The sequence below is a fragment of the Paenibacillus sp. FSL K6-4396 genome (genome assembly GCF_038002525.1).
GTDB classification, from domain to species: Bacteria; Bacillota; Bacilli; order Paenibacillales; family Paenibacillaceae; genus Paenibacillus; species Paenibacillus amylolyticus_B.
In genome coordinates, this window is the sequence record NZ_JBBOCR010000001.1 from 5305784 (window position 1) to 6228529 (window position 922746).

The following is a 922746-nucleotide window of genomic DNA, read 5'->3' on the forward strand; positions in this document are numbered from 1 at the left end:
ACTTGTCGCTGCTCTGGCTGTATTGGGGAATACCATGGTTAATAGAAGCAATGTTCCAAGCAGCAGGATCATTCCGGCCTTGAAACCTTTGGACTCTCCTACTCCTACTCCTATTCCCTCTTCCTTCTTCGTCAACATTGGGTCATCTCCTTATCCATGAGTGATGAACAGAGGATTACCTTACTGTATTACCAAAGACCAAGCGTACCTGGGACTGCCACTGATGAGCAACACCTCACGACTACCTGTTCAAATTCCAATTACATGAAGCATCACTCCCTTCACAGATCATGGATGAACACTCTTTATATATGTAAACGGTTACAATTCATTAATCTACAAGTGTTACCTTAGTTCGTTGTACCAACCTGATCACCACAGTTCCCCCATTCCCTTAGCTAATTCACTCACAAGACTGAATCCAAAGATTCACAAGCTCGGGTTATTTGACTAAGAAAATGAGGTAGTGTGACTGTGTTAAAAGGTGAAACGTAGCGTGCGACTCGAACTATCTCGATCCAGTTCTTGTTCTCAACCATAGTTGAATCGGTAAGACAGCTAACGATCCATACATGAACTATTCCACCGCAACCCACGGATAACGGGATAATGCGTCCAACAGGAATCGTACCCGTTCTGGCGTTTTTCCTTCTTCATCGAACAAAAGTAATTCATTCTCTTCCTGTAGCCATGCTACTGGAATTTTGTAATCCTCTTGCGGACCAATCTGCCAGTAACGGCCCAGATGATGTCCGTTCAGGTGAATCGTTCCTTTGCTCATCCCGGTCAGGCGAAGCATCAGATTCACTTTATGATGCTCCGAAACCGCAGGCTTCGCGAAACGCCAGCGGTACCAGACCGGCTGACCATACGATCCTCGGATTGGAGTATGATTGGATACAGGGTGAGACTTCTCACTCAATGTAGCACGATTAACCGATTCATTCGTGGTGTGGGGCACCAGATTGGCAGTACAATTGCCACCTGCGGCGATACCAGGCTGTCCTGCACGCTGGATTGACCCCTGTGCTCCAGGATGGATCGATTCCTGTCCTACCTCGTAGCTCACCCATTGTTGCGGAAGCAATGCATCCGTCCCTGCCATACGCCAATCCTTCAGTTCTCCCTGACTCGGATATGTGATTAGTTCCAGTCGATCCAGCGAAGAGCGGCTATACGGCATTTCCAGTGTATTTGTCTCTCCGGGCTTGATATACAAGGATATGTCTAACGTCTGGAAGGCAAACCAATCCTGATATCCTTCCATCGGAACTTCGATGCCATTGATACGAAGGCCTTTGCTCAGTGCACCCACGAGAATCGCACGATCCATGCCATCCAGCGTAAAGCTTCTGCTCAGAAGTGGAGATTCTTGGAGAGAGTTCACCTCATCGAGATGCACAAGTCCACTCTCCATACGCCAATCCCGACGAATATCCTGAACCTTGCCACTCAGATACACAGCACCAGCCAGACCTTTGCTCTCACCTAAATACGGAGAGAAGTTCAATCTGCCCATATGCTGTACCAGAATCTGAAGTGTATTCTTCCCTTTGGCCACCTGCAACTGCACTCCAGCGGCACCTATCTGACGCACTAATGCCTGCTGAACACCATTAACGATGATTCTGGCAGTATCTTGGATATCCGGCAAAATGAGGTTAGTGACCCCTTCGGTTGGACTCTCGAAATCACATTCGTACAATAGATAACCAAAATCTTGTCCGTATCGGGAAAAGTCTTCGGGTTGTCCACTCGCCGAGCGTTGCTTCGCAGTTAACGTAATACGTGACATCTCAGGAGAATCAGACAACGTCGGCGCACTCGGTAATGTCCACGGAAGCTGCTGCTGTATACCTGTAATAGACTCCTCACCGTCAAAGAACTCGTGACCTGTTAACGTCCGTTCTCCATCTGTCCAGTCACCAAGCAGCATTATCATGCGATCCGGATCCGTGATCATGCCCTTGACCTGACCAGATGACAACACGTCCACGTCATCGAACCCGATCACATAACGTAGTCCCTTCTGATCTGTTGCTTCCAATCGCCATGTTCGATTCATCATCTCTTGATCCAGAATGACGAAACGGATCGGTGTGCCGTTTGCTTCCAGTTGAATCATTCCCGGCTCCTGGAAATGGAACAGGTCGAAGCGGTGTACATTCCTTGATGAATCATGCTCGACCAGCACTTGCAGCGAACTGTCCATGACGTTCAAGTCCACGGCTTCCAATTCAACTATGGAACGCTGCCCTGCTGGGGCCACGATGAACAGGGTCAATACTCCATTGATCATTTCATTGCCCGTAATCATCGTTCCTGCAGTCAGGTATACCTGTTCAGCAATCTGTACTCGATCCAGCAACGGAACAATCTGTCCTGGATTCAGCGATACGGGAAGAGTCCGGCTTTCCTCTAGCGTAATGTGCATGGTCTCCCGTTCATCCTTGTGACTCTCCAGGAACCAAATCTTCTGGTTGTTAGCCTGTCTGCCTCGTACAGATATGCCTTCAGGATGACGTACAACGATCTGTTCTTCTGGAATTTCCTCTGTTTCCATCAGAAGGGCCCCGAAAGCATGGACGAAATAGGACAAATTCTTGGTTACTGCATATTTCGGTGTCACCCGTCCATATTCGTTCAGCGGTGCATCATAGTCATAGGACGTAATCATGAAGATGTCACTGCTACCCATCGTTCTGCCGCCATATCCTCCGAAGTTCGTGCCACCATAGAACATGTAGTGACTGATTCCGGTATACCCGGCACGCAAAATCTCCATGATACGTCTCTCCAGCAAAGGCGCTGTCTTCTGAATGGCTGAAGGCCCTCCCCAATTCTCAAACCATCCGGTCCAGAATTCAGTGACCATCTTCGGGGTGTCCGGCTGTTTGACTCGAAGTTTCTCATAATGCCCGTCAGCACCTGACCAGAAATTAGCCCCTTCAATGGTGCCTTCCGCCCCGCCAACGCAAGTGATCAGCGTAGCGTCAATGCCACGTTGCAACAATCCATCTCTCAGCGTATTCATATGGTCACTTGCATCAGCGTCATCCATAAGATACCCGTATTCATTCTCCACCTGAACCAGAATGACCGTGCCCCCAGCGGACAGCTGGCGTTCCCGAATAATTGGCACAAGCCGGTCAAAATACAAATTCACATAGTGCAGATACGTCTCATTGTTTTCCCGGAATCTTACGCCGTCCTTCGTACCAAGCCAGTATGGAAAACCGCCAAAATCCCATTCTGCACAGATAAACGGACCCGGACGTGCGATGACCCACATGCCCAGTTCTGCACACAAATCCAGAAATGCTCCGCAATCGTTGTCCCCTTCAAAGGACCACTGTCCTTCTTCCGGTTCATGCACGTTCCACGCAAAGTAGGTGTCGATGCAGTTCATGCCTGCCAGCTTCGCCTTCAGCAGAACCTCACGCCATTCCTCCTTTGGCATACGGAAATAATGGATCGTTGCACTGTTCAGAAATACACGCTCTCCATTCAGAAAAAAACTGCGTGCATCGTATGTTAATTCAGATTGAACACTGTTCTCAGCCCTGGCGGTGTTCTTATCCTGTTCCTGCAGCAAAAGGGATGCTTTCTCTGTCAAAGATATCCCCTCCTTCTCTTTATTGATATAAATTGAACTAAAGCTTATTTACACTGCGCACTTCGATGACAGAATAACCTTCCGATCGCTGTTATCCCCAGATTTTTTGATTTTCTTTTCTCAAAGGGGAAAATCCGGGGATAAAGGCGAGCGCTTCGCTTCTTCAGGTTTTTTCTGTCCTCTCCGTTTGGTGTAAATGTTTAATTCAATTTATATAGTTTCATATGTCCTATGACTTTTTTAAAAATATAAGGCAAAACAAATCCGTTGAACTAGATGACAATTTACACCGAGACTACAATGACAGAACAACTTTCAGATCACTGTTATCACTTTGACTGCAACGTTACGCCTTCCAGTACAACGGTTGTGATGGAATTGTCGGCCGTAGGCACTTCCAGTCCGTTAGCGTACACCGGTATGTCTTCAAGCTGTTCCATGTTCCGATCCGGTGAAGTCTGATACACCTGCGCGTTGGCTGATTTTCCGTACGTATACCCTTCCAGTTCAAACGCCGTTGTTCCAGCCGACAATTCATTACGAATGACCAGCACCAGTCGTTGACGTTCCGCATCATAGGCAGCTAACGTGCGACCATCATCCGTTGGAATAATTGTAGCGCCAGGACGAATGAACTTCGTAAACTGGGCCATGCCATAATACTGTTTGGTCATCTCATACTGTTCTTCTCCGTTAAAATTGGCGTGAATGAAGCCCCAATTATTATTGGCCCCTTCATCTTCAACGGCCTGCCAATATACCCAGGCGGATGGCTGCATGATTTTCAGATCAAACATGATCCGCTCCGCCAACTCCTGCACCGAGGTCATATCCTCATGACTGTGCGGCTCGCTGCCGCCGGTTCCGTACTCGGACATCCACAGCTTCTTGCCATGGCGCTCTGCCAGCGTGCGCAGCTCTTCCATTTTGCTACCATTATAGGAGTGGGTATTGATCTGCTGGATTACGTCCAGCGTGTCCTGATCATAGAGGTTGAAATTAAACACCGTCTCATCAATACTGTTATCGTCCGCGGCACTAATGACGGTTCCATCCAGTCCTTTGCTCTTCAACGATGCAGCGACTTTCTTGACAATCTCGGCCTGCTTCTCATTCGTAAAATGACTGCCTTCCTGCATATTGCCTTTCTTCCACCAGTCGGAGGAAGGTTCATTAAGCGGATTCAGTGTACGGAAAGTGATCCCCCACTCGTCCCGATAATGCTTCACAACTTCGGTCAGATAATCGGCAAATGCATCATACTGGTCGTCACGCAGGTTATTGCTGCCATCCACGGCTCCGGTAACCGATCCACTAATCGTCATCCAGTAGGGTGGTGAATTGGAGAATGCTTCAGCAATGTTCACGCCGCGCTCCATCGAGCCTTGTAATACAGCACGCTGACCTGCATCGGCATTCCAATCCCACTCCCCAGGTTCAGGCTGAAAACCAGGTACATCCCCACCGGGACGGAGGGCTTTCATCTCCGGATTTTCCTCACCGCCAATATTGTAACGAACGATGTTCAGACCTAATCCTTTCTCCGGGTCAAAGACCAGATCCATCAATTCACTCACTTTCGCCTGATCCTTCCATCCCCCAAGATCGTTGGCCCACCAGGCAAGTGACGTGCCCCAGCCTTCAAAATGATCATAGGACTGATCCAGCTTCAGACGTACAGGCTGCCCTTGGAACTCAAGTGTTTTGGATGATTCATTGGCAAAATGATTGATAACAATTCCTCCTCCTGCCAGCAGGGCAACCAGGGCCACACCCATGAGGATGTAACTCCGTTTGCTCCTGCTGCGTTGTTTTTTATGCGCCATGGGCTATACAATCCTTTCTCCATGTACGTTAATGACTTCATTGGCCTTGAACAACAGGTTCAATACATACACGCTACACACCTTCTGTTACTTGATTCCGCTGCTTCCGCCGCTAATGTTCGCTTCATAGACATAACGTTGTCCGAACAGATAGACCAGCACCATCGGAATGGTGAGGAAAAGGGAAGCGATCATGACAAGGTTCCAAGGCGGCATCTGTCCGCCACCTACCGTAGTCAACAGCTGCACCCCGAGTGCAAGCGGCATTTTCTCCGGGTCATTGATATAGATGAGCGGCCCCATGAAGTTGCCCCAGTTATAGGAAAACGAGAAGATCGCAATCGCTGCCAGAATTGGATACGTCAGTGGCAGTATGATCCTCCAATAGATTCCCGGGTGGCCCATTCCGTCGATCATGGCGGCTTCATCCAGTGATTTGGGAATACTCATGACGAACTGTCGAATCAGGAATACGTTGAACGCTCCGGCGAAAAAGCTCGGTACGATCAGCGGGTAAAATGTATTAATCCAGTCCAGGTGACGGAAGATGATGAACTGCGGTACCATCGTCACCTCACCCGGAATCATCATCGTACTGAGCAACACAATAAACAGGAAACGGCTTCCTTTCGCTTTGATCCGGGCGAAGCCATAGGATACGACCGAGGCTGATAATACCGATCCGACAATCGTAAAGACGGTGATGATAATCGAGTTTTTGAGATACGTACCAAGATTGTTATTCGTGAAGATCGTATAGAAGTTCGACCATTGGAACTCCATCGGTACGAAGGTAAAGGCTGACTTGACGGTTGTTGCGTCACTTGCCAGTGCAATGGAGATCATGTACAGGAAAGGTGAAGCAAGCAGCACCCCGACCAGAATCAGAAAAATGTAGGATATCGTCTTCTCTACAGTCGATGGATTACTCATTGGCTTTTCCCTCCTCGTAGTGCACCCATAGCGCCGATGAACGGAATACAACCAGTGTCAACGCCATGATGATGATGAATAGTACCCAGGCAATCGCCGATGCATATCCCATTTTGTAGAATTGGAATGCATTCTGGAACAAGTAGGGAACAACCATCTGACTTGAATTATCAGGTCCGCCGGCAGTGACGATGAAGACCTGCGCGAAGGTCTGGAGCGCTCCGATCATGCCAGTCACGAGATTGAAGAAAATGACGGGAGTCAGCATCGGGAATGTAATATGGAAGAACGATTGTGTACTTTTCGCACCATCGATGGCAGCGGCCTCGTAGAATTCCTGCGGTATTCCTTTCATACCTGCAAGCAGTAATACCACACCACCACCCACACCCCATAAGGACATGAGAATCAATGCAGGTTTAACCCAGTTCGGATCAAGAAGCCAGGCAGGACCCTGAATACCGAAGATCGCAAGTGCCTGATTGATCAATCCTTCCGTCGGCGCAAGCAAGTGGATGAAGAGCAATGAACTCGCAACCACCGGAACGACGGAAGGCAGGTAGAACAGAATCCGGAAGAAAGTAATACCTTTGATCTTCTTGTTCAGGTAATACGCGATCCAGAGCGAGATCGACATGCCCAGCGGGATCGATATCAGGGCGTAGAAGAACGTATTTCCCACCGCTTTCCAGAAGATCGGGTCATCCGTCAACAGTGTTTTGTAGTTGTCTATACCGATAAATTCAGGGGACTGGAACAGATCCCAGTTCGTGAAGCTCATATAGATGGAAAATAGGATTGGTCCCAGGGTCAGCCCCAGAAATCCGAGCAGCCAAGGCGAGATGAAGATATAAAACCATTTCCCGTCCTTTTTTTTCACGTTAAGCCCTCCCATGACGCAGAGAGCAGATGAAATCCGCATTCACGCCGAATTCCACCTGTCCTCCTGTCGATGCTATTTGAACAACCTCTATTTGTAGAGTCTTTCCAGTCCACTCTGGATTTCGGTTACGGTATCATCAAGCGAAGCTTTGTTATTGAAGTACACACCCAGCTTGTCGTTAATGAGCTTCATCATTTCGTTCCATTGCGGGTTGAATGGTTCTGCATAGATCGTCGATTCACTGAACGCAGCCATGTTAATTTTTTTGCCACCATATTCAGCATTGAGGAATTCATCACTGGACAGACCCGCTTTGGTTGCAGGAGCATCCTGACCGGCTTTGACCATTGGCATCTGCGCTTCTGGTGTCGTCATTGCTTCAATCACTTTGAATGCCTCTTCCTTGTGTTTGGAAGCGTTGGTAATCGTTAAACCGTTGAAGAATGCGTTTGTTTCGCCCCATACCGGAGAAATATCCCAGTTGATGCCTTCGACCTTAGCAAGCGAACCAATGTTCCAGAAACCGGTTGTTTCCATGGCGATCTTGCCTTGTGCAAACAGCGGATCGGCTCCGATATTCCCCATGTCGGCAATCTCAGTTGGCGTTGGTCCTGCACCGTGGGTGAAGGTCAGATCATTCATGAATTGCAATGCTTTACGCACAGGCTCCGTATCGAAAGTTGGTTTGCCACTCTCATCGAACAATGAGCCACCGTTCTGGTAGATCAGTTGCATCCATTGCGGCCACCAGCTGCCTGGGTAGTAGCCCCATTGAGTCGTTTTGCCGTTCTCCTTCACCGTCAGCTTCTGAGCAGCCGCCATCAGATCGTCCTGCGTCCAATCTTTGGTTGGGTATTCCACCCCGGCTTTATCAAACAGATCTTTGTTATAAAAGAGGACCATTGCGCCTGCCCGATCCGGCAAACCAAATTGCTTGCCATCATACTTCATCAGGTTTGCAATATCATCGGAATAACGCTCAGACATGTTCACATTGTTCGCCTTAATCATGTCATCCAGCGGTATAATCTGATTCTTGGAGGCGTAGGCCTGATAGTTCTCGGCAATCATCATGATGTCCGGTGCTGTTCCTCCGGCGATCATCGTCTGTACCTTCTGGTCATAATCTCCTGCAACCACGTTGAGTTTCACATTAATATCGGGATACGTCTGCTTCACGATGTCGAGCCGCTCCTGATAAATTTTCTTCTCATCCTCCGAGCCCCAGATCGTCATGCTCAAATCAACCTTGCCACCGGACTCGCCGGAAGAACCGTTTTTACTCCCGCTGCTACAGGCTGTCAGACCCATTACCATGACCAGCATCAATAACGAAATGACCTTTAGACTTCTTCTCATACGTTACGCCCCCTTGATATAATGAATGGATGACTACACTGAAACCCGTTTCATGAAATGGGTTTCATTAAGCTGAAACATAAAACCCGTTCCACTTTATGAAAGGGGTTTCATTCACGCACTCATTATATTTCACCCTTCGAGGAAATGTCAACGCTTTCTTTTCCAATTACAGGCCCTTTATCTTGCAGCAGGTCCTGTACTTTGACGCACAATCAGCTCCGGTTGCAGAATGATCTGCTTCTTCGGTTTGCCTTGGTTAATCAACTCATGCAGTACATCCACAGCCTGTTTGCCAAGCTGATACGTGTTCTGTGATACGGTTGTCAGTTCCGGTATAACGGCACTGGCGAGCGGTGTATCATCATAACCCACAATGGATATATCCTGTGGAATCGAGAGCCCATGCTCAATCGTCGACTTGATTGCACCAATGGCCGTATTGTCATTCACACATATGACCGCGGTTGGCGGATTGTCCCGATCCAGCAGTTTGGACATTTCCCGTTTGCCATCGTCGATGGAGAAGCTGCCGAGCAGTTGCCGTTCTTTTGGTATTTCGAGCCCATGCTCCCGAAGTTTCTTCTGCACAGCTCTGACCTTGACCATGGTGGTTGATAACTCTTTCAGCCCGCCGACAAAGGCGATATCGCGATGCCCCAGTTCAAGCAAATGCTCAGCTGCAAGGGCCGCCCCTGCTCCTTCATCGGTATACACCCGGTGGAACCCGCCTTTGGCAATATTGCCATTGACCAGCACGATCGGCATGCGTTTGCCCATATCAATCAATTCCTGCGCCATGTCATCCGGACAGACCTGCATGTTGATTCGCCCGCCGAGAAAAATAATCCCGTCTACCCGCTTCTCTCTCAGGATGGACAAATATTCAGATTCCCTGTTGTAGTCGCCTGCGGTATTGCACAGAAAGAAGGTATACCCCAATCCGCGAGCCTCATTCTCCGCACCCCAGAACACTTCCGGGAAAAACGGGTTTGTAATGTCCGGCAGGATGATGGCAATGGTGCCCGTCTCTTTCTTGATCAGACTGCGCGCCTGCGCGTTGGGCTGAAACTGGTGTTTTTCGATGATGGACATAATCTTCTCTCGGGTGCTTGCACGCACAGGTGCCGTATCATTCAGTACCCGGGAGACCGTCGCTACAGATACATTTGCTTCCTTGGCGATGTCGTATATGGTGATCGGTGTCATAGCGGAACCTTCCTTTTTCTCTAATTTTCCCTATTTTCCCTGCTTATCATACCAGATAAGGAATGCTGATGAAATGGGTTTCATTGACGGGCGAATGATTTCACACTGAACCCATAGAAGTTCCGGGTATGACATTCATACGTGAATTGTTCGTTGTATTACGCATTAGCGTCAATATTTTCAACCGGACATGTTTGCTTTTCTTTATTTCACCTTCTAATCAGCGTTTAAGGTCCATATATTAAATTGTAAGCGAATTCATTGGAGATTAGAGGAGTGTGAACAACGTCATGATCATTCAAGTCAGTCCGCTGGCAGAAGCAAGACTTACTGAAAAGCTGGGAGATCGACCAGGCTATTTCAAATTGTTTTATGATACCGATGGATGCGGTTGTGACGGAATTGCGGTACTTCTGATCTTAAACGAACCGGATAGCGATGATGTTACCGTAGAAGCGGGGTCGCTTCCCTTTGTAATCAACAAACAGCAGCAGATTTACTTTGAACCCTCTCTGCGTCTGCAATCCGAGCACAGTTTCCCTTCATTCCGATTAAGTAGTGATTCCATGATCTATGGCAGTAATGTTAAAGTCCATGATTTACGAGATACCGCAGACGTAGCCCCTCAGCCCACTGGATGGTTTGTACGATAAACTTTGAATATGCACTATAATCAAAACCTCCCAATCCCATATGCTCCGTGGGACGGGAGGCTTTTTTATAAATTTCGATGAGTTCATTAGGCATTATTTTCGAAAACATTTCATATTCGTGCAGTGCCTCTGTACCTCTGCCAATCTATTTCCGACTATTTTTCAGGACAAAAGAGGTGAAAATTTGATTAATTAATATGGACTTTAGTTTAATACAAATAATTACAAGCAAACCGTATACTTAGATAACCACATATGAATTTAGGAGATACACAAAATGGAATACCTGATTAAAGATATAGGTCTAGTTATACCAAAAACACGGTTAGACAATGTATCCGTTTAGAAGTGTCGAGGAGGAAAATTGAAACTTATGAAGTCACCCACAATCCTGAACGTAGTCCGCATCTTGTTGAGTATTAAAGTTATATACCTCATTGTTTCTTTAGTGTATTTCTCTATATTTTCAGTCAAAATCCTGAAGCCTTTGCCGGTTATCAAGTGAACGGCAATGATCTGATTAATTTCTCTAATGAAATTACTGGGAGAATCATATTTTTGATCATTCCTAGTTTGCTTGCTATCATTTGCATCACCAAACGACAATTCAGATCGACTGTTCCGTTCCTGAGTATCGCTTTATTTATCGGACTACTGAATGAAGGACTATTAACTGGACTTATTCAACTATTCGCCTTGTTAGTTGTGCTCTTACATCGACCAAGTAAGATATTCTTAAAGCGCCAGGATTCAAATGACACAGAGACACAATACATCGCCAAGAAGAGCCTGACTTAAACGTCTGGCTCTCCTTTGCTTTGGTTTATTCACAAACAAATCCATTAAGCGTACTTATCTACCCGACAACTCACTGTAACTAAAATTACTCAACAAGAATTTCAATTGGATTCATGGTTAAAGAGATATCCGCGGTCATATCCACAATGAGATTTTGTTTCCCTTTTTTGGTTACCATAAATTCATCTTCAACCTCAACCACTTGACCTGATTTAAATTCAGTTACATATCCTACATCCGTATAATTACGCTCCTCGTTACTACCGGAGAAGGAGAAACGAATTATAGGTTTTCCATGGGTAACTTCAACGGGTTTAATACCTGTATATTTTAAAGTCCCTTTTACTTTCATTGTCTCACCCGTGCCTATAACAGTTGGTGTTGTTACTTCGAGAACAAAATCAGATGCGACTACACGTTCAGTAACTTTATCTTCAATTTTCTCTGTTGATGAACACCCAGATAACATCGCGAATACCACTGATACCAACATTAAGATGCTATTACTCATTTTATTCATTTCATATCACCTCTCTCATACTCTAACGAATGATATATGGAGAGGGTTGCTCAATTCGTTCATTGATTCCCTGAAATATCTTTTACCAATAGTCCAATCATGTATCACACGAATTCAATTAACTTCCTATCTATTTCTGCGATATCACCAATCTCGGATGTGCCATCCCAAAGAATTATTGAAGAAGCTTCATCGTTTTCAACAAAATCATCAAGTTGGCACTGTTCACCCATGAACAGAGCTCCATACTCTATCCGTTCCGGTCCATGAAAACTTGGCTGGAGTCTAAACTTCATTAGCCCTTTGAATTCAGCTGTATCCAGAATTTGATTGATTTCCTCATACAATTCTCTAATTACAGCATCATATATAGTACTTAATAGAAGTCTACCGATCATTCAATAGTTAGACTAATTTAGAATCTCGCCTTTATCTATTTTCGCCAAACGTTTATGCCAAACTGCGAGTTGTTCAGGCGTTTGTCGCACCCAATCTTTCACTTCGCCAACAATTTTTAGTGGGGCTATGCTGCGATATGATCGCGTCGGATTACCTGGGAATTTCTTATCCGTCACATTTGGGTCATTTTCCCATTCCCCTGTTGGTTCAACAAGATACACGCGCGGTTCACCACCGCCTTTTGCCAACTCCGCAGCTAACCCAGCCCCATCACGCAAAGCTGTAAAATAAATGTGATTCATCACAACATCCGGATTGTAATTTGAACGAAAGCCAGCTGTAAGCAAGTCCCCAATCTGCAAATCTGCTCGTGTCCCATGATAAAAAGGACCTTTGTCAAGAATTTCAGCCATCTCGCCACCACCCCCAAATTTAGTAAGATCCTCTATTTTATCATAACCTGCCCTTAAATTTCTCTTGCATAATACATCCATAGTGCCAAAAATACGATTAAAACAAATAATAAACAAGTTAGTAAGGTGTAAAATATCATGGTTGAATCCCGCTATGCGGCGCGGTGAAAAATGGAGACGCCTACGATTTCCGACACGGCTATTCATTAAGACTTCCCGATCGCAGACTTAGGATTGAAACTCTTTTCCCCATACTCTTATAGACTCGATGATACTCGACAATTTATTTCCTTGTTCAGTCAGGGAGTATTCTACTTTGGGTGGCACAGTGTCTTCTACGACCCTCTTCACAATCCCATCCGCCTCGAGTTCCCTGAGTTGTAAAGTCAACATCCGTTGTGTAATCCCTGGTATTAATCGTTTAAGTTCATTAAATCTGACCGATTTTTCGGATATAATGTCGATAATGATTCCCTTCCATTTTCCTCCTATCATATGTAAAACCATTTCAACAGGACAGGCCTTTATAACCTCTTCACTGCAGTCGCCATAATTTTTTAATCCATATCCCATATTGCCACTCCATTCATTAAGTTACAAAAATGTGCGTACTTATAAGTATCAATCATTTCCACTATATTAACTATATCAGAAATGAAAGGAGATATATCACGGTTACAATGAGAGAATCTAACTAGCAGTCACAACTATAAGAAATAAATACACTTTTGTAGGTACAGATTGTAAAAACAGATTAGGGAGGAAATTTTATGAATAAATCCAAGATCGTATTAATTACAGGCGGCAACAAAGGTATTGGTTTTGAGACAGCAAGACAATTGGGAAACATGGGGTATGAGATTTTAATAGGAGCAAGAAGCGAAGAAAAAGGACATGAGGCCGTAACGCGCTTGGAAACGGAGAACATTAAAGCTAAAACGGTGGTTCTTGATGTCACAAAACCCAGCTCCGTTCTCTCCGCAGTAGAATGGATTGAACAAGAATATGGATACCTTGATATCTTGATTAATAATGCAGGCGTGTTTTTTGAAGGCAACACATCTCCAAGGGAACTGGAACTGTCCGTTCTCAAGAATACTTATGAGACAAACGTTTTTGGCGTATTTTCTGTCATCACTGCATTACTTCCATTGCTCCAAAAATCTTCTGCCGGAAGAATCGTAAATCTTTCCAGCGCATTAGGTTCCTTAACTTTGAATTCAGACCCAACGTCGGAATTTTATAATGTGAATTCGCTCGCCTATAATAGTTCCAAAACGGCTGTAAATGCTTTAACTGTTTTCTTTGCTAAAGAATTAAGAGATACTCCTATTAAAATCAACTCGGTTTGCCCTGGATTTACAGCTACCGATTTAAATGGTAATACTGGCTATCGCACAGTCGAACAAGCAGCTTCCAGTGTAGTTAAGCTCGCCACAATCAATAATGATGGTCCAACGGGTAGCTTTTTTGATGAAAATGGAGTTGTGCCTTGGTAAACCATTTTACCCGTGCAGTTTCTGAGTATTCCGCAAGCTATATGCAGTTTACCCCGTCCCACTCACCAGAGTAGCAGAGTAGACATTCTGTGTAATCAACGGCTATAAGGATTTGTTCATGTCCACTATCGGAATAGGGTCAAATTCATGTGTCTGACCAAGGACATGAACTTGACCCTTTAAAATGAAAAAAACGCGCTTAGAGCGGGTTTGCATAGGGCTGTATTAATTGACTCCATAACTTCGCAATCTGCGATCTACAATCCAGTAATGTACATTTAATATTGATTGCTAAGTTGAATATGTATTTAAACTAACCTGCCCGTTAGTTCAATAAGATAGATCAACAACATCGTCCAACTCTGAACAAGCTGATCCCCATACTTCCCCATCAACACGATAACCGCCACCACTCCATTGAAGCAAGTAGTCTCCAGTACTCATACCTTCTGAGTAACCTTCTTTAACATTTATCCAATCTAACGATTCCCCGGGAGCAATTGTTCTAGAGAGATACACTCTATTAGTATCCAAGTGCGTTAAACTAACATTGACTTCATGGCTACTATTGTTCTTCATAAGCAGTTTTATATGTACAAATTCCGGATTTAAGGAAAAGGGTTGCTGCACCGTAGCTCCTCCAGAAGCAATAAAGTGGGAGGGTTTACTCGCTTGTTCACTTAAATAATTAGAAAGGATTTCACTTTCGGACTTGCTTGAAAATACAACAGATTTTGGAGGAGACAAATTCTCTTGAGTTGGACTTGTTGAATCACAGGCAGTTAGGGTCACTGTTGTTAAGGCTAATGTTACAACAATATAAAATAGTCTCTTTTTCTTCAATACTTCATCCCTCATATTCTTTTATTAGTTTTTCTTTAACCTGTAAAAAATCACTTGTGACGAACAACGCTATTAATTAGTCAAAAGTTACACTTGTAATTCGCAAGATGACATTGAGTTAACCTGCCCGTCACCTGAACAAAAGCAGCCGATTAGGTTAATCGGCTACTTTATGTGGTTTATTGACCTATCGTATTCCCTTAGTGTAACAAATGACGACTGGGACTGATATCATTAACACTTCAGTATCATTTAAAACCGAAATGCCTCTCAACTTCTAATAACATCTGCTCTTTATTGGACTGAGATGTTCTCATAAACCATTTTAATTGATACTGCTCTGCTTGTTGCAGATAATGATTCGATGCTCTAACCACTGTGTTTAATGTTTCGTCCCGTGCACGTTGTGGATCTGATAAACTAGGAAACAAATCTTCCATGCCTCTCAGATGATCTCGATCCAGATAATTTGCTCGAATGAGGTCATCTTCTGCAAACATATAAATAACTCGGTTGGGGTCAGCAATCTCCCTTAGATAAGCAGGTTCCATAAAAGTATCTACTACGATTGGCTTCTCTTTCCCCATCTGTAACAAATCCAAGATGATAAACTCCACACTTTCGTCAAACACGGAATTTAACCAGTGATTTCTATCATTCCCTCGTCCTAAAAAGAACCATTCCCAATCAATGAAATGTCGCAAAATTGCTGGATGATCCTGCGGATTAGCCTTTTTTTGATAATCAAACTTGTGGTCATCTGAAGAATAATAATTCATATCCCATTTTGAAGAAAGCAAATTAGTCATCGTGCTTTTTCCGCCGCAAGGGCCTCCACATATCCAATAAACATGATCTAAATATTGTCTCAATAGTCGGTCTGAAATTTTCATTATATGAACATCTCCTATCTCCTAGTATAAGATTATTTTCTTATAAGGGAGAACGTCTCTTGTCCTATTTGCACTAAATGTCCAAGTAGCTGGCATTTTTACACCGCCTTTCCTAACTTCCTTTTATGACAAATTTATTCCTCGGAATCGCTTTTCACAAAATAATTACCATGAGAAAAAATTTGTTTGGTATCGGCCGTTAAATGATCTAAGTTATCAACCGTTTCCTTCTCGGTAATGTAGGGGTCTTTCTCGGTTACCCTTTTAAATGTTCCAAAAGAAGTCGTTATACCACTGACATTTTCTAAAGCTCTATTTATTTCCTCTTCTGATAATTTTACTCCTGGACCAAAATCTGGATAGTTTGGGTTATCCGCTGTTGCATCATCATTATGATGACCAGCATAAATGCTTAAAGCAGTCACTGCCGAAACAGTCATTATCAATGCCGTACTGATCAAGAATTTTTTCATTGGATGTCACTCACTCCTCAATCGTTTCAATAGTATGCATTCATATATCCATTGCCTTCTAGTTCAAGTGGGCCTATGTTTTAGTAGAAGACAGGTACAACAACTAATGATCTGTATACTGCATAGCGTGAATCGGTGTACCTTTCGTGACTTCACCTGTCCATGTATTGATTTCTAGTGGCTCTACTAAAACCTTCCATCCATTTCCGCTTTTGAAAATTTTATATGGGAGTGGCGGTGACTGTTCATAGTCTTGTCCTGCATACTTTTGAACGACATAAAGTTGAACTTCATCCGTATTGATTTGTTTGCTTTCCACAATCTCATACCCTGTAGTTGGATTGGTCTTCAAGTCCTTTACATATTCTTCTTCACGACTCTTCTCATCCAAATAGTTTGTATCTTTAGCATAGAACATCATCCCCTCTACATCCTTAGCAATGTAAGCATCAAAGTACTCAGTTGCGGCTTCCATCGGAGTTTGGGCTATGACTCTTTCCGCAGTTGTAGTCGATGCAACTAAAATAGAACTAGCAACAACACTGGCAAGTAGAAGCGATACTAATCCTTTTCCTTTCATGGATCGAGAACTCCTTTTTAGTGATAGAATTGTTAATAGGTATCAAATTTTTCTTTATATCTATTTAGTATAACGCATTGAATTATTGGAAAGTTTTTATATTTATGAGAAATTTGTTTGCATTGAATTTCCGAAGGCTAAGCCTCTTTATCCAAACTCTTCTTTACGCCCACCTCACTTAATGTTAGATTTTATAACATATTATGATGAAAGCGGTGGGTTGAAGATGGATCTGCAACAGTTATTGACTATCCCCATTCTCTCCAAAGCAAAGGTTATTGCCGGACATCGTGGCCTCGATCGCTTGGTGCAATCCATTAATATTATGGACGCGCCAGATATTGTACAATTCCTGAAACCCGGAGATATGCTGCTGACCAACGGTTATATCCTGAAAGACCGACCCGAAGCTCATCTTGGATTCATTACTGACATGCATGCGATTGGTTGTGCGGCGCTTGCTGTCAAGACACAGCGCTTCTCTCTTGAATTATCTCCGCAACTGCTCGAGACAGCGGACAGGCTGGGCTTCCCGATCATTGAGCTGTCTGAGATAGACAATACACTCGGTGAAATATTTCAACATTCGATCAGTGCCATCCTACAGAACAAAACCCATGAGCTCCACTATGCCTTGTCTATTCACAAGCAATTTTCCACGATGGTGATGCAAGGAAAAGGCATCCCCTCTATCGTAGATACGTTGTCTCAGTTGTTATCCTCACCTGTACTGCTGCTTGGCTCCAAGAAACAGATTACGGCCAGCTCCCATTATGCAGAAAAGATGGATGACCAGTCTCTCGCCATACCCTTACTGACATTTATAGATGAGCACCCTTCATTCCATACCACAATCTCAATCTGTCTGCTTACAGCTGAGAAATATCGACATGCCGAGTTTCATCCCATCTTCACGGATCGGCACGAGGGCTATTTGATCGCACTATACGACAGTTCCGCAAGCTCTAAGCTCTCCACTCTGGCACTGGAACAAGCCGTCAATGTAATCGGTCTGGAGTTAACCAAGAAGCAAGCGGTCAAGGAACGCTCCCGCCGTTACAAAAATGAATATTTCTCCGATCTCATTCAAGGCTTCATTCGTTCGGAACAAGAAGCGCTGCATCGCGGCAAGAAATACGGGCTGCAGGCAAAAGGAAGTTCCGTTCTCATCATCGCCAAGATGGATGAACCTTTAACGAACAAACCTAATCACATTCTCACTCCCTCAGGAGAAGAGCGGTTCATCTCGGAACGAGACGCTAATTACGAGCTGATTAAGCAGGAGTTCACCAAACTGGATCTTTCTTTTGTCATGTTCACGAAGAATGACCAGTTCGGCATACTCGTCTTTTTGGCCGAATCATCTTGGGATGAACACACTGTTATTCAGCAGCTTGAGTGGATTGCGGGCAATCTGTATATGGCGTCGCAGCTTAGTCTTTCTTTCGGAATAGGCAATCCCTACACGAATGTACTGGATATCGGGCTTTCCTACAAGGAAGCAGTCAAGGCACTTCAATCCGGCTATCAGATGCGAAAGACCCGCTTCGCCCATTCCTATCAGACGATGGATATAAGTCGCCTGCTGCGTATGATTCCCCACGATGAAATGTTACAGTTCCATCAAGAAACCTTTAAACCCTTCGAAGGCCGAGATCCAAACGAGCGCAGCGAACTTATGAAGACCTTGTCCTCCTTCTATGAGAATCATTGCCAGATCGTCGATACAGCGAAAGAGCTGTTTGTACATCGCAATACAGTGATCTATAGGTTGGAGAAATGTGAGAAACTAACCGGCAGGAACATCAAGGACCCGATGGAGAGCCTGCGCTTCCGTCTGGCCTTTGCACTGGAGTCGCTGCTGAATGTTAATTCAGCCCTTAGCGAAGCTGATCATACGTCTTGAACGGAAAGCGTGTCATGTATATTGACACGTTCTTTTGTTTTTCTTTTCATATCCAATCTTCAATTGTTCATTTTAACTGATTTAATTGTATTTTTATGTTCAAAGTAACTAATGACAACAGGACCCACAGTCTATATGATTAGGAATATATTAATTAATGTCACTTTAATTAACATCAAATCACATCAAGAAACAAACCATCATCAGGCTGTAGGAAAGGGGCTACCTATCATGGCTATACAGATACAAGGCGTATCCAAATCATTTGTCAGTGCAACCGGAGAAGATATTCAAGTACTCGCTGAGGTTTCGATGCAAATCAAGAAACAGGAGTTCTTCAGTATCGTGGGACCGAGCGGCTGTGGTAAGAGTACGATCTTCAATATTATCGCGGGTCTGCTTAAGCCAACGAATGGCAAGGTTATCGTCTGTGGCGAAGAGATCGATCAGACCACCGGGCATGTCGGCTATATGATGCAGAAGGATCTGCTGCTGCCTTGGAGAAGCATCTTGGACAATGTCACGCTAGGCTTGGAAGTGAAGGGCATGTCCAAAAAGGATCGCGGCGATATTGCCATGGATTATCTGGATCGTTATGGCCTGGCTTCATTCGCAGAAGCCTATCCCTCCACACTATCAGGCGGTATGCGCCAACGTGTAGCCCTCATACGTACCCTCGTTACCCAGCCCGATATTATACTACTGGACGAACCCTTCTCCGCACTGGATTATCAGACCAGACTCATTCTGGAAGATGAAATCTTGTCCATCCTGAAATCCGAGGGCAAGACAGGCGTGCTTATCACTCATGACATTGAGGAAGCCATCGCCATCTCCGACCGCATTGCCGTCATGAGCAAACGACCAACAACCGTGAAGCAAGTGTATGACATTGGTCTCGCCTCGCAATATGGCTCAGCATTGAAAGCCCGCTCCGACCACAAGTTCAAACAGTATTTTGAATCGATCTGGTCAGAGCTTGATATCCAAATGGGGAGGATCAGCTAATGAAGAGCACATCACCTGAAATTACCCTTACCGGAAAACCTGCTGGAGTTGTGAAGAGCAAACGCAGACAGTCCACCTTCTCCAAAGAATGGCTAACCACGATGCTATGGAGATTCATTATTGTAGCGGTCATCCTGGTGATCTGGGAATCCGCTGTTCGTTTGGAGCTGGTTAACGGATTCCTCATGGGATCACCAAGCGCCATTCTGGATGCCGCCATCACGATGGCCAGCTCAGGGCAACTGCTTACAGATGCTTTTGCAACGGTGAATGCCACTGTTATCGGCTTCGTAGCAGGAAGCTTAATCGGCTCGTTGGCAGGATTGCTCATGTGGTATTCCAAATCTGTTGCCCGTGTACTCGATCCCTTCATCGTAGCTATGAACGGTATCCCGAAAATTGCACTTGCCCCCATGATTATTATCTGGTTCGGTTCAGGCATCTTCTCCAAGATTGCTCTCGCCTCTGTCGCAACGTTTATCGTAGCGCTATTATCCGCCTACCAAGCGACTCATCAGATCGACGAATCCCAGATTAATCTGATGAAATCCTTCGGTGCAAAAAAATCACAAATTTTCCGCAAAATTATCGTTCCTTCCTCTCTGCCATGGATCATCTCGGCCTTCCGGATCAATATTGGTTTGGCATTAGTGTCTGTTGTAGGTGGAGAATTCATCTCTTCTGACAAAGGACTCGGACATATGGTATTCGTCGAAGGTAACCTGTTCAACCTTCCAGCCGTATGGGTTGGCGTGTTCATGCTGATGCTGGTTGCCATGTTCCTTTACACCTGTGTCGGTTATATCGAATCTCGTCTCCTCCCATGGAATGACAACAAGAGCAGCAGCAAATCTACATCTGTCTAAGCTGACCCACAACGACTAACTTAACTATGACCATTAAAGGGGCCTGATGACTAATGCGTACATTCAAAAAGATAGCTATCCTAGCAACGATGACGGTGATATTGACCACACTACTCAGTGCATGCGGAAGCAATGCTACAACACCTGCGAGTGGCGGAGGTACATCCAGTAGTGAGGGGCAAGATGCTACGAAGGTGGATAAAATCATGGTGTCCGAGGTGTATCACAATCTGCTCTACCTTCCGCTCTATGTAGCGAATAACCAAGGATTTCTAAAGGAGAATCGCATTGAGCTAACCTCCATCCGTGCTGCCGGAAGTGGACCAACAGCATTGTCTTCGGTCATCTCAGGCGAGTCTGCATTCTCCTTCCACGGTCCTGAGCATGTCGCATTCGCGAATGCAAAGGGCGGCGATGCTCGCTCACTGGTCCTTCTGTCCGGCAGTGCTCCTGTTTGGGCGGTTGCACGAGAAGGAGTAACGGTGGACTCAACAGAGGATTTCAAAGGTAAAACCATTGTTGTAGGTTTGGCACCTACAAGCTCCAACAGCTTACTGCGGAAGCTTTTCGCTGACAACAACATTGATATCGACAAAGACGTGACGATCACCGAGGTTCAGAATGGCTCCGAGCTTGGTGCTGTATTAGCCGGCAAAGCCGATATTGCTATCGTCTACGAGCCACAGTTAGATCAAGGCATTGCAGAAGGGCTGCATATCGTCCATGATTTCACGAAGGATTATCCTGACTTCGCCTTTGCAACGATGAATACAACCGCAAGCTTCATTGAGGACAATCCTGATCTCACCCAGCGCTTCGTCACCTCCATCGAGCAAGCCCTGGACTATATTCAATCCAATCCTGATGGTGCCAAAGCAGTCGCTGTGAAGGAGTTCCCCAATCTGGACAAAGAAGTCGTGGAACAAGCCGTACAACGTATGATTGACAGCAAGGTATACCCTGCTGAGGGGCTCATCAACGAATCAGCTTTTAACACCGCAATCGATATGCAGCGCTTCATCGGCAATCTGAAGGAAGAACTCGCTTACGAAGATATTATCGATTCAAGCTTCACCAAATAGAGAGAGAAAGGGTGATTACTCTGAAACAGGACGACTATCTCACACACCGCCGTACGGAAAATGCGAAATACACGAACGGAGTTATTACGAGCGAGGAGCTTGATCTATTTACAGCCGACTTGGAGCTGATTCGAGGTTTCAAGTTGCCAGAAGAAGTCGGCCCCAATGCTCCGCATAGGAGGGTGCCTCTGCGATGATTACGAAACCACTGAACGAACTGACGATTACGGAAGCCGCAACATTGATTAAAAACAAGACGATATCTCCTGTTGAGCTTACAGAGTCCTATTTGAAACGAATTGAGAATGTAGAGCCTGCTGTGCAAGCCTTCGTTACGGTTACCGCGGAACAAGCATTGCAGGCCGCAAAAGAGTCTGAGCGTAAGCTAATGAATGGCAACTATCTCGGCCCTCTGCATGGCATTCCCTATGGAGCCAAAGACATTATCCATACCGCTGGCATACGCACCTCGGCTGGATCTAGTACCTATCCTGACTTCGTACCAGAGACGAATGCTACTGTGATAGATAAGCTACACGCTGCGGGCGCTATCCTGCTCGGCAAGACAACAACGACGGAATATGCCTTCCAGGGAGGAGAAGCACCAACCCGCAACCCGTGGAATCTGGAGCACACCCCAGGTGGTTCCAGTTCAGGCTCCGCCGCTGCTGTAGCTGCTGGTATGGCCTCCTTCACTCTCGGAACTCAGACCTTTGGATCTCTGCTCAGACCCGCAGCTTACAATGGATTAACCTGTATGAAGCCAACTTACGGCAGGGTTAGCCGTAACGGTGTCATCACAGCCAGTTGGAGTCTGGATCATATTGGCGCCTTCACTCGATCCTCACAAGATAACGCGATCGTTCTGGAAGCGATGGCCGGGCAGGATGAGCTGGACTCCTTCACATTGCCTCACGGCAAGCCAGACTTAACAAGCGCTCTTGAGCATCCTGTTTCAGGAATGGTGATCGGGCTGCCAAGCAACTTCTTCCAGACCGATGAACCGGCGATCTTGTTAGCGGTAGAGTCGGCACTCACTGTACTTGAGAAGCTGGGCATGCAATGGAAGAAAGTTGATCTGCCTTCTTATATGGAAGAGACCATTGCTGCTCATCGTACGGTTATGCGGGCAGAAGCTGCCGCCTTCCATCAGGAACGCTTTGCGGAAGCCTCTGATCGCTACGGTCACACGATGCGGGAGCAGCTTGAACTCGGCTTTCAAACGAGTGCTGTTGATTATTTGCAGGCACAGCGCATCCGAACGATATTCCGCAGCGAGATGATGATGCTTTTCGATGAAGTGGATGTGTTATTGACTCCATCCACGCCGTATGTGGCCCCCTATGGCTACAAGACCGGTAGTCCCATTTTCAACGGACCTTTTACCAATACAGGGCTACCTTCCATTACCGTTCCCATTGGGTTTGATCCTTCCTCAGGAAAGCAACTACCAATCGGCATGCAGCTTGCTGGTCCACTCCTGAGAGAAGACCGCTTGTTGTCCATCGCCCATCATTATCAGCAGGCTACGAACTGGCATCAGTTAACACCCAATATACACTCTCACTAGGAAAGGAATGATAACTTCTATGTCTACCATCATACATGCCAGTACAGCACCCAAGTTCCCACTTCCTTTCTCCCACGCTGTCCGTGCAGGAGATATGGTCTACGTCGCAGGTCAGGTAGGCGTTGATCCACAGACCCTTAAGCCTATCGGCGGCATTAAGGAACAGACTGAGCAGTGCATTCGCAATATTGAGGTTATCCTGCAAGAAGCAGGACTTACACTGGATCATATCGTGAAGGTAACGACTCATCTGGCACGAGTGGAGGATCAGCCCGAATACAACGAAGTATATGCGCGAATGATTAAGCAGCCCTATCCCGCCCGCATTACCGTATTCAGCGGGTTAGGCCCTTATTTAATTGAGATGGAAGTGCTGGCGTATGCGCCATCCATTCGAGGAGAGTAGCACATCACCAAAGAGCACCTGAAGCCATAAATGGCTACAGGTGCTCACCTTTTTGAAAAGCCCGGTTCTCTTTTGAGAAACGGGTTTCTTTCGTATTCATTTAACTGTGCAAACTGAAGAAATTCTACGCTGTGTCTCACAGACTAGCTATACTGCTTCTCACTACGCAGTTGGCTGCTATGCTACTTTATTTTGAAGCGGGATGATTCCTCGGCAAGTTCTTTGGTCAGTCCATCAATTCTCTGCACCATATCCGCCAAGTGTTCTGTCATACCGGACTGCTCCTGCATCGTCGCTGTGACTTCTTCCACAGACGCGGATACTTCTTCACCAGAAGCGGACAGATTCTGTGCAGCTCCAATGACGTCATCCTTATCACGTTCAATAGATTCGATCTCAGTAGCAATAGCCTGAACCTGGCTCATCATCTCATTCATATTCTCAGTGACAAAATTGAATGTCTCCTTGGTCTGGCTAACACTGCTCTTATGCTGCTCCGCAATCTCCTCAATAGCCTGAACACTTCGGTTATTCTGCTCCACGTGATTAATTGTCTGCATGACAATTCGGTTGATATCCTCCGATTGCGCTGTCGTCTGCTCTGCCAGCTTGCGAATCTCGGAAGCAACCACGGCGAAGCCGCGCCCTTGCTCACCCGCTCTTGCAGCCTCAATGGAAGCATTCAACGCAAGTAATTTCGTCTGATTCGCAATTTCGGCAATGGTACCTGTAATCTGGTGAATGCCCGAGGAGCTTTCAGCGAGTTGCACTGTAATTTTGGAGATGTTGCCAACTTCGATCTCGTTCTGCCCGTTTACCGCAATGAGCGCATCAATAACTTCATGATTATTTTTGAATGCATCCGTAATTTCATCTGCCTTGAGCATAACGGACTGCGACATCTCATTCACGTTCTCAATCTTGTTGCCGACATTCATGAATTTATCAACAATGGATTCGGTATCGTTCGCCTGGGACTCCATAGCTCGTGAAATCTCAAAGGCTGTTGTCGTTGTTTCAGCAATAGTGGTCGAGGTTTGCTGAGTGGACTTTTCCAGCTCGGATGTACTTGTTTTCAGGATGCCGATGGAATGGTTCATGCTGGAGATCAGTTGTTTGTTCCCCTCGGCCATCGTGTTGAAGCTATCTGCCAATACTTTAAATTCCCCACTATACTTCCCTTGTGCCTGTACCGTAAGATCTCCTCCAGCCAACTGTTTGAACAACAGTGTGATTCGGCTAATCGGTCTGGTTACCAGTTGCGAGATCAGAATGCCTGCAATGATCGACACCGCAATAGCACTGAACAGAACAATGTACATTTGATTCGCCATCCCTGTCAGCGGCTTCTTCACATCTTCATACGTATCCTCCACAATGACAGTCCAATCGGATTTCGGAATTTTGGAATAGAACACTACTTTTTCCTCCGTGCTCGCCTCCCCTTGTTGCAACTGCTCATTGGCAGGCAGATCAATCAGCGACTGATACTCAGAGGAATCCATCTTCTGACCAATCATTTTCTCATCTGCTGAATTAAAAATAACCAGGCCTAAACGATCCAGAATAATAACTTTTCCTTCTTCGTTAATCTTGACGTTCTGTAACTGATTGACGAAAAATGAGGTCGAGGCAGTCGTCGCAAGCACGCCTTTCACTTCCTTGTTATCACCGTAGATCGGCATTGCAAAGACGGTCCCCAGCGTTCCAAGAGATTCAGAGATCACACCTTCGCTGACATAGTTGTGCCCTTGAAGTGCCTGCTGAAAATACGTGCGTTTGGCACGTTCCCCACCGACCACTTCGGGATTGTTTGCTGCAACCACAACGCCTTCCCGATCCAGGAGAATTAGAACGCTACTGCCCTCCATTCCTGTCAGGCTATCTGCCAATATGCCATTGGCCTTGTTCACCAGTTCGCTATTTTCCGAAAAAAACGCGTCATCACTCTGTCCTGCTGTATCTCGAATCTCCAGTAAGTCTTGGAATGTCCGATGTGTTGTGATTAGAAACGTGGACTGCTCCTCCAGACTTAGTGAAGTAAATAAACCTGCTCCAATCCGGTCAGAAGTTGACTGGATCTCATCCTTGCTTTTGTCCAGTGTGATCTCTTCTGCCACTTTGTAACACAGCACAGCCGTCACGGCCAGTACGATGCAGACCAGAATACTGATCATCATTGGCAATTTGAACCGAAAAGACATGTTGGTCAAGCGTTGCCTCGCTTTTGCAGATAACATGAATACATTCACCATCCATCCTCATTCTTGTTGGGCCCCATATAATATGGGATAACTTTATATCGGTTGTTATTAAATAAACGTCCAGTGCAGAAAGCGCTTTCAAAAATATTTTCCTTATTCTTATGAAGCGGATAACTGTAGGTCCAAGGCCGGTGTTGACGATTGGAAAATGTAGACTTTGGGTTAATACAAAATATGACATCGGTCAATGTCTGTAATACATATCGTCCCCCGGTTCTGACCATCGTATGGATCACAAGACGAAGCTATAAGCTAACCATTACGTTCATGAGCCAGGCTCTATTGTTTGACATTGTGTTCTTTCAGAATTTCCATGTCTAGTTTCACATCTTCATGTTGCTCTGTCTGTTGCTCCACAAGCCCAGCAAGGTGTATCTGAAGCAGGAAGCTCCTTCGCGAGATGACAACCAGGAGAATCTGAGGTTATAGGTTCGAAGTAGAAGAGGAGTAGTGGTATGGTAAAAACAGCTTTACCCACACTTTTAAATGTCGTGCGCATTTTATTGAGTGTAAAATTGATCTACGTGATGGTGTCCTTTATTGTGTTCCTCATCGATTTTAACCAGAATATGGAGGCCTATCTTGCTTTCTCACGCAAAGGAGATGATCTGGCTTACGCCTCTGGCGTAATCGTAGGCAGAATGTTGTTTATGATTGGACCAAGCCTGCTCGCCGTTATATTCATTACCAAGAGAAAGTTCAAGCTCACCGTCACATTTCTAAGTTTGGCGCTACTTGTTGCTATTTCCAATGAAAGTAACCTGTTTATCCTGATTCATCTCTTCGCCCTGCTCATCGTGCTCTTGCACCGTCCAAGCAAGTTGTATCTGAAACGGATGTATACTGGTGGCAATGATGAAGCGGTTGAACAATCTTAAAGTGCTCGCAAGATATGAATCTGGAATATACCGTTGAAGGTACAATAGATGATGTTAAAATAAAAACAAGGACTTTCCTCAGTCGTACAGGAAGGTCCTTGTTTATTACATTCACTATATAAGTGAATTTCCAATTACAGTGCGGCTTGATAGATTTGCACGACATCTTCACGCTGCAATTTTTGGAAGAATCCGAACGGGCCGAATCGCATCGCTTTATCAGCCATCGCGTCAATCTGACTATCGTCGATGTCATAGTCAGCCAGACGGCTAGGAGCACCGATCGAAGTCCAGAAATTACGCAGGGCTTCGATGCCTTCTTCAGCCACTTGTTTGTCTGACTTTCCATTAGGATTGATATCAAATACATTTACAGCCATACGTTTGAATCGATCTACATCCACATCCAGATTATGCTTCATCCAGTGTGGGAACAGTATGGCGAGGCCACCCCCATGAGGAATGTCATACACGGCTGACACAGCATGTTCTATATTGTGAGATGCCCAGTCTCCAGCAAGCCCCATATTCAGAACATCATTAAGCGCCATTGTTCCACAGTAGAGAATGGTTTCGCGCAGTTCATAGTTTTCCGGATCTTTGATCAGACGAGGGGCAGTATCAATGACGGTACGAAGAATCGTCTCACAGAATCCAAGCTGAACCGGTGTATTGGTATCCAGATGGAAATAATGTTCAAACACATGAGACATCATGTCCACCATACCGTATACCGTCTGATCCAGTGGTACGGTGTATGTGTACTCCGGATCAAGAATGGAGAACGCTGGGAATGAATACTCGCTGAACCATGCCCATTTCTCCTGCGTATCCTGATTCGTAATCACTGAACCGTTATTCATCTCGGAACCTGTTGCTGCCATCGTCAGAATTGTACCCAGTGGAAGTCCGCCTTGCGGAGTTGCTTCGCGCACAACAACATCCCACATGTCACCATCGTATTTGGCTCCTACTGCGATGGCTTTACCACAGTCAAGTACACTGCCGCCGCCAACCGCAAGAACGAGATCAATATGATGTGTTCTGCATAGTTCTACACCCTTATGAACCGTAGACAGACGAGGGTTCGGTTCTACACCAGCCAATTCCGTCACCTCTGCCCCGATTTCATTCAACTGGCTGATTACCTGATCGTACAGCCCGCTGCGCTTGATGCTTCCACCACCATATACAAGCAAAATACGCTTTCCGTATTTTGGAACTTCGGTTTGTAGTGCTTGAAGTTGCCCTTTGCCAAAAATCAGCCGGGTCGGATTATAAAACTGAAAAGATCTCATTACGTATGTTCCTCCAAAAAAGTCTTAAATTTTGTGCATCCACCATTATAGTTCTCTTTATTCGTAAAAACAAATACAGGCAAGAAGGAGATAACAGATGAGCATGGAGTCTCTCAGAGATAGATACGGTATTCCTGAAACCAAACAGCTCCTGCCAGCGAAATGGCAGGAGCTTATACGGCAGAAATTCAGCGTGAACATCGCATGCTTTCTTGAATGACATACACGGATGATATCCCCTCATACATTAAAGTTTCATTACTTCCCTTTTAACCCAGATCGGCAATCCGCTGTCCAATACGTGGAAACAGCCCAAAGGCATTCTCGTAGAACACCTTATCATGATGCTGTTCCGGTACAAGTCGACGGACAAATTCGGCATACAGGTCGATAGGAGCAAGCGGCCAATCCGTGCCAAACAGCATTTTCTCGTAATGATCTGAATAGACCAAGGCCCGGCGGAAATGATCCATGAACAAAGGCTCGTTCATGAAGCGTTCAAAATGAGGCCGATCCCCCACCACCAGACCGGACAGATCCGCATACACGTTCGGATTCTTCGCCACCACTTCAGCTGCATCCATCACCCAGGGATCACCCAGATGACAGATCATGAAGTTCACGCCACGTTGCTGAAAGGCCAATTCATCCACGGTCAGTGGATGCGAATACTTGAGCAGCCCGTTCATGGAGTACGTGTCTCCTGTATGAATCACGACAGGCAGGTTGTACTTGGCTGCAAGTTCATAGACAGGGGTATAGATTTTGTCATACACATAGTGATGATAGTATCCGGCATAGAGTTTGATTCCGGCTACCTCAGGGGATTGCAGTCTAGCTTCAATCCGGTCGAGCTCGTCCTGAGCATTTTTTCCATCCAGCGCATTGGGATTAATGCCCACGCATTCCATGAGGAATGACGGAACCTTCACTTCCAAATCAAGCCCCATCGGGTTAGGGGAACTGGAATCCGGGAACGCTCCCTTCGTCTGCTCCGTAACCCCCATTCCAATGCCCAGAATGACGTCGTTTTTATCGAATTCCGCCTTAAGACCTGCGGCTGAGTAATCCACTTTGGACAGATCGATCGCTGTTCGGTGAAAGCTGTCGATGTCCGACAGATGAATGTGAATATCAATGATCGACATGTGAAGCCTCCTTTTCATCGGTAGAAGTTACAAAATTCAGTTTCAGAAGGTCATGCACATCCGCTGAACTCAGCGGGATTGGTCCCAGGACCAGATAGGTCGGCTCCGTCCAGACCGTCTCCCCGTGGTGAAGTGTCAGATGATGATTCACGTGCAGACCCGTCACCTGATTGTTGGCAAAAGCCCATGCACTCTGATTCGGGTAACGATGGACCGCATGCAGCATGTTCTTACGCGAAACCGATCCGACTCGCAAAAGGTCTTCCAGTGGCAGGCCCACATCTACTTTGCCTAATGGGAATCGATCTTTGCCCGGTTGTTCGATCCAACCTTCTGCAAATACAGATGAAGGCTGGAGGAAACGTTCCTCCGCAAGCGAGTAATCCGTCAGCGTCAGGCCACTTTCGTTTGTCACCGCAAGCAGCGTGCAGAGCACAGGAACACCCGGCAGCATCAGATAATGCTGGTGGATCGTGATTCCCCGATTTGCTTCATGCTTCTCAATCCGGGTAGTCAGCTTAATGCCCTTCCAGACGTTGCCGTATTGATCCTTCTGCTCTGTCCAGGAAGCGACTCTCTGTTCCAACTGGCGGCTGAAACCATTCATGCCCGGAACTCCCACTCCCAACCCGCCGTACCACGGATTCCACCACGAGCGTGGAGCCGGTTCAGGGTACGAGCTGTCCAGCCATTCTTCGCCTGCAACTTTCAGTGAGTGTACTACACTGCCGAATTCTGGAGCAACGGCGATCGACAATACGCCATTGTCTACAGTGTATACAGGTCCCGAAGAACCTTCTTCAATCTTCTGCTTCACCTCTGTTCCGCTCTGCGGGAACCAAAGAGCCGTTCGCTCCTGAATCCGATCTTCGCCCCGGTATAGCCCACGAACTTTCCAGCCACTCACGTGCTGGTGGCGATCCACTTCGTCTGGTGAAAATGTCAGCTTGGCTGAGTTTAGACTCTGCTCCGGATTGAATTCCTTCGCTTTTACCATAACCTCCGGTTCGCTACCCTGCTGTACATACAGCTCCAGCTTGCCCGCAAGCGGAACCAGTTTATGTTCAGTCAAGGTTGCTTGCAGCACATCCGGGGCAAATGGATTTCCCTCACTGAGTGTCAGATCCAGATGACTGTCCAGCGATGGAATGACCGGGTTACGCTGTTTCCGTGCAAACGCACGGAAATCATGCCATTTGGCAAACGTGTTCAGAGCAAACACCGTTTCCTTGGTTCGTGCTACAGCCCCTGGCTCCAAACGTCCCAGCTCATGCTGCAACCCCAGCGTGTATTCTGGACGAAGCAGCTTCAGGGAAGGGTCCCAATAGATGCCGCACGCGCCATACTCTTCTTTGCAGAACAGCCAGTTCTCCGTAATCTGTGAGCTATTCCAATGGTTCGGATCACCCGCATAATCATCGCCCATGTCCACGAAGCGCCCCTGATAAGGAAGGATCAACCTGTTACCATAGAACCCGAAGTTATTCATTAGAAACAGGTCCTCTTCCCAGGCGGTATCTCGTGTATTTTCCACCTCGTGGTGGAATTCGGCGATTCCATTCGCAGACAGTTTGACGACGGACTTAATCTGTAAGCCCGGGAAGTCCTCCGAGTCATACAGTGCTTCAAGAACCTGACGCTCCCCTTCGGGATAAATATTCACTTCTTTGGCTTGTTTCTTGGATAACTCTTCGGCAAACGGCTTACCCAGCTTCGGATAAGTCCACCAGAATGAATGACGGGAACCGGGATATTCAATCCACATGTTATTATCTTGCTTGCTCATATGAATGGAGAATGCACCGTTGACGGCCACCCATTGATCCTCAATCTGCCCGCCATATTTGCCCTCGATCCCCTTCATCAGGACAGAAATTTTGCTTGTAAAAGAGATCGCATGGTTCCCCACTGGGACAGCTGTCACTTCTACTTCTTGGGAATAGAGACCATATGAACGCAAGGTGAAAGGCACAGGCACAGACATTTTACCTTTGGCTGGCACCGTAAAGCGCACCGAACGCTCCGCCCATTCAAGGAATTCATCCTCTGGCAGGTCCAAGCTGAACTCCGTTTCTGCATCCACATTATTTTCCACATTCAGAATTAACTCCGCCGGGATACCTGGATAGAGCTCCTTCACGGGCAAAACAGTCTTGATCTTGGCCGGGAATTTCGGGGCAATACCTAACCTGAACTCCGCTTTCTTACCACCGATCAACCATGTGCTGGCAACAACGGGATGGGTCTTATTGTTATTCTGTTCCTCTGTAATCGGATCAAGGTGAAACTCACCTTCCACGATGATGGTTTCTCCCGGAGCGACTGTTCGAACAACGTCCAGCGCAAATCGAATATTTTTGTTATCCTCGCCCTTGATCTCAACCGCCAGATCGGACGCAGAAGTGTTCTTAATGCGATAGCGAACCTTGTAGCTGGAACCGAAAACCAAATCATGATCATCGACCTCTGTGGAGATTTCGTAATGCGGTGTTTCGAGGGCAGTCAGCCCGCGGCCCGACTTTTCAAACTCAGCCCGCAGGGAGACCTCTCCCTTTTTCCACGTATAGTCAAAGAAATCAAACCCACGCTCCCGTCGGCCATCCGGCTCGACGACAAGTTCACGCGTGCTGTCTGCATACCAATCCAGCTCCTCGAAATATGGAGCGAGTGCTTCGGTCTGCAAGATGGTGGGGATGAAATTCATCAGATGCACATTCTCATCTTTTTTCTCCCAGAAGAATCCGCACTTCTTGTACATCGGTACAGCCTTCGTATTGCCTGCCCATGTGAACAGATCCAGACGGGGCCATCCAGCCTCTACGGTCTTGCGCACAGCATTCAGGATCAGGTTGCGTCCGACCTTATACCCGTGATAGTCGGGGCGTACGTTAAGCAGCGGTACATATAACGCTCTCTCGTCATAGCGGTAATGAGCAAAACTGCAGAAGCCAACTACCTCTTTCCCATGAACGGCTAGAAATGCGTGAAGATTGGACGAACTCTCCATCTCGCGGCGAACCGTTTCCTCTGTTCTTAGGTTGGTGCCACCTCCCCAGCTCTCATTACTGCGGTTCCACATATCCGCGAGTGCGGCAGCGTAAGTGGGATCGTATTCAATAATGTGAATTTGATCGATAATCGAAGTTACGGTCATGTTCTGATCTCCTTCTCTGTATGTATAGGATGTTGAAGAAGCTAGTGATAGTCTTATCATACTATAATTGGAAGCATTTTCAGAGGATTAAAAATCTTTCTTATCAACTTATAAGTGCCTTTCGGAAGCTCTTATCCGAAGCGTCAAGGATGGACGAAGCTATTTAGATGTGAAAGAAAAAATCCACGTCTTTTAGTTAGACGTGGATTTAGGAATATGACCAGCTACTAATTTTCAATTATGCCAATATAGAACGGACATTGCGTAGAACTGATTTCATAAATTCAGAGGTTGGTTCGGCATGCCCCGCAATTTGGATACGTCGTTGCCGCACATCAAGACTCTTCAACTGATCCGTCAAAACAACACCTGAAAATGGCAGGTCTTCTGGTAGTGTAACTTCAAAAGGATAATCCTTGGCTTGGCTGGTTATGGGACATACAACGGCAAAACCCGTTATTTCATTGAATTCAAGTTCCGATAGAACAATAGCCGGTCGTCTCCCGGCTTGCTCATGACCCGCTTGAGGATCAAAGTCAAGCCATATCAGATCGCCTCGCTTGGGAATAATCAAAGTAACTCGTTCCCTTCAGTGCCAAAGTCTATTTCTTCATGTCTTGTATCCTGTTTCACTTTAGAGAGTAACGTCTTTAGATGGTTACGAAGTTCCTCATTGGACTCTACAGGCTTGGTTTTTGGACGCAACAACAATTCATTATCTTCTGTCACCAAAATCTCGATTTCCGAGCCTTCTTCCAGATTAAGACGCTTAAGCAATTGGTTAGGAATACGAATTGCACTGCTATTTCCCCATTTGCTAAGTGTGGCTGTAGTCATGGCAATCCCACGCCTTTCGTTTGATTGATGCTCCAATTATACCTCACCTCCCTACAGTTGTATATCTATATGATATACATGAAACAATAAAAGGATACATTGTATTCAACCATAATATGTATCTGGTCGATAATCGAAGTTTCGGTCATGTTCTGATCTCCTTCTCTTTATGTACAGGATGGTGAAGAAGCTAGTGATAGTTTTATCACGCTATATTTGGAAACATTTTCAGAGTGTTATATTGGTGTCAGGGGCAGGGTGATATGGAGTTCATCTTGTTCGAAGACCGACCGCCTGCTCAGCGCATGTCGAATGAGATATCGCTTATGTATGACCTAACATATCCCGCCGTGACGGGCTTAATCGGATATGCGTGTGAGTTTTGACAAGCTCTATTCGCTATTGTTACTCTTGGTATAGGAGTGTTTCTAAACTATAAAAAATAGATAGATTTGTGGAGGGAAAGCATGACGGAGTGGATCACGCAATTTATACTTTTTTTCAAAGACTTGTCGTACGCAGGTCTCGTTATTGCCTTGTCATTTGAATTCGTACCTGCTGAACTCGTGCTGCCCATGGCGGGATATTGGGTGTACCTTGGAGATATGAAACTGTGGCTGGCTATCCTGGCGGGTACCGTAGGTGGAACGTTTGGCCCTCTGACGTTATATGCCCTGGGACGGTACGGCGGCAGACCTATGGTCGAAAAATACGGCAAGTATTTCTTGATTAAACCTCATCATCTGGACGCCTCCGATACGTTCTTCGAGAAATATGGCAGCGGGGTCGCTTTCTATGGCCGTTTTGTACCTGGCATTCGGACCGTGATCTCCATCCCTTGCGGAATGGCGAAGATGAACGTGTTCAAATTCAGTCTCTTTACATTCTTGGCCATGCTTCCGATTACCTCGTTGTACATCTACTTAGGCTTCAAATTGGGCTCTCAATGGGAGCACGTGGATGAGATTGTTAAGCCTTATATCGTTCCAGCAGCGGTGGTTTTCTTGGGTGCTTTTGGATTGTACGTGCTTTTGAAACGTTGGAAAAGAAGAGCGGCTTTGAACAAGTCATAGGAGTTAGTTAAGATACTAGTGATAGATGATATACCGTACTAATCTACTCGTATATTCATATGCAAAGCCCCACCGATCATGTCGATCAGTGGGGCTTTATCGTTTCAATTGCTTTCTAAATCAATTCCTGCCTTCTTTTCAAATACACATACAACACTACGCCAGATCCCGCACAGATCACTGCACATAAACCGATGAATCCATATCCCGCCTGAAGTCCGCGCAGCAGCCCCAACTGAGTCGTTGAACCGTATATATTCTTCACCCCTTCAATGACCCAGCCAATCACATAGTTACCGATGACACTGCCGACCCCCATCAAGGTAACCGTGAACGTAATCGCCGTGTCACTGCCGTTCGGATATCTGCGTGCGATAAATGCCATCACTGTTGGATAGATCATCGCTATACCTGCACCCGAGATGGCAAAGAAGATGGCGAGCCCCTCTCCTCCCGCAAGCGCAATGAACGTACAAATGGCCGAGAACGCAGAGAAGATTATAAGCGACAGTACAAATCCGATCCGGTCCGTTAGAGGACCCAGCAGCAAACGTCCAAGCGAGAACGTAAGGAAGAATGCTGACAGTAACCCCGAAGCTTTCACCGTGTCCCACGTATAGGCTTTCTCCAGAAAGTTAACGAGCCAACCCCCAACCGCCAGTTCCGATACCACGCCAAAAGAAAGAATGAGCACCATCAGCCAGATGGCTGGATCACGTGTTAAGTTCTTGAGTGAGGTCCGATCTTCATGAGGAAGATCATCCCCCGGAAATTTGCTGCGCAGTGCCGCAATGATCGGCAGCAGACAGAGCGACAACATCACCAGATACATGCCGCGCCAGTCCAGTACATGTCCGAACACGCTCAACGACATCACCCCTGTCGCCAGCAAAGGCGCCACCGTTGAACTCAACCCATAGAAGAAATGGGACAGGTTCATCATCGTACCTGTGTTCTTCACAAAGATCCGCGCACCCAGAATCGCCAAAGCAATCTCCAGCATGCCGTTACCGATGTACATGAAGAAGTACGATGAAGCAAAGAGCGGATAGTTATGAGACATGTAAATGAACACACCCGAAAGGATCATCGATGCAAATGAAATGATGCTAACCGCCTTGATGCCCCATTTGCGTACCAGGATGGCGGTAAAGGAGCAGGCGATCAGATACCCCAGTGCATTCAGGGACAATAACGTCCCGAGCTGTTTTTCGTCCAAATTAAAATCGAATTGAATGCGCGGAATGGCTGGTCCCTTAATATTTTCCGATATGCCAAATACGATAAATCCCAGAAAAATCGTTGCCAATTGCATGGCGTACAGCTTGTTGAACTTTCGTTTGTTCCCTTGTGTACCAGCTTGTTGATTCAAAATAAGTTCCTCCATTGTGTCTATATAAGTTGAAACAAGGGTCATTAACTTGGACACTCCGATGACAGAATAACCTTCTAATCGCTGTTATCCCCATATTTTTTGAATTCCCTTCTCCAAAGGGAAAATCTTGGGATAAGCGTATGCTTTCGATGTAACTTTCTTTCAGAAAGCTTTTAGGCGACCGCTCCGCTTCTCCAGGTTTTTTCTGTCCTCTCCGTTATCTGTTTAATGAAATAGTTCATTTTATATAACAGGGTTACTACAACTTATCTGTTCTGAAGAGAGATCATCCTTCTGATCAATATCCCTTTACCACTGCTTCTCAACCACCTGAATGCGGTAGGTCAGGCTTTCTAGCGTTACCGCGACTAGTCCTGTCACATATTCTCGCCGAGTGTCTCTTTGGATGATTAACTCCGGCATATGCTCCTGTGGGATCAGGTGATCCAGACAGCCTTGTAACAGGTCATCCCGCATAGCCGGGTCCATTGTATCGCCCGTAACGACAATCGCTGCCGGGTTAATAATCGCAATGATGGAGATCAGCGTCTTTGTGACGAGTTCCTGCAACCCTTCTGTCGCTTTCAACATGCGCAGTTGCTCTTCCCGTGACACGCCAAAAGGTAAAAAGGACACCTCGCCCCCAAATTGCGTGTTCCCGGTCAGCGGACGACCATCAATGATAAAACCTGCACCCGGAAAATGGTTCTCCGGAAACGTCACCACCGCGAAGTTCTTCTCTTCCTCAAACTGTTGCTGGTTATACAGTCCGTAGACCGTCAGGTTCATATCGTTGCCAATGACCACTTCCACGTCTTCATATTGCTCCTTAAGCCTTGGCCCGAGCGGCTGATACATCAGCTCCGGTACGTCGCAAATTCCAATCACGCCGTTGTGCGCCACCCCAGGTATGCCAATACCAATCGCCTGCACATTGTGGTGTTGTTCGATCAAGTTTGCAATCAGATCCTCTACCACCACTACATTGATCTCATCCAAAAAGAGTGTCTGTTCGTCGGCCATCTCTCCGTTCAGATTGGCATATGTATGTGTGATCGAGTGAATTCCGCCCTCTGTTCGAATAATCAGGCACAGTACGCTGGCGTAATCCGCATTAAACTGATATCTACTGGCAGGTCTTCCCCCACTCGATTCATCCGGTCCCAGATCAATAATCTCACCCGTTTGGAGTAATTCATTCAGGATCGTGCCGCATGTCGCTACGCTGAGTTTGGTCAGGTTCGCAATGGAAGCCTTTGTGCCTACGCCAATGGATCGGAGCGTATTCTTCACAAGTTCAACGTTAATGCGCTTCACCTGTTGGGTGTTGTGTGATGTGGGTAACATGGTAAGTTATATGCCTCCTTTCGTTCATCTCGAACCATTCAATGAATGTTTTTAAAAGTATTTTAATAATTGAAGTGTAGGGGGATTTAGGAGGAAAGTCAATGCTTATTTGGGAGCGAAAAACGTTTGGATGGAAAGGAAAAAGGACAGTTCAAGATCATCTAATTTGATCCTGCGCTGTCCTTTTGTTAAGGTGGTTTTATGTAGACTGGCTCATTTGATTTGCCAAGATGCTCTTCTCCAGTCGAACTTTAAATAACTTTCGGTTCAAATCCTGTTCCATGGCATGTAGGTGATATGCAGCCTGTTTCACCGTGTCCATGTGCAGCACCCCTGCTCGCTTGGCGATAATGTCTATGGCGTCCAATATGAGTTTGTTGCATGTGACCAGTTGGTCTACGTAATCATCTTCCTGTTGGACGAGTTGTGTGTATTGCAAAGCGAGGTCTTCGCTGTTAGTACTTGTCATGTCACCACTCCTAAAATTGGTACGCATAAGAGTACCAGATATACAAAAAGTATATGGTACGCTCATGCGTAACGTCAAGACCATATGGAAAATTTAGGAGTGATTAAGCATGGCAAAGAAAGTCGTTGTTAATATTCATAAACTCACGGAAAAACATAATATCTCGCTGCGCGAACTGGCTCGATTGTCTGATATCCGTCACGCTGCATTAAGTGAGTTGCAGTCAGGTAAACGAGAGAATATCAATTTTGCCCATATTGAGCGGATTGCAGAAGCGTTGGATATAAATGATATTAGGGAAATTATTGAGATTCGGGAAATTTAGATTTCTAAACTTATTTGAATCCAATTACGCATAAACAGTCAGCATAACCTTATTCTACAATATAATTAATAAGAGTCCTGAATGCTGGGATAAAATCATTATAGTTTGTTGAACCATCTTCGTTCTTTCCAAGATTTAACCCAACTACTCTAATATCTTTATCCCGATTATATCTTCTAACTTCTTCAATAGTAGGATTTGCTATCACCATATAATGGTGCCCTTTAAACACATCATGGAATTTTTCATACATATCTTCGAAGAACTTATCGTTAAAAGAAAAGCCAACAAAGAAAGAAGTTCTACTAGCCAGAATAACTTTTAACTTGTCCATTAAATCCTTTTCTTCATATAGCTTAGCATAATCTTCCTCAGTCACTATCATCGTTTCTTTTCTAGTAATGTGACCGTGTATATGAAGAACTTGCCCTGTTGCACTAAAAAGATTTGGCATATTGTCGATATCTTGCAAACATAATGGAGGACAGTAACTTTTTTGTTGGGAACTAAAATCCTCTATACAATGATCGTAATTTGTTGTAATATACACGCTTGCTTTAAGTTTTAGTATATCCCCTATGTTATGTTCCGTTACAAGTACATCATTATTCTTTGAAGCTTTGATAATTTCAATAATTTTATCTTTTATTTGATCGTCTCGATTCAAACGTGTAGATTTTTCTTTTAAATAGCTCAATGCTTTAAGAAGATCACCTGATTCTGTATATTCTAAGTATGTTAAACGTTGATGTTCCTCAGGAAACTTTGGCGCCAACTCTTTTAGTAGTTGAGTCCAATTTGGCAGGCCTAATGGAACTGAAAGCCCTGCCCCTATGAACGGCACAAGATTTTTTTGCTCCTCTTTTAAGTCTTGAAGATTATCGTAGGTTGGTGCATAAAAGTATTTCTTCCGTTGGTATTCTTTAATGCTTTGTTTTAAAGCTTCTACATTTTCTGAAGGTAAAGTATATAAATTACTTATATCATGTGCAAGTCTGTTGGTGACCAGTTCGCCACAAACACTACATGATTCATTTTCTTGTTCTGAAACGTAGCCAAATTCATTGTTCTCTAAATCACAAGTATAATAAATAGTTTTGGAGCTTTGTTCCAAGATCCACATTATCATTTGTTTGAAATGTTCTTCAACAAAATGCTCGTTTATGAAGTCATCACTAAATCCATGGACTTGATTTTCGTCTAAAAATCTAATTATCTTTGGAATAGAGTTGTCAATAAACTCTATAGGAATTAAGGTTGTCAATAACATTGTGGATGATCTCCTTATTCAAATGGCGTTTAGCACCAAAAATTACTTTAAAATATTTTTTTTTCGCTTCTATAGTAGTCTGAATCGTATCAATGTTTGAACCTTTATTAGGTTCAGTAAACCAAGACATAGACCAACTTTCTAAATACTTGGTACTTTCGAAATCTGTCAATAAACTATATAGAGTATCTGCATTAGCAATAGATTTATCTGCTCTTGTATTTCCTGTAGAACTTTTATTTGCTCGTGAATTTTTATAAGAGATCCTAGTTGGATATCCTTGAAGACCAATTGACTTGGCTTTTAGACTCATTTCTTTTTCATTAATGCTATTCATTATATAAATCCCCAAAAGAAGGGCTGAAACTTTTGCTTCAAGCTCTTTTTGCTGGGATTCAGTAACCGGGTTCTTACAATCGTTTAGCAAGCTTATTGCATTTGTACTAAATCTATTGATTTCAGCTCTCGATTTTTCATACAAATCTGTTCTAACATCATCAATCAGCTTATTAAACAAGAACTTACAGAAAGTTGACATCCCTTCCTGATCTTTTTCCTGTGAAAATTCAATTTCAATACCCAATGGGTTAATTACCTTCTCCATTATGAAATTATATAAGATTGAGGGAGTATTCATTTTTTCATTATCTGCTTCATCTTGCACATTAGTTGTATGTTTATGCAGTACCAAAATACTTTGCTTATTAAAGTCTATTTCCACTCCTGCTAGTAAATACTCAGGAACAGTTTCATTAGGTTTATTCTTGTGCACTCTTTTTCTCATTACGTTCCGACCAATAAGAAACCTAACTGTTTCAATCAAACCTTCTTTTTCAGTGTAATCAAATCCCGCCATAAAACTAGCATCTGTTCTTGTTACATGAAGCAAATCCATAATATAGAATCCTCGTGTCGTCATAAAAGAATGTAGTTCATTCGTGACGTTCGCTTTGAATCCATCAATAATCTTTTCAACCCTTTTTAGGAAAAGTTCTTTAGGATGAAGAGTTTTTGTAGCAATCTTATGAATATAAGTATGAGTGAGCCTACCATAAAATAGTTCTTCAAAAAAAATTTTATCAAAATCTTTCTTTCGACTTCTATGATTATTAATCAGGTTTTCGTATAGAACTGCGAAACCCTCATCTGAATTTTCGTTTATATTTAACTCCGTGTTTAATCTTTTTACAAAATTTGCAGGCTTAATATGGTCAATAAACTTTTTTCCATTAAAAATGTACAGTTTCTCTGGTTCCATAAAATGCCTCCGTTTGTTTTTTACATGCATACCTTAAAGTACTATCATCTTATAACAATAAAGTAGTATTACCAAGAGAGCATATGTTTGTTAGAATTTTACTTTTATAAATAAAAGTCTATATTTCAATCAAAACCTAAATATTAATTTAACATCTATATTTTTATCATTTATCTATAATTTCTAAATATACCCTTTTTACAGATTATTATATATCTAGAAGCAATACTTAAGTAATGCACCTCCCATTTGACCCCCACCTAAAAAAGGTCTATCCTAATAACGAATCAATAATTCACTATTAAGGAGACGTTCCCGATGGTGCAAGCCAAGAAAGACGAAGTCAGGAAAGAGATTGAATATGCGGCGCTCAAAGTCTTTTTTGAAAAAGGCTATGTGGATGCCAAGATGAGCGATATCGCGGATGAGATCAATATTTCCGTGGGCAATATCTATACTTATTTTAAGAACAAGAAGGAACTCTTCTACGCCGTCGTGCCGCCGGATCTGGTGGATTATCTGAAAAATGTGCTGGTGGAGACGATTCACTTTGACAACCAGACCTTGTTCGAGGAAACGGATAGCGAGCGAAAGTCGGCGCTGTTGCAGGAACAGGTGGATGTATTACGGAAATACCGGAATCAGATCGTCATCATTTTTGAAAAGAATAAAGGCACCATCTACACCAACGCCAAGAATGAACTTGTTGAGCTGATGATCGAAACCAAGAAGGCCTATCTGAAGAATCAATATAAACGGTATGAGATTGGCACCGAGGAGAACTTGATCCTACTGAACATCCTCGCACACAACGTGATCGACATGAATCTGGATCTATTGAAGCGGGATATGAGTGAGGACAGCCGGAAGCAAATATTCGAAGCGTTGTATGTATACAGACTATACGGCATGAAGAGCCTCAACGAATAACGCTTCTTCTCATCACTTATGCCGTGCAGACAAGCGTGCAGATCAGATCAATTTCACTTGGTTTGCACGCAAAAAACTTCATCATAGATCAGCCTATTTTTTTGATCTAAAAATGAATTAATTATTCATTATTGAAACAGACATCTTCTTTGCCCTAACTACTCACCTCACCCACATTTCAAGGAGGAACACACATGAACACCGCTTACGCATTAAAAAACGTCAATCTGATCCACGGCGACTCAAGCCGCAATCTTCAAAAAAACATGACGATTCTCGTCAATGAACAAGGTCTTATTCAGGATATCGGCCGAGATCATGAACTCAATATCCCAAGTCACTACACAACAATCGACCTCTCAGGCAAATACGTAATGCCAGGACTGATCAACGCCCACGTGCACCTCTTTGCAGATGGTAAACCGTTCAGTCTCTCGGTCAGCGAAGGCATGTTGAAGTTCGCATATGACCGAATCCTGAATACCAAACTCGGCAGAAACGTTTTGAAAAAACGCATGAAACGCAACGCACTGACCGCACTCCATGCGGGTGTAACAACGATGCGCAGTGTGGGGGAATTCTTTTACACCGACGTCCAGCTGCGGGATGAGATTAACAACGGCGACTTTGTCGGTCCTAATCTGCTTGTCTCCGGGTTTTTCCTAAGTGTCACGGGCGGACATGGTGCTCCATTCCTCGCTCTGGTGGGCGATTCTCCGTGGGAAGCACGAAAAAATGTACGGCTGAATGTGAAACACGGTGTGGATCTGATCAAAATCTGTGTGACGGGTGGCGTGACGGATGCGAAAATGGTGGGCGAAGCTGGTCGTTTACAGATGACGGTGGAGGAAGTTGCAGCGATCTGCGATGAAGCGCATAAGATTGGCCTGCGGGTGGCAGCGCATGTGGAAAGCACGGAAGGTGTACGCGTTGCGTTACAGGGTGGCGTGGATACCATTGAGCATGGTTCGGAGATGGATGACGAAATCATTCGTTTGTACAAAAATAATCCCAATGCCCTGAATGGCTATACCGCACTCATCCCCACCCTGCAAGCCACCTATCCATCCGCCTCACTGGATACCAGCGTAACGAAGGTCAGTGCAACGGTAAAAGAGAATTCCAGACTCGTCTACGATTCCATGCTCAAAGGCGTCAAGCAAGCGATCGAAAACGACATCACCATCGGGATTGGTACTGATGCCGCCATGCCTTACGTGACTCACTATCATATGTGGAGGGAGATGGACCACTACATTAGACAGGCCAACCTAAACAACAAACAGGTCATCGACATGGTGACCCGAACCAATGCGAAGATCTTAGGCGTAGATGATGTAACAGGGACGGTGGATATCGGCAAACATGCCGATCTGATTATTATGGAGCAAAATCCGCTGGAACATATTGAGGCCTTGTCAGACATCTCTATGGTCATGGTCAAAGGAAATCTAATTCAAACACCATCTGTTACAAGAATTAAAGAAGTCGACGATGTTCTAAGCTCAGTTTGGTGAATTCAGATATGTAAACATAGAATTCATCAGTAATACGTAATATTTGCTTCAATTAAATACGCTTTATCTTAAGAGTTGAATAATTCAGGCATTATGCTTTGAGGTGGCGGAATATCTTCAACAGGTTCTCCATCCAAAAATAATTCAAGTGCTTCTTTCGCCATCACTAATGCTTCTCCAACTGAATTGCCACAGGTGATACATCCAGGCAGATCAGGAAATGTAACATTAATTCCATCTTCAGCAAAATTAAAAATTGCGTAGTATTGGTAAGTTCGAACCATATGGGACACCTTCTGTTATCTAAATTTTTTCAAAAACAGCAAAAAGCCTTTCGTATTATATTCTGAAAGGCTTTCAATTCGTTTAACTCTTCATTTCCCTCAAATATATTGTTATAAGATTAATCATTCAATCCTTTGCCCTCCAGGATCGGCTGCATGTACTTCTCGATTCGTGACACTTTTGTTTTGGATTGCTTTGGTTGTGAGAAATAATAGAGATATGCCCGCTGCCGTCCGGGTGTGAGTGCTTCAAATGCATCTCGGAAAGCAGGATTTTCATCGAACTGCTGCTGAAGTTCCTCAGGAACGCTATATTCGGCAGTCTTTTTCATCTCCACCTGCAATCCGGCTTGTTCCACTTCAATCGCTTGCTGGATGTAGGCTTTGATCATAGACTCCTGCTCCACAATCTGCTCCAGGCTGGTGAAGCGAAGCTGGCGCTCTGCCTGTACATTCTCCGTCTGCTGAACCAAAATGCCGTGTGTATCCTTCAGCAGAGCACCTTTGAAGAACAGAATGGCCACGTACTCTTTGAATCCATGGATGAGAACGATGTTTTTCCCATCGAGCATATAACAAGGATGCATCCATTTCATATCCTCTGTCAGGTCAAAATCTCGAATAATCTCTCTCAACTTCGCGGACTCTTCCTGCCACGATTTTAGTTTCTTGATATAGCCGTCAACTTTGCGATTTCCACTTGTTTCTGTCATGGAGAAGTACCTCTCTTTATCTCATGTTCTTATAGGTTCAATTGTACTGTTTTTCAGTGGATTGTACAGCGTTGCTTACAGAGCTTTTATTGACCTTTCCACTTGAATTTAAACCTTAATAGCCGGCTCCCAAGTAAGGGGTTGGCTGTCTTATTTAATTTTACTTGTTGATTCAACAGAAAGTCTTATGAACCTTCAAGCACCTTATCTTCAATAACAGGCGCCGGTATTTCTTTAATCTCAACGGATTCTTCCGGAGCAAAGCTCTGGATCTCCATCGGCATAGAATCCAGGTACTTGTATTCTTCGGTCTTGGTAGAGCTAGTTACAATTTCACCGTTTTTGTCCTTCTGATAAATCACACGTTTCGTAGGGAAACCCGTATTTACATCAATGGTTACAACTTCCTTGTGGAGATTATCCTCGGAGATAGCATTTTTCTCGTTACTCTCTGTAGCAGACCGGGATTGTGTGCCCGCAGTTTCTAGTACTGTCCAATCCTGACTCTGTAATTCTGCTTTAGCATTCTCCAACAGCGAGATCTGTAGCAACTTCTCATTTTCAGCAGCAATGTTGTCCGGCATGGTCCAGGTATTCCCAACTAATTCCCCTGTCTCGAATTCTCGACCATAGGAAGTGATTTTCTTACCACCATCTTCAATAATCAATTTATTATGAAGCTGGTTATCACGGTATTCCTCAGTGATTTCTGTCAAATTCACGCGGTCCCGATAGCGAACAATGTATGATCCATCTTCAAACGATTCTTTAATATAATCTACTTTACCTTGGGTCGCCTTAAGTGCTGCACTTTCAACATCGCTTTGAGCACTAACTACAGATGGTTCATTCAGGTACATGTATCCACTCACAGATACGGCTATCAGTGGTATGATGAGTAGTGAAACCAATGTTTTTTTCTTCACAGGTTGACCCTCCTCTTATTTAGTCAGTATATATTCTTAATGCTTTATTCTGATTTTTAGGTGCCTAACATTTCATATCCGCTACATAATTATCCGTTTTGTACTTAACAACCCACTTAGTGAGGAATTAACCATACTATCCAATATGGAACTTAGTGTATTACGTTCGCATTTAATCACTTAACCATTCAAAGTGTTGATGCTACTTTCTAACACAAAAAAAAGCGATACTCTTGAGGGAATCTCGCTTTAAGTTTATTATGAAATCAGCATCTTCACATATTATAAAATATTTTGGAAGTTGAGCTTAAACAAATCAATTAAGGTTACGGCGTACAGTTTCTCCATTCAATAAATTTACAGTTTGATCATTAATTGAGATTGTGTGGTTATCAACCCATTCCAACTTAACTTGATCTGTCTTTCGCTCATAGTAAAATACTCGTTTAAACCAAAGAGGTCCTTTTAGTTCTCCTATAACTCCAGAAGACCCCATGGCCCCAGCGTCAGTTTTAAAGAAATTTAATGTATAGTTCTTGTCTGGTGAATGCGTAGTCGTAAGTAATTCTTTTGAACCCGAAAACATGGATGTAAATGATAAAACACCAAAAAGTAGAACGATCAGTACTACCGAAAGAAGTGTGGATATCCAACTTCTTACCTTAGCTGACTTGCTCGATTTATCTTTGAAACTTATTAAACTTAGGACCAAACCTATAACTGAAAATAGTAGAATCACGTAGTTTGGTGGTATAACTAACCATTTATTATTCATGTTAGAATACAGTGAATACATCGAAATAATGGACAAAAAAAGTACTAAAAACAAAGCTAACCAGCTTATTTTTTTCACTAAAAATGAACCCCCTTTTCCTTAAATAGATAAAAATTCGCGGTTAATACATCTTTCCTGCTTAATGAGATGACACATATCTCTCAATATATAAAGAAAATGATTCCTAATTTTACAGGAATCATTTTCTTTATATTATAAAGTTTAGTCGAAGATTATGTCCATTGTTAATTATCTTGTAGCGTCATTGAATCCTTGTTGTATAGCGGCTCTATCATTTTTATCTTCTGGAGTCCAGATATCACCGTTAGCATACTGACCACCATAAAACAAAATTTGCAAAGGAAATAAAAATTGTCCAGTGAACCCATAATTGTAATTTCCAATATATTCAGTAGTTACTGTTCGACGTCCTGTGTGTGTATCGGCCAACCATTGTTTCTGAGCACCACCCCAACCTGGTTGGGTTTTATAATCCCAAGGTCCACGTATATTTACTTTTGCTTTAAACCATATTGCTGTGGACGCTGTTGCTACTAATGCGGGTTGGCCCGTCGTAGCGGAAGAATAAAAAACATTCCAATAGTAACTCGTCAGTTGGTTTCTATTTGCTGTAACCATTCCTTTAAGATCCAGAATTTCGCTATATGGTGTAACTATATCATCAGAAGGATTAGAAGGTTCAACAGTAATTAAATTGCTTGGTTCTTCTCTTGATAACTTAGCGATTTTTTCGTCAGATACCATCTGAGGGTCATTATTATCGTCAATATATGAGTAGCCCGCTCTAATCAGAACATTTGTTGATTGAAGACTATTAATATAGTCTTGGTATACGTTTTCATCTGTAACTCCAAGCTTCTCTTTATTGACTTCAATTTCATTGATGTTGATCAGACCTCTTACAACTTTAATAAGGTTAAGATCTTTAGCTTTTTCATGTAATTGTTGGACTTGAGCGACCTCTATTACTTCAGAGTCTGCAGCTTTTGCAGAGAGATTGAAACTCATGAATAGCGCTATTGCTAAGATCGTTCCCAGTACGTACTTCAGTGATTTGTGATTTATAGTATTCATTTAGAATAACTCCCTTCAAATTAAAAAGTTAGACGAAGTTACTATCCTCCTTTCAACATATGAGGCTTTGAATAAACAGCTAAAGATACTATTGTTAACTCCTATTTTGGAGTAGACAATCAATTCAACTCTGGTAAAGAAGTTAAGTTAAATTACCGCTAATATATGTATTTATACATAATCTAAATTAAACATATATATATTACATAAAAATATCTATTAAATACATCGGTTCTATTATTTTACATTTAACTGTTACAATTTGTCAACAACGGCGAACTATTTTGCTTAATACCAACATATCAAATCCATAAGATATAAAGAAAGCCATTCTCCTAATTTCAGGGTAGCTTATCGAATGGATACTAAATACGAGATTGCACTTCAAAAATAATCTTATGCTCGCTCTTGTTCCTGGAGCTTCAGTGTAATGTTAACTATCGGTTTGTACGTGCTGACTGATACATATCTATCAAATCTATTTCTTGCTGAATTTGAAAACTAGATTCTCACTCGTTTTCTAAATCTTTTCAGGAAATCTCCCTTCAGAAAGCGGGTTTGATCCTTATTAGATGTACCCTAGGCAGCGTGCAATATTTCCATTGAGTTGCTCGTCAGTCATAACAGACAACCGTGACAGTTGATGGTTCATATACAGACCTCCATCCGGATTTGGATAGCACGGACCGGGTTCTTTCACAAGAAGATATGACTCCACATGTATACAACCCACTTTTACTTGCATACCCCCATTTTGCAATCATAGCTGTTCGTGTATATGATTCAAGCTATTGAGAAATACGGGGCGATCAAAGGTCTTTCCTTGGGCATCCATCGTCTTCGCAAATGTAATATCAACGGTGGAGGATATGATTATGCTTAAAATTAAAGGGTCCATAGACAATCTATGGGCCTTTTGCTTTAGTTAACATTTATGGCTTAAGCTAATATCCAGTAGTGACTGTATCTCATCTTCCAACATGGAGGAAGCTATTATCATAAAGTCTTCTGCTCCAATCTCAAAATGGCCTTTACGAAATGAAAACCCCCAATTGCGATTCCCCCGTGTAAAACTAAGTTGGTCTAACAACGTTGCAATCTTTACTTCTCGACACCGTAGATAACGGAGATCTCGGCGAAAGGGTACAAATGATTCCGACATCTGATATTGGTATATCCTGTCATCGGTAATTTGACCAATAGCGGTAAACGCCTGAAGTGGCTTGCCAGCTGATATGTCTGTACGTGGAGAATAGTATATCAGCCAGTTACCCGGAGACATCTGTCGCAACAGTGCTGCCTTACCATGGCACAACTGCGCAAATCCTCCCTCTACGGCTACATTCACATGAGAAGCAGATACAACACCAATCCAATATCTGCTGTCTATCGTTTCCAATGATTTCAATGCTTCCGCTGCACTTCTCATCCTGCAACCAACTCCCTTTAATCTGTGATATATCAAAGTATAAAAAAACACTACTGACAGGTGTATGTCAGTAGTGTTTTAAGATGTTTTTGGCTACTTCCTGCATTCGAAAGCGTAAAGACTCCGGCTCCAAGACCTCGATATCTCCACCCCAGCCAAGTAAATAGTGCAAGATTTCCTCGGGATAGCGGACACGAAAATGAAAAATCACACCTTCCTCTTGCTCCTCGAATGCATCCATATAAAAATGAATTGCCTCCATAATTTTGTCAGCAATTTCGGGTTTTGCCCTGATTATTATGTGTTCGTTACGGTCGTCAGGAGGTCGATAACTGTTTAGATTAAAGCCAGACGGCACAAGGAACTGATCCTCCAGCACGGAAAGTTCAGTCATCCGTGACAAACGAAAATGACGGATGTCTTGTCGCATATCACAACGTGCAATCAACACCCAATTCTCCTGTACAAGTGAGAGTCCATAGGGTGAAACCTCACGCATGTTATACCGATTGCCATCCGTTCCTGGCATTTTTTTCAGATACATAAAGCTGATTTTACGTTGCTCCAGAATGGCATTACGTATCTGGTTAAGGTATGTTTTCACCCGCGCTCGGGTTAAAGGTTCAACCGTATGAAGCAATCTCATCGTTTCCCGAACACGTATGGATTCGTTACGAACGGATTCTGGTAAAATCGCTTCAATTTTCCGTTGAGCCGACCTAGCCTCCATCGCGTATTCTGTATCCAATCTCTGTTCGATAAAATCAGCTCCCATGAGCAGGGATACGACTTCTTCTGCGGTGAAGCTTACTGGGGGCAGAAAATATCCTTCCATGAGGGAATACCCATGACCCGGAGCTCCCATAATTGGAACGCCAGCCTCACTTAATGCCTGAATATCTCGATATATCGTACGTACACTTGTCTCCAATTGAGCAGCTAAATCTTCTGCTCGTAGCATCTTCCTTCGCTGCAATTCAAGCGTAATCGCAAGCTGCCGCTCCGTTTTGTTCATTTTCCAAGCCCCCACCGTTTCATCATACAAACCTAACTTATTCTATTACAGTAACTTGTACTCGCGACTTCTGCTAAGAACTGGCGGAACTAAAGATATCGAAAATACAAAATTGCAAAATTGCATCCCTACTCAATGTTAAGCCTGTACTTCCACATAAATTTTTTTCGCCCAAATAAATTGATTAGAGTGCAACTTATGGGAAGGTGTGAAAAAAGTGACTTTCATTGAAAGATACGTGATCAACGATACTGGGACTATAACATTCACAGGTAATACTTTGGGTCTGAGCCGGTCCAATAAGGTGGGTGTTCCAGGTACGGGAAAAGAGTTATTGTTTATATACTTCCGCAGCTAAAAAACCATTCTCAAAGAAGGAACCTATGACTACAATGACATCACCGATGTAAAATTTTTTACGGTTTATCCCCCTCAGTACATCGCTCATTGGCACAAATAAGGGTGGTTCTCTCATAAAAGTCTATACCTATTTCACCGACCATAACATCCATATCTGAGGTTGGAACGAGAACAAGTGTCGTCGTAACTGTGCAGAAATTTCCGCTCCAAACTTCTGCTGTATTGTGAGGTAGTCACATTCGGATAAATGAAATCTTTCGACCATTGGACTAGGCGTACTGCATTATCTACATCGGCAAGCATTTCTCCTCCGTGGTCTGTTTGGATCCAATTCAAATTGCTCTGTTAGAACATCAATCTCTTTTCCGATTGTTTTAACCAATATGTCGGAGCGATGAGATTTCGTTGTTTGACTCACATTATAGCAATGTTCACCATCATCTACATTAATGGTCTTAGAATCTGTATGACATGTATGACATCTTACCCCTTTCCTGCATGGTTGGTTGTTAGTATTAAGTGAGTAAGTCCCATCGCAAGTTGAAGCCCGTTATTCTTTGGGAATGGAATCCACGACATGCTTTCATCATGAGACCATTGTTTGAGAGAAGCTCCTTGAGAAAACCAATAATTAATGAAAAAAGCAATATGCTTATTAAGATAACTAACCCCTGCCTCTGTTCCCATCGATACATTACAGTTTCCAGCCAGAGGAGTCCAAAAAAGATCATGTATAGAGACAATCCTAGTAGATCTATAACCTCATTAATAATAAGTTGCTTCTTTGCTTTAACCGACTTTTTCAAGAATAACGGATTCGTAGTAGCTTGGTCATTCTTTGCCACCTTTTTCTTAGAACATACTTGATAATACATTCGTTTGAGAACAAGAACCATCCCCGTTTTAAAAGGTAATTTCATTTGCAATCCCTCCTAGAAAGTAATTTATACACAAAAAAAACCAAGAGGAATTGTACCAAATAGACACAAATACACCTTTGGGGTGGGTTCACAAACATATGGCCCTCATTAGTCGCATGACAGAGGATAAATAAAAATAAGGTACACAAGGTAACAACTACATTTACCATTTTTGTTGATTTTACACAACTTTACGTTAAAGTACACGCAACTATTTCTGCTAATACAATGGTATCTAAGCTTGATTCCCTTTCGAACTCATCTGTTAGTTCGTCCGACGTCGCTACTAATCGTTCCGCTGCATATGATGTTTGTGCGTAAGTTCTGAATGTCAACACAAAAATAAGAAAGAAAGTTATACACCCCCTTGCAATTGCAAGGGCGCAGATCGTGGATGGTTCAACTACTAACCTGAATAAAACAAGTGCCTTTGGAATTCATTTGGGACCTGATGCCAAGTCAAAGAGAAACAGGAGTCTCTTCATAACGCTTTTTCAGTTTCAAAATTTCAGGGAGCGGTCCTCTGCAGGTAAAAGCATAACTACTACTTTTATATCGCATTTCTGTAGCTGATAGCTGCACATTTTTTTACTATTTGTAAAAAAGTTAAGAGTAACTGGAGTGACTATCGCTACTTACTTATCAGTGTATTTCTATTCTTGGAATTATGAATTACTCTTTATTAGAGAATGTAGTTCGCGGAGATTAGAAAATTGTCAATAAGAATGGCGGTGGAAGATCGAAGTTGACATACTTAGGATGAGGTTGTAGTCTTTGCGTATGCAAACAAACGTCTTTAGGAAGAATCCTCCGCTTGATGGGGAACTAATCGATACCGATACGCTTTTCAGCATCGGGTTTACCTCCGTTCTATCCTAACCAAATAAGAAAGTAGCGAACAAGCATTCGTTATTATAGCGAATGGTCCTCAAAAATCAAACGGTTGTCATTCATCCCACCACTTTAGAAATGTGGGATGAATGACAACCGTTTGTTAAAGTTTAGTTGAGAAAGATGCCCTCGGTCTGTATCTATGAATTCTTGAGCAACATAAATCGACCACTGAGCGGAAGTTCTGCTCCTTGTAAACAAAAACTTACGAGTTTTGCAGTCTATCTTTTTATGCAATACAATTTATTTGGTGATTCATCCATGTGTTGATTTCCTTGGTTTCTTCTAAACTTTTCAACGCTTCTATCATACATTCAAAAATATTAGTAGAATTACGATTCATTAAATCAATCGGTTTTTGAAAAAAGAATACATTTTTAGTGCTATCAACATTTTTATAAATAATAGGCTCTAATAAATATGAATTAATTTTTATAGCATTGTTTATCATATCAACAGTAACATGTGGGTTTTCAATTTTTTCAAGATAAGCTAAATTCAACAATAATTGCAATTCGTTCGGATTGATATCAAGCGCTTGGTAGTAACACTTCTTCGAATTTTCAAGATCCCCATTTATCCATAATATTTCTGCTTTTAAAGTTAAAAATTTCGCCTTCCAATACAAATCAGATATCTGATCTACATGTACTAACTCCTTAACTTTTTCAAATTCGCCCTCTAACATAAAAAGCCTACATTTATAAAATTCCACATAATATCTCATTCGTTCAGTACATCTATTTGAATTCAAAATACTATCAAAAATATTTAAAGCTTTGTCATAATCTCTCGAAGTCGCATATTCTACGCCTAAAAACATCAACAGATTCATATAATAATAAGTTCCTTCATTTTGAGTGAGTGTTTCTTCTAATAATTTTGTGTAAGATAATCTCTTCATTTCACTATTCTGTTTGACTAGAACATCTATATGTTGAATTGGAGCGTCAAGAAATTTTATCTCACCTGATAAATCCTTTACAGAATATGTAACTGAAGAATGAATAGGTGATGGATCATAACGGATTTGAGGGTGACTTCTAAATAAACGTGACATAGTTGACTCAAAAAACAAACCATTACCCAAATATTCATATCTAGGTAATCTAGCTAACATAACTTCAGCAGGAGCTTGTGAACAAAAATTATGTATAGTAGTTATTGTTCTATCATCTAAACGTTCATCCGTATCTAATACAAAAACCCAACCAGAGTTTATTGCATTTAAATAAACATTTCTAGTTTGATCTAAGATAGTTTGGGGGCTGAAAATTATATCGCATTCAAACTTTTCAGCAATTTGTCTTGTATTATCAGATGAACCATTATCAACTATAATAATATTATTTGTTAATTTTTTCAGATTCCTAATAGCATCTTCCAAGAGCGGAGCTTCATTTTTTGTTAAAATACAACCAGTTATTTTCATTGTTGAAAACACTCCTCATATCAATTTTTTGCAGTGTTTATAATAAGGATGCCTATAGTTTGACTAGACCTCATAAGCGGTTGACTGTGCTCATATAACCCACACAATTCCAATGTAAAAATGTACTGGCTTGTATAAAACTCAATATCAATTTTCAACCAAACTCTTAATCTGTTATCTATATTCAAGACTTCATGTTAAACACAAAAAATCTCCTATTAAAGAGAGGTGAACGTCGACTCCATATACCCAACGATTAGGAGGTCCAACGTGGATATCATAACGTGAACTACCAACCACCTAAGAGATGTCGGCTTCTTGATCAATTAAGCTACTGCCTCAAGTTTACAGGCTAGTTCCTAGACCGAATGTGTGCAATTTTATGCAAATCCTCGTTCTTCTTTTTTTTGGATTCATAGGAATTCATTTTCAACGGTAACGCTTCCTTTTGATTGTTCCCTTACTACCCTAAAATGAGTAAAGCGATGCCGAGATGCCTCATTTGAAAATAATGAGGCATCAGCATGAATAGTTTAGCGTTTCAACCGATGTTAGAACTCAAGCTGATTTTCTTAAATAGCACACACAGTACAAAAAACTTGTATACCCTTCCCTTTACCGAACTCTGTCAATTCTTCTCCCGATGTTGCAGTAATACCTACACAATTAGCCTCAATGTCAAGCAAATTAGCTATTGAATTACGCATGTCAGCAATAATAGGTGATATTTTGGGTGTGGAACATTCTATTGAAAAAGAAACATTAGATATCTTCAATCCATTCAGATACTTTAATGCTTCCTTAACGTATTCTGCGCTATTCAGAATTCCTCGTTCCAAACACATTTCGTCCGCAATTTTCCCGAGGATATTCACACATGTAATACTTGAAATTGCATTTGTCAATGCGTGAAGAACAACATCTCCATCGCTGTTGGTAAAAAATGATTTATCACTGTCTACCTCCACTCCACCTAAAATGAGTTCTTTGGTACCATTTGGATCAAATCTGTGGCTATCTTGCCCAATACCTATCTTCATACTAGTTACCTCCTGTTAGTCTTTTCAAGATTAATTTTTGAAACACTTTATGTGTTTTCTAATTCGACTCCCGGTGTATCGAGGAATCAGTTGGGTAAACTATGTTTCGTTAAAATTGATATTAACCCATTTTTATTATATCACCTTCTCTAAAAGCTAAAAAATATGAATGGTTCATCCATGCTATAAATGCGTCGAATCTTTGTACCATTCAAATGGAACGTTGAAAAAAATTATCAATAAAAACTAGTCAATAGATGCTACCATAGGCCTGCCAAGCAGGAGATCCTAAATGATTAAGCATAATCCTTCACCCTTGCTTGGCGGGATAATTTCAGTTGTCATTCAAAAAATATGAAATTAGGGACCTATGGTTAGTTAATTTGAATGAAATATTGCGTTACTTATATGAGTTTCTATGGATGGTGGGTATAAGATCCGCAAGAACCTTATTCATTACTTCCGAAAATCATTCGAAATAATTTTAACGTAACCTATAATCTCAGTTTATCTTTTGGGTAATGTACTCAGCAAAATCTTTGACTTTTACAAATGAATCCCTGGCCAACATGTTGTCATCAAATATTATGTCAAACTCTTCTTCCATATCAATAATTAATTTTATGAAAAATACTGAATTAACTCCGAGACTTACCAAATCCGCCTCAAGGGAAATTGATTGTTCGGGGATTTTGGGCAGATTTCTTGTAATTATTCCAAGAGTTCTTTGTTCTAACGTTGATAGTTGTGGCTGGTTATTTATAACTTTACTTTTCTCTGGTAAAGAATAATCATAGTTCCGGTCTATCTTCCCGCTTGAAGTATAAACAAAATCATCAATTCTAATAATATCAAGTGGAATCATATATTCCGGTAAATAGCCTGCTAAATACTCGACAAGAGTATCTTTGGCTATTTCCTTTGTGCTAGTATAATAACAAACCAGAGCGTTATGATCATGTACCATTACTAATGCATGGGTAACGTCAGTGTATTTCATCAACATCTTTTCAATTTCCTCAAGCTCTATTCTATAGCCACGTATTTTAACCTGATTATCAGCCCTTCCAACGAACACAATATTACCATCATCTGTCCGTTTTCCTAGGTCTCCGCTTTTATACATCCTGCCATGTTGATGTATCAAATCCGGCAAAAAACTTTTACTGCTCAAATTTTCATCGTTAATATAGCCACGAGCAACACAAGCACCAGAAATATAAATTTCTCCAACCTCATTCACAGCACATTCAGTTAAATCTTCATTTAATATGTTTATCATTGTATTATCAATTGGCTTTCCAATTGGAATTTCAGATAGTTTTGAAAAAATATCATGACTTAAGCTAAAGCAGGTTACTATAATTGTAGTTTCTGTAGGACCATACACATGATGTAAATTAGTATTTGTATTTCTACCAAACAAACTATAAAACTTTTCTACTAGTGTATGGTGCAAATATTCTCCACCAAAATATACATTTTTCAAAGATTTAAGCTTATCCATGGAATCCTTATGTTCTGCAACATCTAAAAATAATTTAAACGCCGATGTTACAAAGTTTATTGAAGTAACGTTATGTTCAAATATTTTGTTTATTAAGATGTCCGGGTATTTCTCTTCGTCTTGTTTCAATATACATAATGAAGCGCCTGCAAAAAACCATGCGAATAATTCAAATATTGAAAAGTCAAAAGTATAAGAATGTTTTAGAATCAGAACATCATCGTCACTTAATGAATGTTCTTCTTTCCTCCAACTCAAAAAATTGACCACGGATTTATGTTCAACCATCACACCTTTAGGCTCACCCGTTGATCCGGAGGTAAATATGATATAAGCGAGATTCTCGGAAGAAAATTTGATCTCCAAGCTTGAACTCTCAAAAATGTCATACTTTACTTCTTCTATATTGATAAACGGCACAGTACTTGGAGCCGACAATTCTGTGTCAGTTAATAGAATTTTTGCATTGCTTTTTAATAAGAGGTAGTTGAGCCGTTCAACCGGTTCATTCACGCTCAAGGGTAAATAAACGGCACCCGCCTTCAAAACGGCTAAAATACAAATAACCATTTCAAATGAACGTTTTAGTTGCAATGTAACTATATCACCAACCATGACATTTCTCTGGATTAAATATCTTGCCAGCTGGTTAGCTTTTTTATTAAGCTCAGAATATGTCATTGTGCCGCCATCATAAATTAAAGCAATCTTATCTGGTGTTTTTTGTGCTTGGATTTCAAACACTTTGTTTATTGTCAAATCTTTCACATTCATTTTAGAGAACCTCCACTTGTTAGATTTCTAGAAATCTTGGTCCTTCTAACATTTCATCGCTATTGTCACACGAAAAAATCCGTTCATAGAATCCTTTTTTAAATTTCTGTTTCTCACCGAGTTGATTCTCTCCAAATTCTCTCATAAAGTCTTGATCCACTACTCCTAATTTTTCCATGATTTCATCTTCATATCCATCGTTATATACTAATTTTAAATAGAACATTGTGTAATATATTTGTTTTTCTAGATTGTTCTTTTTGGCAAACGAAACACACGATTCAAGTGATACATTATCCATACATTGAATGATATATTCTCTTATGTCACAAAGTTTTATTAAACTCATATCTTTTCCAAAAAATATAGTTAATGTGTACGTAGCTTCGCCATAAAAATGGGTGCAAAGATGAGTAAGAACATGGGATGGATTGACATGTCCTGTTCTTATGTAGTTGTCAATTATTTCATTAATTGGGTCATGGTTCAATGTATCATCTAATGCAAATCTAAAGTCAAATAAATAAAATGGGGTAAACCGATTATCATTTAATTTTAGATAAGGTGGTAAGTTACTCATTGATCTCTTCCACATAATTTCCTCTGCTCGAGAAATTGGAGTTATTGTATTATCTATTTCATTGTATATGCCGTTGCTCTTGATAAAACCAAGGGATTCCATTGCATCTTCTAGTTTCGCTATATCTGAATACTTAACAAGAAAGTCAGCATCTCCACTATATCTAATACCATAATCTTTATACATATTTGGTATTAAGTAAGATCCCTTTACGGGAATACAAGTAAGATCATGTTTTTTAAATTCATCTAAAGCTTCCTTTATTTTCAATTGATAATTTTTATTTCTTTCAGATATTGAGATACTTGCGCTGGTTATTACTTCTCTTAAATATTTTGGGATGGGTACATCAGGACAATATGTCTTGATATTTTTCCAGCATAATGTCATGGTTTTGTGGTACAATGTTAATTTGTAAAACTCAAACCAATTAATTCTGTTTTCACTAAGCAAGGTAGTTAATTGTTCTTTTTGATTTTCAGAAAAAGTAAGTCTGCTAGTCAATATAAGCAACTCTTGTTCAGGGGTCCATTCAAGTTTCGTTTGCATATTATTTTTCCCTCCACTTATAGTCTTGTTTATTTCATTAAACCTTTTCTAAGAATTCTATTTTGTTCCCATCAAAATCACTATAAAATAAAACTTTACTTCTCCCAAACTTATTACTATCTACATTAAAAACATCAGAAACTGGACTAATACCTTTGTTTCGTAAAACAGATATTTTCTCATCTAAAGAAGGCACTAATATTGTTATAGATCCCCTAGACTTTATTACATCATCTGTTTTTTTATCCACAAATTCAATCAACTCGATCATTGCACTTCTAACTCCAATTCTCAATAATACAACTCTGCATTTTGAGTACATCCCAGCAGAAATAAATCGCACTAAATCTCCATTCACTTCAAATTCATCCACTAATTCAAAACCCAAAGCATCAACGTAGAATTTTAGTGAATCATTTATAGAGCTCACAAAAAAATCAGCATGCAAAAGCATGTATTCACCTTGCTTTCAATAATATTGTATCTACGCAAATGTATAGTTACTGAAAAGAACGAATTCAAAAAAGCAACCTTTAATTGTATTTCGATAATAGTTAAGCCTTCATAAAATGTGTAGTTACTCATGAAACTCATGGGTTATAAGGTCTCTAGGCGCTTCTATCAATTAACTTCAAAATTACAACGGTTTCTGCTGAAAGTATGTATCGTTTTTCTCACATTTAGCACTAGTTTAACAAGTGTCAAATGAGTGATACAGCTTCTAACTAATCTCAACAGAAAAATTCATCGTGCCTTCGTTGATAAACAAAATAAAACCGTCGCACGTTTCAGTGATATCTACACCAGACTCGCTATCAAATTTCTGTTCTAATTCAGAATTGAGAATGATAATACGTACATCAGCAGGTTTATCGATATGAAGTTTATTTCCAGCTTTCATACTGAAAATCTTATTTTGTCTACCTTTTATTGAAATAACACGTCCAGATTGAAGTGGTTTTATATAAACCGAGTCAATTAAGTTATAACCAAAAGCATATAAGTATTCGACACCTCCCTTCTCATAAATATAAGGAGCGAATCCTTTTCGTGCTCCTTGGAGTGGTGCATTTAATATCATTTCGGTTTCCCATTCTCCAGAAGGAGTCACAGGCAAAGTGTCCGTGCCAAATGGCCCAGTATATGCAAAAAACAACACTCCTTCTTCACTTTCAAATTCTTTAATTGTTAAAGAAAATCCACTGGGCGTCAGCACCGTATCGGCTGGATGCGCATCACATACGATATATTTTTTACCAACACGACTCTTCCATTTTCCCGTAAGCGAAGGAAAAGACGTGCACTTTTGTGCCATCGGATTCTTTCCCCAAAATGGTACTGTATTTATCAAATAAGAATTTTTTTCATGGTTTTCAAAAGTAAATACAAATGATTTCGTATTGGAAACAAATCGTTGTCCATCATAAAATAACCCAGTGACCCAATCTTCCCAGACATCTTGTTTCCTGAATTGAATTTTAAGACTATCGTTATCAAAAATGGCGCGGAAACTATGAGTATTATTGTAATATACACCTGAAAATCTTTCTGTATATTCAACAGGTATAGGCTTTTTTTCAATATCGAACTCTTTTTCTTTTTTCTTTTTCCGTGTGTTGATGTTATATTCATCTAATAACAAGCTGCAAAGTTCGCTTAATATATCATAGACAACGATTCTATTGTCGTTTGTCACTGAAATCGCGGCTGCAAGTTTATACTTTGGGCTAACAAGGAGAAAAGTACGGAACATATTTGTAGCACCGCTTTTCACAAGCACATTTTCACCGAAATCGTAGGGTTCAAGTGAAAAGTTTACCGAATCCCAACCCAATCCGAAGTTTTCTGCTATCCCGGTGATTACAGATTTCCCTTGTGAAAGAGTTGTTTCATGTAGGCTTTCAGGTTTGAAAACTTCTTTCGGATCGATAAATAAATATCCTATCTTTGCACAATCAATAATATTTGTTATTATTCCACCTGATCCTGTACACATAATGTATTCTTCTTTTTTCTCTTTTTCCTTAACTCGCACACGATTTTCCGGAATATTTCCTCCTGAAAAAGTTGAAAGTGCACCTACAGGTTTTGCTATATGGTCTTGTACAAATTGTATGAAACTTATGCCTGATACTTCCGCTACAACCATTTCCGCCAATATGTAGCCGTCGTTGCAGTAAACGGAGTTATTCCCCGGAGTATCTTTTAGTTTTGATTTGGAAAAATAATCGTAGAACTCTTCATATATATCTTCAGTAAGCCATTTTGTACTGAATGAATATTTTAAATTTGCCCCAGGCAATCCTGAGCTGTGATTAAGGCAAGTTCGCAGTGTAATTTGCTTGTATCTTTTGTCCTGCATCCTAAAACGGGGTAAATACTCCGTTACTGACACATCGAGGTTCACTTTCCCCATTTCAACGAGCTTCATAACCGCGATGGCGCAGTAGATTTTCGATATAGAACCTACATTATATAAATCGTGTACTGTCGCAGGGTTATCTGGATTTCCGTCCTGCGTCCCATATGCTAAAGCAGCTATGAGTTCACCATCTTTAATAAATGCGGCACTTATTGCCGTTGCATTTTTATTTACTTTAGCATCCAATAATTCTTTCATTTTCCCCGCTAAATCCACTCTAGTCCCAACTAAACTCATGTTTACCTCCATGCTTTTATATAAATATATCACCAGTTAAGTTTACTTTTAGGTTGCGTTAAGCCATAAAAAATCAGATGCAAAACACCAGAAAATCTAACCAAGTGATTCAAAAACATGTTAAATACTTCAAATAGTAATATATTCAGCTTTTAATATAGATTTAAAAAGGAACTTTTTCTAAGCGTTGCTTTTTCATTGCTTTTGAGCCAATATTTTGTTAATAATAGAAACGGCAATATCCACTCTTCCAATCACTACTTCAGTATTTAAAATGATACCACCCGGATTGTACTCAAGCATTTTTGTCACATCTATAATTTCTGCAGGGTTAGGAATCACGTTTTTTGCTAATGATTGCAGAATTCCAGTAGCGAAATACAATTTTTTGTTTAGATTTCTTGTACTCTTAGCAATTTGTTCTTGAAACTGGTAAAGATTATTATAATCAGCGTAAAGCCTAAGATCTCCTCTTCCTATCATGATGTTTGAATGGCATGCAATGTCGTCAATGTTTAAAACAGAATTTTGAGTCTCAATTTTACTTATGATTTCGAAATCAGGTGTCTTGTTACCCAGAAACTCGAGCACATCGGTAGAATTCATCACAAATGACAAAGCTATGCTATCAGGATTAACTACCTCAGTAATTTCTCTGTATGTATTCAGTAATTGGCTTTTCATTAATTTTCCAATGGAGATAGATTTTCCAGTATAAATTATGCATGAATTTTTAGCTCTCACAACAATATGATCTGTATGTACTTCTTCTACCACCCAAACACCTTCACCATCAGAGTAATATATGGTTTCTCCAATGCTTAATTCTAAAACACGAGAATCATCGACGAAAATAGTATTTGACGAATTTATTGATATTTTAAACAAGTGTTCTGGCTTTACAGTATAGACACCAGCCTCGTTATTTAGATACAGACGTGGTTTCTTATATGGAAATGGGAAGTCTAGCATAATTCTAATGGAATGTTTTTGCTTTAATTTAGCTATTTCGATAGCTCGTTCATGTAGTTCATTTAAATCGTCGTATTTTGCTAAATTAAAGCGCAAACTATTTATACCCTGACGTAATAGCTCTTCAATTTGTGCATCCAAAGCATTACCAACATGTATCCGCCCAATTGTGGCTATTATATCCATACAATCACTCCTTAAAGTGCAAAATTAAGTATTTTTCTATACAGTTTCATGTAGCTTTCTTCGGACAATGGCTCTGTGTTATCAACGACAATAACATTTTCAAAAGTTGCACATGCTTCTAAATACATTTTTCTGGCCTTAATAAGGTTCTCTAAGCCATCATTGTTCTCCATCGGCTTAGATTTTTGTAACAAACGTTTGTAGGCTACTTCGGGATCAATGTCTAATAAAATTACAAGATCTGGAGTTTTAAGCGTTCTAATAAATGCATCAATAAAAAACTGGTTTACACCCAAAACAGATGAAAAGACCTTAGAACATAACCAGAATCTTTCCGTAAGAACAGTTCCGCCATTTTCCAAATCACATTGAATTTTTTCATAAACACTTCTTAAGTCCAGTAAATAGGCTAAAGAAATCAACTCGTCGTTGAAATACTTATACAATGCATCATTTGTCACTTTGCGTAAAGAATCAATGTTCTCGCTAGGAGCAAATCCATGATAATAAATAACATTGCTCAATTCTTTCTGCATGAAAGCATTTAGGCCTCTAGCAAAGGTCGTTTTCCCTGCACCTCCCATACCACAAATGCTAATATGTTTCCCCATAAAATTTCCTCCATTTCTATTTTGTATACCTCTCGAAAACGCAGAGAAATACCAAAGCTTTAGAAACATAGCATCAAATCCGCTCTTGTTTCATGAATGTGTTTTTTCAAATTGTTTTCCATGTCTCCGCTTGAAATTACATCAATATTACTATAAAAAATGTAAAAAAGAGAATTACCACATTGGTGTTTTACTTAATAAGTGATACCAAATAAGGAATGAGCCTTGTTAAAGATGACGAAAAGCATAACACAACCAAAGGGGACTAAGAAGTCCCCTTTGGTTCCCTATATCAGCCTATCTCTAATCTAAAGCTTCCTTAAACAAAGTCTTTATATATCTGGGATGCCTTAGCTCCTTTACTCCCTTGATATTTGCCATCGTATAACACAATCTCACCTTTTGGCACCCAAAAGGTGACCTGTCCTATCAACATATTAGGAAATACTTTTACAGATTGAACTGCATGTAACTGTAATGTCCATTGATTGATGGATCCGATATCAATCAAGTCCGCTGTAATATGAACAAACAGTCCCAATCTAGCTATTGAAGACTTAGCGCGTATTATGGGCACATATTTATTACTCCCCATAATTTCATTTGTAAAACCTAAGTAAATGCGGTTCGATTGTAAGACCAATCCCTCTTTAGGTATTTCGATATCTTCTGTTTCCTGTTTCACCTTCGGATCCAGTATATCGTTCTTATATACCTTTAAACTGCTTCCTAACGAAAAATCATAACTGTTGGGATTAATCTGTCGCTTATTAAATGGAGTAATATGTATATTCTCGTTTATCACTTCTTTTTCAATTTCACATCCAGTTAATATCATGCCTCTAATCTCCCTTCAGGAGTGTTAAAATGAGTATAACTCCCTTGATATAAACTTATATCACCCTGGGGTTCCCAAAAGCTTACTTGTCCAATAATCATCGATGGATAAATTTTGATTGGTTGTACACATTTCAACTCCAGAGTCCATTTATGTGATTCTCCTAAGTTTCCCAAATCTGCTGAACATTGTAAGAACAAACCCAATCTTCCTAAAGAAGATCGTCCTATGAGCGATGTCACATAATGGCTACTGCCAATAATTTCATTGGTAGTTGCTAGATACAAGCGGTTAGGCATAAGCACTATCCCATCTTCTTTTATATGTTTGATTTCAGAAGTTATGGTTTCCCCCTCTTCGTTCACCGTTACTTCGCGATAAAAATCACCGAGTCGATAATTATAACTATTGGGGTTCAAGTGTTTTTCGTTGAATGGGATAATATCTATTTTATTTTTTTTTATCATTTTCCTAATTTCGTTGCCTGTCAATATCATGCTTGCCCTCCCTTCCAGCGATGGTAATTTAAACGCTAAATCACTATCGCTTTGTTTTAAATATCAAATCAAATATAATAATTCCAGCCTGAGGCTTTTATTTCGTAATTTTGACTATCTCTATTGCAGAAAACAGCCCCTGTATTATTGCCTTTTTGTATTCTTCCTATTATGTATAATCCCGCCTCTTCAAGTTTAATTAGATCGTTTTTTTCAATATTCTTATCAAGCGTTCCAATTAACTGAAAATCTGCTCCAGCATTAAAAACTAGATCGAGAATCCCCATTGTTTCATGCTCAGTAATTTTCCAACTCAGTGGATGAATCTGTAATTTATCGAAATCCAATGTAATCTGCATATCGTTTATTTTCGCAATCTCATGTAAAGATTGATAAACACCATCGGTATTGTCCATACAAGTTATTGAATATTTCGGTTTCATTTCAGACAACATTCGTGACAACTCACAACTGAGTAGGGGGTATTTGAATACCGATTTTAAGATTTCCTCCTCAGTTTCGTTAAACGTAAACCCTTCTCCTTTGGTTTTTGTAAAATACTTAAATGAAGTCGGAGTTATTCCAATATGCTTTGTAGCAAAAACATAATCGTTATCTTGACTTCCAGAACGATAGATCAAATTAGGGATTTTGCCTTTTCCGATCGAAGTTGCTGCCAAATTCATTTCTACACTATCACTCAAGTCTCCACCCAAAATTAAACAATTATTATCTTCGCAGGCTTTCTTTGCACCCTCCATGATTTGAGTAAATTGACTTACTTTCATATCTTTGTTAAAAGCTAAGTTTAGCAGAATTCCATAAGGTTGCGATCCGCTGGCATAAATGTCACTGATGTTTAACGATGCTAAATAATATCCCAATTCATAATCATTAATTAGTCCCAACTCATAGCTTAAAAGATCAGCCGGTACACGATCAGTTGACATTGTAACGCAGTCACTTTCTCCGATAGGAATCACAGCGCAATCATCTCCGGCTAACGAATTCGCCTTCATAGGGTTTATCATAGGAATTATGATCTCTTCAATTAACCGCTTTTCTCCATACTCTTTCAACATCAATTCGCTCATACAAAATTCCCTTCCTTAATAAAGTTCGCATCCAAATAACGAAAAGCCTGAAACACCAACGCAATTTCGAGTGTCCATGATATCGTTTGCATAAATTGAAATAAATTATGTAGTACAGAAAAATTTCAGCAAATGTTTATTTGGGAGGGACGTGATGTAATAATATTGCTTTCCTTAAACTGATCTACGGCGAGCAACTCTTCCTTTTGGATAACTTACGGTTGTTCACTCGTTAGCTATGTTTTGCGTATATAAAATATATTCTGTGTTCAGCGTAAAAAAGGGATACTCTCTTACCATGTTTTCGGAATTTCGGTTTTCCTTTTATACCATGTTCCACATTCGATGCAGATGCTAGCTTCTGAAACAAAGTTTACGAATCTTTACGATTCTGGGTTTTGTTCTAACTATTCGCTCCACAGCTTCGCAAAAATTAGCTCGGTAACCCTTGCACGGAAACTTTTATTATTGAATATCGCATGAATGATTATACCTATTTTAACAGATAAAAACAACTTTGTAAATTATTTAAAAATTTACATTTAAAAAACCAAATACATATTACCAGTATACATTTCCATTGGCACTAATCATGAAATTAGTAATCAATGATGCATAAATATCGAAAAGACTTTTAAACGAAATGAAGTATCTCAAATAATGAATAAACTATCATAATTATTAAATTTTCAAATATTATTGATGATCTCAAAAATCTTACTTTTATTGTTTTCTTCTATTTCAACAACATTAATATTATTTTCCTGAGTTATAATAATTAAATTTTCATATTCTATCCAACTTGCATTTTCCACTTTTTTCAATACTGAACTAAAGGATTCAGTATATATAAAAAATAGTCTTTTTGATATTCTAAGCAATTCCTGAATGAAATCTTTTAAGATTTTCTCGCTAAATATTCTGAAATAATCACTAACTATAATCGCATCAAAGTATTTATCTAAAAATGGCGTATTAACACCAAGTAGATACACTATATTTTTATCCGGAAAACGCACCCCTAAATAATTAAAAGTATTCTTATTTTGAACAAATATGTCAGTTGCAGTATTCAATTGATTAATAAATGCGAAGTTATCAATTCCAATTGTAGCAACCCTCGAAGAATTGCTTATTATTTGATTTATACACTCAAATAATTTTGTTTTATAACGCGGAATTATATGCTGTAAAACTAAATTATTATATTTACTCAGAGCCTGACTATAATAAGGGCCAGGGTAATATAAATACAACTCTGTATCAAAAGAATACTGTTTACGATGTAACATTAATTCATTCCTTGCATTACTAAGCGTTTTTTCATTTGAACTCTCTGATGAACTAAGATGAGGAATATGCAAACAAGTAGATGCCTGATCTGCAATAAATAAAGCCCCCTCTTTGAATAGTCGGTAACACATATCTGTATCTTCTGCTCCCCAACCTAGAAAAGCATCATCGAATCCGCCTATTTTCTTTAATAGATAATTAGAAGTAGTTAATGCTGCAGTCCAACCGATTGACCAAGGAGCAGATAAATTGCTTAATTCATTATTAGTCATTTCAAAAAGTCCAGCTCTTCGATCTATCCATTCAGGGATGCCTGACAGTTCTTCTGTAATTTTTTTGAAATTTGTAGGTGAAACACAGTCTATAACTGAAACATCGTCTTTCTCAGGCTCAACATACATACCTAGTACAGAATGATAAACGACCAGTTTTTCACCTCTTTCTTTAGTTATAGAGTAAATATTTCCAACAAAATCGTTTGGAATTAATACTCCACAATCTAAAAATGTAATCCACAACCCCTGACTAGCTTCTATCCCTGCGTTTCTAGCTCTTGCTCTACCAGAAAGATCATCTCTCTCCCGAAAAATATATTTAATATGTGAAACCTTTTTTTTATACTTTTCAAAAACATCTTTCGTGTTATCAGATGAACCATCATCCACAATAATTACTTCAAAACTTACGTCTACAATTATAATTTGTTCAGTTATATATTTTAACGATTTCTCTAATAAACTTGATCTATTGTAAGTAGGTATAATTATAGATAAAAACAACTTTTTTCCTCCTAGTCGAATATTCACCATATATCCTAAAACGAATGGCTTCATTTGCTAATGATGTACTCGTTGATGAGGTTTCTCAGTCATGTATAAACCCTCAACTCTATGTCTTTACAAGCAAATCACTGATGTATTTAAAACGGGATGCCATTTATAACTATAACTCGTTGTTATATGACGAAATGAAACTTTATAGAATAAAAAAAGAGAGCTCCTCAAGTGTATATCAGGTTTATCAGACAGATAAGGTTACCTTCTCCGAAGAAAAAGTTATCCTCAGCATAAGAGGAAGAAAACTCGTTTAGATATCCCTCTCAGCAATAAAAACTATTATTTTCATGTATAAACCAAATAACATCAATTTCAGACGCTCTCTTGAAAAGTCCCATATATTCCCCCTTCTTATTTAATAGGTTTTGGAGTGAGTTTACTTAATTCATCTTTATCCAATCAATGTATACACCTTTACTAAATTTGATACATAGATTAGTAGACTTTCTATCTTCGATTAAGCAACTTATATCCAAATTAACACTATACCATTCTCCAATTTTTGCAACTTCCTTCCTATCTAATAACGCTCCTAGAACTCCTCCTTCTCTAACTTCTATTACTAGATCTTTAAGATATGAGTTTACGTACAATTCCAAAGAGGTATCCTCTTCTAAAATCACATCATTAAATAATAACCAAGATTGTTCACTTTCAGTATAGACTACTTGCTCTCCGCTACTAGACTTGGATAACAATACATTGAAAGCGTAGTCATAGTTTTCAGCTTTTGTTTTAGTTTTCAAAGATCTGGACGGTTTATCGTTGCCCATGATCTTTATATCTTGCTCTAAACGAATATCCTCTGAAGAAGATCCTATCGAAAATGTGTACACTGCTTCTTCAACGCTATATCTCTGTTCTCTAACATTCCAATACGCAAGTTTAGAAATCGGGATGGAGAATTCGATCTTCCTATTTTCACTTGGATTAAGATTAACTTTCTCAAATGCCATTAACTCTTTCAATGGTCTTTTCAACTTGTTAGAATTGCAACGTACATATACCTGAACTACTTCATCACTTACTTTAAGACCAGTATTGGTAATATCGAAACAGACGACCACATTTACATCATCAGTATTTTTTACTGTTAGATCGGAATACGTAAATTTAGTGTACGTTAATCCATGCCCAAATGGATATAATACTTGGTTCTTGTAATAGAGGTATGTTCGTCCTCCATTTATTATATCGTAATCGAATATATCAGTTAGACCTTCAAGATTACGATACCAAGTCATCGATAGCCTACCAGCAGGACTATAATCTCCAAAGAGCACCTCTGCTAGTGCATTTCCAAGTTCTTGGCTACCATGCGAAGCATATAAAATTGACGGCACTAAGTTATCAACTTCAGTAATAGTAAATGGGTAGCTCCCAACTATACAAACAACAACATTTTTATTAATATTATACATATTTTTTATTAGGTTTAGTTGAGATTCTGGAAGTTCTAATCCAGGGCGATCTTCATCTTCCTTGCCATTTATCAGAGGATTATTACCAACAAACACAATTACAGTATCTGATTGATTGGCTACTTTCATCGCTTCATTTTCGCCATTTACAATTACCTCTAATTCAAAAACTTCATTCAAATCATTACTTTCCTCATGTGATTCTTTAAATTTAACCTTATCGTCTATAACGGATAGAGATTTGTTATTCCAGGTTTTTATGCTGACACCATTTTGTAAATCAATAGTACTAAATACTTCTCTGACAAACCATCCAAATGCCTCTTCTGCAGTAGCCGATATTTCTTTTTGGAAGGTAACATATTTATCATTCAGCATAGATTTAATTGTCTTCTTATTCCATCCCCAGTCACAATATTCGAAAATTTCATTATCGGTAATTTGTTCACCACTTGCCGTTATCTCACCTGTGGTTTGGTTTACGGACAAGTACTTTCCAGTTTTCTTTGATTTTATTGCTATATAATCATTTCCATTATGAAAATTCACATCGATTGCTGAGCCAGTTCTATTAATTATTCCTTGCAATGGGGTTACTTTATAAGAAAAATCACCGCTATACCAATCTCTATATAAAACATTGGACAATGGTCCTACCACTGCTACACTTTTAAGCAGATTTGTATTGAGCGGAAGGGAGTTATTGGTGTTTTTTAGCAAAACAATGGACTCTCTAGCTGCTTCTAATGATAATAAATTGTTTTCTTCACAACAAAGATATTCTTCTGGAATACTGGAATATGGATTTAAGTGATCTGGATCAAATTCACCTAACTGAATTCTTCCTCTAAATACATTTTTTATCGCTCTATTAAGATCTGATTCCTCAAGTAAGTTTAGTTGTAATGCTTCTTTAATTGAAGTTACTACTAATTCAGCTTCATCATTAATACTATCTACTCCACTTTTAATAACTAGTGATACAGCTTCTGCATATGAAGAACAATATTTATGTGAATCAACTAGCATTTTCATATCACCTGCATCACTCACAATATACCCTTCTAGTCCCCAAGATTGCTTTATAATATCCTTCATTTCCGGATCTATTATACAAGGCAATCCATTTACACTGTTATAGGCAGGCATTATTGAAAAAGCTCCATAATTCTTTATGATTTCCTTGAAAGGCTTGATATAATATTCGTATTTATTTCTATTATCAATATTCGATGAGGATACTAATCTATTCTTTTCATTATTATTCCCCATATAGTGCTTTAAAGTAGATAAAGCTCTTTTATAAAATTGATGATTTCCCTGCATACCTTCTACAAACGAACGGGCAAGCATTGAAGTAAGTAAAGGATCCTCACCATATCCTTCTTCTGTTCTACCCCAACGAGGATCCCTTAGTAGATCTACCGTTGGCGCCCACAAAGTAAGCCCTCTCTTTTTATTTAATTTTTGATAATAAACCCTGGCTTCTTTCCCAATAGTCTCTCCTATTCTGTTCATCAACTTAGTGTTCCATGTAGAAGATAAACCAATCGGTTGCGGGAAACTAGTTGCCTTACCAAGCCATGCTAAACCATGAGCAGCTTCTCCACCTATAACATATTCGTTAATGCCTAGTCTCTCAATCCCTCGCTGGTTTGTTGGCATCAGATATATTTTTTCTTCAAGTGTTAATCTCTTAATTAGGTCGTCTAATCTTTCTTCGATGTTTTTAAAATGGTTATTAAATATACTCATCTTGTTTTCTCCTTCTCTCAGTGACCTGAACTTTCATATCTCTGAATGGCTATCCCAAAAAATCTAAGCATACAATAGACACTATATGCGATTATCAGAGGATACATTGATAAAAATATTAACGATCCTTCTTTTTGTAATAATATTACGGTAGGAACATAGCTTATAAAGGCATACGGAACTACTACTATAAGAGCTTGCAATGGAAGGCTATATATACTCATAGGGTATTTAGAAAATTCTGAAAGACTATGGTTCGCTATCATCAAAGGATTTCCATTTTTAGTCCAAAAAGAAATAGTCGCAACACAATAATTTATTGATACACGAATGATAACTCCAAGAATTATGAATACTATAACCAGCAATATATTCAAAGCACTCAACAGATCTAAATGAATCATAGAATAACTCAAAAGTACTAATCCTATTAAGCTATTACCAATTCCTTGAGATCCAAATCCAAGAGTTGCTATTTGAATCATAGGAGAGACTGGCCTCAGTAGAATTCTATCAAACTCACCAGAGTTGACAACTGATGTGAGAGACCATAATCCATCAAAGAAAATTGACACCAATCCCTCAATTACATAAACAATGGAATATATCAGAAGAATCTCTTGAAGATTCCATCCATCAATACTAGGAATTCTATTGAAGATGGTTAATATAAAAATAACACCTAAGAATTGAGTTAAACTTCCACTTAAAATTAATAAAATGAAATCGGCACGAAATCTGACTAAAACCCTAAGATTAGCATAGAGCAAAATAAAGTAAATTTTTAGATTCCTTATCATTGACCTTTGCTAACCTCCATGTATAGTTAATTTTTTTATTCCAAAATGATAAATAAATTTCACAGCAATGCAAAAGAACAATATCCAAAAAAATTGATTCATTATAAGACTTATCATAGTTGTATAATCGTTTCCTCCTAAGAATATACTTATCGGTGTATGTATAATTGTTTGAAAAGGTAAAATTTCACAAATGTTTTTCAGCCACTGAGGGAAAAACTCGAGCGGAACAAGCGCCCCTGAGAACAAATTAACTATTGCAATTCTTGTCCACATTACTCCTTGAACATTATGAGTCCAAAACGACATTAACGAGGATGTATAAACAACTAAATATTTTATAAGAAGGGCATTGATAAAACTGAAGAAAAAGAATAACATATTAAAATTAAAGTTGAGGTAACCATTACCTAGAAATAATAGAATAATAAAACCAATCATTAGATTAATAACAGTTGTAAAAGCAATGGTGGTCCCAATCTCAGTCATAGTGTTTTTGTTGTGACTCATAGGGCGAATGAGTGTCATAGCAATCGAACCGTCTATAATTCTTTTAGCGCATCTATATTCAGAGTTAGAATCAGTATTTATAATAAAAACTAGAACCAGATAGGTTATCATGTCACTCCACGTATATCCAGCAATTACCGATTGTCCTGCATATATCGTTCCCCACAGATTCAACATTAAGATTAATGAAATAATACTAATAAATATATCAATTAAGGTAGTTACCGGATAAGCTATCTTTACTTGTAGAGTACATTTAGCAACTGACAAATATTTTTTCAATTGTCTTCCTCTTTCCCAAGATTAAGTGTGCCCTCATAAACTTGTTTCAATATATGTTCAATTCCTGTTTGCTCAGTTTGCATATCAATTATGTCTACAACACGCATAGTTCCATCAAGTACTTCCTTCATTGATATTTTAGTAGAATCGAAAGAAATGGAAAATTCTCTATCTGAAGTTCCCTCTATACTTATATTTGAACCGTTAATCTGATTGTACAGTTTACTAATATCAACAAAATCCTCTGTTCTGACATGAATTTTTCTAAATCGGCCGTAGGTATCTAATATATAGTCTACTCTTCCGTCATAAAACACCTTTCCTGAATCAATCAAAATTAACCTCTCACAAATCTCTTCTATATCTCCAATATCATGTGTGGTAAGTAAGATTGTAGTTTTATATTCCTTATTGATAAATTTCAAAAAAGCTCGTATTTTTTCTTTAGCAACAATATCTAGTCCTATGGTCGGTTCATCAAGATATAAAATTTTAGGGTTATGTAATAAAGCTGCTGCTATGTCAGCTTTCATTCTTTGACCTAAAGATATTTTTCTAGCAGAAAGATGTGAAAATTCACCTAAATTAAGTATTTCATTAAACACTCTCAAATTTTCTTTGTAAGTTTTGTCATCAATCTCATATATATCTCTTATCAAATTAAACGACTCAGATATTGGTAGATCCCACCACAATTGAGTCCTTTGACCAAATACTACTCCAATTTGTTTCTTGTACTCTAATTTTTGTGTTTTCAAGTCAATGTTGTTAATGGAGATTTTACCTTCACTAGGTTGCAAAATACCTGTTAGCATCTTAATAGTCGTAGATTTTCCTGCACCATTTTTACCTAAATAAGCAACGCTTTCTCCCTCTAAAATTTCAAAATTTATATCATCCACTGCATTTTTATAAACATGTTTCGGTGCAAAAAAATGCTTTATACTTCCCCTTAAACCAGTTTCTTTTATAGGTTGTTTATAAATTTTTTTTAAATTTTCAACTTTAATCATGTTTAATTAGCCCCTTCATGTTTTATAGATAAAATCCAAGTTATACATAATGAATTTAATTAATCACTATGCATAAAGCCCTTTTGGTTAAATCCAGCCATCATATTAGAGGCTAATATACGGCTTTTAGAGGTAAAAGCAAAAGTGGTGAGAACTTTTTTTAAAAAAATATTACATTGATGTATCTAATTTTCGTTGTTATTCGCATATCTTAGAACTTTATTTTCATTCTAGCTTACACCTAGAACATTTGTCGTATTTTTCTTTATTTCAATATATCGTGATGAGGGGTGCATAGAGCCGCAGATCATCTTTGACATTTACTTTGAAGACTAAACAGGTTACTATACCTATCGCACACTTGCTTCATATGCATATGGATATAAAATTCAGATAATCGTCGTCATCCCGAATAGATCATTAAACATCTCATTGCAATGTAGGTTGTTCCATTCAAATTCCTCCTGGTAAGCGGTTACTATTGTCCTCGAGGATTATTAGGTATAATCCTTGTGCCTTGACGTATTGAGCAGATTCATACACCTTCATAAGGTCATAATCTGAATCCAACTCAAAGAATGCAATACTTGTCCAAGTTATACTTTTCTCTTTAGATATAGGCATCCTTCAAGTTTGCCGATTTGACACCATTGCTAACGTAAGCTCGACTTAATATCCAAACCAGGCAACAATTTCATTACCGAAGAGTCAAACTTTTCAATTATTTGGCATTTCAAGTTTACTCACTCTTTCGTTTGACAAAAACACAGCCAGTTTGACGAATGAAGAAACTCTTCAAACTCTCGTGCTGGTAACGAAACCGAAAATTAAATGCATCGAAATAGAGGTTCGTTTTTTTATTTCCAAAGAAAACAGGCATACTTAAAGATACATAGCGACTTTCTATCATTTTCAAACTTGAAAGTAAACTTTAAATGCGAGTTAAATCAAAGCTTTTCTAATTTTAATTGAACTATATTTAGAAGTTCTTCCTCAAATTTATTGGACACTTGATCAGTACTAAAACGTTCTACTGATTGTGAGCAAATTTCAGATTCTGGTAATTTTAAAGATTTATTGATGATACCGTCCAAAATATCGACAAGCGCTTCTTCATCTCCTGACGGAAATAGCCATCCATTTTCACCATTTCTCACAATGTCTGTTGGGCCGGATGGACAATCACTTGAAACAACCGTTATTCCTCTAGAAAGAGCTTCTGCTAAAACAAGACCAAAGCCTTCATAGTTTGAAGCAAGCAATAAAACATCTACTTCTCGTATACATGACCATGGGTCATCCTTCCAACCCAACCAACTAATTTTGTCATTTATTTCTTTTTGTTCAGCTAATTCAATTAAATCTGGATAATTTTTCCCCTCACCAATAACTGTAAAATGCCAATCCCCTTGGATTTGTGACAAAGCATTGATTATTAAATCTACTCTCTTTTGATAATTATACAATCTACCAACATACAGTAATTCGATCCTCCCGGAACTTGATCTAGGTATTAATTGATCTCCTAAAACAACGGGATTGTATATTAATTTACTTGGTATTTGAGGAGTGAATTTCTCTAAATCCTTAAGTAAACCACTGCTAATACAAAGGTGACCATCAGCGTAAGAAACCATTTCCCACTTTCTTATATTTGTTAGATTGAAATGAAGCCAAGTGACTACACTACAATATATATCTAGAATTTTTACTGCTTCACTCGCTATTTTAGTTGAGAAAGGAGAAAGTGTAACAATAGCATCAGGGAACGGTTCCTTTTTAATAATATTCACACATTCTAACAATTGAGTCGAAAACTTATCTTCCTCATCTTGAAACTTAGTTTCAACACTAAACATATGTTCCACTGGTAGAAACCTTTCCCAATAAGGATCATCAGATTTTTCAGTTAATATAAGCTTTAATTCATGCCCACGTTTCAATAGTGATGTAGCAATCAAATTAATCACTGTTTCCATACCACCACGTCCGCCAAGTTTATAATCGACAAAAAAATATAATCTCACTCATTCACCTTACCTTTCTAATTTCATTGCAAAACTTAGAGCACAGACCAAGCTAGGAACGAAAACGTTTTACAATATGACATATTAAATATCTTCATCCCTTTATCCTCCATAAAAAGAGCCTTACAATTCCAAAACAGATAGAACCCTTTTACTTGCAAACTCTTCATTATTTGATAGTAAAATCAGTGTAAATTACTTAAATAATGATGAATACAAAAAAAGCGCTTTCATTTATATCGTTAGAATACTTAACAATATTCTCTTTGTACAGGTCATCATAACCTGCCGGAATTTTGGAGGTCTGTAATGAAGCCTAAGCATACTTTTTTAATATGTATTAATTCCACTTGTATTATTTATTAGATACTTCTCAATCTTGGAACTTCACATCCAACATTACCCATTATAAGCCATTTTGTTCAATAAAACAACATTATATGCAAGAATAGCACTAGATGAATTAGTAATTGAATAAGTACTACCACAAATGATAATAATAGTAGCCTTCATTTGAATCTGTTCTTTCCAAATGAACCAACGCATTTGTTGCACTGGATAGAAGGAATAGAAACAATATGAAGCTAGCAAGTACTTGATTATTCATTCTATATTTCTAATCCTATTTTCCTACGCATCATAAAATACAATATATCACAAATGAATATAATACTCCCACTAATGAAAAATGCTTCTCTCACTTGCACTACTATAAGATACTTGGAGTGTTCAGAAGGCCATGAGCTGTTTCCTCTAGTCGTTTGTTTTTTTTGGAAAGACCGTAATATAAAATTAGATAGAGCAGGGAGATTGTAAAATTTAATGAATTTTCGGCACGAGACTTACCTTATTAGTGTCTATATCCTTTCCACTTATTGTTAAATATGATAAAAATATAGCCCCTGTTCATACACTGCCGTTACCTTCAATGGAGATCTTGGCTATAGTCACATTGTCAACAATAAACTTTAGTTCGTATTCATAAGTAAAGTCTTTAACCCTGGAGTTATCTTGTTCTCTTTTTATATTCTAGCCCTAAAACAGATCATACGTTAACTGCTGCCCAGCTTTCACATCTTTATCTTTTGTAGACCGAAAAAGTGACTTAACTGATTTTAGGAGCTCACCTTTGACATTAACATTTCCGATGTGCTTTATATTGATCGAGTGGACGAATCTTCCCATCCGGATTCGGAAGTTCTTTCCGTCCTGCAGGCTGGGAGCGATATGATAGGTTCCGGTTATCAGCTTGTTTCCCAGTTCCTCCAGGAAGCGCTCGGCACCACACTCCTGAACGATGGTGTCTAATGCCACTCCATCGCCCCCCCCACTGCCTTAACCTGTTTCCATGCTCCCCAGAGAACATCTTCTCGGTAAACCTTTTCATATAATGCATGAAACCGGCACCTTGGATGCTCCTTGGCCGCCAGATATAGTACGTTTTGAAGTTGTCGATCTTTTACTTTGGCTTACCCAGACCGGACTTTCACCGGCTAGTTGTGTCTAGCTTGGCTAGGCATGCAAAACAGAAAAAAGTCTTTCAGATTATATCTGAAAGACTTCCACATTCCTCAACAAAAAAACAATCAACCAAATCTACCACTAATATAATCCTGCGTACGCACATCGACTGGCTCGGCGAACATGCTTTGGGTAGCTGAATACTCCACTACTTCGCCGTTCAGGAAGAAAACAGTCTGCTGGGATACACGAACGGCTTGCTGCATGTTATGAGTCACCATCACAATGGTATAGTGCTCCTTCAGTTCATGCGTCAGCTCCTCAATCTTGAAGGTAGACACGGGATCAAGCGAAGCAGTCGCTTCATCCATCAGCAGAATATCCGGCTCCACTGCCAGCGCACGTGCGATACAGAGGCGTTGTTGTTGTCCACCAGACAGACTTAACGCAGAGCGCTTCAGGTTGTCTTTTACCTCATCCCACAGGACAGCAGATCGCAGGCTCTGCTCTACAATCTCATCCAGCTTTTTCTTACCATGAATACCATGCTGTTTAGGGCCGAAAGCCACGTTGTCATAGATGGATTTCGGAAAAGGGTTCGGTTGTTGGAAGACCATGCCGATCTTCTTGCGAAGGGTCTCCACATGGACTTCACCGTTATAGGTATCAGTTCCCCCTACGCTACTTTGCCTTCAATCCGTGTGCCGGGTATCCGGTCATTCATACGGTTGAGCGTACGCAATAGGGTTGATTTGCCACAACCCGACGGTCCGATAAATACAGTAATTGCCCGCTCAGGAATTTTAATGGACACATCCTTCAGCGCTTGAAACTGACCGTAATACAAATTCAATTTATTGATCTCAATAATAGGTTGCACAAGGCGCCCTCCCGGGTTGAAATGGAATGATTTGCAGATTCAGCTTAAACAGTTGGAGTTGTTCCAGAGGATACCGAGTAGCGGCCCCCTCTTTCATCAGGCTTGATTTTTACGTGCTTTCAACCACAAGGATACACGGAACAGCACATTAATGAGCAACGCTATAAAGATCAGCACCGCTGTGGTTTTCTGCGCAATTTCCTCGGCATCCGGCAAATGGCTTCCGATTAAATTTACCAGAGATGTACGGCAAGGGTTCCTCCCGGCGATAACAAATTAAAGTCCCACATCTCCCCTGAGGTAGACACTCCAGCGGTTAGAATAATGACGGCACTCTCACCAAATGCCCGACCTGCCGTCAGGCAAATACCCGTCATGATCCCGTTGATAGCCACCGGCAACAACACTTGGCGGATCGTCTGAAGATGCGTTGAACCCAGCGCAAACGATCCATTGCGAAGTTCCACCGGAACTGCCCTGACGTATTCCTCCGTTACTCTGGTTAGCACAGGCAGGTTCAAGAAAGCCAGACTGACGGCTGCGCCCAGAATGGTAAGACCAATTTCAAAAAAACTCCACAAACAGGGCAATACCGAACAATCCAAAGATGATGGATGGCACAGAGGACAATCCCTCCACGCAAATACGAACGGTCTCGATTAGCTTATTATTTGGTGCAAACTCTGCCAGATATATGCCTGCCGCCATACCAACCGGGATGGAGATGAGCAGGGACAGAATCAACACATAGAACGAGTTGAACAGCGCCGGGCCGATCCCTCCCCCTTCTTCAATCTCACTAGGAACACCATAGAGAAAATCCCAGCTTAGCAGAGGCAATCCTTTTGTTCAGCAGCAAGAATAACAGTCCAACAATAAATAAAATGACGACAATACCAACGCCCCATACCATGCCGGTAAAGAGCCGATCCATCACCATCGATGAACTTCTCCGTTTGCCAAAAGAATAAGCAGCGTTCGCCTGCTTCTTCACACTCATACGTTTCGGTCCCCTCTCTTCTGAAGCAGTCTTACGATAACGATCATCAGGATTGATATCGCCAGCAGGATAAAGCCCATCATGTACAGACCATGATTCCAGGTAGAGTCGAATTCCACACTAGAGCCTTGCATGACGATATTACTGGTCAGCACGGCTGTTGGTGTGAACAGACTATTCGCGAGTTGCGCTGTATTACCGATGACCATCACCACCGCCATCGTCTCACCGATCGCACGAGTCATCCCGAGAATAACCGCGTACATAATCCCACCTTTGGCAGCAGGTAAGACAACACGAGTCACGGTCTGGAATCGGTTCGTACCGAGTGCATAGGCTGCATCACGGTATTTGTTCGGTACGGCAGATATGGCATCATCACTGATCCGGTTAATCGTAGGAAGCACCATGATGGTCAGTACAATGGACGCAGCAAGTAATCCGTCAGCCAGATCACGTCCACTAATATCCCTTAGCCAGGGGATGAGGATCGTCAGTCCCAGGAAACCGTATACCACAGAAGGAATACCCACCAGCAGATCCAAGACAGGACGCAAAATATGGCGAAGCCATTTGGGTGTCATTTCGGCCAGAAACACGGCAATGTGACAGAGAGTGGAATGGCGAACAACATTGTGAGACCCGTAAGAGCCAGTGTTCCGAGGATAAAGGTCAGTGCACCATAATGTTCATTTTCCGGGTCCCAGTTCGTGGAGAAAAAGAATTCACGCAGCGACACATCCGCAAAAGTGAGAACGCCGGTACGAAGCATCAGGATTAAGATACATAAGAGAACCAGACATACAAAGATCGCACTGCCGATACATACCATGCGAAACAGGTTATTGGACCACCTTAAACGCGCCTTACGGTTAAACCGTGATCCCGATTCAGGAGCCTTGCCAATACTTGTACCAAGCTCACTTGTGGCGGGGCTGTTCGTGGATGGATTCAAATCAATCATGAAGTGCTCTTCCTTTCACATAGAGAAGCCAGCTTGCGAACGTGCGCAGAAGCTGGCTATCCCTGTTCTTATGAAATGTGAGAATGACGAACGTTTGAAGCTCCGTTATTTTACAGCCGCAAGCGGAATGAATTTCAGCTTTTTCAGGGAACCGTTCTGGAATTTGCTGCTTTGGATGTAATCAATGAACGCTTTGGTTGCACCGGTAGGTTGACCTTTGGTCATGTAATATCCGATACCCCATACTTTGTAGGTTTTGTTCAGAACATTTTTCTCTGTTGGTGCAACGCCATTGGTGGATACAGCCTTCATTTTGCTAGTTACATAAGGAAGGTCAATATAACCGATCGCATTCGGTGTCGTTTCAATGGTTGTTTTCATATCACCGCTGGAGCCAACTTCTTTATAGTTATCGCCTTTGCTCATGAAATCCTTGCCGTCGAGCGATTTTTGCTGGAAGTTGACCCGTGTGCCGGAACCAAACTTACGGTTAACAACAACGATGTTGGCGTTCGCACCGCCGACGTCTTTCCAGTTGGTCACTTTGCCAGAGAAGATATCCTGCAATTGTTTCGTGGTCAGACTGCTTACACCCACATTGGTGTTAACAACAGCCGTAAATACCGTTACCGCTACCGGATTGGCTACCATTCCATCAAATTTCTTGAAGCCAGGTACATCCTTGGATGCGTCCCAGTCCACAGCACCAATGTCGGCAATTCCTTTACGTACGGATTGAGGGCCTGTAATGGAACCTGCGGCGGAAGCCGAGATTTTAACTTTTGGATTATCTTTCTTGAATTCACTTGCAGCCTGAAGAGTCAGTGGAAACAACGCCGATGAACCGTTGATGACAATTTTACCTTTCTCTGTGCTCTTGGCAGCGGATGCCGTCGTCGCTCCTCCAAGTCCACCAATTAGCGATACAGCCATAAGCATTGCTGTGAAGGGTTTGATCCATTTTTTCATTTTTATAAACTCCTCTCGAATTATAAAATAATTAATATCAACACGTGTCTATCATTCTGGATCAAAAAAATTACTTCGTAACAGCTCTCCAGCTGCCAGCCGCTTGAACCAGAACCCGGCCGTTTTCAATCACGGCGATTTGTGGTCCGGCAACGGTAATGGAGGATACATCGGAAGATACGGTATATAACTTGGTTTGTTTTCCTGTCACCGTGTCGATGGAAATAATGACGCTATTGCTGTCATCTTGCGCAACCAGTACGTACAAGACGTCACCCGATAGAATCGCTTGCTCTACATCGTGAACGCCATACACCGTTGTTGCCTCCTGGGATGAATCCACAGATTGCAGCGAAGCATTGCCATCCTCGGATGGTACACTTACGTAGTAGGCTTTCTGCCCGTCAACGGACCATACAAACACTTTGTCATCCGTTGAAGTCGTTAACTGCACCGTGTGACCATTTAACTTAATCACCGTAGTTCCACTATGTACTTCCGCTTGCGCGCCAATAGCCTTGATCACATCACGGAGCGACACAAGGGTCTCACCATTCTTCACGATGGAACGAACAACGACGCTGTTTCCGTTTATTGTAAGCGTGGAGTTATGCACCTGAGCTTTACTAGCCGCAGGTTTCACTGCTGGAGCAGCTGATACTGCACTAACCACAGAAGTTGTTAATACTGTGGCTACCATGGACACTACTAACACCTTTTTCATTGACATTGGCTTTGGTCACCCTTCTTTTCTCCATATAAATTTGCCTTGTATGCCGTGCCCTGCTGTCTGGTATTCTGCATGTATCATCAGTATGAGAGCTTGTCCGCCTCATCCCCCCAAACTTCCACGTTCATAGTAAAAATGACCTATCACGTTTGTAATTATAGGAGCGAATTGTAAATGGAAAATCCCGGAATTTTTAACGAAATGTCAATGTTTTCATATCAATACATTCATATGATTAGACACACAAAATGACCCATACAGAATGTATGGGCCCTTGCTGTCATTATATATTTTCTCATACATTATACTGTGGCAAACACCTGATCGAACCCAGCCTTCGACTTGGCAAATTGTTCGTTCGTACCAAGATTCGATGCCGTTGCCAGTACTTCCTGAGCCACCGCACCATTGTAACCAATCGCCTGCAGATTTCTCAGAAATCCACCCAGATCAATGACCCCTTCGCCGGGATACAAACGCTCATAATCCAGCAATTCTTCAACGGGTAGATCATAGGCATCATTAATATGAACATGAACAATCTGCTCTTTCTTCAGTTTCAGCAGATCTTCCATCGGTAAACCATTTGTATGCCAGTGATAGGAATCTACCAGTAAACCTACGTTAGGCGCATGGATCGTCTCGATCCAGTCCAGCGTATCTTCCACACGCCAGATAAACGGATTCTTCCATTGTGTCCGCAAATGGTGGCAGCCAACAAACTCCAGACCTAACTTAATCCCGTAAGCATCCAAGATATCTGCACAGAGTCTCAAGCGTTTCGTAGCGGCGGCCATAAATTGCGCTGCCGGTTGATCCGTTGAGGGTAAAATATACGTGCAACAGCTATAACAGTTTAGCGCAGCAGAAGCTTCTGCCATAGCGACCAACGATTGCAAACCCTCACGAAACTGCTCATCTGTCGTCCGCCACTCTACCGTCAGGCCCGATGAACCGATGATCACCTGATTGCTTTCCAGCAGATGTTGCGCCCGTTCTTTGCCATACGTCTCAATCAATGAGAGCGGATTCAAATCTACAGATCCGAATCCGTGCTTGGCCGCTTCTGTGATATATTGTTCATCAGACTCGATATTGCCCAGTCCCGCATTCGTTAACCCTCTAATCATCCCAATCTCCTCCTGTGACTCGTCTGGAATTGCAGCTTGTGTATCATTTTCTTTATCATTTTATAATAGCAGTACTCTCCGAAAAAGAAACCATCAAAAAAGAGCCGCAACAACGTTACATTAACGTCATTCCCGCTCTAACATCTCTATCACACGCTCTCCAGCGCATACCGGTTACGCGGAATCTCAAGACCCAGATTCTCCCTTAGCGTCTCATGTTCATATTCTGTACGGAACAGCCCTCGTTCTTGCAGAACCGGAACAACGAGCTCCACGAAATCTTCCAATCCATTGGGTACTACTGTACGAACATTGAATCCGTCTGCCGCTTCGCCTTCAAACCATGCCTGCATCTGATCTGCGATCTGATCCGGTGTACCAATGAACGATGTACGTGGGGTAGACGCTAACAACGCCACTTGGCGCAGGGTCAGCCCCTGTTCGCGTGCCTGCTGCTTGATCTTGTCCGTTGTACTGCGGAAGCTGTTGCTGCCGATCTCCCCAATCTCGGGAAAAGGTTCGTCCAGCGGGAATCGGGAGAAGTCATAATGATCGAAGTACCGCCCCAGATAGTTCAACGCCTGATCAATACTAACAAGTTCGGCAATTTCCTGATACTTCTGCTCCGCCTCTTCCTCAGTTCTACCCACAATCGGGCCGATGCCCGGGAAGATCAGGATATCTTCTGCCTGACGTCCATATGCCACCGCTCTTGCCTTCACATCCCGGTAGAACTCCCTTGCTTCCTCCAGCGTCTCATGTCCTGTGTAGACGGCATCCGCCGATCGGGCGGCCAGATCTTTACCAGATTCAGATGAGCCCGCCTGGAAAATCACCGGATGGCCCTGCTTCGAACGCCCCACATTAAGTGGACCCTGTACCGAGAAATGCGCTCCCTTGTGATTCAGCGTATGTAGCTTGGCAGGATCGAAAAATACGCCCTGCTCTTTGTCTCCGACAAAGGCATCGTCCTCCCAGGAATCCCAAAGGCCTTTGACCACATTCAAATGTTCTTCTGCAATTTCGTAGCGCAGCGCATGGTTGGGATGTTCGCCTTTGCCAAAGTTCAGTGCCGATCCTTCCAGAGGTGAAGTAACCACATTCCATCCGGCTCTCCCATCGCTTAATTGATCCAACGAGGCAAATTGCCTCGCAACCGTGAAGGGTTCACTATAGGAAGTAGACAATGTAGCAACCAGCCCGATGTGGGAAGTTGCCCCGGCGAGTGCGGACAGAAGCGTCAGAGGTTCAAAGCGATTGAGAAAATGAGGATTGGACTTCTCGTTGATAAAGAGACCATCTGCAATAAAGAGCAGATCAAACTTCCCTTTTTCAGCGATACGCACCTGCTTCTTGTAGAATTCCAGACTAACGCTCGCGTTAATTGGAATATCCGGGTGACGCCAAAAGGGAATGCTGTTACCCACTCCGTTCAGATTAGCTCCCAACTTCAATTGTCGTTGCGACATATATATTCCTCCCTATGTTGTAGTGATGACCATTCAGTTCAAGTCCGCCTGTTTCACATTACTAACTCTGACTGCCCAAGCCGCTCCCAGCAACACAATCCCTGTGAAGAGAAAAATAAACGGAATGCCGATCCATCCACCGAGTAAACCACCGATTAACGGTCCAAGTACAATACCGAACTGACTCGCCGTCTGACTCAGACTGACAGCCCTCCCACGAAAATCGTGATCAGCATACTTGATGATCAGCGCATTAAGCGCCGGATAGACTGCCGCAAAGAACAAACCATAAACAAATCGCAGGCTGCCAAAATAAATCAGATTCGTTGCTGTCATCTGCAGCAGACTGCCAATTCTACCGCCAATCAGACCAATAAATAGTGTTTTCTCGTATCCGATCCTTCCACCAATCTTGCCCCATCGCGGCCCCATAATGACGGTTGCCACACCAATCGCCGAGAAGACAATCCCTGCACTGAGTGTTGCACTGCCAACATCTCCGCCAATCTGGACGACATAGAGCGTCAGCACCGGTTCGATGATGAGCACGGAGGTAGAGACTAAGAGAATCAAACCATAGATTCGCATCAAACCCGGCGTGGAAGCCGCTCTTTTCAAATCCCCTATGATCTTCGTTGGAACGATCGTACGAGTTTGTCGTGACTCCTTAACACCCAGGACCATTAGAGCCGCGAGCAATGTAATTACAGCGGATGCAATGAAACATCCCCGCAGTCCGATCCAGTGACTCAATACACCACCGGCAAGAGGACCAAGAATCCCACCCGCAGCGCTGGCCGTGGAGATCACGCCAAGTGCGTAACCCACCTGTTTCTCCGGAGTATTGGTACCGATCAGTGTAATCGAGGCGGGATGGAAACCAGCCATGAGTCCCTGAAAGACCCTCACCGCGATAAACGTATACGGATCATACACAAAGAAGTTAGCCAGATGTGCAATGCCTAGCCCCACTCCGGAACGGACCAGCATCAGTTTGCTGCCATATTTATCAGCCAGTGATCCCCAGAAGGGTGCGCATAATCCGCTGATCAGAAAGCTGATGGAGATCGAAATACCCGACCAAGCTTCCAAGCCGCTCTGGATACCGAGATCATTTTGCAGGAATATAGGAAAGAACGGAACGGACAGCGAGTACGCCATATGATTGAAAAACAGGCTTAACCACAGAATATACAGATCTCGCTTCCATTGTGGCATCTTGGCATTCTCTATACTATATAATTCCTATATAAAAAGCAGGTCATTATCCATATTAGGGTAACGTCATCGGAACGTATAATAGAAAAGTTCAATAGACCCATTCAAGAATTATATGAATGGGTCTATCTTATCGTAGATACATCGTATTTAATTATTGTCCTAACTGTGATTGATACTCGTATTCGAATACATGTTTCATAATATCCAATTCCATATTTTTCAATTCAATGATTTTATCCAGCATGACATCATACTTTTTGTATACACCCTGCTCCATGATGAATTGATTCATATACATGACCAGATTACGGAGTTTTAAAGCTTCGCTAACCAGTTCTTCCAACCTTATTTTTATCGAAGGATCGGGGAGAAAGTCAAGTATGGCTTGAGCAAGCAGTTGTTTATGTTCGTAAAGCAGGTGAAAAGGATGTATAGCAAACGGCTGATTTGGCATCCCTTCCTTCTGCATCCCCAACATATCAATCATCTTATCGTATATTTCACTTCCAAGATAACGGTGATCCTTTCTCAGAACACTGCGAACTTGATTAGTCTCTCCTACGTATTCTTTCAAAATATTCATTAGATCCTCTTTGGAGAACTGGAGAACCGTTTCATAATAATATTCACTTGGTTCCTTGTACTCTTCTGTCTTTTCAATGGCCCATATTCCGTTTAGGTAATCCGTAGACCATTCAGCATCGAAATTCGAATCTTGAATAACAGTGATCTCATCATAGGGAAGCCATTTCTCACCGTAGAATCCATCCCAAAAATCATGGCACAGAAACTCTTTACGATCCGAATCGAATCCAGAGATGAATACCTCATGTTTACCACCACCAGGAATATTTCTCAGGAAATAAATATAATTATTCTTTTGAATTAGTTCCACTATAAAATCTTGCAGTTCCCACTGTTTTAAAATCATATCTCTATCGTACACCCTTGTAATCAACATGGGGCATGTCGACATTTTGAATTTGTGCCAAGGATAATACTGTGAACAGACGTCTAATCCATAGCCCCCTTCATCATTGTGATGCAGGATGACCAATAGATAATTATGATAAATCCAGCTACGTGAACGTTTGTCCAAGTCTAGCATGGAAAAGAGACTCGCGTGATGTGGGTAGGTAGTCATTAAAGGCTCGTTCACTTGCAATTTTTTAATCATGACTGATCTCCAATCCTGAGCAATTTATTAAGTTATGCTTCTCCAGTTCATGAATGGCTTCCAGCTTGCTTGTGAATTTTCTCCACTGATTATGTGTCATATTCTCCCGATATACCGCCTTCGCCAGCACATTACGTAACTCACTCCAATGATCCTGTATTGCCTGAGCAGCAGAAACAAGATCGGTATGATGTTCATATAACCGTTGCATACGATAGGTTTCGACCTTTTTGGCATTCACAATGTCTACAATGGATTGGAGAACAAGTTCAGCATAGGCCATATCAGGTGAATCTTCTTCATTGAACTGATACATCTTCTGTATGAAGGACAGAAGATGACTCAGTTCCTGATTAATCTCTCCTGGTGTAACGCGCACATGATCAATAAACATGTCACGCAGTTCTCCCAGCATGATGCTGTTTCTTTTGTGTGAGACAGTTTCACAAGCTGAAAATGCGTAGAACGTGGGTACTTCTTCTTCCTCCATGAAATGCCGTACGAATCCTTCGTAAGCTTGTACAATATCTTTCATAGGCATTTCCATCGGTTGATACGTGAGATTGTCCCGGTGATCATGTTCTATTACATGGAACACTTGCCGTTGGAGATCATACCCATAGATTAATAAGGAATGTGGCCAGTGGGTACGTAAATACATGTCTTTGCGCATGGACTCGTAATAACAGTCCACTCGGATAATTACTGGGCGGTTCAAGTTAACCGCTTCTATAATCTCTTTTCGTACATCCCCGCTGTAGGTCTTCGTTTCATAAGTTATCCCCATGCGCTCAATTAGCTGGTCATCTGATAATACAGCTTGATACTCTAATCGGAGTATGCCCTGATGTTCATCGAATCTATAGTGCATTCGGTCGTTAATCATCACAGGCAGTACACCAATAGAATAGAAGTTCAATACGGGAAAGAGTGAATTATAGAAGCAGTTTTTGTAGAAAACATCATTAAACGGCTCTATTCCTGCGATGATAACTATTGGCCTATGGGAATGATGTAATATAAGATGATTCGCTTCCGCCGTTGCCCCGACTTCCTCGGTAAATTGCTTCATTGCACCATCTGTCTCTGGCATATCCTGCTCTTCAAGAAGTATCTCTTTTTCAGAGTTATACTTATCCGCTTCATATCCCTTGTTTCGAAGCACTTCAGCCAGTGATGCAATAGTCTCATGCCGCATCACTTCATCAGCAGTAAGCGGAATACTCTGCCTCTCCATATTCGCCTCAAGTTTGATGACATTCAGTGAATGCCCTCCAATTTCGAAGAAGCGGGCATGAACGTCAATCTCTTTTAATTGCAACAGATCCGACCACAATTCGGCGAGCACCTGCTCTAATGCATTGCGTGGAAGTGTAATATCTGTCCCTTCTCCCTGTAAGAGCAAGGGATCTGGAAGAGCTTTTCGGTCCAACTTCCCATTGGCCGTATATGGCATATGATCCAACATGGTGTATCTGGAGGGCAGCATATATTCAGGCAACTCTGTCAGCAAAAAAGATCGCAATTGCTCCTGATTGAGACTTTGGCTCTCCGTTACTGTGTAATAGGCACATAACAGGGACTGCCCATCCTGATCTGACCGAACTGTGACCGCAGCAGCCGAGATAGCCGGGTACTGGAGCAACCTGTTCTCGATCTCCCCGAGTTCGATCCGATAACCACGTATTTTCACTTGAAAATCGGAACGACCCAGATACTCCAGATCTCCATTAGCATTGAGACGTGCGAGATCTCCTGTTTTATACATACAAGCGCCTTCATGAAAAGGATCTTTTAGAAACCTCTCGGCCGTAAGCTCAGGTCTGTTCCAATAACCTCTGGCTACTCCATCTCCTGCGATGCATAACTCTCCCGTTGCTCCGATTGGCATATGCCGATGCCGCTTATCCAGAATATAAATACGGGTATTTGCAATCGGATGACCGATCGAAATTGTCGTGGTAGGCGAAAGTTCCTTAATGCTCGACCATATTGTTGTTTCTGTGGGACCATACATATTGTAGATGCGGGCAGAGGTCATTCCCGCTACCTCTTCATACAAGGCATACGGTAGAGCTTCGCCTCCAATCATCAATATTTGGATTACGCTCCATACCGGTGAATCGGCTGTAAGCCCAATCTGAAGCATCCGCAGTCGAGAAGGCGTTATTTGAATTAATTCAATGTTGTGAGTAACAATTAGATGCGCAATACGGCTTGGACTTAACTGATCCTCTTCTACTGCCATGATCAGTGTTAACCCGTTAGCGAGTGCCCCAAGCGTTTCCAGTACAAAGATATCAAAGGAGAATGTTGTGAGGGCGAGAATTCGTTTGCCAGCCTCAAAAGAAATGCTGCGGGATACACCTTCCACAAAGTTTCTTAGTGCCCGATGTTCAATCATGACCCCTTTTGGCCTGCCTGTAGATCCGGAAGTATATATCAAATAAGCCAACTGCTCCGACGAAACAACTGGCAGAGAGATATGTTGTTCATCCCATTCTTCCATGCGAGAAATATCGATTATTTGTCCTGTGTATATGAGTGAGCCGATCAGATCGGGGTTCGTTAGCAGAATCGCAGCCTGGCTATCCTCCAGCATGAACTGCAATCGATTATTTGCATATGCGGGGTCCATTGGCATGTAAGCAGCCCCCGCCTTAAGTACACCCAGCATAGCCAAGAGCATGTCTTCCGATCGCGTTAACAGAATTCCTACAATAGCGCCTGATCTTACTCCCTGAGCTAACAGGTATTTCGCAAGTTGATCTGATTTGTAATCCAAGCTTTGATAGGTAAGGATATTTTCTCCGCAGATCACTGCGGGAATATCCGGCTGTTGTGCAGACCAGGACTGAATCATCTGGATGATTGAACGAGCTTCAGGAAAACGGATCTCCGTATCATTCAGATGTTCAATAACCTGGTCTTCCTTGCGCGAGAGCATCTTTATATGATGTAATCCCTCATCTGGATGGGCTGTACAAATAGAGAGCACACGTATCACGTGGTCTACAATCTGTTCAATAGTTGCTGGAGAATATATTGCGGCATTGTAATTCATGCGTAGCGCCAGCCCCACTTTAGACATTTGAAGTGAAAACACCATATCGGCTAGGGGGCCTGTTTCCTGTAGATTCTCCTGCATATTGTCCATACGAACCACAGTGGCTACCCTTGGCAAGTCTGTCCCTTCATGACCAAGCAATTCAAGAATTTTCTCCAGCGAAAGATGGTTAAACTTTTTGGCCGCACCCACAAGGGTCCTGAGCTGAAGAACAACTTCCTTAAAAGAACACTCTTCACCAAAATTGATGCGAATAGCACGTAGTTGACTTGAATTTGTTGCACCAGATGAAGCGGGAATACCTACAGTTATATCGTCATTGTCCAGATAACGGTGTAACACGTATGTGACACCTGCCAGAAGAAGAATAAATGCCCCTGCTTCGGTGTTCCCGGAAATGCGAAAGATTTGTTCTGAAACAGGTTGAGGAAATGCAATTTGCATCTCCTCAAACACTTGCTCACCCCATGTTCCCCTCGTTTGTTCACTAGGAAACATGCTGAATTGAAGGTCCCCCGAGAGATGGTTTAGCCAATATTGCTTCTCCTCTTCGAACTTTCGGCTCGATAATAGCAAATTTTGCATGAATGCACCTGGCTCTGCTGACAATTAGCACGCCTCCCCTTCTCTTTGAGATCAAGAATAATCAGATTAGGTTGAGACCTTTTTTCTTTGCCATCTTTTCTACCTTGCGCAGCATAACGATTGAGATAATTGTATACGAAATGGCAAAAAAGATGAGAATGCACCATTCCATCCAGATCGGTGCAAGGGGCACCCAATCTGTTTTGAAACTGTAATAACGCACCATATCATACCCCCAGGTATAAGGCAGGAGATATGCGATCCAACGAACGACTGCCGGAAACTGGTCCACTGGGAAATAAGCACCTGCTACAAATTCAAACATGATAAACAAAATACCCACAATGGATGAGACCTGGCGGTACAGAATCCCCAGTAGTGCAATCATGACGCCAAGCGCCATTAATGCAACGATGACCACAAGACAGGTGACTAGAATCATCATGGATTCAGCAAAGTTGAGACCTGCGTACAGAACAAGCAGAATATACATCGGTATGAACACAATGACATTCATTAATGCACTGGCTACAACCGTCCCTACATAATACGCATAACGAGAGATTGGATTGCAGTACAGATACTCCAAAGTGCCGTTATGGAGATCATTCGTCACGGCGCCGAGCGGTGCGTTTAACGCTACTCCGTAGAACAGCCATACAAGTATTGCACCCAGATAAAAGATAAACAGGTTATCTCCTTGAAGTACATTCTCTCCCTCGTATACAACAAACGTGGACATCAGCAGGAAAAAGAGTACTCGTAGACCCAACTGTAGGAAGTTACCGAAGAAGTTGGGCAGATACCTTACAGCAATCTGCAATTCCTTCACGGTTGTTGCCCACACGACGGTGAAAAATCCGGTAGGTTTACCTATCGCTTGCAGCTTTAGCGTTTCCTGACCTGTCCCGGTTTTAGCGTATTCGATACTCACTGTTCTCTGCCTCCTGCCAATGTGTACTCTAAATTCTCATCAGACTTCACATAGAGCTGAACAAACAAATCTTCAAGTGTTAGTTGTCTATGCTGAATGGTCGTATGGATATTGCCTTCTTTTAATTCACTAATAACCGCGCCCATCCCGTCGTACAGGTTCGTGATTCCGAAGGAAACCGTGTCTTCCTCCTCACGAATAATAGTGGAAGTTACCTCCGGCAGAGCAGTGATTCGCTCCTGAATGGAAGGGGGCAAGTCTGCTCTGGGAATGTCGATGAATTCAACTGCGCCCAGATTGGATTTTAGTTCGGCAATTGTACCTGTTTTAAGGAGCGTTCCTTTACGCATCAGGGACACACGGTCCGTCATGTCCTCTACCTCAGTCAGAATGTGAGAGGTCAGAATAATGGATTTCCCCTCATCCCGCACATAACTTTTAATGAACTCACGTACACGTCTGGAGATCACGGGATCCAGGCCCTTGGTCGGTTCATCCAGATATATCACTTCAGGATCATGCAGCAGGGCTCGCATAATGACAACGGTTTGCTTTTGGCCACCCGATAATTGCATGAATTGCTTGTTCAGATGTTCCGAGAAATCCAGATACGTACTTAATTTGTCAATCTGGTTAGAAATCTCTTGTTTGCTAAGTCCGGTAAGTCTTCCAAAGAATATTAAGTTCTCTCGAACAGTTAATCTCGCATAAGCAGAGCGTTCAGTATCTTGACCCACGTATCCAATTAGTCTCCTGATGATGTTCGCATCGGTATCCAAATCGTAGCCGCCGATATTGACAATTCCGGAGTCCTTGGTCAACAGAGTCGCCAGGACTTTAATAAATGTTGTTTTCCCTGAACCGTTGGTCCCCAGAATTGTGTGGATCTCACCCTTGCGAAGCTCAAAGGACATGTTATCTAACGCTAGGTGTTTACCATAGGACTTAGTGACGTTCTCAGCGGATAGCACTCTCACTTGTTCTCCCCCTTTATGTATTGCCTGTATTGCTGAATTCATGGGAGGGCGAATACGCTATTACAGCGTATTTCGCCCCTAATGTAATCACTTTACGCCGACAGCTTCGTGTACCAGATACTCAGCCAGTTCGTAGTGATGTCCAGTATCATCAATGATATGATTCATCCACTGATTTCTTTCTTTAACAGGTAACTTTTTAGTTTCAAAGATGCCCTTGAGCAGTTCCAACGCTTCTATCATTTGCTCTTTTGAGGGTTTGTCCCCCGCATTTTCAACCTGCTCCTGAATTGCCTGGATTCGTTTGTAACGCTGAACAACACCTTGTTGATACTCTGCTTCATCCCAATTCTGGTTCGGCGTTGCCACTGCAATGGCTAAACATTTAGTTATGACTGTGGGTACTCCTTTTTTCTTCTTGCCATCCGATTGAAACATGCTGATCAATTTTTGACGTTCCGCTTTTTCGCCAAAGCAGAGCGAATTGATATCAGGACAGTTCGTTTTAGTCAATTTATTCAATACATTTTTGGGTCCCATTTCGATGGCAAGTGTGACACCGAAACGCTCAAGGTATTGAAGAATCCGTGTCCATTGCACAGGTTTGACCATCTGATCTGTCAGCAATCCCGGAATTCGCTCCACATCACCATAAGGTTGACCTGTAACATTGGATAGTACCGGCCATTTGAACATATTGTACGAATACTTTGCCAGTTCTTGACCGAGCCGCTCTGCATCTTCCGCCATCAGCGAACTATGAATGGGTGCACTGGACATTAGGGGAGTAACCTGACCATCGGCATCCAATACGGCTGCTTCGATCTCCTCCAGTACGTATTGATGACCGGACACGGCAGCTTGTGTTGGCGAATTATAACAGGAGACCACAGCTACACCCTGCTCGCCGCTGTATTGTTCACAGAGTTGCTCCACAATGGATGCGTCAATACCGTCCATAATCGTCATTGATCCTGTGCCCCGATCAATATGAATCTGCATCATTGCACCGCGCAATTTGGTGATTTGAACAGCATCGGAAAATGTCATGGCACCTGAACATACCAACGCCGAATATTCACCCATACTGTGACCTGCACAAAATTGTGGTCGAATCCCCACTTCTTCCATATACACTCTGAAAGCCGCTACATTCGTTGCCAGAAGAGCAGGTTGCATGTTCTCATTCTGATTCAGTTCAGATAAACTTCCTTCAAAACATAGTTTTGCCAGATCCACACCTGCAACGTCACTCGCTTCCTCATACGTTTGCTTGGCAATGCTATATTGATCATAGAAACTCTTTCCCATACCTACATACTGAGAACCTTGTCCCGGAAACAGCAGTGCTATTTTTTCCATGTCGTAACCTCCATTAATAGGGTTGGTGTATTAATTATTAATAATGTTCAGTTCCACATATGAAGGAATTTTCTGAATATAGCTCATGTCGTGTTCAAAAATGACAAGGTCCTCTTCCTGATGGATTTCTTTGAATCCGCCAAATTTATAGGTCAGATACATCATCCGATTACGATCGGTCATTTTGAATTCAGCCCGTATCTTGACCCCGGCTTCTTTCGCCTGTTCCAGGATATAATTCATGAGAATCGTGCCTACCCCTCGCGACATTACACGGCAAGACATCAGCAGCAGCTTCACGGTCCAGTACTCCTCTTCCAGCTCAAGCAAAGCGAGTCCAATTTTTCCATATGCTCCATACTTGTCTTCCAGTCCTGTAATGAGAATTTTGTGATTAGGAGATTGACTGAGTTGTTCCAGATCTTCATAGGAATAGGTATACCCTGTAGTGTTCAGCTGATGAGTCCGCACCGTTAACTCTTCTGCACGCTGCAGATCATCTCCCTTGAGGGGAGAAATCGTAAATGTCATGCCAAGTGAAGCAAGAAAGTCATCTTTGGGACCTGTGAATTCCTCTTCCGCCTTATTACGGATCTCATCGCTTTTGTACATTAAACGGCGAAGTCTGGAGTCCTCCGTAATAAAACGGGGATTCATCATCTCCATGTCAGGAATGTCCAGGTACTGGGCAGCATCTATGCATCGAACTTCAGCATGCTCAAACTGTACCTCTTCCAGCTCAAACATCTGATCATCCACAAAAGCAACCGTATTCGCTCCGATATTAATGGACGTTATGATGGATTGAATCGAGCTCGACTTGGAATTCCAGTGAATCTGGGGGTATAGGAAATATTCATGAATTCCGAATTCCTCAAGCTTCTCCATGGCTGTCTGATGGTCATTTTTACTGGCGATGGATTGCAGAACCCCACGCTCGTCCAGTGTCCGGATCACATCAATAATTCCCTCTCTCAAGACAACATTCTCATCTTCCAGAAGGACACCTTCCCAGATTGTATTATCCAGATCCCAGACGACCAGCTTCACCTTCTCTTGCTTTTGCTTGTCCATTACCGAACTTACCGATGGATCACCCATACCTGAACCCCTCCTTGGCATATTGTTCCAAACTATTGCTTCAAGACCTTCAGGCAGTCTATGCTGTCTTTCGTTCAATCAGTTCATTAATCTTGTTCAACGTACGGAAATTGCTCAGATCCATATCCTGGGTCTCAATCCGAATGTTGAATTCTTTCTCCAGAAACATCACCATCTGCATTGCAAACAGGGAATTGGCAAAACCCAATTCAAAAATATCCTCATCATCCTGAATTTCACGTTTGCGATAGAAACGACTCAGAAATGTTTTTACTTTGACTTTGGACTCCATGCACAGTCACCTCGTATAATTTATAGTCGATACACTTACAGAATCACGTGCTCAAAGAAGCCTTGACCGCTTTTGGCGCCTAACAATCCGGCATCCACCATCTTGCGAAGCAAGGGACATACTCTATATTTCGGGTCCTGATAACTCTCATAGAGTACATCCAATGAATGAACCACAGTATCTAGACCAATCAAATCCGCTGTGTGAAGCGGGCCCATCTTATGTCCAAAACATTTGACGAATATATCATCAACCTCTTCCGGTGAAGCTACCTGATCCTGAACGACAAAGGCAGCTTCATTCATTAGAAGATGGGATATTCGGTTGGATACAAAACCGGGAAGATCTTGTACCAGTATGGCTTCTTTGCCCATGGTATGGAGCAGGGATCTGGTTGCTTCAATCGTTGTATCCGAAGTGTGATAACCCTGAATAGCTTCGACTACCGGTTTTAACGGGACTGGATTCATAAAATGCACACCGATGACCTTGTCCGGCCGTTTGGTGATGGAGCCCACTTTTGTAATCGAAATGCATGATGTATTGACCAAATAAATGCAAGAATCGGGGCAATAGTTTTCAAGCTGTGCATAGACCTCTTTTTTCATATCCCATTGCTCAGGCACGTTCTCAATAATAAAATCTGCATCGCTCAGCGAATCATAATGGGTCGTAAACTCCACACGTGAGAGCACAGTATCCGGGTCTTCGGCATCAGCATCCTTGTTATAGAAGCCGGAAAACCGGATGTTGGTAAACAAGGCTGTTCTCGCCTGATCCAAAATTTCCTCATTCACGTCGATCAAAACCACGTTGTGCCGGGACTGCGCAAGGCTCTGCGCAACCCCTTTTCCCATGACGCCTGCTCCGATTACACCAACCTTCATTCCTATCAACGCCCCTCTGTGATCTTGCTAGAAATTGAAATTCACTTCTTCATCTACAGCTTCATCCGTGATATCCGTGACACGATCAACTTCAATATCATAGATCAATGTATCCGGCTGTTCTGAAATTATCTCAAGGATTTTCACAAAATCTTTGGCGATATATTCAGCTGTGCCAGGCAAGAACAAGCTCGTATTATATTCCAGAATAAACTCGATCGTACCCTCCCGCTCAATCGCATCCAGTGCCAGATCAAACCGTGAAACTCCACTGTCATAATCAATTAATGTGCCTTTGAAAGCCTCAATCTCTCCGGTATACATCCCTACATTTTGCAGTGCAAAATACACATCAAACAGCGGATTTCTGCTCGGATCACGTGTACTATTCACAAGTTGCACAATTCGGTCGAATTGACAGTCCTGGTGCGCAAAAGCCGATAACGTACGCTGCTTCACATCCAGAAGTAACTCCCTGAATGAGTCATCAGGCACAGGTTCGTTTCTCAGGACGATTGTATTCACAAACATGCCAATGGTGGCATCAAAGTTACCCTGTTGACGACCCGTTACAGGCGAACCGATGAGTATATCACTCTGGTTCGTATATTTATGCAACAGGACATTTAAGGCGGATAAGAGCAACATGTATAGCGTTGTTCCTGTACGTGCTCCAAGCTTGCCTATACGAGCAGTGAGTGCTTCGTCGGCATAAAAAGTCATTTTGGCTCCATCATAGGTTTTTCGATCAGGCCGTATAAAGTCTGTTGGAAGTTGCAGTGTGGGCAATGGCCCTTTCAGCGTTTCCAGCCAGAAGGCTTCCTGTGATTTAATCGAATCCGATTGCTGATACTGGTTGCTCCACTCCGAGTAATCTCTATACTGATAAGGAATATCCGGCAGGGGTGAACCACTGTACATTGACGTGATTTCGTGCATCATATTGTCCATCGACATACCATCTGTAACCAAGTGGTGCACATCAAACATCAACAGATGGCGACCGTCATCCAACGAACCAACAATCATTCGGATCAACGGTGCCGCTTCCAGATCAAACGGTCGGACAAACTGCTTCACTACATCTTCGACTGCTTCCGTTCCACGAATGACATCTGGCAACGTTTCGATTGAAAAATCCACGTTCTCGTGAATTCTCTGAATCGGCTCTCCTTGTTCCCAGTGAAATGATGTACGGAACGATTCATGGCGCTGAATCAGAGTGTTCATATAACCGTTCAACGTGAATGGGTCAAAATTCCCCTCCATAATCAACGCTTTGTTCAGGTTATAGCTGATGTTGTCCGGGTCCTGAGTGCAAAGGTAGAATATCCTTTTTTGAGCTGATGAAAGTGGATATTTTTCTTTGACTTCTGCATGAGGGATAGACTGTTGTCCGACTGTTGCATTCTCCACATCGACCAGAGATTGCAGGTGAACTCCCAGTCCCCAGATCGTCGGATATTGCAGCACATCCGAAGGATTAACCTGTATCCCCGTTTCCCTGTATATATCCGATGCCATCTTGAGTCCAATAATGGAATCTCCACCATATTCGTAAAAATCATCATACAGATCCATTTCTGTCAGTCCCAAATGAAGTGACCAAATCCGGGATAACATCTGTTCCATGGCTGTATATTGACCATCATTACGGCCGTGTAACGAGACTTCCTTGTTCAGCGTTGCCTTTCTCATCTCCACTTCAGCAATCACGCCGGCACTTTGATCCTGAATCGTGTTGTATACGTCCTCGGACATCATCATTGGCATGTCACCTACGTAGGCCATATATTCCGAGTCATAATTCAGTTCGCCGATGATAGACCGATGCACTTTACGCTGAAAAGCCTGGTCAAAGGCCTTTAATGCAGAATTTGTTAAAACAGACTTGAACACCATGTCGTCATTTACGCCAAAATCTTTGGCCATCCCGGTCTCTTTCCAGGCCACCCAATTGATCGTTAATGTACGTCCACCCCTGCGGTTGCGATACGCTGCATAAGCATCCAGATAACTATTCGCTGCTGAATAATCTCCTTGACCCGGAGAGCTGAATAATGTTGAAGTGGTTGAGAACAGAACAAGAAAATCCAGAGAGTCGTGGGCTGTTGCCTGATCCATATTCCAGGTTCCCTGGACTTTCGGAAGCAACACACGGTTAAAGGTCTCCGCATCCTTGGACGCAAGGAATCCTTCACCAGCTACCCCTGCACCATGAACAATGCCATCCACTTTGCCATACTTCTCTCTGATGTTCACCATGAGTCTTGATACTTGTTGAAGATCACCTGTATCCACGCTGTAGAGACCTACTGTGGAACCTTTGTTCTCAATCGACTGTATCCATTTAATTTTGTTGCATTGCTCCAGATCCTTGTTATCCTCCAAAATGGCTGGCCATGTTTCCCGATCAGGGAAATCCGATCTGCCTGCAAGAATCAAGGTAACGTTGTGTCTGTTGGCAAAGTGTTCTGCAAATGCTCGGCCAATGCCGCCCATTCCGCCGGTGATGAGATAGACCCCCTGCTCCTTAATGGTTACATCAGAGAGCTCAGCTCCCAACAGATCTGTCTTCCTAAACTCTTCCACATATCGTTGACCCTTCCGATAAGCAGTGGCGTAGAAAACATCATCTGCATTCATTGCATTAAGCAAAATAGGAATAGCGGTGTCATCATCTATATCCATGACTTTGCATTCCAGTTGAGGATGCTCTTGTCCAATCGCTTTACCCAAGCCAAACATCGTAGCATATTCAGGAGCAAGATGTGATTCGTGGCCGCTAACTTCGTGAACGAACTGGGATAACAGAACAATGCGCATTCGATTTCGCAATCCTGCACCCGCAATGGCTTTTGTGAGGTAAAACAAGCTATGCACCCCTCGGCATAAGGCATCCTCCAGTTCCTTCGGACTCTCGGGTGCTATATGACCATTTATGGTAAAGGTGTGAATAATCTGATCTATTCTGTGGTTCTTCGTAGCCTTCAATAATTGCAGATACTGCTCCTCCGAACCATCGATCTGATAATGAACCGGAGAGATCTTCGCATATGTTGCACCAAGAGTAACTTCAATTACATGTGCTCCACGTTCAGTAAGTTCCCGGGAGAGACTGTCACATAACGGAATTGTCCCCTTCAAAAGCAAGACGGTTTGCGGATTCGGAATAAGCCTTTCAGGATTATTCGCTTCCACCCAGCCAATGGTGTAATGCATCGTTGGTTCTTCCTTCTGCACAACCGATGGTTGAACCGCAACTCGTTCGGGAATATCAATCCAGCAACGATTGCGCTCGTAAGGATACGTTGGAAGATGCAGCCTGAAGGTTTCCTCTTCTGCGTACAATCTGGACCAGTCAATATCGGCTCCCTGTGTATAAAGAATCGATATTTCCTCCAAGTGCTGATCTTCCCATCCGTGCTCGTTAATGAGCTTCAGTACCCTGTCTGACTGCTCGTTTAATTCACGAAGTTTTTGTTCCGTCAATTCGCCAACACCTGGCTCCTTCGTCTCAGGAACCATTCGATGTTCAGATGCATAAGCAACGGGCGGTTTAATCTCGCTAAACGGGCATCCACGCAGCTTGTCCAATCGGGCTAACAGCTCTTCTTTGTCTTTAAAAGCAATGGCGATACGCAACTTGTAGTGTCCTCTTCCCTGAGCAGCTGTTCCGCACAGGCTTAACAGATCCAGTTCATCGTAACTATCGAGATAATCATGATAAGCTGCGATCAATCTGGACAGAGAGTCCTTACTTTTGGCGGAAAGAGGCAAAATATAAGGTCTGCGTTCCTCAGCTTGGACAAATGTCTGTACTGGGGCCTCTTCCAGGATAACGTGACAATTGGTTCCACTAATCCCAAACGCGCTGATCCCACAACGTCGCGGTCCTTCCTCGGAATGCCAAGTACGCAGACGGGTATTCACAAAGACCGGTGAATTGGAAAATTCAATCATTCGATTAGGTCGATTAAAGTACAGCGTCGGAGGAAGCTTTTTCTCACGCAGTGCCATAACCGCCTTCACCAAACTAATCACTCCAGCAGCCTCCGAAGAATGCCCCAAGTTGGTCTTGATGGAACTCACCGCACAGAACTGCTTGCGATCTGTGTAGCTCGACAGTGCATCGGATATGCCCTTAATTTCAATCGGATCTCCCAATGTCGTGCCCGTGCCGTGTGTTTCAATGTATGTGATTGTCTCCGGTTCAACTCGTGCATCCTCCAAAGCAGATATAATTACCTCTGTTTGAGATGCCGGATTAGGTGCCGTGATGCCTATTGAACTGCCATCCTGATTCACAGCCCCGCCTTTAATTACAGCATGGATCGAATCATGGTCATCCAGTGCCTGCTGAAGTGATTTCAGCAGTACCACTGCAACCCCTTCTCCAATACCTGCTCCATCTGCTTCATCATCAAAAGCTTTGGAGCGATGATCTGTAGACTCGATGCCAAGTTTCATATTTTCATCATCCACCGGGCACAGGTTAATCTTGATTCCGCCAGCCAGTGCATAATCACATTGCCCACTACGAATAGCTTTGCAAGCCATGTCTACAGACACCAATGAAGATGAACAGGCCGTATCAATAACCATGCTTGGGCCCTTTAGATCCAATAAATATGAGATCCGCGCAGACATCATGGCTGTCAGATTACCCACCATGGAGCTTGAACCGCTCCCAGGATCAACTTCATATAAGAGACGTGCATACAGATCTCGCAAGGTTGCCGCATATCCAAGATATACGCCCGTTTTACTGCCACTCAATCTGGTGCCGCCATACCCTGCATCCTCAATTGCAGTCCATGCAGCTTCAAGAAATAATCGCTGATTGGGATCCATAAGACTTGCTTCCTTGGGCGATAACCGAAAGAAACCTGCATCAAACTTGTCTATGTCTTCCAGATACGCGTTCTCGTTGTATTTCATCTGTGCCTGGTCATGACCTGTGAACGCAAAATGCTTGTCAATATCCACTTTTCTCGATTCCGGAAACGACCGAACCAGATCCGTGCCGTTGACGAGATGCGCCCACAGCTCCTCAGGTGTGGAAGCAAGTGGCACATTTACAGCCATGCCGATAATCGCAATATCTCCATCTCGTTCCGCCGCAGTACGCTTCTTGAGATGCATCGCTGGAGAAGGACTCTGTTCCTCCTTCTTGTTTTTTCCACCGATAAATTTTGCGAGATGATGAACATTCGAGTATTCGAACATGTCCGTAACATTAATGGTTCCTGGAAAAATCCGCTCAATCTCACTCTGAATTTTCATCAGCAGAATAGAGTCCGCACCTAATTCAAAGAAGTTGTCGTGAATATCAATTTGATCAAAACCTAATATTTTTCTGCAACATTCGGCCACACGTTTTTCCGTATCACTAAACTCTTCGTTGAGACTTCCTGTCAGACTTACTTCTCCTGCTGGATTTGTTGCTACACTCTTTGCTTTGCTCGCTTTTTCCTGCTTCTTTTTCTCCTTGAATAGTTCAATTTGCGCAGTCAGCACAGGAGAAAGCATTACCCCTGATTTTTCGAGCAGGAAGACTCCACCGTTCTCATAATTGAGATAACCTACAAGTGCTCTCGGTACATTATGGGATAACACCTGCTCGAATCCTTCAAGAGCCTTACCGGTTGGCAGCGTCTTAAAAATGGTATCGATTGTGAAACCACCTTCGAGGGCCATACCGGTTTCTTTCCAGGTCGTCCAGTTCACCACATGTGTCCTTCTGCCGAGCTTGTTCCGATATTCCCCGTAGGCATCCAGATAAGCATTGGCTGCGGTATAATCTCCTTGAACGGCTCCGCTAAACATCGTTGCTACCGAAGAAAACAGAATAAAGAAATCCAGATCATCCGAATGGGTAACTTCATCCAAAATACGTGTACCCATCACCTTAGGATTGAAGATGCTTTTAAACTGGTCATCCGTACGATTCATTAATAAGTCGGATCTTCCGATTCCCGCGCCATGGATAACCCCCCGAATCTTCCCATGACGTTGACGCAGCTCTTCTACAATTGGAACTATCTCTTCTTTTTTGGAAATGTCAGCGTTGTATATTTCAACGCTAGCTCCCATATTTTCAATATCAAGCACTCCCTGAATCTTTCGGCATAACGACTGATCCTGCTGTGCTTCCAAAATTGCTTCCCATGTTTTCCGGGGTGGAAAGGCAGTACGATTAATCCAGGCCAGATGTACCTTGTCCCTGCCAGCCAAATATTTGGATACTTCAATCCCGATACCTCCGGCTCCACCAGACACAAGATATATCCCTTCTGAATGAAGAGCTGGAAATTGTCCGTTGTTACTGTCCGACTCTGCAACAGGCTGGAGTTTACCGAATGACTGAACATACCGTTTTCCGTCTCGAATGGCGGTAAGGAAGTGATCTGTTTTTCTGAAAACAGACTCTGCACTCCCCTTGCTCCATAGCATATCTTCCACGTCGATAACTCGACATTGTATGTTCAGGTGCTCCTTACGTATGACCTTGGCAAGACCTTCTAGCGGTGCGAGTTCAGGTCTAAGAAGCTGTTCTTTGCCTGTGACATGATGGACACATTGGGTCAAAATCACCATATCCATATCATAATCAATACCATGTCTGGTCAATGAACGAACCAGATACAGCAGGCTGTAAACGCCGCGTTCCTGTGATTCATTCAACTCCACCAGATTCTGAACAGAAGTGTCCGAAGCAAAGGTAGGTGCGTAGATGACCTGTGACCATGATTTTGAATCCAAAGCATTGACTAAAGAATCAAAATCGACCTCTTTCGAACCAATTCGAAAATCAGTATCGTTCCTCTGTTCAAAGTAATCTCCCGGACAAACCTTAATGACGTCCTTACCCGATTGTTGCAAAAGCAATGCAAGGTCAGCCCCACCTTTGTCATCGGCTGTAAAGAGTACAACTCTCTCGCTTGAATGAACTTCGTTATCCTCGTACTCTCCCTCAAGCTCATGCCACGTAAGAGAAAACAATCCGTTGTCAGGGTGGACACTCTCTTCTGCTGGTCTGCTTCCCATGTCAATCCAGCACTTCTGCGGATCAAAAGGATAACCCGCCAGAGGTACGGTCTTCGTAGACTTGCCCTCATACAGACGCCACCAGTCCACGGATGCCCCTTGGACGTAAAGAGTACACAGGCGCCCCCAGTCGAATGTAGCCTCATTCATCTGGTTCAATTCTTGTCTGACCTCTTCACTTAACGCACGAACGTTTTTCTGGGTAATATCATGTCCCCCTGAAACTTCCCGATTGTCGCTGATCAGTCGGTGTTCCCCATAATGAAACCAAGGTGCTGTGAACGTGTGAAAGTCTCCAGATATAACCTGGGTTAGCTTAATGCGCAAATCCTCCAAATGTTCAGCCAAAATGATCACTCGGTGAGCATAATGTCCGCGACATGCATTGGCTGTTCGACAAACATCCAGTAATGAATACCTGTCAGGGAAGGCAGATACTCCGTCCAGATACTGTTTCATCAGGATTTGAATTCCATTAACTGATCCCGCAGACAACGTGAATGGATGAACACCCGTATGCCCATCATGCGTAACGTTCAACGTGGCCTGTACAGGAGCTTCTTCCAGCACTATATGACAATTCGTTCCGCTCAAACCAAATGTGCTTATCCCGCATCTACGCGGATCAGCACCTCGCTCCCACTCTCTTAACCTTGTATTGACATAGACGGGTGAATTCCCAAAATCAATATTCAGGTTTGGATAATTAAAATGAAGGGAAGGCGGGAGTTTCCGATGATACAATGATAAAAGTCCCTTGATCAGACTGGCCATACCTGCTGTTTCATACAGATGCCCGACATTGGTTTTGACCGAACCGATTGCACAAAATTGCTTTTTATTCGTATATTTTCGAAAAGCACGTTCCAGCCCCTGAATTTCGATAGGGTCACCCAGATTCGTTCCTGTTCCATGAGTTTCAATATAGGCCAGGGATTCCGGGTGGATACCTGCTCGCTTCCACGCTTCCTCGATTACTTCGGATTGAGCAACCGGATTGGGGGCCGTGATGCCCATGGACGTTCCATCCTGATTCAAGGCGATGCCTTTGATTACACCATAGATGTGGTCTCCATCCTTCTGAGCCTGACGAAGCGGCTTCAAAATTACTGCAGCCACACCTTCACCCATACCGGATCCATCTGCTTCTTTATCAAAAGCTCTTGTCCGGTAGTCGGTGGATTCAATCCCAATCTTCAGAAAATCATTATCCACTGGCAAAATATCCAGCTTAACGCCTCCGGCAATCGCCATGTTGCAATCCCCGTTCATCAGCGATTTACAAGCCAGATAAACGGATACTAGCGAGGACGAACAAGCAGTATCCACTACCATGGTCGGTCCTTTTAGATTAAGCAGATACGAGATGCGGGTAGGAAGCATTGACGCGATATTTCCAGTCATCGCAATAGACAACTCTTCCGGATTAGTATCCTTGATCATTTCCTTATAGTTGTTGCTATTGGCAAATCCGGTAAAGACGCCGGTATTGCTTCCTGCAAGCCTTTGCCCGCCGTAACCGGCATCTTCGATGGCATGCCATGCCGTTTGCAAAAATAAACGATGACAAGGGTCCATCAGACTGGCCTCTTTTGGAGAGAGACGGAAGAACTTATAGTCGAATTGATCCACTTCATCCAGAAAAGCACCATCCAGATATTGAAGGAATTCGTCTGAATATCCGCTTAGTCTGAGGTACTCATCCGTTACAGATTTTCGATCAGATGGATAATCACCTATGCAATCAATCCCCTGCTCAACAATGTGCCAGTATTCCTCCGGATGATTCGCATGGGGAAATTTAAGGCTCATGCCTATGACTGCTATATCCTCTTGATGATTTGCTTCTTCCTGCTTCAGCAGATTGATGACCTGAATCCCCGTCACTTTGTCAATTTTGCCGGAGGCTATGTTTTCAACAACATGTTTGTAGACTTTCTCCACAAGCTCACTCCCCTGGCCGTATTTCATCCAAACGATGAAGAATGTCTTCGACAGATACTTCCCCGTCCTGCAACTTGTCCAGCATATGGCTTAATGAGTCATTCCAATCTCCGTCCTGCTCTTCTGATGCGGATGTTATCGGTGCAGCTTGCAGGATATGTTGCTCATTGCCTGCAATGTAATTGCTGAGTTTGTCTACAGTTGTATATTCGAACAGATCTACCAGTTTGATCTTATTGGGGAAATGCCGATCCAATAACTCATGCATCTGGCCCAACATGATCGAATCTCCCCCTAATTCGAAGAAACTGTCATAAATATTGATTTCACTGAACCCTAGTACCGAACCGAAGATTTTGGCAATCAGATCCTCAGCATCGCTATATGCTCCTTCTCCTGTCCTGCCATCCAGAGTAACTTCTGCATAACCGGTCTGGTTCTGAGTTTCAGTAAAAACAGTCTTCTCATCAGTAGCGAGGGATCTCAGGTCATCAGATAATCTCACAGCAACACTTGACATCATGCCAAGCAATTTGCTTTCACGATTGATCTCGCCGACGATTACCCGATTCAAGGTCATTCCCATCGCACGATCCAGCCATGCAATGCCCTGCTCCGTAGGAATTGCGGAGAATACGCCATCCACATTGATACCGTAACGAACGCCCATCCCCGTATCTCGCCATGTGTTCCAATTCATAGTTAGGGTTCGTTTCCCAAGCTTGCTTCGATATGCAGCAAATGCATCCAGGTATGCATTGGCAGCAGCATAGTCCCCTTGGCCCGGAGCAGCAAACACCGAAGAGATCGTGGAGAAGAGCAGGAAGAAGTCAAGATTATCCTCAAGCGTGACCTGATCAAGCGCCCATGTTCCTTGGACTTTGGGACCTGTCACCGCTGAGAACTGTTCCTCCGTCTTGCGCATCAGCATGCCTTCACCAGGTACACCAGCACTGTGGACTACGCCACGAATGGGACCGCAAGTATGTCGAAGTTCATCAAATACCTCACGTAGCCTATCCAGATGCCCGATATCCACTTGATAAAATGAACATGACGTTCCTTTCTTCTCCAGATCCATCACCCGATTTATCGTCTCGCACACTTCCCTGTCTCTGTTCTGATCAAGCCATTCAGTCCACTGGTCACGCGGCGGAAAAGGTGAACGGGCAAGCAAAGCAACATGTCCTGCTCCCTTGTCAGCCAAGTACTGGGCGACTTCCAAACCAATGCCTTTCGTGCCGCCAGTAATCACGTATACACCGTCATTTTGAATTGCTGGCGAATGGCCGATCACCATCGTATCGTCCAAAGTCTCGAACTGCTCCTCATAACGAGTACCTTCCCGATAAGCAACAAGATATAAATCAGACTTTCGGCCAATCTCTTGTAACACATCTTCAGCAGAGACAACATCATCCACGTCCAGAAACTTGCAGGATATGCCCATCAATTCCTGACCTACAACTCGTCCCATTCCCATAAAAGGAGCTTGTTGTGGCTGAAGGACACGTTCATTGCCTGTCACTTCGTTCACATAATCAGATACCAGCGTAAGGCTCAGTCCGCGTTCATAACCCACATGTGCCAGCGCCTGTGTAAGATACATCAGGCTGCGAGCCCCACGCTGCTGGGTCACCTCTAATTGTTCGATACTCTCAGGAAATACTGTTTGTTCAGTCGTTGACATATGGATAATATGTGTGAATTGATACTCAGATTGAAGATCGGTTAACAAGTCCTCATACGCCTGTTTATTTGAATCAATGCCATACCATCCATCGCCTGGAGTAGAATCCTTTTGAAGTCCAATCTCTACTCTTACAACCTTCCGACCCGCAGCTAGTAATCTCTCATAGATCGATGCCGAAAGAGCAGTTTTTCCTGTGAACAATAATACATCTCCAGATTCGGAGGACATCCATGATGTCCCATCGATGGATGGCGTGTTAACCCAACGAATAACATGAAATGGTTGTTCCATACGTTCCACTTTTACCGGGGCGACGTCGGGTATGTCCAGCCAGTGTGTCTTACGCTCGAAAGCATACACCGGGAGCCGCACTTTACGAGGTGCCTGTCCGTCATTCCATAATAATGGCGGCAAATCTGCGCCCGCCGAATACAACTCACTAATTTTGACCTGCATGGATTCGTCCCTGTAGAGGCCGTTCTTCCACGCTAATGCGACTTCTTGAATTTCGGCGTTCAAATTTTCCTTCTGAACCAGAGTAAGATCATCCGGACGTCTAATCCCATCCGTACCTGATACCAATCGGTGTTCTCCATAACGATAGAAAACCTTGCCTGCTTCGCCCAGTTCAGACTCCCAAAAGTAGAGCCGGTTCAATTCATTCAAACGGGAAACAAGCTCCATTGTCGTATTCACTGCAAAAATTAATCGATGCGGATAATGACTGCGCCCAGCTTGGACCGTGTAACAGATATCCTGCAGATCCATTTGTAATAATTGCGGACCATATGCAACGTACCTTGTAACAAGTTGCTGCAAGCTCTCACGTGATTTGGCCGAAAGCATGAAAAACTGTGGCCCAACGTGAGGAACATGGTCAGACAGTTCTTTATGGATATAGTCTGTCGGTGGCTCTTCCAGCACAATATGGGCATTGGTTCCGCTCATCCCAAACGCACTGACGCCAGCTCGCCGCGGATGGCCTTCAACCTCCCACTTACGAGTAACGGTGTTGACGTATATGGCAGAATCGTAAAACGGGATATTTTCATTGGGTCGATTAAAGTGAATCGTTGCAGGCAATTCCTTGTTTTTAAGTGCCAACGCAGTTTTGATCAACCCGACGATTCCCGCTGCTTCAAGCAGATGACCCATATTGGCTTTGACAGATCCAATCGCACAGAAATTTCGTTTGTCGGTGAACATACGGAATGCATTTGTCAAACTGTTTACTTCAATCGGGTCCCCTAAAGGTGTACCCGTCCCGTGGGCTTCCACATAACCAATAGTCGCAGGATCAATGCCGGCATCATCCCATGCTTTGCGAATCACGTCTTCCTGAGCCGCCGGATTTGGTGCTGTCATCCCGGCAGAACTGCCATCCTGATTGGATGCTGATCCCTTAATGACTGCATAGATTTGGTCGCCATCCTGTTTAGCTTTTTCGAGTGGTTTTAGCATGATTACACCAATGCCTTCGCCAAATCCCGTCCCTTCCGATTCCTCATCAAATGCACGCGTGATTCCATCCATGGATTCCATGCCTATTCCCATGCGTGTATTCGTGTGATGAATCGGCATGGTATGGATTTTAATCCCACCTGCTATGGCCATTTCACATTTGCCGCTACGAATCGATTGACAAGCGGCATCTACAGCAACGAGGGATGATGAACAGGCTGTATCTACGACCATCGATGGCCCTTTCAAGTCCAGCATATAAGATACTCTTCCAGAGGTAACTGCTGCTGTGTTGCCCACCATAGCGCTGGATAGAAGAGTCGGATTGGTTTCATAAATGAGTCGTGAATACATATCGCGAATATTCGGCGAGTATCCAACAAACACCCCGGTATGACTTCCACTAATGTCTTCTACACAACCGGCATCTTCAACTGCTTCCCAGCATGCCTGCAGGAAGAGACGCTGATGTGGGTCCATCAGGCTTGCTTCCTTGGGAGACAAACGGAAAAAGGTACTATCAAACTTATCAATCTCATCAATATACGACCCTTCCACAAGAGCCACGCTGCCCTCAGGAAACTGTTTATATCGAATATAGCGATCAATGGCATCCTTTCGTTCTGCAGACAATGTGGTCCTGCAATCCAACCCGTTGCGAATATTGTCCCAGAACTCATCTGTGGTGTTGGCGTTAGGCAGTTTGACGGAAATGCCAATAATGGCTATGTCCTGTTCCGTTCCTTTGATCGTTGCATGATGTGTCATGTTGTCGCTTCCCTGGCGTTTATCTACCAGAAAACGGGCCAGCTTATAAACTGTTGCGTGTTCAAACAAATCCGTAATCATAAGTGAACCTGGATCAAGCAGTTCCAATCTGGCATGCATCGTTTTTAACAAGAGGGAATCGGCTCCCAGTTCAAAGAAATTTTCATGGATGTTAATTTCCTCGAAACCCAATACCTGTCTGCAAACATCAGCGACACGTCGTTCTGCTTCGGTGTAATCCTCTTTTTCTTTTCCTGTGAGGATCACCTGACCCGTGCCATGTTGTGAAATTGATCGGGTAGAAGCCATATCTGCTATAGATCTGGTCGTAGACTTCAATCTCTTCAATCGTTCGAGCAAATATGGAGCAACCCGAATCCCTGAACGTTCGAGTAAAGGAATGCCCCCACCATTTATGTTTAATTCCCCGATAATAACGCGGTCTACTTTTTGAGTAACAACGTCTGCGAGAGTATGGATCGCCTGTTCAGGCAAAATGGCCTTAAATATAGTATCCGCCGTAAAACCCGAACGTGCTGCCATTCCCCGCTCCCTCCAGGTCACCCAGTTAATGGCGAGTGTGTGAAGTCCCTGCTTGGTTCGTTGTGCGGCGAACGTATCCAGGTAGGCATTGGCTGCAACGTAATCTCCCATCGTCAACGTGCTGAATGTTGTAGCGACAGAAGAACATAACAGCATAAAATCAGGCTGATCTTGTCGGGTAAGTTGATCAAGCAGCCATGTCCCCCTGATCTTGGGAGCCAACGTGCGCTTGACGTCATCTTCACTCTTCTGATCGGTAGACAGATCACTTCCCGTTCCTGCGCAATGCACAATTCCACGTATAGAACCAAACGTTTTTCTGATACCATCCAACGTATGGGTAAGACGCATTTCATCGGATACATCTACGCTAAAATAAGTTACCATTGCTCCGAGACTTTCCATGGCATCTATTTCACGAATAATCTGCTGAACAGCCGTCTGGTCTTTCCCATTCTTACGAAGCAGCGGCCATTGCTCTCTGTTAGGTAATTCTGTCCGTCCCAGTAGGATAATTCGTACCTTTGCCTGACCAGCCATCCATCTCCCAATCTCTGAACCTATCCCCCCTGCTCCACCCGTTATGATGTATACTCCATTCTCAACCAGTTGCCAGTCCCTATTTTTCTGAGTCTCTGTGTCCCATTCATCCAGCTGTTCAACATAACGAATCCCATTCCGATAGGCAAAATTCTCGTTGGAGATGCCTATGCCACCAACCAACTCCGGAATAGATTCAAGTGAACTATGTTCATCTCTGTCAATGCACTGACAACGGATATGCGGATATTCCTTTCCTATAACGTTAGCCCAGCCGATCAAGGCAGCGTGCTCAGGATACAGTTCCACCTCGTCCCCCGTCACTTGATAAGCAGTTGTCGTAGCAATTGATATGCCTACAGGGCCAGACACTGCTCTCTGCACCAGAGATTTGACCAGTCTGAACAGACTCAGAGGACCCTCTATTTCCGCCTGAGAAAGATCCGCCAGATTATGCACCTGCATTCTGGGCGTTGAACTCAGTAGATGAATAACACGGGTTATATCATTGAAAGGCAATGCACCAAGCAGATGATCATAAACATCTTCTGAAGAAAGTTGTACTAGACCTGAGAGTCCTTCCATAACGGCAACATCTCCGTCAAATGTCACGGATACCAGCTTTCTTCCCAGATTACGCAAGGTGGTTTCAAGCCTTTCGCCTTCAAGGTCTTTATCTTTTCGCAATATCAGGGTTATCCCATCATCAATTGGCTGCTGCTCCTCATCGGGTATGGATGGTTCCAAAGAATCCGCGATCCAGCGTGTTCTATACATACTCCGAGTCATGTCATCTGTCTGGCGTTGATCCATGTCCGCTTTCCAGTCCAGCCAGCATATGTTCGGTTCAAACTGGTATGAAGGAAGTGGAATTCTGCGCACAGACTTTTCTCTGTACAGATCTTCCCAACTCACATCGGCTCCCTGAACATACAAATCACAAATGGCCTCCAACAGCACTTGTCTCGGATGAACATGAGGTTCAGCAAGCCATGCTTGGGCCTTCTGTCCAAGTAGTCTGACCTCCTGCTCCGTGATTTCCCCTGTACTCCGCGTGGACTCCCCTGCACCGGCTGTTATAATCCGATGTGTGCCTGTGTGTACTCCGTTTATCTCGAGATCAGGACCACCATTTGCGGCTGATACCAACTTCAATTTTCTTTCCAAATCCTTGCGATCACTGTAAGTGATCGCAAGGATTTGAGTGTAGTGCCCTCTTCCGGTATTAGCCGAGAATGATAGATCTGCCAGCGAAAGTTCAGGATTTGAAACGAGCAAGGCCTGATAGGCATGCACCAGCTTTGTTAAGCTGGCAGCACTTTTGGCAGAGATCGTTAAAATTTGCATATCCGGGATCGTTGCGGTACCTGCCCTGTGATAATGTGGCGGCTCTTCAACTACAATGTGACTATTGGTTCCACTTAGACCAAACGCGCTGACACCACATCTGCGTGGAGCTCCTTCGGCATGCCATATTCTAGGGCGAGTGTTGAGATAGACCGGAGAATCTTCAAAGTTGATTTTTGAGTTTTGACGCTGAAAATGAAGTGTGGGTGGCATCATGCCTTCACGCATTCCCATAATGACCTTGAAAAGCGAAGCCATACCAGCTACACAATCCAAGTGGCCCACATTTGTCTTCACTGAACCGATAGCACAGAATTGTTTCTTGTTTGTAAACTTTTGGAACGCTCTGCGAATGGCCTCAAACTCTATGGGATCTCCCATATCTGTCCCTGTACCATGTGTTTCAATATAATTTAGCGTCTCCGGGTTAATCCCCGCATTTTTCCATGCTTTCACCAGCAAATCTGTCTGTGAAGCGGTATTCGGCGCTGTGATGCCTACGGAAGTTCCATCCTGATTCACAGCACTTCCTTTGATGACTGCGTAAATATGGTCTCGATCCCTGAGTGCTTTGTTCAAAGGTTTGAGGATAATAGCGGCAGCGCCTTCACCCCACACCGTCCCATCCGAATCTGCATCGAACGCCTTCACTTTGCCATCCGGCGCTTCCACACCAAGCTTGTTCCCTTCATCCAGGGGAAACAAACGTATCTTTACGCCACCAGCGACAGCCAGATCACAATCTCCGTTTCGAATGGCCTGGGACGCGAGATGGATGGCTACGAGAGAAGATGAGCATGCTGTATCGAGACACAGGCTCGGCCCCTTCAGATCCAGCAAGTAAGAAATCCGGCTAGCCAGAATGGAGGCCAGATTACCTGGAACTGCACTGGGATCTGCCTGCGGCTCCAAGTCAGTGATTAATCTTTTGTAGTCATATACTTCATCGTTACGAAACCCAACGTACACACCTGTGTTGCTTCCTTTAAGTTTACCGCCCCCATATCCTGAATTCTCAATGGCGTGCCAGGCCGTTTCAAGAAACAACCGCTGATTGGGGTCCATGAGAGAAGCTTCACGGGGAGACAGGTTGAAGAAACGATAATCGAATCGGTCAATATGATTCAAAAAACCTGCTTTGGTATACGTGACCGACTCTCCCCGTGTCTTCATATAATAATCTGTGAAAAATTGTCGTTCTGCGGGAAAATCGCTGATACTGTCCACACCGTTAACCAGATTGCTCCAATATGCCTCGAGTTCCTCTGCACCCGGGAATCTGCCGGACATTCCAATAATGGCAATGTCCTTAGTCGAAACACTTTCGATATCGACCGATTCTGCCCCGGATTCCAGGAGATCATCCAGTTTAATACTTCCCATTAATCCTTTTCTCATTTTGCTCTCCTTTACAGTCGGCTTGAGATCATTCGAGTATCGGGTTCAGTAGTTTAAAGTAGAGTTGCAAGAGTGACTCTAGCTTGCTCTTCCGCCATTTCATTGAACGGAATCCACATACAAAGTGCAGGCTGTCCTCCTGATGAACCACTTGTAACGTTAAGTCGTACAGTTCAGACACCGGCACTCCCGAAGCAACTGCACCAGCGTTATAGAACAAAGGTAATGTTCCTGTACCGGGCTCCTGCAAGAGTGTACTAACATGTTTGGTGTGGAAGGTCTCTCTGCCATCTTGACCCTTGGATTGATGGATAAGCTGGAATAATTCATTAAATTGTTCCAACGAGCCGAAGTCCAGATCAAATACTTGAATATAGTCGGCCTGCCCAATGGCTGCATGCACACTCATCCGATCACTGTTGGAGGTCTGTGCGAGAAGGTACGCAAAGCCGGCAAATAAAATATCATCCACCTCCACGTCCCACCTGCTAGCAGCATTCACCACACGATCATAGAGTTCTGCTGATAAGGCAAACTGCAACTCTTCTGTTTCGTTTGATGTTGAATCTCCTTCCACGAAATAATCCATGGACAAGGGGATGCGGGAGCGGGATACATGGATTACATCCATCTCTTCCAACTGATTCTCGATAAAAGCGGTAATATCCGAAATAGTTGGCAAATTAAACATGTCGGTTATTTTCACAATTCCTGGATATTGGTCATCAAGTCTGGCATGTGCTTTGATCATCAGTACAGAATCGCCGCCGATCTCAAAGAAATGCTGATTCACACCAATGTGAGCATTGCCAAGAACTTCGCTCCATATCTGTACCAATTGTTTTTCAATATCATTGGCAGGAGCCTTGTATTGGACCTGAGCTGTGTGTAGAGCTGTTGGTTCAGGTAATGCATTACGATTTATTTTTCCATTTGCTGTTAAAGGAATGGCTTCCAACCGGATAAAGAATGAAGGCACCATGTACTCCGGCAATCTGGATATCAGAAACTCTCGCAATTCAGCAATGGAAACTTCTTGATCAGAGACATAATAGGCACACAGATATTTTTTCTTTTGCTCGTTCTGCCTGTCCATTACATACACACGCTTCAAGGCGTGGTGCTGAATGAATATGGCTTCAATTTCACCAAGTTCCACGCGATGCCCCCTGATTTTGATCTGGTTGTCCTTTCTGCCCAAAAATTCAATGTATCCCTCTTTGCGCAAGACGCCATGGTCTCCCGTTCTATACAATCGACCAAGGAGCGGATGCTGAATGAATGCTTTCTCCGTTTTATCCAAGTCATTCACATATTGATTTGCAAGACCTACTCCGCCGATAAACATCTCACCTGGAACATCAACCGGACATGGACGCAGTTTATAATCGAGCACATGGAATGTTTGATTCGCCAACGGATACCCGTAAGGGATACTGTTCCACTCATCAGATATTGAATTAATAGGGTAATATATAGACCAAATACTAGCCTCTGTTGCACCACCGAGACTCACAATGCTTGCATCAGGACACAGATTTCTGACTTTGCCCGGTAACGATAGAGGTATCCAGTCACCGCTGAGCAGTATAAGACGAAGACTGTTTTGACGGTTACCCTCGTTTGTAATGTTTACTGCTCTTTCTATATCAGAACTTTGGATATTTAACTTAGCCAGCGGAGCGGTCTGTGCACCCAGGACTGCTACGGAACGTTCCGATAATAGGGATGGGTCAGCAGCCATTGGGTTTTCGCCATAGGATACCGATACGCTTGGACCTTGTCTGATATAATTGCTGCTGCTCCATTCTTCCGTAGAAGCCATTTCATCTTCTGGCTTCAATCCTGCTTCCACCGTGTGAAGCCAGATCTGATTTTCATTTAAATTGAATAACGGTTTTACTTTCTCAAAAGGCATATCTCCGATCGAACACATTCCAATGCCTAACATCTCTCCAACACTGTTTAGTGTGGATACCATAATTCCGGTATCAATAAGGGAGTATAAATAACCTTGCGCACCATATTTCGGCATGGTTGCTTCCGCGTTGTAAATGAAGAAAACAGTAAACGCTGAAGACTGATAAATGGACCTGTTCGTGTAATAGTGCATTTCGTCAGTGAATGACTCATTCCCATGAATAAGGCGTACCGTGTGATCCACTGGACTAAAGTAGTACAAGCCCGCCTCCATTCCCGCAACTCTTCCTTCCTTCACATACACAAACACATCTATCGGGTATAGTCCTCCCGCAGAAGGATAGTAATAACGAATTTCCTGTCCTTGATCATACTGACCCAGTACTCCCATCAGATCGGAGAACTGTTTCATAGTGACAGGCTGATCCTCCTTAAAGGAACGATGAGAACGTCGCTTGGAGATGAAATCAGGATATTCAACACCACGCTCCAGTGAGACCTCAAGTGTGGTGTTCTCACCGAAATTACGATGCAACTGTATTTTTTTGAATGCCTCGTATGCCTGTGCATCGTATGCCACCTTTTCGTCATACGGATTGCGGAATAACTGCGTCTGCTTCTTGAAAATTTCTGCTGGCTCCATAAGTCCGCTGACCAAAGCACGTTTGCGAATAAGCAGTTCCATGAGCGAATTCACTTCACTAGCAGGTACATTCGGGAAGAAAGAAGCAATCTCGGATTGCCGAATTCCCTTTTGTGCCAAGAAATACAGTTCAGGGAACATACCTGTTGCATATGCAGGGCATTTGAACTCATCCACGTAGATATGCTTTCCATCCATTCGCCACAGTGTGGAGAATGACCAATGGTATACCGATTCTACTGACTCTTTCTCCACAGCCAGTTGGGTTGACGCCTGAATCTCTTCATCACTTGCCCAACGGTAGCTTCGTCCAGCATCGGATTCCAGGCGATCCATGAACATATCCATAATTGCTGGAACCGAATTCCAGATTGTAACCTGATGGCGATCAACGGCCTCTTTCATCATTCGGATATCTCTTTGGTCGGATACAATTACGAGAGCTGCACCCGAGGAAAGTGCACCGAACACGTCATATACGGATAAATCGAAACACATGGAAGATACGCCAAGCATGCGATCCTTCTCATGAACACCGAACTTTCGGTTCATATCCTGAATCGTATTCGTTACAGCCCCATGAGTAATCGCAACACCCTTCGGTCTACCCGTACTTCCCGAGGTATAGATTACATATGCAATATCATCAGGTGTTCCAGATGGCTCACCTTCGAGTAGAGGATAACCTGAAGCCGAGACCTGATCATAGGCATCCACGTCCAATACAATTTGGCAATCACTATTCTTAAGCATGTAAGCTTGCCGATCTTCAGGATAATCCGGATCAAGTGGTACATATGCCGCACCAGTGCGAAGTATAGCCATTACATTTACAATGGTCTCCATACGGCGCCTTGCCACAACGCCAACTCGATCCCCTCGCCGGATCTCCTGTTCAAGTAAATATCCTGCCAGTTGACCAGATCTTCGGTCCAGCTCCGAATACGTCATCCGCTCATCCTCAAACAACAATGCGTCCTGATCTGGATAATGTTTAGCCATACGGTCAAACAAATGTTGCAATGTTGTTGGCAGGATATTTTCTTCTGATTGGTTATACCTTTCCAAAATGCTGCGATCGACTGAAGGAATGTCAGGCCCCGTAATCGTTTCTCCCGCAATTAGGCCATCCAGCAGCGCAATATATTGCGCAAACATCGTTTCGACCACATGTTGGTCAAACAAGTCATCCACGTAATCCCAGGTTAGCGTTAGTTGCCCTCCCGCATCCGAAGCCTGATGATCCAGATATACCTGCGATGTTTGGCTGACCCCAGTTCGAACCTTTCCAATCAGTCCCTGAGTTGCTTCAGATGTCTCACGTTCATTAAAGATCATACTTGTGAAGACAATTGGCATTACGGTCTTGTTCCCCATTTGATGGTGCTTGGAGAGATCACGTATGAATTCGATGCCTTCATAATGCCTGTGCTCCAGCGCCTCCAGTATACTGTCCTGAACATGACGCACATGACCCATAAAATCATTCCCCGAAGCCATATCCACATCAATTAAAATCATGGAAGTAAAGTCCCCAATGATATCCTGTATGCTTGGGTGGAATGGATAACGATTGAAGACTGTCAGGTTCAGTGCAATCTTCTGTTGATTGCTCCAGTACGATAAGATCTGGGCATAGGCTGCACAGAGAAGCGCTGAAGGTGTTAGCCCGTGTACATTAGCAACCTTTTTCAATATCTCCCAACGCTGTGGTTCAAACACTTCATTAAGTCGCTTGAATTTGGGCTCGCTGATCTGTGCAGGATCTGTCTTCAATGGGAGTGCAGGTGCTGCTGGGAACTCCTCTACTCGGGCAAGCCAGTATTGTTTATCAGCCAGGTACGTATTCGATTTACGGAATTCATTGTAAGCAAGAATATAATCGCGGAATGTAAATGGATTAGGCTCCGGATCAATCTCGGGATGATGATAGAATTTCAGTAGATCATTATTGAAGATCTGTGTGCTTGCCCCATCAGCAATGAGCAGATCATATCCAAACAACAGCAGATGTGTATCCTTAGATATTTTTTTCGCACGTATCTCAAATAATGGCCATTGCTCCAATTCAAAAATATGATGAGACATACGTTCTCTTTCGGCTATGATCACCCGTTCCATCTCGTCAGGACTCAAACCACTGATATCTTCAATATCCATTCGGTATACCGGTACATGTGGCAGGATTCGTTGCTCTCCGGTAGGCAGGATAATTGCCCGCAACATAGGATGATGTTCAATCAGCTTGATTAGTGCTTCATTGAAGCGCGTCATCTCCAGTTGAGTTTCGAATTCGAGGTACCCGTGTGTGGATGTGCCTCCCATTTCAAAAGCCTGACTTCTTCCTGCGACATAAGCCATCTGTACCTCGGTTAGCGGGAATGGTCGGCCTTCAGGATCAGGGCATGGATCATGCTGAGGATAATGAATTGTTCCCACTGACTCTTCATTTTCCACAGAGCTCTCAAGCAAAGACGCCAGTTCATAAATATCTCTCAGGGCCATAAATTCCTTGAAGCTGAGACGTTGATTGAATTCCTGCCCAATCCGATTCACCAGCTGCACCATTAGAATTGAATTGATCCCCATCTGGAAAAAGCTGTCGTGAGTTCCTATTCCATTCATACCAAATACCGATTCACAGAGTTCAATCAGCTTTTGCTCCGTTGGGCTTTCTGTTCCTGCAAGTGCACTGGACTGTTGTCCAAAGGTTGGTTCCGGTAACGCTTTCCGATCAATCTTTCCATTGGGTGTAAGTGGAAATTCAGACAACTGGATTAAATGCTGAGGAACCATGTAATCCGGAAGTGCTTTTGCCAAAAGACGCTTCATCTCCAGTTCGTCATAACTGCGCTCCGCTGAGTAATAGGCTACCAGTACCTTTGTTCCTTGCATGTCCACTTTATCTATAACGACAGCCTGCTTCACGCTAGGAACTGTAGATAATCGGCTTTCAATTTCTCCAAGTTCAACCCGATACCCCCTGATTTTCACTTGGGAATCCCGTCTGCCAAGGAATTCAATGTATCCTTCTCTTCGCAAGACTCCAAAATCACCTGTGCGGTATAAACGTCCCAATTCAGGATGATTAAAAAATGCATTGTCGGTCCTCACCCGATCATTAAAGTATCCTTCAGCCAATCCTGCTCCACCGATGCAGAGCTCACCAATGACATCGACTGGGCTCAGGCTACCCGTGTAATCAAGCGTATAGAATGTCTGATTCGCAAGTGGTCTTCCATAAGGAATGCTCTTCCAATCAGACTTGACAGTATCAATGGGATAATAGATAGACCAAATGGATGCCTCTGTCGCACCTCCCAAGCTGATAACCTGTGCCGAAGGAAAATGCCCATGTACTTGCTCTGGCAATTTCTTTGGTATCCAGTCCCCACTGAGCAGGATGAGTCTTAGTTGTTCATTGGTTTGATCGGTTACGTAATCTGCCATCAGTTGCATAATGGCTGGAACTGAATTCCAGATGGTTACTTTATGCTGTTGTATCGCGTCGTACATGTCATGAATATCACGTTGGTCAGCAATGATCACAAGTGCTGCACCCGTCGCAAGTGCACCGAAAATATCATAGACTGACAGATCAAAGCACATTGAAGAGATACCAAGCATCCGATCTTGATCCGTCACTTCAAACTTCATATTGATATCCCGAATGGTATTCATTGCCGGGCCATGGGCAGTAGCTACCCCTTTTGGAGTTCCCGTGCTGCCAGACGTATAAATAATGTAGGCAAGATCGTCAGGTGCTGCGTTATTTTCCAGTGGCTCCACTGGCAATTCAGCCAGTCCCTCAAACGTATAAAGTTCGGGTAATAACAGCATTTTGCAGTTACTATTTTGTAAAATGTATTGCTGACGATCTTCGGGATAATCGGGATCAACAGGCACGTATACCGCTCCTGCTTTGAGAATGCCGATGGTATTCACAATTGTCTCCATACCACGTTTGGCTAACAACCCCACCCGGTCTCCCCGTGTTATTCCTTGTTGCGTCAAGTAATGAGCGAGCTGATTGGAACGTTCATCCAGCTGTTGATAAGTCAATTGCTGATTACCGTAAATCAATGCTGTCTGATAAGGAGTCTTGGTCGCCTGCTCCATAAAAGACCCATGCAGTGTAGATATAGGAAATGATTGTGCTGTTGCATTAAATGCATTCCAGATGGCCTTATCCTGTTCAGGCAAACCTGGTAAAAACTCGATATTCTCTTGCTCACACAGATGAGTAATTATCGCTGTATAATCATCGAACATGGCGGAAAGTGTATCGTAATGAAAAAGATCCTGAATATAGTCCCAGTTAATGGTCAGTCTCCCGTCAGTCTCCATTACCTGATTATCAAGGTAGACTTGGGAGGTCTGACTGATACCCATTTTCAGATCTCCGATATGCTGCCAGCTTCCGATGGCATCCACAAATAATGTGCTGGTATATACAATCGGCATAATGGCTGAAGTACCCGCTTCTCGATGACGGGCCAGTTCTCGAATGAATTCCACGCCGTCATAATGTCGATGTTCCAACATATTGAGCATGCCACTCTGCACGTCTCTTGCTTGTTCCCAAAAAGGTTTGTTTTTTTGTTCGTTAATGTCGAGCAACATGATGGATGTAAAATCACCGATAATTTGATTGGTTTCTTCATGAAATGGAAAGCGGTTGAACGCCGCCAGATTGATGGCAAGTCGATCCTGATTGCTCCAACGGGCCAAAACTCGAGCAAAGGCAGTACATAGAAGCGCGGAAGGTGTTACATTTTTTTGCTGCGCCTTATGCTTTAGTTGCTCCCACAGATCTTGTTCCAATACCCAGCTTAGCCGTGAAAATTGCGGTTTCTTGATATGTCTGGGCTCCTGCTTCAGTGGAAGTGCTGGAGCGGAAGGGAATGTGTCCAACTGATCCATCCAGTACTTCTTGTCACGTGCGTACATTTCACCCTTTTTCAGTTCTCCGTATGCCATCATATAATCCTTGAACGAAAACTTGAGTGCAGGAAGTTCCTTTTCCGGCTCACGGCAATAATGCACCAGGTCCTCTCCAAGGATCTGGATACTCGCACTGTCACAGATCAGCAGATCATAACCAAATAATAGGTAATGCCGTGTATCATCTATTTTAAAAGCTTTGAATTCAAACAGCGGCCATTGGCTCGGCTCAAACACATGATGGGACATTCGTTCCCGTTCCACCTCAATGTGTTTCCACTTTTCCTGCTCATTCAGATGGCACACATCAACGATTTCCAGTTGATAGTCTGGTACCTGTGGCAATATTCGTTGTATGCCCTCCGGCAATATGACCGCTCGCAGCATTGGATGACGCTGAATCACTTTTTGCAATGCTGTCTGGAAATGCGTCATGTTCAATTTGGTTTCCAATTCCAGATAATAGTGAGTGGATGTCCCCCCCATCTCAAACCGCTCGTCTCGACCTAACAGATAAGCCATCTGTACTTCTGTCAAAGGGAAGTCCTCATACAGGGTCGCCGGTTCCGGCTCTTGCTGGGGATACTCGGATATCGCACCAGCTTCCTTGAGTGCACCAATCAGATGAACTGCAAGCTTCGCCAGATTCATACCTTCAAAGAACGTGTGGTAGTTTAGGTGAACATGGTATCGTACCCGTATTTCAGTAATAATGCGCATCATTGATATTGAATCAACGCCGAGTTCAAACAAGTTGTCGTATACATCTAACCCGGTAAACCCGAGAACATGTCCCACCAGTTGGGCAAGTTCCTTCTCCTTAGTTGTATATATACCGTTATCTCGTCCGTGCAGTTCAACCTTTTGTTCATACTCAGTTCTCGTCAGCTGGTTGTTATGATAATTCAAATGATTACGTTCCTGTTGAATTCGAGCTGTCATGGCTTCCGAAAATTGAATAACCCTTGACGACTCTATCAACGGTAGGAGTTCACTCGCATAATTGGGCTCACCGATCAACACTCGGCGTATACGACGGCTCAATACCATGTCAAAAGCACTGATCGCTTGATGAGTCGCTAACGTCTTGAATGCTGTATCCACATTCAGACCAAATCTGGCAGCCATCCCGGTTTCCTTCCAGGCCGGCCAGTTAATAGTTAGCGTTCGGCCCGTTCCATTTGCGCGGTAAGACGCAAAGCTATCCAGAAAACAGTTTGCAGCAACATAATCGCTCTGTCCCGGTTCTCCTAACATGGATATGCCAGAAGAAAACATAACGAAGAAATCGAGTGGTTCCTGCGCTGTTATTTGATTCAGAACCCAGGTTCCCTGAACCTTCGGTCTCAGAACCTCTTGGAATGCAGTCTCTTCCTTACGGATAATCAAGCCATCATTGGCAACACCAGCGCTATTAATTACCCCATGGATTTGTCCATATTTTGTTCTCAACCTCTGCACAACCTGAGTCATCTGCTCCAGATCGGAGATGTCTGCACTGATTAATTCAACACTTGATCCTCCGGCTTCAAGCTCCATAATGGTTTTCATTCGTTCAATCATTTCTATGGATATTATCTTTGGATCTTTTTCTTGAATAAGCTTGTCCCACACAGTGCGATCAGGCATCGCCGTACGACTGATTAGTGCCAGACGAATGCAGCGTTCATCAGCCAGATGCTTCGCGAATTGCAAACCAATTCCGCCTGTTCCACCAGCAATAAGATATAAACCGTTCTCACGAATAGTCACTTCCTCATGACTGGCTTCCAGAATATTGGCAATATCCAATTCTTCTACGTATGACTGATTATGTCGATACGCCACTTGGAAACGGTCATGGGAGCCATTCAATTCTGCATAGATCGTATCCGCATCGGTATCTGAATCCACATCAATGAATCGGCAGGATATCTCCGGATACTCCTGTTCAATGACTTTTGCGAATCCGTTAAGCGTTGCATTCTCCGGTCTTACCTGACCTTCATAACCCGTAACTGCATTCGCTAGAGAGGATATGAATTGAAGCTGCAGTCCCTCTGTCATATGATGATGTAGAAGGGCACGGGTCAAGTAGAATGCACTCTGAATTCCACGGTCCTGGCTTAACTTCAATTGTTCCTCGCTTTGTAAATAATCATCTGAATCATTCTCTGCCAGAGTAAACCCGTGAATGATACGGGTTAGCCCCTGACCCTTCATATCATCCAATAACTGAATGTAGTCACTTTCATCGCCACGAATCACATAGTGCGAATCATCATACTTCTCGTAACGATCCCCCCAGGCTACCTGAATGACTCGTGCTTCGGGCTCACGCTCCAATCGGACCGTCAAGGCAGCACTGATTTGATCGTTTCCGCGGAAGAGAAGTACGGCGCCTTTCATTTGTGAGACGACAGAATCTCGAGATACAGGCGTATATCGTTGCCATACAGCTTGATAAAACATGCCCTCTGCCTGTACCTTTTCTGATCTTCTGTTACGTTTTGGAATGTCGATCCAACATCTGTGCGTCTGAAATGCGTAGGATGGCAAACTGACCTTGAATACACTCTGATTCGCATAAAGCGCTTCCCAGTCAGCATCGCCCCCAGAGACATAGAATGAAGCAGCCTGATGTAACGCATTGATGTCTTGCTGCCCACTGTTCATGAATTTTCCAAGAGCTTGTCTCAGCGATACGCTCATCTCATGCCTGGATGAGAGCGACATTCTGAATTCCTGATCCGCTGCCTCCTCATCTTGAACCAGCTTGTGAAAGCCTGTATAGATGTGCGAACCATGTGAAGTACCAAAGAGCTGCTTTGAACGCTCCAGCTGGATAAGTTTCTGATGCAAATCGATGTTGCTGTCCATTATGATTGCTACCCGATATGGGAATTTCCCTCTTCCCGTGTTGGCGGTATAACATATATCTTGTAATGTTGGCAGTTCATCTTTTTCAAGAAAATAGATATACTTACTGATCATCTGACGCAGCGATTCCTCAGACTTGGCGGACAACGTCAGAATGGATGGATCTGTTACAGAAGTGTTCGCTTTATGCTCTGCATTTGCCCGATCCGGCGCTTCCTCAAGCACAAGATGGCAGTTGGTTCCCCCAATTCCAAAAGAACTGATACCACACCGTCTTGGGGTTGTTCCATCCGTGGTCCACTCTCGCAGTGTAGTATTCACGTAAACGGGTGATCCACTGAAGTCAATCGCTCTATTTGGCTTTTCAAAGTTCAAGGTTGGAGGGAGTTTTTTATTTTTCAGCGCCAGAATTGCTTTAATTAAGCCAGCAGTTCCAGCCGCTTCGTACAGATGACCGATATTGGTTTTAACCGAACCAATCGCACAAAATTGTTTCTTGGAAGTATATTTCTTAAACGCGTTCTGAATTCCCTTAATCTCAATGGGATCTCCCAATTCTGTCCCCGTACCATGCGGTTCAAAGTACGAGATCGTTTCGGGATCGATGTTACCGTCCTCCCACGCTTTTACAATCAACTCAGCCTGAGTGGACGGGTTCGGTACAGTCAATCCGCCAGAACTTCCATCCTGATTGACGGCCAAACCTTTAATTACCGCATAGATCTGATCACCATCACGCATTGCAGCGTCTAGTGGTTTCAGCAATAAAGCAGTGACTCCTTCGCCCATTCCCGCCCCATTTGCAGAATCATCAAATGTTTTGGTCCGATAGTCTGGAGATTCCATCCCGATTTTCTCATTCTGATTCTCGCGTGTCATGAGATGAAGTTTCACACCGCCCGCGATTGCCATATCACATTCCTTGTTCCGTATGGCCTGACATGCCATGGCGACAGCTACGAGCGAAGAGGAACACGCTGTATCAACAACAATACTCGGTCCCTTCAGATTCAGAAGATACGAGATTCGATTGGATAATATGGAAGCCAAATTTCCAACGATGGACAGTGCACTCGTCTGCATCGTTTCGGTAATATATCGCATATACATATCTTTGATATTGTTGGAAAAACCTACATAGACACCTGTATTGGTGCCCGATAATTTATCGTTACCGTATCCTGCATCTTCCATGGCATCCCATGCCGTCTCCATAAACAAACGCTGATTAACATCCGTTAAACTGGCTTCTTTGGGAGGTAAACGAAAGAATTCATGGTCGAATTGGTCAATATTGTCCAGGTACGCCGCTTCGTAATATTGAATATCTCCCTCAGGTATATCCATATAAGAGAGAATAGCGTCCATATCCGATTTTCGTGTCTTGGGAATGGGACGTATACAATCTACACCACTCTGGATATTATCCCAGTAGTCATCCAGTGTTTCCATATTGGGCAATTTGGCTGAAATACCGATGATGGCGATATCCTTGACGGGTTTCTTTTCCCCTTCTTTTAGCATTTTCACGATCTGAGCCGCCGTTGTTTTGTTCATCTTCTGGTCCTTGACACTCTCTACCAGGAGCTTCAGAATTTTCTCCACGCTTCACGTCCCCCTACATCTTTTGAAGGTTGATGATTGCTTCATCCAGATCTATTGCTCCACGTTCGATCTCATCGAACAGATTCTCAAGATCTGTATCCCGTTCCTCTTCGAAAGTTTCCTTATGAGGAGACTGGTGAGGCTTCTGCTTTTCTGTGGTGCTCATATAAGTAGTTAGTCTGGAGATACTTGGATATTCAAACAGATCGGTCAGTATGAGTTTTCCAGGGTAAGTTTTGTCCAATTTCAAGAAAATCTGCTTAATCATAATAGAGTCTGCACCGAGTTCGAAAAAGCTGTCATGTACATTCATCTCTTTAATGCCTAAATATGGTCCAACTATATTCGCAATAGTCCGGTCCATCTCCACGGAAGGTTCCAATTCAAGTTCATACTCTTCCGCTCGGATCTGAACAGTAGAAGCGGATTCCTTCTTCATTGATATTTGCTTTGCACTCTCCGGTTTTCTCATCAATTTTTGTAACCTTTGTCCGATGTTGGCATCAAGATGAAAGTGGTAGTTATTCAAAATGTTTAAATAGGGTGAATTCCAGTTCATTTCCCCCACCAGCAGACGGTCGGTCTGTTTTCCCATTATTTCGAACAATCGATCCAATGCCCACTCTTTGGGCATCGCTTTGAATAAGGTGTCAAAATCAAACCCGGCTCTGGAAGCCATGCCTACCTCTTTCCAGGTAGTCCAATTCAGCGTTATTGTACGCATCCCTTTGCGGTTCCGCATCGGGGCATAGGCATCCTGATATGCATTCGCGGCGGCATAAGCAGCCTGTCCAGTAGAACCAAATAACGTAGCGACGGACGAGAACATGACTAGAAAATCTGGCTGATCTTCGGCTGTTAACTGATCCAGCAGAGGAGTCCCCTTCACTTTCGGAGCCAGCATTGCTGTAAACTCTTCCTCAGTCATCTGGTCAGCTTGTTGTGTACTCCCAACGCCTGCTGCATGGATGATGCCACGTATACATCCAAATCGACTTCTTAATTGATCAATGGCATGACTTAACTGATCTGGATCGGCAACATCAGCTCCAAGATACATCATCTGTCCGGCCCGTTTCTCCATATCAAGCAACCGAAGAAGCTTACTTTTTAGATCTGGTGAAGTATTTTTTGCATTTAGAATGATGTCCCAATTGTGACGTTTGGGCAGTGGCGTTCTTGCAATTAAAGCCAGATTCATACGTCCTAATGACAGTAAGCGTTCAGCAATCTCCATCCCCAGACCACCAAGTCCACCTGTAATAATATATACGCCGTCTTCTTTCCAGTTCATCTCAGCATCAGGCATGGAACAGACATCAGCAGGTGCGAATTCAGCTTGATATGCTTGTCCTTTTCTAATCGCCAAAGACTTCTTCTCCAACGGCCCCAAAATGTAACGCATATACTGAGAGGTATCCCAATCTTGGTCAACATCTATACAGAAGCATTCGAGATTCTGAATCTCACGCTGTACCGTCTGTCCGAAAGCCAGCATCGCCGAATTCTCCGGATACAGAACTTTCTCATCACCGGTCACTTCATTAGCAAAGCTTGTCACCAAAATCATCTCAACCGGCTCTGCAATGACGTGTGAGCATGCCTTGGTAAGTCTCCATACAGACATAAGACCTTTGCCCAGCCTGTTTTCCTTAGTTTCTACATGGTCAAGTGATGCTATATGCACGATCCGATAGGGCCCTCCAAAGGACACTTCCTGCAAAAGTTTGATGTAATCACTCTCGTTATTTCGAATTACATATGTCTGTGCATCCTGTTGAAGGTAAGATGTTCCCAATATCACTTCGATAACTGCTACTCCAGCTTCACGAATTTGGTTCACCAACTGGGTTGCATGTAGCTGCGTATCATCTCGTATTAATAAAACACGTTCAACATTATGGATGCTGGATGAGTTAGTCTTTCCGATCTCGCTCCAAGGCTTCCATGACAATGAATAATACATCGCTTCTTCCTCAGTCTGTACCGAATTATCGGTATTAGTATCGATCCAGCACTTACTCTCCTCAAATGAATATGTGGGCAAGCTCAACTTGTTATAGGTCACATCTGGATAGATTCTTGACCAATTGATTTGAGCTCCACCTTGATAATGTGTGCACAACTCCTCTAGCACGGTTGCTCTATCGTATCCTTCGATATGCCACTTCGTGATAAGTTCTTCCGAAGTGAATATCTGATTACTTTTCCTGAATGTATCTTGTTCATATTTACCGGTCTTGGGTTCTGCAAGAAAGGCGTTTAAATGCTGCAGCAATTGATCCAACGAACTGACCACCCACACCGCTCGGTGTGCATGATGCTGTCTTCCAGTAGCTGCTGTGCAGCATACATCCCTCACATCGGCCTTCGGGTTCTCATTGATCCACTTCACATATGATTGCACCTGACGGGAGAGATTTCCGGATGATACACTTGAGATCAAAAAGGGATAATGGTCATCGCGCACCAATTCCACTGATATGTTCGGAGCTTCTTCCAGTACGACATGGCAATTGGTGCCGCTTAACCCAAATGAACTGACTCCACATCTTCGAGGAGTGGCCGCTCCTTCCCACTCTCTTGAAATGACATTGACATAGACTGGTGATTTATCAAATTCAAATTTTGGGTTTGGCTTATTAAAATGAAGTGTAGAGGGAATACGCTTGGATCTGAGTGCCATAATCGCCTTCAACAGACCCGCTAACCCTGCACTGTCGTACAAATGGCCCACATTGGACTTAACCGATCCTATCGCACAGAATTGTTTTTTGTCCGTAAATCTGCGAAAAGCCGATTGGATTCCTTCCAGTTCAATCGGGTCCCCAATGAGCGTACCTGTTCCATGTGCTTCCAAATAGGAAAGACTCTCTGGATGAATTCCAGCATCACGCCAAGCATGCGTCAGTACTTTTTCATGAGCTACCGCATTGGGCGTTGTGATCCCTGCCGAATACCCATTCTGATTCACGGCTGTGCCTTTTATGACTGCATACACATGATCATGATCCCGCAATGCCTGTTCCACAGGTTTTAGTACAACACTTACTACACCCTCACCCATTCCCGATCCATCCGCATCTTCATCAAAGGTTCTTGTTGTCCCATCACTGGATTCAATACCGATTTTGTAATACTCTTTATCCAGTGGAATCATATTCAGCCTGATCCCTCCAGCGATAGCCATATCACAACTTCCTTCACGTAACGCACGTACTGCCATATCCAGAGCAACCAGCGAAGAGGAACATGCTGTGTCTACAACCATAGCCGGCCCCGTCAGATTAAGTAGATACGCAATTCTTGCAGGAATGATGGACGAAAGATTACCTACGGTGGCGATTGGTAACATGTCCGGACTTAATTCCTCGACCATCTGTTTGTACTTGTAACCTTCTTGATCTCCGATTACACCCACGTACACCCCTGTTGAACTTCCAGCCAAACGGTCACCACCATAACCTGCATCCTCAACCGCACGCCATACCGTTTGCAAAAACAATCGTTGGACCGGACTCATCAGCTTGGCTTCCTGTGCACTCATACGGAAGAAGGAATAATCAAATTCATCGATTTCGTCCAGATAAGCTCCGTTCAAATAACGTACATGCTCCAATGAACCTTGCTTGTGAAGCAAGTATTGATCCAACTGGCCCTTTCGATGCTTGGGCAATTCACGTATACAATCAATTCCATAATCAAGCATCTTCCAAAATTCATCCAGCGACTCTCCGGTCGGCAACTTCGCACCGATACCTATAACAGCTATATCATGTCTATTATCCGTTGTTATATCCAGTTCAATAGCAGTGTCCTGGTCATCTTCTTCCCATTGCTCTCTGTCGAACAACTGATCAAGCATGGCCGTCCCCCTATGAAATTTCATTTCATTTCCGGTTGTACCAATAGTTGAAGTCCTCTCACATAATTGGCAATAAGACGTTTCACACGGCTCTGTTTTAATTTACGTCCATTAAAACGACAATTGCACTGCAGAATATCATCACCTTCGTCAGACACTAGGATAATCAGATCGTAATAGTTCAGTATATCGTCCGATGCCTTGAACAGATGCTGTTCACCATATAAAGGAATAATTGCCCACTCCGTGCTGCTTGTTCTGATCTGGCTCATCTGCTCGACAGGAAACGCTCGATCCGAAGGCATGGTTATGATCTGTTGATGAACATTTTGAAAGAGCTCTTTCATTGTCTTGTATTGATCGAAATTCAATCGTACAGGTGTGATCATTCTCGCTGTACCATAGGATATGTGCATATCAATAGAGGGTTGTTCTGACAAAGTGTGTAACAAGTAAGCATACATAGCTGATGCCAATACATGAATACTGATCGCTTCAGATTGTGCAATCAGTCGCATATCCTGTACCAATGAAGCTGGGAGAGTGAATTGATACGACAAGGCTTCGTAACCTCGATCCGTATGGAAGAAGCTCCGATCCATCCGTACAGGCTCCAGTTCCACTCTGTCTTGTCTGATCAGATTCCCCCATGAGACAATAGAGGTATGTGAATACAAGCTGGAAATTGCCATTTTGCCTGGAAATGCTTCATCGATTGCCTGATGAATCTGCGTTACTTTTAGCGAATCGAATCCAGCTTCAGCCAGGTTATCCGTTACTCCGACATTCCTAAGTCCCGCTACGGACTCAACAATCTCAATCAGCTTTTGTTCGATATGATCACGAGCTGGTTGTACTTCTTTGATCTCATGCTTATGACTTAACATGCTCTGAATGGATTGTTCCATTTCACTAAATTCTCCTGCTTCGTACCGCTCCTGAAGCCTGTAACGTTGAAATTTTCCACTCGTCGTTTTAGGAATTTGCTTAATGGGTAGCACGGACTTGAGTTCAATCCCCATCCGCTGTTGAATATGTGCTTTTGCTTCTCCAACTCTTGGAATAAAAGATGGCAAGTCCTTTTTATACAGTACAAACATTACAACGCTTTCCGATCCTGTAAGTGGATTGTAGACACCACATACAGCGACTTTCCCCAGATCAAATTGCTCCAGTTCCTCCGTTACACGTTCAATATCATGCGGATATACGTTTTGACCATTGATGAAGATAATGTCCTTGGTTCTGCCCGTAATGACTATTGCGCCATCATTCATAAATCCAATATCTCCAGTACGAATCCATCCATCGGCTGTACTTGCTTTTTCCGTAGCTGCCGCATTGTTGTAATAACCGCTTGTTACACTCAATCCTTTAATTTGAATACTGCCCAGCACCAATTCCTCGACCGGCTTATCATCATCATCACATATTCGTACATCACAGTATTGAACCGGCTTGCCTACTTCGACAAAAGAAACAGCATGTTCCGAGCCCGGTTCAACTTCTATGAAGGGTTTCCCGGTCTCCAAATATCGTCTGTCCAGTACATAACAAGTCAAATCACCGACGTTACCAAAGGAAACACCAACGGTTGCTTCGGCCAAACCGTACGCCGTCAGCATTGTATTGGAGGCCAGTCCATAAGGACTCATCGCCTCCAAAAAATTGAAACATAGTGCCGGAGATATCGGCTCAGCACCGTTCATAATAAAACGTACCGAAGACAAATCCGTTGATGAAAAGGTTAGTGGATTATATGAATCCAGAAAATATTTATAAGCAAAATTTGGAGCATATAGTTGGGTGACACGGTGTTCAGAAGTTTTGGTTAACCATAATGTAGGGTGACGGATGAATAAGGAAGTCGGCATAATAAACTGTTGCAGACCTTGGAAGGTACTTGTAAGATGAAACGCAATCAGACCCATATCATGGGTCAGGGGTAACCAACTCAAAGAACGGTCATTAGAGGAGATTTGGGTTGCTATATTCATAGCTTGTATATTTATCATGACATTGCGGTGTGTAATTACTACACCCTTGGTTTGTCCTGTAGAACCTGAAGAAAATTGGATAAAGGCTATGTCATCCGGCTGGATGTTAGCTTCAATTCCCTCAACAATAGGTTCTTCTCGTACGTTCGAGATGCCCTGTACTATAAAGATTCGGGCATGCATTTCGCGGACAACCTCTTCCAATCCATTCTTCCGGGCAAACTTGTCCAAACTTTCCGTGAGATCCTGATCAGCAGCAATAAACGGATGGTTCAACGTTTTCCACACATTGTAAAGCTTCATTCTTTGCTCCTGATTTCCGCCTACGGTTATCGGAACCGGTATGATTTTTCCAAGCGTGCAAGCCCAAAAGGTGACAATAAACTCTTCTTCCGAATTCAGTTGGAAGATCAATTCATTACCCGGCTTCATCCCAAATGCCTGAAGTTCTCCTAACCGGATTTTGGCTGATTGCAGAAGGGATTGGTACGATACAACCTTTTCTTCTTTGCTGCCATTCAGAAAAGTAATACCTCTGTCTGTGACTGAACCAAGGGAGTTAAATAATTGAGCCAAGTTATCCATGCTCATAACTGGAACACACTCCTTGTCAACTAGATTACGTAAGGTTGCAGTTTTTCATTTATAATTCTCGTTGTTTCCTGAATATTTTCCTGGATATAGAAGTGTCCTCCATCCAATTTGACAATGTCACATTGTGAACCAGCGTACTTTTTCCATCCGATCAGATCGCTAGATTTCACTCGAGTATCGCTTCGGCCAGTTAACACAGTAATATCACTCTGAACCTTGAAAGGCTTAGGTTGAAAACGATAGAGTTCGACAATCCTGAAATCGGCTCTAAGTACAGGGGCAAATAACGAAAAGAGCTCTTTATTGGTAAAGACCTCATCCGACGTTCCACCCATGTTCTGAATCGTCTCTCTGAACTCTTCGTCTGGTAATGCGTGAATATTCTCATCCTTGAAAATATGGGGTGCACGATTGCCTGAAAGCATCATATGTTCAGGCAATTGTTTCGTTGACTGTGCAAGTCGGTAATATAGTTCGAGCGCCATCCAGCTTCCCATGCTATGTCCGAAAATAGCATAAGGCCCATGAATTAGCGAGGAAACCGCAGGGTAGATATCTTCAATCGCTTCTTCAAAGCTTTCATAGAACGGTTCTCCCACTCGAGCGCCTCTTCCTTTTAATTCGATCGGTATTACGTCAATAAAAGGGCTTAAAGATGATTTCCAGCGATGAAAAATCATGGCTGATCCACCTGCATGAGGCAAACAAAAAAGTTGAATTTTCTTCATTAGCCCTATCATTCCTCGTATTCTTATTTTTATCGTAATTTATCATTTTACGTAAAAAAATACAATATTTTCTGTGTTATTGAATACATTATGTAGATTGAATAGATAGGGGGAAATCTCCCTTGTTGCTTCTGAATTGATTGCGATGTTCGGTTGGACTTTTGCCCACTTTTTTCTTGTACATTGCACTAAATTGTGTACTAGAACTGTACCCTAACTTCGTCGTAATTTCAGAGATTGGAAGATCCGTCTTGGTTACGTACTCCTGTGCCTTATCCACCCGAATCTGCTGTAGGTACTTCAGTGGCGAAACATTGAAAACCTTAGAAAACAGATTACACAGATACACTGGATTATAACCAACCATATCCGCCAGAAATTGCAGAGTAATTGGCTGCTCATAATTGTTTTGGATATACTTGCATATCATGACCAAGTTCCGTTTGACCGAGTCCTCCCGATCCGTTTCCGGTCGCATCAAATTAGCCAGATTCGTTTGATAGTAACTGGAGTATACTTCAAGAAAATCTCTTTCAGCTATTTCGATGTCTTCTCTACTCTCTACCGTTCGGTTCAACAGACTTACAGCAAGATCATAGTGTTTACTACCATTCTCACTTAATATGTGACAGCTTGGCAGTCGCTCAAGCAGATCCGATCCAAAAATAATACCTCTCATTTTCAGAACAGGTTTATCGTAGTTTTGCAGTCTTATTTTATTTGCCAGCAGCACAGCCCCTGCCTTAACCTGCACCGTTTTGCTAAACACACTGATTTCCAAGGCATCCATAACCTCAAATATGGCAATCTGTCTTCTGAGAGACAAGTCAAATAGATGTTTTTTTTCACGGACGACCATATCATAAGAAACAACAGAACGTAGTTGGAAATCCATTATCGTTAACCTCCTGATTGTTTTTCGGACGGTTTTGACAAGTACGGTGTTATACATTCATTCCTAATCTTGATCTAAGTTGTGTTGAATTTTTTAAGCTGATTACGAATGTAATCCAATAAATCCTTTTTTTCCTCAGGTGGTATCCACTCCGTTAGTCTGGCTGCAGCAATGGGAAGAACCCATCGATGTATCTCGCGAATGTCCATGCCCGAGAGAGACAAGTAATACTCGATATACGTTTTACTCATCCTGCTTTTGATTATCTTCAGCAGAACTTTCATCATCAATGGAGCGCCTTTGGGCAAATTTCCGTATTTTAATAATACTAGCGTCCTTGCCACATCTGCTGCTGGACAGCCCGATGCGCCTGTCATCCAGTCTATGATCCAGGATTCTTTGCCTGTAATCACATTATTAGGATGGAAATCCCCATGACATAGAGATCTGCCTTCCGGCAAACTATGTACATAGTCCATAATCTGTTGTTTCTCAATGTCCGATAGATCTCTTGCGTTTGATATATTCTTCTCTAATACAGTCTTATGCTTTTGTTGAATCTGTTCACCCGATTGCTGGTGTATTTGATGATGAAGTGCTGCCATCTGCCTTGCTCTGCGCTCAATAGACCATGGTTTAATAATCATCTCTTCCAAAAGTGTCCTTCCACTGGCCAACTCAAATATGATACCTTTACGATTATTGATCGTCACCATATCGATTGTTTGTGGGCATTTAACTCCAAGTTCCAAAACGATTCGAGTATTATCAAACTCATGCTGAATCGCTTCCGCAGAGAAATCTTCTCTGAAAAGTTTCAAAATTGAAGTTTCACCATGTCTGAATATTTCCGCTGTCTGTCCCTGCCCAATCCGTTTCAATCCTAATCAACTCCGTATCTTTCCTAAATCAATTATGGTAAATCATCAAAGAACCTAATGATCAAGCCCTTTTTTCATAGCATAATGAATGATCCTGCCTAATGCAAAAAAAGGGCTCTTCCTTAGGTCCTGCAATGCAAAATCTAAACGTTTCGATTCGCGCTATCCTTAACTTTTTCTGCTTTATTTGAACGTCTCATTTCACGGCGGTGTGTTACAACCTCCTGTGTTGCGATTAAAATCTCATGCATTTGAGTCGTACCTTCGATAATTTCATTGATCCGGGCATCCCGATAATATCTCTCTACGGGATAGTCTCGATGGCAACCATTGGCACCATGAATCTGCACCGCATCACTGGCAACTTTGTTCACCATGGTTGAAGCAAAGTATTTGGCAGTCCAAGTTTCCATAATGCTCTCTGGATCACCCACATCTCTTAAATATCCTGCTCTGTAACACAGCATCCGTGCCGCTTTCATATTCACTGACATTTCAGTGATCATTTTTTGTATCATTTGATTCTCTCGTATAGCTCTTCCGAATTGGATTCTGGAATTGGCATAATGTACCGATGCATCCAGACATGCCTTGGCTAAACCTACACAGCCACAAGCGATCGTGTATCTTCCATAATCCAGACAAGGTAAAGCAACATGTGATAACCCTGTACCGACTTGACCCAGGAGGTTTTCCTTCGGAATACGACAAGAATCCATTTTCAGTTCAGCAATCATCGATGCTCTCGCTCCAAGCAACCCGCTCATAGGTTCAACGCTGAACCCAATGGAATCTCTCTCCACGATAAACGCTGTCGGCTTGTTCTCACATTGGGCAAGAATCAAAAATACGTCTGCGAGCTGCCCCATGGTTATCCATTTTTTATGACCGTTAAGTATGTATTCATCTCCGTCTAATACGGCCGTTGTTTCAATGCTTTTGGCATCGCTTCCAACACTCGGTTCTGTCAATCCGAATGAACCCAAAGTTGTTCCCGTAGCTAATGCAGGCAACCAGTACTGTCTTTGTTGCTCCGTTCCCCAACGCAAGATGGCTAAACCCACCATCCCCTGAACGGTTAACAAACTTCTTACAGAGGAGCACCCACGTCCAACCTCTTCGTTAAGAATCCCGATAGTGATATTGTCCAGTTCCATCCCGCCATATTCTTTTGGCAACATGGAGCCCAGATAACCAGCCTCTGTTATTTTCGCAAGGAGTTCCGGGTGAATTCGTTCTTCGCTGTCATTTAAACTAGCATATGGAATAATCTCGCTGTCTACAAAATCCTTGAATTGTTCCTGCCACATCAATTGCTCCGCATTCAGTTCAACTTTCATCACATATCACTCCTGATTTTGAGGTTATAAGTCCAATAAACGGAACTCGATGCTGTGATTGTCTGATATGAGCTTGTGTCGTCATTTTCCTTTTATGACTCATTGGGAATCTCATAATTGATGCACTTACGCAAACTGTCTTTCAAATGTTGCAATGTTGTGAAGTTCTCCAATTCAAGATACTCATCGTCCATCTCAATATTGAATTCGTTCTCCAAGGCAATGATCAGTTTGATAAATGAAATGGAGTTTAATCCAAGAACTCTTAAATCCTCATCCAACGCACTTACATCCAGCTTTTGTTCAGAAAACATTTCCACGACCTGATAGAAGTGAATATCAAACTGATCATAAGCCACAGGATATTCTTGCAAAAAAGATTCCTCCTCCATATGAGACATGTAATCTTTGAAAATCCATTTTTGTGACACCATTTCTGTGATCAGAATCTGTTCGAACGTTTGCCTAAGAGTATAGGAATCGGAATAAAAAAGTCCTACATTTTGTAAATATTCCATATATTCTCTGACTTCGATACTATCATAATCTTCCTGAGTCAAGCAATCACTATTGCCATGTATTCACAAATATTTAATAGGTTCCCACCTTCGAGATGATATCCCTATCTTGCGACAAGGATTCATTCTCTCAAAGGTGCTTTGACATAAACACATCGACCTCATCTTCACTGTCCAATATAAATCCAAATCGTTCATACAATCGCCGAGCAGGGCTTCCCTGCAAAACATTTAAAATAACCCGTTTCCCCTGAACTTCATCCTGTTCCAGCAGCATATTCAGTACCTGAGTTCCTATTCTCTGGCCTTGATAATCGGGATGTATATAGAAATGTTCCAATAGATATGCCTCAGACTTGGGCTTCAACGCTACACAACCTACCATTGAACCCTCCACTTCAATAATCTGTGTCTGGGCAGGATTGAATGTATTCCGGAAACGTTCACGCACCTTCACATCATCGTACCTTCCCAGCCTGGTTAGATCATCGTATAATACCAAGGCTCGCAAATCAGCGAGTTGCTCTTGGTCTGCCTGTACAGCTTGACGCATTGTTATTGGGTTCATTTGTTGAATTCCTTTCCATTAGAAACACGTTAAATTTTGAATGTCTTGTCGCATGATAGGGATAGAACACTAAAAATCATACCTTTGGCAGCTCACTTGAGCAACACCGGATTTTAGAATGCACTATATTTTTCAAACATATTGAACTCCTCAAAAAATAAAAAAGCCCAAAAAGGACGGTGCAGTCTTGCTTATAGAAATAAGCGAACCCGCAGCCATCCATTCTGGGATGTAGATTACTATAGAAAACTATGAAACATGTGAAGCTTGTGCTGCATGTTGTAATGCTTCCAGACCCAATGCTAGCGCACCACACAAGCCTGCATGCTGGCCCAATCTGGGCTGCACAATATATTGGTCGATATGTTGCGTGATTGGGGCAGCATTTACATAACCATTGAGATTCCGCACTACCTGCTCCCGGATCATAGGAAACAGATGATCTTGCTGCATCACACCACCACCCAAGATGATCTTCTGCGGCGAATGAAGCAAGATGGCCGTAGTAATCGACTCCGCAATGTAAAAGGATTCGATCTCCCACGCCGGGTGATCTGCCGGCAGTTCACTGCCAGGGATCTGCCAGCGAGCTTCAATGGCTGGACCGGCTGCCATCCCCTCCAGACAATCGCCATGATACGGGCATAATCCGGCAAAGTGATCGTCTGGATGGCGTCTTGTCCGAATATGTCCACCCTCGGGATGTAACAATCCGTGTACTCGTTGGCCCCCTGCCACAAGTCCGACACCAACTCCTGTGCCAATCGTGTAATATACACAGTTATCCAGCCCTTGCGCCGCTCCCCACGTCACTTCACCGAGCGCGGCAGCATTCACATCCGTATCCCATCCAAAAGGAACCGGAAATTCATGCTTCAAGGTTCCAATCACATTACAGTTTCCCCACCCAGGCTTAGGTGTGGTCGTAATATAACCATAGGTGGGACTATCCGGTTGTAGATCAATCGGACCAAAGGAGCCGATCCCCATGGCTTCCACATCTTTATCCCTGAAATAGTCGATCACCTTGGCAAGAGTGGTCTCCGGATGTTCTGTTGGAAAGCTGATCCGATCTTCAATCTGTCCATGCTCATTACCTACACCACATACAAACTTCGTTCCGCCCGCTTCTATGGCTCCAATACGCATCGTTCTGGGCTCCTTTCCTTCATTACAATTAACCTTTAGCCTTGGTTGGTGATATCTCATAGATATGAAGTGAGGAGAATACCAGATCTGTATTTTCTGCATGAGCAGAGATGCCCTTGGAATCCACATCCGGATAGATCAGATCCGTAATAACCGCCTGACCATCATTTGCAAATACCTCCACAGATGAATGATCTACATAGATACGCAAACTTTGATTCGCATTTACATCTTTTAACTCAGCTGCATGGCAGCTCAGGAAATGTTCATGAAAATCGCCGATACCCGATCCACTACGATCGATATATACTTCCCCTCGGTTGGCGTCTACGCCAACGAGCGTTTCGTTGTCAGCTCCGCTTCTTAAGGCAAAATGGAACGACTGATCCTGAGCCCACTCTGCATGGATCTCATAGTTCACTAGTTGCAAAGCGTTCAACTGCTCACTCACTTGCTGAATCGAAGCATCCTGTAGGGACAATACTGGCGTACGTGCTTGCTCAAGTTCACGTGCAGGACGTTGAATCAGTATGACTTCTCCGGATCTTGTCTCCAGTGACAGCTCCCGGGCAATGGTCATTGCTCCACGATAATCATTGGTTGGCGTCTGATTGGCATACATCCAGTTGCTCATCCACCCCATAAACAGGCGTCTGCCGTCTTCAGCCGGAATGTCAGACCAACTAACTCCCGCATAGTTATCCCGGCCATGATCAATCCAGCGAATCGTATGGGATGCCTCATCTGGAACAAATGTACTTCCATCAAAATCTCCGGTAAAATATTGCGTTCTGGACCCTTCTATGAATGCAGGATCTGCACCGATGCTAACGAGCATCACCCATTTCACCTGCCCTGAATCTCCATCCACTGCAAGTGGGAACAGGTCCGGGCATTCCCACACGCCATCGTGTGAACCTATCCCTTCGCCAAATTCACTTCCTAGCGTCCAATCCTTCAGATTGGGAGATCGGTACAGACATACCGTTTGACCACAAGCGATAATCATAATCCATTCCTTGGTCTGCTCATGCCAGAACACTTTGGGATCACGGAAATCAACAAAGGACTCATGCGTTAATACCGGATTCCCCTCATATTTGGTCCAGGTTCTGCCGTTGTCTTTGCTATACGCCAGACTCTGACGCTGTACAGGATGATCATTTGGTACTTCCAGATGATGTGTAAAAATGGCTACCAACCCCGGCTCATCTTCGAAAAATCCAGAAGTATTGTTCCAGTCCACCACCGCACTGCCGGAGAAGATCATGCCATGTTGATCCGGTGCCAGAGCTACAGGAAGTTCCTCCCAAGTGACGAGATCTCGGGTTACCGCGTGACCCCAATGCATCGGCCCCCATGTGGTACCAAACGGATGATACTGATAGAACAAGTGATACTCCCCATTGAAAAACACCATGCCGTTCGGGTCGTTCATCCACTTCTCTTTCGGTGAAAAATGGTATTCATTTCTGTAATCTTGTTTAAGAATTGTCGACATTATGGTTTCTCCTCCGTACTTTTCTTTATTTGTTATTACGGTCATATCCTGCTTGTTTAATCTGTAGCCATTCTTGCAATCCAAGGCGATCCAGCTCTTTCAAGTAAGCATCCCACTCCTGATCTATTTTCCCGTTTTGATACCATTCTGTACGCAGACGTAACACGTAGGCGAAGAGATCGGTCTCAATCGTGGACAATCGATCCAGTTCATCAATGGAGAAGAACACACTTGGATATACGTTCTCCGCTTTCATATGCGGAACCATAACCTTGTCGAGAAGTTCCATGCGCCAAGCCGCATCTTCCGGTTTGGTTGTGTATTTGTCATAATAACTGTCGAGAATGGCCAATGGTCCTGCGATACTGGTTTTTTGTCTGAGTTCCACAGGTGCAGATCCTTCCAGCGGAAGATGTTTCAGCATGCCTTTGGCTTCATCGAATTCAAAAATATTTTGCTGACTCTCGTCTCCATAGGTACCCCAGTTGTTCTGCACAGATTGGAGCGGATCATACAGTTGGTCTACCCACTTCGCTGTGGATTCCAGGTTTTTATTGCTGCTGGTAATGACCATGCGACCACGATCAAGCCCAATCCCGTTTGTTCTTGTGACATTGACCTCTCCGTTAGGCCCGGCAACCGGAGGCAGAACATCATACGTATCATTCATGCCTGTAATGTTAGCCTTATCCCATGTGAAGTACATGCCGTACTTGTTATCCTTGCCTTTCGCCAGGTACGTGTTCCAATCCTGCTGGTACGATTCGACATCGATCAGCCCTTCCTGAACCAACTCATGAATGTATTTAACCGCTTCCTTGTAGCCTTCATCAGCTGCTGTGAAGACCACTTTCCCATCATTGGTTACCACGGTATGATCCCAGTTCTCTCCGAGTCCAAATGCCGCAAAGAGAAATGTCAGATCTTCTCCGCCCGGTTTGTTAATGAAAGATAACGGAATTTCGTCGGCCTTACCGTTGCCGTTTGGATCTTGAGTTTTGAACGCGATCAATACTTCTTTCAGTTCTTCGGTTGTCGTTGGCATCTTCAGTCCAAGCTTGTTCAACCATTCCACATTAATCCAGGGCAAGTTATCCACTGCCTGAATCCGTTGTTTGCCACTTCCGAGTTCTTCAATCCATGGGAATGAATAGATATGTCCGTCTGGAGCCGTGATCATGCTCTTGTATTCGGGAGCTTCCTCCAGCACCTTTTTCAGATTAGGCATGTGTTGTTCAATCATGTCCTCAAGTGGAATGATCGCCCCGTCCTTCGCCAGTTTCAGGAGATCATAATCCCCGTAACCTGCATCAAAAATGGCATCCGGCAAATCACCGCTGGCAACCGCCAGGTTTCTTTTTTCTGCAAACACATCACTCGTATAGTTCTTCCAGTTGATATGCACATTGGTTTTCTCTTCGAGTCGCTTGTTAATCAGCTTGTCGTTTGGATCAGCGGGAGCCAGCGGAGAGCTCTGTGTTATAAAATTCAATGTCACCTTGCCATCAGGGGATTGCGCCTCACTTGCCGCGCCGCCTCCACCTCCGCCACAGGCGGTTAGAAAGAGCATTGCAGATAACATGGAAATGGATGCCGTTGTAACGGCTTTTTTGGACTTGTTCACTTTTTTCATAATAATGACCTCCATGAGTTGGATTGGATCAACTTACTGTATCGCAGGCTGTTCACTATTTGAGGGAACCGACCATGACACCTTTTTCGAAATACTTCTGGAAGAACGGATACATGATGATGAGTGGCAGACTCGAAATGACAATCGCTGAGTATTTAATCATCTCGGAGAGCCGTTTCAGTTCTGCCATCGCGAGTTGATCACTGATCATGCCCGGTGCAGCCTGATTCTGAATCAGAATGGAACGCAGAACGAGCTGTAACGGATGCAGGTTCGGATTATCGAGATAGATCATTGCATCAAAATAGGAATTCCATTGCCCAACGAACGCATAAAGTGCGAGTACAAAAATGATCGGTTTCGACAACGGAATGACGATCTGGAAGAAAATCTTCATCTCAGAGGCTCCATCCACGTTTGCAGCTTCTTTCAGTTCTCGAGGGACTCCTTTGAAAAAGGTTCTGGAGAGAATGATGTTCCAGACGTTAACGGCTCCAGGGATGATGATCGCCCACACCGTATCCAGCATGCCGAGATTACGTATGAGTAGATACGTAGGGATTAATCCCCCGCCGAAGAACATGGTAATGATAAAGATAATCATGAAAAATCCACGTCCCGCGAGCCTATCATCCGACAATGCATAACCTGCAAATATGGATACGGTCACGGTGATCAGTGCAAAGGAAACCGAGTACAATACCGCATTTGCAAACCCCCGAATCATGGCTGGATTGGACAAAATCATCTGATATCCGTCCAGGCTCCAGTCCGATACATTAAAGGACAGTCCACGATTCAGTAACACCGTGGGGTCCATGAATGAGGCGATAACAATATAAATCAGGGGAACAACCACAACCAGTACAGCACAGGTGAGAAAAATGGCATTGAGTGTGAGGATCAATCGATCCATTCCCGTGTGTTTAACAACCATGGATAATACTCCTTTCCTAATAGAGGCCTTCGCCTTCATTCAATTTCTTCACGATCAGATTCACCGTCACTAGCAGAATCACATTGATAACCGAGTTGAACAATCCAACTGCCGCAGAATAAGCGTAATCTCCAGACTGTAGTCCCACCTTGTAGACATACGTGGCAATAATCTCGGAGGACGGCAGGTTCATGGACGTCTGCATCAGATAGGCCTTCTCAAATCCAATGGACATAATCCCGCCAGCTGCAAGGATAAAGACGATGGCCATAATCGGACGAATCGTTGGAAGGTCAATGTGGCGAATACGCTGAAGGAGATTAGCTCCATCCAGATTAGCCGCATTGTGAAGCTCCGGATCAACATTGGCCAAAGCCGCGACGTATATGATGGAAGCCCAGCCGGCTCCGGTCCAGATATCGGACAAAATGTAGATCCAGCGGAAATATTCCGGTTCAGACATGAACATAATCGGCTGACCTGTAATCCATGTGGCTAATTGATTAATCGGCCCTGTCGGTGAGAGGAAGATGAACAGCATACCCACAACGACAACAACCGAGATAAAATTGGGTGCGTACAGAAACAATTGAATATTTTTCTTGATGCCAGCTTTGCGTACCTGATTCAGCATGAGTGCCAGTAAAATGGGCACCGGGAAACTGAATATCAATCCCAAAAAGCTGAGTTTAAGCGTATTCATTAAAATGATATCGAAATTGGGTGAAGCTATAAATTTCTCAAAATGCTTCAGTCCTACCCAATCACTGCCCATGATGCCTTTGATCGGACTGAAATCCTTAAACGCAATGATGGCTCCGTACATCGGAATGTACTTGAAGATAAGAGTCAAAATTAAGGCTGGTGCAAGCAACATATATAAAAAGTAATTTTTTTTGAGCTGCTGTAACCTATGACCGCTTGTCGTCCTCACTTTCAGTACCCTTCCTCCGCCCTTTTTGCTGTCGGCTATGTTATCCAACACGATACCCCCGTTCATTCTAGAAGTTGACAATTGTTTTCAGTAAGGGCTTTCAATATTTACAATTGCCTATTTGATAATTTACAATTTATCAGGTTTCAACAGATTTAGTCAATACGTTTTGTAAAAAAATATTTGTGCATTTGATCATTTTATCTTTGCATTAATGTAACTAAAGAGGATTAAATTTGCATATATACAGCACTGAATCGTTAATACCCGCATAGATATTTCTATATCATGACTGTAATAGATTATCATTGTTACACTAATTAACAAAACTTCTGGAACAATTATGAAAATAGAATTCGACTATCTAAATGTAAATGTAATTGTGCATTTGTAAAACAGAGATTGCTATTTGTCCCGTTCTATTATACATTTGACTTAGAGAAGAATATGGATAACTATTGATGATTAGAGGTGAAGCATTAGATGGCAAAGGAAAAAGTCACGATACAAGACATTGCTGATGCTTTGGGGATTTCCAGGAATACGGCTTCCAAAGCATTAAATGATAGCGGAAACATCCCGGATGAGACCCGAAATCGTGTAATTAAAAAAGCAATTGAACTTAAATATAAACAGTTTGCCTATATGGAAAATGAGCATGTTCTAACCAAGGCTCCGGGCAATATCGCCCTGTTAACTGAAAACCTGCCTAATACATCTCACTTTGGTTCGTTGTTAATCAGCGGTTTGGAGAAAAGAATCAGTGCGGAGGGATATAATCTCTCGATTCACATCGTGCGTGAAGACGATCAAGATGCACTTACACTTCCCAACAATTTTGATATAGCCAAAGTAGACGGCATCATTTGCATTGAATTATTTGATCTGGAATATACACAGCTGATTACCGATCTGGGCATTCCCACCATCTTTATCGATTGCGCTTCCAACATATGTTATCCCGAATTCAAAGCAGATCTGCTACTCATGGAGAATGAACATAGCATCTATCAGTTAACCACAAAATTAATTGAGAGCGGCTACACAAGTATTGGATTCGTCGGAGATTACAATCACTGCAAGAGCTTTAATGAACGATGGGTTGGATATCAGCGTGCTATGCTGGAGGCGGGGTTGCAGGTCGACCTGTCCCATTGCATCGTAGATAATGATCGCCTGTGTTTCTCCAAGCCAGGATGGTTGAACCAGCGAGTAGGAGAGCTGGCATCCCTACCTTCCGCTTACGTATGCGCTAATGACTTTATAGCAGTTGATCTGATCAGGGCGTTAAAAGACAGAAATGTCGCTGTGCCACAGGATATTGCGATATGCGGATTTGATAATGCACCCCAATCTCGAATTATTGAGCCAGCATTAACAACGGTTCATATTTATAGCAATGAGATGGGCATTAAGACTGCGGAGATGCTGTTATCCCGGATTAATAGCCCGACACAGCCGTATCAGGTCTCCCACATTGTGACCAAACCCATTATCAGGGAGTCCACACCAGCAATCATGGACGATCATTCTCAGATGGTTCATAGTTCTGCAAAATAAAAAAAACGTATGTCTCACGAGTAACAACTCGTGAAACATACGTTTTTTTGTGGTTTCGATTTGGCTGGATGGAAACTCTATCCTATCCATCGTGGCCTAGATAAAAAATCATCTCGCGATTAGATCTCTTTCAAAATGCCTTTTACAAGTCCGATAAAGGTTGTTTTCACTTGCGCAGCCACTTCAATAACTTCATCATGACTTAACGGCTGATCCAGAATACCACAGGCCATGTTGGTCAGACAGGAAATGCCTAGTACCTTCATACCGCCATGAATGGCAACAATGGCTTCAGGTACCGTGGACATACCCACTGCATCCGCACCCATCGTACGAATCATGCGAATCTCCGCTGGTGTCTCATATGCCGGGCCACTCCACCATGCATAGACACCTTGCTGCAGGCCAACATTCTGCTCTTCTGCAACCTTAAGGGCAATACTGCGCAGTTCACGATTGTATACCTGTGATACGTCTGGAAAACGAACACCCAGTTCAGCATTATTTGGTCCCATCAACGGGTTATTGCCTACCAGGTTAATATGATCTGTAATGAGCATCAGTTGACCCGGCTCAAAGCTTGTGTTGATGGCTCCGCAGGCATTGGTGATAAGCAATTGCTCGACACCCAGCGCCTTCATGATACGAACGGGGAAAGTCACTTCGTCCAATGTAAAACCTTCATAATAATGAAGGCGGCCTTTCATCGCTACAACCGTTTTGCCCATCAGTTCACCAATAACCAATTCATTGGCATGACCGATAGCCTCCGATTGGGCGAAATACGGAATATCTGTATACGGAATAACGGTCGCATTTTCAATCTCATCCGCGAGCGCTCCCAGTCCGGAACCCAGAATCATGCCTACGGCAGGTTTGGTATGGATTCGGTTTAATATGTAATCTCTTGCTTCCTGAATATGTGCGGATTGATGCATAATGATATCCTCCTGATGATCTGAATTGAGTTAACGAAAACTGAGGTAATGAGTTGCTACTCATCAAGTGTAATGAACAATGGTCATGATGTAAATGGAAGCTGTTCTATATACAATAAAAAAAACGACCCTATGCTCCAGAATCGTTTAAAAACATGGACATACCCTATTCCAATGTATATTTGTTTCTACTTTTCATGTAATCGATTGTCATGATCAGTAACAGCATGAATGTTGCAAACATCAGCGGTTTGGCAAAAGTGCCTTCTTCAAAAATATAATACGCAGCGACCAAGTTTCCTGCAAATATTAACAGATAATTGCGGGTGCGATCCATCTTCTCAACTCATTTCGGAAAAGAATATTGTTCGAGATTGCCTTTCTTTTACCCTATCACACAATTCCATTTAATACCATATTTTTATCATCTACACAAATCAACACCTCTGTCATTCACGAGATTGCCGTACCTCATAATCTATATTGAGTACAGCAAAAAATCGGCCACATCGTGACCGATTCTCTCCACTTCCCTGATGTTCAGGACATAGGGTTAATGATACGCCAAAATGATTCCTTAGGCTGCAACTGTTGATCAAAAACAAAGGGCCAATTTTTGCGCCCACGAACCGGGAAATGGTCCAGCCATGTATAATTGTCCGCTACTCCCCAGAACGTCACAGAGGTAAGGGATGATTTATACTCACGGAACAAATTAAAGATTTCTTCATATCGACGCTCCTGTAGCTCAGCCATCTCCGAAGTTGGCGCGGTGAGGTCCGTTCGACGATCCTCATAACGAAACACGGACATATCCAGCTCCGTAACATGCAACTGCACATCCAGTGAAGCATAACGCTCGATAGCCATTCGGATTTCTTCAATGGAAGGGCCATGGATATTCCAGTGTCCCTGCATGCCGATTCCATGTACAGGTGCTCCCTTATCCAACAAAGACCGAACCAGATTGTAGATCTTCTCCCGTTTGACCGGATCCGTCTCATTGTAGTCATTATAGAAAAGAAGGGCATTTGGATCAGCTTCATGAGCCATATTGAACGCTTGCAGCAAATAATCTTCCCCCACCAGCTCTAACCACTTCGTGTCCCGCATGAACAGGTCGGTCTTATCTTCAATAGCTTCATTGACGACATCCCACGCATATATTTGCCCCTTATACCGACCTACTACCGTATCAATATGTTGCTTCAAGCGAGATAATACCAGCTCTCTGGAAGCGGGAGCACCTGAGGTATCCTCAAAGACCCATTTCGATGTTTGATTATGCCAGACCAAAGTATGTCCGCGAACCCCAATCCCTTGGGCAACAGCAAAATCAACAATTTTATCCGCCGCCTCAAATGTATAACGATCCTCTTCCGGGTGAATTTCTTCAAATTTCATCTGATTTTCAGCCGTGATACTATTGAAGTGTTTGGCGATGAAATCCCCTTCGGACTGCAACATTCTGGTATGTACAGCAGCACCTATTTTGAACGTATTAGCGTACGTAGCATGTAGTGATGGAATTTCGGTTGGCATTTACAATTCCTCCCTGCCAGTTTTTATCCATCATATCGTTTGTTGAATACGCTTACAATGAACAAATTATACTTCTTCCCCCTCATATTTAACTATTTATGATCCTCGGCCCTGTTCGCAAAACAAAAACACCTCCACGTTTGTTCCGCTGCTCATCGCAACAGAACATTTCTTCGAAGGTGTTTTGTGATCGGGAGGTTCAGTTAAATTCAACACATGTACAAAGAGAGTATGAAGCGTTACAGCTTGTCTACCTGTAGCAAGGTCACCTGTTTCACTGTGCATGCCGGGTTAATTTGCTCCTCGGACAGAATGTTTAGCTTAATCAGGCTTTTCAGCTTATGACTGTCTACCTTGGACAACAATCGCCAGATGTCCGGGTCTGGAAGAGAAGCATACAGCTTCTGATCATCGTATTCCTTCCGGTTCTGCAGCACTGTTTTCACGGTGTAACCACCAACCTGTGTCTCATAGACCCCTTGTTCTGTAAAATACGCGACAATCTCATCTCGTAGTACAGACAACTGCTGCTCAATATCTTTTTGCTGCTGCTTCAGGTCAAAGTAGGTTTGTACTTTCTGCTCCATATCGATCACGCTCCTCTACTCTCATAGGTATGCGAGGATCGCTAGTTTAGGACTGGCTGTTTATTTTATTTAAACAGCAGGTGTTCATTCAAATACGGATTATGGACAGCCATGCTGTGAACCCTTTCCATTACATCTGGCCCCATGGGTACATCCCCAACGCGCCTTAACAGAATCCAGCGCAGGCAAGCCACAGCTTCAAAAACCTGCTCCTCTTCCAGCGTGTACACATAACTTGCAGAACGTGCAAATTGAGCGTGATACATCTCGCCGTAACTTTCCCCATTATAGATGGTGATCAGAAAAACAGACCATGCCATATCGTACCTTGGATCACCATACTGCCCATTAGTCCAATCGATGATGCTGTAACGGTTGTCCATCTCAAGAATGTTTCCCAGATTATAATCGCCATGAATCAAGCGGTCCTGTCTGATCTGGACCTGCTGGATCAAGTTTGCCAGAAGATCATTTATATCGTCATGTAATTCAATTTGAGGAAAAAAGTATTGAACAAAATCGTACCTGAATATGTATTCTTCATCTTCTCCAGTACTCACTTCATTCACCGGATAACGATGGACCTCCATTAATCGCTCAGCCAAATGTGTCAGTTTGGTTTGTGTTAATTGGTTAAGCGGCTTTCCATCATAGCTCGTTAACAGCACTTGATTCTCTTGCTCGTCTAATCCCCAACCGTAGGGTTTGGAAACACGAATTCCACTTTGATAAAGCTTGGACAATAATCGATATTGTTTGGCGATATCCGGTTTGGAATCCTTGTCCCAGACTTTCAATACGTACTGCTGATCTTGCATTTCAATTCTCATCACACTCGCTTCCAGTCCAGGTGGCAAGGGAATGATCTGAACCTCCTGTTCAATCACCTGCTGGATACATTCATCCAGTTCTATCCAATTCATCTGGCTAAGTTGAATTGTCATCGTTTTCCTCCGTTCATTCATGTCATGCCGCTTTCTCCCTGTTAGTCAGGTATCATCAGGCCTTTGCCAATGACATTGGCGGATACAGGCTGCTTACCCAATTCTCTGGCCCATACCGACAGCTGTCCCATATGGTGAATCTCATGGGCGATCACATGTCGCATTACTTCTCCCCATGAATATGTACTGACCTTGCCAGCTGAGCGATGATCAATAAAAGCTCTTTTTTCCATACTCGAATCCCATGCTGTAACAAATGCCTCCACATCAGGACGTAACTTGCGATCGAGTCGCCTTACTGCCTCAAGATTCTGGTAGTTTGCAAAATCTTCTGCATCATCCGGTTTGTCCTGAAGCAACTGAAGCCAGCTCCACTCTACATCAATGATATGAAATAATGTTTGTAATATGTTGCCTACTCCGCCCATGCGAGGCCGAAGCAATTCTTCAAGCGGTACATCTTCACACCACACATACCATTGCTCACGCACCATCCAGTTATAACGAAAGAATGTTTCCATTGGTATATTCCCCTTTATCAGCATATTTTTCAGAGAGATTTGATCAATTCTGTATTGGCAAAGGTATCCTCCGAATTAATTCTTGTCCATATCCCTGCCTCCCGGTGGAAGGTGGCCTTCTTCAAAACATTCTTTTACATAGTTCCGATCGTGCTCTTGTCCATCCCATTGATGCAAGTACCGACTGGTCTCATATATGGACTCAAGTTCAGGAATATCGGATTCTTCCACATTTGAGATAATAAGTCGGTCTGACTTCCATTCTACTGGAAGTTGTTTCATCGTAATCACTCCATCTTTATATTCTATATAAAGTTGCACTATTGAATATTTACACTTACCACTCCGATGACAGAACAACCTTCCGATCGCTGTTATCCCCAGATTTTTTTGATTCCTTTTATAAAGTTAAAATCCGGGGATAAAGGCGAACACTCCGCTTCTTCAGGTCCTTTCTGTCCTCTCCGTTTTGTGTAAATATTCAGTTCAATTTATTTAGTTAATTTCTTTTTTATATACAAGATTACATGAATTCCTGCATAAATAAACAGGACATTGAACAAAAATAGAAGTACATTTAAATAGATACCAGATATAAACCAGATTGTTCCATCCGAGTTGGCATAATGATAATCCGTAAAGAATCGGATTGGGAAACCATACTCTGTTCGGAGCGGTCCATCTTCAGTATGTAAAGTTCCAGGAATACATAGGATGGCTAATACAGCAAGCCAGGCTGATAGATTCATTATTCTTTTGTTAATCGTCAATACCTCTCCTCCTTATTCAACACTAACGGTATCTTCACCAAAATACGTCCCTTCCAACTTTTGATCCATAAAGTCTCTTAAGTCCTTTTGATCAAATATATTTCGTATCTCTATTAAATCTGCTTTTTGTGGATACTATAATCTGTTTCCGATTGTATTGAATCGTAACTTTAGCGTTATGCTTTAATTTTAAAGCAATTCCTGCACTAATGCTTCCTGTGACATCATCTACTGGTATTTTGGCTGATTCCGGGGCTGCATTCATCCAGCCGACTATACGGCTAATGTCTTCTTTACTTAACGTAACATCGTCAATGCTAGTGTGTGCTCCACCATCGCCTGTCCTGGTGTACACAACTATGCTCATCTCTGTGCTTATCACTTGATTTCTCGAAATCGGCTTATTTGGATCTGGATTACTCGTGATTAGAAAATACAAAAACATGATTGCCGCACCTATGAAAAACCAGAATCGCCTACGTTTTCCTAGCATTACAGCGCATTCTCCGTATCCACCACGTTGGCAAACAGTCTCAGTACCGTATTGTGATGTGCAATAATCTGCTCTGCTTGAAGCGTCTTTGAATTCCATGTGCTGTGCGCATCTTGAACCAGATTGACCGTGTAACCCAGACTGAACGCTCTGCGGCAAGTCGTGTCTACACATACCTCAGTCTGCATACCCGCGAGAATCAACTCCTTCACGCCATTATCTTGCAATTTCAGATGCAGATCGGTTTTGTGAAACGAATCCGGTGTCTCCTTTTCAATAACGAGGTCACCAGCTATAGGTGCAATGGACGGATGAATGGCCCACCCCGGAGTCCCTCGTTCCAGTGGACTACCTGCCCCTTCGCTGTGCTGGATATATATGATGGCATGCCCTGCTTTACGGGCCCTGGCAATTAATACCTGGATCTTCTGAAGCAATCGTTCCCCCTGATAGACGGGATCTGCTTCATCAAACATCGCTACCTGTACATCAATGATTAGAAGTGCACAATGCGTTGCCATTTTGCTTTCCTCCTGACAAATCAATTTAATTCAAATCTTTCTTCTTCGTATCTTTAACAAAACTTCCAATCCCATATCAATCAGTACAAATAGGATAGCAGCAAGAACGCCAAATAAGGTCAGAACTAACGTCTCTTTGAAATCCAAGATTGCTTCTCCTTCGCCCATGACCAGATAATAAATAAACATGCCTAAAACTCCAGCACATGCATAGCCTAATATCCTCGTACATAGATACAACACATGATTAGGGAATTGTATTCGGCTGAGCAGATAGTCTAGCAATATCGATAAAGGTAGCCCGATCAACAGGATCAAGGGAGTCGCGTATACCAGATAAATAAGAATGTAAAAATCAAAACTGTAGGATTCATTCATCGATATGAGACTTGCAGCCAAAGTAAAACCAATGATGGTTAGAACGGTTGTTATCAGCTTTCTTCCCATGTTCATCTCATCACTCCAATACAGTTATCTCTATTCATTGGATGTGCTCATGCGTCAGATTTTGCCGGTTGCCATCCGATTTCTTGAGACCAACTGTGTGCTCTCTGTAATATGCTCCACACCATTGGTCCTTTTCCTTCAACATATTTGGGACGCTGATCTTTATACAATGACATGAGTCTGTGCTTTTCTTCCGCATAGTTCAAACAATCTTCTGGATGCTCCCTTAGATAGTCTCTGAACAGCAAGGTCATCTGCTCGGAGAAACTGCCCACCTGTCTAACGTGTATATGTATCCTTCTGTTTCCAGGTTCTTCACGAAAGTAACGTTTAGTCTTATCCGGATTTTCTGCTCTGAATACAAATCCGACGGTTTCGATCTCATGTTTGTAGTCCAACAGATTCTTATAATTAGAAACAGATAGTTGTATATCTATGATGGGTTTGGCGTCTATTCCCACAATTGAAGTGGACCCAACATGATCAATCCGCACGGCCTTTTCTCCTAACGCTTCTCTTAATTTCGAACCCGTTTCGAGAAACAAATTACGCCATGCCGGATCATACTTTGCAATTCTCCATTGACCCTCCATACAACTCCTCCTTGGTTATCCAATCAAGCTATATAATTAAATAACACGTTCTTTTAACCTTTTGTTACATGTAGATTATTTAGTGATGCCATATTGATATCATGCAAAATCATCATTGTTTATCCCTAGTTCTATTTGTTTTTTGGATTCCATCATGTATTCGTACACATCATCAATTTCTGTTATCCCTTTAATTTTCTCTTTTAACAGTTCAATAATTAATTGATTTTCACTCTCTCGCATCTTTATATCTTCCATATAGTTATCGTTATAGTCGTTCATAAAATCTAATTTGTTTTTATAAAATCGAAATCTCTCCAAAACATATACTTCCTTAAGATTAATAAATAATGCTATAAAATCCTTAATGTTTCTGGCAACTAAAGTTACTTGATTACCAAACGCCGTAGGTTGGATAAAGATAACCGGAGCTTCTTCCAAATCACTAATGGATCTGTTAAACGTGAAAAAAGCAAAATGGTCACCATCTGCCCCTGTTCTTCCAAATATAATGGCATCATCTGGCGTACAATAGTATCGATCATCATCATTGTTAAAACTAATATAAAACCCCACATAATCATGAAGGGTCGCATTATGTTGTTTACGTAATTCCTTATCTATTCGAACGATGCCTTCTAATGATTCCGGCATTTTATAATGTACTTCCACGTTTGCATACCTCTCTTCTATTGGCATTGATTAATATATCTATATTTTGACACAAATTAAAAAAAAGAGAAGGACCCTTAGGCCCTCCCCTTAACTTCTTAATGATAATCACACTTGAAATTTGTAAACTCAGCTGAAGTATCTTGCCCGCTCGCGTATAACCCAATAAGTACGCCCGTAAAACCTCCTGCCACCTCCGAGGATAGGTATCTCGTCTGTGCCGTGCCCAGCAGAATCTCTTCACCATCTGCTTGAAACAGGAAACTGTAGCGTTCTTGGCTTGAGCGGATCACCAGCGTTGCATACTGTTTATTTCCCAGATCCACTTCATGTTTTATCGATTTGATATCACCGATATTTAGACGCTCGACCACCTTATAACCGTTCTGCTGCCCACGAATAGCCACTTCATAATGATGATTCTCATCCATGTAGATCGTGGTCCCGGCTTCTCCACTCGTCAGACTAACATCGACAGAAATCGTAGCATTAAAGTCTTTTTGACGTAGCCCAATGAACGTCGGGGATGCCGGAACGTCCAGCGTTACATCGGTTCCTGTTAGCGTAAGCTTATCTGATTCAAGCTGATAATGCTCTGTATTTGGATGACGAAGATAACACCAGTCGAGGTTCCAGTCTGTATTTTCAAACGTATAATTCTTCTTATCCTGCTGGATCACCGTGTCGGGAATGCGATCCGTCTCAAAACTCGTCAGCGTTGTGCCTTCATGCCCGGCTGTAAACCATCCGTCTTCACCAAACGTAATTGGAGTCAGAAATACTTCTCGACCCAGATGATGGTACGTAGCCCATTTGCCAATCTGTCGGAATCCCAGGTGAAAGAGCCACCAATTCCCCCGATCATCCTGAACCAGATCACCATGCCCTACTCCCTGCAACTCATAACCTCCCATATTGCGGTTGGTCAGAACTGGATTGTGCGCATAGGCTTCGAACGGTCCCGAAGAAGAAGTGCCACGAGCATACGTAACCATATGACCATATTCGGTGCCACCTTCCGCTGCAAGCAGGTAATAATAACCGTTCATTTTATACAGATGCGGACTTTCCAGATATCGTCCACCTGTTCCGTTCCATATTGAACGACTCGGGGTCAGTTTGCGGCCAGTTTCAATCTCAAGCTCACACTGGACAATTCCGCCAATGCCTTCATCATCAACGCCATTACTCATAAACAATGTTTTTCCATCTTCAAAATACAAATCGGGATCAATCCCGCCTTGATCCACATAAATAGGCTCAGACCATTCTCCGTAAATATCGTCCGTCCAGACATAGAAATTCTGATGCGTCGTATCATTGGTTGTGACCATATAAAAACGCCCGTCATTGTGCCTGATGGTTGGGGCAAATACACCCCCGGAGCTGTTCACCGTCTCGAGTTGAATCTGGCTTTTACGAGTCAGGCAGTGACCAATCTGCTTCCAATTCAGCAAATCCTTGCTTTCAAAGAGCGGTACGCCCGGAAAATATTGAAAAGAACTACACACCATATAGTAGGTATCGTGCACCTTAATCACACTAGGGTCTGGATAAAAACCTTTTACAACAGGGTTATTGTATTTCATTACTTCACTCCACCTCTTAATATAAAATTCACATATATAAGAATTCAACTTTGTAACAACTACAAAAATTAAACACCATCGGGCGTAAACTTGCAATGAATCTGAATTGCATCTTGGAGCTAATTTTATTAAATTAATATATATGTGATTTTAGAAGATTGAGGGTAGGGAGTTGTACAGATGATCAAAGCAAATGGAGAGCCCCAGTTCCTTCCTTTATATGAGGCGCTGGCAAGCGAAGTCAGATGGGAAATAATGGACATAATTGCAGATCGCGAAATGAATGTGAAGGATATTGCCGCAGTATTAGAGCTTAGCCCCTCCATCGTCACGATGCATATTCGCAAACTGGAGGATGCGGGTCTAATTGGGAGCAGACGCGTTCGGATCAACGGAGGGACGCACAAATTATGTTACCTCAAGCAAAATCAGATTGAGATCGAGCTGCCATCCGCAAGCCAAACTTCACGAACCAGAGAACAGACGATAGCCGTTGGACACTACACTGCTTTTGATATTCACCCTACCTGTGGGCTAGGAACACTTGAGAAAGAAATCGGCGTATGGGATGATCCACGTTACTTCCTTGATCCTGAGCGTGTACACGCCGCTATCCTGTGGTTTGGGAAGGGCTATGTTGAATATAAAACACCAAATTTTGTCCTTCCTGATCAGACAACCGATGGGATTGAAATTTCGATGGAACTGGCGTCTGAAGCTCCGGGATTGCGAGATCATTGGCCTTCCGATATTCGTTTCACCTTCAATGGCATTTCTCTTGGAACGTGGACAAGCCCTGCCGACTTTGGCAGAGCAGCACGCGGCAAATATACGCCAGAATGGTGGCATCGCAATGTGAATCAGTATGGATTATTAAAGACCATTCGTATCGATACCTCCGGTACTTACATGGATGGAGAGCGGATGTCTGACATCACACTTGCGGATATTAAGCTTAGCGAGCCGTTCTGGACGCTTCGTTTTACGGTTGACGAGGAAAGCCCCAACGTAGGCGGATTAACGATCTATGGTGCCGGTTTTGGTAACCATGATCAGGATATTGTTATTCGTGTATTGGGTTGAATTTTTTAACCTAATCGATTAACTTGATTTTCTCAAAAACTTTATATTTCTCCAGATCTGAAGTAATTGCATAAGGCAGGTAATGATATAATTCAGATCTGGTTGCCCACTTGTATTCACTATGTTCTTCTGAAAGATTCACTTGATGATCTTTAGTTCTACACAAATACATTAGAAGAATGACCTGTCGATGAGGATCGGTAAAGAACGTATTGGCAAACAGTAATTCATCTATTTGAACTTTAATGCCAACTTCCTCTCTAGCTTCACGAATCAGAGCCTCTTCCAATTCTTCTCCGAAGTGAAGTTTCCCCCCTACTGTCTCCCAACTTCCGGCGCCTACCTCATCCACTAGTGAGCGCTTAACAATTAACACTCTGCCTTCATTCTCGATTAGTCCTTTTATGACAGTTACCATTTTATTTTCCAAGTGTTTAATCGCCCCCCCATTTTTGTATTAACAATCAGTTTATGTTTGGAACCATCTTCTTAACTGATTAATATGAGCTTGATGATAACGGTTATGGTCAGCCATGTGCCATAATCCCCAACGTATCGTAGCTTGCTTTTCGTTCTGATGTCCAAAAGTAACGACTCGATCTAGATCAGCATCCGCTAAATGTGTGCATGTCTCTTTTAGAAGGGTTAATACACCCTCATATTGAGAGATAAGTGTGTCACGTGCCAGACCTTGAACCAGCGGAAGTCTATCATTTTCATCGATCATAGGGCCATATTGCTCTATTAAACGCTGAGGAAGGACAGATCCCTTTATTCTATACACCCAATTCATATCAACGAACGTAATATGTCGGATTAATTGAGCTGTACTATTAAACTGGTTGTTTTCCCCTTTGTAATCCACTTCTTCTTGCGACATACCTTCTGTAATTGATTTAAGTCGTTGGCTATTTTCTGTTACAGCGGATAATAACATCCCCACAACAGGTGTCATATTGGCTTCCCCTTGTAGGTCGTGAATCATAGTCATCACTCCTCCTTTACCTTCGCTCTTTCAATAAGTCTTTTATTTCCCTTAACTCTGATAATATTTCTTTGGTGTGCTGGCTATTTTTTGAGTTATCTATTCCAACTTTCACAACATAAATACCGAGGAACAGATAAACCACCAACATAATGATCATTCCCATGTGCATTTCTCCTTCCCAAAAAACAAAACGCTGTTACGAGAATCACTCTCCCACGTACTCTCTCTCCAACTGATTCCCATGAAATGCCTTCAAAATAAAAGCTCGATCCGGAACGTTCAACCGTTCATACGATTGCAGATACTGCCTGTTGTCATATGGAACGCCAATGAATCTCACATTCAGTTTGCCCTCTTGAAGATCCACGATCCCATATCTGGCAATGGCAAGATCGTTACAGCCTAAAGCTCCCGGATTCATATATACTCTTTGATCTGTCCTATAATAATGAAGAATATGATAATGACCAAAACAAACCAAATCATGGGCCGTCCCCTGATACTTCGCGTCCAGTTTGGTCCCTGATGGTTCTTTATCGATGACATCCAGCTTGTCGTTGTTCATATGATAGTGAGTCAAAAGGAATCGACGTCCTGCTACCTCTTTTTCAACAAACTTCGGTAGAGCTTGTATTCTCTTGATCGATTCTGCACTTAGATGTTGACCAATCCATTCATGGTGCTCGGCTAAGCCTTTATGTCCTTCTAATGGACTCTTATGTTGGAGCAAACTCAATACGGCCTCTTCGTGATTCCCCGAAATCGCTATCATATTTTCACGACTGTACAACATCTCGATCACTTCATTGGAGTAAGGGCCGATGCCGATCATATCTCCCAAGCAAAATGTATGCTCAATGTCTTCTCTGGAATCGATATCAGCCAATACCGCTTGCAGCGCAGGAAAATTCCCATGAATATCGGTTAAGATGGCAACCTTCATTGTGATTCCTCCTCTGGAATGTACATCGTCTGAATCTCCTGTACTCCCGGAATAAAGCCCAGATTCAGATACACGGACTCCGCATCATTTCCTTGCATCACATACAATCGCAGCACGGGATATTTACCCTTAAGCTCATTCAAAGCTCTCTGTAACATCAGTGTAGCAAGCCCTCTACCTCTATATGCCGGCCGAACCCCTATGCTATATACAGCAGCCTGATTATCTTGCAAGCACAAGCGACAATTTGCAATAAGCTGTCCCGTTTCCTCGTCATATACAAGCGTGGATGCTTGGGTCAGAATTTCATTGGTATAATTAGGGTCATCACTTGGTATAAAATCTGCAAGAGTGTTATGTTTTCTTCGTGTAGCTTCAAGACTTCCTGCAAAACTCTCCAGGTCACATTGAGCAATCTCATCTTCATTCACATATTTTCTATTGCCGGTTTCACTTTCAATAATCTCTGGACTCTTTACGGTTACCCTGCTGTCCCATTCGATTTCAAAATGATCTGTAGGCCGCTGCATCCAGCGGCATCTGAACTCCACTGGCCAGAATCCGGCTCTTGCGTATAGATCAACTTGGTCTGGAAGAATCTCAAAGGTCAGAATGCGTTTGGTGCGATCGGACCACTGTACTAATGTATGCTTCAGAAGCTTCAATACCTCAAAGCACTGCTGGAACGGCGGGATAAAAAATAAATGATACATCCGGTTAGGCTCCATTCTCACGCCACCTATTTTGCTTTCCCCTTTGTAAATCCAGTAGGCACTGATCTTGGAAGAACTGAACTCTTCTTCCCTGAAAAATCCGACATAACGCATATCATAATAAACCGTGCAAAATAATCCCCATTCGGCAAAATCAGCTCTGCGAATCGAATATTCATCCGACAGATCATATTGAAGTATATCTATGGACCATTCTGTTAAACTCATACGTAATTCCTCCTCAATTCTAATTAAACGGCAAACAATCAAATCATTTTTCTATACGCCACCCCGTGAACATGAACTAACACCTGCTGTGCCTCCATACGTTCGAAGAAATCCAACATGTCCTTAAACGGATTCTCGAAATACGAAGTCAGGTATGCAAGCTCTGGCGTTGTTTTGATAAAATTGTAAAAAAAGTAGGGGTCCATGTTGCCCACATCCTCTGGACTACCAAGGAAAACCTCTAATGTCTGCCCTGTTTCTGTATTCTTGAACATACAGTGCTCGCCGTGAACATCAAAATACCAGTTCCCCGTTAATTCTTCTTCTCCTTGGATTACATCCGCATTGGACAACAAATGGTACGCCCCTGCGAGAATTTCCGTCCGATCAGGCTGATCGGTTTCCAATATCAGTTGGTCGATTAATTGCCGCGCGATTCTTTGGTACATATCCATCACAGCCAACAATTCTTCCGTAATTTCCTGCGTTATCGCCTTCATAGTTTCAGATCCTTGCCCTTTCAAATGGAATAATTAGTTGCCCGACCTTGCGGTTAGCAAAGATACGATAACGTAGCCAAAAAGTTGAACCGTAAATACAATGGCGACAAACTCAACCATTATGCTGTTCGCTGCATTAAAATCATTCACAAGATCCACAAAGATCTTCCCAGGTCGGGATAATACATCCCACGAATTCCACCGATTAAATCTACCAATGTAGACCCCTATACTGCTCAATAGCAAAATAACACCGACAACCATCATACTAATGTACTTATTTATTAATTGGTTTAACATTCCGTGGATTTGAATGATCGAACAAGTCGAGAGCAGCAATCCGATGATCGCTACGGCAAACGTCAGGGTGAGTCCATACCAAAAATCAATATTAACCCAAAATTGAACCTCCCCTTGAGCATCAAAATATCGGAATGAATGCAGAATCTCCGTAAAAAGGTAGGCCGCATTGGGCAGAAAAAAGAGCCATACTCCACACATCAGCGCCATAGATATCATGCTCGTTGCGGTTAATTTCTTATGAAATATGTATCTAATGCAGGATGAGATGATGAATGGTACCCATGCCAGGAACATATCCCAACTTAGAAATCGATACATATTTGTATCTGTTTGAACACGTAAATACATCACAACACCTAAACAACAACAAGTAGCCACGAACAAGGTAACGATGAGTCGGAGATCTTGTACCGGATGTTTGTTATCTTTCATTTCTTTGCTTCTACTTCCTTTTCCCTGATGAATGTTATAAATACTTTTTAAATGCCTTGCTGGATTCTCCGTCGTACCCCAATTTCGTATAAAAGTGATGTGCTTCATGTCTGGATGATCCACTGGTAAGAAACACCTTCACACAATTTTTCTGTACACATACGTCTTCCACATATTTCATCAATTCAGAACCATATCCCTTGCTCTGCACATGTTCCGTAATAATAACCCGCTCAACTACGCCGAAGGGTCTATTTTCCACCAAAGCATCCAGACAAATATGTAAATGAGCCGTGCCGATCACCTGATCACCCAGTTCATAAACGAACAAGAAACTGTTTGGGTTATTTCGAACCTCTTCAATCCGTTCTGCCAATACCTTTGTGTTTAAGTTGTTCGGCAATAATTCTTTATACAGTCTTTCGATAACCTCTGCATCCCTAGCTTCTGCCTCTCTTATCATCAAGCTTGCCCTCCCTGTTACCTCACTTGATAACTTAAAATGATATCACCGTTGTCCTCGAATTCACCCGTGTCCTGAAATCCGCACCGCTTATACAGCGCATTTGCCGCACTATTATGCGGAACATGCGATACCCTGATTTGCTGGCAATCACTTCTCTCTTGCAACATACGAATCACTTCTTGAATAGCAAGTTTGCCGTAACCCTTCCCCTGATACTTCTCGTCAATCATGAAGCGCAGAATCCAGTAATACCCGTCATTGTAGATCTCGTTATCAAATAAAATAAAACCGACCATCTGATCCTCTGCCAAAATACCGTATGGTTTGGACGTAATTTCCTTCGTTGCATGAATCAATGAATCCGCATTGCTTGCGACCAACTCCAGCTGATCTTCCCGTGGTTTAAGGTGGATGCACTCAAGTTCATTTTCTTTGGTTATGGGTTGTAGGGTTACTTTCTTCACATCCACAATCATCTCTCCTTGCAGCTTACTTACTATATTTTCTTGATCAATATAATCTCCAAAGGTTGTGTATCCAGCAACAGAGCCCCTGCATCAACATACCCCAGCTTTCGATAGAAATGTTGGGCATGTTCGTCTGATTGCGTTGAAGTCATCACGGTATCGAAGCCTTGTTGCTTCATTAGACTTTCCCAGTGATGCACTACTTTTTTGCCATATCCGCCGTTTCGATAGGGTTCATCTATCCAGATAATATTCATGAAGGGAAGGTTGTCCCAAAAGTAACCGTACCTCATCCATCCAACTCTTGATCCCTCGTCCTCATCCTCGTCCCATAGAATGAATATTTCTTTCTCATTGATCTTGGTTTTCAAAAGTGCATGATGGATATGCCGATCTCTATCCAAGATATAGTCGTAGTCAGCTTCCGTTGCAAATTCAATCTTCATTCGTATTGCTCCCTTCATTAACTATGTCCATCATAACCCAAAATGTGGTAGTTGCGAACAGTTCTTTCCTCTTTTTTTCCCATGCCAAAAAACCACGGTTTCCCGTGGCTGCACCCGCTCTATTGTCCTCAATGCGATATCGATCCGCTCACCAATTGCCCCTTGTACCATACGGCCTGCCGCGCAGATCGCCGCGCAACGGCTTCCGCCGAACAACTCGCATGCACCAATACAAAACTCGCGGTGTCGCCTACCTTCGGCCATACCTGTTCCCCTTGTGAATCCAGCGGTGTAATACCGCCTGTTACCCATGCCAAAGATTGAGACAAGGACAGTTCGTCACTATATCCGTACAGTTCTGCGAATCGTCCCGCTTTCTCAAGCAGATCCCCATTGCCAAAAGGAGACCAATGATCTGTCAGGCTGTCTGTGGCCAGCTTCACGTCCACGCCCATACGATGGAGCAAGGGAAGTGGCATCATCGTTCTGCCGATGGGCACCGTGGAAGCAATGCTCATCCCAAGCGAAGCCATTCGCTGCGCCATATCTTCTGCTTCCTGCTGCTCTGCGCGGGCGAACCAGAACGCATGACTTATCGTAACTTTACCTTGAAGCCCTGCTGTTTCTGTCAGATTTGCGAGTTCCAGCAGCGTTTGTTTGCCGGCCTGACCTCCATCATGCAGATGTATGTCAATGCCCGCCTGGTGCTGAACAGCCAGTTCAACCATGGCATTCAGTGATTTCTCGATGTATTCGTCCACGGTATAGGGATCGAGTCCACCCACATGTGTTGCACCTTCCTGCATCGCTTGGCCCATAAGCTCCACTGAATTCGAGCGAAGTAGTCCATGCTGCGGGAAAGCCACGATTTCCGAAGAGATTTTCCCCGAAAATGATTCCAGAGCCTGCCGCGTCGCTTCCAGTCTTTTCAAGCCACTGACAGGTTCAATATTGCAATGGCTACGTACATGAGTGGAGCCGTACCCCTGGATCAAGGTCAGAATACTCTTCGCTTGACGCTGGGCATCTGGCAGTAGCTTGGGTAACAGAACCTTTTCTTCTTCAATACGTTCGAAAATACTGGAGATCCGTTTAACGGCTGTCCACGGCCCATCGTAGTAGGTTTTATCCAGATGAATATGTGCCTCCTCGAACGAAGGCAGCAGCAGAAGTCCCTTGCCATCTACTTGTGGTAGATCGCTAGACAGCGGGTTGTTTCCTTCCACAATCTCCGCGATCACTCCATCTTCAATCCGTAGATGAGCGGGGCTTGTCCGCGTCCCCGTCACCTGTTCTCCCTCCCGAACATACCCCCGCTCCACAGTCACGTTGGTTAACCAATAAGCCTGCTTCATCATGTCATCCCTCTTTTCTTACCCGGCATTACGTCCCCCGGATACCGATTGATCTATGATCCATGGTACCATACGGTTTCACCGGGCAAAAATACGTAAAACGTTGGTGTTCCATATGCGAAACGTTTGTATTACTCTACCTTAATACATGCAAAAAAACAGGCACAATACGTGCCTGTCCCGTCCAATCACCTTAATCTTCTTGATTACGCGAGTCTATTAAAAATGAAATCGCGCATGCCCTCCATCGGTCACGCCTTCAATCTGTTCGATATCCAGCAGTCTGCGCTTCATCTCCAGGCCTCCACGGAACCCGGTCAGCTTGCGATTAGCCCCAATAATGCGGTGGCATGGTAGCAGAACCGGAATTGGATTGGCTCCATTTGCAGCCCCAACCGCTCGCACAGCCGAAGGTCTTCCAATCGCAGCGGCAATATCTCCATAGGTCCGAATTTCACCGTAAGGCACACGCCCTAGCTCTCTCCATACCTCTTGTTGAAAGTTCGTTCCGATCAAGTCCAGTGGGATCGCATCTGTATAAGCCATGGGTTCTCCTGCAAAGTAGGACTGCAACCAGTCCATCATACCTGTTTGTTTCAGAGCATGCTCGTTCTCTTCCAGTTCCACGCCAGGTGCTACTTTCTGTATCCAGCCGTTCCAATCCTCCAGTGTTTCGTTGGGCATAACCACTCGGCACAATCCCTGTTCCGTAGCGAGCAGCACCCATGGACGACCGTCCAACTGCATCGTGGTGTACATCAACTTTTTTCTCATTCGTTTATCGCCCTCTCCCCGGTGGAATGCTTAATGCTAGAACTAGGAGATAATCTGCTTCTTCACCTTACGTTTCATACTGCGGATGATCTGCTTGCTCTCCGGATCCACGCGATAAGATTCCGTGATTTTCTGAAGTGCCTTATTATACGTAAAATCGTCCAAGGTATTATGCCTCAGATAACGCATGGTCACCTCAGGTTGTTTCACATAGGCCATTGAGATGGCCCAAGCCACTGCCATTTTCACATAATACGCCTCGTGTCTAATGTGATCCAATGCGGATAGAACCTGATCAATATATCTCTCATTCAGATAAAAATTCAACAACATGACCACACCAAACCGGATCTCATATTCCTGATCTGATCTCAGATACGGCTGCAAGAACGCCCACATGGGCTCCGAATGAACCTTTGTATATTTCAGTCCCGCACAGAAGCTGTCACACACCGACCAGTTGTCAATCTTCGGTACAAATGTTTCAATAGCCTTTAACAGTTCGTCCAGATCAGCCTGGACATGTCCAATGACCATTGCTTGTAACATCACTTCTTCAAAATATTCGTCCTCTGCCGTTTCCAGATACGTGCGCCAGTCCCCCGCGGCAAGCTGCTTGGCAATTTTTCGTAAGGCTGGCAACCTTACACCAAGTACATTCGTGATGTTGGGAATAAGTGCAGCCGAGAATTTCTGATATTCCGGCTCAACCATGCTGAACAATTGTGTTCTGATATCTACTTCCACTAGCGCATGTCCTCCTCGTCTGTTGCTGTACAACAAGTATATCCTTGCAGCGGCTGTTTGTAAGCCCATATCGAATGTTTGAGCAAGATTACAATATCATTTTGGGACTCTCATTTTTTCTCCATTTGTTTAACTGCCAACCCATTTCGTTTAAAAATATGAAGCTGAACGTTTAGAAAGGAGTTTCGATATGAACGGACCTCATACCAAGAAAGATTTCTCCGTGGAGGAGATCACCGAGCAACTCGTGCAGCATGTACAATCCCGGAACCTTCCCGATTTTTATAAATTGGTGAAAGAACTGCATCCCTACGACCTCTCACTTGTATATAAAAAGTTCCCTGAAGAAGAAACCAATCGGTTTCTGCTCCTGTTCAAACCCGATGCTCTGGCGGATCTCGCCGAGACCTTGAAGCTGCACGAACAGATTCAACTGTTTGAACGACTTGGGCCGGAACGAACACTTGAAGTCATGCAGCAGATGGACAAAAGTGATTTGATCCGGTTCATGCACGATTTGCCTGCCAAACGCAGAGAAGAATTGCTGTCCAACATGAACCTGGATCACTCTGCTATTATCCGATCCGTGCTTAATTACCCGCCGGAGACGGCAGGGCGTATCATGACAGATCAATATCGGACCCTGCTCGCTCATGAGACAGCCAAGGAGGCCTTACGACAATCGCAAGGTACTATGCATATCTCAGCCTCCAGTTATCTCTATGTAACCGATAATGAAGGCAAACTGGTCGGTGTCGTGAGTTATCGATCCCTTGCCTTGGCTGACGATAAGACCCAGGTTGAAGAACTAATGACCCGGCGGGTGATCCATGCAACGGTAGATATGGACCAGGAAGAAGCAGCACAGCTTCTACAGCGTTATGAGTTTATTGCACTTCCGGTGGTGGATGAAAATCACAGGTTATGCGGTATCATTCAGATGGATGATGTCATCGATATTATTATGGATGAAGCAAGTGAAGATTTGGCCAAGATGGGGGGCGGCAGCAAGGATATCGACTTTGATACCAAACCACTCGTGGCCGTCAGACGCAGGCTTCCCTGGCTCATTCTATTACTGCTGATTGGCCTAATCTCAGGAAGCATCGTGGATTTTTTCGAGGATACACTGAATCAGGTTGTCGCACTGGCATTCTTTATGCCGATGATCGCGGGTATGACCGGTAACACAGGAACGCAATCTCTGGCTGTCGTAGTACGAGGACTAATCGGACGCAAGCTCGACAAAGCCACCGTACTCGCACTGATTGGCCGGGAGATCAAAGTAGGCACAATGATTGGCTTGGTATGCGGATTACTGATCACCGTCATTGCTTATTTCTGGCAAGGGGACTGGCTGCTGGGCGCGATTATTGGGGTATCTCTGTTTCTCACTCTTGTCATTGGTACGCTGACCGGTACATGCATCCCGCTTCTGCTTAGTCGTTTCAAAGTCGATCCGGCTGTTGCCTCTGGCCCATTAATCACCACATTGAATGATATATTGTCCCTGTTTATCTATTTTGGAATCGCCACACGTTTCCTCGATGCCTTGATGTAACTAAGTTGTGCATACAGCAAAACAGACCTGATCCTGAGATCAAGGTCTGTTTTTTCATTTTACCAAGTGTTACGCTGATCTTTTATTTTTATTATAGATATCAAATGCTACAGCCAGCAGCAGTACCAATCCCTTAATCCCCTGTTGCCAGTCAATACCGAGACCAATCAGGGACATCCCGTTATTCAACACACCCATAACCAAACCACCGATGATGGCACCAAATACCGTACCTATCCCCCCTGAAGCGGAAGCACCACCGATGAAGCAGGCCGCAATGGCATCCAGCTCAAAGTTGGTACCTGCTCTTGGCGTAGCCGCATTCAGACGTGCGGCGAAGATCAACCCGGATACCGCGGCAAGCGTACCCATGTTCACGAAAACCCAAAAGGTAACCTTTTTTGTTTTGACCCCAGACAGACCTGCGGCCTTCTCATTACCTCCAAGCGCATACACATGCCGTCCCATGACAGTACGATTCATAACGAAGGAGTACACAACGATCAGGACAAACAGCAGGACCAGAATATTCGGAATTCCCGCGTAACTCGCGAGTACAAATGTAAACAGATTGGTCACGGCAGCCACCACAATCAACTTGAGCAGAAATAGTCCCTGTGATACAACCTCGAATCCATATTTTCGCTGGGAACGGCGTTCCCGCAGTTCATTGACAATGTACCAGACGGTGAGCACAAGACCCACAATAATGGATACCAGACCGAAGCCTGAGAAGTGAATATCCGGCAGGAAACCCGAGCTTATTTTCTGGAATCCACCCGGAAAAGGAGAGATCGACTGTCCCTCCAGCACAATCATCGTCAAACCGCGGAACAGAAGCATCCCTGCCAGCGTCACGATAAATGCCGGAATTCGTACATATGCGATCCAGAAGCCTTGCCATGCACCGATCAAAGCGCCCACCAGCAAGGATGCGATGACTGCAAGCCAAGCCGGAAGCTGCCAATCAACCATCATAATTGCGGCAACAGCACCAACAAAGGCTGCAATGGAACCAACAGACAAGTCAATATGTCCGGTAATGATGACCAGCACCATTCCGATCGCCAGCACCAGAATGTAGCTGTTCTGCAAAATCAAATTTGTAATATTAATCGGCTTGAGCAACAGCCCGCCTGTAAGTACCTCGAACAAGAGCATAATCACTACCAAGGCAATAATCATGCCGTATTGACGGATATTATTTTTGAACAGTTTTGTTATCATTTCCATGCTTGCCGCCTCCAGACTTGGTCATATATCTCATCAACGTTTCCTGCGATGCTTGCTCCCGGCTGACTTCACCGGTGATTCGTCCGGCATTCATCACATAGATCCGGTCACACAGGCCAAGAACCTCCGGAAGCTCGGATGAGATTACCAGTACGCCCTTGCCTTCAGCAGCAAGCCGATGAATAATCGTATAGATTTCGAATTTCGCTCCCACATCAATACCGCGGGTAGGTTCATCCAGGATAAGAATATCTGGTCCGGCAAAAATCCATTTGCTGAGCACCACTTTTTGCTGGTTGCCACCACTCAGATTACCGGTCTTCTGCAAAATACTTGGTGCTTTGATATTCATGCTTTTCTTCATCTCTTCCGCGACCAGCACTTCTTCGCGCTCGTTCACTACCGCGTTTCGCGTCAGCTTGCTCAGACCCGTTAAGGAAATATTGCGCTTGATGTCATCCATCAGAATGAGTCCGTATTCCTTGCGGTCTTCTGTCACATAAGCAAACCCATTCTGAATAGCCTCTGTGACGGTATTGTTGTGGATCGGTTTGCCATTCTTAATGAGTTGACCCGAAATATTCCGGCCATAGGATTTGCCAAAGATACTCATGGCAAGTTCGGTACGCCCAGCGCCCATCAGCCCGGCAATACCTACAATCTCACCACGTCTGATATTCATATGGATCTGATCCAGTACTTTCCGCTCGGCATGATGTTCGTGATATACCGTCCAGTCTTTTACCTCAAGGATAACTTCACCAATGGTCGCATGACGCTCCGGATAACGGCTGGTGAGATCACGTCCTACCATTCCGCTAATAATCCGGTCCTCCGTCACTTTTTCCTTCTTCATATCCAACGTCTCAATTGTCTTGCCATCTCGTAAAATGGTCACTGAATCGGATACCTTGGATACCTCATTCAGCTTGTGTGAGATCAGGATACAGGCGATGCCCTGTTTCTTGAATTCCAGCATCAATTGCAGGAGATTTTCACTGTCGTCCTCGTTCAGCGCAGCGGTTGGCTCATCCAAAATAAGCAGCCGAACCTTTTTGGAGAGCGCCTTCGCAATTTCGACCAGTTGCTGTTTGCCTACCCCGATGCTGGATACCAGCGTGTTTGGATTTTCGCTCAGTCCCACCTTCGAGAGCAGTTCTCGTGTACCCACAAATGTTTCTTTCCAGTCCACAATGCCTCTGTGGGCACGTTCATTGCCCAGATATATATTTTCCGCGATTGAAAGGTAGGGAATCAGGGCCAACTCCTGATGGATAATGACAATCCCCAGATCCTCGCTCTGCTTAATATCCTTGAACTCACAATTTTTGCCCTGAAATAAAATGTCGCCTTCATACGTGCCATGTGGATATACACCACTCAGTACCTTCATCAACGTAGATTTACCTGCGCCATTTTCACCACATATGGAATGAATTTCGCCTTCACGGACTTTCAGATTGACATTTTCCAGCGCTTTGACGCCAGGAAAGGTTTTGGTGATGTTTTTCATTTCCAGAATGATTCCGGCCATGGGATGTGCTCCTTTCATTTATTATTTCAGTCCTATTTCTTCCTTCGTGTAATACTGGGTACCAACGATATCTTGCTCCACATTTGTACGGTCCACGGAGATGGGATCCAAGAGATACGCCGGAACAACCTCAATACCGTTGTTATATGATGTTTTATCATTAACTTCAGCCTGTTTTCCTTGCAAAATGCTATTGGCCATCTCTACCGTCTTCTCCGCTAGCTTCCGCGTATCCTTGAACACCGTCTGCGTCTGTTCCCCGGCCACAATCGACTTGATCGAAGCAAGTTCGGCATCCTGTCCTGTAATAACAGGCAGCGGTTTGTTCGAAGTACCGTAACCGATCCCTTTCAAGGATGAGATGATACCAATACTGATTCCATCATAAGGAGATAATACTGCATCCAGATTATCACCCGAGTAATACGCACTCAGCAGGTTATCCATCCTTGACTGGGCCAATGCACCGTCCCAGCGCAAGGTCGCAATCTGGGCCATCGTCATCTGCTTGCTGCGCACGACCAGTTTGCCGGAATCGATGTATGGCTTCAGCACAGACATCGCACCGTCGAAGAAGAAATAGGCGTTATTATCATCCGGAGAGCCACCAAACAGCTCAATGTTATATGGTCCTTTTCCATCCTTGAGCCCAAGCTTTTGTTCGATGTAGGAGGCTTGAAGCACACCTACCTTAAAATTGTCGAACGTGGCATAATAGGTTAAATAGGGCGTATTGCGAATGAGCCGGTCATACGAGATCACCTGGATCCCTTCGTCATGCGCTTTCTTGATTACATCCGTTAATGTATTGCCATCCACGGACGCGATAACCATCACATCCACACCTTTGGTGATCATGTTTTCAATCTGTGAAATCTGATTTTCAACCACATCCTCAGCATACTGAAGATCGGTTTTGTACCCCTGCTCCTGAAACAGACGGACCATGTTCTCCCCGTCTCCCACCCATCGCTCTGATGATTTGGTTGGCATCGATATACCGACATATCCCTTTTCTTTGCTGCCTGGGCCACTCTCTGCCAGATTACAGGCCGAGAGCATCAAGGTCATCACCAGAAGCCAGATGAGCATTGCTCCTTTTTTCATATGAAGTTCCCCTTTCCTCACGTCATACGGTTCTGAATGAGTTCTAAGATAACGCTTACAATGCATATGGTACATTCTGTTGCTTGGTGTTCCTGTCTGAGACCAATGGTAGCATTGGAGAAGCCGTAAGGTCTTTGCACGTTTTGAACCTTTTTTATAAAAATTTAACTTTTGATGGAAACGCTTAAAATACAAGTGTGACCCATGAGATACCATACCAGAGTCAAAAAAAAAAGGACATGCTCCACTTCGCTTCACACGAAGTAGAACACATCCATTTCAATTATCACACGTCTGAATGAACAACTGTAATACGATATTTAATTCGCAGAAGGATGATAAGCCGTTCCCCCGTTCTTTCGATACTGCACTGGCGAAATGCCCATTGTTTTCTTAAATGCAGTGCTGAAATAATGCTGGGTATCATAACCTACACGCTCAGCTATGGTGTGGATCGGCAGTGTTGTTGAATCTAAAAGCTGTATAGCCTTGCGAATGCGAGCATGCGTGACAAGCGTGACAAAGGAATCATTCAACTCTTTCTTCAACACACGGCTAAGATATACGGCAGATACTTGTAGACGGGAAGCGAGCGATTCCAGGGTCAGTTCCCGCTCGGCATATTCTTCGTGAATAAGTTGTCTTGCCCGGCGAACCAGAGGCGACAACTGCACTTCTCCGTATACCCGTTCACGGCAATGACGGTAAGAATCCGGCGTTTCTTCCAGTGTCCCTGCATGTGTCGCCACATGAGCATGAATGGCAATATTCAGGCAAGAACTAATCTGTTGTTCCAGAAGGGACTCTATTTCTTCAGGGGCTTCCTGCCACAGACACATGCCGATCAACCCGCTTACGTCCCGAAACAGGACATGTGGCACGTCCCCCAGCAGTTCACTGATTATATTTTCCACTGCATACAGAAACAACTGACGATCATTCTCTCTCAGTATCGTCTGACGAGCTTCAGCGGCAGGCCAGCGTACGACCCCGACCTGCACAGGTGGGACGGCGGGTAACCGCAAAAACACAAGCTGCTCGGTCAGATCCCTCCCTTCAGCCTGCCCCTCCAGCCACTCCAGCATAAATCGCTGGCGAAGCAACGGGATATTACGTTCAATCTGATGGGCTGCCTGTTGTACATATGCCGTCCTCTGGTGCTCTTCAGTAAGTCGCTGATGTAATCGCTCAAGCGCAGCATGTAATTGTTCTGCTTGCACAGGTTTTAAGATGTAATCCTCTACGCCAAGACGAACCGCCTCCTGCGCATATGCAAATTCATCATGTCCCGAGATGATCAGGTAACGACAGCCCGGGCACTTCTGCTGAAGGGCACGGATTAGTTCGATTCCGTTCAGGAATGGCATATTCATATCAACGAGAACAATATCCACACCCAAATCAGCCGCCCGTTCCAGCGCTTCCTCGCCATCTTCCGCTTCACCAACAACCTCCATCCCGAGAGTTGTCCAGTCAATGGCATCCCGAATCCCCTCACGAATGATCGGTTCATCATCAGCGATGAGCACGCGGTATTTCTTCGCCACATGGCTATCCGGCGTAATCTCCATTACTGTAGTCAATCCGGATGTCTCATCTGTTTCAGTGGAAGTTGTCACGGTCGACTTCATGAATTTTCCCATTCACTCTCCTGCCTCTCTTCGTTACTGATTTGCTTGGTTGTCGGGAGCTCTCGCATCAACGGATGAATAATGGTCACATTAGTTCCTTCCCCTTCCTGGCTCTCCAGCACAATACCGTACTCATCGCCAAAGGACAGCCGGAGACGGGCCTGCACATTCAACATTCCATAACTTTTGCCTGTCATCCCAGGCGTAGACGCTTCCAAACTTGCCAAAGGAGCTTCGAGCAGCTGCTGCATCTCGGCAAGCCGTTCGTTGGACATGCCTGCTCCATTATCCTGAACGGTCAGCAGCAGTCTGTTATGTTCCAATCTGGCCTCCACCCGAATGTGTCCTGGCCCACGCCTGCCCTTGATTCCATGATAGATTGCATTCTCTATCAGGGGCTGAAGCAGCAGCTTTAACACAAAAAGATCCCGCAGTTCCTCTGGAACATTCAATGTATACTGAAGACGATCGCGGTATCGTGTCTGCTGAATTTGCATATAGCTGGTCATATGCTCAATCTCGGAATGCAGCGGAATGTAATCCTGTCCTTTACTAAGCCCTATACGAAATAATCGAGATAACGCACCAACCATGCCGGATACATCTTCTGCACCCTCTTTGCGTGCCATCCAATGAATTGTATCCAAGGTATTGTACAAAAAGTGTGGTTTGATATGCTCCTGCAAACTTCGCATTTCAGCGTCGCGTTTCTGCCGCTCCCGCAATTCATTTAGTGATATCAGTTGTCGAATCTGTACCAGCATTCGGTTATAACTGTTGCCAAGCATGCCAATCTCGTCAGCCCGGTCGCTCCAGCGACCTGGTCTGAGATTGCCGGTCTCCGCCCTGCGCATATAGGACATGAGCCGGAAAATGGGCTGAGCAATGGAACGGGAGAACCATGAAGAGGCGCTCAGGCCAAACAAACACACCACAAATACAAAGCTAACCACGTAAAACTGGATTTGGCGTACTTCGGATATGGAGTCTCTTGTGGGAAATACTCCTACCGTTCTCCAACCCGTAAAGGTAGACGACTGATACATGAATAATAACGTTCCACCTTCTGTTTCGGCGGTAAATGTTCCACTCTCACCGGAGGGGAACCAGTCTGTGGGAATGTCTTCTATTAGGGGGTGCTCCGGCTTGTATACACTTTGACCTTCTGCATCCGTCACCATCACATAACCGGATTTCCCCAAGGTTACATTACGGGCAGCCTGAGAGACGGACCTTAGTTTTAGATCAATCATAATAACGCCTCGCACACGCCCTGACGCTTCATCCGTGATGGAACGCGCAACCGATACAATCTCATCATCCTTGTACCGTACATGTGTCGTGAGATTACGCTCTTTTGGCTGGCCCAATACCATGAATATGCCCGGATTGGCTGCGGCTTCTTGGTACCAATTTTCCTGGATCAGGCTCTGCTCTGCTCGGGGATACATCTCGTTGCTAATATAGTCACCACTTGCATTGACGAGAACAATCCCGGCGATTTCAGGATACAATGTTGTGAATCCCTGCAAGGTTTGTTTGATGCCATATAACCGATTTTGCTCCGTTTCGGCAATTGTGCCCATGTTTATCGGTTCACCGTCTGCATCATCATCATTCAACGGCATTTTGTCGTTCATAAAAGCATCAATATCCGGCTCAAATGCAATCAGATAGGTCATATTCTGCAAATTCTCCATTTTGCTGTTCAGAGCTTCATTCACTTTGCCAATCAGCTGCATGGTATGCCCTTCAACCTGTCGTTCAACTACCCGCTCCACCGTCCAGTTCACAAGCAACCCAAGCCCTACGGAAGGTACAATGGCAAATAGCAGAAAAAGCAGCATCAGCTGGTATCGAAGAGGCATATTACGCAAGCGTAAACGCCGAATCCCATTCTTAAAAGTTGAGAGAATTGCTCTCCTGCTCCAAGGCCTTGGACTCTTGAAATCCTCCTTGTTATTTGGCATAGTAATCATCCACATCCGAGCGTGTCACCACAGAGATCCCTGTGTCCACCATCACGGGAAGCGGTGCATTTTCACCGGATGAGGATGGGGCAGGAACCGTTAACTGGTGATGCAGATGGAACAAATATTGGAGTGACCAATATCCCATATTCCAGGTTCCCTGTGCAATTGTAGCTGAGATCGTACCGTTCTTGATCATATCCAATGTGGCCTTATTTGTATCAAACGAAATAATCTGCAATGGATGTCTGTCCCCGGTAGTTTGAACGGCTTCCCCCGCCCCTGCTCCTCCGGTGGCTTCAGTCACAAAAATACCCGCCAGCTCGGGATGTTCCTTCATCATTCTCTGTGTTTCGTCTCTGGATACCATCGCATCACCGTGTCCGTCTGCAACTTCAACGATCTGCATGGAAGGGTATCTCTTCTTGATCGTATCGCGGAAGCCCTTCGTCCGCTCTTCATGATTTTGTTGCCCAGGCAAGGTTAATACCGCGACCTCTCCCTCACGCCCCAGCAGTTCAGCCATTTTATCGGCAGCCATTACACCTGACTTGTAATTATCTGTCCCTAGAAAAGAATAGGCCTCGCTATCAGGTGCATCCGCGTCGAATAAGACAACAGGGATATCTGCGTCGACTGCCTTGTTGATCGCTGGTACTAGCGATTGAGGATCGATTGCAGATATGGCAATGCCTGCGGGTTTACGAGCGATAGCCTGCTCGATTACCATGGTCTGCTCCTTCGCATTATACCGGGTAGCCCCGCGATATTCTACGGTCACGCCAAGTGCATCCCCGGCATCCTCGAATCCTTTGAGCGGGCTCTTCCAATACTCCAGCCCGGACTGGAATGTAATCATGATATACGTCTCACCGATATCACCGCGCAGCCCACGGTCCTCCCATGAACTGTTTACCTGACTGGTGTATTCGAATCTCAACACATACAACGCAAATGCTGAGATTAGCAAAATGTAAACAAGCAGCATTTTTTTCATTCCGTTCACTTCCTCAAGTTGTCTGATCACCTTGTACTTCGTTTAAATTGTAAACGCAATCATTCAAAAAGAAAACTCCCCCTTATCTTTTTAAAAGGAAGCTCCTGTTGCTAACGGTGTACCTGCTGCAATAATGTACTATATGGTTTCTCCCTCTGGACGTATGATCATGGAACTAGACTACAACCAGAGGAGAGCATCATCATTATGAATCTTGCATCTTTTTTAATCTACTGCATCGTTGTTACATTCACCCCTGGCCCCAGCAATATCGTAATTCTTTCTTCTACACAGATCGTTGGCGCACGAAAAACAATGCGCTATGTCTGGGGAGCTACGTTGGCATTTGGTCTGCTGCTTACCGCTTCAGCTTTTCTTAATCAGCTTCTTGCGGGAGTGTTACCTGGAATTCTGAAGGTGATGCAGATTGTCGGCGGCCTTTACATGGTGTATCTGGCGTACCAGATCTACAAAATGGGTACCACCGAGGATGCACCGAAACAAGTTACCGGATTCTGGAACGGTTTTATCATGCAATTTGTGAATCCAAAGGTCGTCTTGTTTACTTTCACTGTCATTCCAAGTTATGTATTGCCCTTTTATCAAAGTTCATTTTCTTCGTTCCTGTTCGTGCTGCTGATTACATTCATTGGATTTCTGGCCTATTCCAGTTGGGTTGTTTTTGGCACGGTTTTCAGAACGTTGCTGAATCGCCACCAAAAATTACTGAGTATTCTCATGGCACTTTTTTTGTTATACTCAGCCATTATAGTATCCGGATTAATCTAAAGCTTGGGAGGTGTGCTGCATGGAACGGTTTAACTATAAAAAGTCGCAAGACGTGCTGGCACTATCCGCCAGCTTTACTGATTTTGCATACAAAAAACATTGCCATGAAGAGTATGCGGTCGGCGTAACCCTGCGTGGCATTCAACAATACAACCTGGACGGACAATATCAGGCGTCTCACCAAAATGGTGTCATGTTATTCAACCGCGAACAGTCTCATGATGGAAGCTCCTATGATAAGGCTGGCATTGACTATGTGATGCTGTATTTGAAGCCGGATTTGGTAGAGGAGATTATAGGTAAAAAGGAATTGCGTTTTGGAAGTCCCATCGTCTATGACCCCGAGCTTGCACGTAACATTCTGATGCTGAACGATGCCGTTCAACTCAGACAGGACGAAGCCGAGTGCAGCGAACGGGTCTTCAATCTGGTTCACCTGCTGGCTCAGAAGGAAATGGACACCAAGCTCTGGTTGCCTCAGGACAACCTGGTCCGCAAAGCCAAGGAAATCATGTTTTGCAGCACCGAAGATGTGCTCAAGCTGGACAACCTGAGTTCCGAATTTGGCATGTCCAAGTTTCAATTTATCCGTGAATTCAAGGCACATGCAGGCATATCCCCCTACCAGTTTTTCTTAAACTGCAAAGTAGAGCGTGCCCGTCAGTCCATTGAAAAGCAGAAGGACGTATATACTGCTGTTGCCGATTGCGGATTTGTTGATCTGACCCATCTGAACCGGCATTTCAAACGGGTATTTGGTGTCACAGCCTATGAATACATGTTGCAGCTGAACTTTAAAAATTGAACTAAAGAATATTTACACTGGCCACTCAGATGACAGAATAACCTTCTGATCGCTGTTATCCCCAGATTTTTTTGATCCCTTTTTATAAAGGGAAGATTCGGGGATAGCGTATGCTTTCGATGCAGCTTTCTTTCAAAAGGCTTTTAGGCGAACGCTTCGCTTCTTCAGATTCTGTCTGTCCTTGGGCAATCACACTCTTTTCTTTCTTCTCCAGACCCACACAACTGCCAACACTGCTAATAAAATGACTGTACCGTATAAGATAAGATAGAAAGGCCCACTTCGCCCATCATTAGTTTCTCCAAAGTCTTCTTCACTCACAACCTTGCCTGCGCCCAGCAATTTCAGATCATCTCCGGCTTGTTCAATTGGAACATTGCGACTGCACAGATTCGTATGTAGCTTATGATCCAATTCATATCGATAAGCATAGATCAGGTAGGACTGATTCTTTTCAAATTGAATGCCACAGGATTCAGATCCTCCGTCACTCGCAAGGATTTTCATCTTTTTGGCATCAACTCCCTTCCATGCCGTATCTACATCAAAGGTATACTCTCTTAATAAGCCATCATGCTTCGACTGTTGAGAACGTCCCTTCTTCACCACTTCTCCTGTAAATACAGTTGTGTTTGTCTTCAATCTCTCTTGAACATCATTCTCGACACAACTGCAAGCATACACTTTCTCTCCGGGAAATAGAGCTAACCCAGATGTAACCAACAGTAAGATCAACATGCACATCACCAAACGTCGTTTCATTCCGACCGCTCCCCTCCTACATTCTCTGCTTGAATAAGCGTTGTTAAGGTTACATATTTTTATTGCTGCTATATTTATTGTAAAATTATAGCACAATACAAATATCGTTATGTCCGACATACGCAAGGACACAACATACGAAATCAACCATCACGGAGGAACTCGACATTTGATACACAACTGGAAAAAGAACATCTCATTCCCGCTGCTCTTTGCAGCGTTATGCATGATCGCTTTTATAAGCATCGCCCTATCCATCAGCGACAACCAGATTCATCGATTTGATGATACGCTGATCGGCTGGATTCAGGGGTTGGAATCCCCCAGCATGACGCAATTCATGCAGTTTTTCACCTGGATCGGCAGTGAAATGCCTGTAGTTTTCATTACAATCATTTCCATGATTGTGTTATACGTTTGGCTGCGACACAAACGCGAACTACTCTTCCTCGCTTGTGTGCTCGCCGGTTCAACCCTGTTAAATGCATTGCTCAAGCTGGTATTCCAGCGTGCCAGACCTACCATTAACCGGATTATCGAAGTGAGCGGCTATAGCTTTCCCAGTGGGCATTCTATGGCCGCATTTAGCCTGTACGGTGGACTGGCCTTTCTAATCTGGAAACATGTACCCACCGTCACCGGACGTGTTCTGATGATTGTTGCCAGCGCCGTATTTATACTGACCATTGGTATAAGTCGTATCTACTTGGGGGTGCATTATCCAAGTGATATCGTAGGCGGATACTTCTTGAGTGGTTGCTGGCTCTCCACATGCATATGGTTTTATCGGCGGCATTTGGAGCGTATGTCCCAACTGCAAAGCAGAAGGCTGGCCTAAGCGGCCCGCTATTGATCTACACAAAGAAATACCCGGCTTTCCTTAACTAAAGGATAGCCGGGTATTTTTAATATTCATATTTACTAGTCCTAAATTCGTTCAGGACCACATGTACCGCTTGTCCCAATTAAGGGAACAGGCTGATCTGTTTTTTTTCACACCAATTTATAACTCTTCACCATTCGATTCAATAACTTTTTTGTACCAGTGGAAACTCTTCTTCGGTGTTCTGCTCAAATCTCCGTTACCGTCGTTGTCCTTGTTGACATGAATGAAGCCATAACGCTTCTTCATCTCTCCAGTGGATGCACTAACCAGGTCGATACATCCCCACATTGTGTAGGCAATGAGGTCTACGCCATCCGCTACGGCTTCTTTCATTTGTTCAATGTGGCCCTTCAGATAATCAATGCGATAATCATCTTGAATGGAGCCATCTTCCTCTACCACATCAACAGCGCCAAGCCCGTTCTCAACCACCATCAATGGAATCTGGTACCGATCATACAGATGATTCAACGTGTAACGCAGTCCTTTTGGATCGATCTGCCATCCCCAGTCGGAAGCTTCGAGATATGGATTTTTGATACCACCAAGCAGATTACCTTCTGCTCTCTCCAGGGACTCGTCCGCACTTTCAACCAAAGACATATAATAACTGAAGGAATAGAAGTCTACGCAGCCTTCACGCAGGGTCTGTTCGTCTCCCGGTTGCATCTCGATCTGGATGCCCTCTTCGGCGAAGAAACGTTTGGCGAATCCAGGATATGCTCCACGAACCTGTACATCACCGCAGATCATATTGGAGATTTGGTCTTTCTTCTGTGCAAGCAGCATGTCGTCCGGGTTACATGTGTTTGGATAGGTTGTCATGAAAGCGACCATACAGCCGATCTGGAAATCAGGGTTAATCTCATGTCCCAGCTTCACCGCTTTGGCACTCGCAACGAATTGGTGATGTAATGCCTGGAAACGAGTCTGTGGATCATCCACTCCGTCGACCAATGTCTCTTTACCTTCAAACAGAATACCTGCAGCCATATAAGCACCCATCGGCATCGTCAGACAGTTGATCTCGTTAAAAGTCAGCCAGTATTTCACTTGATCTTTGTAGCGGTTGAAGAGAGTTGTACAATAACGGATATAACAGTCGATGACTTCACGGGAAGCCCAGCCGTTATACTTCTGTGTCAGACCGAATGGCGTTTCATAATGGGAGATCGTTACGAGCGGCTCGATATTGTATTTTTTCAACTCGGCAAAGACATTATCGTAGAACTGCAATCCCTCTTCGTTTGGCTCCAGTTCGTAACCGTTCGGATAGATCCGGGACCAGTTAATGGACATGCGGAACATTTTGAAGCCCATCTCTGCCATCATGGCAATATCTTCTTTGTAATGTCCGTAAAAGTCAACCGCTTCATGGCTCGGATAATACGTGCCCTCTTCCAATACAGGCGTAATCCGGCGTGGAATCGTGTGGGTTCCCCCTGTCATCATGTCAGACGTGCTTGGCCCTTTGCCACCCTGGTTCCATCCACCCTCGAATTGATTGGCAGCCGTTGCGCCACCCCAGTAAAATCCTTCTTTCATTGTCATGACCAGTTCCTCCTTCATAATTAACTCATTTCGATATAAAATGCTTGATATTATGCGAGTAGCCGTTCCGGTCACGAATCGTTCTTCTGATCGCTGTTATCCTCGGATTTCTTTTATTCTTATTTCTAAATGGAAAAAATCCGATGATAGCGTTTGCTTCCGAAGTAGCTTTCTTACAGAAAGCTTTTAGCGAACACTTCGTTTCGTCAGAATCGATATCGTCCCCTTCACTACTTCGCAATAAATGAAGAACAAGTTATAAGACTGAGTCAAAATGTCTTCGTAAGACCATGTAACCAGTGTACCACCCATACCCTGACACCTATTGTCATGGTATAATCAGAGCATGGAAAATAACCGATTATTTCGAATGTTGCTTTTGTTATTGGAGAAAAAGAAGGCCACAGCACCCGAACTCGCCCGTATGTTCGAGATTTCGGTACGTACGGTGTACCGTGATATCGACCGGCTGAGCGCTGCGGGCATCCCCGTCTATACGACGACCGGCAAGCATGGCGGTATCCATCTGATGGACAACTATGTCATGGACAAGTCCCTGCTGTCGGAAGAAGACCAGAATGAAATTTTGATGGGACTATACAGCATCAGTGCGATCCCACACCTTAATAGTGCTCATATGCTGCAACGACTGACCGCTCTGTTTGATCACAAGCTGGATTGGATCGAATTCAATTTCTCACCATGGGGCAGCATCCCCCTGCAAGAGAGAGAACTTTTTAATCAAGTAAAACAAGCCATATTAACGAATCAACTGATTACGTTTCATTATGTTAATTCGGATGGAGAGAAGAGCATTCCAACGGTGGAGCCACAGAAACTTATATTCAAAAACAGTACATGGTACTTCAAAGGATATATCCATGATGACCCTGACCGGAGAGAATTCGAGACATTTAAGATGAAACGGATCACCCAGTTGACTTTTCTGGCGAGAAAACACGATCACTCTGTTACTGCCGGATCAAACGACCCTGAATCAGAAGCAGCTCCTGTCCTGACTCCTCTGACACTCTCGTTCTCCAGCAATATTGCATACCGAGTGTATGATTTTTTCGAACCTTCCCTCATTAAAAAAGAGCCTGATGGCAGGCTCCGTGTGTCTCTCGAATTAAATGTAGGGGAATGGCTCTACTCCTTCCTGCTATCGTTCGGTTCGGAGCTAACCGTAATCGAGCCTGTTCATGTTGGACAGGAATTGCTCAGACGTCATATCCAAGCCGTTGAACATTTGCAGAACGTCATGAACAAACTACCTAACAATGAATGATATAATATAGGCCTATACAACTTTTGATCACAGCTGACTCTCCATCATCCACCTGACCGAAGGAGGTTTATCCATGCAAGACATTAGACGCAACAATGTGGAACGTTTCAAAGGTTTTGGTACGTTATACGATCAAAATCGGCCAGCTGCTCCCACTGAAGTGGTGGATATTCTAACGACATATCTTGGCAGCACACCGCGTATGGTCGCAGATGTTGGCTGTGGCACCGGCTTATCATCGTGGATCTGGCTTAATGAGGCAGAACGTATCATCGGCTTCGAACCCAGCGATGACATGAGGTCTGTAGCAGAATCCAAGTGGGAATCTGCCGGGAAGCCGGATAACTTGCGGTTTGTGTCCGGCTTGTCTCACGACCTCGGACTACCAGATGGCAGTGTGGATGTGCTGACCTGCTCCCAATCATTTCACTGGATGGAGCCGCAACCCACACTACGCGAGTTTGCACGTGTACTTCGTACAGGCGGCATATTTGCAGCCTACGATTGCGACTGGCCGCCAATGTTAGACTGGCAGTTAGAACAAGCCTATCTGCAGCTGAATAAGGAAGCAGATCAACGAGCAGCCAGTCTGGCTCCCCAGGATAGTCACGCACACAAATGGAGCAAGGATGGGCATTTGCAGCAGATTCAGCAGTCCGGGCTGTTCCGATATGTTCGGGAAATCGTATTTCATCACCACGAGACATTCACAGCCGATCGATATGTCAATCTCGCCCTGAGCCAAGGCGGCCTGCAAACGGCGTTGAAGCTCGGAGCGGATGATCTATTAACAGCTGCTGACGAGTTCAGAGTGCTGGCTAATCGTGTATTTGACGGACAATCCAGAAAAGTACTCTTTTCTTATCGCATGCGCCTCGGTATTGTCTGAATGTAGTACGTCGCTTGCATCTCTCCTACATACCAAATGCCAAAAGGAGGTCGTACATGTCATAACCATGACCTGTACGACCTCCTTTTGGCTATATTCTCAGGAAGAGAATAAGTCACTTAATTGTCGCTCTTGTACATTCAATGCCAACACCAATTTTGTCGGGTCTTGTCTTGAATAAATGACGTTAATGATATGGCCTTGCTGCACTTGCGGCAGCGCAGAAGACAAAATTTCTTTTTGCGTTGTCACATTAAACGTTTCACCATTTGTCTTTGTTATGCTAAGTTTGAGTTGAAGCTTGATCTTATTACTGCCTCCACTGCCAAGTGGAGTGACATCGAGAATCTTGGCCATGGCTTTTTCGCCTGTTCTTGCAATATCCATCATCTCAGGGGATACCCCTTGTTGTACCATCTTTTCATCCAACAATTGCTGCATATCCTCCTGTGATAACTGTCCTTTCATATCAAGCCCTACCTTGCGTTCATCCTTCACAGAGACCACTAACGGAATGAAGCTGCCCGGCTGAAACTGAGCCATGGATGTCAGGGGAATAACGGTTTTCATTTCCGTATCGTATTTCTCCCGCCCCTTACGCGACACCGTCAGACCCAATCGAACCTCCGGTTGTTCATTAATATACGTGCCAGTCTGTTGTATGCTCTTAATGACACCCACTGCCGGTAAACCTGTCTTGACTCGACCTACACCAAAAATATTGCTCAAAATTGCAGGAACAAAAATCAACCCGAACCCGGCAAAGATCGCCGGAGTGTACCACCATGCCTGCATAATCATAAACGGATCATTCCACATCTTCTGTGCCAGAAATGGGGAGAACCCTACTCCGAACACAGTTAATACGCCAATGAATCTCAGGAAACCTACCATATGATCCACCCTCTCTTAATCCTTCTCTTACTATCTCTATCCATACCTCTAACGATATATCTATTTATCGTTGTTATACGTATTGTACACATGGGGTATCACTGTCTTATAAGCAAAGACCTTCTAAATGGACACTAGTCCCATATAGATCAGTTCGGACGGATTCGCTGGATTCTGACCCAATCCCACCCGATCTCCAACTCGTGGAATCTGCATTTTGGACACCAGTGTCTCCAATGTTCGCTGATACTGGTTACCGTTTGTCTCTGTCACATCCAATACAAGCACAACAATCGGATCAAAGTTGATCAGTTTGCCTGTATCGGTGATTGTCACCACCGTTGCTGTTGCCGTTAATGGAAGCGAACCACTCGCGGCCAATTGTGCCTGCTTTGCCGAATCCAGACTTTGGTTGATTGCCTCCCGATGTTCCTTGGATACGAAACCTTTCATCATCATGCCAGTGAGTCCTTTATTCATCATTTTATCCGCTTTAGCAATCGCATCTTCCTGTTTGTTCTTTTTACCGAACCATCCCATAGTAAGCACCTCATTTGTTTTATTTTTATTTATAGTTAAATTATAAACACTGCGGCTTGTCTTTGAATACCCTTCTGGCGGCATACAAAAAAAACGAAAAATCCGGTAATTGAATGACCGGATAATCGTTTCTTAAGTAAGGAATGTTGCTAATTCCGCAAAAAAGATCTGCTAATCCGATCTTCATTTCACGATTGCGAGCCATTTTTTGTACCAAGTGCGTTGGCAACGCACAACATCATGCCAAAAACAGTAGAATTTTAGCCCATAAGCATAAGTATTACGAATACACACTTTTTCAACCTTTTACACTGAGCGAGCTGTTCCCCGGAATCAGCCCCTACCGCTGAAACGTTTGATCGCTTCCTCGGTCACTGGCTGGAATAGATTAACGAGATTTCCATCAGGATCACGGAACAGCACAGCACGATTCCCCCACGGCATCGTGGTCGGTTCCTTTACCCACTCGTCCACAAACGGCTTCAAGCGCTCATATTCGGCTTCAACATCGTGGACATGGAACTCGAGGATGACCGTGTGATTGTTGGCTGCCACGGCAGAATCAATGCCAAACAGGGGCACCGTCTGGGAGTGGCCGATTGCCAGGGTGCAAGATGGCATAACGAGTTCGGCAAAGACAGGCGCGGGACGTACCGCCGAAACACCCATGACTTTCTCATAAAACTCAACAAGACGATTCACGTCGTCGGTAATAATGCGTACAGAAGCAAAATACATAAAATACACCCTTCCTGTTATAGAATAAAAGTACCCGATCATTGTGTGGGGCCTGAATCGGCCTTCTATCCCTTTATATTTACTTCAAATATGTTTACTTAAGTGATGATAAAATAACGCTACTGACAGCAGCATGTCAGTAGCGTTATTCAACATTTGTACTCCTCCTGGTTAATACCATTTCATACTAAAATTACTTTTGATTCATTCTACTTTTTGCGTAACAGATATACCAGCTTCCGATAATACATGGCTGCTTCCTTGTATTTCCGCTGATCCTCGGATACTACGGCCATCCCCTCATATAACGGTTCAAGTCGCATGACATGCTGTGCGGATTCAAAATAAGGCAGACAGGCAAGTGCTCGCTCCATGAAAACTTCGCGATCTCCATGCGCAAGAGCCAGATGGCTCTGGTAGAAGGTTGCGCTCATCTGCTGATCCTGTGTTGTTGCACATTTCAAGAGTTGATCTACACTTTGCGCGAGCACGCCCCAGTTCTTCCGCGCCAGAGCCACTTCGCATTGATATACATTGACGAGCGGCCGCATCGCGAGCTGTGTTTCTTCGGTTTCCTGCTGCAATAGCGACTCAAATCGTTCAATCTCAGCCTGTGCCTGTTCCAGTTCACCTGTCATCGTTAACATGACAATCCGATTGTTGGCAATCGCCGTCACCAGATCTCCCTGGTTGCCGGCATACACGAGGTTTGCCTCCGCCATTGTCAATGCAGAGAGTGCCTCCTGAACCAGCCCCATAGCAAAACAATAACCACTATATGCCACATATAACCCAGACAACCGATGAAACATCCGTTGATCATAGACATGACGCATTGTAAGCTCGAATACCTGTTTTGCCTCTTCATACTGTTTGACCTGAATGTAGGCTTCCATCTTGATATTTTGCACAGACAACCAGAATTCACTGCCAGGAAGCGCCAGCTCACTGAGCCTGGTTGCATGAGTTAATACATCCACAAAAGCCATTTTGGAGCGATAATATTGTATTTTATAGAATAAAAGTGCTTTGACTAACGGGCGCGGCAGATCAATATCGTCTGGGCGACCATACTTCTCCAGGTAAAAATTAAGGTAGGACTTATGTATATATTCATGTGCCGTTGCATCGTTTAACTGCTGATAATAGACTGCCTTCATCAAGGCCGTTGTTAGCTCTACGGTCAACGTGTCATCCCGATCTGCCAGTGCATGCACCATATCTTCGGATATCGCCGACGCTGGAACAGACATTTGTTCGAAGATGGCCTCTGCCCGTTCGAGTGTTTCCTCGTCCTGAGCCGCAGCCTTTAGAATATAGGAAGGGGATACCCCAAGACGCCCAGCGATGGCTTCTGCCAAGTCCTCAGGGAGCGGATAACGATCCGCCAGGATATTGGTAAAGTGGGCCTGCGTGACCAGACCTTCCACAAGGTCTTTACGGGAGATTTGTTTTCTTTTGCTTAGCAGTTCAATGCGTTCCTTCAGCATGGTATCCCTGTCCTTTCTATCCTAACAAGCGAGTACATTCTATTCACATCATCGCAAAATTAGAGATATAACGCCACCCTTCCGGCGAAATCAAACGAAACGGTTTCCGTTTCCGAGGTAATTGTTTTACAATAAGAAAGTATGTGTAAGAGCATTTTATTGAAATGCTGAAACATGAGCTGAATATGAAAGGATGCAAATAAATGATTATTAAACCAAGAACACGTGGTTTTATTTGTACTACTTCCCACCCTGTAGGTTGCGCTGCGCAAGTGCAGGAACAGATTGATTATGTGAAATCCCAGCCACAGCTGAAAGGCCCCCGTAATGTGCTCGTCATCGGTGCTTCCACCGGTTACGGACTGGCATCACGCGTTGTTTCTGCTTTTGGGGCGGGAGCGAATACAGTCGGCATTTATCGTCCAAGCAGCTCCACAGAGAAACGTACAGCGTCAGCAGGCTGGTACAACTCCGCTGCATTCGAAAAAGCCGCAGAGGAAGCAGGCCTGAAATCGTACAGCGTTACAGGTGATGCATTTGCAAACGAAACACGAGACAAAGCCGTTGAACTGATTCGCAGTGAACTCGGTCAAGTCGATCTGGTTGTATACAGCGTAGCCTCGGCACGCCGTACCGATCCGAACACGGGTGAAGTATTTAACTCTGTGCTGAAGCCAATCGGACAATCCTACACGAACAAAACGGTGAACTTCCACACAGGCGAAATTAGCTCCGTTACCCTTGAACCTGCAAACGAAGAGGAAATTCGTCAGACGGTAACCGTTATGGGCGGAGACGATTGGGAACTTTGGATGGATGCCCTGCAACAAGGCGGCGTGCTTGCTGACGATGCAACAACGATCGCTTTCTCTTATATCGGTCCTGAACTTACGCATGCCATTTATCGTGATGGTTCCATCGGTCAAGCCAAGAATCATCTGGAAGCGACTGCACACAAGCTGAATGATCGTCTAAGTGCAAAAGGTGGACGTGCGTACTTAACTGTAGCCAAGGCGCTGGTGACTCAATCCAGTTCTGCAATTCCAGTCGTGCCGCTGTACATCTCAGCATTGTACAAAGTCATGAAAGAAAAAGACTTGCATGAAGGATGCATCGAGCAATTGCAACGTCTGTTCGCTGATCGTTTGTATGCGGGGGGAGAAGTTCCAACCGATGCCGAAGGCCGTATTCGCATTGATGATTGGGAGATGAGAGCTGACGTTCAGGAAGAAGTGGCGAAGCTCTGGAATGAGTTGACCACAGAGAACATCTACGATCTGTCCGATCTGGAAGGTTACCGTCGCGAATTCTTCCAGCTGTTTGGTTTTGAAACCGATGGTGTGGATTATGAAGCAGATGTTGATCCCAACGTTGAAATGCCTCATCTGGTGAACTAAAGAAGTTTCGGCGTGGACCTGGGCTTAAGTTTTCGTTAAAGCTAACTTGCGGATATCATGTTAAAGACATGATTTTAAAATCAAATGAAGAAGGAGGGGCCCTCTGGCTCCTCCTTTTTTTATCCTTTTTAATTAAGCTCAACAATTCGAATTTCCGTGTCCATACATTCTTTCATGTATCCCCTAATCAAATTGATTTAAGCAGCTTTTTCAACTCTTTTGGTACCGTCTTCTCGATAGTAATGGAACGTGCTCCATGCATGGACGCAAAGAATTGAAGTCCCTCCCGAAAATCCGCCATCCATTCCTCCACAGGTGGAGCAGTCTCTTCCATAGATATCAAACGAACGGTAAGTACTCCAGTTTTGCGATCAAGCCGTGGGTCCATACGCCCAATCAACCGATCACCGTGAAGAATAGGCATGGCATAATAACCGTAGGTTCTTTTCACCTCTGGGGTATAAATCTCCCATTTATAATGAAAATCGAATAAATCAACAATACGTTCTCTTCTCCATAACAGGTTGTCCAGCGGCGGCAGGAAACGGACCGGGCCTGACGGATCATAGTGCGGCTCTTCCCTTTCCATATGCATTAGCAAATCCTCATCTTCAGCACGAATATAATAAGGCGTGGCCACGTCCTCCACCTTAAGCGGGATCATTCGCCCATCTGACACACGGGCAGCAATATCGGCGCGTCGTTCAGCCGCTGTAGATTTCAGCCAACCGAGACGGGGATCACGGGCATCTACGACACGATACGCATAAATGTATTTATCCAGCAGAGCCTGTCTCTGGGCCAACACATCCATGTCTTCTTTCATCGGAAGTCCCTGTTGCTGCAATCCGGATTCGGTGATATGGAAATAACGTTCATTCCCCTGCCTCGCCACCACACGAATTACAGCGGAGTCTAACAGTAAATTCAGAGCAAGTGTCGTATCCTTGGTCTTCGGCACATCTGCACTGTCCCAATAACCACTAACCCGCTCAACAGCACGGAAGGCTCTTGAAGGTAAAGGTCCTTCTTCCTTCAAACGCTGTAACACATGCTGCACTGTTTTCTCTAAACCTTGCAAGGACGGAGCCAGACGCTCCCTTAATCGAGCACGCACAGGTTCAAAGAGAGCATAGTCTTCCATTGGAATGACACAGGCAGCATTTGCAAAATATTCAAACACCTTGTGATCACTCAGCAACGTATTTAAGCTGTCAGCAGTATAACCAGGGTCACGGGCTCCCAGCACCAAATGCTGGTTTCCAGTTACAGCAGCCACAGGATCAATCTGCACGCAACCAAGGGAGCGAATCAAACTCAAAACTTGGCTGGGTCCCGAAGGTAAGGAAACGGCGGGCCAACGTCCCAGTAAAGCTTGTGTATGCAGCAAAAAACGCCGAACGATTTTCTTATTCATGTGCAGCGCTGTTGTCATATGTATAGGTTCTTCCCTTCATTTAGTGTACAAAATTCTATCGTCTTACTTATCCAGCAATCCGTACCTTATAGACAAAATAAAAAGAAGCACTACCATCCTGGATGATCTGCTTCTTGTGTTTGACCTTTTGCAATTTTTCCTGCTTCGTAGGCATGAGCCGTACATGCTGGGATAACGCACCATAATCTCCGTTAACTCTTCGGCTCTGTTCCGAGCACCATTGACCTGACCGCTCTGCTTTACGTAATGCTTTTTGTGTTTGTGTACGTGCCATAATGGATCACACTCTCCTTTGGTTGATATACACTCAATATATCATGTGCAGCTATGCAAGTGAAGGTGAAGCTTTTTTGTTGAAGAGGATAAGTAAACCATGTCATCCAAATTATAATTATTTAAGCTATGGCAAAGGGAAACTGCAACGTAAATTGCCCATTTTCCTCAAGAAGAGTGAATAAAACCTGTTGCAATATAATTAATACAAAAGTTCTTGAAATCAAAAAAGGCCGCTATTAATAGCGGCCTTTTTTGATCTTTCATCTTCTTTATTGTTCAACTTTAAACCATGGACCTGCATTTTGTATGACACCCCATAGTTTCGCTGGCAACACAAGATCTCTAACGTTAGATGATTTAATCACGTTTTGGATTTCCGCCTCCCTTCCTTGTTGAACTTTTTCAACCCACTCTGGATCGGAGATTAATACACGTCCAATTACCGCTAAAGAGAGTCCTTTCTCCATGCTTTCAGAGACATCCTCTGGGCTTTCCAAGGAACCCGCTGCAATTACAAAAATCCGATTGTTGGCATGTTCAACAATCAGCTCAAGATACGTTTTTTTGTTATCTTGGTTATATTTTGGTTTTGATGTAAGGGCTTGTACCAAGGAACCATGAACATAATCAACATTTTCTTCAATCAGTTTATCAATCAGTGCGTAAGTATCTTTCATTCTAAGGGCATCTTGTTGATGTTCCTCTGGGGAAATGCGGTAACCTAAAATAAATGGTTTTGTCGAATATCTCTCAATAGCTTTTTTCACCTCTCGAATAACAGCTATTGGAAAACTCAGACGTTTTTCCAGTGATCCCCCCCATTGGTCTTGACGTTTGTTGAAGAATGGAGATAAAAAGCTTTGAAGTAAAAAACCGTGGGCTCCATGGAGTTCAACACCGTCAAAACCAGCTTCAATTGCACGTCTTGTAGCTTCACCGAACGCATGTATAATTTCCAGAATTTCTTCATGCTTGAGTTCTCTAGGGGATACTGCTTCAGTCAGAGCAACACCGCTCGGACTTACCACGTCACCATTAGGAACTAATTCAGCAATCGCTTTATCTCCAGCATGGAACAATTGAAGAATTGCTGGAGCTCCTCCACTCTTAGCAGCATCTGCCAATTTTTTTAGACTAGGGATAAATGAATCATTATATGCGGCGAATTCATGTGTAAATCCAATCCCATTGGGTAGGACATGAGTACAGCCCGTGATAACTAAACCTACACCATTCACTCTTTTTTTATAATATGCAACTTCCTCATCGGAAATCGTGTAATCATCATTACTTGACCATGTCGTCATCGGGGACATAACCACTCTATTCTTTAAGGTAATCCCTTTATTGAATATAAAGGGTTCAAACAATTTATTAAATTTACTCATTGTACGTTCTCCTTTGTATTTTGATTTCTAAGTACTTATTTATGGAACAGATGAAGGTAACCCTATCTCATCCATCCCAACCACAAGTTCTACTCAAGAATATCAGGTTAACCTAAGGGGAAGTAAAGCAGGGATTTGATACGTAATTTAAAAGGATTTACTTTTAATAATTTTCTATTTTGATAAAATAATAGTTACAGTAACTGTAACTATGGAGGCGATAAGATGTTTTTTTCAATGAAATATGTGGTGGAGAATTATAATATAACTGCAAAAACACTTCGATTTTATGAAGAGCAAGGGATATTACCGAATATTTCACGCGACGAAAAAGGGAATAGAGTTTATACCGAACAACAAATCGATTGGATTTCTTTTATTCTTTGTCTCAAAGAAACAGGAATGCCACTTTCTAAAATCAAAGACTACAAGGAATCTTATGAGATGGGGAACTCCACCTATTTAGAAAGAGAGGAAATGTTAAAGAAACATAAAATTGAATTACAAAAGAAAATCGAAGAAAGTTTAAAACATATGGAAGAAATAAATTATAAATTAGCTATGTATGAACTTCAAAAAGATGAGGTTAGGAAAAATCCTAACCACAATTTTAAATGTCACGGCCTTGAGGTGAACATTGTCGATATTAGGGGGGGGGTGAATCAAATATTCAGAATACTACCACTAACTGATGAACAAACGGAGCTCGAAATACCTACCTAAAAAATAACCAGTCGCCTGTTTCTACCTAGCGATTGGTTATAATCGTTTTAGAATTTGCATCTGTCGCAGTCATCCGTTTTTTTTGAGGGAGTCTCCACGGTTTAAAACGTTAATTCTGACTACATTACTACTTTCGATATTTAAAAATCTACATTAAAGCACAGTAGCACAATGCACCCTAACGGGATTGCCGCTTTCGCCGGGACTGCCACGTCTCGATTGGCTCATGATCTTCTTCTTCGATCAGTTCCAATGCTTCTTCCACTCTTCTGGCTTTGAATAACAGAATTAATTCCATCAGGTCCTCCCGGTCCAGCAGCTTCACTCCATTAACCGCTGCAAGCGTCCGGCAAGCTTCGGTGTAACGGGCGGACGTTAATACAATCGACCGGTCGGCTTCATAATAACGCATGGAGGTATAGATTTCCTGCACGGCACTTAACCCTACGGGATGGTTTGCGCCATATCGCTTCGCTTGTACAACACTTCGTCTACCGAGTCTATCAACAAACACCAGATCTGCCCCAAAATCCCGGCTGCTTGTTGTCTTATGCACCTCATCGTACCCGAGCTCTTCGAATAAATGATAGAGATATAATTCAAATTCCGAACCATCCTCCATCTTGTCGATGTCCTTTATTGTGATCTTACGAGGATTTGCTTCACTTCGGATTCGCTGCCCGCGCCCGATAACACGCCGAATAATCCAGGCCAGCAGCAACAATATGATGATACATCCAATGACCCATTGGGTCACATTTTCACTCCAGTTCATAACTATTCTCCTTGTTTCATTTCCTATGTTCTATCCAACGTCTTACGCAGATATGACTTGTCACCGCACTAAATATATCAGACTTCCACCTTCATCGAAAGAAGATGAATTCCCTGTAACTGTTACACTTCTCCAAACATAGTGATTTCGACAAACCAATGATAAAAGGTTACAGTGCGTTCGGTTGAATTCAGCTTAACTTTAATGGTAAAATTCAACAATCGGTTCTATTTTGAACTGAAGAAGAAAGGTGGTTTATCACTTGCATACATTGACCAAACACAAGTCCAAAACATGGGCTGCCCTCATTCTCAGCGGCATGCTCCTCTTCACCATGAATACAACAGGTTACGCCGCTGCTTCAACCGAATCCATGCCCAAACCGGCGTGGACGTCATCTTCCCTGATGTTATCTGAGGCTAATACAGAGAAAGATGTCCTGATCAAGGGAATTCATGCCGTGCCATCCAAAAATCTTGTATATGTACATGCCTCCCAGCCCGTGACCAAAACAAGCAGCAAAACAACACTCGACTGGCAACTGGACTCTCTCCAAGCATTTGATGTTACAACTGGACAATTGAAGTGGAATACGATATTCCATGAGAAAAGTGGTCCTTATACCACCTACTCTGATTCGATATATGCCAGCAACGGTACGGCTTATGTATATATGGAATATTCAGACAAAACCAAAAAATTGTACTCATTCAATACATCCGGAAAAACCAACTGGGTCAAAACGGTGAATTCACCTGCAAGCATATCCCTATTGGATAACGATACGCTGATGGTTGCTTCAAGTCAGGGCGTTCAATCGAATGGTTCGGTTCGCTCCACCATCTCGTTATATGACAAAAAGGGCAAGCTGATTACCGAAAAGACTATTAACGGTAACGTGCTTAAGGCTGATCATGGTCGAATTGTAGTGGATGCCAGTAAACAAACGAAGGTAGGCAACTTCTGGCAGCAAGCTGCGAATCCCAAAGTAGAGATCTATGATCGTACGTTGAATCGTCTGTCCTTCTATCAATTCCCTGCCAATGCAAATACATTAGGAGATGGTGGGGGTGAATCGCTGGCCATTCTCGACGATGGTTCCATCATTATGCGTGCGAATCTCGAAAACACCGGTAACCGACTGATGGGCTTTGGCACCGATGGCAAGCTTGCTTGGGGACGTGCCATTGCTGGTGATGCCTACATTCAGACGGCTGGCAACGGTTATACAGTCTTTACAGGGCAGAAGCTGGAACTGTACACGATGAAAGGCAAAGTGACTGAGCGTACGTTCAAGGACGCACAACCTGCATTGATGCATGTCGACCAGACACAGGATGGTCAGTATCAGCTTGATTTTGCCAAAACAGGATACATTCTTGATCCTCAGACGCTGGAAGACGTGCACATCTACACGACCAGTGCCTCGGTTCCTTCATTAGAAGGTGTTTCAACCTATGTGGATGATGTCATCTATTCCATGAACGATGAGACATTGTCCAAATATGTATTAAAGGCTGCTGCAAAATAATGAACAGAGCGCTTCTGTATGACCGTCTAAACGGTTGACAGGGCGCTCTTTTATTTCAAATTCGCCTGGCTCCCCTTACTTGTCATTTCTTCTCATCCTGTTATACTAGTAACGTTCTCTTGCTTCACCCTAATCTTGATAGGCAAAAGGAGCTTAACCTTCCTATGATTATTCAGTTCATTCGATATAGATAACTTGGGGCATAGCCATAAACCTCTTTTTTGAATTTCGTGCAGAGGTTTATTTGTTATGCCCTTTTCTTCAGTTATCCAAATCTGAATGAATGGGGTGTTATTCCATGTCAGTCCATCGCAGAGAACGCAGCGCTGCGCTTATTAATCCATACATCCATATGTTGAACTGTCCCATCTGTCATAGCCCTATGGCAACCATTAACTCAGGGAGCATTCAATGTGTGTCCAGGCATAGCTTTGATTTTGCAAGACAAGGCTATATCAATTTCATGACACGTTTTTTCAAGGGCAACTATGACAAACGTTTATTTACAGCCAAAAGGAATATCTTATCGGGAACCGGTATTTATGCTCCTTTGACCGAAGTACTACGCAGGTGGATCGCACGTTATTCCGTTGACATCAGCTATCCCGTGCATATTCTGGATGCAGGCACAGGAGAGGGAACATTTCTGCAGCAGATTACGCAGAATACTCCAGCCGTTGGCTGGGGCATCGATATTGCCAAAGAAGGCATTGCCATGGCTTCCTCTGCCTACAACCAGCAACTTTGGTTTGTCGGCGATCTGGCATGCAGTCCGTTTGCAGAAGGTCAGCTGGACATCATCCTGAATATATTTTCTCCTTCCAACTATGAAGAGTTTGGACGAATTCTGAAGGATGGGGGATGGATCATCAAAGTCATCCCCCATGAACGATATTTAATTGAACTGAGAGAAATGCTGTTCCTGAATCGACCTGATCAAGCAAACGGCCGGGAACTTACGCTGGACCGATTCCGCAAACATCATCATCTCATCGCCAGCATTCCGCTGACCTACACGCTGCCCGTCACCGAAAACATGCTGGATTCACTCGTTCATATGACACCACTTTCCTGGCATCGGTCGAGATCATCCCTGGTGAGCATTCAAGCTTCCTTGTCGAAGATTACCATTGACGTAGAAATACTGGTGGGAACAATCAGATAACCATTATGGCTGATTTCAGCCGCCATACAGTCAAAAAGCCGGGCGAGTTCCAACTGGAACTTTCCCGGCTTCTCATTTGATCTGATGCATTATTTCCAGTTCTGCTCGATAAATTCGTCCCGTCCGGATAACGCACGGTCTTCCTTATAATGTTTCTCGTTTTTCTTGTGGTATTCCTGATGATAGTCTTCAGCCGGATAGAACACGACGGCATCCCGAATTTCCGTAACGATCGGTTGAGTGAATCGTCCGCTGGTTGCCAGTTCCTGTTTGGACTGTTCAGCAAGCTCACGTTGACGTTCATTATGCACAAAGATTGCCGTACGATACTGTGTCCCCCGATCCTGGAACTGTCCTCCGTTATCTGTCGGGTCAATCTGAGGCCAGTATAGCTCCAGCAGTCGTTCATAAGGGAATACATCTGGATCAAATGTAATTTCAACCACTTCGACATGACCGCTCTCCCCGGTTTTGACCTGCTCATATGTTGGATTCTCGACGTGGCCGCCAGCATAACCTGATATAATGCCATGAATGCCCGGTTGTTCTTCAAACGGTGTAACCATACACCAGAAACATCCGCCGGCGAATGTAGCTTTTTCCATTCCGTTCATCCCCTCTTATCTAAACTACGTATGAATATAGATAGCATTACGCATATCTTCTTATATTTTAAAACAACAAGAGGTTGATTGAAAGCCATCGTTATGGCTCTCAATCAACCTCTTCATTGGTAATTTGTTTTATTCATTTGGTAATGCAATTTAGCTGACAACTTTATTCAAGAACTGATCTTGAATGAGTTACCCGCGACTACGTCCCATCGAACGGAAGATCAAGCTTACGATGGCTACAAGAACGATCGCACCGATCAATGCAGGTACAATGTAGAATCCGCCCATCTCAGGACCCATATCTCCCAAGATTACTCCACCTAACCATCCACCGATGAAACCAGCAATGATGTTACCAATAACACCACCTGGAATGTCACGACCAACGATCAAACCTGCCAACCAACCAATGATACCACCGATAATTAATGACCATAACCAACCCATATCATTCACCTCTAATTAAAGTTTTTGTTGTTGTCTGTCTACTATTAACCGCTACAGAAGCATTTAAACAATTGGCATAAAAATTTTTGCATATTACCTTTTGTCCCCATGCATCTTTCTCTGCAAAACAAGCCTTAGTCAGGTATGAAACAGATCGCGTTACTTTCCGGCATCTCACCAGCTCAGGGCTGCGTTATGTACCTCCCGAAAGTCATTGTATGTTAGAGCAGACAAGGTTAGTATCACCAATTGAGGTAGGATTATTTATAAAATTGCGTCATATTATAGGATGGATGGGTTAGATCTGATCAATAAAAGCCTGCACGACCCTTTCCTGGCTGCGCCAGCCAAGTATGTTTATGGCTCTTGTCCAGCTCGCCACGCATCGACTGAATGACTTTCACAATGTCTGTCTGTCCATTCTGATGCCATTCGAGCGCAACGCTCACATACAACTCACCCAGCTGCGCAAGCGAAAACGTGTCGGTCAGACGAGCAGCTTCAATTGCTCCTTCTTCACCAGCAAATATGGTGAAGCCCCGCTGGCGCAAATATTGCAGGCGCAGCGCTTCATCTGGCAGCGGAATTTCGTAAGCCCGGTCAAACCGTCCAGCACGGTTCATGAGGCCAGGGTCTATTTTCTCAGGATAGTTCGTTGTCCCGATCAGGAAAATGCCTTCTTTGGACGTAGCTCCATCCAGTGTATTCAGGAAAAAGGAACGGACTTCATCCGGCATCGAATCGATGTCCTCAATGATCAGTACCATCGGTGCGAGCCGCTTGGCAGCCTCGAACACTTCACGCACCGATTCACTGTTGGTATACTCCGTTATCTGCCAATACGCAGCCGGTCCCGGAATACTTCCTGCAATGGATTTCACCAATGTGGTCTTACCGTTTCCGGGATGTCCATACAATAGAATGCCCCGTTTGTACGGGATATCGTAATCTCTGTAAAAGGAACGATCTGCTTCGAAGAACTGATCCAGCGAGCGGAAAATATCCTGCTTGATCTGTGCCGAGAGAACAACATCCTCTCTTCCTACGGAGCGAGTAATGGATTCAACATGACGATCGCTGCCATTGCGAGCATCGGTATACACCGTCACTTTTTTCATATTTTGCTGACGTTCCCGTTCCCGGACACTTCCCAGAAATTGCTTCATCTCCTCATCACCGATGGCAAAGACAAAGTCTTCACTGTATATCCCGTTCTCTCGGAAAAACGGAACCCGTACGAGCGCAACGCCCCATTTTGGATAGGCAAATACATTGTTTCGAATGGAGTAATGCACACCATAAGTGGGTACATCCCCATCATCGTCGTAATGCAAGGTCTGAAGCTCCAAATCTTCGAATATGCGGGCTACCAACTCCACTTCGTCACTGCCATTTTGCAGATCTTCCCGGAGTAATTCCCAGTATTCATTGTTCGGGTCAGAACTGGCATAAAGCTTGTACTCAACCCCATAGCGCTGATGGAGCGCCTCACTGATTCCACGAATCAGCCTTGAATAGATGGCGTACCCTTCCACTCGAATTCGGGTATCATGTTGTTCGTCATAGGTATAGATCGCCTGGGTTGGATCTGTTTGTTTTTCGTTTATTGTCATTATTTCGCTCCCTTTACCGCTACAAGCGGTTTGCATTTGGCTACAACTTGAGCCAGGCCTGCGCCGGTAACACTGTCTATAATTTCATCTACATTTTTATAAGCCTGAGGTGATTCATCAATAATGGATTCAAGTGAGCGTTGGTTTACCACAATCTCATCTTCTGTACCCACACCCAGTGCCGTAGCAAAATCTTCCACGCTAATCAATCGTTTTGTTGCCGTCCGTGAACGGATACGACCCGCACCGTGACATATTGAATAATAATTATCAGCACCCTGCGGCTGACCTACCATGATATATGAAGCAGTTCCCATGGAACCGGGAATAAGCGCCGGATGCCCTGTTGCCAGATAAGGCTTTGGATTGTCCGGGTGACCTGCCGGCAACGCACGTGTCGCACCTTTACGATGCACAAAAACGGAACCTTGGTCTGCGTGAGATTCCTCCCAAGCATAGTTGTGCATCAGATCGTATAACGTACGAAATTCACATTTGGAGCCAAACACATCCCGGAATGCTTCGCGAATAGCATACGCAATCAGGTGACGATTGACAACAGCGTAATTCAATGCAGAATACATCATGTTCACATAATGACGACCTTCCGCATGCTCCAGTGGAGCAAATACCAGTCTGGGATCGGATGTACCCAGGTTAAGCCGCTGCATGACTTTGGCAATTGCTGACGAACTCGTCTGACTTACATACCCACCCCATGCACGAGAGCCGGAATGAATCATGACCACGATCTGTCCATCGTACAATCCCCAAGCTTCGGCGATTTCACGATTCTCTTCAGCGATCTCAATCGCCTGGATCTCGGCAAAATGATTCCCCCCACCCAGTGTACCGAGCTGACGATGCGAACGATGCCACGTCATATCAGGAACGTGGTTTAACACATCCTCATCGTAACTGAACTTGCTGCTTTCCACATGTGTCATCGCGGTTGATTTTTTCGGTGTATAGCTGTCCGGAATATACTTTTTGGGTAAACCATGCAGTCCTTTACGAACGATATGCTCCAGTCTGATATCCGAGTAATGACCTCGCTGGTTCGCCTCCATCGGCAATACTTTCTCAATGGCCTTGACGAGTTTGCGGCGGAGCTTGATGTCTTTCAATTCGTCCTTATGCAGGTTCGTCATATGCACTCGCATGCCACAGCCAATGTCACTGCCCACAATGGAGGGAGATACGTACCCGCTCTGCGCATCCCACACGGCTGTCGTTCCAATGCAGGTACCTACACCGACGTGTACGTCTGGCGTGTAACTCATATAAGAAATTCCCGGAATCTGCAGATTATTGTTTGCCATCTCGAACACCTTGTAATCAAGCGAGGAGAAGAGTTGTTGCGCCGCGTATACGGTTAGATCACCTGCAGGCAATTTTACTTCATGCCGGTAGGCTCCTGTTAATTCGTTTGGATTGGTAAATAAATTAAATTCTGTATTCATAAAAGTGTATTATTCCTTCCTGTACGTTCAGCAAATTCGGTTTGCTGATTCATCTGTAAAATAAAACTAAAAAAAGCCATAGGCTAATCGCCCATGACTTCTACTGAATGACAATAACGGAGAACAGAGCAGCATAAACATGCTGTGTGTCTGTCATCCATCGCTATAATATAAGCGAAGAACGCATATCGATTATCAAACCCGCTAAACGATATGCCTATCCCCTATGTCGACCGTATGAGGCCAATGAAACGATGAGCCGGATATGCTATTGTGTCTACGTTGCGCCCTGTTTGAATCAAATCATAACCAAGCATCATGTCTCTCGGCCTCCCTTCGTTAATGTTAGTCTTATATTAAGGGGACTAGAATTCATGTGTCAACCCTTTTCTTGGAAAATGGTCCATGGTGTAGATTGCATATGTAAACAAAAACAGGAGATTGTCCTAGGACAATCTCCTGTTTTCCAAATAATAATGATGTTGTTAGCGTAACATGATTATTACAGTCCTGCTTGTTTTTCCAACTCTTCAACCGGATTTTCGTCTTCTTTTTCAGGAACTTTAGAAGACAGGAACCAACCACATACCGCAATGGTGATCAGTACAATATAAAATCCGAATTTCCAAATTTTATTTTCCGGGAAATGCTCATCCAGAACACCCAATGAAGGGTGTGCAAGTGTAATAACGGCCAGCTTAACCCCTACCCAACCTACGATTACAAATGCCGCAACTTCAAGTCCTGGACGGGAATGAAGCAATTTTACAAAGTATGAGGCTGCAAAACGCATGATCACAAGCCCGATGAATCCACCGAGGAAGATAACGATAAACTGTCCACCGTCGAGTCCGCCAATTGGAGGCAATCCACTTGGTGGCAACGCCACGGCCAAAGCAACAGCAGCCAGAATGGAATCAACTGCAAATGCGATATCCGCTACTTCGACTTTGAAAACGGTCATCCAGAAACCGGATTGTTTTTTCGGTTTCTTCGGCGTTGAATCAGCTGCTTCATCTGTTTTATTGCGACTACCCAATATCTTTTTAACGATATGGTTAATCGAAATGTACAGGAGATACAAGGCACCGATCGCTTGTACCTGCCATACATCGACGAGGAAAGAGATCAGGAACAACGAACCTAAACGGAAAACAAATGCACCCATCAGACCATAGAACAACGCTTTTTTGCGCTTATCTTCAGGCAAGTGTTTAACCATGATTGCGAGTACCAATGCATTATCTGCTGCGAGTAATCCTTCAAGGACCACTAAGACAGCAAGCACCCACCCATATTCTAATAATAATGAAACATCCAACATTGACTCCTCCTTAATATTCTTATGATGTACAAAAAAAAGGACCTTTACCATCACTGGTAAGGTCCTTTTATATCCACAAAAAGAGACCTTTACCGAGCATGAAAACTTGGTAAAGGTCTCGCTAACAACAAAATTGCTGCCAATAAAGCCGGGGATATGATCCCGAATTGACGACTTTACTGTAAAAGCTACTCCCCTTTAACAGGAATATGTAGTTTTAGTTGGAACGGGTTGTTTAACCTGTACTCATCATATTTCATAACGTTAAATAAAGTCAAGCTTTATTTAGTTGACGATACAGCTTACGAAATACGACAACATCGTAGATCATATTCCCCAGCGGAATGAAAGAAACAAAGAACAGAGCAATTGGACGACGCAGACGCCATTTCTGTGAGGTGTACATAGTCACCATAAATAACAAATACATTAAAAACAAAAAACCATACAGATTTCCAAACCATGTGACAGCCTGCGGCATAATCCCTGCATCTCTCAACGGAAAAGCAACAAACAGTAACAACACGTACGAAATGCCCTGCAACCACAACATCAGCCGGAAGCGCCCCAGCGTAGAATGTAACATTATTTTCCTCCTGCTTTTATACATGTAACGAATTCAATTGTTCCCGTACAGTATATCACAAAAGCTGAATATCTCGCTTAATGCCAAGCAGCAGATTATTCCTGCTCGCTTAGATGGGTGATTCACCTACCATTTCGCAGGAGCCAAATGCTTTAACTTCTCATAAGATATATGACGAAGATTGTTACAAATGTCGGACAAGGAGGAGCCGGATCATGAAAATAGCTATGGTTGCACCCGAGAAATTGCCTTTGCCCGGTAATGGTTCCGTGGAAATCTGTATCCTGGGCATCGCTCGTGAACTAGCCCATCGCCATCAGGTAACCATTATAAGTCGTCAAATGCAAGGTCTCGCCGCCACAGAACAGATCGAAGGGATCACCATACAACGTGTCCCTGCATCGAGTCCTGTCATGTACACCAAAGCAGTCATACGTTTGTTATCCCAGCAACCCTACGATGTAATTCAAGTGGATAACAGGCCACGAAGTATGGCTACCATCAAACGAGCTTTTCCACGCACTCCCGTTGTACTCTATCTTCACTCATTAACGTTTGCTCAGCCCGGACCTTCCAAACTCACATTAATGAAAAAAGCGGATTGGATTGCCGTCAACAGTCATTCCCTGCGACAAAGGTTAGGCCGCAGATTTCCGTTGGTAAAACACCGAATGAGCGTTGTTCCATTGGGTGCAGATCTAAGCCGCTTCAGACCTGTTGAATCCAGCGAAGAACAGATTCATCTGCGTACACAATTTGGAGTAACTAAACCATTCTCTATTCTGTATGTCGGCAGGCTGATCCCTGGAAAAGGTGTAGACGTATTAATTCGTGCGACTGCCCTCCTTCAGCAACAGATGCCTGTTCAACTGGTTGTTGCAGGCAAAGGACCTCCGTATTACATGCGTAAACTTCGCGAACTTGCCCAAAAACAAAAGGTCCATGTTTCCTTCCGTGGTCAGATAAACCATGAGCACATCGATCAGTTGTATCGGGCAGTGGATTGTCTGGTCTGTCCGTCTCAAGAACATGAAGCTTTTGGCCTGGTTAATGTTGAGGCGATGGCTTCAGGATTACCCGTTATTGCTTCGGATAACGGAGGTATTCGTGAGATTATTGAATCAGGTATCAATGGATACCTTGTCACTGCTTATAAGCGCCCTCAACGTTTCACCTCTTACCTGTACAAACTTGCAAGCAATCCCACTTTTGCCGAGAAGTTAGGAAAGGCTGGCCGGGACAGCGCAAGGGCATATTTCAGTTGGGCAAGAACAGCCATGCATCTGGAAGCGACCTATACCAGGCTCATCCGTAAATGAGCCTTCTTTTGTTACAATGATCAAGCTTTTTCACGAAATTGCCATCCCTTAATCAAAGAATCCATCTGCGGAACAGGAATGTGACTCATCTCAATTAACTCCATAATCACCATATCTCTCATCATGAATCGTACTTTGGCACACGTTAGTTGATGAAACACATCGTAGAATGCCGTCCCGACCCAACATCCATGAGGTACGACCAGCGGATCATTAACGATATAACCTACAGCTCCAATCGGTGGAATAACAACCTTAATTGCTTGATAATCCAAACGATTATCTGGATCTTTGACGAGATACACGGTATCCCCCACATGTAAAGCCTGTACTCCATGGTAGTGGTCCATCCCATACATAGCTGCGAATAATTTGGTGCTCATATTACCTGCTCCTTTTCCTGTATTTCTCCATGATTAAAATTTTTACAATGATACATCGGTTTCATAATGTTCCAACCACTCGACAAGTTGCCTGCGTATCTCTCTACGAAACTCACGAGGTTCAAGTACCTCTGCTTCGGGCCCAAATTGATACAACCATTTCAAAAATTCTCTGCTGCTATTCAGTGTCACTTCAAATAACAATCCCCCATCCGACATATTCGTCATTCGCGGGCGAACAAACATTTCTTCTTCTTTTATGTAGGGGGCCACTTTCTCAGAGAATCTTACCTTGAAATGGATATGCTCGTCTCCACGGTCAATAGACCATGTGTTTTTCATGTACTGCGTTATGTTGAAATCACCCTTGTCGAAACCGGCATTTGTTCGTGTCACATCCAAAAAACGGCTGATCCGAAACAATCGAACTTTTTGCAGCAAATGGCAGTATCCAATCAAATAAAAACGTTGATCACGTGGAATGAGATAATAGGGATCGATATCCCGGACTGTGATCTCATTTCTTGTCAGCGTATGATATTGAGTACGAATGGTTTGCTGGCTTAGAATAGCTTCGATAATGGGAATCAGCAAATTAGGGTCTTTTCCTTCCTCACGATAAGCTGGCGTGCCCATCCGAATAATTCCCGCAATATTCTCTACAATGTCACTGTTTCTTGATTTTAATTTGGTATGAGCCGACATAACCTTGTCAAACGCTGAATCAAACTCAGCAGGTAACTTGGAGGTATCAACTACGGACGGGAGCAAGGAGAAAACCATTGCTTCCTGTTCAGTAAAATCTAACGGATACATCGCAAACTCACCAATAAATCGGTACCCTTTGCCGTATCCTTCATTCATAATCGGGGCGACCCTATCCAAAATCCGGAGATCACGATAAATCGTGCGTACAGTCGTACCGCATTTCAGCGCCAATTCCTTGGCCGAAATTCCAGGATTTGCTTGTATAGCCTGAAGTATACGCAGCAGACGAATTAATTTCTCTGTCATGTAGTTTCTCCCCTTCGATATTTTATCGGCAAGGAAAACTAGTTCCTTTAGTACAGAACTAAATCTTTAGTCCCAATATTATTTTCGCAATTTCACCATTTTTGTATAGTCCAATTGCACTCTTACCCCCTTTTAATATACATTCTCTTACTCGCTTGCGTAAAACATTAACCCAAAAGCCCTTAAACCTAAGCCTGAAAGCCTATACAATTTTCTAAAAATAATACAAAAAAAGCCCAGATCTCACCAAAGAGACAAGGCTTTTCTCGGAATTGCTAGTTATGCAACTGTAATAATTGATTCATCACATTTGCCATATGCTCACAGAGTTCAGGAATGTCCCCCATCTGGTCTTCATTCACACTGCGGTCAAAATGTACGTGTGCCGTAAGGTTATACGTGATTGGCTGTTCATCAAAGATATATTGGATGTTCTGGCACATCCTCTGCTCAGGCCAGCTCTTCTGTAATATCGGACGAATAACCGTGCACTGCTCCTCAGGATGCTTCACAACCATACTGAATCGTAGCTCCAAGCGGCAACCCGGACTCGCACCAGGCGTCTCCAGGATCTCCGCTGCAAGCTCCTCAAGGGAACTGCTTAATACAACTTCCCCTGTTACTTCCGGGCGATCCCTGAGACAGAATTGTAATGTGAATTCTCTGGACATCACTGCCATCTCCAGCCGATCTTTACGCCCCGTAATCTGAATACGTTCATCCAGGTTATCCATATCATAGAGATAATTCTCAAACCCGACTTTCAAATTGTCATACACCGTTGGATCAAACATTGAATTAAACCTACTTTCTTACCCTTTAACAGTATTGTAGTACATTCTCATTTTTCATGCGAACGATGTGCCTATTGAACTCTCTTGCTCGGAAAATAAAAAAAGCCCAGTCACGAGGACTGGGCTTTGGTTAAGCATGGGATCTGGCAAGATCCCGTAGCTTGGCTTATTCTTCTGTAGCTTTTTCTTCAGCTGCCGACTCAGCTTCCTCAGCAGAGGCCGTTGGCTCTTCCTCAGCCGCTTGTGGCGGCATGACGGACGCAATGATGGATTCAGGTGATGTTACGAGTGTCAAACCTTTATCGAGTTTGATATCCGCAGCAGTCAAGCGATCACCAATGTCCAATCCACTGACATCCACCTCAATGGATGTTGGCAGATCCGCAGGCAATCCTTCTACTTCCAGCTGTGTCTCCTGTGTCTGGAATACACCGCCAGCTTTCGAGCCAGCCGCTGTACCCTGGAAGTCGATCGATACACTTACGCTGATTGGCTTGTTCTTGGAAATTTGCAGGAAGTCTACGTGCAGCAAACGTCCATTACGCTCTTGCTGATCCTTGATCAGCACCGGAAGCGTTTTACCGCCCTCAAGTTTCAGGTTGAACATTTCGGAGCGGCCTGTGCGTGCCACTTTCAGCATTTCTTTTTCATCTACATGTATTGAAGCACCTTCAAGTCCCGGGCCGTAAACGACTGCGGGAACTCGTCCGCCTTGTCTTAACAGGCGCAGTGCTGCACCTTTCTTTTCCGTTCTTGGCGTTGCTGTAAGTTGAGCCATTTTTCCGTTGGATTTCATGATTGAACATCCTCCTTCAAGGGATCACTACATTATATTTGTTGGAAAGCACTGAGGCTTATCTCATAGACCTTAATGGTCTTTTTTCCTTTGGCCGAATCGTGGGCCATATCTATATTTACCCCAATGATAGAGGATCTCAAACACGAAACAGGACAATTAATTATTTTTTGGCAAGTTATGCGGCTTCTAATCAGAGCAAAAAAGCAGTCGGAATCTCTTCCAACTGCTGATTTATCAAGGTTTTGACGAACTACATTCGACGTTATACATAAAGAAACTATGCGCTATTACGATCCTCTGTTTTTTCGCTTTCACGAATGATCTGCATCTCGTCTGATCCGCTACGCACAATAATGTGTACATCCCCGTCTTCAGGTACAATGTCCACGTAACGGTCTCCGCACGTATCTTTAGCTTCCCATTCGTTCAATCGAATGATCAATCCCAGGTGATGCAGACCCGGAGCAACCCGGAAGCGGGCTTCGGCGGCATTTCCGACTTGTTCCAGCCGTACTGCTCCGTCCTCCATACCTGTGCCCCACACCCAGACATCCCAACCTTCATAATGCTGGTCTTCCCGTTCGTATCGAAGCGTGACCGTTCGCGAAATCTGTTTATGAATCGTCACGGCAAGCGTTGCCCGAATTCCTCCAGCTTCAGCAATAATATGGGTTACTCCAGGTGTCATCGCACGTACGATCCCTGCTGCACTCACCGCTGCAAGTTCTGGATGAGAAGAGCTCCAGCGTACATTCGAATCCTGAAGCGGCTGACCAAATTGATCAAGGACCAAGGCACGGAAGCGACTGATTCGAGTCATGTACATGACTGGTTCGCCCACAATTTCGATTCGTTCAGCATGACGATAATCCACTTGTAACATACAGCTTGCCGTTATGTTCCCACAGTGGACTGTAATCGAAGCTTCCCCTCGTTCCAGTGCATGGATTGTTCCATCAGGCTGGATCTGAAGAATATCCGGATCAGAAGAAGTCCAGGTAACTGGAGCCTTTTCTACCACATTGCCAATGCTGTCCCGTACGATCGCTCGTAGTTGAGTGGACTCCTTAGGACTATATACCTGGCGAGGAAAACTAATCTCCACTGTTGATGGTTCAGCGCCTCCAGCTCGCTCTGTGTCATACAGTACCATTAATGACCATCGTTCTATCTGCACAGTACCACGAACCGTCTCGATCAGATCTGTACCTGCCTGATGATCATTGACTACGACATGCCAGTCCCCTTCCCCCAGGTCCACATGCTGCTCATGTTCCGTTCCGTTATAGATGACCATAATCTGATTCCAGGTGTCCTGATTCGCACCATCCTGAAGTATAAAGGCAACCACATTGCCATCCGCACGAATTATACGAAGGTGATTTCGTACCTGTTCAGCATCAATCATACGAAAAGCGGGATGTGTGCGACGCAGGTGAATAAGACCACGATAGTAGTCGAACACCGGTCTGAACCGTGATTTGTTGGCCCATGTGATGGCGTTCACCGCATCCCCGCTCCGATAACTGTTATGATCACCGGCTTTGGATCTGAGCATCTCATCCCCTGAATGCAGAAACGGAATTCCCTGAGAAGTAAGCAAAATACCGGAAGACAGTAACGAGCGACGAACCATCTCGTGATCCAAAACATCATCTGCATCCACATACCGATAAGGATCTGCTGCTTTTACAGCGGACTCAGCACTCCCACCACCCACGGGCTGTCCGTCCTTCCATACGGGAAATCCTAATTCATGCCTAAGGTTCATTGTTGTCGCAATTTTATCCCACAGATTGAGATTGTCATGAGCAGTTACATAATTGACAACCTCCACAGGTGAAGATGTGAAATCATCCAGTGCTCCTGCCAATCCTCTGAGAATCTCATATTCCTGCCCTCCGGCACCCGTGACAAACCCTCTGCCACTGCCATCACTATCGCCCTTGATTGCACTGCGAAAATGATCATTAAATACTGCAAATCCCTGACCTCGCTGGGTTCCTTTTAATGTTTTGCGGTCCAAAGGCGAATCTCCACCCGTCCAGGGTTCCCCATAGATCAGAAATGCCGGATCGATATGCTCCCGCAATTCGCGTGTCAACTCATTCATCGTTTCCGTATCAATCAGAGCCATAAGGTCAAATCGAAATCCGTCCACATGATATTCTTCTGCCCAATATCGGAGAGAATCCACAATATATTTTCGCACCATTGGACGCTCAGTCGCCAGTTCATTGCCTACACCGGAACCATCACTGAGGGTGCCATCCTCCCGATAACGGTAATAATAGCCGGGTACAATCCGTTCAAACGGTCCTTCTTCCACGCTGTACGTATGATTATAGACAACATCAAGTACAACGCGAATACCTTGTCTGTGCAGCGACTGTACGAGTGATTTGAGCTCCCGAATTCGAACTGCCGGATCACGAGGGTCGGTAGCGTAGGAACCTTCGGGAACGTTATAATGTTGCGGATCATATCCCCAGTTGTATGGTGCTCTGACATTCGAACCAACATCCGCTGTAGCGAGTTCATTCACCGTCTGATAATCCGCCACAGGCAGAAGATGTACATGAGTGACTCCCAGTTCGGCAAGATGGTCTACGCCAATGCTATTGCCAGCTCTATCCGTCAGACCGGATGCTGTGAATGCCAGATATTTTCCCTTATACGGAATATCTGCATGTGGGTCTGAGGAGAAATCACGGACATGCAACTCATATAACACGGCATCGACAGGACGCAGGAAAGCAGGTTTGACATCCAGGTCCCAATCGGCCGGATTGGTGGTGTCAGGATCTATAATAGCCGTTCGTTGCCCATTGGCCGTTACCGCTCTCGCGTAAGGATCAACAACGACTTCAATCCGCTGATCATCATGGATAATTCGGTACATATAATAATGGCCTGCCCAATCACCGCTGAGCTTCAGACTCCATATTCCGTCCGTATCGCGCGTCAGAGTATGTTCCTGCCCATTTTCATGATCTTGTACTTTACCACTATCGTTGTAATGCCCTTCATCTTCAAAAACCAATATATAAACCCGTTGTGCCGTAGGTGCCCACAATTTAAAAGTACTTGCAGCACGAGTATATGTTAAGCCAAGATCGTTGCCTTCGTAACAAAAAGAAGTCCATTCCGGCATCGTTCCCACCGCCTTTATATCCATTGATTTCGTGTTGTCCCGATGTTACGGAGTGGGACGTTGTTTGTCAACCCGGGGTTGTCTGTACTAACATATCGGTTCGATTCGAGTATTCAATTAGCAATCGCTTTCAAAATATAGGATATGAAAACAAGTGCCATAGATTGACAGCATTTGTACCTGTCCTGACAAAAAAAGTTTGGAATATACAAGAATAAATTACAGGATGTCATTGGGTTGAGATTAAACTACACCAACAGGTGCATAGCATACAAAAGTTCCAGACATGACAATGTATAGCCCTGCGACCAAGGCAATGGTTTCTGACGCATCAATAAATCCCCCTTTCTTACGGAAAAGGGGGATTTGTTTTATCTCAATTTATTTGATTAAATTCGATGGATTGGATATCTAGAACGTGGCCTTGTTAGCAATTTTACTAATGGTTTGTTGGTACCCTTCAATTCTTGGCAATCATTCCATTCATCAGGAATTGGAATACATCACCGTTATGGATAGCCCGTTCACATGTACCTGTCCGCCCTGTACGTTGCGTATCGGATCAACGCCGGCTTGTCCTTTCTCTACAATTACATTCCATGTTCCTGCGGGAACAGAGATGTCACGTTTTCCCTTTGCCCCGTTATAGATCACAACAATGCGATCCCACGAATCTTTAGCTGCTGTACCGTTCAGTTCATACGCTAGCAGCCCATTATTTTTTTCGATTAGACGAACATGCTTCTCGATCTCTTCCCGTGTACGAAGCCGAAATACGGGATGCTCTCGCCGAAGACGGATCAGCCCACGATAATAATCAAACACCGGCTTGAAAAGCTTCTTCTGCTCCCAATGTATGGCATTGACCACGTCTCCACTCTGATGGCTGTTGGCGTCCCCATATTTGCTGCGAAGCAGCTCATCTCCAGCCGCGATCAGAGGAACACCCTGGGAGGTTAGAACAATACCGTTGGCAAGCAGACAACGCCTAACGGTCTCATTCTCCAGAATGTGTTCCGGATCAATCTGCAGGTAAGGCTTAGCCTTCTCTACTGCCTCTTCCGCACTCTGGCATCCACGAATACTTCCATCCTCGTCATAGGTAAGGAAATTCAAGGTATCGTGAAGTCCTTGTGTACGTGCGACTTTGTCCCACAGGTTGAGATTATCATGCACAGTTACATAGTTAATCGTCTCGGATGGACCATCCGTAAAATCCTGAATAGCTCCCCGGACGCCAGTCCATAATTCGTCTTCTTTTCCGTCCGCACCCGTCGCAAATCCCGTACCCATGCCATCGCTGTCTCCCTTGATCACTCCGCGGAAATTATCGTTAAACACAGCAAAACCCGCTCCGCGCTGCGTTCCTTTTAGGGTCATATCATTTCCAAGCGGCGAATCCAGTGCGCCCCATGGTTCACCATATAACAATATGGAAGGTGACACTTCGGAGTGCAACTCCGCTGCAAGCTGTTTCATCGTAGTGGTGTCGATCAGGCCCATCAGATCAAAGCGAAAACCGTCCACATGGTACTCCTCTGCCCAGTAGCGGACCGAATCGATGATAAACTTGCGAACCATGGTGCGTTCAGTAGCCACTTCATTACCTGTACCTGAACCATTGCTATAGGTTCCATCAGCGTTTTGACGATAGTAGTACCCTGGTACAAGTTTTTCAAAAGAGCTGCCTGCCGTATCAAACGTATGATTATATACCACATCCATAATGACACCTATTCCCTTGTTATGAAGGGCAAGCACCATGGATTTGAACTCACGAATTCTTGTCTCCGGGTCGTCTGCACGTGATGCATAGGAACCTTCCGGGACATTATAATGAAGCGGATCATATCCCCAGTTATAGTTGGAGGCATCCGTCGTATCACCATCTACTCTGGATTCATCCACCGTCGCAAAATCAAATACGGGTAGCAAATGCACATGGGTAATCCCGAGTTCAACCAAATGATCGATTCCCAATGTGTTGCCCTCCGAATCAAGCAGACCCGTCTCGGTAAAAGCCATGTATTTGCCTTTATTCGTAATACCAGATGATGGGTGAATGGAAAAATCACGTACATGCAGTTCGTACAGGACTGCATCGTCAGGACTGGTCAATCCCAGGCGAATATCCTCACTCCATCCCTTCGGATGTGTCTGCTCCAGTCTGACAATGACACCCATTTCTCCATTCATGGTCACTGCTCGTGCGTAGGGATCTACAGCATGGGTTGAATGTCCATCTTCGAAAGTAGGCTTGTACATGTAACGGTAGCTACTCAAATCACCCTCCAGTTCCAGCACCCAGATGCCTTCTTCTTTCTTTTGCATAGGTAACGCCTGCTGTTTCCGTTGATTGGGCTCATCCTCCGGGGTCCCCCCTGTCAAAGGTGGATACAGAAGTAGTTCCATCTGAACGGCTAACGGTGACCAGACTTTGAAGCGACAGACTTGTGCTTCTAATGTGACACCTAAATCTCTTCCTTTGTATGTATCTTCTAAAATCAATAGTTCCTGCTTACCCTCTTCAATCATGTGGTTGTTCCCCTCTCGTTGAGAAAATTATGAATATGGATAGAACGAGTGCTCCTTACCCTTTATACCCGTTCTGCTGCCCAACCATAATCCCAATTACACAAAAGAAGACAAACGTCATGTAGATTCACATAACATCTGCCTTCTTTATGGATAAACGAAATCTCTCTAATGAGGTACCTGGGATTGGAAATCATTCCGGCTGGATTGATCGGCGTGGTACAAGACCACGTCCCCATCTTGCATCGGCCAGCTTCTCCCCTGATTATCTACCGGACTATAATCAAAACCTTCCATTTGCCATTGATTCATCAACGGTGCATGAATATATTGCAGATGAGGTGCATTTGTATTGCCACTGCGCAAAGTTTCGATATTGAAGTTGACTGCAATGTAACCGTCCCTCAGAAATACCGTTGCCTTGTCATCCAATCGGTTTTGTCTGGCAAGCGATTCGAGATCGGTTCCTTTGGGCACTGCATATACATCCGCTGGCAAGCTATATTCCCCATACCAACGCTGAATCGCTGCATTCGCCCGATCCACATTAACACTGGAGGGAATATCTGTTTTTGGGCCAATGAGTGTGCGGATCTGTGAAGGAAGAATCATCCAGTTATACCGACCTACCCACGTTTTATGATGAGAGGTCTGATCCACAAATCGAACCATATGTTCCGCCATTGTACCCTGATTGCGTTCCTTCTCCGACAGTTCATAAGTATACTGGTAGCTCGCTGTATCACCTAACTCCGTACCGGGAACATTCCGCAATCGTGAGTTCAGGACAACAAAACGTTTTTCTAAATCTTGTGCCGATCCAATACGAATGAGTCGTTCCTGTCCCCGATGGTAGTATAAATCCACTTCTTGCCTGGTGGTGCCATCTTTACTCACAAAAGAGAACGTTGGCGTGATTCGGATACCATCCTGTTTGCCAAACATATTACCCTTGGTTTTCAGATCAAACTTGAAATGGTAACCCGTCTTCACTGCAGCATTTCGGAACCCCTGTACCGGATGACTGCCGGGACGAATTGGCAGGACATAGGGAGCCAAATTACCTCGGGGATCTCCGTCGATACTGTTTCCTCCGGTCCAGTAGCTCACATCCGTTGATTCGGGGCTGCCCATCCGCTTACGGAACACGTTCTCCCAGTTATAGTCTGAAATATCAGTGATGTGAAAATCATATAATCGTCCGATAACCTCTACAGCAACGGTATCTGCTGCGACATGATGGGTCAGATTCGTGTTCGCATCCTGCTGTTCAGTGAAGTTTTCAGGTGCATTTTCGGCGATATTTCGAAACTCAACCTGGTAATTCCCTTCATCTACCCATACAGGAAGATAAAAAGGGGTGTCTAACTGATTTACCGGAATATCCACCCATGTCATGGCCTGAATAAACTGACTTCTGGCACCGTTATAAACATCGAATGGGAAACGAACCTGTTTGATCCGGAAATATTTCGCATAATCATGGTTTCCATAACCAGGGTGACTCGCTACATCCAGATGCTGCCCTGAAGTTGGGATTCGTACAATAAACGGACGCTCTAAAATAAGTGCAGCTCTGGTCGGATCAGGCGTAGTCTTCTGGTTATGCGGCTGATCATCGGATACCCAGGCATAGTTCACAACTGGAGTATGTACTGTCACCGAGTTGATGCCCAGAATGGTAAACTTCTGATCCTGCCCACCGTTAACATTGCCAGGGAGCAGTCCATACGTAATCTCACCTGTGGTGGGCTGGTTAGCTTTGTTCATCAATGTGTTTTTGATCGTCAGACGGTTCTGGTACAGAACATCATCTCCAATCATGCCAGGTTGCGGGATCGTCCCAGGTCTTGGAGCGGTTTTCTCCAATGGGGCAGGATCCATAATTGTCGCTCCATTAAAGGCCACCTTGTCGTTATTAACAGTGTTCTCTCTAACCTTCGCTTCAGCTTCAGATTGAAACAATGACGTTTCATCCGGCGTAGGCGGTTCAGCCGAACCACCCGGAACCCCTTGGATGCCAAGATCAATTTCTTGACATGGCGCAGGTTTCACATGATTGGTAACCGCAGTATCCATAGCCGATTGCAGAGTCGGCGGTGTATATGCATTGGGCATCAGGGTCACGGTGTCACCATAACCGCCTAGTGCATAGTTAGATACTTTGGCCTCATTTAACTTGTATACCTCCAGGTTATCGATCTGCCAATAGCTATATGTCCTTGTTACTTGCATCGTTTTATCCCCAGGGACGTCAAGTTCTCTGGGCTCAGGAGGTGTTCCTGGATCCCCCTCACCACTAGACGCTCTTCCCGGAATCGTCCAGGTTTTATGATAAACCCTTTTCACAGGAACCGTGTAAGTCACCGTTCCTGTCATGTTAACCCAACGGTGCTTAAACAGATATTCCTTGGCCAAGACATGAGCATAGAGATCTTCCGAAGTTGGAATACCACGGGTAACATCGAACTTCTCAGATCCACGCTCGTCTGCCTTCAACACACCTCGGACAGACGGGTCCATAACCGATGCTTCGATAACCGTACCTCTACTAGGTGGACTGATGGTCACAGGGCATGCGTTAACAGGGTCGCCCCCCGGATCACCACCTTCTCCGTTATCCGTACAATCCTTCACCTCAAGCACCTGAGTCCCTTGTTCATCCAGTTGCTGAGCAGAATCAAGAAAATGAGCTTTTATGGTAGTGCTACCCACGATCCCTTTTGTCGTGATTTTGCCATCAGAACCGATCGTTGCCACAGCCGGATTTGAACTCTGCCACGTCAATTTGGGATGAGCCGTCAGTTTATGAACAGAGCGATCCGGTTTGGTTAGAACTGCTTCTGCCTGTAGTGGTGTTGAATTGGCTTTACAAGCATTAGGCAGATTCACAACGAGTCCTGGCTCAGACGTAACTGTTATGGTGGCGGTATCCGAGATCAGGTATGTACCATTGTTCCAGATTGCACGCACAGTGACCATGCCTGGACTTTCGGCTTTTAACATCCCTGTCTTCAACTCTATACTCGCAATTGTCTCGTCAGAAGAAAACCATTTGATCTCTGCTTCTCTTCGGGATACGTCGATGCCAGTGTTGAAATCTGTTTCGCCGTAGTGCCTTGTACTAACATTGGCTTTCATTTGCTTTGTTTGCCCGATTGTTAAACTTGAATCTGGTGTTACATCGATTTCTTTCTCTTCGACCAGATCGCCTTCCCAGATGATGTCCATTGGTGTATGATAGGCAACGATTTGCTTCAGACAACCTTGATTTGTTCTACCACCATTCTCATAATCATCCCACTCAGTTACTTGATGTGAGCCCCCTGTTTTAGTAATGATTTTCACTACACTACTACCTTCTCTTATAACCGTAGTACCAACGCCAGTATAGAATAACTGCTTGTTGCTTGTTTGATAGTCTACACTCTTAATACGAACATTTTCTACCATTCGCTGTGTAACTCTTTGAGATTGAAACTCTGGCCAATGTTCAGCGGGCCATATAGAAAAATCCACCTCATTAGGTATTTCTTTCTCAGCTGGGTACGGTCTAGAACATGAATTACTATTAAGGTTATCCGAGAAAGTTGGTCCGTTAGTGTGATCTGCCCTGAAGCTACCATTATCAAGCTGATACCAATAAACACCCGGATTCGCTACCCTTTCTAACGACTGTATTGTATTTGATATTTCTTGTTTCTTGGGTCCATACGAATCCGAGCTTGCAGCTTCTATAGGAGATGATAAATTCAAACATAGTATATTAATAAGAAAAATTAAGATAACAATTAGGGATTTCTTCTCACCATGGACCTGCAATAATAATTCACCACCATTTAGTACTACTTACATATTCTGAATTTGTAGTACATTTTCACTTTTTTCATTAAAGATATATGCCCCACTTTTCCCTACTAAAACGGATGTGATCCAAAATCTCTTCTTCACATCTTTTTTTATCAAATCTCTCGAACTTTCTGGAATAGTAACTAACCCGTTCTTAGAGGTGTGCTTAAGATCCAATCGATTAAATTGTAAAAAACCACTATATAGGCCGCCATTAAAGGTGATTAAGTTGGATTTATCAATTTTGGATGTAAAAGATATATCTGCAAAAGCCATATAATTACCTTTGAATAGATGTGTTTCTGGACCAATAAATAATGGTGCATAGATACCTTTTGCTTTACCTTGGGTAACATCTACGACAATATATCTATGGAGTGTAACTACACCAGATTTATTAGATAAATTAATTTCTTCTTTAGATATATCACTTACTTTAACTGAGTTCTTCGTATACCTATAATTACTAATCGTCGTTAAATTCGTACCCGTCGTGCCGACCTCTCTCATCTCATTCAGGTCACTGTACTTACCGGCATCCGTGCCCTCCACGTCCATATAACGCAGCAAAATCGCCGATACTTCTGCACGTGTGGTGGAATCCGCGGGTTTTAATGTGCCATCCTGGAAGCCAGCCACAATGCCAGTCCCACGAACAAGGGCAAGATACGGAATCTGCTCGGCACGAATGGTGCCGCGGTTCACTTCTGGTGTAGGAAGTAGCGTATTTGTTGTGTCATTAAACGCATCCTGGAAGCTGGCTCCGGACTTGATCAGTCCATTGGCAATCCATTTCATCATCTCGTAACGCGTTAGCTCCGCATTTGGATTGAAGCCTTTGGCGTAATCGCCCGCGTTAATGAATCCTTGTCCTACAAGCTGGCTAACCGCCGCTTCAGACCAATGTCCCTTGAGATCAGCAAAGGGATTCTGCCCTTGTACCTTCTCTAGTCCAGTCGCGCGGGCGAGTATTGTCGCATATTCCCCACGCGTGATTTTGCCATTGGGACGAAACGTTCCGTCCTGGTAACCAGAGATCAGATTTTTTTCATAAGCTTTGGCAATTGTGGCTTGAGCCCAATGCCCCTTGATATCCTTGAACTTGCTAAGGGCATTGTCACTTGTTCCCGACGCCGCATTCGCTGTTGACATCAAATGTACGGGGCCAATCGGTAATAGTGCTACTGCCAATACAGCTGTCGTTACCAACCCGACGATCCAAACATTCCGTTTTTTCTTCTTCTCGTGTCCTTCAATCTGCTTCTTCAATCTACTCACGCTCCTATGTACCTTAGTATGGGGATGCTTTACTTGGTCAACCTAGTCACTTCTCTTCATAACCAAAACCTAAATTTGACATAATAATCAATATTCTACCATGTCGTACTAGGCTATTGGTATTATTTTTCGTCCATCCCCATCACATCAAGGCGTGCAACGCTCCTTCCATAGACCCACTTGATTCGCTTAAAACAAAAAAAGGCCATGAATCCGCAGATTCATAGCCTTATGCTTTAAGGTGTGTGGTCTTTCTTATGATATTGGAAAAAGAACTCTCTCATAGAATAAACCATATCATTCCAATTGATCAACCTTTTTTTTATTTCATTCAGCTTTATTTTCCGTTCAATTCCTTATAGGATGCTTCCAATTCCGTGATCAATTGATCACCACCAGCTTTTCTCCAGTTTGCGATTTCCTGCTCCCAACCTGCATCATCGATTTTACCCATAATGTACTTCGTCTGCGCATCCCAGATCATCTGATCCAGCTCCTGACCACGCTCAGTATAGATTGCCGAAGACAATGTGAGTGCCGGATTAGCGATGGCGTATTGCTCATTCTCACGCGCCATCTTTGTACCTTTCATTCCAATGGGAACATCGACCAGTTCAGGTACATTATAACCTTCAATGCTTAACAAATTATCCCGATATGGCTTCACTTCACGCTGATAAGCGTCAAAATCCTTAAGTTCGGTTTTCCCATCAGCCGTCTTGGTGTAGTGCACATCGAGCAATCCGCGGAGCTGCAACGTGCTCAGTTCCTCATCCATCAACTGATCCAGGAACGTGAGAACCTGCTTCAATTGCTCCTCATCTGTTACGGACGCCTTCGGGATGACCAGCATTCCGTAGTTCCCTGGTTCCCCAGCGATTCGAATGCCGTCGGTTCCCTGGAACGGAGCCACATCAATTTCTCCATCCGGAGCGTTAGGTGTAAGCCGCTGTTGTGAGGACTTTCCGTTCTGGGCCACACCGTTAAGCTTCATACCAACCAGGCCGGAATCCATTTTTTTGTCCGCATCAGAAGGGTCCAGAGCAGGGAAATCACTATTAATCAGTCCCTCGCTGAACAGTCGCTTGAAGAGTTTCATTGTATCCACATATTCGGTAGTCAAGAACTCCGGGGTCAGTTTCCCGGCATCATCCACACCCCATTTGTTGACACCGCCAATACTTACAGCAATCCGCGTCAGTGGGGAAGAGACACCCTCATTATACTTTTTGAAAAGCAGTGCGCCGTACGTATCTTCCTTACCATTCCCGTCCGGGTCATCCTTACGAATAGAGCGCATCACTTCATACCAGTCATCCAGCGTTTTGGGTATATCCAGCTTCAATGTATCAAACCAGTCCTTGCGATATACGATCGCAGTCCGTCCAATATCCCGGAAGTTCGGAATACCGTAGACCTTGCCTTCAATTTTGATATTGTTAAAATAAGCCTCGGATTGGGCAGACAGGTTTTTATAATCCTTCAAGTAAGGCCCCAGTTCCCAGAACAATCCCGTTTTGGCGGCATTAAATGTGGTCGGTACATAATTCACACGCATAATGGTTGGCATCTCACCTGAAGCAACCATCACGTTCACCTTATCATCAAAAGCAGACTGCGGAATCCACTGTACATTGACATCCGTATTTGTATATTCCTCAATCTTCTTTTCAATCCCGTTCTCCTTGGCCGGTATATCTCCTACCTGCATTAAAGAGATGGAAATGGGAAGTTTACCTTCCCCTGCAGCAGGTGCTTTTTCTCCCCCGCAACCTGCAAGCAATCCAGCGGACATTGCACCAATTACAACGATTCCGCCTAAACGGGACATTGGACCTTTTGGACTCATGAACCATCTCTCCTTTTTGATAGCCAAATTGTTCAGCAATCTTGCCTCACTTTACTCAAACCAACCATGTATGCGCTATCATAAGTGTTCTAAAAAGAAGAACCAGCATTACGCCAGTTCAATCTCCACTCCCGCCAAAATGAACGGAGCAACCGACTTCGGATCATTGATCCGAATGGACTCGGTCACATAATACTCATAGGACCCGTCACGATACGGGCTTCCTCCAAGACCAGCTCCGCCGTTACACTGCGTCAAGGACAGCACGCCTTCACGGTCCGTTTGCAGCAGATGCCGCACCAGACCCTGATACCCTTTTTCCGCAACCGCTTTGAACTTGCCGCTTAGATATCCTTTACGTACACCTTTGGCCAATGCATAGACAAACATTGAGGTGCCGGAAGCCTCCAGATAGTTCCGCTCACGTCCCGGCTGATCCAGCAGATGTGGCCATAATCCGGTCTGTTGATCCTGTACATGCACTAGTGCGTTTGCTACCCGTTCGAAGATGCCCACAATCTGCCCGCGCTGCGGATGATCTACCGGCAGATGATCCAATGTATCCACAACCGCCATCACATACCAGCCCATCGCCCGGCTCCAGACATGTGGAGAACATCCCGTATCCCCCGAACTCCAACGCTGCTCTTTGCTCTCATCCCAGGCATGGTACAAGAGACCACTACGCGGATCACGTGTACGTTGCTCCACCAGCAAGAGCTGCAGAGCCGCCTTGTCAAACCACTTCTCTTCACCCGTCACCGCGCCATACTGGGTCAGATACGGAGTAGCCATGTACAATCCATCCAGCCACATCTGGAAAGGGTAAATCTTCTTATGCCAGAACCCGCCTTCACTCGTATGTGGCTGTCCCTTGAGCTGAGTCATAAGCAAATCAGCAGCTTTGCGGTACTTTTCTTCACCCGTTTTCTCATGCAGCAGGAACAGTGATTTTCCCTGATTGATCTGATCCAGGTTATACTCCTCGATCGTATAGGAGCGAATCGAGCCATCTTCCTGAACAAAATGATCCATCAGCTCACGGATGTAGTCAAAATACTTTTGCTCCCCCGTGTGCGTATATAGCTCCTCCAGCGCTTTCAGTAAGCAGCCATTCTCATAATGCCAAGTAGAGTACAGCTCATGGTTGCGATAACTTTCCATGAATTGCTGTGCCATGCGCACCGATGTGAGTTGCAGTGTTTCCTTCATGATCAAGCCTCCGCTTCCGGCTCTTTATTGAGCCTGTTTTTTGTAATCTTCGGCATATTCCTCACGAATCTTGTTTCCACCCGCATTGCCCCAATTCTCGATTTCCTTTTCCCAGCCACTTTGATCGATCTTGCCCATAATGTATTTGGTTTGTGCATCGGCAATCACCTGATCCAGATCCGCACCACGGTCACCATACGTTGGAGAATATAACGTCAGCGCAGGGTTTGGCACAGCGTGCTCCGCAAGTTCCTTGGCAAGTGCCGTACCTTTTTCACCCAGTTCGGTATCCTTCAATTTCGGTACGTTATACCCTTCGACATAAGGAAGGTTGTCACGGTAAGGCTTCACTTCACGCTGGAATGCATCGAAGTCACTCATCTCCACCTGATCTTCGCCCACTTTGGTGTAATGTTTGTCTTCCATACCACGCATCAACAGGGTCGCCATCTCAGGGTCCATCAGTTTATCCAGGAAGGAGAGCAGGTTTTTGAGTTCTTCTTCGGATTTCACCGTTGATTTAGGAAATGCCAGAATTCCTGAATTACCCGTCTGTCCTGCAACACGATCTCCGTTCGCTCCAAGCAAACCAGCGATGTCTACCACACCATCCGGATTGTTTTTGGACAAACGCTCTTGCTGACTTTTTCCGTTCTGCGCAACACCAACACGGATACCCACAACACCGGAATCATACTTTTTCTCCGCTTCCGTAGAGTCGAATACGGCAAAGTCCTGGTTCAGCAGTTTCTCGTCATACAAACGTTTCAGCAGATCCAGTACCTGCATATATTCCGGTGTCATGAATTCCGGCGTGAAGCTGCCATCCTCCTCGACCTTCCACTTGTTAGGTGCACCAAAACTTACACCAAGGCGCGTCGTGAAGGAATATTGGTCCTCATTGTATTTTTTGAAAAGCATCAGTCCAAACGTATTATCCTGACCATCTCCATCCGGATCGGAGGTTGCCAGTGTTTTAATCGTCTCATACCATTCATCCGGTGTGGTTGGCACCTTAAGATTCAGCTTCTCGAACCAGTCCTTGCGATAGATCACGGTAGCTCGCGCAATATCGGAGAAAACAGGAACCCCATAGATTTTGCCCTCTACCTTGATGTTGTCAAAAAAACGCTCATTCTGTGCCGACAGATTTTTGTAGTCTTTCAGCAATGGGCCCACTTCCCAGAACACGTCATTACGCATCGCGCTGGTCACCGTTGGGTTATATTGCACTTTCACAATTTTCGGCATATCACTTGAAGCGATCATCACGTTAATTTTGTCATTGTAGGCCGATGCCGGAATCCACTGGATATCCAGTTTGGTATTGGTATACGCTTCAATCTTTTGCTGAACTTCATTGCCCTTGCTTGGCACGTCACCCACCTGTGCAATGGCTATAGACACATTTTGTACGCCGCCCTCGGCAGCCTGACCCTCGTCTGATCCGCATCCTGCCAGCAAACCTGTCACCAGTGCCAGTGTGCTCAAGACAGCTACGGCTTTCTTTTTTGTTGCTTTCATAACATGAAAACCTCCCCTTTTTTATGCAGTCATATTGTCAAAATGTACTGGCTTTGATGCATGTGACGACTCAACCTTTCACCGAACCCAACATTACTCCTTTGGCAAAGTGCTTTTGCAGGAATGGATACACCAGCATAATCGGGATCGTGGAGAATACGATTACCGCCATGCGAATGGTAAGCGGCTGGATCTCGGTCTCTTCGATACTTGTGTCTCCGATTCGGCTCTGTGCCAGAATGACAATCTCACGTAGCCAGACTTGGACAGGCCACTTCTCACTATCGTTGATATAGATAACAGCGCTGAAGAAACTGTTCCAGTGGGCCACCGCGTAAAAGAGTGAAAAGGTTGCCATGGCTGGCATGGATAACGGCAGTACAATCCGGAACAATACGCTGACATCGTTACATCCATCAATTTTGGCTGCATCCTCCAGTTCGTCGGGAATGGCCTGGAAGAAGTTTTTCAGTACGATCAAGTTAAAAGCACTAATGGCAGTAGGTAACATCAGCGACCATAACGTATCCGTCAGGTGCAAGGATTTCACGACAAAGTATGTTGGAATCATCCCGCCACTGAAGAGCATCGTGAACAATACACCGAGCAAAATAGGCTGGCGTCCACGCAAATATCTTCTGGAGAGCGGATAGGCCATAAGTGACGTAAACAGCAGGTTAATGAAAGTACCGATCACCGTAATATAGACCGATACACCCAGACTGCGAATCAAAGTATCTGTAGAGAAAATGTAACGGTATGCCGCCAGAGAGAACTCTTTTGGAAAAAGAATGAATCCTCCCTTAGCCACTTCATGCGGACTGGTAAACGAGACGGCCAAAATATAAATGAACGGGATGACCGTCACGATTCCAATCAACAGCAGCAAGCCGTGATTCACAAAATCAAAGATCCGGTTGCCCCACGTTTTATCCTGTTGCATCTTAATGTTCACTCCTGTCTGGTGAAGAACGTCTAATCCCGAGGGTTAGTAGACGCCTTCCTCCCCGAATTTTTTGGCCAGCGTATTGGCACCAAGGACAAGCGCCAGCCCAACGACCGATTTGAACAACCCGACAGCAGCACTATAACTGTACTGTGCCTGTGTAAGACCCTTCGTGTACACGTAGGTATCAAATACCTCGCCCACATCCCGGTTCGTCGGAGTCAGCATCAGGAAGATCTGTTCAAAGCCAGTATCCAGGAAATTGCCCAGACGCAGAATGAGCAAAATGACGATTGTACTGCGAATGGCCGGCAACGTAATGTGCCAGGTTTGGCGCCACCGATTGGCGCCATCAATCCGGGCAGCCTCATAGAGCTGTGTATCAACACCGGAAAGTGCTGCCAGGAAGATAATTGTGCCCCAACCGACTTCTTTCCAGATGGATTGTCCGACAATCATCGTTCGGAACCAACCGGGTTCAAGCAGGAACGCCACTTTTTGTCCAGTCAGGTTATAGAGCAATTCATTAATTGCACCACCCTCAGTTGTGAACAGCATGTAGAACACACCGACAACAACGACCCAGGAAACAAAGTGTGGAACATAAACAAGAGTTTGTACAAATCGTTTGAAGCGTTCACGGCGAACTTCATTCATCATAAGTGCCAGTACAATCGGCAGTGGGAAAAAGAACACAATGTTATAAATGGCAAGCAAAAATGTATTCCGAAACAATGTCCAGAACTGTGGTTCTCCGAAGAAACGCTGGAAATGTTTGAACCCTACCCAGTCACTTCCCAAGATGCCCTTGTAAGGCGTGTAATCCTGAAAAGCCATCGTGATGCCATACATGGGTATGTATTTGAAAATAACAAAGTAAAGCACACCCGGTATTAACATGATATACAGCCACCGGTTTTTGATAATGTCCCTCCACAGCAGGTTTTTGTCACTGCGGGTAGCGGGCCGTGTTCGAGCCGCCGTTTCGGCTTTCATATTGTCTTCCTCCCCACATTGGAAACGATTACAAAAGATCACTTCCTGAATTCATGTCTTCATTGTGGAGGATAAACGAATGACTGGCTATCATCTCCTTTTAGCCTTTTGTTTTTCCTTATGTAGCAAGGGTTTAGCTCATTTCCCTCATAGAATCTAACAACGCAATGAACTGCTTTCAACCTCTATATTCCTGTCTTAACTTCATGGAGAAAAGCGGTCTTCACCCTACACCTGGACATGAAAAAGCCTGCCTGCCATGGCGGGCAGAGCAGGTTTTTTTTATCGCTGCTGCTCCCGGTACTTGCCGGGGGTTGTTCCTGTGATTTTTCGAAACGTACGGATAAATGCGGTTGGATTGGTATAGTTTAATTTCTCGGCAATCTCAGATATTTTAAGATTTGTTGTTTGCAGCCAGGTCTTCGCTTTTTCCATACGATACTCTGCAAGATATTCCGTAAAATTGACTCCAGCTTCCTTCTTGAATACCCGACTTAGGTAGACAGGGTGAAAATTAAGCTCAGCGGCACAGGCTTCCAGCGACAATTCACGATCATAACGTTCCTCGATCAAACGAATCATGCGTCTCGCAATATTCATGTATTGGGATTCTTCCTGTTCTCGCCAGAAACGGATGACTGGCAGGAACAGCCGCTTGCGGAACCAATTGGTCATTTCGTCCAATGTAGACAACTTCAGCAAATGTGACATGGATGCTTTTTCGCCCAGTACCTCAGCCACATCTCCACCTTGCTCCTGCACAAGCTGATATACACGAGACAATAACTGAACCATAATGACGGGGTATTCACTGAAATGAAGCTTTTTGTCTGCAAGCAGTCCCAAATATTGCTTAAAGTAGGTGTCCGTTTTCTCTTCATCTCCTTGCTTGAGCGCAGAAGCGAGCTGATCCTCGATCATACGTAACTGGGTATACAACGCGGCCTCCATCTGACCACGTGGCTGAATATCTTCGTAATGCAAAATAATACGGCTGCCCAGACTTACCCGGCCTTGCAGAGCCTCTCGGCTCTCCTGAACCCCTCTTGGCGTATCACCAATACAAGTGTAAGAACGACTGATGCCAATACTTACGGGCAGATTCAGATAGGTCACGACACGTTCGCGAATCCAGTCTGCCTGAGTGTGCATCCATTCCTTCAGCTTCACCTCATCCGTAAGTTCGGAGGCAAGTACGGTGACCTGAGCATCATCCAGCATAACCGGCGTGAACCGAACTCCTGAAGGAAGGAGCTCACCTACCATATTGTTGACAGCAAACAGCAGCAGATCGCGATCCTGTTCCTCATATCGGGTCCCTTCCAAGGTATCGATCTGGAGCATAAGTACACCAAGACTCGCCCACCCTGTCGGGAAATCGTACATTTCTCCCTGATATCTGAAATCTTCTTCCGAGATTTTACCTGTTAGCAGTTTGGTCATAAAAAACTCTTGAAGATGCACATGCTGCCCCTTCATCTGCTCACGCATCGTTTTCTCCGAACTGAACAGTGTTGACAATTGCTCCTCAATATAGATAAATTCATCCTGACGGCGTCCTGATGGAGTAACTGGAGAATCCAACCCCTTCGTAAATTGCAGCAGTCTGGAGATCGGTGAATACATCCGCCGACTGCCGTATATGGCGACCAATCCCGTTACACATAACATGACCAGTGTAGCAACACCGGTAACCAATGCAATTTTCTGTGACTGGGCCGTGATCTGTCCAAGAGATACAACGGACACGTATAACCAGCCATTGAGTGGAGATTGCCTATAGCTAACCGCCACTTGGTTACCTTCCACCTCTGCACTGAAGAAACCTTCTGGCTCCCCCGTCGTTTGCACCATTTCATGAATTTCCTTATTCAGCGTGTCATACTTCCCGTCTTGCTGCATATCGTTCAGAAAATACTTCTGCTCCCGATCCAGAACGTACATATCTCCAGAATTCGTATTTCGGCTCAAAAACGTACTCAGTTCCGTATCGGCGATATCAATCACAAGAAATCCCTTTGGTTTCACATTGGTTGGCATCATCGGGATTTTGAATACCATACTGACCACATTATCCGATGATATAAGGGCAGGTGCCTGTTCGGGTGTCAGTTCACCCATGCCAGCTGAAACGGGTACACTTTCTTTGGATGAACTGGCATTCTGAGTAACCCAGAACAGGCTGTTAGTGTAGGTCAGATAAGAACCAATCCGGTCCCGAATGCTGAAATCATCCAATTTGCCAAAAGAACGCATCGAAACAACCCAATCTTCGTCCAGATTAACCAGATAGGCTTGGTCAATGTTCGTAACCGCTTGCAAGTTGTTAAAGCCTGACGTCAGGTCACGAATCTCTTGAAATTCGCTGCTGTCCAGCGGTTTCTTCATCGCTTGAAGTACCAAGGGCGAATTGACATACTGGATGGATGATAATTGCAGGCTGCGCAGAACTTGTTCTACCCGCATTTGGGTCTGATGCAATATCTGAAGGTTGCTTTCACGTACTTTCTGTTCAATGTCACGTGATGCAATCGTATACGAGACCGAACCAATAACAATGACTGGAAGGGCTCCGAGGATCAGGGTAAAGCAAAGCAAACGCAGTAAATACTTAGGCAAGAAGAGCATCCTCCTTTATACGTATGTTTATTAAATTAAATCGCTTTCATTGGATTATTTTACTATTGTTATTTTAAAACCCATTCTTATTCAAGTCCACTCATTTATTCTAAAGGTTGACTTCAAACCAATTTCCAGTTTATATTGGTTGCATATTCCTCAATCAAAGGAGAGATTTTTAATGTCGGTGAATGTTCTTAACTAACCAAGTTTCATATTCAGGAGTTTGGCCTTTCATTGCGTTTGTGCCCATATGGCATACGTGTATTTCATGATGCGCCAGATCCCTGTACTTAGTTAAGAACAGCGGATATCATAAATCGCCTCCGGGATTGTCATTGTCCGGGTCTATTTCCGCGCTGAGTTCAGCGCGGATTTTTTATTATAGACCTATAGTGGACTTTGCTTTCCCATATGTTTAGGGCGGAGAATGACGTTTGTTCATTCTCCGCCCTTTTTGCGTTTTCCAGGAATATGTTTCGCGTGCCAACTGCAATCCCAATTCAAATTCAAGGAGAGATTACGCATGAATGAGAACACATTAAACAGTCTGGGTTATCCACAAATTCAAAAAAACGTTGCAGACTGCGCCCTGTCTTATCTGGGCAAACGTTATGCCAGAGAACTGAAACCGATGGTAGATGCTCACCTGATCCAGATTCGCCTGGAAGAAACAGCAGAAGCTGCTGCGTTGATTCGTTTTGGCGCCAGTATCCCCCTCCCTTCACTGGACGGAATGGAGACCATTATGGATCTGCTTGGCACCGGTTATCTATTCAGTGAACGTGACTTCAGTCATCTCGCTCAGTTCCTGCGGAGCTGTGCACAACTTATGAAATACATGGAGGGCAAATCCGGGGCCGCTCCCACCGTTAGTCGCTACGCTGCATCCATGATTCTGATCGAACCTTTACTGAGCGAGATCGAGCGCTGCATCCATAGTGGACGCATTCAGGATCAAGCAAGCAAAGAACTGATTCGAATCCGCAAAAAAATGACGGTGAATGGAGAACGCATGAAACGAAAGCTTGATTCTCTGGTGAGCAAACATCGCTCGATTATGCAGGAGCATGTCATCAGCCAACGCGGAGGAAGAACAGTTCTGCCCATTAAGAAAGAGTTCCGTAAACAGGTGAAAGGCAGTGTGCTGGATGAATCCGGCAGTGGGCAAACCGTATATATCGAACCTGTTGAGTTAGTAAGTTTACAGATGGAATTGGCCGCTCTACAAGCGGAGGAGTCCAGAGAGGAGATGAGAATTCTCGGTGATTTAACCTCCCTGGCCGAATCGTATAACCGTGAAATTGCCCTGAACACCGAAACGGTAGGTGTATTAGACTTCCTGTTTGCCAAAGCCAAATATGCGGCCACCATGGACGGACGTACCGTTCGAGTGAATACTCAGGGCCATATCAGTCTTCAACGTGCACGTCATCCGTTCATGGGTTCTTCCATGGTTCCCCTTGATTTTGCAATCGGCAGAACGTACTCGTCGCTCATTATTACTGGCCCGAATACCGGGGGGAAAACGGTCGCACTCAAAACACTTGGTTTACTAACCCTGATGATGCAATCCGGTTTGCTTATTCCGGTAGAGGAAGGTGGCGAGATGGCTGTTTATACCGAGGTAGCGGTTGATATTGGTGACGGGCAGAGTTTGGAACAGGCGCTCAGTACATTCTCAGCACATATTCGCAATATGATTGGCATACTGGAACAGGCCAATACATCAACTCTGGTGCTCATTGATGAGATGGCTTCCGGCACAGATCCCGGTGAAGGTGTCGGACTGTCCATCGCCATGCTGGAGGAGCTGCACAGCCGCGGAGCAACCGTTGTGGCGACAACGCATTTTGGTGAAATCAAACATTTTGCAGCTGCCACGCCAGGATTCGAAAATGCCCGTATGGAATTTGACACTGTTTCTCTCCAGCCGCTGTATCGATTGCGTATCGGAGAAGCTGGTGAGAGCTATGCTTATTCCATCGCATTAAAGCTGGGCATGCCACAGCGAATTATCGAGCGATCCAAGTCCCTGTCGGATCAAAGTATTTCGAGAGATCGTACATTGGTATTCACGTCACCTCCTTTGGAAACTCCGCCCCTGACGCCTGAGCGTTCCGCTAAGGAAGCAGACGCCCCAGTAGAGTTATCCAGGAAGAACCAGTCGAAGCATTCAAAGAATTCAATCGCTCTCCACAAAAAGACAACAACCAGAGAGTCGGATTCTCCTGCTCCTGCCAAAACTTTTCGCAAAGGAGATCGGGTATATGCAGCCTATCTTAATCAGTCGGGCATCGTCTGTGATGTGGAGGATAGCCGTGGAAATATCGGGGTCATGTTACGTGGACGCAAAGTAAAAATCCATAAGAAACGCCTGACCCTGCATATATCTGCCAATGAGCTTTATCCGGGTGACGATTATGACTTGGACATTGTGCTGGAAACAAAGGAAAATCGAAAGAAACGTAAGTTGATGGGACGCAAACATGTGGAAGGCCTACAGATCGAATTACCGCCTGAAGAATAGCCGATGGGAGAAACAGATGTGGTGAACTGGAAGTCATATATACAAAGTGAAATCCATAATCACCGGCACATTTCTGTTATACTGGGACCAGTATGTTTAACTTCAGCTCGTAGTTATTCCACAGGGAGGGAAGAACTGTATGTCTGCAGAACAAGACGATCAAAAGCACATCCATATCGATGTTCTTGTCTGCCCATTATGCGGGGAAGCTAATCGCTGTTCCTATGCCGCAGGACATCCTCATTCGGAATGCTGGTGTAATCGGGCTACTTTCCCCGAGGGTGTGTTTGACCGCATTCCGCCAGAGCAGCGCCGAAAATCGTGCATATGTCAACGCTGTTTGGATGACTATGCCGATAAACTCCAACCAAAAGAAGAGCCACACAGTTAACAACTGTATGGCTCTTCTTCATTATGCCTCATCTATACTGTTAGCTGGCTACTACTGCTCTTACATTTGGTTATACTGAGCAACAACCTGCTCAAGCACCGGATGATGCTCATCCATGGATGTATAATGGTGGAGCGCAGCTGTAATTCCCTTTTGGCGAATCATGTCCTGAAGCTCAACTGCTTCCGGATCATCGGAGACATCGAACTTGCAGGCTGCTGCCATACCCATAGCCAGATAAGTCGTATCAGTTCCATCCGCATATGCCTGAAGGGCCGGGCGAACCAGACGATCATTCGGAGACAACTTACGCAGCGGGGAACGACCAACACGAGTAACCTCATCGGTAAGATACGGGTTGACAAACCGTCCCAATATTTTGACAATATACTGCTCATGCTCGTCAGGATTAAATCCAAAGCGCTTCACCAGAACTTTTCCAGTTTCCTGCAAAGCACCGTAGACAATCGATTTCACCTTCTCGTCGGCAATAGCCTTCTGAATCGTGTCATACCCGTGCACATTACCGATATATGCTGCAACGCAGTGTCCTGTATTAACCGTGAACAGCTTCCGTTCAATATACGGCTCCAGATCATCGACATATACAATGCCCTCAACCGGTTTGAATGCAGGAGCCATCTGGGAACGATCCACCACCCACTCGTAAAAAGGCTCCACCTGTACATGCAACGGGTCTTCATGATGCTGAATAGGCACAATCCGGTCTACGGCCGAGTCTGGAAAATAGACATACTGATCTGCAAGGGAACGTACTTCTTTATTGAGCAGAGCATACACATGCTCTTTCAATTGTGTACTGGCTCCAATGGCGTTCTCGCAAGCGATAATGTGAAGCGGGTTTTGAGCAGGACCGGAATTCAGTCTTTTCTCAAGTCCCTTTGCAATCCCTGGTGCAATATGTTTTAGCACGCCCACACCCACTGCGGTTGTAATCAGATCAGTTTCCACAACGGTTTGGGCAACCGTCTCCAGTTGGGTTCCATCGATTGCATTTACGCCTGTGACGGTCTCCTGATCCTTGCTCTCGTTAGCCAGTTCCACCGTATATTGCCCCCGTTGCTGAAGAGCGGTTACCAAGGTCTGATTCACGTCGGAGAAAACCACCTCATACCCTGCGCGGGACAGAATCAAGCCGATAAATCCGCGTCCAATGTTACCTGCGCCAAAGTGTAGGGCCTTCATAGCTCCATTTCACTTTCCAGAATAGCGATTACTTCTTCGGCTGTTTTCGCCAGACGCAGGGCCTCCATATTCTCATCCTCAGCACAGATCACCGCGATGCTAGTCAAGATTTCCATATGCTCCCCGCCTTGAGCCGCGATACCTATGACCATATAAGCCTTTTCTTCGCCAAAATCAACACCCTGTGGATACTGAATGACAGAGATACCTGTGGATAAAATGAAAGCTTTGGATTCCTTCGTACCGTGCGGGATCGCAAGTCCGTTCCCTACATAGGTCGAGACAATCTCTTCTCGTTCAATCATCTTCTCAATGTAATCAGCGGTAATATGTCCCGCATCCTTCAGAATCTGCCCTGCCATACGAATCGCTTCGTATTTGTCCTGAGCCGTCGCATTCATGATGACTTTATCTGTTGTTAACATACTCATAATGGTTGACCTCCAATTTCGGTTTTACTGCGATAAAATCCAACAAGTTCCTGAGACAGGTAATGAATGAGTTCATCCCTGATTCCCTTTTCCAGCAATGTAATCATTTTTTCCTGTAATAACAGTGCGCTGATCTCACTGAGAACCTCCAGGCTTTCCTTGGATAATTCTCTGGGACCGAGCATCAAAAGAACATGGGTAACTCCTGCCGGATCATCCGGCGTACGAAGGAGTGGCTCCGTGAGCTGAAACAGACTGATAGACGGCCTGTATATCCCCTCACTTCGTGTATGAAACAGTGCAAGTCTTGTGCCGGGAATCTTCTGACTCCCCACTGCTTCACGTGCCTCCAGCCGTTTTGCAATCTCCTCTGGTTCCTTCAACACACCAGATCCATGGAGTACGTTGCACATCGCATACACCGTTTTATAGAACCCGATATCCTGATTATCCAGCGGGTACACCTGAAACTTGCCAATAATTCGGACGATTTCAACTAAAATAGCTTCCATTCCATCAGGGTCCGAGTAACGACTTGTTGTCTGAACCTCTGCTTCACGGGGCTTATTATGCTGTCGTTGTAATGTTGTTGTTCGGATAAAATGACGCAGACGTTCGCTCTCTTCTGCCGTAAGCAGTGGACTCACTTTGTAATACTGATGCTCATCCATCGGCAGATCGACCGTCGATAACACCAGATCATATTGATCTGTAGGTATCCGGGCAGCTTCATACCAGGACACGCTATCCATGATTCGAATCTCGGGAATCTCCTTGGACAATCGGCTGGATAGCATGCGTGATGATCCAATTCCGCTTGTACACACGATGATCGCCCTGATCTCCCGTTTCAATGTACGCAACCTCTCGATGGAAGCCCCAAAGTGCATGACCAGGAAACCAATTTCCTCATCCGGAACGTCTGTGCCTGGCCAAGCTTGCCCCACAGATTTTTTGACATCTTCAAAAAGTGAATCATAATCCTTCCGGATCTGCTGCAGTAGCGGATTACGAATCATCTGGTGCCCTTCAATACGCTCCATGACAGGTTGCATATGAGCAAGCAGACCTTCACGAAGCAAACGATCCTCATGAAAGGCGTAATGCGTTCTCCCCTGCATCTGATCAATCAGTGAATGCACCCTGTCCAGTAAAATTAAGTCGTCTATTGGCAACAGCCGCGAAGAGTGAATCCGCTGCTCTGTCTCAACTAATAGTCTGTGAAAATAAGCTTGCTCCTCTTGGGAGAATGTCAGCCCCAGTTGAGTGGATAACACACTACACAAGCGTGAAGCCATATAAGGCGGAACCTTCATCTCATCTTGCGCTGCAACTGCATCTCCCGTGTTCTCTCGTAGAGACATACCACCAATACCAAAACCTTTACGAATACGGACAACCGCTACGGATAATTGAATCAGCAGCTTCATGTATTGACGTTCCGGGATGTTCTCCAGCCATTCAATATCTGGTTGCCATAACGCATTTTCTATCGTAAGCACATCACCGTGTCCAATCATATCCAGCAATTTTTGGTTTACGATGGAGCCACCTTGTTCAGGTTGTCTTCCGAACAGGTCGGATTCATCCAGAAATTCCAGAGCAAGTGCAGCTATGGCTGTGCGATGAATCGTCTCACTCCCGTTAATCTTGACGCCATATCCACGTCTGCGAACCAGTTTTAGTCCCGCCTGACGAATTCGTGACTCCAGATCGTCCAAATCCGTGGTTACGGTGGATACGGTCACTTTCAGATCCGAAGCCAGAGCGAGTAACTTTACAGGCTCCGCTTCATCAAGCAGGATGCAAAGCATGAAGAGCTTACGCTCTTCCGGCGTAAACTCTACATATTCTTTACCCTCTAGTTGCTGGCGCAATACAGCCAGATCATCGGAACTGGCATCAATTCGGATACCGGTTCCCGATTTTTTTTCCAGCCTCATGCCCAAAGGTTCAAGCCATTGTTCAATCATTTGCAGCTCCCGGTGAACCGTTCGGGTACTGACCTTTACTTCAACGGCGATTTCGCCGGCTGTTACTTCATGTGGATGCTCCAGCAGAAACTCCACGATTTCACGTTGTCTTTTGGTAATACTCATATCTCAGCCTCCGGCTCAGGGAAAACAAATGCGTACAATTACTTTAGACGTTCAACGAGCGCATCGTATTCCGGGCTTTTTAGGAAGTTGTCGATGGATATATGTTCTGCGTTCGGCGCAACGGAGCGGGCACGATCGGTTAATATTTGTTGTGTGATGACCACATCTGCATCTGGCGGGATATCACTGATGGCCGTATTGGTCACCGTAACGTCAATCCCCTCTGCCTTCATCTTCTTGCGAAGAATGGAAGCGCCCATGGCACTCGAGCCCATACCTGCATCACAGGAGAAAACAATCTTCTTCACATCTGTTTTCACTGGAGAAGAAGCCATATCTGCGGCTCTGTCTGCTTCACGTCGATTAGCCGTAATGCCAGCGTTTGGCACGGTTCCTTGACTCTTCATGTCTTTCATCCGACTGGATGCGGACTCCAAATCTTCGTCCTTTTGTTTACCCGTTTTCAGCAACACCGCTGCAACCAGGAAAGATACGACGGCTGCTACAAGCACCCCTGCGAGCATCGGCAGGTATCCACCTTTTGGTGTTAAGAGGAAATACGCGATAATACTACCCGGTGATGGTGCCGAAACAAGTCCCGCTCCGGTGAGCATGAATGTTAATGTACCTGCGACGCCACCCGCGATTGCGGCAAGAATCAAAATGGGTCTCATCAGAATGTAAGGGAAGTAGATCTCATGAATTCCCCCGAAGAAATGAATGATAACGGCACCTGGTGCAGAAGATTTGGCCATTCCGCGTCCGAAGAAACAGTAAGCAAGCAAGATACCAAGTCCCGGACCCGGGTTCGATTCAAGCATGTATAATACGGATTGCCCTAATTCTCTCGCTTGATCTGTTGCAATCGGTGTCAGAATTCCGTGGTTGATCGCATTGTTCAGGAACAATACTTTACCTGGTTCAATGATTAGGTTGACCAGTGGTAACAAGCCCAGATTCATTAAGCCTTGTACCCCCGCAGACAATACTTTGCTAATTGCTTCTACAGCAGGCCCGATGCCCAGTAGCGCAAAAATCCCCAAGATCCCGCCAATAATACCGGCTGAAAAGTTGTTAACCAGCATTTCAAATCCGGCTCTAATTTTACCTTCAATGGATTTATCGAACTTTTTGATAATCCATGCTGCCAGTGGTCCGGCAATCATGGCACCGAGGAACATCGGGATATCACTACCCACGATGACCCCGATGGTCATAATGGCACCCACGACACCACCACGCTGACCATGCACCATCGTACCCCCGGTGTAACCGATTAACAGTGGCAGCAAATATTTGATCATCGGATCAACTAGCTGTGCCAGTGTCTCGTTAGGGAACCAGCCTGTTGGAATGAACAGAGCCGTAATTAATCCCCAGGCGATGAACGCTCCCATATTCGGCATGACCATACCACTCAGGAATCGGCCAAAACGCTGAACACCAACCCGTAGCCCACCTTTGGAATTGGACGATTGGTCCAAATTACTCATTGTATTATCCTCCTTGGATCAAGTGATTATGATTTATGAAAGGGGTATCATTTCTCCCCTGCTGTAATCCTAAGCGAGAATGCTCTCCTGTTCAATGAAATGAAAGCGTACTTTCGTCATGAACAATGATGACAACATTAGGTTATGTAATCGTTTTAATCGATGCATAATGGCTGAATCCATTGGTACGCAAGGCTTTTCTTGCCTATGACTTTTATCATTTCCAGAATCATTTTCTAACCTATAGCTTGGTCCAATCAGGTGATTTACATCCACAATCTGCTTCAATCCACATTCAAAACTATTCCTGGAAAGCACAAAAAACCTGTGCAAGCATCCGGCTCACACAGGTCGAAACAATATGAAGCTCATTTCATTTGGTTATAAAATATATGTTAATAAGTACAAGTTCGTTGCTACTATTCTTCCGTATGTTTACGATACGCGTCTGCATTCATCAATGTAGACAATGCTGCTGTCAGATCTCCCTCAACACGAATCTCAATCATCCAGCCTTCCTCGTAAGGAGAGCTGTTCACAAGTTCAGGTGAGTCCTGCAACGAATCATTGACTGCAATAATAGAACCTGTGACGGGAGAGAACAAGTCCGAAACTGTTTTGACCGATTCTATTGTTCCAATACTGTCCTCTGCTTTTACATTGGTTTCAAGGTCAGGCAATTCCACAAACACAATGTCACCCAGCTGATGCTGCGCGAACTCGGTAATGCCAATACGTACAGTATCCTCCCCTACGGTTTGCACCCATTCGTGCTCTTCACTGTACAGGAAATCACTTTTCAATTCGCTCATCGATATCCGCCTCGCTTTTCATTAAATGAGTGCATGCGTTCTTTGACCTTAACCCTTTTCCCAGAACATAGCGTATGATATTTATGAATCAAATGTCAAGATACCTCACAATTTATTTGCTGAACACCTCTAAATCCTGTAACCGGATTACACTCTTTCTTCATATACTGGTGAATATTAGAATAGTAAGCGCAATCTTTTTAAATACACGAACAATAATACTTAAAATATATTAAATATTCGGTTTTTATTCATTATCAATGATATCGTTCTTGACATCGGTAGTGGATTCACGTTTTAATGAGAGGAGTAAATGTGTTTATTGGACTATGTTATACTCGCGGATGAATGTAAAGGGAGAGATTACCCGTGACACCCGATTCGGGATGTACATGAGGTAACGCCGAAGGAGTAAACCACCGATAAGCGGGGGTGAATCTCTCAGGCAAAAGGACTTTTACGGGACGCAACTCTGGAGAGAATCTATTCGCCCTGTGCGGGCGTTATGATCACCCAAGGGGAAACCTGCTGCACAACGCAGCGGGGTAACTCTCAGGTACAAGGGACAGAGCCTTAGAATACAGCGTGCTACTTGGCATGCCGATTCTTTGGCCTGTCCTTTTCCTTTTTCCCAAAAAACGAAAAACAGGATGTCGAACGGCGCTGCCCTAGCTGCTTACCATACTTATGTTATGAAAATATCTAGCTGAAAAATTTAAAAATACCCTGCTTCATTGATCCACGATTATATTTCCGGCCGGTTGACGGTCCATGACGAGGTGATTTGATGTCCGATTTGCTTAAAACACCACTCTTCCCCCTATATCAGCAATACGAAGGTGTACGGTGCATTGATTTTGGAGGCTGGGAGCTTCCGGTGCAATTTAGCGGAATCCAAAAAGAACATGAAGCGGTACGCGAGCGCGCTGGACTGTTCGATGTATCCCATATGGGCGAATTTACAGTACAGGGTGAGCAGGCCGAAGTTTTTTTGCAACAAATGACGACCAATGATGTGACCACGCTGGTTCCCGGTCAAGCCCAGTACACCCTGATGTGTTATCCAGATGGCGGTGTGGTGGACGATCTGCTCGTGTATAAGCTGAAAGATCAGCATTATATGCTCGTCGTTAACGCCTCCAATATCAACAAGGATTGGGCGTGGCTGCAAGAGCACTTGATCCCTGGCGTAAGCATGACCAACGATTCGGAGCAGACGGCGCTGCTCGCCTTGCAAGGTCCACTGGCTGTAGACATTATCGGAAAAGTTACAGATACGGATGTATCCACGATTGAACCGTTTCGTTTTGTGCAGGATGCTGAAGTATGCGGAGTAAAATTACTGTTGTCCCGTACCGGTTATACCGGTGAAGATGGCTTTGAGCTATATGTACCTGTGGACCAGGCTACTGTAATCTGGAATGGATTAATGCAGGCTGGAGAAGAGCATGGGCTGGTTCCAGCTGGACTTGGTGCAAGGGATACGCTGCGTTTTGAAGCCAAGCTGCCTCTGTATGGGCAGGAATTATCTGCAACGATCTCTCCGCTAGAAGCTGGCGTTGGTATGTTTGTGAAACTGAATGCCGGACCTTTTATCGGACACGAAGCCTTGTTACAGCAAAAAAATGACGGGCCCGCCCGTAAACTGGTCGGCATCGAAGTACTGGAGCGCGGTATTCCTCGCCCCCACTATCCGATTTACGCCGAAGGCGTACAGATCGGTGAAGTGACAACAGGCACGCAATCACCTACATTGAAGCGTAATCTGGGGCTTGCCCTCATCGACAGCAAATACGCTGCGCTGGGAACCCCGCTTGAGATTGAGATCCGCGGCAAGAAACTAAAAGCCGAGGTTGTGAAGACCCCTTTTCATAAACGGACACGTACGTCTAAGACACCTACTCAAGGAGCTGATCAAGCATGAGCAAGCACCGGTACATTCCCATGACTGAACAAGATCAGAGCGCCATGCTCGCAACCATCGGTGTGGATACGCTGGAGGAACTGTTTCAGGACATTCCAAAAGAGATTCGTTATCAGGGCGAGCTGCCCGTATCCTCCAAACTTGATGAATATGCGCTAACACGTCATATGTCCAAACAAGCCGGCGCCAACGCCAATTTCGAAACACACGCCAGCTTTCTCGGCGCAGGTATATACGATCATCATGTTCCTTCCGTCATCAATCATGTCATTTCCCGTTCCGAGTTCTACACTGCCTACACACCTTATCAGCCTGAGATCAGCCAAGGTGAACTACAGGCCATTTTCGAATTTCAATCCTACATCTGTGAATTAACCGGTATGGCTGTAGCCAATGCCAGTATGTATGACGGCGCAACCGCCTTTGCTGAAGCAGGTAATCTGGCCGCAGCGGCAACTCGTCGCAAACAGCTCATCGTCTCCCGTACCGTTCATCCGGAAGCCCGTCAGGTATTGCAGGCGTATGCGCACGGACTCCGTCTGGAGATTGTCGAGATTGGTTATAAGGATGGCGTCACGGACTGGGATGCCTTGCAAGCCGCCATATCGGACGATACCGCTGCTGTCATGATCCAGAGTCCGAACTTCTTTGGTGCCGTGGAAAATGTGAAGCAGGCTGCCGACCTCGTGCATGCGCACAAGGGCCTACTCGTTGTAAGTGCCAACCCGCTATCGCTGGGTCTGCTGGAAGCCCCAGGCAAGCTGGGTGCCGACATCGTTGTAGGTGATGCGCAGCCCCTTGGCATCGCCGCTTCACTCGGCGGCCCGACATGCGGATATTTCGCCGTATCCCAGCCTCATATGCGCCGAATTCCTGGCCGAATTGTAGGCCAGACCAAGGATCGCAACGGAAAACGTGGATTTGTACTCACACTGCAAGCACGTGAACAGCATATCCGCCGCGAAAAGGCGACATCCAACATCTGTTCCAACCAGGCTTTGCTTGCACTCAGCGCATCTGTGTATATGTCCATCATGGGGAAACAAGGCATGATCGATGTCGCGGATCTGAATCTGCAAAAGAGTCATTACACCCTGAATACATTAACTGCGATTCCTGGAGTTAGCCTTACTTTTAATGCACCCACATTTAATGAGTTTGTTATTAAACTTCCTGAAGGAACCGATCTGGATGCTCTTCAACTGAAACTGCTGGATGCAGGCTTCATTGGTGGTTACGAACTCGGACGTGATTATCCGGAGCTTGCCGGACATATGCTGATTGCTGTTACCGAACGACGCAGTAAGGAAGAGATTGACGAATTCGCACGAGCATTGGAGGGATCGCTGTGACTCAGGAAACGACGACAACGACAACACCGGCACAAGGACAATCGGAAACAGGCACCTCTTTCTCCACTTCGTCTAAACCTGAGACGGATACAACATTCAGTGCACAGACCCTATCTCCTGCTCCGGAACAATCATTGATTTTTGAACTCAGTAGCCCTGGACGTGTCGCTTATTCCTTGCCAGAATGTGACGTTCCTCGTCAGGCTGCCGATACGTTGATTCCCCGGGAAATGCTCCGTTCGGAAGCAGCGGCACTACCGGAAGTGTTCGAGGTAGATGTTATCAGGCACTATACTGCGTTGTCCCGCCGCAACTTCGGCGTAGATAACGGATTCTATCCACTGGGCTCCTGTACGATGAAATACAATCCAAAGATTAATGAGGACGTGGCCCGTTACAATGGATTCGCCAAAATCCATCCGTACCAGCATGAATCCAGCATTCAAGGTGCACTTGAACTGTTGTATACGTTGCAAAACGACCTTGCGGGGTTGACAGGTATGGACGCTGTAACCTTGCAACCAGCCGCTGGTGCTCATGGAGAATGGACTGGACTTATGATGATTCGTGCCTACCACGAAGGTCGTGGCGAACAACGTACCAAAGTCATCGTGCCCGATTCTTCGCATGGTACCAACCCAGCAAGTGCTACCGTTGCAGGATTTGAAACTGTGACGATTCCATCCCGCGCAGATGGACTGGTCGATCTGGACGCGCTCCGTGCAGCCGTCGGTTCGGATACGGCAGCATTGATGCTCACAAACCCTAATACACTTGGTTTGTTCGAGAAAGACATTCAGGAGATTGCATCCATCGTACACCAGGCTGGTGGTTTGCTTTACTACGATGGCGCGAACTCCAATGCCATTATGGGCATTACCCGTCCGGGTGATATGGGCTTTGACGTGGTGCATCTGAACTTGCACAAAACGATGAGTACACCTCATGGTGGTGGTGGACCTGGCGCCGGACCAGTCGGTGTGAAGAGCCGCCTGATCCCGTTCCTGCCTAAACCGATGGTGATCAAAAATGATGACGGTATGTATGCATTCGATCGTGAAGGCGATCAATCCATTGGCCGGGTGAAAGCCTACTACGGTAACTTCGGTATATTGGTACGTGCCTATGCCTACATTCGCACCTATGGACCGGAAGGCTTGCGCCGTGTGTCTGAATGTGCGGTACTGAATGCCAACTATATGATGGCCCGCCTCGCACCATACTACGAGATTCCGTATCCGGGTGTATGCAAACATGAATTTGTCATGTCTGGTCGGGGTTTGAAGCAATATGGTGTGCGCACACTTGACGTTGCCAAACGATTGCTTGATTTTGGATATCATCCACCTACGGTGTACTTCCCGCTCAACGTTGAGGAATGCATCATGATCGAGCCGACGGAAACCGAAAGCAAAGAAACACTGGATGGGTTCATTGATACGATGATTCGGATTGCCAAAGAAGCGGAAGAGACACCAGAGTTGGTACTCAACGCACCTTACGGAACACCAGTCACTCGTCTTGATGAGACCACTGCCGCCCGCAAACCTGTACTCAACTGCGCATGCAGTTAAACACTAAGTGAATTTCTAATCCATGCTCTTGCTGATGTTAACTTACCCCAGCAAGAGCATTTTTTTGCCTAGACATTACAGGGTCTTTCTCCTCGTACTCCCCTCCTATACATTCGCGCAACAAAAAAAGCCGATATCCACAATGAATCGCGGATACCGGCAAAATTGCTGCACGACTGCAGCTTTTTATCGGAAAAAGAAACCCTTAAAATCGGGTGGAAACCCCGTAAAATTACATTACGCTTGAATGCTTTGAACCAATTCAACGACTTGTTCAGCCGTTTGCATATCCAGAGCTTTAGCAGCCAGTTCCTGCATATCCGCACGGGACAGCTTGGTGATCTGACTACGAGCTGGCAGGATGGAGGTTGCGCTCATGCTGAACTCATCCAATCCAAGACCAAGCAGCAATGGAATTGCTGTTTCGTCTCCTGCCATCTCACCACACATGCCAACCCATTTGCCTTCACGATGCGCAGCATCGATAACCATTTTAACCAAACGCAAAATGGCTGGGTTGTAAGGCTGGTACAGATAAGCCACTCGTTCGTTCATACGGTCAGCAGCCATTGTGTATTGAATCAGATCGTTCGTTCCGATACTGAAGAAATCCACTTCTTTGGCAAACTGATCTGCCAGAACTGCAGTCGAAGGAATTTCGACCATGATTCCGAGTTGAATGCTGTCAGAAACAGCAATACCTTCAGCAACCAGCTTCTCTTTCTCTTCGAGCAAGACAGCTTTTGCTTCACGGAATTCACCAAGCGTTGCGATCATTGGGAACATGACACGCAGGTTTCCATGTACGCTTGCACGCAGCAATGCACGCAATTGTGTACGGAAGATATCCAGACGGTCCAGACACAGACGAACTGCGCGGAAGCCGAGGAATGGATTCATTTCTTTTGGCAGATCCAGGTATGGAAGCTCTTTGTCTCCACCGATGTCGAGTGTACGAACAACGACAGGTTTGCCTTCCATTTTTTCCAGTACCGCTTTGTAAGCATTATACTGAATGTCTTCGGATGGAAGCTTGTCTCTGCCCATGTAAAGGAACTCGGTACGGTACAGGCCTACAGCCTCGCCGCCGTTTTCCAGAACACCCGTTACATCATTGGGTGTACCGATGTTGGCTGCAAGTTCAACATGAACGTTATCCACCGTTACCGTTGGCTCATCACGAAGTTTTCTCCACTCTGCACGTTGTGCATCATACTGTTCCTGTTTGGCACGGTATTCAGCAATAACTTCATCAGTAGGGTTAACCAGTACGTGACCATCCAGACCGTCAACAATGATCATATCGCCTTGTTTCGCTTGAGCCAAGATGTCCTTGGTTCCAACGACAGCAGGAATTTCAAGAGAGCGAGCCATGATCGCTGAGTGAGAAGTACGTCCACCAATGTTAGTTGCGAAACCTTTAACAAATTGGCGGTTTAATTGAGCCGTGTCGGAAGGCGTCAGATCCTCCGCAAGCACGATCACTTCTTCATTGATCTCAGCTGGACTCATGAAGTCGATACCAAGCAAGTGATTTAGCACACGTTTGGTAACGTCACGCATATCTGCAGCACGTTCCTGCAGGTAAGCACTCTTCATGTTCTCAAACATGGAGATAAATTGCGATGCCGTTTCGTTCAAAGCAAATTCTGCATTGATCATGTCATCTGCAATTCTAGCTTTAACCGGATCAATCAATTCCGGGTCATTCAGAATGAGCAAATGCGAAGCAAAAATCTCAGCTTTTTTCTCGCCAAGCTCTTGTAAAGTGCGCTCTTTGATCGCCTCAAGCTCAGCCTGGGATTTACCCAGAGCTGAGTCGAGTTTCGCGATCTCTGCGTCAACGTCGTTGATTTGGCGTTTTTCTACAGAGTAATCAGGATGCTCCAAGATAAACGCCTTGGCGATAGCAATACCCGCCGAAGCCGCGATCCCGGAGACATTAAGCATTAATTTCGCCCAACCCTTCGTTAACCATAACGTCAGTCAAAGCTTGAAGAGCTTCAGCTTCGCCTTCGCCTTCAACGATGATGCTGATAGTGTCGCCTTGTTCCAATCCGAGGGAAAGAACACCCAGAATAGATTTCAACGTTACTTTTTTACCGTTAGCTTCTGCAAAGGATTCTGCACCTTTGAATTTGTTTGCTGTATTTACCAGGGCTGTCGCCGGACGTGCGTGGATACCATCTTCGTCTGTAATTCTGAATGTTTGTTGCATTACAATCATCTCACTTTCAGTAGTTTGGTTTAGGCATTGCATATATTTACACTTGCTTGCCATCGTCGTAACACTTCTTATTTTATCTCAATGATTGGCTGTTCGCCAACTTTCAGCACTCCACTCTTCTTCAGAGTTACCGTGGAGCCCTCTGGCAGGTTGGTGAAAATAACTGGTGAAATGATCGAAGGAGCGTTTGCTTTGACATACTCCAGATCCACTTCCATAATCGGCTGACCTGCCGATACCAGATCACCTTCCTGTACCAGTACGTTAAAGCCTTGACCTTTCAACTTCACCGTATTAACACCTATATGAACAAGCACTTCCTTGCCACCATCGGACATGATGCCCACGGCATGTTTGCTTGGAAATACATTAAACACTTTACCATACACAGGAGAAGTTATCGTACCATCATGTGGCAAAATTGCGAATCCATCACCTGTCATTTTCTCAGCAAAGACCGGATCAGGTACGTTTGTAATGTCCAGTAATTCACCATTAACTGGCATGACAATATCCTCAGCAACAATGCGCTCGCCTTGCTCACCTTGTGCCTTCTCCTCTTCAGGAGTTGGTTTGGCAGCTACTGGCGTTGGTGCTGGTGTTCGTCCTGCAATAATATCCTGCATTTGAGATTTGATCGTGTCGGAACGTGTTCCGAAGATGGCTTGAACATTATTACCCACTTCAAGTACACCAGATGCACCCAATTGTTTCAAACGATCTTTTTTCACATTGGATTTCTCATTAACTTCAATCCGCAAACGAGTAATACAAGCGTCCAGATGTTTGATATTCTCTTTGCCACCAAAAGCTTCAAGAATGTTATGGGGCAGATCATCTGTTGAACCAGAGCCTCCGCCAGATTCGGTTTCAGGCGTTGCATCCTCTCGTCCAGGTGTTTTGAGATTGAATTTGCGAATGATAAACCGGAAACCGAAGTAATAGATCACCGCAAGAATCAATCCGACAATAATAACGTCCCACCAAGGTGTACGGTTCGGAATAATCCCGAAGATCAGGAAGTCAATGAACCCACCGGAGAAGGTCATACCGATCTTTACACCCAGAATCTGCATGGTCATGAAAGACAAACCTGCAAAGATACAGTGTACTGCAAACAAGATTGGTGCTACGAACAGGAACGAGAACTCAAGCGGCTCTGTAATCCCTGTCAGGAACGAGGTCAGCGCAGCTGAACCCATGATCCCTGCAACATACTTTTTGTGCTCCGGTCTTGCTTCATGGTACATCGCAAGTGCCGCTGCTGGCAAACCAAACATCATGAACGGGAATTTACCAACTTGGAATGTTCCTGCTGTTAGAGCAACGCCATCACGTAACTGGCTGAAGAAAATCTTCTGATCCCCACGAATAACATCTCCGGCTTTATTCACATACTCACCAAACTCAAACCAGAATGGGGAGTAGAAAATGTGATGCAAACCGAACGGAATCAATGACCGTTCCACAACTCCAAAGATGAACGCCGACAAGGTCGGACTTGTATCTACCATGAAGTGAGATACAGCATTCAGTCCATTTTGAATCGGAGGCCAGATAATCACAAGAAGCAATCCGATTACAAGGGATACTACCGATGTGATAATCGGTACAAATCGTTTACCTGCAAAGAAACCCAGGTAGGACGGCAGTTCGATTTTGAAAAATCGATTGTAACACAGCGCGGCGGCAATACCTATGATTATACCTCCGAACACGCCTGTACTTAATGTTGGGATACCCAAGATGCTGGCATAACCCGGTACTTCACCGATCATTGCCGGAGTAACACCTACCGCAGATCCTAATGTAACATTCATGACCAGGTAACCGATGATCGCTGCAAGACCTGCAACGCCTTCGCCACCAGCCAATCCGACAGCTACACCGACAGCGAACAGCAATGCCAGATTATCGAATACGATCTGACCTGCGTTCATCATAATTGTTGCGATCGAGTTCACCCAAGGGGTGTCGAGCGCAGTTACATATTGCAAGAAATCTGGATTAACCAACATGTTACCAATTCCGAGCAGCAAACCTGCCGCAGGTAGAATGGCTACAGGCAGCATGAGAGCTTTACCTACTCTTTGCAATACACCAAAAAGCTTTTTGAACATCGCGTCGTTTCTCCCTTTCGTCTAATTTATATGTTGTGATGCAAGCAAGGGAACACAAAAAAGGCATGAATTAATAAAGTAAACTGTGCCAACCTTGGGGTATAGCATACCCTGTACAAGGAAAGAACAATCACACTTTAATTAACTCATGCCTGATCGAGTCAGTAACACGTCGCTTATGTTTATTCAGTTGCTTGATTACGGAAACCATTGTAGCACCAGTTCTAATCTATTGCAAGCCTTTACACCAAAAAAATAAATTCCGCATTCCATCACTGGAATGATCTCACTTATTCTCTTCTTCCTTCCGCTGATTCAGCCTTTGCAGATGAATGGTCAGATAACCTACCTCCGCAGGATAAACCGGCAGTTTCAGTCTTTTCTCCATTACTTTGGTCAGTTTCCATGCAAGCGAGTACATTTCGGGATACTCCAACTTAAGCAGGGAATCCAACTTATGGAGCTCTTCCACTTTGTCTCCACGGCGAACACGCTCAAGGGCGAAACGAAGATGAGTCAGCAAACGAGAGTAATCAAGCGATTCCGCTTCAAACGAATAATCGAGTTGATCAGACACCAGGTTCACCAAATCAGTGATCAATTGTGAATGCTCACGTACCTGGGATATATTTTGATTGGTCATTGCGCTATAGATATGGAGGGCAACAAAACCAATCTCGTCCATCCCCAGATCTACACCCATTTTCTCTTTGATCAGACGAATAGCGTATTCTCCCATTCGATATTCTTCAGGATAAATTTCGCGGGTTTCATATAAAAATGGATTTTGTATGATAATGCCCTGCTCCTTGCGTTTTAACGCGAAAGAAATGTGATCGGTTAATGCAATATGGATATGTTCATTCAGAGGAACGTCCGTACGCTCTGCAATATACGTAATAACTTCGTTAATAATCTCGATCAGTGCTTCATCCACCTGTGGAAGAAGCTGTTTGTACTGCTCTTGCTCCTGCTGGTTTTTCAAAATAAACATTTTCTCCACAGCCATCAATGGAATGTGATCACTCGGTTTTCGGTTAAAGCCAATGCCTTTACCAATAACAACGACTTCCCCGTGTTCTGGATGCTGTGCAATGATTACATTATTATTTAGCGCTTTATCTACATGCAGGCTGCTCATTGTTTGCACCTCTTTTTCACACCATCTTAGGTGTGATTATGTCACACCCTGTTACGAACAAAAAGACACCCGGAGCGGGCAAACCGCGCCGGACGTCTCGCTTAAAAAGTAACAAAAATTCGTCTTAAGGTCAATAGAGTAACCATGCAAGATTCGAAGTGCTTCTTACTCGTCAACTCCAGCTCTTTCCACAATCTTGTCGATTATAGAAGGAGTTGTTACAGGCTCGCTCTGTTGAATGGCAACCGGTGCAGGTGTTTTGGACTTGGTAAGGCCCTTGATCAGCTGCTCAACGTCAATGCCGGATACGCTCTTAAGCATCTCTGGAGCCGTCGCCATAAGTTCCGTAACATAGTTACTCACCCGCGTGGCACCTTCACCTTTACCTGTATCTACCACAGTCAGTTTATCAATGGATGCAATCGGCTCGGCAATTTTGCCAGCCAGCTCAGGCAGCATTTTGACAATGATATCGAGTACAGCCGCTTCGCCAAACTTCTGGAACGCCTCAGCCAGTTTTTCCTTCGCTTCTGCTTCTGCAAGTCCCTTCAAACGAATAACTTCAGAGTCCGCTGTACCTTTGGCAAGTTCAGCATCCGCCATAGCCTGACCTTCAAGTCGTTTCTGTTCAGCTGTCGCTTTGGCATGTGTTTCAATGGAGTACTGTACTGCATCTGCTTCACGCATTCTTTTAGCTTTGTCTGCTTCGGCCGCTTGCTCTACTGCATAACGATCTGCTTCGGCCTTTTTCTTCACTTCGGCGTCATATTGCTTCTCACGTACGATGATTTCCTTGGCCTGGAGGTCAATTTCCCGTTCCTTACGAACGAGTTCAACTTTCATTTCCTCTTCGACTACGGTTTGTCTAGCACGTGCCTCATGAATATGGTACGCCTGATCGGCTTCCGCTTTGGCTGTATCTTGATCCCGCTTAAACGTGGCTACTTTCAGTTCCTTCTCTTTGGCTGCCTCGGCGATATTGGTATCCCGCAGCAACTCTGCTTTCTGGCCCTGTTCTTCCGCATTGGCCTTCTGAATACGCGCATCACGCATGGCTTCCGCTTCGGCAATCTCGGCATCACGCTTCACTGCTGCAATTCTCGGTTTACCGAGAGCATCCAGGTAGCCCTGTTTGTCACGAACATCCTTGATCGTAAAGGAAACAATTTGCAGACCCATTTTCTTCAGATCTCTAGCGGCTACGCCTTGAACCTCTTGTGCAAACCGATCCCGGTTCCGATATACTTCTTCCACCGTCATTGTACCGAGAATGGCCCGCAAATGCCCCTCTAGTACCTCCTGTGCTTCGCTTCTCAGCGCTTCTACAGGTTTACCGATGAATTGCTCAGCTGCCGTAGCAACGTCCTCTACAGCGCCTCCAACCTTGATAATAGCGACACCATCAGCGATAACCGGAACACCTTGCTCCGTGTACACTTCAGGTGTGGAGACATCCAGCTTGTGGGACAACAAGGAGATAAATTCTGATTGCTGGAATACCGGCAGGATAAATGCACCGCCACCACGAACAATCTTAATTTTTCGGCCAGAATCATCATCAGAGATATTTTTGCTACCCAAGAATGATCCCGTAACGATCATCGCTTCATCCGGTCCAACCGTTTTGTATCTCGCCCAAAAAGCCAATCCCAATATCAGAATCACACCAACAACAACGGCAGGTATCAACAACACATCCCAATCTAAATTCATTCCACATCTCTCCCCTTATTCATTTATGATGAGTGCTTAAACTACTTAGGTGGTAAGAATACTTATAAATCTTTAAGTACGTTTTCATCCCATTCCGACACACGCAGTACGCCATCTACAACATCCACTACAACAACACGGGCTCCCGCCGCAATGGGGAGGTGTTCAAAACTGGATGCTGTTTGAATCGTACTACCTGATGCAAAGCGGATCATCACTTCACCAAACCCTTTTTCCGGCACCGGAATGGTAATTTCCCCAATTTTCCCAGATAATTCTTTCATTGAAAATGCAATCGAGACATCGCTGTTACGCATCGGTTTGATATATGCGAAGAATACCAGCATGGCTGCAGCAATACCTATAAGCAGGGATAATATTAGACCCGACATCGCACTTAATGAACTATAACGTGTCAGCATAATGCCTGCCCCACCGAAGGTTGTAATGGAACCAGCTAACACAACGGGTTTGAAAAAATCAAGACCTGGCATCTCAAAAGCCCCGTCCAGCAAGCCGTCAATCAAGTCACCCAGCACCAGGCTGACAACCGCAAATATGGCCCCTCCGATCAGACACCCCCAATATATCGTCTCCATTCCCTGTTCCTCCTCTCTCTGCCGCAAATTCATCCTAACTGGGCATTCCACATGTAAATAAATACGTAACTAACATCAAAATGTTTCAAAATCTTTCCTCAAATGTATTCTGGATCCGATAATGGGTATTATCATGGCATTCTTTACTTCATGCTTCATGTTCCTCCATCATTCACGTGTACAGTCCGAATACATGAAAAAACCGCAAGCCCCATGAAGGAGACTTGCGGTTATTGGACAACAGAATGTGTCCGTTCACTTGTCAGTGATTATAGAATTACAGAGAAGCCTTGTAGATGGATACAACATCTTCCCGTTGCAGTTTCTTGAAGTTACCGAATGGACCAAACAGCATAGCTTTATCAGCCATTACGTCGATCTGGCTATCATCGATATCGTAATCAGCCAAACGGTTAGGGGCACCAATAGATGTCCAGAATTGGCTGAGCGCATCGATACCTTCTTCGGCAATCTGTCTGTCCGACTTGCCTTCAGGATTCACTTCGAATACATTAATTGCCAGTCGTTTGAATCGGTCCACATTGACATCCAGGTTATGTTTCATCCAGTGTGGGAACAAGATTGCCAGTCCGCCACCATGTGGAATATCATATACTGCGGATACCGCGTGTTCAATATTATGTGTTGCCCAGTCTCCTGCAAGACCCATATTCAGCACACCATTCAATGCCATTGTTCCGCAATACAGAATCGTTTCGCGCAGTTCATAGTTCTCCAGATCTTCAACCAGACGCGGTGCTGCTTCCATGACAGTACGCAGAATTGTCTCACAGAAGCCAAGTTGAACCGGTGTGTTGGCATCCAGATGGAAGTAATGCTCCAATACGTGGGACATCATATCCACCATACCATATACCGTTTGGTCCAGTGGAACAGTGTATGTATTCACCGGATCCAGGATGGAGAATGCAGGGAATGAATAAGCGCTACCCCAGCCCAATTTTTCTTGTGTATCCTGATTTGTAATAACCGAACCGGAGTTCATCTCCGAACCCGTTGCTGCCATCGTTAATACGGTACCAAGCGGAAGAGCGTCTTGTGCAACGGCTTTGCGCTGAGCAAAATCCCACATGTCGCCATCATATTTAGCACCTACAGCAATCGCTTTGGAGCAGTCCAGTACACTACCGCCACCTACAGCGAGAATCAGGTCAATGTTATTTGTTTTGCAAAGGTCTACCCCTTTATGCACCGTAGAAAGACGTGGGTTAGGTTCAACGCCTGCCAGTTCAGTCACTTCTGCTCCAGCTTCCTTAAGCAATCCGATCACTTGATCATACAGCCCACTGCGTTTGATACTACCGCCACCATATACAAGCAGAACCCGTTTACCGTATTTCGGCACTTCTGTCTTTAATGCTTCCAGTTGTCCTTTACCGAATATCAGACGGGTTGGATTATAGAATTGGAAAGATCTCATATCTATTGTCGCCTCCAAGGGAGTTTAGAATTTTTAGTGCAACTCCAATTATAGTACCCCGTTTATAGAAAAACAAATCGATAGTCACTCACTTTATAACAATCCGTTAATCTCCAAATGTGCTCTAAACATCTCGCTCGTTGAAGGCAAATCCTCAGCGTCCACCCATGTTTCATGGTCCCATAACCCAGCCTGTTTGAATGCCCGCGGACAATGGATAAAACACTCTTCCACATCTACAATGACAGCTGCACCTATGGTTTTACCACTCCAACCCATGCTGGCGATGAATTCCTCATCCTTGGTAATGGTTGCTGTGCCATTAATACGCAGCACTTCATTCATACCCGGAATCAAAAAGAGCATACCAATACCAGGGTTCGACAACATGTTCAACAACGAGTCTATTCGCCGATTGCCTGGGCGCTCGGGATAAACGAGCCGGTATGTATCATAGACTTTTACAAATCCCGCTCCATCACCCCGAGGTGACACATCACTTTTTCCATCATGATCGGACGTGGAAAGGAAAAATAATGGTGACATGGATAAAAAGTTCTGAACATGTGAATCCACAAATGAGATTGCCTTATTACGCACATGTTCATGCGGCTCACCCACCATGCCCTGCAGTTCCTCAGCATCTGTAATCAACGGAATATCCAATGCCTGCTTTTCCAAGTTATTAACCCCATTTCCTCAATTCATTTTGGTACTCCAGGACTTCACTCCATTATAACTGGCTGGGAAGTTCATTCCAATGCACACAAATGTCAGGAACGACAAGAACACCCGCTCATGAATGGGCGGGTGTTTTGGTTTGTTGACTGCTATTCAGTGTATCCCATGCTGCTTACAAAACGACGGAAAGCCTGGCGTCCTGCTTCATCATATTTGTAGACACCTGCATGTTCCAGAATCTCAGCAAATTTTAAGCCAACTTCCTGCTGTACAATGGAAATAGCTTGTTCCTTGTCCAAATTAGGACCAAATCGTTCAATCAATTCTTCCGCCCAGCCCAGATGTTTGTTCAACACATGATCAGAAGCTTTGGCGGCTTCAGCAAGTTTGGCATCTCCAGCGAGAATATCCGCGATACTGTCCAGCTCTTCCTTCAAACGACCTGGCAGGATGGCAAGTCCCATCACTTCGATCAGACCAATGTTTTCTTTCTTCAGATGGTGCATTTCACGGTGAGGATGGAAAATCCCTTCAGGATGCACATCATTTGTACGATTGTTACGCAATACAAGATCCATCTCGTAGCCACCGTCTGCACTGCGACGAACGATTGGTGTTACCGTATTGTGTGGTACCTGCTCGCCGTCTATTTCACTGAATGCTTCAATATCCACAGCTGAATCACTGTAAACCTTCCATGCCTCATACACAGCGTTACCGGCTTCAAGCAGCTCTGCAGGATCGTGTGAGGCCAGACGCATGACGGACATTGGCCATTTCACAAGACTCAATGTAAGTCCAGGTGCATCCGCATGGCGGAATACCGCCTCTGGCTGTGCATTTTGAATCGCAAATGTATGACGACCACCTTGGAAATGGTCATGTGTCAGGATAGAACCGCCCACGATCGGCAAATCCGCGTTAGATCCGATAAAGTAATGCGGGTACTCCCCGACAAAGGCAAGCAGTCTGCGCAGCGTATCTTTGGTCAGCTTCATCGGCACATGATCATGATGGAAAATAATGCAGTGCTCATTGTAGTACACATACGGCGAGTATTGGAACAACCAAGGCTCGTTGTTAAGATTCAACGGAATGACCCGCAGATTCTGGCGGGCCGGGTGATTCACCCGACCAGCGTAGCCTACATTTTCACGACACAGCTGGCATTTTGGATATACCGGTGGCGGAAGCAATTTCGCCATGGCAATTTCCTTCGGGCTTTTCTCCGGCTTCGAGAGGTTAATGGTAATCTCCATCTCCCCATAAGCCGTATCCTGCGTCCAATAGACGTTCTTCGAGATGCGATCCATCCGAATGTAGTTGGAGTTAATCGACAAGTCATAGAATTGGGATGTGGCCGCCTCAATGCCTTCCGTCTGCTCGGTGTGGCGGAATGCGCGTACCACTTCGGATGGGCGTGCCATCAACTGACCCATGATTTTGGCATCCAGCAAATCACGGAACGTATCACTATTTTCAGGAATGAGTCCAATGGAAAATCCATAATCGATCAACGTATCCAGCATCGCCTGTGGACTATCGGGCACAGTTGTGTCCAACTCACCGGCATAAGGCTCTGAGAATCCGAATTGTTCCAACAAGAGGTTGCGGCTATAATCCCAATCCGCTTCCTCGATTAATTGTTTCTGCAAGGCAAATGCAACCAGACGTTCAATGGCATGCAGTGCTTCCTGCTGCTCCGGTGTCCGCTCTGTGGCACCTGCTGCAATATGAGTCTGTGACATAAGGTGTTCGCCTCCTAATTTTTTCCGTAGCCGTCAGGACGTGATTGGTGCCAGCTCCAAGCGCTTTGAATGACATCTTCCAGATTGGTCCATTTCGGATTCCAGCCCAGAACGGATCTCGCTTTTGCAGATGAGGCTACCAATACAGCCGGGTCACCCGCACGACGTGGTTCCTGAACAACCGGAATATCGAGGCCAGTCACTTTTTTAGCTGTTTCGATCACTTGTGTTACCGAGAATCCAGTGCCGTTACCCAGGTTAAACACGTTACTGTTCTCACCTTTGCGCAGGTAATCTACTGCACGCAGATGTGCATCAGCCAAGTCGCTCACGTGGATATAGTCACGGATACATGTTCCATCTTCTGTTGCATAGTCGTCACCAAACACAGCAATGTGTGAGCGTTGTTTCAAAGCCGTTTGCAGTACGAGTGGGATCAGGTGACTCTCAGGCTGGTGATCTTCACCAATTTTGCCGCTCTCATGCGCACCGGCTGCATTGAAGTAACGCAGGGAAACGTACTTGATATCCTGAACTTTATCGAACCATGACATCATGCGTTCCATCATCAGTTTCGTTTCACCATATACATTGGTTGGCTCTGTACGATCGCTCTCTTCGATTGGCACTTTCTCAGGCTCACCGTAGGTAGCTGCTGTAGAAGAGAAGACGATGCGGCGTACGTTAGCTGCATTCATCGCTTCCAACAGACAGAGTGTACCAAACACGTTGTTGTCATAATATTTAACCGGGTCTTTCATACTTTCGCCTACGAGTGAGTTGGCTGCAAAGTGAATGACTGCATCGATTGAATTCTCAGCGAACAGCTTCGCCAGAATTTCTTTGTCACGCAGATCCCCTTCATACAACTTACCGCCGAGCAACGCTTCACGATGCCCTGTCTGCAAGTTATCCAGTACAACAACCTCTTCTCCACGTTCCAACAAAGCCGCTACCGTATGAGATCCAATATACCCTGCTCCACCTGTCACCAAAATTGCCATTTTACTTCGCCTCCTTCAATTCTTTAACACCGTCACCTACGCCGCACACATAAAAATCACCTTTGAGACTGGTGCGCGCTTCATATGCAGCGCCCACTTCGCTTACAAAACGCTCGACATCATTTTCATGCACCAGCGATACGGTACAACCGCCAAATCCTGCGCCAGTCATTCGGGCACCAAGTGTGCCAGGAATCCGCTGAGCTTCTTCAACCATAACATCCAGCTCATCACAGCTTACTTCATACAAGTCACGAAGCGATTCATGAGAAGCGTTCATCAATTGGCCGAAGGTTTCCAGATCATTACGCTGCAATGCTTCGACCGATGCGAGCACACGTGCATTCTCTTCCACAACATGTTGTGCGCGCTGTCTTACTTTCTCATCCTTGATCTGATCCTGTAGTGTTACGAACTGCTCTGGCGTCAATTGAGCCAGGTAATTCAGTGCAGGCAGCTGTTCCTTCAAGATGGCAAGTGCCTGCTCGCATTGGGAGCGACGTTCATTGTATGCCGAATCTACCAGACCCCGGCGTTTGTTTGTGTTACCGATGACCAATTTGTAGGAGCCTGTACGGAAAGGAACCTTTTCGTACTCCAGTGTGTCACACATCAGCAGGATCGCGTGATCCTGCGCACCGTTGGCCACAGCGAACTGATCCATGATTCCACAGTTGACACCTACGAACTCATTTTCCGCTTTCTGGGACAGAAGTGCCAGTTGAACTGTATCAATATCCGCTACGCCCTCCAGAGATTGAATCGCGAATCCGGTGAGTACCTCCAGAGATGCAGATGATGAAAGTCCTGCCCCGTTCGGAATCTCCCCGTGGTACAGGAAGTCGTAGCCTTTTGTTACATTTACGCCTTTGCCTTGCAATTCAACCATGACACCAACAGGATAGTCGGTCCATTCTCCGGTTTTCTCCTTACCGATGGAGGAAGTATCCAGTGCTCCTTCATAAGACATGTTCGTGGAAGCCAGTTGCAACTGATTGTCCTGACGCTCACGGATAATTAATGTTGTTCCGAATTCAAGTGCTGCCGGAAGCACGTATCCACCGTTATAGTCAATGTGCTCACCGATCAGATTCACACGCCCAGGGGCATGAAACACACGGATATCCGCTCCATTCTCTCCGTACTTCTCAATAAACTTTTGTTTCAATTCAGTTACGTTCACTGCTGGTGCACCTCGCCTCGTTGTTGTGGTTTTCTTAATGTTATTATATAAGAAAGCGGTGCCTCTTGTAATGCAACCATGTGTGTTTCATATGGATAAATGTGACCTTAAGGCGTATAATGATCGGAGCATCCCGGAAAGAAGGAAACGACCATGTCAGATCAATCCAACCCCAAGAAAGAATCCCTTGCATCTTCTACCGAAAAAATACAGGAGTCACCTTCCGGTAAAAGTGGAGCACTCAGTTATTCGGTTGCCTCCAATCCCGTCTATTATGAGCAAGGCGCACTGCATGTCCTGTTTGCCGGAGCAAGCCAGACCCTTCCGGGTCACGCCCTCGGCCCTAAATTGTTTGATTATTATCTGCTGCATTATGTAGAAAAAGGGGCGGGTACGTTCCGTACCGAACTGCACACCTACGAGTTATCCGCAGGTGATTGTTTCCTCATTCACCCCGGACAGCTGGTGAGCTACCAGTCTCACGCCCGTAACCCATGGCAATACCGCTGGATCGCCTTTACGGGCAGCCAGGCTGCCCAGTATGCCGAGGAGGCAGGATTCCGCCCGGAAAAGTCCGTTTTTCATGCCGGACCCTCTTGTGGAATTTCCGATTGGTTATCCGTGATGCAGGATGCTTTTGCCGAGCGCAAAGAAAGCTCCCATTTCACATCACTGGGTACGTTATATATGATTCTAGCCGAAGCACAGAATCACCTTTCGCAGGGCCAAACCTTAATTCCCGGTGAATCCTCCATCCGACGTACGGTGAAACAAATGATTCAATATATGTCTACCCAGTATGCCTATCCTGTCTCCATTGAACAAATGTCTGCGAGTCTTGGGTACAACCGGGCCTATCTATCCCGTATTTTCAAACAGGAAACCGGACTGTCGCCAGTCACGTATCTGCTAAAACTGCGGATCGACAAGTCGCGCCAACTCCTAAGAGGACGCCCAGATCTGTCCATCGAACAGGTATCTGCATCGGTCGGACTGCCAGACGCGCTGTATTTCTCCAAACAGTTCAAACGATTTCACGGTGAAGCGCCCAGCTTGTATCGAGAGAAAATACTGTCCCGTTCACTACATCAGGGTTTACAGAAAAATGCTCAACAGATCAAACGGTGAGCAACATAACGGACGGAACCACGTACAACAAAAAAAGGTGCATTCCGCCATTATGGCTAAGATGCACCTTTTGCACTTTATTTATTTGTCATCTGGCTCCGGAGACAGAATGGATTCAATCCGTTCCAATTCCTCTGTAGAAAAATCCAGTTGACTGAGCGCAGCCACATTCTCTTCAATCTGGGAAGGACGACTTGCGCCAATCAGCGCAGAAGTTACCCTGCCATTACGCAGCACCCATGAGAGTGAAAATTGGGCCAAACTCTGACCACGGGCTGCTGCAATCTGGTTCAGCGCACGCACTTTGCGGAGCGTCTCTGGAGAGATGTTGTTTTCATTCAGGAATACCGACGGTCCTTTGGCACGTGAGTCTTCCGGGATACCATTCAAGTATTTGTTCGTGAGCACACCTTGTGCCAATGGACAGAATGCAATACTGCCTGTTCCATACTCATCCAGCACGTCCTGCAAACTATCTTCAATCCAGCGGTCCAGCAGCGAGTATTTCGGTTGATGGATTAACAGGGGCGTACCCAGACCTTTCAGAATTTCGGCAGCCTGTCTTGTCTGCTCTGCGGGATAGTTGGAGATCCCTACATACAGGGCTTTGCCCGAGCGAACAATATGATCCAGTGCCATCATCGTTTCTTCCAAAGGCGTTTCGGGATCATAACGATGTGAATAGAAAATATCCACATAATCCAGGCCCATACGCTTCAAGCTTTGATTCAGACTGGAGACCAGATTTTTGCGTGAACCCCACTCGCCATACGGCCCAGGCCACATATAATAACCCGCTTTGGTGGAGATCACCAGTTCATCACGATAAGGTTTCAGATCCTGGGCCAGTACCTGTCCAAATAACTGCTCTGCCGAACCTGCCGGTGGGCCATAGTTGTTGGCAAGATCAAAATGTGTAATACCCAGATCAAATGACCGGGTAATCATATTTCGGCCATTCTCAGCGTTATTGATACCGCCAAAGTTATGCCACAGCCCCAGTGAAATCGCTGGCAGTTTCAAACCCGAACGTCCAACGCGGTTGTATTTCATCGTTTCATAGCGAGTATCGCTTGCTACGTAGACCATCATGAATCCCTTCTTTCCCCAGGTTCCGCCTCCTGATCCGGTCAACACCGGAGAATGCGGTTATTCAGTCCATACGTTTAACCAAGAAGCTGGTCCACATGATTCATTACCTCACCAATCGGCTCTGTAATCAGCAAATCCGCCCTGCTGTCGTAAGCGGTAGGTGTAGCATTGAGCAGAACGGTATGTTTTCCCTGAAAATACGTAATTAACTGGGCTGCTGGATATACCGTCAGTGACGTGCCGCCCACGAGTAACAGGTCTGCGGAAGACAATGCATCAATAGAGCGATACAATGTTGTCTGGTCCAGCTCTTCCTCGTATAGCACCACATCCGGCTTGATAACACCACCGCATGCGGTACAGCGAGGTACGGTATCTTGGGATTGTATAATATCATTCAGTGCATAAAACTGCTTGCAATCCATGCAGGCATTACGATGAATTGAGCCATGTAGCTCCAGGACATTGCTGCTGCCTGCCTTCTGATGTAGTCCATCGATATTTTGCGTGATCACTGCCTGAAGTTTTCCTTCCTTCTCCAGACGAGCCAATAGTCGATGGCACCCGTTAGGTTCCGCATCTGGATGAAGCATTTTGCCTCGATAAAAATCATAAAAAATATCCGCATGCTGATCAAAAAAATGTCGGCTTAACAACTCTTCCGGTGGATAAGGCGAATGCTGCTCTGTCTGATACAGACCCGCAGCCGAGCGGAAGTCGGGAATCCCGCTTTCCGTTGAAGTTCCGGCCCCTCCGAAAAAAACAATCCGGGAGCTTTCCTGAATCCAGGCAGCCAGTTGTTCTGTTACGTTCATCCTCTCTCCTCCTTTTGGCCAGAGTGACTTATATAATCACACTTATCTCATTATAATGACGAATAATGGCATGTGCATCAACCAGGTGAGATCCTTGATCTAACTGCGGACAGTAACCGAGCGTATAGGATACCTCTGCGTGACGCCCCATCTGCATATCCCCATTACTGTCTCCAATTACAACGGCCTCCGCAGGATCGATATGTAATTCATGGCAAGCCAAGAGTGCTGCTTCTCCATCCGGTTTGCCCTGGGTCACCCGATCACAGCCCACAATGGAGGTGAAAAAGGAACGTATCCCCATCCAATCCAGATGTGTTTCTGCTGCCGCTGTACTGTCTGAAGTGACAACTGCCAGAGGTATGTCTGCTGCCCTGCAACTCTGTAAGAAAGCAAGTAATCCTGGCATCGGTTCAGCCGATTTGCGCTCTCTTACCGATTTCATGGCCACACTTGAAAATTGGCGTATCGTTGTGATCGCTTCATTCCATGGCAAGCCTGCTGCATATAACTGCCCGGCAAGCAATCCCGTGCACTCATCCACAGTCGCAATGGCAAGTGGACCTTGCGGATCATAGCCGACAATGTGACCTTCTGCGTTATGAATGGTGCCCAGGACGTGCTCCAGTTCAACCGTAAATGAAGCTCCAAGCTCATTCATACGTGATTGTAACTGACTCAGCAATGTCTCTGCCCACGGCCCCCATAGCTGGAGGAATTCCAGCAGTGTTCCATCTTTATCGAACAGGATAGCTTTACATGGGATCTGCGCTCCATTCACTTTAAGCATGGTCATCCATATCACCTCCATCAAGTTATGCTATCAATGCATTCAACCCTTAATGCAGAATAATCAAGATCTACTCGATGGTACTTAACCAAGCCAGTACCGTCTTGACGGTCTGATTCAGCTGTTCTTCTCCACTCACTTCCGGCTCGCCATCCCCTTTTTGATGACCATAATCACCGAACTGGGCGTGGTTTCCACCTTCAATGGTGTAGTACACCGTCTCCGCGGGCAAATACATCCGTCCACTCTGATACTTGGTCATATTCACAACCTCATCTTTAGTACCCAGAATGGATAAGGCAGGTAGACCCAATGTCAACAGACTTCCTTTTTCATCCGGGTAAGATGCCAAGAAGAAGATCCCATGAAGTGCATCTGGATGCACGGCTACATAACGTGCAGCCATGGATCCGCCGAGAGAGTGTCCACCCATAACAAATTGTTCCTCTGGATATGCTGCCAGAATCTCATCTGCCAAGTTTGGCTTAAGCACTGCCAGGTTAACTGGCATCTTGGCAATAATCGTGTGATGACCGGCAGAAGCCAGCTCATGGGCAAGTGGTGCATAACTTTCCGGTTTTACCAGTCCACCAGGGTAGAAAAGCACACTTTTCCCCGTCGGTTTGTCTGGCACAAAATCAATCCAGTTCTCTTGTTCACTCACCGTCACCTTATTGGCTGTTTCCATAGCTGTTTGAGCTGTCTCCTGTGGACCGTATGGTGTGAATAATTTCCACGCAACAAATCCACATCCAATGACAATGAGCGCCAGAAGTACGAGCAGGAATTTCCCGATGCCCCTCTTCTTGCGCCCTGTATTATACCGATTTCTCAACGTTAATCACCTTTCTTCACTTCCGCAGGTGCCGCGGCTCACAGAATTGGGAGCCCTCATTCATCAGGCTCCCCTTCTACGAATTAAAAAATATTATTCAGCCTTGGCCTTACGGTAAGCATCCATATATTGTTCCGCTTTGCGACGGACATGACTCAGGTCACCCGTCTTCACAGCTTCCGATGTCAAGTCGGAGCCGATCCCTACAGCCACTGCTCCGCCCTTGATCCAATCTCCCAGATTAGACAAGGATACCCCGCCAGTTGGCATAAAATTAGCCTGAGGCATAGGGCCCTTCATCGTTTTGATAATCGAAGGATCATACAGATTACCTGGGAACAACTTCACAATGTCCACGCCGAGTTCCAATGCGCGTTGAACGTCAGCAATCGTCATCACACCAGGCAGAATCGGAATTCGATACAGATTGCAGATCTGAACCGTATCCGGATTCAGGGAAGGCCCAACTACAAACTCGGCACCCGACATGATGGCCGCTCTTGCCGTTTGCGGTTCAAGCACCGTTCCCGCACCAATAATCGCGAATTTCTCTGGATCTTGTGTGTTCCAATGATATACACGGCTTAATTTTTCAATGGCTTTGAGTGCACTGGGTACTGTCATCGTAATCTCGATAACTTTAATGCCACCCGCAATCGCTTGCTCGGCCATGGCAATGACTTGATCCGCAGAATCTGCACGCAGAACTGCCACAACCCCATTGTCCGTAATCTTTTGCAACAGCTGAAGCTTCTTCATTTCATTCTCTCCCTTGTCAATGTGGTGGTTGTGTATACAAGCCTTACATTTAAGAACGAAGATGAGCCATATATGATTTCAGCAGCGACTAACGCTCAACATGGGCAACGTTGTTCAGCTTGGCCTCGACCTGCCCCCACGTCGGGAGCGCCTCCCAATCGCCAACAGCCTGTATAACCATGGAACCGGTCAAATTGCCGAGACGGGTTGCTTCCTGCGGGGAGTATCCTTTTAATAAACCCGATAAAAATCCCGCACAGAATCCGTCTCCTGCTCCTACCGTATCCAGAACATTATCCGCCTTAAAGTACGGAACTTCAGTTAGGGTACCATTCGCTAATACGTAGGTCAAATCAGGGCCACCCTTCACAATGCACACAGCATTCATGGCAGATAAACGCTCAAGTACTTTTTGATCATTTTCTTCGTTATATAGAAGTTTCATCTCGTCCAGACCCGGTAAAAAGTAGTCCGCCAGTTCAGCTAAACGCAGTAAAACCGGACGGGCCTCATCCGCAGACCATAGTTTGAGACGCAGATTTGGATCAAAGCTTACTTTCACCCCTGCCTGTTTGGCAATATGTATAGCAGCCTCTACCGTAGCAAGTCCGGACGGGCTTATCGCTGCCGTTATACCCGTAACGTGCAATATCTTCGCCCCGGCAATATAGTCGGGATCCAGATCATCAGGTGTGATCGCACTTGCAGCAGATAGCTTCCTATAATAATGCACCGAGGCTTTCCCGGAAGCGTTCTCACGAATCATCAAACCAGTGGGCTCGTGATCACTCAACCTTACCCGGGATACATCTACGCCTTCACCGCGAATGGCTTTCAGTATCATACTGCCGATCGGATCATTGCCCAAGCGTCCAAACCAACCACTGGTATGCCCCAGGCGGGATACGCCAATAGCCAGATTGCTCTCAGCACCCCCGAAAGACTTGTCCAGTGTGGCTGCATATTCCAGCCCTCTTGTATCCTTGGCAGTCAGCAAACCCATACTCTCCCCAAACGTAATAATTTCCGGGCTTGGATAGGGACTCGTTGACATGATTTCTTCCCTCCTTATATTTACATTCCCTCATCTTCTTTTTCTATTGTCATCCTCTATGCAACCGTTGTCAATCCCGTTGCGTTCATTTTGTTGTCACAGCTTTGAGAAAAGATAACGCTTACTAATGTGAATTAAATCACAATAGATAATGCACATCCATATTACCCTTATTACAGATGCAAATGACCTGGCAACCAGGGTCTATAAGGGGGCTACACCATGAAAAATCAGACACTGATCCGGGATGATCAGGAATCTTTCTTTTACAATCTGCGCTTTATGCTTATCGTCTGTGTCCTGGCTGGTAATGCACTTGAACCACTCATCACACGTTTTGCAGGAGCGGAAGCTCTGTTCCTGTGGATATATACGTTTCACATGCCACTCTTTGTATGGGTGACCGGGTATTTTGCGACACACTCACTCCAGGGTGCATCTGGGCGAAACGTCCTGAAGCAGATTGCACTACAGTATGTACTGTTTCAGTCCTTATACGCATTGATGGACTTTACCGTATTCCACACACCCCATATGCGGCTATCCTTCTTTGCACCTTACTTGCTGTTATGGTTTCTCGCGAGTCATTTCTGTTGGCGACTGTTGCTTCGTCTGACGATTTCCTGGAAACCGATATATCGGCTGATTGGATCGATTACGCTTGGTATAATTGCCGGGTATTTGCCCATCGACGGGTTCTGGCTCAGCTTCAGCCGTACGTTTGTATTTCTGCCGTTCTTTGTCATCGGTTATGACTATGGAACAACCATCCGTTCACGTTTATTATCCGGTTGGGGTCGAAAAACCGCAGCCATCCTCTCTGCTGCACTGTTGGTATGGATCGGGTATGGGGGTTTGAATATTTCAACCGGATGGTTACTCGGCAGCATGACGTACGCCGAACTGGGTCACCACGAATGGTATGCCGGCATCTTCCGACTTGGAGTCTACCTATTGGAGATCGCATCGGCAGCACTGTTCTTGGCCTGGGTACCTTCCTTGACTTCCAGACTGACGGACCTTGGACGACGCACACTCTATGTATTCCTGCTGCATGGGTTTCTCGTTCGTCTCGCGATCTGGTCCGGAGTCTACAGTTATATGGGAAGCTCGGCGTATATTCCAGTCATACTGGTCATTGCCATACTCTTCGCAGTCACACTGGCTCTGCCGGCTGTGCGTCACACGTTCAAACCCTTGATTGAACCGGATATATCCCGATTTTCTTTCAATCGACATGAGGTGTTTAAACGATCGGCCTAACGCTCTGACGGATCTCTTCACCATCGATTCTATTCTGCTGTGTTGTTTCAGGCTGGAAATAAGGTGGTAAATTAGGGATACGCGCTACAAAAAACAACTTATCGTTGTAAGGAGTGATTTGTAATGGCACGTCAACCGACGTCAGAACGCAAGATGAGCCGTGAGGAAGCTGGCAGATTAGGTGGCAAAGCGACTTCCAAGAACCATGATCGAAGCTTCTACCAGATGATTGGAAAAAAGGGTGGAGAAGCGACTTCAGATGCCCATGACACTGACTTTTACAAGCAGATTGGTCGCAAGGGCGGCGAAGCAACCTCCGAAACTCATAATAAGGAATTCTATCGTGAGATTGGACGCAAAGGCGGAAGCAACTCATGAATTCCGCTTGCCACATCGAAACATGATCATAGCTTTCACGTAAATCAAGAAGTCTAATTCCATGAAAATGGTTTGAGGCTTCTTTCTATTGTTTGTAGAAATATGACGACGGTTGTGATAGACTCAATAGAAAAACCGGGTGTTCACGGGTTTAAAGCAGCAAAGAATTTCAAAAACTACGGGGAGCTCGACACCGGCATGCCGGTCCTTTTTTTAGAGTACGGATGAAATTAAACGACAGATGCACTGCCATTTACTTTTCCATTCATGTTGCTCAATATTATATATTTGGGGGGAATACACCATGTCAGCCAAGAAGATGCGTTCCGATATGATCAAAAAAGGTTTTGACCGTGCACCACACCGGAGTTTGCTCCGCGCAGCGGGCGTTAAAGAAGAGGATTTCGGCAAGCCGTTTATTGCCGTATGTAACTCATACATCGATATCGTGCCCGGCCACGTCCACCTTCAGGAATTCGGTAAAATTGTAAAGGATGCTATTCGTGAAGCCGGTGGCGTTCCATTCGAATTCAACACCATCGGAGTAGATGATGGTATTGCCATGGGACACATTGGTATGCGTTACTCGCTGCCAAGCCGTGACATTATCGCGGATTCCGTGGAAACCGTTGTATCTGCACACTGGTTCGACGGCATGGTATGTATCCCGAACTGTGACAAAATTACACCAGGCATGATGATGGGTGCGCTTCGCGTAAACATCCCTACCCTGTTCGTAAGTGGTGGACCAATGAAAGCTGGTCGTGACAGCAATGGTAAAGCTCTTTCCCTGACTTCCGTATTTGAAGGTGTAGGTGCTTACCAAGCAGGTAAAATCGATGATAAGAGCTTGCTTGAACTTGAACAGTTTGGCTGTCCAACATGTGGATCATGTTCCGGTATGTTTACGGCAAACTCCATGAACTGTCTGGCAGAAGCGATGGGACTGGCTATGCCAGGTAACGGAACCATCCTTGCCGTTGCTCCTGAGCGTCGTGAGTTTGTTAAACAATCCGCTACCCAATTGATGGAACTCATCAAAATGGACTTGAAACCACGTGATATCGTAACTGTAGAAGCGATCGATAATGCGTTTGCACTGGATATGGCGATGGGTGGCTCTACGAATACAGTACTGCACACGCTGGCACTGGCTCATGAAGCAGGTATCGAGTATCCAATCGAACGTATTAATGAAGTAGCTAACCGCGTTCCGCACCTGGCGAAACTTGCACCTGCTTCCGATCTTCACATCGAAGACGTTCATAATGCAGGCGGCGTAAGTGCAGTGCTGAACGAATTGCTCAAAAAACCAGGCGCAATTCATGGTGACTGCATTACAGTAACAGGTAAAACAATCCGTGAGAACGTTGAAGGAAAAGAAATCCAGGATACAAATGTCATTCATCACCTGGATAACCCGCATTCCGAAAAAGGCGGCCTGGCTGTATTGTTTGGTAACCTTGCACCACAAGGCGCTATCATCAAAGTTGGTGCAGTTGATGCTTCGGTTGGTGGATACCATAAAGGTCCTGCCATCTGCTTTGACTCCCAGGAGCAAGCGCTCGAAGGTATTGCTAACGGCAAAGTAAAAGAAGGACATGTTGTTGTTATCCGTTATGAAGGACCAAAAGGCGGACCAGGTATGCCTGAGATGCTGGCTCCTACTTCCCAGATCGTAGGTATGGGATTGGGTGCCAAAGTTGGCCTGATCACCGATGGACGCTTCTCTGGAGCATCCCGCGGAATTAGTATCGGACATATCTCTCCGGAAGCAGCTGAGGGTGGTCCAATCGCCTTTGTTGAAGAAGGAGACATCATCGAGCTGGATCTGAACAACCGTATCATCGAATTGCACATCAGTGACGAAGAGTTTGAACGTCGTCGCGCAGGTTGGAAAGGTTTTGAACCGAAAGTAAAAACCGGTTACCTGGCTCGTTATTCCAAACTGGTTACCAATGCAAGCAACGGTGGCGTACTGAGTATCTAATTCACTAATAAATAAAGGGTTGCTCTTCTGCCAAATCTGGCGAAGGGCAACCCTTTTCTTTTGCTGGATGATATAATTAGTCCGTTTAGTTCCGCTCTGGCAATATCTCTTGATCAATTAACAACGATTCATCTCTGGATTCTTCCATCGTTGCTGCCACCTGCGTCGTATGTTGACCGTAACGCTCCAACAATATATCCAGCGGCATGGCAATCATCTTGGGTACCAATTGTTCTGTACGCTGTTTCAGACGTTTGGTTCCTGCCGGATGGATCACACTTAAGAGCAGTTTCAGGTATACTTTGGATGCAGCACTGAACGGTCCAGGGGGCAATTCTTGAATGGTAAATCCGAATTTTTCCGGACCTCTGTTAATCATGCTCACACCGTATATCGCTTTGGCAGAGCGTAACTCAGGTTCGAGTGCTACCAGGCGTGCCAAATCCGGCAATTGCTGTTCCATCGTCCGAATCATGCGAATAGCCAAATGCATACTGGAACGTGACGTCACTCCCAGTTCAAACAACTTCTGATTGTCAAAATGCAGTTCTATCACCGGATCTCCATTTTGAATAACATGGCCGTCATTCATCTCCACCCGTGCTCCGTGATATACACGTGATCTGAAGTGCAGCATTGGGTCCTCCGGCGAAGCTGTCCGTAGATGATATACCCAGTGGAATAACTTCTCCCAGCCCAACCATAAGGCAACAACGATTCGTTTCCATAACTTCAACGTTGTCTGTGGTTGATTCTTGTTCTGAGATTCGCTCACTGTAACACCTCCCATCAACGTATCAACGCGTACGCTTTGCAGGCCTAACCGTTCAGCTTCCTGTAATACGAGTTCCAGCGCCTGAAGCATCTGCTCCGGCGCGTGTGCATCAGCACCAAGGGTCGTTCCTCGATCATGCAGCAGCATGACCTCTCCGCCTCTCAGTTCCTTCAGCATCCGTTCAGTCAATCTCTGGGCACCTACTCGGCTTCTCCAGTCTTCAAACATGGAAGACCATAGTACAATCTTTCGTTCTTTCTTGCTGAAAAAATCAAACAGATTCATAATCCCCCATGGTGGACGATAATAACAAGTCTTCACGCCGGTTACTTCATGGATAATCTGACCTGTTCGCTGAATCTGGTCACGAACCGTACGCGGCCGCATGAGCCAGTTCGTTTTGTGAATATAATTATGAATGCCAATAAGATGGCCTTCGTCATGTATGCGCTGAATGAGTTCAGGATGACTCGCGGCATGTTCTCCAACGACAAAAAATGTGGCTTTTGCTTGATGCTGACGAAGCAGATCGAGCAATCTCGGCGTATAGTGCGGATCTGGCCCATCGTCAAACGTTAAAGCAAATTGTGTATCACTTCTCCCCCGTCGGAATACACGAAAACCAAAAAGCCTGCTGATCAAACTTGGAATAAAGGCGTAAAAAGATGAAAGATACAATAACCACAGTAAAATACTCTGAAGTATCGTTGTCATGTTGCAAGCTCCCCACTTCTCCTGCTGAATTACGATGCACAATGGCACTATCTAAAATAAACCGCCTTTAATTTTATCATAGTTCAGACTTTTCTTGAATCCTGTTTTCCCAAAAAGATAGCTATCGTGTACAATAAATACAATCTAATTATTGCCATCAAAGGAGCCATGTCCATGCTACCGCTTTACAAAAAATACGGGCGAACTGTCTTTGACATCGCGTTGCTCGTATTAACCGTGTATGTGATCATGTACGGTTTCAGTCAATTATACCATGTGGCTGCACCGGTCTTTCTATCATTCATTGTGTATTGGATGATTGAACCGCTGGCCAAATTTTTACATCGCAAAGGATTGCCCAAGACACTTGGGGCCGCAATCTCTGTCTTGTTGTTTCTTGCATTAATTGTTGCTGCCTTTTTTGGGGTAGGCTTGATTATCATTTCACAAATTTCCAATCTTCAAGATAATTTCCCCGTATACATTGAAATGATACAACGTGAATTCACCAATCTGGTGTTATTCATTCAGGACAAGTCAGATGCTCTCCCTGATGGAGTTATGGAAAAAGCGAATGATTATTTTGCAACACTGACCGGGTTCCTGTCCAAATGGGTAACGAGCGGAGCGCAATTCGTCGTAGGCTTCCTCAGTTCGTTCTCATCGTTTATTACGAACTTCGGAATTGCGATTATTCTGGCCTTCTTTCTCAGTATCGAGATTGAATCCTGGCGCAAGTTCGCCCGTGCGAAGACGCCCAAAACATTAAAGTTAGCTATTGAATTCATGCGTAATCACGTGTTCAAGACAATCCGCTCGTATTTGAAGGCACAGATGATCATGATGCTCATTACGTTTGTATTGATTTATGCAGGTTTGTTGATTTTGGGAACCTCTAATGCCTTTACCATTGCAGCAGTCTGTGCCGTTTTTGATCTGGTACCATTGCTTGGCGTTCCTGTTGTGTTTATTCCATGGATCGTCTACTTATTCATTATTGGCAATAGCAGCCTGGCGATTGGTCTGATTGTGATTCTGGCAGTGACGATGCTGACACGGCAGTTGCTGGAACCGAAAATATCGGGTAACTCGATTGGTGTATCTTCGGCGTACTTGATGCTTTCGTTTATGCTGATCTCCCTGTCGATCTTTGGCCTGGCTGGTGTAGTGTTATCTCCAGTGCTCCTGATCCTTCTGAAAGAACTGTTACAACAAGGGTACCTGCAAAAGTGGATTCACCTGCCAAAAGATGAATTTGAATCCTCTCCATTAGTAATGGATCCACCCGTTAATAAGGCCTCATCCAATTCTGCCGAATCTACTGTACAACGTCCCGTTCCTGCGAAGAATCATGAGGACTCAGCCAAGTAGTCCATCACCTTCCTGAAGAGTGCTGTCGCCTGATGTTGGCTGTCAGGAGAGACATTTTGAACAAGAACAGCTACAGCATATTTGGGTTGTTCTACCGGTCCATAACCAATGAACCATTGATTGTTGCGCTTCTCTCCATGTTTCTGTACCTGAGCTGTACCTGATTTCCCTGCAACATGCCACCGCGCACGCTGCAGGGATTTTCCTGTTCCCTCACGGACTACCTTATTCATCCAGGATAACAGTTTATGCGCTGTTGCGGGAGCAATCTGTCCTGCGGCTGAAGGTGAATCATGCAAGGGCATCTCCAGCATGGTGCCACCATCCGCATATGGGATACGTTTAACGAGACGTGGGGCACTAACCTTTCCATCATGTAACAATGTAACGATCAGATTGGCAGCTTGCAGCGGTGTGACCAAGACATCGCGCTGACCGATTGATGTCTGTATTTTCGCACCTTCATCAGCACCAGTAACAGCCTCTGTTCTCACACGCCCTTGATCCTCATGATCAAAGTGTCGTAACACGGGCATTCCTGCCATCTGCTTCCCCTCCCAGCCAATCGGACGCGCGAGTCCCAGACGATCAGCCGTGTTCTCCAGTTGTTCCATACTAAGCCTGCGCGCCGTTTCCGCAAATACGATGTTGCAAGACTCAGCGAATCCTTGCTCCAGATTCAGGTTTCCATGCCCATGCTCCTTCCAGCAAGACAGCCCATATCTTCCGTACTCACCACCGCAATGGAATTCTTCTCCGTTAGAAACCGCATGGTATTCCAACGCAGCGGCCGCAGTGACAATTTTGAAAATGGAACCCGGGATGGCTCCCTGTACTGCACGATTTTCCCAGGCCGATTGCTTGGGGTTAACATGTTGTGGCTGATAGAAAGGGCGGGAGATCATGGCGCGAACATCTGCGTTAGCGGCATTTAACACAACAATGGCCCCTTCTTGTAATCCAGATTCTTGCGTCAACTCCTCCAACCCACGCTGTAACTTAGCATCCACAGTGGTTTCCACACGTAAAGGATAATGGCTATTTGCTGGTGCAATGACGTGCGGCTGAATATCAGGGATAATCTCTCCACCCCCCGAGACCATGCGTGATACAAGCGTAGGGCCAATTCCCCTTAACAGCGGTTCAAGTGTCCTCTCCAGTCCAGCTGCTCCTGATTTCATGGCAAATGGCTGTTTTACTTCATCCTGATGCCCAGTTAGAACTTTGGAGGACTCAGGCTGTTCAGCCAGATAACCCATCCACTGCATTCCTGTATGCCCCTGAAGGTACCTTGTCATCATCGGATAGATGCCAGCTCCCTGCAGGTGCAAACTACGTAGGCGCTCCACCTGAGCAGCGTTCAAATGAACAGGCTGATGTGTACCTGCTGTCCAGAAATGAGGTATACTTTCCTGATTCCATTCCTTCTTCAATTGATCCGGATCGGTATGTAATATAGTTGCCAACTGTATCATCTCGGAGCCTTCTAATGCCCCTTGCTTGCGTAATTTCTCTAATGGCACTGCCTGTGGAAAAAGAACCAGTCCCCATTGCAGCTTACCAGTCAACGCCTCACCCTTGTAATCCGTAAATTGTCCCCGCCCCGGGTCAAGCATCACCCCGCGTTCACGCTGCAATACAGACATTTCACGTACCGTTCGGTCAAATCCAGGCATCGTCTGATTCACCTGAACGATCTGAACCCATCCCAATCGTAATATAAGTAATCCAAAGACAAGAGTTAGAAGAATACAAGTTATATAGATTCGCCGTTTCGCAAGGAGATGCATCTCATTCTCACCTTTTGTCGTTTTGACATATTATTGCTGATATGGCTTGGAATTATCCGGTAAACAAAAAGAGAACCTGTCCCATGTGTGGGACAGGTTCTCCTCATTTCAACCTTGACTTGTTACACCGTGAAGCGTGACAAGGTTTCTTTCAGTTCAGTAGACACATTCTCCAGTTTGCCAGACAGATTGACCAGCTGGTTACTGATATTCTGCTGTTCACTGCTCAAGGAAGCTACTTCTTGGGACGTTGCAGAAGATTCTTCAGCTACAGCGCTGACATTGCTCATGGCTTCAGACAATGTACCTTGAGATTTGTTCAAATCTCCAATAGAACCTGTCACCATGCCCAGACGTTCCACAAATGCACCCATCTGTTCCTGCACGGAAGCAAAGATGACGTTGGTGTCTTTAACCGCATCCATCTGTTCCTTGAATAACGGATAGGCTGCAGACAAAGCATCCACGGTCTCATTCATTTCGGTCATGATTTTGTCTGTGATCTCTCCAACCATCTCAATGGATTGTCTGGATTGAGCCGCAAGCTGACGAACCTCATCAGCCACCACCATGAATCCACGTCCGGCTGCACCGGCACGTGCTGCTTCAATGGTTGCATTCAGGGAAAGGATATTTGTCTGTTTCGTTATGTTTTGCAGCACTTCAAGCACTTTCAGAACAGAAGACGTACTCTCTTTCAGCGAATCAACCTTATTCACCAGGGCACCAATCATTTCTTCTGTCTTCTGCGTTTTGGTCATCAACTGATTCAGATGTTGTGTTCCTGTCTGACTGGACTTCTCTACATGACGAGCAGAATCACCCATCTGTTCATTAGCAGCGATTACACTCTGCATCTGACGAGAGATATTGTCCGTTAATTCATTGCCACGTTCCGCTTCGGTTGCCAAACTGCCTGCACCGCCTGCGATCTCTTCTGTAGCTACGGCAATCTCCGAAGCAGACACAGCCGTTTTCTTGGATGCACTGCTCAGCTCAGAGGCCGTATCCAATACTTCCTGCGCAGAACGATTGGTTTGTTCAACCAGCTTAGTAATCTGCTCCATCATCAGATTGAAGGCGGTCGAGAGCTGACCAATTTCATCCTGGGAGCTATATGGTGTACGAACTTTAAGATTACCCTTCGCACCTTCCTGCATCAGGTCTTTCAATTTGCCGAGTGGACGAGCGATCATACGCACCATCCAGATCCCGATCAATACTGCAATCCCCGCATCAATCAGCGCCATCCAAAGGGTCAGAGTCAGAATGCCTTTTGCGTCCTGAACCAAAACAGAGGTAGGTATCATACCAACCAGTTTCCAATTGGATGTATCCATCGTACTGTATACAGCCAGCATTTCAGTAGATTTGCCATCTACCATATACTCCGTATTCGTACTACCTGCTGGTTCGGTCAACTCTTTGACAAATGCAAGCTCTGTATCTTGTCCCGTACCATCCGAGATGGAGGATGCCACCACTTTATTATCCGGAGCAATCAGTTGAAGAATAGCTCCCGGCCCCAGATCAAGCGATTTCAATTGTTCCTCCAGAACTTCCAGTTTCAGTTCAATAACCAGAACATACGACTGAGTAGTCCCTTGCAGGTTTTTCATGGAACGTGCAATACTGAACGTTGGCGTTGAGCCATCTTCCTTGATCTCCGTTGGAAGCCAGCGATAACCGCCCGCCTCAATCAACTCACTGTACCATGCTTCCTGGCGAATGCTGCCCATGGATGAACTGTTGCTACCGGTACCCATAATGGACTTTGTATCGTCCGTAGGTACCAAATAAATCGCTTCCATGGATTTATTCGTAAATGCAATATTGGACAATTGTTTATTGATCGAACTTGAATTTATGAATGTATCATACGCAGTCAGATTTTGATCTGACATTTTTTGTAACAAGGACTGCATTTCCGGATCAAAGAAAATCTGTGTGGATGTATCCACAAATCTCTCCAAAATAATGTCCATTTTTTGTTTGGTCTGATCAATGGTCTCCTGATTGGCACGCGAAGCATTTTTCTCTATCGTACCCTTGGCTTTTGAATAGGATAATAGACCTAAACTCACTACAAAAATCATGATCCCCGCAAAAAAGATCAAGAACAGTTTAACCCCTACGGATTTAACCGGATTTGCCTTCCTAATTTGTTTGAAAGAAGACCCTCCAAGGTTTTTCCAATCCCGGTTTTTTAATTGTTTTTTTACCCAATCGGTCTTGATCCAGCCCAGCTTCAATTTACTACGGTCAAACTTAAGTAATTTTTTCCCATTCCCTTTAATTTTACTTTTACCTACTTTTTCTTTCTTCACTTTCTGAACCTGCTCAGGATTAACCTGCTCGGATTTTGTCACTTGCTCCCCACTGTCTTTCTGCTTCTTTTGAACCATTCCCATTCACCTGCCAGTTATTTACTTGTTGGATTTTTCTTTCTCTCCCCTATAAATATGTAGTATTCGACAGCTTTCTTCGTTCCCCTTTCATATCCCAGAAATATTTTACAACTTTATTCCTATTTTTCTATAAAAAAAAGACCCCCATATGCCGATAAGCGGAGGTCCTACATGTTGATTTCATAACATTATTTTGTTAAATCATAATACAATATTGCCACATTGTAGGTATTTCAACCTATTTCTTTTTTCTCATCATATCAAAATACGAAACCGGCTGATCCACCTTCATTTTAATCAGTTGCAACGGGTGACGAGCAGCATCTAGAACATTGCCTTCTTCATCCTGTATTTCGCCGACCACCTGTTTGAAAAAGTGACCTCCCGGACCAAAAAATTCAATTTCCTGTCCTGGTTTGAAGTGATTGCGCTGTTGAATGGTTGCCATTCCTGTTTCGGCATCATACCCCATGACCAATCCAGCGAAGTCAAAAGGCACGGCCTTTTCTTCCGGCTCATAGATATGATCTTCATGGTCTGGTGTATCATAGAAAAACCCGGTATTCAGCGGGCGATTCGCAGCTTTGTTCATTTCTTCAACCCATTCAGGTTTCAGAACATAATTCTCCGGGTCGGCCATATAGGCATCAATAGCTTGACGGTACACGTTAACCACAGTTGCCACGTAGTGGATCGATTTCATACGTCCTTCGATCTTGAAACTGTCCACGCCCACATCAATCAACTCTGGGATATGACCAATCATGCACAGATCCTTAGATCCCATGGAGAATGAATTATCCTGTTCTTGGAACAGAGGAAGCTGATTCTCACCCAGTTTGAATGGCGCAGGTGCCTTCATCTGCATGTCCTCTTCGCTGACCCACACCGTATCTTCTCTGGCATCCTCGAACAGATCATACTTCCAGCGACAAGACTGGCAACAGCCACCCCGGTTGGAGTCCCGATCCGTAAAATGGTTGGAGAGCACGCAACGTCCGGAATACGAGGAACACATTGCCCCGTGAATAAAGGCTTCAATTTCAATATCCACATTGGCCTTGATCTCTTCAATCTCTTCGAAGCTGGTCTCACGTCCGAGAACAACTCGCGGGAGTCCTTCATCTTTCCAGAACTTCACGGCTTGCCAGTTGAGTGTGGATTGTTGAGTACTCAGATGTACCTCAAGGCCCGGCACAGCACGAAGGGCTACTTCAATAATAGCTGGATCAGCTACGATGATCGCAGAGATTCCCGCATTATAGAGGTTTTGCAGGTATGTTTCGATACCCTCAACATCCTCATTATGTGCATAGATGTTTGTCGCTACAAACACTTTGGCTCCATACTTTTTGGCAAATTCCACACCTTCACGCATCTCTTCAAAGCTAAAGTTATCCGCGTTGGAACGCAGTCCATAGGCCTGTCCACCGATATATACAGCATCTGCACCGTAATGAATTGCAAATTTCAGTTTTTCCAGATTACCCGCCGGAGCTAGCAGCTCCGGTTTGTCCAGACGGTTACGTTTACCCGAGAACTTCCGCTGTACCGCCACTGTTTCCATTCTGTTCACCTCATCTATTAATACACTTGTTCTTTATAGAAAAATCCAAACGACAATTCACGTTCAGGGTCCTGTAACTTCCGCACCTCAGCGAGCCACTCTTCAGAGAACGCATATGCATCAGCATCGGCTACATAACTGTCAATCGCTGTCCGATATGCACGTACAACAGCTTCATTGTAGGCAAGTGATTTTAACATACCTTCAATTTTGAAACTGTGCACACCCGCCTCCATCAACAGATGGAGATCTTCGAGGATACATATATCCTCAGAGCTCATAATGTGTGTGCCATTAATGTCCTCATAGATCGGGAATTTCTCATCCCGGCGTTCAGCCTCAATCAGGAACAATCCCCGCTCTTTGCCCAGATGTCCCTCAACCGGCCGCCCTTGATGAGCCATGTAACTTTGCACCAGACTGCGCTTCGAATGATAAATATTCGTCATACCATGCACCTGAACCTGAGCTTCCACCTTCAAAAAAGGAACCATTTCCGTCAACTCGTCCATATTCAACTCACGGGCAAGCACAACACGACTAGCGCCCTTGGTTCCCCAATAGTTGGCCGTCGCATAGTTCGTTGAAGTCATCTCCGCATTCCAGTGCAGCTTCACATGTGGAGCGTATTCCTTCATGGTAGCCAGCACGGATGGATCATTAAACTCCACACCATCAATACCGATTCTGCCAAGTGCTTGAACATATTCAGGCAATTCTTTCAACAGTTCGTTGGACATCAGATTAGTCATGGATACATACACACGCGCCTGATGTTTGGCTGCAATGGCAACCACCTCTGCTGTATCTTCCACGCTAAAGCTGCCTGGAAGACGCATGCCGAATCGATCATCTCCAATAACCAGAGCATCTGCTCCCGCCTGGAGCAGCACTTCTGCCTCTTTCACATTCGCTGCTGTAACGAGCAGTTCATGTTTCTTACTCATATAATCCCCTCCGCTTATTGCGCAGCCTTACTTTTGGCTATATTTTGCTGGTGTTCCTTATACGTTTTGGCAAATAGATGTCCAGACGAGCCATCCTTTTTTGTCACATAGAACAGATACTCCGAAGCTTCCGGATTTAGTGCTGCTTCAATGGACGGAAGACTTGGACTGGCAATTGGACCTGGTGGCAAGCCTTTATTCAGATACGTATTATAAGGACTTTTCACCTTCAGATCCTTGTAGAACAATCGCTCCTTCGGTCTGTCGAGCAGATATTGCACGGTAGCATCAATCTCCAGCTTCATATCCTGATTGATCCGATTGTAGATTACACCTGCAACCAGAGCACGTTCCTCGTCCACTACAACTTCTTTCTCCACGAGTGATGCAATCGTCAGCAGTTCATGCAGGGAAAGGTTCTTTTCCTGCAGCTTGGCTTCCAAATCAGGGATAGAATTGATCTTGGTTTGAAATTCTTCCAGCATCCGTTGCATCACATCATGCGTTGAACTTCCTTTTTTAAGTTCATATGTCTCCGGGAACAGATACCCTTCCAATACGTAGCGAAGTTCTTCATCCACTGGAATATCTTTGAGGATATCTACGTCGAAGGCAGACGGATCATTAGCCAGCTTGATAAATTCATCCCGATCGACAACATGCTCATAAGAAAGCTTACCCGCCATTTGCAGAACGTTATAACCCTCCGGAATCGTAAATTTCACCATTTCTTCCGGTACAACTTCACCACTACTCAGCTTGCTAACAATCTCATCATATGTCACGCCAGGATTCATAGAATATGTACCCGCCATGAAATTAGAACCTAGTTTCTTCCACTTTAAATACCCTTTGAAGGTTAACCCACTTCGGATGAGGCCTTCTTCTTGAAGCTGATCCGCGATTTTCGAAGTTCCCGATCCGCTCTTAATCTCGAATACGACCGGTTCTGTAGAAGCTTCCACAGGACGCATCATACTCCATACGTAACCGCCTGCGCCTCCGGCAAGAACTACAATGATAAGCAGTATGACTACAATTGCTTTCCCTTTCAAAAAAGAAACAACTCCTTTACACAACCAAAAAGAGCGGACTTCTCCGCCCTCCCGGTTTCTTCAATTTGAAGCTGATTTAATCTTCGTCAATGGGGAGTGTACACTCATCATACAGTTCCGAGATGTTCTCCCACTCATCATCATCGTCGATCGTAACTAACTCTGGCATGATCTGGTCTTCACTTCCAGGTGATACCCGCAGAAGTTCAACCTCGTCATAAGGTCGCAACGAACTGCGGAGCACCGCGTACTGCTGACCGTTCACTTCGAACTCAGCCAACAAGTCATACGGTTGTGATTTACCGTTCTCTTCCTCGAGCTCAACATGAGCACCGAATGCCAGACGCAGTGAATCTGTCCATTTCAGGTCTTTGCGGCTATATTCCGTCATTTAGTTCGCTTCCTCTTCATCTTCAGCAAGAAATGTATTAAACGTCTCCTCGACGATATCCCATTCGGCATCATCTTGGATGACGAAAAGTTTAATATCGTCGCCCTCTTCTTCATAACGGAATGCATATACATCCGTTTCGCCATCTTCAGGTTCAACCGGAGCAACCATCATGTACTTGGCCTCCGAACCATCTACTTCAAACTTCATGATGACTTCAAATTCCTCTTCATTACCCTCGTCATCCGCAATGTAAATAATTTCCGCTTCTTCTTCCATACCCAGTTGATCTTCAGCCATTGTTGATCCCCCTCACCTTCTACTATTGGCATCCAAATAATTTTGCAAAATCAAGCTTGCGGCCATTTTGTCCACAACCTGCTTGCGTTTTTTCCGACTGACATCCGCTTCGATCAGCGTACGTTCTGCTGCCATGGTTGTCAGCCGTTCATCCCAAAGGTGAACAGGTAAATTCAGTTCATCCCGCAGGCGTTCGGCAAAAGCAATGCAGATCTCACCGCGCGGTCCTACGGTGCCGTTCATGTTTTTGGGAAGTCCGACTACGATCTCACTAATCTCATGCTCACGCACAAGTTCGGCGATCCGAGCGAACTCGCCTTCATCACGGCGGCGTTCTAGCACTTCCAATCCCTGGGCAGTCCAACCGAAGGCGTCACTCGCGGCAACTCCGATTCTTCGGTCCCCATAGTCCAAACCTAATATTTTCATCCATGCTCTCCCATCCTGGGGCCTGCTCAGGTCGATTACAAATAATCGCCTTCTCAAGCTTCAGGCTGTCTTCTGTCGGTTCATTTTCCGCTGCCTGCAAGGCTGCAACACAGCGGAAGCGGCGTACATTACCGGTGATTGGCCAGATAGGAACGTACAAGCTCTTCAATCAGCTCATCGCGTTCCTTTTTACGGACCAGACTACGTGCGTTGTTGTGACGAGGAATGTATGCCGGGTCTCCGGAAATCAGATACCCAACAATCTGGTTGATCGGATTATACTCCTTATCGACCAATGCATCATATACCGTGAGAAGAATCTCTTTGGAGGATGCTTCCTGTTCGTCACCTTTCACATTAAATTTAACCGTCTTATCCATGGAGTCCATTGATGACACCTCGCTCCTGCATGAACATGGGGACCATGTCCTGCCGAATTGATTTCTGTTTATATAATAACATATTCTGACTGCCACAAGTAAACAAAGGATAAGGCAATTGTGTTTTTTGCTTGTCCTTTACTGGCTTCAGCATAATGCATCATTCGATTCCACACGCTCTCGGGTACAAAAAATAAACGAACAGAACCATTTCGATTTATTTTTTGACGATTGAAAGCCGCTCAATGGATTTATGCATTATGCCCGCTAACCAGCGAAACCGCCAGTTTCAGCGCTTCATCCAGCTTGGTCGCATCCTTACCTCCGGCTTGCGCCATATCTGGACGTCCACCGCCACCGCCGCCGCATACTGCTGCGACTTCTTTGACGATTTTGCCTGCGTGTAATCCTTGTTTTACTTGTTCAGCAGGTACTGCTACAACAAAATTCACTTTGCCGTCCGCTGGAGCACCCAATACGAGTACCGCGTTAGGCAATTTTACTTTCAACTCATCTGCCACTGTACGCAGCGCATCCATATTCGGAGCATCTACGCGTGCTGCCAGCAACTGTGTATTTCCTGCTTGTACCACTTGATCCGTCAATTGACCAGCTTCCATGGCACTCAGCTTGCTTTGCAGGGATTCAGTCTCTCTGGCTGCTTCTTTCAGTTGTTGGTTCAGACCTTCGATCCGTTTAGGTACATCAGCCACATTTGCTTTGAGCAGTGCTGCTGATTGTTTAAGCAGTTCCAACTGGCTTTCCACATACAGATATGCGCCGCGGCCAGTTACAGCTTCGATCCGGCGTACGCCGGATCCAATTCCGCTCTCGCTCACCAGTTTGAAGATTCCGATCTCTGAAGTATTATTTACGTGACAGCCGCCACAAAGTTCCAAACTGTAGTCTCCGACTTGAACAACACGTACAATATCTCCATATTTTTCGCCAAACAGGGCCATTGCACCCATTTCTTTAGCTTCATCAATAGCTTTCAGCTCGATGTTCACGTTCAGACGGTTCCAGATCTGTTCGTTCACCTGACGCTCAATTTCTGTCAACTCTTCCGGCGTAATGCTGCCGAAGTGAGAGAAATCAAAACGTAGACGCTGTGGCTCTACGAGCGACCCTGCCTGGTTTACGTGAGTTCCGAGCACATCTTTGAGTGCCTTGTGCAGCAAGTGGGTGGCCGTATGGTTTTTGATAATGTCGCCACGTTTCGCTGAGTCTACTTCGGCATTGATCACATCGCCTACACGCAGTTCACCAGACTCCACAGTCACCAGATGTACATGTTGTCCAAGTGGAGCTTTGAACAAACCTTGTACTTTCGCTGTTACACCAGCACCTCGCAGCAAGCCCTGATCACTCACTTGACCGCCACTTTCCGCGTAGAACGGAGTCTTGTCCAGAACAACCTGACACGTCTGTCCTTCGCCTACAGATTCAACAAGGGCGTCACCAGCTACGATGGCTACCACTTTTGCTTCCGTCAACAGGTCAGTATAACCAACAAACTCGCTTTTAACCTCCAGGTCAGCAAGTGGTCCGCCTTGGACTTTCATGCTCTCGTTCTCTTGACGTCCAGCACGTCCAAGCTCACGTTGTTTCTGCATGGAAGCATCAAAACCTTCACGGTCCACAGTCAAACCATGCTCTGCTGCATAATCTTCTGTCAGGTCAAACGGGAAACCGTACGTATCATACAGTTTGAAAGCTTCAGGTCCGCTAATAACGGTGCGTCCTTCGGATTTGGCTGTGCCGCTGATATCAGCCAGAATAGCCAGACCATCTGTGAGAGTTTCGTGGAAACGCTCTTCCTCGGTTTTGATTACTTTGGCGATGAACTCCTGTTTGTCCACTACCTCAGGGTAGTACATGCCCATCACTTCACCAACGGTTGTTGTCAGTTCATACAGGAATGGACGGTCAAGTCCAAGCACTTTTCCATAACGAACTGCACGGCGAAGCAATCGACGGATGACATATCCACGTCCTTCATTACTTGGCAGAACGCCATCACCTACTGCAAAAGCAACCGTACGGATATGATCGGCAATGACTTTCAGTGCAACATCAATCTCTACGCTGTCGTTATATTTCACACCCGCAAGAGCGGCTGTTCTTTGAATCATCGGTTGGAACAGGTCTGTGTCGAAGTTGGAATCCACATTTTGCAGAATGGAAGCAAAACGCTCCAAACCTGCACCTGTATCAATATTTTTGTTAGGAAGCGGTGTGTAGCTGCCGTCCTTGTTATGGTTGAACTGGGAGAATACCAGGTTCCATACTTCCAGGTAACGTTCGTTTTCCCCACCTGGATACATTTCAGGATCACTCATGTCGTTTCCGTAAGCTTCGCCGCGGTCGTAGAAGATCTCGGTACAAGGACCACATGGGCCTTCGCCGATATCCCAGAAGTTTTCATCCAATTTAATGATACGCTCAGCAGGCAGTCCTACTTTTTCGTTCCACAGTTTGAAAGCTTCTTCATCTTCCGGATATACCGTTACGGAAAGACGCTCCGGATCGAAACCGATCCACTCTTTGCTGGTCAAGAATTCCCATGCCCATGTTACGGTCTCTTCCTTGAAGTAATCTCCAATAGAGAAGTTGCCAAGCATTTCGAAGAACGTATGGTGACGACGCGTTTTACCAACATTCTCGATATCATTGGTACGGATACATTTTTGGGAGTTCGCTAGACGCGGGTTCTCCGGCTTCTCACGTCCGTCAAAATATGGTTTGAGCGGTGCCATACCTGCATTGATCCACAAAAGAGAAGGATCGTTGTGAGGCACGAGCGATGCGCTCGGCTCGATTTTGTGACCTTTACTTGCAAAAAACTCTATCCATTTGGACCGGATTTCACTGGCTTTCATACTGGATGCCCCCATTAAATTATAATAGTCCGTTGCGTATTCGCTCCGGTTGGTCAACATTGCTTTTGTAAAAATAAACACAAAAAACGCCCCTGAATAATCAGGGACGATGTTATCGCGGTACCACCCTGGTTATTGCTGTTCATCCCTTGCTGCCCGGACAAACAAACAATCTCCTCGTTCATGCGAAATAACGGTCGCTCCCGGCAGGGTTGTCCTGCACTCCGAAATTAGCTTTCCGCCGCTTCATCTTTCAAGACTCTTCCAGCCATCAGTTCAGGCTCACCCTGATCCGATGAAGTCTATTCTCTGAGGAAAGGAACCCTCGGCGTACTTTATTTCATCATCGATTTCATGTTCTAAATATACACACTCATTATATCGGTAGCACAAGCGGGTGTCAACGCGGCTTCCTTGAAGATCTGCCCCTACTATTTAGTCGGTCCTTCGTTTGATGTAATAGGCGAAAAAGTGTTGCACAATCACCTTCAGGACGGCAAAAACGGGTACTGCCAGAATTAAACCTACAATGCCTGCCAGTTCACCTCCGACGAGCAGTGCAAATATAATCGACAGTGGATGCAGATGCAACGTACGTCCCACCACCTGAGGAGAAATAACGTTACTCTCCAACACCTGGCACAGTGTATTCACAATGACAACAAGTAGTACCATTTTAAACGATACGGTTGATGCCATGACCACAGCAGGAGCAGCTCCAAGGAACGGCCCCAAGTAGGGCACAATGTTAAACACAGCTACAATGCTTGCAAGCAGCAGGGCATACGGCATATCAATGATGATATAACCAATGTAGGCAAAGATACCAACAATGACACAGACAATAAACTGTCCCCGAATGTAGTTCCCCAGTGCAGTATCGATCTCTTTCATCACCGAGACAATCGCTTTACGACGTGAACGCGGAAGATACGCCACAATGGTGCGCTCAAACACCTCAAAGTCTTTTAACATATAAAAGATCAGAAATGGCACGATAAACACATTAAATAACACATTAATAGTCGCCCCGATATTGTCCATGAGCACGGTAATTCCCTGAGTTAGTCGATCCTCCATCTGAAAAAACCAACTGTTCATGCCTGTTCGCACACTTGGCGGCATTAATTTGTGATCCATATTGTTCATCAGGCTCTGTGCACGCATGGATAGTTCCGGCATATGCTCGTTGAGTTCCCCCAGCTGTTCAATCAGTACCGGAATCACATTCATCAGAATGACACCGAGGCAGGTCAGGAAAAAGGCATATATGAGTAGTACCGCAATCGTACGCGGCACCTTGCGCCCTCCCAGCATGCTGACAATCGGATTAAGTACATAGGATATGATAAGGGCTACGATAAAGGGTGCCAGCACTGTTTTCAGGAACGCATATAAGTGAAGCAGTAAAGGCCGCAGCAGCCATATAAAATATAAAATGATCAATCCGAGCAGCAGCCAGATCGCGTAACGGAACAGCTTGTTTTTGGTTAATTGCTCCACTTGCATCTCTCCTTTTGGACTGGCTCTGAGAGTCAGTATATGTAGGAAAGGTAATATTTATTAACACAGCGCAGAAGTGGAAAGGAGCAATCCGAACATTTTTTCTTAAAACCAAAAAACGCCTCCTTCATCAGAAAAGGAAGCGCATTTTGCAGTACGGCTTAGCATATAATCGTACAAACACCAGCCGAACCATTATGTAACCGCATCTATATACATCTGCCAACAATTAACGACAGCCCCCATGACAGACATTGTCATGAAACCGCATATAGAGGAAGTTATCCTGCTTATTAAGAAGAAGCGTGAAGATGAGGGAAGTCTTGTGGCAGCTCGTCCCCGAAAAACAAATCATCCAGGGAGCTCAGCGTACCGTCTTCTTCCACCTGATATACAGACATTTTCTCACCGTTCACCGTTAATTCGATAAAGCATCCCCAGCAATAAAACTGGTGGGAACCAATTTTCCCGATATCTTTGGAACTACAGTTTGGACATTTCATATTCATTCACCTATCCATTAACAGAATGAATGGCATTTTCCAAGCGTTGTTCACTCAGAGACGGCACCATAATGGCACTTTCCCCGATGGACATATCGCTTGTACATGGCAGCCATTTGCGGCCCTCGATCAGATCGGACACAAAACCGTCCGTAATTTCAATCCCTATTATTGTATTTCCCAACTCTTGGTCAAAATAAACATCGGAGACACGCCCAAGCAGCAAACCTTCTTCGGTGAGCACGGACATCTCCTTCAATTTAGACCGACCGAGGAGGTACGTGTATTTTATGTCGTCGGCTCCCGTCTTGCGGACAGCCTGTTGATTACGGATCATGACGGCATCTTCGCCGTAGGCAACGATATCTTGCCACTGCACGATTTTGACATGATTGGTAAACAGACCTTTGTTCTCAAGCTCAATGCCTTCGATCTCCCAATCATCATTCACAATGAAATCCTGGATTTTACCGACCTGCTTCCCGTCCTCAACATCAAAAACGGCAAGTCCGATCATTTCCTGAAGCTTCATCGCTGGGTCCCCCTCATCTTCTTATCATTAAATAGGCGCGGCGCTATTGCTAGGTATGCCCAAAGTTGATGAGTGGCAATCAGACGCCGATCATCAAAACCGCTTCTATCCAACCGATGAAATGGAACTTCTTCCCTCCTTCTGTTCCATGTGTAAAGTTCCCCTTAGGGTCTATTACGCAGTCGTCCAAGAATGGTTCCAATTTTTTCGGCGGTTATCATGATTTCTTCCGTAGTATTACCCAATCCCCAGCTAAATCGAATCGCAGAGTGTAAAAATGTTTCAGACAATTTCATCGCTTTGAGCACATGAGAGACTTCGAGTGAACCGGAAGTGCAGGCAGAACCGCTTGCAACAGCAATCCCTTCCATATCCAGATTCATTAACATCGTCTCTGTGGACACTTCCGGAAAGCTGATATTCAGGATGTTTGGCAGCGTATGCTCCAGGTGTCCATTCACATGAAAGTGCTCCGTCCCCACATGAATTTCAAGCTGTTCCAACAAAAGTTTACGCAATTCCAAATCATGCTGACGATGCGTATCCATTTGTGCTGATGCAATCTTGAGAGCCTCGGCAAATCCGGTAATACCTGCAATATTTTCCGTACCAGCGCGCCGCTGACGTTCTTGCAATCCCCCATGAGCTCTTGCTTCCAGCACAATTCCTCGCCGTACATAGAGTGCACCCACGCCCTGAGGTCCGTTGATTTTATGCGCAGAGAAGCTGATCAGATCCACAGGCAGTTCTTTACATGAAATATTCTGACTGCCCAAAGCCTGAACCGCATCGGTATGGAACAAAATATTATGCTTACGTGCCAGCTCCCCGACCTCGCGTATCGGTTGAATCGTACCCACTTCATTATTGGCATACATCATGGTAATCAGCACCGTATCCGGCCGAATGGCCTCTTGTAACTCGTCCAGATTTATTCGTCCTTGATGATCCACAGATAGATAGGTTACTTCATAACCTTGCCGCTCCAATTCTTGACACGTATGCAAAACAGCATGGTGCTCAATGGCGGTCGTAATGACATGTTTCCCCTTATCCTGTCTTGTTGAGACGGCTCCGAAAATGGCCAGATTGTCGCTCTCTGTGCCACCTCCGGTAAATACCAATTCGTCCGGGAAACAGCCCAAAGACGCCGCAATGACATCCCTTGCTCCGCTGACAGTCCGTTTGGCCTCACGCCCAAAGGCATGGATACTTGATGCATTGCCAAATTGTCCTGTCATGACGTTCATCATCGCTTCTGCGACTTGTGGATGCATAGGTGTCGATGCGGCGTGATCCAAATAAATTCGTTTCATTTATCTTCACCCCGTTATATGTTAAATTATCTTATTTTTCTGTTATGGAATATGTTTCGTACCCTTACATGCTCACCAACCGCAAGCCATTGTAAAACAGATGTTATGGCATGGATAAAGCCCCCAAATGGGGGCTCAAGTAAGTTAGCATGTCATGCTAGCGCAGTGATTGTTAAATATAAAACATGTAGCTATCTTTTTTGTCCTGATCCTGGAATGTAATCAGGTCTTTCAGTGTTGTGGAATCCAACACTTCCGCAATGCCGTCACGAATACGCAACCACAGATCACGTTTCGCCGGATCATCTTCCTCTGTGAAGTCTACTGGAGAGATTGGCCCTTCCAGTACACGGATTACATCGCCTGCAGTTACGGTTGCAGGATCACCCGCAAGGATATAACCGCCGTAAGCGCCTCTAATGCTCTTCACCAGTCCTGCATTCCGTAGTGGAGCGATCAGTTGCTCCAAGTAATGCTCCGAGAGCTGGTTGCGCTCAGCAATACTTTTAAGTGATGTAGGGCCTTCGCCTATTCTGGCAGCAAGCTCCATCATGATTGTGAGGCCGTAACGGCCTTTTGTCGATATTTTCAAAGGAGTCACCTCTTTCAATTTTCAGAAACGATTGGAAACTTTATATTTAATCCTATGGTCCATGACCGTCTGTTTCACGATCTGTCCACAGCGGAGATGCATTGAGATTAGCATATACCTTCTAATCCTCCGTATTCCGATCATAACCCTCAGCTAATGTTAACATATCTGCATGCTTTATGGAAAAGAAAGATTGACGATATTCCAAAATGTGCGTCTGTGGTGGACACTATCCAAAATTGGCCGGGTGTATCGTATCTTGAGTCCGGTTATGCTAGAATAAGAAACGAAACACATTTATATATAGAAATGGTGATAACGATGTCCAAAACAATTGAAAATACACGGGTCGTCGTTGGCATGTCCGGAGGTGTCGATTCTTCCGTTACCGCACTGCTGCTGAAAGAGCAAGGGTACGATGTCATCGGCATTTTCATGAAAAACTGGGATGACACTGACGAGTTCGGCCACTGTACCGCTGAAGAAGATTCAGAGGATGTACGCCGCGTATGTGAACAGATCGGCATTCCTTACTACACTGTCAACTTCGAGAAAGAGTATTTTGATAAAGTATTTACCTATTTCCTTGATGAATATAAGTCGGGTCGCACGCCAAATCCGGATGTCATGTGTAATCGTGAGATCAAATTTGGTGAATTCCTGAACAAAGCTCTGGATCTCGGCGCAGATTATGTAGCTACAGGACACTATGCTCGCCTGATTGAAGAAGATGGCACATTCAAGCTGCTGCGTGGTGTGGACAACAATAAGGATCAAACTTATTTCCTTAATGCACTCAATCAGAACCAGTTGTCCAAAGCCATGTTCCCGATTGGTCATCTGCCTAAACCGGAAGTACGCAAAATCGCAGAAGCGGCTGGTTTGTATACTGCCAAGAAAAAAGACAGCACAGGTGTCTGCTTCATCGGTGAGCGTAATTTCAAAGAGTTCCTGAGTAACTATCTACCTGCCAAAGGTGGAGACATGGTTGATATCGCGACCGGTGAAGTCAAAGGTCGTCATGACGGTCTGATGTACTACACACTTGGACAGCGCCAAGGTCTTGGCATTGGCGGTTCCGGCAATGGTGAGCCCTGGTTCGTTGCAGACAAGAATCTGGAGAAAAATCAACTGCTTGTTGTTCAGGGCGATGCCCATGCAAGCCTGTACTCCACTGGTCTAACCGCAACGGGTGTGAACTGGATTGCTGGCACAGAGCACATGCCTAATGTCCCCTACCGTTGTACTGCCAAATTCCGCTATCGTCAGCCGGATCAAGGTGTAACATTGACCTGGCAAGAAGATGGAAGTGTGGATGTACAATTTGACCAGCAACAAAAAGCCATTACGCCAGGACAAGCCGTTGTTTTCTACGACGGAGAGGTCTGCCTGGGTGGGGGTACGATCGATCAGGTGCAAAAAGTACCTGTACCCGCAATGCAATAATAGAGCTTGTCCATTAAAATGTGGATTATACACAATACCGTGTATCCCTATTAAAAAAGCCGTCTTTCATGTATACCATGAAGGATGGCTTTTTTCCTGCTTATTTTTGCAAAAAAATTAAAAATAGTTCGTTATGCAGTCAACCAGACTCCTGCCAAGCAGGCCAACACCCCAACTACAATCGAACTGACAACGTAGAGCGACGCGCTTGCGTATCGTTGTCGACCCATAAGTCCTAACGTCTCATAACCAAAGGTAGAGAACGTGGTGTACGCACCGCAAAATCCGGTTCCCCAGATCACCCAGATTCCATCTGAGATCATTGCAGATTCATGCCACCCGTATAACAACCCAAGCAGCAGTGAACCACTGATATTGATGATCCATGTTCCCCACGGAAAAGCCGCTCCCAGCAAGCCCGAGATCCATTTGCCCAGACTGAAACGCAGTACCGCACCCAGTACACCTGCAAAACCAATCCATAAGATCATGAGGCATCACCCTCTTGTCTTGGCGCTCTCAACATACGCTGTCCGATGATCATTCCCAACGCACAAAGCATTAATCCTGCCAACAGACTTACGCTCATATAAAGGGCGGCATTGACCCACTCGCCCCCTTCGGATAAACGAACAATATCCAGTGTAAACGTGGAGAATGTTGTAAATGCTCCAGTAAAACCAGTACCAATGGCCAGTCGAAGTTGTGGTGTTATTTTGCCTGGAACAGCTATAGTAAAGAACCAACCCAAAAAAAGGCTGCCCATCGCATTGATTAACAGTACCGCCCAAGGGAATCCTCCATGGCCAATTGGTATCGCTAACTGTAAGGCGTATCGGGTTAATGTACCGAGAAATCCACCCGCCCCTATATACAAAAGCTCTTTCATTGTGTGCATCTCCCGAGTGATCTGTCTCTTCTTACAATTCCCTGCGCCGCTGTTGGTTCAGCCTGATCTTCGATTCGTTACCCTGATCCGTTGCCTCATAGAATACTCTCCGTGAGAGCTGCTTTGGCAGATATTCCTGCTTCACATAATGCCCAGGGTAATTGTGCGGATATTGATAGCCCTCATGTCCAAGTTTTACAGCACCCGAGTAATGCGTATCTCGCAAGTGAAGCGGAACTTCTGCCGATTTCACTTCATCAATCGCGTTCATGGCTTTGGAAATGGCGGTGTACACCGCATTGGATTTTGGACTTTCGACCGCGAACAGAATCGCTTGTGCGATGTTCAGCTTGGCTTCGGGCCAGCCGTTATTTCGGTACGCATCAAGTGCTCCAATGGCCTGAGTCATAGCTTGCGGGTTCGCAAGTCCAATATCTTCACTGCTTGCTGCAATCAGACGCCGAATAAAGGTCATCGGGTCCATGCCGAGCTTCTCCACCGCGTATAGAAACCAAAACAGCGCCGCATCACTGGAACCCCGAATACTCTTGTGAAATGCAGATAACACATCATACTGTGTCGATTCATCCGCCTTCACAATCGGTCGTCGAATAGACTCTTCTGCTACACCAAGCGTAATATGAATGGACCCATCCTTTTCCGGTGGCGTCGTCAACGCAGCCAGTTCAAGTGCGTTAAGCGCACGCCGAATATCTCCGTTGGCCATCGTAGCAATATGTTCAAGCGCCTCATCGTCCGCCTGTAGTTCCATGAACCCCAGACCTTTGTCCGCATCGCTCAATGCTCTGCGCATTGCAATAAGGGAATGATCCTTGTTTAGCGATTCCAGCTGAAACAGAGTTGAACGACTCATCAAGGCTCCATTAACATAATGAAAGGGATTCTCTGTTGTTGCGCCGATAAAAATAATCGTGCCCTTCTCTACCGCTGGCAATAACGCATCCTGACGTGAACTGTTAAACCGATGTACCTCGTCGAGGAACAAAATGGTTTTGGTTCCATACAGCTGTTTATTCGTTTGCGCCTGTTCGATGACTTCACGCACATCCTTGACGGAAGCTTCCACTGCATTCAGACGTACGAACTGTCCTTGCGTTTGCTGGGAAATAATATGTGCCAAGGTTGTCTTGCCACATCCCGGAGGGCCATATAACAAGATGGACGAAATCTGATCGGCCTCAATGGCGCGCCGGAGTAATTTCCCTGGTCCAATAATATGTTCCTGTCCAATATATTCATCCAGATGCTCTGGCCGCAAGCGGTCCGCGAGCAATCTAGCTTGTGGTTTTGAGTCTTGTTGAAACGAAAATAAATCCATTGCTCATCACTTCCTTAACGGATTGCCTTGCCTTGATTACAATTACACTTCTGATGGTTCTCCACTCTCTATCATATCATACTCTCGCGGTAACATAGCCATAAATGCATGAAGTGCACTGCTGACAAAGGCATCCTTGCGAGTAATAAAATGAGTCATCATGCGATTCATACCTACGGGAAGCGTATGCGTGCGCAATAATCCATTTTTGATCTGATGCCTAATCACAATCTCTGGTAATAAGGAAATTCCCATGCCGGACGTAACTCCACTAATAATCGCTTCAAGGGTTCCAAATTCCATTATTACTGGGCGGGTAACACCACCCACCTCTAACCATTCCTCCAAAATCTGACGATAGGAACACCCTATGCTGTAGACAAGAATGGGTTTACTCTTAAGATCTTCATCCGTAGGACCCATGCCAGAATAGACAACAAATAGTTCCTCATCAAATACGGGAACAGAAACGATATCAGGATGATCACAGGGACAGCCTATAAATGCTCCCTCCAATTCATACCCAATAACCTGATCCATAAGCATCTGCGAATTGCCAGTAACCAGTGACAAGGAGACATCTGGATACTGTTTATAATATCTGACGAAAAGTTCAGGTAGTCGCACGGCCGCTGCGGTTTGTGTAGACCCTATTCGCATTGGACCCGATGGTGTGCTCGTCGCCCGAAGCGCCTTGGAAGCATCATTCAGCAAACCAATAATTTTATCTGCATAGGTCACCAACATTTCTCCGGCTGGAGATAACGTCATGCCTCGGTTATGACGAATGAACAACGTTGTACCTACTTCTGCTTCCAGATGCCGGATTCGTGCCGTTACGTTGGATTGCACATACCCCAGTTTAGAAGCAGCTTTGGTCAGATTCCCTTCCTGTGCAACACACTGAAATATTCTAAGATCCCCGCTCTCCATGGTCCCTCCACTCTGACATCATTCAAAATGATATCCGCTTCATTACCAATCATTATACTTCATGTGTAAACCGGACTACAATTCATTTAGATCCCAAACCAGTCATCTGACTGGATGATGATAAGGAGTGTTCAGCATGACATACTGGAAAAATAGAGTTGCTTTGATCACAGATACCCGCACCATAAAACCTTTGAAGTATACCATCTTAATTATTTTAACAACGCTAATCATGGGTACTTCTTTTCCAGTCGGTAAAATCGGTATGTTATATGCTCCACCGTTCCTGCTCATGGGCATTCGTTATATAATGGCAGGTGGCTTGATGGCCTTGTTCCTACGTAAACGTCCTTTACCTACCGAGTGGCAGTCTTGGTTGAAAATAATCCTCATTGGCCTGTTTCAATCCGCAGGAGTGATGGGCTGCGCCTACTACAGCATGAATTGGATTACATCCGGTGAATCCGCCATTATTACGTTTACCAATCCGCTACTGGTCATTATCCTCAGTGCTCTCTTATATAGAGTGACCTACCGTTTCAGTCAGTGGATCGGTGTTATACTCGGTTTCATCGGGATTATGTTAACCTTTGGATGGCAGATGAGCTTTAGTCCTGGAACCTGGATTGGATTTGGTGGTGCGATCTCCTTTGCAGTATCCACATTGCTCATCAAACGCTGGGGCGATGGCTACGACACTTTTGTTTTAACAGCCTATCAGATGCTCGCGGGAGGTGCTGCGCTTCTTCTATTGAGCGCATGGACTGAACAGCCTCACTTTATGGTCAATACCACCTCGGTTATGGCTCTGCTCTGGTTAACGTTTGTTTGCTCCATCATTCAGTTCTCACTCTGGTTTTATCTGCTTCAGAATAGTGACCCAGCCCAAACCAGTTCGTATCTGTTTCTAGCACCGTTTTTTGGTGTATTATCGAGTTGGATTTTAATAGGAGAACACGTTCAGTGGTTTGCATTGGCAGGCGGTTTATTCATTGGTGTTGGTATATTCCTGGTGAATCGTCGCTCGTCCAGAATGAGAAATAGCGTAACATAACCCTGAACTTCCACCGTCGTTCTTTCTCGGAAGCTTAAGCAATTCTTGCACAACAGCAGAAAAGGCATGCGCTTATGGGACACTTTCCCATGAACGTCATGCCTTTTCTTGTATAGCAAACTTTACTCACCCAAGCTCTGGCCAACCCTGAATGGTTACGGACTCACCGTCGGGATTATGTGTTGCAGCCGCGTATTCTGGCAAATCATCCTCGTGGAACAACCACAATTCGTGCAAGGCCCTTGTACAACCAACGTACAACAGCTTCGCATCACCTGCATTCGGCAAATAATGCTTCTGGTCTACGTCTGCCACAATAACCGCATCAAACTCCAACCCTTTGGACAGATAGACAGGCAAAACGGAGTGCCCACCAGTGTACTGCTTTTTGCCACCATCGATCAGGTTCAGATCCCAGCCTGCGGCCTTTAGGTCACGGTGAAGTTCCTCTGCTTCATGCAGTGTACGAGTCAGGATGGAGACGGTTCGGTAGTCTTTGACCGTTAACACCTTCAAAGCCTGCTCCAGACTTGCCGTCCGCCCTTCGCCTCCATAAGCCAATGTCCGAACTGGATCACCACTACGGAAAACAGGTATCGCCGTAATCCCGCTCTTGACGCCACGTTCCAGAATCGTGTTTGCATAATCGATAATTTCCATCGTTGAACGATAACTTCGGGTCAATGCAAAGTATGCATTCTGTTCCTCAGGAAATAGAGAACTCATCTCTTCCCACGCATGAACACCACGGTACTCATGAATGCCTTGGGACAAGTCACCCAGTATGGTGAAGGAATGCCCTTTGACGAACTGATCCAATAACGCCACATGAAAAGGGGAAAAGTCCTGCGCTTCATCAATCACAATATGGTCAAACCGCTCCGAACCCTCAATATCATGGACCAATGTATGAATGTATACCAATGCAGGCAGATCCTCTTCACGGACGATATCCTGCTTCAGATCTGCTGCCGTTTGTTTCATGACCAGTTTTGGAATAAGTCCGCTGAGCGAGGATGGCACAGAGCCACCCTTTGCAGCTTTGAACAGCTGTTTGTATAACGTAAGCGGCTCGTATTGAGGCCATTTTTTGGCATAGGCTTTCTCACGAGTAGACGCTTTTTTCTTGCGTTCTTTGCGCACAGCTTCTGGCATCGGTTTCTTAAGTTCCATCTCAATCCAGCGGTGAACCCGCGCCATGACCCGTTCTTTGCGTTTGGCCAGCGGATAATGTTTGTATTCCTGTCCGAACCAGTTCTCGATCTCCGTCTTGCTAAGCACCTTACCGTCCCATGGACTGAAGTCCATATCCGGCACGGAATCCTCTTCCATGCCTGACAACCACTCTCGAATAAGCTCCATGAAACGGATCGATCCTTTGTAACGTCCAGGTACATCATCATTCAATTCAGGCCGTGCATCAGGTGTTTCGAACCAGGTGTTCAATGTATCCGACGTATTCGCTAAAGGCATCTCCAGCCCCAACAGGTTCATCGCCCAATCCGGGAATGTCCGCTGCTGAATATCCCCTACTCCGAGTTCCGGGAGTACATCCGAGATGTAATCCAGGAACATGTGGTTGGGTGCAAAAATAACCATTTTCTCCGCAGATACCTGCTCCTTGTACTGATATAGCAAAAAGGCAAGACGATGCAGGGCAACCGTTGTTTTCCCTGATCCGGCCACACCTTGAATGATTAATGCGGTATTTCGCGCCGCACGAATGATCAGATCCTGCTCCGCCTGAATCGTCGATACGATGTCACGGAGTTTGTTATCCTTGTTCTCTCCCAGACGATAAACGAGGAATTCATCCGATACCGCTGGCTGGTCACTGTCACGGTTATATGTATCCGCCACACGTTCCAATATCCGCTGCCGAATGACAACGTTCCGTTTCAGGTACACCAGACCTTCAATAAGCCCTTCTGGGGCTTCATACGTAGCGGAGGCTTCCCCTCCGGTAAATGAGTAAAACAGGCTGGCGACAGGAGCACGCCAGTCGATGACGAGCGGATGCTCTCCCACCTCTTCGCGGTCTACGCCGATTTTGCCAATATACAGCGGTTTCCGTGCACCACTGCCCTGTTCTTCGAAATCCAAGCGTCCGAAATAGGGTTGCTGCGCGCTCTTGGACAAGGCGGTGCGGCGCTCTTCGCGTCCAGCTTCCAGCACTTGTTCTGTGAAGTCGTGGCCGGTATACACCGGAATGTTCTGCAGTCGTTCCAGCTGACTATCCACTTCCTCCATCGTTCGCTCTAACCTGTACTCTTCTTCTTGATAGGCACTTTGAAAGCTGTCTGACATGTTTCAGTTACCTCCTAAGAATTTGTTTTGCTCTGCATCGCCAATCACTGACGACGCAAAAGGATACCTACTATATCATATTGATGTGGAAAAAGCTACAGCAACCTGGTGATCTCATAAACGAAAACCGTTGCTCACGCTCATACTGAACGAATGAACAACGGTCTTAAGTTGAACTATATTTGAATCTTATCTTTTGACATAGTAATCAATTTGGTTCTGATTTCAATCTTGTCCTTCCTGTGCCACAAACTGTTTTTGAGCTAATTCACGGTATACCGGATGATTGCTAATTAATTCCGTATGAGTTCCTGTTCCGGTAACATGCCCATGCTCCAATACAACAATCTGATCGGAATCCACCACTGTGGACAATCGGTGCGCGATCACGATCGTGGTTCTGCCTTCCATCAGGTTGGACAAAGCCTGTTGTACTTCATACTCCGAGGTGCTGTCCAGACTGGATGTTGCTTCATCCAACATGAGAATATCCGGACTGCGCAGTAAGGCACGAGCAATAGCAATCCGCTGACGTTGGCCCCCGGATAGCTTAATTCCTCTCTCGCCCACTTCCGTGTCATAACCCTGTGGCAGCTTGTCGATAAAATCGGCAGAATAGGCCATCTCAGCAGCTCGCCGGATCTCATCCATCGTGGCCTCACGACCTAATCCGTACGTGATGTTGTCTTTAATCGTACCCGCCATAAGTGGACTTTCCTGAGATACATACCCAATCTTGCTACGCCAGGAGGATAAGGAATACTCCGTTATAGCTTGTCCCCCATATGAAATATGGCCTGAATCGGGCATATAAAACTGCTCCATCAAGGAGAACAGTGTTGATTTGCCACTACCGCTTGGGCCGACAATCGCTGTCACTTTTTGTGTAGGTACCGTCAGATTGATTCCGTGCAGCACTTCCTCACCTGTGACATAGGAAAAGTGTACATCATGGAATGCAATCGTCTCATTTCCTTTTGGAGCTACCTTGGTGCTGTGATGTGGCTCTTCCTCATCGGCAAGGATCGCTTGTATGCGCTCCGTTGCACCTACAACTTTCTGTAAACGGGAGTATAACGTCGTAAATTGTCCCATTGGCATAATGACCTGGAACAACAGCAATATGAACGCGACCAGTTCACCCGGTGACAGCATGCCAGACGCTACGCGCATTCCCCCCACACCCAGAATAACGACCAACACGGCAGTCATGACAAATGTAAACAAGGGACCGATCAGAGCGAGAATACGTGCTTCCTGCAAACCAAAAGCGAACATTTTACGAATCCGGGAATCCCCTGCTTCCACTTCCTGTTTCTCCGTGCCGTAGGCTTTGACCAAGCGAATCTCGCCAATAACCTGACTGAGCACGGACGTAAGACCTGCCATCTCGTCCTGCTGCTTCTTGGAGATCTTGTACATTTTCTTCCCGACCGGCAACAGAATCAACAGCGTAAGTGGCACCAGACTCAGAATAATGAGCGACATCACCCAATCCAAGTAAAATAGTAATGCCACGCCACCCACAACAGCAACGATGTTGGATACAAAAGACACCAGATAATCTGCGATCAACGTCATGATCTGGCTTGTATCATTGGTAATCCGGCTCATCGTATCGCCTGTCCGATTTCGGTCGAAATACGGCATTCTCAGCGACAAGACCTTGTTCCACAGCTTAGTGCGTAGCGTTGCGACCACGCGTTGTCCTGCGTAATTTAACATATAAATGCTAATACCTGAGGCAATCGCCTGAATCACAAATGCCCCAAGCAATAACAAAATCACAGATTTGTTCAATGCCGAAGTGGTAAGTCCATCAATCAAACCTTTGGTCATCAATGGCACGATCAGTCCGGCTGTTGTTTGAATCAGGGTTAAGATGAGGGCAAGAATCAAAATCAATTTTGGCGGATTCGTGGAAGCGATAAGCTTGACGAAATCCTTAAATCCCTTTTTTCCTACCTTCGGTTCATTCTGCCCTGTTTGTTGCTGCTCTTCCATTTCCGTTCCTCCCGTTCTCCATCTGCTCACCAGAGATCATACGTACGAATTTACATGACGTTGCCTTTTGTTGTTTAACACAGCTTTACAAGATACCATGTAACACAAAATTGGCTAAAAAGAGGATGGAAATGCCATACATGACCACAGGTACCTGTTTACCTTGACCTGCTGCCAGCTTCGCTAATGGATAGGCAATAAATCCAAACGCCATACCGTCCACGATGCTATATGTAAATGGAATCATGACCATGATCAGAAATGCTGGGAATGCCTCTGTAAAGTCACCAAAATCCATATCTTTCACACCTTGCACCATCAGGCCACCAATAATGATCAAGATGGGTGCAATTGCACTATCCGGAATGTAACCGAGCAACGGGATGAAGAAAAAAGTAGCCCCGAATAACACGGCTGTAACGAGTGGAGTCAAACCTGTGCGACCGCCTGCCGCAATTCCGGCTGTAGTCTCGGCTGCAGCAACTGGAGGACTACTTCCGAATACGCCTGCCAATACGGTACTAATGGATAGTGCGCGCAGACTTCCTTTGAACCGCTCGGGACGATCAATCATCTGTGTCTGAGCGGTAATTAATCCGATATTTTCGAACACCACAATTAGCAGTAGCAAAAATACCGCGATCCAGAACGCGACATCAGCCAGCTTCATTAGAGACAATTCGCCAAACAATCCACCGTATTGACGCAGCGCATCCATCGCTGATACGGATTCACCCGGGTTCACTGCTCCAAGTACATAGGCAAGGCCTGTCCCGACCAGAATACTGATGAGAAGTCCACCCTGTACGTTACGTATAAATAAAATCAAGGCAATCACCAGCGTAACGCAGGCTGTAATGACATTTGGATCATTGAAATGCCCAATCGCGACAAATGTGGTCTGGTGCGCGATAACGATTCCACTTTTTTGCAAACCGATAAATGTCAGAAACAAACCAATCCCGACCGTAATGCCATGCTGCAGATTTTTCGGGATCGCTTCGCTGATCATTTTGTATAGTGACGTAAACGCAACAATGGCAAACAGTATACCTGTAACGGTTACAACGGCCAGCGCTTCTTGCCAGCTTAATTTCATGGAATGTACAAGTGTATACGTGAAAAATGCATTAATCCCCATTCCGGGTACCACGATAATCGGTGATTTTCCGCCAAATGCCATGAGCAAACAGCCTGCAATGGACGTCAGCAGGGTTCCAACCATAGCTGCCTGCAAAGGCATCCCGGCATCGGAAAGAATTGTAGCATTGACCATAACGATATAGACCACGGCAAAATAGGAAATGGCTCCCGCCACAACTTCCTTTTTCCACTGGTCTCCTGGCTCCATGCCAAGACGTCTGGCCATCCATCCGTGTTTCATTTCGTTCTATTCCCCTCTCTATATAAATTCAACTAAAAAATGTTTACACTTGCCACTCCGATGACAGAATAATCTTCCGATCGCTGTTATCCCCAAGATTTTTTTAGCATTTCCTTCTCCAGTGGGAAAATCCGGTGATAGCGTATGCTTCCGATGTAGCTTTCTTTCCGAAAGCTTTTAGGCGAACGCTTCGCTTCTCCAGCTTTTTTCTGTCCTCTCCGTTCTTGTGTAAAAAGTTAAGTCGAACCTATATGCCACAAATTCGTTTATGTATGTATCATCATTTCGCGCAGCAGTGAATATCATACACGGTTTTGACTTTGAAGTACATGACGTAACTCTGACATTTATCTAGGAATACAGTTCGGCTATCATAGACGATTGACGTCCCATCCGCTCCGTATTGCGAAGTATAACCTACACAAAAAAGCGTGGATGCCTTATCGGCATCCACGCTTCTTCCGTTGGCAGCAAGTTACTGCTGCTTGTTCTCTGCAATTTCTAACAAATCCTTAATCGCAACACTGACCATAATCAGTCCGGCTACCGGAGGCACAAATGAATTACTCGCAGGTGGCTGTTTGGCCTTACGAATTTCTGGAGCATTCTCGGGAACGATTTTCTGTGTTACGTCCTCACGCGGTTTCATCGGCTTTTCAGTCGAGAAAACCACTTTCACACCTTTTTTAATGCCATCTTTACGAAGTGTAGTCCGCACAACACGGGCAATCGGGTCCATGGTCGTTTTCGAAATATCCGCAACCTGGAATTTCGTTGGATCCATTTTATTCGCCGCACCCATGCTGGAAATCATCGGAATTTTACGTTTCAGGCACTCTTTAATGAGATGGATTTTGTAGATAATCGTGTCGGATGCATCCAGCACATAATCCAGTTCATATTTGAACAGTTCCTCATACGTTTCTTCCGTGTAAAACATATTTAATGCAATGGCATCACATTCCGGATTGATCAGTTTCACCCGTTCCACCATCAGGTCCGCTTTTTTCTGTCCCACTGTCGTGGTCAGCGCATGAATCTGGCGGTTGATGTTGGTGATATCCACGACGTCTTTGTCAATCAGGATGATGCGTCCCACACCACTACGGGCAAGAGCTTCTACAGCAATACCACCTACGCCGCCAATACCGAGCACAGCGACTGTACTATTTTTCAATGCGTCCAGACCTTCAGGTCCGATCGCAAGTTCTGTTCTTGAAAATTGATGGAGCATTGAGAATCGATGCCTCCTTTATTTCTTTTCCGCTACCGGTTTACGGGCTACACGGATATGAAGTTGTTCCAATTGCGAGTCATCCACTTCGGAAGGTGCATTCATCAGCAGATCCGTTGCACTTGCCGTTTTCGGGAAGGCAATCGTTTCACGCAGATTTGTGCGACCCGCCAGCAACATCACCAAACGGTCAAGACCAAAAGCAATTCCGCCATGTGGTGGTGTTCCATATTCAAATGCTTCCAGCAGGTAGCCGAATTTCTCATTCGCTACTTCTGTAGAGAGTCCAAGGGCAGCAAACATTTTCTCCTGAACGTCACGTTTATAGATACGCATCGAACCGCCACCTACTTCATAACCATTGAGAACAAGGTCATAGGCTTGGGCACGAATAGCACCCGGATCTGTGTCGAACAGATGTACATCTTCGTCTTTTGGACGTGTGAACGGATGGTGTTCTGCCACATAACGTTTTGCATCTTCATCATATCCGAGGAGTGGGAAGTCCACAACCCAAGCGAATTTGAATTTGCTGTCATCGATCAGTCCGAGTTGACGGCCGATTTTCAGACGCAATGCACCCAGCACGTCAGCAACCACTTTTTTCGTGTCAGCAGAGAAGAGCAACAAGTCGCCATCCTCAGCACCTGTGCGTTCTTTGACAGCTTCGATTTCTTCAGGCGTGAAGAACTTCACGATTGGCCCTTTGAACTCGCCGTCTTTTACTTGAATCCAAGCCAGACCTTTCGCACCGTAACGTGCAGCAAATGGTCCGAGATCATCGATCTCTTTACGGCTCCATGTGCCACAGCCTTTAGCGTTCAGCACTTTCACTTCTCCACCTTTTTCGATGACGGAAGCAAACACTTTCACACCACTGTTGGCTACAATATCGTTCATTTCAACCAGTTCCATACCGAAGCGCAGATCTGGTTTGTCTGAACCATATTTACCCATTGCATCTGCATACGTAATCCGTTGGAAAGGCAGTTCCAGCTCAATACCTTTCGTTTCACGCAGCAATTTGGCCATCAGTTCTTCCATCATTGGCAGCAGGTCATCCTGTTGCAGGAAAGAAGTCTCGATGTCGACTTGAGTGAATTCTGGTTGACGGTCTGCACGCAGATCCTCATCCCGGAAACAACGAGCGATCTGATAATAACGCTCAACGCCACCCACCATCAGCAATTGTTTGTAGATTTGTGGGGATTGTGGCAAGGCGAAGAATTCACCTTCATGCACACGGCTCGGTACGAGATAATCACGCGCACCTTCCGGGGAACTCTTGGTCAGGATTGGTGTTTCCACTTCAACGAACTCTTCTCCATCCAGGTAGTCACGGAACACTTTGGATGCTTTGGAACGCAGTTTCAATGTTTCGAACATTTCCGGACGACGCAGGTCCAGGTAACGATATTTCAAACGAAGGGATTCATCAACTTCAACACCATCTTCAATGAAGAATGGAGGTGTTTTGGCTGCGTTCAGCACTTCGATTTCTGTGATTTGAACTTCAATTTCGCCAGTAGGCAGGTTTTTGTTAACTGTTTCTGCATCACGTTTAACAACTTTACCCGTTACAGCGATAACATACTCGCTACGTACGCGATCTGCGATTTGCAAAGCTTCACCGGAATAAGCCGGGTTAAAGACAACTTGTACAATTCCGCTACGATCACGCAGATCGATGAAAAGTACGCCCCCCAAGTCACGGCGGGTTTGAACCCAACCGTTCAATGTTACTGTTTCACCGATGTGTGCGGGTGTTAATGCGCCGCAATGATGACTTCTTTTCATAACCAAACTCCTCATTATGTGAATTTCCGTTCTGTATGGGCAATTATTACCTGCTCTTCAACAGTCCGGTTACGTGTAGACCATGTATTCAAAAAGGCATGTTACCTCTGGCCCGCCAACTTCCGCTTAATTGGAATCGTCGGTGAACCTCAGTAATTTTGCCGGATCAATTGTTTAACTTGAATGTTTAAGACTTAATGTAATACTTCGTGCTTATTTACCTTCGCGAATTGCCGCTACCAGATCATCAAGCTTCACGGTTTGTTGCTCACCCGTATCCATCGACTTGAGGGCGATCTCACCACGCTCTAGCTCGTCATCACCAAGGATGGCGGTATAGCGGGATTTGAAACGGTCAGCTGACTTCATCTGTGCTTTCATCTTGCGACCCAGATAATCACGTTCACCAGACAGTCCAGACTGGCGAAGTTTGAACAACAGTCGGTTCACTTCACGATCAGCGGCCTCTCCCAGAGCAACAAAGTACACATCCAGTGGAGCGAGCGTAGTCACCTCAATGTTCTGGTGCTCCAGAATCAGTTGAATACGCTCCAGACCAATACCGAAGCCGATGCCCGGCTGATCAGGTCCGCCGATATCTCCAACGAGACCATTGTACCGGCCACCGCCGCCAACCGTATCAATTGCTCCAATCCCTTGGGCTTTTAATTCAAACGCAGTCAGCGTGTAATAATCCAAGCCCCGTACCAGACGATTGTTCACAGCATAATCTACTCCGAAATCATCCAGGTATGCCTGTAGCTTGGCAAAGTGATTCAAAGACTCTTCATCCAGGCTATCCAATATGGACGGTGCCCCTACGAATTTGTCCTGATCGACTTTACAGTCGAGTACACGCAGCGGATTACGCTCCATGCGGGACTGACAGTCCTTGCACAGGCTGTCTTTCATCGGTCTGAGGAACCCAAGTAATGTCTCGCGGTATTCTGCACGGCTAGTCGAGTTACCAACGGAGTTGATCTCCACTTTAACATCCTTCAAGCCGAGCTCAACACACAACTGGTAGCCCAGTGCGATGACTTCGGCATCAATCGCCGGGTCCAGTGCACCGATGGCTTCTACACCAAACTGGTGGAACTGACGCTGACGGCCTGCCTGCGGACGCTCATACCGGAACATCGGACCGATGTAATACAACTTGCTCACATCCGGTTCGCCGTAGATTTTATTCTCTACATACGCACGGACAACACCGGCTGTTCCCTCTGGACGAAGAGTCATGCTGCGATTGCCTTTGTCATCAAAGGTATACATTTCTTTCTCAACGATATCGGTAGTCTCTCCTACACCGCGTACAAATAAAGAAGTCTGTTCGAAGATCGGTGTACGAATCTCACGGTAATTAAAACGTCGACACAGATCTCGTGCTTTTTCTTCTACGTACTGCCATTTCTCGACAACTCCAGGCAGTAAGTCCTGCGTTCCAGTCGGTTTTTGAAAAGCCATCTTGATCCCTCCAGCATTGATTTTTTTCTGTAAAAGTTAATCCAGAAATGTTACACCTGGACTCTCCGACTGTAGTACCATCTTTTGATCGCTGTTATCCCCAGATTCTTTGAATTAATTTTTTTCAATGTGAAAATCCGGGGATAAAGGCGAACGCTTCGCTTCTACAGATTGGTTCTACAATCTCCGTTATGGTATAAATGTTAGAATCAACTTATATAACAAAAAAATCCCTCGCCCTGTCTGCTATGTATAGCAAACAAAGGGACGAGAGATTGTGTAATATACATTCACCCGTGGTACCACCCACATTCCGGAAACCTGACACTTTAGCCGTTCAGGTGATCTCTGGTGATTCAACATTGCCTAGGGCACTGTAATCAAGCAGATATTCCGCTCTACGTGTAACGCACGTCCTGCGCAGGCCGGCTACTGGTCAACAGATCATGTCTGTTATGTTCGCCGTCTGTTCTCGGGGAAGTCATTCGTCCGCTCATCAAGAGAATCCTTACAGCCTTGGGATTCCTCTCTGGTCATGTGGGTACGGAGTACTTGGTCCCGTCATCAAATCAGTAATATAGTTCAAAAATCGACTTGTATTGACTGTAGTCAACTTATTATTTTCTGATTGTAATGAACCGCAGTGCTAAAGTCAAGGGTTAACACGAAAAGATAGCTCTAAAAAATTTTACTCACACGCAGCATGGTATGAGGAGTCCACAGAAAATATGGCTAGTAGAAGCTGGATTCATCATATGAATTCCAACTTCTATTCGCTTCTTATTCCTCTATTGTTGCAGCATCCACTTCAACAGATCCGGCGCGCTCGCCCATAAACGGGAATGCATAATGACATATTCAATCGCTTCGTCGGAGTCGCCCATCCCGACAAAATCAGGGAGGTTATGCGGCAACCGCTTCAAACCCAACAGGTAATCAGGCACATGTTTGTTCACACCCCGCGCCACACGGTACAGCATTTTGAGCTGGGAGGTGATTCCGTTTTTCTTATACTCCAGAATAATCTTGTCATAGGCAAAGGCCGCTGCGGCGTCACCTCTTCCATACTCCTCCAGCAATTGCTCTGCCTGATCCAATTGGTTACTGTACAAATACACAGCAGCGAGCAAGTAACGTGCTCCGGTATTGTCTTCCGTATTAAGCTCTAGAATATGCTCCAGGACTTGTGCTGCTTCTTTCGTATCTCCGCCAAACCAGCAGGATTCGGCATAACTTTTGCATATCCGGATATAGGGACGAGTCTCATGAAGCCCCCAGAAGTCCCCTTTGTTCTCCTCAAAGAACAGTTCGCCCAGTTCACGTTTGCCAGCAGCGATTCCTTCCTTGAGGTAAGATCGTGCATCTTGCTCATCGTCCGATTCCTCAGCTAGAATGAGATACGCATCAGAACTGTCAGGATACATCTCCAGCGCTGTTTCCGCCATATGTACTCTCCGTTTGGAAGAGCTCGCTTCCCTTGCCTTAGACAGCAGAGCCTGTGCTTTGTCTTTCGATGTGCCTGGACCGTTCAGCATCAATAGCTCGTCCGTTTCCCCGCCCATGCCGTATTCTTCGATGTAACTACTCATCTCCTTAACCTTCCGGGAGATCGTGCCTGTCGTTACCTCATATTTATCAGCCAGCTCAGCCTTTGAGACATTGAAGCCGTATTCCTCGGACAGCAAATACTCAATTGCAGCAGAGAACGAGCCTGTCTTCTTCACAGTAGGACGGGTCTGACGGGAGTAGCCGTTCCATAACACCAGAGCTTCCAAAATCACCTCTGGCTCGTATTGTTTCCTCATGTTCTCAATAGTCTGCAGGGCCAGCTGTTCGTGAGCCGGATGCTCCCATTTCAAATCGCTTGCCACCATCTTTTTCAGCTTGGTCAAGGTCAGTTTGCTCTCAGGCTGAATAGAAGCTTCCCGAACCGGTTGCTCCGTTGATATTATCCCCAGTATGGATTCTACTGCAGAGGACTCCTTGTTGAGACAACATTTCTTATATTTTTTCCCACTACCGCATGGGCATAAATCATTTCTTCCAACCTTACTCAAAACTAATTCCCCCTTAAATCTGTCTCTAGCCATTCGCATGAGAACTCTGTTGCTTTAGCATTGTAGGTGTCATTTCTCTAACGAGGCATTCTATATAACTTTCAAATTCCATCGATCAAGCAGAAACGGCTGCCCCGTACTTATATAAAAAAGGTGGGGCCGTTTCAGCGAGTATGTGTTCATCTGGAATATGACGGATCACTCTGGCGATGAGTTCCTCATACTCACTGTCATAGGATTGGATTCGCCTGAACCCAATCGCTGGAGCTAAATTTACCGTCCAATGTAACCCAACTATGAAAACAATTCGCTGTAGAATATATAAACCCATCTCTCTATTCTAGCAAAAATTGAATAAAGGGGTAAGCTCTGCCCAAAACATACACATTCTCAGCTCAAAAAAAAATAGCCTGCACACGGTGTGCAGGCTCAAAGGATATATAAAAAAAGGGGGTCATGTGTGTTATTATAAGCCCACTATGTTAAAGGCTTATGTATCTAATATTACAGTAATATTACAAAAATGATAGCGCTTTATAAATTAACTTTTTAATATCCTCCTGATTAAAAAGCCCTTGCACATCACTCGACTGTGTGGTCGAGCAGTGCAAGGGCCATGAAGTATCTACACGTTAATTCAAATCTTCCACATAGGCATGGTTGGAACGAAGCTTATGAACAATCTCGTCATAATCCTCATCCCTTACTTTGGCAGACAGAACATAATGCAGATCATCATAATCGGCCGAAGAAACATCCGCCGCTTGCAGCAGGTCTCCATCCTCATTCACTCTGTCACGAGTATCCCGTTCTGCATCACGGTCCACATTGGCTACCACAGGGATCACATTTTCGCTGGCTGGAACACCAGGGGCTGCACCTACACCCATTGCTCCGTTGGTACCTACGCCACCTGCTGTATTATAAGGCACCAGTGGCACCATAACACGCGTGTCTCTACCTATCGCACTATCAAGTTGACCTACTTCCAAATGCTCTGTACGGAACGTCTGAAGTGAAGTTCTTGCTCCCTCTGCCTCGTCCTCGGTTCGAAAATACGCCTGAATATGTTTTGTCATGTCAAACCCTCCTTTTTCGGAATGAAATGCAACGTGAAGTTTGTAAACGTCACGATGTAACGTAGTTAAGATACATCAATATATGTCAGTTTCACTAGCTGAAGTTATATTACTTTTAGCAGTTCACGTACAAACGCTGGCTCATCTTCAGGTGTTCGGGATGTAATATAGTTTCCATCCACAACGGCCTCATGATCCTTGAACTCTGCTCCTGCGTTTACCATGTCATCCTTAAGTGGTGGATAGGATGTAATGGTGCGGCCTTTCAACAGACCGGCACTAGCCAAAATTTGCGGGCCATGACATATCGCTGCGATTGGTTTCTTCGCACTGTTGATCTCAGTGACAAACTTCAAGATGTGCGCATCAGATCGCAAATTCTCAGGGGATGATCCACCAGGAATCACGACTGCATCATACTCTGAAGCGGATGCGTCAGCAATCGCCTTATCTGTCGTATAGGAGGCCTTTCCTCCTTTACCTTTAAGGGTCTCACCGGCTTTTAATCCGATAATCTCCACTTCGTGTCCAGCTTTTTTTACTTCGTCATACGGAACCTGCATCTCCGAATCTTCAAAGTCATTCGCCAATAAAAAAGCAACTTTACTCATAATGTATGTTCTCCTTTCCGTGTTCGAACTTTCTTTATGAATCGGGCCTTGCAGTACAATGGCACTTCGTTGTGCCTCGTTTTGTTATTACCCTCACCAGAGCAATTTATAACAATTCAATGTAATTTCATTTTGTAACGAAGTCATCAAACGAACATTTAAAAAGATCATCTCATGACAAAAAGTCCTGATTCGGTAAGGAATCAGGACTTTTTCAGAATCTGTATGATCCAAATATCGGATAATTATATACCTGTGTAAACATTCAAGATCGCGGAAGATGACTCTGCTTCCCTTTGTCCGAATCCTGAAGTGCCCAGATCGTTGCAACATACTCAGCAGCCGAACGGGCAAGGTGCAATGATTCATACAGGTTGCCAGGGAGTAACAGAGGTTCTGAACGGGTACGTGTTTCTTTCGCAGATTGGCGCATAATTGGATGGATGCTCCTTTGATCATGAAATAGTCATCAACGAATTATCCCTCATTATGGCCTGAACCCTATGAAATTATGCACGTAGTTCCTGACGAACCGGACTTTCAAGCATCAAAGTCACGGGTCCCCAGTTGGTAAATGTTACATCCATCATCGCTCCGAAACGCCCGGTTTCCACCTGAATACCTTTATCCCGTAGCAGTTGATTAAACGTTTCATATAACAGTTCTGCCGCTTCAGGTCGGGCCGCAGCCGCAAAGCTCGGGCGCTTTCCTTTGCGACAATCTCCGTACAGGGTAAACTGGGAAACAGACAATACAGCACCGCCTACATCAAGCAGGCTGAGATTCATCTTCTCCTGATCATCCTCAAATATCCGCAACCCACTAACTTTGTCAGCCAGATACTGGGCATCCTTCCCGGTGTCCTCATGGGTAATGCCTACGAGCAGCATTAATCCGGATTCGATCTTACCTGTCAGCTCGTCTCCCACAGTCACCTGAGCCTCTTTACAGCGTTGTACAAGCACCCTCATCTTACAGGCTCCTTACTGCATAATCCGATGCACTGAATAGACATCTTTCACACGTTTGATCCGTTCTACAACGGATTGCAGATGATCCGTATTACGAATCAGAATTGTGACGTGCACCAATGCTAATTTATTTTTATCTGTCCGTCCTGTAACGGCAGATATATTGGTTTTACTTTCAGATACAGCCTGAAGTACCTCATTGAGCAAGCCATTCCGATCATGGCCTGTAATCTCAATATCCACACTGTAACTTGCTTCGATATTCTCTTCCCACTCGACCTCTATAACACGTGCTGCTTCTTCACCGTCTGCACTTGTAGGAATATTCGGACAGTCACTACGGTGTACGGAAACGCCGCGTCCACGTGTAACGTATCCGATAATGTCATCTCCAGGTACAGGATTACAGCATCGTGCGAATCGAACAAGCAGATTATCGATGCCTTTGACACGAATACCGTTGGTTGGTCGATTTCTGCGCTCAGGCGCAGGTTTCAGCTCGCGCATCTCAGAATTTAATTCCAGCAAACTGGATTCTTCCTGCTCTTTACGCAGTTTTTCGGTTGCTTTGGTTACAATCTGTGCAGCAGTAATCCCACCGAATCCAACAGCCGCAAGCATGTCCTCAATATCATTAAATGCATATTTTTTGGCAGCTTCCATCAACTTGTCATCCGTCATCCACGCAGAAGGATCAAGCCCCATACGTTTCAGTTCACGCTCACAGCTTTCCCGACCTTTTTCAACGTTTTCTTCACGGCGTTCCTTCTTGAACCATTGTTTGATCTTCGCTCGTGCATGAGAAGATTTCGCAATTTTCATCCAGTCCTGGCTCGGTCCGTAAGAATGTTTGGACGTCAAAATTTCGATGATATCACCTGTCTTCAGATGATAATCAAGCGGAACAATCCGACCGTTTACTTTGGCACCAATGGTCCGATTACCAACCTCCGTATGAATTCGATAAGCAAAATCCAAAGGAACAGAGCCGATCGGCAATTCAATGACTTCTCCTTTTGGCGTAAATACAAATACCAGATCCGAGAAGAAATCCATTTTGAGCGATTCTACGAATTCTGACGCGTCCTGTGCTTCATTTTGGAGTTCAAGAATTTCGCGGAAGAACGTAATTTTATCTTCGAATTGCGGACCTGCCGCTGCGCCTTCCTTATATGCCCAGTGAGCAGCGATACCAAATTCAGCAGTCCGGTGCATATCCCATGTCCGGATCTGTACTTCCGTTGGTTCGCCATTGGGACCAACTACGGTTGTATGCAGCGATTGGTACATATTCGCCTTTGGCATCGCAATATAGTCTTTAAAACGTCCAGGCATCGGTTTCCATAAGGTGTGTATAATTCCCAGGGTAGCATAACAATCCTTGATATTATCCACAATAATACGAATGGCAAGCAGATCATAAATTTCGTTAAACTGCTTGTTTTTGGTGGTCATTTTCTTGAACACGCTGTAGATATGTTTCGGGCGGCCCGAAAGGTCTGCCTGAATGCCCATCTCATCGAGTTTGTTCGTAATTCCGTCCATAACCGTATCAATATATTGCTCACGTTCGGCACGCTTTTTGTGCATCAGGTTCGCAATACGGTAATATTGCTGCGGATTCAAATAACGGAGGGCGATGTCCTCCATTTCCCATTTGATCGCAGAGATCCCCAGACGGTTCGCAATCGGACAGAAAATTTCCAGCGTCTCATATGAAATTCGGCGCTGGCTTTCTTCCGACTGAAACTTGAGTGTCCGCATATTATGCAGACGGTCAGCCAATTTAATCACGATGACACGGATGTCCTGCGCCATGGCGATGAACATTTTGCGGTAGTTCTCGTTCTGCTGTTCTTCCTTGGAGCGGAACTTAATACGTTCCAGCTTCGTCAAGCCGTCAACAAGCATGGCACACGTATTGCCGAAATGATTGCGGATCTCTTCAAGTGAGACCGTAGTATCCTCTACTACATCATGAAGAAGCGCTGCTATTATGGAGATGGTGTCCATCTGCATGTTCACAACAATGTCGGCAACCGCAAGCGGATGCAGAATATACGGTTCTCCCGATTTTCGCGTCTGTCCATGGTGGGCCTGATCAGCAAATTCGTAAGCTTCTCGTATGCGCACCAGATCGGGTTCTTTGATATATGCCCCGGCCTTCTCGAGTAATTGCTCTATGCCCATTCTGATCTGTTCCGTGTCCTTTCTATACCAAATGGAACCCGTGACAGTGCTGCAACACAGGTTCCCCGTAAAAGTAATTTCCTATAATTATGACGCTTCGCCCGTTTCCCGTCAACTGCTGACGAATAAGAGCGCTTATCCAATTTTTATATTGGTGATCTGTATTACTGTTAACCCGTTTCCCTATGCTTCACAGGGGATTGAATGTATTTCTTTAATTCTTATGTATTATTGCCGTTATTTGCTGAAATAGAAGGAAAATTCATGAAAATATAAATTCCATCGCTCTGCTACGTCAAAAATGTTATTGCTTAATTAAGAGAAACTCTGTAATCTATTGAAAGTTTGTGTTTCGGAAAAGGAGATGAAATTCATTGCAACGCGAAATTCAGGTTAATCAAAAGATGCCACTTGGCTCAGGTTCACTGCTTAGCCTTCAGCATTTGTTCGCCATGTTTGGCAGCACGGTGCTTGTACCTAACCTGTTCGGTGTCGATCCAAGTATGATCCTGCTGATGAACGGGATTGGAACACTGTTGTACATACTGATGTGTAAAGGTAAGATTCCAGCATATCTCGGATCAAGCTTTGCCTTTATTGCACCTGTCACAATGGTATTAAAAGAAAATCCAGGTAACGGTTACTCCATGGCACTGGGCGCCTTTATCATTACAGGTATTGTGTTCTGCCTCGTAGCCCTCATTATTAAATATGCTGGTACCGGATGGATTAACGTAGTCTTTCCCCCAGCAGTTATGGGTGCCATTGTTGCCCTGATCGGTCTGGAACTCGTACCCGTTGCAGCTGGTATGGCCGGATTAATTAATTCGGATCCTGTAGCTAACCCCAACTGGTTTCCTCAGGCAAAACCCATTATTCTCTCTATGGTCACGCTCGGAATCACTGTCATTGGAGCCGTGACGTTCCGTGGTTTCCCCAAAATCATTCATATTTTAATCGGAATTGTATCCGGTTATGTATTGGGTAGTTTAATGGGTCTCGTAGACAAACAAGCTATTGGACAAGCTGATTTCATCTCACTACCGACTGTAACCACACCTACATTTGACTGGTCCGTCATTTTCACCATTTTACCTGTAGCGCTTGTCGTTATCGTAGAACATATTGGACATTTACTTGTAACCAGCAGCATTGTGGGCAAAGATCTTTCGAAAGACCCAGGCCTCCATCGTTCCCTGCTTGGTAACGGGGTATCCACCATTCTTTCCGGGTTTGTAGGATCTACTCCCAATACAACCTATGGTGAGAACATCGGTGTTATGGCACTGACCCGCGTATACTCTACATACGTCATTGGTGGGGCAGCGGTTATTGCAATCGTGCTCTCCTTCTCAGGGACGTTCTCAGCACTTGTAGCTAACATTCCTGTGCCTGTTATGGGTGGGGTATCCCTGCTTCTGTTCGGAGTTATTGCAGCATCGGGTCTGCGTATTCTGGTTGAACAGAAAGTCGACTTTGCCAAGCCGACCAATTTACTGCTTACTACACTTGTACTGGTCATTGGACTGAGTGGTACTGAGGTTGTCTTCTACGGCGTTCATCTGAAAGGGATGGCACTGGCAACCATCGTCGGAATCCTGATGAGCTTGTTGTTCAAACTGTTTGAAGTAATGGGTTGGTTGAATGACGATTCGCAAAAACAGCCTATCACTGAAAAAACGCCTGATTAATCTCACTGTACCGTATATAATCAAAAAAAGCCTGTTCTATCCAACCTTAACGGTTGGATAGAACAGGCTTTTTTATAATCATTAATGCTGTATATTATTTCCCGGGAAACGGAAAAGCAATTCAGGTTTTAATCACAACACTCCAAGTGGAGATTTAAACTTAGTAGTTCATCAATGTGAATACATCGATTTTTCCAGGCAACTTAGCACGACCATTCAGATCAGACAGCTCGATCAGGAATGCAGCACCAACAACGTTCCCACCCAATTGTTCAATCAAGTTGATGGAAGTTGCAATCGTTCCACCCGTTGCGAGCAGATCATCTGCGATCAGGACATTTTGACCTTTTTCAATCGCATCTGTGTGCATCGCGAGTGTATCCTTGCCATACTCGAGATCATAACCAACTTCAATCGTCTCTCCAGGCAGTTTTCCACTTTTGCGAATCGGAGCAAAACCGACACCAAGAGCGTATGCCAGAGGGGCGCCCACAACGAAACCACGTGCTTCAGGTCCAGCAATAACGTCAATTTTGAGATCAGAAACCATCACTTTCAGTTCATTGATCGCATTGCGGTACATTTCTCCATCCTTCAACAATGTTGTAATGTCCTTAAAGCTGATTCCCGGTTGTGGAAAGTCAGGGATGACACGAATATAATCTTTAAAATCCAAAATAATCTCCTCCTAAAATAAATACACAAACTTCCATCTAAGATACGCCCTTCATCCGGGATATCATCCATTGTGTCAGTTGCGGTGTGGCTGCATCCAGCATCACCTGTTCTATCTCGGCCATATTTTCGAGCGCCTGATAGTGACGTGAAGCGGTTAGTTCACGCTTAGGCGGGTTATCCACAAACGTAATTTTGCCGTTATCACGGGTAATGAAGGATAACTCTTCGAATACATCCAACATCATCGTAATCATGCGCGGCGAACAACTACACTGACGACTGAGCACAGGAGTAATCTCTTGTTCCTCCACGGGTTCAGCTTTCCATTTCAACACCTGCATATAAATACGCTTAAAGAGTTCTCTGGAAGGCATCTGAAGGCGATCTCGGCGGTTGCCTGATCCGTGCAGAAGGATGATATTCTCAGCTCCACTGAACAAAGCCAGCATGGCATTAAGTTGTTCCGGGGTTTCCGGCGTATCAAACACAAATAACGTCCGGACTTGTTCCTGTCCATAATGCTGTGCAGCAGCATTACACGGAAATAACCCGACCTTTCTATCATATACCCAAAGGCAAGGTTCATACAATGAATTTCCCTCGGAAACGTCTGTTTCTTTCCGAACAATTGCACCAACAGAACCAGATTTATATCGCAGATGCACCTCAAGTGAGCTCAAGAAATGTTTCATCGCATTTAATGGCTCGGCATTTCCGCGCAAATCAAACACTTGAACCTGAGGAACATGAATGTCCTGAAGCATCAATTGAGGTTTTCTCATTCCATTCCATTCATTGATGGACAGTTCTCCCATCACATCAATAACGGAACCTGGGAGAAGAAATTCTGCTAACGCTCCCTTGCCAAAAGCGACGGTTTCCAGTTGCTGACCATCCTGTTCCAGAACCAGTTTCAGATGGCGTTTCTCTCGTCCCATCGTTCTGGTTTCCTTCACAGTCACACTTCTCAATACAAACCGTGGCGAAGGATTGCTCATTCCAAAAGGCTGCAATCTGTCGATCTCCTGGATCACTTTCAGCGGAACATCACTGATTCTGCATTCATCATCCGCAAGACGTTGAGGTACAAAGTCCTCTTCAGTTAATACAGATGCAGCAAACTCATTCAAACCAGCCTCAAGTTCTTCCAGCTGTTCCCGATGCAAGGTCATACCTGCTGCAGCAGGGTGTCCCCCGTAATGGTCCATAGTGTGTTTATTGACTGTGAGTGCCTGATAGATATCCAAGCCCTCAATGGAGCGCGCAGAGCCCTTGCAGACACCGCTCTCTGGATCGATCCCAAGGATAAGTGTAGGTCGGTAATAACGCTCCAGCAATTTGGACGCCACAATACCAACCACTCCAACGTTCCAGCCCTCACCAGCCAATACGATTACATCTGGAACGGATCCTGAACGTAGCTGTATCTTTTGTTCCAGCTGTGCAGTTGCTTCTTGTAATATGCCCTCTACGACTTGCTGCCGCTCCCGATTCAATAGATCTAGTTGGCCCGCAAGCGTATGAGCTTCATCCAGATTCTCGGTGGTGAGAAGTGATACCGCTCTCCCGGCATGATCCAAACGTCCACTGGCATTAATACGAGGTGCCATGGCAAAGGCAATATTAATTGAAGTCACCTGACTCTGATCCACTCCACTGATTTCCAGCAATGCACTCACACCGGGTAGACGTGAACCACGCATCGATTCTATTCCATAACTGACGATAACCCGGTTCTCCCCTTCCAAAGGCATCAGATCGGCTACGGTACCGATGGCGGCAATCTCCATCCATTCACCGGGTACCTCCCCGATTAGTGCCTGAGCAAGTTTCAGGGCTACTCCCGCTCCGGCCAAACCTTTAAAAGGATACGGACATCCTGGAAGTTTTGGATTAATAAGAGTAAAGGCTTCTGGCAAAATTTCAGGTGGCTCGTGGTGGTCTGTCACAATGACTTCAATTCCCAGTGTTGCCGCATAGGCAATCTGTTCAACAGCACTGATTCCGGTATCCACGGTAATAATCAATGAAACGCCTTGTTGATGGGCCCAATCCAACGCATGGTTGTGCAACCCATACCCTTCATTCGAGCGATGAGGGATATAGATATCGTACGAAGCCCCAAGATGACGCATCAAATGGATCATAAGCGATGTGCTGGATACGCCATCAGCGTCATAATCCCCGTAGATCAAAATATGTTCTTCCCGCTCCAATGCCAGTTTGATACGTGGCACAGCTTCATTCATGCCGAGGAGCAGATAGGGATCATGCATCTGATTAAGGTCAGGATGCAAAAAACGTTCGGCCTCCTTCTCATTGTGCACTCCTCGACTCACAAGCAAACGTCCAACAAGGGGTGAAACGGAAAGCGCCTGCGAGAGTCCCGCAGCCGCCTCCAAATCGATATTCGGTGTATTCCACCGGTATTGCGAATAAAGCAATGATAACGCTCCTTTCCTGATCTACTGGACCCGCGCTTCACTACTGAATTAATGTCGCTTCGTGATCGGGCAGTTCATGATTGGATTTATAGGGATAACCTGGATCATAAGGTATCGCTTGAATCTGTACTTCTTTCACATGACTGAAACGGGTGAGCAGTAATGTCTTGGCACGATTTGCAATCTCCTGTGCTTCCAGTATCGAGATCCTCGGATTCACACTAATGACCAGCTCAATCGTAACGTCATGTTCCTGTTCACGTGCAACCAAATGCTCAATGGTAATGATGCCATATACCCGCTGTACGGTCTCTTTGAAATCTGACGCTTCTTCCTGCTCCAACTCCTGAACGAGTGAACCATAGACTGTGTCCACAATCATTCGGTAACCCTTGTGAAGCACAAAACAGGAAGCAATCAACGCAGCTGTGGGGTCCAGGTAGAGCAGCATGCTCAAACCCGTTTCTTCACCAGCCATCGATCCTATAATGCCGATTAACACGGTGAGCGAACAATAGAGTGCACGGCGATGTTGCTGTGCATAGGCCAGCGCCTGAGACTGGTTTCGTTTACGGAAATATCTGTACTGAAATTGAAAAATCGCTTCTTTCACAGCCAAAGCTGCAACAGCCACCAAAAGTACCGACTTGCCGGGTGCTTCCGGTTCACTTCCGGAGAGACTGCCCAATGCGGAGATGGCAAGCTGTAATCCACCCATGAGAATCAGCACAGATAACAATACTGAGATTCCGGGTCTAGCAACACTTGAATGTTCTTTAAACCGTCCCCTGCGAGCCTTGCTCTTATCACGTACAGACTTGGAGGGAAAGAGACCTGCCAGGGCAGAACCAGCTTCAGAAGCAGAATACAAGCCGTCAGCGAGCAATGATTTGCTGTTTGCCATATAACCGACTCCCGCCTTGATCACCGCAAGTCCCATATTACCAGCAATACCGCTCCATGTGGCAGCCTGGGCAGATGGGATATGTTCTCTGGTCATGAATATTCCCCCTTAATTCTGTACATAAAGTTGCAAAACCGCGCCTGGCAGACGCGGCTTCACAATAAAATGTTTAGTTAGATTCTTTAGCTACTGTCTTAGGTTTGTTCGTTTGTTTACCTTTGAGCGTAAACCATAATGGAGCTGCAATAAAGATTGAAGAATAGGCACCGAAGAATGTTCCGATCACCATCGCCAGAGAGAACATACGAATCGACTCTCCGCCAAAAATAAACAAACAGAGTGAAGCAACAAATACAGTAAATGTTGTATTCAGCGAGCGCGTCATCGTTTGGGCTAAACTATGATTCACCACTTCACGCAAATCAGCTTTCGTTGATTTTTTGGCGAAACGCAGATTCTCCCGAATCCGGTCAAAGATAACGATCGTATCGTTGATCGAGAATCCGACAATGGTTAACACTGCCGTAATAAAGGTCAGATTCACTTCAAGACGGAATATAGAAAATACACTTATAACTACGAAGGCATCATGGAATATGGAAACAACTGCTGCCAAAGCGAATCGCCATTCGAATCGAATCGCAACATAGATCATGATTCCGATACTGGCAATCAGCACCGCATAGATTGCATTACGCTCAAGCTCTTTGGCCATTTCTGGATCAACGGTATTCACTTCATAAGAAGCAGTCTCATCCAGTTTGCTAAATTCTTGCTTGAATTTGCTTTCTTGGTTTTCATCCAGTACGTTCGAGAATCGAATATTAACCCGATCAGATCCAGTTGTAATCTGGACTTCCTTTGTGTCAACACCCAGTTCATTCACGATTGGATTGATTTGCTCCGTTGTAACTGCTTTGGATACGGTAATATCCACATTTGATCCTGAACGGAAGTCAACGGCGTAGTTTAATCCAAGTGAGAGCAAACTGATAATCCCTACCACAGTTAAAATGATCGAGAATGTATAGGCAATTTTACTTCCTTTAATATAATCAAAATTCCAATTAAAGCGCACGAATTTCACTCTCCTTCACTCCGAAGTACTTAGGCTTCTTCAACACGTTAGCCCGTACGAGCAGGGTCAACAGGAAGCGGGAGAAGAAAATATTCGTGATGATACTGGTGACAATATCAAAGATCAGCACGAGTGCAAAACCTTTAACCGCACCTGTACCCAGGAAGAACATAACAGCGGCCGCAATAATGGTAGTGACATTGGAGTCAATGATTGTCCGGAAGGAATGTTTACCACCCGCTTTAACCGAAGACAAGATCGACTTACCACTGCGCATCTCTTCTTTAATCCGTTCGTACGTGATGATATTGGCATCCACCGCCATCCCTATACCCAGGATAAACGCCGCAATACCTGGAAGGGTAAGCACGAATTCTCCTAAATAGAAGATTGCAAGTACCAGCCACGTATGTGTAATCAAGGCAAAACTCGCAATAATACCAGGAATGCGATAAAGCCCAATCATGAACACTAGAATAATAACGGAACCAATCAATCCCGCTTTAATAGTCTGATCCAAAGAAAGCTTACCAAGTGTTGCACCAACACTTTGTGAATACTTCTCTGTAAGTTTCAGTGGCAATGCACCCAGGTTAATGGTGTCACGAAGCTGGTTTGCTTCGTCACGTGTGTAAGCACCCGAAATCTGAGCGGAACCATCTGTCAACTGTTGTCTAACGGTTGGAGCAGATAGAAGCTCATCGTCCAAATAAATAGCGAGAGGTTGTCCGATCAAACGTTTGGTAATCTCGGAAAATTTGGCTTTGTCTTTCACTTGAATGTCAATCATCGGCTCATTCAATTGAGTGAACACAACTTTGGCTGCATTCTCAACAAATTCATTTCCGCGAAGCTCAATTTTGGTGTATTCGCCTTCCTTGTCGTTCTCTGCTTTACTACGGAAGGTCAAAACAGCAGGTTCTTTCATTTTGGCTCTAACTTCAGCCTCATCCGTAACCCCTGCCAACTTCAATCGAATCCGGTTGCTTCCTTCAGTGGTTACCTCCGGTTCGCTTGTTCCAAGCGCATTGGCGCGGCTTTCAAGGCTTTTGGCCGTTTGCACCAAAGATGCTTTCGTTACTTGTTGACCTGCTTCGAGCGGCTCTGCTTCATATAAAATCTCGTAGCCTCCCTTTAAATCAAGGCCCAAGCGTATATTTTTGAGCAGTTCCGGGCTTGTTCCCACCATTACCCCTGTGGTGACAAGCACGACCAGAATGAAACTGATAATTCTTTTCATGCCGTTCCTAGATCCCCTTTCGTTCTCAATATTCCTATTATAGCGATGCCGTAAAAAGCAGTCAATTTTCAACAAAAAAGATCCCTTTCGTCTAGAAAGAGGACCCCCGGTATGCAGACACGGTCATAAAGTTCATAAAGCTTGTTGCTTTCAGTGACAAAATGTCGTTCACCAGCTGGTGAAGCGGTGGAATGCCCTGTTTTTCATATTTATGACTGACGCAATTCCAGACATCTTTGCTGGTGACATATTCGTAACCGACAAGCCTTAATTCCTCCGCCTTGCTACGGCAGAGCATCTCTATTGATTGTTCCAACTCCACATCATTCATTTCTTCCAACGGGGAGCCTCCCTTCGTACATCCAAGCCTTTATGCGGCATCAATATTACATGATTCGACTTCACCTAATCATATTCCTTCTTGCTGATTATGGTTCTTTTTGTTAATCGTGTCCAAGTTGTCATGAGAAGATAAAGGACTGGCATAGGATGAAGAACAACGGCTTTGTCCCGTTTATGTTGATAGCCTGTACTTTCAACCGGGAAAGAGGGGTAGTCTTGAAGAAACAGACATTTATTCAGGGGGCCATGATCCTGCTCGCGGCAGGCATAATTAATCGAATACTTGGTTTCATACCGCGCATTGCGCTGCCACGAGTCATCGGTGCAGAAGGTGTTGGCATCTACCAATTGAGCTATCCCTTTTTTATCGTACTGGTGACATTAATTACGGGTGGTATTCCGCTCGCCGTAGCCAAGCTCGTTGCCGAAGCTGATACCGGTGCCAATCGTTATTCTCCCCAGCGAATCCTGCAAGTAAGCTTAAGTTTTACGTTGACCCTTGGTGTTGTATTCATGTTTTTGTGCATCCTGTTTGCACCCTGGGTTACCAAGTACGTGCTCACTGATGAGCGGGTGTACCATACGTTCGTTAGTATGAGCCCCATGATTGCCATTATCGCCGTATCTGCTGTCTACAGAGGGTACTTCCAAGGCAAGCAAAATATGATGCCTACTGCCATTTCATCCATTGTTGAAACCATCATTCGTATCGTCTGTGTCATTTGGTTTGCCTGGCTTCTCCTCCCCCACGGTATTGCCCAAGCTGCTGCTGGTGCCATGCTGGGCGCGCTCGTTGGAGAATTCGGCGGTATGCTTGTACTCTTGTGGAAGTATAACAGGCAGAAGAAAGAGTTACCGCTCGCTATGCAACAGAACATGTCCAATCTCACAGCCAAACCTTTAAACCCAATACCTTCAGTTCTGAAAGAAACGGGTACTCCACAGCCGGGATTAATCCGGCGTTTGCTTGCAATCTCTATTCCTGTTACAGCAGGCCGATTGGTTGGCTCCTTATCCTATCTGGCCGAAACCATCGTTACTGCCCAGAGTCTGGCTCTGGCAGGCATATCCAAAGGGCTCGCTACAGCACAATATGGTGCATTACAAGGTATGATTATTCCTTTGCTGCTGCTGCCGGGGGCACTAACCTCATCGCTCGCGACATCACTTGTGCCTTCACTGTCCGAAGCTTCTGCTCAGGGAGATCGCGCACTGATTCACAAAAGAATGCATCAGGCCTTACGTTTGGCACTTGTGACAGGTGCTCCGTTTTCCGTGTTTATGTATGTGCTTGCCGAACCGATGTGTCTTGTTCTGTATAATGATGCATCGATCGGAAGCATGCTGAAGCTAATGGCTCCTTTTGCTTTGTTCATTTATATTCAAGCTCCTCTTCAAGCTGCATTACAAGCTCTTGACCGTCCAGGTAAAGCATTGCTAAATACGTTTATCGGTGCTGTTATCAAAATCACGATGATTTTAACGCTTGCTTCCCAGCCTGAATATGGCATCTTCGGTGCAGTCATCGCCATCTGTGTGAATTCTACGGTAGTTACCCTGTTGCATGCCCAAAGCGTACGTAGCCTGCTACAGTTCCGCTTCAAAATGATGGATTGGGTCAAGACGGGTGCAGGAATGTTTATCATGGGAGCAGCGACCCTACTTGTATACGAAGAGACTGCCATGATATTGCCTTTTTGGGTAAGGATGCTTCTCGCTCCTTTTGTCGGGCTTATCGTGTATTTCATCGTCATGGGCTGGACCAAAATGATTGACTTTCATGATCTGTCCCGTGTTCCTTTGATTGGTTCATGGTTCAAGCGCCGGTCAGGCAAATGATTTTCATTTTTTATCATCTTTTGGACTGACATATATCTTCCCATTGTGGTCAATGGAACATATAAATACATCCTTGAAATCCAGAATTCCGTTATATTGAATTTGATTTTTCAGCCAAAATCTCGTTTTCTGAATGATCTCAAGATTCTGATCCTGAACCTTTCCGTCCATAATTAAGGGTAGTGGCAGACCTTCATATTTAATATTTGGAAATTTGATATTTGGAGATCCGTCAATCTGGTTTTTTCCCGTTTTGGATTTACTGGAAGAAGAATCTTCTGAGTCAGAACCGGAAGAATTGCTGTCGTTAGAAATATTCTCATCCTTGGGAAACACGGTCAGCTTGCCTGTGGTCTCCAAAATAGCGAAATCAACCTCACCGATACTGTCTACATTCTGTTCACGGAGTTGTTGCAATAGATCATCCAGATTATAGCGTTGCTTCCGCATCTCATCCCGGTGAAGGACGCCTTTGGAGATCAAAACAGTAGGTTTGCCATCAATTATCAGGCGAAGACGCCGACTTTTAAGACCTATAAAGGCCATTCCGATCTGTACAATGATCAAGGTAAGCATGGGGGCAATCCCGTGAGAGAGCGGTTTATCAATATCTTCAATGACAAAAGCAGCCATTTCAGCAAGCATAATGGACACGACAAGATCAAACATGGATAGCTTACCGATCTCACGTTTACCCATAACCCTCATTGCACAGTACACCAAAAAGTACATGAGAATGGTTCGAAAGATATGTGATCCGACATCTGGGAAGTTCACAACAGGGGTCCTCCTTCGAAACTGAGTTTTTAACAGTTAGCTGGGTAGTGCAATCCCTATTTTGACCTGAACCTTACATGCTCATGCAGAAATAATCCGTTCATTTAATGGAAAACAGTTCATAAGTCCGAAAGCTTGACCATACACTGTATTAACTTATAACTTGTACAAGGGGGTTGCTTCATGCAATTGATCCGCCGCTTGGTTTCGTTTCGAGTGTCCAATCCGATTCTGTCAGGCCTCTGTCAGGCTTTTGTATGGATGTTTATCGGGGCATTTATTCTCTCCTTGTTTCTCTGGATGAGCGGAATGCGGGAACAGGACCTCTCGTTGTATACCTATGTTGTTCATGGCTTGTCATTATTGGTTGGTGGTTTTGTGGCAGGCAAACGTTCTGGTGAAAAAGGATGGTACTACGGAGGGATTACCGGAATCGTATATGGACTCCTTGTGCTGTTGATCGGATTTCTCGCGCTGGATGCTTCGTTTAATTGGAAGGATAGTCTACAACTGCTTAGCGCGTTTTTCATTTCAGCTCTCGGTGGCATATTCGGTGTAAATACGCATCGCTCCTAACTGACTGGTAAAGAACATCGACCTTCACTCATAAATCAAAAAAGAGAACCGGTGTCTCCAGGGAGATCCGGTTCTCTACTAGTGAATACGCCACAAACGTACCCTTATTATTCTATGTTACAGTAACTATTCAACAGCCGTATCACGAGCTACGGCCGTGCTGATTGCATTGCGGTCAAATGTAAGCTTAGTTACATCGTTTACACGCAATACAACCACATCGTCCGTAATCTCAGCGATCGTTCCGTGAAGGCCACCAATCGTTACAATTTTATCGCCTTTTTTCAACTGGCTCAGCATGGAATTCCGTTGCTTTTGCTTTTTGTTCTGTGGACGAATCATTAAGAAGTAGAAAATCGCAACCATGAGTACTAAAGGTACAATCAAAGATACGATTCCACCGCCTTGCGCTCCTGCTAGAGGCATTCCTTGAAACATTCAAAACTCCCCCTTATCGACTATACGTACAGATATTACTTGTTACGCCGGCTTCCGCAAAACTTGAATCAGAAACCTTTGTCATTGTCATGAAGACCATATTGATCGAAAAATTCATCCCGGAAATCAAGCAAACGATCTTCCATAATGGCTTTACGTACGTTACGCATCAAATTCTGCAAGAAATGAAGATTATGGATCGTTGTCAAACGCAGGCCAAATGTTTCATCTGCTTTGATCAAATGACGCAGATAAGCTCTGGAATAGTTGCGGCAAGTGTAGCAATCACATTCAGGATCTAATGGTCCAAAATCTGTTGCAAACTTGGCATTGCGAACTACCAGACGTCCTTGGCTGGTCATTGTTGTTCCGTTACGGGCAATCCGGGTTGGCAGAACACAATCGAACATGTCCACTCCACGAATTGATCCCTCAATCAACGCATCGGGCGAACCTACCCCCATCAAATAACGTGGTTTATTGGATGGCAACAAAGGTAACGTATAATCCAATACACCATACATCAAATGTTTCGGTTCTCCAACACTCAGTCCACCAATAGCATACCCCGGGAAATCCATGGAAGTCAAATCTGCGGCGCTCTGACGGCGAAGATCCTCATGCATGCCTCCCTGTACGATGGCAAACAGACCTTGGTCATGCGGACGAGCGTGACTTTCGAGACAACGTTCCGCCCAGCGGCTTGTTCTTTCGAGTGATTTTTTTACATATTCATATTCAGCCGGATACGGTGGGCATTCATCAAACGCCATCATAATATCGGAGCCAAGTGCGTTCTGGATTTCCATCGCCACTTCAGGAGAAAGGAACTTCTTGTCTCCATTCAGATGAGAACGGAAGTTAACGCCTTCTTCCGTAATTTTGCGCATCTCGCTGAGAGAAAACACTTGGAATCCGCCGCTGTCCGTCAGAATTGGACGATCCCAGTTCATGAATTTGTGCAATCCGCCAGCTTCACGGATGATTTCATGTCCTGGTCTTAGAAACAGGTGATAGGTATTACTCAAAATAATCTGAGCATCCATTTCTTTCAACTCTTCAGGGCTCATTGTTTTGACAGTCGCCTGTGTCCCTACAGGCATAAAGGTTGGTGTCTCAATAATACCGTGAGGTGTATGTACACGTCCCAGACGTGCACCGGATTGTTTGCAAGTTTTGATATGTTCATACGTAATTGCTGCCATTGGTTTTAATCATCCTCTAAAAGTTAATCGTTATACCGTTATACTAATATATCAACATGGCATCGCCGAAGCTGAAGAACCGGTATTTCTCTTGGATGGCTTCCTCATATGCCTGCATAATATGTTCCCTGCCTGCTAGTGCACTAACCAACATAACCAACGTGGATTTCGGGAGATGAAAATTCGTAAGCATCCCATCGATCACTTTGAAGGAATAGCCTGGGTAGATGAAAATGCTGGTCCATCCGCTGCTCGCTTGCAGTATTCCATTTTCAAATTTGCTGCCTACCGTTTCCAGAGTCCGGCAACTGGTTGTACCAACCGCAAAAACACGGTGTCCATTCTCTTTGGTCTGGTTAATCAGGTCTGCTGTTTCTTGTGACAAGGAGTAATACTCCTCATGCATGACATGATCTTCTACAACGTCTACCGACATTGGTCTGAATGTTCCCAGTCCTACATGAAGCGTGATGAAGGCCACATTAACACCTTTGGCACGAATCTGATCCAACAATTCATCCGTAAAGTGCAGTCCCGCTGTAGGTGCAGCAGCCGATCCTTCATGCTTGGCATACACGGTCTGATACCGTTCGCGGTCATCCAATGTCTCCTTGATATAAGGTGGCAACGGCATCTCACCCAAACGGTCCAGAATCTCCTGGAAGATTCCATCATACGTAAACGTAAGCGTACGTGCCCCCATCTCGCCCTCTTCTTCAATGATTGCCTTCAGTTCCTCACCGAATACGATGACCGAACCGGCTTTCAGCTTTTTACCCGGCTTAACCAGTGCTTCCCACTTGTCGCCTTCCACATTTTTAAGCAATAGCACTTCCGCTTTTGCTCCTGTATCTTCTTTTGTACCAAACAGACGAGCTGGAAGAACACGTGTATCATTCAGAATCAATGTATCGCCGGGATTCAGAAAATCGATAATATCAGGAAATGTTTGATGATTAATCTCACCACTATCTTTGTTCAAGGTAAGCAAACGGGATGCCGTGCGATCAAGCAACGGCGTCTGTGCTATCAATTGCTCCGGTAATTCAAAATCATATAAGTTCACATTCATTTAGTTTCATTCCTTAACAATAGTCGCATTTTGATAATAGTGTTTCAATATTGCCTGGTAATCATACCCCTCATCTGCCATGCCTTTGGCTCCCCATTGGGACAAGCCCAATCCGTGGCCATTGCCCTGACCGATGAACATGAAGGTCTGACCCTGCGTTACCGCTCTCGCTTGACCATCACCACTCATCACCACAAGGGCATTACCGGATGATGAGCCTGTACCAGAGGCAGACATTACAGCAGCACCATTAGAACCGGTTTTGCTGGCTGTTTTGCCGTCAGCGCCTAATACAGTATAACTTCCGGTTCCTGCAATATCAAATAAAGTGCTCGGTAATCCACCAAGCGCAGAGCGGTATGTATCGGCATATTTCACCGTCATAGCCTGTCCGTTGGCAGTGACTTCAAGTGCTCTTCCGGAAGGTCCACGCTTGGTCACTTCCAAGGTTGAGATTGAAGCAGGAACAGACGCTGTTGTTTTACCCTGAAGGGATTTAACCAACTGTGCAGACGTGAAAGGTCCTCTCACCCAAGCATAATCATTCGATTGAGCCACTTTTGCCAGTACAACAGCTTCGTTGCCTGGATTCATTTTGGCTACAGGTTCAACGGTGGATTGAATTAACGGAATGGCACGTACATTGGTGTTCTGAGCCGTTACCGTCACTTTGGCCAGTCCCGCATTGGTCTTGGTCGTTAATTCTTTGATGTTATCCTCACGAATGTACCCGCTAACGCCTGAACTCAGCAGCACATGGTACCACGTATGTAATCCTGCCTGGGCTGATGTATCCCCTGAGCTAACCACATTGGTGAACACACCTGCTCCGCCGTTCCATACCTCAGAAGGATGAGCGGTCTGTCCGCCCGCATTGGAGGAGAACACCGCTTCGATAATTTTCCCACCGCTCTTGACTACTTCTCCAGCAGTTGCATCTACTGCGCTGGTTACTTTATCGTTCTCCGAACCAATCCCGTTATAGGCTTGGCTGAGCGTTGTATCCACAACATTGGCAATTTTGAAACGTTCACCCTGTTGAAGCGCGTAGGATCGGGCAGCTACGGCTTGAACTTTCAGAGCTTCAGCAGGCCAGGAGGAATACACCTCTGCCCCTACGACAGAGTACAGGTATTGCTCCAGTGGAACGACATTGACCAACGCCAGATCACCACTTACGATGCTGATTTCCATATCTCCACGATACGTTCGCTGGGAACGTTCCACTACTTTGATACCATTCCCATTCCCTTGTACCAATGCTTTGGATTCAGTACCTGCAATGGTGTAATGGGGAGCTGTTTTGAGTGCATCCGTACTTAATCCTGCATCCTGGCGGATGATGAGCCCTGCACTATTGTTGACAGGTGAAAGGCTTACCCCCGGAGCTTTGGCTTCCACACTGTTCTTTAATGCGGTTAATTCCGCATCCGTTGAAGCTTCACCCACCCATACTGCATATGCTTGGCTTCCTCCACTCAGTTGAAGGACCGGATAAGCACTACTAACTCCTGTTGATAAAAGGTTGGCTTGCGCTGCCTCTGCTTCCTGAAGTGAACCATACGTTCCAGCAGACAGGCGCTTACTTCCGGTCACAGTTGGCTTTTGACCAGCCAATTGAGCTGCTGCTGCCTTTTGTACCCGTGTAACAGCTTGTCCAGCCAGTGCCTCCGTTGCATAATTGCCTGTGTAGAGCTGGTAAATGGCATTTCCATTCACAGACGTTGTGAACAACAACGGCTTATCCGCGGTTGCCTGCAACAATTTTGCTGCTGCAGATGCTGCCTTGAAATCCGCTGTTTCCAACACTTTCACTCTGAAACCATCTGCACTGAAACGAACTTGCCCTGCCGGAAGGCTTACATTTGCGCCACTCTCCGATTGGATGCTCCATTGTCCGGTCGATTCAAGCGTAATGAGTGATGTAGTTGATTTATACGTACTGCCCAGATTCGCAAACAAGGCTACCCGGATCGTCTGTCCATCATTTCCTGCTGCATATGCAGGCACTTGCAGACAACCCACTGTCAAAAGAGCTGCCGCCAGTACCTTCAATCGACGACTCCACTTCTTCGTTCGTATTGCTTTTCCCACAATCAGACTCCTCTCCATGCATTGCCTTCACTTTATATCGGATTAACACACGTAATATTTCAATGTTTATGGTGAACCTTCAATTGGTAAACGTTCGAATCGTGGACTTTCACCAGGCTCTATTATTTTCCGTCTCTTGGTGGAACAGGTAGACCCAAATGATGATAGGCTAGATCTGTTACGATCCTGCCCCTTGGTGTACGCTGAATCATACCAATCTGAAGCAGATACGGTTCATAAACATCCTCGATCGTCTGACTTTCTTCACCAATTGTAGCAGCAATGGTATCCAACCCTACCGGACCTCCCCGGAAGCTGTTGATCATCGATTTGAGCATCTTATGATCGATCTCATCCAGGCCACGCGGATCAATCTGGAGACGTTGCAACGCTTCTTCCGCCAGTGTCTGTGTTATAATCCCGTCACCACGCACCTGTGCAAAGTCACGTACTCGTTTTAACAAACGGTTCGCGATCCTCGGTGTCCCACGTGAGCGCAAAGCAATCTCTTGCGCAGCATCCCCCACAATTTCCACACCCAAAATTTCGGTAGAGCGTGAGACGATATAAGCCAGCTCATCAACTGTGTAGAATTCCAATCGACTGATAACACCAAATCGGTCTCGAAGTGGAGCAGACAGCAAGCCAGCACGCGTTGTAGCCCCAATCAGAGTGAATGGCGGCAGATCCAGCCGAACGGAACGTGCACTTGGACCTTTACCAATCATAATGTCCAATGCGGAATCTTCCATAGCGGGGTACATGACTTCTTCAACTGTACGATGCAAACGATGAATCTCATCAATAAACAGGACATCGCCTTCCTGCAGATTGGTTAACAATGCTGCAAGATCACCCGGGCGTTCAATAGCCGGGCCTGACGTAGTTCGTAAATTAACGCCCAGTTCGTTGGCAATAATATTGGCAAGTGTTGTTTTACCCAGTCCAGGTGGGCCATATAACAAAACGTGATCCAATGCCTCATTACGAAATTTGGCAGCTTCAATATATATCTTTAAATTTTCCTTCACCTGATTCTGTCCGATATATTCATTCAGATACCGGGGACGAAGACTCAACTCAACATTTTGGTCCTCCATCATCAGGTTCGCGGAAATAATCCGATCATCCATGTTCATCCCTACCTTTTTTTGCAGGCTACAGCTATATTAGAATATGCAATTTGTATTATCCCGTAAACAGCATTTGCAGCGCCTTTTTCATCAACACATCAACGGAATCTGCTGTAGTAACATCCTTTTTCAATTTGAGCCATACTTTATCAAGCTCACTGTCAGTATACCCAAGTGCCTTGAGACCTTCACGTGCCTCATCCCAGGCTGAACCACTTCCCGACTCTTCCGATGGAGGAGCGAACAAACCTGTTGCATAAGCTGCCGCACCAAAGCTATCCAGCTTATCCTTGAGATCCAGAATCATGCGTTGTGCAGTCTTCTTGCCGATGCCTGGCAATTTGGTCAAGAACGTAAGATTCTCCTGATAAATCGCCGTAACCACATGTTCTGGTGTACCTCCAGCGAGTATGCCCAGAGCTACTTTTGGACCGATACCGGATACTTCAATCAGTTTACGGAACAAACGCTGCTCATCCCGGGTAACAAATCCAAACAGCAACATCGCATCCTCACGCACATGATGGTGAGTGTACACCGTAATTTCGCCTTCTTGCTTGGCAAACGCAAATGGATTCGGACAGAATACGCGATACCCTACACCATGAACATCCAGCACAATATAATCATTCTCTACATGAATGAACTGTCCTCTTAGAAAATCAATCATTTTCGCAATACCTCATTCAACTTGGAATTTAATGTATAAGAGTGTGCGTGGCACACGGCTACAGCCAATGCATCCGCTACGTCATCCGGCTTAGGAACGACCTGAAGACGCAAGAACATTTTGACCATCTCCTGTACTTGCTTCTTCTCCGCTTTACCGTACCCCACAACAGCCTGCTTGATCTGCATTGGCGTATACTCTGCAATAGGTAAACCCTTCTGCGCGGCAGCGAGTACCATAACGCCTCTCGCCTGACTGACAGACATTGCTGTTGTAACGTTCCGGTTGAAAAAAAGTTTCTCTAGCGCTACTGCGTCAGGTTTGTATTTATCAATCAATTGCACCATACCTTCATATACGTGAAGCAACCGTTCCTCTTCAGGGGTATGAGCTTCCGTCTGAATACATCCATATTGTACGGGTACCACCTTACTGCCGATTTTATCCACAAAACCAAAACCAACAATCGCAATACCCGGGTCAATTCCCAAAAAACGCAAAACCATCTCTCCCTCACAAAAGCGAACATATGTATCGTTCATTTCATTATAACAAAAGATAGACCCTGCGGCAGGAAAAACTTTGTCTAACTGATTACTCGTCTTTATTCGCGGAATTTTTACATGTTTATTCGTATTTTCAACTATTTCAGTATAAACGACAAAAAGGACATCTCTTCGATGTCCTTCATCATATTCCACATATATTTGGGTGTAACGCTTGGTTCCCTAAACCATCAATGTTATTGCTATTGCCACCATTTCACCATCGTTTCAGTACTTCACAATCTTAGTACTGTAGGTGAGGACGTTTGGATTACCCGCCATTATGGATTAAATGATGATCTTCATCCACGGCGTAGTCACTGAACGTAGAGATCACGCTATCATACTCATCCTTGTCCTGAATCCGAATCCCCTGCTGCAATTGATCCAGCACCCCTTCAGGCAAAGAACTTTCCAACGTCCCAACATCCAATTGAAAGAACGTACGAATAACCTTCTCTTTTGCCGGCTTACCCTCGTACAAATTAAGGTTCCCTACAGCATCTATGCTGATATAAGCCTGCTGTTTACAAAGCGGTGAAAGATCATCTACACGTTGCTTCAAATGCAACTCATCTGATGTTCCGACGGTAGCATCCCATTCCGGATGTTGAGCAAGGAGCATCTTCAACTGCGGTCTAGCCATCTTGCCTAACTGCTCTGTCTCCACTCCGCAGATGTACTGTGTTTCCAAAACCACACTTGTCAAATGATCCGGATCAGAATCAAGTTGCTCTACTAACGCCTGAATCTCCTGTTCAGATCTTGTTTCCTGCGTAACAGGCCCCATCACACTGGTTGCCTCACTAAAATTAGTTGTCAGCAAACGCTCAATCGCCGATGAGATGGACAACCCGCTATAAGCCAATATCGTAACTGCAAGCAGAGCCGCCGTCATCCATACTGTTCGTTTCCACCGTCGCCAGCGTCTCTTGAATTGTTTTCTGAAGTTAAACGTGTTCACATGAACCCCTTCTATCACTTTTTAAACCTATTGTGACCTAAAGACTGAGGCTTTATGCACAACTAACTTATCGCTGAAGAAGGAACACACATGTGTTAGGTTAGAGAACTTGTCATAGTGAATACCGGAACCTGCATTTATAGAATCTTATATAGATAAATATAAAAAAACACTATCTAATTATAGATAGTGTTTTTAGAGATCGGGATGACACGATTTGAACATGCGACCCCCTGGTCCCAAACCAGGTGCTCTACCAAGCTGAGCTACATCCCGTTATATATACCGGCGAGAGGACTCGAACCTCCACGGTTTCCCACTCGATTTTGAGTCGAGCGCGTCTGCCATTCCGCCACGCCGGCAAATTTGAAGTTATAATGGCGCGCCCTGAGAGATTCGAACTCCCGGCCTTTTGATTCGTAGTCAAACGCTCTATCCAGCTGAGCTAAGGGCGCAAATATTGGAGCGGAAGACGGGAATCGAACCCGCGACCCTCGCCTTGGCAAGGCGATGCTCTACCGCTGAGCCACTTCCGCATACGGTATTAATAAATATAAAAATGGCGGAACCGACGGGATTCGAACCCGCGATCTCCTGCGTGACAGGCAGGCATGTTAGGCCAACTACACCACGGTTCCAGATCACTTTCTCAAAGGAAAGTATAATTGCGGGGGCAGGATTTGAACCTGCGGCCTTCGGGTTATGAGCCCGACGAGCTACCGGGCTGCTCCACCCCGCGTCGTTATAAAGTTTATATGGTGGAGGCTGAGGGGATCGAACCCCCGACCCTCTGCTTGTAAGGCAGATGCTCTCCCAGCTGAGCTAAGCCTCCAACTTATATGACCCGTAGGGGATTCGAACCCCTGTTACCTCCGTGAAAGGGAGGTGTCTTAACCCCTTGACCAACGGGCCTTAATGGCTCCCCGAACAGGGCTCGAACCTGTGACAACTCGATTAACAGTCGAGTGCTCTACCAACTGAGCTATCAGGGAATATATGCATTTGCAGAGCAAATGCAATTCATCGTACAACATTAACAAGCAGAGCCTGTTTTCTATGTATGATGAAAGAGTTCGCTTGGCGGCGTCCTACTCTCCCAGGACCCTGCGGTCCAAGTACCATCGGCGCTAGAGGGCTTAACGGTCGTGTTCGGGATGGGTACGTGTGGAACCCCTCCGCCATCGCCACCAAACGCGATTTGTCGAAGCATAGCTTCTTGAAATCAGATATGGAACTGAAAATCATACACACGTTCTGTGATGTACCCATTTTCATTTCAGAGATCATTCTCTGAAAACTAGATTCGAAACGAAACACGCGAATTATCACTTGCTATTGGATAAGCCCTCGACCGATTAGTACTGGTCAGCTCCATGCATTGCTGCACTTCCACCCCCAGCCTATCTACCTCGTCGTCTTCAAGGGGTCTTACATACTGGGAAATCTCATCTTGAGGGGGGCTTCACGCTTAGATGCTTTCAGCGTTTATCCCGTCCGTACATAGCTACCCAGCGGTGCTCCTGGCGGAACAACTGGTACACCAGCGGTACGTCCATCCCGGTCCTCTCGTACTAAGGACAGCTCCTCTCAAATTTCCTACGCCCACGACAGATAGGGACCGAACTGTCTCACGACGTTCTGAACCCAGCTCGCGTACCGCTTTAATGGGCGAACAGCCCAACCCTTGGGACCTACTTCAGCCCCAGGATGCGATGAGCCGACATCGAGGTGCCAAACCTCCCCGTCGATGTGGACTCTTGGGGGAGATAAGCCTGTTATCCCCAGGGTAGCTTTTATCCGTTGAGCGATGGCCCTTCCATGCGGTACCACCGGATCACTAAGCCCGACTTTCGTCCCTGCTCGACTTGTAGGTCTCGCAGTCAAGCTCCCTTATGCCTTTGCACTCTTCGAATGATTTCCAACCATTCTGAGGGAACCTTTGGGCGCCTCCGTTACTCTTTAGGAGGCGACCGCCCCAGTCAAACTGCCCACCTGACACTGTCCCCGCACCGGATTACGGTACCAGGTTAGAACCTAGATACGATCAGGGTGGTATCCCAACGTTGCCTCCACAGAAGCTTGCGCTCCTGCTTCAAAGGCTCCCACCTATCCTGTACAGATCGTACCCAAATTCAATATCAAGCTGCAGTAAAGCTCCATGGGGTCTTTCCGTCTTGTCGCGGGTAACCTGCATCTTCACAGGTATTAAAATTTCACCGGATCTCTCGTTGAGACAGCGCCCAAGTCGTTACGCCATTCGTGCGGGTCAGAATTTACCTGACAAGGAATTTCGCTACCTTAGGACCGTTATAGTTACGGCCGCCGTTTACTGGGGCTTCGGTTCACAGCTTCGGGATTACTCCCTAACCACTCCCCTTAACCTTCCAGCACCGGGCAGGCGTCAGCCCGTATACTTCGCCTTACGGCTTCGCACAGACCTGTGTTTTTGCTAAACAGTCGCTTGGGCCTTTTCACTGCGGCCCCCTCGTGCTATTCACACTACCGGGGCACCCCTTCTCCCGAAGTTACGGGGTCATTTTGCCGAGTTCCTTAACGAGAGTTCTTCCGCGCGCCTTAGAATACTCTTCTCGCCTACCTGTGTCGGTTTGCGGTACGGGCACCTTCACCTGGCTAGAGGCTTTTCTTGGCAGTGTGAGATCATGACCTTCGCTACTACAATTTTCGCTCCCCATCACAGCTCAGCCTTACAATGTGCGGATTTGCCTACACATCAGCCTTACTGCTTAGACGGACATCCATCAGTCCGCGTCACTACCCTACTGCGTCCCCCCATTGCTCATAACGGCTTACGGTGGTACAGGAATTTCGACCTGTTGTCCTTCGACTACGCCTTTCGGCCTCGCCTTAGGTCCCGACTTACCCTGAGCGGACGAGCCTTCCTCAGGAACCCTTAGGCTTTCGGCGGATCAGATTCTCACTGATCTTTTCGTTACTCATACCGGCATTCTCACTTGTATAATGTCCAGCGCTCCTTACGGTACACCTTCAACCCTTATACAACGCTCCCCTACCCCTGATGCATTGCATCAAGCCATAGCTTCGGTGGTGTGTTTAGCCCCGTTACATTTTCGGCGCAGAGTCACTCGACCAGTGAGCTATTACGCACTCTTTCAATGGTGGCTGCTTCTAAGCCAACATCCTGGTTGTCTGTGCAACTCCACATCCTTTCCCACTTAACACACACTTGGGGACCTTAGCTGATGGTCTGGGCTGTTTCCCTTTTGACAATGGATCTTAGCACTCACTGTCTGACTCCCGGAAGTAAGTCTATGGCATTCGGAGTTTGACTGAGCTTGGTAACCCTTGCGGGCCCCGCACCCAATCAGTGCTCTACCTCCACGACTCTGTTTTCCGAGGCTAGCCCTAAAGCTATTTCGGGGAGAACCAGCTATCTCCGAGTTCGATTGGAATTTCTCCGCTACCCCCACCTCATCCCCGCATTTTTCAACATGCGTGGGTTCGGGCCTCCAGTGCGTGTTACCGCACCTTCACCCTGGACAGGGGTAGATCACCCGGTTTCGGGTCTACGTCCACGTACTAAGTCGCCCTATTCAGACTCGCTTTCGCTGCGGCTCCGGCTCTTCACCTTAACCTTGCACGGGAACGTAACTCGCCGGTTCATTCTACAAAAGGCACGCCATCACCCCTAAAACGGGCTCTGACTTTTTGTAAGCACACGGTTTCAGGTTCTATTTCACTCCCCTTCCGGGGTGCTTTTCACCTTTCCCTCACGGTACTGCTTCACTATCGGTCGCTAGGAAGTATTTAGCCTTGGCAGATGGTCCTGCCGGATTCATACGGGGTTTCACGTGCCCCGCACTACTCGGGATCCGTCTCGGAGGGAACCAACTTTCAATTACAGGGCTTTTACCTTCTTTGGCGGGCCTTTCCAGACCTCTTCGCTTAACCGGTTCCTTTGTAACTCCATGTGAGACGTCCCACAACCCCAAAGAGCAAGCTCCTTGGTTTGGGCTTCTCCGCGTTCGCTCGCCGCTACTGACGGAATCACTATTGTTTTCTCTTCCTCAGGGTACTTAGATGTTTCAGTTCCCCTGGTATGCCTCTGCACAACCTATGTATTCAGTTGTGAGTAACTGGAAATTACCCCAGCTGGGTTTCCCCATTCGGACACCCCCGGATCAAAGCTTGCTTACAGCTCCCCGAGGCAGTTTCGTTGTTCGCCACGTCCTTCATCGGCTCCTAGCGCCTAGGCATCCTCCGTGTGCTCTTAGTAGCTTAACCAGTTTGCTCCGGTTTTGGCTGCTCGCTTCCCTTGTTTTGGACTACGTCCAAAGCCAAAAGTCACTCCCATCCAATACCATCGCAAAAGCAATTAAGTACCAATTTATTAAACTTGTTTAACACAAGTTCAGCTAAAAAGGAATGTTCTAATTCGCGTTTGTTTCGTTTCGATATCTAGTTTTCAAAGAACAAGCTCCATGCAAAAGCAAGCTGTTTTGAGAGTTTGAGCTCTCAAAACTGAGCAACGAGTGAGTTAAAAGCTTTACGAAGTAAAGCTCGCTTCGGAAGCATGCTTCCTGAAGACTTATATTTGAATGTTTCCGTTGCAGGAAACGATTCTCCATAGAAAGGAGGTGATCCAGCCGCACCTTCCGATACGGCTACCTTGTTACGACTTCACCCCAATCATCTATCCCACCTTCGGCGGCTGGCTCCTTGCGGTTACCCCACCGACTTCGGGTGTTATAAACTCTCGTGGTGTGACGGGCGGTGTGTACAAGACCCGGGAACGTATTCACCGCGGCATGCTGATCCGCGATTACTAGCAATTCCGACTTCATGCAGGCGAGTTGCAGCCTGCAATCCGAACTGAGACCGGCTTTGTTGGGATTGGCTCCATCTCGCGATTTCGCAGCCCGTTGTACCGGCCATTGTAGTACGTGTGTAGCCCAGGTCATAAGGGGCATGATGATTTGACGTCATCCCCACCTTCCTCCGGTTTGTCACCGGCAGTCTATCTAGAGTGCCCACCCGAAGTGCTGGCAACTAAATATAAGGGTTGCGCTCGTTGCGGGACTTAACCCAACATCTCACGACACGAGCTGACGACAACCATGCACCACCTGTCTCCTCTGTCCCGAAGGAAAGATACATCTCTGTATCGGTCAGAGGGATGTCAAGACCTGGTAAGGTTCTTCGCGTTGCTTCGAATTAAACCACATACTCCACTGCTTGTGCGGGTCCCCGTCAATTCCTTTGAGTTTCAGTCTTGCGACCGTACTCCCCAGGCGGAGTGCTTAATGTGTTAACTTCGGCACCAAGGGTATCGAAACCCCTAACACCTAGCACTCATCGTTTACGGCGTGGACTACCAGGGTATCTAATCCTGTTTGCTCCCCACGCTTTCGCGCCTCAGCGTCAGTTACAGCCCAGAGAGTCGCCTTCGCCACTGGTGTTCCTCCACATATCTACGCATTTCACCGCTACACGTGGAATTCCACTCTCCTCTTCTGCACTCAAGTCACCCAGTTTCCAGTGCGATCCGGGGTTGAGCCCCGGGATTAAACACCAGACTTAAATGACCGCCTGCGCGCGCTTTACGCCCAATAATTCCGGACAACGCTTGCCCCCTACGTATTACCGCGGCTGCTGGCACGTAGTTAGCCGGGGCTTTCTTCTCAGGTACCGTCACCTTGAGAGCAGTTACTCTCCCAAGCGTTCTTCCCTGGCAACAGAGCTTTACGATCCGAAAACCTTCATCACTCACGCGGCATTGCTCCGTCAGGCTTTCGCCCATTGCGGAAGATTCCCTACTGCTGCCTCCCGTAGGAGTCTGGGCCGTGTCTCAGTCCCAGTGTGGCCGATCACCCTCTCAGGTCGGCTACGCATCGTCGCCTTGGTGAGCCGTTACCTCACCAACTAGCTAATGCGCCGCAGGCCCATCCCCAAGTGACAGATTGCTCCGTCTTTCCAGTTTCCTTCAGGCGAAGAAAACAATTATTCGGTATTAGCTACCGTTTCCGGTAGTTGTCCCAAACTTGAGGGCAGGTTGCCTACGTGTTACTCACCCGTCCGCCGCTAACCATCAGAGAAGCAAGCTTCTCATCAAGTCCGCTCGACTTGCATGTATTAGGCATGCCGCCAGCGTTCGTCCTGAGCCAGGATCAAACTCTCCAATAAAGTATTGAAAAGAGCGATAAGCTCATTTTGAATCTGACGAGATTAAAAATCTCATTTGTGCTCCAGTCGATTCAAGCCAAGGCTTGTCTCAACTTTCGCGTTCATTCTGCAAGCAGAATGTTTACTCACTCGTTGTTCAGTTTTCAAAGATCAAACTTATTTCATTATCTCTTGTGTTTCCCGTGTCAGCACTGTGTTTCAGCGGCGACTTAAATAATATATCATACGGCTGAATGTAATGCAACAGTTTTTTTTCATTTCTTTTCTTTAGTAGTTTTACATTAGCCAAAGCTATCATATCCGTACCCTATCTTGTCCTTCCATATTAGGTCATGCTAATAGGGTACAAATATTTTAACACATTTATGAAAGGGTTTACAATAACTTCTTAATAAAATGCTTTCTATCATTTCCTGGGCAACTAAATCTCCGTTATGCGCACCTCAATGTTCACTCAGGTAAGCGAGAAGCCAGCTCTCTATTACAGAGCTGGCTTCCCACTTATATAACAGCTATCTCACTTATTGTTCAATCGCAATCCCAAGGTTAGTTTTGTATCCAAGGATTACGACGCTTTTTATCAGATTTTCGTTGGTTGGAAGGAGCTGCACCCTCTCTGGATGTTTTCCCGGACACGGATACCTTGGATTTATTCTTCAGAGGAGCCTTGCTTGTTCTGCGTTTTGCAGCTGTCGGTTTATTCCCTGCTTGCTTGGACTTCCCTTCCGAATCTGATCCAACCTCTTCAATTGCTACCTGACTTAAGTTAGCGTCTTCACGCCCCCCTTTTTTACCACCCTTGCCTTGCCCTTGAGGAGGGTACATTTCACCAAATGCTCCAAGAGGGGACGGCGGAACCATGCTCTGAGTAGGATACGGATTCTGATAAGCATACTCAATAGGCTGGTTTGGCATCGTTGATGTGGACATTTCAGGCGGCATACCGTACGAAGGACCGTACATATTCCATGCCGGATCCTGATAACCATGAGAAGGATAAGTATACTGCGGCATATGTGTATGTGAGCCACATCCGCATGGAGGGTACGGAAGCATTGAGTATGGAGACATGAAAGGCGGCTGATGATTCATATGACTAGGTGCTACATACGTTGGGAATGGACTATTCACTTCGCCAGCTGGTGCAATCGGAAATGAGTTGTTTTGCATGTCTGCGGACAGATTCGGCATAACGTTATTGTGGTTATAACCCTGCTCCGCGCCAGTCCACGGACTGTTAGGCAGATCACTGCCACTATAAGGACTAACTTCCGGAATCCCTGGAAACCCCGCATTGTTACTCGCTCCTGCCGTGTACATGTCTTGCTGAGCACCATACACCTCTTGTACAGGAACCGGGATTTGAACATAAGGGTGCTCGGCTGGCGCATGATGCAACTTATTACCACAACCACAAGGCTTTTTCGTTGCTGGTGCAACCTCAGTTGGAGACTTTGTATTAGGCATTACAGGCAAAGGCATAATTTCAGGCGATAGATTAGGCATTGTGTATTTCTTGGATTCTGCTACCGGTTTTACCTCAACTTCGGGTTTAACCTCTTCTTTTTTGTGCGTTTCCTTTTCGGGTTTCACTTCAGGAAGCTCTGGTAACTGCGGCAGTACCTCCAGTTCAGGCTTCACATTCGGCTTCTCCGTATTGGCTGGTGGTGGAGCAGGGACCGGAACAGGAACCTCTGCTACTGGAGCAGGAGGAGTTGGCATAACTGGCGCCGGTGGTTCCGGTTCTTTGACTCCCGTGTATTCCTTACCTTCAGGTGACAACTTTTCATGAGCAGCAATATTGCTGGCACCCGAATTAGATGTGCTGTTTCCTTGTGCGTGCATAGATGGAATATAAACTGTCTCCCCCACCAACAGAGCGTTCGGGTTTTTCAACTGTGGATTGGCATTGACCATATCTTTCAAAGGAACTCCCCAGGCTTGTGCCAACTTCCATAACGAATCTCCTTGCTGCACCTTGTGACTGTGGAGCACACCCTCCGGTTTCGGTGTTACTGGCTCAGCAGGGATTTTGACCTTCATGCCAATATCCAGCTTGTCGGGATTTGTGATTTGCGGATTAGCCGCGATCAATTTGTCCAGCGCTACATTGTATTTTTGGGACAGCAGATATAATGTGTCGCCTTTTTTCACCATGTGTATTTTCACAGGGAACTAACCTCCTAGACGTCATACTTGGGCAGTACATTTGCCCATACCGTTACTACATCCTATGCAGAAACCGGGCTAATGACATCAACTAAACAAAAAAAATCCTCCTGTCTCCAAAATCCCCATACACCAGGTATGCAGAATTTTATCGGACAAGGAGGATTCCTGTTCCCTATGTTATGCAATTCTAACTTAAGATTCCCACACTTTATATCCATCTTTGTCAACAATCTGACGGAATGCTTCCAGCAATCTCAGCGTTACCGGACCTGCTACCCCAGTGCCAATTGTTCTTCCATCCACTTCATATGCAGCGATAACTTCTGCAGCTGTCCCGGTGAAAAAGACTTCGTCTGCGATATACACATCATGCAGGGTGAATGGCACTTCTTTTAATTCAAGCTCCAGTTCGCCACATAGATCGATAATCGCTTGACGTGTAATACCTTCAAGTGCTCCGAGATAACAAGGGGGCGTGTACACTACACCATTTTTGATGATGAAGATGTTATCACTTGAACCCTCAGTAACGTAACCTTGGGAGTTCAGCATAATTGCTTCACCAGCACCTGAATAGTTAGACTGGATTTTAACCAGGATGTTATTCAGATAGTTCAATGATTTAATTTTTGGATTCAAGGCGTCCGGAATGTTCCGGCGTTGGGATACAGAAACTGCTTTCAATCCAGTAAGATAAGCTTCCTCCGGATAGATCGCCAATTGTTCCACGATGATGATTACGGATGCCTTAGGGCAACGTAATGGGTCCAACCCCAGATTACCAGGGCCACGCGATACAATAAGACGAATATAACCATTACGCATATCATTGCGGCGCACCGTTTCAGCCATGACTTCCAGCATCTCATCAATGGACAGCGGAATGTTCAAACTAATGGATTTTGCCGAATCATACAAACGATCCAAGTGGGCCTTACATCTGAAAATATTTCCGTTATAGATCCGAATACCTTCGAAAATCCCATCTCCATACAAAAATCCATGATCATATACCGAAACGGTTGCGTTCTCCTTGGTCACATACTGACCATCCAAATAGATCCATTGTTCTGCCACTGATGACTGCACCTCCATAAAATATCCATTCCCTGTACTCCGAAACGTTATTAACCCGTCCATTGTACACCAAATGACAAGCCATTACTCGCTCATTCTACCCGACTTATGACAACCTTCTAACATTCCCAAACACCATCAGGTCAATTATCTCGAAGGATATGTATAACAAGGATAGCTACCCAGAACGCGCACCTGACAATTCAATGCTTCAATCTCTGCCATGGCTGCGGTAAGCAATACCGAATCGACCGTTTCCACAACATCAATGTAAAAATAGTAACTGCCCAATCGTTTCTTCGTTGGACGAGATTCGAGACGGGTCAAGTTCAGCTTCCGCCATGCAAAAGCTGACAATACCTGATGCAACGCACCCGGTGCATCTTCTGGCAACGTCACCAGCAAGCTGGTTTTTACATGATCCGGTTCACGTGGAATGTTCACAGGTTCATGGCCTATAAGCACAAAACGGGTGTAGTTGTTGTCATGATCTGTAACCCGTTCAGCCATAATGTCCAAGCCATGCTTCTGAGCAGCAAGCTTTGTACCGATCGCCACCCAGCCCTTACCTGGATTTTTTTTCACAATTTCTACAGCTTCGGCTGTACTGTTCACACCTTCAAGGTCGGCCCCAGGCGAATGTAGCCGAATAAAATTTTGACACTGTGGAATAGCCACTGGATGGGACATGATCTTGGTAATTCTACCGAAATCATACTCGCCACTCTCTGTCTTAAATTCCGAGCCATGTCCGATAACATTCTGGATGGATGGGTATACCCACTCTGCTTGCATCGGAATATCCACTTCATTTACAAGCCAGTCCATATGAAGACTAACGGAACCCTCAATGGTATTTTCGATCGGAATGACACTGTATTGTGCATTCCCGCTATCCGTTGCTCTAAACACATCCGAAATCAACTTGGAATGAAGCAAATCTAATGGTTCTCCGTTGAAAAGGAAATCAATTGCCTCATGAGAGACTGAGCCTTCAGGTAATACTGCAATTCGTTTCATGCATTAACTTCCCCTTTGATTCTGTCCAGAAAAGGACGTTCGTCTTGATCAGGCAGCACGGTTACACCGTCCAAATCCGGATCGAGCCACAGTGCAGAAGCAGATATGCCCTCCCGCTCCATAGTGTCCAGCAAATATTGTTCCAATCCCGCTTTCCGGGTGTCATGACGATCTACCAAAGTCAATACGGTCGGGCCAGCTCCGCTCAGGGCAGCTCCCAACGCTCCATGATCAACAGCATGTTCCAATATCTCAGCCATGCCTGGCACCAATGATGCCCGATATGGTTGGTGAATTCGATCTGACATCGCCTTCTGAATCATATCCAGTCGTCCACTCGCCAAAGCGGCAACGAGCAGTGAAGATCTGCTAATGTTATGCACCACATCAGACATGCCAAATTGCTCTGGAATTACATTCCTTGCTTTTGAAGTAGACAGCTGGAATTCAGGTATAATAACCAACGCCTGCAGATCCTGGTGTGGTTCAATACGTATATGATCTACCTGTTGACCATTCCATGCAGCCGTAATAATACCGCCATACAGAGATGCTCCCACATTATCAGGATGCTTCTCGAGGGATGTGGCCATATCCAGAAGTTTCGCATCGGATAAAGGAGCACCAATTAATGCATTCGCTGCTGCTAATGCACCAACGATGGCTGATGCACTGCTCCCGAGTCCCCGCGTAAGCGGAATATCGGAATACATGGAAATCTCCAATTCAGGGATGGATACCCCAGCTTCATTGAATACCATCTGTGCAACTTCGTAAATCAAATTCGATTTATCTGTTGGCAGACCTGTCAAATGATTGCCGTAAAGATGAAATGACGTCTGTTCGGCAGGTTTCATTTCCAACCAGGCATACAAAGACAATGCCATGCCCAGGGTATCAAACCCCGGACCGAGATTGGCTGTGCTTGCAGGTATTTTTACAGTTACCTTTTCACGCAAACTCATACAGATTGCTGCTCCAGTTGTGCAATAGCCGCCATTACTGCTTCTTCCGTATCTTCAACAACAAGTGGCTCAGTCGCTACTGTTTTGATCGCAATATTAGGATCTTTCAGGCCATTACCTGTCAGTACACAAACGACAGTCTCTCCGCCTTTAAAGTACCCTTCACTCTTCAGTTTGTATACACCGGCAAGGGAAGCCGCAGAAGCAGGTTCAGCAAAAATCCCTTCCCGAGAAGCAAGTGTACGGTACGCTGTCAGGATTTGTTCATCCGTTACATAGTTGATCTGTCCACCAGATTCCTCAGCTGCAGCTACTGCCGTTTTCCAGCTCGCTGGATTACCGATTCGAATCGCTGTTGCTACTGTTTCAGGTTCAAGGATCGGCTCACCTTTGACAATGGCCATCGCACCTTCTGCTTCGAAACCAACCATACGTGGAAGTGTACTGGACTTGCCTGCCTCTTTATATTCTTTGAAACCTTTCCAATAAGCCGAAATATTACCCGCATTACCGACTGGAATAGCCAGAACGTCAGGCGCTTCGCCAAGTTGTTCAATGACTTCAAACGCTGCTGTCTTCTGTCCTTCAATCCGGAACGGATTCACAGAGTTTACAAGCGTGATCGGATGTTTGGCTGTGATCTCACGCACAATCTCCAGTGCACGGTCAAAGTTACCATTAATCGCAATTACCTTAGCTCCATAGATCATGGCTTGGGCCAGTTTACCCAGTGCAATGTTGTTATTCGGGATCAGTACGATACAATTGAGGCCACCACGTGCGGCGTAGGCCGCAGCAGCTGCTGACGTATTACCTGTGGATGCACACATAATCGTACGGCTGCCCTCTTCCATAGCTTTGGCAACTGCCATAACCATACCGCGGTCTTTGAAAGATCCCGTAGGGTTCAAACCTTCATACTTGAAATAAACATTCAAACCGAGTTCCTCAGACAGATTCTCTGCATGAATCAACGGTGTATTTCCTTCCTGAAGCGTAAGCAGGGGTGTATTTTCATTAACTGGAAGGTGGTCTCTGTACGTTTGCAAAAGTCCTTGATATCTCATTGTGGGTAAACTCCTTTATGTTTTAATAATCTGAAATGATGACCTGTTAAACCAGATATGATTAACTTGTACGTTATAACTGAAATAATTGAGATGCCGTATGGGATATGGATAAATTATCCTTCGACCCGGTAGACACTCTTAATGCGGCGAATGACGCTGAGTGATTCAAAATGTTTTAACACTTTATCCATGCTTGCCTTACTCGCATTATGTGTAACGATAATGATCTCGGCATCCGGGTTGTGCTCATTCGGCTGTTGAACAACCGACGCCAGACTGACATCATACTCTGCGAAAATTTGTGTGATTTGTGCCAATACACCGGCTTTATCGTCTACGTGTAGTAAAATAAAGTTTTTCGACACGATCTGCTCGTCGCTTTGCAGTCGCTTAATCTTATAAGGCACAATTGCTTTGAGACCGTTCACGCCAAGTTTAAGGTTTTTGGTAACCGCCACAATGTCAGCTACAACCGAAGTTGCCGTTGGGAGTTCTCCCGCACCCGCACCGTAGAACATCGTCTCCCCTACAGCTTCACCGTGTACATATACTGCGTTGAACACACCGTTGACTGAAGCAATCGGGTGATTTTGTCTAACCATCGTCGGCTGAACGCTAATTGTGATCTCATCGCCAATACGGTCCGCAATACCAAGTAACTTCATCTCATAGCCCAGTCTTTTGGCATACATAATGTCTTCACGAGTTACGGAGGATATTCCTTTAACGGTTACATCCTTCAACTCCACATTGGTGCGGAAACCGAGTGTACTCAAGATCGCCATTTTGCGAGCTGCGTCAAGTCCCTCCACATCGGAAGTTGGATCGGATTCAGCGTATCCCAGAGCCTGTGCTTCAGCCAGTACTTCTTCATAGGATGCACCTTCCTGACTCATTTTGGTCAGAATAAAGTTCGTTGTTCCGTTCACAATCCCCATAATGCGAGTAATCCGGTCAGAAGAGAAACCTTCAATCAACGTACGAATGATCGGAATCCCTCCAGCAACACTCGCCTCATAGAACACGTCACATTGTTTTTCCTGCGCCTTCGCCAAAATCTCTGTACCATGTAGTGCCATGAGATCTTTGTTTGCTGTTACGATATGCTTCCCACGTTCCAACGCTTCAAGAATATACTCCTTCGTCTGATCAATGCCGCCCATGACTTCAACGATGACGTCAATATCCGGATGACGAATGACTTCCCAAGGATCTTCCGTAAGCTTGGCACGGTCTACAGCAATAACACGTTCTTTCTCTGTATTTTTCACTGCGATCTTCTCGATGACAATCGGCGATCCAACCTGACTGCTCAGATCCTCCTGATTCCCTTCCACAATGCGAACGACTCCCGTTCCGACAGTTCCCAGACCCAACAATCCGACTTTTACTGGTTTCACTAACGATCTACCCCCTAATGTCTATTCTTGTCCGTCAGTCCTGTATGTTAAAGCCTAATTACCCTTGGCCTACAATACGTGTACGTCTTACGCCAGGCATATCTTGCATTCGATCCAGCATTTCACCAATTTCGCCATGAAGATGTGTCGTTTCCACCGAAATGACAACATTGGCTCTTCCTTGAAGCGGGATACTCTGATTAATCGTGAGTACATTAGCTCCATAACCAGCTACATGTCCAAGCACACGAGACAAAATACCCGACTGATGCTCCAGATCAATGGAGATCGTTACAATTCTCTCGCGCTCAAGCTGGTTGATCAGATGAATTCCATCCTTGTACTTGTAAAAGGCACTCCGGCTTAATCCGACCTGTTCAACCGCCTCATGCACTGTTTTAACATCACCAGAAGCCAGCAGTTCTTTTACCTGCATGGTCTTCACCACTGCCTCTGGTAAAATATCTTCCCGTACTAAGTAATAGCGTTCGTTCACAGAACGTCCTCTCCTCAAAGACTCATGTATTCATATAGTGGACATTATATAGGATCTATGACAAAAGGGCAATACATGACACGCCTATTTTTTGAAATACGTTCCTCACAGTATACAAGTTTATGCCTCTCCCATGTCAGGAAAAAACAAAAAAAACGCAGAGTTGCGGGCCAACTTCCCACTTCTCTGCGTTTCTATATCGATCTGTCTCTCCACGGAAGACGGCTACTTAGTAGTAACTGCTGCCTTCCACGAATTCGAATTCAAATTCTCCAATACGCACGATGGTACCTTCTACAGCTCCGCGCTTACGCAACTCAGCGTCGACACCCATATAACGCAGTGTACGTGCGAGTTTCAGTATGGCTTCATGTGAGTTCAATTGCATCCGTTTCATCATGCGGTCAATCTTGGCACTTTCGACAACGAACATTTCGTTCTCACGCACAATTTTGAAACCATCGTCTTCTTTTTTGTCCAGACTGTATACTTTACGTTCAGATACATCTGCTACCTCTTCAACCACTCGCTCGTCTGGAACCTGATCCAGCAGATCAGCTGCACGATACAGAAGTTCTTGAATCCCTTTCCGGGTCAAGGATGAAATTGGCATCACTTCAATATCAGGTTGAACTTCACGAACTTGCTGTAAAAATTGCTCCAGGTTCGCTTCAGAGTCTGGCATATCCATCTTGTTAGCTGCTACAATTTGCGTTCTCTCGGCGAGAAGCGGATTGTACAACTTCAATTCGTCATTGATTTTCTGCCAGTCTTCAAAAGGATCGCGTCCTTCCGAACCCGACATATCTACGACATGAACAATAATACGAGTACGCTCGACATGACGTAAGAACTCATGTCCCAGTCCAACCCCTTCATGCGCACCTTCAATCAGTCCAGGCAAATCGGCCATGACAAAGCTTCGGCCTTCTCCTACACCGACTACACCCAGATTCGGTGTAATGGTTGTGAAATGGTATGCACCGATCTTTGGCTTGGCTGACGAAACGACAGAAAGCAATGTGGATTTCCCGACACTCGGGAAACCAACCAGACCAACATCTGCCATAACTTTCAGTTCGAGTACGATGTAACGCTCTTGTCCTTCTTCACCGTTCTCAGCAAGTTCAGGTGCAGGATTGTTCGGTGTAGCAAATCGGATGTTACCCCGTCCGCCCCGTCCACCACGTGCAATGACAACCTGTTGACCGTGACGTGTCATATCCGCCAGTACTTCTCCACTGTCTTCATCCAAAATGATAGTTCCTGGTGGAATGCGAACAATCATGTTCTCCGCGTTTGCACCATGCTGACTTTTATTACGTCCCTTCTCACCACGTGGGGCTTTGAAGTGACGCTGGTAACGGAAATCCATCAACGTACGCAAACCTTCATCCACGCGGAAAATGATGTCAGCTCCTCTGCCTCCATCGCCCCCGGCAGGTCCGCCGTTTGGTACATACTTCTCACGACGGAACGAAATTATTCCGTCCCCTCCGTCTCCGGCTTTTACATAAATCTTCGCTTTATCTACAAACATTGGTTAACCCCTTCTTCCTATATTCCACACGGCATTCTGAATTGTATAAACGTATCCTCAGACGGAAACTGCTCCGTTCTGACTTTTTTTCCTTTGAGTACGGCAGTAAGCTGCCGTAGTGTTTCCGGATCGGGTGTTTGATCCCCGTCCAGTCGGACAACCACATCTCCATGATCCTGTCCGAAGTTCAAGGTCAGTTTGCGAACCTCTCCCCAAGAAGACCGGCCGCCGCCATATTGATAGGCCCTGATTGCATCCGCAATCGCCCCGGTAAGTGACTCGCCATCCTCGGGAGAGACCAGAGCACTAAGCTGCAACTCATCTTCTATTTCCACATGCAAGTCCAGCGCAATTCCACTGGCGCGAAAAGACTGAAGATAAAATACGAGGGAAGGAATACCTAATCTGGAGATTCGGCTTTCTTCTGTAACCCGCTCTTTTATTCTTTCCACACATTGCAAGGATTTATCAAGTTTGCCCAGCCGAAGATATCCATATAACACCTGAAGGTCGTTCATCCAGTCGTGTCGATGATGATTTAATGAAGCAATTGCTGTTTTTTCCATGGATTGTATGATGGCTCTGCGTTCCGCCTCCGCCTGTTTCTTCATCGCATTCACAGAAATAAGCAATACTGCGACGGACCACAATGCGCACACGGCGCTTGAGATTATCGCCGGATACAACATAACGAAAACCAAAGGAATCAGAAGTGAACATGCCGCAATCCACGGCACTCTTTTCCAAGATTTCATGGCTTCTCCCCGTTCTACAAAACTCGGTTGGTCTACACCCACCGTAACCAAGTATAACATGTCTTTTCTGCCAGTTCATTATCGAATAACCGTTGAATACAAAAAACCTTCGGCAAAAATGCCGAAGGCTCCTTAGGCGGAATGCCGATATTACGCTTCTACTGCTGCTGCTACAGGAGCAACATTAACAGGGTAGATGCTTACTTTTTTGCGATCGCGTCCCCAACGTTCGAATTTTACAACGCCGTCGATTTTCGCGAACAAAGTGTCATCTTTACCGATGCCAACGTTAGTTCCCGGGTGAATTTTCGTTCCGCGTTGGCGAACGAGAATGCTACCACCAGTTACAGTTTGACCATCAGCACGTTTAACACCCAGACGTTGAGCATTACTGTCACGTCCGTTCTTCGTGGAACCTACACCTTTTTTCGATGCGAATAACTGAAGATTTAATTTCAACATGATTGGTTGTCCTCCTTCTTTGCTTATTTGAATTGCTGTATTTTAATATACTTCCCGTATGACTCTGCAATATTAGAGAGCATAACCACCATGGATTCGAGTAACAATTGTACCTGGGACCAGGTTTCCCCTCTCTCTAACAAAGGTAAAGAACCGCTTAAAAAGCCATTCTTCATCTTGGCATCCATTTCAACGCCGGTCAATGTTTCAATCGAGTTCACCGTACCCACTGTAACAGCGGATACCCCGGCACATACGATGTCTTCTCCCCGCTTGGCAAAATTAGCATGCCCTTCAATGGAAAAACGTTCGATGTTCCCGTCCTCATCACGAAAGATTTGAACGATAATCACTTATCGCACCTTCTTTACGCTTTGATTGTTTCGATAGTTACTTTAGTGTACGGTTGACGGTGACCTTGCTTCACATGGTAGTTCTTTTTAGGTTTGTATTTGTATACGATAACCTTTTGTCCTTTGCCATGTTTCTCCACTTTAGCCGTTACAGTAGCTCCGGAAATCAATGGTGTACCTGCTGTCAAACCTTGATCGTTAGATACAGCCAGGACACGGTCGAACGTTACGCTTTCGCCATCGTTCGCAGTCAATTTCTCGATGAACAGAACATCGCCCTCTTGGACTTTGTACTGTTTGCCGCCTGTTTCAATAATTGCGTACATTTGCCTTGCACCTCCTCATGTCTCAGACTCGCCCGTTCTCAGGTGACAGTGTCCTTGCGGAACTGTTCTTATACCCGGCCAGTGCGGTTACAGCATGTGCAAGACCATTAGGCTAAACACATACTTGAAGATTATATCACGCAATATATCAAAAATCAATGCAAAGGTGAAATATATCTTTTTCCCGTACCATGGCAAGAAGAACACGGCTCCACATAGGGCAACGTACTTTCTTCCCGCACTTTCTTACGGGTAAGTTCGAGCAAGCCCAGCTTGGTCCAACCCATTACAAACGCTTTGGTCCGATCCTTCTTGAGCTCACCCTCCAAGGTTGCTGCGACTTCATGCCGATTCGAGGCTTCCTCCATATCAATGAAGTCGACAATAATCATGCCACCGATATCACGCAGGCGCATTAGACGGGCAATCTCCACTGCTGCCTGTATGTTGGTCTCTGTCACGGTCTCTTCCAGACTATCACCGCCAGCTCCCGTATATTTACCCGTGTTCACATCCACTACAGTCAGAGCTTCAGTATGATCAATAACAATGTATCCGCCTCCGGGCAACCACACCTTCCGGGCAAAATCCTTATTCAACTGTTCCTGCACACCATAGGCAGCAAAGATGGATTCTGTTCCCCGATACACCTGTACTTTGGGTTGATGACCAGGACTAATCTCTTCGAGCAATGCTTTTACTTCACGGGCTTGTCCCTCACTATCAGTGATGACTTCGTCACTCCCTGGCGTATACACATCTCTGATGATTCGCTGTACCATGCTATGATCCCGATGCAAGAGGCTTGGTGAAGGCAAACTGTCCGCTTTTTCACGAATCAGATACCACTGCGCGCGTAATGTTTCCAAGTCCGACTTAATGGCCTCATGCTGTTCTTCTCCAGATACGGTCCGAATAATAAGTCCTTCTTCATCCCGCCTCAGTTGCTCCCCAAGTGCCTTAAGACGGGAACGATCCCCTTCACGGGCAATTTTCTTGGATACCGCTACATAGTCAGCAACAGGCATGTAGACAAGCCAACGGCCCGGGAGTGAATAATGAGTCGTCACCCGGGCTCCCTTGCCTCCTACCGGTTCTTTCAGAACCTGAACAATGACTTCCTGACCCGGACGAAGCAACTCCGAGATGGAAGGCTTCACCTTGGGCTGTTTCTCCAGATGGGGATGCAACACATCGTCCACATAGAGGAAAGCATTCTTTTTCTGACCAATATCCACAAAAGCAGCCTGCATACCTGGTAACACATTCACGACCCGTCCCTTGAAAAAGGAACCCAGCAGTCCACGATCGCGTGTACGTTCTGCCGTAAATTCCACAGCTTTGCCTTCTTCCAGAAGCGCCATTTGCATGAGGTTATGTTCATTATGTACTATCATTTGTTTCATGGCTTCACCTCTAGAAGACAATTCAAATCATCCACATCCATTTCAGTATCTTTTCAATTCTCATTGTACATATATTAACCCATTTCAGAACAGGTCCACCAGAACACTACAATTTATCACCATTTTGTTGAAAATAGGAACCGATAATCCGTTGCTCAGGCAATACGGCCATAATTCGACCCTGTCTGTTCATCACGTATACCATATGGTATCTTTCTCTCTTTAATAGACGCAAAATAGTGTCCAAAGGTTTCGCCGGGAATGAGATTATTGGCTGCGCCAAACTGCCAGTAGCCGCGTGACGAGCAAACGCACCCTCTCGATTCATAAGAAAACGAATAAAGCGATAGGGCACATTTCGGTAATCCGTTACGTTGGAATAGAACAAAAAAAGGCCGATTAACAGAATGTTGAGCGGTAGGCCGTAGTCTCCAGTAAACCATCGGCTTATCGCATATAATATCACCCCTACGCTACACAGAATGCTAATTCTGTAAGTCCACATTAATGTTGTATAGTAGGGTGCCCACAGACTGACAAGTGCCTGAACAATTTTACCTCCGTCGAGAGGAAGTACAGGCAGCAGATTAAAGAGAGCAATGAGCAGATTCCCCTGAATGATATAGTTTAGAAATACCGGATCGCCCAGATTGCCATACTGCAACAGCATAACCACGCCAACCATCAGCATGTTTTGTAATGGACCAGCCAGAGCAATCATGATTTCCCGGTAGGCCGTGATCGTACCTCCATCTTCGATAACCGCTACTCCTCCAAAAGGGAGCATCTGGATCGACAAGACACGATAGCCCAGAAGTGCCGCCGCCGCAGCATGTCCACATTCATGAATGAATACGATGGCAAACAACGTAATAAGTTCAATAAAATGTCCAGTCAGAAGGGAGGCCATCATGATAATTACAAAAAACGGATGAAACGTAATACGGACTCCCCACACCCTAATCAAGGGCAACAACTTCCGCCGGGTCTACGTACTCCTCGCCCTCTTTGACTGCAAAATAGAGCGTGGCCGGTTGTTCACCACCCGTAGCCTTGAGACTCCCCACTGGATTCCCCGCTTCCACCCAATCGTTCACGCTCACTTCACTTTCGTTCAGCCGACCATATATTGCCGTGACATTGCCTGTATGTTGGATGACAACTGTGAATCCACTTGCTGCATCGCCGATAACCTCCATGACACGCCCAGCATCAGAACTTTCGACCTGTATACGTTCTGCACCTGCGGCATCCGGAACGATCTCAATTCCCTTCATGCTCAGCGCGAATGGCTGAACCACTGTGCCTGAGATCGGTTTGCCCAGTAACTGCCTTACTTTCAATCCGTTCACGGCATCCGTCGTATGTCCGAGGACCGGAAGAAACGAAGGTGTTCCTCCAAAATGCCGTTCATACCAAGCCGCTGCTGAGGCAAAATCCATATCCCGATGGAGTGCATCCGCAATGACTGTTTTGGGTGATGTCGTCCACGATGTATCCAACTGAAATAGACCCCATACTCCGCCAAATATCAAAGCGCTAATGACCGTCCGTTTGAGAAGTGACTTGAACAGGTTAAATCTCGAATGCCCCCCTGGAACGAAATGACCATTCTCTTTTTTCCACAACCATTCCGGATCTCTTTCCTGTATACCTTCACTAGGCGTAAATGGTTTCGAGTGTATGATCTCATTCTTGTCCAATAGCGAACCTACTTTTTGCTCCTGTAAGACCTCCACAGTGGCACCATCCATCAGTCGCCGGATGCGTTCTTCTCGTCTCTGCTTGATTCTGAGTTTCGTGTTCATGAAATGTCCTCCCGCCGAGGCTTGTTTACTACATCCTATGAAGAGGTGGTTGATAATATGAACAAGCCTGCCCGCAGGTAACAAAAAAAGCCGGGCTATAAGCCACGGCTGTCATGTAATTGCTTTATGAATAAGTTCGTTTAACGAGTTAACCCATTCCGAAGAACTTTTTGAAACGAGTAAAAGCGCCCTTTTTCTGCTCCAGCTGCATCAATGGAACCGTATCTCCCAGAATGCGTCGTGCGATATTCCGATACGCAATCGCCGCAAGTGAATCCGGATTCATGACCGTAGGTTCTCCTGAATTGGCAGCTTTGATGACCAGTTCATCATCAGGCACGATGCCAATCAGGTCAATATTAAGTACTTGTAAAATACCATCGATATCTAACATGTCACCCGATTTGACCATATTATTGCGAATTCGATTCACCACCAGCTTTGGTGATTGAATGTGTGAACTCTCCAGCAGGCCGATGACACGATCCGCATCACGTACTGCAGCATTTTCCGGTGTAGTGACCACGATGGCCTGATCTGCTCCTGCTACCGCATTTTTGAAACCCTGCTCTATGCCGGCTGGGCAATCAATAATAACGTATTCAAAATCTTTTTTCAGTTCAAGGATAATATCCTTGACCTGTTCTGGCGACACTGAGTTTTTGTCTCTCGTCTGCGCCGCAGGCAACATGTATAATTCTTCGAAACGCTTGTCTTTGACCAAAGCCTGATTCAGACGGCAGCGGCCGTCGGCAACGTCGCACAGATCGTAAATAATACGGTTTTCGAGTCCCATCACGACATCCAAATTACGAAGGCCGATATCGGTATCTACCAGACAAACCTTTTTGCCGAGCAGCGCCAGCGCTGTCCCGATGTTTGCCGAGGTGGTTGTTTTACCCACGCCGCCTTTACCCGAAGTGATCACGATCGCCTCTCCCATGAGCTACACTCCTTTAAACACATTAAAATCTCGGCGTAACCGAACGATATTGCTCATTTTGTCTATCTGCATCTGATTGTCCTGTAAGTAAGCAAATTCCATTCCGGTCTCTCGGCTCTCCCATTCATCGGGAGGACGACTGATGATATCCGCAATCCGTAGCTGCGTCGGTGCAAATACCGAAGCGGCAATGATCGCTTCCTCGTCCCCGCCAATTCCGGCATGAGCCATACCTCTGAGTGAACCCAACACATATATATCTCCGGTACACGTCACTGTGCCCCCCGGATTGATATCCCCAAGAAACAGGAGATTTCCTTCATGATGAAGCACCTGACCTGAACGCACCATACCACACATGGTTACAATCGGCGGTGGTCCTTTAACCTCCGGTTGGAGTGCAGGTGAGTCGATGGATCGAATAAGCAGATTCCCTTTTTGCTTCAATATATCGAGGATTGCTTCTTTCTGGTCCTCTGTCACTTCGCGGGCACCCAACTTGATATCCACATGAACAATCGGTCCGGTCAAAATATTTTGATGGCTGTGTTCCAGCTTATAGCGGAGCTCATAGAGCAATTCCTCGAATTCACATTGATCGTCCAACAGGAAAACCAGGCCGTCTCGGATGCCTTTAATCGTTACGTGATTCGATTTTACCGTCATAAGCCTGTCCCTCCCATCTCATTACATTTCGTGCCCGGGGCCCCAAGTTCCTGCTTTGCGCTCCATAAATGTATTTAGGAAGCTTCTTCTGTCTTGCTCCGTCTCTTGCCGATCCGCTCCAGTTGTTTCCGAAGCGGGACATATATGATCAAGGCAAACACAAAATGAATGAACAAATTAGGAATCATGTATTCAATCAACGCCCAGTCAAAGGTCACGTGGTTAAGTTGGAAGAGCTTGTACAGGAAAAATAGCATGGTGTCATTAAGCAGACTTCCCAAAATGACAACCGATACCATAACCGGCAGTGGTGCACGTGGTGCTTGAAAAATGAGTCCCATCATATATGCCGATAATCCCATCGAGAATCCATAAGGTCCAATCATCTCACCGTAGAATACAACATCATGCAATAGTCCAAAAAATATACCGAGTACTAGTGCCGTGTGACGATGATGATATACAGCGATAAACAAAATGACGATATAGACCAGATTGGCAGAAATACGCATGTGCCAGCCAGAAGGGATGAGCAACGGTAAAATTGTGCCTTCCGCAATAAACAAAACGAATAGTAACAGGAATAGAACTTGCTTGCGCGTTACCATTATTCTTTTACCTCAGGCGGGATAATGACAATCAGCTCTTTCCAATCAAGGAAGCTTGCGTATGGCTCAATTGTAGCTGTTTTGGTTAAACCATACTCACTTTTCTCGACACTCTTCACTTTACCAATCCGCATGTACTTCGGAAAATTGTTAATAATTCCGGAAGAGATAATCTCATCATCCTCTTTGATATTTGAATCCTCCGAGATTTTGGTCATCTTGAGCATGCCCGTCTTCGGATCGTAGCTCTCAATCATACCAAACACTTTCTCTTTACCTACTGCGGTTGCTGCAATGGCATTGGATGTCGGATCATTGGCATCCATGGACGTTAACAGATTAACCGTTGATGTATATGAGCTGACATGACTGATCACGCCGACCAGCCCTTCCTGGGAGGTAACGGCCATCCCCGGCTTAATTCCCGCATTTTCACCGATATCAATGTTAATGGTTCTGCTATTTGGATCCGAATTGGCACTGATAACCTGAGCAATTCGTGAACCGTAATTATAGCGATTTTTCTGTTCTTCTGTGAAATTGAGCGCTTTCTGAAGCTGCTCATTCACTTGCTCCATATCATTGTACTTCAGCCGATCCCGGGTATAGTGACCCATCGCGATGCGGAGCTCTTCATTCTCTTCATATACCGTACGCATGTTCGCTACATCTTTGAAAAAGCCCGCTACATAGGAAGCGGGCTTGTAAAATACGTATTGTACAAATCCAACTGAATCCTTCAGGAATTTCTCCGGCCAGGATAGAGTGGTTCGCGGACTGAGCGTAAAGCCCATTAACGCGATAAATGTAACAAGGCCCACCAGCAAAACAAAAAGTCTTTTGTTGCCTAGCAGTTTAAACAGTTCGAACACCCTCTAACATCCATATTCTCTTCCGAGCCATGCCCGGCGGGGAGACTGTCAGACCTGTAGTCCCTGCGAGAATATCAGCCGATCCTCCCCTGTTAAGCGGGTAATAGCTCATCCCCGGGGTTAACCGGGTCCTCTATAAAGATATCTTACCACTTGGTCGCTATGCCAAGTTAGGCAAATACCAATTAACGTTTGGAACGAACTGCCGAACTGCTTCTGCTTTTGAACAAATGAATATTCTCTAGCGCTTTACCTGTTCCGATCGCTACACAATCCAGCGGGTTCTCAGCCACGATGACAGGCATTCCTGTCTCACCAGCGAGAAGCTTGTCCAGGTTGCGAAGCAACGCCCCACCACCTGTAAGAACGATACCCCGATCCATGATATCGGCAGCAAGTTCAGGCGGGCATTTTTCCAGTGTTACTTTTACCGCTTCAACAATTGCATTCACGGTATCAGCCAGCGCTTCACTGATCTCGTCCGAAGTAATCGTAATTGTCTTCGGCAGACCTGTTACAAGGTCACGTCCACGAATTTCCATCGTTTCTACTTGTTCCAATGGCATAGCTGATCCGATGTCCATCTTCAATTGCTCCGATGTACGCTCACCGATCATCAGATTGTATTGGCGTTTGATGTACTGGATAACGGATTCATCCATCTCGTCACCTGCTACACGAACCGAACGGCTCGTTACAATACCACCAAGAGAGATAACAGCCACTTCCGTTGTGCCGCCACCAATATCGACAACCATACTACCCGTTGGTTCCCATACAGGCAGATCTGCACCGATTGCAGCAGCAAAAGGCTCTTCAATCGTATAGGCTTCACGTGCTCCAGCCTGTTTGGTTGCATCTTCAACCGCACGTTGTTCTACTGCCGTGATCCCGGATGGTACACATACCATCACGTTTGGATGACGCTGGAACATGGAGCGCTGTTTCTGCGCCTCACGGATGAAATATTTGATCATCGTTGCCGTTGTATCGAAATCGGCAATAACGCCATCTTTCATTGGACGAATGGCACGAATGTTACCTGGTGTACGTCCAATCATTTTTTTGGCGGCTTCACCTACTGCCTCGATGCTATTTGTATCTGTCCGTATAGCGACAACCGAAGGTTCTCGCACCACAATTCCTTTTCCTCGTACATAAACCAACGTATTTGCTGTCCCCAAGTCAATACCCAAATCTTTCGTAAAACCACCAAACATAACATAATCTCCTTTTCTGCCTCATATAGCCGCTCCATTCTGATCCAGAGCGTAATAATTTTATTCCCACGCAATACGTGGAGCTAATATTCGCATTTGTTTTTTTGCATTTGTAAAGTGAACCTATCTTTTACGGACAACGCCGTTAACATTCATAGGAAAACATCAACGCCAACCATTATATTATACTAAGCCCTTCTCCTTCAAACTTACGTACGTTCCATCTCCGATAATAATATGATCAAGCACGTCAATGCCAACAATAGCGCCTGCTTCAATCAGTCTCTTGGTTATTTGGATATCCTCCGGACTGGGCGTAGGATCACCACTCGGATGGTTGTGTGCGCACACAATCGATGCGCTGCTGCATTTGATGGCAGCCCGGAACACTTCACGTGGATGTACAATCGAAGCGTTAAGGCTGCCCATGGAGAGTGTTTCCTGGGCAATAATATGATTTTTGCTATTCAGAAAAAGACACACAAAATGTTCTTTTTGCAAGTAACGCAATTGTTCCATCAGGATATCAGCTGCATCACGCGGTGTACGAATTGAAGTCGACTGTATGAGTCTGCTCTTGGCAATCCGATGACCCAGCTCAATGCCAGCTTTCAATTGCACAGCCTTGGCATTGCCAATCCCTTTCATCGTGGTCAGTTCTTCCAAACTCAAATCCATCAACGAGCGAATGCCACCCGCTTCGGCCAAAATCCGCTGTGCCATATGCACCGCGGATTCCTGTCTTGTGCCTGTTCGAAGTAAAATTGCCAGCAATTCAGCATGGCTTAAGGCGCCCGCCCCGTATTCCATCATGCGTTCTCTCGGGCGTTCTTCCTGGGGGATGTCGCGCATCATGTATTGAGGCGACTCCATATGTTCCCTCTTTTCATTTCACAACATTTGGCTTCATTCATGTTCGTGGCAGCACATGTACGCCGAACCCGTCCAACATATCACTTAACAAAGATAGCGGCAAGCCAACCACATTAAAATAACATCCTTCAATGCGGTCGATCAGTGAAGCACCCATGCCCTGAATGGCATATGATCCTGCCTTATCTGAAGGCTCACCTGTCTGCACATAAGCACGGATGGTCGCATCCGACAGCTCTTTCATCGTTACATCGGTCTGGCGGTAATGAACTAACGACTGTCCATTGCCCGCATCAATACAAGCGACGCCCGTGAACACCCGATGTACGCGGCCCTGCAGCCTTGATAACATACGTTCAGCATCCGCTTCGTCTAAGGGTTTGCCTAGAATCTCACCATCCAGAACAACAACGGTGTCACTACCAACAATAATGGCTTCCTGCTCGCGGCCTTCAAGCCCGCGATACACGGCAAGCGCCTTGCGCAAAGCAAGTTCCTGTACCGTCTGTTCAGGTGTCCACTCTGGTGGTGTATCTTCATTGGCATGACTTGGTATTACATCAAACGCTAGGTGGAGTGATGCGATCAGTTCTTTGCGCCGAGGCGATGTGGAGGCCAGAATAATAGGGCGCTGTTGTGTGTTATCCAAAATGAACGGCTCCTTATGCCACGGCAACATCCTGTCCGGATCACGATAATAGATGTCACTGGTTTAATTTTTTTCGTCATAACTCGTCATTCTCCTACAGTCTGCGATACAGCCACACAGCGGCAATCATACCGATCAGACTCAGAAGGCTCATTTGAAATTGAAGTGAAATATTATAACTGATAATATCCAGATCAGCCTGTGGCGACCAACGTATGGTCGTGGCTTTCGTAAGAAAGGCTACTGCCTTTACAGGCTGCAGTGCCTTGGCGATCCACGCTCCGGCCATCCAGCCGAGCAGCAGAAACAGCAATAACATGCCGAAGTTTTTTTTCATCGGTAATCTTCCCTCGCCATTTTTTGACACCCACATTATTATACGGGGTTTTGTACGCCAATACAAACACAAATCCGGCAAGGGGAACTATTTCCAGTTCCTTGCCGGATGAGTATTTCCAAGCGTTGTTATGGGAAAGAGCATGTTACTGCTTAATCGCTTCGAGCCATTTTTTCTGCTGCAGTACATATTCCATCAGATCGGACTGCACAGACCACATGTGCACATCATCCGGGTTCTTGTTGTACTCTGCAATAGCCGTTATTGCATCGTTCATTGATTTCTCCATTCCACCAACAATAGGTTGTACCTCCGCAGTCAGGCCGGGTGAGAGGCTATTCAAACCGGTTAACCACGACTGGTGCTTATTCTGAATCGCGGTCATCGTTTCTGCAGAGACTGCTGTCGGTGCGGATTGTCCCAACTGCTGAATGGACAAGGTAGACAATTGTTCGACCAGTGCAGAACTGTTTGTGAAGAAAAGCTGCACATCCTCTTGCTTGCCACCGAATATAGCCGGATTGATCTCAGGGTTCACGATCTCCTTGACATACAGTTCGACTCCCTGAGCTTTTAGCCTGGAGCTAAGTAGCTTGGCCTCTTCACGATCAGCCGAAATGCCTGCATATACTCGATTGCCATCTTCAGGATCAGACCCTGCGGATATACCAGCCTGAGCCAGCTCAAGCTTGGCCTGCTCAGCTCGTTCAGGAGAACTGAACACGCCGTATTGAAGTGCATAATACGTGCTGCCAGTAGCCGCTGTCTGTACCTGCTGTTCTGTACCTGCTGCCCCCTCCTGACCCGTCACAGTGGAAACTGCCTGATTGACGGGAAGAAGATTGCCTGGCTTTAGGGCTCCTTCTTTATTAAAAAATGAAAGAATAACCATGCCAAAAAGCGCTCCGGTAACAAGTGCCCCAGTGACAGAACCAATCATTTTCCAGCCTCTTGGAGGGCGATTGCGCTTATAGGAATAGTTCTCCGAATCTACAAGCCAGTCGTGGCCTTGATCATCATGGGTATTGGACAGATCATGACGCTCTTCCTCCGGATTATCGGTGTGACTAACATAACCGTAACCGGAACGGTTTCCAAAATAATGAGCCTCATCCAAGTTCAAGTTCGAATCAGGGCTCACCCGCTCGTCAGGTTCAGGTACAGTAGAGCTTGTCAGCACCGTCTCTCCCCAGTCTCCGGGGATATCCTCAGGCGTCCATGATGGGGTTGTATCCATCTGCTTAGGCGTTAGCGGTTGATTATGCGGTAACTCTTCACTTAACGTCACCAATGGACTGGACGCGGAACTCCTCTTATTTTCAGGCTTGTCCGACTCATGATCCCCGAAGCGAAACGTCATTCTAGCATTGCTCACCCGCACCCTCTCCTTTGTCCCATTTATATCAGCTATATGCAGAGACTGGAGAATACATTCCATATAACGCAAAAAAAACGCCTGCTTCGTATCGAAGACAGGCGTTTTCTCAATTGATTTATTTCAAACTTTTGGCAAGTGTATCGCCGACTTTCCAAATATCACCTGCACCCATCGTAATCACAAGATCTCCTGGCTGCAAACGATGCTGCAGATCAGCTACAACTTCTTCTTTTGTAGGGAGGTAACGTGCAGAAGCATTACTGTTTTGAACAATCAGTTCAACCAGTTTGGCTGAGGTTACCCCTTCGATCTGTTTTTCGCCCGCAGGAGAATAGATATCCGTAATAAGCACTTCATCCGCTTCCGCAAAAGCACGACTGAACGCATCCAGCAGGAAGAACGTACGCGTATAACGCTGTGGCTGGAATACCGCGATAATACGTTTGCCCGTTGCTTTCGCTGCACTAATGGTAGCTTCAATCTCAGTTGGGTGATGAGCATAATCATCGATGATCAGCATATCGCGCGCCTCGCCCAATACCTGGAATCTGCGTTTGGCTCCGTGGAACTGGATGATAGCTGCCACAATCTTCTCAAATGGAATGCCTGCTTCCAGACAGGTAATCACAGTAGCCATCGCATTATAAACGTTATGTTTACCCGGCACCGATAATTCCACCGTGCCCATAGCAGCACCCTGATGATTCATCGTAAAGGAGATACGGCGATCGCCCAATACAATATCCGTTGCCGTATAATCTGCAGCACGATCAATACCATAGGTTGTAATCCGTGACTTGAGTTCTGGCAAAATCGCTTGAACATTCTCGTCGTCAGAACACACAATCGCTGTTCCTTCCGGACGAATCTGGCTCAGGAACTGGACATAAGCCCTTTTGAGCTCCTCAAAATCACTGTTGTAATTCTCTAAATGATCTGCCTCAATATTGGTTACAATACCGAGCCATGGATGGTACTGCAAAAACGAACCATCGCTCTCGTCCGCTTCAGCGACTACCCAGTCGCCTTGACCGGCCTTCGCGTTGGTACCCACATTCATGATTTCTCCGCCAATGATATATGTCGGGTCCGTATCACATTTATCCATAACAAGTGCAATCATGGATGAAGTGGTTGTTTTACCGTGAGCTCCGGCTACAGCCACACCTTTACGTTCGTTCAACAAACGTGCAAGCATCTGGGAACGATGCAGAATCGGAATGTTCAGCTCTGCAGCTGCTACCCGTTCCACATTATCAGCAGGCGCTGCCGTAGAGTAGACAACCAGATCTGCTCCAGTGACGTGCTCTGCCGTATGTCCGATATATATTTTCGCTCCCTTGGCTGCCAACTTCTCGGTCAACTCCTGTGAAGCGACATCCGATCCGGTAACGGTGTATCCCATTTCCAACATAACTCTTGCGATGGCACTCATGCCATATCCGCCAATCCCTATAAAATGAACGTGTTCCGATGTATTTAACAAAACTTTCACCAACCTTTTTCAGAATCGGTTTGATGCAAAAGGGCTGCCCGCACATCCGCAATCAGGTACAGTGTGCCGGAGACCACCCCCAGATCTTCCGCTTCCGTCCGTGACTTCAATAGATCAAGTGCCTTTGCCCATTCGGGCTCGACGATGATTTCCAGTTCCTGCTTCGCAATGGCGGGACGTACCCGTTCGACAATCTGCAGCAATTCGGCTGCATCCATTTTGCGTCGGAAATCTGGCTCGGTCAGGATCAGCGTATCCACTAGTGGCAGTATATGCTGCAAATACGCTTCGTGATGCTTATTTGCCAACATACCCATCATCAAAATTAACTTGTTGTGCGGATAGACATCCACAATGCTCTTGGCCAGTGACTCTGCCCCTTCCGGATTATGTGCTCCATCAAGCACAATTCGGGGTTCATCGACGACTTTTTCGAATCTTCCTGCCCAGAAAGCATTCTCCAGTCCAAGTGCAATATCGTTGTCATCCAGCATAAATGCCATGTATTGTCTAAGCAATTCAAGCACCATCAGTGCGGCCGCAGCATTGTCACATTGATGTGAGCCTTGCATGCGTATGCGAACGTCCAGATCACGAAACGGGCCGGTAAAATGAAAAGATTGTCCGTTCTCATTACTCTCCAGTCGATGATAAGAGAATTGATCTCCAGCCAAATACAGGCTTGATTGAAGCTGCTGTGCTTTCTCCTGAATCACTTTCACAGCTTCAGGTTGCGTCGCGCAGGTCACAACGGGTACTCCCGGCTTGATAATGCCTGCCTTTTCTCCAGCAATCTGCTCAATCGTATCTCCAAGCACATCCGTGTGATCCATACCAATGTTGGTGATGACGGACACAACAGGCGAAACAATATTCGTTACGTCCATCCTTCCCCCCAGCCCCGTCTCCCATACCACAACATCAGGGTAGCACTCTTCTGCATAATACAGAAGCGCGAGAGCCGTGGACACCTCAAACATCGTTGGGGAACCAAGCGGAGTAGATGCCATTTCCATAACCAACGGGCGCAGACGGTTAGAGATCTTCAACAAAGTCTCTTCCGGAATATCCTCGCCGTTGTATTGAAAACGGTTCGTAAACTTGGTGATATAAGGCGACGTAAAGGTACCCACATCATATCCAGCCTGAAGAAGCACTGACGTCAAAAAAGCGCAAGTCGAACCTTTGCCGTTCGTTCCCGCGACGTGAATAAATTTGAGACGTTGGTGAGGATTGCCTAACATAGACATCAGACTCTCGATTCGTTCCAATCCAGGTCGAATGCCAAAAGGAATAAGGCCATTGATCCAGTCCACGGCCTCGTTATACGTAAGTAAAGGAGCTGCTGCATCTGTCCCGTCTAATTCCGTCATCTGATTCACCTTCGGTCCCGAGTTTGAGTGAAAAAAGCGGCCGGATGGCATAATGGCTCTCCATCCGACCCAAGTATATTAACCTTTCAGTTCCTTGATTCGTGCAATCACTTTATCCCGTTTATCGGAATAGTCTGCTTGCTTGGCGCGCTCTTCCTCAATAACCTTGGCAGGCGCTTTGGCAACAAAGCCTTGATTCGACAGCTTTTTCTCCACACGGAGTACTTCGCCCTCAAGGTTCTGTAACTCTTTCTCCAGGCGAGCCACTTCCTGTTCGATATCAATAAGACCAGCCAGCGGCAAGTATAGTTCTGCCCCTGTGATGATTGCAGTCATCGCCTTATCCGGGGAGCTTAGATCCAGCCCACTATCGAACTCGGACGTGTTACAGAAACGTTTGATGTAATGACTGTTACGTTCGATGATGCTGGACGCTTCAGGGCTATTTGCTTTTACCATCAATTCGATCTTTTTGCTCATAGGCACGTTCACTTCTGCACGAATGTTCCGAACTGCACGAATGGTATCCATGAGCAGGTTCATCTCGGCAACAGCCTCCGGGTTCTCCAGAGCAGGATCATATACCGGCCATGCTGCCAACGTAATCGTCTCACCTTCATGTGGCAGATGCTGCCAGATCTCTTCGGAGATGTATGGCATAAACGGATGAATCAGGCGCATGGTCTGATCCAGCACATAAGCCAGCACGGATTGTGTTTTCTTCTTGGCAACCGGATCTTCCCCATAGAAGGACAGCTTAGCAAACTCAATGTACCAGTCACACAGGTCATCCCAGATAAAGTTATACAACACACGACCCGTTTCCCCAAACTCATACGCTTCGATTAGACGCGTAATATCGCGGGAAGTTTCGTTCAGACGGTGCAAAATCCAATAATCCGCTGTACCAAGCTCTCCGCTAATGTCACGTTCCTCATAAGTGAATCCTTCCAGATTCATCAATGCAAAGCGCGAAGCGTTCCAGATCTTGTTGGCAAAATTACGAGCCTGCTCCACCCGTTCCCAACGGAAACGGAGATCCTGGCCTGGCGTGCTGCTGGTTGAGATCATGTAACGCATTGCGTCTGCGCCATATTTCTCGATCACATCCAGCGGATCTACACCGTTGCCCAATGATTTGGACATTTTGCGTCCATCTGCATCACGAACAAGACCATGCATCAGCACATCCTTAAACGGAATCTCATCCGTGAATTCCAGTGCAGTGAAAATCATACGTGCAACCCAGAAATATATGATGTCATACCCTGTCACAAGTACACTTGTCGGATAATAACGTTTCAGATCTTCCGTATCTTCCGGCCAGCCTAGCGTGGAGAACGGCCATAAGCCGGAGCTAAACCAAGTATCGAGTACATCTTCGTCCTGTCTGAGCTTGCGTCCAGCATACTCTGGCAGCGTTGTCGGATCTTCAGCAGATACAATGATTTCACCCGTTTCCTCATCATACCAGGCCGGAATACGATGTCCCCACCACAGTTGACGGGAAATACACCAGTCACGAACGTTCTCGATCCAGTTCAGATAGGTTTTCTCAAAACGATCTGGAACAAAATTAACCCCTTCGCCGCTCTGTTGCTTCTTAATCGCTCTCTCTGCAAGTGGCTTCATCTCAACGAACCACTGTGTAGACAGATACGGCTCAACAACAGCTCCCGTACGTTCACTGTGTCCCACCTGATGCGTGTGATCCTCAATGTTGATCAATACGCCCTGCTCTTTCAAGTCAGCAACAATCTGCTTGCGGCAGTCACTGCGATCCAGTCCCTGATACTTGCCTGCCTCAGCATTCATTGTGCCGCTCTCATCCATTACCGTAATCTGAGGCAGGTCATGACGAAGACCTACTTCAAAGTCATTTGGATCATGCGCAGGCGTGATTTTAACAGCACCACTTCCAAATTCTTTATCCACGTAATCATCAGCGATAATTGGAATTTCTCGTCCAATGATAGGCAGTACAAGCACTTTACCAATCATATCTGCATAGCGCTCATCCTTCGGATGAACAGCAACTGCTGTATCACCCAGCATCGTTTCTGGACGCGTTGTTGCCACGGTAACGTAGCCACTTCCATCTTTGAGCGGGTACCGCAGATGGTACAAATGACCCTGAACCTCTTTATATTCAACCTCAATGTCGGACAGAGCTGTCCGGTTCACCGGGTCCCAGTTAATGATGCGTTTGCCTCGGTAAATAAGGCCTTTTTCATACAGTTGAACAAATACTTTACGAACCGCTTGGGACAGACCTTCATCCAGCGTAAAACGTTCACGTGAGTAATCAAGCGACAATCCCATTTTGCCCCATTGCTGACGGATGGTAGTTGCATATTGATCTTTCCAGTCCCATACTTTCTCCAGAAACTTCTCACGTCCCAGATCATAACGGGTCAGACCTTCTTCACGCAGCTTCTGCTCCACTTTGGTTTGGGTAGCAATACCTGCATGGTCGGAACCCGGAAGCCACAGTGCATCATAACCCTGCATCCGTTTGGTGCGGATCAGAATATCCTGTAGTGTAAAGTCGAGCGCATGCCCGATGTGCAGCATCCCGGTCACATTTGGGGGTGGAATTACAATCGTATACGGTTCGGCATCTTTACGTTGACCGGCTTTGAAATATCCGCGCTCCATCCAGGTGGAGTACCATTTGTCCTCTGCCGCTTTAGGATCGTAAGTGGTCGGCATTTCTGTTGCAGCTGATTTTTTTTCCTCAGACATGTGTCATTCCTCCGTTACTTCATCTTCATCATCTTCGCCAAAAAAAACAAAAAAAACCTTTCATCCATCAAAGGACGAAAGGTTAGCTTTCGCGGTACCACCTTTGTTTCACGCCAACAGCAAGATAGACTTCACCCTCTGTACATGACGTGACACTTCAAGCAGATAACGGCTGCTACCGGCCCATCCTACCTCAGAAATAAATGACGATAAATCTCATTTATCCCTTGTATTCAAACAGGCAACTCCCGGGCGACTTCGATCAGTTGGTTCCTGCGGAATCTCACAGCGTTGCAATTCCACTCTCTGAAAGGTCATACTGTCTACTACTCCCGTTCCACGTTGTTCTTCAAAAAACCTACACACATCATACCTTGCTCGTGCGCGATAGTCAACCTGACAACAGCGGATAAAGAGCGCTGGAATGCAGGTTTAGGACGAAACATGCAAAAACCCGCAATCCTCAAGGGGATCACGGGTCGTAACGAAGGCTTTAACTACGGATTAAGGGATGTACAATATCTGACCTTCTTCCACAACTTGTTCAGATAATCGGTTATACAACTGAAGTTCCCTCGTGCTCAATTGGTATCGATCTGCAATGGCATCCAGTGTATCTTCCCGCTGGACGATACACAGTTTCACCTTACGGAATGGCGTCTGGTCCACGATCGTTCCCAGGAACAGATTCTTCCATTCCACATCCTCAGGTGCATACGTTTCTTCCTGTATCACACCGACTGGAACCTCTTCGCCTCTCTCTACTTCAGCATCCCGTGCTGATCTGCCAGAGGATAACAAGGAAGAGATACCTACACCCTCCTCTTGTCGTGGTGCGGATTCCTTTTTGCTGCCAAAAGCAACCTTCAGCTCCGGCTTGTCTTCCGTCTCAGCAACAGGTTCAGGAACAAATGCTTCGTTCTGCACAAACTCATCTACCCCAGTCGCTTCAAAAGACGGACGTTCTTCCTCTGCATTGCCTGCTTCGGACGAACCGAATACACCTTGCCAGTTCTCCGCCTGTGGTTCAACCGGAACATCAACTGCCTGATTCTCCTGCTGAGGTACAGATCTCGCTGATTCGAAATGCCATACATCTGGTGCGTCCGGTACATCTGGTGCTGCAAACTCATTAGATGATTGAGCAGTAGGCTCTGGGACTACTTGATCTGAATTTCTAGGCTCCTCAGGCAATGCATCCCCAGAAGGCTCGGACCACGCTAAAGACTCTTCTTCCAGAGGCAGCACTGGTTCCGACTCAGGGTAAGAAGCTAACCGATCAGCGGTCTCAGCCATAAATGACGAGATCGGAGAAGGTTCACTGTATTGCTCATGGGATGCCAATTCATCTCCATTCTCTGTCAGAGATGCGGGATCTTCGTCTGCATCAGGTTGTCTGTTTTCGTTAGCATACTCCGCACTTTGCTCCTCAGATTGAAGTGACTCGGCCGATGATAAGTTCGCATATTCCTGATGATATTCCGGGGCACCATATGCAAGTTCTGCCGCATTCGCAAGTCTCTCTTCCTCACTCCGCTGGAGCAGATACTCTTGTGCAAATGTGTTGGGGTCGCTACCTGTCTGTTCTGCTTCATCGGAACGGTTGGATTGCTGAGCATCCGGTGAGTGGACTACCGTAAATTCATCTGCTGACCAAACTTGTGGCTCTTCAACAGGAAAGCCCTCGATGCCTCGCAGCGACAAAACGCCAGTAATATTCAGACTACGATTGGATAACAGATCCACGTCAAAATTTTCGATCTCGATGGAAATATCCTCAATCGATCTGACCCGGTTCAGAGGCACTGTGATCTCCACGGGAATGAAATGTTTGAGCTCCTCTGAAGCCTCATTTTCTCCTCTGTACGCACCTGTAAGCAAAAGATGCCCTCTTAACGTGGCATGATCATCCTGCCCTATGACTTGAATGCGCGGGTATAGTTCAATTTCCTCCAATTCCTCAATCGCAGGGACTCCCTCAGACAAATGAACGCGCTCATAAATATCGAACCGCAAACCATAAGGTTGATTCAACAAAGGTGGCGTCCTCCTTTCGGCATATGTTCACCATGATCCTTCTCATGGGACTGATCCATGGTCCAAATCCTTCGTTACCCCATCTATATGCCTTGAATGAGATGAGCATGCCACCTTTTGAAAAACCTTGTTATATAAAGCGAAATAGAGAATGTTGCACCTAGCCACTCGATGACAGAATAACCTTCCGATCACTGTTATCCCCAGATTTTTTTTGATTCCCTTCTTCAAAGAGCAAATCCGGGGATAACGGCGAAGCATATGCTTCCGATGCAGCGTTCTTTCAGAAAGCTTTTAGGCGAACGCTCCGCTTCTTCACGTTATTTCTGTCCTCTCCGTTCTCGTGTAACTATTAAAGTTCGCTCTATATCATTTATGAATACACCTTTTCACGTTCTGCCAATTGTGTGAAATCGGATGGCCAAGGATCATTCACTTCAATCATCGCTCCGGTTAACGGATGACCAAACTTAAGCATCTCTCCGTGAAGTGCTTGTCGTCCAATGGCATCCGCTCTACCTCCATACAACGCATCACCAATAAGCGGATGTCCCGCGTAACTCAGGTGTACACGAATTTGGTGTGTTCGTCCTGTATCCAGCTTTAATCGCACAAGGGTTGCTCGTTCCCACACTTCAACGATCTCCACACGAGTAACAGCTTCCTGTCCACCTTCCGAGACTCGTCTGCGCTGCTTGTGATGTCTATCCTTACCAATCGGAGCATCAATTTTGTGGAGTTCAAGGGGGATTTGTCCACCTGCAATGGCTATATAATGGCGACCAATCTCTTTACGACGCATCGCTTCATCCAGTTTGGCGAGAGCAAAAGCATTTTTGGCATACAGAACAGGTCCGGTTGTATCCTCATCCAGTCGATGAACATGGCGAACGCTCGCCTGTATTCCGTTCATTTCATAATAGGAGGCAACCACATGATCCAGCGTGATGGCCTGATCGGTACGGCTTCCATCTGGATGCAGTTTCATACCTGCCGGTTTGTGCATAACCAGACAGAAATCATCCTCATACAATACATCCACATCAGCCCAGCGTGGCTCAACATCGATTGGCTGGGACGCAAAAAGGGCCAGCCGAAGCCGGTCCCCTGCAAGTTGTATTCCTTGGTTTGCTTTCAGCTGACGAAGCAATTTCTCCGGAAACTGAAGTTCAGACAATAACCATTGCTCTGCGGCCATCGGTTTGTCCGAACTGCCTGTCACGGCTTTCCCTGGCATCAGCTCAAGCCATTCCCCGCGGCGTTTCCAACTTTTGATGGTCATAGCGATTGAAGAGCTTTACGATTCGCCTCAATCGTATCGTCAATATCCTGCTCTGTGTGCACACCAGAGACAAACATGCCTTCGTATTGCGAAGGTGCAACACTCACACCATGATCAATCATGGCCGCAAAATAACGACGGAATTGATCCAGATTGCTTTCTTTGGCAATATCATAATTGGTTACTTGAACGGCACTGAAGAATGGACAAACCATGGAACCCACACGGTTAATGGTTATCGCAATACCCGTCTCAGCTGCATTTTTCTCGAATCCGGCTTGCAGACGTGCAGACAATGTCTCCAGACGATCATAGACCTCTGGTGTTAACAATTTGAGCGTGGTATATCCTGCTGCCATAGCCAGCGGGTTCCCACTAAGTGTACCCGCCTGATAGATCGGTCCTGTTGGAGCAATCTGTTCCATCAGATCTCGACGGCCACCATAAGCACCAACCGGGAGTCCGCCACCGATAACTTTACCCAGACAAGTCAGGTCAGGTGTAACCCCATACCGTCCCTGAGCACAGTTCAACCCTACGCGGAAACCGGTCATGACTTCGTCAAAAATAAGCAGGCTGCCATATTGGGTCGTTAAACTGCGCAGGCCTTCAAGGAAACCGGAAGCCGGAGGAACAACCCCCATGTTACCTGCTACAGGCTCCACAATAACAGCGGCCAGTTCTTCACCATAACGTTCAAAAGCAAGCTTCACGGACTCCAGATCGTTATAAGGTACCGTAATGGTATTCACAGCTACACCTTCAGGTACACCTGGACTATCCGGTAGACCCAGTGTTGCAACACCTGACCCCGCCTTGATCAGCAAGCTGTCCGCATGTCCATGATATGATCCTTCAAACTTCAGAATTTTACTGCGTCCGGTTACCCCGCGTGCCAGTCGAATGGCACTCATCGTTGCTTCCGTACCGGAATTAACCATCCGCACGATATCGATGGAAGGCACACGCTCACAGACCAGTTTTGCCATCTCGGTCTCCAGCAAGGTAGGCGCACCAAAGCTTGTTCCTTTGAGGGCTGTCTCACGCAAAGCTTCTACAACATCAGGGTGTGCATGTCCCATAATGAGTGGGCCCCACGATCCCACATAGTCAATAAAAACATTGCCATCAATATCGTAGATTTTGGACCCTTCGCCGCGTTCTGCATAGATCGGAGTAAGTCCCACCGATTTGAATGCGCGTACAGGGCTGTTCACACCCCCGGGTATGTACTGCTTAGCTTCCTCAAAGGCGCTGCGTGAGCGCTCATCATTGCGTCGATTACCTTGTTGTGCAGTCATGAATATCCTCCTTAATATAATTTATTTTATTTCTCAGCCAACCAGCGTGAAGCGTCTTTTCCGTAGTAGGTAATGATCATATCTGCACCTGCGCGTTTCATGCTGAGCAGGATTTCCATGGCAACTTTTTTCTCATCGATCCAGCCTTGAATCGCCGCCGCCTTCACCATGGCATACTCGCCACTTACATTATAGGCAACAAGCGGAAGATCAAATTGATCCTTGATGGTGCGCATAACATCCAGATAGGAAAGGGATGGTTTTACCATCAACATGTCCGCTCCTTCGAGCACATCCGTCTCTGCTTCACGCAAGGCTTCACGCGCGTTCGCCGGGTCCATCTGATAGGACTTACGGTCTCCGAATTGTGGTGTGGAATCTGCTGCTTCACGGAATGGACCATAAAATGCGGATGCATATTTAACAGAGTAGGACATGATCGGAATGTGACTGAATCCATTCTCATCCAGCCCGGCGCGGATCGCTTGTACAAATCCATCCATCATGTTGGATGGTGCAATAATGTCCGCTCCTGCTTTGGCTTGAGACACTGCCGTTTGCACGAGTAGATCCAGTGATTCATCATTTAATACATCTCCGCAGATGTGGCCGTCAATCTCCACGGTGTGTACCATACCGCAGTGACCGTGATCCGTGAATTCACACAGACAAGTATCCGCAACAACCAGCAATTCCGGGTACCAGGATTTGATCAATCTCGTCGCTTCCTGCACAATGCCATCTTCAGCGAAGCCAGATGAACCCACACTGTCCTTCGTCTCCGGAATACCGAACAATAACACGGCTGGAATTCCCAGCTCGGCAATTTCCGTTACTTCCTCCTGAAGACGATCCAACGAGAAGCGGAATACGCCAGGCATGGATTTAATTTCGGATTTTACATTTTCTCCATACGTCACATAGATTGGTTGAATAAAGTCATCCACGGTTAGATGGGTCTCTCTGACCATATTGCGAATACCTGTGGATTGGCGTAAACGGCGATGCCGTACAATTGGAAAACTCATACGTGTAAAACCTCCCTGAAAGTTAAATAGAGCAAAAAGGGAAGCGCGCTGGTATCCTATCGAATTCAGCACGCTTCATATTGTTGACATGATTACATGTGTATTAATTTCGAAGAGCTCCTTCTTTGGTGCCTGTCCGTTTCCAGTCGCATAGCACTGTGATCAAGCTATCCATCGTTGCTTCCTCTGCCATCAGTGTAACCTTTAGTCCAGCGGCTTCTGCCGTCTTCGCTGTAACAGGTCCAATACACGCAACCTCCACATCTTTCAATAAAGGCAGTGGATCTTGCAATCCCATACGTTTCAATATACTCATGAAATTGGTAACCGTCGATGAACTTGTAAAGGTCACCGCATGAATACCACCTTCTTCAAGCAGCTTAAGCAGTTCGTCATCATCCTCACCAGCGAGGATCGTATCGTAGGTGATGGCTTCGGTGACTTGAAGTCCCCGTTCTCTCAACTGATCACGTAACCATGTGCGTGCAAGATCACCGTGCGGGAGCAATACTCTCTGACCTTCCTTCAATTCGCTTTCAAAAGCCTCAAGCATGCCTTCGGCCTGGAAAGGACCTTTGACAACCTCTGCAATGATGCCATGTTTGCGCAAAGCATCTGCTGTGGAAGGTCCTACGGCAGCAATTCTCGCTTGATGAATCGAGCGAATATCCTTGCCTTCCTGTTCCAGATGGCGGAAGAAAAACTCCACGCCGTTCACACTTGTGAAAAACACCCAGTCATAGGTATTTAAAGCACTGAAGGCGTCTTTGACACTTTGCTGCGCAGATTCACTGGACGGCATGACCGTCTCAATGACCGGAAACTCATACGGTTCGCCGCCAAGTTCCTCAATGCGATTCACCAGTTCACTCGCCTGACTGCGAGCACGGGTTACCAGAATTCGTTTGCCAAACAGCGGCAGCGCTTCTGCCCATTTCAACTGTTCCCGCTGATTGACGACATCTCCCACCACAATAACAGCTGGTGGTTGGAAATTGGCTGCGATTACTTTCGCTTCTATATCTTCAAGGGTACCTGTAAGGGTATCCTGTTCCGCTCGTGTTCCCCAACGAATCAGAGCTACCGGTGTTTGCGCTGGACGACCATGACGAATCAATTGTTCGCTGATATATCCAATTTTGGCAACCCCCATCATAAATACAAGTGTGCCCGTTGCATTCGTCACTTTATCCCAATGGATACTGCGATCAAGCTTGTCCGGACTCTCGTGCCCCGTAATAATAGAGATGGAAGATGCATAGTCACGATGAGTCACAGGAATTCCGGCATACGCAGGTACACTTATTGCAGCGGTAACCCCAGGTACAATCTCAAACGGAATTCCGTTTTTGTGCAGCAAACCCGCCTCTTCGCCTACACGTCCAAAGATCGTCGGGTCGCCACCTTTAAGTCGAACTACAACCTTGCCTTCAAGCGCCAGATCAACTAACAGTTGATTGATCTCTTCCTGTTTCATCGTATGCCGATCCGGGCGTTTGCCCACGTAAATCTTGACTGCGCCGGGTTTCATTTGTTTCAACAATCTCGGACTTGCCAAACGATCATAGACTACAGCATCAGCTTTACCGATGGATTCCCACCCTTTTACCGTAATCAGCTTTGCATCCCCAGGACCTGCCCCTACCAAAAAGACCTTTCCCACCATGTCTTCATCCCCTAACTTCTGCCAGTATCTGCTCTGCTCCCCGTTCGATCAATCTCCAAGCCACTTCTTCACCCAGACGAACCGGGTCCTTGCCGATCATAGCTTCCTTAAGAATCAGTCCACCATCCGGCGTGCCGACCATACCTGTTAATTGTAACGTGTTTTCACCATTCAGGGAATCTGCATCTTGCTGAGGCACCCACACCGCATGAGCACCGATCGGAACCTGGCAGCCCCCATTCAATACACTGAGAAAACGGCGTTCCGCCTGTACAGGAAATGCTGTCTCGGGATCGTTATACAGCTGCAGCAAGTGCAATAGTTCCTCATCGTCTTCACGACATTCGATACCAAGCGCGCCTTGACCTACGGCCGGAAGGCAAGCTGTTTCCGTCAGGTACTCTGTGATTCGGTCTTCCCAGCCCATACGGTACAATCCTGCAGCTGCCAGAATAATCGCATCGAATCCTTCGGTCTCCAGCTTCCGCAGACGGGAATCAATATTGCCGCGAATCGATTCCAATTGCAAATCTGGACGATAGGCCTTTAATTGACTCGACCGGCGCAGACTGCTTGTTCCGACTCTAGCTCCTTCTGGCAGTTGATCCAGAGTAAGTCCACCATTGGAGATCAGCGCATCCCGTGGATCTGCACGACGGGGAATAGCACCATTGATTAATCCTTCGGGTAACTCGGAGGGCATATCTTTCATGCTATGCACAGCCATATCAATGGTACGATCAAGCATCGCCTGTTCAATCTCTTTGACAAACAAACCTTTGCCTCCCACTTTTGACAACGTTACATCCAGAATGAGATCTCCCTTGGTAACAATCTTATGTACTTCAAAGTCAAAAGCTAATCCTTCCCGCTCACAAATATCGCGTAAATCCTGAATGACATGACCTGTCTGGGTTAGCGCAAGCGCGCTCTGTCTACTTCCAACTTTAATTGTACGCATATCTACACTTCCTCCTGATTACGGGATATCCAGTCCCCGATTTCTTCTTCGGTCCACCATCGAAAATGGCCTGTACGAATATCTTCTAATATGTGCATTTCAGTTAATTGCCGAAGCAACGTACTTCTGAGACTTGAAGAAGATACGCGTGACTTCACCTCAGTCCTCATCTGGTGCAAAAACTCAAGGTACGTCTCATACTCATCCCCGAACTGTCGTTCGAGTGTGGCACGTATCTCCGCAGCTGCTGCCGGTCCCGCTCCTGCTGTGGATATCGCTATGCTTAATCTCCCACGCCTTACCACGCTTGGTGTAATAAAGCTGCTGTGCTCCGAAGACATTGCGTCATTCACCAATATGCCCGCAGCCTCCGCATCCCGAACCACAGTTGAATTGACCTCTGATTGGTCAGTCGCTGCATATACGAGAAAGGCCCCCCGCAAATCTCCATTGCGGTAGGACCGGTCTATCCATTGAATTCGGGATTCATGATGCAGTTGTTTTAATACGCGAGTAAGCTCCGGACTAATGACCGTAATCTGTGCCTCAGCATGCAGTAATCCCTTAATTTTACGTTCGGCAACACGTCCACCACCAACCACGCAGCACTTCTTGCCTGAAGTATTCACAAATATTGGCGTGTAACGGTCCATCCCCTTCACTCTCCCGTCCAACGATGAAACGCTGAATACGCATTGGATAAAAAACTTATAATGACAAATCCGTACCCGATCAGTGTCCATCTTGCCATGATAATTGTAGAGAACTGTTTCCTTCTTTTGGATACGAAGTAACCCACATAGATGGCTATAGCAAGACCTGTCGCAATAACTTTGAGATCCAAGAGTAGAATCCAGCGTCTTTCCGCCACAATGGATAATACGGCAAGCATCACAGAAACGCCAAGGAGCGGTGTACCTATCAATGTAGCACCATCCATATACTTACCGATCACTTCCAGGCTTGGCAGCCGTCGCATCGTATCATTCCACTTTTTTTTCTTCAACTTACGGTGCAGGAACAGATATAACATGGCAAATACCGTAGCAACGGTTAACGCCGCAAAACCAAGATTCGCCAAGGTAATATGCATAATAAGTAATCCATGTACCGTTTGCCAGTTATGCAGTGATATCTCTCCTGCCGTAAACCACAGTCGGTTTAATACCGTAACGGAAAAACCTACAACATTCAGCAACAAAATCACAAATTCGGAACGCTGGATGCGAGTCATGACGAGAGACATCAGCACAATACTGAATGAAAATATAAACAAAAAATCAAAGGTGGTATAGATGGGGAAATGGCCTTCAGTCCACATGCGCAGTATGACATGCGTTACCTGCAATCCCCAAACAACGACAAGAAACCCTGTGCCTGTCCGCTTCGCCCCCGCATTGCGTCGAATGCAGTCCGAGAAATAGAACAGTAGGCTCAGGGCATACATATAGATTAGAGCTTCATAAACTTGTTCAGCAAGGGTCAAGCTGCCCACCCGCCTTATACGCCTGCCGGAGCATAAGCCGGCACGGGGTCTTGCCGGTTTTCGTTAAGGTGAGCGGCTGGTTTCGCCAGAGCTGTAGCATCACTCTGACTCACTTTTTCAGCGGCCATCTCTACTGAATCTTCCAGAGCGAAAATCTGAGTAAACATGCGCAGAGCTTCATCACCTTGCTTCGTGCCTGCCATTTCCTTAATTCGATTAATCGGATCTGTCGTCATTTGGTTCACAATACTCTTGGTCAAACGACGAATGACTTTACGTTGATGTTCATCCAGCTCAGGCAGTTTATTAAACAGGCTATCCATCGTTTCTTCATGAATGGAGACCCCTTTTTCCTGCAAAGCGCGAATAACGGGACGAACACCCAACGTTTTGAGCCAATGGTAATAATCCTCCATCTCAAGCTCAATCATTCTCTCAATCTTGGCAGCTTCCACCTTACGCATCTCCAGGTTGCTCTCCACGATTCCTTCCAGATCATCAATGTCATAGAGAAATACGTTGGATAATTCACCTATCGCCGGATCAATATCGCGTGGAACCGCAATATCAATCAGGAACAATGGACGAGATTGACGACGCTTCATGCTCTCCCGTACCACTGCTGCATCCATGACATAACGTTCAGCTCCAGTGGAACTAATTACAATATCAACTTCATTAAGTCGATCTAATGCCTGTTCCATCGTACAAGGTGTACCCCGGAACTTGGCTGCCAATTCTTCAGCTCTTGCGAGCGTGCGGTTCGCCACGATGACCTCGGATGCCCCGTTGGCATAGAGATGTTTCACGGTTAGTTCACTCATCTTGCCAGCACCCAAAATGAGCACCTTCTTGTCTGTGAACATGCCAAATATCCTCTTACCGAGTTCAACAGCAGCATAACTGACAGATACGGCGCTCTCCCCGATGGAAGTCTCCGAATGTGCCCGTTTGCCCAGCGTAACTGCCTGTTTGAACAGCATATTAAACCAGGTACCTGTTGATTTCTCTTCCTGTGCTTTAAGAAAAGCCTGTTTCACCTGTCCAAGTATCTGAGTCTCACCGATGACCATGGAATCCAGTCCGCAGATCACGCGGAACAAATGGCGCATGGCTTGATCATCTTCATATATATATAAGTGTTGCGTAAATTCTTCCCGTGGTACATTAAACCATTGTTCCATGAATGTTCGAATAAAATAACCACACATGTGAAGACGGTCCACCACAACATACAACTCGGTACGGTTACATGTGGCTACGATTACACCTTCCAATACACTCTTGGTCAGCTTGAGCTGCTGCAGCGCTTCAGACAAATCCTTTTCTGCAAATGTGAATCGTTCCCTAACCTCTACAGGCGCCGTGCGATAATTCAAACCAACGACAACGATGTGCATTGCAAGTTCACCTGCCTAATAAATTTCCAATCAAAGTGCTTACTGCATATGTCTATCCATTTATGATTGACATGGTTAATTATATCACACATCATAGCCGTGACCGGGTCATTTTTATGAAATGTTTATGAAATCACCATGTTCATCATCATATGCACTGTCATTTATTGTAGTGTCTCACCAAAGTTCACCGTTATGCGTTAAAAAGTGTCGATTATGAATATTCATAACGATACGCATATTAAAACAAATAGCCATGGAATTATTCCATGACTATTTAGAGTTTGGGAGGTTATGTGTCCATCCCGATATGTGAACATTGTATATGCAATATACTTTTTATTTAAACCCGTTCAGTCTGGTTGTTCATCTCTGGTGTTTCAACTTGCAATTCGCCCAATCCACGTACCAACTTTTTTGCATACGTTTTTTCAGGCTTTAATACGGATACCAGGTAGTCAATAGCAAGCTGTGGATCTACGGTCTCCCCACAAGTGTAACAATCTATTGCTGCAAAACCTCTCTCAGGATACGTATGAATGGAGAGATGGCTCTCAGACAATAGTACAAGTACGGTCGCTCCCTGTGGATCAAACTGCTTGGATTGTACGGACATCACTGTCGCGCCACATGCCTCCGCTGCTTCAACCATTTGGGCTTCCAGATACTCTGCATTGTTCAGTAGATTAAAGTCGACACCCCAAGTATCAACAGCAACGTGTCTTCCGAAAGTTGAATATTCCATCCTTCGGTTCCCCCTTCCTAGGAATAAAATGTTTGAAGAATTTCATCCGCTAGGACCTACGTCATTCACTTCCCGAGGGAAAAATCTCTCGCAACATATAATGTCCTGAGTGAATCCTGGTTCCTATATTGTTTTCAACGAGATTAAAAATAACATTGAATTAGAGTGAAATCAACCCTTTTCCAGAAGATTGTAAAATAAATATTTTCAATTCGGCATATTCGATCTCACATCAAAAAATCCCCCTGAAAACCTCCACATTGGCGAGTGCCACTGCCCGGAAGATACAAGGGAATTCATTATATACATATACGTTTATAAACATAAAATTTCAAGCTAATAAGCTTCAAGCTCAAACAACCGTTTTTGATGGCGAGCAAGGGTCTCATCAATCTGATGGAGCTGATCAGCAGTCGCATCTTTTCTAGTGTCCAGCAGTGAATCGATCTCGGCATACACACGGTTGATTTCGCGTTCTACATCTCTGGCCTGGAACAGATGTTGCAATTCAAGCAACGTATTTTTGTATTCATAGATCACTCGGGTGTTCTCCCCGGTCTTCTCCACAATTTTGCGGACAGTGCCTTGAGCATAAACATACGTCATAGTGAACCCTTTATAAATCCGATGAACGACCCCGTCACCTTTAAAAGTCACAAAGAGCTTCCGGACAACGTTGGTCAGATGCAGATTCACCAGGCGGCAAGATAACTCACAGATATAAAACCCTTCTATGCGGTCAAAAGGGAAATGCACTTCTTCTCCACTTACATCTCCCAGCACAACCTCCTGACAACCATTGTCCAACACCTTAACCCGGTGATGAAGCCTGCCGTCTTCTGTCATGCGCAAAAACTGATGCATCTGGGGTTCTGACAATTTTATAGTGGCCTTCACATACTCTGTGGCTAACCGCTGAGCCATACAAATCCCTCAATTCTTCCCCGATTGTTTTGCCTTCCTGCACATGTAGCAGTTATCTCAAAATTCTTCAGGCCGGCATGGCCGGTAATTTTGGTACTGTTGGCAATATGCACCTATGCTCATTATACACTACCCTAACGTTATTTTTCTCCAGACCCAGATGATGAATTCTCACGAAATCCCTTAAAAAACCGGATTAATCTGGATCTCATCAAAGATTCATTTAGCATACTCACTTTCCTGCACTAAAACGGTATACTATCTCGGTTATCCGTTAATTTCGTTGCTTTCTTCCTCATCAGAAGCACCCTCTGCATCCAGCACTGGTGCATACTTATCTATCTGAGCATGCCGGGTTATGATGTCCCATAACTCTTCTTTCCCCAATCCCTCTTCGGATGAAAACGGTACAAACAAATCCCCTGAACGAAGACCCAGTGACTCCTTAATGACTTTGATATGTTTGGCTCTGCGTGTTTTTGGAATCTTGTCCATCTTGGTCGCTACGACAACCAAAGGCAATCCGTTATGACGAAGCCACTCATTCATCATCTTGTCATCCTTGGATGGCTCATGTCTCATATCCACCATCTGCATGACCAGTTTCAATTCCTCGCGTCCGAGCAGGTATTTCTCCATCATTTTACCCCAGGCAAAACGCTGCTCTTTGGAAACTTTGGCGTAGCCATATCCCGGGAAATCGACGAAGTAGAGATCTTGATTAATTTTATAATAGTTGAGTTGCTGTGTCTTACCCGGAGTTGAGCTCGTCCGAGCCAAATTTTTACGATTGATCAAACGGTTGATCAGGGAAGATTTCCCCACATTGGAGCGTCCAGCCAAAGCAATCTCTGGCAGACCGTCCTCAGGGTATTGTTCAGGCCGAACGGCACTGATAATAAATTCAGATTGATTTACTTTCATATTGTATCTTTCCTCTCTTGAACGCCTGTGCTTATGCATCACCTGTTGAAGGTATTATGCCATGGATTGTTCTATCATACCAAAAAAACCGTTCCAGCGGACGCCGAAGCCTCCGCAGAACGGTCTAATCTTCATACGAACCTTTCGGATAAGTGGATTACAGTTGAATTCCTGTCTGCTCAACAAGTGCATGCTGCAATACCTGATCCATATGGGCTACAGGGACAAACTCCACATCTTCCTTGATGCTGTCTGGAATGTCACGCAGGTCCCGTTCGTTATCCTTAGGCAATAATATTTTTTTATAGCCGGCACGATGGGCTGCCAGTGATTTCTCTTTCAGACCACCGATCGGCAGCACACGTCCACGCAGTGTTATTTCACCAGTCATCGCGATATCCTTGGACACATGTTTGTTCGTCAAGGCTGAGATTAACGCTGTTGCCATCGTAATCCCGGCAGATGGACCATCCTTCGGAATCGCTCCTTCCGGAACGTGGATATGGATATCGTTCTTCTCATGGAAGTCAGGCGAAATTCCAAGCTGTGTAGCTTTGGAACGGGTGTAACTGAATGCGGCTTGTGCCGATTCCTTCATGACATCCCCCAGTTTACCTGTGAGAGTCAATTTACCTGTTCCAGGCACAACAGTCACTTCAATGATAAGGGTATCCCCACCCACTTCAGTCCACGCCAGACCCGTTACGGTACCAATCTGATCTTCCAGTTCGGCCATACCATAACGGAACTTGCCAGGTCCAAGGTAGTCTTTGATCTCATCGGATGAGATGTTAATCTGACCTTCCACACCCGATACGATGTTCTTGGCAGCTTTCCGGCACAACGAAGCCATTTGCTGTTCCAGATTACGCACACCTGACTCCCGTGTATATTCACGAATTACACGCAACAACGCGTCATCCGGGATTTCCAACTGCTCTTCTTCCAGACCATGGTCCTGCTTCTGTTTGGGCAACAAATAGTTTTTCGCAATTTGCAGCTTCTCCAGTTCCGTATAACCAGGGATGTTGAGCATTTCCATCCGATCCAGCAATGGACGCGGAATATTGTGTACCGTGTTGGCAGTTGTTATAAACATAACGTTGGATAAGTCAAACGGCAATTCGACAAAATGATCACTAAACGTATTATTTTGTTCCGGATCAAGTACCTCAAGTAATGCTGCAGAAGGATCTCCGCGGAAATCTGAAGCCATCTTATCAATCTCGTCCAGCAGGAATACCGGGTTAAGTGAACCTGCCGTTTTCATCCCCTGGATGATACGCCCAGGCATAGCCCCTACATAGGTGCGTCGGTGACCACGAATCTCGGCTTCATCCCGCACGCCGCCAAGAGATATTCTTACAAACTCCCGACCCAGCGATCTGGCGATCGAACGAGCAAGTGATGTTTTACCGACCCCTGGAGGTCCAACCAGACAGAGAATTGGCCCTTTGAGCTTCTTGACGAGCTTCTGGACAGCCAGATATTCAAGCACACGTTCTTTCGGCTTTTCCAGTCCGTAATGATCTGCATTGAGCACATCTTCGGCTTTTTGGATATCCAGATCATCCGCTGTCATCTGACTCCAAGGAAGGCCAAGCAGCCAATCCACGTAGTTGCGAATGACTCCGCCCTCGGCTGAACTTGCAGGCATTTTCTCCAGTCGATCAATTTCTTTCTCGACCTTTTCTTTCACCTTGTCCGGCAAGCAGAGTTCTTCCATCTGAGTTCGAAGTTCCTCGACCTCACCCGCACGGCCTTCTTTTTCACCCAGTTCTTTCTGGATCGCTTTCATCTGCTCGCGCAAATAATATTCCTTCTGCGTTTTCTCCATCTGTTTCTTCACACGTTGGCTGATCTTGCGTTCAAGCTCCAGCACTTCGCGCTCATTGTTCAGGATATCCAGCAATTTCTCCAGACGTTCCCGAACGTCGATGGTCTCCAGAATTTCCTGTTTATCCTTGATCTTCAAGGACAGGTGACTTGTGATGACATCGGCCAGACGCCCTGGTTCTTCGATGTCAGACACCGCTGCGAGTGTCTCTGGTGTCACTTTTTTGGACAGATTAATATAATTCTCGAACTGGTTCAGAACGGTACGCATCAAGGCATCCGTCTCCGGATGGGTATTCTCCTCTTCAGGCAGCTCTTTAGCCAGTACTTCATAATATTCCTCGTTGTCCGTATATTCAATAATTTCAGCCCGTTCCAAGCCTTCAACGAGTACACGAATCGTACCGTTCGGAAGCTTCAGCATCTGTCTGACCTTGGCCACGGTTCCGATTCTGAAAATGTCCTCTTGTGTTGGTTCTTCAATATTTACTTCGGCTTGGGAACATAGGAGAATCAGATGTTCTTCTACCATCGCTTTTTCTAAAGCCTTGACCGATTTCTCCCGGCCCACATCGAGATGCAGTACCATACTCGGGTAGACGAGAAGTCCTCTTAAAGGCAGTAAAGGAAAACGACGACCTTTCGCTTTGCTCGGTCCCATCGCTTTCGCACCTCCAATGGCTCTCAGGTTGTAGTCATTCATTATTCTATCAAATGTTCACATAAAAAACCAATGAAGGGAAGCGCTTAGCAGCTTCCCGAATCTGTAACCTGTCCTGGACGAGGCACATCGGCACGCAAATAGGAAGCGGATGCCGGTGGAAAAATCTCCGGTGAAGGTGCAACTGTCTCCTCTGCAAGCTTCGTTTGTTCCATCTGTTGTGATTCCGGGACCCAGGCGAACACTTCACGGAATACGTCCTGTACCGTATCTACCGGGATAACGCGCAAGCCATCCAGATTCTCAAAAATAGACTGCCAGTTCTCCGCGGGAATAATAACGGTCTTCGCTCCTGCCTGAAAGGCAGCCTCGACCTTGGCCAGCACGCCACCTATTGGCTTAACCCGACCATGAATACTGATCTCGCCAGTCATCGCTGTCTCATGATCCACAGGACGCCTCTGAATGGCTGATGTAATGGCAGTCGCCATGGCAATCCCGGCGGATGGACCATCAATAGGCGTCCCACCTGGGAAATTCACGTGTAAATCGTAATCATTCGGACGAATACCCATGGCTTTTAATACGGTTAACACATTTTCAACCGAGCCTTTGGCCATACTTTTTCGCCGGAGTGTACGCGAACCGCCTCCAATCTCTTCTTCATCCACAACGCCTGTAATGTTGATTCGGCCTTGATCTTTAAGAGCCGGAACAGCAGACACTTCAATCTCCAAAATGGTTCCCATATTCGGTCCGTATACCGCCAAGCCGTTAACAAAACCCACCTGCGGCTGTGTAGGGACCTTCCGATCAGGCCGTGGCTGAATCTGACTGCTACCCGCCACCCACTCCACATCAGACGCCTGAAGCGTCTCACGCTTCTCTGTCAGCGCAAGTCCAGCAGCCAGCTGGATGATATTGACCGCTTCACGTCCATTGGTTGCATATCGCTTGACCACATCAACGGCATCCGGACATGGACTGAACCCTATTTTCTGAACAGCATCCTCTGCAATTCGCCCAATCTCCTCAGGCAACAGAGGACGGAAATAAACTTCCATGCAGCGGGAACGCAAAGCTGGTGGCAGTTCATGAGGCGAACGTGTCGTCGCTCCAACAAGGCGGAAATCGGCTGGTAGGCCATTTTGAAAAATATCGTGGATATAAGCAGGAGTATGCGTGTCTTCCGAGTTATAGTACGCACTCTCCAAAAACACCTTGCGATCCTCCAACACTTTCAACAGCTTATTCATCTGAATCGAATGTAATTCACCAATCTCATCAATAAAAAGCATTCCCCCGTGCGCTTTCGTCACAGCGCCCGGTTTTGGTTGGGGAATACCAGCAACGCCCATGGCTCCTGCTCCCTGATATATCGGATCATGAACCGAACCAATTAAGGGGTCCGCAATACCACGTTCATCAAAACGGGCTGTTGTTGCATCCAGCTCCGTGAATTTGGCGTCCGGTTTGAAAGGAGAAGATGGATTCTTCTTAGCCTCTTCCAATACAACCCTTGCGGCAGCTGTCTTCCCGACTCCGGGAGGGCCATAAATGATAACATGTTGCGGATTCGCACTGCATAATGCAGCTTTAAGGGCACGCAACCCATCTTTTTGCCCAACAATATCGTTAATGGTAGCTGGACGCGTCTTCTCCGACAGCGGCTTGGTGAGTGAGATCGAACGCAGCTTGCGCAGCTTCTCCAGTTCCTTGCGAGATTCACGCTCCACGGCACTGCGGTTCGTTTTCTGGCCACGCAGCAGGTTCCAGAAATACAAACCAATCACCACTCCAAAAAATAACTGAATCAACATGATGACCATACCAAATTCCATGTCTTCACATCCTCCTATTTTGTCGCTATTCTCATATGAGATCATGCTAATACTTGGTAGTATAGCCTTTTCAACGCGACGTAAACGGGCGATGCGGAATTTGTATGCGAGAAAATAAAAAGCCCGCCATCGCTGGCGAGCTTTTGTTGTAACAAGATATGAATCAATCAGTGCGAACGACCAGGAATAACACCTGTCTCTTCGTAGGCTTCGACGATTTTGTCGATCTCTTTTTTTAATTCCTCAACCATGATTTCTTCAGGCACTTTACGGATCATCTTGCCGTGACGGAACAAGAGACCTTCTCCACGAGCACCGGCAATCCCGATATCCGCTTCTTTGGCCTCACCTGGACCATTAACCGCACAACCCAACACCGATACTTTAATCGGCACCTTCAGTTTGGAGATATACTCTTCCACTTCGTTGGCAATGGAGAACAGGTCGATATCCAAACGTCCACACGTCGGGCAGGAGATCAATGTGGCTGCATTTGTAATGAGTCCAAATGTTTTGAGCAGATCACGAGCGACTTTGATTTCTTCTACCGGGTCCGCACTCAGTGAGATCCGCATCGTTGAACCAATACCCATGGAGAGCAAGGCTCCCATACCTGCGGAGCTTTTGATCGTACCGGAGAACAATGTACCCGCTTCGGTAATCCCGAGATGCAACGGATACGGAATGATTTGAGCTGCTTTGGTATATGCCTCAATTGCCATCGGCACATCCGATGCTTTGAGAGACACGATGATATCATGGAAATCAAGCTCTTCCAAAATACCAATGTGATACAATGCACTTTCTACCATAGCGTCTGCCGTAGGATACCCATACTTCTCAAGAAGATGGTTTTCCAGAGAGCCTGCATTTACTCCGATCCGGATCGGAATACCGCGGTCTTTACAAGCCTTAACCACTTCTTCCACTTTAGCACGTTTACCGATGTTCCCTGGGTTAATCCGTACTTTATCAATGCCGTTCTCAATCGCAAGTAAAGCCAGCTTATAGTTGAAATGAATGTCCGCTACGAGCGGTATATTAATGCGTTTTTTGATTTCCTTGATGGCTGCGGCAGCTTCCTCATTATTCACCGTAACACGTACAATTTGACAACCCGCTTCTTCCAGTCGCAGAATCTCTGCAACCGTTGCTTCAACGTCTGCCGTTTTGGTTGTACACATACTTTGGATAATGACTTCGTTACTGCCACCGATCGTTACGTTTCCCACTTTCACGGGACGTGTATCCTGTCTTAAATACATGAGTGATTTCTCTCCCCACAACGTCAAAGCTCCACCCTGACAGAGACATGAATTCGCCTTCTGCCAAAGTGGAGAACTGACAAGTCTATATTTCAGAGTTCAACGGGATTCAGGCCTTTATTAGGCGCTCTCTTCCTGCTTATCGTCCTTCGATTGGCTTAGTTCAGGCACGACTCTTTTCTCAACAACTTCTTCGGTAATGACACAGTTCGTAACATCTTCACGTGAAGGCACTTCATACATGATTTCCAGCATGATACCTTCAATGATGGCACGCAATCCACGTGCACCTGTGTTACGTTTAATTGCTTCTTTTGCAATCGCAAGCAATGCAGCTGGTTCAAAGACCAGATTCACATTATCCAGCTCAAGCAGTTTTTGGTACTGTTTGGTAAGCGCGTTTTTTGGTTCGGAAAGGATCCGTACCAGCGTATCTTCATCCAGCGGCTCCAAAGTGGAGATGACTGGCAGACGGCCTACAAATTCCGGAATCAGACCAAATTTCAGCAAATCTTCCGGCAATACCATACCCAGGTATTCACCTGGTTTCAGATCTTTTTGCTCAGAAACGGTATTGAAGCCAATGACTTTTTTACCAATCCGGCGTTTGATCATTTGCTCCAGACCATCAAAGGCACCGCCGCAAATGAACAGGATGTTCGTTGTATCGATCTGAATGAATTCTTGATGAGGGTGTTTACGACCACCTTGTGGTGGTACAGAAGCCACAGTTCCTTCAAGAATTTTCAAGAGAGCCTGTTGCACACCTTCGCCCGATACATCACGAGTAATGGATGGGTTTTCGGATTTACGCGCTACTTTATCAATCTCATCGATATAAATAATGCCACGCTCTGCTTTTTCCACATCATAATCAGCAGCTTGAATCAGTTTGAGCAGGATGTTCTCTACATCCTCACCCACATAACCAGCTTCAGTTAATGACGTAGCATCAGCAATAGCAAAAGGAACATTCAAAATTTTTGCCATCGTTTGCGCAAGCAACGTTTTACCAGAACCTGTTGGTCCTAATAGCAAAATGTTACTCTTTGACAATTCAACGTCTTCAATTTTGCTCTGTGTGTTGATCCGTTTGTAGTGATTATACACTGCAACAGACAATGATTTTTTCGCTTGTTCCTGTCCAATAACATATTGATCCAGAATATTACGAATTTCTTTTGGTTTCGGAATATCTTTCAGGTCTACTTCTTCATCATGACCAAGTTCTTCCTCAACGATTTCGGTGCAAAGTTCGATACATTCATCACAAATGTACACGCCTGGTCCAGCGACCAACTTGCGTACCTGCTCCTGAGATTTACCGCAAAAAGAGCATTTCAGTTGCCCTTTCTCATCGTTAAATTTAAACATGAAACCACCCCTTTAGGAATTGATCGGTCTACTGAGCACCTGGTCAATAATGCCGTACGTCTTGGCTTCTTCAGCGCTCATGAAGAAGTCACGGTCTGTATCCCGCTCAATTTTCTCAAGAGGCTGACCCGTACGATCGACGTATATTTGATTCAGTTTCTGACGTGTTTTAATAATCCATTCTGCGTGTATCTTAATATCCGCAGCCTGTCCTTGAATGCCGCCAAGCGGCTGATGAATCATTACTTCGCTGTTTGTCAGCGCATATCTCTTGCCAGGTGCACCGGCTGTCAGCAATAACGAGCCCATGCTTGCTGCCATCCCTACGCAAATGGTAGATACATCCGGCTTGATAAATTGCATCGTATCGTATATACCCATCCCTGCGGTGACAGAACCACCAGGTGAGTTAATGTACAAGCTGATATCCTTCTCAGGATCGTCGGCTGCCAAAAACAAAAGCTGTGCTATGACAAGATTGGCTACATCGTCATCAATCGCACTGGTTAGAAAGATAATGCGATCTTTCAGCAAACGTGAATATATATCGTAAGACCGCTCGCCTCGATTGGTTTGTTCTATAACCATTGGCACCAGACTCATGAGACCAACCTCTTTTCTACATGTAATTAGACATAGGCCACCTGTAAAGCAAACCCAAATTCATTCTAACACTTTCCTGTGACAATGTCATTTTTCACAAGAGGGGTCAGACATCGTTTGTTTACTTTTTTAGCCTGATCATATTTAACCATGTTTTCTATGTATGTGCAAATTGAAGCCATCCTATGCCGTCTTGCCGTTTTTTATTTGCATGAAGTACATAGGTATGTAAAAAGTGTACGTGGATCAATAAAATTAGTGTTCATCCATATACTTACTTCATTTTCTATAAAATGGATGTAACAATTTAAAAATAAGGCACGCAATAATTCACGTGCCTTATCGTTTATTCAACTGACAAGTTGATAACAGCTTGTCTTATTTTTCGTCAGCTTCTGCAACAACTTCTTCAGCTGGAGCTTCAACAGGTTCAACAACTGTGCTGTTCTCAACAAGAACGTCAATCGTTTTACGCAGTTTCACTTCATCGCGAAGGCTGTCCAGGGAACCATTACCCTCGAGGATGCCACGGATCTCATCAGCAGGACGCTTGTAAGATTCAGCCATTTTTTCGAGTTCTTGATTCACTTCTTCGTCAGATACTTCAATGTTTTCCGCTTTACCTACAGCTTCAAGCACCAGGTTGTTGCGAACACGTTTGGAAGCATCTTCTTGCATTTGTCCTCTCAGGTCAGCTTGAGTCTGGCCAGAGAAGCTCAGGAACATTTCAAGGTTCATTCCTTGATTTTTCAGACGGTTGTCGAAATCACGCATCATGTTCTGTACTTCGCTGTCAACCATTGCAGCAGGAATGTCCACTTCAGCGTTCTCAGCCACTTTTTCTACAACTGCATTTTCAGTAGCAGCTTTGGCTTCGTCAGCTTTACGGGATTCCAATTGTGTTTTCAGGTCAGCTTTGTACTCTTCAAGTGTGTCGAATTCGCTAACATCTTTAGCAAACTCATCATCCAATGCAGGAAGTTGTTTGCGTTTGATTTCGTGAATTTTCACTTTGAATACCGCTTGTTTGCCAGCAAGTTCTGCTGCATGGTAGCTCTCTGGGAAAGTCACTTCTACGTCTTTGAAGTCACCTGTGGACAGACCCACAACTTGTTCTTCAAATCCAGGAATGAATGTGTTGGAACCCAGTTCCAGGGAATAACGCTCAGCTTGTCCACCTTCGAAAGGTACACCATCAACGGAACCGTCGAAGTCGATTACTGCAACGTCACCGTTGGCAGCGGAACCTTCGTCAATTACAACGAGTTCAGCGTGACGTTGTTGAAGACGCTCAAGTTCTTCAGTCACTTCTGCGTCAGTTACTTCACCTTTTGCTACAGCAACTTCGATTCCTTTGTACTCACCAAGAGTAACTTCAGGTTTCACAGTTACTTTTGCTTTGAATTTGAACGTTTCGCCTTTAGCGAATTGTTCAACATCTACGTCAGGACGATCAACCGGGAAGATATCCGTTTGGTCGATTGCTTCTGTATAGGCTTCAGGAAGCAAAATGTCGATTGCTTCTTGATAAAGGCTCTCTACACCAAAACGCGCTTCGAAGATGGAACGTGGTACTTTACCTTTACGGAATCCAGGTACGTTTGCTTGTTTAACCACTTTATTAAAAGCTTTGTCGAGTGCTGCAGTTACACGATCTGCATCCACTTCAACCTCAAGAACCCCAAGGTTCTTCTCTATCTTTTCCCAAGTTGCTTTCATTGTATACTTTCCCCTCCAAAATTCACATGTTCACGTAGGCAATCACGTACAAAATAACCATTTTAGTATAAACAAGATTAGATTCTTTTTCAAGGGGAATCCCTTGATACAGTTTAAGGAAAACGTTTCCGGCCTCGATTAACCATCCAAACCGGCAGATACAAATTGTTTCATGGAACGATAAGCCTGCTCCAGTCGAAAGCGCATCGCGCCTGTCACAGCATACATTGAGCGGGTATTTTCCTCATCATGAGAACCACCCAGACTATCTGCAACGGTCATATGTAGAGCTGCTGCCCATATATCTGTCATGGAATCATTTTCTTCCAGCATCGATACATAATCACGGGTTCCATACACCGCCATGACATATTGTATCCACAGTTCCTGGGCAAAATAAAAGAGCGTAGGTTCATGAACCTCCGTCTGATCTGCCACTCGTTCCAGAATCTGAACGATTTGGATTGGGAATTCCTCTGGTCTAAGAGGCACGGTGTCGATCTCGACTTCAACCTGCTCTTCGCCTCTCGTAAACAGGATCATACCTTGAACACCTCGGCGACGCAAGGTTTGCAGCACCCGGAATTGAAGCAGAGGGTGAAGCGACTTATCTTTTAACCAACTCGTAAGTGCCTCGTCAATCTTCGGCAGATCAAGATAGGCCAGCTGCTCCAAAGCCAGCATCGTCTGTTCAGACAGAGGCTCCTCCATCACTGTGCGAAGCATCTTATCTGCATAGCCATCATCCTGTTCAAGCTTCATTCGGGCATGATGCCGTGCCATGTCTTCCTCACTAATCTCTTCTTCCTCTTCTCGTTCATCAAGAACGGCAGGCAAGGTTTCTTCATATTGAGGAAACGCAGCCTGAAGCCATTCGAGCAGGGCCCGCCATTCATCATAGTGGCGCTCTTCCTGTCCCTGACATTGCAGCAAAAAGTGAAGCAATTTCATCGCTTCACCATACCGTTCATTTTCAAGCATAACTGTCAATTGAATCTGGTAATAGTCCAGCGTCTTAGGAAACAGCACAATATTGTTGTTATGCTCGGTTTCCGGGGTCGTGGATTCCTTAATGGGAGCACCTCCTCTATATCCTGAATCTCCAGTCGGAATCAACATAAATAGATGTATATATTAAAACGATTGTTGATCTATTTTCTGAGTTCTCCTGATATTCTAACATAACCTTAAATATAATGAAAAAAACGTTACTGCCGCCAAATATCATATACGAAAAATAGTTTAAAATAAAATGCTTGATATTCCTGTATGCATATGATAAAATCAATTTTGCTTGAAAAAAATCATGTCTCAGTAGCTCAGCTGGATAGAGCAACGCCCTTCTAAGGCGTCGGTCGGGGGTTCGAATCCCTCCTGGGACGTATTAAAGAAAACTTCCTTTGGGAAGTTTTTTTTGCGTTCTGGGGATGAGAACCCCTATGGTTCGTCGAAGCATCCGCTTCGTTAGCACCACTTCGCAGTCTCGACTGCAAGGAGAGTATCCCTCCTGGGACGTATTAAAAGAAGCTTCCTTCGGGAAGCTTTTTTTCGTTCTGAGGATGAGAACCCCTATGGGTCGTCGGAGCACTCGCTTCGTTACATATCTATGTCGCTTCAACAAAATGTTTGCATTAGCTCATTTCATGGGTGACCATGTCTCAGTATCGATGTTCTAACGAACATCGGACACTTTATTTGACCCAAATTCAGCATCATGGAACTCTAACGAATCATAGAGAGCTTATTTCACCATTCCGGGGGATTAACTCACCTATTTGCAATTTATAGGCTGATTAAGGTCGCTGAGGTTCGTTAGAATCTGAAAATAGCGATTTTACCCATTATAAGACCTCGTGGATTCGTTAGAGTTCATAGGCTAGTCAAGGCACCCACGGTCCATTGGGTGTTTTTTCATTTCATTGCTCAATATTGACATAGAATGTTATGCTTACGGAGTGGATTATGTACCAATCCATACATATTAACTTCTTAGGAAACAGGAGATTTTATCAATGTCATCTTCATTACAGCAGCACTCATCTATCCATACCGAGGAAGAACATTCTTCGACATCCAAAAGATTCGGCCTGTTGTTAGCAGGCATTATCGTCATCGCCGCTACCATGAGATCACCGATTACAGCAACCGGACCTGTAGTGGAGATGATCCGCTCAGATACAGGTATCGGCCATACAATGGTCGGGCTTCTGACCTCACTTCCTTTGCTTGCCTTTGCAGCTGTCTCTCCTTTTGCACCACGCCTAGCCAAGCGTTTAGGACTCGAATCTGCTCTGCTATTGGCTGTTATGATTGTAACCATTGGGGTGGCCTTACGCTTGTTGCCTTCCGTTCTCTCCTTATATGCAGGAACTGCAATTTTGGGGTGCGGCATTGCATTTAGCAACGTGCTTTTGCCAAGTTTGATCAAACGTGATTTTCCATTGCGGATAGGTATCGTCACCGGACTATACTCTGTATCCATGAATATATTTGGCGCCATCGCCTCAGGTGTGAGTGTACCCGTAGCAGGAGCCACTTCTATGGGTTGGCGTGCTTCGTTAGGCATGTGGGCCTTGTTGTCCATATTGGCGCTTCTCTTGTGGCTCCCCCAGATCGCCGCAGGACGTCAGCGAATGTTATTCATAGCCACCCAGAGTGCAGGGACGCCTGTACGTCTACGGACCTCTTCCCTGGCCTGGTTCATTACTTTATTTATGGGTCTGCAATCTCTAATATTCTATACAACGATTACCTGGCTTCCCGAGATTCTCGCTGAGCAAGGATTCAGCCCCACCTCAGCAGGGTGGATGCTCTCCCTAATGCAGTTGGTTAGTGTCCCTGCTACCTTTATCGTTCCGATCCTCGCCGGCCGAACACGAGATCAGCGTGTTCTAACCGCGATAACGTGCTCTTCTTTGATAGTCGGGTATGCATTATTGTTAAGTGGCATCGCTTCGCTCGTTACCATTGGTGTCACGTTGGCAGGAATAGGTGCTGGAGCTTCATTTGGCATGGTAACGATGTTCTTCGTCCTTCGCACAAAAGATGCCAGACAAGCTGCCAGCCTGTCCGGTATGGCCCAGTCCTTCGGATATATGCTGGCCGCAGTGGGACCTCTATTGTTTGGCATGCTTCATGACTGGACAAAAGGATGGACACTTCCATTGCTAATCCAGGTCATTCTGGCCATCGCTTTGCTAATCGCAGGGATTCAGGCCAGCAAAAATAGAATGATCGGTTAGTCACACAACTCATATATAAAAAAACAAAACGGCCTCCATCCTGAAAATCAGGATGGAGGCCGTATATGCATAGAACAATTCCTTCATTAATTTATTCAATTTTAATCAATTTCAATGAGGAATGAACTCACTTCACTTTTACCTTAATCGTGTCTGTGCTGGTAACTCCGGCAGAGTTAATTAACTCTGCCCGATACGTATACGTGCCCGATGCTTTCCCGGACAGTGTAGTCACAGCACTTTGCGCATAAGGTGTAGCCGAACGGAGTTCTTGCGTATCGATCAACTTATCATTTTCATAGAGACGATACTCTGTAGCGTTGGTCCCCCACCACAGGTTCATGGTCACCTTATAATAGCCGTCGCCATCCCAGTTATCGTGAGAGAGAACCGCTTTGCCTGGCGTTGCGTTGGTAACCCGAACAGTCAACGTTTGACTACGCGTTGTTCCCTTGTCGTTAGTCAGCTCAGCCACGTACGTATACGTGCCATTGGCTTTGCCCGTGATCTTCGTCTGAGCAAACTGCGCCCAAGGTGCGTTGTAAGTCAACTTTTGCGTATCAACCAAAACCCCGTCCTCATATAACTTGTAGCTAGTTGCGTTCTCGCCCCACCACAGGTTCATTGTAACGATATACGCGCCCTCTGGTAAGCCGTTGCCTACCCAGTTATTGTGAGACAATACAGGCGTACCTGGGGCCTTAGTTGCCGGAGTTTCTGGTTCGGTCTCCACGGCTTCCAATTTCAGTGCCGTATTGGCTGTACCCGAAAGCCCCTGTTGGTCTTTTACCGTAAGTTCAACAGCATACTCGCCTGCTTCAATTCCCTCCAAAGGAAGGCTGAAGGTACCATCAGCTTGTACTTCAAAGACTCCTTCTTTATAAACCGAACCATCCTCTTTTTTCACAACATACGTTGCTTCCAGGGAAGCGGCCGGATCAAACGTGATGTCCCACCCGCTGGCAAGCGCAGGTGCTACACGGAAGTACAAGTCTTCCACGCTACCATTAAGAACAGCAGACTCATCCTCTTTGAACTCCAACGCTTCTGGTGCAGTTACAGCCGGAGCTGTCTTTTTCACCAAAAATGGCGAAGTGTCTTCCTTATAGGTTTTGCCGTCCGTACCAATAGTAGTGATATCAACGGTGTATAAACCATCCGGAATCTCTGTCACTTCATCAGTTGTGTAATCCGCATATGTGCCGTCCCAGGCAAGATTATATCTTGCGTTAGCATTGAAATTATAATAGTTACCGAAAATGAAACCGATATAACCATCTTGATAATATCCACCTTCCGGATTAAGACCATCAAAAATCTCAATCAGGGCGAATGTCATCGGATTGTAGAATTCCATCGCTACATTAAGCGTATCCAACGTACCATCAGCCTTCAATGGATAGTGAAAAGGATTTTTTTCAGTGCCTTTTACGGTTTCAATATATTTAACTCCACTCAACGTAAGGTTGAAATGAGCAACATATGGCACAGTAAATGTATTGGTTCCGTTCGAGAACTCAATGTATCCTTGTGCTTCTGTAGTCGCAGTAACCCCTCGTGGAACGGTAATTGTCACTGCAAGCTCTTCCTCACCATTCAGTGTGAAGGAACTCTTGTCTACCGCAACGGATACACCAGCAACATTACGAGTTGGATTCACATTTACGGTGTAATCCCCTCCACTGCCATTCCGCGCTTCAACTTTAATCGTTTTGGTAATCGTCTTTTCATCTGTGCTCAGGAAATTACCGTAGTTGATGCTTCCGGTGATATTTTCCTTTTCAACAACAGCGCCACTTTCGGTGTACTGAGTTACATCAAGCACCTTGACAAAAGCAACAGGGTCAATAGTATTCACAGCCTGAATACGGCCAGCACCTTGATCAAATACATCAAATTGGGTTGTATCCAACACTTTACTATTGTTCATCAGCGCAACTTTGATATCAAATGGCGTCCATTCCGGATGCTTCTCGATCAGCAGCGCAATCAAACCTGCTACATGAGGTGTAGCCATACTTGTACCTGATTTACGATCATAAGCCTGTGCGTAATCTGCGTCTGGCTCATCCTTGCCGTAGGCAGGAATCGTAGACAGAATGCTTGTACCTGGTGCAACAATATCCGGTTTGATGTCAAGTGTTACCTTGGCAGGTCCGCGGGAACTGGATGAATTCATTTCATCACCCGGCGTTTGGCTGCGTTCAAAATCACTAAAGCTTACTTCAACGGCTTGGCCTGCGTCCAACTCAGCCTTGATCACATCCCCATCTTCCTTGGACATGCTCAGTGTTGGAATGAGTTCAAAGTTATCGCCCAGACTCACACCGATTGGACCCGGAATGTTGTTATATACAATAACAGCCAAGGCTCCGGCTGCTTTAGCATTGGCGATTTTCTCTACAAATGCGATTTCACCACGCTGTATTAATGCCACTTTACCTGTAAAATCCTGACCTTCAAAATCAGTTGGCTTACCCAGTGCTGCATATTCAAGCTCATATTTCCCTGTCAAAACAGTTTCAGGGTCTGCCGACAGGCTCCATCCCATCAGATCCAGACGGTAAACCGACTCAGTAATAGCCAGTGGAGCTTCAGTCGGAGCAACTACAGACTCTTCTTCCACAGGGGCAGCTTCAGGAGAAGCTTCAACGGGTGCAGAAGGTGATACAGATGGAGTATTTTCTTCCGTTGTAGCTTCTTCTACATTCGGAACTTCAGCTTCGTTAGAAACTGTGTCCTCCACAGCTGCTGCACTTTCCTCATCAACCGTTGCGGGTACACCTTGCTCTGAACCTTCAGGCTCTTCTGTTCCAGGTGCCGTACCCAGTTCAGGAGATTGTTCAACCTCTGGCACCGGTTGTTGTTCAGGTTGTGCCTCTTCGCCTTCCTCACCAATCCAGAAGTGAGTATCCGCTGTAATGAGCTGACTAGGACCTGTTGAGTTACCTACCGTAATCGCCATCGCAGACGCCCCTGGAGAACCAAGTGTATAACGGTTAGGTCCGTCATTGCCACTGGCAACTACTGCTGTCACACCAGACAGCATCGCATTATTCAGGGCTACCGAGGTAATATAACTTGGATCATTAGCGGCATTCCCCAAAGAGAGATTAATTATATCCATGCCATCTTCAACGGAACGATCAATTCCGCCGAGCACCCATGAGGTTTGACCACTACCATACGGCCCAAGTACACGGTATGCATAGATATCTGCTTCAGGAGCAACGCCAACAATCCCGTAATCACCTGCTTCACGAGCAGCAATGGTACCGGCTACGTGCGTACCGTGGGATGTATAAAAGGCACTTCCCCTTTCGTTAAACTCAGGTTCCCCTGAACTTTTCCATTCTTGATACGTTGCTTCATACGGGTCATTGTCGTTACCAACAAAGTCCCATCCGCCTTTGTAAGCTTCCTGCAAATTAGGATGCTCATAGTCAATCCCTGTATCGATGACACCCACTTTGATGCCATTTCCTTTGTAACCCAGATCCCATACTTCAGGTGCACCAATAAAAGGTGCTGTGTCTTTCATGTACGGGTTCACTTCATCTGTCTCAGGCGCTATTGTAAATTCAAGGTCAGGATATACGCTGACCACGCCAGGTATTTGAAGCAATTGTCCCACCTGGTTTCCTTTAAGCTCAATCGCTACACCATTTAGGGCATATGCATATTCTTCCAATACTTCATGTTTGATTTTCTTCTGAGTGAGGCTATGTACAAATGACTGTTGTTGTTGCTCAACTTGAGTCACAGCCTTTGTTTCCATAGAGGAGGTAAAAGATTTTCCAGAGAGGGTTGATTCACCTTGCGCTACTGCAACAGGTTTATTGGAAAGCTCAACGATCACTCGGGTATTCTCTCCACCCAGGCCTTCCAAGCTTTTATCCAAAAATGGATCTGCGGCAAGTTTGGCTTCCCGTCCTGCAAGAATCTCTCTCCATTGTTTGGCTTCGGCTGTACTGGGTAAGTTCTCAAGCTGAATAACTGAATCTGCGGGAGCGGCTCCAGCCGCGGGGAGAATAATGGAAAAGACCATCAGAACACTTAATAAAGTGGATATCAATCGTTTACTCAAGGCTTTGCCCCTCCTTTTAAATGTGAATACGTCACCAAATGATGGGTTCCTGCTGTTTGTGCGTACTGCAATACACACTCCAATTTCACCACCTATCTGCAAGAAGTTTGACCCTTGGTAAATTATTCTATCAAAATACCACATTTTCCTTCTAAATACTTACAAATATGATATAGAAATTACTTATATGGGTCTTGAGTACGATAAAAATATCCATTTGTAATTATTTGTCGTTTGAATATTTCATTTTTAAAATAATGCATCAAAAAAAAAGACCAAGAGCCTCTTTATCCGAAAGAGATTCCTGGTGTATAGGGGAAGCGTCGTTAGCATACAAAGGATCTTGATAATTCGTTTAACATCGATAAAAATTGCTACATATCACAAAATTCTACTTATTCTGGCTTCACGGCTTCAATACGCAGACGCTTGTAATCGGCATACAGAGCATCATCTTTCCAAAGGTGAGGCTTCACGATCTGACTGGTTTCCTTGCATATTTGTTGTATCTCTTCATGACTGAGACTTGCAAAATAGTCGCCTCCAAAATGAGCCAACCAGCCTACTATACCCTGCTCACCATCTGCCAGTCTGGTAGGACGCTCGTAGTGATAGGCCTGTCGCACCACAAATCCACGTTGTTCTAAAATATGGCTATATTCTCCGATCGACGGAAAATACCAAGGATTACGTTCCGATGCACGAATGTCCGTGCTCCGCTCCATAACCTGCTCTAATGCATTCACAATGGTCTGAACATTCCCTTTACCACCGAATTCTGCTATAAAACGCCCTCCGGGCTTCAAAGATTTCCATATACTATCCACCACTAATCGCGGGCTTCGCATCCAGTGCAGGGCTGCATTGGAGAAAACGGCATCATACAGTCTTTTCGTCTCAAACTGATGACCGTCTCCTTCCACGAACTCAAGTTCAGGGAATTTCTCCCCCGCACGGCGAATCATGTCTGGCGATGCGTCCATGCCAATAACTTCAGCTCCGGTCAGAGAAATTTCATGCGTCAAATCCCCTGTCCCGCAACCCAGATCAAGAATGTATTCCCCTTTTTGTGGTTGAAGCCAAGAGATCAGATTTTTGCCATATCCCGACACAAAAGCCAGTTTGTTATCATATTCGTCTGCTTGCCATTGATTTAATGATTTCATGGATACCACCGTCGCTTTCGTTATTGATATCCTCATTGTGGCATAGAATTGTTTATTCTTTAAATATATAGATTCTATATTGTTTATAGGTATAATCAATAGGACACTTCCTCTGAACGCAAAAAAAACTTCCCGAAGGAAGTTTTCTTTTTTTACGTCCCAGGAGGGATTCGAACCCCCGACCGACGCCTTAGAAGGGCGTTGCTCTATCCAGCTGAGCTACTGAGACAAATATGTATCATAAATTTTCGGCGCGGTTCTTATTATACTCTGATTTCTATATTTTTCAATAGTTTTATAAAAAAATTAATAATTATACTTAAACACCGGTTCAAACATGTACTTTACCGTATTATTCTCATACTCCAGCCCCTTTGAGAATATGATAGCTTGAACCAGGTTATATTGAGGAGATTGGGACATTTAGAGTAAGATTAACATCAGACATTTTCAATGTCAGAATTGCTGGGTAATCTTTTGCATACATACATTTCAATGATCCATTGAAGGAGAGAATCGTCATGAGACAGCTTTTATCAGCCCTATCCTATTTCAGTATTTTCTTTGCCCCGTTCCTGTTTCCGATCATTATATGGATTGTTGCCAAGGATGATTACATTGAGGGACATGCAAAACGCGCCTTATTCTCACATGTATTCCCCTTTCTCGCTGCCATTCCGTTATTTTATTTCTTCGTGACTGCGCATAGTCTGGGTTCCGCCGTCGGGTTTGTCATTCTATTCTTTGTGATCTACGGATTAAGCTTTGTGTACAATGTGGTTAAAGGGATTCAAGTACTGCGCGAGTATGCTTGATCACATCTCCACCTGATCTGACCATCGCATAACAAAACCCGCCGTTCAACAACGGCGGGTTTTTCCAGTTACAGATACAGTCAGAGCAACCGGCAACAGCAACAGGTCACATCTACATATAGCTCAACATTGAACTCTATCCCGCTAACACCACATGTATTGCTGGAGCGTTACCTGTTAAGCCTGCCCGATCAGATAACGTTGAAGTGTTGGACCAAGCAAACCAAAGGAAAACAACTCACTTTGAAACCGAGCTTTATCTTCTTCTACTGTCATACCTTCGCTGTTCTCAAATGCGACTTCTGTCGCCTCTTCAAACGCAGTATGCATATTATTGTTATACCAGTCGATCGCCGAATCGGAGTGATTGCGTACAATCCGAACAACTTCCAGCGAATTTCCGGGCTGGGTTGAAGCCACGTATACAAGTAACGATGGATCTCCGGCATTTCCAGGCTGCACTTCAACCTCTGCACAAGACAATCCATCCACCTCGGTTAATCTGCGTATTTTGGCATCTTGAATGGCATACATTCGTCATCGCGCTCCTTTTCCTTTGTGCTTATCATGTACTTTGTTCAATCTGGTATCGTGTCTCTGGTGTGCCCAATCGGTAAATCTCTCGATACACCTGTTGTAATACCGTTTCATACGCTCGGTTTACGGACTCCTCCGGTGTATCTGGCCATGGGAATACCATGCCAGGAAAGGCCTCTTCCTCCTTTTCCTGCATGAGGCTCAGCAGTCCCAGTAATTGCTCCGCTTCCTGCGGCGTTGCCTGAATGATCCACTCATACGATGTTACCGACGGATCCGGAATAACGGAGCGGCCCATGACAGACACATAATACTTCATACTGTCCATTGCATGTTCTCTCCTTCACAGGCATGTTGAGGCCGTTGTCCCTAGAACTAGTTTCCGAAGAGGACAGACATTTTATGCCTGCTTTCGGCATATATTTGTTACGACCTCTGACGAAAAGACAACATTTGCTGGTTGCCAGTAACTAAGCAGCCATACGGATGAATGACTCGACCAAGAAAGGATGAACAAACCATGTGCGGTATTACCGGCTTCATACAGTGGAATCGGGATTTGACCCAGGAATCAGAGCTGCTGGTCCGTATGACGGATAGCTTGTCGAACCGGGGGCCCGACGCTTCAGGTACATGGATCTCCAATCCTTGTGCCTTTGGACATCGGCGTCTTAGTGTAATGGACCCCGAGAACGGCGCACAGCCCATGCATGCGTTACAGGGAGATACCTCCTATACCGTCGTGTATAACGGAGAACTATACAATGCACCCGAGTTGAAAAAGGAATTGCTCCAGCGGGGGCATCAGTTCCGCACGCAATGTGATACGGAAGTGTTGCTCGCCTCTTATATTGAGTGGGGACCGGCATGTGTTGACCGGTTTAACGGTATTTTTGCTTTTGCCATATGGGATGGGGGACGCGAACAAGTTTTTATCGCACGAGATCGCCTTGGCGTTAAACCTCTTTTCTACAGTAATAACAAAGACACACTCGTATTTGGTTCAGAGCCCAAAGCTCTGCTCATTCACCCGGATGTGGAAGCCGCTGTTGGCCCGGAAGGATTGGCCGAAGTGTTTATCGTAGGGCCTGCACGGACACCAGGACACGGCGTATACTCTTCACTGAGCGAACTCAAGCCTGCTCACGCGCTGATCTATAACCGAAATGGGATCCGAACCTATGCCTATTGGAAACTGGAAAGCCAGAACCACGAACATAACCTGGAAGAGACGGCAGCCGAGGTACGCTCTCTCTTGCAAGATACACTGGAGCGCCAGTTGGCTTCGGATGTTCCGGTATGCTCTCTTTTATCAGGAGGACTGGACTCCAGCGCCTTGTCTGCATTAGCCGTGGATTATTACAATCGGACCGGGCAAGGCCAAATCAGTACGTATTCTGTCGATTATGTGGATAACGCCAAGCATTTCCAGGCGCATTCCTTTCAGCCGGGTGCAGATGGACCCTGGATTAAGCGAATGGTGGATGAACTCAAGACCGATCATCACTGGATTGAGATTGAGAACGGAGAACTGGTTCATGCACTAACACAGGCCATGTTAGTAAGGGATCTGCCAGGTATGGCGGATGTAGATTCCTCGCTCTATTTGTTCTGTAAAGAAATTAAAAAAGGGGCCACCGTTGCCATCTCAGGCGAAGCAGCGGATGAAGTATTTGGCGGCTACCCCTGGTTCCATCGAGAAGATATGCTGAACTCCGGTACGTTTCCGTGGTCTGTAGCGCCTGATATGCGAGCAGCGTTGTTATCCCCGGATATTCGGGAATGGATTCGGCCACTCGATTATTTGGCAGACCGCTATTCGGATGCAGTGGCTGAAGTGCCTCTGTTGGATGGGGAAACAGGTAAAGCTGCACAAATGCGGGTGATGTCCTACCTAAACATTACCCGTTTCATGCCTACACTTCTGGATCGCAAAGACCGGATGAGCATGGGGGCAGGACTGGAAGTGCGGGTACCTTACTGTGACCATCGTCTGATCCAGTATGTGTTTAACATCCCTTGGGAAATGAAAATAACCGGCGGGCGGGAAAAAGGTATTCTGCGTAAAGCACTCGAAGGTGTCCTGCCTGACGATGTGTTATATCGCAAAAAGAGTCCGTACCCGAAAACACATAATCCGCAATATCTGGCCGCGGTCAAACAACAGGTACTTGATATCCTGGATGATCCCACATCACCTATTTTGCCTTTGATTGACAAAGCTCAGATCCGGAATCTTGCGTCTTCACCAGATGCAGCTTCCAATCTCCCCTGGTTCGGACAGTTGATGTCGGGTCCCCAGTTATTTGCTTATCTGACTCAGATCAATACCTGGTTGCGGACATATAAAGTCGCTATTCGTTAAGATCATGTATGCATTGATTCAGCATGATGAATTATTTAAGGGTGCCCAAACACTAACTACTGTGTTTGGACACCCTTTTATTACTTTTTTATAAGAATCTCTGTACGTATGCGCTCATTCTTATCCACATTCCACTCATCTCATTTTATTGCACTTTGAAACGACTGACGGTCTGTTGCAACTGTTCTGCCATCAAGGAGAGATCATTGGCTGCGGAAGCGATCTCCTGCATCGCAGACAACTGCTCCTCTGAAGATGCACTCACTTCTTCTGTTCCGGCGGCCCCCGTTTCGGTCACTTCCATGATTGTTTTCATAGACCTATTAATCTGTTCTACACCTGTTGACATTTGCTCAATTGAAGCAGAGACTTCCTGTGTTTGCCCAGCTACGCTTCCAACCGCCTCACGAATTTCATCAAATGTGGCTCCCGCCTGGTGAACAAGTGCAATCCCCTCTTGAACCTCTGCGGATACAGCCACCATAGATTCAGCAGCATTTCGCATTCCCTTCTCAATCGATGCCACCAACGGAACAATTTGATTAGCAGAAAGCGCAGACTGCTCAGACAGCTTCCGAACCTCTGTAGCAACAACCTGAAACCCTCTTCCCTGTTCGCCAGCTCGTGCAGCCTCAATAGCAGCATTAAGGGATAAGAGATTCGTCTGTGCTGATATTTCCGAGATGCTGTCCACCATTTTCACAATATCCTGAGAGTGCCTGCTCAGTTCCTGGATCACGACCGACAGATTCGACACCGTCCCTTGTATAGAATTCATTTGACCTATCGCAGACTGAACTGACTCGCTACCCGATATTGTTTTTACGGAGACTTTGGTAGCTTCTTCAGACATATGGAGTGTGTTCTCCGTAACTTGTTGAAAGCCTGTCGTCAACTCGTTCATCGTCTGGAATCCATCACTCGCCATTCGAACCTGTGTATCCATACCTGTTGCAATCTCACCCATTGTGATGGCCACTTGCTCTGTGGCGGTTGCTGTCTGTTCGGTGCTTGCCGTCAACTCCTCTGAAGAGGCAGCTACCCGTTCTGCACTGTCTCCTACCTGATGAATGAGTGTACGCAAATTGGCAGACATGATATTAAAGGCTTGGGCGAGATCACCAATCTCATCCTTGTTACGGACCACAATAGGCTCACCAGTCAGATCTCCGGCTGCAATCCGGCTCGCGGATTGGGCAACAGCAGCAACAGGCAAGGATATCATTCTGCCAATGACATACGCCACAAGTGCCCCGATGAGAAGAGAAGCCACTCCAATAATTGCAATCCACCTAAGGACTTGCACAATCTGAAGATTAGCCTCCACAACGCCTGAGTTCATGGCATCTTGTTGATGCGTTTCCATGCCTTCCACAATGCCTTCAAATTCAGAGATCAAACTTGGGGCTGTGTCCTTCAGTAATCTTGAGATTTCACTGTTATTCCCCTGTCTTGTCAATGTCATAATCTGCTGCGCAAGTTCATAATATTGGCTCATCGCTTCATCTGAGCGTGAAAGGTAATCTTTCATCTTTGAACTTGAAACTGTTGATTTTAATTCTTCATTTAACGCTATGTAATCTTCATAAGCTTTATTAAATGCCTGTTCGTTCTCTGCATTGTCTTCCAAAATATAATTTCTCAAAGCAATCTGCTGTGATTTAAGATCAATCGACATATTTTTAATGAGCAATAGTTTGCTTGTTCTATCATTGATTAATTCTGTATACGTTTTCTCAACGGCTATAAACTGCGTATATGTTATAACCGTTATAGCCACCAATAATAACAGCACAGATGAGAAACCCATAAGTAATTTACGGCTAATTGAGATTTTTTTCATGTGTACTCCCCCGAAAGTTCAGATAACGTGCATGATGCTTCCTACATCCACCCTCCTTTTAATTTATTTAAGACTTTAGACCCAATTAAAAATATAATTCGTAATTATATGTACAAATACTATTCATAACAGGGTCTTTTTTCCTATTCATACTAACCCAAAAAATATGAAATTTGAATCATAAACTTAAAATATTATTTTTCGAAATTGTCAAGTCCCTTTTAAAATTGTACACAAACACTAACTCTAGTCCGGTAAAACAAAAAAACACCTTCCAGTAGGCAAGTCCAAACCAAAGGTCTGATCTTGCCTATACTAAAAGATGCGTTTGAAGTTACGCTGATATGTGGTTTAGAAACAAATAAACATAATCCAGCTCCCCAGTGGAATAGCTAAATATGAAATGCCGGTCAACGAATCAATACCGGATTGCGTTCAAGCAGCCCGCTGCCAAACGTTTCTCTGAACGGGGAATCCTCCATATGGATATAACCGATGTAACAGCCACATTTTTTCATACGACAAGGCCGATCCGCGGCCAAAGCCTGCAGACCATCGCGATACAGATGTCCAATGATTCGACGATCCTTGTAACACCGCTTCACATGCCCTGACCCTTGTACATAAAATACTTCGGAACCGGCAGCACAACGTTTGCCCAAGCTCACATAATCCTGCAGATTTCCTTCAAAAAGCGGATCAAGCCCACGTAAAAATTGAACCTCTTCCGGCGTGTAATACTTGGGCCGATCTTTGAAGGCATTTACCCACATATACACATCATCCGGCAAAGCCTGTCTCATGGACTCGATTGCGGGGAAAGCACTACGGAGTCCGACAGTACCGACACTAAAAGCAAGTCCCATCTGACGCAAGGTCAGACATTGTTTTACAAAAGAAGCCTCTTTTGTCTCACGAGGATGATACGTCGCCCAAAAGGCTGCTTTATTCGCATCCAGCTCTCTCGCCCAATCCAGTTTGACGGACAGGTTGGTTTGAATTGCAACTTTATCCACATGTGGCATATGTGACAGCTCAACCATCGCTTCCCGGTACCAACGACGCACCAAAGCTTCACCGTAGGGATTGAAGAATAACGAAAATTGATGCCCGGCACGCTCTTGCTCCCTGACCCAATTCACAAATTGACGCAATTGTTGTTCATCCACTTCCAACGTCTCTTTGGAATCCACGGTTTTGCTAAAAGGGCAGTATGGACAGTCGTAATTACAGGAAGACAACTTCCCCCGATAATACAAAGTCGCTCTCATGAGAAAACAAACCCTTCCATCTGTTCACGAATTTCGGCAGATATAAGCCAATCTCCAATCGCATCGGAGTAACCTAGTCCTTCTTCTGTCAGACGCAGCACCTGCTTGTCCTCATCGCTCTCCAACTCCGCCACGCCCTCTGTCAACAGTTCAGCCAACCAGACATAGTCGGACATCACATCGGTACCAAAGCGCTGTTGGTAGTCAGACAACATCAATCCCTCCCGATGCAGCAAGGCTTTCAGAATAAAGCGGCGTCTCTGTTCCTCACGGCTTAACACGATACCATAATCCGCCACATCGTAGCGCTCAGTCGCCACATAATCGGCAATGATGCTCTGTGTGGCCTTGTAACTCACGCCGTATTTGGATGCATAGTGTACTTCACTCGTATAAGAGCGTGCACCACATCCCAGACCAACCATGCCCTCCTCCTGACAGCTATAAGGCAAGAGCACTTTGGAGGACGACTGTTCCTTGGCAAATCTGCGCATCGAATATTGCACATAACCTTTGCTTTTCAATGTCTCACGTGCAGCTATATACAGCTCCATCCGAATGTCAGGTCCCTGACGGCGAATATCTTCAGGCTTCACGATTGTATTTTCCCGTGTGTACAAGGGATAGATAAAGATCTCGCCCGGTTCATAGGCCAGAACTCTTTCCAATGAATAGATCCACGATTCCACCGTTTGACCCGGCAAACCATAGATCAGATCCAGATTTAACAATGGGAAATCATACCTAGTAAGCTTCTCAAGCGCTAGTTCAACTTCCTGCGGTTTTTGTGGACGATAGATGGCAGATGCTTCAGTTTCAATGAAACTCTGGATACCCATACTAATACGATCCACACTTCGCTCCTTCATAATGGCCAGCTTGGCGTCCGTAACGGTATCCGGCGACGTTTCCACCGAAATCGATGCTTGCGAAGGGTCTAGTCCCATCACATGTTCGGCAATATCAAACAGACGATTCAACTGAACCTCATTTAATAATGTAGGCGTTCCTCCACCAATCGCAAACCGGGAATACGGTCTTCGAGATGTAATGGGTGCCCAGTGCTTCGCCTGACGTTCCAGCGCATCCACATAACGTTCATGCGTATCATCCCGTCGATCCGGCAGGGTGAACAGATTACAGAATCCGCAACGTGCAGCACAAAAGGGAATGTGCATATATAAAAAATATGTATCGGTATTTTCTCGTTCCCACATTGGCCCCAGCGGCAGTGGTGGGTCAAGCTCCCGATATGCGGTCTTGTGCGGGTATGAGTACAGATACGAACGATAAGGGAATTCGAGTACTTCACGAAGACCTGTAATCGTTGTATTGGATCCGGACTGATCGGAATGGCCTGTTGTCATGGGTTGAGAATGATTGTCCATCGGTCTCCTCCTGTCTCCGGTTGTTATCATCATCATAAGATTAACACGTTTAAGAGTAATACGTTCTATACTAAAAATTCACGGTATGGCACCGTCCAGACGACATCATGTGCAAGCCGGTGTCCTTGATACCCGTCTTCACCGTAAGCTGTACCATGATCGGAAAAAGCTAAACAAAAGGCAGGTCGAGAACGTTTCCTTATCGCCTCGAACAATGGCCCAAGTGCCTCATCTACATATCGAAGTGCAGCCCGCTGAGTCTCCACAGAGTCCTCCTTGGCACCTTCTACAAAGTATTTATTGGGACCATGAATGGCCGACACGTTCAAAAACATAAATATCTTTTCATCTGGCGGCGTCTGTTCAAGCAGCTTCAATGCATGCTGTACCTGATGTTCTGTCGATTTGGGGTTGGTTACCCCAAAGTTCATTCGCCAATAGCTGTGTTGGAAATAACCGGGCAATACTTTCGCAAGCGGGTTTTTTTTCGTAAAAAAAATGACGCCACCAATACAGATGGTACGGTAACCTTCAGCTGCGAACCCGGATACGATATCCGGTGTATCAAACAGCCAGGTATGCGGATGTGTCTTGAGTCCGGTATTCCGGGAATGGAACAATCTTACATGAGATGCCTTATCCGTATTGGCAGGAGTGGGCATAAAACCACCAAAAAAGGCGTGGTGCGCTGCATATGTAAAACTACCCGGGGTATGACGCTTCTCCCATGGACCCGAACCACACAGATTGGGACAATTCGCCTCTTCCAGCTTGGCTACGTCATATCGTAACGTATCCAGCGTAATCATCAACAGATCATGGGAGCCCACAATGGTGTTCATATCAGGCATGTTGAATAGGCTCCTTTCGTAAAAGTTCCATCTCCCACTCATAGGTTCCTAGGCCATGATGCTCAACCCTGTATAACAGATCTCCAAACGGATTCACATCCAGTACATAGGCACGCGGGTTCGAACCACTAGTAAGCATCACATCAATCCCGGCTGACCATGAGTTGGGAAATGCAGACATAGCTGCTTGCGCTGCCGTCCGAACCAGCGACATCCGGTGTTCATCCAGACCAGCTTCAGCAGGCAACATACGTTCATTGCGCAGATGCAGATTGGTTATAGGGGTACGACTAAGTCGCATAATCGAATGGCCTGCCTGTCCACCCGCAACCAGTTGGCGAATATCATAGGCCCGCTGATCAAGCGTAGCTTTGGGCATCCACCGTTCAATCTGTGCACCTTCTGCACATAACCAGTTCATCAGCGTAGCAATCTCTTCACCGCGGGTATACTTGCGTAGACGTCCTTCATTGAAGAAAATCGTCTTGCCCTGTATCTGTTCCATCCCCATCGTTGTTACAGCGATCTCATCACCCGTTCGGGGATTGACTTGATAGGCTACAACTCCTGAAGCCCCGGAGCCACTTGCGAGCTTTACAAATACACGGTTCATACCGGCATATTGCATAGCTGTACGCAAGTCGGTGTAACTTCGAATCGGCTGTGAAGACTGGAGCGTAGGAGGTACCTGAACCCCATGAGAAGATAGATGCTGCTGACATGTTCTCTTGTCAAACATCAATTGGATATCGGCGGGATCATTCAAGAATCGGACTTCAGGCCATATTTTCCGAGACTCACGGCCGATTCGATCCAGACATGCTTTCCAGCCACGGAACCACTGGGCAGGAGCGTATATTCTTCCCCACTGCTGTTCCAGCGCGAGTGCCTGTTCTGCGGAAAATGCTTCTGCTCCCATTTCACCCGTTAATGTTGACGGTGACGTATCGTTCATAGCTCCAAGGAACAGTAGCTCACATTCCACTTTCCAATCCTCTCCAGGAGCATCTATTCGAATCAGGGGTACGGGCAGATTGGAATCTACTGTATCAGCGATGGTTCGTCCGTGCCTCCAATTCTGGAGCAATTGAGCATAGGGCAATACAACCGCAGGTTTCAAACCCAATCTATGCCTAGCCTCTTGCAGCCCCTGTGTTCGTCGGTTATCAGGGTTTCCGATCAATAAAAAGGGCTGATCTTGCGTTAAATCAGGTACATCTATTGGTTGATGCAGATTCTCATTCATTTCCTTTACGCCTGACATCGACTATTCTGTTAACGATGGATAGCGCCAGTCATCCTCATCACTCTGTTGCTGGTCGCTAACATCTACAGATATACCGGATTGGTTCCAGCGACTGATCATTTCATTGGTCATGTAATGGTAACTTAGATCAAGATGTTTCAGTTTCTTGATCTTGTCACTGGCAAGCAACACCTCGGCCCCTTCATCGGACAACGTCCCTTGCGATAGATCCAGTACTTCAAGTTGATCCAGAATAGGTGCTTCAGCTGCTGCTTTTGCAATCTCATCCTGAATTTCACTGTCTTTCAGACCCAAGTAAACCAGCTTTGGAAATAATCCTTTTTCTAGCAAAGGGAGTACATCTTCAAGTGATCCATTGAAACCATAATTATCCACACCCAGGTACAGTTCCAGTTTACGCAATTCAGGCAACTTGGCATGGGTGATTGAAGATAACACTTCTTTCGGCAGACCACCACAAATAATAATCAATTCTTCAAGCTTGGCATGCTGGAGTGGTTCCAGACTGAGGCCGCTACTGCCCATTACAGAGAATGATTTTAATTCTGGAAAGGCACCTAACAGCGGTGTGAGATTGGTCTGGATAATCCACGATACTTCACATTCTTCGAATCCCATATCTCCAATAAACAGTTTCTTCAATGACGGAAAACTTGGAGCCGACTCGACGAGCGTACTCATGAACTCATCAGGCGAATTTTCATAAGCCTGTCCCCAATCTCCGATGACCAGACTTTCCAATGAGCTGGCCTCCGGTTTAGCTGCCAGTTCCTTAATTAACTTTTCCATACGAATGCCGTCCTCATAATCATCGTAAGATACAACAAGCTTCACTTCTTGCATGAGTAGATCCCTCCGTTTAAGGTTCATATGTGATTCGTTAGTTTGAATGTTAACCCATACCACACAAGGCTTGCAACTTCTTCCAACTCCAGTCCCAATGAGATTCCCAATCGTGCAACGTAAACTAATTTTTATGTAGGTATAAGAACACGTGTTCTGATGTGTAGTCGCAGAAATAGCTAACTTCAATTAGGTATATGGATGGACTATCACCAAACCCGATCAAATACTTTATTTCATACAAAAAGCGTTAATGGCGGATGAACCATCCCATCGGAATGCTTCTCTCCTTCCATTAACGCTTTGATGTTCACGTATCATGAAGTTAAATCAAGAAATCAAGATGTTTTGTTTATTCTTAGCCTTCAAGTCTGGATACAAGCGCTCTCAGCGCATGACCACGGTGGCTAATCGCCTGCTTTTGCTCCAGCGTCAGCTCTGCCATTGTCATTTCGTATTCAGGTACATAGAACAGTGGGTCATATCCAAAACCGCCAGCACCCGCAGCTTCAGCTGTAATCCAGCCTTCCGCAGTGCCTTCCGATTCATATTTATCACCTGTTGTCGGGTCGTACAGTACCAATGCGCAGACGAATCGAGCCGGACTTAAGAGCGGCTGCTCGGTGTCCTCACCGGATTTCAACGATTCCAGCGTCTCCAGCAACTTTGCATTGTTCTGTGCATCCGTTGCTCCTTCGCCTGCATATCTCGCTGAATAAACTCCGGGCTCCCCGTCCAACAGATCTACGCAGAGTCCAGAATCGTCTGCCAGTACGGGCAAACCAAGCGCGTCGCCTACTGCCTTGGCTTTCTTCCAGGCATTTTCCGCAAACGTTACGCCATCTTCCACCACATCCGGCAGCTCCGGATAGTCAAACATGCTCTTGACCTCTTTGCCAAGCGGTGCGAAAGCATGAGCGAATTCACGGACTTTACCCGCATTGCGGGTAGCAACAATGAGGATTGGGCTGTCCAAACTCATCTTAAGCTTCCCCTAATCCACGCGCGCCGATCTTAAGCGCAATCGGTCCAAGTACTTCTTTTTGACGCTCGATCATCTCCAGAATTCCCTGCTCACCCAGTTCCAGCATTGCGTTCAGCTCACGGCGATCAAATGGCGCTTCCTCACCTGTTCCCTGAAGCTCGACGTATTTACCGCCGCCTGTCATCACCAGGTTCATATCCACCTTGGCTTTGGAATCTTCATCATAGTTCAGATCCAGTACAGGCTGTTCACCTACTACGCCCACACTTACCGCAGCAATGAAATCCGTAATCGGGAACACTTGCAGTTTGTGCTGTTGGGAAATCTTGTTCACGGCAAGCGCCAGCGCTACAAACGCACCGGTAATGGACGTTGTGCGTGTGCCTCCGTCGGCTTGAATAACATCACAGTCCAGCGTAATCGTACGCTCACCAAGAGCCTGCAAATTGACCACCGAGCGAAGTGCCCGACCAATCAGACGCTGGATTTCCATGGTGCGTCCAGTTAATTTGCCGCGATTGGCTTCACGTTGGTTCCGAGTATGTGTTGCACGTGGCAGCATGGAATATTCAGCCGTTACCCAGCCTTTCCCTTGCCCTTTCATAAAGGGAGGAACACGTTCCTCCACTGTAGCTGTACAGATCACCTTTGTATCTCCAACTTCAATCAGTACAGAGCCCTCGGCGTATTTATTTGTGTTCACTGTTAAATTCAGCGGGCGCAGCTGTTCGCTGGTTCGTCCGTTTGATCTCATTTTTTCTGCCTCCTACGACTTAAGCATCCTGTAATGTTGAGCTTGTTCACACTTTTACTAATCCCTTATATTTTACCAAAGAGTTCGGTTAAAAGCATCCTTATGCATTCTGCGTTCGTTAAATCGGAATTTCGTTAATATATTCAGGCTTGGAAACCGGCGCACTGTAATCCCTGTTGTCGTCACCCATGACCGTTTTTTGGCCGTTCCACTCGATCTGTACTTTGGCATCCTTGCTGGCTGTGTTCTCCGCAGTGGTTAATACGACAGACTGTAAAAGCTCGCTTGGCACGATATCCCCTTCGGCAAACATATCATCTTTCAAGGCAACCGTTACCGTGCCATCCTCTGCCGTTTTGACCGATTGCAGCTCCGTTCCGCCTGTCATGACCTCTTCCAGTTCTCCACCTTTGTCAGGTCCCTTGATCAGCTCATTCAATGCTGCCTGCACCCGATCTTCACCAGGTGTAACCAGACGTGTAACCGGAACATAATATTGGATGCCTGCTGGTGAAGCAGCGGAGAAATAGACCGTTACCGGACTACTGTTGGTCACAAACGTATCACCCAAATCCAGATTGATTCCCACAGCCCGATTCAGCGGTTCAGGCAACGGCGTGCTGTTCACCGGCATTTGTGTTAACTTTTTGCCATCCACCCAGATCTGCACATTCTCCACATCAGGCGTTCCCGTCAATGTCCACGTGACAGCTTCTAGCATTTTCCGTTCTTCCTTCGCATCATACTTGGCAAAATTACCCGAGAACTCCACGACCGCCAGCTTGTCATCCGCGTGAATCGTTACATTCTGCACAACCGTTCCCTGTGGGAGAACACCCTGGAATCCTTCAGGCAACATACCCGCATAGGCCCCGCCTGTGACAAGTGTATCCAGTGCTGTCTTTGGACTGCTGGCGTCTGTTCCAGAAGGAAGTGTCAGGGATACCGGAGCGAGCAGCCCCTGCTGGTCTTGCAGATATACCGTCGTTAACGGGAGCATTGCGAGTGCTCCATTCCCTTCGGCTGCTTGAATCATAGCTGCTTCCTGAATGGGCGGTGGTGGATCAACAGCTTCGGAAGACTGTGCTCCAAACATGCCGCAGCCTGACAATACCATAGGAATACTCAGCAGCGCTGCTGCCGATACCGTACGCAAAGACTGGATCTTTCTCATGATCACGTTCCCCCTCATCATTTTTACAGTTTGTACTACCATGTATACGAGCCTTTGTCCAAAAAATAACTAAAAGATAACAGCTTCGCTGAAAACTTATAAATTCTATGATCTTAAAGAAACGTAAAACAGGTTAATACGTATTAGGAAGCAAGAGTAGGGACATTGCTAACTTCAGAGGAGGAATCGCCCATGGAACATCCTGAGCAAGAAAAAATCCCTTACAGCCTGAATAGCCGCAAGGTGGCGGAGGCAACTAGGGAATGGCTGCATAAGCGGGGCGTCACGATCCCTGAGATCGCAGAACTGGTCATGTTATTGCAGAAAAAATATTATCCAGGTCTTACGATGGAAGAATGTATCGAAAATGTGGAGATGGTTCTCCGTAAACGTGAGGTACAGAACGCTGTTCTGACCGGGATTCAGCTCGATATTTTGGCAGAACAGGGGCAGCTCATATCTCCTCTGCAGGAGATGATTGAGAACGATGAAGGACTGTATGGCGTGGATGAGATTTTGGCATTCTCCATCGTCAATGTATATGGCAGCATTGGATTTACGAATTATGGTTATGTGGACAAGCTGAAACCAGGGGTGCTTGAACGTCTGAATGACAAGAGCCTGGGCCCTGTCCACACGTTCTTCGATGATATTGTCGGTGCGATTGCATCGGCAGCGAGCAGTCGGATCGCCCATCGCAAACAATCCGAGCTTGAAGAAGCACTGGGAGAAAAACCTGTCAGTGATGACACGGTATAATGCGTAACTCGTTTCATGTCTGATGCCATGTGGAACATTGAACATGTGTAAGGACGCTTCTTGAAATAACTGTTTAATAAAATAACTATTCATGGAAAAAGCGGCCTGATGGCCGCTTTTTTGCATGTGTAAGATACTTTTTGATGATCCACATGTTATTATTTCAGATGTTTAGGTCGTACTGTTCCCACCAAACCAAAATCTTCAACCCAATTCTGCTCGGTAGGTGAACCAGATGTAGCCCGTTTCGGTCCAATCGTGATTTCCGGGCCTTTGCGCTCTCGCAACATGCCACGCAGCACAGTGATGCCAACGATGCTGAGTCCGGTAAATACATACATCATCCGCATGATAATATTACCAGAATCTGTGCCCGTCACCATGCCGTGAACCAGCAGACCAATGAACACCGGATAGGACAACATGTGGAACATGAACCACCATTTACGGCCCAGCTTGTTCCGCAGATCACTGGATAACAGGACAATCACTAATCCGTAGAAAGCTAACGTTCCCAGACCACTGCCGATCGGATGCACGGAGGCGGTAAAAGGAATCAGAAGTTCGCCCCAGGTAAACGGGCTATAGTGATCAATATATAACGTTAATGCGTGCACGAGTCCAAGTCCGAAGGCGAGCCAGGTCGTTCGAGTATGCCATTTGAACATGTCTGCTTTTGGTTTGCCTTTGGCCATAGGCATCCCTTGCGCAATTCCCAGAAACACACTGGAAAAGAGTAGCACATAAGCAGCAATTCCACTAATTCGAATGATATTCCACGTCGGCAGGTAATCTACAATCCATTGTGCCATAACCGACTCCCCCATATCTGTTAGACTTTTCCTAGATCAGACTGAAGCGATGATCCGGATCAAAACCCGGCCAATGCTCAACGAGCGTATCCGTATTCCCTCTAAAATAAATGCTCCCATCCCGTGTCATCCACAGGACGTCATGCCGATCGTAATGTCGGTTTAACCAGCCCACGGCTTCGGCACTTCCCAGAATGCATACCGTCTTGGCAATGATCTCGCATTGCGAAGCATGCTGTCCCATAACGGTACACTGCAATACGTCCGTATCTGCCGACTCCATCGTCCGGGGGTCAATGAGGTGGTGTGCAAAGCTTCCATCCGTATTCTGCCATTGTCTGCGGGAAATACCCGAAGTGGCAACAGCTCCTCGCTGTAAGCGAACCGTACCTGACGCATCCCCCTGGCCTTGCAAAGGGTCTGCTACTTTAAAGGTCCACTGGGGATAGTCCGGTGTACCCCATACCTGAATATCTCCACCCGCGTTAATTAAACCCGCCGGGATATGCAATGTTCGCTGCAACCAGTCCGCAATGCGCTCCACCGCCCATCCCTTAACGATCCCTCCCAGATCCAACTCAGCTCCAGGGTCCAGATGAACCATCCGGCTACCTTCCCGCTGAATCCATCCCGGACGACTGTGGTCATGCCGATCCTCCATCATTCCTGAACTGTCAGTTGTTCTTGTTCGCAAAATGCGTTGAAGCAGCGGACGTTGCGGTTGTCGTTGTTGCACCTTCTCGAAGCTTATATCATACCCCGAAGCTTGAAGAGCCTGCGAGATACCCGGTTGGAAAATCCCTTCAGTCAGACCAATATATCCATAGGCCAGACTCAGCACTTCATCCATCGCAGCAGAGATGGGTATCCATCCGGTTGCATGATTCAGACGATTCAGTTCACTGTCTGCCACAAATCGGCTGAAGCGCTGTTCCTGCGTCTCAAACCAATTCTTGACCACGGTGGCTGCATGTTCAGCTTCTTCCCGCCCAGCGGACAGTTGCACTTCAACATCCGTGTTCATCGCACGGAATTGAAATCGGAGCGGACGAGCGACTTGCTCCGTGCGGCTCATGATGCACCTGTACGTGACTGATAGTTGCCACTGCTGTATCCGGGGTCTGTACCCTGGTTATTTTGCCCGATACGCTGAGAATCTGAATAATTATCCTTGTTACTCACGCTCTGATCTGGTCGAGCTGCTTGTGTGCTATCGGTTGTTCCATTATATTGACTATCATTATTGTCATTGTCCTGCGTGTTCCAGTTGTTGCTGTCCGTTGTACTGTTGATCCATTCGTCCATCACATCATCATGCGTATCCACCTGGCTTGAAGCAGTAACAATTTTATCTTTGCCATTTGCTGCTGCATAGGCCACATCAAAGGCATCCGAAGTTCTTACATATTGAAAGAGTGCAGCCACAGTCAACGTTGCTGCCGCTGAAGCTTGCCATTTTCTCCATTGATTCCGTTTTCTTCTGGTCATCGCTCTTCCCTGCTTTCTTTAGGGTGTGTCTCAAGACACGCCCTAGCGAAGTTCATAGATGTATGATAAGCGCGCTGGCTTAAAAATAGATGAATGAACCGTTAAGAGAGGCTAAAGCTTTATTTTAACGGTGCCCGTATCAAACTAAAAAAAGACTCGGGACAGGTGAGTTTCCTGTCCCGAGTCCCTATATAAGATCGCATTATCATTTCATATCGATATCAATTATTCCATTTAGATTTGAAAATAGAACTTGCCATCCGGTTGCTGCTCTTGCTTCACTACTTCGCGCCGAATTAACTCCTGCAAATGAGACAACGTCTCACTCATGGCAAACCTTAGTTGATGGGTACCAAGCCGATTGCCAAACATGTGTACACAGATGTCATACGCATTCGCTGATGACTCCTGAATTCGCTCTGCCAGCTTCTGAAGTCGTTCTTCATGGTGTACGAGCAGTTGGACGGTCCGTTCGTTAAATGTGGAAAAAGGATTCCGATGTCCCGGATACGCATGCTTGACGTTCAGCTCCCCAAGACGTTCCAATCCTTCCATATAAGACAATAATGGCTGAGGGTCACTGCCGGGTTGCAGACTGATATTCGGTGAAATCTGTGGCAAAACGGCATCTCCGCACAGAATCTCCATCGACTCCGGCGCATAAAAGGATAAATGGCCTGGGGCATGCCCACCCGTCTCCACAGCAACCCAACGTTTCCCGCCCATATCGATCCACTCACCGTCTTCAATGGGAGTCACCTTCGGAAGTGGTGTGATCTGCGAAGCAAATGCCTTCATATGTTCATGTATCTGCTCAGTCTTGTCTTCCGGCATACCGTGACGACCATAATAATCAGGTAAGATTGTATTAATGCGCGAATCAGATCCCCACATATAATCAGCCTCTTGGCGAGAACGTGTGGACATGCGAACGGGTGCACCCGTCATCTGTTGTATCCATCCCGACAACCCAAGGTGGTCCGGGTGATGGTGGGTCAGCACAATTTGATGAATATCGCTAAAGGTCAGGCCGAGATCTGCCAGCGCTTCTTCCCACTCCTGTTCCGTCTGCGAATTACGCGGTCCCGGATCTATGATAGTGATCGTTCCATCCGGTTCAGACAACACATAACTGTTCACCCATCTTAAGGGAAACGACATGCTGATCTTGACCCGGTGTATGCCCTCTGTCATGGGCATCTCTTCTGTGCGCTTCATGTTATCCCCCTTCCAGACTGTCCCTGTTCACTCCACAGGACGACGACCCACAAAAATCATGCGTGGAGAAGTCTGCTCGTCATATTTCTCTTCATCATAGCCGCCATGTACCTGGTCTACCCGGAGTCCGGCGGCACTTAACATCTGACTCAGTTGATCCCGTGTGTACAACTTCACACGCTCCTGATATACCCGCGGTTCATGTCCGGATGCGGTATCCGTAATACGAATTTCCTTTTGCACAAACCCATCCTCAATCTTGCGGAACTCCTCAATCCGCTGTCCTTCATCCTCTCGGACGGAGTGCGGCACCAGATGACGAGTCACATAAGCCGTATTCATAAAATCAATAATATAGCTGCCACCCGGGCGAAGCATGCGATGAATGGCACGTAATACTTTCAGTTGTTCTCCGTCCTCCAGGAAATAACCAAACGATGTAAACAGATTGACTACGGCATCAAAGCCACCTTTCAGTGGGAGTTCACGCATGTCCGCAAGACACCACGATACTCGGTGTTCAGTGTCCATTAGACGCGCTTCGCGTAAAAGCACATCGGACAGATCAACTCCGGTCACTCGCAATCCTGCATCAGCAAGTGCCATGGAGTGCCGTCCCATACCGCAGCATAGATCTAATACTTCAGCATTAGGCTCAAGCTTCAACCAATTGATCATTTTATGTACTTCCTGATGGGCACCCTGCACATCCCGGTGCTTGTATACGAGAAGGTAATCTTCTCCAAAACTCTTTTCATACCATTCCGTCATCCAATCTCGCCCTCCACTTGGTCACTGGCTCTCTATCTGTAGTACGCTATGTACAAGCCTGATCATTTCCCCTAGCTTTAATGTATTGTAACGTCTTTATTCTGCAAACTCAAAAAATTCCAGTGATTTTCCAACATTGAACAGCCAAAATGCACACGATATAATGTTAGACATATGCCTGCAAATCGGTTAATTATAAGCAACAGGAGGTGTTCTTATGATTCACATCGGACTTACCGGATGGGGCGATCAGGAAGATCTCTATCCAAACCGTACCAAAGCCAAAGACAAGCTCAGTCTATACGGACAATACTTCTCCACCGTGGAGGTGGATAGTTCCTTCTACGCCGTTCAACCCCGGGATCGAATGGCACGGTGGGCTGCAGAGACGCCCGAAGCCTTTGCTTTTATCATCAAAGCCTATCAGGGAATGACCGGACATCTGCGAGGCAAACCCTACTTCACCAGCACGTCGGAGATGTATAAGGCTTTTCGGGAATCACTGGAACCCGTCATTGAAGCTGGCAAGATGCGGGCAGCCTTGTTTCAATATCCACCTTGGTTTGAGTGCAATAAGGACAACGTCAAAGAGCTTCGTGAAGTGAAACTCAGAATGGAAGGTATTCCATGTGCACTCGAATTCCGTCATCGCAGCTGGTATGAAGATGGCATGCGCGAGCGGACGCTTTCGTTCATGAAGGAGCAAGGCTGGATTCATAGTGTCTGTGACGAACCTCAGGCGGGTTTAGGTTCCATTCCTATCGTGCCAGAGGCCACGGATTCGGAGATGACGCTGGTTCGCATGCACGGACGCAACGTGTCAGGGTGGCATCAGAATGGTGCGCCCAATTGGCGCGAGACCCGTTACCTGTACCGTTACAACAAGGAAGAATTGTTGGAATGGAAAGGGTATCTGGAGCAATTGCAGGATCAGAGCAAGGATGTCTATGTTATTTTCAACAACAACTCCGGTGGCGATGCAGCGGCGAATGCACAGATGATGATGGACCTGATGGACCTGCCGGTGAAGCCTTTCCCTGACCGTACTGAACCAGAACAGGAAGAAGGACCGGAGCAATTAGAGTTATTTTGATCCGAGCTAATGATGCAGTTATTCATATTATTGGGTGAAGGTAAGTGTATTTATCATTGTTATCATGCTGATCAAATTCGGGATTGGAATAACACTAAAAAGCGGCAAGCCTGAGGGCATTGCCGCTTTCTTTAGCTGGTAATCTACCTATAGAAGGCTATCCACATACATTCGTTTCGTTGCGTCAAACATCAGCGCTGCGCGGCTGTAACCGAAGAATCGATATGCGCCTCACGGAGCTGCTGATTCATTTTATGCACTTCAATGCCAGCCAAGAGCACAATGCCAATCCCGTGGGTATCGTTCAGATTCCATCCCAGATCATCGCGATAATACAAGGCTGTAAACGAGTACCCGGAACCGCGACATACCCCGTATATATTACCTTTATAGTCAATCGACAAACGTGTCATGCCTTCCCATCCTTTGCGTACTGCCTCCAGATAAGGCTCTGGCTGTTCCAGCCAGCCTTCCCGAATACCACGGGCATAAGCGTAGATGAACATGGATGTGCAGGAGGTTTCTTCATACGAATCCGGCCGGTTCAGCACCTGATGCCAAAGTCCATTTTCCCCTTGCAGCGCCAGATAACCTTGACTTAGATCACGATAGAAACGTAACAGTTCCGGCCGTTTCACATGATCATGTGGCAGGATGGATAACAATTCGGTTAATGAAAAGAGCACCCAGCCGTTCCCGCGTCCCCACGGAATGCCTGTCGCCCGACCACGCACAAAATCATACACATGGGACATGATCTGTTGTTCGGGAAGGTAGAGATACTTACGGAACATCAGGAACTGATTGATCGCATCATCCCAGTACGCCCTATCTCCTGTCAACTGACCATAACGCATCAGAAAAGGTGTACTCATGTACAAGTCATCACACCACATCGTCTCTTGACGCATCTCCCCACTGCCGCGAACCCGGTAAAAGGCACCATCCTCCAGACGTTCCTGCTCATCCGTAATGTAGCCCGCAATCCGATCCGCGGTCTCTCTTCCCCCACGAATATCGCCCAACTTCATCGCAGCAAGCAGTGTAGAGCCAAACGAACCACAATCATCCAGACTGTCTATCGCAGACAGTTGATTATTGATTCCTGCCGCACCATACCCTTCCCGATCCCATAGGCCGTAGCGATCAAATGAAGTGCTCAGTTCAATATGTTGCCGCACATACTGAATGTAATCATCCCGCCCCAATTCCTGTCCCATCTGGAGAAGTCCAAGCAGGGTAACGCCAAGCGGATAATTCCACTTTCCGTAATGTGTATTCTCCAGATAGGGACGAACATGCGTATCGGGAAGATCTACACGCCAATACACACCTTGTGCGCCATCATCAAATACGGTATCTGTTCGCACGATGTCGGCGTGCGATGGTTCAGCACCGGGAGCAAACACACCTGTGTACAGCCAGGGATCAGAGCCCCCCGCAACCGGATGAGGAGGTTTCAATCCCCAGCCTGTGGAACCCGAACGCTCGGCATCTTCCAACTGGAATCCCCATGAACCGCCAACTGCCTGAATTTCACCTTTCGCGACCAAATCAGATGAACCGTAACGGCGCGGGAGTTCAACGTGAAAATTACCACTACCTCCAGCAGAGTATACTTCCGTGCCATCCACATACAGAGTCAAAGCTCCATCATGACGGCCTTGTAAAATAACTGACGTTGATCCTGGCAAGGTTACATTCAGTTTGGACCACGCATAGGCAACAGCCCGTTGTTCGGTACCAAAGATGCGGGCAAAAGAACCCATGCTCTGCTCCTCAACTGTCCAGTCCCTTCGCGGATACCAGGAAAGGCCAGTTTCTTCTTCTGTCATGCCGTCACGAGGAAGAGATAATACAGGTTCATCGACGGGTTCCGAATATAACCAGCCCTCCTGTCCTTGACGATCTGCCCCAGGAGTGAGGAAGTGCAGCGGGAAATTTTTGAACGAGGCTGTTCCGTAAATACCGCCGAATCCTACTTCTGTTTTGACAAAACATAGCAACACATCATTCCAGCCATAGTTCACGGAAATCGGAATCTGGGTTCTTCGCTCGGGAAATAATTCCTGCAACAACTCGGACTTGAATACCTCTTCGCCGTTCACGTAGATCGTCACCGGACTATAACAGTTCAGGCCTGTATTTAACGTTGTATTCTGCTCGCTCCATAACTTGCCCCATACATACACGTACTGCCCTGCATGCGCCTCTGCACATTTCTCATTCAGATTCAGGTCGTAGCGATAGTCCCCAAGTCTACGAAAACCACCCTGATGATAAGCTCTGAACAAAAAGGAATGTTTCGGATGATCACCAATATAACGCTGAGCCACCGTTGTCAATATATCCGGAATTGAATCGTACACCTTGCCTGCAATCGCCTCGTTCTCATGAAAATAACGAATGATCGTCAGCTCCCTTCCTTATACCTTGATTCGTTCGCTTAGCCGCAATGTCTCTCCGCCCTGCACTTCAACAACCTGTTGATCTGCCGTGAACCAAACCGGGATGGCAGACGGATTATGGATGATGGATCGATCGGCTGAACACTCCAATCGTTGCACCGCTTTCCAATAGGCAATCACTTCGATGTTCGTCGCGTACCAGATGTCGTTCCTGCCGCCAATCTGCTCACCAAACTGTTCGATGATCTCCCAGTTGTCGTTGTCATTGAACTCGTAACTATGACCCCAGACGTAGAGTAATAGTGGCGTACCTGTTTTGGAATGTTGGATAAAACGTTTGGCATGTCCCGCCAGATCATGGTTATGATGACAGGTCGGGTGCCATTCAAGGGGACGGTCTGGCAACGTGTATCTGCCATGTGATTCAACGGTACGAGCATAATCGATGCCAAGCCACTCCAGCTTTGTACTTAACGCACGGTCGTACCCTCCGTTGGGATAAGCCATGCCTCGTACCGGATAACCGACGAGCTGCTCCAAGGCTTTTCGGTCTTCCATAATCTCTTCGGTCAATAGTTCATTCGGAACATAAGGTAGCGTAGGGTGAGTAACGGTGTGAACGGCTACTTCATGCCCCGTATAAAGTTCAGCGACTTCCCCAGCCTCAATGCGGCCTGGATTACCCAAGGTACCGGAGTTCAGATTAAAGGTTCCCCGTAGACCATACCGATTACAGATCTCCACCAGTCTGCGATCATGCACCACTCCGTCGTCATAACTGAGCGTTAACGCTTTCATCACACCACCTGGATAGCGGTCAAACTGAATACGATGTCCCATCCCTTACTTCCACTCCTTTATCCTAATTCTTCAACAGGTAAATGACCTGCATCCTGTAATCGATGATGTTCCGAATCAAAATACGTACCTTCCAGCAGACCGATCAATGTGTTGGTAATCCGCACTTCAATGTCGTTGTCTCCCGGACGCAACGAGGAGGCCTCTCCCTTCCAGCGATACGGAGACCAGCATCTCACACCCAGACTATGTCCGTTCACCCGCACTTCTACCACATCCTGCACACGCCAATCGCTAAATTCCAGTTCAAACGAGGTAATATCTTCCCCTGGCTCATCCAGCCAGAACGTGCGTTTATAACTCATTTCCCCGGCAAAATAGGGATACAGCGGCTGCGGTTCAGGTCCGATACGAAGGGCCGTGTCCGACTCCCGTACAAGCGAAGCCATGCCTTCATGATGGAACTCCACGCCGAATCTTCCCTGTAGATACAGGGGATCCACGATGCCATCCTCATCTTTCGTTACCTGCACAATCACCGTCATTTCGTTAAGACCGCTGTGCAGCAGCTCTGTAATATCACAAGCGATATTATTGTGGTCGGTTATTTCAATTGGATCGAATTGTTCCTTTTCAAGCAGATGCCCATTAATCTCCATCGACCAAGTGCCCGAGACCGCCGCTCTGTCCATGAATAAAAGGCATGCAGGCAATGCCGTTCTCAGCTCAAATGTGGTCGTATAACGGCACTCGATCGGGTAAGCGACGGATGCCTTTTTCGGTGTGCCAAACACCTGATTAAACTGGACTGGCAGATGCTGCTGCTCCGATAATTCTGCCGCCTGATCAATAAACGGTTTTACAGCTACATGCTGGCTTTCCAGAATCACACCATTAGCATTGGAAGCCTGAAGATGGAATTGTCCCATTCGCAAAATGTTAGGCTGCACCGTTTCCAGTCGCCATGGCCCTTCCGAAGGGACCATGATCTTACGGGCCTGATTAGCTCCTGCCGATACAGCCGTTACGAACCCCGAACCGGTTTTGTCTGTTACATCCACCTTCGTTGTTAATGCCTCTTCCTTCGCAGGTTGTAAAGTAAGACGAACAGCATGTGCTTCATAAGGCGCCAGCGTAAGTGAAATACAACATTCCCCGCCACTGCTCGTATACGGTAATGTCTGAAGCTGTCCTGTCTCCAGATCAAGTCGTTCTGCCACCAGACAAGCACCCTCTGTCAGCTCTGTTCCATCCCACAGCTGTCTGGCGACCAGCTTCAACTGTCCCTTCAGGTCCTGACCCTCCTGATTGGTCAAAAAAACCATGTGCTCTCCAGCCGACAATTGACGGGTGTGCATCAACAGGGAGGCGCTCTCCTCCTCCATAATCCAGCAGATGGGTTCGGGCAATACCTGATCGAGCAGAAGAGAGATCAGCTCCAGCGAAAAGTCATCTCCCTGCCCCGTTCCTGCGGGTAGAAAATAAGAATTCCCCTCACCTTGATGCCACATGGTTTCACGCTGATCATGATCAGTTGTCCCGCTTCGACCCCAGTACACTTCTTGCGGCTGTTCACCCGCACCAAAGAACTGGGTAGCTTCATCTCCCTCCGGACTTCCCGACTGAATCGCAATATGCGGTGGCATTCCAACAGAGATGACAGTTCCTCCCTGCCGAACAAATCGCTTCACCTGTTCCCAAGCCGCTGCCTCCAGATTCAGCATCGGTGGCAGAATCAGTACGTCATAACGGGCAACGCCGAGCTGAATGATGCCATCCGTTAAGTCAGCTTCCGCCAACAACTCGGGATCAAGGTGATCATAGTCACGTCTGTTTTCGAGCAGATGGGTAGTAATCCGCATCCAGTCCTTCGTCAGGCGCTCCAGTTGCGCGCGTTCTAATTCGTCCTCGCCGCTATACTCAAATCCATGCAGCGGATTACCCATCAGACTCCAGAATGTCGTCGTTGGGTCAAGGACGGCAATACGAATATCTGCTGCTCCGGTGCTCATGAGATAGCTCAAACGTCCGGTATAATCCCCCAACTGCCGGAAATGCTTCCAGTAGGGATTCTGTAAAAATTGAGATGGCGGTGCGTCATGCTTCGCAAGCCCACCAATCGTATAGAAAAAGGCGTGAAAGTTATAAAAATTGGTGCCCATGGCGGCCATGCGATCAATCATCCACTTGGCATCCTGTAGCGTCATGGACCAGCCTACACTGTGAAAACATTCAATCAGATTGCGGCTTCGGCCCAATTGCCGGGCAAGCGAACTGACCATCTTGGGATTGTCACGCATCTTTTGGCCATATCGTTCCAGAATCCACGATAAGGATCGTCCAATTTTCTCATGGGCCGAATCACCACCTGGCATATGGCTGAACAACTGGATGGTCATCCGTACGCCAGGCACCTCAGCCGCATACTGGATACCTGCTTCCTCACACCAATCATGCACCTGTTTGTGATAGGACTCCCTGAGAAGCAGGTGCAGTGACTGGTAATAGTCATACCGAATCCGATGCGCGTCCGGAACATCACCATATAACAGCGCCGGTAGCGAATCGATCAGACTATAACCACAACGCTCACTGAAATAACGGGGAAGCTGTTGGGACCAGGGGATACGGCCCAGCGGTGCAATCTCATCCGAGAACATGCCTTTGATTACGCTTTCAAATTGATCTCCAACCGCTGACTTATAACGCTCATGTGTCAGTTCAATAAAACGGCTCATCGCTTCCTTGTGACAAGGATCAACAAAGTTGCCGTAATATTTGAAGTCGTCGATTTCCATTTCTTGAAATATAATCAACTCCCAATCACCCGGGGGAACATCCCACAACAAGCGGAACGCTGTTTGGTAGGTGAAGAACCGCTTGCGGTTATACGATGTGAGTCCTGTCTCCTGATAGACCTGATCGGTCTGGATATTGCCGATTTTGCTGCGCAAATCAATGGATTCATGCCACAACCGTTTGCCCTGTGCATCCTTGGGAATCGCCTTGGCAACCAAGACTCGTCCCCATGGCAACTCCAGTTCCACAGCTTCTCCGCCCTGAACCACCAGCTGGTGATGTATGAGCTGTCGCTGCTTCGCTTCAGGGAAATCAAGGGTCACTTCCCCGCCAGCCATCCCGCTTGGATATGGATATTCGTCATATAACCATACCTGCATGCCATGGTCGGCAGCTGCCTGCACTGCAACCCGCACCTTATCGAACCATGCTTCAGAGAGATAGGGAATCTGTAGTCCCTGACGCGGACAGATGAAGAATCCGCCTACACCTTGCGCGGCCATCTCAGCCACCTGCCGCTTAATCTGCTCTTCTTCCATATCCCCGTTCCAGAACCAAAAGGGATGAACCCGGTACTGCGCCTCGGGATTTTCAAATGCATCCCCGTTCCACATGTTGCCTTCCTCCCTGCATGTTCAAGAGTGGTCGTTAAACTTTACCAATAACGTTCATTTAAGTTCAAATAGGTTTGTTTCGCTTTGATTATACATCAAAAACCATATTCAGGAAGTCATAATTTCCAGAAAGTTGGATGATTTTTTTGTTCACGGATCAAGCCATTACAGCGATAAAAAAAGCCCGACTGTCCCCGTTACCCTGAAAGCACGGCTGCCGGGCTTTTGCTTATAAGACTACTTCAGTGCAGCGTACAGTTCATTGACTTCTTTCACATAATCGTCTCCGCCGTTGTTCTTCCACAGGGTAACAGCATCTTCGAATCCTTTCTCATCAATCTGACCTACGATATATTTGATCCGTGCATCGTTAATGATATTGTCCAGCTGCGGTCCTTTCTGAGCATAAACATCAGAGATCAGCGGTTCACCAGGATTGGCGATGACAATCTCTTCGTTGGCCTTCTGCACCTGTGCAACCTTTTCACGGACAGGTGTCTGTTGTACGCGAAGCGTTTTGTCCTCGGGAACAAACATCAAAATCTGATTCAAGCCCTGCAGATCGCGGAGAGCAAGCTTGTCAGTGGATGGAATGATATAGTTTTCTTTTTTCTCATACTGCTTGCCTTCCAGTCCATTCCCAAGCAGCGCCTGCAATTCTGGCTCATTGAGTTGATCCAGAAAGCTTAGCACCTTCTTCAGTTCCTCTTCGGTTTTGACACTGCCTTTGGAGATGGCAATCATTCCGGAATATCCGGACGTTGGCATATCCCGCAGCCCCTTCGGACCTTCCATGGCTTGCAGCACATCCACACGTCCTGTCGCATTCGGGTCTTTATCCAGTATTTTCTGGTCCATGCGCTGGGCATTATCTGCCACATCGACCATGACACCCGCTTGCCCATTCACAAATGGGTCAGGCAGTTTCGTTGCATCCATCACGGCAAAGTCCTTGTTCACCAGACCCTCGCTGTAGATCTGACGGAAAAATTTCAGTGCTTCCATGTATTCTGGTGTCTCATGCGCCGGAATCAGACCTCCGCTGCCATCATCTCCCCATTTGTTGGGGGCACCGAACCATACCTGCATGTTATCCCACGGGCCCGTGAATTTGCTGGCTACCAGACCGTACGTATCATCCTTTCCGTTACCGTCCGGGTCATCCTTCGTGAACGCTTTCAATACATTGTAAAATTCATCAATTGTCTTTGGCTCTTCCAGCCCCAGATTCTCCAGCCAGTCCTTACGGATAGTCACCCCATTACGTCCCAGAGGGCGAGCCCGATAAATCCCATACGTTTTGCCATCGATAGAGGCATTGTTGGTGATGATTTCATTCATTTGGCTCAGGTTCGGATAGTCCTTCAGATAAGGACCCAGTTCCCAGAATGCTCCGGTTCGTGCCGCATTAATGAAACTTGGAGACTTCCCTAACACCACCATAATCTGAGGCAGCTTTCCCGAGGCCAGTGTAATGTTGAATTTGTCTTCATACGAGCTGCTTGGCACCCACTGCAGGTTCACGTCCACCTTGGTCAATTCCTCCAGCTTCTGAATCACAGGGCTGTTGTCCGGCGGATTCTCCGCTTCAAAGTTCGGTAGCATAATCGTGAGTTGATCGGTGCCACCCGCAGCGGTTCCTGAATCTGATTTGTCCGTGGAGCATGCGCCCAGAATTGTACTAAGTACCAGTGACGCAGAGAGCAGCAGTGCCCCTTTTTTGAATCCGTTTTTTTGTCCCATACGTTCTCCCCCTTGGCTTTAGCCTTTGATTGAACCTAACATGACACCTTTGGCAAAATGCTTCTGCAAAAACGGATACACCAGCAAAATCGGAATGGTACCTACAACGATCACCGCCATTTTGATCGACTGCTCTGGTGGCTGAACAAAATTGGGGTCCATGTTTGCCATATCTCCGACACTGGCTTGTGAGAGTAACACGATCTGTCTCAGCATGACTTGCAGTGGCCATTTGTCACTGTCGGAGATGTACAGCAGTGCCGAGAAAAAGTTGTTCCAATGTCCCACGGCGTAAAACAAGGCAAACGTGGCAATGACTGGCTTCGATAAAGGCAGTACGATTCGCCACAGCACTCCGAGATCCGAACAGCCATCGATGCGGGCCGCTTCCTCCAGCCCGGGCGGCATTTGCTGAAAAAAGTTTTTGACTACTATTAAGTTAAAAGCGCTGATCGCGCCAGGAAGCATAAGGGCCCAGTAGGAATCAAGCAGTCCCAGTCCACGAATGACGAGATATGTTGGAATCATGCCACCGCCAAATAACATCGAGAAAATTACCATGTTCATCATGACGTTGCGACCCCAAAAGTCACTTCTGGATAGTGGATAAGCCATCGTTAGTGTGAAAAACAGATTGACCAGTGTACCTGCCACCGTGATGAAAATGGAAACACCAATGCTGCGAAAGATCGTGGACGATGAAAAGATATACTCATACGCGCTGAAGGAAAACACCTTCGGAATGAGGAAAAAACTGCGTTCGGTAATCTCGGCTTCCGTTGCGAAAGAATTCCCTATAATATACAGGAACGGAAGGACGGTTAATATGCCCAGAATCCCCAGCATGACGTAATTGAAGATATCAAATACCTTGCCGGCAGGGCTGTTGTATAGACGGCTGTTCATGGGCGCTCCTCCTTAATAAATTCCGGGATGGCCAAATTTTTTCGCAAGTTTATTACTGCCAAGCACCAGAATAATCCCCACCACAGACTTGAATAGTCCAACAGCAGTACTGTAACTGAATGCACCTTGCGTAATCCCGACCGTGTACACATACGTATCAAATACGTCCGCCACATCCCGGTTGAGGGAGTTGGTCATCAGATAGATCTGCTCAAATCCGGTATCGAGGAAGTTCCCCAGTCTGAGAATAAGCAAAATGACTATGGTCGTACGAATGGCTGGAAGCGTGATATGCCACATCCGCCGTAATCGTCCGGCGCCATCCACAATGGAGGCTTCATATTGTTCCGTATCGACACCTGCGAGGGCTGCCAAGAAAATGATTGTGCCCCAACCCATCTCCTTCCACATCATCTGAACAATAATCAGCGGACGGAACGAACCCGGACTGGAGAGTACATCGATAGGTTTGCCTGTAATCCAGGCGATCAGGTCGTATAACACCCCGCCCTGCGGGGTCAGAAACACGTACGTGATACTGGCGATAATCACCATGGATACAAAATGGGGTACATAGACCAGCGTTTGAATCGTTCTTTTGAAGAAAGCGACCCGAATTTCATTTAATAATAAAGCTATAATGATCGGTGCCGGGAAAAAGAAGATAAGATCATACAGAGCAAGAACCAGCGTATTGCGTAATAGTCGGAAGAAGTCCGGGTTGGAGAAAAAGTTCGTAAAGTTCTCCAGCCCCACCCAGTTGCTCTCCCGGATGCCAAGGAAAGGCTGGTAATCCTGAAAGGCAATGATGATCCCCCACATGGGCAAGTATTTAAAGATGACAAAGTACAAAAAGCCGGGAAGCACAAGTACATATAACCATTTGTTTCGTTTAATCTGCCTTTTCCAATTGGACTCCTGTTTTAATGGCCTTGTGGCCATATCCGCTTGAGCAGTTGCAGCGCCGTTGGTATTCCAGTCCGTCTTCCCGTTCATCATGTCTCCCCTCCCTCAACGATGTAAGCGTTATCAATTAACCTGATACTCAGACTATACATCCGATCTTTTTCCGGCAACCTTCATTTTTTGCATACCTCCGGCATGATGGTCGGAAAGCCCGCTATAACGCCATTTTCACAAGAAACTGAACATAACGTAGCAGGTAGAATTGCACATTTTTGCGGGTTTATCCTTCTTTGTATCACCGTAAAAAAAAGAAAAAAAACGACATCCACTAAAGCTGAATGCCGGTCTGAAATGACAAAGATATAAACGGTTATTGTCCAAACCATTGATCGCGATACTGACTCGGGGTAACACCCTCCTGTTTCTTGAAAATCCGATTAAAATAACTATGCTGATATCCCACAGCCGCCGCAACATCATTGATTTTCATCGTTGTCTCCCGTAACAATTGCTTCGCCGCCTCCATTCTCACACGTGTCAGATAATCAATAAAATTGATGCCCGATACCTGTTTGAATGCCTTGCTCAGTGCATAGGGTGTCATCTGCTCCGCGTCAGCACAGTTTTCCAGCGAAATGTCGCTGCGGTAATGTGTATCGATGTACAACATCGTTCGTTCCACCACCAGTTTCAGCGGTTCCTGCGATCGTACCTCAACCTCTTGTATATAAGGTATGAATACCTCATTTATCATCCACTGTCTCATTTGTACAGGTTCACGAATACCTGATAAACGTTCATACATGTTGCAACCACCAAACAGCTTATAAGGTGTGACCCCCGTTTGCAACATCATGTGCTGAATACTGCCGAGTAATTGCAGCATCATCTGCTGCACCTGAAATTCGGTACTCCCCGTCCGCGTAATCTCACTCATGAATTGTTCCAGCACACGTTCAGCTTCGTCCTGCTTGCCCAGCCTGATCGCCTGTAGCAACTCACGTTCCAGTCCAAGCGGATAGGAAGCTGCTTCGTTTCTGCGGAAACACGCCTCATCCTCCAGATCGAGTATCTGACTTCCTTCCTCCACACTGCGATATGCCACGGCCTGTTCCATCTCCACGAATCGTCCAGGCAATTCCTGAAGTGAAGCTGCCGGGCGGCTGACCATCAAGGTCACCTTCATTTTGAGTGTTCGTCCAATGACCTCCACTAGCTCCTGTCCCCATAACATCGCTTGTGACTTCACAGGTTCGTCCTGAGGAGCAATCACAAGCATGGCGGAAGACAGGTCATGAAAGTTCATGACACTGATCTGCCTGAAATAATTTTTCGCCACTTCCTGAGTAATATTCACTGCTGCAAAGGTAACTAATCCCGTGTCCTGGCTTCCAAATCTGCCTTGCAGCTGCTCGTACCCCGTAAAATACATCTGCACCAGCAAATACTGCTGGCCCTCCAGCTCAAATCCGAGATGACGCATGCGCTGCTGGAGATCCTGCTCATTATAGGCATATAGATGTCCCTGCACAAGTTGTAAGACAAAGCTGTCGCGCAGATGAGGAAGTTGCTCCTGCAACTGGCGATGTGCCGTTACACTGCGGGAGGTCAGTTCGTTCCACTGTTGCTCCAGCAGCTCAAACTCGTCCAGCTTCTCATCCGTTGGTGTAGTTTCGTTTCTACCAGGCGTAAGCAGGTGCAGCATCCGTGCTACAGGCGAATAGATGCGGCGGGAAGCAAACCAGGATAACAACAATCCCAGGATGAGACTGCCTGCACTCGCAATGACGATGATCTTGGATACCAGCTTGACGGGCGAAGTGACTGAGGTCAAAGGTGCTGCGGAGACGTACGTCCAGTCCGAATCAATCCGACTCAACGAGCCATACGAGACAGAATAGGTCTGATCCTCATATCGGAACAGGAATGAGCGGCTATCGGCATGCAGGGCCACTTCTTTTTTTAGCTGCTGTTCAAAAGCAGAAGTCTCCCCCGCCGTTCCCGGATTCCCGGTAACCAGTGTGTTGCCTTCCTGATCCATAAGGAACGTTAAACCTTCATCATAAGGAGTAAGCGTTTTCAATAAACTGGCGACTTTCTCGTTATCCAGCGTGATGATCAGTGCACCAAATGGATTCATGCTCTCCCCCGGAATCTTATGTACAAGAACGAGTGCATTACCTGCATCCGTGTGCAGTAGACTATCGTTGGTCGAAGGTGCGGTATGATTGTTGACGCTGGAAACCCAGTCTGTCCAGTACACGTGGTTGCCCATGGAAAGGTATCGATCATATGCTTGTACTTTGGCTTCATCGTTCAATTCGGTATAATCCCGATTAAACAAGATTGGCTTCGGCTCCTGCAAATACAGCTGAGCTGACTTGATCAGCGGATGGGAACCTTGTAATACGTATAAGGTAGTCACAATCTCCTGCGTTTCATTGAAATAATACACAAAATCCAGTGTACGTAGTGCATTGCCAAACCTCGGTTCAAAAGCCCAATGGGATAAGTTCATCTCCAGATAAGCCAGCTGGTCGTCCACATTGCGTGCCCGGTTCTCGATCTGGTTCTGATGCATCTGATTGAACTCGGTTTCCATCCGGCCAACAACCTGTTGATACATGACGATACCTGTGATTAGTCCGGGAATGCTGGCAATGAGTAAAATAAGCATCAGGCTGTTTCGATAAAATCGTCCTTTATGCCTTCCTGCCTTCAAATCGGATAAACGCTTGAATCTGCCAAATATTCGATCGCTCCTAGTCGGTTCCATCGCTGCTCACCTGCCTGCTTGCATCGGGTCTGACTGTCATGGAAATTTCCTCAACTCCCCTGAGAATATATGGATGAAATCCTTTTCTTGTATTATACGCACAATCTTCAGGTGAATGAAACGATCTGTAACCGATCATTTTTTTAACCAATGTTTTATTAACATGACAAAATGGATTACAATGAGATAAAGCAAACATGAAGGAGGCCTTTTTAATGAAAGAACAGACTTATTTTGAACAAAATAGAGAAAAACACCTGGCAGAACTGAATGAATGGTTGTCCATTCCGAGTATTTCCGCCATTTCAGCGCATAAAGAGGATGTTAATCGTGCAGCACAATGGGCAGCAGATGCTCTCACACGTGCAGGTATGGAGAACGTAGAGGTCATTCAAACGGCTGGACATCCGATTGTCTATGCAGATCACCTGCATGCACCCGGCAAACCGACGGCTCTGATCTATGGACACTATGATGTACAACCTGTAGACCCCCTTAACCTGTGGGACACGCCACCTTTCGAACCTACCATTCGTGATGGCAAGCTGTATGCCCGTGGTGCAACGGATGACAAAGGACAGATCTTCCTACATATCAAGGCAGTTGAAGCCATTCTCGCCGAAAACAAAGAACTTCCAGTTAACATCAAGTTTTGCATCGAAGGCGAAGAGGAAATCTCCAGCCCGAACCTGCCCATCTATCTGAATGACAATACGGACAAGCTACGTGCAGACATGGTACTGATCTCGGATACGTCCCTGCTTGAAAAAGGAAAACCTGCGATCTCCACTGGCCTGCGTGGCCTATGTTCGCTTCACGTGGATCTGAACACAGCCAATACCGACTTGCACTCCGGTTCATTTGGTGGTGGAGTACCCAACGCACTGCACGCACTCGTATCCTTGCTCGCTTCGTTGCATGATGAGCAAGGCCGCGTGAGTGTAGATGGTTTCTACGACGGCGTACTGCCACTGTCTCCTGAGATGAGAGAAGAATTTGTGAAACAGGGCTTCAATGAAGAACAACTTCGTCAAGACCTCGGACTGGAGCAATTGTACGGCGAAGAAGGTTACTCGTTCGTGGAACGTGTAGGCGCTCGTCCAACATTGGAACTGAACGGCGTATGGGGCGGTTTCCAAGGCGAAGGCAGCAAAACGGTTATTCCGAAGGAAGCTCACGCCAAAATCACCTGCCGCCTCGTGGCGGATCAAGATCCACAACATGTATTGGATCGTATCGAAGCACATCTGCGCGCTCACGTTCAACCGGGTGCAACGCTGCATGTGAAACAGATCGAGAAAGCTTTTGCTTTCAACACCGATCCTTCCAATCCAATCCTGCAAAAAGCGGCAGATGCGTATGAGCACGTGTATGGCGTTCGTGCCCTCTTTACCAAAGATGGCGGCTCCATTCCGATTGTTGAGAAGCTCTCACGTGTACTCGAAATCCCTGCTGTCATGATGGGCTTTGGCTTGCCGGATGAGAATCTGCATGCTCCGAACGAGCACTTCAACCTGGAGAACTTTGATAAAGGGTTGTTGACGATTGTGCAATTTCTGAAGAGTTTGTAATCATCGTGTTTAAAACCAGTTCATGCTGAGAGCGTGCAGAGTGGACGTTCCGGGGCCGAATCGTTCTTTAGATCGCTGTTATCGTCGGATTTTTTGGATTCCCCCGCTCTAAGGGTAAAATCCGATGATAGCATATGCTTCCGAAGTAGCTTTCTTGCAGAAAGCTTTTAGGCGAGCGCTCCGCTTCTTCAGAATCGATTTCGTCCCCTTCACTACGTTGCAGCTTTCGCAGACTGATTTTAGGATTGATCCTAACTTTTTATATGGGTTAGTGTAATAGGGATAATAAAAGGACGGCCTTCGGGTCGTTCTTTTTTGATTTGATTTCGTTTTTTTATTTGTTTTCTTGTGTTTTTGTTGCTTTGCTACTTTGGGGCTTTGGGGCTTTGGCGAAGATGTAGTTTTTTTTCAATGGCTACTTTTTATGAATGGAGACGATGGAGACTTAATTTAAATGGTTTAGTGTATTAGTGATAACAATATGGTGACTTATAGGCCGTTTCTTTGAATTTATTTTGTATCGATCATTCGTACAGCTTGCTTTATTATGGCTTCTTTAAAGGTATGGGTTTAACTTTGAAGGTTAGTGATTCACAAAATGATGGGCTACTGAACAGTTTTTCTTTTTTCTCGATAACTTCGTTATCGTTCTTCCTATGATTGATTTTATAGACGGGGGCCAGGTTTTAATGGTTCAGTGTATTAGAGAGAACATACGCGCCGGTTTATCAGCTTTTTTAGATGGATTCGGTATCCCCTCACTAGTTTTCAGCTTTTACTTTTACTTTTACTTTTGATTCTTTATGGTGAATGATTTTGATGAGGCCTAACTTCTGAAGGTTGTAATAGAGAAAGCACAAGCGGCCTTTAGGGATGTTGGTTTGTAACGGTTGATATCTAGAATATCCCCTGCTGAAGTCATGTTGCGGATGGTTTAACGAAGATGTTGATAGCTCAGGGGGATATCTGGTGGGAGGATCTTTTGGGGTTCTTACGTTTTGGCCTGGTTATGTTAATTGACTTCGCTACAGGAATTCTGCCAACAGGTGTTTACCTCCTGTTATGCCCCGGCAAGCTAATCCAAAATGATGAGGTGAATGTTGTGTCTGCTTCTCACCTAACCAAACATGCGCTGGCTCACTCGCTTAAATCACTGATGGAGCATACTCCACTGAACAAGATTACGGTCAAACATCTGGTGGATCATTGCGGCGTGAACCGGCAAACCTTTTATTATCATTTTCAGGATATTTATGCGCTGCTTGGGTGGATCTATCAGACCGAAGCGGTGGAGAGTCTTATGGAGTACCGAAGCTACAGCACATGGACGGACGGATTCTATAAAATCTTTTGCTACATCGAGAACAACAAAACGTTCTGCTGCAACACACTCAACTCGCTCGGGCGTACCCACTTGGATTCATACCTCTATGAAGTAACCCATGATCTGATCATGGGTGTTATTGATGAACTGGCCTGCGGGATTAAAGTCCGTGGTGAAGACAAAGAGTTTGTCGCCAACTTCTATACCTTGGCTTTCACTGGGCTGATCATTCAATGGATGAGGGGCAACATGCAAGAACCGCCAAAACAGATTATTGAAAAGCTCAGTGAGCTGATCGAAGGCAATGTCCTGAGGGCACTGCACAGGTATGAGAATAAGCTGCCATCCACTTAAGGATACGCGGCTTTTTTCGCATGTGGTCTAAGCCTAGGTTTTAAGACACTTTTCCAAAAGTGACCAAAAATTGGACACTCCCGTTCTTTTGATCATACCTTACGGAACCTGCAAGGTTTACATTAGGGATGTGATTACAGTAACTTTTGGAGGCGAATGATCGTGAAGAAAGAACATGGTAATAAACAGGTCTATTTTGTAGGCGGCGGCATTGCATCTTTGGCGGGTGCAGCTTATCTGGTCAGAGATTGTGGCTTTCCTGGAGAACACATTCACATTATCGAAGAAATGCCGATTCTCGGTGGTAGCAATGACGGCGCTGGTAATCCCGATCAAGGGTATATCATCCGTGGTGGACGGATGCTCAATGATGAGGCCTATGAGAATCTCTGGGAGTTGCTGGCTTCCATCCCTTCCATCGACCGTCCGGGCATATCTGTGCGACAGGAGATTACTGAATTTGACGATGCCAATCCCACACATTCCAATGCGCGGCTCATCAACCGTGACGGCAAGGTCGAAGATGTGCTCTCCATGGGGTTTGATATGGCCGATCGTCTGGCAATGGGCAAGCTGATTATTACTCCTGAAGACACGCTGGGGAAATTGCGAATCAACGACTGGTTTGGCCCTCACTTTTTCAAAACAAACTTCTGGTATATGTGGGCGACCACCTTCGCTTTCCAGCCTTGGCATAGCGCCGTGGAATTCAAAAGATACATGCTTCGCTTTTTTCACGAATTCCCAAGAATTCAAACGCTGGAAGGTGTCACCCGCACACCGTTCAACCAATATGACTCGATAATCCTGCCATTGCATAACTACCTGGAGCCGTTTGGCGTAGATTTCACGCTGAAATGTACGGTTACCGATCTGGATTTCAAAGACGGTGACGGCATTACGGTAAGTCGGATGCATGTGCGACGCGACGGTGTCGAGGAGGTCATTGACATTAAAGAAGGCGATCTGGTCATTGTTACAAACGGTTCGATGACCGAAGGAGCCGACCTCGGCTCCATGACTTCTGCACCGAAACTGAACGGCAAGGGCAGCTCATGGAAGCTGTGGGAGAACATTGCCGCCAAGAAACCGACGCTGGGTAATCCTTCTTCATTTAATGATCATGTGCATGAGTCCAAATGGGAATCGTTTACGGTTACCTTCCAGGATTCGGTTTTCTTTGACTTGATGGAGAAATTCACACGCAACCGGGCAGGTACCGGTGCTCTGGTTACGTTCAAGGATTCCAGCTGGTTCATGTCTGTCGTTCTAGCCTTTCAACCGCACTTCCGCGGTCAGCCCGAACATGTCAAGGTGTTCTGGGGTTACGGATTGTATCCGGATAACGTGGGCGACTACGTGAAAAAAAGAATGTGTGATTGTACCGGGGAAGAGATCATGCAGGAGCTGATCGGCCATCTTCATTTCCAGGAACATCAAGAGGCGATCATGGCTACCGCCAACTGTATTCCTTGCATGATGCCCTACATCACTGCCCAATTCATGCCTAGACTGAACAGTGACAGACCGAAAGTTGTGCCTGAAGGCTCCACCAACCTGGCCTTTATTAGCCAATTCTGCGAGATTCCCGATGACGTGGTATTCACGGAAGAATATTCGGTCCGGGCAGCACGGATCGCCGTCTACACTCTTCTCGGAGAGAACCGTCCGATTGAGCCGATCAACCAGTATCAATATGATGTTCGGACGCTGTTCAGCAGTTTTGTGACTTCGTTTAGATAATTGCTTATATAGTGGATTCGGATATAGTATGAAGAAATGGTTGGATTGATCAGTGGATGGGGATAGTTCTTTGGAGATATCTGTAGGATTCGGTGAGTAACTTTGTGCTCTTTAGGAAGCTTAGTTATATTAATTGTATTGATTGTGCCAAGTTAGTATGTCATGAGTTACTACATGCGTTAGCTTCAGAAGCTTGCATCCCCGTTGAACGAGTCAATGAGTGAGTATGGTTGTTGCTGAACTGAGGAGTCGTTGTATAAAAAATAGAGAGAGTTCCGTCAGCAATGACAGGACTCTCTTTCGTTTAATCGTTTACTATCCAAGCCCGACACACAGCCTTCATCGGATTGCCAACTGTCGTCTAAAGAACCTCACAAGCCTTATTACTCGAAATTTCGCAGGTTTGAAAATCTAACGAATCGTAGACATCTTATTTGCGCTGTAGACATGTTTAAGTACCGAAATATCGCTAAATTGCATTAAATAGCGTGTCTGAGATTAGTTACATTTTCTATGACTGCAAAATCATTGGAATAAGGCTTCACAGATTCGTTAGCGCTACGCGACCTACATAGAAAAATACTTATGAGAATGGAATCGCAGTGATATGTTATTGTCGATATCCTAGTCCATTCTTTCTTGAAACTTAACTTATAACTCTCTAGTTACTCATGTATACTCTTGTGGTTGTTCTTGGTGTTTATTTTCATTTTTTCGTCGTCACTCATCGCTTATGAGAGCCACATATTATACTCTTCCTACTCACGCCGCTTATTACAGCCTACATATCACACTTCGCTTATGTCCGGAATGTTGTGAACTTCAGCATGTGCACAAGCTTGGATAAATGTGAAATCTCCTGCTGGACGCCAGACGTATCAGTCCCCGCCATGGCCTGATTCGCCCGCAGTGTTCTACGTGTGTTCAGCATACCCTCGATCAGTTTCATGACTGTGTTTCGTCCACGATGATCGACAATCATATACTTTTTGCGTGCATCCAGCTCTACCCATACGATGTTGCTGAATGATGTGAACAGATGCCTGCGGTACAGCTCCATATCGGTCTCATTGTAATGCTCGCCATAAAAGGCATAATATCCGTGTATGTGCAACTTCTCCGCCAACACTGTGATGAACGGATCATGTTCGAGCATAGCGTTACGTTCCATGTTTCACGCCTCCGTTATGCGTGATCCGCAGATCCCGTCTTTTTGAGATCTATTTTAACATATTGTGCAAGGTGTTGCCTCTACACAGATAAAAGCCAAGTTTTAACTCCGAAGACCGATGATCACAAATAAAAGTTATCAACACGATACTAATTTTCTAAATTTAATATGACTCGCCGATCCGTCTGCCCTTCACCCACACACCCTCAATATCCAGCTCCGCATTCAGCAAAACGATATCTGCCTGTTTTCCTTGAACCAGGGAACCTGTCCGGTGATCAATGCCCAGCAGGCGTGCCGGGGTCAGACTTGCTGCACGTGATGCAGCGTTCAGACTCAGGCCCACTTCCTGTACCAGGTAACGGAAACCGCGAATCATTGTCAGTGTGCTTCCGGCCAGTGCGCCGCCTTCCTTCAGTCTGGCCTCGCCATGCTTCACGATGACGGGCAGGTCGCCGATCTTATATTCCCCGTCATCCAATCCCGCAGCAGACATGGCATCTGTGATCAACACGAGTTGATCACTATGTTGCTTCAACTGAGCCAGGATCGAAATCGCAGCAGGGTGTACGTGAATACCATCGGCAATCACCTCAGCACTGATACGCGGATCACTGAGCACAGCTCCTGCAGCACCGGGTAGCCGGTGATGCAGTGGTGTCATGGCATTGAACGTATGCACCGCATGATGAAGTCCGGCTTCCACTGCCCGTTCGACCTCTTCATAGGTCGCATCCGTGTGGCCGAGTGCCGCTGTAATCCGCTGTTCACGCAGCCACGAGATGACTTCCAGTGCGCCTTCACGTTCCGGTGCCAACGTAACTTGACGGATTAGACCGGGATATTGCTTCTCCCATGCTTCAAGCCAGGATACATCAGGCAGAATGATATGTTCCGGATTTTGCGCACCAGGCCATTTCGGACTAAAAAACGGACCTTCCAGGTGTACACCCTCAAGCTGTGCATATGGCATTTCGCCTGAACGGTAGCGGTCCACTTCAGCAAGTACGCTGTCCAGTCGCTCTTTCGGAGCGCTCATGGAAGTCGCAAGCATCGCTGTTGTACCCTGCGTACTATGGAAAGAAGTGATCTTGTCCAACACCTCCGGGCTTGAATCCATAAAGTCTTCTCCGTTCCCACCATGCACATGGATATCAATGAATCCAGGCACAATGAGACCACGTTCCGGTACTGACAGTGGCAGAGCCTCGCTCCGAATCCGTTCAGGAAGACCTTCTGGTACCCCAGCATAAAGGATTTTTCCATTCCTCCAGGCTAATACACCGTCTTCCAATATCTCATCTGCAAGGAGCAGCCTGCCCCGAAGAAGAGAAATACTTTCATCACGCCGACTCCCAGGCTCATGGCTATTCTCTCCGCTCATCTCACCAGCCTCCCTGCTGCACGGTCCAGCAATACCACCACATTTGGATGACATTGCAATAGCGATGCAGGACAGGCCGTTGTGATTGGGCCCATAAAAGCTTCGCGAATAATCTCGGCTTTTTCCTCGCCACGGGCTATGAGCAGAATCTGTTTGGCTTTCAAAATGGTACCAACACCCATCGTAATCGCCTGAGCCGGAACCTCATCGATGCTGTCAAAGAAGCGTGCGTTTGCCTTTCGCGTCTCGTCTTTCAGATCCACGACATGTGTCCGCCCAGTCAGCTCCGTTCCCGGTTCATTGAAGCCAATATGACCATTATGTCCGATGCCCAGCAGTTGAAGGTCTACCGGTCCACGATCGTCCAACCGTTGTTCATAGGAATTACATTCCTGTTCCAGATCTGCAGCCTGACCATCAGGCACTTGCGTTCTGGCAAGATCCATATCAATATGATGGAATAATTGTTCATTCATAAAACTGCGGTAACTTTCACGATGTTCTGTTGGAAGTCCTACATACTCATCCAGATTGAATGAAGAAGCCTGCGAGAAACTGACCAGACCCTTCTGGTACAACGTGATAAGCTGTTTATATATGCCTACAGGCGAACTTCCTGTTGCGAGCCCCAATACAGCCCGTGGTTTGGTCTGCAACAAACTGGCAATGACGCCAGCACCCGTGGCGTTTAAATCTTCTTCATTTTCAAAAATGCGGATATTCATCTTCATCTGTCAGGCACCTCCGTTGTGTTGGACTCGATAAGATTGTACATTGTGATAGGATTGTTCCAGTCTGGGGATAAAACGGTCGAAGTCGGCACTTACCATGCCTGTGAACAAAATATCGACCACATGCAGCAGTGCAATACGGGAAGCCATATCTCCACGCCTCATGCCTTCTTCCAGAGAAGAGGTGAACAGGGGGATATCCGATACCGTTGCGAGTGTATTACTTCCATAGGAAGTCAGTGAAATCGTGGAAGCTCCGGCTTGTTTGGCACAATGCAGCGCATCAATGGTCTCGGGTGTTTCGCCTGAATAGGATACGGCCATTGCCACATCTCCCTCAGCGAGCGAAGATGCGGATGTAATCTGCATGTGGGAATCTGAGAAAGCAGTACAGCTTTTGCCGATTCGCACCAGTTTCTGATAGAAATCCTGTGTAACAATTGATGAGGTAGCCACACCGTACAGATCGATGCGGCGAGCCTGGCACAATAATTGCACTGCATGCTCCAATCTGCCCAAATCCAGTAAGCGGGTGGTGTCTGCAATCGATGCGAGGTGGTTAGCTTCGATAGCTTCAACAATTTTGGATAGTGAATTGCCCGCGACAATATCCTGATACGCCGTTTCCTCTGACGCGTGGGACAATTCTGCGGCAAGCTTCATTTTGAAATCGGGAAACCCTTTGAAATGAAACGACTTGCAAAAGCGGGTCACCGTCGCCGCACTTGTTCCACTCTGCTCTGCCAGATGACTAATCGTCCAGCCGGGAATGTCCGATGGAGATTGCATAATGACTTCCGCAATACGGCGCTCCTGAGACGGAAGGTTATTCAGTTCTTGCTGCAACGCACGTAATATGGCTGCCATAAGGCCCTCACTTTTATGAAAATTATTTTTATATATTTTTAAATAAATAAGAAAATCATTTTTATAACTTTATTCTAATCAAGACGATCCTGTAAATCAAGAGCAATTTCCCAGGACTTTCGCAAAGATACTGAACGTGTATAGACACTCATCTGCTTTATACACATCATAGGTATCCTTTATATTGAGAATCGAGATATGATCGTATTAAAAAAGGAGCCATTCAATGAATCGAAGACAACGGAAAAAACTTATTCCTTCCATCTGGATTATTGCTACCAAACCAACAGAAGGTCACGCCTATTATGCCCTCTATGCCATCGACTGGAAACGCGGAGGTCGATTGAGTTGGGAAGGCTGGAATCAGCTCGAAGACCTGCTGCAATTTCATATTCCGATCAAACGAAAAGCCGGAGGAAGGAAATCCGCTTCCCAGCCTGCCGCAAAAATTGCGAAAAGAGCACTCCATCTTCATCTGAACGAAGTACAGTTTGAGGAACTGGAGCAGCTCTTTTATCAGCCATTTTCGAAGAAAAAATGGAGGACGTTCATTCAAATGAATAATGAATAGGAATCAATACGTGATAAATTGATATGAATTCGCTTGTTTCATTTTTTCATGCTAAAACAAAAAAGCCTCTTCTCTTCTTTGGATGAAAGAATAGAAACGACTTTCGCGGTACAACGATTCAGTTCAATTCGAAGAAGTTTCAACTCAAGTTAACTCGTTCTAATTCATGTCATCATATCGTTTTAAGAACGTGCTGACTAAGCCGGGTACAGTCATTTGATGAACCGATTGATTCTCAATCTCCTCCGCCAGATCGTCATCTGTGAGAGAAACAAAGAACGTAATGTCTGCTTTCGTTTGTCCATATCGAGCAAAAACGTCATCCGTTGTCTCATTGGCAACTTTGGCGATGATTCGAATGATCTCATCCTTGTACTTCTGGACCTCCTCTGTTGCATACAACAATCGGCTGATATGGTTAAAGTGCGTATCCTCGCCATACTGATATTCGGAGCAGCCCCATCTGTAATAGATCTCGTCCTCCTCACTATCACACAACCCTTGCTCTTTCATACTCGAAATGTGCCTAGCCAGGGATTCCTCGGTATTCACCGCCATAAACAGCGTTACCCAATCACTGTCCGTTCCAAATACACAAGCGTATGCTTTCTCATGCTCTACCTTAGCCAGAGTTTGTTCCAAATCGGGTAGAAAACCCGCTCGAAATTGATTTTCAAATTCACTTAAAAAGCGGTCCATTTAGCTCATCCTTTCATGTTTTATATAAGTTGAATACCGAGTAGTTACACCTGCCACTTCAATGCACAGAATAACCTTCCGATCACTGTTATCCCCAGATTTCTTGTATCACTTTTATAAAAGTGGAAATCTGCGGATAAAGGCGACCGCTCCGCTTCTTCAGGTCATTTCTGCCCTCTCCGTTCTAGTGTAACTGTATAGTCTAACTGATGGAAATGTGATTTAAGAACCCACTCGTCCGTTCAAACCATTGTTTATCTTCATATATGTAATCATTATGATCTACTAAAATAATGAAAACAAGCGATGCTACGTTTCGGATCTTCCCTCAATTTAGTATCGACTCCTTCATTTCATGGTCCTTAGCAGCAGAAAAGCCTTGCCCCATTCTTCATGACAAAGAATAGAGAAAGGCTTTCATGCTGCTACTTAATCCTAACTGTAATTCGCAACTAAATCTTCAGTTCTCCAAGCTTAATCAGCTCGACAACTGCCTGCGAACGACCCTTAACATTGAGTTTCTGCATCACATTCGAAATATGGTTACGCACCGTTTTCTCGCTGATGAATAACTGCCCTGCGATGTCACGCGTTGTTTTGTCTTGAACCAGTAATTCGAATACTTCGCGTTCACGGTGGGTCAACAAAAATTTGCTTTTATGATCGATACCCTTCAATGTTCACCCCTCCTTGCTCGGGTTGTGTTGGTGTAACAAGGTTAAGGGGATACAGTCAACTCATCTTATGTCAGGTCAAGGGCGTTGGTTCAGTTTTATAAGAAAAATGGGCAGTAAACATGTGATTCATTGTCCAAAGAGAACGTATGCAATTGTCTATGTATTCGATCATGTAAAACAAACATGCCTCTGCAGCGGATGTTACCATCTGCGCAAAGGCACACTTGTTCATGTCTTAAAAAACTACCGATTCATTCGGTTCATCATGCCGCCATCATTGTGATTACGGTTCATCAGGCCATCGTCAAGGATACCATCGCGGTGATTCATACCTGTACCGTTCGTTGGGAAAATGCGCTCCACCATCGATTGGAACGTATCGATCATGCCACTGACTGGCTTACCATTACGAATATCTGTGGCATAGTTCTCGACATGCTCCACAAATTCCGGATTGGCTGATACATATACATTCTCGATGTTTGGTGCAAACTGCTTGATTTTGGCTGAAATCTTACCCTTAATCTCAGCTGATGTGTTATCGTCCGTGCTATCTACACGTTGTCCCTCACTTTTCATACCATAATGCCCATCGTCCGTCCCACGTGCTTTGCCGCTGTTTGTCAGACCACGCATCATACCAACGGCGCCTGTACCCATGGTTCCATAGATGCTGCGGTCATTCCCCATATGGCTGCGATCCGTTGCTGAATTCGTGTTCAGTCCTGGAGCAATTCCGCTAGTGCTGTACGGAGACATTGTGCCCGTACCACCATTCACACGCATACCACCCATATCGTGATTCATGTTGCCCCCACGCATGGTATCACTGGCATGATTACGCATTGTTCCAGACAGCATGCTCGTACGACCATTGGACTTGCTTTCCAACTTGCCTGCATGACCATCTGCCAAACGAACCGCCACATAAGCATTACGATCCGTTAACATGACACGGGCGGATTTAACTTCCTTCATCTCCGTGATACGTTTTGCAAGCTCTTCACTGGATTTCAGGTCAGTCACATTATGCATGCGATAACTTTTCGCACGGATGCCATCCATTCCATTTGTTTCCACACCATAACGGTTAATGCCGTTGGCTTGCTGACGAACACTTTGCGTATGCATATTGTTGGTGTCCCGATTCGTGCCACAACCTGTCAAACCGGCCATTACAAAGATTGCAGTAGATAATGATAACGTAATAGCTGTTGCCTTTTTGACTGCTGGCATGTACTCATCCTCCAATGTATGTTGGTTTTGGTCACAAAGATAGGATGCGCTTCTGTACGTACCGATATGCTGAAAGGATATGGTACCTTTCCCTGTAGATTCAGGTGTTTCTTCGCTATATAAAATAAAAAACAGTGCTGCGTTCACAGCACTGCCTCCAAATAATACTTGCATCTCAACACAATAATATCACTTATCTTCCGCCCCGCTCATTTCCCGTCTGTTGATGAGGAAGTTGTTGCGTCATGTGCAGAACTCGACGACTCTTTCGAAGAAGTTGTGGATGCTTTAATTGTATCCGGGAATTTCTCTGCTTCCGTTAGACTTGTCGCATCCATGCCATATGCCCATCGACCATCCGGCGTAATGACCCAAATCTGATCCGGTTTGGATGGTACCGTAAGCCCCCGATACACATCTCGAACTTGTTGGCCATTTACCGTCTGTTCAACAGACAGGGTGAATCGTGGAACAGTACCTTTCAGCTCGGAAGCTTTGCGCACATCATCTGCTGTTGACAGGTTTTTGATTTTACCGATAAGGGATATGGCGTCTGTGGAATCAATCGTTTTTCCATTCAGTGTCCAGGCCTGCTCTGCCGCATCGTTCTCCGATGTTGATGTTAACAACCAGGTAGCTGCTTCACCTTCCCACTCCAGAGATCCAACATTTGTCTCATCCATGTTGAACGGTGTAGTATCCAACAAATCACGACGAGACAAAGCTATGTTGGTAATCGCCTCTGTCTGTACGGCAACCACGGGACCCTCATCTACGCGCACATATCGTGCGTCATCTGCTGGAAGCTGGCCACCAATAGCCAATTTGATCTCCCGATTATCTTTAAGTTTGATATCCATACGTGTAGCATCTGTTCCTAATCCATACTTATTCAGATCCGTTGGCGCTTCTTCCACCACCAGTTCCTGATTCGCACCACTCAGAGCATCTAACCAATTGCTAACACTGTAACCGTTCAGAGGATAGGCTTTTGGCTCAACCATCTGCCATACACCATTTTCAAGCGTCAGGGTCGAAGTTGCTGCTGTACCGGCTGTCTCCTCCGTTGTGTCATGTATTGTAATAGATTGAATATCCCCGGATTGAATACCGAGCAACTTGGCTTGCGCCGCTTCTTCTTCTCGAAAATAATTTTGACTGGCCGCGTACACCCATCCCACAATCAGTACGATGACCACCAGGATTGTTGGAACCCATTTTCTCATACTCGTCTGCGCCTCCACCATAAGAGTACACCTATGATAACAAAGAGGAGTGGGAATGCTACAATAGCCACGAAGAAAATTGTTCTGGCCTGTTCGCCATTCAGGTATGCCATCTCATACCCGGCTTGTACCCGTGGGCGAATCGTCAATCCATTTTCTTTCTCACTCAAATAGTTTACCGTATTCAAAATAAAGTCCCGATTGCCACCATTCGCAATTTCCGAATCCTGCATGAAAATGGACGAGCCCAGAATAACCGCCTTCGGTTTACCATCCTTCGTATCAGCTGCATACCCTAATTCCACTGGACCTTGAATGTCCTTTTCCGGATCATTGGTCGTTTCATTTTGCAATAAACCGCCGATATTTGTCTCCCCATAACTGTCACTGGAAGATTGAATTAATGGAGAAAGGGTATATTTATCCTGTTCTTTGCTGGTCAACGCAATCGACAAGGACAACATCGGATACAATTGGCTCTCAGCGAGTTTGTCCGTAATTGCATGTGTACCGTACTCCGGCACCACCCAGAGTGGCCCCATCGTACTGGCTTGCTGATTATCCACCATGACCGCATGCTCATCAACGACGCCATAGTCAGCCATGAGGGCATCGATGTTTTTCCAACTGGATTTCATATCTTCCACAAATCCGAGGGATAATAACAGCTTGCCTCCATTACTCAGATAGGTGCGAATGGCTTTCATTTCGGTATCACTGAGATCACGTTGTGGACCAATAATAGCGAGCACATCTGCATCCTCGGGAACCTTGCCAGCCTGATTCAGCTGCAATTCTTCCGTTTGCACATTATTTTGTTCCAAGGAGGATTGCAGCGTAGTCATCTGAGCTAGACTCAACTCTTCATGTCCAGTCAAAAAGACCATTTTGTGCATCTCCGTGGATGACATATTCATGAGCGCCTGCGTAAGTTTTTCCTCACCTGTGAACTGATATGATCCGTCATTTCCGTCACCTGTCGCGGTGAACAAACTGGCGATATCAATCACTTTGTGTTGATCTCCCTGCTCCAGCACAATGGAGCTGCCTGTTATGCCATATTTGGATGCAAGCGCAGGTTCCTGCGTCAGATTATATTGTTTTATTTTCAACTTGCTATTGCGTTTCGTGTATTCCTCGACCATATCCGTGACCTCACGGTTCAGGACGGTGTTGTTGGCATTTTCGACAGTTAACACCAGAATGTTGACGTCATCCTTCACATTTTTGATCGCAGTAAGGGACTGGTCAGATAACGTGTATTGTTTGTTCGAGGTCAGATCGAGCTGGAAGCCGCCAAGTGAATTCAGGAACAGTGTTAGCAAAATAAAGATGCCAATCACCGCTACGGACAGCACGGTACTGTTGGTATGACTTAACCATTTTTTCATCTTCTCACCTCCACCGCTTCCGTTCGACAATTTGAATGCTTAACAGCAGAAACACACCCGAAAGGGTGACATAAAACAAGATATCCGGCCCACTAAGCACACCTTTCATGAAGCTGTCGAACCGGTTGGTCAGAGCAAACGGGTCCAGCCACTGCTGTAAAACAGAACCTGTATTGCCTGCAAATGAATCAAGCATCCACAAAACGAGCAAAATAATAAAACCCGCCACCGCAGACACCATCTGATGCTGGGATAATGTAGAAGCGAACAGTCCAATCGCCATCATGCTTCCGCCCAGGAAAAATAACCCCAGCGCAGACATCCATACCGTCGTCATATCCAATGTCCCATAGAACGACATGATGAATGGGTATACCAGACTACACAGGATGAGCACAACCAGAATGGCCAGAGAAGCAAGATATTTGCCAAAAATAATTTCTGTTACACGTGCAGGAGAAGTCAGCAACAATTCATCTGTTCCCTGTCTGAATTCCTCTGCAACCAGTCGCATCGTTAACAATGGCACAACAAACAGCAGCATGGACAACGTATCGCCCAACACGAGACGGTAATCGACAATACTCGGCTGGTAATATACAAAGCTTGAATAGAACAGCAGACTGGTCATCAGTACATATACGGCAAAAGCAAAATAGGACGTTGGTGACAGAAAATAAGCTTGCAGCTCTTTGTTGCATACCGCCATCATTCGTCTCATTTGGAGTCCTCCCTTTTGCTGGAATGGGACGAAGCATCCGTTGATGTACTCGTTGATGTTCCCGATATACTCGACAGGTCGTTGTCCGAAGATACGTCCTCCTGATCCATCTCTGCGTCAGCAACCTTATCCACATCTGCCGAATTTGCGTCTGTGTCTGTTGCCTCGGTTGTGGTCAGCTTCAGGAAGATTTGCTCCAGACTCAGGTTCTCCTTCTTCATCTCCAGTATCGGTAATCCTGCACCTGACAAAAGGTAGAACAGCTCCTCCCGGAAATCTTCCGAGTTTTCTCCAGTAAGCAGCATTTTAACCGTATTCGCCGAATCTGAATTAAGTGAAGTATCTTTGGCTGTATTCGCATCCGACGCTTGAATGACTTCACTCCGCACCTTCTCCCATGGTGTCAGCACATTATGTAATTGCTCCGCAGTGGCCTTCACTTCAATCGACACTTTGAATTGATCCCCCATTGCTGATCCGAAATGCTGAGGTGAACCATCCAGCACGAGCTGCCCCTGATTGATGATCAACATTCGATTACAGAGTGTGCTCACTTCAGGCAAAATATGCGTACTGAGCAGCACCGTATGGTTCTCCCCCAGTTCTCGTATTAAATCCCGGATCTCGATAATCTGATTTGGATCAAGCCCCGATGTTGGCTCATCCAGAACCAGCAGATCTGGCTTGTGAATAATGGCTCCTGCCAGCCCAAGGCGTTGTTTGTATCCTTTGGATAACCCACGTACCATTTGTCTTTCCCGACCCTGAAGTCCCAGTCTGCTAACCATCTCACTGACCCGCAGCTTAACCTCACGTGCCGGGACATCTCGCAAATTGGCTACGAATTTAAGATAGGACTGCACCGTCATATCCGGATACAGTGGCGGCGTTTCAGGCAGATACCCAATCTTGGAACGAACACGCTGGCCCTGTTCATGCACCGATACCCCATCCACCATAATGGAACCCGCGGTTGGATGCACATAGCCTGTAATCATACGCATCGTTGTTGTTTTTCCGGCACCATTGGGTCCGAGAAAGCCAACAATCTCACCACGTTCCATGGTGAAATCCAGTTGATGTACGCCGCGTTGCCCTTCGTAAACTTTGCTGACCTGTTTCACTTCGAGCACATCATTCATCCTTTCCCGTTAAAATACCCGTGCACCATCGTTCGTTATATAAATTCAACTGAAAATATTTACACTTGCACTCCGATGGCAGAATAACCTTCCGATCACTGTTATCCCCAGATTTTTTTGATTCCTTCATTTCAGAAGGAAAAATCCGCTGATAAAGGTGAACGCTTCGCTTCTTCAAGTTATTTCTGCCCTCTCCGTTATCGTGTAAATGTTACGTTGAACTTATGTAATAGATGATAGACACGGGAAGTTCCTTGTATCTTACGTGAGGTATCCTAGCCTCAGCTTAATGACACTTAAAAGACAGCTTAAAAATATTTGTCCAAAATGTGAACATTCTGGTCAACACCCACACCCTGCGCTTAAAGCCAACGTAACATAGAGTACAGGAGAATGTGCTCCTGACCAAAAGTCAGAGGGTGAATCGTGTGAAAGTATTATTCACGTTTTATGTTCCGAGCGGTGGCGTGGATACGTTAAATCGACTGCGCACCGCTGTTCTGAAACGCCATGGCATTGAAGCGCACCTATTGTATCTCAACACAGGCTCGGGATTGCAGAACAACAGTGATACGCCCATTTTCACCGCGTCCAGTGACGAGGATATCCATCATATCATTCATACTCATCATTATGATGCCATCATTGCCACTTCAGACATCGCTATGCCCGGCCGCTTGAGAGGACTTGGTTTTACCGGACGAATTATTTTTGAAGCGCAGGGACTTGGAACACGCGATCAGGCTCTGGAAACGATACAGATGGGTGTCCCTTACCTTCAAGCCCATTGTGATGCTGCCGTTATACCTCCCACAGATCACCTGCTAGATATGTTCATTCATATCTGTCCTTGGCTTCATCGGTTTGTTATTCCCAATATGCTGGATACCGACACCTTCGCACCAATCTTGGTGGATACCCCACCCTATCCGGTGCTGGCTTGGGTAGGACGACTTGAACACAATAAAAACTGGCGTGAATATTTAATCATATCGAGTGAAATCGTCAAAAAAAATCCGGAAGCCAGACTATGGTTATTCCACGATCCAACTTTGGCTAATCCAGAAGATGAGGTCATGTTCCGGCACATGCTGGCAGAATACGGGCTTGAGGATCGGATTGGGATCTTCATCAATGTTCCTCATTCTCAGATGCCTGCATATTATTCCATGATTGCCGCTTCAGGGGGCATCATGTTATCCACTTCCCTGCTTGAAGGATTCGGTTATGCCGTCGCTGAAGCCATTAGCTGTGGCTGCCCTGTGCTCAGCACAGATTCAGATGGAGTGCGCTCATTTATCACACATAATAAGACTGGAAAGTTTTATCCAATTGGAGATGTAAAGGCGGCCGTAGCCGAAGCAAGAGACCTCATGAAGAACAAGAAACTGCGGGAATATATTCGCATTCAGGGCAGACAGCATATGAGCTTGTCTTTCTCACCCGATCGATATGCCATTTCTTTCCGTGAAATGATGACAGCACTGCGAATTTTCCATTGAGCATAACAAAAAGGCAGTTCAGCAAGATTCTCTGAACTGCCTTACTCTGTTTTTATTAAAAGTCTTAGTGTCCCATCATCATCGCGGGATCAGGCTTGTCGCCATTTTGAAGTTCTTCTTCCGGCATCGGCTTAGGTTTGCGCAGAATCAGACTGAGCAAACATCCGAACAATGCAATACAAGCGGCCAGGAAGAACGTATCATTGAAACCAGCCACCAAACCATGAACGATAGCGGTCGGCTCTGTACTCGTTGTGTTGTCTGCGATTCTTGAAGTAAGGAAGCCTGTAAGCCCTGCAACCGCAAAGGACACGACCACTTGCTGTGCAGCAGCCGTGAGCGGTGTCACCCGTCCAACCAACTTACGCGGTGCAGCATTTAATACATGCGTATTGAGTGGCATCATGGACAGGCCCATACCCAGACCCATCATGACCAGAGCTGTTATAATCAGGCCAAGACCTGTCTCTGCCGTAATGGAGGACAGAATAAACAATGCTCCCGAGATAATACCGAGACCCACAAAAGCCAGAGGTCGAGCACCGATTTTATCAAACAACCGACCACCGAGCGGCATACCCACTCCGGAAGCCAACGCCTGTGGCAGTAAAATCAATCCTGTTTCCAGTGCAGTGTACCCTTTGATCTGCTGCAAATAAAGCGGGATCAGGATCATGGCACCGAATAGCGCCACTTGTGACACCCATGCGAGAATAATTCCCCGTGAGAAATCAGATGATTTGAATACCCGGAGTTCGAGCAATGGATTTTGATGACGAAGCTCCACAATAATGAACAAAATGAGCGCTACACCACCCACAATGACACCCGTCAAAGTTGTTGCAGACGTCCAGCTCGTTCCGCCCTCACTCACACCGTAAGCGAGCATCGAGAACGCAATTGGCGCCAGAATCATGCCGAGCAGATCCAGTGCAGGTGTGCGTCCACGATCTGTATCGGGCAAAAATTTGATACATAGAATGAAAGCTGCAATACCTATTGGCAAGTTAATCAGGAAGATCCAGTGCCAGCTCAGTGATTCAATAAACCACCCGGACAACACCGGACCCAATGCAGGGGCAAGCAACATCGGAATTCCCAGCATCCCCATGATGGAACCTCTTCGCTCAGGCGGAGCCAGACGAAAGACCATGGCCATACCAATAGGAGCAACCATGCCTCCACCAAGGCCTTGAATGATACGGTAAATGATCAATTGCTCAGGTGATTGAGCGATCGAGCATAATACAGAACCCAAGGTAAACATGGCAATCGTGAACAGAAATACTCTTTTGGCACCAAAACGGTCCGTTAACCAGCCTGCCAGTGGAATAACTGCAGACAAAGCCAAGGTGTAACCCGTAACCGTCCATTGAATGGTCTTCAGGTCGGTCTCGAAATATTGAACCAGATTCGGAATGGCCACGTTCACCACCGTGCTGTCCAGTATAACCATGATCATACCGACGATAATAGCCAGGAGTGGCAGTATAATCGTTTTGATTGAAAACTCTGCGGGCTCCTGGGATACTGCTGTTTGTTCTTTCACGTTCTCCACACTCTTTTCCAGCCAGGAGATCGCAGGTTTAGCCATGCGTCTCACTCGGCCTATATTGACGACCAATTTCAAACTATCGTTTTAAATCGTCGTTTTAAACTTTCGTTTAATACTGATCTAATTCTAATGAAAATACCTTTGCTGTCAAGCTATTTTTTCAGACAATTCTCTATGGATGCACCACAAAAAAATGGAACAGGCACCTTCCCTGCTCCACACGTTGGTTAATCATGATTATGCAATGATGTCCATATCAATCTGCAAGCTTCATCATCTGATGTTCTGACAGTATGCCCAATGTCTGACCGTGAATACTTCTGCAATATATTCGAATAACCAGATGATTTGGTGAAGAACTGTTGCTGATGATCCTCAGTTCATAAGGCTCGGATGACACATCCAGATTATGAATGACCTGATTACCGCCCGCCCCCCCCGAATTTGACGTTAGGTGAAAAAGGTGTCGGTACAGTTCTCCGTGCATGCTGGCTCCACCAACAAATACATCCGTCCCTTCCTCGCCGCCCACATAGGCCAACTCCACATCCATGTACTTGACGGGAACAAATGTCTGTAACAGATTCTCATGAATCTCAAGTAAATATACCGCCACTGTAGATCCCTCCTTTGGAGCACATGAACCTTCCTGTACATAGGATATGCTTCCTCTCGTCCATTGCCATTTGCATTCACCCATTTTCGACCAATTGCACGGAAATGCCCGACCTTCCGGTCCTCTTTTTTCATAGAATAAAAGGATAGAAGCTCGGCCGGTGCAGGCCGTGACAAGGAGGTAGCTATGAAAGTTCTGCTCGTTACGTATTGGGAGCTTACACATATGGGAGGCATATGGACATATGTTAAACAACTGGCCGACAGGCTGATCGCACTTGGTGTAGAGGTTGATATCATGGGCACAAATGGCGCCAATAACGAAGTATATGTTCGTAATCTGAACCGCGCTTTCTCCAAGGATAAGGTGTGGCCCATGCTGCAAGCCAAACTCAATCCGACTGATCTGCCACAATTCACTGCCGATCCTCTTCTCGCTTATTATGAACTGAATAGATATGCCTTCGAGATGGCAGCCGCTTATCTGGGTGTGGACCACTACGACGTTATTCATGCGCAAGATCCAGTAGCTGCCGTATCCATAAAACGCATCTTGAACCGCAATATCCCACTGGTTACAAGCTATCATGGCGCTCTTGCACGCGAAGCCTTTTACGATGCACAAAATTCCAACCCACAGCTTACTCTCCCTTCATATTTGCAATCCAAGCGTGGACGTTATTTTCTCTCATTGGAAGAGAGAAGTGCAGCACAGTCCGAGCTCATTCTCGTGTCAAGCCACTGGATCAAGAGTACGCTTACAGAACTTGCCGTTCCTGAATCAAAGTTCAGACAGATTCCCTATGCTGTAGATCTCCCAGCCTACCGTGCCTCAGCAGCTGTGAAGTTCCGCCAGCGACCACCTGCGGGCAAGAAAGTCATTGCCTTTACCGGACGACTTGAATACATCAAGGGTGTTCATGTGTTAATCAAGGCCTTAGCCAGTCTGAAAAATAAACGTTCTGATTGGGTCTGCTGGATCGCAGGTGAAGGCAATCTAACCGATGAATTGCGAGCACAGGCCGCGTCAACGGGTATTGGAGCGGATGTTGTGTTCTGGGGCAAGTTGGACAATATTCCTTCCTTCCTGCGCCATGCAGATATCTATGTCCAGCCCAGCCTGCAGGACACCCAGCCGTTCTCCGTTACCGAAGCGCAACTTGCGGGTGTACCTGTTATCGTCAGTGGCACAGCCGGCATGCCCGAGATGGTTGAACCTGGACGTACGGGATGGGTTGTTCCTCCGCAGGATGTCGACTCGCTCCGTGAACTGTTGGATGCACTACTTGAGGATAATGTTACCCGGAGAACAGTGGGTGCGGCGGCGAAAGCCTGGGCTGAACAACACCGTTCACTGGAAGTGATGGGATTGCGTACATTTCAAGTCTACCAAGAAGCCATCTACAGAGGAGGACTTACGATATGACGTTACTTGTACCGAGTGATCTGTACAACCGCTGGTTTTCGACTCCAGTTTCCACACCTCACATCGACGTGGATTACGCTGTAATGAATGAATTGATGAAAAAGCTGCCTAAAGGATATGTATTTCCCGATCCTGCATCCATGGCGATCATGAATTCAAAAGATTGAGTCGTCCAATGATATGCCGTCTTTATATAACATGCCGAAATATCAAACAAGGGGTGTCCCATCTGTCATATGAATGACTGAGGACACCCCTTGCTCGCTTCAAATGTGTTCTAATGGACCGAGAACACGCTATTACAGATCTTATTAATCTGTCGCCAACTTGGAATACATATTCAGATCAATGAACGTTTCGCCTACCCTCTCGTATGCTCTGAGAGTGCCTTCATATGTGAAATTTAGCTTTTGTAATAGCTTGATTGAATTCACATTATGGGGGTCAACCTTTGCTTCAATTCGATTCAGCTTCATAGTCGAGAAGGCGTGAGCTAATAAAGAAGAGATCGCTTCCGTAGCATATCCTTTTCCCCAGTGTGATCTGGCAATATCATACCCAATTTCTGCTTTAAGATTGTCAAAATCCAGCGAATTATAACCACATGAACCTATGATTTCGTTGGACTCTTGCGCAATGATGGAGAACCGAATAGCCTTGTTATCCTGAGAAAGATCATTCAGAAGATTAATCATCGCTATAGCTTGATTCTCATCCGTAAAATGACTGATATTCATGAATCTAGTAACATCCGGATCAGACCAAATCTTAAACAAGCTGGCCGAATCCGATACGTTCATTTTTCGCAAATATAACCGTTCTGTGTGTAACTCTGTAATCAATTCTTTTACCTCCATTAGTTTATTAATGATTCGGTTTAAGATATTGATATCTGCGCATAGTCCAGTCCCTTCCGTGTATGAATCATTTCATTATACAGAGACTTCAGCAACCCATCTATATTTCTATCCACGGATCGTCCATGGAACAAAAAAAGAGCTCCCCACTTATAGCACATTAAAAGTGCTTCATAAAGGTGCTCTCCTACCATTTTAAAAACTAATCCACTCAGCCATCATTGCCAAATCCATCTACTTCCAATACCCGCCAACCTGAAGCAAATTGAGTAAAATAGGTCTATGCTTCTCTTGAACTTTTTCCATCTCGGCAACCAGTGCCTTGAAGTGACGTTTGGTACCCATCGACTCATGCAATCGGTAACACATCAGAGGTTCATTGTAGTAGAACAGCTCATACATTGGAAACAGCCTCATCCACATCTCATAGTCATGGGTGTAGCGAAAATCAGTATCGAACAGTCCAAACCGCTCAAATGCTTCCATCTCTAACATGACAGTACAGCCGTTGATCGGACAACCTTCCAGCAGTACCTGCAACATCTCCAGACGACTTCCCACTTCCGGATGCACCGTATCCAACCATTCACTCTTCTCATTCACATAATGGTAGGCACCATGGCAGAATGAAGCCTTGACCTCTCGCATAAACTTCAGTTGTTTCTCCACCCGATCCAGCAGCATCACATCATCCGAGCTGAGCCAGACAAAGTAATCCCCTGTTGCATGTTTGATGCCCTCATTTAATGCTGTCGCGGTTCCACCGTTTTCTTTGTGAATATAGCGGATGGAATCCATGAATGGTTGTAGCTTCTCCACGTGCTCGGTTGACCCATCATCCACCACGATGACTTCAATATGTTGATACGTCTGGTGAATGGCACTGTGAACAGCCTGCTCGATATAAGCACAATTGTAAAAAGGAATGACGATCGATACTTTTGGCTCCATTCGGGCCTTCCCCTCCTCTTACTGTCTTAGGTAAAATGCTGCGCAAAGAGGGCGTTAATCAGCCATCTTTTGGCTTTCATAACTGCCCTCCCTACGCTACCCGCCAAGCGTCGCTATTCGCTGCAACAGCGGTTCCCGATATCTGGACCATACCATGGATGCCTCTTTGCCAATGACATCCGCATGACGTACCGATCCCATTCCCCCATGCCACCGATAGGCAGTAAGCGGTTCGTTCAGGTATGGGAACCGATGACCATTCAGTATAATCCGCATCCAGAGATCCAGATCATGTGTGTAGGGCAGAAGTTCATCGAACAGCCCTACTCCGCTGAACAGATCCTTGCGAATCATGACCGTGCAGCCATTGACCGGATTGCCGTGGACAAACCGCCGCAGTAAGTCCAGATCCGACATCGGTTCAGGTCCACCATGCATTTTGGTAACGGCCGAATGCTCGTTGATATAGTGAAAGTTCGTATGAGAGACAAGCACATGCTCACGCTGCATAAACTCCAACTGATAACGAATTTTATCGGGATAAAGGACATCGTCTGAACTAAGCCAGGCTACATAATCACCAGAGGCATGACGGATACCATGATTAAGTGCCGAAGCTGTCCCGCCATTGCTTTTCCCAAGCACATGAATATAAGGAAGATAAGGCTGGAGCAGCTCTGCATGCCGGGTGGAACCGTCATTCACGACAACGATCTCCACATCGGAATACGTCTGGTTCAGCGCACTCTGAATTGCTTGAGGCACATAAGGGCAGTTGTAGAATGGAATGACAATGGATACTCTCGGATTCAACTTGTCGTCCTCCCTTGCTGGGCACGAACATCACTCAGGATATCCTGAAGTGATGTGGCAAATGGAATCATCGGCTGCCAGCCAAGCTTGCGCAGCAGTGATAATTCCTCCTGTTTCCCCGAACCGTCCGGACCAGATGATGCCCCATCCCAGCGAACAGGGACTTCCGCTTCTGTCATGGACAAGAGCAGATCTGCAATTTCACCTAGACTGCGCTCGACGCCAGACACCACCGGGTATACTGTACCGCTGGACCCCTGTATCAGGAGGGTTGCATACGCTCTGACTGCATCCCGCACATCGAGAAAGTCACGGGTATTGTCCCGTCCGGACAGACGGAATGCCTCCGTTTTGCCCGTCTGCTCACAGGCAACAACATGGCGTGCAAGCAGTGAACAGATGCCTGTGGAAGGACCCGCACCAATCAGATTGCCTGGCTCCGCCAGCATGATCTGTTGTCCGAAGAGCGACATCCACGACAAGGACACCATCTCTTCCAGCGCTTTACTGAGACTGTATGGATGCGGAGGCTGGGGAATCCGGCCAGGTTCCGGCGTATATTTTAACCTTGATCCTACAATAACGGTTCGTGCTGTCGGACAACTGCGAAGCGCATCCAGCAGATACAGCACGGCCATCACATTGGTCTCCAGGACCAGTAGCGGATCAGACCACGAATCAGGCACTGAATTTTTGCCAGCGAGATGCAGCACATAGTCGGGTTGCACCTCACCGATCAGATGACGCACTTGCTGTTTATCGTTCAGATCACAGACATGGACTTGTGCACCTTTACCAAATGAATACACATCCGGCCTCCGGACTACCGCCGCAACCACTGCACCAACTTCCCGAAAATAAGATACGGCATGTCGCCCGGTAAAACCGGAGGCGCCTGTAATTAGCACTTTCTTGCCTCTCAGCTCTGCTCCATCCATAATGCCAACTCCTTCAGCATTGTAGAATAATCCGGCAGGTCTGTCTTCACATCCTCGCGAGTGGACACCAGTGTACGGTCTTGCACTACACTGTCATCACGCACAATCGTCACATCCTGCTTATCCCAGGTCTGCTTGAACAATATAAGCAGATCATGCTTGCTGACAGGTGCCGGATGAGCTAAGTGGATCAGACCACTAACCGAGGAGGCCAGGTAATGGTCTACCCATTTGGCCAGCTCAAGTGTGGTCACACCGTTCCAGAATACGCGGGTATACCCCCCGACTTCACCTGTGCTGGACATAAACCATTGCATCAGACCAATGCCGCCCTGCCGAATCTCGGGTCCAATGATGGATGTACGGATCGTCAGATGACCTTCATCCTGAACTTCGCCAAGTGCTTTGGTGATGGCGTAAGCTGAAGTCCCATCCGTAACATCATCTTCCCGGTATGCTCCCCGTTCCCCGCTGAACACACAGTCCGTGCTGATATGAATCAGGCGTGCACCAATCGTATCAGCAACCCGCCGCAGACGATGTGGCAGGAATCCGTTAATATGATATGCAGTAATTTTGTCCTCATCTGCGAAGTTGTTCAACACACCTACAGCATTAATAATCACATCCGGGTGCACAGCTTCTACCAATCGATCAACCATGAAGCTGTCGTTCACATCCAGGAGCAGACCATTGGGGTCCGTTACATCCCGAGATGTGTAGAAGACGCTGTGTACACCTTGACGGCGGAAATAGTCGACCAAAATATGGCCGGCCATTCCGTTTCCACCAAGTATCAGCAGTTTCATGACAAGAATCCTCCGCGTTTCAGAATTTCACGAATCTCCTCTTTGGTCATGAGTTGGTGTTCAGAACTGAAACTGTTAAAGGAGACCGGGGGACAATTGGTATAATGTTCACGCAGACCCGGTATACCCAGGGTAGGCAGAATAACCAGGTACTGCTCATCGTAGACAACGGTGGTCATGCTCTCGAATTCACTCATCAATATTTCATGGATTTTCTCCCCTGGACGAATGCCTCGTTCCACAATGCTCACATTCTCCACACCGGAATCCTCAATCAGCACTTCCGCGAGATCAACGATTTTGCAGGTAGGCATCGTCATGACAAAGATCTCTCCGCCGACACTTTCCACCGAAGCTTTGAACAGCAAGGTAATTGCATCCTTCAGCGTAAGAAAGAATCGAGTCATACTCATATCCGTGATGGAGACCTGCCCTTTCTGGCGAATCTGATTCTTGAACAGATGTACCACACTGCCGTTTGTTCCCAGTACATTCCCACCCCGTACCGTAACAAACTTGGTATCGCTGTGTAACAAGTTTGCATATACAATTAATTTCTCGCCGATCGCTTTTGTCATGCCATAGAAGTTGGACGGATTGGCAGCCTTGTCAGTCGAGATATAGATTACTTTTTCCACCTTGTTCTCAATAGCGGCCTCAATTACGTTCTGTGTACCAATCACATTGGTTTTGAGTGCTTCGTATGGTTGGTCTTCACACACCGGAACATGCTTGAGCGCAGCCAGATGAAATACATAGTCCACATGCTGGCAAGCCGCCGTCAAAGCGTCCTTGTCACGAATATCTCCAATCCGGAAATGAAGACGTGAGTCTTCAAATTCACGACTCATAGCCACCTGGCTTGACTCGTTCCGAGAATATACAATAATTTCTTTGGGCTGCTGGGGCAGTAGTTGAGCCACAAGTTCATAACCCCATGATCCCGTACCGCCAGTCACGAGTATACGCTTATTTTCAAACATGCATTTTCCCTCCAAGCAGAAATTTAACCACTTTACTGGATACATCTGTGGCTTTGTAACCTTGCGGGCAATCCCAGTCGCTAGACATCTTTGTCATGACTTTCACGCAATCAGCGATGCGTGCGGCATCCAGACCGGAGACTACATTGCTGCCGCAATCGACCGTTTCCGGCCGCTCGGTAGTTCGACGCATCGTTACGGTCGGCACGCCCATAATGCAACACTCCTCCTGCACGGTACCGCTATCCGTAAGTGCACAGCGTGCATGACGTTCAAGCATTACAAAGTCGAAGAATCCAAACGGCTCGTGAAACTCCACCAGCGGGTTCATCTCCAGTTGCAGATGCTCCGCAATCCGGATCGCGGTACGCGGATGAATACTGCAGATCACACGCAACCCGTGTTCCTCTGCGACCTGGTTCAGTCCTTTCATAATCTCCAGCAAATGAGGGGCATGATCCACATTCTCGGCTCGATGCGCAGTAACCAGGAAGTATTGCCCGGACTTCAGCTTGAGCTTTTTGAGTATTTTGCTGGAACTTACTTGCGCGTCGTAGTGCTGCATTACTTCATAGATGGGATTGCCCGTGAGCACGATGCGCCTGCTTGGTACCCCTTCACTGACCAAATGTTTCTTGCTCTGTTCCGTGTAAGGCATATTAACGGTGGAAATGGCATCAATAACCTTACGATTTTTCTCCTCAGGCACATCCAGGTCGAAGCAACGATTACCTGCTTCCATATGAATAACAGGAACACCCATGCGCTCAGCCAATATTGCACATAATGCGCTATTGGTATCACCAAGCAACAGCAATTTATCGGGTTTCTCCTGCAATATCAGATCTTCCATCTGCGTAAACATCGAGGATAACTGTCGTCCCAGAGTGGCCACTTCATCCTGAAGAACGTAATCCGGTGCGCGCAGGCCCATTTCCTTGAAAAAGAGACCGCTGAGACTTTCCGTGAAGTTCTGTCCCGTATGCACCAGAATATGTTTGGACGCGTACTGGTCCAGCTTGGAGATGATCAGGCTGAGCCGTATGATCTCAGGTCTCGTACCCAGCACCGTCATGATCTTCATCGTAATCCCTGCCTTCATCTTGTATTGGAACCCTTGCGCCCTGCTCGGCTACGTCCCGCTTTGGCAGATTTGCGTCTGCGACTAGCCGATTTCCCCATATGCGGACGTGGTCCCTTCGTTGTACGAGTTTTCCTCTTACGTCTGCCAGTTCCGGAAGCAGGCTTCAGCCCCTCACGGTCTCGGCGAGAATGAGGTGCAAGTGGCTTGCGACGACGTTTCCGCGTTTTGCCCCTCTGTTGAACCGGCTTTGCAGCCGGGCCAGTACCTGAGGCAACAGGAGCATCGTGCCCCAATGCGATTGGAGGTAATGAGGAATGTGGTAACGCCTGTATGACGGTCAGTGGGAATAATAGTGCTCGAACCGTAGTCGGCTCCAGGACCAGTACAGTGCGTAGTCCTCCCTCCCCATGGGTATACACAGGTCCATTCGGAGGTTGGATATAAGCAAACCATCCGGGAAAACGCAATAACCACTGTGTCACCATCGTATGCAGTTTCGTTCGGTAGGTTTCAACGCCGTAGAGCCTTTCCGCTTCTGTCCGATTACGCCACCCCGTATTTGAGGCCAGCTCTGCATCATTCAGCAAGGTTGTTGCCAAAGTGACAAGCGCTTCGGTATCACCCGGCGGGGCCAAAAATGCATCACTGCCTACGGATTCCATTAATTCCTTCAGTCCACCCTGAGCGAAAGCGATGACCGGTTTGGCAAAATAGAGCCCCTCCAGTGCGGTCATGCCAAATCCTTCTTTGACCATGCTTGGGATGACCAGGATATCCATCGCGGTATATGCCAGAGATACGTTCTCTTCAAATGTGGTGAAGGTAAACCGGCGTGAATACCCGGATTTTTTCACCCGTGATACACACTCGTCGTAGTACTTTTTATCCGATGCTGCCCCGATGATCCAGAAGCGACAGCGCGAATGTGTTTCACAGATTCTCAAAGCCATATCCACAAAAGGTTTCAACCCTTTGGCATCATATATAAATGAAGAAATATAACCGATACAGGTCTGCGATGATTTGAAACCGAGCTCTTTACGCTTGCGTTCGCGCAGATGAACCCAGCGGTCCGGTGCTGGTAGCGCGGGTTCCCAAGTTGGGGATATGATGGTCACTTTGTCACCCATGCCGGCTTCTTGGAATGGGGCTACCGCTGTCTCGGATATACCGATAATCCAATCCGCGTAACGGCCAATCATCTGGATTGCCTCGGTTGTATGTTCATTCGTATGAATAATCTCGGTAATCTTCCAGATAATCGGAATCTGAAGCGACTTCGCCGCTACTGCCGGCATCACATTGACACAGGTATTCGTTAACACGAGATCGGGAGCAGTCTCTCGTATTAGAGAGACCACTTCCTGATATGCTGGTGTATGGCGAAGCTGCTCTGCATCATCTGCAATGCCCAGGTAAGGTGTGTACACACCGTGAAGCATCGGCAGAGTGCATATTTTGACCTGAATGCCGAATCTCCGCGCAAGCCCCGCAAGCTTCCCCTCCTGAGGGACTACGAGCACACATTCAAAGATCGCACCGATCTCTCTCATAAAATGAAGCAGCAGCTTCTCGGCGCCTGTAATGCTGCGAGTATTGCACACATGTGAAAATAACATCATCTTTGGTTTCGTTGCCATGGCCGCACGGACCCTGTAAACGGGTATCGGATACAGGGTACTGTGCACACCTCCTCCCGGCCAGAATTAAGGGAATATGATGGTTAACATTTCATTAATTCTTTTGCCATACGTGTGGTCTTTCAGTGTACGTTCAAGTCCACGAAGTGCAATCTCACGGCGTTCCTTTTCATGAGTAAGATAATATTCCACTTTGTCGAGTAACTCCTGCGGCGAGGAATATGTCTCAATCTCCACACCCGGTTTGTAGAAACGTGCAATGTCATCCCGGGCGTCGGTCAGCTGTAGCGTCGTGGACGCGGCAATTTCAAACGTTCTCGGGTTCGGTGAAGCTGGCGGGATTTTGAGGTGATTATTATTGACGGAATCATCTTCGTGGGATCGATGCAGGTTGATGACAATTTTCGTGCCATTGTACACATCATTGGTCTCCGGCGGACTCATCCAGCGCCCGAGCTCAATCTTCTCTCCATAGGCAGTATAGTCAGGCAGACGGTCCCACCAGATTCCGTTAAATACCGTATTGTGTGACATCAACTGAGGCATGATTGGATTGAAGAAGTATACCCGGTTCCAATAGGCCGAGCCGATAAAGCTGACATCCCGTTTTAACGGGGAAGGTGTTGTAATCGGAAAGTAATGATTAGTGAATGCGGCAAAAGGGAGGTAGTGAACTGACGCGCAGCCGATTTGTCGATATAGATCAATACAGTTCAGTTCCAACGTGAAGACATGGTCAAAATGTGTCACAATATCCAGCGTCATATCTGTATAATACGGGTCATCCGTGAGCCAGATCGCCGTCTGAATGCCCGCTTGGCGAATCGCATCGATATGCTCGATGGGGATATCCATTCCATCCAGCACAAGCACAAGATCAGGACGCGTCTGCAGCGCAATTTCAGAAACCGGTTGACGCGGATCAGAGAGGGTTACTTGAGCTACCATACCCTGTAGCGTGGCCATAATGGCCTCATCCAACGGGGAGTAAGGGAAGCCTTTACCCGAGGATACATACAGCACGTGAAGCTGTCGGAAAGGCAACGGTTCCTGTGCACAATTCACAATATAGTTGGCGCGACCGCGCAGATATCCTTCTTCCTTACCTGCGTCATATCCGGCATGTTGCCCATTTTTGCGTGCTTGATCAGCCAGGCTCAGTACGGGTGCATGAACCTTTTTGGTTTTACGGTGTTTGAGAGACATACCGCCACTCCTTTATTTTTTGGGATAGGGTTCTTGTTAATGCTGCACTTCAGACGGGGATTACAAATGTTCCAGCAACTGACCGATCCGGCGAGTGAATGTATGCTGGTTCATCGTGGTGAGAAGTCCACGCCACGCCATCGCCTGTCGTTCTTCTTCATGCTTCAGATAATAGTGGATCTTGCGCTGAAGTTCTGCTGCGTTGGTGAACGTCTCGATGTCATATCCCGGCTTATAATAACGGGGTAAATCTGCACGTGCATCCGTAATCTGCATTGTGCCACATGCGCTAATCTCATACGTGCGTGGATTAATCGAGTGACCTTCAAGATGATGTGTGTTGCGATTGTCTTCCCCATTCTCGCAAGTCCGGTGAATGTTAATGACAATCTTGGCGCCATTGTAATAATCCACTGTCTCTCCAGGAGCAATCCATCCTTCGTGGATGAAACGGCCTAGTACATCAAAGCGTGCCAACCGATTCCACTGGCTACCCGCAATGAATACCTTTTTGTCCGCAAGAAAAGGGGCCAGCTCATCAAACAAGGCAATCCGGTTCCAGAATCCGGTACCGATAAAACAAATGTCATGCTGATGCTGCGGTGCCGCGCGCCGCGGTTGAAACATGCCTGGATTCACCGCGAGTGGCATATAGATGACCTGGTTCGCTCCATGTGCCAGATAGAAGGGCACCGCGGCCTCTTCATGCGTGAACACGACATCATAGTGCTGGCAAAGGGACGTTGTATCTTCGGTGAAATACGGATCATCCACAAACCACACGGCAGTTCGGATACCGAGTGCACGTATGCCATTCACCTGCTCCACATGATCTGCGGGAAATACATGCAGACCATTCATGACGAGCACAACATCGGGCCGATGCTGACTGGCTTCCTGCAACATCGCTGCTGGCGATCCAACAACGCATTCACGTACAGATTGCTGCAGAGCCAAGGTGACACCTTCATCGATGGCATCGAATCCTTGCGGGATATATAACACTTTCATGTCCCGCAGGGTCGGTTCAAACATCTGCACCCGCTCCATCATGGCCTGACAGCCGCCGAATCTGCGGCCTTCTGCATATCCGCCGCGGTAAGCCGTTTCCGCTTCGGTCAGCGGACGGTGCTTTCGTTTTGCCACATTCTTCACCCTGTCTTCCTTCAGGAGATCTCACTTCCAGACTCTCCCCGAGATTGGTCTTCCCTCTAAAGGATATGCCTCGGGGTCAGATGCATCATGGACGGGTGTCCTGCAAGGCGCAAAATTGGCGCTTGCCCTCCACATCCGCCTGTACGGGCATGTCCGCTTTTGCGGCGATGCAAATAGCCCGGAGGGATCTGTCCCCCGGGCTAACTGCTAGACAGGTATCATTCCATGCAGAAATAATCCTGTCTACTCGGTTACTGTGCTTTGTACGCCAGCTGATGTCCGTCCTCGAATCCCTTGGCGAAACCCGCGTTGAATCCCTCGTTGTACGCCTCGTTGTATCCCTGGCTGTAAGCACCGTCCGGGTTCGGATCGGTAGGGGTAGCCGGGACGACTGGTTGTACGGCCTTTGGACTCCGGTGCCGCCGTACCGCACGTTTCTTTTTTTTGAGCCACGCACTGCGTCCTTTAAGTGGGCGTTTGTGAAGAACACGTTTGGCTCTGAGCGCACGCAGCTTGCGAATTTTGCGCAGACGGGCTCCACGGATTAACAAAGCTCTTTTGGTTCTCAGTCTTATTTTCTTCTTCTTTAACATGTCAACATTCCTCCTGTATGTCCCGAACGATACGAATTGCACACCCGGGGTCTTTGAGCCACGGCAAGCCAGGCTCCCCATGCTGGATTCGGGCCAGCCTGATTCCCGTAACCATACGAGACATTTCTGCCTGATAGCGACTCAGCAAACGAATGTTCTCGGCCAGACTGCGGGCGGATACTTCCGAATGAGCGGTTACACTGGCTACACTGTCCAGAATGCGTGCCAGCGCCTGCTGACTGTGTGCAATGGATTCAATGAGCGCCAGTTTGGCTTCCTGCTCACGCCGCATCAGACTCATTTTCCCATGTCTCCCAGATCCATGCCGCCAAACATGCCACCGTCCATACCGCCGCCATCTTCGCTATCGTTCTGCACCATCACCGCTTTGAGATTGTTGCACAGTCCGGTCTCCATCCGGGTTAATCCTTCCAGCAATTCCACCAGCTGATCATGCATTTTGAGCGGCTCGCCTACCTGATCCCCATGCGTCAGAAAGGTATCCCCATTCAAATGATTCAGCGTCCAGTTCCGTACCTTCTCGGCCTCAATCGCTTTTGCCTCCAGGATCAGGGCAATATTCCACTGCATTTTGGCTGCTGCGTCCAGCATCAGAATGAGACTCTGTTCTCTACTCATGTTCCTTCACCCGCCTTCCGGGCTTATTCTTCTTCTTGAACCGCGATCTCCCGCATGACTTGGGTCAGCGTTTCGGCTACAGCCTCTTCCAGATCTGCAAGGCCCCCCAAGTAAGAGATAATGCTTTTGTTGATTTGCCCAGAGCTATCCAGCAGACCGTCAACGCCATCCAACTCCGGTTCGATATCTGGCAAATGATTGATGATTTCAGACATGCGTACAGCGACTTGGCGTTTGGCATCCAGCACACGTGCGATCTGCTGGTGAGAGTGTGCAATATGTGTGATAATTTCATCGATTTTGCTCTGCATGATCCTCCTCCTTACCGTCACGGCCTGCTTCACCCATAGAAAAACCCGGCCTATCAGCATTTGCCTGTTACAGCATATGCCGGGCCGGGATCGTCAGTTACTACAGCTTGCGCCTATATCGTCAGATGACATAACTCCAGTCGGAAGAATATCGACTGAGGAATTGGCGAGTACGTTCCTGCTTTGGACGTACAAACACCTCTTCCGGGGTTCCTTCCTCCACAACGGAACCTCCATCCATGAAAACAACCCGATTGGCCACCTCACGGGCAAACCCCATTTCATGGGTGACTACAATCATGGTGATCCCCTCCTGAGCAATGGAGCGGATGACAGACAACACCTCACCCACAAGCTCGGGGTCCAGCGCTGATGTCGGTTCATCAAACAAAATCACTTCGGGATTCAGTGCCAGTGCTCTGGCGATGCCCACTCGTTGCTGTTGCCCACCAGACAACATACTTGGATACTCATTGATTTTGGCAGACAGTCCGACTTGTTCAAGCACACGCAAGGCACGAGTACGGGCATCAGCTTTGGACATTTTCTGGGCAATAATTAAACCTTCCGTGACGTTATCCAGCACAGTCTTGTGTTTGAACAGATTATAATGCTGGAACACCATCGCCGTTTTTCGTCTCAACTGCACAATGTCATGTTTGCGTGCATGCTTGCAATCGACGCTTAATCCACTGATCTGAACCTCGCCCTCATCGGCACGTTCCAGAAAATTGACGCAGCGCAGCAGCGTTGTTTTACCTGATCCGCTCGGTCCAAGGATCGCAACGACATCGCCCTGTTCAACAGTCAGATCAATTCCCTTCAATACTTCCTGCTTGCCAAATGTTTTGTGTATGTTCGTTAATGTAATCATGACACGCCTCCTTTGCTGTACACGGCAACCCGACGCTCAAGCAAAGCGGTGATCCGCTCGGCAATGATGGTCAGCCCCCAGTAGATAAACGCGGCGGCGATAAAGGCCTCCAAAAATTTCAGACTGACGGATGCCACCACATCCGCTTTACCGAGGATGTCCATCTGAGATACGGTAAAAGCGAGTGTTGATCCATGCAGGAACCCGACAAACATGCTGCACAAATTAGGCAAGACCGCCCCGATCGCTTGAGGGATGATGATGCGCCTCAAAGCCTGGAATGTGCTCATACCCACAGCGTGAGCGGCTTCCATCTGGCCGATATCCACAGCTAGAATGCCAGAACGGATAATCTCGGACATATAGGCACCCGCGGTGAGCGAGAAGGCAATCAGTACAAATACGAGAATTGGGATCGATGAGGATTGGAAAGCCCAAGCGTAACGTTCCGCCAGCTTATCGATAATCATCGGAATGCCGTAATAGATGAGGAACAGATGCATCAGCATCGGTGTTCCACGCAGGAATGAAACGTAGAAGTCAGCAATGCGGTGAATCCACCGCACACGATAGATACGAATCAGAGCCGTAGCCAGACCGATTCCGAAGCCTGCAATCAACGGCACAATCGTAATGACGAGTGTCAGTGGCAATGCCTTCAGGATTTGAAAAAAAGAGGTATAGATAAACTGGAGATCAATCGACATATGCTCACCCCGCTATTCGTTTCAGTGAGAGTTCAAAAAGTCTGGTTTTCATCTTCGATGCTGATGATGCCGCCAGGCATGATTCGTAATCAAAAGCGGACTTTTTGAACAACCTCTTTCAGGCGTTTGGCTCGAATTGCCGGTTTGTGTACAACCCTCTTGCGTTCATGACGCTGGAGTCTGCGTTCTGCATAGGCAAATCCTTTTTCAAGCACAATAACAATGACATAATAGACCACAGACAGACTGATATACACTTCAAGTGCATGCGATGTAGCCGAAATTAACGTCTGCCCTCTGCCCACCATATCCATGACACCAATGGAGAAGGCCAAAGAAGTATCCTTTAATGAACCGATTAACGTATTGGCCATGTTCGGAAAAGCAACAATCAGTGCCTGCGGAACAACAATCCGCCGAAAAGACTGGAATGTGGTCATGCCCGCAGCATAGGCAGCTTCCGTCTGACCTTTATCCACACTGCGCACCGCTCCGCGAAAGATCTCGGCAAAGGATGCCGCGTCACTAAGTGCATAGGTCACAATGACAAATAACAACGGGTCGGTTCTCGACAGGTCGATGCCAATGGGTTTGAGCAGCTCGGGAAGTCCGTAATATACCAGGAACAATTTGATCAGGATCGGTGTGCCCCGCATGAATGAGACGTACAGGGTAGCCAACTGGCTTAGTACCGGAATCCGATACAGCCGGGGAACGGTCAGAAGCACGCCGCCCACCAGTCCGAGCACGATGGAGCCACCCAGTACAATCAGTGTTATATGCAAATATCGTAGCAGTTCCGGGATGAAATCCAGAACCAATGACAGATCAAATGATTTTCCCATTACCGCTGCACACCTTTCTCAGACTACTCTTCAACCGTATAGTCAGCTCCAAGCCACTCTGTGCTCAGTTTGCCTAATGTTCCATCTTCTTTGACCGCTTTGAGGGCTTCGTCCACTTTGGTTTTGAGCTCCTGCTCATCTTTGTTCAGAATGAAGTACACTTTGGAATTGGAGAGGGCATCTCCTACCGTTTTCAGCTGAGCATCAATCGCCTTATTCTGATAATCAATGGCAAACTGCGTGCTGATGGTGGCATCCACCCGGCCTGTTTTGATCTGGGTAATGGTATCCTCACCTGCTCCGGAATAAACGATATCAATCCCGTTGCCGTTCGCTGCATTCCATTTCTCAGCAAGTACAGCCGCATTACTTGTAGCACCAACAATCAGTTTTTTCCCTTTGAGATCCTCAATCGATTTTACTTCCTCATTTTTCTGACTTACGACAATTTTATTTGGAAAAATATTATAGGCTTCATCATTAAACAGGAACTTGGCCTGTCTCTCATCATTCACTTCCATCTGGTGAGCGATCAGGTCAATTTTTTTCGTTTCCAGACTCAGCAGCAGGTTTTTGAAATCCATGGTGCTGAATTCGAATTCGTACTCAGGCAAACGTTTGTCGATCTCCCGGATCAGTTCCACATCATAACCTGTTAACTTGCCATTCTCATCAATGAAGCAGACATTCGGGAACTGTGTACCTGTTCCTACAATGATCTTTTTCACTTTGGTGTCGCCTGCTGCCGAAGCAGATTCTGAATCATTGCTTGCAGTTCCTGTGCTGCATCCAGCCAGTACCGCCAGCATTGTAATGAACAGCAGTGCTGTCCGGAATTTTTGAATCCCCCGTTTTTTAACCATTCTCAATCTCCTCCACAGGCTGTTATCACAGCGAATATGATGTGCACTCCCATTCCTCTTCCCATTACCAAACCATTCTTACTTGTATAGTCGGAATTAGGTTGAACAAAGAATATCATTACAAGTCATCTTGGGGCAATAACTAAACTAATAGGACATCCTGATATGGTTATAGGACTTCTCTATAGTACAAGAAAAAGCCATCCCCCATATCCATTGGCGGATGGCTTCTTCCTGTATGTCTCTCACTGATTATACCATTTTGGCGGTGCATCACTTGGTGTGTACACTACTCATCTATCTGCGACTCGCCCATTTAATTTTACGTGCAACTTCCACTCGCTGTAATTGTAAGAGACCGATCCGTTCCTCGAACTTCTTGCGTTCGTCCATGGAATGAGCGGCATGAATCTGGTGGCACAGACCTGTCAGTTTGCTGTTGATGTAATCAAACCGTGTCCATAGTTCCTCTTCAGGTGTGCGTTGCTGCTCCGTCGCCGTCTGAAATATTTTGAGTTGGCGGATAAGGGATTGTTGCCATTCCTGATCCTGAATTTGGATGGCAAAATGCAAAAGATCCAGATAGTCATCAATTTGCAACGAAACGCCGTAATCAGATTTAGTGTTCATCGTCGTCTCTCCTTATTTCAGTACTTGGCTGGAATCCATTACTTCTATCTTACAGGAACAAGCCCACTGAAAGCGAGTACTGAACGATTAAATTTCGGGAAAATTTTTATTTTTTTATGTTAAAACAGCTTTACATTTCCATTAAGACCAATTTGGCAGGATATTGATATTGGTACATATGAAATTGGTAATAAAAAACCCGCGTTAAGAAATAAAGTTGTTTCCTCAAAACGGGTTTTTCATCATTTTATATATAATATAAACACATATCAAATTAGTCATTTTTCCCATCTCGCTGCTGTCTGGTCATCAGTAACATGAGAAATGAGATGATGATAATGGAAACAGTCCACGCCCAGGCCATGGTCTGATTGCCCGAATCCACAGCGACATAGATTGCCGTAGGTACCGTTTGTGTTTTGCCCGGAATATTGCCTGCAATCATCAGTGTGGCTCCGAATTCCCCGAGTGCCCGGGCAAAGCCCAGGATGAAGGCGGTCATCAAGGCTCTGCCTGCGAGCGGCAAGGAAATGTAACGAAAAACCTGCCACTCATTCGCCCCAATCGAACGTCCCGCATCTTCCAGATCCCGATCCACACCGCTGAATCCTGATTTCATGGTCTGATACACGAGTGGAAAAGCAACCACCACCGAAGCAATCACCGCAGCCCACCAGGTGAAAATAACCGGTGCGGAGAATATGGCTTCAATCCATTGTCCAAACAGACTTTTACGTCCCAGTATGACAAGCAACAGAAATCCAACCACCGTCGGAGGCAGTACTAGCGGTAGCATAAATGCCGTTTCCAGCAACGTCTTCCCCCGAAATAAAGTACGCGACATCTTCCAGGCTATCGCGATTCCCAGCACAGTGGCCACCACGCTGGATAACAGCGCAACCTGAAGCGACAGGCGCACCGGTGACCAGAATACGGACCAGTCTATGGCGTTCACATTCATTCGGGAATCGTGAAGCCGTATTTCGCGAAGATATCCAGTACTTCAGGAGTTTGCAAATACGCATAGAATTGTTCGGCCTCTGTACGGTGTTTTGTTCCTTCAATAATGCCTATCGGATAATTGGCGGGTGTGTAGCTGTTCTTGTCCACCTCAAACGCAATGTTCACCTGATCCGAAGTAAGAGCATCCGTTTTATATACAAATCCTGCATCTGCATTGCCTGTCTCTACATATTGGAGAACCTGTCTAACATCTTTCCCCTGCACAAGTTTGCTCTCCAGTTGATCCCACAGTTTGGCATTCGTCAAAGCTTCCTTCGCATAGGTTCCCGCAGGCACACTTTCCGGAATGCCAATAGCTACCGTCTTAATGGAGTCATTTGTGAGATCCTTTTCGCTGGTTACGGTATGGGTCCCATCTGCTGGCACAATTGCCACCAGTGAATTCTGTAGCAAATTCTTTTGGTCGTCCGAGGCAATCAGGTTTTCATCTACTAACGCATTCATATTTTTTGTTGCCGCCGATACAAAGACATCAGCCGGGGCACCCTGTTCAATCTGCTGTTGCAAGGCACCCGAGGCGCCAAAGTTAAAGTTAAGTTCTATATAAGGATTAGCTAGCTCATAATTGCTTTCAATCTCTTTCATCGCATCGGTCAGACTGGCCGCCGCAGAGATCGTCAGATCTACCGTTTCCTGCGGATCGGTATTTCCTGCTGATGAACTTTCACCTGATGCCGCTGGCGTTGAGGTCGTTTGTTCTGCACCTGTGGATGTATCCGTAGTGCCCGTGCTTGTGCCGCAACCAGCCAATACAAGAGACAGTCCCAGTGACATACTTCCCAACACATATCCGATTCTCTTTCTCATTCATTTCTCCCCCAACGTTATATTTAGATATAACTAGTTATAATTGATTATATCTAATTATACACAAGACAAAAAAAAATGGGAAGGTGATTAAGATCACATTTGATTTTTGTTATCTGTCCTATGCGTTTATTACGTGTTCTCAAGTTTATGGCATCCCTCAATTAATGGTATAGTACAAGAAACATTCCATTACGATGAATGATCGGATCATTACCTTTGAAGGAGGATCTTCACTTATGACGGAGGAGCAATCCTACACAACCGAAGAAATATCCAAGCTGCTCAAAATATCGAAACTAACGGTCTATGACCTGATCAAAAAAGGAGACCTCGTCGCATACCGTGTGGGTAAACAAATGCGAATTGATGCAACCGATCTGGAGGCATATAAACGTCGCTCCAAGCAACTTCAGTCCTCAGGTCAACGTATCCCGACCTCTGCATCAGGGACCCAGCCAGGTCATGGTGATTCTCAGGGAACTTCCTTACAATCAACTACTCCGGTTGGGTCTGCGCATGCGAATACTCCAGCGAGTTCTGCTCATGCAATGCCTGCTGTACCACGGCATCTGGTCATAACAGGTCAGGATGTCAGTCTGGATATTCTAATGCGCCATATGGAAAAACAAACTCGGGACATTCGTCCGCTACGCTCGTTCATGGGTAGTCTGGATGGGCTTATCTCGATGTATCACGGTGAGTCCGATCTGGTCAGCACCCATCTGCTCGACGGAGATACCGGTGAGTATAATCTGCCGTATATTCGCAAAATTCTGACGGGGCGGTCCTATGTTGTGGTAAACCTGCTGTCACGTCCTGCCGGATTGTATGTACAGCGTGGCAATCCACAGAACATACAGAATTGGACCGATCTGAGCAAGCCTGATCTTCGACTCGCTAACCGGGAGATAGGTTCTGGCGCGCGAGTATTGCTGGATGAGCAACTTCGGCTGCATGGAATTCCTGCCGCAGGTCTGATCGGATATCAAGTCGAAGAAACCAGTCACATGGGCGTGGCTGCCAAAGTCAGTTCAGGTGAAGCTGATGTCGGAGTTGGCATTGAAAAGGCTGCACGACTTGTGGGTCAGGTTGATTTTGTCCCGCTCACTCAGGAGCGCTATGATCTGGTCATGCTGAGGAAGCAAGGTAATGAAGCTTGGACAGAATCTGTACTGCGAATTCTCCAATCGCCGGAGTTCAGGCAGGAACTGCAATCATTCGAGGGATATGATGTATCCAGGACAGGTGAGATTTTGTACGAAGCATAGGTATACGAAATGTAGACAATAACAGCCTATACTCAACGTGTATTCAACATCACATCATGCATATATAAAACGCCTTGCATTCGCTGCAAGGCGTTTTTGGTGTTTCTTTCTATATAACGCATGATATGGATGAATGAATTTCTTAATGTGGCAAATCAATCTCCAGGATGAATACACCGTACGCGGGCATGTTGATCTCATTCTGAAGTGTTGTACCCGACAGTAACTCTGTGGCCTCCTTCTTAAGCTGGATGGCCACTTGGTGATCCGAGTAGTTGAGTAAAAATACATAAGCTTTATCCTTACCGGAACGGATACCAAGCTCAACTTCGGACGGTACCTCTACCAGGTCACCCACAGGTGAAGTTAGCCCTATTTCATCTAGTAGAGCATCAACGACCCGTTCATTGTAAGCCGCTCCATAATACCATACTTGCCCCTGACCTACCGTACGTTTGGTCAAAGCAGGACTACCTGCATAATATTCGGATGTATACTCAGCCATGACCTGCACGTCAGCATGCTCCACATGAAGAACTTCGTTAAATCCGGCCGTTGACGTTCCCTCCTGAAGCCGCTCACTCGCCCCATTCCAATGCAGTTTGGCTGCTGGTATGGTTCCTTTGATTAAGGTAAAGTCCTCTACGGTTACACCACACAACTCAGCGACAGCCCCAGGGAACGGTCTCATATAACAATGCCCCTTGAGATCCTTATATCCGGTGCGCGCACCGAAAAACAGAGTGCCTCCTTGACTGACATAGGCTTGGAGAAGTTCTGCTGTCTCGTCTGTCATAATGGCCGGGTGAGCATAGATGATCACCTTATATTCGGATAAATCCTCCAGTGTTGTCGTTGGTTGCAGTGTAACCATATCAGTCGGAATATGACGATACTGGAGCTGCTTATACCAGGAGCGTACACTCTGTTGCTGAAGCGGACCGTGCCACTCGTCCAACTCCCCGTCCCAGATGTTATCGTAATCCTGTAGGATCGCAACATCGGCTTGATATGTAGTGCCCGCAATAACACGCCCGATCTTGGCAAACTCTTCCCCTACTTGTGCAACCTCGCGTACCCTTCTGTTGGGCTGATTATGGTAATCATTGATGCCATGCCAGTACATCTCGGTGCCAAATGTTGCCGTCCGCCAGCGGAAGTAGACGAGCAGATCCGTACCATGCAGAACGGATTGATACGACCATAATCGGATCTGTCCCGGTCTTGGCGTACCCATGCCTATACTGTCAACCCAGCCTCCTGGCCCAGACTGTTGTTCCATGACGCAGAAGTTCGGTGACATGTTGCGTACGTTCGACAGTTTCATGCTCCAGGCCCGATCTTGTAATGAGTTATCGTCTGTCCCTGGGAAGATCGTGGCAAACTGCGGATACGAATCATAAGAGAAGAAATCCAATAAATCCTCTGTCATTTCATGATTATCCAAGTGTCCAAACGTACCGTTTGTTGTGATCCAATGCTTCGGATCCAGTTCCCGAATGATGTCCACCTGAAGCTTGGCAAATGAAATGGTATTAGCTGAGATGAATCTCTTTTCATCTAGTGCCAAATGAGGATTTGGCGATTGGCTGACCATATTTCGGGTAAGGTGAACTTGCTCCCAGTCGGTATAGGTCTGACTCCAGAAAACGGTTCCCCAAGCCTGGTTCAGATTCTCCAACGATTCATAACGATTCTTAAGCCATTCACGGAAGGCGACATGGTCCGCCTCAGCATAGAAAACATCCATATGACAATTGAATTCGTTATCGATCTGCCATCCAATAAGAGCCGGATGATCTTTATAGGCAATCACCATATTGCGCACGATTTTTTCACATTGCTGTCTGTAGATTGGGCTACTGTAATTGGTATGACGCCGCATACCGTGTTGATACAATACCCCGTCCTTATTTGCGTTTAATACTTCAGGATATTTTGATGTTAACCATGCTGGTGGAGTTGCAGTAGGTGTTCCCAAAATAACGCTCAAACCATATTGATGCGCCAGATCCAGTGCCTTCTGAAAAAAACTAAAATCGAACTGGTCTTCTTCCGGTTCAAAGATGGACCATGCAAATTCAGCCATCCGAATAACTGTGATATTCATCTCTTTCATTCTACGGAAATCGTCCTCCCACAACGCTTCCGACCAGTGCTCAGGGTAATAACAGACCCCCATTTTCAATTCATCCATTTGGATTGATTTTGCCACCTTTAATTGCCCCCTTAACCTGCCATATTGCCTCCATTCTATTGGAACCTTCACATATAATAAATGACAAGATTATGCGACTTATAATAAAATATTGTCATTGTCCAAGATTCAAATAACAGTAGGCTGAATTGATTTCAGTTCACTACATAAAAATATTGCGTTCAAATGGAGGATGCACGTGAAAGAACACATCTTTCTCCCCAAGCCGGTTTTCCCCAGACATGTATGTTTTCCCGATTTTATTGGAGGGTACAGTGACTTTCCGAAACATTATGTGAATCGGGAATATCGAACCAAAGAAATTAATTTGGATCAATGCTACAATTTGCACATTGTCCTGGACGGTAAAGGATTCCTGGATACGGGAACCACTCGTTATGAGCTAACACGAGGGCAGGGATTTCTCTATGGTCCCGGTCTCAGACAAACCTACTACTCCGATTTGGATGATCCGTGGAGTATTCGTTGGATTCATTTTTACGGCATTCGTCTCGAAGAACTGTTAAACGGAAAAGGCGTTGACGAGCCATGGCTGTTTCAATGTTCCAACTTCCCGGTGGTTACCGCGCTCATGGAGCGATTACTGGAGCTAGGCAGAGGCTATCAGGTGGAGGACGAGCACAGTGTGGCAGCTACACTCTATGAACTTCTGACCCGATTGCAATCCGCAGCGAGCCAAATCAATGTTTCGTTAAATCACACTTCAGAGCGAATTCGTGAAGCAGGGAATTATATTCGCTCCCATAGTAACGAGCACATTACACTAGACCACGCTGCCGGGATTGCCGGATACAGTACAACATACTTTAGCCGAAAGTTCAGTCAGACGTTTGGAATCTCTTTCCCTGAATTCCTCTTGGAATCCAGGCTACTACATGCGAAACAGCTACTCGCAACAACCAACCTTTCCATTAAGCAAATTACGCTGGAAACGGGATTCTCTCAATCAAGCTACTTCATCCGCTGTTTTAAAACCCAGGAAAACGTAACACCTATGCAATTTCGAATGATGCACAATCATTCGTTATAGGCACAACGTTACTTCCTCATGCTGATGCAAAAGAAGACTCTGCATACAACATGCAGAGTCTTCTTCGGTCATTTTTCACAAATGTTCATTTGTATCTTCGTCCTCGTCAGCCTTATATTCCAAAATATCTCCAGGCTGACAATCCAGTGCTTTACAGATGGCATCCAGAGTGGATAAACGGATCGCTTTTGCTTTTCCCGTTTTTAATATGGAAATATTGGCAATCGTGATTTCAACTCTCTCGGCAAGCTCGGTAACTGACATTTTCCTCTTTGCCAACATCACATCAATATTAATTATAATGGCCATATATTCACCTCAGACCACTAGGTCATTTTCTGATTTGATATCAATCGCTTCCTGTAACAATCTTTGGAGCACAGCAGAAAACACTGCGATGACCAATGAAGCAAAAACAGGAACCATTCCCATTAGAATGAGGCCTGGGGCATCATCTTTCTCTGCTACAACATAAACAAAAGGCAACATCACAAAATAAAGACTACTGATTACAATAGCACAATATTTTATTGTTTTTAAGGATTTCACTGACATTAGAGAGAACGCTTCATTTTTGTCGATGTAGCTCAGCAGACGGAATGCCTGGTACAGTGCAACGATAAACGGAATAACTGACACATACATAATAATCACTATGGGGTATAGTGCACCTGCATAATTCGGATTCACCGGATTGTTCGCTAACCAGGGTATGCCGAATATACATAAGGCAAGAATGGGAACACCAATAAGCAACACGGCCAATTTTAAAAAGATGGTTGTACCTCGCTTCACAAAAAGCACCTCACTTGTTTTAAGTGATATGAATTTATCATAATATTTATCGTTTTACAATAAATTTTTATTGTAAAACAGATTTCATTTATTCTTTTCCCCACTAAGGAAGAAAGATTAAAAGATCGTCCCCCTCTTTGCTTCAGTGATTCTTGGACACAAAAAAAGCCCGATGCTAGCCACTGATGTCGCTAGCTCGAACTCGATTGCATATACGCCATATTTGTCTGAATTAACATTAATTTTCGTGAAGGAAGTATTCTCTTAAGCGATCTCGCTCACGTACGCCAGAACAGTCCAGCTTCATCCCGTTCCACCTGCTCGAGCACATTCTCAAAATCGGAACAAGGTGTAATAACATCTACCGGATTCCAGCTGCTCTGTTCATCTCTGGCAAACACCTTCCACTGATTTTCTTCCCAGTAAAATCGGGCAATATGCATCTTCTCCCATTGATACCGTTCCTCGGCGGGTCTTTCTTCGGTCAGGATCAATTCATTATCATTCATCTCATATGTCAACTTCACCATCGTTCGCAGTGGCGCAGGAACCTTCTCGTGAATATAGCCATTCATCACCGACTGAATTCTTCGTAACGTAAACGAGTCCAACATGAAGATGCACACCCTTTCAGCAAAGTACACTCCTTGATCATTTTACCAACTGGATTTTGTTACGCCAGGAATCTGCCCTTGATGAGCCAGTTCTCTGAACTTAATGCGGGATACCTTGAACTTGCGTAGATAACCCCGCGGGCGGCCTGTTACTTCACAACGGTTCTTCAAACGAGTCGGAGATGCATTCCGCGGCAATTTCTGCAATGCCTCGTAATCCCCTTTTTCCTTCAATTCCAGGCGCAGGTCCGCATATTTTGCCACGATCGCCTGACGTTGCTTCTCACGTACCACTTTAGATTTTTTAGCCATGAATTATAGCTCCTTTATCCCTTGAATTTATGTTTATAAATTGAACTAAAGAATATTTACACTGCACACTCCGATGACAGAACAACCTTCCGATCGCTGTTATCCCCAGATTTTTTAATTCCTTTTATAAAGGGGAAATCCGGGGATAGCGTATGCTTCCGATGTAGCTTTCTTGCAGAAAGCTTGTAGGCGAACGCTCCGCTTCTTCAGGTCCTTTCTGTCCTCTCCGACTTATACAGCTTCCACAGGCCATGGCAGTGGATTATCAAAATGGCCCCAGTCTGCCAGCATTTCTTCATCACTAAGCAGGCACTGGTCCAACTCATCTTCAATGCTCGCACGTTCCATGTCGATTCCGATCATGACAAGCTCCGTCTGGCGATCTCCCCACTGGGCATCCCATTTCTCCAGAACATCCGGCTCGTTACGTAAAATCTCTTCTTTGTCCGTTTCCGGCAACGCCGCGACCCAATGTCCCGCAGGACCAAATTGAATGGATGGTCCCGCCTGACTCAGGCTTGCAGCAACATCTCCTTGGGCGGCAAGCCATACCAAGCCCTTTGCACGTACCACTTCTTCCGGCCAGTAACTCATGAATTCAGCCAGACGGGAAGGGTGGAATGGCTTTCTGCGGCGATAAACGAAGGAAGCAATGCCATATTCCTCCGTTTCCGGTGTATGCGACTCCTTCTCCAGCTCCTGAATCCATCCAGCGGACATGCTCACTTTTTCAAAATCAAAACGGCCTGTATTCAGAATCTCAGACGGATTCACCTGTCCATTCTCAGTGCGAATGATTTTGGCATTAGGCTGTAGCTTGCGGATGATGCCTTCCAGTTTATTCAGCTCGGTGTCATCGACCAGATCACATTTGTTCAGCAGCAGTACATCACAGGTTTCGATCTGATCAATCAACAAGTCTACGACGTCACGGGTGTCCTCATCTCCGGTCGCCTGATTACGATCCAGAAGACTCTGTCCTGATCCAAAATCATGCCAGAATCGATTGGCATCCACCACCGTTACCAGACAATCCAATCGGGCCAGGCGAGTTAGATCAATACCCGACTCCTCATCGGCGTATGTAAAGGTCTGTGCAACTGGAACAGGTTCACTGATGCCAGTGGATTCGATCAAAATATAGTCATACTTGCCTTCGTTCACCAGCTTCTCAATCTCCTGTATCAGATCATCCCGCAAGGTGCAGCAGATACAGCCATTCGATAACTCCACCAACTTCTCTTCGGTTCGAGACAAGGTTGCCTCCCCCTTGACCAGCGCTGCATCAATATTGACCTCACTCATGTCGTTGACGATTACGGCAACCTTAAGCCCTTGTCTGTTGTTCAACACGTGATTTAAAACGGTTGTTTTCCCTGAACCGAGGTAACCACTTAGTACGGTTACCGGAATTTGCTTTTGTGTCATAGATCTCGACTCCTTATATGTGCAGTCTGCGTAACCCAGACTTTAATAGTAATTATTACGATTAACAACATTGACTATAATCCTGTTGCACGGTCGTTGTCAAACTATTTTTACGAAATACTCCAGAAAAATGGATTAAAAATACATTGATCGACGTACTTTCACAGAAGACAAACCGCGTTTAGTTGAAGTTTTTCTTAAGATAATTGAATTGTTCAACTCCACTGAAAACTTATAAATGCTAGATATAAAAAAGACTCATGATCTGTCTCCTTCCGCTTGGTATCCTGATGATACGTGCCGAAAAATTCAGTCCATAAGCCTTTACTTTACTATTCAGCTTGCTACCACAGATCTGGCCTTATTGCCCGCTTCCATCCGTTGCCTGAATACCAACACCAGAACCATCGCTGCAATAGAGAGCAACGTGCAGATCATAAACATGGTCGAATACGAACTTACCTGTACAATAAGCCCCATCGCCAGTCCACCCAAAGAGAATCCAAGGTCATACGAGGACATGAAGATCCCCATGAGTACATATCTGGAATCCGCAGGCAACACAAAAGACAGGTATGTGGTTAATGTCGGGTACAACAGTGCCAGGGCAAAGCCGCTGAACACCGCGGAGAGATACACCAATGGCCCGATGATCTCCATTAAGCTAAGCAACTGGGTCCCCAGTGCAGCACACAGCATTAACCCTGCCATCAGCCAGGTATTCCAGCTACCGTCGGACGGAATTTTTTTACGTAAAATAAACCTGCACAGGATCACAACCAATCCCTGTATCGTCAGAAATACCCCTGCACTCGCCAGTCCAGTGGATACCATATACAGAGGAAGAAAGGTCGCTGTCGCCCCAAAGACGCAGGACGCAAACAACATCACCACACTGCTGATCAGCAGTGGCGTACTGCGCCAGATGCCGCCAAATGAACGAAACATGTCTCCCAAGGTGTACGATTTATTCTGCACGGTACTCCGTGGCAGATCCACATTATATCCAATCAGAAGTGGCAGCGCCGCCAGTCCGATCATCAGCAGCGTAAACGCCAGATCACTGGCATTTTCCCAGATTTGTATGGCGATGATCGGAATGACCAGAGAAGGAACCATCGTAAACAGGGTGTACATGGACAGCCCTTGTGCCCGGTCTTTGTCCTCCAGCTTTTCCACAATGCCTGCCTGCATCGTCATGGAGAAAAAGGCCGTAGCCACCCCTTGCAGGGCTCGCAACCACAGATACGTCTCCACACCAAAAACAACAAACAGCAGCAACGTCCCGGCGTGTAAAAGCAATAGCCATTGCATCACACGAAGCGGCCCATGCTTACCCAGCAGCTGTGCTGCAAAAGGTCTCAAGAGCATACAGGTGAACATATATGCCCCCATCATCAAACCAATCTCAGCCTGATTCAATCCCGCGGCTTCGCTTCTCAAAGGCAGAATAATCGTCAAAGCTGAATTTGCCGCAAAAAATAAAAAGGCCAGCATATAAAACCGGATAAACGAAAAGGATACCGGATTTAATTTTCCATTGGATGTTGCCGTCATTGAAGACTTCAAACGTTCGTCACCACTTTCTCTTCTGGCAGTCAATTCATAGATGTACCTGTCACGGGTCTACGCCGTTCATAGGCAAAAACGATCATTACCGCTCCTAGGATAGCACAGATCATGTACATAAATGAATAGGAAGAGAAGTCAGCGACGGGTCCCATAATCACACCACCCAGAGAAATACCCAGATCCGCCATCGCAATAAATAGGCCGATCAGAACGTTCCGGTTCAGCTTAGGCAACACAAAAGATAAATAGGTCGTGAGTGTCGGATACAGGATCGCCTGACCGATTCCCATGAATACAGCCCCCACATAGAAAAAGACCACGCCTCCTGTCACGGCATAACTGACACATAGCGCAGCTACGGCGAGCAGACACATGGTGCCCATCATGAAAGGAGAATGCCAACTGCCATCAGACGGAATCCTTTTCCTAAGCATGATTCGAGCCAGCACCACCGTCCCGGCCTGAAGCATCAGATACACACCCGCATTCCCATTTGGTACTTGACTGGCATACAGCGGGATAAAGGTGGTAATCGCACCAAATACACCGGAAGCGGCGAGCATTAACACACTGCATCGAAACAGAAACGGATTCTTCACCAACTGACCAAAGGATTCCCACATACTCACGTTCTGCTCCGAAAGATTCTCAGCAGGTTGCTCCTTGCTTGGTTCCATTTTGGAGGTATATCCGAAGACGCCGGTAAAGACGGCAATGCCGATCAGAACAATTGTAAAATAATCCATACCACCCGTCTGCCAGATTCCTAACGCAATAACAGGCCCCACGATCCCCGGTATATAACTGAATAGCGAATAATACGAGATCCCCTGTGACCGATCTTTCTCCGGAAGTGCATCAATAATGCCAATCTGCAAAGCCATAGAAAAGAACGCTGTCGATACACCCTGCAAAATACGAGCAACCAAATAACCTCCGAGTCCCGTAAAGGGATATAAAATCAGCGCAAATCCATTGATGATCAGAATCAGACGCAATATTTTGATCGGACCATGCTTTTGAATAATCCGACCTGCCCATGGTCTGAAAAACATGGTTGTGAACATATAAGCGCCCATGATCAGTCCAATCGTTGTACCGCTCGCACCCAAAGACTCCCCTTGCAATGGGATGATCACGTTAAGAATGGCATTGGCACTGAAATATAGAAGAACCAGTATGTACAAGCGCAGAAAAGGCCAAGACATCGCTCCACTCACAATGGGTGTTCCCCCTAAAATGGTATTAAATGCTTCAATAATTTCTTCGCATAGTCTGACTGAACATCCTTTAGCTGCTCAATCGGAACGATCTCTTCAATCTGACCCTCTCTGAAAATGATCACCCTGTCACAGATATAGGCTGCCGCCTGTATATCATGCGTGATAAAGACGTAGCTCAGCTTGTAGATTTCCTTAAGCTCTTTCAACAATTGCAGCACCTGAATCTGAACAGACACGTCCAGTGAGCTGATCGCTTCATCGAACACAATGCATTTGGGGGCGGTGGAGATGGCCCTGGCAATGCATACTCTCTGAGCCTCCCCGCCGGATAGTTCATGCGGATATTTGGATCTATAGGAAGGGTCCAGTCCAACTTGGTTCAGCAACAGATCCACCTTCTCTGAGTTACCCTGATCCTTTCGCAGCTTTTGCTGCGCTTGCATAGGTTCCATAATGGCAGCTTCCACATTAAGAAATGGATTGATGGAGGACGTATAATTTTGAAAAACGGCGCTGATGTTACCCATCCGTGCACGTCGATCCTGTACGTCTTTACCATCCAGCGAGATCGTTCCACGATCCGGCCGTTCAATGCCGAGAATCAGACGGCCCAATGTGGATTTGCCACTTCCGCTTTCACCGATGATGCCCAAACACTCGCTCTGCTGGCATTCAAAGGTAACTTGTTTCAATACCTGTTGTCTGTGCTTGGAGAACAGTCCGCCTTGGTTATATGATTTTTCAATACCTTCCACCTTTAGCATCTATAAGTCCCCCTGCATCAATGCCTTGAAATGATTGCTCAGCTCCAATCGGGTAGAGACCAGATACTGCGTATAGGCAAGCTTCGGCTCTGTCAAAACAGAATGCATGCTGCCACGCTCGACGATCTTGCCGTCTTTCATGACCATCACGTCATCTGCAATCTTCTGAACGACGCCGAGGTCATGGGAGATGAACATCATGGAACAGCCCATGCGTTCGCGTAATTGAATCAATTGCTCCACCACTTCATATTGGGAGATCGTATCCAGCGCCGTTGTCGGCTCATCCGCAATAATCAGATCAGGCTCAAGCACCAATGCCAGTGCAATCATGATTCGTTGCAGCATCCCACCGGACAGCTGATGTGGATATTGATTCAGAATCTCGCGCGGATGTCTGAGCATGACGCTTTCCATGGCATTGATGATTTTCCGCTCAATCTCGCGGGTGTTCCAGCCAAAATGCTGCTGAAGCGTCTCCCGAATATGGACACCAATGACACAGGAGGGATCAAATGCACTCATGCCATTCTGCAAAATCATACACAGATGCTTGCCCCGCTTACGCCGCATCTCCGGTTCCGAAAGCTGGTTCAGGTCTTCGCCCTGAAATAACATTGTGCCCGATTGGCGAATCCATGGCTTGTTCAGTCGCATGATGGCCCTGCACGTGACGGACTTGCCGCTTCCACTTTCCCCCACGATGGCCATACAGCTTCCCTGCTTGACTTCGAATGAACTGTTATGAATGATCACTTTACCTGTATTGGTATCCCATACTTTCAAATGTTCAACCTCGACTATATTCATAAGCGGCCTTTCTCACCTCACTTTCGTAAGACTTGTCAGACTTACCTTGAGAGGTCATCAATTTGGGATCCAGAGCCACTTGAAGCGCATCTGATAGAAAATTAAAAGCAGACACCACCACTACAATGGCCAGGCCTGGTGCCAACATCAATTCAGGTCTGGAGAACATGACTTCCCTCGCCTCATTAAGCATCATCCCCCACTCCGCATGCGGAGCCTGAATACCAAGCCCCAGGAAGGAAAGACCGGAGATCTGCAACATTATCGAACACATGGAACCGCTGGCAATGACAGCAATATCGGCAAAGGTAACCGGAACAATATGTTTGGTTATAATTCTCAGATTAGGTGTGCCGGAGGCTTTGGCGAATTTTACATAATCCATATCGGAGAATTGCATCACAGATGTTCGAATAACACGGGCAAACCAGGCCCATTTCATCCACACAAAGGCAATCAAAATATTCTCCAGTCCTGCACCCAAAATGCCAACCACCGCCAGTGTCATCACGTATCCGGGAAAAGACAGCATAATATCGCAGACTCTCATGATCCATGCATCCACTTTCCCCTTGAAGTAACCCGCGATGAATCCAACAATAGCCCCGATCAGAACAGAAAGGCTCAGCGCAACCAGAACCCATAACACACTTGGACGGATGCCATAGATAAGCCGGGATAATACACATCTGCCCAGATGATCATTGCCTAATAGATACTCCCAGGACGAGGAGGCATAACGAAGCTTCATATTCACTTGTCCAGGATCATGTGGTGCAATTAAAGGGGCCAGTATGCCCGCCATAATCGTGACAATAATCACCACCAAAGAGGTAATAGCAAGCTTGTCTTTACTCCAATTTTTCAGTATACGCATCAGAATTCCTTTCTCAAACGGGGATTCATCGCCGCATTAATGATGTCGGATAACGTATTAAACAAGACAAAGGTGACCGCCAACATCAGAACATACGCCTGAATAATCGGAAAATCCCTGCTTAAAATGGATTTCACGCTGAGTCTCCCTAACCCCGGCCAGGCAAACACATTTTCGATGACTACCGTACTGCCAAGCACAATCGGGATCGCCATGCAAAAGATGGACACGGCCACCTGTAATGAATTTCTCAGAATATGCAGAGTTACTTTCTTCTCGCTCAGACCACTTGCCCGTGCATATAACACATAGTCCTCATTCATATTACTCAACATGGAACTTCGAACCGTTCGGAAGTAAATGCCCGTATAACTCACCGTGATTACGATCACCGGTAGAATGTAGCTTCGATACGAGTCCATGCCACTGGTAGGTAACAGGTCCAGCTTGACGGAAAAATACCAGATCATCATGCCTGCAAGCCAGTAGGATGGCATGGCGGTGAGGAAAAATGATACGCCTCTGACCGATCGATCCAGCAACTTGCCTTCTCTCATGGCACAGATCACACCGAGCAGAATGGACAGCGCAATAATGAATACTGATGAGACAAGTGTTAACTTCAATGTGTTCATAAAAGCAGGCCCCATCAATGACCACACGGGTTCACCAGATACATAAGAGTTGCCAAAGTCCAACTGCACAACAGCCATGATCCAGTTCACATACTGGATCATAAACGGCTGATCGAACCCCAAAGCCTGGTTGGTCTGGGCAATTAATTCCTCTGTAATCTGCGGAACTTCCTGTGCCTGTAACACAACAACCGCCGGGTCCAAGGGAGATAGATTAATCAGGACAAACGTTATAAATGAAATGATAATCAGTAAAGGGATGGTTAACAGAATCCTTTTGACGATATAAATTCCCATATCCATCTCCGCTCTATTTAAAATTCATTTGTTCAAATGGTAGTTCATATTGAGTCTGTTTGAATGAGATTCCATCGAGATTCTCAGGAGCGACAACGGTGACACGCCCGTTGGTAATCGGAATGAACACAGCTTCATCATGGACGATCTTCATAATGTCGGCATACAGGGATTGGCGGGAAGCCTCATCCGTGGAGACCATGACCGCATCAATTTTCTGATATAGTTCATCTGCTTCGGCAATTCCGCTTGTCGTATGCTTGTATGCTGAATCTGACGTAAAGGCAGCAATGGTACTCTGTGGATCATAGGCCAGTCCCCAGGTTTGATTGAACAGCAAATCATATTCCCCGGTTGCTCTCCGATTCGCGATGGAAGTAGACTCTTCGCCCACGATATCAAGCTGAACACCCAATTCTTTCATCGAATACTGAATCAATTCGGCCTGTATTTTCTGTGAAGACGAATTGCTGTCATAGTATAATTTCATGGCTAAAGGCTGACCGTTCTTCTTTCTCACCACCTCACCATCTGTCAATGTCCAGCCAGCTTGGTCCAGAAGCTTTTTAGCCATTTCCGGATCATACTCCCGTTTCTTCAGGTCCACCTTGGCGTAATTGACATTGGCTGAAAATAACGTGTCCGCTACCGTCTGCGTTCCGTTGAAAATATCTTTACTGATCGTTTCACGATCAATGCCAACCCATAGCGCTTCCCGCACTGCCGTTTCCTGAACCGGACTATCCTCGCGACTGCTATTGGCTACGATCATACTCGTATTCATCGCTTCACTTCGGACCACTTGATAATCCCCGGATTCAGCCAGTTGGTCCATGGCCTCGACATCGATACTATCTGCTCCCCGGTCATCGGTGAACACAAAGTTGATCTCTCCCTTTTGCAATGCCAGGAATGTTGTTTCACCTGCCGGAAGAACCTTGGATGTGATCTTCTTGATAGCAGGTGCACCACCCCAATAGTCTTCATTGGCTTCAAATGTGGCATTCTCTTCGACTTTATGAGCAGTAAGCTTGTAGGGTCCTGTACCGTGGAAACCACTTACCCCGTCTTTGGTTCCGTCATCTTTGAAATCCTTGGGTGATATGAAGACGTAAGGTCTTGTCATGGACAGTTCCACCAGTGCCGGATAATAGGCTTCCGACAGCGTCAGCTCCATCGTGTGCTCATCGATAACTTTTACACTCGTGATTTTGGTAGAAAGCTTGATCCAAGCATGTTTTTCGGCATTCGCCTGTACTGCATCGATATTTTGTTTAACCGCCTCTGCGTTGAACGGCTCTCCATCATGGAATTTCACATCTTGTCGCAGATGAAAGGTATAGGTCTTGCCATCCTCGGAGATATCCCATGATTCAGCCAGCAATGGCTTGATTCCGTCAGGTGTGTTTTCCACCAGCGACTCATATACCATTCCTTGCGCAGGCATGGAACCTGTATACAGATGTGGGTTCATATCATTAATATCTTTAGAAGAAGCATAGATAAGTTCTGTTTGTACCTGGCTATTGGCAGGCTCCGTTTGGGCGCTCTCTTTCTCTTTTGGGCTCTGTCCGCATCCGGCGAGCAGCGCAATGGCAGACACCAGCAATAGTATGGATGTAAAAGTAAGAGCCTTTTTCACAACATTTCCTCCTGATTAGTAAGCAAAACTAAAAATTTACACTTGCCACTTCGATGACAGAACAACCTTCCGATCGCTGTTATCACCGAATTTCTTGAATCTATCTCCTAAAGGTAGTATTTCGGTGATAAAGGCGAGCGCTTCGCTTCTTCAGGTTTTTTCTGTCCTCTCCGTTATTGTGTAAAACTAAATTCAACTTACTTAAATTAATATAACTAGACCCTACTACTTACAAGTCCGGTGCAGATCATGCGGATATCTTCGTCAAAGGATTGGATCACAAAGGCATCGGATAAACGCTGATCTGTTTTTGTGCGGGCAACTTCCTGAATCTTCGCCTCGTATGTGGCGATAAATTGATCAATGGTTGGACAGCTTACATCCAGATGTCTTGCTATGCCCTGAATGATTTTGATGCGGTAGTAATCTTCCTTGGGCATGCGGGGAATGTCCAGTTCCCCTTCGCGGTTCATGAATGTTTTACGAAATGGCACCGCTGAAAAGTCAAAATATTTCCCTTCCGAATCGGGTTCCGAGAATGGATCAATCAATAATGAGGTGTATCGTATGTATAATAAATACTCTTGATGAATGACCTGCAGCTGATTGAAATTCACGATATCCTGGTGTGATATACTCTCTAATCGAACCGGATAGTTGTCATCCGTCATGAATTGAAGCAGGTTGACTCCCTGAATATCAAGTCGTTCCGTAATATTCATAATCTCCTGCCACTGTGCCCGCATCTCCCGAATCAAAACTTGTGTTATCGGACCTTCGGGATACATCTTGTATACATATTTCTGAATATCCGATGCTTCAAAGATGGCCTTTAATGAGAAGTCGTTCATGAACAAGGGCGGATGTACATACAACGATATATTTCTCGTTTCCGCCTCCAGTGGGGAAGGCATGACTTCCAACGCAACACCCAAACGCTCATAAGCTTGGCATAGCTTGTTAACCTGTTCAGACGGGTATTGATTGGAACCGATATAGACCTTTTTCTTGACCCCCGTTGTCATGACATGATTAGACGGATGTTCGTGCATCCAACGGGTATCTCCAAGGTAGGTAGAGAAACTGATCACTTCCGGCTCTGATTTCCGCTCTCTCATATAATGGGTCACAAGTCGATTCGACCCAAACGTTGGAGAAACCAAAATGATACATTTCAGTTGTTTGATGAATTCATTTTTCATTTGTTCCAATACATCGATATAAGCATCCGTTGTTACAGCCAAAATGAGTGTATCCCATTCCCCCTGGGTGGTGTCATATCCCTGGAACACATGATCAACGACACACTCACCTGCGAGCGGCTGATGTTTCTCATTTTGAATGCTGACCTGAATACGTTGATTGCTCTCTTCAAGGGCTGAAAAAATCGATGCTGAACGAACCGATTGTCTCCCCGCAATGCCTATACAGCAGTTGAGATGATCTTTGAGCGCTACCGCAAGCTGAATGGATGCAGGCCCGGTTCCGAGTATCAGAATTCGCTGAAGATTGCTCATATATGCCTCCTATATTCAAAGTTCAATCTGTAATCCATTTGGACGCACTTGGATGCACTTGCATACCTATGCTTTTTGGTACAACGCAATATCAAACACATCATCCGGGCGCAAGATCGTATCCACCAGCTTCCACTTGTTGCTGTCCGTCGCTCTCATCGGATAATTGAACAAAGACTTCAACTGATCACCGTATCTCATGGCTACAACCACCTGTGTATTCGTCAGAGCATGCAGTTGATCGAGCAGATCATATTTAGCGGCCACGGTAGAGCTGAAAATGATATGGGTTGCTTCCCTGGTATAATCCAGATTCTCCAGCAATGTTGACTCCAAACGAATCTTCAAACCCGTGCCCAGTGTCTCCACCACTTTTCGCCCGAGTGTAATGGATTCTTCATCAATATCGATCCCGACGACTTCTGCACCTGATCGCTTGGCGATGAGTAATGGTGTCATGGGGAAGGAACCGGAGCCTACCAGCAATACTTTGGAATCAGAGGTAACATGGAAGCTGCCGAATTCTTTATCGATACACTCTTCAATGTTTTTGAAATAATCGGCAATCTGCACATCCCCGTTGTCTAGGGCGTGTCTGGAAGCTCCGAAGGAAGCAGATTTTGCCGAATTTTCGTTCCAAGCAAGGAAGTTTTCCGCAGGCGTGCCGGGGCACGTCAAGGGAAAGTGACGCAGCAGGGGGCGAAAAGGCGGTAAAAGATGCACTTCAGCGAGTTTCGAGACACGCCCTAACTTCAATGCACGATATTTCTCCATGATCGCCACACACTGGGCGGATTTATTTCTTAACTGCCATACAAGCGAATCCAGTTCTTCCAGCTCCGAATGCTCCAACTGTTCCCAGGCTGCCTTATTCTCCTGATTGGTCACAAAGCGGGAGTAGTCATTGATCACAGCTTCCAGCTCCGAACTATGCTGAATCGTATGATCATACTTGCTCGCGAGCTTATCGAATTTCTCTTCAAATTCACTCAAACATGTCTGAAAATGAACCAATGTGATCATTTCTTTTCCCCCAATACGTTGTCTCGATCATGTCATGTACCTCATGCGTTTATAAAGCTCCATTCTGCTGGAGCATCTATGAAGGCTTTGCCTTGAGCCACGATGCCAACCGATCCCTCAATCGTAATACTCCCAAGTTCTGCGCCATCCCACTGGGCTACCACTTTGATCGCACCACCAGGCTGCTTGATGTACTGCGTAATCTGCCTTTGCTGGCTCCATGCGAGATACGCTCCTACGGAGGCTGTACCCGAACCACACCCTCTCTCCCAGATCAGACTATCCAGCTCCGGAACATAGATGAGTGGGGCCATTTCTTCCAAGTGTGATTGATATAACAAGATACCGATCAGCTTATCTCCCAGAGTTAATCCCAGTAATCTTGCAAGGGTCTGTGCCCTCTTCTTCATCGTATCGTCGAAGTCATCGACTTCAATCACGATATGGATGAACTCAGCGTACCGGATGATCACCATATCGAGCTCGATGCCTTCATATCGAATTGTTCGCTGCTCAATCTGCTTCGGAACCGGCATGGTTACCTGGCAGTTGTATTCATGCTGCTGCTTCTTCACATGGCACATGATCAATTGATCGGTTCCGGAAACCTCCAGCATGATATCCATAGACTCCTGTTGAGCCAGTCCTGCTTCAGATGCGTGGTGTGCTGCAAGTGCCATACAGGCATTGCCACAGAACTCTCCTCCGGCCATTTCCAGACGGGCCACAGCTTCCGGTCTCCTCGTTGGTTCAATGAATCCCACTTGTTCGGCGTAAACGTTATCATATGACATTAGGCGCGTAGCAATATGGTTGTAGTTCTCGGCTGCATGATCCGTTTTAACCAGAATCGTCATGTTTTGAGTGGGACTGAACTTGATAAAATCGATCTCCTGTTTCATCGCAGCGACTACTCCTGTTCTTCTTTTTTATCTAATAGTAATTATTACGATTAAAGGTCGAGAAAAATATAGCACATCCTTTTAGGGAGCGTCAACAAATATTTCCATTAAAAAAATAAAAATTTCAAAATACCTTTAGCTGCCCTCCATATAAGAAAACCCAAACAGAGCTGACGCTTCTGCGCCAGCTCTAGCCATAACTATACCGTCTGATAAGATTCAGCGAATCGTCGTTCCTACCCGCTCTCACTTAAAAAAGGGAATACGAAAAACGGCTGCCGTCGAACGGAACCGTTTCGATCTGGATATGATCCAGTGATTCACTATACTCATCACTCTTGATGTGCTTGCACATTGTGCAGTGCTTTCTCAGCCAGTGCAGCCAGAAGATGTGCTCCCAGCGGCAGAGCCTGTTCATCCACATCAAAGCCAGGGTGATGCCATTCATGTGGGCCAGAGGTGCCCAGGAAGAGGAACAGGCCGGGAACTTCTTTTTGATAAAAAGAGAAGTCCTCACCTGCTGGAGAAGGTAGCGGTCTAACACTATTCAATCCAATCTCACTTGCAACTTGCTCCGCCGCAGATGCGAGAGACTCATCGTTGACCACGGCAGGTGGTCCCTGAATCCAGCGAACCGTAGCCCGTGTGCCATAGGCTGCGGCCACACCGGCGACTACCTGATTGAAACGTTCGCGAATCCGTGCACGCACTTTCTCATCAAAGGTACGCACTGTGCCATCAAGGATCGCTTCATCGGGAATAACGTTCCAGGCTGTGCCGCTATGAAGCTTGGTGACGCTGATTACAGCACTCTCCTGTGCTCCCACATTGCGGCTTACGATGGCCTGTAATGCCGTAACAATATGTGCGGCAACCACGATTGGATCAATGCCGGCTTCAGGCACGGCTGCATGGGTGCCTACACCTTCCACTTTGACAACAAAACCGTCTGCTGCTGCCATCAATGCGCCTTCCCGAATACCCACCGTACCTACCTGGAGATCAGGCTTGTTATGCAAACCAAATACCGCCCGAACATCGGACAATGCACCACTCTGGATCACTTGGCGTGCACCCGTTGCTTTTTCCTCCGACGGCTGGAATATCAACCGTACTTTTCCCGGCAAACTGGACTCGCGCTGTTTCAGTAATCGTGCAGCACCGATCAGAATTGCCGTGTGTGCGTCATGTCCGCAAGCGTGCATCTTTCCATCTACCTGGGAGGCAAATTCCAGCTTTGTCTCTTCCTGAATGGGCAGCGCATCAATATCTGCTCTTAGGGCAACAACAGGTCCGTCCCCTTGGCCTACTTCAGCGACAAGCCCTGTCCGCAGCACATATTCGTCTGCAATACGGACACCTTCCTCTTCCAGCCAGCTGCGAATGGCAGCTGTTGTCTCCTTTTCCTCGCCGGACAATTCCGGGTTACGATGCATGTGTCGCCGAATGGTGATTAAACGTTCCGCGAATTCTTCCGCCCGTTCACCATGAAGTTCATGCTCGGGGCCCTGTACTTGTTGCTCAGCCTGCTGTTTAGGCTGTTCCAGATCACTTTTCATCACACGGCCTCCCATTCGTATATATTCACTGCTATATTCACTGTCTACTTCCGATTGCTGCTTCTTCCTTGGATTCCAGTGCAAATTCGCTTAGTCCCTGCTCTGCCAGAATCTCACGCAATAATTCAAATGAACGAATGCGCTTGGTAAAATCCCGTGTAGCTGTAGTCACAATGAACTCTTCCACAGCAAACTCCTGCTGGAACTTCAGCAGTGCCTGACCTACGCTTTCCTTCGTCCCCCGGGTCACACTTGGCTCCAAAATTTCGATCCGATAGGTTTCGTTTGATTGACGACCGAATTCTTCCGCCTGTTCCACAGAACCGACAGTGAGTACTTTCCCACTCTCCAGATGGATCTTCACCAGCATATGCTCGCTCGCAAGTCCTTCCGCTTCCTCCTCACTCTCGGCCACAATTAACGATATGGCTAGTGCAGCGTAGGGCTCCCGTCCCTGGGAACGATCAAATTGTTCACGATACACACGGATCGATTGAAGCGCTACCTCTATATTACTGTTAATGAACAGTGAAAAGACATATGGAAGTCCCAGTTCCGCAGCCATGCCTGCACTATCAACACTGGCTCCAAGTACGTACAGTTCTGCTGGAATATCGGACAGAGGCGAAGCGCTGAGACCTGCAAGTGGATGTGATGAATCTTCAAGCGGCTCATTGTGGATGTATCGTTTCACCTGAACAATTTTCTCTTGAAGAGATGCTGATTCCTGAATACCTTCCTGCAACGCTTGTGTCGAACGGGGTAAACCACCTGGCGCACGACCGATTCCCAGGTCAACTCTTCCTGGTCCGAGCGCTGCAAGGATATTGAAATTCTCGGCGACTTTGTATGGGCTGTAATGCTGGAGCATTACTCCGCCGGACCCCAGCCGAATCCGCTTTGTATGCGCAAGCAAGTGGGAGATGAGTACCTCCGGGGAGGAACCCGCAACATGCCCTGAATCATGGTGCTCCGACACCCAGAATCGATGGAATCCCAGCTGCTCTGCTCGCTGTGCCAGCTCAATCGTATGCCGAAAAGCATCCACCGCCGTCTCCCCTTCATAGATGGGAGTCTGATCCAAAATGCCAACACGAATACTCATATCCTTCTCCTCCTTGATTGTGCTGAACCGCTATTCTTGAATCACTATTAAGTTGAACTAGAGATGTTACACTTTATCACTCCGATTGCAGTACCATCTTCCGATCACTCTTATCCCCAGATTTTCTTTACTCCCTTGGTTCAAGGGAAAAATCTGTTGATAAATGCGCACGCTTCGCTTCTTCAGATTGGTTCTGCACTCTCCGTTTTGGTGTAAAAATCAGATTCAACGTTAGATGCTCTATAACTGCCGCAGCAGTTCCCCGAAGGGCTCTGCCAATGGCGAATATTCTTCCTTTAACGTGACAACGCTGATCTGCAGTGATACACCTGCCACCTCATGTACCTGAATGGGGAACAGTTCCTGATTCTGCACTTCCTTCTTCACCGTGAGTCCCGGGAGAAAAGCAATGCCTGCCCCTTGCATAACCAGTTTCTTCGCTGTCTCCGAATTATCGACATGGTATGTAATATTCGGCGGATGTTCCAGCGAGTCGAAAGCCCGGTGAATGCGAAGCCAGTCCAATGAACCACATTCAAAAAAGACCAGTTGCTCATTCCGAATGGCTTCCATGCTGACATGCCCGCTCTCAATGAATGGATGCCCTTTATACACATAGAGCTGGATTGGATCTTCATAAAAAGCAACCGTACGGATCGCAGGATGCATGACCTTGCGCACAAAAGCAAGATCAATCTCCTGACCCAGCAGTTTGGCAATCAGCTGATCCGTCGTTGCTGTCGTCAATTTGATGTTAATCTCGGGGTAAGCATCCTTGATCTTGGGTAGAAAATCGGGAATGACATAATTGGATACCGATACTGTACTCCCCAGTCGAAGCGCATCCGGTGTTGTCCGGCGTTGCTGAATCTTCTGCTTGCCCTTCTGAATCACTTGCAGCACTTGCTGCGCATATGGCAGGAATTTCCGACCTTCTTCTGTTAGCACGATTTGCTTGCCAAGCCGATCAAACAACTTGCAGCCCAGCTCCCTTTCCAGTGACTGAATGCGAGCTGTGACCGAAGGTTGGGACAAGAAGAGTACTTCGGCAGCCTTATTGAAGCTTCCATAATGATTGATATATACAAATGCTTCAATATTCTCGATATTCATGAGTGCCTCCGTATCCACGTCCGCAGACGTTTGATCTTATATTGATTTATCCAATATACTTACTTGGTTTTACGATATCGTAATCCCATCCTTTTCCAGTGTCAATAACAATTCATCCAGTGAGCGATCCAAACGTGTAGTAATATCCGCAGAGAGCACAAATTTCCCATCATCCAGTCGTTCGATTCCCTGATCCACAGCATACACGCCACCCAGAATATGTCTTCCACCAAGGGCTGCCAGTACAGGCTTCAATGCATAATCAATGGCCAGCAGATGAGCAATGGAGCCACCGATGACGAGTGGGAGTATCAACTTACCCCGTAACCCTTCTTGCGGAATCAGATCCAGGAACAGCTTGAGCACTCCCGAGTACGATGCCTTATATACCGGCGTAGCCACAATAACTGCATCCGCGGCTTCCACGACAGCAAGTGCATCACGAATGAATGAGCTGTCGAACCGGGCTTGCACCAGATCCTCAGCAGGCAGATCCACAACGTGAATAACTTCGACGGTAATGCCTGCCTCCGTTAATTTTTGGCTGCTGTAATCTGTCAGACCTGTCAAACGCGAACGTTTGGAAGGTGATCCGGCAATAATGACAACATGTGACATGAATATCTCCTCCTTGGTATAGCGGTCAGACCGCTCCTTTTACTTTGGGGTCCAGCCGATCGCGAATATCGTCTCCAATCAGATTAACCGCCAGTACAAACAAAGTGATCGCCAGACCCGGGAACGTACAGATCCACCAGGCAACCGTCAGATAACCTCTCCCTTGGGAGAGCAATGCACCCCAATCCGGTATTTCCTTCAACACCCCAAGTCCCAGAAAACTGAGTCCGGAGCCCGTTAGAATTGATGTCCCTACGCCCAGCGTAGCCATGACCAGCAGGGGTGACAATGAATGTGGCAGTACATGTTTCCAGAAAATACGTGCATTGGAGCCGCCCAGTGAACGTGTCGCTGTAATGAAAGGCAGACCTTTAACTGATATGACCTGCCCACGCATCACCCGTGCGTAGCCCGGAATGGAGGAAACCGCAACAGCCAGTGCAATGTTTATCAGTCCTGGCCCGAGAGCAGCTGCAACAGACAATGCCAGGAGCACGCCGGGTACAGCCATCAGAATATCAACGGCACGCATGATGATGGTATCCACAATTCCTCCGGCGTAACCGGAGATAATACCAAGCGCACTACCAACAATGCCTCCCACAAGCACCGAAGCAAATCCAATAAGTAATGAATCCCTGCTTCCATGCACAACTACACTGAAGATATCCCTGCCAAAATAGTCCGTCCCGAACAGGTGCGCAGCAGAAGGAGCCTGCAGGATAACATCCGTCATCATCTGAGTTGGATCATAGGGCGCAATCCAGCCTGGCACAAACGCACATGCCACGGTAAACACCACCACCAGCAATGCTGCATAAAAGAATAATCGGGATACCGCGAATGAGACGCGATAGCGCCAAGGGCGGCGATTCCACAGACGGATACGTCGCACACTGCCCACCCATGCCTTTTTGTCACCAGCCAAAGGTTTCATGCTCATGAGAAACAACTCCTCCTTTCATACTCCGCGTCAGGACACTTCTGACTGTTCCATCCATGATTATGTGCGGACTGCACGCCGAACCCGGGGATCAATGTACGAATACGAGATATCCACCAGCAGGTTCAAGACAACGTAGATGATAGATGTAAAGAAAACCACACCTTGCACCACGGGAAGATCCTTGGCCATTAGCGCATCGGCAATAATTCGACCGATTCCTTGTCTGGAGAAGACAGTTTCCACCACAACGGTTCCCGCAAGCAGATCACCGATCAGCATGCCGATTACCGTTACTGCAGGAATAAGTGCATTACGCAGTGCATGACCATACATGATCGCACGTTCCGAAAGTCCTTTGGCCCGTAACGCCACGATAAACGGTTCATTGATCACTTCCAGCATGCTGTTCCGTACCATCCGTACGATAAATCCTGCACCCACGAGACCCAGTGTGGCAGCCGGAAGAACCAGTGAGCTGAATCCGTCGGAACCCATCGCCGGGAACCAGCCAAGCTGTACCGAGAATAACAGGATGAGCAGAATCCCCGTCCAGAAGGTTGGCATGGAAATGCCGAACAGTCCAACGAGCCGGGCGACGAAATCAATCACGCCATTGCGATGAATCGCAGACAGTACACCAAGTGTTATTCCAATCGTGATGGCAATGATTGAACTGAGTGCGGTCAGTGCCAGTGTCGCTGGAAAATGTTCTAGTATTTTTGACAATACCGGATCCGAATTGATCATGGATTTACCGAAATCCCCACGCAGCATATCACCGAAATAGTTCGCAAACTGGATATAAAACGGTTGATCCAGTCCTAGCTGAACCCGCAGATTCTCGATCATCTCCGGGGTAGCCGAGGATGGGTCCAACATGAGCAGCACCGGATCACCCGGCAGAAGATACATGATGCAGTACACCAGCACCGAAGCTCCGAATATAACCAGAAGCGATGTTGCGAGTCGTGACAGTATCGTTTGAACCATACCGGGATATCTCCTTCCTGAATCTGGATTGGCCGTTCCTATAGTGCGTGCTCAAAAAGACCAGTTTTCAGTACCGAGAAGATGGAATGAAGCTAGAAATGGAGTAGCTGAGCGTAGGAAACTACGTAAGCAACTAAAATGTTTCCAAAGGAAACATACTTCGTAAGCCTCCCGCTTATTTCGGCTGAATTTCATATTCGATGCTGATTATGCCATTAGGCATGACTCGTAATCAAAAGTGGACTTTTTGAACAACCTCTGTTAGGGCTGAATGCGGACGTCGTTAAAGAGTGGATACCCCAATGAATCAAACTTGATGCCTTCGACCTTTTTGGATGCTGCGACGGTATACGGGAATACATAGATCGGCAGAATTACCGCTTGCTCAATCAGGTAATGCTGGATTTGATTGTAGATCTGAACACGTTTATCGGGATCTGTCTCAACCGCTCCCTGCTCTAACAGTTCATCGATCTTTGGATCAGACAAACCGGACAATGTCGGACGCTCGCCCTCTGCACTCGTATGATAGAAAGCGTACAAGGCATTAGGATCAGAATTGACCTGACTGTTACCATAGAGATCATAATCCCAGTTCTGATAGATGACTGTTGCGATATCTTTTGTAATCTCGACTTCAACGGCAATGCCAACCTGTTTCAACTGTTGTTGGATAATGGCAGCAATGTCATTGCGTTTCTCCCGATTGGGCGAACCATCGACATAACGCAGGGTCAGTTTCTGGCCGTCTTTGGCACGAATACCGTCAGCGCCTTTCACCCAGCCTTGTTCATCAAGCAGCTGATTGGCTTTGTTGATGTCCGGGTTAATGCTACCTTCCAGCGATGCATCATAACCCAGGATTCCAGGAGACAGTGCGGACCACGCACGTTCGTAGTTGCCCAGATATAATGTTTTGACAATCGATTCCACATCTACAGCGGATTGTACTGCCTGCCTTACTTTCACATCATCCCAAGGCGCTTTGCGTAGATTGAAAAAGAGTGTGTACGGCAGTCCAACTGTGTTGGCCTGCAACAATTGCTGGTTCGGATCGTTTTTTAACACAGCGATATTCTGCGGTGGAACCGTCTCGGCAGCAAGTACCTGACTACTCTGTACACTTCCGATGCGCGTTGCTTCTTCCGGTACAATCTTGAATGTGATCGTGTCCACATGTGGCGCAGCTTTATTTTCAACCGTCTCAGGTCCCCAGTTGTAATCCTTGTTCTTGGCAACGACGATGTCCGCATTTTCATCCCATTTTACAAAGGTGTACGGACCTGTGCCCACCGGATTTTTACCCAACTGTTCGCCATATTTTTTGGCAGCTGTAGGGGATACGATCCCCAGAAGTGCCTGGCTCAAATTGCCGAGAAAGGCTTGCGATGGTGATTCCAGATTTACCTTGATCGTATATTCATCAATAACCTCGGAGGAGCTGTAGGGTCTAATCAGGGCAAGGGAATTGGCAGCTTTGGTGGCCGGATCAATCACCCGGTCCAGATTGTATTTCACGGCTTCCGCATTAAACGGTGTGCCATCGTGGAACTTCACGCCTTCACGCAACTTGAACGTATAACTCTTGCCGTCCTCGGATACGCTCCATTCCGTGGCAAGCCAAGGTTTGATGGAACCATCAGGCAGCTGCACGACCAGATTGTCGTAGATCGTCCGGATGGCACGCACCGTTACGGCAAGCCCACTGCGATGAGGGTCCAGCGTATCCGGTGAAGTTGCAAGTGCAAAACTCAGGTTGCCTCCTTCGACTTGCCCGGTCTGCCCCCCACCTGATGCCTGTGCCGTACTGTTCGTGCTGCCTCCCGCTGCTCCGCAACCGGATAATACCATCACCAATACTGCTGCCAATGCCATATATTTCATCCATGAGATAGACCTGTTCATATCGCTTCCCCCTCTGTGTATACAGGTGTCATTAAATTGATGTTTATACCAATACTTGATATATCCTATGAGTTAAGTCGGTTTTAAGTTAGTACGAAACGTAGTGTACATTGAATAGGGTTCATCTCAGTTATGCCAAATCAGATACAACCTGCTTCTTCGCAGCCGTATAACGGTTAACCGGAATTTTCACCCCAAGGTTACCTCGCAATGTATCTTGTTCATAGTCCGTACGATACAGGCCGCGCTCTTGCAGAATCGGAACAACCAGTTCTACGAAATCAGACAATCCGCTTGGCAGCTCCGAAGCAATAATGAAACCATCCGCGGCTTCCGTCTCGAACCATTCCTGAATTTTGTCAGCGACCTGCTCTGGTGTGCCCAGAAATTTGCTGCGTGGTGTTGCTGCCCGCAGAGCCACTTCACGCAAAGTCAATCCTTGCTCCTTGGCATCCTTCTTGATCTTGTCGGTTCCACTGCGGAAACTGTTGCTTCCAATGCCATTCAGCTCCGGGAACGGTTCATCCAGCGGATATTGGGAGAAATCATGATGTTCGAAGAAACGGCCTAGGTAATCCAATGCTTTGTCAATCGTGACCAGGCTCGCGATCTCCTGATATTTCTGTTCAGCTTCCTCTTCTGTCCGTCCAACAATAGGATTGATACCTGGCAGAATGACAATATCCTGTGAAGAACGTCCATAGGAAGCGGCCCGTGTTTTGACATCCTTATAGAATGCCTGAGCATCTTCAATCGTATCGTGTCCGGTAAAGACAGCATCCGCTTCTTGCGCAGCCAGGTTTTTGCCATCTTCCGAAGAACCCGCCTGGAATATCACCGGCTGTCCTTGCCGTGAACGCGCAATGTTGAGCGGACCCTGTACGGAGAAAAACTCTCCCTCATGATTAAGGGTGTGCAGCTTGGATGGGTCGAAGAATACACCGCTCTCTTTGTCTCTTACAAAGGCATCATCTTCCCACGAGTCCCATAATCCTTTGGTTACCTGCAGATATTCTGTAGCAATGCGGTAACGTTCCGGATGCGTAGGGTGGTTGCTCTTACTGTAGTTTTTCGCTGTACCTTCCAGCGGAGAGGTCACGACGTTCCAGCCTGCACGGCCATCACTGATCTGATCCAGGGAACCGAACTGTCTGGCTACGGTGAACGGATCACTATAGGATGTCGAGAGGGTACCCACCAGTCCAATGCGTGAAGTAACGGCAGCCAGAGCGGAGAGGATACTGATTGGTTCGAAGCGATTCAGGAAATGCGGAATGGATTTCTCGGTAATATACAGACCGTCTGCGATAAAAACAAGATCGAACTTGCCTTCCTCCGCTTTCAGTGCCTGACGTTTGTAGAATCCAAAGTTAACGCTGGCATCCGAAAGAACCTCCGGGTGTCTCCATGTGGTGTTGCTTCCTCCAACCCCATGAATAATGGCTCCAAATTTCAAACTGCGTTTCGCTGTCATATGCACTCCGCCTTCCTTGGATTAGAATCTTTAAAAGAATGATCAAGGGCCAACTGAACTGATTACGTATGCGAAATAACTTAAAAGTTAACTATTCCTATGAGTTTGGTTTGTTTTAATTTCACAAATCTTATCACTGCCCCGTAAAAGGGTCAACAGCGTGACTAATAGATTTTTTCTATATGAACATTGAAGATGTAAATAAGACCATTTACATCCCAAATGAGCCTTAACTTATGAACGTTCCAGCTGCTGAACAAATGCGATCTTGCATCATGCAGCAGCCGGAACGGCTTGCTTCAAAGGTATATATCAACTCCCGTTAGACTGCTGCCGCTTCGTCCGCTCGTGCCAGAAGTTCAGCCAGCTTCTCCAGATCAGGTTCCAACAAGGCTTCAAACTTGCCGTCCCCTCCCACTTCAATAACGGGTACATGCCGAATGCCATATTTTGCTTCAAGCACATCACGCAGCACGTCATTACCCTGCACTTCAATGTTCTCAAAAGGCTGGTTTCGCTCTGTCAAAAATGCTTTCACTTCCCCGCAGAAATGACAGCCTGTTTTGCTCCACAGCACGACTTTTTTGGTTGATGATGACATCGACATACCTCCTGATTGTTTTTTAAGATCAAGATCTGGACGATTGAATATGAACGCCCTAGACCTTCAATTCCCAACTGTTAAATAAGAATTATGGCTATAAATGTACTCCTGCGCCCCTCGTGCGTCAATGGATCTGCTAATAGAATAAACCTATAACCAAATAGAAAGATTAAATTATAAATTTGAAAGATGGCTCATTTTACAGGAATGAATCGCTATTGGCCCCTCCTAACCTGGTTAAAAGCTTGTTTTGCTAAATCAGTGTAGAACTCGATCTGATCCGGACTTCGATCTATGGCCCACCTCAGGGTATCAAAAGCTTTCAATAACAACACATACCTGGCTTGATTCAGTACACGCTCTTGCCCTTGTGTACTTGTCCCATATCCTTCTAAAAACGCTTTCAATTCTTCCTTGTCAGGACCCTCACCCCTTAGCTGGCATTGCATGAGTTGAGCGATATCGCCATACGGCGTGACGGTGACCTCCGCATTTCCCCAGTCCAGAAGGGTAATTTCTCCTGTCAAACTTACGATTGTATTCTTCAAAGAGAGATCGCCGTGGCATAAGCCAAAGCGGAAATTTTGCATGTTCAGTTGTTCGAATAATTGCCTTACGACCTGTGATTCCTTCATCGTCATCACACCAAGCTCGATCAGCGGGTCCTGCTCCGTCAGACTATTGATATTGTATTGCACATATCCTTGCCAACTTCCATCTGATCCTGCATGAGGGGGAGAGTAAAATTTGTTTTGTACGGGATCGTGCATTTCCCTTCCGAAACCTGTCACCGGGATGGATTGCATACGTTGTGTGTACTCACCGAGTTTCCTCCAGATCACGGACGGGGGCACTGTCGTATCCAATCCGTTATCCCCTTCCACAACCGTTTGAATCATATAGGCATGTTCAGCGTTGACCCCAACGGATAATGTCTGTGGCCCAGGAATACCGGCACTTGTTGCTCGTTCGATGCACCATTTTTCTTTCAAAAAGGTGGGATATGTATCTGGATTATTCATCCGTACAATCACTTTATGACTTGCCGTTTCCACCAGGCAGACCTGATTAACAAAACCTTTACCCACGATATGATGTGAGCATGTTACTTTTTCCAGCAAAAAATCACTGGCAATCTGTTCGGCTTGGTTAACTATAGAATTCTTCACCGTGCATCCTCCCTCAATCGCTATACTTTAAGTGGTCTATATAAGTTGAACTAATCATTTATACGATAACGGAGAGGACAGAAAAAAACCTGAAAAAGCGAAGCTACAAGCTTTCTGCAAGAAAGCTGCCTCGGAAGCATACGCTACCCCCGGATTTCCCCTTGAGAAAGGGGAATCGAAAAAATCTGGGGATAACAGCGATTGGAAGGTTATTCTGTCATCGTAGTGTCAGTATAAATAATCTTTAGTTCAACTTATATAGCTACCAACTCATATGTAATATTCGGATGCGGAATGAATCAGAGCGATTACACAGGGTACCGCCACATTTTCCATTCCGCATCATGCTGCTGATTCGTATAACTAAATCGCCTGACATTACAGATCTGGGTTCAAGAGCTGAGGTGGGGCGATAATGGGCCAGCCTTCTTCCATCGAATTCAGTTGGTCCGCAGACACGCTGATAATATGCCCAGAATGTACACCCCAACGTTCTGCCGCATAGACCGAAACAAATCGTCTTCGCTTGTCTCCGCTGATCTGATATCGAATCTCGGGTGCATCCACTGCAGCAACAATACTTCCTTCTGCCCAGCTATTGTGAGAACCATGAACCGCTGTCGTATGCACCTGTTGTGATTCCCTCGGCCATCCATGCACGTCCCCCGCTGATATCAGTGCTTCTCCGGCAGGAATGGCGAGCAGATCCGGCTTGGCAACCTGAACAGGAGATATTCCACGCGGTACAGGGATATTCAGCTTACGCCGCCGACCGCCAGTTAAAGTATAGACATCTCCTTTGGCATCGGACAGGAACGAACCTTCCGGGTAGAAGTCATAACTGTGTCTGAACTGTAATGCTGGATCTTGGCTGCCCTGCGTTGAGATTCGCTGACGCGGATCCATTGGGGTTGTGTCACCATCCTCTTGTTGACCGGATGGGGTACCAGAGGTTTGTTGTCTAGCCAAGCGGGAGGTTTCGGCAACCAGCGCATGGGGATCTCCCCACTTTTGGCTATAAAACTGCTCGTTATCCTTATTCACTACAGCAAAGTCTTGCTCACCCAAGGCTTTCATACTGACACTTCCGAAGTGGTGGATAAAAGCATCCCCGGCTACCGCAAGCTGGTATCCTGCCAGCTTCACTCGGATGATCCAGTCATCATCTTCGAAATTGCCCACCGCGTACCCTTCGTCCAGATAACCTACCCGTTCCAGCAGTTCCCGTGAGAACAACCAGCAGAACCCGACCAGGCGATCGGTTATTCGATGTTTGTCTGCATCCGGACGATTATGTGTGGCGGCAAAAGACCACATCTCTTCTACCTCACGGTACGGAACCTCAATCTGCTGATCCCCGCCAATATAGTTGGTCACCGGACCCACCACACCAATCTTCGGATCACTGGCAAGACAAGTCATCATGTTATCCAGCCAGCCCGGAGTAACGAGCGTATCGTTGTTCAGTACAATGATATGTCGTCCTCTCGCCATCATCAGCCCATGATTGACACCTCCGGCAAACCCCCTGTTCTGATCCAGGGCAGCAACCCTCACCATACCGCCTTTGCGAAGCATGGCCTCAGCAGTACCATCCTTGGAGGCATTATCCACAACAATGATTTCGTAGGGGGCAGGGGTATGCTTTTCGATACTGGACACACATTGCAGCACATAGTCCCGCTGATTGTACGTGGGGATAATGATGCTAACTCCTTCAAAAACAAGACCAAACGAGCTCTGTCCCTGGCGGACACCTTCGTCATATCCTCTACGATAACCCTGTTTGTAAAGCCTGGCTCTGGCTGTGCGACTGCTTTTACCATTACGTCTGGATCTCCGCGTTGAGCGACGACCTGCTGCATGCAGGACGGCCTTGGCAGATCGCGAGGCATCGCGCTGTGTGGCAGGGCGGGCCGCTTTTTTTCCGCTGCTTATGCTGCCATTCCGGTTATTTTCACTGTGGCTGTTGTCACTACGAGTGCTGATATTTGGAATGATGTTCAGATGACTGTGACCCTTTCGACGGACGTTTCGAGCCTTAACCTTGTCGCTGCGGCTATGACGTTCTTCCCCGCGCTGTTGATCGGGTGTGCTCATGTTGCTCCCTCCATTTCCACTTGTCCGTGAGGCCAACACGCACATGTCCAGCCCCCGGACGGTCCACTAGAGTTGAAGCTCTCCTGTTACCAGTTTGTCAGCCAAATGTCCAAAATCCAGAGCAACCTTGCCGAGTTCATCTGCAATTCGCCGACACAGAATGACCGCCGGAATTCCCGCTGCCACCAACGCGATATCAAAAGCATGTTCTGCGGTTTGCTGCATCACCCTCTGAATATCCATAACTCCCGCCACAGAACCAATGATACCTGTGACATGAATTCCCCGGTTATGCAGCAATGCCGCAAGCTCTGGTGCCTGGCTGCCTATGAGCAGAACCCGCCGTCCTTGCAGCAAGGGCAACACCAGGCCGGACTGATGCAGACTGTAATTGATCGTGGAACTGGTCAATTTCAGCTGGGACCAGTCGATCCCGAAGTGGCGCAATACCGGAAATAACAGCCCCTGGAATGTCGGCGCCCGCGAGATCGGCACGCCAACCCAGTCGGCGGCCTGTATGGCTTCCGCAAGCATCGCGCGGATGTCTGGCGTTGAGCAGGGCACCCCCGCATAGGGCAGAAACGGTGCCAGCTCCTGCACTTCCTGGCCTGGCAGCACCGTATCGGCTGCCAGCGTGAGCAGTTCGCCATCTCCGAGGCGAACGACAGACAAGGGGCGCTGCGCATCCAGCGCCGCCGTGATGTGTCCAGCCATCTCATGGGGGCTGGACAGCCGGGCCAGGCTGGGCGCATATTGGCGGAATCCCGCCGCGATCAGATCTGCCGCAGCCACGGCTGGCAGAATGTGATCCGGCGGGATGTGCTGCGCCACCAGCGCCTCCCCGCCGGCGAATACGCCGTCGCGGTAGCCCTCGGCGTAGCCGCCGGGCACGGCCTCCGCCTGCACTGCGTGCTCCGCGAGCGGAGGCGGCAAACCCTTCGCGCTGCCCGCATTCGCGCCGGCAGCGCCTCCCCGCCCCGCGGGGGGCGACACCCTTCCGGTGTGTCGCCTGGCGCGGGGCGGGGCCAGCACCGCTGGCAGGCATCGCCCGTGGCGTGCTGGCTTGCGGTGCTGGCATGGGCGCACGGCGCATCGCCGTGCGCTGCTTGGCGCGGGCAGCGGCACGCCGGCCCCGCGCTGTTGCAGGCCTGCGCCCAGCAGTGGCCTGGCGCAGGCCGGCTTTGCCTTTGCGGGTGCGGCTGGCTCTTGCCGCTCTGCTCGCACTCGCAGAGCCAGCTTTGCCTGCTCTGCCAACAACACTGCCTGTGCTGCTCGCTTTCCTTGCAGCAGCTTTATGCGCTGCACCTGCAGATGTACCCGCTTTGGTCAGGGTACTGCGTTTCCCTGACTTCACACCTCTGACTCCAGCAGACCCTGTACCTGCTGCTGCCGGAGTGCCACTGCCCATAAATACGGCCGGGTGGATGCCCCGGGGCTTACCCGACACGGAGGCCCTAGCGGCCCCGGTGCGTGTCACTACTCTCACGCCATTCCCTCCTTTGGCATGCACGAGGATTGTCGCTGCGCAAAGCGCCGGAGCATCCTTCCAGCTCCGGCGCAGAGTGTTCTGCTCCCATGGGGCACCGCACAGCGGCAGCATCAGTCGCATATATTTTAGGGCAATTGTCCTTTCATGCGGACAGCTGCTTCCTGGAGCGATTCAAATGTACCTGCATCACTCCAGTATTTCTGCAAAATGTCGTATTCCAGTCCGCCAGCAGACGCGTAGTGATTATTCACATCCGTAATTTCAAGTTCTCCACGCGCAGACGGCGCAATGTTGCGAATCAGGTTAAATACATGATCGTCATACATGTATATGCCCGTCACACAATAAGAGGTTTTCGGCTGGCTTGGCTTCTCCTCAATGTACGAGATTCGCTCTGGATGCTTTGGATCAAAAACAGGCACCCCGTAACGTCGTGCATCATCCACCTCTTTGAGCAGAACTCGCGCTGTACCCGCAGGTTGCTGCATGTAACGGTCCACATAAGGCTTCAGATCATCGCTGAAGAGATTATCTCCGAGAAGCACAACGAATTTTTCGCAAGGAAGAATAAAAGTGGTCGCCAGATCCAATGCTTCCGCAATCCCGCCTGCCTTTTCCTGAATGCGATACGTCAACTTCACCCCATGATCCGCTCCGCCACCAAGATACTCTGTATATAACCCGGCGGAATGTTTGTTGATCACAATCAATAGTTCATCAATGCCTGCCTGGCGGAGTCTGTCGATGCCATACATAATCATCGGATGTTTACCGACTGGAAGCAGATGTTTGTTAATGAGCCGGGTCAGCGGATACAGTCTAGTTCCTGTTCCGCCGGCAAGAATTACACCTTTCATTCCACGTTCCCTCCTTCATCGGATATGTCCATATATTCAAGCGGATCGACATGCCATTTGTTCATAAAAATCGAACGATTACGCTCAAGCAGCTGTTTCCACGCTACCGGATCTGTCTTCTGGAAGCTGGCACTTCCCTGATGATGTACGAGAACATCTCCACATACCAGCAGGCGAAATCCCTGCAATCTTGCTCTATAACAATAATCGTCATCCTCATAGTGTCCCGGAGAATATGCCTCGTCAAGCAGTCCAACCGATTCCACGACATCTCGTTTCATCAGCATGCACAGACCGACGATCCGGCGTACTTCCCTCCATCTTGAAGAATCCGCAATATTATTGGAATTGGCCAACTCCTGAAAATGTTCCATATCCCGAAACTGCAGTTTAATCTGCTGGATGCCGCTTGCATAATTCGTAACAGGACCCGTGATTCCAATACTGGCGTCACTGTACAGAGCCGTTCGCAGGTTCTCCAGCCAACGGGGCGTGACCGTAACATCATTGTTCAACAGCAGCAGCTCATCCCCGCAAGCGGCACGAAGTCCAGCGTTACACGCGGCCGGAAACCCCCGATTGTCCGGGAACCTGACAAATCGAATTCGCTCCAGCGCACAATATTCAGCCGTTCCATCGGTCGAACCGTTATCTACCACGATAATTTCATATGACGCAGGATCGCCCGAGTATTGACGTATGGCATCAATGCAGGGCCTGATCAGATCCAGACCATTGTAAGTTGGGATAATCATACTCGTCAGTGTCATTAGGCGTTCCTCCTGTACGCCACTTCTACACGGGAGAGTGTATGTGCCTGGGCTGGATTCCAACCTGTACCCAGCAATGTAGCCAGTGCCTCCAGATGATCTCCGATGATCAATTTGGCGACATCATTCCCACTTCCCGTGTTACCAGGACGCAACCGATTGGAACGAATAACATCCACCTGACTTGGTGCCGAGACGTTCATTCCATGCTGAATAGCTAGACTTTGTGCTTTAGGCGGAACGGCCAGTGATGCTGGCTTCACGGTCTCAATCATACGACGAGATAATGCATGAGGCACGGCTGTCATGGAGTTGGAACCAAGATCTGCCCTGCCTAATGTTCGGTTCAGATATGCTTTGATCCGGCTTACCTCATCCTGCCCGGCAAACGCAGGAAGCAAAGACGTCAGATTATTCAACGCCACATCCTGTCCCCGATCAACCGCGAACAGAAAGGGTGCAAGCTGTTCAGCCGAGACGACCATATCTCCATCCACAAAAAGTACCGTCTCCGCATCCGTCATCTTGACTCCAAGTGCCCGGCCCACATCATGTCCTGCCCGATCCGGTTCATAGATTACTGTAAGTCCCGGCTGCCTTAGTACCTGCTTCAAACTGTCATCTGTCGTTCCATTCAGTACCACAATAATATCCGTCAGAGGCAACCGCTTTAGTTGCAATAACACCTGCCCCAGTGTGTGTTCCTCATTACAGGCACAGACAACGGCAGCAGCCGAATGACGAAGAGGTAGTGGCACGATCTGGAATGAATGTCCTGAGGCCTGAGCCTGAGCATAACCCTGCATAAATGCCTTACCTGCCTTCAGAGCTAGCTCGAAGTTGCTTAGCTCCGCAACGTTCGCCGCGTGTGCATTCCATACGAGACGTGCGTGTTTTTCTGATACTGTGTTGTTCGTCTTTGCCTCGCTTCCTGCAACTTGCCCCGCTTTCCACATCAAGTGCAGATCTACTTGGCCAGACTTTGATCGGCTTCTTCTTGTTTTTTTAATATCTACATGTTTTTTGTTCCTAAGACGCTTGTTCATTCCTGTTCTTCCTGCTGTCGTTTGTCTATTTGTTGACCGCCTGCGGCGGACAACCCCTGAACGTCCCTTCATTTCCTCACCTCCAGCATGCTGCATCATCCGATGCGACATGCTTACCTCGCCAGGTTGCGAACACGTTGCAGATCGGTATAACCTCCCCGGGGACCGAGCGTATCCGTAATCCACTTGATCGCTGCCATATGATCATTGAGTACCACTTGACTTAGCAGATCAGGTCCGCTTCGCTTTTTGATTCGTACTGCATTCATTCTACCCACAGGTACGTGATGAACAGCGCGTACCTGAAGTCCGCCGATCACTGCCTTCGCTTGTGCGAGTGGCGGAACTTCCAGCGAGGATACCCCCATGACCTCAAGTCCTGCTCGGCTTATTGCATGTGGAATAGCTGTCATGGATGCTCCCTGGAGATCGGATCTTGCGAGTATGCTGTTCAACATGTGTTTGGCCTCCACTACCGGATGAACGGGATGATGAGTGACTGGCCCATGGTAGTCGTTAAGCGCCACATCCGTTCCCTTCAGCACAGCCTTCACGTAAGGTGCAAGGTGCTCTGCGGGAATTGCGATATCTGCATCAGTAAATAACAATACCTGACCGCGCGCCTCCGCTGCGCCTACTTTTCGTCCTCCATCATGCCCCAGCGCTTCGGCATACGTGAGCACGCGTGCTCCAGCCCGTTTGGCTGCATTAGCCGTACCGTCTGTTGAACCATTCACAACGACAAGCACTTCAGCATCACGGCATATCCGTAGCGCTTCACGTACAACTGTACCAATCCTTTTCTCCTCATTCATGGCAGGGATAATGACCGAGAGCATCGGTCGCTGAGAAACATTCCTGTGTGAAGGAGCATCACTCATGCGATTTTCCGTTCCATTCTCTACTCCATCCTTGGCCTGTGACATCAGCTGTTTGGATGGAATAACGAACGTATAGGCCTTTGTACCCTTTTTTTGTCCAGACTTCCATCTTCGTTTCTTCAGCACTGTTTTTCTTCGTGTCACATTGGATCGGGTTGCATAACGTGCTTTGGTACGGTTTTTGCGCAACAGTTTCACCTCCCGCATTCGATCATCGGCATGCCAAGGGAGTACACGTTATTCTATGTATTCGTGGAGCAGTGGAAACGGCGTTTGTCCTTGCACGAAGCAGGTTCTCCCTGTGAACACGAGGGTACAGGCCTTGCTTTTAGACAAAATACGTCAAATTATGTGAAAAACGCTACCTCTCCCCTACTTCAGACACAATTTTAACAAAAATCTAAATTTGTATCTTTTCCAAAGTTTTACATTGTGATAATATACGTTCCAAGCAGTTTTATTTACAAAAATAACCTTGTAGTGAACATAAGTTCCCCTACATTTTTTAAATCAATTTATTGACCTTAGGTTGATTAGATGATGACCTCATTCACAGAACCTGTTAAGCAGATACATTTTACTCTTGAGAGGAGTGATGCCGTTCAGAACACACTGCCTTTGTCATTTACGCAAACCCGGATTGAACACCCCAGTTTTCCGTGAACGTATCTTCTACCTGCGCAATTGGACAACCCCCGGCTTTCTGAAAGAGGAACACAATAGACGATTAAACCTTCGGGCTGAACTGAATAAACGGTTATCCTTTTTGTTTGGTGTCGTGCTTAACACTTCCCGAGCTAAGGCCAAGCCGATTTTGTTCCAATCGTTTCTTGTCTTATTCCACGCTTCAGGTTCAGCCCCACGCTCCGCGCTGCCCAAGTTGCAGACGGAATTCCAACCGAGACTGGCATAAACATTTTCCAACCAAAAAAATAAGTTTAAGAATGGGAGAGTTTACTATGAAATTCGCCAAAGTTATGCCAACAATTCTTGGAGGAGCTCTTTTGCTCGCTTCCGTATCCTCTGCTGCTGCAGCTCCAGTGTCTGATCAATCCATTCCACTTCAGGCCCCTTATGCCTCTGAGGAGGGTATTCCATTGAACAGTGGAACAGATGACACCATCTTTAATTACCTTGGACAGCAGGAACAATTCCTGAATTCCGATGTGAAATCCCAGCTCAAAATTGTCAAAAGAAACACAGATACATCTGGCGTAAGACACTTCCGCCTGAAACAGTATATTAAAGGTATCCCGGTTTATGGTGCAGAACAGACGGTCCACCTGGACAAAACCGGAGCAGTGAGCTCCGCACTTGGCGATCTTCCACCGATTGAAGAGCAGGCCATTCCGAATGATGGTGTAGCCGAGATCAGCGGAGAAGACGCGATCCGTATTGCAACCGAAGAAGCAACCTCCCGGATTGGAGAGCTTGGCGCCGCGGAAATCACGCCTCAAGCTGAATTGAACATCTACCATCATGAAGAAGATGGTCAGACGTATCTGGTTTACATTACGGAAGTAAACGTACTGGAACCTGCCCCTCTACGGACCAAATATTTCATTAACGCAGTGGATGGCAGTATCGTATCCCAGTTTGACCTCATTAACTTTGCCACTGGAACAGGTACAGGTGTGCTTGGAGATACCAAAACCCTGACAACCACCCAATCCGGCAGCACCTTCCAACTGAAAGACACCACTCGCGGCAATGGCATCCAAACGTACACGGCAAACAATGGCTCCTCACTGCCTGGTAGCTTGCTCACAGATTCGGATAATGTATGGACTGATCGTGCAGGTGTAGATGCTCACGCTCATGCGGCTGCTACGTATGATTTCTACAAAAACAAATTCAACCGTAACGGTATTAATGGTAACGGATTGTTGATCAGATCAACCGTTCACTACGGCTCCAACTACAATAACGCCTTCTGGAACGGGGCACAGATTGTCTTTGGTGACGGAGACGGAACGACGTTCCGATCCCTGTCTGGTGACCTCGATGTTGTGGGTCATGAATTGACGCATGGTGTCATTGAGTACACAGCCAATCTGGAATATCGTAATGAACCAGGTGCACTCAACGAAGCCTTTGCCGATATTTTTGGTAATACGATCCAAAGCAAAAACTGGCTGCTCGGGGATGATATCTACACACCTAACATTCCAGGAGATGCGCTGCGCTCCCTCTCCAACCCCACATTGTATGGTCAACCTGACAAATACAGCGATCGCTACACAGGCACACAGGACAACGGCGGTGTCCATACCAACAGTGGTATCATCAACAAAGCTTACTACCTTGCTGCTCAAGGCGGAACACATAATGGTGTGACTGTCACCGGAATCGGCCGGGATAAAGCGATCCAGATTTTCTACAGCACACTGGTGAACTACCTGACACCAACGTCCAAATTTGCCGCTGCCAAAACAGCTACCATTCAAGCAGCCAAAGATCTGTACGGAGCAACTTCCGCTGAAGCTACTGCTATTACCAAAGCGTATCAAGCTGTAGGCCTGTAAAATCTAATTTTAATGTGGTTGAACTTATAATGTACTCATCATAATGGTAACAAAACGTTCAGACACCCCTCACCGTCCGAACGGATTAAGCTTAGATCAACCAAAAGCGGTGTCCCGGACAACTCTGGACACCGCTTTTATCATTTATTTATTACGGATTCAATCCTGCACTATCCTTGCGAAGGTCCCGCAGCAATCCATGATAACAACCCGTACGTATGCTTGCAATCTGCTGTACGTGACACTTCAAGTACCGCTTCATCCTCACTCTGCGAGAGCAAGGAAATCTGGAATCCCCGATCATTGCTCATGCCCACAATCACATAATGTTCTGAAGCAAATGATTCTTCAAAAACAACGGTTACCTCTGTGCATACTTCACTCTCCGGCAGTACAAAAGCTTCCATCCCGAATTGTTGTACAACTGGTTGTTTGCTTACGCTGCGAACGGGCTGGAAGGCCAGATGTTTGGCTTGAACTGTCCCTGATTGCAACTGGCTGCTGCCCACGGCATCATCACAGAGATGCTCCTGTTTAATCGATTGTTCACTTAACATAAACTCCGTAGTTCCAGCGAACTCCTGTGACTGTTCAAGCTGTGGTTGCTGAGCCTGTTCTGCCGGCTCTGTCGTGAACAAAGCTGCCGGTAGTTCGCCAAGCTGATCTGTTTGGGATACCAGCTCTTGTTGTTGCTCCAGACCAGTACTCGGTAATGCCTCGACGATTACCTGCTGTGATTGCTGTACACCTTCATTTTCTGGTTGAAGCAATCCCTCTTGTCTTTTGATCGCTGCCAGTTGCTCCAACGTTTCTCCACTGAACTGACGAATCGCATTCCATATCTCTTCGCTCAAATGTGCTGGACCTACAATCCCCGCATTCAAGTGATTAGAGGTAATACTCTGCTCACTAAGTTTGCTGCCGTTCACGCTGCCATCGGCCAATTTGGCACTGGTGACGGACCCATTTTGCAGATGAACCCCGCTTACTGATTCCTCTTCCAGATGAGTTGTGCGAATACTGCGTTCTTGAATATGATCAGCAAGAATGGTTCCCTCCTGAATATGACGAGTTTGCACACTTTTGTCTGCTATGTGGATAGCCGATACCGCACCTTCAAGCAATTTATTACCATTTACACTGCCGTCAGCCATTTTGGCACTTGTTATGGAACCATTGTGCAGGTGAATCGAACTTACCGATTCCGCTTTGAGGTGGGAGATCCCAATGCTTCGCTCTTGAATATGGTCAGCATGTATGGCTCTCTCTTGGATATGACGGGATTGCACACTTCCATTGGCAATATGGACATCCAACACCGCATCGTCAAGCAGTTTGTCGCTGCTCACACTGCCATCCGCCAGTTTGGCACTCGTTACGGATTCACTTTGCAGATGAACCGCACTTATTGCTTCCTCCTCCAGATGGGACGTACCAATGCTATGCTCCTGAATATGATCAGCAAGGATCGCTCCTGACTGGATATGGCGAGTTTGCACACTTTCCGACGCGATATGGCTCCCCAATACAGTATCTTCGAGCAATTTGCTGCCGCTAATGCTACTGTCAGCCAATTTGGCACTTGTTACGGACCCATTTTGCAGATGAACCGCACTTACCGCTTCCTCTTCCAGATGGGCTGTGCCTATGCTTCGCTCCTGAATATGACCAGCATGAATAGCTCCTGCCTGAATATGCCCGGATTGCACACTTTCCGATGCGATATGAACCCCGGATACCGTACCTTCGAGTAACTTGCTGCCAGTTATACTGCCATCCGCCAGTTTGGCACTCGTTACAGCTCCATTTTGCAAATGAATGGCACTTACAGACTCCTCTTCCAAATGTGCTGTGCCGATGCTCCGCTCTTGAATATGATCAGCATGAATGGCTCCTGCTTGAATCTTACTGGATTGCACACTATCGTCTGCAATGTGGATATCTGATACTGCTCCTTCAAGCAACTTGCTGCCGGTTACACTGCCGTCGGCCAACTTGGTACTTGTTACAGACCCATTTTGCAGATGGATGGCACTTACTGCTTCCTGTTCCAAGTGAAGCATGCCGATGCTGTGTTCCTGAATATGGTCAGCAAGGATTACTCCTGACTGGATATGGCGGGATTGCACACTTTCAGAAGCGATATGGATTCCCGACACCGCATCTTCGATCAACTTGCTGCCGGTTACACTGCCGTCAGCCAGTTTGGCACTGATGACAGACCCATTTTGCAGGTGAATCGCACTTACGGCTTCCTCCTCCAGATGGGTTGTGCCGATGCTCCGCTCCTGAATATGGTCAGCATGAATGGCCCCAGCCTGGATATGCCCGGGTTGCACACTTTCTGACGCAATATGAATCCCCGATACGGTTCCTTCAAGCAATTTGCTGCCGTTTATACTGCCATCCGCCAGTTTGGCACTTGTTACAGATCCATTTTGCAAATGAACTGCACTTACAGACTCCTCATCCAGATGAACTGCGCCAATACTGCACTCTTGAATATGATCAGCAAGGATTGCGCCTTCTTGGATATGACGGGTTTGCACACTTTCATTGGCAAGGTGAGTAGCCGATACGGTTCCTGCAGCTAATTTGCTGCCATCCACACTACCCGTTGCTAGTTTGGAGCGTGTTACAGATTCATCCTGCAAAATAATCGTACTTACCGCTTCTTCTTCCAGATGAGATGTTCCGATGCTGCGTTCATGGATATGATGAGGAAGAATTTCACCATCTTGAATATGACGGGAATGCACAGCTCCTTGCTGCAGGTGAACAGCACTTGTCGACTCTGCCTGAAGATGCAAACCACTGATCAAACCTGGCTGAAGGTGAGCCGCTGTAATGGATAAAGGTGCCAGATGGTCTGTTTCGACAGATCCGGGTGCCAAGTGATGCGATGTGACCACCTGTTCAGCAATATGCTCCTCATGAATGATGTCTGCCTTCAGATGCTGTGAGCTCACTACTTGAGTCCCCAAATGGTCAGATTTCACGCTGCCTTCAGCCAGATGGACGGATTGTACAACGGATGGCTGCAAGTGCTCGCTACCTACAGCAGCCTGTTGCAGTTCTGTCCCGGATACCGAGTCTGCTGTCAAATGGTCCGCACTTATGGAGCCATGCCGAAGTTTGTTACCGGTAATACTGCCATCAGCAAATAATTCCGGTGAGCGTATTTCTTCCGACAAATGTTCCAGTGAAACGGAATGCTGCTTCAGGTGATACCCACGAATGGTTCCTGCTGGAATATGTTTGGCGTTAATGCTCTCTGCCATAATCTTGGAAGAAGTCACGCTGCCGTCTGCCAGTTTAGCTGACGTGACAGCAAAATCCGCCAGTTTATCTGTTGCAACACTCTCTGGCGAGAGCTTGGGGGAGGTAACCGCATGATCTGTTAGATGAGGCGGAAAAATGGACCCGCCCGCCAGCTGGGCTGAAGTTACACTATCAAGAGCCAATTTGTCAGTTGTGACCGCCGCCCGTGCAATCGCATCCGTTTCAACACTGCCCGGCTGGAGATGAGGTACACCTACCGCATGTTCTGTCAGGTGTTCCGATTTCACTGCATAAGGTCTCAGCGCCTCGGAACCCACGCTGCCTGGAGCCAGATGTGTACCCGTGACTCCACCACTCGCAAGATGCGAGGATATAACACTTCCGGGGGCAAGCGCTCTGCTACTTACCGATGCCGTTCCAAGCTTTTCTGTTGTCACACTTCCATCCGCGAGTTTAACGTCTGTAACGGCCGCATCCTGTAATTCATACGTACCCACGGCCGACTCTGCAAGATGCCGCTCACACACCACATCGTCTGCAAGAGCGTCTCCGGACACACTTCCGGCAGATAGATGAGTTGCCTCGATGCTTCCACTTGCAATGTGAATGGAGTGAATTGCGGAATTGTCCACATGTACCGGTGTGATTCCCCGATTCGCAATGTGCTCCGCACGAATGGACCCTTTGGCAAGATGTTTACCCTGTACGGCTTCATCCGCAATTTTGGAAGAAATGACGCTCTGATCAGAAATCTTGGATGCCGTAATGGATTGCTCCAGCAATTTTGCTGTTCCCACAGACTGGTCTGCCAGTTTGCTGCTGGTTACTGCACCTTCCATCAAATGCTCACTGCCCACTTCTCCATTGCCTATCTGCTCCTTGCCAACGGAATGAGCGCGAATCTGATTTGATCCGATTGAACCGTCCAGGAGATGTCTTCCACTTAGTGAACCCTCAGCTAAATGTCTTGTTTGTATGGATCCATCCTCTATCTGGTCACTTCCAATACTGCCACTTAATAGTTGTGAACGACCGATAGACCCTTCAGCCAGATGTGTCTGTTTAACAGCACCTGCCTGAATATGGTGAGACTCGATGGATAGCTCTTCGATTTTGCTGCCTGTGACAGCGGCTTCCCGAATTTTGGATGTAGTCACTGCATCGTCAGCCAGTTTGGAGGTATTCACAGCTCCACCCGTGAGATGTCTTGTATCCACCCCGCTAATCGCAATCTTGTCTCCAGTTACGGCATGATTCTTGATTAATTCTTCCGTTACCAGCATGCGGCTGAGATGTCTTGTGCCGATGGAGCCGTCGGCAATTTTGGCCGAATCGATGACCTGGTTGCCAAGCTTCTGAGAAGTAATACTGCCATCTCTGATTTTCTCACCGGCAATAGAAGCATTTCGTATTTTATGACCAGACACAGAGCCGTCAATCAGGTGCTCCTCAGATACAGAGGCTTCCGCAAGTTTCGCCGAAACAATGGCCCCGTCAGCAATGTGAATGCTGGTCACCGCATAATCCTGCAATGCTTCACTGCCAACCGCATCCGGTTTCAGCTTGGAGGCATCCACAGAGAAAGGAGCCAACTTGCTCTCCGTAACAGCAAATTCACTCAAGTCGTCCGTGTAGATGTAGTGTCCGGTATGACCCGGCATCTGGTTTTGGTTCAGGATCTGCAGCCGGTCCTTGCTTGTTATCTCCTGTTTGTTGATGTCCTGCTCTTCTTCCAGAGCAAGCGGAGCCAAGCTGCTAACCTGAATCTGCTTTTCCGAGCTATCTTGTGTCTCAACTTCCTTGCTATCAGACTCTACGGGTTCCGTCTTGATTTTTGCTTCGATCTCTAGCTCTTCCAGCTCGTTTGTTGAAGAAGGTAACTCCGTTGATTCAAATAGGAATTCTTCCGACTCCTGAACAGCCCTCGAATCCCTTTTATTCGTATTCAAGCGTTCTTCCCTATTCACAGTGAAACCTGAGTTCATCTTGTCTGCCCGGCGATCAGTCAGTTCCAATTCCTTGAATTTCGGGCTCACATGCCGCAGTTTCGGCGTTGGAACCTTCTTTTTGCCATTTTTACTCATGCAGCTTGCTCCTTCCTCTAACGTTCGTCTCCGGCATCATATGCTTCCATATGGGCATCTGCCACTTCATTTATGACTTTTGCGGATTCCAAAGCACGAATGTACAGGCGTCAAGACAGGAAGGTTCGATGATCTTCGTGGAAATAGGCGTGTCAGGGCAGCAGAGGAAAGGCGGCTGTCCACGCCCCCGTCCCAGTCATGTCATAGGATATTATGTTTAGGTCGTGTCTGAAAACTCGCTGAAGTGCATCTTTCAACGTCTTTTCGCCCCCTGCTGTGTCATTTTCCCTTGACGTGCCCCGGCACGCCTGCGGAAAACTTCCTTGCCTGGAACAAAGACTTGGCAAACCTGCTTCCTTCGGAGTTTTAGACACGCCCTGAGCAAGCACTAGTGCTTGGCGATGCATCTTACACACCGGTCTGCGTTATCGCGATGTCTGAGCCATGCGGTGACAGGCCGGCATTCCATGAATGGACGATCCATGGTCGCGATAACATCGAAGGAGGAACGGTCATGCTCCAAGAAACGATCGGCATTATGTTCGATTCACGCATGTACCGGGGGATACCGGCCGGAAGGACCGGTCAGGAATCACTCGCGAATTATGAACAGGCAGCGGCCAGTTATGGATTAACTCCCTGCTTTTTGAGGCTGGAAGATATCGATTCGGATCAAAAAACATGTCTTGCCTATGTAAAAAAAGAAGGCAGATATGTTCGCGAGCGCATGCCACTGCCCTCCGTCATTCATAACCGCTCACTCCAGCTTCGCCGGACGGAACAGCATCAGATTACCAAGCTGATGTTGCAGGGTATCCAGGTATTCAACGTTCGCAACCGGTACCGTAAAGATCACATTCATGACATGCTTCATCAGGACCTCGCCTTGCGAGAACACCTGCCCCATGCAGTTAAAGCTACGTCAGAGTCTCTGGCCTATATGATGGAACAATATGATGACCTCGTCATCAAACCATGCAGCGGCAGCATCGGTCATGGTATTATGCGAGTCTTTGAGCGAGATGGACAGTGGAAACTAACCTGTGAGACGAAGGCTGCACGCAAAGGGTGGGCTACCTTCCGGTTGAGCAAAGGACAGCTTCCTTCCGCCACCCTAAGGCGGATCTTTCGCCATGCCTACCTCATTGAAGAGCGTATCCCACTGGTACGTTATGAGGGCAGGCCGGTAGATTTGCGGGTATCTGTACAACGTGGCAGCGACGGTCTTTGGGGAATAACAGGCATGTTTGCCAAAGCGGCTCCTGCCCATACATTTGTCAGCAATATCGCCCAGGGCGGTAAAGTCATGAAGCTCGCAGAGGCCCTTGAATTAGGAGAATCTGGCTTCGACCTGGCTCGACTGGAATACAGAATCGGACTCGTTGCACTTCGAATTGCCCAGAACCTGGCGGCCAGTCTGCCACATCTGGCTGATCTGGGCCTTGATCTCGGGATAACGCGCAGCGGCCAGATCTATTTTATTGAATGCAATGGACGGGATCAGCGTTACGGTTTTCGCAAGGCGGGAATGTCGGAACACTGGAAGGCAACGTACAGCAAACCGATGGCTTATGGACGTCTGCTGCTGGAACAGAATTCGAGAATTCCGAGACAACCGCAGACATACGATAGGAGACTATATTGATTTCGTGTGCATTCTGTGTCAATATTATGCAGAACGGCCGGTCTTGCCGGCCTTGAAGTTCGCATTAACCCTAAGGGGGATATTCATGGCAAAAACGCTGTTGCGATTAATGACCGAGCTTTCTTCGCGCAAATGGATCTCCCGGACTGTGGGAGCCTTTTCCAAAAGCCGGGGAAGTAAGGCATTTATCCCTTATTTTGTCCGGACCTACGACATCCCTGTTCAGGAGGCCGAGAAAGACTGGAAGGAATACCGTTCACTGAACGATTTCTTTACCCGCAAATTAAAGCCGGGCATGCGCCCGTTGGAACTTTCAGAGCATGCACTGATCAGCCCGGTAGATGCCAAGATTACGGCAGCCGGTCCAATATCTGCAGGGACACTCCTGAATGTTAAGGGACAAAATTATACACTTGCTGAATTATTAAACCATTCTCCCCATCTGGAGAAGTACAAGCACGGGTACGGGTTCGTCCTCTATCTCAGCCCTCGCGACTATCACCGCATTCATGCACCTGTCAGCGGCCGCAAAATAGAGAGCGAACACATCAAGGGCAAAGTTTATCCCGTGAATGACTTTGGCCTGACCCATATGAGATCCGTGCTTAGTCGAAATGAACGACTCATTACGTATATCGCACACGATTACGGTGAAGTGGCGGTTGTCAAAGTAGGTGCGATGAACGTGAGTAGCATACAGTATGCTGATACGGACACAAGTACCTGGGCACAGGGCGATGATCTGGCCTATTTTGAATTCGGTTCCACCGTTGTTCTGCTGACGCAGAGCGGCACATTCGAACCAAACCCGGGCTTACAGCCAGGCGATTCGGTCAAAATGGGCGCATTGCTTGGTCGTTTGAAACCGAAGAACTAATGAGTCCATACGCAAATAAAGAGGATGGCGCAGCACCTGTAACCAGGTATTGCGCCATCCTCTTTATGCATTCATATTCATCCATGTATACATGCAATACGAAGCTTCGCTCCGTCGTTATTGGTCTGCTGAGTTCTCCTCAAAACCACACATCTTGCAAGTCCTCTGCCGGTTTGAAGCGACGCAGACGGTTCCGGAAAATATTGCATCCCTTCGTAGAGCATCCCCGGTTGCGGACCCGACGTTTTCCGTTCATCACAAGTTCCCCCTTTTGGTCATCTGGAATGCTAGATAATTACCCTTGCGTTCCAGACTTGAAACGGTTTCCTGTTTTTCTCATCAGAATTTTAACGAATCTCGGACGGGCTTTTGCCGGTATATTGCTTGAACTGACGACTGAAGAAGAAAATATCCCGGTAACCCAGAGCATCCGCCACTTCGGTCACATTCATGCCGGTATGCACCAGCAGATGTTCCGCCCGTTCAATACGCATGCGGATAATATAAGATTGCACCGATGATCCCACCAGTTCCTTGAACTTGATCGAGAAGTATCGGGGTGATAAGCCAGCCCGCGCAGCCAGATCTTCCACCCGATGCGTAATCCCCGGATGCTGACGCACATAATTGGCGACCTCCTGGATGACATCAGACAACTGATTGCTTACCTTTTTCTCCACAGGTTCTTCCGTATCGGCGCGCAGCAAATGAATCATCAATTGCTTCAGAATCAATCGGCTCTCTTCATCACGTCCGTACACATCCGATAAGAACAGTCTTACATAACGTGCCAGCAAATGCTCAAACTCCACCGTTTCCTGTACCTCGCGATAGGACTGGGGAACATCATCAACAGGCACGTCCACATCAAAGTGAATATACGTAAGTACCAACGGTTTTTGCTTATTATGTGTTGCAGTAGGATGATCTCCTGGCCTGAACAGAAAACAACTACCCTTGCCAACTTCATACGACTGGTCATTCAGTACAAGCGTTCCTTCACCACTCCATACATAAAATAAATCATAGTTTTGCATCGGTTTTTCCCGTTTCTGCCACTTCCAGCCCGGTTCACAGACAATTTTGGCGACAGCGGGCAAAATAACAAATGATGACGGCGATGCCTGCAGCATGTCGCCACTCCCCCTTGATAGTTAATCTCTCTGCATATGGCATCATTCTGATCTGAATCTCACTTCTTCAGTCAAGGCCATATGTATTTCAGTATCTTGCATGATTCAATACAACTTGCTCATATATGATCTCTGCTCCTACAGGAGCGAAATGTCTTATCCCATTATACAGCGGAATTCACCGAAACGAAAATGTGCACTTCTCCCAGGCTAGCCGCATTCGCCGGATTCCCTCTGTCATCTCTTCTTTCTCCAGATGTGCAAAAGCAAAGCAGGCCGCCGGATGACCTGAAGTCAACCGATATCGCTCTGCATCACGGAACAATATGCCATCCTCCTCAGCAAGCTTTTTAAATCGCTGATAACTGTCCACATCGCCATTCCAGGTGGCGTAAATATGCAGTCCAGCATCACCAAGCTGCATCTTGAATGCTTCCGGCAACTGTAGTTCCATCTCTCGCACAAAAAAATCATGCCGTTCCCCGTATAACCGGGTTAACCGTCGTAAGTGCCTCAGGTAACCTCCTCGGGTCATAAACTTCGCCAGTGCGCGCTGCTCCAGCAGTGCAGGAGGTACCGGTTCATACAACGCCTTGGCGGCAAGGAGAGGTTCTACCAGACCAGGTGGCAGTACGGCATAGCCAAGTCGGAACGAAACAACCATCGTTTGTGAGAATGAACCAACGTAGATGACGCGCTGTTCACGATCAAGCACTTTGAGGGGTTCAATTGGTCTTCCGCCCCATCGGAATTCACTGTCATAATCATCTTCAATAATGACCGCATTACGCTTTGAGGCCCACGCAAGCAAGGCACGTCTTCTGTCCAACCCCAGCACGGCCCCTGTTGGAAACTGCCGGGTAGGGGTGACAAATAACGTCTGTGCCTCCCAAGGCTGAGGAATAATGCCTGCAGCATCCACCTCTGCCGGGATGATATGCCCACCACAGGACTTGACGGCATGGGCGATACCCGGATACCCCGGATTCTCTAATACAACTGCTGTATTCTCCGTTATCAGCAATTGAGATAGCAGGGTGATGCCTTGCATTGAACCACTGAACAATACAATCTGAGAGGGTTCAGCCTGGATACCACGTGTCCATCTGAGATGGGAGGCGATGGCCTCACGCAGCTCCGGATCACCGGCTACACCGCTCGATTCTCGCCAACCACTGCGATGAACCGCAGCGAGTGCACTCTTCCACTCCCCTAACGGGAAATGTTCTGCAGGCATGCGCTGCATTTGAAAATTAATGACGGACGGCTTCGTTGAATACATCTGAGTCCGCAGGACTTCATGTTGCGTATTCAACCGCTGTACTCGTTCGCCCCAGGCAGACAACTTGAGAACGGCTTCCTGTTTTTCATTTTCCTGAGTGGATAATGTTTCGGTTACAAATGTACCTCTTCCCCGATGTGCATGGACATAACCATCCGCAAGCAGCATGTCGTATACCTGAGCTACCGAACCACGTGACATCTCATATTGCCTTGCCAACTCACGGGTGGAAGGAAGCCGCGTGCCTCCTACCAATGTGCCTGCATGAATGGCATCACGTAACGCATGGTACAGTGCCTCATACTTGTATCGATGCTGAAGTTCATAGGTATCCATGGGCAGCCACAATTCCATCATGCACCTCTCTTCATTTTTCTTCATTATGTGATCCCCGACGAATTGGCCTACTAAAGTGAATGTAAATTGGATCTATTTCATTGTCAATGTATGAACTATTGTTATCCATAAGATATGGCGTTCTATTATACATTTCAATGATGGGGGAATACACATGAGACGGAAAGAATTCACAGTAGATGAAGAACAGGAGATTACCGCATTTCTGGATCAGTGCTCCTTCGGGTTTCTGGGAACGGTCAGTCCGGACGGACAACCACGGGTTACACCGCTGAATTTTGTATATATGGACGGTTGCTTTTATTTTCACGGCAGTCTGGCTGGTGAGAAGATGAAACAGATCAAACAGGATTCGTCGGTCAGTTTCACAGTAGCTGAAGAGTTCTCCCTAATTCCATCCTACTTCAGTGATCCTGAGCTTGCTTGTCCGGCGACTTCTTTCTTCAAAAGTGTCATGGCCTTCGGTGAGGCTGAACCGGTTAAAGATCTGGACATCAAAGGTAAGGTACTGCAACGATTTATGGAGAAACTCCAGCCGCAAGGCGGATATGTACCCATTGACGCTACTGACTCGCGTTACACAGGAAACCTCAAAGCTGTAGCCGTAGTCCGAATTATTCCTGAACGGATCAGTGCCAAATTTAAATTCGGACAAAACCTCTCCAGTGAACGATTTGATCATATCAGTGGTCAGTTGGAACAGCGCAATGAGGGAAGGGATACCGAAACTGTTGAAATGATGCGGAAATATTGTCCATTTCATCAGCAATAAATTTCATTTTATAAGTATTCCTCCAAGGTTGAATTCAACGATAACCTACCCGAAAACCCTCTGCAACAACGCGGTAAAGCGATATAACTGTCATATTGCGTAATTTCCGTGACGGGGGCATGTCAAGGTGATATAATGTTAGGCAGTTGAATCACAAAGACTTGGAAGGATGAAAAGAATGAATCCACTGGCTGAACAGTTGAACGAAAGTATTCAGACAGGCAGCAGTCACGTCTACTCCATGCTGTCACAGCTTGGCAAAGAAATTTATTTTCCTAAAGAGGGGATCTTGAGTCAATCTGCTGAAGCAGCAAGCTTGGCCAAGACCCATAATGCCACGATTGGTATCGCCCTGGAGGGTGGTGTGCCGATGCATCTTCAGGTTATTCAGGAGAAGCTGTCTGCATTCCAGCCAAAGGATCTGTATCCTTACGCTCCACCTGCAGGCAAACCTGAATTGCGGACCGTCTGGAGAGACAAGATGCTGAAGGAAACGCCTTCTCTGGAAGGCAAAACGTTTGGCAATCCGATTGTAACCAATGCTTTAACCCATGGACTAAGTATCGTAGCCGACCTGTTCGCCGATGAAGGGGACGCTGTCATATATCCGGATAAAAACTGGGAAAATTACGAGCTGACCTTCGGAATTCGTCGTCATGGCCAGTTAGTTCATTATCCCCTGTTCGATGATCAGTTGAACTTCAACAGTGATGGTCTGCTTCAGGCTTTGCTTGATCAAAAGGACAAAGGTAAAGCGATCGTTCTGCTCAACTTCCCGAATAACCCTACAGGTTATACGCCTGGAGCGGAAGAAGCAGATGCCATTGTAAACACGATTCTTCAGGCAGCTGAAGCCGGCGTTAACGTGGTTGCTGTAACAGATGATGCGTACTTTGGACTGTTCTTCGAAGATTCCATTCATGAATCCCTGTTTGGCAAACTTGCCAACATTCATCCACGTGTGTTGACTGTAAAAGTGGATGGTGCAACCAAGGAAGAATTCGTATGGGGCTTCCGCGTTGGATTCATTACGTATGCCCATGAAGATGCAGCCGTTCTGCATGCATTGGAACAAAAAACACTCGGTATTATCCGAGCAACGATCTCCAGTGGCCCGCATCCTTCCCAGACTTTTGTATTGGATGCGCTCAAAGCACCGGAGTTTGAAGCACAGAAACAGGAGAAGTTCGAGATTATGAAAGGCCGCGCCAATAAGGTAAAAGCCATTCTCGATAGTGGCAAGTATGGAGATGCATGGGATTATTATCCGTTCAACTCCGGTTACTTCATGTGTCTGAAGCTGAAAGAAGTTGGCGCTGAAGAACTTCGAAGCCACTTACTTCACAAATACGGTGTGGGTACAATCGCCCTGGGTGAATCGGATCTTCGAATCGCCTTCTCCTGTATTGAAGAATCCGGATTGGAAGATCTGTATGAAACCATCTATCGTGGAGTTCAGGATCTGCGGACGACTTAGTAGTTAAAACAGACAGTAACGAATTAACGCAATCTCAATAGCTCAGGGGAAAGAGGATCATGTCTGAACCCTGAATGATATAAGAACCCTCTGTATGCGGGGACGACGTTACATGTCTCCGAATATACAGCGGGTTCTTTTGGTGTTTTACAACTCACCAGATATCACTTACCACACCGGGACAGCTGCCCAAAAACTCGAATTTCCAACTTTTCCGGGCATCGGCCCAATCAGCCTAACCCCAAGGCACATAATATACGATGTACGCAAGGGCGTGCCAAACAACCACTTGAAAGGGGAATGACCATGTCTGGAGTTGAAGATACAAGAGGCGGTTATGGATGCGGCGGTTACGGAGGATTTACTAACACAGGTGCCATTCTCGTTCTGTTCATCTTGCTCGTAATTATCACTAAATCGTTCCTCTGTTAGTACCAATACACACTTGCGCGAGAACCAAGTGATCTGATTGCATGATTCCATTACAGCACAAAGAAGGGTATACCGGGATACAGCCCGGCATACCCTTCTTTTGTTATCTTTTGTACCTCTCACTGATGAACCCAATGTAATAATCCAAGTTGGTCAGGTGTCCGATCGATTGTTTACTCGTCCTCTTCTTCCTTCAACCACTTGTTACCTTGCGAACGCCGCATGATCACAATCACCAGTATACCCAAAATAAGGGCTATTCCGGTGACACTCAGTCCGGTTGCTCCGGCAGCCAGCATAGGCAACCACATGAGTAACGCAACCAGTGCATGTAGATGGAATATGAATCCCAACACCTGAGAACGACGACTTTCTCCCGAGATCGGATAGATCATAATCCAGAACGATTCACTATGACTGCGACGCAGCGCCCCTAACTGAACACCTGCAAGCAACAGGAAGAACAGATACACCCCGACACCAAAGTAGCTGCCTGCTGTCCACCAGGATAGTAACATACCCAGTACAACCAGACGTAATACAATGGAGAACACTTCGGTTCGAATAAACGTTTTGGTAATCAGATATCGGTAAGCTTTCCCTGCATTCCAGGGAAGACCGCTCCCCAATTTGCTAAGCCAGCGACGCGAACTTACTTTCTGTCCGGATGAAGGCACATCCACGAACCAGCCGAGCGTCCGCATAACCCTGCCAGCCTGCCCCTGCTCCACCTGAATCAGACGTTCCCACGCCACCCGATGTTTTACCGGGATACGCAAGGCAACGATATAAACGACAGCCAGTAACAGCAGGAACCATACGCTGCGCTGAGGTGGTTGCCATAACCATGCGCCAACCGCCAGAACTGCCGAAGCCCAACGCAAGAGACGGTATCCTCTTGCCGCGCCAACCTGAACCATTCTTAGCTCTTGCCATGCTCCATAACTGGACAGCCCTTTCCACAGCAGCAGGAATACGATGAACCAGCCAAATGGCCGTGCATCCAAATCTGCTCTGACATAGAGAGGCCACAGTGTAACAAATACAAGCAGTAGGCCCATACTTTTATAGATGATGCCCCTGGCAAAGCTGTTCTTCAAATATTCCTGCATCCGGTATTCCTGTGGCCGCAGGAATACAATATCTGCCGGAAGCAGATATGTACGATAACTGCTAAACAGCACCAGTGGCGCGAGCAGTAACAATGCAATCCAGCGAATCGGGAATTCTGCGGGAATGTTCTGAACAAACGATGTATACCAGGCGGAGAACGCAATGACGAGAAATAAAAAGACCATAGCTACACCGCTCTGGATGACATATCCCAGATAAGGAAGAATTCCGTTCCAGAATCCTGTGCGTCTTTGCTTCCATAGCAGCTTGAGATCCATGCTCAATCCCTTCCTTGTACGAGGGAATAGAACATGTGCTCCAGCGTGGCATCCGATTCCCCGAATTGGGAACGCAGTTCATTCAGCGTCCCTTGAGCAATAACCTGTCCACGATGCAGTACAATAAACCGGTCACAGTAATTTTCAATCGTGGACAGAATGTGTGAACTGAGCAGGATGGATGATCCCGAAGCTTTCATCTCCAGCATAAAATCAAGCAAGGAGCGAATACCCAGCGGGTCCAGCCCCAGAAAAGGCTCATCAATAATGTACAGTGGCGGTCCTGCCACAAAAGCACACATAATCATGACCTTTTGCCGCATGCCCTTGGACAGATGAGTCGACAGACTTGTACTTTTTTCATTCATACGGAATAATTGCAGTAATTTCTCCGTACGTTGTTTGAAGTCAGCCTCCGACACATTGTACGCTCTTGCCGTAAACTCCAGGTGCTCCATTACCGTCATCTCATCATACAGTTCGGGTGATTCCGGTACGAATGCCATGGCCGATTGGTAGATCTGCGCATCCTCATCCCGTTTCTTGCCCATCACTCGTACTTCACCCTGTTGAGGTGTCATCAAGCCGAGGATATGTTTCATGGTTGTACTTTTGCCAGCACCGTTTAAGCCGATTAGTCCAACCATCTCTCCACGTCCGACTTCCAGATCGATGCCGTGAAGGACCGGCCGTTTGGCACTATAACCTCCGCTTAGCCCGCTGATTTGCAGAACAGGCGATTGAACATTTTCCATCTATCCCTGCACCCCTTTCGTCAGATTCTATTCTTCGGAGCGTGGCGTTTTGTCTTTACTCCACTTGGGTGCTCCCTTGTTTTTACGATCCTGATCGCGCTCCGTGCGTCCTGTATTGCCAGTAGGTTTGCTACCTGCTGGGCGTGAATTGGAGATTGTAGCTCGGGTTCCCCCATTACGATTACCCTGACCTGGTTTGCGATCTCTGGATTGCCCTGGTTTTCTGGAGAAGGAATGTCCCTCAGGCCGCGTGTCCGGACGCGGATCAGCCTCCAATACTTTACCGCCAAAGAGTACACGTTCTGACAGTTCGATTCCGAGTTCGCGTGCGAATTTACGCATAATAAAGATCTGTGTTTCATCCACAATGGATAGCACAATACCCGAACGTCCCATTCGGCCTGTACGACCTGCACGGTGAACATAGTGCTCCGAGTCAAAGGCAGGGTCATAGTTAATGACCATTGGCAATCCTTCGATATCCAGTCCTCTGGCAGCTACTTCGCTGGCGATCAGCAACTGAAGTTTGCCATTACGGAAGGCAGACAATACGTTACTGCGGGTCACTTTGTCAGCATCCCCATACAGCGCAGCAGCAGACAAACCCAGATGATTCATTTTTGCTTCAACTTCACCAATATCTTCGGTTGCATTCACAAATACGATTGCCCGATCCGGATTGTACTGTCTAACCAGACGACGCAGCATGTCAATCTTGTTACGGTTTTCTTCTACAAAATAATAATGCTCAAGGCCCGCAGCCGTAGCGCGATCCGGTTCAATTCCGATCTGAACAGGCTCTTTCATCTCACGCTTCGCGAGTCCAGCCGTATGCTCATCAATCGTTGCGGACAGGAAGATCAGCTGACGGTCCCGCAATGCGCTCTTGAGTACAAAGTTCACGTCACTTACACCGCCAAGTTGGAACACTTGGTCCGCTTCATCGATAACAATCGTAGAGACGTTGTGCATTTTCAGTTTTTTGAGTGTAATCAATTCCTTCAGTCGTCCTGGTGTACCCACAACCAATTGTGGATGCTCACGCAGCTTCTCGATCTGACGTTTAGCCGCTGCGCCACCAATCAGACCCAATACGCCAATCTTACGTTCTTCCGCATAACGCTGCGCTTCACGTACAATTTGCATCGCCAGCTCTTGTGTAGGTGCAATAATGAGTTTCTGCGTGCCTTTGATATCCATTTTGATGGATTGTAACAGTGGCAGCAAGTATGCCAGCGTTTTCCCTGTTCCCGTCTGGGATTTGGATACGACATCCCGGCCTTCCAAAATAACCGGTATGGTCTGAGCCTGTACAGGCGAAGGTTCGTTAATGCCATGTTTCGCCAGAACGGCCTCCAGATCCTGTTCCACGCCAATTGAAGCAAATGTTTGATTCGTCATGTATGTCCATCCTTTTAATTTATTCATTTTGATGTTATATAAGTTCAACTAATGATTATTTACACTGACACTTCGAGGACAGAACAACCTTCCGATCACTGTTATCCCCAGATTTTTTTGATTCCTTTTTTTCTAAAGGAAAAAATCCGGAGATAAAGGTGCACGCTTCGCTTCTTCAGGTTATTTCAGTCCTCTCCGTTATTGTGTAAAAGTTTAGTGGAACGTATAAATTGCTTGTATAGAACCGAAGCCTGTCATCACATTACCTTTCATTATATGCGAAAAAAGCCCGTGCACCAAATCTTATTCCAGAATTGTATGTATACACGCCAAAAAAAAGAAAAGCCCCTCGGCGGAGCCTTTCTTTCATTCCGTATATGATGCCTCGTATCACATTTACTTCTGATTCATTACACCGTGCGACAATCGATCTGCAAGACGAGGAAATAGCTGGTACAGCCATATGCCAGCAGAAGCAAGTCTTGGCAGATTCACTTCTTCCTTGCGCTTTTTCATTGCCCGAATCATATGACCCGCAACATCTTCCGGTTTCAACATCATCCAACGTACATTATTCACATAATTGCCAGATGGGTCAGCCCGATGGAAAAATGGTGTATCAATCGGACCTGGATTAATCGTTGTCACCATGACGCCAGTCTTGCGAAGCTCTTGACGCAGCGCATTACTAAATCCAAGTACAGCATGTTTCGTAGCTGTATAGGAAGCGGATTTGGCTGTACCAATTTTGCCAGCCATGGAGGCCACGTTCACAATCTGACCTTTGCCACGTTCCAGCATTTGTGGAAGCACTGCTTTGGTGCAGCGGACAATGCCCATGTAATTAACGTCCATCATCTCATCGAATTCCTGTACAGACATCTCTGTCATCGCTGCGAATTTCCCGTAACCTGCGTTATTCAGCAAAATGTCGATTCGTCCGTATTTATGCAATATCGCATCCACAGCTGCCTGAACCTGCTCACTATCCGTAACATCAAGTGTGAGTAATTCATGCTGCCCTTTCAGCGAGGCACCAATCTCTTCCAGCTTGTCCCGTGAACGGGCAGCCAGAATCGGGATGGCTCCTTCTTCTATCAGCATCTGCGCACACAGCGCACCGATACCACTCGATGCACCTGTAATAAACACTACCTGATCTTTCAGCATACCCGATGTCCTCCCGTATTGAAACACATATTGCCTCTTGAGGCATATGGCTCTATTCTACGAGATCATGACCTGAATATCCATCTCACCAATGCCATCCATCAGCAAAGGAATACTCAGTGCTTTCGTTGCACTAAATGTAGTCAGATGTTCGGACTTCATCACTTGTGGAGGTGTAATATCAACCACAACACCTTGGTTCGACAGGATGGTGCTGGCATTACCACTGATCATATTACCCAGTTCCGAAATAGCACTTTTACTCATTTCATCCATTTCTGTAATGACAAAACCGCCCATCATCGCAGATACAATTTTCAATGCAACTTGTTCATTGATTCCAAATACAATGTTTCCGCTAAGTTGCCCGGTCATTCCGATCACGATCCAGACATGGTCTGCAATGTACTCTACATTTTTCACGCCAAGACTCCCGGTGGAAGGCGAAACCTGGATGAGCTGTTCGAATACGTTCCGTGCCGATTCCAGGAAAGGATTAATCACTTCCGCTTTCACTGTCTATGTCCCCCTCGCACTGGGTTATTGGTCACACACCAAAAGTCCCATATTCATTAAATTTATTATACTTTATCACGTACAAGAATTCATTAAGAATTCGTTAAACCATGTGTACTATAATTTATCGTCATCCGTGGGGCAAATGTTTATAGCTGATTCTAGCGAATAAACAGCGCTTTTCACTTCTTTTGAAGAAAGATTTTCGTTCATTGTGCGTGGCAAAAGGCATTTAGGACTTTATTACTGCTTCTCACAACTGTTAAAAAAATCAAATTCTTGTATTCGCGTTTTTTTCACAGTCTCTTGAACTACTTTTGATCCTGATAATTACCTTCATTGCTCTGCTGTCCTGAATCACCTATAATTTAAGATAACGGAACAATAACCAGTTACGGGATTACATCACACCAAACACTACATAATCAAGATACTTTGCCTGCAAGGAGGTCACCTATGAACATAAGCCAACTGGAGACACTAATTACCATTTCCAAAACGATGAGCTTCCGCAAAGCGGGAGAACTTCTGAACCTGACCCAACCTGCCGTCTCGGCCCAGATCAAAAGTCTGGAGGACGAATTCAGCACCGTTCTTGTGGATCGTAACCAACCCGTTACCCTGACAGACCGTGGACAGGTATTTCTGGAGCACGCTGAACGGATGCTCGACATCGTCGATGAGTTGAAACAAAAATTGTCCGATCTCGATGAAACGCCCCAAGGACGTATCGTGTTAGGCACAACAACTTCCATTGCTATTCAGATCTTGCCAAGGGTGTTATCCTATTTCCAAGATCAATTCCCGCTGATCAAAACCAGTATCCAATCCCTTCCTTCATCACAGATCTATACCCAGGTCGAAAATGGTCTGGTTGATATTGGTATCGGTTATCTCACGGAGCGTAATCCCAACCTGAATACATCTGTGCTGTACTATGACACATTTGAACTCGTGGTATCTCCTTCCCACCCACTGGCGAAGAAAAAACATGCTGCAGTAGATGTGCTCCGGAGTACACCATTGATTCTGCTGTCCCCTGATACAGTAGGACGAAGGTTTACGGAAACCATTTTCAAGAAACATAATATTGAACCTAATATTGTAATGGAGTTATCGAGCAGCGAAGAAGTGAAACGGATGGTCGAGATTGATCTCGGGGCAGCTGTCATCTCCAAACAATCTGTTGCGCATGAGTTGCGTCAAGGTACATTGCGAATGATACCCTTAAGTGAGCTGGAGGTCAGTCACCCTGTAGGTGTCATCTATAAGTCCAGTCGTTACCTTAACTCAGCGATGCAGCAATTTATAAGTGACCTCAAAGGCATGCCGGAAACCCAATTCATCAGTTCAGAATGACAATGAGCCATGAGAAAGGAAGGATTCCATATGAAATTTGATCTTCATACACATCATTTTCGTTGTGGTCACGCAGACGGCAACATCCGCGATTATATAGAGGCAGGTATTAAGGCAGGACTTCAGGCCATCGGTATCTCGGATCATACGCCATACTTTGGCAGTGAGCTTGAGCAAGCATTTCCCCGGATCGCAATGGGTAAGTCTGAATTGCAGCATTATGTGGAAGAAGTCCTTGCTTTGAAAGAAGAGTACGCGGGTAAAATCGATGTACTGCTCGGCATTGAATCCGATTATTTCCCTGCTTATGCAGAATTGTACCGTACCACACTGGGACAGTATCCTTTTGACTATATTATTGGTTCAGTTCATCATACTGAGGATGTAAGTATCTTCAACAAAACCCGATGGAACGGACTGAGCAATGCTCGCAAAGTTGAAGTGAAAGAAAGCTATTATTCACTAATCCGGGAATCGGCTCGCAGCGGTATGTTCCAGATCCTTGGACACATTGATGCGATGAAAGGAAACTATCCACCTTTCTCCGAAATTATCGCTGATCAGGCCATTGATGAAACGTTGCAGGTCATTGCAGAATCCAACGTAGCGATCGAAATTAACACATCTGGCAAAACCAAACTCAGCGGTGGCTGGTATCCTTCGGATGCCATTCTGGAACGCGCCCATCATTATGGAGTGAAGGTGACATTTGGATCGGACGCTCATAAACCACAGCGCGTTGCAGACGAGCTGGATGACGTTCGTACACGTCTCAAGGAGATCGGATTCACCGACTGGGTATACTTCAAGCAGAAACAGATGCAGGTTGTACCACTGTAAAATAGAGCAAACACAAAGGCCCCCACAGCGCGCTTGTAAACGCCGTGGGGCCTTTTATTGCCCTATATTAGGAAATATAATTAAATTTCACACGATAACGGAGGGGACAGAAATAACGTGAAGAAACGAAGTGTTCGCCTAAAAGCTTTCTGAAAGAAATCTGCATCGGAAGCATACGCTATCCCCGGATTTTCCCTTTTCAAAAAGGGAATCAAAAAATCTGGGGATAACAGCGATCGGAAGGTTATTCTGTCATCGGAGTGGCCAGTGTAAATACTCCACAGTTAACATATCGGCAAAAAAAATGAACCCGCTCGCGCGGGTCCCAACAGCATTATCTATTATCAAAAAGGGGGTCATGAGATAAGTTTACCCCCTGTCTGTTAGAGTTCAATTGCAGCTATATTTCAATTGTGTAACAAATGATTGAAGTTCGATTCATTTACGTTTGACTACTCTTACTCTATGTCATTGCGGCTTGTCAGATACCAGGGTTTGCAGGTCTTTTTCCTGAAGCGGTCTGACGTATTGTTCCCGGTACATACTGTACACTTTAACATCCATCAGGGATTCTGATCCCTCGTCATCCTCATCATGCAGTCCGAACGAGGGAAGACTCCGCTCATAGGACATCCCTATTTTGTTTAGCACCCGTTGTGAAGAAACATTGGCCTCATAACAACGTGCTTCCACCCTCCCCAGATGAAGATCGTCAAATCCAAACTGCAGCAGCCTCTGTACCGCCTCGGTAGCCACACCCCTGCCCCAACAGGACCTGTTCAGGATATAACCGATCTGTGCGGTACCATTCTGATCATTCCAGTGTTGGAATGAGGTGATCCCAATCACCTGTTCCTTGCCTCTCCAGCAGATCCCATAATGTAACGAATCCAGCTTGGTGCTGCTGCTCCGTATCTGGTTCAATAACCGTCTCGCCCTGATTGGCGTGGGCTGGCTTCCCCTATTCACATATCTTATGACTTGAGGATCGGAAAATAGTTCCGATAATGTGCTGTAATCACTTTGACGTAATGATCGCAGGACAAGACGCTCTGTCCATAAAGCCGGCAGACCTTGAACCAGCATTTTTCGGGTAAGCATGACAATCGCTCCTTTTGCCTAAACGGGCTCTAGTCCGGTAAGACAAGCATGCTCTGATGATGATCCGGCGTAATACCATTTGAACTGATCCACGAACTTTAGTATTCGCATTTTAGTATTAATATATTGCAACATTCAATTCCTCACGCTAAAAGGTCCAGATGCTGACTACTCCTGCAGCCCGCGATAGATACCCGTACGAATCTCACGAATATAGAAATCCAATGCAGGAACATTCGCCGACTGTGCAACCTGTACTTCTCGCTCAATATCATAAGGCACCCGCACAAATTGAACATTGAATGAGGTATTGTTATCGTTGCTGTCTTCACCCTCCAGAATGCAGTAGGAAGCTTGGGGAAGATCGAGTGGATTACCAACACTGCCTGCATTAAACAGTAACTTGCCGTTCATATACTGCAAGTATGCGTTATGCACATCCCCATAACCTACAACATCTGCAATACCTTGCTCAGGCTCATCAACCGGAGGATCAAACATTGCCAACCTCTTTTCCATCGCGTCCCACGGCTGTACACGATGGTACACACTTTGAGGTGAAGCATGGACCAGACGGATGGTGCGACCGCTCAGTTGAAATTGATGACTGAAGGGTAGGCCTGCCAAGTACGCCAATCGTTCCTCACCCAACCGTTCTGCTTGCCACGTAAAGTTCTCGTTGTCTTGGTTAACCGCAACCAGTTCATCCCAATTGCCACGGATGACAAGTTCGCACGTTGCTCTCACCTGATCCACAACCTGTACCGGTTCTGGCCCCTTGCCCACGAGGTCACCAAGACAAAAGATTCGCTCCACGCCACGACTTTGGATATCTTTTAACACTGCTTCCCAAGCAGTCATGTTGCCATGAATGTCGGATACAATCGCAATTCTTTCCATCTGGATAACCTCCATTCATGTTGAATCCTTTATGTTGTATATTCATCTTATATTCTTTTATGTGGTTGATCCTTTAAGCTCAAAAACCGTTAATTCCGGCCTGCACAGAAAACGAATCGGCAGTTGAGTCATGCCAAAACCACGATTCACATACACAGGCATCTGTGTCTGGGTGCTGTAATATACCCCCTGGACATCCGTGTAATACAATCCTTGAACATACTTGTGTGAACCTCGCGGAGTTGTCAGTGCCCCGATCCAGGGAAAACGTACCTGTCCACCATGGCTATGACCGGAAAGTTGTAATCCGAAACCATAGGGAGTGGCAATATCGGCGTAATCCGGTTCATGCATAAGTAACAATTTCCACACATCATGATCCAATCCCTTGATAGCTTGGGCAGGATCAGGCCTGCCTGTAAGTGCGTCATCCAGGCCAGCTATGGCCAGACGTTCGCCTCCTTGTTCAATCACCACATGTTCGTTCCGTAACAAAGTGAATCCGGCTTCACGGAACATGGTTGTCACTTCATTCTGCTGCCCGCCCCGATAATCATGATTCCCCAAAACTGCAAATTTGCCATACTTCGCTTGCATGGAGGCGAGTACCGGAATACATTCACGCATCGGCTCTGCTTCCCTCTCGACGATGTCTCCGGTAAAACAAATCAAGTCCGGTTGCTGCTCCTCAATCGTTGCTGCCAGCTTCTTCAGCTCTTTCACCCCGGTATGAAAACCAAGATGGGCATCGCTGAACTGAACTATACGCAAACCGTCAAATGCCTTTGGAAACTTCGGAAGTTTCAGCTCCACTTGCTTGATCTCCAGACGACGCGGTTCCCATAGCCAGGCATAACCTCCTGTAAGCAAACTGGCACCCGCTGTCATCAAAACCATGCGCAATAAGAAACTTCGGCGAGAGGGATCATGATCCTTTTCTTCTCCAGGAAACACAGACTCTTCTGTCCCTGGTGCTTTGTACGAGCGCTGGGACGGCGAGTTGTTACTGCCCTGACGCGGTGTCTCTGCCATATCTCCCCCTCCTTCTACGCTCTTAATCCATCCCCTTAGTATATCATATTCTGCATGTGTAGCCCGGTTCCTCTGCTTCATTACAAAAAGAAGCCGGGATCTCCGGCATGTTGCTGCACGGGATCACGACTTCTTCTAAGGTGCAGATTACACTTCTGCACATGTTATGGCGAGATTATACACCCAACCAGCGTTTGAACATATGCTTGGTCGTTTGTTTGTTCATTTCGGCAATGGAGGTTGTCAGCGGAATGCCTTTTGGACAGGATTGCACACAGTTCTGTGAGTTACCACAGCCCTCGATGCCTCCGTCTTCCATCAACGCTTCCAGACGATCGTCGGCGTTCATCTCCCCTGTTGGGTGAGCGTTGAACAGACGCACTTGGGACAGTGCTGCTGGACCGATAAAGTCTGTTTTCTCATTGACGTTCGGGCATGCTTCCAGACATACACCACATGTCATGCATTTGGACAGCTCATATGCCCACTGACGCTTCTTCTCAGGCATTCGTGGACCTGGACCAAGGTCATAGGTACCATCGATCGGAATCCATGCTTTTACGCGTTTCAGGGCGCTAAACATCCGGCTACGATCGATGACCAAGTCACGAACCACTGGGAATGTCTTCATCGGTTCGATACGAACAGGCTGTTCGAGCTTGTCGATCAGGGCTGCACATGCTTGACGTGGCTTGCCGTTGATGACCATGGAGCAGGCACCGCAGACTTCTTCGAGACAGTTGGAATCCCAGCACACGGGTGCAATGGATTTGCCATCTGTATTGACGGGGTTTCGCTGAATCTCCATCAGGGCGCTGATCACATTCATGTTGGGACGGTACGGAAGCTCAAATTCTTCGTTGTACGAAGATGACTCCGGGCTGTCCTGACGGGTGATGATAAACTTGACGGTTTTGTTGGCTGTAGCTTGTTCCGCCATATCGTAGTCCCCTCCTCTGGTGACGATGATTGTATTGCTGATGCGCAAAATGTTTTGGTGCACGGGAGACGCTTCGTCAGCGGAATGCCCCTCTGATCGCTGTTATCCCCGGATTTTTTTGATCAACCCTTCCCAGGGTTAAAATCCGGTGATAAAGGCGAGCGCTTCTTCTGGGCATTTCCGCTTCCTCCGCTACGTCGTGCACTGGGGTCACTTTGCTGGAAACTGCACTCCATTCATGCTGGATGGGCAGTATTAAAGTGCTGAAGCATCGCTAGGCGCTTGCTTCTTCTGGGCATTGCTGTTTCCTCCGCTACGTCGTGCATGCAGGGTCACTTTGCTGGAAAACTGCACTCCATTCATGCTGGATGGGCAGTATTGAAGTTCTGAAACATCGCTAAGGCGGTTTGCTTCTTCTGGGTATTTCCCTCACGTTGATGGCAGTAACTTTGAAGAAGCTTTGCTTCTTCAAAGTTCTCCTGCCTCTCGTTCAGGTGTTTAACTATTCATTACATGAATAGTGTGGTACTTCTTAATCCTTGGAGTAATCCCGGATACGTGGTGGGATCAAGGATACGTCTACTGGCTCGTACGAGATTTTCGGGCCTTCCTTCGACCAGCTTGCGATAGTCGTTTTCAGGAACTCTTCGTCATTACGTTCCGTGAATTCCGGTTTGTAATGCGCGCCGCGGCTTTCGTTACGCAGCAGTGCGCCTAGTGTCATCGCTTCTGCCAGTTCAATCATGTTCCACAGTTGGCGAGTGAATGCTGCGCTCGGGTTATTCCAACCGGAGCTGTCATACATGTTGATTTTGCCATAACGCTCTTTCAATTCCTTGATCTTGCCAATCGTGGCTTCAAGCTTGTCGTTGTAGCGCACAACCGTCATGTTGGCTGTCATCCACTCGCCAAGCTCTTTATGAATAACATAGGCATTTTCCGTGCCCTGCATTTTCAAGATGCCTTCATATTTGTCGCTTTGTTGTTTGGTGTGTTTCTCAAATACGGAAGATGGGATATCAGCGGACGATTTTTTAAGTCCTTTGATATATTCAGCCGCTTTTGGTCCAGCCACCATACCACCATAGATCGCAGATACCAATGAGTTTGCACCCAGACGGTTCGCACCATGGTATTGATATTCACATTCACCAGCTGCGAACAGCCCCGGAATGTTAGTCATTTGGTTATAATCTACCCACATGCCGCCCATAGAATAATGGACTGCCGGGAAGATTTTCATTGGGATTTTACGCGGGTCATCGCCCATGAACTTCTCATAGATCTCAATGATTCCGCCGAGTTTAACATCCAGTTCCTTTGGATCTTTATGAGACAGGTCGAGATAAACCATGTTCTCACCGTTCACACCCAGACCCATATCTACGCAGACGCTGAAGATTTCACGAGTCGCGATATCACGTGGAACCAGGTTACCGTAGGATGGATATTTTTCTTCAAGGAAGTACCAAGGTTTTCCATCTTTGTACGTCCAGATCCGTCCACCTTCACCACGCGCGGATTCAGACATGAGACGTAACTTGTCATCCCCTGGAATGGCTGTCGGGTGAATCTGAATGAACTCCCCGTTGGCGTAATTTACACCTTGCTGATACACCGCACTTGCCGCTGTACCTGTGTTAATTACAGAGTTGGTCGTTTTACCGAAGATGATCCCCGGACCACCACTCGCCAGAATAACCGCTTCTGCCGGGAAGGTCTGTACCTTCATCGTTTTCAGATCCTGAGCCACGATCCCGCGACATACACCTTCATCATCCAAAACCGCCTGCAGGAACTCCCAGTTCTCATATTTCGTAACCAGACCAGCTGCTTCCCAGCGACGTACCTGCTCGTCTAATGCATAGAGCAATTGTTGTCCTGTTGTCGCTCCGGCAAACGCTGTACGGTGATGCTTCGTTCCTCCAAAACGACGGAAATCAAGCAAACCTTCCGGTGTCCGGTTGAACATTACGCCCATACGGTCCATCAAGTGAATGATGCCAGGTGCTGCTTCGCACATCGCTTTAACAGGAGGTTGGTTCGCAAGGAAGTCACCGCCGTATACCGTATCGTCAAAGTGTACCCATGGGGAGTCACCCTCACCCTTGGTATTTACCGCTCCGTTAATGCCGCCTTGTGCGCATACAGAGTGGGATCGTTTAACAGGAACCAGTGAAAATAAATGAACATGGACTCCGGCTTCAGCCGATTTGATCGCCGCCATCAATCCCGCGAGACCGCCGCCCACAATAATTACATTCGTTGATGCCATTGCTGTTCACTCCCTTATAAGTCAGCATTTATACGCTAAATGCTTAAATTAGAACTGTTTTTACTGCGTCAATCATCGAAGTAGCTGTCTGGAAATCAATGCTCCGGAAAGCAAATAGTGAAGCAATAAACATGATGGAAACAATAGCGAACAAGCTCATACATACGTAAGAGGATACACGTTGCGCACGCGGACCAACCGTAATTCCCCAGCTAACGAGGAACGACCATAGACCATTGGCAAAGTGATATGACGCCGCAACCACACTGATCATATATATCGCAAAGGTTATCGGATTCGTCACCGCATCATGTATGACGCCGCCAATCTCTTCATGGGATACATTCCCCAGCGCAATCTGTACTCGCGTCTCCCATACGTGCCAGATGACGAATACAAACGTAATAATACCGCTTACCCTCTGTAACGTGTAGCGCCAGTTGCGCTCATTGCCAAAACGGCCCACGTTAGGCTTGGCCTGATAGGCAATATAAAGACCGTATACACCGTGATAGAACAACGGCAGCCAGATAAGTAACGCCTCGATCACAATAACAAGAGGCAAACCGTTCAGAAATGCAACAGCACCGTAAAAAGCTTCTTTGCCGCCTTCAACTGCTGTGAAGTTTGTCACCAAATGCTCAGCAAAGAACAGACTGAGCGGAATGACGCCAAGCAAGGAGTGCAGCTTTCTGGAGTAAAACCCTTTCATAAAATGTCGATCCCCTTTCGCTAAATACAACGTTTTCATAAATGATTTCACTTATCATGACACGAATCCTTTTCCATGAAAAGGTTCGACAAATTGTTCCGTTTTCCCTAGGTGTGAACAACTTGTGTCACGAACCATGTTACTCCTTTTTTTCTTATAAGGGAATTGCAATATAATTATTAAATGTTATAACCTATAGGTATAAGCAGTGAAACATTGGGTTTACAGGCTATACAACATGGAAAACGATTAAGCAAGGGCAAGAATCACATTCATGGAAAAGAGGTTATTGTTCATGTTTGAGGAGTTAAATGCATTTGCGGCGGTCGTGGAGCAATCCAGCCTAAACCGCGCATCCAAGTTACTGAACTTGTCCCAACCCGCACTCTCACGCAAAATTGCCAAATTGGAGGATGAACTCGGGGTTGCCCTGTTCCACCGCCGTGGCAAACGGCTGGAGTTAACCAGTGTGGGCCAGTTCACCTATACCTACGCTGTAGAACAGAAGCAGCAGCAACAGAAGTTCCTCACCATGCTGGCCCAGTATAAAGACGAAGAACAGAGCACCATTACACTCGGAGCCAGTCTGACGACGCTTCAAACTACGTTACCACCTCTCGTCAATGCCTTTATGGAGAAACATCCAAATGCCGAACTGAAACTGTTGACGGGAAAAACACATGAAATTGTGTCGTTTGTGCGTGACAAAAAAGCCGATGTGGGCATTGTCGCCTCCTCCATCAGCGAAGTGGGGCTTAACTGTGTGCCGCTCTTTGACGATCACCTGGAACTGGTTGTGCCGCTTACACACCCCTTGTCCGGTAAGGAAGCCGGGATGGAGCATTTGCAGGATCTGCCGATGATCACGTTCTCCAAAGGCACCTGGTACCGCAAATTAACGGACGATCTTTTCCAGCGCTGTGCCGTGATGCCGGATATTCGTATGGAGATTGATTCCTTCGAAGCGATCATACGACTTCTGCCTTCCGCCAAAGCTGCTGCTCTATTGCCCAAGTCATATCTTCGTCCACAATTACTCGCGGACAATGATCTTGTTTCTGTTCATTTGCCTCAATTACAGCAGACCCGCAGAACAACCTGTATGATCTATGGAGAAAAAGAGGACCTCAGCGAGACTTCCAGACAATGGGTCAAGGAGACGGCTGCACTCTTTACAGCAAAGGCGCCATTACCCTCAAGGAGGACTACGACGCCTTTGCCTTGATCTGAATCAGCCAGGTACTAACGCCTGGCTTCCATATTTAACTCATCTTAATTATCAGCTCTCTTGGCTGATAACCTCTTCTTCAAATCGGTCGATATCTGCATTATTACCAATAATGACCATGATATCCCCCATTTGAAGCGAATCCAGTGCCGTCGGAGCAATGATGACCCCGGCTTCTTTCTGTAACGCTACAATGCTGCAACCAAAACGTACACGTGCATTCAGGGTCGAAAGGGTCTTGTTGTGCAGACAGGCGGGAACCTTCATCTCGACAATACTGTAATCATTGGATAATTCAATATAATCCAGCAAATTCGGGGTAACCAGCTGATGGGCAACCCGAATGCCCATATCCCGCTCAGGATAAACGACACGATCAATCCCCAGTTTATCCAATGCTCGTCCGTGAAGGACGGATATGGCCTTGGCCACGACCGTCTTGACGCCCAGCTCTTTTAACAGAATCGCGGTGAGAATGCTCGTCTGAATATCATCTCCGATGGCTACGATACCACAATCAAAATTGCGAATACCCAGAGAGCGCAACACTTCCTCATCTGTGGCATCGGCTACAACGGCATGGGTGACCAATTCACTCATGTCTTCGACGACTTCTTCATTTTTATCGATTCCGAGCACCTCGTAGCCGAGTTCCATTAATTCCTGTGCCAGACTGGAGCCAAACCGCCCAAGCCCAATCACCGCAAACTGCTGTGTTTTCATTGTTCTTCACGAACCCCTTATCCAAATCATTTTCAATCACTAAAAATAGATTTATCCAATAATCATTTTGCCTTCCGGATACCTGTATAACTCTTTACCCTTTTTCTGCCCAAGTGCATACGCTAATGTGATCGGTCCAAGCCTTCCTGCAAACATCGTAAAACAGATCAGGAGTTTGCCCAATGTAGTCAACTTCAGCGTCAGTCCCAGCGATAATCCGACAGTACCAAAGGCCGATGTTGTTTCAAATAATATCATCATAAAACTGGCGTCTTCTGTGGTACTCAGTGCCATCGTTACAGCTATGATGAACAAAAGCGCCAGCAATGTAATGGTAAGCGCCTTGAAAATCCGTTCCTGTACGAGCCGATAGCGGAAAAACACGATATCTTCACGTCCACGCATCATGGCGATGACCGCGCCAGCCATAATCATAAATGTCGTTGTTTTGATCCCGCCTCCGGTAGAACCCGGCGAAGCACCAATGAACATCAGAATGATCATAAAGAACTGTGTTGCCTGTCTGAGTCCGGCAATATCTACCGTATTGGCTCCTGCTGTTCGCGGCGTAACGGACTGGAAGAATGAACCGAGAATTTTGCCACCCCAGTTCAGGCCACCCAGTGTCCGTGGATTGCTAAATTCAAATACGAAAATGACAAGTGCACCAAACACAATCAACAATCCAGTCATTAACAGTACAACTTTGGAGTGCAGAGACAGCTTCCGCGTTTTGCGGTAATCCACCAGGTCTGACAGCACTACAAAACCGATACCACCAGAGACAATCAGGAATATCGCTGTAAAATTAACCAACGGGTCATACACATAACCGGTCAGACTGCGGAAATCCCCAAACATATCAAAGCCCGCATTGTTGAACATGGAGATCGCATGCCAATAGCCATAATAGATCGCCTGTCCGACTGGCATGTCGAATGACCAGCGGATGGCAAACAGTGTGCCACATATGCCTTCGATAATGAGTGAGTAGATCACAACTTTACGAATGAGCCGGACGATACCCTCCATCGTGCTCTGGTTCATCGCTTCCTGTAGAATCAACCTTTCTCTGAGCGAGATCCGCCGTTTGAACGCAATGGCAACCAACGTGGACATTGTCATGAAGCCCAGTCCGCCAATCTGAATCAGAATCGCGATCACAACCTGACCCAGCACCGAGAAGTGAGTCCCTGTATCGACCACTACCAAACCAGTGACACAAACAGCCGAAGTTGCTGTAAAGAGCGCATCAATAAATGCAAGACTGTCACCGTTACGGTTGGATGCCGGAAGCATTAACAGCAATGTGCCTACCAATATGATGCCAGCAAACCCTAACACAAGAATACGGGGCGGCGATAATCGCATCCATTGAACATTCAGTTTCACTTGAGTATCTTCCACCTCTTCTACAATGAAAATAACTCCACACCCGTGGAGCCTTCTTCATTTGTAATGCTGTTGCCAAACGTTAAACATGTATGAATCAGATTAAAACGACATATATAATGAAGTTGGAATATATTCTATTCGTTCCCTTGTTGTGCGAAAGACATGCGAATCGTTGCACATTTGCTTCAAAATTATAAGCGTTGCGACGTTTGTAGACAAAACGTTTTTTGTGTAAATAGCATCGAATTCAGCCAAAAAGGGAAAAACTCAGATATGGCGACGGATGGATCAGATTCTTTCGGTCCTTTTCATTCATTTTCAAGGATTTACACCAGTTTTCGTTACATCATTGGCATTCGGTGCTTGGCCTGTGCTATGTTAACTTTAATATCCATATTAGTGCGTGTTCAAAAAAGGGCGGTTTTCAGTACCAAGAAGATGGGATGAAGCCAGAGACTTTTTGAACAACCTCTATTAAATAAGGAGGAACAACATTACATGAATCCCTTAGGGCAGCCTTTGCAACTTAAGGCTAACTTCAAGCGGCTGGGGTTGCTTGCGGCGATTGGCCTGATTCTATTTTTTGTATTTCAGATCTTTCCTGCCACCTCATCGCAAACAACAGAAATTTCGTCTACGTCCTTCATAACCAAGGAGCAGGCGACGCAATCCGCACGATCATTCGCAGCTTCTGTGAATGACTATACACTGCCAAATGATGATGAAAAAACCCTGGTAACCTACCAGACACATTCGGATATCTACGGGTATATGGCCAAAACCAAACAACTTGATACCTATAACCAGAAATGGGAAACAAGCTATCCTTACGATGTATTCCGCGTTCGTTTGCCTGATCAGGACAAAGGCGGTTATCTTCATGTTGACGTACATATGAAAACAGGAAAAGTGGTCGGCTTCAAACGGGAACTGCCTTCTTCCCTCTACACCGCCATTGAGGCGGAACAAAGCACCGGGAAAGTGACCACATCGCAAGTACTTGCTGAAGGCAATATATCTTTGGACGAGAAACAACAGCTTGCGGCTGGCGTTCTGACCGAATTTGGTTATGAAGTGCCGGCACTTCAACTGGAGACTCGCGATGGTGAAGCGGGACTGAAGTATGTGGATTCTGAAAAAGCCATTGGAGACTCCAAGCTTGAACTGAACTTTACGTTTGAAGAGGGTGCGGTACGATCGTTCGATCCTGGCTTCTCGGTCCCTGAATCCCATACCGATTATGTGAAAGCTCAGACGCGACAAGCCAACTGGATGACCTATGGCGGCTATGCGTTCCTGACCCTTGTTCTGGGCGTGCTGGCCATTATCTATAGCATTCTGACCCGAACACATACTTCTTTCAAACGCGGGATCATTCTCTCACTGGTGTATTTCGCAGCTTCGGTGATTGGCACGCTGAACATGATTCCTCTGCTTCAAGCACAGGGATTCTCCAACTTCATGTTAGCGTTCCTGATGTTATTTCAGATAGGTATTACACTGGTCATGAGTGCAACCATCTATCTATCCCTCGTTGCCGGTGACGGCATGTGGCGTAAAATCGGTCTGAACCCTTGGCCTCGTGCCAAAGAACCGGGATACGGAAAATATGTACTTCACAGCATGGTTGCCGGTTACCTGTGGGCATTCATTCTACTGGGTGTGCAATCCATCCTGTTCTTCATTCTGGAGCGGAGCATTGGCACATGGTCAACAACGTCAGCAGATCAATCTACATTCAATATGACCTATTCGTGGCTCTTCCCGATCATGGCCTGGATGGCCGGTATTGGTGAAGAAGCCGTCTATCGACTGTTCGGCATTCGTATGATGCAAAAGATTGTGCGTAACACGTTTATTGCCTGTCTGATTCCAACCATCATTTGGGCACTTGGACACACATTGTATCCGATCTATCCAGTAATCACCCGTCCCATTGAGCTGTTAGTGATTGGATTGCTGTTCAGTCTGATCATGCTGCGTCACGGCTTCATTGCCGTTGTATTCGCCCATGTGATCTTCGACAGCTTGCTGATGGGACTCAGCTTGGTCTTTATGGGAGATGCCCTGAATATGGCTGCCGGACTCTTCTGGATTGTACTCCCGGCCATCGTTGGATATGTGATCTACAAATTCAATCCAAAACAAAAAGAGAAGCCGTATGTTACGACTCCTCATCCCGAAGTGCTGCAATAATCTGATTTGCCAGTTTGTCACCAATAGATAGAGGCCGGAAGTCTTCGACGCTGGCCTCTTTTATTTTGCGCAAAGAGCCAAAATGCTTCAACAGCAACTTACGCCGCTTTTCTCCAATACCCGGAATGGCATCCAAACGTGATGTCACCATCGATTTGCCACGCTGTTCCCGGTGGAACGAGATCGCAAAACGGTGGACCTCTTCCTGTATCCGCTGCAACAGGTAGAATTCCTGACTATCCCGTGGCAGGGAGATGACTTCCGGTGGATTACCGATCATCAACTGCGAAGTTTTATGCTTCGCATCCTTCACCAGTCCACATACCGGAATAAACAGCCCCAGCTCATTTTCCAAAATATCAACCGCAGCCGAGATCTGTCCTTTACCACCATCGACCACAATCAGGTCAGGCTGGGTCAGGTTTTCTTTTAATACCCGCTCGTAACGGCGACGGATAACTTCTCTCATGGTTTCATAATCATCCGGTCCTTCAACCGAACGGACCTTATATTTCCGATATTCCTTCTTATCCGGTTTACCATCCGTAAATACGATCATGGCGGATACCGGGTTCGTACCCTGGATGTTCGAGTTATCAAACGCTTCAATACGGTGAAGCTGATCCAGTCCAATATATCGGCCTAGCCCTTCAGCAGCTTTGGATGTCCGTTCTTCATTTCGCTCAATTAGACGGAACTTCTCTTCCAGTGCTACACGTGCGTTATCTACAGCCATGGTGATCATCTGGCGTTTCAATCCACGTTGTGGGATGAGCACTTTGATCTCCAACCACTCCTGTAAAGCAGCAGCAACCTGAGTGGGGTCTTCCAGTCCTGATGGGAGCTTTTCAGTTGAAGTAGTTGTATCCATTATTGGAGCATCCTCTTGCATACTATCAGGCTGTTCAACTTCTGACTCAGCGGCACTTCCATAAGGTGCCCGGGTCTCAGCAACCAGTGGCTGGTTAGCTGTACTTTGCTCCACTTGTTGCGTCTGTTCGAACTCTATCGTAACTGCGGCAGGCACCGATCCATCAGCATCAGATAACGTATCCAAACTGTCGTTATCCGTTGCAAATTCCTTGGGCATTTCCGGCAACAAAATTTCTTGTGGCAATGCCGGATTATCACTGTAATACTGTGTTACATAGGACATGAAATCACTGTACGCCTCACCGTAAAACGGGAAGGTGGAGACATGGCGTTCGATCATTTTACCCTGACGCATATATAGAATCTGGACACACATCCAGCCTTTATCAATGGCAAAACCAAATACATCACGGTCTCTGGCATCGGCCATCGTAATTTTCTGTTTTTCCATCATCGCATCAATGGCGATTACCTGGTCGCGCAGTTCCTTGGCACGTTCAAAATAAAGATCCTCCGCAGCCTCTTGCATCTTACGCTGCAAATCCTTCTTGATCTCTTCGTGACCACCGCTCAGAAATGAACCAATCTCCTGGGAAATCTGGTCGTACTGCTCCTTCTCCACTTCCTTCACACAAGGGGCAAGACACTGTCCCATGTGATAGTACAGGCACACTTCTTTGGGCATTACACCACATTTGCGCAGAGGATACATGCGGTCGAGCAATTTTTTCGTTTGGTGTGCCGCATATGAGTTCGGATAAGGTCCGAAATATTTGGCTTTATCTTTCAGCACACGCCGGGTTACTTCCAACCGGGGGTGCTTTTCATTTGTAATTTTAAGATACGGGAATGTCTTGTCATCCTTAAGCAATACGTTATAACGCGGCATATGTTTCTTGATCAGGTTACACTCCAGAATGAGTGCTTCCATGTTACTGCCCGTCACGATATATTCAAAATCACGGATTTCGGAGACCAGTCGCTGAGTCTTTCCGTTATGACTACCGATAAAATAAGAGCGTACGCGGTTCTTCAGAACTTTAGCCTTACCTACATAGATAATCGTGCCTTCACTATTCTTCATCAGGTAACATCCAGACATATCTGGCAGCAAAGCGAGCTTGTGACGAATCTGCTCCAATGCCTTCTCCTGATCCTGCAAATCATTCATGAATTGGTCCATAATTCGGTGAATCCTCCTTCCCGAAAAAAGTATAAATAAAAGGTTACACTAAGCCATTCTGATTACAGTACCGTCTTCCAATCCGTTATTGGATTGTCTCTGAGTCACCTTTTTTTATAAGAAGAAACTAAAGATAATTCACACTGACACTACGATGACAGAACAACCTTCCAATCCCTGTTATCCCCAGATTTTTTTCATTCCCTTTTCTCAAGGGAAAAATCTGTTGATAAAGGGGAACGCTTCGCTTTTTCAGGTTTTTTCTGTCCTCTCCGTTACTGTGTAAATAATTAGTTCCAACTATATATCAGAGATGAATCCGGGATAAAGACGAGCACTTCGCTTCTCCAGATCGGTTCTGTACTCTACAATCAAGTGTGAAAAATATTTTTACTTTATATTGTCCTATATAAAGGTATTCGACGCAAAACGCCCCCGGCATGTAAACCGGAGGCGTATGTGTAAACCTGTAAATTATTGGTGTTTTGCGATAATTCCTTTGAGCGCATCTTTCGAATTCAGACCAACCACTTTATCTACCGGTTGACCGTCTTTGAAGAAGATCAAAGTTGGAATGCTCATTACGCCAAAGCGGGAAGCAGATTCCGGATTTTCATCCACGTTAACTTTAGCAATTTTCACTGCATCGCCAACTTCTGTGGACAGCTCTTCCAGGATTGGAGCGAGCATTTTACAAGGACCACACCAAGGCGCCCAGAAATCAACAAGAACCGTTCCTTCGCCTTCTACTTCAGCGTTGAAGGATTGATCGGATACGTTAACAATAGCCATGAAATTGTCCTCCTTATATATACTTACGGTTTTATTTTAACCTGTAACGTCGTGAACGACACTTCCAGTATAACACAGGTACGTCAAACTTGTGAATTGAACGCTGCAATGTTCATCTTCCCAACATCAAATCTTCACAATTACAGGATGTGGCATACCAACTTCAAAATCTTTACAAACGCTTTCTTTTCCAAGTATACTAAAATTACTCCGGGTTTCAGCCCCAATACGGGCAAGCTGTTTCCCCATAAGGAGGCAATAACATGGATGCAAATGTGCGGATCAGCGACCCGCGTGAACATGTGAACGAGGAACCCCGCAACGATCTATTTGATCTGATCGCGGGTGTTGCCGGCATGGCCGGCCTGATGACAGTGATCTTTTTCGGTATGGTTATCTTCAAATTCCTCACCGAATAGGACACTCACAGGTCTCACGCAGGACCAGAAAAGCCCGGTTTTCGCGACAATGCGAAAGCCAGGCTTTTTTTGGGACTACTTTAACTTTTGATTGCAATCAGCTCAGCTTCTAAATCGTAAGCTCCACCGATAAGAACCATTTCGTTCAATTAGCTCGGTTCAACGTTTGCCGCGCTGATTCTCACCCCGAACGGAGATGACATCCACAAATGGACGAATCCGGTCCATGAGACGCTGCCCTTTATTCATTTCCTCGCCGTCCCGATTGGTGAAACTAAGATGTTTCTCCAGCCCATCCAGATTGTAATTGGACGTATAGAACGTTGGTTTGCGATTCATCCGATAGTTCAGAATGGACCCCATCACATGATCTCGAACCCAAGGGTTCAGATTCTCTGCCCCGATATCATCAAAGATGAGCAGATCACAACTTTTCAAAATATCCGTCATTTCCTTCAGCTTCTGCCCTTCACTGATCATGGATTTCAGATCCTCCACAAAGTCAGGCATATAGATGATGACACCCGTATGGCCTGCAACCGCCAGTTCATGCAGCAGATAACACATCAGAAACGTCTTGCCTGTCCCGAATGTTCCTTCCAGAAACAGTCCTTGCGGAGATAATCCATTCTCCTTGGTCTCCCTAATATAACGAAGCACCTGATTCACTGCCGGAGCACGCATCCGATCCTTGCCCATAATCTCCACGTCGTTGTATCCGGCACTGAGTGCACGCTCGTCCACATAGAAACTGCGAATGCGTTGCTTAATGATATGTTCATTTTGCCGGGCGATATGTTTGGAACAAGGCGCTTTTATATCTATGATTTCGGGTTTACCGTTAAAATGTTCTACTTCCAGTTTGCAAAAGTGGCCCTGAAAATCGTTAGGACAGTTGTCGAGTCCCGGACAATTCGCACAGTTCTTAGAGTCTTTGGCGTACTGAAACAGCTTGCTCAGATCGGTCATGAGCTGTGCATCTTGCAGTTCAGGATGACCTGCGCGGAATTCGCGTACGTACGGATTTTCCATCAATTCCGCCGCAATCCGCCGCGATTGCTCACGAAAGGCAGGGTTCAGCTGCTGAAGCAGTCCTCCCAAGGATTCCATGGCTTCAAGCCCCCTTAATGTTTCAATATAGAATGAACAATTGAAGTGTACCCCTGACCATCTTGATGGCATAGGAACTTTCGATCATTTGCAATTCTACTGTTCATTCTATAGAAAAACAACCAATAACTCAACAGATACATCTGGTAAATAGCGTAACCCTTCCACCACCGTACGTAATGCCTAGTTTAGAGCACACTTGCAGTCCTGTACCTTTTAGTGTGTGTTCAAAAGTCTGTTTTTCGACTCTTTAAACAACTTTTATCAGCGGCGCAAGCCGACAGTAACGATCTCGCATGAACCTGTCTGTATGTTCCATTCCTTGCTGGCAAATGATAATGTCGACGCCTCTTCTATGTTGTGGGAATGAAGCATTTCGCCCTCTTCCTCCAGGATGTTGCTTTTGTACGCCGTTTCGAATGGCTGCGGAATCACTTGTGATGTTGCAAGCTTCAACGTGGCAGAGTTGGTGGTCATATTGAACCAGCGGAGCATCACATCACCGGAATCCTCATTTACCTTGAGCGAAGAAAATGCTAAACCGTCTCCTTGCCATGCAAACGGTGTGTTGCTAGGTGTCAGATAACCCGGGTGTACTTCAGTCTGTGCCAGCGTCCAAGGAACCTGGAACTGATACGCCTCAATATATGCACCTGACGCTGAACCATTGCCATCATGCGGAATGATCTCGATTTTAAACGTATGTTCACCAAGACATTGTGCTTCAGGTGTCGGGAACAAACCCCAGTCTCCAAGTTCACCCACAGCACGAAGGAGCGTAACCGCAATAGTATTGCGCCCATCCTGAAGGACTTCATATTCATTCAGACCCAGATTGGCAACGACCAATCCGGCGTCCTTTTCACTCACATCCACAAAATTCTGTTGATGTTGTGTATTGCTTGGATTTTGCCACTCTGGTGCAGGCTTGTTATCACGTGTTGCAATTTCGAACATGGAATCCACATGATGAACAGCAGATACAAGATCCGTCGGGAAAAGAGCACGTACCCGATGATCCTTCGCCTGATTGTTGAAGGTTGTCTCCAATTGTACTCCTTTTCCACTACGACTAAGTGATATAACCGTACGGATCTGAAGTGGAATCATTTTAGTTGAACGCTGGGCTTTACGATGTGGATAATAAATCAGTTCCCGCTGTTCCTGATCCAGCATCTCATCCGCTGACTCCGGTATTTCCCAATGATGAATCACCTCGAACGAGGCCAAGTATGATGTATCCTCAAGGACCCGAATTTCGGCCTGAAGTGCTTGTGTTGTCAAAGCAACTTCATTCTCTGGTTGTTTGAACATGTATTCATTACCGATATCACCCACATTTTCGTACACGCCAAGGTCCTTATAAATCCGGCCTGTTCGTTTGTCTGTAATTGTGAATGAACCGTTGTCTGCAATCGTGACGATCAAATGTTGATTTTCCATGCCACGTTCACCACGCAACAGCGTAGTCGTTTTTGACGGAGTACCACTCTTGGCATCATCCGCAGAGTTGACCAATGCATAGGTTTTCAGGCCAAATGCAGCTACATTCTCTGTTTCAAAACGAATACGAACACACCGACAGCTATACGGCTGACGGAAGCGGTCATCCGGCAGATCATAGCCAAATTGCAGACCCAGATCCTCCACCGTGCATGGAATGAGGTTACCATCTTCATCTACCAGTATGCGATCTGACAGGTCAACGGCTTTCATCTGCGTCGCCATCTCTTCCAATGTATATCCATCACGGAAATACAACCGAGCCGCGTCCAGTTCCATCTGAACCACACCGCTGCGTTCCCAACCCGTTGTATTAAACACCACAACAGGTCGAGCCTGCTCGCCATAACGTGCAAATATGGAGGTATCCACGGCTGTGGCAATCTGGCTGGTGCTCTCCTCAATCAATGCCTCTGCTACATGACGGCTCTTATCAAACCGTGTCACCATCTCACGGTGTACCTCATCCACACTGCATCCACAGATGCTGTCATGCGGGTGATTTTGCATCAGCGTTTTCCATGCATACGTCAGTTGATCATGTGGATAGGCATGTCCAAGCAGATAGGCAGAGGATGCCAGTGGTTCGGACACTTTTTCCAGCATGGTCTGGCCCAGTTGGTTCATCTGTTTCAGATACACACGAGCCGAGGCCGTGTTCACCAGAGTTCCCCAACCATCGGTACGCTGGCTGCGCAGTTCGCCTTTGACCGTGGACAGTTCATGTTCAGCCGATGCTCTCAGGGCGGTCAGATAGTCCGGGAAGTTCGAGTGAACAAACTCGATATCGGGATATAATTGCTCAGCCATACGGATGGCTTCTGGCAGGTCTCGCTGAATCGGTTGGTGATCACATCCGTTCATGTACAACAACTCATTGGTCGATGCATATTTCTCAGCGTCTGCAAGCTTGGTTTCCCAGAACTTGCGAGCCGAAGCCTCGTCTACCGGAACCTCATTCCCGTTGGAGTACCAGTTGGCAAACAATACGCCGAGCACTTTCGATCCATCTGGCCCTTCCCACATCAGCTCCGAGAAGCTTGATTCATATCCGGCATCCGATACCGTATTATTAAATCCCGTAGGCTTCACACCACGTCCAAAAAACACATTATCAATGCCCGATTGCTGCATCAGCTGCGGAGTCTGTCCGACCAATCCGAATGTATCGGGAAAGTAACCAATTTTCGAAGGGGTGCCGTAACGTTTGGCGTCCTTATGTCCAACCTGCATGTTGCGCACATTGGCTTCTCCACTTGTTAGAAACGCATCCTGTAAAATGTACCATGGTCCAATCACAATCCGTCCATTGCGGATATGTTTCTCCAGTCGTTCCTTCTGCTCCGGTCGAACCTGAAGATAATCTTCGATGATAATCGTTTGTCCATCCAAATAAAAGCTTTTGTAGTCCGATCCCTCATCAAGCTGATCCAATAGTGAATCCACGAGCTGAATGAGCCGCATATGATGCTTCTCATACGGCAAGTACCATTCCCGATCCCAGTGGGTATGCGAAATAATGTGTGCTCTTTTCGACTTGTTTGTCTGTTTGGTCATCGTGTTACGCCCCCTCTTTCCTCTTGTTGTATAATCTCAACCTCATCCGGGCGATATATGGCATTCAGCTTTCCAGAAGCATCTGTCGCAAATAACACCGAACGATTCTTCTCCAATTGGAACGAGTACGATACACCTGTACGTTGATCTCTCACATGAACTTCATGGTTCAAGGCAAACTCCGATACAAATACATACAGATTTCCTTTTGGAAAACTCAGCTTCCGGCCGTAGATCCCTGCGATATCTCCGCCAGATATCCATTCCAACTCCTGTTCGATGCCCGAAATCTCGGTTGCATAACGATACAATTCAGCAAGTGGCTCGTCCCGTCCATTTAACTCGAGCGGCAGTGGAGTCCATATTAATTTCCCTTTGCCCAAAGGCAGAACGTGTACTTCATCTGGTGTAACATTATCCCTGTGAAGCAAAGTCTCCTTCGCCACCTCGGCGATACGACGCCGTCCATAGGTCACCCGGTGATTCACGCCATTAATATTCAGCAGTTCTTCCCGCTGCACGTTACCCAGACTGCGTTTGCCTACGATATGATCTGCCCGGTCAGTTGCCTTCCAGTATGCATCCAGCCCCAGTGGTCCAGTGATGAGCAGACTTGTACCTTCCTTCTCCGCAAACGTGAGCAATTGTTGAAGTGCATCGCTGTCCATATTGTGCGGACTCGGCACGATAATCAGTTTCGGTAGCTGCTGCTCCAGTGCTTCCAGATGATATTCGGATAACGCACGGAATGGCAATTTCAGATCATAGGACATCACGCGAGTAAGCTTCGTTGTGGCATCATATGCCAGGGCACGGTTGGAGAAGTCATTGGAATACGGGAACACCACTGCAATATCCTCCAGCTCACGGTCTTCAAAGAGATCACGAATGCCATGCATGAATCGGCCGAAATCATAAGATACATCCGCCTCCGGTTTCTCCGTACCATCTGCACGCAAGGCTCCGATATGAGACTCATTGGCATTATCCATATAAAAGTTGGTGTTCCATATCCATTGCACCGCTCCTGCGCCGCCTGTCGAGAAAGCATAGGCGTACTTGCGTTCGAGAATGCCACGAAGCTCTTCTTCCGTACGTTTGGCTCGCCCATCCGGGGTTTCCACATACATGATGCCCGTCTCCTGGATGAGATTTGGCTTATGTGGCGTTTTAGCGAAAATTCCATCCCAGATCAGATCATCATTCAACCACCAGGAATGCACGGTTGTATAATCCACTTCTCGTTCATAGAAGAATGGCGAAGGACGCTGTGCACCAAGGGCTTCGTCCTGTCCCACAGTGACCAGATGATCCGGTACCAGATCCTTGATCGTACCTACAAGCTCTCTTGCCCAAACATTGTGCATTTCCATGGAGAAAAGACAGTAATCGAGCCAGCGTGTTCCTTTTTTGGCCTTGTGCATGTCCTGTACATCAAAGTTAATCTCTTCTGCCTCCGGGATCACCGCGGCTGCAAAATTGGGGAGCTGCTTCGGTGACATGTTCCATGCCTCCTGCAACGCTTCAATCGTCTGATGCCGCTGCTGAAGCCATTCGACAAAGGCTTGCTGTTCATATGAATCCCTCGCCGAGCGTGGACCAGCTGAGAAGATGCGCACCGGATCAAACATGGATGGCTCATTAATCAGATCCCAGTCCACATGTGTTGTATGCGTGTGACGACTGACGATACTGCGGATGAAACGTTTCTGTGCTTCGACACTCTGCGGGTCCAAATACGGATTCGTTCCTTCCCATGTCTCCGGTGTAAAGGAGAAGAAAGTGAACGTGACCTGCAAGCCGTGGCGCTTCGCCGTTAAAATAAATGCATCAATGGCACGAAGCACATCCTCTGCCATATGACCGTCCACCTGCATCATGTTGCGATAGGCGGTCCAAATTCCCGTCCGAATCCAGTTGATTCCTGCTTTTGCCATCTGGGCCATGTCTCGATCCCAAACATCCGCATTCGGCAGAAATAAAAATTTCCGTGCCACATCGGAGGTCATGTAGGTCATGCCTACAACGGGCAGAGGACGTCCGTCTTTTACAAAATAGTCCCTGCTGCGGGTAATCACTTCCCCTTCTGCCAGCAATGCTGCATCTTGTCCCCAGAAGCCTTGACGCAAGGCCCGAACTTCCCCGTCAGGTGCCTGCGCGTGGCATACGATCCGATACAGCCCACTTTCAATGGAAACCGGGAGAAGTATACGTTCGAAACGCTGCTCACCGGAAACTTCCATCTCCAGTTGATGGCTCCATACCTTCTCCGTCGTTCCACTTATGCGATCCTCATGCTCGACCGTTATGTCAAACGTCCACAGCTCGGACTCGGTAAGTCTATTGCCTGCACGCTGTAAAATCTGGCCTTGAAGTGTGAGTACAGCCCGTTCATCTGGCTCATACGAAGCATAATTCGTTTTCAGGGATAACTCAGTTACACCTTGCGCACAGAATTGCGCCCACTTCACAATCTCGTCAGCGCCATCCTGCGTCCAGAATGAGGTGGTCAGCGGCAGGTGCACAAATATCCATCGTGAACCAACGAAAGTCCCGCGCGAGTTTTCCCACAGAACGACCGGAGCGGCGATGCTACGTCCATCCTTGCTCATGCCACGAAGTAATGGATAAATCTGCGTACTCATGGGACCGGATGAACCCATCTGGTGGGGCAGATCACTTGTTTTGGTTGTATGTGGAACCAGATTCCATGTATCTGCCTTCTCGAACAGCCCCTCTTTCCCAGTGAGAAGCGGGATCTGTTCGGATGACGTGTACGATTGCACATTGGCAGAAGATACGTTCAGTGCCTCATGAATATAGAGTTCCTGATGATACGCGGTCTGCTCGGACTCTACAACCCATGCCCCATTCTCATATCGAACCGGACGTTTAAAGGGTGCGCCCCCCATACTGATCAGGCTTCCGCCCTGGTGCAGGTAAGCTGCAATCTCCGTCCAGGCGGACTTGGGAAAATAGGGTGCATGCAGATTGACCAGACATCCTTCACCAGCCGTCGCTTTCAACGCCTCTGCAAGTTCATCAGCGTTTACAACGGTGATCTCTTTGACTGCTTTCCATGTATTCAGAGCCTGCTCAGTTGGAAAAGCACCTTCCATTGGAAACGCAGGATCAGCGAAAATAATCAGCTTTTTATCATTAGGTTGGATACTCATAACAGGCCATCCTTCATGGATTTATAGACCAACTGGGAGAACAGGCTGTTGGACCATGCAAACCATTTTCGTGTAAAAATCGTTGGATCATCAGCGTGGAAGCCTTCATGCATATAACCTGTATCCGCATCTGTCGCTTCGAGCATGCGAATAATCTCCAGTTTCTCCTCGGCAGACTGCGCAGTCAGACCTTGCATGGACAATCCCATATGCCAGATGTAATCTGGTGGTGTGTGCGGGCTACCGATTCCTTTGGCAACCTTGCCCTCATAATAGAACGGGTTCTCTTTGCTCAGAGCGAAGCGGCGGGTATTTTGGTAGATCGGATCATCCGCTGTGACGTAACCCAGATATGGAATGGACATGAGTCCCGGTGTACCCGCATCGTCCATAAGACAGTGGTTGCCATAACCGTCCGTCTCGTACGCATAGATCGGTCCAAATTCCGGATGACGATAAATACCGTACAACTGAATGCCGTGATCTACGTCCTGCTCCAGATCCTTCAATTCCTGCAAAAGTTCCATATCCCGGAACACCCACTCGGCAAACTCCTGCATTTGGCGCAGAGCTACCACCGCGAACATGTTGCCAGGGATATTGTAGTGGAAATCACACGCATCATCACTGGAACGGAAACCGGACCAGATCATACCCGTGTAGTTGACTGGCATACCCTTTCCGTGATTGCGCAGGGAATCTGTTGGGATACCGTTATTGCGAGTGAAGCGATATGGAGATTGTTCCATGTGATGCTGTTCGACTTTGAACAGGTCCACGATTTTACGCATCGCTGCTTTGAAGCTTGAATCGAAAATGTCAGTCAGTTCGGTTTCCTTCCAATATAAGTACGCCAAACGTACAACAAAACATAATGAGTCAATCTCAAATTTGCGTTCCCACACCCAAGGTGACATCTCGGTCTCGTCCGTAGTGTTCCAATGCCAGTCGTTAGCAGTCTCATTGAAGGCATTGGCATATGGATCGATGTGAACATATTGGATATGACGTTTGATCAGCCCGCCAATAATGCGTTGCAGGTCCTCATCTTCTTTTGCAAACGGAATGTAATGTACAACCTGCTCCACGGAATCACGCAACCAGGAAGCCGGAATATCTCCTGTGATAACAAAAGTCGTACCGTCCTCCATCAACTTCGTTGTTGTTTCAATAGTGTTGGGGAAGCAGTTTTTGAATAATTGAAGCAGTTTCGGTCGGTGAGCCAGTTTCTGTTCTGCTTCTTCGAGCACGGCCTGAATGGATTGTGGCAAAGCAACAGGTGGCATGGGTATTTTCGGTAATCTGAACTGTTCCATGGATGAGTGCAACTCCTTAAACAAATTGAATGGTGTAGCTGTACAGGATGAAACAAAAAATTTACACGGGACCACTGCGCGGTCAGAAATATCCTCCGATCGCTGTTATCCCCAGATTTTTTTGATTCCCTTTTTTAAAGGGTGAAATCTGGGGATAAAGGCGAACGCTTCGCTTCTTCGAATTCTTTCTGTCCTCTCCGTTTATCGTGTAAATTTTTAGTTGAACATGTATAGCTCAAAAATATTTCAAAAAGGTTTACCGCAGTAGCACGGTTTGTATTTGGTAGGGTTTAAAAGATAGTGTAATCTGGCCGTTCGTGTGGGCCAGTGGTTTGATTGGTTCTTCCAGTGCGTTGGAATGGTACGCTTGCTCGAACGCATGTGGCCATTGCAATGTGATGTTTTCGCGTTTGCCTGAGGATTCATAGAAACGCAGCACGGTGCCGTGTCCATCCTCTGCCAGTTTGACGGTATCCAGAATGACATGCTGGCTTTCGAAGTTAATCCATGAGCCAGTTGCTGGACGTGAGTGAGCAACAGTTACTGTTGCATCTGCGGTTGGATATACTCCAGCCCCTGCGCTTTGTTGTGATTGATCCCTCTGCTGCACCTGTTCCATCGATTGCACTTGTTGTGGCTGTTGTATTTGCTCTACTTGTTGAACGACCACTTCCGTGTTCAATTCAGCTGCCTGACGTACGGTGTGTGCTGTCCTCCAGTCTCCGTCATGCGGATACAGGGAATAGGTGAATTCATGTTCTCCCAGATCGGCGGTGCGATCAGGCCATTTTGGGGCACGCAACAAGGACAAACGAATCGTGCTTCCTTGCACGTCATACCCGTACTTGCAGTCGTTGAGCAAACTCACGCCGTATCCATATTCGGATACATCTGCGAAGCGATGTCCGCAGACCTCATACTGGGCTTGTTCCCAGCTTGTGTTGCGATGTGTTGGACGTTCCAGTGTGCCAAACGGAATCTCGAATGTGGCCTTGGAAGTCACCACATCAATCGGGAAACCAACTTTCAGAAGTTTGTGATTCTCGTTCCAGTTCACCTGTGTTTGGAAGTCAATTCGCCGTAAGTCATGATAAAAGACGATATCTTGTGTAATCACCGATTGATGTAGCTTCCACCGGAAGCGCAGGACATCTTTCGTTGTACCCGCCAGCACCAGCTTTTTCTCCAACAGTTCCACTTCGCCAGCAATCTGTTCCTCATAACGACTGTCGATATCCCATGCATCCCAGAGCGTTGGGCGATCGTGGAAGAAGTGAAGTTGATTGCCACGTTCACCCGGCTTCAACATCTCACGCTCTGCGGTTTTATCCCACAAACGGGTGATCTCCCCACGTTCATTGAACTGCACATGATAAAAGGCAGTATCCCATGTATCATTAAAGGTTGGTTGTGCGGCAAGGGTGGTCATTTCCCGTACATTCGTTTCCCTTGTGTTTTCCGGTACCAGCCAAATCGTCTTATATCCAAACGCCGGAATGTCTGTCACGAGAATAGACATACTTCCATCCTCCCGATCCATCCGCAAGCGCTGGCCTTCTTCATCGATGCCGTAGCGATCCAAGCTATCCTGCACAGCCAATTGAACAACTGCACTGCGTTTCCAGCCCAGGCTGTTGAATACAACATAGGCTAATGAACCTTCCGGTCCCTCTGTGTTGATACCCGTTGTCAATGCTGTAACACCCTGGGTCAATCCGTTCTTACCTAATTCAAATACCTGTACATATTCCTCATTCGAAGTGACGTAGGATTCCGTAATCGCCGATCCCGGTATAATATCGTGGAATTGATTCAGCAAAATCAATTTCCAGCCGTCATGCAGTGCTGAACGCACTTCAGCTTCGGTATTCGCCTCCATATCTGGCAGAGCGAGTGTATTCCACAATTCAGCTTCACGATATAGAACTTCCGCTTTCCGGTTGTTGCGCTTATTACGCGCATGGGTCGTGTAGGTTCCCCGATGTAACTCCAGATACAGATCGCCATGCCACTTCGGAAGTACAGGTTGCTCCTTTTCAATTCCGGCAAAGAAAGCTCCAGCTGTGCTATAACGGCTCGCAGGCTGACCTACCATCAGGTCTGCGCGATCCACATACTCCAGCATCTCGCGTGTTACGCCACCGCCGCCATCTCCGTGTCCGTATAGAAGCATATGCTCCGGATGCGCTGCTTTCTCACGGTAGGACTGCCAGTGATCATGAATGTCCTTCGGCAACGTATGCTCGTTAACACCATGATTGAGGTAAGACAGAATGGGTGTTCCATCAATGCCCACCCAGTGGAAGAGATCATATGGAAACACATTTGTGTCATTCCATCCGAGCTTTGTTGTCATGAAATATTCCACATTGCCATGCTTCAAAATCTGCGGCAGGGAAGCACAGTACCCGAATGTATCCGGCAGCCATTCAATCTGTGATGTCTTGCCAAACTCCTCCATATAGAAACGCTGACCATATAACATCTGGCGAATCAGGGACTCCCCGCTCGGGATGTTCAGATCCGGCTCAACCCACATGCCGCCCACCAGCTCCCAGCGACCTTCTACAATCCGCTGCTTCACCCGCGCGTACAGTTCAGGGTCATGCTCTTTCAAAAATGTATATAACAAGGGTTGGCTCTGCGAATACACATAGTCAGGATATTCATTCATGAGTGCATCCACGGTGGAGAAGGTACGGCTAGTCTTACGTACGGTCTCGCGCACAGGCCACAGCCAGGCAATATCAATATGGGATTGTCCCACCATATGCTCCAGACCTTCCGCGTTTCCGCCAATCTCACGCACATGATGCTTCAGATTATTCTCAATCTGACGAATACCCTCTCCCTGCTCAATCTCTTCTGCTGACATGCCTACAAATTGATCCATCGCACGATACACCAGTTCTAACAGGCGAACCCGCCGAAAGTCACTTTCCGGTAGCAACACAGCCGAATCACGCACAATAATGACGGTATACATCAGACTACGAACCGCTTCATTTGGTCTCACCAGCAGGCTCGTAATGGATGTGATCGGCGGCTGAATAACCGCCTGTTGATTCAAGGGGTCCACAGGTTCAGGTACCGGATCAAACATCTCAATCTCAAGTTCCGGAGCGTTTCCGACTTTGGATGGATCAAGCGTGACGTAGGTATGATTGCGGTCAAGGCCCTGATAAGAGTGACCATTTACCCGAAGCAAACCTTCTCCGCCTGTCTCAAATACAAGCCCATAAGGTGCTTGCTGCCATGTAGCAGGAATCTCCAAACGTGTTCTAAAAAAATAAGTCGTTCCCTGTTTGCTCGGAAAACGCTCAAAATCTTGCCCTTCGGGGTACTCACCATGATCCTCATACTGTCCTGGCACATTATAATAAGCGCGGGTAATGTCCCAGCTACGCAGCTGTAATTGCTCCAGCCACTGATGTTCGGACAACTCGCGAATAAATCGTCTGATACGTTCCAACGTCTTACGCCTCCCTTACGGTCAGTTCGGCCATTTGCGTATCGTTAACGCAGCTGCCGATATGGATATGGAATTGTCCCGGTTCAACGACAGGTTTCAAATCACGACCAATATACTGCAGTTGCTCGGCTCCGATTCGGAATTCCACGGTCTGTGTCTCTCCAGGCTCCAAGTTAACTTTTGCAAACCCCTTCAGTTCCTTGGCGGGACGAGTCAGTGAGCTGACCACGTCAGAGATATACATTTGTACAACTTCTGCACCTGCATAACGGCCGGTGTTGGCCACATTCACCGATACCTTAACTGAATCATCAGTTGTCATGGACGAAGAACTCAGCTTCGGTTCGCTGTACTCATATGTGGTATAACTCAGTCCGTATCCAAATGCATAACGTGGCTCCAAATCCTCTTCGAGGTAACGCTTGCCTCGGGAACGTTTGCCGTTATAATAGATCGGTAATTGGCCGACATGCTTTGGAATGGAGATCGTCAATTTGCCTGACGGATTCACATCACCGAATAGAATATCTGCAATGGCACGACCGCCCTCTTGACCCGGATACCACGCCTCCAGAATTGCATCGGCATGTTCATCGACCCAAGGTTCAGTGATCGGACGACCATTAATGTAAACAACGACAAGTTTCTTGCCGAGCTTGTGAATTTCCTGAATAAGTTCCAACTGTACTCCGGCAAGACCCAACGTCATCCGGTCGATGCCTTCGCCACACTCCATATCGTTCCATGAGTTATCCGAGACATTGGAAGCGCCCGTTTTCAGATCGATCGTTCCTTCTCCAAAGTCACGTGCACTGGAGCCGCCAACCACCATAATGACCGTATCCGCCTGGCTGGCAATTTCGATGGCACGCTCAAATCCTTCTTTTGAATCACCTTTAATCCGACAGCCCGGTGCATAAAGAATCTGATCTGTACTGCTGTCACCAGTCAAAGGACCAACAGAACTCTTCTCCGTTTGCCCATTCACATGATTAGCCAGCTTACTGCGAATCCCATCCAGTACCGTTGCCACTTTGGACTTCGGTTGCGGAGATGTGTAATCGCCCAGTTGATTGTAAGCTTGGTCTGCATTAGGACCAATAACGGCAATCTGTCCCACATCTGCTATCGATAGAGGTAACGTGTCAGCCTCATTTTTGAGAAGTACAACCCCTTCCGCCGCCAACTGCCGTGCCAGTTGAACATGCGCTTCACTGCCAATCACTTCCGCTGCCCGATCGGCATTCACATAAGGCTGTTCGAATAAACCCAGTCTGAACTTCAACGCCAGCACGCGAGAGACAGCCTGATCCAGAACCTGCACATCAAGCTTGCCTTCTGCCACCGCCTGCACCAGATATTGCCCAAACATCTCACCGGACATTTCCATATCGATGCCTGCCTCAATCGCCTTCACCGATGCTTCCAGTCCATTCGCCGCGACATCATGACCACTTGCCAGCATGTTGATCGCACCACAATCTGTAATGACCAGACCGTCAAAGCCCCAATCCTTACGCAAAACATCTTCCAGCAATTCTGTATTCACGGTGCAAGGCGTGCCATCAATTTCGTTGTAAGCTGGCATGATCGACGCAGCGCCAGCTTCCACCGCTTTACGGAATGGATACAGATCCACTTCCAGCAGTTCACGCCAGCCCATATGTACAGGCCCTGCATTACGTCCACCTTCCGAGCTGCCATAACCAACAAAGTGTTTCAGTGTTGCCGCTACTGTATCTCTACCGTCAAGACTTCCACCCTGAAGTCCTTCTACGGAAGCAACTGCCAGCTCTCCAATGAGAAACGGATCTTCACCAAAACATTCCTCGGTACGTCCCCAGCGCGGATCACGCACAACGTCCAGTACCGGAGAGTAGGTGACCGCACCGCCTTGAGCACGTGTCTCCCGCGCTACTGCCTGACACATCTCCCGATACAGATCCACATTCCAGGTGCTCCCCAACAAGAGGGGAACGGGATAGACCGTTCCGTCAATGGCCATATGACCATGCGAGCACTCCTCCCCAATCAGAATGGGAATCCCCAGTCTGGAATGTTCTATCACATAACGTTGAATCAGATTGACCGCCTCAGCGCCTTCTCTGGCCGATAGTCCATTTTCCAGCGTGACGCCAGTCCATGGATCTGCCCGAAGCGCACCGTAAAGCGAACCGATGCCCCCATTTTCCACTTGCTGCTTAAAGGATTCATTTAACGTGATGTTCCCTTGATCATTCGTATATGTCTGCCAGCCAAATGGCTGCGTAAGTTGACCTACCTTTTCTTCCGTAGTCATCAGGCTAAGCAGGTGCTGTACCCGCTCCTCTACGGATTTGCTTTGGTCTTTGTAAGTCATCAATCTGCATCTCTCCAATCCTATAACGTGATCCGGTTATTCTTTGACCGCACCCACCGTCAGACCCTGTACGAAATAACGCTGGAAGAACGGATAAGCGAATATAATTGGCAACGTAGCAAGCACAACCATCGCCATTCGGGACGTATCCTGCGGAATGGACTGCATGGCTGCCAGACTCATCGAACTGTTAGCAGAGTTCTGCTGGATAAACTGGATACTCGACTCAATCCGCATTAACATGGATTGCAGCGGTACCAGATTCGGATTATCGATGTATAATAGCGCATTGAACCAATCATTCCAGTAACCGAGTGTACTGAACAACCCGATGGTTGCCAGTCCCGGCAAGGAGAGTGGAATCACGATTTTCATAAAGGTATAGAACTCACCGGCACCATCGATCTTCGCCGATTCAATGACTGCATCCGGCACACTGGTGGAGTAGAATGTGCGCAGGATCATAATATAGAAGGCATTCATCGCCAGCGGCAGAATCAGTGCCCATAACGTATCTTTCAATCCAAGCAGCTGGGATACAACCATATAGGTTGGAATCATCCCGCCGTTAAACAACATGGTCAGAATCGCAAAGATGGAGAAAAATTTCCGATATCTGAAGCTCTTGCGAGAAATCGCATACGCATACAGCGACATGAGAATCAAACTGATAATGGTACCGAGTACCGTCACCAGAATGGTAACTCCATACGCACGCAGCAGCGTGTCCCCACTCTGCCAGACAAACTGATATGCCGCGAGACTCCATTCTGCCGGAATCAGACGATACCCATCACGGGCCAGTGCTTTCTCGTCTGTAAACGAGATAATAACTACAAATATAAAAGGAAATACACAGATCAGAGCGAATAGACCGGCGATGATGTTCATGATCACGTTCCATCCGCTGGATACGTGGTGGAAGTCGCGTTTTTTAACAAGCCCTGCTTGAGCCATGGTGGTTCACTCCTTTCCCTGTTCTAGAATAGGCTACTGTCTTTATCTACTTTGCGCACAACATAGTTGGAGATGATAACGAGAACAAAGCCTACGACGGATTGATACAATCCCGCAGCTGTACTCATGCCAATCTCACCACTCGTTTTCAAACCACGATATACATACGTATCAATAACATTCGTAACGGAATAGAGCGTACCTGAGTCCCTTGGCACCTGATAGAAGAGTCCAAAGTCGGCATAGAAAATGCGGCCTACGGCCAGCAAAGTCATAATCGTGATGATGGGCGACAGTAACGGAATCGTAATGTTACGAATCTGCTGCCATTTGCTTGCTCCATCAATCATGGCTGCTTCATACAGCGATTTATCAATCCCCAGAATGGAAGCCAGATAGACAACGCTGCTATAACCGATGGTTTTCCATAACGCTACGAATACCAGAATATACGGCCAATATTTTGCCTCGGAGTACCATTGAATCGGTTCCACCCCGAACCAGCCAATAATCTGATTCAACATCCCGCGGTCCATGCTCAAGAAGCTGAATGCGAAGTAACCAACGATAACCCAGGATAGAAAATACGGCAGAAACATACCGGTTTGATACAGTTTGGCGAGTCGTTTATTCACTAGTTCCGAGAGCAGGATTGCCAATGCTACAGAGAATACCAGTCCCAGGAAGATAATCGCGATGTTATAAAAGAGGGTGTTGCGTGTAATGAGCCATGCGTCACTTGTGCTGAACAGGAATTTGAAATTGTCCCAGCCAACCCATTCACTCTTCATCAGACTTGCCCAGAACCCTTCACGGCTGAAGCGATATTCCTTAAAGGCAGCCACTGTACCCACAAGAGGCAAGTAGGAGAAGAAGAAGAACCAGATGGCGCCTGGCAGCACCATGAGCAGCATGACCCGGTTTCTAAGCAGGTTTTTCAAAAATGTAGTCATTGTGGAGTTCCTCCTTCAGGCTTGAATGAAAAAGGACCGGACGCGATAAGCAGCCGCCCGATCCTTACGATGTACTGTTACTTGTTCTCTGCTCTCCAGGCATCCAGCTGGCTTTGGGCTTCAGCCATTACTTTCTCCAGTCCGGCTTGATTGAACTTCTCAATCACTTGATCCAGATTGGCTGCCGGGTCCAGTGTACCTGTCATCAGTGCTGCCCAGTATTGCTCTTTCACGTTCTGTACCGCTGTCAGTTCGGACGATACATTGCTTGCATCAAAGTTAAAGCTGAGGATCGGGGAATTGACACCTTCAGCGTTAAACTTCTTGAACTCATCCCATTTGTTATCCGGGTCATTGCTGTTCAGATAGAGCAGCATGTTGTTCCCAAGGGAGTATGAAGGCATATCGTAGTTTTTCGATTCAGGCAGATTTTCCATATGTGTGTCATCCACTTTTTTGTAGTGTGTGCCCTCAATGCCGGAGTCCACCATATTACGCAGCACAGGATCTGTATTCAGCAGGTTCAGGAATTCCATTGCTTTCTCCGGATATTCCGAGTTGGCCGAGATGGCCATGATGGAACCTTGTACAGATGTATTCGTTATAATTGCTTCACTTGCAGGTGTTGAAACGACTTGATAACCGTAACTTGCAGACCATTGATTGTCCGCGAGCGGCTGAGTCTGTGCACGGTCCAGGAACCAGTTGCCCGATGTTGTCAGGTCGTTCGTTGAACCTGTTGTTGCCGCTTCTGCTGATACATAACCAGCCTTGTAGTATTTGTGCATCGTGGTAAGTGCTTCTTTCATTTCAGGTGTTTCCAGTATGTTTACAAGCTTATAGTCTGTTGTATCCAGCTTGATTGCCATTGGCAGATTCTGAATGACATAGTCATAAGGCACGTAAGGAACATAGTTTTTATCCATGGCGAATGGTGTTACACTCGCCTCGTTTTCCTTAATTGTTTTGAGCAGAGGCTCCAGACTATCTAACGTACGAACGCCAGAGATGTCCAACTTGTATTTATCAACCAGCATTTGGTTAAAGCGCCATACCTCTTGTTGTGGCAACTCTTTGTTGGCTGGAATTCCGTAATTGTGTCCATCTACCTTCGAACCGCTGAGGAATGCAGGATCAATGGTCTTGGTAAGATCCTGACCGTATTCATTAAGCAGGTCATCCAGTTCAAGGAATGCACCTTTTCTGGCATTTTGTACATAATCGAATCCACCGGAAGAGGTGAACAGAATGTCCATTGGCTCACCGGATGCTACGTTAACCTGCATCTTCTGCGGGTAGTCACCCCAGTCAACCATCTTCATCGTTACCGTGGCATTAATTTTCTCTTTGGTATACTTGCTCACTTCTTCCATCACTTTGTTGACGTCTTTCTGAGGGGTACCGATGGTATACCAGATCAACTCTACCGCGTCATCTCCAGCTCCCCCGGATTCTGAAGCATCTTTGCTTCCTCCACAGGCACTAAGAACAAGTGTAACGGCCATTAACAATGCAAGAACGAGTGAGAAGCGTTTTCTTTGTTTACTCATTTCTTTGATCCTCCCTTTTCGTGTTCCCTTAGGCTCTACTTACTAACTGCTTTAACCTTATCGAATGAAAGCATTTACAAAAAGAAGATAAACTTAAGTTTTCGAGGTACAAATTAAAGAGAAATCGTCCTTGGGCATCTATTTTGTACCTATTTAAATAAATCGCTTACATGAAAGAGACATGCCGGGTAACGTATGCCATGATTTTCATCCATGCCATTCCTGTTCCCGATATGTCTCTTGGCTCTCTGTCCGCATGGTTGGATCTACTCGTCACCGAATTAACCAAACACCTTGTAATCAGTCGGTGAAATCCCCACATATTTGCGGAACTGTTTATAGAAATATCCCGTCTCCCAATACCCCACATTTCGGGCGATCTCATGTACCTTCAGATTGGAATTGCGCAGTTGCTCCTTCGCACGTTCAATCCGGTATTTGTTGATATATTCGGCAAACGTCTCTCCGGTCTCCTTATGGAACAATTGTCCCAAATACACCGGATGCAGATGATAGTGGGCACCCAGCAGTTTCAGAGAAAGCTCTTCTGCGTAGTGTTTGTCGATATGCTGAAGCACCTGGTTTACAATCGGATTTTTCAAATCCTGCAATAGGGATTGGATCGTCTGAGACCCAACCTGCTGAAGTGCCCGCACGAGTTCATCAAAAGTGCCACTGTCCAGGACAAGTTGAAGCCCTTGTTGGTATATCGCAGACTCATCAGAGTGTTTGATGCTCTCCAGTTCCATCTTGAAGCGAATCACCACTTCCAGTGCGGTATTCTGTAACTCCCCAGGTGTAAGCCCATCGCGATGCTGTTCAAAATCCATACGAATCCGGTCGGCAAGTTGTTCTGTATTGCGGGACAGAATGAGTTTGGCATACTCCCTCCATTCAATGAAAAAGGTTGCGTTTGAATTTCCGCACCTTTCCAGCATGGCATGGTCGATGACTTTAAGGTCGGGATAAATCATCACATACTGGAGTGCTTTTTTGGCCTCCGAATAACTGGTCGGCGCATGGTACAGTCCCTTCATCAATCTGCCTGCTCCAATGCGTGCCCCCGGATGGGTTACGGTTATCTCATCAGATAATGCCTGCAAGCCATCCATCAACTTCTGTTCCTCGTCACTCGTACCCTGAATATTGGCAATAATGACGATGTCTCCATCGATATCATGAAATACGTTCAGATGTCGTCTGTCTCTGAGCATCTCTTCTACGCGTTCAAACATGCCGGATACTTGCCCTTTGTCACGCAGAATGGCCACAGCAACGTCTGGTGCATCCAACGAAAGGTCCATAAACTGGGCACGTTCTTCAAATTCGGTAGCTGCAATCTGTCCTGTAAGCCATCGATGAAGAATGTTATCTTTCAGAATCTGAATGCCATAAGCATCATCGGCTTGAGGTGATACCGTATGATCCAGTTTGGACGCGGTGTTGCTCAGCGTAGATTCCAATTCCTCCACATTAATCGGTTTAAGCAGATAATTTTCGATCCCCAGCTGCATGCCTTCCTTCAGATATTCGAACTCATTGAAACCACTGAGGATAATGACCTTAAGCTCAGGTTGTACTCGCCTTGCTTCCCGAATCAGATCGAGACCATTCATGAGTGGCATGGATATATCCGTAATCAGAATGTCCACAGGCTGAGAAGAGAGCGCTTGTAACGCTGCTTGCCCATTGCCCGCATGACTCACAATTTCCATTCCAAACGAAGACCAGTCCACAATATCGTATAACCCTTCAATGATGAATGGCTCATCGTCCACAATAAACACCTTGTACATATTACACACCTGTCCCTTCTGTATGTGGATAACGCACCCTGATCCGTGTTCCTTCTCCGAGGGTGCTCTCTATGGTGATACCGAACTCTGGCCCATACAGGAAGCGCAATCGACTATGGACACTGCGCAGCCCAAACATCTGACCAGATTCTTCAGGACGTTCCAGTTCTTCAAGGATTTCCGTCAGGCGTGCCGGTTCAATGCCTTTGCCATTATCTTTAACTTCCACTTGCACCACATCATCTGTCTCTTCTACAACAATCGATAATCGGTTATCCGAACGTTCTGTCTGAATGCCGTGTACGACATAATTCTCAATGATGGGTTGCAGCGAAAGTTTGACCACAGGATGTTGATAATATGCAGCATCGATCTGGATCGTATATATGAAAATATCCTTATAGCGGATTCGGAATAACTCCAGATACAAGCGACAAGCTTCCATCTCGTCCTTCAACGTATAATTTTTCTTCTGCTGTACCAGGCTCTTGAACAATACGGATAGACTATAGATCATCTCGCCAACATCTCTCGCCCCTTGGGATATCGCCCTCATCCGAATCACTTCAAGCGTATTGTAGAGAAAATGAGGGTTGATGCGCGCCTGTAATGCGACCAGCTCGGTCTCCTTCTGTTTGATCTCGGCTTTGTAGACTCGTTCAATATAGAGATTTAGCTCGTCCAACATATCGTTGAAGCTATGTGAGATCTGCCCCAGTTCATCATCACGCGGATCGTCGATGCGAGCCGTGAAGTTGCCGTATTTCACTTTTTGGGTGAAGCGAATAATTCGACGGGTTCGTTTGGCAAAGTTAATAATGAAAAATGCCGGAACCAGCACGGCAAATAAAATACAGACGATACTGATCGAGATGATGGTATTGCGAATGCCCGCATAGGTTTCAGCCATCTCTTCTACCGGAACGGTACCCATGACCACATAACCCTGATCCGCGGAGACAAACTTGTTCACATACATGTTCTGCTCCTTTTTCATCGAATCCATATCCGTCTGATCAAACAGGGAATCGGCCACATTCACGTAAGGGTACTTTTTCCCGTAATACTGATTGTTGGAGTCGAACAAGACTGTTCCTTTGGCCGATAACACCACGATTTCTCCCTTGAGATTACTCTCGTAGTTGTCCAGCGCGTTACCGATTCCTTCTGAGTCAAAGAAGACAAGAAATTGGCCCAGATTCCGTAGAGTCTGTGTATTGTTAATCGGTACGCGGATGGAGTAGAGCGCAGGGTCCCATTGATTAATCTCTTTGCGTATCCAGTAGTTAGGTGCACTGATATTGGGCGTTTCCATCGCCATCACGTCCGGAATATAGGAATGAGCTACATTGGCGTCCAGCTTGCGGAACTGCTTGTGTTGATTAAAGGTAGACAGATCCTGCTGTTCGGCGCTATACAACATGAGTTGGTTAATCTGCGAATTGCGATCCATAATGTTCTGAAAATGTTTCAACACATCGGCCGAATAGTCATCCTGATTGGCGTAATATCCATTTGTCATATGCTGAACATATTCAGCGTACGAATGATTCATCAGGTAAGTAATGTTGGCGGACAGCGCCTCATTCTGATGCATATCCCTCACCATGTTTTGCACCGATTCATACTGCTGATGAATGTACCGATCCACATGTTCCATCGCCGCTTTCTGGATCGCCAGTTCCCGGCGAATCGTGGAGTCGGACACCGACAGGAAGATGATATAAGACAATGTAATGATCGTGACAATCGATATCATCGAGAAGATCAGGAGCATTTTCATAAACATATTATTTTTGAAGAAATTATTGTAAACGCTAACAATTTTCAAATCGCATGTTCCCTCCGATGCTGTTTTCCTAACTTGAATTATATCATTAGGCTTCTGACATTAACTTGTCACCTGCAACTTTTCTTTAGTTTATATCTGTGTTTCTTTAATTTCACCCTATTTAAAAACGCTTTCATCCACTATCGTTAACCATAAGTTTAGCTTTGTGTAAAAGAATACCTTACATTCATTCCACTTCAAGGAGGAACAGCATGACACGCAAACTCAAACCAAAAGGCATCATTCCTAAGGTAACCGCCATGGTCCTGACTACGGCTCTGCTTGGACAAGTTGTTGCATCATCCGTTTATGCCGGAGACACGCTCCCTTACACCGGTGAAAGTGCCAAAGGGGTGAATCAGCCCTATCAACATGGATACACCTCGGCCCAGATTCTGAACTGGACACCGGAAAGTGATATCCATGGCGATTTACTTCGTGCCCATGTTCCCTTGCAGCCCCGTAATGAAGCGTTCGCTGCCACACAGGCTTATCCTGAGCTTAGTCCGGATACCCAGCTATTCACGATGAGCGGCGATTACGGCAATGCATTCTTTGATAGCACACCTTATACCAATGAATTCAGCCAGTATCTGTTTAATTATTGGCAATATACAGACTACTACAGTTATTGGCACGGCATGGCTTCTGCGGGAGTACCTGAGGAGCTGTACGATCCGAGTAAAGAATGGACGGAGAAATACTTCGAGTTTGGCATTTTGAACATTCCGAATCCGGCCTATACCAACGCAGCCCACAAAAATGGCGTCAAATCCATTGCCAACATTTTTTTCTCAGACAATGACCGTGGACCACAGACGTACAAACAAATGCTGATCCAGGATGAAAACGGTAATTTCCCTGTGGCCGAGAAACTGGCCGAGATGGCGGAATACTACAACTACGATGGATATTTCTTCAATCAGGAAGAGGTTGCCCGGGGTGTAGCCCCTGAGGATATCGCTTCCTACAAGAAATTCATGAAGTATCTAAGAGATAAGGGACTGTACGTTCAATGGTATGACTCCACCATCAATACAACAGGCAAAATTCAATACCAGAACCAATTCAATGGGCTCAACAGCCCCTTTGTACAAGATTCCGTTCTCGGCAGAGTCTCCGATTCCATCTTCCTGAATTATGTATGGAACCACAAGATGCTCCGCGATTCCCGTGATCATGCCCTTAGCCTGGGACTGGATCCACTGGAAACCGTATTTGCTGGTGTCGAAGGTGGACATGACAAATTCGGCCGCTGGAAGCAATCCTATGACCTGCGCCATAACCTGGATGAGAACGGTCAACCGATGAACAGCATCGCGACACTGGGTGCCGACTTCACCCACAACGCCCTGGATGAAGAGATGGGCGATGGCAGTACCAATCACCGAGCTGAGGATGAGTACCAGTGGATGACCTTTGTACGTGATCGTGCCTGGTGGTCTGGTCCAAATCAAGACCCGACAGATGCACGTCGTAATGCGTCTGCCGATCTGTCGGATGTGTATGCTTCCGGTGCGAATTGGGATGGGATTGCCGCTTATCTCACCGAGCGATCCGTCATCAACGGCTCTAATTTTGCGACCAGCTTCAATACAGGTCACGGTCTGAAATATTATGAAGATGGCGCTGTCTCGAACGACAAGGAATGGTCCAATATCAACATTCAGGATATCCCTGTCACTTGGCAATGGTGGATGGATAGTGAAGGTGACAAGCTCAGTGTTGATTTTGACTACGGTCCATCTTATGAGAAAGGCGCAAGGTACAACTATAATTCCATCGGTGCGTTTAATGGCGGCAGCTCTCTCGTGGTGAACGGTACATTGAACACGGACAACTTCCTTCGCCTGTACAAGACCGACCTGTCCGTCAACGTACAATCCAAACTGGAGCTGACGTATAACAAACCGTCCACTAGCGATGCTTCTTCCCTGTATGTTGGGTTAATCTTCGAAGACGATCCATCCAACGTGGTCAATGTGGAAGTGCCTCAGTCAGGCCAGCATACTACAGGTTGGAAGACAACTTCGCTGGATTTGAGCGCATATCAAGGCAAAACCATTGCCGCTATGGGATTGTCCTTTGACCCGAATGGCAAAGCGATTGAGAATTACCAGATGAATATTGGCGAGATCCGCATTTCCGACGGTTCAGCGGCTGTACCGGATGCACCTACCGGTTTCCATATTGCCAAAGCACTGACCAACACCGACGAACTGGTTGTTGCATGGAACATGAAGGACTATTCAGAGGTCAAGCAATACAATTTGTATGAAAATGGTGCCTATGTTGGCGGTGTGTATGATTCCACTTTTTATATTAAATCGCTAAAACAGCCTTCTGGAGAACTGTCCATACGTGCTGTTGGTGCAGATGGTACCGAAAGTGAAGCAACCGTCCTGCCTTATGATCTGAATGCAGCCGTTCAGAATATTGATGTGAAATTCAAAAAGAATGGCGATGCCATTGTAAGCTGGAACAACCCGAAGAAAGCAAAAGATACAGGGAAAGACAAAGATAAGAATACGGATAAAGATAAAAATAAAGACAAGGGTAAAGGCAATGAGTCTATCCAACTCACACTAGAAACCGAATACACCAATAAACCCTTCACCAAGTCGCTTCAGGTTAAAAAAGGAAAATCCTCTGCCGTTCTGACCGGACTTCCAACCAACGGTGAACATTATGTACTGAATATCGCCATTGGCGGGCAGAATCCGGTTACCCATACCGGACAGCTCGCAGATCTTCAGATTACACCATATGCCAAGGATAAGGTCACGGTAAAAGATGGGAAGTACACGCTTGCCCTGCCGGATCTGGAGGATTGGTACAAGATCTATGTATATGAAAATGGGGTGGCACGCGAGTTCGGAGTCACTTACGTTTCGCAGAAATTCCCGTATATCATTCGGGGAAGAACAAAGCTAAGTGAACTGACCTTCACACCAGCGTCCAGCAACAGCTCTTTGAAGCTGGTCATTGAGGATTACGCAGGTAACCAGGCTACTACGATTCTGAGGTAATACTGCAAAGTATTTTTTGTATACATCAGGATAACAGTAATGAAAACAAACAGCCCTTCACTTCCAAAAGGAAGTTGAAGGGCTGTTCTTGTTGATCTAACAATAAATATTCTACCCAACAGCCTATTAAACAGCATTTCCCGTTAGCATAGTCCTTCGGATAAAATTGAAGATAGATGCTTGCGCAACTGCTTTTTGTCTATTTTATCCACGGCTGTTCTCGGCAAAGTATCCACAATGAACAGTTGAGTCGGCCATTTGTACGGAGCAAGGTGTAGCTCACAAAACGCCCGCACCCGCGTCAGATCCAAACTGTCACCTTCCCGTAATACTATGAAAGCAACGAGTTCCTCGCCTTCGTCAGGAAGAGGAAGTCCGATTACGGCCGCCTCGCTTACCGCCTCATGGCTCACAATAACATGCTCAACTTCGGCACAAAACACATTGGAACCGTCCACAATAACCATATCCTTCAAGCGATCAAACACATAAAGATAACCTTCGACATCCAGACAACCGACATCCCCAGTTCGAATCCAGCCATCGGACATGGTCTCGGCAGTAACCTCCAACTGGCGCCAATACCCCTGCATGGTCTGTGCACCTCGAACAACGATTTCTCCAGCCTCGCCCGTAACTGTCTCACTTCCGTCCGTATCTAATATCCGAACTTCGAAGGCCTGCTCACCTTGGGCAGCCAAGTCAGCAGGACGACCTACGGATCGAAGGCGATGAGGATCGCCTATATGCTGAGCAGGAAAAAGGCGGCTTATAGACATTCCACATTCCGCTTGTGAGTAGTTGTTCACAATGATAACTTCAGGAAATTGCGATACGACTTCCTGTAGTGTATCCGGGGAAATAATGGACCCTCCGCAGCCAATAAGCGATAGACTCTTCAAGTTTCTCCCCCCGACAGATGCCTCACGAGTAAGATCCCGAAGCAGTTGGCCTACTGTGCTGAGTTGTGTAATCTGATCACGTTCAATAGCTTCCATAATGCGGTTTACATCCGCCGGGTATTCGTCTAGGAATACAAGACAACCTCCCGCAGCCATGGTCGCCCACAACTGGAACTGGCCCACCAGATGGGATAGGTTGAGCACTAACACACGACGCTTGAGATCATGACCGAAGCCTGCAGAAGGCGTAAGTTGATTCCAAGCAGCCATACCACGATGCGAATGCATGACCCCTTTTGGCCAACCAGTTGTCCCGCCCGTATAAATCAGGACTGCCGTATCGTCCACACTTCGTTTGAAATGGTCCTTTGGATAGAACGCGGGTTCCTGCTGTAAAAGAGCAGCGAGCGAACTGCTATTCGTCCCTTCTTCTTCAGTCGTGAACAGTTTTGGACAATAACCAAGAAGCTTTACTGTGGCGATAGCGGCTTCAGCATGTTGGTCATCATGAATAACCATATGTGGTTCTGCGTCCTGAAATATGGCAGCGAGTTCAGGTACTGTTAGCAAAGGAGACGACACGAGTGGTATAGCACCGATCCCAACTGCTGCATAAAACGCAACAACGAGCTGGGGATCTGGATCACCTAAAAGGGCAAAGCGATCACCGGCCCGGAGTCCTTTAACATACAGAGCATGACTCAGTCTTTCAACTAGACCGTTAAGCTCCCCATAACTCATCGTTTGCCCATATCGCATTAACGCAGGTTCCTCAGGGTACAGACTTGCTGCAATTAGCAATCGTTCGGATAGAAGCAAGCAATTACCCCCAACATTTAAATTTCCATTTTTCCGTTAAGAAAACTATGGAATAAAAAGAGAGTAGCATATATCTGGAATAATAAGTAATCATTATCCCCTATTAAAATCATAAATTCTTCTGATATTACAGTTCTGCCAACAGACGATTCTTGCCATTTACCTAATTGCTAACTTATTTAGGCAGGTCAAATTGGGCTGCTTTTTAAACTGAAATCCAACATTTCTCGTTATCATTACGTTTATTTAGGTAACGAGTACCAAGGAGGGGATTGTCATAAAAGTAAAGACAGTGTATTTTATTCTCAGTGTTGTAGCGTTATTTTTACTATCAGCTTGCGCAGGTGGTGTTACTGGCTCTAGTCAGCAGAATGAACTAGGTGAACCTTATCGTATGGCGTTGGAGGAGTTAATTTCAACAGATACGGCTCTTAATGAAAATATGGAGTATATCTCATTAGATTTTGATAAAGGAATTCCATTAAAGAATTCTGATAAGAAAAGCATTGAGGATTACCTTCACAGCAAATATAACGTAAAAGTTTATAACTTAACCTATGAAGAATTGATTGAAGAAGGACTGTCTGAACAGTCTGAAAACACGCTAAAAGGGATTTTACTGAAAATTGAAAAGCAGGAGAAGCAATCAGATCATAACATTGCCATAGAGGTCAGTAAGTATCGTGCCAATGAGGGGGCGCTCTCTGCAAAAATAACATTAACCTATGAGGAAGGTAAATGGAAAGTTGCTACTCAAGCTCCTACAAGGGAGAGTTAAAGTAAAAAATTCCTTTTACCAATGAGAGTGCTAGGAAAAGTTTATTATGAGAATTACGGAATAGCCCTTTAGGGCTTTTTTTGTCCGTATTTTCTGGATTATATACCACTCCTGGTTAACTACGGAACGAAGGAGTACCCCAAGTACCCGAAGAAGAACTTCGGCTCGTGCTCCTAGTTTGTATCCTCCCATAGTTGAAGAAAAAAAGTATCTTTATATACTCAAAGTGAGAACTTTATATCTAAAGTAATCTTCAACTTGTTTAACTCTTTTCCAATATACTTAAAAAAAGTTCATAACGTCTCTTTAACCATTTAAATGGCCTAATCCTGATGTTTGTAATTATACGTGTATGAGTGATCCGGTAGGACGTCCAAATTTTAAAAAAATAATCCCAACCTTTATTTCGCCTGACACACTATATAATTGTCAGGAATTACAGATGCAACTATGGAGGCGTAAAATGGATTCAAATAGAAATAACGGAAAAGAAGCGGCGGAAGCGATTCGGAGCTATGTCAAACCGATTTTCGGTTTTGCCTTAAACCGGGTCAAGCAGCGGGCCGAGGCGGAGGATCTGGCTCAGGAGATTATGCTGCAGTTGTTGAAATCCTTCTCCGGGGTGCGGGACATTAGAAGCCTTGACGCTTACGTCTGGACGGTTGCCCGATACACTTGGGTGAATTGGTTGAAAAAGCGTGCGCACGCTCCCCAAGCGTTCGAAATCAACGGCATGTCCGAACTGTCGGCCGCCCCTTCCCGGGAGCCGCTTGACCGGTTGCTGGTAACCGAAGCTTACCGCGAGCTGCGCCGAGAAGTCGCGTTTCTGTCCGACATCCATCGCCGGATCGTGGTCATGCATTACTACGACGAGCTGAAAATCAGCGATATCGCGATTGCTCTGAACATTCCTGTAGGCACGGTGAAATGGCATTTGAGCGAGGCCAAAAAGAAGTTACGGAAAGGGATGAAACGTATGCGTGCAACAGGAACTTTAAGTGTCAATCCGGTCAGCATGGGGGAAATGGGCCATTCCGGTTCGGCCGGCAGCCTGGGCGAAACCAACGATTTTCTTGGACGCGCCTTGGCGCAAAATATCGTTTACGCGGCTTATCATAAGGCGCGTACCGTACATCAAATCGCGGAGGAGCTTGGAATGCCGCCGTCTTTGCTGGAAGGCGAAGTCCGGCACCTGGCCGATTACAATTTTCTCATCCAAACCTCTCCCGGCAAATATCAAAGCAATACCATCGTCTGGGACCTCTTCGACTTAGCCGTAGCTGGTCATCAACTCTGGCAAGATTGCGCCGCCGAAGTGGCCGATGTTCATTTCGACGCGTTAATGGAAGTTCGCCGGCAAGTAGAGGACAGCGGAGTGTACATTCCAGACGGTGACTATAACTTCCTGCTCTGGACCTTGCTGCCCAAGAACATCGAGGAGCAATCTTGGCGGAGCATGCCGGCGGGCGACAACTTCGATGCGGTCGCACCAATGCGAAAGGACGGAGGTCAATATATTGCCTATGCGGCGTTAAATCGGAGCCACTATGCCGATCCGGGTTTTGATATGAGTAGTTACATCACCTTCGGTCCGTCGCTCCGCTACGTCGAAGACACTCCCTTATACTTGTGGCAATTCAATACGCACTGGAGCGACCGCCAGGTGGATTGGCGTTTCCTGGAATACCGGAATGTCGAGATTTGTCATGCTTTCCAACAAGGAGAACTGCCCGACAACGAAGAGAACGCTGAGCAATATTCGTTCCTGCTGGAGAAGGGATACATCCGCAAGACGGAGGAGGGGTACAAGTTCAATGCGGTCTGGATGGACTCTCCGCAAACGTTGGAACGGTTGAACAAGGCAATGCCGGATTTGTCCGCTCTTTATGCGCCTGCTGTCGGCAAGCTCTACGACAAAATGCTCAACCTGTTCCTGCAAAATCAGCCGAAGCATTTGGAGCCGCAGCTTGCTTACATGGTGAGAGGTAACACCGGAGGAGGTCGGCTGGTCGCTTATATTTTGAAACATTTGATCGATAACGGGAAGTTGAAACCGCCGTTGCCGCACCAGCAGAAGACGATTTCGACCTGGATGGGGCCGGTCAAGTAAGGCGGTTCGGAAATGTATACGAAGAATAGTCGTTCCGGGGCGGTGGCCATTTTTACACAAAACTCTGTCTGTCCAACGAAGTGATTAGGACATCGCTATTTCACAAGGCCCCTCCTGAACGTATGGAAATGATTAAAAACTACCCATGACGCATGTGCGTCATGGGTAGTTTTTATTCGCAATCATATCTGCCAGACTTCTCCTTTACCTTACGATTTTTATCTTTCTTGTCCGCAATCAACCGTTAGAGGCCAGATGCTCCACATACTCAGCAGATCTATTCAGCAAAACTGCCCGTTAGTTGAGTAAAAGCAGCCAATCACAATGATCAGCTGCTTTCTTGTTGTTATTGAGCTAACGTTTCCCGTTAGCTTAATACATCAGGCGCAAAGTTTCATTTATTATTGAACAATTTCATTTACTAATTCATCATTCCAATGATTATCGGTATACCCACGGCTGTTGTTCCATTCTGCTAACATTTTTCTTTGTCTCAATTCTAAATCTCTGTAAGGGGCTGCAACAAACTCGATGTCGTGGAACAAATCATTATAAATAGGTAATTCGCTATTTAATTCCTTGAATTTTTTAAATGCACCTATATCCTTATCATTTGCAGCCCAAACCACTTTTTTAATCAAAGACAATACGATTGTACCTGTGCACATGGGACAAGGCTCACAGGTAGTATATAAGGTAAGTTCGTTCTTAGGAATAAATTTCTTGCTCTCAAGATGAAGTATCACATTTCCGGCTTTTCTTATAGCGTCCACTTCGGCGTAAGCTGTAGAATCACAGCTGACCTGTTAGCCTAGATTTTATACATCAAAAGGAATCACTTATGTAACTCACAGCCACTCACCCTAATTAGAGTGTCTCAACCAACTTCTGAATCTTTGAGTGGGAAATTAAATATACAGGTCCCGTTGTTTCTATTTTGCCGTTCTTTACACGTATAGCGCTCTCCTGTTCTGCCGCATAAACATCAATCTCTTCAGACAAGGGGAACAGGTAGCCTTGAACAAACGTGGCGTAGTCGCGTTGAGAATGAGATTCGTAGGCAAAATGATCAAAGCCAATACCATCATAAATTGTACTTGTTTCAACTTCATCCGTCTTATTCAAGCTTAACCATTTTACAGCCATGTTTAAGGCACCGGCGCTGGCACCCATGATAACGGCATTGCTATTCTTAATAACATCTGATAATTCATATTCCGCCAAAAATTCGTTCTGCAGAACAGGATATCCACCGCATAAAAAAATGACAGAAGCGTTCTGAATGGATCGCTGGGCATCTTCCTTCTGCATGCGGTAATCAATGAAATGATATTCATCAAAAATAATGTTAGCCTGATTCAACCAGGTCCATTCAGAAATATCATCCATGTTAATTGGCTCATCTTTATAACCAGACGGATCAGCACTAATCATGACAAGTGATTTTCTATCTTGTATATCCTCCTGCAAACAATGGACCAGCTTCTCTGGGAAAAAATGATTAAACCAACTGAAATAGTAGTGAGTACTCAAACTTAATTACCTCCATATGTATTATTTACATTCATCCATAGGAATCATAGACAACCTCTTTTTACATGCATTATACAAAATAATCCAATTTATTGATAGTACATGTACCATAACTATAACCACGTTAAAAAAAGCCCGGTTCTTCCCCCCGGGCAACATACATTTTTGTATGGGTTACTTACTTATAAATTCTACCATCTTCTGATGTAATTCCTTCTCGGAACATTGAAAGATACCATTAAAATCCTGGGGGTTACGGATCAATTTGTTTAACTGGTCTATTCCATATTGTTGAACAACAAACTCTACAAATAGGAACGAAAACTGAAAACCCTTCATCGTTTCGAAATCCCAGGTATCATTATCTAATTGTTCGAACGTTGGGATCTCTAAATTGTGGATAGCCTCTTCTGTTGTACCTTCAATATATTCCTGAGTCATCAGCTTGGCTTCATATCCACCAATTCCTTGCCTTATCCATTTCGGAGCCTTCGGATTGATTTCACTTATTAGCCACATGGCGAACAAGTGAACCGTACCTTTAAGAATCGATTGATAGGTATGCTCCGGTCCTGGATTTAATGGAGATACAATTTTGAGAATACTCCCTTCATAGGTACCCATGAACCAATTCGGAGCATCTGCTTCTCCGACCGCTTGGTGAAACGATGGCATATCAGGATATACTTCAATCGTCACTTTTCGCGATGGATGATAATTGTACTTTAGCGAAATTCGTTCAATATGATCACTTAGTTCATTGAACAAATCATGGTGTACTTTATCGGGATGATTGTTCAATCCCTCACTTTCACCTTTATTAACAATTGAAATCAGATCTTGAATAGACATGATCGTAACGCCTCCCCATTCTTTCAGTTCCTTTTTAAGTTTTTCCAAAGCTCTGTAGAGTCTGTTCTTTACTGCACTTTCACGCATCCCTACGATCTTAGATATTTCAAGCAGTGTGCAGTCCACAAAAAAGCGTAATGCAATGATTTCCTGGTCGGTTTCATTTAACTTTTTCAGCGCAACTCCGATATCAATTCGAAAATCAACATATTTCGTAAATTCAAGGGAGATCGATTGTGATTCATATCCTGTAAAATCAAACGGCGTTTCTTTTTTTCGCGATAACCTTCGATATTCGTTTTTCACTGTATTCTGAGCAATCTTGAATATCCACGTAAATAAATTTGATTTCCTTTGGAATCGGTGAAGATTCTCGACTGCTTTTAAAAACACCTGTTGAGTCAAATCATCTGCAACCATCGGATTCAATTTCAGCGAAAAGTACGTGCAAATCCTTTGACGATACAGCTCATAGGTACTTTCAAAGTTAGTGATACTTTCCTGTTTATCCGGGTAAACATTTTTTGTGTCATGAGCTCCTGACATGGTGAGAACCTCCTCTTGATTTACAATGAATTAGACACCAGAGAGAGTCAGAAGGCCACATAAATATAAAATAAATATGTATTCAACCTTTAAGGTTTGTTACTTACAGAACTAATTACCTTTTTGAAATCTCACTTCATATCATCTCTATGATTTCATATCTTTACAAATTTATAGTGATAAGCAAAGATTGGAGTAGTCTACAAGCCACTGCTTTCTGCAACAACTATAAGTTAACTAGTTCTCTGAAATGTCACAACGATCTGGAGGGAATAACATCACGTAACCGCCTCCCAACTGAAGGAGAGATAATAATGAAATACACCAATGTTTTATTATCAAGCGTAATTGTCTTAGGTAGCATGGGCACGTTATCAACTGCATCATCTTCATTTCATACTTCTGATAAAATAGCACACATTGCTGCTGGCTCAACATCTGTGAACGCTTCGACATACCAGAATATATCTAAGTTTGAAAAAACAATAAGCTCAAACAAAATTGTCTGGAGAGGTGACAACATCACGATAACCGCGAACACCTTAAAGCTAGATGCTGCTGCCGATTTTGAACAAAACATCATTGACACCATTGTAGTTACTCATGGTAAAGAAAAGCACACCCTACAAACGGGAGATTTTGAAGTTAAATTATTGGATATCACTAGTATTGCTCAATCTCCATCAAATGAATGGATTGCTATCCAAGTCGAAAAAAGTGCTGGCAGCAACCTCATTCTCATGAACCTTAAAACAGGAAAGTACACCATTCTAAACGAACGTCTTGAAAAAGCAGGTAAACAAGATGTCGAAACCATTTCATCATATAATTGGTCACCAAAAGAAGACATCATTGCGTTTTCTTATGGAAATACGGAGAAAAGCACGTTAGCAATATACGACACTAAGAAAGACAGTGTTGTTTATCTCCCTCGGGCAACCAACTATATTAGCACAGGTCTAATATTATGGCATAAGAACGGAAAAAGTATTGATTATATTAGTGAGTATCCTTCAGATCAATGGATTCTTTTCAGATACGATACAGGAAGCAAAAAAGTTAAGCCTGTAAAAAAAATCACAAAAAAAGAATTTCAGCAGTGGTTTAAATTAGATAAATATCCTGCAAAATAATAAAAAAAATGATTGGACGGAAAATACGTTTTTCTTCAGTTCAACTTATATAGAAAAAAGGCGAGTCTCCATTAATCGGAGGACTCGTCTTTTGGGCTTTATTAAAATATTTAAGATGTTCCTTTTTGCTTACTCGCTTGCATCTGCTGGGCAAATCTCATCATCTCTTCAAACTCTTCCTCAGATACGGCATCCCCATCGGTGCTTATGTCTTGTACAATCGGAATTTCGGGCTTGGCTTTGGTTCCTTTGCCGTATGTACGGGTACGGGTTCCAGCTGCACCAGCAGCCTGTTTGCCTTTGACCTTGGCCTGATCACGAATATATTGGACGGCTTTCTCGTAGGAGTTCACCTGCTTGAGCAACATGTTGGAGGCGATCGCCTCAACGAAGTTACGGTTAATCCGCTGCTCGCCGCCGGATACAAGCAATGCCATCAAATAATGAATCAATACATTGATAACTTCACCCGGCAACTTGTAACTCAGATCAATTTTCTCAAATATATCGATCAGATTGTCCGGTACTGCACCTGGGAAGAACGTCTGCAACAGACGAGTATATGGCTCATTGCGCAACATCATATTATATTGATGAATATCACACTTGGTCATAAATTGTGGAGGTACTTCGACGTAATATTCCATCTGTACCCCATGCTCAACAGGTGGTTCACCGGAGTCTTCTTTCCGCTCTGGCTCCTCCATATGCTGTCTCAGCGCCACAACCTTGGCCGCCTGTACGGTCTGTTGCTCATGACGCTTCTTCGTCTGTCTGAACTGCATGCTCGCCTTATGCTGAAGATCATCCAGAATCAGTTGGCCCTGTGGACTAAAGATATCATCTTCATCCAGCAGACGGCATACATCCTGCACACTGAGGTTAAACTTGTTTACTACATAATTTACAATGCCCAGTTGTTCATGATCGAAACGCAACTGTTCTACATGAGAACGATTGACGGACTCCCGCGGGAAACGCAAAATAATGTCGGCATAGTTCAAACTGTTTTCTTCCGCTGCATCATTCGTGCCTGTCCGCTGGGCCGTAGTTGATACTTCCGACAAAGCCTGCTCCAACTCGTAATCAATTACGTGGGTATTCAATTCAAATATATCGTAAAAGGGAACGGAAATATTCTCTTTATTGGCTGCCGGATAAGGCGCGTCCCCATTTTCCACTGCCGAGAAACCGGAACGCAGGGAAAGGACTGCGAATTTACCAATCTTGTCACGAAGCAACAGTGTCAAATGCTGTGTCCGGAAAAACTCTGCCGGAGAGAGCGGCGGTTGCAGCTCATATTCGTAGATGTAATCATCATTTTCCGGTATATATAGGCGTGAAGTCTGAAGTAGCCCCACTGCCTCAAGCTTGGATGTCTGCTCTAACAAATATTTGCGCCCTTTCTCACTTGGCTCCAAGCCAAGCGTCATGAACAGCCTCCGTTGCTGTTCAAGCGGCGAATAACCGACCTGTTCACCGGGAAGATGCTGAAACAACAGCCGATACAAGCCAACCGCAAAAGCACCTACCATGGGCTGATATGCTCCTGTAAGCATACGGTCATCCAGGGCACTAAGTCCAAACTCCCTGTATACGCAGTAGCGATGATGTTCAGTATAATGGTGCAGATTCTTCATGCGCATAGCCTGATCTCCTTCTCCCCAAAAGTATGTTTATCTATTCTATCATAAATGTCCGATCCTCAAATGTTCAAAAACAGGTAAAAAGATGGCCTGTTCTCGCTCCGTTTCGTCCTAGGTCGACATCATTCACGTTTTCGCCGAATTCAGCAAATTTCTAAAATAAAATGTCGAGAGTCGCTAGAATACTATAAAAGCTATAGCAGCAGAATACAAGTGAAGATCTGAAGAGAATGTTCTCCAGATATATATGAATACAAGTGTACAATAATCCTTCTAAATATAAATGAATAGCAAAAAAAGCCTTCCCTTTGTACTCGTAAGCGTTTACGACAAAGACAAGACTTTCACGCGATCACAGTGGCATGTGTTACCTCTTTCCAACAATCTAAAACATTCTGTACCCACCCAAACGCAACTTCTGGATCGTCCAGCCACTGATTATCGCACCAGCCAGTCCAGCGATGCCCGTCATATAGTCTACAAGCTGGAAAGAACCCAGATGTGACATCAGAGATGACGACTGATCCCATAGAGAGTATACAACAACAGGCAGAATTACAATAATGAACAGATAGGAAGGAAACCAGGTTGTCTTCATCAGCATGTTCAGAATGAAACCGATACCAAACATCATAACGAAAAATAATACCATCAATACCAACACAGGTATAAATTGCATCGGGCCCATTCACCTCTTCTTTCACACATTCAGGTTTCACTTCTGGATAGTAGTTAGTGTACCGCAAAAAATGTGGCGAAGCAACGAACTTTCTGGACAAATTTCCCTATAATTATACTCTGTTCATTTGCCCTTCTGCTTCATGTTGGGATACAATGTAAACGATAAAGCACTCACCCGTCCCTTATAGTGCGTATTCAAAAAGACCGGTTTTCAGTGCGGACTTTTTGAACAACCTCTTATAGGGATTTGGAAATATACCTTGCAGGAGGAACACAACCAATGAACGAAGCCGCATCAACACTGGAGGGCTGGTATGCCCTGCATGATTTTCGCTCGATTAACTGGGCCGCCTGGAAAGCAGCAGATGATGAGGAACGTGCTGTAGCCCTGGACGAGCTGGAGGAATTCTGGAAGGAATGGAAAGAAGTCGAGAGTTCATCCCAGGGAAGCACGGTCGTTTATACCGTAGTGGGACAAAAGGCTGACCTTTGCATGATGCACCTGCGTGAAACGCTGGAAGATCTGAAGGCTGTTGAAAACGCATTTAACAAAACGATGTTTGCCCAATACACAACGAAGTCGTATTCCTACGTCAGTGTAGTGGAACTGAGCAACTATCTTGGCAAAGAAGGCGAAGACCCGATGCAGAATCCGGAGATTATCGCCCGTCTGAAACCCGTTCTGCCACAACGACAATACATCTGCTTCTATCCGATGAACAAAAAACGTGAGCTGAATGACAACTGGTACATGTTGTCCATGGACGAGCGTCGCACCATGATGCGCAGTCACGGCATGATTGGTCGCAGCTATGCGGGTAAAGTGAAACAGATCATTACCGGCTCTGTCGGTTTCGACGATTGGGAATGGGGCGTTACGCTATTTGCGGATGATGCACTTCAGTTCAAAAAACTTGTCTATGAGATGCGTTTTGATGAAGTGAGTGCCCGTTATGGCGAATTCGGTTCGTTCTATGTGGGAAGCCTCTTGAACGAAGAAACGTTGGAAGACATGCTTAAGCTGTAAACATAATGCAAAGCACAATAAAGCACCGCGACATCTCCGTAAAGGATATTGTCAGCGGTGCTTTTTCTCATTCATGTACGTGTGGACAACCAAGTCGGGCGATGATCCATTTGCAGTTGTTCACTCTATTTTATAAGCCTATGTTAATTCTTAATCATCGTCCTCTTCATCTACCGCTTTTAGCGATTCGAGGAACTCGGCTGTGGCCCGATCACGGTCACGCCCCTTCTCTTTAAGCCGCTCAATCGCAGGCATAATGAGAATATCCACTTCTTTCTGCACGATGTAGGCCAGATCATACTGATCCTGTTCCTCGAGATAACCACCGACCTGCATCAGGGCGTTGTATCGATCCAGCTCTTCACGTGTTAATAGTCCCCGGACCTGAACACTGCAATGTCTCATCCAAAAAACCGCCCTTTCTTCAGGACTAGCGGAATACCACCAATGATGAACAGATAACGCAGATCAACCAGCTTCTTCAACTGAGCCGCTTTCCAGCCCTTGTATTTCTTGCCGCCTACAACAGCAATGGCTTCACCTTTACCCAATGAAGCAACCGTGCCTTTGCTCGTAAATACAAAAGGTTGTGGCTGTTTCTTGCGAATGGACGCCACGACGTTCTTGGCGCAGTTTACACCCTGCTGCATCGCAATCTGGGCTGTTGGCGGATAAGGCCGTCCTTCCGCGTTGAAGACCAGTGAATTATCACCAATCACATAGACATGCTCATGTCCCGGGGCACGCAGATAATCATCTACTTTCACACGTCCTCGCATCACTTCAAGACCTGCCTGTTCAAGCAATGAGTTACCGCGAATACCGCCGGTCCATACGACTGTAGCCGCATCGAGCTTTTCACCCTCACCCACAATAACCCCGTCCGGGAGACATTGCTTGATTGGAACACCAATTTTGAAAGTAACGCCCTTCTTCTTGAGCACATTCATCGCATGCTCTACCAGTTCCGGATCAAATCCAGGCAAAGCTGAAGGCGCTGCCTCTACATTGTAGATGTGCACATGTTTCGGATTCACGTCGAACTCCTTGCACAGCTGTGGAATACGATCTGCAAGTTCAGCTACGAATTCAACACCACTGAAACCCGCTCCACCTACGACAAACCGAATACGATTTCGTTTGTTATCGTTTTTGTACATCGCAAATTGATATTCGATGTGTTCTCGAATCAGTCTGACCGAGTTAATGCTGCGGATTGTCATGGCGTGATCGAGCATCCCCGGAATACCGAAGGTCTCAGGCTCACCGCCTAGTCCAATAATCAGATAATCATAGGATAACGTGCCATCCTCCAGAATAATCTTCCGATCCTGCAGACGAATCTCCTTCACGGAAGACTTGACCAGATCAATCTTGAACTCATCAATCAGCTTGGAAATGGGTACTCTTGCATGCTCAATGGTATCCGTGCCGGCTGCCGGCATATGTAGATGTGTAGTAATATAATGATAATCATGCCGGTTCACCAATGTGACGTCGGCCTCGTTATAGTTCAATTCCTTCTGCAGCCGCTGGGCTGTCAGAATCCCGCCATAGCCCGCGCCGAGGATGACGATTTTGGGAATACTGCTCATGTCTATACCCCTTCCGGTTTCACTTGCATCAGCCCGATCTTGGGTGAGATGCAAAATGCACATACTTACAAATATTGATGATGTCTTGCCCATTATGACAACAAATGTTAACTTCGCGAATTTATTTAAACGTTTGCATCAATTTCATAACTCACTAAAAATGGATTTTATGAAACTAGATATCGACGTATCGAACCGTTTTGATCTATATCTAGACTTGATTGAAGCAACTAAAGGTTTATGAAATTGATACGTTTGCACGCAAGTTATCGTTTCAAGTTGTGAAATTAACCACAAGATTCTACAAAACACGGGATCTGTCTTCATATTACATATTGACTCTAAATTAGACAAAAAAACACATAGTACAGGTCAAGGATATCTGTATTTCTAGTAAAGATCAAGGTTTTTTTTGTTATTTTTCATAACCTTTCATTTCCAATTTCATCCTATTCTCATCTGATCTTCATCAATTGTTCCCAGTTTCGTGACGCCGCTAACTTTGCAACCCTGAATACACCGTTTATAATAGGAAAGACAGTTCAGCACCCATGCCGGTTACGATACGTAGCCTGCACATTCTTTCTGTTAACTACCTATTAAAATATGAAAGGTGTTGTTGATTCTTGACTGCACAAAATTCCAGTCATGATATGACTGATTTACTTATTATCGGTGGAGGCCCTGCGGGTCTGTTCGCCGCGTTTTATGGTGGGATGCGTCAGGCATCCGTTACACTGGTTGAAAGTATGCCACAGCTTGGCGGACAACTTGCCGCTCTTTATCCGGAGAAATACATCTATGATGTAGCCGGATTCCCGAAAGTAACGGCTCAGGAACTGGTGAATAACTTGGTTGAGCAAATGAGTCATTTTAACCCGAACATCCGCCTTGAAGAAAAGGTTGTATCGGTGGAGAAAAAGGATGAGCAACATTTCGTCGTGAAAACGGATGAGAATGAATATCATGCCAAAGCCGTCATTATTACAGCTGGTGTAGGTGCATTCGAACCACGTCGTCTGGAGCTTGAAGGTGCTGCCAAGTTCGAGAAGAGCAACCTGCACTACTTCATCAGTGATCTGAATGCCTTCGCCGGCAAAAAAGTATTGATCAGTGGCGGCGGTGACTCCGCGGTAGACTGGGCACTCATGCTGGAGCCTATCGCTGAGCAAGTGACGCTGATCCATCGCAGGGACAAGTTCCGTGCACATGAGCACAGTGTCGAAAACCTGATGAATTCCAAGGTGAATGTCGTTACACCGACCGAAATCACGGAACTTCATGGGGATGACACGATTACCAAAGTAACCCTTTCCCATGTGAAAACCAAAGAAACTCAGGAAATCGAAGTAGATGACGTGATCGTTAACTTCGGATTTGTCTCTTCTCTCGGACCAATTGCCGAGTGGGGTATCGAAATTGACAGTAATTCCATCGTTGTTGATTCCCGCATGGAAACATCTATTCCAGGAATCTTCGCTGCCGGAGATATCACAACATACCCAGGTAAACTGAAGCTGATCGCTGTCGGATTCGGCGAAGCTCCAACAGCCGTCAACAATGCAAAGGTATACTTCGATCCGGATGCCAAATTGTCCCCAGGACACAGCAGTAACATGAAACGCTAGTTTTGCTGAAATAACATATATTGATACAAAAAAGGGTATCTTACTCCTGAGTGAATCCATATCAGGAGGGATACCCTTGTCTTATATATGCCCGCTGTGTAACGGTCTGGTTGTACCGGAGCAGGCTTGCCCCCACTGCCTTCAGGGACTGTTAGAATGCGGCAAATTGGATGATTACACCGGACCATACAGCCCCTACGTATTCCAACCTTCCTCTGACACGGCAGACGAAGTCGAAAACGTTTGCAATCATGTGATGTACTGTCACCATTGTCAGACGAGCACGCCATGGCCAGTCTCACTATGGGACTTGTCCGGAAACCTGTAACATTGCCTGCAATGAGGATCTCTAGTGAAGAATGGCAGATACGTCGGTACCCAGTTTGCGCTTATGGATTTCTGCCAACAGCAGTGCGATGAAATCTCGTTCGAGATTCAACTCAATCGCTTTATGGTAGGAATCCAACAACATCTCATCGGATAACATAGCCATTTCCCGCCACAACCTTTCCTTTTTTTTCCTCAAAACTATCATATCAGAGATTCATATAGAGAACAAGCGTTCTTGTTATCCACAACGATATGTGGAAATCCTGTGCATAGTTTGTTGATAAATGGAAAAAATACAGAGTAATCAACGTGTATAGTGTGGACAATATTTATGCACAGGAAGTTTGTACTACTGTCAGAACGTTTATCTGCGTATTTTTTTTGGAATAAATTCATAGTTTCAAGACTTGTTGCGAGTAAATTACCCCGTAATGTAAAATTTCAAACGGTTTTCATATCGTTTTCTTCTATATATTATCGGATTTTCTTTGAATTTTCTTGAGTTTTCCCATTCATTTTCTATTGGGGTCTGGTATTCACTTCCAGAATCCAGATCTTGCCTGAATAATCCAGTCCATAATCAAATCCAAGCTGACCTACACCAGGGAAATGTCTTTCCATAATGTACGTACATGTCAGTGTAAGGGAACGCATCTCCCGGCGTTTGTGCCGACCGGATATATGTGGCAGGGATAAACCAAGAGCTCGCCTTCCTGATAACATGGTTCCACCCTTGCTCAGATTCGTCACACAGAGTCCGGGACGAGCGAGTCGTCCTACTAAGGAACGGAATACCCAGCCTCGTTCGGTTTTGACCACTTTGACTCTGTAATCAACAGGTCTCCCTTGAATTGTTGCCAGATGAATGCCTTGCTGGATCAAGTACTTGCGTCTAGCCTTTACACGCACCAGAGAGCGATACATCTGGCTGAAACTGGTGAAAGAACGGGTCGTTTTCATGTGGGTGTATCGATAAGCCCCACCGCTCGCCGATACCCGGATGACACCGTAACCTCCACCTCCTACAATAGGTTTGACATACACCATTCCATAATGACTGAGCATTTGCAGCAGATTACCCGAGTTGAATGCCTTGGTCTGTGGGATATGGACAGCAGCTACCGGGTATTTCATCAGAGCCGCTGTCTTCCGCCATTTGCTTGCAAGTTGTCTCGACATGGGTTGATCTCCTTCCTTGAAACAATAGTCCTTCCTTATACATACTCAACAGAAGCCTTGCTTTCTTGGATGTCTGTCCACGGCAAAGGCCCCTTTTCCATGTAACCTGTCCCAGGGGTGATGGCGGAAACGGGAACAAGCGCCCGGTTTGCTTTTCAAACAAGTCAATCTGTCGTATGCTACTAAGGAATGGCTGGAAGGGCTTAAATATGAGGATCTAAGGAGCGTTCTGAACAAATGGAAGCATTTTTCAAATCACTTTATGGCGTAGCCTATTTTGCAATGTCGATCGTTCTGGTAGCTGTTACGGTACTTCTCTTTGTCACAGGTATTCGACTGTTTATGCAAAAGCGTAATCGCGGCTTTGCCGTGAGTTGTCTTATATTTGCCTGTTTCATCGTCTTTATCATTGTTGTTATGTTAACTACGCCCTTCTCTGCCACACCGCCGGGTTCACCGGAAGCCATGGCTGCCCTTCTTCACTTCGGGTAGTTGAACCTCTGTAGAAGGAGATGCTTATGACACGTACTAATGAAACCTTAGGAATTATTGATATCGGCTCGAACTCCATTCGTCTAGTTATATATGAACTGGATCAGGATGCAGCCTATCGCATCATTCATGAAGACAAATACGCTGCTCGTCTGAGCAGCGTTGTTGAGCCGGATGGTACCATCCTTCGCCACTCTTTGGATAAAGCCATCACCATCTTGCGTCAATTCAAAGCGACCTGTGAAGCGTATCAGACCAAACTGATTCGCGCAGCAGCTACCGCAGCTATTCGTAATGCAAGCAATGTCCTGGAGATTATTGAATGGCTGGAGACCGAGACGGGGCTTACCATTGAATGTGTATCGGGAGATCGGGAGGCCTATTATGGGTTCCTTGGTGTCACTCAATCCATTGATCTGGCAGACGGTTACGTCGTGGATATTGGAGGCGGCAGCACAGAGATCACGGTCTTTCAGGATCGGAAGAGGTTACATAGCATCTCCCTCCCTATTGGTGCAGTGAATTCACATGCCCGTTATGGGGGCGAAGATCAGTGGACCGAGGAAAATGCAAATGCATTATGCAACGAAGTCATTGAGGCTCTCCGTGGACAGGATTGGATTCGTGAGCACCCTGGTCTGCCACTCATCGGACTTGGCGGCACAATGCGTACACTTGCCAAAGTGGAACAGAAGCGTACCCAGTATTCTTTGCCTGTGAGCCATCATTATGAGATCAGTGAGGAAGCGATGGAGAATATTGCTCGCACCTTGCCACATCTCACCTCAGCACAGCGCAAAAAGGTACCTGGGCTCGCCAAAGATCGCGCAGACATTATTGTGCCCGGCGTACTGATCCTGCGAACCATCTTCCAGTTAATACAGGGAGATCGTTATGTGGTTAGTGGTGCGGGTCTACGAGACGGGTTGTTGCGTGATTACATGGCTGGAGGTCAGCCGGTCGTTCCAGACGCGCTGAAAGACAGTATCCGCAACTTTATCCATTTTGGTCCGCCTATTCCAGAGAAACGTCTGCAACGGATTCATCAGGATATGGTTACCCTGTATACGGCATTACAAGGTACCCCTCCTGATCAAGCAGATGCCCGAATCCTGTATGCATCCTCCATGCTGCACATGGCAGGTAAGCAGATTAACTATTTCCGTTATACACAGCACTCGGCCTATTGGATCATGAATTCAAGCATCTATGGACTTTCTCATCGGGAGACCATTCTAAGTGCCAGTGCAGCTGATTATCATCCCAAAAAAAGAACGCCCCAGCTGCTGAATAAGCACCGGGACATTCTGAAAAACTCGGATGAGCGGCATGCTCATCGTATTGGCTCTCTGCTGCGCGTAGCTGAAGCCATCAATCGATCTGAAAGCATCGCTGCGATTGAAGCAACAAAAGAAAACGACTCGCTACAGGTGCAATTCACCTGTACAGCTGAGCCGTTACTGGAACTTGATGGCCTGGAAGAAGCCGTCAAGGATCTGAAGGAAGCCTGGGGAGTTACGTTAACGCACTCCATTCAGCAGGCTTCCAAGGGATAATACCCATGGCCTCCGTCTGACTTCTCAGCGGGGGCTTTTCATTTTTTACAAATACATAATTGCCACCAGGCATAAGCTCTCTGGCTTTGACATTATCCATAAGGGACAGATTAAGAATATCGACCAGCATTTTCTTCAGCTCTGGATCGAACACGGGACACATCAGTTCAATTCTTCGATTCAGGTTACGTGTCATCCAGTCTGCACTGGAGATGAATACATCCGGGTTGCCGCTATTTTCAAAATAAAACAACCGTGAATGCTCCAGAAAACGATCCACAATGCTAATGACCCGAATATTCTCACTGAGCCCCTCTACCCCCGGACGCAGACAACATACACCACGCACAATCAGATCGATCTGCACGCCGGCTTGAGAAGCCTCGTATAATTCATCAATCATTTCCTGATGGGATAAGGAGTTGATCTTGGCAATGATTCTGGAAGGTTTGCCTTTCAGCGCGTGCTCCGTTTCTCTACGAATCAGTGCAAACAACTCATCCTTCATACCATCCGGAGCTACGCGGAACGCCTGCAATGCCTTCGGACCGGAGTATCCGGTAATCTCATTGAACAATTCGGATGCATCTTCCCCAATAATCGGATTAGAGGTGAACAGTCCCACGTCCGTATACACTTTGGCTGTACTCTCATTATAGTTACCGGTTCCCACATGAACATAACGTCTCAGCCCCTGCTGTTCCCTGCGTACGACAAGAATGATTTTGGCATGGGTCTTGAGTCCAACCAGTCCATAAACCACGTGACATCCGGCCTTCTCCAGCTTACGGGCCCAAGCAATGTTGCGCTCTTCATCAAACCGGGCTTTCAATTCCACCACCACCGTGACCTGCTTACCACTCTCAGCGGCAAGTGCAAGTGCCGGAATAAGGCGTGAATCGCCATTGACCCGATATAATGTCATCTTGATAGCCAGAACTCTTGGATCTTCCGAAGCCTCCAATATAAAATCAGTGACTGGTTCAAACGATTCGTATGGATGATGCACCAGTACATCGCGTTTGCGCAGCAACTCAAAATGACTTTCTCTTGGGAGAAACTCAAGTGGGTAGACTGGCTTCACCGGACTGTATTTCAGATGTGAGAAACTTTCCAGACTGTCCACGAATCCCGCCAAAAAACTCAGATCGAGTGGTCCATCAATTTCATATACCGGGTCCTGAATATCAAATTCATCCTGCAATTCCAATAAAGCATCCGGACGAAAATCCTTACAGACTTCCAGTCGTACAGGAGCCCCGCGGCGTCTGCGTCGCAATTCTTTTTCAATAGCCTCAAGCAGATCTTCCGCTTCTTCTTCATTAATGAACAGATCCGCATTGCGGGTCACTCGGAACTCCTGTGCAGCAAGCGAGATATATCCGCTGAAGAGCGTATGGATATGATGTTTGATAAGATCTTCAATCAATATGAATGTTTTCTTTTTGCTATTCGCCCGAATGGGAGCCTGAACTACCCGCGGCAGATTGGAAGGTACCTGAACAATAGCCATAAACGGCTCGCCCTCTTGCTCCCCTTCCTTCTGTAACATCACGGACAGATATACAGACTTGTTGTGTACCAGTGGGAACGGACGACTCTGGTCAATCGCCATCGGTGTGAGTACCGGAAAAATAATCTCATGAAAGTATTGGTCCATTGCGCGCTGCTGTGTCACATTAAGATCTGTATATTCCTGAATGTTCACGCCTTTCTTGGCGAGTAGACGAATGAGTTCACGATACGTTTTATACTGTTCGGCGACCATGGTCCCGGTTCGCTTGATCAATCTGCGGTACAATCCCGAAGGCGTGTATCCTGTAAAATCTTTTTGCGTGAATCCGGCCTTGATCTTCTCTTTTGTCTCTGCCACCCTTACACTGACGAACTCGTCCAGATTACTAGCGACAATGCCGAGAAATCTCATGCGTTCCAGCAGAGGCGTTGTTGGATCCTGGGCCTCCTGAAGTACGCGCCGATTAAATTCAACCCAACTCAAATCACGATTAACGTAGTTACCTGTTTTGACGTCTCTATGCATGTATGGCCTCCGAATGTGTTGCATATCTATTCTTGGTTAGAAGTTCTCATATAATTGTACTATTCGTAATCAACATCAAGCGTCAGCGCAGTGTAAACGCTACGTAAAATTTATGTAAATGATACCTCATGGCCGCAACTTTTTCCATCCCTTTACAAAGGTCAATAGACAGAGTAAAGTGAAGTACAGTGTGATTTGGTCCGGTTGCTTGTTCTCATTCCAAATATATTTGATTAAAGGAGTATATAATGAAATCCAACAAACCTAGAACGTTACAAAAAAATATAGAGTTTTTCACGGCTGCACTATCTCAATGTATGGTAAGCGCGTGGCAGGAAGACCCAGCTGGTGTCTATTGCGAGGTCGGCTGTGGCATTGTGGAGCGGATCAGTGAAGACAGTGTACGCATTCGAAACAATGACGGAACAAAGAGCCATTATGCACGAGATATCACGATGTTCCAGACTGAAAAATAATTTTGCTTAAATACGTAAAAAAGACTAGCTTTCCGAAACAAGGTGTTGTATACTCTTGCCACAAGGAAAGGAGGTGCGTCAACATTTCTAATGTCATGTTGAACGTGTCCCTTACCCGATCCACTAGCTCAAACTAAAAGAATCTGGTGGAGGCGCGGGATACGGATCAATGTTTCAAAAAGCGCCACGGGTAGAAAAGCCGTCTTCGGACGGCTTTTTGTTTTCTCATTTTCTGTAGAGAGGTTGAGAAAACACACAAAATATTGGAAATAGACCCTTTAGTAGAGCAAACCAGGATGGCTATAATTAGGATGCAACTCAACCTAAATCCGAGGAGGCATCTTGTAATGTTCAAAAATGTAAGGGGTTTCAAGACATCCATCATGTTGGCTTTTGTTTTGTTATTCACCTCCATCCTGTTGCCCGCAGGTCAGCATGCCAGCGCAGCACCAAGTTTCGCCAAAGGAGCCGACATCAGCTGGGTTCCCGGAATGGAAGCCCAAGGCTACAAATGGAAAGATAAAAACGGGGTACAACGTGACATCATTGATATTTTGAAAAAAGACTATCAAATCAACTCCGTCCGCATTCGGGTATTCGTTAATCCTTCGAATGATTATGGGAACGGTTACATGAATAAGGATCGTGCGGCTACACTCGCACAGCGTGCCAAGAATGCCGGCATGAGTGTAATGCTTACCCTGCACTACAGCGATTCCTGGGCAGACCCTGGTCAACAAACTAAACCTGCTGCCTGGAAAAACTATACGTTCCAACAGCTCATGGATGCGGTATGGAACCACACTCGTGATGTCATGACGGCGATGCAGAGCAAAGGCGTTACCCCGGACTGGGTACAGATCGGGAATGAAACAAGCAACGGCATGTTATGGGAAGATGGCAAAGCATCCACCAACATGAAAAACTATGCGTGGCTGGTGAATACAGGCCATAATGCAGTAAAATCCCTGAGCAGCGGTACCAAAACCATTGTGCATCTCGCAGGTGGAGATGATAACGCCCTCTATGTATGGAATATTGGTGGTTTGATCAATAACGGAGCTAACTTTGACATGATCGCCATGTCCCTCTATCCTTCAGCTTCCGGCTGGAACACCGCTGTGACGAATACGGTAAACAATGCCAAGGATATGATCAACCGTTATGGCAAAGAGATCATCATCTCCGAAATTGGCATGGACAATAACCAAGCTGCAGCTGGAAAAAGTTTTGTTGCCGCGATGAAAAACCAAATCCGCAATTTGCCAAACGGCAAAGGAAAAGGTGTATTCTACTGGGAGCCTCAGGCTACACCAGGATACAATGGCGGCTATGGCAAAGGCGCATGGCAGTCTAATATGATGCCGACGGCGGTCATGGAAGGATTTATTGACTAGAACACGGAGAGGTTAGAAGTTTGGATGGGAGCAGTGGTGGCGTTCCGGTGGCGGATCGTTCTTATGATCGCTGTTATCCCCAGATTTTTATGAATTCCCCTTATAGGGGGAAAATCCGGGGATAAAGGCGAACGCTTCGCTTCTTCAGAATCGATTCCGCCCCCTCCACTACGTTGCTGCTCCTTGAGACACTTCTAAAACCGTGTGTAGTCAAATGGATTAAGTAGTAAGGTAAAACAAGTGCACGAAGGCGCTATTCCTGTGGGAGTAGCGCCTTTTTATGATGAAGTGCGTTTTGAGGTTGCAGCGTGGTGGGCGTTCCTGGATCGGATCGGGCACTTCTCAAGCGTGTCGATCAATCGGGGAGGGGTGCACCACTCGGGCTGGAGACTGATGTTCTTTTGGCTTACATATGAATATAATAAGTTTATTGAGATAACACATAGGATCAACTTCTTATTGGAGCGGGGGAAAATGGATGAGTTTCTTAAAAGGGATAGGTCAATTGGCTGGGGAAGTTACCGGAAAAGTGTTGGGTGGCAGCGTCAGGGTTGTTGGTGAGATCGCAGGTAGCCCCTTTATCAAAGAAATCGGGAACGGTGTAGAGAAAGCTACGATCAATACAGGCAAAACCGTTGGACAACTGGCTAGTGGTACATATGATCTTGCCAGTGGTGCAATTCGAAAAGATGATACTACCATAGACGCGGGGCTTGCTGATATTGGAGGTGCCGTAACCACTACTGCAAAAGGTGTAGCGATATCAGCCAAGTATGTATATAACAGCGGTAAAGATGTTGTTGTGGGCATGAAAGAGGAAGATAAGGACAGAGTCAAGCTGGGTGCCAAGAATCTTTTAGCAGCCGCTGCGGTAACAACACTCGCTGTAGGTGTCATTGATGCAGTTGATGGGCCTGAAGGTATGGATACGTAGGAATCCGAATTAGATCACTAATAACACAACAACTGCAGAAATACAGCCTAGCAGGGCAATAAAAATATGGAGACAACTAAATGAGATTTTTTCAAGTAAAATCCGTTGTCTCTTCTGAATAAAACATGAGTAGATGAACACCGTTATCACAACGGGCAGATATAAATGAAAATCCGGACCATTCATGCTCGGTAATAGTTTATTAATATATCCACCTATCGTCTCGTTGACCATCATGAACCCATATATACTACCGATTATTGCTGAAACTGCAAACTGAAATAGTATCTTAACTACACCCTTCTTTACAAAGAATGGATCACGTTTGCGGTAACCGTTATTAACCATCATATATCTGTCGCCTCCTCGTTTTTCTATTACTCTTTTTGGTTATTACTCCTTTATTTTACCATAACGTTGATCAGCTGCCTTCTTAGTTTTTGTCATTCCATCGTTTCCCCACAAACAAAAAGATGGCCCTGTCCACCTTATTGGCAGACAGGGCAACTATGGTGATACCAGATTAGCTTTATCTTCAGCTTACCTTAGCAAGTCGCGTGGCACGCATCGATGCGGTTGCATATACGATAAGCGCAATCCAGATGAGCGCGAAACCAACGAGCAGAACTGGCGAGACCGTTTCCTTGAATACAAACACACTCAGGATCAGCATGATTGTCGGACCAATATACTGCACAAAACCTAGTGTGGACAATGACATTCGAGCAGCCGCCCGTGCAAAGAACAGCAGTGGCAGCGCCGTCACCACGCCGGAAAGCAGCAGTTCGAAGAACATCGGTGCAGGCAACGTCCATGCCGTTGCTTTTCCCACAATGGCCAAGTAGATCCAGTAGCCGAGTGCGATGGGCAGAACTACAGCTGTTTCCGAAAATAAGCCCACTGAAGCATCTTGCTTGATCTTCTTCTTCGCCAGACCGTACAAGCCAAATGACACGGCCAGCGAGATCGCAACCCATGGGAAACGTCCGTAGTCGATAGCGATGATAAGCACCGCGACACCAGCGATGGCAATCGCGAGCCATTGTCCACGGTTTGGCTTTTCATGAAGGAAGACAACCGCCAGCAGCACATTCAGTAACGGGTTCAAATAATAGCCCAGACTTGTCTCAACCACATGACCGTTGTTAACTGCCCAGATGAAGATCAGCCAATTAATAGCAATTAGCAGTCCACTTGCGGTAAGGGACAGCAGGGTCGAACGACTGGTCAGAATTCGCTTCATGTCACCCCAACGACGTTGGACGGCAACGAAAATTCCCATAAAGACAAATGACCAGACGACCCTGTGCGATAAAATCTCGCCTGCCGGTACATTTTCAAACAACTTCCAATACAGCGGGAGAACCCCCCACATGATATACGCAATGATTGCGTTGATTAATCCACTATTCATAACTGTATCCCCTCTTATTGCTCTGATATCTCAACGGATTATACGCCTCGATCCTCGTTTAAGTAAAGGGGGTAATAGGTCATACAGGAATCCATTCCTAGTTCAAATGACTTTTCTTTGAGCAAAATTCCCCGTTTAGCGCTACCAAATTATACTTTGCGGTTTTTCTTTCTTACTATCATAAAGAGGATAAAAATCGCCGCAAATACGACTATACCTACGATATACAAATCGATGTCTTGCTCAAACATAAACCACATTTTGTGTTCTAAGTTTACTTGTTGTTTGGGTGGATATCCTTCCCCGAATAGTTCAGTTGCTTGATTAATATTGTTCATTTCGATGGTCGAACTGCACGGACTACTGCTTAACTCGCCATTTGCTTCACTAAAGTAGATTAAGTATTTGTTACCTTCCTTGAAATCAAATCCCCAAGTATAGTTCGTTGCGATCATTAGTTGAGAGTCAACTTCAGTATTCCAACTCCTCTCAGCTTCCACTAAAATATATCTAATTTTCTCTTTTGTGCCCGTAAACCCCTTTTGCTTTAAGTCCACCTTTACTTGCTTTACTTCACCATAAACAGCTCCATCATATATTTCTAACTGTTCTTGGGGACCTCCCGATTCAACACATGACAAAGCGTTAGCATTTTGTGCATTTGAGATAAAAAACACGGTAGAGAAACAAAATATTAACGCGAGTATACGAAACTTCAGTTTTCCCACCTTCTTCTCATCATCTTAATTCGTACATCTTTATTGACCTGTCTAACAGGAAAAATGTTGCATTTTTCCTGGCTTTAGGTGGATCAACAAAGAAGCAACCAACCGGACACAGTTGGTTACTCCACTTGGCTTTTTAAGTTTCGTATTTCTTTTTCCATTCTTCACTCCATTTTTGAAAACTTTTTCCCGTTACTTCTTCCAATGTTTTTCCATCCAACGAATATGGTGCTCCATCCATTGCTGCATTTGGGAAGGATGTCCCCCCTATAACTTTGCCTTCACAAAGTATTATTGAAACTTTGGATTTACTATCGTCTAACGTTCCCAGAGGATGGTTTGTTACTGTAAAGCTATACACCGATATTTCCATTCCGAAATACTGTTCGGGTTCTACTTTTTGAACCGCCCATGTCTGTCTATATGGTATCGTTTCCGTTATCCCGTAGAGTAGTTTGTCTTTGCTTAGAGTGTATTTCTGAACTTGACCATCGTACGAAGAAATTTTATAACCTTTTGCCTTAACATATTCTGTCGCAGTCTTTTGATCACCTGTGATCGTGAGTTCATCTGTACCCAACATCGTGACCTCGTTATTGCACCCAGCAATGATAAAAAAAACTAGCCCTAATACAATACGGATAGGTTTAAAATACATCAAGTTCTCCCCCCGCAACGTGAAGTAGTTTATTCATTTTTTTGACGATTAGTTTATTAAAATGGTTTTACTATTCTGCCGTTACATTAACAAAAAAGCTGCCGACCCTTTTGATCAACTGCCGAATGGTGTTCATTTTATTGACGTTCCTCCAACATGAAACACACCAATTACAGTTTCACCATCCTTGTCATACAGTGGAATATCCCACCCGTCTGGTGATCTGCTGTTCTGTATCGCAATAGCTTCTTCAGGTGTTTTTGGTTGCTCGCCATCCATGTCTTTTTTCAGCAGATATCCTTCTGTACCATCCACACCAGTAGCCAGGATTAAATCAGGTTCCGTTTCTGGAGAAGTCGCATATGCGGCAGAACCATATGTCTGTCCATTCTTATTTTTCGGATAAAGAGAAGTGATGTGAATTTGATTCATCGCATTTTTAACGTTTGGATATTGGGATAACCCCGAACCACTCGATACACTAATCATTAAAGCCACAAAGATCAATAGTATAACTCCATTAGAATACATCTTCACAACTGTTCACTCCCTTATACTTTTAGGCTCGCAGAAAATCTGATTAAAAGAAGTAGGCCTTCCATATAATCGCATTTACATCCCATATTTAGAATAATATAACATAAATTCAAAGGAGTAATTGGAAGTGAACGATAATCATCTAACCTGTCTAACTTTATTGCAGAACATCCCTCTTCGATAACATAAAAAAACGGACACCGATCTGTGGAGATCAGCGTCCGTTTGTATGTTCCATATAATAATTTAAAAGTGTTACTTCACTTCGCCAACAACGGTAAAGCGCTCGTTTTTGTGTTGTGGATTCTCGATCTCATCAACCAAAGCAATCGCATAGTCTGCATAGCTGATGTAGCTGTTGCCTTCACTGTTCACGAGAATAACGTCGTTGCCTGCTTGATATTTGCCGGTGCGTACACCTTCTGGATTAAAGAATCCAGCCGGACTCAGGAATGTCCATTGAATACCTGAAGATGCTTGCAGATCCTGCAAGTTTTGGCCTTGGTTCGTTGCAGTTGCTTTATATGCATCAGGGAATCCTGGGGATTCAAAGAGACGCAATGTCTTGGACTCGTCTGTGAACAGGCTTCCTGCTCCACCCACAACGATCAGACGAGTGTTTGGTGCATCTTTCAGGATGTTGATCAACGCTTGTCCTACTTCCACATGCAGGTTTTCTTTACCCGCCGGTGCACCAAATGCATTTACAACCACATCAAAAGTTTTAACATCTTCAGCTGTAAGATCAAATACATCTTTCTCCAGCGTATTCAGGCTTTTATCTTCCAATTTGGATGCATTACGAACGATTGCCGTCACTTTATGCCCTCTGTCTGCTGCTTCTTTCAAAATCACACTTCCCGCTTTGCCTGTTGCACCAATGATTGCAATGTTCATCATGATCTCTCCTTTAAATTATCGATATGGTTTATGTTTGAACTTTATATTGTAACTATAATTGTTACAACTAAACTTGTCAACCGTATTCTCTTCTCTCTTTAAAACCTCGTAAAATGAAAAGATTTGTAGTAGGATTTCTACCTTTTATCGTTCTTCATTCCGAATTAGAAAGGCCCTGTCCATCCATAGATGTACAAGGCCTTCTAACTATAAAATGTATCAGCAATGGGCTAACAATGTAGCCTGACCAGACGGTTCGTTAACCGTCATATTGCTTAGATATTATGCATCCATGAATATTTTTACGTCATGCGATTAGTTGTTCCCTTCTTAAAGACAGTCCATTCGCTCCAGCAGATAGGAAAGCTGATGGGTTCTCAATAAGATTCGTACTCGTTGCATTTCCAGGTATTCCTGGAGTTATAACACCTGAATTGTATGTGCTTACCCCGAGAGGAAAGAGATAGTTCCTTCCCGCATTGTTATCCCATGTACCGCTACCGTTGTTAAATACCGCTTCCAGTCTCGTAGCAGTTCCTACATCAATGGTAATTTTGTTATATCCGGTGAGCTCGGATGCCGGAATGGCAACACCTGGTGGTGTCGTCCAATTACCTCCTGCAGGGCGGTAATGAATATTGGGCTGGGCAAACCCCTGCTTGTAGTAGATGGTTACACTGTTACTTTTCGGAGCATCATCGGTCGTTACGCTTAACTCAGCACTTGCATCCGATTTGTTCTGTGCTGCATCAAAGGCCCTGACTGTATAAACATAACTCGTTGATGCCTTCAGGCTATTATCCGTATATGCAGGTGTCGTACTCGTGCCAATTTTGACACCGTCACGGAACACTTCATACCCGGTTACGCCTACATGGTCGGTCGACGGATTCCAAGCCAATGTTACACGATCAGCCGCTTTTGCAGTCACGGTCAGACCGGTTGGTACGCTTGGGGGTGTTATATCCACGTGAGGTGCTCCTTGTGTAATGACTCCGGAATTATAGGTACTAACCCCTAATGGAAACTGATAATTTTTTCCTCCATTATTATCCCATGTGCCACTACCATTGTTAAACACAGCCTCCAGCCCCGTCGCTGTACCCACATTGACTGTCATCTTGGTGTATCCGGGCAACTCGGCTGCTATCATTTTCACACCCGGAGCAGTCGTCCATGTCCCCCCTGTTGGACGATAGTGAATATACGGGTTCGGATAGCCCAGTTTATAATATATGGTTACCGCATTACCTTCTTTGGTACGTACCGACAGAGCCACACTAGCAGGTGAAACGTTGCCTGCTGCATCTATCGCTTTAACCGTATATACGTATTCTGTTGCCGGTGCAAGGGACTCATCCGTATAGTTTAGTTTGGTTGATTCCCCTACTTTTGAACCGTCTCGATAGATATCATATTTTGCTACTCCATAATTATCCTGGCTGGCTGACCAGTCAATTGTCACAGCGGATGAGGTAGTATTCTGTACAGCTACATTTGCAGGCGCTGTTGGTGGCTCAGTATCTGCTGCCAACGTTTGGATCTGTACAGTTGAACTGGCGGAAGAGACATTATTCGCCTTGTCTCTCGCCTTTATACTATATGCATATGATTCCTTAGGCTCAAGATCGATATCCGTATATTCCGTTGTCAGCGAACTTCCAACTTTGACCCCATCCCGATAAATATCATAGCCCTCTACACCCACATTATCAGTGGATGCTGCCCATTGCAGTGTAATGCTGCGATCTGTCACACGTTTTGCATTGACTTCTGTTGGCACTGAAGGCGGTGTCCGATCGACCACCAGGAACGGATGTGTACCCTGGATTGTTCCATTCGCATCCTCAACAATTTTGCCCGATGTGTCTTTTTTATATTTCCCCATACCCACATATACCGTCTGTATCTCACTGCGCGTAACATTGCCATTCGCATCGACAGCTTCAATATAATAATCGACCAGTTGATCTTGGAAATCGTTGAAATACGTGTAATACATATCCCCGATCTCCTGAGCAGGCACACGCTTAAACATATCTGTGCTGGTTGGCTGCCAGGCCACACCGTTCATATCCGATTTAAGGTCACGTTTCGTCATCGGATATTCTTGCCAGCTACTAACCTTCGTCGGATCGATGTTGGATACCCCTTTGGCCTTGAGCTCAGCAGGATCGTACACACGGAAGGTGTTGTCCTTGGCATCTGCCAGCTTATCCCGATGTGTCCGTACCTTCACCTTAATATCATTCACACCGTTAACATCATAAGCATAGGTATAAATGCCGAACGTATTGTCAAAATAATGAAGTGTCCATCCTTCCGCCTTGCTGACATTAGCGCTTCCAGGATTATATGGATAACGCTGCGGCCACCATATCGATGGTCCGGTACGGTCCTTCGCGAGTTGACTACTTACATAAGGCTTGGAAAAGAAAAGCGACTGATTGAAAGATAACGTCGGCTTTACCCCATCATCCACATTCTCATCATAATAACCAAACCCGGAATCCAGTGCAGGCAGGAGGAAATACCAACTTAGCTCTGCCGGGTTCGCACCTCCCTTATAATTATTAGCAGGATCTCCTTTTACCGGGTAAGCCATCATCCAAGGATTAAGCTGATTGCCCTCATAAGTGATCTCACGGTCTAGTGCCGTCGTTGGCTTCCAATGGTTCGGATTGCTGTCCAGCCAAATCTGTTCAGCTGTCTTGGCATAATTCAGTGCAGCTTGCTCAAGCGCAAAATTACGCTCCAGATAATGGTATCCATATTCAAAAGATACGGTCATCCCTTCCTGTACACCATCCAGATTTTTCTTCGGCTCCAGATTAAGGCCTGTAGCCTTGTTGAACGCTTCAAACTGCCCCTTCCAGATTCCAAATGGAAGACGCCAGTGATACCATGTCGGATCTGATGAGGAGTCCCGCGTATCGATCCATGAACCGTCTTGAACATGAACTACATCGTCGGCTTTTGGTGTGTTAGTCCGCAAGTATTCATTGATACTCTCTCCCTTCACACCCGGCTGGGCATAAGTCACATTTCCTGCATTGCGCCAAGTATCCTCTGATCCTGCACGTCCTGAAGAATTATCCCCATCATGGGCAATCACGAAGAACTGCTTCTGATCAACCATTCCTTCAAAAGGCTTCAGCGCATCTGCCTTGACTGAACCCTGATACCCCTCTTCCCACGACTCTGCCTGGGCCACAGGGATACCAACAATCTTTTTCTCAGCACCAGTTTCAGGATTCACATGACGCACCCAATGAGGCGTAGAAGCAAATGGATATTTGTTATGAACCACCTGTTTCTCATTGAACATGGGAGAAGATACCCACGAACCCACATTGCTCGTATTCTGCAAATCCGCTCGGTTTGGCGGTGACACCATAGTATCTTTGCCCGGATCGTTCAGTAGCGGATAGTCCTGGAGAGTTCGCGAAAAATGATTGTTTCCAATTACGGACCACTCAATGCCAAGTTGGTCCAAGACCGGGATAATCCGTTCCGAGAAACCCAGCTCGGTGGGAAAAAAACCTTTGGACGATTTAAAGCTGTCTCCCAGAAAAAAGGGTTGTGCCAGCACAGCATTCTGGTAGATCAAATCCTTTAGCAAATATTCGTTGCCAGCCAATGGCCCCATGGTATGGTGTCCGGAGAAGTGAATGAGATCCATCGTCCGTTCGCCATTCGTTGTTTTGAGATTATTGTAAGCATTCTTCCATGGCGCACCCCAATCTTTATTGTTGTAACCGTTTACATTATTGGTATACATAAAACTGTTCACATTGTTCAATACCGAACCTGACATGGTTACCTGCATCCCTGCAGCAGGGTGATTGTTCCTCAGGTCACCAGCAACTTGCCATGGCCAGTTCAGATAGGCACCTGTCTTCGCATGGTGACTATAATACGCCACGAGATCATCATGGGGCATAGGCATTCCCCCGGGTAAAAAGTATGGGTATCCTGCCGGAGGGTTATTTTTCAGATCGATGACTTGCCCATCATATGTGTAGCGGATTGGGGACCCCACAGGTGCAGAAGCATACTTGGATGTGTCGTAGTAGGCCCAAAAATTGGGCATATGGTTATGATACACATGAGAAGCCGAAATTTCGGCATAAGCCGCTGTATTTTGGGTAGAAATAATAATCGATAATACCAACAGAAATGCGCCGAGCTTGCGCTTAAGTTCCATGTTCTTCCTCCCTTATTTTCTCCCCTATGGGAAACAAGAATTCTCGTTAATTACCTAAGCTCTCTAACCCTTTTAACGTTTTAGCATGGTCTGACTCAAGACCCTTTCTAATTTGTATCTATACAACTCCTCCTCCTTCCCTCTCCCCTGTTGTTTCGTGTTCTTCTGTGCTGTTCAAATTTAGATGTCTTTTTGTGCAAACGTTTGTACAAAAGGAGGTATCCTAGAGATTTTCTTAGAACAAATGGCTTATGAATCCGCTTTTTTAGCAGGCATACTGTGCTCTTAAATCTGCAAACGTTTGCACAAATAATATACTTTCTATTGGAACAAAATGTCAATACTGAAGAAGCGTAATTTTATACCGTATATATATATCTTGGAATCGGTAAATTAGAGAACTCAGCTACCCTGCCATAATGTCAAAAAAAAAACACAATCCCAAGCGAATGTCCTTCGCTGGAACTGTGCCTTATCATTGCAATCAATTTTATATTAACAATCTTTATCCGGCACACCCGCATCTTCCTTCGTACGGAAAGAAGATCCACAGCCACAAGTCGCTACCGCGTTCGGATTATGGATGGTGAACCCACCCGTCATACCGGACTCTTCAAAATCAATTTCGAGACCATCCAGATACTTCAGGTTTTCCTTCTCGACTACAACCTTCATGCTCTGAATATCCATATACAGGTCCTCATCGGACTCTTTATCGTCAAAGCCCATGGCGTACGAAAATCCGGTGCAACCGCCTGGTGCTACGCCAAGACGCAGGAACATACCAGGTGTCTCTTGCTGTGCAAGCATCTCTTTCAATCTGTCAGCAGCCGTTTCGCTGATGTTAATCATGCCAGGTCACTCTCCTTTTTCATATAAAATCATGTTCAAAAAGGGCGCTTTTCAGTACCAAGAAGATGGGATGAAGATAGAAATGGAGTAGCGGAGCGTAGGCAAAACTACGTGAGCAACCAAAATGTTTCCTTCGGAAACATACTTCGTAAGCCTCCCGCCTATTTCGGCTGAATCCCATATTCGATGCTGAGATGCCGCTAGGCATCCTTCGTAATCAAATGCGTACTTTTTGAACAACCTTTCATTAACTCTTCTTTAAATTATACTCCACCCCGTCAAGGGTCTCAAGTCATGTTTGCCTCTTTCCGCGTTCCCCCTGTACTCCTTTTTCTTCCCAGTGTATTGAACCCCCGGGACACGAGGTTTATAATGAATAGGTGGTCGCACTGAAATGTCGTTATTTTGTCATGACTTATTCAGACGATGGTCATAATTGGAGTTGTAATTTTTTTCACATTTCGAGACTGCAACGCAGTCCCCAATGCATATATGAGTCAACAGACTCCATTTTTTGAAAAAATTTAGCTTTCATATGCAGCACGCGCTGCACCGGGTAAATAAGAGTTAGTCCAACTAAGAAGGCGGCAGTTGACCGCATCTTTTCTATGTAGTTCTGTATGCAGATCCTACACACAACTCAAATCCGGTTAAGAACAGGAGGAAATAATATGTCTACATTGGTAACACCGTTCACAGACAAAAGAATGGCTGAAATCGTCGAGAAAGTGCAGAACGGCGTAAGGCTGAGCGTGGAAGACGGCGTATATCTGTATGAAACAGATGATCTGCTGACTTTGGGCCAGCTGGCCAATGAGGCCAACCTGCGGAAGAATGGTAAGAAAGTATATTTCATCGAGAACATGAGTCTTTACTTTACGAACGTATGCGAAGCCCACTGCGCTTTTTGCAATTTCCGCAAAGACCAGGGTGAAGAAGGCTCCTATACATTATCCGGTCAGGAAATGATCGATTATGTGGAACAGCATATTCATCCGGGCGTACGTGAGTTCCATATCGTAGGCGGACATAACAACCATGTTCCTTTTCAATATTATGTCGATTCCCTGCGTGCTTTAAACGAGAAATATCCGGATGTTACACTGAAAGCTTACACGGCAGCCGAGATTGATTTCTTCACCCGGATTAGCGGACTCAGCATCAGAGAAGTTCTGCAAGAGCTGCAAAAAGCAGGTCTGAAAACATTGACTGGTGGCGGCGCTGAGATTCTGTCGGATGAATATCGCAAAAAAATGCGTGTAGACAAAGCCAACGTGGACCGTTATCTTGAGGTGCACCGAACAGCTCATGAGCTGGGCATGCGTACACATACTACGATGTTGTATGGATCGATCGAATCCTATGAGGATCGCGTTAACCATATGGTGCAGATTCGTGAATTGCAAGACGAGACCAACGGATTTATGGTCTTTATCCCTCTTTCCATGCAGCCAAAAAGTAAAAACGCAAGCATTATGCGTCGTAACTCGGCTTATGAGGATCTCAAAACAATTGCGATCAGCCGTCTGATGCTGGATAACATCGATCATATCAAAGCATACTTCATTAACATCGGTCCACAGCTGACTCAAGTCGCTCTTGGTTTCGGTGCTTCGGATGCACACGGTACGATCGTTCGGGAACGGATTAGTCATGCGGCAGGTGCACTCACACCTGAAGGCCTTACACGTAAAGAGCTTATATGGCTCATTAAGGGTGCAGGACGTATTCCGGTAGAACGTGATACGTTCTACAATGAAATTCAAGTGTACGAATAGGATATAACTCCATCCACAACCAATATTGCACCAGCACCACTCCAGAACGCAGCTTTCATGATAGGGAGACGTTTGAATTCGAGTGGTGCAAACTGCTGAATAATATCTACAATTTTCAATGTCTACTTTTCAATTATTCAAATCATAACAAAAGGAGCAGCTATGTTATTGCATAGCTGCTCCACAGTTTACAGCCCCATTTCAGTGGGACTGATGCAGAAAGGAAGCCGAGTCATGAAAAATTTCGTCATTCTTGGAGGCGGCTATGGCGGCCTCACCATCATCAAGGAACTTCTGGAAGGTAAAATTCCATCCGATACACAGATTATTTTGGTGGACCGCAGCCCCTTTCAGGGATTAAAGACAGAATATTACGCACTCGCAGCAGGAACCGTATCTGATTATGACCTGCGTATCCAATTTCCAGTGAGCGATAAAGTCACTTACCGTTATGGAGAAGTTACCTCGATTGACCTGGAACAGCGTCAGATTGAATTTGAAGGCCAAGACCCGCTTGAATACGACAAGCTTGTCATCGGACTTGGTTGTACAGACCGTTTCCACAACACACCAGGCGCAGAAGACTACAGCTGTACCATTCAGAGCTTTAGCAAAACACGCGAGACTTACCTGCGACTTAATGAAGTCAAAGCCTATGGCAATGTGCATATCGTAGGCGGTGGATTAAGTGGTGTCGAGATGGCAGCCGAACTTCGTGAGAGCAGACCCGATCTAAACATCAGTATTCTGGATCGTGGTGAGCGTGTATTATCAGCCTTCCCGCAACGTCTGTCTGTGTATGTGCATGAATGGTTCAACGAACATCAGGTAGAGACACGCGGGCATATCGCCATTTCTCGCGTTGAACCCAATGCCATCTATAACAGGGATGAACAGATTCTAACGGATGCTGTCGTGTGGACTGCAGGCATTCAGCCCGTAAAAGTGGTACAGGATCTGGACGTGACCAAAGACCCTCAAGGACGTGTCGTCCTGAATGAATACTACCAAATCCCGGAATATACCGATGTCTATGTGGTTGGTGACTGTGCCAGTGTACCTTATGCACCTAGCGGTCAGGCTGCGGAAGTACAGGGTGAGCAGATCGCCCATATTCAGCATGCCCTCTGGAAAGGCGAAAAGCCCAATCCACATCCACTCAAGCTTCGTGGCACACTCGGTGCACTCGGCAAGAAGTCTGGGTTTGGGCTGATGGGCAAAACGTCCATGATGGGACGTGTACCTCGTATTTTGAAAAGTGGTGTGCTCTGGATGTCCAAGCGTCATCTCGGTTAGTCGAGATCGAGATCGTCCCATGCATCGGCTTCGGCAACTTTGGCCAGAATGGCGTTATATAGATCTTCCACTTTGTCCGTGATGACAACTTCGCCATTTACCAGTGCAAATGGAGTCATAGAACATTGGCCGCAGTTGGTGAGGCAGCCATATTCAATCACGTCATAGTCTGGATTTTCTTCCAGTTGATCCATGACTTCATCTGTGCCAAAATGCATATTATTGGCACAAAATTCAATAATCGGTCTCATTTAAGTTCACCTGCTTTGTTTGACCATTTTAATTTGTGGCCATTTGTAATATAATATAGGAAGGAAAGGAGTTGAACAATATGAGCGAAAACGCACAAAGCACCATGTATGATGAGGTATCTGATGTGCTTGATAAACTTCGTCCGTTCCTGCAGCGCGATGGCGGTGACGTGGAACTGGTCGACGTGGAGGACGGCATCATTAAGCTGAAACTGGTCGGTGCCTGCGGCAGTTGCCCAAGCTCCACCATTACCTTAAAAGCCGGGATTGAACGTGCCCTTCTCGAAGAAGTTGAGGGTGTACAAGAAGTCGTACAAGTATTCTAATCAATCCTTCACGAAATAAACCTCAAGAGCCTTTCGCTTCGCATGAAGCGGAGGGCTCTTTTTTTGTGTGCATATGCAAAGAGTCCATGTTCACAGTCACCTTGACCCGTTTCCACGTACAATCCTTCAATTCACCTTTTAAGTATCCTCGCGCTGTATGGTTGGACGAATCGGATCAAGTCCTCCAGATACATCCATAATGTTACCTGTTATAAAATCGGAATGATCAAGGCACAGATACGTAATCACTCGTGCAATATCTTCACCGCTGCCTGGTCGCCCTCTTGGCGTTTCCTCATCGGTGATGCCTGCCATTTCATCAATCGTTTTCTCTTTGTTCGCACCACGAATGTCACCTGGACATACCATGTTAACCGTAATTCCATACGGAGCTTCTTCAACCGCTAGCGTCTTTGTAAAAGATACCAGACCCACCTTGGCAGCCGCATATACGGCGCGATGAGGCCAGGATCTCGCTTCTCCAGCGTGACTGAAGCCAAAATGGATAATACGTCCCCATTGCTTGCGTCTCATCTCTGGCAATACACGCTGATCCAGTAACATCGGTCCCAACAGATTACCCTGCACAAGCATCTGGACCTCAGCCTCAGAATAATCCGCAAATAATCGTCGTTCACGGACAAATGGACCCGCGTTATTCACCAAAATATCAATACTGCCCAGGTTGCCTTCCACCTGCTCAACCAATGAAGAGATATCTTCCACCTTGGATATATCAGCCTGGATGGCAATGCACCGCACACCCTTGGCTATAATCTGAGCCTTTAAAGCCTCAGCTTCTATTCTGCTGTGTACATAGTTGAGGGCAATATGACACCCTTGATCTGCCAGACTGAGGGCCGTCATTTTACCAAGACCTTTGGCACTTCCCGTTATGAGGGCAACTTTTCCCTTCACGTTCATCCCCCTCTTCAAAGAGCAGTCACTATCCAGTATAAAAGATTTATCGTCCTCCTACAACTCGCTTATCCACAAGGGATTATCCACCTTTAATTCCAGATATATCTTGATTGAAATCGAGCACCTATGGTACTCTCGAGGATATAACCCGAAAGGACCTTTACATGAATATGATTAACAAAAGATGGATATCATTTCTTACATTTTTAATGTTGAGTTTATTCACAGTCTTTAGTGCCTTACAGGTATCAGCGGCAAGTGAGAGTGAGCAAGCGCCTGATGAGTACGATTGGATTATTGGACCAGCATCTGTCTCTATGGACGGTAAGGCCACCCTGGAAGTCCCTGAAAGCCATTCCTATCTGGATAAGGCCAATACCCAACGCTCGATACTTAACAGTGATGGGAAGCCTAACGGGAATGAAATCGGAAGCCTAACCAGCAATAGTGAATTCGGCTCGTGGTATGTTGTGTTTGAATACGTGAAAACAGGTCATATTCATGATGACGATCAAAATTTGAGTGCCGAAGAACTGTTAAGCAGTTATATCCGAGGCACAGAAGAAGATAACAGAGAACTTGATCCTGAATATAGAACGTACATAACGGGGTGGGAAATCGAACCGGCATATGACAGTACCAAACATCAGTTGGTTTACTCCCTTGGTTTTAAGAATGCTGATCAGCAAGCCATGGTCAATTACAATGTAAAACTCCTGACACGCGAAGGGTACATCACAGCCATTCTGGTTACAGATACGGCCAACTTTCAACAGAGCCGCCAGACATTCGAGGAAACTGTCCTTAATCAACTTCACATCAATGCAGGATATACCTACGAGGAGTACAATGCTTCGACTGACAAAACATCCACCATAGGGCTCAACAGTCTTCTGATGGGCGGGATCGGGTACACGGTTTCCCAGAAATTCAGTGCTCTTCTTTTGCTCAAAAAAGGATGGGCTTTGATCCTCGTTGTCGTCCTTGGGTTAATCGGTTGGATCAGATACAAGATCAAAAGCTCACACGGAGAAGAAGAAACACTCTCTCCCTCCGAGAGAACGTACCTGCAGGAAGCAGATGAGCAGCAGTATGCTGATCAGAATGAATTATCCTACTACCGCCAATCTGGACATCCACCCAACGCGGAGAAACAAGATAAGCCCTAACCCTTCCCTTATTAATCCCCACGTCAGCACAGATTAGGAAACATAGAATAAGCCGTATATCTCTTCAGAAGAGATATACGGCTTATTCTTAATAGCTTCACAACATATCATACATATCGTGAATTATTCAGTTGCAGGTTCAACTGCACCTTTATAACGTTCTTTGATGAATGTTTTCACTTCTTCGGAGTGCAGAGCAGCAGCCAGTTTTTGGATTGCATCTGCATCCTTGTTGTCCTCACGGGAAACGAGGATGTTTGCGTATGGGTTACCTTGCAGATCTTCGATCAGCAAAGCATCATTCGCTGGATTCAGGTTTGCTTCAAGCGCATAGTTAGCGTTGATGAATACCAGATCCGCTTCATCCAATTGACGAGGCATCATGGCTGCATCCAGCTCGATAATATTCAGATTTTTCGGATTGGCTGTGATATCTTGAATCGTAGATGTAATATTTGTGTTGTCTTTCAGCGTAATAATGCCTTCCTTCGCAAGCAACAACAGTGCACGTCCACCATTGGATGGGTCATTTGGAATGGCTACTTTTGCGCCATCAGCCAATTCATCCAAAGACTTAATCTTCTTGGAGTATCCACCAAAAGGTTCAACATGAACAGGTGTTACAGTAACGAGGTTGAATCCACGTTCTTTATTCTCTGTGTCCAGATAAGGCTGGTGCTGGAAGAAGTTTGCATCCAATTTTTTATCAGCAAGTTGCTGGTTTGGTTGTACATAGTCATTGAACGTAACGACTTGTAAACGAATACCTTGTGCTTCCAGCTCAGGCTTGATGCTTTCCAGAATCTCTGCATGTGGTGTAGGTGAAGCTCCAACTTTCAATTCAACTGTACGTGGTGCACCTGCTGAATTGTCTGCGCCGCTATCGGCGTCCTTGTTGTTTCCGCAAGCTGCGAGAACCACAATTAACATAAGACTAAGTAGAGCAAAAGACCATTTTTTCATGTGTAAAACCCCTTCTCTAATCATTTTTTTCATGTGGCGTCCGCATGAATGCATATCCATCATGTTATCTATGTGTTATTTCCTGGTGAAAAATGTAACCAAGCGATCTCCAGCCATCTGGAGAATTTGCACAAGAATGATCATCGACACTACGGATATAATCATGATTTCATTTTGATAACGGAAATATCCATAGTTGATTGCCAGTGTTCCCAGACCTCCACCACCAACCATGCCCGCCATCGCCGTATAGGAGACAAGCGTAACGATGGTGATCGTTATACCCGCAAGCAGTCCAGGCAGTGCCTCAGGCAGTAAGACCCGTCTTACAATCTGTCCGGTCGATGCGCCCATCGCCTGCGCAGCCTCAATGACACCCCGATCAACTTCTCGCAACGTCGTCTCCACCAATCGAGCAAAGTAAGGAGCTGCTGAAATAACTAAAGGTGGTATAACACCTAACACTCCTGTAGCTGTACCGACGAGTATACGAGTGAATGGAATAAGAGCAACAATCAATATGATAAATGGAACTGAGCGCAAAATATTAACAATCAGAGATAGTATCGTGTACACTGCCCGTGACTTGATCGAAGCAGATCTAGCCGTCATAAACAGCAGAACTCCGAGCGGTAAACCCAAGATAACGGTAAACAAACCTGATACACCCAAAATTTGCAATGTCTCTATGGAAGCTTTACCAACCTCTTCCCAGCGAACTGTTGAAAAATCCATCTAACGAAGCACCTCCACATCAAGTCCCTCAGCGGTTAATTCTGATATCGTTCGATCAATCGCATTTGAATCACCCTCGAACCGAACGGTCAGCTGTCCATAAGGCACCTGTTTAATCGTAGAGATTGTACCCTGCAGGATGGCAAAATCCACGCCTGTCTTACGTACCGTTCTCGACAAAATCGCTTCATACGTTTTGTTACCCAGAAAGGATATCTTCACAAGTTTGGAAGCAGCACCTGCCTGCAATTCAATGCCTGCATTCGCCAGAGCGGTCTCTTCCAGAGCGAGTCCAGCTTCATGGTCACGCATCATGAAGTCCCGCGTAATCGCATGCTGCGGCTTCAGGAACACTTCGGTTACAGGTCCCTGTTCCACAATGCCACCTTGATGAATGACAGCTACCTTGTCACAGATGTTCTGAATGACATGCATCTCATGTGTGATCAGCACAATCGTAAGGTTGTACTTTTCATTAATGTCGAGCAATAACTTCAGGATTGAATTTGTCGTCTGCGGATCAAGTGCCGAAGTAGCCTCATCACAGAGAAGTACATTCGGATCACTTGCAAGTGCTCTCGCAATCCCTACACGTTGTTTCTGTCCACCCGATAATTGAGCCGGATATTTGCTGCTATGGTGCTCCAGACCAACCAGGGCGAGCATTTCCTTCACTTTGCGATCAATAGCATCCTTGGGTGTATTCACAAGCTTTAGTGGAAAAGCTACATTGTCATATACTGTTGCCGAGGATAACAGATTAAAATGTTGAAAAATCATCCCGATCTTGCGTCTCTGTTGCTGCAATTCGGTTTTGCTCAGTTCAGTCAGGTTGATTCCGTCGACCCATACCTCACCCTCCGTAGGCCGTTCCAGCAAATTAATGCAGCGAATCAATGTACTTTTGCCCGCTCCAGAATGGCCAATCACGCCGTAGATTTCGCCCTTTTGGATGCTCAAATTCAGCTCGGATAACGCTGTTGTAGATTTTGCCCCTTTGCCGTACATTTTCGTTAAACCTTTTAATTCAATCAATCGCACTTGCCCCTTTCCAACCACCTACATGTATCTTTACCCGATCTAAAGGAAAACTCCCCTTAAAGTACAAAAAAAGAGCCCTTTGCAGATACAAAGAGGGCTCTTCACGTGAAAGAATATACCTTCTCATCTGCCAAAATCGTGTCTTGCACCATTTTGTAGGAATTAGCACCTAACATCTATAACGAATGATACATGTATCATGTCGTTACAAATCGGTTGCCGGGCTTCATCGGGCCTGTCCCTCCGCCGCTCTCGATAAGAAATATGTTGTTGTAGGATTTTATAAGTTCATGTAGTTTATGCTTTATAATGTGAACGTAACTTCCGAAATATCAATTATATCCGTGTAACATTCGATTGAAATTCAGTATATTCCAAGTATTCCGATTTGTCAAAGGGAATTATTTCTTTTCCATATTCTGTTGATATAACGATAAGAGGCTGTTAACGTTTCACAGACCATATCCACGCCCTGACGCATTTCCTGCACATGCTGATTCAAATCCTCCAATTTCACTTTACCTTGCAAGGTCTGGTGTAACTGCCACAGGTCATCGTGCATTTCTGAGTTCATATAGTGAATTTCCATATTACGTCGTTTGCGCAGCTTACTCATCGGCTCCCGATAAGAGTCTTTGATCTGAATCAATTGCAACGCAAGATCATGATGCTCTCTCGCATAATCGAACTGCCTTAACACAGTAAAATAAGAAAAATGTGCTTTGGTATTTGAAGTATTTAACTGGAATATTTCATTTAATACCGTGCCCACCTTATCTAGGATGGCAAAGCAGCGGATAAAGCCATCTTTGTAGAAATACACATACCGTGCATACTCGGCTTTTTCAGTCGGCGTCATGTCGTCCGTTGAGCCTGCAACGACTTTTTTGCGAAAATGAGAAGCAGCGAAGCAGCTTTGCTCCAGTTCATCCAGTGAGGAGATAAGTCCCTGAGTCCACACATACAGTTTCCGATAGTCATGCGTGGGATCATGGTCCACATGCATTTGTCGTTGAAATAACTCGAGCGTATGCGCCATTGTGTCCATCGCTGCCTTCAATTTACCTTCGTTTATACGTGGCTTTTCCCCCAACAACGTTCGCAGCATATCTAACCTCCTCTTTTCCAAATCAAATCAACAAGAATTCATCACCGTAAACGTAACACATCATCCATTCCGTGTAATTGCTGCTTGCCATAGGTTGCCCTGATCCCCCTGACATCAAACAAAGTCCACCTGTCCAATGATGTACATCACTGGATGGTGGACTTTCATATTTAGCCCAAGTACCTTTGGAAAAAGAATGGATCTATATCTTAGAAACGATTAGCCGGGCGATGCAGCTTGTACACCAGGAAACTCATATACGTTAAAACTCCGAATAATATGGCGATATCCAGCATATGAGCGAGAGCTACAAACATGTATACTTCCGGACGGTTCATTGTCACCATCATGAAAATACCAATGACTACTTGCATCAGGATGAGAACAACGGATACCACGCCAAGGGTACGCATTTCCTTGTTGTCCGGATGATTACGGTAAGCGAAGTGACCCAGAATTGCGATAACAATCACGAGCGACGCTGCTGCTGCACGGTGAGCAAAAGCAACCGCTACCCCACCCGAAAGCTCAGGAATAATCTGCCCGTTACAGAGCGGAAATCCGGAACATCCGCCAGCAGAATCCGTGTGACTCACAAATGCACCCGTGTATACCACGAGATATGTGTAAATAGTGGAGAACCAGACCAGATTCCTGAATTTTTTGCTAACCCGAGGGTATTTATTCAGGCGTTCCAATCCGCCATCTTTAGCCTCCTGCCTTATGCCCAGCGCCATCATTAGAGAACTGGCAAAAGCAATCAGTGCAAAACCAAAATGCAGTGCCATGACTGCTGAAGATTGGGAGAAGACGACGGCAAAAGCACCCATGATTCCCTGGACGATAACAAATACCAGAGTTAAGAAAGAAAACAATTGCAGGTCACGGCGTGACTTGCCAAACCGCAGAAAAGCAACAAATGAGGCAATGGACAACAGTCCAGCCAGTGCACTTACAGCGCGGTGGGAATATTCAATGAGTGAAGCCACAGTATGTGCCGGAACGAGTTTTCCGTTACATAAAGGCCATTCTGTTCCGCAGCCAAGGCCTGATTCCGTTTTGGTTACGATGCCTCCACCAAAAGTGGCCAGAAACATGACAAGACAGGTTAATACGGTTAACCATTTAAACAAAGTTAAGTGTTTCAAATTTTTCTCACCCGCTGTTGGTTTAAGATGGCGAAGAATATTCTCCGCTTGTTTCGGTACTTTGACACTTATTTCACAACTAAATTCATTATACCGGATAAAATGTTCATTGACGTCGCGCTTTGTGACAAAATGTTAACGTCTGGTGAAATAATGACCCGCAGGTCATTGGGGTTATGTAATTGAGGGATATGCCAGTTGAATTGTGTCTTAAACTGAATCCTAAACACAAACGCCATTTCCCTATTTCAAGAGAAATGGCGTTTCATCTAGTATACCCTTTTACAAAATGAACCTGTCATACTTTTATTATCATTTATGGATCGTGTTGTACACTTCAACTGCTCGATCTAAGAACTGCTCAATCTCTTCTCTCGACTTGCGCAGCTTGTTCACATACCGTACGAGTTCGCGGCCATCTGTATACGCCACAAAGCTCGGAATGCCAAGAATATTCTGCTCTTCACTAACGGTTCCAACCTGATCCACGTCGACCTCAATCAAAGTCAGTTCACGTGTATATTTCTCTTCAACCTCAGGCATAAACGGATCGATGTATTTGCAGTCACCACACCAGTCTGCCTTGAATACGGCAATCGTCAAACGTGGGGATTGGATGGCTACATCAAAAGCCGGTTTGGAAGTAATCTGTTCCATTCGGTTCATCTCCCTTTCTGTACCTTGTCTTACCCTAAGTGAAGCAAATTGGCGAGTGGAAGTCAAATAATCAGCGCATACTTAGAATAACCACATGGTCTGTGAAAATAAACCCAGAACATCATGAAAGGATGTCACATCATGACTTCCACCAGAACCGATTCTTCCAGCGAACAACATCACGGGTCCCTCCTGCAGATGGTCCGTTCCATTCCGGGTGCTGCCCGGGAAATCTGGCGTGGCAAACAGGCTGCATGGCAAGCTTCTGCACAGCTTCGTCACCCTTTGCGTGACATCGAGTGGGATACAGATACGGCAGCTGCCTTACAGTCTGAGGTGGAGCGTTTGTTACCTGCCAGCAACAAATCTTTTGCACGCACGGACCAGGTTCAAAGCGCACTCGTCTGCGAAGAAGATTGCATCATTCTGGAAGAGATTAAGACACTGACTCAAGAGCACAATCGGAGTAATATCACCCGCACGGCAGCTTATCTGGAATGTTATGAGCAATACCCTGAACTCCATTGGGCACTGCTGGCCCATATGGTCTCTCGCAACGGCGGATATCACATGACAGATCTTCAGAGTGACTTAATGCATAATCTACAGAATCAGAGCGATCGCGAGTATATGTATCGGCTGCTGGAGCGGTGCAATGCACTCATTTTCCAGGATGCCTATCCCCAGCTACTGCTGTATATGAACAGTCGCCGGATCGGACGAAGCTGTTTCCATCTCTTATCGCACTTTCACATATCGGCGTTTATGACGCCGTTTTGGGAACGCTTTTGGCTGGAACGGTGCAGTTCACTGCTTAGTGTGGCATTAATTATTAATGAGCAGAACTATATCGAGAGCCGGGTGGTGCAGCATCCTTATTTTCAAAAAGAAGTACTTTCGAAACCCGCATTCCATCTGCATAATTTGGCGGGTCTGAATCATATCGTCTTTCCTCTCGGACGGGGAGCAGGACTCACAGGACGCGTCATTGAACATTTTGGAAAGTTGGATGAGCGGATCATGTTTGGTAAAGGCCTATATGCCTTGTTGTTTGGCGTGGAGCAAGTACACTCACAAGTGTTGGAGTTCGCACGTTTGGTTCCCCATCGTGGCTCGCGTGCTGAATATTGGCCTGGCCTGTTTACCAATCGTGAAGACGAGGCGGGTGAACATACATTATACGCTCAGGCGTTACTGGATGAGGAATGGCTTCCAGAAGGGCAACGACTATATAGTCCGGAACTGCTCGCCGTATGGGGAGACACGCCTTATGAACCGATCTCCAGACAGGACTGGCTTCAGACTCGGGATAGTCTCGGTTACCTGACGGCACCTCGCCGCCCATGGCTGTTTGAGATGAGTCACGAACACCGGTATGGCATGCTGAAAACAGCACTGGCTCATGATGCTAAAGCGATCACACACTAATGCTAAAGATCATATGGAGCAGTAAAAGACGGATGATGTGGATACCCGATATACACTGCTATCCTTGCTTGCTGGGCTAATGTGGAGTTCAGTTGCTCAGCTCGCCTTAACTATACAAAAAGCCCTGTCCGCTTCAATAGCAGACAGAGCTTGTATCCTATTTCACAAAATATTTATGCTTGAATAATGCACTTTGTATTTTTAACCTCTTTGCCCGGCTCCACGTTGAAGACGCATAAGTGGACGGAGAATTTTTTGCAGAATACGGGGGTAACTGCCCAGCTCGTCCTTGCGCAGTACACGCAGCACAACCATGAGAACCAGATACACCACCACCACAAGCACACCAACCACAAGGCAGGTAAACAAGAAGGATACACGCACTGGCAGGAACAGTCCAAAGATCGTATTCCCAATCCAGTTCGTTGCAAATCCTACACCTGCTGCAAGCAACACTGTAATGATAAACCCTTTCCAACGATCTCCCATGATGGAGAAATCAACGATTTTGCGAAGGACCCGCAGATTCAGGTACGTGATGACCAGGAAACAAAGGGCCGTTGCAATAATAATGCCGTAAATGCCAAAGATCGGCGCCAGAATCAGACTTGCGATCAGTTTGATCACAACACCTGCTGCGACACTGATCATTGTAATCCGTGGTTTCCCTACCCCGAGTAAAATGGAGTTGGTGGTCATCATCGTAATCTGGAAAATGGTACCGAATGTTAACAAGGCAATGATCGGCGTTCCATCCAGATTGGTAAACAGCAATCCGTTGACCGAATATGCTGCCGCACAAAGCGCAATGACAATCGGCATACCTGTCAGAATCGAAATGCGCAACGCAAGTGTAACCTGGCTCTTCAGATGCGCTTCATCCTTGCGGGCAAATGCTGCTGAAATGACAGGCACCAACGATTGACTTAAAGCGATAGCCAGAATCGGAGGAATACCCGCAATACTTTGGGCTTTCGCACCCAGAATCGCAAGTACACCAGTCGCTTCTTCGAGTCCAATCTGGCCACTAAGCAGTGGTACCACAAGGGATGAATCGATGAAGTTAATGGCTGGAACCGCAAGTGAGGACAGCACAATTGGAATAGACAGCTTGAAGATATCACTGTAGATACCTCGCATCGGTAACTGCTCTGCACGTTCGTAATTCAATTGGGCCGCACGGTCGCTACGACGCAGCTTCAAGGTGAAGTACAGCATGACACCGAAGGCACCCACACTTCCTAATACCCCGCCAAATGAAGCACCTGCAGCAATCGTCTGGTCATCATAATTCCATTGCAGCATGACATAAGCCACGATAATGGCTGTACCTACACGGGCGAACTGTTCAACAATCTGTGAAATACCACCCGCTGTCATGTTGCCGCGTCCCTGGAAATATCCACGCATCATCGCAATGGCCGGGAACAGCAGCAAGGCTGGAGCCAAAGCGCGAATGGCGCTAACCGATGCCGGTACTTTGGAGACATACGTGGCATAATAAGGTGCAGCGAACCACAATAAAGCAGACATGACTACCCCGGCGACAGCCGCAAAGATCAGGGCTGCACGGTAGATCTGTTGGGCTTCACCCGCGCGTCCGAGCGCATAGCGTTCCGATACCATTTTGCTAAGTGTACTCGGTATGCCCGCCGTTGCTACAGTTAACAGCATTAAATATACCGTATTGGAGATCGTAAACGATGCGTTACCGACATCTCCAAGGATATGCTCCAGCGGCACCCGTTGAACCAATCCGAGTACTCTCGCGATTAGCGCAGCTGCCGCCAGAATAAGCGTACCCCTAATGAATGTTTCTTTCTTAGACAAACGAATTCCCCTTCTTTCCTCCACACCGGACATGCATCCCGTTGAAGCTAATCCTGAACGTTTAGGCGAATCTTACCACCCAGATAATAAAGAGAACAATCATGACGATTTGCAAAATAATTTTCATCACGGTACTCGTAAATAACCCCACGACCGAACCAAATCCAACTTTTGACGCTTTGGAAGGTGAAGACCCTCCGATCAGTTCCCCGATAAAAGCACCGATAAATGGTCCCAATACCAGTCCGAATGCCGGAATGACAAATGGGCCAATGATAACACCAATGGTACTCAGCGTGGTCGATAACTTGGAGCCACCGAACTTTTTCACACCCCATGCGCTGACGACATAATCAGCCACGAACAACACAACCACAATCAGAATCTGAATGATCCAGAACCACACACCGAACGGATCAAAACTGAAGAACCAGCCGTAGACCAGAAACGCGAAGAAAATCGCTACAGCACCAGGCAGTATGGGATATACCGTTCCAGCCATCCCCACTGCAAACAGCAGCACAATTAAAATCCAGGCAATGGTTGCGAGCAAAGGTTACTCCCCCTTCAAAATATGTTCACGAATCACTTCGACGATGCCGTCTTCATTGTTACTCGCTACGATGAGATCAGCCGCTTCCTTCACCTGTTCCTGCGCATTGCCCATGGCTACACCAAGACCCACGGCCTCAATGACAGCCAGATCATTCAGACTATCTCCGACAGCAACAACTTCGGACATCTCGATGCCCAGCAGCTTGCAGACTTCGGCTACACCACTTGCTTTGGATACGCCAGCAGGGTTGATCTCAATATTAACGGGTGAGGAATTCGTCATTTGCAGACCACCCATTTGTTGCAGTTCCATCATAATCTGGTGACGAACTTCATCCACTTCGGTATTAAAGCCGAATTTCAGCCATTCCAGACCTTCAATATTGTCCGTCCAGCGATCACGGTTGAACAGCTCTTCCACGGAGTATGCCCAGTACCAGCTGTTATATTTCTCACCGATCTCCTGCATTCTGCGAATCAATACCGGGTCCATCAGATGACGCATATGCAGATCATGCGGAGCTTTCCAGACCTCACTACCGTTAACGGTAACCATTGGTGTCTCCAGTCCAAGTTGAACCGCATAAGGCATCGCGTGGAATACGGCTCTTCCCGTTGAAAGGCACACATGTACACCCCGACGAATGGCAATCTGAATCCATTTGGCGGTCTCCTGCGTAATTTCATGATTATCATTAAGCAATGTTCCATCCATATCCAATGCAAGCAATTTGTATTTCAGTTCACTCATACAGTAGTTCCTCCTAGGTTGTCTCTCTCTCCAAGTTAAACTCATGGATATCCATTCAGGCACTACGCGGGCAGAAAACCTTTCGAGTCGTAGTATCTTTGTTTTAGAATTACCTTTCATAAACAAATTTCCCTTCTCTAGGTCCTTTCTGCCCTCTCCGTTCCACAGTGGTTCTCCAGTTCAACTTAAAGGTTTTCTTTATCTAATTTTAAACATTCTTTCACAACAAGATCGCCCGGCATCCGTAAAAACGGACGCTCCGGACGTCACAGCTAACGACATTTTACCACAGATCATCTATATGCAACAAAGAACCCACTCACGAATGAACCTTCTTACTATATACAAGTGGTGTCTGTTCCAAGCTATGCACACCATCCCTCCCCTTTTATTCGGAGTTATCCATACTTTTTTTGTATCGTATACATTCTTAAACCAAAAAGGTCCACCCCATTCAGGATGAACCTCTTTTAACCGCTTCTAGTTTAACCTTATTACTCCGCACAGCCATGATGAAATCTAATCATGCTCTGTCTGGCTTGTTTGCTGCAAACAAGGATTGGGACATCAGATCCATTGTTTGTTTGTATATGGTATGGGCTGCTTTTACATCGCCGAGGAAGCCACCCATATACAGATGGATTACACCATGCAGTGATGCCCATATCGTACTTACAAGAGTCCCGGTATCTTCCTGGTCCGAAATCTGTCCTTGCTGCTGGGCGGTGCTGATTAGAATTAGCAAACGGCGTATGGCAGTCATCGTTCCCTGCATACTCTCTGCATCCGGCTTAAACTCGGCAAAAGCTCCTCCAAACATCAGCTTGTAGTAACTGGTATAATCCTGTGCGAACTGCCAGAAGGCTTCGCCCAAATCCAGCAAATGCTGCATGAGATCAGAGGACGGCGGCACTTCTTCAAAACGCTTCGCCAGCAATTTGCAACCCTCCAGATACAACTGCTGGGCAAGACCTTCTTTATTAACAAACAAACTGTAAATGATTTTGGTAGAGCAGCCCATCTTTTGCGATACTCTGCGTACAGTAACAGCCTCCGGCCCTTCTTCCTGCAAAATGGCTGCTGCCGCATCAACCACAAGCTTTCGGAGATTATCCGTATTTTGCCGACGAGCTTCCTGATATGTTTTTAATGCCCGCCCCGTGGATGGCGAAGGTTTGTCTTCGTCACTGATAAGGATCACCTTCATTTAGTTATCACGTTTCTGACCGGAAACGAAGTTTCCGACTTCTAACAGGCATTCTAACCATTCGTAGAAAGATTGTCAATGAAGCTATCACGTTGAAAAAAAAGGTTTGACACCAGCACAACTTTTTGGTTAGGATGATTCCTGTTAGAAACAGTGTTACCAAAAATGTTTTATGCCAATTTTTAATTGGTATTTTTTTCGGACAATCGGTAACATCGTTTCTTTGAGAAAACATCGTATTCAAAGTGTAGATTGCCCCGCAAACAATATTAGGAGGATTACTAATGTCAACAGAACAAAAACAACGCAAACGATCCACTGGTCAACAAATTCGTAGATGGAGCCTGACCCTGCTAGGGGTAATTGTGCTGGGAGTCATTGTATTCCTGCTAATACCCGCCCCGGTAGAACCCGCGGTTTGGTCTGCACCTGCTGCTCCTTCTTTTGAGAAGGAGGGTCCCTGGAAAGAAAACAACAAACTTAGCTCCGCTGAACTGGTTACAGACCTCGCGAAATTCCCGGAATTTATCACTTTTGATAAAAAAGGGCGACTGTATGCGGGTGACTCCGACGGCAAAATTTACAGAGTAACCTTTGACGCCGAGGACAAGGCACAGCCAGCAGAGGTATTCGCCGATACCCACGGAACACCTAATGGACTAAAATTTGATGCTGCCGGTAATTTGATTGTGGCAGATATTCAGAAAGGGCTGCTGTCCATTGACCCGATCGGAAATATCGAAGTATTAACCAATGAAGTAGATGGAGGGCCGATCTACCTTGCGAACGAACTGGACATTGCTCAAGACGGAACGATATATTTCTCCGATACCTCTAACTATGGCAAGGTCATGTTCAAAGAAATCGCCGAGAATAAACCGCATGGACGATTGTTGAAATATGATCCTCTGACCAAGCAAACAACTGTACTGCTTAAGGATTTGTATTTTGCCAATGGGGTCGTACTGTCTGCCGAAGAAGACTTCGTGCTAGTCGCAGAATCGTATCATTATCAGTTGACCCGGTACTGGTTAAAAGGCCCCAAACAAGGCACCTCTGATATTTTCGCGGAGAATCTGGCTGGATTTCCGGACAATATCACCCGTGACGCACAGGGACACTTCTGGGTAGGGGTATTCACAACCCGTCTGTCTTTTGCCGATTACATGCATAGTCATCCTTGGTTAGCAGCGACGATGTCCAAAGTTCCACAGTCCTTGTTAAATGGAGCCAGTGCCCCGGTGAAACACGGACTTGTTGCAGAATATGGACCAGAAGGAGAGCTTATTAGTAGTTGGCATGATCCGGAAGGAACATTGTATGGCATCACCACGGCCGTAAGCCAAGGGAAATATTTATATCTCGGAACCGCACCGGGAGGAAGCCAAGGGGTTCATCGGGTGCCTTTGAAACCGTAAGGATTGTTATATTCCTCTACCTCATTCCACCTTTAGGCATCTCAATAGCAGCTCACTCCAGCAGGAGGGGCTTCTATTGAATTTTTCTTCGTTTACAATCCAATCAAAAAAACCGCCTGCAAAGCAGGCGGCTAACAATCTCTATGAATTAACGTGCCGCGAATTTGCGACGAGCGTAACGGAATACGATGCCATGTTTCGGTGACAACAGCAGTGCAAGAACAAACAAAATTCCAGCAACAGCTACCATGCAGCCCGCGATGGAAGCATCCAGGGCGTATGCCATGATGTAACCTCCAACCGAGGATGCTGCTCCGATCAGGACGGCATACAGAATCATTTTGCCCAGACGATCTGTGAGCAGGTAAGCCGTTGCCGCAGGTACAATCAGCATACCCACCACGAGAATCGAACCAACACTTTCAAATGAAGCTACGGACGTCATCGAAACGAGTCCCATGAGCAGATAGTGGAACAGCACTACTGGAATGCCGCAGGCTGCAGCCAGCGCCGGATCGAAGGCACATAGCTTAAACTGTTTGTAGAACAGCCCAATGACGACAAGGATGACCAGCAAAGTAATACCCAGCATCCAGACCGCCCTCGGCCCGACATCCGTACCTCCAAGGGTTAGTGTATCCCACTGTACATAAGCGATCTCACCGAACAAAACACAGTCCAGATCCAGATCAATATGCTGGGCATTCAGACTAATCAGAATGACACCTACTGCGAAGAGTGCAGTAAACACAATTCCGATTGAGGCATCAGACGAGAGTCCTCCCGCCTGCAAACTCTGTATGAAGAACACCGTCAGTAGTCCAAACACCGTTGCACCAAGTAGCATCCACAAGGAATCCCTGGAACCACTCCACAGGAAAGCAATCGCAATGCCGGGGAGAACCGCATGGCTAATCGCATCACCGACCAGAGCCATTCGCCGCAGAATCAAAAAACAACCGAGGATGGCGCAGGCGGAAGATACCAATACGGCCGTCAAGATAATCCAAAACGTTGCCATTACATCTCCCCCCGTTCCTGCTGATTTCGCTGTATGGCGAGAGTCTGAAGTGTAGCCCGCTCTTCACGCATATACGCCGACTTTGCCTGAATACTGCGCAACCGTCGAGCTAATAATCCACGACGCGGAGCCAGCAAGGCTGATCCAGCAAACAATGCCGTAGCCGCAAGAACGGTTACAGGTCCTGTCGGCAGATTAGGTACAAGCGTACTGAAGATGGTCCCTGTTGCACCACTCAATGCACCAAATATGCCTGCCAATACCACCATCAGTGCAAGTGAGTCGGTCCAGCAACGTGCCGCTGCTGCTGGGGTTACCAGCAAGGCCGCAACAAGCACGACACCAACGGCTTGTATTCCGGCCACCACCGCGATTACCGTCAAGAGCAGGATGAGCTGCTCTAACATGGCAACTGGCAGACCCATACCACGTGCAAATCCCGGGTCAAAACTCACCAGTTTAAATTCCTTGAACCAGGCAAGACAGGCAATCAGTAATACAAGACATACGCCACCCATAACATACACATCCGTCATGACCATGGATGCCGCCTGCCCAAACAAATATTTATCGAGTCCGCTTTGGCTTCCGCTCGCCCCATGCTGGATGCGCGTCAGCATCACTACACCAACCCCGAAAAATACGGTCAGCACAATTCCCATCGCCGCATCCTGCTTGATTCGGGAGTAGCGTGTAATCCACGAGATTCCGAAGGTAGCGACAATGCCAGCCACCAGAGCACCGAACAGGAATAATCCGACCGACTTCGTTTCCGTCAACATAAATGCAATACAGATCCCAGGCAGAGCAGCATGAGCAAGGGTGTCCCCCATCAGGCTCTGTTTACGAAGAAAGGTGAAGGAGCCAATAATTCCACTACTGAATCCTAATAACAGACAGCCAAGCAATATCCAACGTGTATTGGGGTCAGATAAGATGGCAACGATCCAGTTCCACATGTACTACACCTGGCCTTTCTCCGTCCGGCTTCCGATCATCGCAATCCGGCCTCCGTACGTCTCTTGCAGTGTATCCGGTACAAATACTTCACTTGTTGGTCCACCTGCCACCAGTCGTCCATTGAGCAGCAGCACATGGTCGAAGTATTCCTCGACTGTCGCCAGATCATGGTGAACAACCAGTACCGTCTTGCCTTGTTTCTTCAACTGTTCCAAAAGCGAAATGATCGCTTTCTCTGTGGTGGCATCGACACCTGCAAATGGCTCATCCATGAAATACAGATCTGCGTCTTGCACGAGTGCCCGCGCCAGAAAGACACGTTGCTGCTGTCCACCGGACAGCTGACTGATCTGGCGGTACATGTAATCGCCCATGCCAACTTGCTCCAGGCAGTGTGCCGCCAGGTCCCGCTCCTTTTTCCCCGGACGACGGAACCAGCCCAGATGACCATACCGTCCCATCATCACCACATCAAGCGCATGCGTAGGGAAATCCCAGTCCACCGATTCCCGTTGTGGCACATAACCGATGCGGCGACGTTGTTCCCGGTACGATTGTCCGAAGATCCGTACCTCTCCATGCATCTTCGGTACCAGTCCCAGAACAGCTTTGATCAGTGTTGATTTCCCTGCGCCATTTGGGCCAAGAATACCGATGAGCTGTCCTTCCGGAATATCGAAGGATACGCTGCTAAGCACCGGCTTTTTGTGATACGCAACAGCCAGATCCCTCACACTAAGAGGAGCCGATGTTGGCAGCGTTCCCTGCAAGTGACTATTGTTCAGTTTCGTAGGAGTTTGTTCCAATAAAGTTGTATCTTCCATAATCCTGTAACTCCTCTCTTCATGTGATTCATTATTTCAGGGCTTCTACAATCGTCTCAACATTGTGGCGAATCATACCGATGTATGTGCCTTCTTCCGTTCCTTCAGCCCCCATGGCATCCGAGAACAGTTCTCCACCAATGTTGACCGTATGTCCTTTTTGAGCTGCTCCGGCAATGATGGCTTCCATCGCTTTTGCAGGCACACTCGATTCAACAAATACTGCTTTGATATGGTTATCTACGAGATAATCCCGCAGTTCGCTAACATCTTTTGCGCCGTATTCGGCTGCTGTACTGATGCCCTGAAGCCCCATCACTTTCATGCCATAAGCCTGACCGAAATATCCAAATGCATCATGCGCCGTAACCAATACCCGGCTTGCTTCCGGAATCTCCAGAATCTTCTCACGGACCTCGGCATCCAGTGCTTCGAGCTTCGCCAGATACGCCTCTGCCTGAGCCTTGTATTCTTCCGCATGGTCCGGGTCCGCCTCCACGAGCGTATCGCGTACGGCTTCTGCCGCATGCATCCAGTGGCTGACGTTAAACCAGACGTGTGGATCATATTCGGTGCCGCCTGTATCTTTGCCTGAGTGTAACTCCTCGACTGGAATAGTCTCTGTAACAGCAGTAACCAGCTTGCTTGAGGACATTTTCTCCAAAATGTCTGTCATTTTGCCTTCGAGATGCAGTCCATTATAGAAAATGACTTTTGCTTGTTCCAGTTTGCGAATATCACCTTGGGATGCCTTGTACAAATGGGGGTCAACTCCCGGGCCCATTAGCCCGGTAACATCAACATATGCCCCGCCTACCTCACGTGCTACGTCAGCGATCATTCCCGTTGTAGCGGTTACTTGTAGCTTGCCACCACTGCTCGTCTCTGCACCACTGGAACATGCCGTAAGTACAATAACCAGAACCAGAGCCGCTAGCGTAATGAACCCCCTCTGGATACTCCTCATTTTCACCATTAACAATTCAACCGTCCCCTTTCCCTCTCCTAAAATACTTGTCTACATCTAATTTTGTTGTACAAGGTATTAAGTTTTAATCAAGGCTAATAATGTTTCCCTTGTGCAAATTTTATCCGAAGCCAAAAAAAAAGGCAAGGGATTATTTCCCCTGCCTGTCCAAATGTATTTAATTCACTTCATTAACTTTCTCGTCACGATGGTAAAAGAGCTAACTTCCGAGACGTTCTTTTGCATTACTCTTTGTCTTTCCCTTCGTCTTTCTTACCTTTCGGCGTTCCATCGAGACCATACACTTCATCATATGCATCGAAAATTTTCCGTGCTATTGGTGAAGCACTGACTGACCCGAATCCACCTTCTGGTACAACAACAGCGACAGCAAGCTTCGGATTATCTCGTGGTGCAAAGGCAATAAACACACCATTCTCTTTTTTGTTCGGTCCGGTCCCCTGCTCTGATGTTCCTGTTTTCCGAGCATAATCGTAAGGGAAACCGTCAAATGAACTTACTTTGGTAACCATTCCTTTGTGCACTTCATTCCAGTGCGCATCGGCAAAATCAACTTCATTGAGCACTTTAGGTTTGATCTCTTTCACCACATTGCCGTCCGCATCACGGATTTCCTTCACCAGATGTGGTTCCATCCGCTTGCCCTTATTGGCAAGCATGGTCGTGTATTGGGCGAGTTGCATGGTGGTGTACTTGGCTTGTTGTCCAAATGAGGCAAACGCCAAACGTGTTAGAGCTGATTCGTCTTTATTTTTATATTCTAGCCTACCCAGAAATTCATTAGGCAGATCTACACCAGTGGACACACCCAAGCCAAATTCCTGCATGTGTTTGTGCCAGACATCGATGCCTTTCTCTGAGCCATAATTACGTAACAAACGTTTACCCACCATATCAATCATGAAGGCATTGGAGGATTTCTCAATCGCTCTTCTCGCCGTAATAGAACCATTATAAGCAGAATGCGAGTTCTTCACTTGTCGTCCGTCTTTCCCCAAAACCGCATATCCCTGATCGTGATAGGTCTCTCCTGGTGTAAATAATCCCTCTTTTAATCCAATAAGCACACTTAGCGGCTTGATTACTGATCCAAGAAGTACAACAGATTCCGCCCGACTAGGCTTGTCATCATTCGGTGGGAACGACTCGGTGGTTCCATTCCGGAACACATATTTGATTTTGTCATAATCCCAATCATTCGGATCATAATCCGGCATACTCGCCATAGCCACCACATTCCCCGTATCCACTTCCATGGCTACTGCGTATCCGGTAATTGCCTTAGGGAGTCTTCGCAATTCGTCCGTTATTGCTTCTTGTGTGGCCATCTGAATTTCCTTGTTAATGGTGGAAACCAGACTGTAGCCTTTCTCCGGTGGTGTTTGTAACATCGTTCCATCTGGCAGATTACGTGCGTCAATATCAATGGACTGATATCCGCTTCGTCCACGGAGTTCTTCCTGGTATTGCAGCTCAAGCCCATCGAACCCAACCTTCTCTTCTTCATGATAGACAAGCCCTGGATCACGCTGGGTACTTGCCCCTTCACGGATGGCCTTATATTTGGCAATGGAATCTGGTGCACGTTTGAACTCTCTGGTGTAACCCACAACCTGAACCGCTACGCCATCCGGGTCATATTTTCTTATGTTTTCTTCCAGCACCATAACGCCCGGGTAATCCGCTTTTTTCTCCATGAAAAAGGCAATTTCTTTGGTCGAGAGATCCGACTTCACCAGCCTCGGTACATAGCCAAACGTTTTCTGGTAATCCAGATCCAGTCGTTTGATGATCTCTTCCGCATCCGGTTGCTCTTTGTCCCCTGGATTAAACTGCTTAAACACAGCCGCCAGATCATGAGCCAGTTCCTCTGCTTCCTGTCTACGTTCATCGTTCCGATAATCCTCATATAACAGCACATACAGGGACTGTACAGGTTCCGAGTAAGCAAGCGCAATTTCTCCCGTAGCATCATAGATGGGACCACGAACAGGTGCGAGTGGAATGTCTTTGGTATTACGACTCGTTTCCATATACGTCAGTTCAGGACCCTCCACAAATTGCACAAAGGCTAATCTGAAAATAAGGATACTGAATATGACAAATGCCGCGAAAAAAAACAGATTCAGCCTTGCGGTGGAAGGCTTGTTGACGGGTGTATCTTCCTCAGTCATGGGTTTCTTCCTCAATCGGTTAAACATGTTTTAAGCCTCTCCCGTTCCTCTATAAAAATAAAATATTTAATCCGTATTGTGAACGTGTTCAATCCAAAATTTAATCCTTTCTCATACAAGTCTACCAAAGGTTAGCTGTCACGTCTTTCAATTTTTGGTTACATTTTCGTAAACAGAAACGTTGCACTACCCCATCTACCGATTTCAATGTAAACACTGACATATCAACGTTGTCCCGTTCTCCAGATCGTGTTTACCCTTCCCTTATATAAACGTGATACAGCTCATATGGTTACATATTAATGCAACTAATTAGTTCACTCTTACGATCATTCTCCACGTAAAACAAAAAAGAGGACCCACGAAGGGTCCCCTCTGTAACCAATGCCTCACATCACTGTGTGCCTGATTCCGAATCTGAATCTTTATTTTTGTCTTTCTTCGGTACACCGTCGAGACCAAATTCCTCGTCATAGGCATCGAAGATCGCACGTGCAACCGGAGCCGCACTGCTCGAACCAAAGCCCCCTTCGGGAATAACCACAGCGACAGCAAGCTTCGGATTATTACGTGGAGCATAGGCGATAAATACCCCGTTATCAACGGGTTTTCCACCTACTACCTGTGTCGATGTTCCTGTTTTTCTGGCAAAGTCATAAGGGAATCCACTAAATGCCGAAACTTCGGTGGCCATGCCTCGTTGCACTTCATTCCAGTAGGCGTCGTTAAACTCTACCGTGCTGAGTACCTTCGGTTTTACCTTCTCGACCACATTGCCTTCCGAATCACGGAACTCCCTAACCAGTTGTGGCTCCATACGTTTACCTTTATTCGCCAGCATCGTCGTGTACTGAGCAAGCTGCATCGTTGTATATTTCCCTTGCTGACCAAAGGAGGCATACACCAGCTTGGTCAAAGAACTCTCGATACTGTCCGGACCATATTCTTTGCGCCCAAGATATTCATTAGGCAGGTCAACACCTGTGGAGATACCTAACCCAAATTTCTCCATGTATTCGTCCCAAACGTCGACACCCTTTGCACCATACTTGGAATAAAGCTTTTTACCAATTTCGTCAATCATGAACACGTTCGAGGAATGACGAATCGCATCACGAGGATACATTGCACCATACACATGCCCTGATGAGTTCTGCACTCTGCGATTGTCTCCACCAAAGGTCGTTGAACCTCTATCCGAATATACGGTGTTTGTAGTGAAGAAACCTTCTTTCAAACCGATCAATACACTGAGCGGTTTAATTGTGGAACCAAGCAATACAACAGATTCCGCCCGTTTACCTGAATCGTCTGGCGGGAATCCACGAATAGTACCATTTTGATAGATATATTTTATTTTATCGTAATCTTCCGTGCTTATACCGCCAGTTCTCCATACGTTAGTATCATAATCCGGCATACTGGCCGCAGAAACAATTTTCCCAGTATCCACTTCCATAGCAACCGCAAAGCCTGTTTTGGCGTTCGAGTGTAATTTACCCGACACTGGGTTCCGATGAAGCCAACTCAACTGATCCAGAATGGCCTGTTCTGTTTTCATCTGAACGTTCTTGTTAATGCTGGAAATCAGGTCGTAACCTTTCTGCGGCGGGGTAGAACCTGCTACACCTTCAGGCAAATTACGCAAATCAACATCAACGGATGTATATCCGCTTTTGCCGCGGAGAGCATCCTGATATTGCAGTTCCAGTCCATCAAAGCCTACAAATTCATTCTCCGTATACACCAGGCCCGGATCCGTTTGCGTTTTATTGGCCTCGTCCACCTCTTTGTATTTATCCAAGGACTTCGAACTTCTGAACTTCTTCAGATAACCGATGGTCTGAACCGCTACCGTATCCGGATCGTAGAATCGTACACTCTCCTCGACGATCTGAATACCTTTGAACTCATCCTTATGTTGCAGGAAATAAGCGACTTCTCCCTCGGACAGATCACTCTTGATCAGACGAGGCATAAAACCGTTCGCTTTGCGGGAGTTCAAGTCCATCTCTTCAATAATTTGTTCCACCGTAAGTGACTCTGAATCCTTCAGCTTGTACTGTTCAAACACATCATGCAACCGGGTTGCAATATCCTGCACTTCCCCTATGTTAGGACTCGGTTTCCCCTCAACATCTCCATAGTTTTTATAAAGCGTCAGGTATAGCGACTGAATGGGCTTGGAATAAGCCAGCTTCACTTCACCTGTGGAATCATAGATCGTGCCTCTCACAGGAGGAAGTGGTACATCCTTGGTAATGTTACTGGCTTCTTCCTGACTAAGCTCCGGCCCTTCCACGAATTGCAAAAAGGCCAAGCGTACAATAATAACGCTAAAAATAACAAAGGAAGCGAAGAAAAATACGTTCATTCGGTAACTGAAGCGCCGTTTGTCCGTAAGTTCATCCTTCTCATTGGAATGTTTTTTCATCCATCCTACCTCTTTCATGACTTGATGCATACCGCTCAAACTGATTCTTCGCGGCATGATAACCTGGCAACGTCGTCATATTCCGGACCCTTGTCCGTTGTATTGCTAAGCTGATTGATCCTTTAGATGGGTGTCGGCAAAATTCGGAGGATTAAACCAGTCTCCACTGATCGCCCATGTCGGGTCAAGCGGAACCCAGCTCTCGGAATCACTCAAATACACCTCATTCCACGCATGCGGACCGTACCCTCCCTGGCCGTTATAACCAAGCCCTGTAACAACTTTGACTTCAAGTCCTTGTGAACGGGCCATCACGGCATAGAGACGGGCATAATCAATACATACACCTTTGCGTGTATCAAATGTATTCTGTGGATTCTGTTCATGCCATATGCCCTTTTGCTCATAGTCATCCACTTTACCATAGTCATACTGAATACGTGAACCTACCCAGTCGTATAACGCTCTTGCTTTGGCTTCATCTGTCGATTGGCCTTTGACAATTTCTTTCGCGGCAGATTCTATATCCGTCGGAATATTATGGTCAATGACTTCATATTTGCGTTGCAGGATGCCGCCCAGTTCCTTCTGCACAGCCTGCGTAAATACAGGGAGCTTGTCCTTGATAAACGTACCAGACAACGGTTCAATCACCGATTTGGCCCCTTGCATATAGATCGGAGATGCCTCTACATATCGACTGAACATGCTCCCAGGGTAAAGACTGACAATCATGAACAAAACCGCAATGACAATCATTCCGCGGACGGAGCCTATGATCGTGCCAATGAATGCACCCGTCAACCGACTAAACATACCTTTGGGCGCACTTTCCTCGGCTGACCCCTGCCTGCTGCTAAAAATAAATGAAGAGAGAAACCCGAGAATCAGTCGGATGAGTCCATAGCTTAATACAAATAACACAGCGAACCGCATTAGTGGAAAATCTGCAATCGCCGTAACCAACGTATAATACATCTGTTCCCACCGGTTCAACTCACGATTAGGCATGGCAGAAGCATACTCAGACAGCCACTGCTGTATATATGGTGCAAGCCACAATGTTAAACCGATCGACAACAGAATACCAATGACCGCCATAATGCCATCCATCAGGAACCCAAAGAGTCTGCCTGCTGAACGCGAAGCCCCTCTGGACCAACCCTGCAATAATGAAGCAGCCACAATCAGCAACAGCATAATCGTGATGCCATTCAATTCCTTCAGGCTGTCCAGCCAATTCTGCAGCACGTACCGATTCCCCCTTTACTACGATGCTGGTGCTGTTTTGTTCTCCTGTGCCTGTTCGACAAACGTACGTATCGTTTCATTGTCGAGTTTCCATTCGCCAAGTGAAATTCCGCGGAAGGTCACATCAACTTTATCCGATTGAGTTCTGCCCTTAATCTCCACATTGGGACTTGTGATGGTGAACGCTCCATCCTGTCCTTTGACGTATTTCGCTTTGGAAGCCTCTTTAAGCATCATGCTGGTTGCTTCCTTCTTCAATGTGTCCATCGTGCTGGATTGTACGTCTGTCACTGTCTGTTTGATCTGATCAATGGAGATGCCGCTGTATATCAGTAGAGCCGCAATAATGATGATGGCAATCGCCCATTTCAATACGGTTTTGACCACATTCAGAACAAAGAACAATATGATCAATGCAACCACGATCACCAGCCAGTTCTGCATCACAAACTCTTTGATTACTTCTATGTTCATGACTACACCTTCCGTATTAGAATTCATTCGTAACACTCCCGAATATTATACATGATTTCCGAAGCTGCTGTCAGCTAAGCCCTCTCTCTTAAAAATAAACGGTCTAAGTTCGTCCCGCCGGGCGTACAAGTAGTACCATGAGGTTCTGCCGGGCGAACGGGGAACACGTTCAAGACCTGTAGTTTGAACAAGCATCGCTTAACAAGGAGGGGCTTATGTGAAAACGGCCATCTGGCTATACCTGTTTTTGTTCCTTGCTGTATTTGATCTGCACGCCCAGTATCCCATTCTGACCCCTTTTGCCATCTCGCTGGGAGCCGCCCCTACCTTCATTGGCTGGATGATGGGCATCTATTCCTTAACGCATCTTCCTGGCAATCTGATTGCTGGAACACAAATCGATAAACATGGCAGTCGCCGCTACATTGTATTCAGTCTGCTCGGTGCAGGATTCATCCTGCTCCTGCAAGCCTATGTCCAGACACCATGGCAACTGCTGGCGCTGCGTTCCATCAGCGGGTTTGTGCTGGCCTTCCTGTCTCCTGCATGTCTCGCCCTGCTTGCACAGTTATCCAGCGATCCGGTGAAACAGGGGAAGTATATGTCAGGTCATGGGGTAGTACATACCCTCGCGTCTGTGGTATCACCAGCAGCCGGTGCGATCATTGTGGGTTCCATGGGATTCTCTGCTACCTTCTCAGGCTTGGGTTACTTGCTCATTCTTACAGGTGTGATTGCTTTCATGACGATGCCCCGTGGCATCGTCAAGCAGCATGAGAGAGTGACTGAACCTGCCAAACCTGACGTTTCACCAGCAGATGCCACAAGTGCATTCCTGCCGGTGTCCTGGCGATACTTTGCCTTGCCTCTGGTGATTGCCTGTGCTCAAGGGATTCTCTTCTTCGAATTACCCCTGCGGGGCGGAGGACAATCGTCCATCATGTCTACCGGACTGCTGTTCTCTATAATCAGTATTGGGGCACTCTTCACCCTCAGCATGTTATTTCTCAACCGGTATTCCCCCAAACTGCGTCTGGTTGCGGGCGTGCTGTTAATGTCCTTGTCTTTTTTTGTGATGGCAGCCATTCCGCAAGTTCCCTTGTCCACTGTATTATTTGTACTTGGGATGTCTAAAGGCATCATCTTTCCAGCTATGGCAACCCTATTTATCCGGCTGAGCGGAGGAAGCAAGTTGGGCCGCATTTTCTCGCTGCAATCCATTGCCACCTCCATCGGCTCTTTCATCGGCCCCATCACAGCCGGGCAACTTCGTGTCGGGTTGTCACCCTATTTCATCGCCTTTGTTTTATTAATGATTGGTATGCTACTGCTTCCATACTATACATCCAGACGCGAAGCATCCCTCACCGATCCCAAAAGTATATTAAATTAGGCCTGTATCAAGCTCTTCTTCCCTACCGTTATGACAGCAATTAGGCCAGTATTTTCATTAGCTTTGCATCATTCCCCCATTTACAGCTAAACTATATAAAATGGACTAACGTTTTACACACGAACGGAACGACCTAGGGGGCATAAGCGCTGTCTTCAAGATTTCAACTTTTTCTTAAATATCATCATTAGGTATGGACGATCATTGGAAGTAGTGAAGGGGACGGAATCGATTTTGAAGAAGCGGTAGCGTTCGCCTTTGTCTCCATATTTCAACCTATAAAAAATAAAATCAATCAGAAATTTGGAGACAACAGCGATCGAAGGAACGATCCGTAACCGTAACGACCACTACTGATCAGAAATAATTCCTGATGTATGTGAAGAAGAATTTAGAAATCAGACGTGCTCCTGTCCGCGTGGTGAACAGTGTAAAGAAAGGAGTCCTACTTATATAATCAGTCGATTTTCGCTGCAACATTTCCCGGGGAATGTCGACATAAGCTCTCGAACAAGAGGTGAATATCATGCCTATTCATGTCATTGTGGAAGGTAAGAATGATCGAAGCAAACTGAAACGTCTGGTTGGACCCGAAATCAACATTCTATGTACGTTTGGAACACTTAATTCCCTCAAGTTGGAGACCCTGCGCAAGCAAGTCGGTTATGATGAAGTTTATTTATTTATGGATAATGACAGTTCTGGCAAAAAAATTAGAGGTGTGCTTCGGGATGCATTCCCGGATGCAGTACAGATGTATACACGACGAGGATATGCGGGTGTGGAAGGAACACCTGATGAGTATATCATTGCCCAGCTGGAGAAAGCCGGGTTAGAGACATACATCCAATACCCTGAACATCCTTCCTTTTAAAAGAAATGCCAAAAGGCTGCCTTAGGTTGATATCCAACCTGAAGGCAGCCTTTACAGTATGATGATCAGATGATTATTCCTTGATCAGATTACGAATATCCTCGGCAATGACAGCTGGCACAACGTCCTCTGTATTAAATGCGTTATATACCTTGCGCAGCTGGTTATTCTGATCCACCAGACCAATCATGTTCATATGGGCAAAATCATCCTTACTCTCCCCATCGATTAGGATCTGGAATGAATCCCTGGCCAACTGTTTTGTTTTGTCCATATCCCCTCGCAAGAAGTACCATCCGGAATAATCCGCGTGGAAGCGGTCCGCAAACGTCTTAATCTTCTCTCTTGTATCGACTTTCGGGTCGAATGAAATGGATACAAATGAGACATCTTTACCGAAGGTGTCGTCCTCTTTCAACAGATCCTGCACCTGAGATAACGTAAACGTCGTAATCGGGCAGACATCCGGACAACTGGTGAAATAAAAGTAGAACAATCGGACTTTCCCTTGAGTATCCTCCAGTGATACCGTACTGCCATCTACATTTTCCATGGAAAAGGATTGGATTTCACGAATCTCGGGTAATTTTTCCTTACTGGCAAATACGGTGCCCCACATCAGATACACAGCCATTATCAGTGCGAGCCCGAGCAGCATCCATGTCCATTTGTACTTTTTCAGCATCTTCCTCGTCCCTTCTGTATCTTCTCTTATGAATACGCATACACATGTGAACCGAAAATCACGTTTGTTTCGCTTTACCCATCTACTGTGACATATGTATTCAAAGAAACCTACTTATTATGAGATTCTATATTATTGTAACGGTTAAAAGGAACAATGCCCATAAATTATTTTAGCGTTGTATATCATTCGAATAGTATCGTAAGTTCTCTGGCGCTTTTTCTCACTGTATCCGATATAAAGTTTATCATAGGAACTGCCAAAATAGTTTGACAAACTACGTACATTTATTGGGTATGTCACAGGAAATTGTCATAACTTTGAAATTAGGGATGTTTTGCATCCTGACAGACGGATATTATACACTATATATGGGTATCACCTAGATAGAGAAGTAATATGCCTTAGAACGATACACCACACAAAGGAGACGTTTATGGATACCTCTACACATTTTGTCATGGGGATTGGTTTAGCCGGTCTGGCTTATGTCGACCCTGTTGTCGCGGCTAGTCCCATGCTTGCAGCTGCGGTAATGGTTGGCACGATCGCCGGTTCCCAGGCCCCTGACATCGATACTGCGTTACGTCTCAAAAGCAATTCGCTTTACATTCGGAATCATCGGGGCTTGTCACACTCTCTGCCATTTCTCCTGTTATGGGTTTTGCTCATCACAGGCGTCATTGCACTGATATTCCCTGGTGTCCCTATTGGACACGTTGCCACCTGGACAGCTGTGGCCGTAGGCTTTCACGTATTCACCGATCTGTTCAACACCTATGGAACCCAAGCCGCCCGGCCTTTCACGGAACGCTGGATCGCCTGGAACATCATTCATATTTTTGATCCGTTTCTATTCACTACACATGTCATAGCTATCTTGTTATGGGCCTTTGATCTGATCGCCCCTGCACCACTCTTCGTTACGTTGTATAGTTTGACCGGTTTATATTATATATGGCGAACGATTGCTCGTGCACAAGCAGTCAGAAAAGTTAGACGTCTCGACAACAGCCCAGAGCAGGCAAGATACATCGTCATTCCAACGATATCCTGGAACCGCTGGCATGTGGTTAAACGAGTTGAGGACGGCAGTTATGTGATCGGTAAAATGGATGGTTCTAATCTGGTATGGAGTCTGCACGCCTCGTCTTCTACTCATGCGGCCGTTGCTGCTTCACGCAAATCACCGGAAGTCAGTGCCTTCCTCTATTTCACCTCCTATGCGGTGGCAGAGGTTGAAGAACTGCCTGCCGGTTACAAGGTCCGTTGGGCAGATGTACGTTATCGACACCGAAAACAATATCCATTTGTCGCTGTAATTGTGATGGATCGGAATTTTGAGACGATTGATACGTATGTAGGCTGGTTAAGCGATGAGAAAATGGATAAAAAACTTTTATCTGCACGCCCTTGACGAAGTGAGCATGGCAAGGCACAATCAGACATAGGAACTGATACGCGAGAAAGCCCGGAGCGTTTCCGCTCCGGGCTTTCTGTTTATCCTGTTTTGTTGCTGTTGGTTAAAATAAATTATTTGCCAGACCCAGCCAGAGACTGCTCAGCGATTTGTACCAGACGTTTGGTGATATATCCACCCAAAGATCCTGTTTCACGGGAAGTGTAGTTACCATAGTAACCGTCTTGTGGGATAGTTACACCCAGTTCCTGTGCAGCCTCGATTTTCAATTGTTGCAGTGCTGAATTTGCCTGAGGTACCACCAAGTTGTTAGAACGAGATCCTTGAGCCATATTTATAATCTCCCTTCAATCTGTGTCTGTAATGTAATTGCAAGCTTGCAAGATTATTATGGCTCGTAGGCTACAGGTTATACGGAGTTTTACTAAATTTGTAGATGGAGGTTTTTCCCAATGAGTAAGGGCTTGTCTTTATGGTTCGCATTCTCTTCGATTATTTTGTTAACGGTTTCAGCAATTATGATCTCCTACTCCGGTTGGTTTGCTGCACTACTGTTTGTCCTGTCCATTGCCAACATTGGCTGGGGATTTGTGATTCGCGCCAAAAAAGAACGTCAGGAAGTTCGCTCGGCTGCTTCAGAGCCCACTTCTTGAGCAGGTCATTTGATAGTTCAATAATGAACGCACAAATAAAGAGGAGTCCTTCAATAGGGCTCCTCTTTATTCATGTTAACTATTCATTGCGTGAAATGATTATATTGTTCAGGACTAATGTTTACGTCTCGGGACAAATCCCATACGTTCTTTCACTGCATCCAACGTTTGAGCTGCAACTTCTTCTGCACGGCGGGCTGACGTATCCAGAACATCCGCCAATTCGCCAGACTCGCGAATCTCATTATAACGTTGTTGCAGGGGTTCAATAACAGACACAACCACTTCAGCCAGTTCTTTTTTGAACGGACCGTACATCTTGCCTTCATAACGCTCAGCTACTTCCTTAAGCGTCATACCCGCACATTCCGCGTAGATACTCATCAGGTTGCTGACTTCCGGTTTGTTTGCCGGATCATAGACGACTTCACGTCCCGAATCTGTAGTGGCTCGACTGATTTTTTTGCGAATCACATCTGGCGGATCCAGCAGGGCAATATAACTGCCAGCGTTAGGGTTACTTTTGCTCATTTTCGAAGAGGCATCATCAAGTGACATTACCCGTGCACCTACCTGTGGGATATACGGATCTGGAATGGTGAAGTACTCCCCATAACGGTGGTTAAAACGCCCTGCCAGATCACGTGTCAGTTCCAGATGTTGCTTCTGATCCTCACCTACGGGTACAAGGTCAGCATTGTATAACAAAATATCAGCCGCCATTAATGATGGATACACAAACAGTCCAGCACCAACGGAATCTTTACCGGATGATTTATCCTTAAACTGAGTCATGCGTTCAAGCTCACCCATGGAGGTCAGCGTTGTCATCAACCAGCCCAATTCCGCGTGCTGCGGTACATGGGATTGCAGAAATACGTTAGATTTCGACGGATCAATACCTGCTGCAATAAACAGCGCAGCTACCGCTTCCGACTGTTCACGCAATGCTGCTGGCTCCTGTGCCACGGTGATGGCATGAAGATCAACCACCATGAAATGACATTGATAGTCATGCTGGAGTTTTACAAAATTTTTGATTGCACCAATATAGTTGCCCAATGTGAGCTTACCGCTTGGCTGAATACCTGAAAGTACTGTTTTCATTACACATAACGCCTCCCTGATTGTATATAAAAAAACTCCTGCCATTCTCTGCGAACGCAAAAAGGCCCCACATCCGCAAGGGACGTGAGACCGTGGTGCCACCCTTATTCGCTTTTCTTCTATTGCTCCTGACCCTGAATCAAGTCAAGCCGGAGAAATGCCTTCATTGTTCCGTAACGTGGATTAAACGGCAGACTCTAGTGGGGCAAGCCCATCTCCGGCTTAACCTGTTCAAACCTACACTCAAGGGTCCATTCGGTACAGAGCTCACACCGGTTCACATCAACCACCGGCTTTCTGAAGAGGATTCTCTTGGCCTACTTATCCCTGTCATCGATTTCATGTCATTCAATTCTAATAAATGCTTTCAGAGTTCCATCTTAATGCGCACAGGCGCGAATGTCAAAATGAGTTGAACTTTTTTACCCGAGACATCAAAATCTGTTATGATGGAATTGCTTATCCTGTTGTCTGCTTCACACGAAATAGCGCAGGAAATAGCTGGCATGTACACAACGACACGCCTGCAGCAGTAGCTTCATCATAACTGCTTGCAGACAGATTTCAAGTGGGAAAAGGAGCATCGATATGAAACAAGTGACCAAAGGCCAATGGAATGGTTACGACACGTATATCCTACATAGCCGTGAATTGGAAATCACCCTGCTGCCGCGTCTTGGAAATAATATTATTTCTATTCGTGATTTAGTGCAGGACAGAGATGTCGTTCGCCGTCCGGATGAAGACGATCTTGCCTTTTATCTGCAGAAGCCGTACCATTTTGGCGTTCCTCTCCTGATACCACCAGGCCGCATTCATCGTGGACAATTCGAATATGAAGGCGTTCATTACCAGTTCGATCAGAACACGGCGAATGACAACCATATTCACGGTCTCCACCGTACCCAATCCTGGTGTGTCAGTGACATTGAGGAAGATGAAGACGGCTGTGCAATTACGACTGAATTACTGACCGAAAATGAAGAGCATTGGATGGCTCAATTCCCGATTCCCCTGAAACTTGAGATGACGTTCAGTCTGCAAAACGCTGTATTTAGCCAGCGTCTGCGAGTCACCAATCTGAGCTCAACACCTGCTCCTTTTGGGATGGGATATCATACATGGTTTTTGTTAGACGGCAAACCTGCCGACTGGACACTGCAACTGCCTGTTTCCGGAATATACGGACAGAATGAAGAACAATTACCGACAGGTGAACTGGAATCTCTGGGTGAATGGTCTGCTCTGAACGAAGGCATCAATTTGCAGGGACGTAACTGGGATACCCTGTTGAAAGCTACCGAAGCTGAACCGGCTACGGCTTACTTACGCAGGCAAGATGGATATACATTGAAATATTCAGCAGATGAAGCATTTTTCAAACATTGGGTTCTCTTTACCAAAGGTGAATCCGATCAGTTTTTGTGCATTGAACCGTACACTTGGCTCCCGGATGCACCTAATTTGGCTTTCTCGGATGAACAAACCGGGTTGATTCGCTTGGAACCGGAACAGCCTGTTGAGTTATTTACACGTATTGAGGTTATACCTCCTACAGACTAAGCGAGCTGATCATCCTCTATTTTGCTTTTACGCATATCAACCTATATTTTGATATCCAAATACAACTTGCCGACCCGCATTGGGTCGGCTTTTTTATGTGTCCTGTGCACTGATAGTTATCCATATTTTCCCTTACGCCATATCATGTATATTTCCGTATTCTCTAACCATACTAACATCACCAACCCATAAGGAGGTGACACATATGTACGGAGGTCAAAACCAAGGTAGCGGTAGCCGCTCCAACAACCTGGTCGTTCCCCAAGCAACTGCAGCATTGCAACAATTGAAAATGGAAGCTGCACAAGAGCTGGGTGTAACTATTCCACAAGATGGTTACTACGGTAACTATACTTCCCGTGAGACAGGTTCTCTGGGTGGATACATCACTAAACGTCTGGTGCAAATCGCTGAGCAGCAATTATCGGGTCGTTCGTAAGCTCGTAATTATTGCTTAAGCAAACAGAATCCAAAAGCGGCCTTCTTCGGAAGTGCCGCTTTCTCTTGTGCAACGAATTATGAGGTCGACTCCATATCTGAATCCTTGTATGTATTGGTTCTAGGGTAACGAATCATGAGGCTCGCCATATTGTAATTAGACTCCATCGTTGCATCTACCAAAATCATACCTTGTCTTACTGTGAAGTCGTATGATATCTCGCCATGCGTCCAATTGCGTTTGAATTTCAACGTCTCCAGTGCCATTGCCCGGAAAGAAGTTCTCTGGTTTTGGTTTAGCCCCCCTTCCTCCACATCCATCTGCCCATCTCGTCCAGCTATCGGATTATGTCGAATACCGAATTTCCCAATTACGTTGTTTCGTATTTGCACAAAAACCACCCCTGAATCTAACCCTGATAACTCATGATCAAGTTCTTTGAACACCAGATCCAACTGTCTCGCTAATGAAAGCTCATCAATTTTCATATTAATACTCTCCTTATATGCTTATAGTCCTATACAGCAAGGACTTACGACTCATTATATGACATCATATGTGCTCATTCAACAAAGAACGGCAAAGTTGGGTATTTCTAACTATGATTTGCACAATTAATTGCCATTCCACTCCCTTAAACTGAGCTTTTTCACTTAATTACGACAAAATCTTCGAGAATCAAAAATGAGGATTCTGTACAAAAAAAGGCTGCAATCCTGTGTCTGTTAACACGAAATTGCAGCCTTTTTATATATATTCAACCTATTATATTCAACTTATTTTTCGGTTGCTGTCATCTGCAGAAACTGCTCAATATCGGCAATAACCAAGTCCGCAGCATTTTGCCAGAATTCCGGTTGTGTCAGGTCCGTACCCAGATGTTTCTGAGCAAGTTCTTCGACCGTCATACGCCCTGTATCCCGCAACAAATCATCGTATTTATCTGCAAATGCCGTTCCTTCTTGCTGTGCTCTCGCATAGATTCCCGCACTGAACATATAACCGAACGTGTATGGGAAATTATAGAATGGCACACCCGTCAGATAGAAATGCAGTTTGGATGCCCAGAAATGAGGATGATCTGATGCAAGTACACCGCAGAACGCTTCCTGCTGCGCCTCCACCATTAATTTAGATAATTCATCCGCGTTGACCAGACCTTTTTTGCGTTGTTCATAGAAACGATTCTCAAACAGGAACCGGGCATGGATGTTCATAAAGAAAGCCACACTTCGCTGGATCTTGTCTTCCAGCAAAGCCAGCTTCTCTTGCTCATCTGTTGCCGCCTGCACCAGGGCATCTGCTACAATCAGTTCAGCAAACGTGGACGCTGTCTCAGCCACATTCATCGCATAACGCTGATTCAATGCGGGCAACTCTTCCATGATGTGTTGATGATATCCATGCCCAAGTTCATGCGCAAGAGTCGACACATTAGATGGTGTCCCGGAGAAGGTCATGAAAATTCGGGTTGCTTTGCTAAGTGGCAAAGACGTACAGAATCCACCTGGACGCTTGCCAGGACGGTCTTCTGCTTCGATCCAGCGTTTCTCAAAAGCCATTTCTGCAAACGAGGAAAGTTTAGGACTGAACTTGGCAAACTGTTCAACAATATTGATGGCTGCCTCATCGTAAGTGATTTTGCCACTCGATTTACCTACAGGTGCATCTACGTCGCTCCAGCTGAGCTTGTCTACCCCCAGCAGTTCTGCCTTGCGCTCCAGATATTGAACAAGCGCAGGTTTGGCACCGTTAATCACATCCCACATCGTATCCAGTGTCTGACGTGACATCCGGTTGATGGCCAGAGGTTCTTTGAGGATATCATCCCAGCCACGTTTCTCATATAACTTCAGACGGAATCCCGCGAGGTGATTCAGCGTGTCAGCACAGAAATCTTCGACATCGGCCCAAGCTTGCTCCCAGTTTGCGAATACCGTCTCGCGTACATTCCGATCACTATCGCTCAGCTTGTTGGCAGCCTGTCCTGCGGAGAGCATCACCGTTTCCCCATCTTGCTCAAACGGAATGTTCACCTTGCTGACAATCGTGTTATAGAATTTGCCCCAACCATGGTAACCATCCACACCCAGATCCAGAGCAAGACCTTCCAGTTCAGGCGACAGCTTCTCACGAGCCAGCGTGCGACTCTCGTTCAGTACAAATGCCAGCGGCTGAATATTTTCCCGAGCAATCCAAGCGTCCCACACCGAATCCGATGTCTGACTGAGTGTATTATCAAACTTCGATTTGCTGCCGTTCAGCATCGCTGCAATAGAACTGATGGCGCCCTGAAGCTGCGTTGCCTTTTTGTCCTTCTGGTTTTGCGATGAGAGGCAGGATACAAACGCAGATCCTTCCGATATGCGGATATAACAGCTTTGCAGCAGTTCCAAAATCGGATCAAATGCAGCCGTCTCTTCTAATGAAGTCGGTGCAGCTGTTTCGTTCAGCAGATGTTGCAGTTTACGTACATCCTCTTCCAGTTCAATCAGATACGCAGCAAATGTCTCGGAGGAAGAACCTCCACTAAAAATGGACTCCAGGTCCCATACGGGGTGTAATGGCGTTTTCATTTAATAAGGCACCTCTCTCTATAAATTGGATGGTTAGGATTGAATTAAAAACTGGTTTTCTGTCAGCCATATCTCTATACTAGAGAAATACTTATAGCAACCTTCAGGAGGTAAACGTATGAAACCTTTACAAGTATCGGCTGATACAGCCGTCAAATTAGCAGAATCCCTGGGCGTACCTTTGGAGCACCTGATGCACATGCCCCAACATATCCTGATGCAGAAGATTGCGGAACTCGCCAAACAAGAAACCTCCAAACCTTCCGCACCAGAAGGCGAACAAGAATGATTCCGTTTGAGAACAGCTGGCCTTACGATATTGTGATGGGAGACATCTATGTACAGCAATGTCCCTACTGTCATGCAAGCAACGTGCTGCTCCCCCTCAAACCCAAAGAGCTTGTGCTCATTCGCGAAGGCAAAAAGAAATTACTGGTCTTTCCCTGCTGTAATACAAGCATGACCGTGATCGACAACGACAGTGACTATTTGTTATCCAGCCGTCCTGTCCGTAACTAATGTAAGATCAACCTAGAGGGGGCTGCGCTTTGCAGCCTCTTTGTCTGTTTCCAGCATCTCTTCAGGGAGTTCCAACTTACTTGAAATCATCTGCTCACGCAGCACGGCCCACTGTTCCCTTGAAGCACGAATCATGGCCGCATCTGTGATCCGCTTGTCATGAATGACCTTGCTGAACCATTGCACTGCTTCATTAAACCGTCCTACCCTGCGGTTCAATTCCCCGAGCAAATACAACAGTTTGGCTTCATTGCCACCCGTTCCTTCACGTTCGAACACCTTCACATAGGCTTCCAGGCTAAATTCAAGAAAACGATGTTCCTGTGCATGGTCCTCCATATAACGATACAACCAAGCTATATGATGCAACAGACCAGCGACGACACGATCTTTCTCCCGGATAACCTGTGCGCACAGCAAGGCAAGCTTGTACGTTGCCAACGCCTGTTCCAATGTTCGTGCTCCGCTATAATCACGTTTAACCCAGCGGTTACCGATCTGTTCCTTAAAAGCCTTGCGCTGAGCATCATTTAAATGCTCCGTTGCGTTCTCCGTCGTGGCAAACCCGCACTGCGGACAGATGCGAACCACATAAAAATCTGGATTCTCCAGCTTGTAGTAAGCACAAAAATCCGAATCCGTCCGGTAGGGCCTTTTCAAACTCGGTCTTACCCGTGAGGTTTCATACTCGGTTTCGCAATAATGGCAGGTCACCTTCACCTTATACAGCGGCTCTAATTCCAATCTCTTCCATCCCTCTCCCGTACGCTTATAATCATATTCGGATCTACGGTGTATTTACAAAATGATGTGCAGGCCCGGATAAACGCTGCAGGATAAACGCATGCAAGGGCTCCTCCACACCAATCTGTGTTAAGGCTTGATCCATACATGCAAGCCACGCCTCAGCCCGTTCAACCGTCACTTCAAAATGCATATGACGGGCACGCATCATCGGATGTCCAAACGCCTCGGAAAACAGCCCTGGTCCTCCAAAAAACTGAGACAAAAACATATACTGCTTGTCGATGACCGGCTGAATATCTTCCGGGAAAAGCGGAGCCAGCTGCTCATTCTGCTGAACGATCGGATAGAAAGCCTCGACCAGTGCGCGAACACCTTTCTCACCGCCAAGATTGTCATAAATGCTTAAACTGGGATTCATTCGTCTGATTCCCCTTTCTGATGTCGAATTTTGCCATATATTACACGTTCCGTGAACATTGTGAAAACAGTAACAATATCCAGGCCACAAAAGCCTTTATCTCCATTCTATCAAAAAAAACCAAAAAGTCCTATATAACATGAAATCATCAGGACATGTAACCTGCCATCTGTATATAGGACCTTATTCGAAACATAACACAAAAAAAGCGCCAACCGCTTGGGTTGGCGCACTAGTATTTCATTAATAACTCCGCCAGTCCTCTTCCTCAGAGCGTACCAGCGAGGCACGTATCACATATACAAAAGCACAGACCAGGATTCCGGTGACAAGACTCATGATCATCACTCCATCCGAATTGAATTCCACCTTGGAGACAATTAGGTGACGTTCAGGCGTTTTTCTCATTTTAGCACACATCACTCAAAAACACAGCCACTTTTGCAAGCGCTTTCTACGTATAATTTTGTACTGTTTGTCCACTTTTTTTCATATATTGATGGCAATAACACCACAGACTTCCGCACACCGACCATTCCAAAAATAAAGGAGAAGAATTCATGGCTGCTTCACAACGACTCACCCATGTCCTGGTCACACTCGCTCTCCTGACCCTTTGTGTGTTAATGGTCTTGTATCCAGCGGAAACCTGGCATGCAGGTGTACGCGGACTGTCCATCTGGTGGGACGTATTGTTTCCCTCCCTTTTTCCTTTTTTGGTGCTGTCCGAGCTGCTGCTCGGCTTTGGCATTGTTCATTTTCTAGGTACCTTGCTGAATCCACTGATGCGTCCATTGTTTCGTGTTCCCGGAAGCGGTGGTTTTGTATTTGCCGTGAGCTGTGCATCCGGTTATCCTACAGGGGCAAAACTCACCGCTCAGTTATGGGAACAAAAGCTGGTTACTCGGGAAGAAGGAGAACGGCTCGTTGCCTTCACTACATCATCCGATCCGATCTTCATGATTGGAGCGGTATCGGTTGGGTTCTTCCATAATGTCGCCATTGCTCCAGTATTGGTTGCGAGCCATTACGCTGCAGCTTTTCTGGTGGGTATGCTCATGCGTTTTCACGGGGGTACAGCAAAAGGCTCACACCCAGACAGTTCTTCTGGATCTCCAACGGAGGGGATACCTAGAAACAGACTGGTCCGGGCCATCTATGCGATGCATGAAGCAAGAAAAGCTGACGGGCGGGCATTTGGTGAACTGCTGCGCCAGGCAGTCTCCTCATCCCTTCGCCTTATTATTATCGTAGGAGGGCTGGTTGTATTCTTCTCGGTCATGATGGAGCTACTTGTCCAGACCGGTTGGCTTGGCGGATTATACGGGATAACCGAGCAATTGTTACGACATAGCGGACTGCCTCCATCCTTATCTCCTAGCTTGGTCGGTGGGCTGTTTGAAGTAACGCTGGGGAACAAAGAGGCTGGGAGTGCCGGGGCATCCATCCCACTCGTCTATAAAGTAGCAGCAGCAGCCTTTGTTCTCTCTTGGGGTGGATTATCCGTCCATGCACAGATTATGAGTGTTCTTAGCAACACACCCATGAGATACGGTCCATTTCTATTTGCCAGAGCAATCCATGCGCTAATCGCCCCTGTGCTGGTCCTGCTGTTATGGACACCCATGATGGGGCGTTCCTCTTCACCCGTTCTCATGGAGCCCGGTTTCATCCCATCGTTATCAACGTATACACCGGACTGGGGACTGATTTTTTTATCCGGAATGATTGTTTTTGTAAGCCTCATCGTGTTGTTGTTATTCCTTGCGATATTAAGTTCCATTCTCAAACCTAGACGACATGCCAAAAAATAAGTGAACGATTCATCTATATTTAACTGAATATGCGCCCAAACGTTGTGTTCTTCAGCGGAATTGATTATCATCGGTAGTATAATGACCACAAAGGAGCTTTCATCTTGAGATACTATGTTCAAGACCGCGGAGACCAGTTATCGATTGATCTCAGTCAGCAGTTTCATGCGCTGGCGAAGGAAGAAGGGTTCAAGCTGGATGCAGAATCGCCGGAGATTGTTATCTCCATCGGGGGCGATGGTACGATGCTACAGGCATTTCACAATTTCATCGACCGTATTCCGGATATTGCTTTTGTTGGGGTTCATACAGGCCATCTCGGCTTTTACGCCGATTGGAAGAAGGAAGAATTACGGGAGTTAGTCAGGCTGATGAGTGGCAAGGGAGATCCGGAGCGTCTCAAACCACGTATTGTACAATACCCACTCTTGGAGCTTGAGATTCGTAAAAAGTCGGGGAATTCCTCTTACATCGCCCTTAATGAATTTACGTTAAAAGGTGTAGACGGTACCGTCGTAGCCCAGGTCGATATTAACGATGTGACATTTGAGATGTTCCGTGGGGATGGCATCTGTGTATCCACGCCATCAGGCAGCACGGCATACAACAAGGCCCTTGGCGGTGCCATGGTTCATCCAACCATCGAGGCGATTCAGATTGCGGAGATTGCATCGATTAATAACCGGGTCTATCGTACACTTGGTTCACCGGTTATTTTGCCCAAGCATCATCATTGTGATATTTTCTCCCGCAAGGATCAGCGGTTATTGATGACGATTGATCATGTGAATGTGATGGTGGAGGATCTGATCTCCGTCCGTTGTCAGGTATCCAGTCACAAGGTCAGTTTTGCACGTTTTCGCCCTTATCCATTCTGGAACCGGGTTCGCACGGCATTTCTTGACTAAAATAACACACCAAAAAAGCGGTCCTTCTCAGGAACCGCTTTTTGCTTTGGCTTGAGGTTGATCCTTGCTCTTCTGAAGCACAAAGTACGCACAGCCAAAGTTACAATATTCATTGATATAATCCACCATACTGGCGATTGTGGAATCCTTTGTCGCTTTTGGATGGTTATCACGGTAAAACCCTTTTAACCTCAGCTGGCTATAACCCCAGTCCCCGATAATATAATCATAACGCTCCAGCACTTCACTGTAACGATCACGGAAGACCTCTGGATTCCAGCCCTCTTTGTGGTTCTGGACGATTTCATAATTTTTGCCGCCGATCTGTACAATGACCGGTTCTTTGGGCTTTTCCTCAACTGATTCAACAACTGATTCCTGAACCGGCTCCTGGATCTGCTCCTGAAGTTGGTCCTGAATCTGTTCTGTGATTTTTTCTTCTTCCAATCCGGTATCCTCCATCACGCGTGTGTTGCCGCCTGTTCAGCATGTTTGGTAGCCGATTTCACCTGTTCATGCGCATGGTAGGAGCTGCGTACCATCGGGCCGGATTCGACGTGGCTGAACCCACGTTTTAATCCTTCCTGTTTCAATGCAGCAAACTCCTCTGGCGGATAATACTTTTCAACATACAGATGTTTCTCCGATGGCTGCAAATATTGACCAATCGTCATAATATCACAGTTCACCGCACGAAGATCATCCATTGTTGATAAAATTTCATTATATTCCTCACCTACACCAAGCATGATGCTTGATTTCGTAGGGATGTTAGGTTGCATTTCTTTGGCACGAGCAAGCAATTCCAGTGAACGTTTATATTTTGCCTTGGCACGCACTTTGTCTGACAACCGCTCAACCGTCTCAATATTGTGATTCAGAATGTCCGGTTTGGCATCCATTACAATCTGCAAAGATTCCCGATCGCCCAGAAAGTCTGGAATGAGTACTTCAACGCTGCACAATGGCAACCGTCGTCTTACGGCCTTCACGGTCTCTGCAAAAATCGTAGCTCCCCCATCCTTCAGGTCATCACGGGCTACACTTGTAATTACGCAGTGTTGCAGATTCATCTGCTCTGCTGCTTCCGCCACACGTTCTGGTTCCTGCAAATCAAGCTCCGTTGGCAAGCCTGTATTCACCGCGCAAAAACGGCATGCCCTTGTGCAAATGTCGCCCAAAATCATAAAAGTGGCCGTTCGATTGGCCCAGCATTCATAAATATTCGGACACCGTGCTTCCTCACATACCGTATGCAGCGTTTTGGAACGCATCATCGTTTTCATTTCCTGATAGTTATCGCCGGTTGTCAATTTGATCCGAATCCAATCCGGCTTCGGTTCTTTAACACGTTTAGCCAATGCATAAACCTTCTTTCTACTGAAGTTAGGCTGTTGCTCGGAACATATTATACCATGAAAGCGCTGGAAAAACCCCCATTTGTCACATCTTGTGCATTCATGCCCGATATGGACAATTTGTATAATTGGATTCCCCCCCAAGAGCTTACATGGATAAAATGAGAACTTTTGAAGAACGCTAACCTTTAGCTTGGTTCATCGGGTACCTTGTATCATTCTAATGGAAAGGGGCTGCATCCCAGTGCAACAACGCTTGACCTTCAGGCACACGTACCGCTTTTGGATCAAAACATTACTTGCAGGTACTCTGCTTCTCCCATTCTTGCCTGTTGAAGTTTACGGTGAACCCGCCCAGGCCGCTCCCAAACCACAGGCTGCCGAGTTAAAACCCGCAGAAATTTTCGCTGCACGTCGCCATTTATATGAAACCATTGGTCAGATGACCCAGATTCCCTGGTACAGGCTTGCCGCCATTGATCAGTATGAACGTACGATTACTCGTGCACACCCAAAGGATCGCAAGCATCCGGAGCGGCTTACGGGTATCTTCATGACCCCTCCGGCCTGGAGAGGATGGCTAAATCCCGATGAGACGGATCAACATCCGGAATCCATTCTTTTTTTCAAAGGATATGGACGGGATGGTTCAGGAGACGGTATAGCGGATGCCAACAATGATCAGGATGTGTTGTACAGCATGGCTTCTGTTATTCAAGGTTACGGGAACAAACAAGAGGACTTCAACATTGCCTTGTGGGAATATTATCACAACTCCCGTGCTGTGCAGCGGATACAGCAATTCGCGAAGTTATATGAGCATTTTGACAATCTGGATCTATTCGGACATGCCTTTCCGGTCCCACTCGGAACCAACTACTCCTATCGCAGTACCTGGGGGACAAAAAGAAGCTGGGGCGGTTATCGTATTCATGAGGGAACAGATATTTTCGCTCCGCATGGCCTGCCTGTACGCAGTACCTGTTACGGTGTCGTGGAGATCAAAGGCTGGAACCCGTTTGGCGGCTGGCGCATCGGAATTCGGGATTTGAACAACCATTATCACTATTACGCCCATCTTTCGGGTTTTGACAAAAGTGCACGCATCGGTGAAGTTGTGATCCCCGGTCAGGTTGTAGGTTGGGTTGGCAGTTCGGGTTACGGGAAACCTGGAACACAGGGCAAATTTCCTCCGCATCTGCACTATGGTATCTACCGGGACAGCGGACTGCACGAATGGTCGTTCGATCCTTATCCACAACTGAAACATTGGGAACAGGATGAACGCAAACAAAAGAACAAGAAAAGTAAGTGAGACGAGGATATGCACGATAAGTATTCGAAAAAGGGACCTCTTTAATAGAGGCCCCTTTTTCGAATGCTTAGTAATTCAAATTTGTGTGTATCATGGGTGCGCGTCCTTATTGAGCTGTAATCCCCCATTCACATCAGGCAGATCATCCGGCTCAATTTCTTCAAGTTCATTCCCTTGCAAATGGTCTGACGGCGTCTGTTGCTGTTTCTGGCTAGGGGGATTCGTAGTTACTCCATTACCGCTTGATACACCCGTATGACCTGATGGCAGCGCAATAGCTGGGGCATTACTACCGTTACTGCCCACTGGCTTGCCCTGATTATCGTAATAATACATTGGCACATCCCCGACAACCAAAAGGTAGGAAATCGGGATTTCCGTATCAACCGTTTCGGGTTCCATGTCGAAGGGCACCACGACCGCGACCTCAGCAATAATGTGAATGTACACTTCCACCAAAATCATGTTAATACCCGCATTCTGCTGACGGGTGTTCAGATCCACTTTGACAGCGCCTTGGGGCTCAATACGAACCGGTATACTCGGGCCAAATGAAGCCAACACCGGACTGCCCAGCGCCTGCCCCAGCGGGATTTTTTCTTTTAACATGTGTACATTTTGCAGCGTGGATTGCACAATATTCATCGTACTTGCAGTGATTCGCATATGCTCATTGTAGTTCAGCATGAAACCGGACACTTTCCCGGCAGTATCCGTCTTCCAGTCAATCAGTCCTTCGTTGGTTTTGCCATCGGCAACCTGTGCTGTAATCGCCTTGTTGATCGCTTCGGTCGCAATCTGCTTCACTCTGATCTTGGCCAAGTGCATGATGGGGGGCTTCATCTTTTTATCCACATAAGCAAAGCCCTGCATCAAACAAAACGCGGTGACCAATAAAATGATCAACCACATTTTGCGTTTGCCACTTGGCGGCTTACGGCGTCTCCGGCTTCGCCATTTTCTTCTCATCATCGAAGTGTCCCTCCCCTACGGGATGAGCTATAGGCTATATGTTAACCTTATGCACCGTTGTCCCGAAAAAGAAGGACAGCACGTGGACACTGGATAGAAAGTAACAACAACATGAAAGGGACAAGCACTCCTCATTGGCTAAACTAACCTCGAATCGGAAACTACATAAACAGAGATAAAAAAAACCTTTCACCCGCAGATTACTCTGCAAGGCGAAAGGTTTTATGTTCAGTCCACCCAAAGATTCAGGCATGTCTATCCTTTTATTTCGGAACAGATTCCCAGTCTTTCAGGAAACGTTCAATCCCGCTGTCCGTCAGTGGGTGTTTCCAAAGTGTCGGCAGAAGCGAACCCGGAATGGTGGCAATATGCGCACCGGAAAGGGCTGCATCCTCTACATGTTTGATATTGCGAATGCTTGCTGCGATAATCTCGGAAGGCAGATCATACATGTCCAGAATAAGACGCAGATCACGAATCAATTTCATACCATCCACAGCAATATCATCCAAGCGACCAACGAATGGACTGATGTAGGTTGCACCGGCTTTCGCCGCCATCAGGCCCTGTGCTGCGGAGAAAATCAGCGTAACATTGGTTTTGATCCCTTTTTGCGTCAACTCATGACAAGCATACAGCCCATCTTCGGTCATCGGCAATTTAATGACTACATTTGGTGCCCATTCTGCAATTTCATAAGCTTCCTTCAACATATCCTCGGCTTTGAGACCGATGACTTCAGCACTGACCGGGCCTTTAACAACGCCACAGATCTCCTGAATGACTTCTTTAAATACGCGACCTTCTTTGGCAATCAAAGACGGGTTAGTCGTGACTCCATCCACCAGACCCAGACGTTCGATCCGTTTGATTTCTTCCACATTCCCTGTATCCAAGAAAAATTTCATGATATGTTACCTCCACTTGATGAATTCGTAAACACGATATAAGTCATTACCCGATTCTCATCATATGTTAACAGTTATATATAAAATTAATTTTTCTCTACAGCGTGACCGCCAAATTCATTACGCAATGCTGCTACCACTTTACCTGTGAATGTGTCTGTCTCCAGGGAACGATAACGCATCAGCAAGGACAACGCGATAACCGGTGTAGCGGTTTGAAGGTCAAATGCCGTTTCTACTGTCCAGCGTCCTTCGCCGGAAGAGTGCATTACACCTTTAATCTCATCGAGGTTTGCATCTTTGGAGAAGGCACGTTCTGTCAGCTCCATCAACCAAGAGCGGATAACGGAACCGTTGTTCCATACACGTGCTACTTGTTCGAAGTCGAAATCAAATCCACTTTTCTCCAATACGTCAAAACCTTCACCAATGGATGCCATCATACCGTACTCGATACCATTGTGAACCATTTTGAGGAAGTGACCGCTGCCCGCTTTACCAGCATACAGGTAGCCATTCTCTACGGAAGTATCTTTGAATGCCGGTTCAACGATTGCCCAAGCTTCCGGGTCCCCACCGATCATATAACATGCTCCATTACGTGCGCCTTCCATACCGCCAGATGTACCTGCATCCATGTAGTGAATGCCTTTGGTTTTCATCTCTTCATAGCGACGGATGGATTCTTTGTAGTGGGAGTTACCCGCTTCAATGATGATGTCGCCTTTGGACAACAACGGGCTAACTTCAGCCAATACAGCGTCTACTACGTTGTGGGGAACCATGATCCACAATACACGTGGGGATTCGAGCGAAGCCACCATCTCAGCGTAAGAAGACACGCCTTCAGCGCCGTATTCTTTCATTTCATTTACTGCTTCAGCGTTCAGGTCAAAAGCAACCACTTCGTGTTTGTGATCAATCAGGTTTCTACCCAGGTTCAATCCCATTTTTCCTAATCCGACGAGTCCAAGTTTCATTTTAAAATCCTCCTGTTATGAACAATGTTTAAATTGCATTTGCGTTCAAAATTAAAAATAAGTGCTTAACGTTTGGTGAAGTAACCGTTCCGGTCACGAATCGTTCTTTTGATCGCTGTTATCCCCAGATTTTTTTGAATCTCCTAAAATAGGAGAAAATCCGGGGATAAAGGCGAACGCTACGCTTCTTCAGAATCGATCTCGTGCCCTGCACTGCATTCTCAGCGTTCAAAGCCAACCCATTTTCAAAACTGAACCGCTAATCTATATTTAAAAATTTTCACGGCCTTTCGGTCACATTACCGGAAGGGCTTATGCAAAATTGGAACGGTATAATTCATGATAAATACTTCATATATATCAGCATTTTGCTTTATCGATCCAGTTCGCTCCCAAAGATAAACGCTCTAGATGAATAGAAACATGTCGTTCTACATCCTGCTGGCTTGGAAGACGCATTTGGATTTTGCAAAATGTTCATTCGTGAGCAGAACGGATTATACCGCTCTTATCTCTGTGCTCACTTTTTCGTTTCACTTACCACCAACGGTAGCCGTCTGCTGCGGTCAGGCGATCTGCTGACTCTGGTCCATGCGAACCTGCACTGTACGTATCCAGTGGCACGCTGCCGGCTTCGAATGCTTCCTGAATCGGTTGCACCCATTGCCATGCCAGCTCCACTTCATTCCAGTGAGCAAAGAAGGTGGAATCTCCACGCATCGCATCAAAGATCAGATTCTCATAAGCTTCAGGGATGTTACGTTTACCTGAGTTGAAGGTCATATGCATTGGTTCCACTTCACCATGGTTCAATGGATTCTTCGCATTTAATTGAAGCGAGATGCTTTCTCCCGGACCAATCTCAATCGTCAGCAGGTTAGGTTCCGTTGTATTTTCGGATTCAGGACCGGTCTTCAGTGGAGCCTTGAACTCAACAACGATTCGAGTGGATTTCTCAGCCAGGCGTTTACCTGTACGGATATAAAATGGAACCTCACTCCAGAACGGATCATCGATCCAAAGTCTTGCGGCAACATAGGTCTCGTTCTGAGATCCGGCTGGAATGCCAGGCTCGTCCAAATATCCAACAACCGAGGATCCTTGCAATTCACCTGCTGTATATTGCGCACGAACAACTTCAGAAGCGATATTTTCTTTTGTCAACGGACGAAGGGCTTCAGCAATTTTTTGCTTTTTAAATTGAATTTCTTCCGGTGTGCAACGTTTTGGCAAGTGCAAACCAATCATCATCAGCAACTGAAGCATATGGTTTTGGAACATGTCACGAAGCGCACCACTTTGATCGTAATACGCCGCACGTTCTTCAACACCCACCGTCTCACTTGCCGTAATCTGAACATTGGCAATATAACGGTTAGACCACAACGCTTGAATTACCGGATTTGCATAGGTGAGCGTCTCAATATTTTGAACCATTGGTTTGCCAAGGAAATGGTCAATACGGTAAATCTCTTCTTCCGCAAACGTATTGCTCAGTTTTTCGTTCAGATCACGAGCGGATTGCAGGTCGTGTCCGAAAGGTTTTTCGATAATCAGTTTCTTCCAGCCTTTGGTGTTACCCAGGCCACTTTCTTGAATGTTTAATGCGATTGGCTCAAAGAATTCCGGTGCCACCGACATGTAGAACATGCGGTTTTCGGGAATGTTAAGCTCTTGTTCACGCTGTTGAACCAGTTCCAACAGTTTGGTGTAATCTTCAAGCTTCGTATTATTTAAAGAACAATAACGGAAAGCTCCAATGAAATCCCGAACCTGAGATGCTTCTTCCGGCGTCTGACGTGAGAATTCATGCAGTGACTTTTCAACATTCGCCTGAAAGTCCGTATCCGACAATTCACGTCGTCCCAATCCGATAACGGAGAAGGATTCCGGCATTTTCTCATCCATGTACAAGTTATATAATGCAGGGTAAATCTTGCGTTTGGCTAAATCGCCTGTTGCCCCGAACAGGACAAATGTCATTGCATCCATTGGAGTGCCTCCTGTGATCTGTGCAGTATAGTATATGATGTTGCAAAATGTTCAAATCCAAGCATGACAAAAGACGGAATAAGTGGGTGTGTTCCCCGCCTTGCCTCCGTTTATATAACACACCTGAATTTAACCATGGAACATTCCTTCTCTCCACAACCTGTATTTAGGTTATAAATTGTAACCTTTTGAATTAACGTTACCCATATTACACCTGTCGTCACAATTCGTCAATAATCGTGTCTAACCTGTGAACTCCAGTGTTTATAGGGTTTTTATTTGATGATAACGCTTTATGTGGTAAGATTAAGAACAATTGGTATGTGACATTTTACACATATGGCCTGTGGACAAGTAGGTTACAATAAGTATACTAATGATATTACAAGCAATACTAAACCGAAGGAGCACAATCATGAGCGATGATGAGAATGCCAAGCAAATATGCACAAAAGTGGAACAATCTTATCAGATCATTGGCCGAAAATGGGTAGCCCTCATAATCCATGCGTTGATGGAGGAACCCAAGCGCTTCAGTGAGATTCACGCTTATATCCCTGACTTGAGTAAACGCGTGTTAAATGAGCGAATGAAGGAATTGGAAGAAGAAGGACTCGTGGTTCGCCATGTGGTCACGGAACGTCCAGTTCGGACTGAATATATGTTGTCACGAAAAGGTACGGAACTGGGGAGAGCGCTAAGCGCCGTGGAACGTTGGGCTGATAAGTGGCTGTAATATTTTGAGGAATCATTATGGTTTATTTATTTAGCTTAAAGGTAACGCCGATAATCCCGGAGGTGGAGTATCGCATTTAGCAAATGGCTAGTGCAATCCGCATCCGGGATTTATTTACTTCAAACAGTGAATACTAATTGTATACAAAGACGTAATAACGCTATTATTTTGCAAACCAAATGACTATGGAGATTATTATCTCGAAGCGATTGCGAGTTAAATGGATGGAAAAACCGGGTGTATTGATTTTTTAGTGGTGTAGGTGTAATAGACCTAGAACAAAAAAAGATGCCAATTCTCACTTATGTGAGGGGCATCTTTTTCACGTATAATACTACGAATCCAACTTACTCCCAAGTGTAATACTCGAATCCTCGAAGTTGTCCACCGTCGTCTTTTTTTCATAAAAGTGTACGGCATGTTGCATAATTCCTTCTCTTGTGTAAAACGCGTCTTTCGCCCCTAGTGGAAAAACAACCTTTTCTCTCGTACTTGCCGACTTATAGATACCCACAATCAGTTCAAGCGTATTCCGACCACTTTGGCCATCCACCAGAAGGGGAGATCCTGTCTCAATAGCATTTAACACATTCTCCACTTGCCCAGCGTGACCGACATGAGTAACATCCGGCAATTCGTCAGCGAGCTTCTGAATCTGTTGTTCCAACTCTCGATTCGGTTCCGGAAACCCGTTATTCCTCGCGGTAGAAGCAACCACTTTCCAAGGTGCAGATACCCGGGCTTCTTTGCCCTGAAAAATTAACTGCTGCTCCTCTCCGTGATGTACGACGGAACTGGTAATCATGCCAAGCGCCCCTTCCTGGAAGCGAAGCATCGCCATGGATATATCCTCAACTTCGGCATTATCATGAGCCGTATTTGCCATCATCGCCTGTAATTCCACTGGAGGTCCCATCATCCAAAGCATAGCATCAATATGATGCACCGCATGATTAAGGGTACAACCCCCGCCTTCTTTTTCCCATGTCCCGCGCCACCACAGATCATAATAATTGTGGCCCCGCCACCAGAACGAATCAACCTGCACATGTACAATAGGTCCCATCCGTTTACTGTCCAGCACACCTTTTAATTTCATCATCGGTGTCGTAAATCGATTCTGTGCTACTACAGATAGTAACTTGCCACTTTCTTGCGCTGCTCTCAACATCAGATCCGCTTCCTCCAGGGAAGATGCCATCGGTTTTTCGACCAACACATGCGCACCTGCTTGCATGAAATCACACGCAATTGGAGCATGCGTATATGGTGGCGTACAGACGGATACCAGATCAATATTTTGGGCAAGTAGCTCTGTGTAATCCGTAAAGGCTTGTGCACCTTCCAATCCATATTCATTAATTCGCTTCTGTGCTTTTTCCACGTAGATATCGACCACAGCAACAATCTGACATCGCTCTGGAAATGCTAAGTATGCTGAGATATGCGCTCCACTAATTGCACCTGCTCCAATAATCGCCACTCTTAACATCGTTACAACCTCCCTTGTTTCCTTCACAATACACAATAATAAAGCGCTTTTATGCGTTCATCTTGTGGTAAAATATAACTATCTTGTGCATGATAAGGGAGGCATTCATGATGTCCATCTTCCTGGGAGAACAATTTAAGCTGGTCTGTCGCCGTACATCCAACACTACGTTTCGCGAAGTGTTCCATGCTCACTCGCAGCTGGAGATAACCTATATTCACGAAGGATACGGGCAGTTGATAACCGAAGGTCAGGTTTTCTCCCTTGAACCCGGTATGCTCATGATTTTTCGACCTTTTCAATTGCACCACTTCCAGATTCAAGTATCCAGTCAGCAGCCTTTCATCAGAAACGTGCTTATGTTTGAGCTTGAAATATTAAAGACATATTGGTCGCATTTTATGACGACTCACCGTTTCATACATGACCTGCTGGGAGAGCACTCTCCGATTCACCCGATCCGACTTCCTGCCACTTCCCCACTCATTCAACGAATGGAACAATTCGATAAGACCTATCCAGAACTACTACCTCATGAAGCAGTGGAGGATACTTGCCTCTTTATACTTGATTCACTTACGCAACTACGTTACTTATGGAAAGATGTTGTCATTCAGGATCTAAAGGCACATTCCGTATCCAGTTCAGTAATGCTTCATCCTCATGCAGAAGCCATCATGCAGTGGATTGAACAGCATTACCAGGAGCCTTTTCGTTTGGAGGATATCGCAGAGACACTTCATCTATCCCCCTATCATCTATCTCATGTATTCAAAAAAGCGACTGGCACCACCATCGTTGCTTATGCTCAAGCCACCCGCATTCGTCATGCCTGTGTGCTGCTCACCCGTTCCTCCCTTTCCGTTCCCGAAATCGGTCACCGTGTCGGTATGACAAGCCCCTCCTACTTTTGCAAAGTATTCCGTACTACCACAGGCTCTACACCACATCAATATCGGCTGAAGGTGCAGGGGAGGAAGTAATGGATCACCACATAAAGAAAGAAGCGAAAGAATTCACTTCTCCGCTTCTTCTCCTCTTTCACAGTTCACCCGATTCAACGCACATTAAGCTCCAACCGTTTCAAATAGGGAATTAGACGTCTCTCTAGCTGCCTCAAATCATCCTTTTGCTCCGCTGACAAGCGTTCCTCATGGATGCTTCCATCCTTGTCCAATATCATCGCTTCATACTTCTTCATTTGTTCATAGACAGACTTAAACTCACGATATTGTTCCTTGGTAAATGTCTTCTCAGCCCGTTCCAACTGCTCCGTCCAGAATTGTTGCTCGTCCATCAATTTTTTGGAAGACCCTTCACTCACAGCTTCCAGCTTCTCGAAAAACGGTTCCAGCTCAGCTACAAGAAGGTTATATTGTTCCTGCTCCTCTGTACTCCACTGCTCAGGATGCATGTTGCCTTGAGAATCGGCATACTTCACGGCCATTTGCCCCATTTTCTTCAGCAGGGCCATGTATTGAATAAATTCTCCTTCACTGAAATGCGTCTTGGCCGTCTGCAGTTTCGCTTCCAACCTCATATAATCCTCAGCTGTTCCCCCCATAGCAGCGATATTTTCCTGTGAACCATATATTCCGTCTGCGAGATAGGTGTACCCTGCGTAGGCTCCGGTGGGGATAATGAGTACAACAGCCAATAGCCCAGTGACCAGCCATCTTTTTTTATTTCTTCTAATGTGAGAATCACTTCGAATACCATCCATCATTTTATGTTTAATTCTCGCAGGAACGGACCATTCTTTAGTCTCTTCCTGGTAGGCTGTCCGCAACTGTTCATCGAGTTTCATGCAAATCCTCCACCTTTCCCCGCAACCTTGGATTCATCTTCTCTTTTTGTCTCAACTTTGCCAGTGCCGCATGTATACGCGATTTCACGGTTCCAAGTGGAATCTCCAATATGCCAGCAATCTCCTCTTGCGTGTATTCGTTCAAATAATGAAGTGTAACCACCTGCTGCAGCTTGTACGGCAAACGGCGCACCTGTTGCAGCAAAGGACGATTTGCCAGTTTGTTGATCAGATCAGTGGAAAAATCATATTCCATTCCCACGTCAGATTTTTCGAGCCGCTTGCCAAACCGAAACTGCATCAATCTTTTGCGTCGATAACTCTGAACCTGTCGCATCGTCACCCCCATCAACCAGGGACGAAAAGCACGCTCCGTATCATATCGCGCCAATGATCGATATGCCTGAATGTAAATCTCCTGTACTACATCCTCCGCGTCAGACTTATCCTTGATGAGAAATCGCACAGTGTGATATATCCTCGTCACTGTTTTCTCATATAATTCTCCATATGCTTCTTCATGCCCCGCCCGTATTAACGTTACAAGTTCTATGTACTCATCTTGCTCACTCATTATCCATCCCCCTCCTCCTTACACTATATATTGGCATGCCAGCATCATATCGTTCGATTTATTTATTGAATGAGTAGGTACGGCTGAATCTGATACAAAAATGTCCTCTGGTGTTTATCATGATATAATATACCTAATTTTGATATAATTGGAGGTTCTGCATCTGAGTTATAAGATCCCCTTTGGTCTTTTGATATTATCTATATCGATCGTCTGATTTATAATCTCCAGAACAAACCTTGAGCCCTACCCCACGGGATACAGACTTGTTGGGATCTTGGTTATCTTATCATCTCTTTTTCTTTCGAAAGCGGTTATAAGGGAGTAACTTAGCAGGGGTGGTCACTACTGTAATGAAACTTTTCAGCAAATTGTACTCAGAATATCTCCTGATTCCACGACCTTTACGTTTGTTGTTTTTGTGGGGGTGGATTGTTTTGTTTTTTATTGCTGGTGCCAAACTCAGATGGTTCTACTTCCTACAATAAACTGATTTTAAAGAAGTCTACTCCCCTGGGACATCAAAAAGAGCTGAGTCGTCATTATGACATCTCGGCTCTTCTTTGATGCTCATCCAATTCCTTGCATATAAAGATATAGGTATTCAACTCGAGCTCGCTCATACGTTCCTTTTGGAGACAAACTTTATTTGATATTCAGAAATCACTTGATCACCGCTCCTGAATTGTTCTACCTGTTCAAGTCTTGCCATTAATTTGGCAAGGCTTTTTTCTCTTAAACGTAAGTTATTTGGCCTTGCTTATGTATTCTTTAGATTTTCTTCAGAATTATGCTCATTAATTCCTTAGTTTTTTTCATTAAGATTGCTATATCGACAAGAGAGGAGGCAAAACAATGATCAGTAATACGATCTTAGAGCTACTACATCAGTATGGATATCTGATTTTTTATTTTGCCTTCTCATTAGGGCCTTTCGGAATTCCAATTCCAAATGAAATCACGATTATCAGCGGTGCCATTTTGAGCCACACAGGAGTTATCAATTCATGGATCACATATTTCTGTATTTTATCAGGACTATTAACGGCCATTACCTTTGCCTATTTTGCAGGGAAGTTATTTGGAACCAAGATAAAACACAGATTTCAACATCATAAACACTTCGTCAAGGCTGAACTCATCCTGAATAAGAGTGGCAATTGGGCGATGTGCATCGGTTTGTTCATTCCAATCGTGCGGTATGTTCTCCCTTTGGTCATTGGGCTGAGCGGCGTCCAGTATAGAAAATTTGCTATTATCTCCTATTCCAGTGCTTTGTTATGGACCATAACGTATTTTACAGCGGGAATTTACTTCGGCGGCCCCATACTATCGACGCTTCATTTATTACATTTCTAACTGGTTTGGATAACATAACATCACATTATGGAGGAACCCCTATGAATTCCAATGAACCTGTTTTATTTTTGAAAAGCTTTCTGCAAAGCCCTAAACATGTCGGCAGTATCATACCCAGTTCCCGGTTTCTCGCCAGCAAAATGGTGAAGCAAGCCTCTTGGCTAGAGGCAAAAGCAGTCGCCGAGCTTGGATCGGGTACAGGTCCTATCACTCGCTATATTCATCAACAAGTACAGGATTCCACCAAAGTCCTATTGTTTGAGATGAACGAAACGATGAGGAATACTCTTAAGATGGCATACCCGGAGTTCTCTTGTTATCCAGACGCCGCTCGATTGGTAGAATCTATGAATCAAGAGGGCGTTCAGCAACTCGATTACATTTTTAGCGGGTTGCCCTTCTTCAACTTTGAGCCTGAATTAAGAAATACGTTGGTAGAGCAGATCCATAAGGCACTAAAACCCGGAGGATTATTCATCGCCTTTCAATATTCACTTCAAATGAAAAAATTATTATCCGAACACTTTATCATCGAAAAAATAGAATTAGTGCCTTTGAATATCCCACCTGCGTTCGTTTATGTCTGTCGCAAAAAGGAAACAATTTAAACATTCCTGGCTATCGTTTACACTGATGTTATCCTAATTTTTAAGGAGTGTTGAATCATGAGTACCATTCTTGTTGTTGATGATGAACCCGATATCCGTGATGTCATTCATGTCTATTTACGTAACGAAGGATATCAGGTCATTGAAGCAGCCAATGGTGAGGAAGCGCTAAATATTATCAATACAACATCGGTTCAACTCGTTATTCTGGATGTTATGATGCCCATTATGGATGGAATCAAAGCCTGCTTCAAAATAAGAGAAGTATCACCCACTCCCATTATTATGTTATCCGCCAAGGAAGAAGACATTGATAAAATCACGGGCCTAACTACCGGGGCCGACGATTACATGGTCAAACCGTTTAATCCGTTAGAATTACTGGCTCGCGTTAAGGCTCAGCTCCGACGTCAAACACTCATTGGCAAAGCTGAATTTGATTCACTTCTCCTGATTAAAGACCTTGTCGTTGATACGAGTAAACATTCTGTTAAGCTCAAAGATAATGACATTTCACTTACACCACTGGAGTTTTCCATTCTGGTGCTGCTCGCCAGCCATCCTGGACAAGTATTTAGCTCCGAGAAAATTTACGAAACCGTATGGAAAGAACCTTACGGGTATTCGGATAATACGGTGATGGTTCATATTCGTAACCTGCGAGAGAAATTGGAAGCAAATCCGCGCGAACCTCAGTACATTAAAACGGTATGGGGAGTGGGATATAAAATTGATTAAACCATTACCACATTTTAAAAAAAAGATACAGATTAACATCCTATATCAAATGTTGATCAGTTTATTGATTTCATTTGTTGGCTCTGTGGGTGTAAATAATATGTTGATCATAGCTGCCGCAGAAATTAGTGAAAGATTTAATTGGCCTTCACTTCTTCACATTTTTCCTTATGTTTTAACACCAATCTTCATCGTAATTTTCACGTTAATTTTTTTGTTTTCCACACGAAAAATTGTGAGAGATCTCATTACATTAGAGAAAGGGCTTCAATTCATATCCGAAGGAAATCTGAATTACAGGGTGCCCGTTAATCGACAAGATGAACTTGGGCGAGTCGCTTCCAACATTAATCACATGACTGAACAGTTACAGATGCAGATCATCAAGGAGCGCGAACTGGAGCAATCCAAGATGGACATGATCACTGGCATCTCACATGACCTGCGTACACCGCTTACCAGCATAATTGGTTATATTGAGCTTCTCAAATCAGAATCATTTCAAGACAAAGCAGAGTATGATCGTTTCATCCAGAACACCCATAACAAAGCAACGCATTTAAAGAAGCTGCTTGATGATTTATTTGAATACACACGTCTTAACGCAGTGAATACCCAATTGAATTTGAAAAAGGTTGACCTACGTCAGCTATTGGATCAATTGTTGTTTGAATTCGAACCTTTAGCTCAGGAACATGGGATTCGTATTGAAAAAAAACTTGGTGAGGCTCCGATTATGGTCTCTCTGGATAGTGATAAGATTGCACGAGCCATCGACAATCTCCTCATGAATGCACTGAAGTATTCCTTTAAACCGGGCACAATTCATGTTCGAATGAGTGTGCAGCCTAATCACGTTACCATTGAAGTAGAGAATAAAGGCATGCCTCTAACGATAGAACAAAAGAACAGACTGTTTGATCGCTTTTATAAGGTGGATTATTCGAGGAATAGCGAAGGCATTCAATCAGGATCTGGTCTGGGACTTTCTATTGCGAGAAACATTGCGGAGTTACATCAGGGGATTCTAACACTAGAACATACGCGTAACGTATTTATATTCCAACTAAGCTTGCCTTCTAACATCCAGTGAAACATCAATAGCATTGATAATGGAGGAAACCGCAATGAAAACATCTGAACCACTCCTTTTTCTGCAAGGATTCCTGAAGAACCCCAAACGAGTAGGCAGTGTCCTCCCCAGTTCCAAATTTCTAGCCTGTAAAATCGTCCAGTCTGTACCATGGGATGAGGTTAGAACCATCGCTGAACTGGGGCCAGGAACAGGAGCCATCACACGTCTCATGAGAGCACAATTACCGAAATCGGCAACCGTGTTTTTATTTGAAAGGGACCCCAAAATGAGAAGTAATCTGAAGAACACATATCCTGAATTCATGTTCCATTCGAATGCATCTTATCTATCAAAAAGGATCAATCAAGAACATGTTCATCAGTTGGATAGCATCATTTGCGGACTGCCCTTTTTTAATTTTTCCAGAGAAATGAGACAAAACATCCTGTCACAGATCCATACAGCGCTACGACCTGGAGGCACATTAGTTTTATACCAGTACTCTCTTCATATGAGGAAACACTTAGCTGAGTTATTTGAGATGGAGAAAATTCAATTTGTGCCTTTCAACTTTCCTCCTGTTTTTGTGTATGTTTGTCGTAAAAGACAAGATGAAGGACACACTCTATAAATGTTTAATGTCCTGTTTTGTCCTGTGAGGATCTAATCATGCGGGTCATCATCTTGCGCGGCAACAACCGCGGCATAAACGCGATGAATCGGTTTCGAGCACCAGGCATAATTAACGTCTTGCCACGCAAAAAACCTCGATACCCTTCTTCGGCCACCTGTCCCGCTTCCATGATTGGGCCCTGCAACATCTTCGAGACACCCATACCCGAACGATCCACAAATCCGGTAGATGTCAGACCTGGACACAGTGCTGTCACCGTAACACCAGTACCGTTTACTTCATTCTCCAAAGCTTCAGTGAACGATAGCACGTATGCCTTTGTTGCATAATATACCGACATCATCGGTCCAGGGAAAAAACCTACCAACGAAGCCACATTCATCACACCGCCGTGTCCACGTTGTATCATATCCGGCAAGAATAGCTTGGTCATGACGGTTAAAGCCTTGATATTCACGTCAATCATATTAACTTCTTGTTCCATATCCGTTTCCATAAACGTACCAAACAGACCGAAACCTGCATTGTTGACAAGATAGTCAACAACAATGCCCTTTTCCTTCAGCTCATGATAAATCTCCTGTGGTACCCCAGGTGCCGCTACATCTTTGGCAATAACCGTTGCCTGAATGCCATACTTTTTCTGATACTCCTGAGCTAGATCCTGTATTTTACCCTCGCTTCGTGCTACCAGCACAATATGATGTCCACCTTTGGCAAATCGATCTGCTAACTCTTTACCGATCCCGCCCGATACCCCTGTGATTAGAACTGTCTTTCTCATATCGTTACCTGCCTCTCTTTTCTATAAAATATGTTTCATCTGGAAGATCAATTAGAATGAACATTCTATAATGGTGAAAAAATAGACTACTTCAGTATGAGATCCATAGATAGTGTCGATATACGAAGAAGTTTTTCCTTTGTCGTTGAAGTCTTGGCCATCACCCTTAGCCCAACCCCTACATTATGCAGATATTCCGCCAATACCTCGGCGTTGTACTCCGTTGTGAATTCACCTTCTTGCTGTCCCCACACCATAATGTCCTTGATTAGTTTCTCCGTATTTGCAAACATCTCCGTTGATCGGTTGTTCATGTCTTCATCGCGTGACGCCAATTCTACCGTCGAATTAACAATGAAGCAGCCTGATGCTGGAGATTCCTCTCCATGCATTAAAGAACAAAATATAAACTGAAGTGCTTCCGTTGCCGTTTTGGAACGCTTTACGCCTGCTACAAGGGCAGAGCTGATTTTGTGATCATACAGATCTACTGACTTCAGAAACAAGGTATGTTTATCGCCAAATGTGTCATACAAGCTTTTACGATGAATTCCCATATGATTAACCAGCTCCGTCATAGACGTCTTCTCATAGCCTTGTTCCCAAAAAAGTCTCATCGCTTTGTCCAGTACAACAGACTCATCGAACTCTTTGCTTCTCGCCATTAGCTTCCCTCCTGTTCAGAAAACGAACATTAAATAGTATGAGCATCATCTTAACGAGCCTTTAAAAGGTAACAATGACTTTGCCCTGCGAGTGACCCGTGGAGACTTTAATCAATGCCTTTTCAATATCATCAAACGTATACGTAGAATCGATCGAAGGTTTAATGTCTTCTTTTTCCACAAGAGCTGTGATTTCTTGCAATTGAGCTCCACTGGAGTGCACGAATAAAAAACGATATTCATTTTGATTCTTACGCGCTAAAGAATCCAGGCGTGCACCTACGAGACCAAATAATGCTCTTTTCCACAACGGGAATTGACTGTCCACTGCAAAGCGATAATTGGGTCCTGCCTTCAAAGAGACTAACTTGCCCTGTGGTTTCAAAATGCTCAGTTCAGCTTTGATCTCATCCGCGCCCAAAGTGTCAATTACATAATCGATATCGGACAGAATGTCAGCATAATGTTGAGTTTTATAATCAATGAATTGATCTGCTCCAATAGATAGTGCACGTGCTCTGCCTCTTTCGCTTCCACTTGTAATCACTGTTAATCCCATGGACTTGGCAATCGGGATGGCCATCGCACCGAATCCACCAGTTCCGCCAGGAATAAACAACTTTTTATTCGGTTCAGCTCGGAGTACATCATGCAATGCTTGATACGCGGTCAGGGCAGTAAGGGGTACCGCCGCAGCTTCAATAAAGGACAGATTTTCAGGCATAATGGATAAAGCATCCTCATGTACAGATGCATATTCAGCAAAAGCACCAATTTTATTCAGAGGTAACCTTGTGTAGACTGAATCTCCCACTTTAAATTTCAAAACATCATCACCGACGGCTTCAATGACACCGGATAGTTCATTCCCTAAAGTTAAAGGTAACGCATAGTCGGCAATCATCCGAACACTGCCATTCATATTCAAGATATCCAGCGGATTTACACCCGCTGCTTTTACTCTGACAAGGACCTCATGGCTCTGAATCTGAGGTATCTCGATATTATTGATCTCCACTTGGATTTTTTTGGAGTATTTCTGTATTTGAGCTGCTTTCATCATTTATCCTCTTCCTTTGCTTATAGACTATATAAGTTGAACTAAAGATTATTTACACTGATACTACGATGACAGAACAACCCTCCAATCGCTGTTATCCCCAGATTTTTTTGATCCCCTTTCTAAAGGGAAAATCCGGTGATAAAGGCGAGGTGTATGCTTCCGAAGTAGCTTTCTTTCAGAAAGCTTGTAGCTTCGCTTTTTCAGGTTCTTTCTGTCCTCTACGTTATCGTGTAAATGATTAGTTCAACTTATGTAGGAACATGGCGCGCAATGTTCAGTTGTACGCCATGCTCCATGGTTGGTGCTAGTGTTGCCCCTCTAGCGACTTTAATTCTTCCAACGTAGGATAATCCGTGTAGCCCTTACTTCCCACGCCAAAGAAGGTTGCAGGATCTGCTTCATTCAGTGATGCACCTTGTTGAAGACGTTCCACCAAATCCGGATTGGCCAAAGACCATACACCAACCGGTACCAGATCAGCGAGACCACGATCTAGATCTGCACTGAGATCTTCTAACGTTCTTCCGGACCGGTTGACCAACAATGGATTCTGCCAAATTAAACGAATGTCTTGCAGCAGGTCCTCGTCTCCAAGATGCATGATGTGAAGGTACGCCAGATCCAATTGAGCTAATTCTTTTAAAAGGTAGCGATAGAGTTCAGGACCTTGTTCACCATCCTGAATACCGCCCAGTGGTGTCCCAGGCGAAATTCGGAAGCCAGTTCGTTCTGCACCTATTTCCTCCACGATGGCTTTCGTTACTTCAATCGCAAAGCGAGCACGATTTTCAATAGACCCGCCATACTCATCTGTCCGTGTATTTGAATTTTCTCCCAAGAATTGATTGATCAAGTATCCGTTGGCCCCATGAATCTCAATGCCATCCGCCCCTGCTTCGATCGCTGCGGCAGCTGCTTTTCGGAAATCGGCAATGGTCGTTTGAATATCCTCCTGACTCAATTCCCGGGGAACGGGGATATCCTGCATCCCTGTAGCCGTAAACATTTCTACACCCGGTGCGATTGCAGATGGAGCAACCGGTTGGCGATGATGCGGGGTATTATCCGGATGTGACATGCGACCTGCATGCATTAATTGGATATAAACATATCCGCCAGCTTCATGCACCGCATCCGTTACCTTTTTCCATCCTTCAATATGCTTATCGGTGTAGATGCCAGGTGACCACAAGTATCCCTGTCCATCATCGGAAGGTTGTGTACCTTCCGTAATCAGAAGTCCCATCGTCGCACGCTGAGCATAATAAAGTGCCGCCAACTCTCCAGGTGTACCATCTTCTTGCGCCCGACTGCGTGTCATAGGGGCCATCGCTAGTCGATGAGGCAATTCCATGTTGCCAACCTTTGTTTTACTCCATATCTTTTTCAATTGGATGTACTCCTCTTCTTATTTGAAATTTGGTGAAAGATGTATTCGTGGATGCTTCTGTATTAATTCAATTCTGAAATCACCGGGTAGATTGCACCTGTCAGTTGAAAATCATAGTTCTGATCTACAATCCCTACAACCACTTCGTTGTGGTCATACAGATCGATCATGAAGCCTGCCATTTCTTTAGCAGTATGATATTTGGACATATTCGCTTTGTAATCAAATCCTTCAGCATCTATTGATTTTTGAACAAATTCTGTTTCCGTGATCGCTGGTGCCAGGATCTTCGCTTTTAGTTTTGCACCTTTCAGATCCAGTTCACTGGCAAGACCTTCGGTGAAGGCACTTACATAGTATTTTGATGCAGAGTAAGCAACACTGCCTACAGCAATGGCATATCCAAGTGCGGATGAGACGTTAATCAATTGTGTCCCTTCGACATTCGCATAATCTCGCACATACAGTGTAGAAAGGATGGTCAACGATTCGATGTTAACACGCAGCATGGTCTCCACTTTATCCAAATTCTGTTCAGCAATGAACGAGCCTTCTCCAAGCCCTGCATTGTTGATCCAAGTCTCAATTTCATATTCCTTCAAATCGTTATATAGCGTGTACGCCTCTGCGCTAACAGACAGGTCACTTGTGTGAACGATAACACTCACATTAGGATCGATACCCTGAATAGTCGATTTAAGCTCTTCAAGCTTATCTAATCTTCTAGCTACCAAAATCAAGTGTTTGCCCCGTGCTGCAAATGCCAATGCCGTTTCATATCCAATCCCTGAACTTGCTCCTGTAATTACGGTGTATTTCATCTCATTCTCTCCCTCATATTCTTTAGATTAGTGTAATTTCAGTTTTGAGAACGATCGTTCTTTATTGTGCAAAAAAAACAGTTAGAACTAACTTGCTGTTAGCATATCATTTCTAGAACGAACAGTAAAGAATTATTTGTTTAAAGAATATGCTTCGAACGCACTTAGATAAGAATTAAAAAAGACTGGAATTGGTTTAATCAATCTTCAACCAGTATCCAGTCTTCATACATTTTTCACAAAATGTGAGCTATATTACTACCTATCTCATCCGCTGTCTCATCGCCTCAAATAACAAAATCGTCGCAGCCATTGCCGCATTAAGCGACTCCGCCTTGCCTTGCATTGGGATCGTAATTGCATCATCCACCAAGCGTGCCGTAGCATCCGAGATACCCTTGCCTTCGTTACCAATGACAAGCCATACCGACTGCGTAAAATCATAACTATAACATGAATGCTCTGCCTGCAAAGAAGTACTTACCAGCTTCACGCCCGCTGCCTTCGCTTCGGGAAGCACCGATTCCAACTGGCCCTCCACAATGGGCAAATGAAACAATGACCCCATCGTCGAGCGAATCGTCTTCGGGTTATATACATCAGCACTGCCCGCGCCAAGTACAACCCCAGCGGCCCCAGCGGCATCCGCACTACGGATGATCGTCCCCACATTACCCGGGTCTTGCACTCCGTCCAGTACCACAACAAGCCCCCGTGCTCCGGTAATTAGGCTTTCCAGTGGCTCACTGCCTTTACGCACAATTGCGAATACAGGCTGTGGCGTCATCGTATCCGTACATTTGGCGATAACCGCAGGAGATACACTAACCCACTCCACACGCTGTAGCGGATTCTCAAGCCCGGCCAGTTCGCTAGGTACGCCTTGCTCTCCGTCGTACACAATACACTCCAGATCCGCTCCAGCGCGCATTGCTTCCTGGAGCAGATGAATGCCCTCAATGATATATTTATGTTGACGGGTACGATGCTTTTTCTCCAGCAACTGTGCCCATTCTTTTACACGTGTATTTTGCGGTGATACAATATCCATCTTTCCATCCTTCCCATCTGCATCCATCACTTCGGATACGCAAGCTCCATTTTCGTCAAATGATCCTTGTGACCTACAATGATCAGCACATCTCCAGCTTCGATCCGGTCCTCAGCGTACGGCGAGATGTTCATCGAATTCCCACTGCGAATCGCCATCACGTTACAACCAAAACGTGCACGGATGTTTAATTCCATCAGGTTTTTGCCGATCATCTGCTCGGAAGCTCTCATCTCCAGAATGCTGTAATCCTCAGATAACTCGATGTAATCCAGTATATTAGGCGAGGTCAGATGATGGGCTACGCGCAGTCCCATATCCCGCTCAGGATAGATGACTTTGTCTGCACCAATCTTTTGCAGCACCTTACCATGAAGCTCATTTTGAGCTTTTACGATCAGCACCGGTACACCCATATCTTTCAATATCAGGGTTGTCAGAATGCTCGCCTGTATATCTTCACCAATCGCCACAACGACAACGTCGAAATTCCGTATGCCCAGCGCACGCAGCGCTTCTTCATCTGTTGAATCTGCCGATACCGCATGGGTCACCACATTGGACATTTCCTGAGTCCTCTGCTCGTCCGCATCAATTGCCAGCACATCGAATCCCATACCGCTCAGTGCATTGGCAACACTTGATCCGAAACGTCCCATACCAATTACGGCATACTGTTTCTTGGCCATTAGGGTCTTAACCTCCCGCTGCACTTCAGCATGAAGCATCATTACGGATACCCATGCTAACGTAAATAATCCTTCGTAGTATACCACAAAGCCCGATAAACTTGAATGCGCTCGCGCTTCCCAGGGAACAGTATAAGAGCAGCCGAATATACGAGGAGGGAATTGCGATGCCCATTACATTAAGCCTGCGTGAAGCGATTGTTCATAAAGTTCATGACAAGAGTGATGATCAGCTCCGGGAGATGATTGAAGGTTCAGTAGATGGACCGGAAGCTGCTTTACCTGGACTTGGCGCCATTTTCGAGATGATCTGGAAGAACACAGAACCTGCCAAGCAGGAAGAACTCATTCAAATCGCGCAGGAGCATCTGCACACCATTCCCGTTCAACCGCTTCGTTAATCGAAGCATTGAAGGGTAAGGTAACCATCAAACCGTTTGTTCTGTCTGCAAAAGAAAGCTTTCCCTTATTCGGCTGGTTATACCCGCCTCCAAGTAAGGTGTATAGCAATAGATCCCTCCGCCAATTGGCGGAGGGATCTTATTTATAACAAGCTCTATCTCATCACATGAACTTGTCGCGTTTAACTAACCTTTTAACAATATCCACGAAAGACTTCCGTCTTCACTTAAGGCGCAGTCTCCAGGAATTGAGCTGTAGGATTTTTATCCATAGCCGTTCTCATGGCGTACTCATTTTCGAAGAGCACTACATAATTCCCTTTTTTATCTTTTACAAGCGCAGAGTTAATCCGGAATTTGCTTGGGTCCAGATTCTCGTCCACAATCCAGCGAGCGAACTGATAAGGCATGCGCTGCAATTGCACGTCTACCCCATACTCGCCTTTCATCCGGTACTCAAATACCTCGAACTGAAGTTGACCAATTACGCCGAGGATTGTCTCGTCGAAACTTGCCGTCTGGAACACCTGAATGGTTCCTTCCTCCGTCAACTGATCAATTCCTTTTTGGTACTGTTTATGTTTCAATGCATTTTTCACAGTAACTTTGGCGAAAATCTCTGGTGAGAACGTTGGCAACTCCTCAAAGACAATCTCGCTGCCTTGGCTCAGTGAATCGCCAATCCGGAAGATACCCGGATCGAACAAACCGATAATATCGCCAGCATATGCCTCTTCAACAATATCCCGGTCTTGTGCCAGGAATTGCTGTGGCTGTGACAGCTTGATTTCTTTGCCCACACGAGTATGCTTTACACTCATTCCACGTTGGAACTTGCCTGACACAATACGCAGGAACGCAATACGATCCCGGTGTGCCGGGTTCATGTTTGCCTGAATCTTGAACACATAACCGCTGAATTTCTCATTCGTTGGCTGAATCTCTCCTGCCGTACTGCGACGTGGTTCAGGCTTCGGTGCCAGTTCCAGGAAGTTCTCCAGGAAAGTCTGTACGCCGAAATTGTTGATCGCACTACCGAAGAAAATAGGTGTCAATTCGCCGCGTTGAACTTTCTCCATGTCGAATTGGTCGCCCGCAATATCCAGCAACTCCAGATCCTGACACAATTGATCATGCAGGTATTCTCCTGCCATCTCACGGATAATCGGATCTTTGTAGCCATCTACCTTTTGCACTTTAATCGTCGAGTGATCGTCCCCTTGGAACAACTCCACCTGATTTTTCATCCGGTCATAGACACCGCACAGTTCGCGACCTGTACCAATAGGCCAGTTCATCGGAACCGAACGAATACCCAGTACATTTTCAAGTTCTTCCATCAGATCAAATGGGCTTTTACCCTCACGGTCGAGTTTGTTGATAAACGTAAAAATTGGAATGCCACGCTTCGCACATACCTGAAACAACTTGATCGTTTGTGCCTCGACACCTTTTGCCACGTCAATCAACATTACTGCGCTATCGGCAGCCGTCAGTGTACGATACGTATCTTCACTGAAGTCCTGGTGACCCGGTGTATCCAAAATGTTGACGCGATGATCCAGATAATCAAATTGCATTACGGAAGAGGTAACCGAGATCCCCCGTTGTTTCTCAATTTCCATCCAGTCACTTGTTGCGTGTTTGCTGGCTTTCCGAGCCTTTACCGTTCCCGCAAGGCGAATCGCGCCCCCGAACAGCAACAGTTTCTCGGTTAATGTCGTTTTACCCGCATCCGGGTGAGAGATAATGGCAAACGTCCGGCGTTTGTCCACTTCCTGTTGAAGAATTTCATTTGCAGCTTTGCTCATAGGTTTAATCCCTTTCGTCCGTTCATTCACGTTAATCCGGCATGGCCGGTCCATCATTCAATCTTTATGCAATCCGGCGAGGCCGGTTGATTGTACACTGATCATTTTACATACGATGTATTTACACACTAGATTAATTTTACACATTTACAATGGAGTTCATCCTCCTCAAATCTGTGCTTTCATGCATACCGTGAACTTCTTCTTAACCCAACTCTCCTATTGTACCATAATCTGTACCGAAAATAACCGATTACTACAGCAGATTCTTCTCTTTTCACTTGCAAAAAAAAGCACCCTTCAGCCATTTCCATGGCATCCAGGCACTCCTCATTCATTTTTATTTATCGGATTTAGAAAATCAATGCATCCAGTGCGTATTGTCCGCCACCCGTAAGGGCCAGCGCTACACCAATCACCAGAATCGCGAGATTATATTCGAATCCGTTCTGTGTGGACCAGTAACCGTTCGCACCATGCACTTTCACAATCGCAATGACCATCGTCAATGCAATCAGAATGCCACCTACCGGTGTGAGCAGACCCACAGCCAGCAGCAATCCGCCACCGAATTCCGCGAGTCCAGCCAGTAACGCCACCAATGCACCGGGTTTCATGCCCATCGACTCAAACCAGCCGCCTGTACCCTTGATCCCGTACCCTCCGAACCAACCAAACAGCTTTTGAGCCCCGTGCGCCATGAACGACAATCCAATCACCAAACGAATCAACAACAACCCTACATCCAACATCATTTTCTTTTTCCTCCATTCGATATATACAAAATAGTATTCTTAGATTAAAGATATTATGCACATTTTTTCTTCATGATTCTCTGTGACGCAAACCCCTTCAACTGGTTTACATTTTATCTCATGAATGATAACTTATCCGAAATGTTTGCCCGAATAAAGTTTGTCATTTGCGTAACTCTTTAACTCATGTGTTGAGTATAAGTTACATACTTACTTTTTGTCAACAACTTAATTTAAATTACTTATTTCCTTATGATGGATACCTACCTTTTCCTCCACTAAAAAGCCTGGGTACACCGCAAAATTTGCGATTTCCCCAGGCTCAGTCATGTTGTGTATGTTCTTATTACCATTGTTAATGCCCTTACCCTAACCATTCACTTGCCAGATCACGCTGTCCTCGTCCTGACCATTCACCGGCCACCAGTGGAATCCGTCCTGCTCCAGCAGCTTATCTGTCGCTTCTGGCCCCCATGTTCCAGCAGGGTACGTATGAAGTTCTCCCTGATTCTGTCCCCAGGCTGCTGCGATCCGATCCACAAAAGACCAGGCTGTTGCCACTTCATCCCAACGGGTAAAGTACGTAGAATCCCCCTCTGCCGCATCGTGCAGCAGACGTTCATACGCTTCAGGCGAGTTGATTCCTATCATGCAGCTCTGGCAGAAATCCATCGCAAGTGGCTGAATCTCGGAATCCGAGCCTGGTTTCTTGGCATTGATTTTGATATATATGCCTTCCATTGGATTTACCCGAATGACTAGCAGATTCGGTTCCAATTTATACTTTTTCCCAAGGTACACGTTGTTTGGCATCGACTTGAACTCCACTACGATCTCGGTCGTTTTCACCGGTAGACGCTTGCCTGTCCGAATGTAGAATGGAACACCCGCCCAGCGGAAATTATCAACAAATACACGTGCGGCAAAATACGTCTCCGTATTCGACTGCGGATCAACCTTGTCTTCCTGACGATACCCCGGAAGCTGCTTGCCACGGTATTCCCCTTCGGAATACTGTCCCCGCACAACGTTGTTGCTCACTTCCTCATCCGAAGTAAAGGCCCGCAATGAACGCAATACCTTCACCTTCTCATCCCGAATGTCTTCCGGGAATAGGCGACTCGGCGGCTCCATCGCAATCATCGTTAACATCTGAAGCATATGATTCTGCCCCATGTCACGCAGTGCACCGGAGTGATCATAATAACCACCACGTTCTTCTACGCCGACGGTCTCACCAAGCGTAATCTGAACGTTGGCAATATGTTTGTTGTTCCAGAGCGGTTCAAAAAAAGCATTTCCGAAGCGGATCACTTCGATATTTTGCACCATTTCCTTGCCCAGATAATGATCAATCCGGTAGATTTCCTCTTCACGGAATACCTCACGAATCTGCTCATTCAGATGTTCGGCCGATTGCAGATCATAACCAAATGGTTTTTCGATCACCAAACGGTTCCAACCCTGACTTTCCAGCATACCGCCGTCCCGCAAACTGTACGAGACACTGCCAAACAGCTCAGGTGCCAGTGCCAGATAGAACAGCCGGTTCCCCGGCGTGTTAAACTTTGATTCCAGATGCTCCGTCTGCGCACGCAGCTCTTTGAATCCGTCCACATTATTGATATCCAGTGCTTTGTATTCAAAATGATCGACAAAAGCGTTCCACTCATCAGGTTCCCCCGCTGGATAACGGCAGAACTCTTTAATGGATTCATAGATGTCTTCCCGGAATTCTTCTGGGGACCTCGGACGACGTGCTACGCCAATAACCGCAAAGTCTTCGGCAAGCTTGCCTTCACGGTAAAGACTGTAGATAGCCGGAAACAGCTTCCGGCGGGCCAAATCACCCGTTGCTCCAAAAATGAAAAATACTGCGCCTGGTGTCTGTACTTCATCTTGCAATTGTTTTTCAACCATGGGCTCCTCTTTCTTCCGGGAAGATAACCTTCACACTCTCCCCGAGCTATGTAATGGTGTTATATATGCACGACATACAACTGTCAATTACCAGCAAGTTCCTTCTTGGATGTGATGCCATTTTAGCATATCAACTGAATGGATGCACTATTTCAAACTCATTTTTCTGATAAAGATTCTCAATATTGGGTCCTAATTCATGAAAAATTCATCCTTAATATTCAATCGTAATCACCGGAAACCCCACTGTAATTCGATTGTCGACCTCGTCACCAACCTGGTGAACTGCGAGTTGCATATTCAACATATGCGAGCCACTCTTGATCGACAGGGGCAGCTCAGCCGCCTCATAAGAGACACTTGCGCTGGCTACATCCGTATAACGTTCAACGGAGGTGATATCCACCTTTGTGGACAGCTGTTCTTCAATCAGTTCCAGTTGCTGACTCGCATCATGTGCAGTAGCAGTAACTGCTGTACCTTGCACGGACATATTCCAGGTTGCCTTCATCCCTGAGTCTACAAGCAGTTGATCCACCTGTTCATGTACTGTCATTAATGCCTTCCGATCCGTGTGTGCATCCCCAGAAATTTGTACGATGGCGTAGTAGCCGTTATCTCCTGTCTCGACGACATTGACCAACATGCCTATGCTACTATTAGCTGTACCTACAACCACCTCACTGCGGTACACATTATGGCCCGTCTGACGTACCTGCATCGGTGATTCAAGTCCCAAGTGACTTGCTAGTAACACGGCCTGTGCTTGTGCATCTCCCTTGCCTTCTCCTTGCCATTTAATCACCAGACGATCCACATTATCAATTACACTGTCAGCAGTATAGATTAGCTGTTCCAGTTGGGCTGCTTTCGGTTCGTTCTTCTCTGCGTATACCTGTGTCACACCAATAAGAATAATAATAGCCATTGCCAATATACCTGCTGTCATCCAACGATTTAACATTTGAATCCCCCGTTCATTCTTGCATTCTATGAATCTATCAACAGCATGCCCCATTCCCACATTAGCCATACTTCTTCTGAACACAGCAAAAAAAAGCCCCACCCGCCACTTGCATGGCAGATCAGAGCTTTCCATTCATACTTATAGAGGTTGTTCAAAAAGTCCGCTTTTGATTACGAAGGGTGCCTAGCGGCATCCTCAACATCATTATGGAATTCAGCCGAAATAAGTAGGGGCTTACGAAGAATGTTTCCTTCGGAAACATTGCGGTTGCTCACGTAGCTCGATCTACGCTCCGCTACTCCATTTCTAGCTTTATCCCATCTTCTTGGTACTGAAAACCGACCTTTTTGAACACGCACTTATATATAAATCATCTCTTATCTATAACTTCCGCACTTTAATGCACGGTTATTTGGCTTAATGATGTTAACGCATATGATTCTTGTTATTACTCTGCAAGTCCATTTTTATAAGCATAGATCGCAGCCTGTGTACGGTCGTCTACGCCCAATTTTGCCAGTAAATTCGTGACATGGAATTTGACTGTCTTAATGCCGATGATCAGATCATCAGCGATGTCCTGATTCGATTTACCTTTGGCGAGCAACCGGAGCACATCCATTTCACGGTCCGTCAATTCATCATGCAGAGGAGCTGCTGCCTGTGGCTGCCGGAATCGATTCATCATTTTCGAAGCGACCTGTGACTCCAGAACGGATTGCCCGCGAGCGGCTGCGCGAATCGCATCTGCCACTTCATTGGCTCTTGATGTTTTCAACAGATAACTGAATGCACCTGCTTCAATGACAGGATACATTTTTTCATCATCCAAGTAACTGGTCAATACAATGACTTTGCACTCTGGATACATTTTAAGTACCTGACGAGTAGCCTCAATGCCATCCATGCCTTCCATAACCAGGTCCATCAGAACAACATCAGGCTTATACTCCTGTGCAAGCCGAATGCCTTCCTCTCCACTACCTGCTTCACCAACAACTTCAATTCCATCTTCGGTATCCAGTACCGCTGCAAGACCAATACGCACCATCTCATGATCATCCACGAGCAATACTTTGATCGACGTTTCCGTCTCCGTTTCGACTTCCGGTTCCATTGACATGTTCTTCCTCACTTTCATCGTTCATCAAAGGTATCGTAATCTCAATCCGCGTTCCCTTACCAGGCGCTGTTACAAATTGTATAGCCCCGCCAATCTCCGTAACACGTTCACGCATGTTAGCCAGACCGTAGGAAGCTTGTTTATTCTCATCCAGATCGAAGCCTTGCCCATCATCACGAATCAATACCCGGATCGCATCAGTACGGCGCTGGATCCGTATCTCCATTTTTTCTGCTTTTGCATGCCGTAACGTATTGGACATAGCCTCCTGAACGATTCGAAACAGATGATTCTCGATGCCTTTGATCAGTTCAATGTCTTCGTCCATTTCGAGCACAATGTCCATAGGTACTTTTGTTTTCAGTTCCATCACCAGATCACGTAGACCTTGTTCGAGATGTTTACCCTCCAGATAAACTGGCCGCAGATGTAACAGTAACGCACGCATCTCGGACTGAGCTACCGAAGCCATTTCCTCAATCAAAGCCACCTGCCGCTGAGCACGTTCAAAATCCTTCTCCATCTTCCGTCCAACGGCCGTTGCTGTCATGGATATCGCGAACAATTGCTGCGATACCGCATCATGCAGTTCCCGTGCCAAACGCTGCCGCTCTTCCACAATAGCCGTAATTCTGGATTGTTCAGCAAGCTGTGCATTATGAGTAGACAATCGCTGGAGCGAAGATACCTGATCTTCCCACTTTTTGCCGATTCGTCCGAGTTGCTCACTTAGACGACCCACATCATCATCGCCCAGATCAGGTACAGTGCGGGATAGAGAGCCCTTCTCCCACAGTAGAAGTGTTTCCCGCAGCAGTTCGAGCCGGCGTTTAACGCGGTAACTCTGATAGAACCCAAAGACCGCACCAATCCCAATCAGAAGCAGCAATAGAGCCAGCCCGGATTGAATCAGATGCCGCCAACCTGTAAACGGAGCAAGATAACCATATGTATACAATACATACAAAATAACAGCGAGCACAATGAAAACCAGGAGGATCCCTTCACCCATACTTCGGGTTACCATGTCGGTATGTCGTTTTGTCTTCATCGGGGTCTCCTCCTTCTCTTCATCTATTTTACTACGGATTACTGATACTTAGGTCGCCAACAATATAAGAAATGACAAATTTTGCTTTATGTTCACTGGATTCATATCCAGGCGTTCTCCATACTAATTTGTTCATCATGCCGCTATCTTGTTCTCCAAGAAGATTAATCCGGCCGAAAAGAACCGATGCTTCAATCTCCACTCCATAATCTTCTGGTAGCGTAAGGCGAACATTGCCCATAACTCCTTGCAGCAGCACAATCGTTTGTTTCTCCTCCGGAATCGAAAGAGATAGATCGGCGTTAACCTCACCTATGGCATGCCACAGACTCATACTACGTAACGTCCAGGATGATTGATCCCAGTAGTAACGAGCCATGAAATTCTGTTTCTTCATAACGCCTTCGTCCAGATGAATCTTTTTGTTTTTCGAATAAAAGTAAGCTAAAGAAGCAAGTACAATCAAAAATACAATCATTAAATTATCCAGCAATAACAGTGCCGCACCAATGCCAAGATACCGATGACCTTTGCGGGTATCCCCATTGCGGACTTGAAGCATTCCAACCGTTAACAGAATCAGTGCGGCAGCGGTCAGGAAGTTAATATTGTCATTCAATAACATCATTGTGCCAATAATCATAATGACAACTGCAAGCCATTTACTCTTTTGATTCATCCCCGCCGCACCTCCTCTGTAAGTTAATCTCTCTTTATTCAACGGAAAAGCCATATCAGGCAATGAAGTCCTGTATGGCTTAACTTTTGTTCTACCAACCGTACATTATACACGATTTATAGAATATCATATTGTCCACTAAGCGAACAGTTATTCTTTTGAAGTTCCGTTCGCTTCATTCTTGGAACCATTGCCCATTTTGTTTTTGAGGGCTTGTAATTGCTGATCCACTTTGAATTGTTTTTCCACATCTACAGGATTCGTGTACGTGGATGATGTGTTGCGATAAGGTGCACGAGCTACGTCAGCTTCAGCTTCCAGCTGCATGATTTTCTCCTCCATGCGGTGGAATCCAAGTGATGCGCCGCCACTTTCGATCGAATGCAAGCTGTTGATGGAAGACATTTGTTTTTTAGCTTTTGCCATTTGTGCACGGGATACAAGTTCATTACGTTTGTTACGCATTTTGTAGAACTCATCTTTCATATCATGCAACTGTTGCAACAGATCTTTTGCTTGTGCTTCGGACTGTGCATGCAGTTCGCTGTACTCCGTAATTTTTTGATCAAAGTAGATTTTCTCTTCCAACAATTTGCGTGCCACTTCTTCCTGACCGTTAGACAGAGCAGCTTCTGCTTGGGACTCACGTTGTACCGAAGTACGCTCCGCTTCATCCAAACGTTGTTTCATGCGGCGCTCATTTGCCATTTGTTTAGCAACAGTTACCTCTGCCTCATGAATCTCAGCCTCCATATCACGCAAGTACTGGTTCAACATTACAATCGGATCTTCTACCTTATCCAACATATCATTTACCGATGCTTTCGTCATATCCTTAATCCGTTTAAATACTCCCATTTTACTTTTCTCCCTTCTCGTAACGAGATAATTTTTGGCGAAGCTCTTCAACTTCTTTTTTCAGTGCTTTTTTCTCGATATCTTTCATCATGGAATCAAGTTCACTTTCTTGTGGTGCACCTGCTCCGTAGGCGTTGTTGTCATAAGAACGGGGACCAGATTGAGGTCTGCCGTTGAATCCAGGGCCGGGACCGAAGTTACCAGGACCTTGCTGGTTGTGATTATTTTGAAAAGGACCTCTCGGTGGCTGATGATCATAGTTGTTGTATCCTCTGCCAGGACCAGGACCTGGGCCCTGACCGTAGCCATATGGATCATAAGGCGGATACGGTTCTTTTGGTACCACCAGTGCTGCAATAAAGTATATTAACAACGACGTGCCGCCAGTTACGAAGATACTGATAACAAAGATGATACGCAGCAGGGTGGAATCCATTCCGATGGTTTCGGAAATTCCGCCGCACAAGCCGGTTAACATCCGGTCACGCGTTGAGCGGTATAATTTGCTCATGTTCTTGCTCCTTTCGTTTACTTGTATCCTCTTACGTTGGGATCATAAGCATATGGATCAACGTGGTTGGATTCCTTGGGTACCACCAATGCAGCGATGAAGTAGATCAACAATGAAGTACCTCCCGTAGCAAAAATACTGATGAAGAAAATGATACGTAGCAGCGTGGTGCTCAATCCGAGATTTTCAGAAATGCCGCCGATCAAACCTGTTAGCATTCGATTACGCGCCGAGCGGTATAATTTATTCATGTGACTACTCCTTTCTGTCATTGTTCAATTTCTGTCTTAAGCGCTCCAGTTCCTTATCCAGCGTGGAGGATGACATGCTTCCAGTTACTCCTGAACCATCTTGACCCATCCGCCGGATATCCCGGAGACTTTGTGCTTCATATTCGAGATCTGAGACTTGGTCATCCAGTCGGTTAAACATACGAGGTACATTCTGACCGTTGTGATTCCCTCTCTGGTTCATACGTTGTTGTAACTGAATCGTCTGCATACGAGCGTAGTAATATTGGCGTTTGCTGTATACATTCTGATATTCAACTTTCAACTGGTCGATCTGTTCATCCAGCTCCTGTAATGCCGCATAACTTTGTGCATACAATTCATTGTACTGTTCCATTTTTTCCTCGTGGAGGATTTTCTCCTGCAAGGCCAGCTTAGCGAGATGCTCTTCTCCTGCTTTGAGAGCCATGGAAGCCTGTTCTTCGCGTTTGTTCACCATACCTGCTGCCTGATCGGCTTGTTGTTTCATTTGTCTGGTATGACTTGCATATTGATGACGAAGTTTCTCGGCTTCACCGATGTCTTGGCGGGTCGAGACCAGAAACTGATCAATCAGTTTGACTGGGTCCTGACTTTGCTCCAAATGTTCGTTCAGATTGGCTACGGTAATATCCCGCATTCGACGAAATACACTCATTATGTTCTGTCCCTCCTTTTCATAATCGTGAAAGCTTAGTACCGACCACGACGACTGCGATTATTGCTTAGCATTGAGATACCAAAGATGATTAACCCGATCGCGATGATCGGTCCGATCAACCATGCCAGTTTACCCATCAGTGAGATGATACCGATGATGAGAACAATCCAGCCAAGCATCACATTCCCTCGTTTGACTCCGTAGTATCCCAGTGCAATCATCAGGACCGGAATCAGATAACCCATTAAGTGTCCAAGAAGTGGAGTTAACTTTCCGAAGAGGAGTAGTGCACCCAGCGCAATCAATACAATCGCCCAGCCATTTCCCTTATTCAATCTCATAATTGTTGTTCACCGCCCTTTCCATTCGTTCGTTTTAATGTTGAGTCATTTGTTCGTTTGTTTCTTGTTTTTTTGTTTCCGTGTTTCTTGTTTAACCTTATGTCCTTATTCTAGGGGATTCTGCGACTTTTCAAAACAGACCGTGGACGGTTTTTCATCCTAGACTCAGGTCGGGGATCTAGTTGGACCTTTGACTGTCCCTATATAAGACCAACGTTCCACCTAAGCTGAATAACACTCCAGATACCTTCTATTACCCGTATTCAGGCTACCCTTTAGCCGATATCGACCTGTAGAGAGAATGATGACCATGTCTCTATTTACGTTCACACTGCAATTTCGTTTCTCATGATTCCGTATTGGATATTCAGTCCAAGCCGCTTCTCTAGCCTTTTCTGCAAAATCATCTATCAGCAATCCCTTATCTCTACTTCTATACCCTCTTGTAAAATTACTTATTTATCCAAATAAACAAAATTTAGATTGTTCTATATGTAAGCGTTTACTAAAATAGAAAGTGTTACTATTTCTAATGTCAGGGGTGGAACTGAAACTGTGCGACCAATCAGCTATCTCCATAAAATGATCATCTTCGGAATCCTGTTAAGCACCCTGCCCATTTTGTTAACGGGAATTGCCGCATTTATCTATTCATCAAACCAAACAGAGCTGCATCGTACACAGGCCAACAGACAGTTGCTGGAACAAATGCAATCCAACGTAGAGCACAAACTCGCTACAGTCAGTTATATGCTTGATCAGGCCGTTCGCTCTCCAGTAACCCTTCGTTCCCTGTCTGCTTCTTCTTCACTAGAAGGGAAAGGACCTTTGCTTGCCGACAAGCTACAGAGCGAATTTCAGAATATGAGGTCATGGGAGCCTTTGCTGGATATTACCCTGGTGAATCAATCCCAGAATTGGCTTATTGATCATGCCGGATTATATCGTAATACCGATTTTCCGCTGGCTCTTCCCATGAAGGAATTGATATCGGATACGTTAATTTCTGGATGGCAGCTCTCCCCTTCATCGGTGTTCAGCAATGATGAGCGTTCACCCGGTACAGGCTGTATTTATCATATTGCCCTAGCGAGGTCTATTCCCAATCTGAATACGTCTTCTGATGCTGCTCTGATTGCGGGAATCCCTGCATGCTCTTTGCAAAATACACGAGGAGAAGCCTCCTTAGGAAATGCTGCCTCAGGACTGATCATTATGAATCGGGAACAACGTATCTTGGTCCATCCCGATCCTGTATACATTGGACAACCGCTGTCTGCCATTGGATTACAGGATCGGGATACAGAAGCCAACATAACCAAACTATCACCCATCACATTTTCAACAGGTTTTGAAAACCGAGAAGTGAAGATCGACGATACACATTATACTCTGACGTATAGCCCTTCTACCTTAAAAGGATGGACTTATGTTCTAATCTCACCTACCAATATTCTGACACAAGAATATATCGATATCGGATTACACACCTTGTATATCAGTATCTTCTTACTTTTACTTTCATTATTACTCGCCTGGCTCGGCTCCAAGCGAATGCATGTCCCGATTCGTAAACTTTTAACCCAACTTGGTGACAACCACCTGTCCAAAGAAGGAAACACGGTAGCTCAGCAATCACCACCATTTTCTGATGAGTTCGAACAAATCAGGGCAGGGGTCTCACAATTATCTGCCTCTCGGTCCCAATTAGAGAACACACTTAATGTGCATCTGTTGCAGATTCGCAATCATTTTATGATGAATCTGTTCCAGGGTAAGATCCCTGTTCATACTCTTCATGACACCTTGCATGAATATGGCTACACACATCAGGTTCGGGAATGGCAACAAATTGCTGTTATTACACTACAGGCCGATCTTGTTAATCATACAAAATATAGAGCTAGTGATCGTGATCTCTTATTATTCGCTATTCAAAATATATTGGAGGAAACGGTTGTGCATAACCAACAATTGCTTCCCATTGTGCTGGAACATACGGTAGTCACGGTGATTGGGACCGTTGAACAGGATCAGTTTATTTTTTCACAGCAGCTATATGTATTAACAGATCAGTTACAACAACAGATGGATAAGATTCTAGCTCTTCAAGTCAGTATAGGATTCAGCCAGCCGCACAGCTCTCTACATCACATCCCTCAAGCTTATACAGAAGCCATGGAAGCATTGAGGCATCGGATGAAGCTGGGAACAGGCATTATTTTTCAATATGAGAACATAGATCATTACGCTCCCACTTGGTCCATGACCTACCCGGAATCATTGGAATATTCGTTGATCCAAGCTATTCAAAGCGCGGACGAAGTTCAGTCCTCTGCTCTTCTGCAACAACTGCTTGAAGTGATCTTTGGTATGGAGGTTACACCCGAGGAGTATGAGGTGGCTCTTACGAGGCTACTCACGCATATTTTGCAAATGACTCAGGAATCTGGCATACGACTCGGACAGATCTCCCAAGGTCGTGGCTCGATGTTTCATGAACTTCATAGTTTGCAGTATGCTGCTGAAGTTGAGGAGTGGTTTAACCATCATGTCATCTTGCCCGTCATCCAGGTTTTTAAAGCGAGACAATATGCCCAGTATCAGCATATATCTGAGAAAATGATTGCCATGATTCATCAAGATTATGATAAGGATCTGACGCTTGAGGAATGTGCTGTTAAGCTTCACTACAATGCCAACTACTTAAGTAGTGTTTTCCGCAAAGAGACCGGCTGTGCATTTAGTGAATATCTGACCAAGTACCGATTTAACATCGCTAAAAAATGGCTGGACGAAAGTGATCTAACCGTTAAAGAGATCGCAGCACGACTGCGGTACAACAATCCGCAAAATTTCATCCGATCATTTCGTAAATGGGAAGGAATTACCCCCGGCCAGTACCGGGAACGTAAGCAAAAAGCAGAAGTGTCGAACCGAAATTAGAAAAGGAGCACGTTTGTAAGTCGTAATCCTTCGGACAGCTCGGCCACTTCTCCATATGGCTCCCCGAACAGGGCTCGGACCTGTGACAACTCGATTAACCGTCGAGTGCTCTACCAACTGAGAGATCCGGGAATGTACTTCAGAGATCATTCTCTGAAAACAAGGTCTGTGTTTTGTTTTTCGTTGTCTCGAACATCTCTAAATAAACGAGGGTCTGGTTCAAAGCGATCGACAAATTAGTGGCTTCAAAAAGAGGGAGCACATAACCTGCTCCCTTCACTTACAACTTTACTTCTACAATCTTAACATCATATGTTTCAACCGTTCATCTCTTTGCGCAGTGTTGTGATGCTTCCTAGTGTCATCTTAGACGTTAGACTACATTGTCCATCTCAATTCCTGATTATCAGTACACTTGCCAAGCGTATGCGATTTATCGCTTATCCTTAGTACGAACTGTTTTCATATTTGGCTGTTCAAGTTGAATTAGAATTTTACCAAATCTTGCTCCACGTGAGAAGGTCACCGTACTATCCTTGTACGTATCGCTAATGTAATTCTCAGCCAATCTGAGGGAATCTTCATTCGATGGTAACTCATACGTACTAAGCCATTCTGGCAGCTTTTCGATAATCTCTTCCACCGGTACTTCAAATGAGTTAACTTCTCTCGTAATGATCATCGTATAAGAATAACCCTTCAAATACAGCAACTGTTGGATATAGCCCATATCACCGGCCTTGTATGAAGAAGTAACCCCAAGTACATCCTTAAGTTCATCCATTAGTGTGTGTTCCTTCTGTCCCGCCATAGTACTTATATACACATACTTCCGGGCGCAATTGATCGCCTGCTCAATCGTTTCCCAATCCGACATGGCCGGACACATGGATGCAAATGCAAAGTCATATTTCTTCTCCCAGCCTTTATCCTGAATAGAGATTTCCTCATATCGTTCGTTTACGATTTCGATTTTGGATTCAAGTGCTGGAGGTATCGTCTCTTTCATAAAGGAGACTAGCAACTCAGAAGGCTCAACTGCTGTCACATTTGCCCCCTTTTCCGCAAAAGGAATGGTAAATATGCCTGAGGCCGCTCCAATGTCCAAAATGGATAACCCTGCGAATTCCACACCCTGGTTTTCAATCCAGCCCATAATACGTTCAGAACGCTGCTTTCCTTCTTCGGTAAACGACTGTGCATGATAATCCCTGGCCCACCGCTCAAATGCTTCTTCTGTATTAAAGGGAGTGCTTTTCTTCTCATATTTTGAAATTCTCGGGCGGTTCTTCCATGCCTCTTCCCATACAGAAAGATCAAATAACAGATCGGTATCCGTTACATTTTTTCCAGTAGTCACTATGCTTCACTCCTCTTTAATTGAAGACTTCAATTATCTACAATATACTTAATTAAATCATACGTCAATCTTTATTAACGTCCAACTATCCTTACAATACAAAAAATCAATTTATATAAAATAAAAATAGCCCTACACATTGCATAAGCAACATGTAGGGCTATTCAATATACCGGCGAGAGGACTCGAACCTCCACGGTTTCCCACTCGATTTTGAGTCGAGCGCGTCTGCCATTCCGCCACGCCGGCATATGCTGGAGGCGCCACCCAGATTCGAACTGGGGATAAAGCTTTTGCAGAGCTGTGCCTTACCACTTGGCTATGGCGCCATATTTTGGAGCGGACGACGGGAATCGAACCCGCGACCCTCGCCTTGGCAAGGCGATGCTCTACCGCTGAGCCACGTCCGCATAATGGCTGGGGATATAGGATTTGAACCTATGCATGACGGAGTCAAAGTCCGTTGCCTTACCGCTTGGCTAATCCCCAATAAAAAATGAAAAAACAAAGGGGCGATCGAGGGGAATTGAACCCCCGAATGCCGGATCCACAAACCGGTGCGTTAACCACTTCGCCACGATCGCCACAAAAGGTTATTTTCTAAAAGATAATTGGCAGGGGCAGCAGGAATTGAACCCACACCAACGGTTTTGGAGACCGTTGTTCTACCTTTAAACTATGCCCCTAAAAACTGGTGGAGGATGATGGATTCGAACCACCGAACCCGTACGGGAGCAGATTTACAGTCTGATGCGTTTGGCCACTTCGCTAATCCTCCAGGATTACATGGTGCCGGCGAGAGGACTTGAACCCCCAACCTACTGATTACAAGTCAGTTGCTCTACCAGTTGAGCTACACCGGCATATTAAATTGTTTTAAAAATGGTGGCTCGGGACGGAATCGAACCGCCGACACGAGGATTTTCAGTCCTCTGCTCTACCGACTGAGCTACCGAGCCATAATAAAGTCTAATCTTAATTCCTTACACTTTATATAGGGCATCAGTGCCATACAGCAGATGTAGTGAACAGTTTGCCTCATGTAAAGATTAAATGGCGGAACCGACGGGATTCGAACCCGCGATCTCCTGCGTGACAGGCAGGCATGTTAGGCCAACTACACCACGGTTCCAGATCACTTTCTCAAAGGAAAGTATGATTGCGGGGGCAGGATTTGAACCTGCGGCCTTCGGGTTATGAGCCCGACGAGCTACCGGGCTGCTCCACCCCGCGTCGTTATAAAGTTTATATGGTGGAGGCTGAGGGGATCGAACCCCCGACCCTCTGCTTGTAAGGCAGATGCTCTCCCAGCTGAGCTAAGCCTCCGAACAACACATTTATGATCATACCATAATCTTGTTGTAAAAATCAACTTCTTTTTTGAGAAGTTATTATGACCCGTAGGGGATTCGAACCCCTGTTACCTCCGTGAAAGGGAGGTGTCTTAACCCCTTGACCAACGGGCCTTAATATTATGGCGGAGAGAGAGGGATTCGAACCCTCGAGACGCTTGTGACGCCTACACGATTTCCAATCGTGCTCCTTCGGCCAGCTCGGACACCTCTCCATATGGCTCCCCGAACAGGGCTCGAACCTGTGACAACTCGATTAACAGTCGAGTGCTCTACCAACTGAGCTATCAGGGAATATGCTTCAGAGATCGTTCTCTGAAAACTAGATTCGAAACGAAACATGCGAATTATCACTTGCTAATTGGATAAGCCCTCGACCGATTAGTACTGGTCAGCTCCATGCATTGCTGCACTTCCACCCCCAGCCTATCTACCTCGTCGTCTTCAAGGGGTCTTACATACTGGGAAATCTCATCTTGAGGGGGGCTTCACGCTTAGATGCTTTCAGCGTTTATCCCGTCCGTACATAGCTACCCAGCGGTGCTCCTGGCGGAACAACTGGTACACCAGCGGTACGTCCATCCCGGTCCTCTCGTACTAAGGACAGCTCCTCTCAAATTTCCTACGCCCACGACAGATAGGGACCGAACTGTCTCACGACGTTCTGAACCCAGCTCGCGTACCGCTTTAATGGGCGAACAGCCCAACCCTTGGGACCTACTTCAGCCCCAGGATGCGATGAGCCGACATCGAGGTGCCAAACCTCCCCGTCGATGTGGACTCTTGGGGGAGATAAGCCTGTTATCCCCAGGGTAGCTTTTATCCGTTGAGCGATGGCCCTTCCATGCGGTACCACCGGATCACTAAGCCCGACTTTCGTCCCTGCTCGACTTGTAGGTCTCGCAGTCAAGCTCCCTTATGCCTTTGCACTCTTCGAATGATTTCCAACCATTCTGAGGGAACCTTTGGGCGCCTCCGTTACTCTTTAGGAGGCGACCGCCCCAGTCAAACTGCCCACCTGACACTGTCCCCGCACCGGATTACGGTACCAGGTTAGAACCTAGATACGATCAGGGTGGTATCCCAACGTTGCCTCCACAGAAGCTTGCGCTCATGCTTCAAAGGCTCCCACCTATCCTGTACAGATCGTACCCAAATTCAATATCAAGCTGCAGTAAAGCTCCATGGGGTCTTTCCGTCTTGTCGCGGGTAACCTGCATCTTCACAGGTATTAAAATTTCACCGGATCTCTCGTTGAGACAGCGCCCAAGTCGTTACGCCATTCGTGCGGGTCAGAATTTACCTGACAAGGAATTTCGCTACCTTAGGACCGTTATAGTTACGGCCGCCGTTTACTGGGGCTTCGGTTCACAGCTTCGGATTGCTCCTAACCACTCCCCTTAACCTTCCAGCACCGGGCAGGCGTCAGCCCGTATACTTCGCCTTACGGCTTCGCACAGACCTGTGTTTTTGCTAAACAGTCGCTTGGGCCTTTTCACTGCGGCCCCCTCGTGCTATTCACACTACCGGGGCACCCCTTCTCCCGAAGTTACGGGGTCATTTTGCCGAGTTCCTTAACGAGAGTTCTTCCGCGCGCCTTAGAATACTCTTCTCGCCTACCTGTGTCGGTTTGCGGTACGGGCACCTTCACCTGGCTAGAGGCTTTTCTTGGCAGTGTGAGATCATGACCTTCGCTACTACAATTTTCGCTCCCCATCACAGCTCAGCCTTACAATGTGCGGATTTGCCTACACATCAGCCTTACTGCTTAGACGGACATCCATCAGTCCGCGTCACTACCCTACTGCGTCCCCCCATTGCTCATAACGGCTTACGGTGGTACAGGAATTTCGACCTGTTGTCCTTCGACTACGCCTTTCGGCCTCGCCTTAGGTCCCGACTTACCCTGAGCGGACGAGCCTTCCTCAGGAACCCTTAGGCTTTCGGCGGATCAGATTCTCACTGATCTTTTCGTTACTCATACCGGCATTCTCACTTGTATAATGTCCAGCGCTCCTTACGGTACACCTTCAACCCTTATACAACGCTCCCCTACCCCTGATGCATAGCATCAAGCCATAGCTTCGGTGGTGTGTTTAGCCCCGTTACATTTTCGGCGCAGAGTCACTCGACCAGTGAGCTATTACGCACTCTTTCAATGGTGGCTGCTTCTAAGCCAACATCCTGGTTGTCTGTGCAACTCCACATCCTTTCCCACTTAACACACACTTGGGGACCTTAGCTGATGGTCTGGGCTGTTTCCCTTTTGACAATGGATCTTAGCACTCACTGTCTGACTCCCGGAAGTAAGTCTATGGCATTCGGAGTTTGACTGAGCTTGGTAACCCTTGCGGGCCCCGCACCCAATCAGTGCTCTACCTCCACGACTCTGTTTTCCGAGGCTAGCCCTAAAGCTATTTCGGGGAGAACCAGCTATCTCCGAGTTCGATTGGAATTTCTCCGCTACCCCCACCTCATCCCCGCATTTTTCAACATGCGTGGGTTCGGGCCTCCAGTGCGTGTTACCGCACCTTCACCCTGGACAGGGGTAGATCACCCGGTTTCGGGTCTACGTCCACGTACTAAGTCGCCCTATTCAGACTCGCTTTCGCTGCGGCTCCGGCTCTTCACCTTAACCTTGCACGGGAACGTAACTCGCCGGTTCATTCTACAAAAGGCACGCCATCACCCCTAAAACGGGCTCTGACTTTTTGTAAGCACACGGTTTCAGGTTCTATTTCACTCCCCTTCCGGGGTGCTTTTCACCTTTCCCTCACGGTACTGCTTCACTATCGGTCGCTAGGAAGTATTTAGCCTTGGCAGATGGTCCTGCCGGATTCATACGGGGTTTCACGTGCCCCGCACTACTCGGGATCCGTCTCGGAGGGAACAGACTTTCAACTACAGGGCTTTTACCTTCTTTGGCGGGCCTTTCCAGACCTCTTCGCTTAACCGGTTCCTTTGTAACTCCATGTGAGACGTCCCACAACCCCAAAGAGCAAGCTCTTTGGTTTGGGCTTCTCCGCGTTCGCTCGCCGCTACTGACGGAATCACTATTGTTTTCTCTTCCTCAGGGTACTTAGATGTTTCAGTTCCCCTGGTATGCCTCTGCACAACCTATGTATTCAGTTGTGAGTAACTGGAAATTACCCCAGCTGGGTTTCCCCATTCGGACACCCCCGGATCAAAGCTTGCTTACAGCTCCCCGAGGCAGTTTCGTTGTTCGCCACGTCCTTCATCGGCTCCTAGCGCCTAGGCATCCTCCGTGTGCTCTTAGTAGCTTAACCAGTTTGCTCCGGTTTTGGCTGCTCGCTTCCCTTGTTTTGGACTACGTCCAAAGCCAAAAGTCACTCCCATCCAATACCATCGCAAAAGCAATTAAGTACCAATTTATTAAACTTGTTTAACACAAGTTCAGCTAAAAAGGAATGTTCTAATTCGCGTTTGTTTCGTTTCGATATCTAGTTTTCAAAGAACAAGCTCCATGCAAAAGCAAGCTGTTTTGAGAGTTTGAGCTCTCAAAACTGAGCAACGAGTGAGTTAAAAGCTTTACGAAGTAAAGCTCGCTTCGGAAGCATGCTTCCTGAAGACTTATATTTGAATGTTTCCGTTGCAGGAAACGATTCTCCATAGAAAGGAGGTGATCCAGCCGCACCTTCCGATACGGCTACCTTGTTACGACTTCACCCCAATCATCTATCCCACCTTCGGCGGCTGGCTCCTTGCGGTTACCCCACCGACTTCGGGTGTTATAAACTCTCGTGGTGTGACGGGCGGTGTGTACAAGACCCGGGAACGTATTCACCGCGGCATGCTGATCCGCGATTACTAGCAATTCCGACTTCATGCAGGCGAGTTGCAGCCTGCAATCCGAACTGAGACCGGCTTTGTTGGGATTGGCTCCATCTCGCGATTTCGCAGCCCGTTGTACCGGCCATTGTAGTACGTGTGTAGCCCAGGTCATAAGGGGCATGATGATTTGACGTCATCCCCACCTTCCTCCGGTTTGTCACCGGCAGTCTATCTAGAGTGCCCACCCGAAGTGCTGGCAACTAAATATAAGGGTTGCGCTCGTTGCGGGACTTAACCCAACATCTCACGACACGAGCTGACGACAACCATGCACCACCTGTCTCCTCTGTCCCGAAGGAAAGGTACATCTCTGTACCGGTCAGAGGGATGTCAAGACCTGGTAAGGTTCTTCGCGTTGCTTCGAATTAAACCACATACTCCACTGCTTGTGCGGGTCCCCGTCAATTCCTTTGAGTTTCAGTCTTGCGACCGTACTCCCCAGGCGGAGTGCTTAATGTGTTAACTTCGGCACCAAGGGTATCGAAACCCCTAACACCTAGCACTCATCGTTTACGGCGTGGACTACCAGGGTATCTAATCCTGTTTGCTCCCCACGCTTTCGCGCCTCAGCGTCAGTTACAGCCCAGAGAGTCGCCTTCGCCACTGGTGTTCCTCCACATATCTACGCATTTCACCGCTACACGTGGAATTCCACTCTCCTCTTCTGCACTCAAGTCACCCAGTTTCCAGTGCGATCCGGGGTTGAGCCCCGGGATTAAACACCAGACTTAAATGACCGCCTGCGCGCGCTTTACGCCCAATAATTCCGGACAACGCTTGCCCCCTACGTATTACCGCGGCTGCTGGCACGTAGTTAGCCGGGGCTTTCTTCTCAGGTACCGTCACCTTGAGAGCAGTTACTCTCCCAAGCGTTCTTCCCTGGCAACAGAGCTTTACGATCCGAAAACCTTCATCACTCACGCGGCATTGCTCCGTCAGGCTTTCGCCCATTGCGGAAGATTCCCTACTGCTGCCTCCCGTAGGAGTCTGGGCCGTGTCTCAGTCCCAGTGTGGCCGATCACCCTCTCAGGTCGGCTACGCATCGTCGCCTTGGTGAGCCGTTACCTCACCAACTAGCTAATGCGCCGCAGGCCCATCCCCAAGTGACAGATTGCTCCGTCTTTCCAGTTCTCTTCAGGCGAAGAAAACAATTATTCGGTATTAGCTACCGTTTCCGGTAGTTGTCCCAAACTTGAGGGCAGGTTGCCTACGTGTTACTCACCCGTCCGCCGCTAAGTATCAAGGAAGCAAGCTTCCTATCAACTCCGCTCGACTTGCATGTATTAGGCATGCCGCCAGCGTTCGTCCTGAGCCAGGATCAAACTCTCCAATAAAGTATTGAAAAGAGCGATAAGCTCATTTTGAATCTGACGAGATTAAAAATCTCATTTGTGCTCCAGTCGATCCAAGCCAAGGCTCGTTTCAAACTTTCGCGTTCATTCTGCAAGCAGAATGTTTACTCACTCGTTGTTCAGTTTTCAAAGATCAAACACGGTTTGTTTCACTTCATTTTCGTCTCAACCAAGTTTCGGCGGCGACTTAAATAATGTAACACATTTCGTTTGTTTTCGTCAAGAACTTTTTTTAATTTCTTTTTTGAAGCTTTAGTTCTTCACTTTTCCTCTGAAGAATTTATCGTTTGTTGACGATAATCTCGTTTGAGGAACGAAATATAATGTATCATATATCATGAATGAGAGTCAACATCTTTTTATAAATTATTAAACAAACAAAAAAGGAAGGTTTCCCCTCCCTTATGTGATCAATATAACGTCAGACTTCGGGAGGAGGTTATGCCTCTATCCAATACCGAATCTCCCGGCCCTCTCCTCCGATCGATGGCCATCCTGCCGATTCTTTTACAATAGTACGAAAGACCAGCTTACGTATAACCAATGGCAGATCTTCTCGAACAAATCTTAACTGCGGATGATGAACAAGTTCATTCATGCTCCACGGCTCCTTGCGACTTCTTAACACACGCAGCAGCAGTTCTGAGCATTCACTCATTTTGGACATTACGGAAAACTCACAGGCAAGCAGGACAAGCTCTACTCGCTGCTCCAGCGTCTCCGAGCTTACGGTAAGCTCTTGATATAGTTTCCATAAAGCGCGATCCAGATTCTGCACATGTGTCCAGACGGCATGATCCGGGTATATCCCCTGTTCAATCAATACAATTCTTGCCCAGTTCCCCAGAGCCTCTAATACATTGTAGTAGGCGTCTACAACATGGCCTTCCTGAATATGACGTTTGGCCTCCACATACATTCTCAAAAAACTGGTGAATTCATGAAGCAGCATCTGCTCACGCAATTCTGCCCCAAAGGTAGACAGTTCTTCTCGCAAATCACTTAATGCGCTGTCCGCTTCCCAGATAATCTCACCTTCAATTAGACACTGGGTGAGATTATTATGATTTCCGGTAACTACACTACTCTTTAATTCATGACGGCTTGCATAGATCATCTGATAACGAAGATCACCATATCTGTAATGTCCCACTGCCGACTTCAATTGATCATCATTATGAACAACAAGTACTAATAATTCGAAATCTTGAATTAGGGAGCCGTGGAATCGCTCTCCCGGGTGGGAATAAGCGATAGCCCCAACTGCCCCTGTCTCTTCCGACTGTTCGGACAAAAAAGCAAGGTTCTTTAATTCCACGATTCCCTCCATACATTTCATGGCAGATAAGCGCCAAGTCAGTTATAATGTAATTCTACATCCAGACTGAAGTTTCCTTCTTTTCCAGGTCCGATACTACTCATACGATAGGAGCATTTTTCATGATTTTTAAATCAGCAAAAATTAATGCTTTTCGCACTTGGGGATTACTACTGACCATGCTAGGTATGGGCCTAATGATACTCGGAACAGCCGGGATTGTTTTCTGGGGACATGCAGGCAAGGTATTCGCAGCTGTAGGGCTCGTCATCGGACTGATTGCCATGATGGCCAGTCTAGCCATTTATTTTTGGGCGGGTATGCTCTCCACCAGTGCAGTACAAGTCGACTGTCCGGAATGCGGGAAGTTAACCAAAATGCTTGGCAAAACGGATCGGTGTATGTTCTGTCATACCATCCTCACCCTGGACCCTAATAAGGCCAACATGACCAGTCAGCAACTGAAAGCGCCTTCTACAACAGTTCCCCCCACCGATGGTTAGCACGATATGATCTCCAACCGCTAAATGTCTTTTACCTTAATTTCATTGAAGAACAAAAAAAGGCCCGGTATGTTTACCGGACCTTTTTGGATTTGGCTTATAAGTGAGCCCTTATTGCTGTTATCAATAGCTAAAATATGAAGTTAAGTTATAAGTTCTAAGACCAATAAAACGGTAGACCGCACGTATGATGATACCCAAGGGGAAACTTTGAACTTAGCGAAAATAAATTGAAGCAATCAGACACTCTGAGTTCGAGTAAATTATTTTTGGTAACCAGCCTGCTTTAATACCTCCCATGCAGAGGCATTAGCAAAACTCCGATTCCATGCTGCTACTCCGCCCAGCTTCAACGAAGCAATCAAATCCACCCGCGCCTGAAGGGACACGGCATCTTCGATCCATATTTTCTTGGTAGCTCCGTCTTCCTTATATTCCACATAGTTCTGTCCACTTGCCTGATCCAGTTCAGGTTTGAGTTTCTTCTCTTGGATCAGCTCCACAATGGCATTCATGCCCACCGCTTTGGAAGACACTTTAACCTCACCCTGATCATTCGTCTCTTCCGTCCAGATCCGGGTATAGAGCGGAACCGCCATGATCAACTTGTTAGAAGGGACTTCATCCTCCTCAAGTATGCGTCTCATGGAAGCCTCGGTCCAAGGCAGAGATGCTACCGAACCTGCCTTGGGACTGGCCGCCCAATGTTCATCATAAGCCATCACCATAACATAGTCTGCAAAAGAACCTAATGCACGGCGGTCCAGAAAGGCAGACCACATCTCACTGTTTGATTTCGGTGTTACATCGATTGATAACATCAATCCATGTATACGTGCCATCGCCTTGATCTCGCGCACAAATTGCGTAATGTTAGGCCCGTCATCTGTATACACGTTCTCAAAGTCGATGTTAATACCATCCAGTTGATACGTCTGCGCATACTCTAACATCTGCTCAATAATATGAGTGCGTGTCTCGTAAGTAGCTACAGCTTCTTTTGTAACGTCCGGGTCAAAGCTGTTATCCATGAGTCCCCATACTTCCATACCCGAACGGTGAGCCCAGTTCACATAAGCTTGGTTTCCCTTGCTTTTCACCGTGCCCTGTCCATCCGTAATATGAAACCATGTGGGGCTGACCACATTCACACCAGGCATTTTACCGATAGAACCCACATCAGGCTGACGATTGTACACGGCTTCCCAAACCAGATTTACCGGTTTATTCTGCCACTTCTTCTCTGCTGCAGTCAGCGTATACTTAGGCAAGTCCACCTTCTTTTTCTCGGTGAGGACAATATAATCATTATCTACATATCCGGCATATCCATTATCAAGTTGAACAAAACTCTGTTTATCACCCGTCTGCCATACACGTACCCGTGCATCCTTTTCCATATCGGCAATGATTGGTGAGGATTCTCCCCCACGTTTATATAACGGCACGGTCTTGTCCGCTTTGGATGATAATGTATCAATCTCTGCATACTGTATCATGTCTCCACCACGCATCAGCAGCACAGCACCTGTTACTGAATCTTCCTGTACGGTTATGCCATATACTTCTTTCAAAGGTTTGAGCGGAATATAGGCTTCTCCGTCCTTAACCTCAGGCTTAACTGTCATAGGATAATCTTTGTGATTAAGTTCTGCTTGTGTGCTTCCATCTTTCATATGAAGGACTCGCTGAGGAGAGGCAATAATGATATCTCCCGATTCTGATTCATAACGTATGCCTGCATCAATCGCTTCTTGCAGAACATCTACAGGCAACTTGAGTTGATCTCCTGTACCCAGAGCGTCTCCATCCATCAGTTGCCCATCTACAAAAATAGGCTGGCTTCTTCCTACCCAGTCGGGGTCTTCATAAGTCTGGTTCAACCATACATTCGTTATAAGCCAGTAAGCCCCCCCGGCGATCAGACAAGCCCCGAGAAAACCGGGCCAAAATGAACGTCGCTTCTGACGTGTATATCTGCTTTTTCTACCCAAACGTCTACCTCCGTTAATTATGCTGATCATAGGGATGTGCGCATAAGTTGTTATCAAAATGAGTGTTTTGCATAAATGCTAAAAAAAAACGTGAAGAATCCATACTGAATTCTGCACGTTAATATTGTAATTCAACTCTCTTAATCCCTGCAACTTTTGCAAACGCCATATACTTCCAATCGGTGACCGTGTACTTCGAATCCTGTACTAGACTCCGCCTGAAGCTCTACACTTTTGAGTGAAGGATAGCTGAAGTCTTCAATCTTGCCGCATTGATCACAGATAACATGATAATGATCCGTCACATTGGCATCGAAGCGACTTGAATTATCTCCGTATGTCAATTCCCGGACCATGCCAGCTTCCAGAAACATCTTCAAATTATTATATACCGTTGCCACGCTCATACTGGGAAATTGGGGTTCAAGGGCTCGGTAAATTTCATCGGCTGTCGGATGCCCCATGGATTCCATCAGATAGTTCAATATGGCATGACGCTGGGGTGTAATACGGACACCGGTCGTTTTCAGATGCTCCAACGCATGTTGGACACGTGTTGCCATAAAACCCACCGCCTTACCTTTCATTCTCTGGTGAAGAGTAAGTTACTGTCTCCTCGCTCAGAGTTGATTCCCGGCCATTAAGAACGACAATCCATCTTTCATGCCGTGTAATCTTGCCAGTGTACATTTATTGTACGGCGATTACAAGTTTATTGTCAACGCGGCAGTCAAGGAACCTCTGTAGAATCCTGCTGGGAATTTGGTCCGTCCTCGGTAGTCTGTTCCAGATTCTCAGCCGTATCTTCAGAATCAGGTGTAACTGTTTCAGGCGTAGATACAGCCGGGTTGCTCTGAATGGTGAGATCACTGTTGCCTTCAATTTTCACCCTGTACTCGCCCTCACCGAGCTGGCCTTCTATGGTTTTATTCTGTACTTTGAAAGGTAGATCCGTACTTAGATCTCCATAACTGCTGGAACCCGCAAGACTGTAGTCTCCACGATCAGGAAGTAATACGTTAATGGCTCCCACCGCACTGTACACATCCCAGTCCCCTCCGACTTTGGTAGATACGATGTTAATGCTGCCATTAAGCGATTGGGCTTTGATTCCCAGATTGGCTCCATCCAGCGTAATATTGCCGTTGCGTGTCTCTGCGATGAATTCACCAACGGAGTCGGCAATACTGATACTTCCCACTTGTGTAGCAAGATCTACATCGCCGGAAATACCGCGAGCCTTCATGTCTCCACGGTTACTGTCCAGATCGACATTACCAATGGCATTGGCTACAATGACATCCCCGTTCAACGTTTTCCCGGAGATATCTCCAACAGCATTGGTAATCCGGATACGTCCGTTACCCGTTTCGGCCAGTATGGTACTAATGGCTTCCGGACGGTTTAATAATATCGCTCCATTGGACGTTCGAATATCCAGATTAAAACGACGATCATCCGGGATCGTAATGGTAAGATTCATCCGTGGCTGCGTTTTTTCATTGTCTCCATAAGTCTTGCCTGTAGCTTTGATATAAATTACTTTTGTACCATCGGCCTCTACAAAAGAGGCTGCTGCAACGGCCTTTGCCTGTACTTCCGTCGTCTGATCTACCCAGATCACCGTCCGTACTTCAATCTCATCCGTATCTCCGCGTTGTACCGAGATATCTCCATTGACACCTTCAACCACCAGGTCTGACGTATCCATGCGAACAGGTACACGAATCGTGCCCTTATCCTCCATATATCCTGCCGCTTGACTGTAGTCCATGGATGCCGCTCCGAGATTTAGACTCACTCTATTCCATAAGTGCATGTAGTGATCCTGCTCGGTGACGATAAATACGGAAGCTGCCAAAATCAGTGAGGTTAGAATGCCTTTGGCATCGGGTCTGAAACGTACTTTGATTTGCTCATCAGGATTGCTCGGGTTATCCGATTGCACCTTGTTTCTTCTGCGTGTCCACAGGAACAGCACAATATATTCAACACCTAAAACAACGAGCAAAAATGGCCACCAGTCCACCATCTCATATACATAGTCAGTTCCCCACCGTTTATCCAAAATCAACAGCACACCGACCGCTATGATTAAGGCGGCAGCCGTATAGCGGCCAACCCGGACTTTACGGTTCATCACGTTCCCTCCTTGTATCGTTTCCACTACATTTTTTTCTTGTTCAACATCACCCAGAATTCACGACCAAACAGAAGCAAACCGCCTACGATCATGAGAACCGCAAATGAATATCCGCCGTACATGGCGAGAAGCTCTTGAAACCAACGTGGTTTGCGGAAAAACAGCACCATCAAAGACCCTCCCACAATCAGAAGTAATCCAAACGATATGCCTCTCTCCCAAACCATCATTGCATCTCTTGTAGAACGTTCATTAGTTATCGGCTTGTCCGAAGTTGCCTGGGTCACTGCTCTACGTCTGCGCATCATGACCCAATCTGCAGATTGCAACACATCATATACATTGTAAAAGTAAATAACCGGAATACACAAAGCCAGTAAGATGAGCAATGGCACATTGATCTGTATACCAATAGATGAGAAGTACAACACTGCTGACAGATCAAGCAAAACAAGCAGCATAAAGGTCAAACCTCTCATGTACAATCTCAGATAAATATGACCCAGGCCAGGAATAATGGCACTCAGTAATCCCGCGATAAACTTGTGAGTCCGATTTCTGACCGGTTTGGCCTGGACTGAACGGGTCTTTTTGTTCAATTGACGTCTCCGTTTCATAACATACTCCTCTCTTCTGATCTGACCTTCCGCTCTTCATGCATTTGGTTAGATAGTACCCTAAAGAGCAAGGAGAGTAACTGGAAGAAATATGGATATGACCAAAAACCCTCCGGCACTACTGGCCTGGGGAGGGTTGTAATTCATTTATTCGATCGACACCTTGGTAACGTGTTCCCATTGTCTTAACTTGGATACCAAGCCTACCGTTTGGAAATCATGCGGTACCTGAACATGTAACACAATCTCAATTTTACGTTCAACCGAGACCATCTCTGCATAAGCCAAGTCTTGTTCATTCACGGTAATTTTACGAATTTTGATCTTTTCCTGCTCCATACATGAAGACAGTTGTTCGAGAAAACCGGGTTCTGACAAGGTATGAAGTGTAACAACATGCAGTTTGTTCCCTCGTAAATACCTTAGCTCTAATTTGTTAAATACCCAGAGATTAAGTAATACCAGAACGGTGGATACGATAGAGGCAAAAAAGAATCCCGCACCTGCTGCGAGCCCAATGGCTGCAACAACCCAGATTGAAGCTGCTGTAGTCAGTCCGGTAATGGATTTTCCCGTGAAGAGAATTGTCCCTGCTCCCAGGAATCCGACACCAGTAATTACAGCAGTAGCCAGACGGGCTGGATCGATCCTTACATTTAATTCATTAGCAAAATCTTTAAAGCCATAAACAGACAACATCATAATCAGTGCGGAACCAAGACATACCAGGATATGGGTACGCAAACCGGCAGCATGATTGGACCGTTCCCGCTCCAGGCCTACGAGCCCTCCAAGCAGCATAGCCAGCAATAATCGTAATAAAATGTGCCACTCATCAATGAACCAGGGATCGCCCAAAGTCAGTATTCCTCCTCAAGTTGTTAATATTATTAAAGTTTATTCTTGTGAAAAGTCGTTAATTCCACTCCAGGTGCAATCTGTGTGACTTCCACGGGATTAAAACCAAATTTGGTGTACAGATTCACTGCGGGTTGATTCAGCGTTCCTGTGGAGACGATATAACGCGGAAGATCCGCATGCTGTTCCAACACATAGGTCATCAAAGATGCCGCAATTCCCTTGCGAAAGTGATCCGGGTGCACCATCATTCGTGTAATGGTCAGTGTATTCTCCTCTTCCTCTGCTACAGCGACAGCCCCGATAAGCTCTCCGTCATCATGGATACAACCATAAAAACTCTCTCCACAATCCCGAAGTGTCTCCATCGTATCCATCAAAGGAGGAATCTCCTGAAATCCGATGATTTCGGCTTCCAATCGATAAGCTACATGTTGTAGTCTCCATAACTGTCCCAACGTCTCCAGATCACTCAGTGACAATGGTTGAATGTTCATATCTGTTCCCCCGTCCAAAATACATTTGTATCTATTAATACCAAAAAGAGGCTGTCACAGGGACGAGCCTCTTTCTGTCCGGCCTCACCGGAAGGATTAGCGGTTCAGTACATCTGCAAGCAGTTGGTTGGCTAGAGCGGGATTCGCCTTGCCTTTACTTTCTTTCATAACCTGACCAACAAGGAAGCCAATGGCTTTTTGTTTACCAGCTTTATAGTCTTCCACGGATTGAGGATTATTCGCTACAACCTGCTCAACGATGGCAAGAATGGCGCCTTCATCACTAATCTGCACAAGACCCTTCTCTTCAACGATCTGCTGTGGAAGCTTACCGCTCTCCAGCATTTCCTTGAATACCGTTTTGGCGATTTTGCTGTTAATGGTGCCCTTCTCCAGCAGTCCGATCATCTCGCCCAAACCTTGACCTGTCAGTGGGACCTGAGTCACCTCAAGATTGCTCGTATTCAGGTAACCCAGCAAGTCGCCCATGATCCAGTTGGATACGGATTTGGCATCCTGAGTGAATTTCAAGCTATCTTCGAAAAGATCAGCTATAGCCTTGGATGAAGTAATAACCTCTGCATCATAACTAGGTAATCCGTAATCAGCCGTGTAACGAGCTTTACGTTCGTCTGGGAGCTCAGGTATGGTAGCCTTGATGCGCTCTTTCCAGGCTGCATCAATATGCAGCTTCACGAGATCCGGGTCCGGGAAATAACGGTAGTCATGCGCCTGTTCCTTACCACGCATCGACAGTGTTTTTCCTTGAGCTTCGTCCCAGCGACGCGTCTCCTGAACCACTTCACCGCCATCATCCAGAATTTCAGCCTGACGATATTGTTCATATTCGAGACCACGCTGCACACCACGGAAGGAGTTCATGTTTTTCAGCTCAGCTCTTGTTCCCAACTTCTCCTGTCCATGTGGACGCAAACTGATGTTGGCGTCACAACGCAGTGAACCTTCTTCCATCTTCACGTCCGATACATCACAGTACTGCATGATTGCACGCAATTTTTCAAGATACGCACGTGCTTCTTCCGGAGAGGAAATCTCAGGTTCAGATACAATCTCCACCAGTGGAGTACCCACACGGTTGAAATCCACCAAAGACGCGTATCCGCCATCGATATGTGTAAGCTTCCCTGCATCTTCTTCCAAGTGAAGACGTGTGATGCCAATTCGTTTTGTTTCACCATTCACTTCGATATCAATCCAGCCGTTCTCACCGATCGGTTGATCAAATTGCGAAATTTGATAGGCTTTTGGTGAGTCGGGGTAAAAGTAGTTTTTACGGTCAAACTTGCTGACATCAGCAATCGTACAATTGAGGGCCATCGCTGCCTTCATGGCGTAGTCTACCGCCTGACGATTCAGTACAGGCAGTACGCCCGGATGTCCGAGACAGACCGGGCAGGTATGCGTATTCGGCGGAGCTCCAAAAGCTGTGGAGCAGCCGCAGAAGATTTTGGAGTTGGTATGCAACTCCACGTGGACTTCAAGTCCAACGACCGTTTCATATTTAGATGCGGACATTTCTATATTCCTCCGTTCCGGGCAGTCTACAGCTGCGGACGCTGCTTGTGGAATTCTGTATTTTGTTCAAACGCATGCGCTACACGCAATACGGTTGTTTCATCAAAGGCTTTACCGATAATTTGCAGGCCGACAGGCAATCCATCCGAGAATCCACATGGAATACTAACAGCAGGTACACCAGCCAGATTGACCGGAATCGTCAAAATATCGTTCAGATACATCGTAAGTGGATCATCCACCTGTGAACCGAGTTTGAACGCCGTAGTTGGCGCAGTTGGTCCAATAATCACATCATATTTGGCAAATACATTGTCGAAATCCTGTTTGATCAATGTACGTACTTTCTGTGCTTTCAGATAATAGGCATCATAGTAACCCGAACTGAGTGCATACGTTCCAAGCATGATACGTCGTTTCACTTCGGGACCAAAGCCTTGGCTCCGAGACTGATGGTACAGATCCAACAAGTTGTCCGGATTGTCTGCACGCACGCCATAACGTACACCATCAAATCGAGCCAGGTTTGAAGAAGCCTCTGAAGATGCGAGCAGGTAATACGTAGCCACCGCATATTCGGTATGCGGAAGGGATACTTCTTCCCATGTTGCCCCGAGTCCTTCAAGAACTTTCAATGCAGACAAAACCGTTTCTTTCACTTGTGGATCGACGCCTTCACCGATATATTCCTTCGGAACAGCAATGCGAAGCCCTTTGACATCACCTGTCAGTCCGCTCAAATAATCCGGTATCTCTACTTTTGCAGATGTCGAATCTTTGGCGTCATATCCGGCAATAGCTTGCAACACATAAGCAGAATCTTCAACATTTTTCGTCAAAGGTCCAATCTGATCCAAAGATGATGCAAATGCTACCAATCCAAAGCGGGAAACAAGTCCGTACGTTGGCTTCAATCCAACAACACCGCAATACGAAGCAGGTTGTCTGATGGAACCACCTGTGTCTGATCCGAGTGTAAAGTATGCTTCTCCCGCAGCCACAGCTGCTGCAGAACCACCGCTGGAACCTCCTGGAACACGATCAAGTGCCCATGGATTACGTACAGGTGAGAAACTTGAATTTTCATTGGAGCCGCCCATGGCGAATTCGTCCATGTTGAGTTTACCAATAGTTACGGTGTCCGCAGCTTTCAATTTCTCGACAACTGTCGCGTCATACACCGGGTCGAAATTACGAAGGAATTGACTGCCACACGTCGTGCGCAGTCCGTTTGTAACGATGTTATCCTTAATACCTACAGGCAGACCAAAGAGCAAACCTTTCTCCTCGCCGCTAACCAGACGGTCATCCAGTTGACGTGCACGAGCGCGTGCTTGTTCTTCATCCAATGCCAAATATGCTTTAACTTTATCATCATGCGCGCCAATGTTCTGATACGCCTGATCCACCAGATCGCTGACCGACAGCTCTTTAGCATGCAACTTGTTATGTAACTCAGGCAACGATTGTTCAAATAAACTCACAGTTTTTGTCCTCCTTCCGGTTATCCGTTATTCCATTACAGCAGGCACTTTAAACTGCCCGTCTTCTTCTTCCGGTGCATTGCGCATCACCTGTTCAATCGACAGACTTTCTTTGGTCTCATCTTCACGCATAACATTGCTTACGTGCAGAACGTGAGTGGTGGGTTCGATGTCTTCCGTATCCAGCTCATTCAGCTTTTCTGCATATTTTAAAATCGCGTTCAGCTGACCTGTCAGGGTCTGTTCTTCTTCAGCAGTCAAGTTGAGCCGGGCCAGCTTGGCCACATGCTGAACGTCATTATTCGAAATACTCATTAGCGGATGCCTCCTTCATTCGTTCTAATTCCCGAAACGACCTGAAACGAATCGCTCGTTTAACGGGCTAAAGTCTCAAGATAACTTTTTTCATTATAGGTGAGATAGTTCGACAATTCAATGCAAATGACCTGACGGGCTTCCAGGAAGCTAAAATCAAACTTATAAAATAAAAAAGAGCCGGCATCAGCCGACTCTTAAAATTCTAGATCCATGCACGCAGATTAACCTGCTTTATAAAATCCGCCTGTGACATAACATCGTTCGCGGTTTCCTCTTCCTCTTCCACAGCTTGAAAATCTCCGTTCATCAGATGATGAAACAGCTTCTCATTGTGTGTCGCAAGGGCGTAATCTATCAACGCTTCTCGCTCGACCCGCTCAGCTTCCTGCTTCAGCAGAACCTCTTCCAGATCGACGTCGCCGGATGGAACAAAAAAGTTCCGGTTCACCTGCGGCACTCGAAGCACGTAATCGAACGCATTGTCCGGATTCCGGTCATAAGCGATGATGAAACCATATTCCCCCACAGGAAGATTCTGCTCAAACGCATCCGCGACGATGACAACCTTCTCTCCTAATCGCAGCATCGTCTAACCTCCTGGTAGTCTATCATTAATATTTATTTGTATAGTCTACTAGAAAAGAATAACGATGTCTAGGAATACTAGAATTAAACAACATATTTGTGCAAAATCTTTTTTTCCATTTTTAAAATGATGTTATTTCGGATTTTGTGCACCTGGCTTGCGTTGTGATCGAATTACGACAAACCAATATATTATCAGCGGCGTGGGAAATCCCGTGATACCCCATAATCCCCATAACCAAGGGAAACGTCCACGTCTGCGTGCGTCCTGAAAGATCCATGTGCCCTGAACCAGGAGAAAAATGCCAAGCAATATAAGCCATAGTGGAGAAATTTCATCCAATGAATAATGCATTTTATTCATGACGAACCTCCTTCCGGCGCCGTCCGGCCCAGATCACAGCCAAAATCACCGCAACAGCTGTACCAAGAGCCTGGATACCTAAATATAGAGCTGGAGCAGATACGAACAATAATGTACCGAACACAATGGCAAGCAATCCAACCAACCAGAAACATATCATCTCGATCCAATTGGCTCGACGTCTAATCTGTCTCCGTTCCCTGACTTGGGCTTCAAGTGCACCCAAAGAAGGAATACTTGTCGGCTCAAATGCATCATCCAGCACTTTCATGTGTTGCTGCAAACGTTCTACAACTTCTTGTTCCTGTGCATCATCTGATCTGCTCATCTTTATTCCAGCTCCTTTCTTAACTGACGGAGACCATAAGCTGTGCGTGACTTCACCGTTCCCGCAGGAATACCAAGCATTTCCCCGATCTCTTCATACCCGTATCCATAATAATGCTTCAGTAGCACTGCAACACGATGTTCGGGTGTCAGTCTTGTCATCGCATCCATGACATCTGTCCATTCTTCATTTCGTGTCTCAAGCTGCCAGCGGAATCGACGTACAGCCTGATCCCGGATGAGAGCAAGCCAGTTCTGTTCTCTCTTCTTACGTCTTGTCTTATCGATATAGATCCGGGTCGCAATGGTGATCATCCATGATGAAAAGGCAGACCTGCCGTCATATCGATGGATATTTTCCATACAACGAATCATCGTATCCTGCACCGTCTCTTCTGCGAGGTTAGCGTCCATTGTCACTTTGACAAGGTACTTATATACAAACGTGTAGTGACGTTGCAACAACGCTGCGAGTGCGCTATCGTCTCCCGATACTGCTCTGCGTACTTCTTCGAGTTCAGCTGCCTTTATCATGAAAATCACCTGCTTTCCGTTCAATCTGGAGTTAATACGACTGACTCTGCAAAAACGTTCAATGAAATTAAAAAAAATTAAAACCCGACAATTTCCCGGGCAATCAGACTTGATTCCGGTAATCTTGCAGCTTGTCGAACCACGGTTGGTTACGGGCTCCGTTTCTTAAAACACGGCTTGTCCATATATTCTGCTGAGACTTCATCATTTCTTTGGCCACGCTAGGGTTATGTATTAAAGCTCGCTCAGTACCCGTTTCTCTTTTCCCACTTTCCAATATGCGACGGTTTTCTTCAATGATCGGATACTCGACACGCTGATTCAACGGAATAACTCTTGGTTTCTCCACTTTGATATTCCCCACTCTCTCATGATCTATATAAGTTGAACTAAAGATTATTTACACTGACACTACGATGACAGAATAACCTTCCAATCGCTGTTATTCCCAGATTTTTTGATTCCCTTTTCTTAAAGGGAAAATCCGGGGATAGCTTATGCTTCCGATGCAGCTTTCTTTCAGAAAGCTTTTAGGCGAACGCTTCGCTTTTTCAGGTTTTTTCTGTCCTCTCCGTTATTGTGTAAATGATTAGTTCAACTTATATACTGTTTTCTTGAATTTTGTTATTTCTAAATCAATCTGTACTTGCTTCTAACTTGCTATTGGTCTCAAACTGGCTTGTGATAAAGCGCATCTTGCATCTCTATGTAGCATAAAAAAGCCTAATTCTGTGTTAAAAAGGGCTGAAAACAAAAAAAGAACGCAAACCGGGTATAGACCACAGTCTGCGTGCTTCGCGAGGTTGGGTGTTTCTTGGTAATGCTTCAGTTAGATGATGCCTTAACGCTTGTAACAACTAATTGCTATTCTAATGAAAAAGTTGTCACTTGTCCAGACTTTCTTCACATATCATGTCGGATTATCTTGCGGACACGTAAGGATTGTTCTGTTTCTCATAACCAATGGTCGTTTTGGGACCATGACCCGGATATACTTTAACCTCATCAGCAAAGGTGTAAAGCTTGTTCTGGATTGAATCAATCAGATCCCGTTCACGCCCTCCTGTCAGGTCCGTTCTGCCCACACCCATGCGGAACAGCACATCACCGGCAAACAGGTCGTTATCACAAAGCAAACTTACACTGCCTGGTGAATGTCCAGGTGTATGGAACACTTTAAACGTATGACCAATCAGATTCAGCTTCTGCCCTTCGTCCATGGCATATTCAGCAGGATCTGTCGAAAGCGGTGGTGTCGCCTGCGGCCAATTCAAAGATCCATTTAATTTCGGGGTGGTGAGCCAGTCACTCTCCAAGTCATGAAGATAAACGGGACATCCCTTCAATTTACGGATCTCATCTACCCCGCCCATATGATCAAAGTGAGCATGAGTGAGGAGAATGGCTTCAATCTCCAAGTCTTGGATCGCCTTAAGCAGCGGCCCTGGATTCATGCCTGGATCGATAATGACGGCTTTGCCCGGATCATCTCCTTGTAGAAGATACGCATTGGTCTGAAGCGGGCCTAGTGTAAACGTACGAATGTTAAGCATATCGGCTTAGTAACCCGAAATCAGTTCACGCAGCTCACGGATAATGGCCGCATGTGACTCCGTTCCTTCCCCATAACGTTTACCAATCTCTTGACGCGCTACAGCCAAATTTTCTTGATAATCTGCTGCTTCACGATCCGGATTAAGGCGTTTGAATTCAATCATGACTTCCTGTACATGCTGCGGACGAGGTCCCCACTGACCTAACACATGACCACCTGTATCTGCAAAAATAACGACTGGCACGGAACGGCCACCCATCGTCAGGAACTCATCCATCACTTCCGGGTGGTTCTCCATAATCAGAACTTCAGTTGGAATTCCTGAGATTTCAAGCGCCTGGAACACAACCGGAATATTACGGACAACATCCCCGCACCAGTCAGCTGCCAGAATTAACACACGCAGATCATCGCGATGGTTCAGACTCTCAAAAAACTCACGATCCTCTTCGTTCGACCAAGTAAAGCTATCATAATTGGCCTGGAATTCACTTTGATTCTTGGTCATACTCTCGATAAAATCCTTCGGTGGCAGACCTTTACCGAATTTGTGAGACAAGTTGGGTTTACCCATGACTAGACACTTCCTTTCTTTTTACGAGCATTCATCCATTTAATAAGTACATAAACGATCATAAGGGCGAGAGCGACAAGCAAAATAGGCATAACATATGGTGCCGCTTTCTCATCAATATGCTTCCATTGATCTCCAAGAATCATCCCTAAATATATAAACAATGCAGTCCAAGGTATAACAGCGAGTGTAGTAAGCAAGATGAATTTACCTGCGTGCATTTTCGTGATGCCAGCCGGGATGGAGATTGCATGTCTTACCACCGGAACAAAACGCGCTGTAAAAATGACACCTGTACCATACTTGCGAAACCACTCCTCGGAATGGTCGATGTGTTTTTTCTGGATGAGTATGTATTTACCGTAGCGTTCAAGTACAGGTCTGCCGCCATAACGGCCAATCCAGTAAATAAATAACTGGGCAATCACACCGCCCACCGTACCAAAAATCATAGCACCGAAGAAGTTGATATTACCTTGTGAAACGAGAAAACCTCCATACGCCAGCACAATTTCGCTTGGGATAACTTCCAACATTAATCCAAGCATGATTCCAAAGTAGCCAAGACTTTGAATCCAATCGAACAATTGGCCAACAAGGTTATGAATAAAGTCCATCTCAACCCTCTTTCTCCATCCTGATTGGCGGTGCCCCTCCGCACCATGGATGTTCGTCCCTATTTTATCACAGGGCTGTGGACGTTGCTACTTCACAAGGTTGGGATAGTGTCCCGTTCGTAGCAGTCCGCATATGGTATGGGGAGAGGAGCGTGAGAAGATGTCACACAAGTCAATACCCGGTTCTCCGCCGGTCAAACATACGCAATCCGGTCAAAACCTTCCTTCCGCCAGAGGGATTCGCCGGGCATGCAGCAAGGAATTGTACCGGACAGCCAAAAGGCTAAAAGTATATGTCTCTCCCGAACGGATGAAGCAGGCGGAAGAATATTATTACGGTAAGGTGATTGCTAATCTGCTCTGGATTGGGGAGAATCGCGACAACCGCAAGAAATTATGTGAGTGGTGGAACACGGATGTCAGTGCAGAGATCGCCGCGATGTGGGAAGTAGATGTTGAACCATTAAAAGATGCGTTTCAGCATGCATTTGGCGGTTATCGTCTATAGGAATGGAGAAATGAAAAGCTTCGATCTGGGTGGAATTCGGGGGCAACTCTGGCTTGCGGTTGGAGCAGAGCATGGAGCCGACCACCACGGGGAGCATGAACATAAACTGGGATTATGAACATAAATACCGAGTAATTTTTCATGCTCAAGCCCACGAGTGGTAACGAACCTGAGATGTCTTATTCAAGGATTTGAAGCACTCTTAGAAATCTAAGGAATCTGAGACACGTTATATCGGAATTTTTGGACTTTTATAGGGTTTTTGTTAGGGAATTTCCGGAAATAACGTGTCTGATGTTCCTTACAATTAAAAAGAAGCATCTGAAGGCCAAATAAGACGTCCTGTGTTCCTTAGAAAATGGTATACCCATCCGCCAGGAGCAACTAGCTTGGACCCTCAGACTTTTTAGACGCTGACATCCATCAGTCATTCAAGGGCTCCGCTTGGTCAACTCTTGAGTAAATGGAGGAGAAAAAGCTGAAGCAAGCCTGCGCAGGTTCTCTCCATAGCCTGGAGCATGTTCTTCCAGTACAAAACGACGATCATTGCGAACGTTTCCTGCTTCCACTTCCTCAGCCAGCAGTTGATACCGTTCATACATCTGGACACCAGCGGCGGCAGACTGTTGGGCTCGATCTGTGAATCCTGCCCTCCATTCCCGCCGCGCTGCCTGCTCCATCCAATACAAAGCCGTGGATTGGCCAATGCCATCATACCGATTCAATGCGATCGCTTGTTCAAAATATTCTCCAGCCTGTTGTCCTTCGCCGAATTGGGCTGCCAATCGTCCCAGTTCGATGTAAATCTGAGGATGCATCGGGGAATGGGACAAGCTGTTCAAAAGGAGTGATTCTGCTTCTCGTCCCGGGAGGGATCGTGCAAGGGATATCACGATATCGGGTCGATTCGGATTCGATTGAAAAGCAGCCATAAGATGCACCTTCTGTGCTGGAGTGCCATCCGGTTCAGACATCGCCTGACGGTACTGCACTTCTGCTATGGCATATCGGAAGGTCAGCCAGAATGTTCCACCAATCCAGAAAAGGATGATCATCACTGTCGATACCCTTATTAGCCGAGCAGTTACTCGCTGAAGAATATGAAAGAAGGAACGCCACATCGGGACATATAATAAACGGGTGTGGATTGATAGAGATCGCAAGAAAAGAAATCTGGATCTGGATCTGGATTTAGATCTCGATTTAGATCTCAATTTAGATCCCGATTTGGATCTGGAGGAAGTGTATTTCACAGTTATGCCGGATCGCTGGACCCCCTCTGTTTCCATCTTCAATGCGGCTGCCCAAGCACCAAGCCAGATGAAAAGCATCCAAAATAATGTAAAGCTCCAGTCAAAGTCCATCGCCCCATGCAGGCCAAAAACAAGCACGGATGGAAAGAGCTGCGGTGCAAAATGAAAGATGCTTCGCAGGGTGAGGAGAAACCACCCTGCGACAAGCAGGATGCCGATCATGCCCGTGTCCAAGGCGAGATCAAGCAGGCCGTTGTGGACCTCGCCTCCAACATAAGGCGAGGATTGAATGGCGCGAAACATGTTGCGCCATGTATCTCCCCCGTGGCCGAGCCATGCGGCCTCGGTCCACAGCTGGAGGGCGTCCCGCCACATCTGTAGGCGGGACACCCCAGTGCCGACACCCGCCGCGAGGCGCTCGGCGGTGGAGGCCACGGCCATCAGTGCGGCGGCGGCTCCCGCCAGCACAATGGCCGTCAGGGCAGCGGTACGCGGAGCCTTGGCGGCGCCGCTGTGCCATAAACGGCACAGCAGCAGCGTGCCGAGCAGCGCAGCTGCCCATGCCCCGGCCAGTGCCAGCAGGCCGGGCACGGGTGCAGGCGCCAGCTGGGCAGCAGCCAGCTGGCGGTACAGCCAGGCCGCGCACGCCAGTGGCGCGGCCGTGGCCAGCAGCAGCGGCAGGCGGGCATCGCGCCGCTGCAAAGCAAAGGCGGCGACCGCGGCGCAGCCGGTCGCCAGCCAAGCGCCGCGCGACTCGCTCAGTAGGAGCGCGGCTTGCGCGGGCATGAGCGGCAGCACTGCCGCGATGATTCGCCTGGCCGGCACAGGCCGGGCCAAGACTCGTGCGGCGGCTGTCAGCCGCTCCAATGAGTACATGCCAACAACGGCACCGTACGCATTCGGGTACTGCAATAATCCGCCGAGCCTTGCTCCGGCGGAGCTGATCTCGGGGTCAGCAGTCCGCATCACCCCGAAGGGCAGCGGCAATATCCCGCACACGGCAAGGATGCCGCTTAGCACAAGCAAGCCGCCTGCCATCTGCCAACCGCAGGCTAACCAACGTGCACCATTCGTGCGCGCAGCCAATATTGCCGTGAGCAGGGTAAACATCGCAAGCAGGCTCCACCGCAGCATTTCATCCATGCTGCCCTGTTTACTCACCGAGCCTGCCCATGCATGTAGCCCAAAACATGTCATCATCCCCAGCGGCCACAATACCCGCCACATCCCCGGAAATCGGAATATTTTCTCAACGATTCGTTCGAGTCTCCCCCGATCCTGTACCAATGACATGGGTATTCGTTCACTCGTCTTCTGTGGACGAATACCTACAAGGAAAAGCAAAAACATAATCAAAGTGCTTCCTGCTGCGATCAGAATAACAGGGTACAGATCAGCCGAATAGTACAGTCCCCGACTCAGACATCCTGCAAGCAGCAAGACAATGGAGAGTATGCCCAACCCAACAGTCCACCCAGATCCTGAATAACGTTTACACCTCAAACTTTGAGGAAAATAACCTGACCCCTCGTTTTGAATAACTCCATTTAATTGATATGGTTCATCTTTTTTATACGTATCATCATTGTTGAATGTATCTTGCCTATTATATGTACTGTCTCTACTGCCCCTAATGTCCCCATTACATAAGTCCCTGTTATCTACATATTCTGTATCATTTGCGTGGTGAGACTGTTCAAGCACCTGTTCCATCATTTTCTCATTCGCCGCATACCCTCGTTTATACCTTACAACTCCCTTATCTATTGCCCTATTCTTCATCTTTATCCCCCTCCTTCCACCGCTCCATATGTCCATATGCATAACAAAAAGACAGAAGATCCCGATAACGGGTCCTTCTGTCTGATAAATACCTGACAGTTATGATGTTGCTTGCTACAACGTATGTGCATAATATTGAACTTTACATTCAGGGACCCTAATTGCAGTATGTCCCTGGATTGGCATTGGCACACTCAGCAAATGTCGCAATTTGCGGAATTTTGAACGGTTTCTTTGCTCGATTTTGATTTCCCGTCGGCCTGCTTGCCATCGCCAGGAAGCAAATCGGCACAAGCCCGCTCCAAATATGGATCGGCATGAATGAAATCACGGAAAGCCGTATATTCATTCCACATCTCCGTCACTTCGCCGGCCTGACCACGAACAGCACGGATCAATATGTTTTTAGGCGTATTCTCCATATCGATGAATTCAAGCAATTGTGTCTTGTATCCCATCAGATCAAGCAACTTGGCACGAATCCCATCCGTAGCCAGAGCGGAAAAACGTTCCTTGAGGATACCATGGGACAATAACGGATTCATCACGGAAGCCTCTACTTGATCAAACAGTTCATGCTGACAGCAAGGAACAGACAGAATCACAGAAGCCCCCCAACGAACTGCCTTCTCCAAAGCAGCATCGGTAGCTGTGTCACAGGCATGAAGCGTGACAACCATATCCACTTCATTTAATTCATCGTAGTCCGCGATGTCTCCAACCAGAAACTTCAGATCACCATAATGCAATCGATTAGCCAGATCATTACAGTGTTCAATGACATCTGCCTTTAAGTCCAACCCAATAATCTTGAGTGAACGACGTTGTTGCACCGACAGATAATGATATAACGCAAATGTCAGATAAGACTTGCCGCAACCAAAGTCAACGATGGTCAGTGGACGTCCTTCCGGAAGATGGGGAATGACATCCTGCACCATTTCGAGGAAACGGTTGATTTGTCTGAACTTGTCATACTTGCGAGCCAGCACACGACCTTCTTCGTTCATAATACCAAGTTCAACGAGGAACGATACAGGTACGCCTTCTTCCAATACATATTGCTTCTTGCGATTATGCGACAGATCCACCGCAGTTTTGGAAGCAGATTTGGTCAGAATGGATACTTTATATTTTTTGCTGATCAAAATTTGATAGTCTGCCTCGGTCGTACAGAGCAGCCCTTGACGAAACGTCTCTTCGCATAACAAAGTCATGCGCTCAGCCGCTTCAGCCGGAGTCAAATTCTCGTGCAGCACTTTGTTGTTATAATGAAATGCAAATTGATAATGCAGCTGATTCTTCAGTGTCACCGGCTTGACTTGCACTTTGGTATACGAGACATTGTCCCGTCTGCGCAGCTGGCTCCAGGTCGCTGTAATCAGCGAATTCTGTTCAAAGATGTCTTGTATAAGCTTTCGCAATGAATCCACGGGGTACATCTCACTTTCGGTTTGGTTTGGTCAACCGTTACCATACCACAATTCCGTTCCCTCTCCAAGTAAAGGCATGTAACAGGCCTTGATCCAATCCATATTTAGGAGCTCATCTCTTGACGACTTAGTTCAGCTAATCCTTCTTCAACTTCGTTACGTGGCAAACCGCCCTGCTCCAGCTGTTCATCCGTGAGTTGGCTCAACCTTTCGTAGAACGCCTGTACATCATTTCGGTAGCTCACCGGAAATTCAGCACCAAGATGTAGCAATCTGTACCAACTGTTCTCTGCCTGGTCATAACGCCCTTGTTGTTCACGATACAGGGCAAGCTGTCTTTCGGTTCGAGCAGGGAGTTCATATTCTTTCGTAAGCCCCAACACACCCTCAACCCGTTCCGGTGCGTCTAATAACTTGGGATTAGCGCCATGATTCAATGCATACAGGTAAAAATGAATTGACCTCATCAATCGAATGACAGCATCATCCTCTGCGTCCATTCTCTCCTGATCATCGATGCCTTCCACTTTGGCCTTCTCTTGATAAATATAGGCTTCTTCTTCAATCAGCCTGGCGGCGTGCTGCAGATTGTCCACTTCAATCATTCCGCGAAAACGGAACATTTCAATAACATCCTCTGCTGGCAACGAGTTCAATAGCGATAAGTTTAACCCAAACTGCCTGCGCATCAGCTCATCCAGTTCAGACAATGCCTCGGTGTGCTTACGTTGCTGTTTGAGCGTGAACACTTTGCCAATTGCTTCAGTCATTTCCTCCATCATGCGGAGCAGATAATCTTTTCTGAACATGCTGCATGCCCCCTCATCATTCGACCCTATACATCCTATCGTTCCTTTATATTTATTTTAATTCATGCCATGACAAAAAGCCAAAAACAAGACACACGCGTCTATGCTCTGTCCATGAACACAATAAACCCCTGCCTATCCAAAAGGGACATTGCAGGGGTTAGGTTGAAATGGAACTGGATACCCCTCCTCCACAAGAGGTTGAATCATCCAGAAACCAAACTATATTTTATATAGAATCAACATAAATCACTTCATCATTACTTCGATAATCCAGCCATAAATTGTTTAATGACCTGAATTAACTCTTCAGGAGCTTCATACATGCTCATATGACCTGCACCCGCAATTACGGCTTGCACGATATGTGGCTTGTCACTTGTAAATGTACGTTCTGGCGGAATAACCGCATCCTTTTCTCCCGCAACCAGCAATACAGGTAAAGGTGTAGCCGATAACACATCGCGGCGATCCGGACGTTCTCGCATAGCAAGTGCAGCACCAACAGCACCTTGAGGAGCAGTCTGGTAACCAATTTCCTTCACACGTGTTACATGCTTAGATAGCGATTCCACATGTTCTGGTGCAAACAGTCCGGGAACCAGTCCATCTACAAAATTCACGATACCTTCGGTCTGAATGGTGGAAACGGCACGAAGGCGTTTTTCCTTGGCTTCTTCACTGTCCGGATAGGCTGTCGAATGAATCAGACCAAATGCATTCAAACGCTCAGGGTGACGTTGCGCAATCGAGAGCGCAATGTATCCACCCATCGAGTGTCCCAAAAGGACCGCTTTTTCCACATTCAACTCATCCATCAACTGTAATACATCGTTGCCCATCTGTTCGATGGTATAACTTCCTACAGGTGCATCTGTTTTTCCGTGTCCACGCAGATCAGGTACGATACAGCGATAGCTTCGTGCCAGTTCAGGTACGACCTCATCCCAATATGATGAACTGCCACAGTATCCGTGGAGCAAAATGAGTGCTTCTCCCTTACCTTGTTCGGCATAACAAATCGTCGTTCCATCACACATCACTTTTTCCATATGAATCCCTCTCTCTGCGCGAATTAAATAATTCAGGTTGTATATTATTAAGCCTACATCTCATGAATGAAACGTTTGTCTCCATTTCCATGCTTCGATTGCGGCGTCTGCAATCGTTCGGGACATCTCCATGACCAAGTGGAGCGAGGTCATCTGCAAAATGGAATAGGGCCTTGGTCCATTGGCATTAACCACAGCTGCTACACTGTATTGTCCGACAGGGGGTAGCTTGCCTCCAACCGATTGAGCCGGAATGAGTGGGTTATTCGAGAGATAATATGTACCTACGGCATTCTTGGGACCCAGACACGCATCAATCGCTATGATGGCATGGTGTACAGGAATAAGTACCAATTTCTTCTCCAGCGTGTCTGCATCACAAGGGGAAGGCAGCGTGCCTATCACGTTACCTATTCCATTCTCTTGCAGTATACTTCCGGTCAGTGGACCCAGAGCATCCCCGGTGGAACGATCGGTACCGATGCAGACAAACGTGATTTCATCTGGAGCGTGAAGTTGAACGATGTTTTTGAAAAATAAGACCAGATTCTCTGCAGGCACGCCTTTGCGGACTTCTCTTCCTTGATGGCGAACCATTTCTCGCTTATACGCTGCCAAGCTGTATTCCCTCCAGTACACTCAGGTTTCCATGAAAACCGGTTGTTGTATCCATCATTGTAACCGATGCTTGGTTTCCCCGCAAAAGCATTGGCCTGAGCACTTCCAATCATGATACAATAACAAGAGTTTCCGATACGGAAGGGATGAACTTAACGATGGATTTAACACAAGCAACAGCAGCCAATATGGAATATATGATTGAAGCGATCAAAACCAAACTTCGTATGGCAAGCGGTGCCGCCATGCAAGCTTCTTCATTCCCACTTGAGAAATATGAAGATCTGTTTGACCTGTATGAAATGATTTTGAGCAAGGAACATCTCAGTATCTCTGAAGTGGAAGCTGTCGCTTCGGAACTGGGTAATCTTCGTAAATCTTAGTAAAAAAAGGACCTGTTTTCCACATCACCGTGGGAACAGGTCCTTTTTCACATGTTTATATTTCCAGACTATCTTTTAAGGAATACATCCCATCCTTAAGGCAGGTCAACCAAAACAAATTCGGCAGGTTCACTGTCTGTGCTCGTGATTTGCAGATCACAGCTTTTGCGAATTCGTGCGGCATCGCCCGGCTTGAGGTTGAAGTTACCATCCGAACAATGAATCTCTACATGCCCACTGATCAGGAAAAGATGTGTCCGTCGATCTTCGTGTTGCGGGTACATCAACTTTTTCCCGGACTCCAAATGGGAGAGGTAACAGGTTACATCCTGGGAAATAGGCAATGCGCCTTCGCTTCCCTCTCCCCCTTGCCCGGATACAATCGGACATAGACGATTCAAGTGCTCCTGCGGCTCTATTCTCCGATTCGTATAGGAAGGTTTCAGCATACGCTCCGATGGCAAAAACCACATCTGGAGGAAACGTACCGGTTCATCCGCTGACGGATTGGTCTCGGAGTGTTCCACTCCCGTCCCCGCACTCATCACCTGGACCGTACCCGGTTCAAGCAATTGTTCTGTTCCCATACTATCCGTATGTTTGAGTGTGCCCGAAATGACATAACTGACAAGTTCAAGATCATGATGTGGATGTTTCTTAAAGCCTTCTTGCGGCATCAGCGTGTTTTCATTATGAGCCAACAGACAGCCAAAATGGGCGTTGCTTGGATCATCATAATCCGCAAACGAAAAGCTGAATTCACTGTGTATCCAACCTCGATCCGACGTGTGCCTTTCTTCCGATGTCACCACTTTAATCATGTTCATCCACCTCCAAGGGTTTAGAGCTGCCACATTACCGCGGCAGTCCATGCGTGTATATGAATTGTATAGATGAATACCAGTTGGTATGTCATCTTTACCCGAGGTCCGGCAACTCTAATCACGCCCCTTCTTAAGGTTATACGCTATCTTCAAGTGAGTGGAGAATGAACTCACTATCTGCATGACCTACAACGGTACCCGCATCATTTCGGATGTCCGAAGGGAACACTTCAGCCAATCGTGCAATGGTTTTCTCATTGGAATAACCAATCTGTCTTAGGATGGATTGGGTGATGAAAGCCCACTCTTCCTCGGAACCATCAAGCACCTTGAAGGTGATTCCCAGTCTTTCTTTTTTCAGACCAAATCCGAATACCCCCTTGAATCCACCCTTCGCTACAATGTTATCGTCTTCCAGCAGCACTGAATCTACACGCTCCGTGCCACCTACCATCAACGGATGTTCATTCATAGCTGATGTTATGGTCTCTACAGCTGTTCTTGTGGAAGGATCAGCGATAAGATCCGGACAAGCGAGCTTCAGATAAGCATTGGACAATGCCGACAACGGCAAAGAAAATACCGGAAAGCCGCAGCCATCCGTCCCAAGCTCAATCTCTTTTTCCTCAATACCTGCCAGGTCGGCAAAGGTTTCAAGAATTTCTCGTTGTACCGGATGATCCGGTTCAGCGTAACTACCCAGGTCAACCTGCTTCATCTGACTGTACCCTAGAATTCCCAGATGTTTTCCGGAGCAGTTGTGTAAGATGCGCCGTTTCTCTCCTTGTCCACGTAACCATTGATTACGGCTTTCTTCATTAAGCGGATAGCTTGGTGCACAGATTAAGCATTCTTCTCCCAATCCGATCTTACCAGATAACTGCTCCAGCACCCGAATGTGTTCCGGTTCTGAACGATGCGAAGAGGACATAATGGCAATCTCCTGTGCGGATAGGCAATAGTGACTGGCAATTCCTGCCCGAATACCTGGAATGGCTTGAAAAGGTTTGGCAGATGAGCGAGTGAACGCTCTAAAATGAGGGTCACCAGCCGAGTATACAATTCGGCCATACTCATCCGTAATACTTATGTGTCCGTAATGGGCGCATTCCATAACGCCTGCACGGTATTCTTTAATTAACAAGGCACTCTCCATGCGAGTTCTCTCCTTTGTGCTCCCGATTTCATCTCTGCTTTGCGTCACGACGCCGCATGGGATATCTTAAATAGTATAGTACAAAAGCGACGTTTTTACAGTTTTTTCGACAGGCGTTTCGGGTATAGCTTTATCATCTATGTTCATCTACTACAATAACTGAAGGAGAAACTCATTATGCCGCGCAAAACGTATTCCCCAGCCTCATTCAGTTCAAATTCCGGTACGTTATTACGTCCACTCCTCAACTGGAGTTTGGCTGGTCTGGCCCTCAGCGCATCGGTTGTATTCATCCTGGCAGGTCTGGGTGCCTGGTTGGGTGCTGATGTTATTATTCGTCTGGATGATCAAATTCAGCAATTATTTTATCTGAATTCAGATTCACGTCTTCATCTATTCCCTTACACTGCATTCATAACCGCACTGGGTTCTTTCAAAATCTCTGCTGTGGCTGCAGGAGGTTTTGCTCTTCTTTTCTTCATTCAACGCAGTCCAAGGTTTGTTGTATATGGATATGCGCTCACGGGAAGTTTTGCCATGATGTGGATTCTGAACACGTTATTGAAAGAATTTTTCAGACGAAGCAGGCCTGAACTGGATCATCTGCTGGTCGTTCACGGGTACAGCTTTCCCAGCGGACATGCCATGATCTCCATGGGCTTTTACGGCATGCTCTTTGTAATCTGGGCCTTGGAACGACAACAACATAAATATTCCGGTGTGTGGCTTCCTGTTCTATTTGGTATTAGTTTTATTTTCTTGATCGGCCTCAGCCGGATCATGTTGGGTGTTCATTATCCTACGGATGTATTTACTGGATTTACTGCTGGATTGGCATGGATCTTCTGCATGGTTAAGGGCATTAAACAAAGCCGCTAAAAGAATGAATTCCTCTGATTTCCAGTTCATTCATCTTCATCTTTATTGTTTCACAGGGTTGCACGGGGTTTATATACGAAGTAAGCAAACGCGAACAGACAACATCCTACATCAAGTTTAAAGGAGGCGGTTGTTATGTGGGGCATCATTATCAGCATTGTGATGGCTGTCATCATCGGTTTGATCGGAGATGCACTTGCCGGTCACAACATGCCTGGAGGCATAATCGGTGCAATGATTGCAGGATTTGCCGGAGCCTGGCTGGGAGCACTTTTGCTTGGTAACTGGGGACCCGTTATCGGTAACTTTGCCATCATCCCTGCCATCATTGGTACAGCGCTCTTTGTTTTCTTGCTGGGGCTTGTGTCCAGACTGCTAAGACAGGCTGCCTGATTCGGGCAACAAGGTGTTCGTTGTTTCGTATTTGTTTCTTAAATTGAAGAAGGAGTGATTAGACATGAATAAAGCAGAAGAGCAATATCCTGTACAGACGGGTTCAACTTTCGCAAAAGGTATTTTCATCGGGGGTTTGCTGGGAGCTGCAGCAGCACTACTCTTTGCGCCTAAACCGGGACGTGAATTGCGTGGTGACCTTTCCGAGAAAGTGGGCATCGTTACTGACCGCACCAAAGAAGTGGCAACTGTTGTAAGTGACAAAGCCACTGAACTGGCTAAAACGGTCTCTTCCAAAACTTCCGATATTGCAAAAACGGTAAATCAAGGCCGCAATGATGTAATGGACTCTGTGAGAAAAGCGTCCGCTGATGTGGCTAACGAAGCATCCCGTGCATCTGATGAAGTGGCTGCAGCTTCCGTTGAAGCGAAGGAAGATGCACGTAAAGAACTTAACTCGACTAGCCTGTAAGGCGATACAGATCGAGTGACCAATAGCCAGCTGCACTCCAGCTGGCTATTTTTTATCCAATGAGAGTTGAGGAGGACAAATAATATGAGTAAAGTTACAATCAACGGTAATACTCCAATTACAGGAGGAACACCCGCACAGCAGTATGATACAAGCGAGCATCCTTTTGAATTGCGTCATGAGGTAAAGCGATTAAACACCCGTTTGGACCAGATTGCGGACAGTCTGGAGAGAGCACAGATCAAGGATATTATTGAGAATTATAGCAGTCCCAAAAAGCGGATTATTACCAATTTCACAGCGGGCATGGCACGAGGTCTCGGTCTGACTGTGGGTACCTTTGTTGTTCTCGGTTTGCTGGCATTCATTCTCAGCCAATTTGTGAATATGCCTATTGTGGGCCAATATATCGCTGACTTGCTTGGTTATATTGAAGATTACAAAAACTAAGAGGACTAACCAATAGTAGGCTATCCCTTACGTTTTTCCGTAGCTCCTTTTTTCTCTATCTCTTCAGCTGAAGGCTGTGAGGATTTCACTTTGAGCAGATCTCCTGTCCAGCCTTTCATCATCAGCCATACATACATGCTGATCATGCTTAAGATAATGACAACAAGGACCAGTACAACTCCCCATGATTTGTCGATAAAGGGCAGGTTCTCAAAGTTCATCCCCCATATCGCACCAGCTGCCGTGGCGGGTATGAACACAGCAGTGACAATGGTCAACGTCTTCATGATCTCATTGCCACGTACACCGGAGATCGCATTATCAATGGAGATTAACGTATCAATCTCTTTCTCGTAGTGACTAAACAAACGTTCCATTCGCTCTACTCGATGTTGGAGCTGCTTGAAATATCGATTTTCATTTATTTCATCAAGGTAAGCCTCATGTGAAGCAGCCATCAGTTCCGAGTAAGGGATGAACAGATTACTCCAATACAATAATTCAAATCGAGCGGCGAGAATCTGGTCCATCAAGGTGCGTGCATTGCGAGATTCCATCTTCCGTTCCAGATCACGCAGGTTCATCTCAAAATGATCCATTCCCACATGGTAGTAATGCAGTATAGCTCGAAAGAGTACAAACATCCCGTCCCTGGCCTCACTACATTGCTGTAACATATGGGCACGTTCATCCGTCTTCATAATACCTCGTGTATTGTCATCCATATTTAAGGTAACCAGGTTATTACGATCGACATAAAAGAACATCTGATTATCTTTTCTTTTGTCATCTCTCTCATTCTTTATCGCATACAACAATGAACCAAATATGACTGGTTCTTTACCATTCACGAAACGGACGGACAAATAATTCGATTCTACTTCCGGAATTTTATAAAGCCAATACCGCATATCCGGAAACGCCTCTGTCAGCTCCTCCAAAGCATCGTTCATGCTATCGGTGTCAGGTGCAACCCAATCCCACCATTGCCAATGGTCCGAGCAAGATAACTTGTCACGGCGAGCTTCCAACTTGATTTGGTTCACAATCACTTTATCCACTCCTGCACTCATGTTCTTCATTGCATACCCATCTTTTTGATCCCAAAAAGGACACGTATGCATTTCAGCGCAATGACGTGTCCTTCTTTATGCCGTACTCAACAACATCAGGGTTCCATTTTTCATAACATTGAAGCATTCGACATGATCTGTTTCAATTTCTCTGTAGCCCGCTTCTGAATACGAGATACACTCATCTGTGAAACACCAAGCTTCTGGGCAATTGCCCGTTGAGATTGGCCATCCTGAAAGGCTAGAATAAGTACCTGTTGCTCTTGTTCCTTCAATTGTCCCAATGCCTGTTGCAAGTCCATCCGTTTTTCGACCGAATCATAGTCATTAACATCTGCACTGATCAGTTCACCCAATGTTGCTGCACTGTCATCCTGAGATAAAGGAGAATCCAGTGACACATAGTGATAACATTCCCGACCGGCCAGGACTTCAATCGTCTCTTCTGCAGTCAAATCAAGGTATTCAGCAATTTCGTTCACACCGGGTGAGCGCTCCAGCTTCACGGTTAACTCATCAATGGCATGTTGCACAAGTGCTCCCTTTTCCTTAATCCTCCGGGGCACCTGAATATACCAGGATTTGTCTCGCAAGTAGTTCTTCATATGACCGATCATGCTCTTCATGGCATAAGGTTCAAACGGAATACCCAGGTTGATATCGTATTGCTTAAGCAAACGAATCAAGGCCATCTGCCCGGTCTGATACAAGTCTTCGTATAGATCGGGGCGATTCCGAGCAATTTTACCTGCTGCCATCTTAACCATCGGTTCATATTTACGGATGAGAACTGTTGCAATTTCATTATCTTGGGTCTGCTGGTATTCCCAGATCAAACCTATAGCTTCAGACATGGACTCTGGGGGAGTCACTTTTTCATTCATACTTTCTCCTCACTTCTTGCAAGACGTTTTACGAGTACTACTTTCGTACCTTTGCCCGTCTCACTTTCCACACTGACATCGTCCATCAAGGCTTGCATCAGGTAGAACCCAAGTCCGCCAATCTGCGCTTCTGTCAGTTCTTTGTCGTGAAGACCAGCACGTGACACAGCAGGGTTCATGTTCTCGAAGCTGGCACCTTCGTCCTTAACAGTAATGGACAATGTTTCGCCTTCGACTTCGAATACAACTTCAACCATGCCGCCTTCGTGTGAGTAAGCATACAGTACAGAGTTGTTACAGGCCTCGGATACAGCAACTTTCATATCCTCAATGTCTTCATAAGAAAATCCCATTTTGGATGCTACTCCATAAAGATTAAGTCTTACAATATCAACGTAATCAGCTGTCGCCGGTAAATTAAGGGTGACTCTTTGAACTTCTGCATTCATTCCTTTTTCGATCCTTTCCTATTGGGAATTCTTCTGTGTGACAAAGAATTTGGCGATGCCCGTCATGTCAAAAAGTTTCTGGATTTGCGCAGGAACTTCCTGTACTTCAAAGCGAGCTTCCATTCCATGTCTGGCCTTCAGAACAGATAACAGGATACCAATCCCTGTACTATCGATATACTTCAATTCTTTCATGTTGATCACAAGATCCTGTTCCTTGTTATCCACCAGCGGCTCCATCACCAAGCGGAAGTCAGGAGCAACCGACAAATCCAGTTCGCCAGTCAGATACACCGTGCACACGCCGTCCTGTGTTTCAGTTCTTGCATTGAATTTTTCGTTTTTGTTTGTATTCATTAGACATCTCTCTCCTGATCAATGGTTTCCTTACCTAATAACCCAACTTCCGCACGAGTGAAACAAAAAGAAGTTTGGAAAATATTTCAATTGGCCTGATTCATGGCTGAAGGGCCTGGGTCTAACATTTGTCGTTGTTTCTGAAACTGGGCTATTTTCTGTTTTACATTGCCCATTTTCACCGGTTTACTAATATAATCATCCATGCCGGCAGCAATACAGCGCTGTTGAATACCTTCCATCACGTTAGCAGTCATGGCTATAATGATTGGCTGATTAGACTGGGACAGACTCTCTCGAATCCGCCGTGTACATTCCAAACCGTCCATCACAGGCATCTGCAGATCCATAAACACATAGTCATAGGGATACCGGCTACCGTTTACCATATCGAGTGCGCTCTGCCCATCTTCAGCAATGTCTGAGAGCAACCCCAGCTTACCAAGCATAATCGCCATCAACTTCTGGTTAATCGGATGATCATCCACAATTAATACCGTAGGATATTTATTCTCGTTTTTCAGATCCGTTGATTTCTCTTCCCCGTTCCTCTGGACCAGTTCAGTTTCTACATAACGTTTCGCCTGAATTGTAAATACAAACGTCGCTCCCCGTTGCTCTGTTGTATCCAGATAGATCTGTCCACCCATCATTTCAACCAGAGTCTTGCATATTGCCAGTCCTAAGCCAGTTCCACCGTATTTACGTGTCATGGATGTATCCAGCTGGGAAAACGGCTGGAACAGGCGATCAACTTTGTCTGAAGCGATACCTATCCCTGTATCTTTAACAGCAAACTCCAATGCCATTTGTCCGTCTTTTTCTTCATTCACTGACACGATCAGATATACTCCACCCTGGTCAGTAAATTTGATCGCATTTGCAATAAGATTCAAGAGAACCTGACGCAGCCTTGCCATATCTCCATAGATTAATTCAGGTACAGAATCTTCCAGGAAATAATCCAATTCCAGATTCTTTTTGCCTGCTTCTGCAGCAAACAATCCCAACACTTCCCGAATACAGGAGACAATTTCAAAAGGATGCTCTTCAAGTTCCATTTTGCCGGATTCCATCTTGGTGAAATCAAGAATGTCATTGATGACTGTGACAAGTGCATCCGCGCTGCGACGAACGATGTCTGCATATTCCTTCTGATCTTCCCTCAGTTCCGTCTCCATCAACAGATCAACCATGCCGATAACTCCGTTCATCGGTGTACGAATCTCATGACTCATCATTGCCAGGAACTCGGTCTTTGCATTGGCTGCAATTTCTGCTTCTTCCTTGGCCTGAATGAGTTGTTGGTTCATCTTCTCTAGTTCCTGTGTCTTCTGATGAAGAAGCATGGTCTGTGTCTTCAAATGTTTATTGGTGATAAACATCTCTACAAAACCCTCGATTTTGGATTTCAAAATCTGAGGAATAAATGGCTTAACCATGTAATCAATAGCCCCGGCTGAATACCCGGCAAACAAGTGCTCCGCTTCTCTACTATTGGCAGAGATGAATATAATCGGCACATCCTTGGACTTGTCCCGTGCCTTAATTAACTTTGCTGTCTCAATTCCGTCCATTCCAGGCATCTGCACATCGAGAACGATAACCGCAAATTCGTCTTTTAGCAGACAGCGGAGTGCCTCTTCTCCGGAAGTTGCCTTAACGAGTTTATATTGTTCCGATTCCAGAACTGCTTCAAGAGCAAGCAAGTTCTCAGGGCGGTCATCTACCAATAATATGTGGATTGGTTCATTGAGCCCCATGGCTAACCCTAACCCCCTATTTGATCTTCCGGTATATTTTTTCGGTCCGGTCTAACGGCTCATAGGTATCACTGAACTCTGTAAAATGTATCGATTCTTTTGACCCCAGAACCAGAATACCAAAGTGGCTCAAGCTCTCATGAAATAGCCCATGCACATGGTTCCGCAGTTCATCATTAAAATAAATCATGACATTACGGCAAAAGATAACATTAAACTCGTTAAATGACCGGTCTGTTGCCAGGTTATGCTCGGCGAAAATGATGTTCTTCCTTAGAAAAGGATGAAATATCACCGAATTGTATTTCGCTGTATAGTACTCGGAGAAGGCTCTGGTACCCCCTGCCTCCAAATAATTTGTAGTAAATAGTTTCATTTTCTCAATGCCATATACGCCTTCTTTGGCCTGTTGCAAAGAGCGATCATTCATATCCGTTGCGTAGATTCTTGCCTTGTCATACAGTCCTTCCTCATGCAACATAATTGCCATGGAATAAACTTCCTCTCCCGTAGAACATCCCGCATGCCAAATTCGGATATACGGGTAGGTTCTCAGAATAGGAATAATCTGTTCCCGAAACATTCGGAAAAGCGAAGGATCTCGAAACATTTCCGTTACAGGGATGGATAAGTTCTGTACAAAACGGTCAAACGCGGAACGGTCATGAAGCACACGCTCCTGCAAGCCGGATATGCTCTTAACACCTTCAGCATGTGCATGATGCCAGATTCTTCGTTTCAGGGATGGCAATGCATAGTTTCTAAAATCATATCCATATAAACGGTGCATGCCTTCCAACAGCAACTCAATCTCGATCAGCTCTCGCTCTTCATCTTGCGGCATGCGGACCAAATCTGCCCCTGTCTCGGTTGGTTCCCACGGTGTCATAACTTCTCTCCACTTCTTCATTTGTTACTTGCGTATTCGTCGTATTGTCTTTCATTACCCAAACAATGAACATACGAATAATGAACTTACGAATACAGCCATACGCGCATTAAGGATAACAATTGATCTGTCTGGATCGGTTTTTTCACATAATCAGATGCCCCAGCCTCAATACATTTACCGCGATCCTCTTTCATCGCTTTGGCCGTAAGCGCAATAATCGGCAACTTTTCAAACTGCGGGATCTGTCTGATTCGTGTCATTGCTTCATAACCGTCCATCTCAGGCATCATCATATCCATCAGTACCAGATCAAATTCCGGATTTTTGTCCAAAATCTCCAAAGCCTCTCGGCCGTTCTCAGCAAACGTCACATCCATCCGATAGCCTTCAAGAACACTTGAAAGGGCAAATACGTTACGAATATCGTCATCTACAAGCAATATTTTCTTGCCTTCAAACAACGTTTCTTTGTTGTGTAGCTTCTGTAAGATTCGACGCTTGTCTTCCGGCAAATTGGCTTCTACCCGATGCAGGAACAAAGTCGTCTCATCCAGCAGACGTTCCGGTGACTTGACATCTTTGATAATGATGGATTCCGCATATTTGCGCAGCTTCATTTCTTCCTTGGAATCCAGTTCTTTGCCTGTATAAATTATAATCGGCAGATCGTTCAGATATTCATCATCGCGAATCTGGTCGAGCAACTCAAACCCGGTCATATCCGTTAACATTAGATCCAGTACCATGCAGTCATAACGCTGGCTGTGTAATTCATTCAATGCCTCACTACCTGTCGATACAGCGGTGATTGCAACATCATCATGACCAATCAATTCAATAATGGCTTTACGCTGAATTTCATCATCTTCGACGATCAACAGTCGTTTTAATTGATTCTCAGTATATGATTTGATATGCGAGAATGCTTTATCCAGTGAATCCTTGCTCGAAGGTTTTTTCAGATACGCAATGGCGCCCATCATCAGACCTTGCTTCATATCATCAATAACTGAAATCACATGAACCGGAATGTGACGTGTTGCCGAACTGCTCTTCAGCTCGCCCAGAATGGTCCAACCATCCATCACCGGCAATTGAATATCCAGGATAATGGCATCCGGCAGATATTGACGTGCCATTTCAAGTCCTTTATCACCTTGAAGGGCAACAAGTGCTTTGAATCCTCTTCCTCTCGCCATATCCATCAAAATATGTGCAAAGTTCACATCGTCCTCAATGATGAGAAGGATTTTGTCACCTTCCATAAGATTCTTCCGATCATCTTCGATCTGCGTGACATCTGGAGTATGGGTAGGAGAAAGATCTGTACCCACGCTACGCTCCGGATCAGGAGAGAGAATGGACTGATGACTTGAAAGCATGGTCCGTGTTTCGATGGACTGTTCATAAAGATCCTCTGAGGATACAGCCGCTTCTCTTGAAGCACCTTCCTCTGCCAAGGCTTCCTCTTCATGATTATCCGGCAGGTATAAGGTAAAGCAGCTACCTTCGCCTTCGGATGATTCCACCTGTATTGCGCCACCAAGCAAACGTGCCAGTTCCCTGCTAATGGACAATCCCAGGCCAGTTCCACCGTATTTCCGACTTGTAGTCCCATCCACTTGCTGGAATGCTTCAAAGATCAGATCCGTTTTATCCGATGGAATGCCAATACCCGTATCTTTCACACTGAATCCGAGATATTCCTGATTGGTGTTCATATAACCCGGCAGCTCTTCCGGTTTCATCCGTCGTCCAATCAGACTAACCGAACCTCGATTGGTGAACTTAAATGCGTTCGACAACAAATTCCGTAAAATCTGTTTGACGCGATGACTGTCGGTGTACACCCATTCCGGTAGATCGCTGTCGAAATCGATATTCAAGTTCAGTTCCTTTTTATTCGCCATCGGTCCGAAGTTCTGCTGAACAAAGCTAGTCAGCTCTTCCATTCGAACTGTCTCATAATTGATATCCATCTTACCTGCGTCCACCTTGGACAGATCCAGAATCTCATCAATCATCTTCAGCAGATCCGCGCCCGACATGTAGATGGTTTGAGCATATTCCTGCTGTTTGTCAGTCAGATTTCCACCTTTGTTCTCCGACAATAGCTGGGACAAAATGAGCAGACTGTTCAATGGTGTACGGAGTTCATGTGACATATTCGCTAAAAATTCGGACTTGTACTTGCTTGTCATCGACAGCTGTGTAGCTTGCTGTTCCAATTGTGTCTTCGTTTTCTCAATTTCGTCATTTTTCTCTTCAACTTCACGCACTTGCTCTTCAAGCGCCCGCGTCTTGGCAATGAGTTCCGTATTAAAATGTTCCAGTTCTTCCTGCTGACGCTGCAGCAATTCCTCGGATCGTTTAAGCGCCTCTGTCTGCTCCTCCAGGTTCTCATTGGAACGACGGAGTTCTTCTTGCTGTGTCTGCAATTCTTCCGATTGAACCTGCAGTTCCTCAGTCAGTGCCTGGGATTCGCGCAGCAGCTCCTCCACACGCAAACGACGTCGAACGTTGTTCAAAATTACGCCCAGGTTCATAATCAGTTGTGTGAACAACTGTTTGTGAAGTTCATTGAAACCTTCAAAGGAAGCCACTTCAACTACACCAATCAGTTCATCTTCAAACACGACAGGATAGATCATGATACCCGCAGCACGTGTTGAGCCTGATGCTGAACCAATATGCACATAATCTTCAGGCGTATTTTCCAGAATAATCGGTGTCATATCCAGCGCGGCTTGACCAATCAGGCCTTCACCGATGCGATACATTTCTTTACCAACATCTTCGTTCTCTTCAAATGCGTATGCACCGTAACGTCTCAGTTCGTCGGGATGTTTCTCCTCATCGATCAGATAGACGACACCCAACTGAGCGCCAAGCACAGGTGTGAACTCACTGATAAACATCTGTGAGATTTGGCGAATGGAGCCAATCCCCCGAAGCAGCTCCGGAACTCTTGCGATGTTCGAACTCATCCAGTTTTGATCCTGCTGAGCCTGTACATAAGCCCTCTCGATTTCCAGTTTTTCTTCCAGATCACTGGATACATCTTTGAACACACTGGCAATCTGACCAATCTCATCGGTTGATTTGACCTGTATGCGCCGAATGGTTCGGTAACGCCCTTTACCAAAGCTGGTAATCATCATAGATACCGTGTTCAGCCCCCGCGTAATACTCGGCAGCACCCACATAATGACACCCAATGCCAGCAACAACCCCGCAATCATGATACTTATCGTGATCTGTACGGCTCTCGTATACGCTGCATTAGCGTTTTTGATCTCGGCATCAATCTCTTGGTCCTGATAACGGGAAAGAGCATTCAAACTATCCACAGCTTCTTTTTGCACCGCGAGTCCTGTTGAATTGCGGTAGTTATTCGCATCTTCCACCCGGTTTTGGGACATCAGGCTAACCTGCCTAGTTGCATAGTTGTTATAAGCCTCCCATGCCGTGTTGACACGATCCACCAGCTGATGTTCAGGTGCACTGTCTGCCCTTTTTCTCACTTCCTCGAGGTTACGATCGCCACGCTCTTTCATCGCTTTCAAATCCCCATCTGCTGCCCCAATGGAGTTGGTTGGGTTTAATAACAAGTTAGCCAGCACTTTGGCAATGTCATTAACCTCTCCGCGGGCAGCTGAGGTGAACCTTACTTTGAGATAACGTTCCTGATACATCTGATCAATCTGCTTATTGCTACTGTTCAGGCGTTCATAACTCACAAATGTGAGTACGATCAGAATAGCCATCAGAGCGGTAAAACCAATCAGCAGTTTATTCCTGATCTTCATTCATCCCCCTCCCCTTTATCCAAAGTAATCCAGACCAGACATTTATCATCATCCCGCTCCTGGGGAATTTCGTCGTCAAAAAACATCGCCTGCATGGCAGCTTCATTCCACTGATGTGAGCCTGTCAGTTTTTCGATCAGGAATTCATGTTGTTCTTCCTGCCCGCCCTGAACAGCTTCCAATAATCCATCCGTATAAAGTGCAATATGCCCGTCACCCTCGTAATGGATCGTTTGTGGTTCAATATCCATCTTGTCAAATAAACCCACAGGACAGCAGACGCTGTCAAATGTGGTGACACTGCCATCGTTTCGGAAAAATAAAGCAGGTGGATGCCCTGCATTAACATAATCAATGCGCTTCATCCGTGTATCAACGACCAGATAAATTGCCGTGAAATAATACTGCACCAATTGTTTTTCCAGATGGAGCTGGTTAAAACGACGGTTCAACTCCTGAATGACCTTCTCTGGATCCACATAAGTGGTAACCGTATCTTTCAACACAGAAGCGATAAACATGGTAAACAGGGATGAAGATATCCCATGTCCCATCATGTCGAGCAGCAGTACTCCGTAACGGCCTTCCCCAAGGGGGTACCAAGAATAGAGATCACCGGCAAGCTCAAAGGATGGTTTATAGATGGCATGCACTTGGAACAGCGGGTCCCTAATTGCCGGACTTAAAACCGCATTTTGGACCATCGCTGCCAACTTGAGCTCATCCTGAATACGTTGATCACGCTCTTTGTGCCAATCCTTCTCCTGTTTCAAACGAAGTGCGAGTCGAATTCTGGCCATCAGTTCGACTTTATTAATCGGTTTGGTCACATAGTCAGATGCACCTGCATCCAATGCTTCGGCAAGTTTCTTGGAGTCTCCGATGGCAGTCACCATAATAATCGGTATATCCTTCAGATTCTCAAATTTCTGCACAATACTGCAGGCTTCGATACCGTCCATCTCGGGCATCATCATATCTAGCAAAATTAGATCAATATCCGACGGTCTTGGACGAACTTCGTTGCTTTCCTCCCCAATTCCCAACACTTCAAACATTTCCATGGCGGAACTCGCCGTTACAATGTCACGATAGTTCTCTTTTTTCAGAATTTCTCGAATGATAATGACATTCGTCGGATTGTCGTCAACAATAAGTATTCTCATTGATATCTCCTTATCTGTGGCGTCCGGGTTTGTCGATTCTTATTAAGTAAAAACGAACGTTAATTATACAAATTTTTCATACAAAACGGCAGTAGACATAATAATTCCTAGTATAACTATAATCGTAAAATCAAAAAAACTCTATCAGTAAATGGCACCATCACGGGTAATGTTCACCGCTTTTCGCCCTGTTTTTGCAGCGTCCTGATCCCGCTTCCAAACTTGCAAAAACATAGATAAGGAATGGGGAAAGCCCCATTCCTTATCTATGTTTTTGATTAAGCATTTTACATAAATGATTCAGAAGCTTGTCCATGTTCAGCAAACTTCAACTTATCGGGTTAATCTTTCTTTTTAGCAATAACGAGCACTTTACCTTTGTCGAGTTCACTCTCGTAGAAGTCCGCTTCGGCTTCGGTAAAGCCTATCGAAACAATTTTGGCCCGGAGTTCATCACCACGTGAGCGGAACAGATTCGCCAAGGAATCAAATACGCCTTCTTCCTTAATGCCAATTTCTTTGGCATCTGCTGTATCTGCAATTCGATCTGTACGATCCTTCTCATGGGCGAGAACAAAGATTTGATCAGCAAGGTATCCGGTAATCTGCAATTCTTTCACCGCTTCTACCGCTTGGACTCCGTTTTCTACCACTTTTGCATAAGCTTGCTCATTGGTTGAATTCATCGTTTCCACTCTCCTCTGATTTAATCTTCTGTATCGAGCTACTTAATATATAACCATACTATATGGGGTTGAAACGATTCGGTAATAACCAATCCTAGGAAACTGTGTCATCAAAAAGATCAATGCCTTCAATCTGCTGAGAGCCTGACTTCATATATACTTTCAGAGCCTGGTCTCCACGCAGAAACACTTCTCCGTCCTCTGCCACATAATAAGGTTTCCCGAGAGCATGATGGATCGCTTCAATATTCATCTCGATTCTCTTTCCGTTTAACATGATGTGATTCTCAGATGCATCGATATGCACATATTGAATGACATCCGTATCTTCACACAAACCAACCTTTACATCATGAAAGTGATATTCAGGACACCCCAGATAAGGATCTTCCTGCTTATGCCCCGGCTGGCCCTTCTTGGCCAACAAATCATCCATGGTGTCATCCAGAGAAATGCCATTCAGAGTCCGAAAATGCTGGAAAGTCTCGGATCGATCAACAGCCAGAGTTACCTCTGACGCCTTCTCTTCCATTGCCGTCCATTGCATATCGTGAGCAGCGGGTACCGCTGCCGGTTGAACGGAAAAGGGAGAAATTACGCTAAACATCACAAGCAGTAGTTTCATCATGATTCTCACCCTTTCATCAGGTTCATCACCGCTCTGAAGGCTTCTTTATGGTTACAAAGCGGTCATGTTACTTGCGCATCCGTTGCCATACATTCGCTGCAACATCAATATACTTCATCCAGTTTTTCCCGCCCTTAGCTTCACCATTATATGTAGCTTCATAGGATTGCAGGGTACGGTCCGTTGATGTAGCAGGCGGTGCGGTTACATGAACCGCTTCAGCATGTTTGGTCTGTTCAGCGTTGTTACGTTTGGTCTGAAATTTCGCCATCAGCGTTGTGGAGACTTGTTTGGCTGCTGCCGTCACTTCATTCAACACTTCACCCAGATTCTCAACAGATTCCATAACAGGATCAATTTTTTTCATTTTGTGCTGTACATCCACCGTAATATCATTGGCATGTCTTACCGTCTGCTTCACTTCATAACTAAGTTCATCAATGGTTTTCTGTACCTCCTGCAATGTTTGTGAGACATTGTCCAAAGAACCCTGAGCGGATTTCAAGGTACGAATTAAAAAGAAAACCAGTACTGCAAATGCCACTGCAATCAGGGCCACGCTAATTTGATAGATCATAGAAGAACCTCTCTTTCCATATGTGCATCAGTTTGTTATTGCTATAGTTACCCGGCGATTTCCCGGACGAAACAATATTATATATCCCTTCATATATGCCTTCGCTTGGAAAAAAAACCAATGTTTCAAGTGGTTAGCACTCGGTTAAAGTTAGACTACACAAGGCGGTGAGGTGAACACAACTCACTGCACAATCAATTATACGAAAGGATGAAACCTTATGTTGAAATGGTCTGTATTATTTCTAATTATTGCTCTGGTAGCAGGTATTTTTGGATTCTTCGGTATTGTTGAAGCAGCTGCTTCAATCGCGAAAGTACTCTTCTTCATCTTTGTTGTACTGTTCGTAATCTCCCTGATTACGGGGCGCAGCCGAATGCGATAACCTCAGGCTCTGATATGACTGAGTGTTTACTAAACGAATACATACAAAAGCCGATCGTGCTACCAAGCCGATTGGCTTTTGTGCGTTCAGGCATAGGTCAACTTTTCTATATTATGTATTGCACTCCCTTCTGCTTTATTCCAATCCGCCCTCGTATGAATCCCAAAAAATCAGGACCTTTTTGAGATAGCCAACCCGGTTTTATCCCACCGAAGTATGATATTTACAGGCTTGCTATATACCCACATATGAGCCAGTTGACACTGGAGAATGCAAGAAAATATTGTTATAATTTGTGATTCATAAGGGTGCTTGCTTGGTTACTTGTAATCAGGACAACATTTTACATACCTACCGAGGAGGAAAAACAAAATGAAAAAAATCGTGAGTTTTGCCGCTGCTTTAACGTTGATGGGTTCGATGGCTGCCGCTGCAGGTGCTGAGGAAGCGGTTACTGGAACGGTAACTCCGGAAACAGGAACTGAGGCTACAACAACGCCAACGACCACTACAACTCCAGCTGTTGAAGTGAACAAACCTGCTGTAGAAACAGTAGAAGGTACTGCTGAGACTGTAACAGGCACAACAACAGACACTACAGGTGCAGAAGGTACTTCAACTACAACTGAAACGCCAGCTACGACTACAGATGACAAAATGTTTGAAGAGCCACTCGTAAAACCAGGCGATGAAGTCCTGGCACCAACGATGTTGCTGAACCTTCTGGAGCGCACTTGGTTCTATGATGCACCTAACGGTAAACCAATCGGTGCATTAGGTTCCCAAGTCATCGATACAACAGGTGAAGTGGTTGATGGATTCGATGGCGGCGAGTGGGTACAAGTATACACTTGGAAAGGCAAAGCGTGGATCCACGTTGCCATTCAGTAACATCGTATAATCGTTCTAATGATAAGTAAAGAGGACAGCACGCACAATCGCGGCTGTCCTCTTTTGATTTTCCAAGATGTTCACTCCCTGTTCAAGGGTTCCTTGTGACTTCTTCCGTCTTTGGTTCCACATGTACATGTACATGCATGATGTTATGCGATCGCTTCAACCGCTCTTCAACACGGTCACAGATCTGATGGCCTTCAATCAAGCTTAGGCCTCCGTCCACTTCAATGACTACATCCACAAGTACATGACTGCCATGCACACGTGCCTTCACATCCTTGATCATCTCAACACCGGGAACGCGTGCTACCGAGGATCTGAGATCCGTCAGTTCCTTCTGGTCAAATCCATCGGTAAGACGATGTGTAGAATCCCGGAAAATCTCCCAAGCCGTTTTGCAGATCAACAGACCTACAGCAATGGCAGCTACTTTATCCAGCCATGGAAGTCCGAACTGCGCACCTACAATTCCAATTGCAGCGCCTATGCTGACCCAGGCATCCGAACGATTATCTTTCGCCGCAGCCATCAGAGCCTGACTATTAATTTGTTTAGCCAGACGGTGATTGTAACGATACACGCCTAACATCACCACAGCACAGACTACAGCCACCGCTGCCGCCCACAGGTTTGGAGCAACAAAGGCTCCTTCATACCAGGAGCGAACGGCTTCAACCAATACTTGCAGCCCAACCATAGCCATAATAAATGAAGCCACCAAGGCAGCAACAGTCTCCGCTCTGAAATGACCATAGGCATGATCCGAATCAGGTGGTTTCTGGGAGATCCGAAGCCCGATCAATACAGCAACGGATGCCACAATATCCGTAAGGTTATTAAAACCATCAGCTAACAAGGCGCTGGAAGCAAATAAATAACCACAGATCAGCTTAAAGGCGGACAAGACGAGATAGGCTGCGATACTAACCCAAGCCCCTCGCTCCCCTTTTCGAATTTCTTCATAAGCGTTCAAACCGGGCGACACCCCTTTTAACGTTTCGTATTACGGTTTTTTCATGTTAACAAATGTGGAGCGTGTGGGTCTACAGAAACAGTGTTGCCAGGCTCCATTGCTGTAGGCAAGCCGAAACAAAGTTGCCAGACGGCAGGGCTGTAGTTAATGAGAAAAAATGTTGGCCTGGGTAAAACCAAAGGTTTTGAGCATTTTATCAGGTTGCCCTTGTAGGGCTTTTGTAAAACGTATAAAATAGGTACATCCCGTCCAATCTGGACGGCTCACTGTAAGACCGGGAGGGAAATAACGATGAGCGAAAATAACGAACCGAAAAAGGTCAGTTTGCAGGATGCTATACGCCAAAAGCTGGCGCAAAAGAAAGAACAAGCAAATTCTGGTAACCAATCCAGCGCCTACTTTGAAGGCGGACCTAAAGCGATGAAGAGTCAAAACAACAAGAAGCCTAACAACCAGCGTCGCCGTACTGGTGGATCTTAGGTCTTAAAGCCGCAGAGAAACCCATTGAATTACAAAAAGAACCGCAAGCCCTCTTTACAGAGGCTTGCGGTTCTTTGGTGTTCCTATAATAATGTGCTGCAGATGATGCTTCGTTTAAGCTTCTACCGGATACATTTTATTGCGCAGTTCTTTGATTTCATCACTTTCCAGATATTCGTCATAGCTCATTTGGCGATCAATGATGCCATTCGGCGTAATTTCGATAATCCGGTTAGCAATGGTTTGAATGAACTGATGGTCATGGGATGTGAACAGCATGGTGCCGTCAAAATCAATCATACCATTGTTCAGCGCTGTAATGGATTCGAGATCCAAGTGATTCGTAGGCTCATCCAGAATCAATGCGTTAGCACCAGTCTGCATCATTTTCGCCAGCATACAGCGAACTTTCTCGCCCCCGGAGAGTACGCTTGCCTTTTTCAAGGATTCCTCACCTGAGAACAACATACGTCCCAAGAATCCACGCAGATACGTTTCATCCTGATCTTTGGAATATTGACGGAGCCAATCCACAAGAGTCATGTCTACACCGTCAAAATATTTGGAGTTGTCTTTCGGGAAATAAGCTTGAGTTGTAGTTACACCCCATGTATATTCGCCGCTATCCAATTCCGTTTCACCCATAAGAATATCAAACAAAAGTGACTTGGCATTTCCGTTCGGGCCAACAAATGCAATTTTATCCCCTTTGTTCACGACAAAGCTGATATCATTCAGCATGTTTACACCATCAATGGATTTGCTGATACGATCTACGGTCAACAATTGTTTACCGGCTTCACGCTCAGGTTTGAAGTTGATAAACGGATATTTACGGTTCGATGGACGAAGGTCATCCAGCGTGATTTTGTCGAGTTGTTTCTTCCGGGAAGTTGCCTGTTTCGATTTCGAGGCATTTGCAGAGAAACGTTGAATAAAGGCTTGAAGCTCTTTAATCTTCTCTTCTTTTTTCTTGTTGGCATCACGTTGCAACGCAAGTGCCAATTGGCTGGATTCATACCAGAAGTCATAGTTACCTACGTACAACTGGATTTTACCAAAGTCGATATCCGCAATGTGCGTACATACTTTGTTCAGGAAGTGACGGTCATGGGATACTACAATAACAGTACCTTCATAGTCCATCAAGAAGTTCTCAAGCCATTGAATGGATTCGAGATCCAAGTGGTTGGTAGGCTCATCGAGCAACAGGTTGTTTGGACGACCAAACAATGCTTGTGCAAGCAGGACACGAACTTTTTCATTACCACTTAGTTCATTCATTTTCTTATCGTGCATGTCACGGTCGATACCCAGACCGATCAAGAGTGCCGCTGCATCCGGCTCAGCATCCCAGCCATTCAACTCGGCAAATTCACCTTCAAGTTCACCCGCACGCAGGCCGTCTTCTTCTGTGAAGTCCGCTTTGGCATACAGCGTATCTTTTTCTTTCATAATGGCATAGAGACGACTATGGCCCATAATTACCGTTTCGAGAACCGGATACTCATCATATTCAAAGTGGTTTTGCTTCAAAACGGCCATACGTTCGCCCGGGGTGATGTGCACCTCTCCCGAGTTTGATTCAATTTCACCGGACAAAATTTTCAAGAATGTTGATTTACCGGCTCCATTGGCGCCGATGAGGCCGTAACAGTTTCCTGGTGTGAATTTGATATTTACATCTTCAAAAAGTGCACGTTTTCCGTAGCGGAGCGTGATGCCGCTTGTACTGATCATTAAGCATACCATCCTTTATTGGTTAATCTGCATACTGCATGAATAGCAAGTTGCGTAAATCATGGATTCAATATCCCGATGCCTATTCTGGCACCATATTATAACACAAAAAAGCGGCAAATTCGAAAATTGGCCGCTTTTTACTTATTAAAGATTTGGTAAATGTACTGTTCATGCAGGCATATCCCTACATTAACATATTTAGCTCACTTTTGTTAGTCCCGTTTACCTTCCTCGTGGTGAATGCGGAGTGTTTCACCATGACCAAGCACCCGAATCCGCTCTTTACCAATGCCTAGCCGTTCACGTTCAACTTCCAGCCGATCAAGCGCTTCCTTGGGCGTATCATCCGCCAGCTTGAATGTGCCGTAATGCATTGGCACCATGAGCTGTGAACCGGATTCAACGAAACCCTGCAGCGCTTCTTCAGGTGTCACATGCTGAGAAGTCATGAACCACTCCGGATCGTAGGCACCGATGGGCATCAGGGTAACACCAATGTCAAAGCGCTCTCCAATCGTTTTGAAACCCTGGAAGTAACCTGTATCACCCACAAAATACAACACAGGCGGACCGCCTGATGCTTTGGATGTTTCATTCTTCCCTGATTCCGTGGATGATTCATCCTGACTGCTCGCTGTTGCAGCACTTTCCGCTGCTGAAGTCGTCGCCGCATGGTTCTGTTCCAACACATAACCGCCCCAGTGGGACGTATTGGTATCAAACAGTGTTCGGCGCGTCCAGTGCTGTGCAGGCACAAAAGTTATTTTGACTCCGCCAAGTGTCATATGATCCCACCATTTCATCTCCTGGCATCGATGGAATCCTTTGCGAATCATCTTGCGCTTGAGACCATCGGGTACGATCAGCAACGTCTTGGCTGTAATCAGCTTACGCAAGGAAGCCAGATGCAGATGATCATAGTGGGAATGGGATATCAGAATGACATCCAACGGTGGAATATCCTGAATCGGAATGCCGGGGGCACCGAGCCTTCGTTGAAATCCCATTTTTTCGGCCCACACCGGGTCAGTCACGATGTTCAATCCATAATATTGAATGAAAAACGTGGAGTGACCAATCCAGGTAATACTTGTGTCATCCCGGTTGGCATGTAGATAATCCAGTTCAGGCGGGTGTTTGGGCACGGTGTAGGAGTAGTCCTTCACTTTATTGCGCCGTTGCTCCCTCCATTGCTTGAATTCCTTCAGCGTTTTGTCCGTACTTACATTATCGATATTGTTATAACGGATTTTCGGCATGAAAGGGCCCTCCTCCCTTCCTCATTTCTTAACAAGAGATTACCCCAAACGGGAATGGACGTACCAACCAATCAATCCTTTGGGTTCTTATATACGGCCAAATATACAAACAGAAAGACAATAGCAGCCGCAATGATCAGTGGAGGGGCGTACATAATGGTGAATGTCTCAAAAAAGCTTAATCCGGTTATACCGGGTATCCCCGTGACTCCCTCAGTAGATAGTGGATCCAGCAAGGGAGTCATGTGTAAAAACATGTTTGGGTGCATGAACAGACTCATCCTTTCTTTTTACCAGAATTACCGCGCACATAATTGGCATCAAACAGGAACAGCTTCATAATCAGCACAAGCGAAGGAATGAGCACGAGTAGCCCCAGACTAAACGCTGTAATGAGCGCAATCCCCATCGTACGATTCGTAAAGCTGTCGTAAATATTGATGTAAGGATACAGAATGTACGGAAGGTGGGATCGCCCATAACCATACCAGGCAAAGGCAAACTGAAGCATGACAGCGACAAAGCACCAACCTAGATATTTACTTTTCCACACCAGCGACACGGCAATGACAAAACAAATAAACGAAGCGATGAACATCCACGAAATATTCACCATCTGCTCAAAGTGTGCGGGATTCTGTTTGTTAATCTGCAGAAAAGCCAGAAAGCTCGCAAAAATGGTAGGCAAACTCCAGAGCAGCGCGTACTCTCGAAGCACCTCATATGCCGGCTCATCCCCCGCCCGCTTCGCATAATAGGAAAGAAACATCGCCGAGATGTAGAGCACACTAACCAATGCAAGCAAAACAACCGACCAGGTATAGGGATTCGTCAGAAATTCACGCCAGCGAAAAAACACCTGATCGCCCACCTGCTCAATGATCCCGCCTTCGGATATTGCCAAAATGGTGGAGAATACAGCTGGAATCAGCAATCCCGTCGCCCCGTACAATGCCATATAGATCCGGCTGTTCTGCCCATGGTTGCCATAGGTATTGTAGGCGTAATATACGCCCCGGATCGCAAGCAGTACAATAGCCAGTGAACCCGGAACCAGCAAGGCAGTCCCGTAATAGAAGGCGCTGTCCGGATAAAAGCCGACCAATCCGACCACAAAAAAGATCAGAAACACATTCGTCACTTCCCACACAGGAGACAGGTAGCGCTGAATGATGTTATGAATTTTGTTCTCGTGCCCAGTCAAAATGCTGTAAAAGCTGAAGAACCCGGCCCCAAAATCAATCGAAGCGACGATCAGGTAACCGAACAAAAATGTCCACAATATCGCGATGCCTGCAATTTCGAAACTCAATGCACGATCCCTCCTTCAAGCCCCAGAGACTCCAGTTCCTTCTCTGCTTCCTTGTTGCGGAACAGCTTGCTGAGTACCCGAATGCACGAGAAACACAGGATCAGATACAGCAAGATGAACAACACCAGCATCCATCCTACCGAAGTTGACGTCGTAGCCGCTTCCGCCACCTTCATATACCCACGTAAGATCCAAGGCTGTCTGCCAACTTCAGCGAACATCCACCCCAGCTCGATGGCAATCATGGCCAGAGGCCCCAGCAAGACAATGCCAAGCAGCAGCCATTTGGGATATGGCTTGCGCCCTGGTAACCACCGACGCAGTACATATAACACAGGAATCATCAGGATGATCACTCCGGTTGTGACCTTCAGGTCGAACATATAGTGAATAGACAATGGTGGCCTCAGATCCGCAGGATACTCTTCGAGACCTTTCACTTCCGTATCTGGACGATTTCCCGCCAAAATGCTAAGGGCATACGGAATCTCAATGGCGTATTTCACCTCATTGTTCTCATCCAAAATCCCCCCATAGACGAGCGGTGCCTCTTTCATCGTCTTGAAATGCCATTCTGCGGCAGCCAGCTTCTCCGGCTGATATTTCGCAAGAAATTTACCGGAGGAATCTCCGATCATGACGGTGCTAATCGCAAATACGAGTGCAGATACCGTCGTGAGTTTCAGTGCTTTTTTGTAATACACATGATCCCGTCCCCGAAGCAAACTGAAGGCGGCTATCCCCGCCAGAATACCTGCACTCAAGGTGTAGGATGAAGCGAGTACATGGGACACTTTGGTTGGCGTTGCCGGATTCAACATGGCAGCAATCGGATGAATGTCCTTCATAATGCCATTAATCAGGGTGAATCCCTGAGGCTGGTTCATGAAGGAGTTCACCGTTGTAATGAAAATCGCAGATGCGGATGAGCCGAGAGCTACCGGAATCAACAGCAGCATATGCGTATATTTCTTTTTGAAACGATCCCACGTATAGAGGTAAATGCCAAGAAAGATCGCCTCGATAAAAAAGGCAAACGTCTCCATGAACAGCGGCAGGGCGATTGCCTGACCCGCTACCCGCATAAACATCGGCCACAGCAGACTGAGCTGTAATCCGATCGAGGTGCCTGTAACGACGCCAACGGCAACGGTGATGACAAAACCTCGCGCCCACCGGCGTGCCAGCAAGGTGTAATGCATATCATTGGTTCGGAGTCCTCGCCACTCGGCCAAGGCAATCATAAGTGGAACACCTACACCGATAGAGGCAAAAATAATGTGCACAAACAAGGTAAGGCCGGTTAGTATCCGGCTGAGCAAAACAGGGTCCAGGGATGACATGGTTACACTCCTCTTTCACATAATCGTTATGTACGACAGCAGTTACTCTGCTTGAACATGTATCTCAATAACTCATAATTCGGATGATGCTCTTCACAACGGCATACAGCACAACCACAGCTGCAACCAGACAGACGATGATGAGTGTTTTCTCTTGTTTACGGAACATATACCTGCCGTCCTCCTTTTGCATGGGATGCAAATTATGGCTCTATAGACAGTTTGCAAAAGAAGTTGTTTTTTTATCCGGGGAAATTGAAAAACAAAAAAAGCCTTTCCCCTTATCGCGCTCACGCGCTGAAGGGCAAAGGCTCTATTCGTAGGTCTCGTACATAATTATTATTCATGAAAAAGTGAAATACATTTCTTCATTCTTCAAAGCTCACACCAATACGTCCTGCTTGGGCAGTCGAACCTTGAACGTACTTCCTTTGTCCGGTGCAGATATAAAGGTCAGTGTACCCTTATGGTCCTCTACAATTTTACGGGAAATGTACAACCCAATTCCTGTTCCACCAATCTGCCGATGATCCGAATTATCGACCCGATAGAATTTGTTGAACAACATGTCCTTCTCTTGCTCCGCAATACCTATTCCATAATCACGCACATCAAGACATAACCATTCCTCTTCTTCCCATAACGTAACATCAATACGATCTGCTCCCGGCGAATACTTAACTGCATTGCCCACCAGATTATGCAGAACCTGAACCATCCTGTTCTGGTCAGCATAAGCAAAAAAGTCTCCATTAAACGTATGCACGTAGATACGTTGGGCAGACTTCATATTCCACTGTTCGGCAACCCCTTCTACCAACTCAACCAGCGGTACATACGTCATGTGGTAAGTCATACCTTCGTTGTCTAGCCGCTGAATATCAAGTACATCATCGAGCAAACTGCTCAGCCGCTTGCCCTCCGAAGAGATGGTCTGCATGAATTCCCGCTGCTGAGCTGCCGGAAGGTCATACATCATCATTAATTCCACATAACCCATAATGGTGGCTACAGGCGTTCGAAGCTCATGAGATACCACACTAATCAGCTCATTTTTCATCCGATCCAGCCGTTCTTCTCCTGTCCGGTCACGGAACACCAGCAGAAATCCATGGTTTTTACCCGGGACATCCATCTGCTTCATGTACAAGGAAAATACACTTTTATCCACATTATTGAATATAAATTCGGTCTCGATAAACGCTGTTTCTCCATTCAGGAATGCTCTTGTCTGTTCCATCAGATTGAAGTTGTCCGTTAATACCATCGTATCTATCGCTTGCGCCAAATCCTCAATGGATCTGCCCATAAAATCACCCAAACCAAACATCTCTTCTATCCTTCGGTTGACGATGGTTATGGTCCCTGATCGATCAGACATCACGAGCCCTTCTCGTACGGATTCAATAAATTGCTCACTGATATCTCGCTGTTCCTGAATGGCAATCTTCTCATTGAACAACTCCGAGTTCAGCTTCTCCAGCGCAAGGGCATGACGTACACGATCTTCTTCTGCTCTGGTCCGCTCTGTAATATCCTTAATAAACAGGTTATATAATGTCTCATTTTTGCCCAACTGGATCTCAACAATTTTGTACTCGATCGGAAATACGGAACCATCCCGTCGGATACCTGAAATTTCTTCAACGGTGGTGTATCTTTTACCTTCAACATATTCAAATCGCTCCAGCAAATTCTTGATCTCCTTGCAGCTGGCCCCTTGAAAAAGAGAAGGTGCTTCCTTGTGCAGGATCACTTCTTCCCGACGCAATCCAAACATTCTTTCAGCCTCCGGATTAAACTCAACGATCAGCCCATTGGAATCCACTGCGATAATCGCATCAATAGAGGATTCAATAATGGCACGTTTGACCTCTTCACTGTTCTTGAGTTCCTTGGTACGCTCAATAACCCTGTCCTCCAGCGTTAACTTGTCGTGACGAATCTGTTCGAATTGTTCCAGTAGCACATCGGCCATTTTGCGCAAATTACCAATCAGGATCTGTACTTCGGTTACATGGCTGGTTGGCCACTCCATCTTCCCATTTCGAAACAACAGCCTCGGAAGAGAGCCTGTCATCCTGGTCAGTCTTAACAGCGGGCTAACAACCTTACTGCTGAGAGGAGCCGCTACGATCATGGAAGCCACGATGATGATGAACAGGGATTGCAGCGTGGTCAGATAAATGGATTCGATTCGGGGGTAATACTTGGACGAGTCAGTCACAATGAATACCCGATAAGGTGTTAATCTTGTCATTTCTGCTTCATAGATAAAGGAGGCTTGTTTCCAGTGATTCAGTACATCGCTGTAATGGATATTTGCGGAACTTAACAGAAAGAGGTTATCCCTTGATTTCAGAAGACGGAATCTGTCCATGTCCAGGTAATCGCCCGCCTGAAGTGTATTCAATCCAGAAGCGACGACTGTATCATTCCGATCCAGCAGAATTACATTCACGCCTAGTAGATGATGATAACGCGCCATATTCTGATCCATATTCTCAGAGGTAACATACTCTTCATCAATGTCCTGAACAACCGCAGTCGCTGCATATTTCATATCACGTAATATGGCATCATTCATTTGACCCAATTGTCTGCGGCTATCTGCGGATAACAGTAAGAGAGAAACAAATACCACAAAGGCGACTACGTATTTAAACGCAATTCTTGTTAATGGAATGGTTCCCGTCCGCTTTGATTTGTGTTCACCCGTGGTGATCCAGAAATCAACTACAATTCCCGCAATCAGCGCATTTACCATACCAATCACAGCAATATACATATACTCATACTTCAAATCGTCTATATCTAAACCCAACATAAAATGCCCGGAATAGATAACAGGAAGTAACATCACTACCCAAAAGACAGCATTAGCCTTGATTAGGCTGCCATTCTTCCAACGGATCTGCCAAACGAGCATCCAGATTAATTCCAAGAAGTGGGCAAGCATTACAGTTAAGTTGTGCGGCACAAAGCCGACAAAGACAGTATTCAGCAGATGGATGACTGTAAGGGTTACAAATCCATAGATGGCCCCATGCAAACGAAGAGCAACGAGTGCTGCCGCGCTACCAATCATAAACTGTACACCATAGAATAAAGTAAACGGAAAAATAGTGCTTAGTGAGCCCAGAATGATCAAAATGCTGGTCCCAATCCAGGGTATTCTCAGCTTCAACACGACCCAATCTAGCATATGTCTTGCCTTTATACGATCCATAAGCAATTGTCCTCATGGATCATTTTTTCTACTGTTTTCAACAACAACGTTGGTTCCCCCTATAAACTTAAGCGGATACAAATATTACTTTTTTCCCCTTAACTCGTTCTGATCCATTATACTGTAATTAGTACTTGGTGTAGATTTGGGAAATTCTGATTGATCGGCAACCAAACTGCATTCATGCTAGAATATTGAAGTTCATCAAAAAAAGCGTATTCTTTCTCTACATATACATCCTATATTTTGGGATAGAAACATTAAAAAATTTGCGGCATTTATTCGCAATTCACCTTGTTTTTTTAGCATTTTCTTAACATATTATTTTCACCAGGAGTGTGACCCTATGACTATCAAAGTACTTCTTATAGAAGATGAGAAAAATCTGGCCGACATGATTGCTTTCTTTCTTGAGGAGGAAGGATACATCACTGAACGGGTTCATCATGCCCGCGAGGCACTTCAACTGTTTCCACAATTCCAGCCGGATATTGTTGTAACGGATCTCATGCTTCCTGAAATGGATGGAAATGATCTCGTAGAAGCCTTTCGCCAGCACTCCACTGTGCCCATTCTGATGATCTCGGCAAGCACCATGCTGAATGATCGACTTCGCGCATTGCATAACGGTGCGGATGACTTTCTGTGCAAACCATTTAGTTTGAAAGAGTTGGATGCCCGGATTAAAGCACTGCTGCGAAGATCAATCATTTCCTATAAGGATAAACCGGTAAAAGAAGATAAGCAGGCAGAAGTTACTGGACATGTGAATGTGAATGAGTACAGAAGAACTCTGTTCGTGGATGGTGTTGAAATCGAGGTCACTCATATTGAGTTTGAGATTATGAAGGAATTGTACCGCAATCCGGGTAAAGTGTTCACCCGCAATGAACTGATGGATCGGATCAAAGGCTCCGAACGCGCCTATCTGGATCGTACCATTGATGTTCATATCTCAAGTCTGCGTAAAAAAATTGAGCCTGACCCCAAGAACCCACGTTATATTAAGACGGTTTGGGGAACAGGCTATAAATATGTGATCTAATACGATCGTAACGATTAAGAAGTTAAACATCTTTGGCCATATCTCTCTTTTATCTCATGGATAAGATGGGTGGTATGGCTATTTCTGATTTATGGATAGACGAAGAATGAAACCAATTTTCCATATCCTTGATTAGTTGATTCGGGTCATGCTCGTTCCAGAGAATCATCTTCATCTCACCTGTACCTGTAATCTGTTGCAGGTGACGCTTCCGAATAAGAGATTTGAAATCCGTAATGACCAGTAACGGAAGTTGTGGCATAAAAGCCCGAATGGCATTTGCTGCTGACACCGCTTCTTCGGCAACCTGATAATCAACAATGCAATAACGGGCATTTTCCCAACTTCCCCGATGTGTTTCTATCGCAGAACCAGATGCTGAGTCCTCAATCCAGTTCCTGAACAATTGAATAATATTCTCATATGCAATACGACGTTTTCCATCCGAGAGCACGGTAATGGGTTCCATAGGTATAACCTCCAGTTGATTCTTATCTTTATTGTGCCAATTTTCGTTTAAAAATGTTTGTGCGTGAACATGAAAGAAGTGTTAACAAATTTCGTACTTCTTCACATTAAGTGTTAGAAACGTCCACTTCACTTCTGGATGATTTCGCAGATTCCACACATTGATGTAAAATAGAGAAATACCTGTGTGATTTAATTTACGGGAAGTTAAAGATGAATCTGGTACTATAGGAGGTTACATTGATGAATATTGTTTCCATTGAACCAACACCGAGTCCAAATACGATGATGCTACATCTCGATGAACGTCTGGAGGACGGAATTCGCAAAACATATACACTGGACAACGAACGATCTGCTCCGGCGTTCATTCGCCAGATGCTTCATATTCCCGGTGTAAAGAGTGTGTTCCACACAACAGACTTTGTGGCACTTGATCGTAAAGGGAATGCCGACTGGTCCGTTATCTTGGGTGAAGTCCAAAATCGCCTTGGACAGCAAGGCATTGATCTGGACTGGATTGAATCCGAAGATGGTTCAGGTGAGCACTTCGGAGAAGCACAGGTATTTGTACAATTCTTCCGAGGCGTACCGATGCAAATTAGGGTCAAGGCCGGGGTCAAGGAAGAACGAATCTCGTTGTCCGATCGCTTTGTCAAAGCCGTGACAGAAGTCGCCAGTGCAACAATGATCAAAGAACGCAAACTGAGCGATTACGGTGTTCGATATGGTGAATTGCCTGATATTGCACGTGAAGTTGAGCAGGAATTGGAAGCCGCTTACCCCCCGGAACGGCTGGAGCAGGTCATCAAACAGGCCATTGAACATGGTACCAAATCCGAAGAGTTCGTCGAGCGCCGCCGTGAATTGGATGGAGCCGAACTTGAAGAGGCTCTGCGAAACGAGGACTGGAATGTTCGCTATGCGGCATTTGACGGCATGGAGCCTACGGCCGAAAGACTGCCTCTCGTAGCCCATGCCTTGCATGACAACAAAATGCAGATACGTCGCTTGGCTGTCGTATACCTGGGTGACATTCGTACACCGGAAGCGATGGAATTGCTGTATGAAGCGCTTCAGGACAGTTCTCCTGCGGTACGCCGGACTGCCGGGGATACCTTGTCTGATATCGGTGATCCTGCCGCCACTCCAGCCATGACAGCTACGTTATCCGATAAAAGTAAACTTGTACGCTGGCGTGCAGCTCGTTTTCTATATGAGGTCGGAACAGAAGAAGCAGAACAAGCGTTGCGAGTTGCAGCCGATGATCCCGAATTCGAAGTCAGCCTGCAGGCCAAGATGGCTCTGGAGCGAATCGAATCCGGCGAACAAGCTGCTGGAACGGTATGGCAGCAGATGGCTGGTCGTAACAAAAAAGAGGAATAGTCGTCTCTCAGACCTCACATCCAACAATTGTTATTGCACTGGAAAACCATGCGCGTTATACTGATTGTCTGTTTACTAAACAGGACACACGATGTTAAGTTGTCTTGTTCATAATTTCATAGACAATAGATACACCTCATCCATTGATGGTGAGGTAGAGGTCGCGGGTGCGATCAGTACGCTGATGGAGGCGCTAAGGAGCCGCTTATGAGATCAGCCGAAAGGTGTACCCGCCGAAGCTCGCTGGACGTTCCTTATACGGTCCGGTGAGCTGGGGCTGCTGTCGAAAGGCGCAGAACTGTCACGGAAGTACATTTCCTTTATATTAAGGTATGAATTCTTCTGTGTTGAGCTATCTTAATCATCTGGGACATGGTGCGGACATTGAAATATTAAAGACCGCAGGCTGATGCCTGTGGTCTTTTTGTTTATGAATTCAAGTATCGCAAACATCAGTATATCGAATGAAGGAGTGTTTCCATGCAAGACCGCAGTAACCCAACAACAACTGGACCTTCCCTGAAAAAAGGATTACGCGCACGCCATATGACGATGATCGCCCTCGGTGGCTCAATTGGTACCGGGCTGTTTCTCGCAAGTGGTACCGCCATCTCAACCGCAGGCCCTGGTGGAGCATTAATTGCCTATGTGGCCGTTGGCATCATGGTTTATTTCCTAATGACCAGCCTTGGTGAGCTTGCTACCTTTATGCCGGACTCCGGTTCATTTAATACGTATGCCGCACGTTTTGTCGATCCTGCTCTCGGGTTCGCCATGGGCTGGAACTTCTGGTACAACTGGGCGGTAACCATTGCAGCAGAGCTTGCTGCCGCTACTGTACTCATTAAATACTGGTTCCCCGACAGTTCATCCATGTTATGGAGCTTATTGTTCCTCGTGCTGATCTTTTCCTTGAACGTGTTGTCTGTTAAAGGCTATGGAGAGTCCGAGTACTGGTTCGCCATTATCAAAGTCGCTACTGTTATCATCTTCTTGGCCGTTGGTGTGCTCATGATCTTTGGGATTATGGGCGGAGAAGCGGTTGGTTTCAGTAACTTCACCATCGGTGATGCGCCCATCCATGGCGGATTCTTCGCCGTGTTAGGCGTATTCATGGCTGCGGGATTTTCATTCCAAGGTACCGAGCTTATCGGGGTAGCCGCTGGTGAAAGTGAAAACCCGCGCGAAAATGTACCTCGTGCGATTCGTCAGGTATTTTGGCGCATTCTGATTTTTTACATTTTGGCAATTACCGTGATCAGTCTGATCATCCCGTATACGCATCCGAATCTGCTCAAAGGTGACCTGGAGAATATCGGTGTCAGCCCGTTCACACTGGTATTTGAGAAAGCTGGCCTCCCCATTGCAGCTTCCGTCATGAATGCCGTTATTTTAACCTCTGTACTCTCTGCCGGTAACTCAGGCATGTACGCTTCAAGTCGGGTTCTCTATGCCCTTGCCCGTGACGGTAAAGCCCCTCGTTTCCTGGGCAAGCTGAATAAAAAAGGCATTCCAATGAATGCACTTTTGCTTACAACAGCCGTTGGTATGTTGGCATTCCTTGCCTCCCTGTTCGGCGATGGAATTGTGTACACCTGGTTGTTGAATGCATCCGGGATGTGTGGTTTTATCACTTGGCTGGGTATCGCTATCAGTCATTATCGCTTCCGTCGTGCATACGTTGCACAAGGCAGGGATCTGAGCGATCTGCCTTACCGTGCACGCTGGTTCCCGTTTGGGCCGATCTTTGCTTTTGTCCTGTGTATCATCGTGATCATTGGACAGAACTATCAGGCATTCACGGGTGATCAGATCGACTGGAGTGGAGCCATCGTTGCCTACTTGAGCGTACCCCTGTTCCTGATATTGTGGCTTGGTTACAAATGGATCAAAAAGACCAAAGTGGTGCCGCTGCAGGAATGTGATTTCACACCTACCGATTCACCAAGTGATAAATAGTAGCTCCAACGTGTACCACCATTAACTGATTCAATCCGACTCTATATAAAAAAACCTCCCCGTGGCGTTGCAGTTTTCCTACTGTAGCGATACGGGGATATTTTGTTTTGGGTCCACTCTCCCCTTCGAACATTCCCGTACGTCCTTTCGTCCCTGTCCATATTTTGTATAGGTCGGTAAGTAGAATAGAGAAAGGTATACTATTTTTCTTGGACAACGGGAGTTGATGTATAATGAAAAAATTCTCTATTCTGCTCGTTCTATTGGGCATCCTGATCATCAGCTTTCCTTTCCTGCGGGAAACGTATTATGATTGGCAGCAAACCCGTGTCATGAACGATCTGGAACAATTGCAAAATGGCTTGTCTAAGCTTAATCACTCCTTCGAACAAGGCATACAGGATGCAGCTTCTGCCGAGCCGACTACTGACAATACAGGTACAGTACAAGAGGCCTCCTCGGATACGTTGGGGGTACTATCGATTGACAAGATTGATGTCCGCTTACCGATTCTGGAGGGTGCAACGGAGGACAATATGAAGGTAGCTGCAACCCATCTTGTCGAAACCACCCGTATCGGGAATAAAGGTAATGCTGCCATAGCCGCTCATCGCGCCCACAAAAAAGGACGGCTGTTCAATCGTCTGGGAGAACTCCAGATTGGTGATTCAATGGAAGTCACCTTGGCAAATCGAACAATTATCCAATATAAGGTAGATCAGATATCCGTTGTAGAGCCAAATGACTTATCTGTGTTGGAAGATTCCGGGCTTGGGCAGGTCCTTACCTTGATTACCTGTGATCCACTCGTCAATCCAACACATCGCCTAATTGTAAGAGCTATTGAAGTGAAACCGAATATTACGGGGACTTGATCCTGCCTTAATATCATCAAAAAATACCCTCTAGCATATTCACACGTCGACGCTAAGCCTTCGTAGTGATTGCTAGAGGGTATTTCTATCTACACACGATGAATCTTAGATACTGCGTGTTTCGATCTAGCGTTGAAGCTGTTGTCTGCGGCGGAAGTACATGAATCCCGCGCTACCTAACGCCATCAGCATCATGCCCACAGCAGTGTAAGCCATTGTGCTCTCTTCACCTGTTTGTGGCAACATTCCCTGAGATAACGAATTTCCGTTTGGCTGTGATGCAGAATTTCCATTGCCCTGTGACCCATCTGTACCCGTTCCAGCAGGAGGTGCAAGTGCACCATCCCCATCCGGTGCATCTGTATCCCCAACTGGAGGTGCATTGTCGTCACCGTTGGAATCGCCAGGCGAAGGAGGAGTTACTCCGTAATCTTCATCTGTTGGAATTTCGGTTCCGCCTTCAGGTTCAGTAGGTCCAGTAACCACTGTGCCTGGGATAGACGTTCCTGGTGTTTCCGGTCCTGGTGTTACTGGTTTCTCCGGATCTGGTGTTACACCCGTAGTAGGTGTTCCCGGATTATAAGGTCCACTAGATCCACCACCCGATACCGGGATGGCCTGATTCGTTTTTTCCACAACTACGGCTTCGGTTTGTATGTTCGTAATTTCAAATGGAACTGGTGTTGTTTCCAACATGTATCCGTTAGGTGCTTTTATTTCAACCAACTGATATTTATTGATATCCAAGCCTTCCAGTACAATTTCACCTTGTTGATTGGTTGTCAGTGTAGCTTCATCTAGACCTGTTACCTTGTGGAACTCCCAATTCCCATTTGCATCCATCAATGCAGTCTGAGCCCGTAATTCAAACACAGCTCCTTGAAGGTGCTGAGTTCTACCCGCATTGGTTTTAATCAATTTAACAGAACGATCATTTTTTTTATTTTCAATGGTCAATTGAGTTTCCGGTTTGATAATAGATACAAGGGTCTCCGGCTGTTCAATAACAAAGCCTTCTGCCTTGGTCTCTACCAATGTATATGAACCATAGTCCAAACCATCGAATTCAATGATCCCATTTAGGTCGGTTACTTTTGTATCGATGACACTGTTGGAACGATCACGCAATTCGAATTCAATTCCGCTTAATACGGACTTATCCTTGGCATTTACTTTGGTAACGACAAGTTTACCGCCTGCACCCATTGCATTCGACTTCGTCAGTGTAATAATCTGAGTCTGATTCTCTACAATCGTAAACGGAATTGGTGTAGCATCCAATTGATAAAACTCAGGTGCCACGACTTCTACCAGCTCATAATCCCCTGGCAACAGTCCACCTTTGGCGATCTTCCCATCTTCCCCTGTCGTTAACTCATCGATTTTCTCTCGCGTTGCGCCGTCCTTGGAGTACAATTCGAAAGTTGCACCCTTAAGTGTCTTGGAGGAGTCCACCGCATCTACCTTGGTTAATTCAAAGCCTTGACGAATCTTTTTATTTTCAATTTCAAAAGCAATATCCGCATCCTTAAACTCAATCGTTTTACCTGAGGCAGAGCCATATTCAGGATCAACCAAGTATCCTGCCGGTGCAGATAATTCTTTTAACTTATAAGGTACACCGTTGGTTAGATTGTTTAATCGATAGTTTCTGGAGCTTTCAACCACACCATTCTCGTCCGTTGGTTTCAAGGTTTCCAGAAGCGTAGTTCCAGACGCATTATAGATTGCAAATATTGCACCCTCCAGCGGAACTCCTGTATCACTGACTTTGTGAATTCTGATTTTGCCCAGACCTGTAGAGGCTCCTCCACCTGCTCCAGCCAAGGAAACTTTGATTCCCGACTGATTACCTTCTCCGATTACCGAGGAAGATTGGCCTGCAAATTCAACCTTATTCTCAATTCGGGCGCCATGATCGGCATTAATATAAGACTGATATTCCAAAATGAATGCGGTATGAATATCTTTCTTGAAGGTGAAGGTAAAAGTATTGCCCTCCACATTCAATTCATAATCATCTGGATCAACAAGTCCAGCTTTGGTGGATACATTGCCTGAATTGTTGGCAGGTAAATTGGTTGCATATAATTTCAATGAATCAGCCAATAAAATCTGGTTCTCTGACAAGGTATCTGTTAATTGATTACCCGCAGGAATGAAAGATTGACTTGGATTGATATTTACCGTCCATGATGCTTTATCCGTTGTACCTTCTTGCTTCCCTGTTTTGCGGACGTATACACCACCGTTGGCAGGTGTAACACTGGCTGATCTATTAAATCGTATTGCACCACCCTCACCATCCGTCAGAACAGCCTGGTTGGCATAAGCGCCTACGACAGAATATGGTCCATCCAGACTTGTTTGGTACTGAATGCGATAAGCCATTTTGCCCATGTTACCCAGATCCAACACAAAACCTTTACCGTCCGGGTTCAGCTGGAATTGACCAGGTGTGAGCGGAACCTCGTTACCTACAGCAGTAACATTATTGGCTCCCTGTAGCTCTAACTCATGAACCTTCAATGAGCCATCTACGAAAGATTGGTCTCCAGTGTAAGCATCCTTAAGGATTGCATCCTGAATATCGAACAAGTTGTAGTTTACATCAATTGTCCACGTGATCGTTTTGTCTTTGGCGCTGTATTCGCCCTTCTTGTTACCATTTTGAATGGTATACTCTTGCGGTTTGACCATAGCCGATTTGGTAATCGCAGTCTGTGCTACATCGGACTCTTCCCAATCGATCTTGGCAGAGTTGCGATATTCATTATCCGTTGGCATACCTGCCGTCGGATCAAAGCTTGTCGTATAGGTAATGACATGTTCCGTGTTAATGGTAACGCCGTCTTTCAGGCGAACGGAGAATCCTTTTTCATACGTTGGATCAGCCGGGTCTGGAGTCAGTTCAAAGTCGTCTTTGTTAACCCCACTTACTTGAAGACTACCCGGAATCAGCTTCATGTGTCTGCCTTCATAATTGTCGGTGATGACGATATCCGTCATGTCCTGCAAATCACGGTTCAACACCATCTGCCATTCGATTTCTTTTGTGTTGAAGTTTTCACTTTTTACGCTTTTTGCAAAAATGACTTCCCGAATGTCTTTCCGGCCTGTTTTGGAAGTACCATCATACATGTTCACTGTGTTCGTAATGGTATCGTTGGTATATACACGATGAATGGATTGTGTATCATATTCGATCTCATAGGCCTTGGTAATGTCGTTATTAAAATGTAATCTGAAGCCATCATCGAACCCTGTATTCACCGCTTCAAGTGTGTATTCATTCGGATTCACCAGCGTTCTGTTCGAAGCGGCTCCGCTCGAATTAATATCCACCTGGTACACCTTGACGGAATTGTTGATCAGTTGCTGTTTTGCCGTATCAAAACGGTCTTCAATCCATGCATTCGTTTGCATGATTTCTTGCTGATTGTAGTTATATTGCACTTTCCATGTAATCGTCTGTGTCACCGGATCATATGCACTATCTTGCCCTGACTTGTTCAAAGGCTCATTAAAACTCACACGAACTCGGCCAATATCGGTTTCGTTGTGCTCGCTCTGATCCGTTGTAAGCGCAACCTGGTTTTGATACTCCACGTTGGTGAACGGAGCAGTGGTTGGTGCTTTAACACTTGTCGTATAGGTTACACGATAGGCCTTATCTGTATCTCCCAATTGAATTGGAAACTGTGGTTCCGTTTGAACTACTGGGCCTTCTTTTACAGATCCATTCAATTGCACTTCCAATTCGCGAATTTCGATATTGCCCTTGAGCTCCAGCTCTGCTGGGAACGTGTCTGCAAGAACAGCATTTTTCATAGCCTTCTCGCCTTGGTTAAAATCTACGGTCCATTTAATTTCATCCGAGTTGAAGTTGTCTTTGTTTGCGCTTCCCGATTTCTTCAACTTATCTACGGCTGTGTTGGCAAAATGTACATCAATGATGCCCTGCCCTACGGAACTAAAGTCTATCTGTTGTTTCAAACCATCTTCCATCTTGCTCTCATCAAACTTAATCCACACGTAGAAGTTGCCTTCCAGCTTCGCATGCTCGATCAGTTCATTAAAGGTAAAGATGATTGTGCCATCTGGATTCACCACATACTCCCCAACACCGCCATCCAGATTACCTTTAAGCTGCGATCCAATGATGAATTTATCGGGCAAGTTAAAGGTGAACGTGGAACCATCGCTGTAGTTGTGGGTGTCATTTGCAAGCCCCCATGTAAAGACTACAGCCACCTCATCCTGAATGTGTGGTCGAATATCCTCGATTTTATCTCCTTTGACTTCAATCGTGCCATTCCCGTTGTCTTCTGGTGCCTGATTGTACATCTGCACACTGGTAATCAATTGATCTGTAATTACCGGGCCTGCAGCTGCGATTGCTAAACTGCTCTGGTTGAGGTTTCCCTCCCCCTCTTCTTGCGGAGTGGCAGCAACGTCAACGTTGTTGACCTCTTCCGAACCTGCCAAACCTTCTTCTGACGCTGTATCGCTGATTGCACTGGCTGGCAAGTTAGTTAATTCATCCTGAGCATGCATTGTTGGTGTAAATATCCAACCCTGCATCATTTGCGTGACCAGTAACAGAGCAATGATCACTATGCTCACTTTTTTCCTCATTTTTTGCATATCCTCCTCGTACGTAGTGTTGGCATACGCCGAAGATTAGAATAGCAAAGCGACATATACAAAAAATAGACAACACTAAAATCCTCGCTTTTGGACACAAAATTGAACACAAAAAAGGATACTCCTCAATCGGAGCATCCTGTTCAAATGGTTGTTATATTGTCCAGTTAATTTTGACGCGCAGATCGGTAGTACCTTCCATTTTGGACACATAATAAGATATCGATTTCATGCCAAGTTGGTACAAATCCTGCAAATCTTCAATCAGCCCAGCCTCCGTACCCTTGTACCTGAATGTCAGCGAGGTTCCGCCTTCCTTCAGCTTACTCTGAACCTTGGTCTTCAGGGCAGCATGGCCTTTAACCGCATCCTCTTCATCATACAGGGAATAGTCGAGAGCGTGGTACAGCTTCTGATAAGCGGCTTTTTTGCTATCTCCAGCCTTCACCAGCTTTAATAAAGCTTCTCGATATGGGGCTGGCGCAGCGGGGTACTTGCTTTTGCCTGTCCAGATATGGTCACGTGCCATCTCATCATCACTCAGCAAATAATAGCTGTGGCTCACCTTACCTTTGCGGTCAGGGGTAGGATCATCCCAGGTGGTGTCCATGTGATACCACTTGCCGTCCAGGTTCACGATATTCCAGGCATGAAGCTGCCCACCTGCTGTACCTTCCACAATCCGGTTATCGATACCTACTCGCTCCAGCATCCGATAGGCCAACAGTGAATATCCCTGACATACGGTACTGCCTGTAACAAGCCCGTCGTAGGCCGTATATTTCTTGAGCGAAGTATCGTAGGAAAGGTTAAGCACAATCCAGTCATGGATGACCTTGACCTTCTCATGATCCGTCATGCCTGGTTTGATGATTTCTTTCAACACGTTTGTGACTTTACGATTCACATAATCCGTCTGCTCCTTGGTCTCCCGATAGGAGAGAGTCACATGCACCTCGGCGGACACATTGGATCCTTTATAATTAAATGCATAACTTTTAACGGTATATTGGATATAGGGGTCACTCTTCATTGCCTCATCGATGGAGGTTTGTAATTGTTTTTTGAGGCCTTTCACATTGCCTTTGTATGTAAAAACAAGTTCCTCCGTTCGCTGTGACATTGCGGTAAGCAAGGTCTGACGCAAATCTGTTGCCGTGGATATATCCGATGTCCCTGATGCAGCATACAGTTGATCCAGATCAACCGTACGTGGTAACGCTACAGCAATCAGACAGCCTGCCAGCAGTATGGTGATAATTCGTTTCCCGTTCTTACCCATGAAAGGAACCCACCCTTCTTTGCAAAGTTCTCACGCCCTATTGTATCACAAAAGGGTCTGTCGTCATTCTAGTTTTGTAAAAGCAAATCAAAAGAGACCTTCTATGGAAGGTCCCTTTGATCTTTAGTTCATTGAATCACGATTACCCGTTATCTTCATCCTATGATTCGCTTGGGCATGATATGAGTGATTCCTCGTCTAATACAGGCGATTACCACTCATAAATGTATCTGTTTTACCTTGAAGCTTCGCCAGCCGTTCCAATACCTGTGACGCTTCAGCTACCGTCACTTTGCGTGCAGGCATGAACCGTCCTTCAATCGAAGGAAGCAATCCCAGCTTCAGACTCAGGGAAACCGCTCCCTTACTTGTAATGGCACTGGCATCCGCAATGTTGGGAAGATCCGATGGCAACGTATAGAATCCGGCCAGCTTCTCATAGCGTAAAATACGTACAAGCAGCACTGCCAATTCTTCACGTGTCATCTCTTCCTGCGGATTCAAATTCTGTTCAGGGTCCGCTCCGGCAAGCCAGCGCTGATCGATTAATGCCCGAACTGCCTTATAATACGGGCTGTCAGGTGTCACATCAGCGTATAACTTGTCATCTCCGTCCCCACTGTAGTACAGATCCATATTTGGATTAATCGCTCTTGCCAGATAGTTAAACCAATCTCCTCGGGTAATCACACGATCCGGGAATACGCGTCCCTGCTCATCAGCAAGCAATACGCCATGCTGTGTCATATTGCGTAGAGCTGCTTCGGCCACATGACCCAAGATGTCCGTAGGTTCAGCCTCGGTTGCAGAGCTTGTGTCCCCGTATAAAAGCTTCCACTCTCCTGTGTTCGCATCCAGCGCTTCATAGTTGCCATAGATTGAATTCTCATCACGTGTAGGCATATAAGCAAGGTTCACCCCCGCTGGGATGACTTGACCACCGTTCGTACCATATCCCCCATAACGGGAATATGCGAGGATCAGCTTGAACTCCTCCAGATAGAGTGCCTTGGCCTCTTCATAACTGATGGCTGGCTTATCATCTGCTGGCAATTGTTCAGGTGTTGCGGCAATGCGTGTATAGAACTCGTTCACGGTTCCATCGTTCAACACCTGCACTTGTGCCGTATCATCTTTCACCTGAATTCCGTTCAGATAGCGTTGGAACATAAACGTACGAGCATCGTCTATCTCAATAACGTTAGCCAGTCGGAACTGCTCCGTTGCGTCTGGAACTAGCGCAATCACTGTGTCCATCGCCAGTTTCTCAGCCTGCTTCCGCGTTACCAATTTGCCTGCCTTCTCCTCAGCCGGCTTCTCCTGTTCCATCTCCGGTCCGATTCGTTGCATCATCGTATAGCTGTAGATCTGCCCGGTAACTGCATCTACCTGTGCTGAGATATCCCGCATGAACATATAGGACATATTGGCACTTCGATCACTCCAGCTCAAACTCCACACCTGATTGTTCGGACTTGAGTAATATCCCTTGCCCAGCTGGCTATGTTCCAGCTTATAACCCTTGGGAATATCAAAGTTTGTTGCGACCCGATTGGCGGCCTGTTGAACATTTAACCTCGTACCATTGGCCGGCACAAAAGGCGTTACATCACCTTTCAACTTCGTATCCTGCTGCAAAGAATCTTCATCCACAGCTTTACCTGTTAATGTATTAATCCGTTCCAACGTATTGGCTTCAATCGGAACGATACTGATATTTTTTGGTGTATATGCAAGATAATACTGCTGACCCTGTTTGGAAGATAGACGATCTTTGGCGATATAAGCCAGTTCCACATCGAACTGTTCTTCAAACTGCTGTCTTGCCTTCTCTTCTGAAGCTGCCGGTTTCGATGAGGGATACTTGGCTTCAATAGTACCTCGTGAGTAACCTGTCACCAAACCACTTTCATCCACATTAATGTAGACTGTCTCTGCATCAGATAACAATCCATCATGTTTTAACTGGTACCCGTATCGATACTCTGTTCTGCCAAACAATGACTCTTGTTCAATGGAAGAATACAGATCTCCAAGCGGAGCATATTCATTGTCCTTAAGACCTGGAATCGCTTGGTACAACAATGCCACGGCCTTTTCTTCAGCTTCAGCTTTGGTTAGCTTCACATCCGATTCCGAGACATGTTTGTCCAGGATATCCGACGGCAAATGTACACTTAACACTTCCCCTGTGCCTGCATGTACAGTTCCACTGAATCCCGACGTATGATTACCTTGTGTAATCTGGAACCCGATCTCCCATGCCTTGTAGTCTGGCGTTGGATAGGAATTAGGTGAATCGAATCGTGCAGATGAGATTGTTGCTTTTTTTAACAATGGAAACAATTTCAGTATATTTTCACTGGCTTGCCTGGATGAGATTTTTGCTCCCTCTGGCACGTCATTGCTCGTTGCGTCTAGTTGTTCATTTTCCCCCGTTGTCGCTTCGGTCAACTGCTCTGCTTGCGCGGCTGATGCACTGCCTGCAAAACCTGGTGTTTGCGAAGCAAGCAGCAGTGTTGCCATCGCTGCGGTTGTTGCTTTGGTTGCGAACATTTTCAAAGTTAGATTACACTTCCAATTCAAACTCAAATCTGGACCTCTCCCTTCAATTTCATACAAAGAAGCATAACAAATAACCTCGCATGAATATTGCCAGTCTATTCTATGATACCATAAGCTTCCTTTTTAATCGTCGTTTTCGGGGCAATTTTACAAATGTGAATTTCTGCATATTGCTATTAACAGCAAAAAAAACGCCAACCACATTGGCGTTTTCTCTATTAGCCTGCACTCTTATGTAGGCTGATTCTACCTTGTCAACTACTCGCTATAGACGAATCGTTCGACTTCGCCTGACCTTGAACATGGATTTTCAAAAAGGGAATCACGGTATCCCAGAAGGCGGGATCTTCCTCGGAACAACTGTGTCCTCCGCTGTTGACCCATAGATGTTCAACAGGCGGATCGGCTTTGGACATAAAATATTCAAGCTCACTCGGGGGAATGAAATTATCTCCCTTGGAGTGCACCATAAGCATTGGCAGTTGCATCCCCCTGCGCCGTTCATTCAGCATCATCACCGGTTCACGCTGACGATAGGATTTCAGAGATTCACCCAGTCGCCAGAACCAGATTCTCGGAATTAACTGGGCCAGTGGAAATAAGGGCAGACGCCGGCGTCTCAGCTCTGAACTGACGATTACCTCAAATTGCGATGGCATCGAGTCCGTAATCACTGCTGATACAGGAATTCCCTCCGTCACTGCAAGAATCGTACCCAGTCCACCCAAAGAATGTCCAAGTACTCCGATGGCATCCGCATCAATCTCTGGTCGTGCAGTCGTATACTGCAACGCCGCGAGCAGATCATCCCGGAACAGGTAGGCAGATGCAGCACGAACCGGATCACTGGCCCCATGACTACGCACATCATACATAAATAAGGCATATCCAGCTTCCCAGATCGGACGTGCGTAACGAAGAACACGGGAGCGATTGGAGCCCCATCCATGTGCAATGATAACGAGCGGCCATGGTTTCGGAATGTCGGCTCTGGCCGGGATGAACCAGCCATGCACCCGACCTCCCCCACTGTCAAAGGTCACATCCTCAAATGGCATTGGGGGTGTCAGTGTGATTGGAATCTTCTTAGGTGTCTGGCTCTTTACCGCTGCCTTCCATAAACCACCTGCCGTTACTGCGGCCACGGCGAGCATGCCGCCTATCATTGTTTTAGCTTTCACAGGGCATCTCTCCTCTCCGAATTCTGGCATACATCCATCATAAAACAATAGAGTGAACGGCATGTTAAGTCACATGGGTTTTTATGATAAAGATTAATCTAACAACTAATTTTTCGGAACCATCATATATATACCCAAATATACATATCCCTCATCTGATGCTGGAATCCTAGACTACAGCTGCTTCCACAAATCTTCGTGCACATGCTGCAATCCACTCATGATCTCCTGCCACAAGAGCTTCTCGTGGTAAAAGTGCACTTCCCAGACCTACGGCAGCAGCACCTGCTGCATAGTAGTCAGCAATATTCTCCAGTGTGGCGCCGCCTGTTGCCAGCAGTGGAATATGATTCAATGGAGCTTTGATCTCCCGCAGATACGGTATGCCCAGACTCGCCATCGGAAACAACTTCACAACTCGTGCTCCCGCTTCATGGGCAGCGACAATCTCCGTGGGTGTCATGGCTCCAGGCCAGATCTCGACACCATGTTCTACAGCATATTCAATGACAGACAGATCGACATTGGGAGACACCAGAAATTGTGCTCCTGCAGCGACTGCTTCCTTCGCCATCTGCACATTCAGAACCGTACCCGCTCCAACATAAGCCTTTCCTTCATGCCGCTCACGCCAGTCTGCAATAATATCATGTGCTCCAGGTGTGTTCAGTGTGACTTCCATCAGTCGGATGCCACCACCTGTCATACCTTGTCCAGCTGTTACTGCCGCTTCACGACTTATACCACGCACAATCGCGACCAGCCTCGACTCTAATAAAACTTCCGTCAGATTCATATCCAGTTCCCCTTGCTTCATCAATTCGGCAGCCGAAGACAGGCAATCATGGTCACCGCTTTTCCGTTATTCATTATTGTAAAGCATATCCTCCCCTGGATGAAATACATTAATCCATTTCAACGTGAATGCGTCTGTCACCAACTCTATGATGTGCTTTTATCATAATGCAAAAAAACCTCTCCATGGAAATGGGGATGATTCACCCATTCAAATCCACGAAAGAGGCAGTATTTCGACTAAAAATACTAAGCATTTTCCAATACGTTATCCTTCTCCAAATCTTTAAAGTATCGATCGTTATATAACATGCTCGGATGTGTTGGATGATAGGCGAGTGCGATATCATTATGTTCTCGGGCCTTGGCACGGTTACCCATCCGATCATAACACACACATAGTTGCAGATGCGGCATCCAGGTCCAGGCTGCTTCATTCAGCACTACCATAGGATCATCGGGACGTACAGCACGAGTTGCCTGTTCGTACCAGAACAGGGCCTTGCGATAATCTTCACGGTCGGCAAAATAACCACCCAATCGACAGCAAATCTCGGCTCTTGGCAAATCATAGGCAAATGATCGGAACAACGCGGTGACTTCCTGTTCCGGACGTTCAAGTGCAGCTTCACAATCCGCAATTTTCTGGCACGCAGCGATCTGATCTTCCACCCAGCCCAGCCCGGTATCCAGAAACTTCTCATAGTACTTCACCGCATCCTCATGCTGTCCATGGTCCTTCAGTTCATTACCGAAGTAGTACAAGTCACGCGGCCCAAATTCCTCTCCGGCCTGTTCCCTTTTGCGATAGATCCGCAGATTCCGATCGGTATACTCCTTATCTTTCTTGTGGGTAACCGCTATATCACTATGCAGCAGATTGCCCGCTACAGCCAGATATTCATGCACCGCGCCAATCCAGCGAAATTGTCGATCCCGACGCACCAGACGATTCCGGCGCAGGTTGTAGGCTACCTTGCCATCTGCTGTGAATGACAGATTGTAATCCATCGTGACACTATCAACAGCCGGGTCTAGCGAACGTTTCAAGGCGATCAGTTTCGCCCGATCTTCCGGTTCGAACACATCGTCGGCATCCAGCCACAGAATATATTCACTCTTGGCCTGATCGAAAGCATAGTTGCGTGCTGCTGCAAAGTCATCCACCCACTCAAAATCAACAATACGATCCGTATATCTGGAAGCAATCTGACGGGTACGATCCGTCGAACCGGTATCCACGATTACAATCTCATCGGTAATACCGTTGACCGAGTCCAGACATCTGGCAAGGGAAGCTTCTTCATTTTTCACAATCATACACAGAGTAATACTGATCGTCTCCTCACCTCTTCTCGCCCTGCGATTAAAGGCGGAAACCCCCGGCAGTTCGGACAATCGATAGATGTGGTACGCAGGGAAATGAGTATCGACAAACAAACGAAAACCCAGTGCCTGAGCACGAATGCAAAAATGACGATCTTCACCCCAGAAGGATATATTGGGAATCTGGTCATATGAAACTCCTGCTGCCAGCACATTTTTGCGAATAAGAGTACATGCCCCCAGCCCTCCAACTTCATAACAACCCGGGATCCGCAACTGACTCAGAAAAGCAGTCGTTTGTGTGCCTTCGTCCTCCGCCTCGATTCCGTCTAATGTTTTACCACCGCGGCGATACAAGGCATACTCATCTTGCAGCCATACCTGCGGCATTTCCCTGGCATCTGGCTGCCAGCGGGTCCAAAAGATATTGGATACAATGTCTTTGCCACTCGATACAAGTTGCTCCAGCGTCCGCGGATGCAGCACCAAGTCAGAATCAATCAGGAAAACCGCATCGTAGTGATTGTCGCGTGCATATTGCAATATGCGATTTTTCAAACCGGCTACACGCCAAATCTGCTCATCCTGCCAATAGTGTCCTCCCTCATCCTTGCTGTACACCCCTTTGTTGTCAGGACTACCACTACCATGTTCATCTGCTTGAATAACCGTCCCCTCATGCTGAAGCACAAATTCACGCAATATATTTGATGCGGCCTCTTCCACGTTATCGTCAACAAACAGATAATCCGTCTTCACTGTTGTTCGTTCCAGTGCATGCAGAGAATCCAGAAATTCACGGAGCACTGGCGTTGTCTGGCGAACCGGGCTGGCGATCAGTATTCTTTCCTGGCCAAGCTCTTCAAGCTTTTCCGATTGGCGGGTTTCCATCGATTTATCAGAACGTCTGGACGGTCGATGATTACTATGGCTCTCTTTCTTGCTCTCATCTTGCTCCTCATTTTGATTTTCTTTCTCATTCTCTTTCCCTTGTAAATTCAGCTCTATTTGAGGTTGGGATTCTTCTTGCGATGGGTGTAACGGGTCTTTCTTCAACTTGCTCACTCCCCCTCTCCTTATTCGAACCATGCCAACAGTCGTGGCTCTTGATCCAATATCGATTCGTACTGTTCCTTCCAACCGTATCTTGCTTCAGGGTCCAGTGCTTGATAACGTTCATATTTGCGGATGCGGTCTTCTTCCCGCGCCCAACCATAGTGCTTCACCCGGGGAGCATGACATCCATAGGACCAATGCTGGATCGTTAACGGAAAACGCCCACAATGCTGGGGTGTCTCTTTCCATTCATAGTTCATCCCCGGGTGATAACGAATCAGAAATGGCCGATAATAGGCATGCGCCTGCCAGAACTCATCTTCCCGGTAATGCGTCTCACTCCACATATCAAACAATCTGAAATAGATCGCATCTTCATTGCCACTGAGCAGCAGATCACGTACCACCCCAAAGTCACTGGTTAGAATCTCATCCGCATCCAGATTCAAAATCCACTCCGGATTGGTCGCCACCGTCTCTTCCCATTGCTGTTTTCTCAGGCTTACCTCGTCTGCAAAACGTGAAGCAGCGTTCTCCACTAATACGAGTGGAATACCGTCCAGAAGTTCCCGGCACAGCGCGACCGTTGCATCCGTACTTCCGTCATCAATGATTACTGCGCGATCAATCCAGGGACGATGTCTCTCCAGTGCCTGCCTGAGATAGCGATTCTCTTCATTACGAACGATCATCGACAAGGTAATATGTGGTCTTCCATGTTCCTCATGTCTATCCAAAGCTTCACCCCCTTGCTCAAGCTTCTACCTATTAAAATGTCGGACACACGATACCTGGACGAATCACAATCCTCTATTTCCAATCTATGCAGAGCCGGAATGCGGATATGCAGGCCAAGTAAACCTTTCATGGGGTTAATCTTGATGAACGACAAAAAAAGCACCCGCCTTCGCGGATGCTTTTAAGGTAATCACAAGATTAATGTAGTGAAATAAATGAATTAACGGTATTCAGCCAAACGATCATTGAGACTACGTGTCTGTCCATAGACTTCCTGGTACAGTGTGAACAGTCCATCATAGACGGCAACCGTTTCCGGGTTCGGCTCATAGGACTTCGCTGGACGAATAAACGCTGTTGCACATTCCTGCAAGGACGGGAACCAGCCACAACCATAAGCAGCCAGCATTGCTGCACCCATCGCAGGACCCTGTTCGCTCTCCAGCTTCACAATCGTGGCGTTAAAGACATCCGCCTGCATTTGCAACCAAGCTTCGTTCTTGGCACCGCCACCAATGGAGATGACTTCATTGACGGTTTTACCTGCGCCGCGCAGAATATCAATGGATTCGCGCAGCGAGAAGGTAATGCCCTCCATTACCGCACGTCCAAAGTGCTCCAGCTTGTGCCCTGCATCCATACCGATGAAGCTGCCACGGATATTCGCATCCGGATGAGGTGTACGCTCCCCAACGATATACGGTGTGAACAACAATCCATTGCTGCCCGCCGGAATCTGATCAATGCCCTGCAAGAGCACATCAAATGATTTGTCCGCGGCAAACGTATCCTTGAACCAGGACAGGCTATATCCTGCGGCAAGCGTTACCCCCATAATATAGAAGGCATCTTTCTCCCCGTGATTGAAAAAGTGTACTTTGCCTTCGAAATCGAGATCTTTGCGCTCTTCGTAGGAAAGCACCACCCCGGACGTTCCGATGCTGCACATCGTCTGTCCTTCACTCAGAATGCCTGCGCCAATCGCACCGCATGCATTATCCGCACCACCTGCATATACTTTCGTCGCAGCCGCCAGACCCGTTTGATCCGCAATCTCAGGAAGCAACGTGCCCACTTCCTCAAACGATTCCACAAGACGTGGACAAAGAGAGATTGGCAGCTCTAATGCTTCTGCAATCTCATTGCTCCACTGCTTGCCTGCAACGTCCAGCAGCAAGGTACCCGCTGCATCGGAATAATCCATAGCGTAATCCCCTGTCAGGCGATAACGCACATAGTCTTTTGGCAACAGGAACAAGGATGCTTGCTGTAACAATTCAGGCTCATTCTCCTGAACCCACAGAATTTTCGGCAAGGTGAATCCTTCCAGTGCACGGTTCCGGGCAATGCTTAACAGCTTGCCATCCAGCACTTTTTCGATGCGACGGCACTGAGCCGTTGTGCGTGTATCATTCCACAAGATTGCATTCCGCAGTGGTTTACCTTCGGCATCAACCAAAACCAGTCCATGCATCTGTCCGGAGAAGCTCAGACCTTCAATTTCCGAAGGCTGCACGCCAGATACTTCGAGCAGTTTGCGCAGGGAAACAATCGTCTGCTCTACCCAATCTTCGGGATTTTGTTCACTGTATCCAGCCTTGGGCTGGTACAACGGGTATGCCTCGGATGCTTCAAATGCCACTTTTCCCTCACGATTAACCAACACGGTTTTGACCGCACTGGTTCCCAGATCGACACCAATTACGTAACTCATAGGTTAACTCCTCTCGTTTATAACAGGATTGTATAAATGAAACCTCGATGCTCATGTGGTCACTTCGTGAGCAGAAAACCCTTGGATCGCCGTTACCCCCGGATTTCCTTTATACCCTTTGGCAAGGGTGAAATCCGGGGATAAATGCGACCGCTTTGCTTCCTCAGGTCCTTTCTGCTCACTCCGTTCTGCATACACCATCTTAGACAACCATTTATATCAAAACAGTAAAAACGTACTCGTTTTTGTAGCAAAAAAATTGATCCAATGACCTTGATTCATCATTGGTTATAAATGAAACCTTGATGCTCATAAGGTCACTACCTGATCAGAAAACCCTTGGATCGCCATTACCCCCGGATTTCCTTTATACCCTTTGGCAAGGGTGAAATCCGGGGATAAATGCGCACGCTTTGCTTCCTCGGGTCCTTTCTGCTCACTCCGTTTTGCATGCATGATCCTGGACACACATGGATATGAAACGAGTAAAACGTACTCGTTTTTGTAGCAAAAAAATTGATCCAATGACCTTGATTCGTCATTGGTTATAAATGAAACCTTGATACGCATGTAGATCACTTGTGCATGATTAGCTCAGGTATCAAAAAACCGTCCCCGCCTTCCCAGGGGAAAGTCGGGGACGGTCCGAATGTCATGCTTGTTCAGGCGTTCCGTGGTACAAGCTCGTGCAGGGAGGCATGGGTACATGCCATTCCTTGCACAGATGAATTCTAAAATTAGTCAGCCAAGATGTACTGGTTGAGTTGTGCTCTCAGCAATTCCTGACGTCCGGATTGGTTTTTGCGTGGGTTTTCATTGTTGAGTGCATACTCAGCAAGGGAAGCAAGTGTTGCTTTACCTGCAACCACATCTGCACCAATACCTTCGCTGAAGCTGCTGTAACGTTTTTCGATGAAGTCATCGAATACGCGATCTTCAATCAACTTCGCTGCTACTTTCAGACCTTTTGCATACGTGTCCATACCTGCGATGTGTGCCAGGAACAGATCGTCTGCTTCAAAGGAACCACGACGTACTTTCGCGTCAAAGTTCACACCACCACGGCCGATACCGCCGTTTTTCAATACTTCATACATAGTCAGTGTCGCATCGTACATATCAACCGGGAACTCATCTGTATCCCAACCGATCAACATATCGCCTTGGTTCGCATCAAGGGAACCGAGCATACCGTTGGTACGAGCAACACGGATTTCGTGATCGAATGTATGGCCAGCCAGTGTAGCATGGTTTGCTTCCAGGTTGAGTTTGAAGTGTTTGTCCAAACCGTATTTTTGCAAGAAAGCAATGGAAGTTGCTGCATCATAGTCATATTGGTGTTTCGTTGGCTCTTTTGGTTTAGGCTCGATCAGGAATTGTGCGTCAAAACCAATTTCCTTCGCATAGTCTACAGCCATGTGGAACATGCGAGCAATGTTGTCTTGCTCCAGTTGCATGTCTGTGTTCAGCAATGTGTCGTAACCTTCACGACCGCCCCAGAAGACATAGTTTTCAGCGCCCAGACGTTTACCCACTTCCAGACCTTTCTTGATCTGTGCTGCAGCATGAGCATACACGTCTGCGTTGCAAGTGGATGCTGCACCAAACATGAAGCGTGGGTTCGAGAACATGTTCGCCGTGTTCCAGAGCAGTTTTTTGCCGCTGGATTTCATATGATCTTCAATCAGATCAACGATTGTATCAATGTTGCTGTAGAACTCGCGCAGGTTGTTGCCTTCTGGTGCAATGTCCACATCGTGGAAACAGAAGAACGGGAGATTCATTTTTTCCAAAAATTCAAATGCCGCTTCCACGCGTACTTTCGCGAGGTCCAGACCCGAGTATTTATCCCATGAACGAACAGCTGTCTCTGCACCGAACGGGTCACTGCCGCCTGCAGTTAATGTATGCCAGTAAGCCATGCCGAAACGGAAATGTTCTTCCATCGATTTGCCGGCTACCACTTCTTCCGGATTATAATGTTTAAAAGCAAAAGGATTCTTGGAATCTTTACCTTCAAATGCAATTTTATTAACGGATTCAAAATAGGCCATGTGTAAAATGCCTCCTCAATAGTTTTAAGAAATCGTTTACACCGTTATCCTATCACATCGAATTTACTTTGTCTATTGGTTAAACAAAGTAAAAATAAAATTGTTTTTTACACGCTTGTTTACGCTATAATAGTCGAATAACTTGTTTCGGATGTGGGTCAGAACCCTTTAACAGAAGAATAGGAGTGCCTTAACGATATGAAAATAACCGGAGACCAGATGCTGGTCAAAAAAATAAACAAGTCGATCGTTCTGGATACGATCCGGCGCCATGCCCCTCTTTCTCGCGCACGAGTGTCCGAGGTTACGGGGCTGAACAAAGCAACGGTATCCAACCTGGTTGCTGATCTGATCAGTGATGACCTGGTACAGGAGATTGGCCCTGGGGAATCCAGCGGCGGACGTAAACCACTTATGCTGCTATTTCGAGGGACATCAGGCTATGCAGTCGGTCTGGAACTCAGTGTGACCCATTTGAAAGGCGTGCTTACAGATCTCGAAGGACACATCATTACAGAGTACGCAGTAACCTTGGAACATCATGACGTCTCCTCTGTACTGGAGCAATTGAAATTGGCAGCAAAACAGCTCATTGAAGCAGCTCCTGCTTCCCCTCACGGTGTCATTGGTATTGGCATCGGCGTGCCGGGCATGGTGGATGAGGCAGGAACGGTCCTGTTTGCACCCAACTTGGGGTGGGAAAAGGTAGCTCTGCGCTCGATGCTTGAAGAAGAATTTGAACTGCCTGTAACGATCGATAATGAAGCCAATGCTGGTGCCCATGGAGAGCTGAATTTTGGGGCAGGTGTCGGTGTCCGTCACATGATCTACATCAGTGCAGGCATGGGGATTGGTTCAGGCATCATGGTGGATGGTGAATTATACAAAGGTGCGTGGGGATACGCAGGGGAAACAGGCCATATGTCCATTGAAGCGGAAGGTCTTCCCTGTTCCTGTGGTAATCGTGGTTGCTGGGAGTTATACGCATCGGAAAAAGCCTATGAGCACCCGGATCATCAGCTAAAATTACCTGCTCATACCACACGCGAGCTTATTCATTATGCGGAGCAAGGCCACGATGCTGTTCAAGAATTATACAACACGATTGGACGCAAACTGGGGATTGGCATTACCAATATCGTTAACAGTTTCAACCCGGAACGTATTATTATTGGTGGACCGCTCTCTGAAGCAGGTCCCTGGATTGAAACGGCATTAAAACAAGTTGTCGAAGAACGTACGTTACCCTATCATCGCCGCAGTTTGCAGATTGAATGGGCAGCTCTAGGCAGCCGTTCCACCCGGGTTGGTGCCGCTTACTCTGCAATATCCCAATTTTTAGGTAAAATAAGAGTGTCCGTCTAATAACAGATGAAAATTGACATCATTTCGCCCCATTTCCTCCCTTTTTGTTAAAGAAATCCAGATGTATAATGGGGTTATGTGATTTTTGTCATGGCTGTGTGGATATAGCTGTGTTAATTCCGATAACGAAACGGAGTGAAAAGAAGCGTGACCTACGTGGATACTTCAGATATCTCGGCGCAAATGTTTGTCACCGTACTCCTGTTCCTGATTGTGCTTGCGCCCCTGTTCAGCCTTGGCATACTCCGATTGTTTCAGAGCAAAAAGAAGGCTGGTTTCATGTACATGCTGTCAGGAGTGCTTGTATATGTTGTGTTTCAGACTTTCATGAGTATTTTTTTCTAAATTATATTCTGCCTTATGCACAAAAAACCGTACCCTTCCGGGTACGGTTCTTTCTATATCCTAACGGCTCGCGAAAACCGGAATTGCATATGAATCGAAAATTTCTTTCAACATATGATGATTCAGATAATCAGCCTGATTTAAGCGTCCAATGCTTTAGCAAATTGAGTTTTGTTCATACCCAGAATGCGGTGTTCACCAATGACAGTCAATGGCACGGCACGTACGCCCATGTCCCATACTTGTTGTGCAAATTCATCGCTAGTTTCGATGTTGCGCTCTTCATAAGAGATACCTTTGTCAGCCAGGAATGTTTTTACGGATTTGCAGTTGGGGCAGTTCGTTGATGTATATACAATTACATTTTCCATGTTTAATTCACCTCATATGGTTTTATATTAATCTATAGTTTGGTTGGAATCAGCTAGTTCTATTACAGAACAACTGCGCTGTGCTCCAAGCTCTCAATGTATTTCTCTGTGTCCATGGCAGCCATACATCCGCTACCTGCAGCTGTAATCGCTTGTTTGTAACGTGTATCCTGAACGTCACCACATGCGAATACGCCTGGGATGTTTGTCTCGGATGTGCCTGGTGTAGTCAGGATATAACCGTGTTCGTCGGTAGTGATCTGTCCGCCAAGGAATCCGGTATTTGGTGTGTGACCGATAGCTACGAATACGCCGCTTGCCGGAATCACTTCTTCTACACCTGTTTCGTTGTTCAATACTTTCAGACCTGTTACGCCGTTGTCACCAGCAAGGACTTCAAGTGGTGTACGATTCAAAGCCATTTCTACTTTTTCGTTGCTGCGTGCACGATCCTGCATGATTTTGGAGCCACGCAGTTCTTCACGACGGTGTACCAGCGTTACTTTGGAACCGAAACGGGACAGGAAGCTTGCTTCCTCAAGGGCAGAGTCACCACCGCCGATCACGATGATCTCTTTGTTACGGAAGAAGAATCCATCACATGTTGCACATGTGCTGACACCGCGCCCTACATTCGTTTCTTCACCTGGGATACCCAGGTATTTAGCAGATGCGCCTGTAGACAGGATCAATGTTTCGGATACGAGTTCCCCCATACCTTCAACTTGAATCTTGAATGGACGCTCGCTCATGTCGATGTTGTTCACCCAGCCAGTGCGGAATTCAGCACCGAAACGTTCTGCTTGTTTACGCATGTTGTCCATCAGTTCAGGACCCATGATGCCATCAGGGAAACCTGGGAAGTTCTCCACTTCCGTTGTTGTTGTCAGTTGGCCACCAGGTTGTGGACCTTCAATAACGAGCGGGTTCAAGTTGGCACGTGCCAGATAGATTGCTGCTGTCAGCCCTGCAGGGCCTGTTCCAATAATAATTGATTTATACATGTATAGTTCCTCCCCCGGGTTCTGCAAAAAGGTTAGACCCTCCGGCATCAAAAGCTTAGGCTTTTGCATACACTAGAACGAAAAGCCCATATCATGTCCACAAGACCTGCATGTGATATGACAATGGCCCTATGCAGAAACGGAATTCTAATTTATAATCATTCTAATCTGTTGTTCATTATGATCTCTTTTATGTACGGTGTCAATGCTCGGCAGCGATTATGAAGAAGTCTTCATCAGGAGGGAAAATGGAAGCATGAACGATGCACTCATTGGCAGTTTTATATCAGCCATGTCAACCGGCCTAGGGGCCGTACCCATTCTATTTATGCGCAAAATATCGCACCGTCTGCGTGATATCTTGCTGGCATACGCCGCAGGTATTATGACCTCGGCCTCGGTGTATAATCTCATTCCGGAAGCGCTTGGCCAATCGAATCTCTTTGTACTTGCATTTGGTATTATGCTTGGTAGCCTGGTTCTACTGGTGCTGGAGATGAAGATTCCACACGTCGATCTGGAGAATCCCGAGAAAATGCCTTTTAAAATTGAAACCAAAGCCTTCATGATTATTGCAGCCATCACCATGCATAACCTGCCAGAAGGGTTATCCGTTGGCGTTAGCTATGCAAGCTCGGATGAGAACCTGGGCAATCTCATTGCCTTTTCCATCGGATTGCAGAATGCACCGGAAGGATTCCTGGTCGCCCTCTTTCTTGTGAACCAGAACATTGGCCGCTTCAAAGCGCTGGGTATTGCCACCCTGACTGGAGCGGTAGAGATTATTACCGCTATGATTGGTTACACATTAAGCAGTCTCGTAGCTGGTCTTGTGCCTTATGGTCTGGCCTTTGCAGCTGGTGCGATGATGTTCATTGTTTATAAGGAACTTATTCCAGAAAGTCACGGCGATGGCAATGCACGTGTGGCGACGATGTCCTTTTTGCTCGGGCTCATCACGATGATTGGTCTGACCGAACTGTTTTAATTGAAGACTAAAGAACCCGAGCGAACAGTCCAAGACTGTCGACCGGGTTCTTTGTTTAGCCACAAATGAAGATTCCATGAAATTACTGGGACCGTCTGTCAGAGGTATTTCGCCCTCTCCTGATCAGGATTGGATGAAACGAATCAGTTCCGAATTGAATTTTTCCAATTCATCATAGAATGCACCATGACCACTCTCTTCAAAAGCAATCAGTTGAGACGAAGCGATGCCTTGGTGCATCTGCTCGGCGAACTCAAACGGACAGATCTCATCTTTTTTCCCGTGCAAAATGGCCGTCGGCACCTGAATCGAACTCAGGTCACCTCGCAAGTCCTCATCCCGCAACGCAATTGCACTGCGAATGGTACCATAAGATGAAGCTTCCATGCCGAGAGCGTGGAACCAATCCATGAATGGCTGGCTGTGTTTCTTCGCGAAGAACATGCCGCCAAATGTCTCCAGCAACTTCGGACGATCTGCAAAGATCGGCTCAATGATCTGCTCATTCAGCTGCTCTGGAGTCAATCCATACGGATAACCTTCACGCTGTGTGAACACAGGTGCTGCCGCAGATAACAAGGCCAGCTTGGAGACACCATGTCCCTTATGGCGAGCCATGTAATGTACTGCAATCGCTCCACCCATGGAGAACCCTGCGAGTACCGCGTCTTTCAATTCCAGATCATCGATAACGGCACGAACATCATCTGCCATGCGATCATAATCATATCCTGTGGAAGGCTTATCCGATAAGCCATATCCTCTAAAGTCTATCGCAATGGCACGAATGCCGTGGTTCGGCAGTACATTCAACTGATATTCAAACATTTTATAATTAACAGGCCAGCCGTGCAAAAAGACAACCGGGGTGCCTTCGCCAATATCTTCAACATATACTTTTACATTTGGTTCCACTTGTACATAACGTCCCATATTTCACAGCTCCCTTATTATCGAACCGTCTCTTCGAATCATTACCCGCTGACCCAAGGTTCAAACGTAAGCCGTTCAACCAGCCGCATACTACCAGCGAAACCAATTAACCATCTTCCTCTCCAAATCTGATTACCGTAGCAGCCTAAGTCCATTCAGAATAACCAGAATTGTACTGCCTTCATGACCTACCACACCCAAAGGCAATGCGACGTCTTGGAGGAAGTTACCTGCAATTAAGGCCAGAATAACGGTGATGGCAAAAAACATATTTTGTTTCACCGTACGCTGAGCTCGACGAGCCTGCCCAATGACCCAAGCGATCTCTTCAATGTTATCGTTCATCAGTACCGCATCAGCGACCTCCAGTGCAGTTCCGCTGCCGGACAATCCCATCCCCATACCCACAGTAGCTGCTGCAAGTGCTGGTGCATCATTTACGCCATCCCCTACCATCAGCACAGGACCATACTGTTTGCGGAGCACTTGGACCTTCTTCACTTTATCTTCTGGCAGCAAGTCTGCATAGACCATGCTTACCCCCGTTTCACGCGCAATCACAGAAGCTGATCTGGCCCGATCTCCTGTTAACATCGCAACTTTTACACCCATGGCTTCCAGCTTTTTCACTGCAGCTGCTGCCTGTGGCCGTACGGTGTCCCGCATGGCGATCAGCCCAACTAATTCACCATCAGCCATAACAACGGATACGGTTTTCCCCTCCCCCTCAAGACGGGAGCATACATCGCCCCACTCAGAAGATACCTTCACATGGTTAACACCATGTTCATCTGGATCACCAACGTTGCTATCTTTCATCTCCTCTGACTGCATTGATCCCAGTACATCTGTTTTGCCAATGCTCCAGACCACACCATTTATAGTTCCTTCGATACCCCAGCCTGTTAGAGCCTGGACGTGCTCCGCTTCCTGAAGTGTAATGTTCTCCATGTTCGCCTGATCTACGATGGCACGAGCCAAAGGATGCATGGAGAGGTTCTCAATTGCCGCTACCGCAGCTAAGAGCTGGGCACGATCTACATTCTCAGCCGTAATAATATCGGTGACTTGTGGGGTGCCCATGGTTAATGTACCTGTTTTGTCAAAAGCCACGACCCGCGTGCGAGCCATATTCTCCATATGGGCACCACCCTTGAAAAGAATGCCACGGCGCGCACTGCTGGACATCGCTGACAACATGACAGGCATGATGGAAGACACCAACGCACAGGGTGAAGCAACAACTAGAAATACCATCGCTTTATAAAATGCCTCATTCCATGTCCAACCAAGCAGCAGTGGAGTTCCTGCAATCACAAGTAAGGTCACCCCTACAACAATGCGCGCGTAAATCCCTTCAAACCGCTCCATAAAACGCTGGGAATCCGGCACTTCTGCCTGCGCTTCCTCCACCATTTTAATGATTTTGCCAAACAGTGACCCTTCAGCCGATTTTGTAACCTCTACGTATAAGGCACCCTCCCCGTTTACCGTACCTGCATAGACTTCATCCCCCGCAACTTTGTCCACAGGCAGGGATTCTCCGGTGATGGACGACTGATTGATAAAAGAACTCCCCCGGTACACGACACCATCTGCTGGGATGAGTTCTCCCGGTTTGACCAACAGCAGATCACCCGGCTGGAGATCATCTATAGCCACAAGGTTCATCTGTCCATCCTCAATACGCAGTGCTGTCTCCGGCTTCAGCGCGAGCAACGATGAGATATCCTTATGACTGCGCTCTGTCGCATAACTTTCCAACGCACCACTGAGTGCAAAAATAAAGATCAGCATCGCGCCTTCATTCCAGTAACCGATGGCTGCTGCCCCAAGGGATGCGGCAATCATCAGCAGGTTTACATCCAAATCACGGTCCTTGACCAGTGTCTCGATGCCATCCTTCGCTTTGGTCCAGCCGCCAACGGCATACGCCACAATGTAGAGCATGATGGATAAAGTACCAAAATACGGTGCAGTTCCCCAGGCAATCAGCATCAACAGTCCGCTGCCCAATGCTGATTGCATCTCTTTATTCTGCACCATGGCTCGAAAATCAGGCTTCTTGCCCCGATTGGGGCCGGGTGTTTGGGATGAGCTTTGTTCTACTTGTTTCTGTCTGTGTAGAGGTTGATGTATCGCTTGCATATAAATCACGTTCCTTTCGAATGGTAGGTTTGCGGAGAGTGAATGTGCTCCAGTTCCGCTTCCAGAAATGAAGTTGTATTGAGAATGAGAGCCATTGTTAATGCCCTAAAAATGACACATGCTGCTGCGGGAATCCCGCAGCAGCATGGTTTTGTGAATGATTTTGAAATAATCTCGAATGAGAATGATAATCATTTTTGTGCTTATGCAATTATTTTTACCCAATACAACTTTTAATCAGTATATGCCTGTAATCCTCATTTGTAAATGGATATTTTCCGGACGGTTACTCCTAAATGCGCGTTAAAAAGGCAAAAAGCCGCTGTCCATGGGACAACGGCTTAAAGCATCTATTGATAGGCGTTTGATTATTTTATAGCATATCGCTTAAGTGAATGTTTCACATCCACCCAATACCATTTATGCACCTACACTTGCTCCCTGACTTGCTTTGATCGCTTGCTCCAGATCATGGATAATGTCTTGAATGTTCTCTGTGCCAATAGACAGACGAATCAGCTCCGGATTAACCCCTGCGGCAGTTTGTTCATCTTCAGTCAACTGCGCGTGAGTCGTACTTGCCGGGTGAATGATCAGTGACTTGGAATCGCCCACGTTTGCAAGGTGAGAGAACAGTTTAACATTTTCAATCAATTTACGACCCGCTTCCGCACCACCTTTGATGCCAAAGGTCAGAATGGCGCCCTGCCCTCTTGGCAGATACTTCTGTGCAAGCTCATAAGAACCATGGCTCGGCAGACCTGCATAACTTACCCAAGACACATCCTCATGTTTCTCAAGGAATTCAGCAACCGCAAGCGCGTTGCTACTATGGCGCTCTACGCGCAAGTGCAATGTCTCCAGTCCTTGCAGCAACAACCATGAGTTGAATGGAGAGATCGTTGCACCCAGGTCACGCAGAAGTTGTACACGAGCTTTGATAATATAAGCAATCGGTCCAACCGCTTCCGTATATATAACACCGTTATAACTGGCGTCAGGCTCCGTCAAACCAGGGAACTTGCCGCTTGCTTTCCAGTCAAATTTTCCGCTATCCACGATAACACCACCAATGGATGTACCATGACCGCCAATAAATTTCGTTGCAGAGTGAACGACAATATCTGCACCATGTTCGATTGGACGAAGCAGGTACGGACTTGGGAACGTATTATCCACGATCAAGGGAATTCCATGTTCATGAGCGATGGCTGCTACCGCTTCAATATCCAGTACATTCCCCTTTGGATTACCAATCGTTTCGGCATACAATGCTTTCGTTTTCTCCGTAATCGCCGCCCGGAAATTCTCAGGATCACTGGAATCTACAAATTTCACGTCCAGACCCAGTTTCGGCAAAGTTGTCGAGAACAGATTGTATGTACCTCCATACAAACTCGCCGAAGACACGATCTCATCGCCTGCACCAGCAATATTCAGAAGTGAAAACGTAATGGCTGCCTGACCAGAAGCTGTAGCCAGCGCTCCAGCTCCGCCTTCCAACGCCGCAATTCGTTGCTCAAACACGTCGGTTGTTGGATTCATCAGACGGGTATAGATGTTGCCAAACTCTTTCAAACCAAACAAGTTAGCTGCATGCTCGGTGTCCTTGAATCCATAGGATGTTGTCTGATACAAGGGTACAGCTCGTGCGTTGGTGGTTGGATCAATCTCCTGGCCTGCATGAATTGCCAATGTTTCAAATGAAAGCTCACGTTCGTTTGACATAAATCTGAATCCTCCCTTGATATATACGTTCGATAAATTTCATGATGTCTTGACATGGTGGCGTTGTTTTCCATATTCTCTCACAAGATGTTGCATTTGAAAAGACTTATTTCCGATTTTTCCGATGAGAAATATTAAATATGTACATTAACATTTCCATACCAAAAAAACCTTTGCCCTCGCAAAGGTTTTTCGGCTGCTGCAGATGCGCTGCACCACTTTTCAATCCGGCTGTCTCTTAGACCCGAACTGCACTCCATACTTCACGCAAATGTTTGGCCGCAGGTACAGCTTCCTCCGCAGTTACACCTTCAAGTGAAATATCGATATGTGGCTTATACGTTTTTAGCAATTCAAAAAATAACGGGTAATCCAGTATGCCTGCCCCAGGTACCGGATTGTACTTCTCTCCCTGTGCATCAAAGGCTACATCTTTGGCATGGATCACAATCATGCGCTGATACAGCGATTCCATCACCTCGCGTAAGAAAGCCCCTTGATCTGTAGCATGTGGTTGCTTGATCAGATTACACGGGTCGAACAGCATCCCCAGATTCGATGAAGGAATCTCTTCAAACAAACGTGTCATATGTTCATGCGTATGAAGAGTATGTGTGGACACAGGCTCAATCGCCGCATGCACGCCCCATTTCTCGGCTTCTTCAGCCAACTCCTCAACCGTTTCTTTCAGCACACTCCACGCCTTCCCTTCATATCCATCCGGATGTGTATCCTGATAAGTGTCCAAGTCCCCGGTCTCCGTTGCTACCATGCTGCAACCAAAATCCCGGGCATAACGCAGATGCTCCTTGAATCGATCAATGTCCGCACGGCGGCTTACCGGATCAGGGTCAATCGGATTAATATAACAGCCCAGTACCGCAATCTTCACCCCGCGCTGTGCAAATTGATCTCCGATCTCATTCGCTAGCCCTGGGCTCAGCTTGCCATTTGATGAGTCCACATCGGATAATGCTTTGGCCAGCGCCAGCTGTACGGAATTAAATCCGTTATCCGCAATCGTCTGCGCAAGCTGTGCTGTAGGCTGTTTGCCAAATGTATGTGCCAGAATACCAAGTTTCATCTCACTGCCTCCTTATGCTAATCCGATGATCAAGTGATTAACGTGCCATCCAGCCGCCATCGACATTCAGCACATGACCATTCAGATAATCCGAAGCGGCAGATGCCAGAAAGACAACCGGGCCTTTCAGATCTTCAGGTGTTCCCCAACGCCCCGCAGGAATACGGGCTGTAATATCCCGGTAACGATTCTCGTCCGCACGGATCTGGGTAGTATTATCGGTTTCCATATAACCAGGTGCGATACCGTTAATCTGGATTCCTTTACCTGCCCATTCATTGGCGAGTGCTTTGGTTAAACCGGCAACGCCATGTTTACTGGCTGTATACCCTGGCACGTTGATCCCACCTTGATAGGACAACATGGAGGCAATATTAATGATTTTGCCACTTCCGCGTTCAATCATATGTCTGCCTGCCAATTGGCTTAGGAAAAATACAGTGTTCAGGTTCAGACCAATTACATCATGCCAGTCCTGCCCTGCATGATCAGCCGCAGGTGTGCGACGAATGATTCCGGCATTGTTGACGAGAATGTCAATTCTGCCCTGGAACGCAAGCGCCTGTTCGAACACAGCCGACAACTCATCTTCACGACTTAAATCCGCTTCAATCACATAAGCTTTGCGTCCGAGTGCTTCAATGGCACTTGCCGTTGCCGCAGGTTTGGAATAAGAGACCAGCACCACATCAGCACCTGCTTCTGCCAAACCAATGGCCATCCCTTGTCCAAGTCCTCCCGAGGTACCTGTCACCAGTGCAACTTGTCCGCTTAAATCAAATGGGTTCATGAATGATTCCTCCGCATGGTTTTGATATGCAATTCCTTAGATCCGTCCGTACTTTAATCCCATGAATAATGAATGAGGTTAACTTTGATAATCCACTGTGACACCGCTCTGCTCGTATAAGGCAGCCGTCTCTTCATCCAAACGACTATCGCTGATAATATAGTCCAGTTCCGAACACTGGGCGAAAGTTCGCAGTGCAAATTGTCCGAATTTATAATGATCCACAACGCCGTATACTTGCTGCGAGGCAGATATCATTGCTTTTTTCAAAGGAACCAGATCTCCCGTATATATGGATAATCCAAATTCCGGATGAAGGGCTGTCGTGGATATAAAGGCTTTATGAATGTTAAGACTGGATATAAACGCAGCCGTGTCATCCCCAACCAACATATTCCGTACACGAGCCCCGCCAGGAACTACCAGTCGCACCTGCTCCTTTTTGGTCAACTCTGCAATAATGAACAGATCATTGGTCACCACCGTCAGCGGTTGATTATCGAGACGTTTGGCCATCTCCAGTGTGGTGCTGCCACCATCGAGAGCAACGATATCTCCAGGTCGAATGTAAGCCAGAGCACGTTCAGCAATCTCCGTTTTCTCCGAATGATGCTTCTCGGTAACTCCGCGGCTATTCAAGATGCCATATTGGTCATTCTGGGCCAACATAGCACCACCATGGACACGTACGAGCAGTCCCATACTCTCCAACTTGTCGAGATCCTCTCGCACTGTTTTCCCAGTCACCTGCAACAATTCACTCAGATCACTGACGGTTACCTCCTGGCGCTCCAGAAGAGCCTCCATGATTTTTTCATGTCTTTTCAATGGATTCATCCTAATCAACTTCCTATACCACCTGAGTCAAATGAATGAGTGTTCTAGTGTCTACCCTGTCAATTTAACTCAGACATCTGTAATTTATTATTTCAGGTCTTTCATCGCTACGCCGTCCATATCTTCGAACGTCTGGTTCTCACCAGCCATCGCCCAACAGAAGGTGTAATTGCTTGTACCCACACCACTGTGAATGGACCAGCTTGGAGAAATGATTGCCTGGCGATCACGTACAACCAGATGGCGTGTTTCGTTTGGCTCACCCATCATATGGAATACAGCACCGTCTTCAGGCAAGTTCCAGTACAAGTATACTTCGGAACGGCGGTTATGGGTATGTGCAGGCATCGTGTTCCACATGTTACCCTTGTCGAGTTCGGTAATGCCCATCACCAACTGACAACTCTGAATTCCACCTTCTCCTTGGTGAATGTAACGATAGATCGTACGCTCATTGGAAGTTTCGATGCTGCCCAGATGATTTGGCTGAGCTTGTTCTTGCGTTGCTTTTACTGTTGGATAGGTGTGATGAGCCGGTGTGGATACAAAATAGAATTGTGCAGGTTGAGCCTTGTCACTGCTTGTGAACACAACTTCCTTCACACCTCTACCGATGTAGAGACATTCCTTCGCTCCAATCTCATAACCTTGTCCGTCCGCTGTCACTGTTCCGTGACCACCGACATTAATGATACCGATTTCACGACGCTCCAGGAAAAAGTTCGTTCCGATATCTTTCAGGTTCACTTCAAGAGTAATGTCCTTGCTCTCAGGTACAGCCGTTCCCACAATATAACGATCCACATGAGAATACACCGTTACCAATTCATCGGTTGCAAACAGTTGCTCCATCAAAAATTCCTCACGCAGGCGAGATGTATCATACGTTTTCACTTCATTGGGATGTGCAGCATAACGATTTTCCATTATTAATCCATTCCTTTCGTCATTTAAATTAGTTGAGATTGAGTTTGAACATGTTCATATAAGTTCATTTTAGTTCATTATGTATCTTTTGTGTACCTTTATTTTCGAAAAAGTAATTTATGTGATAATGAGATTAAGACTTTTTTCCAATTTTTATGTATTACGTATTAAGAGAACCTTCCCCTCGATACCCGATTCAGCCGCTGCAATAGCCTGTTGTACATTCGTTAGTTCATACGTCGCCCCAATGTTTGCCATGACAAGCTTCCCTGCTCTGACCAGCTCCATCACCTCATGAAATACCTGTTCCCAGCGTTCTTGCGAACAGCGTTCCACCCAATGCTTTAACCAGAAAAGTTTCACATGAACTTGTGTTCCTCGGGTTACTTCATGCCATAACGGTGTGATCCCCGAAAGCAATCCTACACTGATGACCGTACCATTTGGCTTAAGGCAACTGACCAACTGTTCCCCATCTGTCCCTCCAATACAATCCACGGCTGCATCAGCACCGCACCCCTCTATTAATTCTGCGATTCTAGCCTGGAGCAACTCTTTCGTTGTATTGATAACAGAAACTGCTCCAAAACGATACAGTTCAGCAGTATGACGATCATCTCTCGTAAGCGCAATCAATTTAAATCCATAAATTTTTGAGATCTGTGCAAAGATTCGCCCGATTGCAGATCCCCCTGCATTCACAATCAGGGTATCACCGTACGTAAGCTTAAGCACCTCTGTACAGATCAACCAAGCCGTAACCGGATTAATATATAGCTGACTGGCTGAGTGATCATCGATATCATTCGGCACGATGATTGTATGACGATCCAAGGTCTTCACGACGTCCTGCCAAGTATTCTCACCTTTTAGCGGCAAGACGCGGCGTCCCAACATTTGATTGGATACTCCCGGCCCTACTGCTTCTACTATCCCCACACCCTCAAACCCGGGAACAGCTGGTAATCGGGTACGATGCGGGTAAGCTCCTCGAACAGGAATGAGATCGGAGGGATTAATAGGCCGAGCATGCATCCTCACTGCTAATTCACCAGGGCCAGGGGGTATCACATCTTTTTCTTCCATACATAACACTTCACTTGGTTCGCCAAAACGATAATAACGGATTACCCTTGCTTTCATTGGTGCATCTCCTAAAATAATTTTGCTGGAATAGCTCTAACTAGGATATTGAATATATTTCCAGGGTGTATAACAATAGTATCAATGGTAAATTATTTCATCAACGACTTATTATGATATAATCCAACTTTTTTTCATTAAAATATGCGATAACTTCTGCTTAGAAACAAAAAAGAGCCTCACAACCTTGAATTCCAAGGTCGTGAAGCTCTTTCAACATATGAATTAATGTGCAACAGCATTGTTAAGCATGATCCAGATCGAACCAATTACGATGGTCATCATAATCAGTAATCCGAAAATAAGGGCCATGACATTCCAGCGTGGTTTCTCTGTTTCCCGAATATGCATGAAGAAGAAGAGTTGAACCACAAACTGAAGTGCTGCTGTACCAAGAATCACAATGAGTGTTCCTGTTTTGCCCATCATGTCGTTCAAAACCACCACAAGTGGAATGATTGTCAGTACGACGGACAGAATGAAGCCGATGACATAAGACTTCAGTGAGCCATGTTGTTCATGGCCGTGGGAATCATGTGAGTTGTGCTCTGCCATCTACATCACCCCCATGAGATAGACGATCGACAGGAGGAAGATCCATACGACGTCCAAGAAGTGCCAGTACAAACTGATAACGTTGATTTTACCGCGAGTAACATCAGTAATACCACGTTTTTTCAGTTGGAACATGAGTCCAATCATCCAGATCAGACCAAGCGATACGTGAAGTCCGTGAGTACCCACGAGGGTGAAGAATGCACCAGAAGCAGCACTCGTTGTAAAGCTAAACCCTTCGTGAATCAACTCAATAAACTCATAAACCTCCAGGGCGATAAAGCTTGCACCCAGAACAGCTGTAACAATCAGCCAGTTAATCAATTGTTTCACTTTACCCTGGTTCATTGCCAGAACGGCAAGTCCGCTCGTAAATGAACTTGTGAGCAAGATAAATGTCTCGGCGATAACGCCAGGCATTTTGATCAATTCAGACAAAATCGGTCCGCCCGCCGTATTGTCACGCAACACAATGAAGGTTGCGAACAATACGGAGAACAGGATAACGTCGGAAATCAGGAAGAACCAGAAACCGAGAATTTTCATTTCCTGTGGATCATGATGTCCATGGTCGTGACCATGTGCATGATTCTCACCGTGTTTAGCGGCTGCTTGAGCCATCTATACCGACCCCCTTAACGACGCTTCGGTACGTTTAATTTCGTCGACCGGAATGTAATAATCCGTATCGTATGAGAATGAACGGGCGATCATACAGATCCCTACGCCAGCGAGTCCGAGAATTGCCATCCACAACCATCCGAAGACAAAGCCGAAACCAGCGATGAACCAGAAGACAGACATGATGAACGGAATTCCAGAGTTCTTCGGCATATGAATCGGCTCAAGCGGTTGCTCTGGCGGATAGATGCCTTTGGCACGACGTTCTTTCTCTTCCCACCACTCATCAATATCATCTCCGCGCGGTGTAACGGCGAAGTTGTATTCAGGAGCTGGTGAAGGAATTGACCACTCCAGCGTACGGCCATCCCATGGATCGGCAGGAGCTTTGAGTGATTTGTATTTGCGAATACCGTCTGCAATTTGTGCAACTTGGAACAGGAATCCGACCCCCATCAGGAATGCCCCGATTGTGGATACGAAGTTCAGTTCCCACCAGCCAGTATCCCAGCCGTATGTGCTCAGACGACGTGTCATACCCATCAGACCGACAGCGTACTGCGGCATGAAGCAGACATAGAAACCAATATTCCAAGTCCAGAATGCCCATTTGCCCAGTTTCTCTTCGAGTTGGAAACCGAACATTTTAGGCCACCAGTAGTACAGACCTGCGAAGTATCCGAAGACAACGCCACCGATCAACACCTGGTGGAAGTGGGCAATCAGGAAGTAACTGTTGTGGAACTGGAAGTCAGCAGGAGCAACGGATAACAGAACGCCTGTCATACCCCCAACAATAAAGCACGGGATAAAGGCAAGTGTCCACATCATCGGAGTCGCCATGCGAATCCTTCCTCGATACATGGTAAACAGCCAGTTGAATATCTTAACCCCTGTTGGAATAGCAATCAACATCGTAGTTACGGCGAAGAATGCATTCACGTCTGCTCCAGAACCCATCGTGAAGAAGTGATGCGCCCATGTGAAGAAGGACAGGAAGCTGATGATCAACATTGCGAATACCATCGACTTGTAGCCAAACAGTTTTTTCCGAGAGAAGGTACTTACAATCTCGGAGAACACACCGAATGCCGGCAAGACGACAATGTATACCTCAGGGTGACCCCACATCCAGATCAAGTTGATATACATCATTGGGTTACCGCCCAGATCAAGTGTGAAGAAATGCGCCCCGGCAAACCTGTCGAGGAATAACAATGCAAGTGTCACGGTCAAGATCGGGAAAGCAAACAAGATAATGATACAAGTCGAGAATACCGACCATGTGAACATCGGCATTTTCATCCATCTCATGCCTGGCGCACGCATTTTAATGATGGTAACCAGGAAGTTGATACCGGTAGCCAGGGAACCGATACCCGATATCTGAATACCCCATATATAGAAGTTCTGTCCTACCCCAGGGCTGTGCGACAGCTCCGATAGAGGCGGATAACTCAGCCATCCTGCATCCGGTGAACCTCCGATAACGAATGACAGGTTAAACAGCATTGCTCCCAGGAAGAATAACCAGAAGCTCAGTGCATTCAGGAACGGGAATGCAACGTCCCTTGCTCCGATCTGTAATGGCACGATAACGTTAAATAGACCAAACATAAATGGCATCGCCATGAACAGAATCATGATCGTGCCGTGAGTTGTGAAGACCTGATTATAATGCTCAGGATTCAGAAATTCATTGTTAGGCATAGCTAGCTGAAGGCGCATCATTAGCGCATCCACACCACCACGGAATAACATGATAATGGAAGCGATGATATACATGATACCGATCTTTTTGTGATCGACAGTCGTTAACCAGTTACGCCAGAGCCAGCCCCATTTTTTGAAATAAGTTAGCACCGCTACAATAGTAATCATGGTAATTCCGATAGCTACCATCGCACCATAAATGAGCGGATCACCGGTTACGAAAAACTCCGATGCAAACTCTTTAAGTCCCTCTAACATTGGGGGCCTCCTTTCGAATCTTTAGTTAGCACTCTTGTCCTCGTCTTGATTGGACGTATCCGTTGCATTTTGAATGGCTCCAGAAGCTTCTTTTGAAGTTCCATGCTTACTGTGAGCACTTTGACCATCTACAACATACTTGGTCACAATATTTTGGAACAATCCTTCTGGGAAAGCAGAATAATAAGCAACGTTGCTTGTTCCTGGTTCAGCCAGTGCTTTGTAACCTTCTGTAGTCAACGCTTGAGAACTCTGTTTCACTTCAGCTACCCAATTGTCAAAATCTTCGTCCGAGGTAGCATTCACATCAAAACGCATTTCTCCAAAATGCTCACCTGTGAAGTTAGCGCCTGAACCCCAGTACTTGCCTTCATGATCTGCCTGCAGATACAAGGTCATCGCCATACCCGACATCGTATAAATCTGTCCTCCAAGTTGCGGAATCCAGAATGAGTTCATCGGTGAATCCGCAGTGAGTTCAAATTTCACAGGCCGGTCTGCCGGAATATTCAACGTATTAACCGTTGCAATTCCTTGTTCTGGATACATAAACAGCCATTTCCAGTCCAGTGAAGACACTTGGATGGTAATTGGTGCTTTCTCGTGAGCCAACGGCTTCGAAGGTTCCAGAACATAAGTGTAACGAATCGTTACAATTGCAAGTATCCCAATAATAATAATTGGAATGGTCCACCATACAACCTCCGCTTTGGTGCTATGAGCCCAGTTAGGTTCATATGCTGCTTTGTTGTCCGGTTTCTCACGGTAACGCCATACGATTACGGCAGCCAAAATGAGTACTGGCACAATGATGACAGCACACAAAATTGTCGAGATGACAATCAAATCTCTCTGCGAAGCGCCAATTGGCCCCTTCGGATCCAGAACAACGTACTGTCCGCCTGCCAGCATTGGCCAGACAATCAATGCAATTGTAACCAACGTCAGGACAACCGGAATGATAATCCGGATTAGCGACCTAGGTTTCTTGTTCATTTTGATCCCCTCTCCTTAAATTCGCTCATACTGAAAAATCAGTATACTACTCTCTTCCTACTAAAGATATCAGAAATGAACAACTTTTTTGTTCTTGTTAACAAATTTGTCGATTTTACACCTTAAATGTGTGAATTTTTTCTCACAAATCGCTTGCATGCTTGATATTTGTACTTCGTAATCTTTACACATCAAGTCGCAAAATAAAACCCTTTGCAGTCCCGTTGAACAGTGTCAACGAATCCGCAAAGGGCTTTATTGACTGGATTCCGGGAACTTATCCAGTCTTATTATGAACGAATTAACGCAGGATTATAATCAATCGGCGCCTTCGTCTTCCCGGCGTGTATGAACAAGGCCAATTGCTTTGGCAATAACGTAAATAAATACACTACCTACAAGGAATCCAATACCAACCATCAAGCCAAGATTACGATCATTAAATTCGTTCAGATTGATCAGACACATGATCACCCCAGTAATGAGTGCGACCCATGCCAGAACTGTCATCGTCAAGACGGCGCGCCGCATATTTTTGTCTTTGCGCTCCAATTGGCTAACCATTGCTGTCTTCGATGCCATAGTAAACACTTCCTTTTCCCTTTTTGTAAGTGCTTTCCTTATACCAATATACCACATCAGTATGATTTTTAGTCAACAAATGTTCAAATTTTCTTCGCAATTTGGACACTTTATTTTAAATTTATCCGTTGACAAACCATTATTCATTTCTTCCTTACTTCTTATAACCCAAAAATAGACTCTTCATAACAGGAACTGCACTTGACCTTATGAAACCTTTATGAACTACTCATTCCCAACGGTAAAATACAAAAAAAAGACGGCGCATTGAAATACTCCAATGTTACCGTCTTTTTCATCTTCAATAAGGGAACCATATATAATGAAGACCTGCTTTTCCCTTAATACCTGCCACCCAAACTATTGGGGATTATGTTCGTTCCGTGTCTCCAACCAATTATTCTTGATGACGTTCTGATACCAGTAATAACTCTCCTTTGGTGTTCTCACGAGTGAACGATAGTCCATATGTACAAGACCAAAACGCATCCGGTAGCCTTCTGCCCACTCGAAATTATCCATCAGAGACCATGCCATATACCCTTTCAGGTTAATGCCGTCATTAATGATGCGGTGAATTTGAGCCAAATGCTGCTCATAATATGAAATCCGGCGATCATCGTTAATTTTTCCGTTCTCCAGGTCATCATTGATGCAGGCACCATTCTCTGTGATATATACATCCACATTGCCGTACTTTTGCAAGTAATGCATAAATTCATACAAACCACGTGATTCTACAGGCCAGCCGATATCAGTTTTGGTGAGGCCCATATCAACTTCTTCCGATTGCAGAGCACCTGCCTCCGGATTGAAGCGATTGATCCCCATCGTGTAATAATTAATGCCGAGCAGATCGATCGGTTGCGAGATAATCTCCATATCGCCTTCCTGAATGGGCACGGTAGCCCCCGCTTCTGCAAACCAATCCACCATAAACTGCGGATATGAACCTTTGTAGATTGGATCAAGGAACCAATCGGTATTAAGCGCAATCGATCGGTCACACGCAGCTTGGTCCTCAGGAGATTTGCTGTACGGCTCAGCCCAGCATACGTTCGGAGCAATACCAATCTGACCGGTTGTTCCCAAGCGACGGAAGGATTGAACGGCTTTACCATGAGCGACTAGCAATCCATGAGCAACATTGATTGACGTCTGCAGGTCTTTGTTTCCTGGCGCATGAATCCCGAGAAGGTTTGACAGAAACGCGATGCACCATGGTTCGTTGAATGTCAGCCAGAAGTTGATTTTGCCAGAGAATTCTTTGAAGATCACTTCGGCATATTTCACAAAAGCATCCACAGTTCTGCGGTTGCCCCAGCCCCCGTCATCCTCCAGCGTTTGCGGAAGATCCCAGTGATACAGTGTGAGGAACGGTTCAATTCCAGCCTCGATCAATGCATCCACGAAGCGGTGGTAAAAGTCCAGTCCTTCCCGATTGATCTCCCCATCTCCGTCAGGAATAATACGCGGCCAGGCAATGGAGAACCTGTATGTATTAATCCCGAGTTTCTTCATCAGTTCGATGTCTTCCTCATACCGATGGTAACTATCACACGCTACATCTCCATTATCTCCGTTATATACTTTGCCAGGGGTGCGCGCGAACGTATCCCAGATGGATACCCCGCGTCCACCTTCCTGTGCCGCTCCTTCTATTTGATAGGAAGCTGTTGCTGTACCCCAGCGAAAATCTTGTGGAAATTTAAAAATGGTCATGGTTGGCTCCTCCGTCTCATGATGACACGCGGATCGTCTGTCCTGCGGTCATGGTTAAAATAATTACATAATCGCCCTGAGGCGTAAGCTCTGCCTTGGCTTGTTCATTTCCTTCTACACGCAGCGGATAAGCACTGCGAATGGTCAGCGAGTCACTTCGATCTGCCTTAATAACCGCTGACACAAGCTTGTTGTCCGTCCACGTTATTGCTACCGTGTAACCACCTCTTGCACGAAGCCCTTCAACACGACCTTGAGTCCAAAGTTCAGGAAGTGCAGGCAGTAAATGTAACTCGTTCAAGTGGCTCTGCACTAACATCTCTGCGATTCCAGCCGTGCCTCCAAAATTACCATCGATCTGGAATGGTGGATGGTCATCAAACAGATTTGGATGTGTGGACCGCGCCAGCAACGTGCGGACAAACTGATGTGCCTGGCTGCTATCCAGCAGTCGTGCATACAGGTTGATCAACCACGCACAGCTCCATCCTGTATGCCCGCCCCCTTGTGAAATACGACGTTCAAGCGATACCCTTGCAGCTTCCACAAGTTCTGGTGTGTGCACTCGATTGATCTGCTCTCCCGGATACAGTCCATACAGATGGGAGACGTGACGATGCCCTGGTTCAGATTCAGCAAAATCTTTAAACCACTCCAGCAATTGTCCTTCGCTTCCAATTCGGAATGGATAGAGTTTCTCAAGAGCCTCAACCCACTCGCTCGCCAATGAATCATCTAGATTCAATTGCTTCGCGGCCTCAATACAGTGGCTGAACAGTTCACGAATTAACGTCATATCCATCGTTGAAGCCATGGATATACTGCGTGCCTCCCCAGCATCTGTGAGAAACTTGTTCTCTGGTGAAGTGGATGGAATCGTAACCAGATAACCATCGGGCCCTTCCACCAGCCAATCGAGACAGAACAAGGCGGCCTCTTTCATGATGGGATACGCACGTTCCTCAAGAAAACGCTGATCCCCGGTAAATTGGTAATGCTCCCATAGATGCGAGGTCAACCAGACGCCGCCCATCGGCCAGAAAGCCCAGCTTGCATCTCCACCTGTCGGTGTAGAGGTTCTCCAGATATCCACGTTATGATGGGCAGTCCATCCACGGGCTCCATACAGAATCCGCGCCGTTCTTCGTCCTGTATCACTGAGATCGGTCAGCATATCAAACAGCGGCTCATGACATTCACTGAGATTGCAGACTTCTGCTGGCCAGTAATTCATTTCCGTGTTGATATTGATTGTGTAATCACTATGCCATGGCGGCTCTACCTGATGGTTCCAGATTCCCTGCAGATTGGCAGGCTGGCTGCCCGGACGTGAACTAGCCATTAACAGATATCTTCCATATTGAAAATACAGTGCCTCCAGTCCAGGGTCTTGTTGCCCTGCCTGATAAGCCTGCAACCGCTCATCTGTAGGTAATTCGGCGTTAGCCGATACCCCTAGATCAATAGAGACTCTGTTAAACAACGCGCTATGATCCTGAATATGTCGTTTACGAAGCGCTTCTGCGCCATGTGTGGTCGCTTTGGAGATCATCTCCTTGCATTCCTCTTCCAATACAAGATGATCCTTCACAGGCAAAACATCATAACTTTCAAAGGACGTAGCTGCTGCCAGATAAAACACAACCTGATCAGCACCCTGAATATGTAACTTGCCTTCCAGATTGGAGACCTTCACCTGATCGCCAGATGCCGTAAATGCTACACGGACAGCATAAGCTGTTCCCCGATCCTCTTCATAGAGGACGGATTCCGGGTGATCTCTGAAGTAATTGGACTCCACATGACTTGGGCACCGACTGAACATGGTTAGAGCATCTCCCGAAGTCTCAACGCGATAAGGATGGGGACTGTCTAGCGTAACACTTACACTCACAGCGCCCTTCTGATCAGCAGTTAATGTGCAGACCATTAGATCATCCAAAGCGCTGGAATACACTTCACGTACGTATTGAGTTCCTTCCAATGAGTAGGTTGTGGTTGCAATACCCGATTCCAGATCAAGCTCCCGTTCAAATGCATTATATGAAAGATCATCCAGACCCTCATGGTGCAATAGAAAATGACCCATCGGCTGGTAGGCCTCTACATCACGACCCAGCATTTCACGGTTCAACAAATCCTCAGCTTCACCATACTGCCCAGACATGATCAGCTCTCGCGTCTGCTTCAAATACCGTTGACTGCTGTATTGAATCGTATCCCGTGGAAACCCTGACCATAATGTATCTTCATTGAACTGAATTCGTTCATCTGCTGCGCCACCGTACACCATGCCTCCAAGACGGCCGTTTCCGATGGGCAATGCTTCTTCCCAGCGTTTTGCCGGTTGTCGATACCATAGACGATTGATTTTAGTTTGGTTATTGTGTTGGGACATGAATAGCTCCTGTTCCTAAATCAGCTTTATATTTCTTATGTCATAAAACGTTTTCGGTAAGTGCTTACAATAATAAAATTATATGTGATTTCAAAATTTGCGTCAATGCAAATCATCACATCATTACACAAAAAAAGGCCCCATATAGGGCCCTTTCCTTGTGTAACCATGGATCACAGACAATCCATATTATTTTACGTCTTTTCCTGTCCACAGAGAGACACGTTCCTTAACCCAAACCGTAAATTGTTTCTCCATTTCAACTGCACCCGCTTTGTCCAAATCAGCCAGTAAAGCATCATAGGTTGCATCAAAGTTTGCTGGTGTAGTCAGAACAGCTTCCGGAATCCGTTTACGGATGATATCCTGCGTTTTCTGGAACGTTACCTCATAGTCTGTACCGGAAGGTACGGACATGTTATACGCTGCGCCCCAATCCTTAACTGGCAGATCTTCTTCAGCCGGATAGAACTCTTTCCAAGTCGTGATACCGTAAGCTTTCAGCGTTTCTTTCTCTGCAGCCGTGTAACCAGCTACAATTTGCTCAGGGAAGTTCGTTGTGTAGTAGTTATCGGTAGAATCTTTTACACCATCACCGTATCTTGCGCTAAATATGTTATACATCCCAATTCCTGTTTCCTTACTGAAATTGGAGTTGTCATTCGTTTTGCGATCCTGAACGTCATCTGGAATCACTCGTTTACCATCTTCTACATTGTAATGTTCGCCTTCGATACCCCAGTTTCTCAGAACTTGTCCTTCATCGGAAGCAAGCCAATCCATGAATTTGATGATGCGTACTGGATCTTTGGCCGAAGTTGTAATCCCGATGCCATAACCGTCAAATCCGGCTGGTTGGAACGTGTGATCCACAATCTCATCGTTAAGTGATACAGAGAAGTGAGCGTATGTGGCATCATCCTTACCCGATGATTTAAGCGCGTTCTCCGCTTCTTGATAGTTCCACTCTTGGTCAATCAGACCGAGGACACGGCCACTGGCAATTTTGGACTTGTATTGGTCATCCTTTTGAACAAAGGCATCTTTGTCCAGTAGGCCTTCATTGTACATTTTGTTCAACCAGCGGAAATATTCTCTTTCCTCTGGACGTTTGTAGTGCAATTTTGCTTCATATGTTTCAGGATCAATGTAATATTCACCATCATCCGGTGCACCTGTTGCCTGGAAGGCCGGGTTTGTTACCGTGATCATGATCTTCCAGTCATCTGCATTCAATGTTAATGGAATGGTTGGTTGACCATCAATGGTTGGATGTTTTTCATAATAGGCTCTGAGTACATTCTCGTAATCCTCAAGTGTCTTCACTTCAGGGTATCCAAGCTCTTTCAATACTCTTTGCTGAATTTCAAATCCACCTGTAGCGTCAAACGTAACATTATCAACGCCCATATTGGTTGGAATGGTATAGATCGCTTGATCTTCCAAACTGTATTTCAAACGGTTCATCTGTTCCCCATAGATTTTTTTCAGATTGGGAGCATGCTCTTCAATCAGATCCGTGAGATCCAGCATCGCGCCTGCATCCACAAGTTTGGATAGGTTACCTTTAGGGTAGATCATATCAGGAAAGTCACCACTGGCAGCCATCAGTGCAATCTTCTGGTTACCACCATCGTTTACATCATACTCTGCTTCAATGGTAACGCCTGTTTGCTCCGTAATCTTTTTACCAACAGCATCTTGCATCTTGTTCCAGGTTGGACTAGCATCCGCCCCGAAGAATGTAACTGTGATCGGTTCGGTTCCGCTGGACTCTGAAGTCTCTTTGGTTCCCGAATTCCCGCAACCAGCTGTAACCAACATTGCACTTGCGAGCATCAGCATTGCAAACGTCTTGGGTGTATTGCCTTTCATTTTGCCTCTCATTGTCTAGTTCCCCCTATTATTTATGAAGGTTTTATCTGTATAACAGGCTTTATGCCTGAGGATACCACTTTTTTTGAATGCGCTTTCGGTATCGTTTATTCCGACATATTTACTGAAGCTGACGTTTAGATTCTGCAAAAAGAAAGATTCTTCTTCTAACAAACGTAAAACGTTTTCGTAAATGGAATAAACCGCTTACTGAAAGTGCTTACATGATAGATTATAGGCTATCCATCACCTCACGTCAACAATAAAAAAAGCCCTTTCTCAAGGGCTCTTTTTGCTATGAAAATCCTTAACTTTAATGCTTGGTTTTCAAGCTTATTTCACATCTTTTCCAGTCCAGAGAGCTACACGTTCTTTGATCCAAACCGTGTATTGTTTCTCCATCTCCACTGCACCCGCTTTGTCGAGTTCAGCCAGAAGACTATCATATACGCTGTCGAAGTTCTCAGGTTTGGCAAGGATCGCCTCTGGAATACGTTTACGTACGATATCCTGTGTTTTCTGGAACGTTACGTTGTAATCCGTGTCAGATGGTACAGGCATGTTGTATGCTGCGCCCCAATCTTTCAGCTTCAGATCATCTTCGGAAGGATAGAAATCTTTCCATGTTGTAATACCATAGGCTTTCAACGTTTCCTTCTCAGCGGCAGTGTAACCTGCTTGGATCTGTTCAGGGAAATTCGTTGTGTAATAATTATCTGTGGCATCTTTCACACCATCACCGTATCTGGCGCTAAATACGTTATACATGCCTATGCCTGATTCTTTGGTAAAAGCAGAGTTATCATTGGTTTTGCGATCTTGTACGTCATCCGGAATGATGCGTTTACCATTCTCTACTTGGTAATGTTGGCCTTCAACACCCCAGTTTCTCAGGACCTGACCTTCCTCGGAAGCAAGCCAATCCATGAATTTGATAATACGTACCGGATCTTTGGCCGAAGTTGTGATTCCGATACCATAACCGTCAAAGCCTGTCGGTTGGAACGTATGATCCACAATATCCTTGTTCAGGGATACGGAGAAGTGGGCATATGTTTTATCGCCACCGTTAGATGATTTCAAAGCATTCTCCGCCTCACCATAGTTCCACTCCTGGTCGATTAGACCAAGTACACGGCCACTGGCAATTTTGGATTTGTATTGGTCATCCTTTTGAACAAATGTATCTTTGTCAAGCAGACCCTCATTGTACATTTTGTTCAACCAACGGAAATATTCCTTTTCTTCAGGGCGTTTGTAGTGTAGAACGGCTTCATAGGTCTCAGGATTAATATAATACTCACCGTCATCCGGTCCACCTGTAGCTTGGAATGCAGGGTTCGTTACCGTAATCATAATTTTCCAGTCATCTGCATTCAATGTTAACGGAATAGTCGGTTGACCATCAATCGTTGGATGTTTTTCATAATACGTTCTCAGTACGTTCTCGTAGTCCTCAAGCGTTTTTACTTCAGGGTAGCCAAGCTCTTTCAACACTCTTTGTTGAATTTCGAATCCGCCCGTAGCGTCAAATGAAACGTTATCTACACCCATATTGGTCGGGATCGTGTAAATAGCTTGATCTTCCAAACTGTATTTCAGACGGTTCATCTGATCACCATAGATTTTTTTCAAGTTGGGAGCATGCTCCTCAATTAGATCGGTCAGGTCCAGCATCGCGCCTGCATCCACAAGCTTAGACAAGTTGCCTTTAGGATAGATAATATCAGGGTAATCACCACTGGCAGCCATCAAAGGAATCTTTTGGTCACCACCATTATTCACATCATACTCAGCTTCGATTGTAACTCCCGTTGCCTTAGTAATCTCTTGACCGACAGCATCCTTCATGTTATTCCAGTTCGGACTCGCGTCTGCACCGAAGAATGTAAAGGTCACTGGACTGGTTGTATCTCCGGAATCAACCGGTTTCTCTGAAGCGTTAGTTCCTCCTCCACTGCCGCTGCATCCTGCTGTAATTGCAAGAGCACTGGCTAACAGAAGCATTGCGAATGTTTTTGGTGTTTTGCCCTTCATGTGTAATCCCCCTTATGGATATTAATGAAGCTGTATATTTGTATAACAGGCTGACCTGCACATACCGTGACCAGATGAAAAAAATGTAAATTTCTTGTTTTTATAACATTAGAAGCGTTTTCTGAAAAACAAAAAATGTTCTTCTCTTGCTTTACTTCCTCTTCATTCTGCAAATGTTTACTTTGAGATTCAGGTGTATGACACGTGTTGTACAAGCAAATGTAAGTGCTTTCATACTTGAATAATAATCGCTCCTATATCCCTTGTCAATAGTGAATTCATAAAATTGAAAACGTTTTTTAGAAAACGTTTTAGGTAGTAAAAGAACCCAGATATTCTGGGTCCTTTTTGTTTTAGATCTGAATTGCTAAACGTTTATTTAGCCTCTTCACCGCTCCACAATTGAACACGGTTTTGAACGAGTTCTGTATACTGTTTCTCCATATCCTCTGCTCCTGCTTGGTTCACTTCTGCAATCATGCCGTCATAGATCGCATCGAACTGTTCAGGAGTACTCAGAATGGCTTCCGGGATACGTTTCCGAATGATATCCTGTGTTTTCTTGAAGATGACGTTGTAGTTGGAGTCACCTGGTGTTGGCAGATTGTATGCTGCTCCCCATGGTTTGATTGGGAACTCATCTTCACTCGGGAACAGATCTTTCCACGTCGTAGCACCGTAAGCTTTGAGTGTTTCTTTCTCTGCATCGGAATATGCTGCCACGATCTGTTCAGGGAAATTCGTAGTGTAGTAGTTATCCGTTGAATCCTTCACACCGTCTCCATAGTGACCGGACATATTGGTGTACAATCCAATACCCGTTTCTTTCTGGAATACGGCTGCATTATTGGTTTTCTGATCCAGAATGTCGGCAGGAATGACACGTTTGCCGTCCTTCACTTCATACTGTTTGCCCTCAATTCCCCAATTCATCAGCACTTGCCCTTCTTCAGAAGCCAGGTAATCGAAGAATTTGATCGTACGAACCGGGTCAGGATTTGATGTTGTAATCCCTACACCCCAGCCCGATACAAAACCAGGGTCTTGGTAGGCATGATCCTTGATATCCTCGGACAGGGTTACTGGAAAGTGTGAATACGTTGCTTCAGTCTTACCAGCGGATTTCAATGCATTTTCTGCATCGGAGTAACCCCAATCCTGGTCAATGACACCCAGAACACGTCCACTTGCAATTTTGGATTTGTATTGGTCTGTTTTCTGGATAAAGCTGTCCTGATCCAGCAATCCAGTGTTGTACATATGGTTCAACCAGCGGAAGTACTCTTTTTCCTCTGGGCGTTTGTAATGGAGACTTGCTTCATACGTCTCTGGATCGATGTAGTATTCACCGTCATCCGGAGCTCCTGTTGCCTGAAAGGCCGGGTTCGTTACGGTAATCATGATTCTCCAATCATCCGCGTCCAGTGTTAACGGGATCGTTGGCTGACCATCAATTGTTGGGTGTTTCTCTTTGTACGCCTTCAATACATTCTCGTAATCCTCAAGTGTACGCACTTCCGGGTATCCGAGTTCTTTTAGTACACGGTGCTGAATGCCAAATCCACCACCTGCATCAAAGTACTTCTGGTCTACCGCATAATACGTTGGCAGCACATAAATAGCCTGATCTTCATTACTGTATTTCAACCGGTCCATGTAATTACCATACAGCTTCTTCAGATTGGGAGCATATTGGTCGATCAGATCTGTCAGATCGAGCATTGCTCCGGCATCCACCAGTTTGCTGAGTTCTCCTTTGGGGGAGACAATATCCGGATAGTCTCCGCTCGCCGCCATTAAGGATATTTTATCTTGACCACCACTAACGGCAAATTCACCGTTAAGGGTTATCCCTGTTTTTTCCGTAAGGACCTTACCTACTTCATCCTTCATGCCATTCCAGTTCGGACTGGGGTCAACGCTGAAGAAATCAAAAGTAAGTGGAGTTGTCTCTGCGCTTGTATCCTTGAACGACGTATCACTGCCGCTTCCTCCACCGCAACCTGCGAGTAAAGACATTGCAAGCACTGGTGCCAGTGCAATCTTCATTTTGGAACTTGCCATAATGGTAATCCTCCCTGTTTCATATGTCTGTTTGTCCGGGACTTTTTTGTCCCTGTCTATAGCTTCATGAATACCACACCGCAGCCCTATACGGTGAAGCGCAGACCAAATGGCTGCGCTTCGGGTATCCTGATGCTTCATTTGTAGATGTACGGCCGCTCTATGTGGCAGCCTGTACCCAATTGTTTAACCTTTTACTGCGCCCAGTGTCATACCGCCAACAAAGTACTTCTGAAGGAATGGATATACAATGAGGATTGGAACCGTTACAACGATCGTAATCGCCATTTTGATCGATTCCGGTGAAATCTGTGTCATTTGCTGCGCCATATCATTGGCATTTCGTCCAGCACCTGAGCCCTGCTGTGTACTTTGCAATACTTTCATCAGCTCATATTGGAGCGTGGTCAAATGTGCCTTTGAACCATTATACAGGTACGTATCGAACCACGCGTTCCATTGACCTACAGCCAGGAACAATGCGATGGTAGCAAGCACTGGTTTACACAGTGGCAAGATAATTCTGTAATAGATTGTAAAGTCATTCGCTCCGTCCAGCTTCGCGGATTCCTGCAATGAGTATGGCAGGCCATCAATGAATGAACGGATGATGAACACGTTAAATGCACTGATCATGCCAGGTAGTACATATACCCAGAATGTACCGATTAGGTTCAAGTCACGCATCAGAATGTACACCGGAATCAGACCACCGGAGAAATACATCGTGAGCGCGAGCGTTGTGGAAACAAATTTTCTAAGTCCAAAATCAGGTCTGCTCAGTGTAAAAGCGATCATGGATGAACTGATCAATCCGAGCACGGTACCTACAAGTGTACGCAGAATGGAGATCTGCAAACCTTGTAACAATCCATCATATTGGAAAATCGTTTTGTAGTTCTGTAATGTGAATTCGCGAGGCCACAAGTAAATTCCGCCACGTACTGTATCTGTCGAGTTATTGAGTGAGATGGCTAGTACGTTAAGGAATGGATAAAGTGTTACAACCAGCACCATGGTCATCGCGAGGATGTTGAATATATCGAACAGTTTATCGCCCCGAGTAGCATTGAATGCTTTGTTCGCCATAATGTCGTCCCCTCCCTACATGATGCTTTCTTTTGTGAATTTTTTGAACAAGCCGTTCGCAGTAAACAGAAGGATGATACTGACAACGGAGTTGAATATACCTATGGCTGTACCATACGAGAATCGTCCCATATTCAAACCATAATTGAGCGCGTATAGATCAAGTACTTCCGAGTAGTCTGTGACCAGACTGTTGCCAAGCAAGAACTGCTTCTCGAAACCGATACTGATAAGATGTCCAATTGACATGATGAAAAGTACGGAAATCGTGGTCCGTATGCCAGGCAGCGTAATATGCCACATCTGTCTCCAGCGGTTGGCTCCATCTACACGGGAAGCTTCATACAGCTCATTGTCGATACCTGTAATCGCCGCCAGATAGATGATGGCATTCCAACCGGTTTCCTTCCACATATCTGAAGCGGTTACAATGTACCAGAACAAGTTCCCCTTGGCCATGAATTGGATCGGCTGATCGATAATGTTCAGTCCTACCAATAGATCATTGATAATCCCTCCATCGGTGGAGAGCATCTTCGTAATGATCCCGGCTACAACAACCCAGGATACAAAGTGAGGCAGATATGATACCGTTTGCACGGCACGTTTGAAGAACATGCCTCTCATTTCATTCAGGAGAATAGCGAAGAATATCGGTACGATAAAACCGACAACTAGTCCCATCAAGCTCATTGCAAGCGTATTACGAAGTACCAGATAGAAACGATCATCACTGAACAGCTCTACAAAGTGTTTAAAACCAACCCACTCTTGATCACCAAACGATCTGGCAGGTTTATAATTTTGGAAAGCCATCGTCCATCCCCATAGTGGCAGATAGTTAAATACGAAAACCCAAGCTACGAATGGCAATGACATGAGATAGAGATATTTCTGCTGTTTCATTCTGTCCCAAATTCCGTTCCGCCGATTCTTTAAAGGCGGTTTGGGGTCACTGCTTCTGTTCGCGGAAGCGGATTTTTTTGTTAGCGTTTCCATCTCCGTTCCCCCTCCTCTGTTTTATAAAATAATCATACTCGATAGAGCGTTTTCAAAATACCATCTGGATTTTAGAGAAAATCATATAAAAATTAGATATAGACATATATAATCAGACATTAATTCGTTAAAATCAGTGATAAATTCTACTTTTAAATGATATTAAAGTAATATTAAGGTTAAACACTATCTAAAATGGTAAATTTCGAAAACGTTTTATAGTAATCGTTTACTTTGACCACATGGCATACAAAAAGGACCCTTTCGGGTCCCTCTGATTACAATGTAAACTGAATGGTTTGCAGTTTAACGATGCCGAGTAATTGCGCTACGGATATGGAGGTTGCTGGACGGAATTGATCTCCATTCAAATACGCAAGTATCTCCTGAAATAAGTAGGCGGCTTCCGGACGCTTCATTAAAGCCAGGTCAGCAAACGGAAGTGAGGATATCAAAATCTTGCCCTTTCCTACTTTTGCCTCAAAGGCATAAGCGAGTCGTTTGGCCCGATGGAAATGGTCCACCACTTCGATCAGCGGTTCCACCCCGGGCAACGTATCCAAACATATCGCTGGTGTCCCGTTCACCAAGTGATACCAATGCCAGTCCGAAGCTCCATCATGCGGGAAGGAGCCTAGTAGTGCTAGCTGTTTTCTCAAATACATGCCCATCGTTGCACCAGGCTGTGTAGCAAACATCAGGTAATTCCAGAATACAGGCAGATACTTGGTCTCCACTGAATCATATAACCCTTCTGCGGTTGGCTGTAGCCAAATACTCCCCCCGTTGACCACATAATCAACGACATTGGGTGTTAACGACTGAACGATAACCAAGTCAATCTCCCGATTTTTCAACAACTGAAATCCATCGATGCGATCTACGCAATCATCATGCGCTTCACCCAGGAATGGCTTCAACTCTGCCAAGGTATTCCAGAACCGATTCGAACCCGGATGAGACTGATAAAAAGGAAACGACCAGCCATGCCATACATTCGCTACAGTTCTGTCCAAATCGCCTGATATCAACTCCGCTTCGATCCGAAAAGCTGCTGCTCCTTCATGAGGAGCGGTAGCGACGATGCTTCCCAGTGACATGACCGACCCACATTGGATATCTCCGGTCTTCCATGCCCCTTCAGTAAATATCATATCATCGCTTATTAACTTCCACTGAATGACTGCTTCATCAAGCGGCTCCTTACCGTAGTGAGAGATGCGTACATCGACATGAATAGGTTCTCCGGCGTAAAATGTACGCTCCTTGCAGCTTAACAATAGCACCACGTCTGCGTTGAAACGCATGAATTCTTCTGGAGTTGTAACGCCTTTGTCATCCCAAAATACATCCAGAATGCCCGTCGTAGCATGTCCCTGCCCTGGAAAATCACGAATGTCCAGAAGCTGTACGCCCGCAGCGTCCGGTGTTCGCCGAATCCGCTCCATGGCTTCTTTTAAGGAACGTACCAGATGGGTACCACTGACCTGTTGAAAATGCTCCAGGTCCTCCATCATGCCTTTGTTTGTTAACGATTCTTCGATCGGTCGTAACCAACTAGGACGCAATACGCCAGTATACTTGGCTCGCTCTTGGGGCCGCACATACATGGTGTACTGTGCATGTTCGTGTCCAATGACGGGATGCTCCGCAAGGCGGGTGACTGCATGATAATCCAGTGTGGTATCCGGTACAGCAGAATATGCGGATTCCAACGGGGGATGCCAGTTCAACGATTGAATATAATAATCACCTTCCCGCCCATGCGCCGGAAGCTGTCCAAAACCTGTATTGTCCGTATATAAGCGGGTCGGGTCCATATCCCTTGCTCTAGATACCCATGCATTGAGTTCAGGGTGGCCATTCGGACCAATGAGTTCATTCCCCATGGAGAACATGACAAATGAAGGATGTCTATGCAGCGACTGAAGCAACCCGTCCAGTTCTTGTGTCAGATAGGACAATACTTCAGCTGGCGCAGACTGATTCGATTGCTCAAAGAAACGAGACCAATGTGGAAGTTCTGCCTGCACCAGCATGCCAGCTTCATCAGCCGCGTCCCAGAAAGGCTCAGGCGCGCTCCACCCATGCAGACGGACGTGGTTGAAGCCGTATGTTCTGGCGATTCGAAACTGCTGAAGATAATGTTCCTTATCCCACACAGGATAACCTGTCAGTGGAAAGATACAACAATCGACGTACCCGCGCAGATACACCGGTGTTCCATTCAATTCAAGCTGCTTCCCGTTTGTTGCAAAGGACCGAACACCAAATGATTGCTCCAGCCGATCCAATTCCTGCTCACCGTCATGCAGACGGATCACTGCCTTGTATAATTCGGGGGATTCATCCGACCATCTTGCAATAGATTTCCCTGTACCAAGTTCCAATCGCCACTGATCTATTACAGCGTTGATTTCAGTTAAACCTGCTGAGCTTATATCCACATGTGATGGATCACTCAGATTCACATTACAACTATATCGATCAAGCCATTTGCCATCCGGATGCTGGATATCCACATGTAATTGCATCGGTCTAGCGGATTCTTTTGCGGGAGCGCTTACAGTACAATCAACGAGAATGGTTCCATTCTCAGCATCTGGTTGAATACGTAACGTCTGTAATCGGCATGGGGGCAGACTGTCCAAATAAACACCACCTGTGATTCCACCCCAGGCTGTGGCCGTATGCAATGAATGAATATGGCTACCCGCCAGCGGAAGTTTCATCGTATTATCCACGCGGATCTCCACCCGATTCACTTCTCCCTGCTTCACCAGAGAGGTAACATCCCACTTCTGTTGATTCACCAGACTATCCTGCTGCCCGGCATACTGTCCATTGATCCAGAGATTCGTTGTCCATCGGACACCTTCCAATCTGAATACATAGTGGCATCCGGGATCGTCTGATGGAACATGAACATCCTGAGCATACCAGGCTGAGCCTTCATACTCGCGTACCTTGGTCCAGGTATCAAGCCTTTCGTATTCAGGCTCATCTCCGTATCCTTGCTCTTCCCATGAACCGGGAATCTGAATGGTCTCCCATGATGTATTTTCACACTGTGAAGGCGGTAATATCTCTTGCTCAACGAGTTTATCGGACTCCAGATCCAAACAAAACTGCCATTTTCCATTTAAGTTCAATGTATGACGTACAGCGCCTATATCAGACAAATTCATATCGTATAGCCATCCCTTCATCTGGATTCTTGTAAATCCAGTCTAAAATGTGAAACACTCCGTGACCATTGCTTATCATGGGAAGTGCATGGACAATATGATGAATCTGGAAATTTCTCAGCAATACCGAAAACGTTTTACACAATAGACAGGGGCAAAGCCCAGCACTCTATACTTATTCCTCGTTTATATCCTTAGCCGTTCCTTTAATTGATGATTGGGTTCTGGCCTGTTTGTAAGCGGAAGGGGATTCCCCTACATACTTCTTGAACTTACCGTGAAAATAGTCCACATTAGCATATCCCACTCTCGCCGCGACCTGATGGACCTTCAGTCCTTCGTCCAGCAATTCTTTGGCCTTTTCCATACGAACCTTGTCCAGAAATGCATTGAAATACTCTCCAGTATGATTCTTGAACAACTTACCCAGGTAACTGCTGTTATAGTTAAACACTTCTGCCAGTACTTCAAGCTTGAGATTCTCGCCAGGGTTACGCTGGATAAATTCAATCATCTGTTTCAATACAGTATCCTTGCTTCCCCCACCCATACGTTGAATAAGTCGATTCAAATGTTCCGATGCCATGACTTTGAGATCAGACATCGTAAATTGATGATAGACTTCATTAATCAGAACCGAATGTTCTTGCATAATGGAGTGCATATGTTGATTCGTCGCTGCAAGCTTGTTGAACGCCAGGGAAAATACCTGTGAGAACGCCGTCTTGATCGCTTGCTCTGTTCGGTGATATGGAACCAGGCGCTCTTCCATCTCACCCAGCACCCGCATAACGGACTCACTACTGCGGATGTCTAACGCATAATACAGCTTGTCCGCGAGTTCGTCTTCAACTGGCTCATGTGTTCCGTCCACAGCTTCAACTGCCGGCTTAACAACGCCTTTGCCTTCGCTACCTTCAGTCCACAGCATGATGCGCTTCTCCGTGAACAAGAAGCGTTCACCAAGTGTACGATTCGCCTGCGTGTATGACCGCGCAATTTCAGAAGTGGAGTGTACGGGTTCACCCACAGCACCATACATGTGGACCTCCCATTCTCCCAGAAGCCCTTCCAGCTCATCATAAAGAATTCTTGCAGATGACTCAGATGTGATTGTTTCCTTGCTTAACAACCCCAGACCGGAATGGAACGAGAATACGATACCTCGGTCTTTATGGTCAAATGCTTCAATCAGTTTGCGTTTCATAACACTTCCCCGTTGCAGGTCGGGGGCCGCATGCATCTCAAGCAGAATAATCTGATAGTGAGGCCAGTGCAGCCCCAGGCTGTCTTCTTCCATGCTGCCCGCACCTTCCAAACTGTCAAAGAGCAAAGCCTCAATCTGGTGCTCCAGATAGACAGTATCTTCACCAGCTTGACGTGCCATTGTCTCCTGTTCACGGGTCAGGATCGTAGCAATCCGCTCCAGTTCACTAATCATCTCATCTTCATCCACCGGTTTGAGCAGATAACCGTCCACACCAAAACTGATGGCTTTTTTGGCATAATCAAAATCGGCATAACCGCTCAATATCAAAAAGTGCGAATCCGGATGATTCCGGCGCACTTCTTCAATCACATCCAGCCCGGTCATACCGGGCATGCGAATATCAATAATCGTCAGATCAGGCTCCAATTCCTCAAACCGGGAGATGGCCTCACGCCCGCTGGCAGCTGTAGCGATGACCTGGAATCCGTATTTTTCCCACTCGATAATGGTTGTCAGTCCCTCACGTATGCTCGGTTCGTCATCCACCAAAAACACTTTATACATGTTGGTCCCCTCCTGCTGGCAAAGTGAAAGAAACCTCTGTTCCTTCCCCATATACACTCGTAATCTGTAATCCATATGGCTCCCCGTACGTCAATGTTAAACGTTGGTGTACATTACGCATGCCGATCCGACTCTTCTCCTGTTCCTCCGGACCACAGATAAACTGCATCACCTCAGCCAGTCGTTCTGGCGTTATGCCTGCACCATTGTCATCCACACGGATCTGCACAATGTTCTCTACTAAACGAATACTTATATGAACACGGACTGTACCCTCTTTGTTCTCCAGACCATGGACAATCGCATTCTCAACCAAGGGTTGAATAATCAAAGGCGGAATGTACATCTTCTCCACCTCGGGATCGATATGGATCTGGAATGCAAGGCGGTCGCCGTAACGAAATTTCTGAATTTCCAAATAGGAACGTACCATTTCAAGTTCAGCCTGGAAGGTTGTTTTTCCACTGCCAATCTCCAGACTCTTGCGCATCAGCTTGCCCAACAGCCTGACGATGTTGGCAATCTCTGCTTCTCCCTTAATATGCGCTTTCATCCGAATGGACTCCAGTGCATTAAACAAGAAATGGGGATTGATCTGACTCGCCATCATTTTCAGTTTAATCTCTTTTTGGGCGATTTCCAATTGATTGTTCTGTTCGGTCGCTTCTACCACCTGCGTCATGAGTTCATTGATACTTTTCACCATATAGTTGAACTGTCGTGACAGTTGTCCAATCTCATCGTTTCCATCAATCCGTGAAGTCACGTTCAGGTCTCCTAATGCCAGCTTGTTGAGGTGTTTACTCAGCCGGAGCAATCGGTTCGAAGTGAGGAACGAGATGATATATACGAATAGTAGGGCAATGACCAGCACCAGTATAATAAAAATCATGCCGATCAAGCTGACCGTGTTGGCGTCCTTGACTATATTTTTGGTGGCAAAAACCGAAATCACCTTCAGGCTGTTCATACTCGATCCAGGGCCTAACTCATCAATAACAATATTAGATGGTTCCCCCCGGAAATCACCTTCTATGGTGCCTTTCGCCTGATTCTGCAGATCAACGCCAAAATCAAGCTCATCCAGCGTTTTACCCACCAGCTCAGTATTCTTGGCTGCAACCACATACCCCTGCTCGTCCGTAATCATCGTCTCGAACTGTTCCTGACGCAACAATCCATTCAGCTCATCCTGATTGATCACAATCATCAACACACCCTCTGTCCGATACTCGGCAAAAGGTACTTTGCGCACCAGGCTGAGCTTGTGTACAGGATTATCTTCCTTGTCCGGAATGTAGAACCACCCGATGCTGGTTGTTTTCAGTGCCTGTTGGTACCAATAACTCTCTTCAGTCTGCTTGTCTACCGGGATGAATTCGAGGTTGTTGATCAATGTTGGGTTAGTTGAGTAAAAACGAATGCCGGCTATCTCACGGTACAAACGCCTGTACTCCTGAAAGTCTTTGTATGCAAGATACGCTGAGGTTAGCTCCACAACGCTCTTGTACCGCTTATTCACAATCTCCTTGAGATCCGCATTAAACATTAAAAGATTGGATATATCGGTGGGTACACGCAGCATGGTTGCCGTCTGGCTCTTGATCTTGTCCACATTGATGATCGTCTGTCCTATTGCATTGTCCAGGGCTTGCTGGCGAAAATAACTGGTCACAGCAAGACCCACAATCAGGACCGGAATCATGACAACCAGTACATAAGAAATGAGCAATTTATGCTTTAATTTGAGATTATTAGTGGTTCGTATCAGCCTTTTCAACATGTCTGCACCTTCCGTCATCTGTATAAGCGCTTACATATAAACAGCAGGATCAGGATGTTCTGTCCTTAGAATTAATCATACCACATAACCGTCAGAATTCGGATTGTCATTGCAATGGGTACTATACTGCCATGCAACAAATCAGCCTAACCTCTAACAAAAGAGGCACTCCCACGATTGGAAGTGCCTGCTTAGTATAGAATCTGTTCGTTTGTTATTAAGGACGAGGTGTACTTACCCCATTGAGGATCAGTTTAGGATGAATATCGGCGTTCAGCGAAGCGGAAACTGCACAATATTTTTCCTCAGCCATCTGGATGGCTTTCCAAATGCGATAATCCGGGATATCCCCATCGACTTTGAAGATCAGATCAATGGATGTGAAGCCTTTGGGCATCTCTTCACTGCGTGTGCCCTGCGCTTCAATCTCAATCGATTCAATTTTGTCCAGAAAAGCGTCCAGAATCATCGTAATATCGATTCCCATACAGCCCCCGAGACCCGCCAGTAACAATTCCATCGGGGTCGCCCCCTTGCTGTCACCACCATAAGCAGCAGTGGCATCCATGCCAACAGCGTAGCCAGAGGGTCCTTCGGAAGTAAACGCGCGTTTGCCTTTCCATACAGTTGTTACATTCATGATGTTATCCTTCTTTCTCAGAATAGGTTAATTTCAAGCGAAAAAGGTTTGCACTTGCCACTCCGATGACAGAATAACCTTCCGATCGCTGTTATCCCCAGATTTTTTGATTCCCTTCTTCAAGGGGAAAATCAGGGGATAAAGGCGCACGCTCCGCTTCTTCAGGTTTCTTCTGTCCTCTCCGTTCTTGTGCAAAAAGTTTAGTTGAACTGATATCGTTAACGACCTTAAATACCCGCTCCGGGTACGTTCGTTCTTCCGATCGCTGTTATCTTCATCAAAATTCAGTAATCTGTTGCAAGAAACGACGGGTGCGCTCTTGCTTCGGCTGTTCGAAAAAGGCCTGTGGACTTGCCTCTTCCACAATCGATCCATCCGCCATAAAGACGATTTTGTTCGCCACATTACGGGCAAACTTCAATTCATGCGTCACAACCAGCATCGTCATGCCTTCCTCTGCCAGCTCCTTCATGACGGAAAGCACTTCTCCGACCAGTTCAGGATCAAGAGCTGAAGTGGGCTCATCAAACAACATCACTTCCGGCTCCATTGCAAGTGCACGTGCAATGGCGACCCGCTGCTGTTGTCCACCGGACAATCGGGATGGATACGCATCCTGCTTGTCCGACAAGCCGACCCGATCCAGAAGAATCCGGCCGCGTTCAGCCGCTTCGTCCCGCTTGATTTTTTTCACCGTAACAAGACCTTCCATCACATTACCCAGCACTGTCTTGTGCGGATACAGATTGAATTGCTGGAATACCATGCCGGTCTGGCGACGAATCTCCAGTACCCGGGCACGCTGGACTCGCAGCGGATCTGCACTGTTAACCACAATGCCGTTCACTTCAATCTGTCCTCCAGACAACTCTTCCAGCCCATTCAGACAGCGCAGCAAGGTACTTTTGCCTGAACCACTGGGGCCGAGCAATACAACAATATCTTTGGCATCGACATGAAGATCGATGTTCGTAAGTACTTCATTTTTCTGAAAACGTTTGGTAAGTCCAGTTGTTGTAATCATCGGTTCTCTCCTCCCATCAGTAAGCCCGGGCCAACCGGCGCTCCACTTGTTCCAGAATGGCCGAGAAGCCGATACTCATGATCCAGTAGATCACACCAATTGCCAGATAAAATGGCATGTTCAATGCATATTGTGATACCAGCAGTTGTGCTGACCGTAATAACTCAGTAACACCAATCGCCGCCACAAGTGATGTTTCCTTCAACATGCCAATAAAGGTGTTTCCCATCGGCGGGATGGCAATGCGTACAGCCTGCGGGAAGATAATCCGTCTCATCGCTTGAGCCGGGGTCATTCCCGTTGCATATGCAGCTTCCGTCTGTCCTTTAGGCACAGCCTGAATGGCTCCACGGAACGTCTCCGACAAAAATGCACCTGCATTCAGACTCAGTCCCAGACAGGCAGCCGTGAGTGATCCCAAGGTCACTCCATAATCGACCAATCCGTAATAAATAACGAATAATTGCACCAGCAGCGGGGTTCCCCGCATGATGGATACATAAAACCTTGCGATCAACCTCAGCCACATCGGTCCCTTCAGACGAGCAATCGCAACAAGGACCCCGATGATAAACGCAAAAAACATGGAGATCACAGTTACATACAGCGTATAATAGGCCCCCTTCAGAAAGAAGGGGATATTCTCAAATACCAGTTCCATGGGTCAAATCTTCCCTTCGCCTTGCAGGTTCATTATTGCGCAGGCTCTTCACCAAACCATTTTTTGAAAATGGTATTGTACGTGCCATCATCCTTCATGCCTTTGAGAGCATCATTCAGCGCTGCTACGAGTTCTGGATTGTCTTTGCGAACAGCGATACCTGCTTGGTCACTCTTGATTGCTTCGCCCACAGCTTTGATCTTTAATCCGTTGGCATCAACAATCGGTTTCAGTGCGTACATGTTGTTGATTGTGGCGTCAATCCGTCCAGCATTCAGGTCTTTCAGTGAAGAGATGACATCGTCATAGGTTTTAATCGTGAAGTCTCCCACTTTAGGTAACACTTCATTACGCAGATATGATTCATCATTTGTACCCAAACCTACGCCAATTGTTTTCCCTTTGAAATCTTCCAGCTTGGTAATATCGTTATTGTCTTCTTTGACAATGATTTTAACTTGGTTCGTAATATACGGATCACTGAAGTCGAGTACTTTCTTACGATCATCGGTAATCGTCATCTGGCTGATAATGGCATCCAGCTTTTTGGCTTGCAGACTCGGTGTCAGACCAGAGAACTCCTGGGATACAAATTCAACTTTAACCCCAAGACGTTTCGCAACCTCACGTGCGATATCGGCATCGTAGCCGTCCATTTCTTTTTTATCGTTCAGGAAGTTGTATGGTGCATATGTGCCCATCATGCCTACTTTGATCACGCCAGCAGACTTGATCTGCTCCAGTTCATTGCTTGCCTCTGCACCATTTGTACTTCCATTGTCTGTCGCCTTACTACCACAAGCACTAAGTACCAGCACGGTCATCAGCAGAATTGCTGTCAAAGACCAGCCTTTACGAGTTTTCGATCCATATGTTTTGTTCATTACGTTAACTTCCTCTCAGTCGTGTATTAATCTGGGTGTACATTTGGTTACTTTATTGTGACTAAACCGCAGTTGTACCCATTATTCCCTGCTATTTGTTTAATCATGTGAATCTTATGTGCCCAATAGTCCGTAAAATTCAAAGCTTGCTGCCTCAGATGCCAGCGATGAAGCTGTCATGGCTGAGAATTTGCTGTGCAACTCATCGGAACCGAACAACCAGCGTGATATCATGCCTTCAATCATGCTTACCAATAACGCTGCTCGAAGCGGTACATCCATGCCCTTAGGCAACATGCCGAGTTCGATGGCTCGTTCCATATTGTGACGAAACGCAGTTTCCACAGCATTACGTGTCTCCTCAACCAGGCGTTGTACGGATTCTTCCGTCACGATGCCTTTGAGCAACAGTTCCATAAAATAGCGATTCTGCGCGGCAAACAAGAACAAGTCAGTGAACAGCCTTTCCGATGCTTTCACCATATCCTCTACCGATCCGGCATCCTTGCGATACCCTTGTCCGATCGCCTCAAGCAACTCCTCCTTGCCCGTTAAGACAATCTCTGAAGCAATGGCTTCTTTACTCTTGAAGTGCCAGTAGAATGTCCCTTGCGCCACACCAGCCTCGCGGACGATATCGGAAATTTTCGTCTGATGGTAGCCTTGGGTTGCAAAACGCTCCATCGCTATGCGTATTATTTGGTCCCGGCGTTCTTCACCGGGTTCCAAACCGTTAATTTTGGTCATTCATGTAACCCTCCCGATTGATCAGTCAGTCAGTTAATTTATATCCTATGGGATAACTAGGTTTTTGTCAATATAGTTTTAAACAAATGGTTACAAGTATAAGTTGAAGTTGAGCGTATTTGTGATCATAATAGGTGATAGTCTTGTTCAGATGAACAGGCATGGTCAAGCAGGACAGCCCGTGCTGTAACCTGTATTTCAAGGAGGAAGAGAATTGGATATTATATCATCCATTATTATGGGCATCATCGAAGGTTTGACAGAATTTTTGCCCGTTTCCTCCACTGGACACATGATTCTGACTGCCCATTTGCTCGGTTTATCAGAGGACAACGAGTCAGTCAAAACGTTTGAGGTGGTTGTTCAACTCGGGGCTGTACTTGCTGTTGTTGTACTGTATTGGAACAAATTCATTGATATGTTCCGCTTCACCGGAGGAAGCAGACCTTACTCCCGCCGCCTCAATCTGGGACATATCTTCCTGGCGATGGTTCCTGCCGTAGTCATCGGACTTGTATTCCGCGATTGGATCAAAGCACATTTGTTTGGTCCGGAAACAGTGCTGTACAGTCTCGTTATAGGTGGTATATTGATGATCGTGGCCGAACGCTGGAGCCGGAAGAGTGGGCGGATTACTACCCATGATGTCGATGATATTTCCTACAAACAGGCATTCGCGGTGGGTATATTTCAGATCTTGGCATTGTGGCCAGGCTTCTCCCGTTCCGGGTCAACGATCTCAGGCGGTCTCTTTGCAGGGGTAAGCCGTGTAGCCGCTGCGGAGTTCACATTCCTCGTGTCTGTGCCAATTATGATTGGTGCTACGGGATATGACCTGTACAAAAGTATCGATCACCTGAACGGCAGTGATTTTCCAATCTTTGCGATTGGATTCATCGCTGCTTTCATCGTCGCCATGCTTGCGATCAAGACGTTCCTGTCCATTTTGAAAAAATTGAGCCTGACCGTCTTTGCTGTGTATCGCTTTGTCTTGGCAGCCGTGTTCTTTATTATTTTGATGTAAGCATTACAATTCAAGTAATTAGACAGGCAAAATCAATGGCGGCCTCACGTTCCCTTGGGAAGCGAGGCCGCCATATTTTATATTCTGAACTATGTTTCTGTTGCTTCACGATTCTGTTGCTGCTCCAAAGACAGGAATATCCGTAATTAGAAGAAGCCTGATTCTTCATTACTTCCTTCTTTAGTGGGTTGGATCATTGGTAATGCCGACTAGGTTTATTATGTATCATGGACAACCATATTTATGTTCACTTCTGAAAGCAGCCTGTCTAATACCACTCTTTTATTTGAAAGTTCCGGTGTTTCTTTCGATTCTTTAATCTCTCACGCAGATTATATCTATTCTCCTTTTGTTCCTGCAGCATTTGCTTCACCCCGATCATCAACAATCGGTATCTTCGGTCATCATTGTGACTTAATTGGTGCATTTCTTCAAAAATTTCATTCTTCATACGGATCTTGTTCACTCCAAATATTCAGTTTGTTCTCACAGTATACATGGGAGCACTGAACAAATTCTAAACAAGCGTTGTTTCTCAACACAGTTATTCAAATGCACATCATGCGGACTGGAATGAAACAGAAAAACCCCTTCCGTCGCAGGACAAGAAGAGGTCTCTTTAGCTAGGTTATTTAAACAAACTGCTGATGCCTTCGTACGCTTAAACTTTGGATTCAAGCGTCTCCAGATACTCGGAGATTTGAGCAGGTGTTTTAGCCCATTTGCTATGCAGATGTGCGATTTTCTTGCCGTTCTGGAAGACGAGCAAGCTTGGAATGCCGCGTACACCATTTTCTTCGGCAAACGGCTGGAACTTCTCTGCATCCAGGGCATAGAAGGTTTTGTCCGCATGTTGGTCGATAACATCCCCGATAAAACGATCCAGGTTTTTGCAATCCGGACACCAGGTTGTATCAAATTTAATGACGGTAAAACCATCAGAGTTAATTGTATCCAGATATTGCTGTTCACTTTGAATTCTTTCCATATGTCTTCTCTCCCTTATATGTTCCTTTTTTGGCTGATCTCCATTGTACCTCGTATGGTTACAATTGAAAATAGGCTTAATAGAGTTAACGATGCTGCTTGTACAGATTAGCGGGACTGAGTTCTCGTATTTCCTGAATTTCCGCAGCGGTGAGTTCAGGCGAATTCGAAGCAGCAATATTGTGCAGTAACTGTTCTCTTGAACTGGCACCAGGGACAACTGCTGCTACGGCAGGATGGGATAACGCGTAGCGAATAGCTGTCTGAGCCATACTGCGTTGGTCTGTAACAAGACGACTTAGCCCTTGCCGAATGGTATATAGTTGCTCTGGCGTATAGTCCAGATAACCTTTGTCTGCCTTGGCAGATCCGGAATCGGCAAGCACTCCGCTAGCTACGGGCCCACGGGCAATTACGCTGATCCCCTTTTGTTCCAATAAAGGCAGCACTTCTTCTTCCGCTCTGCGGTCAGCAATGCTGTACTGGTTCATCACACTGACGATGGATGCCCTCTTTACATACTCCCGAATCACATTGGGACGAATGGAGGAAATTCCGTAATATCGGATAAGTCCTTCCTTCTTCAGTTCCTCAAACGCTTCGATTGTCTCTTCGATGGGATCGTCCAAGGTCCCGCCATGCAGCTGATACAGATCAATGTAATCGGTCTGCAACCGCTTCAGACTTTCATGTACAGCCTGCTTAATGTAGGCTTTGGACGGGTCCCAAGACCAGCCCTCTTTACCCGGCAGACGACGATTACCTACTTTGGTCGCCACAATGACCTGGTCCCGACGCCCTTTAATAGCTTGTCCTACAATCTCTTCATTACGCCCTGCGTCGTACAGATCGGCTGTATCCAGCAGATTGACCCCATGATCCAGAGCCTCATGAACCAGGCCCACAGTGTGTTCCATTTCAGTTCCAAGTGACATACATCCCAGCCCAATCTCAGACACCATCAGTTCGGATGTACCCAGACGATTTTTCTTCATATGTGCATCTCCCTCCATACGTTCTGCAAGTATCCATTGTATCATTCTTGCTGGCAAAAATCGCATTACACACAAAAGCAAGGGATTGCTTTTGAATGCACAAAAAAACCTGGAACGACTTCATCTCCAGGTTTCTCATGATCATCATTTGGAATTCAAGCGATAAACGAGCTATCGCAATCTATTTCACTTCCACACGTGGTCTGGTTTTACTTGTTCCATTGGACGAATTGGAGCTTTTCATCATACCCGAGACCGTGCTAAACAGCTTATCTCTTGCTTGTTTGTTCCTCATCAGATAAGTCACACCTGCGCCGATCGCCGTCATGAGTATTCCTCTTCTTTTAGACATGTGCTTCTCCTCCTTCAGGATAAATGTACATCGTGTCTTGTTTGACAATTACCCTGTGGGAGCAAAACGAAACGAAGTACAGGCTTGATCGCAGAAAAAAAAGATGACCTCCGAATTCAATTCAGCGGTCATCTTCCAATCGTCCAGTTGAAACATCAACCGAACGAGATAAATCATACAAGCTTTCTTACAATCAAGACAAACGTCCATGTCCAATTAATCAGATGGCGTTGCCACATGGGTCATTTCTTCATGTTTGTAGGTCGAACCATCCGCGGTCAGATAGAAGTGACCAATCGGATGCAGATCTTCATCCAATTCGTAAACAAGCGGAATGCCTGTCGGGATATTGAGCGCCATCACGTCGGCTTCGGACAATTGGTCCAGATGCATGACGAGTGAACGGAGCGTGTTACCATGCGCAGAGATCAGCACTCTTTTGCCAGTAGACACCATCGGTTTAATCTCCGCATTCCAGTACTCCAGAACACGCTTCGAGGTATCCATCAGGTTCTCCGTAAAAGGGATGGTGCATCCGAGCCGCTTGTACTTGTCCAGATCCTGCACATATCGGTCATCGGTTTCGTCCAGTGCCGGGGGAGATACGTTCACGGATCGTCTCCATTCCTTTACTTGGTCTTCCCCATACTTCAGAGCAGTCTGCTGTTTGTTCAGTCCTTGCAGCGCACCATAATGGCGTTCATTCAGCTTCCAAGTCTTCGTAATGGGAATCCACATGAGGTCCATTTCATCCAGCGCAATATCGAGTGTTCGGATAGAACGTTTCAGCACGGATGCATAGGCGTAATCAAAATCAAATCCCTGTTCCTTCATGATCTTCCCTGCTTTACGAGCTTCTGCGTAACCATCCGTCGTCAGATCCACATCTGTCCATCCGGTAAAACGATTCTCTACATTCCACATGCTCTGTCCATGGCGAATCAAAACAACTCTGTACATAAACGTGAACCCTCCTTCCATGGAAACATTACCTGCAAGTCAAACTAATTAGCACAGTGAAACGTTCATCACATTAATAATATGGTGCCATCATCAGGTATACTACAACACCTGTAGAACTTACATACAGCCAGATTGGCATAGTCCAACGTGCAATTTTACGGTGTTTCTTCAATTGATTCGTCCAACCCCATACCAGTGTGAACAACGCCAATGGAACAATGAGGGCTGCCAGTATACTATGGGTAATCAGAATGAAGAAATAAATGGAACGAATGATGCCCTCGCCGCCGTATTTGGACGTCTCTGGTGAGAGGTAATGAAACGTCAGATAGGTCACGAGGAATAACAGTGTTGTTGAGAATGCAGCAAGAATAAATCGTTTGTGCAGCTTCACATTCCGCTTGATAATAGCAATAAGCGCTGCAAGCAGGAAGATGAAGGTAAAGCTGTTAAACACGGCATTAAACCGCGGCAACACCGTAATATCAAAGGTTACATCACCTTTGTACCCAATAGACGGTGCGAAGAACAATAATAAAATAATGACATTAGCGAGAATGGAAATCGTGATAATGATACCTGCAAAATTTTTATTGCTCGTCGGGGATGGGATGTTCGGTTCCCCTTTGTTATTTTTGCCCAATGCAAAATCCTCCTCATATCCTAACTTCTATGTTCTATATCATTATATCTCGGCAATTCCGGGCTGTTAAGTGACAACACTCTGAACAAAAACCGCTGCACTCCCCTATAAAATGCCCCTTTACGGCCGTTTTCAATCAAATCCAAACCGGCTCCCATTTACCCAAGTCTTTATTTGTGGTATAATTAATGCAATTAATCACATACGCGTTGAAACTGGAGGAGCCTGTCACCAAGGGCCCCTCTTTGTCTTTTTTAGGCATAAAAGCGGCACTCTTAACAAGCGCTGTTTTTATGCCTTTTTTTGTTCTAAAGGCTTGGAATGATCCCCCCTTGGGCAGGTAAACCTATAAACGCTACTGCTGGAGAGGAGCACACCTATGGAATTTATTTTGGTTCTTGCACTTATTTTAATCTTTACCAAACTTGCCGGTGATCTATCCGTCAGATTGGGTCAGCCGTCGGTACTGGGGAAACTGATTGTGGGTGTCATCCTCGGGCCTGCAATTCTCGGTTGGGTTCAGCAAAGTGATTTCGTCCATTATATGGCCGAAATCGGGGTACTATTGTTGATGTTCATCGCTGGATTGGAGACCGATCTGGAACAATTGAAGAAAAACTGGAAAGCAGCCTTTGCTGTTGCTGTGGGTGGTATTATTTTACCATTCATCGGAGGATACGGTTCGGCCATGGCGTTCGGTATGTCACAGACACACGCATTGTTCTTTGGACTTTTATTCTGTGCCACGTCCGTCAGCATTTCCGTTCAGACACTAAAAGATATGGATCAACTCAGCTCTCGTGAGGGTACAACAATTCTTGGTGCAGCTGTTGTCGATGATGTTCTGGTCGTTGTCATTCTTGCTGTTATGATGAGCTTGCTGGGTACAGGCGGAGGAGACACTTCGATTTCTCTGCTTATCGGCAAGAAGCTGTTATTCTTTGTGATCATCATCGCTGCCAGCTGGTTCCTTGTTCCTCGCATCATGAAGTGGATGGCACCACTGAAAGTAACCGAGACCGTCATTACTGCGGGGCTGATTATTTGTTTTGGCTTCTCCTACTTTGCGGAGTGGATGGGTGTTGCCGGAATCATTGGTGCATTTGCCGCTGGGATCGCCATCTCCCAAACCAACTTCAAACATGAAGTTGAAACCAAACTGGAACCGATCGCCTACGGAATTTTTGTTCCGGTGTTTTTTGTCAGTATTGGTTTGAATGTCACGTTTGATGGTGTGGGTTCACAAATTTGGTTTATTGTCGTTATAAGCCTCATTGCAATTGTAACCAAGCTGATTGGTGGCGGAGCTGGTGCACGACTGACTGGATTTAATATGTCATCTTCATTGGCCATTGGCTCAGGAATGATATCAAGAGGTGAAGTTGCGCTCATTATCGCTTCAACGGGACTTGCTTCCGGCTTACTTGATCCGGAATACTTTACGAGCGTAGTAATCATGGTCATAATCACTACACTTGTTACGCCACCTCTGCTCAAAATTACCTTTGCACGCAAAAAGGGTGAAAAGCAAGTCGAAAGAGGAATTGAAGAATCACATTTAAGTGGGTAACTGTAAAAGAATATCTACGTTTAGCTTACCTGATGGCTTTGTAAAAAAAATTTAGTTTGGGAGATATTGGCTATATCTTCTTTAGAAGATTCAATACGTTCGTGAAGCACACGCCGCTTTGATCCATTCCTCCCCTTCAACATGAAGGTTAGAGGTGATCAGAGCGGTTTTTTTGTATTTTTACAAGTCATACGTATTCGTTACTCACTCAAGTTCGCTATATCGTAGAAAACAAAAAAAGACCACCTTACACTCAAGAGGTCTTCCATCCTTGCCTGTTGTTACAACAGGCCGTCCCATTTTAAGTTAACACGCCAACATAAAAACCAATCGAGATAAAGACAACACACCAGACGAATGCACCAATGCCCGATACAACTACGTACCTGCCAATTGCCATCTTGCTGATCCCGGAGAAACAGCACATGAGATGACGAATGCCTGGAATGAAGTAACCCAGGATGATGGACCAATACCCATATTTGAGGAACCACGACTCCACCCTGCTGAATCGTTTGGCATTCACGCCGACCCACTTGCCGTATTTTTCAACCAGCGGCCTGCCCGCTTTCTTGCCAATCATGTAGCTCAGCAGCCCTCCGGTAAATGCGCCACCGAAACTGACGGCGATGGATACGGAGTAATTCAATACCGAGATGGAGGCGAGATAACCGACAAAAGTCATCATCACCTCATCCGGAATCGGCATGCCAATAACGCCAAGAGCCAGTAGTCCGTATATTGCGAAATAACCATATTGACCAATAAATTCTTTTGCAAATTCCATACTGACTCGCTCCTTATTTCGGTTCCACAATATCCTTCTCATGTGAGGCTAACACTTGTTTTAGAGACGGGAATCGGATTTGGCTCACCATGAGACCGGATAATACAATAATGACAAGATAGGCTACACCATGTGTGAAATAAGGACTCCAGAGTGCGAAAAAGGACATCAGACCTCCCGCAAATGTAATCGGCATTCCGACAAAACCACTGCTTGCTGTCTTCTGACAGTTATAACGGGCCAGACGCAAAGCACCGCAAATCGGAAACAATGCAGTCAGTGCCATCCCCAGCACACTCACTTCAAGCATGGAATTCAGGTACAGAATCAGCACGGGCGCTGTTCCGAATGAAACTACATCTGCAAGCGAGTCCAGAGACTTGCCGAACTCACCCTCACAATGCAATTTACGAGCCGCATACCCGTCAAACAGATCAAAGAACATCGCTACCCATATCATCATTACAGCCAGGGCAAATTCACCATGAATAGCCATAATGACTGCCAGCATGCCTGAACTCAGATTCCCCAAGGTTAAAATCGATGGTAAAGACTTCATAAGATTTGACTCCCTTTCGTACTAGGCTTTAGGAAAAATAATATAAAAACGGACTCCATCCGGTGTATTCTCCACTCCATAACTGCACCCATGCAGATCAAGAATCTGCTTCGCAATGGCCAGACCAAGCCCGGTCCCCCCCATTTTACGATTACGTGAGCGCTCTACCCGATAGAACCTCTCCCATATATACTGCCGCTCAGCTTCAGCTATCTGCTCGCCCTTGTTCTCAATGGAAATATGGACAAAACCTTCACGCCTGCTAATCTCAATAGTTATATCGGTATGTGGTATTGCATGACGTATAGCATTCATCATGATATTGAAAATAACTTGCTCCAGCTTGCTTCGGTCACCCTCAACCGTCTGTTCTGTTGTGGATACAAGCACCACATCCAATCCTTTGTCCTTCAGTTGCGGACCCAGACGGCCGGCGATATCTTCAATCATGTCAGCCAGTGCAACAGCATCCGTATTTAATTGAACCGCTGAGGATTCCAGTCGCACCAGATCCAGCATCTCTTCAACCATCGTTTCCATTTTGATCGCCTCATCGGCAATGATCTCAATGTAACGCTCCCGTTTGCTCTCACTCACGCCATCCTTCAGCCCTTCAGAATATCCCTTAATAATGCTGATTGGAGTCTTAAGTTCATGTGATGCATCGGCAAAAAACTTGCGCTGACGCTGTTCAATCTCCTGCTTCATTTCCATATCTGTACGCATCTGCGTGTTGGCCTGCCTCAGCTCTTCCAGTGTCTGACCCAAGGTTCCCGATAAGGCATTAAGGCTGTTAGACAGACTGCCGATTTCATCATTACGCCGGATGGGTGATTTCACCGTGAAATCCAGCGTAGACATTTTCTTGGCGACATGATTCAAGGCCAAGAGCGGCTTCGTTACAATTCGGGACAGGAGTAACGCCAGCAACAGAATCAATATAAATGCCCCAATGCCAAAATACGCATAGAACAAACGTGTTGCCTCATTCGCTTCCCTCATCTCCTGTAGAGAGGTGAGCGAGAAGATCAGTTGCTGCTCGGGTCCGGAACGATGCACTGGAGCAATGGTGATGACATTGCGAACACCGCTCCAGCTATCCATCCATTCTTCATTAAGCATTTTGCCATTCGCCAAGGCCAGTTGGTCTTCGGTGGATAATGGGAACCGGCTATCCAGGGCTTGCACCAGCAGTCCCTGCCTCTGACTCCACGTTGCCAGATTGGGAAGAACTACCTCGGTCAATACGCCTGACCATTCCTTTACCGGTTCAATTGATTCCTGAAAGCTTTCTGTTCCCCATGCGGCAGAAGTGGCATCCTGGATTTTGAATGGATAGACCATGGACCCGCTTGCCGGTCCTCTCACCGTCAGTTCTTGCCCATACTTCAGATGGGATGTAATCCAGCCAGCATTCTCACTATTGATAAACAAGGACAAGGACACCTTCACGTGACTCCCATCCTCTTGAAGCAACGTAATGTGGAACGGGTCATTAACCAGTCTTCCTTTATTCGTCAGAATGACCAGGTGTGATTGATTCTGACGCATGAATTTCCCGGTCTCCTTGGCTAGCTGTAAATCACTCCAATGTCCATTGGAATATTGCTGTTCGAACTTGGACAGCTTTTTCTTCATACTGCTGACCTTTTGATGCTGATAGAAGTCGGGGAACCAGACCAACTGGGCAAAAACCGTCGTCCCATATAGAAGAACCAGACATCCTGCCATGACCAGGAAAAGCTTCATCGTTACGCCATTTCTTCTCATGCTTCTGCCTCGAAACGATATCCAGTGCCAATCACCGTCCGGATACACTTGGCTTCATCACCCAATTTGCTGCGCAGCTTCTTGATGTGGGTATCCACAACACGTGAGTCCCCTTCAAAATCAAATCCCCAGATCCGATTCAAAATGGCATCCCGGGACAACACAATGCCTGAATTACGCACCAAATAAAGCAACAGATCATATTCCTTTGGTGCAAGTTCCACTTCAATTCCGTCCTTCTCCAGGCGTCTGGCCCATGGATCAAGGGTTACCTCTCCGAAGTGAATCACACCCTGCTCTCGTCCAAATGCACCTTCAACACGCTTCATTAATGTCTCTGCACGTGCAACCAGCACACGTGGACTAAACGGCTTGGTGACGTAATCGTCTACGCCCAGCTGAAATCCATGAATTTTATCGTCATCCTCGGACCGTGCAGTCAGCATGATAATAGGTACGGTGGATTGGGATCGAATATGCCCACATAACGTCCATCCATCCATTTCAGGCATCAAAACATCCAGAATAACCAGATCCACCTCATGCAGAGCCAACAGTTCCAGTGCCTGTACTCCATGCTCTGCTTCTATGACGTTCCATTGTTCTTTTATGAAATAATCGGCCACAATCTCACGAATGCGGCTTTCATCTTCCACCAGAAGCACTGTTCTGATCATGGCCGACTCTCCTTTTTAGATTTCTGATGATAACATACCTATTCCATGTGTCGTTCATGTGTCCACACATGTTTTGGAATGCTCCCATGATATATACGACTAATATAAGCCAAAAGTTACTAATTTTTATAAAAATTCGCATAAAAAAGAAGCCGTCAACGAGCATGCTCCTGCTCATTGACAGCTACTTGAATGAAATCGAAGTGTGTTATCCAGAATTGATGCGCTACTGCGCGCTCCCTGGCAACACTTAACGTTGTTGCTCCAGACGGTGTGCCACATGCAGTGTCGGGCCAACAAAACGGTTCAGCGGGAATCCGCCGGCAATCGCTTTGGTCACGAAGGCTTTACCTTCACGAACAGCCTCTTTCACTGAAAGACCACGAGCCAATCCTGCGGTAATCGCCGCAGACGTCGTGCAGCCCGCACCATGCGTATATCCGGAGCCGACAACATCGGCTTCAAACCATTCGTAGTTGGTTCCATCATAGAGTAGATCCATTGCTTTACCCGGGCTAATGACACCTCTGTCCTTGATCAGAACATGTTTCGAGCCATGGGCATGAATTGCTGCTGCCGCTGCTTCCATCTGTTCCTTGGAGCGAATTGGTCCACTCTTCGCCAGTTGGGATGCTTCGAACAGATTAGGTGTAACCAGATCAGCACCTGGCAACAGGAATTCGATCATCGCTTCCGTATTTTCCGGTTGCAGTACTTCGTCTGTACCTTTGCATACCATTACCGGATCGATAACGATCTGTGGCAGACCGCTGCGACGAATATGTTTTGCTACCAATTCAATAATATCTACTGAACCGAGCATACCTGTCTTCATGGCATCAAAACCGATGCCGTCCAGAACAGTGCGAAGCTGCGCTTCAACTACATTTAATTCAACAGGAAAGACCTGGTGATCCCATGTTTCGGGCTCCATTGCCACAACCGTAGTCAGTACGGTCATGCCATACACACCCAGCTCCTGAAAAGTTTTCAAATCAGCTTGAATACCTGCACCGCCGCTCGTGTCCGAACCAGCTATTGTTAATGTTTTTGGAATCGTCATGGTAGTTGCATTCTCCTTCGTGTCTCAGTTGACATTATCCTATCCCTTGTACGAGCGGATGTCAATGGCATCTGAAGCCATACAGAGCATGGTTTTCCGAATGATTCAGTTCACATCTTTTGTCTCCAGACGAACCATGGACATCAAAGCAATCCATATCCCTATTGCTCCAAGGGTCAGAGGGATAATAATAAGCGAATGAATGGAAACTTCCGACCCGTTGAATCCGGAGCAGACAATCAAAACCAGCAAAATGGACGAGACCATTGTAGTTGTGACAGAATGCTTCCGCATACCGAAGAATAGGGGAATGAGTGCCATACACGCAGCCGATAAAGAACTCATACTGTACTTCACCAGAAGTCCCCATATATCCTGATTCGTCAATGATCCGGGAATGAAGGAGTAGAATTGATTAACAATCAACAGCAGTGAACCCATCAACAGATCGGTAACCATAATCATCACAAATGTAAAACCAAACACGATAATCAATTTGGCAGCAATGATTTTATGACGCTGGATGGGATAGGTGAACATGACGTTCATCGTTTTATTTCTATACTCACTGATCACCAGCTTGGATAATAAAGCTCCTGCAAATATGATAAAGGTCGCTCTCACAAACGTATCAATAATCATAAAGGCGGTCTGGTAATCACCATAGGCATAATCTTCTGCTCCCACATCCACGAATCCAATCATGATCAAGAAAAGAAGAACGGCTATATTGGCAATACCTGCACCTGCAAAATTACGTGCAAAACGGTGCTTCCGCATCTCAAGTCTGATTAGTTTAAGCAACGTCTTCATCCCCTTTCACAAGCTTCATGAAGTGTTCTTCCAGGGAATGAGCCCGTTTGGATATCGATTCGATCTCAATGCCGTGTTGGATCAGCTTGGTGTTCAGTTCCGATGGAATGATTCCCGGATCATAGATACGTAACGTTTGGTCATCAACCAGTTTATAATTACTCAAACCAAGCTGGTGTTCAATGACATAGGTCGCTTTGCGGATATCCACCGCCTGTAACTCAATGTACTCATTTTGACTTCCACGTATGCTCTCCATCGATACTTCCTCCACCAAGCGACCGCCGCGAATGACACCAACTGTGTCCGCAATCTGCTCTATCTCGCCAAGAATGTGACTGGAGACCAGCAGGGTAATGCGATACTCATTGCTAAGGCGCTTGAACAAATCTCGCATCTCCCGGATCCCTACAGGATCCAATCCGTTGATCGGTTCATCCAGAATGAGCAGTTCTGGTGTGGTTATAAGTGCACGAGCCAGTCCGAGCCTTTGCTTCATGCCCAAGGAGAAGTCCTTGACCGGTTTCTTGCCCGTATCCTTCAGCCCTACCATTTCCATCGTGTTGTCGATGATCTTTTTGTTATAGAATCCCATGTATTCACAGTGAAGCTCCAGATTCTCGCGAGCAGACAGTCTATCGTAGAAAAAAGGATATTCAATAATGCTGCCCATTCGCTTCAGCACTTCATAGGAGGTCGGTGTAAGCTTCTCCCCAAACAGTTCTATCTCCCCTGTGGTTGGTTTGACGAGATTGGTGAGCATCTTCATGATGGTTGTTTTACCAGCACCATTCGGACCGAGGAATCCATAGATCTCACCTTGCTTAATATTCATATTGACGTTGGATACAACCTCCACCCCTTCATATACTTTAGTCACATCTATTGTTCGTGCGATATAATTCATCGTCCTTGTTCTCCTTTACGTCCCCTGTCCGGGTTCCTATATCTATATTGTAAAGAGAAAAGTCTTCTTTTTTATTAATCAAATCTTACAAAAACCTTAAGTCTGACCGGACACGCCAACGCAGGGTCTACCAAGCCTTTAAGGTAACCGAGAATACAGTCCGTTGATGTGGCACACTATACAAGTGAATACTTCCACCCATCCGCTCAACTAGCCGTTTCGTAATGGTCAGACCCAGGCCGCTGCCTTGATAGAGTCGATTGCGGGAATCCTCCAGTGTATACATGCGTTCAAACACACGACTATGCTCGCTCTCAGGAATCCCTTTTCCCTGATCCCAGATCTGTAGCGTCACAGGTCCGCCTATCGAATGATCAAGTGAAAGTCCCAGTACCTTACCCTCTGCTCCATATTTCATTCCATTGGTAATGAGATTATCCAGCACACGGTCCAATGCTTCTTCATTCGCTTGTACGAAGAGATCACCATCAGGTATCTCCAGCTCCACGTGCAACCCCAGATTCGTCAACATTTCATAAAAGGAAAGCATTTTCAACCGGCATAATTCGCTTATATTCACTCGACTAAGCACCAGCTCCGTGTCTCCAGATTCCAGCTTCGCCAGATCAAAAAAGGAATGGATCAAACGCAGCACTTCCTGCGCCTTATCTTGTATTTTCTCCGTCATAATCTTCCGTTCCTGATCGGTCAATGATGGACTATGCAGCAAGGTCTCACTATAACCCAGCACAACGGTGAGTGGCGTTTTCAGATCATGCGAAATGTTGGAGAGCATGTTACGCATCTCCTTCTCCTGGTTCGCATAACCGGCCTTAGCGCGGTGCGCATGATCCAGCAGCTGGTTCATGTCTTTCAGAAGCTGACTGACTTGGTCATCACTATTGAATACAAGCAAACGCTCAAAGGTGCCTTGATCCAAAATATCGGATATTTTTTGATGAATATAGGTCAGGTGTTGGTTTCTTTTCCGGAATTTCAACCACAATATAATGAAGGCAATGGCCAGAATACCTGTCGTGATGGCAAAAATCAGTGTCATCCCTGCTCCGCCTCCAGCTTATACCCGATGCCCCAGAGTGTCTTGATATATTGGGGAGCCGAAGGGTCCGCCTCCAGTTTCTCACGCAGACGACGCATATGTACGTTAATGATATTTTCGTCTCCATAATAATGATCGTTCCAGACAGAAGCGTAAATCTGAGCCTTGGTGAACACTTTGCCAGGATGGGTAACCAACAGCTTCAGAATTCCAAATTCCTTGGATGTCAGCTTGACGGGTGTACCTTCACGTTCCACCTCGTACGTCTCCATGTCAACTACGAGTCCTCCAATGTGAATACGTTGATCTTTAGCCACTTCAGCCACAGGCTGAGTAGTATAATTGGCGCGGCGAATCGCAGCTTTGATGCGGGCAGTCAGTTCAATTAACGAGAAAGGTTTGCTCAAGTAATCATCTGCGCCGAAGCCCAGACCTAACGCTTTGTCCACCTCCCCATCCTTCGCAGACAGAATGAGCACAGGTACCAGACTGACTGCCCGAATGGTTTGCAGCACATCCATCCCACTTTTGCGGGGCAGCATCAGATCCAGAATAACCAGATCATACCCGGGTTGTGACTGGCTGAACTGACGTTCTGCCTCTAAGCCGTCATATGCATAAGTGATGTCGTAGCCCTCTTTTTCCAAGTATGGACCGACCATCTCACTAATTGAACGATCATCTTCAACAAGCAACAAGCGGTGACTTAACACATGTTTCCCTCCAACATGAACAGTTTTCTTTATTACCTCACAGTTTGTTTGAATTGGCAATGACATACGAAAAAACCTGACAGGAGCACCACTTTGGGATAAAGTGTGTTTCCTGCCAGGTCTATGAGTGTCTGTAGATCAATGCTGGTGCTTCTATTCTCTATATCCGTTTTCACTGTGGATCCAGCACAGTCCAATGGTTCCTGCACCTGCATGAATACTCACCACAGGGATAAACGGCATGATTTCGGTCTTTAATTTAGGGAGCAGATTGGCAATCTGCTTCTTGATTGTGACGGCTTCTTCCTGATTGTTCGCATGCATAATGCACACATGCTTTACTTTCTCCATATCCAGCTTGAGCATATCCAGCATGCGATCTTTCGTCCGCTTGAACGTGCGAATCTTCTCATTCACAACCACTTTGCCCTCTTCAAATCGGAGCAGCAGATGGATCTTGAGCAGTTGACTGATGATCAGCTGTGTGCCCGACACCCGTCCACTGCGATGAAGATGCTGAAGACTGGCCGGTATGAGGTAAAAGGACATGTTATCAATCATCTGTTCAATGTTTACTTTGATCTCTGCAGCTGAACATCCCTGCTTCTGCCATTCCAGTCCTTGCATAATCATCTCACGGTGAGGATAGGCACCTGCCTTTGAATCAATTGCGGTCACCGTCACTCCTGCAATCTCTGCAGCCTGCATGGACGTATGCAGCGTTCCGCTAAGCTCTGTAGAGCAATGAATCGTAATAATCTCATCGTACTTGTCTTTGAGCGACTCATACAGTTCAATGAATTCGCCAATGGGTGGCTGCGAACTGCTCGCACGTGAAGCCTCCGCAAGTTTCTCATAGAACATTTCAGATGTAATGTCATCGGTTTCCCGGTAACATTCCTCTCCAAATAAGATGCGCAGCGGTACGATGTAGATATGATTTTGCTCCGCAAAAACGGGATCCAGTGTACTGGTACTATCGGTGACCCATGCAATTTTCTTCATGACATCCTTCTCTCTTGCCGGATTGTTCGTTCTGTATCCTCAATCGTCAAGCACAAGCCCGGCGGTTTATTTAAAATTTGAATATTTCACATTGTAAACGTTTGCGATACTACCTCTCAATTATAAATGAACGGACAGACCGTTGTCTTGTGGCGCAATCATGAACACCCCTGTTAATACCATTATTAGCTAAAAAAATGTCTTGCCTGTGAAGGAATAAATTGGTATGCTGTTGTCCTTCTCTCTTTTTCGCCTTGACTGAAGTGAACGGAAACGCCGTTCAATCCACTTATCGGAGGTGTCACATGCTTTATTTCACTCTGGCTTCCAAAGCCTACTCCCGGAATCTGCAATACCGCGGGGCACACATGGTACATAACTTGGCAAGCGCCATGTTTGGTTACATGTATGCCTGCCTCTGGATCGGCATCGGGGCCGACCATACGCTCGGAGAATACGGGACACAGGGGATGATCAGTTACATTGCGTTCACGCAATCCTCTCTCTGGATCTCGGGTTTTCTCACGAACGGATTGGGTATTCCCTTATCCGTCAGGACAGGGCAGATCGCACTTGATCTGATGAGGCCTGTTCATCTGTTCACCCACCTGTTGGCACGCGAATGGGGGCAGATTGCCTACCAGTTCGTGTACAAAAGTATTCCGATCTACCTGCTCTTCTCCATTGTCTTTTCCCTGGATTGGCCCTCAGACGTTTCAACACTATTCTATGCCGCACTTGGTCTTGCCGGCGCCGCATACTTGTCCATCTGCATGAACTACATTATTGGTGCCACGTCGATGTGGACCACGGAGTCCTCCTGGCTTCACTGGGGCAATCACGCGATGATGAATCTGCTGGCTGGTTTTTTCATTCCGCTGGAATGGCTACCGGACTGGCTTGAACAACTTGCCTGGATATCCCCCTACCCTTTCCTGCTCTATGTACCTACCCGAATCTATCTTGGTTTCGAAGATGGCTCCTTGTTATGGGGAACCTTGCTTTGGTGTGTCTTTATGACGTTGATCTGTCTTGCGATTACCCAAGTGTTACGTCGTAAAGTGGAGGTACAAGGCGGATGAAGCGAACTTCCTGGTTCAATTTATATAAAATGCTGATTCGAACAAGCATCCGCAGCCGGATGCAATACAAGTTCAATTTCATCATGGCGTCCGTACTGGCCGCTTTAATTCAGATCTCCGAGTTTCTGATGGTGGCTCTCGTGCTGCACAAATTCGGAGCAATTAAAGGCTGGTCCCTCCATGAGATCGGTTATCTCTTTGCCATCATGACGTTATCCAAAACACTGTATCGCACATTCGGAAACGAAGTTCATCATCTGGAAAAATATCTGGTTAATGGTGAGCTTGATCAACTGTTAACACGTCCCATGCCCGTATTGCTGGCACTGCTGCCGCAAAACTTCCGCATCATGGCTGGGGAAGTCCTGCAAGGCGGGTTCATTCTCTGCTGGTCATTGGCAGGCATGATGCATAGCGGACAGATTGGCTGGATCGCCATTCCCTTCTCCCTGTTTATTATCCTGACGGGTGCAGTCATTCTCTTTTCCATTGGACTCGCTACTGCTACACTCGGATTCTGGACCACACGCATCGAGGAATTACAGACGATTACTGAAGATGCAGCACGAACGGCTGCCCAATATCCGCTAACGTTATATCCCAAATGGATGTCTGGCATTCTGCTAACGGTGATTCCCGTGGGATTCGTCAACTATATTCCGTCACTCTATCTACTGCGGGGTGAAGGAGGAGCATGGGTCCTTGTTGCTGTTGCTGCGGTTGCCGTACTGAGTTTGGCTGCAAGTCTGCGTTTCTGGCAATTCGGCATGACCAAATATCAAAGTACAGGTAGCTAAGGAGGCGTAACGAATTATGAACATGATCACAGCACGGCATCTGCAAAAGGAATTCAAAACTCCTGTTATTCGTGAAGGACGTTTCTCAGGTCTACGTACGTTATTTTCACGTGAATATGTGTCCAAGGAAGCGGTACGCGATATCAGTTTTGATATCGGCCCAGGTGAGTTTGTGGGTTACATCGGTCCGAACGGGGCTGGCAAGTCTACCACAATCAAAATGCTGACAGGTATCCTGCACCCCACCTCGGGTGAGGTAAGGCTTGACGGTATGAACCCGCATCAGGACAGGCGCAGGACCGTGGGTCGACTCGGCGTTGTGTTTGGACAGCGCAGCCAGCTCTGGTGGGATCTGCCCGTGAAAGATTCATATGATATTCTGGCCGAGATGTACGGCGTCCGTACCGAGGACAAAAAGAGACGGCTGTCCCAGTTCGCCGAGCTGCTGGACCTTGAATCGTTCTGGGCCACGCCTGTCCGCAAGCTCTCGCTTGGACAACGCATGCGTGCGGATCTCGCAGCTTCCATGCTGCATGATCCCGAACTGCTTTTTCTCGATGAACCAACGATTGGACTGGATGTGAACGCAAAGCGGAACATTCGTCAATTTCTACGTACATTAAATGAAACGTTTGGCAAAACGATTTTGCTGACCACCCATGATATGGATGACATTGAGCAGTTATGCAGTCGGGTGATGGTGATCAATCACGGTCAACTTACATATGACGGCTCGATCCCTTCTCTGCGTGACACTATCGGTCTGCCGACACTTATCCGAGTTACGTATCGGGGTTCATTTCTTATGCCTGATACCATACCGTCCGCCATTCAGATCACAGGAGTGGAAGGGCAGATTGTCACCGTCGAAGTTAACCGGAAGGAATGGAGCACGATGGACATTCTGAAGCAGCTTGAGCAATGGGGTGAGATTGAAGATGTGGAGATGAAGGAACCCGATTTCGAAGATATCATCCACCGGGTGTATTAGTTGGCCCATTTTGTGAGGAAATAGGATGAAGACCTGTTCTTACGCCGTTACATGAAAGAGGGACATGGCGTACTGTACTATTGGAGGTGAAGCGTCATGCTTGTGACCAAACATGTCCTTGCAGCATCCAGCGTACACGCTACTCCCTACTTCATCGTACGTGGCATCATGCCGGGGCCCGTGATGTTCATTACCTCCGGGGTTCACGGGAACGAAACGGCGAGCATGGCTGCTGCGCAAAAACTCGCAGATGATTGTGCGACAGGTCGTCACGCCATTCAGCGGGGGCTGTTAATTATCGTGCCACGCGTGAACCAGCAAGCCTACGTTAAGAAAATCAGAGGCAAGCCAGATCTGAATCGTACGTTTCCACGCCGTATGTCAGGCAAGGCCAAGCATCCGCTCGCTGCGGCAGTTTTTCGTTTGGCGCGTGAACATCGGGCCGACTGGTGGCTCGATCTGCATGAAGCCAACGGCCTGTCTCAACTGAGTTCGCGGGTGCTTGGACAGACGTTGATCACCAATCCCGGCAGTCGCACCATTCCAGCTTGCAGAAGAGTTATCGAACGGATGAATCGATCGATTGCCATTCGTGATCGTCATTTTAACCTCAAGCAGCATGAATTGCCGGGATCTGCCCGTACAGCGGCTTCAAGACTATTACAAGCCCGTTCTGTTACGGTGGAGACCTGCTGGAGTCTGAAGCGCGCGACCCGTATCAAGTATCAGACGGAGATTGTTCACCATTTTCTGCGTGAGGCGGGCATGTCGTGATGAAGAACATTACAATAGAACTAAAAGAAACCTCGGACAGAGAGCGCCCGAAGTACATCTTAAGGCGCTCTTTGTTCGAGGTTTTACAGTTTATAACTCTTTCTTTTGCACCCTGAACGATTGAATATAATTGTCAATATCGTCCTCCGGTGTATGCAACAGTCGTGCCAGATGAATCTGCATCTGTTCCAGATGGTCAATATGCTTCTGAATATCAGCGATTTGGTCACGGACGAGTGTTTTTAACGTATCTTTTTCCATGTCTTCCTGGCTGAGCAGTTGCAGGGTCTCTTGTATCTCCTTTAAGGAATAACCCAGCAACTGGGCATCCTTAATGAACTTAATTTTGACCAGATAATCCTCGGTATACACCCGATATCCGTTGGAGGAACGACGGGGAGCAGGCAGAATTCCACTATCTTCGTAATAACGGAGAGTTGCCATACTCACACCTGTACGCTTGGCCAACATTCCTCTTGTCATGGTTTCCATGCCTACTCCTCCACCCCTTGCGAATTTATTGTGTTTGTTTGTTGCGTATCTTGGTATACGTGGCATCATAAGTAACCTCAGAAAACTGAGATGCAGGGCCTTGCAATAACGGCTGCTCCTCTCCTTTGAGATAACGGTCAAAGAATGCGAGCGCATAGGATCTAGTTATATCCACATTATGTTCTGGCGTCATGCCTCTGGCAAATAGTTTCGGTGAAATTAATGAAATATCCGTAAAGCTTTGATGGAAGAAATTCTCCACCTTCAGATAATAGGTATCATTCAGACTGCTCGTCATCACATGGTCCAGATCCGGCTCAAACTCAGGGTAGAACACGTTATCTTTGGATGTAGCATTCGGATCGAAGCTTTTAGCCGTTTCACCAGACATGATGTACATAAAAGGCTGTTTTAATGACGTCTTGGAGACGCTGCCCCAGAAGCCGCCTTCCAGACTGAGTCCTGCACGTAAACGTTCATCCTGTGCGAGTGCTTCGGCTGTTGTAGCCCCGCCATAAGAGTGCCCCATAATGCCTGTATGATTCAGGTCAAGCTTGCCCTCCAACACCTGATTGGGATCATTCCGATTCCACTGTTCAAGCGTGTCGAGTACAAAACGTGCATCTGCTGCACGAATGCCTACGCCCTCAACATTATATTGATACAGTTCTTCTGACGTTGCAAATTCAGGCCCGGCTTCATAAGACACTTTACGCCCATCGGGGAAGGTAACGCGAGCTGAGGTATACGGATGATCCATACCTACAACAATATAGCCATGGCTGACCAGCTCCTCGACAGCAGTCATGCTCTGGAAACGGGCAGAACGGACACCGGGAGAGAACAGCACCACCGGATAAGAAGGGCTTGCGTCTGATATGGCTGCGCCTTTAACCACATGTGTCGGAATGGTATCAAGGTAGCTGAACACCTTGGGCGGGATACCAAATACCAGACTGATGGCTTCTCCAAGTTCAGACGGGTAAGACTCAGGAGTTATCCCCTTGACATCCTCCGGGTTCACTGGATACCACACGTTAATCATCAGTTCCCGCTTGTCCCCGCTTTCGGGTGTAAACGTCTCTTCACGGGTTTCATCCACCAATTGTTGCGAAAATGTACCGATTGAAAACTGCCCTGTAGGATCAGGTATCGTAAATGCTGGAAAATACCAAGTGAGCAGTCCTGAGCCAGCGCCAGAGACCAGCGCCAGCATCGCAACCAGCGTGAGTTGAAGCCAAGAACGCCATTTCGGTTTCTGCTTCTCTGCAAAATACCCAGTGACTCTGTTACGATACTCTTTCACTACCTTAATGATTAATACGATGAAGATTATGCCTGCAACAAGATACGTTGGCAGCAGCATCACGCGAAACGAATCTAATATGCCGTGAAGCAGCAATGCTAATATCAAGGCAGCCGACATCCCTGCCGCAAGTTTCCGACGCTTTGAGTACAAAGGTATACACAACGCTGCAGCAATCGTTACAAGTACCAGTATCCATTCCATTAGTTTCATCATTTATCCTCCAAACGTTGTTGATGAAACAAGAATAAACCTTGAAGTATACTTCAAGGTCAAGGCTGAATTTCAGAAACAATTTATTGAGGAATTCGTATATCCCATTTGCTAAGTTCGGTCAATGTACACGTTCCGGACGCGAAAGCCTTAATACCTGTTGAGTTCGGCCCAGGATATATCCGCCCTGTCATTACCTGCTCTCCCTGCTGAATGAACACCTCAATGGAGCTGACATCCATAAAAATATGAAGTTCCAGCTTCCCGTCAAGCAGTTCCACGGTCGCAGCACGTTCTCCCCCCGGCCCTTGTCCCGCCCGCTCGCGATTTAAGCATAGACGACGCTGCTGCACATCATAGGAAATCACGGTTTCTTCGTCCTCACCCGTGCGCAGTTTCAACCCAAAGTGCTGTGCTTGCTCCGCTTCGAATACAGCATACATTTCGTAACGGTCTCCGCTGATTCCAAGATCAAGATCATGTTCATCACCACTTAAATGTATACCATACTGCTCATTGCCTTCCGATCTGTACTGTATAAGTTCGGGCAGAGGCCGGAATATCAATCGTTCTCCCCTGCGAATTAGTTGTCTCGGCAACGTCATCGCTCCAGCCCAGGCATGAGACTGTTGTGTCGGGATTTCCGTTTCCCACGTATCCATCCAGGCCACCATGATTCGTCGTCCCTGTGCATCCTCCATCGTCTGAGGTGCGTAAAAGTCGAAGCCGCAATCCAGCGGAACGTACTGCTCGTACTTCAGCACACCTTGGTCTTCATCCAGCGTTCCCATCATATAAACGGTCGAATGCAAGTTGCGATAGTTATCTCCCTGAGCAGGCATGCGCTGCGGAGACATGATCAGCACATCTTGACCATCCAGTGTGAACAGATCGGGACATTCCCAATTGTCGCCAAGCGTCCCGTCACTCTGGGCCATAATGTTAACATAACTCCAATCCTGCAAGTCCGTTGAACGGTATAACAGAATGACACCTTTGCCCGCAGCATCATTCGATCCAAGGACACAATAGTACACACCGTTTCGTTCAAATACTTTTGGATCACGGAAGTCCTTGGGACTGGTATGAGCTGGGATTTGATCCAGTCGAATGACGGGATTCATCGCGCTTTTGACAAAATCAATTCCATTGTCCGAGACAGCGATATTCTGTGTCTGCAAGTAATCGTTATCCTTGTCGGGTCCAGTCACCACATGCCCCGTGTACATCAGCACCAACTTGCCATCCTGCACGATCGCACTTCCAGAGAAACAGCCTCCACTGTCGTAGCTCTGATCGGGTGCCAGTGCAACAGGCAGATACGACCACGTAACCAAATCACGGCTCACCGCATGTCCCCAGTGCATCGGCCCCCATACCGGCTCGTAGGGATAATGCTGATAGAACATATGATACATCCCGCCAAAGTATATGAAGCCGTTGGGATCATTCATCCAGCCCACCTCCGGCATCAAATGATAGGCCATTCGATAGGTTGGATCAACCTGATGTCGATGTTTCTTGATATATGCGTTGGCCCGGGCGAGTGTATAACTCTCCTTCGTGTGAGCCGACGAACTCGTCAGTCCAAGGTCTGTCTCTTGCCTTGTGTCCATTTCCTGTTTCTCGTATCGTTCCTGGTTCATATGTCCTTCACTCCTGTCTCTCTCTCTATCACCCAACTAAAATTATTTGATAGCCCCTTGCATGACCCCCTGAATGATGTACTTCTGCGCAAACAGATACACGATCAGTACTGGCAGCAGGGTCAAGACCAGACCAGCCATCAATGGACCGTAATCGACAGTGTATGTCCCATAAAAATAAAACGTGGACAGCGGCAGCGTGCGCTGCTCGGATGAAGTCAACACCAGGGAAGGCAGCAGAAAATCATTCCATATCCACAATACATTCAGCACGCTAATCGTTACGGTTGTTGGCAGTAACACCGGCAGTACGATTCGAAAAAAGGTTTGCACTCTACCGCAGCCATCCATTAGAGCCGCTTCTTCAAGCTCCAGGGGAATACTTTTGATAAAGCCATGATAGATAAATACGGCGAGCGGACTGCCAAAGCCAATATACATGTAGATCAGAGACCACTTGTTATCCAGCAGGCTGAGCGAGCCGTATATTTTAACCAGCGGAATCATAATAGCCTGAAACGGAATAATCATCGCAGCTACCATCAGGAAAAAGAGATACTGATTCACCTTGCTATTGTGGCGAACAAAGTAATGGGCTGTCATCGCCGCAAAAAGAGCAATCAGTAATACACCTGCAACGGTTATGAGCAACGAATTGCTGAAGGCGGATACATATCCCATTTTGTCAAACGCATTGACATAATTATCGAATTGAAAGGAGCTTGGTAACCCCAGCGGATCGGAAGTAATTGACTGGTTAGCCTTGAACGAATTGACGATGAGAAGTACAAACGGAAATACAAACAAAATCATCACAACGATTAATGCACTAAACTTTATCCAGTTGAAAATGCGCGATTGTCCAGCCATCATGCCTCGACCTCCAGTTTTTTGCTGAAATAAACCTGGAGCAGTGTAATGGCGGCCACGAGGATAAACAGCACAAAGGCTTCTGCCTGCCCCAATCCGTAGTCACGAGCAAGAAAGGCCTGCTCATAGACATGCATGGATACCATCTCGGTGCTCTTGAAGGGCCCGCCACTGGTCAGGGAGACGTTCAGATCATACACCATGAAACCCCGTTGCAGTGACAAAAAGATGCAGACAATAAACGAAGGAACCATCAGCGGCAATGCAATGCGCGCCAGCATTTTGCGATTACTTGCCCCATCTATGCTGGCTGCTTCCATAACATCCTTCGGCACATTCATCAGTCCTGCAATGTAGATAACCATCATATAACCGGCATACTGCCAAACGGTCACCACAATGAGTGCCCAGAACGCTTTGTCGGGGTCAGCCAGCCATGAGGTGGAAAACAGAGTGAGGTTCATTTTTTGTCCCGCAAAGACGAGTACCTGATTAAAAATAAACTGCCAGATGAAACCAAGCACGATTCCACCCACCAGATTCGGCAGGAAAAATCCGGCCCGAAACCAGCCCTGCGCCTTCATTCCCCGGGTTACAGCATAAGCGAGCAGGAAAGCAACTGCATTGGTGAGCACAACGGTAATAAATACGTACTCCAGCGTCATCCCGAATGATTTCCAGAACACGGTGTCCTTGAACACACCAATATAATTATCCCAGCCAACAAAGTTTTGATCGATGGCGATGCCATCCCAGTTCGTAAACGTCAAATAAATACCATACAGAAATGGAATAATCATCACTGTAGCAAACGCAAATAATGTCGGGCCAGTAAAGATCAGACGGGTTCGCAGACGTGTCCATAATCCTTTTTCGGTCAGCATTGTCAACCTCCACTCTATCCAAATGATTAGCCTAACGGTTATGCCGGAAACAAGTCGAACAGACCTCGTGTGGAAGCTGTATATTCATCATCTCCGGCGTACCGCAAGTCTCTCTCTATGTGCTGCTCAGGGCTAAAATTAACTCCTTTATTTCACGTTGCTCCAGTATGCCTGAATTTCGCTGGCAAGTCCGGCACGGTCAATGACGTCAGCCAAGTATTTCTGCATAGATGCACCCAGTTTGGACCAGTGATCCGCAGGAAGTGTACTCATTGATTCCTCGATTTTGCCTGCCTTGATGTATTCACTAATGGATTTGCCAAGCGGATCGGTTGGCTCCAGTGTAATGTTGCTGAATGCCGGAATAATACTGGCTTGATTCACCAGGAAATCCTGACCTTTTTCGTTATAAACAATCCACTCCAAAAATTTCTTCGCAGCTTCCTGCTGCGCTGGTGTGCTCTTTTCCTTATCCAGCAATATTCGTTTGGATACGGCAGCAGAGATTTGCGTATTACCGAAATCATCCGCATTATTGCTCACAGGTACCGGCAGGAAGCCGTATTTTCCATCTGCTGTATCAAAGCTTGAAATTTGCGGCCATGCCCAGTTGCCCTGGAACCAAATGCCAACCTCACCCTTGCCAAGCACCTCAGGTCCACGCTCATAAGTTCCGGACAGGGGAGAAGCCTTGTCAATATTGTAGGTTTTCATCAGATCAAATGTATCTAACAAGCCATTAAACACGGCGTTTGAAGCAAGGTCCACTTGACCTGCCTTCAGATCAGTAATGAATTGATCCACCTTCGCACGATCCGGCGACTGCCCACCATATGCAAGCCCCAAATAATGCGCACCAAGTGACCAATCCATCGGAGATACAATCAAAGGTGATTTTCCAGTAGTAGCGATCTTTTGAAACAGCTCATCAAGCTGTGCAGTGGTCTGTACAGACTTTGGATCGAATGTCCCACCTACCGCCTGATCCAAAACATTCTGGTTATAGATGAATCCATATCCTTCAATAGAGAACGGGAAGGCATAATTTTTGCCATCAAACGTTGTAGCCGCTGTGCTATTCTCCACAGCGTCCTTCATCCAAGACTCGGATGTGAGATCCAGAACACGATCCTTGAATTTCTCGACATCCCCTGTATCCAGCATCATCATCGTTGTAGGGCTGCCGGAGGCATACAAAGCAGACGCTTTTTCAAACGGAGACTGTCCACTGCCTACAGGTACAATTTCAAGTGTGACATTTGGATTTTCGGCATGGAAGTCTTTAGCCGCTTGCTCCAGCTGACTGTTAATTTCCGACTTGGAATTGAGCAAGGTGATTTTGACACTCTCACTGCTGCTCCCCTCTGAGGAGGAGTTGGACTCCGTCGCTGCTTTACTTCCACATGCCGACAATACAAGCATCATAATCAAAGACAATACCGATAATTTCATCATCCATCTCTGTTCTCTTTTCATCTTGTTATGGCCCCCGATCGATAGTTTAAAAGGAAACGCTTACAAATCGAATTATAATGTCAAAGGTTTGACATGTCAATCGTTTGACATACCATTCAAAAAAAATATTATTGCGCCTTGTTTTTTCGTGACAAAAGGACAAACAGGAAAAAACGACCTGTATCAGGTCGTCTCTCTCTCCACTAAGGTAACTGGCAAAATATGCTCCATTCCGATCTTCTCTTCCGCGAGCTGGCGCCGAATCAGATCAATCGCCAGCTTAGCCATGGCCTCCACCGGCTGCCTGATCGTTGTTATGCCAGGCACCGTATACGCTGCCGCACGACTGTCATCATAACCTACAATAGCAATATCGTCAGGTACCTTGCGCCCACCTAACATGATCTGCTTCAGCGCATGCACCGCCATCAGATCACTCGTTACAAAGAGCCCATCCACCTCCGGGTGTTGTGCAAGCAGCTTATCCACCAATTCCGTATACTGATGCTGATCAAACACATTCAGATCGGTTTCATGAATCATGACCGGCTTGACTCCATGAGCCTGCAATGTATCAACGAAACCTGTCGTCCGGCGATTGGACAGCATTTGCAATTCCAAATTACCACAGATATGTGCCAGATTCCGTCTGTTCTTCGAGAGCAGCAATTCAGCAGCCATAACCCCTCCCTGATAGTTATCAGATGAGATAAAAGGGATGTCTTCACCGATCTTACGATCAAAGGTCACGATTGGGGAATGCAAATTCATATACTCATCGACTTCAAGTGTATGACTTCCCATAATAATGCCATCCACGCGATTACCCTTGAGCATTTCCACATATTCACGCTCTTTGGAAGGGTCCATGTGGGAATTGCATAACATAATTTTAAATCCATTCTGGTATGCATGGTACTCGACATAGTTAGCCAGTTCTCCAAAAAACGGATGGGATACATCGGGAATAATCAAGCCTATAACATTGGATTGTTTACGCAGAAGAGAACGGGCAATTTCGTTGGGGCGATAGTTCAGTTCGTCCATGGTTTGATACACTTTGTCCCGAGTCTTCTGACTGATATATCCCCGGTTGTTTAATACACGCGAGACGGTAGTTACAGAAACTCCTGCCCTGAGTGCAACATCATGAATAGTTGCCATAACAGCCTCTTTTCCTACAACATTCTTCATACAGATATTATTATAAACCTATTGCTAACCCTGAACCAATCCGCGGTATCTGCCCGCTCTTTCATTCCGCTATAATTCTCGCTCTCGGCATGCTATGCATAGCTCCGTGCGTAACATGGACCTGTACCACATACGTGCCTGGTTCTTCAAAGGTATGCTGGATTTCATATTGCCCTTCCTCTGTCTCATTGGCAGTAATAGCCCCCTGATTCTCCAGTTCGTCCGCTGTCATCATACCTTGTTCCGGAGATACAGAAGGCGGATCGTCAAGCTCATTCCAGACCTGAAATTGCACATTGTCGGCATGGCTTAACGGTGCATCTCCCTGTGTAAGCTTCACCTGCAACTGTATTGGTTTATGAAGAGAAGCCTTCTCTGGAACGACAAGTTTCACTTTGATCATCTCTGGCATCTCACCCGATTGTGACTGTTCCTCATAAGAGCATCCCACTGTCAGGAGGACCAGAACAATCAAGGGCATGAACCAACGAGCTTGTCCACTCATCACCATCTGTCCTTTCTTATAAAGAAGATTTTGATGTTTTGCCGATACCCCACAGCATTACGATGATGATAATAAAGGCGATCAGCGCCAGTAGTGGAATGGTGATGAAACCAAACCAGTTCAAATAGTCGGTATAACATGGAACCTTACCGCACGCCACGGCATTGCCTGTAGCCGAAAAGATACGCTGAATCGTTACATGATATAACGAAATGCCGCCACCTACGAAACTAAGTGGGAGTACATATTTCGTGATGCCCACGTCGTCCTTAAAGTACGCAATACCCAGCAAGATCGTTAGTGGATACATAAATATACGCTGGTACCAACATAGATCACATGGTAGATATCCCTTGATCTCACTAAAATATAGACTCCCCCCTGTTGCAATAACGGAAACGGCCCAAGCAACAAATAACCGGGTATCCACATTTCTCGCTGGACGCTCCGATTTTGATGATGTACTCATCCTCTGTCCCCCTCTTCATTTTGCTTATACCAAATTATCATACCTCATTCTGGACTCCATCGGCTATTCAAGCTGTTATGTAGGTCATTACTCGATGATTATACCAAATATTTGAACTTTTGGGTGAAACCAAAAAAAGCTGCCGTATGGGGCAGCTCATTTGGTTTAAACTGATTTAATTCTACAATTACATCGATTTAGTCAGTGTAATGGAACCATCTTTTTGAGCCCATTTCACGTCCCAGTTCAGAAGTTCAGCAATGAAGCGCAGAGGTACTTGCGTACGTCCATCTTTGTTTACAAATACTGTTGCACCCACGTTTTTCTTAACACCGTTCACTTCCATAACGTTGTTGTTCACCCAGAATTCCAGGGTATCATCGCCAGCCATTACCGTCACTTGTTGTGCTTTTTTGTCCCATTTCACTGTTGCGCCGATACCTTCACTCAAGAAACGCAGTGGAATGTAGGTTGTGTTTTTCCAAAGCACTGGTGTGGTGTCCATGTTGGTTGTTTTGTCGTTAATTTTCAGCATTTTGCTGTTCAGTTGCATCCATACTGTTGTCATTACTGGTGCTGGTGCTGGTGTTGTTGGCTCTTGGAATTTGTCGTTAAATTGAGTCACAATGGCATTACCCAATGCTTGACCTACACCAAACATCACTTTGAAGCCTTCACGATTGGTTGTATAAGAAGCATCATAATTGCCTGCTGCATATTGATTCAATACGTTTTGCACTTGATTTTCATGTGTTGTCAGTGCTTGTTGTCCTGCTGCTTTTGGCAGATTTCCAGCTGTTGCCGAATCCAGGAATGTAGCGAATTCTGTTGTAAATCCGTCAATACGTTTCTCTACTGCTGCACGAGCCGCAGTATCGTTGTTTTTAACAGCTTTTACATAGTCGCTTTGCGCATTAACGTGATTGGTTACCCAAATTTTCTCGAAAGCATTGGCACCATCGTTACCATAAACGGAAGCGATCGCTGCTTTGAAGTCAGCTGTGTTTCCAGCTTCAGCTGTAATCAGTGCGTTGGAAGCGGCTGTACGTCCATCAAATTCCTCTTGCATTTGCAGAGCCGAAAGCGCAAAGTGTTCGGAAGCCAAGTGGTTGAGTGCAGATCTCAGATCAGCTGCTTTTGTATCCGCTTTGGTATTTTTGAATTTCTCAGGCATTTGTGTAGTAATTGCTGTGGAAAGCGCCTTACTTACGTCAAACATTTCTTTGAAACCTTCACGATAAGCCTTGTATGCATCAGCGTAATCTCCAGCTACATACTCATCAAATACTTTTTGCACGAGATCTTCATGTACTTTCAGCGCCTGTTTGGCTGCTGCTTTTGGCAATTTGCCTTCGGTAGCTGTGCTCAGGAACGTGGAGAACTCATCCACGAAACCGTTGATGTTGGCCTGTGCTTGTTTGATCCCAGCCTGGTTGCCCATTTTGGTTGCTTTCACCAGATCATCGGTGTATTTGTTATGAGCGCGGAAGATGCGTTCGAATTCTTTGGCACCTGCCTCACCATATAGGGAAGCAATCGCTGGTTGCATATCCAGTGCATTCTGGTCGAGTGCTTTGTAGGCTGCATCTGCATCTTTTGCTCCGTCATATGCTTTTGCCATTGCCGTTACTGCGAGTGCAAAGTGCTCGGACAGCAGGTGGTCCAGGTTTGCTCTCAAGTCAGCCGCAGGTGTATTTACGGATGCTTTCATCATTGTCATCGGTGTCTGTGGGGCGGAAGCTGCTCCAGCGATTCCCGGCATCAACAGTGTTAAGCTAAGTACAGGTGCGATAAACTTCTTCATTTTCATTTTCATTACGTGTTCACTCCTCGATTATGTTTTGTGTATAATTTCTTTCCTCGTCGTCGTCTTCATAGGGTGTAACGCAGGGTTCTCTAATCTGGATCACTCTGTGGGCAAAAAAAATTCGCAGCCTTCCGTGAAGAAAGCTGCGAATGCCTGTTGTATCAAGGTTTTTTTGAATTGAAAAAAACTAAAATTATAGTGATCTTTTTGATCAATGACTACCTACGTACTGTAAGACAGTTACTTCATTTCCCTTTATTTCTCAACTATAGCTTACATCAAAGGTTATCTTGAAGTACAATAAAGACATATCAACTTATTCGCGAAGGAGGTTCATTCATGACCTGGTTGCCTTATGTTTTAATTGTGGGTATCGCCTTATTTGGAGGTATTGCTACCCTGATTATCGGAAATTCCAAAGCCAATCAGACCAGCAACCCCGAATATGATCGTCGCACAAAGCAAAACCTCAGTAAACTTTCCTATGTATACGTTGGTGCAATTGTACTGGGTTTTGGCGGACTAATCCTCTATCTTTTCAACTAAAATGTTTCGATTCGGCAAAGAATACGTTCAAACATGCCTAGCAGCTTAAGTTTTCGTTCTACATATCCAATGGTTGAGGGGCCATCTCCCCTCTCCCTGATTACTGCCAAAAATCCGCGTAACATCCATACTTGTAGCTGTTCGTAAAGCTGCCTCCTGTTAAAATTAGCATTTTCCTGCACATAACCCTCTTCAAAGTCAGCCATAATCTTTCCAAGTTCTTGCCTATGTGTTAATGAGGGAATTGTAGAAGTCAGTACAGCTGCCAGATCAAAATGATGATCGTCCATTCTTACTTCACCAAAATCAATAATGTAGATGGACTCTTTTGTAAACAACAAATTCCACATGCCCAGATCCCCATGAATGACTGAATGGTTCGTCTTGCGAAATCCCAGACACTCCACTGTAAGCTGGGCTAAAGTACGAATTTGTTCAGATGACGAAGCTAACACTACATTGGAAACCTCACTCCATAATTGAGATAACTCGAAACGATCTTCCATACCAGCAACCTTAAGATGACTCGTCGTACGATGAAAAAGACCGATCACCTGACCTAACCGAACAAAGTCAATGTTACTTTGGGAACGCGGAAGCAAATCCTGTATGTAGATCTGCAAATTATAAATCTCATTATTATATGTAATATACGGAATTTTGTATTTTGTCTGTACCATGGATGGTGAAATGTTTACGCTTGCCAATGCCTGAACCAATTCATACTCAATCCAAGCCTGTTGTTCGTTCCTCAGTTTACGTAAAACGAACTTACCTTGTGTAGACTCAATCAACATCGCTTTAGAACTATTACCGTGTTTTATGGCATTATATTCTACAATATTCCCTATATCATAATGAACTGCCACGTAATGAAAAATAGTCATGCCTTCACCTCGTTTCCTCATCCTAAGCGATCTATTCAACAGACAGATGCTAGTCTCCTGTATATACACACATGTTTACAAGTTGGAGATAATTCAGAATTATTCTGGATATGTTCGGGGTTTAATATAAAGCCATAAGGGACAGCGAGCCCATTAAATTAAACCAAACCCCAACTTGAAGGAGAGATATATGATGAAAAAGAACATGAAGAAATCCGTAGCAACGATGATGGTACTGGGCATGACATTAACAGGAGCAACGGGTGTATTTGCCGGAACGCAGCTGGAGAAGATCTCGGCATACCTTAACCATGGAATCAGCTTCAATGTAGATGGCGCGGCTTACTCACCAACCGATGGCAATGGCAAAAAACTGGCTCCAATTACCTATAACAACTCTACTTATCTGCCTGTACGTGCGCTTGCCGATGCGTTACATGTACCTGTATCCTATGACGGAAAAAAAGGTCAGGTCATTATCGGCCAAGCCACGAGCAATCCTTCGGCCTTGACGAATGTAACGTATAGCGCAGCACAAAAAGAGGCAATTCAAAAGGCTTTTGCACAATTCGATGGGTTCGAGACAGCTTATGCTCCTCAGCAGATGATTGCAGGTGACACGTTTAAAAGTGTAGGTGCAGGTGGCGACGGCGTCAGCTTTGTTTTCAACCATATGAAAGTGGATGTATCTCCAAGAGATTATTCGGACGGTTATACGAGCAAAGACGTTAAACTGTCCAATGGCGTTATCGCCAAGTGGTACACACCCGATCAAACGGGCATGCTCACCTTCCAACTGGATGATCGCTACGTTACCCTTAGCTCCCCGAATCATAAGCTGAGCCAAACTCAGTTGCAACAAGTCGCTGTCTCTGTTCAAAAGGCAACTGGCAGCAACGATCAAGGGACCACTGCATTCGCTGATGTGAACTATAGCAAACAACAATTGGATAACATGCGTAAGGCATTTGCGAAGTTTGACGGATTCACCACTGCTTATGCCCCTCAACATATGGTTGCTGGAGATACGTTCAAAAGCGTAGGTGCAGGCGGTGATGGTGTAAACTTTGTTTTCAATCGTATGAATGTCACGGTATCCCCTAAAGACTACTCGTTCAGCTATGATGGCAAAACGGTAAAACTGCCTAATGGCGTATCAGCCAAATGGTATACACCGGATCAAACGGATATGCTCACATTCAAGCTGGACGATCGTTATGTAACCATCAGCTCGCCGAATAACCAATTGACTCACACTCAACTGGAGCAAATGGCGGTATCTGTACAAAAAGTGAAATAAACGATGCACGATCCTTAGATCGAAATAGGAAATATAAACACACATCATTTCGGTCCCACTTTATGATCTGGGGCTGATTTGATGTGTGTTACGCATTCTCAAGTTCTGCTTCAAAGACCTCTGCCTTATTCATGACTTGGCGAAGCCAGTAATACCGATGCAAGTCCATGATAAAATGGAACACCACAAGAGCCAGCATAATGTATACAGACATTAGCACAACAACCACAGTCTGCTGTGTAACAAAGGCCAGTGAAATATTGGCCAGAAGATATGCTCCGCCCGTAATCATGGTTAATGTGGTAACAGGCACACCCGTGCTCTTATCCCCTTTTTTACGCTGAGGGGGCTGCTGCAACCTACGCAAACGAAACTTCACGTATTGGAATAAGGCAAAACCATATACCGCAAATGATCCAATGGCGTACCAAGGTGTCGACAGACCAAGTGTCCCGTAGGCAAACTTCTGTATAGTTACCATAAATCCCACAGAACAAACGATGCCAAATACGCCTCGGAACAGTACATAATTCAGTTGGAGTCTGCGTGGGGCAACAATCAGGGCAATCGCCCATATATTCATAAAGGCTAGCGGTGGCACGAGAATATACGCATACAGCGATTGGAACGGGACACTGAACACGGGAATAAGCAGAAATACATTAAGAAAAAACAGGACAAGTATACCTGCACTCAGCCGAATACCATCTACTGCATAGATAACATAAGATGAAACTTCATACGGTTTTGAACGTTTATTGTTCGCCATAATAGCTCTTCCTTGATAGATACGTTTCGTCATAACTACAATGTCCTGTCCGTTAAACGAACAACCCTGCGATAGTACATCGCATCCATCAAATCCTCCCAGTCGAGTTCACTGGCATTAACGTCTCGATAATATACCGCAGCAGCAGGCAAGAAACCAACCAGCGGCCCTGTACCACCACATATCAGACTCCCGCCGTCTCCGCCTTTGGGCGTCACATCCCCAGCCGAATCTAGCGTAAACTCATATTTGTAGGGATCACCAGCAAACTTTATGCCAAAGAAATTCGGCAGTTCCAGATCATAAGCACGATCATCCTTTTCTTCAACTCGTGAAGAGGCCGTCTCTGCCGATCCATCCACAATCTCATCCACGCCTTCCAGACTGCCAAAGTGCTTCAATCTCATTGTATAATCAAAGCTGTCTCCCCAGGGAAATAATGTGCGACAACCGCCGCCATAGATGTACTCCCATTCGTCTTCGGTCAGCAAACCAAAACCCGCCGCAGCTTCTTCCCTCACAACGTCTTCCAACTCTATTCCTTCGTTGAACCACAGGATTCGCACTTCGTCTTCACTTTGGCGAATCAGACGGAATTGTTGATGCAATTCATATTCACGGATCTCCGACTGTTTAAACTGCTCCAGTGCTGCCGGAAAATCAGAATCTTCCTGCGCGAAGGCTTCCTCCTCGGACACTTCAATCCAGCCAAGTGAGATCAGTTCACATTCAACAAGCATCGGCGCAATGTTGACCGTTCTTACAGGTGACATTTGACTCGCCAGAAACGAATCCACGTCCTCCACACTATACTCACTGACCGTTTCATGCAGGTCGGCTGAGGTCTCTTCGTTCATTCCATATGTCCAACGATCCCAGCCGAGGGTTATGCGGTCCCCAGGTACAAATACAAACCTCTCCTCCTCATTCGTAAACACACCTGTCTCGATTCGCTGACCGAATCGCTCAAATGTTTCAAGTCCCTCATATTGCATACCAACTGGTAACTGATGAACCAGCTTACGCATCCAGGCCTCTTTGTCCTGAGCATTCAACCCCTGCCACATGTCCCGTCTTAATGCTTCCATAACTCTCCCCACCTTTACTTATACACTTCCACTTCTCTAAAATGCTTTACTGGCTGGCACAGCACAATCTGACTTGCCCTGTTTACATTTTTATTTCCCTGCGGCCTGCAACAGTTTCAGCAATAATTCCTTCCGTCTTCCTTCCGCTTTGCGAGCGAGCGTTGTGAGCTTCTCCATTTTGCCGAAGATCGGGTAGAGTACACGTTCCGCTTCAAAATGCTCAAGTCCTTGAATCTGTCTAACCAGCAGTTCGAGTGTTTCATCATTCTCCAGCTCACTCTGAATCTTCAGCTTTAGACTGTCGGTCGAACGACGCAAGCTGGCGACTAACACAGGTATGGACTGAGCCGTTACACCCTGTTGTTCCACAAATGCCGCAATGAACTTATCCTGAATTAACTGATGCTCATCATCCACTTCGCCCATGTAATATTCAATCAGCGGGAAATACCGCTCATCCACGAGCCCCAGCCCAAAGGTTGCATAACTGCCTGGCATACAGCTTTTCTCTCCCTCGGTATCCTCATAAAACTCGAACTCCTGGATAGCCTCACGCGCATACTCTTCCAGGAGTGGACGTAGCTCCGGGTACTCCAGTGCATTGGCAAAGAATCGGTGGGTATCCGACTTCGCGAGCCCTTTGATCGGCAAATACTGCTTTACGGCAGATTTGAGCTTGATCTTATAACTTTTTGGAAAGCCCTGTTTCAATAAATGAGTGATAAAGGTAAGTGCCTGCTGATAGGCACCGGGCTCTTCCTTACGAATGTGAATGGTCATCAGAGCGAATACATCATTTGCTTTGCATTCCACTTCTTCCGTTTTCACATGTATATCGTCCTTCGCATACGTTCCGCTACCTTCTGTCATCATCAGTCCCGCACGTCTGCTGCCGAGTTGCTTCGCGAGTTCCAGGAAAGTCTGACCTTGAGCTTTGCTATAATTCGGCTCAAATCGTAGAATCAACACCGCCGCGTATAACAGCAGATCTATGGGGTGAGTCCCGGGTATTTGCGCCTTCTGCATCTTATCCGACGATTGGTCTGTCCGTGATTCAACATCCCATTCCAACGTCGCTCCTGGCTTAAGCGAATATTCATTGGTACGATATTCAGAAGACTGCACATCATAATATTGTGGCAAAAACTGATTCTCCGCCCATGCCGTCACCGCACGAGTAATATCACCACGATGCTCGGCAAGTGCCTCCGGACGACCCTGATTCAACTCTTGAATCCGGTCATACTGCCTGATGGTCCATGCCACATCCAGTTCAGGAAACAGTGTAGGATCAAGCAGATGACGCGTCAAAAAGAAGGATTCCAACGGCTTTGTTGGATATGCACCGTTCTCCAGCTTCTGCTCAATGTATGTATGAATACGCTCAAGCAACTGCTGCTTTTTCTCTTCATTGATATATTCCAGCAAAGTCAGTTGCAGCTTTCCTTCTGTTGTAGGGAATTTACCACGGAAGGTAAATCGATAGTCAATCAACGGGGAATCTGCCAGCTTGTCCAGTCTTCCCTGAACAACCTCTACAAGCTTAGGTCCAATCTCATTACGAACCTGTTCATCGGTAAAGGCTCCTGCCTGCTTCGATTTCAGACCATCATCCAAACCCAGATCCACACTGTCTACTGTAGTCCGTCCAGGTCTATAATCCAGCAAAATATCATTGAAAATGCCTATTTGCAGCGTAGTTCGCTTCGTAACATTTTCCAAGTCATCCCGCTTTTCCTGTTCATCAAACCATTCATGAATTGTCGTCATCATCTCTTCCATTGCCTGGTCATAAAGTGTACTCATCTGATCTCCTGCCTTCCCATGCATCTAATGATGTTCATCAACCAAACATGAACCTCTATGAATCCCGGATCAATCCGGGGTATCTCTGTTATAAATACGTATTGATGTTCGTATACTACCTATTATTTTACTCTCTCAAGTACACCGGGAACAATAAGGCAGCAGGGGGAGAAAAGGTGGTGAAAGATGCCCATAAGTGGTATTTAAGACACGCCCTAGTCAAAGAGATCTACGGATGCCTTTCACATCTATGTAGGCTCTCGGTATGCCCTCGCTATCATCATCCCCACGTTGTATAATCATTGTATTCCTTTTCAGGAGGTCAGACGAAATGAGCTACAGCAAATACTTCCCTTTGGAAAACTATTTGAATCAGGTTGCAATCACCCTTACATATGCAGAGCTTGAGGAAATTCTCGGATTTACGTTACCCCCTACAGCGTATAATCGCGAACAATGGTGGGTAAATAATTCCAATAATCATACACAGGCACTATCTTGGTTAAATGCCGGATGGAAGGTAGAGAATGTGATTTTAGGAAAAAACGTGACGTTTGTCCGCGGCGAGTCATAGATGTTTGAGATACACAAAAAAAAGCAGGGTAGATCCGATGCATTCATCGTTCTACCCTGCTTTTGTTGTTTAATTGACTGTCTTATACCACTCGTTCACTTCGGCGGTAATATCATCCCCGCCCATGGATTTCCACTTCGTCACAAACGCATCAAATTCCTCAATGCCCACCTGACCATAGATGATCTTGCTGAACGTATCCTTCTCCAGCTTGTCGATTGCATCCTTCTTCATTTTCATTGTCTCGGTTGGAGCTCCCGTGAACTTGTTCTTGATCGCATTATCTTTATTCGCAACGACCACTTCAGCGGCTACAAACACTTCCGGTTTGTTGGCAATTTTCGTATTTTTCTCAAAAGGAGTCTCAGGCTCTTTGCCCTTCGCAAGTTCCGCCAGTGTATCCATCATCAGATTCGGAATTCGGGCACCATCATACGTAATTGTATATTTGAGGGGTGATACGCCGTCCTTCACTTCAGCTTCACCAACAACTTTTCCATCCACGATGTCATAGTCATATCCTTGCGCAAATCCATGCTCGAACTCGCTGCCCACTTCCGGGTTGGCAAAATTGTCGAACAGATAATTTTGATACGTGAAGAAAATCTCTGGGTTCGCCATGTCTTTGTTAATCAGCACAACGCCGTTACTTGCACCAGATCCATGTTGGTGGCTCTCACCTGTTGGCCCTGTAGGTAATGCAATGGCTTTGTACGTGGCACCATCCACATTTTTCTTCACATCATCAATCGGCCAGTTCGGCATCCAGTGTGGTCCCACAATAATGCCTGCTTTACCTGCGGTAAACAGTTCTGCTGCCTTGATCTCGTCATAAACGCCAGCTTCTTTGGGCAGGTAACCTTTGGACAACCAATCCTTCATCGTCGCAAGGCCTTCCTTCACACCTGGCTGAATGGAACCATATTGCAGTGTTCCGTCTCCGGCATCATTCCACTGTCCAGGCATCGTGTTGTACATGCCGAAGATCCAGCCGGATTCCGTCATCCAGGTATTAAGTGCATTCTTCATGCCGACGGTCAGACCATACGTATCTTTCTTGCCGTTCCCATCCGGGTCCTGATTTGTAAAAGCATCCATGACCGTAACCAGCTCATCCATGGTTTTTGGTTCTTCCAGTCCCAGCTTCTTCAGCCAGTCTTCCCGAATGAACATGACCGAATCGCCGTTGTACGCATAATCGAAGATTGGAATGCCATAACGCTCGCCCTCATACATGTATGGATACCATTCCTCCGGCGCCGATTCAGATGCCTGTTTCCATGTGTCCGAAGCATACTTGTCAAACAGCTCGCCTGCATTCGCAAATTTGCCGGACTCAATTAATTCCCGGACCAGATTGTAGTCTCCCCGAATGGATACGATATCCGGCAGTTCTTCGTTAGCGGACAGCGATAAGCGCAATTTTGTGTAAAATGCATCATTGGTCACCGATACGGCCCACGGTGTGGTCAGATCAATGCCAAGTCGTTCCCTGGCCCATTTGGTATGCACATTGTTCTGTGCTGTTTCCCCATTTTTGAATTTCGTATCATCATTCCAGGCCCGCAGATAACTCATCTGTACCGCCGGTTCATACTTCCCGTCTTGCAGAGCAAGTGGCGCAGCGGCTTCCTTCGTCGGTTCTTCCTTGGCCCCCGAACTGCATGCCGTTACGGCAACCATCGTGATTGCGAGCAATGTCGTCATCATTTTTCTATACATGAACTAACCCCTCCTCAGGTAACTTGGATACCCTCTTGTGCCAAATGGATTGTTGCCAAATGCACCTTACATGAAAAGGATAGTGCAGCCGGGGAGGCAAACATATATCACAATTTCAATGTTCATATCGATTTGTTAACCGTTCCGAAAATCCTGCGGGGTCAGTCCATAATGTTTGCGGAATACCTGAATGAAATAAGGCGTGTTATTGTACCCCACTTCCTGACCGACTTCATAGATCTTCATGGCTGTATGTTTGAGCAAATGAACTGCACGTTCCATTCTGGAACGGATAATATAATCACTAATGCCTTCACCCGTGGATTGTTTGTACATTTTCGACAGATATACCGGGTGCAGATGCACCTCTCCGGCAATGACCTGCAACGATAGATCCTCGCCTAGATGATGATCAATCCAGTGCTGCACCTGCCGAATCAGCGTTGATCCGGCATCCTGTCCCGCATCGCTTGTGCTCTCTTCCCACTGCTGCATCACACTTCTGGTCCACGTTTCCAGACTACGCAGCGAGATGCCATAACCATCCTTGAGCAGCTGCTGGTACTGCTCGCCAAGCACTTCGGCTAACTGTCTTCCTTCCCGGTGAGCCATATATGAGAATGCCGCCGCCAAATAATGAAAAGCCACATACACATGTTCCGGAAACACACTGTTCGAAAGTTCGGCAAAGATCTGATCAATCTTACGGTGTGCATCCTCCATGCGTCCGGCTTCCAGTAACGTCGTCAGACCCGGCGGTTCATACAGCGCCGCAAGTGACTTTAACGTGGCCGCATTGGTTCCCGCTGCCGCATTCAGATGTAGTCCTTTGCCTGCATCGGCTTGCTTGCGAAGCGCACTGACGGCTTGATGATATAGCTGAGGCACCTGATCTGGAAAACGTCCCATACGACTAACGGACAGGGAAATGGTCGCGTTCAGATACTGCCTTACACTGTGAAGCAACCGTTCTCCAAGTCGTCCCATTAGCACTTCCGGTTCGGCTTGGGTTTGTTTGGGGCTGGCCATAAAGACCAGATCATCATAGGCGTCATCCGTATGGCAGAGGTGATAGGTACTGCCGTAGATCTCTTCCACTACATTCGAGATGGCGTACTTCATCAATCGAAACGCTTTATGAGTAGGTTGATGGTCATCATAACGGATGAGCAACAGTTGCATTTTATCCTGTGGACGGAATCCGATCTCCAGTTGCTCCAGCTTGCCTTCGAGTTCAGCATCCGCAAATTTATGCCCTAACAATACATCCTTCATCAGCTCCGCCCGCTTCTCGGGCAGATGTTCCCTCACTGAATACATGGCCCGCTGATGCAGCATTTGTTTCTCACCCTCCAGGCGAATCTGCACGGCGGCCTGCTGCACGGATTCGATCAGTTCCTCATCTCGAACCGGTTTGAGCAGATAACTGACCGTCCCATGTTTAAGCGCCTGCTTCGCATAATCGAAGGAAGCATGCCCGGATAAAATAATACATTTGGTCTGTCCCCACTTTTGCCTGATGTGACTGACCAGATCCAGACCGGACAGACCCGGCATGCGGATATCCGTGATAATAATATGGACCTGGTGTGCTGCCATATGTTCCAATGCCTCTTTGACAGAATAGGCTTTGAATACCTGACCAATCCCGTGTTCTCTCCACGGTATGGAGACAGCGATCGACTCTACTGCCGAATGTTCATCATCCACGACCATTAGATTCATCATGCGGTTGTTCCTCCTCAAACCATCGAATTTCTACACTAAGTCCGCCATAGGGAATCGCTCCAAAATGAAGCCCGGACGACAGCCCATATCGCGTAACGAGACGCTGATGCACATTCCACGTGCCTGTTCCAATCTCCTCGCCCATCGGTTCATTGATCTCCCGTTCCAATTCGGCTATCTCTTCCGCTGTCAGCGTGACACCATCATTGTCAACAAACAGGCTATATCGGGTATATTGGCGACCCTCAATATGTTCGGGTACCGCAATCCCCGTTACGACAACATGCCCACTGCCTTCCATTGGCTCAATGCCGTGGATCACCGCATTTTCTACAATAGGCTGAATGAGCAGTCGCGGAATATGGAGCTGCATCAATTGCTGCGGTACGGCGATCTCGTAGGTCAGCCGGTTGGTCCGCATCTGCTGGATGGACAGATAATGATCCAGCAGTCGGATCTCTTCCTCCACTGTCGTCATGTCATTCTCGCCCCGCGTAATGTAACGATAGTAGTCTCCCAGACTTAGCGACATGGCAATCACCGCTTCCCGGTTGCCGAGCTGGGTCATATTTTTGATATAAAACAGGCAGTTGTACAGGAAATGCGGATTGATCTGTGACTGCAGATGTTTCAGTGTGGCTTCCCGTGACCGGATACGTTCCTCGTATACTTTCTCGATCAATTCTTGAATCTGCTCCGCCATATGGTTGAAGCTCTGGGTCAGGTACGCGAATTCGTCACGGGAGTGATCGACTGGAATCCGTGTGGACAGCTGCCCTTTACGAATCTGCTGCAGCCCTCTCATCAAACGGTGGATGGGCACCTGAACTTTTCGATACAAAAGCAGTGCGGCCCCGATACTGAGCACGAGCAGTAACAAAATGGAGGTAATAAACATATTTCGGCTCTTATCCATCGGGTTCAGCAGATCATCCAACACCACCGGGTTCACATATACTGCTTGCAGTTGTTTGGAGTGCACGTAACTGACCATATACTGTTTGTCGCCCACCTCCAGCTGATGATTGCCTTCCCTCTCCGGCCCGTTAAAAGGCATATCACGCATGATCGCTTCGACCAGTTCAGGGTCCGCCGTACGGTTCAGCAACGGATCATTACCTGGTACGAGCAAGAAAGGATCTCCGCCCTGTGTCACTTTGAAATCATCCAACATGGCAACCACGTTCATCGGGTCAAAATTAATCTCCATTACCGTTCGCACGCCTGTGTTCACCGGTTTTTCATTCCACTCGTAGTTGTCTGTGAAAAAGTAGGTGAAACTCCCTTTCTCCAGCTGCCATTGGCCTGGTTGCGGAAACGTCAACATCTTCTCATCGTAGACCGTCCGGCTGGACATGGTGGACAACACAAGTTCCGCTTGCGGCAGCACAATGGTAATATCGTTCTTCCAACGGCTGGTGGACTGGTACAACGATAATTTGTCGAGAATATCCAGATAGATGCTGTTTTTCTCATATTGGCTGGTTGAGTCCGTCATGTAACGGTAATGCAGAATACTCGGATCTCGCAGCAACGTCAGGCCATACAGCGAGAGCTGCTCGATATTTTTATCCACCTGTGAACTGAAATAATTGAACTGGTTCAGACTCGATTGCTGTTTCTCTTCGACGACCATATCCACATTTGCCTGGTTCGCGTACGTATAGAGCAGCAGAATGGGTACGAGCAGGCAGATTAAGAGAATGACCGTTTTCGCAAATACTGTGAATTTCATCGTTTCACCCTGTCCCTGAATTTGAAGTCCTTCTATACCGAAGTCCTATTTTATATTGAAAACCCTTACATTTCTAGTTGATTTTATATTCGCCCGCTTTCCTGCAACTTGTAATTCTCTGTTTCCATCAACAAGTTAATATTTCAACATCCGCATTGAAATGTTGTTCTATAGTCCGCCCTTTTCCGTTGCTATAATTCAGTTGCTCCACTCTGTGCAGAGGCTTTCTCGCCTTATGTTGCCAGGGTTGGACGAGATAAAGGAGGGACCCTGATGGCTATCGAACAACCGTTAACAACCCATACGCCGGTGCGAAAAATGACACCCCATCCACGCAAACGTACCCGCTGGAATTTCAAACGCACGTGGCCGCTGCATCTGATGCTGCTGCCTGCTGTACTGCTCACATTGCTGTTCGCCTATGTGCCCATGGGCGGCATTATTATTGCTTTTCAGGATTTTAAACCGTGGCTGGGGTTCACTGGCTCCAAATGGGTGGGCTGGGACAACTTCCGGTTCATGTTCGAATATCCCGACAGCGTTCAGGTCATCTGGAACACCGTACTGATCGCTTCAATGAAAATTGTGGCCGGACTTATCGCGCCTGTGGTGTTCGCCATTTTACTGAATGAGGTTCGGAACTCTACGTTCAAACGTTTCTCACAGACCTTGGTGTATCTGCCCCATTTCCTGTCCTGGGTTGTCCTGGGCGGCATTCTGCTCGATATGTTATCACCGGAAGGTGGACTGGTAAACCAGGTGCTGGCGGCGGCTGGCGTTGAACCGATTTTCTTTTTGGGGGATGGCGACTGGTTCCGTGTAACTGTGGTTGTCAGTGATGTATGGAAGGAATTTGGATTCGGAACAATTGTATTTCTGGCAGCACTTGCGGGCATTAACCCGGCATTGTACGAGGCTTCGGAGGTAGATGGGGCAACGCGGCTCAGACAGACATTACACATTACCCTGCCTGCGCTTGTACCGATGATTATCGTGGTAGGTACGTTATCGCTGGGCAATATCCTGAATGCAGGCTTTGACCAGATCTTTAACCTGTACAATCCGCTGGTATATGAGAAAGGTGATATTATCGATACCTTTGTCTACCGGATGGGAATTCTGAATGGCAAAATGAGCTTTGCGACCGCTGTTGGACTATTCAAATCATTTGTCGCGATGTTCCTGGTCATCTCTGCGTACCGGATGGCGTACAAAATCGCCAATTATCGTATTTTCTAAAAGGGTTAGCATCATGCATTAAGGAGGAATCAAGGTGTATCACAAAACAACCGGGTACCGTATATTCAATGGTTTTAACCTGATATTCATCGCGGCCGTCTCCATCCTGTGCATCCTGCCGCTGGTCCATATTCTGGCGGTTTCCTTCAGTGGTAAGGCGGCAGCATCTGCCAATCTGGTGACACTTTGGCCGATTGATTTTACAGTGGACGCGTACACCAAAACATTTGGTAACAGTAACTTTCTCAGTGCACTCTGGATTTCAGTCCAGCGTACGGTTCTGGGCACACTGCTCAGTATGACACTTGTGTTCCTAACAGCTTATCCATTATCCAAGGAAAGTCTGCACTTCAAGGGGCGCTCGTTATATGCATGGTTTTTCATCTTCACGATGCTGTTCAGCGGGGGATTGATTCCGTCCTATATTTTGATTCAGAAGCTTGGACTGATTAATACGATGTGGGCACTGATTTTGCCAGGAGCGGTCGCTGTTTGGAACCTGATTCTGATGATGAACTTTTTCCGCAACGTACCGAAAGAGCTGGAAGAAGCTGCATTTATTGATGGGGCCAATCATATCACGACTCTGTTCAAAATTTATCTGCCTGTATCCATGCCAGCGATTGCGACGATCTCTTTATTCACGATGGTAGGTCAGTGGAATTCCTGGTTTGACGGGCTGATCTATATGAATGATGCTTCCAAATATCCACTCGCCACGTTAATGCAGACCATAATCGTGCAGCAGGATTTCTCCAACATGAACGTGGATGCGACGCAGCTCCAGAACATGTCTCAACGTACGGTGAACGCGGCTCAGATCTTTATTGGCGCTCTGCCGATTCTGCTCGTATATCCGTTCTTGCAGCGTTTCTTCGTAAAGGGAATTGTGCTCGGGGCGGTAAAAGAGTAAGGCAAACACACGGAATCCCGTTATGGATTCTTTTTCGTTCTATAAGTGCATTCTATAGCTCATGATTTCAGTTGTTTTGAAATTTTTCTGCCGCGAACAGCGTTGTTATATTCATTAATCAATTCATCCAGCACCATGGATTGGCGAATAACCTCCGGATGCCATAGTTCCGCATATTGATCAGCAATCTGGTAGAGCCTTTGCCGTGCATGTTCGATACATTCCTGAATGGTTTCCGGATTATGTACCATACTCCCGCCCCCTGTTATCCTTGAATATCATCATCCAAAAAAGACCATCTAATATAATATTCGGAACAATAGGGGGTTTGGATTACCCCAAAATTAAAATTTTGGTTATTTTTCTTTTAAAAGTTATTATTAGCGTGGATCATATGAACTGATGTACACATATGTTCAATGCAAATAAACCGGATCGGCTGCGGCCTGTCCGGTTTATTTGCGTTTATATCTTTTCCAGAACAGCTTCACATGCCGAGATGAATACGAGCAGACTCAACAGCTTACTTACGCTAATCCTCATATTTTGTAAAGAAAACGTCCTCAAGAACGGCCTTGGCCTTCTTCAGATCACGGGAATTCAGCGTATGAAGCATCCCCATAATTTCATTCATTTCCTCGTTAATGGTCACTGCTTCCGCATTCTCATTATCATTATCGTTTGAAGCTTCATCGGGATATGGTCCCCCTTCACTAGTAACCATGGATGGACTGTCTTTTTCCGAATGGAACCAGGAGGTATGCGCGGTGTCACGGAGAGCATGCACTAAGAACTGCAATTCATCTTCGGTATATCGCTGCAAAAAACGATTTGCGCCAAGATCAATTTGTTGATGCATGGCTTGATGCAAACGATAGATGTCTTGACCCAGTTCTGTCATGCGAAATAATACTTCTTTCTTATTATCTGGTAGGTATTCAGGCAGAATGATATTTTTCTGCACCAGCTTTTTGGTGATTTTGGAAACTGTGCCTTTGGAAAAGCCGAATTGCTTTGAGATGGTTATGCCATTTACAGGTTCAAGTGTTCCGATCGCATCCAGCACATGCAGCATAGTAACCGTCATTTCTTGGACTAACTCTTGAACTTCCGAATTAGGGCTGTTCTTAAGCAGCCATTCCTTCTCTTCGTCATCTTCCGCTTGGAATTTAATCTGTATGTCTCTCACAGCTTCCAGCACTTCATTGATCAAGTGCTCTTTATTGTGATTGTTTGATGGCTTGATCATCCTTTTTCCCCCAACACTAATGAACTTCATCCCAGTATATCAAGGAAAGGTCCGCAATTAAAGTTTCCAAGGAAACAATGTTGACAAAAGAACAGAATTTAAACTAATATTGTTGCAAGGAAACTTATTGTTTCTCAGAAACAATAAGTCGAGCGCTTCATGATCCTTTATTAAAGAAAAACAGAACTTTATTTTAGCCCCAATTTAGAGAGGAACATTACAAATGACAGATATACGATTCAAGCCATCGCAAGAGAAGGAACAACCGGGTGTGAGTCCATCAAGGGAAGATTACGATATCGACGTATTGGTTGCAGGTGCTGGCCCGACCGGATCTACATTAGCAGCAGATCTTTTGCGCCGCGGCCTTCGTGTCCGGCTGATCGACAAGGCTCCACATGCCTTTAAGGGTTCTCGTGCCAAGGGATTACAGCCGCGAACCCAGGAGGTCTTGGAAGATTTCGGCGTGCTGAGTGATGCTCATACAGAGGGAAGTTCTTATCCGCTTGCAGGTATCCATCTAGGTCCGATCACTGTGCCGTGGCGCATGCAGCAGCGAAATAAACCTACACCAGATGTGCCCTATCCGAATATTCTTCTGCTGGCTCAACACCGCACGGATGCCATCCTGCACCGCCTGCTCAAACGTCAGGGGCTAAATATTGAATTTAACAACGCGGTGGATTCTTTTGAACAGGATGCCCATGGGGTGACGGTGACGCTCTCTACAGGGGAAAAGATTCGCAGCAGATATCTGGTGGGGGCAGACGGAGGTTCCAGCACCGTTCGTAAAGGTACAGGTATTCGATTTATCGGAGAGACCAACGAATCAGATCGTATGCTTATCATTGATGGCACGATAGATGGCTTGTCTCGCAGTCGTTGGCATATGTGGCCACACACAAAAGGTAAATTTGTCGGAGCATGTCCATTGCCACACTCCCAACAGTTCCAAGTCATGATCAGGTTAGGAGCAGACGAGAATCCAGACTTGAATGAGGCTGTATTGGCCGCTCAGTTCCACAAGCTTACTGGTTTCCGCCTCTACGACATTACCTGGAGTTCCGTATTCCGTCCCAACGTGCGACTGGCTGAGCACTATCGGTCAGATCGTGTCTTCCTTGCAGGCGATGCGGCCCACGTCCATACCCCAGCCGGTGCACAAGGACTCAATACCGGTGTACAAGACGCTTACAACCTCGGCTGGAAAATAGGTCAGGTTATTGCCGGCGCACCTGATCGCCTGCTTGACAGTTACGAAGCGGAACGTCAACCCATAGCCGCACGCGTTCTTGGAAAATCCAGCGAGTTGTACGCCAAGCTCGATAATAAACGTCTCGCCAGTCTCAAACGTGGTGACGAAGAACGACAGCTCTTATTATCGTATCATGGTGGACCACTTAGCTCTCAGAATGCATCAACGACCAAGTCACTTCAGGTCGGAGGTCGAGCTCCCGATGCTCCATGCATCGGCCCAGGCGGTGTAAGACGACTATTTGAGATCCTTCGTGGACCGCAATTCACATTGCTTGCCTTTGGAGCCAATGCCTCTAATATTCTCCCAGAGCTGATCTGGCCAACCAGCGGTGCCAAATTACACAGATACATCGTTAGTCTCGGCAATGAAGCCGAACAGAATGTTATCAACGATACCACCCAAAAACTGACCGAGATCTATGGCATCAGCGATGATACGCTAGTACTGATTCGACCCGATGGTTACATCGGCAGCATCATCAAGGGCGACTGGCAGGCGGAATTTGAGAATGCGGTCAGCATGGTTACCCCACCACGTTAAGTGAGAAATATTTAAACTGCGCTTTAAGCATCAAATGCAGACTCCGGGCCGGGGTGCCACATCAGAGGAACTGCATGCTTCATTCACCTCAAGCCTACGTCGTCAAAACGATTGCCTATCGTCTCTGGAAAGGCACGTTTAATGGCATCAATGGCACGTTGTTCCGTAGCCCCTGCCTTCCGGATAAGCTCAATTACCCTTTGCACACATTCCGGTTCTCTCGAATCCCAAGAGATGGAGTCATCTATCACCTCAACGATCATTGTATACAGGTTTGCGAGCAGCTCATACTCGTTTATTACCTGATCCATTTGAATAGACAGATGCTTAAGTCCTGCAACATAAGAGGCAATATCCAATCTTGATTTGGCATAATAGCGAAGTACAGCTGCCGCTTGTTCTGTGTCATATGTTCCTGACTGCAAAACAGCGGCAATAGCGTCATACGCTGCCGCTCCACAGGCATAATCTTGGGGCGGCAGCATATAGTCATGGGTTTCCCATTTGTACACGGCCTGGATTAACGATTCCTTGCAGACTTCCCATAGATCTATGGGTGCACAGGCTTCCAGCACCTGATAATACCAGTAGGGTGTACTGTTTCTCCCTAACGAATCATAGGGCAGACGAATGACTTCATTCCCATTACTTTTACAGATGAACAGCACCCGTTCCACATCATCATAGCCAATAACAATGACAAATTGATCGTGCCAGAGAATTGCACCTATGCCTCGGTCAATGGAAGCTTTAATATCCAGCAGAGCCTGCTTCTGATAGAGCGGAAAAGTCGGTTCAAATGAAAATCCACCATGTTGTCCCGTTGTCACACCAATGAAGTCTGCTGCGACAAAGTTCTCTGCCATCCAGTTGTAAGCCGAAATTGATTCTGACGTCAGACGCCGATCCACCACTAATCGGAATGCACTTGCTGTCATACCTGCAATCATGTGGTGTGGGAAAACCGTCCACTGTTTATGTAATAAAATGCGAAACAACGCATCTGTATACGCGCTTACACCGCTCCATGATCTACATTCATCAGCAGAATTCACAGCTTGCGAGGATCGAATCCAGTCCTGCAATACTACTTTTGTCGCCATCACCCTTCACACCCTTCCTCTCTCATCCTATCGTGCGGAATGTGCTCCCCACCGTGGTATAGTGGACCTTTTACGGTCAGGATACTTCCTGGATATCACTCGAAAATAATCAATAGCCTGCTCTTCCAATGCTTTCGCCTTCACGAGTACCTGTGCTAAATCTTCTGTGGTGTCTGGTCGCAAGACACGTCTATTCTCCTGCTGAACCATATATCCTTTCATTTGGTCAATTAACGTCCCAAGCTGTTCATAACATGCACAAGCATGGTCCAGTTCGTTCCATATCTCTCGAACACCCTGCAAATACATCCTTATTTCGGTTCGCGAATGGCAGAAGGATTCCAAGATATAACCTGCACCGGATTCATCGAAATCCCCACTCCGCAGGGCCTGCACCCACACATCATATGCCTTTCTACCTGAAGCAATATTCTGATCAGGTAACAGACGATAGGGAAGATCCCAATCCTCAATCGCCAGTCTCAGGGATTCCAGCAGCATCTGCTGTTCAGGGATGCGGACCTGATCACCAAACACCTGACAATACCAAAATCCGGTAAAGTTTAAGCCGAAATTGTCATACAACAAAATCTGCGGTTCCTTGCTCCATCCGTCCTGCACATAAAAGATGCGGTCCCGGTCATCATATCCATGAATAACACCGAACTCAGGAATCCAGTAAATCACACCAGTTCCTTCATCAATACTCCGTCTCACCCAATTCACTGCATCCTGCTGGTAATAACCAAACGTGGAATGACGTGTACGTCCCCCATCCCAGACCGTAAATATTCCCAGGTTATCGACTCCCGGACGATGTGCTTCCCCCCATTGTCCATACGCTGTAACCGACATGGAAAGTAGTCTGCGATGCACCGCCAGCTTGAAAGCCATGCCCGTATATCCGGCAAGTACAACCTTGGAACCTTGAAACTGGCCTGTATGGGTTAGTATCGCATGCAGACTATCCACGTACGATTTGGACTCCCGCTTCATGATGAGGTTATCTAACACGACTTCAGCCAAGGGAAAAGCTCCTCTCCATGGTGGTTTTCCTGATGTATTTACGAGAAACAGCAGCTTGCTCTTAATCTGCTCGTTTGTTGCCTGTTTACAGAATCACTCTATGTTCCAAGCCTGTGGATCAACCCTTCTGCGCTTTGCTGAAGCTTGCGTCTAAGCCACCCAGGAGACAAAAGTTCCTCCCATTCGCTAATAAACAAATGCTGTAAGAAAGCCTCCGTGTCATAAAATTCAATCGAATAAATCAGATCTTGCCTAGCCCGAATACGATACCCTTGCCATAGGTCCATTTGCTGCAATTCCTTCAAGCGAATCTCAGCTACAAACGGTTTACGCACAGGCAGTGGTTCTTCCCATCCACCTAGGAGGGCATCTGACCTGTACTCAAATCTATCATCCGAGATCGATACATGAACTATGCCCTCCAAGCGAATCGCCACTTGCTGCACAGGATCTGCTTCATAACCCACCACGTAATCGGCGTTAAACTGGGATATCATCTTTAATGGACACAAGGAAAACTGCCGTTCTCCATCGTGATCCCTGTAATGAATATGTACTCTGCGCAAGTCAGTTATGGCGTGGGACAACAATTCAAAGAATTGCAGCTGCTTCGGTTGCGCCGAAAACACCGGAAGCGCACCACTCCCCATCTGTTGTTCCTCCAACGTAAAACGCTCCAGTAAATGCGCTACACGTTTCACCGCGTCCGATTGATCATAATCGTAATGTCGATAGCGGTGTGCCAAATATTTCAGCACACGTTGCTCTTCTTCTGTCATATATAAATGGGGCAATCGAAAGGTCTGATCCTCGTAACAATAGCCCCGATATTTCGCCATATATACCAAGGGGGCGCGCAGGGAGTTTGCCATATATTCAATATCACGCTGAGCCTGACGACGGGAGATTTCAAATTCACGGGCAAGCCAGCTGCTATTCGGAAAACGTCCACCCCGAATCTGTTCGTCAAACCAGTGAATCCGATGCATGTTACTCATCTTCCCGCCCCCATCTCATCCATTCCTAATATATTCGATTATATCAAAAGACATGGCCCGTTCCGAAGAACAGGCCAGTTATGTTATACATGTGCCTTATCCACTCTGGATTGCACGGCTTTGAAGCATTTCTTGCATACTTTCAGACTTGTACCGTCTGTTTTTGTTTGCGTATACAACAATTTAATTCGGGTACTGCTGCACACCGGGCATGTTCCCCGGCCCCTGGAAGGAAGACTCCACAAGACGCGTCCTCTTTTGGTTTTTGCCAATGGTTGTGAACCTCTTTTCGATATGGTTTGTGTGTTCACCGTTATTATATAGGGCATGGTACGACACAGAATGTCGCATCAGTTTTAAAGGTTGTTCAAAAAGTCCCCAATTGATCACGAAGTAGCCCAAGAAGCGAACTCGACATCGAATCTTGCGTTCACCTTCTCGGTGCTGAATCGTTAACTTTTTGAACATGCCGCATTAGAAAATAAAAAATGTCCCCTCTTCGACCTGAAGAAAGGACAACATTTAGGAAGGATTTGTGCTCGACTGAGCTGCGGCCTGCAATAACGGTTGCAGGAGTCCTGGAAAACGCGTTTCCAAATCATCGGATCGCAGAGTGAGAAAATGCTGTGTGCCCTGCACTCTGACCCGAATAACTCCGGCTTCCCGCAGAGTGCGAATGTGGTGTGACATCGTTGACTTCACAACAGGTGCATGAAAATGACTGCACGGTTGCTCCCCACTTCTGGCAGCTTCGGCAACAATCCCAAGACGGGTCGGGTCGCTTAATGCATACAAAACGGAGGAAAGTTCAATATCTGATACCTGTGGATGATGTAAAATTTTCATACGGTAGTCCCCTTTTCTCAGACTATCCATTGTATTTTAACACAGATCCATGATATATTTCTAATGTTCGATACCAATCGAACTTTAATGATTTCGTTATGTAACCCCTGCTGTCAGGCACGGGATTGACATCATACTACATTTTGCAAATGTTACACACCGTTTCTGAAATGTTGCGAAATACACATCACTTTAGGAGGTTTTTATGAACAACACCGCAACCGCATCATCAGGGGAACGGACCGGAATACAGGAAGGATTAATTGTAAGTTTGCTTGGCTTCACCGTTGTACTCGTTGTTATGAATACAATGATGTTTAATCTGGCCCTACCTAAAATTGCAGCCGAATTTATGCTTACATCCGTCGCTTCCTCATGGATTGTTACAGGGTATTCCATCGTATTTGCCATTTCCTCGATTACGTTCTCACGTCTATCGGATTTCATACCTATTCGTACATTATTCACGACCGGGCTTACGTTACTTGGTGCTGCATCGGTACTCGGGTTCTTCAGTAATCATTTCATCATTTTGCTCATTGCACGTCTGATCCAGGCTGCGGGTGCTGCATCGGTTCCGGGGCTTGCCATTGTGCTGATTACCCGGTACATTCCACATGATCGCCGGGGTAAATCGATGGCTGTCATCATGTCCGCGAGTTCACTTGGGCTTGGACTTGGTCCCGTCATTGGCGGAAGTATCACACAATTTCTGGGATGGCATGATCTGTTTATCGTTACGGGATTAACGTTATTCTTGATTCCTGTATTCTTCAAACTGCTTCCTCGGGAAACACCGCAAAAAGGTTCATTTGACCTGCTGGGTGCCGTGCTTCTTGCCATCGGTACTACCGGTGTGCTGTTATTCCTGACTTCCCGTCAGTGGTACACGCTTGTTATCGGTGCTGCGGCACTGCTTCTGTTCTGGCTCCGAATTCGGCGCGCGGCAGATCCGTTTGTTCAACCTGCTTTGTTCAAAGACAAAAAATATATGATGCTCAGCTCGCTGGGGATTGTATCGTACATTAATAACTTCTCAACGTTGTTCCTGTTACCTCAAATTTTGGCTCATCTATACGGACTCACACCTGCTCAATCCGGACTCGTCATCTTCCCCGGTGCAGTTGTGTCCATGCTGCTGTCCAACCGGATCGGCCGCATGATTGACCGACATGGCAATACGTTGCTGTTGAAATTTGCACCATGGTTGCTACTGGCCGCTGCCGGATTGTTCGCCTTATTTGCAGACAATAACATCTACGCCATTATGGCTGTGTATGTCCTGCTCAGCGTTGGCTTCTCTTCCCTAACCACCAGCGTGTCCAATGAATTGTCTGGTAACCTGACCATGGATCAGGTGGGCGCAGGCATGGGACTGTTCCAACTTAGTCAGTTCTTCAGTGGTGCCTTCAGCGTTGCTGTTACTGGCGTAGCATTAACGGCGATGCAAAACATGCCGCTATCCTCAGCGTACACCAATATTTTCTGGGGCATGACTGTGGTCGCAGTCGCATCGGTTATTTTCTCTCAGGTGTATCTAAGAATGCAGTCACGGAAAGTCACGAAAACAAGTAACCGGATTTAACATTATATTTAACCAAAAGAAGTCAGGAAGGGGCCCCGGGTTCTGAACCTGGCTTTTTTTTTACCTATTTCCTATGCATGATACATGTGTCAGCTGCCCTCTTCCACTAACACAAAAAAGCCCCAAGGATGCGTTCATCACGCTCCTCGGGGCTATTATTTTATGGTTGACCAACTTCTCTATTCTTCTAAACTGAGTATACTATTAAAACAGGTCCAAACGAAGACGTTTCAAACTTGTATGTTTGATGTACCACTGGCCGTCGATTTTGACAAAAGTTTCATGGTAGTGCCCAAATCCGTGGAAGGATTTGTTCTCATTGCCCTCTGGGAACGTTACCCAATCTTCCATTGGGGAGATGACCTTCGCTTCATTCTCGGATACAAATTCAACTTCTGCGCTATGTACATGATGCACGGTTACGGCAACATCCACCAGATCACGGAATACTTGTACGATCGTATCACGGCCTGTTAGTACCGGAATTGGATTGCCTTCTGTGCTGAAATCGGCCACGGCATCCGGAGCAAACACATCACCCAAGGTATCCCACTGTTTCGTATCAATATAGCGGCAATAACGTGCCTTGGTATTCCGAATGTTTTCCAGCGCGAGCAATTGTTCCAGTCCTGTGATCGTTGATTGGCTCATGTGTTGTCCCTCCAGAGATGTAAAATGTGATGTAAGATTAGGATCATGTATGTATGCATACTATACCTTCCTTATTGTACCATTCGCCTTCTATTAGGTACAATGATACAAAAAAATCTTTCCTTACCTCTCGCGAGGTTGGGGAAAGATCTGGATATACCTATGTGCCAGACGAGTTATTCCCATCAATTCAAGCCTCACTTCTATCCCCAAGCTACTGCTGTGCACTCCAACTCTTCATCTGGGAAGCAAGTTCTGACATTTTCTTATTGTTCAAAAAACTTTCCATCTCTTCTTCCGCCTGCACCATCACCTGCTGGATCAAGCAGCCTGCGTTATGATTCTGGGAACATTCGAACAGGGACGCCTGACCTTCAATCGCATGAATGATCTCCAGGAAAGAAGGATCGGGATTTTTACGACTAAGCCGATAACCACCATTGGCACCGGATGTGGATTCGATCATGCCCGCCTTAACCAATTTGGTCAATATTTTGGACAAATAGGTTGGTGATACCTTCTGCAATTCTGCAAGTTGGTGGACACTAACCAGCTGTTCGGGGGCAGTACTTACAAGATGAAGCATGGTATGCAAAGCATAATTTGTTGCTTTTGAATATTTCATGAGGGCACCTCATTATACACGGATTTAATTTATCCATAATAGACTTGATTGAGTTCTCTGTCAAACCACTATACCTAAAGCGCTGGCCACATCGAAAGGATACGGGTTAATTGTGATACAATCCGCGGTAATCCGTGGGTGTCATCCCCTCATGAGCCATGAACTGGCGATTAAAATAACTGGCATTGGGATACCCCGCTTCCTCCGCGATTTGTCCAATGTTGGCCGTAGGCCGTTCGAGTAACCATTGCTTCGCCATCTGTAGTCGTGAACGAGTGATAAACTCCATAGGTGTCATCTCTACAGCACTCTTGAACATTTTGCAAAAGTAATACGAACTCACACCTGCGAGATCCGCCCAGTCCTGTAACAGGAAAGGTTGACAGGCCTCTTGTTGCATCTGTGGAAGAAGTGCAAGAACCCGACTCTCCGCCTTACTTGTGGTACGTGTACTCTTTAAAGGTACTGCATGCTGCACGAACTCGGCGAGTACGGCATAGGTCAGTGTGGATAGCTGAGCCGGACGCAGCATTGTGTTCTGTTCCGCTTCAGTGAGCAAGGCCAGATGAGCCTCTTCCCAAGAGCTGCGTTGCCGCAGTGTCCACAATAGATTGCGGTGTAACCCCCGCTCGATCATATAATCATGCAGACGTTCACCGTAAAAATGAACCCATCGTACATCCCATGGATCATCTTCACTACTATAATAATGCTGCCGCTGCTGCGGGAAATAGAGAAACGCCTGACCTGCGCGAAGCTCATGTACCACTCCGTCCACTTCCACATATCCCTTGCCCGAAGCGACGTAGTGAATATTAAAGTTGTTCAGTGCGCCAGCCTCACGCAACACGGAATGCTGGACGTGGTCCATATAATGTCCAACGGACTCGGGATAACAAAAATATGGAATATCCTGCAGGGTAAGCAATACGGTTTGTCTCATCATAGCCGGTTCTCCTTGATCAACAATATTGTGTTAACTAACTTCAATATATTATCATTTTAATTCGCTGGTCTATTCATTATAATCACAATATACATTTATACACAGGAGGATACAACACATGAATTCAGTTCAAAAATTACGTTGGGGCATTCTTGGTAGCGCTAGCATTGCTGTGGAATCCGTCATTCCTGGGTTGCAGCAATCCGAGTTGAATGAAGTAACCGCGATTGCCAGTCGAGACGAAGATAAAGCCAAACAGACGGCCGAACAACTAGGGATCGACAAGGCTTATGGCAGTTATGAAGCTTTGCTCGCTGATGATTCCATTGATGCCGTATATATCCCGCTTCCGAATCATCTGCATCGGGAATGGACGATCCGGGCTGCTGAAGCAGGCAAACATATTTTGTGCGAAAAACCATTGGCTCTGACAGAGCAGGAAGCTCAGGAGATGGTTCAAGCTTGTGCAGATGCAGGTGTGCATCTCGCGGAAGCATTCATGTACCGCCATCATCCACGTTATGAGCAGATCAGGGATATCATTGCCAGTGGTGAGATCGGTGAGATCCGTGGTATTCACAGCACATTTTCATTTAATAACTCCAATGCATCCGGCAATGTCCGCTTTCGGAAGGAGTGGGGTGGCGGTGCACTGTATGATATCGGATGTTATTCCATCAGTGTTGCTCGCCTGCTGCTAGGCCAAGAACCAAGCGCAGTTACCGTTATTGGCATGTTCTCCCCACAGCATGATCAAGTCGATATGATGGCTTCCGGACTGTTGGAATTCGATAATCACGTTGGTGTGACGTTTGACAGCAGCATGTGGGCAGCCTTCCGCAACACGCTCGAAGTTCTAGGTTCTGATGGCATCATTGAGGTACCATCGGCCTTTATCGGTCGTCAGGATCGCAGTTCCAACTTCTATGTAACGGCTGGCGGTGAACGCAAAGAGATTGAAGTTCCGCAAGTGAACCACTACTCTCTGCAGGGAGATGACATGGCACGTGCCGTACTTCAGGGCAAGGATCTGCGCTTCGCCCCTTCCGATGCAGTAGCTAATATGAAAGTGCTGGAAGCTTGCCTTCGTTCAGCGGAAGAACGTACACGAATTACACTATAATTGAGAGGATGAACTGACTTATGGAATATATCGAAATTGCTGGTGCAGGTAAACGTGTCTCCCGATTGATTAAAGGAACCGATTATTTCGTGCATAATGCCTACGATAAAGCAGCTACGAACATGGATGCTTTTCTGTCGATTGGCGGTAACACTGTAGATACAGCACATATTTATTGTGGTGGACAGAGTGAAGAAGTCCTTGGTCGTTATATGAAAGAACGCGGTAACCGTGACCAGATCGTCATTCTCACCAAAGGCGCGCATCATGACCAGAATGGGCCACGCGTGAACGCTGATGCCATCCGCAGTGACTTGATGGAAAGTCTGGAGCGTCTTCAGACAGATCATGTAGAGATGTATGCCTTGCACCGGGATGACCCAAATATGCCTGTCAGTGTTATTCTTGAAGCATTAAACGAACATATTGATTCCGGCAAAATCGGCGCAATTGGCGCCTCCAACTGGACATGGCAGCGCCTCGAGGAAGCCAATGCGTACGCTGCGGCAAATGGCTTGAAGGGCTTCACATTCAGCAGTCCGAACCTCAGTCTCGCCAAAGCAAACGAACCTTTCTGGGCAGGCTGTGTGTCGGCAGATGCAGAGACACTGGCATGGCATGAGCAAACCAAGCTGCCATTGCTATCCTGGTCCTCCCAAGCGCGCGGTTTCTTCACGGGAAGATTCACACCTGAAGTTCGCGATAACGAAGATCTGGTGCGTGTATTCTACAGTGATGGCAACTGGGAACGGTTACGCCGGGCTGAACAATTGGCTAATTCGAAGAAAACATCACCCATTCAGATTGCACTCGCTTATGTATTGAATCAAGCGTTCCCAACCTGTGCCTTGATCGGTGCCCAGAATCAGGCGGAACTGCTCTCCTGTGACGAAGGGTCCCGCATCACGCTGACTCCTGCTGAAATCGCATGGCTGGATCTGGGCAGTGATGTACCTGCTGGCATCTAAAGAAAATTAATTATTCTATCATTAACTTTAATGAGTATAAGGGGCTGGTATTCCGCGATAACCCGGAATATCAGCCTTTTCTGTTGTGTAAAAGCGATCCAATATTGTAACCCTGTTGCACAATTACCGTATTACTGTTCTCTTTCCCCTACTCGGTTGGGGAGAAATATAGAAGGACTTACCCCAGAATGCATTTCTGAAGGTAAGTCCCTTATATCATGGATTAAGACGCATAGAATGTTAGAAATTGCACTGTCATTCGGTTGGATTACAGTTTAACGATCTGACCTGTTTTCTCGGATTCGAATGCTGCCAGAATCACTTGCAGGGAGCGTAAGCCCTCTTCCCCGGAAATCGCTGGAGGTGTTTGCGTTACAATTGACTCTACAAATGCGTCAATTACACCACTCGGCACTTGTTTCTCGTTGGTAGCCATGGCACCAACTTTGTACGTCTCAACTGTACCATTGGTCAGTTCAACGATCACTTCATCGCCTTCCACTGTTCCGATCTTCATAACACCATTCTCGCACCACAACACTGTACTGTTGTCTCCAGCTCTGTATTGCGTCCAGCTTGCTACCAGCGTTCCGATCGCGCCGCTCTTCATACGCAGCAAACAAGTTGCGTTATCATCAACTTTAGTACCTTCCTTGTGCAGTGTGCTGATAAAACCAGCCACTTCAGATACTTCATCATTCAGCAAGTAACGGATGAAGTCGGATTTGTGCACGCCCAGGTCGCCCATGGCGCCCATAATAGCTTCTTCTTTACGGAAGAACCAACTATCCGCTCCGTCCACACTCCATCCTTCTGGACCCGGGTGACCAAATGATGTACGGAAATTAAGAACTTTACCGAGTTTGCCGGAGTCGAGAATCTCTTTTGCTTTTACGTGTGGAGGCATCAGACGCTGGTTGTGTCCAACCATCAGATACACGCCATTTTTCTTGGCAGCTTCGATCATTTGCTCGCCTTCTTCAGTGGATACTGCCATTGGTTTCTCAACCAATACATGCTTGCCTGCATTGGCAGCAGCAATCGCCATTGGCGCATGCAGATAGTTTGGTGTACACACACTAACGGCATCCACCGTTTCGTTTGCAAGCAATTCTTCGTAACTGGAGTACGCTTTACCTCCGTAAGTCTCAGCCATCTTCTCCGCACGCTCCACAATCGGATCGGCAAAAGCGACAAGTTCTACGTTCTCATTGGCAGCGTACTCTGGAATATGTCTGCGCTCGGCAATGGCTCCACAGCCGAATACAGCAACTTTAATTTTACTCATGTATATAAGTCTCCTTTGACAAATAAAATTCAGCATTTTTCATAATTCGATTCAATTCGCTCTTTGGATTATGCAAAATGTTAGATTAAAATTGGCTCAAATAGTTCTGTTTCAACCAGTTGTAGCTGTTGGATACGCTCTCAAGCGGAGGGTTCTGACATACGTCTTGTTCCACGATCAGCCATTCCACGCCTGCATTCGTAGCCCCTTCAATAACAGCTGGCAGGTCAACCGAACCTTGTCCCAATTCCAGTGTTTTCATCTGGCCCTGTTCGTCTTTGCTGAAGTCCTTCAGATGAAGCAGCGGCAAGCGACCCGCATATTTATTAATATACTCGATCGGATTTTGTCCCGCAAATTGTACCCAACATACGTCCATTTCCACTTTTACCGCTTCCGGTGATGTTTGAGCGAACATGGCATCAAAGGCATTGGCATCACCAACCTGCCCATGGAATTCAAAGTCATGGTTATGGTATCCAAAGATCAACCCTTGTTTCGCTGCTTCAGCCCCATATTGTTGTAACTCAGCGAATAGCTTGGTCCAACCTTCTGCATTCTCAGGACGATCTTCTGGCATCAGGTAAGGGCAAATGATATATTGTGCACCAATTGTTTTCAGGTAATCGATTTGTTTTTGCAAGTCTTCGCGCATCGCATGTAGTGAAACGTGGCTGCTGAATCCTTTCAGTCCAAGTTCATCTAGTAGCGCTTTCATTTCCTCAGCTGGAATATCACCATATCCGGCAAACTCCACACCTTCATATCCAAGGGCCGCTACCTTACGCAACGTACCACGAAAATCTGCTGCAGTTTCATCACGGAGTGTAAACAATTGCAAACCAATATTAAGTTTTTTCATGTAGGATACACCTCTGTTCTCAAATTTGCTTTCATTGCTCTATCTGGTATCATCCTAACGCAAAACAGGCTAGAATGAACATATACAATATAGTCAGAACATGAACTATCTGGTCAAATTTTATTTCCATCATTTTGCATCTATTGAATGTACCCATTTGATTGCATGCAGGATGTACATATTGGGGGATTTTATCTTTGGATACGTTAGAGACATCTGTACTGATCTGTGACTACTCATACCACTATAAAGCGTTCACTCATAATATGAAGGGCGAGCTGCAAACCTATCTGTTCCGTCTACAGACAGAAGGTTCGTGCAAAGTGTATGTACAGGATGAAGAATTCAGGATGACTAGCGGGGATCTGCTGCTGCTCAAACCTGGCGACGACTATCATCTCGTGGTGGATGAACCACATAAGGAAGGACGCTTGTCCAGCGGAGATTATTATCTGTTCTGCGAGGGCAGTTGGATCGATAACTGGTGGAAAAGGCAGCAACGATCTACCGTGAGCCGGATTGGACTTGATGATAAGCTCATCAGCCTATGGAGAAATATGTTGCTTGAGAAACGTCGGGGACCTCTTGAGGAAAATGCGGAGCTAAAGGATGCGTTACTGCGCGGATTATGTCTATATATTGACCGGGCAATTAAAGAGAATATTCAGACCGATCGAGCAGTTTCCTCTGCGCTGAAGTTAAAACGTTATATTGAGGAGCATGCCACGGTTACGTTCAAGCTTGAGGAAGCGGCACGTTATGCCGGACTCAGCCTGTCGCGTGCAGTCCGTTTATTCAAGGAGCACTACAATCAGACCATGATTCAATACGCAATTGAGATCCGTCTGAATGCAGCGTTAGAACGCATGAAATACAGCGAAATGACACTGGAGCATATTGCGGAATCCTGTGGTTTTGCGAGCTACTCCTATTTCCACCGGGTATTCCGGGCGCACTTCGGTGTGTCTCCGGCGGAGTATCTCAAATCCAGACAGCATGAGCCTATTGATGATCTGGAGCATGTATGATGTTCAGTGTCAGAAACCCATGACCTTAAGAGGTTCATGGTCTTCATACATACCCATTAAATTCACATCTATCATAATGGAGCGATACATATGCTAACCCACCAGCGCAAAGTCCTCATCATCGAGGATGAATCAGATATTTCGCGCATTCTGCGAGATTATTTAACCAAAAATCAATATGAAGCCGCCGTGGCAGCCACTGGACAAGATGGACTTCAGATTATGGAGATTATTCAACCAGACTACATCATTCTGGATATTATGCTTCCGGACATGGACGGGATCGAGGTCTGTCGAGAGATCCGAAGGCGCAATAATATCCCCATCCTCATTCTAAGTGCCAGAGGCAGTGATACCGACAAGGTACTTGGACTTGGCTTTGGAGCAGACGACTATATGACCAAGCCCTTCTCGCTGAGCGAACTGTTAGCACGGATTAATGCCCACTTCAGGCGTTATGACAGCATGACTTCCGTTGGAGATAGAACAAATCTACTGCATCTTGGAAACCTGGTAATTGATAAAAAAGCCTATAAAGTTACATTAAACGGATCGGAAGTTTCTCTGTCTGCCAAGGAATTTGAACTACTTCATTACTTGGCAAGCCACAAGAATCAGGTATTCTCCAAAGCCCAGTTGCTCGACGCCATCTGGGGATATGCAACCTATGGCGATGAAAATACCGTAACCGTATACATTCGTAGACTGCGTGAAAAAATTGAGGCAGATGCCTCGCATCCGACCGTTCTGAAGACGGTATGGGGTGTCGGTTACAAATTCAATTACGAATAAGTGAGATTGGAGGCACCCACATGTCATTGAACAGGTGGTCCAAACGCTGGTTGTTAACAACACTTGGGCTTCTCATTATTATCGTTTCAAGTATCCTTGCACTGTCGATGATGCTGTTACAAGATCGAAATTCAGGCGAATCCAATCTGTCCCTGAATCAGGTTCGACTCAAGGTCAATCCGATCTTACTCGCTTTGGAGCAAAATCATCAGCATCTTAATGAACAAAATATTCGTGAAGTCATACGTTCCACCGCCAGAGAGACCGGGGTTCTACTTACCTATCTAAACTTGGATGGAAAAATCATTCTGTCCTCCGACCCCACCTCTGAAGGGACGCAAGTTAATCTGCGTTCAGCTCTCCATTATGATCTGCATCATGCCACGCAGGCCGCGGACGGTAACGATACGCTTGATATTGCGTTTCCCGTGATGGACGGACCGATGGGAAGTCAGATCGGCAATGCCATCTTTTCCATCCCCCAAGCGATGGTTACGATTCAGCAACCGATGACTTTTCCGGTTATATTGATTAGCGCACTCATGCTCCTGTCACTGATTCTGAGCTTATTTCTATTCTGGATGAAACGAAAACTGGACAAACACCTGCTCTCTCCCATCCATCAATTGAAGCAACATGCGGAATCCATGCTTAAAGGCAATTATGAAGAAAAAATCCAGTACAACCGGAACGATGAATTGCTCGAAGTATATGCCATGTTTGATCTAATGCGCACGGAGATTAAACATATGAGCGAGCAGCGTATTCAGCAGGAACAAGCACAAAAAGAACTCATCACCAATATATCTCATGATATTAAAACACCAATTACCACGATAAAAGCATACATAGAAGCTATTGAGGAAGGACTATGCAACGATCAGGAGACGCTGATGGAATATATGGGAGTCATGCGGACCCATACGGATAAAACGGCACGCCTTGTGGAGGATCTGCTGGTTCATGCACTTCAGGAATTGGGGCAAATTTCGGTGGAAACCCGTGAAATGTACAGTGGGCCTATACTGGAGACGATGTTGAAACCTATTGAACATGTTGTCCTAACAAAGGGGCTTATCTATAAAGGACCCAACTACATCCCCAATGTGTTAATCGCTATCGACCCCACTCGAATTGAACAGGTGATCTCCAATCTTGCCGCCAATGCCCTCAAGCATACAGCTCCAGGAGACACGATACGTATAGATTTGGAACTGGAATCCGGGCACTTGAAAGTGACGATTGCCGATTCGGGTCAGGGAATACGTGTACAGGACATGCCATTTGTTTTTCAGCGTTACTTCAGAGGCCATACGAGTCATGCAGAACAACATGTTCAGGAAGGTACAGGGCTGGGCCTTTCCATCTGCCAAAGCATTATTAAAGCACATGGAGGTCATATTTCCTTTACTAGTAAAGAAGGACAAGGTACTACCTTCCGGTTCTATCTGCCGATCTGCTGAGCCCACACTCCACAGCTGTAATACTTTATTCATAATTTGATAAGGCTTCCTCAACATCCCTCCTCTAGAATGAATCCTATACTGCACTTGGGAGTGATTCGACTTGTCCAAAAAAGTGATTATCCGTGCACAGAATCTGTGCAAAACGTACAACAGCGGAAGTGAACAATATCATGCCATCCGTAATGTTGATCTCGACATCTATGAAGGAGAATTCACGGTCATCATGGGTAACTCTGGCTCTGGCAAATCAACCCTCCTATACCTGCTAAGCGGACTGGATCAGATCACAGCAGGTGAGGTCTATTTTCGTGACCAGCGGGTTGACGCTTACAGTGAACGGGAAATGTCCAACTTCCGCACCCGCCGGATCGGTTATATCTATCAGAGCATCAATCTGGTCCCGGACCTTTCCATCAAAGAAAACATTGCTTTACCGGGATATATTGCAGGAAACAAAAAGAAGGACATCCTATCCCGCGTTGCTGAGCTGATGAATGCCATGGATATTGATGGACAACGTAACCGTCTCCCCTCCCAAACTTCCGGAGGACAGCAGCAACGAGCTGCGATTGCACGGGCTTTGATCAACTCGCCGGATATCATTTTTGCGGATGAACCGACCGGAAGCTTAAATATGGAACATGGCACAGCTGTTCTCGATATCCTTACAGATATCCATCGAAAAGGACAGTCGGTAGTTATGGTTACGCATGATATTAAGGCTGCCTGTCGGGCAGATCGCCTGATCTATATTCAAGACGGCAAGATTGGCGGAATCCTTGAGTTCGATACCTATGACGAACATCAAATTCAAGATCGTGAAGCGATTATCTTCGCTTTGGTTACGGGGAAGGAATAACGATGGCAGTCATGTTTAAACTTAGCTTGTCGTATCTGGGTAGGAACAAAATACAAAATGCGCTGATTGCGCTGCTCCTGCTACTCTCGACACTTCTTGTATCTACAGCTATTGTCATTCTGGCGAACACAGGCAATCAGTTTCATGAAATGCATATCCGCACCCATGGGTCTCATCAGATTCTGACTTTTGAGAAAGGGCTGAATGACCCGGAGACGGTGCACGATTGGTGGGCTTCCCAGGATGACGTTCAGGTGTCCCCGTTACTATCGTATCGTTCATTGTCAGGCATCATCTTGAATGAAACTCACATCCCTAACATCTACCTGTACATGTTTAATACACCTCCGCCGCCATGGGGTGTGGATGAACTTATTTTTTCAAGTGGAACACCCAGCACGACTCCCGAACCGGGCTCCGTCTGGATTCCAACGTCCATGGCAAATGCCTATCATATTTCGTTAGATGATACCATTGGCTTCAAAACCGGCTCAAGCACACTCGAATTGAATGTGTCGGGTATTGTCATCGACGTACCGTACGGAGCACCCTTCTCCAATACTGCACGGGTCTGGATGAATTCTGCTGATTATCAACGTGATTTCACGGCACTCGCTGGCAACGAGAATTACATGATCGGTATTCATTTCAACGATTACAGTATGAATTCATTGTATTGGGAACGGTACAATCGCGAGACAGGTACTCCGTTTCTGGAATCCAAAATGGAGTTCGAAGCGATCTCCTCTTTTTATCTGATTATTAACCAGGTTATTGGCTTCATTATGATTTTCATGGGCGTTGTCATGCTCTCCATCGCTTTGATGACCATCGGGTTCACAATTTCGGATGCCATACTGGCCAATTACAGAACGATAGGTATTCTCAAATCACTCGGGCTAACTGCCCGGAGAACAATAGGTACCTATGTCATTCAATATGCGATGCTCTCCATTGCTGCCATTATCCCCGGAATTGCACTTAGCGTATGGATCTCCAGGTGGATCATTAATATATCCGTGTCCTCTCTTCGAGTGGACCATCGGAACATTCCAGTCCAAGGATTGGACGCTGCCATTATGGCTGGTGTGCTTCTATTTGCTATAGTGATTCTGTCCGTTGTGTTATATGCCAAAAAAGCACGCAGCATACAGCCTGTGCAGGCCATTCGTTATGGTATGTCGGAGACAGATAATAGCCGGATGGCGGGCAAAATGAATTCACCCTGGGCACGATGGATCGGGTTCACACGACTGCCTGTGACTATGGCCCTTGGACTTCGACATTTGTTCAAAAACACCAAAAGTTCTATTCTAACCCTCCTGCTGACCACGATGGCATCCTCTGTATTGGTTCTAGGGTATGTTCTGCTGACCAGCATAACCGGAATCTATCAGACCGCAGCCCATTGGGGGTATGATAATGCCAACATCGCAGCAGTCGTGGTGAACAAAAGTACCTTCCCCCAGGCTGAGCTGAAACACGTGTTAGAACAGGATTCAAGGATCAGCAATGTGGGCTGGCAAGGGAACACAACGGGTGTCATTAGCCCGGAGTCTTCTAAGGGAGTGCAAGGCCCATCCATCAGTCTCAACTTGAGTGTACTGGACGGAAAATATCAGGAACTTGGGTTCACAACATTGAGAGGCGATAACCCTCACCATGTGAATGAGATTGCCATTGGTGTAAGTATAGCCCAAACATCCAATAAGGATCTTGGTGATCTCATCGACATCTATATTGAAGGAGAGAAGAGGACATTCCTCATCACAGGAATCTATCAGGCGATCGCCAACATGTCTGTTTCAGGCCGAATCACGATCGATGCCATGAGAAGTGTGAACCCGGCTTATGGTGAATTCGATGCCATTTTCATCAATGTGAAGGATATTACACAGGCGGATCTGATTGCCGGGGAATTGAACGAACAATTTAAAGATTTTGCATCCGTAGTCACCCAGAAGACATTGCTTGATTCAGTATACGCGGAAGCTGCCAATATCCTGATCTATCCCATGAGTCTGATTGGATTGCTGTTCATCGCTGTGACGTTCATCATTATTTTCAGCACCTGTCGGATCAATATCCGCAAAGAGAGCAGAAACTACGGAATATACAAATCACTGGGAATGACATCCCGCCAGATCCGATTCTCGGTCACGATGGGAATGATCGTACTGTCCTCCATCGGAGCGATACTGGGTATGCTCGTCGGCGTATATGTACTTCCTCTTCTGCTCGAACTGGTCCTTTCCGGTTATGGTATCGTCGAGCTTCCGCTGATCCTGAATTGGGGTGGAATGATACTGTTCGCCTGTCTAAGTATCATTGCAGCGGGTCTTGGTTCATGGTTCTCTTCGCGAATTATTCGTGGGGCATCGCCACGTATGTTGGTTATCGAATAAGGTAGTCAGGATTCTATAACGCAATAACAGCCCTTCCATGCCTTTATAAAAGGTGGAAGTGCTGTTATTGCGTTATGATTTAACTCCGCCACTTCTTCGCAAGTTCGCCAATCTGATGTGGCGTAGTTCGGCAGCAGCCACCAATAATTTTTGCGCCCGCAGCAACCCACTGTTCCGAAGCATCACTCATACTGCCACATGTACCCTGTCCACTCCACGTCTTCGTTGCTGCATCGTATACTTCTCCCGAGTTCGGATACACAATAACAGGTTTATCGCTGGTACGGCTCAAAATACCCACTGCTTCCGTCACCACTTCCATCGGAGCACAGTTCAGGCCAATCGCCGCAACCTGCGGCTCGGAGCCAAACGTCTGTGCACATACCTCAAGCAGTGTGCCTTCGCTGATGCTTATCCCGTCTTTTAAAGAAAAAGATAACCAGGCATACGCATGAGGAAACTCCTTCAGTAATTCAACCAGCACCTGAGCTTCCTGCAAGGAAGGAATCGTCTCAAACGCCAGAATATCAGCACCCGCTTCAATCAGCGCCGCCATACGCGGACGGTGAAATGCGGCAAGCGTCTCATCCGACACGCCGTAATGACCCACATACTCTGAACCGTCCGCCAGATAAGCGCCGTACGGACCTACGGACCCGGCAATAATTGGACGTAGACGAAGACAATTTCCTTCGCGATCCCCTGTACGATCTGTTATATACTCCTCATTCTCCACCGTCTCAGCACGTACCGAAGAAGCTTCTACAAGCTGACTTGTCGAGCTTTCTCTCCCTACTAGTCTACTCTGCACTTCTGCCCACACGTCATCTCTCGCCTGTGCAGCCAGTTCCACCGTCTTGCGGATCAGCTCCAGTGCTGCCTGTTCATCGATCCCTCTCTTGCGGAAACCATCCACCGTCGCCTGATAACTGGATGTAATCGCACAGTCGGCTCCTGCTCGAAAATAATCTGCATGGACCTGAACGATAACATCCGGATTCTCAAGTAACACACGAGCAGACCATAGTGGATCATCGAGATCACATCCATGCTGTTCGAGTTCCGTTGCCAGCGCTCCATCCAGAATCATGACCGGATGTTCACGCAGGATCCGTTCTAAGGGGTTAGTCTGTTGTGCTTGCGTCATGTACTTGTCCTCTTTTCTTATTCACACGTTCTGTCAGATAATAAGCAGCGTAACACACTGCAATAAACGGAACCCCACAATATAGCGCAATTCGCTGTGTCGGGTCAAAGGCAATACCTATGCATGAAGCCAGGCATAATATAAATGAAACAATTGGTACCACCGGATATAGTGGTGTGCGGTAGACCAGATCTTTGACCGCATGTCCTTCCCGGATATATTGTCTGCGGAACATGTATTGGGAGACACTGATACTCATCCATACCGCAACGACAGCCAGACCTGAAATGGAAACCAGTGTAATATACACGGTACCTGGCGCAATGATGCTGGACAGCAAGGCCAACGCACCACCCACCATACTAATCAGAAGTGCATTCAGCGGTACCCCGCTTTTGGTCAATTTGGCAAACCACGGAGAGATCGTTTTTTTGTCAGCCAGAGACCAGAGCATCCGTGAAGATGCATATAGGCCCGAATTGGCAGCAGAGAGAATCGCCGTCAGAATAACAAAGTTCATAATGTCTGCTGCATAGGGTACACCCACCCGCTCCATTACCGCTACAAACGGACTTTCCAGTACACTGGCATCCGACATGGGCAACAAGGCCGACAAGATAATAATCGTTCCGATGAAGAAAATAACCAAACGCCACAGCGTTGTATGAATAGCTTTCGGTATCGTCTTTTCCGGGTTCTCCGTCTCACCCGCGGCAATGCCGATTAACTCGGTGCCTGAGAAGGCAAAGTTTACAGCAAGCATGGTCATCAATATGGCTGTAGCCCCATGAGGGAACCACCCGGATGCGGTAATATTCGATAGAAATGGAGCCGGTTCAGAATCCGCCATGGGAATGAACCCAAACATGGCTGCGCCACCGATAATAATGAAGATTACGATAGTCACTACTTTTACAGATGAGAACCAGAACTCGGATTCCGCAAATAATTTCACCGTTAATGCATTAAACAGAAAGATCATCAGTGCAAAGAGCGCACTCCATATCCATACGTTCACCGATGGGAACCAGCGCTGCATCAGCAATCCAGCGGCTGTGAATTCGGAGCCAAGCGCAACAGTCCAGGTTAACCAGTATAACCAAGCCACCGTGTAGCCTGTTGCCGGTCCGATATATTTGGCTGCATAACTATGAAATGCTCCCGTCTCTGGCATATGAACAGACAGTTCACCAAGACAGAGCATCACCAGATATACAACGATGGCTCCGATTAGATAGGACAGAATGGTTCCCAGTGGTCCCGCCTGCTGAATGGTGTAACCTGAGCTGAGGAATAATCCCGTTCCAATGACTCCTCCGAGAGAGAGCATGACCACATGCCGTGCTTGCATTTTCCGCTGAAAATGCCCTTTGTCGTTGTTGTTTTCCATACCAGCTGCTCCCCTACTTCTTCATCCAGAAAAAACAAAAAAGACCCACTCTGCCTAAAGAGTGCGCCGTTACTGACAAATAAAAACAAACGCTCCTATCTATCAGGCTTTCACCCGCTGGAATTAGCACAGTATCCTTCAGATCTGTTGCTGAGGTTTCTAAGGGCCAGTCCCTCCACCTCTCTGGATAAGAAAATGATTTTTTACTAATATAGCGATCTATCATGAATGTGTCAACATTTAAATAATAAATGGCACACCTCGCTATTCCGTGGAAGACCCCGGATTGGTGATGGTGGTCTTTACCTCATACGTGATCGGCACGGTGCTAAAAATTTTATCCCAATCGTCTTTGACTTTTTTCCATGTTTTAGGTTCTTTGATACGCAAGCTATCCCGAAAATCCGCAACATCTACTTTATAGGTATGCTGCAGTTTGTATAACACCTGTCGAATCTGTTGTTCAGCCAGTTCAGCAAATTCTTTTTCCAATTCTCTGAGATAAGCACCTTTTTCCTCTTCCTCTGGAGCACGCCAATCCTCCATCAACCAGCCTTCGGATTCAGTCTTCACATGGAATGAAATATCATCGCCAACCACTTTTGGAATTATTTTTGTTTTTTTCTTCTTCATTTCATATACAACAGTGAATCCCGCTTTATTGTATGTCTTCAAGATGCCTCCTTTTTCTTTAGGTCTGATCCACGACAGCCCTTCTAGATCCGTTTGGCTGAGTTCCCCGATGAATTTGGTCGTTTTCCCATCAAAGATACTGGCACCGGAGAACTTGTCCTCTCCATTGAAGTTCAGTACATTCTGGAGCAAAAAGCTGGAACCGGATTGCATTTGTGCATCTAGTTTGGAGAGTAGAACGGGGTCCAGGATTTTATTGGACAAGTACGAATTACCTGTAATACCTGTAAGATAAAATGCTGGAATCCGGGAAGGATCATCTGAAGTCAGTACATCAGCAGCGCGATGATGGCTAATCAGCACCAGACAGTTAGGACGAATATCGTTATCCCGAAGTACAAAATCCAGCAGCTGGTCCAGACCATACTTTTTGGCGATATCCTTGGACACAACGATAACCTTCAGATGATGCCCGATGAGCGGATGATCTCGCCTTAGTGCAAACTGACGAAAGATTTGCAGCAAGGAATCTCCGGTAAGCTGTTCATTGGAGTAGGACGTTTTACCAGAAGCAGGTGACCCGGATTGTTGGCTCTTCTGACTGCTGGAGTTACCGGGAGCAATCTGTACCGTGGCTGTCACATTGTTCTGCTTGGAATACGCTCCTCCCTGATTAGCGATGTTTTTCTCAAATTCCGTCTCTTTGCCAATATCGATCCCAAGACCAACGTATACACTTAGATCCTCTATCTCCCGACTGCTCCAACATCCGGATATCGTTAAGAGTATGCATAATACAGTGGCTAAGCGTAACAACATACGGAATGTAATCATGCATGCTTGCCTCCTTTTTTACGAATCAGACTTAACAACAGTAGTACCAGAGGTAAAATGGCAAATAACCATACGGACACGTTACCCAGCATATCTCCTAGTTCGAAGGTATCATCCACGGTCTTGGGCATCATTGCTATCAGATAGATGAACGGAAGCAGACCGTACATAATACCTTTGATTTTTTTGGAACGGAACAAATCACGAATACCCACCGACGCGCAGTAATGTGTGATCGCTGTAGTCGAGAAAATTTGCATAATCCAGATGACCAGCAATAAGGATTCGAATCTTTCGAATATTAAACCTTGTATCTCAAAGCTTCTTACCAAATCCAGCGTTGGCCAGGTTCGCGTTTTGATCCCATCAAGGGATAAACTGCCTATGACCATGACAACCGTGATCAAGTAGATAATGGTGGATATGAATATCCCCCAGCTCATTGCTTTATTGCTTTTCTTCGGATTTTTCATATAGGCAGTCATGACTAACATCACCTCATAGCCCGTATAAGACAATAGTGATGGTTTTAGCCCTTTGAAAACGGGCATAACCCCATCACCGAGAACGGGTCTCAGATTGCCTATCTCGAATAACTGATTACTGAGCAAAATTTCAATTACAAATATAATGATCGTAATCGGCAGAATAATCTCGAACACGCGTACAATGACACCAAGCCCACCCGAGATCATATATATACCGATCCACATGAAGACCATAACAATTGCCCAGGTAGGGGTGCGTTCGAGTAGATACATTCCTGTCACATCAGCCATGACTCTTACTTCAAAAGCTGCAATGACCGTGAAATACATAATCATAGCAAATCCCAGTATGTAAGCAATCCAGTTCCCCGTAATTTCACGGGTGAACTGGAACACGGTTTCCCCCGGAAATCTGCGACACAGGGTAACCATAATTATTCCAATACCTGTAATAATCAGTCCAGACAGTATAATGGAAATCCAGACATCTGGTGTTCCTACAGCCTTGCTAGTTGTTCGAGGCAACGTCAATATCCCGGCACCAAGCATGTAATTGACAATAATTACAACGGCCTGTGTCGTGGTTAGCTTTCCTTGGGAGCCATTCACTTTAGTTCACCTCCAGACCTTCTGTGAGTTAGCTTATTTTTTTCGGTCCTGATCTATCGGATTTGTCATTTTGGGACGCATTCTCATCATATTTAGCGGTGCACGGATAACGAAGTCCTTCCATTCATTGATGTGATAAGGAACCGCTGGTGCCACATAAGGTACGCCAAAGCTTGAGAGTCGTGCCAGATGCGTACACACAAGCAGAAAGAACATAACCACGCCAAACAATCCGAGTACGGCTGCGCTGAACATAGCGGCAAATCGGAGAATCCGTAGTGTTAATCCCGCACTATAGACTGGAATCGTAAAGGAAGAAATGGCCGTAACCGCTACGACAATGACCAGAAATTGGCTTATAATTCCCGCCTGCACTGCTGCTTGGCCAATAATCAGACCTCCTACGATACCCATCGCTGGCGCAATTGGTTTAGGCAGCCGTATCCCTGCCTCCCTCAGAATTTCAATCGAAAGTTCCATGATCAGTACTTCAATGATCGAAGGAAACGGCACGCCCGTCCGCGTTTCAATAATCGTCAGTACCAGCTTCGTTGGAATAAGACCCGGATGGAAGGAGATAAACGAGATATAGAGCGCAGGAGCAAGCAATGCCAGCATCGCGGCCATAAAACGCAGCACTCGCAAAAATGTTCCGGGAATCCAGCGTTCATAATAGTCCTCGGGTGACTGAAGCAACATGCTAAAGGTCACCGGTACAATTAATACAAATGGCGTTCCATCCAGCAAAATTGCCACTCGGCCTTCCAGAAGGGCACCCATTACCCGGTCAGGTCTTTCTGTATTCAGTACCTGCTGAAAAGGACTCAGCGTATTATCTTCGATGAGTTGTTCCACATAACCTGATTCCAGCATCGAATCCATATCCATCTCTTCAATTCGCTTGCATACTTCAGCCACGAGTTTGGGATCGGCAATATCCTGAATATAGGCTATCGCCAAATCTTTTTTGATCCGTGAACCCACTTCATACTTCTTAATAAACAGGCTCTGATCACTTCCATAACGACGCAAAATGCCTGTATTATCGCTTAATTGCTCTGTAAAACCAATACGAGGTCCACGGAGCAATCCCTCTGACAACGGTTCATTTACACCACGTGTTTTGATCTTATGAGCTCCAATTAATAGAGCTCCCGGCAATCCATCGACCAACAGTGCATTCTTGCCAAAAAGCACGCCAACTGAGACCTTTTGAAGGGACTGGGTCTCCTCAATCAAACTGACAGGTAGTAGCTGACCTTGCAGGTAGGCCGATAGTAAATGTGCATTATCCGGATGGAGGAAACCTTCCTGCTTAAGTAAAGGGACACCTTCTAACATCAACGGTGTTATCAAGTGATCATCAATTAAGTCCTGATCTACCAGACCTTCGGTATATACAACGGCTGCCCGTGTATTCGTTCCCCTAATCGTAAATTCCCGAATATGCACGTCAGCATTTTGACCAAAGCTTTCTCTTACACTGGTCAGATCCGTATTGTACTTGCCGGTTAATTTAATATTCGCATATTGGCCTGTTTCGGTCCCTTCACCCTGCCCTTTAGCTGCTGGCGAGATATCCTTCGAGGATACGGACGATTGCTTCGAACGAGAGAAGCTTCCGCGCTTAATGGCAGCATTGATCCAGCGCGCGCTCAAGGTAATACCAATTGGAATGATGAAGACCAAGAATGCCTGGATCCATATGGACCAATCCGGCACGTAGGATACAATTGTTGACCACATGTTCCCACCCCAACATTTCTCTGCATGACAAAGCTGCAGGTATTCCCAAGTATTGTGTCCCCGTTTGATCACAATAATTCCCGTTTTTTTGTGTACAGAACAGCAAAAAAAAAGCGGTTCCTTTATTAGGAACCACTATTTGCTCTATATTATACGATTCTGGTCACATGCTCCGCTTTGGCATCCAACAAGTGAGCTGATGCAGCAATTGCTGTAAAATCATTCAGTGCAATCTCAATCTGCTTCTGGCTCTGCTCCACATATTCTTCTACCTTTTTGGTACCGCCTGTGATATTACCAATCTCCTTCGTTATTCCGGTAACGCTATCACGAATCTCATTAATCGAACTCTCCACCATTGCGGATAGTTTCTTAACTTCCTTGGCCACGATATCGAATCCTCGTCCAAATTCTCCTGCATGTGCAGCCTCAATGGCAGCATTCAACGCGAGCAGTTGCGTCTGAGACGAAATCTCGCGTATCGTTCGTACCACGCCCTGAATTGATCCGGCTTGTTCCTGCAAATGAGTCAACGTTGCACGGTTAGAAGTCGACACCTCAGAGATATAGGAGATACTTGACATTAATTCCTGGCTCCGTTCAATGCCTACATCTGCCTGCCCATTCAGTTCATGGGACATCGTTTTCAGCTCATTCACTACGACCGAAATGTTGTTCTGACGGTTGGTAATGTTGGTGGCGATTTTGGAGACACCAAGTATCTTCTGATTCGTCTCATCGTACACCGGCATATATGTCGCCTCAAGCCATACGGAATTCCCCTTTGCATCCTTGCGTTCAACCTTGTCCTGGAAGCTGACACCATTAAATATGCTATTCCAAAAAGCATCATAGTCCGGGGTATTTGCAAATTGACCAAAGCATAGTTGCTGATGCTTCATGCCATACATCTCATCTACCGTATATCCCATCGTTTGGGCAAAGACTTCATTTACGTAGGTTACCCGGCGATCCAGATTGAATCGAATGATAGCAAGATTTTTCTCCATCGCCTTGATGACCATTGCATCGGTGACAACATCTTTCTTTTCCATATCTAATATAGACACTTGATAACCCCCACAGTTCATTCCATAATAGACAGCATTTAACTAGCAAAAACGATCATAACAACGTATGTATCCATCAGGTTCTAGATGGCTCTACTATTGATACCCGATTTGCAGCATTTTGGATCATCTGTTGTCATTTATTTTTTCAAGAAAATCTTTGTTTCAATGCTTCTTCAATATCCTGGATAAAAGGCATCCGTCAACATACCTTCGGTGCATGTTCATCATCCAGAAAAGAGAGGTTATAGCTTATCTTATCCGTAAAATATCTCTGTATCTACTTGTACGTATCGTAACATAGGGCAAAGAGGTATAAACTTCTGTATTTGTAACGTATTTGTAACATAATTTCTGTTTTTTTAGTGGCCGCTTAGCCCCTATATACAAGAAAAACAGAACGATTTGTCGTGCATCGTCCTGTTTCTTATCCAGTCTCATCGTTATTATTTTTTTCGTGGTGTCCAGCGCTTCGCTTCACTATGATTCGGATACTGGATGCCCGCAGGGTAGGAGATCAGCTCGATCAGCATCCCCCAAGGTGCTCTTCCATACACAAACTGACTGCCTTCCCCGCCTTCAATATGACCGGACAACGCCCCAGGCTCTGTTAGCAACACCCCGCCCGCTTCTTTGAAGTGTCGTGCAGCTTCTTGCATATCGTCCACATACAACGCCATATGCTGCAATCCGTAATCCGATGCCCTAACTGGCTCCGATTGTGCTGTATTCGTGTACTGAAATAGCTCTATACTGGCGCTCTCCCCAAGAGATAACATTCGAATATGAATAACCTTTGCTCCTGAACGCAGTCCTAATTTAAGCTCTGCCTCAGGTCCTTCCTGTGGGGGATCATCCGGCATTATATGGTCATAGGCAAGTTGAGCTCCAAACGCCTGTTGTAGAAATAGTGTCGCCTGCGCCATATCCGGTACAGTTATTCCAATATGGTCGATTCCTCTCGTAATCATAGTATCCCTTCTTTCCTTTATCCACTGAACTTGCTTGTACACAGCGACATCCATACCTATATGATTTACACGAAAAGAGATCTGCTGTAACCATCGATTGCTCGAACAACCTTGTATAGAACCGAAAAAAGAAGAGCGCATGATATCCATGGCTCTTCTTTCTTTGATGTTTTTAAGTTAGTTACAGGTTTACATACCGAGTGCTTAACTGGTGGCCTGAACTCATTTTAAAAATCATGCACAGTTACACATAACTGAATCGCAATGCCAAATGGGTCCCGTACAATGCCATAACCTGGGCTGAATTCATTTTGCTCGTAAGGTACCAGTACCTTCACGCCCTCATGTTGCATCAGAGAATGATACAGTTGATCGATTGTATCTTTATCCTTGGATTGAATACATAGTGACGTGCTGTTCCCCAGCTGCCATGCTCTCTCCGTGTCCATTGCTTCTTCCGCAATCATGACCTTGTTAACCCCAATCTCCAGCACCGAATGTGTAATATACTCATCTTGACCGGCAGGGTACTCAAAACCCGGGTTCATCTCCTTCATCTCTTTATAACTTTTCTTGAATATCACCTTGGCGCCCAGAAACTCCTCATAAAAAGCAATGGCTGCTGCCGCATCACCGTTCATCGACAAAAATGGTATCACTTCAAAATTCATTATATTGCCTCCTTGTTCCTATTGGATTACACTTATCACTATAACAACGAAAGGTGCCAATCCATGGCACCATTAAGAGGGTTTGATATGAAAAAATCAGAACGTATGAACCAGATGCTGCGCTTTATTAATCAAAAACAACAGTTCACTCTGCAAGATCTCATGCAGGAGTTCCAGATCTCCAAACGAACCGCTTTAAGAGATATCGCTTCATTGGAAGAGTTAGGTGCGCCCATCTATGTCGAATATGGACGCTATGGCGGATATCGACTGCTGCAACAGATGCAGCTGCCTCCCATTTCGTTTAATACGGGGGAGCTTCATGCCCTTTATTTTGCGATGCAGGCTCTCCGCAGCTTCTCCAACTTACCTTTTCAAGTCTCTTTCCGTACCATTCATGAGAAATTTATGAGCGCGTTATCCGACAAGCAACGACAGGATATTGAGAACATCCAACACCGGGTTTACTTCCAACATACCGAGCAGATCCGCGACAGTGCACATTTGGAGTTTCTGTTGATGGCTGCTGTGCAGAATATAGTGATCCAGATTACGTACGCTAATCAGCGTAGATCCTCTGATCAAAGGTCATCTTCTGCAAACACCAATATCCGCACCATTCAACCCATCGCGCTCTATGCCAGGAAAGGCTATTGGTATTGCCAGGCCTATGATATGCATAAACAAGCGTATCGTGTATTCCGCTGCGACCGTATCGTTTCAGCCGAAACAACGGAGATTGAGCCTTTAACTCATGTAAAGGAACTCTATTCACAGGATGCCCAATCTTTATGGAAACCATCGGAACAAGCAATTCCATTTAAATGCCTGATTGATGAAGCCGGGATGGAGCTATTCCAGCAAGAACATTTCCCATCTATGCAGATCATCGAGCAGATGGGACACATGTATCTTGTCGGTTCGTATGAACCTCACGAGCTTGATTTCATAGTGAGATATCTTGCGGGCTATGGTAAATCGATTAAGATTATGGAGCCCGTCATCTTACAGAAAGCATTAAGGCAGTACTATCTGGACTTGTTGGATCATGTATAAAGATCATATTTCTATATCCATTTTACTTCACATGCCTTTTAGCTCTGCTCCCGGCTAACTTTTAACATTTTTTTATTACCAATAGCCAATTGAACGATAATCTGCAACACGATGATGATAGCCAAGCCATAAAATGCTTGCACGAAGCTGCCTGTTAGATCGCGGAGCCAACCAATCGCCAGCGGCCCAAGTGCTCCAAGAATGTAGCCACCAGATTGAGTCATCGCGGACCAGCTACTCGCTTCCTGAGCATTTTTTGTCTCATCAATTGGCAACATGAGTGCAATCGGGAACAGTCCACCTGCACCAATACCGAGCGGGATCGCTGCGAACCACGGACTGACAGAGAGATTCAGCATCAGGACACCTGTTAATTCCAACATCGCACATCCAACAAGCCAGAAGACACGTCTTTGGTATCGGTGTACAAGCATGGGAATGAATAACGTTGAGGGCAGTGATATCAATGTAAATAACGTTTGGATGTTGCCAGCAGTCTCTTGGCTATATCCATGGCTTTGAATGGCTGGCGCAAGCCAGGCGGTTAATGAATAGAAGATCGCGGCCATCAGTCCGAAGAACAGTGTCAGCACCCATGCACGCCTGTTCTTCACCGGAAGTGGTGCATGAATGACAGCCGAGGTTTGTCCGGATTGTCGCTCTGTACGCGCAGACCAAGCTAATTTTAACCAGATCGGCAATGCAATGGCAGCGAGTAATGCCCATGTAGCCAAAGAACCTCTCCAAGATCCCCCCAACGTATGCTGAAGCGGAACCGATAATCCCACACTAATGCTGGCCCCCATCACCATTGCTGTAGAGTAGATGCCGACCATGGCTGCCACTCGGTTAGGGAAATACTGCTTAATGAAGCTGGACAACAGCGGCCCTGCCAATGCAATCCCTACACCTGACAGAAAAGAAGTGAACATCATCAACGGAGTTGCTCCTACGAACAATCGTAATCCCGTACCTATCCCAATAAAGATTAAAGCCAGCACAATGGCACCTTCGTTCCCCCACCTTCTACTTAGTCTTACAGAGAATGGAGCGAATATGCCCATACATAATACGGGTAGTGTAGTTAACAGACTGGCGGTCATGCCACTCAAACCCAGATCATTCTGTATGGTACTCATCAGAGGAGAAATGGAAGTAATCGGTGGTCTTAAGTTCAGTGAAGCCAGAATAAGCGCCAATACAATATAAAAAAATTTCATTATGGATCACCTCATGGTAGTAGTATCGTTGCCTTCACCAAAGACCCCATTTGTTAACGACAAGATCTTCGGGTGGTGCACGATTAAGTATAGAATCATCAGAATGATTGAACAATACTATTATTTCTATTAAAATGATTACTAAAACCAATGATTAGAGGTGAATTCATGGAGATTCGTCAAATGGAAAACTTTATTACAGTGTGTGAGGAGCTTCATTTTACACGGGCAGCTGAGAAACTTGGCATATCTCAACCTACGTTGAGTCAACAGATACGTGGGTTGGAGGATGAACTTGGTGTTCCTTTGTTTGACCGTGTCGGCAAAAAAATTGTGATGACCCAGGCAGGCACTCTGTTTCTGGAGCACTGTGTACAGATGATCCGGCATTTACAGAATACCCAAGATGCGTTGGCTGAATTTCGGAATGATCAGCGGGGACGATTGGTTATTGGTGTTCTTCCATCCGATTTGGATTACCGTATTACTCCGCTGCTCGTTGATTTTCATGCCCGATTTCCCAAGGTGCAATTGAAGGTTATCTCTTCGATCTATGTCGTAAATCAAGTGTTGGAAAATGAAGTCGACATCGGCATCGAGATCACGTCTGCCCCTGATAGGCGGCTTGTGCGCATTCCTTTGTGCAGTGAAGAATATGTACTCGTTGTTTCCGAGAATCATGATTGGGCTGAACGAAGCACCATTGAAATTCAAGAGCTACGTGATATCCAAACGGTGATGTTCCCCGAAGGATTTACAGGCAGAGAATTGGTCGATGGCTATTGCCGTAAATATGGATTTACCCTAAATACCATCATGGAGACCAGTTCGGCAACCTCCATCATTAGCCTGGTCAAAGCCAATGTCGGAGGAACACTGCTGCCTTTTCCTCTGATCAAAGCCATGAATGAGCCTACGCTACGTTGCATCCGAATTACAGACGATCCGCCATACCGGCACTTTGAGATCATCCATCGGTCCGACCGTTACCTAACGCAATCGGCCAAGGCATTTATTGAGAAAACAATCGAGTATTTCAATCAAAGGTGAGATTAAAAGGAGGATACTGAAATGAAAATAAGAGAAGTTGGTTTGTTGACACATCAGGTCGAGGCCATAAAAGAGTTTTACGGTACACTACTGGAAATGGATCTTGTGGAGGATAATGCAACATGCGTTTCATTCCGTGCGGGGAACTCGGTCCTCTCTTTCAAGAAGGCGCCAGAACAAGAAAAGCCCTACTATCATGTAGCATTTACGATTCCAACGAATAAACTTGCTGATGCGAAAAGGTGGGCTCAAGACCGTAACATTTCAGTGCTCTCCAAAGATGGACAAGATGAATTTTATTTCCCCTACTGGGATGCAACAGCCTTCTATTTTTATGATCCAAGCGGCAACTTGATGGAATTTATCGCTCACCATTCACTCGATAATGCAGTTGATGAAGCTTTTGAAGCGAAGCATCTGTTATGTATTAGTGAAATCGGTCTGCCTGTCGATGATGTCTCTGAGACGACAAACATATTGAATGGGCATTATCAACTTGAACCCTTTGCCGGAGACGGAAAACAATTCTCCCCTACGGGTGATGCAGAAGGCATGTTTATTGTCATTGATAAACAGATGCCCTGGTTCCCAGACGGGCGTATGCCTGGTGTATTTGCCACGGAGGTAAAAGTTGAAACTGGGCAGCCCGGTAATTTGCGTATACAGGACGATATGTACTCGATTGAATCGATATGATGTAAGAACGTACTGAATGAAAAACTCAAGAGGGATTTCCAGCTCAATACTTACCAAAACCATCCTCACACGTGATATCCGATTTAAGAATTTCGTACAGATTTTGTCTGGAATTCTCTAATTTATTTTGTGTTTCTTCAATTTCTGATATTTTCGCTTGGATAATGCTTGCTTGATCATTATTTGAAAACCCATGTTTAGAGATCATAGATTGGATCTCATTGATCGTAAAACCAACAGCTAAACATTGTTTGACCACTTCCAGATGCTGAATAATGCTCTGCGCATATATTCGATAGTTATTATGATCTCTCAGCATATGTTCATCCGGCCAATTCAACAAAATAAATGATTTTGATAACATCGTCTTGGAGCGCCATTCCGTTAAAGTCTACGACCCTGAAGTGAAAATCCAGTCGCGAGGAGATGACCGAAATACTGGCGAAAGCTTCACGTGCCCCTTCGGCCATTAACATGCAACCTTGGCGTTTCTTGTTATCGACAGTGCTGAAGGCAAAGGGAAACTTGCACCACTGGGCTCTTTTAACCAGACACAGGCACTAACGTCTTCCGCTGTCATTGCCGTATTTTACGATGCTAACAATGTTGAGTACATGGAGGAGATTTTCAGCAAATCAGTGGAAAACATTAATTATACGTTCATAAACAAAGGGTCCTGATGACAACTGTCATCAGGACCCTTTGTTACATAACTTAAATACTTTTGTCAGGTGATAAAAAAGTCGTGAAACCACCACAAATTTTCATTACCACTTCCTCAATATACCGAATGTCGCATATAACGTGCTTAAATGATCCATTTTCACCCAAGCCGGATAAAGGATTAGAAAATAATATCAATAGCCTCTAGCTCATCTTGCTCCTGTTCGGATTGCCCGTTCAGGGAAATATCCTTGAGCAGCACCGAAGGCTGTTCGCCAATTTGGGTGATGATCACGAGCAGGTCCTGAGCGAAATTGTCGATCAGATTGCGCGTAAACAACTTGGTGGCATATTCAAACTGCCCATTCATACCCTCATCCAGCAACGAAATGATCAAGGTAAGGTCAAATTGGGAAACCGTATGCGTTTCTGGATAAGATTCGATCTGGATATCCCCGAAGCTTTGAACGTTATCTTCCTTCGTTTCCACTGCAAACATGACATCAAATACAGGATTGCGGCTTTGATCGCGCGGCACCTGCAGCTTTTTCACAAGTTCTTCAAACGGATAATCCTGGTGGTCGTAGGCCCCCAGCATCGTTTCTTTGACTTCGTTCAAGTAATCGAGGAACGTCTTCTCCCCGGATGGATAATGGCGGATCGCCAACGTGTTGACAAACATTCCGATGAGTGGCTCCAGGTCGGCATGTGTGCGGCCCGAAACCGGTGTGCCTACAATGAAGTCTTCTTGTCCCGAGTACTTGCTGAGCAGGATAGAATAGGCCGCCGATAACACCATATATAGGGTAGCACCGTTCTCATCGGCAATACGCTGCAAGCTGTCGGTCATCTGCTTGTCGATACTGAAAGGCAGCACATCTCCCTCAAAGCTGCGAACGACGGGTCTGACAAAGTCCGTAGGCAGCTCAAGCGTTGGCAGTTCACCTTCTAGCATGTCCAGCCAGTAAGCTTCCTGACTTTTCAGCCGTTTTTTTACAGGTTCGGACTGCTGCCAAGCGGCGAATTCCTTGTATTGAATCCGAAGCGGTTCCAACGTCTCACCGTTATACAGGCGCAGCAGCTCTTCGATGAAGATACCCATCGACATGCCATCCGTGACGATATGATGAATGTCCAGCATAAGCAGATGACGTTCCGCTTCCCATTCAACTAAGCCCACACGCAGCAGCGGTGGCCGCTCCAAATCAAAGACACGTACAAAGGCATCTGCAATGCTTTTTGTTTCACTTTCCGGCGCTTTTGTATACTCGACGGAAAAATCCAAATCCGAATAAACCCGTTGTACCGGTTCGCCGTCGACCATCTCGAAGCCAGTTCGCAAAACTTCGTGACGAGCGATTAATCCTTGGAGCGCCGCCTCGAATTGATTCCGCTCCAAGCGCCCGACGAGAACCGTCATGCCGGACATGTTGTAGCTAAGCTCGGCACCTTCCATCTGCTGCTGGATGTACAGCCGTTTTTGCACAGAGGAAAGCGGATAATACTCCCTTTTATCCAGAACCGGAATGGAGAAGAATTCCTGCTGCTCCAATCGGCTAATCACTTCTGCCATCGCTTCAATAGTCGAGTACCGGAATACATCGCGCAGTGGCAGGTCCACGTGCAGCTCCTTGTGCACCTTACTGACCAGCGTTGTCGCCCGCAGCGAGTGACCCCCGAGGTCGAAGAAGTTGTCTGTCACACCAATCGTAACTGACCCAAGCACGTCCTGCCAGATGGATACCAGTTTCGTCTCCAGATCCGTGCGCGGCCCCACGTATTCGCGCCCTGCACTTGCTCCCTCTTCCGGCGCCGGCAGCGCTTTCCGGTCGATTTTCCCGTTTGGTGTCAGAGGTAAATGCTCCAGCTCCACGAAGTACGATGGGATCATGTAACCCGGCAGCTCGCTGGAGATCGCTCGTTTCAGGTCGGCCGCCGTCAGTTCGCTTTCCGTTGTGTAGTACGCGCACAGCGCCTTTTGCCCGTTCGCATCACTTCGAACCAGCACCACCGCTTCGCGTATACCTACCACCCGCAGCAGCTGTGACTCAATCTCACCCGTCTCGATCCGGTAGCCCCGGATTTTCGCTTGATTGTCGATCCGGCCGATGAAATCCACGTTGCCGTCCTCCATCCACCGTGCCAAATCTCCCGTGCGATACAACCGCTCACCCGCGGTGAAAGGGCTGTCTACAAACTTCTCTTCCGTCAGCGCCGGACGGTTCAAGTACCCGCGCGCCACACCGACTCCGCCGATAACCAATTCGCCCAGCACGCCGACTGGAACAGGATTCAGATGTGCATCCACGATATAGAACTTCGCATTCAACCACGCTTTGCCAATTGGCACATGGCCAGTCTGCGGCAGTTTCGCCAACTCCTCGTCATAGAAACTGGAGTCAATTGCCGCTTCCGTCACACCGTAGGCGTTAATAATGCGGAACGATGAGCCAAACCGTTCCTGCAAGGTCCGGTAATCTGCCACACTGCAGCTGTCCGAGCTTGTGATCAACAGCTCCATCCTGCTCAACTCCAGCCCTTGCTCATGCACGTATTCCATAAACGGTACGATCAGCGCCGGCGTTGATTCAAAGATCGTCACTTGCTCCCGCTCTATCCAGTAGTGCAGACGAGACGGATCGATCCGGTCGTCTTTCGGTACAATGACCATGCTGCCTCCGTTGTACAATGTCCGCGCGATATCGCCCACGAACACGTCAAACGAGAAGCTGGCGAGCTGCAGCAGTCGCACCTGGAACTGATCCAACCGATATTCTCGTCGGTAACCCGCTGCCGTGTTTACCAGGCTGCGGTGCTCAATCATCACACCCTTGGGCTTGCCCGTCGTTCCGGACGTGTAGATGACATACGCCAAATCCTCCGGACGGGCTTCATGGAAGCTGTCCATACCGACAACATCATTTGGATGAATCTCGCCACCACCGTTCACAGCCCCCGTTAGCTTGCCGTTAACTCGATCGGGAGCACTGTTGGAACCTTGGCCAAAGTCCATTGGCACATTGCTTCGTTCCTCGCTGTATGACGTTTCGTCGTCGAGATACAGCACCTTCGCCAGTGCCAGTTCCTCTTCACCGAGCCAGGCTTCGGCACGCTCTCGCAGCTGCGTTTGCGTCAGCAGTACCTTCGCTGCGCTGTCTTCGAGCATAAACCGCACGCGGTCCGCCGGATAATCCGGATCAAGCGGTACATACGCCCCTCCCGCTTTCCAGACGGCCATCACGGCCACCAACAAATCGACCGAACGCTCGGCGAGAATGCCAACAATCTCCTCCCGGCCAATGCCGCTTCCGCGCAGCGTAGCCGCCAAGCGGTTAGCCCGTACGTTCAGCTCCGCATACGTCAATCGATCGTTCTCGTATACGACGGCTTCCGCTTCCGGCGTATGTTCCGCCTGTTCCTCGAACAGCCGGTGGAACGCGGTCGCAGGAGCCACTTCCGGCTGCCCCGGGTTAAACGCGCCGACAATTTCTTCTTTTTCCGCCGCCGTTAAAATATTCAACTCGGCAATCGTCGCTGACGGGTTGGAGAGAATGGATTCAAGCAACTGCAAGTAGTGTGCAGCCAACTTCTCCACCGTTTCCGTTTTATATAGAGCCGTGGCGTATTCAAAAAGATATTCCAAGCCATCCTCAATCTCCGTGACGTCCAAGCTGAGATCAAATTTGGAAACAATTTCTTCGCTGGCATACGTCGACAGATGCAGTCCCGGAAGCTGTATTTCGACATTTTCTGTATTCTGCAAAGCAAACATCGTATCAAACAGCGGATTTCGGCTTAAATCACGAGCTACGTTTACCTTATCCACCAGTTCCTCAAACGGATAATTCTGATGTTCAAAAGCACCCAGCGTTGTCTCCTTGATTTCCTTCAAGTAGTCAAGGAACGTCTTACCGGCAGCCGGGTAACTGCGAATGGCCAATGTATTAACGAACATCCCGATCAGCGGTTGAACGTCGCTGTGATTTCTGCCCGCAATCGGCGTACCTACCACCACGTCTTCCTGACCTGAATATTTATGCAGAAGCACGTTATACGCTGCAAGCAGAACCATGTAAAGCGTTGCGCCGTTCTCAGCTGCAAGCCGTTTCAGACCTTCGCTTTTCTCAATATTCATAAACAATTGCAGCGTGCGGCCCTCATAGCTCTGCATAGCCGGGCGCGGATAGTCCGTCGGCATTTCGAGAACTGGCAGTTCTCCGCGGAACATGTCGTGCCAGTAGGCTTCCTGCTTGGCTAGCTGAGCTTTCTGGTTATCCGATTGCTGCCATACTGCATAATCTTTGTACTGAATGCGGAGTGGCTTGAGCGGCTCCCCGCTGTACAAATGCACAAACTCTTCGATCAGTACGTCCATTGAAACGCCGTCCGATACGATATGATGTGTATCAAACATCAGAATGTGTCGGTCCGGCGCGAGTTCGGCAATGCCCACCCGCAGAAGTGGCGGCTTTGCCAGATCAAACGCACGAACGAATTGGCTCACCGTTTCTTCCGCCTGCTCCCCGTTGATCTGCACATATTCCACCTGGAAGGTGACTTCTTCGTAAATCCGCTGAACCCCTTCGCCCTCAACCATCTCAAAGCCGGTACGCAGCGTTTCATGACGAGCTACAAGCCCGCGGAATGCTTCTTCAAACCGCTGCCGGTCGAGCTGCCCTTCGAGTAACATAGCTCCCGGTATGTTGTAGCTCAGCTCGCCTCCTTCCAGCTGGTTCAAGATGTAGAGACGTTTCTGAGCAGAAGAGAGCGGATAGTACTCGCTAGGTTCCGCAGCCGGAATAGCCGTAAACGAGCCGATCTCCAACTGCTCCATAGCCACAGCCATTTCCTCAACTGTCGAGTAGCGGAATACGTCGCGAAGCGGGAATTGGGCGCCGAGCTCCTTATGCATTTTACTGACAAGTGTTGTCGCCCGCAGGGAGTGTCCTCCGAGGTCGAAGAAGTTGTCCATTACGCCTACCGCCTTCTCCCGAACAAGCACTTCCTGCCAAATGGCGGCCAGTTTTGCCTCCAGTTCGGTGCGCGGCGCCACGTATTCGCGGCCTCCGCCTGCTCCCCCTTCCGGCGCTGGCAGCGCCTTCCGGTCAATTTTCCCATTCGGCGTTAGAGGCAATTGCTCCAGTTCGACGAAATACGACGGAATCATGTATCCCGGTAGCTCGCTGGAGATCGCCCGTTTCAAATCTGCCGCCGTCAAGCCTTTTTCCAATGTATAATAAGCGCACAACGCTTTCTGCCCCTCTTGATCTTCCCTGACAACAACGACCGTTTCCTTCACGCCATCTACACTCAGCAGCTTTGCTTCGACTTCGCCCGTCTCGATCCGGTAACCCCGGATTTTCGCCTGGTTATCGATCCGGCCGATGAAGCCCACGTTTCCGTCCTCCATCCACCGTGCCAAGTCTCCCGTGCGATACAACCGCTCACCTACGATAAACGGACTATCTACAAACTTCTCTTCCGTCAGCTCTGGACGGTTCAAGTACCCGCGTGCCACACCCACTCCGCCGATAACCAATTCGCCCAGCACGCCGACTGGAACAGGATTCAGATGTGCATCCACGATGTAAAACTTCGCATTTAACCACGCTTTGCCAATTGGCACATGGCCTGTTTGCGGCAGCTTCGCCAACTCCTCGTCATAGAAACTGGAGTCGATCGCCGCTTCTGTCACGCCGTAGGCGTTGATAATGCGGAACGACGAACCAAACCGTTCCTGCAAGGTTCGGTATTCCGCCACACTGCAACTGTCTGAGCTTGTAATCAACAGCTCCATACCGCTTAACTCTAGCCCCTGCTCATGCACATGCTCCATGAACGGCACGATCAGTGCCGGTGTTGATTCAAAGATCGTCACTTGCTCCCGCTCTATCCAGTAGTGCAGACGAGACGGATCGACCCGGTCGTCCTTCGGTACAATGACCATGGTACCACCGTTGTATAACGTCCGCGCAATGTCGCCCACGAACACGTCAAACGAAAAGCTGGCGAGCTGCAACAGCCTTACCGGGAACTGATCCAACCGGTATTCCCGTCGGTAGCCCGCTGCCGTGTTCACCAGGCTGCGGTGCTCGATCATCACGCCTTTTGGCTTGCCCGTCGTTCCAGACGTGTAGATGACGTACGCCAGATCCTCCGGACGGGCTTCATGGAAGCTACCCATACCGACAACATCAACATCATTTGGGTGACTCTCATTACGGTCGTTCACAGCACCCGTCAGCTCGCCGGAGACCAGACCTGAAACCATGCTGGAGCCCATCGGGGCATTTACCCGATCTTCGCTGTATGACGTTTCGTCGTCGAGATACAGCACCGTCTCCAGTGCCAATTCCTCTTCGCCGAGCCAGGATTCGGCGCGCTCTCGCAGCAGCGTTTGTGTCAGTAGCACCTTCGCTCCGCTGTCTTCCAGCATGAACCGCACGCGGTCCGCCGGATAATCCGGGTCAAGAGGTACATACGCCCCTCCCGCTTTCCAGACGGCCATCACGGCCACCAGCAAATCGACCGAACGCTCGGCGAGAATACCAACGATCGTCTCCCGACCGATGCCGCTTGCACGCAGTGTTGCCGACAGGCGGTTCGCCCGCTCGTTCAGCTCCGCATACGTCAGCCGATCGTTCTCGTATACGACGGCTTCCGCTTCCGGCGTGTGTTCCGCCTGTTCCTCGAACAGGCGATGGAAGGCGCCAACAGGAGCCACTTCCGGCTGCACCGGATTAAACACGCCTACAATTTCTTCTTTTTCCGCCGCCGTCAAAAGCTCTAACTCATGTACACGAACATTCGGATTAGCCGCAACCTGCTCCAATGCACGGGCAAAATGACCGTGGATCTGCCTGATGTCATGCTCTCTGAATGTCAGTGCATTGTACGTAAACCGCAGCAAAATATGCTCTTCCGGAATGACGGTAATGTCCAGGTCGTAGTTCGTTTGTTCCGGCGATTGGATATTAGCGATTTTCAGCGCTTCTTGTCCTCCGCCGACAACTTGCTCAATCTGTTCTTCCATCGGATAATTTTCAAAGACCATAATATGGTTGATCAAGTCACGCTTTTGCTCGCTCAGCGACTGAATTTCGAACAGCGGGAATGTTTCGTAAGCTCCCGATGCCAGCGCTTGATCCTGGGTTTTTCTCAAAATATCGGCTACCGTCTCCTCGGCTTTACCTTGAATACGGACCGGGATCGTATTAATAAACAGGCCAATCATGCTTTCAATGCCCGGAATTTCCGCCGGACGGCCGGATACAACGGAACCGAATACAACATCCTCGCTGTTGTTGTATATCTGTAAGACCAGTCCCCATACAGTCTGCATAAATGTGTTGAGTGTCACCTGCTGCTGGCGTGCCACACGCTCAATCTGCCCAGTCAGTCCTTTGCTGAGTTCCACATCGATCTCAGCCATTTCAAAAGCATGCTGTTTCAGCTGCGTTCTCTCCTGCGGCAGCTTGGTCTGCTGATCGTAACCCGCCAAATACTCAGACCAGTAACCCGAAGCTTTCGCTACATCTTGAGCTTCCAGCCATTCGATATATCGGGAGTACGAGGTAACCGGTGGGAGCTCTGGCGCTCGCTTCTCCTGAAACGCAAAGTAAGTGTCGAACACTTCCTTGATCATGAAGGACATGCACCAGCCATCCATCAAAATGTGATGATGACTCCAAATCACATGGTAGGACTCGTCGCCTGTGCGCAAAACGGTCACACGCATAAGAGAGTCTTGGGCCAAATCGAACTTGTTCGCCTTATCCGCGCTGACAAAATCGGCTATCGTCTTCTCAGGGTGTTCATCTCTTGCCGTGCGAATATCTTCAAAATACACTTCACACTTCCGCTCGCGAAATACCACTTGAATCGGCTCGTCTCTCCAGCCGGTAATAAAGTTGGTCCGCAGCGCCTCATTCCGCTGCACCAGCGTATCCAACCCTCGGGTGAAGGCTTCCACATTCAGACTTCCGTACAGATCGAAGGTTACCTGTTCGAAGTAAGCTTCCGAATCGGCATCCAGCAAGCTGTGGAACAACATCCCTTTTTGCAGCGGAGTCAGGGTGTATACATTCTCCAGTTCGCCGAGTGCCGCCGTATGTTCGGACAGCTGCTCCAGTTCCTCCACCGTCACATCTTGAAGCAGTACATCACTAGGGGTAAGCTCCGGCCGCTCTTTCGATACGCAATGGCTGATGACTTCACGCAAACTCGATTGAAGCAGGGTGCCCAAACGCTCAACCGTTTCCCGTTGATACTGGGTTTCTCCATAACGGATCGTGAGTTCCAACACGCCTTCCGACACCATACCATTGATATCTAGGACATAATCCATCACAGCATTTGGGCTTGAATCGGAGCCCGGGCTGAACGGAGAAGGCTGGGAGCTACTGCTTTCGTAATCCTGGTCGAACTGACCCAAATAGTTAAAACTGATCTCCGGCTCCAAAACGAAGCGTTCTCCGTCACACGGCGCCGACAAATAACGCTGGATGCCGTAGCCGATTCCTTTGTTCGGAATGCGGCGCAAGTTTTCTTTCACCTGTTTCACCTGATGACCGAGTGCCTGAGCGTGACCTGGCTCCAGAACAACAGGGAATTGGCTTGTAAACCAACCTACCGTGCGCGTAATGTCCACATCTGGCAAAACTTCTTCCCGGCCGTGGCCTTCGAGATTCACCAGCACGCGTTTCTGGCCGCTCCAAGCTTGTACTGAGAGGCCCAGCGCAGCAAGCAGCAAATCGTTCATTTCCGTATGGTAAGCACGATGAGCCCGCTTCAGCAGCTGTTCAGTTTCGTCCGCCGCCCATCGAACGGTTACGAGCCCGCTGTCCTTCAGTTTGGATCTGCCTTGATCAAAATCTTTTGGAAGCGGCTCATAGACCAATTGCTCGATAAACTGCCAATACGCTCTCTCGCTTTCCATCGCCGGCCCGTTCGCATAATCAGCGAGCTGTTTCGCCCACGTTTGGAATGAATCCGTTTTGAGCGGCAGACGGATCGGCTGCCCTTGCAGCGCCTGCTCATAGGCGGCAGCAAAATCCTCAAGCAGAATCCGCCAGGATACGCCGTCTACGATCAAGTGATGGATTGCGATGAGCAGATGGTCGCCATCGTTGCAGCGGAACAAACCAAGCTTCACCAGCGGACCGTTTTCCAGATCGATGCTCGCTTGAATATCATTTGCCTTAGCCTCTACCGCTTTTTTCACGTCGCGGGCTCCCTTGAAATCGACAACCTCCAGATCGAACAGCACTTCGCTCTCCCCAGCGCCGCGGTTCCATGCGGTATAACCATTCTCGGTTTGACGATAAACCGTACGAAGAGCATCGTGATGCACGATAAGCTGACGCACCGCTTGGCGTAAAGCTTTTTCATCAAAGCCTTGCTTGGAGAACTGCATGAGTGCCTGATTGCTATGATGCACATCGGCCGGATTTTGTTCAAAGAACCAGCGCTGAATCGGGGTCAGGATAACCTCTCCCGTCACTTCGGCCTGGCTTGCCGTTCTCTCCGCTGTTTGCAACCGCAAACTAAGGGCGGAAATCGTCGGGTAATGGAATAAATCTTTCATGACCAGCTTATACCCCGACTGCAATAGACGAGAAGATACCTGTAAAGCTTTAATTGAATCCCCACCAAGCGCAAAGAAATTATCCATGGTGCCCACCTGATCCACGCCTAACACTGACTGCCAGACCAAAGCGAGTGCTTGCTCGGCAGGAGTACGCGGCGCCGTGTATGCAACCTCGGCACGAATGCTTCCTTCTGGCACAGGCAATGCTTTACGGTCAATCTTGCCGTTCGGTGTAAGCGGCAATTGATCGAGAAGCATGATGCGCGAAGGCACCATATGAGAAGGCAGTACGGCGTCCAGATGGGCCACAAGTCCTTCCAGATTGAAGCTGGAATCCACTACGACATATCCGCACAGATATTTCTGCCCTTGCTCGTCCGTCCGGTCGATGACTAGCGCTTGCCGCACCTCGGCAACATTTTTCATGGCCGCTTCAATCTCACCAAGCTCAATCCGGTAACCACGAATTTTCACCTGATTGTCAATTCGGCCGATGAATTCTACGTTGCCGTCAGGCATCCAGCGTGCCAGATCACCCGTCCGGTACAACCGCTCCTCAGCGGTGAACGGGCTATCAACGAATTTCTCCGCCGTTAAACCCGGGCGGTTCAAGTAACCGCGCGCCACTCCCGCTCCGCCGATAACCAGCTCGCCGAGCACCCCGATCGGCACTGGCTTCAGATTTGCATCCACGATGTAGAATCTGGCGTTAAGCCACGCTTTCCCGATTGGCACGCTGCCCGTCTTCGGCAACTTCTCCAGCGGCTCGTCATAGAAGCTGGAGTCAATCGCCGCTTCAGTTACGCCGTAGCTGTTAATAATACGGAACTGCGAGCCAAAGCGCTCCTGCAAGGTACGATAATCCGCTACACTGCAGGCATCCGAGCTTGTGATCAGCAGCTGCATCGAGCTGAGGTCCAGACCCTCGGTATACACATGCTCCATGAACGGCACAACCAGCGCAGGAGTTGATTCGAACACTGTCACGGCGTAGTCGCGAATCCAGCCATAGAGGCGGGTTGGATCAATCCGGTCTTCCTTCGGCACAATGACCATAGTTCCACCGTTGTACAGCGTCCGTGCAATGTCACCAACGAACACGTCAAACGAGAAACTGGCAAGTTGCAGCAGCCGGATCGGGAACTGATCCAGACGGTAGCCCCGCCGGTAGCCCGCCGCCGTGTTCACCAAGCTGCCGTGTTCCACTGCCACGCCCTTCGGACGGCCCGTCGTACCGGAGGTGTAGATGACATAAGCCAGATCGCCCGGCTTGTTCACATTTGCCGGATTTGATACGAGATCCGCCGCTTGTACGTTCTGCGCAGCTTCTGCCGTGACGGACGTTTCGGCTGCAGCCGTCGCCTCTCGCGCCAAAGCCTCCGCCTCCGCGCCCGCTTCGCCCAAAGCTTGTACGCCTACAGCCGTTTCCGCCGTTCCGAGGCTGTACGCCGCGGCGTCATCAAGTGCAAGCACCGCTTGCAGCGTTAAAGCTCCGTTGCAGCGCCAAGTTTCCGCCTGCTCCAACAGGCAGGTCTGGGTAAGCAGCACCGACGCCCCGCTATCCGCAAGCATATATTCTATCCGCTCCGCTGGATAGTCGGGGTCAAGCGGTACATAAGCACCGCCAGCTTTCCATACGGCGAGCACCCCGATCAACAGCTCGGCTGAACGGCCGGCCAGAATGCCGACCACCTGTTCCGGTTTCACCCCACGTGCCCGCAGTACATACGCCAGACGATTCGCTTTGGCATTCAGCTCCGCATATGTCAGCTTGCTGTCTTCGTATACAACCGCTAGCGCTCCCGGAGCGCGTTTCGCCTGCTCCTCGAACAGCTCGTGGAACGTTCTCTCTCTCCATGACTCATCCGCTTCCAGACCTGTACCCTCTGCGGCGGGTTGCTTCACAAGAGCCGAAGACGACACGTCAAACCCGACCAATAAATTATCCTTTTCGCTGTCCGTCAATATATCCAAATCCGAAATCCGCGCACCCGGCTGAGCCAGGATCGACGCCAAAAGCTGCTCGTAATGACCCGCCAGCCGTTCCATCGTTTCCTGTCTAAACAACGAGGTAGCGTACTCGATCTTGCAAACCAACTCGTTACCCTCTTCCACGATATCCAAGCTAAGATCAAACTTTGCCGTCTTTTCCTCGATGTCAAACAGCGACCACTGCAAGCCTTCAAGAATTAAATCCAGGCTTTCGTGCTTTTGCAAAGAAAACATGGTGTCAAACAGCGGATTCCGGCTTAAATCCCGGCTCACCTGAAGAGCTTCTACCAGCTCCTCAAACGGATAATCCTGGTGCTCGTAGGCTCCAAGTGTCGTTTCCTTCACTTCCTGCAAGTAATCCATGAACGTCCGCTCTGCCGTCGGACCCAAGCGAAGGGCCAGCGTATTGACAAACATGCCGATAATCGGCTGCAAGTCGGCGTGAGAACGAGCGGCAATCGGAGTGCCGACTACGATATCTTCCTGTCCCGCGTATTTATGAAGCAATACGGAGTACGCAGCCAGCAGAATCATGTACAACGTTGCCCCCGAATCGCTGGCAAGCTGTTTGAGAGCTTCGCCTTTCTCCGCATCTAGCGTAAACGTGAGCGTTTGACCGTCAAACTGCTGAACGGCTGGACGGGAGTAGTCAAGAGGCAGCTCAAGAACCGGAAGCTCGGAGCTGAATACCCCGCGCCAGTATTCCTCCTGTCGTTTGATGCGTTGACGCTGTTCCTCGGATTGCTGCCAAACGGCGTAATCCTTGTATTGAATCCGCAGCTCCGGCAGCTCTTCCCCATTGTATAGCCGCACGAATTCACGCAGCAGTACATCCATGGAAAGACCATCGGAAGCAATGTGATGCATATCCAGCGCAAGCAGGAATTTTTCTTTCTCCAATTCGATCAGCAGGGCGCGCAGCAAAGGCGGCTGGGTCAAGTCAAAAGGCTGGATGAAGCCTTCAAGAATGGCTGCAACCTGATCCTCGCTTGCTCGAATCTTCTCGACCTTGCAAGCGACGAGCGGATGAATACGCTGAACCGGCTCCCCATTCACGATTTCAAAACCGGTGCGCAGCATATCGTGCCGGGCCATCAAAGTAGTCAGCACATCTTCTACTTTGGCCTCGTTCAAATCCCCCTCCAATTGTAGAGCGCTTGGGAGGTTATAATTCAGCTCCAAGCTATCCAGCTGATGCAGGACGTACAGCCTTTTTTGTGCAGAGGAAACCGGATAGTATGCTTTCTCTTCCGCTACTGGAATCGTGCTGTGCTCTGATTCTTCCAAGCTGGCAATAGCCCCAGCCATCGATTCTACCGTCATATAGCGGAACACATCGCGCAGCGGAAGTTCAACGTTCATTTCCTTCCGAATCTTGCTGACAAGGTTTGTTGCCCGCAAGGAATGTCCTCCGAGTTCGAAGAAATTGTCCAGGATTCCAATGCCCGAGTAACCCAGCACTTCCTCCCAGATTTTCACAAGCTGGGACTCCGTAAGGTTACGAGGGGCTACGTATTCGACACCCGTTTGCAGGCCGCCTTGCGGCTCCGGCAGTGCTTTGCGGTCCACTTTCCCGTTGGACGTCAGCGGCATGCGTTCCAGCTGCACGAAGTACGACGGGATCATGTATCCCGGCATTCCCTGGGCCAGCGAGGTTCTCATTTCGCTAACCGTCAGCGTCCGGTCCGCCACAAAGTAGGCAACCAGCGCCTTCTCGCCCCCGTTATCCTGACGGGCGAGCACCACCGCTTCTTCCACACCTTCCACGTTCAGAAGCTGCGTCTCAATTTCGTCCAGCTCGATCCGGTACCCGCGGATTTTGACCTGATGATCGATCCGGCCGAGGTATTCGATGTTGCCGTCCGGCAGCCAGGCCGCCAAGTCGCCTGAGCGATACAGTTTTTCCCCCTCCGCAAACGGGGAATCAACGAACTTTTCCGCCGTCAAATCCGGGCGATTCAAGTATCCTCTCGCCAGGCCCTCTCCGGCTACGTACATTTCGCCTGCTACGCCGATCGGAACAGGACGACGGTTTTCATCCAGGACGTACACGCTCAGCGTCGGGATCGGCTTGCCGATATTACTCTTCGCCGCCTCCATCTCGATCCATGTAATTTCCTTATACGTCACGTGAACCGTCGTTTCGGTAATACCGTACATATTGATCAGCTTTGTCTCCGGGTACTTTGTCTTGAAACCCTTGAGCAACAGCGGGCTGAGCGCTTCGCCGCCGAAGATGACGTTGCGAATCCGCAGATCGTACGGATGGTCCGCTAAAACCTCACGCAGCAGTTGATAGAAATATGTTGGGGTCTGGTTCAAAATCGTGACCCGTTCGCGGCTCAACAGTGCCAGGAATTCGGCCGGATTTTTCGCCGTGAGCGGCGGTACGATAACCAGCCTTCCTCCATTCAGAAGTGCTCCGTACATCTCCCAGACGGAGAAATCGAAGCAGAACGAGTGGAATAACGTCCATGTGTCGGACGTCCCAAAGTCAAACAGGTTCTTGTCGTTGAACAAAAGGCGCACGACGTTTTTATGCTCAATCAACGTTCCTTTGGGTTTGCCGGTCGTTCCCGATGTGTAGATGACATAAGCCAAGTTACCCGGGCCGGAAATCGGCTCCAGATTCGAAGCGTCCAGCTCACCAGCGAATTCCGCCCCTTTGTCGCCCCAAACGAAATCGTCCAATTCGAGGCGCTTTCCTGCGAAGTTGGTCTTCTCATGCAAATGCTTTTGAATCAGCAATAACGGCGCACCCGAATCCTCAATCATGAAGCGGATGCGTTCCTCGGGGTAGTCGGGATCGACAGGCACGTAGGCTCCGCCAGCTTTGAGAATCGCCAGAATGCCGACGACCATATCAAGCGAACGTTCGGCCAGAATCGTTACCAACTGATCCGCTTCGACTCCTGTCTCTCTCAGCTTACGTGCAAGGCGGTTGGATCGCTCGTTCAGTTCGTGGTAGGTCAACTGCCGTTCATTCATGACGACGGCCACGTTATCCGGGTAAAGCTTCACCTGCTCTTCGAACAAGCCATGAATCGTCTGCTGACGCGGGTAGTCTGCCTCCGAATCATTAAAACCGCGCACCAGTTCACGGATTTCCTGCTCCGTTAGCATTTCCAGCGAAGCAATATCCCCTTCCGGCGCTGTTACGATAGTTTCGAGCAGCTTGTCGTAATGTCTGGCGAACCGCTCCGCGGTCTCCTGCTTATACAAAGCCGTAGCGTACTCCAACCGGCATTCGAGCTGACCATCCAGCTCCGAAATGTCCAGAAGCAACTCGAACTTGGACGTTCGGTTTTCCAACGGATAAAACGATTGCTCCAGCCCCTCGATGACAATTTGCTCATTCTCCGTATTTTGCAGGGAAAAGAACGTATCAAAGAGCGGATTCCGGCCAGTCGCGCGCGAAATGTGAAGGCTTTCCAACACATCTTCGAACAAATAATTTTGGTGTTCAAACGCCCCGAGTGTGATTTCCTTCATTTCTTCCAGATACTTTAGGTACGGCTTGGAACGCTCCGGATGGCTGCGAATAGCCAGCGTGTTGATAAACATCCCTACGATCGGCTGCACTTCTTCTTGCGTTCTTCCGGCAATCGGCGTTCCCACGATCAGATCTTCCTGACCCGAATATTTATGCATAAGGATCGAGTAAGCAGACAACAGCACCATGTACAGGGTCGTACCCGTCCGTGCGGCCAGTTCTTTCAGCTTCTCCGTCCGCTCTTTCCCAATATCAAACTTTACGGTCCGGCCATCAAAACTTTGCACCGCAGGCCGCGGGAAGTCTGTTGGCAGTTCTAATACAGGCAGCTCGCCCGACAGCTGTTCCAGCCAGTACTCCTTCTGCGGCTGGACCAACTGCCCGTAGGGTTCGGAATGCTGCCAAACGGCATAATCTTTGTATTGAATATGCAACGGAGCCAGCTCCTCACCCCGATACAGGCGGCTGAACTCGTCGAAAAGCAATGCTGTCGAGATACCATCCGAAACGATATGGTGCATATCGAACAGCAGAATGTGGCGATCCTTGGCGACTTCGATCAGACCAATGCGAAGAAGTGGCGGCTTGGTCAGATCAAACGGGTGATAGTATGCTTCGACCACTTGGTCCACTTCTCCCTCGCTCACCTGGAAATAATCTACGGCAAACTCCACCTCGTCATAGATGTGCTGCACAAGCTCGCCTTGAACCTGCTCGATCCCGGTACGCAGTGTCTCATGGCGCTGAATCAGCTCACGGAACGCGTACTCTACGCGCGTGCGGTCCAGCTTGCCTTCGAGAAGAAGCGCCGCCGACATATTGTAGCTACGCTCGGCCGCGTCAAGCTGGCGCAGGACGTACAGACGCTTTTGCTCGGATGAAACCGGATAATACTCGGCCTCTGCCGCCTTTGTAATCTCATACGTCTCCTGCTGCTTTAAACCGCTGATTCTTTGGGCGAGCTGTTCGATCGTGGTGTAGCGGAAAACGTCCCGCAGCGGAACCTCGACTTGCAGCTCTTTTCGAATCTTGGAAACAAGCGCGGAGGCCCGCAAGGAATGACCACCCAGGTCAAAGAAATCGTCATGGACTCCAACTCGCGCAATACCCAGCACCTGCTGCCAAATAAGAGCAAGTCTTGTTTCCAGTGTTGTGCGAGGAGCCATATACTCACGGCCCGCTTCTACCTCTCCGGTCGGTTCAGGCAGCGCTTTACGGTCAATCTTGCCGTTCGGTGTGAGCGGAAGCTGATCAAGAGACACCAGCCGGGCCGGAACCATATGTGCCGGTAGCTCTTGCTTCAATTGGGACAGCAGTTCACTCAGCTGCAGGGAAGCATCCCCTGCCACGTAGCCGCACAGATACTTTTGCCCCTGCTCATCCGTACGGTCGGTCACTACAGCCTGCTTGACGTCCGGAAGACGCAACAGGGCCGTTTCGATTTCGCCGAGTTCGATCCGGAACCCGCGAATTTTCACCTGATAGTCGATCCGGCCAATGAAGTCAACGTTGCCGTCTTCCAGCCAGCGGGCCAGGTCTCCTGTCCGATACAGACGTTCGCCAGACACAAACGGGCTGTCTGCAAACTTATCGGCGGTCAGATCCGGACGGTTCCAATACCCGCGCGCTACCCCGGCGCCGCCGATGACAAGTTCACCCGGGACCCCTACAGGAACCGGCTTTAACGCAGCATCGACAATGTAAAACCGGGCGTTCAACCAAGCTTTGCCGATCGGCACATGACCCGACGATGGGAGCTTGTCCAGCGGCTCATCGTAAAAGCTGCTGTCAATCGCCGCTTCGGTAACGCCATAGCTGTTGATGATGCGGAATTGTCCGCCGAATCTTTCCTGCAGCAATCGGTAATCGGTGACACTGCAAGCATCCGAGCTGGTAATCAGCAACTGCATGGAGCTGACGTCCAGCCCTTCTTCATAAATATGCTGCATGAACGGTAGGATGAGCGCAGGTGTCGATTCAAATACCGTAATGTTTTGCTGCCGAATCCAGCCGTATAAGCGGTTCGGATCAATCCGGTCATCCTTTGGCACAATTACCATCGTTCCTCCGTTATATAGCGTCCGCGCGATGTCTCCAACGAACACGTCAAACGAGAAGCTGGCCAGTTGCAGCAGGCGCACCGGGAACTGATCCAATCGGTACTCACGGCGGTACGCATCCGCCGTATTCATGAGACTACCATGCTCGATCATGACGCCTTTTGGGCGTCCCGTCGTACCCGAGGTGTAAATCACATAAGCCAAGTCTTGCGGGGCACTGTCCGCAGATTCAAATTCCACGGCTGAGGTATCCCCGTTATACATCTGTTCATCGTCCATCGCATAGACAGCTTGAAGCTTCAGCCGGCCATCGGCCAACCAACCTCCGGCCCCCTCCATCAGATGACGCTGCGTAAGCAGCACCGATGCTTCGCTATCGCTGAGCATGTACTCAATCCGCTCCGCCGGATAATCGGGGTCCAGCGGTACATAAGCTCCGCCGGCTTTCCATACGGCGAGCACACCGACCAGCAGTTCCACCGAGCGCTCCGCCCAGATCCCCGTAATTGTCTCCCTTCCCACGCCCTGTTCACGAAGGAGCGAAGCCAGCCGCTCGGCGCGTTTGTTCAATTCGCCGTAGGTCAGCTTTTTGTCCATGTAAACAACTGCCGGGTGATCCGGAATGTCTCGTGCAAACTTTTCGACATACCGGTGAAACGCTATTCCCTCGCTCAGTGCTGCCACCGGCGGGTTAAACACATCCAGAATTCGGCGTCTCTCCTCATCGCCCAGTAGAGAAATCTCGCGTACCCGCAGTTCGGGAGTCTCAAGAAACTGGTCCAAAACGGTTACATACTGTTCCATAATGCGATCAATCTCGGTCGTCTCGAACAGGCCGGTACGATAGGAAGCATGGAGAATGACATGACCTTCATTCAGCATATGGTCGAAGCGCAGCAGTAAATCATCCATCTCGTGCCTAGCAAAGTGAGCCTCCAGACGTACCTTGATTTCTTCGTACTCCACTATTTTTAAAGGCAGATATTCCAGAGACGTGCGGAACAGCTCCGAAAGATCGTTGCGGCCGTGTTGTTCGCGTAAATCCTGGATCAATTGGTTATAAGGATATTTCTGATGCCGCAGATCCGCCGTATTTTCCTTGGAAACCGTTTGGATCAAGGAAAGCACGGACCCATCTGGATTCAGACTAATCCGCGTAGCCACGGTGCTGACGAACATACCGATCGTTTCTTTTTCCTTCTTGCTGGTGCGATTGGCAAAAACCGTTCCGACCGGCACATCGGTGCTGTCGGTCAGCTTGTACAATAAGACGTACATGGCGGACAAAAATAACGTATATAAACTGACCTGATATTGTTCGCTAAAAGCCAGAATGCGGTCGTAGCGGGAAGCATCCAAAGTGATGGAACGTTTATTCGATTCGCTGCCAATCGAGAATGGCGGAACCGATTTAATGCCGCTCGTTTCAGGCAAAGTGTTGTACTTGGTCAGCCAATATTCCTTGCCTTTTTGATAACGCTGCGATTGCTCATACTCACGCTCAGTTGAAATATAATCCAGATAGGAAGGGGCCTGGTAACTGCTGAAGATGCCTTTGCGCAGTTCGAGGTATTTTTCCATCACCGCATGCAGCAAAGCAGTGACGGACAAGCCATCGGCGATGATATGATTTATAGTCAAATTAAGCCATACTTGGCCGTTCGCAAAATGGATCATCGTAAATTGGTAGAGGTGTTCGTCGAACACGCTGGCCGGTTTTTCGGTTACTTCTTTCACCCAAGCATAGAATTGTTCGGTCGTGCCTATTTCGAGGTGGCTTATCCTGGCTTGGACATTCTCTGGCTCTTCGAACCACTGCGTTGGATTTTGCAAATCCCCGCTAATGCGGATTCGGAAAGCGTCATAGGTTTTGACAATCTCTGCTGCCGCTTGCTCAAGTAGCTTGGTGTCGATCTCGCCCGTAATCTGGTAGGTCGCGGAAAGCATCGTGATGGATGTGCCCGGATTCATAATTTCCATGAACCATATCCGGCGCTGGGCTTGCGTTAATCCATATTGCTTGTTCGTATTCTCTCTCACATCGACACACTCCCGTATTAGAGATTGTTTGTAGATAGGCTTTATACCTGAATATCAGAAGGAAACCGCCCGCCGTAAAGCGGGTCTATCCGTACAGCCGTGCGTAATAACCTCCGAGCGCCAGCAGGTCCTGATGGCGGCCCCGTTCCACGACCGTTCCTTGATTCATGACCGTAATCAAATCCGCATTTTCCACAGTGCTGAGACGATGCGCAATCAAAATGGTGGTGCGTCCCTTCATCAATACGTTCAGAGCTTGCTGTACCCAATGCTGGGATTCGTTATCCAATGCAGAAGTCGCTTCGTCCAGCAGGAGAATCGGAGCATTTTTGAGAATCGCCCGGGCGATCGCAATTCGCTGCCTTTGTCCGCCTGACAACGACGCTCCCCTCTCTCCCACCGGCGTTTTATACTGTTCAGGAAGTTCCTGAATGAAATGGTGAGCGTACGCCGCTTTGGCCGCTTCAACCACTTCTTCATCCGTTGCACCCGGGTTTCCATAGCGGATGTTTTCCTCAATCGTGCCGGTAAACAAAAACGGCTCCTGCGGAACATATGCAATCTGCCTGCGGATTTCGTCCAGCGTATAATGGCCGAACGGTTTGCCCTGGAGCAGGATATCTCCGCTATCCACAGGATAAAAGCCGAGCAACAGCTTGATCAGTGTACTTTTGCCGCTGCCGCTTGCTCCTACGATCGCAGCAACCTGACCAGGAAACACTTGCATGGACATGTCCACAAGTACCTTTTTATCCGCCTGATAGGAAAATTCCACATCGCGAAACTCCACCGCAGCCTCCGATACAAGCTCGCTACGAGAAGATCCCAGACGCTCCGGTTCCTCTTCCTCGCCTAGTACCTCTTGAATCCGGTGAGCACCCGCGAGCGAATTTTGGGTCATCGACAGAACCATCCCCAAGTTCAACAAGGCGTGCGTCAGATTCACTTGCAAAACTGCCAGAGCGGCGACGCTTCCCATTCCCATCATTCCGTAGGCATAAAGAAGACTGCCGATGACGATGATGCCGCAGAACGTGACGTAGCTGATAAAATGGTTCACCGCAGCCTGCATACCGTTCTTTTTCGCCGTTTGCCGAAGCGTTTGCGTCATTTGTTCGTTCAACGCCTCGTACTGGCCGTAAATCGTGCGGATGCGGAACAGCTTCACAATTTGAATGCCGCCCATAAAATCTTTGAATTTTTCGGTCATTTTACCGAGCGTTTGCAAGCCTTGTTCGGACAAAGCGCGGATATCCCGTGCAAATTTCAAGCTGACCAGAGAGGACAGCAGCAGAATGACGAAGGATACGCCAGCAAACCGCCAATCGATCACCACCATGGAGACAATGGAGCCGATGCAAAAGACAACTTGAAGCAGCAAAACGAAGTAAACCTGCGAGAAAGTAAACTCAACGGTCGTTACGTCGTTATTCACCCGCGACAGCAAGTCCCCATGGTGCGTCTGCTCCAGGAATCTCGGCCGCACCCGGCACAGCTTGTCATAAAGACGTTTGCGGATATTCAGCACAGTCAGCTCGACACTGCGCTGGTATAAGTAAATGAACCAGGGAGAAATTATATTTTCCAGGAACAAGGCCGCGCCCAAAATAATAAAAGCTTCCACCATCAGGGACGTATCTCTGGACACGGCGAAATCAACCAAGTTATGTACGACCAAGCTGAAGGCGATCAGAAACAATGTCTGGGTGAGCGCCGTTACAGCAAGGCCAATCGCGTACTGGGTTTTGCGCTTGCGGTTCATAAACGTCAGCAAGTAGCCGAGTTCTTTCACTTGCGATAGCCTTCCGCCCTTTTTCATGTGTACGACACCTCCCTGCGTTCGGCAGACTCGGTAAATTCCTGGTAGTACGACTGGGCGTACAGTCCCTTCCTCTCGAGCAATTGTTCATGAGTGCCCTTTTCGACAATATTTCCTTGTTCCATAACCCAGATTTCATCGGCGTTTTGTACCGTAGAAAGCCGGTGGGCAATAACCATGGTCGTTCTCTGCTTCATCAATATGCCCAGCGCTTCCTGAACCGCGCTTTCCGACTCCGGATCAAGAGCCGATGTGGGCTCGTCCAGCAGCAGAACGGGAGCATCTTTCAGAAAAGCCCGGGCCATTGCAATGCGCTGGCGTTGCCCACCGGACAAAAAGCCGCCGCGCTCTCCGACATACGTCTGGTAGCCACCCTCAAGCTGCATAATGAAAGAATGAGCCTGAGCGGCTTTGGCGGCTTCGATAATCTCGTCCATCGACGCTTCTTCCCGCCCATAGCCGATATTTTCGGCGATTGTACCGCTAAACAAATATGAATCTTGGGTTACCACGGAAAAATGCGACCGAAGCTGCTCCGGATCTGCACCGTGGATCAGGCTTCCAAACACGCGGATCTCGCCCTGATCCTCCGGAAGCGGATAAAAGCCGCATACCAGCTTAAACACCGTACTCTTCCCTCCGCCGCTCGCTCCGACAAGCGCAATCGTCTTGCCTTCCGGCACCGAGAAGCTAACATTCCGCAGAATCGGGGAACTCTCTTCATACCCGAAGGTTACGTTCTGAAACTGGATGGGGGCGGCGTTTGCTTTTGGAAGCAAACGGCCATTTTCCGTTTCGGTCGGCTGCTCGACGATTTCGGAGACCCTTCTCAGGGCACCGCTCATTTCGAACGTGCGCGTAATGAGCTCGGGAATATGCTCCAGCGGCTCCAGACACAGATTAAGCAAGTACAGGAAGGCAATCAGTTCTCCCGCGCCTAGCTGCCCGTTGTAGATCAAATAGCTACCGTAACTGACGGCGAAAATGATCGGGCTGATCATCAGCGTAGAAAGCAGCGGGTTGACCCAAGCTTCCCGCTTTTTCACGGCTAGCTTTTTTTGAGCCGTCAATTGCAGCAACACTTGGTAGGAGCGAGATAACATACCGGATAATAGGTAGCTTTTTACAATAGGCATCCCTCCAAGTGTATCCTGGAGGTTGACGTTCATTCGGCCCATGTTCGCCTGGGCTTCCTCCGTCAACTGTTCCAACTGCTTGCCGATCCATTGGGAAACCAGCAGTGCTATGGGAAATAACAGCAGGCTGTACAGCATCAGCTCCCATTGGAGATACATCAAATAAGCGAAACAGCCGATAAACAATAACGGATGATAAAACCACTGGGCGAGGTCCCGAATCATAAATTGCTGGATGAGCTGCAGATCGTTGTTGATCCGCGACAACACGTCGCCGGAGTGTTGTTTTTCCAAATAGGGGACCGGAAGTTTGCCGATATGACGCATGACATGGTTGCGGATATCCTGCACCGCAGAGGCACTGCTTCGCTCCACACCAAAGCTCATGAAAAACTTCGCTGGCACACCGATCAAGATGACCACAAAGACCGTGTATACGATTTGCAGAACGATTGGCCCCGCCCCATTCTCGGCCTGTGTGGTCAGCTGCTCGACCAAACGTCCCGTCCATATCTCAATAACCGCGGCGGCAATTGCAGACAGGATACCGACGATCATCCATCCTTTGTGACGGCTTACATAGGACATCAGCCAGCGGAACGCTTTCCAGGTGGCATATGCAGTTCGACGCTTGGAAGGCGCAGCTGTGCCTTGTTCTTGAACAAACGTCTGCCGGTCAGTTCCCATGCAGGACCCCGGCCTCCGCTTCGATCTGCCGCTTAATTTGCACTAAGATGTCACGGATGACAACGGCCGTTTCGTCCACGCGCGCGAGTTCCAGTAACTCCTCGTGTGCGCCCTCCAGCCGGTAATCGGCGTAAGCTTGCGTCGTTGCCCTCTGCCAGGACGGCAACTGGTGCTCCAGGCGGAACGCTTCGCTGTCCTTCGCAATCAGTTCGTAAATCCGGGCAGTTATCGTTCCTGAATTAATAAGCTGCGATTCGTACGTCAAAGTAGCTTTGATCTTCCGATAAACACGCTCCCGCACGAGCGAATTGCTCATTAATTCCTTCTCTTCTTCGTCGAAATCCGCAAGCATTTCTTCAAGCTCTTTCTCAAACGTTTCATAAGGCGTGAGTGTGTCCTTAATCCACGAGTCCACCATGAGCACGTCCGTTACGGAATACCCTCTTCTTTCCATCGTTTTGGCTACCTCAAACGTCAGGTTGCCTCCGAAGCAGTAGCCCAGTAGCACGTAAGGTCCTTCCGGCTGGATGCGAACAATCTCATCCACATAACGGTTCAGCATGGCCTCGTAATCGATGACATCGTCGATAAAATCAATGCCGTAAAGCACGAATCGGCCGTCTAGCCTGCTTGCAAGCTCTCGGTAACCAATGCCGAAGCCGCTGCCTGGAGGGAAGCAGAACACGTTTAGATCCCCTGTTTTATTCAGCTTAATGAAGGAGTCTCCCCCTTTATCCAGACCCAGATCCTCCTCTCCAAAAGCCATGGCTTCAACGGTTACACTATGGAATTGGCGATTCAGCGGTATCTCGATGCCCGTTTCATCGTAAACGGCTTGAACAAGCCTCATCAGACTTAAGGAATTGCCGCCCAGCTCAAAAAAATTATCCTTTACGCCGACCTGTGGAATGCCAAGTGTATCCTGCCAGACACGGACGATCTTCATCTCGAGCAGCGTTCTCGGCGCAACATATTTCGCTCCTCTGGCCGCAGCTTCCTCCGGCACTGGCAGCGCTTTGCGGTCGATTTTTCCGTTCGCGGTCAGCGGCATCTGCGAAAGCTGCACAAGATGCGCAGGAATCATATACCCCGGAAGCTGCTTGGCGAGCTGCTCCTTGAGTTCATTCGCCGCCAGCTTTGTTTCCGCGACGTAATAAGCAACAAGTTGCTTATGGCCGTTCGCGTCGTCCCGGGCGAGTACAACCGCTTCTTCCACACCCCGGGCGTTCAGAAGCTGCGTCTCGATTTCGTCCAGCTCGATCCGGTACCCGCGAATTTTGACCTGATGGTCAATTCGGCCCAGGTATTCGATGTTGCCGTCCGGCAACCAGGCCGCCAAGTCGCCTGAGCGGTACAGTTTCTCCCCCTCCGCAAACGGGGAATCAACGAACTTCTCCGCCGTCAGATCCGGACGGTTCAGGTATCCTCTCGCCAGCCCTTCCCCGGCTACGTACATTTCGCCCGCTACGCCAATCGGCACTGGGCGACGGTTTTCATCCAGGACGTAAACCCTCAGCGTTGGGATCGGCTTGCCGATATTGCTCTTCGCCGCCTCCATTTCGACCCACGTAATTTCCTTATACGTCACGTGAACCGTCGTTTCGGTAATGCCGTACATATTGATCAGCTTTGTCTCCGGGTACTTTGTCTTGAAACCCTTGAGTAAAAGTGGACTGAGCGCTTCGCCGCCAAAAATGACGTTGCGAATCCGCAGATCGTATGGATGATCCGCCAAGACCTTACGCAGCAGCTGATAAAAGTACGTTGGCGTCTGGTTCAAAATCGTGACCTGTTCGCGGCCCAGCAGCGCCAGGAAATCGGCCGGATTTTTCGCCGTGAGCGGCGGTACGATGACCAGCTTGCCTCCATAAAGCAGCGCTCCGTACATTTCCCAGACGGAGAAATCGAAGCAGAACGAGTGGAACAGCGTCCACGTGTCGAACCGCCCGAAGTCGAACAAGTTCTTGTCGTTAAACAAAAGACGCACAACGTTTTTATGCTCGATCAACGTGCCTTTTGGTTTGCCGGTCGTTCCCGACGTGTAGATGACATATGCCAGGTTCCCCGACCCGGAAATTGGCTCCAGATTCGAAGCGTCCAGCGCACCTTCCGAGTCCGCCCCACTGTCTCCTCCCCAAACGAAATCATCTATTTCAAGGCGCGTTCCTGCGAAGTCGGTCTTCTCATGCAAATGCTTTTGAATCAGCAATAACGGCGCACCCGAATCCTCGATCATGAAGCGGATGCGCTCCTCCGGGTAGTCGGGATCGACAGGCACGTAGGCTCCGCCCGATTTGAGAATCGCCAGTATGCCGACAACCATATTGAGTGAGCGTTCGGCCAGAATCGCTACTAGCTGGTCCGCTTCAACTCCCGCCTCCCTCAGCTTGCGCGCAAGACGGTTGGATCGCTCGTTAAGCTCGCGGTAGGTCAGCTGCCGTTCGTTCATGACAACAGCCACATTGTCCGGGTAAAGCTCCACCTGTTCTTCAAACAAACCGTGAATCGTTTTCCCCCGCTCAAACCCGGTTTCGGTATCATTAAATCGATTCAGCAACGTCTCCCTCTCGTCCGGGGAAAGCACATCGGCTTGTCCAAGCTCCAAATCCGGCTGAAATACAAGCATGGACAGAAACCGAACAAGGTGGTCGGCCGCCTGTTCCACAAATGCCCGCTCGTATCGATTCCCGTCAAAGCTTATTTCCAGCTCGATAGAGTCGTTTTGGCGGTCGAATCGAAAAACCGTATCGGCCGCCACCCGGTTACCCAGCGGTTCAGGATGAATCGGGGCGAAGGATGCAACAGTGTTGACGACTGGAACGCCTTCCCCTGTATAGTCCAGATGGAGCGGCTCCACCATTTTCCGAAAAGGCAGATGCTGATGCTCCAGCGCCCCGCCGATGGAGGCTTTGATGTCCCCGAGCAGCGTTTTCAGCGTAGTCTGGTTGCTTACGGGCGTTTTGATCACCAGGATGTCATGCGGCGGCTGAGTCACGTCCGGGTTCCCGCTATAAGAAGGCATGCCGACCAGTACTTGATCCTGCCCGGTATATTTGAACAGCAGGCTTTTTACTCCTGCCAAAACAATCATGTACAAAGCCAGATCCGAACCATTGGCGAGGCGAATAATTCTCTCCGAGAGCTCACTCGGCAGGGTACGGTGAAGCAAGCCCGGCTCTGCCGCAGCTTCGCCACCCGCAGATAATTTGGAGGATTGACTGTAGGGAAGGAAGCTCAGGCTGTCATCGTCGTCAAACTTGCTGCTCCAGTACCGTTCTTCCTTTTCAAATAAAGATTTCATTCGTACCTCCCCTAAAAATGAAGTGACCGTATGCCCCGGCGCAGATCCGAAAAAACTTGCTTTCGGCCTGCGCGTTTACGGGCTTGATTTACGGACTTGCAAGTTGTTCGCCGTCTTCCATGGGATGCGCACCACTTTCGCTTGACGGCGGAAGCGCGCTTGTAATATTAGAACGCGAATTCGATCGTATCGACGGCACTCTTTGCGCCTGCCGCCGGTTTATGACATTCAATCCGACTTAGCTCAAGTTGTGGATTTTCCGCAATTTGAGAAAGTACCCGCAGGTAATCCTCCGTTAATGTACGGATCATCGTTTCTTTGAACAGCTTGGTGGCGTAGAAAAAGCCCCCGCTCAGCGCCCCTTCGTTTTCATACATAAACAGCGTCAAATCAAACTTTGCTTCCTCCAAATGGTCAAGCTCATAATTCTTCAGGCTGACCCCTTCAAGTTCGGCGTCTCGTTCTTCGATATTTTGCAAGTCGAAAACGGCATCGAACAGTGGGAAGCGGCCCGGCTCCCGCTTCACATTCAAACGCTCCACGAGCTCTTCGAATGGATAATCCTGATTCTCAAAAGCTCCCAGAGCCGTTTCCTTGACTTCTTCCAGGTAGGACAGGAACGTTTTGTTGCCCGACGGGCGATTGCGGAGCGCCAGTGTATTAACGAACATGCCGATGACCGGCTCCAAATCAGCGTTAGTTCTTCCTGCCACCGGGGTGCCCACAATTAAGTCTTCCTGCCCGCTGTACTTGGACAGCAGCACAGTATATGCCGCAAGCAGTACCATGTACAGCGTGCTTTCACGCTCGGCCGCCAATTCACGCAGCCGCACAGAGAGAGAAGCTTCGACGTCGAAATCCAGATGCGCGCCTTCGTAGTTGCGAACTGTAGAACGTTCGTAGTCCATCGGCAGATCCCCCGTCGGCAGATCGCCTTCGAAGGTTTGCAGCCAGTACGCTTCCTGCCGCGCGATCCGCTCTCGGTGAACCTCCGACTGCTGCCAAACGGCATAATCCTTATATTGAATGCGTAGTGGCGGCAGTTCTTCCCCGGCGTATAAACTCGAGAACTCATCCATTACAATCGCCATCGATACACCGTCCGACACAATATGGTGCATATCGAAAAGGAGAATATACCGGTTCGGCTCCAGTTCGATGACTCCGGCGCGCAGCAGCGGCGGCTTGCCGAGATCAAACGGACGAACGAAGTTGCGGACAATCTGCTCGACTTGAGCTGCATCCTCTGGATCCGCTTGATGATGCTCAATAGCAAAATCGACCTGCGGGTAAATCCGCTGAACCGCTTCGCCCTTCACCATTTCAAAACCGGTACGCAGCGATTCATGCCTTGTTATCAGTTTCCGCAATGCGGCTTCCAAGCGGTCTAAATCAAACTTGCCTTCAACCTGCACCAGTTCCGGCATGTTGTAAAGCTGATCCGCTCCATCCAGCGTATGCTGAATGAACAGCCGTTTCTGCGCGGAGGACAGAGGGTAGTACTCTCTCTGCTCCGCTTGAGGAATGGACTCATGCTCCCGCCGTTCCATCCGGGCAATCGCCTCGGCCATCGCCGCAATCGTCGAGTGACGGAATACGTCGCGCAGCGGGAGGTTGACGTTTAATTCCTTAAATACCTTGCCTGCCAGCGTCGTCGCTCGCAGAGAATGGCCGCCGATGTCGAAGAAGTTGTCGTAAACGCCAATCTCCTTCGTAAGCCCCAGCACCTCCTGCCAAATCACCGCCAGCTTCATTTCCAGCTCATTGCGCGGTGCGACATACTCCATTCCACTTCCCGCTTCCCCTTCCGGCGCTGGCAGCGCCTTCCGGTCTATTTTCCCGTTCGGCGTCAGAGGCAGGCGTTCCATCTCCACGAAGTACGACGGGATCATGTACCCCGGCAGATCCTGCACCAGCGCACTGCGCAGATCGTTCACCAACAGTTCCGCACCGATATCCGGCGTGTAATACGCACACAACTCCTTCTGCCCGTTCGCGTCACTTCGAACCAGCACCACCGCTTCGCGCACACCTTCCACCCGCAACAGCTGTGACTCGATCTCACCCGTCTCGATCCGGTAACCCCGGATTTTTGCCTGGTTGTCGATTCGGCCGATGAAGTCCACGTTGCCGTCTTCCATCCACCGTGCCAAGTCTCCTGTGCGGTACAGCCGCTCGCCCGCGGTGAAAGGGCTGTCTACAAACTTCTCTTCCGTTAGCTCTGGGCGGTTCAAGTACCCACGTGCTACCCCAACGCCGCCGATGACCAGCTCGCCCAGCACCCCGACCGGCACCGGGTTCAAGTGCGCATCCACAATGTAGAATTTCGCATTCAGCCGCGCTTTGCCAATCGGCACATGGCCTGTCTGCGGCAGCTTCGCCAACTGCTCGTCATAGAAACTGGAGTCAATTGCCGCTTCCGTCACGCCGTAGGCGTTGATGATGCGGAACAACGAGCCAAACCGTTCCTGTAAGGTTCGGTAATCCGCCACACTGCAACTGTCCGAGCTTGTAATCAACAGCTCCATACCGCTTAACTCCAGCCCCTGCTCATGCACATGCTCCATGAACGGCACGATCAGTGCTGGTGTTGATTCAAAGATTGACACATGCTCCCGCTCTATCCAGTAGTGTAGACGAGACGGATCGATCCGGTCGTCCTTCGGTACAATGACCATGGTCCCTCCGTTGTACAGCGTCCGCGCGATATCACCCACGAACACGTCAAACGAGAAACTAGCGAGTTGTAACAGCCGTACCGGGAACTGATCCAATCGGTATTCCCGTCGGTAACCCGCTGCCGTGTTCACCAGACTGCGATGCTCGATCATCACGCCCTTCGGCTTGCCTGTTGTCCCTGACGTGTAGATCACATACGCTAGATCCTCAGGAAGAGCTTCATGGAACCTGTCCATACCGACAACATCAACATCATTTGGATGATTCTCTCCACCACCGTTCACAGCCCCCGTTAGCTTGCCGTTGACTGGATTGGGAGCACTGCTGGAGCCTTGGCCGAAGTCCATCGGGGCATTTACCCGATCTTCGCTGTATGATGTTTCGTCATCGAGATACAGCACCGTCTCCAGTGCTATTTCCTCTTCGCCGAGCCAGGCTTCGGCACGCTCTCGCAGCAGTGTTTGTGTCAGCAGTACCTTCGCTCCGCTGTCTTCGAGCATAAATCGCACCCGCTCTGCTGGATAATCCGGGTCGAGCGGTACATAGGCCCCGCCCGTTTTCCATACGGCTAGTACAGCCACCAGCAAATCGACCGAACGCTCAGCGAGAATGCCAACGATGGACTCCCTGCCGATGCCGCTTGTGCGCAGCGTAGCCGCCAAGCGGTTCGCTCGCTCGTTCAGCTCCACATACGTTAGGCGGTTATTTTCATACACGACGGCTTCCGTTTCCGGTGTGCGTTCCGCCTGTTCCTCGAACAACCGGTGGAACGCCGCCACAGGAGCCGGTTCTAGCCGCGCTGGATTAAACGCACTGAGAACTTGTTCTTTTTCCTCTGCTGTCAGCAAGTTCAGCTCGGCAATCTTCGCATCTGGACGGTTTACAATTGTCACGAGCAACTGCTCGTAATGTTTTGCCAGCCGTTCAATCGTCTCCCTTTTATAAAGAGCCGTTGCATATTCGAAGCTGTAATCCAACCCGCCGTTCTCCTCGCCCACATCCAAGCTGATATCAAACTTCGCAGTATCCAGTACGCTCGGATAAGGAATCAGGCGAAGCCCTTCCAGCTCAAATTGCTCATTCTCCGTATTTTGCATCGTAAACATCGTGTCGAAGAGTGGATTACGGCTTAAATCACGGGTGACTTGCACCTTGTCCACCAATTGTTCAAACGGATAGTTTTGATGCTCAAAGGCGTGCAGAGTTGTTTCTTTGACTTCGTTCAGGTATGACAGGAATGTTTTCTCCGAAGCCGGATAACTGCGGATCGCCAACGTGTTTAGGAAAATCCCGATCAACGGCTGCACATCTCCATGATTCCTTCCGGCAATCGGCGTTCCAACGATCACGTCTTCCTGACCTGAATATTTGTGCAAAAGCACGTTATACGCCGCAAGCAGAACCATAAATAATGTCGTGCCCGTTTCCGAAGCCAGCTGTTTCAGGCCGTCGGTTTTTGAAGCGTCGAAGAAAAACTCCAGCGTTTGACCTTCATAGCTCTGTACAGCCGGACGTGGATAGTCAGTCGGCATTTCCAGCACCGGAAGCTCGCCCTGGAACATGTCCAGCCAATACGCCCCCTGATGCTGAAGCCGTTCCTGCTGCTCCTGCGAATGCTGCCAAACGGTGTAGTCTTTGTACTGAATGCGTAGCGGCTCCAATTGCTCTCCACCATACAAACGCACGAATTCTTCAACAAAGATTTCCATCGAAACGCCGTCAGAAATAATATGATGCATGTCGTACATCAGAATATGGCGTTCCGGAGCCAGCTCAACAAGGCCTACTCTCAACAGCGGTGGCTTAGCCAAGTCAAACGGACGGACGAAACCGTGAACCACCGCTTCGACCTCTTGCTCATCCACTTGATAGAACTCCACCGCAAAATTCACGTCCTGGTAAACCCGCTGTGATGCTTCGCCATCCACCATTTCGAACCCGGTGCGCAACATTTCATGCCGCGCCACGAGCTTGCGGAACGTTTCTGCGAACCTTGCCCGGTCCAAAGCACCCTCCAGCAGCATCGCTTCCGGCATGTTGTAGCTAAGCTCCGCACCTTCCAGCTGATTCAAGATAAAGAGACGTTTTTGAGCAAAAGATTGCGGGTACACCTCTCGGCCATCCGCCACTGGAATGGCAACGAATGTCTGCTGATCCAGCCGAGAAATGGCGGCAGCCATGCTCTCGATCGTGGAATGGCGGAACACATCGCGCAGTGGCAGATCCACGTTCAAGTCTTTATGAATCTTGCTGACCAAAGTTGTCGCGCGCAAGGAGTGGCCACCGATGTCGAAGAAGTTGTCGTGAACACCAATCTCCTTCGTAAGCCCAAGCACTTCCTGCCAAATCACCACCAGCTTCATTTCCAGCTCATTGCGCGGTGCGACGTACTGCGTTCCACTTCCCGCTTCTCCTTCCGGCGCTGGCAGCGCCTTCCGGTCTATTTTCCCGTTCGGTGTCAGAGGCAGACGCTCCAGCTGTACGAAGTACGACGGGATCATGTAACCTGGCAGCTCCTGCGCCAGCGCACTGCGCAGATCGTTCACTAACAGCTCCGCGCCGCCGGTCTCCGGCGTATAATACGCACACAGCGCCTTCTGCCCGTTCGCATCACTTCGAACCAGCACCACCGCTTCGCGCACACCTTTCACCCGCAGCAGTTGCGACTCGATCTCACCCGTCTCGATTCGGTAACCCCGGATTTTTGCCTGGTTGTCGATCCGGCCGATGAAGTCCACGTTTCCGTCCTCCATCCACCGCGCCAAGTCTCCTGTGCGGTACAGCCGCTCGCCCGCGACAAACGGACTATCTACGAACTTCTCTTCCGTCAGCTCCGGACGGTTCAAGTACCCACGTGCTACGCCAACGCCGCCGATGACCAGCTCCCCCAGCACCCCGACCGGCACCGGGTTCAGGTGCGCATCCACGATGTAAAACTTCGCATTTAACCACGCTTTGCCAATCGGCACATGCCCTGTTTGCGGCAGCTTCGCCAACTCCTCGTCATAGAAACTGGAGTCGATCGCCGCTTCTGTCACGCCGTAGGCGTTGATAATGCGGAACGACGAACCAAACCGTTCCTGTAAGGTTCGGTATTCCGCCACACTGCAACTGTCTGAGCTTGTAATCAACAGCTCCATACCACTTAACTCTAGCCCCTGCTCATGCACATGCTCCATGAACGGCACGATCAGTGCCGGTGTTGATTCAAAGATCGTCACTTGCTCCCGCTCTATCCAGTAGTGCAGACGAGACGGATCGACCCGGTCGTCCTTCGGTACAATGACCATGGTACCGCCGTTGTATAACGTCCGCGCAATGTCGCCCACGAACACGTCAAACGAAAAGCTGGCGAGCTGCAGCAGCCTTACCGGGAACTGATCCAACCGGTATTCCCGTCGGTAGCCCGCTGCCGTGTTTACCAGGCTGCGGTGCTCGATCATTACACCCTTTGGCTTACCCGTCGTTCCCGACGTATAGATCACATACGCCAAGTCCTCCGGACAGGCTTCATAGCAGCTGTCCATGCCCACAACCTTCGAATGGCTCTCATCTCCGTCGTTCACAGCACCCGACAGCTCGCCGGAGACTTTACCGGAAACCACGCTGGAGCCAAGCGGTGCATTCTCCCGGTCTTTGCTGTATGACGTTTCGTCGTCGAGATACAGCACCGTCACCAGTGCAAGTTCCTCTTCGCTGAGCCAGGCTTCAGCACGCTCTCGCAGCGGCGTTTGCGTCAGCAGTACCTTCGCTCGGCTGTCTTCAAGCATGAACCGCACCCGGTCTGCCGGATAATCCGGGTCGAGCGGTACATACGCCCCGCCCGCTTTCCAGACGGCCAGCACAGCCACCAGCAGGTCCACCGAACGCTCGGCGAGAATGCCAACAATCTCCTCCCGGCCGATTCCACTTGCGCGCAGCGTTGCCGCCAATCGATTGGCCCGCTCGTTCAGCTCCGCATACGTCAGCCGATCGTTCTCGTATACGATGGCCTCCGCTTCCGGTGTCCGTTCCGCCTGTTCCTCGAACAGTCGGTGGAACGCTGCCACAGGAGCCACTTCCGATTGCGCCGGGTGAAACGCGCCGAGAATTTTCTCTTTTTCATCTTCCGTCAACATGTTCAGCTCAGCGATCTTTGCATTCGGATGGCTTACGATCGCCGCAAGCAAATGTCCAAAATGAATCGACAGCCGCCGGATCGTGCTTTCTTTATAAAGAGCCGTTGCAAATTCAAAGTTGCACTCCAGTCCGCCATTTTCTTCCGTAACATCCACACTCAGGTCGAACTTGGCCATACCATATTCGCTAGAGTACGGGGACAATTTTAGGCCTTCCAGCTCAAACTCTGACTCCTCCAGGTTTTGCAGGGAGAACATCGTGTCAAACAGCGGGTTGCGACTCAAATCCCGGCTAACCTGCACTTTATCGACGAGTTCTTCGAACGGATAATTCTGATGCTCGTAAGCGCCTAATGTCGTTTCTTTCACTTCTTCCAAATACGACAGGAAGGCCTTCTCCGAAGCCGGATAATTGCGGATCGCCAGCGTGTTGACGAACATTCCGATCAAAGGCTGCATGTCGCCGTGCGTTCTGCCTGCAATCGACGTTCCAACGATCAAATCATCCTGACCTGTGTATTTATGCAAAAGCACGGTATATGCGGCAAGCAACACCATATATAGCGTCGTTCCTCTTTGAGCGGCCAGCTGTTTCAAGCCTTCGTTCGTTGCCTCGTCCACGAAGGATGTCAGCGTATGTCCCTCATAGCTCTGTACAGCAGGACGCGGATAGTCCGTCGGCATTTCCAGAACCGGCAACTCGCCCCGGTAACGGTCCAGCCAGTAAGCTTCCTCGCGTTTCAATTGCACTTTTTGCTCGTACGATTGCTGCCATACCGCATAGTCCTTGTACTGAATGTGCAAAGGCTCTAATGACTCACCTCCGTACAAACGAACGAGTTCCTCAACGAATACGTCCATCGAAACCCCGTCAGAGATGATATGGTGCATGTCAAACATCAGTAAATAACGTTCGGTTGCCAGCTCTACGAGTTCGGCACGCAGCAATGGTGGCTTCGCCAAGTCGAAAGGCCGGATAAATGCCTGCACGACTGCAGACGCTTCTTCCTCGTTCGCATGTCGACACACGACGGCAAAATCAACGCCCTCGTAAATACGCTGTACCGCTTCGCCTTGCACGATCTCAAATCCGGTTCGCAACGTTTCATGACGTTCGATCAGTCCGCAGAAAGCTTTCTCCAACAAGCTATGGTCAATCGATCCTTCGAGCAACAGCACACCCGGCATGTTGTAGCTCTGATCGGCTCCTTCCAGCTGATTCAGGATAAACAGCCGCTTCTGAGCTGAGGAAAGTGGATAATACGCTCTTTCATCTGCCAGCGGAATCGACGAGAACAACTGCTCTTCAGTCCGGGAGAGTGCGAGAGCCATCTCTTCGATCGTTGAGTAGCGGAATACGTCGCGCAGAGGCAGTTCGACGTTCAACTCCTGATGCACCTTGCTCACCAGTGTCGTTGCCCGCAAGGAATGGCCACCCAAGTCAAAAAAGTTGTCATGAACCCCGATGTGCTCCAATCCAAGCACGCTTTTCCATATTTCAGCCAAGCTGGCTTCCAACGGAGTCCGAGGCAGAGTATGTCCTTCGCCCGGTTGCAAGCTCTCCTCAGGTGCCGGGAGGGAGCGGCGGTCAACCTTGCCGTTCGTTGTCAGTGGAAGCCGTTCCAACTGGATCAGGTACGCCGGGATCATATAGGCAGGAAGTTCCCGGGAAAGAACGCTCTTCAGCTCGGCCGCCGGAAGCTCGCGGTCCGCTTCATAATAGGCGCAAAGTTGCTTCTCGCTGGAGGCGTTTTCCCGTGCGAATACCGTCGTTTTCCGAATTCCCTCCACTTTCTGAAGCTGAGCTTCGATCTCGCCCAACTCAATACGGAAGCCGCGGATTTTCACTTGGTCATCCGTACGCCCCACGTATTCAATCGTGCCGTCCGGTAGCCATTTCGCCAAATCCCCTGTCCGGTACATGCGCTCTCCTGGCACAAACGGATGGTCCACAAATTTATCCGCCGTCAGCTCCGGTCGGTTATTGTAGCCCCGTACCAACCCTTCTCCACCGACGCAAAGCTCCCCGGCCACGCCGATCGGCAGAAGTTTATTCTGGCTGTCGACGATATACACCGTCGTATTGCTGATCGGCCGTCCGATGGGTACGGTAACCGCGGACTCATCGACAAAGTCGACTGGAAGGTACGTGGTATAAACCGTGCTTTCCGATGGGCCGTACAGGTGGTTGAGCCTGCCCGGTCCGATATGAGCGAGCGCTTTACGCACATGGCCGACCGACACGCGCTCTCCTCCGAACAAAATCGCCCGGACATCCCGCAGGCAGTCGACGTTCACATCCACAAGGACGTTGAAGAAAGCTGTCGTAATCAGCATGACCGAAATTCGCTCGCGCTGGATGTGATCCGCCAGCTGGCCGATCTCCAGCAAAGTCTCGTGGGGAACCAGCACCAGCCGTGCCCCGTTGGTCAAAGCGCCGAAAATATCAAAAATCGCTCCGTCGAACGAATAGCTCGAAAGCTGGAGGACATGATCCCGCTCAGTGATGTCGATATAATTCGTATTTCGCACGATCCGCACGATATTGCGGTGCGAAACAAGGTTGCCTTTGGGCTTGCCCGTCGTGCCTGACGTATAGATGATGCAAGCCAGATCTGTCGCTTCGTTGCCCGGATTTAGATTTGTGCGGTCCTCGTGATAGAAGGACTCGTCATCCAGTAAAATCACGGAGTAAGAACCCGCCAGGCGCTCGCGCAATCGACTTTGCGTCAGCATGACCTGCGCACCCGAATCCTCGATCAAGAAACGGATACGCTCCTCGGGATATTCCGGGTCAATCGGTACGTAAGCCGAACCGGCTTTGTGTGCCGCCAGCATTCCCACCACCATTTCGATGGAACGCTCAGCCATAATGGCGACCAGACGGTCTTTGGATATCCCGTGGCTACGCAAGGTACGAGCAAGGCGGTTAACGCGTTCGTTCAGCTCGCGGTAGGTCAGCTCTTGCCCATTCAAGGAGATGGCAGCTGCATTCGGGATGCGCTCCGCCTGCTCTTCGAACAATTGAATGAGCGTTTTCCCGCGCGGAAATTCCGTTGTGGTGTCGTTAAAACGTCCGAGAAGGTCAGCCTTTTCCGCCTCCGTCACAAGTTCCAGCTCGCCCACGGTAATTTCCGGGTTATCCGCCACCTGCTCCAGCAAATGAACGAGATGCCCCTTGAGCCGCTCAATACTATCTTTATCAAACACTTCGGCGTTAAAGTCGAACCGAATTTCAATCTCGTCTCCCGGCACCACGGTGACGTTGAAGTTATAGTTTGTCTGCTCCTCCATCTGAACATCAGCAATCGTCAGGTCGCCGTGCTGCTGGTCCCCCGCCTGCTCCATCTGCTCATCCACCGGATAGTTCTCAAAAGCGATGATATGGTTGATCAGGTTCTGCTTTTGCACGCTGCGGGCCTGAATTTCATACAGCGGATAGTAATCATAACGCCCGGACTCCAGCGCCCGCTCTTGAAGCTTCGCCATCAGGTCGGCGAACACGGTGTCCGCTTCGCTCGTTACCCGGACCGGCACCGTATTGATGAACAGCCCGATCATGGACTCAATGCCCGGAATTTCCGCCGGTCTTCCGGCTACGACGCTGCCGAATACGGCATCGTTTGTTCCGTTATATTTTTGCAGCATCACGCCCCAAATAGCTTGCAGCAGTGTATTGACCGTAACCAGGCGCTGTTTCGCCACCCGGTCCATCCGCTCGCTCAAGTCCTTTCCCAGCTCGGCGGTGACGTGATCAGCCGTAAATCTGCCGTTGGGTGCCAGTTCCTTTTGTCCCGGGATTACAGTTTGCCCTTCATAACCTGCCAGGAATGCCATCCAATAGGCTGATGCCGCCTGATCGTCCTGTCTCTCCAACCATTCGATATAGGCGCCATAATCCGATCCTTTATCTCCCGCTGACTGCTCGCCGGATGCCAAGGCCGAGTATGCCTCAAACAGCTCCTGCGTCAGCTGAGCCAGGCACCAGCCATCCATCAAAATATGTTGGAAACTCCACAGTACATGATAGCTTTGCTCTTCGGTGTGCAGGATCGTGAACCGAACGAGCGCGTCATGTTCCATATCGAAGCCGCGAAGCTTGTCCTCCTCGGCCTTTTTATCCAAGTAAGCTTGTTTTTCGTCCACCTGCAAATGAAGCAGCTCTTCATATTCAAAACCGACTGGCTTGTCGCGGTATATGATTTGCAGCGGCTCGCCCGCCGGTCCTTTCACAAAATTCGCCCGCAGCACCAGATGACGTTTCGCAAGTTCCATCCAACTCCTCTCAAAAAGCTGGACGTCGAGTGCTCCCCGCATCGTAAACCGCGTCTGTTCAAAATAAGCTGCCGTTTGCCGGTCAAGCGCGCTGTGGAACCACATACCCTTCTGCATCGGCGTAAGTGAGTAAATATTTTCGATTTCCCCGAGATGGCCCGAGCGCTGGGCGATTTTCTCCAATTCTGCAATGGTCAAGCCTTTGAATTGCACGTCGCTCGGCGTCAATTCAGTGGTTTCTTTGCCTGCACAGTGGATAATGAGGTCTCGGAGACTTTGCTCAAGCCGCTGAGCGAGGGCTTCCATCGTTTCCTTGCGATACTGCTTCCGGCTGTAGCTGAGATCGAGCGATAAAGCGCCGTCCAGCACCATACCGTTGATATCCAGCACAAAGCTGCGGGCCTGCCGGTCGCTAGCCGGGCTGCCGCTGGAATAAGAAGATATGCCGATCTCGTCCTGGTTGACATCATCGTCGAACTGGCCGAGGTAGTTAAAATTTATTTCCGGCTCTGCGCCCCAAACTAAGCCATCCTCCGATTTCGAGAGATAGCGACATATGCCGTACCCTAGCCCCTTGTTCGGAATACGGCGCAAGTTTTCCTTGACCTGTTTAATCTGATATGCCAAATTTCGGTCGGTTTCCGGCTCCAGGACGACCGGAAACTTGGTCGTAAACCAGCCAACTGTACGCGTGATGTCGATATCCGTTCCGATCGATTCACGTCCGTGTCCTTCAAGATTGATCCGCAACCGTTCCTGCCCCGCCCATTTGCGTAAGGCTATTCCGAGCGCCGTTACGAAAATATCATTCATTTCGGTGTTGTAGGCACGGTGAACCCGCTTCAGTAGCAGTTCCGTTTCATCGGGAGTCAAACGGACAAACAGCGATTCGCTGTCCTGCTGCGTCGTAACGTCCGCCTCCATATCCTTTGGCACGGCCAGAACCTCCATTTGTTCCACGGCCTGCCAATAGGCCCGTTCCTTTGCCATCTCCGGGCTTTGCGCGTAAGCAGCCAGCTGCTCGGACCAAGTGCGGTACGCATCTGTTTTCGCCGGGAAACGAATTTCCTCGCTTTTGCCAGTCTGCTCGTAACCTAGAGCGAAATCCTCCATCAAAATGCGCCAAGACACGCCGTCTACCACGGCATGATGAACCGCGAGCAGCAAATGATTTCCATCCTGGCACTGGAACAGTCCCGCCTTCATGAGGGGCCCGTTCTCCAGATCGATGCCTGCTTGAATGTCCGTTGCCTTCGCTTCCACAGCCTGCGTGGGATTCTCCGCATCCTTAAAGTCGAACACGTCCAGCGTGAACAGCCCACCATCCTGAATCGCTCGGGTTAACGCACTAAACCCTTGTTCCGTCTTACAGAACACCATGCGCAAGGCGTCATGATGATCGACCAGCTTTTGAAGCACCTTATACACTGTCTCTTCGTTGAAGCGTTCCTTCCGGTAAAACATCACCGACTGGTTGAAATGATGCGGGTCCGCAAATGAACTCTCGAAAAACCAATGCTGAATCGGCGTCAACGCCGTTTCACCCGTTATTTCGCCTTGATCGATGGTACGTCTGATCGGTTTCACATACAGGCTGAGCTGTGAAATCGTCGGATATTTGAACAAATCCCGGATTTCCAGCTTGTACCCGGCTTGATGAAGCCGCGAAGATACTTGAATGGACTTGATCGAGTCTCCGCCCAACTCAAAGAAATGATCCGTTACCCCAACACGATCGGCGTTCAATACCGCCTGCCACACATCAGCAAGCGTTCGCTCAGTTTCATTGCGGGGAGCTACGTACGCGCCGCCGGTCAGTGCGTTTCCTTCCGGGGCAGGCAAAGCCTTACGATCGATTTTGTCGTTCGGCGTGAGCGGCATCCGCGGAAGCTGAACAAAATGCGCCGGAATCATGTAATTCGGCAATTTTTGCGCCAGCGCGCTTCTCAGCTCGCCGAGCGTAAGAGGGAGACTCGCGACCAGGTAAGCGCACAGTTCTTGCCCGCTTTTGCCTTCCCGCGCGATTACAATCGTCTCCTGCACGGAGTCGATCTTCAGAAGTTGCTCTTCAATCTCACCGACCTCGATTCGGAATCCACGGATTTTCACCTGATGGTCGATCCGGCCCAAGTACTCCATATTTCCGTCCGGCAGCCAGCGGGCGAGATCTCCTGTCCGGTAAAGGCGTTCTCCCGGCACAAACGGATGTTCCACAAACTTCTCTGCCGTCAGCTCCGGTTGGTTCAGGTAACCTCTCGCAAGCCCCACGCCTGCCACGCACAGCTCGCCGTCCACTCCCGGAGGCACAAGTTGCAGGTGGGCATCCAAAATAAAAATTTGATGATTAGCCAGCGGGCGCCCAATCGGAATGACTCTGCGTTCCGGCTGTTGCTCATCCGCATCCCAAAGCGTCGTAACAATCGAAGCTTCGGTAGGGCCGTAAGCATTGAAATAATGGACCTTCGCTTTCCACTGCTGCACGAATTCGGCCGATACCGCTGAACCTCCCGTTACAAGCTTTGTTAAGCTGGGAAGACGATCCGGGTTCAAATGAGCGCTATACGTCGGAGGCAGAATCGCCGCCGTAATCGCATGCTCGTTCATATAACTCTCGAACAGACGAGTGTCGAGAATTGTCTCGGCCGTCGGGATGTACAAAGCCGCGCCAAAATAGAGTGCTTTGAACACTTCCCAGCAGGATGCGTCGAAGGACAAGCTCGCAAATTGAACGATCCGGTCTTGCTCCGTGATGCCCAGCCTGTCTGCGAACATCAGCTTCAAGCTGACCAAACCACGATGCTCCAGCATAACCCCTTTGGGTTTCCCCGTTGTACCTGACGTATAAATGACATAAGCAAGATCGTTTGGACCACTGGCCGCCTCCAGGTTCGAGCCATCGTCGCTATAGGCTTGTTTATCATCTAGCGCCAATACGGTCCCTTCGAACGGGACTTGCTGTAAGAGCTCTTTTTGAGTCAGCAGCAGCTGCGCGTTCGAGTTCTCCAGAATGTAGCGGATACGTTCTTCCGGGTACTCCGGGTCGATCGGCACGTAGGCACCGCCAGCTTTCAGAACCGCCAGAATGCCAATGACCGTCTCCAGCGATCTCCTGACCATCAAGCCTACCAACTGATTAGGCAGCACGCCGACCGATCGTAGCGTACGCGCCAGCTGGTTCGCCCGTTCGTTCAACTCTGCGTATGAAAGACGCTGCCCCTCAAAGAACACCGCCGTCGCCTCGGGCACACGCTTCGCTTGCTCCTCCACAAGCTGATGAATCGTCCGATCACGAGGATAGTCCTTCTCGGTATCGTTAAAGCTTTGCAGTAATTTAAATTTTTCGTCCTCCGACAGCATGTCCGCTCGCACGATGTTCAGCTCCAGCTCATGAAGCCCCACGGACAGCAGGCGATTCAGATGGCCGACGACCCGAGTCATGAACTCGGAGTCATATAAGTGCTCGTTATATGACAGCGCTAGCTGTATCGTCCCGCCGGCTAAACTGAATTCAAACGAACAGTCCGTGACCACGTTTTGCCCAATTTCGTCCAGATGCAGCTCCTTAAGGGATACTAGCGTATGGACAAAGGGTATCCCTTCTGCATATTGCAGATCCAGCTTCTCCGTCATTTTCAAGAACGGAATATGTTGATGCTGAATGGCTTCCGGCAAGGAAGTCCTCAGTTCGCTCAGAAGCGTTTTAAAAGTTGCTCCCACCGAAAGGGAGTTTTTCAAAATGACCGTATGATTAACGGATCGACGCGTCTCCCCCTTTTTCGGCACAACCGGCATGCCGACCAGAATGTCTGAAGCTCCAGTATATTTATGCAAGAGTGCCTGAACACCGGCGAGCAAAATCATAAAAGCAGCCAGCGGAGCACCCTTGCTCATTTGAAAGACGCGCTGCGCCGCTTCCTCCGAAAGCGAACCGCCAACGGTTTTCACATTGGGCACCAGGGAGTTTGGAGCTTTGCTGTAAGGCAGCCGCGTCAAGGTATAATCGTCACTACCGAATTTTTCGTTCCAAAACAACGTTTCTTTTTCAAAAGCCATCTGGATCGTTCCCCTCTCTTCATCGGTAAAAGCAATACGGCAGAGCATATGCCGAAGCAACGCTCCCCTCCTTCTCAAACATCTGACAACAACATCAATGGCTTGCGCAATGTCACCGCTTCAATTGCCCGGTTGATCGCATGTGGCAATCCTCTACCTACCAGCTGTCCCGCTCGGCTCCAATGCGTAAAGGACAACAAGCATCGTTCTACACAAGAGATGCGGTTACTTCGGTCTCCTCTGTTTCAATAAGATTGCTGCGGACGAGCCACCCGAAGACGGGATTTGGTTTAACATGGGATTCGGAATTGGATTTGGGGATAGACGACAAGGAATGTTCCTCCTGTCGATGTAAGGCTTGCCGCAGGGTTCTCCAGCCGGCCAGCAGGAAGTCGACCGTACCTCCTGATTTGGCAACTGAGCTGCCTTTGACGAAGCCTATGTTTAAGGGGTATTGATACACTCTATGTACGATTTGCTTATTCCCCCACAGCCCTGGTGTGGATAAGTAAAGATTCGACTGCGGGGTAGTGAGCTTTTCCTGACGATTAAATTTAACGAGGGTACTGCATGAGACTCAAGGAATGCTCCGTATGGCACGAACGGTACTGCCCTTGGATTGCCGGAGAATTCCATGCTGATTGACGTTACCGCAGGTAGCATGAGGAGAAAGCGCTACCTTAACATCAAGTCCGCACGCCCTCCGGAATGCACTTTCATGCCTCTTGCCGGGGGCGGCCCATCGGCTTGGCCAAGCTTAGGTCGTTACTAACATATCCTTGGTCTCCTGAGAGATCACCTGCTGCATACTGGACTTGATAATGGCGCAGCCGGCGGTCAGATGCTCCATCGAGACGGTCAGCGGAGGCATGATCTTCAGTACACAGTCTCCTCTGCCGGCTCTTTCAATGATGAGCCCGTTCTCGAAGCTGATATCCGTCACCCGCTTCGCCCCGGCTTCATCCATGAACCCCGAGACGTCAATGCCCCAGATCAGGCCGAGTCCGCGGATGGCGATGGATGGATGCAGAGGCTTGATTTCTTGATCAAGGAACGAGCGCACATACTCTTCCTTCTGCTTCACCTGAGCTTCCAGTTCGGTTCTGTCCCGGAACTCGAGAGCAGCCTTTGCGGCCACAAAAGCCAGCTGGTTGCCGCGGAAGGTGCCGTTGTGCTCGCCCGGCGTCCAGATATCCAGTTCAGGCTTCAGCAGCAGCAGGGACATTGGCAGGCCGTACCCGCTGATCGACTTCGATAGGGTAATGAGATCCGGCTCGATCCCCGCACGTTCGAAGGAGAAGAATTCGCCTGTCCGGCCGCACCCTACTTGAATCTCGTCTGTAATGAGCAGAATATCGTGCCTGCGGCAAAGCTGCTGCAGCTCGCGTAGCCACTGCGCGTCGACAACGTGAATTCCGCCTTCGGCTTGTACCGTTTCAAGCAGGATTGCGGCCGGCTTCTCGATTCCGGAGTGCGAATCAGTCAGGATATTCTCGATATAGCCGAGCGTATCCATTTCTGCGAAAGCCCCGCTCGGATGCGGCATGAACGTAACTCCGTCCAGAGGAAGCCCCGCCCCTGCTCTCATGGACTTGGAGCTTGTCGCCGACAGACTGCCGAGCGACATGCCGTGGAAGCCACCCATGAATGCGAATATTCCACTTCTCTTCTTCGCCTTGCGTGCGAGCTTCAGGGCCGCTTCCACCGCATTCGTCCCTGTTGGGCCGCAGAATTGAAGCTTGTAATTCAGCTTCTTCGGCTCCAGGATCCGCTCCGAGAAGCTCTGGATGAATTCACGCTTGGCCATTGTATACATATCCAGACCGTGCATAATCCGGTCGGAGGTCAAGTAATCGAGAACCCGGTCTTTAATATAATCGTTGTTATGGCCGTAATTCAGTGCCCCGGCACCTGCAAAGAAATCAATATATGCTCTTCCGTCCTCAGAATATAAAAGGTCTCCCTTGGCCCGGTCGAATACCACCGGAAAGCTTCTGCAGTAAGATCTTACGTTGGATTCCAGCTTTTCAAAAATGCTCACTCACTTCATCCTCCATCGGAATTGGGATAAGGTTGGCCCATCTTTCTGAACCTTCCTTTCTGAACCTTCTGACGTCATGGAGCAACATATTCTAGGCTGTCATTTTCACAATTGTTGGTCCCCGCATGCCGGCTTGTTGGTTAGCCAGTATACTGGTCTCTCGCACACAACTTGGATGGGTATAAAAAACCCTACAATTCCATTTATTAGAATAATAGGGAATAAGACCTAGGTTGAATTATATCAAAATTTACAAGAATGTATAGTGATATTTTTGTTAAATATAGTCATTATATTGTTAAATTTGGTTCATAAAACATAATGTGTTAACATTTTTCGTTTAAAAAAGTGAATGTAAAAGAAACATTGTGAATGATTTGATATCAATCTAGGAATTCGACGAGTGTTGACATCCATCCATTTTAAAGGTAAATTTGGTATATACTACCTTTAAATATTCTTTGCCGGTGTTCCGATTCCTTGCACTTTGTAATAACTTAACATGATTACCTGACCAATTTCTGAAAGCCTGGCTGGAAACTGGACGCAGCGTCCGCACGGATGGCAGCCGACATAGTTTTGTATCACGCCTTCTGCTCTGCGCCTCTGTTAGGTAATTATATTCTGCTCCTCCTCATCAAACCGTTTGTGAGG

The 922746-nt window shown here is 46.4% G+C and carries 750 protein-coding genes, 27 tRNA genes, 5 rRNA genes, 6 pseudogenes, 5 riboswitches and 3 other annotated features (1 of these 796 running past the window's edge); of the genes and pseudogenes, 151 read left to right on the forward strand and 637 right to left on the reverse strand.

Annotated features, from left to right (window positions below):
- From MHB85_RS23305 to MHB85_RS23335, 7 genes are all read right to left on the reverse strand, one after another.
- Positions 1 to 138: the beginning of a glycoside hydrolase family 43 protein gene (locus MHB85_RS23305; protein WP_341073794.1), read on the reverse strand. Its footprint begins 1209 nt before the window's first position; 138 of the gene's 1347 nt are visible here — the first part of the coding sequence; it begins with the start codon at positions 136 to 138; the stop codon falls past the left edge of the window.
- 439 nt (positions 139 to 577) lie between these two features.
- Positions 578 to 3616 (reverse strand): beta-galactosidase, encoded by a 3039-nt coding sequence (locus tag MHB85_RS23310; RefSeq protein ID WP_341073795.1) that lies wholly within the window; start codon positions 3614 to 3616, stop codon positions 578 to 580.
- 329 nt (positions 3617 to 3945) lie between these two features.
- On the reverse strand, positions 3946 to 5442 hold the full coding sequence (locus tag MHB85_RS23315; RefSeq protein ID WP_341073796.1) for a glycoside hydrolase family 30 protein: 1497 nt from the start codon (positions 5440 to 5442) through the stop codon (positions 3946 to 3948).
- Between the two features lie 87 nt (positions 5443 to 5529).
- Entirely contained in the window at positions 5530 to 6375 is an 846-nt protein-coding gene (locus MHB85_RS23320; RefSeq protein ID WP_091013492.1) for a carbohydrate ABC transporter permease, read from the reverse strand.
- A complete protein-coding gene (locus MHB85_RS23325) occupies positions 6368 to 7255 on the reverse strand; it encodes a carbohydrate ABC transporter permease (RefSeq protein ID WP_091013489.1) in 888 nt (295 codons plus the stop codon). The genes MHB85_RS23320 and MHB85_RS23325 overlap by 8 nt, the downstream gene beginning before the upstream one ends.
- 90 nt (positions 7256 to 7345) lie before the next feature.
- Positions 7346 to 8617, reverse strand: a complete 1272-nt coding sequence (locus tag MHB85_RS23330; protein WP_091013486.1) for an ABC transporter substrate-binding protein — start codon at positions 8615 to 8617, stop codon at positions 7346 to 7348.
- 180 nt (positions 8618 to 8797) lie between these two features.
- Positions 8798 to 9826 (reverse strand): LacI family DNA-binding transcriptional regulator, encoded by a 1029-nt coding sequence (locus tag MHB85_RS23335; protein ID WP_105599944.1) that lies wholly within the window; start codon positions 9824 to 9826, stop codon positions 8798 to 8800.
- 290 nt (positions 9827 to 10116) lie between these two features.
- Between MHB85_RS23335 and MHB85_RS23340 the strand changes: the two genes are divergently transcribed.
- Both MHB85_RS23340 and MHB85_RS23345 read left to right on the forward strand, forming a co-directional pair.
- Complete coding sequence (locus MHB85_RS23340; RefSeq protein WP_017687018.1) at positions 10117 to 10479, forward strand: iron-sulfur cluster biosynthesis family protein; 363 nt, start codon at positions 10117 to 10119, stop codon at positions 10477 to 10479.
- Positions 10480 to 11037: 558 nt separating this feature from the next.
- Positions 11038 to 11277: a hypothetical protein gene (locus MHB85_RS23345; protein ID WP_341073797.1), complete on the forward strand. Its 240-nt coding sequence runs from the start codon at positions 11038 to 11040 to the stop codon at positions 11275 to 11277.
- Between the two features lie 85 nt (positions 11278 to 11362).
- On the opposite strand, the gene MHB85_RS23350 is transcribed toward MHB85_RS23345, so the two are convergent.
- The 4 genes from MHB85_RS23350 to MHB85_RS23365 all read right to left on the reverse strand — a co-directional run bounded on the left by MHB85_RS23350 (position 11363) and on the right by MHB85_RS23365 (position 13182).
- Entirely contained in the window at positions 11363 to 11797 is a 435-nt protein-coding gene (locus MHB85_RS23350; RefSeq protein ID WP_341073799.1) for a hypothetical protein, read from the reverse strand.
- 104 nt (positions 11798 to 11901) lie between these two features.
- Entirely contained in the window at positions 11902 to 12195 is a 294-nt protein-coding gene (locus MHB85_RS23355) for a hypothetical protein (protein WP_091013477.1), read from the reverse strand.
- A gap of 12 nt (positions 12196 to 12207) precedes the next feature.
- The gene (arr, locus tag MHB85_RS23360) at positions 12208 to 12816 is read right to left on the reverse strand and encodes an NAD(+)--rifampin ADP-ribosyltransferase (protein ID WP_341073800.1); all 609 of its coding nucleotides are present in this window, start codon (positions 12814 to 12816) and stop codon (positions 12208 to 12210) included.
- Between the two features lie 21 nt (positions 12817 to 12837).
- Entirely contained in the window at positions 12838 to 13182 is a 345-nt protein-coding gene (locus MHB85_RS23365) for a winged helix-turn-helix transcriptional regulator (protein WP_105599956.1), read from the reverse strand.
- A gap of 197 nt (positions 13183 to 13379) precedes the next feature.
- Between MHB85_RS23365 and MHB85_RS23370 the strand changes: the two genes are divergently transcribed.
- Positions 13380 to 14108, forward strand: coding sequence for an SDR family oxidoreductase (locus MHB85_RS23370; RefSeq protein WP_105599957.1), 729 nt, complete (start codon positions 13380 to 13382; stop codon positions 14106 to 14108).
- A 330-nt stretch (positions 14109 to 14438) separates the two neighbouring features.
- On the opposite strand, the gene MHB85_RS23375 is transcribed toward MHB85_RS23370, so the two are convergent.
- The 4 genes from MHB85_RS23375 to MHB85_RS23390 form a co-directional block, all read right to left on the reverse strand.
- The gene (locus MHB85_RS23375; RefSeq protein ID WP_146117045.1) at positions 14439 to 14951 is read right to left on the reverse strand and encodes a pilus assembly protein; all 513 of its coding nucleotides are present in this window, start codon (positions 14949 to 14951) and stop codon (positions 14439 to 14441) included.
- A 248-nt stretch (positions 14952 to 15199) separates the two neighbouring features.
- Positions 15200 to 15844, reverse strand: a complete 645-nt coding sequence (locus tag MHB85_RS23380) for a hypothetical protein (protein ID WP_192133425.1) — start codon at positions 15842 to 15844, stop codon at positions 15200 to 15202.
- A 134-nt stretch (positions 15845 to 15978) separates the two neighbouring features.
- Positions 15979 to 16317, reverse strand: coding sequence for a hypothetical protein (locus MHB85_RS23385; RefSeq protein WP_192133423.1), 339 nt, complete (start codon positions 16315 to 16317; stop codon positions 15979 to 15981).
- A 103-nt stretch (positions 16318 to 16420) separates the two neighbouring features.
- The gene (locus tag MHB85_RS23390; RefSeq protein WP_192133421.1) at positions 16421 to 16897 is read right to left on the reverse strand and encodes a hypothetical protein; all 477 of its coding nucleotides are present in this window, start codon (positions 16895 to 16897) and stop codon (positions 16421 to 16423) included.
- Positions 16898 to 17123: 226 nt separating this feature from the next.
- Between MHB85_RS23390 and MHB85_RS23395 the strand changes: the two genes are divergently transcribed.
- From MHB85_RS23395 to MHB85_RS23425, 7 genes are all read left to right on the forward strand, one after another.
- Positions 17124 to 18803, forward strand: coding sequence for a PucR family transcriptional regulator (locus MHB85_RS23395; protein WP_192133419.1), 1680 nt, complete (start codon positions 17124 to 17126; stop codon positions 18801 to 18803).
- Positions 18804 to 19034: 231 nt separating this feature from the next.
- The gene (locus MHB85_RS23400) at positions 19035 to 19811 is read left to right on the forward strand and encodes an ABC transporter ATP-binding protein (RefSeq protein WP_017687011.1); all 777 of its coding nucleotides are present in this window, start codon (positions 19035 to 19037) and stop codon (positions 19809 to 19811) included.
- The gene (locus MHB85_RS23405) at positions 19811 to 20677 is read left to right on the forward strand and encodes an ABC transporter permease (RefSeq protein WP_105599969.1); all 867 of its coding nucleotides are present in this window, start codon (positions 19811 to 19813) and stop codon (positions 20675 to 20677) included. The genes MHB85_RS23400 and MHB85_RS23405 overlap by 1 nt, the downstream gene beginning before the upstream one ends.
- 53 nt (positions 20678 to 20730) lie before the next feature.
- Complete coding sequence (locus MHB85_RS23410; protein ID WP_192133417.1) at positions 20731 to 21759, forward strand: ABC transporter substrate-binding protein; 1029 nt, start codon at positions 20731 to 20733, stop codon at positions 21757 to 21759.
- An 11-nt stretch (positions 21760 to 21770) separates the two neighbouring features.
- The gene (locus MHB85_RS23415) at positions 21771 to 21956 is read left to right on the forward strand and encodes a hypothetical protein (RefSeq protein WP_105599972.1); all 186 of its coding nucleotides are present in this window, start codon (positions 21771 to 21773) and stop codon (positions 21954 to 21956) included.
- The gene (locus MHB85_RS23420; protein ID WP_192133414.1) at positions 21953 to 23329 is read left to right on the forward strand and encodes an amidase; all 1377 of its coding nucleotides are present in this window, start codon (positions 21953 to 21955) and stop codon (positions 23327 to 23329) included. The genes MHB85_RS23415 and MHB85_RS23420 overlap by 4 nt, the downstream gene beginning before the upstream one ends.
- Before the next feature lie 19 nt (positions 23330 to 23348).
- Positions 23349 to 23735: a RidA family protein gene (locus MHB85_RS23425; RefSeq protein ID WP_192133412.1), complete on the forward strand. Its 387-nt coding sequence runs from the start codon at positions 23349 to 23351 to the stop codon at positions 23733 to 23735.
- 182 nt (positions 23736 to 23917) lie between these two features.
- Here MHB85_RS23425 and MHB85_RS23430 read toward each other — a convergent pair whose 3' ends face one another.
- On the reverse strand, positions 23918 to 25987 hold the full coding sequence (locus MHB85_RS23430; protein ID WP_341073801.1) for a methyl-accepting chemotaxis protein: 2070 nt from the start codon (positions 25985 to 25987) through the stop codon (positions 23918 to 23920).
- Between the two features lie 467 nt (positions 25988 to 26454).
- On the opposite strand from MHB85_RS23430, the gene MHB85_RS23435 reads away from it, so the two are divergent.
- Positions 26455 to 26877 carry a hypothetical protein gene (locus MHB85_RS23435; protein ID WP_192133408.1) on the forward strand — a complete coding sequence of 141 codons (423 nt, stop codon included), beginning with the start codon at positions 26455 to 26457 and terminating at the stop codon, positions 26875 to 26877.
- A 134-nt stretch (positions 26878 to 27011) separates the two neighbouring features.
- Here MHB85_RS23435 and MHB85_RS23440 read toward each other — a convergent pair whose 3' ends face one another.
- The 5 genes from MHB85_RS23440 to MHB85_RS23460 form a co-directional block, all read right to left on the reverse strand.
- On the reverse strand, positions 27012 to 28175 hold the full coding sequence (locus tag MHB85_RS23440; protein ID WP_192133406.1) for an iron-containing alcohol dehydrogenase: 1164 nt from the start codon (positions 28173 to 28175) through the stop codon (positions 27012 to 27014).
- A 269-nt stretch (positions 28176 to 28444) separates the two neighbouring features.
- Positions 28445 to 29323, reverse strand: a complete 879-nt coding sequence (locus MHB85_RS23445; RefSeq protein WP_192133404.1) for an amidohydrolase family protein — start codon at positions 29321 to 29323, stop codon at positions 28445 to 28447.
- A complete protein-coding gene (locus MHB85_RS23450; protein WP_341073802.1) occupies positions 29310 to 32477 on the reverse strand; it encodes a GNAT family N-acetyltransferase in 3168 nt (1055 codons plus the stop codon). The genes MHB85_RS23445 and MHB85_RS23450 overlap by 14 nt, the downstream gene beginning before the upstream one ends.
- A 238-nt stretch (positions 32478 to 32715) precedes the next feature.
- Entirely contained in the window at positions 32716 to 33051 is a 336-nt protein-coding gene (locus MHB85_RS23455) for a type II toxin-antitoxin system PemK/MazF family toxin (protein ID WP_091013425.1), read from the reverse strand.
- Complete coding sequence (locus MHB85_RS23460) at positions 33048 to 33350, reverse strand: AbrB/MazE/SpoVT family DNA-binding domain-containing protein (protein ID WP_017687001.1); 303 nt, start codon at positions 33348 to 33350, stop codon at positions 33048 to 33050. The genes MHB85_RS23455 and MHB85_RS23460 overlap by 4 nt, the downstream gene beginning before the upstream one ends.
- 431 nt (positions 33351 to 33781) lie before the next feature.
- On the opposite strand from MHB85_RS23460, the gene MHB85_RS23465 reads away from it, so the two are divergent.
- On the forward strand, positions 33782 to 34387 hold the full coding sequence (locus tag MHB85_RS23465) for a DedA family protein (protein WP_192133401.1): 606 nt from the start codon (positions 33782 to 33784) through the stop codon (positions 34385 to 34387).
- 115 nt (positions 34388 to 34502) lie between these two features.
- Here MHB85_RS23465 and MHB85_RS23470 read toward each other — a convergent pair whose 3' ends face one another.
- The 3 genes from MHB85_RS23470 to MHB85_RS23480 all read right to left on the reverse strand — a co-directional run bounded on the left by MHB85_RS23470 (position 34503) and on the right by MHB85_RS23480 (position 37578).
- Positions 34503 to 35702, reverse strand: a complete 1200-nt coding sequence (locus tag MHB85_RS23470; protein WP_341074270.1) for an MFS transporter — start codon at positions 35700 to 35702, stop codon at positions 34503 to 34505.
- A gap of 369 nt (positions 35703 to 36071) precedes the next feature.
- A complete protein-coding gene (locus MHB85_RS23475) occupies positions 36072 to 37109 on the reverse strand; it encodes an ROK family protein (protein ID WP_341073803.1) in 1038 nt (345 codons plus the stop codon).
- Positions 37110 to 37308: 199 nt separating this feature from the next.
- The gene (locus tag MHB85_RS23480) at positions 37309 to 37578 is read right to left on the reverse strand and encodes a hypothetical protein (protein WP_192133396.1); all 270 of its coding nucleotides are present in this window, start codon (positions 37576 to 37578) and stop codon (positions 37309 to 37311) included.
- Positions 37579 to 37687: 109 nt separating this feature from the next.
- Here MHB85_RS23480 and MHB85_RS23485 point away from each other — a divergent pair, with 109 nt between their 5' ends.
- Positions 37688 to 37903: a helix-turn-helix domain-containing protein gene (locus tag MHB85_RS23485; RefSeq protein ID WP_192133394.1), complete on the forward strand. Its 216-nt coding sequence runs from the start codon at positions 37688 to 37690 to the stop codon at positions 37901 to 37903.
- A gap of 49 nt (positions 37904 to 37952) precedes the next feature.
- Here the strand turns inward: MHB85_RS23485 and MHB85_RS23490 are convergent, their stop codons facing one another.
- Together MHB85_RS23490 and MHB85_RS23495 are read right to left on the reverse strand one after the other, a co-directional pair.
- Positions 37953 to 39173 (reverse strand): SIR2 family NAD-dependent protein deacylase, encoded by a 1221-nt coding sequence (locus MHB85_RS23490; RefSeq protein ID WP_192133392.1) that lies wholly within the window; start codon positions 39171 to 39173, stop codon positions 37953 to 37955.
- Complete coding sequence (locus MHB85_RS23495; RefSeq protein ID WP_192133390.1) at positions 39136 to 40431, reverse strand: hypothetical protein; 1296 nt, start codon at positions 40429 to 40431, stop codon at positions 39136 to 39138. Before MHB85_RS23495 ends, MHB85_RS23490 begins: the two co-directional genes overlap by 38 nt.
- Before the next feature lie 318 nt (positions 40432 to 40749).
- Here MHB85_RS23495 and MHB85_RS23500 point away from each other — a divergent pair, with 318 nt between their 5' ends.
- Both MHB85_RS23500 and MHB85_RS23505 read left to right on the forward strand, forming a co-directional pair.
- Positions 40750 to 41361, forward strand: a complete 612-nt coding sequence (locus MHB85_RS23500; protein WP_090809647.1) for a TetR/AcrR family transcriptional regulator — start codon at positions 40750 to 40752, stop codon at positions 41359 to 41361.
- Between the two features lie 194 nt (positions 41362 to 41555).
- Positions 41556 to 42878, forward strand: coding sequence for an amidohydrolase family protein (locus MHB85_RS23505; protein ID WP_192133388.1), 1323 nt, complete (start codon positions 41556 to 41558; stop codon positions 42876 to 42878).
- 68 nt (positions 42879 to 42946) lie between these two features.
- On the opposite strand, the gene MHB85_RS23510 is transcribed toward MHB85_RS23505, so the two are convergent.
- From MHB85_RS23510 to MHB85_RS23530, 5 genes are all read right to left on the reverse strand, one after another.
- Positions 42947 to 43162 carry a type II toxin-antitoxin system HicB family antitoxin gene (locus MHB85_RS23510; RefSeq protein ID WP_192133386.1) on the reverse strand — a complete coding sequence of 72 codons (216 nt, stop codon included), beginning with the start codon at positions 43160 to 43162 and terminating at the stop codon, positions 42947 to 42949.
- Between the two features lie 119 nt (positions 43163 to 43281).
- Positions 43282 to 43875 carry a YdeI/OmpD-associated family protein gene (locus tag MHB85_RS23515; RefSeq protein ID WP_192133383.1) on the reverse strand — a complete coding sequence of 198 codons (594 nt, stop codon included), beginning with the start codon at positions 43873 to 43875 and terminating at the stop codon, positions 43282 to 43284.
- A 185-nt stretch (positions 43876 to 44060) separates the two neighbouring features.
- A complete protein-coding gene (locus MHB85_RS23520; RefSeq protein WP_192133381.1) occupies positions 44061 to 44801 on the reverse strand; it encodes a hypothetical protein in 741 nt (246 codons plus the stop codon).
- 316 nt (positions 44802 to 45117) lie between these two features.
- Complete coding sequence (locus MHB85_RS23525) at positions 45118 to 45654, reverse strand: DUF5412 family protein (RefSeq protein ID WP_192133379.1); 537 nt, start codon at positions 45652 to 45654, stop codon at positions 45118 to 45120.
- A 171-nt stretch (positions 45655 to 45825) separates the two neighbouring features.
- Positions 45826 to 46671, reverse strand: coding sequence for a polymorphic toxin type 44 domain-containing protein (locus tag MHB85_RS23530; protein WP_192133377.1), 846 nt, complete (start codon positions 46669 to 46671; stop codon positions 45826 to 45828).
- Positions 46672 to 47449: 778 nt separating this feature from the next.
- Here MHB85_RS23530 and yidD point away from each other — a divergent pair.
- Positions 47450 to 47554: a membrane protein insertion efficiency factor YidD gene (gene yidD, locus MHB85_RS31235; protein WP_192133375.1), complete on the forward strand. Its 105-nt coding sequence runs from the start codon at positions 47450 to 47452 to the stop codon at positions 47552 to 47554.
- A 42-nt stretch (positions 47555 to 47596) separates the two neighbouring features.
- Here the strand turns inward: yidD and MHB85_RS23535 are convergent, their stop codons facing one another.
- The 53 genes and pseudogenes from MHB85_RS23535 to MHB85_RS23795 form a co-directional block, all read right to left on the reverse strand.
- On the reverse strand, positions 47597 to 48100 hold the full coding sequence (locus MHB85_RS23535; RefSeq protein WP_192133374.1) for an EVE domain-containing protein: 504 nt from the start codon (positions 48098 to 48100) through the stop codon (positions 47597 to 47599).
- A 67-nt stretch (positions 48101 to 48167) separates the two neighbouring features.
- Positions 48168 to 49115 (reverse strand): helix-turn-helix transcriptional regulator, encoded by a 948-nt coding sequence (locus MHB85_RS23540; protein ID WP_192133372.1) that lies wholly within the window; start codon positions 49113 to 49115, stop codon positions 48168 to 48170.
- 875 nt (positions 49116 to 49990) lie between these two features.
- Positions 49991 to 50395: a hypothetical protein gene (locus tag MHB85_RS23545; protein ID WP_192133370.1), complete on the reverse strand. Its 405-nt coding sequence runs from the start codon at positions 50393 to 50395 to the stop codon at positions 49991 to 49993.
- Positions 50396 to 51515: 1120 nt separating this feature from the next.
- Positions 51516 to 52718: a tetratricopeptide repeat-containing glycosyltransferase gene (locus tag MHB85_RS23550; RefSeq protein ID WP_192133368.1), complete on the reverse strand. Its 1203-nt coding sequence runs from the start codon at positions 52716 to 52718 to the stop codon at positions 51516 to 51518.
- 572 nt (positions 52719 to 53290) lie between these two features.
- Positions 53291 to 53758 (reverse strand): 2-C-methyl-D-erythritol 2,4-cyclodiphosphate synthase, encoded by a 468-nt coding sequence (gene ispF / locus MHB85_RS23555; protein ID WP_192133366.1) that lies wholly within the window; start codon positions 53756 to 53758, stop codon positions 53291 to 53293.
- 502 nt (positions 53759 to 54260) lie between these two features.
- On the reverse strand, positions 54261 to 56039 hold the full coding sequence (locus MHB85_RS23560) for an amino acid adenylation domain-containing protein (RefSeq protein WP_192133364.1): 1779 nt from the start codon (positions 56037 to 56039) through the stop codon (positions 54261 to 54263).
- Between the two features lie 19 nt (positions 56040 to 56058).
- Positions 56059 to 57168, reverse strand: coding sequence for a nucleotidyltransferase family protein (locus MHB85_RS23565; RefSeq protein ID WP_341073804.1), 1110 nt, complete (start codon positions 57166 to 57168; stop codon positions 56059 to 56061).
- A 37-nt stretch (positions 57169 to 57205) separates the two neighbouring features.
- The gene (locus MHB85_RS23570; protein ID WP_192133359.1) at positions 57206 to 57622 is read right to left on the reverse strand and encodes a VOC family protein; all 417 of its coding nucleotides are present in this window, start codon (positions 57620 to 57622) and stop codon (positions 57206 to 57208) included.
- 267 nt (positions 57623 to 57889) lie between these two features.
- Complete coding sequence (locus MHB85_RS23575; RefSeq protein ID WP_192133358.1) at positions 57890 to 59827, reverse strand: serine hydrolase domain-containing protein; 1938 nt, start codon at positions 59825 to 59827, stop codon at positions 57890 to 57892.
- Between the two features lie 195 nt (positions 59828 to 60022).
- Complete coding sequence (locus MHB85_RS23580; RefSeq protein ID WP_192133356.1) at positions 60023 to 60985, reverse strand: pyruvate kinase; 963 nt, start codon at positions 60983 to 60985, stop codon at positions 60023 to 60025.
- Positions 60986 to 60996: 11 nt separating this feature from the next.
- Positions 60997 to 61596 carry a deoxynucleoside kinase gene (locus MHB85_RS23585; protein WP_192133354.1) on the reverse strand — a complete coding sequence of 200 codons (600 nt, stop codon included), beginning with the start codon at positions 61594 to 61596 and terminating at the stop codon, positions 60997 to 60999.
- A 319-nt stretch (positions 61597 to 61915) separates the two neighbouring features.
- Positions 61916 to 62434, reverse strand: a complete 519-nt coding sequence (locus tag MHB85_RS23590; RefSeq protein ID WP_076216326.1) for a dCTP deaminase — start codon at positions 62432 to 62434, stop codon at positions 61916 to 61918.
- Positions 62431 to 62931, reverse strand: a complete 501-nt coding sequence (locus MHB85_RS23595) for a dCTP deaminase (protein ID WP_192133352.1) — start codon at positions 62929 to 62931, stop codon at positions 62431 to 62433. The genes MHB85_RS23590 and MHB85_RS23595 overlap by 4 nt, the downstream gene beginning before the upstream one ends.
- 68 nt (positions 62932 to 62999) lie before the next feature.
- On the reverse strand, positions 63000 to 64025 hold the full coding sequence (locus tag MHB85_RS23600) for a thiamine-phosphate kinase (protein ID WP_192133350.1): 1026 nt from the start codon (positions 64023 to 64025) through the stop codon (positions 63000 to 63002).
- 689 nt (positions 64026 to 64714) lie between these two features.
- The gene (locus tag MHB85_RS23605) at positions 64715 to 66151 is read right to left on the reverse strand and encodes a glycosyltransferase family 2 protein (protein WP_341073805.1); all 1437 of its coding nucleotides are present in this window, start codon (positions 66149 to 66151) and stop codon (positions 64715 to 64717) included.
- 383 nt (positions 66152 to 66534) lie between these two features.
- Positions 66535 to 69330, reverse strand: a complete 2796-nt coding sequence (locus MHB85_RS23610; protein WP_192133346.1) for a glycoside hydrolase family 3 C-terminal domain-containing protein — start codon at positions 69328 to 69330, stop codon at positions 66535 to 66537.
- A 17-nt stretch (positions 69331 to 69347) separates the two neighbouring features.
- Positions 69348 to 70130 (reverse strand): ABC transporter permease, encoded by a 783-nt coding sequence (locus MHB85_RS23615; protein ID WP_192133344.1) that lies wholly within the window; start codon positions 70128 to 70130, stop codon positions 69348 to 69350.
- Positions 70131 to 70139: 9 nt separating this feature from the next.
- Positions 70140 to 70922, reverse strand: coding sequence for an ABC transporter permease (locus tag MHB85_RS23620; RefSeq protein WP_192133342.1), 783 nt, complete (start codon positions 70920 to 70922; stop codon positions 70140 to 70142).
- Positions 70919 to 71935, reverse strand: coding sequence for an ABC transporter ATP-binding protein (locus MHB85_RS23625; protein ID WP_076217258.1), 1017 nt, complete (start codon positions 71933 to 71935; stop codon positions 70919 to 70921). The genes MHB85_RS23620 and MHB85_RS23625 overlap by 4 nt, the downstream gene beginning before the upstream one ends.
- A 947-nt stretch (positions 71936 to 72882) precedes the next feature.
- Complete coding sequence (locus tag MHB85_RS23630; RefSeq protein WP_192133340.1) at positions 72883 to 73962, reverse strand: glycosyltransferase; 1080 nt, start codon at positions 73960 to 73962, stop codon at positions 72883 to 72885.
- A gap of 1035 nt (positions 73963 to 74997) precedes the next feature.
- Positions 74998 to 75276, reverse strand: coding sequence for a hypothetical protein (locus MHB85_RS23635; RefSeq protein WP_192133338.1), 279 nt, complete (start codon positions 75274 to 75276; stop codon positions 74998 to 75000).
- A gap of 272 nt (positions 75277 to 75548) precedes the next feature.
- Positions 75549 to 76303 (reverse strand): annotated as a pseudogene (gene pstB, locus MHB85_RS23640) (phosphate ABC transporter ATP-binding protein PstB).
- 96 nt (positions 76304 to 76399) lie between these two features.
- Positions 76400 to 77303 (reverse strand): annotated as a pseudogene (gene pstA / locus MHB85_RS23645) (phosphate ABC transporter permease PstA).
- Positions 77300 to 78267 (reverse strand): annotated as a pseudogene (gene pstC / locus MHB85_RS23650) (phosphate ABC transporter permease subunit PstC). The pseudogenes pstA and pstC overlap by 4 nt, the downstream one beginning before the upstream one ends.
- A 105-nt stretch (positions 78268 to 78372) precedes the next feature.
- Positions 78373 to 79236: a phosphate ABC transporter substrate-binding protein gene (locus MHB85_RS23655; protein WP_192133336.1), complete on the reverse strand. Its 864-nt coding sequence runs from the start codon at positions 79234 to 79236 to the stop codon at positions 78373 to 78375.
- A gap of 70 nt (positions 79237 to 79306) precedes the next feature.
- A complete protein-coding gene (locus MHB85_RS23660; RefSeq protein ID WP_244660986.1) occupies positions 79307 to 79960 on the reverse strand; it encodes a stalk domain-containing protein in 654 nt (217 codons plus the stop codon).
- 308 nt (positions 79961 to 80268) lie between these two features.
- Entirely contained in the window at positions 80269 to 81096 is an 828-nt protein-coding gene (locus tag MHB85_RS23665) for a sugar phosphate isomerase/epimerase family protein (RefSeq protein ID WP_192133334.1), read from the reverse strand.
- 149 nt (positions 81097 to 81245) lie between these two features.
- The gene (locus tag MHB85_RS23670) at positions 81246 to 82565 is read right to left on the reverse strand and encodes an LLM class flavin-dependent oxidoreductase (protein ID WP_192133331.1); all 1320 of its coding nucleotides are present in this window, start codon (positions 82563 to 82565) and stop codon (positions 81246 to 81248) included.
- A gap of 33 nt (positions 82566 to 82598) precedes the next feature.
- Positions 82599 to 83783, reverse strand: coding sequence for an MFS transporter (locus MHB85_RS23675; RefSeq protein WP_341073806.1), 1185 nt, complete (start codon positions 83781 to 83783; stop codon positions 82599 to 82601).
- Between the two features lie 154 nt (positions 83784 to 83937).
- A complete protein-coding gene (locus tag MHB85_RS23680) occupies positions 83938 to 84963 on the reverse strand; it encodes a hypothetical protein (protein WP_341073807.1) in 1026 nt (341 codons plus the stop codon).
- Positions 84956 to 88639 (reverse strand): amino acid adenylation domain-containing protein, encoded by a 3684-nt coding sequence (locus MHB85_RS23685; RefSeq protein WP_341073808.1) that lies wholly within the window; start codon positions 88637 to 88639, stop codon positions 84956 to 84958. The genes MHB85_RS23680 and MHB85_RS23685 overlap by 8 nt, the downstream gene beginning before the upstream one ends.
- A gap of 37 nt (positions 88640 to 88676) precedes the next feature.
- Complete coding sequence (locus MHB85_RS23690) at positions 88677 to 89549, reverse strand: ABC transporter permease (RefSeq protein ID WP_047843969.1); 873 nt, start codon at positions 89547 to 89549, stop codon at positions 88677 to 88679.
- Complete coding sequence (locus MHB85_RS23695) at positions 89546 to 90526, reverse strand: ABC transporter ATP-binding protein (RefSeq protein ID WP_017686951.1); 981 nt, start codon at positions 90524 to 90526, stop codon at positions 89546 to 89548. Before MHB85_RS23695 ends, MHB85_RS23690 begins: the two co-directional genes overlap by 4 nt.
- A gap of 87 nt (positions 90527 to 90613) precedes the next feature.
- Positions 90614 to 91888, reverse strand: coding sequence for an ACP S-malonyltransferase (gene fabD / locus MHB85_RS23700; RefSeq protein WP_105601699.1), 1275 nt, complete (start codon positions 91886 to 91888; stop codon positions 90614 to 90616).
- Between the two features lie 30 nt (positions 91889 to 91918).
- Positions 91919 to 92989 carry an HAD-IIIC family phosphatase gene (locus MHB85_RS23705; protein ID WP_341073810.1) on the reverse strand — a complete coding sequence of 357 codons (1071 nt, stop codon included), beginning with the start codon at positions 92987 to 92989 and terminating at the stop codon, positions 91919 to 91921.
- Between the two features lie 58 nt (positions 92990 to 93047).
- Entirely contained in the window at positions 93048 to 93281 is a 234-nt protein-coding gene (locus MHB85_RS23710; protein WP_017686948.1) for an acyl carrier protein, read from the reverse strand.
- Positions 93282 to 93316: 35 nt separating this feature from the next.
- Positions 93317 to 94168: a 3-hydroxyacyl-CoA dehydrogenase family protein gene (locus tag MHB85_RS23715; RefSeq protein ID WP_341073811.1), complete on the reverse strand. Its 852-nt coding sequence runs from the start codon at positions 94166 to 94168 to the stop codon at positions 93317 to 93319.
- A gap of 27 nt (positions 94169 to 94195) precedes the next feature.
- Positions 94196 to 103189 (reverse strand): SDR family NAD(P)-dependent oxidoreductase, encoded by an 8994-nt coding sequence (locus MHB85_RS23720; RefSeq protein WP_341073812.1) that lies wholly within the window; start codon positions 103187 to 103189, stop codon positions 94196 to 94198.
- The gene (locus tag MHB85_RS23725; RefSeq protein WP_341073813.1) at positions 103167 to 110897 is read right to left on the reverse strand and encodes an SDR family NAD(P)-dependent oxidoreductase; all 7731 of its coding nucleotides are present in this window, start codon (positions 110895 to 110897) and stop codon (positions 103167 to 103169) included. The genes MHB85_RS23720 and MHB85_RS23725 overlap by 23 nt, the downstream gene beginning before the upstream one ends.
- A 43-nt stretch (positions 110898 to 110940) precedes the next feature.
- The gene (locus tag MHB85_RS23730; RefSeq protein WP_149846771.1) at positions 110941 to 122883 is read right to left on the reverse strand and encodes a non-ribosomal peptide synthetase; all 11943 of its coding nucleotides are present in this window, start codon (positions 122881 to 122883) and stop codon (positions 110941 to 110943) included.
- Between the two features lie 13 nt (positions 122884 to 122896).
- Positions 122897 to 126748, reverse strand: a complete 3852-nt coding sequence (locus MHB85_RS23735) for an SDR family NAD(P)-dependent oxidoreductase (RefSeq protein WP_181155578.1) — start codon at positions 126746 to 126748, stop codon at positions 122897 to 122899.
- A 20-nt stretch (positions 126749 to 126768) separates the two neighbouring features.
- Complete coding sequence (locus tag MHB85_RS23740; protein ID WP_105601710.1) at positions 126769 to 129336, reverse strand: non-ribosomal peptide synthetase; 2568 nt, start codon at positions 129334 to 129336, stop codon at positions 126769 to 126771.
- Between the two features lie 23 nt (positions 129337 to 129359).
- Positions 129360 to 130067: a thioesterase II family protein gene (locus MHB85_RS23745; RefSeq protein WP_167483659.1), complete on the reverse strand. Its 708-nt coding sequence runs from the start codon at positions 130065 to 130067 to the stop codon at positions 129360 to 129362.
- Positions 130068 to 130155: 88 nt separating this feature from the next.
- On the reverse strand, positions 130156 to 130962 hold the full coding sequence (locus MHB85_RS23750) for a helix-turn-helix domain-containing protein (protein ID WP_181155579.1): 807 nt from the start codon (positions 130960 to 130962) through the stop codon (positions 130156 to 130158).
- Positions 130963 to 131036: 74 nt separating this feature from the next.
- Positions 131037 to 131843 carry a phosphotransferase family protein gene (locus MHB85_RS23755; RefSeq protein ID WP_105601713.1) on the reverse strand — a complete coding sequence of 269 codons (807 nt, stop codon included), beginning with the start codon at positions 131841 to 131843 and terminating at the stop codon, positions 131037 to 131039.
- Between the two features lie 143 nt (positions 131844 to 131986).
- On the reverse strand, positions 131987 to 133183 hold the full coding sequence (locus MHB85_RS23760; RefSeq protein WP_047843977.1) for an acyl-CoA dehydrogenase family protein: 1197 nt from the start codon (positions 133181 to 133183) through the stop codon (positions 131987 to 131989).
- 92 nt (positions 133184 to 133275) lie between these two features.
- Positions 133276 to 133701, reverse strand: coding sequence for an acyl carrier protein (locus MHB85_RS23765; protein ID WP_206759561.1), 426 nt, complete (start codon positions 133699 to 133701; stop codon positions 133276 to 133278).
- A 130-nt stretch (positions 133702 to 133831) separates the two neighbouring features.
- Positions 133832 to 134254, reverse strand: coding sequence for a GNAT family N-acetyltransferase (locus tag MHB85_RS23770; RefSeq protein WP_341073815.1), 423 nt, complete (start codon positions 134252 to 134254; stop codon positions 133832 to 133834).
- 264 nt (positions 134255 to 134518) lie between these two features.
- A complete protein-coding gene (locus MHB85_RS23775) occupies positions 134519 to 135418 on the reverse strand; it encodes an ROK family protein (protein WP_192133304.1) in 900 nt (299 codons plus the stop codon).
- Between the two features lie 28 nt (positions 135419 to 135446).
- Positions 135447 to 136919: a glycoside hydrolase family 32 protein gene (locus MHB85_RS23780; RefSeq protein WP_341073816.1), complete on the reverse strand. Its 1473-nt coding sequence runs from the start codon at positions 136917 to 136919 to the stop codon at positions 135447 to 135449.
- A 25-nt stretch (positions 136920 to 136944) separates the two neighbouring features.
- Positions 136945 to 138552, reverse strand: a complete 1608-nt coding sequence (locus MHB85_RS23785; protein WP_192133300.1) for an ABC transporter substrate-binding protein — start codon at positions 138550 to 138552, stop codon at positions 136945 to 136947.
- Between the two features lie 55 nt (positions 138553 to 138607).
- Positions 138608 to 139489, reverse strand: coding sequence for a carbohydrate ABC transporter permease (locus MHB85_RS23790; protein WP_036617174.1), 882 nt, complete (start codon positions 139487 to 139489; stop codon positions 138608 to 138610).
- Between the two features lie 16 nt (positions 139490 to 139505).
- The gene (locus MHB85_RS23795) at positions 139506 to 140366 is read right to left on the reverse strand and encodes an ABC transporter permease (RefSeq protein ID WP_223200008.1); all 861 of its coding nucleotides are present in this window, start codon (positions 140364 to 140366) and stop codon (positions 139506 to 139508) included.
- Positions 140367 to 140906: 540 nt separating this feature from the next.
- Between MHB85_RS23795 and MHB85_RS23800 the strand changes: the two genes are divergently transcribed.
- Complete coding sequence (locus tag MHB85_RS23800) at positions 140907 to 141983, forward strand: LacI family DNA-binding transcriptional regulator (RefSeq protein ID WP_192133297.1); 1077 nt, start codon at positions 140907 to 140909, stop codon at positions 141981 to 141983.
- A gap of 119 nt (positions 141984 to 142102) precedes the next feature.
- Here MHB85_RS23800 and MHB85_RS23805 read toward each other — a convergent pair whose 3' ends face one another.
- The 14 genes from MHB85_RS23805 to MHB85_RS23870 all read right to left on the reverse strand — a co-directional run bounded on the left by MHB85_RS23805 (position 142103) and on the right by MHB85_RS23870 (position 151600).
- Positions 142103 to 142921, reverse strand: a complete 819-nt coding sequence (locus tag MHB85_RS23805; RefSeq protein ID WP_036617166.1) for a purine-nucleoside phosphorylase — start codon at positions 142919 to 142921, stop codon at positions 142103 to 142105.
- 166 nt (positions 142922 to 143087) lie between these two features.
- Positions 143088 to 143258, reverse strand: coding sequence for a hypothetical protein (locus MHB85_RS23810; protein WP_017686928.1), 171 nt, complete (start codon positions 143256 to 143258; stop codon positions 143088 to 143090).
- 203 nt (positions 143259 to 143461) lie between these two features.
- The gene (locus MHB85_RS23815; protein ID WP_341073817.1) at positions 143462 to 144463 is read right to left on the reverse strand and encodes an endo-1,4-beta-xylanase; all 1002 of its coding nucleotides are present in this window, start codon (positions 144461 to 144463) and stop codon (positions 143462 to 143464) included.
- Between the two features lie 239 nt (positions 144464 to 144702).
- Entirely contained in the window at positions 144703 to 145050 is a 348-nt protein-coding gene (locus MHB85_RS23820; RefSeq protein ID WP_341073818.1) for a hypothetical protein, read from the reverse strand.
- Positions 145051 to 145115: 65 nt separating this feature from the next.
- Positions 145116 to 145994 (reverse strand): aminoglycoside phosphotransferase family protein, encoded by an 879-nt coding sequence (locus MHB85_RS23825; RefSeq protein ID WP_105601721.1) that lies wholly within the window; start codon positions 145992 to 145994, stop codon positions 145116 to 145118.
- Positions 145995 to 146035: 41 nt separating this feature from the next.
- The gene (locus MHB85_RS23830) at positions 146036 to 146515 is read right to left on the reverse strand and encodes a DinB family protein (protein ID WP_091020290.1); all 480 of its coding nucleotides are present in this window, start codon (positions 146513 to 146515) and stop codon (positions 146036 to 146038) included.
- Positions 146516 to 146590: 75 nt separating this feature from the next.
- Entirely contained in the window at positions 146591 to 146797 is a 207-nt protein-coding gene (locus tag MHB85_RS23835; protein WP_181155580.1) for a hypothetical protein, read from the reverse strand.
- Positions 146798 to 147006: 209 nt separating this feature from the next.
- On the reverse strand, positions 147007 to 147285 hold the full coding sequence (locus MHB85_RS23840; RefSeq protein WP_091020292.1) for a hypothetical protein: 279 nt from the start codon (positions 147283 to 147285) through the stop codon (positions 147007 to 147009).
- Between the two features lie 91 nt (positions 147286 to 147376).
- Positions 147377 to 147778 (reverse strand): hypothetical protein, encoded by a 402-nt coding sequence (locus MHB85_RS23845; RefSeq protein WP_341073819.1) that lies wholly within the window; start codon positions 147776 to 147778, stop codon positions 147377 to 147379.
- Positions 147778 to 148299: a cysteine hydrolase family protein gene (locus MHB85_RS23850; RefSeq protein WP_341073820.1), complete on the reverse strand. Its 522-nt coding sequence runs from the start codon at positions 148297 to 148299 to the stop codon at positions 147778 to 147780. The genes MHB85_RS23845 and MHB85_RS23850 overlap by 1 nt, the downstream gene beginning before the upstream one ends.
- 30 nt (positions 148300 to 148329) lie before the next feature.
- Positions 148330 to 148752 carry a hypothetical protein gene (locus MHB85_RS23855; protein WP_341073822.1) on the reverse strand — a complete coding sequence of 141 codons (423 nt, stop codon included), beginning with the start codon at positions 148750 to 148752 and terminating at the stop codon, positions 148330 to 148332.
- A gap of 41 nt (positions 148753 to 148793) precedes the next feature.
- On the reverse strand, positions 148794 to 149339 hold the full coding sequence (locus tag MHB85_RS23860) for a GrpB family protein (protein ID WP_341073823.1): 546 nt from the start codon (positions 149337 to 149339) through the stop codon (positions 148794 to 148796).
- A gap of 99 nt (positions 149340 to 149438) precedes the next feature.
- Entirely contained in the window at positions 149439 to 150011 is a 573-nt protein-coding gene (locus tag MHB85_RS23865) for a hypothetical protein (RefSeq protein ID WP_341073824.1), read from the reverse strand.
- Positions 150012 to 150109: 98 nt separating this feature from the next.
- Positions 150110 to 151600 (reverse strand): glycoside hydrolase family 43 protein, encoded by a 1491-nt coding sequence (locus MHB85_RS23870; RefSeq protein WP_341073825.1) that lies wholly within the window; start codon positions 151598 to 151600, stop codon positions 150110 to 150112.
- A gap of 180 nt (positions 151601 to 151780) precedes the next feature.
- Here MHB85_RS23870 and MHB85_RS23875 point away from each other — a divergent pair, with 180 nt between their 5' ends.
- Positions 151781 to 152683, forward strand: coding sequence for an ArsR/SmtB family transcription factor (locus MHB85_RS23875; RefSeq protein WP_341073826.1), 903 nt, complete (start codon positions 151781 to 151783; stop codon positions 152681 to 152683).
- Positions 152684 to 152693: 10 nt separating this feature from the next.
- On the opposite strand, the gene MHB85_RS23880 is transcribed toward MHB85_RS23875, so the two are convergent.
- The 13 genes from MHB85_RS23880 to MHB85_RS23940 all read right to left on the reverse strand — a co-directional run bounded on the left by MHB85_RS23880 (position 152694) and on the right by MHB85_RS23940 (position 161045).
- Entirely contained in the window at positions 152694 to 153113 is a 420-nt protein-coding gene (locus tag MHB85_RS23880) for an NUDIX hydrolase (RefSeq protein WP_341073827.1), read from the reverse strand.
- Positions 153114 to 153152: 39 nt separating this feature from the next.
- Positions 153153 to 153668, reverse strand: coding sequence for a DinB family protein (locus MHB85_RS23885; RefSeq protein WP_091020305.1), 516 nt, complete (start codon positions 153666 to 153668; stop codon positions 153153 to 153155).
- Between the two features lie 16 nt (positions 153669 to 153684).
- Entirely contained in the window at positions 153685 to 153834 is a 150-nt protein-coding gene (locus MHB85_RS23890; protein ID WP_167483655.1) for a hypothetical protein, read from the reverse strand.
- Positions 153835 to 153876: 42 nt separating this feature from the next.
- Entirely contained in the window at positions 153877 to 154614 is a 738-nt protein-coding gene (locus tag MHB85_RS23895) for a metallophosphoesterase family protein (protein WP_341073828.1), read from the reverse strand.
- Positions 154611 to 155555 carry a GNAT family N-acetyltransferase gene (locus tag MHB85_RS23900; protein WP_105601735.1) on the reverse strand — a complete coding sequence of 315 codons (945 nt, stop codon included), beginning with the start codon at positions 155553 to 155555 and terminating at the stop codon, positions 154611 to 154613. The genes MHB85_RS23895 and MHB85_RS23900 overlap by 4 nt, the downstream gene beginning before the upstream one ends.
- A gap of 38 nt (positions 155556 to 155593) precedes the next feature.
- Positions 155594 to 156055, reverse strand: coding sequence for a DUF6896 domain-containing protein (locus tag MHB85_RS23905; protein WP_105601736.1), 462 nt, complete (start codon positions 156053 to 156055; stop codon positions 155594 to 155596).
- A gap of 33 nt (positions 156056 to 156088) precedes the next feature.
- Positions 156089 to 156898, reverse strand: a complete 810-nt coding sequence (locus tag MHB85_RS23910) for a DUF1361 domain-containing protein (RefSeq protein ID WP_105601738.1) — start codon at positions 156896 to 156898, stop codon at positions 156089 to 156091.
- Positions 156825 to 157253, reverse strand: a complete 429-nt coding sequence (locus MHB85_RS23915; protein WP_181155583.1) for a GNAT family N-acetyltransferase — start codon at positions 157251 to 157253, stop codon at positions 156825 to 156827. Before MHB85_RS23915 ends, MHB85_RS23910 begins: the two co-directional genes overlap by 74 nt.
- A gap of 17 nt (positions 157254 to 157270) precedes the next feature.
- Complete coding sequence (locus MHB85_RS23920; RefSeq protein ID WP_181155584.1) at positions 157271 to 157726, reverse strand: GNAT family N-acetyltransferase; 456 nt, start codon at positions 157724 to 157726, stop codon at positions 157271 to 157273.
- A 26-nt stretch (positions 157727 to 157752) separates the two neighbouring features.
- The gene (locus tag MHB85_RS23925; protein ID WP_341073829.1) at positions 157753 to 158169 is read right to left on the reverse strand and encodes a GNAT family N-acetyltransferase; all 417 of its coding nucleotides are present in this window, start codon (positions 158167 to 158169) and stop codon (positions 157753 to 157755) included.
- 128 nt (positions 158170 to 158297) lie between these two features.
- Positions 158298 to 159524 (reverse strand): amidohydrolase, encoded by a 1227-nt coding sequence (locus MHB85_RS23930; RefSeq protein WP_341074271.1) that lies wholly within the window; start codon positions 159522 to 159524, stop codon positions 158298 to 158300.
- Positions 159525 to 159743: 219 nt separating this feature from the next.
- Positions 159744 to 160298 (reverse strand): methylated-DNA--[protein]-cysteine S-methyltransferase, encoded by a 555-nt coding sequence (locus MHB85_RS23935; RefSeq protein WP_091020321.1) that lies wholly within the window; start codon positions 160296 to 160298, stop codon positions 159744 to 159746.
- A gap of 42 nt (positions 160299 to 160340) precedes the next feature.
- Positions 160341 to 161045: a DNA alkylation repair protein gene (locus tag MHB85_RS23940; RefSeq protein ID WP_105601744.1), complete on the reverse strand. Its 705-nt coding sequence runs from the start codon at positions 161043 to 161045 to the stop codon at positions 160341 to 160343.
- A gap of 190 nt (positions 161046 to 161235) precedes the next feature.
- On the opposite strand from MHB85_RS23940, the gene mgtE reads away from it, so the two are divergent.
- The gene (mgtE, locus tag MHB85_RS23945; RefSeq protein WP_091020324.1) at positions 161236 to 162606 is read left to right on the forward strand and encodes a magnesium transporter; all 1371 of its coding nucleotides are present in this window, start codon (positions 161236 to 161238) and stop codon (positions 162604 to 162606) included.
- Positions 162607 to 162675: 69 nt separating this feature from the next.
- On the opposite strand, the gene mmsB is transcribed toward mgtE, so the two are convergent.
- The 6 genes from mmsB to MHB85_RS23975 all read right to left on the reverse strand — a co-directional run bounded on the left by mmsB (position 162676) and on the right by MHB85_RS23975 (position 171078).
- Positions 162676 to 163839, reverse strand: coding sequence for a multiple monosaccharide ABC transporter permease (mmsB, locus tag MHB85_RS23950; protein WP_091020326.1), 1164 nt, complete (start codon positions 163837 to 163839; stop codon positions 162676 to 162678).
- Entirely contained in the window at positions 163808 to 165373 is a 1566-nt protein-coding gene (gene mmsA, locus MHB85_RS23955) for a multiple monosaccharide ABC transporter ATP-binding protein (protein WP_105601745.1), read from the reverse strand. The genes mmsB and mmsA overlap by 32 nt, the downstream gene beginning before the upstream one ends.
- Before the next feature lie 21 nt (positions 165374 to 165394).
- Positions 165395 to 166480 (reverse strand): multiple monosaccharide ABC transporter substrate-binding protein, encoded by a 1086-nt coding sequence (gene chvE / locus MHB85_RS23960; protein WP_036674459.1) that lies wholly within the window; start codon positions 166478 to 166480, stop codon positions 165395 to 165397.
- 320 nt (positions 166481 to 166800) lie between these two features.
- Positions 166801 to 168099, reverse strand: coding sequence for a response regulator (locus MHB85_RS23965; protein ID WP_374954430.1), 1299 nt, complete (start codon positions 168097 to 168099; stop codon positions 166801 to 166803).
- Positions 168100 to 168107: 8 nt separating this feature from the next.
- On the reverse strand, positions 168108 to 169979 hold the full coding sequence (locus tag MHB85_RS23970) for a cache domain-containing sensor histidine kinase (protein WP_105601846.1): 1872 nt from the start codon (positions 169977 to 169979) through the stop codon (positions 168108 to 168110).
- Between the two features lie 91 nt (positions 169980 to 170070).
- Positions 170071 to 171078 carry a substrate-binding domain-containing protein gene (locus MHB85_RS23975; RefSeq protein ID WP_105601748.1) on the reverse strand — a complete coding sequence of 336 codons (1008 nt, stop codon included), beginning with the start codon at positions 171076 to 171078 and terminating at the stop codon, positions 170071 to 170073.
- A 207-nt stretch (positions 171079 to 171285) separates the two neighbouring features.
- On the opposite strand from MHB85_RS23975, the gene MHB85_RS23980 reads away from it, so the two are divergent.
- Positions 171286 to 171867: a LysE family translocator gene (locus MHB85_RS23980; RefSeq protein ID WP_091020334.1), complete on the forward strand. Its 582-nt coding sequence runs from the start codon at positions 171286 to 171288 to the stop codon at positions 171865 to 171867.
- A gap of 19 nt (positions 171868 to 171886) precedes the next feature.
- Complete coding sequence (locus MHB85_RS23985) at positions 171887 to 172672, forward strand: AraC family transcriptional regulator (RefSeq protein WP_105601750.1); 786 nt, start codon at positions 171887 to 171889, stop codon at positions 172670 to 172672.
- A gap of 189 nt (positions 172673 to 172861) precedes the next feature.
- Here MHB85_RS23985 and MHB85_RS23990 read toward each other — a convergent pair whose 3' ends face one another.
- The gene (locus MHB85_RS23990) at positions 172862 to 173434 is read right to left on the reverse strand and encodes a hypothetical protein (protein ID WP_181155585.1); all 573 of its coding nucleotides are present in this window, start codon (positions 173432 to 173434) and stop codon (positions 172862 to 172864) included.
- A gap of 169 nt (positions 173435 to 173603) precedes the next feature.
- On the opposite strand from MHB85_RS23990, the gene MHB85_RS23995 reads away from it, so the two are divergent.
- The gene (locus MHB85_RS23995; RefSeq protein WP_223199760.1) at positions 173604 to 174272 is read left to right on the forward strand and encodes a phosphatase PAP2 family protein; all 669 of its coding nucleotides are present in this window, start codon (positions 173604 to 173606) and stop codon (positions 174270 to 174272) included.
- 165 nt (positions 174273 to 174437) lie between these two features.
- Here MHB85_RS23995 and MHB85_RS24000 read toward each other — a convergent pair whose 3' ends face one another.
- Entirely contained in the window at positions 174438 to 175871 is a 1434-nt protein-coding gene (locus MHB85_RS24000; protein ID WP_105601753.1) for a glycoside hydrolase family 1 protein, read from the reverse strand.
- Between the two features lie 370 nt (positions 175872 to 176241).
- On the opposite strand from MHB85_RS24000, the gene MHB85_RS24005 reads away from it, so the two are divergent.
- The gene (locus MHB85_RS24005) at positions 176242 to 177159 is read left to right on the forward strand and encodes a helix-turn-helix transcriptional regulator (protein WP_105601848.1); all 918 of its coding nucleotides are present in this window, start codon (positions 176242 to 176244) and stop codon (positions 177157 to 177159) included.
- Positions 177160 to 177232: 73 nt separating this feature from the next.
- On the forward strand, positions 177233 to 178048 hold the full coding sequence (locus MHB85_RS24010) for a class I SAM-dependent methyltransferase (RefSeq protein ID WP_105601755.1): 816 nt from the start codon (positions 177233 to 177235) through the stop codon (positions 178046 to 178048).
- A gap of 99 nt (positions 178049 to 178147) precedes the next feature.
- Here MHB85_RS24010 and MHB85_RS24015 read toward each other — a convergent pair whose 3' ends face one another.
- The 4 genes from MHB85_RS24015 to MHB85_RS24030 form a co-directional block, all read right to left on the reverse strand.
- Positions 178148 to 178942: a hypothetical protein gene (locus tag MHB85_RS24015; protein ID WP_105601757.1), complete on the reverse strand. Its 795-nt coding sequence runs from the start codon at positions 178940 to 178942 to the stop codon at positions 178148 to 178150.
- 123 nt (positions 178943 to 179065) lie between these two features.
- Complete coding sequence (locus MHB85_RS24020; RefSeq protein ID WP_074096159.1) at positions 179066 to 179482, reverse strand: hypothetical protein; 417 nt, start codon at positions 179480 to 179482, stop codon at positions 179066 to 179068.
- Positions 179483 to 179815: 333 nt separating this feature from the next.
- Entirely contained in the window at positions 179816 to 180220 is a 405-nt protein-coding gene (locus tag MHB85_RS24025; RefSeq protein ID WP_105601758.1) for a VOC family protein, read from the reverse strand.
- Between the two features lie 209 nt (positions 180221 to 180429).
- Positions 180430 to 181710: a transcriptional regulator gene (locus MHB85_RS24030; RefSeq protein WP_105601760.1), complete on the reverse strand. Its 1281-nt coding sequence runs from the start codon at positions 181708 to 181710 to the stop codon at positions 180430 to 180432.
- Positions 181711 to 181913: 203 nt separating this feature from the next.
- On the opposite strand from MHB85_RS24030, the gene fabV reads away from it, so the two are divergent.
- A complete protein-coding gene (gene fabV, locus MHB85_RS24035; RefSeq protein ID WP_105601762.1) occupies positions 181914 to 183107 on the forward strand; it encodes an enoyl-ACP reductase FabV in 1194 nt (397 codons plus the stop codon).
- Between the two features lie 187 nt (positions 183108 to 183294).
- Here the strand turns inward: fabV and MHB85_RS24040 are convergent, their stop codons facing one another.
- The 3 genes from MHB85_RS24040 to MHB85_RS24050 form a co-directional block, all read right to left on the reverse strand.
- The gene (locus MHB85_RS24040) at positions 183295 to 184524 is read right to left on the reverse strand and encodes a DNA glycosylase AlkZ-like family protein (RefSeq protein WP_341073830.1); all 1230 of its coding nucleotides are present in this window, start codon (positions 184522 to 184524) and stop codon (positions 183295 to 183297) included.
- 67 nt (positions 184525 to 184591) lie between these two features.
- Positions 184592 to 184819: a hypothetical protein gene (locus MHB85_RS24045; protein ID WP_091020354.1), complete on the reverse strand. Its 228-nt coding sequence runs from the start codon at positions 184817 to 184819 to the stop codon at positions 184592 to 184594.
- A gap of 271 nt (positions 184820 to 185090) precedes the next feature.
- On the reverse strand, positions 185091 to 186209 hold the full coding sequence (locus tag MHB85_RS24050; protein WP_341073831.1) for an NADH-dependent flavin oxidoreductase: 1119 nt from the start codon (positions 186207 to 186209) through the stop codon (positions 185091 to 185093).
- A 225-nt stretch (positions 186210 to 186434) separates the two neighbouring features.
- On the opposite strand from MHB85_RS24050, the gene MHB85_RS24055 reads away from it, so the two are divergent.
- Positions 186435 to 186932: a MerR family transcriptional regulator gene (locus MHB85_RS24055; protein WP_341073833.1), complete on the forward strand. Its 498-nt coding sequence runs from the start codon at positions 186435 to 186437 to the stop codon at positions 186930 to 186932.
- A gap of 178 nt (positions 186933 to 187110) precedes the next feature.
- On the opposite strand, the gene MHB85_RS24060 is transcribed toward MHB85_RS24055, so the two are convergent.
- Positions 187111 to 187707 carry a restriction endonuclease gene (locus MHB85_RS24060; RefSeq protein ID WP_341073834.1) on the reverse strand — a complete coding sequence of 199 codons (597 nt, stop codon included), beginning with the start codon at positions 187705 to 187707 and terminating at the stop codon, positions 187111 to 187113.
- A gap of 262 nt (positions 187708 to 187969) precedes the next feature.
- On the opposite strand from MHB85_RS24060, the gene MHB85_RS24065 reads away from it, so the two are divergent.
- Both MHB85_RS24065 and MHB85_RS24070 read left to right on the forward strand, forming a co-directional pair.
- The gene (locus MHB85_RS24065) at positions 187970 to 189238 is read left to right on the forward strand and encodes a hypothetical protein (protein WP_341073835.1); all 1269 of its coding nucleotides are present in this window, start codon (positions 187970 to 187972) and stop codon (positions 189236 to 189238) included.
- A 352-nt stretch (positions 189239 to 189590) separates the two neighbouring features.
- Positions 189591 to 190403 (forward strand): putative RNA methyltransferase, encoded by an 813-nt coding sequence (locus tag MHB85_RS24070; protein ID WP_341074272.1) that lies wholly within the window; start codon positions 189591 to 189593, stop codon positions 190401 to 190403.
- Between the two features lie 89 nt (positions 190404 to 190492).
- Here the strand turns inward: MHB85_RS24070 and msrA are convergent, their stop codons facing one another.
- From msrA to MHB85_RS24100, 6 genes are all read right to left on the reverse strand, one after another.
- A complete protein-coding gene (msrA, locus tag MHB85_RS24075; RefSeq protein ID WP_091020364.1) occupies positions 190493 to 191008 on the reverse strand; it encodes a peptide-methionine (S)-S-oxide reductase MsrA in 516 nt (171 codons plus the stop codon).
- 198 nt (positions 191009 to 191206) lie between these two features.
- Positions 191207 to 191464, reverse strand: a complete 258-nt coding sequence (locus tag MHB85_RS24080; RefSeq protein WP_017686880.1) for a GlsB/YeaQ/YmgE family stress response membrane protein — start codon at positions 191462 to 191464, stop codon at positions 191207 to 191209.
- A 308-nt stretch (positions 191465 to 191772) separates the two neighbouring features.
- Positions 191773 to 193077 carry an ATP-binding protein gene (locus MHB85_RS24085; protein ID WP_091020366.1) on the reverse strand — a complete coding sequence of 435 codons (1305 nt, stop codon included), beginning with the start codon at positions 193075 to 193077 and terminating at the stop codon, positions 191773 to 191775.
- The gene (locus tag MHB85_RS24090; RefSeq protein WP_179198675.1) at positions 193077 to 194540 is read right to left on the reverse strand and encodes an RtcB family protein; all 1464 of its coding nucleotides are present in this window, start codon (positions 194538 to 194540) and stop codon (positions 193077 to 193079) included. The genes MHB85_RS24085 and MHB85_RS24090 overlap by 1 nt, the downstream gene beginning before the upstream one ends.
- 502 nt (positions 194541 to 195042) lie before the next feature.
- Positions 195043 to 195861: a TerC family protein gene (locus MHB85_RS24095; RefSeq protein WP_036617064.1), complete on the reverse strand. Its 819-nt coding sequence runs from the start codon at positions 195859 to 195861 to the stop codon at positions 195043 to 195045.
- A gap of 277 nt (positions 195862 to 196138) precedes the next feature.
- Positions 196139 to 196450 carry a DUF3817 domain-containing protein gene (locus tag MHB85_RS24100; protein ID WP_179198676.1) on the reverse strand — a complete coding sequence of 104 codons (312 nt, stop codon included), beginning with the start codon at positions 196448 to 196450 and terminating at the stop codon, positions 196139 to 196141.
- Between the two features lie 215 nt (positions 196451 to 196665).
- Between MHB85_RS24100 and MHB85_RS24105 the strand changes: the two genes are divergently transcribed.
- A complete protein-coding gene (locus MHB85_RS24105) occupies positions 196666 to 197769 on the forward strand; it encodes a glycosyltransferase family 4 protein (RefSeq protein ID WP_091020370.1) in 1104 nt (367 codons plus the stop codon).
- A gap of 20 nt (positions 197770 to 197789) precedes the next feature.
- Here the strand turns inward: MHB85_RS24105 and MHB85_RS24110 are convergent, their stop codons facing one another.
- The 14 genes from MHB85_RS24110 to MHB85_RS24175 all read right to left on the reverse strand — a co-directional run bounded on the left by MHB85_RS24110 (position 197790) and on the right by MHB85_RS24175 (position 220721).
- Positions 197790 to 198152, reverse strand: a complete 363-nt coding sequence (locus MHB85_RS24110; protein ID WP_091020372.1) for an HIRAN domain-containing protein — start codon at positions 198150 to 198152, stop codon at positions 197790 to 197792.
- Positions 198153 to 198194: 42 nt separating this feature from the next.
- Entirely contained in the window at positions 198195 to 199166 is a 972-nt protein-coding gene (locus tag MHB85_RS24115; RefSeq protein WP_091020373.1) for a helix-turn-helix transcriptional regulator, read from the reverse strand.
- Positions 199167 to 199441: 275 nt separating this feature from the next.
- Positions 199442 to 199960 carry a hypothetical protein gene (locus MHB85_RS24120; protein WP_091020374.1) on the reverse strand — a complete coding sequence of 173 codons (519 nt, stop codon included), beginning with the start codon at positions 199958 to 199960 and terminating at the stop codon, positions 199442 to 199444.
- Between the two features lie 166 nt (positions 199961 to 200126).
- Positions 200127 to 200756 (reverse strand): 50S ribosomal protein L25, encoded by a 630-nt coding sequence (locus MHB85_RS24125; protein ID WP_091020376.1) that lies wholly within the window; start codon positions 200754 to 200756, stop codon positions 200127 to 200129.
- A gap of 280 nt (positions 200757 to 201036) precedes the next feature.
- Positions 201037 to 203913: a type I pullulanase gene (pulA, locus tag MHB85_RS24130; protein ID WP_091020378.1), complete on the reverse strand. Its 2877-nt coding sequence runs from the start codon at positions 203911 to 203913 to the stop codon at positions 201037 to 201039.
- A 486-nt stretch (positions 203914 to 204399) separates the two neighbouring features.
- Entirely contained in the window at positions 204400 to 206448 is a 2049-nt protein-coding gene (gene pulA / locus MHB85_RS24135; RefSeq protein ID WP_091020381.1) for a type I pullulanase, read from the reverse strand.
- Positions 206449 to 206616: 168 nt separating this feature from the next.
- Positions 206617 to 209901, reverse strand: a complete 3285-nt coding sequence (locus MHB85_RS24140; protein WP_256975381.1) for a DUF5704 domain-containing protein — start codon at positions 209899 to 209901, stop codon at positions 206617 to 206619.
- 396 nt (positions 209902 to 210297) lie between these two features.
- Positions 210298 to 211575 carry an S-layer homology domain-containing protein gene (locus MHB85_RS24145; RefSeq protein ID WP_373419905.1) on the reverse strand — a complete coding sequence of 426 codons (1278 nt, stop codon included), beginning with the start codon at positions 211573 to 211575 and terminating at the stop codon, positions 210298 to 210300.
- A gap of 337 nt (positions 211576 to 211912) precedes the next feature.
- Positions 211913 to 213424, reverse strand: coding sequence for an extracellular solute-binding protein (locus MHB85_RS24150; RefSeq protein ID WP_091020385.1), 1512 nt, complete (start codon positions 213422 to 213424; stop codon positions 211913 to 211915).
- A gap of 108 nt (positions 213425 to 213532) precedes the next feature.
- Positions 213533 to 214636: a glycoside hydrolase family 88/105 protein gene (locus tag MHB85_RS24155; RefSeq protein ID WP_091020387.1), complete on the reverse strand. Its 1104-nt coding sequence runs from the start codon at positions 214634 to 214636 to the stop codon at positions 213533 to 213535.
- Between the two features lie 24 nt (positions 214637 to 214660).
- Entirely contained in the window at positions 214661 to 216160 is a 1500-nt protein-coding gene (locus MHB85_RS24160) for an extracellular solute-binding protein (protein WP_091020388.1), read from the reverse strand.
- A gap of 70 nt (positions 216161 to 216230) precedes the next feature.
- Positions 216231 to 217103: a carbohydrate ABC transporter permease gene (locus tag MHB85_RS24165; protein ID WP_062835838.1), complete on the reverse strand. Its 873-nt coding sequence runs from the start codon at positions 217101 to 217103 to the stop codon at positions 216231 to 216233.
- A gap of 45 nt (positions 217104 to 217148) precedes the next feature.
- Entirely contained in the window at positions 217149 to 218102 is a 954-nt protein-coding gene (locus tag MHB85_RS24170) for an ABC transporter permease (protein WP_017686861.1), read from the reverse strand.
- A gap of 282 nt (positions 218103 to 218384) precedes the next feature.
- Positions 218385 to 220721 (reverse strand): AraC family transcriptional regulator, encoded by a 2337-nt coding sequence (locus MHB85_RS24175; RefSeq protein ID WP_179198677.1) that lies wholly within the window; start codon positions 220719 to 220721, stop codon positions 218385 to 218387.
- 526 nt (positions 220722 to 221247) lie between these two features.
- Here MHB85_RS24175 and MHB85_RS24180 point away from each other — a divergent pair.
- Together MHB85_RS24180 and MHB85_RS24185 are read left to right on the forward strand one after the other, a co-directional pair.
- On the forward strand, positions 221248 to 223251 hold the full coding sequence (locus MHB85_RS24180; protein WP_091020391.1) for an endonuclease MutS2: 2004 nt from the start codon (positions 221248 to 221250) through the stop codon (positions 223249 to 223251).
- Positions 223252 to 223390: 139 nt separating this feature from the next.
- A complete protein-coding gene (locus tag MHB85_RS24185; protein ID WP_091020392.1) occupies positions 223391 to 223642 on the forward strand; it encodes a cysteine-rich CWC family protein in 252 nt (83 codons plus the stop codon).
- Positions 223643 to 223702: 60 nt separating this feature from the next.
- Here MHB85_RS24185 and MHB85_RS24190 read toward each other — a convergent pair whose 3' ends face one another.
- From MHB85_RS24190 to gcvH, 5 genes are all read right to left on the reverse strand, one after another.
- A complete protein-coding gene (locus tag MHB85_RS24190; RefSeq protein ID WP_091020393.1) occupies positions 223703 to 224848 on the reverse strand; it encodes a mannitol-1-phosphate 5-dehydrogenase in 1146 nt (381 codons plus the stop codon).
- The gene (locus MHB85_RS24195) at positions 224845 to 225279 is read right to left on the reverse strand and encodes a PTS sugar transporter subunit IIA (RefSeq protein WP_017686856.1); all 435 of its coding nucleotides are present in this window, start codon (positions 225277 to 225279) and stop codon (positions 224845 to 224847) included. Before MHB85_RS24195 ends, MHB85_RS24190 begins: the two co-directional genes overlap by 4 nt.
- Positions 225276 to 227378, reverse strand: a complete 2103-nt coding sequence (locus MHB85_RS24200; RefSeq protein WP_091020394.1) for a BglG family transcription antiterminator — start codon at positions 227376 to 227378, stop codon at positions 225276 to 225278. The genes MHB85_RS24195 and MHB85_RS24200 overlap by 4 nt, the downstream gene beginning before the upstream one ends.
- A gap of 38 nt (positions 227379 to 227416) precedes the next feature.
- On the reverse strand, positions 227417 to 228871 hold the full coding sequence (locus MHB85_RS24205) for a PTS mannitol transporter subunit IICB (RefSeq protein WP_091020396.1): 1455 nt from the start codon (positions 228869 to 228871) through the stop codon (positions 227417 to 227419).
- A gap of 419 nt (positions 228872 to 229290) precedes the next feature.
- Positions 229291 to 229683, reverse strand: coding sequence for a glycine cleavage system protein GcvH (gene gcvH / locus MHB85_RS24210; RefSeq protein ID WP_047844042.1), 393 nt, complete (start codon positions 229681 to 229683; stop codon positions 229291 to 229293).
- A gap of 344 nt (positions 229684 to 230027) precedes the next feature.
- Positions 230028 to 230150, forward strand: a riboswitch (glycine riboswitch).
- 3 nt (positions 230151 to 230153) lie between these two features.
- Positions 230154 to 230254, forward strand: a riboswitch (glycine riboswitch).
- A 216-nt stretch (positions 230255 to 230470) separates the two neighbouring features.
- On the opposite strand from gcvH, the gene gcvT reads away from it, so the two are divergent.
- The 3 genes from gcvT (at position 230471) to gcvPB (ending at position 234533) form a co-directional block, all read left to right on the forward strand.
- Complete coding sequence (gene gcvT / locus MHB85_RS24215; RefSeq protein WP_091020397.1) at positions 230471 to 231607, forward strand: glycine cleavage system aminomethyltransferase GcvT; 1137 nt, start codon at positions 230471 to 230473, stop codon at positions 231605 to 231607.
- Positions 231604 to 232959, forward strand: a complete 1356-nt coding sequence (gene gcvPA / locus MHB85_RS24220; protein WP_341073836.1) for an aminomethyl-transferring glycine dehydrogenase subunit GcvPA — start codon at positions 231604 to 231606, stop codon at positions 232957 to 232959. The genes gcvT and gcvPA overlap by 4 nt, the downstream gene beginning before the upstream one ends.
- A gap of 134 nt (positions 232960 to 233093) precedes the next feature.
- Complete coding sequence (gene gcvPB / locus MHB85_RS24225; protein WP_105601851.1) at positions 233094 to 234533, forward strand: aminomethyl-transferring glycine dehydrogenase subunit GcvPB; 1440 nt, start codon at positions 233094 to 233096, stop codon at positions 234531 to 234533.
- 237 nt (positions 234534 to 234770) lie between these two features.
- Here gcvPB and ptsP read toward each other — a convergent pair whose 3' ends face one another.
- The 11 genes from ptsP to MHB85_RS24280 form a co-directional block, all read right to left on the reverse strand.
- Positions 234771 to 236483 carry a phosphoenolpyruvate--protein phosphotransferase gene (ptsP, locus tag MHB85_RS24230; RefSeq protein ID WP_047844045.1) on the reverse strand — a complete coding sequence of 571 codons (1713 nt, stop codon included), beginning with the start codon at positions 236481 to 236483 and terminating at the stop codon, positions 234771 to 234773.
- A complete protein-coding gene (locus MHB85_RS24235; protein ID WP_036617010.1) occupies positions 236476 to 236751 on the reverse strand; it encodes an HPr family phosphocarrier protein in 276 nt (91 codons plus the stop codon). Before MHB85_RS24235 ends, ptsP begins: the two co-directional genes overlap by 8 nt.
- Positions 236752 to 236828: 77 nt before the next feature.
- On the reverse strand, positions 236829 to 238880 hold the full coding sequence (ptsG, locus tag MHB85_RS24240; protein ID WP_091020401.1) for a glucose-specific PTS transporter subunit IIBC: 2052 nt from the start codon (positions 238878 to 238880) through the stop codon (positions 236829 to 236831).
- A gap of 286 nt (positions 238881 to 239166) precedes the next feature.
- Positions 239167 to 240021 (reverse strand): glucose PTS transporter transcription antiterminator GlcT, encoded by an 855-nt coding sequence (gene glcT / locus MHB85_RS24245; protein ID WP_091020403.1) that lies wholly within the window; start codon positions 240019 to 240021, stop codon positions 239167 to 239169.
- 165 nt (positions 240022 to 240186) lie between these two features.
- Positions 240187 to 241734 carry a flotillin family protein gene (locus MHB85_RS24250; RefSeq protein ID WP_310337560.1) on the reverse strand — a complete coding sequence of 516 codons (1548 nt, stop codon included), beginning with the start codon at positions 241732 to 241734 and terminating at the stop codon, positions 240187 to 240189.
- Positions 241735 to 241796: 62 nt separating this feature from the next.
- Positions 241797 to 242333, reverse strand: a complete 537-nt coding sequence (locus MHB85_RS24255) for a hypothetical protein (protein ID WP_017686844.1) — start codon at positions 242331 to 242333, stop codon at positions 241797 to 241799.
- A 277-nt stretch (positions 242334 to 242610) separates the two neighbouring features.
- Entirely contained in the window at positions 242611 to 243774 is a 1164-nt protein-coding gene (locus MHB85_RS24260) for an iron-containing alcohol dehydrogenase (RefSeq protein WP_339236914.1), read from the reverse strand.
- A gap of 93 nt (positions 243775 to 243867) precedes the next feature.
- On the reverse strand, positions 243868 to 244455 hold the full coding sequence (locus tag MHB85_RS24265; RefSeq protein WP_256975382.1) for an MSMEG_1061 family FMN-dependent PPOX-type flavoprotein: 588 nt from the start codon (positions 244453 to 244455) through the stop codon (positions 243868 to 243870).
- A 149-nt stretch (positions 244456 to 244604) separates the two neighbouring features.
- Entirely contained in the window at positions 244605 to 246203 is a 1599-nt protein-coding gene (locus MHB85_RS24270; RefSeq protein WP_341073838.1) for a UDP-glucose--hexose-1-phosphate uridylyltransferase, read from the reverse strand.
- A gap of 14 nt (positions 246204 to 246217) precedes the next feature.
- The gene (gene galE, locus MHB85_RS24275; RefSeq protein WP_341073839.1) at positions 246218 to 247207 is read right to left on the reverse strand and encodes a UDP-glucose 4-epimerase GalE; all 990 of its coding nucleotides are present in this window, start codon (positions 247205 to 247207) and stop codon (positions 246218 to 246220) included.
- A 1-nt stretch (position 247208) separates the two neighbouring features.
- A complete protein-coding gene (locus MHB85_RS24280) occupies positions 247209 to 248390 on the reverse strand; it encodes a galactokinase (protein ID WP_341073840.1) in 1182 nt (393 codons plus the stop codon).
- A 153-nt stretch (positions 248391 to 248543) separates the two neighbouring features.
- On the opposite strand from MHB85_RS24280, the gene MHB85_RS24285 reads away from it, so the two are divergent.
- Entirely contained in the window at positions 248544 to 249518 is a 975-nt protein-coding gene (locus tag MHB85_RS24285; protein ID WP_341073841.1) for an AraC family transcriptional regulator, read from the forward strand.
- A gap of 81 nt (positions 249519 to 249599) precedes the next feature.
- Here the strand turns inward: MHB85_RS24285 and mgrA are convergent, their stop codons facing one another.
- The 6 genes from mgrA to MHB85_RS24315 all read right to left on the reverse strand — a co-directional run bounded on the left by mgrA (position 249600) and on the right by MHB85_RS24315 (position 254863).
- A complete protein-coding gene (gene mgrA, locus MHB85_RS24290; protein WP_091020503.1) occupies positions 249600 to 250607 on the reverse strand; it encodes an L-glyceraldehyde 3-phosphate reductase in 1008 nt (335 codons plus the stop codon).
- 77 nt (positions 250608 to 250684) lie between these two features.
- Positions 250685 to 251425 (reverse strand): NAD-dependent protein deacylase, encoded by a 741-nt coding sequence (locus tag MHB85_RS24295; protein WP_091020412.1) that lies wholly within the window; start codon positions 251423 to 251425, stop codon positions 250685 to 250687.
- A 28-nt stretch (positions 251426 to 251453) separates the two neighbouring features.
- Positions 251454 to 252221 carry an HAD family hydrolase gene (locus MHB85_RS24300; RefSeq protein WP_341073842.1) on the reverse strand — a complete coding sequence of 256 codons (768 nt, stop codon included), beginning with the start codon at positions 252219 to 252221 and terminating at the stop codon, positions 251454 to 251456.
- 64 nt (positions 252222 to 252285) lie between these two features.
- Complete coding sequence (locus MHB85_RS24305; protein WP_105601804.1) at positions 252286 to 253050, reverse strand: alpha/beta fold hydrolase; 765 nt, start codon at positions 253048 to 253050, stop codon at positions 252286 to 252288.
- A gap of 93 nt (positions 253051 to 253143) precedes the next feature.
- Complete coding sequence (locus tag MHB85_RS24310; RefSeq protein WP_017686833.1) at positions 253144 to 253809, reverse strand: bifunctional 2-keto-4-hydroxyglutarate aldolase/2-keto-3-deoxy-6-phosphogluconate aldolase; 666 nt, start codon at positions 253807 to 253809, stop codon at positions 253144 to 253146.
- An 88-nt stretch (positions 253810 to 253897) separates the two neighbouring features.
- Positions 253898 to 254863 (reverse strand): sugar kinase, encoded by a 966-nt coding sequence (locus tag MHB85_RS24315; RefSeq protein WP_341073844.1) that lies wholly within the window; start codon positions 254861 to 254863, stop codon positions 253898 to 253900.
- A gap of 222 nt (positions 254864 to 255085) precedes the next feature.
- On the opposite strand from MHB85_RS24315, the gene MHB85_RS24320 reads away from it, so the two are divergent.
- From MHB85_RS24320 to ilvD, 3 genes and pseudogenes are all read left to right on the forward strand, one after another.
- Positions 255086 to 256126: an acyltransferase family protein gene (locus tag MHB85_RS24320; RefSeq protein ID WP_341073845.1), complete on the forward strand. Its 1041-nt coding sequence runs from the start codon at positions 255086 to 255088 to the stop codon at positions 256124 to 256126.
- A 123-nt stretch (positions 256127 to 256249) separates the two neighbouring features.
- Positions 256250 to 256492: pseudogene (locus MHB85_RS24325) on the forward strand (KGG domain-containing protein); the annotation flags it as partial.
- A 316-nt stretch (positions 256493 to 256808) separates the two neighbouring features.
- Complete coding sequence (gene ilvD / locus MHB85_RS24330; RefSeq protein ID WP_036616973.1) at positions 256809 to 258494, forward strand: dihydroxy-acid dehydratase; 1686 nt, start codon at positions 256809 to 256811, stop codon at positions 258492 to 258494.
- Between the two features lie 85 nt (positions 258495 to 258579).
- Here the strand turns inward: ilvD and MHB85_RS24335 are convergent, their stop codons facing one another.
- Complete coding sequence (locus MHB85_RS24335; protein WP_105601809.1) at positions 258580 to 259983, reverse strand: polysaccharide deacetylase family protein; 1404 nt, start codon at positions 259981 to 259983, stop codon at positions 258580 to 258582.
- 174 nt (positions 259984 to 260157) lie between these two features.
- Between MHB85_RS24335 and MHB85_RS24340 the strand changes: the two genes are divergently transcribed.
- Positions 260158 to 261354, forward strand: a complete 1197-nt coding sequence (locus MHB85_RS24340) for an AI-2E family transporter (RefSeq protein ID WP_091020423.1) — start codon at positions 260158 to 260160, stop codon at positions 261352 to 261354.
- Here the strand turns inward: MHB85_RS24340 and MHB85_RS24345 are convergent.
- The 15 genes from MHB85_RS24345 to cymR form a co-directional block, all read right to left on the reverse strand.
- The gene (locus tag MHB85_RS24345; protein ID WP_341073846.1) at positions 261333 to 263144 is read right to left on the reverse strand and encodes a peptidoglycan D,D-transpeptidase FtsI family protein; all 1812 of its coding nucleotides are present in this window, start codon (positions 263142 to 263144) and stop codon (positions 261333 to 261335) included. The two genes, MHB85_RS24340 and MHB85_RS24345, sit on opposite strands and share 22 nt — an antisense overlap.
- Before the next feature lie 122 nt (positions 263145 to 263266).
- Positions 263267 to 265555: a methyl-accepting chemotaxis protein gene (locus MHB85_RS24350; protein ID WP_445739042.1), complete on the reverse strand. Its 2289-nt coding sequence runs from the start codon at positions 265553 to 265555 to the stop codon at positions 263267 to 263269.
- Between the two features lie 235 nt (positions 265556 to 265790).
- Positions 265791 to 267119: a peptidase U32 family protein gene (locus tag MHB85_RS24355; RefSeq protein WP_076252944.1), complete on the reverse strand. Its 1329-nt coding sequence runs from the start codon at positions 267117 to 267119 to the stop codon at positions 265791 to 265793.
- Between the two features lie 17 nt (positions 267120 to 267136).
- Entirely contained in the window at positions 267137 to 268066 is a 930-nt protein-coding gene (locus tag MHB85_RS24360; RefSeq protein ID WP_091020431.1) for a peptidase U32 family protein, read from the reverse strand.
- A 14-nt stretch (positions 268067 to 268080) separates the two neighbouring features.
- A complete protein-coding gene (gene mltG / locus MHB85_RS24365) occupies positions 268081 to 269121 on the reverse strand; it encodes an endolytic transglycosylase MltG (protein WP_197997794.1) in 1041 nt (346 codons plus the stop codon).
- 76 nt (positions 269122 to 269197) lie between these two features.
- Positions 269198 to 269512 (reverse strand): DUF1292 domain-containing protein, encoded by a 315-nt coding sequence (locus MHB85_RS24370; protein WP_047844066.1) that lies wholly within the window; start codon positions 269510 to 269512, stop codon positions 269198 to 269200.
- Entirely contained in the window at positions 269513 to 269812 is a 300-nt protein-coding gene (locus tag MHB85_RS24375) for a DUF1292 domain-containing protein (protein WP_017686820.1), read from the reverse strand.
- A gap of 12 nt (positions 269813 to 269824) precedes the next feature.
- Positions 269825 to 270241 carry a Holliday junction resolvase RuvX gene (gene ruvX, locus MHB85_RS24380; protein WP_062835871.1) on the reverse strand — a complete coding sequence of 139 codons (417 nt, stop codon included), beginning with the start codon at positions 270239 to 270241 and terminating at the stop codon, positions 269825 to 269827.
- 128 nt (positions 270242 to 270369) lie between these two features.
- Positions 270370 to 270630, reverse strand: a complete 261-nt coding sequence (locus MHB85_RS24385; protein ID WP_036616950.1) for an IreB family regulatory phosphoprotein — start codon at positions 270628 to 270630, stop codon at positions 270370 to 270372.
- 242 nt (positions 270631 to 270872) lie between these two features.
- Positions 270873 to 273503 (reverse strand): alanine--tRNA ligase, encoded by a 2631-nt coding sequence (gene alaS, locus MHB85_RS24390; RefSeq protein WP_105601814.1) that lies wholly within the window; start codon positions 273501 to 273503, stop codon positions 270873 to 270875.
- A gap of 435 nt (positions 273504 to 273938) precedes the next feature.
- Positions 273939 to 275006 (reverse strand): AI-2E family transporter, encoded by a 1068-nt coding sequence (locus MHB85_RS24395; RefSeq protein ID WP_091020435.1) that lies wholly within the window; start codon positions 275004 to 275006, stop codon positions 273939 to 273941.
- A 293-nt stretch (positions 275007 to 275299) separates the two neighbouring features.
- Positions 275300 to 275509, reverse strand: a complete 210-nt coding sequence (locus MHB85_RS24400; protein ID WP_017686815.1) for a hypothetical protein — start codon at positions 275507 to 275509, stop codon at positions 275300 to 275302.
- A 10-nt stretch (positions 275510 to 275519) separates the two neighbouring features.
- Complete coding sequence (locus MHB85_RS24405; protein WP_017686814.1) at positions 275520 to 276041, reverse strand: PRC-barrel domain-containing protein; 522 nt, start codon at positions 276039 to 276041, stop codon at positions 275520 to 275522.
- Between the two features lie 164 nt (positions 276042 to 276205).
- The gene (locus tag MHB85_RS24410; RefSeq protein ID WP_192133271.1) at positions 276206 to 277357 is read right to left on the reverse strand and encodes a cysteine desulfurase family protein; all 1152 of its coding nucleotides are present in this window, start codon (positions 277355 to 277357) and stop codon (positions 276206 to 276208) included.
- A gap of 172 nt (positions 277358 to 277529) precedes the next feature.
- Positions 277530 to 277949 (reverse strand): cysteine metabolism transcriptional regulator CymR, encoded by a 420-nt coding sequence (cymR, locus tag MHB85_RS24415; protein ID WP_017686811.1) that lies wholly within the window; start codon positions 277947 to 277949, stop codon positions 277530 to 277532.
- A gap of 321 nt (positions 277950 to 278270) precedes the next feature.
- On the opposite strand from cymR, the gene mnmA reads away from it, so the two are divergent.
- On the forward strand, positions 278271 to 279395 hold the full coding sequence (gene mnmA / locus MHB85_RS24420) for a tRNA 2-thiouridine(34) synthase MnmA (RefSeq protein ID WP_143786588.1): 1125 nt from the start codon (positions 278271 to 278273) through the stop codon (positions 279393 to 279395).
- 131 nt (positions 279396 to 279526) lie between these two features.
- Here the strand turns inward: mnmA and crcB are convergent, their stop codons facing one another.
- From crcB to MHB85_RS24440, 4 genes are read right to left on the reverse strand one after another with little or no spacing between them, the layout of a single operon-like run.
- Positions 279527 to 279886: a fluoride efflux transporter CrcB gene (gene crcB, locus MHB85_RS24425; RefSeq protein WP_091020438.1), complete on the reverse strand. Its 360-nt coding sequence runs from the start codon at positions 279884 to 279886 to the stop codon at positions 279527 to 279529.
- On the reverse strand, positions 279883 to 280284 hold the full coding sequence (locus tag MHB85_RS24430; protein WP_105601816.1) for a fluoride efflux transporter FluC: 402 nt from the start codon (positions 280282 to 280284) through the stop codon (positions 279883 to 279885). Before MHB85_RS24430 ends, crcB begins: the two co-directional genes overlap by 4 nt.
- 31 nt (positions 280285 to 280315) lie before the next feature.
- The gene (locus MHB85_RS24435) at positions 280316 to 281623 is read right to left on the reverse strand and encodes a replication-associated recombination protein A (protein ID WP_091020442.1); all 1308 of its coding nucleotides are present in this window, start codon (positions 281621 to 281623) and stop codon (positions 280316 to 280318) included.
- Between the two features lie 42 nt (positions 281624 to 281665).
- A complete protein-coding gene (locus tag MHB85_RS24440; protein WP_105601817.1) occupies positions 281666 to 282556 on the reverse strand; it encodes a LysR family transcriptional regulator in 891 nt (296 codons plus the stop codon).
- A 136-nt stretch (positions 282557 to 282692) separates the two neighbouring features.
- Here MHB85_RS24440 and MHB85_RS24445 point away from each other — a divergent pair, with 136 nt between their 5' ends.
- Positions 282693 to 283610, forward strand: coding sequence for a DMT family transporter (locus MHB85_RS24445; RefSeq protein ID WP_105601819.1), 918 nt, complete (start codon positions 282693 to 282695; stop codon positions 283608 to 283610).
- A 126-nt stretch (positions 283611 to 283736) separates the two neighbouring features.
- Here the strand turns inward: MHB85_RS24445 and MHB85_RS24450 are convergent, their stop codons facing one another.
- The 12 genes from MHB85_RS24450 to MHB85_RS24505 all read right to left on the reverse strand — a co-directional run bounded on the left by MHB85_RS24450 (position 283737) and on the right by MHB85_RS24505 (position 300711).
- Positions 283737 to 285917, reverse strand: a complete 2181-nt coding sequence (locus MHB85_RS24450; protein WP_105601821.1) for a HelD family protein — start codon at positions 285915 to 285917, stop codon at positions 283737 to 283739.
- A 225-nt stretch (positions 285918 to 286142) separates the two neighbouring features.
- Positions 286143 to 287921: an ABC transporter ATP-binding protein gene (locus MHB85_RS24455; RefSeq protein ID WP_105601822.1), complete on the reverse strand. Its 1779-nt coding sequence runs from the start codon at positions 287919 to 287921 to the stop codon at positions 286143 to 286145.
- 85 nt (positions 287922 to 288006) lie between these two features.
- A complete protein-coding gene (locus MHB85_RS24460) occupies positions 288007 to 289305 on the reverse strand; it encodes an NCS2 family permease (RefSeq protein ID WP_341073848.1) in 1299 nt (432 codons plus the stop codon).
- Between the two features lie 475 nt (positions 289306 to 289780).
- A complete protein-coding gene (locus tag MHB85_RS24465) occupies positions 289781 to 290539 on the reverse strand; it encodes a tRNA threonylcarbamoyladenosine dehydratase (protein WP_091020457.1) in 759 nt (252 codons plus the stop codon).
- An 18-nt stretch (positions 290540 to 290557) separates the two neighbouring features.
- On the reverse strand, positions 290558 to 292336 hold the full coding sequence (gene aspS, locus MHB85_RS24470; RefSeq protein ID WP_036616911.1) for an aspartate--tRNA ligase: 1779 nt from the start codon (positions 292334 to 292336) through the stop codon (positions 290558 to 290560).
- Between the two features lie 213 nt (positions 292337 to 292549).
- Complete coding sequence (gene hisS, locus MHB85_RS24475) at positions 292550 to 293803, reverse strand: histidine--tRNA ligase (protein ID WP_017686789.1); 1254 nt, start codon at positions 293801 to 293803, stop codon at positions 292550 to 292552.
- A gap of 788 nt (positions 293804 to 294591) precedes the next feature.
- Positions 294592 to 295860 (reverse strand): SEC-C metal-binding domain-containing protein, encoded by a 1269-nt coding sequence (locus MHB85_RS24480; RefSeq protein ID WP_192133251.1) that lies wholly within the window; start codon positions 295858 to 295860, stop codon positions 294592 to 294594.
- Positions 295861 to 296492: 632 nt separating this feature from the next.
- On the reverse strand, positions 296493 to 296939 hold the full coding sequence (locus tag MHB85_RS24485) for a hypothetical protein (protein WP_091020461.1): 447 nt from the start codon (positions 296937 to 296939) through the stop codon (positions 296493 to 296495).
- A gap of 104 nt (positions 296940 to 297043) precedes the next feature.
- Positions 297044 to 297550, reverse strand: coding sequence for a type 1 glutamine amidotransferase domain-containing protein (locus tag MHB85_RS24490; RefSeq protein WP_091020462.1), 507 nt, complete (start codon positions 297548 to 297550; stop codon positions 297044 to 297046).
- A gap of 265 nt (positions 297551 to 297815) precedes the next feature.
- On the reverse strand, positions 297816 to 297983 hold the full coding sequence (locus tag MHB85_RS24495; protein ID WP_017686784.1) for a hypothetical protein: 168 nt from the start codon (positions 297981 to 297983) through the stop codon (positions 297816 to 297818).
- A gap of 76 nt (positions 297984 to 298059) precedes the next feature.
- Complete coding sequence (gene dtd, locus MHB85_RS24500) at positions 298060 to 298521, reverse strand: D-aminoacyl-tRNA deacylase (protein WP_192133249.1); 462 nt, start codon at positions 298519 to 298521, stop codon at positions 298060 to 298062.
- 12 nt (positions 298522 to 298533) lie between these two features.
- On the reverse strand, positions 298534 to 300711 hold the full coding sequence (locus MHB85_RS24505) for a RelA/SpoT family protein (RefSeq protein WP_091020468.1): 2178 nt from the start codon (positions 300709 to 300711) through the stop codon (positions 298534 to 298536).
- A gap of 374 nt (positions 300712 to 301085) precedes the next feature.
- Between MHB85_RS24505 and uraA the strand changes: the two genes are divergently transcribed.
- Positions 301086 to 302402: a uracil permease gene (gene uraA, locus MHB85_RS24510; protein WP_091020470.1), complete on the forward strand. Its 1317-nt coding sequence runs from the start codon at positions 301086 to 301088 to the stop codon at positions 302400 to 302402.
- A gap of 160 nt (positions 302403 to 302562) precedes the next feature.
- On the opposite strand, the gene MHB85_RS24515 is transcribed toward uraA, so the two are convergent.
- From MHB85_RS24515 to MHB85_RS24540, 6 genes are all read right to left on the reverse strand, one after another.
- On the reverse strand, positions 302563 to 303078 hold the full coding sequence (locus MHB85_RS24515; RefSeq protein WP_192133247.1) for an adenine phosphoribosyltransferase: 516 nt from the start codon (positions 303076 to 303078) through the stop codon (positions 302563 to 302565).
- 37 nt (positions 303079 to 303115) lie between these two features.
- Positions 303116 to 305524 carry a single-stranded-DNA-specific exonuclease RecJ gene (gene recJ, locus MHB85_RS24520; RefSeq protein WP_105601832.1) on the reverse strand — a complete coding sequence of 803 codons (2409 nt, stop codon included), beginning with the start codon at positions 305522 to 305524 and terminating at the stop codon, positions 303116 to 303118.
- Between the two features lie 40 nt (positions 305525 to 305564).
- Positions 305565 to 306524: a cation diffusion facilitator family transporter gene (locus MHB85_RS24525; RefSeq protein WP_091020475.1), complete on the reverse strand. Its 960-nt coding sequence runs from the start codon at positions 306522 to 306524 to the stop codon at positions 305565 to 305567.
- Between the two features lie 73 nt (positions 306525 to 306597).
- Positions 306598 to 307506: a protein translocase subunit SecF gene (gene secF / locus MHB85_RS24530; protein WP_091020476.1), complete on the reverse strand. Its 909-nt coding sequence runs from the start codon at positions 307504 to 307506 to the stop codon at positions 306598 to 306600.
- The gene (gene secD / locus MHB85_RS24535) at positions 307496 to 308746 is read right to left on the reverse strand and encodes a protein translocase subunit SecD (protein ID WP_091020478.1); all 1251 of its coding nucleotides are present in this window, start codon (positions 308744 to 308746) and stop codon (positions 307496 to 307498) included. Before secD ends, secF begins: the two co-directional genes overlap by 11 nt.
- Positions 308747 to 308837: 91 nt before the next feature.
- A complete protein-coding gene (locus MHB85_RS24540) occupies positions 308838 to 309077 on the reverse strand; it encodes a post-transcriptional regulator (protein ID WP_036617497.1) in 240 nt (79 codons plus the stop codon).
- A 227-nt stretch (positions 309078 to 309304) separates the two neighbouring features.
- Between MHB85_RS24540 and spoVB the strand changes: the two genes are divergently transcribed.
- Positions 309305 to 310927 (forward strand): stage V sporulation protein B, encoded by a 1623-nt coding sequence (gene spoVB, locus MHB85_RS24545; RefSeq protein ID WP_192133245.1) that lies wholly within the window; start codon positions 309305 to 309307, stop codon positions 310925 to 310927.
- Between the two features lie 3 nt (positions 310928 to 310930).
- On the opposite strand, the gene MHB85_RS24550 is transcribed toward spoVB, so the two are convergent.
- Positions 310931 to 311659 carry a DUF421 domain-containing protein gene (locus MHB85_RS24550; RefSeq protein WP_105601856.1) on the reverse strand — a complete coding sequence of 243 codons (729 nt, stop codon included), beginning with the start codon at positions 311657 to 311659 and terminating at the stop codon, positions 310931 to 310933.
- 228 nt (positions 311660 to 311887) lie between these two features.
- Between MHB85_RS24550 and MHB85_RS24555 the strand changes: the two genes are divergently transcribed.
- Positions 311888 to 312280, forward strand: a complete 393-nt coding sequence (locus tag MHB85_RS24555; protein ID WP_091020482.1) for a TIGR04086 family membrane protein — start codon at positions 311888 to 311890, stop codon at positions 312278 to 312280.
- Positions 312281 to 312406: 126 nt separating this feature from the next.
- Here MHB85_RS24555 and yajC read toward each other — a convergent pair whose 3' ends face one another.
- The 66 genes from yajC to MHB85_RS24885 form a co-directional block, all read right to left on the reverse strand.
- Positions 312407 to 312718 (reverse strand): preprotein translocase subunit YajC, encoded by a 312-nt coding sequence (gene yajC / locus MHB85_RS24560; RefSeq protein WP_036616875.1) that lies wholly within the window; start codon positions 312716 to 312718, stop codon positions 312407 to 312409.
- A 68-nt stretch (positions 312719 to 312786) separates the two neighbouring features.
- Positions 312787 to 313923, reverse strand: a complete 1137-nt coding sequence (tgt, locus tag MHB85_RS24565) for a tRNA guanosine(34) transglycosylase Tgt (protein ID WP_036616872.1) — start codon at positions 313921 to 313923, stop codon at positions 312787 to 312789.
- 43 nt (positions 313924 to 313966) lie between these two features.
- Positions 313967 to 314995: a tRNA preQ1(34) S-adenosylmethionine ribosyltransferase-isomerase QueA gene (queA, locus tag MHB85_RS24570; RefSeq protein ID WP_091027605.1), complete on the reverse strand. Its 1029-nt coding sequence runs from the start codon at positions 314993 to 314995 to the stop codon at positions 313967 to 313969.
- Positions 314996 to 315001: 6 nt separating this feature from the next.
- Positions 315002 to 317089 carry a SpoIID/LytB domain-containing protein gene (locus MHB85_RS24575; RefSeq protein ID WP_192133243.1) on the reverse strand — a complete coding sequence of 696 codons (2088 nt, stop codon included), beginning with the start codon at positions 317087 to 317089 and terminating at the stop codon, positions 315002 to 315004.
- A 122-nt stretch (positions 317090 to 317211) separates the two neighbouring features.
- Positions 317212 to 318222 (reverse strand): Holliday junction branch migration DNA helicase RuvB, encoded by a 1011-nt coding sequence (gene ruvB, locus MHB85_RS24580; protein WP_091020485.1) that lies wholly within the window; start codon positions 318220 to 318222, stop codon positions 317212 to 317214.
- Between the two features lie 55 nt (positions 318223 to 318277).
- On the reverse strand, positions 318278 to 318892 hold the full coding sequence (ruvA, locus tag MHB85_RS24585; protein WP_036616866.1) for a Holliday junction branch migration protein RuvA: 615 nt from the start codon (positions 318890 to 318892) through the stop codon (positions 318278 to 318280).
- Complete coding sequence (gene ruvC / locus MHB85_RS24590; protein ID WP_017686765.1) at positions 318889 to 319392, reverse strand: crossover junction endodeoxyribonuclease RuvC; 504 nt, start codon at positions 319390 to 319392, stop codon at positions 318889 to 318891. Before ruvC ends, ruvA begins: the two co-directional genes overlap by 4 nt.
- Positions 319393 to 319708: 316 nt before the next feature.
- The gene (locus tag MHB85_RS24595) at positions 319709 to 320401 is read right to left on the reverse strand and encodes a BofC C-terminal domain-containing protein (protein WP_192133241.1); all 693 of its coding nucleotides are present in this window, start codon (positions 320399 to 320401) and stop codon (positions 319709 to 319711) included.
- 202 nt (positions 320402 to 320603) lie between these two features.
- Positions 320604 to 320677: transfer RNA gene (locus MHB85_RS24600), tRNA-Pro, on the reverse strand.
- 7 nt (positions 320678 to 320684) lie between these two features.
- A tRNA-Leu gene (locus MHB85_RS24605) sits at positions 320685 to 320763 on the reverse strand.
- A 16-nt stretch (positions 320764 to 320779) separates the two neighbouring features.
- Positions 320780 to 320856 (reverse strand) — tRNA-Arg (locus MHB85_RS24610).
- Between the two features lie 6 nt (positions 320857 to 320862).
- Positions 320863 to 320937, reverse strand: a tRNA-Gly gene (locus tag MHB85_RS24615).
- 24 nt (positions 320938 to 320961) lie between these two features.
- A tRNA-Asp gene (locus MHB85_RS24620) sits at positions 320962 to 321039 on the reverse strand.
- Between the two features lie 27 nt (positions 321040 to 321066).
- A tRNA-Met gene (locus MHB85_RS24625) sits at positions 321067 to 321140 on the reverse strand.
- A gap of 17 nt (positions 321141 to 321157) precedes the next feature.
- Positions 321158 to 321233: transfer RNA gene (locus tag MHB85_RS24630), tRNA-Val, on the reverse strand.
- Positions 321234 to 321241: 8 nt separating this feature from the next.
- A tRNA-Glu gene (locus MHB85_RS24635) sits at positions 321242 to 321313 on the reverse strand.
- A 4-nt stretch (positions 321314 to 321317) separates the two neighbouring features.
- Positions 321318 to 321393 (reverse strand) — tRNA-Asn (locus MHB85_RS24640).
- Between the two features lie 83 nt (positions 321394 to 321476).
- Positions 321477 to 321593: ribosomal RNA gene (gene rrf / locus MHB85_RS24645) — 5S ribosomal RNA — on the reverse strand.
- A 143-nt stretch (positions 321594 to 321736) separates the two neighbouring features.
- Positions 321737 to 324664: ribosomal RNA gene (locus tag MHB85_RS24650) — 23S ribosomal RNA — on the reverse strand.
- A 346-nt stretch (positions 324665 to 325010) separates the two neighbouring features.
- Positions 325011 to 326563: ribosomal RNA gene (locus MHB85_RS24655) — 16S ribosomal RNA — on the reverse strand.
- Together the 16S, 23S and 5S rRNA genes with 9 tRNA genes alongside form the textbook arrangement of a ribosomal RNA operon.
- A gap of 546 nt (positions 326564 to 327109) precedes the next feature.
- Complete coding sequence (locus MHB85_RS24660) at positions 327110 to 328732, reverse strand: LysM peptidoglycan-binding domain-containing protein (protein ID WP_192136246.1); 1623 nt, start codon at positions 328730 to 328732, stop codon at positions 327110 to 327112.
- Between the two features lie 195 nt (positions 328733 to 328927).
- Entirely contained in the window at positions 328928 to 329812 is an 885-nt protein-coding gene (gene ilvE, locus MHB85_RS24665) for a branched-chain-amino-acid transaminase (protein ID WP_017692630.1), read from the reverse strand.
- Between the two features lie 147 nt (positions 329813 to 329959).
- On the reverse strand, positions 329960 to 330832 hold the full coding sequence (gene pheA, locus MHB85_RS24670) for a prephenate dehydratase (RefSeq protein WP_074096239.1): 873 nt from the start codon (positions 330830 to 330832) through the stop codon (positions 329960 to 329962).
- Positions 330829 to 331797: a homoserine kinase gene (thrB, locus tag MHB85_RS24675; RefSeq protein ID WP_091011906.1), complete on the reverse strand. Its 969-nt coding sequence runs from the start codon at positions 331795 to 331797 to the stop codon at positions 330829 to 330831. Before thrB ends, pheA begins: the two co-directional genes overlap by 4 nt.
- Positions 331794 to 332864, reverse strand: coding sequence for a threonine synthase (gene thrC, locus MHB85_RS24680; RefSeq protein ID WP_091011905.1), 1071 nt, complete (start codon positions 332862 to 332864; stop codon positions 331794 to 331796). Before thrC ends, thrB begins: the two co-directional genes overlap by 4 nt.
- Before the next feature lie 116 nt (positions 332865 to 332980).
- Positions 332981 to 334267, reverse strand: coding sequence for a homoserine dehydrogenase (locus tag MHB85_RS24685; protein WP_017692626.1), 1287 nt, complete (start codon positions 334265 to 334267; stop codon positions 332981 to 332983).
- A gap of 58 nt (positions 334268 to 334325) precedes the next feature.
- Positions 334326 to 334763, reverse strand: a complete 438-nt coding sequence (locus MHB85_RS24690) for an ACT domain-containing protein (RefSeq protein ID WP_017692625.1) — start codon at positions 334761 to 334763, stop codon at positions 334326 to 334328.
- 229 nt (positions 334764 to 334992) lie between these two features.
- Positions 334993 to 336303, reverse strand: a complete 1311-nt coding sequence (gene obgE, locus MHB85_RS24695; protein WP_192136248.1) for a GTPase ObgE — start codon at positions 336301 to 336303, stop codon at positions 334993 to 334995.
- Positions 336304 to 336320: 17 nt separating this feature from the next.
- A complete protein-coding gene (locus MHB85_RS24700; RefSeq protein WP_223199765.1) occupies positions 336321 to 337118 on the reverse strand; it encodes a Spo0B domain-containing protein in 798 nt (265 codons plus the stop codon).
- A 90-nt stretch (positions 337119 to 337208) separates the two neighbouring features.
- A complete protein-coding gene (gene rpmA / locus MHB85_RS24705) occupies positions 337209 to 337520 on the reverse strand; it encodes a 50S ribosomal protein L27 (RefSeq protein ID WP_017692622.1) in 312 nt (103 codons plus the stop codon).
- 23 nt (positions 337521 to 337543) lie between these two features.
- Entirely contained in the window at positions 337544 to 337873 is a 330-nt protein-coding gene (locus MHB85_RS24710) for a ribosomal-processing cysteine protease Prp (RefSeq protein WP_036605912.1), read from the reverse strand.
- A 14-nt stretch (positions 337874 to 337887) separates the two neighbouring features.
- Entirely contained in the window at positions 337888 to 338199 is a 312-nt protein-coding gene (gene rplU / locus MHB85_RS24715) for a 50S ribosomal protein L21 (protein WP_017692620.1), read from the reverse strand.
- A 14-nt stretch (positions 338200 to 338213) separates the two neighbouring features.
- Positions 338214 to 338298, reverse strand: a sequence feature (ribosomal protein L21 leader region).
- 56 nt (positions 338299 to 338354) lie between these two features.
- Complete coding sequence (locus tag MHB85_RS24720) at positions 338355 to 339605, reverse strand: Rne/Rng family ribonuclease (protein ID WP_036605911.1); 1251 nt, start codon at positions 339603 to 339605, stop codon at positions 338355 to 338357.
- 106 nt (positions 339606 to 339711) lie between these two features.
- The gene (locus MHB85_RS24725) at positions 339712 to 340572 is read right to left on the reverse strand and encodes a M50 family metallopeptidase (protein ID WP_091011902.1); all 861 of its coding nucleotides are present in this window, start codon (positions 340570 to 340572) and stop codon (positions 339712 to 339714) included.
- Positions 340565 to 341413 carry a M23 family metallopeptidase gene (locus MHB85_RS24730; protein ID WP_192136249.1) on the reverse strand — a complete coding sequence of 283 codons (849 nt, stop codon included), beginning with the start codon at positions 341411 to 341413 and terminating at the stop codon, positions 340565 to 340567. The genes MHB85_RS24725 and MHB85_RS24730 overlap by 8 nt, the downstream gene beginning before the upstream one ends.
- A 148-nt stretch (positions 341414 to 341561) precedes the next feature.
- A complete protein-coding gene (gene minD / locus MHB85_RS24735; protein ID WP_053783092.1) occupies positions 341562 to 342356 on the reverse strand; it encodes a septum site-determining protein MinD in 795 nt (264 codons plus the stop codon).
- Positions 342357 to 342359: 3 nt separating this feature from the next.
- Positions 342360 to 343022 carry a septum site-determining protein MinC gene (minC, locus tag MHB85_RS24740; protein ID WP_017692615.1) on the reverse strand — a complete coding sequence of 221 codons (663 nt, stop codon included), beginning with the start codon at positions 343020 to 343022 and terminating at the stop codon, positions 342360 to 342362.
- Between the two features lie 74 nt (positions 343023 to 343096).
- Positions 343097 to 343630: a rod shape-determining protein MreD gene (gene mreD, locus MHB85_RS24745; protein WP_091037552.1), complete on the reverse strand. Its 534-nt coding sequence runs from the start codon at positions 343628 to 343630 to the stop codon at positions 343097 to 343099.
- Positions 343630 to 344502, reverse strand: coding sequence for a rod shape-determining protein MreC (mreC, locus tag MHB85_RS24750; RefSeq protein ID WP_192136250.1), 873 nt, complete (start codon positions 344500 to 344502; stop codon positions 343630 to 343632). Before mreC ends, mreD begins: the two co-directional genes overlap by 1 nt.
- 185 nt (positions 344503 to 344687) lie before the next feature.
- Positions 344688 to 345722 carry a rod shape-determining protein gene (locus tag MHB85_RS24755; protein ID WP_017692612.1) on the reverse strand — a complete coding sequence of 345 codons (1035 nt, stop codon included), beginning with the start codon at positions 345720 to 345722 and terminating at the stop codon, positions 344688 to 344690.
- Positions 345723 to 345905: 183 nt separating this feature from the next.
- On the reverse strand, positions 345906 to 346595 hold the full coding sequence (gene radC / locus MHB85_RS24760) for a RadC family protein (RefSeq protein WP_091011896.1): 690 nt from the start codon (positions 346593 to 346595) through the stop codon (positions 345906 to 345908).
- Positions 346596 to 346632: 37 nt separating this feature from the next.
- The gene (locus MHB85_RS24765; protein WP_244661157.1) at positions 346633 to 347244 is read right to left on the reverse strand and encodes a Maf family protein; all 612 of its coding nucleotides are present in this window, start codon (positions 347242 to 347244) and stop codon (positions 346633 to 346635) included.
- A 94-nt stretch (positions 347245 to 347338) separates the two neighbouring features.
- On the reverse strand, positions 347339 to 347581 hold the full coding sequence (locus MHB85_RS24770; protein ID WP_036605903.1) for a DUF4321 domain-containing protein: 243 nt from the start codon (positions 347579 to 347581) through the stop codon (positions 347339 to 347341).
- Between the two features lie 145 nt (positions 347582 to 347726).
- On the reverse strand, positions 347727 to 348956 hold the full coding sequence (locus MHB85_RS24775; RefSeq protein WP_192136252.1) for an SPOR domain-containing protein: 1230 nt from the start codon (positions 348954 to 348956) through the stop codon (positions 347727 to 347729).
- A gap of 118 nt (positions 348957 to 349074) precedes the next feature.
- Entirely contained in the window at positions 349075 to 350394 is a 1320-nt protein-coding gene (gene murC, locus MHB85_RS24780; RefSeq protein WP_244661167.1) for a UDP-N-acetylmuramate--L-alanine ligase, read from the reverse strand.
- Positions 350395 to 350450: 56 nt separating this feature from the next.
- Entirely contained in the window at positions 350451 to 351827 is a 1377-nt protein-coding gene (locus MHB85_RS24785) for a bifunctional folylpolyglutamate synthase/dihydrofolate synthase (RefSeq protein ID WP_091011917.1), read from the reverse strand.
- A 78-nt stretch (positions 351828 to 351905) separates the two neighbouring features.
- Positions 351906 to 354572, reverse strand: coding sequence for a valine--tRNA ligase (locus MHB85_RS24790; RefSeq protein WP_105601129.1), 2667 nt, complete (start codon positions 354570 to 354572; stop codon positions 351906 to 351908).
- Between the two features lie 67 nt (positions 354573 to 354639).
- Positions 354640 to 354921: a binding site (T-box leader), on the reverse strand.
- Positions 354922 to 355076: 155 nt separating this feature from the next.
- Positions 355077 to 356609 (reverse strand): LysM peptidoglycan-binding domain-containing protein, encoded by a 1533-nt coding sequence (locus MHB85_RS24795; RefSeq protein WP_244661158.1) that lies wholly within the window; start codon positions 356607 to 356609, stop codon positions 355077 to 355079.
- Positions 356610 to 356982: 373 nt separating this feature from the next.
- Positions 356983 to 357891 (reverse strand): RluA family pseudouridine synthase, encoded by a 909-nt coding sequence (locus tag MHB85_RS24800; RefSeq protein WP_192136253.1) that lies wholly within the window; start codon positions 357889 to 357891, stop codon positions 356983 to 356985.
- The gene (gene hemL / locus MHB85_RS24805) at positions 357888 to 359192 is read right to left on the reverse strand and encodes a glutamate-1-semialdehyde 2,1-aminomutase (protein WP_192136254.1); all 1305 of its coding nucleotides are present in this window, start codon (positions 359190 to 359192) and stop codon (positions 357888 to 357890) included. The genes MHB85_RS24800 and hemL overlap by 4 nt, the downstream gene beginning before the upstream one ends.
- A gap of 26 nt (positions 359193 to 359218) precedes the next feature.
- Positions 359219 to 360220 (reverse strand): porphobilinogen synthase, encoded by a 1002-nt coding sequence (gene hemB / locus MHB85_RS24810; protein ID WP_017692601.1) that lies wholly within the window; start codon positions 360218 to 360220, stop codon positions 359219 to 359221.
- Positions 360221 to 360323: 103 nt separating this feature from the next.
- Positions 360324 to 361886: a uroporphyrinogen-III C-methyltransferase gene (gene cobA / locus MHB85_RS24815; RefSeq protein WP_091011884.1), complete on the reverse strand. Its 1563-nt coding sequence runs from the start codon at positions 361884 to 361886 to the stop codon at positions 360324 to 360326.
- A 4-nt stretch (positions 361887 to 361890) separates the two neighbouring features.
- Positions 361891 to 362847 (reverse strand): hydroxymethylbilane synthase, encoded by a 957-nt coding sequence (gene hemC / locus MHB85_RS24820; RefSeq protein ID WP_036605896.1) that lies wholly within the window; start codon positions 362845 to 362847, stop codon positions 361891 to 361893.
- A 2-nt stretch (positions 362848 to 362849) separates the two neighbouring features.
- Entirely contained in the window at positions 362850 to 363500 is a 651-nt protein-coding gene (locus MHB85_RS24825) for a precorrin-2 dehydrogenase/sirohydrochlorin ferrochelatase family protein (protein WP_105601132.1), read from the reverse strand.
- Positions 363501 to 363505: 5 nt separating this feature from the next.
- The gene (ccsA, locus tag MHB85_RS24830; RefSeq protein ID WP_373419789.1) at positions 363506 to 364333 is read right to left on the reverse strand and encodes a cytochrome c biogenesis protein CcsA; all 828 of its coding nucleotides are present in this window, start codon (positions 364331 to 364333) and stop codon (positions 363506 to 363508) included.
- A gap of 14 nt (positions 364334 to 364347) precedes the next feature.
- Positions 364348 to 365733 carry a glutamyl-tRNA reductase gene (gene hemA / locus MHB85_RS24835; protein WP_091011879.1) on the reverse strand — a complete coding sequence of 462 codons (1386 nt, stop codon included), beginning with the start codon at positions 365731 to 365733 and terminating at the stop codon, positions 364348 to 364350.
- 343 nt (positions 365734 to 366076) lie between these two features.
- On the reverse strand, positions 366077 to 366478 hold the full coding sequence (speD, locus tag MHB85_RS24840) for an adenosylmethionine decarboxylase (protein ID WP_091011877.1): 402 nt from the start codon (positions 366476 to 366478) through the stop codon (positions 366077 to 366079).
- A 336-nt stretch (positions 366479 to 366814) separates the two neighbouring features.
- Positions 366815 to 367402, reverse strand: coding sequence for a non-ribosomal peptide synthetase module (locus MHB85_RS24845; protein WP_091011875.1), 588 nt, complete (start codon positions 367400 to 367402; stop codon positions 366815 to 366817).
- 267 nt (positions 367403 to 367669) lie between these two features.
- Positions 367670 to 368326, reverse strand: a complete 657-nt coding sequence (gene yihA / locus MHB85_RS24850; protein WP_213016945.1) for a ribosome biogenesis GTP-binding protein YihA/YsxC — start codon at positions 368324 to 368326, stop codon at positions 367670 to 367672.
- Positions 368327 to 368483: 157 nt separating this feature from the next.
- Positions 368484 to 370823: an endopeptidase La gene (gene lon / locus MHB85_RS24855; protein WP_192136255.1), complete on the reverse strand. Its 2340-nt coding sequence runs from the start codon at positions 370821 to 370823 to the stop codon at positions 368484 to 368486.
- A gap of 86 nt (positions 370824 to 370909) precedes the next feature.
- Positions 370910 to 372664, reverse strand: a complete 1755-nt coding sequence (lonB, locus tag MHB85_RS24860; RefSeq protein ID WP_105601135.1) for an ATP-dependent protease LonB — start codon at positions 372662 to 372664, stop codon at positions 370910 to 370912.
- Between the two features lie 167 nt (positions 372665 to 372831).
- Positions 372832 to 373929 carry a flavodoxin-dependent (E)-4-hydroxy-3-methylbut-2-enyl-diphosphate synthase gene (ispG, locus tag MHB85_RS24865; protein WP_091011869.1) on the reverse strand — a complete coding sequence of 366 codons (1098 nt, stop codon included), beginning with the start codon at positions 373927 to 373929 and terminating at the stop codon, positions 372832 to 372834.
- A gap of 120 nt (positions 373930 to 374049) precedes the next feature.
- Positions 374050 to 375303: an ATP-dependent protease ATP-binding subunit ClpX gene (clpX, locus tag MHB85_RS24870; protein ID WP_036605887.1), complete on the reverse strand. Its 1254-nt coding sequence runs from the start codon at positions 375301 to 375303 to the stop codon at positions 374050 to 374052.
- A 12-nt stretch (positions 375304 to 375315) separates the two neighbouring features.
- Positions 375316 to 375906 carry an ATP-dependent Clp endopeptidase proteolytic subunit ClpP gene (gene clpP / locus MHB85_RS24875; protein ID WP_036605886.1) on the reverse strand — a complete coding sequence of 197 codons (591 nt, stop codon included), beginning with the start codon at positions 375904 to 375906 and terminating at the stop codon, positions 375316 to 375318.
- A gap of 378 nt (positions 375907 to 376284) precedes the next feature.
- The gene (gene tig / locus MHB85_RS24880; protein ID WP_091011867.1) at positions 376285 to 377625 is read right to left on the reverse strand and encodes a trigger factor; all 1341 of its coding nucleotides are present in this window, start codon (positions 377623 to 377625) and stop codon (positions 376285 to 376287) included.
- 138 nt (positions 377626 to 377763) lie between these two features.
- The gene (locus MHB85_RS24885; protein ID WP_411735364.1) at positions 377764 to 378744 is read right to left on the reverse strand and encodes a hypothetical protein; all 981 of its coding nucleotides are present in this window, start codon (positions 378742 to 378744) and stop codon (positions 377764 to 377766) included.
- Positions 378745 to 378933: 189 nt separating this feature from the next.
- Between MHB85_RS24885 and MHB85_RS24890 the strand changes: the two genes are divergently transcribed.
- Together MHB85_RS24890 and MHB85_RS24895 are read left to right on the forward strand one after the other, a co-directional pair.
- A tRNA-Arg gene (locus tag MHB85_RS24890) sits at positions 378934 to 379007 on the forward strand.
- Between the two features lie 630 nt (positions 379008 to 379637).
- Positions 379638 to 380867 carry a CynX/NimT family MFS transporter gene (locus tag MHB85_RS24895; RefSeq protein ID WP_091011865.1) on the forward strand — a complete coding sequence of 410 codons (1230 nt, stop codon included), beginning with the start codon at positions 379638 to 379640 and terminating at the stop codon, positions 380865 to 380867.
- Positions 380868 to 380994: 127 nt separating this feature from the next.
- Here the strand turns inward: MHB85_RS24895 and MHB85_RS24900 are convergent, their stop codons facing one another.
- The 3 genes from MHB85_RS24900 to MHB85_RS24910 form a co-directional block, all read right to left on the reverse strand.
- On the reverse strand, positions 380995 to 384954 hold the full coding sequence (locus tag MHB85_RS24900) for a S8 family serine peptidase (RefSeq protein WP_341073850.1): 3960 nt from the start codon (positions 384952 to 384954) through the stop codon (positions 380995 to 380997).
- Between the two features lie 395 nt (positions 384955 to 385349).
- Positions 385350 to 386120 carry a class I SAM-dependent methyltransferase gene (locus tag MHB85_RS24905; protein ID WP_091011863.1) on the reverse strand — a complete coding sequence of 257 codons (771 nt, stop codon included), beginning with the start codon at positions 386118 to 386120 and terminating at the stop codon, positions 385350 to 385352.
- Between the two features lie 155 nt (positions 386121 to 386275).
- Positions 386276 to 386349: transfer RNA gene (locus MHB85_RS24910), tRNA-Arg, on the reverse strand.
- 292 nt (positions 386350 to 386641) lie between these two features.
- Between MHB85_RS24910 and MHB85_RS24915 the strand changes: the two genes are divergently transcribed.
- The gene (locus MHB85_RS24915) at positions 386642 to 386935 is read left to right on the forward strand and encodes a DUF4870 domain-containing protein (protein ID WP_017692583.1); all 294 of its coding nucleotides are present in this window, start codon (positions 386642 to 386644) and stop codon (positions 386933 to 386935) included.
- Positions 386936 to 387112: 177 nt separating this feature from the next.
- Here MHB85_RS24915 and MHB85_RS24920 read toward each other — a convergent pair whose 3' ends face one another.
- Both MHB85_RS24920 and MHB85_RS24925 read right to left on the reverse strand, forming a co-directional pair.
- Positions 387113 to 387469: a hypothetical protein gene (locus MHB85_RS24920; protein ID WP_105601142.1), complete on the reverse strand. Its 357-nt coding sequence runs from the start codon at positions 387467 to 387469 to the stop codon at positions 387113 to 387115.
- 31 nt (positions 387470 to 387500) lie between these two features.
- Positions 387501 to 387800 carry a hypothetical protein gene (locus tag MHB85_RS24925; RefSeq protein WP_017692581.1) on the reverse strand — a complete coding sequence of 100 codons (300 nt, stop codon included), beginning with the start codon at positions 387798 to 387800 and terminating at the stop codon, positions 387501 to 387503.
- Positions 387801 to 387992: 192 nt separating this feature from the next.
- On the opposite strand from MHB85_RS24925, the gene asnB reads away from it, so the two are divergent.
- Positions 387993 to 389837 (forward strand): asparagine synthase (glutamine-hydrolyzing), encoded by a 1845-nt coding sequence (gene asnB / locus MHB85_RS24930; RefSeq protein WP_091011855.1) that lies wholly within the window; start codon positions 387993 to 387995, stop codon positions 389835 to 389837.
- Positions 389838 to 389982: 145 nt separating this feature from the next.
- On the opposite strand, the gene MHB85_RS24935 is transcribed toward asnB, so the two are convergent.
- The 9 genes from MHB85_RS24935 to MHB85_RS24975 all read right to left on the reverse strand — a co-directional run bounded on the left by MHB85_RS24935 (position 389983) and on the right by MHB85_RS24975 (position 400213).
- Positions 389983 to 391680 (reverse strand): methyl-accepting chemotaxis protein, encoded by a 1698-nt coding sequence (locus MHB85_RS24935; RefSeq protein ID WP_341073851.1) that lies wholly within the window; start codon positions 391678 to 391680, stop codon positions 389983 to 389985.
- A 410-nt stretch (positions 391681 to 392090) separates the two neighbouring features.
- Entirely contained in the window at positions 392091 to 392951 is an 861-nt protein-coding gene (locus MHB85_RS24940; protein ID WP_341073852.1) for an STM4011 family radical SAM protein, read from the reverse strand.
- Positions 392948 to 394339, reverse strand: a complete 1392-nt coding sequence (locus tag MHB85_RS24945; protein WP_445739043.1) for an STM4012 family radical SAM protein — start codon at positions 394337 to 394339, stop codon at positions 392948 to 392950. The genes MHB85_RS24940 and MHB85_RS24945 overlap by 4 nt, the downstream gene beginning before the upstream one ends.
- 65 nt (positions 394340 to 394404) lie before the next feature.
- Positions 394405 to 395190 carry an STM4013/SEN3800 family hydrolase gene (locus MHB85_RS24950; protein WP_091011849.1) on the reverse strand — a complete coding sequence of 262 codons (786 nt, stop codon included), beginning with the start codon at positions 395188 to 395190 and terminating at the stop codon, positions 394405 to 394407.
- Positions 395183 to 396436: an STM4014 family protein gene (locus MHB85_RS24955; RefSeq protein ID WP_341073853.1), complete on the reverse strand. Its 1254-nt coding sequence runs from the start codon at positions 396434 to 396436 to the stop codon at positions 395183 to 395185. Before MHB85_RS24955 ends, MHB85_RS24950 begins: the two co-directional genes overlap by 8 nt.
- Before the next feature lie 21 nt (positions 396437 to 396457).
- Positions 396458 to 397300 (reverse strand): STM4015 family protein, encoded by an 843-nt coding sequence (locus tag MHB85_RS24960; protein WP_091011848.1) that lies wholly within the window; start codon positions 397298 to 397300, stop codon positions 396458 to 396460.
- 358 nt (positions 397301 to 397658) lie between these two features.
- Positions 397659 to 398282 carry an XTP/dITP diphosphatase gene (locus tag MHB85_RS24965; RefSeq protein ID WP_091011846.1) on the reverse strand — a complete coding sequence of 208 codons (624 nt, stop codon included), beginning with the start codon at positions 398280 to 398282 and terminating at the stop codon, positions 397659 to 397661.
- Position 398283: 1 nt separating this feature from the next.
- Positions 398284 to 399039: a ribonuclease PH gene (gene rph, locus MHB85_RS24970; RefSeq protein WP_017692572.1), complete on the reverse strand. Its 756-nt coding sequence runs from the start codon at positions 399037 to 399039 to the stop codon at positions 398284 to 398286.
- Between the two features lie 118 nt (positions 399040 to 399157).
- Positions 399158 to 400213, reverse strand: coding sequence for a GerMN domain-containing protein (locus tag MHB85_RS24975; RefSeq protein WP_210109903.1), 1056 nt, complete (start codon positions 400211 to 400213; stop codon positions 399158 to 399160).
- Between the two features lie 192 nt (positions 400214 to 400405).
- Between MHB85_RS24975 and MHB85_RS24980 the strand changes: the two genes are divergently transcribed.
- Positions 400406 to 400972, forward strand: a complete 567-nt coding sequence (locus MHB85_RS24980) for a phosphatidylglycerophosphatase A family protein (RefSeq protein ID WP_105601152.1) — start codon at positions 400406 to 400408, stop codon at positions 400970 to 400972.
- Between the two features lie 158 nt (positions 400973 to 401130).
- Here the strand turns inward: MHB85_RS24980 and MHB85_RS24985 are convergent, their stop codons facing one another.
- The 5 genes from MHB85_RS24985 to MHB85_RS25005 all read right to left on the reverse strand — a co-directional run bounded on the left by MHB85_RS24985 (position 401131) and on the right by MHB85_RS25005 (position 405261).
- Positions 401131 to 401784, reverse strand: coding sequence for a ferric reductase-like transmembrane domain-containing protein (locus tag MHB85_RS24985; protein ID WP_341073854.1), 654 nt, complete (start codon positions 401782 to 401784; stop codon positions 401131 to 401133).
- Between the two features lie 31 nt (positions 401785 to 401815).
- On the reverse strand, positions 401816 to 402859 hold the full coding sequence (locus MHB85_RS24990) for an FAD:protein FMN transferase (RefSeq protein ID WP_341073855.1): 1044 nt from the start codon (positions 402857 to 402859) through the stop codon (positions 401816 to 401818).
- Entirely contained in the window at positions 402856 to 403272 is a 417-nt protein-coding gene (locus tag MHB85_RS24995; protein ID WP_341073856.1) for a hypothetical protein, read from the reverse strand. Before MHB85_RS24995 ends, MHB85_RS24990 begins: the two co-directional genes overlap by 4 nt.
- A 234-nt stretch (positions 403273 to 403506) precedes the next feature.
- The gene (locus MHB85_RS25000) at positions 403507 to 404490 is read right to left on the reverse strand and encodes an MBL fold metallo-hydrolase (protein ID WP_105601158.1); all 984 of its coding nucleotides are present in this window, start codon (positions 404488 to 404490) and stop codon (positions 403507 to 403509) included.
- 27 nt (positions 404491 to 404517) lie between these two features.
- Positions 404518 to 405261: a class I SAM-dependent methyltransferase gene (locus tag MHB85_RS25005; protein WP_105601159.1), complete on the reverse strand. Its 744-nt coding sequence runs from the start codon at positions 405259 to 405261 to the stop codon at positions 404518 to 404520.
- Between the two features lie 217 nt (positions 405262 to 405478).
- On the opposite strand from MHB85_RS25005, the gene MHB85_RS25010 reads away from it, so the two are divergent.
- Positions 405479 to 406354: a DUF72 domain-containing protein gene (locus MHB85_RS25010; protein ID WP_341073857.1), complete on the forward strand. Its 876-nt coding sequence runs from the start codon at positions 405479 to 405481 to the stop codon at positions 406352 to 406354.
- A 191-nt stretch (positions 406355 to 406545) separates the two neighbouring features.
- On the opposite strand, the gene MHB85_RS25015 is transcribed toward MHB85_RS25010, so the two are convergent.
- From MHB85_RS25015 to MHB85_RS25045, 7 genes are all read right to left on the reverse strand, one after another.
- Complete coding sequence (locus MHB85_RS25015) at positions 406546 to 408723, reverse strand: glycoside hydrolase family 88/105 protein (protein WP_341073858.1); 2178 nt, start codon at positions 408721 to 408723, stop codon at positions 406546 to 406548.
- A 57-nt stretch (positions 408724 to 408780) separates the two neighbouring features.
- Complete coding sequence (locus tag MHB85_RS25020) at positions 408781 to 409602, reverse strand: polysaccharide deacetylase family protein (protein WP_105601165.1); 822 nt, start codon at positions 409600 to 409602, stop codon at positions 408781 to 408783.
- Positions 409603 to 409619: 17 nt separating this feature from the next.
- Positions 409620 to 412973 carry a glycosyl hydrolase gene (locus MHB85_RS25025; RefSeq protein WP_341073859.1) on the reverse strand — a complete coding sequence of 1118 codons (3354 nt, stop codon included), beginning with the start codon at positions 412971 to 412973 and terminating at the stop codon, positions 409620 to 409622.
- Positions 412974 to 413210: 237 nt separating this feature from the next.
- The gene (locus MHB85_RS25030; protein WP_192136271.1) at positions 413211 to 414716 is read right to left on the reverse strand and encodes an extracellular solute-binding protein; all 1506 of its coding nucleotides are present in this window, start codon (positions 414714 to 414716) and stop codon (positions 413211 to 413213) included.
- Positions 414717 to 414734: 18 nt separating this feature from the next.
- Positions 414735 to 415622 (reverse strand): carbohydrate ABC transporter permease, encoded by an 888-nt coding sequence (locus tag MHB85_RS25035; protein ID WP_017692544.1) that lies wholly within the window; start codon positions 415620 to 415622, stop codon positions 414735 to 414737.
- 12 nt (positions 415623 to 415634) lie between these two features.
- Positions 415635 to 416564: an ABC transporter permease gene (locus MHB85_RS25040; protein WP_026081491.1), complete on the reverse strand. Its 930-nt coding sequence runs from the start codon at positions 416562 to 416564 to the stop codon at positions 415635 to 415637.
- Between the two features lie 334 nt (positions 416565 to 416898).
- Entirely contained in the window at positions 416899 to 419205 is a 2307-nt protein-coding gene (locus MHB85_RS25045; protein WP_341073860.1) for an AraC family transcriptional regulator, read from the reverse strand.
- Between the two features lie 314 nt (positions 419206 to 419519).
- Here MHB85_RS25045 and MHB85_RS25050 point away from each other — a divergent pair, with 314 nt between their 5' ends.
- From MHB85_RS25050 to MHB85_RS25060, 3 genes are all read left to right on the forward strand, one after another.
- Positions 419520 to 420875 (forward strand): dipeptidase, encoded by a 1356-nt coding sequence (locus tag MHB85_RS25050; RefSeq protein ID WP_091011819.1) that lies wholly within the window; start codon positions 419520 to 419522, stop codon positions 420873 to 420875.
- 982 nt (positions 420876 to 421857) lie between these two features.
- On the forward strand, positions 421858 to 422553 hold the full coding sequence (locus tag MHB85_RS25055) for a TetR/AcrR family transcriptional regulator (protein WP_258170251.1): 696 nt from the start codon (positions 421858 to 421860) through the stop codon (positions 422551 to 422553).
- Positions 422554 to 422709: 156 nt separating this feature from the next.
- Complete coding sequence (locus MHB85_RS25060; RefSeq protein WP_341073862.1) at positions 422710 to 424296, forward strand: oleate hydratase; 1587 nt, start codon at positions 422710 to 422712, stop codon at positions 424294 to 424296.
- A gap of 799 nt (positions 424297 to 425095) precedes the next feature.
- Here the strand turns inward: MHB85_RS25060 and MHB85_RS25065 are convergent.
- The 4 genes from MHB85_RS25065 to MHB85_RS25080 all read right to left on the reverse strand — a co-directional run bounded on the left by MHB85_RS25065 (position 425096) and on the right by MHB85_RS25080 (position 428449).
- Positions 425096 to 425467 (reverse strand): hypothetical protein, encoded by a 372-nt coding sequence (locus tag MHB85_RS25065; RefSeq protein ID WP_091020917.1) that lies wholly within the window; start codon positions 425465 to 425467, stop codon positions 425096 to 425098.
- Positions 425468 to 425630: 163 nt separating this feature from the next.
- Positions 425631 to 426851, reverse strand: coding sequence for an N-acetylglucosamine-6-phosphate deacetylase (nagA, locus tag MHB85_RS25070; protein WP_341073864.1), 1221 nt, complete (start codon positions 426849 to 426851; stop codon positions 425631 to 425633).
- The gene (gene nagB / locus MHB85_RS25075; protein ID WP_091020929.1) at positions 426848 to 427576 is read right to left on the reverse strand and encodes a glucosamine-6-phosphate deaminase; all 729 of its coding nucleotides are present in this window, start codon (positions 427574 to 427576) and stop codon (positions 426848 to 426850) included. Before nagB ends, nagA begins: the two co-directional genes overlap by 4 nt.
- A gap of 9 nt (positions 427577 to 427585) precedes the next feature.
- Positions 427586 to 428449 (reverse strand): MurR/RpiR family transcriptional regulator, encoded by an 864-nt coding sequence (locus MHB85_RS25080; RefSeq protein WP_091020915.1) that lies wholly within the window; start codon positions 428447 to 428449, stop codon positions 427586 to 427588.
- 226 nt (positions 428450 to 428675) lie between these two features.
- Here MHB85_RS25080 and MHB85_RS25085 point away from each other — a divergent pair, with 226 nt between their 5' ends.
- Positions 428676 to 429020, forward strand: coding sequence for a hypothetical protein (locus MHB85_RS25085; RefSeq protein WP_192136276.1), 345 nt, complete (start codon positions 428676 to 428678; stop codon positions 429018 to 429020).
- A gap of 159 nt (positions 429021 to 429179) precedes the next feature.
- On the opposite strand, the gene MHB85_RS25090 is transcribed toward MHB85_RS25085, so the two are convergent.
- The 7 genes from MHB85_RS25090 to MHB85_RS25120 all read right to left on the reverse strand — a co-directional run bounded on the left by MHB85_RS25090 (position 429180) and on the right by MHB85_RS25120 (position 436103).
- Positions 429180 to 429719, reverse strand: coding sequence for a DUF4303 domain-containing protein (locus MHB85_RS25090; RefSeq protein WP_192136277.1), 540 nt, complete (start codon positions 429717 to 429719; stop codon positions 429180 to 429182).
- Between the two features lie 452 nt (positions 429720 to 430171).
- Entirely contained in the window at positions 430172 to 430396 is a 225-nt protein-coding gene (locus MHB85_RS25095) for a helix-turn-helix domain-containing protein (RefSeq protein ID WP_017692532.1), read from the reverse strand.
- A gap of 243 nt (positions 430397 to 430639) precedes the next feature.
- Positions 430640 to 431806: a YhcN/YlaJ family sporulation lipoprotein gene (locus tag MHB85_RS25100; RefSeq protein ID WP_105601181.1), complete on the reverse strand. Its 1167-nt coding sequence runs from the start codon at positions 431804 to 431806 to the stop codon at positions 430640 to 430642.
- Positions 431807 to 431841: 35 nt separating this feature from the next.
- On the reverse strand, positions 431842 to 432858 hold the full coding sequence (locus MHB85_RS25105) for a DUF4340 domain-containing protein (protein WP_192136278.1): 1017 nt from the start codon (positions 432856 to 432858) through the stop codon (positions 431842 to 431844).
- Positions 432855 to 434249: a GldG family protein gene (locus MHB85_RS25110; protein WP_341073865.1), complete on the reverse strand. Its 1395-nt coding sequence runs from the start codon at positions 434247 to 434249 to the stop codon at positions 432855 to 432857. The genes MHB85_RS25105 and MHB85_RS25110 overlap by 4 nt, the downstream gene beginning before the upstream one ends.
- Positions 434250 to 434253: 4 nt before the next feature.
- Complete coding sequence (locus MHB85_RS25115; protein WP_341073867.1) at positions 434254 to 434970, reverse strand: ABC transporter permease subunit; 717 nt, start codon at positions 434968 to 434970, stop codon at positions 434254 to 434256.
- Positions 434967 to 436103, reverse strand: a complete 1137-nt coding sequence (locus MHB85_RS25120) for an ABC transporter ATP-binding protein (protein WP_091020909.1) — start codon at positions 436101 to 436103, stop codon at positions 434967 to 434969. The genes MHB85_RS25115 and MHB85_RS25120 overlap by 4 nt, the downstream gene beginning before the upstream one ends.
- Before the next feature lie 428 nt (positions 436104 to 436531).
- Here MHB85_RS25120 and MHB85_RS25125 point away from each other — a divergent pair, with 428 nt between their 5' ends.
- Positions 436532 to 437614: a glycosyltransferase family 4 protein gene (locus MHB85_RS25125; RefSeq protein WP_308737367.1), complete on the forward strand. Its 1083-nt coding sequence runs from the start codon at positions 436532 to 436534 to the stop codon at positions 437612 to 437614.
- Between the two features lie 64 nt (positions 437615 to 437678).
- Here MHB85_RS25125 and MHB85_RS25130 read toward each other — a convergent pair whose 3' ends face one another.
- Together MHB85_RS25130 and MHB85_RS25135 are read right to left on the reverse strand one after the other, a co-directional pair.
- Positions 437679 to 439208, reverse strand: coding sequence for a DHA2 family efflux MFS transporter permease subunit (locus MHB85_RS25130; protein WP_223199769.1), 1530 nt, complete (start codon positions 439206 to 439208; stop codon positions 437679 to 437681).
- Between the two features lie 217 nt (positions 439209 to 439425).
- Positions 439426 to 439785 carry a hypothetical protein gene (locus tag MHB85_RS25135; RefSeq protein ID WP_341073868.1) on the reverse strand — a complete coding sequence of 120 codons (360 nt, stop codon included), beginning with the start codon at positions 439783 to 439785 and terminating at the stop codon, positions 439426 to 439428.
- Positions 439786 to 439971: 186 nt separating this feature from the next.
- Here MHB85_RS25135 and MHB85_RS25140 point away from each other — a divergent pair, with 186 nt between their 5' ends.
- Entirely contained in the window at positions 439972 to 441210 is a 1239-nt protein-coding gene (locus MHB85_RS25140; RefSeq protein WP_341073869.1) for a glycosyltransferase family 4 protein, read from the forward strand.
- Positions 441207 to 441377: a hypothetical protein gene (locus tag MHB85_RS25145; RefSeq protein WP_167483784.1), complete on the forward strand. Its 171-nt coding sequence runs from the start codon at positions 441207 to 441209 to the stop codon at positions 441375 to 441377. Before MHB85_RS25140 ends, MHB85_RS25145 begins: the two co-directional genes overlap by 4 nt.
- A 144-nt stretch (positions 441378 to 441521) precedes the next feature.
- Here the strand turns inward: MHB85_RS25145 and MHB85_RS25150 are convergent, their stop codons facing one another.
- The 21 genes from MHB85_RS25150 to modA all read right to left on the reverse strand — a co-directional run bounded on the left by MHB85_RS25150 (position 441522) and on the right by modA (position 458938).
- The gene (locus tag MHB85_RS25150; protein WP_289390273.1) at positions 441522 to 442052 is read right to left on the reverse strand and encodes a GNAT family N-acetyltransferase; all 531 of its coding nucleotides are present in this window, start codon (positions 442050 to 442052) and stop codon (positions 441522 to 441524) included.
- Positions 442053 to 442301: 249 nt separating this feature from the next.
- Positions 442302 to 443018 (reverse strand): glycosyltransferase, encoded by a 717-nt coding sequence (locus MHB85_RS25155; RefSeq protein ID WP_133387078.1) that lies wholly within the window; start codon positions 443016 to 443018, stop codon positions 442302 to 442304.
- 96 nt (positions 443019 to 443114) lie between these two features.
- Positions 443115 to 443831 (reverse strand): glycosyltransferase, encoded by a 717-nt coding sequence (locus MHB85_RS25160; protein WP_192136282.1) that lies wholly within the window; start codon positions 443829 to 443831, stop codon positions 443115 to 443117.
- Positions 443828 to 444769, reverse strand: coding sequence for an NAD-dependent epimerase/dehydratase family protein (locus tag MHB85_RS25165; protein ID WP_192136283.1), 942 nt, complete (start codon positions 444767 to 444769; stop codon positions 443828 to 443830). Before MHB85_RS25165 ends, MHB85_RS25160 begins: the two co-directional genes overlap by 4 nt.
- On the reverse strand, positions 444751 to 445578 hold the full coding sequence (locus tag MHB85_RS25170) for a dTDP-4-dehydrorhamnose reductase family protein (RefSeq protein WP_339284143.1): 828 nt from the start codon (positions 445576 to 445578) through the stop codon (positions 444751 to 444753). The genes MHB85_RS25165 and MHB85_RS25170 overlap by 19 nt, the downstream gene beginning before the upstream one ends.
- Positions 445575 to 446561: a polysaccharide biosynthesis protein gene (locus MHB85_RS25175; RefSeq protein WP_341073871.1), complete on the reverse strand. Its 987-nt coding sequence runs from the start codon at positions 446559 to 446561 to the stop codon at positions 445575 to 445577. The genes MHB85_RS25170 and MHB85_RS25175 overlap by 4 nt, the downstream gene beginning before the upstream one ends.
- On the reverse strand, positions 446554 to 447645 hold the full coding sequence (gene wecB / locus MHB85_RS25180) for a non-hydrolyzing UDP-N-acetylglucosamine 2-epimerase (RefSeq protein ID WP_341073872.1): 1092 nt from the start codon (positions 447643 to 447645) through the stop codon (positions 446554 to 446556). Before wecB ends, MHB85_RS25175 begins: the two co-directional genes overlap by 8 nt.
- A 14-nt stretch (positions 447646 to 447659) precedes the next feature.
- The gene (locus tag MHB85_RS25185; RefSeq protein ID WP_341073873.1) at positions 447660 to 449285 is read right to left on the reverse strand and encodes a glycosyltransferase; all 1626 of its coding nucleotides are present in this window, start codon (positions 449283 to 449285) and stop codon (positions 447660 to 447662) included.
- Positions 449286 to 449351: 66 nt separating this feature from the next.
- Positions 449352 to 450491 (reverse strand): CgeB family protein, encoded by a 1140-nt coding sequence (locus MHB85_RS25190; RefSeq protein WP_091020900.1) that lies wholly within the window; start codon positions 450489 to 450491, stop codon positions 449352 to 449354.
- A 60-nt stretch (positions 450492 to 450551) separates the two neighbouring features.
- Complete coding sequence (locus tag MHB85_RS25195; protein ID WP_091020899.1) at positions 450552 to 451646, reverse strand: CgeB family protein; 1095 nt, start codon at positions 451644 to 451646, stop codon at positions 450552 to 450554.
- Between the two features lie 251 nt (positions 451647 to 451897).
- On the reverse strand, positions 451898 to 452239 hold the full coding sequence (locus tag MHB85_RS25200; protein WP_091020898.1) for a hypothetical protein: 342 nt from the start codon (positions 452237 to 452239) through the stop codon (positions 451898 to 451900).
- 1 nt (position 452240) lies between these two features.
- Positions 452241 to 452540, reverse strand: a complete 300-nt coding sequence (locus MHB85_RS25205; RefSeq protein WP_017692511.1) for a hypothetical protein — start codon at positions 452538 to 452540, stop codon at positions 452241 to 452243.
- Positions 452537 to 452878, reverse strand: coding sequence for a hypothetical protein (locus tag MHB85_RS25210; RefSeq protein WP_017692510.1), 342 nt, complete (start codon positions 452876 to 452878; stop codon positions 452537 to 452539). Before MHB85_RS25210 ends, MHB85_RS25205 begins: the two co-directional genes overlap by 4 nt.
- Positions 452879 to 452901: 23 nt before the next feature.
- On the reverse strand, positions 452902 to 453189 hold the full coding sequence (locus MHB85_RS25215; RefSeq protein WP_017692509.1) for a hypothetical protein: 288 nt from the start codon (positions 453187 to 453189) through the stop codon (positions 452902 to 452904).
- A 121-nt stretch (positions 453190 to 453310) separates the two neighbouring features.
- The gene (locus tag MHB85_RS25220) at positions 453311 to 454063 is read right to left on the reverse strand and encodes an amino acid ABC transporter ATP-binding protein (protein WP_091020897.1); all 753 of its coding nucleotides are present in this window, start codon (positions 454061 to 454063) and stop codon (positions 453311 to 453313) included.
- Entirely contained in the window at positions 454060 to 454770 is a 711-nt protein-coding gene (locus tag MHB85_RS25225) for an amino acid ABC transporter permease (protein WP_091020896.1), read from the reverse strand. Before MHB85_RS25225 ends, MHB85_RS25220 begins: the two co-directional genes overlap by 4 nt.
- An 89-nt stretch (positions 454771 to 454859) precedes the next feature.
- The gene (locus MHB85_RS25230; protein WP_091020895.1) at positions 454860 to 455615 is read right to left on the reverse strand and encodes an amino acid ABC transporter permease; all 756 of its coding nucleotides are present in this window, start codon (positions 455613 to 455615) and stop codon (positions 454860 to 454862) included.
- Between the two features lie 23 nt (positions 455616 to 455638).
- On the reverse strand, positions 455639 to 456460 hold the full coding sequence (locus MHB85_RS25235) for a transporter substrate-binding domain-containing protein (RefSeq protein WP_411736443.1): 822 nt from the start codon (positions 456458 to 456460) through the stop codon (positions 455639 to 455641).
- A 315-nt stretch (positions 456461 to 456775) separates the two neighbouring features.
- A complete protein-coding gene (locus tag MHB85_RS25240; RefSeq protein WP_091020893.1) occupies positions 456776 to 457108 on the reverse strand; it encodes a hypothetical protein in 333 nt (110 codons plus the stop codon).
- Between the two features lie 274 nt (positions 457109 to 457382).
- Positions 457383 to 458069 carry a molybdate ABC transporter permease subunit gene (gene modB / locus MHB85_RS25245; protein ID WP_091020892.1) on the reverse strand — a complete coding sequence of 229 codons (687 nt, stop codon included), beginning with the start codon at positions 458067 to 458069 and terminating at the stop codon, positions 457383 to 457385.
- Positions 458066 to 458938, reverse strand: a complete 873-nt coding sequence (gene modA, locus MHB85_RS25250) for a molybdate ABC transporter substrate-binding protein (RefSeq protein WP_091020891.1) — start codon at positions 458936 to 458938, stop codon at positions 458066 to 458068. The genes modB and modA overlap by 4 nt, the downstream gene beginning before the upstream one ends.
- Before the next feature lie 239 nt (positions 458939 to 459177).
- Here modA and MHB85_RS25255 point away from each other — a divergent pair, with 239 nt between their 5' ends.
- A complete protein-coding gene (locus tag MHB85_RS25255; protein ID WP_091020890.1) occupies positions 459178 to 460209 on the forward strand; it encodes a substrate-binding domain-containing protein in 1032 nt (343 codons plus the stop codon).
- 142 nt (positions 460210 to 460351) lie between these two features.
- On the opposite strand, the gene MHB85_RS25260 is transcribed toward MHB85_RS25255, so the two are convergent.
- The gene (locus tag MHB85_RS25260; RefSeq protein WP_341073874.1) at positions 460352 to 462424 is read right to left on the reverse strand and encodes a beta-galactosidase; all 2073 of its coding nucleotides are present in this window, start codon (positions 462422 to 462424) and stop codon (positions 460352 to 460354) included.
- A gap of 175 nt (positions 462425 to 462599) precedes the next feature.
- Here MHB85_RS25260 and MHB85_RS25265 point away from each other — a divergent pair, with 175 nt between their 5' ends.
- On the forward strand, positions 462600 to 463457 hold the full coding sequence (locus MHB85_RS25265; RefSeq protein WP_341073875.1) for a helix-turn-helix transcriptional regulator: 858 nt from the start codon (positions 462600 to 462602) through the stop codon (positions 463455 to 463457).
- A gap of 75 nt (positions 463458 to 463532) precedes the next feature.
- On the opposite strand, the gene MHB85_RS25270 is transcribed toward MHB85_RS25265, so the two are convergent.
- The 32 genes from MHB85_RS25270 to MHB85_RS25425 all read right to left on the reverse strand — a co-directional run bounded on the left by MHB85_RS25270 (position 463533) and on the right by MHB85_RS25425 (position 496683).
- Positions 463533 to 463766 carry a helix-turn-helix domain-containing protein gene (locus MHB85_RS25270; RefSeq protein WP_192136288.1) on the reverse strand — a complete coding sequence of 78 codons (234 nt, stop codon included), beginning with the start codon at positions 463764 to 463766 and terminating at the stop codon, positions 463533 to 463535.
- A 9-nt stretch (positions 463767 to 463775) separates the two neighbouring features.
- Entirely contained in the window at positions 463776 to 464252 is a 477-nt protein-coding gene (locus MHB85_RS25275) for a DUF2975 domain-containing protein (RefSeq protein ID WP_036605833.1), read from the reverse strand.
- Positions 464253 to 464530: 278 nt separating this feature from the next.
- Positions 464531 to 464866, reverse strand: coding sequence for a DUF3024 domain-containing protein (locus tag MHB85_RS25280; protein ID WP_091020885.1), 336 nt, complete (start codon positions 464864 to 464866; stop codon positions 464531 to 464533).
- Positions 464867 to 464908: 42 nt separating this feature from the next.
- On the reverse strand, positions 464909 to 465178 hold the full coding sequence (gene rpsN, locus MHB85_RS25285) for a 30S ribosomal protein S14 (RefSeq protein ID WP_124117611.1): 270 nt from the start codon (positions 465176 to 465178) through the stop codon (positions 464909 to 464911).
- Positions 465179 to 465409: 231 nt separating this feature from the next.
- Positions 465410 to 466606: a GTP-binding protein gene (locus MHB85_RS25290; RefSeq protein ID WP_341073876.1), complete on the reverse strand. Its 1197-nt coding sequence runs from the start codon at positions 466604 to 466606 to the stop codon at positions 465410 to 465412.
- Between the two features lie 336 nt (positions 466607 to 466942).
- Complete coding sequence (cntE, locus tag MHB85_RS25295) at positions 466943 to 468163, reverse strand: staphylopine family metallophore export MFS transporter CntE (protein ID WP_341073879.1); 1221 nt, start codon at positions 468161 to 468163, stop codon at positions 466943 to 466945.
- 41 nt (positions 468164 to 468204) lie between these two features.
- Positions 468205 to 469398, reverse strand: coding sequence for a staphylopine family metallophore export MFS transporter CntE (cntE, locus tag MHB85_RS25300; protein ID WP_341073880.1), 1194 nt, complete (start codon positions 469396 to 469398; stop codon positions 468205 to 468207).
- Between the two features lie 14 nt (positions 469399 to 469412).
- On the reverse strand, positions 469413 to 470165 hold the full coding sequence (locus MHB85_RS25305) for an ABC transporter ATP-binding protein (protein WP_341073881.1): 753 nt from the start codon (positions 470163 to 470165) through the stop codon (positions 469413 to 469415).
- On the reverse strand, positions 470166 to 470975 hold the full coding sequence (cntD, locus tag MHB85_RS25310; protein ID WP_341073883.1) for a staphylopine uptake ABC transporter ATP-binding protein CntD: 810 nt from the start codon (positions 470973 to 470975) through the stop codon (positions 470166 to 470168).
- Complete coding sequence (gene cntC, locus MHB85_RS25315) at positions 470956 to 471852, reverse strand: staphylopine uptake ABC transporter permease subunit CntC (RefSeq protein ID WP_341073884.1); 897 nt, start codon at positions 471850 to 471852, stop codon at positions 470956 to 470958. The genes cntD and cntC overlap by 20 nt, the downstream gene beginning before the upstream one ends.
- Positions 471852 to 472784, reverse strand: coding sequence for a nickel/cobalt ABC transporter permease (gene opp1B, locus MHB85_RS25320; protein WP_341074276.1), 933 nt, complete (start codon positions 472782 to 472784; stop codon positions 471852 to 471854). The genes cntC and opp1B overlap by 1 nt, the downstream gene beginning before the upstream one ends.
- Before the next feature lie 13 nt (positions 472785 to 472797).
- On the reverse strand, positions 472798 to 474426 hold the full coding sequence (gene cntA / locus MHB85_RS25325) for a staphylopine-dependent metal ABC transporter substrate-binding lipoprotein (protein ID WP_192136296.1): 1629 nt from the start codon (positions 474424 to 474426) through the stop codon (positions 472798 to 472800).
- A gap of 215 nt (positions 474427 to 474641) precedes the next feature.
- Positions 474642 to 475943: an opine metallophore biosynthesis dehydrogenase gene (locus MHB85_RS25330; RefSeq protein WP_341073885.1), complete on the reverse strand. Its 1302-nt coding sequence runs from the start codon at positions 475941 to 475943 to the stop codon at positions 474642 to 474644.
- A 66-nt stretch (positions 475944 to 476009) separates the two neighbouring features.
- Positions 476010 to 476966 (reverse strand): SAM-dependent methyltransferase, encoded by a 957-nt coding sequence (locus MHB85_RS25335; RefSeq protein WP_341073886.1) that lies wholly within the window; start codon positions 476964 to 476966, stop codon positions 476010 to 476012.
- 41 nt (positions 476967 to 477007) lie between these two features.
- Positions 477008 to 477868, reverse strand: coding sequence for a diaminopimelate epimerase (locus MHB85_RS25340; protein ID WP_105601222.1), 861 nt, complete (start codon positions 477866 to 477868; stop codon positions 477008 to 477010).
- Between the two features lie 332 nt (positions 477869 to 478200).
- Positions 478201 to 479427 (reverse strand): amidohydrolase, encoded by a 1227-nt coding sequence (locus MHB85_RS25345; RefSeq protein WP_341073887.1) that lies wholly within the window; start codon positions 479425 to 479427, stop codon positions 478201 to 478203.
- A 37-nt stretch (positions 479428 to 479464) separates the two neighbouring features.
- The gene (locus tag MHB85_RS25350; protein WP_091020875.1) at positions 479465 to 480532 is read right to left on the reverse strand and encodes an LLM class flavin-dependent oxidoreductase; all 1068 of its coding nucleotides are present in this window, start codon (positions 480530 to 480532) and stop codon (positions 479465 to 479467) included.
- 240 nt (positions 480533 to 480772) lie between these two features.
- The gene (locus tag MHB85_RS25355; protein ID WP_091020874.1) at positions 480773 to 481645 is read right to left on the reverse strand and encodes a LysR family transcriptional regulator; all 873 of its coding nucleotides are present in this window, start codon (positions 481643 to 481645) and stop codon (positions 480773 to 480775) included.
- Between the two features lie 69 nt (positions 481646 to 481714).
- Entirely contained in the window at positions 481715 to 482263 is a 549-nt protein-coding gene (gene ssuE, locus MHB85_RS25360) for an NADPH-dependent FMN reductase (protein ID WP_210109855.1), read from the reverse strand.
- 25 nt (positions 482264 to 482288) lie between these two features.
- Positions 482289 to 483206: an ABC transporter permease gene (locus MHB85_RS25365; RefSeq protein ID WP_341073889.1), complete on the reverse strand. Its 918-nt coding sequence runs from the start codon at positions 483204 to 483206 to the stop codon at positions 482289 to 482291.
- Positions 483207 to 483266: 60 nt separating this feature from the next.
- Positions 483267 to 484199 carry an ABC transporter permease gene (locus MHB85_RS25370; RefSeq protein WP_341073891.1) on the reverse strand — a complete coding sequence of 311 codons (933 nt, stop codon included), beginning with the start codon at positions 484197 to 484199 and terminating at the stop codon, positions 483267 to 483269.
- A gap of 261 nt (positions 484200 to 484460) precedes the next feature.
- Complete coding sequence (locus MHB85_RS25375) at positions 484461 to 486104, reverse strand: ABC transporter substrate-binding protein (RefSeq protein ID WP_341073892.1); 1644 nt, start codon at positions 486102 to 486104, stop codon at positions 484461 to 484463.
- 130 nt (positions 486105 to 486234) lie between these two features.
- Complete coding sequence (locus MHB85_RS25380; protein ID WP_341073893.1) at positions 486235 to 487578, reverse strand: LLM class flavin-dependent oxidoreductase; 1344 nt, start codon at positions 487576 to 487578, stop codon at positions 486235 to 486237.
- 322 nt (positions 487579 to 487900) lie between these two features.
- A complete protein-coding gene (locus MHB85_RS25385) occupies positions 487901 to 488179 on the reverse strand; it encodes a glutaredoxin family protein (RefSeq protein WP_036605813.1) in 279 nt (92 codons plus the stop codon).
- Positions 488180 to 488397: 218 nt separating this feature from the next.
- Positions 488398 to 489351 carry an aminoglycoside phosphotransferase family protein gene (locus MHB85_RS25390; protein WP_341073894.1) on the reverse strand — a complete coding sequence of 318 codons (954 nt, stop codon included), beginning with the start codon at positions 489349 to 489351 and terminating at the stop codon, positions 488398 to 488400.
- A gap of 378 nt (positions 489352 to 489729) precedes the next feature.
- The gene (locus MHB85_RS25395; RefSeq protein ID WP_341073895.1) at positions 489730 to 491451 is read right to left on the reverse strand and encodes a glycosyltransferase family 2 protein; all 1722 of its coding nucleotides are present in this window, start codon (positions 491449 to 491451) and stop codon (positions 489730 to 489732) included.
- A 66-nt stretch (positions 491452 to 491517) separates the two neighbouring features.
- Positions 491518 to 492123, reverse strand: coding sequence for a GT-D fold domain-containing protein (locus MHB85_RS25400; RefSeq protein WP_341073896.1), 606 nt, complete (start codon positions 492121 to 492123; stop codon positions 491518 to 491520).
- A 43-nt stretch (positions 492124 to 492166) separates the two neighbouring features.
- Positions 492167 to 492937, reverse strand: coding sequence for a hypothetical protein (locus tag MHB85_RS25405; protein WP_341073897.1), 771 nt, complete (start codon positions 492935 to 492937; stop codon positions 492167 to 492169).
- A gap of 128 nt (positions 492938 to 493065) precedes the next feature.
- Positions 493066 to 493797, reverse strand: a complete 732-nt coding sequence (locus MHB85_RS25410) for a sugar phosphate nucleotidyltransferase (RefSeq protein ID WP_341073898.1) — start codon at positions 493795 to 493797, stop codon at positions 493066 to 493068.
- Complete coding sequence (locus MHB85_RS25415) at positions 493794 to 494567, reverse strand: glycosyltransferase family 2 protein (RefSeq protein WP_341073899.1); 774 nt, start codon at positions 494565 to 494567, stop codon at positions 493794 to 493796. Before MHB85_RS25415 ends, MHB85_RS25410 begins: the two co-directional genes overlap by 4 nt.
- Positions 494567 to 495685, reverse strand: a complete 1119-nt coding sequence (locus MHB85_RS25420; RefSeq protein WP_341073900.1) for a glycosyltransferase family A protein — start codon at positions 495683 to 495685, stop codon at positions 494567 to 494569. The genes MHB85_RS25415 and MHB85_RS25420 overlap by 1 nt, the downstream gene beginning before the upstream one ends.
- A 41-nt stretch (positions 495686 to 495726) precedes the next feature.
- Entirely contained in the window at positions 495727 to 496683 is a 957-nt protein-coding gene (locus tag MHB85_RS25425; RefSeq protein WP_341073901.1) for a glycosyltransferase family 2 protein, read from the reverse strand.
- A 451-nt stretch (positions 496684 to 497134) separates the two neighbouring features.
- Here MHB85_RS25425 and MHB85_RS25430 point away from each other — a divergent pair, with 451 nt between their 5' ends.
- Together MHB85_RS25430 and MHB85_RS25435 are read left to right on the forward strand one after the other, a co-directional pair.
- Positions 497135 to 497407 (forward strand): hypothetical protein, encoded by a 273-nt coding sequence (locus MHB85_RS25430; protein WP_146118070.1) that lies wholly within the window; start codon positions 497135 to 497137, stop codon positions 497405 to 497407.
- A 46-nt stretch (positions 497408 to 497453) separates the two neighbouring features.
- Entirely contained in the window at positions 497454 to 499019 is a 1566-nt protein-coding gene (locus MHB85_RS25435) for a M4 family metallopeptidase (RefSeq protein ID WP_091020865.1), read from the forward strand.
- Between the two features lie 170 nt (positions 499020 to 499189).
- Here the strand turns inward: MHB85_RS25435 and MHB85_RS25440 are convergent, their stop codons facing one another.
- Positions 499190 to 504385 carry a WIAG-tail domain gene (locus tag MHB85_RS25440; RefSeq protein ID WP_341073902.1) on the reverse strand — a complete coding sequence of 1732 codons (5196 nt, stop codon included), beginning with the start codon at positions 504383 to 504385 and terminating at the stop codon, positions 499190 to 499192.
- A gap of 514 nt (positions 504386 to 504899) precedes the next feature.
- On the opposite strand from MHB85_RS25440, the gene MHB85_RS25445 reads away from it, so the two are divergent.
- Together MHB85_RS25445 and asd are read left to right on the forward strand one after the other, a co-directional pair.
- Positions 504900 to 506030 (forward strand): YheC/YheD family endospore coat-associated protein, encoded by a 1131-nt coding sequence (locus MHB85_RS25445; protein WP_341073904.1) that lies wholly within the window; start codon positions 504900 to 504902, stop codon positions 506028 to 506030.
- Positions 506031 to 506115: 85 nt separating this feature from the next.
- Positions 506116 to 506907 carry an archaetidylserine decarboxylase gene (gene asd / locus MHB85_RS25450; protein WP_047841263.1) on the forward strand — a complete coding sequence of 264 codons (792 nt, stop codon included), beginning with the start codon at positions 506116 to 506118 and terminating at the stop codon, positions 506905 to 506907.
- A gap of 347 nt (positions 506908 to 507254) precedes the next feature.
- On the opposite strand, the gene MHB85_RS25455 is transcribed toward asd, so the two are convergent.
- Together MHB85_RS25455 and pdxR are read right to left on the reverse strand one after the other, a co-directional pair.
- Complete coding sequence (locus MHB85_RS25455; protein ID WP_091037805.1) at positions 507255 to 508040, reverse strand: helix-turn-helix domain-containing protein; 786 nt, start codon at positions 508038 to 508040, stop codon at positions 507255 to 507257.
- A 178-nt stretch (positions 508041 to 508218) separates the two neighbouring features.
- Positions 508219 to 509676 carry a MocR-like pyridoxine biosynthesis transcription factor PdxR gene (gene pdxR, locus MHB85_RS25460; protein ID WP_341074277.1) on the reverse strand — a complete coding sequence of 486 codons (1458 nt, stop codon included), beginning with the start codon at positions 509674 to 509676 and terminating at the stop codon, positions 508219 to 508221.
- A gap of 157 nt (positions 509677 to 509833) precedes the next feature.
- Between pdxR and MHB85_RS25465 the strand changes: the two genes are divergently transcribed.
- The 3 genes from MHB85_RS25465 to MHB85_RS25475 all read left to right on the forward strand — a co-directional run bounded on the left by MHB85_RS25465 (position 509834) and on the right by MHB85_RS25475 (position 512360).
- Positions 509834 to 510451 (forward strand): pyridoxamine 5'-phosphate oxidase family protein, encoded by a 618-nt coding sequence (locus MHB85_RS25465; RefSeq protein ID WP_341073905.1) that lies wholly within the window; start codon positions 509834 to 509836, stop codon positions 510449 to 510451.
- Positions 510452 to 510629: 178 nt separating this feature from the next.
- A complete protein-coding gene (locus tag MHB85_RS25470) occupies positions 510630 to 511928 on the forward strand; it encodes an aminotransferase class I/II-fold pyridoxal phosphate-dependent enzyme (protein ID WP_091020859.1) in 1299 nt (432 codons plus the stop codon).
- A 306-nt stretch (positions 511929 to 512234) separates the two neighbouring features.
- The gene (locus MHB85_RS25475) at positions 512235 to 512360 is read left to right on the forward strand and encodes a YjcZ family sporulation protein (RefSeq protein WP_206759599.1); all 126 of its coding nucleotides are present in this window, start codon (positions 512235 to 512237) and stop codon (positions 512358 to 512360) included.
- 173 nt (positions 512361 to 512533) lie between these two features.
- On the opposite strand, the gene MHB85_RS25480 is transcribed toward MHB85_RS25475, so the two are convergent.
- The 5 genes from MHB85_RS25480 to MHB85_RS25500 all read right to left on the reverse strand — a co-directional run bounded on the left by MHB85_RS25480 (position 512534) and on the right by MHB85_RS25500 (position 517593).
- A complete protein-coding gene (locus tag MHB85_RS25480) occupies positions 512534 to 513751 on the reverse strand; it encodes an ABC transporter permease (protein WP_341073906.1) in 1218 nt (405 codons plus the stop codon).
- A 2-nt stretch (positions 513752 to 513753) separates the two neighbouring features.
- The gene (locus MHB85_RS25485; protein ID WP_091020857.1) at positions 513754 to 514506 is read right to left on the reverse strand and encodes an ABC transporter ATP-binding protein; all 753 of its coding nucleotides are present in this window, start codon (positions 514504 to 514506) and stop codon (positions 513754 to 513756) included.
- A gap of 27 nt (positions 514507 to 514533) precedes the next feature.
- Complete coding sequence (locus MHB85_RS25490) at positions 514534 to 515907, reverse strand: DEAD/DEAH box helicase (RefSeq protein ID WP_047841268.1); 1374 nt, start codon at positions 515905 to 515907, stop codon at positions 514534 to 514536.
- Between the two features lie 396 nt (positions 515908 to 516303).
- Positions 516304 to 517077 carry an SDR family NAD(P)-dependent oxidoreductase gene (locus MHB85_RS25495; RefSeq protein ID WP_192135928.1) on the reverse strand — a complete coding sequence of 258 codons (774 nt, stop codon included), beginning with the start codon at positions 517075 to 517077 and terminating at the stop codon, positions 516304 to 516306.
- A gap of 57 nt (positions 517078 to 517134) precedes the next feature.
- Positions 517135 to 517593, reverse strand: coding sequence for a chemotaxis protein CheX (locus MHB85_RS25500; RefSeq protein ID WP_036605799.1), 459 nt, complete (start codon positions 517591 to 517593; stop codon positions 517135 to 517137).
- Positions 517594 to 518049: 456 nt separating this feature from the next.
- Here MHB85_RS25500 and MHB85_RS25505 point away from each other — a divergent pair, with 456 nt between their 5' ends.
- Together MHB85_RS25505 and MHB85_RS25510 are read left to right on the forward strand one after the other, a co-directional pair.
- A complete protein-coding gene (locus tag MHB85_RS25505) occupies positions 518050 to 518952 on the forward strand; it encodes a LysR family transcriptional regulator (RefSeq protein ID WP_036605798.1) in 903 nt (300 codons plus the stop codon).
- A 30-nt stretch (positions 518953 to 518982) separates the two neighbouring features.
- Positions 518983 to 519792 carry a histidinol-phosphatase gene (locus MHB85_RS25510; protein ID WP_091020855.1) on the forward strand — a complete coding sequence of 270 codons (810 nt, stop codon included), beginning with the start codon at positions 518983 to 518985 and terminating at the stop codon, positions 519790 to 519792.
- 468 nt (positions 519793 to 520260) lie between these two features.
- Here the strand turns inward: MHB85_RS25510 and MHB85_RS25515 are convergent, their stop codons facing one another.
- From MHB85_RS25515 to MHB85_RS25540, 6 genes are all read right to left on the reverse strand, one after another.
- Positions 520261 to 520893, reverse strand: a complete 633-nt coding sequence (locus MHB85_RS25515) for a GNAT family N-acetyltransferase (protein ID WP_091020854.1) — start codon at positions 520891 to 520893, stop codon at positions 520261 to 520263.
- A 168-nt stretch (positions 520894 to 521061) separates the two neighbouring features.
- On the reverse strand, positions 521062 to 521793 hold the full coding sequence (locus tag MHB85_RS25520; RefSeq protein ID WP_192135926.1) for a metallophosphoesterase family protein: 732 nt from the start codon (positions 521791 to 521793) through the stop codon (positions 521062 to 521064).
- A 57-nt stretch (positions 521794 to 521850) separates the two neighbouring features.
- Positions 521851 to 522825, reverse strand: coding sequence for a metallophosphoesterase (locus MHB85_RS25525; protein WP_105601261.1), 975 nt, complete (start codon positions 522823 to 522825; stop codon positions 521851 to 521853).
- Between the two features lie 175 nt (positions 522826 to 523000).
- Complete coding sequence (gene sdhB / locus MHB85_RS25530; RefSeq protein ID WP_036605794.1) at positions 523001 to 523765, reverse strand: succinate dehydrogenase iron-sulfur subunit; 765 nt, start codon at positions 523763 to 523765, stop codon at positions 523001 to 523003.
- Positions 523766 to 524297: 532 nt separating this feature from the next.
- A complete protein-coding gene (gene sdhA, locus MHB85_RS25535; protein WP_036673387.1) occupies positions 524298 to 526040 on the reverse strand; it encodes a succinate dehydrogenase flavoprotein subunit in 1743 nt (580 codons plus the stop codon).
- A 43-nt stretch (positions 526041 to 526083) separates the two neighbouring features.
- Entirely contained in the window at positions 526084 to 526752 is a 669-nt protein-coding gene (locus MHB85_RS25540) for a succinate dehydrogenase cytochrome b558 subunit (protein ID WP_091020850.1), read from the reverse strand.
- A gap of 295 nt (positions 526753 to 527047) precedes the next feature.
- Between MHB85_RS25540 and MHB85_RS25545 the strand changes: the two genes are divergently transcribed.
- Complete coding sequence (locus tag MHB85_RS25545) at positions 527048 to 527977, forward strand: LysR family transcriptional regulator (RefSeq protein WP_091020849.1); 930 nt, start codon at positions 527048 to 527050, stop codon at positions 527975 to 527977.
- A 54-nt stretch (positions 527978 to 528031) separates the two neighbouring features.
- On the opposite strand, the gene MHB85_RS25550 is transcribed toward MHB85_RS25545, so the two are convergent.
- Both MHB85_RS25550 and MHB85_RS25555 read right to left on the reverse strand, forming a co-directional pair.
- On the reverse strand, positions 528032 to 528703 hold the full coding sequence (locus MHB85_RS25550; RefSeq protein ID WP_091020848.1) for a potassium channel family protein: 672 nt from the start codon (positions 528701 to 528703) through the stop codon (positions 528032 to 528034).
- Between the two features lie 51 nt (positions 528704 to 528754).
- Complete coding sequence (locus tag MHB85_RS25555; protein ID WP_374954426.1) at positions 528755 to 530074, reverse strand: TrkH family potassium uptake protein; 1320 nt, start codon at positions 530072 to 530074, stop codon at positions 528755 to 528757.
- A 522-nt stretch (positions 530075 to 530596) separates the two neighbouring features.
- Between MHB85_RS25555 and MHB85_RS25560 the strand changes: the two genes are divergently transcribed.
- Positions 530597 to 532294, forward strand: coding sequence for a CPBP family intramembrane glutamic endopeptidase (locus MHB85_RS25560; RefSeq protein WP_105601264.1), 1698 nt, complete (start codon positions 530597 to 530599; stop codon positions 532292 to 532294).
- On the opposite strand, the gene uvrC is transcribed toward MHB85_RS25560, so the two are convergent.
- Both uvrC and trxA read right to left on the reverse strand, forming a co-directional pair.
- Complete coding sequence (gene uvrC, locus MHB85_RS25565) at positions 532263 to 534350, reverse strand: excinuclease ABC subunit UvrC (protein WP_105601265.1); 2088 nt, start codon at positions 534348 to 534350, stop codon at positions 532263 to 532265. The two genes, MHB85_RS25560 and uvrC, sit on opposite strands and share 32 nt — an antisense overlap.
- Positions 534351 to 534824: 474 nt before the next feature.
- Positions 534825 to 535142 (reverse strand): thioredoxin, encoded by a 318-nt coding sequence (gene trxA, locus MHB85_RS25570; RefSeq protein ID WP_017692451.1) that lies wholly within the window; start codon positions 535140 to 535142, stop codon positions 534825 to 534827.
- 263 nt (positions 535143 to 535405) lie between these two features.
- Here trxA and MHB85_RS25575 point away from each other — a divergent pair, with 263 nt between their 5' ends.
- Positions 535406 to 535561 (forward strand): hypothetical protein, encoded by a 156-nt coding sequence (locus MHB85_RS25575; RefSeq protein WP_017692450.1) that lies wholly within the window; start codon positions 535406 to 535408, stop codon positions 535559 to 535561.
- Positions 535562 to 535720: 159 nt separating this feature from the next.
- Here MHB85_RS25575 and dnaI read toward each other — a convergent pair whose 3' ends face one another.
- From dnaI to MHB85_RS25630, 11 genes are all read right to left on the reverse strand, one after another.
- Entirely contained in the window at positions 535721 to 536671 is a 951-nt protein-coding gene (gene dnaI, locus MHB85_RS25580) for a primosomal protein DnaI (protein ID WP_076319793.1), read from the reverse strand.
- A gap of 264 nt (positions 536672 to 536935) precedes the next feature.
- Positions 536936 to 539731: an alpha-mannosidase gene (locus tag MHB85_RS25585; protein ID WP_105601267.1), complete on the reverse strand. Its 2796-nt coding sequence runs from the start codon at positions 539729 to 539731 to the stop codon at positions 536936 to 536938.
- Positions 539728 to 542907, reverse strand: coding sequence for a beta-galactosidase (locus MHB85_RS25590; protein ID WP_341073907.1), 3180 nt, complete (start codon positions 542905 to 542907; stop codon positions 539728 to 539730). Before MHB85_RS25590 ends, MHB85_RS25585 begins: the two co-directional genes overlap by 4 nt.
- Positions 542904 to 544223 (reverse strand): glycoside hydrolase family 125 protein, encoded by a 1320-nt coding sequence (locus MHB85_RS25595; RefSeq protein ID WP_074096344.1) that lies wholly within the window; start codon positions 544221 to 544223, stop codon positions 542904 to 542906. The genes MHB85_RS25590 and MHB85_RS25595 overlap by 4 nt, the downstream gene beginning before the upstream one ends.
- A gap of 256 nt (positions 544224 to 544479) precedes the next feature.
- A complete protein-coding gene (locus tag MHB85_RS25600; RefSeq protein ID WP_105601270.1) occupies positions 544480 to 547695 on the reverse strand; it encodes an alpha-mannosidase in 3216 nt (1071 codons plus the stop codon).
- Between the two features lie 4 nt (positions 547696 to 547699).
- Complete coding sequence (locus tag MHB85_RS25605; protein ID WP_105601272.1) at positions 547700 to 550054, reverse strand: glycoside hydrolase family 3 N-terminal domain-containing protein; 2355 nt, start codon at positions 550052 to 550054, stop codon at positions 547700 to 547702.
- A 36-nt stretch (positions 550055 to 550090) separates the two neighbouring features.
- The gene (locus MHB85_RS25610) at positions 550091 to 551011 is read right to left on the reverse strand and encodes a carbohydrate ABC transporter permease (protein WP_105601273.1); all 921 of its coding nucleotides are present in this window, start codon (positions 551009 to 551011) and stop codon (positions 550091 to 550093) included.
- A gap of 23 nt (positions 551012 to 551034) precedes the next feature.
- Positions 551035 to 551964 (reverse strand): ABC transporter permease, encoded by a 930-nt coding sequence (locus tag MHB85_RS25615; protein ID WP_091020840.1) that lies wholly within the window; start codon positions 551962 to 551964, stop codon positions 551035 to 551037.
- Between the two features lie 77 nt (positions 551965 to 552041).
- Positions 552042 to 553514: an ABC transporter substrate-binding protein gene (locus MHB85_RS25620; protein WP_091020839.1), complete on the reverse strand. Its 1473-nt coding sequence runs from the start codon at positions 553512 to 553514 to the stop codon at positions 552042 to 552044.
- A gap of 281 nt (positions 553515 to 553795) precedes the next feature.
- Complete coding sequence (locus tag MHB85_RS25625) at positions 553796 to 555310, reverse strand: response regulator transcription factor (protein WP_105601275.1); 1515 nt, start codon at positions 555308 to 555310, stop codon at positions 553796 to 553798.
- A gap of 1 nt (position 555311) precedes the next feature.
- Positions 555312 to 557141, reverse strand: coding sequence for a sensor histidine kinase (locus MHB85_RS25630; RefSeq protein ID WP_105601276.1), 1830 nt, complete (start codon positions 557139 to 557141; stop codon positions 555312 to 555314).
- Positions 557142 to 557353: 212 nt separating this feature from the next.
- Here MHB85_RS25630 and MHB85_RS25635 point away from each other — a divergent pair, with 212 nt between their 5' ends.
- Positions 557354 to 560170 (forward strand): endo-beta-N-acetylglucosaminidase, encoded by a 2817-nt coding sequence (locus MHB85_RS25635; protein ID WP_341073909.1) that lies wholly within the window; start codon positions 557354 to 557356, stop codon positions 560168 to 560170.
- Positions 560171 to 560313: 143 nt separating this feature from the next.
- Here MHB85_RS25635 and MHB85_RS25640 read toward each other — a convergent pair whose 3' ends face one another.
- A complete protein-coding gene (locus MHB85_RS25640) occupies positions 560314 to 561891 on the reverse strand; it encodes a class I adenylate-forming enzyme family protein (RefSeq protein WP_192135911.1) in 1578 nt (525 codons plus the stop codon).
- 292 nt (positions 561892 to 562183) lie between these two features.
- On the opposite strand from MHB85_RS25640, the gene MHB85_RS25645 reads away from it, so the two are divergent.
- Both MHB85_RS25645 and MHB85_RS25650 read left to right on the forward strand, forming a co-directional pair.
- Positions 562184 to 562669, forward strand: coding sequence for a hypothetical protein (locus tag MHB85_RS25645; protein WP_192135908.1), 486 nt, complete (start codon positions 562184 to 562186; stop codon positions 562667 to 562669).
- Between the two features lie 463 nt (positions 562670 to 563132).
- Positions 563133 to 564779 (forward strand): RNA polymerase sigma factor, encoded by a 1647-nt coding sequence (locus tag MHB85_RS25650; RefSeq protein WP_192135906.1) that lies wholly within the window; start codon positions 563133 to 563135, stop codon positions 564777 to 564779.
- Positions 564780 to 565180: 401 nt separating this feature from the next.
- Here the strand turns inward: MHB85_RS25650 and MHB85_RS25655 are convergent.
- From MHB85_RS25655 to MHB85_RS25665, 3 genes and pseudogenes are all read right to left on the reverse strand, one after another.
- Positions 565181 to 565564 (reverse strand): annotated as a pseudogene (locus MHB85_RS25655) (deaminase); the annotation flags it as partial.
- 82 nt (positions 565565 to 565646) lie between these two features.
- Positions 565647 to 566312 carry a Type 1 glutamine amidotransferase-like domain-containing protein gene (locus MHB85_RS25660; protein WP_105601284.1) on the reverse strand — a complete coding sequence of 222 codons (666 nt, stop codon included), beginning with the start codon at positions 566310 to 566312 and terminating at the stop codon, positions 565647 to 565649.
- A 174-nt stretch (positions 566313 to 566486) separates the two neighbouring features.
- Complete coding sequence (locus MHB85_RS25665) at positions 566487 to 567710, reverse strand: RNA polymerase sigma factor (protein WP_341073910.1); 1224 nt, start codon at positions 567708 to 567710, stop codon at positions 566487 to 566489.
- A gap of 314 nt (positions 567711 to 568024) precedes the next feature.
- Here MHB85_RS25665 and MHB85_RS25670 point away from each other — a divergent pair, with 314 nt between their 5' ends.
- Positions 568025 to 568843 carry a hypothetical protein gene (locus MHB85_RS25670; RefSeq protein ID WP_105601286.1) on the forward strand — a complete coding sequence of 273 codons (819 nt, stop codon included), beginning with the start codon at positions 568025 to 568027 and terminating at the stop codon, positions 568841 to 568843.
- A gap of 110 nt (positions 568844 to 568953) precedes the next feature.
- Here MHB85_RS25670 and MHB85_RS25675 read toward each other — a convergent pair whose 3' ends face one another.
- Together MHB85_RS25675 and MHB85_RS25680 are read right to left on the reverse strand one after the other, a co-directional pair.
- Positions 568954 to 570489 (reverse strand): helicase DnaB, encoded by a 1536-nt coding sequence (locus tag MHB85_RS25675; protein ID WP_105601288.1) that lies wholly within the window; start codon positions 570487 to 570489, stop codon positions 568954 to 568956.
- Between the two features lie 385 nt (positions 570490 to 570874).
- Positions 570875 to 571168: a YuiB family protein gene (locus tag MHB85_RS25680; protein ID WP_091020829.1), complete on the reverse strand. Its 294-nt coding sequence runs from the start codon at positions 571166 to 571168 to the stop codon at positions 570875 to 570877.
- Between the two features lie 282 nt (positions 571169 to 571450).
- Between MHB85_RS25680 and hemQ the strand changes: the two genes are divergently transcribed.
- Complete coding sequence (hemQ, locus tag MHB85_RS25685) at positions 571451 to 572197, forward strand: hydrogen peroxide-dependent heme synthase (RefSeq protein ID WP_091020828.1); 747 nt, start codon at positions 571451 to 571453, stop codon at positions 572195 to 572197.
- A gap of 150 nt (positions 572198 to 572347) precedes the next feature.
- Here hemQ and MHB85_RS25690 read toward each other — a convergent pair whose 3' ends face one another.
- Together MHB85_RS25690 and MHB85_RS25695 are read right to left on the reverse strand one after the other, a co-directional pair.
- Entirely contained in the window at positions 572348 to 572602 is a 255-nt protein-coding gene (locus tag MHB85_RS25690) for a hypothetical protein (RefSeq protein WP_091020827.1), read from the reverse strand.
- Positions 572599 to 573792, reverse strand: coding sequence for an NAD(P)/FAD-dependent oxidoreductase (locus MHB85_RS25695; RefSeq protein ID WP_036605766.1), 1194 nt, complete (start codon positions 573790 to 573792; stop codon positions 572599 to 572601). Before MHB85_RS25695 ends, MHB85_RS25690 begins: the two co-directional genes overlap by 4 nt.
- A gap of 653 nt (positions 573793 to 574445) precedes the next feature.
- Between MHB85_RS25695 and MHB85_RS25700 the strand changes: the two genes are divergently transcribed.
- The gene (locus MHB85_RS25700; protein ID WP_210437008.1) at positions 574446 to 575420 is read left to right on the forward strand and encodes an NAD(P)/FAD-dependent oxidoreductase; all 975 of its coding nucleotides are present in this window, start codon (positions 574446 to 574448) and stop codon (positions 575418 to 575420) included.
- A gap of 76 nt (positions 575421 to 575496) precedes the next feature.
- Positions 575497 to 575748, forward strand: a complete 252-nt coding sequence (locus MHB85_RS25705) for a hypothetical protein (RefSeq protein WP_074096361.1) — start codon at positions 575497 to 575499, stop codon at positions 575746 to 575748.
- A gap of 21 nt (positions 575749 to 575769) precedes the next feature.
- On the opposite strand, the gene MHB85_RS25710 is transcribed toward MHB85_RS25705, so the two are convergent.
- On the reverse strand, positions 575770 to 575913 hold the full coding sequence (locus MHB85_RS25710) for a sporulation histidine kinase inhibitor Sda (RefSeq protein ID WP_017692430.1): 144 nt from the start codon (positions 575911 to 575913) through the stop codon (positions 575770 to 575772).
- Between the two features lie 356 nt (positions 575914 to 576269).
- On the reverse strand, positions 576270 to 576929 hold the full coding sequence (locus MHB85_RS25715; RefSeq protein ID WP_091020825.1) for a YheC/YheD family protein: 660 nt from the start codon (positions 576927 to 576929) through the stop codon (positions 576270 to 576272).
- Positions 576930 to 577166: 237 nt separating this feature from the next.
- On the opposite strand from MHB85_RS25715, the gene MHB85_RS25720 reads away from it, so the two are divergent.
- Complete coding sequence (locus tag MHB85_RS25720) at positions 577167 to 577421, forward strand: hypothetical protein (protein ID WP_017692428.1); 255 nt, start codon at positions 577167 to 577169, stop codon at positions 577419 to 577421.
- Between the two features lie 26 nt (positions 577422 to 577447).
- Positions 577448 to 578977, forward strand: a complete 1530-nt coding sequence (locus tag MHB85_RS25725; protein WP_105601289.1) for a Ppx/GppA phosphatase family protein — start codon at positions 577448 to 577450, stop codon at positions 578975 to 578977.
- Here MHB85_RS25725 and ppk1 read toward each other — a convergent pair.
- A complete protein-coding gene (gene ppk1 / locus MHB85_RS25730; RefSeq protein ID WP_091020823.1) occupies positions 578937 to 581018 on the reverse strand; it encodes a polyphosphate kinase 1 in 2082 nt (693 codons plus the stop codon). The genes MHB85_RS25725 and ppk1 overlap by 41 nt on opposite strands.
- 248 nt (positions 581019 to 581266) lie before the next feature.
- Here ppk1 and MHB85_RS25735 point away from each other — a divergent pair, with 248 nt between their 5' ends.
- The 3 genes from MHB85_RS25735 to MHB85_RS25745 all read left to right on the forward strand — a co-directional run bounded on the left by MHB85_RS25735 (position 581267) and on the right by MHB85_RS25745 (position 583825).
- Positions 581267 to 581494, forward strand: coding sequence for a hypothetical protein (locus MHB85_RS25735; RefSeq protein ID WP_017692425.1), 228 nt, complete (start codon positions 581267 to 581269; stop codon positions 581492 to 581494).
- A 347-nt stretch (positions 581495 to 581841) separates the two neighbouring features.
- The gene (locus MHB85_RS25740) at positions 581842 to 582891 is read left to right on the forward strand and encodes a glycoside hydrolase family 53 protein (RefSeq protein ID WP_091020822.1); all 1050 of its coding nucleotides are present in this window, start codon (positions 581842 to 581844) and stop codon (positions 582889 to 582891) included.
- Positions 582892 to 583369: 478 nt separating this feature from the next.
- The gene (locus tag MHB85_RS25745; RefSeq protein ID WP_105601291.1) at positions 583370 to 583825 is read left to right on the forward strand and encodes a hypothetical protein; all 456 of its coding nucleotides are present in this window, start codon (positions 583370 to 583372) and stop codon (positions 583823 to 583825) included.
- A gap of 9 nt (positions 583826 to 583834) precedes the next feature.
- Here MHB85_RS25745 and MHB85_RS25750 read toward each other — a convergent pair whose 3' ends face one another.
- The 8 genes from MHB85_RS25750 to MHB85_RS25785 form a co-directional block, all read right to left on the reverse strand.
- Entirely contained in the window at positions 583835 to 584176 is a 342-nt protein-coding gene (locus MHB85_RS25750; protein ID WP_149846793.1) for a hypothetical protein, read from the reverse strand.
- Between the two features lie 184 nt (positions 584177 to 584360).
- Entirely contained in the window at positions 584361 to 585239 is an 879-nt protein-coding gene (gene rarD, locus MHB85_RS25755; protein ID WP_105601294.1) for an EamA family transporter RarD, read from the reverse strand.
- A 149-nt stretch (positions 585240 to 585388) separates the two neighbouring features.
- Complete coding sequence (locus MHB85_RS25760; protein ID WP_206759598.1) at positions 585389 to 585967, reverse strand: hypothetical protein; 579 nt, start codon at positions 585965 to 585967, stop codon at positions 585389 to 585391.
- 133 nt (positions 585968 to 586100) lie between these two features.
- Positions 586101 to 586622: a hypothetical protein gene (locus MHB85_RS25765; protein WP_192135889.1), complete on the reverse strand. Its 522-nt coding sequence runs from the start codon at positions 586620 to 586622 to the stop codon at positions 586101 to 586103.
- A gap of 132 nt (positions 586623 to 586754) precedes the next feature.
- Positions 586755 to 587159, reverse strand: a complete 405-nt coding sequence (locus tag MHB85_RS25770) for a hypothetical protein (protein WP_146117108.1) — start codon at positions 587157 to 587159, stop codon at positions 586755 to 586757.
- Positions 587160 to 587414: 255 nt separating this feature from the next.
- Complete coding sequence (locus MHB85_RS25775) at positions 587415 to 588056, reverse strand: NAD(P)-dependent oxidoreductase (RefSeq protein ID WP_341073911.1); 642 nt, start codon at positions 588054 to 588056, stop codon at positions 587415 to 587417.
- 310 nt (positions 588057 to 588366) lie between these two features.
- Positions 588367 to 592266, reverse strand: a complete 3900-nt coding sequence (locus MHB85_RS25780) for a carbohydrate binding domain-containing protein (protein ID WP_341073913.1) — start codon at positions 592264 to 592266, stop codon at positions 588367 to 588369.
- Positions 592267 to 592761: 495 nt separating this feature from the next.
- A complete protein-coding gene (locus MHB85_RS25785) occupies positions 592762 to 593118 on the reverse strand; it encodes a HesB/IscA family protein (protein WP_036605753.1) in 357 nt (118 codons plus the stop codon).
- A gap of 671 nt (positions 593119 to 593789) precedes the next feature.
- Between MHB85_RS25785 and mqnE the strand changes: the two genes are divergently transcribed.
- Positions 593790 to 594896 (forward strand): aminofutalosine synthase MqnE, encoded by a 1107-nt coding sequence (gene mqnE, locus MHB85_RS25790; RefSeq protein WP_091020813.1) that lies wholly within the window; start codon positions 593790 to 593792, stop codon positions 594894 to 594896.
- Here mqnE and MHB85_RS25795 read toward each other — a convergent pair.
- Complete coding sequence (locus MHB85_RS25795; RefSeq protein WP_341073914.1) at positions 594881 to 595015, reverse strand: hypothetical protein; 135 nt, start codon at positions 595013 to 595015, stop codon at positions 594881 to 594883. The two genes, mqnE and MHB85_RS25795, sit on opposite strands and share 16 nt — an antisense overlap.
- Positions 595016 to 595130: 115 nt before the next feature.
- On the opposite strand from MHB85_RS25795, the gene MHB85_RS25800 reads away from it, so the two are divergent.
- A complete protein-coding gene (locus MHB85_RS25800) occupies positions 595131 to 596192 on the forward strand; it encodes an NAD(P)/FAD-dependent oxidoreductase (protein WP_091020812.1) in 1062 nt (353 codons plus the stop codon).
- On the opposite strand, the gene MHB85_RS25805 is transcribed toward MHB85_RS25800, so the two are convergent.
- The gene (locus MHB85_RS25805) at positions 596189 to 596443 is read right to left on the reverse strand and encodes a YuzB family protein (protein WP_105601302.1); all 255 of its coding nucleotides are present in this window, start codon (positions 596441 to 596443) and stop codon (positions 596189 to 596191) included. The genes MHB85_RS25800 and MHB85_RS25805 overlap by 4 nt on opposite strands.
- An 80-nt stretch (positions 596444 to 596523) precedes the next feature.
- Between MHB85_RS25805 and MHB85_RS25810 the strand changes: the two genes are divergently transcribed.
- Entirely contained in the window at positions 596524 to 596769 is a 246-nt protein-coding gene (locus MHB85_RS25810) for a NifU family protein (RefSeq protein WP_053783253.1), read from the forward strand.
- A gap of 138 nt (positions 596770 to 596907) precedes the next feature.
- On the opposite strand, the gene MHB85_RS25815 is transcribed toward MHB85_RS25810, so the two are convergent.
- Positions 596908 to 597687 (reverse strand): SDR family oxidoreductase, encoded by a 780-nt coding sequence (locus MHB85_RS25815; protein ID WP_091020811.1) that lies wholly within the window; start codon positions 597685 to 597687, stop codon positions 596908 to 596910.
- Positions 597688 to 597902: 215 nt separating this feature from the next.
- Between MHB85_RS25815 and MHB85_RS25820 the strand changes: the two genes are divergently transcribed.
- Entirely contained in the window at positions 597903 to 598859 is a 957-nt protein-coding gene (locus MHB85_RS25820; RefSeq protein ID WP_341073916.1) for a DUF2167 domain-containing protein, read from the forward strand.
- Between the two features lie 123 nt (positions 598860 to 598982).
- On the opposite strand, the gene MHB85_RS25825 is transcribed toward MHB85_RS25820, so the two are convergent.
- From MHB85_RS25825 to MHB85_RS25850, 6 genes are all read right to left on the reverse strand, one after another.
- Positions 598983 to 599822, reverse strand: coding sequence for a MetQ/NlpA family ABC transporter substrate-binding protein (locus tag MHB85_RS25825; RefSeq protein WP_105601305.1), 840 nt, complete (start codon positions 599820 to 599822; stop codon positions 598983 to 598985).
- Between the two features lie 75 nt (positions 599823 to 599897).
- Entirely contained in the window at positions 599898 to 600557 is a 660-nt protein-coding gene (locus MHB85_RS25830) for a methionine ABC transporter permease (RefSeq protein WP_036605747.1), read from the reverse strand.
- Positions 600558 to 601592, reverse strand: a complete 1035-nt coding sequence (locus MHB85_RS25835) for a methionine ABC transporter ATP-binding protein (protein ID WP_341073918.1) — start codon at positions 601590 to 601592, stop codon at positions 600558 to 600560.
- 126 nt (positions 601593 to 601718) lie between these two features.
- Positions 601719 to 601860, reverse strand: a riboswitch (SAM riboswitch).
- A 129-nt stretch (positions 601861 to 601989) separates the two neighbouring features.
- Positions 601990 to 602706, reverse strand: coding sequence for a Cthe_2314 family HEPN domain-containing protein (locus MHB85_RS25840; protein ID WP_341073920.1), 717 nt, complete (start codon positions 602704 to 602706; stop codon positions 601990 to 601992).
- 209 nt (positions 602707 to 602915) lie between these two features.
- Positions 602916 to 603803 carry a COX15/CtaA family protein gene (locus tag MHB85_RS25845; protein WP_243391500.1) on the reverse strand — a complete coding sequence of 296 codons (888 nt, stop codon included), beginning with the start codon at positions 603801 to 603803 and terminating at the stop codon, positions 602916 to 602918.
- Between the two features lie 363 nt (positions 603804 to 604166).
- Positions 604167 to 604511 (reverse strand): thioredoxin family protein, encoded by a 345-nt coding sequence (locus MHB85_RS25850; protein ID WP_192135879.1) that lies wholly within the window; start codon positions 604509 to 604511, stop codon positions 604167 to 604169.
- A gap of 141 nt (positions 604512 to 604652) precedes the next feature.
- On the opposite strand from MHB85_RS25850, the gene MHB85_RS25855 reads away from it, so the two are divergent.
- Positions 604653 to 605939: a DUF2515 family protein gene (locus MHB85_RS25855; RefSeq protein ID WP_192135877.1), complete on the forward strand. Its 1287-nt coding sequence runs from the start codon at positions 604653 to 604655 to the stop codon at positions 605937 to 605939.
- A 201-nt stretch (positions 605940 to 606140) separates the two neighbouring features.
- On the opposite strand, the gene MHB85_RS25860 is transcribed toward MHB85_RS25855, so the two are convergent.
- The 4 genes from MHB85_RS25860 to MHB85_RS25875 form a co-directional block, all read right to left on the reverse strand.
- Positions 606141 to 607769, reverse strand: a complete 1629-nt coding sequence (locus MHB85_RS25860) for a putative polysaccharide biosynthesis protein (protein WP_341073921.1) — start codon at positions 607767 to 607769, stop codon at positions 606141 to 606143.
- Positions 607770 to 607830: 61 nt separating this feature from the next.
- Entirely contained in the window at positions 607831 to 608271 is a 441-nt protein-coding gene (locus MHB85_RS25865) for a DUF456 domain-containing protein (protein WP_047841365.1), read from the reverse strand.
- 54 nt (positions 608272 to 608325) lie between these two features.
- Positions 608326 to 609075 (reverse strand): Cof-type HAD-IIB family hydrolase, encoded by a 750-nt coding sequence (locus tag MHB85_RS25870; RefSeq protein WP_091020802.1) that lies wholly within the window; start codon positions 609073 to 609075, stop codon positions 608326 to 608328.
- Positions 609076 to 609598: 523 nt separating this feature from the next.
- The gene (locus tag MHB85_RS25875; protein ID WP_181155553.1) at positions 609599 to 610282 is read right to left on the reverse strand and encodes a TetR/AcrR family transcriptional regulator; all 684 of its coding nucleotides are present in this window, start codon (positions 610280 to 610282) and stop codon (positions 609599 to 609601) included.
- 284 nt (positions 610283 to 610566) lie between these two features.
- Here MHB85_RS25875 and MHB85_RS25880 point away from each other — a divergent pair, with 284 nt between their 5' ends.
- Positions 610567 to 611700 carry an SMP-30/gluconolactonase/LRE family protein gene (locus MHB85_RS25880; RefSeq protein ID WP_192135873.1) on the forward strand — a complete coding sequence of 378 codons (1134 nt, stop codon included), beginning with the start codon at positions 610567 to 610569 and terminating at the stop codon, positions 611698 to 611700.
- Positions 611701 to 611848: 148 nt separating this feature from the next.
- Here the strand turns inward: MHB85_RS25880 and MHB85_RS25885 are convergent, their stop codons facing one another.
- The 8 genes from MHB85_RS25885 to MHB85_RS25920 form a co-directional block, all read right to left on the reverse strand.
- Positions 611849 to 612721: a metal ABC transporter permease gene (locus MHB85_RS25885; RefSeq protein WP_047841304.1), complete on the reverse strand. Its 873-nt coding sequence runs from the start codon at positions 612719 to 612721 to the stop codon at positions 611849 to 611851.
- A complete protein-coding gene (locus MHB85_RS25890; protein WP_091020798.1) occupies positions 612721 to 613680 on the reverse strand; it encodes a metal ABC transporter permease in 960 nt (319 codons plus the stop codon). The genes MHB85_RS25885 and MHB85_RS25890 overlap by 1 nt, the downstream gene beginning before the upstream one ends.
- 3 nt (positions 613681 to 613683) lie before the next feature.
- Positions 613684 to 614505, reverse strand: coding sequence for a metal ABC transporter ATP-binding protein (locus MHB85_RS25895; RefSeq protein WP_244661134.1), 822 nt, complete (start codon positions 614503 to 614505; stop codon positions 613684 to 613686).
- A 31-nt stretch (positions 614506 to 614536) separates the two neighbouring features.
- A complete protein-coding gene (locus MHB85_RS25900) occupies positions 614537 to 615481 on the reverse strand; it encodes a metal ABC transporter solute-binding protein, Zn/Mn family (protein WP_192135871.1) in 945 nt (314 codons plus the stop codon).
- Between the two features lie 236 nt (positions 615482 to 615717).
- The gene (locus MHB85_RS25905; protein WP_192135869.1) at positions 615718 to 617667 is read right to left on the reverse strand and encodes a peptidoglycan D,D-transpeptidase FtsI family protein; all 1950 of its coding nucleotides are present in this window, start codon (positions 617665 to 617667) and stop codon (positions 615718 to 615720) included.
- 394 nt (positions 617668 to 618061) lie between these two features.
- The gene (locus tag MHB85_RS25910; RefSeq protein ID WP_341074278.1) at positions 618062 to 620101 is read right to left on the reverse strand and encodes a peptidoglycan D,D-transpeptidase FtsI family protein; all 2040 of its coding nucleotides are present in this window, start codon (positions 620099 to 620101) and stop codon (positions 618062 to 618064) included.
- Positions 620102 to 620206: 105 nt separating this feature from the next.
- Positions 620207 to 621352 (reverse strand): transglutaminase domain-containing protein, encoded by a 1146-nt coding sequence (locus MHB85_RS25915; protein WP_341073922.1) that lies wholly within the window; start codon positions 621350 to 621352, stop codon positions 620207 to 620209.
- An 18-nt stretch (positions 621353 to 621370) separates the two neighbouring features.
- The gene (locus MHB85_RS25920) at positions 621371 to 621853 is read right to left on the reverse strand and encodes an ATPase (RefSeq protein ID WP_174806458.1); all 483 of its coding nucleotides are present in this window, start codon (positions 621851 to 621853) and stop codon (positions 621371 to 621373) included.
- A gap of 190 nt (positions 621854 to 622043) precedes the next feature.
- Between MHB85_RS25920 and MHB85_RS25925 the strand changes: the two genes are divergently transcribed.
- Positions 622044 to 623219, forward strand: a complete 1176-nt coding sequence (locus tag MHB85_RS25925; protein WP_341073923.1) for an MFS transporter — start codon at positions 622044 to 622046, stop codon at positions 623217 to 623219.
- Positions 623220 to 623745: 526 nt separating this feature from the next.
- Positions 623746 to 624093 carry a toprim domain-containing protein gene (locus MHB85_RS25930; protein WP_192135859.1) on the forward strand — a complete coding sequence of 116 codons (348 nt, stop codon included), beginning with the start codon at positions 623746 to 623748 and terminating at the stop codon, positions 624091 to 624093.
- A gap of 73 nt (positions 624094 to 624166) precedes the next feature.
- Here MHB85_RS25930 and MHB85_RS25935 read toward each other — a convergent pair whose 3' ends face one another.
- Complete coding sequence (locus MHB85_RS25935) at positions 624167 to 624778, reverse strand: SCO family protein (RefSeq protein WP_341073924.1); 612 nt, start codon at positions 624776 to 624778, stop codon at positions 624167 to 624169.
- A gap of 436 nt (positions 624779 to 625214) precedes the next feature.
- Here MHB85_RS25935 and MHB85_RS25940 point away from each other — a divergent pair, with 436 nt between their 5' ends.
- Positions 625215 to 626195, forward strand: coding sequence for a metal-dependent hydrolase (locus MHB85_RS25940; protein WP_036605731.1), 981 nt, complete (start codon positions 625215 to 625217; stop codon positions 626193 to 626195).
- 116 nt (positions 626196 to 626311) lie between these two features.
- On the opposite strand, the gene MHB85_RS25945 is transcribed toward MHB85_RS25940, so the two are convergent.
- Positions 626312 to 626530 carry an alpha/beta-type small acid-soluble spore protein gene (locus tag MHB85_RS25945; RefSeq protein WP_017692386.1) on the reverse strand — a complete coding sequence of 73 codons (219 nt, stop codon included), beginning with the start codon at positions 626528 to 626530 and terminating at the stop codon, positions 626312 to 626314.
- 120 nt (positions 626531 to 626650) lie between these two features.
- On the opposite strand from MHB85_RS25945, the gene MHB85_RS25950 reads away from it, so the two are divergent.
- Positions 626651 to 626851: a hypothetical protein gene (locus MHB85_RS25950; RefSeq protein WP_017692385.1), complete on the forward strand. Its 201-nt coding sequence runs from the start codon at positions 626651 to 626653 to the stop codon at positions 626849 to 626851.
- Positions 626852 to 626965: 114 nt separating this feature from the next.
- On the opposite strand, the gene trpS is transcribed toward MHB85_RS25950, so the two are convergent.
- A complete protein-coding gene (gene trpS, locus MHB85_RS25955; protein WP_192135854.1) occupies positions 626966 to 627958 on the reverse strand; it encodes a tryptophan--tRNA ligase in 993 nt (330 codons plus the stop codon).
- Positions 627959 to 628033: 75 nt separating this feature from the next.
- Positions 628034 to 628301, reverse strand: a binding site (T-box leader).
- A gap of 245 nt (positions 628302 to 628546) precedes the next feature.
- Here trpS and MHB85_RS25960 point away from each other — a divergent pair.
- Positions 628547 to 629521 (forward strand): aldose 1-epimerase, encoded by a 975-nt coding sequence (locus tag MHB85_RS25960; protein WP_341073925.1) that lies wholly within the window; start codon positions 628547 to 628549, stop codon positions 629519 to 629521.
- 205 nt (positions 629522 to 629726) lie between these two features.
- A complete protein-coding gene (locus tag MHB85_RS25965; RefSeq protein WP_105601328.1) occupies positions 629727 to 629960 on the forward strand; it encodes an alpha/beta-type small acid-soluble spore protein in 234 nt (77 codons plus the stop codon).
- Positions 629961 to 630037: 77 nt separating this feature from the next.
- On the opposite strand, the gene MHB85_RS25970 is transcribed toward MHB85_RS25965, so the two are convergent.
- Together MHB85_RS25970 and MHB85_RS25975 are read right to left on the reverse strand one after the other, a co-directional pair.
- Complete coding sequence (locus MHB85_RS25970; protein WP_341073926.1) at positions 630038 to 630448, reverse strand: O-methyltransferase; 411 nt, start codon at positions 630446 to 630448, stop codon at positions 630038 to 630040.
- Between the two features lie 288 nt (positions 630449 to 630736).
- The gene (locus MHB85_RS25975) at positions 630737 to 632536 is read right to left on the reverse strand and encodes a M3 family oligoendopeptidase (RefSeq protein WP_192135852.1); all 1800 of its coding nucleotides are present in this window, start codon (positions 632534 to 632536) and stop codon (positions 630737 to 630739) included.
- 118 nt (positions 632537 to 632654) lie between these two features.
- On the opposite strand from MHB85_RS25975, the gene MHB85_RS25980 reads away from it, so the two are divergent.
- Both MHB85_RS25980 and MHB85_RS25985 read left to right on the forward strand, forming a co-directional pair.
- Positions 632655 to 632825 (forward strand): YycC family protein, encoded by a 171-nt coding sequence (locus MHB85_RS25980; protein ID WP_074096390.1) that lies wholly within the window; start codon positions 632655 to 632657, stop codon positions 632823 to 632825.
- Positions 632822 to 633055 (forward strand): hypothetical protein, encoded by a 234-nt coding sequence (locus MHB85_RS25985; RefSeq protein WP_017692378.1) that lies wholly within the window; start codon positions 632822 to 632824, stop codon positions 633053 to 633055. The genes MHB85_RS25980 and MHB85_RS25985 overlap by 4 nt, the downstream gene beginning before the upstream one ends.
- Before the next feature lie 12 nt (positions 633056 to 633067).
- Here the strand turns inward: MHB85_RS25985 and MHB85_RS25990 are convergent, their stop codons facing one another.
- The 3 genes from MHB85_RS25990 to MHB85_RS26000 all read right to left on the reverse strand — a co-directional run bounded on the left by MHB85_RS25990 (position 633068) and on the right by MHB85_RS26000 (position 634628).
- Positions 633068 to 633799: a DUF2225 domain-containing protein gene (locus MHB85_RS25990; RefSeq protein ID WP_036605724.1), complete on the reverse strand. Its 732-nt coding sequence runs from the start codon at positions 633797 to 633799 to the stop codon at positions 633068 to 633070.
- A 43-nt stretch (positions 633800 to 633842) separates the two neighbouring features.
- Entirely contained in the window at positions 633843 to 634220 is a 378-nt protein-coding gene (locus MHB85_RS25995) for a globin domain-containing protein (RefSeq protein ID WP_076254602.1), read from the reverse strand.
- A gap of 243 nt (positions 634221 to 634463) precedes the next feature.
- Entirely contained in the window at positions 634464 to 634628 is a 165-nt protein-coding gene (locus MHB85_RS26000) for a hypothetical protein (RefSeq protein ID WP_155984997.1), read from the reverse strand.
- A gap of 152 nt (positions 634629 to 634780) precedes the next feature.
- On the opposite strand from MHB85_RS26000, the gene ylbJ reads away from it, so the two are divergent.
- Together ylbJ and MHB85_RS26010 are read left to right on the forward strand one after the other, a co-directional pair.
- Positions 634781 to 636034, forward strand: coding sequence for a sporulation integral membrane protein YlbJ (gene ylbJ, locus MHB85_RS26005; protein ID WP_100529781.1), 1254 nt, complete (start codon positions 634781 to 634783; stop codon positions 636032 to 636034).
- Positions 636035 to 636138: 104 nt separating this feature from the next.
- The gene (locus MHB85_RS26010) at positions 636139 to 636942 is read left to right on the forward strand and encodes an NAD kinase (protein WP_036673293.1); all 804 of its coding nucleotides are present in this window, start codon (positions 636139 to 636141) and stop codon (positions 636940 to 636942) included.
- A 27-nt stretch (positions 636943 to 636969) separates the two neighbouring features.
- Here the strand turns inward: MHB85_RS26010 and MHB85_RS26015 are convergent, their stop codons facing one another.
- Both MHB85_RS26015 and lipA read right to left on the reverse strand, forming a co-directional pair.
- Positions 636970 to 637389: a YutD family protein gene (locus tag MHB85_RS26015; RefSeq protein ID WP_235200693.1), complete on the reverse strand. Its 420-nt coding sequence runs from the start codon at positions 637387 to 637389 to the stop codon at positions 636970 to 636972.
- A gap of 14 nt (positions 637390 to 637403) precedes the next feature.
- On the reverse strand, positions 637404 to 638303 hold the full coding sequence (gene lipA / locus MHB85_RS26020; RefSeq protein WP_017692371.1) for a lipoyl synthase: 900 nt from the start codon (positions 638301 to 638303) through the stop codon (positions 637404 to 637406).
- Between the two features lie 241 nt (positions 638304 to 638544).
- Between lipA and MHB85_RS26025 the strand changes: the two genes are divergently transcribed.
- On the forward strand, positions 638545 to 639615 hold the full coding sequence (locus MHB85_RS26025; RefSeq protein ID WP_076319835.1) for a M23 family metallopeptidase: 1071 nt from the start codon (positions 638545 to 638547) through the stop codon (positions 639613 to 639615).
- Between the two features lie 90 nt (positions 639616 to 639705).
- Here MHB85_RS26025 and yunB read toward each other — a convergent pair whose 3' ends face one another.
- The 4 genes from yunB to zwf (MHB85_RS26045) form a co-directional block, all read right to left on the reverse strand.
- A complete protein-coding gene (yunB, locus tag MHB85_RS26030) occupies positions 639706 to 640587 on the reverse strand; it encodes a sporulation protein YunB (protein ID WP_341073927.1) in 882 nt (293 codons plus the stop codon).
- 263 nt (positions 640588 to 640850) lie between these two features.
- Complete coding sequence (gene fsa / locus MHB85_RS26035; protein WP_036605718.1) at positions 640851 to 641495, reverse strand: fructose-6-phosphate aldolase; 645 nt, start codon at positions 641493 to 641495, stop codon at positions 640851 to 640853.
- Positions 641496 to 641581: 86 nt separating this feature from the next.
- Entirely contained in the window at positions 641582 to 642475 is an 894-nt protein-coding gene (gnd, locus tag MHB85_RS26040) for a phosphogluconate dehydrogenase (NAD(+)-dependent, decarboxylating) (protein WP_062838007.1), read from the reverse strand.
- Positions 642476 to 643012: 537 nt separating this feature from the next.
- Positions 643013 to 644467 (reverse strand): glucose-6-phosphate dehydrogenase, encoded by a 1455-nt coding sequence (zwf, locus tag MHB85_RS26045; RefSeq protein WP_341073928.1) that lies wholly within the window; start codon positions 644465 to 644467, stop codon positions 643013 to 643015.
- Between the two features lie 415 nt (positions 644468 to 644882).
- On the opposite strand from zwf (MHB85_RS26045), the gene MHB85_RS26050 reads away from it, so the two are divergent.
- Positions 644883 to 645203, forward strand: a complete 321-nt coding sequence (locus tag MHB85_RS26050; RefSeq protein ID WP_036605715.1) for a winged helix-turn-helix transcriptional regulator — start codon at positions 644883 to 644885, stop codon at positions 645201 to 645203.
- Positions 645204 to 645537: 334 nt separating this feature from the next.
- Here MHB85_RS26050 and MHB85_RS26055 read toward each other — a convergent pair whose 3' ends face one another.
- Complete coding sequence (locus MHB85_RS26055) at positions 645538 to 646695, reverse strand: Gfo/Idh/MocA family protein (RefSeq protein WP_341073929.1); 1158 nt, start codon at positions 646693 to 646695, stop codon at positions 645538 to 645540.
- 107 nt (positions 646696 to 646802) lie between these two features.
- On the opposite strand from MHB85_RS26055, the gene MHB85_RS26060 reads away from it, so the two are divergent.
- Positions 646803 to 647678 (forward strand): AraC family transcriptional regulator, encoded by an 876-nt coding sequence (locus tag MHB85_RS26060; protein WP_341073931.1) that lies wholly within the window; start codon positions 646803 to 646805, stop codon positions 647676 to 647678.
- Between the two features lie 74 nt (positions 647679 to 647752).
- Here the strand turns inward: MHB85_RS26060 and MHB85_RS26065 are convergent, their stop codons facing one another.
- Positions 647753 to 648502 carry a DUF3600 domain-containing protein gene (locus MHB85_RS26065; protein ID WP_091020778.1) on the reverse strand — a complete coding sequence of 250 codons (750 nt, stop codon included), beginning with the start codon at positions 648500 to 648502 and terminating at the stop codon, positions 647753 to 647755.
- Entirely contained in the window at positions 648489 to 649076 is a 588-nt protein-coding gene (locus tag MHB85_RS26070) for a sigma-70 family RNA polymerase sigma factor (protein WP_091020777.1), read from the reverse strand. The genes MHB85_RS26065 and MHB85_RS26070 overlap by 14 nt, the downstream gene beginning before the upstream one ends.
- 855 nt (positions 649077 to 649931) lie before the next feature.
- Here MHB85_RS26070 and MHB85_RS26075 point away from each other — a divergent pair.
- The 5 genes from MHB85_RS26075 (at position 649932) to MHB85_RS26095 (ending at position 653487) form a co-directional block, all read left to right on the forward strand.
- Positions 649932 to 650435 carry a DedA family protein gene (locus MHB85_RS26075; RefSeq protein ID WP_091020776.1) on the forward strand — a complete coding sequence of 168 codons (504 nt, stop codon included), beginning with the start codon at positions 649932 to 649934 and terminating at the stop codon, positions 650433 to 650435.
- 41 nt (positions 650436 to 650476) lie between these two features.
- Positions 650477 to 651043, forward strand: a complete 567-nt coding sequence (locus MHB85_RS26080; protein ID WP_091020775.1) for a class I SAM-dependent methyltransferase — start codon at positions 650477 to 650479, stop codon at positions 651041 to 651043.
- Positions 651044 to 651100: 57 nt separating this feature from the next.
- The gene (locus MHB85_RS26085; RefSeq protein ID WP_091020774.1) at positions 651101 to 651781 is read left to right on the forward strand and encodes a response regulator transcription factor; all 681 of its coding nucleotides are present in this window, start codon (positions 651101 to 651103) and stop codon (positions 651779 to 651781) included.
- 235 nt (positions 651782 to 652016) lie between these two features.
- Positions 652017 to 652874 (forward strand): HAMP domain-containing sensor histidine kinase, encoded by an 858-nt coding sequence (locus MHB85_RS26090; protein WP_373419914.1) that lies wholly within the window; start codon positions 652017 to 652019, stop codon positions 652872 to 652874.
- 34 nt (positions 652875 to 652908) lie between these two features.
- The gene (locus MHB85_RS26095) at positions 652909 to 653487 is read left to right on the forward strand and encodes a class I SAM-dependent methyltransferase (protein WP_179198690.1); all 579 of its coding nucleotides are present in this window, start codon (positions 652909 to 652911) and stop codon (positions 653485 to 653487) included.
- A 4-nt stretch (positions 653488 to 653491) separates the two neighbouring features.
- On the opposite strand, the gene MHB85_RS26100 is transcribed toward MHB85_RS26095, so the two are convergent.
- The 7 genes from MHB85_RS26100 to MHB85_RS26130 form a co-directional block, all read right to left on the reverse strand.
- Complete coding sequence (locus MHB85_RS26100; RefSeq protein WP_091020773.1) at positions 653492 to 654274, reverse strand: SDR family NAD(P)-dependent oxidoreductase; 783 nt, start codon at positions 654272 to 654274, stop codon at positions 653492 to 653494.
- Between the two features lie 86 nt (positions 654275 to 654360).
- A complete protein-coding gene (locus tag MHB85_RS26105) occupies positions 654361 to 654939 on the reverse strand; it encodes a TetR/AcrR family transcriptional regulator (protein WP_341073932.1) in 579 nt (192 codons plus the stop codon).
- Between the two features lie 61 nt (positions 654940 to 655000).
- Positions 655001 to 655999, reverse strand: coding sequence for an NADP-dependent oxidoreductase (locus MHB85_RS26110; RefSeq protein ID WP_341073935.1), 999 nt, complete (start codon positions 655997 to 655999; stop codon positions 655001 to 655003).
- A 307-nt stretch (positions 656000 to 656306) separates the two neighbouring features.
- Positions 656307 to 657392, reverse strand: coding sequence for an alkene reductase (locus MHB85_RS26115; RefSeq protein WP_341073936.1), 1086 nt, complete (start codon positions 657390 to 657392; stop codon positions 656307 to 656309).
- Positions 657393 to 657454: 62 nt separating this feature from the next.
- Positions 657455 to 658213, reverse strand: a complete 759-nt coding sequence (locus MHB85_RS26120; RefSeq protein WP_341073937.1) for an SDR family NAD(P)-dependent oxidoreductase — start codon at positions 658211 to 658213, stop codon at positions 657455 to 657457.
- A gap of 262 nt (positions 658214 to 658475) precedes the next feature.
- Entirely contained in the window at positions 658476 to 659264 is a 789-nt protein-coding gene (locus tag MHB85_RS26125; RefSeq protein WP_341073940.1) for a TrmH family RNA methyltransferase, read from the reverse strand.
- 26 nt (positions 659265 to 659290) lie between these two features.
- Entirely contained in the window at positions 659291 to 659992 is a 702-nt protein-coding gene (locus tag MHB85_RS26130) for a potassium channel family protein (protein ID WP_341074279.1), read from the reverse strand.
- Between the two features lie 128 nt (positions 659993 to 660120).
- Between MHB85_RS26130 and sspI the strand changes: the two genes are divergently transcribed.
- Entirely contained in the window at positions 660121 to 660354 is a 234-nt protein-coding gene (gene sspI / locus MHB85_RS26135) for a small acid-soluble spore protein SspI (RefSeq protein ID WP_036673259.1), read from the forward strand.
- Positions 660355 to 660581: 227 nt separating this feature from the next.
- Here sspI and MHB85_RS26140 read toward each other — a convergent pair whose 3' ends face one another.
- From MHB85_RS26140 to MHB85_RS26195, 12 genes are all read right to left on the reverse strand, one after another.
- Positions 660582 to 662165, reverse strand: a complete 1584-nt coding sequence (locus tag MHB85_RS26140; RefSeq protein WP_047841330.1) for a peptide chain release factor 3 — start codon at positions 662163 to 662165, stop codon at positions 660582 to 660584.
- Between the two features lie 353 nt (positions 662166 to 662518).
- On the reverse strand, positions 662519 to 662917 hold the full coding sequence (locus MHB85_RS26145; RefSeq protein WP_341074280.1) for a DoxX family protein: 399 nt from the start codon (positions 662915 to 662917) through the stop codon (positions 662519 to 662521).
- 372 nt (positions 662918 to 663289) lie between these two features.
- Positions 663290 to 664840, reverse strand: coding sequence for a glucose-6-phosphate dehydrogenase (gene zwf, locus MHB85_RS26150; RefSeq protein WP_341008866.1), 1551 nt, complete (start codon positions 664838 to 664840; stop codon positions 663290 to 663292).
- 214 nt (positions 664841 to 665054) lie between these two features.
- A complete protein-coding gene (locus MHB85_RS26155) occupies positions 665055 to 665804 on the reverse strand; it encodes a YwmB family TATA-box binding protein (RefSeq protein ID WP_192135847.1) in 750 nt (249 codons plus the stop codon).
- 451 nt (positions 665805 to 666255) lie between these two features.
- Positions 666256 to 666924, reverse strand: coding sequence for a response regulator transcription factor (locus MHB85_RS26160; protein WP_091020933.1), 669 nt, complete (start codon positions 666922 to 666924; stop codon positions 666256 to 666258).
- The gene (locus tag MHB85_RS26165; RefSeq protein ID WP_192135845.1) at positions 666866 to 667981 is read right to left on the reverse strand and encodes a sensor histidine kinase; all 1116 of its coding nucleotides are present in this window, start codon (positions 667979 to 667981) and stop codon (positions 666866 to 666868) included. The genes MHB85_RS26160 and MHB85_RS26165 overlap by 59 nt, the downstream gene beginning before the upstream one ends.
- A 31-nt stretch (positions 667982 to 668012) precedes the next feature.
- Entirely contained in the window at positions 668013 to 668660 is a 648-nt protein-coding gene (gene liaF, locus MHB85_RS26170) for a cell wall-active antibiotics response protein LiaF (protein WP_091020935.1), read from the reverse strand.
- Positions 668661 to 668810: 150 nt separating this feature from the next.
- Positions 668811 to 669518, reverse strand: a complete 708-nt coding sequence (locus MHB85_RS26175) for a PspA/IM30 family protein (RefSeq protein ID WP_017692315.1) — start codon at positions 669516 to 669518, stop codon at positions 668811 to 668813.
- A gap of 1 nt (position 669519) precedes the next feature.
- Positions 669520 to 670029 (reverse strand): PspC domain-containing protein, encoded by a 510-nt coding sequence (locus tag MHB85_RS26180; RefSeq protein ID WP_091020937.1) that lies wholly within the window; start codon positions 670027 to 670029, stop codon positions 669520 to 669522.
- Between the two features lie 17 nt (positions 670030 to 670046).
- Entirely contained in the window at positions 670047 to 670280 is a 234-nt protein-coding gene (locus MHB85_RS26185) for a PspC domain-containing protein (protein ID WP_091020938.1), read from the reverse strand.
- 4 nt (positions 670281 to 670284) lie between these two features.
- Positions 670285 to 670956, reverse strand: coding sequence for a PspA/IM30 family protein (locus MHB85_RS26190; protein ID WP_062838036.1), 672 nt, complete (start codon positions 670954 to 670956; stop codon positions 670285 to 670287).
- Positions 670957 to 670991: 35 nt separating this feature from the next.
- The gene (locus MHB85_RS26195) at positions 670992 to 671300 is read right to left on the reverse strand and encodes a LiaF transmembrane domain-containing protein (RefSeq protein WP_017692311.1); all 309 of its coding nucleotides are present in this window, start codon (positions 671298 to 671300) and stop codon (positions 670992 to 670994) included.
- Between the two features lie 555 nt (positions 671301 to 671855).
- On the opposite strand from MHB85_RS26195, the gene MHB85_RS26200 reads away from it, so the two are divergent.
- Positions 671856 to 674246 (forward strand): helix-turn-helix domain-containing protein, encoded by a 2391-nt coding sequence (locus MHB85_RS26200; RefSeq protein WP_341073941.1) that lies wholly within the window; start codon positions 671856 to 671858, stop codon positions 674244 to 674246.
- 56 nt (positions 674247 to 674302) lie between these two features.
- Here the strand turns inward: MHB85_RS26200 and MHB85_RS26205 are convergent.
- The 20 genes from MHB85_RS26205 to MHB85_RS26300 all read right to left on the reverse strand — a co-directional run bounded on the left by MHB85_RS26205 (position 674303) and on the right by MHB85_RS26300 (position 683480).
- Positions 674303 to 674378: transfer RNA gene (locus MHB85_RS26205), tRNA-Asn, on the reverse strand.
- A 301-nt stretch (positions 674379 to 674679) separates the two neighbouring features.
- Complete coding sequence (locus MHB85_RS26210) at positions 674680 to 675606, reverse strand: methyltransferase domain-containing protein (protein WP_192135839.1); 927 nt, start codon at positions 675604 to 675606, stop codon at positions 674680 to 674682.
- Between the two features lie 170 nt (positions 675607 to 675776).
- Positions 675777 to 675855, reverse strand: a tRNA-Leu gene (locus MHB85_RS26215).
- Positions 675856 to 675861: 6 nt separating this feature from the next.
- Positions 675862 to 675935, reverse strand: a tRNA-Cys gene (locus tag MHB85_RS26220).
- 6 nt (positions 675936 to 675941) lie between these two features.
- Positions 675942 to 676016: transfer RNA gene (locus tag MHB85_RS26225), tRNA-Gly, on the reverse strand.
- 4 nt (positions 676017 to 676020) lie between these two features.
- Positions 676021 to 676095, reverse strand: a tRNA-Gln gene (locus MHB85_RS26230).
- A gap of 22 nt (positions 676096 to 676117) precedes the next feature.
- Positions 676118 to 676190, reverse strand: a tRNA-His gene (locus MHB85_RS26235).
- Positions 676191 to 676218: 28 nt separating this feature from the next.
- Positions 676219 to 676292: transfer RNA gene (locus MHB85_RS26240), tRNA-Trp, on the reverse strand.
- 6 nt (positions 676293 to 676298) lie between these two features.
- Positions 676299 to 676384 (reverse strand) — tRNA-Tyr (locus MHB85_RS26245).
- A 9-nt stretch (positions 676385 to 676393) separates the two neighbouring features.
- Positions 676394 to 676469 (reverse strand) — tRNA-Thr (locus MHB85_RS26250).
- Between the two features lie 20 nt (positions 676470 to 676489).
- Positions 676490 to 676565 (reverse strand) — tRNA-Phe (locus tag MHB85_RS26255).
- Positions 676566 to 676660: 95 nt separating this feature from the next.
- Positions 676661 to 676738, reverse strand: a tRNA-Asp gene (locus MHB85_RS26260).
- A gap of 27 nt (positions 676739 to 676765) precedes the next feature.
- A tRNA-Met gene (locus tag MHB85_RS26265) sits at positions 676766 to 676839 on the reverse strand.
- A gap of 17 nt (positions 676840 to 676856) precedes the next feature.
- Positions 676857 to 676932, reverse strand: a tRNA-Val gene (locus tag MHB85_RS26270).
- 68 nt (positions 676933 to 677000) lie between these two features.
- Positions 677001 to 677072: transfer RNA gene (locus tag MHB85_RS26275), tRNA-Glu, on the reverse strand.
- A 9-nt stretch (positions 677073 to 677081) separates the two neighbouring features.
- Positions 677082 to 677173: transfer RNA gene (locus MHB85_RS26280), tRNA-Ser, on the reverse strand.
- Positions 677174 to 677176: 3 nt separating this feature from the next.
- Positions 677177 to 677252, reverse strand: a tRNA-Asn gene (locus MHB85_RS26285).
- Positions 677253 to 677319: 67 nt separating this feature from the next.
- Positions 677320 to 680245: ribosomal RNA gene (locus MHB85_RS26290) — 23S ribosomal RNA — on the reverse strand.
- A 346-nt stretch (positions 680246 to 680591) separates the two neighbouring features.
- Positions 680592 to 682144: ribosomal RNA gene (locus tag MHB85_RS26295) — 16S ribosomal RNA — on the reverse strand.
- Positions 682145 to 682601: 457 nt separating this feature from the next.
- Entirely contained in the window at positions 682602 to 683480 is an 879-nt protein-coding gene (locus MHB85_RS26300) for a nucleotidyltransferase-like protein (RefSeq protein WP_192136481.1), read from the reverse strand.
- A 122-nt stretch (positions 683481 to 683602) separates the two neighbouring features.
- Here MHB85_RS26300 and MHB85_RS26305 point away from each other — a divergent pair, with 122 nt between their 5' ends.
- A complete protein-coding gene (locus tag MHB85_RS26305; RefSeq protein WP_076319627.1) occupies positions 683603 to 683983 on the forward strand; it encodes a DUF2614 family zinc ribbon-containing protein in 381 nt (126 codons plus the stop codon).
- A gap of 263 nt (positions 683984 to 684246) precedes the next feature.
- Here the strand turns inward: MHB85_RS26305 and MHB85_RS26310 are convergent, their stop codons facing one another.
- The 17 genes from MHB85_RS26310 to MHB85_RS26390 all read right to left on the reverse strand — a co-directional run bounded on the left by MHB85_RS26310 (position 684247) and on the right by MHB85_RS26390 (position 697986).
- The gene (locus tag MHB85_RS26310; RefSeq protein WP_192136480.1) at positions 684247 to 685977 is read right to left on the reverse strand and encodes a glycosyl hydrolase family 18 protein; all 1731 of its coding nucleotides are present in this window, start codon (positions 685975 to 685977) and stop codon (positions 684247 to 684249) included.
- Between the two features lie 140 nt (positions 685978 to 686117).
- Positions 686118 to 686540: a peroxide-responsive transcriptional repressor PerR gene (perR, locus tag MHB85_RS26315; protein ID WP_026081471.1), complete on the reverse strand. Its 423-nt coding sequence runs from the start codon at positions 686538 to 686540 to the stop codon at positions 686118 to 686120.
- Between the two features lie 167 nt (positions 686541 to 686707).
- Positions 686708 to 688117 carry a DUF4097 family beta strand repeat-containing protein gene (locus MHB85_RS26320; RefSeq protein ID WP_105601858.1) on the reverse strand — a complete coding sequence of 470 codons (1410 nt, stop codon included), beginning with the start codon at positions 688115 to 688117 and terminating at the stop codon, positions 686708 to 686710.
- 26 nt (positions 688118 to 688143) lie between these two features.
- Complete coding sequence (locus MHB85_RS26325; protein WP_074096431.1) at positions 688144 to 688737, reverse strand: hypothetical protein; 594 nt, start codon at positions 688735 to 688737, stop codon at positions 688144 to 688146.
- A 147-nt stretch (positions 688738 to 688884) separates the two neighbouring features.
- Positions 688885 to 689595, reverse strand: coding sequence for an MgtC/SapB family protein (locus MHB85_RS26330; protein WP_017692302.1), 711 nt, complete (start codon positions 689593 to 689595; stop codon positions 688885 to 688887).
- A gap of 32 nt (positions 689596 to 689627) precedes the next feature.
- Positions 689628 to 690092 carry a GNAT family N-acetyltransferase gene (locus MHB85_RS26335; protein ID WP_036607041.1) on the reverse strand — a complete coding sequence of 155 codons (465 nt, stop codon included), beginning with the start codon at positions 690090 to 690092 and terminating at the stop codon, positions 689628 to 689630.
- A 96-nt stretch (positions 690093 to 690188) separates the two neighbouring features.
- A complete protein-coding gene (gatB, locus tag MHB85_RS26340) occupies positions 690189 to 691628 on the reverse strand; it encodes an Asp-tRNA(Asn)/Glu-tRNA(Gln) amidotransferase subunit GatB (RefSeq protein ID WP_062836483.1) in 1440 nt (479 codons plus the stop codon).
- A gap of 26 nt (positions 691629 to 691654) precedes the next feature.
- Complete coding sequence (gene gatA / locus MHB85_RS26345) at positions 691655 to 693112, reverse strand: Asp-tRNA(Asn)/Glu-tRNA(Gln) amidotransferase subunit GatA (protein WP_036667997.1); 1458 nt, start codon at positions 693110 to 693112, stop codon at positions 691655 to 691657.
- Positions 693113 to 693139: 27 nt separating this feature from the next.
- On the reverse strand, positions 693140 to 693427 hold the full coding sequence (gene gatC, locus MHB85_RS26350; protein ID WP_036607033.1) for an Asp-tRNA(Asn)/Glu-tRNA(Gln) amidotransferase subunit GatC: 288 nt from the start codon (positions 693425 to 693427) through the stop codon (positions 693140 to 693142).
- Between the two features lie 205 nt (positions 693428 to 693632).
- On the reverse strand, positions 693633 to 694016 hold the full coding sequence (locus tag MHB85_RS26355) for a hypothetical protein (RefSeq protein WP_024631336.1): 384 nt from the start codon (positions 694014 to 694016) through the stop codon (positions 693633 to 693635).
- A gap of 132 nt (positions 694017 to 694148) precedes the next feature.
- The gene (locus tag MHB85_RS26360) at positions 694149 to 694379 is read right to left on the reverse strand and encodes a hypothetical protein (protein ID WP_181155591.1); all 231 of its coding nucleotides are present in this window, start codon (positions 694377 to 694379) and stop codon (positions 694149 to 694151) included.
- Positions 694372 to 694707, reverse strand: a complete 336-nt coding sequence (locus MHB85_RS26365; protein ID WP_124118098.1) for a YxlC family protein — start codon at positions 694705 to 694707, stop codon at positions 694372 to 694374. Before MHB85_RS26365 ends, MHB85_RS26360 begins: the two co-directional genes overlap by 8 nt.
- Positions 694708 to 694709: 2 nt before the next feature.
- On the reverse strand, positions 694710 to 695240 hold the full coding sequence (gene sigY / locus MHB85_RS26370) for an RNA polymerase sigma factor SigY (protein WP_341073943.1): 531 nt from the start codon (positions 695238 to 695240) through the stop codon (positions 694710 to 694712).
- Between the two features lie 103 nt (positions 695241 to 695343).
- Positions 695344 to 695589 carry a hypothetical protein gene (locus MHB85_RS26375; protein ID WP_105601861.1) on the reverse strand — a complete coding sequence of 82 codons (246 nt, stop codon included), beginning with the start codon at positions 695587 to 695589 and terminating at the stop codon, positions 695344 to 695346.
- A gap of 571 nt (positions 695590 to 696160) precedes the next feature.
- The gene (locus MHB85_RS26380; protein ID WP_036607016.1) at positions 696161 to 696793 is read right to left on the reverse strand and encodes an MBL fold metallo-hydrolase; all 633 of its coding nucleotides are present in this window, start codon (positions 696791 to 696793) and stop codon (positions 696161 to 696163) included.
- Between the two features lie 6 nt (positions 696794 to 696799).
- On the reverse strand, positions 696800 to 697369 hold the full coding sequence (locus MHB85_RS26385; protein ID WP_017692292.1) for a thioredoxin family protein: 570 nt from the start codon (positions 697367 to 697369) through the stop codon (positions 696800 to 696802).
- 2 nt (positions 697370 to 697371) lie between these two features.
- The gene (locus MHB85_RS26390) at positions 697372 to 697986 is read right to left on the reverse strand and encodes a DedA family protein (protein WP_341073944.1); all 615 of its coding nucleotides are present in this window, start codon (positions 697984 to 697986) and stop codon (positions 697372 to 697374) included.
- 160 nt (positions 697987 to 698146) lie between these two features.
- On the opposite strand from MHB85_RS26390, the gene MHB85_RS26395 reads away from it, so the two are divergent.
- Complete coding sequence (locus MHB85_RS26395; RefSeq protein WP_091019351.1) at positions 698147 to 698494, forward strand: dehydrogenase; 348 nt, start codon at positions 698147 to 698149, stop codon at positions 698492 to 698494.
- Positions 698495 to 698925: 431 nt separating this feature from the next.
- Here MHB85_RS26395 and MHB85_RS26400 read toward each other — a convergent pair whose 3' ends face one another.
- The 5 genes from MHB85_RS26400 to yyaC form a co-directional block, all read right to left on the reverse strand.
- Positions 698926 to 701529, reverse strand: a complete 2604-nt coding sequence (locus MHB85_RS26400; protein WP_341073945.1) for an O-antigen ligase family protein — start codon at positions 701527 to 701529, stop codon at positions 698926 to 698928.
- A gap of 194 nt (positions 701530 to 701723) precedes the next feature.
- A complete protein-coding gene (locus MHB85_RS26405) occupies positions 701724 to 702971 on the reverse strand; it encodes a class I SAM-dependent methyltransferase (protein ID WP_091019347.1) in 1248 nt (415 codons plus the stop codon).
- A 95-nt stretch (positions 702972 to 703066) separates the two neighbouring features.
- Positions 703067 to 703771 carry a DUF6483 family protein gene (locus MHB85_RS26410; RefSeq protein ID WP_105601864.1) on the reverse strand — a complete coding sequence of 235 codons (705 nt, stop codon included), beginning with the start codon at positions 703769 to 703771 and terminating at the stop codon, positions 703067 to 703069.
- Between the two features lie 260 nt (positions 703772 to 704031).
- A complete protein-coding gene (locus MHB85_RS26415; RefSeq protein WP_036607004.1) occupies positions 704032 to 704823 on the reverse strand; it encodes an alpha/beta fold hydrolase in 792 nt (263 codons plus the stop codon).
- A 60-nt stretch (positions 704824 to 704883) separates the two neighbouring features.
- A complete protein-coding gene (gene yyaC / locus MHB85_RS26420) occupies positions 704884 to 705441 on the reverse strand; it encodes a spore protease YyaC (protein WP_091019342.1) in 558 nt (185 codons plus the stop codon).
- 158 nt (positions 705442 to 705599) lie between these two features.
- Here yyaC and MHB85_RS26425 point away from each other — a divergent pair, with 158 nt between their 5' ends.
- Positions 705600 to 705824, forward strand: a complete 225-nt coding sequence (locus tag MHB85_RS26425) for a DUF1128 domain-containing protein (protein WP_017692283.1) — start codon at positions 705600 to 705602, stop codon at positions 705822 to 705824.
- A 95-nt stretch (positions 705825 to 705919) separates the two neighbouring features.
- Here the strand turns inward: MHB85_RS26425 and MHB85_RS26430 are convergent, their stop codons facing one another.
- Together MHB85_RS26430 and MHB85_RS26435 are read right to left on the reverse strand one after the other, a co-directional pair.
- Complete coding sequence (locus MHB85_RS26430; RefSeq protein ID WP_036607001.1) at positions 705920 to 706645, reverse strand: pirin family protein; 726 nt, start codon at positions 706643 to 706645, stop codon at positions 705920 to 705922.
- A gap of 139 nt (positions 706646 to 706784) precedes the next feature.
- Positions 706785 to 707804 carry an asparaginase gene (locus MHB85_RS26435; protein ID WP_341073946.1) on the reverse strand — a complete coding sequence of 340 codons (1020 nt, stop codon included), beginning with the start codon at positions 707802 to 707804 and terminating at the stop codon, positions 706785 to 706787.
- A gap of 177 nt (positions 707805 to 707981) precedes the next feature.
- On the opposite strand from MHB85_RS26435, the gene MHB85_RS26440 reads away from it, so the two are divergent.
- The 4 genes from MHB85_RS26440 to MHB85_RS26455 all read left to right on the forward strand — a co-directional run bounded on the left by MHB85_RS26440 (position 707982) and on the right by MHB85_RS26455 (position 709998).
- The gene (locus MHB85_RS26440; RefSeq protein WP_091019338.1) at positions 707982 to 708683 is read left to right on the forward strand and encodes a phosphatase PAP2 family protein; all 702 of its coding nucleotides are present in this window, start codon (positions 707982 to 707984) and stop codon (positions 708681 to 708683) included.
- Between the two features lie 135 nt (positions 708684 to 708818).
- A complete protein-coding gene (locus MHB85_RS26445; protein ID WP_017692278.1) occupies positions 708819 to 709076 on the forward strand; it encodes a GlsB/YeaQ/YmgE family stress response membrane protein in 258 nt (85 codons plus the stop codon).
- A 64-nt stretch (positions 709077 to 709140) separates the two neighbouring features.
- Entirely contained in the window at positions 709141 to 709548 is a 408-nt protein-coding gene (locus tag MHB85_RS26450) for a YtxH domain-containing protein (RefSeq protein WP_076212649.1), read from the forward strand.
- A gap of 84 nt (positions 709549 to 709632) precedes the next feature.
- On the forward strand, positions 709633 to 709998 hold the full coding sequence (locus tag MHB85_RS26455) for a DUF5665 domain-containing protein (protein ID WP_017692276.1): 366 nt from the start codon (positions 709633 to 709635) through the stop codon (positions 709996 to 709998).
- A 20-nt stretch (positions 709999 to 710018) separates the two neighbouring features.
- Here MHB85_RS26455 and MHB85_RS26460 read toward each other — a convergent pair whose 3' ends face one another.
- The 11 genes from MHB85_RS26460 to MHB85_RS26510 form a co-directional block, all read right to left on the reverse strand.
- Positions 710019 to 711080: a magnesium transporter CorA family protein gene (locus MHB85_RS26460; RefSeq protein WP_244661130.1), complete on the reverse strand. Its 1062-nt coding sequence runs from the start codon at positions 711078 to 711080 to the stop codon at positions 710019 to 710021.
- A gap of 101 nt (positions 711081 to 711181) precedes the next feature.
- Entirely contained in the window at positions 711182 to 711955 is a 774-nt protein-coding gene (locus tag MHB85_RS26465) for a sigma-70 family RNA polymerase sigma factor (protein WP_047841571.1), read from the reverse strand.
- Entirely contained in the window at positions 711952 to 712404 is a 453-nt protein-coding gene (gene rsbW, locus MHB85_RS26470) for an anti-sigma B factor RsbW (protein WP_076212654.1), read from the reverse strand. The genes MHB85_RS26465 and rsbW overlap by 4 nt, the downstream gene beginning before the upstream one ends.
- Positions 712405 to 712422: 18 nt before the next feature.
- A complete protein-coding gene (locus MHB85_RS26475; protein ID WP_036606989.1) occupies positions 712423 to 712761 on the reverse strand; it encodes an STAS domain-containing protein in 339 nt (112 codons plus the stop codon).
- An 86-nt stretch (positions 712762 to 712847) separates the two neighbouring features.
- Positions 712848 to 714524, reverse strand: a complete 1677-nt coding sequence (locus MHB85_RS26480; protein ID WP_341073947.1) for a response regulator — start codon at positions 714522 to 714524, stop codon at positions 712848 to 712850.
- Between the two features lie 16 nt (positions 714525 to 714540).
- Positions 714541 to 715413: a CheR family methyltransferase gene (locus MHB85_RS26485; protein ID WP_074096446.1), complete on the reverse strand. Its 873-nt coding sequence runs from the start codon at positions 715411 to 715413 to the stop codon at positions 714541 to 714543.
- Positions 715414 to 715499: 86 nt separating this feature from the next.
- On the reverse strand, positions 715500 to 719225 hold the full coding sequence (locus tag MHB85_RS26490; RefSeq protein WP_091019333.1) for a response regulator: 3726 nt from the start codon (positions 719223 to 719225) through the stop codon (positions 715500 to 715502).
- A complete protein-coding gene (locus MHB85_RS26495; RefSeq protein WP_341073949.1) occupies positions 719222 to 720391 on the reverse strand; it encodes a PP2C family protein-serine/threonine phosphatase in 1170 nt (389 codons plus the stop codon). Before MHB85_RS26495 ends, MHB85_RS26490 begins: the two co-directional genes overlap by 4 nt.
- Before the next feature lie 341 nt (positions 720392 to 720732).
- A complete protein-coding gene (locus tag MHB85_RS26500) occupies positions 720733 to 721077 on the reverse strand; it encodes a general stress protein (protein ID WP_341073950.1) in 345 nt (114 codons plus the stop codon).
- 94 nt (positions 721078 to 721171) lie between these two features.
- The gene (locus MHB85_RS26505; RefSeq protein WP_091019329.1) at positions 721172 to 721705 is read right to left on the reverse strand and encodes a hypothetical protein; all 534 of its coding nucleotides are present in this window, start codon (positions 721703 to 721705) and stop codon (positions 721172 to 721174) included.
- A 67-nt stretch (positions 721706 to 721772) separates the two neighbouring features.
- Positions 721773 to 722282, reverse strand: coding sequence for a DUF948 domain-containing protein (locus MHB85_RS26510; protein ID WP_036668007.1), 510 nt, complete (start codon positions 722280 to 722282; stop codon positions 721773 to 721775).
- A 220-nt stretch (positions 722283 to 722502) separates the two neighbouring features.
- On the opposite strand from MHB85_RS26510, the gene MHB85_RS26515 reads away from it, so the two are divergent.
- The gene (locus tag MHB85_RS26515) at positions 722503 to 722667 is read left to right on the forward strand and encodes a DUF1328 domain-containing protein (protein WP_017692264.1); all 165 of its coding nucleotides are present in this window, start codon (positions 722503 to 722505) and stop codon (positions 722665 to 722667) included.
- 372 nt (positions 722668 to 723039) lie between these two features.
- The gene (locus MHB85_RS26520) at positions 723040 to 723558 is read left to right on the forward strand and encodes a hypothetical protein (RefSeq protein ID WP_124118117.1); all 519 of its coding nucleotides are present in this window, start codon (positions 723040 to 723042) and stop codon (positions 723556 to 723558) included.
- 91 nt (positions 723559 to 723649) lie between these two features.
- On the opposite strand, the gene MHB85_RS26525 is transcribed toward MHB85_RS26520, so the two are convergent.
- Positions 723650 to 724537 carry a cation diffusion facilitator family transporter gene (locus tag MHB85_RS26525; protein WP_341073952.1) on the reverse strand — a complete coding sequence of 296 codons (888 nt, stop codon included), beginning with the start codon at positions 724535 to 724537 and terminating at the stop codon, positions 723650 to 723652.
- A 291-nt stretch (positions 724538 to 724828) separates the two neighbouring features.
- Here MHB85_RS26525 and MHB85_RS26530 point away from each other — a divergent pair, with 291 nt between their 5' ends.
- Complete coding sequence (locus tag MHB85_RS26530; protein ID WP_017692261.1) at positions 724829 to 725017, forward strand: hypothetical protein; 189 nt, start codon at positions 724829 to 724831, stop codon at positions 725015 to 725017.
- 114 nt (positions 725018 to 725131) lie between these two features.
- On the opposite strand, the gene MHB85_RS26535 is transcribed toward MHB85_RS26530, so the two are convergent.
- The 6 genes from MHB85_RS26535 to MHB85_RS26555 form a co-directional block, all read right to left on the reverse strand.
- Positions 725132 to 726757: an ABC-F family ATP-binding cassette domain-containing protein gene (locus MHB85_RS26535; protein ID WP_062836460.1), complete on the reverse strand. Its 1626-nt coding sequence runs from the start codon at positions 726755 to 726757 to the stop codon at positions 725132 to 725134.
- Positions 726758 to 726972: 215 nt separating this feature from the next.
- Complete coding sequence (locus MHB85_RS26540; protein WP_341073953.1) at positions 726973 to 728019, reverse strand: MBL fold metallo-hydrolase; 1047 nt, start codon at positions 728017 to 728019, stop codon at positions 726973 to 726975.
- A 71-nt stretch (positions 728020 to 728090) separates the two neighbouring features.
- Positions 728091 to 728300: a cytochrome bd oxidase small subunit CydS gene (cydS, locus tag MHB85_RS31240; RefSeq protein ID WP_432749791.1), complete on the reverse strand. Its 210-nt coding sequence runs from the start codon at positions 728298 to 728300 to the stop codon at positions 728091 to 728093.
- Complete coding sequence (locus MHB85_RS26545) at positions 728297 to 729331, reverse strand: cytochrome d ubiquinol oxidase subunit II (protein WP_076212671.1); 1035 nt, start codon at positions 729329 to 729331, stop codon at positions 728297 to 728299. The genes cydS and MHB85_RS26545 overlap by 4 nt, the downstream gene beginning before the upstream one ends.
- A complete protein-coding gene (locus MHB85_RS26550) occupies positions 729328 to 730674 on the reverse strand; it encodes a cytochrome ubiquinol oxidase subunit I (RefSeq protein ID WP_124118119.1) in 1347 nt (448 codons plus the stop codon). Before MHB85_RS26550 ends, MHB85_RS26545 begins: the two co-directional genes overlap by 4 nt.
- A gap of 382 nt (positions 730675 to 731056) precedes the next feature.
- Entirely contained in the window at positions 731057 to 733903 is a 2847-nt protein-coding gene (locus tag MHB85_RS26555; RefSeq protein WP_341073955.1) for an ATP-binding protein, read from the reverse strand.
- A gap of 346 nt (positions 733904 to 734249) precedes the next feature.
- Between MHB85_RS26555 and MHB85_RS26560 the strand changes: the two genes are divergently transcribed.
- Positions 734250 to 734948 (forward strand): response regulator transcription factor, encoded by a 699-nt coding sequence (locus tag MHB85_RS26560; protein ID WP_036668013.1) that lies wholly within the window; start codon positions 734250 to 734252, stop codon positions 734946 to 734948.
- Positions 734949 to 734997: 49 nt separating this feature from the next.
- Here the strand turns inward: MHB85_RS26560 and MHB85_RS26565 are convergent, their stop codons facing one another.
- The gene (locus MHB85_RS26565) at positions 734998 to 735417 is read right to left on the reverse strand and encodes a hypothetical protein (RefSeq protein WP_210110118.1); all 420 of its coding nucleotides are present in this window, start codon (positions 735415 to 735417) and stop codon (positions 734998 to 735000) included.
- A gap of 242 nt (positions 735418 to 735659) precedes the next feature.
- Between MHB85_RS26565 and MHB85_RS26570 the strand changes: the two genes are divergently transcribed.
- From MHB85_RS26570 to MHB85_RS26580, 3 genes are all read left to right on the forward strand, one after another.
- On the forward strand, positions 735660 to 736802 hold the full coding sequence (locus MHB85_RS26570) for a virulence factor (protein WP_047841582.1): 1143 nt from the start codon (positions 735660 to 735662) through the stop codon (positions 736800 to 736802).
- Positions 736803 to 736949: 147 nt separating this feature from the next.
- Positions 736950 to 737165, forward strand: a riboswitch (Lysine riboswitch).
- 117 nt (positions 737166 to 737282) lie between these two features.
- Positions 737283 to 738761: an amino acid permease gene (locus MHB85_RS26575; protein WP_341073957.1), complete on the forward strand. Its 1479-nt coding sequence runs from the start codon at positions 737283 to 737285 to the stop codon at positions 738759 to 738761.
- 233 nt (positions 738762 to 738994) lie between these two features.
- Positions 738995 to 739636, forward strand: a complete 642-nt coding sequence (locus tag MHB85_RS26580; protein ID WP_341073959.1) for a class D sortase — start codon at positions 738995 to 738997, stop codon at positions 739634 to 739636.
- A gap of 126 nt (positions 739637 to 739762) precedes the next feature.
- On the opposite strand, the gene MHB85_RS26585 is transcribed toward MHB85_RS26580, so the two are convergent.
- The 10 genes from MHB85_RS26585 to xylA form a co-directional block, all read right to left on the reverse strand.
- On the reverse strand, positions 739763 to 744274 hold the full coding sequence (locus MHB85_RS26585) for a collagen binding domain-containing protein (RefSeq protein WP_341073961.1): 4512 nt from the start codon (positions 744272 to 744274) through the stop codon (positions 739763 to 739765).
- Between the two features lie 163 nt (positions 744275 to 744437).
- Positions 744438 to 745565 carry a transglutaminase domain-containing protein gene (locus MHB85_RS26590; protein ID WP_105601880.1) on the reverse strand — a complete coding sequence of 376 codons (1128 nt, stop codon included), beginning with the start codon at positions 745563 to 745565 and terminating at the stop codon, positions 744438 to 744440.
- Positions 745566 to 745763: 198 nt separating this feature from the next.
- Positions 745764 to 748157 carry an S-layer homology domain-containing protein gene (locus tag MHB85_RS26595; RefSeq protein WP_341073962.1) on the reverse strand — a complete coding sequence of 798 codons (2394 nt, stop codon included), beginning with the start codon at positions 748155 to 748157 and terminating at the stop codon, positions 745764 to 745766.
- Between the two features lie 227 nt (positions 748158 to 748384).
- Complete coding sequence (locus MHB85_RS26600) at positions 748385 to 749311, reverse strand: alpha/beta hydrolase (protein ID WP_223199777.1); 927 nt, start codon at positions 749309 to 749311, stop codon at positions 748385 to 748387.
- 169 nt (positions 749312 to 749480) lie between these two features.
- The gene (locus tag MHB85_RS26605) at positions 749481 to 750107 is read right to left on the reverse strand and encodes a bifunctional 4-hydroxy-2-oxoglutarate aldolase/2-dehydro-3-deoxy-phosphogluconate aldolase (RefSeq protein WP_091019305.1); all 627 of its coding nucleotides are present in this window, start codon (positions 750105 to 750107) and stop codon (positions 749481 to 749483) included.
- Positions 750108 to 750355: 248 nt separating this feature from the next.
- Complete coding sequence (locus MHB85_RS31245; RefSeq protein WP_445739060.1) at positions 750356 to 751426, reverse strand: glycosyltransferase; 1071 nt, start codon at positions 751424 to 751426, stop codon at positions 750356 to 750358.
- 1082 nt (positions 751427 to 752508) lie between these two features.
- Positions 752509 to 753225, reverse strand: a complete 717-nt coding sequence (locus MHB85_RS26615; protein ID WP_223199778.1) for a glycosyltransferase family 2 protein — start codon at positions 753223 to 753225, stop codon at positions 752509 to 752511.
- Between the two features lie 221 nt (positions 753226 to 753446).
- The gene (gene xylB / locus MHB85_RS26620; protein ID WP_091019301.1) at positions 753447 to 754940 is read right to left on the reverse strand and encodes a xylulokinase; all 1494 of its coding nucleotides are present in this window, start codon (positions 754938 to 754940) and stop codon (positions 753447 to 753449) included.
- Between the two features lie 51 nt (positions 754941 to 754991).
- Complete coding sequence (locus MHB85_RS26625) at positions 754992 to 755150, reverse strand: hypothetical protein (RefSeq protein ID WP_192135787.1); 159 nt, start codon at positions 755148 to 755150, stop codon at positions 754992 to 754994.
- 527 nt (positions 755151 to 755677) lie between these two features.
- Positions 755678 to 756994, reverse strand: a complete 1317-nt coding sequence (gene xylA / locus MHB85_RS26630) for a xylose isomerase (RefSeq protein WP_133387161.1) — start codon at positions 756992 to 756994, stop codon at positions 755678 to 755680.
- 198 nt (positions 756995 to 757192) lie between these two features.
- On the opposite strand from xylA, the gene MHB85_RS26635 reads away from it, so the two are divergent.
- Both MHB85_RS26635 and MHB85_RS26640 read left to right on the forward strand, forming a co-directional pair.
- Positions 757193 to 758359, forward strand: a complete 1167-nt coding sequence (locus MHB85_RS26635) for an ROK family transcriptional regulator (RefSeq protein WP_341073964.1) — start codon at positions 757193 to 757195, stop codon at positions 758357 to 758359.
- A gap of 147 nt (positions 758360 to 758506) precedes the next feature.
- Positions 758507 to 758704: a hypothetical protein gene (locus tag MHB85_RS26640; protein WP_053779005.1), complete on the forward strand. Its 198-nt coding sequence runs from the start codon at positions 758507 to 758509 to the stop codon at positions 758702 to 758704.
- A 140-nt stretch (positions 758705 to 758844) separates the two neighbouring features.
- On the opposite strand, the gene MHB85_RS26645 is transcribed toward MHB85_RS26640, so the two are convergent.
- Both MHB85_RS26645 and trxB read right to left on the reverse strand, forming a co-directional pair.
- Positions 758845 to 759075: a glutaredoxin family protein gene (locus MHB85_RS26645; protein WP_036668031.1), complete on the reverse strand. Its 231-nt coding sequence runs from the start codon at positions 759073 to 759075 to the stop codon at positions 758845 to 758847.
- A gap of 62 nt (positions 759076 to 759137) precedes the next feature.
- The gene (gene trxB / locus MHB85_RS26650; RefSeq protein WP_105601888.1) at positions 759138 to 760079 is read right to left on the reverse strand and encodes a thioredoxin-disulfide reductase; all 942 of its coding nucleotides are present in this window, start codon (positions 760077 to 760079) and stop codon (positions 759138 to 759140) included.
- Positions 760080 to 760335: 256 nt separating this feature from the next.
- Here trxB and MHB85_RS26655 point away from each other — a divergent pair, with 256 nt between their 5' ends.
- The gene (locus tag MHB85_RS26655; RefSeq protein WP_036606933.1) at positions 760336 to 761067 is read left to right on the forward strand and encodes a ZIP family metal transporter; all 732 of its coding nucleotides are present in this window, start codon (positions 760336 to 760338) and stop codon (positions 761065 to 761067) included.
- A 123-nt stretch (positions 761068 to 761190) separates the two neighbouring features.
- On the opposite strand, the gene MHB85_RS26660 is transcribed toward MHB85_RS26655, so the two are convergent.
- Together MHB85_RS26660 and MHB85_RS26665 are read right to left on the reverse strand one after the other, a co-directional pair.
- Positions 761191 to 762000, reverse strand: coding sequence for an alpha/beta fold hydrolase (locus MHB85_RS26660; protein ID WP_127546588.1), 810 nt, complete (start codon positions 761998 to 762000; stop codon positions 761191 to 761193).
- A gap of 132 nt (positions 762001 to 762132) precedes the next feature.
- Positions 762133 to 764148, reverse strand: coding sequence for a heavy metal translocating P-type ATPase (locus MHB85_RS26665; RefSeq protein WP_341073966.1), 2016 nt, complete (start codon positions 764146 to 764148; stop codon positions 762133 to 762135).
- A gap of 84 nt (positions 764149 to 764232) precedes the next feature.
- Between MHB85_RS26665 and MHB85_RS26670 the strand changes: the two genes are divergently transcribed.
- On the forward strand, positions 764233 to 764385 hold the full coding sequence (locus MHB85_RS26670; protein ID WP_192135780.1) for a hypothetical protein: 153 nt from the start codon (positions 764233 to 764235) through the stop codon (positions 764383 to 764385).
- Positions 764386 to 764568: 183 nt separating this feature from the next.
- Here the strand turns inward: MHB85_RS26670 and MHB85_RS26675 are convergent, their stop codons facing one another.
- The 26 genes from MHB85_RS26675 to MHB85_RS26800 form a co-directional block, all read right to left on the reverse strand.
- Positions 764569 to 765876, reverse strand: coding sequence for a homocysteine synthase (locus MHB85_RS26675; protein WP_192135779.1), 1308 nt, complete (start codon positions 765874 to 765876; stop codon positions 764569 to 764571).
- Between the two features lie 238 nt (positions 765877 to 766114).
- The gene (locus tag MHB85_RS26680) at positions 766115 to 766960 is read right to left on the reverse strand and encodes a sugar phosphate isomerase/epimerase family protein (protein WP_192135778.1); all 846 of its coding nucleotides are present in this window, start codon (positions 766958 to 766960) and stop codon (positions 766115 to 766117) included.
- A 37-nt stretch (positions 766961 to 766997) separates the two neighbouring features.
- Positions 766998 to 767750: a 2-dehydro-3-deoxy-D-gluconate 5-dehydrogenase KduD gene (gene kduD / locus MHB85_RS26685; protein ID WP_091019283.1), complete on the reverse strand. Its 753-nt coding sequence runs from the start codon at positions 767748 to 767750 to the stop codon at positions 766998 to 767000.
- Between the two features lie 78 nt (positions 767751 to 767828).
- The gene (locus MHB85_RS26690) at positions 767829 to 768587 is read right to left on the reverse strand and encodes a DeoR/GlpR family DNA-binding transcription regulator (RefSeq protein WP_026081467.1); all 759 of its coding nucleotides are present in this window, start codon (positions 768585 to 768587) and stop codon (positions 767829 to 767831) included.
- Between the two features lie 87 nt (positions 768588 to 768674).
- Positions 768675 to 769514, reverse strand: a complete 840-nt coding sequence (kduI, locus tag MHB85_RS26695; RefSeq protein ID WP_341073968.1) for a 5-dehydro-4-deoxy-D-glucuronate isomerase — start codon at positions 769512 to 769514, stop codon at positions 768675 to 768677.
- A 153-nt stretch (positions 769515 to 769667) separates the two neighbouring features.
- Entirely contained in the window at positions 769668 to 770657 is a 990-nt protein-coding gene (locus MHB85_RS26700) for a zinc-dependent alcohol dehydrogenase family protein (RefSeq protein ID WP_105601897.1), read from the reverse strand.
- A 225-nt stretch (positions 770658 to 770882) separates the two neighbouring features.
- On the reverse strand, positions 770883 to 771212 hold the full coding sequence (cyoD, locus tag MHB85_RS26705) for a cytochrome o ubiquinol oxidase subunit IV (protein ID WP_091019256.1): 330 nt from the start codon (positions 771210 to 771212) through the stop codon (positions 770883 to 770885).
- On the reverse strand, positions 771213 to 771833 hold the full coding sequence (gene cyoC, locus MHB85_RS26710; RefSeq protein ID WP_091019254.1) for a cytochrome o ubiquinol oxidase subunit III: 621 nt from the start codon (positions 771831 to 771833) through the stop codon (positions 771213 to 771215). It abuts the gene before it with no gap.
- Complete coding sequence (locus MHB85_RS26715; RefSeq protein ID WP_076212762.1) at positions 771834 to 773804, reverse strand: cbb3-type cytochrome c oxidase subunit I; 1971 nt, start codon at positions 773802 to 773804, stop codon at positions 771834 to 771836.
- A gap of 21 nt (positions 773805 to 773825) precedes the next feature.
- The gene (gene cyoA, locus MHB85_RS26720) at positions 773826 to 774800 is read right to left on the reverse strand and encodes a ubiquinol oxidase subunit II (protein WP_036606906.1); all 975 of its coding nucleotides are present in this window, start codon (positions 774798 to 774800) and stop codon (positions 773826 to 773828) included.
- A 318-nt stretch (positions 774801 to 775118) separates the two neighbouring features.
- Complete coding sequence (locus tag MHB85_RS26725; RefSeq protein WP_036606904.1) at positions 775119 to 775382, reverse strand: hypothetical protein; 264 nt, start codon at positions 775380 to 775382, stop codon at positions 775119 to 775121.
- Positions 775383 to 775742: 360 nt separating this feature from the next.
- On the reverse strand, positions 775743 to 777104 hold the full coding sequence (locus MHB85_RS26730; protein WP_091038517.1) for a GH1 family beta-glucosidase: 1362 nt from the start codon (positions 777102 to 777104) through the stop codon (positions 775743 to 775745).
- Positions 777105 to 777120: 16 nt separating this feature from the next.
- Positions 777121 to 779502, reverse strand: coding sequence for a glycoside hydrolase family 95 protein (locus tag MHB85_RS26735; RefSeq protein WP_341073969.1), 2382 nt, complete (start codon positions 779500 to 779502; stop codon positions 777121 to 777123).
- 189 nt (positions 779503 to 779691) lie between these two features.
- Entirely contained in the window at positions 779692 to 781389 is a 1698-nt protein-coding gene (locus tag MHB85_RS26740; RefSeq protein ID WP_373419888.1) for an ABC transporter substrate-binding protein, read from the reverse strand.
- A 321-nt stretch (positions 781390 to 781710) separates the two neighbouring features.
- Positions 781711 to 783414, reverse strand: a complete 1704-nt coding sequence (locus MHB85_RS26745; protein ID WP_192135771.1) for an ABC transporter substrate-binding protein — start codon at positions 783412 to 783414, stop codon at positions 781711 to 781713.
- A gap of 375 nt (positions 783415 to 783789) precedes the next feature.
- The gene (locus MHB85_RS26750; protein WP_074096481.1) at positions 783790 to 785478 is read right to left on the reverse strand and encodes an ABC transporter substrate-binding protein; all 1689 of its coding nucleotides are present in this window, start codon (positions 785476 to 785478) and stop codon (positions 783790 to 783792) included.
- 186 nt (positions 785479 to 785664) lie between these two features.
- A complete protein-coding gene (locus MHB85_RS26755) occupies positions 785665 to 786567 on the reverse strand; it encodes a carbohydrate ABC transporter permease (protein WP_036606894.1) in 903 nt (300 codons plus the stop codon).
- Between the two features lie 15 nt (positions 786568 to 786582).
- On the reverse strand, positions 786583 to 787566 hold the full coding sequence (locus MHB85_RS26760; protein WP_036606891.1) for an ABC transporter permease: 984 nt from the start codon (positions 787564 to 787566) through the stop codon (positions 786583 to 786585).
- Between the two features lie 278 nt (positions 787567 to 787844).
- Positions 787845 to 790754, reverse strand: a complete 2910-nt coding sequence (locus MHB85_RS26765; RefSeq protein WP_341073970.1) for a glycoside hydrolase family 2 protein — start codon at positions 790752 to 790754, stop codon at positions 787845 to 787847.
- Positions 790755 to 790929: 175 nt separating this feature from the next.
- Positions 790930 to 792528, reverse strand: coding sequence for a response regulator transcription factor (locus tag MHB85_RS26770; RefSeq protein ID WP_341073971.1), 1599 nt, complete (start codon positions 792526 to 792528; stop codon positions 790930 to 790932).
- Positions 792521 to 794311, reverse strand: coding sequence for a sensor histidine kinase (locus tag MHB85_RS26775; protein WP_192135763.1), 1791 nt, complete (start codon positions 794309 to 794311; stop codon positions 792521 to 792523). The genes MHB85_RS26770 and MHB85_RS26775 overlap by 8 nt, the downstream gene beginning before the upstream one ends.
- A gap of 217 nt (positions 794312 to 794528) precedes the next feature.
- Entirely contained in the window at positions 794529 to 794951 is a 423-nt protein-coding gene (locus MHB85_RS26780) for an OsmC family protein (protein ID WP_017692209.1), read from the reverse strand.
- A gap of 277 nt (positions 794952 to 795228) precedes the next feature.
- Positions 795229 to 795975: an amino acid ABC transporter ATP-binding protein gene (locus MHB85_RS26785; RefSeq protein ID WP_047841601.1), complete on the reverse strand. Its 747-nt coding sequence runs from the start codon at positions 795973 to 795975 to the stop codon at positions 795229 to 795231.
- 16 nt (positions 795976 to 795991) lie between these two features.
- Positions 795992 to 796636, reverse strand: coding sequence for an amino acid ABC transporter permease (locus MHB85_RS26790; protein WP_017692207.1), 645 nt, complete (start codon positions 796634 to 796636; stop codon positions 795992 to 795994).
- A gap of 32 nt (positions 796637 to 796668) precedes the next feature.
- A complete protein-coding gene (locus tag MHB85_RS26795; protein ID WP_091019240.1) occupies positions 796669 to 797520 on the reverse strand; it encodes a substrate-binding periplasmic protein in 852 nt (283 codons plus the stop codon).
- Between the two features lie 114 nt (positions 797521 to 797634).
- Positions 797635 to 798267, reverse strand: coding sequence for a TetR/AcrR family transcriptional regulator (locus MHB85_RS26800; RefSeq protein ID WP_091019239.1), 633 nt, complete (start codon positions 798265 to 798267; stop codon positions 797635 to 797637).
- Positions 798268 to 798481: 214 nt separating this feature from the next.
- On the opposite strand from MHB85_RS26800, the gene bacA reads away from it, so the two are divergent.
- Positions 798482 to 799291: an undecaprenyl-diphosphate phosphatase gene (bacA, locus tag MHB85_RS26805; protein ID WP_017692204.1), complete on the forward strand. Its 810-nt coding sequence runs from the start codon at positions 798482 to 798484 to the stop codon at positions 799289 to 799291.
- Positions 799292 to 799559: 268 nt separating this feature from the next.
- Here bacA and MHB85_RS26810 read toward each other — a convergent pair whose 3' ends face one another.
- The 6 genes from MHB85_RS26810 to MHB85_RS26835 form a co-directional block, all read right to left on the reverse strand.
- Positions 799560 to 799742: a hypothetical protein gene (locus MHB85_RS26810; protein WP_341073972.1), complete on the reverse strand. Its 183-nt coding sequence runs from the start codon at positions 799740 to 799742 to the stop codon at positions 799560 to 799562.
- A gap of 210 nt (positions 799743 to 799952) precedes the next feature.
- A complete protein-coding gene (locus tag MHB85_RS26815; protein WP_091019235.1) occupies positions 799953 to 800279 on the reverse strand; it encodes a thioredoxin family protein in 327 nt (108 codons plus the stop codon).
- 85 nt (positions 800280 to 800364) lie between these two features.
- Positions 800365 to 801273, reverse strand: coding sequence for an aldo/keto reductase (locus MHB85_RS26820; RefSeq protein WP_341073973.1), 909 nt, complete (start codon positions 801271 to 801273; stop codon positions 800365 to 800367).
- Between the two features lie 181 nt (positions 801274 to 801454).
- Positions 801455 to 801625 (reverse strand): hypothetical protein, encoded by a 171-nt coding sequence (locus MHB85_RS26825; protein ID WP_165980418.1) that lies wholly within the window; start codon positions 801623 to 801625, stop codon positions 801455 to 801457.
- A 216-nt stretch (positions 801626 to 801841) separates the two neighbouring features.
- Entirely contained in the window at positions 801842 to 802585 is a 744-nt protein-coding gene (gpmA, locus tag MHB85_RS26830; RefSeq protein WP_341073974.1) for a 2,3-diphosphoglycerate-dependent phosphoglycerate mutase, read from the reverse strand.
- 73 nt (positions 802586 to 802658) lie between these two features.
- Complete coding sequence (locus MHB85_RS26835; RefSeq protein ID WP_017692198.1) at positions 802659 to 803231, reverse strand: DUF420 domain-containing protein; 573 nt, start codon at positions 803229 to 803231, stop codon at positions 802659 to 802661.
- 379 nt (positions 803232 to 803610) lie between these two features.
- Here MHB85_RS26835 and MHB85_RS26840 point away from each other — a divergent pair, with 379 nt between their 5' ends.
- Positions 803611 to 804801: a cation:proton antiporter gene (locus tag MHB85_RS26840; RefSeq protein WP_091019230.1), complete on the forward strand. Its 1191-nt coding sequence runs from the start codon at positions 803611 to 803613 to the stop codon at positions 804799 to 804801.
- A 301-nt stretch (positions 804802 to 805102) separates the two neighbouring features.
- On the opposite strand, the gene MHB85_RS26845 is transcribed toward MHB85_RS26840, so the two are convergent.
- The 10 genes from MHB85_RS26845 to MHB85_RS26890 form a co-directional block, all read right to left on the reverse strand.
- The gene (locus MHB85_RS26845) at positions 805103 to 805588 is read right to left on the reverse strand and encodes a DedA family protein (protein WP_036606861.1); all 486 of its coding nucleotides are present in this window, start codon (positions 805586 to 805588) and stop codon (positions 805103 to 805105) included.
- A 13-nt stretch (positions 805589 to 805601) separates the two neighbouring features.
- Positions 805602 to 806147 carry a CDP-diacylglycerol--serine O-phosphatidyltransferase gene (gene pssA / locus MHB85_RS26850; protein WP_341008952.1) on the reverse strand — a complete coding sequence of 182 codons (546 nt, stop codon included), beginning with the start codon at positions 806145 to 806147 and terminating at the stop codon, positions 805602 to 805604.
- Between the two features lie 21 nt (positions 806148 to 806168).
- The gene (locus MHB85_RS26855; RefSeq protein ID WP_341073975.1) at positions 806169 to 807917 is read right to left on the reverse strand and encodes a sensor histidine kinase; all 1749 of its coding nucleotides are present in this window, start codon (positions 807915 to 807917) and stop codon (positions 806169 to 806171) included.
- Positions 807914 to 808594 (reverse strand): response regulator transcription factor, encoded by a 681-nt coding sequence (locus tag MHB85_RS26860; protein ID WP_341073977.1) that lies wholly within the window; start codon positions 808592 to 808594, stop codon positions 807914 to 807916. The genes MHB85_RS26855 and MHB85_RS26860 overlap by 4 nt, the downstream gene beginning before the upstream one ends.
- A gap of 250 nt (positions 808595 to 808844) precedes the next feature.
- The gene (gene thiD / locus MHB85_RS26865; RefSeq protein ID WP_017692191.1) at positions 808845 to 809657 is read right to left on the reverse strand and encodes a bifunctional hydroxymethylpyrimidine kinase/phosphomethylpyrimidine kinase; all 813 of its coding nucleotides are present in this window, start codon (positions 809655 to 809657) and stop codon (positions 808845 to 808847) included.
- Positions 809658 to 809762: 105 nt separating this feature from the next.
- On the reverse strand, positions 809763 to 810470 hold the full coding sequence (locus MHB85_RS26870; protein ID WP_341073979.1) for an ABC transporter permease: 708 nt from the start codon (positions 810468 to 810470) through the stop codon (positions 809763 to 809765).
- On the reverse strand, positions 810454 to 811377 hold the full coding sequence (locus MHB85_RS26875) for an ABC transporter ATP-binding protein (protein ID WP_036606847.1): 924 nt from the start codon (positions 811375 to 811377) through the stop codon (positions 810454 to 810456). The genes MHB85_RS26870 and MHB85_RS26875 overlap by 17 nt, the downstream gene beginning before the upstream one ends.
- A 127-nt stretch (positions 811378 to 811504) precedes the next feature.
- Positions 811505 to 812437, reverse strand: coding sequence for a sensor histidine kinase (locus MHB85_RS26880; RefSeq protein ID WP_341073980.1), 933 nt, complete (start codon positions 812435 to 812437; stop codon positions 811505 to 811507).
- Positions 812434 to 813099 (reverse strand): response regulator transcription factor, encoded by a 666-nt coding sequence (locus tag MHB85_RS26885; RefSeq protein ID WP_445739061.1) that lies wholly within the window; start codon positions 813097 to 813099, stop codon positions 812434 to 812436. The genes MHB85_RS26880 and MHB85_RS26885 overlap by 4 nt, the downstream gene beginning before the upstream one ends.
- Before the next feature lie 204 nt (positions 813100 to 813303).
- Positions 813304 to 814155 (reverse strand): DegV family protein, encoded by an 852-nt coding sequence (locus MHB85_RS26890; protein ID WP_340912731.1) that lies wholly within the window; start codon positions 814153 to 814155, stop codon positions 813304 to 813306.
- Between the two features lie 305 nt (positions 814156 to 814460).
- Between MHB85_RS26890 and MHB85_RS26895 the strand changes: the two genes are divergently transcribed.
- The 4 genes from MHB85_RS26895 (at position 814461) to MHB85_RS26910 (ending at position 817799) form a co-directional block, all read left to right on the forward strand.
- Complete coding sequence (locus MHB85_RS26895) at positions 814461 to 815237, forward strand: ABC transporter permease (RefSeq protein WP_341073983.1); 777 nt, start codon at positions 814461 to 814463, stop codon at positions 815235 to 815237.
- The gene (locus MHB85_RS26900; protein ID WP_091019211.1) at positions 815234 to 816034 is read left to right on the forward strand and encodes an ABC transporter permease; all 801 of its coding nucleotides are present in this window, start codon (positions 815234 to 815236) and stop codon (positions 816032 to 816034) included. Before MHB85_RS26895 ends, MHB85_RS26900 begins: the two co-directional genes overlap by 4 nt.
- 22 nt (positions 816035 to 816056) lie before the next feature.
- Complete coding sequence (locus MHB85_RS26905) at positions 816057 to 817025, forward strand: ABC transporter ATP-binding protein (protein ID WP_341074281.1); 969 nt, start codon at positions 816057 to 816059, stop codon at positions 817023 to 817025.
- Between the two features lie 96 nt (positions 817026 to 817121).
- Entirely contained in the window at positions 817122 to 817799 is a 678-nt protein-coding gene (locus MHB85_RS26910) for a succinylglutamate desuccinylase/aspartoacylase domain-containing protein (RefSeq protein WP_341073984.1), read from the forward strand.
- A gap of 90 nt (positions 817800 to 817889) precedes the next feature.
- On the opposite strand, the gene MHB85_RS26915 is transcribed toward MHB85_RS26910, so the two are convergent.
- The 10 genes from MHB85_RS26915 to MHB85_RS26960 all read right to left on the reverse strand — a co-directional run bounded on the left by MHB85_RS26915 (position 817890) and on the right by MHB85_RS26960 (position 828643).
- Entirely contained in the window at positions 817890 to 818291 is a 402-nt protein-coding gene (locus tag MHB85_RS26915) for a MerR family transcriptional regulator (protein ID WP_091019207.1), read from the reverse strand.
- A gap of 25 nt (positions 818292 to 818316) precedes the next feature.
- Positions 818317 to 819810, reverse strand: a complete 1494-nt coding sequence (locus tag MHB85_RS26920; RefSeq protein ID WP_341073987.1) for an alpha/beta hydrolase family protein — start codon at positions 819808 to 819810, stop codon at positions 818317 to 818319.
- Positions 819811 to 819893: 83 nt separating this feature from the next.
- The gene (locus MHB85_RS26925) at positions 819894 to 821456 is read right to left on the reverse strand and encodes a glycoside hydrolase family 32 protein (RefSeq protein ID WP_197997929.1); all 1563 of its coding nucleotides are present in this window, start codon (positions 821454 to 821456) and stop codon (positions 819894 to 819896) included.
- Between the two features lie 42 nt (positions 821457 to 821498).
- Positions 821499 to 822329, reverse strand: a complete 831-nt coding sequence (locus MHB85_RS26930; RefSeq protein WP_397376319.1) for a carbohydrate ABC transporter permease — start codon at positions 822327 to 822329, stop codon at positions 821499 to 821501.
- Entirely contained in the window at positions 822326 to 823210 is an 885-nt protein-coding gene (locus MHB85_RS26935) for a carbohydrate ABC transporter permease (RefSeq protein WP_341073988.1), read from the reverse strand. Before MHB85_RS26935 ends, MHB85_RS26930 begins: the two co-directional genes overlap by 4 nt.
- 147 nt (positions 823211 to 823357) lie before the next feature.
- On the reverse strand, positions 823358 to 824686 hold the full coding sequence (locus MHB85_RS26940) for an ABC transporter substrate-binding protein (protein ID WP_149846814.1): 1329 nt from the start codon (positions 824684 to 824686) through the stop codon (positions 823358 to 823360).
- Positions 824687 to 824848: 162 nt separating this feature from the next.
- Positions 824849 to 825829 carry a LacI family DNA-binding transcriptional regulator gene (locus tag MHB85_RS26945; RefSeq protein WP_091019198.1) on the reverse strand — a complete coding sequence of 327 codons (981 nt, stop codon included), beginning with the start codon at positions 825827 to 825829 and terminating at the stop codon, positions 824849 to 824851.
- A 91-nt stretch (positions 825830 to 825920) separates the two neighbouring features.
- Positions 825921 to 826340, reverse strand: coding sequence for a FixH family protein (locus MHB85_RS26950; RefSeq protein ID WP_223199780.1), 420 nt, complete (start codon positions 826338 to 826340; stop codon positions 825921 to 825923).
- A 40-nt stretch (positions 826341 to 826380) separates the two neighbouring features.
- Positions 826381 to 826833, reverse strand: a complete 453-nt coding sequence (locus MHB85_RS26955) for a disulfide oxidoreductase (RefSeq protein WP_192135744.1) — start codon at positions 826831 to 826833, stop codon at positions 826381 to 826383.
- Between the two features lie 187 nt (positions 826834 to 827020).
- A complete protein-coding gene (locus MHB85_RS26960; protein WP_192135827.1) occupies positions 827021 to 828643 on the reverse strand; it encodes a copper amine oxidase N-terminal domain-containing protein in 1623 nt (540 codons plus the stop codon).
- Positions 828644 to 828979: 336 nt separating this feature from the next.
- Between MHB85_RS26960 and MHB85_RS26965 the strand changes: the two genes are divergently transcribed.
- A complete protein-coding gene (locus tag MHB85_RS26965; RefSeq protein WP_105601930.1) occupies positions 828980 to 829186 on the forward strand; it encodes a hypothetical protein in 207 nt (68 codons plus the stop codon).
- Here MHB85_RS26965 and MHB85_RS26970 read toward each other — a convergent pair.
- A complete protein-coding gene (locus MHB85_RS26970) occupies positions 829183 to 830073 on the reverse strand; it encodes a phosphotransferase (protein ID WP_192135742.1) in 891 nt (296 codons plus the stop codon). The genes MHB85_RS26965 and MHB85_RS26970 overlap by 4 nt on opposite strands.
- 205 nt (positions 830074 to 830278) lie before the next feature.
- Between MHB85_RS26970 and MHB85_RS26975 the strand changes: the two genes are divergently transcribed.
- Positions 830279 to 831373 (forward strand): stalk domain-containing protein, encoded by a 1095-nt coding sequence (locus MHB85_RS26975; protein WP_341073991.1) that lies wholly within the window; start codon positions 830279 to 830281, stop codon positions 831371 to 831373.
- An 88-nt stretch (positions 831374 to 831461) separates the two neighbouring features.
- Here MHB85_RS26975 and MHB85_RS26980 read toward each other — a convergent pair whose 3' ends face one another.
- From MHB85_RS26980 to MHB85_RS26990, 3 genes are all read right to left on the reverse strand, one after another.
- The gene (locus MHB85_RS26980; protein ID WP_192135739.1) at positions 831462 to 832142 is read right to left on the reverse strand and encodes a hypothetical protein; all 681 of its coding nucleotides are present in this window, start codon (positions 832140 to 832142) and stop codon (positions 831462 to 831464) included.
- A 35-nt stretch (positions 832143 to 832177) separates the two neighbouring features.
- Positions 832178 to 833230 carry a hypothetical protein gene (locus MHB85_RS26985; protein WP_192135737.1) on the reverse strand — a complete coding sequence of 351 codons (1053 nt, stop codon included), beginning with the start codon at positions 833228 to 833230 and terminating at the stop codon, positions 832178 to 832180.
- A 90-nt stretch (positions 833231 to 833320) separates the two neighbouring features.
- Positions 833321 to 835036 (reverse strand): DUF6138 family protein, encoded by a 1716-nt coding sequence (locus MHB85_RS26990; protein WP_192135735.1) that lies wholly within the window; start codon positions 835034 to 835036, stop codon positions 833321 to 833323.
- Between the two features lie 331 nt (positions 835037 to 835367).
- Between MHB85_RS26990 and MHB85_RS26995 the strand changes: the two genes are divergently transcribed.
- Positions 835368 to 835610, forward strand: a complete 243-nt coding sequence (locus MHB85_RS26995) for a DUF7662 domain-containing protein (protein WP_091019186.1) — start codon at positions 835368 to 835370, stop codon at positions 835608 to 835610.
- 69 nt (positions 835611 to 835679) lie between these two features.
- Here the strand turns inward: MHB85_RS26995 and MHB85_RS27000 are convergent, their stop codons facing one another.
- From MHB85_RS27000 to MHB85_RS27010, 3 genes are all read right to left on the reverse strand, one after another.
- Positions 835680 to 837332: an extracellular solute-binding protein gene (locus MHB85_RS27000; RefSeq protein WP_192135733.1), complete on the reverse strand. Its 1653-nt coding sequence runs from the start codon at positions 837330 to 837332 to the stop codon at positions 835680 to 835682.
- A gap of 135 nt (positions 837333 to 837467) precedes the next feature.
- Positions 837468 to 839060: a response regulator transcription factor gene (locus tag MHB85_RS27005; protein ID WP_192135731.1), complete on the reverse strand. Its 1593-nt coding sequence runs from the start codon at positions 839058 to 839060 to the stop codon at positions 837468 to 837470.
- Entirely contained in the window at positions 839035 to 840795 is a 1761-nt protein-coding gene (locus tag MHB85_RS27010) for a sensor histidine kinase (RefSeq protein WP_192135729.1), read from the reverse strand. The genes MHB85_RS27005 and MHB85_RS27010 overlap by 26 nt, the downstream gene beginning before the upstream one ends.
- Positions 840796 to 841113: 318 nt before the next feature.
- On the opposite strand from MHB85_RS27010, the gene MHB85_RS27015 reads away from it, so the two are divergent.
- A complete protein-coding gene (locus tag MHB85_RS27015) occupies positions 841114 to 842034 on the forward strand; it encodes an ABC transporter permease (RefSeq protein WP_124118238.1) in 921 nt (306 codons plus the stop codon).
- 34 nt (positions 842035 to 842068) lie between these two features.
- Positions 842069 to 842947 (forward strand): carbohydrate ABC transporter permease, encoded by an 879-nt coding sequence (locus tag MHB85_RS27020; protein ID WP_017692164.1) that lies wholly within the window; start codon positions 842069 to 842071, stop codon positions 842945 to 842947.
- A 59-nt stretch (positions 842948 to 843006) separates the two neighbouring features.
- Here MHB85_RS27020 and MHB85_RS27025 read toward each other — a convergent pair whose 3' ends face one another.
- Together MHB85_RS27025 and MHB85_RS27030 are read right to left on the reverse strand one after the other, a co-directional pair.
- Positions 843007 to 843198: an aspartyl-phosphate phosphatase Spo0E family protein gene (locus tag MHB85_RS27025; protein WP_192135727.1), complete on the reverse strand. Its 192-nt coding sequence runs from the start codon at positions 843196 to 843198 to the stop codon at positions 843007 to 843009.
- A 281-nt stretch (positions 843199 to 843479) separates the two neighbouring features.
- On the reverse strand, positions 843480 to 844196 hold the full coding sequence (locus tag MHB85_RS27030) for a MarR family transcriptional regulator (protein WP_192135725.1): 717 nt from the start codon (positions 844194 to 844196) through the stop codon (positions 843480 to 843482).
- Positions 844197 to 844419: 223 nt separating this feature from the next.
- On the opposite strand from MHB85_RS27030, the gene MHB85_RS27035 reads away from it, so the two are divergent.
- A complete protein-coding gene (locus MHB85_RS27035; protein WP_192135723.1) occupies positions 844420 to 845994 on the forward strand; it encodes an FAD-dependent monooxygenase in 1575 nt (524 codons plus the stop codon).
- An 83-nt stretch (positions 845995 to 846077) separates the two neighbouring features.
- Here MHB85_RS27035 and MHB85_RS27040 read toward each other — a convergent pair whose 3' ends face one another.
- From MHB85_RS27040 to MHB85_RS27060, 5 genes are all read right to left on the reverse strand, one after another.
- A complete protein-coding gene (locus tag MHB85_RS27040) occupies positions 846078 to 847097 on the reverse strand; it encodes a hypothetical protein (protein ID WP_192135721.1) in 1020 nt (339 codons plus the stop codon).
- A gap of 27 nt (positions 847098 to 847124) precedes the next feature.
- Entirely contained in the window at positions 847125 to 848123 is a 999-nt protein-coding gene (locus tag MHB85_RS27045; RefSeq protein ID WP_244661127.1) for a C39 family peptidase, read from the reverse strand.
- Between the two features lie 98 nt (positions 848124 to 848221).
- The gene (locus MHB85_RS27050) at positions 848222 to 849121 is read right to left on the reverse strand and encodes a helix-turn-helix transcriptional regulator (protein ID WP_105601950.1); all 900 of its coding nucleotides are present in this window, start codon (positions 849119 to 849121) and stop codon (positions 848222 to 848224) included.
- An 83-nt stretch (positions 849122 to 849204) separates the two neighbouring features.
- The gene (locus tag MHB85_RS27055; RefSeq protein ID WP_074096524.1) at positions 849205 to 849393 is read right to left on the reverse strand and encodes a hypothetical protein; all 189 of its coding nucleotides are present in this window, start codon (positions 849391 to 849393) and stop codon (positions 849205 to 849207) included.
- A gap of 250 nt (positions 849394 to 849643) precedes the next feature.
- A complete protein-coding gene (locus MHB85_RS27060; protein ID WP_341073993.1) occupies positions 849644 to 849967 on the reverse strand; it encodes an ArsR/SmtB family transcription factor in 324 nt (107 codons plus the stop codon).
- 205 nt (positions 849968 to 850172) lie between these two features.
- Between MHB85_RS27060 and MHB85_RS27065 the strand changes: the two genes are divergently transcribed.
- The gene (locus tag MHB85_RS27065) at positions 850173 to 851552 is read left to right on the forward strand and encodes an MFS transporter (RefSeq protein ID WP_341073995.1); all 1380 of its coding nucleotides are present in this window, start codon (positions 850173 to 850175) and stop codon (positions 851550 to 851552) included.
- A 204-nt stretch (positions 851553 to 851756) separates the two neighbouring features.
- Here the strand turns inward: MHB85_RS27065 and MHB85_RS27070 are convergent, their stop codons facing one another.
- From MHB85_RS27070 to MHB85_RS27080, 3 genes are all read right to left on the reverse strand, one after another.
- On the reverse strand, positions 851757 to 852203 hold the full coding sequence (locus tag MHB85_RS27070) for a nuclear transport factor 2 family protein (RefSeq protein ID WP_341073997.1): 447 nt from the start codon (positions 852201 to 852203) through the stop codon (positions 851757 to 851759).
- Between the two features lie 214 nt (positions 852204 to 852417).
- Positions 852418 to 852828 (reverse strand): RrF2 family transcriptional regulator, encoded by a 411-nt coding sequence (locus tag MHB85_RS27075; RefSeq protein ID WP_091019160.1) that lies wholly within the window; start codon positions 852826 to 852828, stop codon positions 852418 to 852420.
- Positions 852829 to 852934: 106 nt separating this feature from the next.
- Positions 852935 to 853774, reverse strand: a complete 840-nt coding sequence (locus tag MHB85_RS27080) for an AraC family transcriptional regulator (protein WP_091019159.1) — start codon at positions 853772 to 853774, stop codon at positions 852935 to 852937.
- A gap of 118 nt (positions 853775 to 853892) precedes the next feature.
- Between MHB85_RS27080 and MHB85_RS27085 the strand changes: the two genes are divergently transcribed.
- Together MHB85_RS27085 and MHB85_RS27090 are read left to right on the forward strand one after the other, a co-directional pair.
- Positions 853893 to 854897 carry a Gfo/Idh/MocA family protein gene (locus tag MHB85_RS27085; protein ID WP_091019157.1) on the forward strand — a complete coding sequence of 335 codons (1005 nt, stop codon included), beginning with the start codon at positions 853893 to 853895 and terminating at the stop codon, positions 854895 to 854897.
- Positions 854898 to 854917: 20 nt separating this feature from the next.
- Complete coding sequence (locus MHB85_RS27090) at positions 854918 to 855865, forward strand: aldo/keto reductase (protein WP_091019156.1); 948 nt, start codon at positions 854918 to 854920, stop codon at positions 855863 to 855865.
- Positions 855866 to 856133: 268 nt separating this feature from the next.
- On the opposite strand, the gene MHB85_RS27095 is transcribed toward MHB85_RS27090, so the two are convergent.
- Positions 856134 to 857153, reverse strand: coding sequence for a Gfo/Idh/MocA family protein (locus MHB85_RS27095; protein WP_091019154.1), 1020 nt, complete (start codon positions 857151 to 857153; stop codon positions 856134 to 856136).
- Positions 857154 to 857238: 85 nt separating this feature from the next.
- Entirely contained in the window at positions 857239 to 858015 is a 777-nt protein-coding gene (locus MHB85_RS27100) for a sugar phosphate isomerase/epimerase family protein (protein WP_105601958.1), read from the reverse strand.
- 197 nt (positions 858016 to 858212) lie between these two features.
- Between MHB85_RS27100 and MHB85_RS27105 the strand changes: the two genes are divergently transcribed.
- The 5 genes from MHB85_RS27105 (at position 858213) to MHB85_RS27125 (ending at position 864565) form a co-directional block, all read left to right on the forward strand.
- The gene (locus MHB85_RS27105) at positions 858213 to 859043 is read left to right on the forward strand and encodes an AraC family transcriptional regulator (RefSeq protein WP_091019151.1); all 831 of its coding nucleotides are present in this window, start codon (positions 858213 to 858215) and stop codon (positions 859041 to 859043) included.
- A 90-nt stretch (positions 859044 to 859133) separates the two neighbouring features.
- Entirely contained in the window at positions 859134 to 859835 is a 702-nt protein-coding gene (locus MHB85_RS27110) for a response regulator transcription factor (protein WP_192135719.1), read from the forward strand.
- 20 nt (positions 859836 to 859855) lie between these two features.
- The gene (locus MHB85_RS27115) at positions 859856 to 861298 is read left to right on the forward strand and encodes a sensor histidine kinase (protein ID WP_192135717.1); all 1443 of its coding nucleotides are present in this window, start codon (positions 859856 to 859858) and stop codon (positions 861296 to 861298) included.
- Between the two features lie 103 nt (positions 861299 to 861401).
- The gene (locus MHB85_RS27120) at positions 861402 to 862160 is read left to right on the forward strand and encodes an ABC transporter ATP-binding protein (protein WP_192135715.1); all 759 of its coding nucleotides are present in this window, start codon (positions 861402 to 861404) and stop codon (positions 862158 to 862160) included.
- A gap of 2 nt (positions 862161 to 862162) precedes the next feature.
- Positions 862163 to 864565, forward strand: a complete 2403-nt coding sequence (locus MHB85_RS27125; RefSeq protein ID WP_341073999.1) for an ABC transporter permease — start codon at positions 862163 to 862165, stop codon at positions 864563 to 864565.
- A 79-nt stretch (positions 864566 to 864644) separates the two neighbouring features.
- Here MHB85_RS27125 and mmuM read toward each other — a convergent pair whose 3' ends face one another.
- The 8 genes from mmuM to MHB85_RS27165 all read right to left on the reverse strand — a co-directional run bounded on the left by mmuM (position 864645) and on the right by MHB85_RS27165 (position 874124).
- Positions 864645 to 865712 (reverse strand): homocysteine S-methyltransferase, encoded by a 1068-nt coding sequence (gene mmuM / locus MHB85_RS27130; protein ID WP_192135710.1) that lies wholly within the window; start codon positions 865710 to 865712, stop codon positions 864645 to 864647.
- Entirely contained in the window at positions 865690 to 867102 is a 1413-nt protein-coding gene (gene mmuP, locus MHB85_RS27135) for an S-methylmethionine permease (protein ID WP_149846818.1), read from the reverse strand. Before mmuP ends, mmuM begins: the two co-directional genes overlap by 23 nt.
- A 92-nt stretch (positions 867103 to 867194) precedes the next feature.
- Positions 867195 to 867296: riboswitch (SAM riboswitch) on the reverse strand.
- Positions 867297 to 867366: 70 nt separating this feature from the next.
- Positions 867367 to 868569 carry a Ger(x)C family spore germination protein gene (locus MHB85_RS27140; protein ID WP_091019134.1) on the reverse strand — a complete coding sequence of 401 codons (1203 nt, stop codon included), beginning with the start codon at positions 868567 to 868569 and terminating at the stop codon, positions 867367 to 867369.
- A complete protein-coding gene (locus MHB85_RS27145; protein ID WP_091019132.1) occupies positions 868566 to 869666 on the reverse strand; it encodes a GerAB/ArcD/ProY family transporter in 1101 nt (366 codons plus the stop codon). The genes MHB85_RS27140 and MHB85_RS27145 overlap by 4 nt, the downstream gene beginning before the upstream one ends.
- 33 nt (positions 869667 to 869699) lie before the next feature.
- Positions 869700 to 871412 (reverse strand): spore germination protein, encoded by a 1713-nt coding sequence (locus MHB85_RS27150; protein WP_192135708.1) that lies wholly within the window; start codon positions 871410 to 871412, stop codon positions 869700 to 869702.
- A 149-nt stretch (positions 871413 to 871561) separates the two neighbouring features.
- The gene (locus MHB85_RS27155; protein WP_105601973.1) at positions 871562 to 872482 is read right to left on the reverse strand and encodes a methyl-accepting chemotaxis protein; all 921 of its coding nucleotides are present in this window, start codon (positions 872480 to 872482) and stop codon (positions 871562 to 871564) included.
- A gap of 446 nt (positions 872483 to 872928) precedes the next feature.
- Positions 872929 to 873453 (reverse strand): VOC family protein, encoded by a 525-nt coding sequence (locus MHB85_RS27160; RefSeq protein ID WP_192135705.1) that lies wholly within the window; start codon positions 873451 to 873453, stop codon positions 872929 to 872931.
- Between the two features lie 227 nt (positions 873454 to 873680).
- On the reverse strand, positions 873681 to 874124 hold the full coding sequence (locus MHB85_RS27165) for a VOC family protein (protein WP_076253518.1): 444 nt from the start codon (positions 874122 to 874124) through the stop codon (positions 873681 to 873683).
- Positions 874125 to 874211: 87 nt separating this feature from the next.
- On the opposite strand from MHB85_RS27165, the gene MHB85_RS27170 reads away from it, so the two are divergent.
- The gene (locus MHB85_RS27170; protein WP_192135703.1) at positions 874212 to 875180 is read left to right on the forward strand and encodes a helix-turn-helix transcriptional regulator; all 969 of its coding nucleotides are present in this window, start codon (positions 874212 to 874214) and stop codon (positions 875178 to 875180) included.
- A 38-nt stretch (positions 875181 to 875218) separates the two neighbouring features.
- Here MHB85_RS27170 and MHB85_RS27175 read toward each other — a convergent pair whose 3' ends face one another.
- Positions 875219 to 876400, reverse strand: coding sequence for an MFS transporter (locus MHB85_RS27175; protein ID WP_192135701.1), 1182 nt, complete (start codon positions 876398 to 876400; stop codon positions 875219 to 875221).
- 168 nt (positions 876401 to 876568) lie between these two features.
- Between MHB85_RS27175 and MHB85_RS27180 the strand changes: the two genes are divergently transcribed.
- Positions 876569 to 877450: a LysR family transcriptional regulator gene (locus MHB85_RS27180; RefSeq protein ID WP_149846820.1), complete on the forward strand. Its 882-nt coding sequence runs from the start codon at positions 876569 to 876571 to the stop codon at positions 877448 to 877450.
- 21 nt (positions 877451 to 877471) lie between these two features.
- Positions 877472 to 878146: a VOC family protein gene (locus MHB85_RS27185; protein WP_192135699.1), complete on the forward strand. Its 675-nt coding sequence runs from the start codon at positions 877472 to 877474 to the stop codon at positions 878144 to 878146.
- Between the two features lie 43 nt (positions 878147 to 878189).
- Here the strand turns inward: MHB85_RS27185 and MHB85_RS27190 are convergent, their stop codons facing one another.
- Positions 878190 to 878510 (reverse strand): MerR family DNA-binding protein, encoded by a 321-nt coding sequence (locus MHB85_RS27190; RefSeq protein ID WP_192135697.1) that lies wholly within the window; start codon positions 878508 to 878510, stop codon positions 878190 to 878192.
- On the opposite strand from MHB85_RS27190, the pseudogene MHB85_RS27195 reads away from it, so the two are divergent.
- Positions 878464 to 878790 (forward strand): annotated as a pseudogene (locus MHB85_RS27195) (nitroreductase family protein); the annotation flags it as partial. The gene MHB85_RS27190 and the pseudogene MHB85_RS27195 sit on opposite strands and share 47 nt — an antisense overlap.
- A gap of 200 nt (positions 878791 to 878990) precedes the next feature.
- Here MHB85_RS27195 and MHB85_RS27200 read toward each other — a convergent pair.
- The 7 genes from MHB85_RS27200 to ectB all read right to left on the reverse strand — a co-directional run bounded on the left by MHB85_RS27200 (position 878991) and on the right by ectB (position 922092).
- Positions 878991 to 897983, reverse strand: a complete 18993-nt coding sequence (locus tag MHB85_RS27200) for a non-ribosomal peptide synthase/polyketide synthase (RefSeq protein ID WP_192135695.1) — start codon at positions 897981 to 897983, stop codon at positions 878991 to 878993.
- Positions 897984 to 898068: 85 nt separating this feature from the next.
- A complete protein-coding gene (locus tag MHB85_RS27205; protein ID WP_192135693.1) occupies positions 898069 to 899802 on the reverse strand; it encodes an ABC transporter ATP-binding protein in 1734 nt (577 codons plus the stop codon).
- A complete protein-coding gene (locus MHB85_RS27210; RefSeq protein WP_192135691.1) occupies positions 899799 to 901625 on the reverse strand; it encodes an ABC transporter ATP-binding protein in 1827 nt (608 codons plus the stop codon). The genes MHB85_RS27205 and MHB85_RS27210 overlap by 4 nt, the downstream gene beginning before the upstream one ends.
- Positions 901615 to 904926, reverse strand: coding sequence for a non-ribosomal peptide synthetase (locus tag MHB85_RS27215; RefSeq protein WP_192135689.1), 3312 nt, complete (start codon positions 904924 to 904926; stop codon positions 901615 to 901617). Before MHB85_RS27215 ends, MHB85_RS27210 begins: the two co-directional genes overlap by 11 nt.
- A 167-nt stretch (positions 904927 to 905093) precedes the next feature.
- Positions 905094 to 920099, reverse strand: coding sequence for a non-ribosomal peptide synthetase (locus MHB85_RS27220; RefSeq protein WP_192135688.1), 15006 nt, complete (start codon positions 920097 to 920099; stop codon positions 905094 to 905096).
- A 26-nt stretch (positions 920100 to 920125) separates the two neighbouring features.
- The gene (locus MHB85_RS27225) at positions 920126 to 920248 is read right to left on the reverse strand and encodes a hypothetical protein (protein ID WP_274599299.1); all 123 of its coding nucleotides are present in this window, start codon (positions 920246 to 920248) and stop codon (positions 920126 to 920128) included.
- Positions 920249 to 920808: 560 nt separating this feature from the next.
- Positions 920809 to 922092, reverse strand: a complete 1284-nt coding sequence (gene ectB, locus MHB85_RS27230; RefSeq protein WP_192135687.1) for a diaminobutyrate--2-oxoglutarate transaminase — start codon at positions 922090 to 922092, stop codon at positions 920809 to 920811.
- Positions 922093 to 922746 lie beyond the last annotated feature (654 nt).

Coding starts and splice junctions, on each gene's coding strand:
- MHB85_RS26775 (WP_192135763.1), bottom strand. CDS start 794,311: ATGTTGAAAAGGCTGATACGAACCACTAATAATCTCAAATTAAAGCAT.
- arr (WP_341073800.1), bottom strand. CDS start 12,816: ATGAATAGCCGTGTCGGAAATCGTAGGCGTCTCCATTTTTCACCGCGC.
- MHB85_RS24505 (WP_091020468.1), bottom strand. CDS start 300,711: ATGGGCATAGAGCAATTACTCGAGAAGGCCGGGGCATATATCAAAGAA.
- sigY (WP_341073943.1), bottom strand. CDS start 695,240: ATGATAAAGGCAGCTGAACTCGAAGAAGTACGCAGAGCAGTATCGGGA.
- MHB85_RS26085 (WP_091020774.1), top strand. CDS start 651,101: ATGAGTACCATTCTTGTTGTTGATGATGAACCCGATATCCGTGATGTC.
- MHB85_RS24405 (WP_017686814.1), bottom strand. CDS start 276,041: ATGAAGCTTCAGGAAATGATCGGACTTGCCGTTTTTGATGTTGAGGAC.
- mnmA (WP_143786588.1), top strand. CDS start 278,271: ATGTCCAAAACAATTGAAAATACACGGGTCGTCGTTGGCATGTCCGGA.
- MHB85_RS31245 (WP_445739060.1), bottom strand. CDS start 751,426: ATGATTGTGAAAAATGAAGAAGCTTCCCTTGCCAGATGTCTGGACTCG.
- MHB85_RS27165 (WP_076253518.1), bottom strand. CDS start 874,124: ATGAATTTTGAAGTGATACCATTTTTGTCGATGAACGGTGATGCGGCA.
- MHB85_RS23870 (WP_341073825.1), bottom strand. CDS start 151,600: ATGAAATACAATAACCCTGTTGTAAAAGGTTTTTATCCAGACCCTAGT.
- MHB85_RS25200 (WP_091020898.1), bottom strand. CDS start 452,239: ATGTTAAAGAAGAAGAAAATAAGACTGAGAACCAAAAGAGCTTTGTTA.
- MHB85_RS23475 (WP_341073803.1), bottom strand. CDS start 37,109: ATGTTACCCACATCACACAACACCCAACAGGTGAAGCGCATTAACGTT.
- MHB85_RS26175 (WP_017692315.1), bottom strand. CDS start 669,518: ATGGGAGTATTTAAACGGATTAAGGATATGACGAAAGCATCGGTAAAT.
- ruvA (WP_036616866.1), bottom strand. CDS start 318,892: ATGATTGATTTTCTAAGAGGACAGTTCATTCATGTAGAGAATGATTAT.
- MHB85_RS26920 (WP_341073987.1), bottom strand. CDS start 819,810: ATGAAACTAATGGAATGGATACTGGTACTTGTAACGATTGCTGCAGCG.
- MHB85_RS23820 (WP_341073818.1), bottom strand. CDS start 145,050: ATGGAGCAGAAAGTACAAACCTACTTTGACCTGAAGCAGCAGCAAAAA.
- yunB (WP_341073927.1), bottom strand. CDS start 640,587: ATGATGAGAAGAAAATGGCGAAGCCGGAGACGCCGTAAGCCGCCAAGT.
- MHB85_RS24430 (WP_105601816.1), bottom strand. CDS start 280,284: ATGAAAGAGCTTTTGTATATAGGGGCGGGTGGATTTCTCGGTACATTA.
- MHB85_RS25980 (WP_074096390.1), top strand. CDS start 632,655: ATGAAACCTTTACAAGTATCGGCTGATACAGCCGTCAAATTAGCAGAA.
- MHB85_RS24335 (WP_105601809.1), bottom strand. CDS start 259,983: ATGACAACGATACTTCAGAGTATTTTACTGTGGTTATTGTATCTTTCA.
- MHB85_RS26410 (WP_105601864.1), bottom strand. CDS start 703,771: ATGTTCAGAAAAGATTATCTGCTCCGCATGATGGAGGAAATGACTGAA.
- MHB85_RS23625 (WP_076217258.1), bottom strand. CDS start 71,935: ATGATTAAAGTTGAAAATTTAAAAAAAATTTATAAACAACCTATAAAA.
- MHB85_RS26060 (WP_341073931.1), top strand. CDS start 646,803: ATGATGTCCATCTTCCTGGGAGAACAATTTAAGCTGGTCTGTCGCCGT.
- MHB85_RS24770 (WP_036605903.1), bottom strand. CDS start 347,581: ATGAAAAAAAACTTCGGCATGTTATTGCTGTTTCTGCTGCTCGGCTGG.
- sspI (WP_036673259.1), top strand. CDS start 660,121: ATGCCCATTACATTAAGCCTGCGTGAAGCGATTGTTCATAAAGTTCAT.
- MHB85_RS25810 (WP_053783253.1), top strand. CDS start 596,524: ATGAGCGAAAACGCACAAAGCACCATGTATGATGAGGTATCTGATGTG.
- MHB85_RS23985 (WP_105601750.1), top strand. CDS start 171,887: ATGGAACGGTTTAACTATAAAAAGTCGCAAGACGTGCTGGCACTATCC.
- lonB (WP_105601135.1), bottom strand. CDS start 372,664: ATGGAATTTGGTATGGTCATCATGTTGATTCAGTTATTTTTTGGAGTG.
- MHB85_RS24255 (WP_017686844.1), bottom strand. CDS start 242,333: ATGGAGACGATATATTGGGGGTGTCTGATCGGAGGGGCCATATTTGCG.
- MHB85_RS24090 (WP_179198675.1), bottom strand. CDS start 194,540: ATGAATACAGAATTTAATTTATTTACCAATCCAAACGAATTAACAGGA.
- modB (WP_091020892.1), bottom strand. CDS start 458,069: ATGAATGTGAACGCCATAGACTGGTCCGTATTCTGGTCACCGGTGCGC.
- MHB85_RS26955 (WP_192135744.1), bottom strand. CDS start 826,833: ATGAGTACATCATCAAAATCGGAGCGTCCAGCGAGAAATGTGGATACC.
- gatC (WP_036607033.1), bottom strand. CDS start 693,427: ATGAGTATTTCGAATAATGACGTTCAGCATGTGGCCAAGCTGGCCCGG.
- MHB85_RS25175 (WP_341073871.1), bottom strand. CDS start 446,561: ATGTTTGAAAATAAGCGTATACTCGTGACTGGCGGTACGGGATCATGG.
- MHB85_RS24010 (WP_105601755.1), top strand. CDS start 177,233: ATGCAAGACATTAGACGCAACAATGTGGAACGTTTCAAAGGTTTTGGT.
- gcvH (WP_047844042.1), bottom strand. CDS start 229,683: ATGAGCGAATTGAAAAGTGATTTCCTGTACAGTGAAGAGCACGAATGG.
- MHB85_RS25495 (WP_192135928.1), bottom strand. CDS start 517,077: ATGCTGAAAGATCAGGTAGTGTTTATTACAGGTGCATCGAGTGGTATC.
- ilvD (WP_036616973.1), top strand. CDS start 256,809: ATGTCAGCCAAGAAGATGCGTTCCGATATGATCAAAAAAGGTTTTGAC.
- MHB85_RS26475 (WP_036606989.1), bottom strand. CDS start 712,761: ATGAATACAAACAAAAACGAAAAATTCAATGCAAGAACTGAAACACAG.
- MHB85_RS23380 (WP_192133425.1), bottom strand. CDS start 15,844: ATGAAAATTTCAGACCGACTATTGAGACAATATTTAGATCATGTTTAT.
- MHB85_RS23725 (WP_341073813.1), bottom strand. CDS start 110,897: ATGGGAAGTATTAAACTGGATGATCTCCTGGAATCCGGGGCAGAATCG.
- MHB85_RS25805 (WP_105601302.1), bottom strand. CDS start 596,443: ATGAGACCGATTATTGAATTTTGTGCCAATAATATGCATTTTGGCACA.
- MHB85_RS25995 (WP_076254602.1), bottom strand. CDS start 634,220: ATGAATCCCAGTTTAAGCATTTATGACAATCTTGGCGGTGAGAAAGGT.
- MHB85_RS26690 (WP_026081467.1), bottom strand. CDS start 768,587: ATGAATCCATTGAAAAGACATGAAAAAATCATGGAGGCTCTTCTGGAG.
- sdhA (WP_036673387.1), bottom strand. CDS start 526,040: ATGGCATCAACGAATGTAATTATTGTGGGCGGCGGTCTCGCGGGATTG.
- MHB85_RS26895 (WP_341073983.1), top strand. CDS start 814,461: ATGCTTTATTTCACTCTGGCTTCCAAAGCCTACTCCCGGAATCTGCAA.
- ispG (WP_091011869.1), bottom strand. CDS start 373,929: ATGTATTTAAGACAGGATACACGTCCCGTGAAAGTGGGAAACGTAACG.
- MHB85_RS26715 (WP_076212762.1), bottom strand. CDS start 773,804: ATGTTAGAGGGACTTAAAGAGTTTGCATCGGAGTTTTTCGTAACCGGT.
- MHB85_RS27005 (WP_192135731.1), bottom strand. CDS start 839,060: ATGATGAATCTAATGGTCGTGGATGATGAACATTCGGCAGTAGAGTCG.
- MHB85_RS25415 (WP_341073899.1), bottom strand. CDS start 494,567: ATGACACTGACGAGTATGATTATCCCAACTTACAATGGTCTGGATCTG.
- MHB85_RS25230 (WP_091020895.1), bottom strand. CDS start 455,615: ATGGGAAAATCATTTGATCTGTCATTGGTTCTGGATTTCATCCCGGAA.
- MHB85_RS25140 (WP_341073869.1), top strand. CDS start 439,972: ATGAAAGTTCTGCTCGTTACGTATTGGGAGCTTACACATATGGGAGGC.
- lon (WP_192136255.1), bottom strand. CDS start 370,823: ATGGGACCGAGCAAAGCGAAAGGTCGTCGTTTTCCTTTACTGCCTTTA.
- MHB85_RS23390 (WP_192133421.1), bottom strand. CDS start 16,897: ATGAAAGGAAAAGGATTAGTATCGCTTCTACTTGCCAGTGTTGTTGCT.
- MHB85_RS26530 (WP_017692261.1), top strand. CDS start 724,829: ATGAGCGAAAATAACGAACCGAAAAAGGTCAGTTTGCAGGATGCTATA.
- MHB85_RS24085 (WP_091020366.1), bottom strand. CDS start 193,077: ATGACAATAAACGAAAAACAAACAGATCCAACCCAGGCGATCTATACC.
- MHB85_RS26465 (WP_047841571.1), bottom strand. CDS start 711,955: ATGAATGAAAAAGTGACTCCCCCAGAGTCCATGTCTGAAGCTATAGGT.
- MHB85_RS26780 (WP_017692209.1), bottom strand. CDS start 794,951: ATGAATGTAACAACTGTATGGAAAGGCAAACGCGCGTTTACTTCCGAA.
- aspS (WP_036616911.1), bottom strand. CDS start 292,336: ATGAAAAGAAGTCATCATTGCGGCGCATTAACACCCGCACACATCGGT.
- MHB85_RS23665 (WP_192133334.1), bottom strand. CDS start 81,096: ATGATTAGAGGGTTAACGAATGCGGGACTGGGCAATATCGAGTCTGAT.
- MHB85_RS24720 (WP_036605911.1), bottom strand. CDS start 339,605: ATGAAACAAATGATAGTACATAATGAACATAACCTCATGCAAATGGCG.
- MHB85_RS25800 (WP_091020812.1), top strand. CDS start 595,131: ATGAAAAATTTCGTCATTCTTGGAGGCGGCTATGGCGGCCTCACCATC.
- MHB85_RS23785 (WP_192133300.1), bottom strand. CDS start 138,552: ATGAAAAAAGTGAACAAGTCCAAAAAAGCCGTTACAACGGCATCCATT.
- MHB85_RS26335 (WP_036607041.1), bottom strand. CDS start 690,092: ATGAACATTCAACCATTGTCACTGAGTGATCTGGAGACGTTGGGACAG.
- MHB85_RS23795 (WP_223200008.1), bottom strand. CDS start 140,366: ATGTTGCTTGCACCAGCCTTAATTTTGACTCTTATCTTCAAGTACATT.
- MHB85_RS27050 (WP_105601950.1), bottom strand. CDS start 849,121: ATGAGTAACATGCATCGGATTCACTGGTTTGACGAACAGATTCGGGGT.
- MHB85_RS26800 (WP_091019239.1), bottom strand. CDS start 798,267: ATGACCAAAATTAACGGTTTGGAACCCGGTGAAGAACGCCGGGACCAA.
- MHB85_RS26950 (WP_223199780.1), bottom strand. CDS start 826,340: ATGCCCTTGATTGTTCTGGTCCTCCTGACAGTGGGATGCTCTTATGAG.
- MHB85_RS25290 (WP_341073876.1), bottom strand. CDS start 466,606: ATGACACAAAAGCAAATTCCGGTAACCGTACTAAGTGGTTACCTCGGT.
- MHB85_RS24155 (WP_091020387.1), bottom strand. CDS start 214,636: ATGAAGGAAACACTGCAACTCACATCGGTGCGCATGGCACAGCAATTC.
- MHB85_RS24200 (WP_091020394.1), bottom strand. CDS start 227,378: ATGAGTATTACCAAAAGACAACGTGAAATCGTGGAGTTTCTGCTGGAG.
- MHB85_RS25490 (WP_047841268.1), bottom strand. CDS start 515,907: ATGACGAATCAAACATTTGCTTCAATTGGCGTGGAACAGGATCTGGAG.
- MHB85_RS25890 (WP_091020798.1), bottom strand. CDS start 613,680: ATGTGGAACTGGATCGTTGCCATCTTATCTGACCCCAATACACGTTGG.
- MHB85_RS23465 (WP_192133401.1), top strand. CDS start 33,782: ATGACGGAGTGGATCACGCAATTTATACTTTTTTTCAAAGACTTGTCG.
- yajC (WP_036616875.1), bottom strand. CDS start 312,718: ATGTTTCAAGGAATGCCTCTAGCAGGAGCGCAAGGCGGTGGAATCGTA.
- MHB85_RS26820 (WP_341073973.1), bottom strand. CDS start 801,273: ATGAAGAAAAATCGTCTGGGTACATCCGAACTGATGGTGTCTGAGATT.
- MHB85_RS23365 (WP_105599956.1), bottom strand. CDS start 13,182: ATGGGATATGGATTAAAAAATTATGGCGACTGCAGTGAAGAGGTTATA.
- MHB85_RS27010 (WP_192135729.1), bottom strand. CDS start 840,795: ATGAAATTCACAGTATTTGCGAAAACGGTCATTCTCTTAATCTGCCTG.
- MHB85_RS23335 (WP_105599944.1), bottom strand. CDS start 9,826: ATGACACCGATCACCATATACGACATCGCCAAGGAAGCAAATGTATCT.
- MHB85_RS24945 (WP_445739043.1), bottom strand. CDS start 394,339: ATGGACAATCATTCTCAACCCATGACAACAGGCCATTCCGATCAGTCC.
- MHB85_RS25335 (WP_341073886.1), bottom strand. CDS start 476,966: ATGATCACATTGGTTCATTTTCAGACATGTTTGAGTGAATTTGAAGAG.
- MHB85_RS23385 (WP_192133423.1), bottom strand. CDS start 16,317: ATGAAAAAATTCTTGATCAGTACGGCATTGATAATGACTGTTTCGGCA.
- MHB85_RS26095 (WP_179198690.1), top strand. CDS start 652,909: ATGAAAACATCTGAACCACTCCTTTTTCTGCAAGGATTCCTGAAGAAC.
- MHB85_RS26485 (WP_074096446.1), bottom strand. CDS start 715,413: ATGACACCGTGGGAACCAACCGAGACAGGGGCAGATTTGGTCCGCATG.
- MHB85_RS24320 (WP_341073845.1), top strand. CDS start 255,086: ATGAAAAATCAGACACTGATCCGGGATGATCAGGAATCTTTCTTTTAC.
- cyoC (WP_091019254.1), bottom strand. CDS start 771,833: ATGGCTCAAGCAGCCGCTAAACACGGTGAGAATCATGCACATGGTCAC.
- MHB85_RS25830 (WP_036605747.1), bottom strand. CDS start 600,557: ATGGATTTTTCAACAGTTCGCTGGGAAGAGGTTGGTAAAGCTTCCATA.
- MHB85_RS27015 (WP_124118238.1), top strand. CDS start 841,114: ATGACACCCCATCCACGCAAACGTACCCGCTGGAATTTCAAACGCACG.
- MHB85_RS26750 (WP_074096481.1), bottom strand. CDS start 785,478: ATGGCAAGTTCCAAAATGAAGATTGCACTGGCACCAGTGCTTGCAATG.
- MHB85_RS25935 (WP_341073924.1), bottom strand. CDS start 624,778: ATGCTGAAAAAGTACAAATGGACATGGATGCTGCTCGGGCTCGCACTG.
- MHB85_RS25905 (WP_192135869.1), bottom strand. CDS start 617,667: ATGACTGAGGAAGATACACCCGTCAACAAGCCTTCCACCGCAAGGCTG.
- MHB85_RS24140 (WP_256975381.1), bottom strand. CDS start 209,901: ATGGTAGAAAATGTTCGTATTAAGAGTGTAGACTATCAAACAAGCAAC.
- MHB85_RS25675 (WP_105601288.1), bottom strand. CDS start 570,489: ATGCGCATGAAGAATCTGCACCATTATACTGAACATCATCGCTACTGC.
- trxA (WP_017692451.1), bottom strand. CDS start 535,142: ATGGCTATTGTTAACGTATCCGATCAATCCTTCAACGCTGAAGTAGAA.
- MHB85_RS26185 (WP_091020938.1), bottom strand. CDS start 670,280: ATGAATAAATTATACCGCTCGGCGCGTAATCGAATGCTAACAGGTTTG.
- MHB85_RS24260 (WP_339236914.1), bottom strand. CDS start 243,774: ATGAGATCTTTCCAATTCTATAATCCAACCCGTCTGATATTCGGTAAA.
- MHB85_RS27170 (WP_192135703.1), top strand. CDS start 874,212: ATGAAAAAATCAGAACGTATGAACCAGATGCTGCGCTTTATTAATCAA.
- MHB85_RS25845 (WP_243391500.1), bottom strand. CDS start 603,803: ATGTTTCTGGCCACTTTTGGTGGAGGCATCGTAACCAAAACGGAATCA.
- MHB85_RS27075 (WP_091019160.1), bottom strand. CDS start 852,828: ATGAAATATTCAAAAGCAACAAATTATGCTTTGCATACCATGCTTCAT.
- MHB85_RS25745 (WP_105601291.1), top strand. CDS start 583,370: ATGAGTTTCTTAAAAGGGATAGGTCAATTGGCTGGGGAAGTTACCGGA.
- MHB85_RS26195 (WP_017692311.1), bottom strand. CDS start 671,300: ATGAGATTGAATAAGGGAAATGGCTGGGCGATTGTATTGATTGCGCTG.
- MHB85_RS25605 (WP_105601272.1), bottom strand. CDS start 550,054: ATGACTTACAAAGACCAAAGCAAATCCGTAGAGGAGCGGGTACAGCAC.
- MHB85_RS25920 (WP_174806458.1), bottom strand. CDS start 621,853: ATGAATTCTAATACGGAAGGTGTAGTCATGAACATAGAAGTAATCAAA.
- mmsA (WP_105601745.1), bottom strand. CDS start 165,373: ATGGCCGGAATCATTCTGGAAATGAAAAACATCACCAAAACCTTTCCT.
- tgt (WP_036616872.1), bottom strand. CDS start 313,923: ATGGCAGCAATTACGTATGAACATATCAAAACTTGCAAACAATCCGGT.
- MHB85_RS27040 (WP_192135721.1), bottom strand. CDS start 847,097: ATGGCGACAAAAGTAGTATTGCAGGACTGGATTCGATCCTCGCAAGCT.
- MHB85_RS26960 (WP_192135827.1), bottom strand. CDS start 828,643: ATGAAAATGAAGAAGTTTATCGCACCTGTACTTAGCTTAACACTGTTG.
- MHB85_RS25855 (WP_192135877.1), top strand. CDS start 604,653: ATGACTTCCACCAGAACCGATTCTTCCAGCGAACAACATCACGGGTCC.
- MHB85_RS23905 (WP_105601736.1), bottom strand. CDS start 156,055: ATGAAGGCGATAACGCAGGAAATTACGGAAGAATTGTTGGCTGTGATG.
- MHB85_RS24885 (WP_411735364.1), bottom strand. CDS start 378,744: ATGTTGATTCCGACTGGAGATTCAGGATATAGAGGAGGTGCTCCCATT.
- MHB85_RS23565 (WP_341073804.1), bottom strand. CDS start 57,168: ATGCAAACGAAACTTGAATGGACCCCTGAACAAGAGTTGCTTATATTG.
- cyoA (WP_036606906.1), bottom strand. CDS start 774,800: ATGAACAAGAAACCTAGGTCGCTAATCCGGATTATCATTCCGGTTGTC.
- zwf (WP_341073928.1), bottom strand. CDS start 644,467: ATGGATGCAATGACATTTGTCCTGTTCGGGGCAACAGGCGATTTAGCC.
- MHB85_RS25355 (WP_091020874.1), bottom strand. CDS start 481,645: ATGAATATCGAGAATATTGAAGCATTTGTATATATCAATCATTATGGA.
- MHB85_RS27070 (WP_341073997.1), bottom strand. CDS start 852,203: ATGAGCCAATCAACGATCACAGGACTGGAACAATTGCTCGCGCTGGAA.
- radC (WP_091011896.1), bottom strand. CDS start 346,595: ATGGAGTCGCCTCAATACATGATGCGCGACATCCCCCAGGAAGAACGC.
- MHB85_RS25650 (WP_192135906.1), top strand. CDS start 563,133: ATGGATTCAAATAGAAATAACGGAAAAGAAGCGGCGGAAGCGATTCGG.
- MHB85_RS26760 (WP_036606891.1), bottom strand. CDS start 787,566: ATGGAAACGCTAACAAAAAAATCCGCTTCCGCGAACAGAAGCAGTGAC.
- MHB85_RS25115 (WP_341073867.1), bottom strand. CDS start 434,970: ATGAGACGAATGATGGCGGTATGCAACAAAGAGCTGCAAGCTTATTTT.
- MHB85_RS23915 (WP_181155583.1), bottom strand. CDS start 157,253: ATGATAAGAGAGGCAGAAGCTAGGGATGCAGAGGTTATCGAAAGACTG.
- MHB85_RS26385 (WP_017692292.1), bottom strand. CDS start 697,369: ATGGGTAAACCCAACTTGTCTCACAAATTCGGTAAAGGTCTGCCACCG.
- ispF (WP_192133366.1), bottom strand. CDS start 53,758: ATGAAGATAGGTATTGGGCAAGATAGCCACAGATTTGATCCAAATGGT.
- MHB85_RS26380 (WP_036607016.1), bottom strand. CDS start 696,793: ATGCTTAACATTCGTACGTTTACACTAGGCCCGCTTCAGACCAATGCG.
- MHB85_RS24110 (WP_091020372.1), bottom strand. CDS start 198,152: ATGAGCACCAAATTATTCGCAGCTATGTATGGGATGGACCACTACCAT.
- MHB85_RS25780 (WP_341073913.1), bottom strand. CDS start 592,266: ATGGAACTTAAGCGCAAGCTCGGCGCATTTCTGTTGGTATTATCGATT.
- MHB85_RS24965 (WP_091011846.1), bottom strand. CDS start 398,282: ATGAGTTTGGACAGCCCAATCCTCATTGTTGCTACCCGCAATGCGGGT.
- MHB85_RS24450 (WP_105601821.1), bottom strand. CDS start 285,917: ATGTCAGACAGCTTTCAAAGTGCCTATCAAGAAGAAGAGTACAGGTTA.
- MHB85_RS23500 (WP_090809647.1), top strand. CDS start 40,750: ATGGTGCAAGCCAAGAAAGACGAAGTCAGGAAAGAGATTGAATATGCG.
- MHB85_RS24310 (WP_017686833.1), bottom strand. CDS start 253,809: ATGAAGAAGCTTCAGCTGTTGCAAAAGATTACGGACAATGGGGTTGTG.
- alaS (WP_105601814.1), bottom strand. CDS start 273,503: ATGAAAGCCAGTGAAATCCGGTCCAAATGGATAGAGTTTTTTGCAAGT.
- MHB85_RS26490 (WP_091019333.1), bottom strand. CDS start 719,225: ATGAAGATCAGGAATAAACTGCTGATTGGTTTTACCGCTCTGATGGCT.
- cyoD (WP_091019256.1), bottom strand. CDS start 771,212: ATGGCAGAGCACAACTCACATGATTCCCACGGCCATGAACAACATGGC.
- MHB85_RS23975 (WP_105601748.1), bottom strand. CDS start 171,078: ATGAAAAAAATGCTGCTTGTTTACATTTTGCTAATCTCAGCATTTGCG.
- MHB85_RS26325 (WP_074096431.1), bottom strand. CDS start 688,737: ATGAAACGGAGACGTCAATTGAACAAAAAGACCCGTTCAGTCCAGGCC.
- MHB85_RS23885 (WP_091020305.1), bottom strand. CDS start 153,668: ATGATTCACGACCTACAAGGGGAAGCCAATATGACACCTGTTGTGGGG.
- MHB85_RS26455 (WP_017692276.1), top strand. CDS start 709,633: ATGAGTAAAGTTACAATCAACGGTAATACTCCAATTACAGGAGGAACA.
- MHB85_RS25215 (WP_017692509.1), bottom strand. CDS start 453,189: ATGCAGAGCAAAATCGATGAAATTATCACACATATTGCACACTCTCAC.
- MHB85_RS26180 (WP_091020937.1), bottom strand. CDS start 670,029: ATGAGCAAATTATACCGCTCAACGCGTGACCGGATGTTAACCGGCTTG.
- MHB85_RS26130 (WP_341074279.1), bottom strand. CDS start 659,992: ATGCTTCATGCTGAAGTGCAGCGGGAGGTTAAGACCCTAATGGCCAAG.
- MHB85_RS24105 (WP_091020370.1), top strand. CDS start 196,666: ATGAAAATAGCTATGGTTGCACCCGAGAAATTGCCTTTGCCCGGTAAT.
- MHB85_RS25975 (WP_192135852.1), bottom strand. CDS start 632,536: ATGAAAACGCCATTACACCCCGTATGGGACCTGGAGTCCATTTTTAGT.
- MHB85_RS26105 (WP_341073932.1), bottom strand. CDS start 654,939: ATGGCGAGAAGCAAAGAGTTCGATGAGTCTGTTGTACTGGACAAAGCG.
- MHB85_RS24000 (WP_105601753.1), bottom strand. CDS start 175,871: ATGACAATGAAAGAAGGATTTTACTGGGGTGGCGCAACGGCTGCCAAT.
- MHB85_RS26565 (WP_210110118.1), bottom strand. CDS start 735,417: ATGGAACCCATTACCGTGCTCTCGGATGGAAAACGTCGTATTGCATAT.
- MHB85_RS23735 (WP_181155578.1), bottom strand. CDS start 126,748: ATGCTTGATCAGTTGTTCGACAGAGAGCAATGGGAAGAAGATGACCAG.
- cntE (WP_341073879.1), bottom strand. CDS start 468,163: ATGACGGCAACATCCAATGGAAAATTAAATCCGGTATCCTTTTCGTTT.
- MHB85_RS23350 (WP_341073799.1), bottom strand. CDS start 11,797: ATGAATAAAATGAGTAATAGCATCTTAATGTTGGTATCAGTGGTATTC.
- MHB85_RS26825 (WP_165980418.1), bottom strand. CDS start 801,625: ATGTCTAAAAGAAGAGGAATACTCATGACGGCGATCGGCGCAGGTGTG.
- MHB85_RS25270 (WP_192136288.1), bottom strand. CDS start 463,766: ATGGCCATTATAATTAATATTGATGTGATGTTGGCAAAGAGGAAAATG.
- MHB85_RS24340 (WP_091020423.1), top strand. CDS start 260,158: ATGCTACCGCTTTACAAAAAATACGGGCGAACTGTCTTTGACATCGCG.
- MHB85_RS25420 (WP_341073900.1), bottom strand. CDS start 495,685: ATGAAGGGACGTTCAGGGGTTGTCCGCCGCAGGCGGTCAACAAATAGA.
- MHB85_RS25365 (WP_341073889.1), bottom strand. CDS start 483,206: ATGAGCATGAAACCTTTGGCTGGTGACAAAAAGGCATGGGTGGGCAGT.
- trpS (WP_192135854.1), bottom strand. CDS start 627,958: ATGAAAACAGTACTTTCAGGTATTCAGCCAAGCGGTAAGCTCACATTG.
- MHB85_RS25930 (WP_192135859.1), top strand. CDS start 623,746: ATGCCTATTCATGTCATTGTGGAAGGTAAGAATGATCGAAGCAAACTG.
- MHB85_RS26070 (WP_091020777.1), bottom strand. CDS start 649,076: ATGAGTGAGCAAGATGAGTACATAGAACTTGTAACGTTAATACGGGCG.
- MHB85_RS24435 (WP_091020442.1), bottom strand. CDS start 281,623: ATGGATTTATTTTCGTTTCAACAAGACTCAAAACCACAAGCTAGATTG.
- MHB85_RS25330 (WP_341073885.1), bottom strand. CDS start 475,943: ATGAGCAATCTTCAGCGAATTCTGATACTCGGAACCGGGCCTGCATCC.
- cydS (WP_432749791.1), bottom strand. CDS start 728,300: ATGAGTCTGTTCATGCACCCAAACATGTTTTTACACATGACTCCCTTG.
- MHB85_RS25695 (WP_036605766.1), bottom strand. CDS start 573,792: ATGAGCAGTATTCCCAAAATCGTCATCCTCGGCGCGGGCTATGGCGGG.
- MHB85_RS23810 (WP_017686928.1), bottom strand. CDS start 143,258: ATGGATCGCACCCGCAATTATCTGTTAATATTTGCAGGAAACTTGGTC.
- MHB85_RS25480 (WP_341073906.1), bottom strand. CDS start 513,751: ATGGATCTCAAGCTGCTATGGAAGCAAAGACGCACAGGATTCTGGAAC.
- MHB85_RS27175 (WP_192135701.1), bottom strand. CDS start 876,400: ATGAAATTTTTTTATATTGTATTGGCGCTTATTCTGGCTTCACTGAAC.
- MHB85_RS23655 (WP_192133336.1), bottom strand. CDS start 79,236: ATGAAAAAATGGATCAAACCCTTCACAGCAATGCTTATGGCTGTATCG.
- MHB85_RS23510 (WP_192133386.1), bottom strand. CDS start 43,162: ATGGTTCGAACTTACCAATACTACGCAATTTTTAATTTTGCTGAAGAT.
- MHB85_RS23340 (WP_017687018.1), top strand. CDS start 10,117: ATGATCATTCAAGTCAGTCCGCTGGCAGAAGCAAGACTTACTGAAAAG.
- MHB85_RS24150 (WP_091020385.1), bottom strand. CDS start 213,424: ATGAGTCCAAAAGGTCCAATGTCCCGTTTAGGCGGAATCGTTGTAATT.
- MHB85_RS24960 (WP_091011848.1), bottom strand. CDS start 397,300: ATGCAAGAAGTGAAGCTTGTTGTATCTTACGATGATTATGAGGACGGC.
- MHB85_RS25035 (WP_017692544.1), bottom strand. CDS start 415,622: ATGAACAGCCGTCTATACAACAGCCCTGCCGGCAAGGTATTTGATATC.
- hemA (WP_091011879.1), bottom strand. CDS start 365,733: ATGCACATCGTTGTCGTTGGTTTGAATTATCGCACGGCGCCTGTAGAG.
- MHB85_RS24700 (WP_223199765.1), bottom strand. CDS start 337,118: ATGTTATACTTGGTTACGGTGGGTGTAGACCAACCGAGTTTTGTAGAA.
- MHB85_RS26725 (WP_036606904.1), bottom strand. CDS start 775,382: ATGGCATCGAAGACAGCAATGGTTAGCCAATTGGAGCGCAAAGACAAA.
- MHB85_RS25020 (WP_105601165.1), bottom strand. CDS start 409,602: ATGGGACATCGTATTCAGTTTGACCGCTATCCAGGTGGTGTGATGAAA.
- MHB85_RS25370 (WP_341073891.1), bottom strand. CDS start 484,199: ATGGTTCAAACGATACTGTCACGACTCGCAACATCGCTTCTGGTTATA.
- rpmA (WP_017692622.1), bottom strand. CDS start 337,520: ATGTTGAAATTAAATCTTCAGTTATTCGCATCGAAAAAAGGTGTAGGT.
- MHB85_RS23470 (WP_341074270.1), bottom strand. CDS start 35,702: ATGCAATTGGCAACGATTTTTCTGGGATTTATCGTATTTGGCATATCG.
- pulA (WP_091020381.1), bottom strand. CDS start 206,448: ATGATTGAAGAGGGTAAGCAGGAACTATTGATTTTAGAAGATACATAC.
- MHB85_RS23435 (WP_192133408.1), top strand. CDS start 26,455: ATGGTAAAAACAGCTTTACCCACACTTTTAAATGTCGTGCGCATTTTA.
- MHB85_RS26140 (WP_047841330.1), bottom strand. CDS start 662,165: ATGAGCAAAGCTGCAAATGAAATTCTTCAACAGGAAGTGGACAAACGC.
- thiD (WP_017692191.1), bottom strand. CDS start 809,657: ATGACGATTCCAAAAACATTAACAATAGCTGGTTCGGACACGAGCGGC.
- MHB85_RS23590 (WP_076216326.1), bottom strand. CDS start 62,434: ATGATATTAACTGGATGTGAAATTGAAAAAGAAGTGATAAACGAGAAT.
- MHB85_RS23980 (WP_091020334.1), top strand. CDS start 171,286: ATGAATCTTGCATCTTTTTTAATCTACTGCATCGTTGTTACATTCACC.
- MHB85_RS25130 (WP_223199769.1), bottom strand. CDS start 439,208: ATGGCTAAACCTGCGATCTCCTGGCTGGAAAAGAGTGTGGAGAACGTG.
- MHB85_RS23930 (WP_341074271.1), bottom strand. CDS start 159,524: ATGAAGCAGGCTTATTGGTTAACCAACGTGACTGTGGAGCGGGGGTAT.
- MHB85_RS26590 (WP_105601880.1), bottom strand. CDS start 745,565: ATGGGTAAGAACGGGAAACGAATTATCACCATACTGCTGGCAGGCTGT.
- chvE (WP_036674459.1), bottom strand. CDS start 166,480: ATGAAAAAAGGAGCAATGCTCATCTGGCTTCTGGTGATGACCTTGATG.
- MHB85_RS24050 (WP_341073831.1), bottom strand. CDS start 186,209: ATGAGTAAATTTAATAAATTGTTTGAACCCTTTATATTCAATAAAGGG.
- MHB85_RS26665 (WP_341073966.1), bottom strand. CDS start 764,148: ATGCAAGCGATACATCAACCTCTACACAGACAGAAACAAGTAGAACAA.
- MHB85_RS23970 (WP_105601846.1), bottom strand. CDS start 169,979: ATGCCTCTTCGATACCAGCTGATGCTGCTTTTTCTGCTATTTGCCATT.
- gcvT (WP_091020397.1), top strand. CDS start 230,471: ATGTCCGATTTGCTTAAAACACCACTCTTCCCCCTATATCAGCAATAC.
- MHB85_RS26655 (WP_036606933.1), top strand. CDS start 760,336: ATGAACGATGCACTCATTGGCAGTTTTATATCAGCCATGTCAACCGGC.
- MHB85_RS25765 (WP_192135889.1), bottom strand. CDS start 586,622: ATGTATTTTAAACCTATCCGTATTGTATTAGGGCTAGTTTTTTTTATC.
- MHB85_RS24040 (WP_341073830.1), bottom strand. CDS start 184,524: ATGAATAAGAAAATCGTTCGGCGTTTTTTGCTGCATACACAAGCTTTA.
- MHB85_RS25875 (WP_181155553.1), bottom strand. CDS start 610,282: ATGAAGGTGATCCTTATCAGTGACGAAGACAAACCTTCGCCATCCACG.
- MHB85_RS25865 (WP_047841365.1), bottom strand. CDS start 608,271: ATGGCTGGAACGGTATATCCCATACTGCCTGGTGCTGTAGCGATTTTC.
- MHB85_RS26440 (WP_091019338.1), top strand. CDS start 707,982: ATGCCGCGCAAAACGTATTCCCCAGCCTCATTCAGTTCAAATTCCGGT.
- MHB85_RS26670 (WP_192135780.1), top strand. CDS start 764,233: ATGAGAGCCATTGTTAATGCCCTAAAAATGACACATGCTGCTGCGGGA.
- MHB85_RS27160 (WP_192135705.1), bottom strand. CDS start 873,453: ATGATTACGAGAGGAATCGACCATATTGGAATAACTGTACCGGATATG.
- MHB85_RS24455 (WP_105601822.1), bottom strand. CDS start 287,921: ATGGAAGAGCAGCAACAAACAGGGCAGAATGAACCGAAGGTAGGAAAA.
- MHB85_RS26645 (WP_036668031.1), bottom strand. CDS start 759,075: ATGGAAAATGTAATTGTATATACATCAACGAACTGCCCCAACTGCAAA.
- minC (WP_017692615.1), bottom strand. CDS start 343,022: ATGACGGTAAAATCGAATCACGTAACGATTAAAGGCATCCGAGACGGC.
- speD (WP_091011877.1), bottom strand. CDS start 366,478: ATGGAATATTCAACTTTCGGAAGACACGTTGCTGTTGATACTTGGGGT.
- MHB85_RS24180 (WP_091020391.1), top strand. CDS start 221,248: ATGAATGAGAACACATTAAACAGTCTGGGTTATCCACAAATTCAAAAA.
- MHB85_RS24755 (WP_017692612.1), bottom strand. CDS start 345,722: ATGTTTGGTGGTTTTACGAAAGATTTGGGTATTGACTTGGGGACAGCA.
- MHB85_RS24950 (WP_091011849.1), bottom strand. CDS start 395,190: ATGCCTGATATGAACACCATTGTGGGCTCCCATGATCTGTTGATGATT.
- mmuM (WP_192135710.1), bottom strand. CDS start 865,712: ATGACGCAAGCACAACAGACTAACCCCTTAGAACGGATCCTGCGTGAA.
- MHB85_RS26945 (WP_091019198.1), bottom strand. CDS start 825,829: ATGGCAACTATTCATGATGTTGCACTCAGGGCAGGAGTTTCTGTAACT.
- MHB85_RS26910 (WP_341073984.1), top strand. CDS start 817,122: ATGCTTGTGACCAAACATGTCCTTGCAGCATCCAGCGTACACGCTACT.
- clpX (WP_036605887.1), bottom strand. CDS start 375,303: ATGTTTAAATTTAACGATGAGAAAGGGCAACTGAAATGCTCTTTTTGC.
- rsbW (WP_076212654.1), bottom strand. CDS start 712,404: ATGAATGCAGAAGTTCAAAGAGTCACCCTTAATTTACCGGCGACAGCT.
- MHB85_RS26680 (WP_192135778.1), bottom strand. CDS start 766,960: ATGAAACTTGGTATTCTGGCACATACATTTGGCAAACAGCCTACAGCA.
- MHB85_RS25090 (WP_192136277.1), bottom strand. CDS start 429,719: ATGGACCGCTTTTTAAGTGAATTTGAAAATCAATTTCGAGCGGGTTTT.
- MHB85_RS26975 (WP_341073991.1), top strand. CDS start 830,279: ATGAAGAAATCCGTAGCAACGATGATGGTACTGGGCATGACATTAACA.
- MHB85_RS25155 (WP_133387078.1), bottom strand. CDS start 443,018: ATGGAGCCAAAAGTATCGATCGTCATTCCTTTTTACAATTGTGCTTAT.
- MHB85_RS23850 (WP_341073820.1), bottom strand. CDS start 148,299: ATGGCAACGCATTGTGCACTTCTAATCATTGATGTACAGGTAGCGATG.
- MHB85_RS26540 (WP_341073953.1), bottom strand. CDS start 728,019: ATGCCGAAAATCCGTTATAACAATATCGATAATGTAAGTACGGACAAA.
- galE (WP_341073839.1), bottom strand. CDS start 247,207: ATGGCAATTTTGGTGACAGGTGGAGCAGGGTATATTGGATCTCATACG.
- MHB85_RS24355 (WP_076252944.1), bottom strand. CDS start 267,119: ATGGAAACAGTGGCGGTACAGCGGAAGTTCTCGGGTAAACGTAACCGT.
- MHB85_RS24080 (WP_017686880.1), bottom strand. CDS start 191,464: ATGGGTTGGTTATGGTCATTAATTATCGGTGGTATCATTGGTTGGTTG.
- MHB85_RS23845 (WP_341073819.1), bottom strand. CDS start 147,778: ATGCTAGGAAAACGTAGGCGATTCTGGTTTTTCATAGGTGCGGCAATC.
- MHB85_RS26190 (WP_062838036.1), bottom strand. CDS start 670,956: ATGAGTGTATTTCGTCGAATGCGGGATATTACCGTAGCCAATCTGAAC.
- MHB85_RS25940 (WP_036605731.1), top strand. CDS start 625,215: ATGGATACCTCTACACATTTTGTCATGGGGATTGGTTTAGCCGGTCTG.
- MHB85_RS26930 (WP_397376319.1), bottom strand. CDS start 822,329: ATGATGGCTGGACAATCGCGCATTTTCAACTGGATAAAGTTTAGTGCA.
- MHB85_RS26815 (WP_091019235.1), bottom strand. CDS start 800,279: ATGGAAAGAATTCAAAGTGAACAGCAATATCTGGATACAATTAACTCT.
- yihA (WP_213016945.1), bottom strand. CDS start 368,326: ATGAAAGTAAATCAATCTGAATTTATTATCAGTGCCGTTCGGCCTGAA.
- MHB85_RS25190 (WP_091020900.1), bottom strand. CDS start 450,491: ATGTCTCTCAAACACCGTAAAACCAAAAAGGTTCATGCACCCGTACTG.
- MHB85_RS23825 (WP_105601721.1), bottom strand. CDS start 145,994: ATGACAATTCAACTTAGCCAGATGAATTGGATAGAACTGGATGAATGT.
- MHB85_RS26940 (WP_149846814.1), bottom strand. CDS start 824,686: ATGAAAAGAGAACAGAGATGGATGATGAAATTATCGGTATTGTCTTTG.
- MHB85_RS24940 (WP_341073852.1), bottom strand. CDS start 392,951: ATGAGAGCGACTTTGTATTATCGGGGGAAGTTGTCTTCCTGTAATTAC.
- MHB85_RS26785 (WP_047841601.1), bottom strand. CDS start 795,975: ATGATTACAACAACTGGACTTACCAAACGTTTTCAGAAAAATGAAGTA.
- MHB85_RS25560 (WP_105601264.1), top strand. CDS start 530,597: ATGAATCCCTTAGGGCAGCCTTTGCAACTTAAGGCTAACTTCAAGCGG.
- perR (WP_026081471.1), bottom strand. CDS start 686,540: ATGGCAACACGTGTCCAACATGCGTTGGAGCATCTGAAAACGACCGGT.
- MHB85_RS27205 (WP_192135693.1), bottom strand. CDS start 899,802: ATGAAAAAGGGCGGAAGGCTATCGCAAGTGAAAGAACTCGGCTACTTG.
- MHB85_RS25720 (WP_017692428.1), top strand. CDS start 577,167: ATGGAAGCATTTTTCAAATCACTTTATGGCGTAGCCTATTTTGCAATG.
- MHB85_RS24525 (WP_091020475.1), bottom strand. CDS start 306,524: ATGACCAGAGAACATATCCCATCTGCCCAGGCTGCCACATGGAGCGGT.
- MHB85_RS23900 (WP_105601735.1), bottom strand. CDS start 155,555: ATGAGTTTAACAGAATGGTCCATAGATATACTTCAATATGATCTGTCG.
- MHB85_RS24165 (WP_062835838.1), bottom strand. CDS start 217,103: ATGCAACAGGATAAAACGTGGGGCAACCGGATCTTTGATTTTGTGAAT.
- MHB85_RS24315 (WP_341073844.1), bottom strand. CDS start 254,863: ATGTCAACGAGTCCCTATCCAAGCCCGGAAATTATTACGTTTGGGGAG.
- rph (WP_017692572.1), bottom strand. CDS start 399,039: ATGAGATCAAACGGACGAACCAGCGAACAGCTGCGCCCGCTGAATTTA.
- MHB85_RS25040 (WP_026081491.1), bottom strand. CDS start 416,564: ATGGCCACAAGGCCATTAAAACAGGAGTCCAATTGGAAAAGGCAGATT.
- MHB85_RS26120 (WP_341073937.1), bottom strand. CDS start 658,213: ATGAAATACACCGTAATTACAGGAGCAAGTTCAGGGATTGGATATGAA.
- MHB85_RS25225 (WP_091020896.1), bottom strand. CDS start 454,770: ATGTCGATTGATCTCCAGTTTATCTATACCTCTTTTTTTCAAATCCTG.
- tig (WP_091011867.1), bottom strand. CDS start 377,625: ATGAAAGCAACTTGGGAAAAGATAGAGAAGAACCTTGGGGTTCTTGAG.
- MHB85_RS24170 (WP_017686861.1), bottom strand. CDS start 218,102: ATGAAAGCCGAAACGGCGGCTCGAACACGGCCCGCTACCCGCAGTGAC.
- MHB85_RS25505 (WP_036605798.1), top strand. CDS start 518,050: ATGAACATAAGCCAACTGGAGACACTAATTACCATTTCCAAAACGATG.
- fabD (WP_105601699.1), bottom strand. CDS start 91,888: ATGGAAAAAATAGCACTGCTGTTTCCGGGACAAGGTTCTCAGTATGTA.
- MHB85_RS23550 (WP_192133368.1), bottom strand. CDS start 52,718: ATGAAAATAACTGGTTGTATTTTAACAAAAAATGAAGCTCCGCTCTTG.
- MHB85_RS25085 (WP_192136276.1), top strand. CDS start 428,676: ATGAATCGAAGACAACGGAAAAAACTTATTCCTTCCATCTGGATTATT.
- MHB85_RS24375 (WP_017686820.1), bottom strand. CDS start 269,812: ATGGCTGAAGATCAACTGGGTATGGAAGAAGAAGCGGAAATTATTTAC.
- MHB85_RS25470 (WP_091020859.1), top strand. CDS start 510,630: ATGAATCCACTGGCTGAACAGTTGAACGAAAGTATTCAGACAGGCAGC.
- gcvPA (WP_341073836.1), top strand. CDS start 231,604: ATGAGCAAGCACCGGTACATTCCCATGACTGAACAAGATCAGAGCGCC.
- MHB85_RS24015 (WP_105601757.1), bottom strand. CDS start 178,942: ATGGTAGGTTTCCTGAGATTCATTGGCGTATTAACTGTGTTCGGAGTA.
- MHB85_RS26905 (WP_341074281.1), top strand. CDS start 816,057: ATGATCACAGCACGGCATCTGCAAAAGGAATTCAAAACTCCTGTTATT.
- MHB85_RS26855 (WP_341073975.1), bottom strand. CDS start 807,917: ATGAGAAGAAATGGCGTAACGATGAAGCTTTTCCTGGTCATGGCAGGA.
- MHB85_RS23895 (WP_341073828.1), bottom strand. CDS start 154,614: ATGAAGGTTGCCATCTTAACCGATATTCATGGGAATTTTCCTGCGCTG.
- MHB85_RS23595 (WP_192133352.1), bottom strand. CDS start 62,931: ATGATATTGACAGGCAACGAAATTAGGAAAATGATAAAAAAAAATAAA.
- MHB85_RS25665 (WP_341073910.1), bottom strand. CDS start 567,710: ATGTCAGGAGCTCATGACACAAAAAATGTTTACCCGGATAAACAGGAA.
- MHB85_RS25000 (WP_105601158.1), bottom strand. CDS start 404,490: ATGAAGCGCACAGAAGAGATGCCCATGACAGAGGGCATACACCGGGTC.
- MHB85_RS26560 (WP_036668013.1), top strand. CDS start 734,250: ATGACTATCAAAGTACTTCTTATAGAAGATGAGAAAAATCTGGCCGAC.
- MHB85_RS25585 (WP_105601267.1), bottom strand. CDS start 539,731: ATGACCAAACAGACAAACAAGTCGAAAAGAGCACACATTATTTCGCAT.
- MHB85_RS23395 (WP_192133419.1), top strand. CDS start 17,124: ATGGATCTGCAACAGTTATTGACTATCCCCATTCTCTCCAAAGCAAAG.
- hemC (WP_036605896.1), bottom strand. CDS start 362,847: ATGCGTACAATTAAAGTTGGAAGTAGACAGAGCGCGCTTGCGCTAACC.
- MHB85_RS23600 (WP_192133350.1), bottom strand. CDS start 64,025: ATGAGCGAATTGATGTTGAAAGAGTATGGAGAAAAGCGGTTAATTGAA.
- nagB (WP_091020929.1), bottom strand. CDS start 427,576: ATGAATATCCGCATTTTTGAAAATGAAGAAGATTTAAACGCCACGGGT.
- kduD (WP_091019283.1), bottom strand. CDS start 767,750: ATGAACCCATTTGATTTAAGCGGACAAGTTGCACTGGTGACAGGTACC.
- MHB85_RS27080 (WP_091019159.1), bottom strand. CDS start 853,774: ATGATGAGACAAACCGTATTGCTTACCCTGCAGGATATTCCATATTTT.
- MHB85_RS23680 (WP_341073807.1), bottom strand. CDS start 84,963: ATGATTAAAAAATTGCAAGTGAACGAGCCTTTAATGACTACCTACCCA.
- MHB85_RS25850 (WP_192135879.1), bottom strand. CDS start 604,511: ATGGAACAGATTACTTCCAAACCGGCTTTTGATGTAGCCATCCAATCC.
- MHB85_RS24370 (WP_047844066.1), bottom strand. CDS start 269,512: ATGACGGAATATAGCCGCAAAGACCTGAAATGGACAGATTCACTGCGT.
- MHB85_RS23890 (WP_167483655.1), bottom strand. CDS start 153,834: ATGGGAATGATCATTATGTTGGTGGTTTATCTGTTCCTCGGTATTTAT.
- MHB85_RS25555 (WP_374954426.1), bottom strand. CDS start 530,074: ATGCGATTATCGCCGCCCCGTATTCTTGTGTTAGGGTTTGCTGGCATC.
- MHB85_RS24005 (WP_105601848.1), top strand. CDS start 176,242: ATGTTGCTTTTGTTATTGGAGAAAAAGAAGGCCACAGCACCCGAACTC.
- MHB85_RS25060 (WP_341073862.1), top strand. CDS start 422,710: ATGATCGTGAAGAAAGAACATGGTAATAAACAGGTCTATTTTGTAGGC.
- MHB85_RS24550 (WP_105601856.1), bottom strand. CDS start 311,659: ATGTACTTTTTGGTGTACTGTGCAATGAGGGTTATGGGTAAACGTGAG.
- ruvX (WP_062835871.1), bottom strand. CDS start 270,241: ATGAAAATATTAGGTTTGGACTATGGGGACCGAAGAATCGGAGTTGCC.
- MHB85_RS27000 (WP_192135733.1), bottom strand. CDS start 837,332: ATGTATAGAAAAATGATGACGACATTGCTCGCAATCACGATGGTTGCC.
- rplU (WP_017692620.1), bottom strand. CDS start 338,199: ATGTACGCAATTATTGAAACAGGCGGCAAACAGTACAAAGTCCAAGAG.
- MHB85_RS24985 (WP_341073854.1), bottom strand. CDS start 401,784: ATGGCACAATGGATTGTAGATTACCTGCCGACGTGGAATATCATTCGA.
- msrA (WP_091020364.1), bottom strand. CDS start 191,008: ATGGAAAAAGCTACATTCGCCGGCGGATGTTTCTGGTGTATGGTTACA.
- MHB85_RS26635 (WP_341073964.1), top strand. CDS start 757,193: ATGAAAATAACCGGAGACCAGATGCTGGTCAAAAAAATAAACAAGTCG.
- MHB85_RS27125 (WP_341073999.1), top strand. CDS start 862,163: ATGGCAGTCATGTTTAAACTTAGCTTGTCGTATCTGGGTAGGAACAAA.
- MHB85_RS23450 (WP_341073802.1), bottom strand. CDS start 32,477: ATGACCGTAACTTCGATTATCGATCAAATTCACATTATTGAATACGAT.
- hemL (WP_192136254.1), bottom strand. CDS start 359,192: ATGACTGCACAACAAGGTAATCGACGCAATGATGAGCGCTCACGCAGC.
- cobA (WP_091011884.1), bottom strand. CDS start 361,886: ATGGTGGGAAAGGTCTTTTTGGTAGGGGCAGGTCCTGGGGATGCAAAG.
- MHB85_RS25380 (WP_341073893.1), bottom strand. CDS start 487,578: ATGACAGCGAAACGCAGTTTGAAATTTGGAGCCATTATTCATGGGGTT.
- MHB85_RS24235 (WP_036617010.1), bottom strand. CDS start 236,751: ATGCAACAAACATTCAGAATTACAGACGAAGATGGTATCCACGCACGT.
- crcB (WP_091020438.1), bottom strand. CDS start 279,886: ATGATCTTATGGATTGGTTTTGCAGGTGTACTGGGTGCGGTACTGCGT.
- MHB85_RS27210 (WP_192135691.1), bottom strand. CDS start 901,625: ATGGGAACTGACCGGCAGACGTTTGTTCAAGAACAAGGCACAGCTGCG.
- MHB85_RS27180 (WP_149846820.1), top strand. CDS start 876,569: ATGGAGATTCGTCAAATGGAAAACTTTATTACAGTGTGTGAGGAGCTT.
- MHB85_RS25110 (WP_341073865.1), bottom strand. CDS start 434,249: ATGAAAAAATGGTTAAGTCATACCAACAGTACCGTGCTGTCCGTAGCG.
- MHB85_RS26500 (WP_341073950.1), bottom strand. CDS start 721,077: ATGAATTCAACCAATGAGCAAGCTTATGCAAAAGTGGTAGAAAACGGA.
- MHB85_RS23410 (WP_192133417.1), top strand. CDS start 20,731: ATGCGTACATTCAAAAAGATAGCTATCCTAGCAACGATGACGGTGATA.
- MHB85_RS26510 (WP_036668007.1), bottom strand. CDS start 722,282: ATGATCTATCAAATTAGCGTGGCCCTGATTGCAGTGGCATTTGCAGTA.
- MHB85_RS26875 (WP_036606847.1), bottom strand. CDS start 811,377: ATGAATTATATCGCACGAACAATAGATGTGACTAAAGTATATGAAGGG.
- pulA (WP_091020378.1), bottom strand. CDS start 203,913: ATGCCGGAATGGACTTCTTTTTGTTACGAAGGCAACGATCTTGGCTTA.
- MHB85_RS24285 (WP_341073841.1), top strand. CDS start 248,544: ATGTCAGATCAATCCAACCCCAAGAAAGAATCCCTTGCATCTTCTACC.
- MHB85_RS26110 (WP_341073935.1), bottom strand. CDS start 655,999: ATGAAAGCAGCTCAAATACAGAAATACTCCAAAAAAATCCAAGTGGAG.
- MHB85_RS27025 (WP_192135727.1), bottom strand. CDS start 843,198: ATGGTACATAATCCGGAAACCATTCAGGAATGTATCGAACATGCACGG.
- MHB85_RS23440 (WP_192133406.1), bottom strand. CDS start 28,175: ATGAGATCTTTTCAGTTTTATAATCCGACCCGGCTGATTTTTGGCAAA.
- MHB85_RS23540 (WP_192133372.1), bottom strand. CDS start 49,115: ATGAACAAAACGGAGCGGCAGCTTGCGATTACGCTTGAATTGCAGCGA.
- MHB85_RS26900 (WP_091019211.1), top strand. CDS start 815,234: ATGAAGCGAACTTCCTGGTTCAATTTATATAAAATGCTGATTCGAACA.
- MHB85_RS25545 (WP_091020849.1), top strand. CDS start 527,048: ATGTTTGAGGAGTTAAATGCATTTGCGGCGGTCGTGGAGCAATCCAGC.
- MHB85_RS26885 (WP_445739061.1), bottom strand. CDS start 813,099: ATGGTCGGTCCATACTTGGAAAAAGAGGGCTACGACATCACTTATGCA.
- MHB85_RS26460 (WP_244661130.1), bottom strand. CDS start 711,080: ATGAAGAACATGAGTGCAGGAGTGGATAAAGTGATTGTGAACCAAATC.
- MHB85_RS23990 (WP_181155585.1), bottom strand. CDS start 173,434: ATGAAACGACGTTTGGTGATGTGCATGTTGATCTTACTGTTGGTTACA.
- MHB85_RS23490 (WP_192133392.1), bottom strand. CDS start 39,173: ATGTTATTGACAACCTTAATTCCTATAGAGTTTATTGACAACTCTATT.
- MHB85_RS26935 (WP_341073988.1), bottom strand. CDS start 823,210: ATGCTGACCGAAAAAGGATTATGGACACGTCTGCGAACCCGTCTGATC.
- hisS (WP_017686789.1), bottom strand. CDS start 293,803: ATGGCTTTTCAAAAACCGACTGGAACGCAGGACTTACTGCCTGGAGTT.
- kduI (WP_341073968.1), bottom strand. CDS start 769,514: ATGGAAAATCGTTATGCTGCACATCCCAATGAAGTGAAAACGTATGAT.
- dnaI (WP_076319793.1), bottom strand. CDS start 536,671: ATGGAATCCTTGGGAGGACTGCTTCAGCAGCTGAACCCTGCCTTTCGT.
- MHB85_RS23720 (WP_341073812.1), bottom strand. CDS start 103,189: ATGAAATACGGCCAGGGGAGTGAGCTTGTGGAGAAAGTCTACAAACAT.
- MHB85_RS25205 (WP_017692511.1), bottom strand. CDS start 452,540: ATGAGTCTGATGCGGCGTGAGCAGGAAGCCAAACTGGCGCTCATTGAA.
- MHB85_RS26080 (WP_091020775.1), top strand. CDS start 650,477: ATGAATTCCAATGAACCTGTTTTATTTTTGAAAAGCTTTCTGCAAAGC.
- MHB85_RS26505 (WP_091019329.1), bottom strand. CDS start 721,705: ATGATGAAACTACTGCTTGTGATGTTTAGCGTAATTTCTCCCTTTTCC.
- MHB85_RS25030 (WP_192136271.1), bottom strand. CDS start 414,716: ATGGGACAAAAAAACGGATTCAAAAAAGGGGCACTGCTGCTCTCTGCG.
- MHB85_RS25750 (WP_149846793.1), bottom strand. CDS start 584,176: ATGATGGTTAATAACGGTTACCGCAAACGTGATCCATTCTTTGTAAAG.
- MHB85_RS23780 (WP_341073816.1), bottom strand. CDS start 136,919: ATGTCGACAATTCTTAAACAAGATTACAGAAATGAATACCATTTTTCA.
- MHB85_RS23660 (WP_244660986.1), bottom strand. CDS start 79,960: ATGAAAAAGGTGTTAGTAGTGTCCATGGTAGCCACAGTATTAACAACT.
- MHB85_RS25525 (WP_105601261.1), bottom strand. CDS start 522,825: ATGGCAGAGACACCGCGTCAGGGCAGTAACAACTCGCCGTCCCAGCGC.
- MHB85_RS26000 (WP_155984997.1), bottom strand. CDS start 634,628: ATGAGAAAAACGCCTGAACGTCACCTAATTGTCTCCAAGGTGGAATTC.
- uvrC (WP_105601265.1), bottom strand. CDS start 534,350: ATGGACCAATTCATGAATGATTTGCAGGATCAGGAGAAGGCATTGGAG.
- obgE (WP_192136248.1), bottom strand. CDS start 336,303: ATGTTTGTAGATAAAGCGAAGATTTATGTAAAAGCCGGAGACGGAGGG.
- MHB85_RS23580 (WP_192133356.1), bottom strand. CDS start 60,985: ATGGATATAATAGCCACAATTGGGCGGATACATGTTGGTAATGCTTTG.
- MHB85_RS26100 (WP_091020773.1), bottom strand. CDS start 654,274: ATGAGAAAGACAGTTCTAATCACAGGGGTATCGGGCGGGATCGGTAAA.
- MHB85_RS23675 (WP_341073806.1), bottom strand. CDS start 83,783: ATGCCACAATGGAAGCGAGATCTGTATATTCTGTGGTTAAGCCTGTTT.
- MHB85_RS25465 (WP_341073905.1), top strand. CDS start 509,834: ATGAGACGGAAAGAATTCACAGTAGATGAAGAACAGGAGATTACCGCA.
- MHB85_RS23740 (WP_105601710.1), bottom strand. CDS start 129,336: ATGAGCATGGATAACTTGGCTCAATTATTTAACTCCCTTGGTTCAGTC.
- MHB85_RS23875 (WP_341073826.1), top strand. CDS start 151,781: ATGATCAAAGCAAATGGAGAGCCCCAGTTCCTTCCTTTATATGAGGCG.
- MHB85_RS25715 (WP_091020825.1), bottom strand. CDS start 576,929: ATGTCGAGACAACTTGCAAGCAAATGGCGGAAGACAGCGGCTCTGATG.
- MHB85_RS27150 (WP_192135708.1), bottom strand. CDS start 871,412: ATGTGGTCAACAATTGTATCCTACGTGCCGGATTGGTCCATATGGATC.
- MHB85_RS24115 (WP_091020373.1), bottom strand. CDS start 199,166: ATGACAGAGAAATTAATTCGTCTGCTGCGTATACTTCAGGCTATACAA.
- MHB85_RS26430 (WP_036607001.1), bottom strand. CDS start 706,645: ATGATTAAAGTGGTGACATCGGAAGAAAGGCACACGTCGGATCGAGGT.
- MHB85_RS24490 (WP_091020462.1), bottom strand. CDS start 297,550: ATGAGTAAAGTTGCTTTTTTATTGGCGAATGACTTTGAAGATTCGGAG.
- MHB85_RS25050 (WP_091011819.1), top strand. CDS start 419,520: ATGAAAGAACAGACTTATTTTGAACAAAATAGAGAAAAACACCTGGCA.
- MHB85_RS25985 (WP_017692378.1), top strand. CDS start 632,822: ATGATTCCGTTTGAGAACAGCTGGCCTTACGATATTGTGATGGGAGAC.
- MHB85_RS23800 (WP_192133297.1), top strand. CDS start 140,907: ATGGCAAAGGAAAAAGTCACGATACAAGACATTGCTGATGCTTTGGGG.
- MHB85_RS26925 (WP_197997929.1), bottom strand. CDS start 821,456: ATGAACCAGGAACGATACGAGAAACAGGAAATGGACACAAGGCAAGAG.
- MHB85_RS27140 (WP_091019134.1), bottom strand. CDS start 868,569: ATGATTACATTCCGTATGTTGTTACGCTTAGCCACTGTATTATGCATA.
- MHB85_RS26145 (WP_341074280.1), bottom strand. CDS start 662,917: ATGTTGGATGTAGGGTTGTTGTTGATTCGTTTGGTGATTGGATTGTCG.
- xylA (WP_133387161.1), bottom strand. CDS start 756,994: ATGGCCTATTTTGAATCCGTTAATAAAATTGCATTTGAAGGTAAAGAT.
- MHB85_RS26965 (WP_105601930.1), top strand. CDS start 828,980: ATGACCTGGTTGCCTTATGTTTTAATTGTGGGTATCGCCTTATTTGGA.
- asnB (WP_091011855.1), top strand. CDS start 387,993: ATGTGCGGTATTACCGGCTTCATACAGTGGAATCGGGATTTGACCCAG.
- MHB85_RS27035 (WP_192135723.1), top strand. CDS start 844,420: ATGACAGATATACGATTCAAGCCATCGCAAGAGAAGGAACAACCGGGT.
- MHB85_RS23505 (WP_192133388.1), top strand. CDS start 41,556: ATGAACACCGCTTACGCATTAAAAAACGTCAATCTGATCCACGGCGAC.
- MHB85_RS25885 (WP_047841304.1), bottom strand. CDS start 612,721: ATGGCAACGTTTTGGATTATCTTGACGGCCGTATTGGTATCTTCCGCC.
- fabV (WP_105601762.1), top strand. CDS start 181,914: ATGATTATTAAACCAAGAACACGTGGTTTTATTTGTACTACTTCCCAC.
- MHB85_RS25010 (WP_341073857.1), top strand. CDS start 405,479: ATGATTCACATCGGACTTACCGGATGGGGCGATCAGGAAGATCTCTAT.
- MHB85_RS27190 (WP_192135697.1), bottom strand. CDS start 878,510: ATGTTATCAAAATCATTTATTTTGTTGAATTGGCCGGATGAACATATG.
- MHB85_RS26075 (WP_091020776.1), top strand. CDS start 649,932: ATGATCAGTAATACGATCTTAGAGCTACTACATCAGTATGGATATCTG.
- MHB85_RS25515 (WP_091020854.1), bottom strand. CDS start 520,893: ATGCTTACCCGAAAAATGCTGGTTCAAGGTCTGCCGGCTTTATGGACA.
- MHB85_RS24485 (WP_091020461.1), bottom strand. CDS start 296,939: ATGACAAAACATATTCAGGCGTATTTTCGAACCGAGGACGAGGCAGAG.
- MHB85_RS26165 (WP_192135845.1), bottom strand. CDS start 667,981: ATGAAGACAAAACGACATACCGACATGGTAACCCGAAGTATGGGTGAA.
- MHB85_RS25435 (WP_091020865.1), top strand. CDS start 497,454: ATGAAATTCGCCAAAGTTATGCCAACAATTCTTGGAGGAGCTCTTTTG.
- MHB85_RS26360 (WP_181155591.1), bottom strand. CDS start 694,379: ATGAATAAAATGCATTATTCATTGGATGAAATTTCTCCACTATGGCTT.
- MHB85_RS25210 (WP_017692510.1), bottom strand. CDS start 452,878: ATGAGTAGAGAACAGAGTCTCATTCTGATGCTGGACGCAGCAGCCAAA.
- MHB85_RS23605 (WP_341073805.1), bottom strand. CDS start 66,151: ATGAAGCCATTCGTTTTAGGATATATGGTGAATATTCGACTAGGAGGA.
- MHB85_RS24540 (WP_036617497.1), bottom strand. CDS start 309,077: ATGAATGATGTGGAGTTGGAACAATCAATAGAGATGCTCTGCCGTAGC.
- MHB85_RS24195 (WP_017686856.1), bottom strand. CDS start 225,279: ATGAGTATGTTAACAACAGATAAAGTCATCATGAATGCGACGGCTCAG.
- xylB (WP_091019301.1), bottom strand. CDS start 754,940: ATGAGTTACGTAATTGGTGTCGATCTGGGAACCAGTGCGGTCAAAACC.
- ptsG (WP_091020401.1), bottom strand. CDS start 238,880: ATGTTCAAAAAGCTTTTTGGTGTATTGCAAAGAGTAGGTAAAGCTCTC.
- MHB85_RS23790 (WP_036617174.1), bottom strand. CDS start 139,489: ATGGTTGTTAAACACACGGGAATGGATCGATTGATCCTCACACTCAAT.
- MHB85_RS24895 (WP_091011865.1), top strand. CDS start 379,638: ATGTCATCTTCATTACAGCAGCACTCATCTATCCATACCGAGGAAGAA.
- MHB85_RS26735 (WP_341073969.1), bottom strand. CDS start 779,502: ATGTCCCAACACAATAACCAAACTAAAATCAATCGTCTATGGTATCGA.
- MHB85_RS26660 (WP_127546588.1), bottom strand. CDS start 762,000: ATGGGACGTTATGTACAAGTGGAACCAAATGTAAAAGTATATGTTGAA.
- MHB85_RS25710 (WP_017692430.1), bottom strand. CDS start 575,913: ATGGCTATGTTATCCGATGAGATGTTGTTGGATTCCTACCATAAAGCG.
- MHB85_RS27220 (WP_192135688.1), bottom strand. CDS start 920,099: ATGCTCTGCCGTATTGCTTTTACCGATGAAGAGAGGGGAACGATCCAG.
- MHB85_RS27060 (WP_341073993.1), bottom strand. CDS start 849,967: ATGAAAATTTTACATCATCCACAGGTATCAGATATTGAACTTTCCTCC.
- MHB85_RS23400 (WP_017687011.1), top strand. CDS start 19,035: ATGGCTATACAGATACAAGGCGTATCCAAATCATTTGTCAGTGCAACC.
- MHB85_RS24020 (WP_074096159.1), bottom strand. CDS start 179,482: ATGGGATGGTTCGGTAAAAAGAACAAACAGGAAGATGCGATTGCTAAA.
- MHB85_RS26915 (WP_091019207.1), bottom strand. CDS start 818,291: ATGGAAACCATGACAAGAGGAATGTTGGCCAAGCGTACAGGTGTGAGT.
- MHB85_RS25520 (WP_192135926.1), bottom strand. CDS start 521,793: ATGGAAAGAATTGCGATTGTATCCGACATTCATGGCAACATGACTGCT.
- MHB85_RS24270 (WP_341073838.1), bottom strand. CDS start 246,203: ATGTCACAGACTCATATTGCAGCAGGTGCCACAGAGCGGACACCGGAG.
- MHB85_RS24800 (WP_192136253.1), bottom strand. CDS start 357,891: ATGACCATCAAAAGTTGGAAACGCCGCGGGGAATGGCTTGAGCTGATG.
- MHB85_RS26450 (WP_076212649.1), top strand. CDS start 709,141: ATGAATAAAGCAGAAGAGCAATATCCTGTACAGACGGGTTCAACTTTC.
- MHB85_RS23615 (WP_192133344.1), bottom strand. CDS start 70,130: ATGATAAGGAATCTAAAAATTTACTTTATTTTGCTCTATGCTAATCTT.
- MHB85_RS26320 (WP_105601858.1), bottom strand. CDS start 688,117: ATGAACCGTAAAGTCCGGGTTGGCCGCTATACGGCTGCCGCCTTAATC.
- MHB85_RS26355 (WP_024631336.1), bottom strand. CDS start 694,016: ATGCTGCGATTAGGAGAGAAGGTTGTCATCGTCGCGGATGCGTTTGAG.
- mqnE (WP_091020813.1), top strand. CDS start 593,790: ATGTCTACATTGGTAACACCGTTCACAGACAAAAGAATGGCTGAAATC.
- MHB85_RS26770 (WP_341073971.1), bottom strand. CDS start 792,528: ATGTATAAAGTGTTTTTGGTGGATGACGAACCGAGCATACGTGAGGGA.
- minD (WP_053783092.1), bottom strand. CDS start 342,356: ATGGGAGAGGCGATCGTGATCACTTCGGGTAAAGGCGGCGTGGGTAAA.
- MHB85_RS25340 (WP_105601222.1), bottom strand. CDS start 477,868: ATGAAACAGGAGATCGATTTTATCAAGTTCAGTCCCACTCAAAACATG.
- MHB85_RS24955 (WP_341073853.1), bottom strand. CDS start 396,436: ATGAATGAGAATCTGCATCAACCAATAGATGTACCTGATTTAACGCAA.
- MHB85_RS26845 (WP_036606861.1), bottom strand. CDS start 805,588: ATGGAATTTGCAAAAGAATTTATTGGTCAATATGGTTATTTCGCAATA.
- MHB85_RS25700 (WP_210437008.1), top strand. CDS start 574,446: ATGACTGATTTACTTATTATCGGTGGAGGCCCTGCGGGTCTGTTCGCC.
- MHB85_RS25485 (WP_091020857.1), bottom strand. CDS start 514,506: ATGGAAAATGTTCAATCGCCTGTTCTGCAAATCAGCGGGCTAAGCGGA.
- MHB85_RS23815 (WP_341073817.1), bottom strand. CDS start 144,463: ATGCCAACCGAAATTCCATCACTACATGCTACGTACGCTAATACGTTC.
- MHB85_RS25635 (WP_341073909.1), top strand. CDS start 557,354: ATGACACGCAAACTCAAACCAAAAGGCATCATTCCTAAGGTAACCGCC.
- mreD (WP_091037552.1), bottom strand. CDS start 343,630: ATGGTAACGCGCAAGCAAGTTCTATTCCTGTTACTATTCGTTTTGTTT.
- MHB85_RS25510 (WP_091020855.1), top strand. CDS start 518,983: ATGAAATTTGATCTTCATACACATCATTTTCGTTGTGGTCACGCAGAC.
- MHB85_RS23830 (WP_091020290.1), bottom strand. CDS start 146,515: ATGGAAACATTCTTTCGTTATAACTGGATGGTGCGTGAGCAATGGTAT.
- MHB85_RS25825 (WP_105601305.1), bottom strand. CDS start 599,822: ATGAAAAAATGGTCTTTTGCTCTACTTAGTCTTATGTTAATTGTGGTT.
- ylbJ (WP_100529781.1), top strand. CDS start 634,781: ATGGCTGCTTCACAACGACTCACCCATGTCCTGGTCACACTCGCTCTC.
- MHB85_RS23425 (WP_192133412.1), top strand. CDS start 23,349: ATGTCTACCATCATACATGCCAGTACAGCACCCAAGTTCCCACTTCCT.
- MHB85_RS24905 (WP_091011863.1), bottom strand. CDS start 386,120: ATGAAATCATTAAATCAATGGCAAGCAGACGAATATGATAACAAACTG.
- yidD (WP_192133375.1), top strand. CDS start 47,450: ATGATTCAAGCTATTGAGAAATACGGGGCGATCAAAGGTCTTTCCTTG.
- MHB85_RS26570 (WP_047841582.1), top strand. CDS start 735,660: ATGAATATTGTTTCCATTGAACCAACACCGAGTCCAAATACGATGATG.
- MHB85_RS24125 (WP_091020376.1), bottom strand. CDS start 200,756: ATGAAATCCAACGGAAAAATGGCTCAACTTACAGCAACGCCAAGAACG.
- MHB85_RS24185 (WP_091020392.1), top strand. CDS start 223,391: ATGTCTGCAGAACAAGACGATCAAAAGCACATCCATATCGATGTTCTT.
- MHB85_RS23705 (WP_341073810.1), bottom strand. CDS start 92,989: ATGGGTGATCCATCGGTAAGTTCGGTAATGGACAAGCAAAAGCAAGAG.
- MHB85_RS26160 (WP_091020933.1), bottom strand. CDS start 666,924: ATGGAACCGGAAGTCGAAACGGAGACGGAAACGTCGATCAAAGTATTG.
- MHB85_RS25345 (WP_341073887.1), bottom strand. CDS start 479,427: ATGAAAAGTGATCTGGAACAGCCTAAACAGCAGGCTGAGCAACAAGTA.
- fsa (WP_036605718.1), bottom strand. CDS start 641,495: ATGAAATTTTTCTTGGATACAGGGAATGTGGAAGAAATCAAACGGATC.
- MHB85_RS23835 (WP_181155580.1), bottom strand. CDS start 146,797: ATGAAACAACTTCCAGTAGAATGGAAGTCAGACCGACTTATTATCTCA.
- MHB85_RS23745 (WP_167483659.1), bottom strand. CDS start 130,067: ATGAAGAAAATTCAACTTTTTTGTTTGCCTCATGCAGGTGGATCAGCC.
- MHB85_RS26675 (WP_192135779.1), bottom strand. CDS start 765,876: ATGTCAAACGAACGTGAGCTTTCATTTGAAACATTGGCAATTCATGCA.
- MHB85_RS25005 (WP_105601159.1), bottom strand. CDS start 405,261: ATGACGGAATGGTATGAAAAGAGTTTTGGAGAAGATTACCTTCTCGTA.
- MHB85_RS25880 (WP_192135873.1), top strand. CDS start 610,567: ATGTCAACAGAACAAAAACAACGCAAACGATCCACTGGTCAACAAATT.
- MHB85_RS26580 (WP_341073959.1), top strand. CDS start 738,995: ATGAAAAAATTCTCTATTCTGCTCGTTCTATTGGGCATCCTGATCATC.
- MHB85_RS24845 (WP_091011875.1), bottom strand. CDS start 367,402: ATGGCTCAGCGGTTAGCCACAGAGTATGTGAAGGCCACTATAAAATTG.
- MHB85_RS25100 (WP_105601181.1), bottom strand. CDS start 431,806: ATGCAAGTATTATTTGGAGGCAGTGCTGTGAACGCAGCACTGTTTTTT.
- MHB85_RS23765 (WP_206759561.1), bottom strand. CDS start 133,701: ATGGAATATTTACAAAATGTAGGACTTTTTTATTCCGATTCCTATACT.
- MHB85_RS25960 (WP_341073925.1), top strand. CDS start 628,547: ATGAAACAAGTGACCAAAGGCCAATGGAATGGTTACGACACGTATATC.
- MHB85_RS26435 (WP_341073946.1), bottom strand. CDS start 707,804: ATGGAGAGTGCCTTGTTAATTAAAGAATACCGTGCAGGCGTTATGGAA.
- MHB85_RS25670 (WP_105601286.1), top strand. CDS start 568,025: ATGAAATACACCAATGTTTTATTATCAAGCGTAATTGTCTTAGGTAGC.
- MHB85_RS26445 (WP_017692278.1), top strand. CDS start 708,819: ATGTGGGGCATCATTATCAGCATTGTGATGGCTGTCATCATCGGTTTG.
- MHB85_RS23420 (WP_192133414.1), top strand. CDS start 21,953: ATGATTACGAAACCACTGAACGAACTGACGATTACGGAAGCCGCAACA.
- MHB85_RS24100 (WP_179198676.1), bottom strand. CDS start 196,450: ATGTTACATTCTACGCTGGGGCGCTTCCGGCTGATGTTGTGGTTGCAG.
- MHB85_RS26970 (WP_192135742.1), bottom strand. CDS start 830,073: ATGACTATTTTTCATTACGTGGCAGTTCATTATGATATAGGGAATATT.
- MHB85_RS27030 (WP_192135725.1), bottom strand. CDS start 844,196: ATGATCAAGCCATCAAACAATCACAATAAAGAGCACTTGATCAATGAA.
- MHB85_RS24990 (WP_341073855.1), bottom strand. CDS start 402,859: ATGAGCCGCACGGAGCAAGTCGCTCGTCCGCTCCGATTTCAATTCCGT.
- MHB85_RS25550 (WP_091020848.1), bottom strand. CDS start 528,703: ATGAAAACACAGCAGTTTGCGGTGATTGGGCTTGGGCGGTTTGGCTCC.
- MHB85_RS25575 (WP_017692450.1), top strand. CDS start 535,406: ATGGATGCAAATGTGCGGATCAGCGACCCGCGTGAACATGTGAACGAG.
- MHB85_RS25900 (WP_192135871.1), bottom strand. CDS start 615,481: ATGGTGAAAATGAGGAGTATCCAGAGGGGGTTCATTACGCTAGCGGCT.
- MHB85_RS26990 (WP_192135735.1), bottom strand. CDS start 835,036: ATGAGTACACTTTATGACCAGGCAATGGAAGAGATGATGACGACAATT.
- MHB85_RS24935 (WP_341073851.1), bottom strand. CDS start 391,680: ATGAAAAAAATCTCAATTAGCCGTAAATTACTTATGGGTTTCTCATCT.
- MHB85_RS26305 (WP_076319627.1), top strand. CDS start 683,603: ATGATTTTTAAATCAGCAAAAATTAATGCTTTTCGCACTTGGGGATTA.
- MHB85_RS24250 (WP_310337560.1), bottom strand. CDS start 241,734: ATGAATTTAGATTGGGATGTGTTGTTGATACCTGCCGTTGTTGTTGGT.
- mgtE (WP_091020324.1), top strand. CDS start 161,236: ATGAACGGACCTCATACCAAGAAAGATTTCTCCGTGGAGGAGATCACC.
- MHB85_RS23910 (WP_105601738.1), bottom strand. CDS start 156,898: ATGAAGCACATCACTTTTATACGAAATTGGGGTACGACGGAGAATCCA.
- MHB85_RS25895 (WP_244661134.1), bottom strand. CDS start 614,505: ATGGAAGATACAACTTTATTGGAACAAACTCCTACGAAACTGAACAAT.
- MHB85_RS27100 (WP_105601958.1), bottom strand. CDS start 858,015: ATGAAAAAACTTAATATTGGTTTGCAATTGTTTACACTCCGTGATGAA.
- MHB85_RS23495 (WP_192133390.1), bottom strand. CDS start 40,431: ATGGAACCAGAGAAACTGTACATTTTTAATGGAAAAAAGTTTATTGAC.
- MHB85_RS25375 (WP_341073892.1), bottom strand. CDS start 486,104: ATGAACAGGTCTATCTCATGGATGAAATATATGGCATTGGCAGCAGTA.
- MHB85_RS26795 (WP_091019240.1), bottom strand. CDS start 797,520: ATGAACAAAACATATGGATCGAAAACTCGTAAAGGCTGGTCTTTGACA.
- MHB85_RS25595 (WP_074096344.1), bottom strand. CDS start 544,223: ATGGAACAGTTCAGATTACCGAAAATACCCATGCCACCTGTTGCTTTG.
- MHB85_RS24190 (WP_091020393.1), bottom strand. CDS start 224,848: ATGAAGGCCCTACACTTTGGCGCAGGTAACATTGGACGCGGATTTATC.
- MHB85_RS25620 (WP_091020839.1), bottom strand. CDS start 553,514: ATGAGTAAACAAAGAAAACGCTTCTCACTCGTTCTTGCATTGTTAATG.
- MHB85_RS25170 (WP_339284143.1), bottom strand. CDS start 445,578: ATGAAACTGCTGATACTTGGTGGAAACGGAATGGCCGGCCATATTTTG.
- MHB85_RS26745 (WP_192135771.1), bottom strand. CDS start 783,414: ATGAAGGGCAAAACACCAAAAACATTCGCAATGCTTCTGTTAGCCAGT.
- MHB85_RS24345 (WP_341073846.1), bottom strand. CDS start 263,144: ATGCATCTCCTTGCGAAACGGCGAATCTATATAACTTGTATTCTTCTA.
- mmsB (WP_091020326.1), bottom strand. CDS start 163,839: ATGGAAATGATAACAAAACTGTTCAAAAATAATATCCGTCAATACGGC.
- MHB85_RS25870 (WP_091020802.1), bottom strand. CDS start 609,075: ATGAGTGAACTGAAATACAAATTGCTTGCATTGGATATGGATGGAACA.
- MHB85_RS24555 (WP_091020482.1), top strand. CDS start 311,888: ATGCAATTGATCCGCCGCTTGGTTTCGTTTCGAGTGTCCAATCCGATT.
- MHB85_RS26880 (WP_341073980.1), bottom strand. CDS start 812,437: ATGACACTGATTTTTGCCATCACGACAGGTATTCTGGCCATTGCCTTC.
- MHB85_RS25775 (WP_341073911.1), bottom strand. CDS start 588,056: ATGAACATTGCAATCATTGGTGCAACAGGCAAAGCGGGAAGTGTGATT.
- MHB85_RS23570 (WP_192133359.1), bottom strand. CDS start 57,622: ATGCTTTTGCATGCTGATTTTTTTGTGAGCTCTATAAATGATTCACTA.
- MHB85_RS25255 (WP_091020890.1), top strand. CDS start 459,178: ATGACGGAGGAGCAATCCTACACAACCGAAGAAATATCCAAGCTGCTC.
- asd (WP_047841263.1), top strand. CDS start 506,116: ATGGCAAAAACGCTGTTGCGATTAATGACCGAGCTTTCTTCGCGCAAA.
- MHB85_RS24350 (WP_445739042.1), bottom strand. CDS start 265,555: ATGGGAATGGTTCAAAAGAAGCAGAAAGACAGTGGGGAGCAAGTGACA.
- MHB85_RS23485 (WP_192133394.1), top strand. CDS start 37,688: ATGGCAAAGAAAGTCGTTGTTAATATTCATAAACTCACGGAAAAACAT.
- gatB (WP_062836483.1), bottom strand. CDS start 691,628: ATGTCCGCATCTAAATATGAAACGGTCGTTGGACTTGAAGTCCACGTG.
- gpmA (WP_341073974.1), bottom strand. CDS start 802,585: ATGTACAGAGTTGTTTTGATTCGCCATGGACAGAGCATGTGGAATGTA.
- MHB85_RS25945 (WP_017692386.1), bottom strand. CDS start 626,530: ATGGCTCAAGGATCTCGTTCTAACAACTTGGTGGTACCTCAGGCAAAT.
- MHB85_RS23935 (WP_091020321.1), bottom strand. CDS start 160,298: ATGAGAAAAAAGTTGATGTACACCACGATGCAGTTGGACGGTCGTCCA.
- MHB85_RS25475 (WP_206759599.1), top strand. CDS start 512,235: ATGTCTGGAGTTGAAGATACAAGAGGCGGTTATGGATGCGGCGGTTAC.
- MHB85_RS27215 (WP_192135689.1), bottom strand. CDS start 904,926: ATGAAATCTTTATTTGAAAAGGAAGAACGGTACTGGAGCAGCAAGTTT.
- ptsP (WP_047844045.1), bottom strand. CDS start 236,483: ATGCTTAATGTCTCCGGGATCGCGGCTTCGGCGGGTATTGCTATCGCC.
- MHB85_RS23405 (WP_105599969.1), top strand. CDS start 19,811: ATGAAGAGCACATCACCTGAAATTACCCTTACCGGAAAACCTGCTGGA.
- MHB85_RS25440 (WP_341073902.1), bottom strand. CDS start 504,385: ATGAGTAAAAATGGCAAAAAGAAGGTTCCAACGCCGAAACTGCGGCAT.
- MHB85_RS24045 (WP_091020354.1), bottom strand. CDS start 184,819: ATGGCACGTACACAAACACAAAAAGCATTACGTAAAGCAGAGCGGTCA.
- MHB85_RS27115 (WP_192135717.1), top strand. CDS start 859,856: ATGTCATTGAACAGGTGGTCCAAACGCTGGTTGTTAACAACACTTGGG.
- MHB85_RS26390 (WP_341073944.1), bottom strand. CDS start 697,986: ATGGACTTTATTCATAACCTTGTTGGCCAATTGTTCGATTGGATTCAA.
- MHB85_RS25025 (WP_341073859.1), bottom strand. CDS start 412,973: ATGTGGAACGGGGATGCATTTGAAAATCCCGAGGCGCAGTACCGGGTT.
- MHB85_RS25185 (WP_341073873.1), bottom strand. CDS start 449,285: ATGGCAACGAAACCAAAGATGATGTTATTTTCACATGTGTGCAATACT.
- pdxR (WP_341074277.1), bottom strand. CDS start 509,676: ATGGAATTGTGGCTGCCCATGGATACCTATGAACTTCAGCATCGATAC.
- MHB85_RS26425 (WP_017692283.1), top strand. CDS start 705,600: ATGGATTTAACACAAGCAACAGCAGCCAATATGGAATATATGATTGAA.
- MHB85_RS24385 (WP_036616950.1), bottom strand. CDS start 270,630: ATGGACTCCATGGATAAGACGGTTAAATTTAATGTGAAAGGTGACGAA.
- MHB85_RS26985 (WP_192135737.1), bottom strand. CDS start 833,230: ATGGAAGCATTAAGACGGGACATGTGGCAGGGGTTGAATGCTCAGGAC.
- secD (WP_091020478.1), bottom strand. CDS start 308,746: ATGAAAAGAATTATCAGTTTCATTCTGGTCGTGCTTGTCACCACAGGG.
- MHB85_RS23710 (WP_017686948.1), bottom strand. CDS start 93,281: ATGGAGTCCAAAGTCAAAGTAAAAACATTTCTGAGTCGTTTCTATCGC.
- MHB85_RS23445 (WP_192133404.1), bottom strand. CDS start 29,323: ATGTCGATCATTGATATTCACATTCATCTGTCGGACATCGACAGCTTT.
- MHB85_RS23760 (WP_047843977.1), bottom strand. CDS start 133,183: ATGAAAGTTGAACTGAATGCGGAGCAATTGATGTGGCAGGAACAATTC.
- MHB85_RS27085 (WP_091019157.1), top strand. CDS start 853,893: ATGAATTCAGTTCAAAAATTACGTTGGGGCATTCTTGGTAGCGCTAGC.
- gnd (WP_062838007.1), bottom strand. CDS start 642,475: ATGAAACTTGGACTCGTCGGATTAGGAAAAATGGGATTGAACCTGGGT.
- MHB85_RS25840 (WP_341073920.1), bottom strand. CDS start 602,706: ATGCTGCGAACGTTGTTGGGGGAAAAGCCACGTATAAACGAAGGTAAA.
- hemB (WP_017692601.1), bottom strand. CDS start 360,220: ATGAGTTTTCCAATTGTACGGCATCGCCGTTTACGCCAATCCACAGGT.
- MHB85_RS26480 (WP_341073947.1), bottom strand. CDS start 714,524: ATGGGGCTCAATGAACCAATCCACATATTATTGGTAGATGACCGCCCT.
- MHB85_RS24030 (WP_105601760.1), bottom strand. CDS start 181,710: ATGCTGAAGGAACGCATTGAACTGCTAAGCAAAAGAAAACAAATCTCC.
- MHB85_RS23715 (WP_341073811.1), bottom strand. CDS start 94,168: ATGAAGGTTGGTGTAATCGGAGCAGGCGTCATGGGAAAAGGGGTTGCG.
- MHB85_RS24785 (WP_091011917.1), bottom strand. CDS start 351,827: ATGACGGAATTAGACGGGACAGATGCAGCAGCTCCTTTACTTACGTAT.
- MHB85_RS26555 (WP_341073955.1), bottom strand. CDS start 733,903: ATGGATCGTATAAAGGCAAGACATATGCTAGATTGGGTCGTGTTGAAG.
- MHB85_RS26840 (WP_091019230.1), top strand. CDS start 803,611: ATGGAATTTATTTTGGTTCTTGCACTTATTTTAATCTTTACCAAACTT.
- rpsN (WP_124117611.1), bottom strand. CDS start 465,178: ATGGCTAAAAAATCTAAAGTGGTACGTGAGAAGCAACGTCAGGCGATC.
- MHB85_RS26890 (WP_340912731.1), bottom strand. CDS start 814,155: ATGAAGAAAATTGCATGGGTCACCGATAGTACCAGTACACTGGATCCC.
- MHB85_RS25970 (WP_341073926.1), bottom strand. CDS start 630,448: ATGAAAATTGATGAGCTTTCATTAGCGAGACAGTTGGATCTGGTGTTC.
- MHB85_RS25350 (WP_091020875.1), bottom strand. CDS start 480,532: ATGAGTATTCGTGTTGGCATTTTGGATCAGACTCCCATCTATGAAGGG.
- MHB85_RS26400 (WP_341073945.1), bottom strand. CDS start 701,529: ATGAAGAATAGGGCAATAGATAAGGGAGTTGTAAGGTATAAACGAGGG.
- MHB85_RS25610 (WP_105601273.1), bottom strand. CDS start 551,011: ATGGCTCAAGCAGGGCTTGTTAAAAAACGCGACTTCCACCACGTATCC.
- ruvB (WP_091020485.1), bottom strand. CDS start 318,222: ATGGATGATCGGATTATTTCCGCGAACCTGATGATGGAGGACCAAAAT.
- MHB85_RS27090 (WP_091019156.1), top strand. CDS start 854,918: ATGGAATATATCGAAATTGCTGGTGCAGGTAAACGTGTCTCCCGATTG.
- MHB85_RS26550 (WP_124118119.1), bottom strand. CDS start 730,674: ATGTCATCCCTGGACCCTGTTTTGCTCAGCCGGATACTAACCGGCCTT.
- MHB85_RS26995 (WP_091019186.1), top strand. CDS start 835,368: ATGAGCTACAGCAAATACTTCCCTTTGGAAAACTATTTGAATCAGGTT.
- MHB85_RS23535 (WP_192133374.1), bottom strand. CDS start 48,100: ATGAGAAGTGCAGCGGAAGCATTGAAATCATTGGAAACGATAGACAGC.
- MHB85_RS26810 (WP_341073972.1), bottom strand. CDS start 799,742: ATGAAGAATGAAATTTTTGAAGAAATGCACCAATTAAGTCACAATGAT.
- opp1B (WP_341074276.1), bottom strand. CDS start 472,784: ATGGGAATTTATATCGTCAAAAGGATTCTGTTAACCATCCCTTTACTG.
- MHB85_RS26050 (WP_036605715.1), top strand. CDS start 644,883: ATGAGCGATGATGAGAATGCCAAGCAAATATGCACAAAAGTGGAACAA.
- MHB85_RS25740 (WP_091020822.1), top strand. CDS start 581,842: ATGTTCAAAAATGTAAGGGGTTTCAAGACATCCATCATGTTGGCTTTT.
- MHB85_RS25165 (WP_192136283.1), bottom strand. CDS start 444,769: ATGGATGGAGCAGAGCTGAGAGGCAAGAAAGTGCTAATTACAGGCGCC.
- trxB (WP_105601888.1), bottom strand. CDS start 760,079: ATGTATAAATCAATTATTATTGGAACAGGCCCTGCAGGGCTGACAGCA.
- MHB85_RS26765 (WP_341073970.1), bottom strand. CDS start 790,754: ATGAATTTGTCTGATATAGGCGCTGTACGTCATACATTGAACTTAAAT.
- MHB85_RS26395 (WP_091019351.1), top strand. CDS start 698,147: ATGTCACACAAGTCAATACCCGGTTCTCCGCCGGTCAAACATACGCAA.
- MHB85_RS23750 (WP_181155579.1), bottom strand. CDS start 130,962: ATGGATTTCCAACTACGTTCTGTTGTTTCTTATGATATGGTCGTCCGT.
- MHB85_RS24160 (WP_091020388.1), bottom strand. CDS start 216,160: ATGAAAGCAACAAAAAAGAAAGCCGTAGCTGTCTTGAGCACACTGGCA.
- MHB85_RS24300 (WP_341073842.1), bottom strand. CDS start 252,221: ATGACCATGCTTAAAGTGAATGGAGCGCAGATCCCATGTAAAGCTATC.
- MHB85_RS26605 (WP_091019305.1), bottom strand. CDS start 750,107: ATGAATCTGACGGAAGTTTTATTAGAGTCGAGGCTGGTCGCGATTGTG.
- MHB85_RS25045 (WP_341073860.1), bottom strand. CDS start 419,205: ATGCTTATTTTACTCATTGCCAGCATTCCCGGACTAATCACAGGTATC.
- MHB85_RS24440 (WP_105601817.1), bottom strand. CDS start 282,556: ATGGAGAGCGGGGATCTTAGAATATTTCAGTGTGTTGCACAGGAAGGG.
- MHB85_RS25305 (WP_341073881.1), bottom strand. CDS start 470,165: ATGCTAAAGGTGGAAGGTATTGAAAAATCATATAACCAAGGCGGACTG.
- pheA (WP_074096239.1), bottom strand. CDS start 330,832: ATGAAACGAATTGCAGTATTACCTGAAGGCTCAGTCTCTCATGAGGCA.
- MHB85_RS25265 (WP_341073875.1), top strand. CDS start 462,600: ATGCACGTGAAAGAACACATCTTTCTCCCCAAGCCGGTTTTCCCCAGA.
- MHB85_RS26365 (WP_124118098.1), bottom strand. CDS start 694,707: ATGAGCAGATCAGATGATGCACAGGAACAAGAAGTTGTAGAACGTTTG.
- MHB85_RS25690 (WP_091020827.1), bottom strand. CDS start 572,602: ATGAGACATTGCAGTGTTCAGGTCCGGGGACTATTAACACGTGAAGAG.
- MHB85_RS24445 (WP_105601819.1), top strand. CDS start 282,693: ATGACATACTGGAAAAATAGAGTTGCTTTGATCACAGATACCCGCACC.
- MHB85_RS26055 (WP_341073929.1), bottom strand. CDS start 646,695: ATGTTAAGAGTGGCGATTATTGGAGCAGGTGCAATTAGTGGAGCGCAT.
- MHB85_RS25735 (WP_017692425.1), top strand. CDS start 581,267: ATGAAATCCAACAAACCTAGAACGTTACAAAAAAATATAGAGTTTTTC.
- nagA (WP_341073864.1), bottom strand. CDS start 426,851: ATGAGCGGAGAGAATAGCCATGAGCCTGGGAGTCGGCGTGATGAAAGT.
- MHB85_RS25105 (WP_192136278.1), bottom strand. CDS start 432,858: ATGAGAAAATGGGTTCCAACAATCCTGGTGGTCATCGTACTGATTGTG.
- wecB (WP_341073872.1), bottom strand. CDS start 447,645: ATGAAGATCATGACGGTGCTGGGTACGAGACCTGAGATCATACGGCTC.
- thrB (WP_091011906.1), bottom strand. CDS start 331,797: ATGAGTTTGCGTGAAAAGGTAACTGTAAAAATACCTGCAAGCACAGCC.
- MHB85_RS26155 (WP_192135847.1), bottom strand. CDS start 665,804: ATGTTAAATCGTTGGATGACAGCAGGTATATTGGCAATGGCTATTATT.
- liaF (WP_091020935.1), bottom strand. CDS start 668,660: ATGAATCAAAAGAGTAAATGGCTTGCAGTTGTCATTATGATTATTGGC.
- MHB85_RS26860 (WP_341073977.1), bottom strand. CDS start 808,594: ATGATCAGAACAGTGCTTCTGGTGGAAGATGAAAGCCGCATTCGTGAG.
- MHB85_RS25080 (WP_091020915.1), bottom strand. CDS start 428,449: ATGGCAGCCATATTACGTGCGTTGCAGCAAGAACTGAATAACCTTCCG.
- MHB85_RS26740 (WP_373419888.1), bottom strand. CDS start 781,389: ATGAGAGGCAAAATGAAAGGCAATACACCCAAGACGTTTGCAATGCTG.
- cntD (WP_341073883.1), bottom strand. CDS start 470,975: ATGAATATAGTCGAGGTTGAACATTTGAAAGTATGGGATACCAATACA.
- MHB85_RS24790 (WP_105601129.1), bottom strand. CDS start 354,572: ATGTCTGAGGAAAAAAAATCAGCTGCAACAGAAATGCCGACCACTTAC.
- MHB85_RS25725 (WP_105601289.1), top strand. CDS start 577,448: ATGACACGTACTAATGAAACCTTAGGAATTATTGATATCGGCTCGAAC.
- hemQ (WP_091020828.1), top strand. CDS start 571,451: ATGAACGAAGCCGCATCAACACTGGAGGGCTGGTATGCCCTGCATGAT.
- MHB85_RS24920 (WP_105601142.1), bottom strand. CDS start 387,469: ATGTATGCCATTCAAGATGCCAAAATACGCAGATTAACCGAGGTGGAT.
- MHB85_RS24495 (WP_017686784.1), bottom strand. CDS start 297,983: ATGCGCCAATCTGCGAAAGAAACACGTACCCGTTCAGAACCTCTGTTA.
- MHB85_RS24980 (WP_105601152.1), top strand. CDS start 400,406: ATGGAACATCCTGAGCAAGAAAAAATCCCTTACAGCCTGAATAGCCGC.
- MHB85_RS24465 (WP_091020457.1), bottom strand. CDS start 290,539: ATGCTCCATCAATTTTCAAGAACAGAACTTGCGATCGGACCTGAAGGT.
- MHB85_RS25625 (WP_105601275.1), bottom strand. CDS start 555,310: ATGTACAAGGTGTTTATTGTGGACGATGAGCCATTCATCATTGAAGGG.
- MHB85_RS26575 (WP_341073957.1), top strand. CDS start 737,283: ATGCAAGACCGCAGTAACCCAACAACAACTGGACCTTCCCTGAAAAAA.
- MHB85_RS23575 (WP_192133358.1), bottom strand. CDS start 59,827: ATGAGTTTAGTTGGGACTAGAGTGGATTTAGCGGGGAAAATGAAAGAA.
- MHB85_RS26755 (WP_036606894.1), bottom strand. CDS start 786,567: ATGGCGAACAAAGCATTCAATGCTACTCGGGGCGATAAACTGTTCGAT.
- MHB85_RS23775 (WP_192133304.1), bottom strand. CDS start 135,418: ATGCGTATTGGAGCCATAGAAGCGGGCGGAACGAAGTTTGTATGTGGT.
- MHB85_RS26125 (WP_341073940.1), bottom strand. CDS start 659,264: ATGGATATTGTATCACCGCAAAATACACGTGTAAAAGAATGGGCACAG.
- MHB85_RS26535 (WP_062836460.1), bottom strand. CDS start 726,757: ATGATCAGTACAAGCGGCATCACGCTCCGCTACGGAAAACGTGCACTT.
- MHB85_RS23370 (WP_105599957.1), top strand. CDS start 13,380: ATGAATAAATCCAAGATCGTATTAATTACAGGCGGCAACAAAGGTATT.
- MHB85_RS24825 (WP_105601132.1), bottom strand. CDS start 363,500: ATGGACCGTTACACGCCAATATTTGTGAATACTTCAGGCAAGAAGTGC.
- MHB85_RS25910 (WP_341074278.1), bottom strand. CDS start 620,101: ATGAAAAAACATTCCAATGAGAAGGATGAACTTACGGACAAACGGCGC.
- MHB85_RS23805 (WP_036617166.1), bottom strand. CDS start 142,921: ATGCATCAATCCGCACATATTCAGGAAGCAAGAGATTACATATTAAAC.
- MHB85_RS25145 (WP_167483784.1), top strand. CDS start 441,207: ATGACGTTACTTGTACCGAGTGATCTGTACAACCGCTGGTTTTCGACT.
- MHB85_RS24120 (WP_091020374.1), bottom strand. CDS start 199,960: ATGTTTGATCCAACGGTGTATGACAATTTGAAAGTCGGGTTTGAGAAT.
- murC (WP_244661167.1), bottom strand. CDS start 350,394: ATGAGTGCCATCGCAAGAGTTATGTTGGAAATGGGATACACCGTTACC.
- MHB85_RS25950 (WP_017692385.1), top strand. CDS start 626,651: ATGAGTAAGGGCTTGTCTTTATGGTTCGCATTCTCTTCGATTATTTTG.
- MHB85_RS23320 (WP_091013492.1), bottom strand. CDS start 6,375: ATGAGTAATCCATCGACTGTAGAGAAGACGATATCCTACATTTTTCTG.
- MHB85_RS23925 (WP_341073829.1), bottom strand. CDS start 158,169: ATGAAGATTGAATTTGCAACGGAAGCTGACTACGACTATATCTTGGAT.
- MHB85_RS25395 (WP_341073895.1), bottom strand. CDS start 491,451: ATGAGCACACCCGATCAACAGCGCGGGGAAGAACGTCATAGCCGCAGC.
- MHB85_RS26870 (WP_341073979.1), bottom strand. CDS start 810,470: ATGAAGACGTTGCTTAAACTAATCAGACTTGAGATGCGGAAGCACCGT.
- mmuP (WP_149846818.1), bottom strand. CDS start 867,102: ATGGAAAACAACAACGACAAAGGGCATTTTCAGCGGAAAATGCAAGCA.
- MHB85_RS24360 (WP_091020431.1), bottom strand. CDS start 268,066: ATGAGTAAGAAACATGAACTGCTCGTTACAGCAGCGAATGTGAAAGAG.
- MHB85_RS25540 (WP_091020850.1), bottom strand. CDS start 526,752: ATGAAAGGGTTTTACTCCAGAAAGCTGCACTCCTTGCTTGGCGTCATT.
- dtd (WP_192133249.1), bottom strand. CDS start 298,521: ATGAGGGTGCTTGTACAACGCTGTAAAGAGGCTCAGGTGACTGTGGGA.
- MHB85_RS23855 (WP_341073822.1), bottom strand. CDS start 148,752: ATGAACATGGGAAGAAAGCTGATAACAACCGTTCTAACCATCATTGGT.
- MHB85_RS24410 (WP_192133271.1), bottom strand. CDS start 277,357: ATGAAACGAATTTATTTGGATCACGCCGCATCGACACCTATGCATCCA.
- MHB85_RS23610 (WP_192133346.1), bottom strand. CDS start 69,330: ATGAGTATATTTAATAACCATTTTAAAAACATCGAAGAAAGATTAGAC.
- MHB85_RS26415 (WP_036607004.1), bottom strand. CDS start 704,823: ATGGAAAAAGTGATGTGTGATGGAACGACGATTTGTTATGCCGAACAA.
- MHB85_RS26065 (WP_091020778.1), bottom strand. CDS start 648,502: ATGAAACTCGATGAACAGTTGCGGACAGCCTACCAGGAAGAGACTAAA.
- MHB85_RS24055 (WP_341073833.1), top strand. CDS start 186,435: ATGTTTTTTTCAATGAAATATGTGGTGGAGAATTATAATATAACTGCA.
- MHB85_RS27185 (WP_192135699.1), top strand. CDS start 877,472: ATGAAAATAAGAGAAGTTGGTTTGTTGACACATCAGGTCGAGGCCATA.
- cntC (WP_341073884.1), bottom strand. CDS start 471,852: ATGCGTATACTGAAAAATTGGAGTAAAGACAAGCTTGCTATTACCTCT.
- MHB85_RS24205 (WP_091020396.1), bottom strand. CDS start 228,871: ATGAGTAATTTGGACCAATCGTCCAATTCCAAAGGTGGGCTACGGGTT.
- MHB85_RS23545 (WP_192133370.1), bottom strand. CDS start 50,395: ATGAAATTACCTTTTAAAACGGGGATGGTTCTTGTTCTCAAACGAATG.
- pssA (WP_341008952.1), bottom strand. CDS start 806,147: ATGAAGTCTTTACCATCGATTTTAACCTTGGGGAATCTGAGTTCAGGC.
- MHB85_RS23530 (WP_192133377.1), bottom strand. CDS start 46,671: ATGAATACTATAAATCACAAATCACTGAAGTACGTACTGGGAACGATC.
- MHB85_RS24915 (WP_017692583.1), top strand. CDS start 386,642: ATGAGACAGCTTTTATCAGCCCTATCCTATTTCAGTATTTTCTTTGCC.
- glcT (WP_091020403.1), bottom strand. CDS start 240,021: ATGAGCAGCCTGCATGTAGATAAAGCGCTAAATAATAATGTAATCATT.
- MHB85_RS25280 (WP_091020885.1), bottom strand. CDS start 464,866: ATGTTGGACTCGTTTACGTTACGAAGAATTCAGTCGGTGATGAATGGC.
- MHB85_RS23670 (WP_192133331.1), bottom strand. CDS start 82,565: ATGTCGCAACGACAATTGAAGTTGGGAGCTAATCTGAACGGAGTGGGT.
- MHB85_RS23585 (WP_192133354.1), bottom strand. CDS start 61,596: ATGGGGAAACATATTAGCATTTGTGGTATGGGAGGTGCAGGGAAAACG.
- modA (WP_091020891.1), bottom strand. CDS start 458,938: ATGAGAAAGAGAATCGGATATGTGTTGGGAAGTATGTCACTGGGACTG.
- MHB85_RS25220 (WP_091020897.1), bottom strand. CDS start 454,063: ATGATTACATTAACGAACATACACAAAACATTTGGCAAGCAGGAAGTA.
- sdhB (WP_036605794.1), bottom strand. CDS start 523,765: ATGGCGGAACAAGCTACAGCCAACAAAACCGTCAAGTTTATCATCACC.
- MHB85_RS25385 (WP_036605813.1), bottom strand. CDS start 488,179: ATGTCATCATCAACCAAAAAAGTCGTGCTGTGGAGCAAAACAGGCTGT.
- MHB85_RS26790 (WP_017692207.1), bottom strand. CDS start 796,636: ATGGAACTGGTATTTGAGAATATCCCCTTCTTTCTGAAGGGGGCCTAT.
- MHB85_RS23560 (WP_192133364.1), bottom strand. CDS start 56,039: ATGAATGTGAAAGATTTGACAATAAACAAAGTGTTTGAAATCCAAGCA.
- MHB85_RS25065 (WP_091020917.1), bottom strand. CDS start 425,467: ATGGAACGTAACGCTATGCTCGAACATGATCCGTTCATCACAGTGTTG.
- MHB85_RS24925 (WP_017692581.1), bottom strand. CDS start 387,800: ATGGACAGTATGAAGTATTATGTGTCTGTCATGGGCCGCTCCGTTATT.
- MHB85_RS23355 (WP_091013477.1), bottom strand. CDS start 12,195: ATGATCGGTAGACTTCTATTAAGTACTATATATGATGCTGTAATTAGA.
- ppk1 (WP_091020823.1), bottom strand. CDS start 581,018: ATGCATAGAGACGTCAAAACAGGTAACTACGTTAATCGTGATTTGAGT.
- MHB85_RS24060 (WP_341073834.1), bottom strand. CDS start 187,707: ATGAACTGGAGTGAAAATGTGACCCAATGGGTCATTGGATGTATCATC.
- MHB85_RS23480 (WP_192133396.1), bottom strand. CDS start 37,578: ATGACAAGTACTAACAGCGAAGACCTCGCTTTGCAATACACACAACTC.
- MHB85_RS23315 (WP_341073796.1), bottom strand. CDS start 5,442: ATGGCGCATAAAAAACAACGCAGCAGGAGCAAACGGAGTTACATCCTC.
- MHB85_RS26700 (WP_105601897.1), bottom strand. CDS start 770,657: ATGAAAGCAAGGGTAATCCGTTATTATCGTTTTGGCGAACCAAGTGAA.
- MHB85_RS25410 (WP_341073898.1), bottom strand. CDS start 493,797: ATGAAAGGTGTAATTCTTGCCGGCGGAACAGGAACTAGACTGTATCCG.
- MHB85_RS26585 (WP_341073961.1), bottom strand. CDS start 744,274: ATGAGGAAAAAAGTGAGCATAGTGATCATTGCTCTGTTACTGGTCACG.
- rarD (WP_105601294.1), bottom strand. CDS start 585,239: ATGAATAGTGGATTAATCAACGCAATCATTGCGTATATCATGTGGGGG.
- MHB85_RS26520 (WP_124118117.1), top strand. CDS start 723,040: ATGAAAAAAATCGTGAGTTTTGCCGCTGCTTTAACGTTGATGGGTTCG.
- MHB85_RS27110 (WP_192135719.1), top strand. CDS start 859,134: ATGCTAACCCACCAGCGCAAAGTCCTCATCATCGAGGATGAATCAGAT.
- MHB85_RS25590 (WP_341073907.1), bottom strand. CDS start 542,907: ATGAGTATCCAACCTAATGATAAAAAGCTGATTATTTTCGCTGATCCT.
- MHB85_RS25455 (WP_091037805.1), bottom strand. CDS start 508,040: ATGCTGCAGGCATCGCCGTCATCATTTGTTATTTTGCCCGCTGTCGCC.
- MHB85_RS26980 (WP_192135739.1), bottom strand. CDS start 832,142: ATGGCGAACAATAAACGTTCAAAACCGTATGAAGTTTCATCTTATGTT.
- MHB85_RS26495 (WP_341073949.1), bottom strand. CDS start 720,391: ATGAGAATACTTATTGTTGACGACAATCCGACGAATGTCATTATCATT.
- mgrA (WP_091020503.1), bottom strand. CDS start 250,607: ATGGTCTACGTAGCAAGCGATACTCGCTATGAAACGATGAAATACAAC.
- queA (WP_091027605.1), bottom strand. CDS start 314,995: ATGAATGTGAACTTATATGATTTTGAATTACCGGAGCAATTGATAGCA.
- MHB85_RS25785 (WP_036605753.1), bottom strand. CDS start 593,118: ATGATTAACATCAGCGAAACGGCTGCTGACAGATTGAAAGAGATGCTT.
- MHB85_RS24995 (WP_341073856.1), bottom strand. CDS start 403,272: ATGACCAGAAGAAAACGGAATCAATGGAGAAAATGGCAAGCTTCAGCG.
- MHB85_RS24400 (WP_017686815.1), bottom strand. CDS start 275,509: ATGAAATGTCCAAACTGTAGTTCCAAAGATATCGGGAAAATTGGTTCC.
- MHB85_RS23860 (WP_341073823.1), bottom strand. CDS start 149,339: ATGGAGGGTCAATGGAGAATTGCAAAGTATGATCCGGCATGGCGTAAT.
- MHB85_RS25445 (WP_341073904.1), top strand. CDS start 504,900: ATGCTCCAAGAAACGATCGGCATTATGTTCGATTCACGCATGTACCGG.
- MHB85_RS23515 (WP_192133383.1), bottom strand. CDS start 43,875: ATGACAGAAACAAGTGGAAATCGCAAAGTTGACGGCTATATCAAGAAA.
- MHB85_RS26405 (WP_091019347.1), bottom strand. CDS start 702,971: ATGTACCCCGTGGATTCATTGCGAAAGCTTATACAAGACATCTTTGAA.
- MHB85_RS25965 (WP_105601328.1), top strand. CDS start 629,727: ATGTACGGAGGTCAAAACCAAGGTAGCGGTAGCCGCTCCAACAACCTG.
- MHB85_RS25680 (WP_091020829.1), bottom strand. CDS start 571,168: ATGCAATTTATACCTGTGTTGGTATTGATGGTATTATTTTTCGTTATG.
- clpP (WP_036605886.1), bottom strand. CDS start 375,906: ATGAGTCTGGTGCCAATGGTTATAGAACAAACCAATCGAGGCGAGCGG.
- thrC (WP_091011905.1), bottom strand. CDS start 332,864: ATGAGATATCAAGGACTTTTGCAAACGTACAGAGACCACCTTCCAGTT.
- MHB85_RS24025 (WP_105601758.1), bottom strand. CDS start 180,220: ATGTATTTTGCTTCTGTACGCATTATTACCGACGACGTGAATCGTCTT.
- MHB85_RS27095 (WP_091019154.1), bottom strand. CDS start 857,153: ATGAGTAAAATTAAAGTTGCTGTATTCGGCTGTGGAGCCATTGCCGAG.
- MHB85_RS24975 (WP_210109903.1), bottom strand. CDS start 400,213: ATGAGAAAGATCCAGTCTTTGCGTACGGTATCGGCAGCAGCGCTGCTG.
- ssuE (WP_210109855.1), bottom strand. CDS start 482,263: ATGTCACATGTTGTCATTATTGCCGGATCACCTTCCAAACGTTCGCGT.
- MHB85_RS23770 (WP_341073815.1), bottom strand. CDS start 134,254: ATGCGTCAAGCTGTACAGGCAGACCAAGAGCAACTCGCTGATTTGCGA.
- MHB85_RS24730 (WP_192136249.1), bottom strand. CDS start 341,413: ATGAACACGAAACTCAGAATCAAGCAGAGACGAGAAGAACGCATCCGG.
- MHB85_RS25615 (WP_091020840.1), bottom strand. CDS start 551,964: ATGACTACATTTTTGAAAAACCTGCTTAGAAACCGGGTCATGCTGCTC.
- MHB85_RS24070 (WP_341074272.1), top strand. CDS start 189,591: ATGTTGAACTGTCCCATCTGTCATAGCCCTATGGCAACCATTAACTCA.
- MHB85_RS27065 (WP_341073995.1), top strand. CDS start 850,173: ATGAACAACACCGCAACCGCATCATCAGGGGAACGGACCGGAATACAG.
- MHB85_RS25240 (WP_091020893.1), bottom strand. CDS start 457,108: ATGAACACTAAATCTGATTACGGCGTTTCGTTGCAAATTGATGACTAT.
- MHB85_RS24460 (WP_341073848.1), bottom strand. CDS start 289,305: ATGAAACACGGATGGATGGCCAGACGTCTTGGCATGGAGCCAGGAGAC.
- MHB85_RS24295 (WP_091020412.1), bottom strand. CDS start 251,425: ATGAACGTAACAGAACAACTGGCTGCCTGGATTCAGGAAAGCTCCCGG.
- MHB85_RS26730 (WP_091038517.1), bottom strand. CDS start 777,104: ATGACCATTTTTAAATTTCCACAAGATTTTCGCTGGGGTACAGCAACA.
- MHB85_RS26515 (WP_017692264.1), top strand. CDS start 722,503: ATGTTGAAATGGTCTGTATTATTTCTAATTATTGCTCTGGTAGCAGGT.
- MHB85_RS23330 (WP_091013486.1), bottom strand. CDS start 8,617: ATGAGAAGAAGTCTAAAGGTCATTTCGTTATTGATGCTGGTCATGGTA.
- zwf (WP_341008866.1), bottom strand. CDS start 664,840: ATGGTTGAAAAACAATTGCAAGATGAAGTACAGACACCAGGCGCAGTA.